This is a genomic window from Janthinobacterium sp. YR213, from assembly GCF_900099875.1.
GTDB lineage: Bacteria > Pseudomonadota > Gammaproteobacteria > Burkholderiales > Burkholderiaceae_D > Janthinobacterium > Janthinobacterium lividum.
Map to the genome: position 1 here is coordinate 170,722 of NZ_FNDA01000003.1, position 665,393 is coordinate 836,114.

Below are 665,393 nucleotides of genomic sequence, written 5' to 3' on the forward strand. Positions count from 1 at the left end.
ACGAAACTGCCCTGGTCCACGTCGCCGCCCGATACGATCTCGGCGATCATCTCGCCCAGCTTGAAATCGTGCGCCGAAATGAAGCCGCCGTCGCGCATGTTGACCAGCTGCGCCTTGATGGTGCCCCAGCCGTAACGGCCCGTCACCTGGATCAGCGACGGCAGTTGCGGACGGAAGCCCGCGTCGAACATGGCGCGCGCTTCGACCTTGGCCACGTGCAGCAGCTCGTAGGCGTTGAACACGATCACGTCGTCTTCCTTCAGGTAGCCCATTTTCTTCGCTTCCAGTGCCGATTTCGACACGTTGGCGGTGGCCGCATTGGTGAAGCCCGTTTTCAGGAATTGCAGGATGTCGTTGCCCTTGGCTTCCTTGTGGGCGCGCTGCGCCGCTTCCTTCAAGCCGCCGCCGGCTGGAATCAGCCCCACGCCCACTTCCACCAGGCCGATGTACGATTCGATCGAGGCCACGCGCTTCGACGCATGCAGCGCCAGTTCGCAACCGCCGCCCAGTGCCAGGCCGGCGACCGCGGCGATCACCGGCACGTTCGCGTATTTCAGCGACATGAAGGTGTTCTGCAGTTCGGCGATGATCGGATCGACGGCTTTCACGCCGCCTTGCATGAATGCCGGCAGGGCCGATTGCAGGTCGGCGCCGGCCGAGAAGGCGCCGCCTTCGGCTGCGTCGGCGTGCCAGATCACCAGGCCCTTGAAGTTCTTTTCCGCTTCGGCCAAGGCCAGTTTCAGGCCATTGATCACGCCTTCGCCGATCACATGCATCTTCGTCTTGAACGAGATGATCAGCACATCGTCGCCCGTATGCCAGACGCGCACGGATTCGTCTTCGAAGACGGTGGTGCCGGCGGTCTTGCCGTCGATGGCGCCGCTGCCCAGGACGGGCGCGCGGAATGGCTGGCGGTCATACACGGACAGGGTCGAACGCGGCACGAAGCTGTTCGACACGGCGGAGTACGAACCTTCCGGCGTGTGCACGCCGCCTTTTTCAGCGACCGGACCTTCGAAGACCCAGGCTGGCAGCGGTGCATTGCACAGCGCGTGGCCGGCGTCGATGTCTTCCTTGACCCAGTTGGCCACTTGCAGCCAGTTCGATGCCTGCCACGTTTCAAACGGACCGACGTTCCAGCCGAAGCCCCAGCGCATGGCGAAGTCGATGTCGCGCGCATTGTCGGCCACGGTGTCCAGATGGATGGCGATGTAGTGGAAAGCGTCGCGGAAGATCGCCCACAGGAACTGGCCTTGCGGATTCGTCGATTCGCGCAGCGCCTTCATCTTTTTGACCGGATCCTTTTCCTTCAGGATGCGGGCGATGATGTCGGCCGCCTTGGCGCCGCCGGCCACGTATTCACCGGTGGCGAAGTCCAGACGCTGGATCTCCTTGCCGACTTTCTTGTAGAAGCCCGCGCCGCTCTTCTGGCCCAGCGCGCCTTTTTCCACCAGTTGCGCCAGCACGGCCGGCGTCTTGTAGACGGCAGCGAACGGATCGTTCGGCAGGTAGTCCTGCATGGTCTTGATCACATGGCCCATGGTGTCCAGGCCGACCACGTCCGCCGTGCGGAAGGTACCCGACTTGGCGCGGCCCAGCTTGGCGCCGGTCAAGTCATCGACAACGTCCACGGACAGGCCGAATTTTTCGGCTTCGTGCACGATGGCCAGGATGCCGAACACGCCAACGCGGTTGGCGATGAAGTTCGGCGTATCCTTGGCGCGGACCACGCCCTTGCCCAGGGTGGTGGTCAGGAAGCCTTCCAGCTGATCGCTGATCTCGGGCTTGGTGAACTCGGTCGGGATGATCTCGACCAGGTGCATATAGCGCGGCGGGTTGAAGAAGTGCACGCCGCAGTAGCGCGATTTCAGGTCGGCGTCGAAGCCTTCGGCCAGCTTGGTGATCGACAGGCCCGAGGTATTCGAGGCGAAGATCGCGTTCGGGCCGATGTGCGGTGCGACCTTTTGATACAGGTCGTGTTTCCAGTCCATGCGCTCGGCGATGGCTTCGATGATCAGGTCGCAACCGGCCAGCAAGTCCAGGTTGTCTTCGTAGTTGGCCACCTGGATCAGCGCGGCGTCATCCTTGTTGCCCAGCGGCGCAGGCGACAGTTTTTTCAGGTTCTCGATGGCGCGCAGCACGATGCCATTCTTCGGGCCTTCCTTGGCAGGCAGGTCGAACAGCACGACCGGCACTTTCGCGTTGATGCAGTGGGCGGCGATCTGCGCGCCCATCACGCCGGCGCCGAGGACGGCTACTTTTTTAACGATGAAATTGGTCATATTTTCCTCAAGTCTTAGAACAGGTCTGCGTCGAGTGCCATCAGGTTGGCCGAACCGGAACGCGCCTGACGGATCAGGGTTGCCGTTTCAGGCTGCAAGCGGGCGAAGTAGAAACGTGCGGTAGCCAGTTTGGCGGTGTAGAACTTGTCGCCGCTGGATTCTTTTTCGAGGGCGATCTTGGCCATCTGCGCGAACAGGTAGCTGTAGATCATGTGGCCGACGACGCGCAGGTAAGGCACGCATGCCGCGCCCACTTCGTCCGGATTCTGGAAGGCCTTCATGCCGATTTCCATGGTCAGCTTGGTGACTTTGTCGCCCAAGTCGCCCAGTGGCGTGACGAATTCGCTCATCGCTTCATCGGTACCGTTGTCTTCGACGAAAGCCTTGATCTTTTCGCCGAACTTGCGCAGCTTGGCGCCGTTATCACCGAGGATCTTGCGGCCCAACAGGTCCAGCGACTGGATCGTGTTCGTGCCTTCATAGATCATGTTGATGCGCGCGTCGCGCACATACTGCTCCATGCCCCATTCCGAGATATAGCCGTGGCCGCCGAACACTTGCATCGCGTCCGAAGTGGCGATCCAGGCGTTATCGGTGATGAAGGCCTTGATGACGGGCGTCAGCAGCGCTACTTCGTCGGCCGCTTCCTTGCGCACGTCGGCGTCAGGGTGGTGCAGTTCGCGGTCGATCTGCAGCGCCACGTAGGAAGTGAAAGCGCGCGCGCCTTCGGCGTAGGCTTTGCCCGTCAACAGCATGCGGCGCACGTCAGGGTGCACGATGATGCGGTCGGCCGGCAGTTCCGGGTTCTTGATGCCGGACAACGAACGCATTTGCGTGCGGTCCTTGGCATAGATCAGCGCGTTCTGGTAAGCGATTTCCGTCAGGCCCAGCGACTGCATGCCCACGCCCAGGCGGGCCGCGTTCATGAAGACGAACATGGCGTTGAGACCCTTGTTCGGCTGGCCGATGATCCAGCCTTTTGCGCCGTCCAGGTTCATCTGGCAAGTCGAATTGCCGTGGATACCCATTTTTTCTTCGATGGCGCCGCAGGTGATCGGGTTGCGCTCACCGACCGTGCCGTCCGCGTTCGGCAGGAATTTCGGCACCAGGAACAGCGAGATGCCTTTCGAGCCTTCCGGCGCGTCCGGAACGCGGGCCAGCACCAGGTGCAGGATGTTTTCCGCCATGTCGTGCTCGCCGGCCGAGATGAAGATCTTGTTGCCGGTGATGGTCCAGGAACCGTCCGCCTCAGGCAGCGCTTTCGAGCGCAGCAGGCCCAGGTCGGTGCCGCAGTGCGGTTCGGTCAGGCACATGGTGCCCGTCCATTCGCCCGACACCAGCTTCGGCAGATACACTTCCTTCTGGTGGTCGGTGCCGTGTTCCTTCAGGCACTCGTAGGCGCCGTGCGACAGGCCGGGGTACATGGACCAGGCCTGGTTCGACGAGTTCAGCATTTCATAGAACGAGTTGTTCAGCACGACAGGCAAGCCCTGGCCGCCGTATTCCGGATCGCACGCCAGCGCCGCCCAGCCGCCTTCAACGTACTGCTTGTAGGCTTCCTTGAAACCTTTCGGCGTGGTCACGCTTTTCGTGACGGGGTCGTGGTGGCAGCCCTCGCGGTCGCCGGAGTGGTTCAGCGGGAACAATACTTCGGAGGTGAATTTGCCGCCCTCTTCCAGCACCTGGTTGATGATGTCGGCGTCGACGTCGGCGTACGACGGCATTTGCTTCAGTTCTTCTTCCACTTGCAGGAACTCATGCAGGACGAATTGCATATCCCGGATTGGCGCGACGTATTGACCCATAATTTTCTCCTGAAGGCGATTAGCTAAAGTGTTGTACTTGTAGTGCGTGTGCGTTATTGCGGATACTGCCTGACGGCTTATTTGCTTGTGACGGAATTCTGGTACGACGCCAGCAGGCGGATAAAGCCCGCTTGCGCCCGTTCGATGCTGCCCGGCACGCGCAGGAAACGCGCGTCGTGATGCAGGGCCAGGATCAGGCCATACATCTCGTACACCAGCTGCTGGGCGTCCGTGTCCGCTTTCAGGTCGCCCGTGGCGATCGATTGCTCGACACAGCGCAGCAGCGCACCCTGCCAGGCCCGCACCATGGCCACGAGGGCTTCGCGGATGGGGCCCGGACGGTCGTCATACTCGACGGCGCCGCTGATATAGATGCAGCCGGAAGCGATTTCCACGCTGACCCGCTTGACCCAGCGCGCAAACATCGATTGCAGGCGCTGGATGCCGCGTGGTTCTTTCATGCTGGGGAAAAAGACTTCTTGCTCGAAACGATAGTGATAGAGCTTCAGCACTTCCATCTGCAAGTCTTCGCGCGAGCCAAAGTGGGCAAACACGCCCGACTTGCTCATGTTCATTTTGTCCGCAAGCAGCCCGATGGTCAGGCCTTCCAGGCCGTCGCGGCTGGACAGGTCCAGCGCCACGTCGAGGATGGCTGCACGGGTCAGTTCGCCCTTGCGCATGAATTTGACTGAAGTATTCAAGAGTACCGTTCTAAAAGTGATGTTGCCGATTTGGCGGACTGAAGCGAGAGTAAAAAAAAGCACGCTCCGAAAAAATCCGAACGCTCGTACTATTATCCACTACCACGTAAAAGTCAAACGGGAACTTTAGAGCCGGCGTTCTATTGGTGCAGCGCAGCATTTTTAAGCCGCGTGTTTCTATTGATTTCAGGCAGGCAAAAGCGTCGCGCGCCCGTGCCTGCCCACAACAGACGAACCTCAGGAAAGGTCGCCTGCCTTGCTCAGTTGACGGCGGTCGCGCTTGGTCGGCCGCCCCTTGATGGTGGTGCCCGGCTCGCGGAACAGCTTGCGTTCCTCGGCCAGTTGCTCGCGGCGGGCAATGCTGGCCGGCGTTTCGCCATACAGCAAGCGTGCCACGGGGGCCGCGCCGCGCTTGTCGGACAGGCCCAGCACGGCCACTTCCCACGTCTCCGCGCCATTGTCGATGGCCAGCTCGTCGCCCACGCGCACGCTGCGCGCCGGTTTGACGCGCTCGCCGCCCACTTTGACCTTGCCCGTGTCGACGGCTTCGCTGGCCAGCGAGCGCGTCTTGAAGAAGCGTGCCGCCCACAGCCATTTGTCCAGCCTTACCGTTGTCATCTCGTTCATGCGTACTTGCCTACTGAAAAAATGCGCATCACCAGCCGGTACACGAGAAATGCGGCTTCATAGCCGATGCGCTGGAAACGCCCGATGTGCTTGAAATCATCCTGGTGAATGACGATGCCGTCGGCCACGCCCTGCTCGATGTGCTGGCGCAGGCTTTGCGCGAACGCCACGTCCTTGATCACCACGTTCGCTTCCTGGTTCAGGAACAGGCTCAGCGCGTCAATATTGCTGGAGCCCACCGTCGCCCAGTCATCGTCGACGACGGCCACCTTGGCGTGCAGCTGCGTCTTGCGGTATTCGACGATCTTGACGCCGGCGGCCAGCAGTTTCGGGTAAAACGAGTGCGCCACGGCATCTTGCATGCGGAATTCGCCCACGCCGATCAACAGGACCACGTCCACGCCCCGCAGGGCCGCCTGGGCCAGGGCGTGGCGCAGCTTGTGCCCGGGCGCGAAATACGGGTTGGCCAGCATCACGCTCTTGCGCGCCTGGCCCAGCGCCTGCAGGTAGGCGCGCTGGATGGTGCGGCGGTTGCGCAGGTTGTCGCGCACGACAAAACCGGCCACGACGGGGTTCTTCGCCAGCTCCTTGCTGACCACGCGCATCTTGCGGTACAGCTTGATACGCCGCACCAGGTTCATCTTGCCCAATCTTGCCCACTGCGCCTGCACCTCCTCGTGGATGGCGTCGACCAGCGGGCCCTTCACCTGGACGGCGAAATCCCAGCGCGGCGCTGCCAGGCTGATGTTGTGGTCGTAGTCGCAAAACATGTCGTCGTTGATATTGATGCCGCCCACCAGGGCGATCTCGCCATCGGCCACGCAAATCTTGCGGTGCGTGCGCGTGATGCCGCGCCGGAACCACGGATTGAAGATGCGGTGGTGCACGCCAGCCGCTTCCAGCTGCGCATGCATGGCCTTGACCCGGCGGTTGCCCGTGCCGAACCAGTCCGTGATCATGCACACCAGCACGCCGCGCGCCGCCGCGCGCTTCAGGGCGTCGAGCACCAGGGTGCCCGTGGCGTCGTCGGCAAAGATATACGTTTCAAAATAGACTTCCGAGCGCGCGCCGTCGATGGCGGCAATCAGCGCGGGGAAGTAATCGGTGCCGCAATACAGCAGCTTGATGTCATTGTGGGCGATGAAATTGACTGTGCGCATGCTGGCAGTCTACGCGAGTTTCAAAGCGGCAACGATCGGCGCGTGGTCCGACAGTTTGGCCCACAGGGTGCCATGCATCACTTGCGCGCCTTCCACGTGGAAACCGCGCACATAGATGCGGTCCAGGCGGAACCACGGCAAGGCGGCGGGAAAGGTGCGCGCCGGCACGGGGATCGGCGTCTTCGTCTGGCGCCGCGCCAGGGTGCGCACCAGGTCGCCCAGGGCTGAATTCGACGCGCGCTGGTCGAATACTTCCACCACGCCGAGCGCATTGCGCAGCTTGTCGCTGAGCGTGTTGCGCCAGTCGTTGAAATCGCCGGCAATGATGACGGGCTCGCCATTCGGCGCCGATTCCATGACGGCGTCGATCAGCGCCTGCGTCTGGCGGCCCCGTCCCGATTCGAACAGGCCCAGATGGACGACGTAGCAGTGCACGTCCGCCTGCGGCGTCTTGAGCACGCAATGCAGGATGCCGCGCTGTTCATAGGCGTGGTCGGACACGTCGTGGTTGGTTTGCGAGGCGATGGGAAACTTGCTCAGCAAGGCGTTGCCATGGTGGCCATGGTCGTACACGGCATTCATGCCGTAGGCGGAATGGTGCTCGGCGCCGGCAAAGAACTCATGCTGCGACGCTTCCGGCCAATGCTTGTGGCCGTTTTTCTCGGCGCCAAAGCGGGCCGCATTGCGGTCGTGCTTGCCTTGCACTTCCTGCAAAAAGACGACATCGGCATGGAACAGGGCAATCGCCTGCTTCAAGGCATGCACGCGGGGCAAGCCCCGCACGGAGGAGACGCCCTTGTGTATATTATAAGTTGCTACGCGGATTTTCATGCCTTGATTCTACTCCCTGACAGGCCCCGCGCGGCGCCGGCGTAGGTGCGCGTGCGCACCTACCACGCACAATCAGGCCAGCATGCGCCCCACGCCCGCCGTCACGCTGACGATCAGCGCGGTAATGCCGGCCGCCCAGACAATCTTCACCAGCAAGGGCGCGCCGCGCCAGGCCACGGTGCGCTTGCCCTTGGCAAACGCACCCGGATGCAGCAGCCAGCCGATCGCCATCAGCGGCATGCCGATCGGTGGCGTGCGGCCGGGCACGGTGGAGCCAAACAGCAGAAAGATAAAGCACAGGCAAAAAACGATGCCCAGGGTGCCCAGCAGTTTTTGCTGCGTCGTCAAATATAACCAGTTCAACATGGAATGCTTTCTAGGAAAATCAGGTGGGGCGCGCCAGGCCCGTCATGGCCGGCAATTGCAAAATCGCTTCCGCGTTGGACGACGAGAAACAGCGGTCGGCCGCAGCCAGGTAAGGCAGCCACGCGTACTGCAAGTGTTCGCGGGGACTCAAGGTGATGGCAATGTCGCGCGGCACTTGCACGCTGAACACGTGTTCCGTGTTGCGCGTCACGCCAGGCGCATAGCGGTGGCGCCAGATCGGATAGATCTCGTACACATTCGACAAGTTCCAGTCGCGCAGCACGATGTCGCGCCCATCGGCAACGATGCCGGTCTCCTCGCACAATTCGCGCGCGGCCGTCTGCAGCAGCGGCTCGTTGACGGCATCGACGGAACCCGTCACCGATTGCCAGAAACCGGGTTGGCCCGCGCGCTCGATCAGCAAGACATCAAGGTCAGCCGTATGGATGACGACCAGCACGGAAACGGGAATTTTATGGCTCATATCAAGAATGAAAAAGGCGCCTCGCAGCGCCTTTTTTGCCTCAGCAAGTAAAAATGGTAGCGGCCGCGTGAACGGCCGCCTTGGCCATTACGCTACTTTTGGCTCGGTGCTGCGCAAGCGGATGTGCAGTTCACGCAATTGCTTCTCGTCCACTTCCGACGGCGCATGGGTCAGCAAGTCTTGCGCGCGTTGGGTTTTCGGGAAGGCGATCACGTCGCGGATCGATTCGGAACCCGTCATCATGGTCACGATACGGTCCAGGCCGAATGCCAGGCCGCCATGCGGTGGCGCGCCGTATTGCAGGGCATCGAGCAGGAAGCCGAATTTCAGCTGTGCTTCTTCGGCATCGATCTTCAGTGCACGGAAGACCTTGCTTTGCACTTCTTCGCGGTGGATACGGATCGAACCGCCACCCAGTTCCCAGCCGTTCAAGACCATGTCGTAAGCCTTGGCGATGCAGGCGCCCGGATCGCTTTCCAGCATGTCTTCATGGCCGTCTTTCGGCGCCGTGAATGGATGGTGGGTCGCCGTCCAGCGGTCCGCTTCTTCGTCATGCTCGAACATCGGGAAGTCGACCACCCACAATGGCTTCCACACGTCTTCGAACAGGCCGGCTTTCTTGCCGAACTCGCTGTGGCCGATCTTCACGCGCAGCGCGCCGATGGCGTCGTTGACGACCTTGGCCTTGTCCGCGCCGAAGAAGATCAGGTCGCCGTCTTGCGCGCCCGTCTGCTCGAGGATCGTGGCCAGCACGTCGGCAGGCAGGAACTTGACGATCGGCGACTGCAAGCCTTCAGGACCCTTGGCTTTCTCGTTGACCTTGATGTAAGCGAGGCCCTTGGCGCCGTAGATGGCGACGAACTGGGTGTAGGCGTCGATTTCCGAACGGGGCATGCTGCCGCCTTGCGGTACGCGCAGGGCAACCACGCGGCCGCCCTTCATGTTGGCTGCGCCGTTGAAGACCTTGAATTCGACCGACTTCATGACTTCGGTCAAGTCCGTGAAGGCCAGCTTGACGCGCATGTCCGGCTTGTCGGAACCGTACAGGCCCATCGCTTCGGCGAAATCCATCACCGGGAACGGGTTCGGCAAGTCGATGTCCAGGGTGTTCTTGAAGACGACGCGGATCATGTCTTCGAACAGGTCGCGGATTTCCTGTTCCGTCAGGAACGAGGTTTCGCAATCAATCTGCGTGAATTCAGGCTGGCGGTCAGCGCGCAAGTCTTCGTCGCGGAAGCACTTGGTGATCTGGTAGTAACGGTCGAAGTTGGCGACCATCAACAGTTGCTTGAACAACTGTGGCGATTGCGGCAAGGCGAAGAAGCTGCCCGCGTTGACGCGCGACGGCACCAGGTAGTCGCGCGCGCCTTCTGGCGTCGACTTGGTCAGCATCGGCGTTTCGATGTCGATGAAGCCCAGCGCGTCGAGGTACTTGCGCACTTCCATCGTCACCTTGTAGCGCAGGCGCAGGTTGTTCTGCATTTGCGGGCGGCGCAGGTCCAGCACGCGGTGCGTCAGACGCGTCGTTTCCGACAGGTTGTCGTCGTCCAGCTGGAACGGCACGGGCACGGAAGGGTTCAGCACTTCCAGCTCCGAGCAGACCACTTCGATCTTGCCCGATTTCAGGTTGTTGTTGATGGTGCCTTCGATACGGTTGGTCACGACGCCCGTCACGCGCAGGCAGAATTCGTTGCGCACGGCTTCGGCGACCTTGAACATCTCCGCTTGTTCCGGGTTGCAGACGATTTGCACCAGGCCTTCACGGTCGCGCAAGTCGATGAAAATCAGGCTGCCGTGGTCGCGGCGGCGATGTACCCAGCCGCACAGGCTGACGGTTTGTCCCAGCATGGCTTCGGTAACGAGGCCGCAGTATTCAGTACGCATAGACATAAAATTCTCAGTTCAGGTTAGTGAGTGTTCAATCCGGCCACGCCCCGCATGGGACGCCTGCCTTTATTCTTTGGCTGCCGGGGCCGGTACAGCAACAACTTCCGCAGGCGCCACCACGCCCATCGAGACAATATATTTGAGCGCCGCATCGACGCTCATGTCGAGTTCGACGACATCGCTGCGCTTCATCATCAGGAAAAAGCCCGATGTCGGATTCGGCGTCGTCGGCACATACACGCTGACAAAGTCGCCCACCAGGTGGTTCGCCGCATCGCCGCCCGGCACGCCGGTCAGGAAAGCGATGGTCCAGGAGTTCTGGTGCGGATACGGCACCAGCACGGCCTTGCGGAAGGCATTGCCCGACGGGGAAAACAGGGTATCCGACACTTGCTTGACGCTCGAATACAGGGAATTGACGATGGGTATGCGTTGCAGCAATTTCTCCCACAGTTTCACCACGTAATTGCCGACCAGGTTATTCGTCAGCAAACCCGTGAAGAACACGATCAGTACCGTCAATACCGTGCCCAGGCCGGGAATGGTGCTCAGCGCGGGAATCTTGTGGCCGAACCATACGCTGGGCTGCGTACTGCCGGGCACCAGCAACAGCGACTGGTCCATCGTGCTGATCACCAGATTCAGGACCCAGGCGGTAATGGCCAGGGGAACCAAAATCAGCAATCCGGTAATAAAGTATTTACGCATCAGTTTCTCGGTAATGGATCGTATCGGCGCGGCGCGCTTTTCAGTCCGCTTTCGGCGCAGTGGCAGCCGGGGCAGGCGCAGGTGCAGCAGCAGCAGCAGCAGCAGCAGCAGCAGCAGCAGGCGCGCTCTCGGCAGCCGGGGCGGGCTTGGCGCCATCGGCCGGGCCCGTTGGAATGGCCGTGGTGGGCGCCGTGCCGCCGCGGAAATCGGTCGCGTACCAGCCAGTGCCCTTCAATTGGAAACCGGCGGCCGTCAATTGTTTCTTGAAACTGGGCTTGCCGCACGACAGGCACACCGTCAGTACTGGATCGGAGATCTTTTGCAAGACATCCTTGGCAAAACCACACTCGTCACAACGGTAAGCGTAAATCGGCATCTCTACTCCGAGAAAATCATCAAAAACCCTGAATTATAAAGCTTTTCCTTTGTCCCCAGCGGAAAATGCCCCGCCCGCCTCACTCCGCCCGGCGGCGCCAGCTCATCCAGCGCTCCTTGCCGGCGAAGACGGCAATGGAATCGTCCACGGCTTCGTCGGCCAGGCAGTCGAAATGCGGCGCCAGCAATTCCTGCAGTGTCTCACGCGACATGCCAAATGGCGGTCCCTTGGCATTGTCATCAAAGAAAAAGTAACCGGCCAGCATGGCGCCCGGCGCCAGCAGCTGCGCCCAGCGCGCCGCCACTTGCGGCCACATGGCGCGCGGCATGGCGCACAGGAAGGCCCGTTCATAGATCAGGTCCAGCGGCGCAACGGGTTCCCAGGCAAAGAAATCCGCTTCCACCACCTGCCCTGCCCGCGCACCGACGACAGCGCGCCCGGCGGCCACGGCGGCCGGCGAAAAGTCGATGGCCGTGGCATCCCAGCCGTGATCCAGCATGAAGACCAGTTCATAGGCCGAGCCGCAGCCAGGAATCAGGCAGCGCAGCGGCGCCGGGCTGCCTGCAACAAAGCTGCGCAGGCGCGACGGCACGCCGCCCTGGTCCCAGGGCGTGAATTGCTTCTCGAAACGCTCGTCCCAGAAGGCGGGCGAGAGCGGATCGCGGGTGGTGAAGTCAGCCATCACTTACGTCCTCAGGCCGTTAAAACGGCAGTTGATGCCAGCGCATGAACACTTGCAAGCCCAGCGCGCCGAGGGCGAAGGCGCCCACGAAGTACACGATAAAGCTCAGCAATCGATTCGTCTGGCGTTGCTCTGCCAGCAAGGTTTTCATCAGTTCCACCTCGTTTTCGCGCGGCTCGCCATGCACCGTCAAGGCCTGGTGCAGCAAGCGCGGCAGTTGCGGGAAGATGTGCGCATAACGGGGCGCCTCGGCGCGCAGGCGCTCCATGAAGCCTTGCGGCCCCACCTGGTTGCTCATCCATCTTTCCAGATACGGCTTGGCCGTTTGCCACAGGTCCAGTTCCGGGTCCAGCTGGCGGCCCAGGCCTTCGATATTGAGCAGGGTCTTTTGCAGCAGCACCAGTTGCGGCTGCACTTCCACGTTGAAGCGGCGCGAAGTCTGGAACAGCCGCAGCAGAACTTGCCCGAAAGAAATATCCTTCAGCGGACGGTCGAAGATCGGCTCGCAGCAGGCGCGCACGGCCGCTTCCAGCTCATCGACGCGCGTGTCTTTCGGCGCCCAGCCCGATTCGATATGCGCCTCGGCCACGCGCTTGTAATCGCGGCGGAAGAAGGCGAGGAAGTTTTGCGACAGATAATCCTTGTCGTAGTCGTTCAACGTTCCCACGATGCCGAAGTCGAGCGCGATATAGCGGCCGAACGATTCGGGCGCGATCGATACAAGAATATTCCCCGGGTGCATGTCCGCATGGAAAAAGCCGTCGCGGAACACTTGCGTAAAGAAAATTTCCACGCCATCGCTGGAGAGCTTGCGCAAATCCACGCCGGCCGCCACCAGGCGCTCGGTCTGGGACACGGGAATCCCATACATGCGCTCCATGACGATGACGCTGCTAGAGCAATAATCCCAGTGCATTTCCGGCACCAGCAGCAATTCCGAGTTGGCGAAGTTGCGGCGCAGCTGGCTGGCGTTGGCCGCCTCGCGCATCAGGTCCAGCTCGTCGTGCAGGTATTTGTCGAACTCGCCCACCACTTCCTTGGGTTTCAGGCGCTTGCTGTCGGCCCACAGGCGGCTGGTCCAGTCGGCGGCGATGTGCATCAGGGCCACGTCTTCGTCGATCAGCTTTTTCATGCCTGGACGCAAGACCTTCACGGCCACTTCGCGGCCATCTTTCAAGGTGGCGAAGTGCACCTGGGCAATCGAGGCGGATGCCACCGGTTCGCGCTCGAAGCTGGCAAACAGCTGATCCGGGTGCGCGCCGAGGGACTTGGTGATCTGCGCGATGGCCAGGTCGGAATCAAACGGCGGCACCCGGTCTTGCAGGCGCGCCAGTTCTTCGGCGATGTCGAGCGGCATCAGGTCGCGCCGGGTCGACAGCACCTGGCCGAATTTGACGAAAATCGGACCCAGCTCTTCCAGCGCCAGGCGCAGGCGCAAGCCCCGTGGCGACGACAGGTCGCGCCAGAAAATCAGGGTGTCGATCAATTTGGCGGTGCGGGGAACTTGCAGACCAGAAATCGCTATCTCATCCAGACCGTACTTGATGGAAACACGGATGATTTTAAACAGGCGCAGGAATTTCAATATCATGTAGACAAATCCGGTGAGGAGGACTGCGGCTGGACGGCGGCGGCCGCCTTTTCCAGCCGGGCAAGGCGCTTGGCCAGGCGTTCGACGTCATCGCGCACGCGCGTCACGCCAGCGGAATACTCTTGCAAGGTAGAAGGACGGATCAGCATGGGCTGTTCGTCGAGAAAATATTCGGCCACGTTTTCCGCCAGTTTTTGCTGGCCCGTGCGCACAAAGGCGGCCGCATCCCTGGCACCGGCAACCAGGCGCGTGGCCAGCATGGGTCCCACGACCTTTTCCAGGTCATGCTCCGCTTCCCAGCGCAAGCCCTTGCTCAATTGCGAAATCGCATTGGCAAACTCGGCATCGCCTTCGATCTTGACGTAGGAAAACGCCCGCTCGCGGTTTTGCAGAATCAGCGGCACATCGGACAATTTCACGCGGATGGTGACGTTGGCCGGCATATCGGCCGGCGCCGCTTCCAGCATGCCGGCGCTATCGACGCGCAGGCGCAAGGCCACGGCGCCCGTGTCGATACAGGCCAGCTTGCCAGCGTGCACGGCCAACTGCTGGCGCGCCCACGGTTCTTGCGTCAGCAAATGGTTAATTGTCGCGATGACGGGCGTCATCAGGGAGAGATCGGGAAGTGGTGCCATCTATATACAGCGCGCCAGGCGCGCCCCTAAAAAGAAAAAACCGCCCGTAAAACAACGTGGGCGGTTTCGATCTTACCAGTTCAGCAGGAAATATCTGTTAAGCATCATGCATTCCGCATGGACTTAAGCCATTATTCAGCAAGTTTTTACAATTAATTCAATTGCTGGATGCCTGCCAGGACCCAGCCGCTGTTGCCGCTGACGGGTTTCGACATATTCCATACTTCCGCGAACGGTTCCGCTGCCGCGCCAGGCGCCGAACGGATCAGGCCCGTAAACTTCACGCTGGCCAGGTAATCGTTGACGCTCGTCTCAATGCCCAGCAGTTCGGCATCGATGGTGACGACATCGGTAAAGTCCGGCTGCGCGCCCCGTTCCTGGATTTGCATGCGCAGTTCCGCATACACTTCCGGCGACGTGAATTCGCGGATATCGTTGACGTCGGCCTTGTCCCAGGCCGCTTGCAAGCGAATGAAATTGCTTTTCGCGTGGCGCAGGAAGGCATCCTTGTCGAAGTCGCCTGGCACGCCCCATGGCGCGGCCGGTGCCGGGACCGGCTTATCCAGGCCTACGCCGGACGAGACAGGCTGCAGCGGCGGCAGCGGTGGAATGCGCGAACCGATGTCAGGCACGTTGCCCGCTGGCGCAGGCTGGTTGCCGCCAAAACCCGCGAACGGCGCATTGCCGCCAGCATTGTTGTCGCGCTTGCCGCGCACCATGCGGTAGATGAAGAACGCCACGCCGGCCAGCAAGGCCACCATCAGCAGGGTGCTGATCATGCTGGCCAGGGCGCCGCCGAGGCCAAAATGCGACAGCAGCGCGCCCAGGCCCAGGCCCAGCAAGGCGCCGCCCAGCAAACCCTTCCAGCGGCTCGGCGCCTTGGCGGCAGGGGCCGGCGCGGGGGCCGGCGCAGGTTGCGCCTGGCGTGGCGCGGCGGCCGGTGCCGGCGTTGGCGCCGGTGCGGGCGCCTGGCGGCCCACGTTTTGCGACTGGCGGCCAAACGAACGGCCACCGCCCATGGGACGGGCCAGCGCCTCGCCCAGCATGGATACCGTGGTCGCGGCCAGCATCATGCCGACCATAAATTTCTTCAATTTCATTCCATCTCCTAAAATCACCGGCTTGGTGAGTTACAGCTTGAATTACATCTTGATGCCGGTATGCAAAGCGGCAATGCCTGCCGTCAAATTGTAGTACTGCACGCGCTCCAGGCCCGCCGTTTCCATCATGGTCTTCAACGTTTCCTGGTCCGGATGCATGCGGATCGATTCTGCCAGGTAGCGATAGCTTTCCGCGTCGCCGGCGATTTTCTGTCCAAACCACGGCAAGACCGAGAACGAATACAGGTCGTACGGCTTTTGCAGGGGCGCTGCCACCTTGGAAAACTCCAGCACCAGCAGCTTGCCACCCGGTTTCAGCACGCGGCGCATTTCCGCCAGCGCCACATCCTTGTGCGTCATGTTGCGCAGGCCAAAGGCCACGCTGACACGGTCAAAATAATTATCGGGGAATGGCAGTTTTTCCGCGTCACACAACAAGGTGGGGGTGAGCAAGCCGCGATTCAAGAGGCGGTCGCGGCCCACGCGCAACATCGATTCATTGATATCGGTCAACCAGACTTCGCCGGTAGGGCCCGCCTGCTTGGCAAACGCCTTCGACAGGTCGCCCGTGCCGCCGGCAATGTCGAGCACCTTGAAACCGGGGCGCACGCCCGCATTGGCAATGGTAAACGTCTTCCACAGACGGTGCAGCCCGCCCGACATCAAGTCGTTCATCACGTCGTATTTGGCAGCGACGGAATGGAACACCTTGGCGACTTCGCGCACTTTGTCGTCTTCTGCAACTGTTTTGTATCCGAAATGGGTCGTATTGGTCATGGTAGGCAGTCTGTTTGAACTTGGGAGCATTATACAAGCGGCAGGCGCATTTCCCCGTGACGCCGGAGAAGGTATTGCCTTTCCACTGCATTCGAAGCCAGCATTGCCGCCCGGGCATACGCCGCCAGCGCCCCTGGCCGGTCGCCCTGGCGGCGCAGCAAATCGGCCCGGGCCGCGTGCAGATAGTGCGAATTGGCAAGGCTGGGCACGGTTTCCAGCCGCGCCAGCCAGGCCAGGCCGTGTGCGGCACCGTGCGCCATGGCGCAGGCGATCACGGCATTGAGCAAAATCAAGGGTTCCGGCTTGTGCCGCAGCAAGGCGCCGTACAGGGCGCTGATCTGGCGCCAGTCCGTCTGGCTGGCCGTGGGAGCTTTGGCGTGCAAAGCGGCAATGGCTGCCTGCAGCTGGTAGGGCCCTGGCGCGCGCGCAAGCAAAGCCAGTTCCAGCAGCGCCAGTCCCTCGGCAATCAGGGCGTCATCCCACAGGCCCCGGTCTTGCTCTTCCAGGGTCAGCAAATGCCCCTCGGGCGACAGGCGGGCCGGACCGCGCGACGCCTGCAGCAGCATCAGGGCCAACAGCCCCTGCACTTCCGGCTGGCAGGGCTGCAGGCTGTCAAGCAGCCGCCCCAGGCGCAGCGCCTCGGCGCACAGGTCGGCGCGCAGCAGGGTGTCGCCGCCGCTGGCGCAATAACCCTCGCTGAACACCAGATAAATCACGTGCAGCACTTGCGCCAGCCGTTGCTGCAATTCTTGCTCAGGTGGCAACTCGAAAGGAATCCGCGCTTCGGCGATCTTGCGCCTGGCGCGCAATAAGCGCTGCGACAGGGCCGCTTCCGCCACGCCGAAGGCGCGCCCGATCTCGGCCGTGGACAAGCCACACAGGGTGCGCAGGGCCAGCGCCACCTGCGCCTCGGGCGCCAGCGCGGGATGGCAGCAGATGAACAGCAGGCGCAGGCGGTCGTCCCCGATGGCGTGCGCTTCTTCAATCACGGCCGCCGGCAGGCAGGACAGCACGGCTTCGGCCTCGCTGACGCTCTTGCCCGCCCGGCGCACGTGATCGAGGCCCGCATTGCGCGCCACGGCACTGAGCCAGGCGGCGGGATTATCGGGGATGCCCGCCCGCGGCCACAGTTCCAACGCCTTGCGGCACGCTTCCTGCAACACATCTTCCGCCAGACCCAGGTCGCCGAAGCGCCGCATCAGGCCGGCCAGCACCCTGCCCTTTTCCTGGCGAAAGACGTGCTCGACGGCCGACAGGGCGTCGCCGGCCATGTCTATGCCGTGACAGGCCGTACTTCGATGGTGCCCAGGGAGGCGGCCGGACAGCGCCCGGCCCAGGCCAGCGCCTCGTCCAGGTGCGCGCAATCCAGCAGATAATAGCCGCCCAGCTGCTCCTTGGTTTCCGCGAACGGCCCATCCGTGATGACAGGCTTGCCGTTTTGCACACGTACGCTGGTGGCGCTGCGCACGGGCGCCAGTTCCGCGCCCCCGCGCAGCACGCCAGCGGCCTCCAGGTCTTGCGTATAGCTGGCAAAGTCGGCCATCAGGCTGGCCATCTGGCCCTCCTCCATGGCTTCATAGCGCGCCTCGTCGGCGTAGATCAGGATCATGTATTCCATAGTCTCTTCTCCAAAAGAAAAATGCCCGCAAGCGCGGGCATTCATACGACGAATGGATATGCGGCAATCCGACAAGCTTAACGCATTATTTTTTTGACTTAGTGTTTGTGCCCGCAGCTGGGTCCATGGACGTGTCCGGAAGATTGCTTGACTGTCATGTCGGCCTTGGCGTCGCGGCCGCTGTCACCTGGATACCCGGCTGCCGTCAGGCGGTCCAGGTAATCCTGCCACAGGGTCGCTTGCTCCGCGCCCAGCTTGTACAGATAAGCCCAGGTGTACAGGCCGGAATTGTGGCCATCGCTGAAGGTGGGCTGCACGGCGTAGTTGCCGACCGGCTCCAGGCCCGTGATGCCGACCAGGCGTTTTCCTAATTGCAAGGTTTCCTGGCCCTTGCCATGGCCTTGCACTTCGGCCGACGGCGAGTACACGCGCAGGTATTCGAACGGCAGCGCAAATTCGCTGCCATCATCGAAAGCCACGTCGAGCACGCGCGACTGGTTATGCACGGTCAAGCCGGTGGGTTGGGGCGTTGCTACTTTTTCAGTCATGACAATACTTTATGCGGATAAACGTTGAATGATGGCGTCGCGCAAGGCTGGCAACAGGGCGCGGCGCGCGGCCAGCACCTCGGGCGCCGTCTCGCGCTGAATCACCGCCCAGCTGGGATTGGGGAAATGCGCATCGTCGCGGTAGCGGGGAATCACGTGCCAGTGCACGTGCGGCGTCATGTTGCCGAAACTGGCCACATTGACCTTTTCCGGCTGCATCACTTCACGCAAGGCCAGTTCGACTTGCCACACGACTTCCATCACATAGTTGCGCTCACCGGGCGTGAGATCCGTCATTTCCTTGACGTGCTTGTTCCAGATCACGCGGCAAAAGCCGGGATAGGCGGCGTCATCAACCGCCACGACGGACAGGCGCTCGCTGCGCCACAGCAAGGCTTCACAGCCCTGCTTGTTGGCAAAGCCGTCGAGCAATGTGCACAGATCGCAGGTCACACCAACACCCGTTCAATGCCGCCGTCATTGGCGCGTTTCACGTAATCCGGCATCCAGTTCTCTCCCAGCAAATGTTTGGCGATCTCGACGACGATGTAATCGGCCGTCGTGCCCGAATCGTCATTGTAGCGCGACAAGCCTTGCAGGCACGACGGGCAGCTGGTGAGGATCTTCACGTCACCCGTGAAACCGTCGCCGCGCAGCTTGTCGGCACCCTTGACCATTTCTTCTTCCTTGCGGAAACGCACTTGCGTGGAAATGTCGGGGCGCGTGACGGCCAGGGAACCCGATTCGCCGCAGCAACGGTCATTCTTCTCGATCTTCACGTTGTCTACCGTGCTGATCAGGGAATTGATGGTCTTGCCCGATTCCTGCAGCTTCATCGGATTGTGGCATGGCTCGTGGTACATATAACGGGTGCCGTTGACGCCTTCCAGCTTGACGTTTTTCTCCAGCAAATACTCATGGATATCCATGATGCGGCAGCCAGGGAAAATCTTTTCAAACTGGTAGGTGGCCAGCTGGTCGTAACAGGTGCCGCACGAGACGAGCACCGTCTTGATGTCCAGGTAATTGAGCGTGTTGGCCATGCGGTGGAACAGGACGCGGTTATCCGTCATCATCTTCTCGGCCTTGTCGAACTCGCCCGCGCCCCGCTGCGGATAACCGCAGCACAGGTAGCCCGGCGGCAAGACCGTCTGCACGCCCACTTCCCACAGCATCGCCTGCGTGGCCAGGCCCACTTGCGAGAACAAACGTTCCGAACCGCAACCAGGGAAGTAGAACACGGCTTCCGTATCGGCCGTCGTCGTCTTCGGATTACGGATGATCGGGATGACCTTGTCGTCTTCGATGTCGAGCAGCGCGCGCGCCGATTTCTTCGGCAGGTTGCCCGGCATCTTTTTGTTGATGAAATGGATCACCTGCGCCTTGACGGGCGGCTTGCCCGTCGATGGCGGCGGCGCCTTGGTTTGCTTCTTGGCAAACTTCTTCAGCAATTCATGGCCCAGGCGCTGCGCCTTGTAACCCCAGCCGATCATGACCTTGCGCGTGGCGTTGATGGTCACGGGATCGGTGGCGTTGAGGAACATCATCGTCGCCTTGGTACCCGGATTAAAGCTCTTCTTGTCCATCTTGCGCAGCAAGTTGCGCATGTTCATCGACACGTCGCCGAAGTCGATATTGACGGGGCAAGGCGTGACGCACTTATGGCAGACAGTGCAATGGTCGGCCACGTCTTCGAACTCTTCCCAATGCTTGATGGAAATACCGCGGCGCGTCTGCTCTTCGTACAGGAACGCTTCGATCAGGGACGAGGTCGCCAAAATCTTGTCGCGCGGCGAGTACAGCAAATTGGCGCGCGGCACGTGGGTCGAGCACACGGGCTTGCACTTGCCACAACGCAAGCAATCCTTGACGCTGTCGGCGATGGCGCCGATATCGCTTTGCTGCATGATCAAGGACTCATGCCCCATCAGGCCAAACGATGGCGTGTAGGCATTGCGCAAGTCGGCGCCCATGCCCGGCAGGTTCAACAATTTTCCCTTGTTGAAACGGCCTTCCGGATCGATGCGCTGCTTGTAGCTGCGGAACTCGCCGATCTCTTCTTCCGTCAAGAATTCCAGCTTGGTGATGCCGATACCGTGTTCGCCGGAAATGACGCCATTCAGCGAGCGGGCCAAAATCATGATGCGGCCCACGGCTTCATGGGCGTCCTGCAGCATTTCGTAATTGTCCGAGTTGACGGGCAAGTTCGTGTGCACGTTGCCGTCGCCCGCATGCATGTGCAGCGCGACAAAGACGCGCGAACGCAGGATGCGCGCGTGGATGGCGGTGGCCTCGTCGAGGATCAGCTTGAATGCGGCGCCGTTGAAGATCTGGCGCAACTGGGCGCGGATTTCCTGCTTCCAGGTGATGCGCACGGTGCGGTCCTGCACCACGTCGAACAGGGTGGCGTCAGGCTGCGTTTCCAGGCGCGCATCAAACACGGGCAGCAAGCGTTCCATGCCCAGTTCGGCCAATTCACCCTTCACGTCCGCCAGCGGACGGTCCAGCTGGGCCAGCAGATAGGTCCAGCGGCTCGTCACTTGCGCCAGCAACTGCTGTGCCTGCTCGGCGCGGTCGCCCAGCATTTCCGCATCGTCAACGCGGTCGTCCGATGCATCGTCGCTCTTGCCTACTGGCAAATTACCCTTGCCAAAAAATTCGCTCAGGGCGTCCGCTAGTTGCAGCTTGTTCTTGATCGACAGCTCGATATTGATGCGCTCGATGCCATCCGTGTATTCGCCCATGCGATTGAGCGGAATCACCACGTCTTCATTGATCTTGAACGCATTCGTGTGCTTGGCGATCGCCGCCGTGCGGGCCCGGTCGAGCCAGAATTTCTTGCGCGCTTCCGGGCTGACGGCAACAAAACCTTCGCCCACGCGGGTGTTGGCGATGCGCACCACTTCCGACGCCGCTTGCGCGACGGCGTTTTCATCGTCGCCGACGATGTCGCCAAACAGGGCCATCTTCGGCAGCACGCCCCGCTTCGACTTGGTGGCGTAGCCGACGGCGCGCAGGTAGCGCTCGTCCAAGTGTTCCAGGCCCGCCAGGCGGATGGTCGTATATTGCTCGCCCTTGGCCGGCAAGCCATCGAGGTAATCCTTGATTTCCACGATCGACGGGATCGCGTCGCGCGCCTGGCCAAAGAATTCCAGGCAGACGGTGCGGGCGAACTTCGGCATCTTGTGCAGAATCCAGCGCGCCGACGTGATCAGGCCGTCGCAGCCTTCTTTCTGGATGCCCGGCAAGCCGGCGAGGAATTTGTCCGTCACGTCCTTGCCCAGGCCCTCTTTACGGAACTTGCGGCCAGGAATTTCCAGGATTTCCGTCTTGAACGGTGCGTTCGGCTTCGTCGCGTCGCGCGTGCTCGGGTGACGCCATTCCAGCTGGAAACGTGCCAGCGCGATATCGTGGATCTTGCCCAGGTTATGGTCGAGACGCGTGACGTCGAGCCAGTCGCCGTTCGGGTCGACCATGCGCCACGAAGCCAGGTTGTCCAGCGCCGTGCCCCACAGCACGGCTTTCTTGCCGCCCGCATTCATGGCGACGTTGCCACCGATGCAAGAGGCGTGCGCCGAGGTCGGGTCGACGGCAAACACGAAACCGGCCTTCTCGGCCGCTTCCGACACTTTATTCGTGATCACGCCCGCACCCGAATTGATCGTCGCGTATTCGTGCGTCAGGCCCGGCAAGACCGTCATTTCCACGGCGCCCAGGGTGATGAGTTTTTCCGTGTTGATGACGGCCGACATCGGCGTCAATGGAATCGCGCCGCCCGTGTAGCCGGTGCCGCCGCCGCGCGGGATGATGGTCAGTCCCAGCTCGATACAGCCCTTCACCAGGCCGGCCATTTCCTCTTCCGTGTCGGGCGTCAGGACGACGAACGGGTATTCCACACGCCAGTCGGTGGCGTCCGTCACGTGCGACACGCGCGTCATGCCGTCGAAGCGCACATTGTGTTTTTCCGTGTAGCGGCCCAGCACCTTGACCGTGCGCTTGCGCAAGTCGTAGGTCTTGCGGAATTCATCGCCAAAGTCGGCCACGGCCTTGCTGGCCGCTTTCAGCAGCAACTCCACATTGGCGCTACGCGCCTTGGCAACTTCGGGCGATTCGCCACTGGCGGCCACGTCGCCGCCGGCCGCATCGATGGACAGGCGGCGCTTGTCGACTTCGGCCAGGCGGTGATGCAAGGCATCGATCAAGCCCTGGCGGCGCTTCGGGTTGTCGAGCAAGTCATCTTGCAGATACGGATTGCGGCGCACGACCCAGATATCGCCCAGCACCTCGTACAGCATGCGGGCCGAACGGCCCGTCTGACGGGCGCCGCGCAGCTCGTCGAGCAGGCGCCAGGAGTCCTCCCCCAACAGGCGTATGACGATCTCGCGATCGGAAAACGACGTGTAGTTATACGGGATTTCGCGCAGGCGGCTTGCTGCGGGACCATTCGGCGTTTCTGCCAGTAAAGCTTGGATATGTGCGGGAGCGTTCATGGAGTGTGGTGACGATGTGGACTGGACCCTAAAGGCCCATTTTATCTTATTGCGCCGCACCATGCCGGAACAGCCTTAGGCCGCCTAAGGTTTAAACACCCCATCCACCACCATAGCAAATACGGAAAAGCCCTCTTTTGCATGAATAAAAAATCAGTCTTGGTGATTTTTTGACGCAAAAATGCCAAGAATCGGACTCCGCTGCAAACTATCGAACTGCCCAAAAATGGGGCAAACTGGCGTTGCATTACGCCCGTTTGCCTGCCGTTTACGCCAGCATTTGTCCAATCCTGTGCCATACGCCATCGGGTACGTACAGCAGCAAGCCCGTCATGGTCAGGTAGCGCGCACACTTGCCGACGGCCATGTAGGCCACGCTGGGCCAGAACGGCAGCTTGAGCCAGCCGGCCAGCGTGCACAGGGGGTCGCCCACGAGCGGCAGCCAGGCCAGCAGCATGGTCTTGGCCCCATAGCGGGCCAGCCAGCGGAACCAGCGCGTGTCGCGCTCCTTGGCAAACGCCTGCTTGGCCCGGTAGCCCATCCAGTAGTCGACGATACCACCCAGAGTATTGCCCAGGGTGGCGACGCCGATGGCGGCCCAGAACAGCGCGGGATTGGCCTTGATGACGGCAAAGACGGCCGGTTCCGAGCCGAGCGGCAGCAGTGTGGCGGAAATAAAGCTGATCAGAAAGACCGATGTCAGCCCGACTTCCGGCGCTGCGATCAGTTGCAGCAGCCAGGCGATTGCGGATTCGATCATGGAACACTTCGCGATGCAGTAAGGCTCTCCATTATAATGAAGAGCAGCTTGCGCGCCGCACAATCCGCGCCGGCCGGCAAAGGCCTACCCGCCCGCAGTTCCATAGAGCATTATTGTCGCCAGGCTATCCGCCGCCGCGCCGCCGCTATCGCCCGACACGTTCCAGACCCTTTCTGGCCCAGAATCACTTGCTTGCAGACTATGAACATCGACTACCTCAAGAAAATCCTGACCGCCCGCGTCTATGACGTCGCTACCGAAACGCCACTGGAACTGGCCCCTGCCCTGTCGCAGCGCCTGAACAACCAGATTTACTTCAAGCGCGAAGACATGCAAAGCGTGTTCAGCTTCAAGATTCGTGGCGCCTACAACAAGATGTCCAAGCTGAGCGAAGCGGAACGCAAGCGCGGCGTGATTTGCGCCTCGGCCGGCAACCATGCCCAGGGCGTGGCCCTGTCGGCCGCGCGCATGGGTTGCCGCGCCGTCATCGTCATGCCGACCACCACGCCGCTGGTCAAGGTCGAGGCGGTCAAGGGCCGCGGCGGTGTGAACGTGGAAGTGGTGCTGCACGGCGAGTCGTACACGGATGCCTACAACCACGCGCTGACCCTGGAAAAGGAACAGAAGCTGACCTTCGTGCACCCGTTCGACGATCCGGACGTGATCGCCGGCCAGGGCACGATCGGCATGGAAATCCTGCGCCAGCACGCCGGCCCCATCCACGCCATCTTCGCACCCATCGGCGGCGGCGGCTTGATCGCCGGCATTGCCGCCTACGTGAAACAGATCCGTCCCGATATCAAGATCATCGGCGTGCAAAGCGTCGATTCGAACGCCATGGCCCGCTCGCTGAAAGCGGGCGAGCGCGTGACCCTGAACGACGTGGGCCTGTTTGCCGACGGCACGGCCGTGCGCCTGGCCGGCGAGGAAACTTTCCGCCTGGTGCAGGCGTATGTCGATGAAATCATCACCGTCGACACGGACGCCATCTGCGCCGCCATCAAGGATGTGTTTACGGATACGCGCAGCATCCTGGAACCGTCCGGCGCGCTGGCCATCGCCGGTGCCAAGGCCTATGTGGAACGGGCCAGCCTGACCAAGCATCCCGTCAACAATGAAACGCTGGTCACCATCGCCAGCGGCGCGAACATGAATTTCGACCGTTTGCGCTTCGTCGCGGAACGGGCCGAACTGGGCGAATTCCGCGAAGCCGTGTTTGCCGTCACCATGCGCGAACAGCGGGGCAGCTTCAAACGTTTCTGCTCGCTCATCGGCGCGCGCAACGTGACGGAATTTAATTACCGCATCAGCGATGAAAAAGCCGCGCACGTGTTCGTCGGCATCCAGATTGCCGACCGGCATGAATCGAGCGTGCTGGCAAAGACCTTCGAGGAACACGAATTCAAGACGCTGGACCTGACCCACGACGAGCTGGCCAAGTCGCACATCCGCCACCTGGTGGGCGGCAAGAGCCGGCTGGCGCAGGATGAGCTGCTGTACCGCTTCGAGTTCCCCGAGCGCCCGGGCGCGCTGATGCGCTTCCTCGACAGCATGGCGCCGAACTGGAATATTTCACTTTGCCATTACCGCAGCCAGGGCGGCGACGTGGGCCGCATCCTGATCGGCTTGCAAGTGCCGCCCGATGAAATGGGAGAGTTCGCCCGCTTCCTCGATACCCTGGGGTACCGTTACTGGGATGAAAGCAGCAATCCCGTCTATAAGCTGTTCTTGGGTTAAGCATCACCTCCCGGCGGCGGCTACTCGCCGTCGGGGGAATTAGGCTACCATGCGTGCTTGACCGAACTACGCCACAAGACCATGACCACCACCAACGACCTCGCCGAACAATCCCCGCTGGGCAAAAGCTCCGCCTACCGCACCGATTACGCGCCGGAATTGCTGTTTCCCATTCCGCGCCTGGGCAAGCGCGACGAGCTGGAATTGCACGGCACCTTGCCGTTTTTCGGCCTCGATATCTGGAATGCGTATGAACTGTCGTGGCTGAACCAGCGCGGCAAGCCGCAGGTGGCCATCGCCAAGGTCAGCGCGCCGGCCGATTCGCCGAACATCATCGAGTCGAAATCGTTCAAGCTGTATCTGAATTCCTTCAACCAGACCAAGCTGGACAGCCCGGATGCGCTGGTGGCCTTGCTCAAGCAGGATTTATCGAACGGCTTCGGCGCGCCCGTGCAAGTGGAACTGACTTTGCAGGAAGATTTCGGCAAGCTGAAAATGGGTGAATTCGATGGCGTGCTGCTGGACCGCCTGGACTTGGAAATCACGCAATACACGCCCTCGCCGCTGCTGCTGAAGGCAGCGCTGGACGAAGCGCCCGTGGAAGAAAAACTCGTCTCGCACTTGCTCAAATCGAATTGCCTGGTGACGGGCCAGCCCGACTGGGGCAGCGTGCAGATCGAGTATGCGGGACCGCAGATCGACCAGGAAAGCCTGTTGCGTTACCTGATCGGTTTCCGCGAGCACAATGAATTCCACGAACAATGCGTGGAGCGCATCTTTGTCGATATCTTGCGTCAGTGCAAGCCGCAAAAACTGTCCGTGTATGCGCGCTATACGCGCCGCGGCGGCCTCGATATCAATCCTTGGCGCAGCAACTTCAGCACGGGAGCGATGCCGGGCAATCTGCGCAACGCCCGTCAGTAACATTAGGCAACCTCATGAAACCATGCCAACAGGAATGTTGGCTGTGTTTTAAAACAACGTTGCAGTAGTGCCGCAGAGCATGTCAAAGACGCTGAAAAATCGGAAAATCGGCATTCGGCGGCGGAAAAACCGGCGCGCCGCGTGTTTTTAATCAAGAAATAGCCGATACACGCCGATGTTATTTTTTTGCTAAAATGATGGTGACATGGGCTGTAGCGCCCACTGCGCCCGCAGCGGGCGTATACTGTTGAGAATTGGCGTTACAGGCCGCGGAAACAGGCCTATAATTCGGCTCGCAAGCCCTCTGCGCATTGCACCATTTCATTGAGTGTCATGACTAATCTTAGCAAAATACTATCCCTCGAAAACGTCCTGCTGGACCTGGAAGTCTCCAGTAAAAAACGTGCCTTCGAGCAAGCCGGCCTGATCTTCGAAAACAATTACGGCATCGCCCGCTCTACCGTCTCGGACAATCTGTTTGCCCGCGAACGCCTGGGCTCGACTGGTCTGGGCCATGGCGTAGCCGTGCCGCATGGCAGGGTCAAGGGCAGCAAAACCTTGAAATCGCCGCTGGGCGCCTTCGTCCGCCTGGCCGAGCCGATTCCGTTCGAGTCGCCCGATGGCAAGCCTGTCAATCTGCTGTTTTTCCTGCTGATTCCCGATCATGTCACCCAGCAACATCTGGAAATCCTGTCGGAAATCGCTGAAATGTTTTCCGATGACGCCTTCCGCACGGCACTGGCCACGGATCCGGAACCGAAATCCGTACATTCGCGCATCGTCAATTGGCAACCTAGTCTGCAAGCGGCGGGTTAAACTTCAGGTATTCCTCCACTCCTGAAGAAGAAGACTGCCATGTTGCAAACGCCACTGACGATACAACGCCTGTACGACGACAATCGTGAAAGTCTGCAACTGGGCTGGTTCGCCGGCTTCCCCGGCGGCGAGCGCCTGATCTCGGGCGATGTCTCGTCGGCCGCCGATCAGGTGGGCCACTTGAACCTGATCCATCCGGGCCGCATCCAGGTCTTCGGCCACCAGGAAATCAATTACTACCAGCGCCTGAAGGTCAACACGCGCACCCACGTGATCGGCGAGCTGATCGCCGGCGGTCCGCCCGCGCTGATCATCGCGCAAGGGCTGGAAACGCCGCCCGACATCCTCGCCATCTGCGACGAGCAAAACATCCCCCTCTTCTCCACCCCGCTGCCGGCCGCGCAAGTGATCGACTTCCTGCGCGTCTACCTGTCCAAAAAGCTGGCGCAACGCATCATCATGCATGGCGTGTTCATGGACGTGCTGGGCGTGGGCGTGCTGATCACGGGCGATTCGGGCCTGGGCAAGAGCGAGCTGGGGCTGGAACTGATTTCACGCAGCCACGGCCTGGTGGCCGATGACGCCGTCGAATTCTCGCGCATCGCGCCCAACATGATCGAAGGCCGCTGCCCGCCTTTGCTGCAAAACCTGCTGGAAGTGCGGGGCCTCGGCTTGCTCGATATCAAGGCCATCTTTGGCGAAACGGCCGTGCGCCGCAAGATGCGCCTGAAACTGATCGTGCATCTGGTGCGCCGCAACGCGCTGGAAGAGGAAGTCGAGCGCCTGCCTTTCCTGTTCCCCACGGAAGACGTGCTGGGCTTGCCCGTGCGCAAGGTCGTCATCCCCGTCGCCGCCGGCCGCAACATCGCCGTACTGCTGGAAGCGGCCGTGCGCAACACGATTTTGCAACTGCGCGGCATCGATACCTTGCAGGAGTTCATGGAGCGGCAACGACTCGCCATGAGTGGCGATTAATGTTGCCAAGGAGTTCGCCCTTGCAAGGGCGAACCGTTACGCAGGCACGCAGCTGTACTGCGTGAATTCCCTGCTGCACCAACGACTCGCCATGAGTGGCGATTAGCAAGTAGGTCGGATTAGCGCGGCAACGCCGTGCGTAATCCGATGACATTGTTGGCCCATGCCGCGGTGTCGGCTTACGCGCGACGCGCTAAGCCGACCTACGGTCGTGACGAGAGCGCCCTGCCAATCCCGGCAATATCACATTCCAAATTGCAATAATTTGTAAAGATAATTGCATTGGGAGCGCGGCGCCGATCTTTATTGTATGATCGGCGTATGCATATCGTCCTTATCACCGGAATATCCGGCTCCGGTAAATCCGTTGCGCTCAATGTGCTGGAAGATACCGGCTACTATTGTGTCGACAACCTGCCGCCGGCCTTGCTGCCCAGCCTGGTGCAAACCCTGCTCGACGAAGGTACACCGCAACTGGCCGTCGCCGTCGATGCGCGCAGCGCCGAGTCGCTGACCAGCCTGCCGCACAATGTGGCCCTGCTGCGCGACCAGGGGCATGACGTCAAGGTCATGTTCCTGACGGCCACCACGCATTCGCTGGTGGCGCGCTTCTCGGAAACGCGGCGCAGCCATCCGCTGTCGCACGAATTGCGTCCGAACCAGAATCCGGCCAGCCGCCGCACGCTGATCGAGTGCATCTCGGAAGAACGCGAACGCCTGTCAGCCATCGAACAGCTGGGCCATGTGATCGACACGTCGGAACTGAGCGCCAACAAGCTGCGCGCCTGGATCAAGGATATCGTCGCCTCCGAACGCGCGCCGCTGACCCTGTTCTTCGAATCGTTCGCCTTCAAGCTGGGCGTGCCCCTGGACGCCGATTTCGTCTTCGACGTACGGGCCTTGCCGAATCCCTATTACGACCTGGCGCTGCGCCCGCTCGACGGCCGCGATGCGCCCGTGATCGCCTTCCTCGACGCGCAGCCGAGCGCGCTGGAACTGCTGGCCGACATCCGCAGCTTCATCGAGAAATGGCTGCCGTCATTCAAGTCCGACAACCGCAGCTACCTGACGGTGGCCCTGGGCTGCACGGGCGGCCAGCACCGCTCCGTGTACATGGCGGAGCGGCTGGCGCAGTATTTCGGCCCGAATGAACGCGTCGTCCTGCGCCACCGCGAACGCAGCTAATTAGTCGAGGTGGCGCAGGGGATGCGCCGCCGCTGGCCAGACGGGGGCAAAGAAGCGCGCCACCATGGCCGCATCGACGTCGTCCAGGCTGGCAGGGTTCCAGCGCGGTGCATTGTCCTTGTCGACCACCAGCGCGCGCACGCCCTCGAGCACTTCGCCATGTTCGAAATTGTGGCGCACCACCGTGCGCTCCATGCGCAGGCAATCGGCCACGCCCAGGTGGGCGCCCCGCTGCAGCAATTCCAGGGTCACCGACATCATCAATGGCGAACGCAGGCGCATGGCCGCCAGCGCCTTGGCCGCGAACGCGCTGTCATCCTGCGCCAGCGAGGCCATGATGGCGGCCACGGAAGGGGCGCCGAAGTGGCGGTCCAGCGCCGCGCGCGCCGTGGCCAGGGGAGATACCCCCGCCTCGGCCTGGAAAGGCGCCGCCAGCGCCTTGATGGCCACCGGCAAGGCTTCGCCCCGCGTCGATTCGAACAGATCCAGCAGCGCCCCCATCTGCGCCTCAGGCAGGTAGACATCGGCCAGCCCCGTGTACAGGGCATCGGCCGCGTTGATCGTCAAGCCCGTCAAGCCCAGGTACAGGCCCAGCTGGCCGGCCAGGCGGGATAGAAAATAACTGCCGCCCACGTCGGGAAACAAGCCGATATTGACTTCCGGCATGGCCATGCGCGTGCGGCCCGTCACGATGCGCAAACGGTTGCCCGGCCCGGCTTGCGCCACGCCCATGCCGCCGCCCATCACCACGCCATCCATCACGGCGATATACGGTTTCGGGTAGAAATGAATTAAATGATTTAACGCATATTCTTCCGTAAAGAAATCTTCCAGCATGGCGCTGCCGCCTTGCGGCGTGGCCAGGCCCGCATCGTAAAAGAAACGGATGTCGCCGCCGGCGCACAGGGCTTTTTCACTGCTGGAGCGGATCACCACGGCATCCACCTGCGGATCGTCGCGCCAGGCCAGCAAGGCCGCGCTCAGGGCGCGTACCATCTCCAGCGACAGGGAATTCAAGGCTTTCGGACGGTCGAGCACGATATGGCCCGTGCGGTTGCGGATGGAAGTCTGGACGAAGTCGCTCATGGCAGGCAGGAAAGAAGTGAAAGTGCAAACATTTTAGCCCCTGCGCGGCGAACATTGCGCTCAAAAGGTCCAGGCGCAAAAAAGGGCGCAAGATGTGCGCCCTTAGTTGATCACAACTGCTGGAAGCGGGTGGCCTTAGACGGCGACGACGGCTTCTTCCTCGGAGTTGTCTGGCAGATGCTTGATCGCCTCTTTACCGTGCCCTTGCACTTTGGTTTTGTATTTCATCACTTGCCTATCGAGCTTGTCGATCAGGGTATCGATCGCGGCGTACAGGTCGTGCGCCAAGCTTTCCACATAGACAGTCTTGCCGCTCAAACGCAGGTTGACTTCAGCCTTTTGACGTTTTTCTTTCTCTTTGAGGTTATCCACGGTCAGAATCACGGCGATATCGATGACTTGATCGAAATGACGTTTCACGCGCTCCAGCTTCGTTTGTACGTATTCACGGATGGCTGGTGTCACTTCGAGATGATGTCCGCTGATGGTGAGATTCATACACACTCCTAAAGATGATCGGGTTCGTGCGGTCCATCCTATCCGGCCCGCAGAGGAACCGAAAAAAACTTACAAACACTTACGCAGGCTCACTGGCGGAATTTTCAACGCTTCCCGGTATTTGGCAACAGTACGTCGCGCAATCACCATGCCTTGTTCCCCCAGCATGTCCGCAATCTTACTGTCGGATAAAGGATTTTTAGGGTCTTCTGCTCCTGTCAGTTGCACGATCAATGCCCGTATCGCCGTCGATGACGCTTCGCCCCCCGCTTCGGTGGCGACGTGGCTACCAAAGAAATATTTCAACTCGAACATGCCGTGCGGGGTCAGCATGTACTTTTGAGTTGTTACCCGCGAGATAGTACTCTCGTGTAAACCCAGTGTATCAGCTATTTCACGGAGCACAAGGGGACGCATGGCAACGGCCCCATGCGAGAAAAAGTTCTTTTGTCTTTCTACTATCGCCTGCGCCACGCGCAGGATCGTGTCGAAGCGCTGGCGCATATTCTTGATCAGCCACTTGGCTTCCTGCAACTGTGCGCCCATGGCGCCTTCGCCCTTGCCTTGCTTGAGCAAGTTGGCGTACATGGCATTGACGCGCAGGCGCGGCATGACATCGTTGTTCAAGGTCACTTGCCAGCCATTGCGCGCGCGCTTGACGACGACGTCGGGCACCACGTAATCGGACACGTCCGAGGCGAACACGGCGCCCGGATGCGGATTGCACTGGCGAATCACCGTCTGCGCTTCGCGCAAGTCTTCATCGTCGCAATCGAGGGCTTTTTTCAGCTTGTTGAAATCGCGCTGGGCAAACCAGGCCAGGTGCTTTTCCACGATGACGAGGGCCATGCGGCGCGTCACCATGGCGATGTGCGGCAAGCGCTTGATTTGCAGCGCCAGGCATTCGGACGCGTTGCGCGCGCCCACGCCGGGCGGATCGAAACTTTGCAAGAGAGACAAGGCCGTGCGCATCTCGTCGGCGTCGATTTCCAGCTCTTCCGGCAGGCGCGCCAGGATGTCGTCGAGCGACTCTTCCAGGTAGCCATTGTCGTCGAGCGCGTCGATGATCAGCTCGACCAGCGCGCGGTCGCGCAATTCGAGTACCGTCACGCGCATCTGCTCCATCAGGTGTTCGCGCAGGGTGCAGTGATGGGCTTCGAGTTGCGGGCGCGAATCCTCGTCGTCGGGCGCCTTGCCGCGGCTCGCCTCGCTCCAGTCGCTGTCGCCGCCATCCGCGGCGGCAGGACCCTCGCCGGCATCGCCATCAAAGGTTTCCGCTTCGGCCGGCGCCGCGGGCGCTTCCTGGCCCGGCGGCTGGGGCGGCGCTTCGGCCGGCGCGGCCGTGGAACTCAAGGCGCCATCGGACAGCAGGCGCAGCGAACGGTCGAGCGGATCGTCGAGGCGTTCGAGCAAGGGATTGTCCGTCAGCAATTGCTCTAGTTCCTGATGCAATTCCAGGGTAGACAATTGCAACAGGCGTATCGATTGCTGCAACTGCGGCGTCAGTGCCAGGTGCTGCGAAGTGCGCAGCTGCAATGATTGTTTCATTGGCTTACATGCGGAAGTGTTCGCCCAGATAGACCCGGCGTACCGACTCGTTCGCGATGATGTCGTCGGGGCGTCCCGACGCCAGTACCGAGCCCTGGTTGATGATGTAGGCACGGTCGCAGATACCCAGCGTCTCGCGCACATTATGATCGGTGATCAGCACGCCGATATTGCGCTCCTTCAAGAAACGCACGATGCGCTGGATCTCGATCACGGCGATCGGATCGACGCCGGCGAACGGTTCGTCGAGCAGCACGAAACGGGGATCGGTGGCCAGCGCGCGGGCGATTTCCACGCGGCGGCGCTCACCGCCCGACAGGGACAGGGCCTGATTCTCGCGCAGCTTTTCAATCTGCAAGTCGGCCAGCAATTTATCCAGGCGCACCTCGATCTCGGCCTTCGTCAGCGGACGGCCTTCGACGGTCTGGATTTCCAGCACGGCGCGGATATTGTCTTCCACCGTCAGCTTGCGGAAGACGGACGCTTCCTGCGGCAGGTAGGACAGGCCCATCTGCGCGCGGCGGTGGATCGGCAGGCTGGAGATGTCCACGCCGCTGATATCGATGCTGCCGCCATCGGACGGCACCAGGCCGACGATCATGTAGAACGAGGTGGTCTTGCCGGCGCCGTTCGGGCCCAGCAAACCCACCACTTCACCGCATTCGACTTGCAGCGAGACATCATGCACGACTTGCCGCTTGCCATAGGTTTTTTGCAGCCCGCGAACGATCAGGGTGCTGCCGCAACGAGTATTGTCCATTATTTCTTTCCTGGCGCAGGCGTGGCCGGCGCTTTCTCCGCCGCCGGTGCCTTGGTTTTCGGCTGGATCACCATGCGCACGCTGCCGCCATCCGGGGTGCTGGTGCCGCTGTTGGAATTTTCCATCGCAAACACTTCCTTGCGGCTGTCATACGAGATGAAGGCGCCATTGGCCACGTCGGTCACTTTCGTGCCTTCCAGGCGCGTCAGCTTGGCCCTGGAAAACAGTTTCACCACTTCCGTCTTGTTGTCGTATTCCACGCGCTCCGCTTCGCCTTCCACCCACAGGTCGCCCGCGCCATCGCGCTTCTGGCGGAAGGTGGCGAGCTTGCCGGGATCGGCCCAGAAGGTAATGAACTGGTAGCCTTGCGGATCTTCCGTGATCACGGCGCGCCCCGCCTTCATGGTCAGGGTCCCCTTGACCAGCACGACGTCGCCCGTCAGGGTGCGCACCTGCTTGATGTCATCGACGTGGCCACTGCGTGCCGTGATGACGGCTTCCTTCTCGGAATCGGCCTTCTCGGCATGCGCCACGCCCATGATGGCCAGGGAAAATACGGTCAACAGCAAGATGTTCTTCATAGTATGGTTTCCTTGTTTCATTCTGTCATTTTGCCGCCGCGGCCGGGCGCGGTTTCGGCGGGAGGACCATGCGCAGCGCATTCTGCACTTCCACCACGCCGGTGGCGTTATTGGCTTTCATGCCGATGCCATTGAGACGCGAGGTGCCTGTCAGGATATCGACAGGCACGTCCGTTTCCATTCTTTCCTCATCCGGGAACACCGTCAGCGCTTCCGTCTTGACTGTCAGGTTCTGCGCCTTCGGACTGGCCACGCGGTCGATCACGACATTGCGGTGCAGTTGCAGCCGGGTATTGTCCTGGTCGATATGCGCCAGTTCCGCATTCATGTTCATCGGTGGCATGCCTGGCGTGAGCTTGCGCACGAAGGGCCGGTCGATATCGGACGAATCGTCCAGCGGATAATGCGTGAGCTTGGCGCCCGACACGATATAGCTGGGTTTTCCCGTCAAGTCCATGCGCACCAGGCTGAAATTGGTAATGAAATAGTCGGGCTCATCCAGATGCTTGCTGGCCGTGATGTCTTGGCTATTCTTGTTCATCACCTCGAGCAGCCAAAAGCTGCCCAGCGCGACAACAACCGCGCCCAGCACGGTAAAGATCATGCGCCAGCGATGGGCGCCTCCTGGCTTACGCATAGGGCTTCACTCTTTCAAATGTCACTGGCGAGGCGGCGCGCCTCACTCCAGGAACGGCGCCATGACGCGCGCATAATTGTCCTGGGCACGCAGCAGGAATTCGCAGATCTCGCGCACCGCGCCGCGGCCGCCGCCGGCCTGCGTCACATGGTGGGCCAGGCCCTGCACTTCCGGGCGCCCGCCCGGCACGCTGACGGCAAAGCCGACGCGTTTCAGGATGGGCGCATCGATGACGTCGTCGCCGATATAGCCGCATTGCTCTTCCGTCAAGCCCGTCAGCGCCAGCAGTTCGCGAAACGGCGTCAGCTTGTCGTGGCCGCCCTGGTGTACATGGGTAATGCCCAGGTCTTGCGCTCGGCGCGCCGTGATGGCAGAGCGGCGCGCGCTGATGATGGCCGTCTGCACGCCCGATTCCTGCAGCAGCTTGATGCCCAGGCCATCATACACATTAAACGTTTTCATCATCTCGCCGTCCGGGCCGAAATGCAGGCTGCCGTCGGTGAGCACGCCATCGACGTCAAAGATCATCAGTTTGACCTTGGCCGCGCGTGCCAGGTTGTCCGCGACGCTATCCATCAGATCACCTTCGCTTGCGTCAGATCATGGATATGCAGCGCGCCCACCAGTTTGCCGTCGGCATCGACGACCAGCATCTGGTTGATGCGGAACTGCTCCATCACGGCCACGGCGTCCACGGCCAGGCGTTCGGGCGCGATACTGCGCGGCTGCGCATGCATGACGTCGCGGATCGCCACTTGCGTGAAATCCTGCACGCGCTCGAACATGCGGCGCAAGTCGCCATCCGTAAACACGCCCACGGGGCGGTTGTCCGCGTCGACGACGGCCGTCATGCCCATGCCTTTCTTCGTCATTTCTTCCAGCGCCTGCAGCAAGGAAGCCTGCACGGGCACTTTCGGCACGCGTTCGCCGCTGCGCATGACGTCATGCACGTGCGTGAGCAGGCGACGGCCCAGGGCGCCGCCCGGGTGCGAGCGGGCGAAATCTTCTTCCTTGAAGCCGCGCAAGTCGAGCAAGGCCACGGCGAGCGCGTCGCCCAGGGCCAGGGTGACGGTGGTGCTGGCCGTCGGCGCCAGGTTCAGCGGACAGGCTTCTTTCTCAACAGAAATATCCAGGTGCACGTCGGCCAATTGCGCCAGACTCGAATTCGGCTTGCCCGTCATGGAAATCAGCACGCCACCCATGCGCTTGACGACGGGCATGATGGCCATCAGTTCCGACGATTCGCCGGAGTACGATATGGCAATAAAAGCATCTTCCGAGGTAACCATGCCCAGGTCGCCATGGGCCGCTTCGGCCGGATGCACGAACAGGGCCGGCGTGCCGGTGGAAGCGAGGGTGGCGGCAATCTTGCGCGCGATATGGCCGGATTTGCCGATGCCGGAGACGACGACTCTTCCTTTGCATTGCAGCAACATCGCCACGGCGCGGCCCACGCTGTCGTCCGTGGCCAGGCGCGCGTGCAGCGCAACGATGGCGTCGGACTCGATCTGCAAGGTGGTGCGGGCCAGCGCGACGGCGCGCTCGGTCGTCGCTTGCATGTCAATTCGATCAAAAGCTTTCAGCATTGTTTTTTCATGGGTTACACTCATGCCCAAAGTATAAACGAATTAGGAAAGCAAAAAACTTGCCAGTCACAACAAACAACGATTTCCATTGACCGTACCGGGCAACCCATGTTTTCCTCGCTTGAACTGACCCTGATGTTACTCGGCAGCGCCGTGCTGGGCGTGGTCGCTTTCAGAATGTTGCATTTGCCGCCCATGCTGGGCTACCTGGCCGTCGGCATCGTCATCGGCCCCCACGCGCTGGGCCTGGCGGCGGAAAACGAGGCCAGCCACACCCTGGCCGAGTTCGGCGTCGTCTTCCTGATGTTTTCCATCGGGCTCGAGTTTTCCCTGCCCAAGTTCCTCGCCATGCGGCGCATCGTCTTCGGCCTTGGCATGGCGCAGGTGGTCACCACCATCATCGCCACCGTCTTCTTCGGCTGGTTCGTCGGACATTACCTGTCCGCCTACATCCACCTGAGCTGGCAAGCCGCCTTCGCCCTGGGCGGCGCGCTGGCCATGTCGTCGACGGCCATCGTCTCGAAAATGCTCACGGAGCGGCTGGAACTCGAAAGCGAACACGGCCGCAAGATCATCGGCATTCTGCTGTTCCAGGACCTGGCCGTCGTGCCCCTGCTGATCCTGATTCCCGCCCTCACGCGCGATTCGGATAACCTGGCCGAAACCCTGGCCTGGGCCGGCGGCAAGGCCCTGGTGGTGCTGATCTTGCTGCTTTTCATCGGCCAGAAGCTGGTGCGCGGCTGGCTGACCATCGTCGCCAAGCGCCGCTCGCAAGAGTTGTTCATGCTCAACCTGCTCCTGATTACCCTGGGCGCGGCCTGGATCACGGAACGGGCAGGACTGTCGCTGGCCCTGGGAGCGTTTGTTGCTGGCATGCTCATTTCCGAGACGGAATTCAAGCATCAGGTGGAAGAGGATATCAAGCCCTTCCGCGACGTGCTGCTGGGCCTGTTCTTCATCACCGTCGGCATGCTGCTCAATATCCGTGTGGTGTTTGAGAACTGGTGGCTCGTCTTGCTGCTGCTGTGCGGCCCCGTGCTGCTGAAATTCGCCCTGATCGCAGGGCTGGCCCGGCTGTTCGGTTCCAGCAACGGCGTGGCCCTGCGCACGGGGCTGGGACTGGCGCAGGCGGGCGAGTTCGGCTTCGTGCTGCTGAACCTGGCTGGCGGCATCAAGCTGATGGACCCGTTCGTCGTGCAGGTGGTGCTGGCGTCGATGGTGCTGTCGATGCTGGTGGCGCCCTTCCTCATCGCCAAGTCCGACGCCATCGTCATGAAACTGGCGGCCAACGACTGGATGATGCAATCGTTGGCGCTGACCAAGATCGCCACGCGCACCATGGCGTCGCAGAAACACGTGCTGATCGCCGGCTTCGGGCGCAGCGGACAAAGCCTGGCCACCCTGCTGGCGGAAGAAAAGATCGAATACCACGCGCTGGACCTGGACCCGGAACGGGTGCAGGAAGCGCAGCTGGCCGGCGCCCACGTGTCGTATGGCGACGCGGGCCGGCGCGAAAGCCTGGTGGCGGCCGGCATCTACCGGGCCAGCGCCGTGGTGATCACGTATGCGAATACGCCTTCGGCACTGAAGTTATTGCATTTGCTTAACGAAATGGCGCCAACTCTGCCCGTCATCGTGCGCAGCCACGACGATACCGACCTCGACCAACTGAAGAAGGCGGGCGCGGCCGAAGTGGTGCCGGAATTGATGGAAGGCAGCCTGATGCTCGCTTCGCATGCGCTGATCATGATGGGAGTGCCCCTGCGCCGCGTGGTGCACCGGGTGCAGGCGGCGCGCGAAGAACGCTATGCGTCCTTGCGCGGCTATTTCCACGGTTCCAGCGACGCGGGTGACGATGCCGAGCTGGAACGCCTGCATACGGTCACCGTCAACGAGGGCGCGCACTGCGTGGGACTGCCCTTGAGCACGATCGACGTGGCCGGCTGCGGCGCGTTTGTGACCACCATCCGCCGCGGCCGGGGCCGCCTTGATGTTACCCCCGAGACGCAGCTGGCCAGCGGCGACGTGGTGGTGCTGCGCGGCACGGCAGACGCCGTGGCCAAAGCAGAAACCTTGCTATTGAAATAATTAGCCGGGCTGCGCCTGCCAGCTGACGACCTTGTTGCGACCATCGGCCTTGGCCTGATACAGGGCCTGGTCGGCGTGCGCCACCAGCTGCTGCGCCACCGTTTCGATGGGGAGTAGCGCCGCGTCCGCTTCCAGGCTGGCCACGCCGATCGACACGCTGACCCACGCTTGCGCGCTGCCCGGCAAGTCAAACATGGTGCCGGCGATGCTGGCGCGAATGCGTTCGGCAACAAAGGTCGCGCTATCGAGGTCGGCGTCGATCAGCAGGACGACGAATTCCTCGCCGCCAAAACGGCCCAGCGCATCGGAGCGGCGCAATTCCGTGCGGATGCGCGTGGCCACCTCGCGCAGCACTTCATCGCCGCCCTGGTGGCCATGCGTGTCATTGACCAATTTGAAATGGTCGATGTCGATATACATGCATGAGATGCAATAATTCTGGCGCCGCGCACGGGCGATTTCTTCCAGCAGCCGGCGGTCGATATAGCGCCGGTTGTAGACGCCCGTCAAGGAATCGGTCAAGCCGATGTATTTGAGCATTTCATTGCTGATCACGTTTTCCAGGCATATGGCGATGATGGACGCCATGTGCTTGATGAAATCCGTGCCCAGCGCGGGCGTAAAACGCGTCACGTCGCTGCTGGCCAGGTTCAGGCTGCCAATCAGGCGCTTGTTGCGCAGCAAGGGCACCAGCGCCACGCTGCGCAGAGCGTCGATCTGCGGAAAACGCGGGCCATGCACGGCCGCGTCGAAGGCACCCAGCAGCGGCAGCGGCGGCAAGGCCGCCTCCCCCTCGGCCACGGACGCCGGCGGAGCAAAACCCAGCTCCGCCACGGCATGCACAAACAGCAACTGCGGGAAGGCGCTGAAATCGACGCCCAGCTTTTCCATCACCAGCACGATATCGTCATCCTCGTCGAGCAGGCTCAGGGTAACGCCGTCGAGGTCGGAAATCACGGGCAAAGTGCGGAAGATGGTGCCGATCAATTCGGGAAAGGTGGACGCGCTGACGATTTCCAGATCGAATGCCTGGTGCCGGCACATGATGTCGTGGTTGCGCTCGACCTGTTCCAGCAGGAAAGCCATGCGCGCGCGCAAAGCCTGGTTTTCGGCTTCGAGGCTGGCAATGCGCGGGTCCGGCTGTATTGCTTGATTCATAGAAACCTTAAACCCTTGTGTGCGGGCGCCATGCTTAAAATGCCAGTTCGAAACCGATGTCCTGCCCCACCACGATACGCTCATCGCCGCCTTCGGTGACGATGGCGTTCATGCCGAAGCAGATGGCGCCGTCGAGCTCGGGTTTGGCGCGATAGCCATGCATGACGTCGAGCGGGTCCGGGCCGGGCACGCCCGTGGCCTGGTCCACCGACGGGATCGGGCAGCGCGAACACGGCTTGACGGGTTTCAAGGTGGTCGCGCCGAATTGCAGGAAGTCCGCGTAGTCTTCCTCGAAGGCGCCGATGTCTCCAATGACGAGGTTGGGACGGAAACGGTTCATCGGCAGCGCTTCACGGCTGGCGGCGCGCAGCTTGTCATTGACATCGGCTAGCGAGGCGGCACCGGCGATCAGCACGGGATAGCCATCGGCAAACATGGTCGAGGCAGCCACGCCATCCGTCCATTTGGTGCTGGTGGCGCGCACCACGTCCGGGTGAAAGCGCGCCAGGCGGCACGGCACGCCGATGGCCTGACTGAACCAGGTGGCCGTGACTTCATCGCAATCGTAGGCGCGCACGGTATCGTCCCACACTTGCACGTCCAGCATCGGTGCCAGTTGTGGGTGCGGCAAGCCCAGCTCGATTTCCAGGCGCAGCATGCCCGGCGCGCGCAACTCCAGGGTCGTGGCCTTGATGGATGGCACGATCAGCGCCATGCGCGGATATTCGCGCTGGGTCAGGAAGCGGCCTTGCGCGTCCACCACCATCCATTCGCGGTCGAACACGTGCTCGCTCATCAGCCCGGAGCGCGTCAGGACGGCCTCGCGCAAATGGATGCCGGCGCACGATTTGATCGGATACAGGATGATGTCGGACAGGATAGCCATGGACAGGGGAGAAGGAACAGTATTGCTGCTTCTGCCAAGAAATTATTCAGAAGCGAAGTATGGCAGCAAAGCGGGCAAGCGTAAATCTACCAGGCCCAGCCGCAGTGGCTGGGCCTGCATGACAGCGATCAATAGGTATAGAAGATACGCTGGATTTCTTGCGTGCTATTCGTTTTGGTCAGGGCCAGCATCAGCAGGATGCGGGCTTTTTGCGGGTTCAGGGTGTCGGATACGACACTGTCGAGTTCATCGTCGTTGGCTTCGCCATTGCGCGCCACGATGCCCTGGCCGACGCGGCTCGAACGCACGATCAGCACGCCCTTCTGGCGCGCTTCCACCAGGGCCGGCTTCATTTGCGCGGCCACGCTGCCATCGCCCACGCCCGCGTGGATGATGCCCTTGGCGCCAGCAGCAATGAAGGCATCGATGCCGACACGGTTCATGTTCGCGTAGCCGTAGACGATATCCACTTGCGGCAGAGCATCGAGCTTGCTGATGTCAAATTCCGATTCCAAGGTGTGCTTGCGCGTCGACTGGCGGTAAAAGAAGGCCTTGCTGCCTTGGATGTAGCCGAGCATGCCCAGTTCCGGCGACTTGAAGGTGTCGGTGGTCGAGGTGTTGGTTTTGGTCACTTCGCGCGCCGCGTTGATCTGGTCGTTCAAGGCGACCAAGACGCCCTTGCCCACGGCTTCCTTGCTGCCCGCCAGCATCACGGCGTTGTACAGGTTGATGGGGCCGTCAGCCGAAATGGCCGTCGACGGACGCATGGCGCCCACGACCACCACCGGTTTGTGGCTTTTCACGGTCAGGTTCAGGAAGTACGCCGTTTCCTCGATCGTGTCCGTGCCGTGCGTGACGACGACGCCATCGACATCGTTTGAGGCCAGCAGCACGTTGATGCGCTTGGCCAGGGTCAGCCAGTGGCTGTTGCCCATGCTTTCACTGGCGATCTGGAACACTTGCTCGCCTTTCACATTCGCCACTTTCTTCAATTCCGGCACGGCCGCGATCAGGCGCTCGACGCCCACGGTGGCCGAGGTGTAGCCAACGGTGGTGGTGCTGTCGGCGCCGCTGCCGGCGATGGTGCCGCCCGTGGCCAGGATCACCACGTTCGGCAATTTGACGGCCGCCTGCTGCGCGCGCGCCGGGGAGGCGGCGATAAAGCCCATCAGCAAGGTAGCCAGCATCAGCTGTGCACAAGAATGGAATTTGCGTGAAAACATGGTGCTCCCGTGAAGTGTACTGTCAAAAATAACAAAGTCGTGTGCAAATTATATGTCATCCATGCCGGGGCAAATCCCGAATTCATGCGTATCGCGCAAACGTGCGCGCCTTCCCATGCGCTACAGTGGCGCCATGTCCACACTGCTCCCCTTCCGCTCTTGCCTCGTCCTGCCGCTGCTCTTGATGACGCTGGCAGCCTGCGCCACGCAGGTGGAACTGCGCATGGCGGCGCAGCAGGAGCAATTCGGACGCGAGGCGGCCAGCCAGGGCGACTGGGCGCAAGCCATGCGCAGCTACGCGGACGCCGTCGGGAATGTCGAACTGGGCCATGGCGATCTCGCTTGGCAGGCGCGGCTGCACCACCAGGCGGGACGCGCCGCCAGCGGAGCCTGCCGCTACGATGCGGCTGAATTTCATTTCCGCCAGGCCATCGCGCTGGCGAAACGCAGCAAACAATCGAGCGCCCTCAGCTACAAGGCGCTGATCGACCAGTATGAACGCCAGGGCAAGGCGACCGAAGCCTTGGCCGTGCGCAATGAACTGGGCTGGCATCAATCGCAGGCGCTGGGTGCCTTTGCCGACCTGGAATCGCTGCCGGTGGGCAAACCTTGCGGAGTCCCCCGATGAATATCGCACGCACCTTGCTGGCCGCCACCTCCCTCTGCACTGCCATGGCGCCGGCGCGCGCCGCCGAAGCACCGCTGCCCTTATGGGAAGCGGGCGTGTTTGGCGGCACGGCCGTCACGCCCGCCTATCCCGGCGCCAGCGAACGCTCGACGCGCAGCCTGGCCCTGCCCTATCTGATTTATCGGGGGAAAGTGTTGCGCGCCGACCGCTCCGGCGTGGGCGCGCGCCTGCTCAACACGGATCGCCTCGACTTCGATATCGGTTTTGCCCTGTCCTTGCCGGCCCGGTCCAGCGACGTGCCGGCCCGGCGCGGCATGCCGGACCTGGGCACCCTGGTGGAATTTGGCCCGCGCCTGAAAATCAAGCTGGCCGAGCCGACGCAGCACAGCCGCCTGGGGCTGGAATTGCCCTTGCGCGCCGTCATCGAAGCGCGCGGCGGCCTGCGCCGCCAGGGCGCCACGTTCGAGCCCCGCTTCGTCTACGCGCTGCAAGGCGGGCAGCAGGCATGGCATGTCGATGCCAGCCTGGGCGCCGTGCTGGGCAATGCCGCCATCAACGATTACTTGTATGGCGTGCGCCCCGCGTTTGCCACCGCTCAGCGCCCGGCGTATGCGGCAAAAGGCGGGCTGATGCTCACGCGGCTGGGCCTGGGCGGTTCGTACCGGCTGCACCCGGACTGGCGCGCCTTTGCCTTTGTACGCTACGATACTTACACAGGCGCCGCCAACCGCGCCAGCCCCCTGTTGCGCCAGAACAGCGGCACCTCGGCCGGCATCGGCCTGATGTGGACGTGGCAACGTTCAAGCAGCCTGGCACGAGGCCCGGACGAATAGGCTTAAAACTCCGTCGTGGCAGACAGCATGACGGTGCGCGGCGCGCCCAGGCCCAGGCTGGTCCATTGCGGCAACGCCCAGTACGCCCTGTTGCCGACGTTCGTCACGCTGGCGCGCACGGTCAGGGGCCGGCCAGCCGCCTGCGTCGCATAGCGGGCGCCCACATCAAACACGGTACGGCCCGGCACGGACATCGAATTGTCGGCATTAATGTATTGCTTCGATGCCGCCGTCGCATTTGCCGTCAGGGTCACGCCGGGGATGGCGGGCGTATCCCATTCGACACCGAGCTTGGCTTGCAGCTTGGGCACGCCCGTGGCCTGCTTGCCCTGATTGGCGCCGCCCACCGTCTTGCTCAAGACGGGATCGACATACGCCACGCCGCCCATCAGGCGCACGTCGCGCAAGGGCGAGCCGAAGAAGCCCCAGTCGATGCCGCGGTTGCGCTGTTCGCCGCCAAAGGAGAAGATATTGCTGACCGGGTCGACATAGCTGCTGGGGCGCTTGATTTCATACACGCTGACCGTATGCGCGAACTCGCCCAGGTCGACCTTGAGGCCAAGCTCCGCCTGCTTCGACTTGTACGGCGCAAAGACCTCGCCCGAGTTGGCCGCCGTCAATGGCGCCGTGGCGCCCTGGCTCAAGCCTTCGATGTAGTTGCCGTACAGGGAAATCGTCTTGCTGGCCTTGACCAGCAGGGCGACGGCCGGCGTGGTGGCGCTTTCGTCATAGCGCGAGGTGCGCGCGCCCGTCTTGATGTTGAAGTTATCGCTGAGCACTTCCTGGCGGCGCAAGCCCACCGTCAGCTGCACGGTGTCTTGCGCAAAAGAAAGCGTATCGACCAGCCCGATACTGGCCAGGCGCAGTTCTGCCTTGGAAATTTGCGGCGCCTCGAAGCGCGTCGCCGGCCCCCAGACGGGGTTGTAGATATTCGTGATCCAGTCTTTCGCCAGGGTATTCCTGCGGCCGTACTGCTTGTCCGTATGGTGATAATAGGTGGCGTTGACGGCCCATTGATGGCCGATACCGCCCGTGCGCAGCTTGCCGCGCAAGCCCGCTTCCGCCGATTGCTTTTCCACGTCAAAACCCAGGTCGGCAAGATTGGTGCGGTAGTCGCCAGCCGTGTTGAACACCTGGATCAGGTACGCGCCCGTCGACTGGTAGTCGGCCCGGCTGGCGCCCACGGCGGCATACGCCATCACTTGCGCATTCAAGTCAAGCTCGCCGCGCAGCATGGCGCCCTTGTCCCTGGTATCGTAGAACGCCCAGCTGGGATTTAATAAGGTTTGCGCTTTCGGCGGACGCGGCACGGGCAAGCCGGCGGCCAGGTTGACGCCCCGGTTCAAGCCATCGGCGCGGTCCTCGCTGTGATACAGGTCGGCGGACAGGCGCGCACCGTTGCCACGCCAATCCAGGCCCACGGAGACGAGCTCGGTCTTCTTTTTCTGATGGTCGATGGCGCCGTCGCCATCGCGGTAGACGCCGTTGACGCGGATGCCGAACTGTTGATGCTCGCCGAACCGCTGGCCCAGGTCCACATGGCCGCCCCATTGCGCGTCCGACATATACGACGCCGTCACCCGCGCCAGCGGCGTATCGCCCGCGCGCTTGGGCACGAGGTTGATGCTGCCGCCCACGGAACCGCCCGGCGGCATGCCATTGAGCAAGGCCGACGGTCCCTTCAGCACCTCGATGCGCTCGAACATTTCAGGCGAGGTGCGGTAGTAGGGCGAGATGCCGTACAGGCCGCCAAACGCGACGTCGCCGATATTCGAGCTGAAGCCCCGTATCGAATAATTCTCGCCGATGATGCCCGTCATGCCGCTGCTGAAGACGGTAGGGTCGGTGGCGGAAATCACATCGGTGATGTCGCGCGCCTGCCGGTCTTCGATGAATTTATCCGTATAGCTGATGGTGTTGAACGGGGTTTCCATGAAGTCCTTGTCTCCCAGGAATCCCACGCGGCCGCCGGATGCCACTTGGCCGCCTGCGTAGGCATCCGTCACCGCGTTGCCCTTGCCCCACACCGTCACGGCCGGCATGGTGGCGGCAGCCTCGGCGGCGGCGCTATGCGCCGCTTCGCGGCGTACCGTGTAGCTGCCATTACCCTCGCGCACGGCTTGCAAGCCGTGGCCGCGCAGCAATTCGTAAAAGCCTTCAGGCACGCTGTAGCTGCCGGACAGGCCGGTGCTGCTCTTGCCTTGCAGCAGGCTAGCCTCGACCGTCAATTCAACGCCCGCCTCGGCGGCAAAGGTATTGAGCGCCAGGCCCAGTGTACCGGCCGGTACGCTGAACGCTTGCCGGGCCTGGCCCGCCCCCGCTTGCGCGTAGGCTGGCGGGGTCGCCACACCCAACACCCCTACGGTCAAGCCCGTGATAAGCGCCAGTTGCACGGCGGTGGCGATGCGGCTCAGGTTCAAGGCGGGAAGGTGGCGCGTTGCCATGCGTTGGGTCATACAGTAAATCCTTTCAGATGGGATGATTGCTTGCTCTCACCCTATCTCCCGAACGAAAAGGTAAAACCCTCAATGCAAATACGAATCATTACTAAAACTATTGATTACTGATAGCCTTTCAGCACATCGTCGATCACCCGCTTCAGCGACGTCACGCTGGCCGCCGTGATGTACCAGGCGTCGGCATCGACAAAAACCACGCGGCCATTCTTCCAGGCATTGGTCTGGCGCAGCAGCGGATTGGCCATCTGCTCGGCCGTCATGACGGGACGGTGTTCCATCACGGCCGTGCGGTCCACCACATAGATGATGTCGGGATTGGCTTGCTGGATGAATTCGCTGGAAATCGGCTGGCCATGCAAGCCCGCCTCGACGGCTGTGCTGGCCGGTTTCACGCCCAGCGCATCGAAGACAAAACCGTAGCGCGACTGCACGCCGAACGCGCTGAAGGCGCCATTGTTGTGCAGCACGATGAGCGCCTTCTCGGGACGGTCCTGAATCACCTTGCGCGCGTCCGCCACCTTGGCGTCCAGCTCCTGCGCTTTCCGGCTGGCGATATCTTCCTTGCCGAAGATGCGCCCCAGTGTCAGCAAGTGTTGCTTGACCACGTCGATGTGCTTGCTCTCGCTGTTCTGGTAATCCACGTCGAAATGCAAGGTGGGCGCGATCTGGCTCAGTTCCTTGTAATGGTTGGCCTGGATCGACGTCATCAGTATCATATCTGGCTGGAGCGCATGGATGTGCTCGAGATTCGGCTGCACGATGGCGCCCAGGTCGCGGATACCCTGGTCTTCCTTGTAGCGGCTGAGGAAATGCGGCACGTAATCCTTCACCATGCCGGCCACGGGCACGCCCAGCTGGTCGAGAAAATCAACTTCGTTCATGTCGAGCACGGCCACCCTCTGCGGACGATGTGTGACCACCGTCGTGCCCAGCTTGTGCTCGATGGTGATGGGGGTAAATACCTGCTCTGACGCGGAAGCGGCGGGCGCTGGCGGCGCCGTGGCCGCCTTGTCGCTGCAGCCTTGCAGGGCGGCCATGGCGGCGAGCAGCACGGCCAGCGCGCAGCGGGATTTGTTCCAGATCATCTCAAGCTCCTGTGGGGGTAAAGTAATTGCAGACACAGCCGCGCTCGTTGCGCACGATGTGAAAATCGATGTCGTACAGCGCCCGCAAGCGCTGTTCCGTCACGACCTCGTGGGCGGGACCGGAAAAGCGCACGGCGCCACCCTGCATGGCGACGATGTGGTCGGAATAATTGGCGGCGAAATTGATGTCGTGGATCACCAGAATCACGGTGCGGCCCTGCTCGTCGCACAGGCGCCGCAGCGCGCGCATGATCTGCACGGCGTGCTTCATGTCGAGGTTGTTGAGCGGCTCGTCAAGCAGCAAAATGTCCGTCTGCTGGGCAATCGTCATGGCCAGGAAAGCCATCTGCCGCTGGCCGCCGCTCAACTCATCGACATACGCCAGGCGCAGATGCTCCAGCGACAGGAAGGCGATGGCGTCATCGATGGCTTGCCGGTCTTGCGGCGTCAATCTACCTCGGCTGTAAGGAAAGCGGCCGAAGGCGACCAGCTCTTCCACCGTCAGGCGCAAATGAAAATCGGGCGACTGGCGCAGGGTGGCCACCAGTCTCGCATAGTCCTGGATCTTGATGTGCGCAATGCTGTGCCCGTCTATCGTGATCTCGCCGCCATTTGCTTCCTGCAGGCGCGCGATGAGCATCAGCAAGGTCGTCTTGCCGGCGCCATTCGGGCCGATCAAGGACGTCACTTTACCCTTGGGAAACTGCGCGCTGACGTTGTCCAGCACGCGCTTTTCGCCGTAGCTTTTTTCGATATGGTTGACGTGGATCATGCGGTGCCCCGGGTTCGGACCATGAGCGCGAGGAAATACGCGCCGCACACCAGGTTGACGAGGATGCCAACGGTGGTCCGGTAGTTGAAAACGTGCTCGACCAGCAGCTGGGCGGCCAGGAAGATGGCGATGGCGATGGCGCAACCCAAGGGCAAGGTGACGCGATGGCGTGCCGTGCGGGCCAGGGCATAAGTCGTGTTCGCTACAAAGATGCCAATAAAGGCCGTGGGGCCCAGCAAGCTTGTCGACACGGCCACCAGCACGGCGATCAGCGCCAGCTGCAGCCGCACCATGCGCCGGTAATCGATACCGAGCGAGATGGCTTGCTCGCGCCCCAGCGCCAGCACGTCGAGCGCCGGCAGGGCTTTCAGCACGGCCACGCAGGCAGCGCCCGCCAGCACGGCCGAGTACAGCAACTGCACTGGCTGCGCCTTGTTGAACGAGGCCTGGCTGAAACCCTGCAAAATGGCAAATTCACCGGGACTGATGCGCAGCTGGATGAACTGGGTCAATGTGCCGATCACCATCGTCAGCACGAATCCCAGCAGCAACAGAAAATACACATTGTCCTTGCCATCACGAAACAACCAATAGTGGATGGCCCAGGAATACGCCAGCATCAGCGCGATGGACAGCACGAAGTTGCCGTTCTGCCCCAGCAGCACCACGCTGTGCATGCCCATCGCGAGGATCAGCAGCGATTGCAACAGCAAATACACAGCTTCATAGCCCATGACGGCCGGCGTCAGGATGCGGTTGCCGGCGATGGTCTGGAACACGATCGACGACACGGCCACGCAAACACCGCCGATGACGATGGCGGCCAGGCGCGATAATCGCTTCGGGATGATGTAATCGAAGTCGAGATTCGCACCGATGAAGAGGAAAGCGAGCCCCAATGCAAACACGGCCAGCCACAGCGTCCGTTGCGTCAATACGTCCCTCATCGCCGCCCCCGGATGATCAGGACGAGGAACAGCACCCCGCCCACGCCGCCCGCCGTCAGGCCGATCGGCACTTCAAATGGGTAGATCAGCAGGCGCCCGGCGATGTCGCAGGCCAGCAGCAGCGCCGCGCCGCCCAGTGCCACGATGGGCAGGGTGCGCGCCAGGTGGTCGCCGTAGCGCAAGGCCACCAGGTTGGGGATGGCCAGCCCGACAAACGGGATCGCCCCCACCGTGATCACCGTGGCCGCCACCGTGACGGCCACCAGCATCAGGCCCAGCGCCACCGTGCCCGCATAGTTCAAGCCCAGGCTGGTGGCCATGCCCTCGCCCATGCCCAGCACGGTAAAACGCTGCGCGTACAAGTACGTGAGGGCAACGATGGGCAGGATCAGATAAATGATTTCATAGTTGCCCTGCACGATGCGCGAAAAATCGCCAAGCAGCCAGCCCTGCATGCTTTGCAGGATGTTGTTGCGGTAGGCATAGAATTCGGCCAAGGCGCTGAGCACGCCGCCATACACGAGGCCGATCACGGGGACGAGTATCGTGTTCTTGAAGCGGATGCAGCGGATCAGCGCCACATAAATCAGGCTGGCGGCAAAACAGAAGGCCAGCGCGAACGCCATCTTGCCGGCCGTGCCCGCCGCGGGTGCCACGGTCAGCGCCACGAGGATGCCCAGCTTGGCCGCGTCGAGGCCGCCCGAGGTGGCCGGTTCGACGAATTTGTTGCGCACGATGTGCTGCAGGATGACGCCGCAGACAGACAGGCCCACACCCGTCAGCACCAGCGCGGCCAGGCGTGGCAGCCGGCTGGCTGTGAGGGTCAGCCAAGCATCGGCGGACAGCGCGTCGGACGAGGACAACAGCTGCGCCCACTCCATCTGCCTTGCACCGACCAGCAAGGACGCGCAGCACAGCAGGAAGAACAGGCACAGCAGACTCGCGCGTGTCAAATCGTCATCCCGTTCATTGCTGCGGCGCGGCGGAGGCGATGCGCCATCCCTTGGCCGCCTGACGCTGTGCCAGGAAGTGCGCATACAAGCCGTCCTGCGCGCGCAAGGCGCTTGGCGTGCCCTGCTCGCAAATCGTGCCGCCGTCCAGCACGACGATCTGGTCGGCCATGGCCACCGTCGACAGCTGGTGCGCGATGACGATCACCGTGCGCCTGCCGCGCAGCCGCGCCAGCGCTTCGGCGATGGCGGCCTGGTTTTCCGCGTCGAGCGCGGCCGTCGCTTCGTCGACCAGCAGAATCGGCGCATCCTTGACCAGCGCGCGCGCAATCGCGATACGCTGGCGTTCGCCGCCGGACAGGCGCGCGCCGCCCTCGCCCACCAGGGTAGCGAGCCCCTGCGGCAAGCGGGCGATGATTTCGGTCACTCCCGCCTGCCGCGCCGCTTCCAGCACCTCGGCATCGGTGGCATCCGGCTTGCCGATGCGGATGTTGTCGCCGATGCTGCCCTGGAACAGATAACTGTCCTGGAATATCTGGCTGATCTGGCCGGCCAATTGCTCGCTGGACATGTCGCGCACATCGACGCCGCCCACCCGCACCGTGCCTGCCCTGACGTCAAAGAAGCGCGCGATCAGGCGCACCAGCGTCGTCTTGCCGGAGCCGGAGGCGCCGATCAGCGCCGTCATGCTGCCCGGCGCGATGTGCAGGTTGATGTCCGTCAATACATCTGGCTGGTCCTGTGCATAGCGGAAAGCCACGCCGCGCAGCTCAACGGAGCCATCGCGCGGCGCTTGCAGCTTGTGTGCTTCCGGCAGAGGCTGCACGGCGAAGATATCGCGCGCAGCGTCCAGCGGACCGCGCGCTCCGCGCAGCACTTCGCCATAGCTGGCCACTTCCTGCAGCGGGTCGACAAAGCGCACCACCAGCAGCAAGGCCACGATGACGGCGATGGCATCGCCCGTGCCGGCGGCACCGCCCAGCAGCGCGTTCAGCCACAGCGCGGCGGCGGCCAGCAAGGCGGCAAAGATGGCTTGCACGGTCCAGGCGTTAAGCACGGACGACAGCGCCGACAGGTAAATGAGCCGCGTGCCCGCGTGGCGCTGCGCGTCGATGGCTTGCTGCAGGAAACGCGTGCCGCCGTCAGCCGCACCACCGCCGTTACCATGGAAGGCGCGCAACACCGATTGCGCTTGCGCAAACTCCACCAGGCGCTGGCTGGTCTGGGCAAAATGATGGTGGTAGGCATCGTCGGCGCGCTGGCCCAGGTATGCCGTGAGCCGCAAGGCGCCCGCCAGCAAGGGCAGCGCCAGCAACGCGATGACACCCAGCTGCCAGTGCAGCGCAAACAGCGCGGCAAGCATCACCACGGGCGTGACGGCGCCGCAGATGACAGGCGTGAGCACGTGGGCGGGCAGCTGGGCCACATTCATCATGCCTTGCGTGATGACGTGGCCCAGCTTCGCTGTATGCTCCGGCGTGAACCAGCCGACGGGCAGGCGCGCCACGTGGTCGCCCAGGCGCTGGCGCGCCCCTTGCAAGACCGTCACGCCCACGCGCACGCCCGCTTTTTCCACCTGGCGCCGCCAGGCCCAGCAAGCGACCAGCCCGGCCAGCAGCACGATTAGCCACAGGGCCGCGCCGCCCGTATCGCCGGCCAGCAAGCGGCCCAGGGCCAGCACCAGCGCCGTGATCGTCAGCCCGCTGAGCACGCCGTACGCAAGCGCCATGGCAACATAGCGGCGAAACACGGGCGCATCGTCGCCCAGCAGTTGAATGAATGTTTTCAGCATGGGAGCAGCGTTTCTTTCGAGGTGTCTTGATAGCCGCCCAGCGCCCACAGTTGCGCATAGCGGCCCTGGTGGGCAAGCAAGCCGGCATGGCTGCCCTGCTCGACGATGACACCGTTCTCGACAACGACGATATTATCGGCATGCATGACCGTGTCGAGCCGGTGCGCGATCACCAGCAAGGTGCGGCCTTGGGCAAAGCGCGACAGCGCGTCCTGGATCGCCACTTCGTTTTCCGCATCGGCCGCGGCCGTCGCCTCATCGAGCACCAGCACGGGCGGGTCGAGCAGCACGGCGCGCGCGATGCTCATGCGTTGCAACTCGCCGCCGGACAGTTGCGCATCCTCGCCGATGACGGAATCGTAGCCGCGTGGCAAGCCCAGGAGGCGCTCGTGAATGTTCGCCAGGCGCGCCGCCGCTTCAATTTCCTGCAAGCTGGCCGACGGCCGGCCCAGCCCGATGTTCTCGCGCACGCTGGCGTGGATCAGCCGCACTTCCTGCAGCACGAAACCGATGCGCCGGTACAGCTCTGGCGTGGCGATGTGCCGCAGGTCGACGCCACCGAGGGTGATGCGTCCTTCAGCGGGATCGAAAAAGCGCAGCAGCAACCGTGCCAGGGTCGACTTGCCGGAACCGGAGGCGCCGACGATAGCCGTCACCGTGCCGGGACGCAAAGTAAGCGTGATGTCCGACAGCACTTTGTTGTGTCCATCGTAGGCATAAGCGACGCCTTCCAGGCGAATCTCCGTGCCGTCAGGCAACTGCTGCTCATCCGGTGCCGGCTGCGCCAGTACGGGCGTGTCGAGCAAGGCTTGCACGCGCTGGGCTGCTCCCGTGGCGTTGTTGAGGTCATGCGTCAGGTAATGCAGCAGCAGCATGGGCGCGGAAATGCCGGGCGCCGCCAGGGCGAACGGCAGGATATCCACAGGCGCCATCGCCTCCAGCGCCACGAAGGCCGTGCCGGCAATCACCACCACGCCCAGCACGGCGACGGGCGCGATCAGGGCATTGGCATTCGCCATCGAGCCGACCAGCGGACGGGTAAACGCGGCGAACGCCGCGGCAAACGCATCGACGGCGCCACGGTAGCTGCCATGCGCGCGTCCCGTGGCGCCAAAGGCCTTGACCACGGGAATGCCGTTGACGAATTCCACCACGGCATTGTTGATGCGCCCCATGCCAGCGACGAATTGTTCCATGTTGCCGCCGCTGGCCTTCATGGCACGGCCAAAGAACAGGAAGAAGCCGGGAAAGGGCAGGATGGCGATGAGGGCCAGACGCCAGTCCATGGCGAACAGGTAAATAATGGAGATGGCGATGGCGCCCACGGCGCGCCCCGTCGTCGTGTAGAAGTGCGCCGTGAGGCTGTGCAGGGTATTGATGTCGTCCTGCATCGCCTGCTTGACCTCGCCCGAAGCGCGGCTGGTGAACCAGGCCAGCGGCACTTGCCCCAGGCGCTGCATGGCTTGCAGGCGCAGTTGATGGGTGAGGCGGTTGTCGGCCAGGTGCGCGGCCAGCTCGCCCAGCGAGATCAGGGCCATGCCGGCAAACAGGCAAGCGACGCTGGCGATGATGATCTGCCATACATCGCCCCGCGCCAGCGCGGGGTTCAGGGCGATTTGCGCGATCTGCGCGATGCCTGCCAGCGGTACCAGGGTGAGCATGGAACCAGCGCCGGCCAGCACGGCGGCGACGATCAGGCGTCCGCGGATGGGCTGGAGTATCCGGCTGATCGGGCCGGCCTGGCGGCTTGGGCTACTCATGGGAAAGGCGGGGAAAAACGTGCATAAGGTCAATGATTAAGGGTGGCTCTCACCCTATATCCCGAACGAGAATGCGAAACCCTCAATCGGGCCCGCGAAATTGTCAGGCAGAGGCTTAGGGTATGGCTTGCACCGTCACCCAGTAGCGCGTGCGCGCAACGATTTGCACGGGCAAGGCCAGCGCCAGGTTATGCAGCGCGCGGTCCGTGTCGCGCAGGGAAAACACGCCATTGACGCTCAAGCTGGCCACGGCAGAGTCGCAGCGCAGCAGGCCGGGGCGATAGCGGGCCAGTTCCGCAAGCAGGTCGTCCAGGCGCATGTTGTCGGCCACCAGCACGCCCTTGCTCCAGGCCATGGCGCTGGCGGACGCGGGTGCGCCAGACTGCACGATATCGGCCGAGAAGATGGCACTGTAGCCCGTGTCGATGCGCACGGCCTGGCCAGGTGCATGCGCGAGGCGCACTTCGACGGCGCCCTCGAAGACGGCCACGCGCGACGTGTGTTCGTCTTGCCGCAATGTAAAACGCGTGCCCAGCGCCCGCACCGTGCCGTGGCGTCCCTGCACGCGGAAAGGCCGCTGCGCCGGACCGGGATCGTGCGCCGTCGTGACGAGGATTTCGCCGCTGCGCAGGATCAGCAAGCGCTCGCTGGCGTCGAAGCGCACGTCGATGGCGGAAGCGGAAGCGAGCATCACGCGCGTGCCGTCAGGCAAGGTAATCTCGCGGATCTCGCCTGTGCCGGTGCCGTGGCCGGCCGTGGCCACTTGCCAGGCATCCGTGCCACGCAGCAGGTACGCCATGCCGCCCACGGGCAACAGCACGGCCAGCAGCTTCAGGGCACGGCGGCGGTTCAGGTAGGCGGCCGGCGCCGGTTCGCGCAGCGCGTGCCGGGCCGCATCGCGCGGCACGCTGTACAGCTTGCCTTCGAACGCTTGCAAACGCTGCCAGGCGAGGTCGTGGTGCGGATGCGCGGCACGCCAGCGGGCACAGGCAGCCCGGTCTTCCTCGCTGGCGTCATCGGACCACAGGCGCGCCATCCACTGGGCCGCCTGCTGGACGATGGCCGGTGCAATCACCACCTCCATCGCTCAGGCGTCCGGCGCATGCATGGCTTGATAGCAGGCCAGCAAGCCGGCGGCGATGTATTTTTCGACGGAGGACACCGAGACGTCCAGTTCGGCGGCGATGTCGCGGTAGCTCAGGCCATCGAGTTTGCACAGCAGCAATGCCTTGCGCGCCTTGGCGGGCAGCCGGTGCAGCACGGCATCGATTTCCGTCAGTGCCTCGATCACCAGGGCGCGCTCTTCCTCGGACGGCGCCAGCGCTTCGGGCACCAGGGCCAGCACTTCCAGGTAGGCCGCTTCGATCTGGCGGCGGCGGTACAGGTCGATGACCATGCCGTTGGCGATCTGCGTCAGGTGACGGCGCGACTCCCCGGCCGGCGGCACCCTGCCCGTCTTCATCAGGTGCAGGTACACATCGTGCGCCAGGTCGGCCGCATCGAAGGCATTGCCGAGTTTACGGCGCAGCAAGCCACGCAGCCAGTGATGGTGGTCGGTGTAAAGACTGCTGACTTGCTGCTGAAGCGCTAACTCGGCGGTGCTCACGATACCCTTCCTGTCGCCAACGGCCGGCAAGAACAGGCGCATCGGATTATAAATGAGAATTATTCTCATTGTACGCGGAGTAACAAGGAAAGCGCAACACGGCGACGGGCAGCAAACGCGGTCAGCCCTGCTGCCTGGCCGGCTTGAGCAGCCTGAAGGCGGCCCATAGCGAAGGCCGGTAGACGTGCAGTGCGGCCGCCAGCAGCACGCCCCACGCCAGCGGAGCAAGCAGCCCCAGGCGCTGGGCAAAAAGTGCATGCCCCATCGCCAGCAGCGACAGCACGATGGCGTTCAGGTACAGCGCGCGGCGCGGCAGCGGACGCCAGACGCGCATGCCCAGTTCCGTCTTGACGACAAAATACACGAGGAAACCCAGCAGCTGCGCCACGGCGGCGCCCGTGGCGCCACAGCGCGGCACCAGCACGGCGCCCGCCAGCAAGGTGCCCAGCAAGCCTGCCGCGAAAGCGGCGATGGATAAGGAGGGACGGCGGGCCAGGCTGATGCCGACACCGCTCACTTCCGCCAGGGCGTACAGCAGCGGCTGGCCCACGGTGGCCACTGCCAGGTAGGCGACGCCATGATAATTGGGAGGCAATATCCATCCGATCAGCCAGGCCAGGGCGCCCGCCAGGCAAAAGCCCACGACCACGATGGCCTGCGCATGGCGGCAAATGGCGGCAATATTCGACAGGTCGCCACCGGCGGCGGCCCATTTGTGCACTTGCGGCACCCAGACAATCGTGAAAATCGACTGCACCAGCCAGGCGCCGGCGGCCACGCGCATGGCCAGCGCATAAATACCGAGTTCCTCAAAGCCGGCAAAAAAACGCAGCAAGCCCATGCCGGCCAACAGCATGGACAGGTAGAAAATGCCGCTCACCAGCAGGGGCCCCGCCTCGGAAAGCAAACGCCGCAGCAGCACGCGGTCCATGGCGGCAGCCCAGGCTTGCGCCAGCGATGCGCGCGCATGCCACAGCAGCCAGAGCGTGACCAGCCAGGTGGCGGCCACGACCAGGGTTGCCAGGTGCACGAAATTACGCTGCGGATCCCACCACAGGACAGGCAGCAGCAACAGCAGCGTCATTTTTGGCAGCACCTGCGCCAGGCTGAATATCCAGGCGCGCTCCTGCATGCGAAAGAGTTGCGCGATCAGGCGATTGGCCAGGGCGCTCAGCATGCCTGCCGCGAACAAGACGGCCAGTGCGGGTTGCGCAACGTCAAATAACAGCTGCGCTACCGGCGCGGCAAACAGCAGTATCACGGCCAGCGCCACGGGAGCCAGCAGCACGGCCGGCAACAGGCACGCCTTCAGCAAGCCGCTACGCGCGGTGCTGTAATGGTATTCATGCAGGAAAGCCTTATCCAGCCCCAGCGACAGCAGCAAACCGGCTACCGTGCATGCGGTCATGAAGAAATCCAGCTTGCCGATGTCGGCAGGCGGAAACAGCCAGGCCACGGCAGGCACGGTGGCAAGGCTGCACAGCAGCGACAAGATGGGGCCGGCTGAAAAACCCGCGAGACGGGTCAGGCGCATCATTCAGCCGGGCAGGGCATTTCAGCCATGCCTGTCGTTGGAGAAACGATACGGCACCGTGTCCGAATCGGCCGGCACGCGCCAGTGGTCCGGCGCATCATAGCGATACGCATGGTCCACCGCATTGACGAGGATGGCTGGCGTGCTGCAGTAATTCTGCACGCCATGCCAGACGCGCGGCGGCACGACGAGCAGGCCGGGACGCTTGGTGCCCAGCTTGAATTCGTTGAGCATGCCAAAGGTGGGCGAATCTGCACGCGCGTCGTACAGCACCACGCGCATCTGGCCCGCCGCCACGAACAGGCGGTCCGTCGTGATGGCATGCGCATGCCAGGCGCTCAGCCCGCCCGGCTCCAGGGTCGAGGCGAATATCTGGCCTATCTGCGCCGCATCGGGCACCCATTCAGTACGGAAAATTTCAGTCAGGCTACCGTACGCCGTCAAGACAGGCTTGATTTCCTGAAAAATCACGCCATCGATCAAGGAAGGCATCGTCGGCTTCCATTCCTTGGTGATGCTTTCGCCATCCTGCTTCGCGCCAGCCAACAACCAGTTATCTTTCTCAGCCACCAGATTACCCCCAGAAATTTTATAAAAATGCTCTTATGTATTGCAACCGTATTATCTATCGCCGCGGCAGGTCCTTCAATCCCCGGCGGCGGCGCAATTCGCGTATAAACGTTCCTTTACGCCAATATTTAAGCCAATAACTGGGTTGTGGCGGCCACATGCCAACGCTATATAACATTCGCCGCGACAACGCTTTCATGGCAGTGACCACACATTGAAGCGGTGCAATGCGACGCTCATGGCCCACCTTGCCGTACAGCGTGGTGACAGCCTGCAGAATATTTAACGGATCTTGCATCTGCTCCCACCAGAACGCATGCTCGGCGTGTTGCCGGTCCAGGTAGGAATTGCTGCGGCTGCCAGACTGGATCAGAATGGCGCCGATGCGGGGATGGGCCAGCATCGGCCGATCCGCGCGGTACACGCGGTGCAACCACGCCTGCGACGGCCAGCAGCGCACTTCCCATGACGGCTGCCATGGCCCGATCTGCAGGGCCAGCTCACGCCGCATGACCCACAGAGTGGCCGGTACGTCCATCCACGGACGGTATGGTTGCACGCCGTCCGTCACCGCCCCCACCATGTGATATCCCTCCGGCAAGACTACCAGTCCCTGGCCAAAGACCAGGTCAGCCCCAGCGCGCTCGAGGACATCGATACTGCTTTGCAAATGATCGGGCAACCACAGGTCATCATGGTTCAGGAATGCCAGATAGGTGCCGCGCGCCAGGCTGACACCGAGATTGTTGGGTCCCGTCTGCTCGCCGTAATTGGTGTCCAGGTTCACAAAGCGGATGCGCGCGTCGCCGAACGCGGCGACCACCTCGGCAGTGTCGTCGGTGCAGCAATCGCCGACGATAATCAGTTCCCAATCCTGCACGGTGCTGGCGAGTGCCGATTGAATCGCATACCCGAGGATATTGCTCCGGTTATACGTGGCCATGACAATGGAAACGAGCGGGTGTTTCTCTGACTGCATGGCAAGCCTTTCACATCACAGACAAAAAAATGCCGCCCAAATACATTGAGCGGCATTTCGCAATGGACGATGCAGTATGTTGCTGGCGCTCGCCAGCAAGCATCTGTCCTTAGACGTTAAACAGGAAGTTCAGCACGTCGCCATCCTTGACCACGTATTCCTTGCCTTCGGCGCGCATCTTGCCCGCTTCCTTGGCGCCCGCTTCGCCCTTGTAGGCGATGAAGTCGTCATAGGCGATGGTTTGCGCGCGGATGAAGCCGCGTTCGAAGTCGGTGTGGATCACGCCGGCCGCTTGCGGTGCCGTGTCGCCCACATGGATGGTCCAGGCGCGCACTTCCTTCACGCCAGCCGTGAAGTAGGTTTGCAGGCCCAGCAGCTTGTACGCGCCGCGGATCAGACGGTCCAGGCCTGGCTCTTCCATGCCCATGTCGGCCAGGAAAGCGCCCTTGTCGGCATCGTCCAGGTCGGCGATTTCCGCTTCCAGCGCGGCGCAGATGGCGACGATGGGCGCGTTTTGCGATTGCGCGTAGGCCGTCAGCTGGTCCAGCAACGGGTTATTCGTGAAGCCCGTGTCGGACACGTTGGCCACGAACATGGCCGGCTTGGCCGTGATCAGGCATAGCGGCTTGATCAGTTCCATTTCGTCGGCGTCCAGGCCCATGGCGCGCACGGGCTTGGCATCGTTCAGGTAAGGCATCATGCGTTCCATGATGGCCAGCAGCTTGGCCGCGTCCTTGTCGCCCGAACGGGCTTTCTTGTTTTCGCGGTGGATGGCTTTTTCCACGGTGCCCATGTCGGCCAGCGCCAGTTCAGTCTGGATGACTTCGATATCGTCGAGCGGATTGATCTTGCCGGCCACGTGGATGACGTTGTCATCTTCGAAGCAGCGCACGACGTTGACGATGGCGTCCGTTTCGCGGATGTGCGACAGGAACTGGTTGCCCAGGCCCTCGCCCTTCGATGCACCGGCCACCAGGCCGGCGATGTCGACGAATTCCACGATGGCGTTGACCATGCGTTCCGGCTTGACGATGGCGGCCAGCGCATCCATGCGCGGATCCGGCACTTCGACGACGCCGACGTTCGGCTCGATGGTGCAGAACGGATAGTTTTCAGCCGGGATGCCGGCTTTCGTCAGTGCATTGAACAGGGTGGACTTGCCGACGTTCGGCAAGCCGACGATACCGCATTGGAGACTCATGGAAAACCTTTAAATAATCAATATTGCCGGCAAGCGGCTGGTGCAAAACGGCCGTTGCGGGCGTTTTCTGGATAATCTTGCTGTATTAATGCTTGTAAGGGTCAATTGTACCTCTATGCACCCTACTCTTCAAAAAAACCGCCCTCTGTGCCGCTAACTGTCGCCATCCCCGTCGTCCGGCTGCGACGCATCGAATTCCAGGATGTCGCCGGGCTGGCATTCGAGCATCTCGCAGATTTTCGACAGGGTATCGAAACGCACGCCGCGCACCTTGCCCGACTTTAAGAGGGACAAATTCTGTTCCGTGATGCCGATGAAGGCCGCCAGTTCCTTCGATTTCACTTTTTTCCTGGCCAGTACCAGGTCGAGGCGCACGACGATGCCCATCAGATAAACCCGCTGTTTTCATCGGCCAGGCGCTGGCCTTCATGCAGGATTTGCGCCAGCGCAAGGAAAACCGTGCACAGCAACAAGGTCCACAAGTCGCCGCCCGTGATGTCGATGACCAGGCGCAACTGGCTCGTCCCCTCGTCCAGCAAGCCAAACAGCATGCCGCGCACGGTCGGCTCCAGCAACGTCAACACCGTTCCCAGCAACAAGCCGCCTGCAAAACGGCGAAAGCGCTGCGCCACCTGCGGCGTAAAAAACACGCCCTGCTCGAACTGGCGCAAGACCACGGCCAGCTGGCGTACGGCGTCGCCCAGCACCAGCAAGGCTGGCAAGGCCAGCGCCAGGCCCAGACCCCGCTGCCACAAGGGCATGGCCGCCAGGCGCTCGAATGGCTGGCTCTGCAATTGCAGCAACAATTCATACATGCCCGCATCGCCCAGGCTGCCGTGCGCGGCCGGCGCGGGCGCCAGCCAGCCCAGCACCGTCAGCAGCAGGTACAGCACAAAGAACGCGGAGACGCCGTAGCGCACGCGCCGGCTCAGCGCCGCCGGTCCCTCTGGATTTTTTTTCATATTTAAAAGTATACGAAAGCGTCAAGTGTCGTTAGAATAAATTATCGTAAAACAATAATTAAATCATGTTTTGCGACTATTTTAACATGTTCGCTCACCCCTATCGACTGGAGACACCATGAAAACCCTGCTTGCCTCACTCGTTTGCAGCACCGCCTTTTTGCTCAGCGGCGCCGCCCGCGCCCATGACTTGCATGCCATGCTGCAGCAGGCGCTGGCCGACAAGAGCGTGCCGGCCATGGCCATTCTCGTCATCCGCGACGGCAAGATCGAGGCGCAAACGCAAGCGGGCGTGCGGGCCAATGACGGCCAGGACGCCGTGCGCGCCGATGACGTGTGGAATATCGGCTCCAACGGCAAGGCCATGACGGTGACCCTGATCGCGCGGCTGGTGGAACGGGGCGTGCTGTCGTGGGATGCGCCGTTGTCAGCCATGCTGCCCGCGCTGGCCGGCGGCATGCGCGCCGAGTACCGCGATGTCAACCTGAAGGATCTGCTGTCGCACCGCGCCGGCCTGCCGCCCAATCCCGATGAGGCATGGATCAATTCCACCTATACGGACACGCGGCCATTGCCCCTGCTGCGCCTGGAATACGCGCAGCGGGCGCTGGCCGATGCGCCGGTAGCCGCGCCGCGCGGCGAATCGCACTACTCGAACAGCGGCGCCATGATCGCCGCCGCCATCGCCGAGCGGGTCACGGGCAAGACATATGAGGAACTGATGCAGGCGGAGGTGTTCGGCCCGCTGGGCATGCGGGCCGCCTTCGGCCCCACCGTGCGGGGACAAAACCTGGGCCACAAGGAAAACAAGCCGATCGCGGGCTTGATGGCCAGCAATCCGCTGATGATGGCGCCCGATGGGGAAATTCACCTGAGCATGCAAGACTGGGCCAAATTTGCGCTCGATCAACTGCACGGCGAGCAAGGCAAGGGGAAACTGCTGAAACAGGAAACGTATGTGTTGCTGCACACGGCGCAGGGCGACACGAATGCGGCATTGGGCTGGGGCGTGATGCACTTTCCGCCCCAGGCCCCGCAGCGCGTGCTTACGCACCTGGGTTCGAACGGCTACTGGCACGCGCTGATCGCGCTGGCGCCCGGCAGCGGCGACGGCTTGCTGATCGCCGCCAACGCGGGCGAAGGCAGCAGCGCCCAGGCCAGCCAGCAGCAGATGGCGAAAACCATCATGGCCGGCTTCGGCAAGGCGGGGAAATGACTATGCCGTGTGCAACTTCATCGTGGCGGCCTCGAACTTGCCCTCGACGATCAGCGGCATCACCTGCAAGGATTTGTCGATCGCCTGCTCGATCAGCTCCTGGTCTTCGCGGCGCGGGCGGTGCAGCACGAAATCGGCCACCTGCTGCTGCAGGCTCAGGGTGCGCGGATGGCCGATGCCCAGGCGCAAGCGCCAGTAATCCTGCGTACCCAGCGCGGCCGTGATGTCCTTCAAGCCATTGTGGCCGCCGGCCGAGCCGCCCTTCTTCAGGCGCGCGATGCCAGGCATCAGATCGAGTTCGTCGTGCACGACGAGCACTTCGTCGGCGGCAATCTTGAAGAAGCGCGCCAGCGCGCCCACGGACTGGCCCGAGCGGTTCATGAAGGTCAGCGGTTCGAGCAGCCAGACTTCATTGCCGCCGATGGAAGTCTTGGCCAGCATGGCGTTATAGCGCGAATCGCGCTGCAAGCGCGTGCCGGGCAAGCTGTTGGCGAGGTTGTCCACCAGCCAGAAGCCGGCATTGTGGCGGGTTTGTTCGTATTCGGGTCCCGGGTTGCCGAGGCCGACGATCAGGCGTATGGGCATGGCTGTGTCTGCAGTGTAAAAACGTATTATCGGTGAAAACAGGCAGAAAAAAACCCGTCCGGAGCGAACCGGACGGGTTTTTCCTTGCGACTACCGCATTGCTGCGGCGGCAAAATTACTTCTTGTCAGCAACAACTTCAGCAGCAGCGGCTTCAGCAGCAACGTGGCCAGCCGGTACCGAAGCGGTAGCGATGGTCAGGTTGGCGCCGTGGGTGACAGCGGTCACGCCAGCTGGCAGGACCAGGTCGCCAACGTGCAGCGAGTGACCGACGTCGATGTTCGACAGGTCAACGTTGATGAATTCTGGCAGTTGGCCTGGCAGGCACGAAACTTCGATTTCGTTGGCTACGTGGCTGATGGTCGCGCCGTGCAGTTTGACTGCTGGGGAAACGTCAGCGTTGACGAAGTGCAGCGCCACTTTCACGTGGATAGCTTGCTTCGAGTCAACGCGCTGGAAGTCAGCGTGCAGAACCAGTTGTTTGTATGCGTGGACTTGGAAGTCGCGCAACAGAACTTGCTGGGAAACGCCGTCGATTTCCAGGTCCAGGATCGACGAGTGGAACACTTCTTTTTTCAACGCGTGGTACAGGGCGTTGTGATCCAGCGAGATCAGCACCGGGGCTTCAGCGCCACCGTAGACGATACCAGGGGTTTGGCCGGAAATGCGCAGGCGGCGGCTCGCTCCGGAACCTTGCAATTCGCGTTTAAATGCGATAACTTTCATGTGAAACTCCAAGAAGAACAAGGCTTGCGCCTTGTGTTATGAAGACTCCCGCGACCAGGAATCCTCGAAAATGGGGTGCAAAACACCCCGAAAATGAAAACACTGCGGCGCAACAGGCAAAAAGCCGGTCGCGCCGCAGGCATTACGTCTGTTGCTGCTCTTGTCGAATTAATCGATAAAGAGGGAAATAACCGAATCACCCTTGATGATGCGCTTGAACGTCTCGGCCAGCAGCGGCGCGCACGTCAATTGACGGATCTTGCCGCAGGCCAGGGCCGCTTCGGACAGGGGGATAGTATCGGTCACGACCAGCTCATCGAGTGGCGATGCCGAAATACGGTCGATCGCCGGGCCCGACAGCACCGCGTGCGTGCAATACGCCACGACTTTTTTCGCGCCGCGTTCTTTGAGCACTTCGGCAGCCTTGGTCAGGGTGCCTGCCGTGTCGACCATGTCATCCATGATCACGCAGTTGCGGCCTTCGACTTCACCGATGATGTTCATCACTTCGGACACGTTCGCTTTTGGACGACGCTTGTCGATGATGGCCAGGTCGCAGCCCAGGCGTTTTGCCAGGGCGCGCGCACGTACCACACCGCCGACGTCCGGCGACACCACCAGCAGGTCCTGGTAGTTTTTCTTTTGCAGGTCGCCCAGCAAAATTGGCGAAGCGTAAATATTGTCGACTGGAATATCGAAGAAACCTTGAATCTGGTCAGCGTGCAAGTCCATGATCAGGACGCGCTCGACACCGGCTTCTTCCAGCATGTTCGCCACCACCTTGGCCGAAATCGCCACACGCGCGGAGCGTGGACGACGGTCTTGGCGGGCGTAGCCGAAGTAAGGAATTGCGGCGGTGATGCGGCCAGCGGAAGCACGTTTCAAGGCATCAACCATCAGCATGATTTCCATCAGGCTGTCGTTGGTTGGAGCACAGGTGGATTGCAAAACAAAAACATCCTTGCCGCGCACGTTTTCGTTAATCTCGACCATTACTTCGCCGTCGGAGAATTTCGAAACGTTTGCTTTACCGAGAGGGATGCCGAGGTTTTTTGCGACCCCCTCTGCCAACGCTGGATTCGCGTTGCCGGTAAAAACCATCAGGTTTTCGTAAGCCATGGGAGTCCCAAGAGGTGATATAGAAGTCTTGAAAAGCACTAACCGGGCATAGGCCCGGTCAGTCATTGTTTAGAATATGCCGCGTGGCAACATATCTGCTTTTTCCCGTACTGGACGCCAACTTCGCATCGACAGACTACGGTGAAATTGTGGCAGGGGAAGAAGGATTCGAACCTTCGCATGCTGGAATCAAAATCCAGTGCCTTAACCAGCTTGGCGATTCCCCTACGTTACTGACTGCTTGCCGTCATGTTGGCCAGTATTATACCGACTATTTGACGCTAAGCAAAATCTTTTTTTGCTCTTTACAACATGGTGAGCATCGGGTGGCGGCTCAGCGCTTCTGCCTTCCAGGCGATCCAGACCGGTGGCACATTGCTGAGCACCGCATCCGCTTCTTCCTGACTGCCAAACGCACTGAATACACAAGCACCGGAACCAGTCATCCTGGCCTCACCGTAAGCACCCAGCCATTCTACCGCATCTGCTACCGGCTTGAAAAGACTGCATGCCACTTGCTGTAAATCATTCTTGCCAAACCCGCCCGCATCGTTGCCTTCTGCGAGGTGCCTGGAAAAGTCCGCTATTGTGACGGGTTCGGTATTTCTCGTCAAGCCTTCCGCGCAAAAAATTGCGGCGGTCGGCACTTGCACGCCCGGCTCGATCACCACGTACCAGCATTCGGGCGTGGCCACGGGCTGCAAGGCCTCGCCCACGCCTTCGGCAAAGGCGTTTTCGCCAAAGATGAAAAACGGGATATCGGCACCCAGCGGCAAGCCCAGCGCCATCAATTCCTCGCGGCTCAAGCCCGCTTGCCACAGGCGGTTCAATGCCATCAGGGCCGTGGCCGCATCGGATGAACCGCCGCCGAGTCCGCCGCCCATGGGCAGCACCTTGTCGATGGCGATATCGACGCCGCGCGGCAAGGCGCCCGTGCGGCGCAGCACTTCCGCCTGCAGCAGCTTGGCGGCGCGGATGATCAAATCCTGTTCTTCCGGCACGCCGGCCAGTGCCGTCACGCGGCGGATCAGCGTATCGTCGCGAAGCGCGAAGTGCAAGGTGTCGCCATGGTCGAGCAACTGGAACACCGTCTGCAGCAGATGGTAGCCATCGGCGCGGCGGCCGTTGACGTGCAAAAAGAGGTTCAGCTTGGCGGGAGCCGGGCAGTTATTCAGGGTAGTCAACGTCATTGTGCTTGAGCGGATGGGGCGGGATCGAGCACGATGCGCAGCGAGACGGCATCGGCCTGCGCGCTGGCATTGCGTTCGGCATCGATACGCCGCGGTTGGGGCAAGGCGCCCGGTGTATTGTCGGCCGCATTTTGCCCTACTTCTTGCCACGACACATAGCGCAAGCGCCAGCCATCTTTCGTGGTGACGCTGTCGTTGGCCGGCGAAGCGACGAAACGCTTGCCATCGGCGCCCACGGCATAGCCTTGCAGCCAGTCGCGCAAGCCCGACACGGGCAAGGACCAGCCCAGCATCTGCGCGCTCAGGGTATCGACATCGGGCGCGCTGCGCGGCGCCTTGCCGCTCTGCGTCAATACGGCTTGCTGCGGCGTGACGGCAATCGTCGCCAGCGTACTGCCGACAGGCGAATACAGGGTCACGTCCGTGCGCTGCGCCGTCTGTTGCCAGTTGAAATTGACGGTGGCCGATTCGGGCTTGTCATCCTTCTGGTACACGACGTTCAGGCGGCCCGTCAGTTCCACCTGTTCGCGGTAAGGCGCGACGGTATTACCGGACGGCGCGGCGCCGGACGAAAAGGGGGAAGTCAGGGTCGAGCAGGCCGAGAGGGACAGGCACAGGACGGTCAGAGGGATGAAGTTTTTTGGCATGGGGAATTTTCTGAGTTCACCCCAAGTGCAAAACCCGGGGTCAGACCCTCAGGGTCTGACCCCAGAATTTGCCCTTGGGTTAACAATCACAAACTGACATTCAAGCGCGCCAGCGTACTTTTCAGCGCATCGTTTTTCGGGTCCTTGCCTTGCGCCTCGCGCCACAGCTTTTGCGCTTCGGCCTTGTCGCCCTTCTGCCACAGCACTTCGCCCAGGTGGACGGCGATTTCCGGATCGCTGCGCACGGCATAGGCGCGGCGCAGCGCATTTTCCGCGGCGGCCAGGTTGCCCATGCGGAACTGCACCCAGCCCATGCTGTCCATGATGAACGGGTCGCCCGGCGCCATCTGCAAGGCTTTTTCGATCAGCGCATGGGCTTCCTCAAGGCGGATGCCCCGTTCGGCCAGCGAGTAGCCGAGGGCGTTATACGCATGCTGATTGTCGGGCGCCAGCGCCATCACGCGGCGCAGGCTCGCTTCCATCAGCTCGAGTTTATCCAGGCGCTCGGCCAGCAGCGCGTAGTCGTACAGCAGTTCCGGATTGTCGGGGAAGCGCAGCAAGGCGTTTTCCAGCACCGTGTAGGCGCTTTGCACATAGCCGGCATCGCGCAGGAATTGCGCGTCGACCAGCAGCACCTGCGCCTGGCTTGCCGGATCGTCCGTTTCGATTTCCGTCAGCGCCTTGCGCGCCGCATCGAGATTGCCGCCGCGGGCGATCAGCTGGGCGCGGCGCAAGCGCGCCTCGACATAGCCGGCGGAAGCGCTGTTGTCGACCTTGTCCAGCCAGGCGATGGCGCCGGCCGTGTCGCCGCGCGTCTCGGCGATCTGCGACAGTATCATCAGGGCCTTGAACGGATCGCGCGCGTCGCCAGGATTTTTATCCAGCACGGCCAGGAAGCGCTTGAAGTACTGCTCCGCGCCCTTGGTGTCTTCCAGCTGCAGCGCCACGATGCCCAGCGCATACAGCCCCCCCACGTTATCGGGCTGGCTTTTCAGCAGCAGCAGGAACTGGTCGCGCGCCGGCTCCAGCTGTTTTTGCTCGACCAGCAGGCGCGCATACGCGCCGCGCACTTCGACGGCATCGGGATTCTTTTGCAGGAAAGTGGCCAGCACCTTGCCTGCCGCCTCGGACTCGCCCGTCACCTGCGCCAGGGTCAGCGCGGCCAGCTCGGAGTTCGGCTTGATGGCCAGCGCCTTGTTCGCTTCGCCGATGGCGCGCTCGCGCTCGCCGAGCGACAGCGCACCCTGCGCCAGCACCAGGTGGGCTTCGAACATGTCCAGGTAGGGCTGCACCAGGCGCGTCACCATCGCGTAGGCATACAGCTTGTCATTCGTCCGCGACAGGATCTGCTGCATCTGGAACAGGGCCACGCCGCGCGCGCCCTGCGGCGCATTGGCCAGGCGCTCGGCAAAAATCGGTTCCGCTTCTTCGATCTTGTCCGTCAATACGACGAAGCCGAGGAAGAACTGGGTCGCCTCATCGGATTCGGGCGCCAGGTCGCGCCACAGGCGGATGGCCGCCAGCGCCTCGCTGCCCTGCTTGGCGGCCAGCGCCATTTCGGAAGCGCGGCGCGCCAGGCGCGGGTCGCGCGTCTGTTGCGCCGCCACCATCATCGTCACGTACGGCCCTTGCCACTGGCCGCTCTTGAATTCCATTTCAGCCTTGGTCAGCTTGTACAGCAAATCGCTGCTCAACTCGACCTTGGGCAGCTTCTCGCCCTTGGCGTCGTCGCCGGACTCGGTACCGGGCGCTTGCGGCGCAGCGGCCGCAGCGGGACTGGCCGCCCCATCGACAGGGGCAACAGGCGTCTGTGCCATGGCATGCGTGGCCATCAGGGCGGACAAGGTTACAATGGCGAAAGCGTTTTTCAAAGGCTGATCCTGGCTGAACGGCAAAGTTTGATTCTACGCCCAACGCGGCTATCGCGTACTTCACGTATGTAACGAAATATATACGTCGTGGTGGCGTAGCGCGCCCGGGCCCGCCATCCGCCGGCAACCCGCCTGTTTTTTTACCCGGTTTTCCACCATTCGAGCCCTATGCCAGAATTGCCAGAAGTCGAAGTCACACGGCGCGGTGTCGCGCCCCATCTCGAAGGCCGCGCCGTGCGCTCCGTCGTGCTGCGCCGCGACGGCCTGCGCTGGCCCTTCCCCCCTGCCCTGGGCGAACAACTGTCGGGGCAAACCATCGGCCTGACGGGGCGGCGCGGCAAGTACCTGCTGATCCACTTCCGCCAAGGCACCCTGATCATCCACCTGGGCATGTCGGGCCATTTGCGCGTGCTGCCGGTGGGGACGGAGGCACAAAAGCACGACCATTTCGACCTCATCGTGGAAGACGCGGAAGGCGGCAGCCAGGTGCTGCGCATGACGGACCCGCGCCGCTTTGGCGCCGTGTTGTGGCACGACGAGGCCGACGGCCCGCTGGATGGCCACGCGCTGCTGCGCGGCCTGGGCACGGAACCGCTGGAAGGCGGCTTCACGGGCCAGCTGCTGTTCGAGAAAACGCGCAACAAGGGCACCAATATCAAGCAGGTGCTGATGGCGGGCGACATCGTCGTCGGCGTGGGCAATATCTATTGTTCCGAAAGCCTGTTCCGCGCGGGGATCAACCCGAAGACGCCAGCCCGGCGCATCGGCCTGGCCCGCTATGAGAAACTGGCGCAATCGATCCGCGACGTGCTGGCAGAAGCCATCGTGCAAGGCGGCAGCACCCTGCGCGATTTCATCGGCGTGAACGGCCAGTCCGGCTACTTCCAGCAGACGTATTTCACGTACAACCGCGCGGGCAAACCATGCCGCGTGTGCGGCGCGCCGATCCGCCAGATCGTGCAGGGACAGCGTTCCACGTTTTACTGCGTGAATTGTCAAAAGTAGCCACACTCACAGAGGGAGCCAGATGGTCAGGGACCTGGAACAATACAGCGCATGGCGGCAGGACGTACAGGCCGCCTTGCAGGCATACCGGCAAGCCGCCAGCGCGGCGGGCCTGGTCGACGGCGCCTCCGCGCTGCGCCTGGCGCGCTGTGGCTCCCGCCTGGCCGATGACCGTTTATCGGTCGCCTTCGTGGCGGAATTCTCGCGCGGCAAATCCGAGCTGATCAACGCCATCTTCTTTGCCGGCTACGGCCAGCGCATCCTGCCCTCGGGCGCGGGCCGCACCACCATGTGCCCCACCGAGCTGCTGTACGACGCGGCCTGGCCGCCATCGATCCGGCTGCTGCCCATCGAGACGCGCGCGCAAAACCTGTCGACCAGCGACTACCGCGACCTGCCCGCCGCCTGGACCGTCCTGCCCCTGAATATCGAGGCGGGCGGCGACATGCAGGAAGCCATCCGCCAGGTCAGCCTGACGAAAAAAGTCGGCATCGAGGAGGCGGCACGCTACGGCCTGTACGACGCCGACGATGCGGACGCCCACGCCATGCTGGACGAGGACGGCCAGGTGGAAATCTCCATGTGGCGCCACGCCATCATCAACTTCCCCCATCCGCTGCTGAAACAGGGCCTGGTGATCCTCGACACGCCCGGCCTGAACGCCATCGGCACGGAACCGGAACTGACCCTGAACCTGATCCCGAATGCGCACGCGGTGCTGTTCATCCTGGCGGCCGACACGGGCGTCACGCGCAGCGACATCGAGGTATGGCGCAACCATATCGGCGCCGGCGCGGGGCGCCTGGTGGTGCTCAACAAGATCGACAGCATGTGGGATGAGTTGCGCGGCGATGCCGAGGTGGCGCAAGCCATCGAACGCCAGCAGGCCAGCGTAGCGCACCTGCTGATGCTGGATGCGGGCCAGGTGTTTCCCGTCTCGGCGCAAAAGGCCCTGGTGGGCAAGATCAACCAGGACGCGGCGCTGCTGGAAAAGAGCCGCTTGCAGGCGCTGGAGACGGCCCTGTTCGAGGAGCTGATCCCCGCGCGCAAGGACATCATCCGGCGCCAGCTGGCGTTCGACCTGGACGCCATCGAAGCGGCGCAGCAGGTGCAGGCGGCGGCACGCGCGCGCGGCATCGCCGAGCAGTTGCACGAGCTGCACAGCCTGCGCGGCAAGAACCAGAGCGTGATCGCGCACATGATGCGGCGCATCGATATCGAGAAGAAGGAATTCGACAGCAGCCTGTTCAAGCTGCAAGCGACGCGCGCCGTGTTTACCCGCCTGTCGACGGAGCTGTACACGAGCCTGGGCATGGATATCGTGCGCGACGATATCGACGGCGTGCGCGCGGCCATGCAGCGCAGCCGCTTTTTCACGGGCTTGCGCGAAGCCGTGCGCCAGTATTTCGAGCGCATCGGCCAGAACCTCGACCGATCGGAAGGCAAGACGGCCGAGATCACGGAAATGATGAACGTGATGTACCGCAAATTCGCCTCCGAACATGGCCTGGCGCTGGCCTTGCCGATGCCGTTTTCCCTGGCCCGCTACCGCCAGGAGATCGCCGACATCGAAGCCGTCTACCATAAGCAGTTCGGCACGGCCACCCTGCTGACCACCAGCCGGGTCGTGCTGATGGAAAAATTCTTCGACACCATCGCCTCGCGCGTGCGCCGCAGTTTCACCAACGCCAACGACGACGCCAGCGCCTGGCTGAAAGTCATCATGGCGCCGCTCGAAGCGCAGATCGTCGAGTACAAGGAACAGCTGAAACTGCGCTTTGCCTCGATCCAGCGCATCCACGACGCCACGGGCAGCCTGGAACAGAAAATCGCCGGCTTTGAAGCCAGCCTGGCGGCGCTCGAACGCGACAAGACGCAGCTGGCGCAATTGCTCGCTGCCTTGCGCGCCGCCAGCGCAAGCTGAGCGCAACACCAGCAACATCAAACAACAGAACACTGGAACCCTGCATGAAACGTCTGCTGCATCCGCTCTCGCCCGCCACTGGCGCGGCACCTTTAGAAGACTATATCGACCCTAGTTTTTCCGCCACCGTCATCGCCTGGCAAAAGCAGCATGGCCGCCATGCGCTGCCATGGCAAAACACGCGCGACGCCTATTTGATCTGGCTGTCCGAAATCATGCTGCAGCAAACGCAGGTCACCGCCGTACTTGGCTACTACGCGCGCTTTCTCGAACGCTTCCCTACCCTGCGCGATTTGGCGGCAGCCCCCGTGGAAGACGTGATGGCGCAGTGGAGCGGCCTCGGTTACTACACGCGGGCGCGCAACCTGCACAAGTGCGCGCAGCGCGTGGTGGCCGAATACGACGGCGTGTTCCCCACCGATCCGGCCCTGCTGGCCGACCTGCCCGGCATCGGCCGCTCGACGGCCGCCGCCATCTCCGCGTTTTCCAGCGGCACCCGCGCAGCCATCATGGACGGCAACGTCAAGCGCGTCTTTGCGCGCACGTTTGGCATCGACGCCTATCCCGGCGAAAAACGCGTCGAGGAAGCCATGTGGCGCCGCGCCGAAGCACTGCTGCCCGCAGCGGGAATAGATTCAGGCATCGAAGCCTACACGCAGGGCCTGATGGACTTTGGCGCCACCCTGTGCACGCGCAGCAGTCCCGATTGCGGCCGCTGTCCGCTGCAGCCGCGCTGCGTGGCCTACGCCACCGGCCGCACCAAGGATCTGCCCGTGCGCAAGCCGAAGAAAACCAGCCCGGAAAAACACGCCGTCATGCTGGTCATCATCGACGACGGCAAGGTGCTGCTGGAGCAGCGCCCGGGCTCGGGCATCTGGGGCGGCTTGCTATCCTTGCCCGAACTCGATGGCCACGTGCTGGCCGGCGAGGACTGTCCGCACGACATCGACCAGGATGCGCTGGCGCGCGCCGTGGCGCCATTCGGCCAGATCGAAACGCAGGAACGGCTGCTGCCCATCGTGCACGTATTTACCCACTACAAGCTGCACATCGTTCCCTGCCGCATCACCCTGGCGCGGCGCCTGGCGCTGGCCGGAGAGTCCACGCACGTCTGGTACGACGGCGCGAAAATCGCGGACGCGCCGCTGCCAGCGCCCATCAAGAAACTGCTGCTGGACCTGTTCGGCGATGCGCGTTCGGCGCAGCGCAGCATGTTCTAGTGCGACGTTTTTTACTCTTCGCACTGACGGCGCTGTGTTTGCACGGCGCCCACGCGGCTGACGACCTGCCCGAGGTAAGAATTGGCGTACTGGCCTACAAGGGTGGCGACGCCGTGCAGCAGGACTGGTCGTACGTGACGCGCCACCTGCAGGCCAGCATTCCCGGCATCCGTTTCATCCTGGCCGACTACGACCAGGCGGGCCTGACGCGCGCCGTGCAGTCGCAGGCCATCGCCTTTGCCATCACCAGCAGCGGCCATTACGTGGCGCTCGAACACAGCGACGGCGCCAGCCGCATCGCCACCCTGGAATCGCCGTGGACGGATTCTCCGCGCCAGGCCATCGGTTCGGCCATCGTCGTGCGCAGCGCCTCGCCGCTGCATGACCTGGCCGACCTGGCGGGCAAGAACGTGATGGCCGTGGCGCCCGATGCGTTTGGCGGTTACCAGATCGCCGCGCGCGAATTGCGCGAAGCGGGCATCGATCCCACGCATGATTTTGCCAGCCTGCGCTACAGCGGTTTCCCCTCGCAGCAGATCATCGACGCCGTGCGCTCAGGGCACATGGATGGGGGCATCGTGCGCACCTGTTTGCTGGAACAGATGGTGGCGCGCGGCGAAGTGCGCGCCGATGAACTGCGCGTGATCACCACGCGCCCGATACCCGGATTTCGCTGCGCCAGCTCGTCGCGGCTGTATCCGGACTGGCCCTTCGTGGCCCTGCGCCAGACGCCGCCCGCGCTGGCGAAAAAAGTGGCGCAGGCCCTGCTGGCCATGCCGCGCACAGATGAAGGCTACAGCTGGACGGTGCCCAGCGATTACCAGATCGTCGATGAGCTGTTCCGCGACTTGCGCATCGGCCCCTACGCTTACCTGGACAAGCTGACGTTCGAGACGGCGCTGCGCCGCTACTGGGGCTGGATGCTGCTGGTGCTGGCCTTGCTCATCGCCTGGGCAGTGCACACGGTACGCGTGGAATACCTGGTCAGCCGGCGCACGGAGCAATTGCGCGCCGCCCAGCACCAGCAGCGCGCGCTGGAAGAACAGGCGCGCCAGCGCCAGGCCACGCTCGACCACACGGCGCGCCTGGCGATCCTGGGCGAGATGGCCAGCGCCATCGCGCACGAATTGAACCAGCCGCTGGCGGCCATCGGCAATTTCGCGCGCGGCATGGCGCGCCGCATCACGGCGGGCCGGCTCGATGCGGCGCCTCTGCTCGACGGCGCGCAGGAAATCGCCACGCAAAGCGAACGCGCGGGCGCCATCATCCGCCACATCCGCGCGATGGCGCGAAAGCGTCCCGCGCATAGCACGGCCTTCGCCCTGGCCGACGCCGTCGAGCAAGCGGTATCGCTGTTCCGCGCGGCCCATCCGCAAGCGAGGATAGCCTGGCGCCACGAGACGGTCAGCGCCGCACCGCGCGTGCTGGCCGACCCGCAGCAGGTGCAGCAGGTGCTGCTCAATCTGCTCAAGAATGCGCTCGATGCGCAGGTAGAAAACGGCAATCCGCAGCACGCCATCGGCGTGCTGCTGCACCGCGAAAACGGCGCCTGCACGGTGGCCGTGCGCGACGCCGGCTGCGGCCTGCCGACGGCGCAGATGGCGCGCCTGTTCGAACCGTTTTTTACCACCAAGGCCGAAGGCCTGGGACTAGGCATGTCGCTCAGCAAAAGCATCATCGAATCGTTCGGCGGCAGCCTGTCGGCACATGCCAATGCCGATGCGCCGGGCTTGACGGTCTGGTTCCGCCTGCCCGAAGATACCGGCATGGACGCACACAAGGAAATACAAGAGGAAACACCATGAATGAAAGCGATGCGATCATCTTTGTCGTCGACGACGACGCCGCCATGCGCCGCTCGCTGGCCTATCTGTTCGATTCGGCCGGCTGGCAAGTGCAGACGTTTGAATCGGCGCGCGATTTCCTGCAGCGTTACGATGGCCATGTGCCCGGCTGTCTGCTGCTCGACGTGCGCATGCCCCTGATGAGCGGACTGGAACTGCAGCAGGAATTGAATAATAAGACCGGGCACGCCATATCGCTGCCCGTGATTTTCCTCAGCGGCCACGGCGACCTGGCCATGGCCGTGCAGACGATGAAGGCGGGCGCCTGCGATTTTCTGGAAAAGCCGTGCAAGGACCAGGTATTGCTGGACGCCGTCTCGCGCGCCGTGGCCCGCAGCGTGGAAGAAAGCCGCAGCGCCGCCAGCGCGAATACGGCGCAATCGGCGCTGGCCAGGCTCACCGCGCGCGAGCGCGAAGTGGCACTGCTGATGGCCGAAGGCAAAGCCTCGAAAGTCATCGCCCGCGAACTGGGCATCAGCGACAAGACGGTGCAGGTGCACCGCCATAACACGATGGAAAAACTGGGCCTGCATTCGGCAGCCGAGGTAGCCCGGCTGCTGATGGCAGGTGGCCAGATCTAGGCCCGCACGATGCGCGCCGGCAGTCCCTGCCGCACCGACGTGCCCGAGACAGGATCGACAAACACGTTCTTGTCGCCGCGGCTCGGGTCCGTCAGCCCCAGGTCGTTCAGGTTGATGCCCGCGCCGATGGCCGGCTCGTCGGGCTGGCGCAGCTTGCCGATGCGGTGCGCGCGCGCGCCGTGCTCCTTGTGGCCGAAACCGTGTTCGATGGCGATCACGCCCCGCTGCACGCCATGGCGCAGCATCACCGTCGCCCTGGCCCTGCCGCCCGGCGTTTCCAGATAAATCTCGTCGCCATTTTCCAGCTTCAGCCGCGCCGCGTCGTCGGGATGCACGGCGACGGGGTTGTCCGGATGGATGCCGCGCAAGCGCCGCGCGCCGATGCTGTAGGAGTTCTGCAGCGCCGATTTAAAACTGATCAACTCGAACGGCCACTCGCTGGCCGGATAGGTTTTGCGCACGGGCGTGCCGTCGGCAAACGCCGCCACTCTCCACGCGGGCGTGCCGGGGAAACGCTTGCCGCTCAAGCTGTTCTTGCTCACGCCCAGTCCCTCGTTGTACAGCATCATCGGTTTCAGATAGCGGTGCGTGGACCAGTCCTGCGGATACGGCGTCTCGTCGATCACGGGTGCAGGCGCTGCCGGCGCCTTGGGATTCGCCGGCGGCGGCAAACGCAGGCCGAACATCTCGCCATAGCTCTGGTAGCGCCCTCCCCGCGCCAGCATGAAGGCCACCTTGCGCCACTCTTCCGGCTTCAGGGTGCGCTCCAGTTCAGGGCGGATGCGCGCCACGCCGGACAAATCGATATCGTCGTCGCTGGCCTCCGGCACGGATGTTTTGCCTTGCCAGGCGATGTTGGCGCCGCCGCGCAGATACCAGTCTTCCGCGCGCAGCAAGGGGAAGCGCTGGCCATCCATGTCTTGCAAGGCTTCCGGGCCGAAGCCGGGCAAGGCCATCGTCTTTGCCAGCGCGATGAAGAACGATTCCATGCAGATGGTCTGGCCGTCCGGCGTCTTTTGCACGCGCGGTTCGACCACGGGCCAGCGCGCCGTGCTCATTTTGACAGGCATTCCGCCCCAGGCGCCGGCCCAGCCCCAGCTTTCATACAGCAAGGTGTCGGGCAGCAGGTAGTCGGCAAAGGCCGAGCTTTCATTGATGAAGGGGTCGATGGCGACGATCAGGGGGATCTTCTTCGGATCGGCCAGCTCCTTGCCGATCTGCGCGCGCAAGCCCGTGATGCCGTAGACAGGATTGCAGCTCCACAGGATCAGCGCCTTCAAGGTGTACGGGTAGCCGTTCATGGCGCTGGTGAGCCATTCTGTCGCCAGCGCGGGCGCGTTCGGATACCACGGCGCCTTGGCCGGATACGCCTTGCCCGCTTCTTTCTTCAGCTTGAATTCCGAGGTTTTTTCATATGGCACATTGCGTCCGATCGGCATGCCGGCCGCCTTGATCTCGCCGTCGAAACTCTCAAGGTTATAGCGCGGACCGGGTCCCGCATCCTTGAAGCTGCCGCCGTTGACGAGGGTGCCGCCCTTGCGGTTCAAATTGCCGATCAGGGTGTTGAGCATGACCAGCGCGTACGCGTTATAAAAGCCGGCGCCCGACATCATGCCGCCGTGCGCATTGACGGCGGCGCGCTTGCCATGGCTGGTCAGTTCCTGCGCCAGCCCTTCGATGATGTCGCGGGCAATGCCGCAGGCGGCCGCATAGTCATCCATGCTGTGGCGCTGCGCTTCCTCGTTGAGCATCGTCATGGCCGTCTTCAGGTGCAGCGGCGCGCCGGCCACGTCCAGCGGGCCGTCGAAGAACAGGCGCGCTTCGCCCTTGGCGGCATTGTGCGGCACGATGGCTTGCGTGGCGGCGTCGATCACGCAGAAGGCGTCACCATCCTTGTAGCGCTCTTCTTCCGCCAGTTCCACCGCACCGATATCGGACGCGCGCAGGTAGCGGCCATCGCGCGGATGGCCCTTCTCGTTGATGATCAAATGCGTGGCGTTGCACCAGGCGGCTTCGCCCGCCGCTTCCGCCACCTTCAGGTTCGGCTGCACGAGGAAGTTGCGGTCATAGCGTTCGTGCTCGATGATCCAGCGGATCATGGCCATGGCCAGCGCGCCATCCGTGCCCGGCTTGATCGGTACCCAGCGGCTGCGGTCGCCCGCGGCCAGGCTGTCCGCATTCGTCAGCACGGGGTCGACGACGACGTAGCTGAATTCGCGCTTGCCCGAGCGGGCTTTCGCGATCAGGGTGCCCTGGCGCTTGAACGGGTTGCCCGCATTGCCCGGCGCCGTGCCGACGAAAATGCAGAACTCCGTGTTTTCCAGGTCCACTTTCGCGTGCGGCATTTTCTTCATGTCGCCGAACATGGCGCCCGAGCCGCTGCGGTAGGCGCCACCACAATACGAACCGTGGTTGACCAGGTTCAAACTGCCGTACGACTGCTTGAAAAACCGCGTGCCGAACGCCAGGCGGCCATCGTCGGTGCTGCACATCAGGCCCACCTGGTTGACTTGCGGACCCAGCTCCGGCTGCGCCGGATCGATCGGCTTTTCCAGCTCGCGCAAGGCGCGCAGCCCCTGCACGTGGCCTTCGCCAAACAGGTCGCCGCCTTCCGTCACTTCCTTCACCAGCTGGTCGAAGGCGATCGGTTCCCACTGGCCGCCGCCGCGCGGTCCCACGCGCTTCATGGGCGCCAGCACGCGGAACGGCGACTCCATCTGTTCCAGCACGCCATTGCCGCGGCCGCAAGCCGTCGAGCGCCCTTTCAAGCCCTTTTCCTGGAAGCGCGACAGCGAGACAAAGCTGTCGCGTACCGAGGTTTGATATGGCAGCGCCGGGTCGGCCGACAGGGGGCTGTACGGATTGCCCGCCACGCGCAGCACCTTGCCGCTTTTCTTGTCGAGGCGCACGCGCACGCCGCAAAACGTGGTGCAGCCCATGCACATGGTGTAGCTCACCTGCTGGTCGGGATTGACCGTCAATTTCCCCGTCGCCGTGTCGACGGAAAACTCGGGTTGCAGGGAATTGCCATGCAGTTTCTGCACGGGTTTATCCTTGCCCAGCGCATGGTCGACCATGCGGCCGGCCGTGGTGGAAAAGCTGGCGGCAAACGCGGCCAGCCCGCCGCCGATGGCGCCGTAGCGCAGCAGCTTGCGGCGTTTTTCATTCTCGTCTTCAGGGACGTCGTTGTGTATGTGTTCGTTCATTGTTGACTCCTCAGTGCGTGGCCATGGCAGGACGGGTGCGTGCAGCGACGACGCGTCCGGCCCATGGCAAAAATTCCAGCATCAGCAACAGCAGCGCGATCCACAAACCGGCCGTGCCGATAATCCCCATCAAGCCATCGTTCCCCATCGGCAGGTGGTAGTCGTACAGGCCCGCGCCCGTTTTCGGGATCGTCTGGCCGCCGATGAAAATCGTCCAGCGCATCATCCAGGCGCTGTGCAGCGCGATCAGGCCGTTGACCAGGCCACTGCTGGCCGGGCGCCAGATGGCCAGGGCCATCGGCACGATGGACGACAGTACGGCCCAGACTGCGGTGAACTGCCATTGCGGCATGCCCGCCACCTGGGTGAATGCCATGCTGTGGCTGGCGCTCACGCCGGACAGGCTGACGAACAGCCAGCCGCCGCCCAGCGCCAGCACCAGCGCCAGCGACAGGGCCAGCGCGCGGTTCAAGGACACCTCCAGCGCCTGGTCGCGGCCCGGCAGGAAGCGGTTGAACAGCAGCGCCAGGCCCACCGCCCCGACAAAGGCCGTGGCGGCAAATTGCGCCGGCAGGAACGGCGTGAACCACAGGGGCCTGGCACGCACCACCATCACTTCCATGCCCGTGTACAGGCCCACGACAAAGGCGGCCAGCAAGGTGAAGGCGGCAGCGGTAATGATGGCCTTGCGCGATGCGGCGCCACCGCGCCCCAGCAGGCGATAGGCAAAGGCCAAACGGTCCTGGCCCTGTCCCCGCGCGGCGAAGTCCACGCGCAGCGCCAGCCACGCGTACAGCATCAAACAGCCCAGATACAGGGGAATGAAGAACGCGCCCCACGACATCCACGACTGCGGCTGGAAGTAAAGATAAAAGTGGTAGAAGCGGCCCGGCCCGTGCAAGTCGGCCAGCAGCGCCACGGGCGCCGTCATGCCGCAGACGAGCGACGCCAGCAGCGATATGCGCCCCAGGCGTTCGTACGCCTTGCGGCCGAAGACGAAGTACGGCAAGGTCAGCATGAAGCTGCCATAACTGAGGCCGATGAGGAAAAAATACTGCACCGCCCACGGCAGCCATGCCGCTTCGCGCGTGACGTTGACAATTTCGGTGATGTGGCTGTCCATGGTTTATTTCCCGTGTTTGCTCGGTTGCCAAAGAGTCGCTTCGCCCTCGACGTGGCCGGCGAAGCGCGTATCCAGTCCCAGGTAGAACACGTGGGGCTGGGTGCCCTGCTCGGGTTTCAGCACCTTCACCTTGTTCTCGGTGAGCAGCTGGTGCACCAGGCTCTCCGGATCATTGAGGTCGCCGAAGATGCGCGCGCCGCCCACGCAGGTTTCCACGCAGGCCGGCAGCAAGCCTTCGTCGACCCGGTGCGCGCAGAACGTGCATTTGTCGGCCTTGCCCGTCTCGTGGTTGATGAAGCGCGCGTCGTACGGGCAGGCCTGCACGCAGTAGGCGCAGCCCACGCAGCGGTCGCCGTCGACGACGACGACGCCGTCCTTGCGCTGGAAGGTGGCGCCCACGGGACAGACGGGAATGCAGGGGGGATTGGCGCAATGGTTGCACAGGCGGGGCAGCATGTAGGTGCCGCAGCGGTTATCTTCCTTGACTTCATAGGTCGAGACGACGGTGCGGAAGCTGTTTTCCGGCACGGCGTTTTCCATGATGCAGGAGACCGTGCAAGCCTGGCAGCCGATGCATTTCTGCACATCGACCACCATCGCCCAGCGCTGGCCGCCTTCGCCCTTCGTGGCCGCCTTGCTGGGCAGCGGCGCGATGGCCGCTCCGATGGTTACGGCTGGCAAGGCGCGCAAGAAACTGCGGCGCGATTCAATCATGGCACTCTCCTTGACTATGGGCGGCAAGCCCTTGTTGACTTGCTGCCATGATAGAAAAGAAGGCGCTGCGGGGGTATTGGGGTGATAGTGCGGGGACCTAGATGATCATGCTGATTGACAGGACCGAAAATGCGGAGTAGGTCGGATTAGCGGGGCCGCCGAGGCGCGCAAGCGCGTAATCCGACAACCTTGTTGGCAGGGATGGTGGTGGTGTCGGGTTACGCCGTTCCGGCTAACCCGACCTACAACTCATCCAGAGAATACAACCGGCGGTGCTCGCGGATCGCGTAGCGGTCCGTCATGCCGGCGATGTAGTCGGCGATCTTGCGCGCCTGCTGCGTGACGTCGCCATCCTTGAGTTGATAGTCGGGCGGCAGCAGGGCCGGCTCGGCCATGAAGCTGTCGTACAGTTCGCGCACGATGCGGCTCGCTTTGACGCGCATGCGGTTGACCTGGTAGTGGCGGTACAGGTTCGCCCTTAAAAAGCGTTTCAGCTCCGTCGCATCACGGCGCATGGCATCTGAAAAACGGATCAGCGGGGGACTGGCGCGCACTTCGCTGATGTCGCGGGGAGCGGCGTCACCAATCAGGGCATTCGACGTGACGATCAGATCGTCGGCCAGCGCCGTGATCAGACGGCGCAGGGTTTCATAGATGGCGCGCCGGCCCGACAGGCCGGGAAACGCCTGCTGCACCTCGCGCCACAGGCGGCCGAAGAATTCCACCTCTTCCAGCTGGTCGATGGTAATCAGGCCGGAACGCAGGCCATCGTCGATATCGTGGCTGTTGTAGGCGATTTCATCGGCCAGGTTGGTCAGCTGTGCTTCCAGGGTCGGTTGCGTGCGGTCGATGAAGCGCTGCGCCACGGGTCCCAGTTCGCGCGCATGCGCCAGCGAGCAGTGTTTCAATATGCCTTCGCGCGTCTCGAACATCAGGTTCAAGCCATCAAAAGCGCCGTAGTGCTCTTCCAGGGTGTCGACCACGCGCAGGCTTTGCAGGTTATGTTCGAAGCCGCCATGCTCCTGCATGCACTCATTGAGCACGTCCTGGCCCACATGGCCGAATGGCGTGTGGCCCAGGTCATGCGCGAGCGCGATGGCTTCCACCAGGTCTTCATTGAGGCGCAGGTTGCGCGCGATCGAGCGGCCGACCTGCGCCACTTCCAGGCTGTGCGTCAGGCGCGTGCGGAACAGGTCTCCCTCGTGATTGAGGAAAACTTGCGTCTTGTATTCGAGGCGGCGGAAGGCCGAGGAGTGGATGATGCGGTCGCGGTCGCGCTGGAACTGGCTGCGCGAGGCGTGCGGCGCCTCGGCAAAGCGACGTCCCTGCCCCTGTGCCGAGTGAGCTGCGTAGGGAGCAAGGAAGTCTTCTGGTAGCATGTTATTGCACTCCGGCGGCCAGGGTGGCCAGCACCAGTTCGTGCGGCGCGGACGTGATGTTCGGGCTGCCCAAGGGTTTGAGCAAGATGAACTTGATGGCGCCGCCCTCGTTCTTCTTGTCCACTTCCATCAGTTCCAGCCAGCGCTCGACACCGAGGTCCGGCGCCTTGATCGGCAGGCCGGCGGCGGCGACGAGCTTGCGCACGCGCTCCACGGCCGCCTGGTCGATATAGCCCATGCGGCAGGACAGGTCGGCCGCCATCACCATGCCGCAGCCGACGGCTTCGCCGTGCAGCCAGTGGCCGTAGCCCAGGCCCGCCTCGATGGCGTGGCCGAAGGTATGGCCGAAATTCAGGATGGCGCGCAAGCCGCCTTCGCGCTCATCCTGGCGCACCACGTCGGCCTTGATTTCGCACGAGCGGGCGATCGCATACGCCAGGGCGCCCTTGTCACGCGCCATCAGCTTGGCCATGTTCGCCTCGATCCAGTCGAAGAAGGCCGCATCAATGATGGCGCCGTGCTTGATCACTTCGGCCAGGCCGGCCGACAGCTCGCGCGCCGGCAGGGTTTCCAGGGTCGAGGTGTCGGCGATCACGGCGCGCGGCTGGTAGAAGGCGCCGATCATGTTCTTGCCCAGCGGGTGGTTGATGCCCGTCTTGCCGCCAACGGAGGAATCGACCTGCGCCAGCAGGGTGGTGGGCACCTGCACGAAGCCGATGCCGCGCATGTAGCTGGCGGCCGCATAGCCGGTCAGGTCGCCGATCACGCCGCCGCCCAGCGCCACGAGAGTGGTCTTGCGGTCGCATTTGTTGGCCAGCAGCGCGTCGAAGATCTGCATCAGGCTGGCCCAGTTTTTATATTCTTCGCCGTCCGGCAGGACGATGCTGATCACTTCGCGGCCATCGCTGGCCAGCGCCGCCTGCAGGCGGCCCAGGTACAGCGGCGCGACGGTGGTGTTGGTGACGATGGCCACCTTGTGGCCGCTGATATGGCGCAGCAGCGCGTCGGCGTCGGCCAGGAGGCCAGGACCGATGGCGATCGGATAACTGCGTTCGTCGAGGTCTACGCTCAACAACATTTTGGATTGCTCGTTCATCGAAGGCTCTGCATGAATGACGCAGTTGGGCGAGGCCTCGCATTCGAGGCTGGCCAGCTGCATCAGGATGGTCTGGACCATCGATTGTACGTTAGGACGGCCCGTGTCGATCACAATGTCGGCCACTTCCATGTAATGGGGCTCGCGCTGCGACGTCAATTCTTCCAGCTTGCCGCGCGGGTCCGCCGTCTGCAGCAGGGGTCGGTTCTTGTCGTGGCTGGTGCGCGCGAGGATGTTGCTGACGCTGGCGCGCAGGTAGACGACCGTGCCCCGCTCCTTCAGGTAGGCGCGGCTGTCGGCATTGAGGATGGCGCCGCCGCCCGTGGCCATGACGATGCCTTCCTGGGCGCTCAGGTCGCGGATGACCTCGGCCTCGCGCCGGCGAAAGCTGGCCTCGCCCTCGATTTCAAAGATCCACGGAATGGTCGCTCCCGTGCGTGCCTCGATTTCGTGGTCGGAATCGACAAAGCGCAAGCCCAGCTTGCGGGCCAGGATGCGCCCGATCGTGGTTTTGCCTGCGCCCATGAGGCCGACAAGAAAGATATTACTGTTGGAAATTTCGGACACTTTTATATCAATCAGAAAATAAACGCACACCACGAGCAGCCTGCCCCCTGCGCAGTACTGCCCGTTCCCCTAGCGTCAAGGACAAGAGAATGCCAGTTTAAACGGATAACTGGTGGTATTGCCCAGCGGCGTGGTCACCGTCAAATTAAACGTGCTGGTCAACGGGATCGTACAGCTGGTCGGCGTCAGGCTGTTAATTGTAACGGCATGCCAGCTTCCCTGGTTACCCTGAATGTTGCTTCCGGTCCTGTCATCGACACCGAAGGCGTTATGCGGGAAGACATTTTGCACGCTGGTGGGCGATATGGTGGCGCTACCGTTGACCATGTTGGTAATCGACACCGTGCTGCCGGAAGGCATGGGATTCTGGCGTGCATCGCTGAGCCGCACACTGAATTGACGCACATCCGCAGCCTTCACGGTGCCCAGATCATAGGCGCTGCCGTCGAGACTGACGCTATGTGCGCCATCGAGCAATGTGACATTCTCGGCGTGACTGCCGCTCAGGAAAATGGCCGTTCTGACAAACAGCGGCTTGCTGCCGTCGGTCGTGCTGGCACAGATCAACGCCAGGCCTGGCCATGGTTTGTCTGCCGTACCGCCATTGCTGACATCATTGCAGGGCGTGACGGGAGGATTGCTTGCCGTGCGCGGCTCCTGGCTGCGGAAGTCGACCGAGCAACCGCCATTGGAGGTGATGCACCCGCCCATGCTGGACGATCCAATGGCGCCCAGGCTGCTCTGGAATGCGACGGGCGTACCGTCAGGAACAGGATTGCCCGCCTGGTCGGCCAGCAACACCGTGACAGTGGTCGCCGGCGTGTTCAAGGTACTGTCATACGACCAGCCTTCCACATTCGACTTGCCCACGCTGATCGAGAATCCCGACTGCACGGGCTTGCCGGTCGTGACGAGGATGGAGTCGGAATACGTATTCATATACGGCGAGGATTTCAGCGCCGCCTTCACGCGGAACGTGGTCGGCGTAGTACCGGAATTGACCGTGGTAATGACCTCGCCATTGGCATCGGTGGTGTCCGTCAACTTATTGAGGGTGACGGCAGCCCCGTCGTCCAGCGAGAACGTCACATCCTGGCCGGCAAGCGGCTTGTTAAAGGTGTCGAACACGCGGAACGTGAGCGTCGCAGTTTCCGTGCGCAGCAGGCCGCCCTGTCCCTTGATCACGATGGACTTGCCTGCCGGGCTGACGGCTGACAGCTGTATCGATGCCGGCGCGGGGGAGCCAACAGGCAGGGACGAGTGCGTGGCGCTGTTACTGCCAACCACGCTGGCATTGATCTTGTCGGTGTTGCTGCAACCGAGATCGCGATACACGACCGTTGCCTTGCCGTTATTGGCAGCAACGTCCGTTGCCACACTGGCCTTTCCTGCCAAAATGCAGGGCGAGCTAAATCGGACCGTCGCGCCAGGCCCCAGGTATGGGGTTCCGCCCGTCATAATATCGCCGGAATAGATATCCACCGACATGGTCGTGGAGCCATACGCAGCGATACTATTCGGCAGGAATGTCAAGTTCAACGCAAACAATTCGGTGGCCCCGAGCACATAGTTGGCCTGGCTATTGGCGGTGGCGCCATTGACGCTGGTGGTGGCCTGCAATGTACTGGCACCACTGACCAGCAGGCTGACTGGCCGCAAGATGACGCTGGCCATGCCATTGTCGTCAGTCAGCGCCGTGCCCGTCGAGGACGACAGCGTGGCCAAAGCGTTGTCGGTAGAAAACAATACCAGCGCACCGCTGATCGGTTTCCCGCTCAGATCGGTGACTACGGCCTTGGCCGTCAGCGGAGTCGCGCTCGACAGCGCGTTACTGGCGCTGCCGCCGTTGAGCAGCGACAGCGTCATTTTTGCACCCGCAGCCTGCGCCGTCTTGATCGCATAGCTCGCGTCGCCGCTTACCGTGGCGGTACCCGCCGCGACAGTCGCCGTCAGCTTGCCCGCGCCGGTGACCGTCGCATTCAAGGCCGAAACGGTGATGCTGGCATAGCCCTTGGCATCGGTCAGCGCCGTGCCGTTGGTTGACGACAACGATACCAGCGTGGCATCGCTTGAAAACGTGACCACCGCATTGCCGATGGGCGCACCATTCTTGTCGCTGACAAGCGCCTTGGCCGTCAACGGTGTCGTGCTGCTCAATGCATTGCTGGGCAGGCCCGCCCCGTTATACAAGGTCACGCTGACCGCCGCGGCCACGCCACCCGTCGTGCCGCCACTGCTGCCGCCATCGATGGTCGGATCACCACCACCGCCGCCACACGCGGCCAGCAAGGTGCCCAGCGCCAGCAAGACCAGCCAATTCGATACCCGACTCCAATAAGTGTTGCCCCAAGATACATTCCGCATAGTCGCCATCAGTCCGCTTTCGTGTGCATTGTTACTTAAACGTAAAGATGTGACATTAACGTGTTGCTGGCTGATCTGCCACTATTTTCGGCGTAATAAACACCATCAGTTCCGTTTTTTCTTGACTGCGGCCCGTGCTGCGGAAAAAAACACCGAGCACGGGGATGTCGCCCAGCAGCGGCACCTTGCTGTCCGTGCCCCGTTCGGATTGCTGATAGATGCCGCCCAGCACCACCGTGCCGCCGTCTTCCACCATTACCTGCGTGCGCACGTGCTTGGTGTCGATGGCGAAGCCGGAACGGGTTTCCTGGCCCACGCTATCCTTGTTGACATCCACTTCCAGCACCACGTTGCCGTCCGGCGTGATCTGCGGCGTCACTTCCAGGCGCAGGTTCGCCTTGCGGAACGTGATCGACGTGGCGCCGCTGCTGGTGGCCACTTGGTACGGCAGTTCGATGCCTTGCTCGATCAGCGCCAGCACCTTGTCGGCCGTCACCACGCGGGGGCTGGAAATGATCTTGCCCCTGCCGTCCGCTTCCAGCGCGGACAGTTCCAGGTTCAGGAAGCGATTGGCGGCCGCCGAAAACAGGCTCAGGGCGAAGCTGGCCGGCTGCAAGCCATTGATGCTGGCGGCTGGCAAGTTGACGAATTGCGTGTTCGGCACGAAGGCCCCGCTACCTGCCACCGTTTGCCCCGTCGCCTCGCCCACGCCCTGGTAGCTGCCGCCAATGGCCGCGCGGCGCCCGCTGCCGCCCAGGGAAAAACCGGGCAGCTGGCCCGCCGCCAGGCGCTGGTCCGTAAAACCCAGGCGCGCCCCCAGGTTGCGGCTGAAACTGTCGTTCGCTTCGACGATGCGCGCCTCGATCATTACTTGCCGTGTCGCAATATCTGTCTTGGCGATCAGTTGACGGATCTGCTCCAGGCGCGCCGGCACGTCGGTGACGAACAGCTGATTCGTGCGCGGCTCGATCAGCACGCTGCCACGGCGCGACAGCAGCCGGCTGCGCCCTTCCCCCGCGTCCAGCCCGAACACGGTGCGGAACGCTTCGGCCTTCTGGTAATTGAGCTGGAAGATGGCCGACTGTAACGGCTCCAGTTCCGCGATCTGCGCGCGCTGTTCCAGTTCCAGTTTTTCGCGCGCCAGCATTTCCTCGCGCGGCGCGATCCACAGCACGCTGCCATTGCGCCGCATGTCCAGGCCCTTGGCCTGCAGCAGTACGTCGAGCGCCTGGTCCCACGGCAAGTCACGCAGGCGCAGGGTCACATTGCCCGCCACGCTGTCACTGGCGATGATGTTTTGGCCCGACGCATCGGCCAGGATATGCAGGGCCGCGCGCACGCCCACGTTCTGGAAGTCGACGGAAATCTTCTCGCCCGCATACAGGCGCGGGGCCGACACGTGCACCACGGCCTCCCGGGCAAACCCGCAGGCATGCAGACACAGCAGGGCGGCCAGGAGCATGCGGCGCGGCATCATGGCGCCGCCTCGGGCACGCTGGCCTTCGGCCCCGCCCCCGCCACCTGCAAGGCCAGGCTGCCGCGCCGCTCGCGCCAGGGACCATCCGCCTCGCGCAGCAATTCACGGTACTGCACAGTCTGTTCACTGATACCCGTCACCACGCCGTGGTCTTGCCCCAGGTACTGGCCCACCGCTACCCGGTACACGCGCTGGCCCGCCAGCAGCAGCGCGCTCAGACGCCCGTCCTGCTGCACGCTGCCAACCATGCTGATGGCCGTCAAGGACACGCTTTCCAGCGCTTCGCGCACACGGCGTGGGTCGGGCCCAGCCACGCCACCCCGGTGACCGGGCTCGGACGCTGGTGGCAATGCATTAAAAGGATCGGGCAAGGCGGCGGCCTCGTAGGGATGCGGCGCGACAGCGGCAAGCGGACGCCATGCCGGCGCCGCTGCCGGCGTGCCGGCCTTGGGTGCCAAAGCCGCTTGTACCAACCGCTCCCCCGCTGCCGGCAAGCGATACGCGTGCAGCACGGCATCGAGGGTCAGCAAGCGATCCTTGCCGAGGGTCAAGGCCAGCCCATGCACCGTGACGATGCGCGGCAGGCGCGCCAGGTCCGCCAGCAGCGCGCCCATGGCGTGGTAGCCGCCGCGCAACTGTATGGCGATCGGCAAGGCGACATAGGGCGCTTGCGGCTGGGCCGCACCGGGCTTGAACAGGGAAAATTGCAGCCCGCGCGACTGGCCTGCGGCATTAATCTGCGTCAACAGCAACGCCATCGCCTGCTGGTCGGGCAGTTGCTGTTCCAGCAGGGCCAGTTCGGCGCCGGCCTGGCGCTGCTGTGCGCGCCATTGCGGCAACTGCTTCGCCCTGGACTGCGCCGACAGATAGGCGGCGCGCAAGCGGGCCTGCTCGCCTTGCGCCGCCTGCACGGCAACACTCAGGCCATCCAGCCATGCAAGGTGCAGTACGGCCGCCACCAGCGTACCGGCCAGGGCCGCACAAGCGAGGCGCGCAGGTAGCGGCCACAGCGACGCCGTCTTCAAGCTCAGCATGATCAACCTCCAGGACTAGGTGCCAACGCCAGCCGTACCGTCCATTCCACGGCGCCATCGGCCGCGCCGCGCACTTCCAGTCGCACTTCCACCAATTCCGGCCGGGACCAGGGCGCCGCCTGTTCCAGCGCCAGCAGCAGTGCCGCGACCTTGTCCTGCGACGCAGCCTGCCCCTGCAGACGCACCATCGCCGCTTCCTGGCGCACGCTGTGCAAGGCCACGCCGGCCGGCATCGCCCGGGCCAGCGCGTCCAGCATGCGCACCCAGGCATTGCGTTGCTCTTGCAAACTGGCAATGGCCTGCTGGCGCAGCAGCAGCGCCGCCGTCTCGCCCTGCACCCGCTTGCTGGTGGCAAGGACGGCATCGACTTGCTGCATGGCACTGCGCCAGCCCTCCTGGCGGCGCAGCTGCGCGTCGAGCTCGTGCCGCTGCCAAGCGCCTGTCGCCAGGGCCAATAGCAATCCCAGCAGCGCCCCGCCCGCCAGTTGCCCCAGCAGCAGCTGAATGCGCCTGCGCCGTGCCGCAGGGCGATACGGCAACAGGTTGATGCGCTGGACTTGCCCCCGGACCGTCATCGGGCGTACCGGTGCAAGGCCAGGCCCCAGGCCAGCTGGTATGCCACGCCACCGTCGGGCAAGGCTTGCCAGCCACCCTGCGCGAGCGCCGCCTGCAAGGCCAGCGCCTCGCTATCCATGACGACGGCCAGCAGGCCTGCCGCCCTGGCCGCATCGAGACGGCGCTGCACGCTGGCGCGCCGCGCCGCCACCAGCAGCACGTCGACCTCCTTGCCTGCCGTGCCGGGCAGCGGCGGCGCGGGGCCGAGAATGAAAAAATCCAGGCTGGCGTCTTCCAGCGCAAACGGCATGTATTGCGCCGCTTCCAGTTCCACGAGGATTTCCAGCTGTTCTTCCGCCAATCCGGCGGGCAAGCGGATCGCATGCGTGATCAGGGCCGTCGCCGGCATGGCCAGCGCCACCCGCGTGCAGGCGCTGCCACTGTCGCGGTGTGCCTGGCGCAGGGCATCGGCCAGACCCAGCATATCCTCGACATTACCTTCTAGTATCACGCCGGGCGCCAGCGTGGCGGCGCCGCAATGTCGGCACGACAGCTTTCCCCGCCGGCGCCTCAACTCGACGACGCGCACGGCATCGTCCGCGATGTCGACGCCCAGCAAGCTGGTGCCAAGAAAATTGCTGATGGAAATGTTTTTCATAGAGAAACGTCCGCGTGGGAAGGGTTCCTGCCATCCGAAAGCCTAGTCCCGGCAGCGCTGGCTTGTAAACGGATTTCACGCCGGAGTGTGCTGCGCGCGGCGCCTATCTGGCCGGGCCGTGATCTGGCGCAGAATAATTGTTACCAAATCCTGGTTGCCAGCGGGCCAATACACGCTTATATAGAGTATCGGCAAGTTTCGACACTCCCCCCGGCAAGCGCCACAGCGCGCTGCCACCCCGGCAAGCTCGCTTATAATTGGCCGGCATAATTAACCGAAAGACATACGACGCATGACATCTTCAAAATCCGCTGGCCCCGCTGGCTCAAAGCCGCCCACCAAGGGCAGCAAACCCAAACGTTTCCTGCTGATGGCCCTGGCATCGCTGCTGGGCCTGGGCATCGTCGGCGTCTTGCTGGTGGTCTTTGGCCTGGCCATGGCCTATCCGAACCTGCCGGCGCTCGATACCTTGACCGATTACAAGCCAAAGATGCCGCTGCGCGTGTTCACGTCCGACAGCGTGCTGATCGGCGAATTCGGCGAGGAGCGCCGCAACATGGTGCACATCAAGGATATTCCCGATGTCATGAAGAAAGCCGTGCTGGCCATCGAAGATGACCGCTTCTATGAACATGGCGGCGTCGATTACCTGGGCATCACCCGCGCGGCCCTGCACAACCTGACGGGCGGCGCCAAGCAAGGCGCCTCGACCATCACGCAGCAGGTGGCGCGCAATTTCTTCCTGTCCAGCGAACAGACCCTGAAGCGCAAGGCGTATGAAGTCTTGCTGGCCTGGAAGATCGAGAAAAACCTCAGCAAGGACCAGATCCTCGAAGTGTATATGAACCAGATTTATCTGGGACAGCGCGCCTACGGTTTCGCTTCGGCCGCGCAAATCTATTTCGGCAAGAACATCCAGGACCTGACCGTGGCCGAAGCGGCCATGCTGGCCGGCTTGCCGAAGGCGCCGTCGGCCTACAATCCCGTCGTCAATCCGAAACGCGCGCGCATGCGCCAGCAATACATCCTGCAGCGCATGGCGCAGCTGGGCTACATCACGCCAGAGCAATACACGGAAGCCAAGAATGAAGAGCTGAAAGTGAAAACCGACAGCAGCGCCTTTGGCGTGCACGCGGAATATGTGTCGGAAATGGCGCGCCAGCTGGTCTACGAGCAATTCAAGGAAGACACCTACACGCGCGGCCTGAATGTCTACACCACCATCACCAAGGCAGACCAGGACGCCGCCTACATCGCCTTGCGCAAGGGCGTGATGGATTACGAGAAACGCCACGGCTACCGCGGCCCGGAAGCGTATATCGAGATTCCGAAAACCAAGGCCGAAGCGGATGACGCGATCGAGACGGAACTGGCCGACCACCCGGACAGCGACGACATCATCGCCGCCATGGTGCTGCAAGCGTCGCCCAAATCGCTGCAGGCAGTCACGTCGGCCGGCGAGGAAATCACGATCACGGGCCCCGGCCTGACCTTCGGCGCGGCCTGGCTGTCGGAAAAAGCAGCGCCGAACCGCCGCATCAAGCGCGGCGCCGTGATCCGCGTCATGCAAGAAGGTAACGCCTGGGTCTTGACGCAAATGCCGGAAGTACAATCGGCGTTCGTCTCGGCCAGCACCACGGACGGCGCCATTCGCGCCATGGTGGGCGGCTTCGATTACAACCGCAACAAGTTCAACCACGTCACGCAAGCGTGGCGCCAGCCAGGTTCCGCCTTCAAGCCCTTCATCTATTCCGCTTCGCTGGAGCGGGGCCTGTCGCCGGCCACCATCATCAACGATGCGCCGATCTCGTTCGACGCGGGCCAGACGGGCGGCCAGGCGTGGGAACCGAAGAACTACGACAGCAAATACGATGGTCCGATGACCATGCGCAAAGGTTTGATGAAATCGAAGAACATGATTTCCATCCGCATCCTGCACAAGATCGGCGCCAAGTATGGCCAGGAATACGCGACGCGCTTCGGCTTTGATGCGGACAAGAACCCGCCATACCTGACCCTGGCCCTGGGCGCCGGCAACGTGACGCCGCTGCAGATGGCGGGCGCGTATGCCGTGTTCGCCAATGGCGGCTACAAGATCAACCCGTACCTGATCGCCAAGGTGACCGATAGCGACGGCAATGTGTTGTCGCAAGCCAAGCCGGACCTGGCGGGCGAGGAAGCCAACCGGGTCATCGACGAGCGCAACGCCTTCATGATGAACAGCATGCTCAACGACGTCGTGCGCTTCGGCACGGCCAATAAAGCCATGGCCTTGAAGCGTCCCGACCTGGCCGGCAAGACGGGCACGACCAACGATTCGATCGACGCGTGGTTCGCCGGCTATCAGGCCAAGCTGGTGGGCATCGCCTGGATCGGCTACGACCAGCCGCGCAACCTGGGCAACCGGGAAACGGGCGGCGGCCTGGCCTTGCCGATCTGGATCAGCTACATGGCGAAAGCCCTGAAGAGCATCCCCGTCGAGGAACGCGCCGTGCCGGAAGGCCTGATCCATGTGGGCGACGAGTATTACTATGCGGAAAATCCGCCGGGCACGGGCGTAGGCAGCCTGGAAGGCGCGGCGCGCGGCACGCCGGAGGAAGAGAAGGCGAAAGAGGCTGTGAAGAACGAGCTATTTTAAACACGTAGGCCGGGTAGGTCGGATTAGCGCGCAAGCGCGTCATCCGACAACATCGTTGGCGCCGGTGGTGGTGTCGGGTTACGGCCTAACCCGACCTACCCGACACTGGACCACAAAAAAATGGGCAGCCCGCAAAGGCTGCCCATTTTTTATGCATCACTTCAAACACTTACTTCAATACAACTGCCGCGCCCGCCTGCTCGCTGGCCATGGCAGACAAAGCCGCAAACAGTTCCGAACTGTCGCGCGTATTGATCCACTCGTCACCCACGCGCTTGTAGTGGAAACCGCCGGAACGGGCGGCCACCCACATTTCGCGCATGGGGGCCTGGCTGTTGACGATGATTTTCGTGCCGTTATCGATGAACTCGATTTCCAGCACATTGCCGCTGCGGCTGCATTCGACGTCGAGCACGTCTTCATCGTTCAGCCGGTCCAGCGCCGCCTCGATCTGGGTCAGGGTGGCTTCGGCCAGGGCCAGGAATTCCGATTCGCTCATGCTACACTCCAAAGATCTTAATCAAACCGTGATTCTAATCGTGAAGTCATCCTCAGCGTTTTATATCGGCACCGCCATTGTGGTTTCTAGCGTCCTGGCCGGCTGCGGCCAGCCCGGCCCCCTGTACCTGCCCAAGCCGCCAGCGGCCAAGGGCGCGCCAGCCAAAGGCCCGGTCGAACCGGCCCCCGTGCCGCCGCCACCAGTGATCGTGCCAGCAACCTAAGCCGAGCGTACCGGGGTGGCAGCCTTGGCCGCCCTGGCGCTCTTCTCTCGCTTGCCCCAGGCGAAATACACGCGTATTAACAGCAGTAGCGCGACGATGCTGCCAAACAGGATCGGTTGCGCGAAATTATTCTTGCCCGCCTTCATCCACCAAAAGTGCAAGATACCCAGCGGCGCGATGACATAGATCAACCTGTGCAGCCACTGCCAGCGCTTGCCCCCCAGGCGTTTCACCATGCCGTTCGTGCTCGTCACGGCCAGCGGAATCAGCAGCACGAAAGCGATGAAACCCACCGTGATGAACGGACGCTTGAGCACATCCTTCCACATTTCCTGCACATCGAAAAAGTGATCAAACCATAAAAAAGTGGTGAAGTGCAGCGCCGCGTAGAAAAAGGCGAACAGGCCCAGCATGCGCCGCAGCTTGATCAGCCAATTCCATTGCGTGAGGCGCCGCAAGGGCGTGACAGCCAGGCTGATACACAGGAAATACAAGGTCCAGTCGCCCGTGCCGCGCGTGATGAATTCCAGCGGCTCCACCAGTTGCCCCGTGTACGTCAGCCAGACCATGCGCGCGAACGGCAGCAGCGCCAGCAAGAAGATCAGGCTTTTCAGCAGCGACAACTGCTTGCTCGTGGGGTTGAGGGCCATGGTATTTCCTTAAAAGAACTTCTTCAGATCCATGCCCGCGTACAAGGAAGCGACATCGTTGTAGCCATTGAACATCAGGGTCTTGCGCTTGCGGGTGAGAAAACCGTCTTCGCCGATGCGCCGCTCGGAAGCTTGCGACCAGCGCGGATGATCGACGTTCGGATTCACGTTCGAGTAAAAACCGTATTCGGACGGCGCCGACAGGTTCCAGGAGGTGCGCGGCTGTTCCTTGACGAAACGGATCTTGACGATGGATTTGGCGGATTTGAAACCATATTTCCACGGCAAGACCATGCGCACGGGCGCGCCATTCTGGTTGGGCAAGGTTTCGCCATACATGCCCAGGGTGAGCAGCGCCAGCGGATGATTCGCTTCATCGATGCGCAAGCCTTCCGTATAGGGCCACTGCAGCACGCGGCTGCCCACGCCTGGCATCTGCTTCTTGTCGGCCAGGGTGATGAATTCCACGTACTTCGCATTGCCCGTCGGTTCGACCTTCTTGATGATTTCCGAGAAGGAATAACCGACCCACGGGATGACCATCGACCAGCCTTCCACGCAGCGCAAGCGGTACACGCGCTCTTCCAGCGGCGCCAGCTTCAGCAGCGCGTCGAGGTCCAGGGTCATGGGCTTCTTGACTTCGCCCTCGATGCTGACGGTCCAGGGCCGCGTGCGCAGGGTGCCCGCGTTTTGCACCGGGTCGCTCTTGTCCGTGCCGAACTCGTAGAAATTGTTGTAGCTGGTGGCGTCTTTATAGGCCGTCTGCTTTTCCAGCGCCGAATAGGCGGGATTCAGTTTGGCAGCCAGCTTGGGATTGGTGCCTTGCGCGAACGCTTCGCGGCTGGCCATTTCCAGCAAGGCCGCGCTGGACACGGAGCCCAGGGCGATGTGCTTGATGAAGCTGCGGCGCGATTCAAACACGGCACGCGGCGTGATTTCGGAAGAATACGGCAACTCAATGCCGTTGGGACTGCGCTTGATCAACATGGCGGCTCCGGGAAAAGGTGATTGTTTGTACCTTACACCAGTTTTCCCGGACCGTTCATGACGCTTCTGTCATGCAAAAAACAATTAAAGCTTGCCGTAAGAATGTAGCCCAGAAAGGAACATATTCACGCCCAAAAACGCGAAGGTCGTCACCAGCAAGCCCACCAGCGCCCACCACGAGGCGACGCGGCCGCGCAAGCCCGTCATCAGGCGCATGTGCAGCCAGGCTGCATAGTTGAGCCAGACGATCAGCGCCCACGTTTCTTTCGGGTCCCACGACCAGTAGCCGCCCCATGCTTCGGCCGCCCACAAGGCGCCCAGGATGGTCGCTACCGTGAAGAAAGCGAAGCCGACGGAAATAGCCTTGTACATGACGTCATCGAGCACTTCCAGCGACGGCAGGCGGTCGACCAGGTAGCCGCTCGATTTGAGCAGGTAGGCCGCCGCCACCATGGCCGACAGGGCGAAGGTGCCATAGCCGATGAAGTTGGCCGGCACGTGGATCTTCATCCACCAGCTTTGCAGGGCCGGCACCAGCGGCTGGATTTCGGCCGCGTCGCGCGTGACCGTGTACCACATCAGGAACACGACGGCCGCGGAAATGACCAGCATGACGAAGGCGCCCAGCTGGCGCGTCGCGTAATGCTGCTCGTAGTACAGGTAGAACATGGCCGTGATCAAGGAAAACAGGATGAACACTTCATACAGGTTCGACACGGGAATGTGGCCCACGTCGGCACCGATCAGGTAAGACTCGTACCAGCGCACCAGCATGCCCGTCAGGCCCAGCACGACGCCGGCCCAGCACAGCAGGGAGCCGACGGACGAGCCGAATTCCGAGCGCGCCACCAGGCCGATCCAGTAGAACAGGGTCGACAGCACGAACAGGGTGCCCATCCACAAGATGGCGGATTGGCTCGACAAGATATATTTCAGGAAGAATTTCTGGTTCGCCATCTCCAGATGGCCAGCGTACAGCTCGATGGCGAACAGCGACAGCACGGCCGCCACGGGGATCAGCCAGCGCACGGGCTTCCAGTACCAGCCCAGCCACGCGAACGTGGGCGCCGCGGCCAGCAAGATGGCTTTTTCATAGATATCCATGAAGGCGCCAAAGCGCACCAGGCCGAACAGGGAGGCGGCCAGCAAGCCGGCGCCATACAGCCAATCGATCAGGCTCAGGCGCTTGAAAAATCCTGGTTCCTGCGTATATATTTGCTTGTTTGCCAATTCCATCATTTTCTCCATTCCCGGCGACGCGCAAGCGTCCCAGACACAGCGCAGCTTACGCCGATTGCGGCAGCTTTGCCTTCAAAGTCTCAAATTCTTTTTCAAAATCCAGCGTCTTGCGTTGCGTGCTCATGGCCATCAAGGCTTCGCTGCCGCCCTCGCCATCCTTGATCCACACCCACAGGCGGCGCTCGCGGATATAAAACATGGAAAACACGCCGATCACGAGGAACAGGCAGCCGAGGTAGACCACGCTCTTGCCCGGCGAACGCGTCACCTGCAGCACGGACGCCTTGATTTCCGTGAAGTCGTCGAGTTGCAGATACACGGGCGCGCCATAGAAGAAGCTGTCGGACAGCGCATTCGTGGCCAGTTGCAGGAAGCGGCCGTGCTTGTCATCGGCCTCGATGGCTTTCAAGCCATCCTGGGCGCGCGCCGCCTGCCACAAATCCCACAGGCTGCCATTCAGTATCTTCATGAAGATATCGGCCGCTTTTTCTTGCTCGGCGGCAGGAATTTTCTCCAAGAAACGCGAAATGGCGAGGAAGCCGCCCTCTTGCCCATTGCCGGCAAAGATGCCCAGGCTCTTCGCCGCCGATTCCTGCAACTGGCCGCGCAAGGCTTCCGCGCCCGGTTGCGGCATGGCGCGCGCCGCATAGCGCGTGGCGGCCTGCTGGCGCAGCGCGGGATCTTGCAGCGCGGCACGCAAGCGCATCCATTCGTTCACGCTGTAATTGTCATCGGCGGGAATGCGCAGATAGCTGAACGGATCGCTGGGGTTGACGCGCATGCCGGCCAGGAACACCGTCGTGCCATCCACGGTGACAGGCTGCATGTAGTTCTGGTACTCGCGCGCCTGGCCCGTCTTGTCGCGCAATTTGTATTGCACCGAGGGGCCGACGTTCTTGAGATCCTTGTTGTTCGCATTCTTCGCGGCCGAACCGAGGCGCTTGTCCAGGCCGACGGCAAACTTATCGTTGAAACTTTCCGTCTTGCTGACGGCGCGCACGTCCTGGCCGGCGCTGAGGTTTTCCACGTTGAACGGGCGGAAACCCGACCATTCCACCGTGTAGGAATTGCCGTCGCTACGCTCGAGCGGCGTGCTGCCGCCCACTTCGCCGCCGATATCGAAGCGTTTCGTCGTCTTGCCCGTCATGGGAAAGCCCGTCAACTTGAGCTTGCTGCCGCCATCTTCAAAGCTGGACTGGTACAGGGCCAGGCCCTTGTACAGCAGCGGCTGGTTGACTTTGATGGTTGCAGGGAAACTTTCCCCTGTTTCATGATCCGTCACCACGACATCGCTGGCAAACAGCTTGGGCATGCCCGTGCTGTAGAAATCGATGTGGAATTTTTTCAGCAGGATGGTGATGGGCAAATCCTGGATCAGCACGCCATCGGCCTGGGGAATGATGGCCGTGTTGCTCGACGCGCCTTCCGGGATCATGGTGTTGCCGCGGAAAGTGGGGTTCGACAGGCTCAGGCGGTGCTGGGCGGGAATGTCGGCGATCACGCCGCTGCCGGAAAACGGCGTCTTGCCGAAGAACCATTGCTGTACGCGGATCGGCATTTCCGAATCGAGCAAGCCTCCCACGCAGATGATGACGATGGCGCCGTGGGCAAAGATATAGCCCCATTTATTGGCCGCGCCCCGCTTGGCAGCGACCAGGGTGGCGTTGTCCTTCTCGACCACCTTGGCCGCGTAGCCGGCGTCTTTCAGGCGCATCACCATCTGCTGCGCCAGCACGGTGCGCGGCAGCGGCGCCTGCCATTCCGCCTTGTGATGGAAATTGCGCAGGGATTGTTCGCGCACATTGTCGCGCCAGCTGCGCATATCCTTGAGCATCTTCGGTGCATTGCGCACGATGCACAGCGAAGTCGAGGCGACGAGGAAACCCATGATAACCAGGAACCACCAAGCCGAATACACGGAGTACAGGCTCAGCTTGTCGAAGACGGCGAACCAGAACGGGCCGAACTGGTTCACATAATTAGGCATGGGCTCATTTTGCTTGAGCACGGTGCCGATGATGGACGCGACGGCGATCAGGGTCAGCAGGCTGATGGCAAAGCGCATCGACGAGACCAGCTCGACGAATTCAGCCAGGCTGCGGCGTTGGGTCTTTAACTCGATTCCGGTCGTGCCTGTGCTCATACGTTGATACTCATACGGGATATGCAATCTTCAAGAAAATTTAGGCATGGAGCAGATAGTTTCTCCGCGCAAGGCGGCAGCATACTCCTGTTTGGCCCCTGCCATAAAAAAGGGCAGCCTGTCGAGACGGCCGCCCTGGTTCATGCGCGCTGGTGCGCCTGGCAATCTCTTGCCACTATGAAAACTTACTTCAGGCCGGCGATGTAATCGGCAACGGCGGCGATCTCGTCATCCGACATGCGGGCGGCGATGGTGTGCATTTGCGCGCTGTTCTTGCGGGCATCAGCCTTGGTGCTGCGGAACATGGCCAGCTGGGCCACCGTGTAGTCCTGGTGCTGGCCGGCGATACGCGGATACTGGACGGGAATGCCATTGCCCGTCGCGCCATGACAGCTGGCGCAGGCGGCAACTTGCTTGGAAGCAATGCCACCACGGTAGATTTTCTTGCCCAGGTCGATCGTGTCCTTGTTTTTCGCGGCGCCCGGCTTGGACAGCTGCGCGCCCAGGTAGGCGGCGATATTCTTCTTGTCGGCGTCGCTGAGCATCTTCGCGTACGTCGTCATGACGGGCTGGTTGCGCTCCGGCGTGGTGAAGTCGACCAGTTGCTTGTAGATATAGCTTTCGTGCTGGCCGGCCAGCTTCGGATTGACCGTGATGGTCGAATTGCCGGCCGCGCCATGGCAGGAGACGCAGGCAGGCAGGCCGCGTGCCGCATCGCCATCGGCGTACAGGGTAGCGCCCTTGGCCGCGTCGACCTTGACGGCCGGTTTCGCTGCTTCGACCGCAGAGGCAGTTGCCGATACAGCCAGCAAAGCGAGCAGCATGGATTTGATAAACGGTGAAAACGCACGATTCATTCAGGCACCCTGAGACAGTGAGAAATTAGTGGTGGACATTGCCGCGCCCTGTGGATTTTTGCTTTATTTTCAGGGCCGCAAGCCGCATCGCTGCTACGCCGGCAACAATAAACAACCCCTTATTGTACAATAGCTTCTTGGCGTTATCGCTCCCTTATCGCTCCCTTTTGTTGCTTTACTACTCCCATGTCAAAACTCTGGCAAGCCCGCTTCTTTACGACCGTCAACCAATTGCGTGACCTGCCCGATACCACGGTGCCGGAAATCGCCTTTGCCGGCCGCTCCAATGCCGGTAAATCGACCGCCATCAACATCTTGTGTAATCAGAAAGGCTTGGCGTTCGCCTCCAAGACACCTGGCCGTACCCAGCATATCAACTACTTCTCCATCGGCGGCGCCCATGTGGCGCAGCACCGCAAGGATGCCACCATCGTTGAAGAGATCGAATGCCTGCTGGTCGACTTGCCGGGCTACGGCTACGCGGAAGTCTCGGGCTCGGCCAAATTGCACTGGCAGCGCCTGCTGGGCGACTATGTGCAGCGCCGCGAGCAATTGGCGGGCTTGATCCTGATCATGGATTCGCGCCGCCCGTTCACCGACCTGGACATCCAGATGCTGGAATGGTTCGCCCCGACGGGCAAACCGATCCACTGCATCCTGACGAAAGTCGATAAGCTGAACCGCAATGAGTCCGTGAATGCCTTGCGCCAGGCGAAAGCCAAGCTCGACAGCTACGTGGATGAAGACGGCGTCGGTTTCCCGTTCACCGTGCAACTGTTCTCGGCCTTGAAACGCGTCGGCATCGACGAAGCCAACGACAAGATCATGGAACTGGCCGGCATCAGCGAAGATGGCGCGGCCCAGATGGTCGAGCTGATCGACATGGAAGACGACGTCGAACCGGAAGCGGGAACCGACAAACCGGCTTGATCGAGATCAACGCTGCGTAAAAAAAGGCTGCCCGTTCACACGGTGCAGCCTTTTTTATTACCGTCAGTTTCCCGACCGCCTAGCGCCGTCCCGGCCCTGGCCGTTTCTCGGAAAAGAATTCCTGGCGCAGGAAGGCCATCAGCTCTGCCGTGTCTTCCACGCGGGCGCTGAGGTTGACGTTGCGCCCCAGGCGGCGCGATTCCCAGACGAAATCACCGGGCTTTTCGGCACGGATCAGCTGGATCATCTTCTTCAGGATGGCCGTTTCGATATCGGGCTCATTGCCCAGCTCGACTTTTTCCTGCTTCAGCCAGTTGCGCTTGAAGTTGCCATTCCAGCCCTTGAACTTGACTTCGGCACTGAACGAAGTCTGGTTGACGATGGAAAACACGCCGCCCGAATCCTCGCGGTCGCTGCCGGAATTGCGCCCCTGGGCGCCGGCGATATTCGCCTTGGCCACGCGCATGGCGCGGTCATTTTCGCTTTCCTCGGCCGGCGGCGCGGGGTTTTGCGCCTCGCGCTGCTTGCGGCGCTGCTCGATCATCGAACTCATGTCTTCAGCCGGCGGCGGCGGCAACGGCACCTTCGACACCAGCGGCGGCGTGAATGTTTCCAGTTTTGGCTTGTCGCGCGGCACGTCTTTTGTGACCACGCGCTTGCTCGGCGCCGGTGGCGGTTTGACCTTGGCCACCTTCGTGTCCTTCGGCTTCGGCGTGGGTTTCGGCTGCGGCTGCGGCTGCGGCTTGTCTTTCAGCGGCGCAATGTAGACCATCGCGCTTTCCTTCTTCGGCGGCGGGATCTTTTCGATCGTATCGCTGCGAAACAATGCATACGCCGCCAGCAGCACGTGCAGCAAGACGGACACGCCGAGCGCCACCTTGCGCATGGTGCTGGTCGTGGACCCGTAGGCCGGTGGTGGCTGGATCACTTGCCCGCAGGTGGGGCAAACATCGGAATCGGCAGCCATCAAATGGGTCGTGTCATGCAAAATGAATCGTGCTTTCTGTGTAGCGACAAAAGTAATCTGACAGGGCAGCCATAGTGCCAGAGTCCCTTGCATTTGGGAACACTTCCTCGGCATATCCAACCCGAAGCGTACAGGATAGCGACATTCCTTGCAGCGGTAACCAGAGTACCCGAGCCGTCGCTTGACGGTTGTTACCGTATGTATCACGGCCCATACAAAACCGGCGCCGCATTCACTGAGGAACGGGGCGCCGGTGCTGGCCGTGTGGCGGCTCAGGCCTTGTTGTCGAGCGCCACCAATTGCTCGTCCGTCAACGGTCCCGTGCCGCTGTACTTGTCCAGGAACAGATAGATCACGGGGGTGATGAACAGGGTGATCACTTGCGAAAAGAGCAATCCGCCGACCACGGCCAGGCCCAGCGGCTGGCGCAGCTCGGCGCCGGCGCCCAGGCCCAGGGCGATCGGCAAGGCGCCCATCAAGGCCGCCGCCGACGTCATCATGATGGGGCGGAAACGCAGGATGCACGCCTGGCGGATGGCCTCTGCCGGCGCCAGCCCGTCGTTGCGCTGCGCATGCAGGGCGAAGTCGATCATCATGATGGCGTTTTTCTTGACGATGCCGATCAGCATCAAAATGCCGATGATGGCGATCATGGTCAGATCCATGCCGAACAGGCGCAGGGTCAGCAGCGCTCCCACGGCTGCCGATGGCAAGCCGGCCAGGATGGTCAGCGGGTGGATATAGCTTTCATACAGCACGCCAAGCAAGACATAGATCACGGCCAGCGCGGCAATGATGAGGATGATCTGGCTGGACTGCGAGCTCTGGAACACGGCCGCGTCGCCGCCGTAGCGCGTGATGATGGAGGCCGGCAAGCTCATGTCCTTGGCCATCGCATCGATCTTGCCCGTGGCAATGCCCAGCGGCACGTCCGGCGCCAGGTTGAAGGCGATGGTGACGGCCTGCAACTGCCCCTGGTGATTCACGGAGGTAGGCCCAATCGTGCGTTCCACGTAGGCAATACTCGACAATTTCACCAGTTCGCCCGTCTTGCTACGCACGGACACGCGCGTGAGCGCATCGTCATACTGGCGGTCGGCCGTGGCCGCTTCCAGGATCACGTAATAGCTGGCTGCCGAGGAATAGATGGTCGACACTTGCCGCTCGCCAAAGGCGCTGTACAGGGCCGTGCGGATGTCGGACATTTGCACGCCCAGCAGATTGGCCTTGTCGCGGTCGATCCTGAGCGATGCCTGCAAGCCCTTGATCTGCGAATCGCTGGTGACGTCGCGGAAGGCGGGATCCGTGCGCATGCCGGCAATAAACTTTTCCGCCCAGTCATTCAAGGCGTCGGGACTGACGCTTTGCAAGGTGTACTGGTAGCGGCTCTTGCTCTGGCGCCCGCCCAGCTGCAAGTTTTGCACGGGCCGGAAATACACGGCCATGCCGGGCACGGTGCCCGCCGCGCGGCGCAGGTTTTCCAGCACCACCGGCATTTTCGGCCGCTCGCTGCGCGGTTTCAAGACCATGAACATGCGGCCCGTATTGCCGCCGCCGACGAACGAGGTCACGTCCTGCACGCTGGGGTCCGCCTTGAGCACGGCCGCCACGCGGGCTTGCAAATCCTGCAGTGCCGCCGAGGAAATATCTTCCGACGCTTCCGTATTCACCTGGATCTGGCCCAAGTCTTCCTCGGGGAAGAAACCTTTCGGTATCGTCGCGTACAGCAGCACCGTCAGCGCAAAGGTACACACGGCAACGAACAGCACCACGTTGCGGTGCGCCAGGGCCTTGTCGAGCAGATGCACGTAACCGTTGCGCAATTTTGTGAAACCCGCTTCGAAATGGCGGCCGATGAAGGTTTTTTCGCCATGGCTGGGGTCGCTGTCATTGTGCTCGCGCGAATCGGCCGGCAGGAAGCGGCTGGCCAGCATCGGCACCAGGGTCAGCGACACGACGGCCGACACCAGCACGGCCAGCGAGACGACAACGGCGAATTCATGGAACAGCAAGCCGATCACGCCCGGCATGAAGAAGATGGGGATGAACACGGCCACCAGCGAGACGGAGATCGAAATGATGGTAAAGCCCATCTCTTTCGCCCCTTCCAGCGCCGCGCGTATGGGTTTCTTGCCCATCTCGATATGCCGCACGATGTTTTCCAGCACCACGATGGCATCGTCGACGACGAGGCCCACGGCCAGGGTAATGCCCAGCAGGGAAACGTTATCGAGGCTGTAGCCGAGCCAGTACAGCAGGGCCAGCGCGCCGAGCAGGGAAATCGGCATGGTGACGGCAGGAATGAAGGTGGCCGCCGCGCGGTGCAGGAACAGGAAGATCACCAGCACCACCAGCACCACCGTCAGGGCCAAGGTCAGATTCACGTCGTGGATGGCTTCGCGGATCGACAGCGAACGGTCGTTGACCAGGCTGATCTGTATCGACTGCGGCAATTGTTCCTTGAAGCCCGGCAGCAAACGGCGCACGCCATCGACCACTTGCACGGTGTTGGCGTCCGGTTGGCGCTGCACCATCAGGCTGATCGAGCGCTCGCCATTGAAACTGCCGACGGCCTTGATCGATTGAAAGCTGTCTTCCACCTCGGCCACGTCTTTCAGGCGCACGGGCTGGCCGTTGCGGCTGGCGACGATCAGTTCGGCAAAATCGGCCGCTTTCATCATTTGCGGATTGCCCTGGATGGTCAGGGTCTGGCTCGGGCCGTCAAGAATGCCCAGCGGGGAATTCGTGTTCGAGGTGCGCAAGGCGGTGGCCAGCTCGTCCATCGTCAGGTTGCGCGCATTCATCAGGTCGGCACGGGCGCGCACACGCACGGCAAAGCGCTTCTGGCCATTGACGATGACCTGGGCCACGCCCGGCAAGGTCGACAGGCTGGGGGCGATCAGGTTTTCCGCGTAATCGTTGAGGTCCGACAAGTTCAGCGATGGCGACGTCATCTGGATGAACAGCACCGGCGCATCGGCCGGATTGACCTTGCGGTAGGACGGCAAGTCCGTCATTTCCGTCGGCAACTGGCGCTGCGCGCGCAGCAGGGCCGCCTGCACGTCGACAGCCGCCTCGTTGACATTGATGCTGGCGTCAAATTCCAGGGTCAGCGAAGTATTGCCCAGCGTACTCGTGGAGGTGATCAGGCTGAGGCCGGAAATCGTGGAAAATTGCTTTTCCAGCGGCAAGGCCACCGACGAGGCCATGGTTTCCGGGCTGGCGCCGGCCAGGTCCGCGCTGACGTTGATGACGGGCGTGTTGTAGCTCGGCAAGGCCGCCACGGGAATTTGCAGGTAGGCCAGCACGCCGGCCAGGATGATGGAGAGGGACAGCAGCACCACCATGACGGGGCGGCGGATGCTCAGTTCGGACAGGTTCATGCTGGCTTGCCCTGCGGTGCGGCGGCGCCATCGGCAGCCTTGTGTTTTTCCACCAGGCGCACCTTGCTACCTGGACGCAAGTTCTGCTTGCCATCGACGATGACCTTTTCATCGCCCGCCAGGCCAGTAACGACGGCGTTCGGTCCGAATGCATACACGCGCGTCACCTTGCGCATCTTGGCCGTGTTGTCCGCCTCCATCGAATACACGAAGGTGCCGGCGGTACTCGTGATGATGGCGTTTTGCGGGATCACCAGCGCATCCTTGAGGGTGCGCACGGTCAGCTGCGTATTCACGTACTGGCCGGGCCACAAATCAGTGCCGCCATTATTGAAACGGGCCTTGATCCTGATCACGCCCGTGGCGGGATCGACGGCATTATCGATAAAATTCAGTTTGCCATCGAGCTGCTTGCCGCCCGCATCGGACAGCAGCGCCGTGACAGGCACCTCGCCCGCCTTTTGCGCCGCCAGCAAGCCGGACAGGCTGCTTTCCGGCAAGGTGAACGACACGTCGATCGGGTCGAGCTGGGTGATGCTGGTGAGCGACGTGGTCGGCTGCACCAGGCTGCCGGCGTAGACATTGATGGCACCCACCCTGCCCGCCTGCGGGGCGCGCAGGACGGTGTAGCTGGAGTCGACCTGGGCCGCGCGCAAGGCAGCCTGGTCGGCAGCCAGCAAGGCGCGTGCCGCATCGAGCTGGCTTTGCAGGGTATCGACGGCGCCCTGGGCGATGAAATTCTTGCTCAGCAAATCCTGGTTGCGCTTGAGCTGGCGCTCGAAGTCCTGCACCGAGGCGCGGTCGCGCAAGACCTGCGCCTGCGCCTTGTCGACATTCGCATGCTCGCTGCGCGCGTCCAGCGTAAACATCAGCTCGCCCTGCTTGACGAACTGGCCTTCGCGGATATGCACCTTGGTGATCGTGCTGGTCGTCTGCGGGTGCAGGTCCACGCTGCTGATGGGCATCACGCTGCCATTGGCTTGCAGCACCATCGGCACATCCTGGCGCACCGGCGCGACCACGCTCACGGTCGTCGGCGCCTGTCCACCCTTGCCCCCTTTGCCATCCTGCCCACTGGTCGCCGCACCGGATTGATGATTGAAATACCAGATGCCGCCACCGATACACAGGGCCGCACCCACGAGGATTGCCAGACTAGTCTTTTTCATTGTTCTGTCACGCTGTTGCAGCGCAGGGCTGCAGGTTGAATGTAGTTGCCAGGGGGGCATAAAGCACAATATTGTCGCACGGAAATGCTCACTTTCCTGCGTAATACTCTGGCACGATTAGGGTGACTTCCAGTCCACCGTCGACGTGATTGAGCAGTGAAACCGTGGCGCCATGCTGCTCGGCGATATTGCGCGCGATGGTCAGGCCCAGGCCCGTGCCGCCCGATTCGCGCGAACGCGACGTCTCGATGCGGTAAAACGGTTCGAACACTTTAGCCAGTTGATCTGGCGCAATACCCGGCCCGCCGTCGCGGATGCAGATGCGCGCGGCACCGGCGATGCGCTCGACGGTCACCTGCGCGTACAGGCCATATTTGACGGCATTGTCGATCAGGTTCACCAGGCAGCGCCGCATGGCGATCGGGCGCGCCATCAAGGCCATGCCCGCCTGTCCACTGAGGGTGACTTTCTGGCCGGCATCGGCCGCGTCGGAGCAGACGCTATCGAGCAGGGAATCGAGATCGAGCGCCTGCATCGCTTCCGTGCTGTCCATCGAGCGGGCCAGGTCCAGCCCTTCCTTGACCATGCTTTGCATGGCCGACAGGTCGCCCACCAGGCGGTCATACAATTCCGTATCCGCCACTTTTTCCAGGCGCAAGCGCAAGCGCGTCAGCGGAGTCTGCAAGTCGTGCGTGATGGCCGCCAGCATCTGTGTCCGCTGGGAAATATGCTGGCGGATGCGCGCCTGCATGGCATTGAAGGCGGCGCTGGCCTGGCGGATCTCGCTGGCGCCCGACAGGGTCAGCGGCGGATGGTTGATGTCATTGCCCAGGTCTTTCGCCGCCTGCGCCAGCTGCTTGAGCGGGCGCATGGTCATGCGCGTCACCAGATAGGCGAGGATGGCGATGCTGATCAGGAAAGGCAGCAGGGTCATCCAGTCGTTATGTTCATTGAACGGTGGCTGCTGGCGCGGTGGCAAGACCATCAGGCGCAGCACGTGGCCATCCTGCATGCGCACGTCGAGGTTTTCGCAGGTGCCGCCCCATGGCTTGGCGGAAAACATACCCGGCGACTGGCGCGGCTTGACGCAGGCGGCCGGACGTTCGGCCAGCGCGCTGACCTTGAAGCCTTCGCCCAGCTTGGCTTGCAGGGCGGTGGAAAATTCCGTCGGCGCACCGGGCCTATGTTCCGTATCGGGACGCAGCTCCAGGCGCACGCTGCCCTTGTTGGCCACTTTCAGGTAGGCGGCGCGCGAGGCCAGCGGCACCACGTCGGCCGCCATCACCAGCTGCTCGGCCCGCTCGACGGCGTGGTAGTCGCGGTATTGCTCGATGGCGCGCTGGCGTTCGCCCACGGCCAGCCACTGCGTCAGCGCGGCCGAAGCGACGATGCCGATCAACAAGAACATGAAGACACGGCCCGTCATCGAGCCCAGGAAGGCCTTCACGCGTGCGGCTCCACATTGACCTGGCCAGCCAGCACGTAGCCGCCGTTGCGCACGGTCTTGATAATTTGCGGCAAGCGGGCATCTTCACCGAGCTTTTGCCGCAGACGGCTGATCTGGATATCGATCGAGCGGTCGAACGGGTCGGCGTCGCGGCCCTGCGTCAGGTTCAGCAGCTGGTCGCGGTTGAGCACGCGGTTCGGGTGTTCCAGGAAGACGCGCAGCAAGCGGAATTCCGCGCCCGACAGCATGATCACCAGGCCGCTGGGATTGAGCAGGTGGCGCGCCGTCAGATCCAGTGTCCAGCCGGAAAAGCGGATTTGCTGCGCCTTGTCCGACGGCACGTTCGACGGCATGGCATGGCTGCGGCGCAGCACGCTGCGTATGCGCGCCAGCAATTCGCGGGGCTCGAACGGTTTCGGCAAGTAATCGTCGGCGCCCATTTCCAGGCCCAGGATACGGTCCAGCGGCTCGTTGCGCGCCGTCAACATGATCACCGGCACGGTCGATTGGGCGCGCAGCTTGCGGCACAAGGTCAGGCCGTCATCGCCAGGCAGGTTCAAGTCGAGCACGATCAGGTCGGGCCGCGTTTCATCGAGGATTTTCCACATGGCCGTGCCATCCGCCGCACCCAGGGTGCGGTAGGCGTTCGTTTCCAGGTAGTCCGCCAGCAAGCTGCGGATATCGCGGTCGTCGTCGACGATGAGAATTGTAGAAGTGGGTTCCATGGTACGAATTATCCCCACTTCCCCCGCCCTTGCACAACGCATTTGTATCGTCTTGTATATAGAAGACCCGAAGAAACATATAGATACAAACTGTCTGGCAGCGGACACTTCGGGGAAACATGGCGCGTCCAACATGGATTCATGTGCAGCAACATGTACATCCCTCACTTTTACAAAGGAATCCAGATGAACGCCTCAATGACAACCTTGCGCAAGAACTTGATCATCGCCATGAGCGTACTCGGCATGGGTGCGGCATCGCTGACCGTCCACGCCCAGGAAGCGGCCGCCAGCGCGCCTGCCGCCAGTACCAAGATGCAACACGACGGCCACCGCGGCCAGCACCGCGGCGGCAATCCTGCCGAGCGCATGGCCAAGTACCAGGCCCGCCTGCATGACAAGCTGAAGCTGACGGCCGCGCAGGAACCGGCCTGGGCCACATTCACGGCCGCCAACGCGCCGAAAAAACCGATGGGTGACTGGAAGGCCAAGCGCGAAGCGATGGCCAAGCTGTCGGCGCCGGAACGCATGGAGCAATGGATCGCCATGTCGAAGGAACGCATCGCCAGCCAGGAAAGCCGTCTGGCCTCGCTGAAAACCTTCTACGCCGTGCTGACGCCGGAGCAAAAGAAAGTGTTTGATGACAGCGTGCCTGGCGGCAAGCACGGCGGCCATCGCGGTGGCCACCATGGCATGCATCAGCAGCCGAAAGCCGGGTAAGTCGGATTAGGTCCGCAGGCCCGCAATCCGACAACTTTGTTGGCGTGTATGGTGGTGTCGGGTTACGCCCTTAGGGGCTAACCCGACCTACTCGTCGAGCTTGCGCAAGGAGGCCAGGAAGGTGGCTGCATTCTGGAAGCCGATCACGCGCGACTGGGCAATTTCCTGCCCTTGCGGGTTGAACATGATGATGCCCGGCGGGCCGAACAGCTGGAAACGTTTCAGCATGGCCTTGTCGTCCGCATCATTGGCCGTCACGTCCACTTGCAGCAGCACGGCTTGCCCCATCTTCTCGCGCACGGCGGGATCGACGAAGGTCAGTTTTTCCATCTCGATGCACGACACGCACCAGTCCGCATAAAAGTCCAGCAGGGCCGGCTTGCCATTGAGCTGGGCCAGCGCCGCGTCCAGCTGCGCCACGGTCTTGACGCGCGTAAACGGCTGGGCATGCACCTGCCCGCCGCCCAGGTGGGCCAGCGGCGCCAGCGGGTCGCGGCCACCGCTGGCCACGCCCACCAGTTGCATCGCACCCAGCAAGGCAAACACGAGGCCGAAGGCCTTGGCTATCCAGGCGTTCTTTGCGCCGCTCTTGCCCACCAACAAATACATGCCATAGCCGACGAACAAGACCATCCAGCCCAGCATCTGCACGGCGCCCGGCAGCACGGGCGAGACGAGCCACCAGGCCACGCCCAGTTGCAGCACGCCAAAGAAGCGCTTGACGGCATCCATCCAGGCGCCGGCACGGGGCAGCAAAGTGCCAGCCGACACGCCCACCAGCAGCAAAGGCACGCTCATGCCCACCGCCATGGCAAACAGGGCGCTACCGCCGATGACGACGTCGCGCGTCTGGCTGATGTACAGCAAGGCGCCGGCCAGCGGCGCGGCCACGCAGGGCCCCACGATCAGGGCGGAAATGGCGCCCATGACGAACACGCCCGCCAGGCGGCCCGAAGATTGCTGGTTCGATACGGACGTCAGTTTGCCTTGCAGGAAAGCCGGCACTTGCAGTTCATACAAGCCGAACATCGACAGCGCCAGGCCCGCCATCAGCAGGGCAAAGAAACCCAGCACCCACGGGTTTTGCAGCTGGGCCGCCAGGCCTTCGCCCGCCAGACCGGCCGCCACGCCCAGCGCCGTGTAGACGATGGCCATGCCCAGCGCGTACGTCAGCGACAGCAGCAAGCCGCGCGAGCGGCTGACCTTGGCGCCATCACCGATGATGATCGACGACAAAATCGGCACCATCGGCAGCACGCACGGCGTAAATGCGAGGCCCAGGCCAAGCAGCATGAACAGGGGCACGATGACGAGCAGCTTGCCGCCCTTCAGGGCCGCTTCGATCTTGCCCATCTCGCTTTGCGCGGGCGCGGGGCTTGCCGCCACGGGCGCCGCCGCGACCGGCTCGGGCGTGCTGGTGATGTCGGCCTGCGGAATGCTCATCACGGACACGCCAGGCGATGCTTGCGCCTGCGGGCCGTTGACGGCCGCCGTGTCGACCGCCGGCGCGGCCGGCAAGGCGAACTTCGACGGCAAGCCGCCCGGCGCCATACTCTGGCCGCCGCCACCGCCCACCAGCTGGGCTGTCGCATCCTGCGGCGCATAGCACAGGCCCTTGTCGGAGCAGCCCTGTCCCGTCGCTTTCAAGGTAAACGCCCCGGCCGCTTCCACGGGAATCGTGATGGTGAGGGTCTTGCGGAAGGTTTCCACGTTCTTCTGGAAGGTATCGTCGAACTTGACCTTGCCAGCCGGATACACCGGCGTGCCCAGCTTGGCGCCCACGGCCTCGAACTTGAAGCGCTCGTGGTACATATAGTAGCCATCGGCAATCACATACGTGACGGCGATGGTGGCCGGATCCTGCATGCGGGCGGAAAACTTGAAGGCCAGCTCGGGGTCGAGGAATTCATCGTCGGCGCGGGCTTGACCCGTGCCAAAGACGGCCATGGCCAGCAGCAAACAGGTGGCAAACCAGATCAGCAGTTGATGCAGGGGAGCGGCGCGCGCGGTGGCGCTGGAGGGGAAACGGGACATGAACTACCTTTTCAACCATTCGACAGAGGACGCGCGGGGCGTGCAGTGGCTGCAGGGCCGGCGCGAAAGAAGAATAGTACACCGCAGCAAGGATAGCTGCAGCAGAAAACAAAAAAGCCAGGCTAGGCCTGGCTTTCATTGAAGCAATTACTTGGATTACTCGCCAGCAACTTCAACTGCTTCGGTCGTATCTGGACGATCCATCAGTTCAACGAACGCCATAGGAGCGTTATCGCCGACGCGGAAACCCATTTTCAGGATACGCACATAACCACCGTTACGGTTGGCGAAACGTGGGCCCAGTTCAGCGAACAGTTTGACGACCATTTCACGGTCGCGCAGGCGGTTGAAGGCCAGACGCTTGTTTGCCAGGGAGTCGGTTTTGCCCAGGGTCAGAATTGGCTCGACAACGCGGCGCAGTTCTTTTGCTTTTGGCAGGGTGGTTTTGATCGCTTCGTGACGCAGCAGCGATACTGTCATGTTGCGCAGCATTGCCAGACGGTGGGACGAGGTACGATTCAGTTTACGGAGGCCGTGACCGTGACGCATGATAAATCCTTTCGGTGAGTGTTTAAATTCCAGTTCTTCGATCAGCTGAGTGGGAAACCCCCTACAGCCGCGGACCGGTTTGGTACTACAAAATAAAAGCCTGGGACACCTGTCCCAGGCAGTTTGCTACAACTACGTATTACTTTTCCAGGCCAGCAGGCGGCCAGTTTTCCAGCTTCATGCCCAAGGTCAAGCCGCGCGATGCCAGCACTTCCTTGATTTCGTTCAGGGACTTGCGGCCCAGATTTGGCGTTTTCAGCAGTTCGTTTTCCGAACGTTGGATCAGGTCGCCGATGTAGTAGATGTTTTCCGCTTTCAGGCAGTTCGCCGAACGCACGGTCAACTCCAGGTCGTCGACTGGACGCAACAGGATAGGATCGACCAGCGGAGCGCGCGATGGCGCTTCGGCGGCGGCTTCCGTGCCTTCCAGGGCAGCGAACACATTCAACTGGTCCACCAGGACGCGGGCCGACTGGCGGATCGCTTCTTCCGGCGAGATCACGCCGTTGGTTTCGATGTTGATGATCAGCTTGTCCAGGTCGGTACGCTGTTCAACGCGGGCCGATTCAACGAAGTACGATACACGGCGCACTGGCGAGAACGACGCATCCAGAATGATGCGGCCGATGGTCTTGTTCGTGTCTTCCGACAGGCGACGCACGTTACCAGGAACGTAGCCGCGGCCTTTTTCAACCTTGATCTGCATGTCCAGCTTGCCACCAGCGGTCAGGTGGGCGATCACGTGGTCAGGGTTGATCAGTTCGACGTCATGCGGCAGGTCGATATCGGAGGCCAGGATCGCGCCTTCGCCTTCTTTTTTCAGGGTCAGGGTTACCGAATCGCGGTTGTGGACTTTGAAAACCACACCCTTCAAGTTCAGCAACAGATCGACGACGTCTTCTTGCACGCCATCGAGGGAGGAATATTCGTGGACGACGCCAGCGATCGTCACTTCGGTCGGCGCGTAGCCTACCATCGACGACAGCAGAACGCGGCGCAACGCGTTACCCAATGTGTGGCCATAGCCGCGCTCGAACGGTTCCATCACGACCTTGGCGTGACCTGCACCGAGAGCTTCAACATCGATAATACGTGGCTTCAACAAACTGTTTTGCATGAAATGTCCTTTTCAATACCCTCGGCTCATTACACCGATAAGGCTGATGGCATTAGTAAAACGCCCACCCGAAAGAAAACGAGTGGGCGGTGATGGTGCTAACTGCTATTAACGCGAGTACAGCTCGACGATCAGCGATTCGTTGACGTCGTTAGCGATTTCGTTACGCTCTGGCAGGGACTTGAAAGTACCTTCCATTTTCTTGGCATCAACCGAAACCCAGCTAGGCATACCAACTTGTTCAGCCAGCGACAGTGCTTCAACGATACGCACTTGCTTTTTCGATTTTTCACGAACAGCAACGATGTCGCCAACTTTGACTGCGTACGAAGCGATGTTCACAACGATACCGTTCACGGTGAACGCTTTGTGGCTGACCAATTGACGCGCTTCAGCGCGGGTCGAGCCAAAGCCCATGCGGTAGCAAACGTTGTCCAGACGCGTTTCCAGCAACTTCAACAGCGTTTCGCCGGTGTTGCCTTTACGACGGTCTGCTTCAGCGAAGTAGCGGCGGAATTGACGTTCCAGCACGCCGTACATGCGCTTGACTTTTTGCTTTTCGCGCAGTTGGTTACCGTAGTCCGAGGTGCGGGCGCCGGATTTGACACCGTGTTGGCCTGGCTTGACGTCCAGTTTGCACTTGCTGTCCAGCGAGCGACGTGCGCTCTTCAGGAACAGGTCTGTACCTTCACGGCGGGAAAGTTTTGCTTTAGGTCCGATATAACGTGCCACGATACTTCCTTTTTTTAAATGATAACGCCCCAGCCACATGCATGATCAAACACACCGATGCGGTTAGGCGCTAGTCTGATTTGGTTTCAATCAGACGGTGGCTGAAAACGAAAAACCCGTCAAACAGAATTTGACAGGCAAGAACAGCCGGGCAGTATAACCGTTTCCGGCTCCCTGCTCCAGCGTTTTCACACAACTGTACTGAGTTACAACAGACAGCAAAGCAGCTGGCGCCGAAGCGCCCTCTGCAACACTATCTTAGATACGACGACGTTTCGGTGGACGGCAACCGTTGTGCGGTACCGGCGTCACGTCCTGGATCTCGGTGATCTTGATGCCCAGGTTGTTCAGCGCGCGAACGGCGGATTCACGACCAGGACCTGGGCCCTTGATACGTACTTCCAGGTTCTTCACGCCACACTCAACAGCCACTTTACCAGCGGCTTCCGCGGCGACCTGCGCTGCGAACGGGGTCGATTTACGCGAACCCTTGAAGCCTGCACCGCCGGAGGTAGCCCACGACAAGGCATTGCCTTGACGATCGGTGATGGTAATGATGGTGTTATTGAACGAAGCGTGGACATGTGCGATGCCTTCAGCGACGTTCTTTTTAACTTTTTTACGCACGCGTGCTGATGCGGCGTTATTTTGCGACTTAGCCATAATTATTCCCTAGCGGATTATTTTTTCAGCGATTGAGCGGCTTTACGCGGTCCCTTGCGGGTACGTGCGTTCGTACGCGTACGCTGGCCACGGCAAGGCAGACCCTTACGATGACGCATGCCGCGGTAGCAACCCAGATCCATCAAACGCTTGATGTTCATGGACAGTTCACGACGCAGATCGCCTTCGACGATGAATTTACCTACTTCATCGCGCAGCTTTTCCAGTTCGCTGTCATCCAGATCTTTGATCTTTTTGTTGGTTGCTACACCGGTCGATGCACAGATTTTCTCTGCGCGTGGACGGCCCACACCGTAGATGGCCGTCAGGCCGATAACGGTATGCTGATGATTTGGGATATTAACCCCTGCAATACGTGCCATTTGTTATTCCTCGATTAACCTTGACGCTGCTTGTGACGTGGTTCCACGCAGATAACGCGGACTACGCCTTTGCGCTTGATGATCTTGCAGTTGCGGCAGATCCGCTTGACTGATGCGAGAACTTTCATTTTTGGGCTCTTTCTTTCGCTTCTTTGGTTTGATTCAGTGTGTTACTTGGTACGGAACACAATGCGGGCTCGGCTCAGGTCGTACGGCGTTAACTCCACCGTCACCTTGTCTCCAGGGAGAATGCGAATATAGTTCATCCGCATTTTACCTGAAATATGCCCGAGCACCACGTGTCCGTTCTCCAGCTTCACTCGAAATGTTGCATTTGGGAGATTCTCAAGAATCTCGCCCTGCATCTGTATGACGTCGTCTTTTGCCATTCGGTATGTTTACCGCGCTTAACGCGTCGGAATTCCGCCCTTGAAATTTGCTTTGCGCAGCAGCGAATCATATTGCTGCGACATCACGTAGTTCTGTACTTGCGCCATGAAATCCATGGTGACAACTACAATAATCAATAAAGAAGTACCGCCGAAATAGAATGGTACTTTCCACTGGGCTTGCATAAATTCCGGCAATAAACACACCAGGGTGATGTAGACTGCGCCGGCAAGTGTCAAGCGTGTCAGGATCTTGTCGATGTAACGGGCTGTCTGCTCGCCTGGACGGATCCCGGGAATGAACGCACCGCTTTTCTTCAAGTTATCCGCTGTTTCCTTGCTGTTAAATACCAGCGCTGTATAGAAGAAACAGAAAAACACGATCGCCACTGCGTACAACAGCGCATGGATAGGCTCACCAGGCCCCATCGATGCTGCCAAATCTTTCAAGAACCGCACCGCAGGGTTAGCGTTGTCGGCGCCCTTTGAAAACCAGTCCACGATAGTGGCCGGGAACAAGATGATCGAAGAAGCAAAGATCGGCGGGATCACGCCGGCCATGTTCAGCTTCAACGGCAAATGGCTGGTTTGACCGCCATAAATCTTGTTGCCTACCTGGCGCTTCGCGTAATTGACCAATATTTTGCGCTGACCACGTTCAACGAATACAACGAAGTACGTTACCAGTGCTACCAGGATCACGATGAAAATCGCGCTGAAGCTGCCGATCGAACCATTCGACACCTGAGTGAACAAGCCACCCAACGCCGACGGCAGACCTGCTGCAATCCCGGCAAAAATGATGATCGAGATGCCATTCCCCAAGCCACGCTCGGTAATTTGCTCACCCAACCACATCAAAAACATTGTTCCGGTCAACAAAGTGACGACCGTCACGAAGCGGAATGCAAGACCAGGTTCCAACACCAGACCAGCTTGCGACTCCAGTGCGACTGCAATGCCTAACGCTTGGAACAGTGCCAGGGCAACCGTGAAATACCGGGTGTACTGGGTGATCTTGCGACGACCTGCTTCGCCTTCTTTTTTCAACGCTTCCATCTGCGGTGACACGATCGACAGCAATTGCATGATGATCGAGGCCGAGATATAAGGCATGATACCCAGCGCAAACACTGTAAAACGAGACAAGGCACCGCCCGAGAACATGTTGAACATGCCCAGGACGCCGCCTTCGTGCTCCTTGAACAGCGAGGCTAATTGTGTCGGGTCAATCCCGGGAACCGGGACGTGAGCACCGATACGATAAACCACCAATGCGCCAAGCAAAAACCAGAGCCGTCCCCAAGGGAAACCGGCCGCTGCACTTTTAGCAAGTTGTGGATTAGTCGCCAATTTTCGCTCCGATCAAGCTGTTAGCGGTCAACTCAGGCTACCGAGCCGCCGGCTGCTTCGATGGCTGCTTTCGCGCCAGCGGACACTTTCAAGCCCTTCAAATTCACCGCTTTGGTGATTTCGCCGGACAAGATCACGCGCACGTCACGGGCCAACACGCCCAGAACGCCAGCTTGCTTCAAGACCAGAATGTCGACATCGCCAACAGCCAGGTTGTTCAGATCGGACAGGCGCACTTCAGCTTTGAAGGTTGCGTGCATCGATTTGAAACCGCGCTTAGGCAGACGGCGTTGCAGAGGCATCTGACCGCCTTCGAAACCGACTTTATGAAAGCCGCCCGAACGCGATTTCTGACCTTTGTGACCACGACCCGAGGTTTTACCCAGGCCGGAGCCGATACCGCGACCGACGCGACGCTTGTAGTGCTTAGCGCCTTCGGCTGGTGCAATAGTATTCAATTCCATGATTTGCTCCGTTCGTGTAAGCCCGAAGGCTTACCCGACAACTTTAACGAGATACGATACTTTATTGATCATGCCGCGTACGGATGGGGTGTCTTGCAATTCGGAAACCGAATTTACACGACGCAGACCCAGACCGCGCACGGTAGCGCGATGCGATTCGCGCGTACCGATCAAGCCCTTGACCAATTGCACTTTGACTGTGTTTGTCATTTTGTCCACCTTAAGCCAGAATGTCTTCGACCGACTTGCCGCGTTTGGCAGCGATATCGGAAGCAGTGCTCATTTTCGACAGGCCGTCCAGCGTAGCGCGTACCAGGTTGTATGGGTTGTTCGAACCGGTGGATTTCGCCACCACGTCCGTCACGCCCATCACTTCGAAGATAGCGCGCATTGCGCCACCAGCGATAACGCCAGTACCAGGCTTAGCTGGGTTCATCAGGACCTTGGAGGCGCCGTGACGACCAACAACCGTGTGATGCAAGGTACCGTTTTTGAGCGGTACTTTGATCAGGTTGCGACGGGCTTCTTCCATTGCCTTCTGCACGCCAACTGGCACTTCTTTCGATTTGCCCTTGCCCATGCCGACGCGGCCATCGCCATCACCAACTACGGTCAGCGCGGCGAAACCCATGATACGACCACCCTTGACCACTTTGGTCACGCGGTTGATCGCGATCATTTTTTCGCGCATGCCATCATCCGGCTTGTCGCTTTGCATTTTTGCTTGCATTTTTGCCATGATTGATCCTTAGAACTTCAGACCGGCTTCGCGTGCGGCTTCTGCCAACGCTTTCACACGGCCGTGGTAACGGAAACCGGAGCGGTCAAACGCAACTTCGGTAATCCCTGCTTTCAACGCTTTTTCAGCGACGCGCTTGCCGATCAAGGCTGCAGCAGCGGCATTGCCGCCTTTGCCGGATTGGCCTGCCAGTTCAGCGCGAACTTCCGCTTCAGCCGTCGAGGCCGAAACCAGGACTTTAGCGTCCGGGCTGATCAGGTTGGCGTAAATGTGCAGGTTGGTGCGATGCACCGACAAGCGATTTACTTTCAATTCCGCAATCTTGATGCGGGTTTGGCGTCCGCGGCGAAGCCGTGATTCTTTCTTATCCATCGTCAGCCCCTAATTACTTCTTCTTGGTTTCTTTAAGCTTAACCACTTCGTCCGCATAGCGAACGCCCTTGCCTTTATAAGGCTCAGGAGCGCGGTAAGCACGAACTTCAGCGGCTACCTGGCCAACCTGTTGACGGTCGATACCTTTAATCAGGATCTCGGTCGGGGTTGGTGTTGCGCAGGTAACGCCGGCTGGCATGTCATGCACTACAGGGTGCGAGAAACCCAGGGACAGATTCAACTTGTCGCCTTGAGCTTGCGCCTTGTAACCCACGCCTACCAGGTTCAGCTTTTTCTCGAAACCCTTGGTGACGCCAACAACCATGTTGTTGACCAGTGCGCGCAGCGTGCCGGACATGGCATTGGCTTCGCGGCTGTCGTTCGCCACGTCGAAACTCAGGGTTCCTGCATTGTTTTCCACTTTAACCTGGCCGGTGAGGGCCTGGGAAAGTACGCCCAGCGGGCCTTTTACGGTGATCGCTTGTGCGGAGATGGCGACTTCGGCGCCAGCTGGCACTACGATAGGCATTTTAGCTACTCGAGACATGTGTAACTCCTTAAGCCACGTAGCAAATAACTTCGCCGCCGACACCGGTAGCGCGTGCTTTGCGGTCAGTCATGACGCCTTGCGGAGTCGACACGATCGCCACACCCAAGCCATTCATCACAACAGGGATCTCGTCTTTACCCTTGTAGACGCGCAGACCCGGACGGGACACGCGCTCCAAGCGCTCAATAACGGGACGGCCAACATAATACTTCAAACCGATTTTCAGTTCCGCTTTGCCACCAGCTTCGGCAACAGCGAAATCTTCAATGTAACCCTCGTCCTTCAGGACGCTGGCAATCGCAATTTTGACTTTCGACGATGGCATGGCCACGGTCGTCTTTTGCACGCCTTGTGCATTGCGAATGCGGGTCAGCATATCGGCGATAGGATCGCTCATACTCATTGCATATTCTCCTATTACCAGCTTGCTTTTGTCATACCCGGAATTTCACCACGCATGGCGAATTCACGGAGCTTGATACGACCCAGACCGAATTTACGGAATGTGCCGCGCGGACGACCAGTGATGGCGCAACGGTTACGTTGACGCGTCGGGTTCGAGTTACGTGGCAGCGCCTGCAATTTCAGGCGAGCTTCGTAGCGCTCTTCTTCCGATTTCGATTGGTCATCGACGATGGCCTTGAGAGCTTCGCGCTTAGGGGCGAATTTCGCCACCAGGTCAGCACGCTTGATCTCACGATTAATCAGTGACAGTTTGGCCATGATCAGTTCCTGAAAGGGAATTTAAAGGCGGCGAGCAAAGCTTTGGCTTCGTCATCGGTCTTAGCGGTTGTCGTGATGCTGATATTCATACCGCGCAACGCGTCAATCTTGTCGTATTCGATTTCAGGGAAAATGATCTGTTCCTTGACACCGATGTTGTAGTTGCCACGACCATCAAATGCACGGCCGTTCACACCACGGAAATCGCGTACGCGCGGCAGAGCCACGGTAATGAAGCGATCCAGGAACTCGTACATGCGAGCGCCGCGCAGGGTGACCATCGTACCGATCGGGTAACCTTCACGGATTTTGAAGCCTGCGATCGCTTTGCGGGACTTGGTGGTCACTGGCTTCTGGCCGGCGATCTTGGTCAAGTCAGCAACTGCGTGCTCGAGAACTTTTTTATCCGCGATAGCCTCACCAACACCCATGTTCAGGGTGATCTTGGTCAGGCGTGGAACTTCCATTACCGACTTGTAACCAAACTTGCTGGTCAGGTCGGCAACGACTTTTTCTTTATAGAATTCTTGGAGACGTGCCATGATTTCTTAAGCCTTCACTACTTCGCCGGAGGATTTAAAGATGCGAACTTTCTTGCCGTCCACTTCTTTGAAACCCACGCGATCTGCCTTGCCAGTCGCTGCATTAAACAATGCAACGTTGGACACGTGAATTGGCATGGTCTTATCGACGATACCACCAGTTACGCCAGTCATCGGGTTTGGCTTAGTCGCTTTTTTAGCGATGTTAATGCCGTCAACCACGATATGTTCAGCATCGATACGCTGCTGTACCACACCACGTTTGCCCTTGTCTTTCCCGGTCAGAACGATGACTTCGTCGTTTTTACGAATCTTATCCATTACGACTCCTTACAGGACTTCCGGTGCCAGGGACACGATTTTCATGAACTTCTCAGTGCGCAGTTCGCGCGTGACAGGTCCAAAAATACGGGTACCGATCGGTTCCAGCTTGGCGTTCAACAGAACGGCGGCATTGCCGTCGAACTTCACCAGGGAACCGTCTTGGCGGCGAACACCTTTAGCGGTGCGCACAACCACGGCGTTATAAATTTCACCTTTTTTGACACGGCCACGTGGCGCAGCAACCTTAACGGTTACCTTGATCACATCGCCAATGCCAGCATAACGGCGCTTGGAGCCGCCCAATACCTTGATGCACATTACTTCTTTGGCACCGGTATTGTCAGCCACTTCGAGCCGGCTTTCAGTTTGAATCATAGTATTCTCTTTCCCAACTTAAGCCGAAGAATCCACACAATGTAGACCCACGGTCAGTCTTGGTCCCGCCAGAGCCGCCCTGCTGGGCTTCACTGTTTGGGTGCATGACCTTCATACATCAACTGACCGCGAATGCTACTGTCTGTGGCCAGACACTTTGCGGCGTTACATGAACGAAGCCCGCAAGTATTACATACAATTTGCGGGCCTGCAAGTACTAATTAAAACCCACCGCCGAAACGGTGGTTTTTATTTAAACGGTTGGTGCGGCTTGAACCACACGTGTCACCGTCCATGCCTTCGTTTTGGAGATCGGGCGACCTTCCTGGATCTCGACCGTATCACCGGCCTTGACTTGGTTGGTCTCGTCATGCGCGTGATACTTGTTCGAGCGCATGATGATCTTGCCATACAAAGGATGTTTTACGTGGCGCTCGATCAGAACGGTAACGGTCTTGTCCATCTTGTCCGAAACCACTTTACCGATCAGCGTGCGCTTGAGCGACTGTTTCACTGGTTCGTTCATTTGGCTTCCTTCAGATTCATTACCGTCTTCACACGCGCGATATCGCGGCGTACCTTCTTGAGCTGCGAAGTGTTGCTCAGCTGCTGCGTAGCGATTTGCATGCGCAGGCCGAACTGTGCCTTCAACAGGTCATTCAGCTCTTTTTGCAGAGCTGGCTGGTCCTTGCCGCGGAGTTCAGATGCTTTCATATACAACTCCAATTATTGGCCGACTTGGCGGATGACAAACGTCGTCGCCAGTGGCAGTTTAGCGGCGGCAAGACGGAATGCTTCCCGTGCCAGCGCTTCATCAACGCCATCCATTTCGTACAGTACTTTGCCTGGCTGAATTTCAGCGACGTAGTACTCAGGATTACCCTTACCGTTACCCATACGGACTTCAGCCGGTTTGTTCGAAATCGGTTTGTCCGGGAAAATACGGATCCAGATACGGCCACCGCGCTTGATGTGACGCGTCATTGCACGACGCGCCGCTTCAATTTGACGCGCAGTGATACGACCGCGCGCAACTGCCTTCAGACCGAATTCGCCAAACGACACGGCGGTGCCGCGGCTGTGCGAAATACCGGTATTACGGCCTTTCTGCTCTTTACGATACTTTCTGCGTGCTGGTTGCAGCATGATTATTCTCCTGCTTTCTCAGCTGGTGCTGCTGCGGCGGCCGGTTTAGCGGCGGTACGCACACGTGCACCTGGTGCTGTGGATGGTTTCGCACCGGCACCGGCTGGACGTGGACGGCCAGCTGGCTTGCCATCGTCACGGCGTGGGCCGCGGCTTTTCTTCTCGTCAGCTGGGGTATCGATGACTGGTGCATCGCCGTTAGGCGCGCGGTCACCTTTGTATACCCACACCTTGACACCGATGATGCCGTAGGTGGTCGACGCTTCGCTGGTACCGTAGTCGATATCGGCGCGCAGGGTATGCAGAGGCACGCGGCCTTCGCGGTACCACTCTTTACGCGCGATTTCGATACCGTTCAGACGGCCGGACGACATGATCTTGATACCGAGAGCACCCAGGCGCATTGCATTTTGCATTGCACGCTTCATGGCGCGGCGGAACATGATCCGTTTTTCCAGCTGCTGAGCGATCGAATCGGCGATCAGTTGCGAGTCGATTTCTGGCTTGCGAATTTCTTCGATGTTCACGTGAACAGGTACGCCCATGATCTTGGTCAGCGCCGACTTCAGTACTTCGATGTCTTCGCCTTTTTTACCAATGACCACGCCTGGACGCGAGCTGTAGATCGTGAAGCGCGCGTTCTTGGCTGGGCGCTCGATAACGATGCGGCCAACGGAAGCGTTCTTCAGTTTCTTTTTCAGGTAAGCACGTGCTTTCAAGTCTTCGTTCAGCATGGCAGCGAAATTACCGTTGCCTGCATACCAGCGCGAAGCCCAGTTACGGGTGACCGCCAGACGGAAACCGGTTGGATGAATTTTCTGACCCATCGTGGCTCCTTAGTTACCGACAGTCACGTAAACGTGACAGGATTGTTTCGAAATACGGTCGCCACGGCCTTTTGCACGCGCGGTGAAGCGCTTCAGGACCGGGCCCTTTTCGACGTAGATCGTTTTCACGAACAATTCGTCGATGTCCGCGCCATCATTGTGCTCGGCATTCGCAATAGCGGATTCCAGAACGCGTTTGATGATCGCAGCACCTTTTTTCGGGCTGAATTGCAAGATGTTGAGTGCAGCGTCAACTTTCTTGCCACGGATCAGGTCAGCAACCAGGCGGCCCTTTTGGTCCGACAGGCGCACACCTTTGAGGATAGCTTTAGTTTCCATTATTTCTTAGCCTTTTTGTCAGCTGCATGGCCCTTGAACGTACGGGTCAGTGCGAATTCGCCGAGCTTGTGACCAACCATGTTTTCGGAAACATAAACCGGCACGTGCAGCTTGCCGTTATGAACCGCGATCGTCAGGCCGATAAAGTCAGGCATGATTGTCGAACGACGCGACCAGGTTTTGATTGGCTTTTTGTCTTTGGCTGCTTGCGCGGCTTCAACTTTTTTCACCAGGTGGGCGTCACAGAACGGCCCTTTTTTCAATGAACGTGTCATGTGCTACCCCTTATTTCTTGCCGCGGCGCGAGACGATCATGGAAGTAGTACGCTTGTTGCTGCGTGTTTTCTTACCCTTAGTCTGTTGGCCCCAAGGCGAAACTGGATGACGACCAGCTGCTGTTTTACCTTCACCACCACCGTGCGGGTGATCGACCGGGTTCATGACCACACCGCGAACGGTAGGACGAACACCGCGCCAGCGCATCGCACCAGCTTTACCGATTTTACGCAGGCTGTGCTCGGCATTGCCGACTTCACCAACCGTTGCACGGCACTCGATGTGCACGCGACGTACTTCACCCGAGCGCAGACGCACTTGAGCATAGGTACCTTCACGTGCCATCAGCACAACGCCAGCGCCAGCGGTACGTGCCATTTGGGCACCTTTACCTGGCAGCATTTCGACGCAATGCATCACGGTACCGACTGGGATGTTACGGATTGGCAAGCAGTTACCCGATTTGATCGGTGCTTCCGAACCGTTCATCACGCTGTCGCCAACGGCCATGCCTTTGGTTGCGATGATGTAGTGACGTTCGCCGTCGGCGTAGCACAACAGAGCGATATTCGCGGTGCGGTTTGGATCGTATTCGATACGTTCCACTTTCGCTGGAATACCATCTTTGGTGCGCTTGAAGTCGATCAAGCGATAGTGTTGCTTATGACCACCACCGATATGACGGGTGGTGATGTGACCGTTGTTGTTACGACCAGCGGTCTTGGATTTCTTTTCAACCAGGGCAGCGAACGGACGACCTTTGTACAGGTCGGCATTCACCACCTTCACCATGCCGCGACGGCCTGGCGAGGTTGGTTTCATCTTAACGAGTGCCATTATGCAGCCTCCTCGGAGAAGTTGATTTCCTGGCCAGGCTTCAGGCACACGAAAGCACGCTTGGTATGGTTACGACGACCGTTGAACTTGCCGGTGCGTTTTTGCTTACCTTCGCGGTTTGCAGTTTGCACGGACAGAACTTCAACCTTGAACAGCAGTTCGACCGCTGCCTTGATTTCAGGCTTGGTTGCATCCGGCAGTACGCGGAATACAATTTGCTCGTTCTTTTCCGCGACCATGGTGGCCTTTTCGGAAATCACGGGCGCCAACAGCACCTTCATCAAGCGTTCTTCGCTATGTTTCAAAATCGCGCTCATGCCAGCATCTCCTCAATCTTGGCCAATGCAGCTTTGGTGACCAGGATCTTCTTGTAGAACACCAGGGACATCGGGTCTGCGTGACGTGGCTCAACGACGAGTACGTTAGGCAGGTTGCGCGATGCCAGTTCCAGGTTTTCGTTCAGAACGTCGGTGATGATCAGAACCGAATCAAAGCCCAGGCCGTTCAATTTTTGCGACAACAGCTTGGTTTTTGGCGCGTCGATCGTCAGATCGTCGATGACGATCAGGCGCTCTTCGCGAGCCAGCTGCGACAGGATCGAGCAGATACCTGCGCGATACATTTTTTTGTTCACTTTGTGGGTGAAGTTTTCGTCAGGCGAGTTCGGGAAAATCCGACCACCGCCGCGCCACAGTGGCGACGACGACATACCAGCACGAGCGCGGCCGGTACCTTTTTGGCGCCATGGCTTTTTCGTCGTGTGGTGAACTTCTTCACGGTCTTTTTGCTTGCGGTTACCACTACGTGCATTCGCTTGATAAGCGATGACGACTTGGTGGATCAGCGCTTCATTGTAGTCACGGCCGAAAATCGTATCGGCTGCAGCAACGTTCGAGGCGGCTTGACCTTGCGCATTCAGAAGCTTGAGTTCCATCGTTTAAGCTCCCTTCTTGGCTTTGGTTTTGATGGCTGGCGAGACAACTACCTGGCCATTTTTCGCACCTGGAATCGCACCTTTGACCAGCAACAGCTGACGGTCGGCATCGATACGGGCGATCACGAGGTTCTGGATCGTACGGTTAACGTCACCCAGATGACCGGTCATGCGCTTACCAGGGAAAACGCGACCTGGATCTTGTGCCATACCGATGGAACCTGGAACGTTGTGCGAACGCGAGTTACCGTGCGTTGCACGGCCAGAAGCGAAGTGGTAACGTTTGATAACGCCTGCATAGCCTTTACCGATGGTAACGCCTTGCACGTCGATCTTTTGACCGACTTCGAACAGGGAAGCAGCGACAACATCGCCAGCTTTCAGTTCAGCGGCCTTAGCAGCATCGACACGGAACTCTTTCAACAGAGTACCGGCTTCAACACCAGCTTTAGCGTGATGACCAGCAACAGCTTTGGTCACGCGGGAAGCGCGACGTTGACCGAATGCGACCTGAACAGCGGAGTAACCATCTGTTTCAGGGGTTTTGATTTGCGCAACACGGTTGTTCGATACGTCCAACACGGTGACCGGGATCGAATCCCCTTCATCCGTGAAAATGCGCATCATACCAACCTTGCGACCGAGAAGGCCTAGGCTCATTTTTTCTCCATTCCCACCTGCGATTGGGCGGGGCTTGTTTAACTACAAAGTAACGTAGGACTCAAAAAAGACGAATCCATACCGAAGCCGGCTAGTATATAGCACAAAAACCCTTGACGCAACAAGTTAACACGAGGTATGTCAAAGTGTTGCGCGACGCCCCTGCGGGAGTTGTCGGCGGGCCTGAAAAACGCTGCCACAAGGCAATTAGACGGGCGCAAAGCACGGCGGCATGCGCCCTGGCGGGTGACGCCAGAAACATACAGGGCGCGCCGCGGCGTGCGCCCCCTGCCCTTCCCCATCCCGGGCGCGATGCCCGGGAAGCTTACTGCTGGCAGTTGCTCAGGCAATGCCCGTACAAGTCCTCGCAGATGGGGCTGCCACTGAGGTGCGCCCGGCAATTGGCCACTTTTTGTCCGCACTCGCTGTAGCACTGCGTGACATCGCCGGCAGCAAACGCATACGAGGCGCTCAGGCCCAGCGCAAACAGGAAAGCCATCGTTTTCTTGATCATATTTCATCTCCGTTTTATCAGATGGAAGAACAACCAGGACGACACGCCATCCTCGCACCGCCCCGGGCAGACGCCGCGGCGCCCGCCATTACTTAAAAAGCAATGCCAATAGAATACCGTAAACAATACCAACCAACTACCAATTATCGGTGCCGCCCGTGTCCCACCAAAAAAAAACAGCCCGGACACATCACCGTCCGGGCTGGCTGCAAGCATCGCGGCGCATGGCGCCCGCATAGCCCCTACTCTTGCGGCACTCCTTTGCCAATCTGATACCAGTCCACCTTGCGCGTTGCCACCATGATGACGGCCAGCACGGCGAACAACAGAATGCTGCCCATCACCAGCGCGTTGTTTTCCGAGCTGAGCAAGCCATACAGGGCGCCATACAGCAAGGTCAGGGCCACGCCGAAGCCGATGCCGCGCCACATGTTGTGCAGCACGTGCACCAGATAGAAGCTGGTCAGGGCGATACAGGCGGCGCTGGCGGCCAGATAGGCGGCGAGGAAGGCGATGTGCTCGGCCAGCCCCACCAGCAGCAGGAAGAAGATCACCAGCGACAGGCCCACCAGCAAATACTGCACCGGGTGGATCGGCAGGCTCTTCAAAATTTCAAAGATGAAGAAGGCGGCAAAGGTCAGCGCCACGAACAGCAAGCCATATTTCGTGGCCCGGTCCGATTGCGAATACACGTTCACCGGCTCGATGAAACCGACACTGAAGCGGTCCACCTGGCCCAGCGGCGCACTGTCGGGCACCTTGAATTCTCCCTCGATGGAGCTCAGCTGCGTTTGCGCATTGGTGGCCAGCGACGAGATATTCCACGCCACATTGAAACCACTGGCATCGATCTGGCGATTCTTCGGCGACGGCAGGAAGCGCCCGCCAAATTGCGGATGGGGCCAGTTCGACTTGATCTGGATCTGGCTGTTCTTGGCCACCGGCACGAAGTGCTGGCGTTCGATGCCATCGAGGCCCAGGTCAAAGCTGAAGCGCACCTGCTGCGCCGCCGCCAGTAGCATGGCCCCCAGCGGCGCGTGCAGGCCGCTGCGGAAGGCAAACAGGTCGGTACCCTGCTCGAACTCGATCTTTTGTCCGCCCCAGTCGATTTTCGGGATATTGCGGATGCCGCGCACGTCCTCGATGGACAAGGCCACGAAAGGCGCACCGACGGTCACGCGCGAGTCCGGCGACTTGCGCGGCAGCTGGCTGCTGGCCGGCACCGTGAAGTCGCCCTTGAAGGCGTGCTGGCCGCTGTAGACCAGCACCTGGTGGATGCCGCGGTAGCGGCGGTCCGTCTCGATATTGCCGTTGATCTGCAGGTCGTTCGGATACACGAGCAAGCGGCGCTGCACCGTGCGGCGCAGCAACTCCGTGCGCACGGGTAACTTCACTTCCTTGTCATCGCCCTTGGCCACCTCCACGCGCTCTTCATACTGCTCCGTGTAGGGAATCACCAGAATGGGGCCGATGATGGTTTGTTCGCGCACCGAATCGGCGGCGATGCTGTTAACGGCTTCCTGGCGGAATTCCATCCGCTCCTTGATCGTTTCCTGAATCATCAGCAAAGGCAGGCCGATTAGCAGCATCAGGCCGAACACGATCAACGCTTTGACTAAGAGAGTTTTTTGCATGGCGCATCCTTGAAGTAAGGTGGCCAGTGTAAAAAAGCTGTATGCGCTGACGATGCAGTCCGTGTGAAGCCGGCAAATAAAAAGCGCTAGGCTATTGGCAGGCACAGGCGCGCGCAGGCGCCTCCTTCCGCATGATTGAGCACCTCGACCGTGCCGCCATGCAGGGAAGCCACTTCGCGCACAAAGGGCAGGCCCAGGCCCGTGCTCTTGCCGGCGCTCGGGCGCGGCAAGGAATAAAAGCGCTCGAAGACGCGCTCGATCGCATACGCGGGGATGCCCTCGCCCCGGTCGCGCACGGCAACTTCCACCAGGATGCCCTGGCGCCGCGCCGTCAGGTCGATGCAGCTGCCCGGTGGCGCAAAGCCGACCGCGTTGTCGAGCAAATTACCCAGCGCCTGGCGCAGCAGCAGGGCATCCCCGGCCACATTCGCTTCGTCGGCCTGCAGCTGCAGGCGCACGCCGCGCGCCTGCAGGGTGGCGGCCGCGTCCTGCGCCACTTGCGCCAGCAGGGGCGCCAGCGCGATGCGCTCGGGGCTATCCAGGCGCTGCTGCTTTTCCACGCGCACGAGGGCCAGCAGCTTGTCGATCAGTTGCCGCTGGCGCGCATTCTGTTCCAGGATACTGGCCAGGAACCGGCGGCGCTCGGCCGGCGGCATGTCTTCCTGCAGCAGCTCGGCCGAGGCCTGGATGGCGGCGATCGGGCTTTTCAATTCATGCGCCAGCGTGTGCATCAATTGCTCCACATATTCCTTGCCCTCCAGGCGCGTGCGCATCGCCTCCAGGGCACGCCCCAGGGTGCCGATCTCGTTCTTGCCCAGCGCCGGCAGCGCCACCTTGCGGCCCGCCTCCACGTCGCCGATGTAATGCATCAGCTTGCCCAGCGCATGGTGCAGCCACCAGGCGAATGCCAGGCCGATCAGCAGCGACAGCAGCAACAGCACGGCGCCACGCTGCAGTATCTTGCGCTGGCTGCGCTCGACAAATGCTTGCACGCTGGCATTCGGCTTGGCCACCGTCAGCACGCCAATCACCTCATTGCCGTCGCGAATCGGCGCGGCCACGTGCATCACCGTCGACATCTCGTCATCCGGCCGGCTGCGCGTGCTGCGCGCGCCATACTTGCCCTGCAAGGTGAGATACACGTCATTCCAGCGCGAATAGTCGCGTCCCACGTCGCGCCCGCTGGAATCGAACAGCACGATGCCGTGCCGGTCCGTGATGGTGATGCGGTAATCGAGCGTGCGCTTGCGCACGCCATTGATATTGACGTCCACGCCATGGCGCGCGTAATCTTGCATGCGTTCGGCCACGGGCGACTGCGCCAGCGTACCCGCCTTCAGGTCGGGCGCCACCAGGCTGGCCAGCAGTTGCGAGGTATCGACCAGCGTGTCTTCCAGGGTCGAGCGCACGCCGGGCTTGACTTGCTCCATGAAGACATTCAGCAGGAACCACGCGGCCAGGCCGACGATCAGGAAGTAGCCGAGCAGGATGCGCAGGCCGATCTTCATGCGCCAGCCAGGCTGTAGCCGAGGCCACGGTGGGTGTGGATGGGGTCGACCTGCGCATCGACGGCGCGCAGCTTGGCGCGCAAGGATTTGACATGCGCATCGACGGTACGCTCGAGCGTGTCGGGCGCACCGCTCCACACGCGCTGCATCAGTTGCGCGCGCGACAGCACGTGGCCCGGATGCTCGAGCAGGGTTTTCAACAGCAGGTATTCATAGCGGGTCAGGTCCAGCGGCTGGCCGTGAAATAGCACTTTCGCCTCCAGCGCGCGCAATTCAAAGCGTGCCGGCACGGTCACGGCAGCGGCTATCGTCATGCCAGTCTCGCGGGACACCTGAACGACGCCGGCGCGGCGCAGGATGACGCGGATGCGCGCCACCAGTTCGCGCGGCGAAAACGGTTTGGTGACGTAATCATCGGCGCCGATTTCCAGGCCGACGATGCGGTCGATCTCGTCGCTGCGGGCCGTCAGGAAGATCACCGGCACCTCGGAAAACTGGCGCAGCCGGCGGCATACTTCCAGCCCGCTCATGTCGGGCAAGCCCACGTCGAGCACCACCAGAACGGGCATCTGCGCGGCTTCGCCGGGCGTTGGACGCAGCGCGGCCAGGGCGTGCTCGCCCAACATCACATGGCGCGGCGTAAAGCCGTCCGTGCGCAAGGCATAGGCGATGCTGTCGGCAATCGCCTGTTCATCTTCCACGATCAGGACAGTCTTGGACATGGCGGCGGCACGCATTAATGGACAGACCCGGAGTATCCCTGAACCACGCAAGCGGCGTCAATCGCGCGCCTTGCCGCGCGCTGGCGAAAAGCCGCCCAGCTCCAAAAAACTTATAGTATATTTATCATGGCATGACTCCACCGATACACCGTGTTTGACACCCGTCCGAGGAGACTATGAAGACCCATACCATCAGCCTGCTATGCGCTGTCAGCCTGCTGGCCGCCTGTGCGGCGCCAGCGACGATCACCACCTCAAATGAACAGCAAGACGCCTGCAACGCGGCCGAACTCAAAGGCCAGTTTGGCGAAGCAGAGCTGGCTTGCGTAAAAGCGCTGCAGAGCGCCGAGCAAGCCGGGGCCAGCGCGGATATCCTCTCGCAGCGCCAGTACAACCTGGGCCGCGTCAAGCGCTTGCAGGGCAAGAATGCCGAAGCGGAGCAGCTGTACCGGCAAGCGCTGGCCACGGAAGAAACGGCGCAGCCACGCAGCGATGCGCGCGTCGGCCGTCGCATGGTGGAACTGGCGTCGGCGCTGGCCGCGCAAGGCAAATGGCAGGAAGGCACGGGCTATCTGGAACGCGTGCTGCCGCTGCTGCCGAAGCTGTCGCCCGCCTCGCGCACGTATTCGGCGGAAGTGCTGCGCCAGTACGCCAGACAGCTGCAAGGCGGCCCGCAGGCGGCGCTGGGCGCACGCTTTGAAGCCGTCGCGGCCAGCCTGCAATAAGCAACTCCCGGAGCCCGGCCTACGGCTGGGCGACGTGGATGCTGGCCTTGATGTGCTTGAGGTGGGCCACGATGGTGAACGTCATCACCACCAGCAGCGACCATGAACTCCATTTGCTGACATGCACCACCGACCAGGCGCCAAGCTGGTTCGGATAGCGCCACACGCCCCAGAAGGTGCTGATGTTTTCAGCCAGCCAGATAAAGAAGCCGACCAGCACGAAACCGAGCAGCAAGGGCATGCTGCGGTCGCGGTCGAGCGGGCGGAACACCACGGTGGTGCGCGCATACAAGCCCAGCGCGCAGGCAGCCAGGTACCAGCGGTAATCGCCGATGTAGTGATGCGTGAAGAAGTTGGCGTAGATCAGCAGCGCGATCAGCACCGCCATCCAGTATGGCGGATGGTGGCGGATCCGCATGTCGAGCAGGCGCCAGGTCTGGATGATGTAGCTGCCGACGGCCGCATACATGAAGCCGGAAAACAGGGGGACGCCGAACACCTTGCTGTAGGCAAAGTCGGGATAACTCCACGACTGGATCGTGCCCGACACCTTGAACACCTCCAGCGCAAAGCCGACCGCATGAAACAGGCAGATGGCTTTCAGTTCATCCCACGTTTCCAATCCGCTCCACAGCATCGCGCCCTGGATCGCCAGCGCCGCCAGCAGCAGCACGTCATAGCGCGGCAGGCCGAACAGGCCGGCGCGCGGCACCAGGAACACGGCAGCGAAAAACAGTCCCACGAACAGGCACGACCTCGCCTCCTTGATGCCGAAATACAAAAATTCGGTCAGGAAGCGCGGCCAGCCGCGCAAGCGGTTACGGGGTGTGGCGTTTAACAGGTGGGCATCGAGGGCATTAAGCATGCAGCAACTTTATCGGCCGCCCGCGGCACTGTAAAGCGATTTTGCACGCACGCGCCGGGTCCGCCCGTGTTGGGCATGCACCAATAGCAATGGGGCCGGGCGCACTCACGATCGTGAGCAGGCCCGGCCCCATCATCAGGCAGCGGGACACCCCGCCGGCCTGGAACAGCTGTCAACACCTGATGCTACGGTATTGTCAGCTGCCCTTGAAACTATTATTGCAGTTTGATTTCGACATCAACACCAGCTGGCAGGTCCAGCTTCATCAGCGCGTCAACGGTTTTGTCCGTTGGGTCAACGATGTCCATCAGGCGTTGGTGCGTACGGATCTCGAACTGATCGCGCGAAGTTTTGTTGACGTGCGGGGAACGCAGCACATCGAAACGCTGAATACGGGTAGGCAGTGGTACTGGGCCTTTGACGACAGCGCCGGTGCGCTTCGCGGTTTCAACGATTTCCAGAGCGGACTGGTCGATCAGTTTGTAATCGAAAGCCTTCAGGCGGATACGGATTTTTTGGTTTGGTGCCGACATGATATTTCCTTAAAAGAACGAACCGCGCGGTCTGCACGGCAATGAGGTCATACGGGAATTTCTGACGCAACAACCGTCAGGGTCGACATGATAGCACCAAAATGCTTGCCAACCCCGGCAGTTGAATAAAAAGAAGGGCGCCGGGCGACGACGCGTCTTCTTTTATGCAGGCTTAAGAATTAAGCCAGGATTTTTGCAACAACACCAGCGCCGACGGTACGGCCGCCTTCGCGGATAGCGAAGCGCAGACCTTCTTCCATCGCGATCGGGTTGATCAGCTTGACGGTGATCGACACGTTATCGCCTGGCATGACCATTTCTTTGTCTGCTGGCAACTCGATCGAACCGGTTACGTCCGTCGTACGGAAGTAGAACTGTGGACGATAGTTGTTGAAGAATGGCGTATGACGGCCGCCTTCGTCTTTCGACAGAACATATATCTCGCCGGTGAAGTGCGCATGCGGCTTGATCGAGCCTGGCTTTGCCAGAACTTGACCACGTTGCACGTCTTCACGCTTGGTGCCGCGCAGCAGCAGACCAACGTTGTCGCCAGCTTGACCTTGGTCCAGCAGTTTGCGGAACATTTCCACGCCGGTGCAAGTCGTTTTGACGGTATCGGTGATACCGACGATTTCGATCTCTTCGCCGACTTTAACAATGCCGCGCTCGATACGACCGGTCACAACGGTACCGCGACCCGAGATCGAGAACACGTCTTCCACTGGCATCAGGAAAGCACCATCAACAGCGCGCTCTGGCGTTGGGATGTATGCATCCAGCGCATCGGCCAGACGCAGCACTGCGTCAACGCCCATTTCGCCTTCTTTGCCTTCCAGCGCCATACGTGCCGAACCTTTGATGATTGGCAGGTCGTCGCCTGGGAATTCGTACTTCGACAACAGCTCACGCACTTCCATTTCAACCAGTTCCAGCAGCTCTGCGTCGTCGACCAGGTCGCACTTGTTCAGGAACACGATGATGTATGGAACGCCAACTTGGCGGGCCAGCAGGATGTGTTCGCGGGTCTGTGGCATTGGGCCGTCAGCTGCGGAGCACACCAGGATCGCGCCGTCCATCTGGGCAGCACCGGTAATCATGTTTTTGATGTAATCGGCGTGGCCTGGGCAGTCAACGTGCGCGTAGTGACGCGTTTCCGTTTCGTACTCGACGTGGGCGGTGTTAATCGTGATACCGCGCGCTTTTTCTTCTGGTGCTGCATCGATCTGGTCGTATGCTTTAGCTTCGCCGCCGAATTTCTTCGACAGAACCGTTGCGATTGCAGCGGTCAGCGTGGTTTTACCGTGGTCGACGTGGCCGATGGTGCCGACGTTGACGTGCGGCTTGGTCCGTTCGAATTTACCTTTTGCCATTTTATTCTTCCTTAGAACAATGATTTAAATGTAGGGACCGGCATTCTCGTGAAAGCCGGCCCGGAACTTCTATTACTTAGCTTTCGAGCTTACGATTGCTTCAGTCACATGCTTAGGTGCTTCAGCATAGTGCTTGAATTCCATCGTGTAAGTCGCACGACCTTGGGTCGACGAACGCAACGACGTGGCGTAACCGAACATTTCCGACAGAGGCACTTCGGCCTTGATGATCTTGCCGCCACCGCCAGCAATTTCATCCATACCTTGCACCATGCCGCGACGCGACGACAGATCGCCCATCACGGTACCGGCGTAGTCTTCCGGCGTTTCCACTTCCACGGCCATCATCGGCTCCAGGATGACTGGCGATGCTTTGCGGCAGCCATCTTTGAATGCCATCGAAGCGGCCATGCGGAATGCATTTTCGTTCGAGTCAACATCATGGTACGAACCGAAGAACAGCGTGACTTTAACGTCAACGACTGGGTAGCCAGCCATCACGCCCGAAGTCAGCGTGTCGCGCACACCTTTTTCAACTGCAGGGATGTATTCGCGAGGAACGGTACCGCCCTTGATCGCGTCAACGAATTCGAAGCCCTTGCCCGGTTCTTGCGGTTCGATCTTCAGAACCACGTGACCGTATTGACCACGACCACCCGATTGCTTGACGAATTTGCCTTCCGACTCTTCGCACACTTTACGGATCGTTTCGCGGTAAGCCACTTGTGGCTTGCCGACGGTCGCTTCAACGTTGAATTCACGCTTCATGCGGTCAACGATGATGTCCAGATGCAACTCGCCCATACCGGCGATGATGGTCTGGCCCGATTCTTCATCGGTACGCACGCGGAACGATGGATCTTCTGCTGCCAGACGGTTCAGCGCCAGGCCCATTTTTTCCTGGTCGGCCTTGGTTTTTGGCTCGACTGCCTGCGAAATCACTGGCTCAGGGAAGACCATGCGCTCCAGAACTACGCTGGCTTTTTCGTCGCAAAGCGTATCGCCAGTGGTGGTGTCTTTCAGACCCACAACGGCGGCGATGTCGCCAGCGCGCATTTCCTTGATTTCTTCGCGTTCGTTCGCTTGCATCTGCACGATACGGCCGATACGCTCTTTCTTCTGCTTCACGGAGTTCAACACCGAGTCGCCCGAATTCAGGGTACCCGAGTAGCAACGGATGAAGCACAACTGGCCCACGAACGGATCGGTTGCGATCTTGAACGCCAATGCCGAGAATTTCTCATTGTCGTCAGCTGCGCGCTCGACTGGCTGCTCGTCCTCGTCCAGACCTGGGACAGGTGGAATGTCGATTGGCGATGGCAGGTACTCGATGACCGCGTCCAACATGGCTTGCACGCCCTTGTTTTTAAAGGCGGTACCGCACAACATTGGAACGATTTCGCTGGCGATGGTACGCTGACGCAGGGCAGCCTTGATCTCTTCTTCCGAGAGGTCGCCTTCTTCCAGGTACTTGTTCATCAGGTCTTCCGACGCTTCAGCAGCGGCTTCAACCATGTTTTCGCGCCACTTGGCAGCATCAGCGGCCAGGTGTGCAGGAATGTCGCCGTATTCAAACTTCATGCCTTGCGAAGCGTCGTCCCAGATAACCGCTTTCATCTTGACCAGATCGATAACACCGGTGAAGACGTCTTCAGCGCCGATAGGCATCTGAATAGGTACTGGGTTGGCTTTCAGACGCGAACGCATCTGATCGTAGACCTTGAAGAAGTTGGCGCCGGTACGGTCCATCTTGTTCACGAAGGCCAGACGTGGCACTTTGTACTTGTTAGCCTGACGCCATACCGTTTCCGATTGTGGCTGCACGCCGCCGACTGCACAGTAAACCATGCAGGCGCCATCCAACACGCGCATCGAACGTTCCACTTCAATGGTGAAGTCAACGTGGCCTGGGGTGTCGATGATGTTGATGTGGTGAGCTGGGAAGTTGTTAGCCATGCCTTTCCAGAAGCACGTAACAGCAGCCGAGGTAATCGTGATACCGCGCTCTTGCTCCTGTGCCATCCAGTCGGTGGTGGCAGCGCCATCATGGACTTCGCCCAGCTTGTGGTTCACGCCTGTGTAGAACAGGACGCGCTCGGTCGTGGTCGTCTTACCTGCATCGATGTGAGCGGAGATACCGATATTACGATAGCGCTCAATGGGGGTCTTGCGGGCCATAATTAATCCTAAATGAATGGACAAAACCGAGCAGCATTTTTTTGCAAAAATGAGCCCGGCCTCGAACAACAGATGCTTGACAGCCGCCTTGCGGTAGCTGGCTTTATATTAGAAGCGGAAATGCGAGAACGCTTTGTTCGCTTCAGCCATACGATGGACTTCGTCGCGTTTTTTCATCGCGCCGCCGCGGCTTTCAGCCGCTTCCATCAGCTCACCGCCGAGGCGTTGTGGCATCGATTTTTCGCTGCGCTTGTTAGCAGCTTCACGCAACCAACGCATGGACAGAGCCATACGACGGACTGGGCGAACTTCAACCGGCACCTGGTAGTTTGCACCACCGACGCGACGGGATTTCACCTCAACCAACGGCTTGGCGTTGTTGATTGCGGTAGCAAAAACTTCGAGTGGATCTTTACCCGATTTTGCTGCGATGTGCTCAAAAGCACCGTAGATGATGTTTTCTGCAACCGATTTCTTACCGGACAGCATCAGCACGTTTACAAATTTAGCGACATCAGTGTTGCCGAATTTTGGATCTGGCAAAATTTCGCGCTTGGGTACTTCACGACGACGTGGCATATCAATTCCTTTCAATCTTCAGTTGAGCGCGCGTTCTTCGCACACTCGCGGACGACCATCATAGTCCTCCACTTACTCGACCAGATGCGGTCGACTACATTCACTTAGCTAGTTGCCACTGAGCGAAACTTGGGTTTGCTGCGTACAACTTATTACTTCTTGCCTGCTTTAGCGCGCTTGGTACCGTACTTCGAACGCGATTGCTTACGGTCTTTAACGCCTTGGGTATCCAGGGCACCGCGAACCATGTGGTAACGCACACCCGGCAAATCCTTAACGCGACCGCCGCGCAGCAGCACAACACTATGCTCTTGCAGGTTATGGCCTTCACCGCCAATGTACGAAATAACTTCGAAACCATTGGTCAGACGAACTTTAGCGACTTTACGCAGAGCCGAGTTTGGCTTCTTTGGAGTCGTGGTGTAAACACGTGTGCAGACGCCACGTTTTTGCGGGCTGTTTTCCAGCGCCGGCGATTTGCTCTTCACGGTCAAAGCGACGCGTGGATTGCGAATCAATTGATTGATGGTTGGCATCGTTATAAATCCAACAAAAAACTACGATTAATAACCCGGGCAAGATGCCCGGCGACTAAAACCTCGTCCCGCTTTCATCTACTGCGCACCGGAGGCGCCCGCAGCCACTCGATAAGGAGCGGCCATGAAATGCCAAGCAATACGTAAACGATGAGCAGAATAAAATCGAGAACTCGCTAGTTTAGACCTTGTGTTACAGGGGGTCAATCAGTTTACCGCTTTTTGCTATAAAAAAAGGCAAAAAAGAGGCGCTTTTGTGGCATTTTGACTAATCTTTGGCCGCAGCGCGCGGACGCCGGCGCTACGCGGCAATTGATGATTTGGCATTCTTTCTCTGCGGCCAAGCACCGGACGCGCACATTCTTGTATGACCGCAAGATAACAAAAGGATTGATAATAGCGGACATTTTTCGCTGCCCTCCCTTATGCGCTCCTTGCTTCGCCCCGCCAATCTGTTCCTGCTCCTGACGTATGCATTGCTGACGGCCGTGCCCTTCATTCCCGCGCTGCTGGGACGCGCCCCCGAGCATCCCTGGCAGATGCTCACCTTCGAGCTGCTGGCCTGGCTGGCCGTCTGGAGCGTGTTCAAGCGCCCCGCGTATTTCCACTGGCTGCTGGTGCCTGCCTTCCTGGCCCTGCCGACGGAAATCTACCTGTTCATCTTCTATGGCCAGGGCATTTCCACGCACCACCTGGGCATCATCTTTGAAACCAGCCCCAAGGAAGCGATGGAATTCCTTGGGCAAAAAGTGTGGCTGATGGGCGTCGTCATGCTGGGCGTGATCGCCTGGTGCCTGCTCGGCTGGTATGCGGCCACGCGCACGCGCGACCTCGACTGGCGCGGCAAGACGCGCCCGGCCGCCTTCGTGCTGCTGATCATGCTGGGCGGCTTCTGGTGGTATGGCTATGAATTCGGTTTCGAGGCCAATATCCTGCACAGCACCGCCGCACCGGCCAAGGCCAGCAGGCCGGCGGTCAGCGGCAAGGCGGGCGCCTCCGGCTTCGGCGACGCCAGCTCGGCCGACGATGAAACGGCCGAGGAAGACGAAGAAAGCAGCAAGCCGGAAAACGCCAGCATCGCCGGCGCCGACGAGACGGGCCTGGGCTGGCCCAGCCTGCCCCACTGGGCGCGCCTGCCCTACGCCTTCGACACTGTCAGCAACTCCTGGCCTTTCGGCCTGGCCGCGCGCGGCTTCGATTTCTACAAGGAGCGTCGCTACCTGGCCGAGCTGGGACAGAAAAGCAGCAGCTTCCGTTTCGGCGCGCACCAGCAGCAACCCGATCCCCATCCGGAAGTGGTGGTCATGGTAATCGGCGAATCGTCGCGCTACGACCGCTGGAGCCTGAACGGCTATGAACGCGACACCAATCCCCTGCTGAAGCAGGAAGCCAACCTGGTGCCGCTGGCCGACGTCATCACGGCCGTTTCCGCCACGCGCCTGTCCGTGCCCGTCATCATCTCGCGCAAGCCGGCCACGCAAAGCCTCAAGGACGGCTTCTCAGAGAAATCCTTCCTCACCGCCTACAAGGAAGCGGGCTTCAAGACCTACTGGCTGTCGAACCAGATTTCGTTCGGCCAGTTCGACACGCCCGTGTCCGTCTTTGCCAAGGAAGCGGACGTGGTGCAATTCCTGAACCTGGGCGGCTTTACCAACAATTCAAACTTCGACCAGATCCTGTTCGACCCGTTCAAGAACGCGCTGGCCGACCCGGCGCCGAAAAAACTCATCGTGCTGCACACCCTGGGCAGCCACTGGAACTACAGCCAGCGCTATCCGAAAGCGTTCGACAAGTGGCAACCGTCGCTGTTCGGCGTCGACAAGCCCGTCTACACGGACACAGCCATCAAGCCGCAGCTGAACAACAGCTACGACAGTTCCATCCTGTACACGGACTGGTTCCTGTCGAACGTGATCGGCATGCTGAAGGACGATGGCCAGCGCACCGCCCTGCGCAGCTCGCTCGTCTATGTGGCCGACCATGGCCAGACCCTGTACGACGGCACCTGCCGCCTGGCCTTCCACGGCCACAACACACAGTTCGAATTCCACGTGCCCGCCTTCGTCTGGTACTCGCCGCAATTCCAGCGGCACTATCCGGACAAGGTGACACAGCTGCAGCGCCATCAAAAGGCGCGCCTGTCGACGGAAAACATGTTCCATACGCTGCTCGACCTGGGCGACATCCGCTTCGCTGGCGAACAGCCCGAGTGGAGCATCGCCAGCCCCCGCTTCAAGCAGCACAAGCGCTACGTCGACAGCTACGGCTGGACCAACTACGACAACGCCATCATCCGCGGCGATTGCCGCGAAGTGATCGACAAGAGCACGCCGGAAAAGCAGGAAAAATAAGCGCGGCCATCAGGCCCGTTCGAGCACGCCGCCGCAATCGGCCGGCTGCGCCATGTGCGTGCTGAGCCAGTCGAAGACGCGCCCGGCCTTGTCTGCGATACCGGCGTCAAAGCCGCGCTGCGCCAGCAGGGCGATGCCATTCGTGGCCTGCAGCACGCCCGGCGCCAGCAGCAGCGCGCCGGCGTCATCGCGGCCCACGCACCACGGCGCCAGGCAGTCTTCCAGCAGCGGCCCCAATACCAGATTGTGCGACGAGACGATCACCAGGTGGCGCGCGGCCAGGGAATGCAGCACGGCAGCAGCCGCCGCCACGGATTCAAGGTGGTTCGTGCCGCGGAAGATTTCATCGATCAGCAACAGCGCCGGCGCGCCCTTCTCGGCCAGCGCCAGCAATTCGCGCGCGCGCCGCAATTCGGCGATATAGAGACTTTCGCCGCCGTCGAGCGAATCGTCATTCTGCATGCTCGCATACACGGCCAGGCGCGGCACATCAGCGCTGTCCGCATAACAGAAGCCAAAGGCCCGCGCACAGACCAAGTTCAAGCCTATGCAACGCAGCAAGGTACTCTTGCCGATGCCGTTCTGGCCGGAGATGAAGCCCCCCTTGCCCTGCACGCCGAACGACAACGGCGCAGCGTTCTCCAGCAAGGGATGCAGCATGCCCCGCAAGGCCAGCACGCGCGGTGCCGCAATGCCCGCCCAGCAAAACACGGGGGCCGCACGCAATTGCCGCGCCAGCGCCAGGTCCGCTTCCAGCTGGGCCACCTGGGTAAAGCTTTCGCGCAGGAAGGGCAACTGCTGCGCGACCAGTTGGCGCGTGCGGAAATAGCGCTTGACGTTTTTCAGCAGGAGCCAGTCGCCATATTCGACCAGCAGCGTATCGATGAAGGGCACGTAATGCAGCAGCGAGCGCTCGATGGCGCGCGTCAGCTTGGCCGCCTGCGCGCTGCCGGCAGCCAATGGCAAGGCTGCCGGCACACCGAGCCGCACCAGCGCGGCACGGGTTTTCAGCAGATGGCGCAAGGTATCGAGCGTGCGTTCCCATAGCTTGGCGCTTTCGTAAAAACGCACCTGCACGGTCATCAGCGCAACACAGGCGGCCAGCACGCCAAACAGCGCCGGCCAACCTGCCAGCCAGCTGGCGGCGATGGCCAGTAACAAGGCCAGCGGCACCAGCCATAGCCAGGTACTCCACCATGGCGCCGCTGCCAGCGCCGCACCGAACAGGGTCTCGCTCACTTCCGTATCGGCCTGGCGCAAGGGCAGGCAGGCGCGCTGCAGGCTCGCCGCTTGGACCGGGTCGTCCAGCAATCGCTGGACGCGCGCAATGGAGCCAGGATCGGCCTGGCCGCCGCTCAGGCGTCGGTGCAGCTCCTGCTGGCCAAAGATGCTGGTCTCGCGCGCCAGTTGCGACGCGTACTGGTCGAGCAACAGTTCGTTCCAGGTCTGACCATCGAGCGATGGCGCCTCGCCCGTCAGCCGCTGCAGCATCGCCACGTCGCTGCGCGCAAAAGGATAATCGAGCGCTGGCGCAAAGGCACGGGCAGGGAAAATTTGCTGGAAAAACGGATGCATGGCGCCTTGGGGAGGAGTCAAAAAAGAGTCGCCACAGCAGATGCAGGCGATTGCCAATTTATCAAGTGGAACCTGCGCGGACGGACACGCTGGACGGCGCGGACACGGCGGACAGCCGGACGCCAGAATTTTTCCCGATTCAAATCAATAACTTAACAACTGGCATGGATCGTGCATTAGAAACGCTATCCTTCACGAGACCTGACCATGATCCGCGATACCTCCTCCCAAGACGCCGTACTGTCCGCCCCGCCGGGCCAGCGCCACAAGAAACGCGCCCTGCTGCTGGCCGGCGCCGCCGTCGTCATCGGCGCCGCCATCGCTGCCGTTGCCGGCTGGCGCAACAGCGAACATTCCGTCAATGCCGACCGCCTGCGCATCGCCGACGTCACGCGCGGCACCCTGATCCGCGACGCCGCCGTGAACGGACGCGTGGTGGCCGCCATCAGCCCCACGCTGTATTCGACCACCGTGGCCACCGTCACGCTGAAAGCGAAGGCGGGCGACACCGTCAAAAAGGGCGACATCCTGGCCGTGCTGGAATCGCCCGACCTGTCGGACGCGCTGAAACGCGAGCAGTCGAGCGTGCAGCAGCTGGAAGCGGAAGTGGCGCGCCAGCAGATCCTGGCCAAGAAACAGAAACTGCTGGCCAGGCGCGAAGCAGATACGGCGGAAATCGAGCGCCTGTCCGCCCAGCGCACGCTGGAGCGCTATGAAAGCGTGGCGCAGGTGGGCATCATTGCCAAGATCGATTACCAGAAGGCCAAGGATGCCTTGAATTCCGCCGAGATCCGCAGCAAGCACGCTTCGCAGGCGGCGGGCCTGGAAGGCGAAGACGTGACCCTGGCGCTGAAGACCCGGGTCAACGAACTGGAACGCCAGCGCCTGAGCCGCGACAACGCGCAGCGCAGGGTCGACGAGCTGACCGTGCGTGCGCCCGTCAATGGCTTCATCGGCACGCTGTCGGTGGCCAACCGCAGCGTGGTGCAGGCCAACACGGCCCTGATGACCCTGGTCGACCTGTCGCAGCTGGAAGTGGAGCTCGAGGTGCCGGAAACGTATGTGGCCGACATCGGCCTGGGCATGAGCGCCGAGATCGAGACGGGCGCCATCAAGGCGACCGGCAAGCTGTCGGCGCTGTCGCCCGAAGTGGTCAAGAACCAAGTGCTGGCGCGCGTGCGCTTCAACGGCGAACAGCCGGCCGGCCTGCGCCAGAATCAGCGCGTCTCGGCACGCCTGCTGATCGACGAGCGGCCCAATGTGCTGATGCTGGCGCGCGGTTCCTTCGTCGAAGCCGAAGGCGGACGCTTTGCCTACGTGGTGCGCGATGGCGTGGCTGTCCGCACGCCCATCAAGCTGGGCGCCACCAGCATCTCTGCCGTCGAGATTCTCGGCGGCCTGAAACTGGGCGACAAGGTGGTGGTCGCCGGTACGGAAAATTTCGCGAACGCGGCCCGCGTCTCGCTCAACTAACAATACTCATCCAACCAGGAGCCCTCCATGCTGCGCATGCAAAACCTGAGCAAGATCTACCGCACCCACATGATCGAAACACACGCGCTGCGCGGCTTCGAGATCCACGTCCGCCAGGGCGAATTCGTCACCGTCACGGGACCGTCCGGCTCCGGCAAGACGAGCTTCCTGAACATCGCCGGCCTGCTCGAGGAATTCACCGATGGCGAATACATACTCGACGGTGTCAACGTCAGGGGCATGGACGACAATGCCCGCTCGCGCCTGCGCAATGAAAAACTGGGCTTCATCTTCCAGGGTTTCAACCTGATTCCCGACCTGTCGCTGTTCGACAATGTCGACGTGCCGCTGCGCTACCGGGGTTTCAATCGCGCCGAACGCAAGGAGCGCATCGAGGAGGCGCTGGCCAAGGTGGGCCTGGCGTCGCGCATGAAGCACTATCCGGCCGAATTGTCGGGCGGCCAGCAGCAGCGCGTGGCCATCGCGCGCGCGCTGGCCGGCTCGCCGAAACTGCTGCTGGCCGATGAACCGACGGGCAACCTGGACACGCAGATGGCGCGCGGCGTGATGGAGCTGCTGGAAGAAATCAATGCGCAAGGCACCACCATCCTGATGGTCACGCACGATCCGGAACTGGCGCTGCGCAGCCAGCGCAATGTGCACATCATCGACGGCCAGGTGTCGGACCTGGTACAGCATGGCGCCACGCTGTCGCTCAAGCCGCAGCACGCGACCGCCTAGGAGCCGCCATGTTCCACTACTATTTCAAGCTGGGCCTGCGCAACCTGCGCCGCAATCCCGCCCTGACGGCGCTGATGGTGCTGACCTTGGCCGTCGGCGTGGCCGCCAGCGTGGCCACCGTCACCATCCTGCATGCGATGTCGGGCGATCCGCTGCCGCACAAGAGCGACCGCCTGTTCGTGCCGATGATCGATGTCGTTCCCTTGAAAGGCTATACGCCGGGCACCAAACCCAGCTTTGGCCAATCACAGCTCGCCTATACCGATGCGAAGAACTTCATGGCCAGCAAGATGGGCATCCGCCGCAGTGTCATGTACGGCGTGGCCGGACCCGTGGAGCCGGCGCGCAGGGACCTCGGCGCCTTCCGGGCCCAGGGCCTGGCCCCCACGCGCGATTTCTTCGCCATGTTTGAAGTACCGTTCCTGTATGGCCAGCCATGGAGCGAGGCCGACGACGCCAGCGGCGCCGACGTCATCGTCCTGAGCCGCGCCCTGGCGGAAAAGCTGCTGGGCACAGTCAATCCCGTGGGCCAGCGCGTGACGGTGCTGGGACGCCCCTATCTGGTCAGCGGCGTGCTTGATCGCTGGGATCCCGTGCCGCGCGTGCACCGCATCATCGGCAGCAAGGGCGCCTTTGGCACGGAAGATGAATTCTTCATTCCGTTTGCCAGTGCCATCCGCCACGAAACGGGGCATGACGGCGGCATGGCCTGCAGCGGCGTCGAGCGCAGCCCCGGTTACCAGGGCATCCTGGCATCGGACTGCACCTGGCTGCAATTCTGGTTTGAAATGGCCAGCGCCGGCGAACGCAGCGACTTGCAGGCGTATCTCGACAGCTATGCGGCCGAACAGCGCAAGCTGGGCCGCATGCCACGCCATGCGCCCAACATGCTGTACGACGTCAGGCAGTGGCTCGATTTCCTGAACGTGGTCGACAACGACAACAAACTGGCTGCCTGGCTGGCCTTCGGCTTCCTGCTGCTCTGCCTGGTCAACACCATCGGCCTGCTGCTGGCCAAGTTCTCCGCGCGGGCGGCGGAAGTCGGCATCCGCCGCGCACTGGGCGCCACGCAGCGCGACATCTTCCGCCAGTTCCTGATCGAGACAGGCGTCATCGGCCTGGCCGGCGGCGTACTGGGCCTGTTGCTGGCCTATGCCGCCCTGGCCGTGGTGAGCGCGCAATCGAGGGAGCTGGGCACCGTGGCGCACCTGGATGTCCCGATGCTGCTGCTGACGTTTGCCGTTTCCGTACTGGCGGCCTTGCTCGCAGGGCTGTTGCCCACCTGGCGCGCCTGCCAGGTCACGCCGGCGATGCAGCTCAAATCCCAATGACACCCACCTTTTCACAATGAGGCCCCACATGGAAATCCGCCCCATCCTGTCGGCGCTGATGCGCAACAAGACCGGCGCCGTGCTCGTCGCCGTGCAAGTTGCCATCAGCCTGGCCATCCTGGCCAACGCCTTGTACATCGTCAACCTGCGCCAGGCCATCGCCGCCCGTCCCACCGGCGTAGCGGCCGAAAACGACATCTTCTATGTCAAAGTCCAGAGCATGGACAAAGGCAGCCCGCAGCGCCAGATAGCCGAACAGAAGCGCCAGGCCGCGATACTGCGCGCCCTGCCGGGCGTGGTCTCCGTGGCGCAAACCACGCAGGCCGTGCTGTCGCGTTCCGGCAGCAGCACCAACGTCGCGGCCAAACGCGGACAGGCCGAGGCCAGCGCCGGCACCTCGATGTACGTCACGCCCGATTCGCTGGTCAGGACATATGGCCTGAAGCTGGTGGAAGGGCGCGATTTCCATCCCGACGAGGTCCCGGAAATCAATGAAGACGTCGATGAAACCTTCCCCAAGGTGGTGATCGTGACGCGCGCCGCGGCGCAAAAAATCTGGCCAGGCGAAACCAGCTTTGTCGGCAAACCCCTGTTCAATGGCACCGGCGACAACGATGACGAGATGCGCGTGATCGGCGTGGTGGAACGGCTGCAGACGCAGGTCGGCCAGGTCAGCGCCCAAGGCGAGTATTCGATCATCCTGCCGGCGCGCCTGACGGGCGGGCGCGATTCGCTGCTATTTGCCGTGCGGGCAGAACCAGGCCAGCGCAACCGCCTGATGAAGGAGGCGGAACAAGCCATCCGCACGTCCAGCACCGAGCGCCTGCTGGTGCGCACGGATACCCTGGAGCAGCACCGCAAGACACGTTATCTGGCCGACCAGGGCTTGTCCTGGATGCTCATCGCCGTCAGCACCCTGCTGCTGCTGGTGACGGCCAGCGGCATCGTCGGCATCGCCAGCCTGTGGGTCTCGCAGCGGCGCAAGCAGATCGGCGTGCGGCGCGCGCTCGGTGCCCGCCGCATCGACATCCTGCGCTACTTCCTGACGGAGAATTTCATGATCACCAGCGTCGGCGTGGCGGCTGGCGTGGTGCTGGCGCTGGGCCTGAATCAGCTGCTGGTCAGCCAGCTGGAAATGGCGCGCCTGCCGCCCGGCTACCTGCTGGCCGGCGCGCTGGTATTCTGGCTGCTGGGCGTGGGCGCCGTGTATGGGCCAGCCTGGCGCGCTGCCAGTATTTCGCCGGCCACTGCCACGCGCAGTACCTGAGCCGGCACCTGAGTGATATGCTGCGCGCATGCCTACCGTACTGATTATTGACGACAATGCCGCCGTGGCCATCGCGCTGGACGTGCTGTTCTCCCTGCACGAGATCGACGCCGTGCGCGCCGCCTCGCCCGAGGAGGGCCTGCAGCTGCTCGAGCGCCACGCCATCGACCTGGTGGTGCAGGACATGAACTTCACGGCCGACACCACTTCGGGAGAGGAAGGCAGCGCGCTGTTCCACGCGATCCGCGCGCGCTACCCGGATCTGCCCGTGATCCTGCTGACAGCATGGACACAGCTCGACGCGGCCGTCGACCTGATCAAGTCCGGCGCGGCCGACTACCTGGCCAAGCCATGGGATGACCGGCGCCTGATCGCTTCCGTGCAGAACCTGCTGGAACTGGGACAGGCCAGCCGCGCGCTGCGCCAGCGCGTGGTGGCCGAGCAGCGCCAGCGCCACGCGCTGGAAAAAGACTTCGACTTGCGCGGCATGGTGTGGCAAGACCCGGCCACGGAAAGAGTCGTGCACCTGGCGTGCCAGGTGGCGCGGGCCGACGTTCCCGTGCTCATTTCGGGGCCGAACGGCAGCGGCAAGGAACGCATCGCCGCCATCGTGCAAGCCAATTCCCACGTCGCCAGCGGCCCCTTCATCGTGCTCAATTGCGGCGCCGTGCCGGTCGAGCTGATCGAGGCGGAACTGTTCGGTGCCGAGGCGGGCGCCTACACGGGCGTCACGCGCGCGCGCGACGGCAAGTTCGACGCGGCCGACGGCGGCACCTTGTTCCTCGACGAGATCGGCAACCTGCCGCTGGCCGGGCAAATGAAACTGCTGCGCGTACTGGAAACGGGACGCTTCGAGCGCCTCGGCTCGAACCGCGAGCGGCAAGTGAAAGTGCGCGTCATCAGCGCCAGCAACGCCGACCTGCCGGCGATGATCAAGGCCGGCACATTTCGCGAAGACCTGTTCTACCGCTTGAACGTGATCGAACTGCGCCTGCCGCCGCTGGCCCAGCGCCCGCTCGACATCCTGGTGCTGGCACAGCATTTCCTGGGCAGCGAAAAAACCCTGGACGCGCAAGCGCAGGCCACCCTGCTGGCGCACGGCTGGCCCGGCAACGTGCGCGAACTGAAAAACGTCATGCAGCGCGCCAGCCTGCTGACGGCCGGTCCCGTGATCCGCGCACAGGAAACGGGCTTGCCGCTGGCGGGTGTGCCATCGCTGCGCGCGCCGCAGGATGGCGCCGCGACGGAGCCGGACCGCGACAGCGTCACCGCGGCGCTCGCGCGCGCACACGGCGTGGTAGCGCAGGCGGCACAGGAACTGGGGCTGTCGCGCCAGGCGCTGTACCGGCGCATGGAACGCCTGGGCATCGCGCGCGGCTGATGGCCTACCGTCCCATGCGCCTTTCCCTGCTCACGCGCTGGACGGCGCTGATCGTCACCCTGCTGGTGCTGGGCATCGTCATCGCCCTGCTGCTCGCGCATTTTTTACCCGGCCAGCCGCTGCTGGTGCTGGCGGGTACCCTGCTGTGCGTGCTGCCGGTGGCCGTGATTACCATCCGCGCGCAGCTGCAAGCGATGCTGTCGCTGTTTCGCGCCTTGAGCGGCACCGTCGCCAGCTACCAGGACGGCGACTTCGGCTTCAGCCTGCGCTGGCCGCAGAACGATGAACTGGCCGACCTGGTGGCGGCCCACAATGCGCTGGGCGACGTACTGCGCAAGCAGCGCCTGGACCTGGTGCAGCGCGAACTGCTGCTCGACACCATGGTGCAAAACACGCCGGTGGCCATGCTGCTGGTGGCCGAGGGCAGCGCTATCGTCTACGCCAACCTGGCCGCGCGCCAGCTGCTGCACCACGGCCGCCGGCTCGAGGGGCATCACCTGGCCGACATCGTGCAACAGGCGGCGCCGGCCTTGGCCGAAGCGCTGGCGCGCCGCAACGACGGCTTGTTTACCAGCGGCGAAGGGGAGCAGGAAGAGGTATATCACCTGGCGCGGCGCAGCTTCAGCCTGAACGGGCGCAAGCACGAACTGCTGCTGTTGCGCCAGCTGACCCTGGAACTGCGGCGCCAGGAAGTGCAAACCTGGAAAAAAGTCATCCGCGTCATCAGCCATGAACTGAACAACTCGCTGGCGCCGCTGGCCTCGCTGGCCCATTCCGGCGCCGAGCTGGTGCGCCGCGGCCAGACGGAGCGCCTGCCGCAAATCCTCGCCACCATCGAGGAGCGCACGCGCCACCTGGAAACCTTCATCCTCGGCTATGCGCGCTTTGCCAAGCTGCCCGCGCCACGCCTGGCGCCGTGCGAGTGGCAGCCTTTTCTCGACAGCCTGGCCTCGCAGGCGGCCTTCGCGCTCGACTGCGTACCGCCCGCACAGGCAGCCGTGTTCGATGCGGCGCAAATGCAGCAGGCACTGTTGAACCTGCTCAAGAATGCGCTGGAATCCGGTTCGCGGCAAGAGCATATCGGCCTGCACGTCAGCCAGGCGCAAGGGCAGCTGCGCATCGAAGTGCGAGACCGCGGCCCGGGCATGAGCGGCGCCGTGCTGGAAAACGCGCTGGTACCGTTTTATTCCACCAAGCGCAGCGGCACGGGACTTGGCCTGGCGCTGGCACGCGAAATCGCCGAAGCCCATGGCGGGCGCATCACCCTGGCCAACCGCGAAGGTGGCGGCCTGGCGGTGACATTGATTCTGCCCTTGCTGGACAGAAATTAGTTACTGGCGTAACGATTTTTTCATCACACGCTGCGCAATTATTTTTCGGTACAATATTGACAATTATAGTTTTTAATATTGCAACTTCATGAGCGCCATGCCCGTGTGTTAGAAATAAGCTATTTAAGTTTGCATAATGATATAAAAATAGCTCATTGACAATGAAATGTCGTGGCGATAATTTATCTGAGCGGCACGGTTTTTTTTGAAACATTAATCGTTTTTTCGCGGGGATAAATATGAAACTGAAATCACTCATCGCAGCAGCGGTACTGGGCGCTGCAACCATCGGTAGCGCATATGCTGCGTCGTACACCATCAACCTGACCAACACCACGGGCAACCTGTGGACGGGGGGCTTCAACGCCACTCCCACGCCGCTAGGCGTCTTTACCGATACGTTCACGTTCACTCCCGACGCGACTTTCGGTTCGACCGCGCAAGCCTTCCTGGCCAACCTGTCGGTCACGGGCAGCGACCCGGCTTCCATCAACTTCACCAGCGCCAATCTGAACGGCATCTCCCTGACCGGTTTTGGCGGCCCCACCGTCTTCGGCTATGCCCAGGGCGAGGTGCTGGCGCCAACCACACTGCTGTTCAACGGTCCGATGGTCCTCACCGTCATGGGCAACAGCAACGGCGGCAGCTATGGCGGCACCTTCAACCTGAACCTGGCGCCCGTTCCTGAACCGGAAACGTATGGCATGCTGCTGGCCGGCCTGGGCATACTCGGCTTCCTGGCACGACGCCGCAAGCAATCTTGAGCGCACCACCCAAAAGACGCTGCGGCGTCTTTTTTTTCACCCGGCTGCTAAACTGGCGCCATGACGACCGACTTTACCTCCACCAGCCATACCGCTTTCAGCCACCCGGGCCACCCGCCTGCCACCACCACCGAACACCGCGGCATCCGCTACCTGCACCTGGGCACCAAGTGGGTACAGGGCGCCATGCGCCTGGACAAGCCAGATGCCATCGAGCTCGAATACGTGCAGATGATGATGATGTGGATGCTGTTCAAGACGCAGCCCAAACGCATCGTGCAGCTGGGGCTGGGCAGCGCCGCGCTGACCAAATTCAGCTACCGCCGCTTCCCCGACGCCACGGTCACGGCCATCGAACTCAATCCGAACGTGATCGCCATCTGCGGCGCCCAGTTCGCGCTGCCGCCGAACGACGCGCGCCTCGATGTGCGTGAAATGAATGCGCTCGACTTCGTGCTCGATCCTGCCAACCACGGCACGGTCGACGCGCTGCAAGTGGACCTGTACGACGAAGACGCGCGCGGTCCTGTGCTCGACACGCCAGAGTTCTACCAGGCTTGCCACGACTGCCTGGTCGACGACGGCATCATGTGCACGAATGTCTTCGGCGACTTCCCCAACTACGACAAGAATCTACAGGCGATGGAACTGGTGTTCGACGCCGTCGTCTGGGTGCCGGAAATGGAAGATGAAAACATCGTCGTGCTGGCCTTCAAAAAATCGCCATCGCTCGACTTCAGCGATTTATACGAACGCGCCGCCACCATCAAGAAGCAGTTCAACCTGCCCGCCAAGAACTGGGTCAATGGCTTGAAGCAGTGGATGCAGGACCAGCAGTAAGCCATGCGATCTCATTCCAGGACAGGCTGCCAGTTTCCTGCGGCGCGATAAAACCCCAGGCTCTTGCCGCCGTTGAAGCGCGCGGCTTTCATCAGGCCAGCGAGCTCGCTGGAGATCAACAGGTCGCCTGATTGCGCATCCCTGGCGATCTGCCTGGGCGCCAGTTCCTCGTCGCGCAAAAACGTCCGCGTGAAGTAGATGACGTTGCCCTTGTCATCTTTTTCCGCGATTGAACGTTCGAGGTCCACCGTCTGTACGTGTTGCGTCGCATTCACGATGTAAAACGGCTGCTCCACAGGTTCACCGCCCGCCATGATGCAGGCGGGAGCGAGCAATTCCACGTCCTGGCCGGCGGCGCCGGCAAGGAACCCGGCCAGGCGGGCCGAGACCAGCGGCACGTCCCCCAGCAGCCACAGACAGTCATGTTTCAGGAGCCTTTCCCGGGTGCAGACGAAATGCACGGGGGGCCTGTCCATACCGAACGGATACGGAGCCCCCTGCAGCAGCGCCAGATAGTCGAAGTTCGATCCAGCCGTCTCATAGGATCCACATTCCTTGTCGTAGGAGCCGGTCAGTTTGTCATGGTAATCAACCGGGGCTTTCCAGCTCAGTATCATGGGTAGTCCTCTTCCTCGTCCTGGCAAAGGCCTATTGTGACCGCTTCGCCTGCCCAGCCGCGCCAGCTTGCGCAAGCAGCGCGCCCAGGCGGCGTGCCAGGCCGTCCATGTTCTCGGCCGGCACCTGCGCATAACCGAGCAGGAAGCCGTTCCAGCCCATCCCTTCTCCCGTGCCGTGCGCGGACAGGGCCAGCGCCACGATGCCGTCCTGCGCGGCGCTCCGGCTCAGCGCCAGGTCATCCCATTCCGTTTCATGAAAACGCAGCGCCAGGTGCATGCCGGCCGTGCCGCCATGGATGGCCGCGCCGCCACACGCATGGCGCTGCAAGGCCTCGCTCAAGGCGTCGCGGCGCTGGCGGTACAGGCGGCGCATGCGGCGCACGTGGCGCGCAAACAGGCCGCTGCGCAGGAAGTCGGCCAGCGCCAGCTGTTCGGCTACCCGTCCGCGCGCGGCGCCCTGCGCCTGCATCTGCGCGAAGGCGCCGGCCAGCGCGGACGGCACGACGATAAAGGCGATGCGCAAGGCGGGAAACATGGTCTTGCTGAAGGTGCCCAGGTACACGACGGGCGCATCGGCCACCAGTCCCTGCATGGCGGCCAGGGGCGGGCCGCCATGGCGAAATTCGCTGTCGTAATCGTCTTCGACGATCAAGGCGCCGGCCACGCGCGCGCGTTCGAGCAGCGCCATGCGGCGCGCGGGACTGAGCACGCTGCCCGTCGGATACTGGTGCGACGGCGTGGTGTAGATCAGGCGCGGCGGCGTCTCGCGCCAGTCGTCATCCGTCGGCGCGATGCCATCCATGTCAACGGCGATGCCCGTCACCTGCAAGCCGGCGCCGCGGCCCGCGGCCAGCGCGCCGCCATAGCCGGGATGCTCGATCCACAAGGTATCGCCCTGGTCGGCAAAGGCGCGCAGGCAGACATCGAGGCTGCTCTGCGTGCCGTCCGTGATGAACACCTGGCCCGCATCGCAGACGACGCCGCGCGCGGCGCGCAAATGCTCGGCGATGGCCATGCGCAGCTGCGGCTCGCCGGCAGGGTCGCCGTAATTGAGCTGGCGCGGCGTCAGCGCCCGCCATGCGCGGTCCAGCATGCGCCGCCACTGCGCCAGCGGGAATTCATCGAGCGCCGGCACGCCAGGCGCGAACGCGCCCATGGCGTCGGCGGGAAACACCAGCGCCGCATTCACATCCTGTCCCGCCACGCCGCGCAAATGCCGGGCGCGGCGCGACAAGCCATCCTTGCTGCCGGCCGCCGGCACGGCTTCCGGCATGCCGGCGCTGCCGGCGACGACGGTGCCGCGCCGGTCCGGCAAGACAAACCCTTCGCTGGCCAATTGCTCGTAGGCGTACAGCACGGTATTGCGCGCCAGTCCCAGTTCGGCGGCCAGCACGCGCGTGGCGGCCAGCCGCGTACCGGGCGCCAACTGCCCGTTGCGGATCGCCGCGCGCAGGCATTCATGCAGCAGGCGCTGGCGCGGCCAGCCCCGCTCGCGGTGCGTGCGCTCGAATGCATCAAGCAGCAAAGCAAAATCCATGCGTTTCCTTGGTGGCTCTAAATTATTTGTCGGTTCTGGATCTTTTTTCAGGGCCAGATGCCGATTATAGTGCGGCCTGCTTCTTCAACCAACCGGACTTCCGCCATGACCGCTACCGCCCTGCCTCCCAGCCCCCGTACCCGCGTGCGCCGCGTCGCCGAACTGGCCAGCTACGAGCAAGCCGCCCTGCACGCCATCGTCGATGCCGCCTACCTGTGCCATATCGCCTTCCGCGACGACACGGGCAGCCATTGCATCCCGACCGCCTGCTGGCGCATCGGCGGCTACCTGTACATCCATGGCTCGAACGGCAGCCGCATGCTCAAGCAGCTCTTGCACGATACCGATGTGTGCGTGACGGTGAGCCATCTCGACGGCCTAGTGCTGGCGCGCTCCGCCTTCAATCACACGATGAACTACCGCTCGGCGATGGTGTACGGGCAGTTTGAAAAAGTAAGCGATATCGGCCAGCAGCATGCGGCCATGGATGCGCTGATGGAAAAACTGGCGCCGGGACGCCTGGCGCAGGTGCGCGGCGGCAGCGCCAAGGAATACGCGGCCACCACCGTGCTGCGCATCGCGCTCGACGAATGCGCCGTCAAGCAGCGCAGGGGCGGCCCGCTCGACGACGCGGGCGACATGGCGCATGCCGTCTGGACGGGCGAACTGCCGTTTACGCACGGACGGGGCACGGCCATCGCCGATGCACTCAACACCAGCGAAATGCCCGCATATGCCGCCGCATGGGGGACGGAATCCGCTTGACCGGCCAGCGTGCTTGCCCGATGATCGGCGTTGATGGCGATCGCCACCAATTGAGCAACCGATCCAATCACGCATGGAGCATATGATGATGAAGCGAGTAACCCTGGCCACGGCCTTGACGGTCATGCTGGCCTGTGGCGGCAGCGGTGCGGCACTGGCCGCCGATGCGGGCGACGCGGCCCTGAAGGCGGCCATCGCCGGCAGTGCGCGCACGCCGGCCAACGCGCTGCGCGACAGCGCCCGCCATCCGTATGAAACGCTGGCGTTCTTCGGCATCAAGCCGACCATGACGGTGGTGGAACTGGCGCCCGGCGGCGGCTGGTACACGGAGATCCTGGCGCCCTACCTGCGCGACAACGGCAAGCTGATCGCCGCCGGCAACGACCCGCAGTCAAGCAGCGAAGGCGCCCGCCGCGGCGCGGCGCGCTTCCAGCAAAAGCTCGACGCCAACCCGGCGGCTTTCGGCAAGGTGGAGATCGGCGCCTTCGCGCCCCCCACCACCTACCGCATCGCGCCCAAGGGCACGGCCGACATGGTGCTCACCTTCCGCAATATCCACAACTGGATACCCATCGGCGAAGCCGGCATGCAGACCTTGTTCAAGGAAGTGTATGACAGCCTGAAACCGGGCGGCGTGTTCGGCGTCGTCGAGCACCGCCTGCCGGCCAACAAGGCGCAGGATGCCACGGCCAGTAGCGGCTACATGCACGAAGCGTATGTGATCAAGCTGGCCGAAGGCGCAGGTTTCAAACTGGCGGCCAAGTCGGACATCAACGCCAATCCGAAGGACCATGCCGACCACCAGGGCGGTGTGTGGGCGCTGCCGCCGACCTATGCCAACAAGGATGTGGACCGGGCCAAATACACGGCCATCGGCGAGAGCGACCGCATGACCCTGAAATTCGTCAAACCCTGAGTCACTGACAAGACAATGGCGGCGGGCCGAAACGGCGCGCCGCCATCGTCTTGTGCGCGCAGCGCGCCTTACAGGTAAATGCCGTACACGCCACACAGGCGCTTGACCAGGGAGCAGGAGCTGGCATCGCCATCCGTCACGCACGCGGTATAGGCTTCCTCGCAGGTTTCACGGGTTGGCAGGGCATATGCGGAAGAACTGATGGCGCCGGCAAAACCGACGGCGGCGCAAAAGACAAATACAGCTTTTTTCACATTGATCATTTTTATCCCGTTCCCAAAGAGTTGAGTTGTTATATAAAACCACTGGAAGACAAAGACGCCAGCCGCCAGAAACTGCCTGTCGAGAGACGAATTTCATGGCGCACGGAAATAGTAACACCTTGAAAAGTTAATAAATACGCAAACAATAAAACAAAATAACGTTTCTTTTTCATCCCATTTCATGGAATAAAAACTGGCCCGCCGCCCTCCTGCCGTGCATTTGCATGGAAACAGGCGAAAAAAAACCGCAGCACAGGCTGCGGTTCTTGTATCGATACCTTATTTCTTTGCTTCCTTCGGCTTCACCGGCACCAGGCTCAGATCCTGGAAGTCGTAGCTGAAATCCGTCTCGGCCGACACCGGCGCCATCTTTACCCGGTCGATGCTGCCATCGGGATTGAGCGAGAACGTCACGTAGGCATCGGCGTTGAAATTGCGCTCCTTCCAGCGCACGATGAAGGTGTCGTGCTGCCAGTGTTCCAGCTCGCCCGTCAGGTCCGGCGTGCGCGTAAAGCTGAGGATGTGCTTCTTGCCTTCCGGACGGATAGTGACCTTGCCATACCAGGCATCCTCATACTCGCCGTCATACGCCGCCAGCGGCAGCGATGGCTGCGATCTGGCCGCGCGTGCGCTCGACGCCTTGCCCTGCTTTTTCACTTCCTCGGCATGCTGGTCCTGCTCCACCTTGGCCACCAGCGCCAGCCAGTCCGACGGCGCCGCCTGCAGGTAATGGTCGAGGATGCGCCATTGCAGCGCCGTCATGGAACCGCCATTTTCCGCATTGGTCAGAATGGCCACGCCCAGCTTTGCTTCCGGCACCATCACCACGCGCGAATAAAATCCTTGCAGCGCGCCGCCGTGCATGGCCACTTTCATGCCCTTGTAGTCGCGCAGCTGGAAGCCCAGTCCATACGCGCTGAAATTCGGTTTCGTTGCGGCCAGCGCCGGCTTCGGCTCGGAAATCTTGATCGGCGTTTGCGCCGTCCACATCTCGCGGCCCTGCTTTTCACTGAACAGGCGCGCGTCCTTGCCATCCTTGTCCTTCACGCCGGCGATCTTGCCGCCGTCGAGCAGCACCATCATCCACTTGGCGATATCTTCCGCATTCGTGTTGATGCCGACGGCACCCACGGCATTCGGCACGGGCATGGACTTGGCGGCGGCGATCTTGCCGTCGATCTTGCTGTGCGCACTGGCGACGTCGGACTTGCCCGCGTTTTCAAGCAGGCTGGTGGTGGTGCCCGTCATGCCCAGCGGCGCCAGGATGCGTTCATGCATGGCCTCGCCCCAGCTTTTCCCCGCCTTGTCGGCAATGATCTTGCCGGCCACGATATACAGCAGGTTATCGTAGGCATAGCTGTTGCGAAAACTCGTGGCCGGACGGATGTAGCGCAGCTTCTCGATGATTTCGTCGGTGCTGAACGTGGTGGTCGGCCACCACAGCAAGTCGCCCGCGCCCAGGCCCAGGCCACTGCGGTGCGTGAGCAGGTCGCGGATGGTCATGGCACCCGTCACGTAGGAATCGTGCATCTGGAAACCGGGCAAGTGCTTGGTGACAGGATCGTCCCAGGCCAGCTTGCCATCGTCGACCAGCATGGCCAGCGCGGCGGCCGTGAAGCCTTTCGAATTCGATGCCACTTCGAACAGGGTCTGCGCATCGACAGCGGCCGGTTCACCCAGCTTGCGTACGCCAAAGCCCCTGGCGGTGACGACCTTGCCATCCTTGACGATGGCGATCGCCATGCCGGGCACGTCGAACACTTTCAGGGCGGTGGCAACGTCGCGCTCAAGATCGAAGGCGGGCGCGGGCGCCGGCGCAGCGGCAACAACGGGTGCGGCGTCCAAAGCCAGCGCCGGCACGGTGATGCTGGAAAACGCCAGCACGATGGCGGCGGCAAGACGGTTCATGGTATGCATGGTCAGGATGTCCAAAGAAGGTTCAATGCGCTTGCGCGGCCATCAATTTATCGACGCTCTCCTGCGTCACCGGGTGGTAGCGTTCACGCGCCTTCGCATACACGTCCTTGGCCCAGGCATGGCCTTGCGGCGTCTTCATCAAGGCGCTGTACAGGGGCACGACGAACTTCTGGCGGCCCACGCTCATCAGGAATGCCTGCAAGGGTTGGCGCACATCGTAGCCGGCGTTCACGGAGGCCAGATAAAAGCGGTAAGCCACTTCATTGTTGCCGCTCTTGCCCACGCCGTAGGCCTGGTCCAGCTCACGCAATTGCGCTGCGCTGGCCTTGTTGTTGATATCGTTCAGGAAGTGCATCGATTCGATGGCGATCCACTTGTCCATGCCCAGGTCCTTGGTCGCCAGCTCGCCTTTCAGCCAGGCGTCGCGGTGCTGGTCGAGCAGTGCCAGGCGCGGCGAGACGACGCGCTGCGCGCTGGCCGGCACGCCGGTGCCATACAGCCATTCATCGAGTTCCGCTTCCGGCATCACGTCCGGATGCTGCGCCAGTAGGTTCTTGCGCAGGTAGGCGATGAACTGCTCCGTCGTCACGCTCTGGAATGCATGCTGGTCGAACCAGCCGCGCAGGAAGGGATCGAAGACGGCGCGGCCGGCACGGCGCTCCATGGTGGCCAGGAACCAGGCGCCTTTCGGGTAGATGATGCCATCGTCCGTGTAGGTTTCAGCGGGATTGGCGTCCGCATCGCGCGTGATCAATGCCGTTTTCGCTGCCGGCAATTCGCGGATCGAGGCGGCCAGTTCTTCCTGGTCGACCTGCACGCCCATCTGCGCCACTTCGCTGCCATACAGCTGCTCGACGATGCGCGTGGTGACGTAGGTGGTAAAACCTTCGTTGAGCCACATGTGCTTCCACGAGGCATTGGTGACCAGGTTACCCGACCACGAGTGGGCCAGTTCATGCGCGATCAGGTCGACCAGGCTGCGGTCGCCCGCGATCATGGTCGGCGTAAGGAAGGTCAGGCGCGGGTTTTCCATGCCGCCGTAGGGGAACGATGGCGGCAGCACGATCATGTCGTAGCGGCCCCAGCCATACGGACCGTATAGTGCTTCGGCTGCCTGGATCATCTTTTCCGTGTCGGCCAGCTCGTATTCGGCCGCCTTGATGCGCGGCGGCTCGGCATACACGGCGGAACGGGGACCGAGCTTGCGCACTTCCAGTTCGCCGATGGCGATGGCCAGCAGGTACGAGGGGATCGGCTGCGGCATCCTGAATTTCCAGCCGCCCTTGCCCGTCGCCTTTTCGTCATTCTCGGCGCTCATCACGACGCGCATGCCCGCTGGCGCCTCGATGCGCGCGCTGTACGTAAAGCGCACGGCCGGCGTATCCTGCGACGGCACCCACGAGCGGGCGTTGATGCTTTGCGACTGACTGAACATGAAAGGCAGCTTGCCCGACATGGTCTGCTGCGGCGTGAGCCACTGCAGCGCGATGGCGTTCGGCGCCGTGTGATAGTAGACGCGCACCTTGCCCGGCTGGCCCGTGGTGGTGATGCGCAGCGCCTGGCCTTTTTCCGGATCGGCCTTGTCCAGCTGGTACGGCGCCATCTGCCATGCGCCGCGCTTGTCCTGTACCTGTACTTTCGCGATCGACAAATCGCGCGTATCGAGCACCAGGGTACGCGCCGCCGGATCGATCCAGTTCAAGGACAGCTCCGCATAGCCGGACAGGGTCTTTTGCTTGAAGTCCGCTTTCAGGTCCAGCTGCAGGTCGCGCGTGCGCACCTGGTCGTAGCGCGCGTAGCTGAGGGGGTCGGCGTGCGCGGCCAGGGTTACCTGGCAAAGTAGCGCACAGCCCAGCGCGCGCAGGAAGGTCAAAGTTTGCATGGTCGTCTTTTGAATGATTTGCGAAAGCCCCGGTCCGTGTGCGCCGGGGCGTCGCGCAGAATAGCACTTCCGGCGCAGGCCGGCAGAAAAAAGCGCCGGACTGGCCGGCGCCGTTTCCCTATTTCGTCTCGGCCTTGGCTTCCGGCTTGGCCTCGGGTGCCTTCAGCGGCGCATTAAAATCCTTCATCAGGTTGTTCTTGTCGCGGTCCTGCTTGAACAGTTCGAGGCGCGATGGCGTGATTTTTCTCGGCCACGCATTGTTGCTGGTGTCGATATCTGCCGTCTCCCAGTACGGGTCTTGTACCAGGCTTACCATCGGCTCGTCCGTGACGATCACCTTGCTGATCTTGTGCGGCGCATAGCGCCACACTTCGGCAGGCACGCGTTCGATGATCTTCTTGCCGCTTTTCAGTTCAATCTCCAGTATCAGCGGCATCACCAGGCCACCGAGATTCGAAAAGTCGACCAGGTACAGATGCTTGCCCATGTTGCGCTGTTCCAGCAGCTGTCTCTCCCACGGCTCCAGCGCTTCCTGCTCTTCCGCATAGCTGTTGCGGTCCTTGTTGGTGACCGTAAATTCATCGTGCCGGTTATAGAAATCCTTCAGCGCGGGATCGACATCGACCTTCTTCGGCAGCGCCTTGTTGCGCTGGTCCGAGATCGAGATGGGCTGCGCGGCCTTCTGCGCCTTCTTCCACGCTTTCTCGACTTCCGGATTCTTCGTGCTCACGCCATATTCGCTGATGCCGTCGATGCTGATGTCGACCGCGTCCGTGGTATAGAACCAGCCGCGCCAGAACCAGTCCAGGTCCGTGCCGGAAGCGTCTTCCATGGTGCGGAAAAAGTCGGCGGGAGTCGGGCGCTTGAACTTCCAGCGCAAGGCGTACTGCCTGAAGGCGAAGTCGAATAGTTCGCGCCCCAGGATGGTCTCGCGCAGGATGTTGAGTGCCGTGGCCGGCTTGTCGTAGGCATTCGCCGTGAACTGCAGCAAGGACTCGGAATTGGTCATGATGGGCACCTGGTTCTGGCTGCGCATGTAGTCAACAATCTTGCGCGGCTCGCCATTCCAGGAGGGGAAATGCTCTTCCCACGCCTGCTCGGCCAGGTACTGCAGGAAGGAATTGAGGCCCTCGTCCATCCACGTCCACTGGCGCTCGTCCGAGTTGACGATCATGGGAAAATAATTGTGGCCCACTTCATGGATGATCACGCCGATCAGGTCATATTTGGCCGTCTTCGAATACGTGAGTTCTCCCGTCTTCTTGTCCTTCACGGGGCGTCCGCCATTGAACGCAATCATCGGGTACTCCATGCCGCCGACGGCGCCATTGACGGAGATCGCGTTCGGATACGGATAGTCGAAGCTGTACTTGTTGTACTGCTCGATCGCGTGCACGACGGCGCGCGTGCTGTACTGCTGCCACAGCGGATTGCCCTCGTTAGGATAGTAGGACATGGCCATCACGCGCTTGCCGCCGCTGTCCAGTCCCTGCGCATCCCAGATGAACTTGCGGCTCGAGGCCCACGCCACGTCGCGCACATTGGCCGCCTTGAAGTGCCAGGTTTTCATGCCCACCGCTTTACTCTTTTCCGCCACCAGCGCCTCGGCGGGCGTGATCACCAGCAGCGGCGTATTGCTGTTCTTCGCCCGCGCCAGGCGTTCGCGCTGCACCGCGCTCAGCACGCTAGCGGGGTTTTGCAGTTCGCCCGTGGCGGCCACCACATGGTCGCCCGGCACCGTCAGGTACAACTCGTAATCGCCAAACTCCAAGGTGAATTCGCCGGAGCCGAGGAACTGCTTGTGCTGCCAGCCGACGGCGTCGTAATACGCAGCCATACGGGGGAACCATTGCGCGATCTGGAAAATCGCGTTCTTGTCGTCTTCAAAGTACTCATAACCGGAGCGCTCGACCAGCACCTTCTGGTCATTGATCTGATACGACCAGTCGATGCTGAAAGTGACGCTCTGGCCAGGCGCCAGCGCCACCGGCAGATCGATGCGCAGCATGGTCTGGTTGACCGCATGCGGCAGCGGCTTGCCGTTGGCCGCTTTCACGGCGGTGAGCTTGAAGCCGCCGTCGAATTCGCGGCCCGCATGGATGGCGCGCAAGTCCTCGAATTTCAGCGCTTCATCCTCGCTGCCGCTCAACCAGGCCTGGCGCGATGGCGCGCTCAATACGCGGCGCTGGTCGGCATCCTGGCGCAAGCCATTCTGGTCCAGCTGCAGCCACAAGTACGCAAGGCTGTCGGGCGAGCGGTTGTGGTAGGTGATCTGTTCGCTGGCCGTGATGGCGCGACGTGCCTCATCGAGCGTGGCGCGGATCACGTAATCAGCGCGCTGCTGCCAGTAGGCGTGACCCGGCGCACCGGACGCCGTGCGGTAGGCATTCGGCGTAGGCAGCAATTCTTCCAGCTGGCGGAACTTGTCGTCGAAGGGCGCGGCGGCGCACAGGCCGGACAAGGGAGCAAACAAGGTCACACATAAGGCAAGCAAGCGGACAAGGACCGGCATGGCGCATTCCATCTGGGAGTCGTGGGCACACTGCATTCTAAGTCGAGTCTGTTTGCAAATCGATCATTGTTGTCGAAGTCCCACACACCAGGCCGCAGCATCCCCCGCCGGTACTGGCGCCGGCGCGGGCATTGGCGTATGATGCGCCTCGAACATTGGGGAGTAGTCGTCCCGCGGTCCTGCCGCGGGAACCTGTATCAACATGATTGGCCCGCAGGCCATGGTGCAGGTGGTTGCAGAACTTGACGAGACCATTGATCCAGGGCGGCCGCATGGGCCGGAGTCGCCCGTGGATCATTGGTTAATTCGTCCGGCCCGCGTACTCTTGCAATCTCATGGAAGCATTCCTCATCTCCACCGGCATCGTCGGTCTCGCTGAAATCGGCGACAAAACCCAACTCCTGGCCTTTTTGCTGGCCGCCAAATTCCGCAAGCCCCTGCCCATCGTGCTGGCGATCTTCGTCGCCACCATCGCCAATCACGCGTTTGCCGCCGCCGTCGGTACCTGGATCACCAGCATGCTGGGGCCCGATGTGCTGCGCTGGGTACTGGGCGTATCATTCCTCGCCATGGCCGCCTGGACCCTGATCCCCGACAAGCTCGATGAAGGCGAAACGAAGCTGGCCAGGTATGGCGTCTTCCTGACCACTCTGATCGCCTTCTTCATGGCGGAAATGGGAGACAAGACGCAGGTGGCGACCGTAGCGCTGGCGGCGCGCTATCACGACATTGTCTCTGTTGTGCTGGGCACCACCTTCGGCATGATGCTGGCCAACGTGCCGGCCGTCTACCTGGGCGACAGGATCGCCAACCGCGTCCCGCTGCGCCTCGTGCACGGCATCGCGGCGCTGGTCTTTGCCGTGCTGGGCGTGGCCACCCTGCTGGGCGCGGGCGCGGCACTAGGGTTCTGAGGCAGCCTGATATAATTTCTCATTTACAATATTCATGCTCATAATTACAATGTCGGCGACATGAGTACCGGCGCGCCCATCCCGAGCGGGCAGCGCGCCTTCTTGAGGAATGTATGCAGTTAAACAGAAAAGTGGCGGCGCTGTGCCTGGCCGCTTGCGCCAGCCAGCCTATCGCCGCCCTGGCGATACCCTTGAACTACCACCGCCAGACAGCAGCGCAGTCCGCGCCCGAAGTACGCACGCGCGACCTGCTGCTGTTCGGCGCCGGCTTGATCCTGCTGGCTGGCCGGCGCCGGCCAGAACACGACACCTGGACAATACTAGAGCAGCAGTAGCACCGCATACTCGCGGCCCTCGTCGCGCAAGGCAATGCTGTTGCCGCCCTGCGCGACGCCATCGAGCGACAATCCCGCAGGCCGCCCCTGCGCCTGCTCCACCGTAATGGCATAACTGCTGGCACCGAAGCGGTAATGCAGCTTGAAGCTGTCCCATTCGGCCGGCATGGTGGGCGCCATGCGCAGCACGTTCGCTTCACGCGTCAGGCCCAGCAGGGATTCGACGATCAGGCGGTACAGCCAGCCCGACGATCCCGTGTACCAGCTCCAGCCGCCGCGTCCCACGTGCGGCGCGACGGCATACACATCGGCCGTCACCACATACGGTTCCACCTTGTAGCGCGCCACCGCTTGTGCGTCCATGCCATGGCGCACGGGATTGATCATGCGCAGCAGTTCCCACGCCTTTTCGCCGTCACCCAGGCGCGCAAACGCCATCGCCGTCCAGATGGCCGCATGCGTGTACTGGCCGCCGTTCTCGCGCACGCCCGGCACATAGCCGCGGATATAGCCGGGATTGAGGTCGGCTTTGTCGAACGGCGGATCGAGCAGCTGGATCACGCCGGAATCACGGCGCACTAGGCGCGCATCGACCTGGCGCATGGCGCCGGCAACCCGCTCCTTGTTGGCAGCGCCCGACAGCACGCCCCAGCTTTGCGAAATCGAATCGATCTGGCACTCCTCGTTCGTGTGCGAACCCAATGGCGTGCCGTCGTCGAAATACGCGCGCCGGTACCACTCGCCATCCCACGCATGTTCCTCGACGCTGGCCGCCAGTTTCACGGCTTCGTCGCGGCAGAACTGGGCAAACGCAGCATCGCCGCGCAGCACGGCCACCTCGGCAAAGCGCTGCAGCACTTCGTACAGGAAGAAGGCCAGCCACACGCTCTCGCCCTTGCCATGTTCGCCCACCTTGTCCATGCCGTCGTTCCAGTCGCAGGAACCGATCAACGGCAAGCCGTGCACGCCCAGGCGCAAGCCATGGCGGATGGCGCGCACGCAGTGCTCGTACAGGTCGGCCGACTCGCCCGAACGCACGGGGAGGTCGTAATACGAATCCTCTTCCGGCTTGACGGCGCGGCCCTCGATGAAGGGCGCCACTTCCGACAGCACGTTGACGTCGCCCGTGGCGATCACATAGCGGCAGGCGGCCAGCGGCAGCCACAGGTAATCGTCGGAGCAATGCGTGCGCACGCCACGGTCCGATGGCGGATGCCACCAGTGCTGCACGTCGCCTTCGACAAACTGGTGCGCCGCACACAGCAGCAAGTGATTGCGCAGCAGCTGCGGCGCCGTGTGGATCATCGCCATCGCATCTTGCAGCTGGTCGCGGAAACCGTAGGCGCCGCCCGACTGGTAGTAGCCGCTGCGCGCCCACAGGCGGCAGGCGATGGTCTGGTACATCAGCCAGCCATTGGCGATCACGTCCAGCGATGGATCGGGCGTTTCGATGCGCACGGCGCCCAGATTGCCTTCCCAGTGCGCGCGCACCGCGTCGAGCGCACTGCGGGCCGCATCCTTGCCCGCATGGCGCTGCACCATGGTGCTGGCGTCCGCATTGCGGCGCCCACCCACACCGAGCAGGAAGACGATTTCACGTTCCTGCCCCGGCTGCAATTCAAACGGTACCTGGATGGCCGCGCACGGATCCAGCCCCGTGCCCGCCTTGCCGGACAGGCGCACGCGGCGCAAGGCGGCCGGCTGCGCCAGGCTGCCATTGCGGCCGATGAATTCATTGCGGTCGCAAGTGATGGAGCGGATGCTGGCATCCGTATTGAAGAAGCCGACCCGGCCCGAAAACTCCGTGTTGTAGTTATTGCGCGCAAACAGGGCGCCGCTGATCGTGTCGACCTCCGTGGCCACATGCATGCCGGACTTGGCGCGCAGGTCGGCCATCACCCATTCCACATAGCCCGTGACGGACAGGCGGCGCGGCACGCCGCTGTCGTTGCGCACATTGATGACCGAATATTTGACGGCCGCATCGAGCGCCACATAGGTGCACAGTTCCGTGGCGATGCCGCCCTCGCTGTGTTCAAACACGCTGTAGCCGAAGCCGTGGCGCGTGACGTAGTCGCCGCTGCCGCGCGCGGGCAGGGACGAGGGTGACCAGAACTGGCCCGTTTGCTCGTCGCGCACATAGAACGCTTCGCCGGACAGGTCGGACACGGGGTCGTTCTGCCATGGCGTGAGGCGGAATTCATGCGCATTCTCGCTCCACGTATACGCCTGGCCGGCTTCGGACACCACCGTGCCGAATTGCGCATTGGCCAGCACGTTCGACCACGGCGCCGGCGTCTGCTTGCCCTCTCCCGTGGTAATCACGTATTCGCGGCCATCGGGCGTGAAGCCGCCGAGGCCATTTTCCAGGATCAGCTCGCGCGCCTGCGCCCGGTGCGGCACGCCGCCATGTTCGCGGGCCGGGTCCTGCAGCAGCGGCGGCATGCGCAGCACGGGGCTCGGCGGACGCTTGACCTGCTCGGCCAAAGTGCCGCGCAGATCGCTGATGATGGCGCGTGCCACCGATTGCAGCAAGATGCGGTCCTCGTTGGCGATCTGCTCGGCCAGGCGCACGAAGATGCCGCCCGGGCGGTCGATCGCCTGCGCGTCGATGCCCGAGGCGATCAAGCCCATGATCTGGTCGTGCAGCAGCTGGCGGTAGCCCGACTGCTCTTCATACCAGATCACCAGGTCGACGATCAGGCCTTTCAGGCGCCAGTAGGCATGCGCCTGCACCATCTGGCGCGCCAGTTCGATATTGGCCGCGTCGCGTATCTGCAGCAGCACGATGGGCAAGTCGCCGGAAATGGCATACGCCCACAGGCCCGACTGGCCACGCTGGTTCTTGATCAGGATGCTGGCCTCGGCGCGCAGGGCCGCATTCGGATAGATCACGGCATTGGCCAGGCGCGCATACAGCTGCGCGTCCGCTTCGCTGGCATTCAACTGGCGCAGCACCACCTGGCTGTGCGTCCAGGCCAGTTCGAACACGCGGTCGGCCAGGTGGCGGTCCTGGTATTTGTCAATCAGGTGCAGTGCCGCGTCGCGCTGCTCCACCATGCCGGTGACGCTGTCGACGGTGACGGCCTGATCGGGTTCGAGCGTGATGACATAGCGGATGGCCACAATGGGATCGAGCACGGAGCCGTGGCCGCCACCGAGCGGGCCACTTTCCTGCAGCGCCTGCGGCAGTTGCACCGTATTGCCGCGGCCGATGAAGCGCGCGCGGTCCGTCTCGAACGATACTTCGTAGCGCTCGATATCGTGCACCGTCATCACATGCAGCAGCCACGGCATCTGCTCTTCCTTGGAGCGGGGCCGGCGCGTACATAAAATCGCTTTTTCATGCGCGAGGATTTCTGTCTGTACGAACAGCTTGCTGAACGCGGGATGGGCCGCATCGGCCGCCGCCGGCGCCATCACCACTTCGGCAAAACTGGTGATCTCGATGCGCCGCTGGCGGTTCGAATTATTGCTGATGCGCGTGCGGCGGATTTCGATGTCGTCCTCGGGCGAGACGACGATTTCCGTGTACAGGTCGAGGCCATGGTCGGCACGGCGGAACTCCGCCCGCCCCTCGGAAAAGATCACTTCATATTTCTTCGGTTCGGCCAAGGTGGGCTGGTACATGGTGGACCAGACGGCACCGTCGTCGAGGTCGCGCAGGTAGCAGAAATTGCCCCAGTTATCGCGCGTGCTGTCTTCGCGCCAGCGCGTCACGGACAGGTCTTTCCAGCGGCTGTAGCTGCCGCCCGCATTGCTCACCATGACGTGGTAGCGGCCATTCGACAGCAGCTGCGTTTCCGGCACGGCGCTGTTGGCTTGCGTGAGGATGCGCATCGGCATGGCTTGCTCGGGCGCGCCGCTGCGCAGCACCGCCAGTTCGGCTGTGTTCGAGTAGAACGCGCCGGCCTGCGGCGTGCGTTCCTGCAGCACCAGCAAGGCCGATTGCAGCAGCGGATCGGACTCGAAACGGCGCTGCATCGGACGGTCGTGCAGCAGGTAGCTGAGAGCCAGAAAGCCCATGCCCTGGTGGTGCACCATGAAGGAGCGGATGATGGCGCTGCCCTGCCCGCGCGGCAGGCGCGCCGTCGTGAAATCGATGGCTTCAAAGAAGCCGTAACGGCCCATGTAGCCGGCCGCCTGCATGCGCTGCAGGTTCTGGCAAGACGCTTCCGGCTGGACCATCAGGCCCATCATGCTGGCATATGGCGCCACCACCAGATCGTCAGCCAGGCCCCGTTTCAAACCCAGTCCCGGCACGCCGAAGGCGCGGTATTGATAGTTCAAACTGGCGTCGACCGTGTTGTAGCCGGATTCGGAGATCCCCCATGGCACGTCGCGCTGGCGGCCATAGTCGATCTGCGCCTCGATGACGGAGTGGTAGGTCTGGTCAAGCAGGGTATTCGGGTAGTTCGGCATCACCAGCAGCGGCATCAGGTACTCGAACATCGAGCCGCTCCACGACAGCAGCACGGGCTGGCCGGCCACCATGCACAGCTGGCGGCCCAGGGCGAACCAGTGCTCCTGCGGCAGCTGGCCTTGGGCGATGGCGATGAAGCTGGCCAGGCGCACTTCGGAAGCCAATAAATCGTAGTAGCTGGGGTCCAGGCGCCGCTCGCTGACGTTGTAGCCGATGGCCAGCAGTTTGGTCGATGGGTTGTACAGGAACGCGTACTCGATCTGCGCGAAGTCGCGCGCCTGGCCCGCCGCGTGGGCGATATCGCGCATGTGGCGGCCCGCCTGTTCGCGGCCCTGCGCCAGCAAGGCGGCCAGCTCCGAAGGCGTGCCTTCCGGCGTTTCCAGGCTGGCCAGTTCGCGCAGGGTCGGCACGCGCAGCCACGCAGGATCAACGCCCGCCTGCGCCGCCCATGGCGCCAGCTGCAGCAACTCGGCCAGCGCCGCGCGGCACTGGCGCGCCAGCGCACCGCTCCACATGGACAGCTCGCCATCCTCGCTTTGCAAGGTCAGCGACAGCAGTGCGTCGGCAGCGCCATTCGCGGCGGAGAGATAGGCATGCCATTCGGCCAGGCTGGCGGGCGCGGCCTGCGCCTGCAGCAGGCTCATGCTCTCACGCATGGCCTTGCTCTCGCCTTCGGCGGCGATGAATTCCTGCAGCACTTGCGCCGTCGTGCGGATGCCCTGCACCACCTGCGCGCCGATGATCGGGACGTCGTACAGTTCCACCAGTCCCGGCTGCAAGGTCAGCAGATGGCCGGCCAGGTTGCCGCTGTCGACCGTCGAGATGTACATCGGCTGCAGCGCCTTCAGGGTCTGCGTGTCGTACCAGTTATAGAAGTGGCCCTGGAAACGTTCCAGCTCACCCATGCTGTGCAGGGTGGCGCGGCTGCGCTCGATCAACTGGCCCAGGGTGAGGTAGCCGAAATCGTAGGCCGTCAAATTGGCCAGCAGCGCCAGGCCGATATTCGTCGGCGAGGTGCGGTGCGCCACCACCAGGTTCGGATGCTCCTGCATGTTATCGGGCGGCAGCCAGTGGTCGTCCGGCCCGACGAAGGTATCGAAATAGGCCCAGGTCTTGCGCGCCACGCCATGCAGGAAGCGTCCCTGTTCGGCCGACAGGCGCGCCACGGCACGCTCGATGGGGCGGCTGATCCACCAGGCGATGGCGGGTGCGGCCAGCCATAGCAGCAGCACCACGGCGGCGGCGGGCAAGGCCTCGGGGCGCCAGTAGAGCAAGGCGCCGAAGGCGGCCAGCGCCAGCGCGGGCGAGCACCACATGGCGCGCCAGCTGTCGGCCTGCGAACCCGACGATACATGCAGGTTCGAGGCGCGCCAGTCGAGCAAGTGCTTGTGCGACACGCCCAGGCGCCACAGGGTACGCACGATGGCGTCCAGGCTGATCCACGCTTCATACGGCAGGAAGACGAGGGTCAGCATGGCGTGCGAAAACTGCACGCCGCAGCGCCGCTCGAACGCGGCCAGGTGCTGGCGCCACAGGGTGTCGCGCGGTTTGCGCAGCAAATCGTACAGGGCCGAAAACACGGGCGGCAGGAAGATGATGGCCAGCACGGCCGCGCTCCAGAATGCCACCTGCGGCAGGAAGCCCCACGCCAGCAGCAGCGACAAGGTGGTGGCCGGCGCCACGACGCTGCGGCGCAGGTTGTCGAACAGCTTCCAGCGCGACAGCATCGACAAAGGATTGCGTTCGCGCTTGCCGGCGCGGCCCGGCACCCGGCCCAGCAGCCAGCCGATCAGCTGCCAGTCGCCGCGGATCCAGCGCTGGCGGCGGCTCACGTCGGCGTCATAGCGGGCCGGGTATTCCTCGTACAGCTGCGAGTCGCTCAGCAAGCCGGCGCGCAGGTAGCAGCCTTCCAGCAAATCGTGGCTGAGGATTTTATTGTCCGGCAGGCGCTGGCCCAGCACGCGCTCGAACATGTCGAGGTCATAGATGCCCTTGCCGATGAAGGAGCCTTCATAGAACACGTCCTGGTACAGGTCGGAGACGGTGCGCGTGTAGGGGTCGATGCCCGGCTCGCCGCCGCACAGCAGCTCGTAGCGCGAGGCGTTGGCACTGGGCAGCGCCACGGCCACGCGCGGCTGCAAGATGCCGTAGCCGGCCACCACGCGCGTGCCGGCCGCGTCCAGCACGGGACGGTTCAGCGGGTGCATCATGGTGGCGATGAATTCGCGCGCCGCGTCGCGCGGCAGCTGCGTATCCGTGTCGAGCGTGATCACGTATTTGATCGTGCGCAGGCCGCGCAACTCGCCTTCCACCAGCGAGAATTTGTCGCGCGCGCCGCCCCGCAAAAATGCGTGCAGGTCGGACAATTTACCGCGCTTGCGCTCCTGCCCCATCCACGCATTCTGCTGCGAATTCCACAGGCGCGGACGGTGCAGCAGCAGGAACGGCCCCACCTGGCCCAGCTGTTCCGGGTCGGCCGGGTCGCCGTTTTCCTTAGCCGCCACGCCCTCCACGCGGTATTTCTCGTTCAAGCCACGGATGGTCTCCTGCGCCTGGCGCAGCAAGGCTTCGTCGCCCGGCATCGTTTGCGCTTCCGCGTCGACGAAGTCGGTCAGCAGGCAAAAGCGCAGGTTCGGATCGCGGTTGGCGAGATAACGCACTTCCAGCGCCTCGCACAGGGCCGCCACGTTTTCCTGGCTGTAGATCAGGGTCGGCACGACGACCATGCCGCGCGCATCCGATGGAATGCCGGCCTGGTAATCCATGCGCGGCAGCGGATGCGGCGACGTCATCAGGGTCGCCAGCCAGTTCACCACGGCCACGGCCAGCTGGCTGCTGCCCAGCAGCGCCAGCGCACCCAGCGCCGCCAGGGGCCAGCCCTGCACGCCATGGCGCACGGCGCGCTCGAGCAGCAAGGCGCTCGTCGCCAGGGTCAGGAACGAGATCGCGCCCAGGTAGACGGCCAGCGGCGCGGCGCGCGCCGTATGCTGCAGCGCCTCGATGAAAGGCAGCCTGGCGCCGGCCTGCTTTTCCAGCACCAGCACGCCGCGCCCCACCAGGTAAAAGCCGATGTGGCCGCGGCGCGCGTCATTGCCGTTGCCGTGCGTGTGCGCCAGTTGCACCACCATCTCGGCCACCTCCACTTCGCTGCGCGCGCTGCGCTTGGCGATGCGTTCGATGGCATGGCGGTAGCTGTCGCGCGTGGCGAAATCCATCAAGCCATACGTGCCGGCCGGGTCCAGGCGCAGGGTCTGCTCGACCACGCTCATGGTTTCGACGAATTCCTGCCAATCCATGGTGCCGAGAAAACGCAGGCTGCCGATGCTGTTGGCGATCGACACCTGGTCGGCCGCCTGCTGCCCGATCTCGGACTGGATCTGCTGCTCGATGGTGAGGCCCGACTCGGCCAGCTTGTGCGTCAGCCACGATAGCGCCAGGGTCAGCGAGGAACTCTGTCCCTGCAGGCGGCGCGACAATTCGGCCACGAAGGCGCTGGTCATCGGCGGATTCGAACGTGCCATGTCTGCCACCAGCAGTATCAAGCCGCTGGGATTGCGTTCGGCGATCTCCGTCATCTGGTCGGCCCAGGTATTGGCCAGGTCGCGCTGCATGCGGTCATCGGCCACGCGTACGGCGACGCGGCGCAGGTTTTCGATCAGGGCCAGACGCAGCATGATGGGTACGGCCCACAGCTCGCCCAGGGTCAAGGTGGCCACGTCCTGGTAAGCCTCGACGAAGTGGCACAGGTTTTCCAGGTCGACGCGGCCATCGCCATGCGAGATGATTTCCAGCGCGATCTTGTACACGCGCGGACAGCCGGCATCCGCCCCAGAGGTCAGCCGTGGCAGCTCCTTGCTGTAGTTCTTCGGCAAATGCCGCCGCGTGGTGCGGATCTGCTCTTCGATCAGGTAAAAATTATCGAGCAGCCATTCCGAGGCGGGCGTGACCTGGCGCCCGCTTTTCACCGTGGCCGTCAGCTCGTTGACGGTAGCCGTGATCAGGGCCGCATTGTCGGCCAGGCGCGCCAGCAGGCGGTCGCGGCCATGATGCCGACCTACCGCATGGCCGGCGGCCACGTGCTTGCCGTGGGCGGCCATCTGGATGGCGCTGAATAATTCGGAACGCAGGGGCAAGGCGTCGTCGCGCGCGGCGTCGAAGGTGTCCGGTGCGAGGGAATGGTCGCGGAAGATTTCCCTGACTTTGGAAATCTGTTCCTTGATCTGCTGCGTGACAACTGCTGTGTACTCTTTCAACTTGGCCTCGCTAGGTGCGCGCAGGCAGCCAGCGGCCGCCGTCACGCTGGCCCAGTCTGAAGAACACGATCGGACACTGGCGAAGACGGAAAGCGAAGCGCCGGAGCGTTGCGACGAATCTCAGGGTATAGGGAGATTTTCTGAACTTCATCGTAGGGGCGCCCTGTGCGCAAGACCGTGCGCTAGCGTACATACCCGGCGCTTTAGGGGTGTGCCGGCAAAGAAATCAGCGAGTAAAACGGGAGAAAAATTCCTGGAGGAAATGAACGGAGGGAAATGAGTAGCAGCACCGTGCCAATGATGGCACGGTGCAATATTTCAACGGGGAAACCTCAACCCTGTCAAGCCGCGATGGCCAGCGGGTGGCGCGTCGCCTCCGCCATCGCCATGCCGCCGTTGAGTTGCCATGCCGCGCCGTGACCGAGGCGGCGCAGGCAGGCAGCGGCGCGCGCGCTGCGGTTGCCGCTGCGGCAGAAAAAGACCAGCGGGCGCTGCGGCTGCTGCAGCCACGCGGCTACCTGGCCCGCCAGGCGGCTCAGCGGCACACTGCGCACGGCGCAGCCCTCGAATACCGTGCCGGCGCAAGCCGCGTGTTCATACGCTTCGCGCACGTCGACAAGGATGGCGTCGGGATGCTGGCGCAGGAAGGCGGGCAAGGCGACCGCATCGAGCTGCAGTTCGGCGGCAGGCACGATACCTTCGTGCACGCTGCGTACGGTGCCGCAAATGCTGCCGTCGTCGCCTGACGCGCACAGCACGGTGTCTTGCGTCAGCAGCGCCGCATCCAGCAGGGGCGCCAGCGCCTCGGGCGCCAGGTTGCCGATGAAGGCGAAGCGCTGATCGAGCAGGTACACATGGTTTTCACCACACTCGACGCGGCGCAGGCGCTGCTGGCCCAGTGCCAGCTCACCGTCGATATCGATGCGGCCCACCTGCTCGATGGCGAGTTCCTGCAGCAATGCCAGGCGCGCCACGCCATGGTCGGCTGGCGGCGCCGTGTGCACGATGGCGCGCAAGGCCAGCTGCTGGCAGCGGATGAAGGCGGCCAGGCGCGGCACGAGCGCGGCGACCGGATCGATGACGACACAACTGGCGCTGGCAGCGTCGCTGATCAGCCAGGTGCACTGGCCATCCACGCTCAGCTGGATTATGCCGTCCTGCGCGTCGTCCTGCGGCGATGGCGCCAGCGCCGACGGCAGCAGACAGCTGCTGCGCAGGGCCTCGCCACAGCGCTCGATGCGCGCGCAGGCAGCGGCTATCGTCGCCGCGTCGATCAGGGGGCCGAACGACAGGCGGATGGCCGAGCTGGCGCGCCATTGCGGCACGTGCATCGCTTCGAGGACATAGCTGGGGAGCGCCTTGGCGGCGGAGCAGGCGCTGCCCGAACTGACGCGCACGCGCGCCGCGTCGAACAGGTCCAGCAGCTCTTTTGAGGACAGGCCCGGCACGGAAAAATTAAGCGTCGTCGACAAGGACAAGTCGAACGGCATATTGAAAACGATGCCGGGAAACGCCCGTTCCAGGCTGGCCACCAGCTGCTCGCGGAAAGCGGCCAGGTCGGCGTGGCTGCGGAAGGTCTTGCCATCGTCGAGCGCGGCCAGCACGGCGCCCAGCGCGGCGATGCCGGCCATGTTTTCCGTGCCCGAGCGCAGGCCCGCTTCCTGGCCGCCGCCCATCATCAGGGGCGTAAACGGCGCGCCGGCGCGCACGTACAGCATGCCGATGCCCTTGGGCGCATACAGCTTGTGGCCGGAAAACGGCGCGTAGTCGATGCGCGTGGCGGCCAGGTTCAGTTTCAGCTTGCCCAGCGCCTGCACGCAATCGACCATCCAGTAGGCGTCAGCGCCCCGTTCCTGCAGCAACTGGGCGATGGCGGACAAATCGCTGACGACGCCCGTTTCATTATTCGCCGCCATCGTGCACAGCATGGCGGCGTCGCCGATCAGCGCGCCCAGGGCCTGCAGATCGTGGCGCCCTTGCGCATCGACAGGCAGCTTGCGCACTTCCAGGTTCAGGCCCAATAAGCGGTTCCAGTGCGCCAGGCTTTCCGGCACGGCCTTGTGCTCGGTCGCGCCATACAGCAGCAGGCTGCCGATGCGCTTGCCCGCATCGCGCCGTTCGCGCAGCGCGCACAGGGCGGACAGCACGGCCGTCTGGATACCTTCGGTGGCGCCGCTATTGAACATCAACCGGCCGTCGCCCACTCCCAGCAAGCCGCTGGCGCGCCGGCGCACGCCATCCATCATGGCCTTGGCCTGCAATCCCGTGGCATGAGTGCTGCTGGGATTGCCATAGCCCTGCTCCATCGCTTGCCGGGCGGCGGCAACGGCGGCGGGCAGCACGCAGGTGGTGGCATTGCTGTCGAGGTAGATTTCTTTCATGATGGCAGTCTGAGTATTCTATAAAAGGGCGCAGCTAAAAAGGGGGGCAGAGCAAGCGGCTGAAACATATGGATAGTCTACCGGCCTGCACCCGTGAAGATATGCCAAAAGACACTGCAACTACGGTACTATGCAGCATGTTCATGCCATAAAAACCGAAATAACAAAATGAATTCACCAAACACCTCGCTCGACAAATTCGACTGCGCCATCCTCGCCGCGCTGCAGCAGGACGGCACCCTGTCGATCGCCGCCCTCAGCGAAAAGATCGGCCTGTCGAGCACGCCATGCTGGAAACGGGTCAAGCGCCTGGAGGAAGAGGGTTATATCGAGAGCCGCGTGGCCATCGTCAACCGGCAAAAAGTGGGGTTGCCCGTGACCGTCTTCGTCAGCGTGCGCACGGGCCAGCACGATGAGAAATGGCTGCGCCGCTTTGCCGCCGCCGTCATCGTCTTGCCGGAAGTACAGGAATTCCACCGCATGAGCGGCGACATCGACTACCTGCTGAAAGTCGTCACCACCGACATCAAGGGTTATGACACTTTCTATAAAAAGCTCATCAAGGCCGTGCAGCTGACGGGCGTGTCCTCCGCCTTTTCCATGGAACAGATCAAATGCAGCACGGAATTGCCGCTGGAATTGATCGCCCACGGCTTGCCTGCCTGAAGCGTTTTCCATCCACGCCGGGCGGACATGGAAAATCACGTTGCTGCAATGCAACATAAATGAGCGAAAAGCAGCAATGGTGCGGCGGGACGCGCAGCGCGGCCGGTATACTGTCCGCTTGTCTGCCCGCTTTTCTGCACCTTGTGCAGGCCACCATCCAAGGTCTTCCATGTCTCTGCTCCGCCGCCTCTCCATCCAGAAAAAACTCCTGTTCAGCATGGGCTTGTGCCTGCTGCTCTTCATGGCGATCTCGTCCTTCCTCAGCGTGCGCATGAGCAGCGACTACGTGCGCGAACGCGTCGTCAGCCAGGAATTGCCGGCGCAAGTGGGCGAGATCCGCAACGACGTGCTGCGCCAGATCAGCCAGCCGCTGTCCGTGGTGCAGACCATGGCCAACGATGTCTACCTGCAAGACTGGGAAGACGCTGGCTTGCCCGACAGCGGCATCGCCACCTTCCAGCGCTACGCCAGCGTGGTCAAGGAAAAGAACAAGGCGGCCTCGATCAACTGGGCTTCCGCCAGCACGGGCAAATACTTCACCACGGACGGCTTGCTGCGCACCCTGGACAAGAACCAGGCGGCCGACCAGTGGTTTTATGGCTTGCTGGCCGGCGACAAGGCCTATACGCTCGACATCGACAAGGCGGAAAACTCCAGCGACCTGATGTTGTACCTGAATGCGCGTGGCCAAACGGCGGGCGGCAAGCAGATCGCGGCCGGCCTGGGCCTGTCCATCAATGCGCTGGCCGACACCATCCGCAGCTACAAGATCGGCCAGACGGGGCATGTCTACCTGGCGCGCGCCAACGGCGTGCTGCTGGTGCACCGTGACACCGCCCTGGCCGATGGCAAGCATCAACTCAAGGATTTGCCGGGCTTTAGCGATACCCTGAGCCAGAGCCTGTTGACGGGCAACAAATACGCGTACGCCATCTATGACGCGCCTGCGGGACGCCAGTTCGTCGCCGCTTCCTTCGTGCCGGAATTGAATCTGTATGTGATGGCTGAAGTACCGGAAGCGGAAGTGCTGGGCAATGTCACGCGATCGGCCCTGATCGCCGCCCTGATCGCCGGCCTGGTCGGTGGCGGCATCGCCCTGCTCATCATTTATGTCATCAGCCGCGCCATCGCCGCCCCCGTCGCGCGGGCGGCCGACATGCTCAGCGAGATCGCCAGCGGGAATGGCGATCTGAGCCGCCGCATGCCCGTCGAATCGGAAGACGAGGTCGGTGCGCTGGCCGCCGCCTTCAACCGCTTCGTCGCATCGCTGAACGTGACGATACGCGAAGTTCGCGACAGTACCGGGGCCATTGCCAGCGCATCGAGCCAGATCGCGTCCGGCAACCTGGACCTGTCGGCGCGCACGGAAGCCCAGGCGTCGAGCCTGGAAGAAACAGCGGCAGCCATGGAAGAACTGACGTCGACGGTGAAACAGAACGCGGACAATGCGCGCCAGGCCAATCAGCTGGTGGTGTCGGCGTCGAGCCACGCCGTCAAGGGCGGTGAAGTGGTCGGGCAAGTCGTGCAGACGATGGGCGCGATTACGGAAAGTTCGCGCAAGATCGCCGACATTATCGGCGTGATCGACGGCATTGCCTTTCAAACCAATATCCTGGCGCTGAATGCGGCGGTCGAGGCGGCCCGCGCGGGTGAACAGGGCCGCGGCTTTGCCGTGGTGGCGACTGAGGTGCGCAACCTGGCGCAGAGGTCAAGCCAGGCGGCCAAGGAAATCAAGGACTTGATCGTCGACTCGGGCAGCAAGGTGGAAGCGGGAAGCAAGCTGGTCGACTCGGCCGGCGCCACCATGCAGGACATCGTCGTCTCCGTCCAGAGAGTCGCCGACCTGATGGGCGAAATCGCCTCGGCCAGCCAGGAGCAAAGCCAGGGCATCGCGCAGGTCAATGCCACGGTCACGCAGATGGATGACGCCACCCAGCAAAACGCGGCCCTGGTGGAAGAAGCGGCGGCAGCAGCCCAATCCCTGCAGGATCAGGCTGGGCGGCTGGCGCAGGTGGTCAGCGTCTTCAAGCTGGAAGAAAGCGGGCATGTGGCACCGCAGTCGCCGGCGCACAAGCCCATGCTGCCCACGCCGTCCCGCCCGACAGTGCCGGCCAGCGATGCGTGGGAAGAGTTTTAAGGAAATTACAGGGCAGGTGACTTCACGCTCGCCGCTTGCTTGAAGAAATCATAAATGCCGCTTTCGCTCATGCGGCGGGCATTTGCCAGTTCGCCGCCCTTGGTGGCGTACAGCACCTGGTTGTTGTCGCTCGATACGAGCACGGCAGCCGGGATGCCTTTCTTGAGCGGATTGCCATAGGCTTGCGCCACATCGAGGTTATGGTCGAAGTTACCCACGTCGACCTTGACGACCTTGAACTGCTGTTGCATCAACTCGGCGTTCTTGCCTTCCTTCAAGGCCCTGTCGAGCGCGCGGCAATCCTCGCACCAGTTCGCGCCAAAGATCAGCAAGACAGGTACGTGCGCCGTCTTGGCCTCGGCCAGCGCGCGCGCCACGTCGGCCTTGGCGTCGGCCGCCGCGTTGTACGGCAAATGCGGCGTGGCGACAGGGTTGCCCGGTGTGGGGGCGGCGGCAACGGCGGTGCCGGCAAGCAGCAGGCTGGCAAAGAAAAGGGAAACGAAACGGGAAACGCGCATGCGGGGCTCCTGAGAGAGATCGTGAAGCCAGCTGAACAGCTGCCAGCGGGCGTGATTGTCTAGAATATGCCTGCTTGTAGGAAATATCCACCATTTAATTGCACTGTGCTTATGCGGAAAACATATAAGCACCGCCAAGGAGAAGCCGCTTGAGCACGCCAGATACCCTGCCCCCGACTTTGTCCGGCGCCGCGCGCATGCTGCGCAGCGCCTATTCCGGCGGCATGCCAGACACGGCGTATTTCGCCGTGCTGGCCCTGCTGTATGACCACTTTTCCGACCGCAACCTGGCCGAGCTGATGGCCGCCGTCACGCACAAGGATGCTGAGACGGTCCTCAATGACATCTATGCCTGCGCCAGCAGCAAGCCGGAGCCGTCCAGCGTCGAGGCCGCCAAGAACTTGCTGGCGCAGCATGGCTTGCAGGCCGTCTGCGCCGAGGATTAATGCCGGCAGGCAGCGAAATGGAACGCATGGGATAATATGGGGCTCACACCGAGCAACGCGGCCCGAACGCGCCCTCCCCCATGACGACTTCTTTCCTGGCACGCTGGCTGCCGCAACCGAACAACGGCAGCCGCCGCGAACAATTACGCGCCTGCGCGGGCGCCATCTGCGGCTTGCTGCTGACGGGCCTGATCTGCCATTTCCTGCTGGCCCCCGACAGCGCCAGCGTCTACCTGATCGCACCCATGGGCGCCTCGGCCGTCCTGCTGTTCTGCCTGCCGGCCAGCCCGCTGGCGCAACCGTGGTCCGTGGTGGGCGGCAATGTCGTCTCCGGCCTGGTCGGCATGGCCTGCGTGAAATGGCTGGGCCCCAGCGTGGGCGTGGCGGCGCTGGCCGCCTGCCTGGCCATCGGCGCCATGTTTGCCCTGCGCTGTTTGCATCCGCCGGGCGGCGCCGTCGCCCTGACCACGGTGGTTGGCGGCGCCAGCGTGCATGCGGCCGGCTTTGAATTCGTCTTCATCACCGTGCTGTTCAATTCCGCCGTGCTGGTCGCTTGCGCCGTGCTGTACAACAACCTGACGGGGCGCCGCTACCCGCACATCCAGCAACTGGTCGCGCCGCATCCGCACGACACCAAGGATGAGGTGCCCAGCAACCGCCTGGGCTTTTCGCCGGACGACCTCGATGCGGTGCTGCGCCAGCACAGCGAAGTGCTGGACATCAGCCGCGACGACTTGCAAGCCATCTTCCTGCAAACGGAAATGCGCGCCTACCAGCGCCGCTTCGGCGTCGTCACCTGCGCCGACATCATGTCGAAAGACGTGCTCAGCGTGGAATTCGGCACGCCGCTCGATGTTGCCTGGCGCACCATGCGCGAGCATCAGGTGGGTGCCCTGCCCGTGCTGAACCGGGCGCGCCGCGTCATCGGCATCATCACGCAGACGGATTTCCTGCGCCACGGCGGCCTCGACGATTATCAGGGCATGCGCCAGCGCCTGCGCGGCCTGCTGCAGCGCAGCGGCTTGTCCCACAGCGACAAACCGGAAGTGGTGGGCCAGCTGATGACGCCGTCGCCGCACACGGCCCGCCTGGGCACGCCCATCATCGACCTCGTGCCCCTGATGGCCGATGCCGGCTACCATCACATTCCCATCCTCGACGATGAAGAGCGCCTGGCCGGCATCATCAGCCAGTCCGACCTGATGGCAGCCCTGTACGAAAGCCGCTTTGCCGAGGCGGTGGCATGACGCCATTCCAGGCACTGCTGGCTGGCCCCGGTGGCGGCTCCGCCGGCACGGTCGTCAGCGCGCACTTCTTCGGCAGCCAGCTGGCCATCGATGCACCCGGCTCCACTGTCGATGTGACGCAGCTGGTCGTCAGCGTGGGCGGTGTCGATGGACCGGAACTGTTCCTGAACTGGCTCGACGGACAAGGCCGGCAAGCCTCGCTCAAGCCGCTGACAGCGGACGATATCGCCACCGTCTTGCGCGAAGCGCCGGCCGCGCTGCAGCCGCAACTGCAGCGCCTGTGGGGCGAGCGCCAGCGCAACCGGCGGCAAGTATCGGGCTGGCTGGCCGGCTTGACGGGCGCGACCATCGTCGCCGCCGCCCTGCTGTGGTGGCAAGGCGGCCATGCCGTCGGCGCGCTGGCGGGATGGATCCCCTTGTCGACGGAAAAGCAGCTGGGCGAATTGGCCCTGGCACAAGTGCGCGCGCAGGGCGGCATCAACGAAAGCGGCGTGGCGCAGCAGACGGTGCAGGAGATCGGCCGCAAGCTGACGGCCGGTTCGCGCTACCAGTACCGCTGGCTGGTCAAGCAGGACGACACGGTCAACGCGTTTGCCATGCCGGGCGGCATCATCGTCGTGCATACGGGCTTGCTGCGCCAGGCAGCCGACCCGGGCGAACTGGCCGGCGTACTGGCGCATGAAGTGCAGCATGTGGAGCAACGCCATTCGCTGCGGCAAATGATCAGCAGCCTGGGCTGGGGCGCCTTGGTGGGCGTGACCATCGGCGACATCAGCGCCGTGGCCGCCATGCTGGCGCACCAGGCCGGCACCCTGTATTTCAGCCGCGACATGGAAGAAGAGGCGGACCGCCTGGGCTTGCTTGCCTTGCAGCGCGCACAGATCCGTCCCGACGGCATGCTGCGCTTTTTCCAGAAGCTCGACGACAAGGACAAGGCCAGCGTGCCGGGATGGATTTCCTCTCACCCGCAGACGGCGGCGCGCGCGCAGCAGATCCGCAGCCTGATCGCCGCCACGCCCTGCCCCGCCTGCGTCCCCTTGAACAGCCAGCACTGGCAGGCGATGAAAGCCGTGGTCGCGCCAGCGGACAAATAGCAACATTCCTCCCCAATAATTTGTCCAAACGCACTGGGCAATCGCGTATGCTTACGCCCCGGCTGTTCCATCGCGACCGGCCACCCCGACCTCGCTACGCCTCCGTTCATTCTCCTTCCTTACAAAGGACATCGCGCATGAAGCATCGTATTGCCGCCGGCACCCTCGGCACCCTGGCCATCTCCCTGTTGCTCGCCCATGCGCCCATGGCGCAAGCGGCCCAGCCCGCTACCAAAACCGTCGCCGTCAGCGCGCCGCAAGCCAAGCAGCGATTGCAGGTCGTGGCCGATCAGTACTACGATGCGCTGGCCCGTTTCGAGCCGATCAATGCCACCGAGAGCGGCGACAACCGTTTTGACGACCAGCTCGGTTCAGCCATCGTGCCCGCCGCGCGCGCGAAACAGTTCGCGCTGTACCGCCAGTACCAGAAGACCCTGCGCAGCATTGCCCGCGCACAGCTGTCGCACCAGGACCAGATCAACTACGATATCCTCGACTATGAACTGGCCACGGCACTGAGCTTCGAGCGCTTCCCCGAATACCTGCTGCCCTTGAACCAGATGGACAGCATGCCCGTCACCCTGGCCAACTATGCGGGCGGCGAGGCATCGCAGCCTTTGACCACGGTCAAGGAGTATGACGCTTACCTGAGCCGTATTGGCCAGTTGCCGGGCTGGATAGACCAAGCCATCGCCAACATGAAAGTCGGCATGCAAAAGGGCATCGTGCTGCCGAAGGCGCTGACGGAATCGGCCTTGCCGCAATTTAAAAAGCTCGTCAGCGCCACGCCGCAGGACAGCGTCTATTACACGCCGATCAAGAACTTGCCGGCCAGCTTTTCCGACGCGGACAAGGCGCGCCTGACGCAAACCTACACCGTCATCATCGGGGCCAAGCTGATGCCCGCGCTGCAGCGCCTGGCCACCTTCATGGAACGCGATTACCTGCCGGCCGGCCGCGCGAGCAGCGGCTGGAGCGCCCTGCCCGATGGCGCTGCCTGGTACCAGGCGCGCGTGGCCAGCAGCACCACCACGGATTTGAAGCCGGAGCAGATCCACGCCATCGGCTTGAAGGAAGTGGCGCGCATCCAGGAACAATATGCGATCGTGGGCCCGAAGATGGGCTACAACGGCCCGGCCGCCGGCTTGCCCGTGTGGGTGTCGGAACAGGCAAAATACCGCCCGTTCAAGACGGAACAGGAAGTGCTCGACGTCTACCGCAAGCTGAACGTGCTGCTCGACAGCAAATTGCCCGCCCTGTTCACCCTGGTGCCGAAGGCGCCGCTGGACTTGCGCCTGGAGCCTGAACTGAGCCGCGACACGGCCGCCGACCACTACACGGCACCGGCCGCCGACGGTTCGCGCCCCGGCGTGTTCTGGTCCGTCGTCACCGATCCGAAACTGTATGGCGACACGGGCATGACCACCTTGTTCCTGCACGAAGGCAAGCCTGGCCACCATTTCCACCTGGCGCTGGTACAAGAGATGGACTTGCCAAACTTCCGCCGTTTTGGCGGCAACAATGCCTTCACGGAAGGCTGGGCCCTGTATGCGGAAACCCTGGGCAAGGAAATGGGCCTGTTTGAGGATCCGGCCCAGTATTTCGGCCATTTGAACGACGAGATGCTGCGCGCCGTGCGTCTGGTGGTGGACACGGGCTTGCACACCAAGGGCTGGACGCGCGAACAGACGATCAAGTACATGCGCAACACCCTCGGCTATGACGCCGTGGCGAAAAGCGAGACGGAGCGCTACATGGCGTGGCCGGGCCAAGCCCTGGGCTACAAGATCGGTTCGCTGAAGATCGTCGAACTGCGCCAGCGCGCGCAGCAGGCGCTGGGTGACAAGTTCAGCCTGCCGAAGTTCCACGAAGTGGTGCTCGGCGACGGCACCCTGCCTTTGAAACTGCTGGAAGCCAAGGTCGACCGGTGGATCGCGCAGCAGAAGTAAGCGACCGCACCTGAAAGCAAAACGGCAGCACCTCGATGGGGTTGCCGTTTTTTTTCGCCTGAGCGTTTGATATTACACCAGCAGTGCGGCACTCATCGAGCGCACTTCCTCGGCCGATTCGGCCAGGATGCTTTGCAGGGTCTCGTTGTCGATAATGAAATCGATGACGGAATCGGATGGGGTGAGCATTTCCACGTACGTCACCTGCAAGGGCGACGGCACGGGCGACAGTTGCTTGGCCAACAACAAGGTATCGAGCAGGGAATCGGGCGGGATCGATAGCAAGCCATCGCGCAAGCCTTCGATGGCCTCGCTCACGGCCGCCGGGATCAGCAGCTTCTTCATGACTTCGCGGGAAATGATCTCTTCGGCGGACTCCATCCAGTGATCCGCATCGTCATCGAGCAGCCCGGGGAATTCATCGGCACGCGACAGCAGGTAAAAACCGCCCACCTCATGCACGATGCCGGCGAACAGCGCCGTGTCGGCATCGACGTGCGTCACGCGGCGGGCCAGCACGTGCGCCAGCGCCGCCACGTGGGCCGTGTGCTCCCACAGCTGCGTCGCCTTCTGGCGCAGGATGGGGTCGATGATCTTGCTGCCGAACTGGCGCACCACCATGGCCGCCACCAGCGCGTACAGATTGCGGTAGCCCATGCGCATGACGGCGGCGCGCACGCTGGTCACGGGCGCCGCATCGCCGCGGCTGTACACGGCCGAGTTGGCCAGCGCGACCGTACGCGCCGCCAGCAAGGGCTCGGCCAGTACCAGTTTGATGGCATGGTCGATATGGCAATCCGGTTCAGCCAGGGCCAATTGCAATTGCAGTGCGGAATTAACACTTGTGGGAAATGTTAGTTCACCGCGCACCGCCTGGGAAACAATTAAACCGAAAGCCTGTAGTTTATTCATCATACGATCAATCCGCCTCAGATATTTTCCTGGCCAACAATGTCATGCATTAAAAATTGAATGCCAGGCCCGGCCTTTAAAATACAGATGGCATGTCATTCGTCTGCATTGAGGAATCTGGCAAAGCCAGCGCTTGCAATAGCGATTCATCGCCGATGACAAACAACTTCGGCTGCTGTAATACCTGCAGCAGAAATGGCTGGCCTTCACGCAGGCGTCGGCGATAATCGGCCAGCGTATATAAGTTGGGATTGATTTTACGCCTTAAGGTTCGCTCGGCCGGGGCCAATCCCGTCAATAGATCGCCATAATTGGCTTCTTCGCCCACCAGCAGCAAATCGATGGCACTGCCAGGCATGTCCTGTCCCTTCGCCGTGGCGCCAGACACGAAGGCCAGGTGCAGCTGGGCACGCAAGGGCGCCAGAGTCATGCTGAGCACGCCGACGATGCCGAAGGTTTTCTGCACCAGTCCGCTCAACTCCGGATACACGAGACTTTCCTTGTTGGGCCAAAAGCGCCGCACATTACCGATCCGCTCCGACGTGATCAGCCCGGACTCATGCAGCCGGCGCAGTTCCCGCTGCGCCGATGCACTGCCCAATCCCGTCAAGCGCATGATCTCGTTCAAGTGAAAGCCTTCATTCACGCGGACAAAGAGCAGTCCCAACAATTTCTGCTGGGCGGGAGTAAACAGGGCTTGGGCAATCATGTGCCAAATCTTAGCATGAATAAACTGGAAACTGGCGCGGCAGGGCTAATCGCAGGCGGTGGCGCAACAGTGCGCCGCCACGCCGTCTCCGGCCGGCCGCGCCGGCAGAAAAGCGGGCGGCACCAGGCAAGCTTGTGAGCGCTCACTACTATGACGGCTTCCAACCGCAACTTTCCGCGCCTCGCCTCGCCACGCAGCGGCAACCGCGGCAACTCGATAAAACGCCGGGCAATGCCACCCGATAAACCGCCAGGATCAATGCCTGTATTTGCCATGTCCGTGCAACAGATTATTGAATGCTCCGTGCTTCAATAATGCCATTCAATAGCCCGCCTTAATAAAACAGGAAACCCGTTCCATTCAATTGATTAACACTTGCATGATTCAAATTGGCCAGCTTTTCATTGAATGCCCGATACCGGACAAATCGGCGCAGGAAGGAAATACGGGCATAAAAAAACGGCACCAGGAATTTCTCCCAGGTACCGTGATTATTAATTGCCGAGGTAGCCGATTCCCCTTTAGCAGCGTGGCAACTGACGCTCTTCACTTTCCCACGCTGCTAGCTCTTTGCGTATTCGGTGCAATTTACCGGTGCAAATTACGGCAGCGCGCATAAAAAAACGGCACCCGAAGGTGCCGTTCTTGTCAGCTAGCAGCGTAGATTACGCTTCGTCGCCGTGGTGTTGCTGGGTTTCGATGTCCTGCAGCGCTTCGGCAGCTTCGCCAGCCATCGAGGCTTTCTCGGCCAGCAGCAGTGCTTGACGCTCTTCCACTTCCCACGCTTCTTTCTCTTTGCGTGCTCGGTGGAAGGCCAGGCCCGTACCGCCAGGAATCAGGCGGCCGACGATGACGTTCTCTTTCAGGCCGCGCAGACCATCGCGCTTGCCCATGATCGCCGCTTCGGTCAGCACGCGGGTTGTTTCCTGGAACGATGCGGCCGAGATGAACGAATCGGTCGACAGCGATGCCTTGGTAATACCCAACAAGACGTTTTCGTAGGTCGCTGGAATCTTGTTCTCAACGGCCATGCGATCGTTCTCGTCCAGCAGTTCCGAACGCTCAACCTGCTCGCCAACGATGTAGTTGGTGTCGCCGGCATTGACGATCTGAACACGGCGCAGCATCTGACGCACGATCACTTCGATGTGCTTGTCATTGATCTTCACGCCTTGCAGACGGTACACGTCTTGCACTTCGTCAACGATGTAACGTGCCAGCGCTTCGATACCCAGCAGGCGCAGGATGTCTTGCGGATCGGCCGGGCCGTCCACGATCATCTCGCCCTTGTTCACGACTTGGCCGTCATGCACCAGCACTTGTTTGTCCTTGGTGATCAAGAACTCATGCTTGTTGCCGTCCATGTCCGTGATTTCCAGACGCTGCTTACCCTTGGTTTCTTTACCGAACGCAACCGTACCCGTGACTTCCGCCAGCATACCGGCATCTTTCGGCGAGCGCGCTTCGAACAGTTCCGCAACGCGTGGCAGACCACCGGTAATATCGCGCGTTTTTTGCGATTCGGTAGGAATACGTGCCAGCACTTCACCCACCGATACCTGTTGACCGTCCTTGACCATGATCAGCGCACCGACCTGGAAGCCGATCGCCACCGAGTGTTCGGTGCCGGCGATCTTGACTTCTTCGTTCGCGTCGTTGATCAGCTTGACTTGCGGACGCAACGTTTTCGTCAACGAACCGCGACGTTTCGCATCGATCGCCACCAGGGTGGACAGACCGGTCACTTCGTCGACTTGACGGGCTACGGTGACGCCTTCTTCGACGTTCTCGAAACGCACTTGACCGGCGTATTCGGTAATGATCGGACGGGTCAGCGGATCCCACGTTGCCAGGGCCGTACCGGCCTTGATGACCATGCCGTCCTTGACGATCAGGGTCGCACCGTACGGTACTTTATGACGCTCACGCTCACGGCCATGGTCGTCGGTAATCAGCACTTCGCCGGAACGGGAAATGACGATTTGCGCGCCCTTGCCGTTCGTCACGTAACGCATGGTTGCCGTGAAGCGGATGGTACCGTTCGACTTGGCTTCCACCGACGATGCCACTGCTGCACGCGATGCCGCACCACCAATGTGGAACGTACGCATGGTCAGCTGGGTACCAGGCTCACCAATCGACTGCGCTGCCACCACACCGACGGCTTCGCCGGCGTTGACCAGCATGCCACGGCCCAGATCGCGGCCATAGCACTTGGCGCACAGGCCGAAGCGCGTGTCGCAAGTCAGTGGCGTGCGGACCTTGACTTCATCGATGGACAGACGCTCGATCTCTTCGACCATGTCTTCGTCCATCAGCGTGCCGGCTTCGTACAGCGTTTCCTGGGTTTCAGGATTGACGACGTCATGCACCACCACGCGGCCGAGGATACGGTCACGCAACGGTTCGATGACTTCACCACCTTCGACCAGTGCCTTCATGACGGCGCCGTTCATGGTGCCGCAATCGTCCTCGATCACCACTAAGTCTTGCGTCACGTCAACCAGACGACGCGTCAGGTAACCGGAGTTAGCCGTTTTCAGCGCCGTATCGGCCAGACCTTTACGAGCGCCGTGGGTCGAAATGAAGTACTGCAAAACGTTCAGACCTTCGCGGAAGTTCGCGGTAATCGGCGTTTCGATAATCGAGCCATCCGGTTTGGCCATCAGACCACGCATACCGGCCAACTGGCGAATCTGGGCTGCGGAACCGCGCGCGCCGGAGTCGGCCATCATGTAAATGGCGTTGAACGATTCTTGCGTCGACTTGGTGCCGTCGCGGCGGATCACGTCTTCGACTTTGAGCTGGTCCATCATGGCCTTGCCGACTTCATCGGAGGTCTTGCCCCAGATATCGACTACCTTGTTGTAACGCTCGCCGGCGGTCACGAGACCCGAGGCGTATTGCTGTTCGATCTGCTTGACTTCCGACTCGGCCGTCGCGATCAGCGTGACTTTTTGAGGCGGTACCAGCATGTCGTCGACGCAGATCGAGATACCGGCGCGTGTCGCCAGGCGGAAACCCGATTGCATCAGTTTGTCTGCGAACACCACGGTGGCGCGCAGGCCGCACTTGCGGAACGAGGTGTTGATCAGCTTGGAAATTTCTTTCTTTTTCAGCGCGCGGTTCAGGACGGAGAACGGCAAGCCTTTTGGCAGAATTTCCGACAGGATCGCACGGCCGATCGTCGTTTCGTAGCGGGTAACCGTTTTCTCGAATTCGCCCGTTTCGGCGTTTTTCGGGTATTCGGTAATACGCACGGTGACGCGGGTCGTCAGTTCGACTTCCTTGTTGTCGTAGGCGCGGATCACTTCCGACACGTCAGGGAACATCATCCCTTCGTTCTTCGCATTGATCGCTTCGCGGGTCGCGTAGTACAGACCCAGCACGATATCCTGGGAAGGAACGATCGATGGTTCGCCGTTCGATGGGAACAGGATGTTGTTCGATGCCAGCATCAAGGTGCGTGCTTCCATCTGCGCTTCGATCGACAGAGGAACGTGGACCGCCATTTGGTCACCGTCAAAGTCGGCGTTGAATGCGGCGCAGACGAGCGGGTGCAGCTGGATGGCCTTGCCTTCAATCAGGACTGGCTCGAATGCCTGGATACCCAGACGGTGCAGCGTAGGTGCGCGGTTCAACATGATCGGATGTTCACGGATCACGTCTTCCAGGATGTCCCACACGACCGGCTCTTGAATCTCGACCAGCTTTTTCGCGGCCTTGATCGTGGTCGCCAGACCCATCAGTTCCAGTTTATTGAAAATGAATGGCTTGAACAGTTCCAGCGCCATCAGTTTCGGCAAGCCGCACTGATGCAGTTTCAATTGCGGGCCCACGACGATGACCGAACGACCGGAGTAATCGACGCGTTTGCCCAGCAAGTTTTGACGGAAACGGCCGCCCTTGCCCTTGATCATCTCTGCCAGCGATTTCAGCGGACGCTTGTTGGCGCCGGTCATCGCTTTGCCGCGACGGCCGTTGTCCAGCAGCGAATCGACCGCTTCTTGCAGCATGCGCTTTTCGTTGCGCGTGATGATCTCTGGAGCGCGCAGCTCCATCAGGCGTTTCAGACGGTTGTTACGGTTGATGACGCGGCGATACAGATCGTTCAGATCCGAGGTCGCGAAACGGCCGCCATCCAGCGGTACCAGCGGACGCAGTTCCGGCGGCAGCACTGGCAGCACTTCCATGATCATCCAGTCAGGCTTGATGCCCGAACGTTGGAACGCTTCCAGCACTTTCAGGCGCTTCGCGTATTTCTTGATCTTGGCTTCGGATTTCGATTCCTTCAGTTCCACGCGCAGGGTTTCGGCATCGCGGTGGATGTCGATCGAGCGCAGCAGTTCACGGATACCTTCGGCGCCCATGAAGGCGGTGAAGTCGTCGCCGTACTCTTCGTACTTGGCGGCGTAGTCGTCTTCCGACATGATCTGGCACTTCTTCAGCGGGGTCATGCCTGGATCGGTCACGACGTATGCTTCAAAGTACAGCACGCGTTCGATGTCCCGCAGGGTCATGTCCAGGACCATGCCCAGACGCGACGGCAGCGACTTCAGGAACCAGATGTGGGCGGTCGGCGAGGCCAGCTCGATGTGGCCCATGCGCTCGCGGCGCACCTTGGCCAGCGTGACTTCGACGCCGCACTTTTCGCAGATCACGCCGCGGTGTTTCAGGCGCTTGTACTTGCCGCACAGGCATTCGTAATCCTTGATCGGGCCAAAGATCTTGGCGCAGAACAGGCCGTCGCGCTCAGGCTTGAAGGTACGATAGTTGATGGTTTCCGGCTTCTTGACTTCGCCGTAGGACCACGAACGGATTTTCTCAGGCGAAGCGAGACCGATCTTGATTGCATCGAAGGTCTCGTTGGTCTGTACTTGCTTGAATAGATCGAGCAGTGCTTTCATGTATCACTCCAGAGGTGATTAAATTTCTATATTCCTGAGACTACATTGCCCGGCGTGGTTTCCCAGCCGGGCTTTGTGTTTCCCAAACCAAATGACGCTTATTGGGTCAATAAGCCTGTCGTTTAGTTGCGTTCGAGGTCGATATCGATACCCAGCGAACGGATTTCCTTGACCAGCACATTGAACGATTCCGGCATGCCGGCGTCGATCACGTGGTCGCCCTTGACGAGGTTCTCGTACACTTTGGTACGGCCATTCACGTCATCGGACTTGACGGTCAACATCTCTTGCAAGACATACGACGCGCCATACGCTTCCAGTGCCCAGACTTCCATCTCACCGAAACGCTGACCACCGAACTGGGCTTTACCGCCCAGTGGCTGTTGCGTCACCAGCGAGTAAGGACCGGTCGAACGCGCATGCATCTTGTCATCCACCAAGTGATGCAGTTTCAGCATGTGCATGACACCGACAGTGACCTTGCGCTCGAACGCTTCACCGGTGCGACCGTCATACATGGTCACCTGGTTTTTCGAAGCGGTCATGCCCAGGTTCTTGGCGATGTCGTCCGGATACGCCAGGTCCAGCATGCGGCGGATCTCTTCTTCATTGGCGCCGTCGAACACTGGCGTGGCGAATGGAACACCTTTTTTCAGGTTTTCCGCCAGCTTCATGATCTCTTCGTCGTCGAAGTCGTTCAGCTCTTCGGCACGGCCGTTGTCGTTGTAGATCGTCGTCAGGTACTTGCGCACTTGCTCGACCTTGGTTTGCGCCTTCAGCATTTCGCCGATGCGGATACCCAGACCCTTGGCAGCCCAGCCCAAGTGAGTCTCGAGAATCTGACCAACGTTCATCCGCGAAGGAACGCCCAGCGGGTTCAGCACAACGTCGGCTGGCGTGCCGTCAGCCATGTATGGCATGTCTTCCACAGGAACAATACGGGAAACCACACCCTTGTTACCGTGGCGACCTGCCATCTTGTCGCCCGACTGCAGGCGGCGTTTCACGGCCAGGTACACCTTGACCATTTTTTGCACGCCTGGTTGCAGCTCATCGCCTTGCGTCAGTTTCTTGCGCTTCTCTTCGAAGGCCAGATCGAACTGGTGACGCTTCTCGTTGATCGATTCCTTGATCGCTTCCAGCGCTACCGCTGCATCGTCGTCCGCAGGGCGGATGTCGAACCAGTGGTATTTGTCCAGATCGGCCAGGTAATCCTTGGTGATCTTGGCGCCTTTGGCCAGCTTTTTAGGGCCGCCGTTGACAACTTTGCCGATCAGCATTTTTTCCAGACGCTGGAAGGCATCGCCTTCAACGATACGCATCTGGTCATTCAAATCCAGACGGAAGCGTTTCAGTTCGTCATCGATAATTTGCTGGGCACGCTTGTCGCGCACGATGCCTTCACGGGTGAAGACTTGCACGTCGATCACGGTACCGATCATGCCCGAAGGCACGCGCAGCGACGTATCTTTCACGTCCGATGCTTTTTCGCCGAAAATCGCGCGCAGCAGCTTCTCTTCCGGGGTCAGCTGGGTTTCGCCTTTCGGCGTCACTTTACCAACCAGGGTATCGCCGGCTTGTACTTCAGCGCCGATGTAGACGATACCGGACTCATCCAGACGTGCCAGCTGATTTTCAGCCAGGTTCGAGATGTCGCGCGTAATTTCTTCCGCGCCCAGTTTCGTGTCACGGGCAACAACCGACAACTCTTCGATGTGAATCGAGGTGTAGCGGTCGTCCTTGACGACGTTTTCCGAGATCAGGATCGAATCTTCGAAGTTCAGACCATTCCATGGCATGAAGGCCACGGTCATGTTCTGGCCCAGAGCCAATTCACCCAGGTCGGTCGATGCGCCGTCGGCGATTACGTCGCGCTTGGCAACACGGTCGCCCACTTGCACGATAGGACGCTGGTTGATGTTGGTGTTCTGGTTCGAACGGGTGTACTTGATCAGGTTGTAGATGTCGACGCCCACTTCACCAGCGGTAGCTTCGTCATCGTTGACGCGAATCACGACACGGCCCGCATCGATGTAATCGACGATACCGCCACGCAGCGCTTGCACGGTGGTGCCCGAGTCGACCGCAACAGTGCGTTCGATACCGGTACCGACCAGCGCTTTTTCCGGACGCAAGCAAGGCACAGCCTGGCGTTGCATGTTGGCGCCCATCAATGCACGGTTTGCATCATCGTGTTCGAGGAACGGAATCAGCGAGGCAGCGACGGAAACGATCTGGCCTGGCGCCACGTCCATGTACTGGATGCGCTCCGGGGAGACCAGGATGGTTTCGCCGGCTTCACGGGCCGAGACCAGTTCATCGGACAGCATGCCTTCGTCGTTGATGGTCGCATTCGCCTGAGCGATGATGTAGCGGCCTTCTTCGATGGCGGACAGGTAGTCGATCTGATCGGTAATCTTGGAGCCTTCGACCTTGCGGTACGGGGTTTCCAGGAAGCCGTATTCATTCAGGCGGGCATACAGAGCCAGCGAGTTGATCAGACCAATGTTCGGACCTTCCGGTGTCTCGATCGGGCAGACGCGGCCGTAGTGGGTCGGATGCACGTCGCGCACTTCAAAGCCGGCGCGTTCGCGTGTCAGACCGCCGGGTCCCAGAGCCGATACGCGGCGCTTGTGGGTAATTTCCGACAGAGGATTGGTTTGGTCCATGAACTGCGACAGCTGGGACGAACCGAAGAACTCGCGAATCGCGGCCGAAATCGGCTTCGAGTTGATCAGGTCGTGCGGCATCAGGTTGTCCGCTTCGGCTTGGCCGAGGCGTTCCTTGACGGCGCGCTCAACACGCACCAGGCCGGCGCGGAATTGATTCTCGGCCAGTTCGCCCACGCAACGTACGCGACGGTTACCCAAGTGATCGATATCGTCGACTTCGCCGCGGCCATTGCGCAGTTCCACCAGGATCTTGATCACGGCCAGCACGTCTTCGTTCGACAGGGTCATGGCGCCGGTCAGTTCATCGCGGCCAATGCGGCGGTTGAACTTCATGCGGCCCACGGCCGACAGGTCGTAGCGGTCCGAGTTGTAGAACAGGCCATTGAACAGCGCTTCAACGGAATCTTCCGTTGGCGGTTCGCCTGGACGCATCATGCGGTAGATCGCCACTTTCGCAGCCATCTGATCGGCGGTGTCGTCGATACGCAGGGTTTGCGAGATGTAGGCGCCCTGATCCAGGTCGTTCGTGTACAAGGTCTGAATTTCGGAAATGTTGGCATCGCGCAGGCGGCCCAACAGATCTTCGGTCAGCTCATCGTTCGCGGAAGCGACGACTTCACCGGTATCGCCATCGACGATGTTCTTCGCCAATACGCGGCCCAGCAGGTAGTCTTCCGGTACGGAAATGTGCTTGATGCCGGCAGCTTCGATATCACGCACGTGTTTCGCGTTGATACGCTTGTCTTTCAGCACCAGGGTCTTGCCCGACTTGTCGACGATGTCGAAACGCGCCACTTCGCCGCGCAGACGCTCGGAGACGAATTCCATTTCCGCGCCTTCTGAGCGCAGGTTGAAATTGTCGAAGACGAAGAAGTTCGCCAGGATTTGCTCATGCGACATGCCGATGGCTTTGAGCAGGATCGTCACTGGCATCTTGCGGCGGCGGTCGACGCGGAAGAACAGGATGTCTTTCGGGTCGAACTCGAAGTCCAGCCACGAACCGCGGTAAGGAATGATACGCGCGGAGAACAGCAGTTTGCCGGACGAGTGGGTCTTGCCGCGGTCGTGCTCGAAGAACACGCCAGGCGAACGGTGCAACTGGGAAACGATAACCCGCTCCGTGCCGTTGATCACGAACGAACCGGTGGTCGTCATGAGCGGCAATTCGCCCATGTAGACTTCCTGTTCCTTCATCTCTTTGACGACGGGCTTGGTTGGCGATTCCTTGTCCAGGATCACCAGGCGCACTTTCGCGCGCAGCGGCGACGCGAACGTCAGGCCACGTTGTTGACATTCTTTGACGTCGAAGGCAGGATCGCCCAGAACGTACGACAAGAATTCGAGACGCGCAAAACCATTGTGCGACACGATAGGGAAAATCGAAGTGAAAGCCGACTGCAGGCCATCATTCTTGCGGCCGGACGGTGCTATGTCCTCTTGCAAGAAGCTATGATAAGACTCGAGCTGGGTCGCCAGCAGGAACGGAACGTGGTGAACGTTGGCGCGCTTCGCGAATGATTTGCGAATGCGTTTCTTCTCAGTAAATGAGTAGTGCATGGACACTCCGTGAGTGACAGAAAGGATAGAAAATTCAGGTTTTGCAAGTGTTCGTTTGCACCGCTGCGTGTGACACAGACGAAACCTCAAGGCTCTGCTTTCCGGCTTGAATCGAATAAAAACTGCTGCTACAACTACATGACAAATACGATGCAGACGACAAAGGAGCCAAAGTCGGATTTCCCCCCTTGCGAGGGGAAACCTCAGACTTTGACTCGGGCGCTAACTGCCGCCGGTACAGATATTACTTGATCGAAGCGGTTGCGCCGGCTTCTACCAGTTTCTTCTGTGCAGCTTCAGCGTCAGCTTTCGACACTGCTTCTTTCACAGTTTTTGGTGCGCCATCGACCAGGTCTTTAGCTTCTTTCAAGCCCAGGCCGGTGATTTCGCGAACTGCTTTAATAACGCCAACTTTGTTTGCGCCGAAGGTGTCAAGGATGACGTTGAATTCGGTTTGCTCTTCAGCTGCTGCTGCTGGGCCTGCTGCAGGACCGGCCGAAGCCATTGCTGCTGCGGACACGCCGAATTTTTCTTCGAATGCTTTAACCAGGTCGTTCAGGTCCATTACGGACATGGCGCTAACTGCTTCCAGGATATCGTCTTTGCTAATTGCCATTTTGAAACTCCTAAATTTATTACGTTAGTTACATCAGATTGGTACTGAGAGAAAAAAGCGCGCGCAATTAAGCGGCTGCTGGGGCTTCTTCTGCTGCTGCTTCTGCAGGAGCTTCGGCGCCTTCGCCTTTTTTCGCTGCCAGGGCAGCCAGACCACGTGCAAAGCCCGAAACCGGAGCCAGCATAACGCCCAACAACTGCGAAATGAGGACTTCACGGCTAGGAATGCTCGCCAACGCGGTGACAGCAGCTGTATCCAGCGGCTTGCCTGCGTAGTTACCTGCTTTGATGACCAGTTTGTCGTTGGTTTTAGCGAAGTCAGCGATGACTTTAGCTGCTGCAACGGCATCGGCCGAGATCGAGTAGATCAACGGGCCGGTCATGGCATCTGCCAGGCTGGCGAATGCGGTACCTTCAACGGAGCGACGAGCCAGAGTGTTTTTCAACACACGCAGGTACACGCCTTGGGCACGCGCTTTAGCACGCAGTTGCGTCAAGTGACCAACCTGGATGCCACGATATTCGGCCACGACGATCGTTTGCGCATTTGCTACTTGTGCGGAAACTTCGGCGACGACGGCCTTTTTGTCATTCAGATTGAGACTCACGGTCAACCTCCTTAAATGATGTTCGGCAATCACAACCGAGTGGTTGAGCGCCTTGCATCGGTTCGAACACGGCGTCCGAAGTCAAGAAGTACTAAACTGAGCGGATGGATTCACGCAGCATGAGGACTACAAAACTTGTTCGGGTACACCATCTGCGTTGGGCACCTGCCGTTGCCGGCAAGCCTATTAACCTTCTGCATGTGCGATCGCAGTCGGCCCAACGGTCTTTGATTGTCTGCCGGCCTGGTGCGAACACCGGGCCGACAGCCCAAAGATGCGCCCACAGCGCCCGAAGGCGCGTGGGACTTGATTCTGTTACTTAAGCTGCCAGGCTAGCCTGGTCAACACGGACGCCAGCGCCCATGGTCGACGACAGCGAAACTTTGCGCAGGTACACGCCTTTGCTCGATGCTGGCTTGGCTTTGTTCAGTGCGTCGATCAGTGCGACCAGATTCGACTTCAGATCTGCGTCAGCGAATGATTTACGGCCGATGGTAGCGTGGATGATACCGGATTTGTCGGTACGGTACTGAACTTGACCGGCTTTCGCGTTTTTCACGGCGGTAGCGACGTCAGGAGTAACAGTGCCAACTTTCGGGTTAGGCATCATGCCGCGTGGGCCCAGGATCTGACCCAGGGTACCAACGATACGCATGGTATCTGGCGAAGCGATAACGATGTCGAAAGGCATGTCGCCGGCTTTGATCTGCTCAGCCAGGTCTTCCATACCAACGATGTCGGCGCCAGCTGCTTTGGCAGCTTCCGCTTTTTCGCCCGACGCGAATACAGCCACGCGTACGGTTTTGCCGGTACCAGCTGGCAGCACGACGGAGCCGCGCACCACTTGGTCGGATTTCTTAGGATCAACACCCAGTTGTACCGATACGTCGATCGATTCATTGAACTTGGCCGTTGCGCACTCTTTGATCAGAGCGACAGCGTTGTCGAAAGCGTACACTTTGGTACGGTCGACTTTGGCTTTCAAAGCCTTGATACGTTTGGATAACTTAGCCATTATACAACACCTTCCACCGTGATACCAATCGAACGAGCGGAACCAGCGATGGTGCGTACAGCAGCATCCATGTCGGCAGCGGTCAGATCAGGGGTTTTCAATTTAGCGATTTCTTCAGCTTGTGCGCGGGTCAGCGTACCGACTTTGTCGGTATGTGGCTTCGGCGAACCTTTGGTGATCGCAGCAGCTTTTTTGATCAGGTAGGTTGCTGGAGGCGTCTTCATCACGAACGTGAAGGACTTGTCCGCAAACGCGGTGATCACGACTGGGATCGGCATGCCTGGTTCCATACCTTGGGTCTGCGCGTTGAACGCTTTGCAGAATTCCATGATGTTCAGACCACGTTGACCCAGAGCTGGACCGATTGGTGGGGATGGGTTTGCTTTACCAGCTGGCACTTGCAGCTTGATAAAACCAATGATTTTCTTTGCCATGATGGCTCCTATCTTGGATTGAGTAGTAGCGCCCCGCCGATCCTACCCTGGCGGGGCTCCTCTGACCGGATTTTGCTGAGACTGCCGCAACGCTCCTGGTGGCGCTTGCTAATGCTTAAACTTTTTCGACTTGGCCGAATTCGAGCTCTACCGGGGTAGCGCGGCCGAAAATGGTGACCGAGACGCGCACTTTGGATTTCTCGTAGTTGACTTCTTCGACATTGCCGTTGAAATCGGTGAACGGACCATCCTTGATGCGGACTTGCTCGCCCACTTCGTACAAGGTTTTTGGACGGGGCTTTTCAACACCTTCCTGCATCTGCTTCATGATGCCGTCGATTTCGCGCGCGGAGATCGGCGTCGGCTTGTTCGACTTGCCACCAATGAAACCGGTAACCTTGCTGGTGTTCTTGACCAAGTGCCAGCTCTCGTCCGTCATTTCCATTTCAACCAGCACATAGCCAGGATAGAAACGACGTTCGGTGACGGACTTCACACCATTCTTGACTTCAACGACTTCTTCGATCGGCACCAGGATCTGGCCGAACTGGTCTTGCATGCCCGCGCGCTCGATGCGCTCGGTCAGTGCGCGCATGACGCTTTTTTCCATGCCGGAATAAGCATGCACGACATACCAGCGCTTGCTGCTTACTGGCACGCTCAGCGCTGCACCAGTGTCCGCTACCGGAGCGTCGCCCGGAACGGACTCGTCCGCCGCTTCATCATGCACATTTTCGCTCATTATTTTTTCCAACCCAGAATTACGTCATACAACAAAAACTCGAGCAATTTATCCGTGCCCCACAGGAAAATCGCCATGACCAGCACAAAGGCAAACACGATCGCAGTAATCTGCGTGGCTTCTTTGCGGGTAGGCCAAACGACTTTCTTGGTTTCGCGCACAGCTTCTTTGGCGAAATTGAGAAATTCACGGCCGGTCGTCGAGACATACAAGAGCGCAACAGCAATAACCAAACCAGCCACAAGCGCGCTTGCACGCACCAGAGCTGGTTGGCCTGCCAGGTAATAAAACCCGACTACTCCTGCAATCGCAGCCACTATTGCCAGCGCGACTTTTATCTTGTCACTCGACGTGCTAACGGTTTGCACGGATTGATTTGACATTTTTCTACTTTCGGTGCCCTGCACCTTGACGGTGGCAGGGACGGAGGGCATCGAACCCCCAACCTTCGGTTTTGGAGACCGACGCTCTGCCAATTGAGCTACGTCCCTACGTAAAACTTTCGAGGAGTGCTATTCTACCACCCAGGACGCCCCGGGTGGAAGCATAACATTTCCTTATGCGAGGATTTTTGCAACCACGCCGGCGCCGACGGTACGGCCGCCTTCGCGGATAGCGAAGCGCAGACCTTCTTCCATCGCGATCGGGTTGATCAGCTTGACGGTGATCGACACGTTATCGCCTGGCATGACCATTTCTTTGTCTGCTGGCAACTCGATCGAACCGGTTACGTCCGTCGTACGGAAGTAGAACTGTGGACGATAGTTGTTGAAGAATGGCGTATGACGGCCGCCTTCGTCTTTCGACAGAACATAGATCTCGCCGGTGAAGTGTGCATGCGGCTTGATCGAGCCTGGCTTTGCCAGAACTTGACCACGTTGCACGTCTTCACGCTTGGTGCCGCGCAGCAGCAGACCAACGTTGTCGCCAGCTTGACCTTGGTCCAGCAGTTTGCGGAACATTTCCACGCCGGTGCAAGTCGTTTTGACGGTATCGGTGATACCAACGATTTCGATCTCTTCGCCGACTTTAACAATGCCGCGCTCGATACGACCGGTCACAACGGTACCGCGACCCGAGATCGAGAACACGTCTTCCACTGGCATCAGGAAAGCACCATCAACAGCGCGCTCTGGCGTTGGGATGTATGCATCCAGCGCATCGGCCAGACGCAGCACTGCGTCAACGCCCATTTCGCCTTCTTTGCCTTCCAGCGCCATACGTGCCGAACCTTTGATGATTGGCAGGTCGTCGCCTGGGAATTCGTACTTCGACAACAGCTCACGCACTTCCATTTCAACCAGTTCCAGCAGCTCTGCGTCGTCGACCAGGTCGCACTTGTTCAGGAACACGATGATGTATGGAACGCCAACTTGGCGGGCCAGCAGGATGTGTTCGCGGGTCTGTGGCATTGGGCCGTCAGCTGCGGAGCACACCAGGATCGCGCCGTCCATCTGGGCAGCACCGGTAATCATGTTTTTGATGTAATCGGCGTGGCCTGGGCAGTCAACGTGCGCGTAGTGACGCGTTTCCGTTTCGTACTCGACGTGGGCGGTGTTAATCGTGATACCGCGCGCTTTTTCTTCTGGTGCTGCATCGATCTGGTCGTATGCTTTAGCTTCGCCGCCGAATTTCTTCGACAGAACCGTTGCGATTGCAGCGGTCAGCGTGGTTTTACCGTGGTCGACGTGGCCGATGGTGCCGACGTTGACGTGCGGCTTGGTCCGTTCGAATTTACCTTTTGCCATTTTGAACTCCTAATGATTTGATTAGATTGCTCAGGCACACGCCCGACGGTCTGGTTTGAATTGCTTCTGTGCTGCCTGCTGCGAATTCTGGTGCCCTTGACGTGGATCGAACACGTGGCCTCTCCCTTACCAAGGGAGTGCTCTACCACTGAGCTACAAGGGCTGTAATTTGTTGCATGCGATGCATCAAGCATCTGAACGGAAACTGGAGCGGGTGAAGGGAATCGAACCCTCGTCGTAAGCTTGGAAGGCTTCTGCTCTACCATTGAGCTACACCCGCGAGGTATCGTTCACTTTATCTTCACTTGCTTTTTGCTACTACCCAGTTTTCCTTGCAAAAACTTGGTGGAGGGGGCTGGATTCGAACCAGCGTACTCATAGAGAACAGATTTACAGTCTGTCGCCTTTAACCACTCGGCCACCCCTCCGCGGGAACCGCAGAGTATGAAGCATCTACTCACAACTGTCAACCTTATTTACTGATGCCTGACTGCTGCATTTGCTTATAAAGAAGAAGTTGGCTGCTTCGGGGCGTGATTATAAGCTCCCGATTTGAGAATGTGCAAGGGTTGGCGCGAAAAAGTCGACTTTTTTCGCATTTTTTTTATGCCCCCTGCCCGCAAGCCGCATTTTCCCGTCACTCACCCCGCATTTTTTCCATTTACCGGGCATCAGGCGGATGCATCCAGGTGTTGCCAAGGGGCTTATATTTGCGCAATAACTGCTGATGCAGGCCCGACAGTACGGGCAATTTGGGGTTGCGCGGGTCCAGGCGGCGCACGCCGGCGATAAACGTCAGCGCCTGCTGGCCCATGCGCTCATCCCAGCCTTCGTGCTCCAGGCATTTCAGCACGGCCACGGCCGCATTGAACACCACTTGCGGATTATCGGGCAGGCGCGTGACGGCTTCGCCCATCAGATCGACGGCGCCGCGGAAATCGCCCTCTCCCGCCCTGGCCGCGCCGGCCGCCACCATGTCGGCCACTTCCTGACGGCTTTGCCGCGCCAATGCCTTGGCCAGCTCTTCGCGCCCCGCCTGTTCGAACACGGCCATGGCGCGCGTCATGGCCGCACTGTCGGGCGCGTTGCGCATGACTTCGCGCATCACCTCGGCGGCGCCATCCTCGCGCCCATGCGCCAGGCAATGGCGCGCCAGTTCCGTTTTCAGCATGTTCGAGCCGCCCACGCTGTGGCGGTTGGCGGCCAGGGCCGCGTCCAGCGATTGCTGCAGGCGCTCCTCGTTGCCCGTATGCGCATGCAACATGGCGCTGCACAGGGCGCTGCACAGTTCCGCATTCTTTTGCCCGCCCATCGACTTGTCGAGGTCGCGGATCACGGCGCCCGCCTGCAGCGGGTCGCCCTTGCGCACCAGGGTCTGCACCAGGCGCACATGGTCTTCCGGGTCGCGGAATTCCGAATACTTGGCCTTGCTGACCACCAATTTGAGGGATTTTTCCGCCATCTCGATATCGTCGGCCGCCAGGGCCGCCTCGCCCAGGCGGCGCAAGCGGCGCACGGCGTGCGGCGACAGGGCCACCGCTTCGCTCAGGGCCGCCTGCGCCAGTTCCGGCTTGCCTTGCGCCAGGTGCGTGCGCGCCAGCCAGTCATAGGCGTCGAGAAAACGCTTGTTGTTTTCCAGCAGCCCTTCCAGGGTGCCCTGCGCCGCTTCGTACTCGCCCAGCAGAAATTGCGTCTTGGCCTGCCCCAGGCGCGCCCAGCCGATGGACTTGCTCTCATACAGGGCCGCGTAGATCGGCTCGGCGTCGGCCGCCTCGCCCAGCAGCAGGTGCAATTCCGCGCGCAAGCGCAGGAAATCGGTGGCGTAGCGGGGATACAGGCTGGCGCCCTCGGTGCAGGCGGCAATCGCCGCGCGCTCATTGCCCACGTCGATCAGTTCATACACGGGCACGAAGGCATTGCGCTTGTCCAGCGCGCGGCCGATGCGCTCGAGCATGTTGTCAGCGGTGAAGGGCTTGAGGATGTAATCGGTAGGCAATAACTCGACGGCGCTGACCACCTTGGCGAAGCTGCCTTCGCCCGTGACCATGAAGAACATGGTCGATGCGTGCATCAATTTGTGGTGGCGCAGGTCTTCCAGCATCTGCTGGCCATCCTGCCCGCCATCGAGATCGTATTCGCACAGGATCAAGTCATACGATTTGCTGCCCAGCATGCGGATCGCCTGGCCGGAGCTGGCCGCGTCGTCGATCTTCGCCAGGCCGCACAGGTTGAGCATATTGTGCAGGCTGGCGCGCATGCCCGGATGCGGCTCGATGATCAGTGCGCTGAGGCCCTTGAGTTCTTTCATGTCGTGATGTCCGAAAACTCCGCGGCGCGCCACACTGGTGCGTGGCGCCAGCCAGCATGAGGCTGCCGAGTATATGACGGCGCCGCGCGCAAGGGAATGGCGGCGCGCCGAAAAATGCCAACGGAGCGGCTACTCAAGCGACGGCGCGCTCCGGATGCCACAGTTGCGGCTCATGGTCGATCAGTTCCAGCAGCGCCGTCACCACTTCCGGATCGAACTGGCTGCCGCTGCGCTGCTCGATGTACTCGCGCACCTGCGGATAAGGCCACGGTTCCTTGTAAGGCCGCTCGTGCAGCAGGGCATCGAAAACGTCGACCACGGCAACGATGCGCGCGGCCACGGGAATATCGCACCCCTTCAGGCCATGGGGGTAGCCGGCGCCATCGAAGTGTTCGTGGTGGCCGCCGGCGATCTGCGCGCCATAGGTCAGATAGCTGACGCCGTCGACCATGTTGGCGGCCCGCTCGAGGATGGTGCGCCCGACGCTGGCATGCAGCTGCATCTGCGCCCGCTCCTCGTCCGTATGCTTGCCCGGCTTGAGCAGCACGGCGTCCGGCGTGGCCACCTTGCCCACGTCGTGCAGGATGCTGGCCAGGCCGATCATGTCGAGCAGCTGCGGGGTCAGCTCGTCCGGGTACACGCCGCGCTGCTGCATGCGCCGGGCGATGGCGTCGGACAATAGCTGCACGCGCCGCACGTGGCCGCCCGTGTCGCTGTCGCGGAACTCGGCCAGGTCGGCCAGCGCCACCACGGTCGCTTCCTGCGCCTTGCGCAGCTGGCCGAACATGTACAGGTTGTCGAAGGCGGCGGCGATGCGCTGGCAAAACACTTCCAGCAAGTCGCGCTGGATCTGCGCCAGCGGCCACGGCGGCGTGACGGAGATGGCCAGCTCGCGGTTGCCTTCCGTATGGATGAACAGCACATTGGCCGGATGCTCGAACTGGCTGCGCTTTTCCGCGAACGCCTTGTCGATGGTGGGCGTCAGGGCATGGTCGGCCGGCATGGCTTCCGCCTCGGCCAGCACGGCATACGTGCCCGTGGCGGCCACCACTTCGGGCCGTCCGGCGCCTCCCTGCATCAGGCACAGCACGCCGTCGGCGCCCACGTCGAGGATGGCGCTGACCTGGTTGAGCACGCCGGAAGCGAATTCGCGCAGAGAATGGATCTGGTACAGATTGGTGGCGCCGGCGAGAATCTTGCCCAGGCCGATGCGGCTGCGCTCGAGCATCATCAGGCTCTCGTAGGCGCGCAAGGCCGAGATGACGGTGGTAAACAGCTTTTGCGTCGTCAGTTCCGTCTTGGCCTTGTAATCGTTGATGTCGTATTCGATGATGACGCGCTGCTCGGGCGCCTGGCCCGGCTGGCCCGTGCGCAGCACGACGCGCACGATGGAATTGCTCAGGTCGGCGCGGATGCGCTTGGCGAGGATCAGGCCGGCATCGTCCGTTTCCATCACCACGTCGAGCAGCACCAGCGCGATATCGGGCGTGTCGCGCAGGATGTCGTACGCTTCGCGGCCGCTGTAGGCGGAAAACAGTTCCAGTTCGCGGCCCTTGAAGCTGACATTGCGCAGCGCCAGCCGCGTGACCGCATGCACATCCACGTCATCGTCGACGATCAGGACACGCCACAGGCGCTGGTCGGGCGCGGCCAGCCCGGCAGGACTGGCCACCGGCTCATCTTCGTCGAGCAGCCAGTTATCATCTGCATCGGCTTTGAGGTCGGTCATGAATACTCCTAAGGGATAAGTTCGATGTGGACGCTGCGTTGACGCCTATCAAGCATAATCAGATTAGATGCTGCTTACAACAGGATTCTGCGTAGCGCCGTCTCCGGCGACCGGCGCCGGTGCGGGTAGCGCTGCACCGCTGCGCGTGGCGCCGCCGCAATTGTCCTGGCCTGGCCCGACAGCCTGGTAACGCACTTCGTACTTGCCCGCGCTGAGCTGCTCCACCGTCAGCTTGTCATTGGCCAGGATGTACAGGTAGCGCACATTCGAGCGCCGCTCCTGGTCATACAGCTTGACGAAGACGGGCGCCGCGTTGCTGCTGTTATCGATGGTCAAGCTCAGTTCCTCGCCCTTGTTACCGATCGGAAAGCCATCCACATAGCCCGATTGCGCCGGCCATGGCTCGCCATTCGGCGCCACCAGCGCCGCCGACTCGGCCTGGCTGGCGCCATCGCAGGCGGGACGGCTGGCTTTCAGGCTCAGCTGTGAGACGGCCAGCACGCGGATCTCCGGTGCCTTCGCTTGCGCGGGCTCGGCCGCATACGGCTTGCCCACGGCCCAGCTATCGATAGCCACCGCCTCGTTTTTTGCCGGCGGCGTGGCGACGCCATCCGCCGAAGACGTGTCCGGGTGCGCCCTGGCGCCATCGCGGGCCAGGCCGCTCCAGGCCGACGCCAGCGCGGCCGGCATCGGCTGCGAGGTATCGAGCATGAGCAAGGCGCCCAGCCAGCCCAGCAACAGGCAGACAAGCAGACTCAGCCACCAGCGCCAGTTGCGCCAGATGGGCGGCGCCTTGCCCTTCGGCGGCGGCACATCCTGCGCCCAAGCGTGCTCATGCGATTGGGCATGGCCTTTCGCGCGGCCATCGCGGCTCTTGCCTTCCTCGTGGTGGGTGCTTTCCAGCCATTCGATTTCCCACTCCTCGGCGGCGATCCACTCGTCGTGCTCCTTGCGGCGTTGTGGATCGGACAAGGTGCCATAGGCGCTGTTGAGGATCGCCATGATGCGGGCGGCCTTTTCGTCGCCAGGATTCTTGTCCGGGTGGTATTTCTGGCTGAGGGCTTTGTACGCGGCACGTATGACTTCCTGCGGCGCCAAGCGCGCCACTTTCAGGTTGTCATAGTGTGTATGTATCTTTCCCATCGTTCTATCTTGAAATCGGTGCGCGGCGACGGGTTCTTGCAGGATGGAACCGTGCTGTGTCGGTCATCATATACGATATGACAAGATAATAACCACCGGCGGACAGGAAATTGCAGGGCGGCACTGCCCTGCCTTGATATTGCAGGCGCTTACAAGCGGTGACTGCGGTCACTGGACAACAGGGCTTCCGGCAGCTCCACCTGGTGCCCTACCACCAGCACCTTGAACAATTCCCCCATCTCGGCGGGCGACACCAGCTTTTGCACGGCGCTGGCCTGTGGCAAATACGTTTTGACCTGTGCCGGATCGGTACGCAGCAGCAAGTCGCCGATGCCCGCGCCCAGCAGGAAGGACGCCTGGTTCATATAGGCAAGCACATCGAGACCCGCATCCTGCGCCGCCACCGCCATGGCCGTGAAATCCACGTGGGCCGTGATGTCCTGCAAGCCGGGCAGATAGAACGGTTCCGCGTGGGCGTGGTGGCGGTAATGGCACATCAGGGTGCCCGTGGCGCGCAAGTCCAGGTAATACTCGTGGGCGGGGAAGCCATAGTCGAACAGCACGGCCGCGCCGCCCTTGCCATTGGTCAGCATGCGCGCCAGCGAGCGCATGAAGCCGCAGGCCACGCCATGGATTTCGCTGACATAGCCGACGGGCAAGTCCTCGGCATCCGGCACCTGGGCGGCGATCTGCGCGGCCACGTCGGCGCCGGCCGGACGTTCGACAAACACGAACTGGCCATCGGCAATGCTGACGTCGAGTTCGCACCAGCCGGCGGGCGTCTTGCTGATCAGGTTGACGGGCATGGCGTCGAGCACTTCATTGCCAAACACGGCGCCTTCGAAACTGTCGGGGAAGCCGTCTAGCCACACTACTTGCGGGAAGCCGGCCAGGGCCAGCTCCTGGCGCGCGCGCAATTCGCCGGACAGTTCGACGATCGCATACTGTTCGATAGGGATGCCGGCATTCGCCGCTTCCGTCAGGATATCGCAGGCCAGCTTGCCCGTACCGGCGCCGAATTCGAGGATGCGCGGGGCCGTTTGCGCCATAATAGCGGCTGCCACATGGGCCAGGGTGGCGCCGAACAGGGGAGAGATTTCCGGCGCGGTTGTAAAATCGCCATCTTTGCCCAGCTTGGCGGCGCCGCCGCTGTAATAGCCGAGGTCAGGCGCATACAGCGCCAGCTCCATGAAGCGGACAAAGGGAATGGCGCCGTCATTGCGCGCGATTTCGGCGGCAATCTGGTGCTGCAAGGCATGGGACGCGGCCAGCGCGTCGCTATCGGGTACGGGTAGAGACATACCGTATTGTAGCGAATCGGCGGCGCGGGCCGCCAGTACCGGCCATGGCAAGCCCGCTCACTCCATATATACAGTAAAGACATGACACCAGCATCGACACTGCCACACAGCACTCCCCGCGTCGCCCTCGTCACGGGCGCGGCGCGCCGCATCGGCCGCGCCATCGCTCTCGGCCTGGCGCGCGACGGCTGGGATATCGCCGTCCACTACCGCGACTCGCGCGACGAGGCGCTCAGCCTGGTGGCGGAAATCACGGCGCTGGGGCGCCGCGCGCAAGCGTTCCCCTGCGACCTGGCGCAGGAAGACGCCGTGCGCCAGCTGTTGCCACAGGCACAGGCGGCGCTGGGCGCCGTGACTTGCGTGGTCAACAACGCATCGTTGTTTGAATACGACAATGCGGGCGATTTTTCTTTCCCCGCGCTCGACGCCCACATGCACGCCAACCTGGCCGCCCCCATCCTGCTGGCGCAAGCGCTGTACCAGGCCACCCCGGCAAGCGGGCAAGCCGTGGTCATCAACTTGCTGGATCAAAAACTGTACAATCTCAATCCTGATTTTTTGTCGTACACCCTGTCCAAGGCGGCGCTGCTGTCGGCGACCACCATGCTGGCCCAGGCGCTGGCGCCGAAAGTGCGCGTGGTGGGCATTGCCCCCGGCATCACCATGGTCTCCGGCGAACAGACGGAAGCGAACTTCGCCAAGGCGCATGAAAACACGCCGCTGGGACGCTCCAGCACGCCCGAGGATGTGGCCGACTGCGTCTGTTACGTGGCCGGCGCGCGCGCGCTGACGGGCACGACCCTGCTGGTCGATGGCGGCCAGCATTTGATCGGCTTGCCGCGCGACGTCATGTTTTTGACCAAATAATCAGCAGCCACACCAAACAACCAGCATTCCAGCATCCCCGAAAAGGTAAAACTATGTCGTCCGCCCTGTCCCACCCTCGCCTGGCCGATTGCCGCCGCCTGTTCCTGCGCAATTACGAAGTCCTCATCAACATCGGCGTCTACGACTTCGAGAAAAAGGGCGAGCAGCGCGTCCTCATCAACGTCGACCTGTACATTCCCCTGGCCCTGTCGACGCCGAAGGATGACCAGCTGGAAGAAGTGGTCGACTACGACTTCATGCGCGAAACCATCGCCAGGCGCATGGCGCAAGGCCACGTGCAGCTGCAGGAAAGCCTGGTCGACGACGTGCTCGCGGCCATGCTGGCCCACCCGCGCGTGCGCGCCGCGCGCGTCTCGAGCATGAAACCGGACGTGTATCCCGACTGCGAAGGCGTGGGCGTGGAAGTATTCAAGATCAAGGATGAAGCATGAACAACATGAATGACACTGCCGTACTGGAAACGATGACAGCCGCCGTGGAAGTGCCGGCCAATGTGGAAGCGCAAAAACTGGCGCGCAAGAAGGCGGAAAAGATCGCCCTGGAAAACAACAAGCTGCACAAGCGCTTGTGCCGCCTGGTGGGCCAGGCCATCGGCGATTTCAACATGATCGAAGACGGCGACAAGGTGATGGTGTGCTTGTCCGGCGGCAAGGATAGCTACGCCCTGCTGGACATTCTGATGACCTTGCGCGAACGCGCGCCTATCCATTTTGACATCGTCGCCGTCAACCTGGACCAGAAGCAGCCGAACTTCCCACCGGAAATCCTGCCCGCCTACCTGACGGAACTGGGCGTGGCCTTCCACATCGAAAACCAGGATACCTACAGCATCGTCAAGCGCCTGATCCCGGAAGGCAAGACCACCTGCTCGCTGTGCTCGCGCCTGCGCCGCGGCATCCTGTACCGCGTGGCCGACGAGCTGGGTGCCAACAAGATCGCCCTGGGCCACCACCGCGATGATATTTTGGAAACCTTCTTCCTGAATATGTTCTTCGGCGGCAAACTGAAAGGCATGCCGGCCAAGCTGCAATCGGACGACGGCAAGCACATCGTCATCCGCCCGATGGCCTATGTGAAGGAAGAAGACACGCAGCGCTATGCGGAAGTCAAGGGCTTCCCCATCATTCCATGCGACCTGTGCGGTTCGCAGGAAAACCTGCAGCGCAAGCAGATCAAGGGCTTGATGCGCGAATGGGACAAGAAATTCCCCGGCCGCGTGGAAAGCATCTTCTCGGCCCTGTCGAACGTGGCGCCATCGCACTTGATGGATCCGAAACTGTTCGGCTTCAAGGATTTGAAGGCGGACGGCGTGGCCAGCCCCATGGGCGACATCGCCTTCGACGAAGAGCCGTGCTCGACGCCGACCACGTTCGGCACCATCGCGCTGCAACAAGCCTGACCGTGCGCACGCCGCGCGACTACTGGATCGCGCAGTGCGCCGGCTGGGGCGCGCTGGCGGCGCTGGGCGTGTACGCCTCCTGGGGCGGCGGACCCAATGCCTATGTCCTGTGGTTCTCGGTCGCCAAGGTCTTCTGCGCGCTGACGGGCCTGGGCCTGTCGCACGGCTGGCGCAATCACCTGCGGCGCCATGGCTGGATCAAGGGAGCGCAAGACAGATTGCCGCTGGCGCGCATCGGCGCCGGCCTGCTGCTGCTCAGCGTGCTGCAAACAGGTGCCGTGCTGCTGGCCGAGCTGCTGTTCCGCAACGGCGCCCTGCTGCAGGACCGCGCCGAACTGCCGGCCACCCTGGCGATCCTGACGGTGCTCTGGTTTATCGTGTTCGCGCTGTGGACGCTGCTGTACACCCTGGCGCTGTCGCGCCGCCACGCCACGCAACTGGCGTTCGACAAGCTGCAGCTGGAAATCCATGTCAAGGACGCTGAACTGCGCGCCTTGCAGGCGCAGGTCAATCCCCACTTTTTCTTCAACAGCATGAACAGCATCCGCGCGCTGATGTTCCAGGACGTACAGGCAGCGGCGCGCGCCATGAACCAGCTGGCCGCCATGATGCGCCACAATCTGCAGACGGGATTGTCCGACACGGTGCGGCTCGATGCCGAGCTGGCCGCGCTGCAAGCCTATCTCGGCATGGAAAAACTGCGCTTTGAAGAACGGCTGCAACTGAGCCAGGATATCGCCCCCGGCCTCGACGCCGTGGCGCTGCCGCCGATGCTGCTGCAAACCTTGGTCGAAAACGCCATCAAGCATGGCGTCGAACGCAGCACCGGCCCGTGCGCCGTGCGCATCGAGGCGCGCCGGGCCGATGACAGCGTGCTGCTGCGCGTGGCGAACCAGGGCAAGCTGGCAGCCGACAGCGGCTCGACGCGCGTGGGCCTGGCCAATGCCGGCCAGCGTCTGCACCTGCTGTTTGGCGCGGGAGCCACTTGCCGCCTGGCCGAGCAGGACGGCTGGGTCATCGCCACCGTCACACTACCCTGGGAGCAGACATGCGCGTGATGATCATCGACGATGAGCGGCTGGCGCGCGACGAGTTGCGCCGCCTGCTGCGCGAGCATCCATGGGTCAGCGTGGTCGGCGAAGCGGCCAACGTACAGGAAGGCTTGCGGCAGATCGCGGTGCTGGCGCCGGACCTGATTTTCCTCGACGTGCAAATGCCCGATGGCAGCGGCTTCGACCTGCTGGGGGCGCTCGCGCAAGCGCCGGCCGTGATCTTCACCACGGCCTACGACCGCTATGCGCTGCGCGCCTTTGACGTCAGCGCCCTCGATTACCTGCTCAAACCCATCGATCCGCCACGGCTGGCGCAAGCGCTCGAGAAGCGCCGGCCCGCCCCCCGGGAAGGCGGGGCGATGGCCGCCGATGGCAAGGTATTCATCAAGGACGGCGAGCGCTGCTGGTTCGTGGCGCTGGACGACATCGCGCTGTTCGAATCGGAAGGCAATTACACGCGCGTGTATTTTGATAGCCACCGTCCGCTGCTGCTGCGCTCACTGGTGCAGCTCGAAGCGCGGCTGGACGCGGCGAAATTCATGCGCGTCAGCCGCAGCCGCATCGTCAACCTCGCCAGCGTGACGGACATCGCGCCCGCGCCCGCAGGCGGCATGACGCTCACCTTGCACGGCGGCCTGCGCGTGGGCATGTCGCGCCGGCGCGCCATCGTCTTCAGGCAGCTCAACCGCCTGTAAGCTGCACGCGCCGGCGGTTGTCCAGCCCATTGCGCTCGATCAGCAGCTGCTCCGGATCCAGCACCGCTTCGCCCGGTGGCGCATCGACCGTCACCGTCACCGATGCGGCGCCGCCGGGCAAGCGGTGCTTGCCGCGATACAGCAGGCGCTGTGGCGCGCCATCGGCAAACACCGCCAGGTCGACCGGCTCATCGTAGGCGCGCGGCGTATCGCGGCCCTTGCCGTCGGCTTCCAGCTTGGCCAGCTGCACTTGCAAGGTCACGTCCCAGCGGCCATCGGCACGGCGCAGCGCACTGGCGCCGGCCAGGCGGTTGTCGTACAGGACGATACGTTCGAACAGGTCGGTGACCAGCTGCTGCTGCGCCGCCGGCGTTTCGGCGCGGATAAAGGACAGCAGGTCGCGGCTGGTCGCATAGGGCGAGCTGCGATAGCGATGCTGCGCCAGGAAGGCTTTCAAGGCGCGGTTCAAAACCGCCTCGCCGATTTCGGCGCGCAGGCGGTAGAACGCCAGGCTGCCCTTGCGGTATTCGATATACGCCTGGCCCTCGCTGCGAAACAGGGGCAGCTCCCGGCCCTGTTCCCGGCCCCGGCCGGCGAGGTAGGCATCGAGGTCGAAGCGCAGGATGCGCCGCACCTTGTCGGCGCCGAAGCGCTGCTCCACCGCCATCAACGCCGAATACTCCGCCAGCGATTCCGTCAGCATGCCGCTGCCCTGCACGTTGGCGGCGATGAGCTGGTCGCCCCACCACTGGTGCGCCACTTCATGCGCCGTGACATAGAACACATGGTCGACGCCATCGGGGTCGCGCAGGTCGCTGATAAAACCCAGCGACTCCGAAAACGGGATCAGGCCCGGGAAGCTGCGCGCATACTGCTGGTACAGGGGGAACTCGACGATGCGCAAGTGCCGGTGCGGGTAGGGGCCGAAGTGCGCCGTGTTGTAAGCGAGCGCCTGCTGCGCGCCGGCGACCATGCTGCCGGTATTCCACGCGTGCTTCGCATCGTGGTGGATCTCGATCGCCACATCCTGCCACTGCGCGCGCCGCACCTGCCAGCGGCCGGACTGGAAGGCGAAGAACGGCAGCGCCGGCTGCGCCATGCGGTAGCTGAAATAACGGCGCCCGCCTTGCTGCCAGCTGCCCTCCAGAGTGCCCGGGGCGATCGCCACCTGGTCCGCGCTGGTGGAGATGGTGGCCTGGAAGTCGACCAGGTCGCCATCGATGCCCCACTGCTTCCAATAATTGCTGTAGCGCGCCTGCGGGTCGTCGAGCTTGGGCATGCCATGCGGCGCGCCCAGGCCACGCTGCCGGCGCTCGCCGCTGTCCGCGATCTCCTGCACCGCGTTGTAGCCCAGGTGCGGGAAATACTGCTCGATGGTGAAATAGCTGCCGTTGTGCTGCACGCCCTCGGACTGGCCGCTGGCCGTAAAGCCCTGCTGGCGCACGGTCACGAGAAACGCGAGATCGAGCGTCGCGCCCGGCGCCAGCGCCTGCGCCAGTTCGATGATGCGCACGCCATGGCGCGCATCGTCGACCAGCACGCGATGCGCGGGCAGTGCCTGCCAGGTGGTCTGCGCCGCCGTATCCATCTGCAGGTACAGCGTGCGCAGCGGCGTCGCGCCACGATTCTTCACGCGATAGCGGCCGCGTATCGCCGCGCTGCGCTGCGCCGGATACAGGTCGACATTGGCGGCAATCGCCGTGATGCCGGGCTGCGGCAGCGCCAGATACTGGCGATAGCGCCGTTCATGGTCGGCGCGCGCATCGAGCAGCTGTGCGCCGGACTGATAGTGGTTCAGCACGTGCATGTTGTAGGCGATCCAGCTGCCGCTGGCGGCAAAGCCGGCCAGGCTCAGGGCCAGGGCCCAGCCGCTGGCGCCGCGCAGGCGCCGCACGCCTTGCGACCAGCGCACGCGCCAGCGGGCCGCGCGCCCCGACGGGCGAAAAGCCTGCGCCACCAGCAGCAGCGTCACCGTGCCCAGCGTCCAGTACAGCGCGAACCACAGCCAGCCGGCCAGCAGGCCGCCATAGCCGTTCAAATCCGAGTACACCAGTTCCGGCAGCGAGGCAAAGCGGTACAGCGGATGCTCGAAGCCCAGCGCGGCCAGCAGCGGCTTGAACATCACCAGCAGCAGCGAAAGCGCATACGCGACGTATTTCTGGTTGACGAGTACCTGCAGCGCCAGCATGGCCAGCGCCATCAGCACGAACCAGGCGGCGTTCATCAGCGTGCCTTGCAGATACAGCAGCGGTTCCGGGCGCACGCCGCCCTGGAGCAGCTGTACCGCCAGCGCTGCCAGCACGCCGGCGCCCAGAAACACGGCCACCACGGCGGTCAAGGCACCGCACTTGGCCAGCAGCGGCAGCCAGCCCGGCACGGGCAAGGCGTCCGTCAGGTCGGCGATCTTCGCGTGCCGGTCGCGCCATACCAGTTCGCCGCTGTAGAACATCACGACGATGGCCAGCACAAAGTTCAGGCTGTCGGCCAGTTCGACCAGCATCAGGCGCGTCAGCGGATACGGCACGCTGTCAAAGCGCAAGCCGCCGACGCTGACATTGGCGATGAAGTTGGCCAGCGCCAGCAGCAGCATGACGAGGAAAGGCACGCTTTTCAGCACGCCCATCGTGTCAAAGCGCAGCACATGCCAAAATTGCCGCCATGCCGCCGCCATGCCAAACTGCGGCACGACCGGACGCAGCGCGGGGCCGGCCGCGACGATGGCAACGGGCGCCGCCTGCGCGCGGACGGCACGGCGGAACCAGCCGCGGCCTGCACCGGCGCGCTGCGGCTTGAACAGCCAGATGGTGGCCGCCAGCAGCGCCAGCGACAGTACGCCCCACAGCAGGCGGTTGGCCAGCAGCAGGCCGGTCAGCGGCGGCAGCGCCGTATTCATTTCGGCGCTGGTGAAGTAGCGCGTGGCCAGCGCCAGGGCGCGCACGCCAAACGGGTCCAGCAAGGCTGCCGTCATGGCCAGCGCCGGACGTCCGGCCAGCAGGCCGGAGGCCGCCCACAGCACGAAAAACGCCAGCACGCCCACGTACACGAGCAGCATCGAGCGCCCGGCCACGGCCAGCAGCATCAGCAGCGCGGCGACAAACAGCACATTGGGCACGATAAAGACGGCAAAGCTCCACAGATAGGGCAGCGGCGTGACGGGGTTGAGCCGCTCGGGGTCGGCGGCGGAAGTGAGCGAACCGAGCATCATCGCCAGCACCACCAGCACGAATACCAGCAGGCAGGCCGCCAGGCCGGCCAGGAAGCGCCCGCCCAGGTAATCGCGCTTGCGCATCGGCGTGGCGTACAGCAGATCGGCGATGCCGGCGTCGCTGTCGCGCAGCACGGCGCCGGCGATAAACACGGCCACCAGGAACATGGCAAGCATGCTCAGCACGCCAAGCTGGTTGGCGATCACGGCCGGCGCGTTCAGGTGCACATTGCCGATGCCGCCACCGAGGCGGAAGGTCGGGCTGCCGGCCGTCAGAAAGGCACCGGCCATCAGGGGCACCGTCATCAGCCACAGCAAGGGCTGGCGCAATTGGTAGCGCAAGTCGAAGCGAAAGAATTCCTGCCACATGCTGTTCTCCTCAGGCCGCCCGCAGTTGCAGGAAGTAGACGTCTTCCAGGTCCGGTTCGACACGGCGGAAGCCGTCATCGGGCTGGCTGTCCGCATACACGTTGATCTGCGTGCGGCCCGCCACCAGGCGGCTCGACAGCACCGTGCAGTGCTGCTGGTACTGCGCCAGTTCGGCATCGCTGACGCTGCGGCGCCAGACGCGGTCCTGCAGGGTGGCGATCGCCGCCTGCGGCGCGCCGTCGATCAGCACGCGCCCCTTGGCGATCATGGCCATGCGGGGGCACAGATTGGTCACGTCTTCGACGATGTGGGTCGACAGGATCACCACCACGCTGTCGCCGATGCGCGCCAGCAGGTTCAGGAAGCGCTGGCGTTCATCGGGGTCCAGGCCGGCGGTCGGTTCGTCGACGATCACCAGGCGCGGCGCGCCCAGCAGCGCCTGGGCGATGCCGAAGCGCTGGCGCATGCCGCCCGAATAGCTGGCGACGGCGCGCTTGCGCGCCTCCCACAGATTGGTCAGCTGCAGCAGCGCCTCGACCGCCTCGCGGCGCTCGCCCCGCTGATGCAGTCCCTTCAAGATGGCAAAGTGATTGAGCAGCTCGACCGCGCTGACCCTGGGATAGACGCCGAAATCCTGCGGCAGGTAGCCGAGCTGGCGCCGCAGCGCCGCCTTGTCGCTGGCGACATCGACGCCGTTGAAATGCATGCTGCCGCTGTCGGGATCCTGCAAGGTGGCGATGGTGCGCATCAGCGAGGACTTGCCGGCGCCATTCGGCCCGAGCAGGCCAAACAGACCGGCGGGAATCTCCAGGCTGACGTTATTGATGGCGTGAACGCCGTTGTCGTAAGTTTTATCGAGCGCTTTGAGCGATAGCATGGCGGGGCTCCAGGAAAGAAGCCCCCAGCCTATCGGCGCACCGCCGCTGCCGCCAGCGGCGCCACACGAACGGCGCAATGTGCCATGCGAACGGTCGAAAAGCGTGACGAACGGTGCGGCGACTGGCTATTAAAACTCTTCCCAGTCATCGCCGGCTGCCGCCTTGGCTGGCGCCAGCGTCCTTGGCGGCACGGCGGCGCTGCGCACGGCAACGCGCGGGCGCGGTGCTGCCGGCGCAGGACGCGCGGCTGCCGGCTGTGGCGCCGGACGGCGCAGCAAACCTGGCTGTTCGCGCAGCTTGAACACGCTGACCACTTGCGCCAGGCCGTTCGCCTGCTCTTGCAGCGAACCGGCGGCGGCCGCCGCCTCTTCCACCAGGGCCGCATTCTGCTGGGTCACCTGGTCCATCTGGGTAATCGCCTGGTTGACTTGCCCAATGCCGTGCGTCTGTTCCTGGCTGGCGCTGGAAATCTCGCCGATGATGTCGGTCACGCGCTTGACGCTGGACACCACTTCATCCATCGTCGCGCCGGCCTGGTCGACCAGCTTGGCACCCACGCCCACCTTGCTGACGGAATCGTCGATCAAGCCCTTGATTTCCTTGGCCGCCGCTGCCGAACGCTGCGCCAGGTTGCGCACTTCGCCGGCCACGACCGCAAAACCGCGCCCCTGCTCGCCGGCCCGCGCCGCCTCCACGGCCGCATTGAGCGCCAGGATATTCGTCTGGAAGGCGATGCCGTCGATCACGCTGATGATGTCGACGATCTTGCGCGACGACTCGTTGATCGACCCCATGGTCGCCACCACTTCGGCCACAACCGAGCCGCCGCGGCTGGCGATGCCGGCCGCCGCGATGGCCAGCTGGTTGGCCTGGCGCGCGTTATCCGCGTTCTGCCTGACGGTGCTGGTCAGCTCTTCCATCGACGAAGCGGTTTCTTCCAGCGAACCGGCCTGCTGTTCCGTGCGCGACGACAGGTCCAGGTTGCCGGCCGCGATTTCCGACGATGCCGTGGCGATACTGTCCGTGCCGCTGCGCACCTGGCTGACGATGCTGACCAGATTGTTGTTCATATTGCCCAGGGCCGTCAGCAACGCCCCCGTTTCATCCTTCGCCGTCGTGGCGACGGTCTGCGTCAGGTCGCCGGCGGCCACCGTTTCGGCCAGCGCCAGCGCCTGGCGCAGCGGACGCGTGATGCCCGTCGTCAGCAGCCACGAGCACAACACGCCGAATGCCACGGCGAACAGCGTCAGCAGGCTGATGACGGTGGTGTCATGCACGGCGGAAGCGTCGATCTGCTTGGCCGTCGCATCGATGCTTTCGCGCTGCAAGGTCACCAGTTCCTGCAGTAAATCCTGGTAAACCTTGGCGGCCGGGGTGAACGCGGTGTCGAGGATTTTCGCCGCGCCTTCCACGTCGCCATCGGCCTTGGCCTTGACGGCGCCGTCGCGCGAGGCGCTGTACACCTTGCGCTGCTCGAGGATCTTGGCAAACAGGGCTTTTTCCTTGTCCCCCGCGACAAGGGGCTCGATCTGCTTGAGCAATTCGGCCGCCTTCTTCACGGACGCGGCCGAGTCTTCCTTGAAATACGGTCCCAGCGCCGGGTCGCTGCTCTTGACGATGGCGGCCGTGCGGCGGATCGAGGCAAAGTTCAAGCCATACCAGTCGGTAATCAGGCGTTCCTTGGTCAGCGGTTCGGCCATCATGGCCCGCGTCGACGTCGCCACCTCATTGAGGCGCCACACGCCCACTGTAGCGATCAGAACGGTCATTGCCAGGATCAGGACAAAGCCGATGCTCAGGCGCTTGCCGATCTTGATATTTGCGATAAAGCCCATGGTGTCTTTTCTCTCAATAAATGCATCAAAGATATATTTAATTCCATATGGAATTTTTTGCATTGCAGATTATACATTGTTGAAATATATGTAGCTGATTTGTTGATTTTGAGAAATGTTTCTGTTAAGTTAAAAATCTCCTCCGCAACTACAGGCGCGCCGCGCTTGTCCGCCCGCCTGTTTCTCAAAGAAATCTATGAAACTTTCCGCATTGCCCCTGAAGAAAATCACCTTTGCCGCCGTCCTCGCCTGTGCCGGCAGCGCCCACGGCGCGGCCCTGCCACCCGCCATCGCGGCCCAGCTCGCAGCCAATTACCCGGCCGTGGAAAGCCTGTACCTGGACTTGCACCGCCACCCGGAACTGGCGTTCCAGGAAGTCGAGACGGCAAAAAAACTGGCCGAGAAGGTCAAGGCGCTCGGTTTTGACGTGACCACCGGCGTCGGCGGCACGGGCGTCGTCGCCATCCTGCGCAACGGCCCCGGTCCCGTCGTCATGCTGCGTACGGAAATCGATGCGCTGCCCGTGCTGGAAAAGACCGGTCTGCCGTTTGCCAGCAGCGTGGTGACGAAAAACGCGGCCGGCGAAAGCGTGCCGGTGATGCATGCCTGCGGCCACGATGTGCACATGTCGGCCTGGTATGGCAGCGCCAAGCTGATGGCCGACAACCGCCAGCACTGGAGCGGCACCCTGATGCTGGTGGGCCAGCCGGCCGAAGAGCCGCTGCTGGGCGCGGCCGCCATGCTGAAGGACGGCCTGTTCACGCGCTTCCCGAAACCGGACTACGCCCTGTCCTTCCACGATGAAGCGACGCTGCCATCGGGCACGGTGGGCTACCACGCCGGCTACTTCCGCGCCGCCGCCGACACCATCAGCATCACCGTGTATGGCCAGGGCGGCCACGGCGCCGCGCCGCACGACACGCGCGATCCCGTCGTGATGGCCGCGCGCATCGTGCTGGCACTGCAAACGCTGGTCTCGCGCGAAAACAATCCGATGGACCCCGTCGTCATCACGGTGGGCAGCATCCATGGCGGCACGCAGGCCAACATCGTGCCCGACCAGGTCACCATGCAACTGACGGTGCGCACTTTCAAGGATGCCGTGCGCAAGCGCGTGCTGGCCAGCATCGCGCGTGAAGTCAAGGGCGAAGCGTTTGCCGCCGGCGCGCCGAAAGAGCCGCTGGTGGAGATTCGTCCCGGCACGGACGCCGTCTACAACGACCCGGACCTGACCCTGCGCATGGTGTCTACCTTGCAAAAATCGCTGGGCGCGGCCAACGTGACGGAAATGCCGGCCAAGATGACGTCGGAAGACTTCGCCAACTACGGCCAGGCCGGCGTGAAAGCCGTGCTGCTGCATATCGGCGCGGTGGAGCCAGGCAAGCTGGCGGCGGCCAAGGCCAGCGGCAAACCGCTGGCCGGCCCGCACTCGCCGCAATGGGCACCCGAGTACCAGCCGACCATCAAGGCGGCGATCACGGCGGAAACGTCGATCCTGCTCGATTTGCTGGGCAAGAAGCAGTAATCAGGCAGTGCGCGGGGAAGCTGCTTTTCCCCGCTCCCCTCCCCCTCGTCCGAAATGCTTTCCTTCATCCCCCTGCTGCAGTAAGCTCGTTGTCTGCCGCCACGTTCGTGCCGGCCCCCCTTGCAACCAGACCATGAATGGATACTGTATGCCGACAACCGCGCTCAAACGCCCCGTACTGACCCTGCTGGCCCTCGGCTTTGCCATCTCCACCGCCTTCGCCGCGCCGGCGCCCACCGACCGGCAAGCCGACCGCTGGGATTTGACGGCGCTGTATCAAAACGATGCCGCGTTCGACGCCGACGCGAAAAAGCTGTCGGCCCAGCTGCAGCAACTGGGTGCCTGCAAAGGGCAGCTGAAAGCCTCGCCGGCCCGGCTGAAAAGCTGCCTGGACCTGTACGCCGATGCGCGCAAGCGCGTCAACACGCTCACCACCTATGCGGCGCAGTACTACGACCAGGATACGGGCGACAGCAAGGGCAACCAGCTGAACCAGCGCGCCGCCCTGCTGGGCAACGATTTCTCCCAGGCGACGACCTTTCTGCAGCCGGAAATCCTTGCCCTGGGCAGCCAGCGCATCGATGCCATGCTGGCGAAGGACAAGGGCTTGCAGCTGTACCGTTTTCAATTGAGCAACATGCTGCGCAGCGCACCGCATACGCTCGACGCGGCTGGCGAGCAGCTGGTGGCGCAGTTTGGCCTGGCAACAAACTCGGCCGCCAGCGTCTACCGCACCCTGGCCAATGCGGAAATCCCGTGGCCGACCGTCACACTGTCGGACGGTACACAAGTGCGCCTCGACCAGGCGGCCTACACGAAATACCGCGACGATGGCAAACGTGCCGACCGCAAGCTGGTGTTCGACGCCTTCTTCGGCAAGTGGAAGGAATATGAACGCACGTTCGGCGAAACCCTGTACGGCCAGCTGAAGACGGATTCCGCGTATGCGAAGGTGCGCCGCTATGCCGACTCGCAAAGCGCGGCGCTCGACGCCGACCATCTGCCGCCAGCCGTCTACCAGACCCTGATCGCGCAAACCAACGCCAATCTGCCCACCTTGCACCGCTACTTCAAGCTGCGCGCGCGCATGCTGGGCGTCAAGGACCTCGCGTATTACGACATCTATGCGCCGCTGCTGAAAAGCGACCGCACCTTCCCGCTGGCCGAAGGCAAGCAGATGATGCTCGACTCCGTCGCGCCGCTGGGGCCCGACTATGTGAAGGCACTCACCGCCGCCGTGGACGCGCGCTGGATGGATGTGTATCCGCGCCCGCGCAAGGTGGCGGGCGCCTATATGAATGGCGACGCGTACGACGTGCATCCGTTCGTGCTCCTCAACTACACGGACAATTACGAAGCCATCAGCACCCTGACGCACGAATGGGGCCACGCCATGCACTCGGTGCTGGCCAACAAGGCGCAGCCATCGATCTATGCACCGTACAGCATCTTTGTGGCGGAAATCGCCTCGACGACGAACGAGGCGCTGCTGCTCGACGCGCGCCTGAAGCAGGCCAAGGATGACGACGAGCGCCTGTTGTACCTGGGCGCGGCGCTGGAAAACCTGCGCGGCACCTTCTTCCGCCAGGCCATGTTTGCCGAATTCGAGGCGGCCATCCACGGCAAGGTAGACAAGGGAGAATCGCTGACGGGCGAAGAGATCACGGCCATCTATGCCGGCATCCTCAAGCGCTACCACGGCGAAGCGCAGGGCGTCATGACCATCGATCCCGCCTACGCGCTGGAATGGGCCTACGTGCCGCATTTTTATCACGGCTTCTACGTGTTCCAGTACGCCACCTCGATCGCGGCAGCGCAGGATTTCGCGCAGCGCATCCTCGACAAGGAACCGGGCGCGCTGGCCGCCTACCTGAAGATGCTCGGCGCGGGCGGCTCGGCCTATCCGTATGAACTGGTGAAGGCGGCCGGCGTCGACCTGGCGTCACCGAAACCGTACCAGGCGCTGGTGGCGCGCATGAACGGCATCATGGACCAGATCGAGGCGATTGAGAGCCGCCGGGGGAAGTAAGCTTTAGGAAACCCCAAGCGAAGGCTGGGGTCAGACCCCCTCTATTGCTAGCGCAAGCCTCTGTGTTAGCGGTGTTGAGGGTCTGACCCCGAAGTTTCAGCCGCCGCAAACGCCGCCGCATCGCTCTCGAACATGTCTTCCAGTTCCTCGCGCGCCTGGCGCGTGAGGGACATGACTTTTTGCTGGTCCTGGAAGTGCGGCGCCACTTCCAGCAGGGTTTTCAGGTTATGCCGGCCAAAGATGCCGGCCGCGCGCTGCGCCCGCTCCGGGCTGAAGCCCACCTGCTGCAAGGTCTGCTCGCCCAGCAGCAGCGCCGCCGCGAACGTCTCGCGCTCGATCAGGGTCACGCCCCGCTTCATCAATTCATAGTAATGCGTGACGTTGCGCGCGCGCGCCAGAATCGTCAGTTCGGGCAGGCGCAGGCGCACGGCGTCGACCAGGGCCAGGCTGTCATCCACATTGTCGATGGCGATCACCAGCGCCCTGGCCTTCTCGATGCCGGCCGCCACCAGCAGATCCACGCGCGTGGCGTCGCCATAGAACACCTTGAAGCCGAACTTGCGCAGCAGCTCGATCTGGTCCGGGTCGTGATCCAGCACCGTCACGCCGATTTTATTGGCCGCCAGCAGGCGGCCGATGATCTGGCCGAAGCGGCCGAAACCGGCGATGACGATGGGGTTGTCCTGCGCCTCGATATGGTCGTCGGGGCGGCGCTTCTTTTCGCTTTGCAGGCGCGGCGCGACGAATTTGTCGTGCGCCAGCAGCAGCAAGGGCGTGGCCACCATCGACAGGGTCACCACCACGACCAGCAGCGCGGCCGTCTCCGGCGCAAACACGTGCGCGGCCTCGGCGGCGGCAAACACGACGAAGGCGAATTCGCCGCCCTGCGACAGCAGCAGCGCAAAGAACAGCTGCTGGCCGCGGGGAATGTCGACAAACTTCGACAGCAGGTACAGCAAGGCGATCTTGACCACCAGCAGCCCCGCCACCAGGGCCAGGATCAGCAGGGGCTGGGCGCGCAGCACGCCGAAATCGACGGACATGCCGACGGCGATGAAAAACAGGCCCAGCAGCAGTCCCTTGAACGGCTCCAGGTCGGAAATGAGTTCATGGCGGTATTCGGAATCGGCCAGCAGCACGCCCGCCATAAAGGTACCCAGCGCCATCGACAAGCCCACCGATTCCATCAGCACGCAAATGGCGATCACCAGCAGCAGGGCGAAGGCCGTGAAGATTTCGCGCAAGTCCGTCCTGGCGATGAAGCGCAGGACGGGGTTCACCAGGAAGCGCCCGCCGATCACCAGGGCCGCCAGCACGGCGGCCAGCTTGGCCACGCGCAGCCAGCCCGGCTCACCGCTATGCGTGACCAGGCCGCCCAGCAGCGGCACCAGCGCGATCATGGGAATGGCGGCGATATCCTGGAACAGCAAAATGGAAAAGCCCGCGGAACCGGCCGGCGTCGTCATCAGCTTGCGTTCGCCCAGGGTAGCGAGCACGATGGCCGTCGACGACAGCGACAGCCCCAGCGCGCCCACCAGCGCGGTGCGCCAATCCACGCCAAAGGCCATGGCCACGGCGCACAAGCCCGCGCTGACGACACCCACCTGCGCCCCGCCCCAGCCGAAAATCGGGCGGCGCAGCAGCCACAATCGTTTGGGTTCCAGCTCCAGGCCGATCAGGAACAGCAGCAGCACCACGCCGAATTCGGAAAAGCTGAGGATCACCTCGACATTCTTGATCAGGCCCAGGCCCCAGGGACCGATAACGACGCCGGCCACCAGATAACCCAGCACGGCGCCCATGCCCAGGCGCTTGGCCAGCGGCACCATGATGATGGCGGCAACCAGGTAAAACAGTATGTTGATGAGAAAGCTGTGGTGTTCCATGCGGATTCCGGAAAAACGTGACTGGAATCGCAATCATGCCTGAAGTGGCGCGCCAGCGGGGTATCAGGGTTGCGGCGCATCGATACGTGCGCGTAGTTCGTCGACATTCACGCGCTGGAGGTAGCTTTCGATATTCTTCCACACGGCGTGGTAGCCGTAGCCGCCATTTTTCAGCTCGTCGATCGCTTTCTCGCGCGGCCAACCCTGGTACAGCATGCGGTACATGGCGGCCATCATGCCCGTGCGGTCGGCGCCGTGCAGGCAGTGCAGCAACACGGGACCGTGCTGTCCGGCGGCGCGGATGGCACGCATGGTGTCGATCACATGCCGGTCGCGGATGGCCCAGGTATTGATGGGAATACGGACGGCGCGGATGCCGCTGCCTTCCAGCACCTGCGTATCGGAGTGGAAGGAGCGCAGGCTGATCACCGTCTTCACGCCCAGCGCCTGCAGCTGGGCCACGTCGGCGCTGTCCAGCCTGGCGCTGCGGTACAGGACGGGCGTGACCTGGTGCAGGTTCGACACCTGCGGCAATGGCGTGGCCCAGTCCGGATGGCGTGGCGGCGATGGCTGCGCCCCGGCGGGCGCGGCGGCCAGCCCCAGGGCGAGCGTCAAAAGTACTGCATGTAACATCATGGCTTCCTTGTTATTGACGAATGGCGCCAGCGCGCAGCACCTGCGCCAGTACGTCCAAAGCGGCGCGCGGACGGCCCAGGGCCAGCGCTTTCGCGCGCATGGCGTGCAACTGTGCAGGATGATCGAGCAGCAGGCGCACCCTGTATTCCAGGGTGACGGCATCGAATGCCTTCAGGGCCACGCCCTGCTCCAGCAGATAGTCGGCATTGCGCTCTTCCTGCCCCGGAATCGGCGAGTTGACGATCATGGGCAAACCCAGGGCCAGGCATTCGGACGTGGTCAGCCCGCCCGGCTTGGTGATCACCAGGTCGGCGCACGCCATCAGGCGCTCGACTTCGCTGGTAAAGCCTTGCGCCAGCAGGCGACCCGGATACTGGCCGGCCAGTGCCTGCAGCGCCGCCAGCGCGGCGGCGTTTTTCCCCGCCAGCACGATCAGCTGGAAATCGCCCGGCAGCGCCAGCAGGCGCGCGGCGACCGTTTCAAGGCTGCCCAGTCCCGCCCCGCCGCCCATCAGCAATATCGTCGTGCGCTGCGGGTCGAGGCCAAACGCCTGCGCGCACGAGACGCGGTCGGGCACCTGCGCAAACGCGGGCATGATGGGGATGCCCGTCACGTGGATGCGTTCAGCGGGGATGCCTTCGTGGCGCATGCGGAACGCCACTTCGTCGGTGGCGGCAAAATATCCCTGCATCTGTTCATGCACCCACATGCGGTGCAAGTCGAAATCCGTGACTTGTACCCAGACGGGGCAAGCCAGCTGCTGCTGGCGCAGTGCGCGCGACAGCAGTTCGGCCGGCAGGAAATGCGTGCAGATGATGGCGTCAGGCTGGAAGGCGGCGATCTGCGCCATCAGCGCGCGCGTGTTGAGGCGCTCGATGCCACGGCGCAGGAGCTGCATGGTGCTGTCGCGCGGCGCATCGTGGGTGGCGTGATACAGATAGCCCCACAGCGCGGGGGCCTTGTTGACCAGCTTGATATAGAAATCCGTGTACAGCTTGCGAAATGCCGGCGTGACGAAGTCCATCACGTCGAGATGCAGGACCAGCGCCGCAGGGCCTGCGCCGCCATCGCGCGACGCATACGCCTCGATGGCTTGCGCCGCGCGCATGTGGCCGGCGCCGGCCGAGACGCTCAGGAGAAGAATTTTTTTTGTCATGAGCTAGCCAATCACGGGGATAGGCAGGGCCGACACTTTCCAGCTGCCTTTGAGCTTGCGCTCCATCAAAGCCGGCAAGGTGCTGGCGTCGGGCGCGCCTTTTTTGGTGAACTTCACCGGCACCAGCAGATAGATGGTGACCTTGTCATCGTCGGCAATGTCTTCTTCCTCGGGCGCCGGATTCCAGCGCTTGTCGATGGCCAGCAGCGCATCGACGCCGTCCGGCCAGGCCAGGTCCGCCAGGTGCGGATCGTCGCGCCGCAGCAGCTCGCCGGCGGCCAGGCTGGCCTGATCGAGCGTGCGTCGTCCCAGGCGCGCCAGCAGCGCCACCGGAAAGCGCCATGGGCTGTGTTCCGTGAAGCCGTGCACGGTCAGCGGCCAGCGGGCCGGCAGGCAGATGGCCAGTTCGGTCATCGGCGATTGCTGGAACAGGCCAACCGTAAACAGCAGCTTGAAATCGCTCTTGCCATCGATGCAGCTGATTCCCAGCGAAAAGCGCGCGTCGCCGCTGTCCGGGCTGAACACGGCGGGCAGCACCCAGCCGGCGCTGTTGTGCATGAAGGTGCGGATCGATTCCTGCGGCGAGGCGGCCGCCTGCTGCGGCACGTCGAGTATGCTGACGCCGCCGGCGGCAGCGAGCAATTGGGCGATCGCGGGAAAACCCCAGCCGGTGGCGATATCGACCGGCGCCTGGTTCCAGCGCGTATGCAGGCGGTTCGGATTGGCGCCCCGCTGCAGCAGCAACGCGACCACGTCCTGATGGCCGCCGATGCAGGCGCTGTCCAGCGGCGACAGGATATTGTCCGGCAGGCCATCGACGGCAGCGCCATGCTCGAGCAGCCAGCGGCAGGTATCGAGATGGCCATGGCTTGCCGCCGCGTCCAGCGGCGTATGGTTGCGGTAACCGGGCAAGGGCAGATCGATGTCCATGCCCAGCGACACGAGCAGCGCGCAGACGTCGCGGCTGCCGCCGGCCGCGGCCAGATGCAGCAGCGATTCGCCGTCATCCATGTTGTAGCGGCGCAAAGTCAACAGCAGCGGCGTGGCCTGGAGCAGGCCGCGCACCTGCTCCACCTGATTCTCGCCCACGGCGTCGCAAAGGCGAAAAAATGTCTCCCGGTGCTGGTTATACAGTGTGTTATTACCCATTCCTCGTCTCTGCTCGTGCTGGCGGCGCCATCATCGAGCGGAGAATAGCATTTTCTTTCGATTAATCTGCGCGATTTGACAACTCCGGTGTGCGCCGTGCGGCGACGCGCGTATTGAGCGTTACAAATCCATGAAACTGACAGGTGCCACGTCGACGCGCATGACCGGATACAGGTTCAGCCGCTCATCCCACGACGCGTGGCGGCGGGCGAAAAACTCCAGGCGCGCGCGCGGACTCTTTGCAAACTCGGGCTCGTCGGCCAGCTTCTGCCGGAACTGCGCCGCCAGCGCCGGGTCGGCCGCCAACTGCGCGCGCGCCACGTCCTCGGCCACATAGTCCTCCATGTATTCCTTGCGCTCGAACGCCGTGTTGAAGCTGCCCCAGGCCAGCAGCGAATCGGGCGCGCGCGGCTCGAGCAGCGCCACCACCAGGCGCGCCTTCGGCTGGTTGACGGGCACGTACAGCGCGCCGGCATCGACGAGGCGCTCCTCTTTCTGCCACTCGCCCTGTACCGCCGCCGTCTGGCGTCCCTCGAACGACTGCGCGCCAAACTTGACGGCGGTGGCGCGGAAGACTTCCACATTCTGCCCGGCGAAGATGCTGCGCATTTCCTTGTAGGCGATGCCGTGCTGGCGCAACTTGGCGCCCACCATGGCCGCCTGCGCGCGCGGCACCAGGTAACCGGCCTTCGGTGCGGCCAGCTGCAGGTCAGGCACGATCTCGTCGCGCAACGGCACGTTCCAGATCTGCGGTGTCTTTTCGTCATAGCGCGTCATCAGGGCGCCCGATACCTCGGACGGCGTGCGCGTGTAGGCATAGCCGCGAAACGCGATCATGCGGCTTTTCTCCGTGGTCTTGTAGCTGAGGGGCAGCGCACTGCCGGCCAGCTGCGTCGCGCGCAGGTCCGCTTCCATGGCGCTCTGCCGCCATGCGGCGCCGTGCTGCGCCATCTGCGACAGCAGGGAAATGATGGTATTGCGCGTGATGCGCACGCGGGTCGGGTAGTCCTTCCACGAGTGGGTTTCCACCAGCACGCCGAAACGGTTACGCAACAGGAAATAACCGTGCGAAAAGCGCGGGTTCGGCGTCGAATCGACAAAACCCGACTGCGGATTGTCTTCTTCGGCAAACGACATGTAGAACGGCTTCGGATCGGAACCCTGCTTTGCCAGGTCGGCCAGCACGCCGTCGCGCAGCGCCGATCCCGCCGCGCGCAAGGCCGCATCGCCCGCATGCACGGGTTCGACCTGGATCGAGATATCGGGTTCGAACTGCGCGCCGTCCGTCACGTGCAGGTCGACATACGCCAGCGGATCCCAGGCATTGACCAGCGCCAGCATGTGCTGCATCTCGGGAGAATCGGCTTTCATGTAGTCGCGGTTCAAATTGAAATTCTGCGCCGTGCTGCGCCAGCCCATTTCCTGCGGTCCCCGCTGGTTCGGGCGGTTCCACGCACCGAAGCGCTCATGGCCATCGACATTAAACACGGGCACGAACAGCACCACCTGCTTGTCCAGCGCGCCGGCGGCGGCCTTGCCTTCCAATACTTCGCGCAGGGCCAGGAAACCCGCATCCTTGCCGTCGATCTCCCCCGCATGGATACCGCCCTGCACCAGCAGCACCGGTATCTTGCGCAGCCTGGCCGCGTCCGGCGTCAGCGCGCCCGTGTTGGAAACGGCCAGCGCCAGCATGGGGCGGTTTTCCGGCGTGCGGCCAAATTCAAAGCAGCGCACCTGTTTCGGATACTGGTCTTCGAAGCGCCGGCACAAGGCTTCCACTTCCTCGTAGCGGCCCGTATTCCTGAAACCCGAGTACTCGGCCTCCGTCTTCAGGGAAAACAGCCGCATATCGCGTGCGGCGTGCGCGTTGACGGCAAGCAGGGAAAACATGGCGGCGGACAGCAGGACACGGCGTAGCATCGGACTAGCTCCATCAAGAGGGACAAGCGGGCAATTATAGAGTGGCGGTCAGGTAAAAACGCAACGGCAAATAAAAAAGCCGGAACAGCGTCAGCTGCTCCGGCCTTGCTCTGGCAAGCGTGAGTTACGAGCCAAAGTGGTAGTTGAACTCGACCCAGCCCTGGCGTCCCTGCGGGCTGAAACTGCCCACCGGGTAGTACGGCCAGCCTCCGCTCGTGTCGCGCTTGATCTTGTCGAAGACGTTGTTGACGATCAGCGACAAGGTGGCGCGGTCGTTGATACGGTACACGGTGCTGATATTGGCCAGCGCCGTCGGCGTCAGATAGGCCGTGCTGGCGGCGTTCGGGATCTTGCCGTAGCGGCTGACCAGCAGGGTGTTCGACCAGTCGCCCGCGCTCCAGTTCACGCTCAGGTTCAGCTTGTCGGGCCAATCCATGTTCGTCAGCGATTTCGTCTCGTCGATCTCTTCGTCGCCGACGAATTGCTGCGACTTCTTGCTCAGCACCTTGGCGTAGTTGGCCTTGAAGGCGAAACGGCCGTAGTCCGCCGTGCGCAGCAGGTACTTCAGGCTCACGTCGATGCCGCTGCTGCTCTGCTTTGCCGCATTGATCGGATTGACGGTGATGGTCTTGATCTCGCCGGCGCGGTTCAGGGCATTCGCCGCGAAGCGCTCGACGCGGCCCAGGGTATCGACGCAGGTCGGCGAATTGATATCCGTCTTGCCCAGGCGGCAATCGGCTTCGTCGCGCAAGATCTTGTCGGAACTCAGGTTCGTCACGAGGTCATCGATCTTGATGTTCCAGTAGTCGACGGAGACGTCGAAGTTCGAGCTGGGCGACCAGACGGCGCCGACGCCAAACGACTTGCCTTTTTCCGACTGCAGGTCCTTGCTGCCGTTCTGCACATAATCGGCGCCCGGCGACTTGTTGGCAAATTCGCAGCCTTCGATGGCCTGGCCGGCCGCGCCGCAGCGGTAGTAGTCGGTGGTGCTCGAGTAGTAACCGGTGCCGCGCGCCTTGTAGATGTAATTCATGTCCGGCGCGCGGAAGCTGGTGGCGTAGTTGGCGCGGAACAGCAGCTCAGGCGCGGGACGCAGTTCCAGGCCGCCGTTGTAGGTGAACTTGCCCTCATGGCGGCCGGCAAAGCTGTAACGGTCGTAACGGCCGGCCAGGGTACCGGTCAGCTTTTCATGCAGCGGCAGATTCAATTCCGCCCCCAGCGCATAGCGGGTACGCGTGCCGGCCGTGATATCGGATTTGGTGGCGACGTTGAAGTAGCCATCGTTCAGGCGCGCATCGGGCACATTGCTGAAGCCCTGCTTGCCCACCTCGGCGATGGTGGCGATCTTCGCCACGCCGGCGGGCAGCTGGAACAGGTCGCCATTCGTGGACAGGCTCAGGGTATTCGTCCAGGCCTTGTCGTCGCTGTCGGAATTGCCCGTGATGGTGTCGAATTCGGCCGCCGTCACGCGGCGCGACAGGCGGGCCGGATCCGGTGCGTAGATCGGCACGCCGGCAGCGTCGGTGCCCAGTTTCGGTCCCAGGAAGAAGCTGTCGATATTGGCCAGCGCGCGCGGCGTGTGGCTTTCGCTCTTGTACACCGAGGCATTGTAGTTCGCTTCATACTGCCAGGATGACGTGCCGGGAATGCGGCCCTTGGCGCCCAGCGAGATGGCCGTGGCCATGTCGTCCCACTTGCGGTTGTAGCGCTCCACGCCGCCCATTTCCTCGGGCGATATATAACGCGTCCACGCCTCGTAGCGATTCGTGTTCTGGTTGCGGAAATAGCTGCTGCCCGTCGACGACGACGTCCACGTCGGGCCGCGCGTGTTGTTCTCGGTCGAGTTCTTGCCAATCAGAAAATCGGCGAACAGGGTCGTTTCCGGCGACAGCTCATAGTTGGCGCTGCCGAACACGTTCTGGCTGCGGTTCTTGGTTTGCGTGGTCCAGTAAGTGGGGCCGACTTTCGGGCTGGCGCAATAGCTGCCGTTCTTCGCCTGGTACTTGACGACGCTGCCGCCGAACAGGTCGCCGAACTGGTTGCAGGTATCGCCCAGGTCCACGTAGCTGCCGGAGGTGCCCGCCTGTACCACGCGGCGCGAGGCGATATTCGTCGGCGTGCCCGAACGGGTGGCCATGAAGTCGCGCTGCAGGCTCGACAGCGGATCGCGCTGGCTCAACTCCAAGCTGAACAAGGTATGCAACTTGTCGAAATTGCCGCCGCCCGTCAGTTGCACGCGCTGGTTGCCGGCGCCGCCACGCGTGGTGCCGCCCGCCTTGACATTGATGTCGAAACCTTCCGTCTGCTTTTTCAGGATGACGTTGACCACGCCGGCGATCGCGTCGGAACCATAGATGGCCGAAGCGCCGCCGTTGAGTATCTCGATGCGGTCGACAATGCTCGACGGGATATTCGCCAGGTTGGTGAAGTTGACCGTGCCTTCGTAGGCGACGGGGAAGTCGGCCAGGCGGCGGCCGTTCAGCAGGATCAAGGTGTGGTTCGGGCCCAGGCCGCGCAAGCTGATGGTATTGGCCGACGGCGTGAACGTATTGCCGAAGTCTTCGCCTTGCGTAAAGCCGCTGTTCTGTACCTGGTTGGTCAGCGCATCGAAGACGTTCTTGTACCCTTGCTTGGTGATTTCATCCCCCGTCAGGATGGTGACGGAAGACGGGCCTTCCAGGCTGGCGCGGGGAATCCGCGAACCGGTGACCACGACGGCTGGCGGGGTGGCCGCCGGCTGCTGATCCGCTGCGGGCGCTTGCGTTTGCGCGTGCACCTGCCATGCGGAACCGCCCAGGATAGCCAGTACGGCTACGGTGAGCGGTGGTAACTTGAATTGTATAGGCATCTTTGCGCTTCTCAAGGTTAGGGAGAAGGCGAAAGATATCAAAATGCCAGTAATTACAGAACGAATGGATTCATCTTTCTATATATCAAAATTGTTATATAGAAATATTTATGAGCAGGAAAACGCCACGCGCCTTGCCTGGCACATGGCAGGAACATGCGCCTTAACGGCGAATGATGGCAATTTCCTTGTAGGCCGGGCGCAGCAGGCGCGTGGCCGTGTCGGCCGGACTCTCGATTGAACCCAACAGTCTGAGCGCGCCCGTGGCCGGCGTGCAGCTGCCACTGCTGCGGTAGCGCAGCGCCGCCGCCAGCATGCCTTCGGCCGCGTCGCCCAACTGGTGCTGGTAATCGTCCGCCACGTCGCAGGTCGGCGCCATGCCATCGGCAAAGTCGCCAAAGCCCTTGGCATTGACGCCCTGGAACTGCACGGCAAAATACGTGGTGCCGCAATTCGGCGCGGGAAAGAAACCGTAGGGCTTGCCGCACGTCGTGCCACCGATCAGGTTGACCTGCACGTCCACGCCGCGCAAGCCGTTGATGATCGCTTCGCTGGCCGAACAGGTATTGCCGGTTGTCAGCAAGGTCACGCGCTTGAGACCCAGGGAAGGCAACGGCGTTCCCTTGGCGAGGGGATTCGGGCCGCCGAAGCCCTGGCTTTGCGCATGGAATGGCACGGGCGCTTCCGGCCGGGTCTTGTCATTGAAGAGCACCTGCTCGAAGGTCTTGCCGGTAGTAACTTGCGGGCCAGCAATCATGTAAGCGAGTTCACTGGCGACATCCAGATAACCGCCGCCGTTGTAGCGCACATCGAGCACCAGGTCGCTGATGCCGGCCGCCTGGAAGCGGGTCATGGTCTCGATCAGCTGGCGTTCGGCCACATTGTTATGCGTATTGAAGGTCAGGTAGCCCACCTTGCCCGTGGGCGTGTCGATGATGCGCTCGTTCTGCACGGCGCTGGTGCTGACCTCCACCGCCTGCAGGCTCACGGAGATGGGCGCCCCGTTGCGGCTGAACGCCAGCGTATGCGTGCCTTGCGCTGCAGGGAAGAGGCCCGCGTTGAGAATATCTACGCTGGCCGTGTCGGGGGCATTGACGAAATCGACGCCATCGACGGTTTGCAGCACGTCACCGCGCCGCAAGCCCGCCAGTGCCGCCGGCGAGCCTGGCTCGACAATGGTGACCACTGCCTTGCGCGGCGGCGTGGTGCGCGTCAGCGCCAGCAGCATGCCATAGCCCAGTTCCACGCCATTGAGCGAGGCTTCCCATTCCGCCGTCGTATACGTGAAATGGAACTGGTCCTTCGGTTTGCCGGATGCCGTCGTGGCCGTCGTTTTCAGCACATCGAAGTACGCCTTGGCCGTGGTGAAGCTTTGCGGCAGGTAGGTGGTCGGCACTTCGCGGTACCACAGATACGTTTCATCGATCCAGCTGCGCACCCACGTCTGTTCATTGAGCAAGGTGCCCGGCTTGTCGATGCTGCTGCCGCTGCGCGGCGCCTCGCAGCGGTTCGCCACCGTGGATGAAGCGACCAGCGCCGTCGGCCCCGTCGGCCCGGTTGGAGTCAAGGGCGGGACGACGGGCGCGCCGTCGCTGCTGCCTCCGCCTCCGCCGCAGGCACTCAACACTAATACGAGGGAAACAGCGAGGGAACGACGGCGCAGGGAATGCATGACAAACTTTCCGAAAAGAAATTATCTAAAAATTATAATGCGTTTTCCCGGCAGGCGTTGTTTTCTTTGACACAAAAAAAATGGCGCCCGCAGGCGCCATTGCTACAACGTGGAGTTCACCCCATCACGCCACGGTGGCCGCCACGGGCGCAGCCACGACGGGCGGCAGCGGCGTCGGCGCATTGAAGGCGATCAGCAAACTGGCTTCCTTCTCTTTCGCCGCCTTCAAATGACGCTCCTTCACATGGCCATAGCCGCGGATGTCTTCCGGAATGCTGGCAATCGCCACTGCTTGCGCCAGCTTGGCCGTCGTCAGTTTCGGCAGCAAGCCGCCTACCGTCGCGCGGTACTCAAGAATCAGCGCGCGCTCCATCTTGCGCTCGGCCGTATGGCCGAACACGTCGAAGGCCGTGCCGCGCAAGCCCTTGAACTTGGCCAGCACGCCAAACGCCTTCATCATCCACGGGCCGAATTCCTTCTTCACCAGATGGCCCTGGGCGTCCGTCTTGGCCATGATCGGCGGCGCCAGGTGGAACTTGAGCTTGATGTCGCCTTCGAACATGGCGGCGATCTTCGCCTGGAAGGCGCCGTCCGTGTACAGCCGCGCCACTTCATACTCGTCCTTGTAGGCCATCAGCTTGTAGAAGTAGCGGGCCACGGCTTCGGTCAGGCGCAGCTGCGGGCCATTCAGGGCGCTTTCGGCGGCGCGCACCTGGCCGACGAAGTCCAGGTACTGCTGCGCATACGCGCGGTCCTGATAGGCCGTCAGCAGGGCCACCCGTTTTTCGATGATGTCGTCGAGCGTGTCGATGCGCTTGAATTCGACCACCTTGGCTGGCGTTGTCATGCGTACCAGGCTGGCCGCATCGTGGGCGCCGGCGCGGCCCCAGTTGAAGGCGGCCTTGTTGAACGCCACCGAGACGTTGTTCAAGTCGATGGCCTTCATGATGGACGCTTCGCTCAATGGCACTTTGCCCTTTTGCCAGGCGTAGCCCAGCATGAACATATTCGTCGCAATCGAGTCACCCATCAGCGCCGTGGCGATCTGGCCCGCGTCGATGAAGTCCACGTGGTCGTTGCCGCACGCTTTTTCGATTTCCATGCGCGCGGAAGCGCCGGGGAATTGCCAGTCAGGGTTCTTCACGAAGGCAGCCGTCGACGAACTGGTCGAGTTGATCATGGCCCAGCTACGTCCTTCACCCATGCGCGACAGGGCGTCGCGGCTGGCCGTGACGATCAGGTCGCAGCCGATGACAAGATCGGCCGCACCGGTGCCCACGCGCGTCGAGTGGATATCTTCCTGGCGGTCCGCCAGGCGCACGTGCGACATGACAGGGCCGCCTTTTTGCGCCAGGCCGCTCATGTCCAGCACGGAACAGCCCTTGCCTTCCACGTGGGCCGCCATGGCCAGGATCTGGCCGACGGTGACGACACCCGTGCCGCCGATGCCGGTGACCAGAATGCCGAACGGCTCGGCCGTCGATGGAATCTGCGGCGTCGGCAAGGCCGGTACTGCTGGCGCATCCTTGTCGGCGGCAGCCGCTTTTTTCGGCTTTTTCAGGCCGCCGCCTTCCACCGTCACGAAGCTCGGGCAGAAGCCCGTCGTGCACGAGAAATCCTTGTTGCAGGACGACTGGTTGATCTGGCGCTTGCGCCCCAGTTCCGTTTCCAGCGGTTCCACCGACAGGCAGTTCGACTGCACGGAACAGTCGCCGCAGCCTTCGCAGACGGCTTCGTTGATGACGGCGCGCTTGGCCGGGTCCGGATACTCATTGCGTTTGCGGCGGCGGCGTTTTTCCGAGGCGCAGGTCTGGTCGTAGATCATGGCCGACACGCCGGGCATATCGCGCAGTTCGCGCTGCACGTCCATCAGTTCCGAGCGGTGGCGCACGGTGACGCCTTCGGCCCAGGCGTAATCGTCCGGGTATTTTTCCGGTTCGTCCGTGACGACGATGATCGGGCCCACGCCTTCGGCGGCGATCTGGCGCGAAATGATGGCCGGAGACAATGGCCCGTCGAATTCCTGGCCGCCCGTCATGGCCACCGCATCGTTGAACAGGATTTTATAGGTGATGTTCACCTTGGCCGAGACGGCCGCGCGGATGGCCAGGATGCCCGAGTGGAAATACGTGCCGTCGCCGAGGTTGGTAAACACGTGCTTTTCATTCGTGAACGGCGCCTGCCCCACCCACGTGACGCCTTCGGCGCCCATATGGGTAAATGTCGACGTTTCACGGTCCATCCACAGCACCATGTAATGGCAGCCGATGCCGGCCAGCGCGCGCGAACCTTCCGGCACCTTGGTCGAGCTGTTGTGCGGGCAGCCGGAGCAGAAGAACGGCGTGCGGTCCTTCTGCGGATCGGGTTTCACGCTGATGGCTTTCAGCACATTCTCTTTGGCTTCCAGGTAGGCGATGCGCTCCTTCACGCGCTGCTCCACCGGATGACCTGCGTAATAGCGCGAAATGCGGCTGGCAATCGCGCGCGCGATCATGGCCGGGTTCAGCTCATACGTGGCCGGCAGCAGCCAGTCGCCGTGGCCCGTGCCCTTCTGGTTGCTCCACTCGCCCGTGTCGTCGAACTTGCCGACCACGCGCGGACGCTCGCCGTCTTTGAGGTTGTAGAGTTCTTCCTTCAGCGCGTATTCGAGGATCTGGCGCTTTTCTTCCACCACGAGGATCTCGTCGAGGCCCTTGGCGAATTCGTGCACGCCGTCCGCTTCCAGCGGCCACGTCATGCCGATCTTGTACAGGCGGATGCCGATATCGGACGCCGTCTGCTCGTCGATGCCCAGGTCGGCCAGCGCCTGGCGCGTATCGAGGTAGGATTTGCCGGCCGTGATGATGCCGATACGCGCCTTCGGGCTGTCCCAGATGATTTTATTGAGCTTGTTGGCACGCGCATACGCCAGCGCCGCATACCATTTGTAGCTGTTCATGCGTACTTCTTGCTCCAGCACCGTGTCGGGCCAGCGGATGTTCAGGCCACCGGCCGGCATCTCGAAGTCGGTCGGCAGGGTGATCTGCACGCGGTCCGGGTCGAAGTCGACGGCGGCGCCCGACTCGATGATGTCGGTCACGCATTTCATCGATACCCATAAGCCCGTGTAGCGGCTCATGGCCCAGGCGTGCAAGCCGTAGTCGATGTATTCCTGCACCGACGACGGATACAGCACGGGAATGCCGCAGGCGTTCAGGATATGGTCGGACTGGTGCGCCGTGGACGAGGACTTGGCCGCATGGTCGTCGCCGGCCAGCACCAGCACGCCGCCGTGCTTGGCGGAACCGGCGTTATTCGCGTGCTTGAACACGTCGCCGCAACGGTCGACGCCGGGGCCCTTGCCGTACCACATGCCGAACACGCCATCGTATTTCGCGTCTTCGAACAGATTCGTTTGCTGCGTGCCCCAGACGGCCGTGGCGGCCAGGTCTTCATTCAGGCCCGGGTGGAATTTGACGTGGTGCTCATCGAGGTATTTCTTGGCCTTGATCGCCGTCATGTCGACGGACGTCACAGGCGAACCGCGGTAACCGGTGATGTAGCCGGCCGTATTCAGGCCAGCCTTCAGGTCGCGCTCGCGCTGCAGCATGGGCAGGCGGATCAGCGCTTGCGTGCCCGTCATGAAGGCGCGGCCACGCTCCAAGGTGTATTTGTCGTTCAGGGAAATTTCAGACGCGTGCGCGCCCGGCTCAAGACTCGAGCCCTTGATTGGTGCATTCATTACTTGTCTCCATTATTCTCTGTGCTACGCGTGCAAAGTCGGTTGAACTCACACGTACCGGCCGCGCTTTGTGAGCATGCCGGTGCGGAAAAATGACTTGTTTGTCGTAGACTACCACAGGAATGCGCGCAGTTCTTTGCTGCGCTGCACTCCCGGGCTGGTACTCTTTTTACTACTATTTGTTACAAAGCAACATTACGCCGCGTTCGTATCTTTCAGCACGCCGCGCTTGATCTGGTCCAGCTCGATCGATTCGAACAGGGCGCGGAAATTGCCTTCGCCGAAGCCCTGGTCGCCCTTGCGCTGGATGATCTCGAAGAAGATCGGGCCGATCACCGTCTGCGTGAAGATTTGCAGCAGCAGTTCGCGTTCGTTTTCCGTGCTGTGGCCATCGATCAGGATGCGCAGGCGGCGCAGTTCTTCCAGCTGCTCGCCGTGGTTCGGCAGGCGGCGGTTGACCAGCTCATAGTAAGTTTCAATCGTGTCCTGGAAATCGATACCCGTATCGCGCATGCCTTGCACGGAGCCGTAGATATCATCGGTGCCCAGCGCGATATGCTGAATGCCTTCGCCATGGTACTGGTCCAGGTATTCGGCGATCTGCGACTTGTCGTCCGACGATTCGTTGATCGGGATGCGGATCTTGCCGCATGGCGAAGTCATGGCTTTCGACTTCAGGCCCGTATGCTTGCCTTCGATATCGAAGTAGCGCACTTCGCGGAAGTTGAACAGGTTTTCATAGAAACCGGCCCATTCCTTCATGCGGCCACGGTGCACATTGTGCGTCAGGTGGTCGATATAGGTCAGGCCATGGCCGACCGGGTTGGCAACGGCGCCGGGAATGGCGACAAAGTCGACGTCATAGATGCTGATATCGCCGATGCCGCCTGGTGCGGCCGCGTCCGGCTTATCGGCGCCCTTGCCGCGCCAGCGGTCGACGAAGTACAGCAGCGAATCGCCCACGCCCTTGATGGCGGGGATATTCAGCTCCATCGGACCTGTTTTGTTATCGAAACCCCAGGCGCCCAGTTCCAGCGCGCGGCGGTACACGAAGGCCGCGTCGTCGACGCGGATGGCGATGGCGCACACGGACGGGCCGTGATGGCGGGCAAAACGCTGCGCGAACGAATCTTGTTCGGCATTGATGATGAAATTGATGTCACCCTGACGGTACAGGGTCACATCCTTGTGGCGGTGGCGCGCGATGGCCGTGAAGCCCATGTTCTCGAACAGCTTGCCCAATGCTTTTGGGTCTGGTGCTGCATACTCGACGAACTCGAAACCATCGGTACCCATCGGGTTATCCCAAGGCTGAAATTGCATGATGTCTCCTCCAAGAAGTAGCGCACAGTATAGGCGCGGTCTGTGGGCATTAAATGCCAAAGATCTCCCGAACAATCATGATTTGCGCAATAATATTGCGTGAAACAAGAACCACCGGAGGAAGCATGAGCAAAATTACGCTGGATAAAACGGATCGCAAGATCCTCGCCGTCCTGCAGGCCGATGGCCGCCTGTCGAACCAGGACGTGGCCGAGCAGGTCAGCCTGTCGCCGTCGCCATGCTTGCGCCGCGTCAAACGGCTGGAAGAAGCGGGCGTGATCCGCCAGTACGTGGCCCTGCTGGACCCGGAAAAGATCGGCCTGGGGCTATTGGCCTACGTGAACGTGCGGCTGGAAAAGCACAGCGACGCCACCGCGCACAGCACGGCGCGCGTGCTGGCGCCCAACCTGGTGACGAACACGTCGCCGCGCGCCGACTTCGCCGTGGCCGTGGCGCAATGGCCAGAAGTGGTGGCCTGCTATGCGATGACGGGTGAGATGGATTACCTGCTGCGCGTGCACGTGGAAGACATGGAGCACTTTTCGCGCTTCATGATGGCGACGCTGCTGCGCCACCCGGCCGTGCTGGATGTGAAATCAAGCTTTGCCTTGCAGCGCATCAAGGATACGACGGCCCTGCCCTTATTGTGATGGCGGCCCGGGCTTCTTCTTACGCCCCGGCAAGCGATCCCACAGTTTGAACGCGGCGCGCGCGTTGGCCTTGAACGTGTAGTCGAACATGGCGAACTGTTCCTGCACGGCTTCCTGCAGCATGCTCGACGGGTTTGGCGGCAACAGTTTCAGGTATGCATCGGCTTCGCCATAGTCGCGCTGGATTTCCATGCCCGCCTTCTTGGCGATATGCATCATCGTCTTGTTGGACGACAAACAATGCATGTACAGGGTATCGACATCGTTGTTGCGACAGTGAATCGCCGCCCGCTCGAACAGCTTTGAACCGACCCCCATGCCGCGCATGGATTTCGACACGGACACGCCAAACTCGGCCACCTGCTCCTTGTCCGTGACGACACTTTTCGCCGGCGACTTGTCCTTCGGCGCGAACGCCAGATGCCCCACCCCCACCAGTTTGAACAGGCTGTTGTAGACGCCGTAGATCATGTCGCGCGAGAAATCCATCTTCTGCACGTACTGAGCCACCAATTCATCGGGCAAGGCGCTGCCGAAGCGCAGCAGCCGGTCGCTTTTCTCGAGCGACAGGAAATGCTTCATCATGCGGCGCCGGTCGCGCTCATGCAACTGCTTGACGAGCACGGTCGGACGCCCGCCGCCGCTACGGCTGAGCCAGCGGCGAAACGGGTTCTGGAACAATTTGGGCAGGGTCATGGCAGTTCCCGGCTGCTGATCACGTTCGTGACGGCCTCGACCCGCGCAGCATGGATGACGGCCGGAATGCGCTTCGGTTCCTGTGCGCACGCTTGCGCCAGCGCGCCCGCATCCACGCCGCGCACGGCCGCCAGCATGGCTTGCAGCCAGGCGGACTGTGGAAACACGGGATCCCGTGCATGCACATCGCAGGCGATGGCGTCCAGCATCTGCACGAAACGCTGCGGCTTGCGCAGTCCGTCACAGCGCTCGCACAAGCTCACCAGTTCCTCGGCACTCAACGCCAGCGCGCCAGCGACCGCCGCCTGCTCGCGCGCCGCCATCACCGCCAGCTCGCGGCAGTCGTTGGGCACGCGCAGGCGCTCGCTCAGCGCGTTGATCTGCGCCAACGGCACAGCCAGCATCAGTACGGCAAAGCGCACGGGCAAGTCATGACCTTGCGCAGCGGCATGGTCGACGACCTGCAGCAAGCGTTCGCTCAGCGCGATTTCCCCCATGATGCGCGCCAGGGCACCGCACTCGTGCAGCACCGTCAGCATGCGCGAAGGATGGCTTTCCATCAGCCCCTTGGCCACTTCCTGCCACACGCGCTCGGCCACGAGGGCGTCGACTTCGCCGTCGGCCACCATGCGGCGCATCAGCTCCATGGTGGCGGGCGCGACAGTAAAAGTATGAAAGCGGGCGGCAAAGCGGGCCAGGCGCAAGATGCGCACGGGGTCTTCGCCGAACGCGTCGGAAACGTGGCGGAAGATTTTATTGCGAATATCCGCGATACCGCCGAACGGATCGGTCAACGTCCCATCCTCGGCCCGGGCGATGGCGTTGATGGTCAGGTCGCGGCGCACCAAGTCGTCTTCCAGCGTGACGTCGGGCGCCGTGTGGAAGACGAAGCCCCGGTAGCCGGGCGCCGTCTTGCGTTCCGTGCGGGCCAGGGCGTATTCTTCCTGCGTCTTCGGGTGCAGAAAGACGGGGAAATCCTTGCCGACGGGGCGGAAGCCCTGGCGCAGCATGTCTTCCGGCGTGGCGCCCACGACGACGTGGTCGTGGTCTTTCACGGGCAAGCCCAGCAGTTGGTCGCGCACCGCGCCACCGACCGTGTATATCTTCATAACACTCTTTTCTTAATCAGGCAGTTCCGCGTCGTGCTTGGCAGCGACTTCCGTTTCCGCCAGCGCTTCCGTGATCCAGCGAGCCACGGCCGGGTGCGCCTGCACTCGCTCGCAATACGCATTCAGGGCCGGCGCCAGGCTCACGCCGTACGTGCGGAAACGCATGACGACGGGTGCGAAATACGCGTCGGCGATGGAAAAGTCGCCAAACAGGAACTGGTGGTGGCCAAAGCGGGACAGACACTCTTCCCAGATTTCGCTGATGCGGCCAATGTCGGCCTGGGCGGCGGCCGTGCGGCCCCGTCCCGGCAACTTCGCCTTGATATTCATCGACATATCCGTGCGCAAGCCGGCGAAACCGGAATGCATTTCCGCGCAGACACAACGCGCCATGGCGCGCGCGGCCACGTCTTGCGGCCACATGTGTTTATCGGGAAACTGCTCGGCCAGGTATTCGCAGATGGCCAGGCTGTCCCAGATCGTGATCTCGCCGGCCAGCAGCACGGGGACCCGGCCGCAGGCCGAATACTCGGCAATTTTGGTGGCCGTGTCGCTCTGGTCGAGCAGCACGCGCACTTCCTGGAACGGGATGCCGAAGGCCGTCATGGCCACCCACGGGCGCATCGACCACGATGAGTAATTCTTGTTGCCGATGATGAGGGTCAGGCCCGGTTCGCGCGCGGCGGCCAGGGTTTGCGTCAGGCTGGGATCAAGGATGGTCGTTTGCATGGTCGGCGTGCTTTAGTTGGATGATGGCAAATCGGCAGAAACAGCGCTGTTTTTCGGCCCCACGGTACCCAGGCGCGCTTTCAGCGACTGCGGGCTCTTCTCGAACAGGGCCGCATAATAGGTGGCGTTGGCCATCACGTTTTTCACGTAGCCGCGCGTTTCCGTGTACGGAATGATCTCGGCAAAGACGGCGCCTTCCAGCGGACGCGTCATGGTGGCGCGCCAGATGCGCAAGCGCCCCGGCCCCGCGTTGTAGGCGGCGCTGGCCAGCACTTGCGAACCGTCGAGACCGCCAAGCACCATGTTCAGGTAATTCGTGCCCAGCAAGACGTTGGTGCGCACGTCGCTCAAGGTTTCCGTAACGAAATCGGTAAGGCCGATCTTCTTGGCGACATAACGGGCCGTCGACGGCATCACCTGCATCAGGCCGGATGCGCCCACGTGCGACTGCGCATCCATGATGAAGCGCGATTCCTGGCGGATCAATCCATACACCCAGGCTTTATCCAGGCCCAGGGTTTGCGTGGCCGGATGCATGACGTCGTCATGCGGCGTCGGATAGCGCTGTGTATAGTCCACTTCCAGACGCGTGCGGTCCGAGGTGTTGACCATGCGGTCGAGCACATTGTTCTGGCGCGCAAATTCCGCGGCCGCCAGATGCTGGCGGTCCGTCATCGAACGCAATTCCCAGTTCCACTCGCGCGTGCCTTCGAAGCGCAAGCGCATATTGAAGAATTTCAAGGCACGCTGCAAGCCCGGATTGGCAGCCATGGCGGCGATTTCCGTGGGCGAGATCGGCTGGCCCGGCGGCGGCAAGATCAGGTGGTTGCCCAGTTCTTCATTGGCCAGCAAGCCATAGAAATTCGATTGCTCGGAAATCGTGCGGTACAGGGCGTCCGCCTGCGGGTTCGGGCGACCCGGCGTTTCCGCCTGCTGCGCGCGCGCCAGCCAGTAGACCCAGGTGGGGTCGGCGCGCAGGGACGCCGGCATGGCCTGGATGGAAGACTTCACCACGGGCCAATTGCCTTCACGCAAGGCGATACGCGCCTTCCACTGCATCTGCTCCTGGGTCAAGGGCGCGCCATTAGTTTTTTGCCAATATTCAAATGCTTCCGGCGCCAGCGAATACGACGCTTGCAAGGCCAGGCTGGCCCAGCCGATGGCCTGTTCCTGAGGCGTCAGCTGCGCGCTGGCCTTTTGCAAGGCCACCACGCCCAGTTTCAAGGTGCTTTTCGCCATGCGGCCGACGGCCACCAGGTACATCTCGTGGTCGGCGCGGCTGGCGCCCGGTCCCTTGGCCAGCACCAGCGCCGGCAAGTCGATGGCTTGCGCCATCTTTGCGTCGGACGCGCCCAGCAGCAGCGCGATGCGGCGCGCCGGGCCCGTGGCATTGGTCTGGCCCGCCAGGCGGATCTGCGCCCACAGGTCATTCGTGTCAAACTGGCCATTTTGCGCCAATGCCGCGATCAGGCTGCCGCACGCTTCGCCATAGCCAGGCGGCGAGACGAGCAGGTTGCGCGCTTCGGACGCCACGTTCTGGCCCTTGGCCGCGCGCGACATCAGCGCGTAGCACTTGAGCTGGGTGTCATCGTCGAGGGCGAATTGCGGGTATTGCTCATCAAACACGACCCAGTCGCGCTTGCGGCCCAGCTCCAGCAGCCAGTCATTGCGGAAACGGTCGGCGATGGCGCTGCCCTTGTAGCGGTTCAGGTAATCACGAAATTGCGCCTCGGTCAGCAGCTTGATGCGCGGTTTCAGCCGATAATAGTCAACATACGATGGAATCTGGTAATTCGTCAGGCGCCCCGCATAAAAGTCGGCTTTTTCGACGTCATCCTTGCGCGCGGCGTCGCGCAGCAGCAGGAAGGCATCGTCCTCGCTGCGCGTGTCGGGGGCGGCTGGAGCTACGGTGGCCGATACCTGGGCCAGGGCTGCCAGGGGAGACAAGGCCGATGCAACACACAGCATCGTGCCGGCAATCCATTTCAGTGGGGAAATCAATGTACGACTCTCAATCTTAACTTGATGGTGATATGAATAGCGACCCTAGAATAACATGCGATCCGGCTGCACGGCCACCCATTGCGCCACAGGACAAAGCCGGCTTGCGCAAGGCCCTGCTGGCGGCCCGGCGCGCCCTGCCCGATGCCACGCGAGTAACGTGGGATGCGGCCATCGCGCAGCGCCTGCTGCACTGGTGCGCACAGGAAAACGTCGAGGAACTGGGCGTGTACTGGCCCCTGCACGGCGAGCCGGACTTGCACGGCGCCTATGCGCAGCTGGCCGCGCGCGGCGTGCAATTAAGCTTGCCGGTGGTGCTGGAAAAACATGCACCGTTGGCATTCAGCGACTGGACGCCGGGCGAAGCCATGGTCAAGGATGGCATGGGCGTGGCCGTGCCGGCCCGATTACGCCTGCGCCCGGCACCCGCTACCCTGCTGGTGCCCTGCCTGGGGGTTAATGAGGAACGCTACCGGCTCGGTTATGGCGGTGGCTATTACGACCGCACCCTGGCGCAGGTCCCCCGTCCGCGCACCCTCGGTATCGCCTATGCCTGCCTGGCGGCAAGCTTTCCCAACGGCGAATACGACATCGCCCTCGATCACATCGTGACCGAGGGCGATCTGTTCTGATAACAGCAGAACGATTTACTTCACCAGCCGCTGCCACAGTGCGGTCGTAGGCGCCGCCTGGTTCATGCTATAGAAATGCAAGCCTGGCGCGCCGCCTTCCAACAAACGCTCGCACAAGCCCGTCACCACGTCCAGGCCGAAAGCCTTGATGGACGCGCTGTCGTCGCCGAAGCTGGCCAGTTTCAGACGCACCCAGCGTGGAATTTCCGCGCCACACATGTCCGAAAAGCGCATCAACTGCGTGTAATTCGTGATCGGCATGATGCCGGCCACGATAGGCACGTTGATGCCCATCTTCTGCGTCTGCTCGACAAACTGGAAATACGCGTCTGCATTGTAGAAGTACTGGGTGATGGCCGCATCGGCGCCGGCCTGCACCTTGCGCGCAAACGCGTTCAGATCGTCCTGCGGCGAACGGGCTTGCGGGTGCATCTCCGGATAGGCGGCCACTTCGATATGGAAATGGTCGCCCGTCTCGGCGCGGATGAATTCCACCAGCTCGTTGGCATAGCGGAACTCGCCCGAGGCGCCATAGCCGCTCGGCAAGTCACCGCGCAAGGCCACGATACGGTTCACGCCCGCCGCCTTGAAGTCGGCCAGCACGGCGCGGATCGATTCGCGCGAACCGCCGACGCAAGACAGATGGGGTGCGGCCTGTTCGCCGGCCGCCAGGATCTCGCGCACGGTGTCCAGCGTACCCTGCTGCGTGGTGCCGCCAGCGCCAAAGGTCACCGAGAAATACTTCGGATGCAATTCAGACAACTTGACACGCGTGGCGCGCAGCTTTTCCGCCCCTTCCGGGGTTTTCGGCGGGAAAAACTCAATACTGAAATTATGCTTTTCCATCGTCGTTACTCAAAAGTAAGGTCGACAAGGCCCAAGAAATGATGCTGTACAGGATGGCACCACCCACGGCAGACCAGAAACTGGCGACATGGAAGCCATCGATCACCTGCGCCACCAGCCAGAACAGGAAGCCGTTGATGATCAAAATGAACAGACCCAGCGACAAAAACGTCACGGGCAGGGTCAGCAGGATCAGCAAAGGACGGATCAGCGCATTGACCAGCCCCAGCACGGCAGCGGCCAGCAGCGCGGTCCAGCCGCTGCTCATCGTCACCGAGTGCATCAAATAAGGGACGGCAAACAGGGCTGCCGCATTGATAAACCAAATCAGTAGCAAGCGCATTTCTCTAGCCTGTCAAAAAAGAGGGCAAGCCGGCATAGCCGGCCTTTTCAAAGTACACCGATCAGTATTGTTGCCTCAGGAACCGTAGCGAGCGGATGCGCGGCGTGGCCGAGAAGCGCAACTGTGCTGTTGTAGCACAGTGAGCATCGCCGGCCGCGCCCCGCGCCGCGCAGTAGGTTCCCGAGGCAAGCAACCGATTAATAACGGTAGTGCTCGGGCTTGTATGGACCTTCCGTGCGCACGCCGATGTAGTCGGCTTGCTCTTGCGTCAGTTCCGTCAGCTGCGCATTCAACTTTTTGAGTTGCAAACGAGCGACTTTTTCGTCCAGGTGTTTTGGCAGGGTGTACACGCCGACCGGGTAGTTGGCCGTGTTCGCGTACAGCTCGATCTGAGCGATCGTCTGGTTGGCGAACGACGAGCTCATCACGTACGACGGGTGGCCCGTGCCGCAACCGAGGTTGACCAGGCGGCCTTCGGCCAGCAGGATGATGCGGCGGCCCGACGGGAAGATGATGTGGTCGACTTGCGGCTTGATGTTTTCCCACTCGTATTGCTTCAGCGAAGCAACGTCGATTTCATTGTCGAAGTGACCAATATTGCAGACGATGGCCTGGTCTTTCATGCGCGTCAGGTGATCGTGCGTGAGGATGTGATAGTTGCCGGTGCAAGTCACGAAGATGTCGCCGTGTTCGCACGCGTAATCCATGGTCACGACGCGGTAGCCTTCCATCGCCGCCTGCAGTGCGCAGATCGGATCGACTTCCGTTACCCATACCTGGGCCGACAGGGCGCGCATGGCTTGGGCCGAACCCTTGCCGACGTCACCATAACCGGCGATGACGGCCACTTTACCGGCGATCATCACATCGGTGGCGCGCTTGATGCCATCGACCAGCGATTCGCGGCAGCCATACAGGTTGTCGAATTTCGATTTCGTGACGGAATCGTTCACGTTGATCGCAGGGAAAGCCAGCTTGCCTTCCTTGTGCATCTGGTACAAACGGTGCACGCCGGTGGTGGTTTCTTCCGTCACGCCGAGGATTTCCGGCAGACGCTTCGAGTACCAGGTCGGATCGGCCAGCAAGTGTTTCTTGATCGAGTTGAACAGGCAGATTTCTTCTTCCGAACCGGGATTGGCCAGCACCGACAGGTCGGTTTCCGCGCGCACGCCCAGGTGCAGCAGCAGGGTGGCGTCGCCGCCATCGTCGAGGATCATGTTCGAGTAGACAGCCTTGCCATCCACGTTCGGCCATTCGAAGATGCGGTGCGTGTATTCCCAGTAGTCATCCAGCGACTCGCCCTTGACGGCGAACACAGGCGTGCCGGCGGCAGCGATGGCGGCGGCGGCATGATCTTGCGTAGAGTAAATGTTGCACGATGCCCAACGCACTTGCGCGCCCAGTGCTTCCAGGGTCTGGATCAGCACGGCGGTCTGGATGGTCATGTGGATGGAACCGGTGATGCGCGCGCCTTTCAGAGGCTGCGCTGCCGCGAATTCTTCGCGGATGGCCATCAGGCCAGGCATTTCCGTTTCAGCAATCTTGATTTCTTTGTCGCCCCATGCGGCCAAGGTAATATCGGCGATGGTGTAGTCGTGTTGCGATTTGAGTACGGCGTTCATCACGCCCTCCTTTCAGTTGTTGAAAAAGGTACGTGAGCGCAGTTGCAGGATATTCCGAGCCTGGCGAATTTCTTCGTCGCAACGCTCCTCGGACGGGGGATTTTATCATTGTCAAGGCCGCCGCGCCAGCCTGTTTGCACGGCATTGCCACGTAACAACACATAAAAAAAGCGCCCGCGGCCAGCAGGCCGGGGCGCTTTTCTTGCAAATCCGACTAGATTACTTCAGGCCGGCAGCGTCGCGCAGCAGGGCGACCTTGTCCGTGCGTTCCCACGTGAATTCCGGCTCTTCGCGGCCGAAATGGCCGTAGGCGGCGCTCTTCTGGTAGATCGGGCGCAGCAGGTCGAGCATTTGCACGATGCCTTTTGGACGCAGATCAAAGTGCGCCAGCACCAGCTTGGCGATTTCCGCATCGGGAATCACGCCCGTGCCTTCCGTGTAGACGGTGATGTTGATCGGCTTGGCCACGCCGATGGCGTAGCTGACCTGCACCTGGCATTGGCGCGCCAGGCCGGCCGCGACGATGTTTTTCGCCACGTAGCGGGCAGCATAGGCGGCCGAACGGTCGACTTTCGAAGGATCCTTGCCCGAGAACGCGCCGCCGCCGTGCGGGGCTGCGCCACCGTAGGTGTCGACGATGATCTTGCGGCCGGTCAAGCCGCAATCGCCTTGCGGACCGCCGATGACGAAACGGCCCGTCGGGTTGACGAGGAATTTGGTCTCCGCCAGCCATTCGCGCGGCAGGATCGGCTTGATGATCTCTTCGATGACGGCTTCTTCGATCTGCTTGTGCGAGATTTCCGGCGCATGCTGGGTCGACAGCACGACCGTGTGCACGCCGACCGGACGGCCATCGACGTAGCGCAGGGTCACTTGCGATTTCGCATCCGGACGCAGCCATGGCAAACGGCCATCCTTGCGCAGCTGCGACTGGCGCTCGACCAGGCGGTGCGCGTAGTGGATGGCGGCAGGCATCAGCTCGGCCGTTTCATCGCAGGCGTAGCCGAACATCAGGCCCTGATCGCCAGCGCCTTGATCCAGGTCAATCCCCGCACCTTCATCGACGCCTTGCGCGATGTCCGGCGATTGCTTGTCGTAGGCCACCAGCACGGCGCAACCCTTGTAGTCGATGCCGTATTCCGTGTTGTCGTAACCGATGCGTTTGATGGTTTCGCGCGCAACTTGAATATAATCCACATTGGCGTGGGTGGTAATCTCGCCAGCCAGCACCACCAGACCCGTGTTGCACAGGGTTTCGGCAGCCACGCGGGCGGCTGGATCCTGGGTCAGGATGGCGTCAAGGATGGCGTCGGAAATTTGATCGGCAACCTTGTCGGGATGGCCTTCCGAAACGGATTCGGAAGTGAAGAGATAGTCGTTTGACATTGCAAGCTCCTGTTTACTATGTGAATGTTCTGTCGCAGTAAAGAGGATTTTGCCTGCGACGCTTTAGCGAGATTTATATTCCGCATCGCAAGTTGTCTATTAACTCAGCGGTTACTGCATACGTGGTATTTTACGCTTCTTAAAAAATTTTGGCACGGCAACACGCCATTCCTGGAAACCGCTTATACATGTTAGTCCCAATTTTCCGCTTCCTGTCCATCTTTCCCCTGCCCGTCCTGCATGCCCTGGGCACTGCGCTTGGCTGGGTGATTTACGCCATTTCCCCGTCCTACCGCCGCCGCATGCGCGAGAACATGCAAGGTGCGGGGTTTTCGCAACACTTGCACGCGGCCGTGGCCGAAGCGGGCAAGAGCGTGCTGGAATTGCCCTTCATCTGGTGCGCGCCAGCCGAGCGCGTGGCGCGCCATGCGACGGTGGAAAACTGGGAACTGGTGGAAAAAGCGCTGCAGCACGGCCGCGGCATCGTCTTCCTGACGCCGCACCTGGGCTGCTTTGAAATTGTCGCCCAGCAAATCGCCCTGCGCACACCGCTCACCGTGATGTACCGTCCGCCCAAGCGCGCCGCCTTGAAACCGCTGATCGAAGGGGCCCGCGCGCGCGAAAACCTGATGCTGGCGCCGGCCAACATGTCGGGCGTGCGCATCTTCGCCAAATGCCTGAAGAAAGGCCAGCCCATCGGCCTGCTGCCCGACCAGGTGCCGCAGGAAGGCGAAGGCGTGTGGGCCGATTTCTTTGGCCGTCCCGCCTATACCATGACCCTGCCGGCCAAGCTGGCGCAGATGGGCGGCGCCGAAGTCATCATCACCTACGCCGAACGCCTGCCGGGCGGGCGCGGCTATGTCGTGCATTTCGTGCCCTTCACCGAGTCCCTCGACAGCACCTCGGCGGAACAGGCGCGCACCATCAATGCCGCCATGGAACAATTGATCGCGCGCAGCCCGGCGCAATACCTGTGGAGCTACAACCGCTATAAAGTGCCGCGCGGCGCACCGCCGCCCACGCCCGCGACGCCGAATGCCGCCGGGGAGCAGGCATGAGACTGCTGATCGCCTTCATGTGGCTGCTGCACTGGCTGCCCCTGCCCATCCTCGGCCGTTTCGGCGTGGCCGTCGGCAGCCTGCTGTTCATCGCCATGCCCACGCGGCGCAAGATTGCCCTGACGAATCTGCGCCTGTGCATGCCCGAATTGACGGAAGCCCAGCGCGTGGCGCTGGCGCGCCAGCATTTCCAGGCCTATTCGCGCAGCGTATGGGAACGCAGCATCCTGTGGTGGTCGTCGGAAGCGCGCCTGAACCGCCTGATCAAAAAGGTGCCCGCCTTCCCGGGCCAGCAGATCGCGGCCAAGCCGACCATCCTGCTGTGCCCGCACTTTGTCTGCCTCGATGTGGCCGGCGCCGCCACGGCCATGGAAATTTCCGCTTCGTCGATGTATGTGCAGCAAAAGAACGCCGCCTTCGACCAGGCCTTGCGCAACGGCCGTTCGCGCTTCAAGCCGCCCAAGCTGTTTACGCGCCAGGACGGCATCAAGACGATCCTGCGCGCGCTGCGCGACGGCTTGCCCTACTTCATGCTGCCGGACATGGATTTCGGCGAGAAGGATGCGGAATTCGTGCCCTTCTTCGGCGTGCCTGCTGCCACCCTGACGGCCACGGCGCGCCTGGCGCTTGCCGCCAAGGCGCAAGTCATTCCCGTCATCGCCACCTTCCTGCCCAATTACCAGGGCTGGCAAGTGACCTACTATCCAGCGTGGGATGACTATCCGGGCGACGACATTACGGCCGCCACGCGCCGCATGAACGCATTCATCGAAGAGCGCGTGCGCGAAGCGCCGGCCGAGTATTTCTGGACGCATAAACGCTTCAAGACGCGTCCGGAAGGCGAAGCGTCGTTCTATAACCAGCACAAGTGATACGGCAGACCATGAAACTCCAATTTACCAAAATGCATGGCGCCGGCAATGACTTCATCGTCATCGACGCCATCCATCAAGATATCGACTTCACGCCAGCCCAGTGGCAGCGCCTGGCCGACCGCCGTTTCGGCATCGGCGCCGACCAGATCCTCGTGGTGGAAAAACCACGCCTGCCCGGCTGCGATTTCCGCTACCGCATCTATAACAACGATGGCGGCGAAGTCGAGCAGTGCGGCAATGGCGCGCGCGCCTTCGTCAAGTTCGTCAGCGAAAAAGGGCTATCCAGCAAGGACAGCATCCGCGTGGAAACCATGGCCGGCGTCATCGCGCCGCGCCTGGAGCCCGATGGCAGCATCACGGTCGACATGGGCGCGCCCGTGCTCGACCCCGCGCTGGTGCCGTTCGATGCAAACGGGCTGGACGGTGTGGCGCAAGACAACGACACCTTGTGGCCGCTGGACCTGGCTCTGCCGAGCCAAACGTCTCCCGTGCTGGTGTCCGTCGTCTCGATGGGCAATCCGCATGCCGTGCAAGTGGTCGAGGATGTCGATGCGCAAGACCTGGACGTGACGGGCCCGCGCATCGAGCACCACCCGCGCTTTCCCCGCAGGGTCAACGCCGGCTACATGCAGATCGTCGACCGCCAGCACGTGAAACTGCGCGTGTTTGAACGGGGTGCGGGCGAAACCCTGGCGTGCGGCACGGGCGCCTGCGCCGCCGCCGTGGCCGGCATCCTGCGCGGCTTGCTCGACTCCCCCGTGCGCATCAGCGCGCGTGGCGGCGAACTGTCGATCGCCTGGCAAGGCCCCGGCCATCCCGTCCTGATGACGGGCCCGGCCGTGACCGTGTTCGAGGGCACGATCGAGCTGTAGACGGGTGAAAGTGAGCAGTCAAAGTCAGGCCGCCAGGAACTGCTGTTCCTGTGCGACATCGAGTTCGGTCAGGTAGCACTTCAGGCGGTACAGGCGCTGCCGGTAATTGCCTTCCGGCCCCGCCACACCGCAATCGACGCGCTCGAACAGGCGCACCACCTGATCGAGCAGCTGGCGTTCCTGCGCCGTACGGATCAGCACCAGGCGCCGCTTGCCTCGCCCATGTGTGGCACTGATATCGATCAACAGACAATGGCCCTGGTCGGCCGCATGGATATCGAGCAGCAGCGCCTCGGCACGCGACAGATGGAAGCAGCGCGCCAGTTCCAGCCGCGCCGCCAGCAAGGGGTGGCTCTGGCCCAATTGCCGCAAGTGCCCATCGGCCTGCATGGCGGTGCACTGGCCCCAGTCGCCGGCTTCGCCCTGCGGCGCGATCTTTGCCAGCGCCGCCTCCGCTTCGCGGCTGCCTTGCGCCTGCGCCTGCAGCAGCCAATACGCGGCCCGCACATCATTGTTGACGCCATCGCGGCGATTGCGCCAGGCATGCATGCCGCACTCGAGCTGGGCCGGGCCATGCCCCAGGTCGGCGGCACGCTCCAGGCAGGAATGGGCTTCGACCACATTGCGCTGGGAAAATTCCGGTTTCGTGTAGATGCGCGACAGCACGAACCAGGCTTCGGCCAGCCCCTGCTCGCCAGCCTGCGTCAGCCAGCGCACGGCACGCTTGAAATTGGCCGCGCCATTGCGCGTGGCCAGCCGCTGGCCATGCGCATCCATGCGCGCATAGCCGAGCCCCAGCTCCAGCTGCGCCGTGCGGTCGCCGCCATGCGCTGCCAGCTCGCAACACTGCCAGCCTTCGGCGTCGCCGCCAGGCGCCAATGCCTGGGCACAACGCGACAGCAACAGCACCTGCTGCGCGTCGAGGGCGATCGTGCGCGCACCGGCCGCCGCCTGGCGCTGCAGCAGCTCGCGCGCCAGCGGCAAGCCTTGCGACAGGAATCCGGCATGGTTGCCCTGGCGCCATGCCTGCTCCAGCCAGGCGTGCAGCGGCGCGTCGCCATCGATGGCTTTCTCGCCAGCCAGGCCGGTGTCCCGCCCGGCAGCGGCAAGCGAGCCATCTTGCATGGATAACAACCATTGTGCATCGGGCAAGCCGGCCCGCACGGCGGCATCCAGCGCCACGCGCGCCTTGGCGCGCAGGGATTCACAGTGACTGGCGGCATTGCCCAGCACCAGCTGCGCCAGCACCAGGCCCGCCTGCACCAGGCCTGCATCGAACGCCTGCGCGTAATAGGGAATCAGCGCCTTGGCTGCCGGTTGCGCCACTTCGAACGGCACGTGCGTGCCAATCAGCAAGCACGCTTCCTCGCTATCCTCCTGGGCCGCCCGCGCCAGCCAGTGCAAGGCCGTGGGCAGGCTTTGCGGCACGCCCTGTCCAAACAGATACACCCGCCCCAACGCCAGTTGGCAGGCAACATCGCCCGCACGTGCGCCCTTGATCAATCCTAATGTTTCGCGATTTGCCATCGATTCTCGATATTGAGTCAATGATTCTAATAATAGTGAGCCGTCTCCAGGCCCATCAACGCAGGCCTTCCCTTAGTGTACCGTCCTTGTGTCATAAATCCGCCAAAGCCGCCTCAAGAACTTGATTCAACGCAACAATGTCCTGGCGCGGACATGCCAATATGGCAAGGCGCCGCCAGCGTGGCGGTGGGAGAACGCTGTCCATCGGCGCAGCATCGGCAGAAACCGCGCGTTACAAAAATACAACAGGGGCATGCAGTTATGCCGCTTTTCACCAATCTTTTCACGCACATTTGACCAATCCCGCACGTCTTGCGCGCCGACGAATTAAGGTTCATTCATCGAAACGCGACAGTTAGCGCATTTCAATCTGCTCGGATCTCGGACGGAACTCACTTTTAATAGGGAATAAGACATGAAAAAATCACTCGTTGCCCTCGCACTCTTCGGCGCCTTTGCCGCAACCGCACAAGCGCAGTCGTCCGTCCAAATCTACGGCACGATCGATGCAGGCCTGGGCAAAGCGACTGGTTCGACCACCGCCGTCACCAAGCGCGACAACAACAAGCTGGGTTTCAAGGGCACGGAAGATCTGGGCAATGGCTTGAAAGCCATTTTCCAACTGGAAATTCGCTATGAATCCGACACTGGCACCGTAGAAAACACGTCGGGCGCCAATTCGCGTCCGCTGTTCCAGGGTCAAAGCCGCGTCGGCCTGCAAGGCGACTTCGGTACCGTGCGTCTGGGCCGTGGCCTGACCGCCTTCCAGGAAACGAGTACCGGTTTCGAACCATGGTCGGGCATGCCTACGCCAGCCGGTTTCCAGACCGACCTGACCGTTGCCGGCTACACCAGCGATCCGCTGAGCGCGCCAGGCAACTCGCGTAACCGCTTCTCGAATGCCGTGTTCTACAACTCGCCAGTCATCAGCGGCTTCCAGTTCAACGCCACCGTGGCCGCCAAAGAAGCGAACAACAACACCGCCGTTGCAGCCACCGTGCGCAACCTGACGACGAATGCCACCGGCAACTTCGCCCTGCCAGCCAATGCGGTGCCAGCATCGAACCCGTACTCGGTGTCGGCAACGTACAACAACGCCCAGTTCGCCGCCATGGCTGCCTACGAGCGTAACGGCCTGCAAGCCAAGCTGTGGTCGGTCGGCGCATCGTTCAATCCGATCGCGGAATTGAAACTGATGGCAACGTACCAACACCAGGATGACGGCAACTTCAAGATCGTCAACACCGACACCAAATCGTGGGTGCTGGGCGCCAACTATGACGTCGGCCCAGGCAAGATCCGCGCTGGCTACGGTCAAAAAACGCCGGATGGCGTCGCCAAGACCAAGCAAGCATCGCTGGGCTACGACTACAATCTGTCGAAGCGTACCTACCTGTACGCAGATATTTCGAATAAGAAATCGGCCAGCGTCGCCAACTACAACAACACCACCTCGGTCAACTACATCGGCCTGGGCGTACACCACAATTTCTAATGGCCCGCCTGTCACCCTTCGCGGGTGACAGCTGACCAGGAAATACAAAGCGGCATGGGCAACCATGCCGCTTTTTTCATGGGCGCGCGGAAAATGCACGGGCGCCATGCCCTTTGCGCCTATGCCGGCGCACTCTCGGTTAGAATGAAGTGTTCAACTTTCACTGACAGATATTCTCAATGACCGCCACACTCGATTCCAGCACCGTCGCCCAGTACCTGAGCGAGCACCCGAATTTCTTCGAAGAGCATACCGCTCTGCTCGGCGAGGTCAAACTGAGCAGCCCGCTGACGGGACGCACCATCTCGCTGCAGGAGCGGCAGATGGAAGTGATGCGCGACAAATACAAGGCGCTCGAACTGCGCATGTCCAAGCTGAGCCGCGTGGCCGAGGAAAATGGCGACATCGCCAGCAAGTTCCACGGCTGGAACCAGGCCATGCTACAAGTGCGCAACGATGCGGACATGCCGCGCGTGCTGGTCGACGCCTTGCAAAGCAATTTCGACGTGCCCTACGTCAGCCTGCGCCTGTGGCAAGTGCTGCCGGAACACGCCAACGGCTGGTTCACGGAAGATGTCACGGCCGATGTGCGCATGTTCGCCAACAGCCTGCAAACGCCGTACTGCGGCAGCAACCGCGATTTCGAAGCCGTGCACTGGCTGCAGGCCGACAAGATCGAATCGACCGTCATGATCGCCCTGCGCGCGCCAAACACCACGGGCACCTTCGGCTTGCTGGTGCTCGGCTCGCCCGACAGCGAACGTTTTACGTCCAGCATGGGCACGGACTTCCTCGTGCATATCGGCGCCACGGCCAGCGCCGCCCTGGCCGCGCTGCGCGCCGGCACGCCTGCCTGAGAATGCCATGAATGAGGCGCGCGGCAAGGCCGAGTGGCTCGACGCCTATCTGGCGCAGCTGGCCACGCAGCGCAAGCTGTCGCCGCATACGCTTGACGCCTACGGGCGCGACCTGCGCGCCTTGCTGGAACTGAGCGGCAACACGCCCTGGACGGCTCTTGCGCACAACGAAGTGCGCCGCTACACGGCCAAGCTGCACGCTGGCGGCCTCGACCCGCGTTCCATCGCCCGCAAGCTGTCGTCGTGGCGCGGCTTCTTCAACTGGCTCAGCGGCGAGACCCAGCTCGACGCCAATCCTGTCGACGGCATCCGCGCCCCGAAGCGGGCCAAGACCTTGCCCAAAGCCCTGTCGGTGGATGATGCCGTGCGCCTCGTGGCGCCCGCGCAACACCAGCAAGGCGCCGCCGAGCCGGAACAACTGTGCAACCGCGCCATGTTCGAACTGCTGTATTCGAGCGGCTTGCGCGTGTCCGAACTGACCAGCCTGGACACCCATTACTGCAAGGCCGACGGCGGCCAGCCCGCCTCGCTGGGCTGGCTCGACATGGCCAGCTTCGAAGTCATCGTCACGGGCAAGGGCAGCAAGATGCGCAAGGTGCCCGTCGGCAAGGCGGCCCTCGTGGCCTTGACGGCTTGGCTGGGCGTGCGCCCGCCAGCGGCCGATGGCAGCGCTGCCTTGTTTTTAAGCACGCGCGGCACGCGCATCTCGCCGCGCGTACTGCAGCTGCGCCTGAAGGCGCATGCGCTGGCGACGGACATTCCCGCCAACGTGCACCCGCATGTGCTGCGCCACTCGTTTGCCTCGCACGTGCTGCAATCGTCGGGCGACTTGCGCGCCGTGCAGGAAATGCTGGGCCATTCCAGCATCACCTCGACCCAGGTTTACACGGCCCTCGATTTCCAGCACCTGGCGCACGTGTATGACCAGGCGCACCCGCGCGCCAAGCTCAAGTAGGCAGCCGCTCCCGCTGGACAGCCTGATCCATATCAAGCGGATGGGCGCGCATTTGCAAGCTTTTGCAAAATTCCGGCATAATCGTCCGCATTCTTCCGCTTGCGCGGCGGCACCACCGATTACAAGGCATCTCTCATGGCACTGATTCCAACCACCATCCTCACCGGTTTCCTGGGCGCCGGCAAAACCACCTTGCTCAACCGCATACTGCAGGAAGACCATGGCATGCGCATCGCCGTGATCGAGAACGAGTTTGGCCAGGAAAACATCGATAACGAGATCCTGGTGCAGGACAGCAACGAACACATCATCGAGATGAACAACGGCTGCATCTGCTGCACCGTGCGAGGCGACCTGATCGTGGGCCTGACGGAACTGGCGCGCAAGCGCGACGCCGGCTTGCTGGCATTCGACCGCGTCGTCATCGAAACGACGGGCTTGGCCAATCCCGGTCCCGTGGCGCAAACCTTCTTTGTCGACGAAGAAGTGGGCAGCCACTACATGCTCGACGCCATCATCACGGTAGTCGATGCCCGCCATGCCATGAAGCAACTCGATGAATACGAGGAAGCCCAGCGGCAAGTGGGCTTTGCCGACAAGCTGCTGCTGTCGAAAACCGACCTCGTCAGTGAAGAGGACGTGGCCGCCCTGACGCGCCGCCTGAAGCGCATCAATCCGCGCGCGCCCATCGCCAAGGTCGATTTCGGCCGCGCGCCGCTGGCCGAAGTACTCGACATCCGCGGTTTCAACCTGAATGAAAAGCTGGAACTGGACCCGGATTTCCTGGCGACGGAAACGGCGCACGTGCATGATCACGACAAGGCACACGGACATGAGCACGAGCATGGTCATAAGCACGAGCACAGCGACGCCTGCGCCACCGATTGCGGCCATGCCGACCACCACCATGCGCAGCACAGCGACGATATCGCCGCCTTTGTTTTCAAGAGCACGCAACCGTTCGACAGCGCCAAGCTCGACGAGTTCCTCGGCGGCCTGGTGCAAGTGTATGGTCCGCGCATGCTGCGCTACAAGGGTGTGCTGCTGATGCAGGGCGCCGAGCGCAAGGTGGTCTTCCAGGGCGTGCACCAGCTGATGGGCAGCGACCTGGGCGCCAAATGGGGCGAAAACGAAGTGCGTGGCAGCAAAATGGTATTTATTGGCAAGAATCTACCAAAAGACATTTTTATTCGCGGACTCGAACAATGTTTGGTATAAACTAGCCGGGTTTTGCAAAGTATCCGTTGCAAAGCAGAAACAAAAGGGAAAGTTAAGCACGCTTTCCCGCTGTCCGACACCCATCTTGCTGGCATAAACCAACAAGTAGCCGTTTCTGATCGGCTAGTCAACAAATCGGGATGGCAATATAAAGCAAAGCGTGCCAAAATCAGCGACGAAAACGGCCCATGTCGTTCGCCTGTCATGAAATGCTGGCAAACTGCCACTGGCCGCATGCCAGGCATGCAACCGATCCACCCAACACGCCTGTTGACGCGCGCATAGCGCGACTGGCATAGAGCGGTAAAAAGTTATCAACATGGCACCTTAGCCGGCCGGTAGTCCTGGCTTTCGCCGGCAAGCCAAGGTCGCACGCAGTACAGCGGGACAGCAATGCCAAGCGGAACCTGTACAGTTGCTCGGTATCGCCGCATCAACTGATCAATTTGAAAACTCTGTCGTATCGAAGGTAAGCGAAGTTATGACCAAAACTAATAAATCGACCCCGGCCGCCAACCAAGACATCCCTCTCATCAGCGAAGACCAAATTCGCGCCATGAGTGAAGATGACTACATGAATCCGGCACAACTGGCATTCTTCAAGGCGCGCCTGCAGCAGCTCGAAAAAGACCTACTGAAAAACGCCGGCGAAACCACGGAACACTTGCGTGAAACCGTGCTCGTACCGGATCCTGCCGACCGTGCCACCATCGAGGAAGAGCATGCGCTGGAACTGCGCACGCGCGACCGCGAGCGCAAATTGCTGAAGAAAGTGCAGCAATCGATCGCCAGCATCGACGCCGGCGACTATGGCTGGTGCGAAGAAACGGGCGAGCCTATCGGCATCCCGCGTCTGATCGCCCGTCCAACCGCCACCCTGTCGCTGGAAGCCCAGCAACGGCGCGAACTGAAGCAAAAACTCTACGGCGACTGATCGCCCTCGCCTTGCGCGGTCGCCCCGGCGGCCCCGCGATGGCGAATAAAAAAGCACGCAAGCTTCGGTTGCGTGCTTTTTTTTCGTCCCGCGCCGACTACACTGAAGCAGGCACTACCGCTTGCAATTGCCTTTTCCATCCCCACTTTTGGGGCATGGGCGCGCAATCGCATGGCCTTGCACGCATCGGCACGAATCTTTTGAGGTCACTATGGAACAATTTCACGGCACCACCATCCTCTGCGTCCGGCGCGGCAAGCAGGTCGCCCTGGGCGGCGACGGCCAGGTAACGCTCGGCAACATCGTCATGAAGGGCACGGCCCGCAAAGTGCGTAAGTTGTATCAGGGCAAGGTCCTGGTTGGCTTTGCCGGCGGCACCGCCGACGCCTTCACCCTGCTCGACCGATTTGAAGGCAAGCTGGAAAAACACCAGGGCAACCTGCTGCGCGCCTCCGTCGAACTGGCCAAGGACTGGCGCACCGACCGCGTGCTGCGCCGCCTGGAAGCGATGCTGCTGGTGGCCGACAGCGAGTCGACCCTGGTCATCACGGGCAATGGCGACGTGCTGGAGCCGGAAGACGGCATCGGCGCCATCGGCTCGGGCGGCACCTACGCCCAGTCCGCCGCCAAGGCCCTGCAGGAAAACACGGACTTGTCGCCGGCCGACGTGGTCAAGAAGTCGCTGACCATCGCCGCCGAGCTGTGCATTTACACGAATATGTCCCACATCATCGAGACCCTGGACTGAATCCAGGCGCGTCCGAGCACAGAATAGAAAGCCAACCATGATCATGAACATGACCCCTTCGGAAATCGTTACCGAACTCGACAAGCACGTGGTGGGCCAGGCCAAGGCCAAGCGCGCCGTCGCCATCGCCCTGCGCAACCGCTGGCGCCGCCAGCAGGTGGCCGAGCCCCTGCGCCATGAAATCACGCCCAAGAACATCCTCATGATCGGCCCCACGGGCGTCGGCAAGACGGAAATCGCGCGCCGCCTGGCCAAGCTGGCCGAGGCGCCGTTCATCAAGATCGAAGCGACCAAATTCACGGAAGTCGGTTATGTGGGGCGCGACGTCGACACCATCATCCGCGACCTGATCGACATCGGCATCAAGCAGACGCGCGCGCTGGAAATGAAGAAAGTGCGCGCACGCGCCGAAGACGCGGCCGAGGACCGCGTGATCGACATCCTCGTGCCGCCGGCGCGCGACTTCGGCTTCACGCCGAATACGGCAGCGGCCGTGGACAGCGGCAGCGGCGACAGCACGCGCCAGACCTTCCGCAAGCGCTTGCGCCAGGGCGAGCTCGATGACAAGGAAATCGAGATCGAGCTGGCCGAGGCGGGTCCGCAGATGGAAATCATGGCGCCGCCGGGCATGGAAGAAATGACGGAGCAGATCAAGTCCATGTTTTCGGGCGTGGGCGGGCAGCGCAAGAAGGCGCGCAAGGTCAAGATCCGCGAAGCCTTGAAACTGCTGCTCGAGGAAGAAGCGGCCAAGCTGCTCAACGAGGATGAACTGAAACAGAAGGCGATCCAGAACGTCGAGCAGAACGGCATCGTCTTTTTGGACGAGATCGACAAGATCGCCTCGCGTTCGGAATCGGGCGGCGCCGACGTCTCGCGCGCCGGCGTGCAGCGCGACCTGCTGCCGCTGGTCGAGGGCACGACCGTCAACACCAAGTACGGCATGATCCGCACGGACCACATCCTGTTCATCGCTTCGGGCGCCTTCCACCTGTCGAAGCCGTCGGACCTGATCCCGGAACTGCAGGGACGCTTCCCCATCCGCGTGGAACTGGAATCGCTGTCGATCTCGGACTTCGAGCGCATTTTGACGAGCACCGACGCCTGCCTGACGATGCAGTACGAAGCCTTGCTGGCGACGGAAAACCTCACATTGCAATTCGCGCCGGAAGGCATCACGCGCCTGGCGGAAATCGCCTATGCGGTGAACGAGCGCACGGAAAACATCGGCGCGCGCCGGCTGCACACGGTGATGGAAAAACTGCTGGAAGAAGTGTCGTTTACGGCCAGCGAAAACAGCAGCAGCACGGAAAACCTGCTGGTGATCGATGCCGCGTATGTCAACGAACGCCTGGAAGCGCTGTCGGTCAACGAGGACCTGTCGCGCTACGTGCTGTAGGAAAGAAGGGGGAAACCGATGGCAAACAAGGCATTGGCGACGCGGCAGAAAATGCAGTTCCGCGTCGAACCCTCGCAAAAACCGCGCAACCCGGTCGCCACTGCCGCCCTGCAGCGCGCCGCCGGGGCACACGTGAAAACCGTGTCAGGCCAGCGCCAGCAGGAAAAACGCCTGCTGGCGAAATTGCTGCTGAAGGTTGACGTCAAGGACTGATCTGGAAATATCCATGGCAAGGCGCATGGACGAAGACAGTATGAGCAATACGGCGAGGCCGTGCAACGCCGCCATGGACATTTCAGGCCGCCCGCGGACACCCCGTTCTGGGGGCGTCCGCCATCAGGCCACTCTCTGCCGCAGCAGCATCCCCTTAGAAACGGTAGGACGCGCCCAGCGAAAACATGTCGACCTTGGTCGTTTGCTTGCTGTTGTACTTGACGGGCACGCGGTCCCAGTCGAGGTGCAGCGACCAATTCTTGTTCAGCGCATACGCCGCGCCGATGCCGTAGGTCAGGCCGATCTTGCTCTTCTTGTCCGAACCGCCGCCCAGATAATCGACCTTGCCCTGCGTGTATGCCGCGCCGGCGCGGCCACTCAATGTAAACGCGTCAAACTGGTAACCGAGCACGCCCTGCATGCCGAGGCCCGTGAACTTGCCGCGGCCAGCGCGCTTGCCCGCGTCCGTGTCGAAGCCGGACTTGACCTCGCCACCCATGTACCCCACCAGCTCAATCGAAGGCAGGGCCACGCCGCCCTGAAACGGCAGCGCGTCGAAACTGTAACCCAGGTAGGCCTTGCCATTGCGCTTGCTGCTTTTGTCGCAATCGCTTTGTCCGGCGATGCAATCGAGGCCGCTACTGGCGCGAAAGCCATAGCTGGCGCCCGCATAGAACGGACCCGGTGCCGGTTCAGCTGCGACGGCATGCAGGGGGGCGATGGTGGCCAGCGCCAGCAGCGCTGCGGGGAAACGGAAAGATGGGAACATGGATAACCTCTACAAGTGGATGGATTGCCTGGTTGTAGCGCGCTGCGCGAGCCACAAGCGGGAGTGTCATCGCTTTTGCCGAAAAGTACTATCACCTTGTGCAAAGTGCCATTAACGGCTACATTCGGTACCGTCATCCGCTACCAAACTTGCATAAAGGAACTATCGTGAGTTCACCCGAACTGGTTTTGCGCGTGCTGCGCACGCAACTGCGCGCCGCCGGCATCACCTATAAAGTGCTGGCCGAACGCATCGGCATGAGCGAATCGAGCGTCAAGCGCATGTTTGGCCAGCACGACATGTCGCTGTCGCGCCTGGCCCTGATCTGCAAGGCTTCGGGCATCGCCATGGAAGACGTGCTGCGCGGCGCGGCCGACATCACGCCGCATGCCGACACGCTCACGCTGGTGCAGGAAAAGTCGCTGGTGGCGCATCCGCGCTTGCTGCTGGTGGCGATCTGCTGCCTCGGCCACTGGAGCCTGGAGCAGGTGGTGGAAACGTATGCGCTGACGCAGGCCGAATGCATCGGCTGCCTGGCCGAGCTGGACCGGCTGGGCTTGATCGAACTCAAGCCGCTGAACCGCTACAGCCTGCGCGTCTCGAACGCCTTCCACTGGCTGGCCGACGGCCCGGTGCAGCAGTACTTCCGCGAACACGTGGTGGCCGATTATTTCAGCGGGCATTTTGACGGCGCCGGCGAAACCCTGATGTGCATCCCGGCGCGCCTGTCGCTGTCGAGCGCGCAGGAGCTGGTGCAAAAGATCCGCCAGCTGGCCGAGGAACTGGCGCGCCTGCACCAGAACGACCGGCGCCTTGCGCCTGCCGAGCGCGACGGTTTTACCCTGCTGCTGGGCTTTCGCTCATGGGAATTTGCCGCCTTCACGGCCCTGCGCCGCAGCACGGCGTCCGCCTCGTCCACCGCGCCAGGCGCCGTTTACCAGACCGGTCCCAGGAACAGATAGAAGGTGCTCTCGCCGCCCTTCGACGCGCCCGATGCCACGTACACGGGACCGAAGCGCGTATCGACGGAGATGAAGGCACTGCTGGCCTGCGTGAACTTGCTGGCTTTCCAGCGCTCGCTCTGATCGAAGCCGCCGCCCATTTCCAGTGAAAAACCGGCCCGCACGACGCCGCCCAGAGTGCTGGGCAGGGAACCGATGCGGCGCGCCATGACGAAGCGCGCGAAGGCGATACTGCGTCCTCTCACCGAGTCAAATTCCGTGCCGGACAAGCGCAGGAAACCACCGAGATTGAGCGGCGCTTCGTCACGCTGCGAGCGCGCCCATTCGCCATACACGTGACCGGCCCAGTTGCCGCGGCCAAAGGCCTTCAACCCCGTGATGGACGATTGGCCCAGAGCCGCCTCGCCCACCCCCGTGGTCGTATCGCGCGCCCAGATGGCCTCAAGCAGGACGCCGCGCGTGGGAAAGCCCGGCGAATCGAGCGTATCGGCGCGGAATCGCACGAACTGCGTGGTGCCCAGCGCGCGCGACTCCGGCTGCGTAGGGTCGGCCGGAATCGCCAGCTTGCCCTTGACTTCCGTACGGGCGACGCCGAACTGCAGATCGCCCCAGGTACCGAACTGGCGCCCCAGCACCAGTGCAGCTGTCTGGCCGTTATACGCCAGGCGCGCGCTGCGCCGGCCCTTGTCGAACAAATCCATCGCCGACGAAGTGTATTGCAACTGCGGCGCGATATACCACGGGTTGCCGGCGCCCAGCGGCTGCCAGAACTGCACGCCATAGCCGCGCGTATTACCGATCTGCGCCGTGCTGCGCAACTCGCCACCCCAGCTGTTCAGGTTCGAGCGCGCATGCAGCAGCTTCAGGGCGAAATTATTGCTGTCCCTGAAATCGCTGGCCAGTTCCAGGCCCACGCGCAGGCGGTTGCTGGCCCACGGCGCTTCGACCGCCTTGATGGTGACGGCGCGCTGGTCGCCCGCGTCGACCACGTCCGTCTCCACGCGCGCCACGTCGCCGCGGCCATACAGCTTGGCCGCCGCCGCCAGCACATCTTCCTGGCTGACCGCCTGCCCTTCCACCAGGCCCGATTGCGCCTGCAGGATGCGCGGATTGATATCGCCTTCGCTCTCCACGGCCAGGCGCGTGAGCGGCAGGGCCACGTCCAGCAGGGCCGGCGCGGCAAGGCGCAGCTGCTCGCGCGCCGCATACTGTTCCGGCGGCAGGGCCAGCGGCGCCAGGCGGGCGGCCAAGGCCTGCGCCGCCTGCTCGCCGGCGCGCATGGCGCGCGCATAGTTTTCAAAGTCGAGGAAGCTCACGCCCGTCAAATCGGGTGCCACCAGGATATCCTGCGGCCGCAGCTCCTTGAGCGAACGCTGCACGTTCTGCTCCGTGAGAATCTGCAGCATCTGCTGCGCCACGCCGATGGCGCTGCCCAGGTCTTTTTCCGGCGCCAGCGGCGTGCCCACGTTGACGGCGATGATGATGTCGGCGCCCATGGCGCGCGCCATGTCGACGGGCAGGTTGCGCACCAGGCCCCCATCGACCACCAGCCGGTTGTTCACGCGCACGGGCGCAAACACCCCCGGCACGGCCAGCGAGGCGCGCATCGACAGGAACAGGGGCGTGTCGACCAGCTCGACCAGCTCGCCATTGACCAGGTCCGACGCCACCGAACGGAAGGGCAGCGGCAGTTGGCTGGCGGGGCGGTCGCGCATGCCGGCCGGCAGCAGGCGGTTCAAGGCCATTTCCAGCGCCGCATTGCTGGCCGCCGCCGGCGGCGTGGAAATGCCGTTGCGGCTCACGCCAAATTCGATGCGCGACGGTAGCAACAAATCTTCCTCGCGGCGGCGGAATGCCAGTTCGTCGCGCGGCGGCCGGTCGGCCACCACGCGCGCCCAGTTGGTCTCGCGCGCCATCTTTTCCAGGTCCGCCACGGAAGCGCCGGCCGCATACGCGCCGCCCACCACGCCGCCCATGCTGGTGCCGACCACCATGTCGATCGGCACATGCAGCTCCTGCAGCACTTTCAATACGCCGATATGCGCAAGGCCGCGCGCGCCGCCGCCCGACAGCACCAGGGCGATGCGCGGGCGCGCCGCCACGGTCGCGGGCACGGCCAGGGTGGCAGCGGAGGTAGAGGTAGTGGCGGCGGGGACGTCGGCTGCGGCAGCCGCCGGCAAGGCGCATAGCGCCGCCACGCAGCCCGCCAGGACGGCACGGATCGAGAACATGAAGACTCCTGTAGCGATGGCGGCATGGCGCCATCGGCAAAATACGATAAGAACAGCGTTAATTCGGCGGCGGCACGCTGCTCACTTGCGGCGCCGGCATCATGGTCGCCGGCCGCTGCTGCTCCATCGGCAGCGGCGGCGGCACCAGGTTCGAGACCGGCGCAGGGGTCGCGGCCGGCGTTGGGGTGGCGGACACTTGCCCCGGCAAGGCCAGCGCCTTGTCATCGGCCACCAGGTCGATGCGCTTGCTCACGCCGCCATCGCGCAGCAGCACGTGGCGCGCATGCACTTCCAGCACCGTCACGCCTGGCACCACCTCGGCGCCTTCCGGCAGGGCCACGGAAGGCTTGCCATCGGTCGAGATGATGGCCACGCTGCCGCGGCCATTGCCGGCGGCGACCACGCCCTTGAGCTGGTAATTGCTGGCCGTGGCCACGCTGACCTGGCCGCCAAACAGCGAAGCGCCCGCCTCCACGCTGGCATCCTGCACCACCGGCACGGCAGGCGGGTTGATGGGACGTTGCGGCGCCTTGAACAGCTGCATGGCCCAATAGGCCAGCGATACGGACAGCGCCACGACGGCGAGCAAACTTGTAACTTGAGGCAAACGCTTCATGGCTTCCTTGGATTCTTATCTTACGAGCTGATTGATTTCGATAATCGGCATCAGCACGGCCAGCACGATCAGCAGCACCACCACGCCCATCGCCAGGATCAGTGCCGGCTCCAGCAGACCGGCAATCGTCAGGGTGCGGCGTTCCAGGTCCTGTTCCTGCGCGCTGGCGGCGCGTTCCAGCATGGCCGGCAGCTCGCCCGTGATTTCACCGGCGCGTATCATGTGGATCAGCATCGGCGGAAAATGCTTTTGCGCCGACAGCGCGCGCGCCAGACTCACGCCCTCGCGCACGGCGCCGCTGGCTTCCTGCACCAGTTCCTGCATCGCCACGTTGGTGAGCGTGTCGCGGCTGGTGTCGAGCGCGCGCAGGATCGGCACGCCGGAACCCGTGGTGATGGCCAGGGTGCTGGCAAAGCGCGCCGTGTTCAGGCTGCGCTCGAATTTGCCGTACAGGGGCGCCGTCAGCAGCCAGGTATGCCAGCGCCGTTTCAGGGCTGGCTGCTGCAGCGCGCGGCGCCAGGCAAACCAGGCGCCGGCCAGGATCACGGCCACGACGAGGCCATAGTTGCGCACGAAGTCCGACAGCGCCAGCATGATCACGGTGAGCATGGGCAGCTTTTGCTTGGTATTGGCGAACACGGAAACGATCTGCGGCACCACATAGGTGAGCAGGAAGATCACGATGGAAAACGCCACCACCGTGACGATGGCCGGATACGTAAAGGCCAGCTTGACCTTCTGCACCAGCGCGTTGCGCCGCTCGATGTAGTCGGCCAGGCGCGACAGCACGCGCGACAGGTGGCCGATCTGCTCGCCCGACGCGACCAGCGCCCGATAAATCTCCGCGAAATCGCGCGGATGGCGCGCCAGCACGTCGGAAAACGCGGCGCCGCCGATCACTTCCGAGCGGATCGAGGCGATCAGGTCGCGCAAATACGGCCGCTCGGCCTGTTCCAGCAGGGCGGAAAACGCCTGTTCCAGCGGCAGGCCCGCTTCCAGCAAACTGGCCAGCTGGCGCGTAAACAGCGCCAGCTCGGTGCTGGACAGGCGCTCGCCGAAGCCGCGCTGTTTGGTGACGCCGGCGGCATCGACCTGCGCGGCGATCGGTTCGACGGCCAGCGGCACCAGGCCTTGCACGCGCAGCTCGGCGCGCGCGGAACGGGGACTGTCGGCATTGAGCACACCCTTGCGGGTGGCGCCCTGGGCGTCGACGGCTTCATAGCGGAATGCGGGCATGGTGGCGGGCCTAGTCTTTGGTCACGCGCAGCAATTCAGCCTGCGTGGTGGTGCCGTCGCGCAGCCAGCGTTCGCCGTCGTCGCGCATGCTCGTCATGCCATCCTGCAGAGCCACCGTGCGCACTTCCGCTTCCGACGCGCGGTTGTGGATCTGCGCGCGGATCTGCTCCGTCGTGCGCAGCAGCTCATACACGCCCACGCGGCCCTGGTAGCCCGTCTGACCGCAATGCTCGCAGCCGACGGCCTGCCAGTATTGCCCGTCGAAGGTCTTGCAGGAGCCGCACAATTTGCGCACCAGACGCTGCGCCAGCACGCCGAGTAACGACGACGACAGCAGGAACGGTTCGATGCCCATGTCGAGCAAACGCGTGACGGCCGCCGAAGCGTCGTTCGTGTGCAGGGTCGCCAGCACCAGGTGGCCCGTCAAGGATGCCTGCACGGCGATCTGCGCCGTTTCCAGGTCGCGGATCTCGCCGATCATGATCACGTCCGGGTCCTGCCGCAGAATCGCCCGCAGCGCCTTGGCAAAGGTCATGTCGATGCGCGGATTGACTTGCGTCTGGCCTACGCCGGCCAGGTCGTACTCGATCGGGTCTTCTACCGTCAGGATGTTCGTCGTGGTGGCGTTGAGCATCGACAGCGCCGCGTACAAGGTCGTCGTCTTGCCCGAGCCGGTGGGGCCCGTGACCAGCACGATGCCGTGCGGCTGCGTGATCAGACCATCGAACTGCCCCAGCATGGGCGCGCTCATGCCCAGGTGCTGCAGGTCGAGGCGGCCCGCCTCCTTGTCCAGCAAACGCAGCACGGCCCGTTCGCCATGCCCGGTAGGCAGGGTCGAGACGCGCACGTCGACGGGTTTTCCGCCCACGCGCAGGGTGATGCGGCCATCCTGCGGCAAGCGCTTTTCCGCGATGTCGAGCTGCGCCATGATCTTGATGCGCGAGATCAGCGAACCGTGAATGGCCTTACGGGGGCGCACCACGTCGCGCAGGCTGCCGTCGATGCGGAAGCGCACGACGGAGGTCTGCTCGAACGGCTCGATGTGGATATCGGATGCGCCTTCGCGCAGCGCCTGCGTCAGCAGCGCATTGATCATGCGGATGACGGGCGCGTCGTCGGACGATTCGAGCAAATCCTCGATGGCCGGCACGTCCTGCAGCAGCTTGGTCAAATCCAGGTCGGCGTCGAATTCATCGGCCATCTGCGACGCATCGCCGCCGCCGCCCGCGTAGGCGCCGGCAATGGCCGCATCGAGTTCGGCGCGCGGCAGCACCGTCAGCTGGATCTGGCCGAAACGGCGTGATACTTCGGCAATCGCCGCCGGCGCCGTCGATGCGGCCACCAGCACGTCGACGGGTGCGCCGTCGACGGCACCGGGCCGGGCCAGCAAGCCGAAATCGCGCGCGTAGGCGTAGGGAAGCAGATTACTCATGGCTGTCCCATCACTTCTGCGGCTGCGGCATCTGTTGCGGCTGCTGCTGGTATTGCTGCAGCAGCGACTGCGGCGGCGTGGCCGCGTTGGCCGGCGCGCCTGGCGGCGGCGTCGGCGCTGGCGGCACGGGACGCGTCACCATGTTGCCGCCCACCGGCTGGCCATCCTGCAAGGCCGGCAGCACAGGCGTGCCCAGGTCTTTCAGCATCAAATTGCCCGACGCCGGCACGGCGGCCGTCTCGGCCGAACGCATGTAGTCGTAGCGGTCGGCCGCCAGGCTGCCGCTCTGCTCCTTGTTGCGCACGATGACAGGGCGCAGGAAGATCATCAGATTGGTTTTCTTGCGCTCGCGCGTCTGGTACTTGAACAGGTTGCCGATCAGGGGAATGTCGCCCAGGCCGCGCACTTTTTCCGCATTGTCGCCCGTGCTGTCCTCGATCAGGCCGCCGAGCACGATGATCTGGCCATCGTCGGCCAGCACATTGTTTTCGATCACGCGGTTGTTGATGGTGATGCCGCTGACGGCCGTCGACGTGGATTTGTCCACGCTCGACGTTTCGTGATAGATGCCCAGCTTGATGGTGCCGCCTTCGGAAATCTGCGGACGCACCTTCAGGGTCAGGCCCACTTCCTTGCGGTCGATGGTCTGGAACGGATTCGTGTTGGTGCCGGCCGTGCTCGTGTACTGGCCCGTCAGGATAGGCACGTTCTGGCCCACCTTGATGGTGGCCAGCTCGTTGTCCAGGGTGATCAGGTTCGGCGTCGACAGGATATTCGCGTTGCCGTCCGATTCCAGCGCATGCGCCACGGCGCCCAGGCCCAGCGCGCCGTTGATCTGCTTGAAGATGCCCAGGGTCAGGCCGCCCGTCGGCAGCACCTTGCCGCCGCCCAGCGCCAGCTTGGCGATATTGTTGTCGGTGCCGCCGGCGAACGACTGCAGCGCGCCCACGCGGTAGCTGCTGTTGCTGTCGCCGGAAAGCCCCAGCCACTGCACGCCGAATTCGGAGGCCTTGGCCGACGTCACTTCGACGATCAGCGCCTCGATGTAGACCTGGGCGCGGCGCACGTCGAGCTGGTCGATCACGGCGCGCAGGTTGCGGTAGACAGCCTCGTTGCAGGTCAGGATCAAGGTGTTGGTGGAAGCGTCGGCCTGGATGAAGCCGGCCGCGCCGCCCGACGACAGCTGCTGCGGCCCGTTGCTCAGCGAAGCGCCGCCCGAGGTGCCGCTTTGCGTATTGCCGCCCAGGCCAGTGCTGTTCATGCCGCTGCCCTGGTTATTCTGGTTATTCGTATTCAGGCTGTTGCTGGTCGGCTGCTGCGCCGAGGCGGCCGTGCCGTCCGACGTCACGACCGAGCGCAGGGTTTGCGCCAGCTTGGTGGCGTCCGCATTTTTGAGGTACACCACGTGCACATTGCCCAGCTGCGTGGTGGGCTGGTCCAGCTTCGAGATCAGCGACTTGGCCAGGTTGGCGCGCGCCGCCGACGGTGCGCGCAGCACCAGCGAATTGGTGCGCGGATCGGCCAGCACGGAGACCTTGCCCGCATCGGCCCCTGCAGCGCCGCCCGCATTCCCGCCTTCCATCAGTTTGTTCACCATCGAGGCCAGGTCGGACGCGATGGCATAGCGCACGGGGATCACGTCCAGATCCGTCGAGGCGGGCACGTCGAGCGCGGCGATGATCTTCGCCAGGCGCTTGAGGTTATCCGCATAATCGGTGATCACCAGCGAGTTATTGCCCGGGTTGGCGTTGATCGTGTTGTTCGGCGAAATCAAAGGGCGCAGCACGGCCAGCAGGTTGGCCGACGATTCGTAGTTCAGATAAAACACCTGGGTGGCGATCTGGTCGCCCTTCACCTGGCTGGCGCCGTTGCCCACCTGGGTCGGCACGGATTGCAGCTTGGCGTCCGCTTCCGGCACCACTTTCGCATAGCCGTCGCCGGAGACCACCGCATAGCCTTGCAGGCGCAAGGCCGATGCCAGCAGGGCGAAGGCCTGCGTCTTGCTGATGGATTTTTCCGACACCAGCGTGATCGTGCCCTTGACGCGCGGGTCGATGACGAAATTGATGTTGGTGTAATGGCCCACCGCCTTGATCACGGACTCGATGTCGGCGCCGACAAAATTGAGCGCCGCTTCGTCGCCGGGCGCGGCCCAGACGGGCGCCGGCATGCCGGCCACGGAACAGCACAGCAAGGCGGCGGCCGACAGGCGGCGCAGCGAGAAGGTGGATTTATTTGGGCTCACGGATGGTTTTTTCATTGTCTGAACTCTAAGGCGATGATGTTTTTTTCGCTATTGCTACGGCGCTGTCCCAGCAAATTCAACAAACTCGCCAAGGTCTCTTCATATCCTGCTGCGGCCTGGGCCTGGCCGGAAAACTGCATGCGCCCCTGTTGCAGGCTGCCGCTGCCGTCGAGCAGCAGCGGTCCCCTGATGGAGCGCAAGGTCAATGCCGCCTGCTGCCCCTGCCAATCAAAATCGAGCTCATAACTGCCCAGCGGACGCAAGGACGACAGGCGCGACGCCATGTCCGTCATTTGCAAGGTCGTGCGGCCGACGGCGGAAAACTGCTGTTTTTCCAGTGCCAGCTGCAAGGTGCTCCACGACAGGCGCATGCTGCCCGTCGGCGCCACGGTATTCAAAGGTGCCCCCAGGCCGCCCAGGCCATCGGCCGGCAGCAGCAGGGCCGCCGGGCTGACCTGCCAGTGCGACCATGAACCGCGCAGGTTCACCGCCTGCGACAGCGCCTGCGCATTCTGCAATTCCACATCCACCGATCCCCACAGCACGGATGGCGAAATGCGCCAGCTGAAGCGCCCCGGCAGCAGCGGCGTCACGGCGCCATTCGCGCTGGCCGCCCCGCCGATAAAGGCCGAGCCGCGCCACAGGGTACCTTGCGCATCGCCCAAGGTCAAACGTCCGCCCGTCTGCTTTTCCACGATACTGGCCACCCAGCCGGCCGGGAAAAACACCAGCAGGGTGACGCAGACGCTGACGATGATGGCCAGCAGCCAGGCAAGCAAGCGCATCATCGCGCCGCGCCCGGGCTCTGGTGCAGGGTCAGGCTGGCATCGACCAGTCCCGCCTTGCCCTGCGCCGTGATCTTCGCTTCCTGCACCGCCACGCGGCCTTCGCGGCGCAAGCCGTCCAGCCACAGCATGACGCTGGCAAATGGCACGCCATTCAGCTGCACGCGCGCGTACTCTCCCGTCAGCGACAGCGATTGCGGCGCCAGGCCGCGCGCTTTCAGCGAGGCGTCAATGCTGTCACGGCTCATGGGTGCCACCTGCACGGGCGCCTGGCGCGCCAGGTCGCCCGCTTCGCGCGCCAGCGCCTGCAGCTGGGCCGCGTTCTGGCGCAGTTCGGGCAAGCTCTTTTGCAAGGCGATGCGGCCCGTCCAGGCCGGCTCGAAGAAGACGGCGTAGACGAGGGCCAGCCCCGCCACCACGCCGCCGATGCTCAAGAGCTTGCGCTCCTGCTGCGTGCGCTCGGCCCAGAAGGCCTGCACGGCCTGCTGCTGCCCCGCCCACGCGGCGCGCGCCTTGTTGACTGCTGCACTCATGCTTTTGCTCCCGTGGCCGGCGTGATCTTCCACACGCCCGGCGCCGTTTCATTCAAGGCCAGCTTGCGCGCGGCCAGGCCGTCGCGCACCTGCGCCTGCGCGCTGGCGTCAACCATGTCCGGCTTCAGCCTGACGATCAGGCTGCGCTCGCGGTATTCCAGCGACGCCACCACACCGCGTCCGGCCAGGCCGCCCAGCGCTTCGCCCAGCGCCGCGCTCATGCTGGTGAAGTCATCCATGCTCGCTTGCCCGCCCTGCAGGCGGGCAGCAGCGATATTGCGCCGCATCTGCTCCGCTTCCAGGCCATACACGGGCGCTTCGTTCGGATACGCGGCCTTGAAGGTTTGCTGCATCGAGGTGCGCACGGTGGCGGCCTCGCGCTTCAGCCGCATCCATTCGATATTCATGCCGGCCAGGTTGACGATCACGGCCAGCAGCGCCAAGCGCAGCGGCCAGCGCCAGCGGCGCCATTCGGTGGCCGATCCCGTCGCCGTGTCCAGGGCGGCGGCCAGGTCCAGTCCCGCATTTTTGGCGCCGGCGATCCAGTGCGCCCAATGGTCAAGCTCCACCGTCACGCCATCCATGCCCGCAGCGAGCTGCTGATACTGCGCCAGCTCGGCCTGTGCCACATAGACCGTCAGGGGCACGTCGCCGGCAAACGCGCGCGTCGTCAGCAGCGCCTGCTGCGGCTGGGCTGGCAAGACCAGGCCCAGGCCCTCTTGCGGCGCCTGGCGCAAGGCCAGTTCCAGGCCATCGCCGCTTGCCTGCAGGGCGGCCGTCACGCTGCCCGGCTGCAAGGGCAGGCACAACTGCGACGGCAGCAGCGCCACCTTGCGCGCGCCCTGCGCCAGCAAGGCCTTCACCAGTACCTCGGCCCAGGCGCGCTGCGCCACGGCCACCGTGCGCATGCCGGCCGCGTCGGGCGCGCCAGCGGCCAGCAGGCAATCCTGGGTGTCGCCGAGGATGTGTTCTTCCACCAGGCCCGGCAAGGCCGCGCGCAAGCGGGCGCCGGCCAGCGGCGGCATTTTCAGGCGCAGCAGGGTCACGTCGGCCGCGGCCAGCAGCAGCACCACCTGCTTCGCGCCAGCAATCAGCTGGCCCAGGCTGCCCAGCGGCGCGCTGCCTTGCTGCAGCAGGGCGCCGCCGTCGCCGGCCAGCACGAAGGAGCAGGCAGGCGCGCTGTCGGTGGACGCCTTGGCCGGGTGACGGATATACAATATTGTCAAAGTGACTCGCTTTCAGCTGTTAATTTTCCCGCAACCAGACCAGGCTGGTGGTGCGCTGCGGATCCGTTTTTCGATTGATGAGCGCCACGGCATCCAGGGCGGCACGGTCCAGCCGCACGCGGATGACGGTGAGGAAATAGCGGCTCTTCACATCGAGTTCCACGCCTTCAATCAGTTCAGCATTAATATTATTCTGGAAATTTAACTTATCGACAAACTTTTTGCGCGGATTGCTCAAGGTCAGGGCGCTGGCCTCGGACAGCGACATCATCGTCACGGCCGCCAACACCTCGGCCGGCGCCGTATTCACGTTGACTCCCGTGATCTCCGGCAAGATGATGACGACATCGCGCAGCTGCTCGACCATCTGCGGCGTATAGCCGGGCACGGCCAGCAAATCCTCGATCTGCGTGAAGGCCACCGGCTCGCTGCCGCCGCCCGTGGCAGGCGTGGCAACGGGCGTCTTGCCATCGGCGCCGCTGTCGGCAGCGCGTGGTTTCGGCCGCGCGCGCAGCACGGCATCGGCCGTCGCTTGCGCCAGGCCGCTGTCGAGCTTCATGTTGGCCAACAGGCGCTGGTAGGCCAGCACCTGTTTCGGATTGATGCTGCCCGTGGCGTCGACCAGGTTGGTGATATTGAAGCGCGCCTGCGCATCGAGCGCGCGGCCCGAGACGGTGGCGTCGAATTTTTCCGTGTCGACCTTTTCACGGTCCACATAATCGTCGAGCCGCGCTTCCTCGATGGGCGTGGCCCACACGCCGTCGGCGGCCGTCAGCATGGGATTGTCCTGGCGCAGCCAGAAGCGGGCAAAGTCGACCATGCCACGCATGGCCCACTGCGTCTGCAGACGCAAACGCTGGTTTTCCATCGAACGCACCTGCACCTGCTGCTGCCAGAACAGGCTGGCGACGACGGTAATCGCCAGCGCCGTCAGCAGCAAGGCCGTGATGACGGCCACGCCGCGCTGGCGCGAAGGGCGCGTAAACGGCTTCATCCCGGCCCCAGTAAAAAGACTTTGGACAGGCCCGCGTCCTGGCCCGGCATCTGCAAGGTCACTTCCAGGCCCGGCACCTGCTTGGAGATGGTGGCGCCCGCCGTCAGCACATTCCAGGCGCCATTGCTCCAGCCGCGCATGACCATGCTGTCGACACCCTGCATCAGGGCCACGTCGGCGCTGGAGGTATCCGTATCGTCGCGCGCGGCCTGCCACAAGGTGTCGAGTACGGCCAGGTCGCGCGTGCCGTTCGACTCGCGCCGCGTCAGCACCCCGCCGCGCAGGCGGTAAGTGACCACTTGCAACTGTTGCGGTTCCTGTTCCGACGCGGCCAGGCGCACGAGGGTCAGGCGGTCATTTTCCGCCGACAGGTTGATGCGGCCATTGAGCAAACTCGTGCTCAAGCCGGCGCCGGCCAGGTGGTCGCAATCGCTCTGCATCTGGGCAAACGCCAGCTGCATGCCGCGCGCCTGCTCGAGCTGGCTGGTCAGCACTTCGCGCGAACGCATGATGCTGTCCAGACCGCGCCAGCCCAGCACGGCGACCATGGCCAGGATGCCGATCGCCACGAGCAGCTCGATCAGGGTGAAACCGCCAGCAGGAACAGTGCGGCGCGCCATCAGTCGTTAAAGGAAAGTAACACCAGGCGCACGATGCGCCGGGCCGGATATTGCGCGTCATACACGTTGACGCGCACTTGCCGGATGCGGGGATTCGGCGTGGCCACCACTTCTTCTTCACAGATCAGTTTCAGGTCGCCCTGCGGGCAGTCGACCGTGCGCTTGCCCGTCTGCGGGAACGTCTTCGCCAGGCGCAAGCGCACCAGGTGGTTTTCCGCCGACCAGGTGGCCATCATGGCGCTGCGCAAGCCATCGCTGTTCTGCGTCAGGCTGCCGACGGCGCGCAGCGAGGCGCCCAGGGCCGTGCCGACGATGACGAGGGCGACCAGCACTTCCAGCAAAGTGAAGCCGCGCTGGCGGCCATGACGTGGGAGCCGCATCATTGCTCGACCGTGAAGTGGCCGATGCCGTCGGCGCGGATGGCCACGCTGCGTTCGCCGCTGGCCAGGGTCAGCACGAAAGGCTTGTCGACCGGTTCGCGGCCGAAGATGATACGCAAAGGCTGGGCTACGCTGTTCGACGGCTGCACGCTGAGCAGCATGGGCGTGTTGGCAAACGCCCGCTCGCGCAGCAAATCGTCCTGCGTCACGGGTTGCCACAGCTTTTCATTGAGGACCAGGAAACGGTATTGATTTTCGTCAGCCTCGAACGCCACCTGCCGGCTGCGCACGATGGCTTCATCGCGCGCCAGTTGCAGCAGCAGCGCGATGCGCTCGGCTTCCTTCTGCAGCGCTTGCTGGCCATTCGGCATGGCGTTCAGCGACACCAGGCCCAGGGTGACGCCAATGATGACCATCACCACCAGCAGCTCGATCAGCGTGAAGCCGCTGGCGCGTGGCCGGGGCAGTGCACGGCCGGTGGTCATGGCAGGCATGCAATGGAAAACTTACAGTTCCCAGGAGCCGATATCGGCATCGTCGCCGCTACCGCCAGGCTGGCCGTCGGCGCCCAGCGAAATGATGTCAACTTCGCCTTTCACGCCCGGTGACAGGAACTGGTACGGGTTGCCCCATGGATCCTTCGGCATCTTTTCCAGGTAACCGCCCGCTTTCCAGCCATTCGCGGCCGGTCCCGTGGTCGGTTTTTCGATCAGCGCCTGCAAGCCCTGTTCGGTGGTCGGGTAGCGCTGGTTATCCAGGCGATACAGTTTCAAAGCTTGCATCACGGTGGCGATGTCGACCTTCGCCGCCGCCACTTTCGACTCGCCCGTGCGGGCGATCAGCTTGGGCACCACCAGCGACGCGAGGATACCCATGATCACCACCACGACCATGATTTCGATCAAAGTGAAGCCGCGCGCGCGGCGCTGGCGTATCGAACGGTTTGCTGCGTTTTGCATAAGAAAGAGAGAAGAAGGTGAGTAATGAGTGCAGAGTATAAAGCGGAAATATGACAAAGCCTGTCATATAGGGAAAAATTTCTGCGGGGGCTGTCAGGCCGGCAAGACCACTTCGCCGCAAACGGCGCAGCCGGGGTCGCGCGCGACGCGCATGCTGCTCCATTCCATGTGCAAACCGTCAAGCAGCAGCAGCCGTCCGGCCAAGGACTCTCCCACGCCCATGATCAGTTTCAGCGCTTCGGCCGCCTGCATGGCGCCCACCACGCCCACCAGCGGCGCGAACACGCCCATGGTCGAGCATGCCTCGTCCGTGAACTGCTGCTCCTGCGGAAACAGGCAGGAATAACATGGCTGCTTGCCCGTGCGCGGGTCGAACACGCTCACTTGTCCGTCGAAACGGATCACGGCGCCCGACACCAGCGGCACCCTGGCCGCCACGCAGGCGCGGTTGACGGCGTGGCGCGTGGCGAAGTTGTCGGTGCAGTCGAGCACCACCGTACTGGATAAGACCAGTTCGGCCAGTCGCGCACCGTCGAGGCGTTCCTGCAAGGCGATGATGTCGATCTCGGGATTGATGCCGGTCAAGGTTTCGCGCGCCGACAGCACTTTCGGCTGGCCCACGCGCGCCGTCGTGTGGGCGATCTGGCGCTGCAGATTGGTCAGGTCGACCGTGTCGTCATCGACGAGGGTCAGCTTGCCGACGCCGCTGGCCGCCAGGTACATGGCGGCTGGCGAACCGAGCCCGCCCGCGCCGATCACCAGCACATGCGCATCGAGCAAGGCTTGCTGGCCTTCGATGCCGATCTCGTCTAACAGGATGTGGCGCGAGTAGCGCAGCAGCTGATGGTCGTTCATGGCGGCGACTACGGTTTCCGTACAGGAGTCTTCTTGTCATCGGCCTTGATGTCGGAAGCAATTTCCGGCTTGGCGCCGATCTTCTCCGCCTTCGGGTCCACCTTGGCCAGCTGCACCGGCAAGCCCTGGAAATGGTTCAAGGCTTGCTGCAGCTGGAAATCATCCTTGGCGCCGTATTCCAGCGGTTTGCGCTTTTTCGCCGTGGCGATCAGGCGCTGCTCTTCTTCCAGCTGATCCTGCATGCCTTCCATCGTCGGCTTGGCCGCTTCCGGCTTGCCATCGTTGCTGCTCAAGTGTTTTTCCAGGTCCGCCTCGCGGATGCGCAGGCTGTTCCAGCCATCGCCCTCGGCCGTTTCATCGACCAGCAGGTCGGGCACGATGCCGCGCGCCTGGATGGCCCGGCCTTTCGGCGTGTAATAGCGGGCCGTCGTCAGCTTGACGGCCGTGTCGGCCGTGATCTGGCGCAAGGTTTGTACGGAACCCTTGCCGAACGTTTGCGTGCCGATGACGGTGGCGCGCTGGTAATCCTGCAAGGCGCCGGCGACGATTTCCGAGGCGGACGCGGAACCCGCATTGACCAGCACCACCAGCGGCACGGTTTTCAGCGCGGCCGGCAGCTTGGCCAGCGGGTCGGCCTTGGCGCCCGGCGGCGCATAGAATTCGCGGCGGCCATAGAACACCTGTTTCGACTCGGGCAACTGGCCCTTGGTGGACACGATCACGGAGTTGCCCGGAAGGAATGCTGTTGCCACGCCGATGGCGCCCGGCACGACGCCACCGGGATCGTTGCGCAAGTCCAGCACCAGGCCCTTGAGCTTGGGGTCTTGCGCATACAGCGCGTTGATCTTTTTGACCATGTCATCAACGGTCGGTTCCTGGAACTGGGCGATGCGCAGCCAGGCATAGCCGGGCGCGACCATCTTGGCCTTCACGCTTTGCACGCGGATTTCCTCGCGCACGATGGGAAACACCAGCGGCTTGCTCTCGCCCTTGCGCGACATGGTCAGCACCAGCTTGCTGCCGGGCTGGCCGCGCATCTTCTTGATGACTTCTTCCAGCTGCAAGCCTTTCAGCGGGATATTGTCGAGGCGGGTGATCAGGTCGCCCGCCAGGATGCCGGCCTTGGCGGCGGGGCTGTCCTCGATGGGCGAAACGACTTTCACGTAGCCGTCTTCCATGCTCACTTCGATGCCGATGCCGACAAACTTGCCCTGCACGCTTTCGCGCATTTCCTTGAAGGCATTTTTATCGAGGTAGACAGAATGCGGGTCCAGCGACGACACCATGCCGGAAATGGCTTCCGTCAAGAGTTTCTTGTCTTCCACCTTCTCGACATAATCGGTCTTGATCAGGCCGAAGACGTCGGACAGCTGGCGCAACTCGTCGAGGGGCAGCGGGGCATTCGTGATTTTCTGCGCCACGGCCGGGAACTGCAGCGACATGCCGATGCCGGCCAGAACGCCCAGACCGATCAGGCCGATACTTTTGACTTTGATACCCATGTATTCTTCGCAATCTACAAATTCGCTGCCGCAGCAATGGTGGGAACTTAAAACTTCACCCAGGTGGCTGGATCGAAGGCGCGGCCCTGATGACGCAATTCAAAGTATAGCCCTGATTCCTCGTTGCCGCCGCTGTTGCCCGCGCTGGCAATGGCGTCGCCGCCCTTGACGGCGTCGCCCACACGTTTCAGCAGCGATTGGTTATTGCCATAAATACTCATGTACTGGCCGCCATGATCAACGATGATCAAATTACCGAAACCGCGCAACCAGTCGGAAAACACGACACGGCCGCCGGCGATGGCGTGGATCTCGCTGCCTTCGCCCGTGCGGATGAACACGCCCTTCCAGCTGGGGCCGTCACCGCGCTTGCTGCCGAAACGGGCCGCGATCTTGCCCGCCACGGGGGCGCGCAGCTGCCCTTTCAAGCTGGCAAAGGCGCCGGCTGGCGCGGCCGGTCCCAGGCTTGGGCGTTCCGGCTCCGGTTCCGGCTTCGGTTCGGGTTTCGGCGTCACCTTGGCCACTTGCGGCGGTTCGTCGTCGTCGATCGGTTCCAGTTTCACGGGCGGCGGTGGCGGCGTTTGCGGCTTGATCTTGCCCGACTTGTTTTGTTGCTCTTTCGCAATGCGTTCGCGTTCAGCCTGCGCCTGGGCGGCCTTGGCGCGCGCGGCCAGCAAGCGTTCGCGTTTTTCCGCCGCGATCTTGGCGTCGGCGGCTGCCTTGGCGGCGGCCCGTTGCTCGGCCAGCAATTGTTGGCGTTTCTTTTCCGCTGCGGCAGCGGCGGCCTGCTCTTCGATCAGTTTTGCCAGCTTGTCGACCAGATTGCCCATGCGCTGTTCGTCGCGCTCGACATTGCCCACTTCCTTGCGCTGGGCCACCAGGCGCTGAGACAAGCTCGTCAGCAAGGCGGCGCGGCGCGCCTTCTCCTGCACCAGCAAGGCTTTCTGGTCGCGCTCTTCCTGCGCAATTTCTTCCAGTTCATCCTTGGCGTTCTGCACGTCCGCCTGGTTTTTCTCCACGGCCAGCAAGTTGGCGCGCAAGGCTTCCAGCAGGCGCGCCTGCGCCTGCGACACGTACGCCATCAATTGCAAGTCGCGGTTGATGCGGTTGGGGTTGTCACCCGACAAGAGCAGCTTGATGCGGTCTTCGTTGCCGGCGACATATTGTTCACGCAGCAACTTCGACAGCTGCGTCTTTTGTTTCTCGACGGTGGCCGTCAATTGCTGGTGCTCTTGCCCCAGCGCATTGAGTTTCACGCCCGTCTCGCTTTGCTCCTGCGCCAGGTCGCGCAAGGCACGGTTGGCGTTGGAAATGGCTTCTTCCGATTCGGCCAGGGTATCGGCCGCGTCATCCTTGGCGCTTTCCGTGCGGCTGATGTCGCGCTTGAGCGCCGTCAGTTTTTGTTGCAATCCAGCACGTTGTGCTTCCGCGGCCGCCTTCTGCTTGCTGCGTTCGGTGGGCTTGGCGCCCTGCGCGGCACCGCTGGAAAGCAGCAGCGCCAGGCACAGCATGGCACCGGCGCGCCACGCCGGCAGGGGTCGTTCAGCAGAGGGGGCGATGGCTGTGCCGCGGAAGAAAGACGACAAAATTACTTGGCCTTCCCTTGGTTCGCCACGGCCGCTTGCGCTGCCGCAATCGCTGCCGGGTCGCCCAGGTAGTAATGACGGATCGGTTTCAGGTCGGCGTCCAGTTCATACACGAGCGGCTGGCCGTTCGGGATGTTCAGGCCGACGATGTCGCTGTCGCTGATGCCATCGAGCATCTTGATCAGCGCGCGCAGGCTGTTGCCGTGGGCCGAAATGATGATTTTCTTGCCGGCGCGGATGGCGGGGGCGATTTCTTCATCCCAGGCCGGCATCACGCGCGCCACGGTGTCTTTCAGGCATTCGGTCAGCGGAATCGACGCTTTCGGCAGGCCCGCGTAGCGCGGATCGTTGAACGAGGCGCGGTCGTCGTCCTCCGCCAGCGGCGGCGGCGGCGTGTCGTAGCTGCGGCGCCATACCAATACTTGCTCGTCGCCATACTTGGCAGCCGTCTCGCCCTTGTCCAGGCCTTGCAGGGCGCCGTAGTGGCGCTCGTTCAAGCGCCAGTCGTTCTTGATCGGCAAATACATCATGTCCATCTCGTCGAGCGCCAGCCACAGGGTGCGGATGGCGCGCTTCAGGACGGAAGTGTAGGCCACGTCGAACGTAAAACCTTCCTGCTTGAGGATCTGGCCGGCGGCCTTGGCTTCGTTGACGCCCTTTTCCGTCAGATCGACGTCGGTCCAGCCGGTGAAGCGGTTATCGAGGTTCCAGGTGGACTCGCCGTGACGCATGAAAACGATTTTGTACATAGTTCTATCTTCTCAAGGGGTTCAAATCAAAAAAGCAAAACGTAAAAAGACCTCGTCCAGCTTCTATTTTATAATGCGCGGATTGACTTAAACCATTGGACCCTACGTGAAATTCATTATCGACCACATTTTTCTGTTTGCCATCGTCATTATTTCCGGCGGCGCCCTCCTCTGGCCACTGCTGTCGATGCGCGGCAAGCGCGCGACCGTGCTGGAAGTCACGCAACTGATCAACCGCGGCAAAACCATCATCGTCGACGTGCGCAGCGCGGAAGAATTCGCCACGGGCCACTTGCCTGAGGCAAAAAATATTCCGCTGCCGGAACTGGCAAAACGCATGGGCGAGCTGGAAAAATTCAAAACGCGCCCCATTGTAGTGGTTTGCCAGAAAGGTTCGCGTTCGGCAACCGCCGTCGGCCTGCTGGGCAAAGCCGGTTTCGCTGAGGCAACGAGCCTGGAAGGCGGCCTCGACGAATGGAAAAAGCAGGGTTTGCCATTGAAAACCTTGTCGCTGGCGAAATAAGCCAGCATTAACTGAAGGAATCATCATGACCGTACCTGTTATTGTTTACAGCACCGCCGTGTGCCCGTATTGCGTGCGCGCCGAGCGCCTGTTGGAAGCCAAGGGCGTCGCCGTGCAAAAGATCCGCGTCGACCTCGACCCGGAAGAGCGCATCAAGATGATGGAACGCACGGGCCGCCGCACGGTGCCGCAGATCTATGTGGGCGATACCCACGTGGGCGGATTCGACGATTTGTATGCGCTCGATCAAGCCGGCAAGCTGGACCCCTTGTTAAATGGCACGGCAGCCTGATATAAAGCGGGTTCGAGAAATTGCTTGGTTTTTTGTCGTATTGTTTTGATACAATTGCCCTCGCACCTGATCTGGCCGCGCCTACCCGGCGCGGTTTGAATACCGCAAGCACCATATTTGAACGGTGTGCCGTTCTTGTCCTTTACAACGAAAGCGTTCCATGTCTGACGAAAATCTGCAACCAGTCTTCCAAATCCAACGCGTCTACCTGAAAGACATGTCGCTGGAACAACCAAATTCCCCAGCTATTTTCCTGGAACAAGAAGCACCAGCGATCGAAGTAGCTCTGGACGTGGGCGCTGCGCCTCTGGCCGACGGCATCTTCGAAGCCACCGTGACCATCACCGTGACCGCCAAAGTCGGCGAAAAAGTCGCTTTCCTGGTTGAAGGCAAGCAAGCCGGTATCTTCGAAGCACGCAACATTCCTGCTGATCAACTCGATCCGCTGCTGGGAATCGGCTGCCCGAACATCATCTACCCTTACCTGCGCGCCAACATCGCCGACGTGATCACCCGTGCCGGCTTCCCGCCAGTGCACCTGGCCGAGATCAACTTCGAAGTGTTCTACCAACAACGTCTGCAAGCTATTGCTGACGCCGCTGCCGCAGCGCCAGCAGCTAGCGAAACGCACTAAGCTCTTGCAAGACCCCGCCGGCCGTCAAGGCTGGCCTGACACGGCGGCCTGGCCGCCGTGTTTCGTTAAGGTTCAAAAATATCATGTTGAAAAGTGCGCTCTTGAGCAAGTTCCGCTGGATGGCCGGCGCCGTACTGCTGCTGGCGACCGCCGCCAGCCATGCCGTCGATTTCAAAACGGTGGGCGCGGCTCCCGTGATCCTGTACGACGCGCCATCCTCCAAGGGCGGCAAGCTGTACGTGGCGCCACGCGGCATGCCGCTGGAAGTCGTGCTCAGCTACGGCGAATGGGTCAAGGTGCGCGACGCCAGCGGCGAAATGGCCTGGACGGAAGCCAAAGGCCTGTCGGCCAAGCGCAACCTCGTGGCGCGCGCCGCGAACCTCAAGGTTCGCGCCAGCCCCGATGACACCGCCTCCGCCATCATCCTCGTCGACAAGGGCGTGCTGCTGGAAATGAGCGAGCAACCGACCTCCGGCTGGGTCAAGGTGCGCCACAAGGATGGCCAGAGCGGCTACGTCAAGACCAGCGAAGTGTGGGGCATGTAAGCACCGCACCCGTTCCCCCTGCCCCATTGAGGTTGCATGCAAGTTTCTCCTGAAGTCACTCCCGATATCATTCCCACCGCCCGCAAGATCACCATCCTGGGCGCTGGCGCCTGGGGCACGGCCGTGGCGATGGCCCTGGCCGGCCGCCACGACGTGCTGCTGTGGGGTCGCAATGGCGAAGCCATGGCCGCCATGGCCGCCAGCGGTGAAAACAGCTATCTGCCCGGCTTCCCTTTGCCGCCGCAACTGCGCATCGGTGCCGATTTCGACGCCGCCGTCGCGCATGCCGACGGCGAACACGGCCTCTTGATCGCCGCCTGCCCCGTGGCGGGCTTGCGGCCCATGCTGCATCAATTGAAAGACAAGGCCATCGGCAACCTGGTGTGGCTCTGCAAAGGGTTTGAAGGCGGCACGGGCTTGCTGCCGCACCAGATCGTGCAGGAGGTGCTGGGCGACAATATTCCCGGCGGCGCCCTGTCCGGCCCTTCGTTCGCGCAGGAAGTGGCGCGCGGCTTACCGTGCGCGCTGACCATCGCCTCGCACAGCGCGGCCTTGCGCGGCGCCGTCGTCTCGGCCTTGCATGGCGGCACCATCCGCGTGTATGCGAGCGAAGACCTGGTGGGCGTGGAAGTGGGCGGCGCCGTCAAGAACGTGCTGGCCATTGCCACGGGCGTGGCAGACGGCCTGGGTCTGGGCTTGAATGCGCGCGCCGCGCTGATCACGCGCGGCCTGGCGGAAATCACGCGCCTGGGCACGGCCCTGGGCGGCCAGACGGAAACGTTCATGGGATTGACGGGCATGGGCGACTTGATTCTGACGTGCACGGGCGACCTGTCGCGCAACCGCCGCGTCGGCCTGGGTCTGGCGCAAGGCAAGGCGCTGGCCACCATCGTGGCCGAACTCGGTCATGTGGCAGAAGGCGTGCCCTGCGCCAAGGCCGTGCGCGAACTGGCGCGCCGCATGGGCGTCGACATGCCGATCACGAACGCGGTGGCCGGCGTGCTGTTCGACGGCGATCTGCCGCACGTGATGGTGCAGCAACTTCTGTCGCGCGATCCGCGCGCCGAGGCGGCTTGAGCGCCAGAAAAAACCTAACGTCCCGCCTTGTGCATGAGTATGGTCAGTAATAACAGGCTGTCTTCGCGCGCTTCCAGGGCGTGCGCCTGGCCGCCGAGCAGGTACAGCATCTGCCCCGGCCCCAGCAGCTGCACGCCGCCATGCGCCGTCACCGCCACCTGCCCCTGCAGGCACAGCAGGGTGATTTCACCGAGCACATGATGCTCGGGCATGGTCTTGCCCTTGGGCATGCACATGCGGATCAATTCCAGTTCGTCCGTCTTGGCCAGCGCAATGGCGGAAAACTGCGACAGGTCGTCGCCGTCCCTGCGCAGCACCTCGATCACCTGTCCTGAACTTGCGTGCTCCAGTGCCATCATGTGCTCCTTCCGCAATTACTCGGTGACTTCCTCCGGCTCTTTCGCGCCGCGCATCCACTCGACCAGCGGCCACGCATCCTTCAAGCCTTCCGCCAGGGTCGGCAGCAGTTTCTCGGGCGCGTTGACGGGCAGCGGCACTTCGGTCCAGACAAAAAAGCTTTTCAGCTTGATGAATTCGATATGTTCGGCATCCGCCTCGAAACCCTTGGGCGGGCGCTGCAATTTGCCCTCGTTCTGGATGGTGCCGAAGCGGGCCTTCAAGCGCTTATTCTTCAGCACTTTGGAGAAACCTGGCGCGTCGTTGACCATGTGTTCGCGCAGCGCCTTCAGGCGGCCCGGTGGCGGCATGTATTCGCCAGCGCCGAACAGCAGGTTGCCCTGGCCATCGATCTGCAGATAATACGTGGGGCCGCCCGCCTTGCTGGGACGGCGCATGTCGTTCGGCGCGATGGCGGCCGAAAAACGCGTTTTATACGGGCTCTTGTCGTGCGCGAAACGCACGTCGCGGTTGATGCGGAACATCGCCTTCTTCGGATTGCAGTACTTCACGGCCGGGTCAAACTTGCCCAGCTCACCGATCAGGCTGGTAACCAGGGCGAGGAATTCCTCGCGCAGGATATCGTAGCGGGGCTTGTTCATGACAAACCAGGGACGGTTGTTGTTGTCGCTCAGTTCACGTAAAAATTGGGTCAAATCACGCACATGCATGTGTCAAATTCCGATCAGCAACTATTTGGAAAGCTCTTTCGGGATGGGGCGCTTGCCCACCATCACGTCGAGCGCCGCTTCGCGATTCTTGCGCAGCACCGTCATTTTAGCTTTTCCGCCGGGCGGCAGTTGGGCGATCAGGTTCAGCATTTCCGTCGTATCGCCCACGGGCTTGCCATCCACCGTCAGCAGGATGTCGCCGGGCACGATGCCCGCCTTGTCGGCCGGCCCGTTGCGCACCACGCCGGCGATGATGGCGCCGCTGGTGCGCTGCAAGTTGAAGCTTTGCGCCAGCTCGGGGGTGATGTCCTGCGTTTCCACGCCGATCCAGCCGCGCACCACGTGGCCATCCTTGATGATGGCTTCCATCACCGTTTTCGCCGTCGAGACGGGAATGGCGAAGCCGATGCCGACGGAACCGCCGCTTTGCGAGTAGATCGCCGTATTGATGCCGATCAGATTGCCGCGCGTATCGACCAGGGCGCCGCCCGAATTGCCGAAGTTGATGGCCGCATCCGTCTGGATGAAGTTTTCAAAGCTGTTGATGTGCAGGTTGTTGCGGCCCAGGGCGGAGATGATGCCCATGGTCACCGTCTGGCCCACGCCGAAGGGGTTGCCGATGGCCAGCACCACGTCGCCCACGCGCGCCAGTTCCGACTGGCCCAGCACGATGACGGGCAGCTTGTCGAGGTCGATCTTGATCACGGCCAGGTCCGTTTCCGGGTCCAGGCCCACGACCTTGGCGGGCGCCTTGCGGCCATCGGTGAGTACCACTTCGATTTCGTCGGCGCCTTCGACCACGTGGTTATTCGTCAGCACATAGCCTTCATGGCTGACGATGACGCCCGAGCCGAGGCTGTTTTTCAAGTCCTCGCCATCCTCGCCGTCCGGGTCGCGGTCGCCGAAGAAACGTTTGAAGAAGGGATCACGCGCCAGCGGATGGGCGCCGCGCTTGGGTACTTGCAGGGTGAGGATATTGACGACGGCAGGCATGGCGCGCGCCGCCGCGTCGCGGTAGGAACCGGGCGCCAGGCTGCTGGACGCCGTTTCCACCACGGGCACCGGTTTCGCAGGAGAGCCCAGCTGCTGTACCCGGCTGGCCGGGCGCAGCGCGCCGTACACAAAGTACAGCGCCAACGCGATCGTCACGGTTTGCGCAAACAATAACCAGAATCGTCGCATACAGTTCTCTGCCCAGGTCAGCCGGCCCGTGCCGGAACGACTTATTTTGCCAGATCGTTGCTATTCTGTCCGTTCTTCTGCAGGGAGTCGCGGATTTCACGCAGCAGCACGATGTCTTCCGGCGTGGCCGGTGCCGGCGCCGGCGCGACCGGTTCGCTGCGGCGGGCCTTGTTCATCAGGCGCACCATCTGGAAGATGATGAAAGCCAAAATGACGAAATTGAGCAAAATGGTCAGGAAGTTACCGTAGGCCAGCACGGCGCCCGCCTTTTTCGCTTCCACCAGGGTCATCGTTGTCGCCTGGCCATTCAGGGGCAGGTAGTAATTGGCAAAATCGAGGCCGCCGAAAATGCGGCCGATGGGCGGCATGATCACGTCTTGCACCAGGGAATCGACAATCTTGCCGAAGGCGCCACCGATAATGACACCGACCGCCAGATCGACGACATTGCCTTTCATTGCAAATTCTTTAAATTCCTTCATCATTGCCATGAATTTCTCCTTCGGATAGATATAAAAACATGCCGATCATACTATTGATTCCTGGGGACACCAACTTGTGGTTGCCAGCAGGACCAATTCCGGCACAGCCGTGCGCATCTAGTTCGAAAGAACTAGCCACCTCCTGCAAAAGTATATAAATTATGGTACAAGCAACGTTTTTGTTTTATTCGTTGTTTGCTTCACTTATAATTTGCGGTTGCCAGAAGTGGCTTTTTCACTTCCGGATAATCAACAAGAAACTGGCACGGGCTGCGCCATTGGCCGAAGTTCCGCAGGGATGTTGCCACTTTACCGTACAAAGATGCGGGTTGCGGCAAACAGTGGGAAAGAGCTTCGGCGACGGGTTTTTCGCGGCTGCCACTCATAATAAAGATTCGCATTTTGACTGATTGGGGTTTGCATGAGTAACGAAAAGCAGGTCGATTCAGGCCGTCGCGGCTTGCTCGTCGCCACGTGCGCGGCGGGCAGTGTAGTTGGATTGGCAACCGCGGGAGCCTTGGTAAGCACCTTCCAGCCGTCGGAGCGCGCGAAAGCGGCTGGCGCGCCGGTCGAAGTAGACATCACCACCTTGCAACCCGGCGAAATGCGCACCGTCGAATGGCGCGGCAAGCCGGTCTGGATCCTCAAGCGCACGCCGGAAATGATCGCGTCGCTCAAGCAAACCGATGGCAAGGTCGCCGATGCCAATTCACAACGCAATCCCGCCGAATTCACGCCTGAATACTGCATGAATGAAGCGCGCTCGATCAAGCCTGAAATTCTCGTCGCCGTCGGCATCTGCACCCACCTGGGCTGCTCCCCTTCCTCGAAATTTACCCCTGGCCCGCAACCGTCGCTGCCCGATGACTGGGAAGGCGGCTTCCTGTGCCCTTGCCACGGCTCCACCTTCGACATGGCAGGCCGCGTGTTCAAGAACAAGCCGGCGCCGGACAACCTGCAAGTGCCGCGCCATATGTACCTGAGCGACACCAAATTGCTGATAGGTAAAGACGAGAAAGGCGAGGCTTGATCATGGCTGCTTTCAAAGAAACGAAGTTCCCGGCAGACGCTCCCGTCGCCGAAAAAGCGCTGGGCTGGGTCGATGACCGCTTTCCCCTGACCAAGCTGTGGAACGACCAATGGGGCAAGTACTACGCCCCGAAAAACTTCAATTTCTGGTACATCTTCGGCTCGCTGGCCATGCTGGTGCTGGTGCTGCAGATCGTCACCGGCATCTTCCTGACCATGCACTACAAACCGGATGCGGCCCTGGCCTTCAATTCCGTCGAGTACATCATGCGCGAAGTACCGTGGGGCTGGCTGGTGCGCTACATGCACTCGACGGGCGCCTCGGCCTTCTTCATCATCGTCTACCTGCACATGACGCGCGGCCTGCTGTACGGCTCCTACCGCAAGCCACGTGAACTGATCTGGCTGTTCGGTTTCGCCATCTTCCTGTGCCTGATGGCCGAAGCGTTCTTCGGTTACCTGCTGCCATGGGGCCAGATGTCGTACTGGGGCGCGCAAGTGATCGTCAACCTGTTTGGCGCCATCCCGCTGATCGGCCCCGACCTGTCGCTGTGGATCCGCGGCGACTACGTCGTGTCCGACGCGACCCTGAACCGCTTCTTCGCCTTCCACGTGATCGCCATCCCGCTGGTACTGCTGGGCTTGGTTGCAGCGCACTTGATCGCCCTGCATGAAGTCGGCTCGAGCAACCCGGACGGCATCGAAGTGAAGGAAAACCTGGGCGCCGACGGCCACCCGGTCGATTCGATTCCATCGCATCCGTACTACACCGTGCATGACCTGTTCGGCGTATCGATCTTCCTCGTCATTTTCAGCGCCGTCGTCTTCTTCGCGCCGGAAATGGGCGGTTACTTCCTGGAGTACAACAACTTCCTGCCGGGCGACTCGCTGAAAACCCCGCTGCACATCGCGCCAACCTGGTACTTCACGCCGTTCTACTCGGTGCTGCGAGCCACCACGGCCGACTTCATGTACGTGCTGATGGGTGTCGTGGCTGCCTACGTGGTGTTCATCTGGCTCAAGTCGCGCCTGTCGACGACCGTCAAATCCCTCATCGCCGGCATCGCCATCGTCGCCATCATCGGCATGCTGCCGCAGGTGCTCGATGCGAAATTCTGGGGCGTGGTGTTCTTCGGCGGTTCCGTCGTGATCCTGGCCTTCCTGCCATGGCTGGACCATTCGCCGGTGAAATCGATCCGCTACCGTCCGACCTGGCACAAATACATCTATGCCATCTTCGGCCTGTCGTTCCTGATCCTCGGCTACCTCGGGACCCAGGCGCCAACGGATGCGAAGACCATCGTGTCGCAAGTGTGCACCCTGATTTACTTCAGCTTCTTCCTGTTGATGCCATGGTGGAGTGCAATGGGCCAGTTCAAGACCGTGCCGTCGCGTGTGACGTTTCACCCGCACTAAGCCGCTCTCACGCCACGCTCAAAGGACATACATCATATGAAGATTGCAAAAAAACTGCTCGCCATCCTGGCCTTCGTGCCTGCCATGGCTCTCGCCAGCGAAGGCGGCTTTCCGCTGGACAAGGCGCCTGACCGCCAGACCAACATGGCAGCGCTGCAGCATGGCGCCAAATTGTTCGTCAATTATTGCTTGAATTGCCACGCCGCCGTGTCGATGCGCTACAACCGCCTGCGCGACCTGGGCTTGACGGAAATCCAGATCAAGGAGAATCTGTTGTTCTCAGGTGATAAAGTAGGCGACCTGATGACGACGGCCCTGGCACCGCAGGACGCCAAGGCCTTCTTTGGCGTCGTACCGCCGGATTTGTCGGTAATTTCGCGCGCGAAATCATCTTCCGCTGGCACAGGCGGCGACTACCTGTATACTTACCTGCGTACGTTCTATAAAGACGACACTCGTCCGACCGGCTGGAACAACATGGTCGTGCCGAATGTTGCCATGCCGCATGTATTATGGGAATTGCAAGGTGTCCAGACTGCCAAGTTCGTGGAAGAGAATGATCCGCACGAAGCTGGCAAGAAGATCCACAAATTTGCCGGCTTCGAGCAGGTCAAGCCAGGTACGTTGAACAAGATCGAGTATGACAATGCGGTAGCCGACCTGGTCGGCTACATGGAGTGGATGGCCGAACCGGCACAGCAAACACGCAAGCGCCTGGGCGTGTGGGTGCTGCTGTTCCTGTCGGTCTTTGCTCTGCTGGCATGGCGCCTTAACGCGTCGTTCTGGAAGGAAGTCAAATAAGTGAGGCGCCGGCCATAGGCCGGTTTATGCCTGTTTCTGCGTTGTCCGCATGAGTGGACAAGCGACCTGGGGTGAGCCGTTCGCGGCTTCACCCCCTTTGTTTCTAAGGAACTATAAAAAATGATGGTTCTCTATTCGGGTACAACCTGCCCATTTTCGCAACGCTGCCGCCTGGTCCTGTTTGAAAAAGGCATGGACTTCGAAGTGCGCGACGTCGACCTGTTCAACAAACCGGAAGACATTTCGACCATGAATCCGTACGGCCAGGTGCCTATCCTGGTCGAACGCGAACTGATCCTGTATGAATCGAACATCATCAACGAGTACATCGATGAGCGCTTCCCGCATCCGCAACTGATGCCGGCCGATCCGCTGATGCGTGCCCGCGCGCGCCTGATGCTATTCAATTTCGAAAAAGAACTGTTCGTGCACGTGCACGTGCTGGAAAGCGAACGCGCCAAGAGCAACGACAAGGCCCACGACAAGGCACGCGCGGAAATCCGCGACCGCCTGACGACCCTGGCGCCGCTGTTCCTGAAGAACAAGTACATGCTGGGCGACGAATTCTCGATGCTCGACGTGGCTGTCGCGCCGCTGCTGTGGCGCCTGGACCACTACGGCATCGAACTGTCGAAGACGGCTGCACCGCTGATGAAATACGCCGAACGCATCTTCTCGCGTCCTGCGTACATCGAAGCGCTGACGCCATCCGAAAAAGTGATGCGTCGTTAAGATATTCCCGGCAAGCAACGCTTGCCGGGAATATCTTGGGCCATGTGGTAAAGTTGCTTTTTGCGCTGTCCCAGTCTTTTGAACTACCGGTGCGCCCGCCTCATGCTGACGGGGGCGCTCCCGCCTCACCGTGCCTACCATGTCTGAAATCTCAACCAAACCTTATATGCTGCGCGCCATCTACGAGTGGTGCACCGACAGCGGCTACACGCCTTATCTCGCGGTCAAAGTCGATTCGCGCACCACGGTACCGATGGAATACGTGAAAAAGGGCGAAATCGTGCTCAACATCAGCTTCGGCGCCACCAGCGGCCTGAAGATGGACAATGACGCCATCCGCTTCCACGCCCGCTTTGGCGGCGTCTCGCGCGAAATCTACGTGCCGGTCGACAACGTGATGGCCATCTACGCCAACGAAAACGGCCAGGGCATGGCCTTCGAGCCCGTGCTGGGCAACGATGACCCGGACGCGCAACCGACGGACAGCCCGGCCTCCGCCGACGTCCCGCCACCCGTGCTCGCCCCCGCCGCCAGCGGTCCCACCTTGTCGTCCGTGCCGACCGGCTCCCCCGAACAACGCGACAACGCCACGCCCGGCGACGACGAGCCACCAAAAAAAGGCGGCCGCCCGACCCTGACACGCATTAAATAGCGTATAATTCGCAACGCGCAGTTTTTGCCGACTTAGCTCATTTGGTAGAGCAGTTGATTTGTAATCATCAGGTGGCCAGTTCGAAACCGGCAGTCGGCACCAAGAATATCAAGGGCTTACAGAGATGTAAGCCCTTTTCTTTTGGTCGAGTGTCAACCACCCAGCAAGGCAATGTCCTGCATCTGCTTACTCAGCCTTGAAGGCAAGCAATTCAACCCCATATCTATTTTTTAACATCCCAGGGGGAAAATTGTGGCGCAGTCCTTCAAAATTGGCGACATCGTTGCATTGAAATCGGGCGGTCCCGAGATGACTGTTCAGGGCGCAGGCGGCGCTACGAATTACTATCGCTGCCAGTGGTTCGCTGGAAAGAAACTGGAGTCTGGGCAGTTCCCAGCTGACTCCATCACATTGGTTACGCCGAAAGCAGAGTAATGAGTCCAGACACCGTTTCTCAATGGATGCTTGCACAAATTCATAAAGATGGGTGCCTGTACCAGGATGACGTCGTAGACCACCTTGTAAAGGGCAATGTCACCAGCTTGCTACGCGAGAATGTCGACGGAAACCTGGTGATTGGAACCGGACTGCTTGCTGCGTTTCGAAAACTCACCGAGCATATGGTTGTTTGGGTTAAACCAGACCGCTACTGGAGATTTCGAGTGAAGGAAGATGAGCCAGGCCGTGACGCAAGAGGATAATTAGACGGGTAGCTAACATGCTGCCCGTCTTCGTTTACATCTCGGCAGGTCAATTTTTTATGGAAAGCCGCGTCAACGGGTTTAGCAGTTTGGCCTCCTGAAGATGACCAGGGCTGAGATGTGCGTAGATCATGGTCGTCTGCAGACTGGAGTGACCAAGCACCTTTTGCAGCGTCAAGATGTTCCCGCCATTCATTATAAAGTGGCTTGCGAACGTATGCCGCAAGACATGCGTGAGCTGGCCAGGTAACAGCTCGATCCCAGATTCCTTGACAGCCATACGAAACGCTCCAACCGAGCTTTTGAATATCCGGCCGGAAGCATCCTTACATCCTGCGCTATGGAATTCCCGTATCTCGTCGGCGAGCGAATCATCGATTGGGACTGATCGGTTCTTGTCAGTCTTCGTTTGCGTGAAGTGAATCATGCCACTATGGAGCTGAGAAATACGCAGAGACTCGCCTTCGTTCCATCGAGCGGCAGATGCTAGGCAAAGTTTCGTAATCAGAAACGCATCTCGATCCGTGCGCGCCTCCAATGCGGCTAGCAGTGCACGAATCTCATCGTCGTTCAAATAAGACAGCTCGCGCTCCGCGATCTTAAACTGGCGAAGTCGCGCCAAGGGATTGTTCTCTGTCCAGAATCCCAGGCGGATCAGCTCGTTGAATACAGCGCGCAGGTATGCATGCTCCCGATTGATTGTATTGGCTGTTACCCCTTCCGCCAGCCGCGCTGAACGATACGCCGCGAAATGCTCGGATTTCAGGTGCTCGGCAATTGGATTACCAAGCGTCCCACAAACTCAAAGCAGCGTGCCATATGTGCGCGTATGGCGTAACTGGACGCCATGATGCGACTGCCATAGCTCGATAAGCTCCGACAATTTGGTAATGTTTTTCTTGGGCTTTATCCAACCGTCATTCTGTACAACCTGCGTCTTCGCCCAAGCCTCGAACTGTAAAGCTTCTGCCTTCGTTGGCAACGTCTTTCGGATACGCTTGTGGCCACGCCCACCAGGCTGAATATCAACAAGCCATCCGGCTTCTGATTTTTTGATGGTCATATTTTCACTACTCGCTATCGTCGAGATATGAAGGTGTTTTAAGTTTCACTAGCTCAGCGACAAGCTCGACATCCTCTACTCCGGCAAGCGCGTGTTGCTCAGCGTTGCGTCCGATCTCCAGCTCGAGTAGTTGGATTTTTTGTGCATGCGAAATCCCATACTCAACATCCTCGTCAGCACTCTCCTTACTTTCCATCACACGATGCTGCCAAGCCAGCATTATCGTGGCCCTCTCCCAATACCCTTCCGCAGCTTTTCGACGTGCCCGCCTTCTCTCAGGAAAGCTAGCCGCGCCATCGCTATCTACATGGCCATGCTTCGCATCAGTAATTCCAGTCGAAAGCCAGAAAGCGAATTTTGGCCAGCGCGTACACACGGCCGCAATCATGTCGCAGGTCGGCCGCTGTCGCCCATGCCAAAAACTCTTCCAGCTATTTGCAGAAATCAGTGTCAGTTTTTCCAGCTCAGCGAAACGACCTCTCTCATCAGTCGTCCGCTCAATTAGCCGCGTGTCTGGAGACGACTATGAGCCAATGAATATCACTTTTGGTGACGAGACGCCGACGGTATCAAGCACAAGCAAAGACAATGCTGGCAACCCGGTACAGAACGTCGTTTACCGTCCTTCGGGCGTAATCGTAGATGTCGTCGCTAAGGTGCTGGGCAGTGGCAAGGTCAAGATCGCCATTGACGGCCAGATCAGCAGCTTCAAGGCAACATCGACTGGTGTCAGCGATTCACCTACGCTTATAAAACGCCAGGTGAAAACCACGATTACGGCCTCCGATGGCGAGGTACTATTGCTCGGCGGCCTGAACGACAGCCAAGTCTTCGGACTCCTTCTCGAGGCTTCCATTCCTTCCTTCATCGTGGTCGGTCACATCTAATAACAGCACTCAAACAGAACTGGTTTTAGTGCTATCCGCAAGAACTAACAACTAAACGAGACGGCAACTGGTTTCGCGGGTTCAAGACACCTGGGTCTTCAATTAAATTGGCTTGAGAACGGCTGGGTTATACGGTTCGAGGACTAGGATATTTACTGATCAAGCACAATACGGAAAGCGCGTACACGAAGGATTTTGTTGGTATTACCAAGAAAATTTGTGTTGCATCGGAAAACCTTACAATCGCGTGTGTGAAAACACGAAGTCCGCAAGGACAGCGTATTAAAGTCCGCGATACCTGATATATTGACATCGAATTCGACACGAATGCATACGATCTGCGAATAGGAATTTTCTTGAAATGGCTAATATTTCATACGATGAGCGCGAACGTCGGAGGCGGGCTGCGGAGTTCGCACGTACTTCCTTGGGTCTTGAAGGCATGAACCCTAGTATGGTTTGCCTAGAGAAAACAAGGCGCTTCATTGATGGAGAGATCGATTTTAATGAGTTTTTGCAAGAATCGCATCAGCCTTCGATTCGCCCATACGGTAGCGAGATAACGAGTTGACGAAGCTCCATGGTTTGTACAGTGAATAGCTAAGCTCGTCGTTGGAAACGACGATGCCGTGCTCTTAACGTGTTTTCACACACGCTACTCTTAATCTCTCAAGCAACCAGAGCATCTCTAAAACTTGCTAGCTCGTAAAATAATGTTTCTCAAATGCTACATTTACTGTATGCTGTCCGAAGGTAGTAATTCGACAATCAATTTCAATACAATATCGAAAAATGGCGAAATTCAAGATCTACAATATCCAACTTCTTCCTACAGATGACGCGACCGAGGTTGGTGTCAAGGGGTACAAGAAGCTATTCGCTGAACTCCGAGATCTAAATTCGAAGCACTTGTCAGCCAAAACACATCTGGAATATCACTATCATGTAAGTGGTAACATTTATGTTGGTCCTTTCGATTTCAATTTCCCCGCTGGATATGTAACTGGCCATTTTGTCAGATATCGCAACACTGAAAAAGTTACCGACTTAGCAACTGGAAAAATGCTCTTCAAGGCGACTCGAGGTAAGGGAGGGGTTGTAACCAGAAGAGACGTACCATTCGTTTTCGATGCAAAACGTCACTTTCTCGCAATAGATAGTTCTTTGGACGTACGTTCGGAGAATTTCATTTCTGCACTTCTTCAGCTTCTTTCCCCTATTGCCGAAGAGCACTTTCCGAAATATGACTTAACAGTAAATTTAATTTCAAAACCCAATGGTCTCGAAAATGTTCTCAAGACTGCCGTTTCATTCAAAACAGTAGCGATTCATCTAAACGGTCCGAATGGAGATGATGCTCTCGATGTGCTTGGTGAAATGCGGGAAACAAAGATGCAGAAGCTGATACTTGACGTTTCGGCGGGAAGTGGACGCATGCTGCGCCTTCCTGACTTTGTTAAGCGCATACTTCGCTCGGTTCCCGGTCACGGTTGGTCAACCGTATCCTATTTCGTGCAAGAGGGTGAACCTGGAGAACAGCGCGAACGCTTACAGAATTATGACTCTCGCGAACAGCCTCAAACTTTCATAGTCCACCGTAGCAGCAATGATACGAACGAGAGTGATTTTTTCGCACGGGTTGCAAGTCGCCTAGAGGGCGTTGACATAGCGGCGAGCGATTTGGAGGAGGACGATGCCCCGTCCCCTGAAGCTTCTAAATAGTTAGCAATTAATGACGATGACAACATTAGAAAGGCTAAGGCGCGTTCCAATCCTTGGGACCATGGCTTGGCTTGCCAATTGCTATGCCTATGGTGGTGACCGTAGAGCGGGTAGCGAACTTGCACCTATCAAACTTTGGTTTAAAGCATATTTTTGGAATCTCATTGCAGCGGCGACTCTTACAATGATCACGTTGCCAGATTTCTCAATTTCAATATGGGAACATGTTTTCTCATGCAAACCGATAGTTGAAAAGTTAAGTGGATTTGGTGCATCTCCTGGTCCAATTATTATCGCAGTCTTTCCATGTTTGCTTGGGCTTGGTATCGGTATCTACGCTCTGCTTTTTGCGCTTGATACTTCGTTTATTCGACAGATGCATCGCAAGCTAGAGGAAGCTCGACGGGATGGGAGGCGTAAACACGGTTCAGTGCTGATTCTCAACTCTGACATTGCCTTTCCACTTTCATTTATGGTTGTAGTCGTTGCAGTTGGCATATTTTGCCAAGCCTATCCTAATGTCCTTTGGATACAGGTTGCATCTTGGATATCGTTCTGGTACGGCCTCGCGTTAGTACTTGAAATAATCGCATTACTTTTCTTGTTGATCGATAATAGTATTCTTGAGAAGGCCGATGAGAAACAAAACACTCCCAATGTTCCCTCTACAAACGATATACCGCCTCCGAGTAGTTAAGTTGTTCAGCTTTTCACGACACTTACGTGCTACTCGATGCAAGACATTGACTGACTAAGCACCTAAAACATGTCAACCAACCGTCAACAATACTGTTAGATCAGCAAGGCAACACTGTTAGGTAAAAATGGATAAGTAGTTGATTTTGTTGGGTAAAGTTAGCCATTGTTAACAGCACCAGGGAATTTGCAATCATCAGGTGGCCAGTTCGAAACCGGCAGTCGGCACCAGAATTCAGCAGTAAATCAAAGGGTTACCCGCTTCGGCTGGTAGCCCTTTTTTCTTTTCTCCCCCCTGCGAACCACTCCCGTGACGCGTTGCTGCACCGCGCAATGACTATCAGCACGTTTAGGCGCAAGATGAGCACGTGCTTGCGCAAAGCAGGCTCCCGATGTCTGGCTTGCCTACCTGGGGAAATATCATGTCCGCACACACTTACAAGCTAATCGAACTGGTCGGCACGTCGACCGAGAGCAGCGATCAGGCGATACGCGATGCCATTGCCAAGGCGGCGCTGACGGTCAAGCACATGGACTGGTATGAAGTGACCGAGTCGCGGGGACATATCGTCGACGGCAAGGTGGCGCACTTCCAGGTCACGCTCAAGGTCGGCTTCCGGCTCGAGTAAACGAATCGAGTAAGGCAGGCGGCGCATTCACCGCCGCGCGACCGCCCCCCGGCTTTCCAGCCACTCCCGGCCGCCGGCCTCCAGCGCGGTCTCGATGACATTGTCCGGCAAGCTGTAGACGGTCGCCCAGCTGGCCCGGCCATCCTGCGTGTTGGCGGGAAAGCTGTGCGTCTCGATCGGCCAGTGGTATTTGCGTTTGAGCGCCTTGACGATGGCGGCCAGCGAGACGCGGCCTTGCAGCGGCTCGGCGCCGGACTGGTCGCGGTTCGACAGCAGCACGGCCAGGACCTGGCCGCGGCCCGTGCGCGCGCCGGGGAAGGTGGGGGTTTTGTTTGCCATGGCCTATTTTACCGGGCAATGATCGGACGAGAGGCGATGTGCCGCACCTTTGATCCGGCGCAAGCGCCGCAGCGGCTTTGCGTCCACGATGGGTATTTCGCCAGGCGTGCCAGCGCCCCTCTGCCAGCCTGGGCCTATCATCATGGGGCACAGGAGCCTATCATGCACAGCCTGAACATCCACGCCATGCAATGGCAGCCCGTTGCCGATATTTCCGCCGTCGATCCGCTGCTGCCCGAGGATCTCGCCTGCTTTCGCGAACTGCGCGATGTGCTGCAACGCTATGGCGCGCTCGACCGCTTCGGCATTTCCCTGATCCACCGCCATTTCGACATCGCCGACGATGAGGAGCTGATGGAGTACACGGATGCGGAAGCACGCACCCTGACGGTAAAACCTGTCAAGAAAAGCGACATCGACTGGCAGCATACGACGATTACCAACTGGAAATTGACGGAGGGCGAGGAAGTGGCGCGCATCGGATGCGGCTGCGCACGCAATTCCGGTGGCCACCTCGGCTATCACCGGGGCACCTGAGGCTGGCTGGCACCGCCCGCCAAGCGGCGTCGGCCTTTCTTACACTTTGCTCCCGCCAGCTCAGCCCGCTTTGCGCAAGCAATTGATTTCACGTGATTTTTTTGTGTGGCACGCAAGCTGCTTATCCCTGTCTACGAGATGAATCCAGGCAAGTCATCCTGGATTCTTTGTCCCCCGGATTTTTCGAGACTGACCACGATAAGAGGCTGCGATGAACGTCGATCACACACGAAGCAAGACCCTGGGCTGGCTGGGCGCACTGGCGGCGGCAAGCCTGCTGGCCAGCGGCCAGGCACAGGCCGGCGCGTACGGCCTGGCCGTCAATGAGTTGAACAATTTCCGCATCACCACCAGCGCCGGCGCGCTGTCGCTGGCCGGCGCCAATCGCAATGCCAGCGACAGCGCGTTTTTCGAAGGCGGCGTGGCTGTCAATCCGCGTGCCGTCAATACGGGGCCGGCCGCCAACGCCGACGTGCTGCAAGTGTGCTCGGGCGGAGGCTGCAGCGGCTTGCCGCAAAACAATTACGCCCCCAGCCCCAGTTCCACCCTGGAGTTCGCCCGCGGCGATGCACATGCCTTCGGCAACATGCTCAATGGCGGCGCCACGGTGCGCGCCGTGGCGGAAGCCCAGCGCAACACGGTCGGTGCCGCCACGTCCACGGCCGGCGACACGCTCACCGGCTCCGTCAACCTGACCCTGTCGAGCGCCGGCTTCATCACCTTCAGCTTCATGGGACGGCGCGACCTGCGCACCAGCGTGACGACCATGGGCGACAAGTCGAACGTGTCGATCATGGATATCTTCAATATCTCCTGCAACAGCGCCAGCCCCGTCGGCTGCCTGTCGAACGCGAATGCCGATGGCGTGATCTTCCAGTTCGCGCCCGATGGCGATGCCAACAATGGCAGCGACGTCAACGGCAACCATACGGTCGGCAGCCTGGATCCGTTCAGCCTGAACATGACGGCAGGCACCAACGACCCGGCCACCGGGCGCGCCTTCACGAATGGCTTTGCGATGTTTTCCCTGACCTCGAATTTCGCCCTGCCGGCCGGCAGCTATACCTTGAACTTTTCCAAGTCCACGCGCACGGACATCGTCGTCATCGATCCCCTGGCCGTGCCGGAACCAGGCACCCTGTTCCTGCTGGGCATGGGATTGGCGGCCCTGGCTTTTACGCGGCGCCGCCAGCCACAATCATCAGCGGCATGAAATAAAACGGCGTCTCCTGGGCGCCGTTTTATTTTGCATCAACAGAGGCGTGTTAACCGAGCCGCGCCAGCGCCTGGCGCGCCAGCTGCAACTGCTGCAGATAATAGCGGTGCAGCATGGCCGGATCGCTCAGGTCGCGCCCGAGTACCAGGCGCAGCTCGCTGGCAGGACAATCGGCGGCCTGGGTCTGCACCTGGGTTTGTACCTGCATCCCCAACTGGCGGGCCAGCTGGCGCGCCGCCTGCTCCTGCGCGGGCCGGTATTCGACGCGCGTGCGCGCCACCTGGAAGCTGGTTTCATTGGCCAGGCGCACCACCTGCACGGGACTGCCGGCCAGGCTGCGCGCCAGTGCGGCGGCCAGGCCGGGCACGCCATTGCCATTCACAATTTCCAGGCGCGGACGGGGTACGGCAACGGCAACGGGCATGCTGCGCACGGCTGCCGGCACACGCTGCAAGCGGGCCATGCCTTCGCCTTGCGTGATCTCGATGCGCGCCATGGCGGGCACATCCGGCACCGGTGCGGCCACGGGTACACCTTGCGGCGGCGCCTCGCTGCGCAAGACGGCCATGTCGCGCCGCAAATCGTGCTCCTGCAAGCTGGCCGCCTGGCGCCGCATGACGGCCGCGCGCGCGTGTTGCCCCAGGCGTTCGAGCACTTGCGCCAGATGCTGCCAGGCCAGCGCATTGAGCGGGTCGAGCAGACACGCCTGCTCCAGCGCAGTCAACGCTTGCGCATCGCGTCCACTCAGATAATAAGCATGACCGAGATTGCTGAACAGATACGCCTGTTGCGGCTGCGGCGTGCCCGCCTCCTGCGTCAAGGCCAGCCAATGGACAATCGCAGCGTCGTGCTCGCCCCGCTGCGCGTGCAGCACGGCCAGGCCGTTGCGCGCATTCACATGGCGCGGCGCGGCGCGCAAGGCTTGCTCGTAGGCCGCTTGCGCGGCAGGCAGGTCGCCCGCATCAAAATACTGGCGTCCCGCGACATAGGCCGCATCGGCAGCTGCAGCGGGCGGCGCCGGCAGCAGCGGCGCGTGCGCCGTGTGGCTGGCGCACGCGCCCAGGCCCAGACAGGCACAGGCGGCGGCCAGGCGGGTAATCGTCAAGCGCATGGTAGCTCCTTTCAGCGGCTGGCCATGGCCGGCACGAGCACGCGATACACTTCGATCACGGCCGGCCCCATGAGCACCAGCATGAGGGTGGGAAAAACGCAAAAGATCAGCGGGAACAGCAGTTTCAGGGCAATCTTCGCTGCCGCCTCCTCGGCCAGCAGGCTGCGCTTGCCGCGCAGGTTTTCCGAATGCACGCGCAGCGAATCACCCATGCTGGTGCCGAAGCGTTCCGACTGGATCAGCATGGCGACCAAGGTATCGACGTCTTCCACGCCGCTGCGCAGGGCCAGGTTGCGCAGCGCCTTTTCCTTGGAAAAGCCGGCGCGCATTTCCATCAGCACCAGCTGCAACTCCTGTGCCAGCACCACACTCTTGATATGGATTTCGCCCGACACCTTCACCAGCGCGCGCTCCAGGCTCAGGCCCGCTTCCACGCAGACGGTCAGCAAGTCGAGCGCGTCGGGGATGTTTTCAAAGATGTCGCGCTGGCGCCGCTTGGCCGTGCTGGCCAGCACCAGGTTCGGCAGGTAATAGCCGATGGTGGCGCTGACGCACAGCAGCAGCAATAGCACGCTGCGCAGCTGCGCCGCCATGGCGCTGGCCGCATACAGGCCCAGCACGGTGGGAAACAGCAGAGCCAGCACGCTTTTCGCGGCGAAGTACAGGGCCGGCGCGCTGGCCTGGCGCCAGCCTGCGTTCATGAAGCGCGTGCGCAGCGGCGAGCGCTCCCAGCCCTCTTCCGGCAGCGACAGCTTGCTGAACGGCTGCGCCACGCGCGCCACGCGCTCCACCCAGCCGTTTTCCGCCACCGCCTCGCTGGCGGCCGGTGCCATGGAACCGAACAGGCGCTGGCGCAAGGCACCGGGAAAGAAGATCAGCCATGCCAGCAGGGCCAGCGCCACCACCACGGCGAAGACAATCAACAGGAACAGTAGTTGCGGGCCAGTCATGACATTTCCTCCACGTTAAATGCGGATGCGAATGACGTTGCGCATCCAGACCACGCCCAGCGCCACCATGCCGGCCGCGTACCACAGCAGTTTGATGCCGCTGGGATCGGTCCACAGCAGGCTGATGTATTGCGGATTGACGAGCGCCATGACGCCGATCATCACCACCGGCATCAAGCCCAGCACCCAGGCCGACATGCGCCCCTCGGCCGACAGCACGCGCACCTGTCCCAGCAGTTTCAAGCGGGCACGGATGATGCGCGCGATGCTGACCAGCACTTCGGCCAGGTTACCGCCCGATTCGCGCTGCACCAGCACGGCGATGACGAGGTAGCGCAAGTCCGTCAGCGGGATGCGCGCGGCCAGGTTTTGCAGCGCCTCGTTCATCGGCACGCCGTAATTGATCTCTTCGTGCGCCATCTTGAATTCGCCGCTGATCGGCTCATTGAGTTCATCGCCCACCATCTGCAGCACATTCGAAAACGAGTGTCCGGCGCGCAGCGCGCGGGCCAGGAAATCGGCCGCTTCCGGCAATTGCGCCTCGATCTTTTTCAGCCGCGCGGCGCGCGCGCGCAGCACGACCATGCACGGCCCGCCGCCTGCCACGCCCAGCAGCAGCAAGGCACCCGGCAGCGGCATGGGCCAGATGGCCAGCCACAGCAGCGCCAGCAGCAGCAAGCCGCCCGCGCCGCCCAGGAACTGCGCCACCGACCAGGACAAGCCCGATTGCAGCAGCAGATGGTCGAGCCGTGCCGCCTGCGGCAGGCGCCGCAGCAAACGCTCCAGGCCGGGCGAGCGCGCATAGCGGCGCTGCTTGAGGATCGAGACCCGCTCGCCGCCCGCCTCGCCGCGCGCCGCCATCAGCCGCAAGCGCCGGTTGATGCGCCGCGCCGCGCTGCCGTGCGTGCCCGACCACCACAGCCAGGCGCCTTCCACCATCAGGATGCAGGCGGCGAACAGCAGCACGGCAAAGCCGTAGAACACCAGGTCCATGATGCTTCCTTTATTCGTAGATGCGGTCGGGATCAAACACCGTATCGGGCACGGGCGCGCCAAACATGCGCAAGCGTTCCGTGAAACGGGGCCGCACGCCCGTGGCGCAAAAGTGGCCCAGCACCTTGCCTGCCGCATCGACGCCCGTCTGCTCGAAGCGGAAGATTTCATGCATGGCGATGATGTCGCCCTCCATGCCCGTCACTTCCTGCAGGCTGACCAGCTTGCGCGCGCCATCCGTCAGGCGCGACACCTGCATCACCACCGTCACGGCCGAACAGATCTGCTGGCGCGTGGCGCGCGGCGTCAGGTTCACGCTGGCCATGCCGACCATGTTTTCCAGCCGCGCCAGCGCGTCGCGCGCCGTGTTCGAGTGGATCGTCGCCAGCGACCCCTCATGGCCCGTGTTCATCGCCTGCAGCATGTCGAGCGCCTCGGCGCCGCGCACCTCGCCTAGGATGATGCGGTCGGGCCGCATGCGCAGCGCATTGCGCACCAGCGCGCGCTGGCTCACTTCTCCCTTGCCCTCGATATTCGGCGGGCGCGTTTCCAGGCGCACCACGTGCGGCTGGCGCAGCGCCAGTTCGGCCGCATCCTCGATGGTGACGATGCGCTCGCTGCCGGGTATGAAGCCGGATAGCACGTTGAGCAGGGTCGTCTTGCCGCTGCCCGTGCCGCCCGAAATCAGGATGTTGACCTTGGCCTGCCCCAGCGCCTGCAGCACCTGCACCATGGGCGGCGTCAGGCTTTTGTAGTCGAGCAGGTTGGCAATCGTCAGCGGCTGCACGGCAAAGCGCCGGATCGACAGGATCGGGCCATCGACGGCCAGCGGCGGAATGATGGCGTTGACCCTGGAACCGTCCGGCAGGCGCGCGTCGACCATCGGACTCGATTCGTCGACCCGCCGTCCCACGCGCGAGACGATCTTTTCGATGATCTTCATCAGGTGCGCATTGTCGTGGAAGGTCACGTCCGTCAGCTGCAGCCGCCCGCCCCGCTCCACATACACCTTGTCGCAGGTGTTGACGAGGATATCGGACACGCTGGCATCGGCCAGCAACGGTTCCAGCGGGCCGAAGCCCAGCATCTCGTGCTGGATGTCGAGCACCAGGCTATGCCGCTCGTGCTGGTTCAGGACGATGCGCTCTTCCTCGATCACGCGCTGCACCAGCAGCGCCAGCTCGTGCTTGAACTGCTCCGCCGTCAGGCGTTTCAGGCGTTCCAGGTCGATACGGTCGAGTATCGTCTGGTGCATGGTCTTTTTGAGTTCCTGGTAGGCGTGCAGCGCCAGCGCGCCTTGTGCGTTGGTGGCGGGGCGCACCGTTTCATTTGCCGCCAGGCGTTCGCGTAAAGTCATCTCGGCTCCCATGATGGCTCCCGGCGGGAGCCTTGACATCTATCGTTGTCCTAAGCCTCGCTGCGGCTGAACAAGCGGTCGAACAGGCCGCGGCTTTCCGTCACGCGGCGCGCCGTCACCAGTTCCACCAGCTCGGCCAGGCTGCGCGCCACGGCGCTGGTGCGCGACAGCTGCAGCAGCGGGATGCCCTGGTTGACGGAATCGGTGGCGGCGATGTAATCGTTGGGCACCGTGTGCACCACTTCCGCGCCCAGCGCCTGCTCCAGGTCGGCCAGGCGCAGGCGGCCGCCCTTTTCATAGCGGTTGACGATCAGGCGCAGGCGCTCGCCCGGATAGCCGAGCGAGCGGAAGATGTCGAGCAGGCGGCGCCCGTCGCGGATGTCCGGCAAGGCCAGCTGCAGCACCGGATAGATGGCGTCGGCGTTGTCGAGCGCGCGCAGCGACAGCGCATCGATCTGGCGTCCCACGTCGAGCACGATGTAGTCGTAGTGCTGGCGCGCCACGGCGAGGATGCGGTCCATGTGCTCGGGCTGCATGTCGACCTTGTGCGCGGGATCGTCGGCCGCCGCCAGCACGCCGAAGTTCGGCGTCACGTGCACCAGGCACGAGGCGAGAAAGGCGCCGTCCATGCGCGCGATCTGCGCGCAGATGTCGGACAAGGTCATGGCCGGCTTCTGGTCCGAGACATACAGGGTGGCGTCGCCGAACTGGCCGTGCAGATCGATCAGCAGCACCTTGCAGCCGGCCAGTGTCGCCATCGCATAGGAAAAATTCGTCGACAAAAAGGTGGCGCCGCTGCCGCCCTTGCACGAGATGAAGGCGAGCACTTTGCCATCGCGCATCTGCGTCACGCCGGCCTGGATATCGACCCTGTCCATCGCCTCGTGGAAGGCCTTGTGCACCAGCGGCAGTTGCAGCACTTCGCGCATGCCGGCGCGCATGGCGCGTATCAGGACATCCTGCTGCTGGCCGCGCGTGAGCAGCATCAGCACGGCCAGCGGATACTGGCGCGCCAGGCGCTCGAGCAGGTCGGCTTCGTCGGCATCGATGCCGCTGGCGTCGACGATCACCAGTTCCGGCGCTTCGGCCAGCATGCGCTCGACGGCGTCGCGCAGGCCGCTGCGCCGGTCCAGCAGCCGCAGCACGGGCATGCGGGCCGCGCCTTGCGCCGCGATTTCATCGTGCAAGCTGGCGTCGCGGGTAATCATCAAGGCTTTCATCGCCCCTCCTTCATTCAAGGCTACACATTCGGCTGCGCCGGCGGATCGGCGCTCATGGACAAAAACCGGGATTGTCCGGATAGCCCAGCGACTCGGCCACCGCCATGGTGGTCCCGCTGGGCAAACGTATGGCGCCTGAGCCGGAAGGAAACATCACCCCCAGCAGCGGCAGGATGGGCCGGTAGAGCACGCCCTCGCAGCGCGCGCCGAGACCCGGCTGGCACAGGCGCGCGCGCACGAAGCGGATGCAGCTGGCGCCATGCGGATCGTCCAGGCAATTGATGCGGTTGCGTTGCGGGCAGCCCGGCAGCACCGTCACCGGCACTGCCGCCAGCGCGGCGCCGCCGCTGCTCTCCGACAAATAATCGATGCGCACATGTGCGTCGCCGATGCCGCCGCCCAGCGGCAGCGTGCCCGGCGTGGCGCGCAGCACGGCGTGCGTGCGCACGGCCTGCAAGGCGCCGGCATTGCTGAAATCGGTGACGGCGGCAGCGCGCGCCGCGCGCCGGGTGATCTCATGCACCATGTTCCACACGTACACGGCGCGCGCCATTTCCAGCATGGCAAACAGAAACAAAAAGAACAGCAGCGCCAGCATGGCAAATTCGACGGCGAAGACGCCCTCTTGGCGCTGCCGGCGGGGGGGCAGGTTAATTAACATAGCGCAATGTCGCATTGGCGCGCAGGGGAATCGGCTCCAGCTGCGGCAGCCACTTGCGGGTCAGCTCAGGCAGGAAATCCACCGGCATGTCCACGGTGACCTTGATGCGCACCTGCAGCGGCGCCGTCGCATAGCTGCCGCAGCCATAGGAATCGTCGGCATACACGCAATCCACGTTGACCCTGGCGGCCTCCATGTCGGGCCAGCTTTCCGCCATCGCATCGACCACCATCTGCCGGGCCAGGGCGGCGCCCTGGTTCGCCGTGCCGATGCTGCCCATCTGCGGCAGCGGCATGGTCGCCATGTAGCGCGCCGCATCGTGCACGCTTTTTTGCAGGGCCGTATACACCAGCAGCGCGCGGCCGAACAGCAGCACGAAGGGCAGCAGTCCCATGAAAAAAAGCAGGATCAGCGCCAGCTCGATGGCGGCGACACCGCCCTGGCGGCGTGGCGCGCGGCAGGCCGGCTTCATTGCAGCAGCTCCGCCGGGCCGATCAGCGATCCCTCGGCTGCCAGGCCGGCAAATTCGGCGCTCAGCACGCCATTGCTGGCCGGCGCCGTCATGAAGAAGCGGCCGATGCCCAGCACCTGGGCCAGCACGTCGCTGCCGGCCGGCACGGGACAGGCGAGCAGCGCAATGTGCAGCAAACGCCGCTGCGCCAGGCCCGCGTTGCCGGTCGGCGCCGTCTGGTATGCCAGCGTCAGGTACGGCGACTTGTCGGTCGGATAGCTGGATTTGGCGGCCGGGGCGGCCGGCGTGGCCGGATACAGCTTGGGCCAGTCGGTGGTGGCAAACGGCGGATAACCGCCGGCCGGCTTCGGGTTGCTGTACCTGGCCGCCCTGGAAAATGACCACAGCGGCCCGTAGCTGCCGACCGCGGGCGGCGTCGCATTCGACTCCGGATCGGCCACGGACAGCAACGGATTGCCCGTGCTCAGCGCACTGGGCGCATCGGGCGCATTCGTCATCCACCAGTTCGCCGCCGTGTTCGGATAGGCGCGGATGTTCGTGTCGGACGGCGCCACCACCGGATGGCAACCGCTGCCCGGATACTGGTTGAAGCGCGCATTGAAGGCCGTCCATAGCGCGGCGGGAAAAGGCCGGTGCACATGCACCTGGGCGCTGCCGATGCGCGGATACAGCACCGTGCCGCTGCAGACAAACGGCAAGACGTTCGATTCGCTGACCTGCTGCGACGGTCCCACCACGCCCGGCCGGCCCAGCGGATTGAGCACGAAATGTTCGGCCGCCGGGCCGTGCGGATTGAGCTTCAGCAAGTTATACGCCACGCCGCGGCGAAAGCCATATTCCAGCAGCTCGACGGCCGGCAGCAGTGCCGCATTCGTGCGCGGGCTGGCGGCACTGGCCGACAGCGCGCAGACAGCCAGCGGCATCAGATTCAAGCTGCTGCGCCCCGCCACGGCGCGCGCGCCCGTGTCCAGGGTGCGCAGGGCCGGCGACCAGGCGCCGAGGAATGCCGTCGCCACCCGCCCCAGCGAGGGATCATTGGCCTGCGTATCGACGCGCACGAACAGCGCCGTGGCGGCGTCGGGCACGGCGCCCGCCGCATGCCATTCGCTGGCGGGCGCGTCGGGAGCACTGGCGAAGCGGATGCTGGCGTCCGACAAGGTCGCGCCCTCCATGCGGCGGCGCCATGCGCTGCGGTCGGCCGCACTGCTCTTGGCTTTCGTCACGGCGGCAAGCAGGCCCTCGGGCGTGCCCACCAGCTCCGCCGCCGCCGCCATCGCCGCGTTGTCGGCCAGGTTCTGCAGTTCCGTCTTGCGGCCGATGACCTGCCCCACGTCCAGCGCCAGGCCGATAAAGCCCAGCACCACGATGAGCAGGATGGAAAAGGCGATCAGCATCGCACCGCGCTGGCGCCGGCTTCTATTTGCCATTGCCGCCTCCCAGCATGAATTGCACCGGCTGCGGCGCCTGGGCATTCGGTTCGGCAAACGAGGCGCGGTAGCGCTGCATGACGGCGTGCGCGCTGGGGCCGTCAAGGCCGTCTGCCGGCGTGCGATTGCCCGCGCCGGCCGGATCGCGCACCTGCTGCGCCATGGACAGGCGCACGGCGTCGCCGAAGCGGCGGTCCAGCTGCGGCGTGCTGCCGTGCGCGCAGGCGGCCAGCTGCAAGGCCAGGGCCAGGGCGGCCAGGCGCCGCAGCGACGTCAAGAGCGAGTTCGGCATGGCGTATCTCCCCGTCTCATTTCAACTCGAAACCGTTGGCCGCGCGCGGTGGCGGCACGGACGGCGGCGCCGAGGGCAAAGGCCCTTCCATCTTGCCGCCCAACATCAAGTCCATGCGCGACGGCGGCGCCAGCTGCGCCGTCGGCAGCACGGCATCGGCCGGCAAGGGTTTGACCAGGTGCGCGGTAATGACGAACAATAATTCCGTGCGGTCGTGCTGGAAATCCGTGCTGCGAAACAGCGCGCCGAGGATCGGCACTTCGCTCAGCCAGGGCAAGCCCGTGATGTTGCTCACCTGGTTGTTCTTGATCAAGCCGCCGATGGCATAGCTCTGGCCGTCGTACAGCTGCACCGTGGTCGAGGCGCGCCGCGTGGTGATGACGGGCAGAATCGAGCGCCCGCTGACGCCGGCGGCGGAAATGCCCACCCCTTCGCGCGACAGTTCCGACACTTCCGGCGCCACCTTCAGATTGATGCGCCCGCCCGACAGCACGGTCGGCGTGAAGCGCAGGCCGACACCGTACTCGCGCTCTTCCAGCGTGATCTTGTTGTTGTCCTGGCCGACGGGAATGAAGATCTTGCCGCCGGCCAGAAAACTGCCCTCTTGCCCGCTGATCGCCATCACTGTCGGTTCGGCCAGGATGCGCACCAGGCCATCCTGTTTCTGCGCCTCGATGGTCAGCTGCTGGCCATTCGACTTGCGCACGTCGAGCAGGCCGTTGGCCGTGCCGCTCAAGAAATTCGACAGCAAGGTGGTGGCCCAGCTGCCGGAAGCAAAGCGCAGCGTGGCGCCCACTTCCAGCCGTTCCAGCAGCGACTTCGACACTTCCGCGATCTGCACGGCCAGCATCACTTGCTGCGGCGCACTGACGTCGAGCATATTGATGATGCGGCTGTTTGCGCTGCCCGCGCCGCCAGCGGGCGCCGTGGCGGCGGGCGGCATGGCGGCGCCATCGGCGGGCTTGGGCAGCGCCAGCGGCACCGTGGCACGGCGCACGTACGCATGCGCCAGCTCGACGGCGCGCAGCACGGCGCCCGCGTCCTGCACCGTGCCCGACAGCACCAGGGTGTCGGCCACGGCCGTGACGCGGATGGCTTTTTCTTCCGGCATCAGCGCCGCCAGAGTTGCCTGCAAGCCGGCCGGGTCCATGCTGACGCTGACGTTCACCACGCTGCACACGCCGCTGCGTCCCTGGATGATCATGTTCGTGCTGCCCACGTCGACGCCGACCACATACAAGGTGTCGGGCGCCACCAGCATGGCTTGCACCACGGCCGGATTGCCGACGCTGCGGGCCAGCACCGCCTCGGGCAGGCGCAGCATGCTCGACTTGCCCACCTGCAGTTGCAGGTTGCCGGGCGAGGCCGCTTCACCGCCGCAGCGCGGGCCAGGATCGGCCGCCGCGCCGGCAAGCGGCGACAGCAGGCAGCACAGTATCAGCAGGGCGCGGTTCATGAGCGTGTCCATGGTTGGCTAAAAACATTCGCGCGACTGGCGCGTTCCATCGATGACGCCGCTGCACTGGCGCGTTGGCTCCGGCGGCGCCTTGGCCACGCGTACCGGACGCGGCGCGGCGGCCGGCACGGGCGCGGCGGCAGGAGCGGGCTCGTCGGCTTCGTGCGGTCCGCCCAGCAGGGTCAGCTTGGTGGCGCCCGCCGTCACGCCCGGCTGCGGGTCGACCTGGTTGCGCAGCACCAGCGACAGGCTGCCCACGCTGCGCGCCAGGTCCAGGTTTTCCGCCTGTTCCGGCGTCACTTCCAGGGTCACCGCATTGACCACGCGCGGCTTGGTCTCGTCGCGCCCCACTTCCTGCGCCACGGCCAGCACGAGGATGCGTTCGAGCACGATCTTGGAAATGTTGCGGCTTTGCGGAAAGGCGCGGTCGCCAGAATCCTGCTGCGTGCTCACGATGATGTCGACATAGTTGCCCGGCAAGGCGAAGCCGGCCACGCCGATCACATCGTTGACGCGCACGGTAATGGCGCGCCGCCCTTCCGTGATGAGAGCCGACAGGCCGCCCAGGGTGCCGGCCGGCGCCAGCTTGGCTTCGCTCAGCGGCTCGCCGCGCAGCACGCTGGTTTTCAGCACCCGTCCCGCCAGTTTCGCCGGGTCTTGCAGCGCGCCTTGCGGCAAGCTTTCCGCCGGCCACTCTGCCAGGCGCAGCATCTCGGGCGCCAGGCGCTGGCCCAGGTTGACATCGCTGGCGGCGACGACGATCTTGCCCTTGCCGGCCGGCGTCTGGCGCAGCAGCCAGTGCGAGGCCAGCAGCACGGCCAGCAGACCCAGCACGACCGCCAGGCCCATCATCAGGAGGGCGCGCCGGTTTTTCATGCGATACGCTCGCACAGGCTGGCGGCCGGCATGTCGCAGCTGGCAAACAGGCTGCCCCAGGCCTGTTCCAGGGCGCCCACCGTCAGGCGCGCTTCGCAGCCGGCAAAGCCGGCGAAGTCGCCTATGCGCGCCAGCAATTCCTGCGGATAGCTGGCCAGCAGGGGCCGTCCCTGCGCGCCATGCAGGTGCAGCAGATGGTTCAGGGCCAGCTCGTCGATGGCAATGCCGGCCAGCCGGCATTGCTGGCGGAACAGCGCGCGATAGGTGCTCTCGGCCAGCGGCCCCACGTGCACCTTGTAGCCGATGCGGCGCAGCAAGGCGGCGTCAAACAGCTCGCCCGGCGGCACGTTCGTGGCCAGCACGAGGGCATTGTCGAACGGCACGCAGATCTGCACGCCGCCGGGCAAGCCCAGCTGGTCGCTGCCGTGCGCCAGCGGCTGCATCAGCCGCGTCAGCAATTCCGGCGCGCCCAGGCGCTGGCGACCCAGGTCGTCGATGATCAGCATGCCATTATTGGCGCGTACATGGGGCGGCGCCTGGTAGCAGCCGCCGCTGGCGTCTAGCCGCAGTTCCAGCATGCCGGCGTCGAGCTCGGCGCCCACGTGGATCACGGGACGCTGGCACAGCACCCAGCGGATGTCCGTGCTGCGCCGCTCCAGCGCCTGGCGCGCATGGCTGACATGCTGCGGTGCGGGCGGCAGGTGCTGGGCCGGATCGTACAACTGGATGATGTCGTGGCCGACGATGACGGCGTACGGCACGGCGACCAGCCCGTGCAGCAATTGTCCCAGCTGCAGCGCCAGGGTCGACTTGCCGCTGCCGGGCGGACCGTACAGCAGCAGCGAGCGCCCCGAATGCAGGGCCGCGCCGACCACGTCGAGCATGCCCGGCCCCGCGTGGGCGCCACCCAGCACGGCGGCCAGGTCATCGCTGCCGACGCGCTGTTCCTGCGCCAGCCACGACTGGCGCGCCACCATGGCGCGGTAGGCTTCCAGGGTCACGGGCGCGGCGCCGATATACGCGCAGCGCTCGAGGAAGGCGCTGGCGCGCTGCTTGCCGGCGCTCGTCAGCTGGTACTGCACGTCGATATCGGATTCGCCGCGCCAGGCCACTTCGGCCATCTGCTCGCTCACCATGAAGTCAAGCACTTCGCGCAAGACATTGATCGACAGGCGCAAGCGCGTCGTCAGTGCGGACAGATGCGTCTTGCCGCTCACAAACATCAGCTTGGCGATCAGTTCAACCACCAGGGGCCGCTCCAGTCCCGTTTCACGCAAGCTCTTCGGCTGCGGCGGCAAGGGCGGCATCAGGTTCGCATCGGCAGGGCGCGGCGCACTCTCGGTGCTCATGGAATAGTCGACCTCGGTCATGCTGCGTCTCCTAGCCGGTTAAGACTGCATTCAACAGAATTCATTCTAGCGAGCGGGGACCGGTGCCCATTGATCAAGAGCAATGAATACCAATCAGAAATAATGCCGCCCTTGCACCAGCAGGCAGCCCAGGGCAATGGCCAGTCCGTACGGCATGTTGCCCACGCTGGCGCCGCTGCCCAAAGCGTTTGGCGCCAGGGGAATGCCGGCCATGCGCGCGATCATCGGCCACAGCAGCTGGCGCAGATTGCCGAGGCAGGCGCGCCACTTGCCCTGCCAGGTGATCATCAGCACGGCCATCAGGCCGCCCAGGACAAACGTGGCGAAACAGATCTGCAGCACGGGCCAGGGACCGGCAAAGGCGCCCGCCATGGCGATCAGCTTGACGTCGCCGGCAGCCATGCCGCGCAGCACGTACAGCGGTAGAAACAGGAAAAAGCCCGTGGCCATGCCGCCCAGCCACAGCGGCAGCACGTTTTGCGGCCACAGCCACAGGTGCAGCACCAGGGCGGCAAGGATGCCGGACAACACCACACCATTCGGTATCTTGCGGCGGATCAGATCACTGACGGCGGCCCCCGTCACGAAGCACAACAACAGCAGGTCGAATACGGCATAGGCAGGCATGCGGCACCTCCTGAAAAAAACCCGCCGCTGGCCGGCCAGCGGCGGGCACCCGCTTAGGGCGTCAACACCAGGTTCGACGAAATGTCGGTGAGGACGGCCAGCAAGTTGGTCTTGATCAGCAAGAAACCGGCCGTGATGGCGGTAGCCATCAACGCCGCAATCAGGCCGTATTCGATTGCCGTAATGCCATCCTCATCCTTGACAAACTGCTGTACTGCCGACAGGAAGGTATGCATGACAAGCTCCCAAAAGTGAATCACAAGTCCCTGGCGCAATCGGGTGTGAAACATTGCCCATTCCTGCTAATATGTTTCCTGCCGTAAATTTCTGCGCCATTGCATTGACTATAAAGCGTCCACGTTTTGGCAAATTGACGCGCCACAAGTTTCCATATGGAAATTATCAAACCCTGTTGAAATGCCGGCTGGCGCAAACAAATGTTGCGATCCGGATTGAAAGCCTTCGTCAGGGCAAGTTTTTTGCAATGCGGTGCATGAATCTCATGTATTTACATGAAATATTGCATACGTTAATTGCCTATTAGGCAAAAAGACATTATCCTGCTTAGCTCTTCTTTGGAAAGGCCTCTCGCCCGGCGGTAAAGAGCGTCATGCCACCAAATAAATCTTGGCTTCTTGTAGACGGACGCGAACATGCTCTTGCTTGATGCAATGCTGGTATGACGACACTTGTGTGACTACTTTCCAGAGATCGACAATGGATTCCCTACTGAAACACATGGTGGACATGACCGGGCACCGCGACCACACGATGCTCGACATCTCCGTGATCTCGGCCGTCCAGGAACTCGCTGCCGCGTCGCAGACCCGTGTGCTGGCCCTGACCACCGTGCGTGGCCAGGTGTTCGTGCGGTCGCGGGCCATCATCGTGGCGGGCAGCGTGGCCCGCATGGAAGAGCATAACGACCCGACTCTGCCAGGCGAACCGCTGTCGGACTACCCGGCCCTGGCCGCCTGCATCAAGCGCCATGAGGCGAGCGCCGACACCCTGTGCGCCGACGGCCGCCACCTGCTGTGGCTGCCCATCTGGATCGGCGACCAGGTCACCACCTGCCTGGAAATCACCAACCCCACACCGTACACGGGCGCCACCATCCAGGTGATCGGCGGCATCGTCAGCGTGTACCGCAATTTCCAGAACCTGCTCGACTACAGCGAACGCGATTCGCTCACCGGCTTGTTGAACCGCAAGACCTTCGACGACCAGCTGGCGAAAATCCTGCAAAGCCGCGGCGAACCGGAGGCGGAGAAGCCGCTTCCCGTCGATGCAGAACGGCGCCACCATACGGACACGGAACGGCAATGGCTGGCCGTGATCGACGTCGATCATTTCAAACTGGTCAATGATAAATTTGGCCACCTGTATGGCGATGAAGTGCTGATCCTGATCGCCAACCAGCTGCAATCGTCGTTCCGCTCGCAAGACCGCATCTTCCGCTTCGGCGGCGAGGAATTCGTCGTGCTGCTGCGCTCGATCACCCTGGAAAATGCGCAGAAAATCATCGACCGCTTCCGCACCAATGTCGAAGCGCACGACTTCCCGCAAGTGGGACGAGTGACCGTCAGCGTGGGCTTCGTCAGCATCAACGCCTACGAGGCGCCCGTCATCATCCTCGGCCGCGCCGACCAGGCCCTGTATTACGCCAAGAGCCATGGCCGCAACCTGGCTTGCCACTACGACGAGCTGGTCGCCAAGGGCTTGCTCACCACCATTACCTCGAACGATACGGCGGAATTCTTCTAGGCATCCGCCAGCGATAAAAACCGCATGGGATCGACTTGCCACTTGGCCGCCGACTCATGGCCGACGATCTTGTCGGCGCCGCCGAAGCCGAAGCCGCGCGACAGGTCGACCGTTTCCGGCTTGATGTAGGTCTTGCTCTTCGTACTGAAAAATACGTTCACTTTCGGCGCCAGCAGATTGCTTTCGTGCGCCTCGATGACGACGGCCAGGCGGCCTGATTCCAGCATCACCATGGTGCCGACCGGATAGATGCCCACGCAGCGCATGAAATCCTGGGCGAACACGGGGTTGAAATGGAATTTGCTCCACTCATAGATCTTGCGCAGGGCTTCGGCGGCGGCGATGCCCTTGTGATAGCTGCGGTCGGACGTCAGCGCGTCATACACGTCGACGATGGCGGCCATCTGCGCCAGTTCGCTGATGGCGTCGCCTGTCAGCTGGTCCGGATAGCCGCTGCCATCGCGCCGTTCGTGGTGGTGCAAGGCGATGTCGAGTGGAATCGCGCCCACCTCGGGCGACTGGCGCAGGATCTCGTAGCCGTCGCGCGGATGGCGCTTGATCAGGGCAAATTCTTCCGGCGTGAGGGGGCCCGGCTTGTTGAGCACGCTGTCGGGCACCAGGGCCTTGCCCGTGTCGTGCAGCAAGCCACCGAGGCCAGCCTGGTGCGTGGTGGCCGCATCGATGCCGCGCGAGCGGCAAAACGCCACCAGCAGCGCGCACACGCTGACGGAATGCAAAAAGGTGTAGTCATCCTTGGTCTTGATGCGCAACAAGCCGACGAGGGCACCGGGATTGCGCAGGATCGATTCGGTAATATCCTGCACCGTGTGCTGCACGCGGTCCAGCTCGACAGCCTTGCCCAGGCGCACATCGGCCATCACCGTGCGCACCAGGCTGGCCGCCTGCCGCCGCACTTGCGTGGCGCGCGCCAGTTCCATGCCCAGCGACACGCGCGTGACCACTTGCGGCGCCGCGGCGATCTGCACCAGTTCGCGCTCGGTGGTGGCCTGTGCCTGCGCCACGGTAGGCGCGTCCTGCACGTCGAGGCCCTTGCCGCTGTCGATCACCACGTCGTGGATGCCGGCTTGCATGATCTTGCGGATTTCATCGTCGCTGCGCAACAGGAAACGGTTGCGCACGAATGGATGCGTCATCCAGTCGCAACTGAGGTCATGAATGTACATGCCCACTTTTAATTGAGACGAATCAACTTTCTTGAGCATGCTGTCATCCCACAAATACGCGGCTGGAGCACCGAAGGCGCTAGAATGAGTATAACAAAATTGTTATTCTGCTGGCCGCGTTCGGCGCTGCGGCGCAACACCGTGTTTTTTCCGCTCAACGCACCGCTTCTGGGACCCATGGAACTGCGCCAATTACGCTACTTTGTTGCCATCGTCGACCACGGCTCGCTGTCGCGCGCGGCCCTGATCCTGCACGTGGCCCAGCCGGCCCTGACACAGCAGCTGCGCCAGCTGGAAGAGGAACTGGGCGTGCAGCTGCTGCACCGCTCGGCCCAGGGCGTGCTCAGCACGGACGCGGGCAAGGTGTTCTACGAACATGCGCAAGCGATCCTGAAACAGGTGGCCGACGCCCGCTCGGCCGTCACGCAAAGCGCCACGCGGCCGTCCGGCAATGTCACCCTGGGCTTGCCGCACAGTATTTCCGGCGCCCTGGCCCTGCCCCTGCTGCTGGCCGCGCGCGAGCGCTATCCCGAAATCACCCTGCAATTGACGGAAGAAATCACGGGCAACCTCAATGAACAGCTCAAATCGGGCCGCATCAACCTGGCCGTGCTGTTCGACGATGGCCAGCTCACGCCGTTTGCCTGCAGCCCGCTGGTGGAAGAAGAGATGCGTTTCATCTGCCGCAGCGATTCGCCATTCGCCCCCGCCGGCCATGCCGTGTCGTTCCAGCAAGCCTTGAGCGCCACCCTGATCCTGCCGGGCCTGCAGCATGGCGTGCGCCCGCGCATCGACAGCCGCGCGCGCGAACTGGGTCTGGAAACGGCGAACGTGATCGAGATCAACTCGATCGCCATCCTGAAATCGGCCATCCTGGCCGGCATGGGCGCCACCATCCTGCCGGCCGCCCCGCTGCTCGCCGAGCTGGACAGCGGCGCCATGCGCAGCTATGCCATCCACAGCCCCGTGCTGTCGCGCACAGTGGCCCTGTGCGCCTCGAAAAACATTCCCCTCACCAATGCGGGCAACGCCGTGAAAAACCTCGTGCTGCAAGTGGCCGCCGAACTGTGCGGCAGCGGGCGCTGGGTGGGGGCGAATGTGCTCTCGCCCATGGCATAAGTATTTCTTATACCCCCATCGGCAAAGCGTATTTGCCCCCTTTCCTGACTCGTTCTACACTGACCACATTAACTATTTTAAATTTAAAATGGTTATGTGCCGCCCACACGCGGCCATCCCGTCTGCACAGTGCGCGCCTTACCGGGCGCGCCACTTGTACAGCCGTCATCTGAAACACCCTTTTGGAGACAGCCATGTCCGTGACCACGGAAAACGGCTCCGCAGCGTTCGCTAGAAACGCCGGTGCCGCGCCATCTACGCCCCCCGACACTTCCCGTTTGACCACCGTCAGCCTCGACGACAAATACACGGCCACTTCCGGCGCCATCTTCCTGTCCGGCATCCAGGCCCTCGTGCGCCTGCCCATGATGCAGCGCCTGCGCGACCAGGCCGCCGGACTGAACACGGCCGGCTTCATTTCCGGCTACCGGGGTTCGCCCCTGGGCGGCCTCGACGAGAACCTGTGGAAAGCCAAGAAACAGCTGGAAGCGCACCACGTGCAGTTCGTGCCCGGCGTCAACGAAGACCTGGCCGCCACGGCCGTCTGGGGTTCGCAGCAAGTCGACCTGATCGGCCCGGCCAAGTACGACGGCGTATTCGCCATGTGGTACGGCAAGGGCCCCGGCGTGGACCGCTGCGGCGACGTGTTCAAGCACATGAACCATGCGGGAACGGCCAAATTGGGCGGCGTGCTGCTGGTGGCCGGCGACGACCATGGCGCGTATTCTTCGACCCTGCCGCACCAGTCCGACCACCTGTTCTCCGCCTCGATGATCCCCGTCCTCTATCCGTGCAATGTGCAGGAATACCTGGACCTGGGCATCCACGGCTGGGCCATGTCGCGCTTTTCCGGCTGCACCGTGGCTTTCAAGGCGCTGGCCGACACGGTCGAATCGTCGGCTTCCATCGATGCCGATCCATTCCGCGTGGAAGTCAGGATTCCGCAGGACTTCGTCATGCCCGAAGGCGGCCTGAATGCCCGCCTGTCGAGCATCCCGCTGGGCCAGCAGGCGCGCAACCAGGAAGCGCTGATGCAGGACTACAAGATCTACGCGGCCCTGGCTTACGCGCGCGAAAACAAGCTCAACCACACCACCATCGACAGCCCGAACGCCAAGCTGGGCATCATTGCGTCCGGCAAGTCCTACCTGGACGTGCTGGAAGCGCTGGAAGAGCTGGGCATCGACGAGCAGATGGCGGCCGACGTCGGCATGCGGCTGTTCAAGGTAGCCATGCCGTGGCCGCTGGAGCCGGACAGCGTGCGCGAATTCGCGCAAGGCCTCGATGAAATTCTCGTCGTCGAAGAAAAACGGCAGATCGTCGAATACCAGCTCAAGGAACAGCTGTACAACTGGCGCGACGACGTGCGCCCGCGTGTCATCGGCAAGTTCGATGAAAAGGGCGAGTGGGTGGCGCCGCGCGGCGAATGGCTGCTGACCTCGAAGGCGGACTTTTCCGTCTCGCAAGTGGCACGGGTCATCGCCAGCCGCATCGCGCGCCTGATTTCCGACCCCGTCACGTGCGACCTGATCAAGGCGAGATTAAGTTTCCTCGACGCCAAGGATGCGGTATTGAAGAAAGCCGTGAATACGCCGTTCCGCCCCGCTTTCTACTGCTCCGGCTGCCCACATAACACGTCGACCAAGGTGCCGGACGGCAGCCTGGCGCTGGCCGGCATCGGCTGCCACGTGATGGCCACGTCGATCTACCCGGAAATGAACAAGCTGACCACGCACATGGGCGGCGAAGGCGCGCCGTGGATCGGGCAAGCCGCATTCTCCGAACTGCCGCACGTGTTCCAGAACCTGGGCGACGGCACATACTTCCACTCAGGCTATCTGGCCATCCGCGCCGCGCAGGCGGCCAAGGTCAACATCACCTACAAGATTCTGTACAACGACGCCGTCGCCATGACGGGCGGCCAGCCCGTGGACGGCTTGATCACCGTGCCCATGATGGCGCAGCAAGTGGCGGCCGAAGGCATCGCGCGCATCGCGCTGGTGACGGAAGACCTGTCGCGCTACAGCGACCGCAGCAACCTGCCCGCCCACGTGACCTTGCACGACCGCAAGGATATGGATGCCGTGCAGCGCGAATTGCGCGAAGTGCAAGGCGTATCCGTGCTGATCTACGACCAGACGTGCGCGGCCGAGAAACGCCGGCGCAGGAAAAAGGGCGAATACCCTGACCTGGCCAAACGCATGGTCATCAACGACGCCGTCTGCGAAGGCTGCGGCGACTGCGGCGTGCAATCGAACTGCGTGTCGATCCTGCCGAAGGAAACGGAATTTGGCCGCAAGCGCACCATCGACCAATCCTCGTGCAACAAGGATTATTCGTGCGCCAAGGGTTTTTGCCCCAGCTTCGTCACCGTCGAGGGCGGCAGCCTGAAAAAGACCAAGACGGGTGCCAGCAAAGCGGGCGAGACGGACAACTTCGGCCCGCTGCCGGAACCGGTCCTGCCCGCCTGCGACGCGCCGTACAACATCCTCATCAACGGCATCGGCGGCACGGGCGTCATCACCGTGGGCGCCCTGATGGGCATGGCGGCCCACCTGGAAGGCAAGGGCGCGTCCGTGCTGGACATGACGGGCATGTCGCAAAAGAACGGTTCCGTCACCTCGCACGTGAAAATCGCCAGGTCTCCCGCGCACATCCGCGCCCAGCGCATCGCCACGGGCGAAGCGGACCTGATTTTAGGCTGCGACATGCTGACGGCCGGCGCGCAGGATGCCGTGTCGAAAATGCGCCCGGGCCGCAGCCTGGCCGTCGTCAACCTGCATGAGCAGCCGCCAGGCACGTTTGCGCAAAATGCCGACTGGCAATATCCAACGGCGGAAGTGCGCCAGCTGATCGAGGAATCCGTCGGTGGCGCCGAGGCAGCCGACTTTATCGACGCAACGAAACTGGCCACCGCGCTGATGGGCGATTCGATCGCCGCCAACCTGTTCATGCTCGGCTACGCCTGGCAAAAGGGCCGCATTCCGTTGACGGAAGCGGCCTTGCTGCGCGCCATCGAACTGAATGGCGTGGGCATCGAATCGAACAAGAAAAGTTTCCTGTGGGGCCGCCGCGCCGCCGTCGACGTGCGCCGTGTCACGCAGATCGCCACGCCCACGCAAGCGATCATCGTGCAAATGCCGCAAAGCCTCGATAGCGTCATCAAGAAGCGCGTGGAGTTCCTCACGGCCTATCAAAACGCCGCGTATGCGGATGGTTATGTGACCCTGCTCAAGCAGGTGCGCGACCGCGAAAACACCCTGGGATTGGGCCAGAAGCTGTCGATGGCCGTGGCGAAGAACTATTTCAAATTGCTGGCCTACAAGGACGAGTATGAAGTGGCGCGTTTGTACACGGATGGCCGTTTCGTGGAGCAATTGCAACAGCAGTTCGAGGGGAATTTCTCCGTGAAATTCAACCTGGCGCCGCCGCTGTTCGCGAAAAAAGATGCGAAAGGCCACCTCGTGAAAGCGGAGTTCGGTTCCTGGATGTGGCGCGCCTTCAAGCTGCTGGCGAAAGCCAAGGGGCTGCGGGGTGGCACTTTCGACGTCTTCGGTTATACGGCCGAGCGCAAGATGGAACGCGCGCTGATCGTTGAATACCGCGAACTGCTGGCGGGACTGCTGGTCAGCCTGACGGCGGACAACCTGGCCACCTGCGTGGAACTGGCGTCGCTGCCCGAGAAAATCCGCGGCTTCGGCCACGTCAAGGAGGCGGCCGTTGCCACGTATCGCCAGGACAAGGCGAGATTGCTGGCCAAGCTGGCGGACGGCAGCAAGCACGCGGCATAAAACTTTAAGCCACAGCGATGAACTCGCGACGCGCTATACCGGCAGCAGTACACACTACCGGCATAGCGCGTTTTTATTCAATGCCTCACTATTTCTCTTCACACCAGAGCACCATATCTTTCATAAAAATCAGTCAGTTGCCATCAAATGGCAAAGTACTGAGTCACTCGGCAATCGCGCTGCATCAGTCGCGCCGCAATCCGGCACCAGATAAGATCTGGAAATGGATTGGAATCTGAGCCAGTCAGCAAGCGACTGATCGAACATTTGATTGTCTTTGCCACTGCCAATAATCCACGTAGCAGTACCATTTTAAAATATTAAAATACCTATATTTTCAATAAAAATTATTCTCTTTAAGTTATCGAAAATTATTTTTATATTTTTTCTCATAACTTGCTGCTTCAGAAAATTCGATTTTCATTGCCACGAAGATGAAATTCGTGCAAAACTTATTCGTGCATTCTGCACTTCACCAGGAACGAATACGTTCACCTATTTCTACCCACGCATAGGAAAAGCAATGGATTTAATCGATCACCTCAGAGCACTTGCCTCCAGAATTGCCGCAACCAAGGATATTATTCAAACGGAGGAGGCCACAAAAAATGCGATGATCATGCCCTTCATCCAGATTTTGGGCTACAACGTATTCGATCCCACGGAAGTGACACCTGAACTAATTGCCGATGTGGGTACAAAAAAGGGAGAAAAAGTCGATTACGCGATTCTGAGTGATGGAAAACCGATTATTCTCTTCGAATGCAAGAAAAGTGGCGGTGACCTGAGCATCAATCATGCTGGACAGCTATTCAGATATTTCCATGTCACAGCGGCACGCTTCGGTGTATTAACAAACGGCCTTACCTATAAATTTTTCACAGACCTCGAACAACCCAACAAGATGGATGAAAAACCATTCTTTGAGTTCAATATTCTGGATTTTAAAGAGCGGGATGTGGATGAGTTGAAGAAATTTGCAAAATCGCTATTCGACGTCGATACCATATTAACGACAGCAAACGATCTAAAATATACGCGCGCCATCCAGAATCGCCTGGCTGAATGGATGCATAATCCGTCTGAAGATTTTGTGAAAATACTGTCGTCAGATCTACTCGGAGGAAAGCGCTTTACTCCCGCCGTCAAAGACCAGTTTACCGTCATTACCAAACGGGCATTTGAGCAATTGTTGGGGGAGCGTATCAATGATCGGCTCAAGGGTGCGATGACGCCGGAGTCATCACCAATACAAGAATTGGCTCCCGTCATTCCTCCTGAAGGTGTGGTTGAAAATCCTATCATCACCACACCAGAGGAAATAGAAGGGTTGCACATCATTCGCGCGATACTGCGCGGCGTCGTCAGCTCACGCCGCATTGTCATGCGTGATTCACAGAGCTACTGCGCAATTTTGCTAGATGACAATAATCGCAAACCAGTTTGCCGCCTACGCTTCAACAATACCGAGAAACTTGCCGTGGGCCTGTTCAATCAAAAGAAGGAAGAAGAGAAGTTTCCGATCGCTAGTCTCGACGATCTGTACACGCATGCAGAGCAATTAAAGGCTACCGTCCTGATGCATTTACCTGCAGAAGATGCTGATAAAACAGCGTAAGAAATAGTATCAAATGCAGCTTAGAACCAAGTCCGGGACGAGTCCCGGACTTGGTAGCCCAAGCAATCTCAATCCAGACAACGCCCCACCGTCGCCCCCGGCAACAGCACCGGTTGCCAGATTTCCTGCAGCCGTTCCGGCGGCGTGCCGGCCAGCAGGGATTGCAGCATTTCCACCATCTTGGCGCCGGCGCGGCGCAGGTCGGGCTGGTCGATGGTGGTGACGTTGATGCCGATCAAGGTGTCTTCCACATTGCCCCAGACGATGACGGAAATTTCCTTGCCGATTTCGATGCCCGCATCCATCAGCGCGCGCACCACGCCCACGCCGGACAAGTGATTGTCGACGATGACGGCCGTGGGACGGGGCGAGCAGGCCAACAATTGCTGCATGGCCTGGTAACCGCTGCGGCGGTCAAAAGTATTGTCGAGCAGATAGGCGGGATCGACCGGCAAGCCCGCTTGCGCCATGCAGCGGATAAAGCTTTCCTTGCGTTCATACGCGAAGTGCAGATCCAGCGGCGCGCTCAGCAGGGCAATGCGCTGGTGGCCGTGTGCCGCCAGGAAAGACACGGCCAGGTCGATACCCGTATCGTTGTCGTAGTCAAAATACGCATACGGCGCATCGATGCGCGTGCGGCCGTTCGCCACAAAAGGAAAGCCGACCTTCGTCAGGTAGGCGATGCGCTCGTCGACCACCTTGGTGCGGCCCACCACCAGGCCATCGACCTGGCGTCCGCGCACCATGGTTTCATACGAGGGCTGTTCGTTCTGCGGCGATACGGGAGCGATGATCAAACTCATCTTCGATGCTTCCACGGCGTCCGACATGCCATTCACCACGGAAAGAAAGACGCTGTCGCCCAGGTCGCTGGGCAGCAGGGGATAGATCATGCCCAGCACATTCGTGCGGCCGACGGCCAGGCTACGCGCCAGCGGGTTGGGCCGGTAGCCGACTTTCTTGGCGGCGGCCAGGACGATTTCACGGGTGCGGGAATTGACTTCCGGATAGCCGTTCAACGCCCTGCTGACTGTCGTTTTCGACATGCCGAGGGCAATTGCGAGGCTCTTGAGATTCATGTTAACTACCTGTCTGTATGGCAAAAGAAACCAACTCTGACCGTCAATTATAGCCCAGAGCGCCAAACAGGCCGCGCATTAGCGTGCGCAGACATGGTACAAAAACAACAATACATTGACTATTTAAAAAGCAACGTTTTGAATGCGGCCACTTCCACCCTCTCCGCAGCGCCACATCGGCGATAGCAGTCAAGACAAGGTAAAAAGCGACAGCGGGTACTCACTTTGACAAGTGCTGCAGCAATTTCAGGGTGCCGGCTTGGGCATGCAAGGTGCGCACGTTAGCATTATCAAGAAAACATAATTTACTGGAACTGTGCGAGAATTTGTCCTACTCTTGATGCAGGTAAAGATTACCGCCTGGCATGTTCGAACAATGATGCCTGACGCAGCACATCCGCCCGGGCTTCCCCCATCCCTGCACGCCTGGACATACTTTCAAAGGTGAACAATGTGGTCACGCTAACGTCCGTCAACAACTTGCAAGCCTCGCTGGCCACGGCGCAACGCCGGGTCGAGCAAGGCCAGAACCAGGTACAGCGCGACAGTGAACAGCTGGCGCAAAGCCGCCAGTTGCTGGCACGGGAACAGGAATCGCTGAGCCAGACGCAACGCAACAGCCAGCAAGCCCAGGCAGATGCCCCCACCGCCATCAAGGCGCCGCAGCTGGACCAGGCGATCAAGCTGGCCGTGCCGCAGCAAGCGGTCCCCGCCGCGCCGAAAAGCACGCCCCAGCTGAACAGTTATGGCCAGACCCTGGGACGCCTGATCGACGTGACGGCGTAAATTACCGAATCATCTCCTCTTCCAGCATCGCCAGCCACCATTTTTCGCCCTTCTTCGGCTGCGCCAGGTCGACTGCCTCGCCCATCTGCGGCGTGGCCAGGTTCACGCCCTGCTTGGCCGCCAGCCCCGTGATGCGGTCAAACGGTTCATGCCAGGCATGCAGACCCAGGTCGAAGGTGCCGTTATGCACTGGCATCAGCCACTTGCCGCGCAAGTCCAGGTGGGCTTGCAAGGTCTGTTCAGGCTGCATGTGCACGTCCGGCCACAGCTTGTCGTAGGCGCCCGTCTCGATCATGGTCACGTCGAACGGGCCGTATTTGTCGCCGATTTGCTTGAAACCGTCGAAATAGCCGGAGTCGCCGCTGAAAAACACGCGCACGTCCGGTGCGTCGATGACCCACGATGCCCACAGGGTTTGATTGCCGTCAAACAAGCCGCGTCCCGAAAAATGCTGCGATGGCGTGGCGACAAGTTTCACGCCGGCAAACGTCGCACCCTGCCACCAGTCGAATTGCTGCACCTTGTCTTTCGGCACGCCCCATGCGACCAAGGTGTCACCCACGCCCAGCGGCGTAACGAAGTGTTCGGTCTTGGCGGCCAGTTGCAGCACGGCCGCATGGTCGAGGTGGTCGTAATGATCGTGCGACAGGATGACGGCCTTGATCGGCGGCAAATCGGCGATGCTGATGGGTGGCTGATGGAAACGTTTCGGTCCTGCCCACTGCACCGGCGAGGCGCGCTCGGAAAACACGGGATCGGTGAGGAAAAATTCATTGTTCAGTTTCAGCAACAGGGTCGAATGGCCGAGGCGAAACAGGCTGTTGTCGGGTGCGGCCAGCAGTTGCGCCCGGGTCAAGGCTTGCACGGGCACAGCCGCAGCCGGCACCGTGCTGTCGGGTTTGTCAAAGAAAAATGTCCACATCAGCTTGAGCGTCGCTGCCGTGCCCAGCTTGTGCATCTGCACGGGATTACGGAACTTGCCTTCGTGGCGTTGGGGCGATTCTATCGGTGCGGCAGGCGCGGCGCGCAAGGTGCAAGAACTCATGATGATCAGGACTCCCAGAAAGAAGAGACGACGTGCGACTCGGTGCAAGTGCATATGCGGCCCGGCAAAGAATTAACAAGGATTAAATTACACTACACAGTGTAGTTCCTATTTCTGGCAAAGTAAACCAAGAGGTGTAAAATATTGTTTTCAAAGGAGATTTCCCGCCATGGCCGCACCGCAACGCCTCACCGACCGCAAGCGCGTCGCCATCGTCGATGCCGCCATCGCCGAGTTCCGCGAGCACGGTTTTGATGCGACCAGCATGGACAAGATCGCCGCCACGGCTGCTGTATCCAAGCGCACCGTGTACAACCATTTCCCCAGCAAGGACGAGCTGTTCGCGGAAATCCTGCAGCGCATGTGGGAAAGCAGCATGGCCCAGCCTGCCGTGCCCTATGTTGCCGACCAGCCCTTGCGGCCCCAGGTGCTGGCCCTGGTCGAGCAAAAGATGGACTTGCTGTGCGATCCCGCTTTCATCGACCTGGCGCGCGTGATCTTTGGCGAAACCATCCACTCGCCCGAGCGGGCGCAAGCGATGGTGACGCGCCTGAATGAAAAGGAAACCGGCTTGAATATCTGGATCCGCGCGGCGCAGCAAGACGGGCGCATCAAGGCGGGCGAGACGCTGGAAGTGGCGCACCTGCTGATGTCGCCGTTAAAAACCTTTGCCTTCTGGCCGCAGATCACCCTCGGTGAGCCTCTGCTGAGCCCGGCACGCCGGCGCGAAGTGACGGCACTGGCCGTCGATATCTTCCTGTGCTACTACGGCGTGGCAAAACAGACGGCATAAACGGGCGGCAAGTGGGCAGAGATGCTCTGCCAATGCTCGCCCTCGTCGCCGGAATACCAGGCGCCCCCCGTCGTCGACGCCATCAATAAACTGCGCCCATCGTCGGCCAGCGCCAGCCCGTGGCGGTAGACCAGGTCATAGCAATGCTGCTGCGGCAATCCCGCGCGCAACACCTCGAAGGTTTTTCCGCCATCGCGCGTGCGCGTGACGGCCAGCGCGCCATCGATGGGAATGCGCAGCACATCCGCCTGCGCCGGCACGAACCAGGCCGTGTCGCCATCGCGCGGGTGCACGGCCACGGCAAAGCCGAAATGCGACAGCGGCGCCGTCGTCACTTCCTGCCAGTGCCAGCCGGCATCGTGCGAGCGCCAGATGCCGTTATGGTGCTGGCACCACAGCGCGTCCGGCGTGCCGGCGCTGCGCACGATGCGGTGCGGATCTTGCACGGCTTCGTTTTCATCGAGCTCGGGCGGCATGTAGTCGGCCCGCATGCCCGTCGCGCTCAAGGCCCAGCTGGCGCCGCCATCGACCGTTTGCCACACGCCGCCGCAGGACACGCCAACCAGCACCTTGTTGCTGTCGCGCGGGTCGACGCAGATGCTGTGGATGCCGGGCACGTCATAGCCGCCGCCAAACCACTGCGCCCGCTGCGGCACGTGCCACAGGGATTCCACCAGCTGCCAGCTGTCGCCGCGGTCGCTGGAACGAAACAGGCCGCCAGGCAAGGTGCCCGCCCACAGCACGCCGGGCTGGTCCGCGCCGCCGGCCGCCAGCGACCATATCTGCTGCAAGGTCCAGTCCACGGTATCGGTGCTGTCTTCCGGCTTGGCGGGATAGGCGGGCACGGCGACTTCCTGCCACGCGCTGGCGCCCCCGTCGCGCCGGTGCAGCTTGGCGCCGAAGTGCCCCAGGTTCAGGGCCGCATACAAGGTGCCGTCGCGGCCATCGTACAGCAGCATGGAAACGGGGTCGCCGGCAAACTGCACCAGCGCCAGCTGCCAGGCGCCGGCCGCATCGACATCGAACTGGAACAAGCCCTTGCGGGTGCCGAGATACGCGCGTTGAGCCATGCCTTGTCCCATGATTAACCTCCGGAAAGTGCCTGCAAGATATACACCTGGCTGTCGGGCAGCAAGGCGTCGTCGAGCACGCGCCGCTCGCGGCAGCGGGCGCCATCGATGAAGATCACCACATTCGGGCGCAGGGCGCCCTGCTCGTCGAGCACATAACCGCGCAGGCGCGGCTGCCGGGCAAACGCGGCATCGAGGGCGGCGCGCAGCCGTGGCGCGGCCACCTCCACCGTCGGAACGTCCAGGTAGCGTGCCAGTTGTTGCGTAAAATGCAAATGCGCCATGCTGCCCTTCGACGTCGTCGGCCTCGACTCATTCTAGTCCCCTTTGCGGCCAATACAATTAAAATAGAGGCAAGCACACAAGGAGGCCAGGCATGACGATTACCCCGGAAGAACTAGCGGTGCTGATGCAGGAAGTGGAAGTGGCCGATCCCATCGATTTTGCCGACCTGCCCTTCGACGAGCAGGAATTGCGCGGGCTGATCGCCAACCACCTGTGCGAGATGGCCGACGCGATGGAAAGTTTCAGCCCGGAAGACCGCAACCTGGCCCTGCTGGCCGTGGCGGCCAAGCTGGTGCTGGAAAACCTGGTATTGCACGTGCAGCTGCTGCGCCGCCATGGCTTGCCCGTCAGCGACAGCGTGGACGCCCTGCTGCAGCGCCTCAAGGGCGGCAAGCCGTCGTGAATTAATTGCCCGTGCGCACGGCGCGCGCCTGGATGGTGACATCGCTGTCCGCCACGGCCACGCAGGGCAGGATATAGCCGTCGAGCCGTTCATCGGGGCTGATGCCGGGCCAGTCCACCGTGTAGCGTATCTTTCCTTCGGGCATGTGGCATAAGCACGTGCGGCAGGTGCCGTTGCGGCAGGAACTGAGCAGGCGGATACCGGCCAGTTCGGCGGCAGCCAGGATGGTGGTGCCTGCCTCGGCCGGGAATTGCCAGCCTTGCGGAACGATGGTGATGGTAAAGGGAGGTGCGCTCATGCCTCCAGTTTAACAGTCCGCCAGCGCGGTCCAGTGACCGCCATCCGCATGGCTGCGCAGCACGGCTTCCGCAAAGGCCAGGCCGGCCACGCCATCGGTGACAGTCGGCAGCCAGCCGGCTTCCTTGGGCACGGGCAAGCCCGCCTGCAAGGCTCGAATGCGCAAGGCCGCATCCAGGTACAGCTGGGCGAACGCTTCCAGATAACCCTCCGGATGGCCGGCCGGCACCCGCGTGGCGTGGCGCGCGGCGGCGCTGTCGACCCGGCCCGGACGCAGCAGCTGGCGGTTGCCGCCCTGCGGCGTAAACCACAGTGCATTCGGTTGTTCCTGGTCAAAGTCCAGCTGTGCCTTGCTGCCGAACAGGCGCAGGCGCACCGTGTTTTCGCAACCGGTCGCCACCTGGCTGGCCCACAGGGTGCCTTTCGCCCCGTTGGCGTAGCGCAGCATGACCTGCACGTGGTCGTCCAGGCTGCGGTTCGGTACAAAGGTCGACAGTTCCGCCAGCACGGCATGCGGCGTCAGTCCGCTGACGAATTGCGCCAGGTGATACGCATGCAGCCCCACGTCGAGCAGGACACCGCCCGGCCCCGCCTTCTGCGGATCGTTATGCCAGTTGCCCTCGTTCATGCCGCCAGCAGCAATCGAATCGGCCAGCCAGTCCTGCGAATACTCCACTTGCACGAGGCGCAATTCGCCGATGTCGCCCGCCTCGGCCATGGCCTTCGCATGGCGCAGCAGCGGGTAGCCGCTATAGGTGTGCGTGAGCGCAAACAGCAGGTTTTTCCGCTCGGCCAGCGCCGCCAGCGCCTGGCCTTCCGCCAACGATATTCCCAGCGGCTTGTCGCAGATCACATGGATGCCCGCTTCCATGAACGCCGTGGCGACGGGCGCGTGCAAGTGATTCGGCGTGACGATGGCCACGGCCTCGATACCGTCCGCGCGCGCGGCCTCCATCTGCGCCATGGCGCGGTAATCGCTGTAGCAGCGTTCGGGCGCCAGGTGCAGCGCGGCGCCACTGTCGCGCGCACGATCCGGGTCGGACGACAAGGCGCCCGCCACCAGTTCGTACTGGTCGTCGATGCGCGCCGCGATGCGGTGCACGGCGCCGATGAACGCGCCCTGCCCGCCCCCTACCATGCCCAGTCGTAAGCGTCGCTGCATGTCGTATCCTTATTTCAAGCCAAGCAAGTGATGAATTTGATCCTGGTCAACCGCACTGCCCGCGAAATCGTCGAACGCGTGTTCGGCCACGTGGATGATGTGCTCGCAGATGAATCGCGCGCCCTCGGCCGCGCCATCTTCCGGGTGTTTCAGGCAGCATTCCCATTCCAGCACGGCCCAGCCCGGAAAGTCATACTGCGCCATCTTGGAAAAGATCGCCTTGAAGTCGATCTGCCCGTCGCCCAGCGAGCGGAAGCGCCCGGCCCGGTCTTGCCAGTCGCCATAGCCGCCATACACGCCCTGGCGCCCGTTCGGCCGGAATTCCGCGTCCTTGACATGGAAGGCCTTGATACGCGCATGATAAATATCGATGAAGGCCAGATAGTCGAGCTGCTGCAGCACGAAGTGGCTGGGGTCGTACAGAATCGATGCGCGCGGGTGATCGTTGACGGCGGCAAGGAAGCGCTCGAACGTCACGCCATCGTGCAAGTCCTCGCCCGGATGCAACTCATAACAGAGGTCCACGCCCGCTGCATCGAACGCGTCGAGGATGGGCAGCCAGCGTTTCGCCAGCTCCGCGAAAGCCGTCTCCACCAGGCCGGCGGGGCGCTGCGGCCATGGATACAGATACGGCCAGGCCAGCGCGCCGGAAAACGTCACGTGCGCCTTCAGGCCCAGGCGCTGCGAGGCGGTGGCCGCCCACAGCAATTGCTGCGTGGCCCAGGCTGTACGGGCCGCGCTGTCGCCGCGCACATGTTCGGGCGCAAAGCCGTCGAACAGGGCGTCGTAAGCGGGATGCACGGCGATCAGCTGGCCCTGCAAATGCGTCGACAGTTCCGTCACCTGCAAGCCGTGGCGCGCCAGCAAGGCTTGCACGTCGTCGCAATACTGCTGGCTGCTGGCCGCCTGTTCCAGGTCAAACAATCGCGGCGCCGTCGGCAGCTGCAAGCCCTTGTAACCGAGGCCGGCCGCCCATTGCGCCAGGTGCTCGAGCGAGTCGAACGGCGGCTCGTCGCCGAGAAACTGGGCCAGGAAAATGGCCGGGCCCTGGATGGTTTTCATATCAATGTCCTGTTAACCCCAACCGAAACCCGGGGTCGTACGCTGAGGGTACGACCCCAGTCCTTGTTTTAGGGTATCGTTAAAAAGGCGAGTTCGGAAAGTAGAACTGCTTGGCGTTCTCGCGCGTGATCAGCACCGACGGGATGATGGTGTTGGCCGGCAATTTATCACCTTTCAGGCGCGCTTCCGTCGTCAGCTTGATGGCGTCGTACATGAACTTGGGCGAGTACGATACGTCGGCCACGATCAGCGGGTCGGAGCCATCCATGATCTTTTTCACGGCGCCCTTCGCGCCCGCGCCGCCGAACACTTGCTTGATGTCCGTGCGCTTGGCTTGCGCGATGGCCTTTTGCACGCCGATGGCCATATCGTCATCGGCGGCCCAGACGGCGTCGATATGCTTGAAGCGGGTCAGGTAATCCTGCATGACCTTGAAGGCATCGTCGCGGTTCCAGTTGCCGTACTTGGCGTCCAGCACCTTGATCTCGGGATGGCCTTTCATGACGGCACTGAATGCATCGTAGCGCTCGTTGTCCAGGGTGGTCGGCATGCCGCGCAGCACGACGATATTGCCCTTGCCATTCAGGCTCTTCGCCAGGTATTCGGCCGGCAGCTTGCCGAAAGCCGTGTTGTCGCCGGCGATGTACGCATCCTGCGACTGCGTGTTCGTCAAGCCGCGGTCGACCACGGTCACGTACACGCCCTTGTTTTTGACTTGCGCCACGGGCTGCGTCAGCGAGGCCGATTCGATGGGGAAGATCACCAGGGTGTTGATCTTGTTCACCGTCAACATGTCCTGCAACTGGTTCGCCTGCTCGGGCGCCGTGGCGGCCGTCTTGACGATGATTTTCAGGCCAGGATGGGCTTTTTCCAGCTCCGCCTTGGCCTGGTTCGCCCACCACACGATACCCGACGTGAAACTGTGCGTGGCCGTGGGAATGGCCACGCCGACCACCAGCTTATTTCCCCCATTCCCGGCCGCTTGCGCGCTTGGCAGCGCCCACGCCTGCATCACCAGCACTGCCATCCCTGCTACCCGTATAAAGCTCTTCATGCTGCTCTCCTCCAAGGTTGTGGGCGCCCGTTGGCCGCCCTTTCAGAACGCCGCTCTTGTTTTATTTGCGGCCTCGCTGCAGGAAGGCGACGGCGATGATCACCACGCCTTGCACTGCGGCATTCAGGTAGACACTGATGATGCTGGTCAAATTCAGGATATTGCTGATCACGGACAAGAGGATGGCGCCGATCACGGTGCCGACGATGCGTCCCTCGCCTCCCTTCAGCGCCGTGCCGCCCACAACAACGGCGGCGATGGCTTCGAGTTCCCACAGCAAGCCCGTGGTCGGCGTGGCCGAGCCCAGGCGCGGCACGTACAGCACCGTGGCGATGCCCACGCAGACGCCCAGCAGCATATAGGTGGCGATCTTGACTCTATCAACATTGATGGCCGCATAGCGCGCCACTTGCTCGTTGGAACCGATCGCCTGCACGTGGCGGCCAAAGGTCGTGCGGTTGAGGATGATGGCGCCGGCCGCCGCCACGAACAGGAAAATCCAGATCGGTATCGGTGCGCCCAGCACGCTCGTGTAATACACGGGGCTGTACAGCTCGGACAGGGTGGCGTCCAGGGTCAGGGCGCCGCCATCGGCCAGGTACGTCAATACGGCGCGGAAGATACCGAGGGTGCCCAATGTCACGATGAACGGCTCGATATTGCCCTTGCTGATGAGCAAGCCATGCATCAGGCCAAAGCCCGCGCCAAGGATCAGCGCCATGGCGATGCCCAGCACCAGCATGGTGATCGGCGCCAGATCCCCCCCGGCCCCTTGCGCCAGCGCATTCATGAAATAGATCATGCAGCCGGCGATCAGGGCCGCCATCGAGCCAACGGACAGGTCGATGCCGCCCGAGATAATCACGAAAGTCATGCCGACGGCGATGATGCCGATGAAGGCCGTGCGCGTGAGCACGTTCATCAGGTTGTCCAAGGTGGCGAAATCGCCATTGAGCAAGGTGCCCGCGATGCACAGGGCCAGCAGGCCCAGCACAGGGCCAAAGCCCTTGATGCGCGCGCCGAATCGAGCAATAGGGGATACGGTGGTATCAGTGCGTGCCGGTTGCATGGGCAATCAACTCCTCTTCAGTCAGGTGGTCAGCAGACAGGGTGGCTTGCAAGGTGCCGGCGCGCATCACGGCGACTCTGTGGCACAGGCCAATCAATTCGATCAGTTCGGATGAAATCACGATCACGGCGCGCCCTTCGGCGGCCAGGCGGTGTATCAAAAAGTAAATGTCGCGCTTGGCGCCCACGTCCACGCCGCGGCTCGGTTCATCGAGCACGACGACACGCGGGTCGGAATGCAGGTATTTCGCCAGCGCCAGCTTTTGCTGGTTGCCGCCCGACAGCATGCGCGCGCGGCTGTCCAGGTCGCCCGTGCGGATATTGAAGTCAAGCACCGCCTTGGCCAGCGCCCCCTTTTCCGCTTTCAAGTTCAGCCACGGCCGCGCATAGCGCTCCATCGTCATCATGGTGAGGTTTTCGCGCAAGCCCAGGTTCACATGCAGACCTTTTCCCTTGCGGTCTTCGCTCAGGTAAGTCATGCCGTGCTGCATCGCTTGCTTGGGCGTGCGGATATCCACCGGCTGGCCATTGAGCTCGATCGTGCCCGCGCTGCGCGGGCGCAAGCCCAGCAAGGCCTCGAACGATTCCGTGCGCCCCGCGCCCACCAGGCCCGCAAAGCCCAGCACTTCGCCGGCGCGCACCTCGAACGACAGGTCTTTCGACCAGCCGGGCACGCAGAGGCCGTCGACCTTCAGGAGCACAGGAGCTTCTTTCGCCAGCGCCACCTTGGCCGGGAACATGTCGGACAATTCGCGCCCCACCATCAGGTTCGCCATCTGCTGGCGCGTCAGGCTGGCCGTCGGCTCGCGCGTGACGAAACGCCCGTCGCGCATGACGATGACTTCGTCCGTGTTGCGCTCGACTTCGTCGAGCTTGTGGGAAATATACAAAATAGTCACGCCGTCCGCTTTCAGCTGGGCCATGACGGCAAACAATCGTTGGGTTTCCGACGACGTCAAGGTGGCCGTCGGTTCGTCCATGATCAGGAAGCGGGCGCGGCGCGACAGGGCCTTGGCGATTTCCACCAGTTGCTTTTCAGCTACGATCAGGTCGCGGATTTTCGTGTCGGGCGATACATCCAGGCCCACCTGTTTCAGGTAGCGCGAGGCTTCTTCCTGCATAGCGGCCTCGTCGAGCAGCCAGCCGCGCGTCTTTTCGTGGCCGAGGAACATGTTTTGCGCCACCGTCAGGTGCTCGGCCAGGTTGAATTCCTGGTGGATCAGCACGATACCGGCGCTCTCCGCCGCGCGCGAGCTGCTAAAGCGCCGGGGCTGGCCATCGATCAGCAACTGCCCTTCGCTCACGGCCTCATAGCCGGCAAGGATTTTCATCAGGGTCGACTTGCCGGCGCCATTTTCGCCCAGCAAGCCATACACGCGTCCTGGCGACAGGTTGAAACTGACGCCATGCAAGACACGCACGGGGCCGAAATCCTTGCAGACCCCCTCGAAACCGACGGCAACGCTCACTATGCACTCCCTCGCAGAATTAATCGGTGTTGCAGCAGCACGCCCGGCACATTGGCCGCCGGGTCCGCCAAGCGCTGCAGCAATAATCGCGCCGCCGTCTCGCCCAGTTCGCGCATCGGCTGGGCGATGGTGCTCAAGCCCGGGTCGATCTGCGCGGCGATGGCGATATCGTCGAAGCCGATGACGGCCACGTCTTCGGGCACCCTTTTTTTCAGCTGGCGCAGCGCACTCAGCACGCCGATGGCCAGGGTGTCGGAGACGGCAAAGATGGCCGTGGGCGCATCCGGTCCCGCCATCATCCGCAAGGTGGCGGCCGTGCCCGCTTCGTAATCGAGGCTTTGCACCGTGTGCACCCACTGCGGCTGCACGGGCAGGCCGGCCGCCGCCAGGGCGTCCAGGTAGCCTTGCTGGCGTTGCCGCGCGTACAGATAGCGCTCGTCGGAGTTGATCAGGCCGATGCGCGTATGGCCGCGCGACAGCAGATGCGCGACGGCATCGGAGGCGGCCCGGTGGTTGTCGATGCCGACATAGGGTACGGCCACGGCGGGATCGAATTCGCAGCACGCCACCCACGGCAGGCTGACGGATTCATGCGACAGGGCATGCTGCACCGTGTCCGGGTCGAGGCAGATGGCGCCGTCGGCGCGGTGCATGCGCAGCAAGTCGAAGTACGAGCGCTCGCGGCCCGCGTCGGCGCCCGTGTCGCACAGCAAGACGAAATAGCCGTGTTCGCGCGCCACCGTATCGATGCCGCGCACGATCTGCGCATAGAAGGGGTTGCCCACGTCGGGCACCATGGTGAGCAGCATGCGGCTCTCTGCCGTGCGCAGGCTGCGCGCCAGATGATTCATGCGGTAGCCGAGCGCGGCCACGGACGCCAGCACCTTGTCGCGCGTGGGCGCCCGCACCCCGGCCTGCTCGTTCATCACGCGCGAGACGGTGGCCACCGACACGCCCGCATGCGCGGCGACGGCGCTGATGGAGACGGTTTCTGTCGGCAATGGAGAAGGAACGGCTGCTGGCATGGCGCTTTTCAATAAAATGTAATCGATTACATTTATAAGCCAGTCGCGCGCCCGATGCAAACAATATCGATGCTGCAATGCGCAAAAAAGAGGCAGAAAGGCGGCACAAAAGTGGCCCTGCGCGGGCCGCCGCAAGCGGCTATTTCTGTGGCGGCGAGGTATTCTGCTGCACGGCAAAACGCCGTGTCGCAGATCAGGGAGCACTTATTTCATCATCGCGCAAAACGTCTCGGGATTGCCGTCAAGAATGACGCCGCTGGGCCAGCGGTGGCTGCGCTGCTGCGCGCGCAGCAAGGACGCGGCCAGGGCCGAATCGCCATCGACGGCATAGACGAAGACGGGCATGTTCAGGCTGGCGGCGTCGCCCAGCAGATTCGGATTGGCGTCCAGGCTGCGCGCATCCACGTGCACGCCCGTGGGCATGCCGATCTGCTGCTGCACGCGCTGCAGCCACGGCTTGTCCAGCTTGGGCGGGCGGGCATTTTTCGCGATATAGCGGCTGACCCGGTTCGCGCCGGCCGCCTGGGCATTGCGCGCGTCAAACACGAGCAAGCCCAGATAACCCTGCGGGTCGGCGCGGCGCGCGCACGCCAGGTTATTCGGCACGCCTGACGTCAAGAACCAGTTGCCGTGCTTGATGTTCGTACGCAACTGCGCCACCAGGGTGGCGATCGGCGCGCACGACGAGACGACATCCTTGATTTCCGCATTCAGGGTTTTCGCAGGGAAAGCCGTGGCCAGGTCGGCGACGTCGCTGACGAACGGCGGCGTTTCCGGCGTGGCCACGCCACGGTTCTTCATGCTGGCGGCGCGCCAGTCGTCGGCCGTCATCTGCTTGACGGTGCGCGGCGATCCCGTGTCGACCACCCGGCCAGTCAACAGGTCGTGGTGCACCACCCAGCTGCCGTCGCCCAGCAGCTGCAAATCCGTCTCGACGCCGTCCCAGGTGCCGAAATACGTGTTGCGCAGCGCGCTCAGCGAGTTTTCCGGCGCATTGCCGGCGCCGCGGTGGGCGTGCACCTTCATGCCCAGGCAGTCGGCCTGTACCAACGTGCAGAACGTGCTGAGCAGCAATGCCAGCGCGGCCGCCTTATTTTTGTTGCGCGTGATAGCCATAATGAATTCCCTGCAAAACGTGGATGCGGATCGCTTCGTTGACGGGGTAGCTGTAGCCCTGCCCCACCGCCACGACGTGCGTGATATTGGCCAGCAAGCCCTTGCCGGCGATTTGCCAGCGCGTGCTGTCGGGCTCGGGCTGGCGCGCCCAGTCCAGCATTTGCCCGAACAGCTCGCTGCGCGTGACGTTGTTGTCGAGAATGGACAGCATGCCCCAGCTGCCCGCAAAGGCGGTCGCCAGCACGCCCGTGGCGATCCAGGCGGAACGACGGCTCAGCTGTCCATCCGCACCCGCCTGCTCGCCACGGCGCATGGCCAGCAGCAATAATACGACGGTGGCGACCAGGTACAGCAATTTGGAAAAGTGGCCGATGGCGCCCAGCAGCGAGAAGAACAGGGCCACGGGCGGCACGATGGCGGCGCGCGCCGCTTCCTTGCCTTCATGGAAGAACCTGCCACCCGCTTCAAAGTCGGTGCGGCTGGCGCGGTATTCCACCAGTTTTTCCGCCGTCTGGCGATCGAGGAACTGCTCGAACAGGCGCCCGAACTCGGCAGGACTGGCATACGCTGGCTGCACCGTGGCGCCTGCAGGCAGTTTCAACGCTTCGCGCAATTCCGCCTGCACGCCAGGGCGCGCGACAAAGGCGGCAAACGGCAAGCCCGGCGGGATGCGTTCGCCCCGCAAGGTGACGCCCTTGCTGGCCGCCTCGGCTGTGTAGCGGCGCTTGACGGCGGCGCGGAAGCCCCGCTCGTCGTCGGTACGCCAGTTGGCGGGCACGGGCACTTTCTTGCGCACATTATTGACGACGGCCGCCTGGCGCCGCATCGGCACGGAATGCGGCTGCCAGCCACGCCGCGACAGGCTGCTCACGTATTCCTGCCACGAGGATTGCTGCTTGGCACGCAAACCGGCATCGCTGTCGGGAATAATGCCCGCATACAGCTCCCACTTGCCGGCCAGCTCGCGCATGGCTTCCTGATATTTGTCATAGTAACCGGACGGGCCGCCCGCCACCTGGCGCACGTTGGCGCGCACCAGCTGCTCCTTGGCCGGCCCCATGCGCTCGTCAAGATGCCGCACCGACACGGCAAGGAAGGGGAACAGGGCCAGGAAGGACTTGCCTTCCGGCTTGGCGAACAGGGTCGGATCGTCGACCAGGCCTTGCAGTTGCAGGCTGCCGCCTACCAGCGAGCGCTGCAGCAAGGTGGTGTTGAAGGCCATGCGGCGAAATTCCGCGTCGCGCGTATTGACCAGCACATTCACCGTGGTCTTCAGCACGCCGAAGACGACGCCGGCCGTGACCAGGCAGCAAACGATGATTTTTACCCAGCCAGGGCCGCTGCCATTGTTCTTCAGCCGGCGGCGCCACATCAGCTGCAGCACCACCAGCGCGGCGGCGATGCCGGACAGGCTGCGGCCATAGAATTCCACCCCTTCCACGTCTTCCGGCTTGACGTTGCCGCCCACCACGTCGAGCAGGCGGGCATTGAAGCCCAGCTCGAAGCACAGGTAAATGATCGTCAGGACGATCAGAATCAGGGTCTGCCGGATTTGCAGACTGCGCAAACTCGCGGCCATCTTATTTCCTCAAATCGATGACGACAGGCTTGATCTCTTCAGCCTGGAAGATCATAGGCGCCGCCGGGGCAGCCGCTGCGGCACGCGGCGCGGGCAGGCTGATGGCGGCGGGCGCCGCCGCCCTGGCCGGGGTGTCCTGGCGGCGCGCCTTGGCGCTGGCGCGGCTGCCCGCTTTCGGTGCGGCGGCAGGTGCCGGGGCCGATGCCGGGGCAGGTGGCGCCGGGATCACGCGGCCGCTGTCGCTGCCGGGCATGGTGGCGATGGCGGGACCGGTGGCACGCAAGGCGTCATCGGCAAACGGCTGCGCGCGCGTATCGACGCCGGGCGGCACAGCCACGCTGGCGTTGAGCAGGCGGTTGTCCGTGTAGATCATGCGCGACAGGCGGTTGTAGTTGGGGAAATCGATATTCAGCGATTTGGCGTCCGCCGCCAGCTCCACGCGGGGGCGGTCCTTGCAATTGCCGACCGTCCACTGCAGCACGTCCGTGCCCTGGAAAGCCAGCACTTCATAGCGGTAGGCGCAGCCGCGCTCCTGGGTTTCCACGATCACGACGGTGCGCTCGCCCACGTTTTCCACGCGCGCCACGCGGGCCGTGATGGCCTTGTCCAGCGGCACGACGCGGAACGCCTGCGACAGCTTGATCGAATACTTGCCCTTCGGATCCTTGCGCAAGGTGCCTTCCGTGCCGTCGCGCAGGCGGAAGGTGGAAATCGGCGTGCCGAACAGTTCGGCCGTATCCAGGCCCACCAGCACGCCGCCACGGCCATTCGGCGTCATGGCGCAGCCCGTCAACAGGACGCCGGCAGCCAGGCCCATGGCCAGTTTGCGCCAGTGCGCGGATGCAAAGTTCTTATACATTGTCATGCTCGATAACTTTCTCTTATTTCGGGGTCAGGGATTGATCACGGCCAGCGGATTGCCCGGGCCTGGCGGCGGCAAGACTTTCTGGCGGTCGCGCGACAGCAGGGTGAAGGCGCCCAGGGTGTCCGGCCCGGCGACGATTTCCAGCTGCTCGCGCTGCAGCCAGGTGCGGATTTCCGCCTCCGTGGCCTCGGCGCGGAACAGCACGCGCATGCGCACGCCCTTCTCGACGCCGCTGCCGCCATTGCGGAACTCCGCATTTCCGACGACGGCGCCCTCTTTCGGCAGGAACAGCCAGGCCGATTGCACCACCATCACGCTGGCGGCCACGGCCGTGACGATCTTCAGCCAGCGGTTCGCATTGGCGGCCTGCACAGGCCTCGATATCGGTGCCGTCGCTTGGGACGCGGCCGCATCGGCCGAAGCGATCTGCAATTGCTGCAGCCCCTGGCGCAGCAATTGCCGGTACGCCACGCGGCCATCCTTGCCCAGCTCGCTAGACAGCGGCGTGCCCGTCAAGACGTAATCGTCGCCGGGCAAGGCCACGCGGGCGATCATGCCCGGTGCCGCAGCTACCCCCGCCCCGTTCGCCCGGCCATGCGTTTCCAGCCAGCGCGCCGCCTGCAGGCGTTCCTGGCTGAACACGCCCAGGCAGGCGCCCAGGTCCGTCACGGCCAGGGTCACCGGCATGTCGCACAGCACCAGGCCGGCGCGCGGATCGGCGGGCGCGTCGCGCTCCTCGACCACCAGGCCGCAGGCATCCGCATACGCCGTATCCGGCGTGACGAGCCAGCCGCGCCAGCGCTGCCGCGTGCTGTCCCAGGCGTCGAGCAGCACGGCGCCGAAGCCGGGACGGCGCGCCAGCAAGTGGATCTGTCCACCGGCGATGGGCCTTGCTGCCAGCGGTGCGGCGTCGCTGCGGCGCGCGAAGCGTTGCATCACGTGTTCCGGCACGGCGATGCCGCGCCAGTCGGGGGTAGCGCCCGCCACCTCATCGTCCAGCACGTCGATGGAAGACGGTGGCGACGGCAGGCGCGCGGCAACGATGGCCAGTGTGGGCGTCAATGCAGTCATGCCGGTGGCCTTTCATCAGTATTCGGGTGGGTGGACACGGGGTCCATGTGCAGGGATAACGCGGCCACACATAAAATATCCAAAACTATTTGCGCCGCCTGCATGTCGCGCGCGACCAAGGAGTCCCCCACGCGCAGCTTGAGCAGGCTCAAGACCCAGCTGCCCAGCAAGGTGGCGCGGTGGGCCGGCTCGACGATCTGGCGTCCCGCGCTGGCAGGATCGTCCTTCTGCCTGTGCACCAGGCCCAGCTTGCCGCCGTGGTAATGCGCGGAAGCGATCTGCTCGGCCAGTTCCTTGACGGGCATGCCGCCGCAACCGCAATGGCGCAGCAGCAAGATCAAGTCACGCGGCAAGGTGGTGATAAAACTGTCTGCCGCCTCGCGCACCTGCTGTGGCGTGAGCCGGTAATCGCGCAGCGCTTCCGCATAGGCGTCGGGTGCGCGCAGTTCACAGCCTTCTTGCGCATCGGCATCCTCCTCGATGCGCTGCTTGCGCAGCTGGTCGATGATGAAGCGCTTGAAGTACAAAAACAGCGCGCCGACGTGGTGAGGCGCCGCGTCACTATCGCTGTGGAGGACTTTTTCAATGAAAAACTGGTGGCGCAAGTCGGCCAGTGAATCGCCCAGCGACGCCGCCTCGCGCGGGCGGCATGGCGTCAGCGCGGCGATGACACGCTGGTAAAACTCGCCCAGTTCGCCTTGTGTCAGCTGCGGGCGGCGGGTCCAGAAAGCATGAATCCGTTCAAATTGTTCCGATTGCACAGCCGGTCCGATCGTGTGTTGGGGCGGCGCGCGCCACTGGCCGGGAGCGAGGCTGGCCGGTAAAGAGGAAATACGCTGGACAACAAGACAAACTTGTCAGTCAGGTAAAATGCATTTAGGCAATTTTCTCATACCGTACTGGAAATCGCTAACTTTTGTTACTCACACGACAATCCCCGAGACCCCGATGCATCGCCTGATTCCCCTGTTTTTGAGCCTCATCTTTTTACTCTGCGGCAATGTCGTGCAAGCGGCTGTGGGGACCGCCGCCAGCGGTTCCGGCAAGCGCATTGCCCTGGTGATCGGCAACGCGGCCTATCCGCAACCCTTGCTGAACCCCGTGAACGATGCACGCGCCATGGCCGAGCGCTTGCGCCGCCTGGGCTTTGAAGTGCTGTTGCGCACGGACATCAATGCGGCGCAGCTGCAAAAGGCCTCGGCCGAGTTTTCCACGCAGGCGCGCGGCGCCGATATCGCCCTCGTGTTTTACGCGGGCCACGGCGCGCAGGCGGGCGAAGCCAATTATGTGCTGCCGCTGGGCGCGAACATGAATGCGCTCAGTGCGGCCGCCATTGCCGCGCAGGGCGTGTCCGTTTCCAGCCTGGCGGGCGACTTGCAGCGCACGGGCGCGCGCGGCGCCGTGCTGATCCTTGACGCTTGCCGCCAGGAATATACGCGCGGCGGCGCCGTGGTGGCTCCCGGCGGAGGCAATGCGGCCAGCCATGGCTTTGCCGACACGCAAGCACCACGCGGCGTGGTGATCGCCTATTCAGCCGGGCCCGGCGCCCTGGCGCGCGATTTCTGGTCGCCTGATTCGCGCAACAGTCCCTATACGAGCGCCCTGCTCGACGCGCTCGACGCACCGGGCCTGTCCATGGGCGACGTGTTTTCGCAAGTGGCGGCACGGGTCGCGGCCATGACGCACGACGTGCAAAAGCCCCGCGTGTCGTTTGGCGAAACGTCGGCACGGCTGGTACTGAACATGGGCAGCGGCAAGGGCGTCAGCCCGCCGGCGCCGGGCGTACTGGCATCGGGCAACAACGGCATGCGGGCGCCTGCCCCGACGGTGGAGAAGCCTGCCGCACCCGGTGCCAAGGTGTGGCCAGGCAACGTGCTGCAAGACATCAACTATGAAATCCGCATGCAGATCGCGGCCCGTCCGTTTCCCCGCCAGCAACTGGAAAAGCGCGCGCGCGGCGGGGACCTGGTGGCGCTGACGGCCCTCGGCTATGGCATCGGCGGCGGCGATGCGGGTGTGAAACAGCCGAAGGCGGGCATGCAGTGGCTGGAAAAAGCCGCCGCGAAAGACTTTCCGATTGCCCAGACCTATCTGGCGGAATTGCTGATGGTCAAAGGTGACCCAGCCTCGCTGAAACGGGCCGGCGTGCTGCTGGACGCCGCCTCGCAGGCCGGCTACACGGCCGCGCACGCGTATAAATTCGACCTGGCGCGGCGCACGGGCGCGCCGCCGCAGGATGCCGCCCGGCATTTGCAGGACGCCTTCATGGGCTTGATGAAGGATTACCAGGGCGCCGCCAAGGACCTGATGCAGCCGCCGAAAAAATAATTCAAAATAATTTTGGATTTCCCTGAACTGCCCCCGTTATCCGTGGGTACATGCAATACAGCATGACAGTGACCAGGAAAATCCCATGCAACCATCCAGCCCAGCAGCAATCACCACCGGCCAACGGGGCCGCATCCTCGCCTACCAACCGAGCGGACAAGGTTCCGTCAGCGTGGCTGGCATTCAACACGCCTTCGACGTGGCCACGCACTGGCGTTCGGACGTGGCGCCCGCCATCAATGCCGTCGTCGACGTGCGTTTTAACGAGTCAGGCGGCCTCGACACGGTCAGCGCCGTGGCAACGCAGCAACTGGCGCAGGAAGAGATGGCCGGCGCGGCCAAGCTGGCGCGCGACAAGGGCCAGCAGCTGTGGAGCCAGGCCGTGTCCGCCCTGGGCATCAAGGTGCTGGCCAGCCTGGGCGTCTTGATCGCCGGCGCCTTTGTCTTCAACACCATCGGCATCCGCCTGTTCGCCTCCGTTTCGCGCACCTATTGGCAGCTGCTGGGCCTGTCCGCCGACAGCCTGGAAAGCTTTGCCCGCGATGGCGGCGGCGGTTTTACCTCGGCACAATTCTTCTTCCTGCTGGCCATTGCCGCCTGCTGCGCCACCATGGCCAGCAGCCACCCGAAAGCGGCGCTGGGCAAGTGCGCGCCGCTGCTGTTCGTCGTCATCCACAGCAGCTTGCTGTTCATCAAGATCAAGGGCGCCGTCAGCGACGCGGGCAACGCCATGGGCGGCATCATGGGCTCGCGCGCGGCACGCATGGCAGAGCAGATGGCCAGCGAAATGCTGGGGCAAGTGTGGCAAGGACTCTCGTTCGGCATCGGCTTTTACCTGGTGCTGGCCGCCAGCATTGTCCTGGCCGCTTACGGTTATGGCGAATACAAACGCAAAACCGTCGGCTAAGTCACCTCTTACACACCCATACTGAAGGAAATACCATGAACCGCACTTTCCCCGCCCTGCTCGCCATCGCCCTGCTCCTGTCCGCCTGCGGCAAGAACGACACCGCCACACCAGCCGCCTCCGCCCCCGTCGCCGCGAATGTCGCGGACCTGGCCGCCAAGGCGCAGGTAAAAGCGGCCGCCGCCAGCCTGCCGCAAGCGGACGCCGCCACGCCAACGTCCAGCTATGTCGACATCACCAGCGGCAACCAGTTGATGTACAGCTACATCGCCCTGTCCGGCGTGCCGCCCGACTATGCGGCCGTGGCGCAGCGCATCTCGCGCGAATATGCGGGCAGCAACGATGCCTTCCGCAAGCAGGAAGTGCTCGACGCCCTGAAACCGCAGATCGACGCCAAGGTCAGCGAAGCGAAAACCAGGCGCTACCTGCGCTACCAGATCAATGGCCAGGGCGCGCTGTCCCCGTACGCCATGGACAAGGCAGCCTTCCCCGCCAAGTTCGCCGAAGCGGGCACGTATTACTACATGTACGACAACGGCGACTACAAGCTGGCGTTCACGAATGGCGACGGTTATTCGCTGCTGAAGGTGGACCAGGAGGCAGCGCGCAAGATCGAGGCAGCGCGCAGCGGCTACAAGGACTTCGCCATCGTCGTGTACGCCTACGCCCAGGAAGCGGACATGGCCAGCCATCAGGTCAAGGCGCAGATCGTCAAGGTGGCGATCAAGCTGAACGGGGAAGAAATTCCCGTCAGCCAGGCGCAGTAGAACGGGCTCGGTTACACTGTTCGCCACATTGCATCGGGATAGCGACATGGGCGAACAGACACTGGCGGAACAACATCTGGCAAACGGGCAACGGCTGCAGCAGGCGGGCAAGCTGATCGAGGCGATCAACGCCTACCAGGCCGCCCATAAACTGAACCCGGCCCTGGCCGAAGCACAGCATTTCCAGGGCCTGGCGATGCTGGAGCTGGGTCAGGGCGCCATCGGCCTGGGCCTGTTAAAACTGTCGCTCAAGCAACAGCCCGACAATGCCCTGTTCCACTACAACCTCGGTAATGTGTTGCGCGGCACGGACAACGAGGCGGCGCTGGCCAGCTACGCCACGGCGGCGCGGCTGGCGCCGCACGAACACGATTTCGCCATCAGCCATGCCGAATTGCTGATGGGCAAACAGCAGCTGGCGGACACCATCGCCGAGCTGGAACGGGCCCATACCCTGCGTCCGCAGCGCTGGCAAACCCTGCAGGGACTGGCCGAGCTGTACTACCGCACGGGCCAGCAGGAACTGGCGCTGGCCCGCTACGCGCAAGGCCTGACGCTGCATCCGGCGCTGGCGCAAACGTGCTGCATCGGCTTTGCCAGCCCCAGCGCGGAAAACACGGAACGGGTGAGCACGCCCGACGTGCCGGCAAGCCTGCACGACTTCCTGCGCGAAACAGATTTGCACATCCTCGACGATTTCCTGCCCGATCCGGCCGCCTGGCGCGCCCAGGCGCTGGCGTTGCCATTCGAGCAGCAGCGCTATGCGGGACAAAACTATCCGGGCAGCCAGACGGCGGGCCAGCCCAGCCAGGCCATCATGGAGCGCATCGCCACGGCCCTGGGCCGCCCCATCCGTTTTATCTCGCCCGACAATGGCTCGTACCGCCTCAGCTATGTGGACGCGATGGCGCGCACGGATATCCACGTGGATAATGAGACGGGCAACAATTTCAATTTCTATGCGGGCGTGCTGTATCTGAACCCGCCCGAGCAGTGCCAGGGCGGCACCACGTTCTGGCGCCACCAGCCCAGCGGCTGGTACCGGCGATTACCTGAGGCGGACGTGAAAGCGGGCGGCTACGCCAGCTTCAAGGACTTCCAGAAACGCTGGCTGCCAAACAGTAAAGTACAGAAATTCAACGACTTGCAGGAACAGCGCGACAGTTGGCAAGCGCTGCTGGAAGTGCCCATGCGTCACAACCGCCTGATCGTCTACAAGGGCCATTACTTTCACTCGATCAGCAATGTGTTTGGCGACACGCCGGAGAATGGGCGATTGGTGCAGCTGTTTTTCTTTGAGGTGCCCGATTAAGCATGCTGCGCGGGTATTGTCGGATTACGCCCTGCGGGCTAATCCGACCTACCTGTCTTTTTTGAAGTGCCCGATTAATTGGCGGTAAAAATCCCCGAAGTTGGTGACGGCGCCGAAGAAAATGTTCAGGGCCAGGCGCCGTGCCGCAGGCAGTACGAATGTACGACAAGGCACGGCAACAACGCCATGGACGTTTTATTGGGTGATCGTCAATACATGTCCGCGGCGGTCGCCCGCACAGCTTTGAGCAGCATATCCGCCCCCGGCGACAGCAAATGATCCTGCTGGCGGATGATGCCGAACGCATCCATCTTGCACGGCAATTCGATGGGCAAAATGCTCAGCACGTTCAACGATTCATAGTAGTGCGCCACTTCCGTCGGCATCACGTGCAGCGAGTCCGTTTGCTGCAGCAAGGACGTAATCAGCAGCAAAGCCGTCGTGTCGACCACGTCGACAGGCGGCTCCTGTCCCGCGCGGCGGAACATCATGTCGAAGCGGTGGCGCAGGATGCTGCCTTGCGGCGGCAAGATCCACGGCTGGCCCGCCAAGTCTTTCAATTGCAGATTCTTGCGCGACAGCAGCGGATGGCCATTGCGCGCCACGGCGCTGGCCGGCTCTTCCGTCAATTCCTCGTAGATGAGGCCGGCGCTGCTTTCCTTTTCCAGGATGCGCCCGATCATGAAGTCCAGGGTGCCGTGCTGCAGCATGTCCATCAGGGTATTGCTGTGCTCCAGGTGCACGCCGATGCGCATCAGCGGCGCCTGCTGCTTGATGCGGGCGATCGCGCGCGGCAGCAAGGCCATGGCCGGCGTCATGATGACGCCCACCTCCACCTGGCCCGTCAAGCCCGATTTCAGGGCGACGATGTCGTCATGCGCCAGCGACAGGCTCGTCAAGGCCATGCGCGCGTGGCGTATCATCGTCTCGCCATAGATGGTCGGCTCCATGCCGCGCGGCAACCTGTCGAACAGCCGCACGTCCAGCATCTCTTCCAGGTCCTTGATTTGCTTGGACGCCGCCGGCTGCGTCATGTGCAATTCTTCCGCCGCGCGGTGGATGTTGCGCTGCTCGTCAAGGGCGATCAACAGCAGCAATTGCCGCGTCTTCAGGCGGGCTCGCAAGAACCAGTTGGGGTTGAGGGTATCCATGAATAAATCATATCATGATCGATATCGGTTCTAACTCAATATCGATGTTATAGATATCGGTGTGTCTCCTTTTTGTGCGTAGTCAACGAGCGTTCAGGATGCCTTGCAGGCGGCGCTGGGATTGGCGGCCGGACCGGCCGTCTGCTGGATGAATTCGATGGTGCCGTCGGGCTTGTATTTCAGCTCTTCCACTGCCACGGAGCGCCGGTATTCGCCGCCGCCGGGCAACTTGTCGTTGTGATAGAAGATGTAGGACTTGCCGTTGAATTCGATGATGGCCTGGTGAATGGTTTTCACGATGGCATTCTTGTCCATGATGGTGCTGCGGAAATGCCAGGGACCTGTCGGCGTCGGCCCGGTCGAGTACGCCGTTTCCTCGGGGAAGTTGCGCGAGTACGACAAGTAATACGTGCCCGCATGCTTGTGCATATAGGCCGCTTCCGTAAACGCATCCATGCCGAAGGTCAGGATCGGGCCGTCCAGCTCCGTCATGTTCGCTTTCAGCTTGGCGTACTTCAAGACCGTGTTGCCCCAGTAAATGTAGGCCTGGCCGTCCGTATCGATGAAGACGGCCGGATCGATGTCGTCCCAGGGAATGGCCGTCTGCTTCGTCATGTCGTTCGTGATCAGGGCGCTGCCGCGCGCGTCGACGAACGGCCCGGTCGGGCTGTCGGACACGGCCACGCCGATGGCCTTGCCGGCGATGGTCTTGTGGTCGACGGTCGAGTAAAAATAGTATTTGTTGCCGCGCTTGACGATGTCGCCGGCCCAGGCATCCTTGCCGGCCCACGCGAAGGTCGAGTAACGCACGGGCGAGCCGTGATCCGTCCAGTTCGCCATGTCGCACGAGGAATACACGCGCCACTCGTTCATGCGGTAATCCGTATCCGTGGCGCTCGCTTCATCGTGGCCGACGTACAGGTACACCCTGCCATTGTCGACCAGCGCGGCCGGGTCGCCCGTGTAGATATTTTTCACGATGGGGTTGGCCGCCTGCACGCCGAATGGGGCGCAGGCGAGCGCCGCCGCCATGCCGATGGCTGCGGCAAGTGTGTGTTGCTTGAACATCAGATTAACTCCCGTTGGTATTTTTCTGGCCCATGGCCATCAGTCTTTGCACGACGCAAAAGACAAACAGCAGGCCGCCGATGACGATCTTGGTCCACCACGAGCTGAGCGTGCCGTCGAAGGCGATCAGGGTCTGGATGGTGCCCAGCACGAGCACGCCCGACAGCGCACCCGCCACATAGCCGTAGCCGCCGCTGAGCAGGGTGCCGCCGATGACAACGGCGGCAATCGCGTCCAGTTCCGTGCCTTGCGCATGCAAGCCATAGCCGGACAGCATGTAGAACGAAAACAGCACGCCGCCGAGCGAGGCGCAAAAACCGCTGAAGGCATAGATCAGCACCTTGGTGCGGCCGACAGGCAGCCCCATCATCAAGGCCGATTGTTCATTGCCGCCGATCGCATACACGGCGCGGCCGAACGGCGTGGCGTGCGCCAGCCAGATGGCCAGCAGCAAAGTGACCACGGCGATCACCACGCCCGGCGAGACAAAACCACCAAGAAATTGCAACTGCGTCTGCGACATGGCGACGAACAGCGGATCATCGATGGTGATGGAGTTGATGCTGATCAAGTAGCACAGCCCGCGCGCCAGAAACATGCCGGCCAGGGTGACGATGAACGGCTGCAATTTGAAATAATGGATCAGCGCGCCCATGCTGGCGCCAAATACGGTGCCCAGCGCCAGCACGGTGGCGATCACCAGCAGCGGCGGCCAGTGCGCCACGTTGAGCAGCCAGGCGGCGATCATGGTCGACAGGGCCAGCACGGAACCGACGGACAGATCGATGCCGCCGGACACGATGACGAAGGTCATGCCAACGGCGATGACGAGCAAAAAGGCGTTATCGATCAATAAGTTAAAAATGACCTGCGTCGACAGCAGGCCCGGGTAGGCGGCGCCGCCCAGGCCCAGCATCACCATCAGCAGCAAGACGGTGACGAGCGAGGTGAAATACGGGGTGTGCAGCAAGCCCTTCATGCTTTTCTCCGATGCAGCAATTGCTTGAATTCCGACGATTGCGACAGGCAGACGAGGAAGACGACGACCGACTTGACGACCATGTTGACTTCCGGCGGCACGCCCAGCGAATAGATGGTGTAGGTCAGGGTCTGGATGATGAGCGCGCCGATCATGCTGCCGACTAAGCTGAACTTGCCGCCAGCCAGGGACGTACCGCCCAGGGTCACGGCCAGGATGGCGTCCAGTTCCAGCATCAGGCCCGCGTTGTTCGCGTCGGCGCTCTTGATGTTCGAGCTGATCATCAGGCCCGACAGCCCCGCGCAGGCCGCGCAAAACACGTAGACGAAGAAGATCAGGGTCGCCGTCTTGATGCCGGCCAGGCGCGCGGCGACGGGATTGATGCCGACGGCCTGGATGAACAGGCCCAGCGCCGTCTTGCGCATCAGCACTGCCGTGATGAGGAACACGGCAGTGACGAGAAACAGGGAAAACGGCAAACCGAACAGGTAACCGCTGCCGATGAAAAAGAAGGGCTGGTAGTAGACGGTGACGATCTGCCCATCCGTGAGCAATTGCGCCAGGCCGCGCCCCGCCACCATCAGGATCAGGGTGGCGACGATGGGCTGCAAGCCGAGGCCCGCCACCAGCACGCCATTCCAGGCGCCGCACAGCAAGGCCGCGCCCAGGGCTGCCGCCAGGGCCCAGCCCATGGGAATGTTGCTCACGTAGGTCGGCACGCCATTTTCCATCACCATGGTGCCGCCGATCAGCATGGCGGCCACGGTGCCGGACAGGGCCACGACGGCGCCCACGGAAATATCGATGCCCCGCGTGGCGATCACCAGGGTCATACCCAAGGCCGCCAGCATCAGCGGCGCGGCGCGGTTGACGATGTCGATCACGCTGCCGTACAGGTGACCGTCGCGAATTTCCAGATGAAAAAAGCCAGGGATGGCGAAGAAATCGACCAGCAGCAGCAAGAACAGCGCGGCCAGGGGCCGGCTCAGGGGGTGATGCAAGACACTCTGCAACATGGAAGCATTCGTAAGGGAAGCCGCACGCGCCAGCGGCGCGCACGATGGCGTGGATAAACTCATGTGGCGTCTCCGGCGATCACTTGCAGCACGGAACTGTCGTCCAGCTCGCCGCGCGCATAGTCGCCGCAGGCCTTGCGGTCGCGCATGACGACGATGCGGTCGCTGCAGCGCAGCACTTCCGGCAGTTCGGACGAGATGAACAGGATGGCCATGCCCTTGCGGCACAGTTTGGCCACATAGCTCATGATTTCCTGCTTGGCGCGCACGTCGATGCCGCGCGTCGGTTCATCGAGGATCAGCATGGCGGGCGACGTCACCAGCCAGCGCGCCAGCAAGGCTTTCTGCTGATTGCCGCCCGACAGGCTGCCGATGGGGGTTTCGATGCTGGCCGTCTTGATGCCGAGCGCTTTCACATATTCGTCGGCCAGCGCCTGCTGGCGTTTGAACGGGATGGCGCGCAGCAAGCCCGTGCGGGCCTGCAAGGCCAGGATGATGTTTTCGCGCACGGACAGCGACAAAATCGCGCCCTCGTGCTTGCGGTCTTCCGAGCAAAAGCCGATGTCCCGGGCAATCGCATCGCGCGGCACGCTGAAGTGGCGTGGCTGGCCCTGCATGGTGATCGTGCCGGAATCGGCCTTGTCGGCGCCAAACAGCAGGCGCGCCAGTTCCGTGCGGCCCGAACCGAGCAAGCCGGCCAGGCCCAGCAATTCACCCTGGCGGATGTGGAAATCCATGGGCAGCAAGGCGCCCTTGCGGCCCAGTCCCTGCGCTTCGAGCACGGTGGGACCAAAGCTGGCGGCGCCCGCGTCTTGCGCCAGATCAAGCTCTTGCGCCACGGTGTCGGCCGCCACGCCGATCATCTTGTTCACCAGCGCCAGGCGCGACAGCTCGCTGCACGCATACTCTCCCTCGCGCTCGCCATTGCGCATGACGGTGATGCGGTCGGAAATGGCGTAGGTCTGGTCCAGAAAGTGCGTGACGAACAGGATCGCCATGCCCTGCTCGCGCAGGCGGCGCAGCACGGAAAACAGCAGATTGACTTCCGCCTCGTCCAGGCTGGACGTGGGTTCATCGAGGATCAGCACGCGGGCCGAAATGTTCAGCGCGCGCGAAATGGCCACCATTTGCTGGATGGCCAGCGGAAAGCTGGACAGTTGCGCCGTGACATCGATATCGATCTGCAATTGCTGCAGCAAGGCACGCGCCTGTTGCTGCATGCCACGCCAGTCGATAGCGCCAAAGCGGCGCGGATAGCGGCCGATAAAGATATTTTCCGCCACCGACAGGTTCGGGCACAGATTGACTTCCTGGTACACGGTGCTGATGCCCAGTCCCTGGGCATCCGAGGTGGACGCGGGCGCAATGGGCTTGCCATCGAGCAGAATCTGGCCGCTGTCAGGCGTATAGACGCCCGTCAGCACCTTGATCAGGGTCGATTTCCCGGCACCATTCTGTCCCATCAAGGTGTGCACTTCACCCGGATACAGGCGCAGGGCTACGTCGCTGAGGGCTTTGACGCCGGGAAAGGACTTGCTGATGCCGCGCAACTCCAGCAAGGGAGCTGGCGCGGCATTGTGTTTCACTTGCGTCTTCATCATGCGGCAAGCTTAGTACTTACGGTTCGGGAATTCCTTGGCGGCCACCTCGGCAGGGAACACGCCTTCCACCGTCGTGATACGCGCTGGCACGGGCTTGCCGGCCACCACATCGCGGGCGATGGACATCAGTTGCGGACCCAGCAGCGGGCTGCACTCGACGGTGACATTCAGCTTGCCGGCGATCATGGCCTCGAACGCGCCTTTGACGCCATCGATCGAGATGATGATGATGTCCTTGCCCGGTTTCATGCCCGCTTCTTCGATGGCCTGGATGGCGCCGATGGCCATGTCGTCATTGTGCGCGTACAGCACGTTGATCTTCTTGCCTTCGGCCTTCAGGAACGCTTCCATCACTTCCTTGCCCTTGGCGCGCGTAAAGTCGCCCGTTTGCGAACGGATGATCTTCATCTTCGGATTCTTGCCCACCACTTCCAGGAAGCCCGCCTTGCGGTCGATGGCCGGGGCGGAGCCCACCGTGCCTTGCAGCTCGACGATGTTCAGGGTGGCGTCCGGGGTTTTCTTGGCATGCTCGAGCAGCCATTGGCCGGCGCGGCGGCCCTCTTCCACGAAGTCGGAACCGATGAAGGTCACGTACAGCGATTTGTCGGCCACGTTGACGGCGCGGTCCGTCAAGATGACGGGAATCTTGGCAGCTTTAGCTTCGCGCAAGACAGTATCCCAGCCCGATTCAACGACCGGCGAGAAGGCGATGACGTCGACCTTTTGCGCAATGAACGAGCGCAGCGCCTTGACCTGGTTTTCCTGCTTTTGCTGGGCATCGGCAAATTTCAGGGTGACGCCATCTTTCTTGGCGGCATCCTTGATGGAGACGGTATTGGCGGTGCGCCATTCGCTTTCGGCGCCCACCTGCGAAAAGCCCATGACGAGGGGCTTGGCGGCGAAAGCGGAAGAAGTAGCGGACAGTGCGAGCAGCATGGCGCTGGCGAGGAGTGTGCGGCGTGTCAATTTCATTCTTGTCTCCAGTTTTTTTTTGGAATACCATCACAGCCGGATGCCGGATGGGCGGTTTTTTATGAACCCATGGTAGGAGAAAGCAACATAGCCATCCAATCAATTCTTTTTCGCTTGCGATACCGATTTACGTATCGGTATCGCAAGCAGAGTCCCTCTTCCCTCAGCGCAGCAGGCGCAGTCCGTACAGGCCGCCCGCCACGGAATCCTTGCCAGCGACAAATTTCACGCGCAATTTACCCTTGGCGGCCGCTACCAAGGCCGCAGGCACGGCAATATCGACCGTATGCAGCTCTTGCGGCGCATCGGCCGCCACGGCGACCGTCTCGACCTTGATGCCGTTGATCAGGACGTCAAAGACGCGGCCCGCATCCAGAGTGGACAGGGTCAGGCGCAATCGCTTCGCTTCGGCTTGCGGGTCGCTCAGTTCATAGCTGAACCAGCCTGTCGCATGGCGCCAGTGCCTGCCCTTGTTGACGCCGTTTTCTCCCCCTTCCGCCTGGAAGCCGTGGTCCGACTCGGGCTGCTGCTGCCCGGGCGCCACCTGGTCGATGGTTTGCGCATCGAGCGCCAGGCGCTGCGCTTCGGCTTGCCCGGTGGTTTCCTGCAGCTGCGCCATGCTGGCCGGCGTGGACACGGGCCAGTACAGCATGTAGCGAGAGTCATGCAGGCGGAAGAACGGGATCAGTTTTATCTTCGCCGCATCCTTGCCCTGGATCAATCCAGGCGCCGTAAACGTCAGCGGCTGGCCCTTCACGGGGCGGATTCTCCGCATGAAATCCTTCTCATCGCTGACGAACAGGGGCGACGATTCCAACGGGCACACTTGCCCCTGGGCGATATGGCCCATGCGCGAGTCGTCGGCAAAGTAATTCAGGGCTTCATTGGCGAACGGCTGCGTCCTGGCGGCCAGCACGATGGGACCATGCAGCACGGCATAGTAATTCGACTGGTCCGGCATCTGTTCCAGGCGCGTGGTCATCGGCAGTACCACGTCGATGGTGTCGCCGGACTTCCAGGCGCGCGTGATGGTCACGTAGTCACCGGGCACGCCAGCGACGCGCAGGGACTTGCCGTTGAGTTTGACGCGCAGCTTGCCCTTGGCTACCCACTGCGGGTAGCGGATCTTCATGCTGAAGGTTTTATTGCCCTGCACGGTAATGCGCGTCGTGTCCTGGTCAGGAAACTGGGTCGATTGCACGATCCTGACGCCCTGCTCTTTCCAGTCCAGGGTGGACGCCATGAACAGGTTCACGTACAGGGCGTCGCCTTCATGCGCGTAGATGAACTCGCCATACTTGGCCTGGCTTTCGATGCCGGATCCCACGCAGCACCACATGCCCTTGTCCACTTGCGAATACACGCGGTAGTGGTTCGGGCGCATGGGCGTGAAATACACGAAGCCGCCCGTGCCCGGGCGCTGCGACGACAAGATATGGTTGTACAGGGCGCGCTCGTAGTAATCCGCGTAGCGCACCTGCTCATCGCGGCGGAACAGCTGCTCCGTGAGCTTGAGCATATTGTAGGTATTGCACGTTTCCGGCCCTTCGACCTCTTCCACCATAGCGGAAAAATCGTGCTCGTCGTGGAAATGTTCCTTGACGCTATTGCCGCCGATGGCCACCGTGCGCTTGTCGTGCACGGTTTGCCAAAAGAATGTCGCCGCCTGCTGCCAGTCGCGCCGTCCCGTCAATGCACCGATGCGCTCGAAGCCGATCACCTTCGGAATCTGCGTATTCGCATGCAGGCCCGTCAGCTTGTCCTGCTGCGCCGCCAGCGGCTGCAAGATCGCCTGGTGCGAAAAGCGCACGGCCAGGTCCATGTAGCGCTGCTCGCCCGTCATCGCGTAGACGTCGGCCAGTACTTCGTTCATGCCGCCATGTTCGGCGCGCAGCATGGCTTGCATCTGCGTATCGGTGAGCGAGGCCGACAGATTCACGGCCCAGTCCGACAAGGCGATCAGCATGGTTTTCGCTTCAAGGTTGCCCGCGTGCTGGTAGGCGTCGCGCAAGCCGGCGAACACCTTGTGCAGGTTGTACCACGGCACCCATTTACCATTGACGGAGAAGGTATCGGCCTGCAATTTTCCCTTGGCGATGGCTTGCCAGGCGGCATTGCCGTCGGGGATACCGCCCAGATAGCCGTTGCCATTGGCATCCTGGCATTTCTTCAATTCCACCAGCATGTAGTCGAGGCGTTCGCGCGCCTGCGCGTCGCCCGTCGATGCCACCATCAGCGCCAGCGCGGACAGGTAATGCCCGCCCATGTGGCCGTCCAGCCCTGTCGATTCCCAGTTGCCATAGCTGGACTGCGGCTGCGGCAAGCCCGCCTCGCGGCGAAACGGCGCCAGCAATTTGTCAGGATCGAACGCCAGCAGATAGTGCAAGTCCGTCGTCTGCGCATCGAGAAACGGTCCCGCTTTCAAGCGCACGGACGAGAGGGGAAACAGTTCGGCTGCCTGCGCCGCAGGCGCGAGCAGGCCGCCAGCGGCCAGCGCCAGCGTCAACAAGGTCTTTTGCATGGGCGCCCTCAGGGTTTGGCGGCCGGCAGTTGGCGGCTTTGATAGCGGTTCAAGTCGCGCGCATCGACCTGCGGCCAGCCATCCTTGTCCCACGTCATGGGCAGGATCTTGAGCTTCTGCAAGTAATTGTCCGCCGTCTCATACGCGTGCAGCACCAGGTAATCCTTGCCATCGAAGGTGTAGGCACTGTTGTGGCCCAGGCCCTTCCAGTCCTTGTCGCCTTGCAGCAGCACCGTGCCGCCACCCTGCGCCATGTCGCGGCCATCCTTGTCCAGGTACGGCCCCGTCACGCTGTTGGCGCGTCCCACGGCCAGGTGGTAGGTACTTTTTTCCTTCTGGCAGCACAGGCCCCAGGAAACGAAGAGGAAGTAATCCTTGCCACGCTGGAAGATAAACGGCGCTTCGATTTCCTCCGGTGCGGGCTTGAATTCGCCGGCCCTTGGCGGCAAGGGCACGCGTCGCGCCAGGGAGTGCCACTCTTGCGGTTCCGCAATACGGGTCCAGTCGGGCGTCAGTTTCACCAGCTTGATGCCGTTCCAGAACGAGCCGAACGACATCCATGGCGTGCCCTTGGCATCGGTGATGATGTTCGAGTCGATGGCGTTCCACTCGTCGCGCTCGGGCACGGATTGCAGCAGCATGCCCTGGTCCACCCAGCGGTAGTCGGGCGAACGGGGATTCAAGGTGGTGTTGACGGTCACGCCAATGCCGGACGTGTTCTTGCCGAAGCCGGACACGGAGTAATACAGGTAATATTTTCCGTCATGGAATTGTACGTCGGGCGCCCAGATATGGTCGTCAAAACCGGGAGCGGCTGTTTTTGCCCACGTGGGCTGGCCCGCGAAGACGCGCCCTTCGGGCTGCCAGTCGACCATGTTTTTCGAACTGTAAAAGGTGATGCCGGGACCCGTGCTGTACAGATAATACGTGTCGCCTTCTTTGGCCATCACGGGGTCGTGCACGCTGACCTGGGCCGCGTGCGCGGCAGCCATGATCGCCAGGGTGCCCAGGATGGCAGCCATGCCGCGGGTCAATGTATGCATCGTCTACTCCGATATGAATGGGCCGGCCCATCATGCGGGCCGGCCGGATGAATGACAAGGGGTGAAGACTATTCGACAGCCACCACCACGACGGCCTTGGCGGGCACCGAGACGGTCAGCTTGCCGCCTTGCGCCTTGGCAGTGAACGCCACGGGCTGCACGGCTTGCGGTTGCGCAAAGCTGTTGACGGCATCCATCTTGCCTGCGGTCAGCACGCGGCCCGCCACGCTGGCCACTTGCTTGCCGGCCAGCGCCACGCTCACATCGACAGCCTTGTGCGGGTTGGTATTCACCAAGGACAGGTACACCTTGCCATCCTTGGCGCGCGCGGCCGAGGCGCTGACTTCAGGAATGCTGACCTTGCCCAGGCTGTACTTGCCATTGCCATTGATGGCGACCGGTAACGATGTGGCATCCTGGAACGGCACGTACATTTCAAACGCGTGATACGTGGGCGTGAGGAAATATTTATCCTTGTCCGTGATGATCATCGCCTGCAGCACGTTGACCATTTGCGCGATATTCGTCATGCGCACGCGGTCTGCATGGGCGTGGAAAATATTGAAGTTCAGGGCGGCGACGAGCGCATCGCGCAAGCTGTTTTGCTGGAACAAGAAACCCGTGTTGGTGCCCGGCTCCACGTCGTACCAGGTGCCCCATTCATCGACGTACAAGCCCGTCTTTTTCGATGGGTCGTTCTTGTCGATGGCGGCGATATTGTTCTTGATCAAGCTATCGATGCGCAGGGTACGGCTCAGGGTGGAAATCCACTCATTTTCGCCAAAGCCCGTGGCGGCGCCCTTCTTTTCCCACACGCCGGTCGGTACCGTGTAGTAGTGGAAACTGATGGCGTCCATCATGTTCGGCTTGATTTCGCGGCTCAGGGTGCTGGACCAGCTGGTGTCGTCGTCATTGCCGCCGCTGGCGATGAATTTCGGGCGCGCGCTTTCCGGCGTCTTCATGAAGGTGTGATAGTGCTTGTACAGGTCGGCGTAGTACTGCGGGCGCATATTGCCGCCGCAACCCCAGGCTTCATTGCCGATGCCAAAGTAATCGACTTTATACGGCTGGGCGCGGCCATTCTTGCGGCGCAGCTCGGCCAGGGTGGACTTGCTGTCCGACGTCATGTATTCGAGCCATTCGGACATTTCCTGCGGCGTGCCGGAACCGAGGTTGCCATTGATGTAGGTCTGTGCGCCCAGCAGCTCGGCCAGGTCGAAGAATTCGTGCGTGCCGACGGCGTTCGACTCTTCCACGCCACCCCAATTGGTATTGACCTTGGTCGGACGCTGGGCGCGCGCGCCGATGCCATCCTTCCAGTGATATTCATCGGCAAAGCAGCCGCCCGGCCAGCGGACCAGGGGCACGTGCAACTGCTTCAGTGCGCCCAGCACGTCATTGCGCCAGCCCTTGGTGTTCGGAATGGGCGAGTCCGGCCCCACCCACATGCCTTCGTAGATACCGGTACCCAGGTGCTCGGCGAACTGGCCGTACACATTCTTGTTGATCACGGGACCGGGCTTGGCCACGTCGATGGTGACGCTGACGGGCGCGGCAAAGGCGCTGCCGGCGACCAGGCTGAGGGCCACGATGCTGGTATGGATGAATTTCATGCTGTCTCCTGTTTTTAAGTGAAAAGCAAGGGCCGGAATCAAGCCGGCAATGGATGTGGCGATGCCTCTCCTGCCGCAGGGTTGGGGCTGCAAGAGCGGTATTTCGAAAGAGGAAAGATTTGGCAGGCTGCAACTCTGCGGCCGACAAAACGCCCAGGGCTAGGCGCAGGGTCGCAGACAGTACGCTAGTACGGCGAGACCCTGCAACAACGCCCTGGACGTTTTGTCAGACCCAGCCGGCGTCGACGATGAATTCCTGGGACGAGCACATGGCGCCGTCATCCGAGGCCAGGAACAGCACCATGGCGGCGATGTCCTGCGGCATCAGCTTGCTTGGCAAGCATTGGCTTTTCTTGATTTCCACTTCGGCCGCGTCGTCGACCCACAGGTCGATCTGGCGCTGCGTCATGACCCAGCCCGGCGTGACCGTGTTGACGCGGATATTGTGCGCGCCATAATCGCGCGCCAGGCCCCGCGTGAGGCCCACGACGGCCGCCTTGGTGGTGGCATACACGGGGTAGCCGCCCGACTTCATGTGCCAGGAAATCGAGCTGACATTGATGATGGAACCGCCGCCCTGGCGCTTCATGCCTTCGAAGACGGCCTGGCACGTGAAGAACATGGGACGTTGATTGATCGCAATGCGCTCGTTCCAGTATTCCAGGGTGACGTCCTGCGCCTGGTGGCGCTGGTCGTTGGCGGCATTGTTGACGAGGATATCGAAGTCGCCCAGCTCGCCTGCCAGTTCGGCCATGACGGCTTGTAAAGAGGGGATATCCGTGATGTCGCAATGGCGGAACAAGGGCGCCGTCAGGCCCGCTTCAGCCAGGCGGCGGCACAGGGCCTCGCTCGCTTCCACGGCGATATCGACAAACGCCACCAGCGCGCCCTGGGCGGCAAACTCCGCCACCAGGGATTCGCCGATGCCGCTGCCGCCACCCGTGATGAACACGCGCTTGCCCTGCAAGCTGCCATATTTCGCCAATTGCTTCATCTTGTCTCCACCTGTTTATTTTTTATATACAACGTGCAACACAAGCCGGCGCGGCAAGACCCGTTGGCCCCGCCGCGCAGCAGGTTTTAGTCCTTGCCCAGCACGCCATCGTGACGGCGCCAGATCCCCAGCGGATTATCATCGCGCAGCGACTCCGGCAGCAAGTCCTGCAGCAGGTTCTGGTACGACACGGGACGCAGGAAGCGGTTGATGGCTGCCGTGCCCACGGACGTGCTGCGGCCATCGGACGTGGCCGGGAACGGGCCGCCGTGCACCATGGCCGTCGACACTTCCACGCCGGTGGGGAAACCGTTGGCCAGGATGCGGCCCACGCGGCGTTCCAGCACAGGCAGCAGGCGGCGCGCATCTTCCAGGTCGCCCGCATCCATCTGCAGGGTAGCCGTCAGCTGGCCTTCCAGGCTTTCCGTGATCGCCAGCAACTGTTGCATGTCGCGGCAAGCCACCAGCAGGGAGGCGGGACCGAAGACTTCGTCGCGCAAGTCATGCTTGGCCAAAAACGCTTCGCCCGAAGTGACGAACAGGGCGGCGGCGCCCTTGCCTTCGTCGCCCGTATTTTGCACCAGCGGCGTCACATCGGCGTGCTGCGCCAGGGCGGCGACGCCCTTGGCATAGCTGCTGGCAATACCAGCCGTCAACATGGTGGCGGCAGGCGCAGGCGCCAGCGCTTCGGCGGCAGCGGCGGCAAAGGCCGTAAAGTCGGCGCCTTCCAGGCCCAACACGAGGCCGGGATTGGTGCAGAACTGGCCCACACCCATGGTCAGCGAGGCGGCAAAACCGCTGGCGATCGCCGCGCCGCGGGCGGCCAAGGCTTGCGGCAGCACAAACACGGGGTTGATGCTGCTCATTTCCGCATACACGGGGATCGGTTGCGGACGTTCTGCCGCCACCTTCATCAGGGCGATGCCGCCCGAACGCGAACCCGTAAAGCCCACGGCCTGGATGGCCGGATGGGCCACCAACGCCTGGCCGATGCCATTGCCCGTTCCCGTCAGCAAGGCAAACACGCCGGCCGGCAGCTTGCACAGGGCAATCGCTTTCACGATGGCGCGCGCCACCAGCTCCGACGTGCCAGGGTGGGCCGAGTGGGCTTTCAGGACGACGGGGCAGCCGGCAGCCAAGGCCGAGGCCGTATCGCCACCGGCCACGGAGAAGGCCAGTGGGAAGTTACTGGCCGCAAACACGGCGACGGGGCCCAGGCCGATCATGCGCAAGCGCAAGTCAGGACGCGGCGGCACGCGGTCAGGCAGCGGGCTGTCGATGCGCGCATCCGTCCACGAGCCTTCACGCAGCAAGCCGGCGAACAGTTTCAGCTGACCGACCGTGCGGCCACGTTCGCCTTCCAGGCGCGCGCGCGGCAAGCCGCTTTCCGTCATGGCGCGCACGATCAGGTCGTCGCCCAGTTCGAGGATTTGCGCGGCAATGGTGTCGAGGAAATCGGCGCGTTCCGCATCCGTGGTGGCGCGGAACGGGTCGAACGCGGCTTGCGCCAGGCGGCAGGCTGTGTCGATTTGCGCTACGTCAACCATATGGAAAGCGGGCGCGATGTGCGCGCGCGCGGCCGGATCCCAGGCTTGGAAGGAGCCGCCATTGCCCTGGACGGCAACGCCGCCGATCAATGCATCACCGGTGATATTGAAACTCATAATGTGCTCACTTTCGCAAATTCGGTTGGGAAGACGTCGAGGCGGTTGCGCAAGGCAGGGCCAAAGGCCGGCGCTTCGATTTCAAAGGTTTCGCCCGGCGCCACGCTCACGCCATCGGCAAAGCTCAGGGTGGCCGTACCGAAGAAGTGCACATGCACGTCGCCAGGGCGCTTGAACAGCGGATACTTGAAGTGGTGGTGTTCCAGGTTGGCAATCGTGTGCGACATATTCTCTTCGCCGCTGACAAACGCCTTTTCCCAGCGCACATTGCCAGCCGCATCGAGCACGCGCGAGGCGCCGGCGATGTGCGCGGGCAATTCACCCACCAGCAGGGCCGGCCCGACGCTGCAGGCACGCAGTTTCGAGTGGGCCAGGTACAGATAGTTCTGGCGTTCCGTGATGTGGTCCGAGAATTCATTGCCGATGGCGTAGCCGACGCGGTAGGGCTGGCCATCGTCGCCGATCACGTACAGGCCGGCGATTTCCGGCTCTTCGCCGCCATCGAGGGCAAAGTCCGGCATGCGCAGCGGCTGGCCGCCGGCGCGCACGATGGAGCCGTCGCCTTTATAGAACCATTCCGGCTGGGCGCCGGCCGTGCCAGCGGCAGGCTTGCCGCCTTCCACGCCCAGGCGGAACATTTTCATGGAGTCGCTCAAAGACTCGGCGTCGCCGCCGATCTTCTTGTGCATGGCGTCGCGCGCGCCGGCGCTGCCCAGGTGGGTCAGGCCCGTGCCCGTCACGTAGCAGTGCGCTTCGTCCGCGTGGTCCAGCGGCGGCAGCACACGGCCGCCGGCGGCCACGTCCGCATAGGAATGCGTGGTGTTGCCGACAGTAGCATTGACCAGTTCCGCCAGGCTGACCTTCTTGCGGATGGCGTCTTGCGCCAGCGCATACGTCGTGTTGTAGCCTTCGATGACGCGGATCTGGTCATCTTGCAGCAGGCCGACCAGGCGGCCGCCGTGTTCATTCGTAAATTGCAGCAACAGCATGGGATTCTCCGCTTAGTGTGAGTGGCGCGGCACGGCGGAACCGCGATTGCCGACCAGGAAGTCGAAATCGCAGCCTTCATCGGCCTGCAACACGTGTTCGATGTACAGCTGCTGGTAGCCGCTCTTCGGCCCGGGCGCGCTGCCCAGTTCGCGGGCCGCCAGGCGCTCGGCGATTTCCGCGTCGCTGATGTCGATATTCAGGCTGCCGTTGTGGCAATCGAGGGCGATCATGTCGCCATCGCGCACGATACCCAGCGGGCCGCCCGCCATCGCTTCCGGCGCCACGTGCAAGACGACGGTGCCGTAGGCGGTACCGCTCATGCGCGCATCCGAGATGCGCACCATGTCGGTGATGCCTTGCGCCAGCAGTTTCGGCGGCAAGCCCATGTTGCCCACTTCAGCCATGCCCGGATAGCCTTTCGGACCGCAGTTCTTCATCACCAGCACGGAGTTCGCATCCACATCCAGATCCGGATCAACGATGCGGGCCTTGTAATGCTCGAAATCTTCGAACACGACAGCCTTGCCGCGGTGCTGCATCAGGTGCGGCGAAGCTGCCGACGGTTTCAGCACGGCGCCGCGCGGCGCCAGGTTGCCGCGCAGCACGCAGATGCCGCCATCGGCCAGCAGCGGGTTGTCCAGGGTGCGCACCACTTCATCGTTGTAGATCGGCGCTTCGACGCAGTTGTCCCACAGCGACTTGCCGTTGACGGTCAGCGCATTCTTGTGCGGCAGCAAGTCGCCCTCGCCCAGGCGGCGTATCACGGCCGGCAAGCCGCCCGCATAGTAAAACTCTTCCATCAGGAAACGGCCCGACGGCAGCAGGTCGACGATGGTCGGCGTGCCGCGGCCTACCTTGGTCCAGTCTTCCAGCTCCAGCGGCACGCCGATGCGGCCGGCAATCGCTTTCAAATGGATCACGGCATTGGTCGAGCCGCCGATGGCGGCGTTGACCTTGATGGCGTTTTCAAACGCTTCGCGCGTCAGCACTTTCGACAGGCGCAGGTCTTCGTGCACCATTTCGACGATGCGGATGCCCGACATATGCGCCAGCACGTAGCGGCGCGAATCGACGGCGGGGATGGCGGCATTGTGCGGCAGCGACGTGCCCAGCGCTTCGGCCATGCTGGCCATGGTCGAGGCCGTACCCATGGTGTTGCAGGTACCGGCCGAGCGCGACATGCCCGATTCAGCCGACATGAACTGGTGCAAGGTGATGGAACCGGCCTTCATCTGCTCGTGCAGCTGCCACACGGCCGTGCCGGAACCGATATCCTTGCCATTGAGCTTGCCGTTCAGCATGGGGCCGCCGCTGACGACGATGGTGGGGATGTCGACGCTGGCCGCGCCCATCAGCAGCGCTGGCGTGGTCTTGTCGCAGCCGACCAGCAGCACGACGGCGTCCATCGGATTGCCGCGGATCGATTCTTCCACATCCATCGAGGCCAGGTTGCGCGTCAGCATGGCCGTCGGGCGCAAATTCGATTCGCCATTCGAGAAGACGGGGAATTCCACGGGGAAACCGCCCGCTTCCAGGATGCCGCGCTTGACGTGTTCGGCCAACTGACGGAAATGGGCGTTGCAGGGAGTCAGTTCGGACCAGGTATTGCAGATGCCGATGATCGGCTTGCCGTGAAACTCGTGGTCAGGTATGCCCTGGTTTTTCATCCAGCTGCGGTACATGAAGCCGTTCTTGTCCTGCGAGCCGAACCACTCGGCAGAGCGCAGGGCAACCTTCTTTTTTGTCTCAGACATGCCATTCTCCTGGTTGTGCTATGCCGGATCTAATGTCGTCGGCCCGGGCAGCGATGTTGGAATACTAAAGAATCCTGCCATGCCTTTCCAATCAATTTTTAATGCGTTCCGATATCGAAAACGGTATCAGCATCCCCCAATGAAAACGCCCTGCGCGCACGTGGCGGCAGGGCGCAGGCTGTTTTGGCCGGTGTGCCTACTCGGCGGAAAAGCGATACACGGTTTGCGTCCGATACTCCTGACCCGGCCGCAAAATCGTACTGGGGAAGTGGGACTGGTTCGGCGAATCCGGGAAATGCTGGGTTTCCAGGCATAGCGCGCCGCGATAACTGTTGGCGCGCAGCTTGCCGGGCTGGCTGCCGTCGAGGAAATTGCCCGAATAAAACTGGACACCGGGCTCCTGCGTGTACACCTGCATCACCCTGCCCGACTGCGGATCGCGCACGGTGGCGGCCAGCTTCAGCCCTTGCTCCGCCTGTTGATTCAGCACAAAGTTATGGTCATAGCCACGGCCGATGCCCAACTGCTCATGCGGCAGGGCGATGCTGTCGCCGATGATGCTGCTCTGGCGCAAATCGAACGGCGTGCCGGCCACGTCCGCCAGCTCACCCGTGGGGATCGACCCCGCGTCCACGGGCAGGTAGCGGTCCGCGTTGATGGACAGCGCGTGGCCGAGGATATCGCCCTGCCCCGCCAGATTAAAATAGCTGTGGTTGGTCAAGTTGACGGGCGTGGCCTGGTCCGTGACGGCATGGTAGCGCAGGCTCAGCGCATTGTCGTTGTCCAGTTCGTACACGACGGTCACGTCCAGCTTGCCCGGATAGCCATCTTCGCCGTGCGGGCTGCTGCGCGTGAACGTGACGCCGGCGGCATCGTTCCGCGTGAACGGCTCGGCCTGCCACATGACCTGGTGAAAGCCCTGATTGCCACCATGCAAGTGGTTTGGCGCATTGTTGACGGCCAGCTGGTAATCCTTGCCGTCGAGGCTGAAACGTCCCTCGGCAATGCGGTTGCCGAAGCGGCCGATGACGGCGCCCAGGAAAGCGCCATTGGCCAGATAGGGTTCGAGGCGCTCGAAACCGAGCACCACGTCGGCCAATGTGCCGTCGCGGTCCGGCACGTGGATTTCGCTGATGATGGCGCCAAAGTCGAGCACCTTGACTTGCATGCCCTGGCGGTTTGTCAGGGTAAATACGCTGACGTGCTGGCCATCGGGCAGGATGCCGAACGGCGCTTGCGTCACTGAAACAGAATCAACTGGGGTCATGGCGTCGGGTCCGTAACGTTACAGGGTCGATGAGCGGCCAAACACGGGCATGCCTTGCGCATCCCAGCGCAGCGGTTTGACAAACGTGTGGCGATCCGGGTTCCACAGCGGGTCGCCGACGATTTCCGTGTAGGTGCGGGCATGGTACACCAGCAATACGCCGTCGCCGTCGTCGGCCGTCGTGAAGCTGTTATGACCAGGGCCGTAGATGCCGTGCTCATAGCAGGTGGCAAACACGGGCTCGGGCGACTTGCTCCACGAAAACGGATCGAGCAAGTCGGCGGACGCGTCGGCCCACAGCAGCCCCATCGCGTAGTTTTCATCGGTGGCGCTGGCCGAATAGCTGATGAAGATCTTGCCATTGCGCTTCAGCACGGACGGTCCCTCGTTGACCCAGAAGCCGCGGATTTCCCAGTCGAATTCCGGTTTGCTCAGCATCACGGGTGGGCCGGCCAGCTGCCACGGCGTGGCCATCGGCGCGATGTACAGGTTGGAATTGCCTTCGATGGCGACATCTTTCTGCGCCCACAGGTAATACAGCACGCCGTCGTGCTCGAACGTGGTGGCGTCCAGGCAAAAGGTGTCGATGCCCGTGTCGATCTGCCCCATGAATTCCCACTCGCCTTCGAGCGGATTGGCGTTGGTATTGCGGATCGCATACATGCGGTGCTGAAACAATTTATGTTTGATCTCGCGGCTCGGCGCGGCGGCGAAATACACATACCAGGCGCCCTGGTTGAAGTGCAGTTCCGGCGCCCATACCAGTTCGCTGTACGGCCCCGTTTCCGGCTTGTGCCACACGTCAACCGTTTGCGCGTCCGCCAGGCCGGCGATGCTGTCGGCGCGGCGCAGCTCGATGCGGTCGTACTGCGGCACGGAGGCCGTAAAGTAATAATAGCCGTCGCTGTGGCGGGTGATATGCGGGTCGGCGCGCTGTTCGATCAGCGGTTTCAAGACGTCTGCCATGTTGCTTGCTCCATTCAGTTATTCTTACGCGGCGACAAAACCGCGCTTGTGCATCTCTACCTTCACGCCGCTGTAGTACGCATCGCTGATGCGGTACTTGAACATCAGCAAGCCCATCAACAAGTGGAAAAAGCCGGGGATGATCGACAGCATCAGGGCGATGCCGTTCAGGGCGAATTGCGTTTGCTCATGGTTGGGCTGGTAGTCGAAATACGCGAGCAGCACGCCCACCAAGCCACCCGCCACCGCCATGCCCGCCTTCTGGCAGACGGAAATGCCGCCAAAGGCGAAGCCGGAGACGCGCTTGCCCGTCTTGACTTGACCGTAATCAATGGTTTCCGCGATGGCCGACCAGAACACGGGCGCATGCAAGTCCACCACGAAGGACAGCAGGAAATACAGGGCGAAGGCCAGCACGGTGTCGCTCGGCTTTACAAAGAAATAGATCGCCAGGCTGATCAGCGCGACGCCGATCTGCGTGTAGCGGAACAGTTTCACCTTGCAATAGAACTTGGTGATCCAGGTCGAGGCGATCATGGCCAGGATGGCGGCCACCACGCCCGTCGTGAGGAAGGCGGCCACCGTTTCCGTGCTGCCGCCCAGATAGTATTTCGCGTAATAAATGGCGACGGAACCGCGCACCACATAGCCGATGGTGCCCGTGACGCACACGCCGCACAGCACCAGCCACTGGTCGTTCTGCAGCAGCACCTTCAATTGCGCCAGCAGCGATTGCTTTTCCACCACGTGCACGACGCGCTCGGTGGTGGAGAAATAGCAGAACAGGAACAGGGCCACACCCATGACGGCCATCACGGCCATGGCCGCCTGGTAGCCGACGGCCGGGTTGCCGCCGCCCCAGCGCTGCGACAGGACCGGCACGACGATGGTCACCATGAAGGCGCCGATCTTGGCGAAGAACAGGCGGTAGCCGTTGGCCGACAGGCGGTCCTGCGGGTCGCTGGTCAAGCCGCTGATCAGGGAAATATACGGGATGCCCACGCCGGCCGTCATGATGGTCATCAGGATATACGTGGAATATGCCCAGATCAGCTTGGCGTCATACTGCCATTCGGGCGTGCTGAAGACAAAGAAGACGCTAACGCCATACGGCACGGCCAGCCACAGCAGGTACGGCCGGTAGCGTCCCGAGGCAAAGCTGTAGCGGTCGGTGATCTGGCCCATGACCAGGTCGGCGATGGCGCCGATGACTTTCACGGCCACGAACAGCAGGGCCAGGTCGGTGGTTTTCAAGCCATAGATATCGGTATAGAAAAAGGTGATGATCAGCATCATCGACGAAATGACGACATTGAGCGCCATGTCGCCGGCGCCGAAGCCGACCTTTTCAACGGTGGATAATTTTTGCGTCTCCATGCTTTCCGTCCATTCTTTTTATGATGAATCGTGCGTGACTGTCCAACTGACAGGGGCGTTGCCGGCCGAAACCATGGCAACGCCCTTGATTGTTTACTGTGCGATCAACTTACATTTTCCAGCGTAAAGAGAGGCCAACTGTCCGGTCATAGCGGCGCGTATCGCGCGCATACACGCCCGGTTCGTTCCAGTAATCCTTGAACTTGGTGTCCAGCAAGTTATTGCCATCGAGGGTCACCGTGAACTGGTCGTTGATCTTGTACGACAGCGAACCGTCGAGCTGGGCCGTCGGCGCCACTTTCAAGTCCAGGCCGGGGCCGCCCTGGTTGTAGCTGTCGATGAATTTCGAGCGCCAGTTGTAGGCCAGGCGGCCCGACCACGCATCTTTTTCGTACAGCAGCACCAGGTTGTAGGCGTAGCGCGACACGCCCGTGATGGCATGGCTGCCCGTCTCGTCGTCGGTGGTCCCGCTCATGTAGGTGCCGTTCGCCTGCAAGCCCAGGCCGCTCAACAGTCCCGGCAAGCCGTCATAGAACTGCTGGTAGCCAATTTCCAGGCCCTGCAGCTTGCCGGCGGCCGTGTTGTACGGGCGGTCCACGTCATAGGTCTTGCCACCGATGGTTTCGCTGGAAATGCGTTGCTGGATATAGCCGTCGAACTTGTGGTGGAACACGGTGGCCGTCACGGAACCGGCTGGCGCGAAATACCATTCCAGTGCCGCGTCAACATTGTCGCCCGTCACCGGTTTCAAGTTCGGATTGCCGCCCGCGCCCGTCGCTTTCACCGTTTCCGTCGAGTTGACCAGGGCCACGCCCGGGTTCAGCTGGGAAAAGCCCGGACGGCTGATGGTGCGGCCGGCAGCGAAGCGGCCGACCAGGTCGGCGCGCAGCTTGATTTTCAGGGCCACGCTCGGCAGCACGTCGGTGCTGGCCGTGTCGCTGATGACGGGCGTGTAGACGCCATCTTGCGAACTGTTGCCTTGCAGGCTTTGCTCGGTACGCACGACGCGCACGCCCAGGGTGCCATCGACAGGATAGGCGCCCAGCTTGAAGGCGATCTTCGCCTTGGTATAGATGGAATACGTCTTTTCCGTGTCCTTGAAGAACGAACCCGGGTCCATGGCGCGCGCCGCGCTGCTGCCCGTGACGGCTTCGCGGATGGTGCCCGTGTTATTGAGCAGGAAGCTGGCGCACGGCGTGTACCACTGCTTCAAACCATAGTCGGGGCCGCCGCTGGACATCGGTTCCGACAGACAATTAAGGCCCGGAATCGACGTCACGCTCTGGCGGCCAAACGGAAACGCTGCGCCGGACACGTCCGGTGCTTCCGCATTGCCCTCGAAACTCTTGATCGATTCGGCTTCGCGCTTCACGCCGCGCAGGCCGACGCTGATTTCCTTGAAGATGCCGCCGGCACTGGGCGTGTACGCCAGGTCGGCGCGCAAGTCGTTCGAGCTGCCCTGGTCACGGCCGTAGCGGTCGAAAAAGCCCTTCAGATAGTAATTCGACGGGTCTTGCAAATCGATGCCCGTGTAGTCGACGTGCAAGGTGCCATTCTGGTTGGTATTGATGCGGGCATTCGGCACGACGGTAATCGCATCGAGAATCGGGTTGCGCCAGGCATAGGTACTTTTGGTGCTGGCCACTTCCGACGTGAAACGCCATTCCGGGTTGATATCCCACAAGCCACCGACGGCAAATTGATGCGTCTTCGTCTGGTTCTTGTTCGCCTGCGTCGACATGATGGTGTTGACGTTGGTGGAAGTGAGCGTTTGCAGCTGGTCGGTGCCGGGAATTTTTGTAGCCGACACGGGCGTGCCCCACCATGGCAAGCCGACAAAGTAGTCGGACTCGGCATCGAGCAGGAAACGCGTGGCCATGCCTTCCGCGTACAGCTCGACGTCGGCGTTCGGACGCCATTGCAGCACGGCATTGGCGGTGCTGCGGCGGCGGTCGCCCTTGATCGGCAGCAAGCCCACCTGGTCCGGCCCCGTCAAACCGGGCAACAGGAAACTTTTATCCACGGGCGCCGTATTGAATGCGCGTTCTTCGTGGTAACGGTGCTGCTGCTGCGACAAGCCCAGCAGCGCGCCCACTTCGCCGATACCCGTCTTCCAGCGGTTAGCCACCATGCCGCTGATGTTCGGGTCCGTGGCTTTCGATTTGTCGCTGTAGACGGCGCGCGTGTTGACGCTGGCCGTGAACTCCTTGAAGTCAAACGGGCGGTTGGTGCGCACGTCAATGATGCCGGCCACGCCGCCTTCGACCTGGTCCGCGCCCTGCGATTTGTACACGTCCACGCGCTGCAGCATGGTGGCGGGAATGTCGGCCAGGTTGACGTAGCGCCCCGTGGTGGTAAACAGTTCGCGGCCATTGAGCAGGGTCGTGACATCGCGCAAGCCGCGAATCATGACGGCACTGGCTTCACCCGAATCGCGGCGGATCTGGATGCCGGAAATGCGCGCCAGGGTTTCGGCTACATTGTTATCAGGGAATTTGCCGATGTCGTCGGCCACGATGGAATCGATGACCTGGTCCGAACGCATCTTGATCTGCTGCGAATTTTGCGCCGAACGGCGCACGCCGCTGACGGTCACGACCGACACTTCCGCAGCAGGCTCGGCACTGGCATCGGCCACCACCGCCTCCTGCGCCCATACCGAAGCCGTGCTCAGCAAGCCAATACCGGCCAATGCCGCAACGGCTGCCTTCAAGATGAATGGACGAGGGGAAGTGGCCGCGAGCGGGCCGGTGGCGTTGCGCATCATGAATCTCCAGATATTGTATTGATATTTTTTGTGCTGCTTGCATGTCGTTCGCATGCTCGGCGTTTATCTTAGGGGCTGGGCGATAATCTCTCCAATCAATTTTTCCACTGTTTCGATATCAATTTTGATATCGGCGGTTAGCGGACTTTGGAGGTTGCAAACGGACAACGGCAGGGGCGTCAGGGGCGTTTTCGGAAGGTGGCGCACAAAAAAGTGGCAGTATCGACATGTGGCGGCACACGGTGCCAATGGCGAGCAGAAACAGTCGCGTGCCGAGGCAAGCGTCGTTCTCGCACGAAGGTGTGGAGGTATTGGATTCGCACGCTGCGCAGCGTCACATTCCCTGCCGGGTTGAAATCACAGTGGAGAACACGGCATGCAGCCGCATGGCAATGCTGGCTGGATAAAACGGGAGTCTTGATTTGTCTGGTGCGGCTGGCGGGGATCGAACCCACGACCCTTGGCTTCGGAGGCCAATACTCTATCCACTGAGCTACAGCCGCGTAGGGGGAATTTCTGAAGTGATGCGAAGGATACCGTTTTTCTTTACCTACGTCTACGGAAACTGTCGTATCGCTGGCAATTGCATGTCACTGCTCAATTTTTGTGCCTATAATTGTGGGTTTCATAAAGGTTTACATCCAGGCATGTAAAAATGCTACCTTACACGGCCATCAGTTTCAAATCTGGACTAAGGACATCATGAGCGACGCACATAACGAACAACAATCAGCGATCAAAACGCCTAAACAATTGCTTGCCGCCGTAGCTGGCTTCTTCCTCATCACCGTCATCGGCATCATCCTGCTGGTGCAGTTCGTCACGGCGCAAAAACTGACGGGCGCCGGTACGGACAGCCAGTCGCCGGAAGCCATTGCCGAGCGCTTGAGTCCGGTTGCCAATGCCGGCTTCACCTTCAAGGATGCCAGCGGTCCGAAAGTGCTGCAAAGCGGCGAAGCCGTCTACACGGCGACCTGCGTGGCTTGCCATGGCGCCGGCGTGGCCGGTGCGCCGAAGTTTGGCGATGCGGGCGGCTGGTCGGCACGCCTGGCCCAGGGCTACGATACGGTCCTGAAACACGCCATCGAAGGCTTGCGCGCGATGCCGGCCAAGGGCGGCAATCCCGACCTCGACGATGTGGAAGTGGCGCGCGCCGTTGTCTACATTGCCAATGCGTCGGGCGGCAAGTTCAAGGAACCGGAAGTGCCGGCACCAGCCGCTGCCGCTGACGGCGCTGCCGCACCAGCCGCGGAGCCTGCCAAGTAAGCAGCTCGCAGTAGCAAGGAACCGCCCGGATGGGCGGTTTTTTTTTACCCGCAGTTTGCGCCAGATCACACGGCGTAAAAAAGCCGCCCGGCTTGATGCGGGGCGGCTCGGTGCTAGCGCGTCAGAACTGCTGTTACCACATGATGACGCGGTCTTTCGGTGGCAGATACATCTTGTCGCCCGGTTTCACGTCGAAGGCCTGGTAGAAGCCGGGCTGGTTGCGCATGGTGCCGTTGGCGCGGAACTGGCCTGGCGAGTGCGGGTCCGTTTTCAGCAAGACCAGTTGCTGCGCTTCGCGCATCTTCATGCGCCAGACCTGGGCAAAGCCCGCATAAAAACGCTGCTCGCCCGTGAAGCCGTCGATGACGGGAGCTTGCTTGCCGTTCAGCGACAATTTGTACGCCTTATACGCAATTGCCACGCCGGAATTGTCGGCGATGTTTTCGCCCAGGGTCAGTTCGCCGTTGACGAAGTGGCCCTTGACGGGGCTGAAGCTGTTGTACTGCGCCACCAATTGCTTGGTTTTCTTGGCGAAGTTTTTATGGTCGGCCTTGGTCCACCAGTCGCGCAGGTTGCCGTCGCCGTCGTACTGGGCGCCCTGGTCGTCGAAGCCGTGGCTGATTTCATGGCCGATGACGCCGCCGATGGCGCCATAGTTGACGGCGTCGTCCGCGTTGGCGTCGAAGAACGGCGCTTGCAGGATGGCGGCCGGGAAGACGATTTCGTTCAGCTCAGGGTTGTAATAGGCGTTCACGGTCTGCGGCGTCATGCCCCACTCGTCGCGATCGATGGGCTGGCCCAGCTTGTTCAATTCGCGGTTGTAGTTGAGCAGGTGCGAACGCTGGATGTTGCCGATCAAATCGTCCGGCGCCACCGTCAGGCCCGAGTAATCGCGCCATTTGTTCGGATAGCCAATCTTGGTGGTGAACTTGGCCAGCTTGATCTGCGCCTGTTTCTTGGTGACAGGGCTCATCCAGTCGAGCTTGTCGATGCTTTGCTTGTAGGCCGTCATCAGGTTTTTCACCAGCGCTTCCATGCGCACCTTGCGTTCGGCCGGGAAATACTGCTCCACGTACAGCTGGCCCACGGCTTCGCCCAGCGCGCCTTCGACGGCGCCCACGCCGCGTTTCCAGCGCGGACGCATTTCCGTCACGCCCGTCAGGGTGGTGCCATAGAAGGCGAAGTTTTCATCGACATACGCTTTCGGCAGGTAGCCGGCGTTAGCGTGCAGCAAATGCCACTGGAAATATGCTTTCCACGTCTCCAGCGGCGTCTTGTTGGCGATCTCGGCAAAACCCTTCAGGTAGCTGGGCTGGCTGACGATCACGTAATTGACCTTGCCGGCAATGCCCGTGTCCTTCAGGTAGCGAGCCCAGTCGTAGCCTGGCGCCACGGCGGCCAGTTTCGCCAGTTCCACCTTGTTGTAGGTCTTGACGGGGTCGCGGTTCTGCACATTGCTCCATTGCGCCTTGGCCAGTTCCGTTTCCAGCGCCACAATGGCTTTCGCATTGGCGGCAGCGTTCGCGTCGCCGGCCAGGCTCAGCATTTTTTCCACGTGGGCCAAGTATTTGGCGCGCGTGTCGGCCTTGCCTGCTTCCAGGTAGTAGTCGCGGTCAGGCAAGCCCAGGCCGCTCTGCACGATGTCGGCCACGTATTTGGTGGAATCCTTGGCGTCCTGATGGATGCCGAAGTCGTAAGGCGAGGTCACGCCCAGCTTGCTGAAATGGGCGATTACGGCCGGCAATTCCGCCTTGTCCTGCAGCGCGGCGATCTTCGCCAGCTCCGCATTCAAGGGGGTCAGGCCCAGGCTTTCCAGCTTGGCTTCATCCATGAAGCTGTTATAGAAATCACCGATCTTCTGGGCATTCGAACCGGCCGCGCGGGCCTTGTCGGCGGCAGCGCCTTCGACGATGCCGCGCAGCTGCGTTTGCGTATCGTCGGCCAGCTTGGCAAAACTGCCCCAGCTCGACTTGTCGGCAGGAATCACGGTTTCCGCCAGCCATTTGCCATTCAGGTGCTGGAACAGATCGTCCTGCGCGCGCACGGCAGGATCGACGTATTCGACGGCGATGCCGGACGTCAGCGCCGCAGCCGCAACGGCCGTGGCGGGAGCGGCGGCGGTTTTCTTGGCCGCATCAGCGGCGCCAGCCATGCCGGACACGCCGGCCAGCAAACTCAGGGTCAATGCACTTAACAAATAACGATTCACGGTTGTCCTCAATATTGTATTGTGTGGAATATAAGGGTCAGAAGGCCCAAGGCTTCTGGCCCGGTTTTTGACTGTAGCATACCGGCCGAAACGACAGAAAGAACTTTGGCCAGAATGCAAAAAAGACCACGCAAGGTGGTCTCTTTTGTTGTTACAGGATTACGCTTTCATCGAGGCAGGGCTTACCAGATGATCACACGGTTTTCCGGCGCGACATACATCTTGTCGCCCGGTTTCACGCCAAACGCTTCGTAGAAGCCAGGCTGGTTGACCATGGTGCCGTTGGCGCGGTACTGGCCCGGCGAATGCGGGTCGGTCTTGATCTGCACGATCTGCTGCGCTTCGCGCATCTTGCTGCGCCATACCTGGCCAAAGCCCATGTAGAAGCGCTGGTCGCCCGTCAAGCCGTCCAGCACGGGCGCCGGCTTGCCGCCCAGCGAGATTTTATAGGCCTTGTAGGCGATCGCCACGCCCGAGTTGTCGGCGATGTTCTCGCCCAGGGTCAGGGCGCCGTTGACGTGGTAGCCCGGCAAGGGGCTGTAACCGTCATATTGCTTGGTCAGCGCGTCGGCCTTGGCGGCGAAATTCTTGCGGTCGGCCGGGGTCCACCAGTCGCGCAGGTTGCCGTCGCCATCGGACTGGCTGCCCTTGTCGTCGAAGCCGTGGCTGATTTCATGGCCGATGACGGCACCGATGGCGCCATAGTTGACGGCGTCGTCCGCGTTGGCGTCAAAGAACGGCGGCTGCAGGATGGACGCGGGGAAGACGATTTCATTCATCGTCGAGCTGTAATAGGCGTTCACCGTTTGCGGCGTCATGCCCCACTCTTCGCGGTCGATCGGCTTGCCCAGCTTGGCCACCTGGCGGGCGGAACCGAAGTTGGCGGCGCGCATCATGTTGCCCACCAGGTCGCCCTGGACGATTTGCAGCTTCGTGTAATCGCGCCATTTGTTCGGATACGCGATCTTCGGCGTGAACTTGGCCAGCTTGGCTTGCGCTTCCTTCTTGGTTTCCGGGCTCATCCAGTCCAGGGTGTCGATGCTGTCCTTGTAGGCGGCCAGCACGTTCTTCACCAGCTCCTGCATGTGCGCCTTGCGCTCCGCCGGGAAGTATTGCGCGACATACAGTTTGCCGACGGCTTCGCCCAGCACGCCTTCGACAGCGCCCACGCCACGCTTCCAGCGCGGCTGGTTTTCCGTCACGCCGCTGAGCACCGTGCCGTAGAAGGCAAAGCTTTCATCGACAAAATTTTTCGACAGGTAGCTGGCATAGCTGCGCAGCAACTGCCATTCGAAATACGCTTTCAGGGTATCCAGGTCGGCAGACGCGAGCACCTTGTTGTAGCCGGCCAGGTAGCTCGGCTGGTTGACGATGACGTAGTCGACCTTGTTGGCGATGCCCAGGGCGGCCAGGCCGGACTTCAGGTCGTAGCCCGGCGTCAGGTCGTTCAGCTTGTTGATGTCGGTCTTGTTGTAGCGTTTGACGGGGTCGCGGTTCTCGACCTTGGTCCATTGCACTTCGGCCAGGGCCGTTTCCAGCGCAACGACAGCCTTGGCGCGGACGGCGGCGTTCTTGTCGCCCGCCATGGCCAGCATTTTTTCCACATGCGCCTGGTATTTTTCCTTGACGCCAGCCTGCTTGGCTTCCAGGTAGTAGTCGCGGTCCGGCATGCCCAGGCCGCTTTGGCTCACATATGCCGCATATTTCGTCGAGGCGCGCGCATCCTGGCCCACGTAGACGGCGTACGGGGTCGACACGCCCGTCTGGCTCAGGTGAGCGATCAGGGCCGGCACGCCCTTCTTGTCGCGCAGCGAGCGGATGCGGTTCAGTTCGCCGGCCAGCGGCTTCGTGCCCAGCGACTCGAGCTTGGCTTCATCCATGTAGCTGGCGTACAGGTCGCTGATTTTCTGCGCTTCGGAACCGGCTTTCCTGTTCTTGTCCTTTTGCGTGGCTTCGATGATGCCGCGCAACTGTGGCGTGGTGTCATCGCGCAGCTTGGCGAACGAACCCCAGCTCGACTTGTCGGCAGGAATCTCGGCCGTGGCCAGCCACTTGCCGTTCAAATGGGTGAAGAAATCGTCCTGCACGCGCACGGCGGGGTCGATGTACTGCACATCGATACCGGAAACGACGCCGGCGGTGGCAGGTGCGGAAGGTGCGACGCCGGGCGCCACGGTCGGGGCGGCAGCGGCGGATACGGGTTCGGCGGCATGGGCAAACGCAGCCAACAGGGTCAGGGTCAGACTGCTCAAGAGATAGCGATTCACGGATTGTCCTTATGGGGCATGTCAAAAAGACCGGGCGGATGGCTTCGGGCGGATAGCCTGCCGCGCCAGGCGCTGCAGGAATGTAGCACGCGAGCATGCCTTTTGGCCATCCTTGCCCCTTGGTTGCCCCCCAGCGCCTGCCCCCTGCTTACCCTCAGTTGCCGGGCAGCGTCATGCCCGCGCCCCCGCTGCCCATGCTCACGCCCGCGCCTCCCATGCCGCCCATTCCCCCCTTGCCGCCCTTGCGCCCGCCGTGCTCGCCACCGGGCGCGCCGCGCGATTCGCTGCGGGGCGCGGCGGCGTCCATCACGCGCGCCATCTGGCCGGCGATGAACTGGGCCACCATCTGGCGCTGGTTCTCGTCGAGGGCATCGTTGACGCTCAGCCACCATTCGCGCAACTGCTTTTCTTCGGCCAGGCTCTGCGTGCTTTCCGTGTCCAGGCCGGCGAGCAGGTCGCGCAACTCCAGCCGCGGCGCCTGCAAACCCTGCGTCACGCCCGCTTGCAGGCGTTCGCGGCGCGCCTTGCGTTCGCGCAACAGCTGGCGCGATTTCCCTTCCACCTGCTGCCACAAGGTGGTTTGATTCGCATTGAGCTTCAATTCCGTCTTGAAATCGGGCGCCATCGGCAACAAGTCTTCCAGGCGCATCTCGGCAATCGGCACGGCCGAGGCGGTCAAGGCGGTGGTGCCCAGCAGCAAGGCCAGGCCGAGACGGCGCACGGCAGGGGAAAAGGTCAACGAGGTCATTGGGGCTCCGGATAAAAAAAAGCCTGCGTCCGCAGACGCAGGCAAAACCACTTCGGGTCGAGAATGCGAGTCCACTATAGGGCCGCCGCACACGCTTTTTTTCGACTCTTACAAATGCTTACTCCCCTCAAGAGTAACTATACATCGCATACAAAACCGCAACATATGGCAAGCTGACAGCCCCGTTTTCGCGCGTAGACTGGGCCCAGGCATGCTTTTTCCACGGCCGGCCCACGCCGGCAGAGATTCAGGTCTATACTTTCAGGAAAGCGCCGCTCCACGGGGACTGGCGCTTGTGCAAGACACGCTAGCTGCAAAGGTGCAATGATGGGCAAACTCAAAAATACCGGCTTGATCGGCCTGGGCGTGGTGGCCGGCGTCGCCGTGTCGCTGCAATTTTCCGCCATGGCGCAAAAAACCGTCGAGCCGCCCCTGCCGCTGGAAGAGCTGCGTCAGCTGGCCGACGTATTTGGCCTGATCAAGTCCGATTACGTCGAGCCGGTGGAAGACAAGAAACTGCTGGAAGACGCCATTTCCGGCATGGTCGCCTCGCTCGACCCCCATTCCGCCTACCTGGACAAGAAAGCCTACGCCGAGCTGCGCGAAGGCTCCGAAGGCAAGTTCGTCGGCCTGGGCATTGAAATCGGCCTCAGCGAAGACGGCTACATCAAGATCGTCTCGCCCATCGAAGATTCTCCCGCCTACCGCGCCGGCATCAAGGCTGGCGATCTGATCACCCGCCTCGATGGCCAGCCCGTGAAAGGCGTCAGCCTGGACGACAACGTCAAGCGCATGCGCGGCGAACCGGGCACCAAGGTGTCGCTGACGATTGCCCGCAAGGATGAACCGCAGCCGCTGGCCTTCACCATCACGCGCGAGGAAATCCATCAGAAGAGCGTGAAGGCGAAGATCGTCGAGCCTGGCTACGCCTGGCTGCGCGTGTCGCAATTCCAGGAACCGACCGTCGACGACATGGCCGCGCAGATCACGGCGTTATACCAGCAAGACCCGAACATCAAGGGCATGGTGCTGGACCTGCGCAACGATCCGGGCGGCGTGCTGCAGGGCGCCATCGGCGTCTCGGCCGCCTTCCTGCCGAAGGACGCGGCCATCGTCTCGACGAATGGCCAGTTGCCGGATTCGAAACAGGTGTTCTACGGCCGCGCCGAATACTATACCTTCCGTTCGGAAGGCGATGCCCTGGCGAAATTGCCGGCCGCCATCAAGAAAGTGCCGCTGGTGGTGCTCGTCAACACGGGGTCGGCCTCGGCCTCGGAAATCGTCGCCGGCGCCCTGCAGGATTACAAGCGTGCCACCATCATCGGCACGCAGACCTTCGGCAAGGGTTCCGTGCAAACCATCCGCCAGCTGACAGCCGACACGGCCGTCAAGCTGACGACGGCCCGCTACTACACGCCGAACGGCCGCTCGATCCAGGCCAAGGGCATCGTGCCCGACCTGCTGGTCGATGAAAATGCGGACGGCGACGGCCTCAACGGCTTGCGCATCCGCGAAGCGGACCTGACCAAGCACCTGAGCAACGACCGCGACCAAGAAAGCTCCAAGGCCGCGCCCGTCAACGACGAGATGGAAGAGCAATTGCGCATCATCGCCCTGGAAAAGACCCGCAAGCCGCTGGAATTTGGCAGCAAGGACGATTTTCAATTGCACCAGGCGCTGAACCACCTGAAGGGCTTGCCGGTGCAGCTGGCCAAGGCCGAACCGGTGGTGGTGCAGGCCGACGTCAAGAAAGAACAGAAGAAATAAGCAGCAGCTCCAGCATCACAGGGGGGGCGCAATGCCCCCTGGTCACCCGTCCACGCGACAAAAATCAATCTTCCGCCACACATCCCCCCGCCCCGCAACACGAAACTCTCTACAGTCGAGCCCGTTTGTGTAAAATTTGCTTCACTTATCGGCATCGCGCCGATTGCCAAATTTGAAAGCTTAACCATGAAACAAGTCGTCATCAGCGGTACCGGACTGTACACGCCGCCATTTTCGATCTCCAACGAAGAGCTGGTCACCTGCTTCAATGCCTACGCTGAAAAGTTCAATGCCGACAACGCCGACGCGATCGCCGCGGGCACAGTGACGGCGCTGGACCTGTCGAGCGTGGCCTTCATCGAAAAGGCGTCCGGCATCAAGTCGCGCTTCGTGATGGAAAAGGAAGGCATCCTCGATCCGGCGCGCATGGTCTCGCGCATTGCGGAACGGGGCGATGACGAACTGTCCTTGCAGGCGGAAATGGCGGTTGCCGCCGCGCGCGACGCCTTGGCGCGCGCGGGCCGCACGCCAGCCGATATCGACATGGTACTGGTGGCTTGCAGCAATATGCAGCGCGCCTACCCGGCCATGGCCGTGGAAGTGCAGGACGCGCTGGGCATCGATGGTTATGGTTTTGACATGAACGTGGCGTGCTCGTCCGCCACCTTCGGCATCCAGCAAGCCGTGGCCGCCGTGCAAAGCGGCCAGGCGCGCGCCGTGCTGGTCCTGAATCCCGAAATCACCAGCGGCCACCTGAACTGGCGCGACCGCGACAGCCATTTCATTTTCGGCGACGCCTGCACGGCCATCGTCGTGGAAGCCAAGGACACGGCCGTATCCAGGCACCAGTTCGAGATCATCGGCACGGAACTCAAAACGCGCTTCTCTAACGCCATCCGCAACAATTTCGGCTTCCTCAACCGTTTTGACGAGTCCGGCGTGGGCCAGGCCGATAAATTGTTCCGCCAGCAAGGCCGCAAGGTCTTCAAGGAAGTGTGCCCGATGGCCGCCGAGATGATCAAGGCGACCCTGGCCAAGGCCGGCGTGGAAGTGGCGCAAGTCTCCCGCTACTGGCTGCACCAGGCTAACCTGAACATGAACCTGCTGATCGCGCGCCTGATCCTGGGCCGCGATGCGGAAGCGAACGAAGCGCCCGTGATCCTCGACACCTACGCCAACACCTCGTCGGCCGGTTCCATCATCGCCTTCCATAAGTATCAGGATGATATGGCGGCAGGCGCCACGGGCGTCATCTGCTCGTTCGGCGCCGGTTATTCCATCGGCTGCGTGATCGTGCGCAAGGTGTAAAGACACGGGGTGGCATAGGGTGGAATCCTTGAATTAGGAGAAGATCCGGGTGGATGACATGCGTTCGTGGCCACCTGGACGAAGATAGTGCACAGGTTTTTTGCAATAAAGCCGCAGGAAATTTTCCGGCAGGGGCTTTGATGCGTTTATACTTGGTCGCTGAGCAACATCTTTTTCCATCCGCACGTCCCATAAGGAACCCCACACGCATGCCCCATGACATCAGCCTGATCACCACCATCGCCGCCGCCCTCGGGTTCGGCCTCATCTTCGGCTTCATCGCCGCGCGCCTGAAACTGCCGGCCCTGGTCGGCTATCTGGCCGCCGGCATCATCATCGGACCGGCCACGCCCGGTTTTGTGGCGGATGCGGAAATAGCCGGACAATTGGCGGAAATCGGGGTGATGCTGATGATGTTCGGTGTCGGCCTGCACTTTTCCATCGAAGATTTGTGGGACGTGCGCAAGATCGCGCTGCCTGGCGCCATCCTGCAGATCGGCGTCGCCACGGCGATGGGCATGGGCCTGGCCCACTGGTGGGGCTGGACCCTCGGTGGCGGACTGATCTTCGGCTTGGCCCTGTCCGTGGCCAGTACCGTGGTGCTGCTGCGCGCGCTGGAAGAACGGGGCATCCTCGACTCGCTCAATGGGCGCATCGCCGTCGGCTGGCTGGTGGTGGAAGACCTCGTCACCGTGCTGGTGCTGGTGCTGCTGCCGGCGTTTGCCGGCGTGTTGGGCGGCAAAGTGGCGCCGGATGCCGAGGCTGTCAGCCTGTGGCAAACCCTGGCCATTACCCTGGGGCAAGTGGCCGGCTTCATCGTCTTCATGCTGGTGGTCGGCCGCAAGCTGTTCCCGTGGATTTTGTGGCAGGTGGCGCGCACCGGTTCGCGCGAGCTGTTCACCCTGTGCGTGATCGCCGCCGCCGTCGGCATCGCCTACGCTTCGACCAAGCTGTTCGGCGTGTCCTTCGCGCTGGGCGCCTTCTTCGCCGGCATGGTGCTGCGCGAATCCGAACTCAGCCACCGCGCCGCGGAAGAGTCGCTGCCCCTGCGCGACGCGTTTGCCGTGCTGTTCTTCGTTTCCGTCGGCATGCTGTTCGAGCCGAACATCCTCATCGAGAAGCCCCTGCAAGTGCTGGCCGTGTGCGCCATCATTATCTTCGGCAAGTCGATTGCCGCCTTCTTGCTCGTGATGGCGCTGCGCTATCCGCCGAAAACGGCCATCATCGTCTCGGCCAGCCTGGCGCAGATCGGTGAATTCTCGTTCATCCTGGCCGCCCTGGGCCTGTCGCTGGGCCTGATGCCGCAGGAAGGCCAAAGCCTGATCCTGGCCGGCGCCATCCTGTCGATTGCCTTGAATCCGCTCGTGTTCAGCATGGCCAAGCCGTTGCTGCGCGTGATGAGCAACAGCGATTTCGCGCGCAAGTTCGAACGCACCACCGACCCGCTGGCCGAGCTGCCGATGACGGTGCCGCAGGAAAAACTGTCGGGCCAGATCGTCCTGGTCGGCTATGGCCGCGTGGGCCGGCGCATCGCCGCCGCACTGATGGAACGGGGCATCCACTTCGTCGTGGCCGAGGAAAACCGCGAAATCGTCGACCAGCTGCGCAAGCAGGGCATCCCGGCCGTGGCCGGCAATGCGGGCGAACCGGCCGTGCTGATCCAGGCGCACATCACGCACGCCACCATGCTCGTCATCGCCACGCCCGATACCTTCCACGTGCGCGCCATGATCGAGACGGCGCGCGCGCTGAACCCCTCCATCATGACGGTGGTGCGCACGCACAGCGAGGAAGAGGCGGAATTGCTGCGCGCGGAAAACGCGGGCAAGGTGTTTATTGGCGAACACGAGCTGGCGAATGGCATGGCCGAGCACGTGCTGCAGAGTTTTGATGCGGCGAAGAAGGGGCATGGCGGGCATTAAGCCAGCGCCCTTTCCGTCCAGCAAGCCTGCCCGCTACCCAGCCGGCAGGCTTTCTTTTTACAGACTGGCGGCCAGCTCCGCGCCTTCCCGTATCGCCCGCTTGGCGTCGAGTTCGGCCGCCAGCGCGGCGCCGCCGATTTTATGGAAACGGGGGCCGCCCGCCGCCAGCGGCTTGCCATCCTTGTCGACGGGCGGCATGAGTTCCGTCAAGCTGTCCTGGCCCGCGCAGATAACCACGTTGTCCACCGCCAGCAGGCGCTGCTCGCCGCCCACCGTGATGTGCAAGCCTTGCTCGTCGATCTTGTCGTAGCTCACGCCGGCCAGCATGGCCACGCCGTTTCTCGCCAGCGCCGCGCGGTGCACCCAGCCCGACGTCTTGCCCAGTCCCGCCCCCACTTTCGAGGTCTTGCGCTGCAACAGGAATATCTGCCGCACGGGATGCGGCGCCACGGGCGGCACCAGGCCGCCGCCGGTGGCCGCATCCAGGTCCACGCCCCACTCGCCCGCCCAGGTGGCCACAGGCTGCGGCAGCGGGTGCGCCGGGTCGTGCAGCAGGTATTCACCCACGTCGAAACCGATGCCGCCCGCGCCGATGATGGCCACGCGCGCGCCCACGGGTTTCTTGCTTTGCAGCACATCCAGATACGACAGCACCTTCGGATGGTCGATGCCGGGAATGGCCGGCAGGCGCACCTTGATGCCGGTGGCGACGATGACGTCGTCGTAGCCGCCCGCCAGCAATTGCTCGCGCGTCACGCGCTGGCCCAGGTGCAGCTTGACTTCCAGCAGCGCCAGCCGGCGCGCAAAATAACGGATGGTTTCCGTAAATTCTTCCTTGCCAGGTATCTGCATGGCCACCTTGAACTGGCCGCCCACGCTGTCGCTGCCGTCGAACAGGCTCACCTCGTGCCCGCATTCGGCCGCCACGCAGGCGGCGGACAGGCCGGCCGGCCCGGCGCCGACGACGGCCACCCGGCGCGGCACGGCCTTTTTCGCGTAGACGAGTTCCGTTTCATGGCAGGCGCGCGGGTTGACCAGGCAACTGGCGCGCTTGTTGGCAAACGTATGGTCCAGGCACGCCTGGTTGCAGCCGATGCAGGTGTTGATTTCGTCCGCGCGGCCGGCGGCGGCCTTGGCAACAAAAAACGGGTCGGCCAGGAAAGGGCGCGCCATCGACACCAGGTCGCAGTCGCCCCGTTCCAGGATGGCGTTGGCTTCGTGCGGCATGTTGATGCGGTTCGACGCCACCACGGGGATATTGACTTCGCGGCGCAGCCGGCCCGCCACGGAAGCGAAGGCGGCGCGCGGCACGGAGGTGACGATGGTGGGGACTCTTGCCTCATGCCAGCCGAAACCCGTATTCAGAATGGTCACGCCGGCGTGTTCCAGAGCCTTGGCCACCGTCACCACGTCGTCCCAGGTATTGCCGCCCTCGACCAGGTCGAGCAGCGAATGGCGGTACATGATGATGAAGTTGGGGCCGACGGCGGCGCGGATGCGGCGCACGATGTCCACGGGCAGGCGCATGCGGTTCTCGATCGTGCCGCCCCAGCGGTCCTGGCGCAGATTCGTGCGCGCGCACAGGAACTGGTTCAACAGGTAGCCCTCGCTGCCCATCACTTCGATGCCGTCATAGCCGGCCTTTTGCGCCAGGCGCGCGCAGCGCACGTAGTCGCAGATGGTGCGCTCGATGCCCCGTTCGCTCAGGGGACGGGGCCGGAATGGCGAGATCGGCGATTTCTTCGCCGACGCCGAGACGACGAACGGCTGATAACCATAGCGGCCCGCATGCAGGATCTGCATGACGATCTTGCCGCCCTCCTCGTGCACGGCGCGCGTCACCTTGCGGTGATTCGGCACGTCGCCGAGGAAATTGAGCGTGCCGCCGAACGGCAGCAGCCATCCCTGGCGGTTCGGCGAGATGCCGCCCGTGACGATCAGCCCCACGCCACCGCGTGCCCGTTCGCGGTAAAACGCGGCCAGCTTGCCATAATGGTAAAAGCGGTCTTCCAGGCCCGTGTGCATGGACCCCATGATGACGCGGTTGCGCAAAGAGGTAAAACCCAGGTCGAGCGGGGCCAGCAGGTGGGGATAGGCAGTCATGGTGATCGGTCCGGTAGAGGTGGTATGCAGGCCGTACGGTAGCAAGCATTGCCGCTCGCCGCAGCGTATTTCTCTAGACCGGGAGTTCTAAATCGCCCGGCGCACGGGCCGGCGATGCGTACAGCTTGTGCCGGGGGCAAGTTTCCCGTAGGCTAGGTGACATGACGCGACTCTTCCTTTGCCTGCTGATGCTGTGCGCCGTCCCCGCGACCGCGCTGGCACAGGCGACACGCCTGGACAGGCTGAAGGTCGACGTCAAGCGCATCGAGGTCGACGGGCAGCGCATGTATGAAGTCGATGCCAGCGGCAGCGTGCAGGCGCCGCCGGCCTCCGTCTGGAAGACCCTGACGACGTACGAGCGCATGCATGAATTCGTGCCCGACCTCAGCTCCTGCCGCGTGCTGTCGCGCAACGGCAATGAAGTCATCATCGAGCAGCAGGGCATGGCGCGCTTCCTGTTCATGAACCACCCCATCCACCTGGTGGTGCGGGCCACGGAAACGCCGTTCACGGCCATCGATATCGCCCTGATCTCGGGCGACATGCGGCATTACGAATCGCGCTGGAATCTGTACCCCATTCCCGAGACGGGCGGCACGCGCATCGTCTTTTCCAGCCGGCTGATGCCGGGCTTCTATGTGCCCGGCATGCTGGGCACGACCATGATACGCGGCGATATCGAGCGCATGATGGCGGCCGTACTCGCCCGCATCGACAGCCAGTACGCCGATAAATCCGGATAACGACACCGGAAAAAACCTACTGCGCGTCGCGATTTGCAGCCTCCGCTGCTCACTGTGCTAAAGCACAGCTCCGCTGCTCAGCTACAACTCCCATCCGCTCGCTACGGTTTCATCCGGTGTTAAAAAAATCAGGCCAAATAGGTATCGCGGTCGCGGATTTCCGCGAAGTTTTCCAGGCTGCCCAGTTTCACCGTGACAGGGTTCAGGCTCGCTTGCGGCTGCATCGAGCGCCAGGCGAACAGCCATTCCTGCTCGGGCGCCTCGGCGCGCGTCTTGGTAAAGGCGGCGCCCAGGGCGGCGCGCTGGCCGTATTCGACCAGGCCATCGATGCCTGCCCAGCTGGGCAGGGTGCGCTGCACGGCGCGGTGCAGGCGTTCGCCGAATTCTTCCGTATTGTGGATGATCAAACAGGCGTCGGCCGGGGCGAACAGATCGAACAATTGTTTGTCCCACACTTGCGAAAAGCTCAGGGTCAGACAATTGCCCGCTGGCGCCAGGCGGAACTGGCCCAGGCTCAGCGCCAGCTCGAGTTCGCTGCGCTGGCCGTAGCGGTGCAGGGTGGGGGGACGTTTGTAATCGTGCATGCTGGACTCGTTCTTCAATAGTAGGGTAAACCGGCGCGCCGCTTAACGGGGCGGGCGGATATGGCGCCGGATGCGCTGGGCCGTCGCGGCCAGATAAATTTCGCGCAGTAAGTAAATAAAACAGCCGATCAGGCAAATCACGGCCAGCACAAAGAAGGCCGCGATGTATTTGTCCAGGGTCAGGTTCAGAATATCGCCCAAAAACAGCATGGCGATGATGACGCAGACGAAGAAACCGCACGCCGTGCTCAGCGAAATCGAATAGTTGATCAGATGGGTACGCCGATACAGGGTATCTAGCTCATCCATATAGAAATCGTTGTAGCCGATGTCGAGCCGGTCTTCCAGCACCCGCGTGCGGTCGATGATGCGGCCCAGGCGGTTGGTCAGCACCACCAGCATGGTACCGATACCGGTCAACAGGAAAACCGGCGCAATCGCCAGCTGGATGATATGGCCGATGTCGCCGATCTGTATGTTCATGGATAAAAAGTCGTGGGTTCACACCGGCGCCCGACCGTGGCGCCAGCACAGGCCATAGTGTAGCAGGTGGCGCACGCCGGCTGGCCGCTTTGCCAACCGGCGTGGTTGAACGTCATGCGAAGCCGCGCCCCGGCACGAAGCGCTCGGTGGCGCGCACCAGCGCCGAAGCGATACCGTGCTCGAGCGCGCCATGGCCCGCGTCCGGGATCATTTCCAGCTGTGCGCCGGGCCAGGCTTGCTGCAGGCGGTAGGCCGACAGCGGCGGGCAGATGGCGTCGTAGCGCCCTTGCACGATAACGGCCGGCAAATGCGCGATGCGCCCGATGTTACGGATCAGCTGGTCTTCCTCGAAGAAACCGAGGTTGGCCATGTAATGCGATTCGAGCCGGCCCACGCCCAGGTCCAGCGCATCGTTCGGCGCATCTTCCGGTTGCGGCATCAGGTACACGCGGCGCCCTTCGAAGCGGCTCCAGGCGCGCGCGGCGGGCCAGTACACGGCCGGGTCGCTGCTGAGGATGCGTTTCACGTAGGCGGCCAGCAAGTCGCCCCGTTCCTCTGCCGGAATGGGCGCGGCGAATTCCTCGTACAGTTCCGGATAGAACCAGCGCACGCCGTCGATGAACCAGTCGATTTCCGCCTGCGTGCACAGGAAAATGCCACGCAGCACGAAACCGAGGCAAGCCTCCGGATGCGCCTGGCCATACGCCAGCGCCAGGGTCGAGCCCCAGGAGCCGCCAAACACCAGCCATTGACCGATGCCGAATTGGGCGCGCAAGCGTTCGATATCGGCGATCAGCAGCTGCGTCGTGTTGTTGCGCCATTCGCCCAGCGGCGTGGACTTGCCTGCGCCGCGCTGGTCGAACAGGATCACGCGGTAGCGCTGCGGATCGAAGAAGCGGCGGTGCTGCGGCGACAGGCCCGCGCCGGGCCCGCCATGCAGGAACAGCACGGGAATGCCGTCGGGGTTGCCGCACTCTTCCCAATAAATGGTGTGGATGTCATCGACCGCCAGCATGCCGTGCCGGTTCGGCGACAGGACGGGAAACAGGGGAGTCAGGGAATCGGGCATGGCGGTCCTCGGAGTGGCGGTCAGGGCGCCAGGCACGAGACCTGGCAACTGTTCCAATTATAGTGCGCCGCCGGCGCCTCAGGCCAGCAGCAAGGGCAGGCGGTTCGAGGACTTGATTTCCCGCATCGACAAGCTGGACTGGATTTCCGCCACGCCCGGCAGGCGGCGCAGCACGGTCGAGACGAATTCGCCATACGCTTCCAGGTCGCGCGCCACCACTTGCAGGAAATAATCGGCTTCGCCCGCCACATTGTGGCACGACAAGATTTCGGGAATCGTCGCGATGGCTTGCTCGAACTGCGACGGCTGCTCGCCGCCATGGTTGGCAAACACGACCCGTACGAACGCGACCAGGCCGATGCCCAGCTTCTTGCGGTTGAGCAAAGCCTGGTAGCCGGTAATAAAACCTTCCTCTTCCAGGCGGCGCAAGCGGCGCCAGACAGGGGTTTCGCTGAGCTTCAAGCGCTCGGCCAGGCGCGCATTCGACAGCCGTCCTTCATCCTGCAACAGCCTGAGTATCTGCAAATCGGTGGCGTCGAGGCTAACTTCTGAAATTTTCATCTATTTTTTGTTTTTATAGGAGTGGAATCTACCCGAATACTAGGGCATGCAGGGCAGGAAAAGCAAGCACATTTCATCACGTCAAGAACATAATGGGACCCGGCGAGCAGGCTGCACCGTGCGCATGCTCCCGCTTTTCTTTTCGACTGGCCCATGTCCGATTCTACCTTCCTGATGTACCTGCTGGCACTGGCTGGCGCCTTTTTATTACCGGGCCCCGACATGGCGCTGGTGCTGGCGACGGGCGCCGCGCGCGGCGTGGCCACGGCGCTGGTGACGGCCCTCGGTATCGCCGGCGCGCGCGCCGTGCACGTGGCGCTGTCGGGCGCGGGCCTGGCGGCATTGATGGTGACGCATCCGCAAGCCTTGCAATGGGTCAAATGGGCGGGCGCCGCCTACCTGCTGTACCTGGCGCTGCGTCTGCTGCAGTCGGCCCTGTCGACCCAAACGGCGCAGGAAGCGGCCGCGCCCGCCACGGCGCATGGCGCCCGCGCCAGCCTGGTGCGCGGCTTCCTGACGAATCTGCTCAATCCGAAGGCACTGCTGTTTTGCAGCATGTTCCTGCCGCAGTTCGTCGCCGGCAGCGAGCAGGTCGGCATGCAATACCTGCGCCTGGGCGCCGTCCTGGTGCTGGTCGGCCTGCTGTTCGACGCCCTGTACGCCGTGCTGGCCGCGCGCCTGGCGCGCCGCCTGCGCGGTAAACCTTCGCCTTACGGCAAGTTCGTGCTGCCCACCGTCTTCGTCTTGCTGGCCGGGCGGCTGGTGCTGGGCTGACTTTTCAGCGGAAGCGGCGCCCCGCCGCCAAAAAAGGCGGGGTAATCGTTCAGCAGGCTGCGCTCCAGCTCGTTGATCTTGCGAAATTGCCGCAGCGTGGGCGCCATGGCCCGGCCCGCATCCCAGCTGCGCCAGGCATTCGGCGCATCGAATTGCGCCAGCAACGCATCGCCCAGGTCCTGGTACACGGCCGCCATCTGCGGCTTGGCCTGCAGCACTTGCAGATACAGCGCGGTCGCTTCCGGCCATTGCCCCAGCTTGGCGCGCAAATTCCCCTCGAACAAGGCCAGCACGGGCTGCTCCAGCCCCGTTTGCGTCCTTGATTCCTGCACCGTCGTCAATGCTGCCTTGATGCCTTCCTGGTCCTTTGCCAGCAGTGCGCGCGTCAAGTCGTGGATGGGCTGGCACTCCTGCATAGCCCGCTGTTGCTGGGGCGTCAGTTTGTCCACCAGGGCACCGGAGGAAAAATGGTCTTCCAGCATGGTCAAAAATGCCTCGAAGGGCTTGCCTGCCGCAAACAGGCGCTCGGCCTCGGCGCGCAGCGCGGGATGTGCCTGCGGTCCCGGCGGCGGCAACCGCGCCGCCTGCGCCAGCACGCGCTCGAGCGGGGACGCATCGGCCGCCAGCGGGCGTGGCCGGTAGGCGGCCAGGGTATACGTGGCGGGCGCACCCGCCGTCATGGCGCTGACGCGGAAGTGGCGCGTCACGCTGCCACCCACCTCCTGGTAGTGCATGGTAAATTCGGCGGGAATGCGCTTGCCGTCGGCCAGCATCTTCAGCACCAGCGGATGGCCGCCCCAGGTGTAGCGCAGGTACTGGGCAAATGCCGTGGCATCGTCGCCGCTGACGGGGCTGCCGGTTATCCCCAGGCGCAGCAGGGGCTGCCCGTCGAGCGACCACAGCACGGCGCCGTCGAGCACTTGCGGCGCCAGCGCGTTGCGCCGCTTGTTGTCCAGCACCGACAAAGCCTGTTCCTCATACACGGGCAACGTTGCGTGCTGCTCAAGGCCGCCCGCCTTCAATATGCCGACGATCCCTTGCCGGTGGCGCAGTTCGAAGACGCGAAATCCCGCCACGTCGAACAGCGAATACGTGTCGTAGGTGGATGCCGCCATATCGATCAGGTGGCGGCGGCGCGCGGCAAAATCGAGCACGGACAAGCGCGTGCCATCGCGCACGCTCAGGTAATGGGGGCCCAGCACGACATCGCTTTCCTGCGTATCGCGCGCAGGCAGGCTGGTTTTCACGCCGGGCTTGTAGACGCGCTCGGTAGTCACCGTGACATGGAACGCGACGCTGGCCTGGGCCGCGCCGGCGCCCAGGAAAAGAATGGCGGCCACGCTGGCGCGGCGCAAGACAGGAAAGAGGGGCATGGAAATGGTGCAGTGGAGAAATGCTGATTCTAAGGCAAATCCGGCGATCACCTTGTTTTGCTGGCAAGCATAAAAAAAGACAGCCGCAGCTGTCTTTTTGTTTGACCTCAATACCGATTACGACATGTGCTGGCCGCCGTTGATCGAGATGTTGGCGCCCGTGACGAACGCGGCTTCATCGGAAGCCAGGTAAGCGACCAGGCCGGCCACTTCTTCCGGCTTGCCCAGGCGCGCCATTGGAATTTGCGGGATGATTTTGCTGTCGAGCACTTCCTGCGGAATCGCCATGACCATCTTGGTGCCGATGTAGCCTGGCGAGATGGTGTTGACGGTAACGTTCTTGCGCGCCACTTCCAGCGCCAGCGACTTGGTGAAACCATGCATGCCGGCTTTCGCGGCCGAATAGTTGGTTTGGCCGAAGGCGCCCTTCTGGCCATTCACGGACGAGATATTGATGATGCGGCCCCAGCCGCGTTCCACCATGCCGTCGCAGACGGGCTTGGTCATGTTGAAGACGGAATCGAGGTTGGTGCCCATCACGGCATCCCAGTTCGGCTTGTCCATCTTCTTGAACGTCATGTCGCGCGTGATGCCGGCGTTATTCACCAGCACGTCGACAGGACCGATTTCCGCTTCCACGGCCGCCACGCAGGCAGCCGCCGAATCGTAGTCGGCCACGTCGCACGGATATGCCTTGAAGTCGTAACCCATGTCTTTGGTCGACGCCAGCCATTCCGCGACCTTCGGATTGCCTGGGGAATATGTGGTCACCACGCGATAGCCGAGCGCGGCCAGCTTGAAACACACCGCTTCGCCCAGACCACCCATGCCACCAGTTACCAATGCAACTCTTGCCATTTTCATCCCCTCAGTGTCATTCTATTGCTAAAAAGTTAATTATTTAATGAAAGCAATCCAAAACCGCCGCGTGACGGCGGCGTACCGCACCGGACCAGGCCGCCACGCATTGCGCGTAACGGCCCAAGTTCGGTGTCAGCGATTAATCACGCTCAATTGCGAGGGCGACACCCATGCCGCCGCCGATGCACAATGCTGCCAGGCCTTTCTTGGCGTCGCGGCGGATCATTTCGTGGATCAGGGTGACCAGGATGCGCGCGCCCGAGGCGCCGATCGGGTGGCCGATGGCAATCGCGCCGCCGTTCACGTTGATCTTGCTGGTATCCCAGCCCATTTCCTTGTTGACGGCAATCGCTTGCGCGGCAAACGCTTCGTTGATTTCCATCAGGTCCAGTTCTTCATGCGTCCAGCCGGCTTTTTTCAGGCACAGGCGCGAGGCGGAGACGGGCCCCATGCCCATGACGGCCGGGTCCAGACCCGACGAAGCGTAGGCCTTGATGCGCGCCAGCGGCTTCAAGCCCAGTTCTTTCGCTTGCGAGGCCGACATCATGATGACGGCGGCGGCGCCATCGTTCAGGCCGGACGCGTTGCCGGCGGTAACCGTACCGTCCTTGGCGAATGCGGGGCGCAGGCCGGCCAGCGATTCCAGGGTCGAACCGGGCTTGATGTATTCGTCGCTGTCGAAGACCACGGTGCCTTTTTTATTGGCGATTTCCAGCGGCAGGATTTCATCCTTGAACTTGCCCGCCTTTTGCGCCGCTTCCGCTTTCAGTTGCGACTGCAGCGCGAATTCATCCTGCTCGGCGCGCGTCACTTCGTATTTCTTGGCGACGTTTTCCGCCGTGATGCCCATGTGGTACTGGTTGTACACGTCCCACAGGCCATCGACGATCATGGTGTCGATCATCTTGAAGTCGCCCATGCGGAAACCGTCGCGCGAGCCGTTCATCGCGTGCGGCGAGGCGCTCATGTTTTCCTGGCCGCCGGCGATGATGATGTTGGCATCGCCGCACTTGATCGCTTGCGCCGCCAGGTGCGTGGCCTTCAGGCCGCTGCCGCATACCTTGTTGATGGTGAATGCCGGGATCGAGCTGGGCAGGCCAGCCTTGATGACGGCCTGGCGCGCGGCGTTCTGGCCGACGGCAGCCGTCAGCACCTGGCCCAGGATCGCTTCGCCGATCAGGTTCGGGTCGATGCCGGTTTGTGCCAGCAAGCCCTTGATTACATGCGCGCCCAGTTCGGACGCAGGAATCTTGGCCAGACTGCCACCGAATTTGCCGACTGCGGTACGGCCGGCGGCCACGATTACGACATCATCCATTTATTTCTCCGATAAGCAGGCCACGAGGGCCAAGGTCAAGGTGTTAATACAATCCAATGAGTATCCGGGAAGACACAGCAAGCTGCGTTTCATTCTAGCGCGGCACGCGCCGCAGTTCCAGCGCCGCACCGCAGGCGGCGGCGATGACAGCCTGCTTGCGGTGGCGGCGGGCGGCCTGGCGCGGCGGATAGCCGCTGCCGGGCCGCAACACGCTTACGCCTGGCGAGCAGGACGCGTATTTTTATTTTTATCATACCCTTCATCGGCGCCGCCGAAAGTGGTTTTTAGAAAATTATTGAAGGGAATAATCAGGGGCACAGGCGTTTGCTTTACCACCTGCACCAGCTCGCCAAATTTTTGACGCGATGCAGCAAACTCACCCTTTGTCACAGTGTCGAATTTCTCTTGGGTTTCTTGGGCAACATCCTTTGCCTGGCGGCCATATGCACCGATGCGTTCGATGGCCAGTTGCGACTGCGTGCGCGACAGTTCCAGCAACGCTTGCGGATCCTTCACGGACAGCAGCTGATTGCCTGCCACCGTAGCGGCGGCCAGCGCCGCGCGGGCCGCATCGATCTGCAAGTCCAGCACGCTGGCGCCGCTGTCGACAGCGGCCTGGGCATACGCTTGCGCGCTGATCAATTGTGCTTCCACCAGGGCCTTGCCGGCCAGTGCCCATTGCTCGGAAAATGAAAACATAGTGTTCCTCTCCAATTTGATGGCGGTGCATGTTGCGCCGCACAGTACTCAACTGTAAGCGGTGGTTCATTGCTGAACCTTGATATTTATCAAGCTTTGCTGTTGGTTTGTTTCCAACTCAACGTTGATCAGGACAACAACTTGATACCGTCCAGCGAGGCTGCGCACTGCTCGCGTATCACGCTGACGAAATCACGCACATACGCCTTGTCCTGCAGATGATCAGGCACGGAGACATACAGGTCGCTCCACAAGCCGTGCTCGCCCACCGGGCGCGCCACCACATAATCGTAATCGACGTAATTCTTGATGGCCCAGTTCGGCAACGCGGCAATGCCGCGCCGGCTCGCCACCAGCTGCAGCACGGCGACCGTCAATTCCGCCGTGCGGCGTTCAAACGCGATGCCGGCGGGGCGCAGCACTTCGCGGATCAGGTCGATACGCTCTTCCGGCACGGGATAGGTAATTAATGTCTCGCCCGTAAAGTCGGCCGCCACCAGCCGGCGCTGCGCCTGCAGCCGGTGCTTCTGCGCCATCACCACCAGCATTTCAAAGCGGAACAGGGGAAACACGGTGAAATCGGGGCCATATGGCGAACCGATCACGAGGTCCGCCTCGCCCGAGCGCAGCAAGTCCGCCGGTTCGCTGTGAAAGCCGGAGACCAGGTCGATTTCCACTTCCGGCCAGCGCTGGCGAAACGCATCCATCACGGGCATGAGCCAATCGAAACAGGTATGGCATTCGAGCGCCACGCGCAACTGCCCCTTGTCGCCTTGCGACAGGCGCGCCACGTCGCGCTCGGCCAGTTCGATCTCGGGCAGCAGCTTGTCGGCCAGGGCCAAGAGACGGCTGCCCGTGGCCGTAAAGGCGATCGGCATGGACTTGCGCTCGAACAAGGGCGCCTGGTAGCGCTCTTCCAGCAAACGGATCTGGTGCGACAGGGCCGACTGGGTCAGGTTGAGCAGCTGCGCGGCGCGCACCAGGCTGCCGGACGAACGCAAGGCACTCAGGGTGCGCAGGTGGCGGATTTCTAGCATCGGCAAATGAAATGGCGTACGTGAATGATTTTCATGTTATTCGGCAAAATGTTTCGTTTTGATTATAGACCTAGTTGCCGCACACTCTAGCGCATTCACATTAAATCTCGATGACATCATGACCGTGCACACCCACATCCTTGGTTTTCCCCGTATCGGCGCCGCGCGCGAACTGAAATTGGCGCTGGAAAGCCACTGGCGCGGCGAGGTGTCCGAGGCGGCCCTGGAAGCGACGGGCCGGCAACTGCGGGCGCGCCACTGGGCCCTGCAACGCGACGCCGGTCTTGACTACGTTACCGTGGGCGACTTCGCCTTTTACGACCAGGTGGCCAACCATATCCAGCTGCTGGGCTGCGAACCGGCCCGTTTCAGCTTCGCGCCAGAGCAGTCGCCGCTGTCACGCTATTTCACCATGGCGCGCGGCGCAGACACGCACGCCGCCCATGCCGGCTGCGGCCACCATGCACACGCCGCCGGCACTGCCGCGCTGGAAATGACCAAGTGGTTCGACACCAATTACCATTACCTGGTGCCCGAATTGTCGCCGCAGACCCGGTTTTCTCTCGCTTGCGAGCGCCTGCTGGCGGAAGTGGCCGAGGCGCAAGCGCTGGGCCACCAGGTCAAGGCGGCCTTGATCGGCCCCCTCACCTTCCTCTGGCTGGGCAAGGAAAAGACGCCCGGCGAGTCAAGCTTCGACCGCCTGGCCCTGCTGGAACAATTGCTGCCCGTCTACGGCGCCCTGCTCGACCGCCTGAAACAGCAAGGCGTGGCATGGGTGCAGCTCGACGAGCCGATCCTGGGCCTGGACTTGCCTGGTGCCTGGCGCAGTGCCTTCGAAAGCGCCTACTGGCAGCTGAACCAGGTAGGTATAAATATCCTGCTGGCCACGTATTTCTCGCCGCTGGAAGAAAACCTCAGCCTGACGTGCCGCCTGCCCGTGGCCGGCCTGCATGTGGACGGCATCCGCGCGCCGCATGAATTGATCAGCGTGACGGACTGGCTGCCCGCGCATAAAGTCTTGTCGGTCGGTATCGTCGATGGCCGCAATATCTGGCGCACCGACCTCGACGCGGCCCTGGCCGTGCTGCAGCCGCTGGCGGCCAAACGCAACGGCCACCTGTGGCTGGCGCCGTCGTGCTCCCTGCTGCACGTGCCGTTCAGCCTGGCGGCCGAGACGGAGCTAGATGGTGACATCCAGAGCTGGCTGGCGTTTGCCACGGAAAAACTGTCCGAAATCGCCGTCCTCAAGGGCGCGCTCGCAGGCCGTCCCGATGAAGCCGCGCTGGCCGCGTCTCGCCTGGCTATCGCCCGCCGCCGTGCCAGTCCCCGCGTGCACCGCCCGCAAGTGGCGCAGCGCCTGCAAACGCTCACGCCCACCGTCGACCGCCGCGATTCCAGCTTCCCGCAGCGCCAGGCCATGCAGCGCGCGCGTTTGCAACTGCCCGACTTCCCGACGACGACCATCGGTTCCTTCCCGCAGACGACGGCCATCCGCGCCGCCCGCGCCAGTTTCAAGCGAGGCGAACTGGCTGTGAACGACTACGAACAGCAGATGCGCGCCGAGATCGCCCACGCCGTGAGCCGCCAGGAAGCGCTGGGCCTGGACGTGCTCGTGCATGGCGAAGCGGAACGCAACGACATGGTCGAATACTTCGGCGAGCAACTGGACGGCTTTATCTTCACGCGCCAGGGCTGGGTGCAATCGTACGGCTCGCGCTGTGTGAAGCCGCCCGTCATTTACGGCGACGTGCAGCGCCCCGCCGCCATGACCGTCGAATGGACGGTGCACGCGCAAAGCCTGACGCATAAACCGGTGAAGGGCATGCTGACGGGGCCGGTCACGATATTGCAATGGTCGTTCGTGCGCGACGACCAGCCGCGCGCCACGACGGCGCTGCAACTGGCCCTGGCCATCCGCGACGAGGTGCAAGACCTGGAAACGGCCGGCATCGGCATTATCCAGATCGACGAGCCGGCCATCCGCGAAGGCTTGCCGCTGCGCCGCGGCCGGTGGGACGCCTATCTGGACTGGGCCACGCGCGCCTTCCGCATCGCCGCGTCCGTCGTCAGCGACACGACGCAGATCCACACCCACATGTGCTATGCCGAATTCAACGACATCCTGCCGCAGATCGCCGCCATGGACGCCGACGTCATCACGATAGAGACGAGCCGCTCCGACATGGAACTGCTGAAGGGCTTTGGCCAGTTCCAGTATCCGAACGAAATCGGCCCCGGCGTGTACGACATCCACTCGCCGCGCCTCCCCTCGACTCTCGACATGGTGAAATTGCTGCAAAAAGCCAGCGCCGTGATTCCGCCAGCCAATTTATGGGTCAACCCGGACTGCGGCCTGAAAACGCGGGGCTGGGCGGAAACGGAGGCGGCTTTAAAAAATATGGTCGCGGCGGCGCAGCAGATGCGGGCGGCGGCATGACATAGGCCTACCCAGGCCGCATGCAGGGCTGCTTTCAGGACGGCGCACCGGTTTTCCGGGGCGCCGTCCGTTTTTTTTGACATGAAGTAGGTGTTGCCCTGCGGAATAGCACGCGCCAGGCCCCTGATGCTGATTTTTTTGCAGTAGAATGCAAGAAATTTACTGCTCCCATTGTTGCCGTACGGAACATCTGGCCTGCCGCAGTTTCACTTTGATAAATGTTTATGTCCAAAAGCCCGTCGCAGAAGCCTATCGAAATCAAGATTTCCACCGTCGTTGCTGTCTCCGCCATTCTGCATAGCGCCGATACGCAGGCACTCGATGCCGCCTTGCGCGACATGACGGGAGGCGTGGCCGACTTTTTCGAGGACGACCTGGCCGTGCTGGACGTGGCGGCCTTGCCGCCCGGCGGCGTGCCCATCGACTGGGCCGCCCTCGTGGCCCTGCTGAAAAAATACCGCTTGAATGCCGTGGCCGTGCGCAATGCGCCGGCCGACATGCATGACGCCATCCTGGCGCAAGGCTTGAGCCTCGACAGCGGCAAGACGCGCGACGATGCGCCGCCCAAGGATGGCCCCAAGGATACGCCCACGGCCGCCGCCCAGTCGGGCGCCGACGCACAGGTGATGGTGATCGACACGCCCGTGCGCGCCGGCCAGCGCATTTATGCGCGCGGCTGCGACCTGATCATCACCGCCGTCGTCAACAATGGCGCTGAAATCATCGCCGACGGCAGCATCCACGTGTATTCCTCGCTGTACGGCCGCGCGCTGGCCGGCGCCTCGGGCAATGCCCAGGCGCGCATCTTCGCGCTGGCCATGGAACCGGAACTGGTCTCGATCGCCGGCGTGTACCGCACGTTCGAGGATGGTTTCCCTGCGGAAATGGCGCGCGGACCCGCGCAAATTCGTTTGGCTGGCGACAGAATCGATATACACTCTGTCAATCCGGTCACTCCTGTGAACCGCTCTTAAGCTGCACAATTCAAGAGATATCTGAAAAGGATTATTTGTGGCAAGAATTATTGTTGTGACGTCCGGCAAGGGCGGTGTCGGCAAGACGACCTCTAGCGCCAGTTTTTCCACTGGCCTGGCCATGCGCGGCCACAAGACAGCCGTGCTCGACTTCGACGTGGGCCTGCGTAACCTCGACCTGATCATGGGTTGCGAACGCCGCGTCGTCTACGACCTGATCAATGTGATCAACAAAGAGGCCACGCTGAACCAGGCCTTGATCAAGGACAAGCACTGCGACAACCTGTTCATCCTGCCCGCCTCGCAAACGCGCGACAAGGATGCCTTGTCGGAAGAAGGCGTGGAACGCGTGTTGAACGACCTGATCAACATGGGTTTCGAGTTCATCATCTGCGATTCGCCGGCCGGCATCGAGCATGGCGCGCTGATGGCGCTGACGTTTGCCGACGAAGCCATCATCGTCACCAACCCGGAAGTGTCGTCGGTGCGCGATTCGGACCGCATCCTGGGCATCCTGCAAGCCAAGTCGCGCCGCGCGCAGACGGGCGGCGAGCCCGTCAAGGAACACTTGCTGATCACCCGCTACTCGCCGAAACGCGTGGAATCGGATGAAATGCTGTCCTACCAGGACGTGCAGGAAATCCTGCGCATCCCGCTGGTGGGGATCATTCCGGAATCGGAGCAAGTGCTGGCCGCCTCGAACCAGGGCAATCCGGCCATCCATTTCACGGGCACGGACGTGGCGCAAGCCTATGAAGACGTGGTCTCGCGTTTCCTCGGCGAAGATGTCGAGTTGCGCTTTACCAACTATGAAAAGCCTGGATTACTCCAGCGCATTTTTGGGGCGAAGTGATATGGCCTTGCTTTCTTTCCTGTTCCCCCCCAAGCCGAAGACGGCCACCGCGGCCAAGGAACGCCTGCAGATCATCATCGCCCGCGAACGCAGCGGACGCGATGGTCCGGACTTCCTGCCCGCCCTGCACAAGGAATTGATCGCCGTCATTTCCAAGTACACCAAGGTCAATGCCGACGACATCAAGATTTCGCTGGACCGCCAGGGCAACCTGGAGGTGCTCGACGTCAACGTCGTGCTGCCGGACGCATAAGCGTTAATCCGGCCTGACCGTGAGCAATTCCTGCGCCACCGCGGCGCAGGCGTTCACATGCTGGTTGCCGATCTGGCGGAATACGGCGTAGCCAATGGCTGCCGCCACCGCCTGTCCGGCAAACGGCACGAAGCGCGCCACCTGCTTGGTGGCAATCTTGACGCCACTGCGCTTGAGCAGGTGGAGGATCAGTTCGCGCGATACCAGCTTTCCCACCAACATGCCGCCCATGCCCACCGCCGCGCGGTAGGCCATCATCTTGAACTGCGGGTTGAGGCGCTCGATCTGCTCGGGCGTGAGGCCGAATTCGTGGTTGATATCATTGATCAGCATGGAAAACAGACCGACATCCGACATCAGGTCGATGCCGGGAATGGGAATGGCCGAAGCGCCCGCCGACATCATGGCACGCCGCTGCACCAGGCGCCGGCAACGCTCGCGCACTTGCTCGATTTCGGCACGACTGCCCGGTATCAGTGTCCAATCGGTAGTGCTCTTGTCTGACATGGCCGTTTCTCCGCGAGTAGGGGGTAGATGAACAAGTGTAACGTAAAGGCCTCAGCTGCCGATTTCACTGGACACAGTTGCAATCTCTGTTATATTTCACTTGAGCATTCCTTAACATTACGATAAGCAGAGCGGACCGTCTGTTTGTTGCTACACACTCCAGCCAATTATGCGAATTGCCGTACTCGATAGCGACCATAGCCAGGCAGAACTGATCTGCCAGGTGCTCACCGCCGCCGGCCACGCTTGCCACGAGTTTCAAAGTGCCAAGGACATGCTGGGGCAACTGCGCAAGGACAGTTGCGACATGCTCATCCTCGACTGGCATGTGAGCGATCTGGACGGTGCAGAAGTCTTGCGCCGAGCCCGGGAAAAACTGGCGCCCAAGGCACCCGTGTTGTTTATGACCAACAGTTCCGGCGAAGACGACGTGGTGGCGGGCATGACGGCAGGCGCCGACGACTACATGATCAAGCCCCTGCGGCGCAGCGAGCTGACCTTGCGCACCCAGGCGCTGCTGCGCGTGGCCTACCCGGCCCAGAATGGCGCGGAATACTTGCAATTCGGTCATTACACGTTTGAAACCCGCCCCGGCCGCCTGCTGCGCGATGGCGAAGTACTCGATGTGACACACAAGGAATTCGCCCTGGCACTGCTGTTTTTCCGCAACCTGGGCCGTCCCCTGTCGCGCGCCTACATCCACGAAGCCGTGTGGCAGCGCGACACGGCCTTGCCTTCGCGCACCATGGATACCCACGTCTCGCGCGTGCGCAACAAGCTGCAGCTGAAACCGGAACACGGCTACAGGCTGGTGCCCGTCTACAGCTACGGTTATCGCCTGGAAAAACTGGGCGGCTGAACGGCGGCAAACGGCTGACCTGCTCAAAGCGCGGGCACAAAGCGCTATAATGTCGGCATAAGTCATCCCAACAGCCCTGAAATGCAACTGCTCGCCGTCGGCCTCAACCATACCACCGCCCCAGTGTCGCTCCGCGAACAGCTGGCGTTTGCGCCTGAGCAATTGGGTTCGGCGGTGATGGCGGCGCGCACCTGGTTCCAGCGCATCGACTTGCGCGACAACGACGAAGCGGCCATCCTGTCGACCTGCAACCGCACCGAGCTGTATGCGGCCAGCCACGTGCCCAATCCGCTCGACGCGGGCGCGCATTTCCTGGCCGATTATCACAAGCTCAACTACAGCGAGCTGCGCCCCCACTTATATATGTTGCCGCAGCACGATGCCGTGCGCCACACCTTCCGCGTCGCCTCCGGGCTCGATTCGATGGTGCTGGGCGAAACGCAGATCCTGGGCCAGATCAAGGACGCCATCCGCACGGCCGACGAAGCGGGCGGCCTGGGCACGTATCTGCACCAGTTGTTCCAGCGCAGCTTTTCCGTCGCCAAGGAAGTGCGCAGCAGCACGGAAATCGGCGCGCACAGCGTGTCCATGGCGGCCGCCGCCGTGCGCCTGTCGCAGCGCATCTTCGACAAGATCGCCGAGCAGAACGTGCTGTTCATCGGCGCCGGCGAAATGATCGAATTGTGCGCCACGCACTTCGCGGCGCAAAACCCGAAAAGCATCACCATTGCCAACCGCACCATGGAACGGGGCGAGGAACTGGCGCACCGCTTCAACGGCAAGGCCATCCGCCTGGCCGACCTGCCGGAGCAGCTGCACCAGTTCGATATCGTCATCTCGTGCACGGCATCGTCCTTGCCGCTGCTGGGCCTGGGCCTGGTCGAGCGCGCCATCAAGGCACGCCGCCACAAACCCATGTTCATGGTCGACCTGGCCGTGCCGCGCGACATCGAAGCGGAAGTGGGCCGTTTGAACGACGTCTTCCTGTACACGGTCGACGACCTGGGCAAGGTCGTGCAGACGGGCCTGGAAAGCCGGCAAGCGGCCGTGGCGCAAGCCGAAGCCATCATCGAGACGCGCGTGCAATCGTTCATGAGCTGGGTCGATGACCGCGCCATGGTGCCCGTGATCCAGCATTTGCATGAAAACAGCGAAACGCTGCGCCTGATGGAAGTGGAACGGGCGCGCAAGATGCTGGCCAAGGGCGCCGACATCGACGCCGTCCTGGAAGCGCTGTCGAAAGGCTTGACGGCCAAGTTCCTGCACGGCCCGCAGCAGGCGCTGCACCACGCGCAAGGCGACGAGCGCAAGCAGCTGGTCACCCTGCTGCCAAAACTGTTCCGCCCCCGCCGTTAGCGCAGCCCCGCTGGCCGCCCGCGCGCGACCGCCCCCTGCCCGCCTGCCGGGCCTGCACCATCCCTACACTCTTTTACCGCGAATCGCTATGAAACCATCCATGCTGGCCAAACTCGATCAACTGGCGAACCGCCTGGTCGAACTCGACGAACTGCTGATGCACCCGGACGCCACGTCGAACATGGACAGCTACCGCAAGATGACGCGCGAGCACGCCGAACTGGGTCCGCTGGTCGCCCTGTACCATTCCTACCAGGAAGCGGGCAACGATATTACGACAGCGCAAGAGATGTTGTCCGATCCGGACATGAAGGAATTCGCCCAGGAAGAAATCGAGGCGGCCAAGACCACCATGGCGCGGTTGGAGCGCGAATTGCAGACCATGCTGCTGCCGAAGGACGTCAATGACGAGCGCAATATCTTCCTGGAAATTCGCGCCGGCACGGGCGGCGATGAATCGGCCCTGTTCGCCGGCGACCTGCTGCGCATGTACACGCGCTTTGCCGAACGCAACCGCTGGCAGGTGGAACTGGTGTCGGCATCCGACTCCGACTTGGGCGGCTACCGCGAAGTCATCGTGCGCGTAGTGGGTAACGGCGCGTATTCAAAGCTGAAATTCGAGTCGGGCGGCCACCGTGTGCAGCGCGTGCCGGCCACGGAAACGCAAGGCCGCATCCACACGTCCGCCTGCACGGTGGCCGTGATGCCGGAAGCCGATGAAGTGGAAGACGTCAACATCAACCCGGCCGACCTGCGCATCGACACCTACCGCGCCTCGGGCGCCGGTGGACAGCACATCAACAAAACGGACTCCGCCGTGCGCATCACCCACTTGCCGACCGGCATCGTGGTGGAATGCCAGGATGACCGCAGCCAGCACAAGAACAAGGCGCAGGCGATGAAAGTGCTGGCCGCGCGCATCAAGGACGTGCAGCTGCGCGAACAGCAATCGAAGGAAGCGGCCACCCGCAAGAGCCTGATCGGCTCGGGCGACCGCAGCGAGCGCATCCGCACCTATAATTTCCCGCAAGGCCGCCTGACGGACCACCGCATCAATTTGACCTTGTATAAGCTGGACTTCATCATGGATGGAGATTTGACGGACTTGACGAATGCGCTGGCGGCAGAGCACCAGGCGGAACTGCTGGCTGCCTTGGGCGATTAAACGCTGACACCGTTGTTGTCGGCTTACGCTACGCTAAGCCGACCTACCGAGTTTGTAGGTCGGCTTAGCGCGCAGCGCGTAAGCCGACAGCTTTAAGTAGCGGCTAAGCAATAAAAATCCAGCCTTGTGCGAAAATGACCAGCTCGATTCCATCCACCTCACCGTGTCGCCCATGAAAAATTCACGCACTGTCCTCCTGTTGATCGCCGCCCTGTGTTTCCTGATGCTGGGCGTGGCCATGTATTTGCAGCATGCCATGAACATGGCGCCGTGCCCACTGTGCGTGATCCAGCGCTACCTGTTCCTCGCCATCGGCATCGCCTGCCTGGCCGGCGCGGCCGCAAACCGTCCAAAGATCGGCGCCGGCATCGGCTTGCTGGCGGCCCTGGGCGGCCTGGGCGTGGGCGCCAAGCACCTGTACGTGCTGGCCAACCCCGGCTTCTCGTGCGGCATCGATCCGGTGGAAACGGCGCTGAACAAGATTTTCACGGCGCAAGTCATGCCCTTCATGTTTGAATCCTATGGCGCCTGCGAAAACGCCGGCGAGCCGTTTTTCGGCCTGTCGATTCCGCAATGGGCGTTCATCTGGTTCGCCATTTTTAGCGTCGGCCTGCTGTGGACCTTGCTGCGCCGTCAGAAATAATTGAAAGCACCATGCCAGAAACACTGATCCCCGCCGGCAGCACTGTCGGCGCCCTGCAAATCCGTCCACTGCTCGATCCGCTCGACAACCGCATCCTGCTGGGCCATGCGCTGGGCCTGTCGCGCGTGAGCCTGATCACACAATCGGAGCGTGTGCTCACTCCCGATGAAGCCCAACGCCTGTCCAGCTTGCTGGCACGCCGCCTGCAAGGCGAGCCGATCGCCTACATCGTGGGCCAGCGCGAATTCTTTGGCCTGCCGTTCGAAGTGAACGACGCCGTGCTGATCCCCCGCCCCGACACGGAAGTGCTGGTGGAACTGGCGCTCGAGCGCCTGCCGCCCGGCGGACGGGTGCTCGACATGGGCACGGGCAGCGGCGCCATTGCCGTCGCGCTGGCGCACACGCGGCCCGACGCCGTCGTCACGGCCCTGGATGTCAGCAGCACGGCGCTGGCCGTGGCGCGCCGCAACGCCAGCGCCAATGGCGTCAACATCACCTTCATGGCCAGCGACTGGTTCGAAGCGCTGGGCACGGAAAAGTTCGACCTGATCGTCTCGAATCCCCCCTACATCGCCAGCGGCGACCGCCACCTGGCCGAAGGCGATCTGCGCTTCGAGCCTGCCAGCGCGCTGACCGACCATGCGGATGGCCTGTCGGCCCTGCGCACCATCGTCTCCGGCGCCGCGCGCCACCTGGCGTCAGGCGCCTGGCTGCTGATGGAGCACGGCTATGACCAGGCAGCATCCGTGCGCGGCTTGCTGGCCGACGCCGGCTACAGCAAAGTGCAAAGCTGGCGCGACCTGGCCGGCATCGAACGAGTCAGCGGCGCCCGCCTGGGCTGACCGCCGCCACCTGCGCAAAGCTTGACCCGGCAGCGCGCCAGATCCCCCCGCAGTTTGTTAAAATATCAAGCGAATTCCTGACCGAAGCGCCGTCCCCGCTCCCCGGGGCGGACGCTGGCGACGCGGCGTTTTTTGGGCCGGCGCCGACGCATTTGCCAAAATTCGGTTAATCTCAGCACAAATTATTTATATGCTGCACAAGAAAGGAAGCTCAAATTGCCCAACCTGTTGACTCGCCGCCTGGCATTGCTGACTGAAGATGCCAACCGCGCGCTGCTGGGCGGCTTGCGCGGCATCGAGCGTGAAACCCTGCGCGTCGACCACGCCGGCCATCTGGCTTCCACGCCCCACCCCGTCGCCCTGGGTTCGGCGCTGACGCACCCAGAAATCACCACCGACTACGCCGAAGCGCTGCTCGAATTCATCACCCCGGCCGAAGCCGACATCGGCGTCACGCTCGACAAGCTCGACACCGTGCACCGCCACGCCTACAGCCGCCTGGGCGACGAATTGCTGTGGAGCCAGTCGATGCCGTGCCAGCTGCCGCCCGAAGCGGACATCGAAATCGCCAACTACGGCAGCTCGAACATGGGCATGCTCAAGCACGTCTACCGGCGCGGCCTGGCCTTGCGTTACGGCAAAGCCATGCAATGCATCGCCGGCATCCATTACAACTATTCGCTCGACGAGCAGCTGTGGCAAGTGCTGGCCAGCAATCCGGACACCAGCGCCAGCCCGACACACGCGGCGGCCACGCCGAAAGACGTGCAATCGGAAAGCTATCTGGCGACGATCCGCAATTTCCGCCGCTACAGCTGGCTGCTGATGTACCTGTTCGGCGCTTCGCCGGCCCTGTCCGCCGGTTTCCTGCGCGGCCGCGCGCACAAGCTCGACACCTTGTCCGACGACACCTTGTTCCTGCCGTATGCCACCAGCCTGCGCATGAGCGACCTCGGCTACCAGAACGATGCCCAGTCCGGCCTGCGTCCGCACGAAAACAGCCTGGACGATTACGTCAACGCGCTCACGCATGCCGTCAACGACCCGTATCCGCCGTACGAAGCGCTGGGAACAAAAAAAGAGGGCGAGTGGATCCAGTTGTCCACCAACGTGCTGCAGATCGAAAATGAATACTATTCGACCATCCGCCCGAAACGCGTGATCCGCACGGGCGAGCGCCCGATCCAGGCCCTGTGCCTGCGCGGCGTGCAATACATCGAAGTGCGCTGCATGGATGTCGACCCGTTCGAACCGGTCGGCATCAGCCTGGAAACGGGCCGCTTCCTCGACGCGTTTCTGCTGTTCTGCGCGCTCGACGACAGCGCTCCCATCTCGGCTGAGCAAAGCGCCTGCTACACGAACAATTTCGCCCGCACCGTCAAGGAAGGCCGCAAGCCGGGCTTGACCCTGCGCCGCGATGGCGAGGACATCACCCTGCAGGCGTGGGGCGAGGAATTGCTGGCGCGCATCGCCCCCGTGGCGGCCCTGCTGGACGCGCGCCTTGGCGGCACGCAGCACGCGGACAGCCTGGCGGCGCAAGCCATCAAGCTGGCCGACCCGGATGCGACGCCATCGGCAAAGGTCCTGGCCGAGCTGCGCGCCAACGGCGGCTCGTTTGCCGCCTTCGGCCTGCGCCAGAGCGAGCGCCACGCCGCCTATTTCCGCACGCATCCGGCAACACCGGAACAAAGCGCGTATTTCGACGAGATGGCCGCCAGCTCGCTGGCCGAGCAGCGCGCCATGGAGGCGGCGCCAGCCGGCAGCTTCGACGATTTCGTCGCCGCCTACCGCGCCAGCACCCTGTGTTCGCACACCTGATCCTGCCTGACTTCCTGCCTGGCGCCCCATGCTGACCTTCTACAATGAATTGCACAGCCAGCATCGGGGCCGCTTCGAAATGTTTCGCGGCACCATGGTGCCCTGCTTCGAGACGCCCGAGCGGGCCGACATGGTGGTGGCCGAACTGGGACGGCGCAACCTGGGCCGCATCGTCACGCCGCACGGCGTGCCGCTGACCTCGCTGGAGCGCATCCACACGCCCCGTTACCTGCATTTCCTGCGCCACGCCTGGCACGACTGGTTGGCGCTCGACCCCGACAATGCGGGCAGGGACGCGCTGCCGTCCGTGTGGCCCGTGCGCACCTTGCGCAGCGACATCGAACCGGACGACTTCACGGCCAAGCTGGGCCTGTACTCGATGGACAACGGCACGCCGCTGACGGCCGGCACGTGGACGGCGGCCAAGACGGGCGCCGACTGCGCCGTCAACGCGGCCCACGCGCTGCGCCTGGGAGAACGAGCCACGTTTGCCCTCACCCGCCCGCCGGGCCACCACGCGGGCAGCGATTTCTTTGGCGGCTACTGTTTTCTCAACAACGCGGCCCTGGCCGCGCAGCATCTGCTCGACGACGGCGCCCGCAAGGTCGCCATCCTCGATATCGATTACCACCACGGCAACGGCACGCAAAGCATCTTTTACCAGCGCGACGACGTGCTGTTCGCCTCCCTCCACGCCGACCCGCGCAGCGAATATCCGTTTTACCTGGGGCACGCCGATGAAACGGGCAGCGGCGCCGGGCTCGGCTACAACGTCAACCTGCCGCTGCCGTCCGGCAGCAGCACGGCCAGCTGGTTCGCCGCGCTGGAAACGGCCTGCCTGCGCATCAATATGTACGCGCCCGACGCGCTGGTGGTGTCGCTCGGTGTCGATACTTTCGCCGGCGACCCGCTGTCGCACTTCTCCCTGCAAAGCGGCGACTACCTGCGCGTGGGCGAGCGCCTCGCGCATCTGAACCTGCCCACCGCCTTCATCCTCGAAGGGGGCTACGCGGTGAAGGAAATCGGCATCAATGTCGTCAATGTGCTCGAAGGGTTTGAAACGGCTGATTAAGAGCGCCTGACAGAACCGTAGCGAGCGGCAGTGAGTTGCGGCTGAGAGGCGCAGCTGTGCGAATGCACAGTGAGCATCGGAGGCCGCAAATCGCGACGCGCAGTAGATTATGTCAGGAGCTCTAAGCCGGCCTACATATTCCGGAATAAAGCCATGAACGGCTGGCTCACGGCCAGGGTTTCCGGCCGCGTCTTCAGGCGCAAGGCGCCGCGTCCCACTTCGTCGCGCGTGACGGACGCCACCATCTTCATGTTGACGATGGTGGAGCGGTGGATCTGCTTGAAGATGGCCGGGTCGAGCACGTCGAGCAGTTCGCGGATCGGCTTGCGCAGCAGCGCCTCGCCTTCCGCCGTCATGACGGCCGTGTACTTGGTGTCGGACTGAAAATAGGCGATGTCTTCCACCATGATCAGCCGCGTATCCTTACCGCTGCTGGCCGTCAGCCAGACCAGCGGCGGTGACTTGGCGGCCGCCGGCAAGGCGCTGCTCAATTGCTGCAGCAGGCCGGCCAGCGCGCCGTCATCCACCTGGGTCTTGCCGGCCCGTGCCTGCACGCGCTGCACGGTCGCTTGCAGGCGCTCGCGGGCTATGGGTTTCAATAAATAGTCGACGGCGCCCTTGTCGAAGGCATCGATCGCGTACTGGTCGTAGGCGGTGACGAACACCACCTGCGTGGCGGGACTCGCTTCGAGCGCGCCGGCCGCCACTTCCAGCCCCGTCAATCCCGGCATGCGGATGTCGAGGAAGGCAATGTCCGGCTGATGCGTGGCGATGGCGTCGAGCGCCGCGCCGCCGTCGTCGCAGGCGGCGACGATGCGCAAGCTGGGCCACTCTTCGGCCAGCAGGGCCACGAGCGCATCGCGCAGCAGGGTTTCGTCTTCGGCGATGACGCACGTCATCTCGGGCTTATGCATAGGAGACTCCCTGCGCCGTGCTGTCGGGCACCGTGATGGTGGCCGTCACGCCATCGGGGAAATTGGCGAGGATGGAAAACGACGCGGCCGCGCCATAGGTCAGGCGCAGGCGTTCGCGCACATTGCGTAAACCAATACCCGTGCCGGCGCCATCGTCGCTGAAGCCCTTGCCGTCGTCGGCCACCGTGACGATCACCGTGCCATCGCCGCTGCGCGCCATGATCCAGATGGTGCCGCCGCCGCTTTTCGGCTCCAGGCCGTGCTTGATGGCGTTTTCCACCAGGGTTTGCAGCATCATCGGCGGCAACTCCGCCTGGCGCAGGTATTGCGGCACCTCGATCTGCAGGTTCAGGCGTCCACCCATGCGGATTTTCAGGATATCGAGGTAGGCGCGCGCCCGTTCCAGTTCCGTGCCCAGGGTCGACATGGCTTGCTCCGTGCGCGGCAAAGAGTGGCGCAGGTACAGGATCAGATTACCCAGCATCTCGTCGGCACGCACGGGATCGCTGCGCGTGAGCAGCTGCGCGCTGGCCAGGGTGTTGTACAGGAAGTGCGGTTCCACCTGCGCGTGCAGCAGGCTCAGTTTGGCCACCGTGAGTTCCTTTTCCGTGACCGTCTGGCGCGCCTCGGCCTGCTCGCCGCGGCGGCGCTGCGCCACCCGGCGCGTCATCGCCCGCGTCACCGCTTCCGCGTTTTCCAGGTTGCTGCCATGGTCGACGAGGAACCAGTCGGTCCAGGCATTGCGCGCCGGCTCGCAGATCAGGGTCACGCTGCCCGCCTCGCCATTCGGCGTCACGGTGGCGAGAATCTGGTTCGGCCGCGGTTCAATGAAGCTCAGCAAGCGCATGCGGGGCAAGCCCGTGTGCGTGTAGGGCGCGGCGCGGCGCACGCGGGCCTGCACCTGCAGGCTGTCGCGCGCGCTTTCGACCACTTCGCTGCCCGGCAGTTCGCGGATGGCCGCGTCGATCATGTCGAACGCTTCGCCCGCCTCGAACGGGATCTCGATCTGGCGCCGCTGGCGGCTCGACAGGGTGCCGGCATTGACGGTGCCGGCGATCAGGCGCACGCGCCGCACATGCGAAAACGCATTCGTGATGACGGCGCTGGCCAGCAATGCGCCGACGATGACAAAGAAGCCTTCCGTCTGCCCGAAGATATAGCGCAGGAAATTCTCGACCAGGATCGCCGTGGCGATGATGTAGGTGACCATCGTGGCCAGGGTGATGCGCAGGATAAAGAAGAGGCTAGTCATGATTTTTCCTTGGGGTGTGAAGTGGGACCAAGCATAACCATCGGCCCCACCGGCGGTGGCCATTATGCGATGGAAGGGCAATACTGGCGACAAAGGCAAGAAAATAAAGCATAAATCCGCGCCCTTCCCAAATAAAATAGCTTGCAATTAAATAGCGCGCGATATATATTGAGCACATGGACGCCGCAAATCGCTTCTTCAGACGGGCATCCTGGGGCAGTAGCCCACGAAACAAGTAGCACACTATTTAGTCGTTAACTATTTAACTCACCGAGGATAACCATCATGTCGATCAAACAAGTCCTGTACCGCGCTCAAGCTACCGCCACCGGAGGCCGCGAAGGCCGTGCCGTGTCGTCCGACAATGTGCTGGACGTCAAGCTGACCACGCCAAAAGAACTGGGCGGCAATGGCGCCGTCGGCACCAATCCGGAACAACTGTTCGCTGCCGGCTACTCGGCCTGCTTCATCGGCGCCATGAAATTCGTCGGCGGCCGCGACAAGATCGCCCTGCCAGCGGACCTGTCCATCGAAGGCAACGTCGGCATCGGCGCCATCGAAACGGGCTTCGGCATCGAAGTGGAACTGAAAATTTCGCTGCCAGGCATGGAACGCGCCGCCGCCGAAGCGCTGGTCGCCGCCGCCCACATCGTGTGCCCCTACTCGAACGCCACGCGCGGCAACATCGACGTCACCTTGACGATCGTCTAAGCGTAGCTGGACTGCGGCGCATCGCGCTCTGCCGTCAAAACCGCACTGCCTGCATGGCAATGCGGTTTTTTTTGCGTGCGCCTTTAGAATGACGCTCTTTCCCTGATTTTTCGGAGCACTCATGATCGCTTGGCAATGGAACACGTTCGACGAACTCGGCCCCCACGATTTGTACCAGGTGCTGGCCTTGCGCCAGCGCGTGTTCGTCATCGAACAGCAGTGCATTTACCCGGACCTCGATGGCCATGACCAGCAAGCCATGCATTTGCTGGGCTGGCAAACGGCCGATGGCCAGCGCCGGCTGGCCGCGTACCTGCGCGTGCTGGCGCCCGGCGCCAAGTATGTGGAAATGTCGCTGGGCCGCGTGCTGACGGCGCCCGAGGCGCGCACCACGGGCGCCGGCAAGCATCTGCTGGCGGAAGGCATCGCGCGCGCGGAACGCCAGCACCCTGGCCACGCCATCCGCATCGGCGCCCAGCAATATCTGGAGCGCTTCTACCAGTCCTTCGGCTTTGTCACCGTCAGCGCGCCCTACGATGAAGACGGCATACAGCACGTCGATATGCTGCGCGCGGTGCCGCCGGGACCGGCGGCATGACGACGGCCCTCATTTCCTGGAGCGGCGGCAAGGATTCCTGCCTGGCCCTGTGGCGCGCGCGCAACGCCGGCACGAGCGTGCCGCTGTTGATCACGGCCATGGATGAAGACGGCCGCAAGTCGCGCTCGCACGGCGTGCCGCCCGCGCTGCTCGAGGCGCAGGCAGCCAGCCTGGGCGCGCGCCTGCAGCGCTATCACGCCAGCTGGGCCAGCTACGAAGAGCAATTCATCGCCATGCTGCGCGCGGCGAAAGACGAAGGCATCGCCCACGCCATCTTCGGCGACATCGACTTGCAGCCGCACCGCGACTGGGAGGAAAAAGTCTGCGCCAGCGCCGGCCTGACGGCCCACCTGCCCCTGTGGGGCGAGGATCGCCGCGCGCTGGTCGATGAGTTCCTTGCCGCCGGCTTCAAGGCCATCGTCGTGTGCATCAATGGCCAGCACTTGCCGCGCGCATTTTGCGGGCGCGAGTTCGACGCCGCCTTCCTCGCCGACCTGCCGCCCGGCGTCGACGCCTGCGGCGAAAACGGCGAATTCCACACCTTCGTCTACGACGGCCCCGCCTTCAGTGCACCGGTGGCGCTGCGCCGCACGCAAGTGCTGCAATATGACGCGCCAGCCAATCTGGGCGGCGCCACCTACTACTTCCAGGAACTGGCGCCAGTTTGAATTGGCCGCAAAAGCAAAAAGGGCGACTCCATGGAGTCGCCCTTTGTCCGTGCACCTTGCGCGTGCTTACTTTTTCTCCACTTTTCGCAGCGTGATGTCGAACACCAGGCCGGCGTAAGGCGGGATCACCACCGCACCCGTCGCGTCACGGGTACCGCTCACGCCATAGCCCAGGTCATACGGAATGAGCAGGCGGCGCGTGCCGCCTTCCTGCATGCCGACCATGCCACGGTCCCAGCCCAGGATATGTTTGCCGATACCCAGGATAAACGTATAACCGGAGAGAGAAGGAGACGCGTCGAATTGCACGCCTTTGCCGTCCGGCTTGCTCGCGTCGTACAGCCAGCCCGTGTAGACCACCGTCAAGGTATCGCCCGCCGCGGCGGCCGTGCCGGTGCCTTTCACCAGGTCGGGAAAGGCGAATTCTTTCACTTGCGTGTTCGGGTCAAGCACGACCGGCTTCTCGGTGTTGGCAGCAGCGCCGCAAGCGGTCAGGGCCACGGCGCAAGCGAGGGTGGCGATCATTTGAAATACCGATTTCATGGTTTCCCTTTAAATATTGGTGTGTGGCTAAGCCCGTACGGTGCGGACCGGTACGGGCTGGAGTTTAACAGGACTCGCGTAGCCCATTTGTAAGCAGACGTAAGCAAGGCAGTAAGTGTGTCTCGATGCAACATTGACACAATATCTATATTTCCACCTGCGTGCCCAGTTCGATCACCCGGTTGCTCGGGATCTGATAGTAGTCGGCCGCCGTGCGCGCATTGCGCGACATGGTGACGAACAGGTGCTCGCGCCATGGCATCATGCCGGCGCCCGGCGTCGAAATGATGGTCTGGCGCGCGATGAAGAACGACGTTTCCATCATCTCGAAATCCAGTCCCTGCTCGGCGCACTGCGCCAGCGCGGCCGGAATGTCCGGTTCATCCTTGAAGCCGTAATGCACATTCACTTGGTAGCACTGGTGGCCCAGGTCCACCACGCGCACGCGCTCGGAAGGCGCCACCCACGGCTCTTCATGCATGAAGACGGTCAGGAAGATCACCCGTTCATGCAACACTTTGTTGTGCAGCAAGTTATGCAGCAGCGCATGCGGCACGCCATCCGTTTCGCCGCGCAGGAAGATGGCCGTGCCGGGCACGCGCAGCGGCGGCGCGATGAACAGCGACGAAAGGAAATCGTCGAGCGGAATCGCATGCTTTTCCAGGTTCTGGAACACCAGCTGGCGGCCCCGCTTCCAGGTCAGCATGACGATGAACAAAATCGAGCCCAGCAGCAGCGGGAACCAGCCGCCGTGGAACAGTTTCAGCGCCGTGGCCGACACCAGGTTGACGTCGATGATCAGGAAAAAGCCCGTGGCGGCCCAGCACAGGGCCAGGTTCATCTTCCAGCGGTAGCGGATGACGAAGAAGGTCAGGATGGTGGTCGACAGCATGGTGGCCGTCACGGCGATGCCGTAGGCGGCGGCCAGGTTTTCCGAGGAACCGAAACCGATGACGGCCAGCAGCACCACGGCCAGCTGCAGCCAGTTCACGGCGGGAATGTAGATCTGCCCGATTTCGCTTTCCGACGTGTGGCGCACGCGCATGCGCGGCAAGAAGCCCAGCGCGATCGCTTGCTTGGTCATCGAGAAGGTGCCGGAAATGGTCGCCTGCGAGGCGATCACGGTGGCCATGGTCGACAGGATCACCAGCGGATACACGCTCCACGCGCCCAGCTGCTGGTAAAACGGATTCGAGACGGCTTCCGGATGCGCCAGCAGCAAGCCGCCCTGTCCCAGGTAGTTCAGCGCCAGCGCGGGAAAGGCGATCAGGAACCAGGCCAGGCGGATAGGCTTCTTGCCGAAATGGCCCATGTCGGCGTACAGCGCCTCGGCACCCGTCAGCGCCAGCACCACGGCGCCCAGGGCAACGAAGGCGACAAAGCCGTTATTCATCAGGAAAGTGGCGGCGTGCAGGGGATTGAGTGCGGCCAGGATGGCCGGCGACTTGATGATGTTGACCACGCCCATGCCGGCCAGCGCGGCAAACCACAGCACCATGATGGGGGCAAAATAGCGGCCGATGCCGGCCGTGCCGTGCGACTGCACCGAGTACAGCGCCACCAGCACCACCATCGTCAGCGGCACCACATACGGACTGAAGGCGGGCGTGGCCACTTCCAGGCCTTCGATCGCCGACAGCACGGAAATGGCCGGCGTGATCACGCTGTCGCCATAGAACAGGGTGGCGCCGAAGACGCCGATCACCATCAGCGGGAAATGCCAGCGCGACAGGCGGCTGACGGACGACAGCACCAGCGCCATCAGGGCCATGATGCCGCCCTCGCCGCGGTTGTCGGCACGCAACACCAGGGTTACGTACTTGAGCGAGACGATCAGGGTCAGGCCCCAGAAAATCAGCGAGACGATGCCCAGCAGGTTCTCGTGCGAGAGCAGCAGGCCGTGGGCCGGGTCAAAGACGGTCTTCAGGGTGTACAGCGGACTGGTGCCGATATCGCCGTAAACGATGCCCACGGCCGCCAGCGTCATGCCGGCAAGGCCGCTTTTTTTATGTTCCGACGTCAAGGTTGCACCCGTTTTTGTTTTGTTGCATCGCACAATATGATAGGTATTAGCAAATAGCAAGAGTATTTTTGCATGGTTCCGCAGCTGCCCCAAAGTCGTGGTTTTGTGCCGCTCCGCCTTGCTGCGCGGGCTTGCGGCATTAATTTGTTGCCATTCTACGCCTCGCCAGCGGCGCCGGGCAGCCCCCGATGTTTTCAGCCATAATGACAGACTGTCTACTCTCCAGCGAAGCCCATCATGAATCCAGGCATGCTCTACGCCTCCCTCGCCTTCCTCTGCTGGGGCCTGTTCCCCCTGTACTTTCACGCCATCGGCGAGATCGCGCCACAGGAAATCCTGGCACACCGCATGGTCTGGTCGCTATTGTTCCTGGGCATCGTGCTGACCGTGCGCCGGCAGTGGAGCTGGCTGGGCAGCCTGAAAGCGCAGCCCAGGGTGGTGGCCAGCTTCGTGGCCAGTGCGTTCTTGCTGTCCGCCAACTGGTTCATCTATATCTGGGCCGTCAACAACGGCCACGTGGTCGACGCCAGCCTCGGCTACTTCATTACGCCCCTGATCAATGTCATGCTGGGCTTTTTGCTGCTGCACGAGCGCCTGCGCCGCCTGCAGTGGCTGGCCATCGGCCTGGCCGCCTGCGGCGTGGCCTGGCTCACCTGGCAGGCGGGGCAGGTGCCGTGGATCGCCCTGCTTCTGGCGGCCACCTTCGGCGGCTATGGCTTGCTGCGCAAGACGGCTGCGCTGGGCGCGCTGGAAGGCTTGTCGTTCGAGACATTGATTCTGTTCCCTCTGGCGCTGGCCTATATGCTGTGGCTGGGCTGGCATGGCCAGAGCGGCTTCGTCAATACAGATTCCACCGCCACGCGCGCGCTGCTGCTGGCGTCCGGCCCCATCACGGCCATTCCCCTGCTGCTGTTTGCCGCCGGCGCGCGCCGCCTGCCGCTGGCCGTGCTGGGGCTGCTGCAATACATCGCCCCCACGGGGCAGCTGCTGATCGGTGTATGGGTCTTCCACGAATCGTTCACGCCCGAGCGCATGCTGGGCTTCCTCGTCATCTGGACGGCGCTGGGCCTGTATGCGGCCGAGGGCCTGTGGACGGCCCGCAAGGCGCGCGCCGCCGCCTAGTCTTGCCCCTGGCGTCCGTTTCCGCAGCGCGCAGCGCTGGCCGGAAGCGGGCGTTTACCGTATCCTGTCCGTCTTTGTATATCACCCGAGATTTCTAATGGCAAATTACGTCTACACCATGAATCGCGTGGGCAAAATCGTCCCGCCCAAACGCCAGATTCTGAAAGATATTTCCCTCTCCTTCTTCCCAGGCGCGAAGATCGGCGTACTGGGCCTGAACGGCTCCGGCAAATCGACCCTGCTGAAAATCATGGCAGGCATCGACACCGACATCCAGGGCGAAGCCGTGCCGATGCCGGGCCTGAACATCGGCTACCTGCCGCAGGAACCGCAGCTGGACCCGGAAAAGACCGTGCGCCAGGAAGTCGAGTCGGGCCTGGGCGAAGTATTTGAGGCGCAAGCCAAGCTGGAAGCCGTGTACGCCGCGTATGCCGAGGAAGACGCCGATTTCGACGCCCTGGCCACGGAACAGGCACGCCTGGAAGCGATCATCTCGACTTCCGACGGCGGCAATTTGAATCTGCAGCTGGAAATGGCCGCCGACGCGCTGCGCCTGCCGCCATGGGACGCCAAGGTCGGCGTGCTGTCCGGCGGTGAAAAGCGCCGCGTGGCACTGTGCAAGCTGCTGCTGTCGAAACCCGACATGCTGCTGCTCGACGAACCGACCAACCATCTGGATGCGGAATCGGTCGACTGGCTGGAACAATTCCTGCTGCGCTTCCCCGGCACCGTGGTGGCCATCACCCATGACCGCTACTTCCTCGACAACGCGGCAGAGTGGATCCTGGAACTGGACCGCGGCAGCGGCATTCCATGGAAGGGTAACTACTCGACCTGGCTGGAGCAGAAGCAAGCCCGCCTGAAGCAGGAAGAATCGACGGAATCGGCGCGCCAGAAGGCGCTGCAGAAGGAATTGGAATGGTCGCGCCAGAACCCGAAAGCGCGTCAGGCCAAATCAAAAGCCCGCCTGGCCCGCTTCAACGAGTTGTCCGAGCACGAATACCAGAAACGCAATGAAACGCAGGAAATCTTCATTCCCGTGGCCGAACGCCTGGGCAATGACGTCATCGAGTTCAAGAACGTGTCGAAAGCGTTCGGCGACCGTTTGCTGATCGATAACCTGAGTTTTACCGTGCCGCCAGGCGCCATCGTCGGCATCATCGGCCCCAACGGCGCCGGTAAGTCGACCCTGTTCAAGATGATCACCGGCAAGGAACAGCCGGACAGCGGCGAAGTGGCCATCGGCCAGACGGCACGCGTGTCCATCGTCGACCAGAACCGCGATTCGCTGGCCGACAACAAGTCCGTCTTTGAAGATGTGTCCGGCGGCGCCGACATGCTGACTGTGGGCCGCTTTGAAATGCCGTCGCGCGCCTATCTGGGCCGCTTCAATTTCAAGGGTTCGGACCAGCAAAAAATGGTCGGCAACCTGTCCGGCGGTGAGCGTGGCCGTCTGCACCTGGCGAAAACCCTGCTGATGGGCGGCAACGTCCTGCTGCTCGATGAACCGTCGAATGATCTGGACGTGGAAACCTTGCGCGCGCTGGAAGACGCCTTGCTGGAATTTGCCGGCAGCGTCATGGTCATTTCCCATGATCGCTGGTTCCTCGACCGTATCGCCACGCATATCCTGGCATTCGAAGGCAACTCGCAGGTCACCTTCTTTGACGGCAACTATCAAGAGTATGAAGCCGACAAGAAGAAACGCCTGGGCGAAGAAGGCGCGAAACCAAAACGTATCCGCTACAAGCCTTTGACCACGTAATTTCGGTCCGGCCATGCAAAAAGGCAGTTACCTCGCGGTAACTGCCTTTTTTTTCAGCAAACTTCCAGTTTTTAAAACCGTAGCGAGCGGCAACGAATTGTGGCTGAGAAGCGGAGCTGTGCTACAGCACGGGGCCGCCGAGGCAGTGAGCATCGGAGGCCGCAAAGCGTGCCGCGCAGTAGGTTTTTAGAAGTTGTAGCGTGCGCCCAAAGCGAGGCCGGTGGCCTTGCGGCCCTGGTCGGCGCTCTTGCCGAAGTGTTCCACTTCCGCCGTCAGCGAGACTTTCTCGTTGATCGCGTACTGGGCGCCGAGGGAAGCGTACACGCCCGTCTTGTCGTTGCCGCTGATGCCAGTCGACAGGCCGGTGCCGCTCAAGCTGTTCTTGACCTTGGCGACGCCGAGCTTGCCGAATACACCGACCTTGTCGGTCACGGGCATGGTGGCCTTGCCGGCCAGATAGTAGCCGTGCGAATCGCTTTTCACGGAACCGTTGCCGGCGCCAGTGACATAGCTGTAATCCTTGCTGCCGAAATCGGCGTAGCCGCCCTCGACCGCCCAGGTTTTATCGAAATCGTAACCGGCGAAGATCTTGGCGCCGGCCTTGTAGCCGCTGTGATTATCGGCGCTGGTGGCGCCAGGAATATCGAAGTTATAACGGTTGCCCGTGACGCCGGCACCCACATAGGCGCCTTCGGCGTGTGCGGCGCTCATGCCGGTCAGTGCGGTAACGGAAGCGATCATTGCAAACAGGATTTTCTTCTTCATCATGTTCTCTCTCTCAATTAGTTGACTTGCCTGGATTCGCAGTTCAGCGAAGTGCGATGACTACACAATAACAGCCGAAAAAAGCTACGTCTTTCTCCATTCCGTAAGAACTGTGACAAGATGTAAGCCAACATTCCAAACTGACAATAACCGTAAAATGCGCACTGTTAAGCGAACTTAAGATAGACTTAAGAACATTAGCGATTTTCAGTCCAGAGGAGAAGTGCATGCACAAACGCCAGTTTCTCGCCGCCGCCATGGCTGCCAGCGCCCTGCCCGCCATAAGCAGGGCGGCACCCGCCGGCCTGCGCGGTCCGGCCCTGCTGACCATCACAGGCAGCATCGACAAGCCGAACCGGGGCCCGTTCGACGCCGTGCGCGACCAGATGATGCACAAGCAAAAGATCAGTTTTGAGCGGGCGCGCGCCTTCGACTTTGCGGCGCTGGCGAACTTGCCGGCACGCACCATCCACCCCACCCTGGAATACGATGGCAAGGCGCATGCCCTGCGCGGGCCGCTGCTGGTCGATGTATTGAAGGCGGCGGGCGCGCCTGAGGAAGATGCCGTGCGGCTGCTGCTGCGCGCCGTGGATGGCTATGCGGCGGCGCTGACCATGGCACAGGCGCGCGCACAGCGTTTTATTGTCGCCACCCACCTGGACGGGCAGGCGATGGCGCTTGGCGGCCTGGGACCGCTATGGGCGATCCACGATGCGGACCGCATCGCGGCCGTGGCGGCGCTGCCCCTGGCCGAACGCTACACCAGCTGCCCGTGGGCGCTGTATCACATCGGCGTGGAGGTAGGCTGAAGCAAATTAAGCGTAGGCTTCCGCCATCGACATAACCCGTGGGGCGATAGTGATGCCATGCTCCTCGAACAGGGCCGTGATGGCCGCCAGGTTGTGCGTGCACTCCTCGGTTTTCCAGCCCTTGAAGATATCCGTGCCATCTTTCTGGAAATGCAGGTCCAGCACCTTGCCCGCATCCTTGTGCAGGTAGGGCGAACTATAGGTGTTCTCGAAGCCGAGCGCCTTCAATTGCCCCAGCAAAGCCGATGGTGGATGGTCGGGATCGGTGGCGAGAAAAATGCCGAAGGTCTTGCCAGGCGGCTTGGCGGCGATGTCGACCTCGTAGATGCCGGGGGCCTTGCTGACAGACGTACTCTTTAAAAATAACATACAACACTCCCTGCGCGTAATGTCCCGCGCCTGAAACGGGCGGCAAGACAGGGGCGGTGCGCAATGATTCCCCTCGTCAAATCTTATTGCTAATTTGCATCTTTGTCGACAAATCGGCACTTTTATTTGGTAAGTCGTGGTTATCTTGTCGCGTTCAGCAAGGTAAATTGTCAATAAATCCAGTTATCATTGCGCCAATACCCGCCCTGCTGCATACTTTTGGCTTGCGTCACGATTGCCTTCCCGCCGGCCACTCCTCGTCTCCATGCGTCTTCTGTCGATCAAGTACCGCCTGCTCATCCTCCTGACCCTGATCCTGGGCGCGGGCTTCATGGCCACCAGCCTGGCCAGCTACCTGGCGTCGCGCCAGACCATCGAACATGGCATCGCCGACCAGACCTTGCCGCTGACGGGCGACAATATCTATTCCGAAATCCAGAAGGACATGCTGCGTCCCGTCTTCATTTCCTCGCTGATGGCGCACGACACCTTCGTGCGCGACTGGATACTCGCCGGCGAAAACAAGCCGGAACAGATCGTGCGCTATCTGGCCGAAGTCAAGAAGAAATACGGCGCCATCACCAGCTTTCTCGTCTCGGACAAGAGCAGCAAATATTATTACGCGGAAGGCACCCTGAAATCCGTCAGCCCGCAGGCGACACGCGACATCTGGTACTACCGCGTGCGCGCCATGGAAAACAGCGACTATGAAACGAATGTCGACGTGGACATGGCCAACCGCGACAGCATGACCATCTTCATCAACCACCGCGTACTCGACTACGACGGCCGGTTCATCGGCGCCACCGGCATCGGCCTGACTCTGGACACCATGAGCCACATCATCGACCGCTACCAGGCACGCTTTCACCGCAACATCTATTTTGTCGATGGCGCCGGCACCCTGGTGTTGGCGGGCAAGACCATGCGCAACGGGCACGGCAACATCCGCAGCCTGCCCGGCGTAAACGCCATTGCCGACCAGATCATCAACCACCAGAGCGAACCGACGCATCTGTCGTACCAGCTGGGCCGCGCGCAAATCCTCGTCAACTCGCGTTTCATTCCCGAACTGGGCTGGTACCTGGTGGTCGAGCAGAACGTCAGCGACGAAGTCCAGTCGCTGCAGCGCGTCTTCATCCTCAACCTGGCCATCAGCTTTGGCGTCACCCTGCTGGTACTGGTGCTGACCTTGCTGACGGTGAACCGCTACCAGCGCCGCATCGAGCGCATCGCCTCGACGGATGCGCTGACCGGGCTATTGAACCGCCAATCGCTGGAATTGCTGTTCCAGCGCGCCATGCTCCTGTCCAGGCGCAACGAACAACCGATGTCCGCCATCCTGTTCGACATCGATTTCTTCAAGCGTGTCAACGATACGCACGGCCACCTGTGGGGCGACAAGGTCATCCGTGGCGTGGCCGACGTGGCGCGTGCCACCGTGCGCGAAAGCGACGTCATCACGCGCTGGGGCGGCGAGGAATACCTGGTATTGCTGAATAACTGCAACCTGGCCAAAGCGGCGGAAGTGGCGGAAAACCTGCGCGCCGCCATCGAAGGCCACGATTTCGGCCTGCCCGAACCGCAGGTACCCGTGACGATCAGCCTGGGCGTGGCCGAGTACCGGCCAGAGGAAAGCGAATCGGCCTTCTTTTCGCGCGCCGACAGCGCGCTGTATCAGGCCAAGCAGCACGGCCGCAACGGCGTGCACGCCGCCTGAGTCATCCCCCGCGCTTGCGCCTGGCCAGATCCTGCGTGGGCGCCACCAGCGCCCGGTACAACTCGCCCGTGGCGGCATCCCAGCTTTGCACGGCCAGTTGCTGGCGTTGCACGGTGGCCGAATCGCCCCGCGCGATGGGGCCGGACAGCGCGGGCGCGGCGCCCAGGCGGAACACGTTCGCCACCGCTTCCGTCACCAGAGGCTGCGCCAGTTCGCGCGCCACCGGCTCGGGAATGCCGGCCGCCTGGTAGGCGCGCAAGGCGGCGTCGAGCACCGTCACCAGGTAATTGCTGGCGAAGACGGCGGCGGCGTGATACAGGGTCTTGGCGGCAGGGTCGATGGGCACGGGACGCGCGCCGATGGCGTTCAATGCCGGCGTGAGGAAGGCCAGCGCCAGCGGATCGCCTTCGACGCCGCAAAACGTGCCGTCAAAGGTGGCGGCCACCTGCTGCGGGTCGGCAAAGCTGCGGATCGGGTGGGCGCTGGCGACAAAAGCACCGGCCTGCGTGGCGGCCAGCAGCGCGTTCGACGCCAGCGCGCCGCTGCAGTGGAACACGATGGCGCCCGCCTGGCGTCCTTCGGCCACCAGCGCCGCGCAGGCCGGGACGATCTGGTCGTCCGCCACGGCCAGCATGGTGACGTCGGCGCGCCGCAAGGCCGCATAGCTGGCGACGGGAGTGCCGGCGCCCATGAAATCGACGGCCGATTGCGCCGACGCCATCGAGCGCGTCAGCACGTCCTGCACGGCGACACCCTCCACGCCGGCGAACAAACGGCCCAGCACACGGCCCACATGGCCGGCGCCGATGATATTCAGTGTGACGTTCATGTCTAGAAACTTGATCCCGGCTGGCGCAGGAATTCCAGCTCCTGCGGCGTGGAAGCGCGGCCCAGGATGGCGTTACGGTGCGGGAAACGGCCAAAGCGGGCGATCACTTCCTGGTGCCGCTCGGCGTAGTCGAACATGCCGTCAAAGCCGGGCTGCGCCTGCGACAGTAGCTGGAACAGCTCGACGGCGCGCGCCTGCATGGCCAGGTCTTCCGCGTGTTCGAACGGCAGGTAGGCGAAGGCGCGCAGCATCGGCGGCAGCTGCTGATCAAGGCCTTGCTCGGTCAAGGATAGAGCCAGCGCCAGCGCCCGGGCGTCGCCGGCAAAGGCGCGCGGCGTGCCGCGATACACATTGCGCGTGAATTGATCGAGCACGATGAGGCGCGCCAGCGCGCCGTGCGGCGCCGTGTCCCACTCGCGCAAGCCGCCCTCGATGGCGGCATCGATCAGCGCGCCGAAACGGTCGCGTATCTGCGCGTCGAAGCCGTCATCCTTGCGGAACCATTCCATGCGCGACTGGCCGTAATCCGGGTTATCCGGCGGCAGGAACCAGAAATCGAGTACCTCTTGGGCCTGTGCATCCATGTCCATCCTTTTCAATTGCGTGCATGCGACAGCTGGAAGCCGGCGATGCCTTCGAAAGCGGCCAGTTCGGCCGACATGGCGGACAGGCTGGCGCCCGTGTTCTTGCCATGCGCGATGGCGACGAAGCGCCATTCCTGCATGCCTTCATTGCTGCCGATGGTCAGCGAGCCGCTGGCGATGTCGTAGCCGCGCTTGGCCGCCATGCGCCGCAGCGCATCTTCGCGCGGAATAAACCCCTGGCGGAAGCGCATGGTGATGGCCACCGCGTGGCGCGACGGCAGCCAGTTCTCCAATTTTGACAGAAAAATCATCGCCATCGCGCACAGGAAGGCCAGTCCCATGGCCGACAGATAAAAGCCGATGCCGACCATGATGCCGATCACGGACGAAGCCCAGATCGAGGCGGCCGTCGTCAGGCCGCTGATATTGAAACCCTCGCGCATGATGACGCCGGCGCCGAGAAAACCCACGCCCGTGACGATGCCCTGGATGACGCGCGTGGGGTCGCTGCCGACGATGGCGCCATGGCCGCCGTACCAGAACTCGGGATAGCCGCCCAGCACCGTCAGCGCGGCCGAGGCCATGCAGACAAGGCTGTAGGTGCGCATGCCCGCCGCGCGCCCGTGATACGAGCGTTCATAGCCAACCAGCAAGCCCAGCAGCAGCGCGCCCAGCAGGTTCAGCAGGATCACGCCATTCGTCGCCAGCTCGGCCGGCGACCAGTAGGCGCGCAGGAAGTCGATGGTCGGCATTTAGGGCTTTTTGCTCAGCTGCTTTTCAAACGCCACGTCGAGCTTGCTGACGCGGCGCGCCTTTTGCGGCCCCAGGCCATTGACGAAGGCGACAAAGGCGTCCAGTTCCAGCGGCGGGCACAAAGGCGGCAAGCCCGGCCCTTCCGTGAGGAAGAACAGTTCATCGCCCGTGCGCGCCATCGTGTAGAGGCGGTGGCCGGTGCGTTCCTTGAGCCGCTCGATGGCGGACGTGGCGCGGGTCGAGCGCATCAGATGGCTCCCGTGCGCTGTTCCAGCCACGCCAGCGCAGGCGCATCGGCCGGCGCGGCCAGGTGCGGCGCGAGGCGCGCGCGCACGGTCGCGTGATAGTCGTTGAGCCAGGCCGCCTCGTCGTCGCGCAATAGCGAGCGTTCCACGCAGCGCGTGTCGATCGGGCACAGGGTCAGGGTTTCAAAACGCAAAAATTCGCCAAACTGCGTCGTCCCTGCCGGGACATTCAGCACCAGGTTCTCGATGCGGATGCCCCACTGGCCGGGACGGTAGATGCCCGGCTCGATGGACGTGATCATGCCAGGTTCCATGGCCGTCTGCGGCTCCGGCATGGCGGACTGGGAAATCGATTGCGGCCCTTCGTGGACGTTGAGGAAAAAGCCCACGCCGTGGCCCGTGCCATGACCGAAATCGATGCCCTCGGCCCACAGGGGGGCGCGCGCAATCGAGTCCAGCATGGGCGACTTCACGCCGCGCGGGAATTGCGCGCGCGACAGGGCGATCATGCTGCGCAAGACCAGGGTGAAATCGCGCTTGTGCTCGGCCATGATCGTGCCGACGGGGACCACGCGGGTGATATCCGTGGTGCCGCCCCAATACTGGCCGCCCGAGTCGATCAGCAGCAAGCCGTCGCCTTCGATAGTCGCGGCCGAATCCGCATGGGCGTGGTAATGCATGATGGCGCCATGCGCATTGAAGCCGGCGATGGTGCCGAAGCTGGGGCTGACGAAACCGGCGCGGCGGGCGCGGGCGGCCGTCAGGTGCTCGTCAACGCCGATTTCCGTCAACGATGCGCGCTGCGGGTCGGCCAGGGTGGCGTCCAGCCAGCTGAAAAACTCGCAGAGGGCGGCGCCATCCTGCTCCATGGCGGCGCGCACGTGCGCGGCCTCGCCGTCCGTCTTGCGCGACTTGGCCAGGGTGGTCGGGTTGATCGATTCGACCACCTGCACGCCATCGGCCACGGCCTGGCGCGTGCCGAACGTGATGCGGCGCGGGTCGAGCAGCAAAGTGGCACCGGCAGGCAAGGCGGCCAATGCGACGCCGGCACGGTCATACGCGGCCACGTCCACGCCCTCGCTCTCCAGGGTGGCGCGCAGGGCCGCCGGCACCTTGCCGTCGGCGACGAACAGCATGGCGCGCTCGGGTCCCACCAGCGCATGCGCGAGGAAGACGGGGTTGTAACTGACGTCGGCGCCGCGCAGGTTGAACAGATACGCGATGTCGTCGAGGGTGGAAATCACATGGTGGCTGGCGCCTTGGGCCGCCATGCTGGCGCGCAGGGCCGCCAGTTTTTGCGTGCGCGACAGCGAGGGATACGCGGCCGCATGCTCGAACACGGGCGCGGCGGGCATGGCCGGGCGATCCGGCCACACGGCTTGCAGCACATCGGTGTCCGTGCGCAGGATCACTTGCGCGCCCAGCGCCTGTTGCAGCAGGCGCGCATTGGCCAGGCCCAGCACGGCGCCATCGACGGCCACCGTCTGCCCCGGCTGCATGGCCTCGCCCAGCCAGTCGATATACAGCACGCTGGCACCGGACGGGATTTTCTTCAGGACGATGCCGCTGCCGGCCAGTTCGTCTTCCGCCTGTTCCCAATAGCGGCCATCGGTCCACACGCCGGCGAAATCCTGCGTCACGACCAGCGTGCCGACGGAGCCCGTAAAGCCCGACAACCACTCGCGGCCCTGCCAGCGGGCCGGCAGATACTCGGACAAGTGCGGGTCGGCCGAGGGCACGATCAGGGCGTCGATGTGCTGCGCGCGCATGGCGCCGCGCAGTTGCGACAAACGGGAGGCGGGAGTGGCTTGGTCAGGTGTCTGCATGGGGACGGAAAAAGCGGTGCTGGGAAGCGCCTATGATACCCCGATTAGCCCGGGTAAGGCACTGCGCGCCCGCAACGCCTTTTCCGCCGGTTTCAGGTTGCGTTCAAGTTTTTTCCGGATGCCCGCGTGGCGCACCTGGTCCAGCGCCGCGCGCAGGGCTTCCAGGCTTGCCTGGGTGGGGATGGTTTCCACGCCATGGCCCAGCGCCATGGCCAGCGACTGCGACGGCGCGCTTTTCGCCGTGCCGGGCGCCACGCATACCTGCGGCAGCAAGGTGGCGATGACGGGCGCGAACCATGCGTCATCGCGGTAGGAAGCCACCCGCGCGGCTCGCGCCAGCACGCCGGAATCGGCCGTGGCGAAGGCCGCATCGGCCACATACGGCAGCTGGCCCGCATGGATGGCGGCGACGTGCGCAGCCGCTTCTTCCAGGATGACGCGCGCAAAATCCGCATACGCGGCGTCGCCGGCCAGCTCTTGCGCGGGATCCGTATCGCCGATGTCATCGCGGCTCCAGTGCCCGCTGTGCGGCGAGCGGGCCAGCGCCAGCAGGGAGGCATCGCGCAATTGCGGCAGCAAGGCCAGTTCGCGCAGGGTAATCGGCATCGGCAGCACGGCGTGGCGCGCCTGCATGGCCGCATCGAGCCGCGCCAGGGCCTTGGCGCCAGCCAGGCGCGCCTGCAGGAACGACTGGTAGTGCTGCTCCGTCAGCTGCCGCACCTCGTCCATCGACACGTCATTCGCCATCATCGGCCTCATAGCGGCGCAAGCCTTCCAGGTCCAGCACGCGGATGCCGCCGTAATCGAGGCGCAATAAACCTTTCTTTTCCAGCACTTGCAAAGCCTGGTTGGCGCGCTGGCGCGAAGAGCCGGACAACAGCCCGATTTCTTCCTGCGACAGCTGCACCAGGGTTTCCACGCCCGGGTACAAGTGCGAATTGAACATCGAGGCCAGGCAGCGCGCCACGCGCGTGTTCAAGTCCAGCAGGCGTTCGTTTTCCACCATGCCGATGAACTGGCCCAGGCGCTCGTTGAGCTGCATCAGCAGGAAGCGCGTGAATGGCAGGCTCGTTTCCAGCAGCCAGTGGAAGGTGGCGCCGGGCAGGCGCGCCACGCGCGTGTCGCGCAGGGCCATGGTGTCGTATTTGCGGATTTCATTCTTCAGTAATGAACCTTCGCCGAACCAGCTGCCGGGCGGCACGCCGATAAAGGTCATGGCCTTGCCGGAAGCGGAAAAATTATTCATCTTGACCATGCCGCTGATGACGCCGATCCAGTTGTCCACGGGCTCGCCCTTGCGGCAGACAAAGCCGCCTTTCGGCACGAAGGTTTCAAACACATCCGCCTCGACCCTGGCCAGTTGAACGGGATCGAGCAGCTGTGCCCAGTGGGCCGCGCGCACGGCATCCTTGAGGCTGATATCAGGATTGGTCATTGTGCGATGCACCATCGAAAAGTGGGTAAATGTCCCCGAAAAGACAACTTGGCAAACTAACGCAAGCTACTATCATTGCACAAACGCCTTACACATAAAAAACACAGAGCGCCATCCAACGAGGTGGGGCCTGAGACAAGCAACAGGGAGACACTGGTGCAAACGAATACCACAGCAGCAATGCCGACTTTTCCGCGGCGCTTATTGCAACACGGGACAGTACGATCCGACAAGCCCGCATTTCGCGAAAAATACCTGGGCATCTGGCAAACCTGGACCTGGCTTGAAGTCAACGAGGAAGTACGCGCGCTGGCCTGCGGCCTGGCAGCCATCGGCTTCCAGCGCGGCATGAACCTGGCCATCATCGGCGATAATCGTCCCCGCCTGTACTGGGCCATGCTGGCGGCGCAAAGCCTGGGCGGCGTGCCCGTGCCACTGTACCAGGACGCGCCGGCCGCCGACATGGCCTACGTGCTGCAGGATGCGGACATCCGCTACGCCATCGTCGAAGACCAGGAGCAGGTCGACAAGCTGCTCGAGCTCAAAGCGTTGTACCCGCACGTCGCCCACATCGCCTATGACGATGAACGGGGCATGCGCCATTACCGCCAGCCGGAACTGATGTCCTTTGCCGCCCTGCAGGTGCTGGGCCGGGCCTATGACCGCGAACACCCGGGCTTTTTCGACGCCGCCGTGGCAGCGGGCCAAGGGAGCGACTCCGCCGTGATCCTGTACACCTCGGGCACCACGGGCAAGCCGAAGGGCGTATGCCAGAGCCACGCGGCGCTGCTGGCTGCCGGCGTTGGCGGCGTCGCCTTCGACAAGCTCACCGACGAGGAAGACATCCTGTCCTACCTGCCCATGGCGTGGGTGGGCGACTGCCTGTTCTCCCTGGCGCAGGCCATGGTGGCCGGCTTTACCGTCAACTGCCCCGAATCGGGCGACACGGTGATGATCGACATGCGCGAAATCGGCCCCACCTGCTACTTTGCGCCGCCGCGCGTGTTCGAAAACATGCTCACCAGCGTGATGATACGCATGGAAGACGCCAGCAACATCAAGCGCCACATGTTCAGCCATTTCATGGACGTGGCCAAGCGCTGCGGCGCGCAGATTTTGGATGGCAAGCCCGTATCGCTGGCGGACCGCCTCAGCTACAAGCTGGGCGAGCTGCTCGTCTACGGCCCCCTGAAAAACGTGCTGGGACTGTCGCGCGTGCGCGTGGCTTATACCGCCGGCGCCGCCATCGGCCCCGACCTGTTCCGCTTCTACCGCTCCATCGGCGTCAACCTCAAGCAGCTGTACGGCTCGACCGAAACCTGCGCCTATGTCTGTCTGCAACCGGATGGCAACATCAAGTTCGACAGCGTCGGCTTGCCGGCGCCGGGCGTGGAAGTCAAGCTGGCGGCGAATGGCGAAGTGCTGGTCAAGTCGCCGGCCACCATGAGCGGCTACTTCAGGCGTCCCGACGCCACCGCCGAAGTGATCGACAGCGACGGCTATTTCCATACGGGCGACGCGGGCGTGTTCGATAGCGAAGGCCATCTGAAAATCATCGACCGCGCGGCCGACGTGGGCAAGATGAATTGCGGCGCCATGTTCGCCCCCAACTACATCGAAAACAAGCTCAAGTTCTTCCCCTTCATCAAGGAAGTGGTGGCCTTCGGCCATGCGCGCGACCAGGTGTGCGCCTTCATCAACATCGACATCGAAGCGGTGGGCAACTGGTCAGAGCGGCGCGGCATCGCCTACTCCGGCTACACCGACCTGGCGGCGCGCGCCGAAACCTATGGCCTGATCCGCGACTGCATCGAGCAAGTCAACGCGGAACTGGCGGCCGACCCGCTGATGGACCGCACGCAGGTGCATCGCTTCCTCGTGCTGCACAAGGAACTCGATCCGGACGACGACGAGCTGACCCGCACGCGCAAGGTGCGCCGCAAATTCATCGCCGAAAAGTACGCGGTGCTCATTTCCGCCCTGTATGAGGGCAAGGCAACGCAATACATCGAGACCCAGGTGAAATTCGAGGATGGCCGCACCGGTTCGACCAGCGCCGACCTGCAGATCTGGGACAGCAAAACGTATCGGCCCCAGGGCCTGGCCGCATGATGGAGCACAGTACGATGCAAATGAACGAACCCGACGCCCATTTCGGCACGGCCCGCAAGGCGGGCCCCGTGATCCTCGACCTGAAGAACATCTCGCTGTCATTTGGCGGCGTGAAGGCGCTGACCGACATCTCGTTTGACGTCAAGCAGCATGAAATCCGCGCCATCATCGGCCCGAACGGCGCCGGCAAAAGCTCGATGCTCAACGTGATCAACGGCGTGTACCGCCCGCAGCAGGGAGAAATCATCTACCGGGGCGAACACCGGCGCGGCATGGATTGCTATGCGGCCGCCAAGTCCGGCATCGCGCGCACCTTCCAGAACATCGCCCTTTTTAAAGGCATGACGGTGCTCGACAACATCATGACGGGACGCAACCTGAAGATGAAATCGAATTTCCTCTTGCAAGCCCTGTACTGGGGCCCGGCGCGGCGCGAGGAAATCGAGCACCGCAAGAAGGCAGAGGAAATCATCGACTTCCTGGAAATCCAGGCCATCCGCAAGACGCCCGTGGGGCGCCTGCCCTACGGCCTGCAAAAGCGCGTGGAGCTGGGCCGCGCGCTGGTGGCCGAACCGGAAATTTTGCTGCTCGATGAACCGATGGCCGGCATGAACGTGGAAGAAAAGCAGGACATGTGCCGCTTCATCCTCGACGTCAACGACCAGCTGGGCACGACCATCGTGCTGATCGAGCACGACATGGGCGTGGTGATGGATATCTCCGACCGCGTGGTGGTGCTCGATTACGGCAAGAAGATCGGCGACGGCACGCCCGACGAGGTGCGCAGCAACCAGGATGTCATCAACGCCTATCTCGGCAGTGTAGCCGGGAATTCAGGCAGCACGCTGCCGGCCGGCGAAACGACCTGCCCGTAATCGGGCAGGGCTACGCGCAACCCATTGGAACCCTCATGAATATCAATTTTTTCTTTGAAGTGCTGATCGGCGGCCTGCTGTCTGGCGTCATGTATGCGCTGGTGGCGATCGGCTTTGTCCTGATCTACAAGGCGTCGGGCGTGTTCAACTTCGCGCAGGGAGCGATGGTGTTTTTCGCCGCCCTCACCTGCGTCGGCATCATGGACAAGTTCGGCCTGTCGCTGTGGCTGGCCATCCCGCTGACGATGCTCACCATGATCGTGCTGGGCATGGCGATTGAACGGGTGGTCTTGCGCCCGCTCGTCAACCAGCCGGAAATCACGCTGTTCATGGCCACCATCGGCCTGACCTTTTTCATCGAAGGCCTGGCGCAGCTGATGTGGGGCTCCCAGGTGCACAAGCTGGACCTGCCCATCGAAGACGTGCCGATGCAGTTTTTGATGGACCGCTTCGACATCAACATCTCGCAGTTCGACCTGATGGCGGCCGGCATCTGCGCGCTGCTGGTGATCTGCCTGGCCTTGCTGTTCTCGAAAACCAAGGTGGGCCGCGCCTTGCGCGCCGTCGCCGATGACCACCAGGCGGCACTGGCCGTAGGCATCCCGCTGCAGCGCATCTGGGCCGTCGTGTGGGGCGTGGCGGGCCTGGTGGCCATGGTGGCCGGCTTGCTGTGGGGCGCGCGCAACGGCGTGCAGTTCGCCCTCACCTTCATCGCCTTGAAAGCGCTGCCGGTGCTGATCCTCGGCGGCTTTACGTCGGTGCCGGGCGCCATCGTCGGTGGCCTGATCATCGGCGCGTCGGAAAAGCTGGCCGAAGTCTACCTCGGACCCATGGTGGGCGGCGGCATCGAAGGCTGGTTCCCGTATGTGCTGGCCCTGCTGTTCCTGCTGGTGCGGCCGGAAGGCCTGTTCGGCGAGAAGATCATCCGGCGAATATAACGCCACCGTAACAGCATCGTAGGTCGGGTTAGCGCATGGCGCGTAACCCGACAACAGCCAAAACAGCCAGCAAAGGACACGCCATGATTTACCGTGAAGCAGGACAATTCAAGACCAGCTACCAGGCTGACAACCAGATTTTCCCGATCCGGCAAGACCGCCTGGCGCTGACGGCCACGCTCCTCGTCGCCGTCTTCCTCCTGCCGTATTTCGCCTCGCCTTACATGCTGTCGGCGATCCTGATTCCCTTCCTGATCTTCGCCCTGGCAGCACTGGGGCTGAACATCCTCACCGGTTACGCGGGCCAGCTGTCGCTGGGCACGGCTGCCTTCATGGCCGTGGGCGCCTTTGCCTCGTATAACTTCATGGCCCGCCTGCCAGGCTTGCCGCTGCTGGTGTCGTTCATCCTCGGCGGCCTGTGCGCGGCCATGGTGGGCATCGCCTTCGGCCTGCCTTCCCTGCGCATCCGCGGCTTTTACCTGGCCGCCTCCACCCTGGCGACGCAGTTCTTTGTCGTCTGGTGCCTGACCAAGATCCCGTATCTCACCAACTACAGCTCCTCGGGCGTGATCACGGTGCAGAAGATGACCATCCTCGGCTACCAGTTCGACACGCCGCAAAGCAAATACCTGCTGGTGCTGGCGATTGTCGCCGGCATGGCGCTGCTGGCCAAGAACATGATCCGCTCGAACGTGGGCCGCTCGTGGATGGCCGTGCGCGACATGGACATGGCGGCCGAAGTGATCGGTTTCCGCCTGATGCGCACCAAGCTGCTGGCGTTTGCCGTCAGCTCGTTCTACTGCGGCGTGGCCGGCGCGCTGTATGCGTATGCCTACCTGGGCACGGTGGAGCCGGAAGCGTACAACCTGGACCTGTCCTTCCGCATCCTGTTCATGATCATCATCGGCGGCGTCGGCTCGATCCTCGGTTCCTTCCTCGGCGCGGCCTTCATCGTGCTGCTGCCCGTCTTCCTGAACACCATCGCGCATGGCCTGGCATTGCCGACCAGCGTGGCCTCGAACCTGGAACTGATGGTGTTCGGCGCGCTGATCATTTTCTTCCTGATCGTCGAGCCGCACGGCCTGGCCAGGCTGTGGCAGATCGCGAAGGAGAAACTGCGCCTGTGGCCTTTCCCGCACTAGGAATTTGTACCTTGCTGTCTGATGTCGATTGACTTGAAATCAAATAAAACAAGAGGAGACACACAATGAAACACATCAAATCGCTCATGCTGGCCGCCGCCATCGCCAGTGCCGCACTCACCATGGCCGGCAGCGCGCAAGCCCAGGACAAGGAACAGTACATCGCCCTGCCGTCCTACCGCGTGGGCCCGTACGCGGCCGGCGGCTCCGGTTTCTACGGCGGCATCATCGACTACTTCAACCTGGTCAACCAGGCCGGCGGCGTCAATGGCGTCAAGATCAGCTGGGAAGAATGCGAAACCGAATACAACCCGTCGCGCGGCGTCGAATGCTATGAACGCCTGAAAACCAAGCAGGGCGGCGCCACCCTGGTCGAAACCCTGTCCACCGGCGTCGCCTACGGCATCCTCGACCGCGTGGCGCAAGACAAGATTCCCATGACGATGATCGGCTACGGCCGCTCGGACGCCGCCAACGGCAAGGTCTTCCCGTATGTGTATCCGCTGATCTCCAGCTACTGGAGCCAGGCCGCCGCCATGATCAAGTACCTGGGCGACAAGGATGGCGGCATGGACAAGCTGAAAGGCAAGAAGATCGTCCACCTGTACCACGATTCGGCCTTCGGCAAGGAGCCGCTGCCCGTGCTCGAAGCGCTGTCGAAACAGTACGGCTTCGAGCTGGTCAAAATTCCCGTCGCGCCGCCAGGCAGCGAACAGCAATCGCAATGGCTGCAGATCCGCCAGGCCAAGCCCGACCACGTGATCCTGTGGGGCTGGGGCGTGATGAATTCCGTTGCCATCAAGACGGCGCAGCGCAACGGCTTTCCGCGCGACAAAATGCTGGGCGTCTGGTGGGCCGGCTCCGAGGAAGACACGATTCCATCGGGCGATGCGGCCAAGGGCTACACGGCGATGACGTTCAATACGCCGGGCAACTACCCCGTGCTCGACGACATCCGCAAGAAACTCTACGCGTCCGGCAAGGGCAACCTGTCCGACCAGTCGCGCATCGGCTCCGTCTACCACATGCGCGGCGTGACGGCCGGCATCCTGTGGGTGGAAGCGATCCGCGTGGCGCAGGAAAAATTCGGCAAGGGCAAACCGATCACGGGCGAGCAGATGCGCTGGGGCCTGGAAAACCTGAACGTCGACGATGCGCGCCAGAAGGCCGTCGGCGCGCTGGGCATGTTCCCGACCGTGAAAACCAGCTGCGACGACCATGAAGGCTCGGGCGCCGTGAAAGTGCAGCAGTGGGATGGCAAGAAATGGACCGCCATCACGCCGAAATGGATCGTCGGCGACAAGGCCCTGGTGCGCAAGCTGGTCGAGGAATCGTCGAACAAGTACGCCGAAGAGAAAAAGATCACGCCGGCGTGCATGAAGTAAATCGCTGCCGATGGTGGTGTCGGATTACGCGCGTTGCGCTAATCCGACCTACCTGGATATGACGTAGGTCGGATTAGTCCGCAGGCCGTAATCCGACAAGCCAACACCCTATGAAAACGAAGCAGCCATGACACCCACTGCCACGCAAACACCGGAAACGCCACCGCCCTACCTGTCGGTGAACAATATCGAAGTCATCTACGACCACGTGATCCTGGTCCTGAAGGGCGTGTCGCTGCAAGTCCCGCAAGGCAAGATCGTGGCGCTCCTGGGCGCCAACGGCGCCGGCAAGTCGACCACCCTGAAAACCATCTCGACCCTGTTGCGCGGCGAACGGGGCGACGTCACCAAGGGCGAAGTCCAGTTCAAGGGAGAGCGCGTGGATCAATTGACGCCGAATGAACTGGTCAAGCGGGGCCTGTCGCAAGTGATGGAAGGGCGCCACTGTTTCGGCCACCTGACCATCGAGGAAAACCTCCTGACTGGCGCCTACACGCGCAGCCTGTCGCGCGGCGAGCTGAAAGACGCGCTGGAAAAGGTGTATCACTACTTTCCTCGCCTGAAAACCCGGCGCGGCAGCCAGGCCGGTTACACCTCGGGCGGCGAACAGCAGATGTGCGCCATCGGCCGCGCGCTGATGGCCAAGCCATCGATGATTTTACTGGACGAGCCGTCGATGGGCATCGCGCCGCAGATCGTCGAAGAGATCTTCGGCATCGTCAAGGACCTGAACCACAAGGAAAACGTGTCTTTCCTGCTGGCCGAACAGAACACCAACGTGGCGCTGCGCTACGCCGACTTCGGCTACATCCTGGAAAACGGCCGCGTCGTGATGGAAGGACAAGCGCAGGAACTGGCAAGCAACGAAGACGTCAAAGAGTTTTACCTGGGCGTATCCAGCGCCGGGCGCAAGAGCTTCCGCGACATGAAGTTCTACCGCCGCCGCAAGCGCTGGCTGGCCTGACATCGGAGTTGCCGTCATGGACCTGGAACGGGCCAAGCAAGTATGCCGCGGCTTTCCCGGCGCGACAGAAGACATCAAGTGGAGCAACGTGCTGGCGTTTTCCGTCGGTGGCCGCCTGTTCGCGCTATGCGGCGCGGAAGCGCACAGCACGCGCGGCATGAGCTTCAAGGTCGATGCGGAACGCTTCCTGGAGTTGACGGACCGCCCCGGTTTTCGCCCGGCACCCTACCTGGCGCGGGCCAAATGGGTGCTGGTCGCCAGTCCCGACGCCCTCGACGACGACGAAATGGCCGCCCTGCTGCAGCGCTCATACAGCCTGATTGTTGCGGGGCTGACGAAAAAAATGCAACGTGACATTGGAGAATCAGCAACATGACCGATACGCTCGACAGTCTGGAAGCACGCGCCCCCGAAGCGCGTGAAAGCGAATTGATGGCCGGCCTGCCGCAGCTGATCGCGCGCGCGCAGAAGGCGCCGGGCTGGGCCCGCATCCTTGATGGCGTCACCGCGGCCGACATCACCAGCCGCGCCGCGCTGGCGCAGCTGCCCGTGACGCGCAAGTCCGACCTCAAGCAATTGCAGCACGACGCGCTGCCGTTCGGCGGCTTGAACACGACGCCAAAGAACGCCCTGTCGCGCGTATTCGTCTCGCCCGGCCCCATCTTCGATCCGGAAGGCCGCGGCCCTGACTGGTGGCGCTTCGCGCGGCCCATGTATGCGGCCGGCGTGCGCGCCGGCGGCTTGCTGCAGAACTGCTTTTCGTATCACTTCACGCCGGCCGCCTTCATGGTCGAAGGGGGCGCCGCGCGCATCGGCTGCACCGTCATCCCGGCCGGCATCGGCCAGACGGAAATGCAGGTGCAGGCGATGGCTGACCTGAAGCCGGACACGTATATCGGCACGCCGTCATTTCTGAAACTGATCATCGAGAAAGCGCGCGAAATGGGCGCCGACATCAGCAGCGTCACCAAGGCCGTGATGGGCGCGGAAGCCTTGCCCGAATCCTTGCGCAGCTGGTTTGCCGAAAATGGCGTGCCGCACGTGTTCCAGACCTATGCCTCGGCCGATATCGGCAGCATCGCCTATGAAACGGCCAGCAATGGCAAGCTCAATCCGGGCATGGTCGTTGACGAAAACGTGCTGCTGGAAATCGTCCATCCGGGCAGCGGCATTCCCGTCGCGCCCGGCGAAGTGGGCGAAGTCGTCGTCACCGTCTTCAATGCCGACTATCCGCTGATCCGCTTCGCCACGGGCGACCTGTCGGCCGTGCTGATGGACGCGCCGGACTCGCCGTGCGGCCGCACGAATACGCGCATCAAGGGCTGGATGGGACGTGCGGATCAAACCACCAAGGTGCGCGCCATGTTCGTGCATCCGTCGCAGGTGCACGAGATCGCGCGCCGCCACCCGCAGATCAAGAAGGCGCGGCTGGTGGTCTCGGGACGCATGGCCAACGACGAGATGGCTTTGCATTGCGAAGTCGACGATCCGACGGACGCCAGCGGCGTGGAAGCCATCATCGGCTCGATCCGCGAACTGACCAAGCTGCGCGGCGACGTAGTGCTGGTGGCCGTGGGCAGTCTGGCGCAGGATGGGAAAGTTATCGACGACATGCGCGATTACAAATAAGGCCGATTTGCGGGATAATACCGGCATTGACCATCAGCCCCATTCATCGCCATGCAAGAGTCCATGCAAGAATTTCATCACAACCGTGCCCGTGACCTGATCAAGAACGCGGAACTGCTGTTCGACCAAGACGCCGTGCAGGCGTCGATCACGCGCATGGCCGATGTGCTCAACACGCGCTTCAACGCCGACGATTCGAAAGAATTCCCGCTGGTGCTGGGCGTGATGGGCGGCGCCGTCGTGTTTACGGGCAGCCTGCTGCCGCAACTGAGCTTTCCGCTCGAATTCGACTACATCCATGTGAGCCGCTACGGCGACGACGACAAGGGTGGCGAAGTGGTGTGGAAAGTCATCCCCCGCTCGAACGTAGCGGGCCGTACCGTCATCGTGCTCGACGATATTCTCGACGAAGGCGAAACCCTGGCGCACGTCAAGCAGCGCTTGCTGGACATGGGCGCCTCGGAAGTGATCCTGGCCGTCTTCGCGGACAAGGCCATCGGCAAGAAGAAGCCGGTACAAGCCGACATCGTCGGCCTGGTGATCCCGAACCGCTTCGTCGTCGGCTTCGGCATGGATGCGTATGGCTACTGGCGCAACCTGCCGGGCCTGTGGGCCATCAAGCCCGAGGATTTGAAGCAGCAGTGATTCATGATGGTTGTCGGATTACGCTGCGCTAATCCGACCTACGCCACCAGGTTCGAGTAGGTCGGATTAGCGCGCAGCGCGTAATCCGACATCCTCACCAACGTTACAGCTTCAACCGCGCGCGCGCCGCATCGTATTCGGCCTTCAGGCGCGCCACCATCTCTTCCACGCTCGGCACGTCATCCATCAAGCCCACGCCCTGGCCCGCGCCCCAGATGTCGCGCCAGGCCTTGGCGCTGCCGGAACCGAAGTTCATCGCGCTCTTGTCCGCTTCGGGCAAGGCTTCCGGATCGAGTCCGGCCGCTTCGATCGATTTTTTCAGATAATTCCCGTGCACGCCCGTAAACAGGTTGGTGTAGACGATGTCGGCCGCGCTGGAATCGACGATGGCGTCGCGGTAGCCATCGCTGACGTTCGATTCCTTGGTCGCCAGCCAGCGCGAGCCGATGTAGGCAAAGTCCGCGCCCATCGCTTGCGCGGCCAGCACGGCATCGCCCGTGGCGATGGAGCCGGACAGCGCCAGCGGGCCGTCGAAGAACTTGCGCACTTCGCCCACCAGCGCGAACGGCGACAGGGTGCCCGCGTGGCCGCCGGCGCCGCTGGCGACCAGGATCAAGCCATCGACACCCGCCTCCAGGGCCTTTTTCGCGTGACGGATCGAGATCACGTCATGCAGCACGATGCCGCCATAGCTGTGGATGGCGTCGAGCATTTCCTTGGGCGGCGCGCGCAGCGAGGAAATGATGATGGGAATCTGATGTTTCACACACACTTCCACGTCATGCGCGAGGCGGTCGTTCGACTGGTGCACGATCTGGTTGACGGCGATCGGTCCCACTTTTTTATCGGGATTGGCGGCCTGGAAGGCGGCCAGCTCGGCCTGCAGCTCGGTGAGCCAGGTGTCGAGCAATTCGGCGGGACGCGCGTTCAGGGCCGGGAAGGAACCGACGATGCCGGCCTTGCACTGCGCCGCGACGAGGGCCGGGCCGCTGGCGATGAACATCGGCGACGCGATAACGGGTAAGGAAAGGTTTTGCAACGCAACAGGCAATGCCATGGCGGACTCGCTGGAAAGTTGATCGGACGTGAAAAACACACTGAACGTTGATTATAGTGCAGAAAAAGTACGGTCGTGCTGAATTTATCGTCTATCCGTTTCAGCCCTCGTTAAGCAAGTACTCACCCTCAATCCGTGCCGCTGTAGCCCTCACCAGCTGCGACACGGCCCACTCGGCCAGCGCGGCCGCCTCCTGGCGCAGGAAGCGCCGGTTGGCCTCTTCGAAGACGGGCATGCCCCGCAGCAGGGCCGGTATCTCGGCGAGGGCGATGCGCTGGCGTTCCAGCAGCAGGAATTTCAGCAGCACTTTCACCGCATTCTGCGCATTGCGCACGGGATCGGACGCCAGGTAATCGAGACGTGAATAGGCGCGCTGCAGGGCACCGGCGGCGTCCTGGAACGGCCGCCCGTGGCCGGGAATGACGACCTGCACATCGAGGCTGGCGATCAGGTCCAGCGTGGCGCGCGCTTCAGGGAAGCCGGAGCCGCCATCGAGTTCGGGGAAGATCACGCCAAAGCCGTTTTCCCACAGCGCGTCGGCGGAGATCAGGATGCCTTCGTCGGCGCAGTAAAAAATCAGCGAGTGCGGATCGTGGCCCGGCGCGCCCAGCGCCTGCCAGCGCATGTCGGCCAACGTCAACGTGTCGCCGGGCGAGACGGTGGCATCGAAGCCGAAGCGCGGACATTGCTGGCCCGTGGCCTGGAAACTCAGGGCGTCCACGTCCCACGCGCGCACCTTGTCCGCCTCCGACACGGGAATGGCCGTATGGCAGCCGTATTCCGCTTGCAGCAGCGCGTTGCCGCCGCAATGGTCGGAATGCAGATGGGTGTTGAACAGGCGGTCCAGGGGCCGGCCAGCCAGGCTATGGCGCAGCAGGGCCAGCGTTTGCGGCGCATGCGTGGCATAGCCGCTGTCGATCAGCGCCGTGTCGTCCCGGCCCTGGAACAGGATGTTATTCGACGACAGCCAGCCGCGTTCGAACACCTGCATGGCATCGGGGAACAGCGCTGGCGATCGCGGCATGGCTTCCTCAGTAGTCGGGCTCGAAATCGAGCTGGGATTCGCGTCCTGGCAATTCGGCCCACACAGCGCGCTTGAAGTCGTCGTCAGCCTTGCTCCAGGCGATGATCTCGTCGAGCGTGCGCAGGCAGCCTTCGCACAAGCCGCTGTTGCGGTTCATCTTGCACAGGCTGACGCAGGGCGACGGCACCGGCGACGGCAAGGAGAGCGGAACGGCGGGCGGAGGTGGGGGAGTGACCATCATGGAGCGGCATCGGTGTAGGTACAGGCTTGCATTATGCCGCGAAACCGTGCCGGCGAGTCGGTGGCATCGCCATGCAATGTTTCTGTGAATATATTTTCAAGCAAAAATATGATCAAAAAACCATCTTCCGGAAATTTATTTTGCAGCCCATTCTCACTCTGCGAGTACCCGTCCTACAACACGATCAGGCCAGATCCTGCTTGACTTGAGATATTTCACAACTATACTACCATCCATACAGATGGCAATTGGATGCCACGTGGAGTTTTTGGAGAGATATGGCCAAGCAAGACAGCAAGCCCAAAATTGGGGAATCCGAGAAAATCACGATCAACCTCGGCTTGATCGACCTGGGGCAGATCGATCTACTGGTCCAGGAGGGATTTTATTCCAACCGCACGGATCTGATCCGTACGGCCATACGCAACCAGCTGGGTATCCACGCCGAGGTGGTGAAACAAACCGTCGCCCGTAAAAGCCTGGTATTGGGCATGCAGCACTATTCGCGCGCCGACCTGGAAGCGATCCAGGCAGCCGGCCAGCGCCTGCAGATACAGGTGCTGGGACTGGCCAGCATCGCCAGCGACGTCTCCGTGGAACTGGCACTGGCCACCATCGAGTCGATTTTCGTATTAGGTGCCCTGCACGCCAGCACCGTCGTCAAGACGGCGCTCGCAGGGCGAATTCACTAGCGTATCGGTTCGCGGCGATGACCCGGCCGATGCGCGGCACCGTTAAGGATGGTCATGAAACTCCCTCTCAACATGTTGGCGCAGATGCGCGCAGCAACCCGTAATCTGATGGGCCGCGGTCCCGCCGCCGCCACCGAAGCGATCCAGCAGGCGCTGTCTGCCGCCGGCCTGGCACCGCAGGCGGCAGCCACGCAAGCGCCGCCGCCGCAGACCATGCGCGACATTAATCCGCCACCACCAGCGCAAGCCCGAGCCGAACAGCCGCAAGCTGCCGCCGCGCCAGAAACGCCTGATGCGCCGCCCACGCCCGCGCAAGCGGCGCAGGACTTCGCGCAGGATTTCATGGCGCGCCTGGGCGTGCCGGCCGGCCTGGGCCAGCACAGCTTCGACATGCCCAGCTTCGAGCTGCCGAATTTCCACCCGCCCGGCTTCAACGCGCCGGCCACCACGCCGGCGGAGGTGCCCGCTGGCGCGCAGTTCATCGACGACGTGTACCGCAACCATGCGGGCACGCGCTCCTACAAGCTGTATATCCCCAGCAGCTACCACGGCCAGGCCATGCCGCTGATCGTCATGCTGCACGGCTGTACGCAAAATCCCGACGATTTCGCCGCCGGCACGCAGATGAATGCGCTGGCAGAAGAAAAGGAATGCTTTGTCGTCTACCCGGCGCAGACGCAGGGCGCCAACAGTTCGCGCTGCTGGAACTGGTTCAATGCCATCGACCAGCAGCGCGACCAGGGCGAACCGTCGCTGATCGCCGGCATCGCCCGGCAAGTCATCGACGACTACCCGGTAAATGAACGCGAAGTGTTCGTCGCCGGCCTGTCGGCTGGCGGCGCCATGGCCGTCATCGTCGGTACCCTGTACCCGGACCTGTTTGCCGCCGTCGGCGTGCATTCGGGCCTGCCGTTCGCCTCGGCGCAGGACTTGCCGTCGGCACTGGCAGCCATGAAGGGCGGCGCCATGCCCAATGCCCAGCGCAAGGCGCCGGCGGGCGGCGTGCCCATCATCGTTTTCCACGGCGACCGCGACACCACCGTCAACCCGCGCAATGGCGATGAACTGATCGCCCAGGGCGTGCGCAGCCAGGCGGGCGGCAAGGCGGCCAAGGCCGCATCCATCGACGGCAGCGTGCCGAATGGCCACCGCTACACGCGCACCACGCACAGCCAGGCCGATGGCTCGCCGCTGGGCGAACATTGGGTCATCCACGGCGCCGGCCATGCCTGGTCCGGCGGCAGCAATAACGGCAGCTACACGGATGGCAAGGGACCGGACGCCAGCCGCGAGATGCTGCGCTTCTTCAAGACGGTGAGCTAATTCGTCAGCTGATGTTTTCGGTGTATGGCGCGATCTGCCGCTGCTTGTCGGCGATCTCGCACACGCCGTCGGCGTAGCGGTGGGAGATGGCGATGAACTGGTCCTGGATCTGCAGGAAGGCGTCGACGATCTCGGCGTCGAAGTGCGAACCGCGCCCCTCGACGATGATCTGCACGGCCTGCGCATGGTCCATGCCCTGCTTGTAGATGCGACGGCTGATCAGGGCGTCATACACGTCGGCCAGCGCCATCAGGCGCGCCGAAATCGGGATGGCTTCGCCAGCCAGGCCTTGCGGGTAGCCGCTGCCATCCCATTTCTCGTGATGGCTGTAGGCAATCTCTTTCGCGTACTTGAGGAAATCGACTTCGATGCCCAGCTCGTGTTCCGCCGCCAGGATGGCGTCGCGCCCGAGCGTGGTATGCGTCTTCATGATGGCCATTTCATGCGGTTCGAAACGCCCCGGCTTGAGCAGGATATGGTCGGGGATGCCCACCTTGCCGATATCGTGCAGCGGCGCCGTCTTGAACAGCAGTTCGATATTCTTGTCCGTCAAAAAATCGCGGAAACGCGGCAAGCCGCGCACCTTCTCGGCCAGCGCCTTCAGGTAATGCGAAGTGCGGCGGATATGGTTGCCCGTCTCGCTGTCGCGCGTCTCGGCCAGCGACGCCATGGCGTGAATGGTGACGTCCTGCAGCGCTGCCACTTCCTGCACCCGGCGCTCCACTTCCGTTTCCAGGTAATGATTCTGGTCGCGCAAGAAATCCTGCATCTGCTTCATCGCCAGCTGCGTCCTGATGCGCGCCAGCACGATGGGGGCTGAAATCGGCTTGGTGATGTAATCGACGGCGCCCAGGGCCAGGCCCAGCTGCTCGTCGGCCACCTCGCTCATGGCGGTGACGAAAATCACGGGGATGCCGGCCGTGGCGGGATCGGCCTTCAGCGCGCGGCACACATCGTAGCCGCTCATGCCCGGCATCATGATGTCGAGCAGGATCAGGTCGGGCTGGTCGCTGCCGGCGGCGATCTTCAGGGCGCGCTCGCCATTGACGGCGATCTTGGTGCGGTAATCGTCTTCCAGCACCGCGCGCAGCAGGTCGATATTGTCTGGCGTGTCGTCGACCACCAGGATGGTTGGCTTGCTTGCCGGCGCTTTCATGCCCTTCCTTCGCTCTGCATAGTTATCCTTGTCACAGTGTCAGCTCCAGCGCATCGGCCACCTCGCCCAGCTGCGCCAGCGCACCTTCGAAATCGTATTGTCCCAGCATGCGCTTCAACTGGCGCGCGTGTTCCGCCTGCCCGGCCGCGACCAGCACGGGGCCGATGCCGTCCAGGTGCTTGACGGCCTGCGCGTCGTCCTGCTGCAGCAGCTGCGACAGCTCGCGCAAGCCCGCTTCCAGGTACGCCCGGTCCACCGGCGCCACGTGCGCCACCGGCGCGCCGCCCGCCTCGGCCACATGGCCGCGCGACTGCATGGCCAGCACGATCTTCGGCACCAGCTCGTCGAGCGCCAGGGTGCAGGCGGCCAGCGCCTGCGGCAAGCCGTCGTGCGATCCCAGGCTGAGCAAGTGCTCGACCCGCGCGGCGCTGTCGGCCAGGCCGCCGGCGCCGATATTGCCGGCGAGGCCCTTCAGGGTATGCGCTTCGCGGATCGCCGTCTCGAGCTGGTTGTTCTCGATGGCGGCAACGATGCGCTGCATGGCATCGAACTGGGTTTCCACAAAACGGTCCAGCAATTTTCGCATCAAAGCGGTATTGCCGCCCACGCGGCGCATGGCTTCCGCCATTTTCAGGCCGGCGATCACGGGCAGCTCCGCTTCCGGCTGCGCCACCACCGCCGTCATTTCCTGCGGCGTGGCCGGCGCGATCCAGCGCGCCAGGGTGCCGAACAGCTGCGCCACGTCGATCGGCTTGGCGATGAAATCGTTCATGCCGGCGTCCAGGCATTTTTCCTTGTCGCCCACCATGGCATTGGCCGTCATGGCGATCACAGGCAAATTCGAATACCGGGGATCCTGGCGCAGCTTGCGCGTCGCCTGGTAGCCATCCATCACCGGCATCTGGCAATCCATCAGCACGCCGTCATAGGCGTTTTCCTCGATCTTCGCCAGCGCGATGGCGCCATTGCCCGCGATATCGACGCGGATGCCGGCGTCGTTGAGAATATGCTGCGCCACTTCCTGGTTCACTTCATTATCCTCCACCAGCAGCAGCCAGGCGCCGCGCAGGGCGCGCTCATCGTCGCGGTAGCTGCTCTGGCGCTGCGTCTTGCGGCTCTGTCCCGTCACGCCGCCAAACACGAACGCTATCTGGTCGAGCAGGGTCGAGGCGCTGATCGGCTTGTTCAATACGCCGTCGAGCGGCAAGTCGCGCTGGCGCGCCGCCTCCAGCAGCGCTTCGCGATGGAAGGCCGTGACCATGATGCAGGCCGGCGTCGCATCGATGCCGGCGGCATCGGCACGGATGCCGGCCAGGGTATCGAGGCCGTTCATGCCCGGCATTTTCCAGTCCATCAGCACCAGCCCGTACGGACGCCCCTCGGCGCGCGCCTGCGCCACGGCGCCGATGGCCAGCACGCCGCCAGACACGGCACGCGCCTCGAAGCCCAGCGCCGTCAGCATGCTGACGAAGATTTCACGCGCGCTGGGGTTGTCGTCGACCACCAGCACGCGCAAGCCCTCAAAGCGCTGCGGAGCAAGCAGGCTGTCGCGCGGCACGGCGGCCAGGCCGAAGCGGGCCGTAAAGAAAAAGGTGCTGCCCACGCCCGCTTCGCTGACCAGGTCGATCTCGCCCTCCATCATTTCCACCAGGCGCTTGCTGATGGTCAGTCCCAGGCCCGTGCCGCCATGGTGGCGCGTGGTGGAGGTGTCGGCCTGGGTAAAGGCCTGGAACAATTTGCTGCGCTGGGGCGGCGTCAGACCGATGCCCGTGTCGCGCACATCGACGCGCAAGACAGCCGCATGTTCTTCCAGCTGCTGCAGGCGGATGGTGACGACGATCTCGCCCTTGTCCGTAAATTTGATCGCATTGTTGGTCAGATTGATCAGCACCTGACCCAGGCGCAGCGGGTCGCCCTGCAATGCGTTCGGCACGTCGGGAGCGATGTCGAACAGCAGTTCCAGGCCCTTGTCCTGCGCCCGCATCACGGACAGGTCGGCGATCTGCGCCAGCACGTCCTCGAGGAAGAAATCGACTTTTTCAAAGGCCATCTTGCCCGCCTCGATCTTCGAAAAATCGAGGATGTCGTCGATGATGGCCAGCAGGTTCTTCGAAGCCGATTCCACCTTCTCCAGGTAGTTGCGCTGGGTCGACGTGAGCTCCGTCTGCAGCGCCAGGTGGGTCATGCCGATGATGCCGTTCATCGGCGTGCGAATTTCATGGGACATATTCGCCAGGAAGTCCGACTTCATCTTGGTCGCATCCTCGGCCACCTCGACGGCGTGGCGCAGGTCCTGTTCCACGGCCAGGCTGGTGCTCATGTCCTTGAGCGCCTGCAGCAGTTCGCCCGTCTCGTCGCGCGACGTCACTTCGATGACGGAACTGAGGTCGCCATTGGCCACGCGCGTGGCGATCGCCACCGCCTCGCCCAGCGGACGCGTGATCGAGCGCGCCGACCAGGCAAAGGCAAGCCCCGTCAGCAGGGCCGCCAGACCGATGCCGCCCATCAGCAGCAGCGAGGTATCGATGTCGTTGCGTATCCTGGCCGCGCTGTCGCGGATCTGCTGCTGCTGCAGATCGTCGAGCTGGCCCACGTACAGCAGCACTTTTTCCAGCACCGGCAAGGTCTGCGTCTGCATGGCCTGCTCGGCGCGCGCATCCTCGCCGCGCTCGACCAGTTCGAATATCGTCTGGAGCGACACGTAGTAGCCGGCACGGGCCAGGTGCATCTGTTCCAGCAGGCGCCGCTCCTCGGGCCGCGCATCGAGACCGTCGAGGATGCGCACCTGCTCATCGATGTCTTGCTTGATCGCTTCCAGGCGCGCCTGGTTCGCCTGGCGCAGCGCCAGCTCGTGCTGGTTCGGCAGGTTACCGATGCGCGTGGCCGCCTCGCGCGCCAGCCCATGGATCTTGCTGGTGGCCTTGGCGGCGACCCAGTCGCGCTGCAGGATATCGTCGGTCTCGGCGCGGATGGCATAGATGCGGCTACCCGCCAGGACGATAACAACCAGCATCAGCACGATCAACATGGCATAACCGGCATTGATGCGCACGCCGATACTGATATCCCTGAAGCGCATGACTTTCCTATAAGAAATTCTTGAAAATCGAAGTCTGAACGTATTCCCCTACAAAATGCAAGGTCTTTTGCAAAGGAAAAAGCGTGCCGCGGCTCTTATTTGGCCGGCGTTGCTGCCGGGGGCGTCAAGGTGGCGATGTGGGCTTGCAGGCAGGCGGGGCACCAGCAGCCGACGGCGAGGCTGCCGGGCACGGGAACGGCCGGCGGCAGGGCCACGCACCAGCAGGGTTCCTTGGCGTCCGGATCGAGCTGGCCACACTGGAAGGTGGCGCCGCAGAGAGTGCACTGGCTCATGGCTGTGTGTGAATTGGCAAGTGTGTGTCATGCTGCGCCGGCATGCGACGCAGATGTAACTGGCAGTAAAAGGGCTGGCTGGGGGACATATCGGGCCAGACTATAGGATCATCAGGGAAAATACAACAAGATCGCCCTATAATGCCTCCAGGATTTTCTTCTTCCCTGTAAAATCGCACAAATCTATTTTCCGGACTCGCCATGAATCAACTAGCTAACTTGAACCTGGACATGAATGACGACTTGACGGCGGTGTCGCCGCAAATCAAGGCGCAGATTCTGGCCGAGGCCCTGCCATACATCCGCAATTTCCATGGCAAGACCATCGTCATCAAGTACGGTGGCAATGCCATGACGGACGAACGCCTGAAGCACGGCTTCGCGCGCGACGTCATCCTGCTCAAGCTGGTCGGCATGAACCCGGTCGTGGTGCACGGCGGCGGACCGCAGATCGACAACGCGCTGAAGAAAATCGGCAAGCAAGGCACCTTCGTGCAAGGCATGCGCATCACCGATGAAGAAACCATGGAAGTGGTGGAGTGGGTGCTGGGCGGCGAAGTGCAGCAGGATATCGTCATGCTGATCAACCATTACGGCGGCCAGGCTGTGGGCCTGACGGGCAAGGATGGCGGCTTGATCCGCGCGCGCAAGATGCAGATGCCGGACCGCGAACATCCGGGCGAATTCCTCGACATCGGCTTTGTCGGCGAGATCGACGCGATCAACCCGGCCGTCGTCAAGGCGCTGCAGGACGACGCCTTCATTCCCATCATTTCGCCGATCGGTTTCGGCCAGGATGGCCAGGCCTACAACATCAACGCCGACGTGGTAGCGGGCAAGATCGCGGAAATCCTGAAAGCGGAAAAGCTGATCATGATGACCAACATCGCCGGCGTCCAGGACAAGCAGGGCAACCTGGTGACCGACCTGTCCGCGCGCGAAATCGACGAGATGTTCGCCGATGGCACGATCTCGGGCGGCATGCTGCCAAAGATCTCGTCCGCGCTCGACGCCGCCAAGTCCGGCGTCAACACGGTGCACATCATCGACGGCCGTATCGAACACTCATTATTGCTGGAAGTGTTGACCGAGCAGGCTTTTGGTACTATGATCCGTTCGCACTAAAAAAATCGCAACGCATCACAGCGAGTAGTTTGGCGGCGCAGATCACCTGGCGCCGCTTTTAATTTGCCCTTGTAGCTCAGTGGTAGAGCACTCCCTTGGTAAGGGAGAGGCCACGTGTTCGATCCACGTCAAGGGCACCAACTATATCTCCCCGCAGCTGAAAAAATGTCCATGGCGGCGTTGTCCTTCCTTGCCGTACATGCGTACTGTCTTCGTCAGTCCGCCTTGCCCTGAACACTTTTCCATCTGCTCTGCCGCGTGCTTTACGCGGCTAAGCTACGGCACCCTTGCGGCCTGCTTTCCAAACTTAATACACCCGCTCGACCTTCAAGCCCTTCTGACGCAATAAATCCGGGACGCTTTTCGTTCCCACCAGGTGCAGCACGCCGATGGCGGCCAGGCTGGACTTTTCGCGCGCCAGGAGTTTGGCGATGCCGTCGGCCAGGGCCGGGTTGCGGCCATCCAGCAACACCTTTTGCACGAACTGCGCGGCGAACGACGGGTCTGTCGCTGCCTTGGCGGCCAGCCTGTCGAAGGCGGCGGCATCGGCCGTGCGCCAGGCGTTGGCGATCTCGCGCGCTTCCTGGCTTTGCTCCTGGTCCTCGATCGACGCCACGCCGTCTTCCAGGAAGCGGCACTGGTCGGCCGGCGACATGGCGCCAAACAGCGCCATCTGGCCTTCCATCGACTCGAGTTCCAGCACGGGGATCTTGCGCGCCTTGGCCTGCTGCGACAGATAATTGTCGACGGCCAGGTCGGAGCGGTAGCCGAGCGTGGAAAATTCGCCGATGGCCAGCATGCTGGCCAGCATCCACGGCTTCATCGGCGCCACCGACTCGGCTGGAATGCCGTATTTTTGCAACAGCGGCGCCAGGCGCGGCGCCAGCGTCTGGCGGCAGTCGGCAGGCACTTTGCTGCCCGGCGCTTCCATGCCGTATTTCAGCACGGCGCCCAGGGCGGCACGCGAATCGGCGCCGGGATCGATCTCCAGCGCCAGCGCGCCAGCCTGGTGCAGCGCCTGCGTCACCGTCGGTTCCAGCGGATAAAAATCGGGCGCGCCGACGTGGATGGTGCCGAACAGATACAGGGTGTGGCTGGCATCCTGCACCTTGAACAGGGCGCCCCGGTTTTGCGCCACGGGCGGTGCTTCGGCAAAGGCCGCCGGCAACGGCAGCAAGAATAATCCGCAAAACATCACTATAATCTGGCGTCGCATGGTTTTCCTGATTGTTGAATTTTTCATCTTGCTTATCATCTTGCCTAAAGACTCCTGTGCCTGTGTCCCATCTTAACCGCTCGTCGCCGGTCTGGCTGTTTGACCTCGACAACACGCTGCACAATGCCTCGCATGCCATCTTCCCCACCATCACGGCCAATATGAACACGTATATTGCCCGCGTGCTGGGCGATGGCGTCACGCCGGCCGACGACGCCATCGTCAATGCGGCGCGCGCGGCCTACTGGCGCCGCTACGGCGCCACCTTGCTGGGCATGGTCAAGCACCATCAGGTACAGGCAGCCCATTTTTTGCACGAGACGCATAGCTTCGACGATTTGCGCGCCATGATACGCGCCGAGCGGGGACTGGGGGCTTTACTCAAACGCCTGCCTGGCCGTAAAATTTTACTCACCAACGCGCCGCTGCGCTATTCGAGCGACGTGATGCGCCACTTGGGCTTGCGCCGGCACTTTGCGCAGCATATCGCCATCGAGGCGATGCATGTGCACCGCCAGCTGCGGCCCAAGCCATCAACGCTGATGCTGCGCAAACTGATGCGCAAACACCAGATCCGCCCTGGCCGCTGCATCCTGGTGGAAGACACTCTGGCCAACCTGAAGGGCGCGAAAAAACTGGGTCTGCGCACGGCCTGGATCACGCAATACCTGAAAATGGCGGATCCGATCGGCGTGGCGAAGCTGCCCAAGGCGTTAAATCGCCCCGCTTACGTCGATGTCAAAGTAAAATCTGTCCGGCATTTGGCACGCCGCCTTCACCGTCTGCGTTGAAGGGGACTCCTGGGCTTCCGGTTGACACCGGAAGCCGCACCGCTAGCGGCGGTGACGGACCTCCCCCATCAAGGCAGCATTTTTTTTAACGACAAGAGAAAATATGGCAAGCACACCGCCGGGCCAACGCAGGCTACAAATTCTTCAGGCCCTCGCCGCAATGCTGGAGCAGCCGAAAGGCGAAAAGATCACCACGGCCGCACTGGCGGCCAGACTGACCGTGTCGGAAGCGGCCCTGTACCGCCATTTCGCCAGCAAGGCGCAAATGTTCGAAGGGCTGATCGAATTCATCGAGTCGAGCGTCTTCGGCCTGATCAACCAGATCGCGGAAAAGCACAGCGACGGCATGACGCAAACACGCGACATCATCGGCATGCTGCTCAATTTCGCCATCAGCAATCCGGGCATGACGCGCGTGCTGATCGGCGATGCGCTGGTCAATGAGGACGAGCGCCTGCAAGTGCGCATGAACCAGTTCTACGACCGCGTGGAACTGGCGCTCAAGCAGGCCTTGCGCGTGGCAGCCGCCGAAGGCCATGGCAAGGAAAGCGAAGTGGCGGCGCGCGCCACCCTGATCGTCAGCTTCGTCATCGGACGCTGGCACCGCTACGCCAAGAGCGGCTTCAAGATCAACCCATCCCAGGAAGCGGCGCTGCAAATCGCCATGCTGCTGGGGTAAATCACCGCCGCGGCTGTCCCCATGCACACCGACTGTTTCGCCCTGCTCGACGACGCCAGCACGCCCGGCGCCGGTTCGCGCCTGTACACGGGCCTGGCGGCAGTCTTGCAGTGCACCGAGGGGCAACAGTGGCCAACCCTGCTCGGGGGGCTGCAAGAGGCCTTGCAACGCGGCCAGTACGCCGTCAGCGTGTGCAGCTACGAACTGGGGGCCCACTTGCTGGGCATGCCACCGCGCGCGGCAGATCCCGGCGCGCCGCCGCTGGCGCAAGTGCTCGTCTTTGAACATTGCACGCAGCTGTCGCAGGATGAGGTGCTGCAGTGGCTGGCCGAACGTACGCCGGCGACGGCAACGCCGGCCGGCATCGCCGGCATCCGCGCGAATGTCGACCAGGCGCAATTTACGCAGGCGCTGCACCGCATCCACGACTACATCGTGGCCGGCGACACCTATCAAGTCAACTACACCTATCGTTTGCGCTTCGACGCCTTCGGTTCGCCCCTGGCCCTGTATGCGCGACTGCGCGCGCGCCAGCCCGTACCGTATGGCGCGCTGGTGATGCTGCCCGATGGCGGCGCCCTGCTGTCGCTGTCGCCGGAGCTGTTCGTGCGCCATGCCCAGGGCGAGCTGATGGCGCGCCCCATGAAAGGCACGGCACCGGCCGCCCCTGCGGACCAAATAGCAGAAAACGCGCGCCGCGCCGCCGCCCTGGCCAATGATCCGAAGAACCGCGCAGAAAACCTGATGATCGTCGACCTGCTGCGCAACGACATCGGCCGCATCGCCGCCACGGGTTCCGTCAAGGTGCCGGCCCTGTTCGAGGTGACGCGCTACAGCAGCGTGCTGCAAATGACCTCCACCGTGCAGGCGCGCTTGCGCGACAACGCCAGCCTGACCGACATCTTCCAGGCCTTGTATCCATGCGGCTCGATCACGGGCGCGCCGAAACGCCGCACCATGGAAATCATCGCCGAACTGGAAGCGGCGCCACGCGGAATCTATACGGGCGCCATCGGCTGGTTCGATCCGCCGGCCGCCGGCGCTGCCCACGCGGTGGGCGACTTCTGCATGTCCGTGCCGATCCGCACCCTGGCCCTGCAAGCGGCTGGCCATGGCGGCATCCGGCGCGGCGAGATGGGCGTGGGCGCCGGCATCGTGCTCGACAGCGACCCGCAGGAGGAATTTGCGGAGTGCCAGCTCAAGGCCCGCTTCCTGACGGGGCTGAGCAACGACTTTGAACTGTTCGAAACCCTGCACGCCAGCCGTGCCGGTGGCTGCCGCCAGCAAGAGCGCCACCTGGCGCGCCTGGCCGCCTCCTGCGCCTACTTCGGTTTTGCCTGGAGTGACAGTGCCGCGCGTGCCGCGCTGCAGGCCGCCTGCGCGGCACGCCCCGACGATGCCCCCTTCCGCCTGCGCCTGGCGCTGCGCCAGGATGGCCAGTTCACGACGCAAAGCGGCGCGCTCACCGCCTTGCCGGACACGGTCAACATCCTGTTGGCGCCCGACGCCACCGTGGCGGACGACCTGTTCCTGCGCCACAAGAGCAGCGTGCGCGCGCGCTATGACGCAGCCTGGCGCGCGGCCGAGGCGCAAGGCGCCTTCGACATGCTGTTCTTTAACGAACGGGGCGAACTGACGGAGGGCGGGCGCAGCAATGTCTTCGTCCGGCTGGACGGCCGCTGGCATACGCCGCCCCTGTCCTGCGGCCTGCTTCCCGGCGTGCAGCGCGCGGCCATGCTGGCCGATCCCGCCTGGAACGCGCAGGAAACCATCATCACGCGCCCCATGCTGGCACGGGCCGAAGCGATTGTCGTGTGCAATGCGCTGCGCGGGGCGTTGCCGGCACATATTATCGCTAGCGCCTGAAACCGTTCAGGGCAAGGCGCATTGCCGAAGGCAGTGCAACTGCACGACGAGGCATTGCAACGCCGCCATGGACTGTTTCAGCCGCTAGAGGTCCACCTGCATTTCATAACCGCCGTAGATCATCCGCTTGCCATCGAACGGCAGCTTGGCCGGGTCCATCATCTCGGCCAGGCGCGGATCTTTCATGACCTTGTCGTTGATTTCATCGCGCTTGGCGCGCGACGCATACACGATCCATGAAAACACCACCACTTCGCCATCCTGCAAGTCCACCGCCTGCGGGAACGAGGTCAGCTTGCCTGGCTTGACATCGTCGCCCACGCATTCGCGAAATTCCAGCGCGCCATACTCGCGCCAGACGGCGCCGCAACTGCGCGACATGGCCAGGTAGGCATCGAGCTTGGCTTTCGGTACGGGCACCACAAATCCATCGACATACGCCATGATGTTCTCCTTTGTTGTGACAAACGCGAACAACCAGCTTAGGACAATGATAGCAAGACGACAAGCGCAACATTAAAAAAAAGCAGGCGTTCAAGCCTGCTTGCGTCTCGGCAACTTACAGCGCCAGCGCTTTTTCCACCGCGCCGACGAGTTTCTTGTCATCCGGCGTCACCTTGCTGGGGAAGCTTTCCACCACTTTCCCGTGGCGGTCGATCAGGTATTTATGGAAATTCCAGGCCGGGGTCTTGCCCGTCTGCTTGATCAGGTCCACATACAGCGGATTCGGCGCGGGACCGGAGACGACGGACTTCGAAAACATGGGGAACTTCACGCCGTAGGTGTTGTAGCAGAAATCGGCGATTTCCTTGCTGTTGCCGGGTTCCTGCTTGCCGAAGTCGTTCGACGGGAAACCCAGCACCACCAGGCCCTTGCTGCCATACTTGGCGTACAGCGCCTCGAGCCCTTCATATTGATTAGTAAAACCACAATAACTGGCCGTATTCACCACCAGCACCACCTTGCCCGCATACTGGCACAGGTTTTGCGGCGCTTCATCCTGCAGGCGGTTGAAGGTTTGCTTGAGGATGGCGGGGCAGGCGGTCGGAGCAGCGGTAGCTGTAGCGGCTTCGGCAGCATGGGCCGGCATGGCCAGGCTGGCACTGGCGGCAAGGGTGGTGAGCGCAAACAGCTGGGCAAGGGTCTTGGACATGAAGGGCACCATGGTTGAACGGAAAAAAACCATTCTATGTCAAACGCCGCGCGCGCGTATGAGACGGACAACAACAGCGATTGCTTGAGCGACATCAACGACAGTGCAGTACTTGCCCAGCGCACAGTTTTTTTACCTATGCTCGGCCTTCCTGTCCCTTTTCTTGCCCTGTGGAGTCGCCATGCCCTTCCCGCACCTGACCGTACTACCCTCCGCCCTGCTGGCTGCCAGCCTGCTCATCCCGGCGCCAGGCGGCGCGCACGCCGCCACGACGGCCAAAGCCGTCAAGCCCGCCGCGACCAGGGACGCCCCCGCCCTGCCCGGCTACCAGGCCGACCTGAGCCAGACCACCGTCTCCGGCCTGTCCTCGGGCGGCTTCATGGCGGCGCAATTTGCCGTCGCCTACTCGGCCACGGTGGCCGGCGCAGGCATCATCGCGGGCGGCCCGTATTTCTGCTCGGGCCAGCCGGGCCGCTTCCCCTACATTCCCTACCTGACGAATGCCCTGACCACCTGCATGAATCCGGGCAGCGCGCAGGTGGCGCCACCCGTGGCCAGCGAATTGCTGCGCGCAGCGAACGATTTTGCGCGCGCCCGCCTCATCGACGACACGGCCAACCTGAAACGCCAGCGCGTATATCTGTTCAGCGGAACGAAAGACCAGACCGTGACGCGGCCGGTGGTGGAGCAGGTGGGAAAATTCTATGCGTTGGCGGGCACGCCGGCCGAGCAGATCCGCTTCGTCGACACGGTCGGGGCAGGCCACGCCATCATCACGGACAACAACCAGGACAAGGCTTGCGATGTAACGGCGTCGCCCTTCATCAATGACTGCGACTTCGTGCAGGCGCGCGACATCCTGCAGCACCTGTATCCGGACCTGCAGCCCTCGTCGACCACGCTGACGGGCAAGCTGATATCCTTCAACCAGCGCGCCTTCATCCAGAGCGCGTACTCGAGCATGAACAATACGGGCTACGCCTACATCCCGAAAGCCTGCGACAGCGAGAGCTGCCGCGTGCACGTGGTGTTCCACGGTTGTTTACAAACGACGCAGGCCATCGGCGACCGTTTCTATACCAGCACCGGCTACAACCAGGTGGCGGACGCCAACAAGATCATCGTGCTGTATCCGCAGGCCGAACCGAGCCCCGTCTACCCGTACAACCCGAAAGGCTGCTGGGATTTCTGGGGCTACACCAGCATCAATCCGATCGACCCGGATTTCTACCGCAAGAGCGGCACGCAGATGGAAGCGGTCAAGGGCATGCTGGACCGCCTCGCCGCGCGCCGCAGCTCGCGCTAGGCGACCTTAAATACCGCCCATGCAGATGTATTTAATGACTAAATAATCTTCGATACCGTAGGTCGACCCTTCACGGCCCAGGCCCGATTGCTTGACGCCGCCGAAGGGCGCGATCTCGTTCGAGATCAGGCCCGTGTTGACACCGACCATGCCCGTTTCCAGGCCTTCGGCCACGCGCCAGATGCGGCCGATGTCGCGCGAATAGAAGTAGGCGGCCAGGCCGAATTCCGTGTTGTTGGCCAGGGCGATCACTTCATCGTCCGTCTTGAAGCGGAACAGGGGCGCCAGCGGGCCGAAGGTTTCCTCGGTGGCCACGCGCATGTCGTTCGTCACATCGGCGATGATGGTCGGCTCGAAGAAGCCGTTACCCAGCGCATGGCGCTTGCCGCCGGCCAGCAGGCGGCCACCCTTGCCCAGCGCGTCGGCCACGTGCTCTTCCACCTTGGCGACGGCCTTGGCGTCGATCAGCGGGCCTTGCGTGACGCCTGCCTCGATGCCATTGCCGACCTTCAGCTTGGCCACGGCGGCGACCAATTTTTCGGCAAACGCGTCATACACGCTGTCCTGCACGTACAGGCGGTTGGCGCACACGCAGGTCTGGCCCGCATTGCGGTATTTCGAGGCGATGGCGCCTTCCACGGCGGCGTCCAGGTCGGCGTCGTCGAAGACGATGAATGGCGCATTGCCACCCAGTTCCAGCGACAGTTTCTTGATCGTTGGCGCACACTGTTCCGCCAGCAGGCGGCCCACCTGGGTCGAGCCAGTGAACGTCAGCTTGCGCACGATGGGGTTCGACGTCATTTCGCCGCCGATGTCTTTCGGCGCGCCCGTGACGATGCTGAACACGCCCGCAGGCACGCCTGCGCGCTCGGCCAGCACGGCCAGCGCCAGCGCGGAAAACGGCGTGGCTTCGGCCGGTTTCAGGACCATCGGGCAGCCGGCAGCCAGAGCCGGGCCGACTTTACGGGTGATCATGGCGGCGGGGAAGTTCCACGGCGTGATGGCGGCGCATACGCCGATCGGCTCCTTGGTGATGACCAGGCGGCGGTCTGGCCACGGCGATTGCAGGGTATCGCCCGCCACGCGCTTGCCTTCTTCCGCAAACCACTCGATGAACGAGGCGCCGAACTGCACTTCGCCTTTCGCTTCCGGCAGGGGCTTGCCCTGCTCGGTGGTCATGATCAGCGCCAGGTCGTCGGCGTTTTCCAGGATCAGGTCATGCCAGCGGCGCAGCACGGCCGCGCGCTCCTTGGCCGTCTTCTTGCGCCAGGCGGGCCAGGCGGCATTGGCCGCCTCGATGGCGCGGCGCGTCTCGGTTGCGCCCATCAGGGGCACCGTGCCGATATGCTCGCCCGTGGCGGGATTGCTCACATTAATCGTCTGGCCACCATCGGCATCCGCCCAGGCTCCATTCACGTAAGCCTGGTGACGCAACAAGGTAGGATCTTTCAACTGCAGCATATGGATCTCCGGTCTGGTTTGAATTATCGACGAGGGATACTATGCCACAGCGCGGCCGATTCCGCAGGCGATGCGCGGAACTACTCGACCTTGAAAGACGACAGTTTCGGGTCCGGCGCCGGGTATTCCAGCTTCATGCCCTGCAGGGTTTCCAGCAGCAGGGACGCCACCACCAGGTTGCGCTGCGTCTTGGAGTTCGATGGCACCACGTACCACGGCGCGTGGTCGGCATCCGTCTCGCGGATCGCCGTTTCATAGGCGCGCTGGTAGCCATCCCACTTCTTGCGCTGGGCGATATCGTTGGGGTCGAACTTCCACTGGCGGTCGGGATCGTCGAGCCGCTCCTGCAGCCGTCCACGCTGCTCGTCCTTCGAGATATGCAGGAAGATTTTCAGGATGACGGTACCTGTTTCGCTCAGCATGCGCTCGAAATCGCGGATCTGCGCGTAGCGGCGCTGGCATTCGGCCTTGTCAATCATGTCCTGCACGCGCGTGATCAGCACATCCTCGTAATGGCTGCGGTTGAAGATGGCGATCTCGCCCTTGACGGGCACGTGCTGGTGCACGCGCCACAGGTAATCGTGCGCCAGTTCGATATCGGTAGGCCCCTTGAACGCCACGGCGCGGATGCCCATCGGATTGATATTGCTGAAGATCGCCTTGACCGTGCCATCCTTGCCCGACGTATCCATGCCCTGCAAGACCAGCAGCACCTTCTTTTTGTGCTGCGCATACAGCATGCTCTGGCACTCGGCGATCTGCGCCGTCAGGGCCACGGTTTCCTCGCGGTCCAGGGCCTTGCACTGGGCTGCCGTCAGCTTCTTGTTCGCCGCCTTGGTGGCAGCGCCCAGCAGGCGCTTGCCGGCGAAATCCTCTTTCAGCTCAAAATCCTTGCCGGCACGAAATTGTGTGCGCGCCTTCATGCCGCCACCGCCATCTTGCGGTGCTCGATTTTTGTGCAGTGGTCCATCACCACCTCCAGCCCCGCCGCCCGTGCCAGCTGCGCCGCCTGTTCGTTGACGACATCGAGCTGCAGCCACAGGCAGCCGGCCTTGACGGCAATGGCTTCCTCGGCGATGGGCAGGATGTCCGCCGACTTGCGGAAGCAGTCGACGATGTCGATGCGCGCCGGCGCCACGGCTGCCGCAGCCTCCGTCAGGGTGGCATAGGCGCGCTGTCCCAGCACATCACGCCCGGCGAGGGCCGGATTGACGGGCAATACGCGGTAGCCCTGCTGCAGCAGGTAGTCGGCCACTTCATGGCTGGCGCGTTCGGGCTTGTCGGACATGCCGACGATGGCGATGATGCGGCTGTCTTGCAGGATGCGGGCGATGTTGGGCATATTCGGGTCGTAGTCAGGCGTGCGACATTGCCCGCCTAGCGTAGCAGAAAAAACCTACTGCGCGGCGCGATTTGCGGCCTCCGATGCTCACTGTGCATTCGCACAGCTCCGCTTCTCAGCCACAACTCACATCCGCTCGCTACGGTTTTCTCAGCAGGAGGTTACTCAGAACGCACGGCCGCCATCTTCGCCACGAAGGCTTGCGCGCGCGCCGTCACGGCCGCGTAATCTCCCGTGGCGCCCGGGCCACTCAGGCTGCTGCCGATACCCACGGCCACGGCGCCGCTGGCAAACCATGCATGCAGGTTTTCCACCGTCACGCCGCCCGTGGGCATCAGCGGCGCTTGCGGCAGGGGCGCGCGCAGGGCCTTGATGTAGGCGGGACCGAACATCTCGGCGGGGAAGACCTTGACGATGTCGGCGCCGGCCTGCAGGGCCGTGACGATCTCCGTCGGCGTCATCGCCCCCGGCATGGACAGCACCTGGTAACGCTGGCACAGCGTGATGGTCTCCACGTTCACGCCGGGCGAGATGATGAATTGGGCACCGGCCAGGATGGCGGCGCGTGCCGTCTCCGTATCGAGCACCGTGCCCGCGCCCAGCAGCACGTCATCACCATGGCGTTCACGCAGGGTGCGCAGCACGCCCAGGGTATCGGGCGTGGTGAACGCCACTTCCAGCGCCGTGATGCCGCCGGCGATACATGCCTCGGCAATCTGCACGGCCGCCTGCGCCGAAGAGGCGCGCACGATGCCGACCATGCCCCGTTCGATAATGCCCTCGAAAACCGTGTGCTTCTGCATTTGCTCTCTCCTGTCAGGCCGGCAGGGCGCCAAAGCGCACTTCCGGCAAACCGCGCACGCCCACCTGGCGCGCATGAAACAATCCCCCGGCCAGCGGTTCGCTCTCCAGCTGGGCCGGGGTCAAGCTCTCCTGCGCCGTCGTGACGAACAATTCGTCGTAGTGCGGACCGCCCAGGCTCACGCAGCTGGGCTGCGAAACGGGCAGGCTGATCTTGCGCTCGACGCTGCCGTCCGGCGCGAAGCGCAAGACCCTGCCGGCGCCCCACTGCGCGCTCCACAGGTAGTCATCCGCGTCGATGGTGGCGCCGTCGGCGGCGCCCGGCCCCGGATCGAGCACGGCGAACACGCACACCCGGCTGGCGTCGCCCCCCAGGTAATCATCCCAGCGATAGATCGCCTTTTTCATCGAATCGCAGAAGTACATGGCCGTGCCGTCGACGCTGAAGCAGATGCTGTTCGAGATGGCGATCTGCGGCAGCGGCAAGCGCTCCAGGGTCAAGTCCAGGTTGAGGCGATAGAAGCTGGCGATCGCATCGCGGCACGGGCGTTCATCGAGCGTGCCGAAGACAAAGCGTCCCTGGCGGTCGCAGCGGCCATCGTTCAGTCGCGTCATGGGCAAGTCCCCCTCCACCGTGTGCAAGCGCGTGACGGCCCCGCTGCGCGCGTCAAACCAGGCCAGTCCGGAAGCCAGTCCCAGCAACAACACATCGTCGCTATCCGTCAGCGCGAAGCACGCCAGGCGCTCGGGCATGGCCCAGCTCTGGCGCTCGCCCGTGTCCAGCACCAGCGCATGCAGCTGGCAGCCTTCGATATTCGTCCAGAAAACGCGGCCGCTGCGTTCGCACCAGCGCACGCCCTCGCCCAGGAAGTTCTGCGCATCGACCAGTAGTTGGGCCTGTGTCCCCATCATTTTTCCTTGTTTTTCAGTGTGATTCGCGCGGAACCGCGGAGCCGCGGCAGCCGACGAGAAAGTCCAGGTCCGCGCCTTCGTCGGCCTGCGTCACGTGCTTGATATACATCGACTGGTAGCCGCCCTTCATGGCCGGCGGCGGCGCGCTCCACTCGGCGCGCCGGCGCGCCAGTTCGGCCTCGTCGACGTCCAGGTGCAAGCGGCGCCCCGCCACATCCAGTTCAATCATGTCGCCATCTCGCACCAATGCCAGCGGCCCGCCCACGGCCGCTTCCGGCGCCACGTGCAGCACCACCGTGCCGTAGGCCGTGCCGCTCATGCGCGCGTCCGAGATGCGCACCATGTCGCGCACGCCCTGCTCCAGCAGTTTTTTCGGCAGTCCCATATTGCCCACTTCCGCCATGCCCGGATAGCCCTGCGGGCCGCAATTTTGCAGCACCATCACGCAGCTGGCGTCGATATCGAGCGCGGGATCGTCGACGCGCTTTTTATAATGCTCGATGCTGTTGAAGACGACGGCGCGGCCACGGTGCTGCATCAGTTCCGGCGAAGCGGCCGACGGCTTGATGACGGCGCCGCGCGGGGCCAGGTTGCCTTGCAGGACGGCGATGCCGCCTTCGTCCTTGAAGGGCTGCGCCAGCGGCGTGATCACCTCGGGATTGAAATTTTCCGCTTCGGCCACGTTGACGGCCATGCTGGCGCCCGTGACGGTGAGCGCCTCGCCATGCAATTTGCCCAGCAGATCGCGAATGATCACGGGCAGGCCGCCCGCATAGTAAAAATCTTCCATCAGGTACTGGCCCGACGGCATCAGGTTCAGCAGGCAGGGAATGTCGCGGCCCAGACGGTCCCAGTCACCCAGGCGCATGTCCACGCCGATGCGCCCGGCGATGGCCAGCAGGTGGATCACGGCATTGGTCGACCCGCCGATGGCGCCGTTGACCATGATGGCGTTTTCAAACGCTTCGCGCGTGAGGATCTGCGACAGTTTCAGGTCTTCATGCACCATATCGACGATGCGCCGGCCCGTCAGCTGCGCCTGCAGCTTGCGGCGCGCATCGACGGCGGGAATAGCCGCGTTGCCGGGCAAGGTCACGCCCAGCGCTTCGACCATGCTGGCCATGGTGGAAGCCGTGCCCATCGTCATGCAGTGACCGGCGGAGCGCGACATGCACGATTCGGCCTGCTTGAATTCGTTTGAGGTCATGCGCCCTGCCCGCACGTCTTCGGAAAACTTCCACACGTCCGTGCCCGAACCGATCGGTTTGCCGCGGTAATTCCCGTTCAACATGGGACCGCCCGACAGCACGATGGTCGGCAAATCCACGCTGGCCGCGCCCATCAGCAGGGCCGGAGTGGTCTTGTCGCAGCCCGTCAGCAGCACCACCCCGTCGATCGGGTTGGCGCGGATCGATTCTTCCACATCCATGCTGGCCAGGTTACGGAACAGCATGGCCGTCGGGCGCAGATTCGTCTCGCCCAGCGACATGACGGGAAATTCGACGGGAAAGCCGCCCGCTTCGAGCACGCCGCGCTTGACCATCTCGGCCAGGTCGCGGAAATGGCCATTGCAGGGCGTCAGCTCGGACCAGGTATTGCAGATGCCGATGACGGGGCGGCCATCGAAAGCGTCGCTGGGATAGCCCTGGTTCTTCATCCAGCTGCGGTGAATAAAACTGTCCTTGTCGTCGCCGCCAAACCACGCTTGCGAACGCAAGGGACGCTTGTTCTTGTTGCTGCTCATACTGTCTCCTGCGGGGAAATCAAGCCGCGCGCGGCGGCGATCAGCAGCGCACCGTGACCGGCCAGATAGTCTTGCTGCTGGTCGTCGACGATGATGCGCTTGCCATAAAAAAATCCGTGTTCTTCGATCAGCAGCCCGAGCGCCTGGCGCAGCATGGGTTTACCAGTAATGACGAGCGGCGTATCGGGCCGCATCTGGATGGCGGTGCTGTTGCGCAGCGCCAGCAGGTCGCCGCTGAGGACGGCGCCCATCAGGAAATTGGCCCGCTCATTGCATTCGACAGCGCTGAACTGGCCCAGGGTGCGCACGCTGAAGCAGGCGCGCGCCAGCCCCGTTTTTTGCGCCGCTGCCGCGCCAGCCAGCAGCATTTTCGGCACCAGGGTCTGGGCAAATCCGCCGTCGACCGATTGCTTGATCAGGGTGTGCTGCGTGATCGCCTGCAGCAGCTCGCCCGCGATGGTGGTGCTGCAGCCGAGGATGCGGCGCTGCTCGTCCACGCTGATCAGTTTGGTATGCGAGCCGGGCATGATCAGGGTCGCCGCGCCCCGCAACTGCAGGCGCTCGAGCAGCGCGACGACTTCCGTCTCTTCGCCGCGCATCATGTCCATCGCTTCAACGTTATGCAGGCCGACGGCGCCATGCTGGTTGCGCACGCCGGGAATCAGCCACAGGGGCTGCGCCAGCACGTCGGGCAATTCCACCGCCTGCATGCCTTGCGCCAGCTGGGCCAGGCCGGCAGGCGCCGGCAAATGCGGTACCTCCCGCACGCCCATGGGCGAAGTGATCATGCCAGACGCCAGCGCCAGATCCACCTCGGATGGCGCGATGCCGGCACTGGCCAGCACGCTGGCGATGGTGTCGCGCAGCGCCTGTTTCAGCGCGCCGTTATGGCCATCGATGGCGGTATTGCGCACGCCCGTTTCCAGCTGCGCCTGGGCGACGACGGCGCCCGCGCGCCACAGCAAGGTACGCGTATTGGTAGTGCCGGCATCGATGGTGAGTATGTTCATGGGCAGGTTCGCAGCGTCGGTCAGGACAAAAATAAATGAGGGAAAAACTACCCCATGGTAGAACTGCCCCGCATATCTGACCAATCACTTATTTGACATCATTGATACCGGTTCGGATATGTCAAACGCATCGATATCCTGCACGCCCAAACGGTAGGCAAGGTTGAAGCGCCTCGCCTCTCCCGGCTGCAGTTGCACGCCCTGCGCCAGCAGGGAAAAACAGCGCGCGTCGGAATACAGATGGCAGCTGTCCTGGGTGCTGGAAAAACGCAAGACCCGGCCCGACGCGGGGTCGGCAACCCGTGCCGCCTCGCGCAGCTGGCCGCTGCCCGTCCAGTAAAAGTCATGCCGGAATCCCGGCGATTGCGCCAGCGCAGGCCAGGCCAGGCGCGAAGCGAGCGGCGCCGCGTGACGGAAGTCGAATGCGCTGCCCGCCACATCGAGCGGAGCGTCGCCCACGCAGCCGCCGGGCCGGTAGCGGTCGGCGGCCAGGCGCAGTACATGGTCGCCCACGCCGGCACGGCCGCCCTGCAGATTGAACAGGGGCGCGGCAAGAGAGAAACGGGAAGCCGTATCGGCCGCGGCGGCGCAATCGAGGTGCAGACTGCCATCGTCGTCAAGCCGGTAGGCCAGGCGCACCGACAGACCATGTTGCGCCAGGTGCAGCCGCAAGTGGCCGTCGTTTGGCGGCGCGCACTGCCAGCCCGTGGACGCACGCGCCGCCGGGGGCACCGCGCCCAGCACATCGGCCAGACGGCCATAGCGGTCGGGCGCCCACCAGGCCCGCACGCTGGCATCGTGCGCGTCGATGGCCACGCACATGCCGCGCGCATTGCGCAGCAGATGCATCATGGCGCCGGCCCGGGTGCTGGCGGCGGCCGGCTGCGCTGCTGGAATTCGCGCGGCGTGCAACCGAGTTCGCGCTTGAAGACGGCATGCATGTACTGCACCGTGGTAAAGCCGCAACGCACGGCCACCTCGGCCACCTGCCCCGGCCCGCGCGCCAGCAGGGTCTTGGCCGCATCGAGCTTGAAATGCAGGATTTCATCGTGCACGCTGCGCCCAAGCTCGTGGCGGAAGTGCGCTTCGAGCGAGGAGCGCGACACGCCCACGTAATCGGCCACCTGCTCCGTCTTGATGCCCTGGCAGGCGTACTGGCGGATGAAGTGGCGCGCCTGCATCACCTGCGGATGCTGGAAGGGCTGGTGGCGCGTGGAAGCGAGCACGTTCAGGCCGGCCGGCGGCACGAGGATGCGCGTACCGGACAGGCGCGCGCCATTCAACATCTGGTGCAGCAAATGCGCCGCCGTGCGGCCCATTTCCTCCGTGCCCTGGATCACGGAACTCAATGGAATGCGCGTGAGCATGCGCGCCAGCGGGTCGTTGTCGATGCCGATCAGGGCCACTTGCTCCGGCACGGCGATCCCCGCATGCATGCACGCCTGCAGCAGCTGGCGCGCGCGCGCGTCGCTGACGGCGATGATGCCGACGGGTTTTTCCAGGCTGTTGAGCCAGGCGATCTGCTGCTCCACCGCTTCGTCCCACGAGGGCGCGCTGGTAGCGACGCCCCGGTACACGTCGGCGCGCATATGGTCGCGCTCCATCAAGGCGCAAAACGCCGTTTCGCGCTCCTGCGCCCAGCGGTTGACATCGGCCTCGGGCAAGCTGAAACAGGCAAAGCGGCTCAATCCCGCTTCCACCAGGTGTTCATAGGCCAGCTTGACGATCTTGAAATTGTCGGTCGCCACGTACGGGATGCCGGCCGGGTAATCCTTCGCGCGCGCATACGAGCCGCCGACGGCCACCACGGGCAGGCGGCTGTGCGCCAGCGCCGCGCAGACGGCGGGATCGTCGAAATCGGCGATGATGCCATCGCCCTGCCAGCGCTCGATGCCCGGCAGGCGGCAGCGAAAATCCTCTTCCAGGAACAGGTCCCAGGACACGCGCGTGGTGTTCAGGTAGGCGGCAATGCCCGCGATGATGTCGCGGTCATAGATCTTGTTGCCATTGAAAAGCAGCGCGATCCGGTGCGCGGTCGGCAGTTTCATGCAGGTGTCTCCTCCATGTGGCGGCCAAAGAAGTATCTCTGGCCGCACGACGTAGTCAGGCCTTTCGGGACCTCGAAAAACCGTAGCGAGCGGTCCAATATCGTCTTGAGTAGCGCAAGCGTACAAAGGTACGCTGAGCAACGCAGAGGCGATAGTGGGATGCGCAGTAGGTTTGTCGAGGGTCCACGCTATCTGCGTCCGGCACGCGTGCTGACATCGACCCACACGGCGAGGGTGAGGATACTGCCTTTTACGATCATCTGCCAGTAAGTGTCCACGTCCAGCATGGACATGCCGTTATCCAGGCTGGCCATGACCAGCGCGCCGATCAGGGCGCCGTACACGGTGCCCGAGCCGCCGCGCATCGAAGTGCCGCCGATGAAACAGGCGGCGATGGCGTCGAGTTCGCTGAAGGTGCCGGCCGAGGGCGAACCGGCCGCCAGGCGGCCCGTGTTGATCAGGCCAGCCAATGCGCACATCAGGCCCATGATGCCGAAGATCCACAGCTTGACGGCTTTCACATTGATGCCGGACAAACGCGTCGCTTCCATATTGCTGCCGACGGCGTAGATGCGGCGGCCAAACACGGTCTGGCTGGTGATGTAGCTGAACAGTCCCAGCAAGGCCAGCAGCAACAGCACGGGTAGCGGGATGCCTTCATAGCCGTTCAGGGTTTGCACGAAGGCATACAGCACGGCGCCGATGACGGCCAGGCGCAAGCCGTCGGCCCAGGGCGCCGTCTGCGGCAAGCCATGCTGTGCGCGGCTGGCGCGCGCGCGCCACGTCAGGAAGGCGGCCAGCAGGAACAGGCCGATGCCCAGCACGATGCCGGGCACAGCGGGCAGATAGCCCTGCCCCAGGTAGACCATCGGCTCGGAGACGGGCGCGATCGTGATGCCGCCCGTGATGCCCAGCAGGATGCCGCGATACGCCAGCATGCCGCCCAGTCCCACGATGAAGGAGGGGATGCCCCGGTAGGCCGTCAGGTAGCCATTGAGCAAACCGATCACCAGACCGCAGCCAAGTACGGCCGCCAGGTTCAGGGCCAGCGGCCAGTGCTGCGTCACGTCCAGCACGGCGGCGATGCCGCCGAGTAGCCCCAGCAGGGAGCCGATCGACAGGTCGATCTCGCCGGCGATAATCACCAGCACCATGCCGCAGGCGAGGATGCCGGTGACGGACATCTGGCGCAGCAGGTTCGACAGGTTGCGCGGCGTGAGGAAACTGCCCTCCGTCTTCCACGAAAAGAAGGCCCAGATCAGCGCCACGGCGATCAGCAGGGCCAGCATCTTGTATTGGGTGAACAGCTGTTTGATACTGTGCGGTTTCATGCTGCGGGTTCCTTGTTTGCGGTGTTGGCGGCGGGTGCCGGACGCTGGTCCAGCGCCGCCGCCAGCACGGTTTCCTGGCTCAGGCCATCGTTGATAAAGTCGCCGCGCAGGCGGCCTTCGCCCATCACCAGCACGCGGTCGGACACGCCCAGCACTTCGGCCAGTTCCGACGAGACCATGATGATGGCCACGCCCCGGTCGGCCAGCGCCAGCATCAATTTATAGATTTCATATTTGGCGCCCACGTCCACGCCGCGCGTAGGTTCGTCGAGGATCAGCACGCGCGGGCGCGTCAGCAGCATCTTGGCCAGCACGGCCTTTTGCTGGTTGCCGCCCGACAGGCTCGTAATCGGCAGCGAAGGGCTGGCCGCCTTCAGCTCCAGCTGGGCGATCTCGCCGCGCACGGCCGTCAATTCCGCCTCGCCATCGATGCGCGTGGCGCGCGCGAATTCTTCCAGCACGGCCAGGGTGATGTTCTGCCCCACGTCGAGGTCGGGCACGATGCCGTGGTGCTTGCGGTCTTCCGGCACCATCGCCAGGCCCATGGCGATGGCCTTTTGCGGCGAACGGGTATCAATCTTGCGGCCATCGAGCCACACTTCGGCCTGGCACGGCCCCTGGTATGCGCCGAACAGGGCCGAGACGAGCTCCGTGCGCCCCGCCCCCACCAAGCCGGCGATGCCGAGGATCTCGCCCTTGCGCAGGGTGAATGACACATCGTCGACCCGCTTGCGCTGCGGGTTGTCGGCATCGATGCAGGTCACGTGGCGCGCCTCGAACAGCACCTCGCCAATGGCCGGCGGCTGCGCGCGCTGCGGATACAGCTGGCTCATTTCGCGGCCCACCATCTGCGCGATGATGCGTTCGACGTTCATCTGCGCCATCGGCGTGGTGGCGATGTGCTTGCCGTCGCGGATGACGACGATGGTGTCGCAGATGGCCGCCACTTCATCGAGCTTGTGCGAAATATAGATGCAGGTGACGCCCTTGGCCTTCAGTGCGCGCAGGATATCGAGCAGCACGGCGATTTCCGACGCCGTCAGCGACGACGACGGCTCGTCGAGGATCAGCAAACGCGCATTCTTGTTGAGCGCCTTGGCGATTTCCACCAGTTGCTGGTGGCCGCCGCCGTAATTCATCACGGGCTGCGCCACGTTCAGTTCGGGAATTTTCAGTTCGCGCAGCAGCTCGTCGGCGCGTTTGTACATGGCCGCGTAATGCATGCGCCCGCCGGGCAGGGTGAGCTCGCGGCCCATGAAGATATTTTCGGCCACGGACAGCTGCGGCACCAGCATCAGTTCCTGGTGGATGATGATGATGCCCGCGTCTTCCGTGTCGCGGATCGATTGCGCGCGCAGGGGCTGGCCATCCCACAGGATGTCGCCCTCCCAGGTGCCGTGCGGGTACACGCCGGACAGCACCTTCATCAGGGTCGACTTGCCGGCGCCATTCTCGCCGCACAGGCCGATGCACTCGCCGGCCCGCACCTGCAGGTCGATGCCGTCAAGCGCACGGACACCGCCAAACTGTTTGACGATGCCTTTCATTTCAAGCAGATAGTCGGACATTCTTGCTCTCGTTGCTGATACGGGGAAAAATGTCGGATTACGCTACGCTAATCCGACCTACCGGTAAAAACGGGTAGGTCGGCTTAGCGCATGGCGCGTAACCCGACATGACACAGGCGATCAATTACCGAGTTGCGCCTTGGTATAGAACCCATCGTCGACGAGAATGTTCACATTCGCCTTGGTCAGCGGCGTTGGTTTCAGCAGCACCGTGCTGACCTTTTTCAGGCCGTTGTCATAGCTGGAGTTGTAGGCCGGCTTTTCATTGCGCGCCAGTTGCACGGCCAGTTTGGCCGCTTCCGAAGCGATGGTTTTCAGGGGTTTGTAGACGGTCATCGATTGCGTGCCGGCGATGACGCGTCTCACCGCCGCCAGATCGGCGTCCTGGCCCGAGACCGGCACCTTGCCGGCCAGCTTTTGCGCTGCCAGGGCCTGGATGGCGCCGCCGGCCGTGCCGTCGTTCGAGGCGACGATGGCGTCGATCTTGTTGCCGTTGGCCGTCAGCGCGTTTTCCACGATGGACAGCGCTTCGGTGGCGCTCCAGTCCTTCACCCACTGCTGGCCGACGATCTTGATGTCACCCTTGTCGATGAACGGTTTGAGCACCTTCATCTGGCCTTCGCGCAGCATCTTGGCGTTGTTGTCGGTCGGCGAGCCGCCCAGCAGGTAGTAATTGCCCTTCGGCTGCAGCTTGGTCACGCCCTCGGCCTGCATTTCGCCCACTTTCTCGTTGTCGAACGAGATATACGCGTCGATATCGGCATTCAGGATCAGGCGGTCATACGACAACACCTTGATGCCGGCCTTTTTCGCTTCCTTGACGGTGTTGTTGAGCACTGTCGCGTTGAACGGCACGATCACCAGCACGTCGACGCCGCGCGAGATCAGGTTTTCGATCTGCGAAATCTGGCGCTGCTCGCTGGCGTCGGCCGACTGCACGAAGACTTTGGCGCCCTGCTTTTCGGCGGCGGCGATAAAGAAATCGCGGTCGCGCGTCCAGCGTTCCACGCGCAAATCGTCGATGGAAAAGCCGATCTTCGGGTTTTTCGCATCGGCCAGAGCGGCGCTGCTGCTCAATGCCAGCATGGCGGTCATGATGGCTGCACTGATGATCTTGTTCATTGTGTGTCTCCTTGTGGATTTTATTAACAACGTTTTTTCACTACGGGGTACTGCTGAAAAATTTTATGTCTGTGGTGGTGTCGGGTTACGCGCGGAGCGCTAACCCGACCTACCCCAACCTGCCTGCTAATGGTTGTGGCGCGGCAGGGTCTGGCCCACGGCGCGGTATTTCAGCGCCAGCTCCATGCAGGCGCCCGTTTCCAGCTGGCCCACGCTGGCGCGGTAGATTTCCTGCCACGGCGTGGCGCTGTCGTTGACAGGCGGCGGCAGCACCGTGGCGCGACGCGCCAGTTCGTCAGCATCAACCAGCATGTCGCACTGGCCCCCGTTCAAATCCACGCGGATGATGTCGCCCGTGCGCAGCAAGGCCAGGCCGCCGCCCACGGCGCTCTCCGGCGAGGCGTTCAGGATCGAGGGGCTGTCCGAGGTACCCGACTGGCGCCCGTCGCCCAGGGTCGGCAGGTTCAGAATGCCGGCTTTCAGCAAGGCATCGGGCGGCTGCATGTTGACCACTTCGGCCGAACCGGGCCAGCCCACAGGGCCGGCGCCGCGCATGACCAGCATGCAGCTGTCGTCGATATTGAGCGCCGGGTCATTGATGCGCGCGTGGTAATCGGCAGAACCGTCAAAGACGATGGCGCGCGCTTCGAACACGCCTTCGCTGCCGGGACGCGACAGGTAGCGCTCGCGGAAAGCGGGCGAGATCACGCTGGTCTTCATGATGGCAAAATCGAACAAGTTGCCCTGCAAGGCCATGAAACCGGCCTTTTCCTTCAATGGCGCGGCAAACGGGCGGATCATCTCGCGGTCCGCGCTTTCACGGCCCGCCAGGTTTAGCGCCATGCTCTGGCCCGTGACCGTCAAGCGCTCGGTGTGCAGCAAGCCCGCCTGCTGCAGCTCCCACATCACGGCCGGCACGCCGCCGGCGCGGTGGAAGCGTTCGCCCAGGTATTTTCCGGCCGGCTGCATGTTCAACAACAGCGGCACGTCATAGCCGTGCGCCATCCAGTCGCTCGAGTGCAATGCCACGCCAGCATGGCGCGCCATGGCCATCAGGTGCGGCTGGGCGTTGGTGGAGCCGCCGATGGCCGCGTTGACGATGATGGCGTCCAAAAACGCCTCGCGCGTGAGGATGCTCGACGGACGCACGTCGTCATGCGCCATGCCGACGATGCGGCGCCCCGTTTCATAGGCGATCTGGCCCCGCTCGCGGTAGGGCGCGGGGATGGCCGAGCAGCCCGTCAGGGACATGCCCAGCGCCTCGGCCAGCGCATTCATGGTCGATGCCGTGCCCATGGTGTTGCAGTGGCCGGCCGACGGCGCCGAGGCGGCTGCGATCTGCAGGAATTTGTCGTTGTCGATCAAGCCGGCGGACAGCTGGCGGCGGCCTTTCCAGATGGCGGCGCCGGAACCCACCAATTCACCGTCCATCCAGCCGTCGAGCATGGGGCCGCCCGACAGCACGATGGCGGGAATGTCCACCGTGGCGGCGGCCATCAATTGCGCCGGCGTCGTCTTGTCGCAGCCCGTCGTCAGCACCACGGCGTCGATCGGGTAGCCATGCAGGATTTCCACCAGGCCCAGATATGCCAGGTTGCGGTCCAGCGCGGCGGTGGGACGGCGGCAGTTTTCAAAGATCGGATGCAGCGGGAATTCCATCGGAATGCCACCCGCGTCGCGGATGCCGTCGCGCACGCGCTGGGCCAGTTCCAGGTGGATGCGGTTGCAGGGACTGATGTCGCTGCCGCTTTGCGCAATACCGATAATGGGCCGGCCCGAACGCAGCTCCTCTGCCGTGATGCCGTAGTTCATGAAGCGCTCCAGGTACAGCGCCGTCATGTCGATATGCTCGGGATTGTCGAACCAGTCCTGCGAGCGGAAGCGCCGCGCCTGGGGTTGGGCGGGAATGCTCATGCGCCGTACCAGCCTGCGTCGACGTAGTATTCGCGTCCGGCGCACTTGGCCGCGTTGTCCGACGCGAGGAACAGCGCCAGCGCCGCCACGTCTTCCGGCTCCACGCGCAGTTGCAGGCATTGTCCCTGCAGGATCACGGCTTCCGCCTCCGGCGTATGCCACAGCCGCTCTTGGCGCGGCGTGCGCACGGCGCCGGGAATGATGCAATTGACGCGGATGCCGTCGACACCCAGGTCGCGCGCCAGGCCGCGCGTCAAGCCCTCGATGCCGGCTTTCGCCGTCATGTAGATCGACAGCCTCGCTTGCGCCAGGTGCCAGGAAATCGAACCCAGGTTGAGGATCACGCCGCCCCCCTTGGCGCGCATGGCCGGCGCCACTGCCTGGGCGCAGAAATACTGGTGGCGCAGGTTGACGGCGATGCGCTCATCCCAGTAGGCGGGTGTGACGTCCTGTAACTGGTGGCGGTCGTCATTGGCCGCGTTGTTGATGAGGATATCCGTGGCGCCCGCGCTGTGTTCAATCTCGGCGAAGGTGGCGGCCAGGGCGCCCAGGTCCGTCAGGTCGCAATAACGGAACACGGGCGGCTGCGGCAGGTCGGCCAGCTTTTCCTGCAGCGCCAGCGACGCCTCGCGGGCGATATCGAGAAAGGTAACGTGGGCGCCCTGGCGCGCGAACGCTTCGACGATGGCCACGCCGATGCCGGTGCCGCCGCCCGTGATGACGACGCGCTGACCTGCCAGGCTGGGATAGATTGCATGTTGCATGGTGTCTCTCGTTATAGGAATTGGGAAATCAGATCAGGCCGCGCTGCGCCAGGCTCCGGTACAGCGCGCGCACGCCGAACGTCCAGGGGGCAATCGCATCGCAGCGCTGCACTTCGTTGACCAGCGCGCCCAGCGAAGCGCTGGCAATCGTCACCCGGTCACCCAGGTGGTGCGTAAAGCCGCCGCCTTGCGCGCCGCGGTCCTTCACGGGCGAGAACATGGTCCCCAGGAACAGCATGAAACCGTCCGGGTACTGGTGGTACTGGCCCGCCGTCTGGCGCACCAGGTCCAGCGGGTCGCGGCTGATCTCGCGCATGAAGCTGGCGCCTTCGAGCACAAAGCCGTCGTCCGCGCCCTCGATCAGCAGCGACACTTCCGCCTGGCGTACGGTGTCGAGCGTGAAGTGTTCGTCGAACAGGCGGATGAAGGGGCCGATGGCGCAGGAACCGTTGTTGTCCTTGGCCTTGCCCAGCAAGAGGGCGCTGCGCCCTTCGATGTCGCGCAGGTTGACGTCGTTGCCCAAGGTCGCCCCCAGCACCTCGCCGCGGCTGTTGACGGCCAGGACGATCTCCGGCTCCGGGTTGTTCCAGGCGGACGATGGCAGCAAGCCCACCTGCGCGCCGCAGCCCACCGACGACATCGGCTGCGCCTTGGTAAACACTTCCGCATCGGGGCCGATGCCCACTTCCATGTATTGCGACCAGGCGCCGCGCTGCTGCAGCTGCTGTTTCAGGCGCTGCGCCGCGTCCGAGCCGGGCTTCAACGCCGACAAATCGCCGCCCAGGGTCATTTGCAGTGCAGCGCGCAAGCTCGCCGCGCGCGCCGCGGCGCCGCCCGCCTGTTCCTCGATCACCCGTTCGAGCAGGCTGACGGCGAAGGTCACGCCGCAGGCCTTGACGGCCTGCAGGTCGCACGGCGCCAGCAGCAGCTCGCCTGCCGGTGCGGCCAGCGCCTGCTCCAGCAGGGCCTGCACGGAGCCAAGCGCGATTCCGGGTGCATGGCGGGCGATATCGAGCGCATCGCTGCGCTCGAACAGCTCGGCCACCGTCGCCACCGTCTGCGTGATGTCGACCACCTCGCCGCCACGCACGGCGACGACGCAGGGGCCGTCACGCCAGATGCGGCCGATGAGGAGGGCCTGCGCCAGGTCGGCGGGCAACAGGGAGGCGGGAGAAATCGGCTGCATGGCATGCTTTCAAAAGGTCGTGACGGGATGGCTGGTCTTCAAGTTCGGACCGATTCTGCGCGCCGCCCTGTGTCGCCGCAATTACGAAAATCACCAAATTGAATGATGATTATTGGTATTGCAGTGCACAAAAAAAAGCCGCCGACCGGCCCCCGTTTCCGCCCTGCCAGCAGGCGGGAAGGCGCGCAATGGCGCATTGCATCAATTGGCTTATCGATACCGTTTTGGATATCGCCAATGCGAAAAAAGTGATTGGTGAGGGATGGATGGACAAACTAGTATCAGCCGTGGCCTGCAATCGGCCATCCGCACGGAGCCCGCCCACTGGACGACGGCCCTGGCACATTCAACTATCGAAGACGGTGGAGACCTGAAATGAAAACAACAATGAAAATGCTGACCGCGAGCCTGGCGCTAGCCATCTCCGGCATGGCGGTAATGCCCGTGGCAAGCGCGGCCGACAAGGGCGCGATCGGCATCTCGATGCCAACCAAATCGTCCATGCGCTGGATCGCCGATGGCGACAACATGGTCAAGGTGTTCAAGGAGCGCGGCTACAAGACGGACTTGCAGTTTGCCGACGACGATATCCCGAACCAGCTGGCGCAGGTGGAAAACATGATCACCAAGGGCGCCAAGGTGCTGGTGATCGCCGCCATCGACGGCACCACCCTGTCGAACGTGCTGCAAAAGGCGGCCGACAAGGGCATCAAGGTCATCTCGTATGACCGTTTGATCCGCGGCACGAAAAACATCGATTACTACGCCACCTTCGACAACTTCCAGGTCGGCGTGCTGCAAGCGGGCTATATCGAATCGGCGCTGAAACTCAAGGAAGGCAAGGGCCCGTTCAACATTGAACTGTTCGGCGGCTCGGCCGACGACAACAACGCGCACTTCTTCTACAACGGCGCGCTGTCGGTGCTGAAACCGTACATCGACAGCGGCAAGCTGGTAGTGCGCTCGAAGCAGATGGGCATGGAAAAGGTCGCCACCCTGCGCTGGGATGGCGCCGTGGCGCAGGCGCGCATGGACAACCTGCTCAGCGCCTACTACGGCAATGCGCGCGTCGACGCCGTGCTGTCGCCGTATGACGGCTTGAGCATCGGCATCCTGTCCTCGCTCAAGGGCGTCGGCTATGGCACGCCGAAACAGCCCTTCCCCGTCGTGACGGGCCAGGATGCGGAAATCCCGTCGGTGAAATCCATCATCCGCGGCGAACAGGCATCGACCGTGTTCAAGGACACGCGCGAACTGGCCAAGGTGACGGCGAACATGGTCGACGCGATGATGAGCGGCAAGACGCCGACCGTCAACGATACCAAGACCTATAACAACGGCGTAAAAGTCGTGCCGTCCTATCTGCTCAAACCCGTCACCGTCGACAAGGCGAACTGGAAGCAGGTGCTCGTCACCGGCAGCGGCTACTACACGGAAGCGCAAGTGAAATAAGCATCCACGGTACTGAAGGCCCGGCGCTGCCGGGCCTTTCGCTTCATGCACGATCAAGAACAAGACTGCCGCACGACCGATGCCGACCAGCGCGGCCGTGCCAGAGAGGTTATATGACGAACACTATCCTGGAAATGCGCGGGATACGCAAAACATTCCCGGGCGTCGTTGCGCTCGACAATGTCAACCTGCGGGTACGCAGCGGCGAGATCCACGCCATCGTCGGCGAAAACGGCGCCGGCAAATCCACACTGATGAAAGTGCTGAGCGGCGTCTACGGCCATGGCAGCTATACGGGCGACATCGATTACCTGGGCCAGACGCGGCACTTCCGCGGCATCAAGGACAGCGAAGAAATCGGCATCATCATCATCCACCAGGAACTGGCGCTGGTGCCCCAGTTGTCGATCGCCGAGAATATCTTCCTCGGCAACGAGCCGGCCCACATGGGCGTCATCGACTGGGAATACGCGCAAGCGAAGACGCGCGAACTGCTGCACAAAGTCGGCCTGAAAGAGTCCCCGGACACCCTGATCACCAACCTGGGCGTGGGCAAGCAGCAGCTGATCGAAATCGCCAAGGCGCTGTGCAAGGACGTCAAGCTGCTGATCCTTGACGAGCCGACGGCCAGCCTGAACGAAAGCGACAGCGCGGCCCTGCTCGACCTGCTGCTGGGCCTGAAAGCCCAGGGCATCGCCTCGATCCTGATCTCGCACAAGCTCAATGAAATTTCACGGGTCGCCGATGCCATCACGGTGCTGCGCGACGGGAACACGGTCGACAGTTTCGACTGCCGCATCGACGCCGTCAGCGAAGACCGCATCATCGAAAAAATGGTCGGGCGCGAAATGGCCGACCGCTATCCGCCGCGCACGCCCACCATCGGCGAGACCATTTTCGAAGTGCGCGACTGGCGCGTATTCCATCCCGAGCATGCCGACCGCCCCGTCATCAAGGGCATCAACATGCATGCCAAAAAGGGCGAGATCATCGGCATCGCCGGCTTGATGGGCTCCGGGCGCACGGAACTGGCGATGAGCATTTTCGGCCGCGCCTACGGCCAGCGCATCAGCGGCACGGTGCTCAAGAATGGCCAGGAAATCGACGTCAGCACCATCGGCAAGGCGATCGCCCACGGCCTCGCGTATGTCACGGAAGACCGCAAGGGCCTCGGCCTGATCCTCGAGGAAGACATCCAGAAGAACACCAGCCTGGCCAACCTGGACGCGATTTCAAAGCACATGGTGATCGACGAGCAGCGTGAATTCGGCGTGGCCGAGGAATTCCGCCGCAAGCTCAAGACCCGTTGCTCGAGCGTGGCACAGAAGGTGGTCAACCTGTCCGGCGGCAACCAGCAGAAAGTGGTGCTGGCGAAATGGCTGTTTTCGCGCCCCGACATCCTGATCCTCGATGAACCGAGCCGCGGCATCGACGTGGGCGCCAAGTACGAGATCTACAGCATCATCAGCGAGCTGGCCGCCGAAGGCAAATGCATCATCATGATTTCCTCGGAAATGCCGGAATTGCTGGGCATGTGCGACCGGATCTATGTCATGAACGAAGGCCGCTTCGCGGCAGAACTGAGCGCGGCAGAAGCATCGCAGGAACGCATCATGCGCGCGATCGTTACACACGGAGAAAACAATGGACAATAAATTGACAGCAGGCGCGCCAGCAACGCCAGCCGCGGCGCCGCAAGCAAAAAGCTATGCCGGCTTTTTGAAGAACAATATGCGCGACTACGGCATGCTGCTTTCCCTGATCGTCATCATGGGCTTTTTCCAGTACATGACCGACGGCACCCTGATGCAGCCGCTCAACCTGACGAACCTGGTGCTGCAAAACAGCTACATCGTCATCATGGCGCTGGGCATGCTGATGGTCATCGTGGCCGGCCATATCGATTTGTCCGTCGGCTCGGTGGTCGGCTTCGTCGGCGCGCTGGCGGCCGTCCTGATCGTCAACTTCAACATGAATTTTGTCGCCGCCAGCATCATCTGCCTGCTGGCCGGCGCCGTCATCGGCGGCGCGCAAGGCTATTTTGTCGCCTTCTTTAAAATCCCGTCCTTCATCGTCACCCTGGCCGGCATGCTGGTGTTCAAGGGCCTGACCCTGGCCCTGCTGGCGGGCCAGTCGGTCGGCCCCTTCCCGGAAGGCTTCCAGATGCTCAGTTCGGGCTTCCTGCCCGACCCGTTCGGCGGCGAAAACCTGCGCGGCCTGTCATTGCTGCTGGGCGTGATCGCCGCCGCGGCGCTGATTATCACTTCGCTGCGCAGCCGCGCCAAGCAACTGAAGCACGGCATGGAAAACGAACCGCGCACCTTCTTCCTGCTGAAAAACGCCATCTTCGCCGCCGTGATGGTGTATTTCAGCTACCTGCTGGCGTCGTACCGCGGCTTTCCCAACGTGCTGGCCGTGATGTCGCTGCTCATCGTCGCCTACACCTTCATTACCAACCGCACCGTGCTGGGCCGGCGCGTATATGCCGTGGGCGGCAACGAGAAGGCGGCGCGCCTGTCCGGCATCAAGACGGAGCGGGTCAGCTTCTACACCTTCGTCAACATGGGCATGCTGGCCGCGCTGGCCGGCCTGATCTTCGCGGCGCGCCTGAACACGGCCACGCCAAAGGCCGGCACGGGTTTCGAGCTGGACGTGATCGCCGCCTGCTTCATCGGCGGCGCCTCGGCTTCGGGCGGCGTGGGCAAGGTGATGGGGGCCGTGATCGGCGCCTTCATCATGGGCGTGATGAACAACGGCATGTCCATCATGGGCATCGGCATCGACTACCAGCAGGTGATCAAGGGCCTGGTGCTGCTGGCGGCCGTCTTCATCGACGTGATCAACAAGAACAAGTAGACCGGTTCGAGCCTTAGGGGGCTCTGGCCGGCGTTCGCGCCGGCCTTTTTATTTAGCCGCCAGGCGCGCCGCCCTGTCCCCCCACCACGCCGCTTCCTCGAACACGGAAAAGCCCGACAGATCGGCATGCGCGAACAGGATGGCGCCGTCGTGTTCGCGCAGCGCCTTCAAGCCCGCATTGCTGCGAAATCCCGGCAACGGTGCGGCCATGGCGTGGCCGCGCACGGTGATGTCGACCCGTTCGACGCAGCTGGCAAAATCGCGTCCATACGCCGTCTTCAAATCGACGCTGGCCAGCGCCAGCAATTCCTCCGGCGTGGCCACATCTAACCACTTGCGCGCTTCCTGCGGCGTGCGGTCGGACAGGGCCACGTAGGCGCTGAAGACGGTTTTCTCGGGCGGACGCACGCGGATATCCTGGTGCGTGGAGACGACATAGCCGAGGCCCGGTTCCTGGTACACCACGTTGTCCCAGCATAGCGGCGCATGCGGCAGTTCGTCGGGAAAGCGCTTGAGCAGGAAATTGGCCACCAGCCACGGCGCATACGCGGGCGTATCGCGCTGCGCGTCAAAGCCATACTCGGCGATGTTGTTCACCACGCGCGCCGCCACATACAAGGGCATGGCGCAGATGGCCTTGCGCGCCTTGACCAGGTAAGTGCGCGGCTGGCCATCGACCAGCTCCAGGCACAGCGCTTCCACGCCCTGCTCCGTCGTCCGCACGGAAACCACCGTGCCCGCATGACGCTTGACACCTGAGGCCTGCTCCATGGCCGTGGCGACCGGTTGCATGCCGCCCGGCCAGGTCAACCACGCGCCATTGCCGGCATTGGCCGCCTGTCCCCAGCGGCTGCAGTAGTAATGCAGGCCCGCCCAGGCCGAGACCTGATCGTAGCGCGTGCCGTAGTCGTCGCGGCAGCAGTAATTCAAATACCAGTGCAGGGTGGGCGAGGTATAGCCTTCGCGCTCCATCCACTGCTTCAAGGTGATGGTGTCGAGCGCCTGCCAGGCCGGGTCTTGCGACGACTCCACGGTAGGAAAAACGAAGACGCGCTTGCCATCGTTGCCATGCGCCTGGCGCAGGCGCCGCACGTCGGCAAAGAAGCGCTCGTGCTGCGCCAGTTCTTCGGCGGAAACGCCTTCGGTGGGAATGAAGCCATCCTGCCAGTGACCGTTGAACAGCAGGCGTTCCTCGGGCGCGTGCAGGATGTAGCGCTCGTCATAAGTCGGCTTTTCCGCCTGCGGATCGCGCTGGATGATCCCCAAATCGAACAGGATCTCGCGCACATGGGTCGATTCGGGCGAAGGCAGCGGCAGGTAATGGCCGCCGGTCGGATAGGCCAGGTCGCCGAACTGCCCGCCGGCCGCGTTGCCATACGGCTGCGGCCCATCGATCATGAGGAAATCCTTGTGCCCCAGTTTATTCAAGCGCCAGGCCGCCGTCAGGCCGGCGATGCCGGAGCCGAGGATGGCGACATCCGTGGTGACGGTTGCCGAAGGCGCCGGCAGCGCCGTGCGCTCGCGCAGCAGCTTGCGCAAGTAATGCCCCTCGCTGCGGCCCGGATACAGCACCTTGGGCGTGATTTCCTGCCAGCGCAGATACGCGGCGATGCTGCCGATGCCAGCGGCTGCCGCTGCCGTGCCGCCGGCGGCCCACAGCATGAAGGAGCGGCGCTGCATCAGCGGATCACCCGGTTCCAGTCCTGCTCGAATTCATGCACGAGCGACTGGGTATTCAAGCGATTCGGCGCCATGGGCAGCGGCTGCATGTCGGGCGGGAAGATGAACATCTCGCGCGTGGTGTCCGCATTCAGGTAGCGCATCGGCAGACGATAGCTGGTGGGCGGTTTGTAGTCGAGCTGGGGCGAGGCCAGGATAAAACCCCATTCGCCGAACGAGGGCACGTAGGCGTGATAGGGCCAGGTGCGCATGCCCACTTCGCGCAGGGTCGAATTGATGGTCCAGTAGGCGTGCGGCGCAAAGAATGGCGACGTCGATTGCACCACCATCAGGCCCTTGGCCGCCAGGTGCTTTTTCACCAGGTCGTAGAACGGCACCGAGTACAGTTTGCCAAGCGCGAAGCTGGACGGGTCGGGGAAATCGACGATGGCCGCGTCGAACATGTCGCCGTTGTTGCGCAGCCAGACGGCGGCATCGGCATTGACGACGGTAACCCGCTTGTCCGAGAACGAATTGTTATTCAGCTTTGCCAGTTCCGGGCGCGTGGTAAACGCGGCCGTCATGGCAGGGTCGAGGTCGACGACGGTGACGTGTTCGATCTGTGGATAACGCAGGATTTCGCGCAGGGCCAGGCCATCGCCGCCACCCAGCACCAGCACCCGTCGCGCCCACGGCAAGGCTTCCAGCACGGGGTGCACCAGCGCTTCGTGGTAGCGGTACTCGTCGCGCGAGGAAAACTGCAGGTTGCCATTGATGTACAGCCGCGTATCGTCCTTCCAGCGCGTGATCACCAGGCGCTGGTAGGGCGTGGTAGTGGAATACACGATCTGGTCGCCGAACAGGCCGTGTTCGCCCCAGGCCACCATGCGGTCCGACATGGCAAAGCCGGCGATCAGCAACAGCATCACGGCACAGGCGCGCAGCAAACGTCCTGTGAGATTTTTCAGCTCAGCGCGGAATACATAAATGCTCCACAGGCCCACGCCCACATTGAGCATGCCGAACAGGAAGCCCGTGCGCACCAGGCCCAGGTACGGCGACAGCACCAGCGGGAACAGCAGGGACACGGCCAGCGCGCCCAGGTAATCGAAGGTCAGCACGCGGCTGACCAGTTCAGAAAATTCCGTCTGACGCGTGTTCAGGGCGCGCATCACCAGCGGCACTTCCATGCCGACCAGTGCGCCGATCAGGAACACCATCACATACAATAAGGTGCGAAATGGCGCGGCCATCCACGAAAAGGTCATGAACAGGATGGCCGCCGACAGGCCACCGATCAAGCCCACGGCCAGTTCGATGTCGACGAAGCGCGAGAGCACGTCATCGTCCTTTACATACTTGGAAAAGTGAGCGCCCACACCCATCGCGAACAGGTAACAGCCAATGATGGTGGAAAACTGCAGGATGGAGTCGCCGAGCAGGTAGCTGGACATGGCGCCGGCAATCAGCTCATACGCGAGGCCGCAGGAAGCGACCACGAAGACGGACAAAATCAGAATCTTTTTGTTCATTGGACTTTTTTTGTTCTAATATGCGTTGACGTTATCAAATACTCATTGTGAGGAATGCCGTGCCCGCCATCCTAAACTATCTGATCCATCTTTTACTGGCCGCCGGGCTGCTGATTGTATTTTTTATCATCTACACGCGCGTCACGCCGTATAACGAAGTGCTGCTGATCCGCCAGGGCAACCAGGCGGCGGCCCTGTCGCTGGGTGGCGCCATGCTGGGCTTTTCCGCCACCATCGCCTCGTCCCTGATGCACACGGCCGACTACCAGCAGTTCTTCGCCTGGGCCTTTGGCGCCATGGTGGTGCAATTGCTCGCCTATGTGGTCACCACGCGCCTGCTGCGCATGTCGAAAGACCAGATCGAATCGAACAACAGCGCCTTCGGCGGCCTGCTGGCCGCCATTTCCCTGTCGATCGGCGCCATCAACGCCGCCTGCATTTCCTGACGTTTTACCTCATTCAAGGACACCATCATGAGCCTCGGCAGCTTTATCAAGAAGCAGTTTATCGACGTACTGCAGTGGAACGAAGAAACGGAAGGCGTACTGGCCTGGCGTTTTCCCATGCAGGATTTCGAGATCCAGAACGGCGCCATCCTGAATGTGCGCGAATCGCAGGTGGCCGTCTTCGTCAATGAAGGCAAGATCGCCGATGTCTTCGGTCCCGGCACGCACAAGCTGACGACGCAGACCTTGCCGTTGCTGACCAACCTGAAAAACTGGGACAAGCTGTTCGATTCGCCCTTCAAGTCGGACGTGTATTACTTCAGCACGCGCGTGCAGACTGGCCGCAAATGGGGCACGCCGCAGCCGATCACCATCCGCGACAAGGATTTCGACATGATCCGCGTGCGCGCCTTCGGCATGTACTCGTACCGCATCGCCGACGCCCGCACCTTCTTCACCGAGATCAGCGGCACGCGCGAAGTCTATACGCGCGACGAAGTGGAAGATCAATTGCGCGGCATTCTGATGTCGAGCATGGCCAGCTCACTGGGCGGCGCGAATGTCCCCTTCCTCGACATGGCGGCCAACCAGGCGCTGATGGCGCAAGAGGTCAAGGATGGCCTGGCGCAGGCATTCGCCCGCTATGGCGTGGGTCTCGATGAATTCAATGTGGCCAGCATCAGCCTGCCCGAGGAATTGCAGGCGGCGCTGGACGAGCGCATCTCGGCCGGCATGAAGGGCGGCCTTGGCGCCGACAAGATGAGCGGCTACACGAAATTCCAGGTCGCCAATGCGATCCCGCTGGCGGCGCAAAACGAAGGCGGCATGGCCGGCATCGGCGCGGGACTGGGCGCCGGGCTGTCGATCGGCCAGGTGATGGCGCAAAGCATGGGCGGAGCGCTGCAGCAGCCGGCGCCTGCCCCGGCCGCACCGCCTGCGGCGCCACCAGCCCCCGCGGAAGAACCGATCGAGGCGCGCCTGGAAAAACTCAAAGGCTTGCTCGACAAGGGACTCATCTCGCCGGCCGACTACGACGGCGCCAAGGCTGAACTGCTGAAAAAACTGATCGGCTAAGCGCGACTGCATGCAAACTGTTTCCTGTCCCAGCTGCGGCGCGGAAGTCCACTTCCGCTCGCACGCTTCCGTGCTCGCCGTGTGCGAGTACTGCCACAGCACCATCCTCAAGGACGCCGATTCCGTCAAGGACGTGGGCAAGATGTCGGCCGTCCTGGAAGACTATTCGCCGATCCAGATCGGCACGGCCGGCGTGCACGATGGCGTGCACTTCACCGTCGTCGGCCGCATCCAGCAGCGCTACAGCGCCGGCACGTGGAACGAGTGGTATCTGCTGTTCGACGACGCCAGCACGGCGTGGCTGGGCGACTCGTCCGGCCTGTACACGCTGACGCGCGTACGCAGCACGCAAGACGCGCTGCCCGCCTTTGCCGAGCTGGCGCCGGGCAGGCGCTACACGATCTGCGGCGAACCGTACACGGCGGCAGAGATCCGCAGCGCCGAATGCATCGCCGGCCAGGGAGAATTGCCGTTCAAGGTGGGCGCCGGCTGGCGCATCCAGGTGGCGGACTTCCGCAACTACGCCAGCTTTGTCACGCTCGACTACACGGATGGCCCGCAACCGGTCGTCTACCAGGGCGTCGCCGTCACCCTGGAGGGCTTGCAGTGCCAGCTGCTGCGCGACGACGACGCCATCGCCAGGAGCGCCGGCAAGTACCGCGGCAAGCTCGATGCGCTCGACTGCCCGTCCTGCGGCAGCGGCATCGGCTATGTCCCCGGCGCGGCGGCGCAGCTCGTGTGTCCCGCCTGCCATGCGCAGCTCGACGCCAGCGGCCCGGAAGCGCAGGTGCTGGCCATCGGCAAGCAGGTGCACGACAACGCCGACATCACGCTGGAGCTGGGCGCCAGCGCGAAGATCAGCAATGTGGACTTCACGGTGATCGGCATGATGCGCCGCGCCGACGACGAAGGCAGCGAGTGGAATGAATACCTGCTGTACAACGCGCGCGCCGGCTTCTTCTGGCTGGTGGAGACGGACGATGGCTGGTCGCGCTCGAACGTGCTGCCGAACTGGCCCAACTGGGCGTCGCTGGACGCCGATACCTGCACGCTCGATGGCGCCACCTACCGCAAACTGTATGACTACGGCTCGCAGGTCGTGTATGCGGCGGGCGCCTTCAACTGGAAAGTGGCCGTCGGCGACAGCACGCGCGTGTATGAATTCGAGCAGGGGCAGACCAAGCTGGCGGCGGAGCTCACCGGCGAGGAAATGACCTGGTCGCGCTCCGTGCCCGTCGCCTATGACCAGATGGCCGCCTGGTTCGGCAGCGCCTTCCATGGCGGCGACAAAGTGCAGAATATCCAGTTGAGCCATCGCGGCATCGCCAAGGTCTTCATCATCATCGTGCTGGTCTTGAATGCGATTCCCATGTTTGTCTCGTTCTCCAGCACCTTGATGTGGAGTTTGCTGGGCTGCCTGGCGCTGTTCCTGCCTGCCGCTTTTCTCGACAAGAATGCAAAGAATCCCCCATGAGTAAATACGTGATCTATGCCCTGATGGTGACCTTCAGTGTCACGGCCGCCAACTGGGTGCGCATGTTCAAGGTGGCCGGCAGCAGCAGCGGCAGCAGCTGGAGTTCGCGCACGGGCAGCGGCGGCGGCAGCTATGGCGGCGGCTCCAGCGGCGGCAGCCACAAATAAGCATGGCAGCCACACCGCATCTGCCCCTGGGCACCCACTTGCTGGCCGATTTGTCGGGCATCGCGCCGGCACGCCTGCGCGACGGCGCCGCGCTCGAACGCCTGCTGCGCGACGCTGCCATCACGGCTGGCGCGCAGGTGCTGCACAGCCATTTCCACAGCTTTGGCGCCGGCCAAGGCGTCACCGGCGTGGTGCTGCTGGCTGAATCGCACATCTCCATCCACACCTGGCCGGAATGCAGCTTTGCCGCCGTCGATATCTTCATGTGCGGCGCGGCCCGGCCGCAACTGGCGCTCGATGCCATCAAGGATGCCTTGCAGGCGGCGCACTGCCAGCTGCAATCCGTGCGGCGCGCGCCGCCTGGGCAAGCCTAGCGTCGCTGGTGGATCGCGTGGGGATCGCTTACACTGTCGGCTCATTCCCCCAACCGTGACTCCCATGCGCCGTTCTGCCCTCCTTGCCCTGCCCCTGCTGCTGCTGGTTTCCGCCTGCGATGACTACACGGCGCCCAGCCTGTACCAGGCCACCACGCCCGAGTGCAAGACGTGGACGGAGGGCTCGCGCTTCGAGCTGCCGCGCGGTATCAGCGTGTATGCCACGCCGCCCGTCACGCTGAAGGAAGGCGGCACGGAGCTGGCACTGATTTTTACTTTACCCGTCGGCACGCAAGCCAGTTTCACGCGCCTGTCCTTCCTGCTGGAAGAGCCGAAACAGCAGCCGTTCGCCGAGGCGAAAGTGCTGACCATCTACCAGCGCGGCATGAACCAGAAGGCGGAAATCGTCGACGTCATCGAAAAGCTGCCCATCATGTTTGCCGCCGTCGGCAACAGCAAGGAAACCCAGTGGCGGCTGCGCCTGCAACTGCCGCGCCAGCTGCCGCAGCGTTTCGACCTGTCCATGCCCGACATGCTCGTCGCCGGCAAGCGCTACCCGGTGCGCACGTTTACCTACCGCTATTTCCCCGAGCGCAGCGCTTACGGTATGTGCAGCTAATTCAACAATCGCGCCAACAATGTGTCGGATTACGCCCTGCGGACTAATCCGACCTACGGCATGTGCAGCTGAGCCACACCTTCCATTGACGGCGGCGCGCGCCGCTGGCACACTGGCGTTTTCCATCACACCTCAGGAGTAGACAACATGCGCCATTCGGATACTGCCGTGCTGTCGGCTGCCTGATCACTGTTTTCCCCGCTAACACCCTTAGCACGCCCTTCCCCATACGCGTGATCGCGTAGCCGACCTCCCCCTTCTTTCGTGCCAGTCATGGCGACTGGCGGTGCCTGCACGCGCAGGCTTCACGTCCGCACGCGGACGACAGAATCTGGAATCACGCTACCATGATCACATTCGATTTTGCGCAACTACGCCTTATCGGGCTGCAGCAGGCCATCGCCAGCGCAGCCACCCAACTCGACATCTCCTCCCCCGCCGCGCAGCTGCTACGCGTGAGCGCCGTGCACCGCGACAGCATCGGCGTGCACGACGGCATCCTGGAACACGGGGCGCAGGTCCTGCCGCGCCTGCTGCACGAGCTGCAGGCGCAAGACACCATCCTTGCCGTTGGCGACTGGGTCGCCGCCGAACACGATGGTTACGGCATGCTGTGGATAACGGCGCACTTATCCCCGGTCACGCAGATCGGCCGGCGCGGCAATGACGGCCGGCGGCAAGTGCTCGCCAGCAATGTCGATACGGCCCTGCTGGTGATGGGACTGGACGAAGACTTCAACCCGCGCCGGCTGGAACGCTATCTGGCCATCGTGCTGGCGGCCCAGGTCAGCCCCGTGGTGGTGCTGAGCAAGGCCGACGTGGCCGATGACGTGCCGGGCAAACTGGCGCAGCTCAAACTGCGCCTGCCGTCCCACGTGCCGCTGTTTGCCATCGATACGCGCCATGCGTATGACGTGGCCATCCTGGAACCCTGGCTGGACGCCGGCCAGACCCTGGTACTGCTCGGTTCATCGGGCGCGGGCAAGTCCAGCCTGACCAACACCCTGGCTGCGGCGCAGCAGGCAACCAACGGCGTGCGCCATGGCGACGGCCGTGGCCGGCACACGACGACGGCGCGCTCGCTGCACCTGTGCGCCAGCGGCGCCTGCATCATCGACACGCCGGGCTTGCGCAGCTGGCGCGCGGACGCCGATGCGGAAACGCTGGCTGCCACGTTCGACGATATCGCGGCGCTGGCAGCGACATGCCAGTTCCGCGATTGCCAGCATGCCAGCGAGCCCGGTTGCGCCGTGCGCGGCGCCGTCGATGGGGACCGCCTGCGTAATTATCACAAGCTGCTGCGCGACGCGTGCCGCAGCGAGGAAACGCCGCTCGAACGCATTGCCGCGCGCGCCAAGTGGAAGACGATATTGAAGGCGGGGCTGGAAAGGGGAAAGGACAAGCGCCGCTAATTTTTGCTGAAAAAAAAGGCAGCCCGCAGGCTGCCTTTCTTGTGCGGCGCAGATGGATTACATCTTGCGCAGCTTCTGGATCGCTGCCAGCTGCGCAATCGCGCTGGCCAGCTCGGCTTGCGCTTGCGCGTAGTCGATGCCCGAATCCTTGTTGTGGATATTTTCTTCCGCCAACTTCTTCGCTTCCAGCGCTTTCGCTTCGTCGAGGTCGTGACCGCGGATCGCGGTATCGGCCAGGACGGTCACGGTATCCGGTTGCACTTCCAGCAGGCCGCCGGCAACGAAGACGAACTCTTCTTCAGCCTGGCCGACTACCTTGATGCGGACCGCGCCCGGACGGATGCGGGTAATCAAAGGCGTGTGGCGTGGGTAGATACCCAGCTCGCCCTGTTCACCCGGCAACGCGACGAATTCTGCTTCGCCTGAAAAAATCAGTTCTTCAGCGGAAACCACGTCAACGTGAATTGTGTGTGCCATGTGTGTCCTATCGGGTTGAAGAACCCCGCCGTGTAAGGGGCGGGGTTAGGCCCAGACTTAACTTAGTTAAGTTTCTTGGCTTTTTCGATTGCTTCTTCGATCGTGCCGACCATGTAGAACGCTTGTTCCGGCAGGTGATCGAGTTCGCCCGAAGCGATCATTTTGAAGCCCTTGATCGTGTCTTTGAGCGAAACGTATTTACCAGGCGCGCCGGTAAAGACTTCAGCGACGTGGAAAGGCTGCGACAGGAAACGCTGCATCTTACGTGCGCGGGCGACCAGCAGTTTGTCTTCCGGTGCCAGCTCGTCCATACCCAGAATCGCGATAATGTCGCGCAATTCCTTGTAGCGTTGCAGGGTCGTTTGCACGGCACGCGCGGTGTCATAGTGCTCTTGACCAACGATCAACGGATCCAGCTGACGCGAGGTCGAATCCAGTGGGTCCACGGCTGGGTAGATACCCAGGGAAGCGATGTCACGCGACAGCGCAACGGTCGAATCCAAGTGAGCAAACGTGGTAGCAGGCGACGGATCGGTGTAATCATCGGCTGGAACGTAGACGGCCTGGATCGAGGTGATCGAACCGGTCTTGGTCGACGTGATACGCTCTTGCAGACGGCCCATTTCTTCAGCCAGGGTCGGTTGGTAACCCACAGCCGACGGCATACGGCCCAGCAGTGCCGATACTTCGGTACCAGCCAGCGTGAAGCGGTAGATGTTGTCGACGAAGAACAGAACGTCCTTGCCTTCATCACGGAACGATTCAGCGATCGTCAGGCCGGTCAGCGCGACGCGCAGACGGTTACCTGGCGGTTCATTCATCTGACCGTAGACCATCGCGACTTTGGAGTTCTCCGGGTTTTCCAGATCGACCACTTTCGCGTCAGCCATCTCGTGGTAGAAGTCGTTACCTTCACGGGTACGCTCACCCACGCCGGCGAACACGGACACGCCGCTGTGCGCCTTGGCGATGTTGTTAATCAGTTCCATCATGTTGACGGTCTTGCCTACGCCAGCGCCGCCGAACAGACCAACTTTACCGCCTTTTGCAAACGGGCACACCAGGTCGATCACCTTGATGCCGGTTTCCAGCAGTTCTTGCGATGGCGACAGTTCGTCGTATGCAGGAGCGGTGCGGTGGATCGACGCGATCTGCTCGTGCGACACAGGGCCGCATTCGTCGATCGGGTTGCCCAGCACGTCCATGATGCGACCCAGGGTTGCTTTACCGACTGGCACCATGATAGGTTTGCCGGTGTTCTGAATCATCATGCCGCGACGCAGGCCATCGGACGAGCCGAGTGCAATGGTACGGACAATGCCGTCGCCCAACTGCTGTTGTACTTCCAGGGTCAGTTCCGAGCCTGCCATCTTCAAGGCATCAAATACCTTAGGCATCGCGTTGCGGGGAAACTCAACGTCCACCACAGCGCCGATACACTGAACGATTTTGCCATCAGCCATGTTCGTTCCTTCAATATAGTTAAATTCGTTTAAACCGCAGCCGCACCGGCGACGATTTCGGAGAGTTCTTTGGTAATCGCAGCTTGACGGGTCTTGTTGTAGATCAGCTTCAATTCGCCGATCACACTACCCGCGTTGTCGCTTGCAGCTTTCATCGCGACCATCCGTGCCGATTGCTCGGACGCCAGATTCTCCGCGACTGCCTGGTACACCAGCGCTTCTACATAGCGCTCCAGCAATTCGTCGATCACGCTTTGCGCGTCCGGCTCGTAGATGTAATCCCACGAGTGGGCACCCTTGTCGGCGACCATCTTGTCGGCCGTCAGGGGCAGCAATTGCTCCACGACTGGTTCCTGTTTCATCGTGTTGATGAATTTGGTGTAGCACAGGTACACTGCATCGATCTTGCCTGCCTGGAACTCTTCGAGCATGACCTTGACAGGTCCGATCAGTTTGTCCAGGTGGGGCGTATCACCGGTTTGAATGGCGTGCGCAATGATCTTGACGCCGATGCGATTCAAAAAACCCAAACCCTTGTTACCGATGGCAACTGCTTCAACCCGGTTGCCAGCTGCTTCCAGCTCGCGCGACTTCGACGTCACCTGGCGCAGGATGTTGGTGTTCATGCCGCCGCACAGACCCTTGTCGGTCGTGACAACGATGAAACCCACTGCCTTCGCTTGCGTACCCTGGGCAGCTGCCAGGAACGGGTGCGTGTATTCCGGATTGGCGGTCGCCAGATTGGCGGCGATATTCCGAATCTTGTCACTGTAGGGACGAGCGGCCCGCATCCGGTCTTGCGCCTTGCGCATTTTGGACGCGGCGACCATTTCCATCGCCTTGGTGATCTTCTTCGTATTCTCTACGCTCTTGATCTTGCCTCGTATCTCTTTGCTTGATGCCATGAGTCCTTACTCCTTCTGCGCGTAGGGCGGCGCCTCACTCGAAGTGGGCGCCGCCTGGCCGCTTAATATGCGCCGGATTTCTTGAAATCAGCAATGGCCGCCGACAGAGTTGCTTCGCTGTCTTTGTCGAGTTGCTTGGTTTCTTCGATCTTGGCCAGCAGAGCAGCTTGCTTGGTCTTCATGTAAGCGTGAACACCAGCTTCGAACGACAGCACTTGCTTGACTGGCACGTCGTCCATGAAGCCTTTGTTCACCGAGAACAGCGATACGGCCATCAGCGAGATCGACAGTGGCGAGTATTGGGCTTGCTTGAGCAATTCCGTTACGCGCGCGCCGCGGTCCAGCTGCTTGCGGGTCGATTCATCCAGGTCCGAAGCGAACTGCGCAAACGCAGCCAGTTCACGGTACTGCGCCAAGTCGGTACGGATACCGCCGGACAGGTTTTTGATGACCTTGGTCTGGGCGGCGCCACCGACGCGCGATACGGAAATACCGGCGTTAATGGCAGGACGGATACCGGCGTTGAACAGCGAGGTTTCCAGGAAGATCTGACCGTCGGTAATCGAAATCACGTTGGTTGGAACGAATGCGGACACGTCGCCAGCTTGCGTTTCAATGATCGGCAACGCCGTCAGGGAACCGGTCTTGCCTTTGACGGCGCCGTCGGTGAACTTCTCGACGTAGTCGGCGTTCACGCGTGCTGCGCGTTCCAGCAGGCGGCTGTGCAGGTAGAACACGTCGCCTGGGTACGCTTCGCGACCTGGTGGACGGCGCAGCAGCAGCGAGATTTGACGGTATGCAACAGCTTGTTTGGACAGATCATCGTAGACGATCAGTGCATCTTCACCGCGGTCGCGGAAGTATTCGCCCATGGCGCAACCGGAGTACGGCGAGATGTATTGCATGGCGGCCGATTCCGAAGCGGAAGCGGCGACAACGATGGTGTATTCCATCGCGCCGTGCTGTTCCAGCGAGCGCACGATGTTCTTGATCGACGAGGCTTTTTGGCCAATCGCGACGTAGATACATTTCATGCCCTGGCCTTTTTGATTGATGATCGCATCAATCGCCACAGCCGACTTGCCGGTTTGACGGTCGCCGATGATCAGTTCGCGCTGGCCGCGGCCAACTGGAACCATCGCATCGATCGACTTCAGGCCGGTTTGCATTGGTTGCGAAACGGACTCGCGGGCGATCACGCCCGGAGCGATTTTTTCAATCGCGGCCGTCAGTTTCGTTTCGATGGCGCCTTTGCCGTCGATTGGCTGACCCAGCGCGTTGACAACGCGGCCGAGCAGCTCAGGACCGACTGGCACTTCCAGAATGCGGCCGGTGCATTTCACCGTGTCGCCTTCGGAGATGTGCTCGTAGGCACCCAGAATCACGGAACCGACGGAGTCGCGTTCCAGATTCATTGCCAGGCCAAACGTATTGCCTGGGAATTCCAGCATCTCGCCTTGCATCACGTCCGACAAACCGTGGATGCGGCAGATACCGTCGGCGACGGAAATAACCGTGCCTTGATTACGCACTTCAGCGCCGCCGTCAAGACCTTGGATCCGGCTCTTGATCAACTCGCTGATTTCAGATGGGTTGAGTTGCATACTAACTCCTAAAAGTGTTTCTCTCAGCTTGCGCGAGGGGTAAGGGTCTGTCTTAGCTGGCCTGCCGAAGCGCGTGTCTTACGACACCAGTGCAGCGTGCAGTTGCTGCAGCTTGGCGCGCACCGAGGTATCGAGCACTTGGTCGCCAACGACCACGCGCACGCCGCCGAGCAGCGATGGATCCACTGTGACGGCAGGGTTGAGCTTACGACTGAATTTCTTTTCCAGCGTTGCGACCAGCTCGGCCGTTTGGCCTTCGCTCAGATCGAAAGCGCTCGTGATCTCGGCGTCAGCCGCACCTTCCAGACCGTTTTTCAACGTATGGAATTGCGCGCCGATTTCCGGCAGCAGGCTGATGCGGCCATTTTCGATCAACATCGTGACGAAGTTTTTCACTTCCTCATTGAGCGGCGATTTCAACAACGACAGGATGGTGGCGGCGACGTCGCTTTCCGAAACTTTCGGATTGCGCGCGTACGCCTGTACCTCGGGGTGGCTACCGATCTGTGCCAGTTCGGACACCAGCTCGGACCACGCCGCGAGGTTGCTTGACTCCTTACCAGCTTGGGCTACGCGGAACAAAGCTTCCGCGTAGGGACGGGCGACGGTTGCGAGTTCTGCCATGATTACAGCTCGACAGCAAGACGCTGCAACATTTCGGCGTGAGCCGTAGCGTTAACTTCACGCTTCAAGATCTGCTCGGCACCCTTGACAGCCAGGTCAGCCACCTGAGCGCGCAATTGTTCGCGTGCTTTCGACAGTTGCTGTTCGGCGTCCGACTGGGCTTGCGCAATGATACGCGCAGCTTCAGCTTGTGCATTTTGCTTGATCTCTTCAGCAACCAGCTGCGCGCGCTTTTCAGCGTCCGCAACGCGTTGCGACGCTTCTTCACGTGCACTGTTCAATGCCTCTTGCGCACGCTTTTCAGCGACAGCCATCGAAGCTTGACCTTGATCGGCCGCAGCCAATCCATCCGCGATTCGTTTGGCACGCTCATCCAGCGCATTGTTCAGCGCTGGAAATACGAACTTCATCGAGAACCAGACCAACACCGCGAAGGTGATCATCTGGCCGATGAGCGACATATTGATGTCCATACCTTTGCTCCTAACTAAAAGTTTCTCCTAGGGTTGGAGCGAATTACTGAGCAACAGCCGTCAGAGCGGACAGGAACGGGTTAGCGAACGTGTACAGCAGAGCAACACCAACGCCGATCATCGAGATAGCATCCAGCAGACCAGCGATAACGAACAGTTTGGTTTGCAGTTGTGGCATCAGTTCTGGTTGACGTGCCGAAGCTTCCAGGAATTTGCCACCCAAGATAGCGAAGCCCAGAGCGGTGCCGATTGCGGCCAGGCCGATGATGATTGCTGCTGCCAGAACGGTCATGCTTTGTACTTGTGCGATCAGAGCTTGCATAAAATTCTCCTAAATTTAAAAACGAAAGATACTAAAAAAACAAAATATAAAGTTAATGATTAATGTTTCTCAACCGCAAGGCTCAGATACACAACCGTCAACGCCATAAACACAAAAGCTTGCAAAGTTACAATCAAGATATGGAAAATTGCCCATGGACCACCCAACGCCCACTGTGCCCACCAAGGCAACAACGCGATCAAGATGAAAATCAGTTCGCCGGCATACATATTGCCGAACAGTCGCAGCGACAGGGAGATCAGTTTTGCAACCAGCTCTACCATTTGCAGCAGGAAATTGACAGGTGCCAGGGCGATCGTGCCGATCAGGCCGCTCGCATGGAACGGTGCCGTGAACAGTTCCTTGATCCAGCCACCCAGGCCCTTGGCCTTGATCGAGAAGGCGATCACGCACAGCACGACCGACAGCGACATGGCGAAGGTGTGGTTGACGTCGGCGGTCGGCACGGCGCGCAGTTTATGCACGCCAAACCAGCTCAGAATCTTCGGCAACAGGTCAACCGGCAGGAAGTCCATCGCGTTGAGCAACCAGACCCACACAAAAATAGTGATGGCCAGCGGCGCGATGACCTTGCTTTTCGCGTGGAAGGCCCCATTAATAGTGTCATTGACGATTTCCATGACCATTTCGACGAAGTTTTGCAACTTGCCAGGGACACCAGCCGTCGCGCGGCGCGACGCCATATAGAAAACAGCCAGGAAAACAAAGCCCAGAATGGCCGAAATCCAGAACGTATCCAGATTGATCATGCCGTCGGCACTTCTCAGGTGGGCCAGATGGTGACTGATGTATTCTGTGGCGTTGGCCGGGGCAGCATGGCCCGCTTCAATAGCGTGTTCTGTGGTCATAATGAATTTAGATTTGTCGTTTCAGAGCACAACAGGCCCCAAAACCAATGATTAAACAGCGAGCAATGAAAACCAGTATGCTAAGGTTGCCACCGCGAAACCCAAGATCAGCCATAACCAGGCGGCCGACTGAAACAACACCAGTGCCAATATAAACAGCACCGCTGTGATAAATATTTTCACCACTTCTGCGCGCAAATGCGCCCGGAATGCCTTGTTGGCGTCGCTAGAACCGCGAACCACCAGCAGGGCATACACCAGGCTACCGATGACTGCGATAGCGCCGCCGTATGCGGCGGACCAGCCTCTGACATTGCCACCGAAAAACAGGGTGACCGTGGCAAAGCTGATAGCGATTGCTAGCTGCAATGCAACTACTTTGTAGACTGGTTTGGCAATACTTTGTTGTGAATCACTCAATTGCCAGGTTCCCAGAAAAATCTACACACGCAAAGACACGGGATTATAGTTGGCTTTGATCTATAGAGTCAAACGTTGCTGCACCGCAGCAGGGCAATTGCTGCGTGAAACTGACGCTTTACCGACTATTCGCCGCCATTTGCACCACTATATGGCAAAGTCGCTTGTCTGGCCGCTTCCAGCCGTGTTATCAAGGAATCACGTGGTGCATCTGGAAAGCATGGCCGGATTGTCCACACCCGCATGATCCCTGTCTTTGCAGCTTGCTATTTAACCACGCAAGCGGGTCAACAAACCATCGAGCACGTCAAGATCGGCAAAATCAATCACCAATTGGCCACGGCCCTTGTTGCCCATCTTGAATACTACGGGCGTGGCCAGCGCATCGGACAGCTCTTCTTCCAGGCGCGCGATGTCGCCGGACTTTTCCTTCTGCCGCGGCTCGACCGGGTTGGCCGCTTCCTCGACCGAGCGCGTCACGAGCTTTTCCGTTTCGCGCACCGACAGGCGCTTGGCCACGACCTGGTTGGCCAGGGTGATCTGGCTGGCCGCATCGACGGCCAGCAGCGCGCGCGCATGGCCCATGTCGATATCGCCGGCCATCAGCATGGTCTGCACGGGAGCGGCCAGGTTCATCAAACGCAACAGGTTCGACACGGCGCTGCGCGAGCGTCCCAGCGCAGTGGCCGCTTGCTCATGCGTAAAACTGAAGTCGGCGATCAGGCGGTGGATGCCCTGCGCTTCTTCCAGGGGATTCAAGTCTTCGCGCTGGATGTTCTCGATCAGCGCCATGGCCGCGGCGGCCAGGTCGTCCACATCGCGCACCAGCACCGGCACTTCCGTCAGGCCGGCCAGTTGCGAGGCGCGGAAACGGCGTTCGCCAGCGATGATTTCATATTTGATCAAGCCGCTCAAGGTGTCTTGCCCGATCGGGCGCACCAGGATAGGCTGCATCAGCCCTTGCGCCTTGATCGAGGCGGCCAGTTCATTCAAGGCCCCCTCGTCCATGCGCGTGCGCGGCTGGTATTTGCCGGCTTGCATTTGCGACACGGGCAAGTTCGACGGTTGATGCGTGTCCGGACTGGCAAAGTCGCCCCCCCCGCCGCCCAACAGAGCGTCGAGTCCGCGACCCAGTCCTTTTAATTTTTTCGTAGCCATGCTGTCCTAATCGTGTTTTCAGAGTAAGCGCTTACATCGAATCGTGCAGACGCTCGCCCCTTGTTTACATATGTTTGATGCGTTCGACCATCTCGGCGCCGAAGGCGATATATGCCTGGGCACCTTTCGAGCTGGGGTCGAAGGTCACGCCGGGCAGGCCGTACGATGGCGCTTCGGCCAGGCGGACATTGCGCGGGATGATGGTATTGAAAACCTTGTCGCCGAAGTGCTGTTCCAGTTGCGCCGACACTTGTTGCGATAATGTCATGCGTGGATCGAACATCACGCGCAAGAGCCCAATGATCTTCAAGTCCGGGTTCAGGTTGGCATGCACCTTCTTGATGGTGTTGACCAGGTCGGACAAGCCTTCCAGCGCGTAGTACTCGCACTGCATCGGGATGATCACGCCATGCGCGGCGCACAGGCCGTTCAGGGTCAGCATCGATAATGCCGGTGGGCAATCTACTAATATGAAGTCGTATTCGCCGTCCACTTCGGCCAGCGCATCCTTCAGGCGGCGTTCGCGGTTGTCCAGTTCGACCATCTCCACTTCGGCTCCGGCCAGTTCGCGGTTCGACGGCAAGACATCGAAGCGCCCCGCTTCCGAACGCTGGCGTGCCGTCTTGACATCGGACTCGCCCAGCATGACTTCATACGTCGATGCCTTCAGGCCGGCCTTGTTAATGCCGGCGCCCATGGTCGCATTGCCCTGCGGGTCGAGGTCGACCAGCAGCACGCGCTGGTTCAACTTGGCCAGACCGGCGGAGAGGTTGACGCTTGTTGTGGTTTTACCAACACCACCCTTTTGATTTGCTACACAAAAAATTTTGGCCATGTATCTTCTAGTTGTAAAGAGATGCAAACTTCATCGTGCGCCCCGGCATCTAAGTAGGTCGCAATAAATTATTGTGATTTCTGACCTCCATAACCGGCGCCCTGCGGCGTTGCCCGCTGCTAGCAGTGCCCGCACTGCGTCGCAACGGGCGCCTTGCAGCGCATCCGGCTCTGTTCGTCATAACTTCACAATAATTTCCCACGACCCACTTAGCCGAAACGATTTATACTGTTTATTTCATTTATACGATATAAATCGTTTATACGATTTATATTATTTATACCGTATAAACCATTTATATGATTTATATCGTTTAATTTTCTGGCGTTTAAATTCTTGCTATAAAGACCAGATGACGCTCTGCATTTAGCCCTGGCACCGCGATTGCGCGTAGCTCGGTTACTTGCCATTCCGCTGGCAGTCGCTCGCGCTCGTCTGGCGGTGCCACCCCTTTCAAGGCGATGAATTGCCCGCCCTCGGCCAACACATGGTTCGACCAGTTGACGAAGTCGGACAGGTCGGCAAAGGCGCGCGAGGTGATCACGTCGAATTTCTGCTGCACTTCCAGCTGTTCCACCCGTTTCGTGTACACGGTCACGTTGGCGAGGCCCAGTTCCGCTTTCACTTGCGTCAAAAATGCCGTCTTCTTATGCACCGTGTCGATCATCGACACCTTTACATCGGGGCGCGCGATGGCCAGGACCATGCCCGGCAAGCCGCCGCCGGCGCCGACGTCGAGCACATTCTTTGCATCCGCGAACGCCGGCACGGCGGCCAGCGAATCGAGTACGTGCAGGGTCAGCATCTGCATGGGATCGCGCACCGACGTCAGGTTGTACACGCTGTTCCATTTGGCCAGCAAGGCCAGGTAATCGAGCAGTTTTTCCGTCTGATCCGCGCTCAGGTCGAGCCCCAGCGCGGCGATGCCTTCATTCAAAATCTGGGCCAGTGCGGCCCGGTCAAACTGCTTCATTCAACAACCTCGTCCTTTAAAGTGGTGGTCTGCGCGGCACCAAAACCGCGCTTTTTCAGGTGCACCAGCAGCAGTGAAATCGCCGCCGGCGTCACACCGGAAATGCGCGATGCCTGGCCCAGGGTTTCAGGGCGCTGCTTGTCGAGTTTTTGCCGCACTTCGACGGACAGCGCGCCGATATCCAGATAATTGAAACCTTCCGGCAAGGCCAGATTTTCATAGTGTTCGTGGCGCTCGATTTCCTTGCTCTGGCGCTCGATATAGCCCGCATATTTGAGCTGGATTTCCACCTGCTCGCGCACGGCGGGGTCTTCCACGCCGGGGCCCGCCAGGGCCTGGCCTTCCATGCCCGTCATGCTCATCAGGGTGTCGTAGGCCACGTTCGGGCGGCGCAGCAAGTCCGCCAGCGAATACTCGCGTTCGATAGCCTGGCCAACGATGCGTTCCGATTCGGCGGCCGCCAGGATGCGCGGGTTGACCCACGTGGAACGCAGACGCTCGAGCTCCAGCGCCACCGCTTCGCGCTTCGTTTCAAACGCTTGCCATTGGGCGTCGCCCACGCAACCCAGGGCGCGGCCGATTTCCGTCAGGCGCATGTCGGCATTGTCTTCACGCAGGCTCAAACGGTACTCGGCGCGGCTGGTAAACATGCGGTACGGTTCCTGCACGCCCTGGGTGATCAGATCGTCGACCAGCACGCCCAGATAGGCCTCGGAGCGGCCCGGTACCCAGGCTTCCTTGTCCTGCGTCAGCAAGGCCGCATTCAGGCCCGCCAGCATGCCTTGCGCGGCCGCTTCCTCGTAGCCCGTGGTGCCGTTGATCTGGCCGGCGAAGAACAGGCCGGCGACGGCCTTCGTTTCCAGCGAGGCCTTCAAGCCGCGCGGGTCGAAGTAATCGTATTCGATGGCGTAGCCGGGGCGCAGGATGTGGGCGTTTTCCATGCCCTTCATCGATTGCACCAGGGCGATCTGCACGTCGAACGGCAGGCTGGTCGAAATGCCGTTCGGATAGAACTCATGCGTCGTCAAGCCTTCCGGCTCGAGGAAGATCTGGTGCGATTCCTTGCCCGAGAAACGGTGGATCTTGTCTTCGATCGAGGGGCAATAACGGGGGCCCACGCCCTCGATCACGCCCGTGTACATGGGGCTGCGGTCGAGGCCGGCGCGGATGATGTCGTGCGTCTGGCTATTCGTGTGCGTGACCCAGCACGGTACCTGGCGCGGATGCATGGACGTGTTGCCCATCACGGAAAACACGGGCACGGGATCGAGATCGCCCGGCTGTTCTTGCATCACGGAAAAGTCGATCGTGCGGCCATCGATGCGCGGCGGCGTACCCGTTTTCAGGCGGCCCTGCGGCAGTTTCAGCTCTTTCAGGCGGGCCGACAGCGAGATGGCGGGCGGGTCGCCGGCACGGCCGGCCGAGTAGTTATTCAAGCCCACGTGGATCTTGCCGTCGAGGAAAGTGCCAGCCGTCAGCACCACGGCGCGCGCGAGAAACTTCAAGCCGATCTGCGTCACGGCGCCGACGACGCGGTCGCCTTCGACGATCAGATCATCGACGGCTTGCTGGAACAGCCACAGGTTAGTCTGGTTTTCCAGGCGCGTGCGGATGGCCGCCTTGTACAAAATACGGTCGGCCTGGGCGCGCGTGGCGCGGACTGCCGGGCCTTTCGAGGAGTTCAGGATGCGGAACTGGATGCCGGACTCGTCGGTGGCAATCGCCATCGCGCCGCCCATGGCATCGACTTCCTTGACCAGGTGGCCCTTGCCGATGCCACCGATGGAAGGGTTGCACGACATCTGGCCCAGTGTCTCAATATTATGCGTGAGCAATAGCGTCTTCTGCCCCATGCGGGCGGAAGCGAGGGCCGCCTCGGTACCGGCGTGACCACCACCGACAACGATGACGTCGAATTCTGTAGGAAATAACATGATAAATAGGTAACAGTGCAAGTAAAAATGCGGGATGAGAGCTCCGATTATAGAGTCTTTTTGCAAGCGCAACCTTGCGCAGGTCATTTTTTGCTTAATTTTTACTCAGCAGGGGCAAGTCAACGACGATTTCTGTTTCACGTGGAACACGCAGCGTGGGCAAGCAGGGGGCTGCGGTAGCGTGAAATGTTTGCTACAATTGCCGCATCGTCCGCCATCGTGACCACGCCAGTGGCCTGCGGGACGATCATCCAGGAGGACGGCCTCCCCCATCATGGGAACACACCGGGACGGCCCGCTCTGTATAAGGAGCCGCCATGGCCTGGATACTTTTACTTATTGCCGGCATGTTTGAAGTCGTGTGGGCATACTCGATGAAACTCTCCGAGGGTTTCACCAAACTCACTCCTTCCGTGATTACCGTGGTCATGATGATCGCCAGCTTCGGCTTGCTGTCGCTGGCCATGCGCACCCTTCCCCTAGGCACGGCCTATACGATCTGGACCGGCATCGGCGCCGTCGGCGCCTTCATCGTCGGCATCGTTTTTCTGGGCGAGCAGCTCAACACCATGCGCGTGTGCGCCGCCGTCCTCATCGTGTGCGGCATCGTGCTGATGAAACTGTCGTCCAGCCATTGAGAGGAATCCCATGCTCCTCGAAAACTACTTTCCCGTCCTCCTGTTCATTCTGATCGGCATCCTGGTCGGCATCGTGCCCATGCTGCTGGGGCGCACGCTGGGCCCGCACAAACCGGATCCGCAAAAACTGTCGCCGTACGAATGCGGCTTCGAAGCGTTCGGCGACGCGCGCATGAAGTTCGACATCCGCTTCTACCTGGTTGCCATTCTCTTCATCCTGTTCGATATCGAGGTGATCTTCCTGATGCCGTGGGCGGCCAACGTGAATGAACTCGGCTTGCCCGGTTTCTGGGCCGTCATGGGTTTCTTGAGCATACTGGCCATCGGCCTGGCCTATGAATGGAAACGCGGCGCGCTGGAGTGGGAGTAGTCCCCGCTTTTTGTTCCACGTGAAACAGGCGCGGGGCGGGAAAGCGGAGTAAGCTGGGCTTCTGCCATCATTGTCAGGAGACTGCATGTCCGCCTTCCAGTTCCGCACTGTGCCGCACCTGATAGTTGAACCGGGCGCCGCCGCCCAGCTGGGTGCGCATATCGCCCATCACTTCCCCACCGTGCGCCGCGCCCTGCTCGTCACCGATGCAGGCTTTTTGCGCACGGGTCTGGCCGATGCTTCCTTGCACAACCTGCAGGCGGCCGGCATCGAGGTCCACGTCTTTTCCGAAGTGCAAGCCGATCCGCCCGAAGCCATCGTATTGGCCGGTGTGGCCCAGGCCCGGATGTTTCACGTGGAACTGATTATCGGCCTCGGTGGCGGCAGCTCGCTGGACGTGGCCAAGCTCATCGCCGTGCTGGCACCGGGCCACCAGGAACTGGCCCAACTGTACGGCATCGGCAATGTCCACGGCCAGCGCCTGCCCCTGGTGCAATTGCCGACCACGGCCGGCACGGGCTCGGAAGTCACGCACATCGCCATCGTCACCACGGGCACCACCAGCAAGATGGGCGTGGTCGCGCCGCAACTGTATGCGGACCTTGCCATCCTCGACGCCAGCCTGACCCTGGGCTTGCCGCCCGCCGTGACGGCCGCCACCGGCATCGATGCCATGGTGCATGCGATCGAAGCGTACACCAGCCGCCTGTTAAAAAACCCATTGTCCGACATGCTGGCCACGCAAGCCTTGTCACTGCTCTCCAGCAACCTGGTCACCGCCTGCCGCGATGGCAGCAACTTGCCGGCGCGCCAGGCCATGCTGCTGGGCGCCATGCTGGCCGGCCAGGCATTTGCCAATGCACCCGTGGCAGCAGTACACGCGCTCGCCTATCCCATCGGAGGACTGTTCCACGTGCCGCATGGCTTGTCGAATGCGCTGGTGCTGCCGCACGTGCTGCGTTTCAATCTATCCCACGCGGCGCCCCTGTATGCGCAACTGGCAGCCGTCCTGCAACCTGGCATCACGGGCAGCGAGGAAGCGCGGGCCATGGCCCTGATCGACGCCCTGCAGGAGATTGCCCTGGCGACGGGCATCGCGCGCACCCTGCGCGAAGTGGGCATCGCGGCCAGCGACCTGGACCGGCTGACCGATGAAGCCATGCTGCAGACGCGCTTGCTGGGCAACAATCCCCGGCCGGTCACGCACAGCGATGCGCGCGCCATCTATGCTGCCGCACTGTGAGACAGCAGACGGAATCAGCCAACCCGTTCGCCTACACTAGCACCATGACACCTCCCGACATCCCGATTCATCCTGACGCCACCAGCTTTCCACACGGTGTCTGTGCAGGCTGCCACGACAGCGCGCCGCTGCCGTTTGCCTTCGAGTATGCCTATCAGCCCATCGTCGACCTGGGCACGCGCAGTATCTATGCGCACGAGGCGCTGGTGCGCGGGCCCAACGGCGAAAGCGCGGCCAGCGTGCTGGCGCAAGTCAACGACGCCAACCGCTACCGCTTCGACCAGGCTTGCCGCGTCAAGGCCGTGGCCGGCGCAGCCAAGCTGGATATGCAGGGCTTTCTGTCGATCAACTTCTTGCCCAACGCCGTCTACCGTCCCGAAGTGTGCATCCGCAGCACCCTGGAAGCGGCCACCTTGCACCGCTTCCCCACCGATAAAATCATCTTTGAAGTGACGGAAGGCGAACGGGTGCAGGACCGTCCCCATCTGGTCGAGATCTTCCGCGCCTACCGGCGCTTCGGTTTCCAGACAGCCATCGATGATTTCGGCGCCGGCTATGCGGGCTTGAACCTGCTGGCCGAATACCAGCCCGACATCATCAAGATCGACATGGACCTGGTGCGCGGGATCGATATGCACGCGCCACGCCAGGCGATCGTGCGGGCCATCGCCAGCCTGTGCCGCGAGCTCGGTATCCGCGTCCTGGCCGAAGGCATCGAGACACGCGCCGAGCGCGATTTCCTGGCCAGCTGCGGCATTTCCCTGATGCAGGGCTACTGGTTTTGCAAGCCTGTCTTCCAGGGACTGGGCCACATCCCCGATACGGCCTGGGAATAAAAACGGCCACGTGAAACGTGGCCGCAAGTTCCACAAGCGATACCGCCTAGTTGGGAATGTCGACGACCGTCCCCGTCACGCTGATGACATTGCCGGGCGCCGGCGCCGTGGCGATCGCTGGCACGTTGACATTCGTGATCAGGGTTGACGCATCGGCACGCGTCACCGTGCGCACCACCTGCGATGGCGGCAAGGCTTGCTTGGCATTCAAGTGCACATACATGGCATCGAGCGCCCGGTTCAGGTACACGTGCAAGGGGACGATCAGGGTCGGCAAGGCGCTGCTGAAGGAATCGAAGTGGTTGGCGTTCGTCACCTCGATATAGCGCAGGCGGCTATTGCTCCCTTCCCCGGCGGCGTTCAGGCCAAGATAGGCGCGCGAAGCGTGATTGACAGGAATCAGGGTATCGCTGCGACCATGCACGATGATGGCCGGCTTGCCATTCAATTTGCCGCTGGCCGCGACCTCCGCCATGCCAGCACGCACGCGCACGCTTTGCCCGGCCAGCGTGCCTTGCAAATTGGCGCCGCTGACGGTATCGCGCCCCGTCGCCAGGCTGCGCAGGCACAGGAAGCCGTCGAGCGACTGGTCCGCCAGGCCGCTGGAAGACGACACGCCGGCCGTGTATACCCTGGCGCCGCCCACGCTGTTCTCGTACACGACGTTGCCGAGGATGCCGTTTTGCGCGGCAAAGCTGGCCGCCTTTTGCGCCGACGTGAATGCGACCGGATTACCGTTGAGATCCGTCTGCGCAAACGTGAAACCGCACACCTTGTCCGTGACGGAGAATTTGCCGTAGGCATACGCATACGTGACGGCCACAAGGATATTCGTGCCCGCGTGTGCCGCCTGCAGCGGATCGGAATCCAGCAGCCAGCCATACGCGCGCAAGCGCTGCTTCGCGTCCGCCTGCTGCGCGGCCAGGTCGGCGCCGTTCAATAAACCCTTGCTGACCAGCGCCGTGCAGCGTCCCGCATTGCCGGCCACGGAAGCGATGCACGGCTGATACAGGGCCGCATAGGTGGCGTAGTCGAACAGCGCACGGCCGGGATTGGCGACTACCGCCCCGCCCTGGCGTACGCTGTAGGCGCTTGACGCCGCCGGCTGGATCTGCGGCTCGCTGGCCGCCACGCCGCTGATCAAGCCCTTGGTATCCTGTTCCGCCGCCAGCAAGGCCGAACCGGCGCCGTTGGAAATACTCGAGGCAATCGTGATGGTGTTCTTCGGCGTCAACCGCACGATGCGTGCACTGCCGTCGCGGGCCAGCACGCCGTAGCGCTCGTTCAAGACGTAATACGCCATCTCGACCGACTGCAAGGTCACCTTGCCCCAATCCTTCTCGGGATTTTGCTGCGAGTGCGCATGCTTGAAGGCGATGCGGTTCGGGTTCGCACCGGCCCAGACCAGGCGGTCGGCGTCGCTCAAGTCGGGCGCGAAGAGCGCATTCTTGCCGGCGGCCACCCTGCCCGCGCGCACGCCGTTTTGCAGGTTGACGCTGTCGTCCTCGAACACGTACAGGCCCGTGCCGGAGCCCTTGTCGGCATACGCCACGGCGCAGCCTTTTTTCAAGCCCCATTCACCCGAGCTGCCGATGGCGCCGTAGATGCCGCGCGAGCCGCTGGACGTGCCCGTGACGATGCAGGCATGGTCGGGATCGAAGCTGGCCGGCACCTGCACCATCAAGGTGACATTCTTCTTGCCCGAGCCATCGTCGGCATAGGCGATGTATTCACTGCCCGCGACCAGGCCCTCGCCCGTGCCCACGTTTCCGGATGCATCCACGTTCGGTCCGTACAGGGTGCCGTAGCCGCTGTTGGCGGCAATGTCGAGTACGGCGCGGTAATTGGCGTAGATGGCATTGCGGCGCAGTTCGAGCGGCGTCGGTTGTTCCACGTTCGCATACGCGGGCGCGGCGCCAGCCAGCCCCGTCTTGCCGAGGCCGGCCGTCAGCAGATCGTTCGTCTTGCCGTCGTAGTCGGCCCGCGTGATGGTGCCCAGGTAAGCGGGCATCTGGTTCAGCTCTTCCGGTGCATGGTTGCTGCCGCAGGCTGCCAACGCCAGCAAGGTGCACAGGCTGCTCCCCGCGCGCGTGATCGTCGTTTGCATGGTGGTTCTCTCCGTTGAAGTAACAGTGGACGCACAATGAAAAACGCCGGACGATCCGTCCGGCGTTGCTTGAAAATCAGACCGCGGCCTTGGCAGCCCTGCCGCCGAAGCGCGCGATGGCTTCGCCGACAATACCGCGCCGGAACATCAGCACACAGATAACGAAGATCACGCCGGTGACCATGCCCACCGATTCGCCCAGGGTGCCGAACCACTCGATGCCCGTGTGCGTGGCCAGATAGGTACCAACATCGCCCAGCTTGTTTTCCAGCGCGATGATCAAGACGGCGCCGAGGATGGGACCGGACAAGGTGCCCATGCCGCCTACCAAAGTCATCAGCACGACCAGGCCCGACATGCCCCAGTACACGTCGGTCAGGGTTTCAAAGCCCAGCACCAGGGTCTTGGTGGCGCCCGCCAGCGCGGCCAGTGAAGCGGACAGCACGATGGCCATCAGCTTGTACTTGTTGACGTCGTAGCCCAGCGAGATGGCGCGCGGTTCGTTTTCCTTGATCGCCTTGAGAACCTGACCGAACGGCGAGTGGATGGTGCGCACGATCAGGGCGAAGCCGGCGACAAAAATGGCCAGCACGACGTAGTACAAGACGGTGTCATTGCCCAGGTCTATCGTGCCCAGCAAGGTTCCACGTGGAACACCCTGCAAACCATCCTCGCCCCCCGTAAAGGGCAGACGCAAGGCCAGGAAGTACACCATCTGCGCCAGCGCCAGGGTGATCATCGTAAAGTAGATGCCCTGGCGGCGGATCGCCAGGCCGCCGATCACCAGGCCCAGCAAGGCGCCCGTGGCGACACCGGCCAGCAAGCCCAGTTCCGTTGGCCAGCCCCAGGTGCGCAGCGCGTAGCCGGTGACATAGCCGGCGCCGCCGAAGAAGGCCGCATGGCCGAACGACAGCAAGCCGGTGTAGCCGATCAGCAAGTTGAAAGCGCAGGCAAACAGGGCAAAGCACAGCAACTTCATCAGGAAGACGGGATAGCCGTAAAACGGGGCCGCCAACGCCAGCAGCAAGGCAATGGCGTAGCCTACATTCTTATTCATCGTGGTAGCTCCAATACATGACTGATGAGGATTACTTTTCTTTGCCGAACAGGCCGGCGGGACGCAGCAGCAGCACGATGACCATCACGACGAACACCACGGTGGCAGAGCCTTCCGGGTAGAACACGCGAGTCAGGCCCTCGATCACGCCCAGGCCCAGGCCCGTCAGGATGGAGCCCATGATGGACCCCATGCCGCCAATCACCACCACGGCAAACACGACGATGATCAGGTTCGAGCCCATCAGCGGCGAGACCTGGATGATCGGCGCCGCCAGCACGCCGGCGAAACCGGCCAGCGCCACGCCGAAGCCGAACGTCAGGGTTACCATCAGCGGCACGTTGATGCCGAACGCTTCCACCAGTTTCGGATTTTCCGTGCCGGCCCGCAGGTAGGCACCGAGCTTGGTTTTTTCGATGACAAACCAGGTAGCCAGGCACACGGTGAGCGAGGCGATCACCACCCAGGCGCGGTAGTTCGGCAAGATCATGAAACCCAGGTCCGTCGCGCCGGCCAGCGCTTCAGGCACGGCATACGGCTGGCCCGAAACGCCATAGAAGGAGCGGAACACGCCTTCCATGATCAGGGTGATGCCAAAGGTCAGCAGCAAGCCATACAGGTGGTCGAGTTTATACAGCCAGCGCAGCATGGTCTTTTCGATCAGGATGCCGACCAGGCCGACCAGGATCGGGGCGATGACCAGCATGGCCCAGTAACTGATGTCGAAATAACTGAGGCCCATCCAGGCCAGGAAGGCGCCCATCATGTACATGGCGCCGTGCGAGAAATTAATCACATTAAGCAAGCCGAAGATAACGGCCAGACCGAGGGACAACATGGCATAGAACGAGCCGTTGACGAGACCCAGCAGCAGCTGGCTCATCATCGCTTGTATTGGAACGCCGAAAATTTCCATGGCATCACAGTATAAAAAGCACCGCCGGACGACGGTGTGGTATCAAGGGAAACACGCCGCCGCAAACGGGTGCGGCGGCGCAAGGCGTACCCTGCGGGCGAAGCGTGCAGGACAGAGCGCCCGCGCAGCGGCGGGTACTCTGTGGAGGTTGCTACAGCGTTACTTCCACAACGAACACTTCGACTCGGCCTTGGTCACATACGCTTGCGCACCGGGCACGGTGGCGACCACCTTGTAGTAATCCCATGGATACTTCGACTCGGATGGCTTCTTGACTTCCATCAAATACATATCGTGCACCATGCGGCCATCGGGACGCACTTCGCCATTCTGGGTAAACATGTCGTTGATCTTGGTCTTTTTCAGGTAAGCCATGACTTTCTCGGTGTCATCCGTCCCCAGCGCCTTGACGGCTTTCAGGTAGTTCGCCGCGGCCGAATAGTCGGCCGCCTGCAACATCGACGGCTCTTTCTTCATCTTGGCGAAATAGCGTTTCGACCAGGCGCGCGTGTCCGCATTCAAGTCCCAGTACCAGCCATCCGTCAGGTACATGCCTTGCGTCAGGTTCAGGCCCAGCGAATGGATGTCATTGATGAAGATCAGCAAGCCGGCCAGTTTCATCGATTTCGTCAGACCGAACTCATTGGCCGCCTTGATGCTGTTGATGGCGTCGCCGCCCGCATTGGCCAGACCGAGGATTTGCGGCTTGGACGATTGCGCCTGCAGCAGGAAGGAAGAGAAATCCGAAGCGCCCAGCGGATGCTTGACGCTGCCCAGCACCTTGCCGCCGGCCGCCTTGACGACCTCGGCCGTGTCTTTTTCCAGCGAATGGCCAAACGCATAGTCGGCCGTCATGAAGTACCAGTTCTTGCCGCCCTGCTTGACGATGGTGCCGCCCGTACCGCGCGCCAGCGCCACCGTGTCGTAGGCGTAATGCACGGTGTAAGGCGTGCACTCTTCATTCGTCAGGCGCGAAGAACCGGCGCCGATGGCAATGAAGATTTTTTTCTTTTCCGCCGCCACCTTGGCCATGGCCAGGCTGGCGCCGGAATTGGTGCCGCCGATCAGCATGTCGACGCCCTGCTGGTCGAACCATTCGCGCGCCTTCGAGGCGGCGATGTCGGCCTTGTTTTGATGGTCGGCAGAAATGAATTCCACTTTTTTGCCGGCCAGCACGACGCCGGCATCGGCGATCGCCATCTTGATGGCTTCCGCGCCGCCGAGGCCGTCGACGTCGGAGTACACGCCCGACATGTCGGAAATAAAACCGATCTTGATCGTGTCGCCCGATACCTGGGCGTGCGCGGCGGCGGAAAAGCCCAGGGCGCAAAGAGTGGCGGTGGCAATGGCGATAGCGTTACGTTTCATAGTGTCTCCGTTGGGATTATTGTTTGCTATTCAGTCGATTGCTGGACGATAACGCGTACCAGATGTACGCGTACTACATGGGGACTACACGCCAAGCAGCTCGGTCAATACCGGCATCTTGGCCTCCAGTTCGGATGCAGCAAAAGTCTCGACGATCTGACCGTGCTCCATCACATAAAACCGGTCCGCCAGTGGCGCGGCAAACCGGAAATTCTGCTCCACCATGACAATGGTGTAGCCCTTCGCTTTCAGGGTGGTGATCATGCGCGCCAGCCCTTGCACGATGACGGGCGCCAGGCCTTCGGAAATTTCATCGAGCAGCAGCAGGCGCGCGCCCGTGCGCAGGATGCGCGCCACGGCCAGCATCTGCTGTTCCCCGCCCGACAGGCGCGTGCCCTGGCTGTGGCGGCGTTCCTGCAAGTTCGGGAACATGGCGTAGATTTCTTCCACCGACATGCCCTTCTCGCCGCTGGCCAGGGTCGGCGGCAGCAGCAGGTTTTCTTCCGTCGACAGCGAGGAAAAAATGCCGCGCTCTTCAGGACAATACCCGATGCCCAGGTGGGCGATTTTGTGCGTGGCCAAACCTATCGCTTCGACACCGTTGACCTTGATCGAGCCCGTGCGCGCCCCCGTCAGCCCCATGATGGCGCGCAAGGTGGTGGTGCGGCCGGCGCCGTTGCGGCCCAGCAAAGTCACCACTTCACCCTGCTCCACTTTCAGGTTCACGTCATGCAGGATGTGCGATTCGCCATACCAGGTGTGCAGCTGTGCAATTTCCAGCGCGGGTGCGCCGCGATTCGCTTGTGTCGCCATCAATGCGCCCCTTCCAGTTCCGCGTGGGTGGTGCCCATGTACGCTTCCATCACTTGCGGATTGCGCGACACTTCCGCGTAACTGCCTTCGGCCAGCATGGCGCCGCGCTGCAGGACGGAAATCTTGTCGCAGATGCCCGAGACCACGCTCATATTGTGTTCCACCATCAGAATCGTGCGGCCAGCCGACACCTTTTTGATCAGTTCCGTCACGCGATGCACGTCTTCATGACCCATGCCTTGCGTCGGTTCGTCGAGCAGCATCATTTCCGGCTCCATCGCCAGGGTGGTGGCAATTTCCAGCGCCCGCTTGCGCCCGTACGGCATGTCGACCGTGATGGTGTCGGCAAATTCCGTCAGGTCGACCTCGGCCAGCAAGGCCATGGCGCGATCGTTGAGCTGATTCAGGGAACGTTCGCTTTGCCAGAAGTGGAACGACGTGCCCAGCTGGCGCTGCAAGCCGATGCGCACATTTTGCAACACCGACAAATGCGGGAAGACGGCGGAAATCTGGAAAGAACGGATCACGCCCATGCGGGCGATCTGGGCCGGTTTGGCGGCAGTGATATCTTTCCCATTGAACAGGATCTGTCCTGAAGTGGGGACCAGGAATTTGGTGAGCAAGTTAAAACACGTGGTCTTGCCGGCGCCGTTCGGACCGATCAAGGCGTGGATATGGCCCCGCTCTACCTTCAGGTTCACCTCGCTCACAGCGGTGAAACCCTTGAATTCCTTGGTCAAATTTCTTGTTTCCAAGATTACGTTTGACATCGTGTCTCCTAGTTGTACTTTTTGTACTACTTAGTCATTTTTATAATACACAACTTAAATTTAACGCACAATACAGTATAACTACGGGGATTTTGCGCCAGCCCGAATGGCGCAAACTCGCGCCTTTACCCAGCTATTTCCTGCTATTTCCAGGCCGCGTGTATCATTTGCGCCGCTTTTTCCGCGATCATCACGGTGGGCGAGTTCGTGTTACCAGAAGTAATGTAGGGCATGATCGATGCATCGACAACGCGCAAGCCAGCCACGCCGATCACGCGCAACTGGCTGTCGACCACGCTGGATGCATCGCTGGCCAGGCCCATGCGGCAAGTACCCACCGGGTGGAAGATGGTGGTACCGATCTGGCTGGCCGCCTGCGCCAGCTCTTCCTGGCTCTGGAATTGCACGCCGGGCTTGTATTCCTGCGGCGCAAACTTACTTAACGCCGGCGCGGCCACGATGGCCCGCGTCAGCCGCAAGGCGTCGGCCGCCACTGTGCGGTCCTGCTCGGTACTCAGGTAATTGGGCACGATCTTCGGCGCCGCATAGCTGTCGGCCGAGGCGATCTGCACATGGCCGCGCGAAGTGGGCCGCAAATTGCAGACGCTGGCCGTAAACGCGGGAAACGCATGCAAGGGCTCGCCGAATTTGTCCAGGGAGAGCGGCTGCACGTGGTATTGCAGGTTCGGCGTGGCTTGCTGCGGATCGGACTTGGCGAATGCGCCCAGCTGCGATGGCGCCATCGACATGGGCCCGCTCTGGAACAGTGCATACTGCAAACCGATCTGCATCTTGCCCAGCATATTGCCCGCCATGATGTTCAGGGTTTTCACGCCCTGGACTTTGAATACCATGCGCAGCTGCAAATGGTCCTGCAAATTGCCGCCCACGCCAGGCGAGTCCAGCACGGGCGCAATGCCATGCTGCTGCAGCAAGCTGGCCGGGCCGATGCCGGATAATTGCAGCAATTGCGGCGAACCGATGGCGCCCGCCGTCAGCAAGGTTTCCCGCCGGGCTGTCGCCTGCCACTGCGTGCCGCCGCCCGTAAATACAATGCCCGTGCAGCGCGGCCCCGACTCCGTCGTTTCCAGCAGCAATCGTTCCACGTGGCAGCCCGTCATGATGGTCAGGTTCGGGCGGCGCGATGCCGGTTTCAGGAACGCTTTCGAGGTATTCCAGCGGATGCCGCGGCGCTGGTTGACGTCGAAATATGCGCTGCCGCTGTTGTCGCCGCCATTGAAATCGCTGGTTTTCGGGATGCCGACCTGCTGCGCCGCATCGCGGAACGCATTCAGGATATCCCATGACAGCCGCTGTTTTTCCACGCGCCACTCGCCGCCGACGCCGTGGTTTTCCGAGGCGCCGCCGTAATAATCCTCGCTTTGTTTAAAGAGCGGCAAGACCTTGTCCCAGCGCCAGGAAGCGTCGTCCGTCAGGTCGGCCCAGTGGTCGTAATCGCCGGCCTGGCCGCGCATATAAATCATGCCGTTGATGGAAGAGCTGCCGCCCAGCACCTTGCCGCGCGGATAGATCAGGCTGCGCCCGCCCAATCCCGCGTCCGCCTGCGTGGAATACAGCCAGTCCGTGCGGGGATTGCCGATGCAATGCAGATAGCCGACGGGGATGTGGATCCACACGTAATCGTCCTTGCCACCCGCTTCCACCAGTAAAACATTGGCATCCTTGTCGCGCGTGAGCCGGTTGGCCAGCACGCAACCTGCCGTGCCGCCGCCCACGATGATGTAGTCGTATTCGCCTGCCGATTCCAATGAAGCTCCTTTCGGTATGCCATCAAGCTGTCGCGCGGCGTGTCTCCCCACCGCGTTCCGCTACCAGAGTCTGTCTTTCTTCATGCATGCATGGCTGTTGAGCCATATCGAGATTACCACCAGTGCCGGGCAAGGGCGACATTAATCGTGGCCAGCGATATGAGCGAGCGTCACGGCAAGCTCAAAAACAGGGTCGCCAAGCTGTGGATAACCGTATGGATATCCACAGGTACGATATGTGCGTAAACGAAAATTTTTTTGGACGCCTTTTTTTTATCCCAAAACCATCCCCGGCAGATACACCCCTTACTCAGCGCTTATCCGCACGCCAAGCGATTGTTTACAAGGATAAATCGGGACTTATCCACAGAAGATGTGCCCGTTAACTACTATTACTATTCTTGTATACGAACTTGTTAAGGTAAACCCGACAACGCGCGCTTTGCCTGCCCTTCGTCTTTGAAAGGGTTCGCAAGCCTGTCTTCAAAAAAAAAGCCGACGAGCGGCTTTGCTGACAAAAAAAATTCGAGCCAACAACTGCGCGACGAAAACCGGTGTTGCCAACATCACGCGCACAGCACTGCCAAACCGTTTTGCAAAATGGAAACGTCAACAGGCTTGAGCGGGCACAGTGCCAGCAAGCGGTTCGATATGAAAAAGAGGGGGAATTTGAGACGATTGTGGATAAGTCACTTGATATCCACAGGATGACTTGTGAGTAAACACGAAGTTATGCGCAGGCCCGCATTTTATACAATTTTGCTCCTCGCGTGATACAGCGATTATGCACGCTTTATTTTGCGCGTAAACGATTGATCCTGTTGAAAAAAAGCGACTTATCCACAGAAAAAAACGCGTTTACTATTACTACTATTTTTATATATATATCTATTGTAAACCGACAAAAAAAGCGGAAGTCCGGGGATATTTCCAAAAAGCATGCAAAAACCGCCAAAAAAAAAGCCAACGGCGACATCGCGACCCACTGCCAAACCGTCTTCCAGGAATCACCTGGATGCCGGCGTCCGTGAAAGAACAACGTTTGTGGTTGCTCAACCTGGATTGCCAGGCAAGGATCAAGGCAGACGAAGCACGTCAACCATGCCACTACAGCAAGAAAAACCATGATTTTTGCTTGCTGCTGTGGATAAGTGCCTGCATATCCACAGGATGAGATGTGGGAAAAGTCGATCTTTGTCCACAAGCCGATTTTTATCCCAAACAAGTCCTTGCTGGATACAATGCTTGTGCGCCTACTTTTTTGTGCGCCAAGTCGATGATTCTTATACGGTATACCGACTTATCCACAAAAAAATGGCCGTTTACTATCACTACTATTTTTATGTATACATCTTTATTTAAAACACAGAGACAAACGCGAACGGTGGAAAAGTCGCCGAAACGGCTGTTTTCACCGTGTAAACCGTTTTGCAATCCCAAAAACCTGTAAAAACAGCATGAATTCACACAAAAAAATGCGTTTAGGCATCATCAGTGCCTTGCACGAAGAACAGCAGGGGCTCGTAGAAGCCATGCAAGGCCCCCAGAGGCGTTCACACGGCATGCGCGACTACACCCTGGGAACCCTGTGGAATATCGACGCTGTGTGCGTCCTGTCGCGTCTGGGAAAGGTTGCCGCTGCCATGACAGCTTCTATCCTTGTGGAAAAGTACGGAGTTACCCACATCGTCTTCACCGGCGTGGCCGGCAGTGGGGATAAACGCGTGAAAGTGGGCGATATCGTGGTGGCCGAAGCGCTGCTGCAGCACGATATGGACGCCCGCCCCCTGTTTCCCCGCTTCGAAGTGCCGCTGACAGGCTTGCAGCGCTTTGCCACGGACCTTGAACTGAGCACGCAACTGGCTGGTGCAGCCGAAGATTTCTTGCGTGACGATGTCTCCAGCGTGCTCAAGGCAGCGCATATCGTGGAATTTGGCTTGCAGCACGCACAGGTCCACCGCGGCCTGATCGCCAGCGGTGACCAGTTCATCAGCAGCGCCGCGCATGTGAACCAGCTGAAAGAAGATATCCCCGACCTGCTGGCCGTCGAAATGGAAGGCGCCGCCGTGGCGCAAGTGTGTTTTGAACTGGGCGTGCCGTTTACCGTCATGCGCACCATATCCGACAACGCCAACGAAGAGGCGGCAGTCGACTTCATGCGTTTTGTGCAGACCGTCGCCTCGCCGTATGCGTTGACGGTGATCCAGCAATTGTGCCAGCGCCTGGCTGGCTGATTTTTCAGCTAGCGTGCATAAAAAAAGGGCAGAACCACTGGTTCTGCCCTTCTTATTTCAATAAAGGAGCCTGAAAAATGTTCAGGGCTAGGCGCCTTGCCGCAGGCAGTACGAATGTACGGCCAGGCAAGGCAACAACGCCATGGACTTTTTCTCGGGTTCCTTTAGACGCTGAGCATCATCAGGCTGGCGTTACCACCTGCCGCCGTCGTATTCACGCACAGCGCCCGCTCAGCGACCAAGCGCCACAGGGGGATGGCACCCTCCTGCGTGGTGGCGATGGTGGCCACCAGGGCCCCTTCCCTTGCCGCCAGCAGCGGTTTGAGCTGGCCATCGAGGCTAGGCTCGATCATGGCGATCTGGAAATCATGCTTGACCGACTCCAGGCTGCTGACGACCTGGATGCGGTCCTTCAGCGCGGCCGGCAAGTCGCCGGGAATCAGATTCGGCGCTTGCGCCAGCACGAGGGCCTGGTTACCGGTTGCCAGGACGGCGGCCAGCTGGTTCATCAAGGTGCCGGACGTGGCGGCCGCACACAAGATCGTGCCCCGCGCGGCAAAGCTCAGGGTATTGCGCTCGCCGGTCGGGCCTGGCAAGACGGTGCTGCTGCCCAGCAAGGTGGTGCGCGCATAGTCCTGTGCCAGTTGCCCGACCTTGTCGTGGCCATGCATCTTCGCCCAGACGGTCAGCGCATCCAGGGCCGGTGGCGCCTGGCGCTGGTGCTGCGCGCCGGCAGGCGCATTGCGCTGCAGGCGTTTCAGGTACAGGGGGCCACCGGCTTTCGGTCCCGTGCCCGATTTGCCTTCGCCACCGAACGGTTGCACGCCGACGACGGCGCCGACGATATTGCGGTTCACATAAATATTGCCCACATGCGCGCGCTTGGTGATGAAATCGATGGTTTCATCGATGCGCGTATGGATGCCCAGGGTCAAACCGTAACCGCTGTCGTTGATCGATTGCACCAGTTGCGGCAAGTCGGCCCGCTTGTAGCGGATCACATGCAGCACGGGGCCGAAGACTTCCTGCGTCAATTGCGCCAACGACTTGATTTCCAGCACGGTCGGGGCGACAAACGTGCCTTTGACGGTCGGCAAATCGAGCGAATAATGGTCGATGGCCATGGTTTTCATCTTGTTGATGTGCGCCAGCAGATTACCTTGCGCTTCCGCATCGATGACGGGACCGATATCGGTCGCCAGGCGGTCAGGATTGCCAACGCGCAATTCCTGCATGGCGCCCTTGAGCATATGGATGGTCTTGTCGGCGATTTCCGTTTGCAGGAACAGCACGCGCAAGGCCGAGCAGCGCTGGCCGGCGCTGTCGAAAGCGGACGACATCACGTCCTGCACCACTTGCTCCGGCAAGGCGGACGAATCGACGATCAGGGCGTTCTGGCCACCCGTTTCGGCGATCAGGGGGATGTCGATGCCTTCGGCCACGGCGCGGGCGGCCAGGTTGCGGTTGATCAATTGCGCCACTTCCGTCGAACCCGTGAAAATCACGCCTTTCACACGCGCGTCATTGCACAGGCCGGCACCAACGACTTCGCCGCTGCCAGGCAAGAATTGCAGCGCGCCCCGCGGCACGCCCGCCGCATGCAGCAATTGCACGGCGCGGTGGGCGATCAGCGGCGTCTGCTCGGCCGGCTTGGCCAGCACCACGTTGCCTGCGGCCAGGGCGGCGGCCAGCTGGCCCGTAAAGATGGCCAGCGGGAAGTTCCACGGACTGATGCAGGTGACGGGACCGAGCGCCAGGGTGTTCGGCGCGTGTTCCACCTGCGCCGCGTAGTAGCGCAGGAAGTCGACGGCTTCGCGGATTTCCGCGATCGCATTCGGCAGGGACTTGCCCGCTTCGCGCACGGCCAGGGCCATCAGCTCGATGTGGTGCTCTTCGAACAGGTCGGCCGCGCGCTGCAAAGCTTGCGCGCGGATCGATGGCTCTGTCGTTTGCCAATCCATGGCGTACGCGCTGGCGCTGGCCAGGGCCGTTTCCACGTCGGCCGGACCGGCTTCCATGACTTTGCCCACGACATCGTCATGCTGGGCCGGGTTGTGCAGCATGTGCGTGGGGCCATTCAGGCTGACGGCGCCATCGATCAGCGGCGCAGCCTGCCATGACTGTTGCTGCGCCAGGCCGGTGGCCAGGGTACGCAAGGTGTCTTCATTCGACAGGTCCAGGCCGGCCGAGTTCTTGCGCTCACTGCCAAACATGTCCAGCGGCAGCGGAATCGACGGGTGCGGCAAGCCGCCCTGCAGGCGCGCCTGTTCCAGCGGATCGCGGATCAGGCTATCGATGGCCACGTTTTCGTCGACGATCTGGTTGACGAAGGACGAGTTGGCGCCGTTTTCCAGCAGGCGGCGCACCAGGTAGGCCAGCAGGGTTTCATGCGAACCGACGGGCGCGTAGATGCGGCACGGCTTGTCCAGATTGTCGGGGCCGACGACCTGGTCGTACAGGGTCTCGCCCATGCCGTGCAGGCACTGGAATTCGTAGTCGGTGATGCCGTCGCGTTTCGCCCAGGTATAAATGGTCGACAGGGTTTGCGCGTTGTGGGTGGCAAATTGTGGATAGATCAGGCTGCTGGCCTCCAGCAGTTTTTGCGCACACACGAGGTAAGAGACGTCCGTGTAGACCTTGCGCGTGTAGACGGGATAGCCTTCCTGGCCATCGACTTGCGCGCGTTTGATTTCCGCATCCCAATACGCACCCTTCACCAGGCGCACCATGAACTTGCGGCCGCTGCGGTGCGCCAGGTCGATCAGGTAATCGATGGCGAACGGGCAGCGCTTCTGATACGCCTGCACCACATAGCCGATGCCGTCGAAGCCGGCCAAATCGGTATCAAAGGCAAGTGCTTCCATCAGGTCGAGCGACAGTTCCAGGCGGTCCGTTTCTTCCGCATCGATGTTGAAGCCGATGTTGTACTGTTTTGCCAGCAACAGCAACGCTTTGACTTTCGGCAGCAATTCTTCCATGACACGGGCACGCTGGGCGCGGCTGTAGCGCGCGTGCAGGGCCGACAGTTTCACGGAAATGCCGGGGCCGTTCTTGATGCCGCGCCCGTTCGACGCCTTGCCGATGGCGTGGATCGCCGTTTCGTACGAGGCGTAGTAGCTGGCCGCGTCTTGTTGCGTCAGGGCCGCCTCGCCCAGCATGTCGTACGAGTAGCGGTAGCCGCGCGTTTCATTCTCGCGGCTGTTCTTCAATGCTTCCTCGATGGTCTGGCCCGTCACGAACTGGTTGCCCAGCATGCGCATGGCCAGGTCGACGCCCTTGCGGATCAGCGGTTCGCCACCCTTGGCGATGAGTTTGCTCATGGCTGAACCGAGGCCCGATTCGCTGCTGGTGCTGACCAGTTTGCCCGTAATCAGCAAGCCCCAGGTGGCGGCATTGACGAACAGCGATGGCGATTCGCCCAGGTGTTTCTTCCAGTCGCCCTTGCTGATTTTGTCGGCGATCAGGCGATCGGCCGTTTGACTGTCGGGTATACGCAACAGCGCTTCAGCCAGACACATCAATGCAACACCTTCTTCCGACGACAGCGAGAACTCGTGCATCAGTGCATCGACGCCCGATGCGCGTGTGCGTTTTTGGCGCACGTTCGAGACCAGGCGGTGCGCCAGCGCTTGTCCTTCGGCTGTCGTTTCGGTGCTGCTGGGGCGCACTTGTTGCAACAGCCACTGCACGGCGGAAACCTCATCGCGCCTATAGGCGGAGGTAATGGCGGCGCGTTGTGGTGTCGCTTCCGGCAGGATTTCTGCCTGGAACGCAGCAAAAGGAATCGGGGTAAAAGCCGAGGGGCCTGCAGGGTGCATAAGTGCTCTTTACAAGGAAAAAGGGACGAAAACTGACGTAATTCTTGCTCTTTTTTGGTGCAAAAAAATACAGAAAGTCGGACGTTAAGATGATTCGATTGTAAAGGGGATTCTTATGGATTAATTCTGGTAATACAGGGGACTAGCAATAGATAGTTTTTGATGCGACAATTTAACCAAATAATATTAATTTGGGGGTGATAGGAATGCTGGACAAGATCAGTAAGAAAATCTTGATGGAATTGCAGAGCGATGGACGCATCAGCAATGTGGAGCTGGCCGCGCGCGTGAACCTGTCGCCGGCGGCCTGCCTGGAGCGCGTGCGCAAGTTGCACGAATCCGGTTACATCATGGGCTATACGGCCCAGTTGAACCCGCAGCTGCTCGACGTGTCGCTGCTGGTATTCATCGAAGTCGTGCTTGATCGCACGACACCGGAAGTGTTCGACGCCTTCAAGCATAGCGTACAAATCATTCCAGAGGTACTGGAATGTCATATGGTGGCCGGCGGTTTCGATTACCTGGTCAAGGCGCGCGTCAAGGATATGGCTGCCTACCGCGAATTCCTGGGCAAGACGCTGTTGCAGAAAGGTGTGCGGGAAACCCACACTTATGCCGTCATGGAAGAGGTCAAAAACACCACCAAATTGCCAATTAAGTGACCTTGGTGTAGCCGCCCTACTTTTCTGATTGAGCTATCGGAACAAATGTTGTAGGGTAGAACTACAATTCTGCTACCCGGTAGCCGCCTGAAACGCCGCGCAGACGTTACGTTCAGGGTGCAAGGTGGGCAATCGTGCCCACCCGCATACGGTTACAGCACGTCCCCTCAACGGGACGTGACGGGTTCGCGCAGCGGGGGACAAATGAAGCAGTTGCAGCATCAGCTGGTGCGTTTCTTTGTATTCACGATCCTGGCCATGGCCGTGGCCTGTTGCCTGGCCTATCTGCTGCTGCTCTCGGGCGGCGACCATCCGTATCTGATCGCCTGCGTGGCCGCCGCCATCGGCGCCGCGCTGCTGGCGTTTGCCGGCCGTGCGCGCGGCGAGCCAGGCTTGCATCAGTTCGCCGACACGGTGGGCAACGCCATCGATGCCATCATGATCGGCGCGGCGGAAACCTCGTATTTTGTCGATTCCGTCAAACAGAAGGTGGAACTCGATGTGCGCACGGCCAGCGACATCGCCGACAGTTCCGTACAAAATGCCGCCATGACGGAAAAGATCGCCGCCAATGCGGAGCGGGCCGCCAAGGTGGCCGCCGGCGTGCGCGTGGAAAGCGTGGCGGCGCGCGCCGAAGTGGACCAGGGCTTGCAGCGCATCAATAAGGCACGCGAAGAAGCGCAAGGCGCCTCCAGTACCATGCTGAGCTTGCAGGAAAAATCCAAACGCATCACAGGTTTCACGGAAGCCATTTCCGATATTTCCGCGCGCACCAACTTGCTGGCGCTGAACGCCGCCATCGAGGCGGCGCGTGCTGGCGAACATGGACGCGGTTTTGCCGTGGTGGCCGGGGAAGTGCGGCAACTGGCGCAGCGCACCAAGGAAGCCTCCGATGAAATCAGCGTGATGGTGCGCGAAATCAATGAACAGTCGGAAAAAGCTGCGCGTGGCATGAGTTCGCTGGCGGCTGGCGTCACGGAAGCGGCGCGCAATGTGGAAAGCGTGCATGCATCGCTCAGCCATATCGAGGAATCGTCGGGCGTGTCGGAAGACGAGATCGGGCAAATCGCCCGCGCCTCGCGCGAACACGTCGACACGACGCAAGTGATCGCCGATGCCATCCTGCAAATCCGCGACAGCATGCTGTCGACGAACGCCGAATTGCCGCGCGCCACGCAGTCGGCCATGGCCCTGGCCGAGCGGGCCGAAGTGATCGCCGGCGCCCTCGGCGAATCGAGCGTGGCCACGCCGCACGACGAGATCCGCGAGGCGGCCCAGCGCGCCGCGCGCGACGTGGGCAAACTCTTCGAGCAAGCCATCGCGTCGGGGCGCATCACGCGCGAAGCCCTGTTCGACCGCCACTACCGTCCCATCCCGAATACCAATCCGCCCAAGCACAATACGAAGTTCGACGCGTTTACGGACAAAGTGCTGCCGGATGTGCAGGAAGGCGTGCTGGCCGCCCTGCCGCACCTGGCCTACGCGGGTGCCGTCGATAACAATGGATATTTCCCGACGCACAACAAGAAGTTTTCCCAGCCGCTGACGGGCGACTACGCCACGGATATCGTGAATAACCGTACCAAACGCATCTTCAGCGACCGCACGGGCAAGCGCTGCGGCAGCAACACCCGGGCGTTCCTGTTGCAGACCTATAAACGCGACACGGGCGAAGTCATGCACGATTTATCCGTGCCCATCCACGTCGATGGCAAGCACTGGGGCGGTTTCAGAATCGGTTACCGCTCCAGCAGTCACGCATAAAAAAAACGCCTGATGTTTCATCAGGCGTTTTTTTGTGCCGGTAGAACACTTATTCAATATGCGGCTTCGGCGCCACGCCGCCGCCGGCTGCCGTGGCCGTGCGCAAGGTGGGCGTGTTCATGCTTTCCAGGTGGTTGCGCAGCCATTTGTGGGCGGGGCTGCGGGCGTCGCGCTCGTGCCACAGCATGTCGAGGTGGACGGCTGGCAGGGTCAATGGCAAATCCTTGTACAGCAGGGATTCCGTCATGCCTGTCGAGGCGATAAGGTGGCGCGGCAAGACCGTGATCAGGTCGGAATTGGCGACGACCCGCCCAGCGGTAAAGAACTGGTTGACCGTCAACAGGATGCGCCGTTCGCGGTGGATCTGCGACAGCGCCTCGTCGATCAAGCCATGCGCGCGGCCGGAAAAGCTCACCAATAAATGGTTCGCCGCGCAGTAGTTATCCAGGGTCAATTCCTTGTCGGCCAGCGGATGGCCGCGCCGCATCACGCACACATACTTGCCGGAATACAGGCGTTCATGGCGGATGGGCGAACCCGTTTCGCTCGACAGTTGCGCCGCCACGCCGGGAAAGAAGCCCACGGCCAGGTCGATGTCGCCGCGCAGCAGCATCGGGCGCGGTTCGCGCGTGGTCAGCGGCATCATGCGCACGTTGACGCCGGGCGCTTCCCGTTCGATCGAGCGCATCAGCGAAGGCAGCCAGAACGCGGCCGTCGCGTCGGCCATGGCCATGCGGAAGGTGGCGTGGGTTTTCGACACGTCGAAGGTTTCCGGCGTGACGGCCGCTTCCAGGCTGGCCAGGGCCGAGCGCACGGATGGCCACAGCGCTTCGGCGCGGGGCGTGGGTTTCACGCCGTACGCCGTGCGGATCAGCAATTCGTCACCGAGGCTCTCGCGCAGGCGTTTGATGGCGTTCGATACCGCCGGCTGCGTCATCGCCAGGTGGCCGGCTGCGCGCGTCAGGTTTTGTTCCGTCATGACGGCGTCGAAAACACGCAGCAAGTTCAGATCCAGCGTCAGAAAACTCATGGAAAGCCCAAGATAAAAGTTGAATTGATTACTTAAGAGTGTAAACCGCGCCGGGCACGAATATTTTCACTCGTAAAAAAATATTACAGTTTTCCATTCATGATTCATATAATTGGTATCAAGAAATGGAATTAGATTTATATGTTGCACTGCACTATAGTACTGGCAAATTCTATAATGCACTGGAACACTATGTCTACCTTCGCCTCCGCCCTGTACGCAGTATCCGCACCCGTGCTGGAGATTTCCCTGCTGAATGCCCTGCAACTCGTGCTGGTGATCGTGGCCGTGGGCGCCTTCGCCCTGCTGTTCAAGCCTTTGCTGGTGGGGATCGCCCGCGCCATGGTGCTGCTGGTGCGTCCCAAGCTGAGCCGCGAAGAGCGCCTGGCGCGCCAGCAGATGCGCGAAGCGCAAGCCTTGAAGCGCACCCTGGGCAAGATGGATGGCGTGTCGCCAAGCAATGCCGCCGAGCTGCGTGCCTTGTCGACGCGCGCCTGAGCGATCAACTGTTGCAGATGACAAGCCGGCGCGAGCCGGCTTTTTTACGCCCGCGTTTTCGTTCAGGCCGCTTCAGGCCATGTCGCCCAGCAAATGCGCGCGCAACAAGGTGTCGGCCGGATGGGCGCCGATCCAGATTTTCAGCAGCGCATTATAGAAGGCCAGGTCCGGCACCATTTCGCCCACCTGCTTGCCGTTCAGCTTGCACAACGTGCCCTCTTCCGGCAGCCAGTCCACGGTGAGAATGTCGCCCTTTTTCAGGCCGGGCACCATTTCGAACATGGCGCCGAACTGCATCGTCTGGCTCAGCAGGCGCGTGCGGTCGGCCTGGTCGGAGCTGCGCTTCAAGCCCTGCATGAAGGCTTGCCCCAGCTCGTCCGAGGTGATGTCGCGCAGCATGACGATTTCCAGGCGGCGCGGTCCGGGCAGCGCCAGGATGTCGGCCAGCTGGGTTTTCTTTTCCGGCAGGTACAGCGCAATCGTGTAGACCTTGAAGATGACCTTGTAGCGCACGCCGGCGCCGTTGAGTTTCAACTCGCGGCTGGCCAGCTGCACCGTGTCGTCCAGCTTGACGCCGCCGATCTCGACGGCCAGCGCTGCTTGTGCCAGGGCGGCGCACAGGCCGATGGCAGCGAGGGAGCGGCCCAAACGCGATGTGCATATTTGCATCTTCTACCTCCGTGGAAACCATGGGCTGTGGATAAGTCAGCACACAGTGTAGAACAGTTGGCAGAAGCTGGCGCCACGCAGAAGTGGCCCAGAAGTGGCGCGGGAGAAATGCTCAGGTTTTTGCGGCGGGAAGTTCCGCCTGCAGGCGTTCGTACTTGGCCATCAATTGCTCCGGGCTTTCGCGCCAGGCGGGATTGAAGGGGATGCAGCTGACGGGGCACACTTGCTGGCATTGCGGCTCGTCAAAGTGGCCCACGCATTCGGTGCACTTGTTGGGATCGATTTCGTAGATTTCCGCGCCCATGTAGATCGCGTCATTCGGGCACTCGGGCTCGCAAATGTCGCAATTGATGCATTCGTCGGTGATCAGTAATGCCATGATTTCACTCTTACTTATTGCGATGATGCAGCGTTGGCGGCAATCTTGTTTTGCAGCCAGCGGTTCACCGAGGGGAAGACAAACTTGGAGACGTCGCCGCCCAGCGCCGCGATTTCGCGCACGATGGTGCCCGAAATGAATTGGTACTGGTCGGATGGCGTCAGGAACATGGTTTCGACATCGGGCAGCAGGTAGCGGTTCATGCCCGCCATCTGGAATTCGTATTCGAAGTCGGAGACGGCGCGCAAGCCGCGCACGATGACCCGCGCTTCATGCTTGCGCACGAAATCCTTGAGCAGGCCGGAAAAGCTTTCCACTTGCACATTTGGGTAATGGCCCAGCACTTCGTTGGCGATTTCCAGGCGTTCGTCGAGCGAGAAAAACGGCTGCTTGTTCTTGCTGTCGGCCACACCGACGATCAGCTTGTCAAACAGACCCGATGCGCGGCGCACCAAATCTTCATGACCGCGCGTGAGCGGATCGAATGTTCCTGGATAAACGGCTACAACCATTGCGGCTCCCTGACGATGCACCAATATAGACGCGCATTATGCCTGAAATTGGTGACTACCTTGGTGCTGCGCCTCGGGCCAGGGGGCCTTTTTGCCTCATTTATAGGCAGATTCAGGCAGTTGCCGGCACTTTGTTGTAAGTTAGCAAATGATAATAAACGGTGCCCGCCTTGTCGGCGCGGATGACTTCCCACGGCGCCATCCACTCCGGTTTTTCCAGTGCGCTGGCTGCATCGAAGACCAGCGGCAAGCCCGATTCCGCGTACACCATGCCGCCTTCCTTGAGCAGGTTGGCGCACAGTGGCAGCACTTTCGCCAGGAAATCCTGCTGGTACGGTGGATCGAGGAAGATCAGGTCGAAACGCTGGCCACGCGATGCCAGGCCTTGCGCCGTCAGCAGGGCGTCGCCGCGCAGCAGTTGCACGTTGTCGGCGCGCAATTTCACCTTGTTCTCTTCCAGCTGGCGGATCACGGGCGTATGCGTATCGACCATGGTGACGGCGGCGGCGCCGCGGCTGGCCGCTTCAAAACCCAATGCGCCGCTGCCGGCGAACAGGTCCAGCACCTGGGCATGGGCCCAGTCGCCGTCGCGCAAGTGGTTGATCCAGTTGAACACGGTTTCGCGTACGCGGTCTGGCGTCGGGCGCAAGCCCAGTGCCTGCAAAACAGGCAGCACGGAACGCTTCCACTGGCCGCCGATGATGCGTACCTGGTTCGGTGGCGGCGCGTGGTGGACGGGGACTTTGGCGGGTTTCTTTATTTTCTTTTGCATGGGGATTTCTTCAATTCGGTGGCGGCCACTATAGCATATGGCCCCCTCCCCGCTGCTGGCGCTGCCGCTCTATTTGGGTTGCGTGGCCAGGGAATTGAAATCGTCGATCCAGCCCTGCATGCGCTTGACGGCGTGGGCCTTTTGCGCCGGCGTGGCGATCTTGATCACCGTCAAAACCATCTGCGCCGTGCTGCTTTCGTAGGCATCGAAGAAGGCCTTGCGCTCCGAATGTTCCAGGCGCTCGAAACTGTCCTTGATCAGGGTCGTGATCAGGGCTGCGCTGGCTTCCTTGCTGAGTTTTTCCTGGTGAACTTTCTTGACCAAGTTCAACACATTCTGCTGGCGCCGCATGCGTTCGTCGAGCCAGATCTCATTGTTCAGCGGACGCGCGTCGGACGCCTTGCGGATGATGGCTTCCTGTTCGCTGCTGAAGCTGCCGAACCACAGTTCGAATTGCTCCATGGCTTTTTTGTAGCGCAGTTTCTGGCGCTTTTCCTGGTCGCCGCTCAGGTATTTCTTGCGGTAATCATCATTGTTCGACTTGAACTTCTTTTCCATCTGCGCGATCTGCTCGGGCTTGAGCGAGCGCGCCAGGTCGGCCAGTTCGGGCGCAGCTTTCAGCAGCAGCGCCTGGGTGCGCTGCTTGATCTCGCTGTAGTCCGCCATCAGGTCTGCCTGCGTGGTATTGCCTTGCAGCTGCTTCTGGCCCGTGCGCAGGATTTCCACGTAATCCTTCAATTGCGTCTTGCGGTGCCAGTCGAACAGCTTGTCGATATCGTCGCGCACCCAGCCCTTCTGGTCGCGGTCCAGGTCGACATACGCGTTCAGCCACCAGTACAGTACGGTATCGCCATTGTTGTAGGCCAGACGCAAGCCGCTGCAGCCGGCCATGACGACCAGCAGGATGGCCAGCATTGCATACATAAAGTGGCTGGAAGGCGTGGAAAACGGGGCCTGCGTGTTAAACTTTTTCATATTCTTAACTTATAAAAGACGGTCTATGAACGTTGTCATTCTCGCTGCCGGTATGGGCAAACGCATGCAGTCGGCACTGCCCAAGGTATTGCACCCGTTGGCGGGCAAGCCGCTGTTGTCGCACGTCATCGACACGGCGCGTGGCCTGGCGCCGTCCCGATTATGCGTGATTTACGGGCATGGGGGCGCAGCGGTGCTAAAGTTGCTCGACGGCTACAAGGTGAACCATGGCGTGCAGATCGATGCCGCCGAGCAGGCGCAGCAACTGGGCACCGGTCATGCCGTGCAACAAGCGCTGCCTTTGCTCGATGACAGCGTGCCGACCCTGATCCTGTACGGCGACGTACCGCTGACCAGCGCCGTTTCCCTGCAGCAGCTGGTGCAGGCGGCCGGCCAGGACAAGCTGGCCATTCTGACCGTGGAACAGGACGATCCCTTTGGCTTGGGCCGCATCGTGCGCGAGCACGGCGCCATCGTGCGCATCGTCGAGGAAAAGGATGCCACGCCAGAAGAGCGCGCCATCAAGGAAATCAACAGCGGCATCATGGTCGCGCCCACCGTGCAACTGAAACAATGGCTGTCGGCCCTGTCGAATGACAATGCCCAAGGGGAATACTATCTGACCGATATCGTTGCCCAGGCTGTCGCCGATGGCGTGGCCGTCACGTCGGCCCACCCGGCCGCCGTGTGGGAAGTGGCGGGCGTCAACAGCAAGGTGCAGCTGGCCCAGCTCGAACGCATCCACCAGAACAATATCGCGCAAGCGCTGCTGGAACGGGGCGTGACCCTGCTCGATCCGGCCCGCATCGACGTGCGCGGCGAACTGATTTGCGGCCGCGATGTCACCATCGATGTCGGCTGCGTGTTCGAAGGCAGAGTCGAACTGGGCGATGGCGTGCGCGTGGGCGCCAACAACGTCTTCATCAATGCCACGGTGGCCGCTGGCGCGCACATCAAGCCCTTCTGCCATATCGAGGACGCCGTCGTCGGCGCCGCTTCCATCATCGGCCCGTACGCGCGCCTGCGCCCGGGCACGGTCCTGGGGGAAGACGTGCACATCGGTAACTTCGTCGAAGTGAAAAACAGCCAGATCGCCGCGCACAGCAAGGCCAACCACCTGGCCTACATCGGCGACGCCACCATCGGCTCCAAGGTCAACATCGGCGCCGGCACGATCACCTGCAACTACGATGGCGTAAACAAGTTCCGCACGGTGATTGAAGACGACGCCTTCATTGGCAGCGACAGCCAGCTGATCGCCCCCGTCACCGTCGGCAAGGGCGCCACCCTGGGCGCCGGCACGACCTTGTCGAAAGATGCGCCGGCCGGTAAGCTGACCGTTTCGCGCGCGCGGCAAGTGACCATCGACGGCTGGACGCGTCCCGTGAAAATCAAGAAGTAAGCGGCGCAGTCAGCCCTTGCACTCAGGCAGGCCGCCCGGCCTGCCTTTTTTATGTGTGGATAACTCTGTGGGCAAGCCACTGCACAAGTGGGGCATAAGCCTGTGTGCAAGCCTGCGCATAAGCTGTTGGAAAATTTGTCAATGCCGCCTGTCATGCACCTGCCCATCCATTTTCTTCCGACCCCAAGCTGCGGCGATGGCCGTAATGGCGTTTACCCGCGTATTGTGGATAAGTCTGTGCGTAAGCCTGCGGATAAGCGTTGGATAGTATGGGTACAAGTGGGGATAACTGCGTTTTTGCCGTGAGCATCCCTGGCTTTGCTGTGGGTAAGCTTGTGGAAAAGCGCTGCATAGCTAGTGGAAAGCTGGTGGATAAGTCTTGTGCTTGATCAAATGACAGCCGAAAACAGGCTTCCGGCTGTCATTGCCGCATCAGAAGCGGCGATTCAGTTCGACCCACAGGCGGGCCGAACTGCGCGCCGCCAGCAGGACTGGCGTGCCGCCGATGGGCTTGGCGACGTACGCGCGGGCATTCCACTGCTGCCCGCCCGCCCAGTTCACGCCCAGCCCGGCGCCGTGCAGGCGCGCGCTGTTCGGGCCAGCCGACCAGCGCTGCTGGTTCACCGTCACGCGCGCGCTGTCGAGGAAGGCCACGGCTTGCCATTGTCCCGCTTCGCTGGCGCTGAGTTCATGCCGCCATTCCGCGCTGCCAAAATAGCCGAGGTCGCCAGCTGCCGCGCCCACGTCATACGCGCGCACCGTGTACGGCCCGCCCACGCTCATCTTTTCGGACGAGTCGAGGTTGCCGTCCGCCCACTGCCCGGCGACGGTCAGATACACGGCATTGCGCTGGTCCAGGTTTTGCAGGCGCGACAGGTTGACGTTCCATTTCGCGTAATTGCCATGGCTGCGTGCGCTGAACGCGTCGTTCAGGCGCGCCAGCGGGTCGGTGATGTCGAGCTTGCCGGCTGTCGCGGCCACGCTCCAGCTGGTGATGGCGCCGGCCAGGGCAGCATCGCGCACGTCGCCGTCGAGGGTCGCGCTCAAGTTGTCCAGGCGGCGGTCGCTGCGCATGGCGCTGGCGTCGATGCGGTCGCGCAAGTGCACCTGATCATATTGCAGCTGGATGGACATGTTCGCATCGCGGCTGCGCAGCAGCGGATGGCGCAGCCAGCCACTGGCGACCTGGGCCGTGCCATGCGCCTCCAGCGGGCGCATGGCGCCTTGCAGGCGGTAGCGCAAGGCGGACATGGCGACCCCGGCGCGCGTGCCGGCGCCGTTCAGCAGCAGGTCATAGCCGAGACGCGCATACGACATGCCCTTGCCCGAGCTGAGCACGCTGGCGCTGGCCACGTCGCCCTGGTGCAGCGGGTTGTACAGGTACACGGTGGCGCCAAGGCGGGCGCGGCCCGTGTAACGGTTGCCATTGTTGTCGAGGAAAGCATTGCCGGCCATGCGCGGACCGGACCAGGCATCGACCAGCAGGTCGGAGCTGCCGACCTCGGCGCCGGGCTTGAGCGTGGCGGTGATGGCCACGTTCGGTATGTCGGACAGCAACAGCAAGCTGCGGTCGAGTTCCGCCTGGCTGATGGTCTGGCCCGCTTGCAGCGGCGCCAGCGTGGCATTCAGCAAGGCGTCGCTGACGTCGCTCTGGTTGGCGATGCCCACCTGGCCATAGCGCGCTTCGAGTAGCTCGATGCGCACGATGCCCTGGCGGATGGTCTGGGCAGGCACGATGGCGCGCGCCAGCGGATAGCCATGGGCGCGGTAGTAGCTGGTGATGCGGGCCGCCAGTTCGCTTAGTTGCTCCAGGGACAGGGTCGTGCCGTGGGCGCTGGCGACGAGCGCCTGCAAGGTGGCCGTGTCGAACGCGCTATTGCCGCTGATGTCGATCTGCGTGACGAGAAATGGCACGCTGGCGGGCAGCGGCGCGCCCTCTTTCTGTTCGATGCGCAGCGCCGGCGCGCCGGGGGGCGCGTTGGCGGGCGTGGCCGGTTGCAACTGGCGCAGGATGGCGCCCGCGTCAGGCACGACCGGGGTGGTCTGGGCGGCGGCGCATGGCGCGAAGGCCAGCAGCAGCAGGGACAGCAACGGTTGTTGCAGCAGGTGTCGCGGCGGAGTCGATGAATGAGTCATGGTGTTATTGATTTACGTTGAGCATGTTGGCGGGCAGCTTGACGCCGCCCAGGACGACTTGCAGGGCCGGGCCGCGGCTGCCGATCTGCATGGTGGTGTTTGGCGAGGCATTGCTGGCGGCAGCCGTGCCGGCCGGGCCATCCGTCTGCGTGACGGTGATGGTGGGCGCGGCCGCCAGCGTGCCGGGACGCGTATCGGCAAAGCTGCCCAGCACTTGCGCCTGCAGTTGCACCACGGCTGCCTGGGCCGGCGGCGGCAGGCTGGCCGACGTCAGGGTCAGGGCGCCGGCATTGCCCTCGGCTTGTATGAAGGCATAGTCGTTGGAAGCCAGGCCGCTGCCGCTGATGGCGTAATTGCCAGCCGGACTGCTGGCCGTGGCCGGGCTGGTCCAGGCCAGGGTGCCGCTGGTGGCATCGGCCAGGGTATCGCCGCCCAGCAAGCCGCTGACCTTGCCGCTCAAGCCATCGGGCGTGCGGCCACCCGTCAGGCTGGTGGCCGTGGCCGTATACAGCAAGCTGGCCTTGGCGATATCGGCCGTGATGTTGCCGGGCTGGACGATGGTGTAGTTAGCCGCGTCCGTGCCTTGCAAGATGTAACCATCGATGATGACGGTCTTGGCGCTGCCGGCATGCTTGTCGGCAAAGAATGCCGTGCCGCCCGTCACGCGCAATTCGTCGCTGCCCAGTGCCGTTACTTTGGCCGTGCCCGTCAGGGTGGCGCCGGTGGTGGCGTCGTAGACTTTATTCGCCGCAGCCACGCCAGTGATGACCACGCTGGCCTTGCCGATGTCGGCCGTGACCTTGCCCGGTTGCACGAGCTCATAGTTGCCCGCGTCCGCGCCTTGCAAGGCAAAGCCGTCGAGGGTGACGGTTTTGCCTGTTCCGGCGTGCTTGTCGGCAAAGCGGGCATTGCCGCCCGTCACACCAAGCTGGTCATCGCCCAGCGCCGTTACTTTGGCCGCGCCCGCCAGGGTGGCGCCGGTGGTGGCGTCATAGACTTTATTCGCCGCTCCCACGCCAGTGATGACCACGCTGACTTTGCCGATGTCGGCCGTGACGTTGTTCGGTTGCACCAGCACATAGTTGCCCGCATCCGCGCCTTGCAAGGCAAAGTCGCTCAGGGTGACGGTCTTGCCCATGCCAGCATTCTTGTCGGCAAAAGATGCGCTGCCGCCGGCGACGCGCAGTTCGTCGTCGCCCAGCGCCAGCACGGTGGCCTTGCCCGTCAGGGTGGCGCCGGTGGTGGCGTCATACACTTTGTTTGCCGCACCCACGCCAGTGATCACCACGCTGACCTTGCCGATGTCGGCCGTGACCTTGCCCGGCTGCACCAGCACATAGTTGCCCGCGTCCGCACCCTGCAAGATAAAGCCGTCGAGGGTAACAGTCTTGGCGCTGCCGGCGTTCTTGTCGGCAAAAGATGCGCTGCCGCCGGCGACGCGCAGTTCATCGTCGCCCAGCGCCAGCACGCTAGCCTTGCCTGTCAGTGTGGCGGCCGTGGTGGCGTCATACACTTTGTTTGCCGCGCCCACGCCGCTCACGGTGACAGTAGCCTTGCCGATGTCGGCCGTGACCCTGCCCGGTTGCACCAGCACATAGTTGCCCGCATCCGCACCCTGCAGGCTGTAGCCATCAACGATGACTGTCTTGCCCTGGCCTGCGTTCTTGTCGGCAAAGCGGGCCACGCCGCCGGCCACGCTCAACTGGTCGCCGCCCAGCGCTTGTACGCTGGCCTTGCCCGTCAAGGTGGCGCCGGTGGTGGCGTCATAGACTTTATTCGCCGCGCCCACGCCAGTGATCACCACGCTGGCCTTGCCGATGTCGGCAGTGACGTTGTTCGGCTGCACCAGCACATAGTTGGCCGCATCCGCGCCCTGCAAGGTAAAGCCGCTCAGGGTGACAGTCTTGCCCATGCCGGCGTTCTTGTCGGCAAAACGGGCGGTGCCTCCGGCTACGCTGAGCTGGTCATCGCCCAGTGCCTGCACGCCGGCCTTGCCCGTCAGGGTGGCGCCCGTGCCAGCGTCATAGACTTTATTGGCCGCTCCCACGCCCTGCACATTCAGCGTGGCGCGGTTGATGGTGGCGCTGTGCTTGCCGCCCTCCAAGGTGTAGTTGCTGGCCTGGCCCGTGCTGCCGTCCGCCAGCGCCAGCGTGCCGTTTGCCATGGCCTTTTTTCCACCCGCGTTTTTGTTGTCGAGGATACCGTTACCCGACAGCAGCAGGTTCTCGCCTTGCACCAGGCCGTTCAGTGTCAGCAGACCGGCCGCCATGCTGGCGCTGCCGTCATAGGTGCGCGTGCCGTTCAGACTGATGACGGCCCGGTTGATCGTCAGGGCGCCCGCCTGCAGATCGATGTCATACCCTTGTTGGCCGGAATACAGGTAGGTGCCGACGGCGTTGTAGAGACCGGCATCGCGGATGGCGCCGTACAGGCTATTGTTTGAGGAAAAGATTTGCCCGGAACCGGCAGCGCCGGCGACCGAATAACGGGCATTGGACAGGCCGCCCGCATAACTTTTCCCATCGTAAGTCTTGCTGACAGCATCCGAGGTGACAGTCAGGGCGGTCAGGAAGCTGCGCAGCAGCGGCGCTGTCTGGCCTTCATAGATGCGCCAGATGGCATGGCTGCCGGCGGTGGACGCCATGTCCCAGCCGTCGAAGCTGGCTTGCGAACGCATCTGCGCAGCGCTCAGGCCGCGCACATTGCTCAGCGTGCCTTCGTTCTCGGCGATGCCGGCTGCCAAGGACTCGCCGCGCCAGAAACTGTCGCGTACCACGCCCGCGTTGTAGCCGACCAAGGCGCCCGTGCTGGCATTGCCGTGTACGTCGCCCGTCGCGTAGCTGTTGCTGACGCTATCGGTCGAGCGGGAATTGTAACCGAGCAAGCCGCCCACATCGCGGTCACCGCTCACCGCGCCGCTGGCGTAACTGTCGGCGATCGTACCGCTCTTGTTGTAGCCGACCAGGCCGCCCGCATTGTCTTCGGTGGCCGTGACATTGCCGTTGGCATAGCTGCCGCGCACGGTGGCGACAGCACCATCATAGCCGCGATTATCCCCTACCAGGCCGCCGATATTGCGCAAGCCGCTGGCATTGCCGCTGGCATAGCTGTCGACGATGCTGCCGCTATTCTGCCCGGCCAAGCCCCCCACTTTGCCACTGCTGCCGCTGACGGTGCCGCTGGCATGGCTGGCGCTGATGGTGCCGTCGAAATTCTCGCCCACCAGGCCACCGACACTGCTTTCCCCGTTGACGGTCGTCGTTGCGTAGCTATTGCTGACCAGACCTGCATTCGAACCGACCAGGCTGCCGACGGCGAAGGCGCCGTTGACGCTGCCACCGAGCAGGCCGATATTGCTGATGAGCGAAGTCCTGTCTGTATAGCCGATCAGGCCCGCATAGTCGTCGCTGGGGCGGTTGATATACAGGCCGCTGATGGTATGGCCCTGGCCATCCAGGCTTCCTGTGAACGCGTTGTGGCGCGTGCCGACGGGAACGAAGCCGGCGCCGCCCCAGACATCCTTGCCGTTCGCCGTGCCGCTGGCGTCGATGTTGCTACCCAGCACATACGCGGCGCCTGGCGCCATGGCCATCAATTGCAGTTGGTGGGCATTCTGGATGGTGGTCGAGTACTCGGATGCCAGCATCGGATATGTGGCGCCGGCCGCGCCACCGGCATTGTTCAGACCGCCGTCCACGTTGACCAGCACCCAGTTGTTGCCCGTTGCGCCAGGCGTGGTGGTGAAGTTAAAGCCCGTGAAACTGCCGGCCGTGCGCATTTGCGCATCCGTCAGGCCGGTGCCGCCATCCGAGCTGGCCTGGCCAGTGCCGCTGATGGACCAGAAACTGTTGCTGACCTTGTTGGAATAGGCATTACTGCCAATCAGGCCGCCGACGCCGCTGCCGCCATCGGTGAGGACCAGGCGGCCCGTGGCGAAGCTGGTGCCGACACTGCCCCAGTTGATGCCAATCAGGCCGCCAATATAAGTCTGGCCCGCCACGCTTCCCGTGGCATAGCTGTTGCTGATGCTGCCGCTATTGTTGCCGACCAAGCCACCTGTCTGAGCCTGGCTCCTGACGGTGCCGGTGGCGTGGCTATTGTCGATGCTGCCATTGTTGCGCGCCACCAGACCGCCGCTGACGGAGTAGCTATCGACGTCGAGCGCAGCATAGCTGTTGCGGATGGTGCCCGCGTTTGTGCCGACCAGGCCGCCGGCTACATACGTGGCCCAGATACTGCCGCCATTCAAGCCCACATTCTGAATCAGGGCATTCTTGTTGGTGATGGAAAACAGGCCGCTGCCCTGGTTGCGCGAGGCTCGCATGCTGAGTTGATTGATCGAGTGGCCGAGCCCATCGAACACGCCGCTAAAACCCGTGTCGCCGCCGAGTGGCGCGAAGCCAACGCTCCAGCCGGCCTGCCAGCCGGCTGCGGCGGAGGCGTCGATATTTGCACCCAGCACATAATTCCCATCCAGCTTGCCATTAATGCCTTGCAAGTCGGTGCCAGTGACGCTGCCGGCTGCTCCCAGGGCGGTAATCACCGTGTAGCCGGTGCGCACGCCATCGGCGCCCAGTTTGGTGCTGAAGTTTTGCCCGGCGGGCAAACTCACCTGCGCGCCGCTACCCAGCTGATACACGGCCGTGTTGCCGGCGGCAGCAGCGCCCTGGCCGTATTCCAGCGCCAGGCTGGCCGTGCCGGAACCGTTCAGGTTGGCATTGATATTGATGTTGCGCTGGGCATTCAGGGTCAGCTGGTTGGCCGACCAGCTGACCTGGTCGTTGACATGCACGTCGCCCGCCGTGCCACGGCTGCCTTGCGTGCTCTGGATGATCACATTGCCGTTGCGCAAATTGTTCGTCAGGGCGGCGCCGCTGATGTCGCCGCCGCTGGCGGCGATGGTGAAGTCGACGGGGTCGATCAGCCAGGTGCCGGCGCGGCCCGACGGTGCGGCCGTGCTGATGCGGGCGTCGTTGCCGATCTTTACATGGGCGGCGCTCGTCTCGATGAAGCCGCCATTGCCGCCAGCCGCGGCGCTGGCGTCCAGGGTGCCGGCCACGTGGGTAGTGCCGGCGCTCATGCCGCCGAGCAGGATGATGCTGCCGTCATGTTGTTCCACGCTGCGCGCTTCGATGACGCCCGTGTTGTTGACGACGCTGGCCAGCAGCGAATCGCGGGCACCTGCGCTCATCAGCACCTGGCCGCCATCGGCGCGGATCAGGCCGCCGTTCTCGGCCAGGTTGTTCAGGGTGCTTTGGTCGATCTGCAACTGCAGCAGGCGCGCACCGTCAAAGCTCAGGGTGGCGGCGCTGCCGGCGCCCAGGGCGACCGTGCCGAGGCGGGCCGCAATGCTGCCGTGGTTGCTCACTTGCCGGCCCAGCAGGGCGACATAGCCGCCGTCGGCCGCGCGCAGCGTGCCTTCATTGACGACCCGGCCAGTGCCATTGCCGCTAAACGCATGCTTAGCGCCGCCCAGGCTGGCGTTGTCGACGTCGAGCGTCGAGGCCACCAGGCCGCCCACATTGACTTGCGCGCCGCGGCCGAACAGCACGCCGTTCGGATTGATCAGGTACACCTGGCCATTCGCGTTGACCCTGCCGAGAATTTGCGTGCCATTGCTGTCGAAGATGCGGTTGACGGCCAGCGCGCCGGCCGAGGGCTGGACGAAGTTGACGGTTTCATTCGCGCCCACATTGAAACTGTTCCAGTTCAGTGCTGCCTGCTGGCTCGATTGCCTGATCGTGGTGCTGTTGCCCTGCTGGCTGATACTGGCCGTGCCTGCCACGACTTGCCCGCCCGTGGGCGTGGCCTGCGCCGGCCCTCCCAGCGCCAGCGCCGTCATGGCGGCCGCTGCCGCGGCCAGTTTGCGGCGGCTGCCCTTGCCGCGTCCGCGCGAGGTTTCCGCGACGGCGACCCAGGCGTTCAAGACGTGGCTCCAGACGAGGCGGTAGATGTGATTCAACGATCCGTGACGGTGCATGCGATGTCCTTGTTGAGATGAATGGGGAAACGCCCGCGCATCAGCGGGCATGGCCGGGCTGGCGCGAACGGGAAAGGGGGAAAGAACGGGTCAGGAACGCGGCGCGAACAAGGCGTGGCCGGTGCGGTGGCTGGCGAGTTGGTTGCGATACATGTTTTCCCTGTGCTGTGCGTGGACGGCGTCCGTTAGCGGCTGTATTTGTTGCGTTTTTAAATACGATCGTTATAAAAAGCTACAAAAATTTCTGAGCGGAAAGATATCAGAACGGGGAAATTTAAAATTGAGCAAACCTGAGCGATTCCCGACTGATTTTGTCGGGAATGCGGGAGAGAGTCAGACGGGCAGGCGCAGGACGAAACTGATGGTGCCGTCGTTGCCGGCGCTGGCCAGCGTGACCTGGCCGCCGTGCAATGCGGCGATGCGTTGCACCAGATACAGGCCCAGCCCGGCGCCGGGCTTGTGCTGGGCGATGCGGCCACGGAAATATTTCTGGAACAGGCGCGGGATTTCATCGGCAGGCAGCGGCTCGCCGTCATTGCTGACGGCAATCTGCACGTGGCCGTCCTCGAGCGTGCCGGCCTGTACGCGGATCGCCAGGGCTTGCGGCGCGTGCCGGTCGGCATTGCTGAGCAGGTTGCGCAGGGCCACGCGCAGCAGGCTGGCATCGACTACGGCACTGGCGGGCAGCGCTTGCACGCTGGCCTCGATGCGGCCCGGCGGCCACTCGGCCAGCACGGCCGTCAGCAGGGCGGGCAAGTCGCACGGCAGGGGCCGGAAGGTTGCCGCGCTCGTTTCCATGCGGTCGGCGCTCAGGTATTCGTCCACCAGCGCCGTCATGCGGCCGCTGGCTTCGCGCAAGTTCTGGCAGCGTTGCAAGGTTTTTTCCCGTGGCGCGTCCGCGTTGCGGGCAATTTGCTGGGCCGTGGTATTGATGATGGCCAGTGGCGTGTGGAATTCATGCGACACCATGGCAACGAAATCCTGCTGCTCTTCGCGGGTGCGGGTTTCCACTTCCAGCGCGGCGCGCAATTCGCCCTCGAGCACGGCGCGCCGGCCGATTTCCTGCCGCAGCGCCACGGTGCGCAGCGCCACCTGCTCTTCCAGGCGTTCATTCAGGGCGCGCACGGCGCTGACCGCCTCGGCTTGCGCCCGGTCCTTGGCGCGGCGCAATTCGGCGTAGCGGCGGTTGAGGCGCAGGCTCATCAGCATCATGTGCACGAAGGCGCCCAGGGTGGCCGCATGGTTGGTCCAGAAGTTCGGTGGCACGATGGCCATATTGCGCAGGAAACTGATCACTACCCCCGCGTAAAAGATGCCGAAGATAAACAGGAAGGCATGCGCCGGTCGATGCCCGCGCAGCGCCAGCCAGCTGGCCAGGGCGATGAACAGCACGATCAATGGCAAGGCCGTCATTTGCACGACGAGTACGCCAGCGGCATAGTCGCCATGCAGCACCAGCAGCGCACCGCACAGCGCGGCAGCGGCCGTCAAGCCCACCACGACGCGGCTGAAGCGGGGAGACAGGGCCGGTAATTCCAGTTGCAAGGTGGAAAAACGCGCGCCGACGGCGATGGACATCGCCATCGACACGCCCAGCATGGGATCGGACAGCCAGTTCGGCATGTTGAAAATTTGCTGGGGAATGGCGATCGTCAGCGCTTCCGTCGTGGCATTCGTCAGCACGTACAGCAGATACCAGCCGCTGTGGGCTTCGCGCGTCATGCGCCAGAAAAAGATATGGAACAGGATCAAGAGCAAATAAGTGCCGAACTGCAAGCCGTAATACAGGTATTCGCGGCGCGAAACGTCGTCGAACGTTGTGCCGGGCAGCAAGGTCAGCTCCGTCGACATGGCCTTTTTGCTGTGCAGGCGCACCAGCCAGCGCTGCGGCGTATCGGCTTGCAGGCGCAGCGGAAACACCACCTGGCGCGCATCGATGGGCCAGTTGCCGCGCGCCACGTCGGCGCCCGCCTCCTGCAAGATCCAGTGGCCCGCCGCATCCCAGCGGTATAGCCGCACATCGTCGAGCACTGCGTTGCTGAAACGCAGGACCCATTCATCGGGGGCGGCGGCCGCGCGTGCCACGTCCAGGCGCAGCCAGATGGCGTCCTGCGTGTAGCCGGCGCTGACGGCGCCGGGCAAGGTGCGCCAGCCGGGCGCCGCCAGTGCCGCATCGGGGCCCAGCCTGCCCGTGGCATCGCGCAGCATCTGCAGGTGGCCGCTGGCGGACACGGGCTGCCCGCTGGCCGGCAGCAGCAGCGGCGCAGGCACGGGCGCTGCTGCTGCAGTGTGGGGGAACAGGGTGGCGAACAACAGGCAAATGGCGAGCAGGATTTTCATGGCGAGGCAGCTTACCACGGCCATCGGGGCAATCAGAAAGACAACTTCCCGGCCCCACGGCGATCGGTTATCCTTGCGCCATGTTGAACCTCATCCTGCTTGAAGACGAAGCCGTGCTGCGCCACGAGCTGACCGAGTTTCTCGGCGATTGCGGTTACCGCGTCAGCGCCGTGGCCGACCTGGCCGCCTTCCATGCCTGCTACACGCCGGCCCTGCACCGCATTGCCATCATCGACCTCGGCTTGCCCGATGGCGAAGGCATGCTGCTGGTGCGCGCCTTGCGCGAGCAGGGGCAGCCCATCGGCATCGTCGTGTTTACGGCGCGCGGGGCGACGCAGGACAAGGTCAACGGACTGGGCGGTGGTGCCGATTACTACCTGCCCAAGAGCGCCGACCTGGACGAACTGGCCGCCACCCTGGGTGCGTTGGCACGGCGCCTCGGCGCGCCCCTGCCCGCCGCCGTGCCGCCGCCCGCCACGGTGTGGGTGCTGGAACTGGGACCGCGCCGCCTCTTGCCGCCCGGCTGTGGCGCCATTGCGCTGTCGCAACAGGACGTTACCGTGCTGCACGTGCTGATGGCCGAGCCGGAACGCATCGTCAGCCGCCAGCAGATCGTGCAATCGCTGGGCGAGGATTTTCTCAGCTACGACCAGCGCCGCCTGGATACGCAGATCAGCCGCTTGCGCCGCAAGGCGGAACAGGCGGCGGGCCTGGCCTTGCCCATCAATACCGCCCGCAATGCCGGCTACCGCTTCTATGCGGACGCCGAAGTGCGCCCCTGAGTTTCCCGCCTGTCGCCGCGAAAGAGCTGTGGATAAGCCTGTCGATAAGTAGGCTCGCAACTTGTTGGCAAGCTGTGTGCAGCCGGTGCACACAGCTTGCCTTGCCATATCTTTACGCGCTTTTCATGCTGCTGTGGCACCGCGCGGGCCAGGTGACGGTGGCGCCTGCCTCACTCCCCCTGCCAGCCGGCCATGGCCAGCCCTCATCACCCCTGTGTATAAACCTGTGGGCAAGTGCGGCATAAACGGTGGAAAAGCACCGTATAAATCTGTGGGCAAACGGTGGGCAAGCAGTGGACAAATACAATCGATGAATCACACGGCGATGCGCGTCTCGAATTTGCTGCGGAAGGTGGAAAAATAACTTTTCACGTTGCGCACATTCGCGTGCGCGGCGAACAGGCGGTGCGCCAGCGCGTGATAGGCGGGCATGTCGGCCACCTGCACCATCAGCACGAAATCGGGCCCGGGCGAGACGCGGTAGCATTGCAGCACAGCCGGTTCCTGCGCTACCAATTGTTCGAATTCCGCCATGCGTTCCGCCGCCTGCACGTCGAGCGTGATTTCCACGATGGCCGTCAGGCGCGCGCCCACCAGCTGCGGCGCGACGATGGCCACTTGCCGCTCGATGACGCCGCTTTCCCGCAAATGCTTGACCCGCCGCAAACAGGTGGGCGCCGAAACGTGCACCGCCTGGGCCAGCTCGCTGTTGGTTTGCGATGCATCAATTTGCAGGGCGTTCAGGATGCGACGATCGATCTCGTCGAGGGTAATGTTGCTATCGTTCATGATTGTGATGAATTGGAAAATAAATCGATTCTAAATGAAATAATATTTCATCACAAAATGAGTGTGAAATATTCAGTCAAAAATACACGGATTTAGAAAGCATATTTCATTCACTCTGCATTAGCATGCGTGCATTGATTAAATTTTAGACAGAGGTTTCCATGTGCGGCATCGTCGGCGCGGTAGCGCAACGTAATATCACTCCCATCCTGGTCGAAGGCTTGAAGCGCCTGGAATACCGCGGCTACGATTCCTGCGGCATCGCCCTGCATGCGGATGGCCGTCTGCAGCGTTCGCGCTCCACCTCGCGCGTGGCCGAGCTGGAAAAGCAGATCGCCGAAGAAGGCTTGAGCGGTTTTACGGGCATCGCCCACACGCGCTGGGCCACGCATGGCGCCCCTGTCTCGTTCAATGCCCACCCGCACTTTTCCCCAACGGAAGAGAACGCCCGCGTGGCGCTGGTGCATAACGGCATCATCGAAAACCACGACGAACTGCGCGCCGAACTGACGGCCCTCGGTTACGTCTTCCAGAGCCAGACGGACACGGAAGTGATCGCCCATCTGGTCGAGCACATGTACAACGGCGATTTATTTGAAACCGTGCAGCAGGCCGTGAAACGCCTCGACGGCGCGTATGCGATTGCCGTCTTCTGCCGCGACGAACCGCACCGCGTGGTCGCCGCGCGCCAGGGCTCGCCCCTGATCGTCGGCCTGGGCAATGGTGAAAACTTTGTCGCGTCGGACGCCATGGCGCTGGCCGGCACGACCGACCAGATCATCTACCTGGAAGAAGGCGACGTGGTCGACCTGCAACTGTCGCGCTGCTGGATCGTCGACGTCGATGGCAAGCCCGTCGAGCGCGAAGTGAAAACCGTGCATGCGCACACGGGCGCGGCAGAGCTGGGCCCGTACCGCCATTACATGCAGAAGGAAATTTTTGAACAGCCGCGCGCCATCGGCGACACGCTCGAAGGCGTGACGGGCATCATGCCGGAACTGTTCGGCGATGACGCCTATAAAATCTTCAAGCAGATCGACCGCGTGCTGATCCTCGCCTGCGGCACCAGTTCGTATGCGGGCATGACGGCCAAATACTGGATCGAGTCGATCGCCAAAGTGCCCGTCAGCGTGGAAGTGGCCAGCGAATACCGCTACCGCGACAGCGTGCCGCACCCGAACACGCTGGTGGTGACGATTTCGCAAAGCGGCGAAACGGCCGACACCCTGGCCGCCCTGAAACATGCGCGCAGCCTGGGCATGCAGCACACCTTGACTATCTGCAACGTGGCCACCAGCGCCATGGTGCGCGAATGCGCCCTGGCCTACATCACGCGCGCCGGCGTGGAAGTGGGCGTTGCCTCGACCAAGGCTTTCACCACGCAGCTGGCCGGCCTGTTCCTGCTGACCCTGTGCCTGGCGCAAGTCAATGGCCACCTGAGCGAAGAACAGGAAGCGGCGCACCTGAAAGCCATGCGCCACCTGCCCGTCGCCATCGCTTCCGTGCTGGCGCTGGAACCGCAGATCATCGCCTGGTCCGAAGAGTTCGCCCGCAAGGAAAACGCCCTCTTCCTGGGCCGCGGCATGCATTACCCGATCGCCCTGGAAGGCGCGCTGAAGCTGAAGGAAATCTCGTATATCCACGCCGAAGCGTATCCGGCCGGCGAACTGAAGCATGGCCCGCTGGCCCTGGTGACGAATGAAATGCCCGTCGTCACCATCGCGCCGAACGACGCCCTGATCGAAAAGCTGAAATCGAACATGCAGGAAGTGCGCGCCCGCGGCGGCCAGCTGTACGTCTTCGCCGACGTCGATTCGCGCATCAGCTCCGGCGAAGGCCTGCACGTCATCCGCCTGCCCGAGCACTACGGCGATTTGTCGCCGATCCTGCACGTGGTCGCGCTGCAATTGCTCGCGTATCACACGGCACTGGCGCGTGGCACGGATGTGGACAAGCCACGCAATCTGGCCAAGTCGGTGACGGTGGAGTAAGCAGGCCGGATGTTGCCCTTCTCTGAATCGAGACAATAAAGTCCGTCGGAGAACAATAAAGTCCGTCGGGGTTTTACGGTAGCGAGTATTCCAGGATCAAGGTTTGTATTTCAGTAATGTGGAATTCAAGCCCAGACTGAGAAAGTGTTTGATCGCTCATTCCATCTGTATGTGTGAATATTCGCATCGAACCCGCCACCATGTAGCGTCATAGACCCGCCAGCGATACGCATGAGAAACTACCACTTGCTGGCCCGTTTTAGTAGTGTGTGCTGAAGGCCGCTGCGCGACGTGTGTGTTGACTGGGGGCTTACGCCCGAGACTGTGTGAAAACGCATAAAAATTCTAGTCCTTCAAAAGAAGGCCTCTCAGAATACTCGCCATGCCATTTTTTTGGTCCTGGGAATGGTGATCCTATCCACGAGTATTTCGAGATTTGGAGTTTTCACACAGCCTTGCCCCTTTGCTGCCGTTCGCGTGTTTTCGCTCTTGGAACGCTTCGCAGCGATTGCAGCCATTCGACGCTCGCCGCCGCGCTCAGGCTCACCGGCACGTTCTGGCCCTTGATGCCGTAGTCAACGCACCTTGTAATGGACCAATCACAAGCGACGCTGGCGATGCGGCATCTGGCGGAAAAGCCCAGTGTTACCTGCGTTACTTGACCACGACATAGAACGGATCCGACTTCCCGTACTGGCGGTTGTCACTTTTCCCAATCAAAAAGGCTTCCACTAAGTGCACGCCACGATAGGCCAAGTCTTCTTCGCGCGAGAAGCCCAAGTCACTTGGATAGAAATCGCCGCGCAGCGTGTTTGCCTCGTAAGCCGCCTGATCAGTGTTCGTCACGCGCCACAACACCTTGAACGACGAATCGAACGGAACGCCAACAGCGTTGGACGCCATAAAGCGGATCGAATGGCCCTTCGATAGCGGTTGCAGCGAAGTCACCCCGCCCAGACGCGTACCCTTTTGCTCGGTCAAGAGCTCGGCGGACACGTTGACGCGATACGACTGCGACGCGCTACGCCACTTGGGGCGCCGGATATAGGGTAGCCGGGTGATGCGATCTGGCAGTGCCGCGCGGCCGCTCTCGATGACACGCTGGACCAGGTCCTTGAACTGGCCCGCCACCACCAGCGCGTCGCTCTTCGACACGCTCTCGCTGAGCCGTGCAGATTCCTTGGCCTCGCCGGCGGCGAAGCTGTCACCGAAGATGCGCTGCCACTTGCCGATGGACTCGTCGCGGTCCTCCTCTGCGAAGGCCTCATCGATCCAGGTGCGGTACAGATTGATCTTGTTGCGGAAGTTGCCGTACTGCGTCTGATCCCAGACGCGGCTCTGGATATCGGACGACAGCACTGGGTTTCGAATGATAGGAAGAGTAGGGCGCGCCCGCAGGTAGTCGTCCAGCCGGCCCATCACGGTCTTCAAGCAGGTCGGCGTGTCCGCGAAGGCCACCGAGTCCTTGTCCGAGTCGTAGATGTGCATGCCTACGAGCGTCGTGAACAGGAAGGACGGACAGGTGAAGTTCGTCTTAATGTCGCGCAGATACTTCAGCAGCCGCGTGACCTTCTTGAGGTCGTTGCCGCCCACCACGCCGTTCCTGTCAACCACCCAGTCCGTGTAGTCGAGCGCTGCCGTCGTCTCGAACTCGTTAGTGATCCGGTTACAGACCTCGTACGTGTTCGACCACCACCGGCCCTTGACGCACGGTGCGATATCGATGCGGCGCTCGCCCACATACTCGATGGTCACGCAGTGCGAATACCTGTGCACCTTGTCCTTGTAGGTGCTGTGGGCGTCAAAGAAGGCGCCGAGCTCGTTGATGTAGTCTTTGGCGTCCCAACCCTCGACCGGCTCTACAATCACCAGCAGGTCGGCGTCGAACTCGCCGCCGGCAAGGGGCTTGATGATGGTGCCGTGGGCCCATGAACCGTGGGAGTCAAAGTCGAGGATCTTTGGCCCCCAGTTCGAGGCCTTGATCGCTATCTGAACCGCTTCGATGCTAGTGCCCAGCTGGCTCACCCGCGTGTCGTTGAGGTTGACCTCACCTCTGAGAAATGTGTTGAACTGATCAACCAGCTTCATGTTTTGCCTCCCTCTTCCAATACTTTCTCTACCTTGCGCACGAGATCTTCGGCCGCGTAGTGAGCCTCATCCTCATTCGCCGACCTGAATATGAAATAGACCCAATCGAAGACCAGCGGGCTGCGCTCACGGTGCTGGTAAATGGCGTCCTGCAAAGATCGCGATTCGTCCGTGAGGGCCATCTCATCGCCCCCCTCAAGGGCCTTGGTCCAGATCTTGTCCCACTCGCCGTTGAGGTTGGTCAGAGAAATCGCGGCGTTGGCCTGCTGCATGCGCTCTCGTAGTGCCCACGTCAACATGGGCAGGAACGGCACCACCAAGGTCATGATGAGATCGGGAAACGGCAGCCCCTTGTACAAGCCAGCGTACAGCAACGTCACGCCGAACAGGAGGGTGAGCGCCAGCAGCCAGCCGCCGTACCGGCGCCTGAGTCGCGCGTCGTAGCTGATGTTGGTGCGCTGGCCGATCAGTCGGGCTAGGTGCAGGGGCAGACGGCCGATGCACACCTCGTACCAAGCCTGGAAGTGCGCCTCGCGCTTCTTTGAGAGCGGCTTGGCCGACAGCTTGCGTACATCTTCATACTCCACTGGCGCACCCGTCACGAAGCGGTTCCTGGGCAGGCAGAAGACGTCAGTGTCGAACTGCTCCTGCAGCTTGGCGCCCCGCTTGAGCCTTTCCTTCTGGATCCGGTCGAACAGTGCCGTCTCCATCACCAGCAAGATCAAGCTGGCTAACGCCAGGTAGGGCCGGATCTCCGGGACTTGGGGCCCAATCCAGACTCCAATGACCGGCAAGAGGATCGACACTAGGACCAGGAGGCCCTGGGTGACCTTGGCGGCGCGGTAGTTGCGGTGGCGGGCCCGCAGCAGGCCCCGATTTTCATCCGACGCCTGTCGCGTCGGGATATCGTTTCGAAGGCTGTTCATTGATCCTTTTGAGCGTGTTTTTTGTTATGCAACCAACGACAGTCGTGCTCCAACTCTGAACGGCTGCAATTGGCCGAACTCGGCCGCTGGCCATAGAGGATAGCATCTTGCTCATCTGAAAAATACGCGAAATCTCACAAGTACGAGTGGTGGCGATCAGTGAGAACAGGGAGCTGCGACTTATGATAGTCGCTGGCGGTAGTGGTGAAAATACCGATCTGGAAAAACTTAGGCAACTAGCCAAGTGGCGGCTTTGGCATGCTAAATGGCGGAGGTGTGGATGCGAATACTCAGTATGTGCCGGAAAAATGTACCCTCTGGAAGTTAGGAGGGCACATTTTCGGCTAGCCAGCGATACCCTGAGTTTTCTTACGACTGCCGCTACTCAGTCTCATAAGTTGCCGCCACTCGTTCTCGTTGGTCGTCGCCAGCGTTCAAACGGGATTGCGGCCATCACGCTAAAGGGCAGCGAAGGACTGCTCACACCCCAAAGCGGTCGGTCGCTACTACGAACAGATTATCCGAACTCCGACGTCCGAATTTTCGTCGGAACTCGTTCCTCACGAACGACAATTGCCGTAGGCTGGGTAATAGTGATCTTTTGCAAGGCCGGCAGCCAAGTGTAAAAAAATTACTTACTTATTTCAGTCATGACCTCTAGTTCAGTAGCTTCCAACAAACTCTCGACCACTTGGATTCAAGCTGTAGGCATCCTGGGCCAGCGATCCAATATTGCTCCATGGAGCTGATATAGGTCAATCGCAAATGTCGATTGGATCAGGCTCATCTCACCCACTTGAGTTGCCACTTCCAGTGGCAGCACGGCTGCGTGCATATCTGCGAGTAAGCCACTACCCTCAAGATGTGCGATCAGATCACCTACCGTGAACACATCATGTGCCCATAGTCGTAGGCGCAGCCCGTCATGCGTCTCGACGTAGCCGTGGCTTAGCAGACCGCATATTTCATGCACTTGCCTGACTGGATGTAGCCCTTCAAACTGGTAGCCATTAAATACACGATTGCCGAGCGCAATGCAGGTATACACCGTTAGTGATGGTGGTATTTTCCACCCGAGCCGAGTGAACAGGCATTGCTGGTTGGCTGGATCGATTAGCCAGTCTTTGCGCAATGTGAGCTGGTTCGAAGCTCCGGCCATTGCATTATATGAGGTGCGAAGTTCATATATATTGCAAGGATGATAGGTGTTCTTGCACTCGAAAATGAACACATGTTCATCCTTCCATGCCAGCAGATCGACTTCTAGCTTATTCCTGCCGATTGTTAAATTAATCTCTTCAGCCACCCGAAATCCTGCTTTGCGTAATGCAAGAGCAAGTTCTGACTGCATACGATCAATTCTATCTGGGCCCACTGGCACCATACGGTTATGCAGCTTACAAAGTAAGTTACGGGCCAGGTTGACGTTCGACATGATCCCCAACGGCACCATGTAGCAGTCCCGCACTTTAATAATGGGCGTGTAATAAATATCGAGATTAGGTGCCGCTAAATTGGCGGTCAACATCGTGAGGACTGCACTTGCTTTGGAGTTGCCAACCGTGAGTGCCAATATGTTGATCAGGCTGGCGTGCGAAAAAGTGGGCAGACAAGATGTCATGTAAAGGCCTGTCTGCTCAAAGTAGGGAACATGGCGCGCAACAGCATTGCGCAGGCCGAGGTGCATAAACTTAAAAAAGCGCTGCACTTTGATGAGGTCGAATACCGTAACACTGCCATCGACAATGGCGTACGAAACCTCCTTGGGATCAATGTACTCTTCCCATGCAAGTGACTCGAAGATCAATATGTCCTCCAAAAAAGCTCTGTCATCGCTGAACATTTCGACTAATTCGGGGTACATCGGTAGCTCTGATCTAAATCTGGGTATTGGCAACTGTTTTAGCTGCACAAGCGTATTTCCATGCACCGAAAAAAACTGCTCGGCGAAGGCTGACACTGACAAAATCTTGTTCTCAGCATGGGAATTTGTCAGGCGATAGTGGTCAAAGTACTGTCGCATCTCTTTCTGGAAATAGCCGATCCTAATCGACCGCTCCAACGTGGGATCAATTGATTCGATACGAATACTATTTCCCTGGCGAACAGCATGGAATGGAAAACTCTCGATCTGGACTTCTACTTCGAGGTATCGGCAGATTTTAAGTGCGTCATCTAATAGCGAACGGTATTGCATGCTGTAACCCGCATCATGAGACGGTAGTCCTAACACAGCCATCGTCCCTAGTTTGCGCCTCTGATAGACCGTAAGGAGATAAGAAAATGCCTCTGCCAGCTCTTCGTGGGTAATCTCCCGTTCATCGTTTCCGCCCAATGAGAGCCGATCTGGATAGCACATTCCAGCATCGACCTCGCACAATAAGTTGTTGATCACAAGCTCACCACCCAATTCCAGCTGCGTCACAATTTGTTGGAAAAGCGTGCGCAGCGATGAAGCAAGGTCAAACATTGTCGCCGTAGATCTCAGGTAGCGGACATCGATCACGCTGAGACCATAGGGGATGGCATTTTCGATCCAATCGGCGACAACATGCCTGACGGTACGCGCATCGAAGTCAAAAGTGGAGGCGCGCAGTATGCCCTCGCGCTTCAGTCGTGCTATCGCCTTGTGAGGCTCCAGCAAGACTAGGAAGCTACGTGCGGCCGAAAGCGCTCGACCGGTGCGGCCGCGCCCAATGGCTGCTCTCAGAGCATCGATTGCAGCTTGCTGTGCATCAGTGGACCTAGGGATCGCGGTCGCTCTTAGGGCCGCCACCATAGCGACGGGGTCCCGCGCGCTGCTTAATTGGCCTAAAATTAGCTCAAACGTCATCACATTTCCTAAATTTTTTATCACGCCAGCCAGATTAATTACTCCTGTTGAGACCGAATGTAAGTAGCAATATCAGAGCTGTGGAATATAGGTTTGCAACCCCAATGCGATTAGTTTTTTGCGGTCAGCCGCGCTCACCGCTTTCACTGCCCAAATTAGAATGTGCCGCGGTCGTGAGGAGGCGACATATGCAAATCGCGCCGCTTCTGACTGGGGATTATCCACCCACTCCTTCCAATGCGACGCTTCTCCTTGTTTCGTGCTGGATACCAACATCGTCACGTCATGGGTTTCGCCTTTCACCTCATGGATCGTTGCCAGACGACGGTCGTTTTTCTGAGCTGGGCCGTTTAAGGCGTTGGCGAGCACCTTTGTCTCTCCGAGACCCGCTGGTGCCGGGTGTTTCTTTGTGAGCAAGGTAGCGAGGATGCGTTGACCAGTCGCGTCATTACAATCAATTGCTGCAAGGCTAGGCAAAGTCTCCCGCATCTTTTTACACCAAAATTTCCACGTGACATCCTGATTGCCGAGACCACCATTCACTAATTCACATAGACAGTCCGATAAAAACTGGTGCCAGACTTCGGCAGATTCGATATCCGTCGGACGGAAAAACAAGTCCTCTCCCAACGTGTCGCAATTCATGCAATTGTTGGCCAAATAGCGCGCGAACGTCGACAGAGCTGTATGGAGCGCACGTGGCGAGTCGTCTAAAAATACTGCGATTGAGGTGGCCAGCAGTTGCACAGGGCCTTGCTCGGAGTCTGTTGCGCGCAGCTTTGCCAAGGTAGAGTGGCCCCGCGCCACAATTACTGGGCTATTGTGCCCGACCGTTAAAGCATCGAAATGTTCCAGTACTTCGGACGGGCACTGGGTGTATTCGATCAAGTAGCATGTCACCGGTGCATAGTCAGGCTTTCCCAGAGTATTGCCGGCATTTACGAGTTTCCCATGCAGATCCACAATCGACTGTCCACTACGATGATTTTCCTCCATCGGCATTTCAAGGCAGCCTATTCGTGCGATGAAATCTTTTACGGTACCTGGAAAACAGTTTCTGAAGCCATAGATTGCTTGCTCGAGATCGCCCACCAGATGAAACTTCATACCTAAGTCAGCTAAGCATGTAAAGATTGCAATTTGATCGGCCGACAAATCTTGGCACTCGTCAATTATTATTGATGGAAAGCGATCGACAAGCAGCGCGACCCGCGCCCTAAATTTTGGTTCGGCCAATATTTGGATCGCAAATCGCTCCACATCTCTATAGGTAGCAAACCCGGCCGCGTTGAAACGCTGTTTGACTTCGTGTAAATGCGCGATCTGCCATGGCTCCAGAGCTAGATTGTTCAGCTTACGCCGCACTGGATCGGAGGGGTGCCAAAACCAGAAACGCCCTTGGATTGGATCCCAGTCGAAACAGTTGGCAGCAATGTGCAGGTGCTCGATCGCATATTTTGTGCGATAAAAACTGAGGGCTTCCGGTCCGATTACCCGTAGCGCGTAGTCGTCATCCCGCCCAGCATAGCCAGTCAATATGTGTGCTACCGGCGTCACGATGTGCTTGAGGATAAAGCTATCGACCGTCCCGATGAAGTGGGGGTAGGCATTGGTATTACCGCGTCGTACCTTGGCGATACGATCACTGAGCTCCCCAGTGGCGCTGCGCGAAAATGAGAGTATGGCCATCCCTGCTGGGAAGTGTGGCCACCTTCGTATTTCCAGCGCGACCTTGGCCGCGATGACCTCGGTCTTGCCGGCGCCAGGACAGGCGCGCAAAAAGACATTACGTTCCAGCGATGATTCGATGTAGTTCCGCTGGTCGGGAGAAAATGTGATCATCTTAATGCGTCTTGCAGGCCCAATGCACCGCGTCTTGGATATATTGCGGCACAGCTGGCGTAGTCTTACCCATTGCAAGTTCATCCGCCAGCAACTGAGCGAACAAGCCCTTGCCTATATCGCCACTGTCAATCAGCTCTAGCAGCTCAAAAGCAGCGTTTGCTTTATCTCCGGGCGCAGTAGCTGTCCAGTCCACCTTATCGTCCGAAAGCGTCGCGAGCTTTATTTTGTTCGCACCATCAGTGGGCCAGACCGTGTACAGGACCTTCGCCAAAATTGGGATGTTGTTACCTTCCATTGCGAGGTCGTATTCAAAGGTCTTGTAAAGGCCGACCATCAAGCGTGCGTCGGCTGACTTTGCGATATCTGCCACCAATTTCAGGGCATGGTTTTTCCCTGGATGGAGATTGCCTGCACAAGGTTTAATGTCGCGCACCACATCGACGCCACCAACTTTCACGGTTTCTGTTTTGGCAGGATCCAGATCGGTCAGCCCCGCGCAACGGATTGGGATGTTTGCTGCTTTGGGATGCAAAGGATTGAGATTGCAGTAAAACTGCATGAAATGCTTAAAGTAAATTCCGTTAAGATTGATAACGCTAATGCCTAGATCTTCCAGCGTTTGCTTACCCGGATTCTGATCTTTTAGGATCACCTTCGCCAATTCCGGGACAACGATTGCCTCCGCAATTCCTTCTACAAAAATCAATCCGCGCGCAAACAAGAGGTTCGACTTCGTGACGTCCAGCCAGCGGTTGATAAATTTACGGCTATCGTCTGCCAGTCCGCAGGCCGAAAGTTGAGTGGCGACAGGATAGGGGGCGCAGGCGATGTGTACGATGGCATCAACCGGCACTGCGGACGCTAGAACGGTTGAATGGGTTGTGACAATAACTTGCACGCTTTGCTTTCCCGCCACTTCGGATAGGTAACGTAATAAGCGGGTTTGCAGTTGTGGATGCAGGTGCGCCTCAGGTTCCTCGATCAACAACAGGTGAAAGTAGCCGGTATCCTGATCTCGTACTGCAGATGCTAACGTCAGTTCTGCAAGAATGGACGCAATGTAGATGAGGTTGTTAAACCCCAGACTGTTCTCGCTCAGACTGCGGAACTGACTGGCATCTACTTCTGACAAGTTAGGGAAATACAGAAGTCGTAACCCTTCGACGATGCGCGAGAAATCACTTTCCGAGAATTGAATGCGGGTACCTTGGGCGAAATACTCGCCGATAGAGTTCTTCAGTGCCTCGCCAATCAAATTATTGGCTCGCTTAATGTCAGAGTCTTCTCCGTCAGCTAGGTCGTTGTTAAAGGTCTCGACTTGGGATACCAAGGGGTGTTTGGTGCCAGCCTCTTCATGGGCAAGCAAGTCTTTCTTGCAAATCGCTTTCAGCAATTTGGCCAACCGAGAGCGGGTTCCGTTGGAGAGCTTGTCTTCCGCATCACGCAAAGGGGGAAGGTATATGCACCTGATCAGGTCTAAGGTGTCGGCTTCGACACTGGATTTGACTTTGCCAGCCCATAGGATTCGTTTGTGCCGGCCACGGAATTCACGGTTTTCAACGTGAAGATTGAGCTGATAGGCGTCGGCCACATTCTGCCAGGCGAGGAAAGCAAGCTGTTCGGGCTTATCCAAATCGGAAAAAATAGCCGAAATGTTGAACTGAGCCGCCCGCGTACTGGCTGCTTCAAACCCGAGGTAGAAATCTTGGCCGGCCACTGAGTACCATCCCGCTTCAGAATCACTAAACAGCTGCCGCAGCGCGCTGATGATGGCTGTCTTTCCGGTGCCATTTTCACCAACCAATACGTTCAGGCCTGGATTAAAACTGACTGTAAACGGCTTTTGAAACGAACGAAATCCATCCACAGTGAGTTCGCTGATATGCATGAAATTCCCTTGGGTACGCTGACCAGTTGGTTTCCTCTAATGTACAGACCTTATCACACAGGCACGTTTAATTTCTACAGATAAGGTTGCAATTTAGGCCGCACATTTGGAATTTATATGAAAGCGCCTGTGTGCGATTGTTCCTCGAATTTTTGTTGTCCGCCGCCGCGCGCCTCATATTATTGATGGTACTCTGCTAAAGCAATTTCTCAGCTTGTGATTGACGCCGCGCGGTTATTGCAGTCTCAAGCGCACGTCGTGTTTTCGGCAGCCGATCAAGCACGTCTAGCTTAGCTTTCAATTCTGGAATACGCTGGTAGATTTGCCAAAGACGAACCGGGTGTTGACCAGTGGATTCAAGTAGTTGCAACGTTACCTCCTGCACCTGCAGTGATAGTGTGGTGTCACGCTCATCCCACCGGAGAGCTGAGCGGTTTGCGCTGCGTGCAGTGTTTGGTGCTGGTTGATTGTTCTTAAGCCATTCTCGGTCGTGGCGATAGAGCCACATATAGACAGCAGGCGTCTGCGCACGTAGTAGCTTTATGCCGAAGCATGGAAACTCCAACTTTGTCGCTCCCCATGCTTCTCTCATCGCCTGTTTCTGTGAAGTGGCGCGTGCATTTATCCAGGCATCGTGCAGCCCGACGATGGTGTTTTTCGTTCTTGTTATCGTAGTGACGGAGAGATGATGTTTTGTCGCGATCTCCAGTATGGCTGTTCCACTTTTGATATCCTTCACCACCGTGTCGAGCAGGATGCTGTGCAATAGCTTTGGGCGCCGCTTGCTCGAAATACCCTTCTGAGCCAACGCTGCCATCGCCGTGGATACATCCATGCCGAGTTCGCGAGCCGCGCCGGAAACGGAGCCCCCTTTCTGGATTAACCCGATCAGTGCAAGTGTGGATGGCACCTGTGCAGATTCTTGTTTTGGCGCTGACTTCACTCCAGCTTGCTCGACCGTGGTGGTGCTGAATGCAGCGTTATAGGCGCTGAAAAATTGATCCCAGCCCCCGAATAGCCAACTGATGAGAAATAGGTGCCGCAGTGGATGAGTGCCGGTTCGCGGTAGGCGAAGGATACGGCCTAGCTGAGTGGGTAAATCAGCCGCATCGGATTTTTGTAGAGCGATTTCGGGAATAACGCTCAGTGGCGCGATGTGGCGCCCAAACTGATGGCAGACTTCGCTTAATCGGAGGGCGCCACTTTTCGTAGTCAGCCCACGGCGCTTCAGGGCTTCATTGTAGGTGGACTGCAATGTAGTGGCCGAAAAGTGAAAATATGCCGGTAGCCTGGCTAAACCGAGCGAGCATGAAGAGATAAGCGACAGGTGCTCATGTATTTGATCGTGGTTGCTGGAGGCCTCCCGGTGCTGCCATGCCGGTTCCAAGATATTGTGGTTCGGAAGATAGAATTGGAAGCGCCCCACCCCGTTTGCCTTAACGGTCGCCTCGTGGAGTACAGTGCTATGGTCAGGACATAGCCATACACCTGGAAATTGATGGCTGAGGTGCCAGTAGGATACTGAGTGCCTGGCCAGATCCTCTCGCATACATTCGGTGCAGGCCTTAAGTGGATGATGTGCGCGAAATCTGCTGGTGAGTATCCCCAACCTGAATTTCAACGACGAGATATCGCCAGCCTCGAATGCTGCCATCATCTCCGCGGCATGCACGGGCTGGCGCATAGGAAGATAGAATGGCAGGACGGTCCGCTGGCGAATGATTTGGGAAGCCGTACCCAAGGTGGAATTGGTGCGACTGGCAAAAGCGTCTAAGCCGCTGGGGAAATCGTGCTGGTATCCAAGTCGTGGTTTCCCGAACAACTGATTTAAAGTAGCCTTTGACGTGGCGTTACAGCTTAGGCGGTGATAGCGGCAAGCTAAGCTGTAGAACGTCTCATCTGGAAGCCATTTTGGCAGATCAAAGGCGGCGAATAAAGGCATCGAGCGCATCATGTTCTCCATCCAGAATGCCCCTAGGCGCGTAGCTTTTGTTGACCCGCGTCTTTAATGTGCCAAGCTTACTTTACCCGACGGAGCGGTTCTGGCGCGTGTGCCGTTGCAGTTGGCGGTGGCCGATGAGTTTGAACCTTTGCTCGGTCAATGTACCAAGCGCCGACGGCGAGCAATACCAAAGCGCAAATCCCCAAGAGCACACGTGTTGACAGATCGACGGGGACTGGCAGACCAGCCGCCACGACGACAAAGACTGCCAGGATCATCAAGGCGAGACCGAATGTCTTACCGGATTCCCGTCGGGCATCTCTTTGACGGGTATCACTTTGCACGCGTTCCATCACCTCATTTAAGGTGTCCTGGGCTTGTTTCGCAACTTCATCAATATTTGTCTTGTCCATAACGGTTATTGTTCACGCTGCGCTGCGTAGGTAATTGTCGATTTCTTTGGAATCAAAGCTCTCATGCTGAGAAAATTTTTCGTACAAGAGCTTTTGAAGCAAAAAGTGGTTTTGAGTCGATACCACCATGTTGTGTTCGGAGGCCCAGTTGTTGATGCCGACGTTAATGGCTTGTAGAAGTCGCCAATTGAGGTTGCTGTGCATTCGCCGGCCAGTCACTATGAATAGAATATCCACGCCAGCCTGATCCGCGCGCTCAAGCAGTTTCATGTCCAGGAAGCTCTTGCCGATTTCGCAGTTCGCGACAGTTCCCCGGCTCGTCCCCAGCGCTTGCGCCAACTCTTCCTGAGTCAAGCCCTTCCGGTTGCGCTCGTCTTTAAGACGGCTGCCGTAGTCACTAGAATTCATAAATTTGTACAAATATTTGACATCATGTGCAATCTTGACACATTTGCTTAAAATCGGCATCATGTTTTTATGAATACCCATTCTTCAGATGTCAGAACTTTGGAACAGGCCCGCCATTGGTTTGAGGCTCGTGGCGTTAGCGTTTCCGATTGGGCCAAGGAGAATGGTTTTCCCAGGGATGTGGTCTATGCAATATTGGCTGGCCGTACACGCGGCCGGCGAGGCCGCGCGCACCAAGTGGCTGTTGCGCTCGGTATCAAACCAGCACCACCCGCCGCTGTTGAGCTTGGCGCTGTAGAGGCTAAAGTTGAAACAGATTCTGAAAATTCTTCCAGGGAGAATGTCATGCCGCCATAAAATTTATGGGGGAGAAAACACAATCGTCCAGAGCCTTGGGGAAGGCATCTGGACGATTTTGGATTGTGCATGGAAAACGGCTCGTTTTCTTACCATCACTTTCCAACGAAATGCTCTCTTTGTCAAGAGGCACGGGTCACTGCTGCCCGGTTTTTGTGTGTGGCCTCTCCAATCCTGCCTAAACGATAGTCGCGCCAGCTCAAGTCTGGCGTGGTTTTTCACATTCCAGAAAAGAGAGGATCAAATGGGGTATCTCACCCGGCCGAGCGCCGCCAGGCTTAAACAAATTCACAACCGGCAAGATAATCCAGGTTGGGGCAAAGATTATGTTCCCGCGATTAAAGCGACAAGGGAGGAGGCGCCGTCGGGCAGCCGGCCGGCTCTGACGTACTCAGGGAAATTACAGCGAGATGTACACACCTTGTCGAAGGTGGAAACGGAGACCCTGCTAATAGGCCTGTATTGCCCGAAAGTGTTCGACCTACATGAAGAGCGAATGTTGGCATATCTGCCTTGTACGCATCCATTAGCAGTGCACCCTCGTACCAGGCATCTTTCGTGGCCGAATTCTCGTGGAACACTTGCTGCTGCCGAAGAGTTATCTGCTTTGAGGTGCCATCCGACGATCAAGGTGGCGGATCCTGAGTTCGACGGAGAGCTGATGGAAATTCCATTTCCCTTGATCGGAGATTTTCTATGGTTTCTCGAGGACAAAGACGGATGCTATTGCGTCAACTGGACGATAAAAGGAAGTCGGGAAGATTTTGCGATCAAATCCCATTTTAGCTCTCCAGTAATCCCGACAACGAAAGCCGCCAGCGCCGCGTGGAAGGCATCAATGCGTCATGGTGTCGAGGAGATCTACTATTCGGATTTTGGAATCAGAACACAAAGGATCACCCGGGATGACTACTCTCGCGACCTAGCTAACAACCTAAGTCAGATTTTTGGGTGGATATACAGGCCGGTTACCTTGCCGATGGCTGCCCAGAAGAAAATTCTTAATTGGCTGCGTCTTGCGCTTTCATCGGGGATCCCACCTTTTCAAATGTGGTCTGAGCTGGCGAGTACGGAGCAGCTGTATCTAGACGATGTTAAGTACGTAATGTATCGCTCGATCTGGGAGCGACAACTGAAGGTTGACCTGTTTCAACCTATTCATATCGACTGGCCCTTGCTGCCGGAGAAAAGGGATGTACTGGATGTGTACGCCGAATGGTTTCGGAGGTAAGTTATGGGCATTCAAGTCGGCACTCAGCTCATAGCACCCAACGGCTATCAGATGTTGGAAAAAGATGTCACTTATTACTTCCTCCGCAGCAATGCGACCTTAGAGCGTGTAGGCCTTGTGCAGTACATTGTGTCTCCGCCGCGCAGAGTGCGAAATGGAAAAATTGTAGCGGACGCTGAGGCTCAATATAGCACTCGGCTGGTTGTCCTTCCTAGATGTCAGTTTGAGCAAGGTCTTCAAACTGGGGAAATTGTATCTTGTGCACGTCAGTCGACATTGCCACCCTGGCTGGCCAGATATGAAGGCATAGACCTCGGCTGGTCGGATGAGAACCGACGGCACGCGCATGTACGGCATGATGATCGGATTGACTCCAGGCTGAAGCATATCCAGTCATTGTTGAATATGCAGACGGAAATCCTCAGTTCTGATAACCCTGAAAAGGCCATCAACAAATACGCGCGCGAGTGCACTCCTGTGCAAAACGAGCGCCGCTTGCGTCTTTGGTTTCTGACATACATTCTCTTTGGGCAGAATCGCTTCGCCTTACATTACGGAATTGCGGCGATAGGCCGCTGGGAGCGACGCAGCGCGGGGGCCATCAAACGCGGTGCGCCATCAACGTATAAAGGCAAGAACCACGGCTATAACGTCGACGAAGTCATGTACAAGAAGATTATCGAAGGGTTTGATCGATTTGCCCGCAGAGGGGTCAAGAGAGGTCTCATTTATGAGAAAGCCTTACAGTATGTTTTCGGATGCCGAATAGTTACTGGTCAACACCGGCGTAAGAGTTATTCTCAGCCGGATGGCACGCCTTACCCATCAGAGAGACAATTTTTTTATTGTGTCGGCAAAGAGTATGGGACCAGCACCGTTGCTGAAATCAAGATTGGCAGAGGTCGTGCCCGCATGGAGCTGGCACCGTCAAAAGGCTCCTTCACGCAAGCGGTAAGCAACCTGATGGAGTGCGTTGAAGCCGATGGCTATTTCTTTGAAGAGCTTCCAAGGGGACTTATCGAAGGAAGTCCTCTTCCTCCTCTATGTGAGGTACGCCTGCGAGATGTCGCGAGCGGCGCAATCGTTGGGCTTGGATTTAGTCTCGGCGCAGAACGGGCTGCGGCATATCGTATGGCTATGTTTTGCGCCGCGATTTGTAAGGTCAAGTACTGCGCGCTGCATGGAGTGACTATCGCACCAGAAGAATGGCCTACTATCGGCCTTCCTTCAAAGTACATCACTGATCGTGGAGTCGGCGCTACCGCCACAGCTTTCGCGCGCGATATCGTTTTTAAGCCAGCAATCAGGGAACTTACACCGTCGTACTCTGGCCAGTCTAAAGCAGTGATTGAGTCTTCTCATCCGAAGACGACAAGCAATTTGGATGCCCCCTCTTACATACAGTCCCAACTCACGCCGGCGCTTATGATCCGTCGAGAAATTTTAGCTACAGTTCGCGACAACGATTGCATACTGGCGCAATCGCGCCTGACACCAGATCTTGTGGATAAAGTACGTACTCCTACGCCGATAGGGTTATGGGAAGCGATGGACAGGTTAGGAAGAAATGATGCTCAGCGAATATCCTTTGAAGATGCAGTGAGGAATTTTTTATCAAAAATTCCAGTAAAAATGAAAGCCGATGGAGTTTTTTTGAAGGGACGCAGATACGACTCAGAGCATTTGCGTGCTACGAAGATACTGGAAAAGGTTGCTCGATCTCAAGGATTGGATATGGACGCTTACTACCTTGAGGGGGCGGCCCGATACATATGGATTCAAGTCGACGGCAAGTTAGTTGAACTACAGCTTCAACTGGCTCTACGCGTTCAAGAAAGCGCAAAAAACGTTTCTCTACAAGAACTACAGCAATGGGAGGCGCACGAACGCCAACAGCGTTCAGTGCATAGAGAGCATGTGCACGCCTCAAATACAGCAATGCGGATGCGCTACGAGGATGAGACAGGGAAGAAATCGGACGGCGCCATTACAAAAAATGGTCGGGCACGTCGCGGAACTGCTCAGGCTAAGCGTGAAGCTACCGAAGCCAGAGCTGAGCATGAAGGAAAGGATGCCCGATGAGTGCGAAGGAAAATCTTTGGGCAAAGAGGTTTGAAGACGTTTTGGCAATTGATGAAATTAAACGGCGCGCAGACCGCCCTGCACGTCCACTTCTTTGCTTGGAAAAGGATACTATTGAACACGCCTGTTTTCGCATTGAAAGTGAGCTTCGCGAGGTTTTTGTCACCACGTCACGGGCTGCAGAAATTCTTCAGAAATTCATTGAGCACGCGTATAGCCATTCGCTGTCGCGCTACTCGGATGTGCCGAAGTTTTTGGGCCAATGTTATGACGGCCTGGCTGATATAGAACCATACTTTCCACATATACTTACAGGCCCAGCAGGGACTGGCAAGACGCAACTAGGGCAGGCACTGATCCGGATTCTGCCGCTAGCGTCAACCATCCAACCTGACACTTACCATCCAGCGATTCCATTGATCGCAGTCAGGCATGTAGCCATAAAAACGACAAAGAGCTTACCTGGAGTATTGCAAACGCTAGTTCGATCAGCGCATACATCAGGGGTAAGTGGATCTCGTTCGGCTGCATCGATCGATGCGTGTGCACGCTGGCAATATATCTGCGGCACTTCATTGTTGATTGCTGACGAGCTCCAGTTCATTTCGCAAAGCAGTAATGCATCTACCCGCATCGCGCAGGTGTTGCTTGGGTTGTCCTACCTTCTTGTGCCCACGGTCTTCATTGGAAATTACAGTCTGATACATAGGCTACGCAAGCGACCGCAAGAAGAACGTCAGAGGCTTCTGGGAATGCCGCTTATTCTGCTACTGCCAGATTTACCGTCGAGCGCAGATTGGGCCTCCGTCGTGAAGGAGTATCAATGTGCTGTGCCAGGCGTCTATCAATTTGACTTTGTAGAAAAGAGGCATGAACTATGGTCTTTGTGCGCTGGGCTGAAGCGAGAACTTATAAAGTTGCTGATTGTCACTTATCGACGATGTCGTCGGAGCGGCAAGACAGTTGTTTGCTGGGCGGATATTGAATCCTCATACCGATCGCCTGATTTTTTCGATCAACGGACAGACGTCGAAGAACTCATTGCGCAGTCAATTGATGGGGCAAAAGGCCGGGAGGATTTGCGCTGCCCCATACCAACAAATCTCTCCTTGGAAAATGAATACTTGCAGGCATTAAAAGACATCAGGTCTCAAAATTTGACCGAAGCGGTGATGAGAGATGCTATGACGAAAGCTGAACGCATGGCTGTCAATCGGGAGCAGGTTGCTCCACCAAGTATGCACCATCCAAAGCGCCAGTCCATATCCAAAGGACGAGGAAAAAAATTATCCGTGAAAGATTTGCAGGAAAACGCTGCACGGCATCGATGCCAGCCCCCAAAATAGAGCCCGTGCAAATTGAGTGCTTCGATGTTGCAGTGTCCTGCAACGTTCAGCTCAACTTGCCCCGTCCGCCCACCAGCTAGAGTTTCTTGCGCAATACTGCTAAAGACTGTCGCAGATGAGCGGATAAACAATATTAATGCGTCGGGCCACCGGCACTTATCGAACATGAGGAGAAGTAAGTGACCTTAGCTGCATCCGAGAGCGAGCACTTCGTGTGCTTTGAATGTTGCGTCTCGCCACTCCTGCAGGAGTTGGTGAAACGTGAAGGAATAGATGCAAAGTGTAGCCTTTGTAACGCCTCCGAGGTTAAATGCACAGGTACAGGAAGCGATGATTTTTTATTAGCCATAAAGGCATCTATTCGCTATCACTTCTCAGAATGGCAATATCACTCAAAACTTGGCGATGGCACTTTAGAGGGGCTATTTTTCATCGAGCCCAATCTAATACTCAAAATCAATCCATCTCAGTCCGCTGTGGACCGAGAAGACGTCATTCTTTCATTCCTCGAAGATGTAAATCATCGTCAAATGCAAGTAGAGGTCTTCACTGCCTATGGACGTGATATTTATAACTACTCCCCTCACACTGCCATATCTGAGGGTGAAAGCGCCATTCTCAGAAATGCAAGGCAAGCCCTAACCGAAAAGAATTACTTTTTAGTTGAGGACGAATATGAAAACATACTCTCACCGGTCATACGTTCCATTTCAACGACTGTAAAAGCCGGAACACGTTGGTATAGGGCAAGAATGGGAGCAACTGAAGCGGCAGCAAATTTTACCGAGATGGGCCGTCCGCCTACGTATTTTTACGAGGGCCATAAAGACAAATCGATTGGCGCCCCACCTGTGGGCGCATCTGCCGCTGGTCGCGTGAACCGACCCGGCGTTTCTTATCTCTATCTAGCGTCTACTCTCGACACGGCTGCGGCTGAAATTCGTCCACATCCAGGTGAGCTCGTTTCTTTGGGGTGCTTCGACGTCACGAAAGACTTGAACATAGTCGACTTAACGACGAATCACCTCACAAAATTGTGGCGAACCGATGAAGAGTTGGAAATGCTTGAACTTGTCGTTGCGATGGAGAAGATATTTTCTACAGCCGCCCCGCCCAGCAATCGAAGTACTTACACGGTCACACAGTTCTTAGGTGAGCTGGTCAGGAGGCTTGGCTTTGATGGCGTCAAGTTCCGAAGCACAGTTGAGACGGGAGAGAATCTCGTTCTCTTTGACCCTGCTCATGCAAGTTGGGTGAACGAGTCGAGTAAAGTCGTTAGGGTTAGAAGTGTTAAGTACGTCATCGACCCCGTTCAGTTGTTCGATGAGGCCAAAGAGTACGACATTGACCACAAGCGTAATGCTAAACGTGGTTACTAAAAAGCAGAAGCCCCATAATTAAGTGACCGCTTCGGGTCGGGAACTGCCTGTGATCTGATACGTTCTGTTAGGTCACATCTGAGCCAGTGCATGTTAAGCTAAAAAATTCATACGATGACCATTACTGATACCCAAGTTCTATCCTATTACTACAAGGGGGCAGCGCCACTGCCTAGCTCTCCAATATTGATTTCATCCGTTACCGCAGCGGAGTTTCTACTTATTCAATCGGCAATCCCGAGTCGGGCTAACTATTATCCAATTCTCCCAGCTCGCCTGAGGCATCGTACAGGGAGTGTCCTCCTCGGAGAATCGGCCGCCCCACGAATATTGTTTGACTCTAAGAGGCATGCAGCCCATGGAAAGCATCGTACAGACCAACTAGTTCTTAACTTCAATGGAAGAATGCCATCGTTTATCGAGTTTGGAAGTGTCGCGATCAGTCAGATCATTAACGACGGCTATGAAGATATTTATGCTGCAAGCATCTCGCACCTCGATAAAACTCATCAAAAGAAGCTTCGAGATAAGTTGCAGTTTCTTATCCGCACCAACGTTCAATGTCTAGCGGTTACGCCGACGATAGCTGATGTTGGCATGAACATTCTCGGCCATTTCCTTGATAAGTATGAGGCCAAACAAAATCCCAGGAACACGATTAACGATATCCTTATACTGTCCACAGCAGTTGAACATTCCCTGCCACTATTGACAGAGGATGGCCTACTCAAACGCTTTACCGCAGAACTTCTTGGAGCCTCGTATTTCGAACACGCCCCTGATAGACTGCTTATTGACTTCACGCCCCCGGAAGTTTCGGATCGTCGAAAACCATTTGAATCGAAGGGGTACATCAACCGAGGGTGGCAGGTCATGGAGCGACGTGGTGTTCGCTAACATAAAGGCCAACCTTTCGGTTTGCGGCTGCCACCGAGTAGCGCCATTGTCGGCATCTGCTTCCGGGCGAATCCAGCCTGTCGCGGGGCTCGCTGGAATTTCGTACTGACGACCTGCTATGCTGAGCTGAACGGCTGGGTTCGGCCAAAAGCTGACATTCACAATGTGCCGCCGATAATTTTACCGTCCAGCAGAGAGAATCTAATGCAAGAGGCACAAATCGAAGCGATACTCCAAGATTTGCGGGGACTAGAGAACTGTTTTCAAATTCCGCTGGATGGAGCTGCACCTCACTTGAACGGTGAGGGAAAGGCAAAGTTTAAACGTCTCGTCTTAGAGGCTAAAGGTATCGTTGACTCCGCTATAGGTATTAATGACTTCGGGGTACCTTTGCTTAAGATGCAGAACCTACCGAGCTACGGCTTCTTTAGCCCGCCGTCTTTGGACCAATTGCATGAAGCTATTGGTTTAGTGCAGGGCGGGCTTAACCAAATTCGCCGTGTGGCAGTGCGTCCCACAAAGAACATAGGCAGCGGGCAGCCCCCTTCCTACGTTGACGCCCAGCGAATTCTACAACTGCAGAGCATTCGAACCGGTGATTGGGACCTGAAACGACTTGTCCGGCTCCTTCAGGAAATCAATATCGCGCATGTTAACGAGATGCACATGGCGACGGCAATGTTGGTACGTGCGGTTACTGACCATGTTGCTCCCATCTTAAAGTCCAAGAATTTTTCTGAAGTTGCCAACAATTACACTGCGCCTCGCTCTTTTAGCGACCAGATGAAGCAGCTGGACATTTCTATGCGTAAGGTTGCGGACACTCATCTGCATCAGCAAATCAGAAAGTCAGAGGTTTTGCCACTTGCGCCGCAAGTCGATTTTAAAGCGGCGTTAGATGTCTTACTTTCGGAACTTGTAAGGGTACTTCAATAATGGCATCCAAGCGCTAGTCGCAAACTTTGATCGTGTTAGCCAAGGAAAGACATTCGATGCCCGCTTTGGGGCGGCAACGGCCGAGCCGGCATATGCCAGTTTACGGTCGAGTACGACCGACAGGAACCGGCCAATACCGGACGTTCATAGTGTATAGTTTACAGCAGACATTCGCGGCATAGAATCTATCCTTTAATTTGCAAGCTTGCCATTGGACCTATAAAGTAGTTGAACGAAAGGTTGTATAGCTAACTCGGCAATTCTCGGCCGCAAAGCTTCTCAGCTAATCGCCATGCCGAGTTATACGAACCCCGTTCCAAGTTATACAAAAAAAATTTCGACCTACGTTAGTAATAAGGCCATTTAGTATATGAGTTTATTTAATAGTTTCTTTTCGCAAGAGTGGGTGAAAATAACTACAGTATTTTTATATGTCGCCTTGATTATTGTGATACCTTTTATATACATAAAACTATCAAAAAATCTTGATGAACAGTCTCGTGAGAAATTTGTTGATAACTGTTGGGAGTTTTATGGTGTCTTGTTCTTCCTTTCAATTGCACCAGTTGGCTATTTGATTCTATATTTCTTAAACTCAGACACCTCATTTATAGATAAAGATCCACTGCCTTGGGTTTGCTTCCTTGGGGGGGCAGGAGCGCTTTTTGACTATATCAGAACACGCAGGCAGTTAAAGCTAGCTATAAAAAAGAATCGCACTGCCAATAGAGTAAGTATAGTTAATAACATTTCACGAATGAGTCGTGTAACAGTTGTTTTAAGCGCTATCCCGCTAACATATGGTGCAATAATGGTTGGCCTGACCAACTCATCATACTTGGCCAAGTTACCCGCGATTATGTGGTTTTTTTCATTTCTGATTAGCGGACTAGCAATTATTTGCGCTGTGTGGGCGAAGGCGATTTTAAGCGTATCGCAAGCTTACGCATCAAATCCTGACCTCGCGGCCAACCCTTATAACAAGGGCATAAATTAGGACGGCCGCAAGCTCTGGTCTATTACTCTTGCTTTAAACCAACATCCGTTTTCCTTTCTCTCTACCATCCGTTGTGAGCCGGGTACGGTCCTCCGGCGCCGGCAGCAGCCGGCCAGAAGCGGACAGTCGGCAATTGACCAATTAAGCTTTACTCAGAAAGTCAGCATGTCTCACCGTGATCCTTTTGATGTTATTTCATCCACCGTTGATCTGGATGATCCGGTAGAGCACGGTGATGCTCAACGCTTTATGGTTAACGCCCTGGCTCGGGTGATCGAATGTCTACCCGTTACCGCGCAGTCTTCTGTTTTGGCTGCTAAACGATATCTTGAGGGCGCGGCAACGGATAGCGAGGCCTTAGCTGTCCGGGTGAGGCTTTGGGAGACCATCCGAGGACGGGATATGTCGGATGACCCTGAGGTGTTGCGTATCAGAACCACGATTTGTGCGCTGCACGGCATGGACGCTGAAGCACCTTACGACAAGTTGGAATACTTTCTGTTTTTTTGGGAGCGCAGCGGCTTAAGCATGGTCGAGCTAGCTGGAGCTATGTTCGACACATACGGCGTTGTTTATCACGACGCTTAATCGGCTGCGGTGGCATATGTCGAATGCGTCAGATCTATGTCTGCTTCGGGGCGGAAGCAGTCCTTCGCTGGCCTAGGGACATGGACGCAGCCCCGTCTGAACGCTGGCGGTGACCAACGAGAACGAGTGGCGGCGTTCTATGCGATTAGGTGGCGGCGGTCAGTGAGAACAGGTGACGGTGACTTACGAGAATAAGTGGCGGCAGTCGTAAAAATATTCACCGATGGAACAGTTCTTGCGGTTGGCCCAATGAGTATCGCGAATGGCCGCTTGTTCTGGGATGTGCACCAAACTGGCTACGAAGACTTCTATTGTTACGATAGTGTGGACTTGGCTGTACTAGGTATGATGGAGTTTGATCCTTCTATGCAGCGAGAATCGGTGGATGGCATCGACACGCGACCAGTGGGAGAAGTCGGCCGGCCGGTGATGCGCCTCAGGAATACATCAATAAGTGATGAGCGTAGTAGGTATTTCCATCCAAAAAATTGACGATAGCACTATTTAAGCCGGTAAAATGTCCGATGCCTTCGTTGGCGCATTTTTTTTGCGCCATTTTTTCAACTAATCAAATTTACTGATAATGAGCTTAAAATCAATCCAGGCTATTCAGGCCTGCATGTCGTTCCTCGGGCTTCGCCTAGATCAACCCTATCATGAAGCTATTTACTGTACTTTTTCGAAGCTAGGCGGCAGTGCGGGACTAATGCAGGTGGTTTTTAATAACGATGTTCATGCCCACCAAGGTCCGTACCTAACATTTGACGATACCATCCGGGGATTTGGCATTCAATATCAAGAATTCAAGCCGGCGTATCAGCAATTCGCCTTTAAAAAAGATGGCGAGCAAGGCGTACTGACGTGCAAAGGTAACGGCTATCAGTTTTCGATGCGTTTCAGCCTAGCCGAAGAATGATTGGAGAACTGACGTAGGTTCGTGGTAAGAGTGTATCGGGACCAATTACGGCAGGTAATCGGATTCATTGCGATATTCAAAAAAAGGGGACACCACTGAAGTGGTTGTCCCTTTTTTTTCTCATTAACTAATCACGTGCGGGTGGCTACAGCGCATCTGGCGTCGCTCGCGAGTCGCAGCCTTTGGGCTTGCATTCATTTAAAGCCATCTGACAAATCATACTTTAAAATTGCAAAGGAACATTATGGCGTCCAAAAAATTGACTGTTTGGGACTATCGGCTGCTGATGCTGAAATCGAACATCCGTATATTGTGGCTAAATATTCGCCACGGCTGGACGACAAAAAACCAGCGCTACGAGGTCTTCCAAGATGGCCAAGCTGCGGCAGCGTCGGCGGGACAGCGCCCGGAAAACCTGCATTAGCATCCTGTATTGAGAAGAGAATTTGATGACGGTGCCGTTTCGGCGCGGGGATATTTCGCAGAGGAAGAGCGCCAAGCATATATGCAGGAAATGGAAATCACCTGAATATTCTCATCACTGCCGCCACCTGTTCTCACTGACTGCCGCCACTCAATCGCATAAAGCGCCGCCAGCCTATGAGGGACGCGAGGCAATCCTCATAGTGAGTGAAGGGTTGGGAAGCACGCTGCATGGCGTGGAAATACGAGACCATGAAAAGATCTCAGACAAAACGACGGAGTCCAACACGTGCACTTGTGGAACGAACATCGGTCAGCACCGCATGCCGTTGACTTGGCTGCCGCCGCGCTGTCGGGCGACACGGAAAGTGAAAACTGTACCGGGCAAGTGAAAAAGTAGGGTCATCAATATCGAAAACTTATGTATATTTCTGCTATGGAAAATACAAGACTCTTCTGCGCGCTCATAACCAAATGACAATAGAACAAAAAATCCAGAATATATTTGGCTGGGAACCGATTGTTCCCCATGATGAGGCCGAACTTCGCCATATACATCACTTGATCGACAAAGTTCCGTTTTATCTAGAAAAACTGGACGAACTGATTGATAAGGTCAATGAGTTCTCCAAGGTCGCACAGCCGCTCACTTTCAATGCTCACATGGTCATCGACAGAATGATCTTGCATGCCTTCTTTTCAGACTTGGAGAATAGAAATTTTAGTGAAGTAGACGACGAGGCCATAGGTAGTTTTGCTTCTCGCGTAAGAGCTAATCTCAAATTGGAAGGAATGATCAATGCGCGCAATTTAGGATGCGAGGTGTGCGGGGAAAACCGATCAACCGACAAGTGTCACATTGTTCCTAACAAGCTGGGTGGTTCAGCTGAACCAAACAATATTCTAGTTCTATGTCCGACACATCACCGTTTGTTCGACCGGTTCATGTTGTCACGGGCTGAGTATGCGGCTATCGACTGGGAGCGGAAATCAATTCCGTCACAGCACTACGCACACAACGTTACATTGATGGCACATACGAAATATTGGGAGAAAATCGAAGCTGGCAGTTTTTGTCGGGTTCCTCAGTTTGATCGTGAGGCCATACCTTTCGTAAGGTACGTGATCGTAGAAATTCTGGGTCTATTCAAGAGCAAATCAACATTGAAGCGCGACAGTCTTTACACGGCACTGGACCCAAATCTGCATGGAATAGCGAGGAAGATTGTTGCCCACTTGGTTAAAAATAAAGTACTGCTACAGAAGGACATAAAAGGAAAATCGGGATATTTGTCGCTAATGCAGTACGACGTGAGTAGTTTGGATGAAATAGCATTTCGCACTTGGCAGGCCATCTGCTAGGCAATTAAACCTTACCGATTTTGCCCCTTGTCTTTCCGGTCCGGTGCAGGGGCGGGGGCCTCCTCGATGGCCAAGAGGATCATCTGCACCAAATCCATAGGAAGAATATGAGCGGCTGCAATGGGGCGGAAGCCGTCTCTCAGCATCGCGGCGCTACAAGCATCAACTCTTATGGTGAGTGCCAAAGCAGATTGGCGCCGAATTATGAGAATGGGTGGAGGTGATCCGAGAATGCTCACACGATCGTAAGCATACCGTTGCTCAGGCCGTACAGAATGCAAAACACCACTGTCGCCCACGACTGTACGCGACTGGGAAGCACATCCGATATCTGCGAACGAACTTTTGGCCGGAAAGCGCTACCGCAAACGGTTGGACTGTTTTCTTTCGCGGCGCTGCCGGCGGCTGTCCTCGCGCGATCCTGACTGCCTAAAGATTAGACTTCGCTTTTATTGGAGGCATAGGCACTAGATAGTCAAAGCCTGCTGCTGGATCATCGAAAAAGACTGCTAGGAAGAATGCAATCGCCGCGCTGTTCGGCGGTTTCGGTGTACTTTCCAAAATAACCGAATCGATCGCCCCAAACATTTGCTGATCTCTTTTTTTATGGATGCTCGGGAAGATATCGGCAAGCCAGTCTATTTGAAACGTAGAAATGAGCAGGTCGCTCAAAAAAGAAGTCTTGTTCATCCTGGCTATCGTTTCATCCTGCTGGCCAAGAATGCCAAGACGCTGTCGTAACGCCTGTTTAACGGCGTCGTGGGTGAGCCGCACTTCGCATCTGGCCATGAGTTCGACTGCTTTGTGAAACCGTACGAGCGCATCCGGAAGGTCACTATAGCGATTACCTAAGTGTGTCGAGGCCGAAACTGAGAAGTTCAACTGGCGGTGTGGCATGTGAAAGAAGTCATCTTCTATAGGGCTGATCCAAAGTACTGAATCGTGCTTAACACACCAGTTCATCCCTGGAAACTGGTGTGCTCGGTGCCAGTAGCTGACGCTGTGCTTTACCAAATCGTCCTCGACACAGTGTTCGCATAGATGTGGCGGCCGAGAGCCAGGAACAACCAAAGCCCATCTATTTTGCGTTCTCCGGTCCCATGTGTCTCTGCTCCAGTCAGTGAACGCGAGATATGAAAGGAAGGAGTGCGCGTGGGCGTATTGTTGTGATGAAATACCGCATTGCTGAGCGACAGATGCAATTTTACTCAGCTTGTCTTTTGCTGCTAGGCATTGGTTGCTCAATCGCTGAAGTGCCGCGATTGTCTCGGCGATAGAACTTAGACCGTTGAGGCGTCCGAGTCTAGCAATATGGCCTCGACAATATTCGTCAGGATATGGTCGCGTGATAAGCATGATCTTAGGTAGGGTTGATGTCTCTCATCACGCCTTGTCAATCACGGCTTGAAAGTTTTGCGCACATTTCAGTGACCCAGTTGTGCACCCAAACCCGATCATCTTCGTTGAGTCCATCGAGTAAGGCCGCAATATCATTGGCTTGATCGATGGATCTGGCGGAGCCGGCGCGAACTAGGGCATCCAGAGGGACATCAAACACTTCAGATAGATCCATTAATCGCAGCAGTGGCGGCATCGTGGCGCCGCGCTCGAATCGGGAGATCGTTTCTTGTTCTACACCCAATTTCGCCGCCACTTGCTCTTGGGTCAGCTTGCGTGCTATGCGCTGCTTGGCTAATGCTTGCCCTATTCGTTTGGCAAATTTCTCTTCCTGCCGAGCAGTGACCATCTTCCACACCTCATGACTAATAACCACATGAATAGTGGTGTCGCCATAGAATTCTGGTAACATCGCAATATGTGGCATAACCACAAATTACGTATATTTTAGAAATAATTGGGGATAGTTAATGCGTATTTCGAACGTTGCTTTCAGGCGCTTTACTGTTGCCTTGGTGTTCGCGTTATCTGGATGTGCAACGACACAGATACCGAAGGAGCAATTGCAGAATTTTGCATTGGTCGTACCGCAGGACCTTTATGGAAATGGTGCAGCTGTCACCGAGGTCTATAACGGCTCGCAAAGAACAACACTTCAGATGTCGGTTGAAGGGGGTAATGTGTTACCCGGCGTATCGACGCGCCCAGGCGTTAACGTACTGCCTGGAAGACATAGAGTTCAGGTGACGACATGTCGTAACGGTGGCGGCTCCAACTGCACGCCCTACACCTATGAGTTTGAAGCTTACGCAGGGAAAATCTATGTTCTTAGAGGACCAGATCAGCGCATCAATGTGCTGGATCGATTTAACAAGACGTTACAAGGGTATTTAAATCCTGTTGTTGGTAACATATACATTACTGACCAGGAATTGATCTTTAAGCGTAATCGAGAGCTGGCAGCCGGCGTCAATGCTGCTCTGGCGGCTGCCGAACAACGCAAACTCGACCAGGCGTTCATCCGTAAAATTGGTGCTCGTGTCTGCAAGGAGTACGGTAGCAACGTAATCTACTCAGGTTACGTTGAGGGCATTACGGACGATAAAGTAAAAATCCACATTGCCGATGCCTATTTCAAGGACAGTTCGGGCTTACGTCCCAAAGGCTTTTCGCCATCGACTATTTGGGAATCACCGTTGCAGTGGGACTTGTGCAAATGACGCGCACAAACGTGCATGAAGCGTCGTCAAACCGCCAACGTTCGCTTGACTAAGTAATCACACCCAAACCACCACACTTTACGCTCGCCGGCACTGGTTAGCCCTCCATGGTACTGACTCCCTTCGCTGGAGGCGGCGCGGAATATTTGACGACACTCAGATGCTCTACGAATTGATCCTCGTTCGCAAAATCTTTGTAGGGCGCCTGCGTCAACAGGATCATGATGGCGTCGCTGGCTAACGCCATGAGCAAGCGGATATCACCGTCCTCGAAGTTGACCGCGCCGCGATGGGTGACGTCAGACCGGAGGCCATATAGTCGCTTCATTTCCTTTTCAATCATGAGTTTAACTTGGATATGGCCGCCTACCACATGGGCCATCGTTTCCGCGATCTGGCTCGAGATCGAAGGCCCGATCGGCTCACGCCTCAGATTGAACAGGATCTCTGTCGCGATCGCCGCTTTCAACATTGCGTTGGCGCGCGACATTTCGAGCCTGGCCTGGCCTATCCATTCGATCGCGAGCAGAATCCTCCTCTGCATTTTTGTCGGTGACACTGACGATAGGATGGCCCAAATCTTTCCGTTTTCGTCCAAATTGCTGATGTCCTCGGCATCCAAGCGAATTGTCCCGCCCTTCGACGCTCTTTTAATCACGTGGAACGCCGCGGCTTCCGTGGCCATGTAGCTCTTGACCCGCGCTGGGCCACCGGGCCGCGACGCGCTGACGCGGTGGCTTTGATTTTGCTGCCCGCAAATGAAGGCGATTATGTGGTCGAACCGAAGGAACTGCTCCTCGGCCAGCTCCATGGCAAAGTTGGAGTCTCGGGCGGATGCGACGACTCGGATGAGGTGGTCGCCGGTATCGATAAATAGTCCCTCTTTGACGTGGCTGTCCGCAGACAGCTCCTTCTGGTGGAGGTCGCGCCGGTAAATCCTGAATGGCCCTAGGTCCAGCGGAGTTGGCGTCTCGATAGCCACGCCAGAAATTTCCCGGAAAATGTTGAAATCAACGCGCGGAATCCCAAGCATGGTCTTGAAAAATGCCGATACGTCCTCGTTGGATGGCCCTCGGCCTTCAATCTTGAGCGCTTTCACCTCGCGTAACACCGCGCTTTTAAAGCCCTCCCATCCGAACGATTCGTGGAGATCTTTCTCCGCGTTATGAAGAAGAGTTACCGCATCTTGAAGATCTACTAGGTCGTCGGTCTCGAAGAATATGCCGACAACGTCTGCCTGCAGCTTGTCCTCGGCGGCCACTGCATCGGACGGCAGCTTGGCTAGGTCAAATATTTTGGCGAACGCCTCGAAGCGCGTCATTTTTTTCACAGGGGGAGTCTCCATCTGCGCGTCCGCGCTCAAGAGCGAGAGTGTCGCACGACCCAGCGGCCTTGTCACTTTCACACTCCGACGGACTTTCGCCGTATTTGATCTAGCTCGGCTGGATTATCGCTGTCTCCGACGGACTTTACATCGTATTACGGTCGAAAAAAAAACCTAAGAAATCAAACTCTTAGAAATTCGCTTCCCGACGGACTTTATTGTCTCGACTCATCTCTGGCGGCGTGGCGCCGCCAGAGAGACGGAGCTTACACCGGATGCTCAAGGGCCTGGGCCGGTGCGAGCACGGTACTGCTCTATCCACTTGACGGATTGTGCGATGCCGCCGAAGGGAAAGAAATGCAGGCTGACCTCGCCATGTGCTTCGGTCAGGCCATTGGCCAGGCGATCGACAAACAGATCCGGTCCTGCCGTGCCGAACAGCTTGCCGATGGACACGCCGTACTTGGACCACATCGATGCGCAGGCGCTGACGCCGCACATGGCGGCATAACGGGCCAGCACCGCGATGCTCGCGGGGCCCGGGACGCCCACGCGCACGGGATGGTCAATGCCACGCTCGCGCAGCGCTTTCAGCCACGTCAACACGATGTCGGCATCAAACGCAAACTGCGTGACGATCAAGGGCGCCATGCCGCGCTTGCCGATGCTGTCGCACTTGCGTTCGAGCACCTCCCACTGTTCGGCCGTGCTCATCACCGGATGGCCTTCCGGGTGGCCACCCACGCCGATTACCTGCATGCCCGCGCGCTCGAAAATGCCTGTGTCGATCAGCGCGGCACTGTCGGAAAACGGTCCCATCGCGGTGGATGGATCGCCGGCGATCACGAAGCAGCGCTCGACGCCGGCTTCGGCGACCGCGCGCTGGATGAACGACTCAAACTCGACAAGCGAGGCAATCCGGCGCGCAGACAGGTGCAGCATGGGTTCAAAGCCGAGGCTGCGCACGGTCCGCGCCGCGGCCAGCCGCGCGTCGTTATCCTCGCGTGGCAGGTAGGGAATGGCAATGGTGGACGCGGGCATTATGCGGGGCGCCGCCGCGTTCAATGCCGACATGTCCTTCGCACTGACTTCCAGGGAATAGGCGTGCGTGATGTTGCCAGCGGCCCTGAGCTGAGCGGGATGCATCAAGAGATGACCCATGGCGTCGCCGCGGTCACTGCGCACTGGCGCTGGCAGGCTGGCGCGCCAGTGCGATGAAGGCCCGCACGTAGTCGATGGCCGTGTCCGTCTCGCGTGCCCCCAGGAAAATCTGCTTGGCGATGCCGTGCACACCCAGCCGCACAGGCACCACGTCCATCTTGGCCGCGTATTCCTCCACCAGCCAGCGCGGCAGGGCGGCCACGCCGCGACCGCTGGCCACCATCTGCAGCATGATGTCGGTGGTTTCGATGGCTTTGTGGCGCTTGGGCGTGACACCGGCCGGCAGCAGGAACTGGTTATAGATGTCCAGGCGTTCGATGTCCACGGGGTAGCTGATGAGCACTTCCTGGGTCAGTTGCTGGGGCTGCACATAGGCCGCTGACGCCAGGGCATGGCCCTTGGCCACGACGAGCACCTGCTCGTAGTCGAACACGGGTTCGAATGTCAGCCCCGGCTTGTACAGCGGGTCGGGCGTGACGAGCAAGTCGATCTCGTAGCCGAAGAGCGCGCCGATCCCGCCGAACTGGAACTTCTGCTTGACGTCCACATCCACGTCGGGCCATGCGGCCAGATACGGCGACACCACCTTCAGCAGCCACTGGTAGCACGGGTGGCATTCCATGCCGATGCGCAGCGCACCGCGCTCGCCCTGCGCGAACTGGCCCAGGCGCTCTTCGGCCAGGTCTAGTTGCGGCAGCACCCGGTTCGCCACCGCCAGCAAATACTGGCCGGCCTGCGTCAGGCGCAGGTTGCGCCCTTCGCGCAGCCAGACGTCGGTGCCCAGTTGCTGCTCCAGCTTCTTCATGCTGTGGCTCAGGGCCGACTGGGTCAGGTGCAGCACGCCTGCGGCGGCCGTCAGCGACCCTTGTTTCTCGACCTGCTGGACGATGCTGAGGTGGATGCGTTCAAGCATTGAGATGAGCCATGTTCATGGATGTATGAAATAAGACCATTATACTTCATCGATTCCCGCCGCTATCATCGATTCCCTTGTTGCCTGCACTTTTACGGCCCTGGCGCATCCATCCACATGAAAGCAAACATGACACGTCCACTTCGTTTAGTCGCGGTTTCCGGCGGGCTGCAACGCCCTTCCAAGGCAGCAGCCCTGGCCGAGCACCTGATGGACCTGATCGCCGATGAAGTGCTGTGCGAACAACGCCTGGTCGAACTGGGCCAGCTCGCACCGCAGCTTGCCGGCGCGGTCTGGCGCTCCCACCTGCCCGATACGGTGGAGCGGGAACTTGCAGCGGTCGAGCAAGCCGACATCCTGGTGGTGGCAACACCGGTCTACCGCGGCGCGTACACGGGACTGTTCAAGCACTTCTTCGATTTTATTGACCAGGATGCCTTGATCGACAAGCCGGTCCTGCTGGCGGCCACCGGCGGCAGCGAGCGCCATGCTTTGATGATCGACCACCAGTTGCGGCCGCTGTTCAGCTTTTTCCAGGCACGCACATTACCGCTGGGTGTGTATGCGACCGACATGGATTTCCTCGACTACCGCCTGCAGGACGAAGCCCTGATCCAGCGGGCCACGCTGGCGGTGCAACGGGCATTGCCCTTGCTCGAATTGACGCGCCATGCGAGATCTGCCACTGCTGAAGAGCTGGTCGCAGCCTGATACGCATCACGACGCTCAGCCATCAACACATACATTATTCGCAAAAATCAGGACACCAGATCACCATGAGCAAAGATTTTATATTCAGTATCAAGAGCATTGTTTTCGATGAAAACTATCACCCATCGGACAATACGCGCCTGACGACCAATTTTGCCAATCTGGCCCGGGGAAACAGTCGCCAGGAAAACCTGCGCAATACCCTGAGGATGATAGACAACCGTTTCAACAACCTGGCGCATTGGGATAACCCGAACGGCGACCGCTATTCGGTGGAGCTTGAAATCATCTCGGTGGAGCTGAATATTGATGTCGAAGGCAGTAATATCCCGTTGATCGAGATCTTGAAACCGACCGTTATCGACAAAAAAACCGGTGAACGCATCGATGGGATCGCGGGGAATAATTTCTCTTCCTACGTGCGCGATTACGACTTCAGCGTGCTGCTGCCTGAGCATAACAACAATCAATCCACCTTCACGGCTCCCGACGATTTCGGCGATTTTCATGGCAAGCTGTTCCGGCACTTTGTCAAATCACGTACGTACAAAGAGCGCTTCAGCAAGCCGCCTGTCATCTGCATCAGCGCCTCGAGCAGCAAGGTCTATCACCGGACGGGGAATCAGCATCCCGTATTGGGCGTCGAGTATCAACAAAATGAATTTTCCTCGACGGATCAATATTTTGAAAAAATGGGCATGCAGGTTCGCTACTTCATGCCGCCAGATAGCGCCGCCCCCTTGGCGTTTTATTTCATCGGCGACCTGCTGGGCGACTACACCAATCTTGAGCTGATCGCCACCATCAGCACGATGGAGACGTTCCAGAAGATTTACCGCCCCGAGATTTACAACGCCAATTCGGCGGCAGGCAAGTCGTATCAGCCGAGCCTGAAGAACCAGGACTATTCATTGACGCAGATTGTCTATGACCGGGAAGAGCGCAGCCAGCTGGCAGTCAAGCAGGGCAAATATACGGAAGAGCATTTCATCAAGCCATACAAGCATATTCTTGAACAGTGGACTGCCAGTTACGCTCTCTGACCAACCAACACACGAAATCACCACCATGAAAAAATTATTGCCTACCTCGACCGCCGGCAGCTTGCCGAAACCATCCTGGCTTGCCCAACCTGAAAAACTCTGGTCGCCTTGGAAATTGCAGGACGAGGAATTAATCGAGGGCAAACAGGATGCCTTGCGTTTGTCACTGCAGGAACAGCAGCAGGCAGGGATCGATATCGTCAGCGATGGCGAGCAGACCCGTCAGCATTTTGTCACCACGTTCATCGAGCATCTGAGCGGCGTCGATTTTGACAAACGCGAGACCGTCAGAATCCGCGACCGCTATGATGCGAGTGTGCCGACAGTCGTTGGCGCGGTAAGCCGCCCGAAACCGGTGTTTGTCGACGACGCCAAGTTTTTACGCCAGCAAACCACGCAGCCGATCAAATGGGCCCTGCCAGGTCCGATGACGATGATCGATACGCTGTATGACAGCCACTACAAGAGCCGCGAAAAGCTGGCCTGGGAATTTGCCAAGATCCTCAATCAGGAAGCCCGGGAATTGGAGGCGGCCGGCGTCGACATCATCCAGTTTGACGAACCCGCGTTCAATGTCTTTTTTGATGAGGTGAATGATTGGGGGATTGCCACCCTGGAGCGGGCGATCGAAGGGCTCAAATGCGAAACGGCCGTGCATATTTGCTATGGTTACGGCATCAAGGCCAATACGGACTGGAAAAATACGCTGGGGTCCGAATGGCGTCAATACGAGGAATCTTTCCCCAAGCTGCAGAAATCGAATATCGACATCATCTCGCTGGAATGCCACAACTCGCGTGTTCCCATCGACCTGATTGAACTCATACGCGGTAAAAAAGTGATGGTCGGCGCCATCGACGTGGCAAGCAACACCATTGAAACGCCGGAGGAAGTGGCCAACACCCTGCGCAAGGCGCTGCGCTTTGTCGATGCCGACAAGCTCTACCCGAGCACCAACTGCGGCATGGCGCCCTTGTCTCGTCACGTAGCCAGAGGCAAACTCAATGCGCTCAGTGCTGGCGCAGACATCATCCGCAGAGAACTCTCGGCCTAGCCGCGCCGTGTCAAATTTGATTGTTGATTGACATGGATCAGATCGCGTAACAGGAAGCAGCCCATGCTGCACGCGTAACAGGAAGCAGCCCATGCTGCATGACGCCACAGGCGCCGAGAGGCACCTGTGGCGTTGCTGCCTTAGAACTCTTCCCAGTCGGATGACGCCGTGGCGGCAGGCGCAGCTTTCCTGGCCGTCGGCACGCGCAGGGCGACGGCTTGCTGGCGCGGTACGGTTGTCGCGGCGATTGCCGGCTTGCTTGCCGGTGCGCCGGCTTCCAGCTTGAAGGCGCTCACCACCTGCGCCAACGTAGCCGCCTGCTCCTGCATGGCAGCGGCGGCGGCCGCCGATTCTTCCACCAGGGCCGCGTTTTGCTGGGTGACGTTGTCCATCTCGCTGATGGCCTGGTTGATTTGCTCGATGCCGGCCGTCTGTTCCGCGCTGGCCGAGGTGATTTCTTCCATGATGTCGGTAACGCGGCGCACGCTGTCGACCAGGTCGCTCATGGTGTTGCCGGCCTGATGCACGAGCTCGCTGCCCGCCGCCACGGTCTGGGTCGAGTCGTCGATCAGGGTCTTGATTTCCTTGGCCGCGGCAGCGGAGCGGTGCGCCAGGCTGCGCACTTCCGTGGCCACGACGGCAAAGCCGCGGCCCTGCTCGCCCGCGCGCGCCGCTTCCACGGCCGCGTTCAAGGCCAGAATGTTGGTCTGGAAGGCGATGCCATCGATGACGCCGATGATGTCGGCAATCTTGTTCGACGAAGCGTCGATTTGCCGCATGGTCGCCACCACTTGCGCGATGACGGCGCCGCCGCGCTGCGCCACGCCGGAGGCCGTATCGGCCAGCACATGCGCCTGGCGCGCATTGTCGGCATTCTGCTTGACGGTCGAGGTCAGTTCTTCCATGGAAGAGGCTGTCTCTTCCAGCGAACTGGCTTGCTGCTCCGTGCGCGCAGACAGGTCCAGGCTGCCTGCCGCTACTTCGGACGAGGCCGATGCGATCGTTTCCGTGCCGGCGCGCACCGTGCCCACCGTTTGCGCCAGGTTGTCGTTCATGCGCTTGAGTGCCTGCAACAGTTGTCCCATTTCATCGCGCGAATGCACGGTGATCTGGCTGCGCAAATCGCCTGCGGCCACCGTGTTGGCCACCTGCAGCGCCGTGGTGACGGGGCCGGTGATCGAGCGCGTGATGCCATACGCCAACGCCGCCGCGATGGCCAGTGCCGCCAGCGACATGCCGATCAGCAAGCTGCGCGTATTGGCATAAGTGGTATTGGCGTTGTCGCCCGCCGTGTTGGCCAGGGTATTTTGCAAGCTGATCTGTTCAGCAATCAACTGTTTATAGACGAGCAATACGGGACGCAGCTGGCCGTACAGGTAGGCGCTGCTGTCGTCCGGCGTGCCGCTACGGATCAGTTCAAGCAAGGCTTCCTGCCCCTGCGCGTAGCGGGTGTTGGCCTCGTTCATCTTGGCCAGCAACGCGCGCTCTCGGTCGGAATCGAGCATGTTCGCGAGCTTGCCGAGATTACCGGCCGCCGCCTGGCGCGTAGCCAGGATGGCGTCCGTTTGTTTGCGCTGGTCGGCCGGATCGGCGCTGAGCATCATGTTGCGCAGCGCAATGGCGATATCGTTGATGTTGGCCGACACGCTGTTGGCGAGCTCGATCTTGGGCATGCTGTCATGCACGATATGGCCGGTGCCCTCGTTGATCTTGCCCAGCATGGCAATGCCCAGGCAAGAGATGATAATCAGCATGGCGCCGATGGTGCCAAAGCCTGTGGCGAGGCGTGTGCCGATGGTCAGGTGGGATAAAAACTTCATGGCTGTCTCAATACGGAGGGAATGGTGAAAAGGTCGGCGGCGTGCAGATGGCTGCCGCGCCGCCAAGCGGACGACGATCCTAGACCTTTTTGAATGATATTTCCATAGGGCAATATGCCTAGTTTCTCCCCGGGGCACACGCCAGTTCCGCCTGTCCTGCGGCTTGCCCGCGTTTTCAGCTATATTGGCAGGCACCTGCCGGGCAGCACGCCATGACTGGCGCTGCTGCCAATCCGGCCGTTTTTCTCATTTCCAGCCATAGGTCCGCATGACTTCTTTCCGTCTCCGTTTCTTCCCCTTCCTGTTGGCCTTGCTGCTGGCGTGCTCGCTCGCCCCGCCGCCCGCCTGGTCGCAGCCCGTCGATGACGCCGCCACGGCCGACCAGCGTCTCGATGGCTTGCGCAAGCAGATCACCGGTATCCAGAAGGCGCTCGATGGCGAGGCTGAACTCGATGATGCGACCCTGTCGCAGATGCGGGCTGATGCGCTGGCGGCCAGCGCCGAGGCGGACAAGGTGGCCGATGCGCTCGCGCCGACGCTCTCCAGCGTGCAGGCGCGGCTGGCCGAGCTGGGCAAGCCGGCGGCGGGTACGAAAGATGCGCCCGACGTGGCCGCGCAGCGCAGCCAGCTGGACCGCACCAGCAGCGCGCTCGATGCGCAAGTCAAACTGGCGCGCCTGCTGGCCGTGGAAGCGACGCAGGCCTCGGAACAGGTGTCGACGGTGCGCCGCGCCCAGTTGCAGGCGCGCCTGGGTGAGCGCACGGCTTCGATACTCGCCGGTTCGTTCTGGAAACAGCTGCATGCGGAATTGCCGCAGAACCTGCAGCGCTTGCGCGCGCTGGAGCTGGAATTGGCGAATGCGGCAGGCGCCACGCCGTGGTCGGCCTGGGGCGGCTTGCTGGCCGCCATCGTGGCCGTGATCGGCGCCAGCGTCTGGGCTTCGCGCTACTTGCTGGTGGTGACGTCCACGCGCGTGCCGCACGGCCGCTTGCGCCGTTCCCTGCATGCGCTGGCCGTGCTGGTGCTGGCGCTGGCCACGCCGGGCCTGGTGGCGGAATTGCTGGCCATGGGGCTGCGCTGGGAGGGCGGCCTGTCCGAAAAAACCTCGACTTTCCTCAGCAGCTTGATCGGCATCATCTGCTTTGCCGGTTTTACGGCGGGACTCGGCCACGCGCTGCTGTCGCCGCGCCGCGTGTCGTGGCGTCTGTTGCCCCTGCCCGATGCGCTGGCGCACCGCATGCGCAACTTCCCGTCGATGTTTTCCTTCATCGTCGTGCTCGTGTGGGCGACGGAACGGGTCACCATCGTCATCAATGCGGGCCTGTCGACGGCTGTGGCCGTCAACTGCATCGTCGCCCTGGTGATGAGCACGACCATCGCCTATGGCTTGATGCGCGCGGAGCGCTGCTGGCGCCAGTTGCGCGAGGCCGATCCGGCCACCCTGGTCACGCCCCTGTGGCTGCGCTGCGTCACGGTGCTGTTGTGGCTGGCGCTGGCGTCGAGCGTCATCAGCTTGTTGATCGGCTATGTGGCGTTCGGCAGCTTTGTCGCCAAGCAAATCGCCTGGGTCATCGTGGTGGTGTGCAGCACCTATCTGCTGACGGTGCTGGTGGACGATATCTGCATGCTGCTGGCCTCCACGCCACCGCCGCCGGACGCGGCCCATCCCGTGCTGGCCACGCCCAAGGCGCGCGACCAGGCGGCCGTGCTGCTGTCGGGTATCGGCCGCGCCATCGTCGTGCTGCTGGCCCTGATGCTGCTGCTGGCGCCGTTCGGTGAAGGTCCGGGCGAGCTGTTCCAGCGGGTCGGCAAGCTGCAGGATGGCCTGGCCATCGGCGAGGTGGCGATCCGCCCTGCCGCGCTGATCCAGGCCCTGCTGGTGCTGCTCGTTGGTTTTGTTGCGCTGGGCCTGTTCAAGCGCTGGCTGCAAAACAGTTATTTGCCGACCACTAATCTCGATACGGGCATGCAAGTGTCGTTCATCACCTTGTTCGGCTACATCGGCGGCGTGCTGGCCGTGGCGCTGGCCCTGTCGGCGGCCGGCATCGGCCTGGAACGCATCGCGTGGGTGGCGTCAGCCTTGTCGGTGGGTATCGGTTTTGGCTTGCAGGCGGTGGTGCAGAACTTCGTTTCCGGCTTGATTTTATTGGCCGAACGTCCTGTGAAAGTGGGCGACTGGGTGTCGCTGGGTGGCGTGGAGGGCGACATTCGCCGCATCAATGTGCGCGCCACGGAAATTCAACTGGGCGACCGTTCCACGGTGATCGTGCCGAACTCGGAATTCATTACCAAGACGGTGCGCAACGTGACTCTGGCCAATCCGCTGGGCCTGGTGCAGGTCAAGCTGCCGCTGCCGCTGGGCACGGATGCGCAGGCGGCGCGCGCGCTGATCCTGTCCGTCTTTGTCGACAATCCCGACGTGCTCGACACGCCGGCGCCCAGCGTGCAGCTCGATGGCATCGACAATGGCCTGTTGCTGTTCAACGCCACCGGCTTTGCTTCGTCGCCGCGCCTGACGTCGGGCATCCGCAGCGCGCTGCTGTTCGAACTGCTCAAGCGCCTGGACGAGGCGCATATCGCGATCGCCAAGCCCAGCACGATGGTGCTGAGCACGGTGCCGGCCCAGCCGGAGGCACCGGCCATGTCGGCGGTGGCAGCCGCACCGGCACCGGCTCCCGTGCCGCCGCTGACCTCCTAGCGGATCGTCGACCACAGCAGCGCCGCCAGGTACAGGCCGATGCCGAACGCCGTGTGGGCCATCAGGCTGCGCAGGCGGGCGGCCGTCGGATGCGGCGTCTTGCTGGCGGCCAGGCCGGCGCCCATGCCCGGCTGCAAGATGCAAAATGGCGCGGCCACGCTCAGCACACCCGCCAGCAGGGCCGGCGCGAACGTCGGCCCTTGCACCCATTCCTCTCCCACCAGCGCCAGCAGCACGGCCGCAAACAGCACGCCGATCACATAATGAAACGTCCAGCCCAGGATGGCTTCATCGCGCACGGGCGCGGCCTGGGCGATGTTGGTGTGGGTGAAGGTGCCGCGCGGCAGATGGCCCAGCCAGCGCCCCACCATCGCAAAGTTCAGCGAAGGAATGCACCAGTAGCGTTTTAACGCCACCGCCCACACATCCATCACCGCCGTCGCGCCCACGCCGATGGCCAGCGCATCGAGCCAGAGTATTTGCATTGCCGCTCCTAACATTCAATTAATTGCTTGAATGTTATAAGGGTGCTAGCATCGTGTCAATGAAAAATGCCGATATCGAATTTCTCACCGGTTCCGCCGGGTTTGCCCATATTTTAGGCAGTGCGCCGCGATTGCGCCTGCTCGAGCAGATCGCACATGGCGAATATGCGGTGGAGCAGCTGGTGGAGTTGACGGGCTTGTCCGTGGCGAATACGTCCCAGCATTTGCAGCAGTTGCGGCGCGCCGGTTTCGTGCAGGCGCGGCGCGACGGCAAGCGCGTGCTGTACCGGCTCGGCAGCGGTCCCATCGTGCAACTGCTGGCCGCGCTGGACGTGTATGCGCAGCATCAGCGCAGCGAGTTACAGGCGTTGGGTCGGGGCGACCACGTGGAAGCGATCACGGGCAATGAGTTGCTGGAACGCATGCACGAAGCGAGCATCACCGTGCTCGACGTGCGGCCCGCGCAGGAATTCGCTGCCGGCCACTTGCCCGGTGCGATCAATATTCCTTTTGATGACTTGCAGCGCCGCCTCGGCGAATTGCCCGCGAACGCAGAGATCGCCGCGTATTGCCGCGGCCCGTACTGCGTGCTGTCCGTGCAGGCTGTGGCGGCCCTGCGCCAGCACGGCTTGCATGCGCGCCGTCTCGGCAGCGGCTACGATGACTGGCAGGCGGCTGGCTTGCCGGTGAGCCGGGCGGCGTGATGGCGATCCCCGACAGCAAGCAGGAACTGGTCGAGGCGATTACCACCACGTATGCAAAATTGATGCAGGAGCTGGCGCGCGTGCCGCCCGCGCTGGCGCGGGAGCCCGTGCTGGAAGGACAAGTGGCGGGCACGCGCATGAGCGTGTGCGACCTGCTCGCCTATCTGGTGGGTTGGAACGAGCTGGTCTTGCATTGGCATGCGCAGCTGCGTGACGGCAAACGCATCGAGGATATCGCCTTTCCCGCCGAAGGTTTCACGTGGAACGCTCTGGGAAAATTGGCGCAGCGCTTCTATGCGGACTATGCTGAACTGGGCATGGATGACTTGCAGCAGCGCCTGGAACAGGCGAAGAACCAGCTGCTGGCGCTGATCGAGGCGCACGACGACGCGCAATTGTATGGCCAGCCCTGGTACACGCATTACACGATGGGACGCATGATCCAGTTCAACACGGCCTCGCCGTATGCGAATGCGCGCACGCGCTTGCGGGCCTGGTTGAAGACCTTGTAGCAAGCCGACCGGCAGGCTTGCACGATTGCATCAGTACGCTCAGGAAAATTTCAGGCAGGATAGTGGTTTCAAGCGCAACCGACTGAAGGAGCACCATGCTGACCATCGCCCTCGCCCAGATGAATCCCACCGTGGGCGATTTCGACGCCAATGTCGGCGCCATCATCGCGCGTATGGGCCGCGCCAGCAGCGATGGCGCCGACCTGCTCGTGTGCCCGGAACTGTCGCTGTGTGCGTATTATCCGGGCGACCTGTTCGAGGATGCCGCCTTCCTGCGCGACATGCAGCAGGCGCTCGATACGCTGCTGCAGGCGTCCACGCGCTGGCCGGCGCTGGTCACCGTCATCGGCACGGCGCGGCCCAATCCCGGCATCGGCAAGCCCCTGTACAACGCCTTGTTGGCGCTACGCGACGGGCGCATCGTGGCCGAATACTACAAGCAGCTGCTGCCCACCTACGGCATCTTCGACGAGGGGCGGCATTTCGAGCCGGGCCCGCCCGGCGCCTGCACCCTCGATATCGCCGGCCGCAAGGTCGGCTTCATGATTTGCGAGGATGGCTGGAACGACGATGGCCGCGCCTACGCCGTCAACCCGTTCGAGGCCTTGCACGCGGCGGGGCCCGACCTCGTCGTCAGCATCAACGCCAGCCCGTCCGACATCGGCAAGCGCGCGCAGCGCCACGCCGTGTTTGGCGCCGCCTGCGCGCGCGTCAAGCTGCCCCTGCTGTTCGTCAACCAGGTGGGCGGCCAGGACCAGCTCGTGTTCGACGGTGCCTCGTTCGCCATGTCGCCGAGCGACGGCGTGAAATTCGAGGCGGCCCGCTTCGTCGAGGATTTTCCCTTGCTGCGCTTTGCCGATGGCCGTTTTACGCGACCCGATGGATCGGTGTTTCCCGTGCCGGACCCGGACGGCATCCCCGCCGTGGAATTTGCGCGGCGCCAGATCGTGCTCGGTTTGCGCGACTATGCGCGCCGCTGCCGCTTCACGAAAGTCGTCGTCGGCTGCTCGGGCGGCATCGATTCTGCGCTGACCCTGGCCCTGGCCGTCGAGGCGCTGGGCGGCGACAACGTCGTGGGCATCACCATGCCGTCCGTGTTTTCCAGCGCCGGCTCCGTCACCGATTCCGTCGCCCTGTGCGCCAACCTCGGTATCGTCCTGCACACGCACCCGATACGCGACATCGTGGCGCAATACGAAGCCGGCTATGCCCAAGCCTTCGACCGCAAGCTGCAGGGGCTGCCGCTGGAAAACCTGCAGGCGCGCGTGCGCGGCACGATATTGATGGAATACTCGAACGCCTTCGGCGCCCTGCTGCTCACCACCGGCAACAAGAGCGAAATCTCGGTGGGCTACTGCACCCTGTATGGCGACACGAACGGCGGACTGGGACTGATCGGCGACCTGTATAAAACGGAGGTGTTCGCCCTGTCGCGCCACCTCAACGCCAGCGCCGGGCGCGAACTGATCCCCGTCGCCGTGCTGGAGAAACCCCCGTCGGCGGAACTGGCGCCGGGCCAGCGCGACACCGATAGCTTGCCGCCGTATCCCGTGCTCGATGAAATCTTGAAATGGCATATCGAGGGATGCCGCCTGCCGGCGGCTGAAAGTGCGCAGGCGCTGACCCTGGTCGACCAGCTGCGCGAGACGGACGAGGGCCGCGCGCTGGTGACGCGCATCCTCGGCATGGTCGCCCGCAACGAGTACAAACGGCGCCAGGCGGCTCCCATCATCCGCGTGCGTTCGCGCGCCTTTGGCAGCGGGCGCCAATTGCCGATCGCCGCCCACTACCCCACCGGAGACGACGCATGAGCTCATCCTATCCTGCCGACGCGGCCATCCTGATCGGCCGCTTCCAGCCTTTTCACCATGGCCATGCGGGCTTGTTGCAAAAGGCGCTGGCCACCGCCGCCAGCGTCGTGGTGGTGCTCGGTTCCGCCTTCCATGCGCGCAGCCCGAAGAATCCGTTTACGTGGCAGGAGCGGGCCGCCATGATCGCCGCCACCCTGCCCGAGGCGCAGCGCGCGCGCGTGCATTATGTGGCTGTGCGCGATTATTACGATGATGGCTTGTGGGCCGATGCCGTGCGGCGCGCCGTGGCGGGCGCCGTGCCCGCGGTGCAGCGCGTCACCCTGGTGGCCTGTTTCAAGGACGCCACCAGTTATTACCTGCACCACTTCCCGCACTGGCAGTTGCTCAACCTGGAGATCGATCCCGGTGCGCCCATCGGCGCGACGGCCATCCGCAACGTGCTGTTCGAAGCGGAAGACGTGGATGTGTCGCTGAGCGCCGTGGCGCAGCTGCTGCCGGCCGCCATAGGCCAGTATGTGAAGGCGTGGACCTTGTTGCCATGGTACGCGCCGTTGGTGCAGGAATACCGCGCCATCGAAGCGTATAAAGCGCGCTGGCGCGCGGCGCCGTATCCGCCCATCTTCACGACTGTCGACGCGCTGGTGCAGACGGGTGGCCACGTGCTGCTCGTGCGCCGCGGCGGCTATCCGGGCAAGGGCCTGTGGGCATTGCCCGGTGGCTTCCTGGAGCCGCGCGAACGCCTGCTGCAGGGCGCCCTGCGCGAACTGGCGGAAGAAACCCAGCTGGGCGTGCTGGCGCCCACCCTCGTCGAGGCGCTGGTCGGCGTGGCCGTGTTCGACCATCCGGACCGCAGCCAGCGCGGGCGCACCATCACGCATGCGCATTATTTTGACTTGAAGACGCGCCAGCTGCCGGCCGTGAAGGCGGCCGACGATGCGGCGCTGGCGCAGTGGGTGCCGGTGAGCGCCCTGCCGGCCATGGAAGAGCAGTTCTTCGAAGACCATTTTCACATCCTGAACCACTTCCTCAAGCTCACGCACGAGGGGCGCTGAGGGGGCTATCCCCCTCAGCGCGCATCAGGACGTGATGCGTTCCCAGCCATGTTTGACAGCCGCCTTGAAGTTGTCCCACGCTGATTGCGGATACGTGTGCTCCCACGTGGAACGCAGGTCCGCTTCCACGTCGTCCCACGGGCGGCCCCGGTAGCTGTCGCTGCTGGCCATCGAATGGCCATAGCGGTAGGCGGGATCGTAGTCCTCGAAGCGCGCGCCGGTGGCGACATAGGTGGCGCTCCAGTGGCTGCGGTAGTACTGCTCGTCGTCGTAGCTGGTGCCTGGCAGGTTGTCGGCGCTGGGGTAGCGGCGCGCGTTGGCGCCCGCGCCCGATGACGGCGGCGCCATGCCGCCCGCAAATTGCTGCGATGCCGCCGCTTCGTTCAGGTTGCCCTGCTGCGATGGCGCGCTGGATTGCATGCTGGCGCCCTGGCGCATTGCGCTGTCGTCGAGCGGCGCGCCTTGCCAGCCGCCGGCGCGCCAGTGGTCGGCGTGCGCATCGATGTCGAGCGGCGCGTAGCGCTCGACGAGGTCGGTGGCGCGCTGGATATCGGCGTCGCTTGCGCCTTCCAGTGTCAGCACGACATGTCCGCGCCGCACTGCTTCCGCATAGATGTGGCGGTCGGCGTGGCTGCCGAACAGATCCGTAAAGAAATGCTTGATATTGTCGAGCAGGCTGTCGCTGTCGTCGCGGCGGATGTTTTCCGTGGCGGAAAAGTCGTCACTGCCCGCATCGTGCAGGCGGATGCTGGCGCCGGGAAAGCCCGCCGTGATCAGGTCGTGCCGGGCGCGCTCGGCCATGTCGCGGACGGCGAAAACTGCTGCCAATGTATGTGCCATGATGGTCTCCAATCGGTGAACAACGTCCTTCCAGTGTAGGCCGTGAAAACCGAAAGGGGCGCTCGTTTGCCCCTTGGAAACCGTTGTCTTCGTCAAATATTGACGAAGTGAAATCTCAGTCCGGCGTGCCCACAAACGTGCGCAAAAAGTCGATAAAGGCGCGCACCTTTTCCGCGATATGCTGCGTGTTCGGATACACGGCATACACGCCCTGCTCCGGAAAGGCGACGTCGGGCAGCAGGCGGCGCAGGCGTCCCGCGCGCACTTCTCCTTCCACCTGCCATTGCGGCAGCAGGGCCACGCCGCAGCCGCCCAGGGCAAAGCCCAGCAGGGCCGAGGCGGAGTCGGAATGGATGGCGGCGTCGTCCTGCACGGCAAAGGCGGCGGGGCCATCGGGCGTGTGCACGTCCCAGCGCAGGGGCGTGCTGAGGCGGCTGTGCGCCAGCCAGCGCGCGCGCTGCAAGTCGGGCAAGGTGGCAATATCCCTGCCGGGCAGGCTGGCCAGGTAGGCGGGCGAGGCGACGGGCCAGATCGCATACGGCTCGATCAGCGCGGCGCGGTAGCTCGAATCGTTGAGTGAACCCATGCGGATGGCCAGGTCGTAGCCGCCCGAGATCAGGTCTTCATGCGACGACGACGAGGAATGCTGGATCTGCAATTGCGGGTGGGCGGCGGCAAAGGCGATCAGCGCGGGGATCACTGTGCGGCTGCCGTATTCGACGGTGGTGGTCAGGCGCAGGGTGCCGCGCAAGCCCTGGTGGCCCTGGCGCGCCGTTTCGATGGCGCCCTGCGCTTCGCTCAGCACGCGCTGGCAATCTTCGTAAAAGCGCCGTCCCACGTCGGTCAGCGCCAGGCTGCGCGTGCTGCGCGTCAGCAGCGACACGCCCAGCTCCGCTTCCAGCTGTTTCAAGTTAAAACTGACGACGGCCTTGCTCTGGCCCAGCACGGCGGCGGCGGCCGTCAGCGAACCGGCATCGACGATGGCGATGAAAATACCCAGGCGGTCAAGACTGATCATAAATAAGAATGAGTAAACATGCGGCTTCCAGCGGTTTGTCAAAATTTCTTTGACAGTGTAATCGGGGCTGGCCCGTTACGCAAATGGCGCTAGGCGCTTAAGCTGGCCGTTTGCCATTCGGAGCACCATGGACTATCGCAAAAAAGTGGCGGCCATCTATCTGCTGGGGTTTTTCGTCGACCTGATCAACATGTTCATCACCAGCGTCGCCTATCCCGACATCGGCCATGCCCTGCACGCCTCGGTGGCGCAGCTGGCCTGGATCAGCACGGCCTACATCCTCGGCCTGACCATCGTCATCCCGGCCAGCGCCTGGCTGGCTGCCTATTATGGCAGCAAAACCGTGTTCATGGCATCGTTGCTAACTTTTTTATGCGCCAGCATCGGCGCCGGCCTGGCGCCCTCGATCGAGGCGCTGATCGCCTGGCGCTGCGTGCAGGGCCTGGGTGGCGGCTTGCTGATCCCGCTGGGGCAAAGCATGACCTACCAGCTGTATCGGCCTGCCGAGCGTCCCGGCCTGTCCTCCGTCATCATGCTGGTGGGCTTGCTGGCGCCGGCCCTGTCGCCCGCCTTGGGTGGCGTCATCGTCGACAGCCTGTCGTGGCGCTGGATTTTTTACCTGAACGTGCCGTTTGCCGCACTGGCGCTGCTGCTGGCCGCCTGCTGGCTGCGTCCCGACCCGCCGCGCGCGGCCGTTCCGCGTCTCGACGTAGGCGGCCTGCTGGCGGGCAGCACGGCCATTTTGCTGCTGTTGCTGGGCTTGACGATGCTGGGCACGCCGGGCGAGCTGCTGGCCGGCGCCGGCGTGCTGGCGCTGGGCGCCGCCTGCGCATGGGTCTACGTGCGCGGCGCGCTGTGCAAATCGACGCCGCTGCTCAACCTGCGCCTGGCCGCCGAACCGCTGCTGCGCATTGCCATGCTGATGTATTTGCTGGTGCCGGGCGTGTTCATGGGCGTGAGCCTGCTGGCCATGCTGTATCTGCAGGGCGTGCTGGGCATGTCGGCGTCGACGGCGGGCGCACTGATGCTGCCGTGGGCGCTGGCCTCGTTTGCGGCCATCTCGCTCACCGGAAAAAGCTACCGCCGTGTGGGGCCGCAACCCCTGTTCATCTTTGGTGCGCTGCTGCAGGCGGCGGGCATGCTGATGCTGCTGCGGGTGGATGCGGCCGATCAGCTGTTCTGGCTGGCCGGCGCGTATGCCGTGATGGGCTTTGGCGGCGGTTTGTGCAGCAGCACGGCGCAAAGCACGGCGTTCTTGCGCACGCCCGACGCGCAGCTGAGCCAGGCCAGCGCCGTGTGGAATATCAACCGCCAGCTGGGCTTTTGCCTGGGCGTGGCGCTGCTCAGCGTACTTCTGAATGGCTTGCTGGCGGCGCAGGGCATCGCCACCCTGGACGACCCTGCCCTGCATGCGCGCGCGGCGCGGGTCTTTCACTGGTGCTTTGCGCTGGCCGCCGCCTCGTGCGTGCTGCCTCTGGCACTGTGCATGCGCATCGATAACCGTGCCGTTCTCGACCTTTTACATCACCATGGAGCAAGCAAAAAATGAAGACAACGAATCCCTGTTTTGACAATGTGTTATCCACGCATGTGCTGATCCGCGAATGGCTTTCCGGCGAGGCGACGGCGCCGGAACATTGCGCTGATTTGCTGGCGCGTTTTTCACCCGATTTCACGATGGTGTCGCCCGGTGGCAAGCAGCTCGATCATGCCGGCTTGACGGCGTTTTTTCAGGGCGCCGGCGGCAGCCGTCCGGGCCTGCTCATGCGTATTTCCGACCTGGCATTGATCCAGGACAGCGCCGCCGGCGCCACCGTGTCTTACCGCGAGTATCAATCGCTGCCCGGTGGAGAAAATACCGAGCGGCTGTCGACCGTCGTGTATGAGAAGACGCCGGCTGGTAGCCTGCTGTGGCGCCATTTGCACGAGACGTGGGTGGCGCGGGCGGATTGATCTTGCCACGTGGTGGCACGCGCGCTGCCTGAAGGACGATGCGCGTATCATGCGGTTCTTGCACTCGGAGAAAACAAAGATGCGCATAGATACGACATCGGACTCGCCAAGCTGGACCAAGGTCTTTGATATTGGTCATGAACTGCGGCAGCTTGGTCCTTTGATGGAAGAAAAATATCCTGATCTCGACTGGGAATTGTTTGTCTGCCTGCGCTGCGTGCCAAAAGACTTGCAGCGAAAAACATTCTGCCGCTATTACGCCAGCGACAACATGTTCGGCCTCGATATCGCCATGGACGAGGAAGACTTCGTGCCGGTGAAAAAAGACACGCCTGGGCAACGCAAATTGATCGGCACCGCTTTCTTCACTTTTTTTGCCGCCAGCATCCGGAAATACGAGAAAAAACTCCCGGGACTCCAGCCCGTTTCAGCCCAACTGATCGCCGATGTGCGGCAGTGGTGCATCGATAATCAGTGGACGGATTCCGCCGTCTGATCCGCCATGCACACACGGGCACTCAAGTGAGGTCGTGCAAGTCCTTGCGCTGGGCCGGGCCCACCGTAAATTGCGAAAACGCGACCTCGAGGCCGGCGCGTTCCGGCGTGCAGCACATGGGCCCGACAAGGTAGCTGCTGGCCTCGGGAAATGGCGCCAGGCGCAGCAGCGGCCACAGCTTGCCATCGGTCGAATACTGCACCCGGATCACGCCCTTTTCCACCGTCACGCGCAGCCAGAAACCGTCCGGCATGGCGGGAGCGATGCTGACGGCCCAATCCGATGTGTCCACCGTCAGCACGGTGCTCAACAGTAACTGGCCGTCGGAAAACTCGACGCCGCATTTGATCCAGTTTTCCGCATCGATGCGCACCATCATTCCCGCCTGGTCGTACAGCGCTGCGTACTGCGCCGCCACATGCAGCTGCGCCGTGAAATCGCCCTCGATTTGCGTGCCGAAAAAATGGCCGCTGTCGCGGATAAACCCATACGCGGTCTTGCGCCAGAAATCCGTGTTGGCATCCGTCGTCACGCGCAATTGCGCGCCGTCGGCGGACCAGTTTTCCGGTGGATTGAGCCAGCTGCCTTGCGTGAACATTGCGTGCCTTTCCGAGCTAAAAAGATCACATAGTTTGCCCCCATCCCAGCGCCTTGTACAGGGCAATCGCATCGATATAGGACGCCGTTTCCGCCAGCAGCGCTTCGCGCCGGATATCGTACAAGGCGCGCTGGTTTTCCAGCACGGCCTGGTAGCTGCCGGAACCACCCTGATAGCGCGTGCTGGCGATGCCGAGGGCCGCGTTGCCGTGGCGCGCCGATTCCAGCAGGGAAGCCAATCGCGTCTGGTTTTGCGCCAGCTGCGTGACGGCATTTTCCACGTCTTCCTGCGCCAATAACATCGTTTGTTCATAGCGCGCCAGCGCGCTCTGCGCTTCGGCCTGCGTGCCGCGCAAGCGCGCCTTGACGCTGCCGAGGCGGAAGGCCGGATAGCTGATGGAGGGCGCCACCTCGAAGGCGCGCGCGCCGCCGTCGAACACGCCGCTGCCGCGCAGCGCAAAGAAGCCCAAAAAGCCGCCCAGGCTCAGGCGCGGATACAGGTCGGCCGTGGCGGCACCCACGTCTTCGCTGGAAGCGGCCAGCAGGCGCTCGGCGCGCACCACGTCGGGACGCTGCTTGATCAGGCGGTTCACATCGCCGAGCGGCAGCTGGCCCGCCAGCGGCGCTTCCTGGCGCGGCATGGTCGCCAGCGAAATGGCGCCCGGCGCCTGGCCGCTCAGCACATCGAGCCGGTACTGCGCCTGGCGCAAGCCCGCCTGCAAGGGCGGCAGCATCGCCTCGCTGCGGGCCAGGTTGGCCAGCGCGTTGTGGCGCTCTTCCGGCAAGCCGCTGCCGGCACGGATGCGCGCATCGATCAGGGCGACGGTGTCGCGCCAGCTGTGCACCTGCGCCTGCGTCAGCGCCAGGTTTTGCTGGTAGCCCAGCGCCTCGTAGTAATTGCGCGCCACCTCGGCGGCGATCGTCAGCTGCACTTGCCGCAAGTCCGCCTGCACCGCCTCGGCGCGCGCCTGCGCCGAGCGGCTGATATGGGCCAGGCGGCCGAACAGGTCGATCTCCCATTGCGCGTCGAACCCTACGCGCGTGCTGGCGCTGGCGGCGCGGCTATCGGGTGTGTCCTGTCGCACCTGGCGTTGCCAGCCCGCCTGGCTGGTGACGGCAGGCAGCTCATCGAGCCGGCGCTCGTCGAAGACGGCGCGCGCGGCCAGCAGGTTCGCTTGCGCCTGGACGATATCGAGGTTGTGTTCGAGCGCGCTGGCGATCAGCTGCGACAGGCGCGCATCGTCGAAAAACGTCCACCAGGCGGCCTCGCTGACGGCGCTCGCACCGGGGGCGAATTGCGCCTGCTGCGGGCTGGCCAAAGTGATGGCGGGCGTACCCGGCGTGACATAGGCGGGGCTGACGGCGCAGCCGGCCAGCAGGGGGAAAAGGGAGGCAAGATAGCGGTAATTTTTCATGGGGATTCCTTCAGCGCCTGGGACAGGTCGCGCGCGCGCGGTGTGGCATGGTCGGCCGTGTGGCGGCGGGCCAAAAAGGTGTACACGGTGGGCAGCACGAACAGGGTGAAGAAGGTGCCGATCAACATGCCCGAGACGATCACCACGCCCAGCCCGAAGCGGCTGTTGGCGCCGGCGCCGGAAGCGAACAGCAGCGGCACCAGGCCCACCACCATGGCGGCCGTCGTCATCAAAATGGGGCGCAAGCGGATCTGCGCCGCCTTGCGGATGGCCGTGATGCGGTCGAGCTGTTCATGTACCTGCAATTCGTTGGCAAACTCCACCATCAGGATGCCGTGCTTGCTGATCAAGCCGATCAGGGTCACGAGGCCGATTTGCGTGTAGATGTTGACGGTGGCGTAGCCGAGCGCCAGCGGAATCAGGGCGCCGCAGATCGACAGCGGCACGGTGATCAGGATGATCAGCGGGTCCGTCAGGCTTTCGTATTGGGCCGCCAGCACCAGGTAGATGACGACGACGGCCGCGAGGAAGGCCAGCAGCAGGGCATTGCCTTCCGTGGCGAACTGGCGCGCATCGGACTGCCAGTCGTAGCTGAAGCCCGGCGGCAGGGTCTTGGCGACACCATCGAGGAAGGCCACGGCGTCGCCCAGGGTCACGCCCGGCGCCGGCACGCCCTGGAAGGTGGCCGCATTTTGCTGGTTGAACTGGGTCAGCATGTTCGGCTCGATCTGTTCCGTCACGGACACCACGGCGGACAGGGGCAGCAGGCTGCCGTCGTCGGCGCGTACGTACTGCTGCGTCAGGGCTTGCGCCGTCAATCTCTGTTCGCGCGGGCTTTGCGCGATGACGTCGTAGGCGCGGCCATCCATGCCGAAGCGGTTCAAATAATTCTCGCCCACCAGCACGGCCAGCGATTCGCCGATGTCCTGCATGCGGATGCCCAGGCTGTTTGCCTTGGAGCGGTCCACGCGTACTTTCACGACGGGGTTGTTGTAATCGAGGTCGCTGTCGACGACGGCAAACAGGCCGCTGTCGCGTGCGCGCTGCTTGACGTCTTCCATGGTGCGGAACAGGGTGGCGTAATCCTGCGCGCTGCGCAAGACCATCTGCACGGGCAAGCCGCCGCTTGATCCCGGCAAGGGCGCCAGCTGGAAGGCGAAGATGCTGGTGCCTTCCACGTCGCCCACGGCGTGCTGCAATTCCGCCTGGATGACGGCCGCATTGCGCGAACGCTCGGCCCACGGCGTCAGGTTGATGCCGCCGATGCTAGACGCAGGCCCCTCGCCGCCGTTGATGATCCAGCGCGAGTCCGTTTCGGGGATATTCTTGTAGATGTCATCGAGCTTGTAGGAAAAGCGTTCCACGTAATCGAGGTTGGCATGCTGCGGCGCCTTGATCGCCGTCAGCACGCTGGCCTGGTCTTCCGCCGGCGCCAGTTCGCGCTGCGGCAGCAGGTACAAAAACGGCAGACTGACCATCACCAGCGCGGCGAAACCGGCGCTCAGCCAGCGGTGGTGCAGGGAGCGGTCCAGCAGGCGCGCATAGCGCGAGGTCAAGCCTTCGAAGAAATGCTCGGCGGCGCGCGCCATGCGCCCTTCCGTCTGTTTCGGCTGCAGCAGCAGGGAGCTCATTACGGGAGACAAGGTCAGCGCCACCACGCCCGACACCACCACGGCGCCGGCCAGGGTCAGCGCAAATTCCTTGAACAGCGCGCCAGTCAGTCCCCCCATCATGCCGATCGGCGCATACACGGCAGCCAGGGTGATCGTCATGGCGATGACGGGGCCGGCCACTTCGCGCGCGCCCACCAGGGCGGCCGCCACGGGCGTCTTGCCTTCCTCGATATGCCGGTGCACGTTTTCCACCACGACGATGGCGTCATCGACCACCAGGCCCACGGCCAGCACCATCGCCAGCAAGGTGAGCAGATTGATGCTGAAACCGAAGGCCAGCATCAGCGCCGCCGCGCCCAGCATCGACAGCGGGATGGTCACGACGGGAATCAGCACGGAGCGCAGGGAACCCATGCACAGGTAGATGACGATGACGACGATGAGCAGCGCTTCGAGCAGCGTATGCGCCACCTCGTCGATGGACGACTGGATGAAGCGCGCCGTCTCGAATGCCAGCTCGACCTTCACGCCGGGTGGCAGGGTTTTCTGGATTTCAGGCAGCAGCTTCTTGATGCCGTCGACGATCACCAGCGGGTTGCCGCCTGGCGTGGGCGACAGGCCCAGATACACGGCCGGCACGCCGTCCATGATGCCGCTCGTCTCCGTGGCGGCCGCGCCCAGTTCCACCGTGCCCACATCCTTCAGGCGCACCAGGGCAGCACTGTCATCGCCGCCCTTGCGGATGACCATGTCGCGGAACTCCGCCACGCTGGTCAGGTCCGTGTTGACGCTGATGTTCGAGACGACGAATTGTCCTTTCACCTTGCCGGGCGCCGCCTGGTAGTTATTGCGCCGCACGGCGTCGGCCACGTCGGCCGCCGTCAAGCCGCGCGCGGCCAGCTTGGCCGGATCGATCCACAATCGCATGGCCAGCTGCTGGCCGCCATACACGTCGACCTTGGCCACGCCGTCGATGGTGGCGAACATCGGTTGTACCACGCGCGCCAGGTAGTCCGTCAGCGCGGGCGCGGACACGCTCTCGCTGGCAAAGCCGACATAGGCGACGGCCGAGGAATCGCCGGCCGAGCGCTCGATGACGGGGTCAAACGCGCCTTCGGGCAGCTTGTAGCGCACCTGGTTGACCTTGGCCATGACTTCCGTCAGCGCCTGCGTGGAATCGCGGTTCAGCTCCATGCGCACGGTGACCGTGCTGCTGCCCTGCACCGACGACGAGGTCAGGTAATCGATGCCTTCCACCGACGATACGGCTTGCGCAATCGGCTGCGTGACAAAACCCTGCATCAGTTCCGCCGAGGCGCCCGGATACGTGGTTTTCACCGTGATGGTGGACGATTCGAGCATCGGATATTGGCGGATCGGCAGCTGCAGGATGGCGATCACGCCCAGCATCAGGATCAATGTGCTGATCACCAGCGCCAGCACGGGGCGGCGTACGAATAAATCGGTAAATTTCATGGTGATGGCCTTCCCTTACGAGCCGGCCTTGGGCGCGGCGCGCTTGGCCTCGTCCAGGGTATTGGCCACGGCTTGCACTGCCATGCCGTCGGCCAGTTTCAGCTGACCCGAGGCGACCACCCGCTGGCCTTCGCGCAAGCCATCAAGAATGGCGACCCGGCCCCCGGCCCGTTCGCCCAGTTTCACGCCCACGCGCTTGACGGTGAGCGGCTGTTTTCCTTCCTGCTGCGCGACGAACACGGTGTCGCCATACGCGCTGTAGGTCACCGCCGTTTCCGGCACCGTCAGTTGCTGGCCTGCCTCGCGCGCCACGCGCACATTCGCGTACATGCCCGCTTTCAGCGCGCCGCGGGGATTGCTCAATGCCGCCTGTACCTGCACCATGCGCGAGCGGGCGATCAGCGGGTCGATGGCGTTGATCTTCGCCGTGAAGATGTCATCGGGATAGGCGTCCACCAGCACTTGCACGGCCTGGCCTGGCGCCAGCTTTGCGCTGCTCTGTTCATCGAGGGCGAAGTTCACCATCAGCGACTTCGTGTCGATCAGGCTGGCCACCGTGTCGGCCGCGTTCAGGTACTGGCCCGCGTGCACCTTGCGGATGCCCAGCTGCCCGGCGAACGGCGCGCGGATGGTCTTTTGCGCGATCAGCGCTTCCGTCTGGCGCACGTCGCCCAGGGCTGCGTCGCGCGCGGCCAGGGCCGTGTCGAGCTGCTCCTGCGTGGCCGCCTTTTCCTTCACCATCTGCACCGTGCGGGCATGGCTGCTTTCCGCGTTTTTCAGCTGCGCGCGCTGGCGCAGCAGGGCCGCCTGTTCCGGTGCGTCATTCAGCTGCACCAGGATGGCGCCGGCGGGCACGGTCTGGCCCGACTCGAAGCGGATCTGCGTGATGCGCCCGCCCGCCTCAGCCGCCACCTGCACCTGGCGCGCCGCTTCCAGTTCGCCCACGCCGGCGAAGTAGCGTTCCTGCGTGCCCAGCATGACGGGTACCAGCGCCACCTTGGTGGCAGGATAGGCGGCGGCGTCGGCCGCATGCGAGTCGGCACGCGGATACAGCGCGGCACCGGCGACGGCCAGGGTGATGGCCAGCGCGGAGGCGCCGACGATTTTCGTATTCATGATGAAGTCCTTTACTGCAGTCAAAGGGAGAAGAGGCGCAGCGGAGGCTGATCAGGTCCGCTGCGCGTTGAAAAGTACAAACAGGGCGATAGTCCACAGCAGCAGCACCAGATGCGTCGTCTGCAAGCCTTCCTGTGCGATCCAGTAGCCGAACCACAGGCCGCCCAGGTGCATCAGCAGCAAAAATGCGGCCATGGCGCACAAGGCCAGATTTAGCCAGGGCAAGGCAGCGGCCAGGCCGTCGCCGGCAAACAGCGCCACGCCCGTCCAGGCGGCGATGGCGGCCAGCAGTTGCAGCGTCAGCACCACGCCCAGCGACAGCCGATGCAAGCTCAAGGATGTGAGCGCGCGGCGCAGCAGCGGTGTCTGGATGGTCGGGTCCTGGCGCAGCGGGTCCATGCGCATGGTGTTGCCGATGGCCCAGACGGAGCCGTGGAAGGCGTGCAAGTTGTTGATGGCGGCCAGGGTGAGCCAGATGGCCAGGCCGGTAGCGAGGATGGCGTGAAACAGCCAGATGGAGTGCTGCAGCTGCATGGGATTCCAGTCCAAAGAGTGTCTTGCTGGCACGCGGACGTGGAAACTCCTCGACAGCGGGGAGCTACCGGCCTATTATGCAAGCAATTAGTTGGTTAACTGGCCCCATGATAGTTGAGTGAAATGAATTACACAAGTAAACGTTTGGATAATAGCGAAGCGCCGCAAACGACGGAGCGCATCCTGTATTTCATCAAGACCAAGGGACCCGTCTCCACGGCAACCCTGGCCAAGACGCTGGACATGACGGGCGAGGCGGCGCGCCAGCAAGTGCAAAAGCTGGTGGCGGCGGGCCTCATCGAGGGGCGCCAGGAAGCGCAGGCGGGCGCCGGCCGGCCGCGCCAGAACTGGGTCTTGACGGAGGCGGGCAATGCGCGCTTTCCCGACACGCATGCGCAGCTGACGATCAAGCTGATCGGCTCGGTGCGCCAGCTGTTCGGCGAAGCGGGGCTGGATAAACTCATCACCCAGCGCGAGGAGGAAAGCCGCAGCGCGTATGCGTTGGCGTGCTCGGCGCCGGATTTGCCCACGCGCTTGCAGCAGCTGGCGGCCGTGCGCGATGAAGAGGGCTATATGGCGCGCGTGGAAGCGGACGGCGACGACTGGCTGTTGATCGAAGACCACTGCCCCATCTGCGCCGCCGCGCGCACCTGCCAGGGCTTTTGCCGCTCCGAATTGCAGCTGTTCCAGGAAGTGGTGGGGCCAGGCGCCAGCATTGTGCGCGAGCAGCATGTGCTGGCCAATGCCATGCGCTGCGTCTACCGCATTTCTGTCTTGCCCTAAGCCTTGGGAAACAGGGGCCAGGTGCACAGCGCCACCAGCCCCGCCAGCCACCACACGACGGGCCAGCTGCTGGCCGCCAGCAGGTGCGGGATGGCGATCGGCGTAAGGAACAGCCCCACGTAGACCGCCGTGTTTGCCATGCCCAGGGCCGTGCCCGCGTTGGCGCCGCCCGCTTCCGTGGCCAGCTCCGTGTAGGCCACGCCATGCCAGGCGGATACGGCGATGCCGGCAGCCACCACGGCGGCCATCAACAGCCAGCCCGGCGCGTCCAGCCAGGCGATGCATCCAAGCACAATGAACGAGGCCAGCGCCACCAGGGCCGAGCCGCGCAGCCAGGCGGGCCGGTTCGCGTGGCGGTCCGTGTGGCGTCCGCTCCAGATGCGCATCACCATGGCGCCCGCCTGCAGGGCCACCATCACGGCCGTGATGGCCGCCAGGCCCAGGTGGCCATGGTCGTGCAGGAACACGGTGGCGAAGCTGAGCACGGCAAATTGCGGCACGCACAGCAAGCCGATAGCGGCCACCATGCGCCAGACTTTACGATTCCGCAAGGGCGGCGCAGGCTTGACCTCCATCAGGCCCGTGGACGCGTTGTGCGGCCCCGTGGCAGCCTCGGCAGAGAAATCGGGCTCATGCATCCAGCGCCACGTAAAAAACGCCGACAGGGCGCATACGAGGGCCAGGGCGCCAAACACGGGCATGAAGCCATAGCGCGATGCCAGGCTGGGCAGGACGAGGGCGCCGAGGCCGCCGCCCAGGGGCACGGCCGTCTGGCGGATGCTCATGGCGAAACCCCGTTCGCCGGCGCCGAACCAGCGCATCACGGCGCGCCCGCTGGCGCCATTCACGCTGCCGCCCAGCACGCCGACCAGCGCCAGCCCGGCCGCCAGCGCCCATAGCGGCGGCACAGACCCGTCAGCGGGCGTGATCCATAGCAGCAAGGTCAATAGGGCCAGCATGGTGCCCAGCAAGCCCGTCAGCAGCACGGGGCGGTCGCCCCAGCGGTCGGTGGCCATACCCCATGGCAATTCGGTCAGGGCCACGCCCAAGCCCATGGCGCCCAGCGCCACGCCCAGTTCCGTATTGCTCAGGTGATAGCCGCTGCGCAGCCAGATGGCCGTGGTGGGCATGCCGTTGGCGGCGGCGGAAAAGCTGGCATTGGCGGCCACGCCGACGGCCAGCACCTTCCAGCGGTGGGCATTGCCCAGCGCGGGCGCGGTGGCGGGGACAGGAACAGGAACAGGAACGGTTGGGCAGCTGGTGGTCATGGCAGGGACGGGAAAGTGGTTGACCCTGACAGTGTTGCGCAGTACGATCGTTCTGAATATCAGATAATTTACCAGTCACCATCCCATAAAACAGGACAATCTCCGTCACGCCATGAGCTTGCTGAATTTCGACATCGCCTTCTTGCGCAGCTATGTGGCTGGCATCGAGCTGGGCAGCTTTGCCCGCGCGGCGGACAAGGTGGGCCGTTCCACCTCGGCCGTCAGCGCGCAGCTGAAAAAACTCGAGGAGCAGGCGGGCATGCCCCTGTTCCGCAAGGATGGCCGGGGACTGGCGCTGACGCCGGCCGGCGAAGTCTTGCTCGGCTATGCGCGCCGTTTGCTGGAACTGAACGACGAGGCGGCCGTCGCCTTGCGCGGCGCGGAACTGGAAGGCTGGATCCGGCTGGGTCTGCAAGAGGATTTTGGCGAAGCCTTGCTGCCCGACGTGCTGGGGCGCTTTGCCCGCGCGCATCCGAAGGTGCGCATCGAGGCGCACGTGGCGCGCAACACGGCCTTGATGCAAGGCCTGGCCATGGGCCAGCTGGACCTGGCCCTGCTGTGGGGCGGCGCGTGCATCACTGACGTGGCCGAGTATCCGTCGCAGCAGCGCCAGCATATTGCCGAACCGGCCATGCGCTGGATCGCCTCGTCCAGCCTGGCCTGGCGGCCCGAGTCGGGCGAACCGTTGCCGCTCATTGCGTTCGACCGCGACTGCCTGTTCCAGCGCTGCGCTACGCAGGCGCTGGACCATGCCGGCATCGCCTGGCGCACGGCGTTTACCAGCCCCAGCCTGGCCGGTCTGTGGGCGGCGGCAGCAGCCGGGTTGGGCGTGACGGTGCGCACGGGCCTGGGCTTGCCCTCAACCGTGCGCGCGCTCGATCACGTGGCGGCGGGCTTGCCCGCCCTGCCCCCGTTGTCGCTGGAGCTGCTGCGCGCCTCCAGCGTGCCGAGGCCGCCCGTCGAGCGGCTGGCCAGCCTGATCATCGAGTCGCTGCAACAAGATGCGGCTTAAAATTCCTGCACCGTCGGGCGCAGCACGATTTCATTGATGCTCACGTCGTCCGGCTGCCCGATCGCATATGCGACGGCGCGTGCCACGGCGTCGGCGGGGATGGCTTGCTTGTAAAACTCCTTCAAGCCGGCCGCGCTTTCCGCATGACTGCTGCCACCCGTCAGCTCCGTGGCGATGGCGCCCGGCAAGATGGTCGTGGTGCGGATGGTGCCGCCGCTGGCCGCCAGCTCATGGCGCAAGCCCTCCGAAATGGCGCTGACGGCAAACTTGGTGCCGCTGTAGACGGTCCCGCCAGGGCTGAAAACTTTTTGTCCCGCCACCGACGAGATATTGATGAAGTGGCCGCTGTTTTGTGCCTGGAAATGCGGCAGGACGGCAGCGATGCCATTCAACACGCCCTTGATGTTGATATCGATCATGTTGTTCCACTCGTCGACTTGCAAGGCGCTCATCGGCGCGATGGCCATCAACCCCGCATTGTTGATCAGAACATCGACCTTGCCGAACACGGCGAGGGCCGTGTCGATCAGATTCTTGACCTCGGCAGGCACCGTGACGTCGGTATCGGCAATGGCGGCCTGGCCGCCGGCCGCCGTGATTTCCTCGGCGAGGATGGTGAGCAGATCCATGCGCCGCGCACCGAGCACGACGCAGGCGCCCAGTGTGGCCAGATGGCGTGCCGTGGCTTCGCCCAGGCCGCTGCTGGCGCCGGTGATGACGACGACTTTCCCTGCGATATTTAGACTCATGATGGATTCCCTGTGGAGGCAGCAGAGTGCTGCGGATGACATCGATCAATGCTGGCACAGCTTAGCGCATTTGCGCCTTTTGTTGCTATAAAAAAGATAATTATTAAATGATAATTGTTAGGCGCGCGCAATCAGCACCTGCACGGGCGCCATGGGGAAATCGCTGGCGCTGTATTGCTCCACTTCCCGCCAGCCCGTGTCGCGCAGCAATTGCGCCAATTCTCCCTGACGCGTCACCGGGCGGCCTAGCATGCGCATCGGCAAGTAATACGGCAGCACGCGCGCCGCGTCGCCGGCTGCCGGGGCGATTTCCGCCTGCACGCAGATGAAGACACCTCCGGGTTTCAAGGCTGCATGGATCTTGCGCAAGGCCGCCGCCATGTCGGGCACGAAATGCAGCACGGACGAGCACCAGATGAGATCGTAGCCACTGCCGATATCGTCGCTGTCCAGGTCGCCACCCAGCGTCTCCAGCCGGTCCGATAGTTGCGCATGGGCGATGTTGGCGGCCGCCACGGCCACCGTTTCCGGCCAGTCGAAAACGCAGCCGTGCAAGCCCGCATGGGCTTGCGCCAGTGCAATGGCAACCCAGCCCGGGCCGCCACCCACGTCAAGCAGGCGCAAGGGCGTGTTGCCGTTCGCAAACGGGGCGATGCGCTGCATCACGGACAGGGCCGCGCGCATGGTGACGGCGCGTTGTTCCTGGCCAATTTGCTGCTGCGCGGCAGCGGCCCAGTTGACCCCATTCGCCGTGCTGTACGGTGCGGCCTTGCCGCCCTCGCGCACCAGCGTACTGAGCTGCGTGGCGAAATGGCGCAGCGCATGCAGCCGGTACAGCCAGGCGTCGCCGCAAAAGGCCACGGAGTCGCGGCAGAAATACTGCAAGGTGGCGGCCGTGCAGCGGTAGCGCTGTGCCTCGTCGTCGGCCGCATCGCGTTCCAGCACCTGCATGCTCCAGAGCAACTCCAGCAGCAGCGCCGTGTGCGGCGCGTGCAGCGACAGGGCTTCGGCCAGCTGCGCCGGCGTGTGCGGCGTGGCCAGCACCTCGAAAAAGCCCAGTTCCAGGGCGGCGGCCAGCCCGTCCGCCTGCACGGGGGCGACGGCCAGGTCCCAGTAGGGTTGCAAGGCGTGTTGTGAGGTGAACGGCATGGTGCTTCCTTTCGGCGTAGTGGGCACGAGGTGTGCATAACGCTATTTTATGCAACAATGAGAATAATTATCATTTGCATTTGTATGCGACCCGGTGCATTTCGTATGCGCGACGGCGCGCGGGAAAACAGGAGGAGCGATGATGGAACAGGACAGGGAAGCGGCAGGCTGGACGCGGCGCCAGCTCGATCCCGGCATGGGCGAGTGCCGCGCCGACCAGCGCCAGGTCGATCAGGGCTTGCTGCTCGTGCATTCCGATTACCGTCCGCGGCTGGCGCTCGTCGAGCAATCGAAGCATGACGATGCGGGCGGCATGGTGATCACCATCGGCCTGCAAGGCGTGTCCGGCTACACGACGCGCGATGGCGAACAATTGCGTTTCCGGGGGGGCCATACGACGGTGACGGCGTTTCGCCACGTCAGCGGCGAGCGCCGTTTCGAGGCGAATCAACGGGCGGCGCAATTGCGCGTGCTGGTCGCTGAAGACGCGCTGGCGCGCTACTGGCCGGAGGGCCTGGCATCCCTGCTGCCCAACGGAGGCGCGCGCCAGCTGGCGCATGCGGCCACCACGGCTGCCTCCGCCCTGCAGGCGCGGGCGCTGTTGCGCGCGACGGACCCGCTGGCCGTGCATATCGGCGTGCTCAGCGTCCTGGCGGAACAGTTGCGGACACTGCGGCCGGCGTCCGCTCCCGCGCCGCGCTGGCCCGAGGCCGAGATGATCAAGCTGGAGCGTGCCCATGCGTTGATGCAGGAGCAGATGGCGCAAGACCTCACGCTCGATTACCTGTGCGCGCAAGTGGGGCTGAGCCTGTTCAAGCTCAAGCAGGGATGGCGCTACCGCTACAACGACAGTCCGCAGCGCACCCTGCTGGCGCTGCGCATGCAGCGGGCAAAGTTACTGCTGGAAAATGGTTGCCAGGTGGCGCAAGCGGGCTGGCAAACGGGCTATCGTCATCCGTCCAATTTCAGCGCCGCGTTCAGCCGCTATTTCGGCTACGCGCCGAAGACCGTGGGACGCGCTGGCACGTAAAAAGCCGGTGTAGAATCGGCGGGCAGCATACTCATACGACTCACAAGGAGACATGATGGCCCGCAAAATCTTTGTCAATCTGCCCGTCCAGTCGCTGGAACGTTCCGTGACGTTCTTCACGGCGCTGGGCTTCAGTTTCAATGCCCACTTCACCGATGAAACGGCGACGTGCATGATCGTTGCCGACGACATCTTGGTGATGCTGTTGACGCACGACAAATTCCTGCAATTTACGCCCAAGCAGCTGTGCGATACCAAGGTGGCGACGGAAGTGCTCGTGTGCCTGTCGGCCGAGAGCCGCGGCGAAGTCGATGAACTGGTGGCGAAGGCTGTCAAGGCGGGCGGCAGCATCTACAAGGAGCCGATGGATTTCGGCTTCATGTATGGCCACAGTTTCCAGGACCTGGATGGACATCAGTGGGAGTTGATGTACATGGAACCAGGCGCCGTACCTGGCTGATAGGTGGTGGTGTCTGGTGGTGTCGGATTACGCGGCGTGCCGCCGCTAAGCCGACCTACGCGACAGATCGGGTAGGTCGGATTAGCGCGGCAACGCCGCGCGTAATCCGACGTCTCCGGCCAGCTCAGGAAGCCAGCGCCAGCAGATCGACCACGTCCAGTCCGGCCAGGTCTTGCGTCGTGTTGCCCGCAAACGCGGCGCGGCTCGGCTGGCCGTTCTTCAGCCAGGTGCGCGTGACAGCCTTGATCTGCGCCAGGGTGCAATTGAGCACGCCGGTGCGGAATTGCTGGCGCACGGCTTCCGTCGTGCCGCGCTGCTGCATGTTCCACGCCGTCAGCGCTTCCGCGTATGGCGAGTGCGGCTTGTCGAGGCCCTTGATGACGCAGATGATGGCTTCTTCCACTTGTTCCTGCGAGAAATCGCCGTCGAGGATTTGATCCAGGGTCGTGCCGAAGTCGGCGAACGTGCCGGCCAGGCGCGGATCGCGGTAGGAACTCAACGTGAACGTGCCGGCGCCGGCCGCATAGCTGGCGCTGCCGCCATACGCGCCGCCTTTTTCGCGCAGCGCCGTATGCAGCACCTGGTTGGTCATCAGTTCGGCGGCCACGGCCAGGGCGGACGCGTCCGGATTGTGCACGCCAGGCACGGCCCAGGAAACGAAGCAATGGTTGATCTGGCTCGTCGCATGCAGGGCCGTGTTGGCCAGCGGCAAGGCAGTTGGCGTTGCCGTGTCGCTTGGCGTCGTGGCATCGGTGCTGGCTGCCGGCAATTCCAGCAAGCGGGCCAGGGTGATGCCATCTTGCTCCAGGCCTGCGCACAGCACGGTCGGCTGCTGGGCGATGATGTGCGCGTGCAGTGTGTCGAGTTCGCGGGCGATTTCCTGCAAGCCTGCCGACGTCTTGCTCAATTGCTGCAAGCGGCGGTAGAACGGCAGCGCTGCCGGGCCGCCGACGATGTCGTCGAAGCGGCGCGTGGGCGACAGCGGCGCCGCCGCAGCGAGCATGGCGTAGCGGTTGCCCGATTCGGCCAGGCTGGAGAGTTTGTCCTGCACCAGGCTTTCGATCAGGAAGGCCAGGCGTTCTTCTTCATCGAAGCGGGGCTTGGCGATCCAGGCCGACAGCACGGCGGCGATCGCCGCGTGTTCTTCACGCAAGCCGCTGGCCGAGAACGACAATTCCACGCGCATCGCTTGTTGCGGGCGGGGAATGGCTTCCAGGCCGATGTGGAACGAGGGCACCATGCTCTGGCGCCACGCGCTGGCATCGTCGAACGACATGTCGCCCACACCCAGTTCCGGCGCCAGGTCCGTGTACAGGCGCAGCCAGGGCCATGACGCTTCCGGCAGGTTCGACACGTCGTACAGCACGTTGGCATAGCTGATGCCGTTCGAGGCGATACTGAACGCCACGGCGCCATCGACGGCCGGGGGAATCGGCAGGGCCGGGCGCGGCAAGGCGCTGACGTCGCCCGGGCGGATGCGCGGCAAGACTTCGGAATTCGACGGCAATTGCTGATGCGCTTCCAGCGCGGCGGACTCGGCCACGATGTGCTCGCGTTCGGCATCCGTCAGCGTCGCTTGCAGGGCCGCCAGCTTGGCGTCTTCCTGCGCGGCGCGGTCCGTGAAGTAGGCGCTGTCGGGCACCACGTGGGTCGTCAAACGGGTCGGATTGGCGATCAGCTCGCGCACCAGTTGCTTGAAGAATTCCGGGTCTTCGATCTGCTGTTCCAGCGTTTCCAGGATGGCCGCGTTGTCGAACGCATCCATCACGTCGCCGCCATACATGGCCAGCGGCAAGGCGTGCAGCAAGCGGCCCAGGCCGTAAGGCATGCGGCCGCTGCTGATTTCGCGCTGGCTGTACTTGATGTCGCGCAAGGCCGCGTGCAGCACGGCGGCGGGAATACCCTCTTCCGCCGTCTCTTCCAGGGCCGTCCAGATGCGCTGGTGCGCATCGGCGATCTGTTCTTGCGTCAAGCCTTCCATGCCGATGTGGAACACCATCTGGCGGATGCCCGCGTCGCGGCCATTCATATCCGATGGGCGGCCATAGCCGGCCGATTCCATGGCGCGCATGATGGGCGCCGACGATTCGCCCAGCAAGCCGTGCGACAGCAAATGCGCGTGGTAGTAGGCGATGGGGTCGCTCGACTCGCCCATCAGCCAGGCGAATTGCAGGCCGAACTCATCGTCGCGCGCTTCCTGCGACGGAATCTTGACGATGTTTTCCTGCGGCGCGGTCCACGCGGGCGCCAGCTGCGGCAGGCGGCGCGGGCTAAAACCGCTGAGCTTGGATAACACGCGTTCGGCCACCTGCTCTTGCACGGCCGACGCTTCGATATTGCCGGCGGTCATGATCACGGCTTGCGAAGGGTGATAGTGGCTGGCGTGGAATTCTTTCAGCATGTCATGCGTCAGTTCCGGGATCACCAGTGGATCGCCGCCCGACTCCACTTCATACGTCGTGCCCTTGAGCAAGGCGCTGGCGATGCCGCTGTCGAGCGCGCGCATGGGGCTGTTGAAAGCGCCCTTCATTTCATTGAAGACGATGCCCTGGTACACGAGCTTGTCGCCTTCGAACGCATGGCGCCAGCCTTCCTGACGGAAATTCAGGTAATCGAGGTTCGGGAAGAAGGCCGCGTCCAGGTAGACGTCGAGCAAATTGAAGAAATCCTTGCGGTCGGTGCTGGCGAACGGGTACACGGTGCGGTCCGGATAGGTCATCGCGTTCATGAAGGTGGCCGTCGAGCGGCGCAGCATCGAGAAGAAGGGGTCGCGCACCGGGTAGCGCGACGAGCCGCACAAGGCCAGGTGCTCGAGGATGTGGGCGCGCCCGTCGCTCACTTCCGGCACAGTGGGAAAGGCCACCAGGAACACCATCTCAGCCTGCTCGGTATGCATGTGGATATGGCGCATGCCCGTTGCTGGCTCGACATATTGTTCGATGGTTGCCTGCAAGACTGGAATGAAGTTGCTGCTGACTTTTTCAAATGTGCTCATGCGGTATGGGATCTCTGCGGTAGGTGATTCGGAGTGTCGGTGGGGCTGCATCACATATGGGGGCAAACTGGCGCAATGCCAGGGCGGGTCCCAGTTTGATGCCTGTATGAAGCTTTTCCCTATTGTACTAGGAGTATTCGTGCGCCGCCGCCGGGGCCTTGCTGGCGACTGGAAAAGCGACAGTGTTGTAAAATTGATCATTCCAGAGTGGGTGGCGTCTCCGAATGAAAGCTTAGCGTACCATGCGCCTTTTACTGTCCAGACTGACCCGAAGGCGCCTACCTTGTCCCGACTTTCCTTTCGCCAACTGTTATTTGCCGCCTTCATTTTGACGACGGGCATTTTGACGGCCACCTCCGTGCAAGCCTTGCTGACCCTGGAACACCTGGCGCGGCTGGGGCGCGAGACGGCGGCGCAGGCGATTGCCTTGACGGAACAGTCGCAGCGCCTGTCCGAGCGCACGCTGGCCATGGAACGCAGCGCGCGCCAATTCCTCGTGCTCGACGACCCCGTGTTCCGCGAGCGCTACGCGGCGGCCCGCGACGAAGCGACGGCGGCGCTGCAAGTGCTGAACCGGGCCACGCCCGAGTTCGCTCCCCAGCTGGCCGACGAATGGACGGTGCAGGCGCAATCGGCGTGGGAAGTCTTGCAAGCGGGTAAGCGCCGCAAGCGCGATGGCCACGCCGTCGTGTACCGCGCGTTTGCCCGCATGACGCAGATCAATGACAGCCTGGCGCGCGAAAGCAAGACGGAAATCGGCAGCCGCAACGACGCCCTGCTGGCCGAGCTGGAACGCCAGCGCCGCCTGCTGGGCGTGCTGGTGGGCGGCGCCGTGCTGCTGGCGGCCGTGCTGGCCACCTGCTTTGGATTCTTGCTGTCGCGCCCGCTGCGTCGCATCGAGACGGCCATCGAGCGCCTGGGCGACAAGCGCTACGACCAGCCCATCGTCGTCGGCGGACCGGCCGATACGCGCCGCCTGGGCCAGCAGCTCGACTGGCTGCGCCAGCGCCTGGCCGATCTCGATGCCGACAAGGAACGTTTTCTGCGCCACATTTCGCATGAGCTGAAAACCCCGCTAGCAGCCCTGCGCGAAGGCGTGGCCTTGCTGGAAGACGAGGTGGCCGGCAAGCTCAGCGACAGCCAGCGCGAAATCGCCGGCATCCTGCAGCAAAACACGGCCTCGCTGCAAACCCAGATCGAAGACTTGCTGCGCTACAATACCGCCGCTTTTGACGCCCAGCACCTGGCGCACAGCAAGGTCGATCTGCTGGTCTTGCTGCAAGATGTGGTGGCCGGGCAGCGCCTGCAATGGCTGGCGCGCCGTTTGACGGTCGAGGTGCAGGGCGAGTCCCTGATCGTGCAGGCCGACCGCGACAAGCTGGCGACGGCCTTGGCGAACCTGCTGTCGAATGCCGTGCGCTTCAGCCCGGAAGGCGGCACCGTACGGTTTACCCTGTCTTGCGAAGGCGGCCGCGTGCGCATCGACTGCATCGACGAGGGAGCCGGCGTGGCGCCCGAGGATGCCGCGCGGATTTTTGAACCGTTTTACCAGGGAGTGCGCCAGGCGGCCGGCGCGCGCAACGGCAATGGCATCGGCCTGTCCATCGTGCGCGAATATATCGCCGCCCACGATGGCAGCGTCACTCTTTTACCGCGCCCCGCCGGCGCGCATTTTCGGATAGAACTGCCCTTATGATGACGAGAATTTCCCTGGCCGGCATGGCCGCCAGCGCGCTGCTGTTGGGCGCTTGCGCCGCCAAGCCCCCCATCCAGACGCCCGTGCTGGTGCAAACGCCGCCGCGCGTGGTGGTGGTGGCCGATCCCCAGCTGACCGAATTGCTGGCGTATCAAGGCGCCTTGCGCCTGATGACGCCGTCGGAACTGGTGAAAGCGCAGCTGGACCTGGCCAAGGCCGATCACGCGCCGCACAACACGCTACGCCGCGCCATGCTGCAAGCGGCCTTGCGCGGTCCCGGCGACCTGGCCCGCGCGCAAGCCTTGCTGGAACCGCTGGCCACGGCCACGGGCAAGGACGCGCAATTGCTGGCACCGTTGGCGCAATTGCTCGGCAGCCAGTATGCGGAGCTGCGCCGCCAGGAAGAGAGCATCGACAAGCTCAACACGCAGTTGCGCGACGCCCAGCGCCGCATCGACCAGCTCAATGAAAAACTGGAAGCACTGAAAAACATCGAGCGCAGCCTGTCCGTGCGCCCTGCCGCGGGAGCGCCGAAATGAGCGAGCACGCCCACATTCTATTGGTCGACGACGATCCCGACCTGCTGCGCCTGCTGACCATCCGCCTGAAGGCGGGCAACTATCGGGTGACGGCCGTGGGCAGCGCGGAAGCGGCACTGGCGCGCCTGGCCGTGGAATTGCCGGCCCTGGTCATTACCGACGTGCAATTACCGGGCCGCGACGGCCTGGCCTTGTTCGATGAAATCCGCCGCCAGCATTCGGCCCTGCCCGTGATTCTCTTGACGGCGCACGGTACCATCCCCGACGCCGTCGACGCGACGGCGCGCGGCGCGTTTGCGTATCTGACAAAGCCGTTCGACGGCAAGCTGCTGATGGAAAAAGTGGCGTATGCCATCAACTTGTCCACCGTCATGCCGGCCGCAGCGTCCGGTGACGAGAGCTGGCGTGCCGAGCTGATCAGCCGCAGTTCGCAGATGGCCGAACTGCTGACCGAAGCCAAGCTGGTGGCGGGATCGGACGCCAGCATCCTGATCCGCGGACCCTCCGGCACGGGCAAGGAATTGCTGGCGCGCGCGCTGCACAACGCCAGCCGCCGCGCCAAGGCGCCGTTCATTGCCGTCAACTGCGGCGCCATTCCCGAGCAGCTGCTGGAATCGGAACTGTTTGGCCACGTGAAAGGCTCGTTTACGGGTGCCGTCGGCAATCGTGAAGGCTTGTTCCAGGCGGCTGATGGCGGCACCCTGTTTTTAGATGAGATCGGCGACATGCCCTTGCCGCTGCAGGTGAAACTGCTGCGCGTGCTGCAGGAACGGGCCGTGCGCCCCGTGGGCGCCGACCAGACGCGTCCGGTTGACGTGCGGCTCCTGTCCGCCACGCACCGCGACCTGGACGTGGCCATGCAGGAGGGGCAATTCCGCGAAGACTTGTATTACCGCCTGAACGTGGTGACCTTGACCCTGCCGCCGCTGGCCGAGCGCCGCGAAGACATCTCCCTGCTGGCGAACCATTTCCTGCAGAAGCTGGCGGCCAAGTACCAGAAACCCCTGAATGGCTTCGCTCCCGATGCCTTGACTGCCCTGGTGGCCGCGCCATGGCCCGGCAATGTGCGCCAGTTGGTCAATGTCGTCGAGCAAGTGTGCGCGCTGGCCACGGCGCCGCTGGTGCCCTTGTCCCTGGTGCAGCGCGCGCTGCGCGTGCCGTCCTTGGAGGCGCTCAGCTACAACGAAGCCAAGCAGCGCTTCGAGCGCGACTATCTGATCCAATTGCTGCGCCTGACGGATGGCAATGTGGCCGACGCAGCCCGCCTGGCCGACCGCAACCGCACGGAGTTCTATCGTTTATTACAGAAATACGAGCTGACACCGGCCCTGTTCAGGCTTGACGGCGACCCTGTCGCTGAATAGCGACAAAAATAAAGCGTTGAAAATCAGGGGCTTGGCGTAAAACATTGACGGTCTTGCCACAATCTGTCGCTGTCAGGCGACAAAAAGCCCCGTTTTTCCGGCCAGATCCGTCTGAAATGCGCTGGAAAAATCGAGTTCGAGTATAAGTCGTTGATTTTCAAGGAAATTTAAAAGCTGGCACGGTGCTTGCTGTATGGGTAGATGTGACGCTTCAAAGTGTTGCTTTATCCAAGTAAGAAGCTTTTAACTTCATTGAGAGGAACTACCATGCAAACATCGAAACTGTTCAATACCCTGGTTGCCGCTATCGTACTGTCGGGCGCCTCGATCACCGCTTCGCATGCAGCTGACTCCGCCCCAAAAGCACAAGCTCCTGCTGACACCGTAGTGGCCGCCAACGCTGCCGCTGCCGTCCCTGATGAAACCATCACTTCCTCGGCCAAGGCCGCCCTGAGCGCCGATGCGCAAGCCGCTGCCCTGCCAGTCAAGGTAGCAACCCAGCAAGGTGTGGTCGTGCTGTCTGGCGACGTGCCGAGCGCCGAAGCGGGTGACCGCGTCGTGCAGATCGTCGCTTCCGTGAGCGGCGTGAAAGAAATCAAGAACGAGCTGAAAGTCAAAGCCGCCGGCTAATCCCCGCGCGGTAACGCCTCGCGCTGTACTTTACTCCGGGTTGCCCTGTCTGCGGACAGGGCATTTTTTTGCCTGTTTCAGTTGGTCTTGACTGTTTCAACCGCTGCTTGCGGAGGCGGTACTGTCACAGGAGCTGTGGCGATGTCCCGCATCTGGATTGTTGTCGTATTGGGATAATCAAATCCTGCCCCTGTGTTACGGTCGACAATGTAGCCAATACCGCCGCCCAGTAAAATATTGCCCCATACGGCACCATTCGATTTTGATACCAGAGTCGAAGTTCCAGACAGATTGCCCTTCTTGCAGTCGACGATCATGTCGCCAGTGCTCTTATGCACCATAACGCTGCCAGGGCTGACAACGAACCAGTTGCCTGCATCGTTGCTGAGATTGCAGCCAATACCGGACACTTCCTTGCTCTCATGAATGGTCTGGATAGATACAGGCTGAAATTTTTCGCCCGCGACGGATGCGCAGCCAGTCAACGCCAGTGATGCTAAGACAACAGATAACTTATACATATTGATCCTAGATGTAGTTGTAATTTTTAGAACAAACTAGTGTAAATTGGCATTGTTTATTTATCCATGAAAATATTTTAATTATGAAAATATTGTTTCTTTTTAGATGAATCACTGGAAGCGCGAATAATGCGGATAGCAAATCCTCTGTCATTCTCACTGTATGATTTTTAGCGATGAGGAATCGAGTTCAACGGTAGAATAGCCAGTACTGGCGCCGCTCCCGGCGCTGTTTGTCATCCCCGGCACAGCATGCTGTTGCAAGGCTGCGCCGTTACCAGGCTACCGCATGTCTTCTTTTTCCCCCGCTGCCCTGTTGCGCAATCTGAAACCCGATAATTTCACCATCGCCCTGCTCGTCACCGTGGGGCTGGCCACTTTCCTGCCCTGCACGGGCCAGACGGCCGTGGTCTTCGGCAACATCACCACGGTTGCCATCGGCGCCCTGTTCTTCCTGCATGGCGCCAAGCTGTCGCGCGAAGCCGTGGTGGCCGGCGCCATGCACTGGCGCCTGCATTTGCTGGTGCTGGCCAGCACCTTTGTCCTGTTTCCGCTGCTGGGCCTGGCCTTGCGTCCGCTGGCGCTGACGTTCCTGACGCCCGACCTGTACATGGGCATTTTGTTCCTGTGCGCGCTGCCCTCCACCGTGCAATCCTCGATCGCCATGACGGCCATGGCGCGCGGCAACGTGCCGGCCGCCATCTGCAGCGCCTCGGCCTCGAACTTCATCGGCATCTTCCTCGCCCCCATCCTGGTGGGCTTGCTGGTGGCCAAGGGCGCGGAAAGCAAGTCGTCGGTGGACGCCGTGCTGTCCATCGTCATGCAGCTGCTGCTGCCATTCCTGGCCGGCCAGTTCCTGCGCCGCTGGATCGGCCGCTGGGTCGACCGCCATAAAGCCACCCTGAAATATGTCGACCAGGGTTCGATCTTGCTGGTGGTCTACACGGCCTTCAGCGAAGCCGTCAGCGAAGGCCTGTGGCATACGATTTCGGTGGAAACCCTGGTCGCCCTGGGCTTGATCAGCCTGCTGCTGCTGGCGCTGGTGCTGGGTATTTCCACCTTCATCAGCCGCCGCCTGGGTTTCAACAAGGAAGACGAAATCGCCATCGTCTTTTGCGCCTCGAAGAAAAGCCTGGCCAGCGGCGTGCCGATGGCCAAGGTGCTGTTTTCCACCCGTTCGCTGGGCATGGTGATCTTGCCGCTGATGCTGTTCCACCAGATTCAGCTGATGATCTGCGCCGTGATCGCGCAACGCTATGCGCGGCGCGATGAGGGGCAGGAAGTGCCGGCTTCAACGCTGTGATGGCTATCCTGCCCTAGCAGCAGCGCCTGCCGCAGCCCCTCGACTATCGCGGCGTACGCCTGCCGCCGGCTTGCCGCATCGGGCGCGCGCAGCACATACGAGGGGTGATATACGGCGACCACCCAGCGCCCATCGTGCCGGATGGGCGTGCCGATCAGCGGCGTCATGCTTGCCGCGCCGTCCTGCAGGATGGACTTCAATGCCGTGCTGCCCAGTGCCACGATCACTTGCGGTTTCACGCTGGCCAATTCCTGTTCCAGCCAGCCATGGCAGGCGAGGATTTCGCGCTGCGCGGGCGTCTTGTGCAGGCGGCGCTTGCCGCGCGGTTCCCACTTGAAATGCTTGACGGCGTTGGTCAGGTAAATACTGTCGCGCGCCATGCCCGCTTCCCGCAGCGCCTGGTCCAGCAGTGCGCCGGCCGGGCCCACGAAGGGCAGGCCTGCCAGGTCTTCCTGGTCGCCCGGCTGTTCGCCCACCAGCATGATGCGCGCCTGAGAAGGCCCCGTGCCGGGCACGGCTTGCGTGGCGTGCTGCCACAGCGCGCAGCGGCGGCATTGGTCCAGGGTGGTGGGCAGGTCGCGCGCGGGCTGGGCGCGCTCGGCGGAGACCGGGATCATGGTCGCGCCGCTGCGCTGGCCCACGCTGGCCGTCTGGCCCGTGCGCCGTTCGCCGTTGGCGGCGCCGCTGAGCATGGCGGGCACGATGGCGCCTTCGGGCAAGTTCTTCCAGAAGCGCGAGGGGATATGGCTGCGCAGCAGGCCGGCATTGACGCGCGCGGGATTGAAGATGCTGCGGTAGTAGGTCAGCCACAGGGCTTCGCCCGCATCGTCGATATCGGCCGCTCCGCTCAGCAGGGCCGGTCCCGCATGCAAGGTCGTGCCATCCCACAACATGCTGGCGGCGGGCGTGGCGATCATCCAGCTGGCAGATCCCATGCGGCGGGCGAAGTGGCGCGCCACCTGCGGCAGCACGTCGTGCGTGGGCTCGAACCAGGCGACGAAGCGGGGCGCACCCTCGGCTTCGCTGCGTTCGCGGAAACGCACATACGCATGCATGTCGTGCTCTTCGCGGCGTACGGCGTTGGCCATGGCGTGCAGGCGCGCGCCGTCCGCGTCAGCGGGAGAAAGTACATCGTGCTGGCCCAGTTGCCAGCGCCAGAGCACCTGGTACAGGAATGCCCAGCGGTCATGCACGTTGAAACAGGCGGCGCTTTCCAGCAATTCCACCAGGGAACGGGGCAGGCGCAGCAACGGCGCGCTGGTATCCGTCGCATCTGGCGTCGAGGAAAACAGGTCGCCATCACCGGGCTGTGACTGCCAGGCAACGTCGGCAGGCGGCACGCCGCGCGCGATCAGTTCGCGCGCGGCCGCGCGCCACTCGTCGAACGATTGCGCCAGCCGCACCACCGTACTCATGCGGCCTGCAGCTCCGGCCACAAATTCATCTGCTGCGGCGCTTCCGCCAAGGCGCGGCGCAGGTGTTCCGAGGCAGTGGTGTCGCGCGCGGGAAAGTAGTCGGCCGTGATGATGAAGGGGGCGATTTTCTTCATGCTGCAGCGCAGGCGCGACAGGTCGGCGTAGCGCACTTGCCGCAACTGGCGCAGGTCGACGATGCGCTGCGCGTTGCGCAGGCCGATGCCGGGCACGCGGGCGATCATGTGTTGCGCCGCACGGTTCAAGTCCAGCGGAAAATGTTCGCGGTGCGCCAGCGCCCACGCCAGTTTCGGATCGATATCGAGCGCCAGGTTGCCGCCAGTGGCGGGCAGCAGTTCGCTGGCCTGGAAACCATAGCTGCGTAGCAAGAAATCGGCCTGGTACAGCCGGTGTTCGCGCAGCATGGGCGGCGGCGCCAGCGGCACGCTTTTCGGGCTGTCGGGGATGGGGCTGAAGGCCGAGTAATACACGCGCTTGAGTTTGTAGCTGCCATACAGGGTCTCAGCCGTGGAGAGGATTTGCTGGTCGTCGCTGGCGTCGGCGCCGACGATCATCTGCGTGCTTTGCCCGGCCGGTGCGAAACGCGGCGCGCGCGGTTCTTCCGCTTTCTCATCGAGCTTGCGGCGGATGGAACCCATGGCCAGCTTGATCGTATGCACGCTTTTTTCCGGCGCCAGCTTTTGCACGCTATCCTGCGTCGGCAGTTCGATGTTGACGCTGAGCCGGTCCGCATAGCAGCCCGCCTGTGCGATCAGGGCGGGATCGGCGTCGGGGATGGTTTTCAGATGGATATAGCCGCGGAACTGGTGCACCTCGCGCAACTCGCGCGCCACCTGCACCAGCTGCTCCATCGTGTAGTCGGCCGACTGGATGATGCCGGAACTGAGGAACAGGCCGTCGATGTAGTTGCGCAGGTAAAAGTCGCTCGTGAGTTTCACCACCTCGGCCACCGTAAACCGCGCGCGCGGCACGTTCGACGTGCGGCGGTTGACGCAGTACTGGCAATCGTACAGGCAGTAATTGGTCAGCAGGATCTTGAGCAGCGAGACGCAGCGCCCGTCCGGCGTATAGCTGTGGCAAATGCCCATGCCCGAGGTGGCGCCAAAGCCGTCCTTGCCGATGGAATCGCGCCTGGGCGCGCCGCTGCTGGCGCAGGACGCGTCGTACTTGGCCGCGTCGGCCAGGATTTCCAGCTTGTCCGTCAATTCCATGGTGCACCTCGATATACTGTGTTTATATACAGTATATCAGGGATTCCACCTTGCGCAGGATTGATCCATGCGATGGCAGAACGCTATATATAAGTGTATATTACGGTCCTTGTCACCGTTCACTTACAAGGATACGATCATGCGCCTCACCTCCCTCGCCCGCCTGCTTGGCACCGCTCTTCTCGCTACTGCCGCCAGCTCCGCCTTTGCCGGCGAAGTGGTGGTGTCGGCCGCGGCCAGCCTGACGAATGCGTTCAAGGATGCGGCGCAAAGCTACGAGGCGCAGTATCCGGGCAGCAAGGTCTCACTCAACTTCGCCGCCTCGGGCGTGCTGCTGCAGCAGATCGTCAAGGGCGCGCCCGTCGACGTGTTTGCCTCGGCCGACCAGGAAACCATGGATGCGGCGCAAAAGCAGGGCCTCGTCTTGCCGGCCGACCGCATGGACTTCGTCGGCAACAGCCTGGTGCTGATCGTGCCGCACGACAGCAAGCTGGGCATCAAGAGCTTGAGCGATTTGACGCACAAGGGCGTGACCCGTGTGGCCATCGCCAATCCGGCCAGCGTGCCCGTCGGCCGCTATTCGGAAGGTGCGCTGAAAAAGGCGAATCTGTGGGAAGCCGTGCAGCCGAAAGCCATCGGCACGCAGAACGTGCGCCAGTCGCTCGACTATGTGGCGCGCGGCGAAGTCGATGCGGGCTTTGTCTACGCCACCGACGCGGCCATCATGAAGGATAAAGTGAACGTGGTGCTGGACGTGCCGCTCGAGGCGCCCGTGCTGTACCCGATCGCCACCATCAAGGGCAGCAGCAATGGCGCCGAAGCGAAGCGTTTCGTCAGCTTCCTGCAGACGGCGCCGGCGCAAGCCATTCTCGCCAAGTACGGTTTCAAGAAGCCATAATTCAGGTACGCGCCCGCATGGATATCGCCTGGACCGCGCTGGCCCTGTCGCTCAAGGTAGCGGCGTGGGCCACGGCGCTCAATTTGTTGCTCGGCATCGGCACGGGCTATCTGCTGGCGCGCACGCGTTTCCCCGGGCGCGAGCTGCTCGACGCCCTCCTGACCCTGCCGATGGTGATGCCGCCCACCGTGCTCGGCTATTACCTGCTGGTGCTGCTGGGCCGGCGCGGCACGCTGGGCATCTGGCTGCAGGACAACTTCGGCATCAACCTGATCTTTACGTGGCAGGGCGCCGTGATCGCCTCCACCGTGGTCGCCTTTCCCCTCGTCTTCAAGCCCGCGCGCGCCGCCTTCGAAGCGGTCGATGGCCAGCTGGAGCAGGCGGCCCGCGTGCTGGGCATCTCGGAAATGGCGATTTTCTTTCGCGTGACCTTGCCGCTGGCGTGGCGCGGCATCCTGGCCGGCGTGCTGCTGGGCTTTGTGCGCGCCCTGGGCGAATTCGGCGCCACCTTGATGGTGGCCGGCAGCATCCCCGGCAAGACGCAAACCCTGTCGGTGGCCGTGTATGAAGCCGTGCAGGCGGGTCAGGATGACGTGGCCAATACGCTGGTCCTGATTATCTCCTTTGTCTGCATCGTGGTGCTGTTGTCGGCTGGCCGCCTGGCGCCCGGGCGCATCGCGCACAAATGACGGCTATGATGATGCCTATGCAACTCGACCTCGACATTCGCGCCACCTTGCGCTCCGGCAAACGCCGCTTCGACATGCAAGTGCAATGCACGTCCGATAGCCAGCGCATCGCCATGTATGGCCCGTCCGGCGCAGGCAAGAGCATGACCCTGAAAGCCATTGCCGGACTCTTCACGCCTGACGCGGGCCATATCCGCCTGAACGGGCGCACCCTGTTCGATGCCGCCGCCGGCATCAACCTGCCGCCGCAGCAGCGCAATGTCGCCTACCTGTTCCAGGATTACGCGCTGTTCCCGCACCTGACGGTGCGCCAGAACGTGGGATTTGGCCTGGCGCGGGGCTGGTTCAATCCGCGCGCGCGCGAAAAATTGCAGAAGGTCGAGCATTGGCTTGACGCCTTCCATTTGCAGGAACTGGCGCACCAGTTTCCCGACGAGTTGTCCGGAGGCCAGCGCCAACGGGTGGCGCTGGCGAGGGCGCTTGTGGCCGAGCCCAGCGCGCTGCTGCTCGACGAGCCGTTTGCCGCCCTCGATCCGGCCCTGCGTGTCAAAATGCGTTTGGAACTGAGCCAGTGGCAGCAGCGCCTGGACGTGCCCATGATCCTGATCACACACGATCCGGAAGATGCGCGCATCCTGGGCGAGCATGTGCTGTACTTGCGCGACGGACAGATCGATAACAGGGAAGAACACATGGCATTGGGTGAACGCATTGGATAAATCAGCGGCAGCGGAAATCGGCTTGCAAGGCTCGGTATGGATGACGGTGGGCGGAGAAAACCTGGGCGGCGCCGGCCGGGTGGAATTGCTGGGCGCTATCGCCGAATGCGGCTCCATCACGCAGGCGGCCAAGCTTGTGAAGATGAGCTACAAGGCGGCCTGGGACGCCATAGACGCGATGAACAACCTGGCCGGCGAGCCGCTGGTCGAGCGCCTGACGGGCGGCAAGGGCGGCGGCGGCACGCGGCTGACGCAGCGGGGGCGCCAGCTGGTCGACAATTTCCGCATCATCGAGCGTGAGCATGCCCGCTACCTGCGCCAGCTGGGCAGCCAGGCGGAAGGCATCGCCGACGATCTTTTACTCATACGGAGAATGGCCATGAAAACCACGGCACGCAATCAATTCCTGGGCAAGGTGGCCGAACTGAAACAGGGCGCCGTCAACGACGAAGTCACCCTGGAATTGCCCGGCGGCCAGCAGATCGTCGCCATCGTCACGCAAGGCAGCAGCGCAAGCCTGGGCCTGGTGCCGGGCGCGGAAGCGTTTGCGCTGATCAAGGCCTCGTCCATCATCCTTGTGGCGGACAGCGAAGGCGCGCGCTTTTCCGCGCGCAACCAGCTGGCCGGCACCGTCACGCGGGTGCAGACGGGCGCCGTCAACACGGAAGTGGTGCTGGACTTGCCGCGCGGCGGCACGATTGCGGCCATCATCACCAACCAGAGCAGCACCGACCTGGGCATCGCCATCGGCAGCAGCGTGACGGCGATTTTCAAGGCATCCAGCGTGATTCTGGGCGTGCCCGCCTAAACCCAAAGCAAGGACTGGGGGCGTACCCTGAGGGTACGACCCCGGCCTTTATCTCTTGGGTTCAAACGAGCTTAATCCTTCAACCGCGACAACCAATCCGTCGCCGCCGCCAGCGCCTGCTCCAGTTCCTGCGCCGTGTGCGCCAGCAGCGCCGGCACCTCGTCCAGGCGGCCCGCGTCGATGGCTTCCTCTGTGGCGAACGCGGCGCGGATCAGGCGTTTCGTGCCCAGGGTGCCCACGGAGCCGCGCACGCCGTGCAGGATGCGCGCCACGTCGCTGTGGCGGCCTGCCTGCAATGCTGTTTCGGCGTCGCGCACGGGCGTCATGCCCTTGTTCAACGCGTCTTCCACCATGCGCCGCAGCACGCCGCGCCCCTTCGCGTCGCGTCCCATCACGCGCATCAGCGGCGCCATGGAAAACACTTCTTCATCGGCGACGCGTACCGGCTCGGCCGCCTGTACTTGCGGACGCTTGGGCAGGTGGCGCAGGATGACCTCCATCATCTCTTCCACCACCACGGGCTTGGCGATGAAGTCGCTGATGCCGGCCGTCATGCAGCGCTCGCGCTCGGACGCCAGCACGCCGGCCGTCATGGCGATCACGGGCAGGTTCAGGCGCAGTTCCGTGCGGATGATGTGGGTGGCGCTGAAACCGTCCATGACGGGCATCTGCATGTCCATCAGCACGATGTCGTAGCGCAGCGCTTCCGTGCGCAGCCGTTCCACGGCTTGCAAGCCGTCGCCCACCACGTCCAGGGTGGCGCCCATGTGTTCGAGGATGCCGCGCGCCACGGCCTGGTTCAAATGATTGTCTTCCACCAGCAGGAAATGCACGCCGGCCAGTTCCGTGCCCAGCGGCTGGTGCAGGATGCGCTGCTCGCCGCCGTCATTCTTGGCGATCAGCGCCTGGTGCAGGGCATCGAACAGGCTGGAGCCCGTGATCGGCTTCATCAGCACGACATCGGCCTCGGCCGCACTGGAGATTTCCTCCAGGTGGTTGCGGGCGAAGGCGTTGACCATCACCACGATGGGCTGGCGCTGGCCGCTGGCCGCCTGGCGGATGGCCTTGGCCGTGGCCAGTCCGTCCATCACGGGCATGTGCCAGTCGGCCAGCACCACATCATACGGCTGCTGCTGCGCCAGGCGTTCGCGGTACAGTTCGATTGCGGCAAAGCCGGAGTCCACTTCGTCGGCCAGCCAGCCCCACGCCTCGATCAGCTTGACGATCAGTTCGCGCGTCGTGCGGTTGTCGTCGGCCACCAGCAGGCGCAGCTGGCCCAGGGCCGGCGTGCGCCGCGTTTCGGCCGGCTGCGCCAGCATCTCGAAGGGCACGCTGAACCAGAAGCGGCTGCCCTTGCCTTCGCTGCTGGCGACGGCGATGTCGCCGCCCATCATGTGGATCAGCTGCTTGCTGATGGCCAGGCCCAGGCCCGTGCCGCCGAAGCGCCGCGTGATGCTCTGGTCGCCCTGTGAAAACGCGGCAAACAGCTGCTGTTGCTGCAGTTCCGTCATGCCGATGCCCGTGTCGCGCACTTCGAAGCGCAGCCAGGCGCGCCCGTTTTCGCTCTCGGCCAGGCTGACGGCCACCACCACTTCGCCGCTCTCGGTAAACTTGATGGCGTTGCCGGCCAGGTTGACGAGAATTTGCTGCAGGCGCTGGGCGTCGCCCACGAGGCGCCGCGGCACGTCGGGCTCGACGGCGATGGCCAGTTCCAGTTCCTTTTCGCCCGCATTCATCGTCATCGTCGTGGCCAGGGTATTCATGACTTCGTCGAGGTCGAATTCGACGGGTGACAATTCCATGCGGCGCGCCTCGATCTTCGAATAGTCGAGTACATCGTTGAGGATGCCCAGCAGCGACTGGCCCGCCACTCTGACCATGGTCAGGTACTTGCGCTGTTCCGTGTCGAGCCTGGTATTGCCCAGCAAATACACCATGCCCAGCACGGCATTGAGGGGCGTGCGGATTTCATGGCTCATGTTGGCCACGAAATCGCTCTTGGCACGGTTGGCCGCCTCGGCCCGGTCGCGTTCCTGCTCCAGCTCCGCCGCGCGCGCTTCGAGTTCCTGCTGCAGGCGGTCGCGTTCGCTCATCAGGCCGTTGAACGCTTCCGTCAGTTCGCCGATCTCGTCGCGCTGCTGTACCGGCACGGGGGTGAAACGGCTGCCGCTGGTGCGCAGGGCCAGCAGGGTGTCGCGCAGGCGCACCAGCGGCGACAGCAGGCGCACGGTGACCAAGCCCAGAACAAAGGCGGCCAGCAGCGAAGCGAGGATGCTCCACAGCACCAGCCGGTACAGTACGCCATCGAACGGTTCGAAGGCATCCTCGACGGGCAGCGAGGCGGCCAGCAGCCAGTTCACGGATTTCAGGCGCTTGAAGCTGTTGACGGCCGTGATGCCGCGGCTGTTGGTGCTGACCATGCTGCCTTCGCCATCCTCCTTCAGCAGTTGGGTGGTCGTCAGGTTGGCGTTCGGCTTGCGTGGCTGCAGCAAACGGCTGGTATCGGGGTGCAGCACATAGCGCGGCACGGCGCCGCGCGTGAGGATGAAGTAATAGCCGCTCTTGCCGATCTTTTCCGAGCGCAGGCGGCCCAGCAGATTGTCCTTGTACAGGCGCAGCACGCCGATCACCACGCCGGCCACCTGGCCATCGGCGGCCAGCACGGGCGCCACCATCTGCACGATGGGCATGCCGCTCGACTTGCCCAGCATCGGCTCGGTAATCATGGGCTGGCGCGTGCGCAGGACGGTCTGGAAATACTCGCGCTCGGCGACGTTGATGCCGGCGCGCCCCGCCACTTCCGGCATGTCGGCCACGATGGCGCCATGCGCATCGAGCACCAGCACGTCGTCGAACAGCACCAGCATCGAGCGGCGCGCATAGTATTCGCGCAGTTTGGCGGGCTGGGCGATCAGTTCCGGCGGCTGCTGCCTGGCCGTCAGGGTGACAATCTGCAGCAGCATGCCCAGCTTGTCGTCGAGCTCGGCAGCGGTGCGGCTGATCAGGGATGACTGCTGGCTCAGCAGTACTCGGGTGAAGTCGTCGCGCATGTGCTGCACCTGGATCATGGTGACCAGCGCGATCATGGCGATCGAGGTCAGGCTGGTGGCCAGCGCGACTTTTGCTTTAATGCCGAGAGGCTTCATGATTTCCTTTTCAGTGCCGGGCGGCACAGGCGGCAGATAATGCTGTCAGGAATTTTCCTATCAATACCCCAGCTTGGCAAGCGCCGCCGCGCAAATTGCCCGCCCCGTATGGGCTTTTGACGATGTTGCCATATAATTAAAGGCTGGACGTCGTTTATTCGCCGAATTTACGGTGAAATTGGCATACGGCAACCCTGTATGCAGCTGTATGCAGTAAACTTGTTGTTGCATTTTCTAAAAGGTACCGACATGACTGAAGCGCTACTCACTCCCACCTTGCCCACCGTGAACGTGGAGGCGTTGCGTGCACGATGCTCGACCTGCAGCATGCATCAATTGTGCCTGCCGATGGGCCTTGATGTGGGCGACATGGATAGGCTGGACCAGATCATCGGCCGCCGCCGCAAGATCGTGCGCGGGGCCTCGCTGTTCCGCATCGGCGACTCGTTCCAGAACCTGTACGCGATCCGCCTGGGGCACTTCAAGACCTACCAGATCAATCCGGGTGGCGAAGAGCAGGTGACGGGTTTCCAGATGGCCGGTGAACTGCTGGGCATGGACGCCATCAGCGCCGACCGCCACCACTGTAATGCCGTGGCGCTGGAAGACAGCGAAGTGTGTGAAATTCCGTTTTCCAGCCTGGAACAATTGCTGGGCAATATGCCGACCCTGCTGCGTCATTTCCACCGCATGATGAGCCAGGAAATCACGCGCGAGCAAAGCGTCATGCTATTGCTGGGCAATATGCAGGCGACCCAGCGTTTTGCCGCCTTCATCGTCAACCTGGCGTCGCGCTATGAAGCACGTGGCTATTCGGGCAGCAATTTCCAGCTGCGCATGTCGCGCGAGGAAATCGGCAACTATCTGGGCCTGACCATCGAAAGCGTCAGCCGCTTATTGTCGAAATTCAAGAAGGAAGGCTGGCTGCGCGTCTCGAACCGCGAGATCGAAATCCTGCAGCCGGCCAAGTTGAAAGCGATTACGGCCGGCACGGACACCTGCAAGTAACAGCACCGTCAAAACCTGCTGCGCGTCGCGCTTTGCGGCCTGCGATGCTCGCTGGCTCGGCGCCCCCGTGCATAGCACAGCTGCGCTTCTCAACCACAAATCACTGCCGCTCGCGACGGTTTTCCCGGCGCTGTACGTTAAAGCTCTTCATCCGCGTGCAGCGCGATGCTGCGTTGCAGGGGCCAGGTCCAGATGCCGGACAGGCGCCACTCGCGTTTGTCGTTTTCCACCAGCACTTGCCAGCGGCTGCGCTCGAGCATCGGCAGTGCTACGGAAAAATTGCCGGCCGCATCGGGCTGCACCAGCAGCTTGATATCCTTTTCCGGCAGGGTCGCATGCGCCAGGTGCAGCTGCAGCGGCGCCTGATAGGCCTTGCCGAAGCTGTGCACGGAACCACTGAGGCGCGCTGCAGCCACGTCATATGACAGGCGCGTATCCATGGCCAGGTCGCTGGCGATCGTGTCGCGCTTCAAATCCTGGTTGATTGCCTTGCCCTGCTTGTAATAATCGCCCACCACCAGCGCATCGGGCTGCGTAAACGCGATATAGCCCATGAAGCTGCCGACGACCACGGACAGGCCGGGACCGATCATCAGCAGCCATGGCCAGCGATGCTTGTACCACGGTGCAACGGGGGCTTGCAGTTTCAGACTGTCGGACATGCTGTTTCTCCTGTTTAATCAGCCAGTCCCCGCATGGGGACCGGCCTTCCTGCAACTTCGTGGCGGCGGCGAGGGCACCCGGTCCCCGTCCGCCTTTCCTTGTTAACGTGGCACGATGAATACCGCGCTTTCGCGCACATGCAGCGATGGATCGTCCAGCGATTGCAATTCGATCGCAATCTTGTTCGAGCCCTTCTCGCCGACGCCGTGCGGCACGCGCAGGCGGATCGGCCAGCCCAGCGTTTCCGTCGGCTGCAAGGTCACTTCTTCGCGCGTCAGCAAGGTCAGGCCCGGCAAGCCGGAAGCGCTGATTTTAAAATGCTGGCTTTGCTCGGACGTATTCATGATCTGCAGGCGGTAGACGTTTTCGATCATGCCGTCTTCCACTTCGCGTCCCATCGAACCGCGGTCGCGGATCACGTCCATTTTCAGGGGCGTGCGCAGGGCCAGCGAGGTACACACGGCGATGATGATCAGGGCCAGGATGGAAGTGTAGATCAAGACGCGCGGGCGCATGGCGCGCTGGCGTATCTGCTTCGAATTGAAGTTGTTTTCCATCGCATGGTCGGTGCTGTAGCGTATCAGGCCACGCGGCCGCTCGACCTTGTCCATCACGCTGTTGCAGGCATCGACGCAGGCGGCGCAGCCGATGCATTCATACTGCAGGCCGTTGCGGATATCGATGCCGGTCGGACACACCTGCACGCACAGGGTACAGTCGATGCAATCGCCCAGCTTGTCGTTGTTGCCGGCCTTCTTGCTCATGGCGCCACGCGGTTCGCCGCGCTTGGCATCGTAGGTGATGATCAGCGTGTCCTGGTCGAACATGGCGCTCTGGAAGCGCGCGTAGGGGCACATGTATTTGCACACCTGCTCGCGCAGCCAGCCCGCGTTGCCGTAGGTTGCCAGGCTGTAGAACAAGACCCAGAACCATTCCCAGGGACCGAAATTGAGGGTGGTCACCGACTGCGCCAGTTCCTTGATCGGCGTGAAGTAGCCGACAAAGGTAAAGCCCGTCCACAGGGCGATGGCGCCCCATACCAGGTGCTTGGCGGTCTTCTTGAAGGCCTTGCGCACGGAGGGGCCCTGCTTGTCGAGGGCCATGCGCGCGCTGCGCGTGCCCTCGATGCGGCGTTCGACCCACAGGAAAATTTCCGTGTATACCGTTTGCGGGCAGGAGAACCCGCACCACACCCGCCCGGCAATGGCCGTGACGAGGAATAACAAATACGCACAGATGATCAGCAGGGCCGCCAGATAGATGAAATCCTGGGGCCACAGCACGACGCCGAAAATGTAGAACTTGCGCGTGGTCAAATCGAACAGCAGGGCTTGCCTGCCATTCCAGGTCAACCACGGCAAGCCGTAGAACGCCAGCTGGGTAAGCCATACGCATACCCATCGCCAGGTAGCGTAGCGTCCTTTGGCCTCGCGAGGGTAGATTTGCTCGCGGGCCGCATACATCTTGATGACTTGAGGTTCCATTTTTACTTTGCGGGTGCCTGCGGATTCGACAGGCTCCAGACATACGCCGACAGCACGTGTACCTTGGATTCGCCGAGGAAATCGCTGAAGGCCGGCATGGTGTTGCTGCGTCCCTTGCGTACGGTTTCCATGATGGTATCGGCGCTGCCGCCGTACAGCCAGGTCTTGTCCGTCAGGTTCGGCGCGCCGAGCATCTGGTTACCCTTGGCATCGGCGCCATGACAGGCCATGCAGGCGCCAAACTTGGCCTTGCCCAGCACGGACTTGACGGGATCCGAGGTCGAGCCGGACAGGCTCAGCACATAATGGGCCACATTCTCGACATCCTTTTCGGAGCCCAGGGCGGCGCCCATCGGTGGCATCTGCCCATTGCGGCCGTGCATGATGGTGGTCTTGATGATGTCGGGTTCGCCGCCATACAGCCAGTCCTTGTCGGTCAGGTTGGGGAAGCCCTTGTTGCCGCGTGCATCCGAACCGTGGCATTGCGCGCAGTAGGTCAGGAACAGGCGCTGGCCGATGGCTTGCGCCTGCGGATCGGCGGCCACCGTCTTCAAGTCCTGGCTCAGGTACTTGTTGAACAGGGGACCGTAGTCGGCTTCCGCCTTCTTCAGTTCTTCCTCGTACTGGCCCGTCGATTTCCAGCCCAGGCTGCCGGCATAGTTGCCCAGGCCCGGATACAGGAACAGGTACGCCAGGGAGAAGACGATGGTGATGTAGAACAACCACATCCACCAGCGCGGCATCGGCGTATTGAGTTCCTTCAAGTCCTCGTCCCAGACGTGGCCCGTGGTGCCGTCAGCAGGGGCGCCCTCGACCACTTTGATTTTCGACTGCGAGTACAGCAGCACGCCGCAGCCGATGATGCCCAGCAGGGACAGCACGACGATGTAAATATTCCAGAAGCCATTGGTAAAGTCAGCCATGGTTATGCTCCTTTGCCAGGGTCATTTCGGCTTCGGCCGGATAGTCGAGCGCGTCGTCGGCGAACGGCAGGCGTGCCGCCGCGTCGAAGTCGCTGTTGCTGCGGCTGAACGTCCACCACAGGATGCCCACGAACGTCGTAAAGGAAACCACCGTCATGACGCTGCTGGCGCTGTCAAACAGGTTTTCGATTGCCATGCTAATTCCTTGTTTTGATTAATGTACCGAGGCCTTGCAGATAGGCGACCAGGGCGTCTTCTTCCGTCTTGTCCTGCAGCTGCGCGGGGCCGGCGGCGATCTCTTCATCGCTGTACGGCTGGCCCAGGCGTTTCAGGGCGCGCATCTTCGGCATGATCTCGTCAGGCACCAGCTTGGTCTTCGCCAGCCAGGGGTAGGACGGCATGTTCGACTCGGGCACCACGTCGCGCGGGTTGTTCAAGTGCGTGCGGTGCCATTCGTCGCTGTAGCGCGCGCCCACGCGGGCCAGGTCGGGGCCCGTGCGCTTGGAACCCCACTGGAACGGACGGTCGTAGACGAATTCGCCGGCGACCGAATAGTGGCCATAGCGTTCCGTTTCCGCGCGCAGCGGACGCACCATCTGCGAGTGGCAGTTGTAGCAGCCTTCGCGCACGTAGATGTCGCGGCCCGCCAGGCGCAGCGGCGAGTACGGTTTCAGGCCGGCGACCGGCTCCGTCGTGCTCTTCTGGAAGAACAGGGGAACGATCTCGACGGCGCCGCCGATGCTGATCACCACCGTGACCAGGGCGATCAGCAGCCAGGGGTTTCTTTCAATCCATGCATGTGAAAATTTCATTTGCTTTCGCTCCTATCAGGCGTGCGCCGCGTTCAGTTCCGGAATGCGGGCGACGGGGAGTTTGCTGCCGCGCAGCGTCATCCAGGTGTTGTAGCCCATGATGCACATACCCGACAGGTACAGCAGGCCACCGGCCACGCGCACCACGTAGTACGGATACGTCGCTTTCACGCTCTCGACAAAGGTGTAGGTCAGGGTGCCGTCCGGATTGACCGCGCGCCACATCAGGCCCTGCATCACGCCGGCGATCCACATTGCGGCGATGTACAGCACGATGCCGATGGTGGCCACCCAGAAGTGCACGTCGACCAGGCGCGTGCTGTGCATCTGCGTGCGGCCCGCCAGGCGCGGCAGCAGGTAGTAGATCGAACCCATGGTGATGAAGCCCACCCAGCCCAGGGCGCCCGCATGCACGTGGGCAACGGTCCAGTCGGTGTAGTGCGACAGCGAGTTGATGGTCTTGATCGACATCATCGGACCTTCGAAGGTGGCGATGCCGTAGAACGACAGCGAGACGATCATGAATTTCAGGATCGGATCGGTGCGCAGCTTGTGCCAGGCGCCCGACAGGGTCATGATGCCGTTGATCATGCCGCCCCAGCTTGGTGCCAGGAGGACCAGGGAGAAGACCATGCCGATCGATTGCGTCCAGTCAGGCAATGCCGTGTAGTGCAGGTGATGCGGGCCGGCCCACATGTAGGTGAAGATCAGCGCCCAGAAGTGGACGATCGACAAACGGTACGAGTACACGGGGCGCTCGGCCTGTTTCGGGATGAAGTAGTACACCATGCCCAGGTAGCCGGCGGTCAGGATGAAGCCCACCGCGTTATGGCCGTACCACCACTGGATCATCGCGTCCTGCACGCCCGCATACGCGGAATACGACTTGGTGAACGAGGCTGGCATGACGGCGCCATTGACCACGTGCAAGATCGTCACGGCCAGGATATAGGCGCCGAAGAACCAGTTGGCCACGTAGATGTGCTTGACCTTGCGCTTGATCAGGGTGCCGAAGAACACGATGGCGTAGGCGATCCAGACGACGGCGATGAGGATGGCGATAGGCCATTCCAGTTCCGCGTATTCCTTGCCGCGTGTCATGCCCAAGGGCAGGGTGACGACGGCGCACAGGATCACCGCTTGCCAGCCCCAGAACGTGAAGGCGGCCAGTTTGTCGGAAAACAGGCGCACCTGGCAGGTGCGCTGGACAACGTAGTACGAAGTAGCGAACAGGCCGCAGATGCCGAAGGCGAAAATCACCGCATTCGTGTGCAGCGGACGCAAGCGTCCGTATGTCAGCCATGGTATGTCGAGGTTCAGGGCAGGCCAGGCCAGCTGAGCGGCGATGATAACGCCAACCAGCATGCCGATGATGCCCCATACCACAGTAGCGACCGCGAATTGCTTCACGATCTTGTAGTTATAGTTCAGCGATTGATCCACAAAGACTCTCCCTGGAATTACTATTTATGATGGTGGCCAGAGAGTAAGTGTTTGACCGCGAAAAAACTTTGATGTGGATCAAAATTCCCCGGATGAAATAAGCGTAGCGAACTGGCATCGAAATAAAGTGATATTTCGGTCAAAAAAGCCATGCAAGATCCCGGCAATCCGGGCGGGTGAAATCAGGGATGCGGTTCGCCGGGCGCCGGCTTGGCCGTCGTATCGTCGTCCTGCAGCACGCGCAGGCCCGGTCCGACGAGGTCGTCGAACTGGCCGCCGTCCGAGGCCGTGAAATACACCCACAGGGCGATGAAGACGACCACGACGCTCAAGGGGATCAGGAGGTAGAGTGCTTCCATGTTCAGGCTTTCCGCAGGCGCAGGGCGTTGGCGATGACGACGGCCGAGCTGGCAGCCATGCCGACGCCGGATAGCCAGGGGTTCAGGAAACCCAGCGCGGCGGCCGGGATGGCTGTCAGATTGTACAGGGTAGCCCAGCCCAGGTTTTCGCGGATGATGCGCATGCTGCGCGCGGCCGTTTTCGCCGTGTCGAGCACGGACACCAACTGGCTCGACAGCAGCACGGTATCCGCATGCGCCTGCGCCAGAGCGGCGCCGGAACCCATGGCGAAGGACACGTCGGCACCGCTCAGCACGGCGGCGTCGTTGATGCCGTCGCCCACCATCGCCACCACGGCGCCCGTCGCCTGCAACTGCTGCACGAAATCAAGCTTTTCATCGGGCAGGCATTCGCCGCACGCCGTGTTGATGCCCAGTTCTGTCGCCACGCTTTGCGTCAGCGCTTCCTGGTCGCCACTGAGCAGCACGACCTGCTTGCCGCGCCGCTGGAAATACGCGACCACGTCGCGCGCCTCGGGGCGCAACGCGTCGCTGAGTAGAAAGCGCGTCAGCCAGCGCCCCTGCGTGCCCAGGTACAGCGGCGTCATGCCCTGCATGCCGACGGCCGTGTCGCCCAGCGGCGGCCCGGCGAGGGCGGCGACAAAGGCCGCATTGCCCAGGCGGTAGCGCACGCCATTGATCACGCCTTCGAGTCCCTGGCCCTGCACTTCCTGCAGGTGCTCTACATGTGCGCGCGGCTGCTGTATTGGCAACCCGTCTGCCGCCGCCAGGATGGCCTGCGCCAGCGGATGGGCGCTGCCCGCTTCCAGCGCGGCGGCCACCTGCAGGCAAGTGTCTTCGCTCATGCTGCCGAGTCCCTCGATTTGCCGCAGCACGGGCCGGCCCAGGGTCAAGGTTCCCGTCTTGTCGAAGACGATGTGGGTGGCGCGGTGCAGGGTTTCCAGCACATGCGGCTGGACGATCAGCACGCCGCGTCGCAGCAGGCTGTCGGTGGCCGCCGCCAGCGCCGTCGGCGTGGCGAGAGACAGCGCGCAGGGGCACGAGACGACCAGCACGGCGATGGCCACGGGCCACGCCTGCGACGGGTCGTGCCAGCTCCAGAAGGCGAACACGGCGACGGCAAACAGCAGCAAGCCCAGCACGAACCAGGCGGCGACCTTGTCGGCCCACTGCGCGATCTGCGGCTTGCCGCTGCCGGCCCGCTCGATCAGTTTCAACAGGTCGGACAGGGTGCTTTCGCGCGCCGGTTTCAGCACGCGCAAGATGAGCGCCGCGCTGGCGTTGATCGCCCCGCCCGGCACCCGCTCGCCGGTCTTCCTGCGCTGCGCCGCACTCTCGCCCGTCAGCAGGGATAAATCGAGCGCGCTCGTGCCTTCGACGATGATGCTGTCGGCGGCAATCGCCTCGCCCGGTTTTACCAGGATGACGTCACCGATGGCCAGGCTGCCGGCCGGCACCAGCGTGGTGGCGCGGTTGTCCGGGAAGCCCGCCATCAGCGACGCGGAGGCGGGCAAGGCGTGCTGCAGGCGCTCGAGGGCCGAGGCGGCCTTGCGGCGCGCCTGCAGCTCGAAATAGCGGCTGCACAGCAAGAGGAAGATGAACATCGTGGCCGAGTCGTAATACACCTCGCCGCGGCCCGTAAAGGTCGCCACCACGCTGCCGAAGAAGGCCGCCAGGATGCCCAGCGCCACGGGCACGTCCATGCCCAGGGTGCGCGCGCGCAGGCTGGCCCAGGCGCCCTGGAAAAACGGCATGGCCGAATAGCAGATGGCCGGCAGGGTCAGGAGCAGGCTGGCCCAGCGCATCAGGCTGGCCATATTGTCGTCCAGCGTGCCATCCTCGGCCAGATAGGCGGGCGCCACGTACATCATCACCTGCATCATCGACAGGCCGGCGACGAACAGCTGGCGGCCCAGGGTCTTGCTGGCTTTTTGCAGGCGTTCGCCATGGCGCACGGCGTCGTACGGATAGGCCGTATAGCCGACTTGGCGCACGGCTTGCAGGATGTCGCCCGGCTCGCATTCGGCGCGGCTCCAGCGCACGTACAGGCGCTCCGTGGCGACGTTCAGGCTGGCTGCCTGCACGCCGGGCAGGCGCGTCAGCTGGCGCTCGATCAGCCAGACGCAGGCGGCGCAACGGATGCCTTCGACGGACAGCGTCGCTTCGCAGCTGCTGGCATCGCGCGCGAATTGCGCATCGTCATTGCTGTACAGGCGCAACTCGGGCGGCATCAGGGTGGCATCAAACGCGTTGACGGCGTATTCATCGCGGTCGCGGTAGTACGCGCTCTGGCCGATGTCGACGATGGTTTGCGCCACCGCTTCGCAGCCGGGGCAGCACATGGCGCGCGGCACGGCGTCGATGGTGACGTTCCAGCTGGAACCGCTCGGGACGGGCAAGCCGCAATGGAAGCAGGCGGAGGGTTGTAAAACAGCATTCATAGGTTTGGTTTCATGCGTCTGTTCATGGATGACCCGTGACGCACAGGGCGTCGAGCCAGCCCAGCGACACGCCATTCGCGGCGCGCAGCAGGCCCAGCAAGCCAAAGCCCAGCACCAGCAAGCCGCTGGCGATGCGTACGGGACGGCGCTGCATCTGCGTGCGCAAGCGCGTGCCCAGCAAGCCCATGCCCAGCAGGGTGGGCAGGGTGCCCAGGCCGAAGGCGGCCATGGCGGCCGCGCCGTTCAGGGCAGAACCTTGCATCATGGCCGTCAGCAGTGCGCTGTAGACCATGCCGCACGGCACCCAGCCCCACAGGCCGCCCACGGCCAGCGCCTTGAACGGCGTATCCATCGGCATCAGCGGTTTCAGCAGCGGGCGCACGCGGCGCCAGACGATATTGCCGGCCGCTTCCAGGTGGGCCAGGCCGCGCCAGGCATCCATCAGGTACAGGCCCAAAGCCACCAGCATCAGGTTGGCCAGCCAGTAGCCGGCCACCTGCAATGATGCCAGGTGCAGCATGCCGGCGCCCGCCAGGCTGCCGGCCATGGCGCCGGCCAGCATGTAGCTGCCGATGCGCCCGCCGTTGTACGCCAGCACGCGCAGCACGTTCGCTTGCACGCTGGTCTGCAATGCGGGGCGCGCCACGGCGATGGAAATGACGGGGCGCACGGGCGCCGCCGGTGCGCCCCCGCCCAGCGACAAGGCGCCGACGATGCCGCCGCACATGCCGATGCAGTGCACGCTGCCGGCCAGGCCGACCAGGAACATGGGCACGAGGCTGAGGGCATTCATCGCGTTGCGCTACACCGTTTTCGAGTAGCGCAGCGGCTGCACGGCGTCGGGCGCCGTGTTGGCGCGCGCCAGGGTCAGGTAGCGGTCGAAGACCATGCAGATATTGCGGATCAGCAAGCGCCCTTTCGGCGTCACCGTCAGCCAGTCTTCCTCGATGACGAGCAAGCCGTCGCGCGCCAGTTCGCGCAGCTTGTCCAGTTCGGCGGCGAAATAGCTGCGGAATTTGACGGGGTGCGCTTGCTCGATGCTGGCGATCGACAATTCGAAATTGCACATCAGCATCTGGATGATGATACGGCGCAACAAATCGTCCGTATCGAGCTTGATGCCGCGCGCGATCGGCAGCACGCCTTCGTCGAGCTTTTCATAGTACGCGTCGAGCGTCTTTTCATTCTGGCTGTAGACGGCGCCGACGGAACTGATGGCCGACACGCCGCAGGCGATCAGGTCCGCTTCCGCGCGCGTGGAATAGCCCTGGAAGTTGCGGTGCAAACGGCCCTGGCGCTGCGCCACGGCCAGATCGTCCGTCGGCTTGGCGAAATGGTCCATGCCGATGTAGACATAGCCGGCGGCCGTCAGGCGCGCGATGCACAGGCCCAGCATGGCCAGCTTGGTGGCGCTGTCGGGCATGTCGGCGTCGAGGATGCGGCGCTGCGGCTTGAACAGGTGCGGCATGTGCGCGTAGTGGTACAGGGCGATGCGGTCGGGGCTGGCGGAAATGACCTTGCGCAAGGTTTCCGTCATGGTGTCCAGGCTTTGCTTGGGCAAGCCGTAGATCAGGTCGATGCTGATCGAGCGGAAACCGGCATCGCGCGCCGCCTGCATGATGGCCACCGTCTCCGCTTCCGGCTGGATGCGGTTGACGGCCTTTTGCACGTCGGCGTCGAAATCCTGCACGCCCAGGCTGATGCGGTTGAAACCTTGCGCGCGCAGGGAAAACACGCGCTCGCGCGACACGGTGCGCGGATCGATCTCGATCGAATATTCGCCGTCTTCATCGGACGCGAACTCGAAATGCTGGCGCAAATGGGCCATCAGTTCGTCCATCTGCTTTTCGCTCAGGTAAGTGGGTGTGCCGCCGCCGAAATGCAGCTGCTCGATCTGGTTCATGCCGGCAAACAGCTTGCCCTGCATGGCGATTTCCTGTTTCAGATAGCTGAGGTAGGTGGCGGCCTTGCTGCGGTCTTTCGTGATGATCTTGTTGCAGGCGCAGTAGTAGCACAGGGTGTCGCAGAACGGCACATGCACGTACAGCGACAGCGGACGGCGGCCGCCGCGCATGCGCAAGGCGGCCAGCGCTTCGAGGAAGTTGCCGTAGCCAAATTCCGCATTGAAACGGTCGGCGGTCGGATAGGACGTGTAGCGCGGGCCGGACTGGCTCATCTTGCCGATGATGACCGGGTCGAATTCGACGACGGCGTCCAGGTCGGCGGAAGCACTGCTGAGTAGTGTAGGCATGGTGTGTATGAAGTCTTGAAAGGTTTAGGCGGCCAGGCGTTTCATGGCGGGTTTGCCGGCGTTCGCGGCGCCCGCAGCACCCGATTTGCCGCCAGGCATGGCGACGCGGCGCGGTGGCGGCATCTTGCCGAAATTGAACAGGCTCACGGCTTGCGACAGGCTGGCTGCTTCTTCCGCCAGGCGCGTGGCGGCCGCGGCGGCTTCTTCCACCAGGGCCGCGTTCTGCTGCGTCACCTGGTCCATGTGGGCGATGGCCTGGTTGACCTGGTCGACGCCGATGCTCTGTTCGCGCGAAGCGATGGAAATTTCCTGCATGATGGCCGTCACCTGCTTGACGGAGCTGACCACCTGTTCCATGGTGGCGCCGGCGCGGTTCACCTGCAGCATGCCGGCGCCCACCTTGCCGACGGAAATTTCAATGAGTTGCTTGATATCCTTGGCTGCCACGGACGAGCGCTGCGCCAGGTTGCGCACTTCGCCCGCCACGACGGCGAAGCCCCTGCCCTGCTCGCCGGCGCGCGCCGCTTCCACGGCCGCGTTCAAGGCCAGGATGTTGGTCTGGAAGGCGATGCCTTCGATCAGGCCGATGATGTCGACGATCTTCTTCGACGAGGTGTTGATCTCGTCCATGGTGGTGATCACTTCGGAAACGATCTCGCCGCCCTGCACGGCCACTTTTGAGGCGGCCACGGCCAGTTCATTCGCCTGCACCGAGTTGTCCGCATTCTGTTTCACGGTCGACGAGAATTCCTCGATGCTCGAGGCCGTCTCTTCCAGGCTGGCGGCCTGCGATTCCGTGCGGCCCGAGAGGTCCATATTGCCGACGGCGATTTGCTTGGTGGCCACGGCCATGGTTTCCACGTTGATGCGCACGTCGCGGATGGTGGCGATCAGGTTGCTGTTCATCTGTTGCAGCGCGCGCAGCAGTTGCCCCACTTCATCCGTGCTTTCCGTTTCAAAACTGCCGGACAGGTCGCCGGCGGCAATGGCCCGCGCGCCGTTCAGGGCCTTGCCCAGCGGCTTGAGCACGGACATGCGCAAGGTGTACCAGAGGAAGACGTTGATCAGGAAGCCGAACAGGGTGGCGCCGAAGATGGCGTAATTGGTGATCTGGCCGCCGCTGGCGAACAGGCTGATGACGCACACCAGCAGCTGCAGGCAGTTGACGATGGAGGTGGCGGCCCAGATGCGCAGGTTGAGCGACATGTGCGTCAGGTTGTGCAGCAGGTGCGCCAGGCCCGGGCGCACGATCTGTCCGTTCTTGATGACGATGTTGCCGCCTTCCTTGTTGCGGATGGCCGCATAGGCTTCTTCGGCCGCCTTGACCTGGTCCTTGTCCGCTTTCACGCGCACGGACATGTAGCCGATGGTCTTGCCCGCTTCGCGGATGGGCGTGACGTTGGCGCGCACCCAGTAAAAGTCGCCGTTCTTGCAGCGGTTCTTGACCAGGCCCGTCCACGGCGTGCCAGCCTGGATCGAGGCCCACAGGTCGGCAAACGCTTCGGCCGGCATGTCCGGGTGGCGCACGATGTTCTGGGGCGAACCGAGCAGCTCTGCCTCGCTGAAGCCGCTGACCTGGCTGAAGTAGGGGTTCACATACACGATATTGCCGTTCATATCCGTTTTCGACACGATGGCCTGATCGTCCAGGACGAGGACTTCACGGTTAGTCACTGGCAAATTTTGTCGCATGGTCGCGGCTTCCTGATCAGTTAAATAGGCAATTGGTGAGTAAGACTTGCACGATTGCAAGAATGGAGATCAGTGTAAGGAGTCGCCTGCGCAAATTTATTGATGTAGATCAAAATCCTCAAGATTGGTCGTGCTTGCACGCATTTAGCGATAGCAATGCGGCATTGTTTTAAAGGCACTGGTTGTCGGCAGCGGCTAATCGATACCCGCCGTCAGGGGGCGCAGGCTGCCCACGGCGTAGCCTTGCGCGTAGTCGATGCCCAGTTCGCGGATGACGGCCAGGGTGGCGTCGTCTTCCACGTATTCGGCCACCGTTTTCAAGCCCATCACGTGGCCCACCTCATTGATGGCCTTGACCATGGCGCGGTTGATGGCATTGGTGGCGATGTCGCGCACGAAGACGCCGTCGATCTTCAAATAGTCGACGGGCAGGGCCTTCAGGTAGCCGAACGAGGAAAAGCCGCTGCCGAAGTCGTCAAGCGAAAAGCGGCAGCCCAGGGCCTTGAGCTGGCGCATGAACACCTGCGCCTTGGGCAGGTTGGCGATGACGGCCGTTTCCGTGATTTCAAAGCAGATTTGCTCGGGGGCAATCGCGAATTCTACGAACTGCTCGGTGATGTAGTCGTGCAAGCCGGCATCGGCCAGCGACATGCCCGACAGGTTGACGGAATACAGGGCCGGTGCGCGGCGCCGGCTTTCCGCCAGCGCGGCCAAAGGCGGCAGGCTGTCGCGCACGCTCTGGATATGGTGGCAGACGGCACGGATGACCCAGCGGTCGATGGACAGCATCATGTCGTAGCGTTCGGCGGCCGGAATGAAGGCGCCCGGCAAGATCAGGTCGCCCTGGCTGTTGTGGATGCGGATCAGCACTTCGTCGTGGTATTCCGGGCTGTCGTGCAGGTGCACGATGGGCATGGCGTACAGGCGGAAATAATCGTGCGCGAACGCTTCGTTCAGGCGCGAGATCCACAGCATTTCGCCATGCCGCTGCGCCAGCATGACGTCCGACTCCTGGTAGACATGGATGCGGTTGCGGCCCTGCTCCTTGGCCAGGTAGCAGGCCTGGTCGGCGGCGCTCAGCAGCTCGCTCATGGACTTGCTGTCCTCGTTGATTTCCACGATGCCGATGCTCACGCCCAGCTCGAAGCTGCGGTTATCCCAGGCGAAACGGAAATCGCGGATGGATTGGCGCAGCTGTTCGCCGATCTGGCGCGCATGCTCGAGCGGACAGTGCGGCAGCAGCACGCCCAGTTCATCGCCGCCGAGGCGCGCCAGGATGTCGCTGTCGCGCATGCGCGCCTGCAGCATCTTGGCCAGCAGCTGCAGCAGCACGTCGCCGGCGCCATGGCCGCTGGTGTCGTTGATGACCTTGAACTGATCCAGGTCCAGGTACAGCAGCGCATGCATGTGGCCATCCTGCTTGGCCGTGTGCAGGGCGCCGGCCACCAGGTGTTCGAATTCGCGCCGGTTGATCAGCCCCGTCAGGGCGTCGTGCGTGGCTTGCCACGACAGTTGCTGACTCAGCTTGCGCTCGTGGCTGACGTCGCGGAAGACGACGACGGCGCCGAGGATATCGCCGTCGCGCGACCAGATGGGCGCGGCCGATTCTTCGATGGCGATGCGCCGCCCTTCGCGCGTGATCAGTTGCGAGCGGGGGGAAATGCCGATGGCCTGGCGCTGTTGCAGGCAGCGCATGGCCACGTGCTCGCGTGCTTCGCCCGTGCGTTCATCGGCCAGCGGCATGGTCTGGCCGATGTCCCGGCCCTGCGCCAGCTCGTTGCTCCAGCCCGTCAATTGCTCGGCCACCCGGTTCAGGTAGCGCGTCTTGCCGTGCGGATCGGTGGTGATGACGCCATCGCCGATGGAACTGAGCGTCACTTCGGCCAGTTCCTTGCGCTCGGCGATCATGAGCTCGCGCGCCATGTGTTCGGTGATATCCCAGATGATGCCCAGGGTGCGTTCGGGCTGCCCGCCGGCATCCATGAAGATGTGCGCCTTGGCCGCCAGCCAGTGTTCGCTGCCGTCGGGCCAGACGACGCGGTATTGCAGGGCGTAGCCGCCGCGCCGGCGCACGCCGTCCTGCAGCACTTTGATCACCTTGTCGCGGTCGCCAGTGTGCACGCAGTCGAGAAAGCTGCGAAATGGCTGCGTCAGCGCGCGCTCTTCCAGGCCCAGCAAGGTGGCGCCCTTGGCCGACCAGCTGACCGTGCCGTCGATGACCTGGCCATCGACGATGCGCGAATCCCAGATCGCCATGTGCGCCGCCTCTAGTGCCATCTGTAAACGTTTCTGCTGGTCGCCCATCATCCTCTCCCGACATGGATACAGGAATAGACGCGCTGCCGCTATTTAAGTTCCCGGTGCCTCGGCGGGCGAGGCGGCCGAGGCACGCGCCACGTCGCGCACATTCTTTTGCACCGCGACGGCGGCAAACAGGCTGAGCAGGAATGCCATGGCATAGAAACCCTTCTCGCTGTTCTGCAGGGTGGCGTTCCACAAGCCGACCGTGAGCAGCAGCAAGGCCAGCAGCACGGAAATCCAGCACAGGCCGAAATAGATGCCCGTCACGGCGATGCCTTCGGCGCGGTCGCGCACGGATTTTTGCAGCGAGATGGCGGCGAACAGGCCATACATGAGGATGGTGAAGTAATAGCCCTTTTCGTTGAGCGCCATGCTGGCGTTCCACAGGCCGGACAGGTAGGTGATGGCGCCGATCAGCAATGCCGCCCAGGAGGCGCCGATAAAGGCGCTGCTGGGACGTTGGATGGGGGAAGTCTGCATAGGGTCTCCATGGGCAGGCAAGCGCCGCCGGCATGGCCGGGGCGGCAGGCACGGATGCGCCTGCCGTCCCATCAGACCAGAAAGTTTATTTGCTTGGCTTGACCATGCGCAATAAAGCCGACACGGCCGTAACGCCGGCCAGCACCAGGCCACCGGCGATGAGGCCGGCCACCGCGTTGATCAGGCTGGGCGTGACGGCGGCCAGCACGGGACCGATGCCGGCCACGCCGCCGACGGCTGCTTCCGCATGGTGCAGCATGCCGCTGGCCCACGGCCAGCCGTGCGTCAGGATGCCGCCGCCGACCATGAACATGGCCAGGGTGCCCACGACGGAGAGAAATTTCATCAGTTTCGGCGCCGCCGACACGAGCATGCGGCCAAAGCCGCGCACGCCGTCCATCAGCGCGCCCGCGCCCTTGCGCGCCGCCAGGTAAAAGCCCGCGTCATCGAGCTTGACGATGCCCGCCACCAGGCCGTACACACCCACTGTCATGATGAGGGCGATGCCGACGACGACGGCCACCTGCTCGGCGAAGGTGGCCGCGGCCACCGTGCCCAGGGCGATGACGATGATTTCCGCCGACAAAATGAAATCGGTGCGGATGGCGCCCTTGATCTTGTCCTTTTCCAGCGCGACGAGGTCGACCTGCGGGTCGCGCAGCGCCTGCGCCAGCTCGGCCTTGTGGCTGTCGTCCGGGTGCAGATACTTGTGCGCGATCTTTTCGAAGCCTTCGAAGCACAGGTAGGCGCCGCCCACCATCAGCAGCGGCGTGATGGCCCACGGCGCAAACGCGCTGATGGCCAGCGCGGCGGGCACGAGGATGGCCTTGTTCTTCAGCGAGCCGACGGCGACGGCCCACACGACGGGCAGTTCGCGCTCGGCGCGCACGCCGGCCACCTGCTGCGCGTTCAGGGCCAGGTCGTCACCGAGCACGCCGGCCGTCTTCTTGGCGGCCACCTTGGTCATCAGGGAAACGTCGTCGAGGATGCTGGCGATGTCGTCGAGCAGGGCCAGCAGGCTGGAGCCGGCCATCTCAGCGCGCTCCCACGGTGGTGGCAGGGCATGGCGGAGCGAGGAAAGTGTTGTTTTTCATGATGTTATTCTTGGTTGTACGGCAAGGAGGTGTGTGAGTGCGATCTTACCTCAGGGCGGGCCGGCAAGGCCGCACTGAGCGGGTTAAAATTGTTCATCGTCACCATTTTTTGGAAACCGCATGCATTTCGCCACCTGGATCACCTTTGTCATCGCCGCCTCCATCATCGCCGTCTCGCCCGGCTCGGGCGCCGTGCTGTCGATGTCGCACGGCCTGTCGTACGGGGTGAAAAAGGCCAGCGCCACCATTCTCGGCCTGCAGCTGGGGCTGCTGGTGGTGCTGGGCATCGCCGGCGCCGGCGTCGGTTCCTTGCTGCTGGCCTCCGAAGTGGCCTTCAATATCGTCAAGACGGTGGGCGCCTTGTACCTGATCTACCTGGGTCTGTCGCAGTGGCGCGCCAAGGTGGCGGTGACGGGCGACCTGCATGCCGACGCCGTGGTGCCCTCCATGGGCCGGCGCGTGCTGACGGGTTTTTTGACCAATGTGACGAATCCGAAAGGCATCATTTTCATGGTGGCGGTATTGCCGCAATTCATCAGCCCTGCTGCGCCCCTGCTGCCGCAACTGCTGATCCTGGCCGTCACCATGTGCACGATTGATCAGGTCGTCATGCACAGCTACGCCTTCCTGGCTTCGTCGATGCAACGCTTTTTCCGCGACGCGCGCGCCGTAAAAAAGCAGAACCGCTTCTTTGGCGGCTTGCTGATGGCTGTCGGCACGGCATTGTTCTTCGTCAAGCGCGGTGGCCAGGCGGCATCCTGAGCCAGATCAAGTTGCAAACATTTGTAAGCCCGCTTGCGATGCCCGCCCGATAGGACTGTAATCGGGGTGTTGTCTACCTTTCATCTCTGTCCGTCCTGCCTGGAGCGCGCCATGCGTCCGATCCTGTCTTCCCCCTTCTTGAACACCGTGTGCGCCGTGCTGCTGTCGTCGGCGTGCTCCCTGGCCTTGGCGCAGGACCCGCCCGCCCGCGTGGGGCGCATTTCCACCGTCGAAGGGCAGGTGCTGGTGCGCGCCGGCGATGGCGAGGCGCAAAACGCCCTGCTGAACTGGCCCGTCACCACGGATAACTGTTTGACCACCCAGCGCGGCGCGCTGGCGGAGTTGCGCGTGGGCGCGGCCGCCGTGCGCCTCGATGGCGATTCCGAGCTGGAAGTGAGCGAGCTCGATGACGACAGTTTCAAATTGCATCTCAGCTATGGCACGGTCAGCGTGCGCGTGCGCAATCCCGACGCGCTGCGCGGCTTCGAGCTGACCACCGGCCAGGCCCGCGTGATCCTGACCCAGCCCGGCTGGGTGCGCATCGAGGCGGGGCGCCAGCCCGGCACCAGCGTCGTCAGCGTGCTCGACGGGGCGGCCGACGTGGATGGGGCGACGGGCAGCGTGACCTTGCGCGCCGGCAAGCGCGCCGAGCTGACGGACGAGGAATTGCGCACGGGCGCCTTGCAGAGGATCGCCTTCGACAACTGGCCCGAAGCCTTGCCCGCCGCCGCGCCGGCCTTGCGCTATGTCACGGACGATACCACCGGCTATGAAGAGCTGGACCGCTACGGCGCCTGGCAGGACGACGCGGAATACGGCCCCTTGTGGCTGCCGAGCACGGTGCCGGCCGGCTGGGCGCCGTACAGCGACGGGCGCTGGACGTGGATCGCGCCGTGGGGCTGGACCTGGGTGGACAATGCGCCGTGGGGCTATGCGCCCTCGCACTACGGCCGCTGGGTGCTGCTGGGCCACCGCTGGGGCTGGGCACCGGGGCGCGAGCGCGGCCGCGTGCCCTGGGCGCCGGCCCTGGTGGGCTGGGTCGGCGGCAGGCCTGATCGCGGTTCGCAGCATGGCCAGCGCCCTGGCGTCGGCTGGTTTCCCCTGTCGCCGCATGAGCGCTACGTGCCCGGCTACCGCGCCAGCGCCGAGTATGAACGCCGCATCAACCGCGTCGCCGAAGGGCGCCGCCCTGTGGCGGGCGAACGCGAACGCCGTGCAGGCATGACGATGCTGCCGGGCGAGCGTTTTGGCGGCGCGCGCACGGTCGACGTGCCGCGCCGTAACCGCACCACCATGCCGCCGCCCGTCATGCAAAGCTTGCCGTTGGGCACGGCGCCTGCGCCGGCGGGCAACTGGCAGCGTCCTTCCGATGCGCCGCGCGGCGACAGGGAGTTCCGGCGCGACTGGGGCAACCGCCCTGGCCGCTTGCAGACGGACGATGGCCAGACGCATATGGCGCCCCGTCCCATGCAGCCGAACCGCCCGCCCGTGCCGGCACAGCCGCAACAGCCGCCGGTGCCGCCCCAGCCCGTGATGCCGGCGATGCCGGCCCTGCCACCCGTGCAAGACCCGGTGGCGCACCCCGGCTGGCGTGGCGAGCAGCGGCCCCGTGCCGAGCGGCCACTGCCGCGCCCCGTCATGGAACGCCAATTTGATGCGCCGCGCCCGGACCGCGCGGAACGTGGCCCCCGCCGCGAAGTGCTGCAAACGGCGCCGCCGCCAGCCATGCCTGCGCCTGCCGCGCGTGCGCCACAGGAGGCGCGCAGTGCCGAGCGCCCGATGCCGCCGCGTGAGCGCAACCATGAGCGCGGCGGTCCCGGCCGCAATGGCCGGATGCAGGAAGTGGAGCGCTGACGGCCGTGCCGTCTGTCGCGCCGTATCGACGTTCAAGCCGCAAAATGCGCAGTTCGTCACATACCGGAGGTAAAGCCGCCGTGGTTTGTCTACAGTACGACCACTGCTTATCCTCCAAGTGACAGCACCGATTTTCCGGCTATTTTGTCCAAACGAAATAGTTTTTCGCCAGCTTACCCAGCTGGCTTTTTTTTTGCCGTGCCGTGTGTGTCATCGCAACGGGCGCAGCCGCCCTCAAAGTTGGCTACAATACGTTTTTATGCAGCCGCCGCGCGCTATGCGCTGCGCCGTCTGTTCTGACCGGCACTGATTGGATTTCCCATGCAAACCACCCCACCCACCGAAGTGACGATTCCTCCCAGCGAATCGCTGATCGAGTACCCGAGCGACTTTCCCATCAAGATCATGGGCCCGACGCATGTCGACTTCGCGCCGACCATGCTGGAACTGGTCATCAGCCACGATCCGACCTTCCACGCCGGCCGTATGGAAGAGCGCCCATCGGGCAAGGGCAATTACACGGGCCTGACCGTCACCGTGCGCGCCGTCAGCCGCGAGCAGCTCGACGCCCTGTACATGGCGCTGTCGGGCCACCCGATGGTCAAGATCGTCATGTAAGACATGCTGTTGCCCTGGCGGGCTGGCGTTTCGTCAGCCGCCACACGAGGGCAAAGGCCGCGCTGGCCGCCGCCGTTACCCACAGCAGCGGCTTTTCGCTGCCGTCCGTGATGGCGGCGATGACGGCGCCGCAGGCGGCCGTGATGAGCATCTGCACGAAGAAGAACAGGCCCGAGGCGCTGCCCGCCTGATCGCCATACGGCTGCAGCACGGCCAGCTGGCAGGCCGGGATGGCCATGCCCACCGACACCATCACCAGCAGCATCGGCGCCACCAGCGACGCCACGTGCTGCGGCGCCAGACTACCCGCCAGCAACAGGCTGGCCGCGCCCGCCACATTGATCAGCACCGCCACGCCCAGCATATGGTCGGCGCCCAGGCGCGGTCCCAGTGCGCGGAACAGGCTCGATCCCGCCACATAGCCGCTGACCGTCAGCGCGAACACCAGCGCATACGCGCGCGGCGACAGGTGCATGCCCCTTTGCAACAGCACGGACGATTCCGCGATGAACGGGAAATACGTGCAATACACAAAGCCGATGGCCAGCGCATAGCGCAGGAAATACGCGTCGCCCAGCAGGCGCCGGTACAGGGCCAGGGTATTTCCCTGGGGGACGACGCTGGCCGGCCTGGTTTCCGGCACATACGCGGCGATCAGTCCCAGCGACAGCGCTCCCAGCAGGCACAGCACGCCAAACACGGCGCGCCAGCCGAACGCCGCATCGAGCAGGCTGCCGGCCAGCGGCGCCAGGATCGGCGACAAGCCCATCACCATCGATATTCTCCCCAGCATGCGCGCCTGCGTGGCGGGATCAAAACGGTCGCGCACCATCACCCGGCCGATGATGGTGCCGCTGCAGCCGCCGAACGCTTGCAGCACGCGCGCGGCGATCAGCACGTGGACGTCGGTGGTCACGGTGCAGACGATGCTGGCGAGCACATAAATGCCCGTGCCGGCCAGCAGCACGGGGCGGCGCCCGTAACGGTCGGCCAGCGGCCCGCAAGCGAGCATCGAGACGGCCGAGCCGGCCATGAACAGGCTCAGGGTCAGTTGCAACTGTGCATCGCTGGCGTGCAGGGCATCGGCCATGGCCGGCAGCGAAGGCAGATAGATGTCGATGCTGATGCGCGACAGGCAGACCAGCAGCAGCACGATGCCGCCCCAGGCCCATAAAGCGATTTGTTTCTGCATTGTTTTACACGATCCATGCAAGCGTGCGCCCCGCTGGCGCACCGGAGCGGTGAGAGTAGAATGTTTGTGGTGTAATGCGAAGTGCCAGTCATCAGAAAACTCATTGGACCACTTGGACGATTATCATGCCGCGAGGAAAATCACCACACGCCCTGGACTTGCCTCGTCCCACCAGCTGGCTCGACAAGGCGGGCGTCAACAAGCAGGATGGCGCGTATGAAGCGCTGCGTTCGGCCATCCTGACGAAGATGCTGCCGGCGGGCAGCCGTTTGCCGTCCAGCCGTACCCTGGCGGAACGGTGGGAGTTGTCGCGCGGCACCATTGAAACCGTGTTCGACCGCCTGCATGCTGAGGCGTACGTGACGCGCGTGCCCGGTTCCGGCACGCGCGTGTGCGCCGTCGTGCCGGAACGCTTCTTGATGGCAGGATTTGCGGATGTCACCCCAGCCGGGACATTTTCCGCGCCGATACCTGTGTCCGATACGGGTGTGCGCGACGGCTTGCCCTTCGTGGCGCGGCGCGCCGACGCCAGCCTGTTTCCCATGGCCGCCTGGTCCAAGTGCGCCACGCGGGCCCTGGCCGCCGCCACGCCGGAACAGCTGTGCAGCGCCGATCCGGCCGGCCTGCCCCAGCTGCGCCAGCAGATCGCCGATTTTCTTGCCAAGTACCGCGGCATCCGCTGCGACCCGCAAGACATCGTTGTCACCACCGGCATCCGCCACGCGATCGACTTGCTGGCGCGCAGCATCGTGCGCGATGGCGACAAGGTTTGCCTGGAAGAGCCCGGCTACCCCGCCGCGCGCGCCCTGTTCGTCCTCGCTGGTGCCGTGCCGGTGGACATTGCCGTCGACGCCGAAGGCATCGATTGCGCCGCCCTGGCCGCGCATGCGGACGCCAGCCTCGCGTATGTGACGCCGGCGCACCAGTCGCCGCTGGGCGTGACCATGTCCGTCACGCGCCGCCTGGCCTTGCTGGAATGGGCGAACGACAGCGGCGCCTGGGTGGTGGAAGACGATTACGACAGCGAATTCAATTACCAGAGCGCGCCGCTGGCAGCCCTGAAGGCGCTGGATCAGTACCAGCGCGTGATTTACTGTGGCAGTTTCAACAAGACCCTGTTTGCCGGCCTGCGCGTGGGCTTCATGGTGCTGCCGCCCGCCTTGCGCCCGCAGTTGCTGCGCACCCTGCAGTTGACGGGCAGGTCCGTGGGCGTGACGGAGCAGCTGGCGCTGTCCGCCTGGATGGAAGACGGCGCTTTCGTGCGCCATTTGCGCCAGGCGCGGCTGGCCTACAAGGAACGGCGCGACCTGCTGCTGGCCTGCCTCGAGCAGACGGCTCCCGGCCGCTACGCCATTTCCGGCCAGCAGGCGGGCTTTCATTGCGTGCTGTGGCTGCCGCCAGGCAGCGACGAGCGGGCATTTTGCGCGCGCGCGGCGCAAGAGGGACTGGCGCTGCAGCCGCTCGGCGATTTTTGCCATAGCGCCAAGCTGGCGCCGGCCGTGCTGCTCGGCTACACGGCCCTGAATGCGGCCCAGATACGCCATGCTGCACAAAAATTGGGCAGATTGCTGCTGTTGCCAGAGTCCGTCCCGGAATGAAACGGCTGCCTGGCTTATAATCACGGCTTCGCCGCAGCGTCCGCAGGGCGCCGGCAGCTGATTACAGAATCCGTCATGACCACCACCCGAACCGAACCGGCGCTGATCCGCGAGCTGGGCCGCGTCGATTACGAGCCCACCTTTGCCGCCATGCGCGCCTTCACCGACGCGCGCACGACGGAGACGCGCGACGAATTGTGGATCGTCGAGCATCCGCCCGTGTTCACCCTGGGCCTGGCTGCCGACCGCGGCCATTTGCTGGCGGGAGCTGACGCGATCCCCGTGGTGCAGACGGACCGTGGCGGCGAAGTCACGTTCCACGGTCCCGGCCAGGTGGTGATTTACCTGCTGATGGACTTGCGCCGCAACAAGCCGGGCGGCAAGCTGTATGCGCGCCAGTTCGTGCATAAAATCGAGCAAGCCATCATCAACGTGCTGGCGGCGTATAATCTCGCTGGCGAGCGCATCGATGGCGCGCCTGGCATCTATCTTGCCGGCGGACCAGACAAGGGTGCGAAGATCGCCGCGCTGGGGTTGAAAGTGCGCGGCAACGGCTGCACCTACCATGGCGTATCGCTCAACGTGGCGATGGACCTGGCGCCGTTTTCCTGGATTAACCCGTGCGGCTATTCCGGCCTGAAGACGGTGGACATGCGCAGCATGGGCGTCGTGGTGCCGCTGGCCGAGGTGCAGCGGGCCCTGGCCCATGAATTGACCGTATTACTCGATGTAAGCGAAGCAAACAGCGCCGCAGGCGCGCCTCAGGCAGCGGATGCCTGAGCAAACAAACCAAACTTTGCCCCTCAAGGGCTTGCAGCCATGACTTCTGAGACCATTTCCAGCACCGCCCCCGCCGCTACTGCCGCTCCCGCGTACAACCCGAGCGAAAAGCAAAAAGGCGCCAGCAAGACTTCGCGCATCCCGATCAAGATCATTCCGATCGAGCAAGTCGAGCGCCTGAAAAAGCCGGACTGGATCCGCGTCAAGGCCGCCTCGGCATCGACGCGCTTCTATGAAATCAAGGACATCCTGCGCGAAAACAAACTCGTGACGGTGTGCGAGGAAGCCAGCTGCCCGAACATCGGCGAATGTTTCGGCAAGGGCACGGCCACCTTCATGATCATGGGCGACAAGTGCACGCGCCGCTGCCCGTTCTGCGACGTCGGCCATGGCCGCCCGGACCCGCTGGACAAGGAAGAGCCGGCCAACCTGTCGAAAACCATCGCCAAGCTGCGTCTGAACTACGTCGTCATCACCTCCGTCGACCGCGATGACTTGCGCGACGGCGGCGCCGGCCATTTCGTCGAGTGCATCCAGCAAACGCGCGCCCTGTCGCCGAACACCCGCATCGAAGTGCTGGTGCCCGACTTCCGTGGCCGCCTGGAAAAAGCCCTGAACCTGTTCAAGGATGGCTTGCCTGACGTCATGAATCACAACCTGGAAACGGCGCCGCGCCTGTACAAGGAAGCCCGTCCCGGCTCCGACTACATGCACTCGCTGAAGCTGCTGAAAGATTTCAAGGCCATGTACCCGGACGTGAAAACCAAGTCCGGCATCATGGTGGGCCTGGGTGAGACGGACGAGGAAATCCTGCAAGTCATGCGCGACATGCGCGAGCACGACATCGACATGCTGACCATCGGCCAGTACCTGGCGCCATCGAACAGCCACTTGCCCGTGCGCCGCTACGTGCATCCGGACGTCTTTAAAATGTTCGAGGAAGAAGCGTACAAGATGGGCTTCACCCACGCTGCCGTGGGCGCCATGGTGCGCAGCTCGTACCACGCGGATGAACAGGCGCACAGCGCCGGCGTGGAATCGGCGCTGAATTTCTAAGCACCTTGTGCTGTATCAAAGCCGCCCGCTCGCGCTGGCGGCTTTTTTTTTGCCTGTTCGAATCGTATGTGCCTCATCCGGCCGGGCGTCCTATACTGGCATGCTGAAAAAGCATGATTGACGGATAAGTGATGAGGTGAGGCATGGACGTACGCATCGACGCATCGTGGAAGGCGCGGCTGGAGGGCGAGTTTGCCCAGCCTTACTGGGAACGCCTGGCCGCCTTCGTGAAGGAAGAGTATGCGGCAGGGCCGTGTTGTCCGCCGGGGAAAACCATCTTCCGGGCGTTCGACCTGACGCCGTTCGAGCAAGTCAAGGTGGTGATCCTGGGACAAGACCCGTATCACACGCCCGGCGCGGCCATGGGCCTGTGTTTTTCCATTCCCGAAGGCAAGCCGCCGCAGCCGAGCCTGCAGAATATCTTCAAGGAATTACATAGCGACGCAGGCGTGGTGCGCACGCGTACGGATTTGTCCGATTGGGCCGAGCAAGGGGTATTTTTGCTCAACAGTGTGCTGACGGTGCGCGCGGGCACGGCCGGTTCGCACGCGGCCAAGGGGTGGGAGAAATTGACGGACAGCGCGATCCGCCACCTGTCCGCCGAGCGCGAGCACCTGGTTTTCATCCTGTGGGGCGGCTACGCGCAAGCGAAGCGCAGCCTGATCGACCCCGGCAAGCACCTGGTGCTGGCGGCGCCCCATCCGTCTCCCTTGTCGGCAAGCAAAGGTTTCTTTGGCAGCAAGCCATTCAGCCTGGCGAATGCTTACCTGCAAGCGCATGGCCAGGCGGCCATCGCCTGGGGATAATTCCTGGAACCGTACGGCAACCGACAGCGGCAGGCGTTGCTCCCTGCCGCTGTCTTCGCGCGTAACTCTTAGAAGCTTGTCGACAAGCCGGCATAGATGCTGCGGCGGGCACCGTACTGCGGCGCTCCCACGCCCACGCCGGAACCGTCGCGCAGCAGATACGACTTGTCGAACAGGTTGATCAAGGCCAGACGTCCCTCGACCTTGCCGACCGGCGTATTTTTCCACGTGTGCGTAAGCGCCGTGTTGACGGTGAAATAGCCGGGCAGATGGCCGGAATTCGGTGCGCCGCCGTCCGGGGTCATGCGCAGGCCGCTGCCGTAAAGGAAGTCAGCGCTCACTTGCGAATCGCCAAAGTGATAATGGCCACCGCCCGATAGCGTGTATTTCTGGTCATGATCGAGGTAGACATAGTTCTTGCTGATGTAGTTCAACTCATCGGCGCCAAACAGGGCCTGGCCCGAATTGATGTTGCGGCCCTGCGCCTTTTGCGTGCTGGCGTTGAGGAACAGGCCCCAGTTTTTCTCGCTGTAAATGGCCGACAATTCCAGGCCCTTGGCGTAGCCATCCGCATAGTTGAATGGCGTCAGGATCAGCGCCTGGCCGAACTGGCCTTCGTCCAGCAGATTGTTGATCTTTTTATAGTACACATCGGCCGTCACGGTCAGTTTCGCATTCACCTGGTGGCTGATGCCGACGTCGTAGTAGTGCGTGCGCTCGGCCTTGACGTTGTCCGACTGGCCGATTTCCGGCGCATTCGTCGTGTTCGCATACAGGTCGATGCTGCCTTGCGCCGCCAGTTCCTGCGGCGGCGGCGTGAAGTAGCGCGAATAGCCGGCGTGCAGGGCCGTGCCCGGCGCCAGTTGATACGCCAGGTTGACGCGCGGGCTCCATTGCTGCTCGCTGGTGTAGGCCGAGACCTTGTCGAAGCGGGCGCCATAGTTCAGGGTCAGGGGTTTACTGATATGCCATTCATCCTGCAGGTAGAAACTGGCCAGGGTGCCCGTCTTGCCGCTGTTGTCCAGTACCGTGATGGGTGTGGTGGACGTTTGCGCGCCGTCCAGCGCGGGGAAGACAGCCACCGTGTTGTCGCTGGTCGTCTTCTGGCGCGTGTAGGCCAGGCCCGCGCGCACGGTGTGGTCCTGGTGCAATTTGTAGCTGATGTCGAACTGGGCGCCCGAGGCGCTGTTCGCGCGGCGCGAGTCCGATGCCACGCCGTTGTAGATCAGGTCGCCGATGGCGTCCGGTGTGAAGTGCAGTTCCGAATACTGGTGGAAGGCGGAAACCTGGTAATTGAGGTCGCCCAGGCTCTTTTGCAGCGACAGCACGAGGAAGCGGTTCACTTCGCGCTGGTTTTCATTCAGCTGCGACGACGGGATACTGGACGTGCCCGCCTGCGCATCGCTGTGGCCAGCCAGCGAGAAGCCCGGCGCCTGATCCGGATTGTTCGGGATCTGGAAGCGGCCGTTGTAGGTGCCGAACATGGCGCCCAGGCGCGTATTGTCGTCGAGGAAATACGACAGGCTGCCGAACGATTTGTTCTGGCGCGTCTTGTCGTGCAGGGCGCTGCGCGTGTCTTGCGGGTTTTCCACGCCCAGGGAATTGCCCAGGTAGCTGCCGGACAGGTAGTAATTGAACTTGCCCACGCTGCCAAAAAATTCGGCACTCGGTTCCACATGGTCGTGGCTGCCGACCATGATGCCGATGCGCCCGCCAGGGCTCAAGCCGCCCTCCTTCGTTTCGATGTCGACAATGCCGGCCGTGCGCAGGCCGAACTGGGCCGGCAAGGCGCCCGTCATGAAATCCGTCTTGTCGATCAAACGCGTATCGATCGACTGGCCGAAGCCGCTGATGCTTTCTGGCAACTGCACGCCATTGATGCGGTATTGCACGTTGGCATGGTCGTCGCGCACGTGCAGGGCGCCGGAACCCTTAGAATCCTGCGATACGCCCGGCAGGCGCAGCAGCACTTCATTGAATGGCGTGTTGTCGCCCTGGCCCAGCATGTCGACCATGTGACTGTCGATGCTGTAGATGGTGGTGCCGACTTTCGGCGACAGCTCGATGCGGGCGCTTTTCAAATGGGCGGAGGTGACTTCCACCTTTTGCATGTCTTGCGGTGCGGTATCGGCACTGGCTTCGGCAGGCTCGGCGGCGTGGGCGGAAAAGCTGAACAGGCTGGCAAGGGCGAGCGACAGCGCGCTCAAGCGTGGTGTGTGTTGCATGGTGAACCTCGAAAATAGTCTACGCCAGGCAGCCCGGCGCGCATGAGGACGCGGCGGTGCAGCCTGAAAAAGGATAAAAACAGCGTGGGAACTACAACGAGGCGGCAGGCGGGCCGCGCACGGGCGGCAGGATGAGGGCGGCGATGGGTGCCAGGGTGGCGGGCGCCAGGGCCAGCAGGCGGTACGGCAGTAATTGGGCGGGCGGCTCGACGATGGCCGGCGGCACGGCGATGTCGGCCACCTTGTCGATGACGGTGGCGCACAGCGCGCACTCTTCCGCGTCGAGGGTCGTCTTGTGCAGGTGCGAGGCGGCCGTCGACAGCAGGAACACGAGGGCCAGCGCGCTGAACAGCGCCACGCATAGCCGCCACGGCGTGCGCGCGAGGGCGGCGGCACCGTGATGGGCAGGCTCGCCGTAAGGCGTGCGGGTGGGCTGGCGGGAAGACATGGGCGCATAGTAGCAAGAAAATCGCCCCGCTGTCAGCGCTTGTTGCAATTCATTTGCGCTGCGTGGGCAGGACAGAATGCCAGCTGATAATGATTTTCACTCCGGGCCTTTCATGCTATCGTTTCGCAGCCCAAATTTCCCAAAGTTTCCATGTCGCAACGTTCGATCAAGTGGTTGTTTGCCAAGCTGCACCTGTATGCGGGCCTGTGGTTTGGCGCCCTGTTCGTCCTGTTGGGCTTGACGGGGTCCGCCATCGCCTGGATGCCGGAACTCGATGCCTGGCTCAATCCCACACTGTTGCAGGCGAGTACGCCGGCGCCTGGCCAGGTGTTCCAGGTCACGCCGCGCACGCTGCAAGCCGTGGTGGACGGGCTCACGGCCGACCCTGCCTACGGCAAGCCGAGCCAGCTCAATCCACCGGCCGATGCGCGCGACGTGTACGTGGCCTCATACCGCCAGGCGGGCACGCCATCGCCGTTCAGCCAGGCCATCGTGCGCCAGGTGATGGTCGATCCCTACACCTTGCAAGTCAAAGGCGAGCGCGACTGGGGGCGTTTCGGCCTCACGCGCCCGCTGCTGATGTCGGGCATGTTTCATCTGCACCGCTATCTGCTGTCGGGCGACGCGGGCAAGACCATTACGGGCATCTCGGGCGTGATGCTGCTGCTGATGGCCTTGAGCGGCATCTATCTGTGGTGGCCGCGCCTGCAGTGGCTGGCGCTCAAGCGCGCCTTGACGGTGTCGCATGGCGGCTCCTGGCCGCGCTTCAACTATACGTTCCACAAGGCAGCCGGTTTCTTTGCCGCGCCCGTGCTGGCCATGCTCGCCATTTCCGGCATCTATTTCAATTTGCCGCAATTGATCGTGCCGCTGGTGGCGCTCGTGTCGACGGTGCCGGACACGGCCAAACTGAAGAATGTGCAGCAGGACGGCGCCGTGCTCGATGCGGGCCAGGCCATGGCCGCCGCGCAGAAGCTGTATCCACAGGCGCGGGTGTCGCGCATCGTGCTGCCGGCGAAAAAGGACCAGCCGTATGACGTGCGCGTGCGCCAGCCCGGTGAAATCGCCCACGGCGACGGCGCCACGCGCATCACCCTGGATGCGCGCAGCGGCTTGCCCCTGCGCATACGCGACCCCTTGCGGGCGCCGGCCGGCGACGTTTTCCTGGGCTGGCAATTCCCCCTGCATTCGGGCCAGGCGTTTGGCGCGGCCGGGCGCGCCTTCATTACCGTCTTCGGCCTGATGCCGCTGCTGTTCATGCTGACGGGGACGCTGGTGTGGTGGAAACGGCGGCGCGGCCGGAAATAAGCGGCCGCCAAACCGATGCGGGGAAAGTTGCTATCATCATAGTATTTTCCGGCGGATCCCGGATTCACCCGCACAAGGACCAGCATGAGCAATCCCGAGATTACCGTAGCAATGTTGAATGAACGCGGCACCGGCCGCCTGCCCGGCCACCTGGGCATCGTCATCACGGAAGTGGGCGACGGCCAGCTGACGGCGGAATTGCCCGTGCTGCCGCATTTGCTGGCGCCAAATGGCTATCTGCACGCGGGCAGCGTGGTGACCCTGGCCGACACGGCTTCTGGCTATGGCTGCATCGTCAACCTGCCCGAGGGCGCGAGCAATTTCACGACCATCGAACTGAAATCGAACCACCTGGGCACGGCCCGCGAAGGCACGCTCACCTGCACCGCCAAGGTTGAGCACAAGGGCCGCAACACGCAGGTGTGGGATGCCGTGGTGAAAAGCAAGGAAACGGGCAAGACGATTGCCCTGTTCCGCTGCACGCAGATGATTCTGTATCCTAAATAAGACTAAATTTTCACCCAGTTACCCTTGTACAAGATTGGTCCCGTCGGTCCGTTCGGATCGGGCGAACCGCCTTTCGGCTCCAGGGTGACGGCCAGCAGGGCCACGTCGTTGCCAATGGCGCGCTGGGACAATGCCAGTTTCACGCTGCCCTTGTCGGCCAATAAACCCAAGGAGCGCGGGTTGCCGCTCTTCGGCACGGCCCACAGTTCCAGGTCACGGTCAGCAGGCACGGGCGCGTTGCCCACCATGCGCACCTCGAGCGCGCCGTGGCGGCTGTCGGCCGTCAGCAGCAGGGCCGTTTGCGCTTTCTCGTCCGTCAGGCTGGCGACATAGCTGATCTGCGGCGCGTCCATCACGCGCGTGGCCACGACGATGACCAGCAGCGCGGCGATGGCGCTCGACGCCATGCCCAGCGAACGCCAGAACGACAGCGAATCGCGCCACAACGACCAGCCGCCCTGCGGCGCCAGGTGCAGGCGCTGCTCGATCTGCTGCCACACGCGTTTGGGCGGCGCCACGGGCGTGGCAAATTCCGCCATCGGTTCCAGGCGCTGGCGCCATTCGGCCGTGATATTGCGCAAGTCGGCGTCATTGTGCAGCCAGCCTTCGAAACGCCGCCGCGCGCCCCCTTTCAGGGTGCCCAGCACGTATTCGGACGCCAGTTTCTGGCGCAGCACGTCATTGCCTCGGATATTCATGATGCCTCCCGTTTCGCCAGGCACGTGCGCAGCCGTTCCAGGCTGCGGCGTATCCAGGTCTTCACGGTGCCGATCGGCAGCGACATCTGCTGCGCCACTTCGCTGTGCGACAGGTCGTGATAGAAGGCCAGGGCGACCACCTGCCGGTGCAGCCCTTCCAGGGCGGACATGCAAAACGCCAGCGCCTTGGCGTCACCGCTCAGCTGCAGCGACTCGATCGGCGTGGCCTGGGGATCCCGGAGTGCATTCATGACTTCGCTATCAAACTGTTCGGCATCGATTTCCACGGTATCGTCGCTGCGCCGCAGCACATCGAACGCCTTGTTGCGCACGATGGTGGCCATCCAGGTCATCGGCGCCGCCAGATGGCTCTGGTAAGTGGCGGCATTGTTCCAGATGGCGACGAACCCCTCTTGCAAGGCTTCTTCAGCGAGCTCTTGCTTATGCAATATACGCAGCGCGAAGCCAAACAGTTTCGATGAGGTGGAGTGATAGAGCTGGCGGAACGCGGTGGCGTCCTTGTTGCCGGCGGCAAGCAGCCAGGTTTTCAGTTGCTGCGGGTCGAGCGATTGGGCGGCTGGGGACACGGCTGGCCTTCACAAGGTGAGTGGAAATCACACTTGGGAAGGTTATAACAGTTTGGCAACACTTGGCAACAGGGTTTTGTGCGGTGTAGAGCGGGTATTTTTGCGTTGGATCAACCGGCGATGGCGGTTTCCAGCAGCTTGTGCAGTTCCGCGAATTCCGGCTTGCCCACATAGCGCTTGAGGATCTTGCCCTGCTTGTCGAGCACGAAGGTGGTGGGCGTCAGGGCCACGTCGCCGTAGGCCTTGGCCGCCTCGCCCGTCACGTCGAGCGCCACCTTGAACGGCAACTGGCGCGTTTCGGCGAAGTTCAGCACGTAGTTGGCCGGATCGTATTTCATGGCCACGGCCACGAATTCCAGTCCCTGCCCCTTGTACTTGTTGTAGGTATCGACCATGTCCGGCATTTCCGCCACGCAGGTGGTGCACGAGGTAGCCCAGAAATTGACCATCACCACCTTGCCGCGCAGGCTGGCCGAGGTGATTTTCTCGCCATGGATGCCGTGGAACGTCACGTCCGGCGCGCTTTGCTTGTCATTCAGCGACAGGTAGGCTACCGCCGCCACGCCCGCCACGAAGACGGCGATCAGGGCTGGTTTGATCCAGGACTTGCTTGCGGATGGCGAAGTTGACATGGTTTTCAATAGAGTAGCGCTACGATGCGTCCATTATAGACGCATCATCAGTCTGGCGCCGTAGGCCGGATGGGGGATGCCGCTTATTGCTGGACCGTGTCGCTGGCGCTGCTCGTCGTGCGTGCTGGCGCCGGATCGGGTTGCAATTGCTTCAGTTCCGCTTCCGAAATGTAGTCGAACAGCTTGACCACTTTCTGCACGCCGCCCACGCCGCGCGCCACGTCGGCCGCGACCGTGCCTTCGCGCTGGGTGACTCTGCCCATCAGGAAGACGGTGGCGTTCTCGGTGACGACCTTGAACGAGGCAGCCGAAATGGTTTTCATGTCGACCAGGCTGGCCTTGACCTTGGTGGTGATCAGCGCGTCGTTCGAGCGCGAGGTGTAGCTGGCCGGACCGGCGATGATCAGTTCATTGGCCACCGATTCCACGCCCTCGATATTGCGCACTTCGCGCTCGACGGCATTTTTCATCGCTTCATCGCGCACTTCGCCCGTCAGCAGGACGCGGCGGTTGAAGCTGGTGACATTCACGTGGCCCACGTCGCCGACGATGGAGGGGATGCGCGACTCGCCTTTGAGGGCGATCGACTTGTCTTCGGTCTGCGCGCCCAGGGTGCGGCGGTCCGCTGCGGCAACGCCGCCCATCACCGCGCCGCCGACCATCAGTTCGATGCAGCCGGTGAGCGAGGTGAGCATGGCGCCGCACAGCAGTGCGGTGGCCAGCGGGCGTTGTACGCGTTTCCAGCCTGGGCCAGTACCGAATTTAGTCATTCACGTCTCCTCCGAATAGGGCGACATCGATGCCGTCGCAGATGCAATGTATGGTGGTCAGATGGACTTCCTGGATGCGCGCCGTGCGCTCGGCCGGCACGCAGATATGCACGTCGGCGTCCGTCAGCATCTTGCCGATGGCGCCGCCGTCCTTGCCCGTCAGCGCCACGACGCGCATTTCGCGCTCGAGCGCCGCTTCCACGGCGGCCATCACGTTGGCCGAATTGCCCGACGTGGAGATGGCCAGCAGGATGTCGCCGGCCTGGCCGAAGGCCTGCACCTGCTTCGAGAAAATCTCGCGGTAGCTGTAGTCGTTCGCCACGGCCGTCAGGATCGACGTATCCGTCGTCAGCGCCAGGGCCGGCAGCGGAAAGCGCTCGCGTTCGAAGCGTCCGACCAGCTCGGCTGCGAAATGCTGGCAGTCGGCGGCGGAACCGCCGTTGCCGCAGGCGAGGATCTTGTTGCCGTTGGACAATGCATAAAACATCAGGTCGATCGCCTGCGCAATGGGTTGCGCCAGTACGGTAGCGGCCTGGATCTTGAGTTCGGCACTTTCGTGGAAGTGCGAGAGGATGCGTTGATTATTCATAGTCTGCCGATTATAGTGCAGGCGCGCGGCATGGCGGACAAGCACTGTTAAAAATGCTTACATATCGAGGATGTTCTTCAGCCAGCTGATGCGCCCGCCATCGATGGCCAGCGCGTCGAAGCGGCACGGCGGCAGCGCCTTTTGCCCCAGCAGCCAGGTTTGCGCGGCCACCACCATGCGCCGCTGCTTGGCCGGCGTAATGCTGGCCAGGGCGCCGCCGAAGGTGGGACTGCTGCGTAGCCGCACTTCCACGAAGACGACCGATGCGCCATCGCGCATGATCAGGTCCAGTTCGCCGCCCTTGCACAGATAGTTACGTTGTAGCAGCACCAAGCCTTGCAGCAGCAGATACGCGAGCGCATCGTCTTCTCCTTGCCGTCCCCGTGCCTGTTTATTCTGGAACGGCAGGGGTGGCATGGCGTGTCCTTATTGGGCCGGCGGCACGGCGACAGGCGCGGCCGGCGGCCAGGTACCCAGCACGCCCTGCTGGTAGGTGGCGGCCTGTTCCGTGCGTTCGAACACGCTTTGATCACCCTCGAAGCGCACGGCCAGGCGGCCCGTCACGCCATCAAGGGTAAATGGCGCGTTCGGGCGCAGCGCCACTTCGCGCGCCACGCGGAAGGCATCGATGCCCAGCGCGTACAGGCGCTCCATGTCGGCCGTCAGGCGGGTGTCGGCCGGTTGCGGCGGCTGTGGATAGACCATCACTTGTGGATGGTCGCGCTGGACTTGCCACGGCAAGTCCAGCAGGCGCGCGCCGTCGAGCTCGGGGCCGCTGGCGCCGCGCCCGGCGCCGGGATTCAAGGACGAGGTGCCATACAGGGGCAAGTCGCCGCCGATGGCCACGCGCAGCTGGCGCGCCTGGTCGGCGTCGAGCGCGGCAAACAGCAGTCCCGGCGGCGTGGCTGCCAGGCGCGCGCGCAGTTGCACCAGTTCGGCATCGCTCAGGTAGCCATTCGTGGCCGTCAAGTCCATCGTCTCGATCTTGCCGCCCTGGCGCAGCCATTCCTGCTTGAAGGCGGCGCTGATGCGGCGCTGCGAGGGCGATCCGGCCGACAGGACCAGCGCGCTGGCACCAGGCTGTTCGCTGGCGGCCCAGGCGGCGACCTGGCGCGCTTCCGCCTCGATCGACAGGCCCATCACCAGCAGCTTGGCCGGCAGGCGCGCCTCGCCGCGGTTGTCCGGGTGGTTCAGGGCGATCGTCGGTTTGCGCACCAGGTCGCTGTTCGCCACGGCCGTGACGGCCGAGCGCGACAAAGGCCCCACGACGATGTCCTGTTCCTCCTGTGCTTGCGCAAACTTGTTCAGGACGTCGCTGCTGCCGTCGCCCGTGTCGATCACCGTTACTTCAAAGCCGCTGCGGTCGCGCTCGTATGCGGCCATGAAACCGGCGCGTAGCAGTTCGGCGGCCGGACCCAGCGAAGCCGAGCGCAGCGGCAGCAGCAGACCGATGTGGTGGGCCTTGCCATCGGACGGTGCCGGTGCCGTGGCGGCCGGCATGTCTTGTGGCGTGCCGGTCGCCGGCTTGGTATTGATGGGCGCCAGCGGGGCGCCATTGCCGTCGTACGCGGTGATATCGGGCACGGCCACGGCAAACGTCACCGGTTCGGGTGCGGGCGGCTTGGGCGGCACGGGCGGTGGCAGCGGCTTCGGTGGCGGCAGCGCCCTTGTGTTAGATTCAATAGGCGCGCACAATTGCCCGGGCGCGTCGCAAGGCGTGCTGCAAGCGCTCAGCATGCCGGTCGCGGCACAAACAAGCAGTAACTTCACACTATTAGCAAGCATTTAACCTCCAAAATGACCGTACAAGAAATCAGTTCCATCGCCAGCCTGCCCATCATGACAGAGGCGGCGCACCAGGTCTATCCTATCGCAACATTGTATATAGTGGCCACGCCGATCGGCAATGTGACCGATATCAGTCTGCGCGCGCTGCATCTGCTGAGCCTTGCCGACGCCGTCGCCTGTGAAGATACGCGCAACACGGCGCACCTGCTGACGCGCTTTGGCCTGAACAAGCCGTTAATTGCGGCGCATCAACATAACGAGCGCGAAGTGGCGCAGACCCTGATTGCCCGCCTGCACGCCGGCGAGCGCATCGCCCTCGTTTCCGACGCGGGCACGCCGGCCGTTTCCGACCCCGGCGCGCGCATCGTCGACGCCGTGCGCGCGGCCGGCCTGCGCGTGCTGCCCCTGCCCGGCCCTTCGGCGGCGATTACCGCCATTTCCGCCAGCGGCTTGTTGAATGACCAGTTTTACTTTGTCGGCTTCCTGCCGGCCAAGGCCAAGCAGCGCGAAAACATGCTGCACAGCCTGCGTGGCGTGACGGCAACGATGGTGTTTTACGAGGCGCCGCACCGCATCCTCGATTGCGCCACGGCCCTGGTGGAAGCGTTCGAGCCGACGCGCCAGGTGGTGTTCGCGCGCGAACTGACGAAACTGTTCGAGGAAATCCACCGCTGCCCCCTGTCCGAGGCGGAGGCGTGGATACGCGCCGATGCGCACCGCGAAAAGGGAGAGTTCGTCGTCCTGCTGGAAGGCGCCACGGAAGCGCAGGACGCGGAAGACGTGGAAGCGGAACGCATCCTGAACATTTTATTGGCCGAATGCAGCGTCAAGCAGGCGGCCAATCTGACGGCGCAGATCACGGGCCGCAAGAAAAACGCCCTGTATGAACGGGCGTTGCAGTTGAAGGGGCAGGAATAAGCGGATGACGGCCCACCCAAAACGGGTTTATTGTTAAATTGTTACCATTTGCAGCCGCTATCCTTCTTGTCCAGCAACATCAGCACGGGCGCCAGCAAGCCTGCGCCTGAATAGGCGGTGCGGCAATCGCCGCGCTTGCCTTGCGCGATGTCGCGCGCCAGCTGGGTTTCCGTTTGCAGCGGCTTGTCGGGGATTTGTCCCACGGCCGTGCCCACCTTGGATGGATCGCGCTCGCCGGCCATCTTGCGCGCCGTTCTTCTGGCCGCTTCCATATCGAATTTCGGCGTTTCCGGGGTTTCTTGCCTGAAGGTATCGGTACTGGCCGCCGGCGTGGCCGGTGATGCCGGCACGACAGTGATGGCTTGCGGGCTGGCCGCCGGCGCCGTGGCCGCCGCCGGCGTTTCCCGGGCAGTGGCGAGTTTCGGCTTGCTGATGGGCTTGGGTTCGCGTTTCGGCTTGACGACTTCGGCAGGCGGCGGAGGCGCCTTGGCGGCCAGCGGACGTATCCACACGGCGATTGATTCCACGCGCGGTGCCGTGTCCTGCTGGACAGGCGGCTGCACATGGCGCCACAGATAGAGCAAGGCGCCATGCAGCAGCAAGGACACAGCTATGCCCAGCACGATGCCGCGGCGGTTCGGCATGGGCCGGCCGCCGTCGCTTCTTTCTATCCTGAACTCCATTGCCGTCGTCGCCTTCATGTCTGATCGGGAAAACTTGCCAAGCCAGTGTCGCATACTTCAATCGTTTTGAAAAATACATGGGTTCCAGTGCCGCCCGTAAATAATTTACATAGAGTTTCACCTGACCCTTGACCGAAGTCGATACGGCCTGTATTATCTTGGTCTTCGGAGTGTGGCGCAGCCCGGTAGCGCACCTGGTTTGGGACCAGGGGGTCCAAGGTTCGAATCCTTGTACTCCGACCAAATTTGTAGAAAAAAACCCAAGAGTTTCGGCTCTTGGGTTTTTTTTCGTCTGTACGGTTCAGGCAGGACGGAATAAGTTGGCGTAGCTCGGCTTAGCGCCAAGCGCGTAACCCGACAACAGTGTTGGCCATGACCTCGGTGACGTCGGATTACGCGTGGCGTTGCCACGCTAATCCGACCTACGCAGCGAGGCGTTTCGCCGCGATGGCATTGCCCGCGCGGCTGGAACCCTTGCGCCCCAGCTGCTGCGAGATGAACTGCCCCGCATCGACCACCAGGTCCAGGTCGATGCCGGTGGCAATCCCCAGTCCCTGCATCATGTACAGCACGTCTTCGGTGGCCACATTGCCGGTGGCGCCCTTGGCGTAGGGGCAGCCGCCCAGGCCGGACACGGACGAGTGATAGATCGCGATACCCGTTTCCAGGCTGGCGTAGATATTCGCCAGCGCCTGTCCATAGGTGTCGTGGAAGTGGCCGGACAGGCCGTCCACGTGGAAGGCGGCAATCGCGCGCTGCATCACCGCCTGCGTTTTGCGCGGCGTGGCCACGCCGATGGTGTCGGCGATGTCGATTTCGTCGCAGCCGAGGTCGCGCATGCGCCCCACCACGTCGGCCACGGCGTCGAGCGGCACGTCGCCCTGGTAGGGGCAGCCGAAGGCGCAGCTGATGCTGCCGCGCAGGCGCAGGCCGTGTTCCTTGGCCGCCTTCGCCACGCCTTCGAAGCGGGCGATCGATTCGGCGATCGAGCAGTTGATGTTCTTTTGCGAGAACGCCTCGGAGGCGGAGCCGAAGATCACCACTTCATCGGCCTTCGCCGCCAGCGCCGCCTCGAAACCCTGCATGTTCGGCGTCAGCGCGGAATAGATTGTGCCGGCGCGGCGCGCGATCTTTTCCATCACTTCCGCGCTGGTGGCCATCTGCGGCACCCATTTCGGCGAGACGAACGATGCCGCCTCGATATTGGCGAAGCCGGCCAGGGTCAGGCGGTCGACCAGTTCGATCTTGACGGCGGCGCTGATGGTGTCCTTCTCGTTTTGCAGGCCGTCGCGCGGACCTACTTCGACGATCTTGACCTGTTTCGGCAAACTAGCTTGAGCATGCATTTCAATATCCTTGCAAACGGTTGACGATGCCGGCGACAGAGTCTCCGGCTTGCAGGCGGCGCATCTTGGCGGCGATCTGCGCCACGCTTTCGCGGCGCAGGGTGGCCGCTGAAATATGCGGCGTGATGGTGATGCGTGGTTCTTGCCAGAACGGGTGCTGCTGCGGCAGCGGTTCGTTGCGGAACACGTCCAGCGTCGCTCCGGCGATGTGCCCGGAGCGGATCAGGGTCAGCAAATCCGGTTCGGCGATATGCGCGCCGCGCGCCACGTTGATGACATAGGCGCCCGGCAGCAGCATCGACAGGCGCGCGCGGTCGAGCAGATTGTGCGTGTCCGGCGTGAGCGGCAGCATGCACACCAGCACGCGCGTGCCGCGCAGGAATGCTTCGAGTCCCTCTTCGCCCGCATAGCACTGCACGCCATCGACGTGCTTGCGGCTGCGGCTCCATCCGCGCAAGGGGAATTCGAACTGCGCCAGCGCTTGCAGCACGCGCGTGCCCAGCACGCCCATGCCCAGCACGCCGACGGGAAAATCCGCCTTGTCGAACGCGGGCAGCGGTTGCCAGATACCGGCGCGGCCCTGCGCCTCGTAATCGTCGAAACGGCGGAAGTGGCGCAGCACGGCGTGGCTCACATATTCGGCCATCTGCACGCCCATGCCCGCGTCATCCAGGCGCACCAGCGGCACGTGGGCGGGCAGCGCCTCGCCAAATTTCAACAGCGCGTCGACGCCGGCACCCGTGTTGAAGATGGCTTTCACGTGGGCCAGCTCAGGCAGCATGGCGGCGGGCGGCTGCCACACGACGGCGTAGTCGCACGGCGCCACTGTTTCGCCTTCGCGCCAGAAGATAATGTCGGCCTCGGGCAGCAAGTCGCGGAAGTCGCTGATCCACGCCGCTTCCTTGCCGTCCGAACGTTGTAAAAGGATGCGCATGGCGTTCTTTTACGCGGCAGCCTTGAAGGCCAGCAGCGGCGCGCCATCGGCCACCTGGTCGCCAACGGCATACAGCACGTCTTCCACCAGGCCGTCGTGCGGCGCGGCGATCGTGTGTTCCATCTTCATCGCTTCCATGATGACCAAAGGCTCGCCCTTCTTGACGTCCTGTCCTTTGTTGACCAGCACGGCGACGACCTTGCCCGGCATCGGCGCCGTCAGGCGCCCGCCTTCCGCTTCCACTTCGCCCGCATGCGCCATCGGATCGCTGTAGTGCAGTGTGTAGTGCAAGCCGCCGCTGAATACGTGGAACTGTTCCCCGTCGCGCAGCACGGTGCCATGCACGGCACGCTCGCCGAGCTTGATGTGCAGTTCCAGGCCTTTGCGCGCCGTTAGGGTGAGGGGCTGGCCGTTGAACAGCCAGCCATCCGTCTTGTAGGCGATGCGCGCGGCATAGGCCTTGCTGTCGCCAGTGAGCGCGAATTCATCGGCAAACGCCAGGCTGCGTCCCAGGGTGCTGTTCAAGCGCCAGCCCAGGGCATTGCCCCACGGGTCGGCGCGGTTGGCCGACTGTGCTTCGGCGGCCGCTTTTTCTTCCAGCAGCAGGGCGACGGACGCCAGCGCCAGGGCCGTGTCGGGCGCCGCCTGCAGGGCGGGGAACAGCGACGCTTGATTGCGTTCGATGAGGCCCGTATCGAGGTCGGCGCTGGCAAACGCCTGGCCTTCGACCAGGCGTTTCAGGAAGGCGATATTGCTGGCCAGGCCGACGATCTGGTAGTCGGCCAGCGCCTGCGCCATGCGCGCCAGCGCTTCGCGGCGGTCCGCGCCCCAGACGATCAGCTTGGCGATCATCGGGTCGTAGAACGGCGAAATCGCGTCGCCCTCGCGCACGCCGGAATCGATGCGCACGGACGCTGGAACGACCGTGCCACCCAGTTCGAACGTGACGGCGGAAGGCGACTGCATGTGGCGCAGGGTGCCGATCGATGGCAAAAAGCCCTTTTCCGGATTTTCCGCATAGATGCGCGCCTCGATGGCGTGGCCGTGGATCGTCAGTTCGCTCTGTTTTTTCGGCAGCGGCTCGCCAAAGGCGACGCGCAACTGCCATTCCACCAGGTCCGTGCCGGTGATCATTTCCGTCACCGGATGCTCGACCTGCAGGCGCGTATTCATCTCCATGAAGTAGAACGAACCATCCTGGTTGGCGATGAATTCCACCGTGCCCGCACCCACATAGCCGACGGCCTTGGCGGCGGCGACGGCCGCCTCGCCCATGGCCGCGCGGCGGTCAGCCGGCATGCCCGGCGCCGGCGCTTCTTCCAGCACCTTTTGATGGCGGCGCTGTACCGAGCAATCGCGCTCGAACAGGTAGATGCAGTTGCCGAGCGTGTCGGCAAACACCTGGATTTCGATATGCCGCGGGCGCGACAGGTATTTTTCGGCCAGCACCTTGTCGTCGCCGAAAGAGCTGATCGCTTCGCGCTTGCACGAGGCCAGCGCGGCCTTGAAGTCGGCGCTGTTGTCGATGACGCGCATGCCCTTGCCGCCGCCGCCGGCCGAAGCCTTCAGCAGCACGGGGTAGCCGATCTTGTCGGCTTGGCCGTGCAAAAAGTCCGCATCCTGTTCCTCGCCATGGTAGCCGGGCACCAGCGGTACATTGGCTTTTTCCATCAGCGACTTGGCGGCCGACTTCGAGCCCATGGCGCGCATGGCGGACGCCGGCGGGCCGATGAAGACCAGGCCCGCTGCGTGGCAGGCGTCGGCGAAGTCGGCGTTCTCGGACAGGAAGCCGTAGCCGGGGTGAATCGCCTGCGCCCCGGTCGCCAGCGCCACGGCGATGATCTTGTCGCCGCACAGATAGCTTTCCTTGGCCGGCGCGGGGCCGATCAGCACGGCTTCGTCGCACACGGCGACGTGCTTGGCGTTGGCGTCCGCTTCCGAATAGACGGCGACGGTCTGGATGCCCATGCGGCGCGCGGTAGCGGCGACACGGCAGGCGATTTCGCCGCGGTTGGCGATCAGGATTTTAGTGAACATGGTCTCTCTCTATTCTCTCAAAGGTGCAGCGGTCTCTTGATGGACCTGGTCTGTTGGCTTGTCGGCTTACGCGCTGCGCGCTAAGCCGACCTACGGATGGTGAGGCGGTATTCGTAGGTCGGGTTAGCCGGCACGGCGTAACCCGACAGGGCTGGATCAGCAGCCGCACTTCTCTTTCTGTACCGAGTCGAGCATGGCGCCGCGCGTCTGCAGGCCCAGTTTGCCCAGCAAGGTGCGGTCGTCTTCCGCTTCCGGGTTGTCGGTGGTGAGCAGCTTGTCGCCGTAGAAGATGGAGTTGGCGCCAGCCAGGAAGCACATGGCTTGCACGGCTTCGCCCATCTGGCGGCGGCCGGCCGACAAACGCACGCGCGCTTTCGGCATGGTGATGCGGGCAACGGCGATCGTGCGCACGAATTCAAACGGGTCGAGCGCTTCCAGGCCAAACAATGGCGTGCCTTCCACTTGCACCAGATGGTTCACGGGCACCGATTCCGGATATGGATTCAGATTGGCCAGCTGGGCGATCAGGCCCGCGCGTTGCAGACGTGTTTCGCCCATGCCGACGATGCCGCCGCAGCATACTTTCAAGCCCGCTTCGCGCACGCGGCCCAGGGTGTCCAGGCGGTCCTGGTATTCGCGCGTCGAGATGACGTTGTCGTAGAATTCCGGCGCCGTGTCGAGGTTGTGGTTATAGAAGTCGAGGCCCGCGTTTTTCAGGCGGTCCGCCTGTCCCTCTTCCAGCATGCCCAGAGTCGCACAGGTTTCCAGGCCCAGCGCTTTCACTTTGCTGACCATCTCTTCGACTTTGTCCATGTCGCGGTCCTTCGGGCCGCGCCATGCGGCGCCCATGCAGAAGCGCGTGGCGCCGTTGGCTTTTGCCTGGCGTGCCGCGTCGAGCACGGTGTCGATGTCGAGGATTTTTTTCGCTTCCACGCCCGTGTCGTAGCGGGCCGCCTGCGGGCAATAGCCGCAGTCTTCCTCGCAGCCGCCCGTCTTGATCGACAACAGGGTCGCCAGTTCCACGTCGCCATCGGGGAAGTTGATGCGGTGCGTTTGCTGGGCCTTGAACATCAGGTCATTGAAAGGCAGGTCGAACAGGGCCAGCACATCATCGATGGGCCAGGTGGCCGCTTCGGGCAGGGTGATGCGCGCCGCAGGGCGGTGCAGTTCGACGGTTTTTGCTGCTTCTTGGACTAAAGACATGGTGATTCCTTCGCTTCTATTTTTGAGTACGTTCAGTTGTTTGGCTTAATTGTTTGGTCTAGTTCTGCGACTGCTGCGCCGGCCAATTAGGCAAGCCGCTGAAATCGAGATACGCCGCCGCCGCTTCCGCGCTCGGTTGCGCCAGGCGCGGCACCTTGCCCAGCAGCGGCGCCGGGATGCGTTCGATCAGCGCATCGATATTTTCGTCGAGGAAGCGCATTTCCACTTCCAGCGTGTTGGCGACCCAGCCGATGACCGTCAAGCCGCGCGCCTCGACGGCTTCGAGCGTCAGCAAGGCCTGGTTGATGCAGCCCAGGCGCATGCCGACCACGAGGATCACGGGTAGATCGAGCTGCTGCGCCAGGTCGGCCGAATCAAAGCCAGGAGACAGCGGCACGCGGAATCCGCCCACGCCTTCGACCACGACCGCGTCCGAGGCGGCGGCGATTTCCAGGTAGGCGGCCAGAATCGGCACCGATTCGATGCTGACGCCTTCGAGCGCGGCGGCGATGTGCGGCGCGGCCGGCTCCTTCAGCATGTAGGGCGTCGTCAGGCTGCGTAGCATGGTGACGTTGCCGGCGGCGATCAGGCTGTCGGCGTCTTCATTATGCAGTTCGCCGTCGCGCATCTCGGCGCCGGCGGCGACAGGCTTCATGCCGCAGGCGCGCACACCGCGCGCCACCAGCGCGTGCAGCAGGGCCGACGACGTCAGGGTCTTGCCGATTTCCGTGTCGGTGCCGGTGACGAAACAGGCAAAGCGCGATGGCAGGCCGGTGGCGGCCGGAGCCGGCTGCACGGCCGGCGCCAGGTCCGCCAGCACTTCCGCCACGATAGGATCATCAAGGCTCATGGCGATTCCTTTCCAGGGTGTTGACTGCGTTGATCAATTGCGCCACTTCCTGCGCCGTGTGGCCGGCCGACAGGGTCACGCGCAGGCGCGCCGTCCCCGCTGGCACGGTGGGCGGGCGGATGGCACCGACCCACAGGCCCTGCTGGTACAGGGTGGCGGCGATGTCCAGCATGTCCGCATTCTCGCCAATGATGACGGGCTGGATGGCGGTCACGGATGGCAAGGCTTGCCAGCGCTGCAGCTGCAAGCCGTCGTTCCATTGCGCCACCAGCGCCGCCAGGTGCATACGGCGTTGTTTTCCTTCTTCACCGGCGATGATGTCGAGGCTGGCCAGCAGCGCATGCGCCAGCGCCGGCGCTGCCGCCGTGGTGAAGATGTACGGGCGGGCCTTCTGGATCAGGGTCTCGATCACGGCCTCGTGCGCGGCAACAAAGGCGCCGCCCACGCCGGCCGATTTGCCCAGGGTGCCCACATACACGAGGTAGGGCGAATGCAGGTCGAAGTGTTCGAGCGCCCCGCGGCCATGGGCTCCCAGCGCGCCGAAGCCGTGCGCGTCGTCGACCACCAGCCAGGCGCCATGTTGTTCGCACAGGGCCAGCAGCGCGGGCAGCGGCGCCAGGTCGCCATCCATGCTGAAGACGCTGTCGGTGACGACGATCTTGGTTTTCGCCGTGCTGGCTGCCAGCAGGGCCGCCAGGGCATCGAGGTCGGCGTGCGGATACACGCGTGTCTTGACGCGGGCCAGGCGCGTGCCATCAATCAGCGAGGCGTGGTTCAGCGCTTCCGAGAACATCTCCGCGTCCGGGTCGCCCGCCGACAGGGCCGTCAGCACGGCCAGATTCGCCATGTAGCCGGTGCAGAAATACAGGGCGCGCGCCTGTTCCAGGTTGGCGCCGACAAATGCCGCCAGCCGTTCTTCCAGCTGCGCGTGGGCGCGGCCATGGCCGCTGATCAAATGCGAAGCGCCGCTGCCGGCGCCATACAGGTCGGCGCCCTCTTTCAGCGCGGCGACGATGCGCGGATGCGACGCCAGGCCCAGGTAGTCATTGCTGCAAAAGGCCAGCATGGCGCGCCCGTCCACCGTCAGGCGCGGCGCGCACGGCGTGTCGACGGTGCGGCGGCGGCGGATCAGGCTGCGCTCTTCCAGTCCTTGCAACTGCTGTTGTAATCGCGCGATCAGTTCCATCTCAGGCCCCGATCACATGATTGAAGACGGCCAGCGTCTGCTGGCCCAGGCCCGCGATCTCGGCGTCGTCGAGGATGTACGGCGGCATCAGGTAGACGGTGGAGCCGATGGGGCGCATCAGCAGTTCGTGTTCCAGCGCCGTGCTGAAGAAGCGGCGCGAAAAGTCGGGCGCCGCGTCCACCGCATCGAAGGCCCAGATCATGCCCTGCTGGCGGAAGTGTTTGACTTTTTCATGCTGCGCCAGCGGCGCCAGCGCTTGCGTGATCTTGTCGGCGCGCACGCGGTTGGTGGCCAGCACGTCGTCTTCCTCGAAGATGGAAAGCGTCGCCAGCGCCGCGCGGCAGGCCAGCGGATTGCCCGTGTACGAGTGCGAATGCAGGAAGCCGCGGCGCACATCGGTGCTGTAGAAGGCCTGGTAGATGTCTTCGCGCGTCATCACCAGGGACAGGGGCAGATAGCCGCCGCTGATGCCTTTCGACAGGCAGACGAAGTCGGGCCAGATGCCGGCCTGTTCGCACGCAAAGAAAGTGCCCGTGCGTCCGCAGCCGACGGCGATTTCATCGAGGATCAAATGGACTTGATAACGGTCGCACAGGGTGCGCACCAGCGACAGGTACAGCGGGTCGTGCATGGCCATGCCGGTGGCGCACTGCACCAGCGGCTCGATGATGATGGCGGCGATCTTGTCCGCTTTTTGCTGGAAAAGCTGTTCGACTTCGGCGGCGGCGCGGCGCGCCACGTCCTGGGCGGACTCGCCCTCGGCCGCCTGGCGGAAGTCGGGCGACATCACCGTCTGCGTGGCGCGCAGCAGGGGGCCGTAGGCATCCTTGAACAGGGCGACATCGGTGACGGCCAGCGCGCCGATGGTTTCGCCGTGGTAGCTGCCTTTCAGACAGACGAATTCCTGCTTTTCACTCTTGCCGCTATTGCGCCAGGCGTGAAAACTCATTTTCAGGGCGATTTCCACGGCGGACGCCCCATCGGACGCGTAAAAGCTGTGACCGAGCACGCCACCCGTCAAGGCGGAGAGTTTTTCCGATAGTTCGATCACCGGTTCATGCGTGAAACCGGCCAGCATCGCATGTTCCAGGCGGTCCAGCTGGTCCTTGAGTTCCGCATTGATGCGCGGATTCGCGTGGCCGAACAGGTTCACCCACCAGGAGCTGATGGCGTCCAGGTAGCGTCGGCCTTCGTGGTCATACAGCCAGGCGCCGCGGCCATGGCTGACGGGGATGAGCGGTACAGTCTCGTGGTGCTGCATTTGCGTGCACGGATGCCACACGCTGCGCAGACTGCGTTCGACCCAGCCCGATTGTTTTTCTGCTTTCAAAACTGCTCCAATGATATTGCTAGCCCATGAGCCAACTCGGCTTGCGCTTGTCGAGGAACGATTGCACGCCTTCGCGTCCCTGCTCCGAAGCGCGGATCTGCGCGATGCGCTCGGCGGTGTCCAACAGCAGCGCATCGTCAACCGGCTGGCCAACGATCTCGCGCACCAGCGTTTTTGCTTGCGCCACCGCGTGCGGGCTGTTGCCCGTCAGCGCTTTGAGCACCTCGGCCGTTTTCGCGTCCAGCGCGTCGCCAGCGACTACCTCGTGGGCAAAGCCGATGCGCAGCGCCTCTTGCGCGGAGAATCGCTCCGCGGTCAGGAAATAGCGGCGTGCCGCGTTTTCGCCCATGGCCTTGATGACATACGGTGAAATAGTGGCCGGGATCAGTCCCAGCCGCACTTCGCTCAGGCAGAAATGCACGTCTTCCGCAACCAGAATGATATCGCATGCGGCGACGAGGCCCATGCCGCCCGCATAGCAGTCGCCCTGGATCTTCGCCACCACGGGCTTGGGACACAGGTAAATCGTGCGCAGCATCTGCGCCAGCTGCAGCGCGTCGGCCTGGTTTTCGGCATGCGTGTAGCCTGCCATCTTCTTCATCCAGTTCAGGTCCGCACCGGCGCAAAAGGCCGCGCCATTCGCCGCCAGCACGATGGCGCGCACCATGTCGCTGCGCCCCAGGCCCTCGAAGGCGCGCGCCAGTTCGGCGATCGTCGTCTCGTTGAAGGCATTGCGCACGTCGGGGCGGTTCAGGGTCACGGTGGCGACATTGCCCTCGATGACCAGCTTTAAGGTTTCAAATTCCATTCTCTTCTCCCTGAATGCCGCTTACATGCGGAATACGCCGAACTTCGTGTCCGGGATTTCCGCGTTCAAGGCGGCCGACAGGCCCAGGCCCAGCACCATGCGGGTATCGGCCGGGTCGATCACGCCATCGTCCCACAGGCGCGCGGTGGCGTAGTACGGGTGGCCCTGGTGTTCGTATTGCTCCTTGATCGGCTGCTTGAAAGCCGCTTCCTCGTCCGCGCTCCACTCGCCGCCCTTGCCTTCGATGCCGTCGCGCTTGACGGTCGCCAGCACGGAGGCGGCCTGGTCGCCGCCCATGACGGAAATGCGCGCATTCGGCCACATCCACATGAAACGGGGGGAAAAGGCGCGGCCGCACATGCCGTAGTTGCCGGCGCCGAAGCTGCCGCCGATGATCACCGTGAATTTCGGCACGGCAGCCGTGGCGACGGCCGTGACCATCTTGGCGCCATTGCGGGCGATGCCCTCGTTTTCGTATTTGCGGCCCACCATGAAGCCCGTGATATTTTGCAGGAAGACGAGCGGGATCTTGCGCTGGCAGCACAATTCGATGAAATGCGTGCCTTTCAGGGCCGATTCGGAGAACAAGATGCCGTTATTGGCGATGATGCCGACTTTCACCCCATAGATATGCGCGAAGCCGCAGATCAGGGTGGTGCCGTAGCGGGCCTTGAATTCGTCGAAATCGCTGCCGTCGACGATGCGCGCGATCACTTCGCGTACATCGAAGGGCTTGCGCGTATCGACGGGGATCACGCCATACAGCTCCTGCGTCGGGTATTTCGGCTCGACGGACTCGCGCATCGCCATCTGCTGCGGCTTGGTGCGGTTCAGGTTCGAGACGATGGTGCGCGCCAGCGACAGCGCGTGCAGATCGTTCTGCGCCAGGTGGTCGACCACGCCGGACAAACGCGTGTGCACGTCGCCGCCGCCCAGGTCTTCGGCCGTCACCACTTCGCCGGTGGCCGCTTTCACCAGCGGCGGGCCGCCGAGGAAAATCGTGCCCTGCTCCTTGACGATGATCGACTCATCGCTCATGGCCGGCACGTACGCGCCGCCGGCCGTGCAAGAGCCCATCACGACGGCGATCTGCGGGATGCCCTTGGCCGACAGGTTCGCCTGGTTGTAGAAGATGCGGCCGAAATGGTCGCGGTCGGGAAAGACGTCGTCCTGGTTCGGCAGGTTGGCGCCGCCCGAGTCGACCAGGTAGATGCACGGCAGGTTGTTCTGGTCGGCGATTTCCTGGGCGCGCAAGTGCTTTTTCACCGTCATCGGATAATACGTGCCGCCCTTGACGGTGGCGTCGTTACAGACGATGACGCATTCCTGGCCCGAGACCCTGCCGATGCCGGTGATGATGCCGGCGGAAGGCGCCGCATCGACGCCCTTGGCGTCCTGGTACATGGCGTAGGCCGCCATCTGGGAAAACTCGAGGAAGGGCGTGCCGGGATCGAGCAGCATCTGCACGCGGTCGCGCGGCAGCAGCTTTCCGCGCGCCAGGTGCTTGGCGGCAGCCGCTTCGCCGCCGCCGGCCGCGATTTTCTCGACCTTGTCGCGCAAATCGTCGACGATGGCTTGCATGGCCGCGGCATTGGCCTTGAAATCTTCACTGCGCGGATTGAGTTTGCTTTCGATGTGCGGCATTGCGGTTCCTTTTTATTATCGCCCGGTCTCTCGGGTCGCGCTATTCGGGAAAACTGCCGTCGAGATAAAACCAGCGCAGGGCGCCGCCCTCACCCGCTTCGCGCACGAAGCGGCTCACTTCATGCAGGCGGTGCGCGCGGCCGTTGACCTTGTAGCGGGCCACGAATTCCACGCTGTCGCGGTGTATCTCTTCGGCTTGATCTGCTGATACTGCTTTACGTTGACGTAAACGTAAAGCAGATTTTACCTCAAGTCCCAGCCAGTGGACTTTTTCTTCTTCGGCAAATAAAGCGTCGGTGGGACGGGTGCTGGCGTGCCAGGTGGCAAGCAGATACGGCTCGTCGCGCAAGGTAAACGCCGTGTAGCGCGATCGCATCAGGGCTTCGGCCGTGGGCGGCAAGGCGTCGCCCGCGATATACGGGCCGCAGCAGCCGGCGTAGGAGGCGCCGCCACAGGGGCAGGCGGCAGATGTCGAGAGTGTGGGCATGCGCTGGCAATCAGGAACAGAAAAGAGGGAACTGAAAAGTTCCGCAATTATCCGCCATATCGGCAGCGGCGCGTGCGCCGCGCCTTGCCTGGCTACTTTTGGGGACTGAGGAAGTCCAGCGCGAACGGCGGCGCCTTGCCAGCCATGAGGTTGGCCAGGATGCGCGCCGTGCCGGCCGCAAAGGTAAAGCCCAAGGGGCCGTGGCCCACGTTAAGCCACAGGTTCGCATATTTGCTGGCGCCCACCAGCGGCGCGCTGTTCGGCGTGGCGGGGCGCAGGCCGGCCCAGGCCGTGGCCTGGTCGTAATCGGCGCCGTGCGGCATGGCTTCGCGCGCCAGCCGCGTCAGGCCCGCGATGCGGCCCCAGTCGATGCTGTTGTCGGCGCCCACCATGTCGACCATGGCGGCCACGCGCAAGTCGCCACCGATGCGCGCATACAGTACCTTGCGCTCGAAATCCGTGATGCTGATCTCGGGCGCCCGGTGCTGCGCGCGGATGGGCGCCGTCAGGCTGTAGCCCTTCAGCGGGTACAGGGGCAGGTAGATGCCCGCCGTGGCGGCCAGGTCGCGGCTCTGGATGCCGGCCGCCAGCACATAGTGATCCGCTTGCAGCAAGCCCAGGCTCGTATCGACGCCCGTGATCCTGCCCTTGTGCGTGACGAGGCGGCGCGCCTCGCCTTTTAATAAGAGCGAACAATTCGGGTGCTGCAGCAGGCGCGCTTCCAGCGCCAGGCAAAAGGCGTGGCAATCGGCCACCGCCTCGCCTTGCGTAAAAATGCCGCCCGCCAGGGCGCCTTGCAAGGCGGTCAGCGCCGGTTCGCGCTGCACGGCTTCCGCCGGAGACAAGACGATGCGCGCCTCTTCCGACTCGGGCCGGGCCACGGCCCGCTGAAAGATGGCGGGCGAGCGGTAGACGATGAGCTTGCCCGCATCGCGCCAGGCATACGCTTCGGGCGGCACGGTCAACTCCAGCTGCGCCATGCCGGCGCGGCTCCATTCTCCCAGTTGCAGCAGCTTGGCCGTCGTGCGGGCATTGCTGGCGCTGTTGCAATTACGCAAGAAACTGGCCATCCAGCGCCATTGGCGCCAGTCCGCTTCGGGACGGAAGCGCAGCGGACCGTCTTTCTGCAGCAGCCATTGCAGGGCTTTGAAGGGCACGCCCGCATCGGCCAGCGGGGCTACATAGCGATAGCTGAGTTGGCCGCCATTGCGGTAGCTGGCGGCGATCGCCACCTGTTCATTGCGTTCCAGTAAGGTGACCTTGTAGCCGGCCTCGGCCAGCCACCAGGCCGATGTCAGACCGACGATGCCGCCGCCGATGATGATGACTTGTTGCTGCATGTTGCCTCGCTGCGTTGCGCTCCCATGGTGCGGAAGCATTCGGGAAGAGCTTAGAGGCTGGCCGTCAGGGCAGCCAATGAAACATCATGGTGCAGCCATAACTTTCAGGAATGCACCATTTCAATGCAAGGGCTGATTGTTGTCAATCGCACCACGGTATAGGGCGGTGAGTATCAATTCCTCGCTGCGCCCCATGGCGGAATACGTGCCAGGATAATGTTCGGGATCGCTGCCCGTGCCGCCCACCAGCATCACCATGCCGTTCCTGTTCTTGAAATCGAGCACGAAGGCGGAGACCAGGCCATACGCGTCGCCCAGGTGGCCCACGGCCGTGAAGTCGGCACCCTCGACCAGGCGGTTGCCCTGCCCTGCCACCGCATCGAATTGCTGGTTGCCCAGGCCCCAGGCGTGGTACAGGCCCCGTTCGCTGTCGCCATTGCGTCCGTCCGGCGCCAGCTGCCATTGGCGGCCAAACATCAGCGCGATGCTGGCCGGCTGCAATAGCTGCTGATCCTGGTAGCGGCCCCCGTCGAGCAGCATCTGCATGACCTTGCCCAGTCCCGCAGCAGAGATGCGCAAGCCGCCCGTGGGGCTGAAGACGGTGGCGTTGCTGCCGATCACATACCGTTCGAGGCCGGCTGGCGCGGCCGGTGGGCGTTGGTAAAAATCATCGGCTTGCGCGATCCAGGGGCCGTGTGGCTGCCAGATCTCCGTGTCGAGCGTGCGCTTGCGGTACAGGGTAGCCGTGTTTGCCACGTCCTCCGCCGGGAAGGCGGCCGGATTGTAGCCGCCGCGCACATCGAGGGGATCGAGCAGCAGACGCCGCATCAGCAAGTCGAAGCGCTCGCCCGTGACTTTTTCCATCACGGTGCCGATCACGCCCCAGTTCAGGTTGGCATACGTGAAATGGCGGCCCGGCGCCGCAGCCGCATCCCACATCGTATTGGTGCCGGCCGTAAACACGTCGCGCAAGCTGCGTTCGGGGCCCCAGGCATAGCCGCCCGCGTCGCGCAGCGAGGAAGTGTGGCTGAGCAGGCTGCGCAAGGTCAACGGTTGCTGGGGGAAATGCGGGTTGCGCAGGGAAAAACCCAGATAGATGCCCACGTCCTGGTCCAGGCTCAGCTTGCCCTGCTCGACCAGCCGCATCAGGCCCAGGGTAGTCATCATCTTCGAGACGGAGGCGATGCGGAACAGGGTGGCTGGCGTCACGGGCAAGTTCTCTGTCGGCGTGGCGCCGATATGCCGGTAGCCAAATTGTTGTTGATACGACACCTTTCCGTGGCGGATGGCCAGCACGGACAGGCTGGCCAGCGGGTGGGCCGCATCATCGACGATGGCGGCCAACGTGGCATCGAGCGCGCGCTGCTGGTCCTTGCCGCTACCGGGCGGGGCGGCCAGCGCCGTCCACGTCGTACCCAGCAGCAGCAAGCCCAGTAAACCCGTCATTTTATTGTGCATGTTCCCTGTTTCGCGGTGTGGTGGAGGCGCCACCAGCATAGGGCGCGATGGTTTACTGCGCTAATGAAAATTGCTTATTTATCCATAATACAAAGCTATACGTACGGTAAAACATTGTTTTTTTAAGTGTATAACCGTTATTTATGGTCATTTTCCATTTATTCATGGGTGGACGGGCTACGCGCAGGCGCCATCGCTATTACACTAGGAGGACAAGGAGAACTGTATGAGCCAGACCAGCGTAGAACTCAAGGTCGATTTAAATGACAATTCGCCTTTATATATGCAGATCGCCCGCAAGCTGAGCGATGACGTACGCAACGGCCGCTACCAGGTAGACCAGGCCCTGCCATCCGAACGTACCCTGTCCGAACTGCTCGACGTATCGCGCGTAACTGCCCGCAAGGCCATCGACCAGCTCGTCGAGCAAGGCCTCGTCGTGCGCCGCCGCGGTTCGGGCAACTATATTGCCCCGCGCATCGAGCAGCCACTATCGAACCTGTCGAGCTTTTCCGAGCAGCTGCAGCAGCGCGGCTACCGCCCCGGCTCGCGCTGGCTCAAGCGCGAAGTCGTCATCGCCAGCAGCGATGAACAGCTGAGCCTGGGCCTGGCGCAGAACACGAAAGTGGCGCGCCTGGAGCGCCTGCGCCTGGCCGATGACGTCGTGATGGCATATGAAGTGAGCGTCTTGCCGTTCAGCGTGGTGCCGGAGCCTGAGGCGATGGGTGATTCGCTGTATGAATACTTGAGCAGCATCAAGAAGGCCCCCGTGCGCGCCTTGCAGCACATCCGCGCCATGAATGCGACGGACGTGCTGGCCAAGCAATTGGGCATCCCCGATGGCCAGGCCGTGCTGTTCATCACGCGCATCGCTTACCTGGAGTCGGGCGAAGCGGTGGAACTCACGCATTCGTATTGCCGCAGCGATCATTACGACTTTGTGGCCGAAATGCGCCGCGCCCCGTAAGCTTACTGCTCGATCAGGCGGATCATGGATTCCGCCACGCCGACGGACGCTTCCCAGCTCATGCCGGTCACCAGCCGGCCATCGACCTCGACGTGGCTCTTGCCGTTGGCGCCGTGCCTGAATATGCCGCCATGGCGCTTGATGCTCGCTTCTGCCGAAAAAGGATAGGCCTTGTATACCGGCGATTCCTTGTTGAGGAACGCGTCGGGGAACGAGGTGAGCACCTTGCCCTGGATCAGGAAAGTACCGTCACGCAGCTTCAGGTTCTTGATGCCCTCGGTGCCATGGCAGATGGCCGCGATTACCCCACCCTGTTGTTCGTAGATACGCAAGGCGATGTCCTGCAGCGCCTTGTTGTCCGGGATACCGACGATGGCCGCGCCGCCGCCGACGAAAGCCATGCCCGCATAGTCGTCTGCCCTGACCTCGGAAACGGGCTTGGTATGGGCCAGTGCCCACATGAAGTCACTGTCGTACAGGTGCTTCTTGAGCAGCTCGTCCGACGTGACGATCATTTCCAGAGGAATGGCGCCCCCCTCGGGACTGACGAAGTCGACGGTATACCCTGCTTTGCGAAAGACATCATAGGTATACGCGATCTCCGGAAAATTATTGCCAGCGTTGATTTTTGTGCCGGGATACTGATGCACATTCGACACCACCAGCAGCACCTTGCGTGCGTGGCGCGGGGCTGCTGGCTCGCGATGGGCCGACTTGCTGACGATTTTCCAGTTGCCGGCGATCTTTTTCAACAGAAAGACATCCACATAGCGCACCCCTTGCTCAGGAATGTGGATCTCGGCCTTGGCCGTGGCCACCTTGCCGCTCACATCCACCTTGATCAGCCGCCCGTGGCGCCCATTGAATTGCCCTGCTTTCTCCTGGGAAAAGAGTTTGGCGTATTCCGGACCGCTCAACTCCCATTCCGCATCGTTTTTGCCGTCCAGGTAAAGGCGGGAATTTGCATGGAAGGCCTGGTTGATCTCGCTTTGTACGTTAAAGCTGGTGCCATGCATATACAAGCGCACGGTTTCCCGGATGGCATTTTCGTCCTGGTCTGCGGCGGTGCCGACGGCGGTGATGCTCAGGAAGCAACAGGCGAGTATCGTTCGCAATAAAAACTGAATCATGGATGTACCCTGCATATAGAACTGCGTTTATCGGAGCAACGACTATTTCAGATCGCTGGTGCTCGATAATTTATCGAAGTGCAGGGGAATGGATGTCGCCAAACACGATTTCAGACTCCGGAATGGCGATTCCGGAGTGCTTTCATGCGGAAATGGCCCTGGCCGCCTGGCCAGATTGGGCCCGGAAGCTGGCGGGCGTCTGTCCAGCCACTTTCTTGAAGGTCGAGTAGAAGGTAGAACTGGAATTGAACCCGCAGCGCTCGGCGACGGTATCCATGTTCCATTGTGGCTCGTTGCTCAATACCTGTTTCGCTTCGGCGATACGGTATTCGTTGACGTAGGTCGTGAAGCTCTTGCCCAGCTTGTCATTCAATACCTGCGACACCTGCGCCTGCGTGCATCCCGCCCGCTTGGCGAGTTGGGCCAGGGTCAGATTCGGATTCAGATAGGATTTCTGTCCGCTCATCTGTTGTTCCAGCGCGGCAAGCACGGCCAGCGTATCTTCGTGCGCCAGGCGGTTATTCTGGTACTTCTGCTTGGGCTCGGATGGTGTCAAGCTTTCCTTTCTCAGCAGAAAGACCATCACCGCCACATGCAGCGAGAAGGTGAATGACAAGGCGCCAACGATATAGGACGTGAACGGCGTGCTCGCGTACGCCGCCAGCATGACGCAGCTGCCTGCAAAGACGCTCAGCAGGAGCACGCTGCTGGTCGCCATCCGCTGTCCCTCGTTCCACCATGCGCGGCGGCTTTGCCACAGCAGTCTGGCGGTTGCCAGCAGGTAGCATAGCCAGAACACATGAATGGCATGGCTCGACTGGTTCCACACAGCACGATACGCGGAATATGGAAAGGCTATGCCAATGCCGATCAGCAGGAAGGACAAGCCCAGGTGCCAACGCCATTGTTGTCCAGCAGGCAATTGCGCGAGCCCGGCCAAGAAAGAGCGCACATAGAGATAGGTCAAGGGACCGATCAGCAGGCAGGCCGACAGGCCCAGCTGGCGGAACTCGATTGCGATCGCCGGGTTGAAGTAGAGGAAGGCAGATTTGGCGGTGCGCACCCCGACGGCAAGCAGCAATGCCCCCAGCATGCAGTCGGCCAGGCAGCGGGGCCGGCGGCTGAAAAAATAGACGGCCAGGAAAATGCCGTTGATGGCGCCAAGGGCGCTAAACAGGAACAGCAATTGGCGAGCGATCATGGGGCGTGTCGTGGATGTTGGCGTCGAACCCAAGTATAGACACAAACGGGAGCGTATCGAAGTACAAGTAGGACATCATCACGTTCCTGCGCCAGCCATAAACTCCCGTTATGCCCGCCAGCCATCCTTTCATGGTTGATTTTGTTCGTTGGTATTAAACTGGTTTCACGGTCAACCATGTTCTGAAATCATGTTGAAAACTGAAACTCCGAGCCGGCGGCATCCGGATCTGGACCTGTATCCGGTGGAGCAACTGGTGGCGGCGCTGGTCGATGACCAGTTCTGGGCCGTCGAGGCCGTGCGGCTGGCGTCGCCCGACATCGCTGCGGCCATCACGGCCGCCCTGCCCCGCATCGCTGCCGGCGGCCGCCTGCTGTACGTGGGCGCGGGCACGTCGGGCCGCCTGGGCGTACTCGACAGTGTCGAACTCAATCCCACGTTTTCGTGGCCGCCCGAGCGGGCCGTCGCCATCCTGGCCGGCGGCGCGGGCGCCATGTTCACGGCTGTCGAAGGGGCGGAAGATAATTTGCAGCAAGGCGAGGCGGACTTGCTGTCCCTGCAGCCGCAAGACAATGACGTGGTGATCCTGCTGGCCGCCTCCGGCGCCACGCCGTATGTGCTGGGCGCCCTGCTGGCCGCGCGCAAGGCGGGTGCCTTGACGATAGGCATCGCCAACAATGTGGATGCGCCCGTGGCGCACGAGGCGCAATGCGGCATTGTGCTCGACACGGGCACGGAAGTCATTTCCGGCAGCACCCGCCTGAAAGCGGGCACGGCGCAAAAAATCACCCTGAACACGATTTCCAGCGCGCTGATGGTCGGTTTGCATAAAACTTACGGAAACTTGATGGTAGACTTGAAGCCGACCAACGCCAAGCTGATCTGGCGGGCGGTGCGTCTCACCATGCACGCCACCGGCGCCAGCGAAGTGCAGGCCAGGACCGTGCTGGAGCAATGCCAATTTCACGTCAAGGTGGCGATAGTTGCCTTGATCAAAAAAATCAACACAAACCAGGCACAGGCATTGTTGGCCGGCGCGGACGGCAGTGTGCGGGCGGCACTGGCGGCGTGATCCGATGGCGCGGCATTCTTCTGTCTGGGAGACAACGAAGGATGTATGGAGCTAGTGAAACAAACCGCCCCGGCGCGCGCAAATAAGCCGTCAAATAAGCCGTGGCTGTGGATCCCTTCCCTGTATTTTGGCCAGGGCATCCCCTATGTAGTGGTCATGACACTGTCCGTGATCATGTACAAGAACTACGGTTTTTCCAATACGGATATCGCGCTGTATACGAGCTGGCTGTACTTGCCGTGGGTCATCAAGCCCCTGTGGTCGCCCTTTATCGACATGTACCGCACCAAGCGCTTCTGGATCGTCGGCTTGCAACTGGTGATCGGCGCCGCGCTGGCGCTGGTGGCCCTGACGACGTCGCTGCCGCACTTTTTCCAGATCAGCCTGGCGATCTTCTGGCTGATGGCCTTCAGTTCCGCCACGCATGATATTGCCGCCGACGGTTTTTATATGCTGGGCCTGGAAGAACACCAGCAGGCGGCCTTTGTCGGCGTGCGCAGCACGTTTTACCGCCTGGCGATGATCGCCGGCCAGGGCGGCCTCGTGTATCTGGCCGGCTATCTGACGCATGCGACGGGCAATGTGCAGCTGGCCTGGTCCGTCGTGTTTGCGATTTTGGCGGGCCTGTTCATCGCCCTCTTCCTGTACCACTATTTTGTCCTGCCGAAACCGCAGGATGACCGTCCCAGCATCCAGGGCGCCGGTGTTTCTCCGTTGCAGGAGTTCGTCGCCACCTTTGCTTCCTTTTTCAAGAAGAAGGATATTCTCGTCATCCTGGGCTTCTTGCTGCTGTTCCGCCTCGGCGAAGCGCAACTGCTCAAATTGGCCGCGCCCTTCCTGCTCGACCCCGTTGCCAAGGGCGGCCTGGGCCTCAGCACGGAACAGGTGGGCCTCGTCTACGGCACCATCGGCGTGATCGCCCTGACCTTGGGCGGCTTGCTGGGAGGATTCATCATTTCCCGCTTCGGCTTGAAACGTTGCCTGTGGATTATGGTGCTGTCCGTCCACTTGCCCGACCTGGTGTTTGTCTATCTGGCCACCGCTTTGCCCAGCAGCATCTATGTGATCGCCAGCGGCATCGCCCTGGAGCAATTTGGCTATGGCTTCGGTTTCGCTTCGTATATGTTGTACATGATCATGGTGTCCGATGGCGCCCACAAAACGGCCCATTACGCCATCTGCACGGGCTTCATGGCCCTGGGCATGATGCTGCCGGGTATGGCCAGCGGCTGGATCCAGCAAATGCTCGGTTACCAGCATTTCTTCATCTGGGTTTGCATCGCCACCATTCCCGCTTTCATCATGGCCGCGCTGGTCAAGATCGATCCCGAATTCGGCAAGAAGGCCGAAGCCTGATTCTTTTGAACCGTGCGCCCGCATGGATGGCGGGCGCACAGTAAAATGCCCGCACCCATAGACCTGCGCTTCACCACTGCAAGGAATTGTTTTGTTGTCTACTTTCAAAAAACGCCTGGGCGCCAGCGCCGGCGTACTGGCCGCGCTGGCCGCCGCCACATTGCTCAGCAGTTGTACCAGCACCAGGCTGCCCTCCGCAGTGACGCCAGGCGAAGCGGGTTTGCCGGCCGTGCCGCCCGTGCAGCACATCACGGGCGAAGTGCCGCCGCCGGCACCGCGCGAGTTCCGCGCCGCCTGGGTCTCGACGGTCGCCAATATCGACTGGCCCAGCCGCAGCAACTTGCCGGTCGCCAAGCAGCAAGCGGAGGCCATCGCCATTCTCGACCGCGCCAAGTCCTTGAATCTGAACGCGATTGTGCTGCAAGTGCGGCCCAGCGCCGACACGATTTACCCATCGCAGCTGGAGCCTTGGTCCGAATACCTGACCGGCAAGCAAGGCCAGCCGCCGTTGCCCATGTATGACCCGCTGGCCTTCTGGGTGGCGCAGGCGCATGCGCGCGGCCTGGAATTGCACGCCTGGTTCAACCCCTACCGTGCCCGTCACGCGACGGCCAAGTCGCCGCTGGCACGCGACAGTTTCGCTTCCACCAACCCGGCGTCCGTCAAGCAATACGGCCGCTACCTGTGGATGGACCCGGGCGACGCCGCCGCCTCCAAGCACACGACGGACGTGGTGCTGGACGTGGTGCGCCGCTACGATATCGACGGCGTGCACATCGACGATTACTTTTATCCGTATCCGATCGATGCGCCTGGCGCCGGTGCGGGCGCCGAGACGGCCGCGCTGGATGCGGGCAATGGCGGCGCCAAGCGCGAACTGCCGTTCCCCGATGAGCCTTCCTGGCAGCAATATTTGCTGGCCGGTGGCCAGCTGGACCGCGCTTCCTGGCGCCGCCAGAATGTCAACCAGCTGATCGAAGCCTTATATACAGGCATCCACCGCGAAAAGAGCTGGGTGCGCTTCGGCATCAGCCCGTTCGGCATCGGCCGTCCTGACCGCCGCCCTGCCGGCATCGTCGGCTTTAGCCAGTACGATAAATTGTATGCGGATGCGGAACTGTGGCTGGCCAAGGGCTGGCTCGATTACCTGTCGCCGCAGTTGTATTGGCCCGTGGCGCAGGCGCCGCAAGCGTTTGGCGTGCTGCTCGACTACTGGCTGGCACAAAACCCGTATGGCCGCCACGTGTGGCCAGGCCTGTACACGAGCCGCATCGACAATTCCGCCAAGTCCTTCACGCCGCAAGAGATCATCAAGCAGATCGAAGTGACGCGCACGCGCCCCGGCGCGAATGGACAAGTGCATTTCAGCATGGTGCCGCTGATGCAGAACCGCAAGGGTGTCAGCGACCAGCTCAAGGCGAGCGTGTATCAAAGCCCTGCCCTGATTCCCGCCACGCCGTGGCTGGGCAAGGAGGCGCCCGGTACGCCCGTGCTGGCCTTGCGCCGCGATTCCACCAGCCTGAACATCAAATTGACGGCGGGCGGCGGCAAAGCCGTGGCGCAGTACGCGGTCTGGGCCCGCTACGGTGAAGACTGGCGCTTTACCGTGTTCACGGGCGTGCAAGGCGAGCTGACCCTGGTCGACGATGCCATTGGTAAAGTCAATGCGGTAGTGGTCAGCGCCGTGGACCGCCTCGGCAATGAAAGCCCCCGCGTTACCGTGCGCGCACCGTTTACGGCCCCCGCCAAGTAGTTGTTGACCGTTCACCGCTAGTCCATAACCTGCAGGCATGAAACATGCGCAAGCTTTCATGCCTGCAAGCTCAGCTTGGCTTTACACTCATGCCATGATTTCCTTCCCTGTAACCAATACTGACACTGCCGTGCTGGGGCTGGGCATCGACGCGGGCGGCACGCAGACGCGTTGGGCCCTGGCCAACGGGGACGGCGTCATCGTGGCCGATGGGGCTGTGGAAGGCTTGTCTGCCTTGCAAATGAGCAGCGAAGCGGGCCGGGCGGCCGTGCACGCCGCATTTTCCAGGTTGTGCCAGGCCGTGCTGGCCGTTGGCCAACCGCGCGCCGTGGTGGCGGGCTTGACGGGGTTTGGCGGCGACGATGTGGCGCTGGCGCACATGCTGGCGACCCTGCTGGCGCTGGACGCCGGCGACGTGCGCTTGGGCAACGATATTGATATCGCTTATCGCGACAGTTTTGAACCCGGCGAAGGTTATCTGGTCTACGCTGGCACGGGCTCGATTGCCGCCTGGATCGATGCGGATGGCGTATTTCATCGCGCAGGCGGGCGCGGCGTGCTGCTTGATGATGGCGGTGGCGGTTACTGGATCGCGCGCGAAGCCTTGCGCTACATCTGGCGCCGCGAAGACGAGGCGCCTGGCAGCTGGCAAGATTCGCCCATGGCCGAGGCCGTGTTTGCGCAACTGGGCGGCAGCGACTGGTCGCTGTCGCGCGCCTTCATGTATGGCCAGGACCGGGGCGCCATCGGCCGGCTGGCGCTGGCCGTGGCCGCCAGTGCGGAAAGCGACCCGCTGGCGCTGGACATCTTGCAGCGCGCGGGACAGGAACTGGCGCGTCTGGCGCTGGCCTTGACGACGCGCTACGGTCCCCGTCCTGTGGTGCTGGCGGGCCGCGCAGCGCAATTGCACCCGTCCATCGCGGTTGCCATGCGCGCCGCTTTGCCGGTATCGTTGATGATGGAGCAAAAAGTTGCCCGTTCGCATGAGGCTGCGGCCAAGGTGGCAGCCCGGGCAGCCAGCCAGCGTACTGGCAAGAACTGAACATTTTACCAACCCGAACACGGATCTTTCATGAAAAAAATCGCCCTCGCCCTGCTGGTGGCCCTGCTCTCCGCCTGTACCACGCCCGCGCCGCACCTCGACCACAGCTTGAACGCGCGCAGCCAGAGCCCGCGTGTGAAATTCATCGTCATCCATTACACGGTCAGCGACCTGCCCCGCTCGATCAAGATCCTGACGGAACAAGTGGTCAGCAGCCATTATTTGCTGACCGACACGGACAAGCCGAAGTTTTACGTGCTGGTCGACGAATCGCGCCAGGCCAATCATGCGGGTGTGAGTAACTGGAAGACTTATACACAGCTGAATGTCAGCTCGATCGGTATCGAGATCGTCAACCCGGGCTACAAGGACACGCCGGAAGGCCGCCTCTGGTATCCGTTTCCCCAGGCACAGATCGATGAGCTGATTCCGCTGTTGAAAGATATCCAGGCCCGCTACAACATCGCACCGGAAAATATCCTTGGCCATAACGAGATCGCCCCACAGCGCAAGCAGGATCCGGGCCCCCTGTTCCCTTGGCGCCAGCTGGCCGATGCGGGCCTGATCGTCTGGCCGGACGCGAACCGTGTTGCCGCGCAGCGCCTCATTTTTGAGCAGCAAGTGCCGGACGCCGTCTGGTTCCAGAAAAAGCTGGCCCAGCACGGCTATGCGACGCCGAACACAGGCGTCTTCGATGAAGCGACGCGCAATGTGCTGATCGCTTTCCAGATGAAATACCGCAACACCTTGTTCGATGGCACGCCCGATGGCGAAACGGCGGCTCTGCTGGAAGTGCTGACGACGCCGGCCCCAGCTGTTGTTGCAAAGTAGCATGGCCGTTCCAGCCCATGACTTTTTCTTATATGCTGAACATTGACGGCCCTGGCGGCCACGGCAAGGTAAAGGAATAGCTCATGCGGTTGCGTCATATCGAAGTGTTTCACGCCATCATGCAAGTTGGCACCATCAGCGGTGCGGCCCAGGTGCTGCATATCTCGCAGCCGGCCGTGACCAAGGTCTTGCAGCATTGCGAATTGCAACTGGGCATGCCGCTGTTCGAGCGCGTACGGGGTAAGTTGTATCCGAAGCCCGAGGCACACCGCTTGTTTGTCGAGACGGAAAAGCTCAACCGCGATTTATTGGGCATCCGCCGCCTGGCAGCCAGCCTGAAGGGCCATGCGGTGGAAACCATCCGCCTGGTCTCCACGCCGACGATCGCCATCAGCGTCTTGCCGTTTGCCATGACGGAGTGGCGGCGCGACTTCCCCCACACGCGTTGTCAGCTGGCTACCCACCACACGGGCGAGATCGTCAATACCTTGCGCCTCGGTGAAGCGGACTTGGCCGTGTCCCTGCAAGACCCGCGTCATCCGGGCATCGTGGCTGAACCCATCGCGCAGGGCGTCATGACGGTGATTGCGCCGGCCGGCACCTGGCATGCGGCCGATTGCGGCACGCCGTTGACGGCGCATGGCCTGAACGGCGAGCTGATCGGCCATGCGGACAACGATCCGCTGGGCGAACTGGTGGTCGCCGCCTGCGAGGCGCAGGATATCCACCCCGTCTTTTCTACCGTGGTGCAGACCTATCAAATCGCCCGTTCCCTGGTGGAAGCGGGCGCCGGCATGGCCGTGGTCGATCCTTTTACGGCCGCGTCCGGCTCGCCTGAGCGCCTGCAGCGCCGTCCTTGGGCGCCCACCATCCCCATCCAACTGTATTTATTGACGGCGAGCCACTCGCCGCTGTCGCATGGCGCGCGGCGCCTGGCCGACAGCATCGGCGTGGCGGCACGCAACTGCCTGGAAAGAGGAGTCTGATGTCTGTTGCAAGTTTGCAATTAGAAGCGGTCGGCAGCGATCCGCAATTTCGCCACCTGAGCAGCATCGCCGGCATCGCCGTCGACTTGCGCTATGCCACGCCCGACAATTTCGTCGGCCGCGACTTATACAGTCCCATCGATTGCGCCTGGCTGCACCGCGATGCGGCGGCCGCCCTGGAAAAAGCCGTGGCCTGGCTGGCCGTGAAGCGCCCCGATCATCATTTATTGGTGCTAGATGCCTTGCGTCCGCAACGGGTGCAGCAGCAATTGTGGGATGCGTTGCAAGGAACGGAGTTGCTGGGCTATATCGCCGAACCGTCGCGCGGCTCGATCCACTCGTTCGGCATGGCGCTCGACATCACCATCGTCGGCCCGGATGGGCAGGAACTGGACATGGGGACTGGCTTTGACGATTTAAGTGAGCGCTCGCACCCGGCGCTGGAGCTGGTTTTGCTGGAGAAAGGGGAAATTACGGAGGAGCAGGTGGCGCACCGCCGCCTGTTGCGCGACGCCATGTTCCAGGCAGGCTTCTTCGGCATCAACAGCGAATGGTGGCATTTCGATTGCGGCGACCGGGTGCTGGTGCGCCAGACCTACACCCGGGTACTCTGATTAGAAGACCTGTAAACCCTTCAGCATCACGATCAGGATCAGCACGGGCGAGACAAAGCGCAGCAGGAACAGCAGCACATGCGCCAGGGTTTTATTTTGCAACTGGCCATGGTTGCCGATCGCATCAATGAAATGGTCCTTGCCCCAGGTCCAGCCTGTAAACAAGGCGATCGCGATGCCACCCACGGGCAGGAAGATATTCGACGAGACGAAGTCGAACAGATCAAACATATTCAAGTTAAACAGCTTGAAGTCCGCCAGCGTGCTGTTACTCAGGGCGCATACGGAACCGAGCACGGCCAGCAGCAGCATGGTCACGATGGTGGCCCTGGTGCGCGTCCAGCCGAAACGTTCATGGAAAATCACGACGGGCACTTCCATCAGCGACAGCATCGCCCCCGTGGCGGCCACGGCAGCCAGGATGAAGAACACCACCATCAGAGCTTGTCCCATGGGTATTTGCGAGAACACGGCGGGGATCGTGATGAACACCAGTGACGGTCCCGCGCTGGGGGCGAAGCCAAAGGTGAACACGGCAGGGAAGATGGCGATGCCGGCCAGCATGGATACGCCGAGGTCGGCCGCCATTACGCGCAAGGTAGTGACGGGGATATTCTGGTCATCGCGGAAATAACTGCCGTACGTCATCATCGTGCCCATGCCGACGGACAATTTGAAGAAGGCCAGGCCCATGGCCGTCAGCACGACGGAGGCCGTCAGCTTGGAAAAATCAGGACGGAACAGGAACGCCAGGCCTTCGCCCGCCTTGTCGAGCGACAGGCTGACCGCGCACAGCAGGAGCAACAGCAGGAACAGCAGCGGCATCAGTTTCTTGGCGATCGCCTCGATGCCCTTGGTCACGCCCAACATCAATATGCCGCCGATAAACAGCAACACGCCCCATTGCCACAACAGCGATTGCAGGGGATTGCTGATCAGCGAAGCGAAGGCCGCTTCTGTCACCAGCTTGTCGCTGCTGAGGATGGAACCATCGATGGCCTTGGCGATATACGCAAACACCCAGCCCACTACCTCCGAATAGAACGCCACGATCAGGAAGGCGGCGATCATGCCGATGACGCCGACCAGCCACCAGGGCTTGCCCTTGGGCGCCAGCTGTTCCATGGTGGAGATCGGGTTGACCTTGGCGCGGCGTCCCAGGGTGATTTCCGCGATCATTACGGGCAGTCCCACTAATAAGGTAGCGAGCAGATAGATGAGCAGGAAGCCGGCGCCGCCATTGGCGCCCGTCAGGTAGGGGAACTTCCAGATATTGCCGAGACCGACTGCGGAACCGAGGGTGGCGGCGAGCACGCCGAAGCCAGTGGTAAAGCCAGCCCGTTTCAGGGTCAGGCCTGATCCTTGAGCTTGTTGTTTCATGGTGAATCTTCTATGGATGGGCGCGAATGTGCGCTGAGGGGGCGAAATTGTAGCAGTTGGCCGCAAATACCCCGGAAAAGTCTTGCTACTCCCGGGGCGCTTTGCTATAGTTCGCCTCCCCAATGAGACGCACTAGTTTGCGGCACAAAAGGGACAGCCTTCAGGGGCTGGGTAGTAGAAAAGAAGGTGTTGACGATTGTGCTGAAATGCTTCATACTCTTCCTTCTTCGCAGCTGACAAACACAACGCTTTGTCGATAGCGCGAAAGCAGTACCGAATGCAGTTCTTTAACAATTAACAGTCGATAAGTGTGGGCATTTGATGTAAGTGCAGCAGTGATCTTCGGATCGCTGTAAAACTTAAAATATCAAATGTTCACAAGAAATAATGAAATAGGCGCTACGAAAGTAGTGGCCTGTCAGTTTTTTGAGTGAGCAAATCTTTTGCAATGCAAAAGATTTGGATGGTAGTTATACTGTCCGACCTGTCAGAAATGACATTAAACAGAGATTAAACTGAAGAGTTTGATCCTGGCTCAGATTGAACGCTGGCGGCATGCCTTACACATGCAAGTCGAACGGCAGCACGGAGCTTGCT

At 62.0% G+C, this 665,393-nt stretch carries 590 protein-coding genes, 9 tRNA genes, 1 rRNA gene, 1 pseudogene and 2 riboswitches (1 of these 603 running past the window's edge); of the genes and pseudogenes, 207 read left to right on the forward strand and 394 right to left on the reverse strand.

Translation table 11 applies throughout. The annotated features are described in order from the left end of the window. From BLT98_RS14715 to BLT98_RS14820, 22 genes are all read right to left on the reverse strand, one after another. Nucleotides 1-2,282: the 5' portion of a 3-hydroxyacyl-CoA dehydrogenase/enoyl-CoA hydratase family protein gene (locus tag BLT98_RS14715; protein ID WP_092609031.1), read on the reverse strand. It extends 118 nt beyond the left edge of the window; the window shows 2,282 of its 2,400 coding nt (coding positions 1-2,282); its start codon is at nucleotides 2,280-2,282; its stop codon lies off the left edge, out of view. Nucleotides 2,283-2,296: 14 nt separating this feature from the next. Further along, complete coding sequence (locus tag BLT98_RS14720) at nucleotides 2,297-4,087, reverse strand: acyl-CoA dehydrogenase C-terminal domain-containing protein (RefSeq protein WP_034753387.1); 1,791 nt, start codon at nucleotides 4,085-4,087, stop codon at nucleotides 2,297-2,299. A gap of 77 nt (nucleotides 4,088-4,164) precedes the next feature. Then, complete coding sequence (locus tag BLT98_RS14725) at nucleotides 4,165-4,767, reverse strand: TetR/AcrR family transcriptional regulator (RefSeq protein ID WP_034753385.1); 603 nt, start codon at nucleotides 4,765-4,767, stop codon at nucleotides 4,165-4,167. Nucleotides 4,768-5,025: 258 nt separating this feature from the next. Continuing rightward, the gene (locus BLT98_RS14730) at nucleotides 5,026-5,415 is read right to left on the reverse strand and encodes an RNA-binding S4 domain-containing protein (protein ID WP_034778428.1); all 390 of its coding nucleotides are present in this window, start codon (nucleotides 5,413-5,415) and stop codon (nucleotides 5,026-5,028) included. Further along, nucleotides 5,412-6,575: a cardiolipin synthase ClsB gene (gene clsB / locus BLT98_RS14735; RefSeq protein WP_034778426.1), complete on the reverse strand. Its 1,164-nt coding sequence runs from the start codon at nucleotides 6,573-6,575 to the stop codon at nucleotides 5,412-5,414. The genes BLT98_RS14730 and clsB overlap by 4 nt, the downstream gene beginning before the upstream one ends. 9 nt (nucleotides 6,576-6,584) lie before the next feature. Then, on the reverse strand, nucleotides 6,585-7,406 hold the full coding sequence (locus BLT98_RS14740) for an endonuclease/exonuclease/phosphatase family protein (RefSeq protein ID WP_034778424.1): 822 nt from the start codon (nucleotides 7,404-7,406) through the stop codon (nucleotides 6,585-6,587). Nucleotides 7,407-7,478: 72 nt separating this feature from the next. Continuing rightward, on the reverse strand, nucleotides 7,479-7,772 hold the full coding sequence (locus BLT98_RS14745) for a hypothetical protein (RefSeq protein WP_092609034.1): 294 nt from the start codon (nucleotides 7,770-7,772) through the stop codon (nucleotides 7,479-7,481). 19 nt (nucleotides 7,773-7,791) lie between these two features. Then, on the reverse strand, nucleotides 7,792-8,256 hold the full coding sequence (gene nudB / locus BLT98_RS14750; protein WP_092609037.1) for a dihydroneopterin triphosphate diphosphatase: 465 nt from the start codon (nucleotides 8,254-8,256) through the stop codon (nucleotides 7,792-7,794). Between the two features lie 87 nt (nucleotides 8,257-8,343). After that, the gene (gene aspS, locus BLT98_RS14755; protein WP_071653294.1) at nucleotides 8,344-10,146 is read right to left on the reverse strand and encodes an aspartate--tRNA ligase; all 1,803 of its coding nucleotides are present in this window, start codon (nucleotides 10,144-10,146) and stop codon (nucleotides 8,344-8,346) included. 63 nt (nucleotides 10,147-10,209) lie between these two features. Next, on the reverse strand, nucleotides 10,210-10,851 hold the full coding sequence (locus BLT98_RS14760) for a DUF502 domain-containing protein (protein WP_034778417.1): 642 nt from the start codon (nucleotides 10,849-10,851) through the stop codon (nucleotides 10,210-10,212). A 40-nt stretch (nucleotides 10,852-10,891) separates the two neighbouring features. Next, nucleotides 10,892-11,227, reverse strand: coding sequence for an FmdB family zinc ribbon protein (locus BLT98_RS14765; protein ID WP_092609041.1), 336 nt, complete (start codon nucleotides 11,225-11,227; stop codon nucleotides 10,892-10,894). Between the two features lie 79 nt (nucleotides 11,228-11,306). Beyond that, nucleotides 11,307-11,909 (reverse strand): methyltransferase, encoded by a 603-nt coding sequence (locus BLT98_RS14770; protein WP_092609044.1) that lies wholly within the window; start codon nucleotides 11,907-11,909, stop codon nucleotides 11,307-11,309. A gap of 19 nt (nucleotides 11,910-11,928) precedes the next feature. Then, complete coding sequence (ubiB, locus tag BLT98_RS14775) at nucleotides 11,929-13,500, reverse strand: ubiquinone biosynthesis regulatory protein kinase UbiB (protein ID WP_034778413.1); 1,572 nt, start codon at nucleotides 13,498-13,500, stop codon at nucleotides 11,929-11,931. Further along, complete coding sequence (locus tag BLT98_RS14780) at nucleotides 13,497-14,135, reverse strand: ubiquinone biosynthesis accessory factor UbiJ (protein WP_092609047.1); 639 nt, start codon at nucleotides 14,133-14,135, stop codon at nucleotides 13,497-13,499. The genes ubiB and BLT98_RS14780 overlap by 4 nt, the downstream gene beginning before the upstream one ends. A gap of 152 nt (nucleotides 14,136-14,287) precedes the next feature. After that, nucleotides 14,288-15,235, reverse strand: a complete 948-nt coding sequence (locus tag BLT98_RS14785) for a Tim44 domain-containing protein (protein ID WP_070278976.1) — start codon at nucleotides 15,233-15,235, stop codon at nucleotides 14,288-14,290. Between the two features lie 42 nt (nucleotides 15,236-15,277). After that, nucleotides 15,278-16,012 (reverse strand): bifunctional demethylmenaquinone methyltransferase/2-methoxy-6-polyprenyl-1,4-benzoquinol methylase UbiE, encoded by a 735-nt coding sequence (gene ubiE, locus BLT98_RS14790; protein ID WP_034753359.1) that lies wholly within the window; start codon nucleotides 16,010-16,012, stop codon nucleotides 15,278-15,280. Between the two features lie 29 nt (nucleotides 16,013-16,041). After that, on the reverse strand, nucleotides 16,042-17,283 hold the full coding sequence (locus BLT98_RS14795; RefSeq protein ID WP_092609050.1) for an RNA polymerase sigma factor: 1,242 nt from the start codon (nucleotides 17,281-17,283) through the stop codon (nucleotides 16,042-16,044). 2 nt (nucleotides 17,284-17,285) lie between these two features. Further along, a complete protein-coding gene (locus BLT98_RS14800) occupies nucleotides 17,286-17,630 on the reverse strand; it encodes a YciI family protein (protein WP_034778403.1) in 345 nt (114 codons plus the stop codon). A gap of 98 nt (nucleotides 17,631-17,728) precedes the next feature. Then, entirely contained in the window at nucleotides 17,729-18,178 is a 450-nt protein-coding gene (locus BLT98_RS14805) for a gamma-butyrobetaine hydroxylase family protein (protein ID WP_034778401.1), read from the reverse strand. A gap of 9 nt (nucleotides 18,179-18,187) precedes the next feature. Beyond that, a complete protein-coding gene (locus BLT98_RS14810) occupies nucleotides 18,188-18,631 on the reverse strand; it encodes an HIT family protein (protein WP_244517502.1) in 444 nt (147 codons plus the stop codon). After that, nucleotides 18,628-22,668: a DUF3683 domain-containing protein gene (locus BLT98_RS14815; RefSeq protein WP_092609053.1), complete on the reverse strand. Its 4,041-nt coding sequence runs from the start codon at nucleotides 22,666-22,668 to the stop codon at nucleotides 18,628-18,630. Before BLT98_RS14815 ends, BLT98_RS14810 begins: the two co-directional genes overlap by 4 nt. 268 nt (nucleotides 22,669-22,936) lie before the next feature. Next, the gene (locus BLT98_RS14820; RefSeq protein WP_034778395.1) at nucleotides 22,937-23,428 is read right to left on the reverse strand and encodes a YqaA family protein; all 492 of its coding nucleotides are present in this window, start codon (nucleotides 23,426-23,428) and stop codon (nucleotides 22,937-22,939) included. 201 nt (nucleotides 23,429-23,629) lie between these two features. On the opposite strand from BLT98_RS14820, the gene ilvA reads away from it, so the two are divergent. From ilvA to rapZ, 5 genes are all read left to right on the forward strand, one after another. Next, a complete protein-coding gene (gene ilvA / locus BLT98_RS14825) occupies nucleotides 23,630-25,165 on the forward strand; it encodes a threonine ammonia-lyase, biosynthetic (protein ID WP_034753344.1) in 1,536 nt (511 codons plus the stop codon). Nucleotides 25,166-25,246: 81 nt separating this feature from the next. Beyond that, nucleotides 25,247-26,089: an NADPH-dependent 7-cyano-7-deazaguanine reductase QueF gene (gene queF, locus BLT98_RS14830; RefSeq protein ID WP_092609056.1), complete on the forward strand. Its 843-nt coding sequence runs from the start codon at nucleotides 25,247-25,249 to the stop codon at nucleotides 26,087-26,089. Nucleotides 26,090-26,422: 333 nt separating this feature from the next. Then, nucleotides 26,423-26,905, forward strand: a complete 483-nt coding sequence (locus tag BLT98_RS14835; RefSeq protein ID WP_034753339.1) for a PTS sugar transporter subunit IIA — start codon at nucleotides 26,423-26,425, stop codon at nucleotides 26,903-26,905. A gap of 39 nt (nucleotides 26,906-26,944) precedes the next feature. Next, nucleotides 26,945-27,880 carry an HPr(Ser) kinase/phosphatase gene (gene hprK / locus BLT98_RS14840; RefSeq protein ID WP_034753337.1) on the forward strand — a complete coding sequence of 312 codons (936 nt, stop codon included), beginning with the start codon at nucleotides 26,945-26,947 and terminating at the stop codon, nucleotides 27,878-27,880. Nucleotides 27,881-28,201: 321 nt separating this feature from the next. Next, nucleotides 28,202-29,065: an RNase adapter RapZ gene (gene rapZ / locus BLT98_RS14845; RefSeq protein WP_092609059.1), complete on the forward strand. Its 864-nt coding sequence runs from the start codon at nucleotides 28,202-28,204 to the stop codon at nucleotides 29,063-29,065. Here rapZ and BLT98_RS14850 read toward each other — a convergent pair whose 3' ends face one another. From BLT98_RS14850 to BLT98_RS14885, 8 genes are all read right to left on the reverse strand, one after another. Then, nucleotides 29,066-30,151, reverse strand: a complete 1,086-nt coding sequence (locus BLT98_RS14850) for an enoyl-CoA hydratase/isomerase family protein (protein WP_092609062.1) — start codon at nucleotides 30,149-30,151, stop codon at nucleotides 29,066-29,068. A 135-nt stretch (nucleotides 30,152-30,286) separates the two neighbouring features. After that, entirely contained in the window at nucleotides 30,287-30,649 is a 363-nt protein-coding gene (gene raiA / locus BLT98_RS14855; protein ID WP_034778388.1) for a ribosome hibernation-promoting factor, HPF/YfiA family, read from the reverse strand. Nucleotides 30,650-30,718: 69 nt separating this feature from the next. Beyond that, nucleotides 30,719-32,197 carry an RNA polymerase factor sigma-54 gene (locus BLT98_RS14860; protein WP_092609065.1) on the reverse strand — a complete coding sequence of 493 codons (1,479 nt, stop codon included), beginning with the start codon at nucleotides 32,195-32,197 and terminating at the stop codon, nucleotides 30,719-30,721. A gap of 4 nt (nucleotides 32,198-32,201) precedes the next feature. Further along, nucleotides 32,202-32,957 carry an LPS export ABC transporter ATP-binding protein gene (lptB, locus tag BLT98_RS14865; protein WP_034778383.1) on the reverse strand — a complete coding sequence of 252 codons (756 nt, stop codon included), beginning with the start codon at nucleotides 32,955-32,957 and terminating at the stop codon, nucleotides 32,202-32,204. Continuing rightward, nucleotides 32,957-33,538 carry a lipopolysaccharide transport periplasmic protein LptA gene (gene lptA / locus BLT98_RS14870; protein WP_034778381.1) on the reverse strand — a complete coding sequence of 194 codons (582 nt, stop codon included), beginning with the start codon at nucleotides 33,536-33,538 and terminating at the stop codon, nucleotides 32,957-32,959. The genes lptB and lptA overlap by 1 nt, the downstream gene beginning before the upstream one ends. Nucleotides 33,539-33,563: 25 nt before the next feature. Next, complete coding sequence (gene lptC / locus BLT98_RS14875) at nucleotides 33,564-34,175, reverse strand: LPS export ABC transporter periplasmic protein LptC (protein ID WP_244517503.1); 612 nt, start codon at nucleotides 34,173-34,175, stop codon at nucleotides 33,564-33,566. 42 nt (nucleotides 34,176-34,217) lie between these two features. Next, nucleotides 34,218-34,751, reverse strand: coding sequence for a KdsC family phosphatase (locus BLT98_RS14880; protein WP_034778379.1), 534 nt, complete (start codon nucleotides 34,749-34,751; stop codon nucleotides 34,218-34,220). Next, nucleotides 34,751-35,761: a KpsF/GutQ family sugar-phosphate isomerase gene (locus BLT98_RS14885; protein WP_092609071.1), complete on the reverse strand. Its 1,011-nt coding sequence runs from the start codon at nucleotides 35,759-35,761 to the stop codon at nucleotides 34,751-34,753. Before BLT98_RS14885 ends, BLT98_RS14880 begins: the two co-directional genes overlap by 1 nt. Before the next feature lie 108 nt (nucleotides 35,762-35,869). On the opposite strand from BLT98_RS14885, the gene BLT98_RS14890 reads away from it, so the two are divergent. Beyond that, the gene (locus tag BLT98_RS14890) at nucleotides 35,870-37,849 is read left to right on the forward strand and encodes a monovalent cation:proton antiporter family protein (protein WP_092609073.1); all 1,980 of its coding nucleotides are present in this window, start codon (nucleotides 35,870-35,872) and stop codon (nucleotides 37,847-37,849) included. Here the strand turns inward: BLT98_RS14890 and BLT98_RS14895 are convergent, their stop codons facing one another. The 3 genes from BLT98_RS14895 to BLT98_RS14905 form a co-directional block, all read right to left on the reverse strand. After that, nucleotides 37,850-39,007, reverse strand: a complete 1,158-nt coding sequence (locus BLT98_RS14895) for a GGDEF domain-containing protein (RefSeq protein ID WP_092609076.1) — start codon at nucleotides 39,005-39,007, stop codon at nucleotides 37,850-37,852. Between the two features lie 34 nt (nucleotides 39,008-39,041). Next, entirely contained in the window at nucleotides 39,042-39,893 is an 852-nt protein-coding gene (locus BLT98_RS14900; protein ID WP_092609079.1) for an MOSC domain-containing protein, read from the reverse strand. A 128-nt stretch (nucleotides 39,894-40,021) separates the two neighbouring features. Then, on the reverse strand, nucleotides 40,022-41,062 hold the full coding sequence (locus tag BLT98_RS14905; RefSeq protein WP_225317257.1) for a type II asparaginase: 1,041 nt from the start codon (nucleotides 41,060-41,062) through the stop codon (nucleotides 40,022-40,024). A 187-nt stretch (nucleotides 41,063-41,249) separates the two neighbouring features. On the opposite strand from BLT98_RS14905, the gene BLT98_RS14910 reads away from it, so the two are divergent. Together BLT98_RS14910 and BLT98_RS14915 are read left to right on the forward strand one after the other, a co-directional pair. Then, on the forward strand, nucleotides 41,250-41,744 hold the full coding sequence (locus BLT98_RS14910) for a hypothetical protein (protein ID WP_139179270.1): 495 nt from the start codon (nucleotides 41,250-41,252) through the stop codon (nucleotides 41,742-41,744). Beyond that, complete coding sequence (locus BLT98_RS14915) at nucleotides 41,741-42,577, forward strand: MipA/OmpV family protein (protein WP_092609085.1); 837 nt, start codon at nucleotides 41,741-41,743, stop codon at nucleotides 42,575-42,577. Before BLT98_RS14910 ends, BLT98_RS14915 begins: the two co-directional genes overlap by 4 nt. A gap of 2 nt (nucleotides 42,578-42,579) precedes the next feature. Here the strand turns inward: BLT98_RS14915 and BLT98_RS14920 are convergent, their stop codons facing one another. The 15 genes from BLT98_RS14920 to BLT98_RS14990 all read right to left on the reverse strand — a co-directional run bounded on the left by BLT98_RS14920 (nucleotide 42,580) and on the right by BLT98_RS14990 (nucleotide 59,194). Further along, the gene (locus BLT98_RS14920) at nucleotides 42,580-45,033 is read right to left on the reverse strand and encodes a TonB-dependent receptor (RefSeq protein WP_092609088.1); all 2,454 of its coding nucleotides are present in this window, start codon (nucleotides 45,031-45,033) and stop codon (nucleotides 42,580-42,582) included. Between the two features lie 104 nt (nucleotides 45,034-45,137). Then, nucleotides 45,138-46,121: a siderophore ABC transporter substrate-binding protein gene (locus BLT98_RS14925; protein WP_092609091.1), complete on the reverse strand. Its 984-nt coding sequence runs from the start codon at nucleotides 46,119-46,121 to the stop codon at nucleotides 45,138-45,140. Between the two features lies 1 nt (nucleotide 46,122). Continuing rightward, entirely contained in the window at nucleotides 46,123-46,893 is a 771-nt protein-coding gene (locus BLT98_RS14930; protein ID WP_092609094.1) for an iron ABC transporter ATP-binding protein, read from the reverse strand. Beyond that, nucleotides 46,890-47,840, reverse strand: a complete 951-nt coding sequence (locus BLT98_RS14935; RefSeq protein ID WP_092609097.1) for an iron chelate uptake ABC transporter family permease subunit — start codon at nucleotides 47,838-47,840, stop codon at nucleotides 46,890-46,892. The genes BLT98_RS14930 and BLT98_RS14935 overlap by 4 nt, the downstream gene beginning before the upstream one ends. Next, a complete protein-coding gene (locus tag BLT98_RS14940; protein WP_244517504.1) occupies nucleotides 47,837-48,793 on the reverse strand; it encodes an ABC transporter permease in 957 nt (318 codons plus the stop codon). The genes BLT98_RS14935 and BLT98_RS14940 overlap by 4 nt, the downstream gene beginning before the upstream one ends. A gap of 13 nt (nucleotides 48,794-48,806) precedes the next feature. Next, a complete protein-coding gene (locus tag BLT98_RS14945; protein ID WP_092609103.1) occupies nucleotides 48,807-50,582 on the reverse strand; it encodes an ABC transporter ATP-binding protein in 1,776 nt (591 codons plus the stop codon). Continuing rightward, on the reverse strand, nucleotides 50,576-52,342 hold the full coding sequence (locus BLT98_RS14950; RefSeq protein WP_092609106.1) for an ABC transporter ATP-binding protein: 1,767 nt from the start codon (nucleotides 52,340-52,342) through the stop codon (nucleotides 50,576-50,578). Before BLT98_RS14950 ends, BLT98_RS14945 begins: the two co-directional genes overlap by 7 nt. Before the next feature lie 115 nt (nucleotides 52,343-52,457). Then, a complete protein-coding gene (locus BLT98_RS14955) occupies nucleotides 52,458-53,417 on the reverse strand; it encodes a FecR domain-containing protein (RefSeq protein ID WP_280141221.1) in 960 nt (319 codons plus the stop codon). 12 nt (nucleotides 53,418-53,429) lie between these two features. Next, nucleotides 53,430-53,948, reverse strand: coding sequence for a sigma-70 family RNA polymerase sigma factor (locus BLT98_RS14960; protein WP_092609933.1), 519 nt, complete (start codon nucleotides 53,946-53,948; stop codon nucleotides 53,430-53,432). A 121-nt stretch (nucleotides 53,949-54,069) separates the two neighbouring features. Further along, on the reverse strand, nucleotides 54,070-55,485 hold the full coding sequence (locus BLT98_RS14965; RefSeq protein WP_092609113.1) for a lipopolysaccharide biosynthesis protein: 1,416 nt from the start codon (nucleotides 55,483-55,485) through the stop codon (nucleotides 54,070-54,072). Between the two features lie 18 nt (nucleotides 55,486-55,503). Continuing rightward, a complete protein-coding gene (locus BLT98_RS14970; RefSeq protein ID WP_211614973.1) occupies nucleotides 55,504-56,052 on the reverse strand; it encodes a dTDP-4-dehydrorhamnose 3,5-epimerase family protein in 549 nt (182 codons plus the stop codon). A 55-nt stretch (nucleotides 56,053-56,107) separates the two neighbouring features. Then, on the reverse strand, nucleotides 56,108-57,031 hold the full coding sequence (locus BLT98_RS14975) for a glycosyltransferase family 2 protein (protein ID WP_092609116.1): 924 nt from the start codon (nucleotides 57,029-57,031) through the stop codon (nucleotides 56,108-56,110). A 109-nt stretch (nucleotides 57,032-57,140) separates the two neighbouring features. Further along, the gene (gene ychF / locus BLT98_RS14980) at nucleotides 57,141-58,232 is read right to left on the reverse strand and encodes a redox-regulated ATPase YchF (protein ID WP_034778348.1); all 1,092 of its coding nucleotides are present in this window, start codon (nucleotides 58,230-58,232) and stop codon (nucleotides 57,141-57,143) included. Between the two features lie 153 nt (nucleotides 58,233-58,385). Continuing rightward, nucleotides 58,386-58,619, reverse strand: a complete 234-nt coding sequence (locus BLT98_RS14985; RefSeq protein WP_034778346.1) for a helix-turn-helix domain-containing protein — start codon at nucleotides 58,617-58,619, stop codon at nucleotides 58,386-58,388. Further along, on the reverse strand, nucleotides 58,619-59,194 hold the full coding sequence (locus tag BLT98_RS14990) for a DUF2975 domain-containing protein (protein ID WP_070278949.1): 576 nt from the start codon (nucleotides 59,192-59,194) through the stop codon (nucleotides 58,619-58,621). The genes BLT98_RS14985 and BLT98_RS14990 overlap by 1 nt, the downstream gene beginning before the upstream one ends. Before the next feature lie 118 nt (nucleotides 59,195-59,312). Between BLT98_RS14990 and BLT98_RS14995 the strand changes: the two genes are divergently transcribed. After that, nucleotides 59,313-60,410, forward strand: a complete 1,098-nt coding sequence (locus tag BLT98_RS14995) for a serine hydrolase domain-containing protein (RefSeq protein WP_092609119.1) — start codon at nucleotides 59,313-59,315, stop codon at nucleotides 60,408-60,410. Here BLT98_RS14995 and pth read toward each other — a convergent pair whose 3' ends face one another. The 7 genes from pth to BLT98_RS15030 all read right to left on the reverse strand — a co-directional run bounded on the left by pth (nucleotide 60,411) and on the right by BLT98_RS15030 (nucleotide 66,546). After that, on the reverse strand, nucleotides 60,411-60,995 hold the full coding sequence (gene pth / locus BLT98_RS15000) for an aminoacyl-tRNA hydrolase (RefSeq protein ID WP_034778342.1): 585 nt from the start codon (nucleotides 60,993-60,995) through the stop codon (nucleotides 60,411-60,413). A gap of 115 nt (nucleotides 60,996-61,110) precedes the next feature. Next, nucleotides 61,111-61,719, reverse strand: a complete 609-nt coding sequence (locus tag BLT98_RS15005; RefSeq protein ID WP_034778340.1) for a 50S ribosomal protein L25/general stress protein Ctc — start codon at nucleotides 61,717-61,719, stop codon at nucleotides 61,111-61,113. 168 nt (nucleotides 61,720-61,887) lie between these two features. Continuing rightward, on the reverse strand, nucleotides 61,888-62,838 hold the full coding sequence (locus BLT98_RS15010) for a ribose-phosphate pyrophosphokinase (protein WP_034753270.1): 951 nt from the start codon (nucleotides 62,836-62,838) through the stop codon (nucleotides 61,888-61,890). 150 nt (nucleotides 62,839-62,988) lie between these two features. Next, a tRNA-Gln gene (locus BLT98_RS15015) sits at nucleotides 62,989-63,065 on the reverse strand. A gap of 78 nt (nucleotides 63,066-63,143) precedes the next feature. Beyond that, complete coding sequence (gene ispE, locus BLT98_RS15020; protein ID WP_092609122.1) at nucleotides 63,144-64,028, reverse strand: 4-(cytidine 5'-diphospho)-2-C-methyl-D-erythritol kinase; 885 nt, start codon at nucleotides 64,026-64,028, stop codon at nucleotides 63,144-63,146. Beyond that, complete coding sequence (locus BLT98_RS15025) at nucleotides 64,025-64,675, reverse strand: outer membrane lipoprotein LolB (RefSeq protein WP_092609125.1); 651 nt, start codon at nucleotides 64,673-64,675, stop codon at nucleotides 64,025-64,027. The genes ispE and BLT98_RS15025 overlap by 4 nt, the downstream gene beginning before the upstream one ends. 86 nt (nucleotides 64,676-64,761) lie before the next feature. Further along, nucleotides 64,762-66,546 (reverse strand): tetratricopeptide repeat protein, encoded by a 1,785-nt coding sequence (locus tag BLT98_RS15030; RefSeq protein ID WP_092609940.1) that lies wholly within the window; start codon nucleotides 66,544-66,546, stop codon nucleotides 64,762-64,764. Nucleotides 66,547-66,714: 168 nt separating this feature from the next. Between BLT98_RS15030 and mutM the strand changes: the two genes are divergently transcribed. The 5 genes from mutM to BLT98_RS15055 are packed head-to-tail and all read left to right on the forward strand — an operon-like array spanning nucleotide 66,715 to nucleotide 73,120. Next, on the forward strand, nucleotides 66,715-67,551 hold the full coding sequence (gene mutM / locus BLT98_RS15035) for a bifunctional DNA-formamidopyrimidine glycosylase/DNA-(apurinic or apyrimidinic site) lyase (RefSeq protein ID WP_092609128.1): 837 nt from the start codon (nucleotides 66,715-66,717) through the stop codon (nucleotides 67,549-67,551). A 22-nt stretch (nucleotides 67,552-67,573) separates the two neighbouring features. Continuing rightward, a complete protein-coding gene (locus tag BLT98_RS15040) occupies nucleotides 67,574-69,475 on the forward strand; it encodes a dynamin family protein (RefSeq protein WP_092609131.1) in 1,902 nt (633 codons plus the stop codon). 44 nt (nucleotides 69,476-69,519) lie between these two features. After that, on the forward strand, nucleotides 69,520-70,695 hold the full coding sequence (gene mutY / locus BLT98_RS15045) for an A/G-specific adenine glycosylase (protein WP_092609134.1): 1,176 nt from the start codon (nucleotides 69,520-69,522) through the stop codon (nucleotides 70,693-70,695). Nucleotides 70,696-70,733: 38 nt separating this feature from the next. Beyond that, entirely contained in the window at nucleotides 70,734-72,500 is a 1,767-nt protein-coding gene (locus tag BLT98_RS15050) for a sensor histidine kinase (RefSeq protein WP_170846392.1), read from the forward strand. Continuing rightward, complete coding sequence (locus BLT98_RS15055) at nucleotides 72,497-73,120, forward strand: response regulator transcription factor (protein ID WP_034778325.1); 624 nt, start codon at nucleotides 72,497-72,499, stop codon at nucleotides 73,118-73,120. The genes BLT98_RS15050 and BLT98_RS15055 overlap by 4 nt, the downstream gene beginning before the upstream one ends. On the opposite strand, the gene BLT98_RS15060 is transcribed toward BLT98_RS15055, so the two are convergent. The 10 genes and pseudogenes from BLT98_RS15060 to pilM form a co-directional block, all read right to left on the reverse strand. After that, nucleotides 73,117-76,326 (reverse strand): molybdopterin dinucleotide binding domain-containing protein, encoded by a 3,210-nt coding sequence (locus BLT98_RS15060; protein WP_092609140.1) that lies wholly within the window; start codon nucleotides 76,324-76,326, stop codon nucleotides 73,117-73,119. The genes BLT98_RS15055 and BLT98_RS15060 overlap by 4 nt on opposite strands. Nucleotides 76,327-76,336: 10 nt before the next feature. Next, nucleotides 76,337-77,449, reverse strand: a complete 1,113-nt coding sequence (gene nrfD, locus BLT98_RS15065; RefSeq protein WP_092609145.1) for an NrfD/PsrC family molybdoenzyme membrane anchor subunit — start codon at nucleotides 77,447-77,449, stop codon at nucleotides 76,337-76,339. Nucleotides 77,450-77,452: 3 nt separating this feature from the next. After that, entirely contained in the window at nucleotides 77,453-78,163 is a 711-nt protein-coding gene (gene dsrO / locus BLT98_RS15070) for a sulfate reduction electron transfer complex DsrMKJOP subunit DsrO (protein ID WP_092609148.1), read from the reverse strand. 242 nt (nucleotides 78,164-78,405) lie between these two features. Continuing rightward, a complete protein-coding gene (locus tag BLT98_RS15075; RefSeq protein WP_092609151.1) occupies nucleotides 78,406-79,542 on the reverse strand; it encodes a deoxyguanosinetriphosphate triphosphohydrolase in 1,137 nt (378 codons plus the stop codon). A gap of 1 nt (nucleotide 79,543) precedes the next feature. Next, nucleotides 79,544-81,205: a bifunctional shikimate kinase/3-dehydroquinate synthase AroKB gene (gene aroKB, locus BLT98_RS15080; protein WP_225317161.1), complete on the reverse strand. Its 1,662-nt coding sequence runs from the start codon at nucleotides 81,203-81,205 to the stop codon at nucleotides 79,544-79,546. A gap of 75 nt (nucleotides 81,206-81,280) precedes the next feature. Next, the gene (locus tag BLT98_RS15085; protein ID WP_170846393.1) at nucleotides 81,281-83,512 is read right to left on the reverse strand and encodes an Ig-like domain-containing protein; all 2,232 of its coding nucleotides are present in this window, start codon (nucleotides 83,510-83,512) and stop codon (nucleotides 81,281-81,283) included. A 112-nt stretch (nucleotides 83,513-83,624) separates the two neighbouring features. Next, nucleotides 83,625-84,956, reverse strand: a pseudogene (locus BLT98_RS15090) (type IV pilus secretin PilQ family protein); the annotation flags it as partial. An 86-nt stretch (nucleotides 84,957-85,042) separates the two neighbouring features. Further along, nucleotides 85,043-86,080 carry a pilus assembly protein PilP gene (locus BLT98_RS15095; protein WP_092609157.1) on the reverse strand — a complete coding sequence of 346 codons (1,038 nt, stop codon included), beginning with the start codon at nucleotides 86,078-86,080 and terminating at the stop codon, nucleotides 85,043-85,045. Nucleotides 86,081-86,082: 2 nt separating this feature from the next. Next, the gene (locus BLT98_RS29680) at nucleotides 86,083-86,655 is read right to left on the reverse strand and encodes a PilN domain-containing protein (RefSeq protein WP_092609160.1); all 573 of its coding nucleotides are present in this window, start codon (nucleotides 86,653-86,655) and stop codon (nucleotides 86,083-86,085) included. Beyond that, nucleotides 86,652-87,293 (reverse strand): pilus assembly protein PilM, encoded by a 642-nt coding sequence (gene pilM / locus BLT98_RS15105; protein ID WP_092609163.1) that lies wholly within the window; start codon nucleotides 87,291-87,293, stop codon nucleotides 86,652-86,654. Before pilM ends, BLT98_RS29680 begins: the two co-directional genes overlap by 4 nt. A 292-nt stretch (nucleotides 87,294-87,585) precedes the next feature. On the opposite strand from pilM, the gene BLT98_RS15110 reads away from it, so the two are divergent. Continuing rightward, nucleotides 87,586-89,931 (forward strand): penicillin-binding protein 1A, encoded by a 2,346-nt coding sequence (locus tag BLT98_RS15110; protein WP_046681678.1) that lies wholly within the window; start codon nucleotides 87,586-87,588, stop codon nucleotides 89,929-89,931. Nucleotides 89,932-90,100: 169 nt separating this feature from the next. Here BLT98_RS15110 and cyaY read toward each other — a convergent pair whose 3' ends face one another. Beyond that, nucleotides 90,101-90,430 carry an iron donor protein CyaY gene (cyaY, locus tag BLT98_RS15115; protein WP_034778305.1) on the reverse strand — a complete coding sequence of 110 codons (330 nt, stop codon included), beginning with the start codon at nucleotides 90,428-90,430 and terminating at the stop codon, nucleotides 90,101-90,103. A gap of 40 nt (nucleotides 90,431-90,470) precedes the next feature. On the opposite strand from cyaY, the gene BLT98_RS15120 reads away from it, so the two are divergent. Beyond that, nucleotides 90,471-90,653 (forward strand): LPS translocon maturation chaperone LptM, encoded by a 183-nt coding sequence (locus BLT98_RS15120; RefSeq protein ID WP_034778304.1) that lies wholly within the window; start codon nucleotides 90,471-90,473, stop codon nucleotides 90,651-90,653. Here BLT98_RS15120 and BLT98_RS15125 read toward each other — a convergent pair. The 5 genes from BLT98_RS15125 to BLT98_RS15145 all read right to left on the reverse strand — a co-directional run bounded on the left by BLT98_RS15125 (nucleotide 90,650) and on the right by BLT98_RS15145 (nucleotide 96,529). Beyond that, the gene (locus BLT98_RS15125; protein WP_092609167.1) at nucleotides 90,650-91,303 is read right to left on the reverse strand and encodes a protein-methionine-sulfoxide reductase heme-binding subunit MsrQ; all 654 of its coding nucleotides are present in this window, start codon (nucleotides 91,301-91,303) and stop codon (nucleotides 90,650-90,652) included. The two genes, BLT98_RS15120 and BLT98_RS15125, sit on opposite strands and share 4 nt — an antisense overlap. A 9-nt stretch (nucleotides 91,304-91,312) precedes the next feature. After that, nucleotides 91,313-92,290: a protein-methionine-sulfoxide reductase catalytic subunit MsrP gene (gene msrP / locus BLT98_RS15130; protein WP_092609170.1), complete on the reverse strand. Its 978-nt coding sequence runs from the start codon at nucleotides 92,288-92,290 to the stop codon at nucleotides 91,313-91,315. 84 nt (nucleotides 92,291-92,374) lie between these two features. Continuing rightward, nucleotides 92,375-93,526, reverse strand: coding sequence for a c-type cytochrome biogenesis protein CcsB (ccsB, locus tag BLT98_RS15135; RefSeq protein WP_034778299.1), 1,152 nt, complete (start codon nucleotides 93,524-93,526; stop codon nucleotides 92,375-92,377). 49 nt (nucleotides 93,527-93,575) lie between these two features. Continuing rightward, nucleotides 93,576-95,672, reverse strand: a complete 2,097-nt coding sequence (locus tag BLT98_RS15140) for a cytochrome c biogenesis protein ResB (protein ID WP_092609173.1) — start codon at nucleotides 95,670-95,672, stop codon at nucleotides 93,576-93,578. A gap of 185 nt (nucleotides 95,673-95,857) precedes the next feature. Beyond that, nucleotides 95,858-96,529: a c-type cytochrome gene (locus tag BLT98_RS15145; RefSeq protein WP_034778295.1), complete on the reverse strand. Its 672-nt coding sequence runs from the start codon at nucleotides 96,527-96,529 to the stop codon at nucleotides 95,858-95,860. Nucleotides 96,530-96,715: 186 nt separating this feature from the next. On the opposite strand from BLT98_RS15145, the gene yihA reads away from it, so the two are divergent. After that, nucleotides 96,716-97,459, forward strand: coding sequence for a ribosome biogenesis GTP-binding protein YihA/YsxC (gene yihA, locus BLT98_RS15150; protein WP_034778293.1), 744 nt, complete (start codon nucleotides 96,716-96,718; stop codon nucleotides 97,457-97,459). Nucleotides 97,460-97,538: 79 nt separating this feature from the next. Here yihA and BLT98_RS15155 read toward each other — a convergent pair whose 3' ends face one another. From BLT98_RS15155 to BLT98_RS15175, 5 genes are all read right to left on the reverse strand, one after another. Further along, on the reverse strand, nucleotides 97,539-98,426 hold the full coding sequence (locus BLT98_RS15155) for a hypothetical protein (RefSeq protein ID WP_240317554.1): 888 nt from the start codon (nucleotides 98,424-98,426) through the stop codon (nucleotides 97,539-97,541). Between the two features lie 272 nt (nucleotides 98,427-98,698). Continuing rightward, entirely contained in the window at nucleotides 98,699-101,809 is a 3,111-nt protein-coding gene (locus tag BLT98_RS15160; protein WP_034778288.1) for an efflux RND transporter permease subunit, read from the reverse strand. After that, nucleotides 101,806-102,978, reverse strand: a complete 1,173-nt coding sequence (locus BLT98_RS15165) for an efflux RND transporter periplasmic adaptor subunit (protein WP_070278915.1) — start codon at nucleotides 102,976-102,978, stop codon at nucleotides 101,806-101,808. The genes BLT98_RS15160 and BLT98_RS15165 overlap by 4 nt, the downstream gene beginning before the upstream one ends. 88 nt (nucleotides 102,979-103,066) lie before the next feature. Further along, nucleotides 103,067-104,425, reverse strand: a complete 1,359-nt coding sequence (locus tag BLT98_RS15170) for an ATP-binding protein (RefSeq protein WP_034778284.1) — start codon at nucleotides 104,423-104,425, stop codon at nucleotides 103,067-103,069. Then, the gene (locus BLT98_RS15175; protein WP_034753223.1) at nucleotides 104,422-105,150 is read right to left on the reverse strand and encodes a response regulator; all 729 of its coding nucleotides are present in this window, start codon (nucleotides 105,148-105,150) and stop codon (nucleotides 104,422-104,424) included. The genes BLT98_RS15170 and BLT98_RS15175 overlap by 4 nt, the downstream gene beginning before the upstream one ends. Nucleotides 105,151-105,336: 186 nt before the next feature. Here BLT98_RS15175 and BLT98_RS15180 point away from each other — a divergent pair, with 186 nt between their 5' ends. Beyond that, entirely contained in the window at nucleotides 105,337-105,870 is a 534-nt protein-coding gene (locus BLT98_RS15180; protein WP_170846394.1) for a Spy/CpxP family protein refolding chaperone, read from the forward strand. A gap of 87 nt (nucleotides 105,871-105,957) precedes the next feature. Here BLT98_RS15180 and dsbD read toward each other — a convergent pair whose 3' ends face one another. The 33 genes from dsbD to creB all read right to left on the reverse strand — a co-directional run bounded on the left by dsbD (nucleotide 105,958) and on the right by creB (nucleotide 126,576). After that, nucleotides 105,958-107,904, reverse strand: a complete 1,947-nt coding sequence (gene dsbD, locus BLT98_RS15185) for a protein-disulfide reductase DsbD (protein WP_092609179.1) — start codon at nucleotides 107,902-107,904, stop codon at nucleotides 105,958-105,960. A 156-nt stretch (nucleotides 107,905-108,060) separates the two neighbouring features. Further along, on the reverse strand, nucleotides 108,061-108,453 hold the full coding sequence (gene rplQ / locus BLT98_RS15190) for a 50S ribosomal protein L17 (RefSeq protein ID WP_034753219.1): 393 nt from the start codon (nucleotides 108,451-108,453) through the stop codon (nucleotides 108,061-108,063). A gap of 139 nt (nucleotides 108,454-108,592) precedes the next feature. Next, entirely contained in the window at nucleotides 108,593-109,570 is a 978-nt protein-coding gene (gene rpoA, locus BLT98_RS15195) for a DNA-directed RNA polymerase subunit alpha (protein ID WP_008444343.1), read from the reverse strand. 108 nt (nucleotides 109,571-109,678) lie between these two features. Continuing rightward, the gene (gene rpsD, locus BLT98_RS15200; protein ID WP_010394478.1) at nucleotides 109,679-110,302 is read right to left on the reverse strand and encodes a 30S ribosomal protein S4; all 624 of its coding nucleotides are present in this window, start codon (nucleotides 110,300-110,302) and stop codon (nucleotides 109,679-109,681) included. Nucleotides 110,303-110,560: 258 nt separating this feature from the next. Next, nucleotides 110,561-110,965, reverse strand: a complete 405-nt coding sequence (gene rpsK / locus BLT98_RS15205; RefSeq protein ID WP_010394475.1) for a 30S ribosomal protein S11 — start codon at nucleotides 110,963-110,965, stop codon at nucleotides 110,561-110,563. Nucleotides 110,966-110,982: 17 nt separating this feature from the next. Then, nucleotides 110,983-111,348: a 30S ribosomal protein S13 gene (rpsM, locus tag BLT98_RS15210; protein ID WP_046681666.1), complete on the reverse strand. Its 366-nt coding sequence runs from the start codon at nucleotides 111,346-111,348 to the stop codon at nucleotides 110,983-110,985. Between the two features lie 14 nt (nucleotides 111,349-111,362). Next, on the reverse strand, nucleotides 111,363-111,476 hold the full coding sequence (gene rpmJ / locus BLT98_RS15215) for a 50S ribosomal protein L36 (protein WP_010394471.1): 114 nt from the start codon (nucleotides 111,474-111,476) through the stop codon (nucleotides 111,363-111,365). Nucleotides 111,477-111,518: 42 nt separating this feature from the next. Next, nucleotides 111,519-111,737, reverse strand: a complete 219-nt coding sequence (gene infA / locus BLT98_RS15220) for a translation initiation factor IF-1 (RefSeq protein ID WP_005663428.1) — start codon at nucleotides 111,735-111,737, stop codon at nucleotides 111,519-111,521. Between the two features lie 18 nt (nucleotides 111,738-111,755). Then, a complete protein-coding gene (gene secY, locus BLT98_RS15225; protein ID WP_010394438.1) occupies nucleotides 111,756-113,090 on the reverse strand; it encodes a preprotein translocase subunit SecY in 1,335 nt (444 codons plus the stop codon). A gap of 32 nt (nucleotides 113,091-113,122) precedes the next feature. Beyond that, a complete protein-coding gene (rplO, locus tag BLT98_RS15230) occupies nucleotides 113,123-113,554 on the reverse strand; it encodes a 50S ribosomal protein L15 (protein WP_034753211.1) in 432 nt (143 codons plus the stop codon). Between the two features lie 30 nt (nucleotides 113,555-113,584). Next, entirely contained in the window at nucleotides 113,585-113,764 is a 180-nt protein-coding gene (gene rpmD / locus BLT98_RS15235) for a 50S ribosomal protein L30 (protein ID WP_010394435.1), read from the reverse strand. A 10-nt stretch (nucleotides 113,765-113,774) separates the two neighbouring features. Further along, on the reverse strand, nucleotides 113,775-114,293 hold the full coding sequence (gene rpsE, locus BLT98_RS15240) for a 30S ribosomal protein S5 (RefSeq protein ID WP_010394433.1): 519 nt from the start codon (nucleotides 114,291-114,293) through the stop codon (nucleotides 113,775-113,777). 9 nt (nucleotides 114,294-114,302) lie between these two features. Beyond that, on the reverse strand, nucleotides 114,303-114,665 hold the full coding sequence (rplR, locus tag BLT98_RS15245; protein ID WP_010394431.1) for a 50S ribosomal protein L18: 363 nt from the start codon (nucleotides 114,663-114,665) through the stop codon (nucleotides 114,303-114,305). Between the two features lie 13 nt (nucleotides 114,666-114,678). Continuing rightward, a complete protein-coding gene (rplF, locus tag BLT98_RS15250) occupies nucleotides 114,679-115,212 on the reverse strand; it encodes a 50S ribosomal protein L6 (protein WP_034778281.1) in 534 nt (177 codons plus the stop codon). 10 nt (nucleotides 115,213-115,222) lie between these two features. Next, nucleotides 115,223-115,618, reverse strand: coding sequence for a 30S ribosomal protein S8 (rpsH, locus tag BLT98_RS15255; RefSeq protein ID WP_034753208.1), 396 nt, complete (start codon nucleotides 115,616-115,618; stop codon nucleotides 115,223-115,225). A 14-nt stretch (nucleotides 115,619-115,632) separates the two neighbouring features. After that, complete coding sequence (gene rpsN, locus BLT98_RS15260; protein WP_010394423.1) at nucleotides 115,633-115,938, reverse strand: 30S ribosomal protein S14; 306 nt, start codon at nucleotides 115,936-115,938, stop codon at nucleotides 115,633-115,635. A 2-nt stretch (nucleotides 115,939-115,940) separates the two neighbouring features. Next, nucleotides 115,941-116,480, reverse strand: coding sequence for a 50S ribosomal protein L5 (rplE, locus tag BLT98_RS15265; RefSeq protein WP_010394421.1), 540 nt, complete (start codon nucleotides 116,478-116,480; stop codon nucleotides 115,941-115,943). A 6-nt stretch (nucleotides 116,481-116,486) separates the two neighbouring features. Continuing rightward, entirely contained in the window at nucleotides 116,487-116,801 is a 315-nt protein-coding gene (rplX, locus tag BLT98_RS15270) for a 50S ribosomal protein L24 (RefSeq protein WP_034753204.1), read from the reverse strand. 9 nt (nucleotides 116,802-116,810) lie between these two features. Then, nucleotides 116,811-117,179: a 50S ribosomal protein L14 gene (gene rplN / locus BLT98_RS15275; RefSeq protein ID WP_008444317.1), complete on the reverse strand. Its 369-nt coding sequence runs from the start codon at nucleotides 117,177-117,179 to the stop codon at nucleotides 116,811-116,813. Between the two features lie 253 nt (nucleotides 117,180-117,432). Further along, nucleotides 117,433-117,705 (reverse strand): 30S ribosomal protein S17, encoded by a 273-nt coding sequence (gene rpsQ / locus BLT98_RS15280; RefSeq protein ID WP_010394415.1) that lies wholly within the window; start codon nucleotides 117,703-117,705, stop codon nucleotides 117,433-117,435. Continuing rightward, entirely contained in the window at nucleotides 117,702-117,893 is a 192-nt protein-coding gene (gene rpmC, locus BLT98_RS15285) for a 50S ribosomal protein L29 (protein ID WP_010394412.1), read from the reverse strand. The genes rpsQ and rpmC overlap by 4 nt, the downstream gene beginning before the upstream one ends. Nucleotides 117,894-117,905: 12 nt before the next feature. Continuing rightward, nucleotides 117,906-118,325, reverse strand: coding sequence for a 50S ribosomal protein L16 (rplP, locus tag BLT98_RS15290; protein WP_034753201.1), 420 nt, complete (start codon nucleotides 118,323-118,325; stop codon nucleotides 117,906-117,908). Between the two features lie 2 nt (nucleotides 118,326-118,327). Continuing rightward, nucleotides 118,328-119,152, reverse strand: a complete 825-nt coding sequence (gene rpsC / locus BLT98_RS15295; protein WP_034753199.1) for a 30S ribosomal protein S3 — start codon at nucleotides 119,150-119,152, stop codon at nucleotides 118,328-118,330. 9 nt (nucleotides 119,153-119,161) lie between these two features. After that, entirely contained in the window at nucleotides 119,162-119,494 is a 333-nt protein-coding gene (gene rplV / locus BLT98_RS15300; RefSeq protein ID WP_170840583.1) for a 50S ribosomal protein L22, read from the reverse strand. Next, nucleotides 119,491-119,766 (reverse strand): 30S ribosomal protein S19, encoded by a 276-nt coding sequence (gene rpsS, locus BLT98_RS15305; RefSeq protein ID WP_008444295.1) that lies wholly within the window; start codon nucleotides 119,764-119,766, stop codon nucleotides 119,491-119,493. The genes rplV and rpsS overlap by 4 nt, the downstream gene beginning before the upstream one ends. Nucleotides 119,767-119,776: 10 nt before the next feature. Beyond that, complete coding sequence (gene rplB / locus BLT98_RS15310) at nucleotides 119,777-120,604, reverse strand: 50S ribosomal protein L2 (protein ID WP_034753198.1); 828 nt, start codon at nucleotides 120,602-120,604, stop codon at nucleotides 119,777-119,779. Continuing rightward, the gene (gene rplW, locus BLT98_RS15315) at nucleotides 120,604-120,921 is read right to left on the reverse strand and encodes a 50S ribosomal protein L23 (RefSeq protein WP_010394398.1); all 318 of its coding nucleotides are present in this window, start codon (nucleotides 120,919-120,921) and stop codon (nucleotides 120,604-120,606) included. The genes rplB and rplW overlap by 1 nt, the downstream gene beginning before the upstream one ends. After that, the gene (rplD, locus tag BLT98_RS15320; RefSeq protein ID WP_034753197.1) at nucleotides 120,918-121,538 is read right to left on the reverse strand and encodes a 50S ribosomal protein L4; all 621 of its coding nucleotides are present in this window, start codon (nucleotides 121,536-121,538) and stop codon (nucleotides 120,918-120,920) included. Before rplD ends, rplW begins: the two co-directional genes overlap by 4 nt. A gap of 3 nt (nucleotides 121,539-121,541) precedes the next feature. Then, nucleotides 121,542-122,198 (reverse strand): 50S ribosomal protein L3, encoded by a 657-nt coding sequence (gene rplC / locus BLT98_RS15325; RefSeq protein WP_010394393.1) that lies wholly within the window; start codon nucleotides 122,196-122,198, stop codon nucleotides 121,542-121,544. 325 nt (nucleotides 122,199-122,523) lie between these two features. Then, a complete protein-coding gene (locus BLT98_RS15330; RefSeq protein WP_092609181.1) occupies nucleotides 122,524-122,712 on the reverse strand; it encodes a hypothetical protein in 189 nt (62 codons plus the stop codon). Nucleotides 122,713-122,954: 242 nt separating this feature from the next. Beyond that, on the reverse strand, nucleotides 122,955-124,346 hold the full coding sequence (gene creD / locus BLT98_RS15335) for a cell envelope integrity protein CreD (RefSeq protein WP_092609184.1): 1,392 nt from the start codon (nucleotides 124,344-124,346) through the stop codon (nucleotides 122,955-122,957). 86 nt (nucleotides 124,347-124,432) lie between these two features. Beyond that, nucleotides 124,433-125,854 (reverse strand): two-component system sensor histidine kinase CreC, encoded by a 1,422-nt coding sequence (gene creC, locus BLT98_RS15340; protein WP_092609187.1) that lies wholly within the window; start codon nucleotides 125,852-125,854, stop codon nucleotides 124,433-124,435. Next, nucleotides 125,851-126,576: a two-component system response regulator CreB gene (gene creB, locus BLT98_RS15345; protein ID WP_092609943.1), complete on the reverse strand. Its 726-nt coding sequence runs from the start codon at nucleotides 126,574-126,576 to the stop codon at nucleotides 125,851-125,853. Before creB ends, creC begins: the two co-directional genes overlap by 4 nt. Before the next feature lie 176 nt (nucleotides 126,577-126,752). Here creB and BLT98_RS15350 point away from each other — a divergent pair, with 176 nt between their 5' ends. Beyond that, the gene (locus BLT98_RS15350) at nucleotides 126,753-127,301 is read left to right on the forward strand and encodes a tetratricopeptide repeat protein (RefSeq protein WP_070259510.1); all 549 of its coding nucleotides are present in this window, start codon (nucleotides 126,753-126,755) and stop codon (nucleotides 127,299-127,301) included. A 19-nt stretch (nucleotides 127,302-127,320) separates the two neighbouring features. Here BLT98_RS15350 and BLT98_RS15355 read toward each other — a convergent pair whose 3' ends face one another. The 6 genes from BLT98_RS15355 to rpsL form a co-directional block, all read right to left on the reverse strand. Then, nucleotides 127,321-128,166 carry a DUF817 domain-containing protein gene (locus BLT98_RS15355; RefSeq protein ID WP_070278905.1) on the reverse strand — a complete coding sequence of 282 codons (846 nt, stop codon included), beginning with the start codon at nucleotides 128,164-128,166 and terminating at the stop codon, nucleotides 127,321-127,323. A gap of 215 nt (nucleotides 128,167-128,381) precedes the next feature. Then, nucleotides 128,382-128,699: a 30S ribosomal protein S10 gene (gene rpsJ / locus BLT98_RS15360; RefSeq protein ID WP_010394389.1), complete on the reverse strand. Its 318-nt coding sequence runs from the start codon at nucleotides 128,697-128,699 to the stop codon at nucleotides 128,382-128,384. Between the two features lie 179 nt (nucleotides 128,700-128,878). Then, entirely contained in the window at nucleotides 128,879-130,069 is a 1,191-nt protein-coding gene (gene tuf, locus BLT98_RS15365) for an elongation factor Tu (protein WP_034753125.1), read from the reverse strand. A gap of 72 nt (nucleotides 130,070-130,141) precedes the next feature. Continuing rightward, nucleotides 130,142-132,247 carry an elongation factor G gene (fusA, locus tag BLT98_RS15370; RefSeq protein ID WP_034753184.1) on the reverse strand — a complete coding sequence of 702 codons (2,106 nt, stop codon included), beginning with the start codon at nucleotides 132,245-132,247 and terminating at the stop codon, nucleotides 130,142-130,144. Between the two features lie 108 nt (nucleotides 132,248-132,355). Next, a complete protein-coding gene (gene rpsG, locus BLT98_RS15375) occupies nucleotides 132,356-132,826 on the reverse strand; it encodes a 30S ribosomal protein S7 (RefSeq protein WP_010394377.1) in 471 nt (156 codons plus the stop codon). Between the two features lie 152 nt (nucleotides 132,827-132,978). Continuing rightward, nucleotides 132,979-133,362, reverse strand: coding sequence for a 30S ribosomal protein S12 (gene rpsL / locus BLT98_RS15380; protein WP_010394376.1), 384 nt, complete (start codon nucleotides 133,360-133,362; stop codon nucleotides 132,979-132,981). 425 nt (nucleotides 133,363-133,787) lie between these two features. On the opposite strand from rpsL, the gene BLT98_RS15385 reads away from it, so the two are divergent. Then, nucleotides 133,788-135,713, forward strand: coding sequence for a phosphoethanolamine transferase (locus tag BLT98_RS15385; RefSeq protein ID WP_139179272.1), 1,926 nt, complete (start codon nucleotides 133,788-133,790; stop codon nucleotides 135,711-135,713). A 9-nt stretch (nucleotides 135,714-135,722) separates the two neighbouring features. Here BLT98_RS15385 and BLT98_RS15390 read toward each other — a convergent pair whose 3' ends face one another. Next, a complete protein-coding gene (locus BLT98_RS15390; protein ID WP_092609190.1) occupies nucleotides 135,723-137,288 on the reverse strand; it encodes a MutS-related protein in 1,566 nt (521 codons plus the stop codon). 207 nt (nucleotides 137,289-137,495) lie between these two features. On the opposite strand from BLT98_RS15390, the gene BLT98_RS15395 reads away from it, so the two are divergent. The 8 genes from BLT98_RS15395 (at nucleotide 137,496) to BLT98_RS15430 (ending at nucleotide 146,416) form a co-directional block, all read left to right on the forward strand. Further along, nucleotides 137,496-138,761, forward strand: a complete 1,266-nt coding sequence (locus tag BLT98_RS15395; RefSeq protein WP_092609193.1) for an efflux RND transporter periplasmic adaptor subunit — start codon at nucleotides 137,496-137,498, stop codon at nucleotides 138,759-138,761. A 27-nt stretch (nucleotides 138,762-138,788) separates the two neighbouring features. Then, entirely contained in the window at nucleotides 138,789-139,502 is a 714-nt protein-coding gene (locus tag BLT98_RS15400) for an ABC transporter ATP-binding protein (RefSeq protein WP_070259929.1), read from the forward strand. Nucleotides 139,503-139,510: 8 nt separating this feature from the next. After that, entirely contained in the window at nucleotides 139,511-140,833 is a 1,323-nt protein-coding gene (locus BLT98_RS15405; protein WP_070278898.1) for an ABC transporter permease, read from the forward strand. A 28-nt stretch (nucleotides 140,834-140,861) separates the two neighbouring features. Then, nucleotides 140,862-142,100 (forward strand): ABC transporter permease, encoded by a 1,239-nt coding sequence (locus BLT98_RS15410; protein WP_070259933.1) that lies wholly within the window; start codon nucleotides 140,862-140,864, stop codon nucleotides 142,098-142,100. A 28-nt stretch (nucleotides 142,101-142,128) separates the two neighbouring features. Then, nucleotides 142,129-143,481 (forward strand): sigma-54-dependent transcriptional regulator, encoded by a 1,353-nt coding sequence (locus BLT98_RS15415; protein ID WP_092609195.1) that lies wholly within the window; start codon nucleotides 142,129-142,131, stop codon nucleotides 143,479-143,481. Nucleotides 143,482-143,495: 14 nt separating this feature from the next. Then, the gene (locus tag BLT98_RS15420) at nucleotides 143,496-144,812 is read left to right on the forward strand and encodes a sensor histidine kinase (protein WP_052140200.1); all 1,317 of its coding nucleotides are present in this window, start codon (nucleotides 143,496-143,498) and stop codon (nucleotides 144,810-144,812) included. A gap of 239 nt (nucleotides 144,813-145,051) precedes the next feature. Then, a complete protein-coding gene (locus BLT98_RS15425) occupies nucleotides 145,052-145,576 on the forward strand; it encodes an FxDxF family PEP-CTERM protein (RefSeq protein WP_070259937.1) in 525 nt (174 codons plus the stop codon). Between the two features lie 60 nt (nucleotides 145,577-145,636). Continuing rightward, nucleotides 145,637-146,416, forward strand: a complete 780-nt coding sequence (locus BLT98_RS15430) for a spermine/spermidine synthase domain-containing protein (protein ID WP_092609198.1) — start codon at nucleotides 145,637-145,639, stop codon at nucleotides 146,414-146,416. An 11-nt stretch (nucleotides 146,417-146,427) separates the two neighbouring features. Here BLT98_RS15430 and BLT98_RS15435 read toward each other — a convergent pair whose 3' ends face one another. Together BLT98_RS15435 and BLT98_RS15440 are read right to left on the reverse strand one after the other, a co-directional pair. Further along, on the reverse strand, nucleotides 146,428-147,033 hold the full coding sequence (locus tag BLT98_RS15435) for a hypothetical protein (protein WP_070259940.1): 606 nt from the start codon (nucleotides 147,031-147,033) through the stop codon (nucleotides 146,428-146,430). A 31-nt stretch (nucleotides 147,034-147,064) separates the two neighbouring features. Next, nucleotides 147,065-148,570, reverse strand: a complete 1,506-nt coding sequence (locus BLT98_RS15440; protein WP_092609202.1) for a MocR-like pyridoxine biosynthesis transcription factor PdxR — start codon at nucleotides 148,568-148,570, stop codon at nucleotides 147,065-147,067. Nucleotides 148,571-148,675: 105 nt separating this feature from the next. Between BLT98_RS15440 and BLT98_RS15445 the strand changes: the two genes are divergently transcribed. Both BLT98_RS15445 and BLT98_RS15450 read left to right on the forward strand, forming a co-directional pair. Further along, on the forward strand, nucleotides 148,676-149,335 hold the full coding sequence (locus BLT98_RS15445) for a pyridoxamine 5'-phosphate oxidase family protein (protein WP_092609205.1): 660 nt from the start codon (nucleotides 148,676-148,678) through the stop codon (nucleotides 149,333-149,335). An 85-nt stretch (nucleotides 149,336-149,420) separates the two neighbouring features. Then, nucleotides 149,421-150,251, forward strand: coding sequence for a class I SAM-dependent methyltransferase (locus BLT98_RS15450; protein WP_092609949.1), 831 nt, complete (start codon nucleotides 149,421-149,423; stop codon nucleotides 150,249-150,251). A 68-nt stretch (nucleotides 150,252-150,319) separates the two neighbouring features. On the opposite strand, the gene BLT98_RS15455 is transcribed toward BLT98_RS15450, so the two are convergent. From BLT98_RS15455 to BLT98_RS15470, 4 genes are all read right to left on the reverse strand, one after another. Further along, nucleotides 150,320-150,505, reverse strand: a complete 186-nt coding sequence (locus BLT98_RS15455; protein ID WP_139179274.1) for a hypothetical protein — start codon at nucleotides 150,503-150,505, stop codon at nucleotides 150,320-150,322. Between the two features lie 288 nt (nucleotides 150,506-150,793). Continuing rightward, nucleotides 150,794-152,431 (reverse strand): serine hydrolase, encoded by a 1,638-nt coding sequence (locus tag BLT98_RS15460; RefSeq protein ID WP_092609953.1) that lies wholly within the window; start codon nucleotides 152,429-152,431, stop codon nucleotides 150,794-150,796. Nucleotides 152,432-152,453: 22 nt separating this feature from the next. Next, nucleotides 152,454-154,313 (reverse strand): M1 family metallopeptidase, encoded by a 1,860-nt coding sequence (locus BLT98_RS15465; RefSeq protein WP_034783265.1) that lies wholly within the window; start codon nucleotides 154,311-154,313, stop codon nucleotides 152,454-152,456. Nucleotides 154,314-154,431: 118 nt separating this feature from the next. Then, on the reverse strand, nucleotides 154,432-156,825 hold the full coding sequence (locus tag BLT98_RS15470; RefSeq protein ID WP_092609956.1) for a M1 family aminopeptidase: 2,394 nt from the start codon (nucleotides 156,823-156,825) through the stop codon (nucleotides 154,432-154,434). A gap of 145 nt (nucleotides 156,826-156,970) precedes the next feature. Continuing rightward, nucleotides 156,971-157,149, forward strand: a riboswitch (yybP-ykoY riboswitch). An 11-nt stretch (nucleotides 157,150-157,160) separates the two neighbouring features. Here BLT98_RS15470 and BLT98_RS15475 point away from each other — a divergent pair. Then, on the forward strand, nucleotides 157,161-157,736 hold the full coding sequence (locus tag BLT98_RS15475) for a TMEM165/GDT1 family protein (protein ID WP_070278880.1): 576 nt from the start codon (nucleotides 157,161-157,163) through the stop codon (nucleotides 157,734-157,736). Between the two features lie 113 nt (nucleotides 157,737-157,849). Continuing rightward, nucleotides 157,850-158,071, forward strand: coding sequence for a hypothetical protein (locus BLT98_RS15480; RefSeq protein ID WP_070278878.1), 222 nt, complete (start codon nucleotides 157,850-157,852; stop codon nucleotides 158,069-158,071). On the opposite strand, the gene BLT98_RS15485 is transcribed toward BLT98_RS15480, so the two are convergent. Further along, nucleotides 158,057-166,591, reverse strand: coding sequence for a GH36-type glycosyl hydrolase domain-containing protein (locus BLT98_RS15485; RefSeq protein ID WP_244517538.1), 8,535 nt, complete (start codon nucleotides 166,589-166,591; stop codon nucleotides 158,057-158,059). The two genes, BLT98_RS15480 and BLT98_RS15485, sit on opposite strands and share 15 nt — an antisense overlap. Nucleotides 166,592-167,088: 497 nt before the next feature. Continuing rightward, nucleotides 167,089-169,128, reverse strand: coding sequence for an aminotransferase class V-fold PLP-dependent enzyme (locus tag BLT98_RS15490; RefSeq protein WP_092609208.1), 2,040 nt, complete (start codon nucleotides 169,126-169,128; stop codon nucleotides 167,089-167,091). Nucleotides 169,129-169,296: 168 nt separating this feature from the next. Between BLT98_RS15490 and BLT98_RS15495 the strand changes: the two genes are divergently transcribed. Together BLT98_RS15495 and BLT98_RS15500 are read left to right on the forward strand one after the other, a co-directional pair. Continuing rightward, nucleotides 169,297-169,794, forward strand: a complete 498-nt coding sequence (locus BLT98_RS15495; protein WP_034783259.1) for an Lrp/AsnC family transcriptional regulator — start codon at nucleotides 169,297-169,299, stop codon at nucleotides 169,792-169,794. 169 nt (nucleotides 169,795-169,963) lie between these two features. Then, entirely contained in the window at nucleotides 169,964-171,931 is a 1,968-nt protein-coding gene (locus tag BLT98_RS15500) for a methyl-accepting chemotaxis protein (protein WP_092609211.1), read from the forward strand. Nucleotides 171,932-171,936: 5 nt separating this feature from the next. Here BLT98_RS15500 and BLT98_RS15505 read toward each other — a convergent pair whose 3' ends face one another. Beyond that, a complete protein-coding gene (locus tag BLT98_RS15505) occupies nucleotides 171,937-172,449 on the reverse strand; it encodes a thioredoxin family protein (protein WP_211614978.1) in 513 nt (170 codons plus the stop codon). A 149-nt stretch (nucleotides 172,450-172,598) separates the two neighbouring features. On the opposite strand from BLT98_RS15505, the gene BLT98_RS15510 reads away from it, so the two are divergent. The 4 genes from BLT98_RS15510 (at nucleotide 172,599) to BLT98_RS15525 (ending at nucleotide 177,185) form a co-directional block, all read left to right on the forward strand. Beyond that, entirely contained in the window at nucleotides 172,599-172,895 is a 297-nt protein-coding gene (locus BLT98_RS15510) for a DUF3349 domain-containing protein (RefSeq protein WP_092609214.1), read from the forward strand. Between the two features lie 80 nt (nucleotides 172,896-172,975). Further along, complete coding sequence (locus BLT98_RS15515; protein ID WP_034783256.1) at nucleotides 172,976-174,142, forward strand: HPP family protein; 1,167 nt, start codon at nucleotides 172,976-172,978, stop codon at nucleotides 174,140-174,142. Continuing rightward, a complete protein-coding gene (locus BLT98_RS15520; protein ID WP_092609217.1) occupies nucleotides 174,139-175,236 on the forward strand; it encodes a M48 family metallopeptidase in 1,098 nt (365 codons plus the stop codon). Before BLT98_RS15515 ends, BLT98_RS15520 begins: the two co-directional genes overlap by 4 nt. 137 nt (nucleotides 175,237-175,373) lie before the next feature. Next, entirely contained in the window at nucleotides 175,374-177,185 is a 1,812-nt protein-coding gene (locus BLT98_RS15525) for a DUF885 domain-containing protein (RefSeq protein ID WP_092609220.1), read from the forward strand. Between the two features lie 72 nt (nucleotides 177,186-177,257). On the opposite strand, the gene BLT98_RS15530 is transcribed toward BLT98_RS15525, so the two are convergent. The 19 genes from BLT98_RS15530 to BLT98_RS15620 form a co-directional block, all read right to left on the reverse strand. Beyond that, nucleotides 177,258-178,097, reverse strand: a complete 840-nt coding sequence (locus tag BLT98_RS15530; RefSeq protein ID WP_070259968.1) for an HDOD domain-containing protein — start codon at nucleotides 178,095-178,097, stop codon at nucleotides 177,258-177,260. Between the two features lie 76 nt (nucleotides 178,098-178,173). Beyond that, nucleotides 178,174-178,806: a transcriptional regulator gene (locus tag BLT98_RS15535; RefSeq protein WP_034783251.1), complete on the reverse strand. Its 633-nt coding sequence runs from the start codon at nucleotides 178,804-178,806 to the stop codon at nucleotides 178,174-178,176. Nucleotides 178,807-179,471: 665 nt separating this feature from the next. After that, nucleotides 179,472-183,713 (reverse strand): DNA-directed RNA polymerase subunit beta', encoded by a 4,242-nt coding sequence (gene rpoC, locus BLT98_RS15540; protein WP_034753138.1) that lies wholly within the window; start codon nucleotides 183,711-183,713, stop codon nucleotides 179,472-179,474. A 122-nt stretch (nucleotides 183,714-183,835) separates the two neighbouring features. Then, on the reverse strand, nucleotides 183,836-187,942 hold the full coding sequence (gene rpoB / locus BLT98_RS15545; protein WP_034783248.1) for a DNA-directed RNA polymerase subunit beta: 4,107 nt from the start codon (nucleotides 187,940-187,942) through the stop codon (nucleotides 183,836-183,838). Nucleotides 187,943-188,186: 244 nt separating this feature from the next. Further along, nucleotides 188,187-188,558, reverse strand: coding sequence for a 50S ribosomal protein L7/L12 (gene rplL, locus BLT98_RS15550; RefSeq protein WP_034753136.1), 372 nt, complete (start codon nucleotides 188,556-188,558; stop codon nucleotides 188,187-188,189). A 67-nt stretch (nucleotides 188,559-188,625) separates the two neighbouring features. After that, on the reverse strand, nucleotides 188,626-189,165 hold the full coding sequence (gene rplJ / locus BLT98_RS15555) for a 50S ribosomal protein L10 (RefSeq protein WP_034753621.1): 540 nt from the start codon (nucleotides 189,163-189,165) through the stop codon (nucleotides 188,626-188,628). A 319-nt stretch (nucleotides 189,166-189,484) separates the two neighbouring features. Next, nucleotides 189,485-190,180 (reverse strand): 50S ribosomal protein L1, encoded by a 696-nt coding sequence (rplA, locus tag BLT98_RS15560; RefSeq protein ID WP_034753134.1) that lies wholly within the window; start codon nucleotides 190,178-190,180, stop codon nucleotides 189,485-189,487. Further along, nucleotides 190,180-190,614, reverse strand: coding sequence for a 50S ribosomal protein L11 (rplK, locus tag BLT98_RS15565; protein WP_034783246.1), 435 nt, complete (start codon nucleotides 190,612-190,614; stop codon nucleotides 190,180-190,182). Before rplK ends, rplA begins: the two co-directional genes overlap by 1 nt. A gap of 115 nt (nucleotides 190,615-190,729) precedes the next feature. Further along, on the reverse strand, nucleotides 190,730-191,356 hold the full coding sequence (nusG, locus tag BLT98_RS15570; protein WP_034753130.1) for a transcription termination/antitermination protein NusG: 627 nt from the start codon (nucleotides 191,354-191,356) through the stop codon (nucleotides 190,730-190,732). Beyond that, entirely contained in the window at nucleotides 191,356-191,739 is a 384-nt protein-coding gene (secE, locus tag BLT98_RS15575) for a preprotein translocase subunit SecE (RefSeq protein WP_010394308.1), read from the reverse strand. The genes nusG and secE overlap by 1 nt, the downstream gene beginning before the upstream one ends. Before the next feature lie 32 nt (nucleotides 191,740-191,771). After that, nucleotides 191,772-191,847: transfer RNA gene (locus tag BLT98_RS15580), tRNA-Trp, on the reverse strand. A gap of 66 nt (nucleotides 191,848-191,913) precedes the next feature. Further along, nucleotides 191,914-193,104, reverse strand: a complete 1,191-nt coding sequence (tuf, locus tag BLT98_RS15585; RefSeq protein WP_034753125.1) for an elongation factor Tu — start codon at nucleotides 193,102-193,104, stop codon at nucleotides 191,914-191,916. A gap of 88 nt (nucleotides 193,105-193,192) precedes the next feature. Beyond that, nucleotides 193,193-193,267, reverse strand: a tRNA-Thr gene (locus BLT98_RS15590). Between the two features lie 43 nt (nucleotides 193,268-193,310). After that, a tRNA-Gly gene (locus BLT98_RS15595) sits at nucleotides 193,311-193,384 on the reverse strand. 63 nt (nucleotides 193,385-193,447) lie between these two features. Next, nucleotides 193,448-193,532, reverse strand: a tRNA-Tyr gene (locus BLT98_RS15600). Nucleotides 193,533-193,765: 233 nt separating this feature from the next. Further along, nucleotides 193,766-195,412 (reverse strand): tetratricopeptide repeat-containing response regulator, encoded by a 1,647-nt coding sequence (locus BLT98_RS15605; protein WP_092609223.1) that lies wholly within the window; start codon nucleotides 195,410-195,412, stop codon nucleotides 193,766-193,768. A 133-nt stretch (nucleotides 195,413-195,545) separates the two neighbouring features. Next, a complete protein-coding gene (locus BLT98_RS15610; protein WP_092609226.1) occupies nucleotides 195,546-197,141 on the reverse strand; it encodes a DUF3369 domain-containing protein in 1,596 nt (531 codons plus the stop codon). A 63-nt stretch (nucleotides 197,142-197,204) separates the two neighbouring features. Then, complete coding sequence (locus BLT98_RS15615) at nucleotides 197,205-198,284, reverse strand: J domain-containing protein (protein WP_092609229.1); 1,080 nt, start codon at nucleotides 198,282-198,284, stop codon at nucleotides 197,205-197,207. A gap of 149 nt (nucleotides 198,285-198,433) precedes the next feature. Beyond that, nucleotides 198,434-199,585 carry a class I SAM-dependent methyltransferase gene (locus BLT98_RS15620; protein WP_092609962.1) on the reverse strand — a complete coding sequence of 384 codons (1,152 nt, stop codon included), beginning with the start codon at nucleotides 199,583-199,585 and terminating at the stop codon, nucleotides 198,434-198,436. An 81-nt stretch (nucleotides 199,586-199,666) separates the two neighbouring features. Between BLT98_RS15620 and BLT98_RS15625 the strand changes: the two genes are divergently transcribed. The 5 genes from BLT98_RS15625 to BLT98_RS15645 are packed head-to-tail and all read left to right on the forward strand — an operon-like array spanning nucleotide 199,667 to nucleotide 203,619. Further along, nucleotides 199,667-200,452, forward strand: a complete 786-nt coding sequence (locus BLT98_RS15625; protein WP_092609232.1) for an SDR family oxidoreductase — start codon at nucleotides 199,667-199,669, stop codon at nucleotides 200,450-200,452. Between the two features lie 53 nt (nucleotides 200,453-200,505). Further along, nucleotides 200,506-200,904, forward strand: a complete 399-nt coding sequence (locus tag BLT98_RS15630) for a dihydroneopterin aldolase (RefSeq protein WP_034783508.1) — start codon at nucleotides 200,506-200,508, stop codon at nucleotides 200,902-200,904. 32 nt (nucleotides 200,905-200,936) lie between these two features. Then, nucleotides 200,937-201,872: a tRNA 2-thiocytidine(32) synthetase TtcA gene (gene ttcA / locus BLT98_RS15635; protein ID WP_070258652.1), complete on the forward strand. Its 936-nt coding sequence runs from the start codon at nucleotides 200,937-200,939 to the stop codon at nucleotides 201,870-201,872. Beyond that, nucleotides 201,824-202,930 carry a sensor histidine kinase gene (locus BLT98_RS15640; RefSeq protein ID WP_230522791.1) on the forward strand — a complete coding sequence of 369 codons (1,107 nt, stop codon included), beginning with the start codon at nucleotides 201,824-201,826 and terminating at the stop codon, nucleotides 202,928-202,930. The genes ttcA and BLT98_RS15640 overlap by 49 nt, the downstream gene beginning before the upstream one ends. Next, the gene (locus tag BLT98_RS15645; protein WP_092609235.1) at nucleotides 202,921-203,619 is read left to right on the forward strand and encodes a LytR/AlgR family response regulator transcription factor; all 699 of its coding nucleotides are present in this window, start codon (nucleotides 202,921-202,923) and stop codon (nucleotides 203,617-203,619) included. Before BLT98_RS15640 ends, BLT98_RS15645 begins: the two co-directional genes overlap by 10 nt. Here the strand turns inward: BLT98_RS15645 and BLT98_RS15650 are convergent. From BLT98_RS15650 to BLT98_RS15660, 3 genes are all read right to left on the reverse strand, one after another. Continuing rightward, complete coding sequence (locus tag BLT98_RS15650; protein ID WP_092609238.1) at nucleotides 203,606-207,193, reverse strand: ABC transporter permease/M1 family aminopeptidase; 3,588 nt, start codon at nucleotides 207,191-207,193, stop codon at nucleotides 203,606-203,608. The two genes, BLT98_RS15645 and BLT98_RS15650, sit on opposite strands and share 14 nt — an antisense overlap. Nucleotides 207,194-207,203: 10 nt before the next feature. Next, nucleotides 207,204-208,070, reverse strand: a complete 867-nt coding sequence (locus tag BLT98_RS15655) for an ABC transporter ATP-binding protein (protein ID WP_092609242.1) — start codon at nucleotides 208,068-208,070, stop codon at nucleotides 207,204-207,206. Between the two features lie 129 nt (nucleotides 208,071-208,199). After that, nucleotides 208,200-209,906, reverse strand: coding sequence for a methyl-accepting chemotaxis protein (locus BLT98_RS15660; protein ID WP_092609245.1), 1,707 nt, complete (start codon nucleotides 209,904-209,906; stop codon nucleotides 208,200-208,202). A 196-nt stretch (nucleotides 209,907-210,102) separates the two neighbouring features. Between BLT98_RS15660 and BLT98_RS15665 the strand changes: the two genes are divergently transcribed. Continuing rightward, a complete protein-coding gene (locus tag BLT98_RS15665) occupies nucleotides 210,103-211,431 on the forward strand; it encodes an amidohydrolase (protein ID WP_070258600.1) in 1,329 nt (442 codons plus the stop codon). 148 nt (nucleotides 211,432-211,579) lie between these two features. Next, nucleotides 211,580-213,460, forward strand: a complete 1,881-nt coding sequence (pepF, locus tag BLT98_RS15670; RefSeq protein WP_092609248.1) for an oligoendopeptidase F — start codon at nucleotides 211,580-211,582, stop codon at nucleotides 213,458-213,460. A gap of 65 nt (nucleotides 213,461-213,525) precedes the next feature. Here the strand turns inward: pepF and kefC are convergent, their stop codons facing one another. The 9 genes from kefC to hppD form a co-directional block, all read right to left on the reverse strand. Next, nucleotides 213,526-215,346, reverse strand: a complete 1,821-nt coding sequence (gene kefC, locus BLT98_RS15675) for a glutathione-regulated potassium-efflux system protein KefC (RefSeq protein ID WP_092609251.1) — start codon at nucleotides 215,344-215,346, stop codon at nucleotides 213,526-213,528. A 63-nt stretch (nucleotides 215,347-215,409) separates the two neighbouring features. Beyond that, a complete protein-coding gene (locus BLT98_RS15680) occupies nucleotides 215,410-215,982 on the reverse strand; it encodes a dual specificity protein phosphatase family protein (protein WP_244517505.1) in 573 nt (190 codons plus the stop codon). A gap of 10 nt (nucleotides 215,983-215,992) precedes the next feature. Beyond that, on the reverse strand, nucleotides 215,993-217,138 hold the full coding sequence (locus tag BLT98_RS15685) for an MGDG synthase family glycosyltransferase (protein WP_170846395.1): 1,146 nt from the start codon (nucleotides 217,136-217,138) through the stop codon (nucleotides 215,993-215,995). Between the two features lie 3 nt (nucleotides 217,139-217,141). After that, on the reverse strand, nucleotides 217,142-218,287 hold the full coding sequence (locus BLT98_RS15690; protein WP_092609257.1) for an ankyrin repeat domain-containing protein: 1,146 nt from the start codon (nucleotides 218,285-218,287) through the stop codon (nucleotides 217,142-217,144). 120 nt (nucleotides 218,288-218,407) lie between these two features. Further along, nucleotides 218,408-220,207: a M14 family metallopeptidase gene (locus tag BLT98_RS15695; RefSeq protein WP_170846396.1), complete on the reverse strand. Its 1,800-nt coding sequence runs from the start codon at nucleotides 220,205-220,207 to the stop codon at nucleotides 218,408-218,410. A 124-nt stretch (nucleotides 220,208-220,331) separates the two neighbouring features. Continuing rightward, on the reverse strand, nucleotides 220,332-223,055 hold the full coding sequence (locus BLT98_RS15700; protein WP_092609260.1) for a TonB-dependent receptor plug domain-containing protein: 2,724 nt from the start codon (nucleotides 223,053-223,055) through the stop codon (nucleotides 220,332-220,334). A 163-nt stretch (nucleotides 223,056-223,218) separates the two neighbouring features. Beyond that, the gene (locus tag BLT98_RS15705; protein WP_092609263.1) at nucleotides 223,219-224,727 is read right to left on the reverse strand and encodes a S41 family peptidase; all 1,509 of its coding nucleotides are present in this window, start codon (nucleotides 224,725-224,727) and stop codon (nucleotides 223,219-223,221) included. Between the two features lie 124 nt (nucleotides 224,728-224,851). Then, nucleotides 224,852-228,448: an indolepyruvate ferredoxin oxidoreductase family protein gene (locus BLT98_RS15710; RefSeq protein WP_092609266.1), complete on the reverse strand. Its 3,597-nt coding sequence runs from the start codon at nucleotides 228,446-228,448 to the stop codon at nucleotides 224,852-224,854. Nucleotides 228,449-228,643: 195 nt separating this feature from the next. Continuing rightward, complete coding sequence (gene hppD, locus BLT98_RS15715; protein ID WP_034783523.1) at nucleotides 228,644-229,771, reverse strand: 4-hydroxyphenylpyruvate dioxygenase; 1,128 nt, start codon at nucleotides 229,769-229,771, stop codon at nucleotides 228,644-228,646. A gap of 125 nt (nucleotides 229,772-229,896) precedes the next feature. Here hppD and BLT98_RS15720 point away from each other — a divergent pair, with 125 nt between their 5' ends. Then, complete coding sequence (locus BLT98_RS15720; protein ID WP_034753092.1) at nucleotides 229,897-230,421, forward strand: Lrp/AsnC family transcriptional regulator; 525 nt, start codon at nucleotides 229,897-229,899, stop codon at nucleotides 230,419-230,421. Here BLT98_RS15720 and BLT98_RS15725 read toward each other — a convergent pair. From BLT98_RS15725 to BLT98_RS15740, 4 genes are read right to left on the reverse strand one after another with little or no spacing between them, the layout of a single operon-like run. After that, a complete protein-coding gene (locus tag BLT98_RS15725; protein WP_034783526.1) occupies nucleotides 230,413-231,117 on the reverse strand; it encodes a GNAT family N-acetyltransferase in 705 nt (234 codons plus the stop codon). The genes BLT98_RS15720 and BLT98_RS15725 overlap by 9 nt on opposite strands. Continuing rightward, nucleotides 231,114-232,226, reverse strand: coding sequence for a tRNA nucleotidyltransferase/poly(A) polymerase-related protein (locus tag BLT98_RS15730; protein ID WP_092609269.1), 1,113 nt, complete (start codon nucleotides 232,224-232,226; stop codon nucleotides 231,114-231,116). The genes BLT98_RS15725 and BLT98_RS15730 overlap by 4 nt, the downstream gene beginning before the upstream one ends. A gap of 12 nt (nucleotides 232,227-232,238) precedes the next feature. Further along, entirely contained in the window at nucleotides 232,239-232,955 is a 717-nt protein-coding gene (locus BLT98_RS15735) for a glutathione S-transferase family protein (RefSeq protein ID WP_034783529.1), read from the reverse strand. A 12-nt stretch (nucleotides 232,956-232,967) separates the two neighbouring features. After that, nucleotides 232,968-234,923 carry a lytic transglycosylase domain-containing protein gene (locus BLT98_RS15740; RefSeq protein ID WP_244517506.1) on the reverse strand — a complete coding sequence of 652 codons (1,956 nt, stop codon included), beginning with the start codon at nucleotides 234,921-234,923 and terminating at the stop codon, nucleotides 232,968-232,970. Between the two features lie 65 nt (nucleotides 234,924-234,988). On the opposite strand from BLT98_RS15740, the gene BLT98_RS15745 reads away from it, so the two are divergent. After that, complete coding sequence (locus BLT98_RS15745; RefSeq protein WP_170846397.1) at nucleotides 234,989-235,588, forward strand: 5-formyltetrahydrofolate cyclo-ligase; 600 nt, start codon at nucleotides 234,989-234,991, stop codon at nucleotides 235,586-235,588. Nucleotides 235,589-235,603: 15 nt separating this feature from the next. On the opposite strand, the gene metF is transcribed toward BLT98_RS15745, so the two are convergent. The 4 genes from metF to metK all read right to left on the reverse strand — a co-directional run bounded on the left by metF (nucleotide 235,604) and on the right by metK (nucleotide 239,785). Next, complete coding sequence (gene metF, locus BLT98_RS15750) at nucleotides 235,604-236,434, reverse strand: methylenetetrahydrofolate reductase [NAD(P)H] (protein WP_092609278.1); 831 nt, start codon at nucleotides 236,432-236,434, stop codon at nucleotides 235,604-235,606. Then, nucleotides 236,421-236,777: a phage holin family protein gene (locus BLT98_RS15755; RefSeq protein ID WP_034783534.1), complete on the reverse strand. Its 357-nt coding sequence runs from the start codon at nucleotides 236,775-236,777 to the stop codon at nucleotides 236,421-236,423. Before BLT98_RS15755 ends, metF begins: the two co-directional genes overlap by 14 nt. A gap of 197 nt (nucleotides 236,778-236,974) precedes the next feature. After that, nucleotides 236,975-238,399, reverse strand: a complete 1,425-nt coding sequence (gene ahcY / locus BLT98_RS15760; protein WP_070258574.1) for an adenosylhomocysteinase — start codon at nucleotides 238,397-238,399, stop codon at nucleotides 236,975-236,977. A 27-nt stretch (nucleotides 238,400-238,426) separates the two neighbouring features. Further along, a riboswitch (S-adenosyl-L-homocysteine riboswitch) is annotated at nucleotides 238,427-238,495 on the reverse strand. A gap of 123 nt (nucleotides 238,496-238,618) precedes the next feature. Continuing rightward, the gene (metK, locus tag BLT98_RS15765) at nucleotides 238,619-239,785 is read right to left on the reverse strand and encodes a methionine adenosyltransferase (protein ID WP_070280038.1); all 1,167 of its coding nucleotides are present in this window, start codon (nucleotides 239,783-239,785) and stop codon (nucleotides 238,619-238,621) included. A 188-nt stretch (nucleotides 239,786-239,973) separates the two neighbouring features. Here metK and BLT98_RS15770 point away from each other — a divergent pair, with 188 nt between their 5' ends. Genes BLT98_RS15770 through dapF form a run of 3 tightly spaced genes read left to right on the forward strand, consistent with a single transcriptional unit; the run spans nucleotide 239,974 to nucleotide 242,590 of the window. After that, complete coding sequence (locus BLT98_RS15770) at nucleotides 239,974-240,843, forward strand: lysophospholipid acyltransferase family protein (RefSeq protein ID WP_034783538.1); 870 nt, start codon at nucleotides 239,974-239,976, stop codon at nucleotides 240,841-240,843. Continuing rightward, a complete protein-coding gene (locus tag BLT98_RS15775) occupies nucleotides 240,840-241,715 on the forward strand; it encodes an LpxL/LpxP family acyltransferase (RefSeq protein ID WP_034783539.1) in 876 nt (291 codons plus the stop codon). Before BLT98_RS15770 ends, BLT98_RS15775 begins: the two co-directional genes overlap by 4 nt. Nucleotides 241,716-241,726: 11 nt before the next feature. Beyond that, a complete protein-coding gene (dapF, locus tag BLT98_RS15780; RefSeq protein WP_092609279.1) occupies nucleotides 241,727-242,590 on the forward strand; it encodes a diaminopimelate epimerase in 864 nt (287 codons plus the stop codon). Nucleotides 242,591-242,614: 24 nt separating this feature from the next. Here dapF and BLT98_RS15785 read toward each other — a convergent pair whose 3' ends face one another. Then, nucleotides 242,615-244,117, reverse strand: a complete 1,503-nt coding sequence (locus tag BLT98_RS15785) for a tetratricopeptide repeat protein (protein ID WP_092609282.1) — start codon at nucleotides 244,115-244,117, stop codon at nucleotides 242,615-242,617. Nucleotides 244,118-244,532: 415 nt separating this feature from the next. Between BLT98_RS15785 and BLT98_RS15790 the strand changes: the two genes are divergently transcribed. From BLT98_RS15790 to BLT98_RS15825, 8 genes are all read left to right on the forward strand, one after another. Next, complete coding sequence (locus tag BLT98_RS15790) at nucleotides 244,533-245,612, forward strand: porin (RefSeq protein WP_092609285.1); 1,080 nt, start codon at nucleotides 244,533-244,535, stop codon at nucleotides 245,610-245,612. A 179-nt stretch (nucleotides 245,613-245,791) separates the two neighbouring features. Beyond that, complete coding sequence (locus BLT98_RS15795; protein ID WP_034783545.1) at nucleotides 245,792-246,469, forward strand: DUF484 family protein; 678 nt, start codon at nucleotides 245,792-245,794, stop codon at nucleotides 246,467-246,469. Between the two features lie 7 nt (nucleotides 246,470-246,476). Next, nucleotides 246,477-247,424, forward strand: a complete 948-nt coding sequence (locus tag BLT98_RS15800; protein ID WP_092609288.1) for a tyrosine recombinase XerC — start codon at nucleotides 246,477-246,479, stop codon at nucleotides 247,422-247,424. 135 nt (nucleotides 247,425-247,559) lie between these two features. Next, the gene (locus BLT98_RS15805; protein WP_092609970.1) at nucleotides 247,560-248,642 is read left to right on the forward strand and encodes a CobW family GTP-binding protein; all 1,083 of its coding nucleotides are present in this window, start codon (nucleotides 247,560-247,562) and stop codon (nucleotides 248,640-248,642) included. A gap of 481 nt (nucleotides 248,643-249,123) precedes the next feature. Continuing rightward, nucleotides 249,124-249,576: an RNA polymerase-binding protein DksA gene (gene dksA, locus BLT98_RS15810; RefSeq protein ID WP_034753066.1), complete on the forward strand. Its 453-nt coding sequence runs from the start codon at nucleotides 249,124-249,126 to the stop codon at nucleotides 249,574-249,576. A gap of 211 nt (nucleotides 249,577-249,787) precedes the next feature. Beyond that, complete coding sequence (gene hslV, locus BLT98_RS15815) at nucleotides 249,788-250,324, forward strand: ATP-dependent protease subunit HslV (protein ID WP_034753065.1); 537 nt, start codon at nucleotides 249,788-249,790, stop codon at nucleotides 250,322-250,324. A 43-nt stretch (nucleotides 250,325-250,367) separates the two neighbouring features. Continuing rightward, nucleotides 250,368-251,720, forward strand: coding sequence for an ATP-dependent protease ATPase subunit HslU (gene hslU, locus BLT98_RS15820; protein WP_070280073.1), 1,353 nt, complete (start codon nucleotides 250,368-250,370; stop codon nucleotides 251,718-251,720). Nucleotides 251,721-251,738: 18 nt separating this feature from the next. Continuing rightward, nucleotides 251,739-251,933 carry a hypothetical protein gene (locus BLT98_RS15825; protein ID WP_077398720.1) on the forward strand — a complete coding sequence of 65 codons (195 nt, stop codon included), beginning with the start codon at nucleotides 251,739-251,741 and terminating at the stop codon, nucleotides 251,931-251,933. A gap of 154 nt (nucleotides 251,934-252,087) precedes the next feature. Here BLT98_RS15825 and BLT98_RS15830 read toward each other — a convergent pair whose 3' ends face one another. After that, complete coding sequence (locus BLT98_RS15830) at nucleotides 252,088-252,702, reverse strand: outer membrane protein (protein WP_034783555.1); 615 nt, start codon at nucleotides 252,700-252,702, stop codon at nucleotides 252,088-252,090. 167 nt (nucleotides 252,703-252,869) lie between these two features. Between BLT98_RS15830 and BLT98_RS15835 the strand changes: the two genes are divergently transcribed. Continuing rightward, entirely contained in the window at nucleotides 252,870-253,664 is a 795-nt protein-coding gene (locus tag BLT98_RS15835) for a helix-turn-helix domain-containing protein (protein WP_225317153.1), read from the forward strand. On the opposite strand, the gene BLT98_RS15840 is transcribed toward BLT98_RS15835, so the two are convergent. The 17 genes from BLT98_RS15840 to gpmA all read right to left on the reverse strand — a co-directional run bounded on the left by BLT98_RS15840 (nucleotide 253,637) and on the right by gpmA (nucleotide 271,613). Then, the gene (locus BLT98_RS15840) at nucleotides 253,637-255,895 is read right to left on the reverse strand and encodes a patatin-like phospholipase family protein (RefSeq protein WP_092609291.1); all 2,259 of its coding nucleotides are present in this window, start codon (nucleotides 255,893-255,895) and stop codon (nucleotides 253,637-253,639) included. The genes BLT98_RS15835 and BLT98_RS15840 overlap by 28 nt on opposite strands. Before the next feature lie 58 nt (nucleotides 255,896-255,953). Beyond that, the gene (locus BLT98_RS15845) at nucleotides 255,954-256,511 is read right to left on the reverse strand and encodes a type II secretion system protein N (protein ID WP_092609294.1); all 558 of its coding nucleotides are present in this window, start codon (nucleotides 256,509-256,511) and stop codon (nucleotides 255,954-255,956) included. Nucleotides 256,512-256,526: 15 nt separating this feature from the next. Beyond that, a complete protein-coding gene (gene gspF / locus BLT98_RS15850) occupies nucleotides 256,527-257,747 on the reverse strand; it encodes a type II secretion system inner membrane protein GspF (protein ID WP_092609297.1) in 1,221 nt (406 codons plus the stop codon). Between the two features lie 10 nt (nucleotides 257,748-257,757). Then, on the reverse strand, nucleotides 257,758-259,179 hold the full coding sequence (gspE, locus tag BLT98_RS15855; RefSeq protein ID WP_034783561.1) for a type II secretion system ATPase GspE: 1,422 nt from the start codon (nucleotides 259,177-259,179) through the stop codon (nucleotides 257,758-257,760). Between the two features lie 10 nt (nucleotides 259,180-259,189). After that, on the reverse strand, nucleotides 259,190-261,439 hold the full coding sequence (gene gspD / locus BLT98_RS15860; protein ID WP_070280030.1) for a type II secretion system secretin GspD: 2,250 nt from the start codon (nucleotides 261,437-261,439) through the stop codon (nucleotides 259,190-259,192). Then, nucleotides 261,436-262,212, reverse strand: a complete 777-nt coding sequence (gene gspN / locus BLT98_RS15865) for a type II secretion system protein N (protein WP_034783563.1) — start codon at nucleotides 262,210-262,212, stop codon at nucleotides 261,436-261,438. The genes gspD and gspN overlap by 4 nt, the downstream gene beginning before the upstream one ends. Further along, nucleotides 262,209-262,742, reverse strand: coding sequence for a type II secretion system protein GspM (gene gspM, locus BLT98_RS15870; protein WP_034783565.1), 534 nt, complete (start codon nucleotides 262,740-262,742; stop codon nucleotides 262,209-262,211). Before gspM ends, gspN begins: the two co-directional genes overlap by 4 nt. Continuing rightward, nucleotides 262,739-263,968, reverse strand: coding sequence for a type II secretion system protein GspL (gene gspL / locus BLT98_RS15875; protein ID WP_244517507.1), 1,230 nt, complete (start codon nucleotides 263,966-263,968; stop codon nucleotides 262,739-262,741). The genes gspM and gspL overlap by 4 nt, the downstream gene beginning before the upstream one ends. Nucleotides 263,969-263,987: 19 nt before the next feature. After that, nucleotides 263,988-264,962, reverse strand: coding sequence for a type II secretion system minor pseudopilin GspK (gspK, locus tag BLT98_RS15880; RefSeq protein ID WP_092609303.1), 975 nt, complete (start codon nucleotides 264,960-264,962; stop codon nucleotides 263,988-263,990). Further along, nucleotides 264,959-265,582 carry a PulJ/GspJ family protein gene (locus BLT98_RS15885; protein ID WP_034783569.1) on the reverse strand — a complete coding sequence of 208 codons (624 nt, stop codon included), beginning with the start codon at nucleotides 265,580-265,582 and terminating at the stop codon, nucleotides 264,959-264,961. The genes gspK and BLT98_RS15885 overlap by 4 nt, the downstream gene beginning before the upstream one ends. Next, the gene (gspI, locus tag BLT98_RS15890) at nucleotides 265,582-265,965 is read right to left on the reverse strand and encodes a type II secretion system minor pseudopilin GspI (RefSeq protein ID WP_034783570.1); all 384 of its coding nucleotides are present in this window, start codon (nucleotides 265,963-265,965) and stop codon (nucleotides 265,582-265,584) included. The genes BLT98_RS15885 and gspI overlap by 1 nt, the downstream gene beginning before the upstream one ends. Further along, nucleotides 265,962-266,456 carry a GspH/FimT family pseudopilin gene (locus tag BLT98_RS15895; RefSeq protein ID WP_046681998.1) on the reverse strand — a complete coding sequence of 165 codons (495 nt, stop codon included), beginning with the start codon at nucleotides 266,454-266,456 and terminating at the stop codon, nucleotides 265,962-265,964. The genes gspI and BLT98_RS15895 overlap by 4 nt, the downstream gene beginning before the upstream one ends. Nucleotides 266,457-266,468: 12 nt before the next feature. Beyond that, on the reverse strand, nucleotides 266,469-266,921 hold the full coding sequence (gspG, locus tag BLT98_RS15900; RefSeq protein ID WP_034783572.1) for a type II secretion system major pseudopilin GspG: 453 nt from the start codon (nucleotides 266,919-266,921) through the stop codon (nucleotides 266,469-266,471). 93 nt (nucleotides 266,922-267,014) lie between these two features. Continuing rightward, on the reverse strand, nucleotides 267,015-267,776 hold the full coding sequence (locus tag BLT98_RS15905) for a HesA/MoeB/ThiF family protein (RefSeq protein WP_092609305.1): 762 nt from the start codon (nucleotides 267,774-267,776) through the stop codon (nucleotides 267,015-267,017). Between the two features lie 8 nt (nucleotides 267,777-267,784). After that, the gene (locus BLT98_RS15910) at nucleotides 267,785-269,278 is read right to left on the reverse strand and encodes a S41 family peptidase (protein WP_034783575.1); all 1,494 of its coding nucleotides are present in this window, start codon (nucleotides 269,276-269,278) and stop codon (nucleotides 267,785-267,787) included. 47 nt (nucleotides 269,279-269,325) lie between these two features. Continuing rightward, nucleotides 269,326-270,789, reverse strand: coding sequence for a murein hydrolase activator EnvC family protein (locus tag BLT98_RS15915; protein ID WP_034783576.1), 1,464 nt, complete (start codon nucleotides 270,787-270,789; stop codon nucleotides 269,326-269,328). A 77-nt stretch (nucleotides 270,790-270,866) separates the two neighbouring features. Beyond that, nucleotides 270,867-271,613: a 2,3-diphosphoglycerate-dependent phosphoglycerate mutase gene (gene gpmA / locus BLT98_RS15920; protein ID WP_034753030.1), complete on the reverse strand. Its 747-nt coding sequence runs from the start codon at nucleotides 271,611-271,613 to the stop codon at nucleotides 270,867-270,869. 106 nt (nucleotides 271,614-271,719) lie between these two features. Here gpmA and BLT98_RS15925 point away from each other — a divergent pair, with 106 nt between their 5' ends. The 5 genes from BLT98_RS15925 (at nucleotide 271,720) to BLT98_RS15945 (ending at nucleotide 274,684) form a co-directional block, all read left to right on the forward strand. Further along, complete coding sequence (locus tag BLT98_RS15925; RefSeq protein ID WP_092609308.1) at nucleotides 271,720-272,136, forward strand: rhodanese-like domain-containing protein; 417 nt, start codon at nucleotides 271,720-271,722, stop codon at nucleotides 272,134-272,136. Between the two features lie 25 nt (nucleotides 272,137-272,161). Then, nucleotides 272,162-272,428 carry a glutaredoxin 3 gene (grxC, locus tag BLT98_RS15930; RefSeq protein WP_070220900.1) on the forward strand — a complete coding sequence of 89 codons (267 nt, stop codon included), beginning with the start codon at nucleotides 272,162-272,164 and terminating at the stop codon, nucleotides 272,426-272,428. A gap of 160 nt (nucleotides 272,429-272,588) precedes the next feature. Beyond that, nucleotides 272,589-273,062 carry a protein-export chaperone SecB gene (secB, locus tag BLT98_RS15935; protein WP_034783580.1) on the forward strand — a complete coding sequence of 158 codons (474 nt, stop codon included), beginning with the start codon at nucleotides 272,589-272,591 and terminating at the stop codon, nucleotides 273,060-273,062. An 83-nt stretch (nucleotides 273,063-273,145) separates the two neighbouring features. After that, complete coding sequence (locus tag BLT98_RS15940; RefSeq protein WP_034783582.1) at nucleotides 273,146-273,607, forward strand: SH3 domain-containing protein; 462 nt, start codon at nucleotides 273,146-273,148, stop codon at nucleotides 273,605-273,607. A gap of 36 nt (nucleotides 273,608-273,643) precedes the next feature. Then, a complete protein-coding gene (locus BLT98_RS15945) occupies nucleotides 273,644-274,684 on the forward strand; it encodes an NAD(P)H-dependent glycerol-3-phosphate dehydrogenase (protein WP_070258537.1) in 1,041 nt (346 codons plus the stop codon). Nucleotides 274,685-274,698: 14 nt separating this feature from the next. Here BLT98_RS15945 and BLT98_RS15950 read toward each other — a convergent pair whose 3' ends face one another. Genes BLT98_RS15950 through mscL form a run of 4 tightly spaced genes read right to left on the reverse strand, consistent with a single transcriptional unit; the run spans nucleotide 274,699 to nucleotide 277,424 of the window. After that, nucleotides 274,699-275,043, reverse strand: a complete 345-nt coding sequence (locus BLT98_RS15950) for a cupin domain-containing protein (protein WP_225317152.1) — start codon at nucleotides 275,041-275,043, stop codon at nucleotides 274,699-274,701. A gap of 15 nt (nucleotides 275,044-275,058) precedes the next feature. Next, nucleotides 275,059-275,751 carry a DUF2461 domain-containing protein gene (locus tag BLT98_RS15955; RefSeq protein WP_092609311.1) on the reverse strand — a complete coding sequence of 231 codons (693 nt, stop codon included), beginning with the start codon at nucleotides 275,749-275,751 and terminating at the stop codon, nucleotides 275,059-275,061. Nucleotides 275,752-275,772: 21 nt separating this feature from the next. Continuing rightward, the gene (locus BLT98_RS15960) at nucleotides 275,773-276,933 is read right to left on the reverse strand and encodes a Do family serine endopeptidase (protein ID WP_070258533.1); all 1,161 of its coding nucleotides are present in this window, start codon (nucleotides 276,931-276,933) and stop codon (nucleotides 275,773-275,775) included. A 41-nt stretch (nucleotides 276,934-276,974) separates the two neighbouring features. Then, nucleotides 276,975-277,424, reverse strand: a complete 450-nt coding sequence (gene mscL / locus BLT98_RS15965) for a large conductance mechanosensitive channel protein MscL (RefSeq protein WP_092609314.1) — start codon at nucleotides 277,422-277,424, stop codon at nucleotides 276,975-276,977. Between the two features lie 412 nt (nucleotides 277,425-277,836). Here mscL and petA point away from each other — a divergent pair, with 412 nt between their 5' ends. The 7 genes from petA (at nucleotide 277,837) to BLT98_RS16005 (ending at nucleotide 282,746) form a co-directional block, all read left to right on the forward strand. Beyond that, entirely contained in the window at nucleotides 277,837-278,445 is a 609-nt protein-coding gene (petA, locus tag BLT98_RS15970) for a ubiquinol-cytochrome c reductase iron-sulfur subunit (RefSeq protein WP_034783594.1), read from the forward strand. Nucleotides 278,446-278,447: 2 nt separating this feature from the next. Continuing rightward, a complete protein-coding gene (locus BLT98_RS15975) occupies nucleotides 278,448-279,860 on the forward strand; it encodes a cytochrome b (RefSeq protein WP_092609317.1) in 1,413 nt (470 codons plus the stop codon). A 36-nt stretch (nucleotides 279,861-279,896) separates the two neighbouring features. Further along, complete coding sequence (locus BLT98_RS15980) at nucleotides 279,897-280,661, forward strand: cytochrome c1 (RefSeq protein WP_034783597.1); 765 nt, start codon at nucleotides 279,897-279,899, stop codon at nucleotides 280,659-280,661. Between the two features lie 120 nt (nucleotides 280,662-280,781). Further along, nucleotides 280,782-281,393 carry a glutathione S-transferase N-terminal domain-containing protein gene (locus tag BLT98_RS15985; RefSeq protein ID WP_010394154.1) on the forward strand — a complete coding sequence of 204 codons (612 nt, stop codon included), beginning with the start codon at nucleotides 280,782-280,784 and terminating at the stop codon, nucleotides 281,391-281,393. 139 nt (nucleotides 281,394-281,532) lie between these two features. Further along, on the forward strand, nucleotides 281,533-282,045 hold the full coding sequence (locus tag BLT98_RS15990; RefSeq protein WP_070258525.1) for a ClpXP protease specificity-enhancing factor: 513 nt from the start codon (nucleotides 281,533-281,535) through the stop codon (nucleotides 282,043-282,045). Nucleotides 282,046-282,071: 26 nt separating this feature from the next. Continuing rightward, nucleotides 282,072-282,147, forward strand: a tRNA-Thr gene (locus BLT98_RS15995). A 332-nt stretch (nucleotides 282,148-282,479) separates the two neighbouring features. Next, nucleotides 282,480-282,746 carry a DUF6953 family protein gene (locus BLT98_RS16005; RefSeq protein ID WP_092609323.1) on the forward strand — a complete coding sequence of 89 codons (267 nt, stop codon included), beginning with the start codon at nucleotides 282,480-282,482 and terminating at the stop codon, nucleotides 282,744-282,746. Between the two features lie 49 nt (nucleotides 282,747-282,795). Here the strand turns inward: BLT98_RS16005 and BLT98_RS29545 are convergent, their stop codons facing one another. From BLT98_RS29545 to BLT98_RS16015, 3 genes are all read right to left on the reverse strand, one after another. Next, on the reverse strand, nucleotides 282,796-283,368 hold the full coding sequence (locus BLT98_RS29545) for a tyrosine-type recombinase/integrase (RefSeq protein WP_244517508.1): 573 nt from the start codon (nucleotides 283,366-283,368) through the stop codon (nucleotides 282,796-282,798). A gap of 180 nt (nucleotides 283,369-283,548) precedes the next feature. Beyond that, nucleotides 283,549-283,809 (reverse strand): site-specific integrase, encoded by a 261-nt coding sequence (locus BLT98_RS29550; protein WP_244517509.1) that lies wholly within the window; start codon nucleotides 283,807-283,809, stop codon nucleotides 283,549-283,551. 7 nt (nucleotides 283,810-283,816) lie between these two features. Then, entirely contained in the window at nucleotides 283,817-284,197 is a 381-nt protein-coding gene (locus tag BLT98_RS16015; protein WP_092609326.1) for a hypothetical protein, read from the reverse strand. On the opposite strand from BLT98_RS16015, the gene BLT98_RS16020 reads away from it, so the two are divergent. The 4 genes from BLT98_RS16020 (at nucleotide 284,196) to BLT98_RS16035 (ending at nucleotide 287,743) form a co-directional block, all read left to right on the forward strand. Continuing rightward, entirely contained in the window at nucleotides 284,196-284,696 is a 501-nt protein-coding gene (locus tag BLT98_RS16020; protein ID WP_092609329.1) for a hypothetical protein, read from the forward strand. The two genes, BLT98_RS16015 and BLT98_RS16020, sit on opposite strands and share 2 nt — an antisense overlap. A gap of 792 nt (nucleotides 284,697-285,488) precedes the next feature. After that, nucleotides 285,489-286,418: a DUF4747 family protein gene (locus BLT98_RS16030; RefSeq protein WP_092609335.1), complete on the forward strand. Its 930-nt coding sequence runs from the start codon at nucleotides 285,489-285,491 to the stop codon at nucleotides 286,416-286,418. 16 nt (nucleotides 286,419-286,434) lie between these two features. Continuing rightward, the gene (locus BLT98_RS28815; RefSeq protein ID WP_139179276.1) at nucleotides 286,435-287,115 is read left to right on the forward strand and encodes a hypothetical protein; all 681 of its coding nucleotides are present in this window, start codon (nucleotides 286,435-286,437) and stop codon (nucleotides 287,113-287,115) included. A gap of 421 nt (nucleotides 287,116-287,536) precedes the next feature. Continuing rightward, the gene (locus tag BLT98_RS16035) at nucleotides 287,537-287,743 is read left to right on the forward strand and encodes a dodecin (RefSeq protein ID WP_034753599.1); all 207 of its coding nucleotides are present in this window, start codon (nucleotides 287,537-287,539) and stop codon (nucleotides 287,741-287,743) included. A 27-nt stretch (nucleotides 287,744-287,770) separates the two neighbouring features. On the opposite strand, the gene BLT98_RS16040 is transcribed toward BLT98_RS16035, so the two are convergent. Then, nucleotides 287,771-288,082, reverse strand: a complete 312-nt coding sequence (locus BLT98_RS16040) for a hypothetical protein (RefSeq protein ID WP_092609338.1) — start codon at nucleotides 288,080-288,082, stop codon at nucleotides 287,771-287,773. Nucleotides 288,083-288,244: 162 nt separating this feature from the next. Here BLT98_RS16040 and BLT98_RS16045 point away from each other — a divergent pair, with 162 nt between their 5' ends. Next, nucleotides 288,245-288,619 carry a hypothetical protein gene (locus BLT98_RS16045; protein WP_092609341.1) on the forward strand — a complete coding sequence of 125 codons (375 nt, stop codon included), beginning with the start codon at nucleotides 288,245-288,247 and terminating at the stop codon, nucleotides 288,617-288,619. A 211-nt stretch (nucleotides 288,620-288,830) separates the two neighbouring features. Beyond that, on the forward strand, nucleotides 288,831-289,832 hold the full coding sequence (locus BLT98_RS16050; RefSeq protein ID WP_070258518.1) for an EDSAP-1 family PEP-CTERM protein: 1,002 nt from the start codon (nucleotides 288,831-288,833) through the stop codon (nucleotides 289,830-289,832). 52 nt (nucleotides 289,833-289,884) lie between these two features. On the opposite strand, the gene BLT98_RS16055 is transcribed toward BLT98_RS16050, so the two are convergent. The 14 genes from BLT98_RS16055 to BLT98_RS16120 form a co-directional block, all read right to left on the reverse strand. Continuing rightward, entirely contained in the window at nucleotides 289,885-290,946 is a 1,062-nt protein-coding gene (locus tag BLT98_RS16055) for a LytR C-terminal domain-containing protein (RefSeq protein ID WP_092609344.1), read from the reverse strand. Nucleotides 290,947-290,957: 11 nt separating this feature from the next. Further along, nucleotides 290,958-291,896 carry a type II secretion system F family protein gene (locus BLT98_RS16060; protein WP_092609347.1) on the reverse strand — a complete coding sequence of 313 codons (939 nt, stop codon included), beginning with the start codon at nucleotides 291,894-291,896 and terminating at the stop codon, nucleotides 290,958-290,960. 15 nt (nucleotides 291,897-291,911) lie between these two features. Next, the gene (locus BLT98_RS16065) at nucleotides 291,912-292,889 is read right to left on the reverse strand and encodes a type II secretion system F family protein (protein WP_092609351.1); all 978 of its coding nucleotides are present in this window, start codon (nucleotides 292,887-292,889) and stop codon (nucleotides 291,912-291,914) included. 10 nt (nucleotides 292,890-292,899) lie between these two features. Then, nucleotides 292,900-294,246: a TadA family conjugal transfer-associated ATPase gene (locus BLT98_RS16070; protein ID WP_170846399.1), complete on the reverse strand. Its 1,347-nt coding sequence runs from the start codon at nucleotides 294,244-294,246 to the stop codon at nucleotides 292,900-292,902. Between the two features lie 50 nt (nucleotides 294,247-294,296). After that, complete coding sequence (locus tag BLT98_RS16075) at nucleotides 294,297-295,466, reverse strand: CpaE/TadZ family protein (RefSeq protein WP_034783630.1); 1,170 nt, start codon at nucleotides 295,464-295,466, stop codon at nucleotides 294,297-294,299. A gap of 52 nt (nucleotides 295,467-295,518) precedes the next feature. Then, a complete protein-coding gene (locus BLT98_RS16080) occupies nucleotides 295,519-296,127 on the reverse strand; it encodes a TadE/TadG family type IV pilus assembly protein (protein WP_092609354.1) in 609 nt (202 codons plus the stop codon). Then, nucleotides 296,117-296,599, reverse strand: a complete 483-nt coding sequence (locus tag BLT98_RS29220) for a TadE/TadG family type IV pilus assembly protein (RefSeq protein ID WP_034783634.1) — start codon at nucleotides 296,597-296,599, stop codon at nucleotides 296,117-296,119. Before BLT98_RS29220 ends, BLT98_RS16080 begins: the two co-directional genes overlap by 11 nt. Beyond that, complete coding sequence (locus tag BLT98_RS16090; RefSeq protein ID WP_170846400.1) at nucleotides 296,596-298,026, reverse strand: pilus assembly protein TadG-related protein; 1,431 nt, start codon at nucleotides 298,024-298,026, stop codon at nucleotides 296,596-296,598. Before BLT98_RS16090 ends, BLT98_RS29220 begins: the two co-directional genes overlap by 4 nt. After that, entirely contained in the window at nucleotides 298,016-298,318 is a 303-nt protein-coding gene (locus BLT98_RS16095) for a hypothetical protein (RefSeq protein WP_092609360.1), read from the reverse strand. Before BLT98_RS16095 ends, BLT98_RS16090 begins: the two co-directional genes overlap by 11 nt. A 16-nt stretch (nucleotides 298,319-298,334) precedes the next feature. Then, nucleotides 298,335-299,774, reverse strand: coding sequence for a type II and III secretion system protein family protein (locus tag BLT98_RS16100; protein WP_092609973.1), 1,440 nt, complete (start codon nucleotides 299,772-299,774; stop codon nucleotides 298,335-298,337). An 18-nt stretch (nucleotides 299,775-299,792) separates the two neighbouring features. Then, complete coding sequence (gene cpaB, locus BLT98_RS16105; protein ID WP_092609363.1) at nucleotides 299,793-300,650, reverse strand: Flp pilus assembly protein CpaB; 858 nt, start codon at nucleotides 300,648-300,650, stop codon at nucleotides 299,793-299,795. After that, nucleotides 300,647-302,020 (reverse strand): ATP-binding protein, encoded by a 1,374-nt coding sequence (locus BLT98_RS16110; RefSeq protein WP_092609366.1) that lies wholly within the window; start codon nucleotides 302,018-302,020, stop codon nucleotides 300,647-300,649. Before BLT98_RS16110 ends, cpaB begins: the two co-directional genes overlap by 4 nt. Nucleotides 302,021-302,113: 93 nt before the next feature. Beyond that, nucleotides 302,114-302,647: an A24 family peptidase gene (locus BLT98_RS16115; RefSeq protein WP_070280010.1), complete on the reverse strand. Its 534-nt coding sequence runs from the start codon at nucleotides 302,645-302,647 to the stop codon at nucleotides 302,114-302,116. Nucleotides 302,648-302,700: 53 nt separating this feature from the next. Next, the gene (locus tag BLT98_RS16120) at nucleotides 302,701-302,883 is read right to left on the reverse strand and encodes a Flp family type IVb pilin (RefSeq protein ID WP_034752975.1); all 183 of its coding nucleotides are present in this window, start codon (nucleotides 302,881-302,883) and stop codon (nucleotides 302,701-302,703) included. A gap of 481 nt (nucleotides 302,884-303,364) precedes the next feature. Here BLT98_RS16120 and BLT98_RS16125 point away from each other — a divergent pair, with 481 nt between their 5' ends. After that, complete coding sequence (locus BLT98_RS16125; RefSeq protein WP_034783647.1) at nucleotides 303,365-304,411, forward strand: GGDEF domain-containing protein; 1,047 nt, start codon at nucleotides 303,365-303,367, stop codon at nucleotides 304,409-304,411. Here the strand turns inward: BLT98_RS16125 and BLT98_RS16130 are convergent. Further along, nucleotides 304,408-305,634, reverse strand: a complete 1,227-nt coding sequence (locus BLT98_RS16130) for an HD-GYP domain-containing protein (protein ID WP_092609369.1) — start codon at nucleotides 305,632-305,634, stop codon at nucleotides 304,408-304,410. The two genes, BLT98_RS16125 and BLT98_RS16130, sit on opposite strands and share 4 nt — an antisense overlap. A 138-nt stretch (nucleotides 305,635-305,772) precedes the next feature. On the opposite strand from BLT98_RS16130, the gene BLT98_RS16135 reads away from it, so the two are divergent. The 3 genes from BLT98_RS16135 (at nucleotide 305,773) to BLT98_RS16145 (ending at nucleotide 312,123) form a co-directional block, all read left to right on the forward strand. Then, nucleotides 305,773-306,714: a LysR substrate-binding domain-containing protein gene (locus BLT98_RS16135; protein WP_070258630.1), complete on the forward strand. Its 942-nt coding sequence runs from the start codon at nucleotides 305,773-305,775 to the stop codon at nucleotides 306,712-306,714. Between the two features lie 194 nt (nucleotides 306,715-306,908). Then, complete coding sequence (locus tag BLT98_RS16140; protein ID WP_092609372.1) at nucleotides 306,909-310,505, forward strand: indolepyruvate ferredoxin oxidoreductase family protein; 3,597 nt, start codon at nucleotides 306,909-306,911, stop codon at nucleotides 310,503-310,505. 523 nt (nucleotides 310,506-311,028) lie between these two features. Further along, entirely contained in the window at nucleotides 311,029-312,123 is a 1,095-nt protein-coding gene (locus tag BLT98_RS16145; RefSeq protein ID WP_092609375.1) for a type I restriction endonuclease, read from the forward strand. Nucleotides 312,124-312,191: 68 nt separating this feature from the next. Here BLT98_RS16145 and BLT98_RS16150 read toward each other — a convergent pair whose 3' ends face one another. Continuing rightward, nucleotides 312,192-313,202, reverse strand: coding sequence for a substrate-binding domain-containing protein (locus tag BLT98_RS16150; protein ID WP_092609378.1), 1,011 nt, complete (start codon nucleotides 313,200-313,202; stop codon nucleotides 312,192-312,194). Between the two features lie 453 nt (nucleotides 313,203-313,655). On the opposite strand from BLT98_RS16150, the gene BLT98_RS16155 reads away from it, so the two are divergent. Continuing rightward, nucleotides 313,656-313,988 carry a hypothetical protein gene (locus BLT98_RS16155; RefSeq protein ID WP_139179280.1) on the forward strand — a complete coding sequence of 111 codons (333 nt, stop codon included), beginning with the start codon at nucleotides 313,656-313,658 and terminating at the stop codon, nucleotides 313,986-313,988. Nucleotide 313,989: 1 nt separating this feature from the next. On the opposite strand, the gene BLT98_RS16160 is transcribed toward BLT98_RS16155, so the two are convergent. Then, nucleotides 313,990-315,033 carry an MBL fold metallo-hydrolase gene (locus BLT98_RS16160; RefSeq protein WP_092609384.1) on the reverse strand — a complete coding sequence of 348 codons (1,044 nt, stop codon included), beginning with the start codon at nucleotides 315,031-315,033 and terminating at the stop codon, nucleotides 313,990-313,992. 169 nt (nucleotides 315,034-315,202) lie between these two features. On the opposite strand from BLT98_RS16160, the gene BLT98_RS16165 reads away from it, so the two are divergent. Further along, the gene (locus BLT98_RS16165; protein WP_092609387.1) at nucleotides 315,203-315,826 is read left to right on the forward strand and encodes a TetR/AcrR family transcriptional regulator; all 624 of its coding nucleotides are present in this window, start codon (nucleotides 315,203-315,205) and stop codon (nucleotides 315,824-315,826) included. Here the strand turns inward: BLT98_RS16165 and BLT98_RS16170 are convergent. Together BLT98_RS16170 and BLT98_RS16175 are read right to left on the reverse strand one after the other, a co-directional pair. After that, the gene (locus BLT98_RS16170) at nucleotides 315,799-316,896 is read right to left on the reverse strand and encodes a WD40/YVTN/BNR-like repeat-containing protein (protein ID WP_092609976.1); all 1,098 of its coding nucleotides are present in this window, start codon (nucleotides 316,894-316,896) and stop codon (nucleotides 315,799-315,801) included. The two genes, BLT98_RS16165 and BLT98_RS16170, sit on opposite strands and share 28 nt — an antisense overlap. 14 nt (nucleotides 316,897-316,910) lie before the next feature. Continuing rightward, a complete protein-coding gene (locus BLT98_RS16175) occupies nucleotides 316,911-317,180 on the reverse strand; it encodes a MoaD/ThiS family protein (RefSeq protein WP_034783656.1) in 270 nt (89 codons plus the stop codon). A gap of 92 nt (nucleotides 317,181-317,272) precedes the next feature. Between BLT98_RS16175 and BLT98_RS16180 the strand changes: the two genes are divergently transcribed. Further along, nucleotides 317,273-317,584 (forward strand): hypothetical protein, encoded by a 312-nt coding sequence (locus BLT98_RS16180; RefSeq protein WP_070258491.1) that lies wholly within the window; start codon nucleotides 317,273-317,275, stop codon nucleotides 317,582-317,584. Between the two features lies 1 nt (nucleotide 317,585). Here BLT98_RS16180 and BLT98_RS16185 read toward each other — a convergent pair whose 3' ends face one another. The 12 genes from BLT98_RS16185 to BLT98_RS16240 all read right to left on the reverse strand — a co-directional run bounded on the left by BLT98_RS16185 (nucleotide 317,586) and on the right by BLT98_RS16240 (nucleotide 330,113). Continuing rightward, nucleotides 317,586-317,882 (reverse strand): 2Fe-2S iron-sulfur cluster-binding protein, encoded by a 297-nt coding sequence (locus BLT98_RS16185; RefSeq protein WP_092609390.1) that lies wholly within the window; start codon nucleotides 317,880-317,882, stop codon nucleotides 317,586-317,588. Nucleotides 317,883-317,891: 9 nt separating this feature from the next. Next, nucleotides 317,892-319,043 carry a Gfo/Idh/MocA family protein gene (locus BLT98_RS16190; protein WP_244517511.1) on the reverse strand — a complete coding sequence of 384 codons (1,152 nt, stop codon included), beginning with the start codon at nucleotides 319,041-319,043 and terminating at the stop codon, nucleotides 317,892-317,894. 9 nt (nucleotides 319,044-319,052) lie between these two features. Continuing rightward, nucleotides 319,053-320,105 carry a sugar phosphate isomerase/epimerase family protein gene (locus BLT98_RS16195; protein ID WP_092609396.1) on the reverse strand — a complete coding sequence of 351 codons (1,053 nt, stop codon included), beginning with the start codon at nucleotides 320,103-320,105 and terminating at the stop codon, nucleotides 319,053-319,055. Between the two features lie 79 nt (nucleotides 320,106-320,184). Next, nucleotides 320,185-321,117: a substrate-binding domain-containing protein gene (locus BLT98_RS16200; RefSeq protein WP_225317255.1), complete on the reverse strand. Its 933-nt coding sequence runs from the start codon at nucleotides 321,115-321,117 to the stop codon at nucleotides 320,185-320,187. A gap of 103 nt (nucleotides 321,118-321,220) precedes the next feature. After that, nucleotides 321,221-322,228 (reverse strand): ABC transporter permease, encoded by a 1,008-nt coding sequence (locus BLT98_RS16205; protein WP_092609402.1) that lies wholly within the window; start codon nucleotides 322,226-322,228, stop codon nucleotides 321,221-321,223. Continuing rightward, nucleotides 322,209-323,696 carry a sugar ABC transporter ATP-binding protein gene (locus BLT98_RS16210; RefSeq protein WP_092609404.1) on the reverse strand — a complete coding sequence of 496 codons (1,488 nt, stop codon included), beginning with the start codon at nucleotides 323,694-323,696 and terminating at the stop codon, nucleotides 322,209-322,211. Before BLT98_RS16210 ends, BLT98_RS16205 begins: the two co-directional genes overlap by 20 nt. After that, nucleotides 323,696-324,721 (reverse strand): LacI family DNA-binding transcriptional regulator, encoded by a 1,026-nt coding sequence (locus BLT98_RS16215; protein WP_092609407.1) that lies wholly within the window; start codon nucleotides 324,719-324,721, stop codon nucleotides 323,696-323,698. Before BLT98_RS16215 ends, BLT98_RS16210 begins: the two co-directional genes overlap by 1 nt. Before the next feature lie 204 nt (nucleotides 324,722-324,925). Further along, entirely contained in the window at nucleotides 324,926-325,837 is a 912-nt protein-coding gene (locus tag BLT98_RS16220; protein ID WP_092609411.1) for a glycerophosphodiester phosphodiesterase, read from the reverse strand. Further along, nucleotides 325,812-327,416, reverse strand: a complete 1,605-nt coding sequence (locus tag BLT98_RS16225) for a hypothetical protein (protein ID WP_244517512.1) — start codon at nucleotides 327,414-327,416, stop codon at nucleotides 325,812-325,814. The genes BLT98_RS16220 and BLT98_RS16225 overlap by 26 nt, the downstream gene beginning before the upstream one ends. A gap of 1 nt (nucleotide 327,417) precedes the next feature. Continuing rightward, nucleotides 327,418-328,275, reverse strand: a complete 858-nt coding sequence (locus BLT98_RS16230) for a hypothetical protein (RefSeq protein WP_052140229.1) — start codon at nucleotides 328,273-328,275, stop codon at nucleotides 327,418-327,420. A 33-nt stretch (nucleotides 328,276-328,308) separates the two neighbouring features. Continuing rightward, complete coding sequence (locus BLT98_RS16235) at nucleotides 328,309-329,352, reverse strand: hypothetical protein (RefSeq protein WP_092609414.1); 1,044 nt, start codon at nucleotides 329,350-329,352, stop codon at nucleotides 328,309-328,311. Beyond that, entirely contained in the window at nucleotides 329,349-330,113 is a 765-nt protein-coding gene (locus BLT98_RS16240; protein WP_092609417.1) for a hypothetical protein, read from the reverse strand. The genes BLT98_RS16235 and BLT98_RS16240 overlap by 4 nt, the downstream gene beginning before the upstream one ends. A gap of 187 nt (nucleotides 330,114-330,300) precedes the next feature. Between BLT98_RS16240 and BLT98_RS16245 the strand changes: the two genes are divergently transcribed. The 4 genes from BLT98_RS16245 to BLT98_RS16260 all read left to right on the forward strand — a co-directional run bounded on the left by BLT98_RS16245 (nucleotide 330,301) and on the right by BLT98_RS16260 (nucleotide 334,666). Beyond that, nucleotides 330,301-331,680: a caspase family protein gene (locus tag BLT98_RS16245; RefSeq protein ID WP_170846402.1), complete on the forward strand. Its 1,380-nt coding sequence runs from the start codon at nucleotides 330,301-330,303 to the stop codon at nucleotides 331,678-331,680. An 85-nt stretch (nucleotides 331,681-331,765) separates the two neighbouring features. Further along, on the forward strand, nucleotides 331,766-332,587 hold the full coding sequence (locus BLT98_RS16250) for a hypothetical protein (RefSeq protein WP_092609423.1): 822 nt from the start codon (nucleotides 331,766-331,768) through the stop codon (nucleotides 332,585-332,587). A gap of 35 nt (nucleotides 332,588-332,622) precedes the next feature. Next, entirely contained in the window at nucleotides 332,623-333,354 is a 732-nt protein-coding gene (locus BLT98_RS16255; protein ID WP_092609426.1) for a hypothetical protein, read from the forward strand. 46 nt (nucleotides 333,355-333,400) lie between these two features. After that, nucleotides 333,401-334,666, forward strand: a complete 1,266-nt coding sequence (locus BLT98_RS16260) for a DUF6445 family protein (RefSeq protein ID WP_092609429.1) — start codon at nucleotides 333,401-333,403, stop codon at nucleotides 334,664-334,666. Between the two features lie 209 nt (nucleotides 334,667-334,875). Here the strand turns inward: BLT98_RS16260 and BLT98_RS16265 are convergent, their stop codons facing one another. From BLT98_RS16265 to BLT98_RS16350, 18 genes are all read right to left on the reverse strand, one after another. Then, nucleotides 334,876-335,817: a LysR family transcriptional regulator gene (locus BLT98_RS16265; protein ID WP_034752932.1), complete on the reverse strand. Its 942-nt coding sequence runs from the start codon at nucleotides 335,815-335,817 to the stop codon at nucleotides 334,876-334,878. A gap of 93 nt (nucleotides 335,818-335,910) precedes the next feature. Beyond that, nucleotides 335,911-336,885: a glycoside hydrolase family 43 protein gene (locus tag BLT98_RS16270; RefSeq protein WP_092609432.1), complete on the reverse strand. Its 975-nt coding sequence runs from the start codon at nucleotides 336,883-336,885 to the stop codon at nucleotides 335,911-335,913. Nucleotides 336,886-336,889: 4 nt separating this feature from the next. Beyond that, nucleotides 336,890-337,864 carry a galactofuranose ABC transporter, permease protein YjfF gene (gene yjfF, locus BLT98_RS16275; protein ID WP_092609435.1) on the reverse strand — a complete coding sequence of 325 codons (975 nt, stop codon included), beginning with the start codon at nucleotides 337,862-337,864 and terminating at the stop codon, nucleotides 336,890-336,892. Continuing rightward, nucleotides 337,861-338,880: an ABC transporter permease gene (locus BLT98_RS16280; RefSeq protein ID WP_244517539.1), complete on the reverse strand. Its 1,020-nt coding sequence runs from the start codon at nucleotides 338,878-338,880 to the stop codon at nucleotides 337,861-337,863. Before BLT98_RS16280 ends, yjfF begins: the two co-directional genes overlap by 4 nt. 59 nt (nucleotides 338,881-338,939) lie before the next feature. Next, nucleotides 338,940-340,481 (reverse strand): sugar ABC transporter ATP-binding protein, encoded by a 1,542-nt coding sequence (locus BLT98_RS16285; protein ID WP_244517513.1) that lies wholly within the window; start codon nucleotides 340,479-340,481, stop codon nucleotides 338,940-338,942. Nucleotides 340,482-340,490: 9 nt separating this feature from the next. Next, entirely contained in the window at nucleotides 340,491-341,453 is a 963-nt protein-coding gene (locus tag BLT98_RS16290) for an ABC transporter substrate-binding protein (RefSeq protein WP_034783686.1), read from the reverse strand. A gap of 163 nt (nucleotides 341,454-341,616) precedes the next feature. Then, the gene (locus BLT98_RS16295) at nucleotides 341,617-343,974 is read right to left on the reverse strand and encodes a glycoside hydrolase family 127 protein (RefSeq protein ID WP_092609441.1); all 2,358 of its coding nucleotides are present in this window, start codon (nucleotides 343,972-343,974) and stop codon (nucleotides 341,617-341,619) included. 8 nt (nucleotides 343,975-343,982) lie between these two features. Then, nucleotides 343,983-345,017: an arabinan endo-1,5-alpha-L-arabinosidase gene (locus BLT98_RS16300; RefSeq protein ID WP_244517514.1), complete on the reverse strand. Its 1,035-nt coding sequence runs from the start codon at nucleotides 345,015-345,017 to the stop codon at nucleotides 343,983-343,985. Between the two features lie 68 nt (nucleotides 345,018-345,085). Further along, nucleotides 345,086-346,630 (reverse strand): alpha-N-arabinofuranosidase, encoded by a 1,545-nt coding sequence (locus BLT98_RS16305; RefSeq protein WP_092609444.1) that lies wholly within the window; start codon nucleotides 346,628-346,630, stop codon nucleotides 345,086-345,088. Between the two features lie 226 nt (nucleotides 346,631-346,856). Then, nucleotides 346,857-347,624: an SDR family NAD(P)-dependent oxidoreductase gene (locus BLT98_RS16310; protein ID WP_034783689.1), complete on the reverse strand. Its 768-nt coding sequence runs from the start codon at nucleotides 347,622-347,624 to the stop codon at nucleotides 346,857-346,859. A gap of 86 nt (nucleotides 347,625-347,710) precedes the next feature. Then, nucleotides 347,711-349,288 (reverse strand): aldehyde dehydrogenase (NADP(+)), encoded by a 1,578-nt coding sequence (locus tag BLT98_RS16315; RefSeq protein ID WP_092609447.1) that lies wholly within the window; start codon nucleotides 349,286-349,288, stop codon nucleotides 347,711-347,713. Beyond that, nucleotides 349,285-350,277 carry an AraD1 family protein gene (gene araD1, locus BLT98_RS16320; protein ID WP_092609450.1) on the reverse strand — a complete coding sequence of 331 codons (993 nt, stop codon included), beginning with the start codon at nucleotides 350,275-350,277 and terminating at the stop codon, nucleotides 349,285-349,287. The genes BLT98_RS16315 and araD1 overlap by 4 nt, the downstream gene beginning before the upstream one ends. A 12-nt stretch (nucleotides 350,278-350,289) precedes the next feature. After that, nucleotides 350,290-352,032 (reverse strand): IlvD/Edd family dehydratase, encoded by a 1,743-nt coding sequence (locus tag BLT98_RS16325; protein WP_034752921.1) that lies wholly within the window; start codon nucleotides 352,030-352,032, stop codon nucleotides 350,290-350,292. 196 nt (nucleotides 352,033-352,228) lie between these two features. Further along, nucleotides 352,229-353,299: an aldose epimerase family protein gene (locus BLT98_RS16330; protein ID WP_092609453.1), complete on the reverse strand. Its 1,071-nt coding sequence runs from the start codon at nucleotides 353,297-353,299 to the stop codon at nucleotides 352,229-352,231. Nucleotides 353,300-353,317: 18 nt separating this feature from the next. Continuing rightward, nucleotides 353,318-354,265 (reverse strand): glycoside hydrolase family 43 protein, encoded by a 948-nt coding sequence (locus BLT98_RS16335; RefSeq protein WP_092609456.1) that lies wholly within the window; start codon nucleotides 354,263-354,265, stop codon nucleotides 353,318-353,320. A gap of 24 nt (nucleotides 354,266-354,289) precedes the next feature. Then, complete coding sequence (locus tag BLT98_RS16340; RefSeq protein ID WP_092609459.1) at nucleotides 354,290-355,642, reverse strand: MFS transporter; 1,353 nt, start codon at nucleotides 355,640-355,642, stop codon at nucleotides 354,290-354,292. A 109-nt stretch (nucleotides 355,643-355,751) separates the two neighbouring features. Continuing rightward, nucleotides 355,752-358,409 (reverse strand): TonB-dependent receptor, encoded by a 2,658-nt coding sequence (locus BLT98_RS16345; RefSeq protein WP_092609462.1) that lies wholly within the window; start codon nucleotides 358,407-358,409, stop codon nucleotides 355,752-355,754. A gap of 427 nt (nucleotides 358,410-358,836) precedes the next feature. After that, a tRNA-Arg gene (locus BLT98_RS16350) sits at nucleotides 358,837-358,912 on the reverse strand. Between the two features lie 199 nt (nucleotides 358,913-359,111). Here BLT98_RS16350 and BLT98_RS16355 point away from each other — a divergent pair. Next, a complete protein-coding gene (locus BLT98_RS16355; RefSeq protein WP_070279983.1) occupies nucleotides 359,112-359,675 on the forward strand; it encodes a c-type cytochrome in 564 nt (187 codons plus the stop codon). Between the two features lie 133 nt (nucleotides 359,676-359,808). Here BLT98_RS16355 and BLT98_RS16360 read toward each other — a convergent pair whose 3' ends face one another. The 3 genes from BLT98_RS16360 to BLT98_RS16370 form a co-directional block, all read right to left on the reverse strand. Next, nucleotides 359,809-361,884, reverse strand: coding sequence for a M13 family metallopeptidase (locus BLT98_RS16360; protein ID WP_092609465.1), 2,076 nt, complete (start codon nucleotides 361,882-361,884; stop codon nucleotides 359,809-359,811). Between the two features lie 182 nt (nucleotides 361,885-362,066). Next, nucleotides 362,067-364,151 (reverse strand): M13 family metallopeptidase, encoded by a 2,085-nt coding sequence (locus BLT98_RS16365; RefSeq protein WP_092609468.1) that lies wholly within the window; start codon nucleotides 364,149-364,151, stop codon nucleotides 362,067-362,069. A gap of 154 nt (nucleotides 364,152-364,305) precedes the next feature. Continuing rightward, nucleotides 364,306-364,899: a hypothetical protein gene (locus tag BLT98_RS16370; RefSeq protein WP_034783707.1), complete on the reverse strand. Its 594-nt coding sequence runs from the start codon at nucleotides 364,897-364,899 to the stop codon at nucleotides 364,306-364,308. A 324-nt stretch (nucleotides 364,900-365,223) separates the two neighbouring features. Here BLT98_RS16370 and BLT98_RS16375 point away from each other — a divergent pair, with 324 nt between their 5' ends. The 3 genes from BLT98_RS16375 (at nucleotide 365,224) to ybaL (ending at nucleotide 369,896) form a co-directional block, all read left to right on the forward strand. Further along, nucleotides 365,224-366,666 carry a S41 family peptidase gene (locus BLT98_RS16375; protein ID WP_092609471.1) on the forward strand — a complete coding sequence of 481 codons (1,443 nt, stop codon included), beginning with the start codon at nucleotides 365,224-365,226 and terminating at the stop codon, nucleotides 366,664-366,666. 186 nt (nucleotides 366,667-366,852) lie between these two features. Further along, the gene (locus BLT98_RS16380; RefSeq protein WP_092609474.1) at nucleotides 366,853-367,974 is read left to right on the forward strand and encodes a beta-ketoacyl-ACP synthase III; all 1,122 of its coding nucleotides are present in this window, start codon (nucleotides 366,853-366,855) and stop codon (nucleotides 367,972-367,974) included. Between the two features lie 209 nt (nucleotides 367,975-368,183). Next, complete coding sequence (gene ybaL / locus BLT98_RS16385; RefSeq protein WP_034783712.1) at nucleotides 368,184-369,896, forward strand: cation:proton antiporter domain-containing protein; 1,713 nt, start codon at nucleotides 368,184-368,186, stop codon at nucleotides 369,894-369,896. Between the two features lie 57 nt (nucleotides 369,897-369,953). Here the strand turns inward: ybaL and BLT98_RS16390 are convergent, their stop codons facing one another. Next, nucleotides 369,954-371,999: an NADPH-dependent 2,4-dienoyl-CoA reductase gene (locus BLT98_RS16390; RefSeq protein ID WP_092609477.1), complete on the reverse strand. Its 2,046-nt coding sequence runs from the start codon at nucleotides 371,997-371,999 to the stop codon at nucleotides 369,954-369,956. Between the two features lie 161 nt (nucleotides 372,000-372,160). Here BLT98_RS16390 and BLT98_RS16395 point away from each other — a divergent pair, with 161 nt between their 5' ends. After that, nucleotides 372,161-372,742: an SRPBCC family protein gene (locus BLT98_RS16395; RefSeq protein ID WP_244517515.1), complete on the forward strand. Its 582-nt coding sequence runs from the start codon at nucleotides 372,161-372,163 to the stop codon at nucleotides 372,740-372,742. 128 nt (nucleotides 372,743-372,870) lie between these two features. Here BLT98_RS16395 and BLT98_RS16400 read toward each other — a convergent pair whose 3' ends face one another. From BLT98_RS16400 to BLT98_RS16415, 4 genes are all read right to left on the reverse strand, one after another. Further along, nucleotides 372,871-373,326, reverse strand: a complete 456-nt coding sequence (locus BLT98_RS16400) for a hypothetical protein (protein WP_034752899.1) — start codon at nucleotides 373,324-373,326, stop codon at nucleotides 372,871-372,873. A gap of 42 nt (nucleotides 373,327-373,368) precedes the next feature. Further along, entirely contained in the window at nucleotides 373,369-373,809 is a 441-nt protein-coding gene (locus BLT98_RS16405; RefSeq protein WP_034783716.1) for a DUF2721 domain-containing protein, read from the reverse strand. A gap of 112 nt (nucleotides 373,810-373,921) precedes the next feature. Then, on the reverse strand, nucleotides 373,922-374,878 hold the full coding sequence (pip, locus tag BLT98_RS16410; RefSeq protein WP_034783717.1) for a prolyl aminopeptidase: 957 nt from the start codon (nucleotides 374,876-374,878) through the stop codon (nucleotides 373,922-373,924). Nucleotides 374,879-374,956: 78 nt separating this feature from the next. Next, the gene (locus BLT98_RS16415; RefSeq protein WP_034752896.1) at nucleotides 374,957-375,439 is read right to left on the reverse strand and encodes an Lrp/AsnC family transcriptional regulator; all 483 of its coding nucleotides are present in this window, start codon (nucleotides 375,437-375,439) and stop codon (nucleotides 374,957-374,959) included. Between the two features lie 153 nt (nucleotides 375,440-375,592). Between BLT98_RS16415 and BLT98_RS16420 the strand changes: the two genes are divergently transcribed. Continuing rightward, entirely contained in the window at nucleotides 375,593-376,213 is a 621-nt protein-coding gene (locus tag BLT98_RS16420) for a LysE family translocator (RefSeq protein ID WP_225317146.1), read from the forward strand. Here BLT98_RS16420 and BLT98_RS16425 read toward each other — a convergent pair. From BLT98_RS16425 to BLT98_RS16445, 5 genes are all read right to left on the reverse strand, one after another. Then, nucleotides 376,150-377,586 (reverse strand): tetratricopeptide repeat protein, encoded by a 1,437-nt coding sequence (locus BLT98_RS16425; protein ID WP_092609483.1) that lies wholly within the window; start codon nucleotides 377,584-377,586, stop codon nucleotides 376,150-376,152. The two genes, BLT98_RS16420 and BLT98_RS16425, sit on opposite strands and share 64 nt — an antisense overlap. 117 nt (nucleotides 377,587-377,703) lie before the next feature. Beyond that, nucleotides 377,704-378,444, reverse strand: coding sequence for an acetoacetyl-CoA reductase (gene phbB / locus BLT98_RS16430; RefSeq protein WP_034783722.1), 741 nt, complete (start codon nucleotides 378,442-378,444; stop codon nucleotides 377,704-377,706). A 142-nt stretch (nucleotides 378,445-378,586) separates the two neighbouring features. After that, nucleotides 378,587-379,765, reverse strand: a complete 1,179-nt coding sequence (locus tag BLT98_RS16435) for an acetyl-CoA C-acetyltransferase (protein ID WP_034783723.1) — start codon at nucleotides 379,763-379,765, stop codon at nucleotides 378,587-378,589. Nucleotides 379,766-379,978: 213 nt separating this feature from the next. After that, nucleotides 379,979-380,464, reverse strand: coding sequence for a TIGR01841 family phasin (gene phaP, locus BLT98_RS16440; protein ID WP_034783725.1), 486 nt, complete (start codon nucleotides 380,462-380,464; stop codon nucleotides 379,979-379,981). A 128-nt stretch (nucleotides 380,465-380,592) separates the two neighbouring features. Next, complete coding sequence (locus tag BLT98_RS16445; RefSeq protein WP_034783726.1) at nucleotides 380,593-381,501, reverse strand: LysR family transcriptional regulator; 909 nt, start codon at nucleotides 381,499-381,501, stop codon at nucleotides 380,593-380,595. Nucleotides 381,502-381,619: 118 nt separating this feature from the next. Here BLT98_RS16445 and metE point away from each other — a divergent pair, with 118 nt between their 5' ends. From metE to minE, 4 genes are all read left to right on the forward strand, one after another. Beyond that, a complete protein-coding gene (gene metE / locus BLT98_RS16450; protein ID WP_092609487.1) occupies nucleotides 381,620-383,938 on the forward strand; it encodes a 5-methyltetrahydropteroyltriglutamate--homocysteine S-methyltransferase in 2,319 nt (772 codons plus the stop codon). 224 nt (nucleotides 383,939-384,162) lie between these two features. Then, nucleotides 384,163-384,912, forward strand: a complete 750-nt coding sequence (gene minC, locus BLT98_RS16455; RefSeq protein ID WP_034783729.1) for a septum site-determining protein MinC — start codon at nucleotides 384,163-384,165, stop codon at nucleotides 384,910-384,912. 37 nt (nucleotides 384,913-384,949) lie between these two features. After that, the gene (gene minD, locus BLT98_RS16460; protein ID WP_034783730.1) at nucleotides 384,950-385,765 is read left to right on the forward strand and encodes a septum site-determining protein MinD; all 816 of its coding nucleotides are present in this window, start codon (nucleotides 384,950-384,952) and stop codon (nucleotides 385,763-385,765) included. A gap of 1 nt (nucleotide 385,766) precedes the next feature. Then, nucleotides 385,767-386,018 (forward strand): cell division topological specificity factor MinE, encoded by a 252-nt coding sequence (minE, locus tag BLT98_RS16465; RefSeq protein WP_034752886.1) that lies wholly within the window; start codon nucleotides 385,767-385,769, stop codon nucleotides 386,016-386,018. A 3-nt stretch (nucleotides 386,019-386,021) separates the two neighbouring features. Here minE and BLT98_RS16470 read toward each other — a convergent pair whose 3' ends face one another. Next, entirely contained in the window at nucleotides 386,022-386,525 is a 504-nt protein-coding gene (locus BLT98_RS16470) for a hypothetical protein (protein ID WP_034783732.1), read from the reverse strand. A 169-nt stretch (nucleotides 386,526-386,694) separates the two neighbouring features. On the opposite strand from BLT98_RS16470, the gene BLT98_RS16475 reads away from it, so the two are divergent. From BLT98_RS16475 to BLT98_RS16505, 7 genes are all read left to right on the forward strand, one after another. Further along, nucleotides 386,695-387,384 (forward strand): response regulator transcription factor, encoded by a 690-nt coding sequence (locus tag BLT98_RS16475; protein ID WP_034783734.1) that lies wholly within the window; start codon nucleotides 386,695-386,697, stop codon nucleotides 387,382-387,384. Between the two features lie 81 nt (nucleotides 387,385-387,465). Further along, nucleotides 387,466-388,740 carry a glutamyl-tRNA reductase gene (hemA, locus tag BLT98_RS16480; protein ID WP_092609490.1) on the forward strand — a complete coding sequence of 425 codons (1,275 nt, stop codon included), beginning with the start codon at nucleotides 387,466-387,468 and terminating at the stop codon, nucleotides 388,738-388,740. An 88-nt stretch (nucleotides 388,741-388,828) separates the two neighbouring features. Further along, a complete protein-coding gene (gene prfA, locus BLT98_RS16485; protein ID WP_034783736.1) occupies nucleotides 388,829-389,905 on the forward strand; it encodes a peptide chain release factor 1 in 1,077 nt (358 codons plus the stop codon). A gap of 172 nt (nucleotides 389,906-390,077) precedes the next feature. Continuing rightward, entirely contained in the window at nucleotides 390,078-390,548 is a 471-nt protein-coding gene (locus tag BLT98_RS16490) for a disulfide bond formation protein B (RefSeq protein WP_092609990.1), read from the forward strand. Nucleotides 390,549-390,559: 11 nt separating this feature from the next. Further along, complete coding sequence (gene prmC, locus BLT98_RS16495) at nucleotides 390,560-391,390, forward strand: peptide chain release factor N(5)-glutamine methyltransferase (RefSeq protein WP_092609493.1); 831 nt, start codon at nucleotides 390,560-390,562, stop codon at nucleotides 391,388-391,390. Between the two features lie 216 nt (nucleotides 391,391-391,606). Continuing rightward, nucleotides 391,607-393,208, forward strand: coding sequence for a glutamate--cysteine ligase (gshA, locus tag BLT98_RS16500; RefSeq protein WP_092609496.1), 1,602 nt, complete (start codon nucleotides 391,607-391,609; stop codon nucleotides 393,206-393,208). 28 nt (nucleotides 393,209-393,236) lie between these two features. After that, the gene (locus BLT98_RS16505; RefSeq protein ID WP_092609499.1) at nucleotides 393,237-394,280 is read left to right on the forward strand and encodes a histone deacetylase family protein; all 1,044 of its coding nucleotides are present in this window, start codon (nucleotides 393,237-393,239) and stop codon (nucleotides 394,278-394,280) included. 131 nt (nucleotides 394,281-394,411) lie between these two features. On the opposite strand, the gene BLT98_RS16510 is transcribed toward BLT98_RS16505, so the two are convergent. Both BLT98_RS16510 and BLT98_RS16515 read right to left on the reverse strand, forming a co-directional pair. Then, complete coding sequence (locus BLT98_RS16510; RefSeq protein WP_092609502.1) at nucleotides 394,412-395,194, reverse strand: LytR/AlgR family response regulator transcription factor; 783 nt, start codon at nucleotides 395,192-395,194, stop codon at nucleotides 394,412-394,414. Then, entirely contained in the window at nucleotides 395,187-396,446 is a 1,260-nt protein-coding gene (locus tag BLT98_RS16515; RefSeq protein ID WP_092609504.1) for a histidine kinase, read from the reverse strand. The genes BLT98_RS16510 and BLT98_RS16515 overlap by 8 nt, the downstream gene beginning before the upstream one ends. Nucleotides 396,447-396,731: 285 nt before the next feature. On the opposite strand from BLT98_RS16515, the gene BLT98_RS16520 reads away from it, so the two are divergent. The 3 genes from BLT98_RS16520 (at nucleotide 396,732) to BLT98_RS16530 (ending at nucleotide 398,423) form a co-directional block, all read left to right on the forward strand. Beyond that, nucleotides 396,732-397,157: an organic hydroperoxide resistance protein gene (locus BLT98_RS16520; protein WP_034783746.1), complete on the forward strand. Its 426-nt coding sequence runs from the start codon at nucleotides 396,732-396,734 to the stop codon at nucleotides 397,155-397,157. Nucleotides 397,158-397,278: 121 nt separating this feature from the next. Next, nucleotides 397,279-397,755: a GNAT family N-acetyltransferase gene (locus BLT98_RS16525; protein ID WP_070258394.1), complete on the forward strand. Its 477-nt coding sequence runs from the start codon at nucleotides 397,279-397,281 to the stop codon at nucleotides 397,753-397,755. Beyond that, nucleotides 397,752-398,423 (forward strand): Dph6-related ATP pyrophosphatase, encoded by a 672-nt coding sequence (locus tag BLT98_RS16530; protein WP_070279966.1) that lies wholly within the window; start codon nucleotides 397,752-397,754, stop codon nucleotides 398,421-398,423. Before BLT98_RS16525 ends, BLT98_RS16530 begins: the two co-directional genes overlap by 4 nt. Nucleotides 398,424-398,489: 66 nt before the next feature. Here BLT98_RS16530 and BLT98_RS16535 read toward each other — a convergent pair whose 3' ends face one another. Both BLT98_RS16535 and BLT98_RS16540 read right to left on the reverse strand, forming a co-directional pair. Then, nucleotides 398,490-398,966 carry an FKBP-type peptidyl-prolyl cis-trans isomerase gene (locus tag BLT98_RS16535; RefSeq protein WP_070258391.1) on the reverse strand — a complete coding sequence of 159 codons (477 nt, stop codon included), beginning with the start codon at nucleotides 398,964-398,966 and terminating at the stop codon, nucleotides 398,490-398,492. A gap of 145 nt (nucleotides 398,967-399,111) precedes the next feature. Continuing rightward, on the reverse strand, nucleotides 399,112-400,989 hold the full coding sequence (locus tag BLT98_RS16540) for a potassium transporter Kup (protein ID WP_070258389.1): 1,878 nt from the start codon (nucleotides 400,987-400,989) through the stop codon (nucleotides 399,112-399,114). Nucleotides 400,990-401,226: 237 nt separating this feature from the next. Here BLT98_RS16540 and rarD point away from each other — a divergent pair, with 237 nt between their 5' ends. Both rarD and ettA read left to right on the forward strand, forming a co-directional pair. Next, complete coding sequence (gene rarD / locus BLT98_RS16545; protein ID WP_070258387.1) at nucleotides 401,227-402,111, forward strand: EamA family transporter RarD; 885 nt, start codon at nucleotides 401,227-401,229, stop codon at nucleotides 402,109-402,111. A 97-nt stretch (nucleotides 402,112-402,208) separates the two neighbouring features. Beyond that, on the forward strand, nucleotides 402,209-403,876 hold the full coding sequence (gene ettA, locus BLT98_RS16550) for an energy-dependent translational throttle protein EttA (RefSeq protein ID WP_034783756.1): 1,668 nt from the start codon (nucleotides 402,209-402,211) through the stop codon (nucleotides 403,874-403,876). A 186-nt stretch (nucleotides 403,877-404,062) separates the two neighbouring features. Here ettA and BLT98_RS16555 read toward each other — a convergent pair whose 3' ends face one another. Beyond that, the gene (locus BLT98_RS16555; protein WP_034783757.1) at nucleotides 404,063-404,644 is read right to left on the reverse strand and encodes a porin family protein; all 582 of its coding nucleotides are present in this window, start codon (nucleotides 404,642-404,644) and stop codon (nucleotides 404,063-404,065) included. A gap of 224 nt (nucleotides 404,645-404,868) precedes the next feature. On the opposite strand from BLT98_RS16555, the gene BLT98_RS16560 reads away from it, so the two are divergent. Continuing rightward, nucleotides 404,869-405,450, forward strand: coding sequence for a putative pterin-binding protein (locus tag BLT98_RS16560; protein WP_092609506.1), 582 nt, complete (start codon nucleotides 404,869-404,871; stop codon nucleotides 405,448-405,450). A gap of 6 nt (nucleotides 405,451-405,456) precedes the next feature. Here BLT98_RS16560 and BLT98_RS16565 read toward each other — a convergent pair whose 3' ends face one another. Continuing rightward, complete coding sequence (locus BLT98_RS16565) at nucleotides 405,457-405,819, reverse strand: hypothetical protein (protein ID WP_070258385.1); 363 nt, start codon at nucleotides 405,817-405,819, stop codon at nucleotides 405,457-405,459. Between the two features lie 265 nt (nucleotides 405,820-406,084). Between BLT98_RS16565 and BLT98_RS16570 the strand changes: the two genes are divergently transcribed. Further along, nucleotides 406,085-407,539, forward strand: a complete 1,455-nt coding sequence (locus BLT98_RS16570) for a sensor domain-containing diguanylate cyclase (RefSeq protein WP_092609508.1) — start codon at nucleotides 406,085-406,087, stop codon at nucleotides 407,537-407,539. A gap of 1 nt (nucleotide 407,540) precedes the next feature. On the opposite strand, the gene BLT98_RS16575 is transcribed toward BLT98_RS16570, so the two are convergent. Genes BLT98_RS16575 through BLT98_RS16605 form a run of 7 tightly spaced genes read right to left on the reverse strand, consistent with a single transcriptional unit; the run spans nucleotide 407,541 to nucleotide 413,211 of the window. Then, entirely contained in the window at nucleotides 407,541-408,368 is an 828-nt protein-coding gene (locus BLT98_RS16575; RefSeq protein ID WP_092609510.1) for a Rossmann-like and DUF2520 domain-containing protein, read from the reverse strand. Between the two features lie 2 nt (nucleotides 408,369-408,370). Next, a complete protein-coding gene (locus tag BLT98_RS16580) occupies nucleotides 408,371-408,958 on the reverse strand; it encodes a DUF924 family protein (protein WP_092609512.1) in 588 nt (195 codons plus the stop codon). Between the two features lie 5 nt (nucleotides 408,959-408,963). Next, complete coding sequence (locus BLT98_RS16585) at nucleotides 408,964-409,704, reverse strand: MgtC/SapB family protein (RefSeq protein ID WP_034783768.1); 741 nt, start codon at nucleotides 409,702-409,704, stop codon at nucleotides 408,964-408,966. After that, nucleotides 409,705-409,953, reverse strand: a complete 249-nt coding sequence (locus BLT98_RS16590; protein ID WP_034783769.1) for a hypothetical protein — start codon at nucleotides 409,951-409,953, stop codon at nucleotides 409,705-409,707. It abuts the gene before it with no gap. Beyond that, the gene (locus tag BLT98_RS16595; RefSeq protein WP_092609514.1) at nucleotides 409,953-411,776 is read right to left on the reverse strand and encodes an aminopeptidase P family protein; all 1,824 of its coding nucleotides are present in this window, start codon (nucleotides 411,774-411,776) and stop codon (nucleotides 409,953-409,955) included. The genes BLT98_RS16590 and BLT98_RS16595 overlap by 1 nt, the downstream gene beginning before the upstream one ends. 30 nt (nucleotides 411,777-411,806) lie before the next feature. Then, nucleotides 411,807-412,526: a hypothetical protein gene (locus BLT98_RS16600; protein ID WP_092609516.1), complete on the reverse strand. Its 720-nt coding sequence runs from the start codon at nucleotides 412,524-412,526 to the stop codon at nucleotides 411,807-411,809. Further along, a complete protein-coding gene (locus BLT98_RS16605) occupies nucleotides 412,513-413,211 on the reverse strand; it encodes a Crp/Fnr family transcriptional regulator (protein ID WP_034783773.1) in 699 nt (232 codons plus the stop codon). Before BLT98_RS16605 ends, BLT98_RS16600 begins: the two co-directional genes overlap by 14 nt. A gap of 180 nt (nucleotides 413,212-413,391) precedes the next feature. Between BLT98_RS16605 and BLT98_RS16610 the strand changes: the two genes are divergently transcribed. The 9 genes from BLT98_RS16610 (at nucleotide 413,392) to BLT98_RS16650 (ending at nucleotide 422,901) form a co-directional block, all read left to right on the forward strand. Next, the gene (locus BLT98_RS16610; RefSeq protein WP_092609518.1) at nucleotides 413,392-415,323 is read left to right on the forward strand and encodes an AMP-binding protein; all 1,932 of its coding nucleotides are present in this window, start codon (nucleotides 413,392-413,394) and stop codon (nucleotides 415,321-415,323) included. A 14-nt stretch (nucleotides 415,324-415,337) separates the two neighbouring features. Continuing rightward, the gene (locus BLT98_RS16615; RefSeq protein WP_225317145.1) at nucleotides 415,338-416,198 is read left to right on the forward strand and encodes an ABC transporter ATP-binding protein; all 861 of its coding nucleotides are present in this window, start codon (nucleotides 415,338-415,340) and stop codon (nucleotides 416,196-416,198) included. Nucleotides 416,199-416,239: 41 nt separating this feature from the next. After that, nucleotides 416,240-417,136, forward strand: coding sequence for a branched-chain amino acid ABC transporter permease (locus BLT98_RS16620; protein ID WP_198521486.1), 897 nt, complete (start codon nucleotides 416,240-416,242; stop codon nucleotides 417,134-417,136). A gap of 83 nt (nucleotides 417,137-417,219) precedes the next feature. Continuing rightward, nucleotides 417,220-418,278 carry a branched-chain amino acid ABC transporter permease gene (locus BLT98_RS16625; RefSeq protein WP_034752817.1) on the forward strand — a complete coding sequence of 353 codons (1,059 nt, stop codon included), beginning with the start codon at nucleotides 417,220-417,222 and terminating at the stop codon, nucleotides 418,276-418,278. A gap of 65 nt (nucleotides 418,279-418,343) precedes the next feature. Next, nucleotides 418,344-419,663, forward strand: a complete 1,320-nt coding sequence (locus BLT98_RS16630) for an ABC transporter substrate-binding protein (protein ID WP_034783778.1) — start codon at nucleotides 418,344-418,346, stop codon at nucleotides 419,661-419,663. A 127-nt stretch (nucleotides 419,664-419,790) separates the two neighbouring features. After that, nucleotides 419,791-420,627: an ABC transporter ATP-binding protein gene (locus BLT98_RS16635; RefSeq protein ID WP_052140232.1), complete on the forward strand. Its 837-nt coding sequence runs from the start codon at nucleotides 419,791-419,793 to the stop codon at nucleotides 420,625-420,627. Between the two features lie 16 nt (nucleotides 420,628-420,643). Continuing rightward, on the forward strand, nucleotides 420,644-421,003 hold the full coding sequence (locus BLT98_RS16640) for an MmcQ/YjbR family DNA-binding protein (RefSeq protein WP_034783779.1): 360 nt from the start codon (nucleotides 420,644-420,646) through the stop codon (nucleotides 421,001-421,003). Further along, on the forward strand, nucleotides 421,000-422,256 hold the full coding sequence (locus BLT98_RS16645; protein ID WP_034783780.1) for a phenylacetate--CoA ligase family protein: 1,257 nt from the start codon (nucleotides 421,000-421,002) through the stop codon (nucleotides 422,254-422,256). Before BLT98_RS16640 ends, BLT98_RS16645 begins: the two co-directional genes overlap by 4 nt. Nucleotides 422,257-422,319: 63 nt before the next feature. Then, nucleotides 422,320-422,901, forward strand: coding sequence for a hypoxanthine-guanine phosphoribosyltransferase (locus BLT98_RS16650; RefSeq protein WP_034783782.1), 582 nt, complete (start codon nucleotides 422,320-422,322; stop codon nucleotides 422,899-422,901). Between the two features lie 103 nt (nucleotides 422,902-423,004). Here the strand turns inward: BLT98_RS16650 and BLT98_RS16655 are convergent, their stop codons facing one another. The 3 genes from BLT98_RS16655 to BLT98_RS16665 all read right to left on the reverse strand — a co-directional run bounded on the left by BLT98_RS16655 (nucleotide 423,005) and on the right by BLT98_RS16665 (nucleotide 425,223). Further along, nucleotides 423,005-423,958 (reverse strand): NAD(P)H-dependent flavin oxidoreductase, encoded by a 954-nt coding sequence (locus BLT98_RS16655; RefSeq protein ID WP_034752807.1) that lies wholly within the window; start codon nucleotides 423,956-423,958, stop codon nucleotides 423,005-423,007. A 100-nt stretch (nucleotides 423,959-424,058) separates the two neighbouring features. Then, nucleotides 424,059-424,982: an MBL fold metallo-hydrolase gene (locus BLT98_RS16660; protein WP_034783783.1), complete on the reverse strand. Its 924-nt coding sequence runs from the start codon at nucleotides 424,980-424,982 to the stop codon at nucleotides 424,059-424,061. Nucleotides 424,983-424,989: 7 nt separating this feature from the next. Further along, nucleotides 424,990-425,223 carry a DUF1289 domain-containing protein gene (locus BLT98_RS16665; protein ID WP_244517516.1) on the reverse strand — a complete coding sequence of 78 codons (234 nt, stop codon included), beginning with the start codon at nucleotides 425,221-425,223 and terminating at the stop codon, nucleotides 424,990-424,992. Between the two features lie 278 nt (nucleotides 425,224-425,501). Between BLT98_RS16665 and BLT98_RS16670 the strand changes: the two genes are divergently transcribed. Both BLT98_RS16670 and BLT98_RS16675 read left to right on the forward strand, forming a co-directional pair. Then, nucleotides 425,502-425,915 carry a CopG family transcriptional regulator gene (locus tag BLT98_RS16670; protein WP_092609522.1) on the forward strand — a complete coding sequence of 138 codons (414 nt, stop codon included), beginning with the start codon at nucleotides 425,502-425,504 and terminating at the stop codon, nucleotides 425,913-425,915. A gap of 54 nt (nucleotides 425,916-425,969) precedes the next feature. Beyond that, complete coding sequence (locus BLT98_RS16675) at nucleotides 425,970-427,238, forward strand: extracellular catalytic domain type 1 short-chain-length polyhydroxyalkanoate depolymerase (RefSeq protein ID WP_244517517.1); 1,269 nt, start codon at nucleotides 425,970-425,972, stop codon at nucleotides 427,236-427,238. A gap of 4 nt (nucleotides 427,239-427,242) precedes the next feature. Here BLT98_RS16675 and BLT98_RS16680 read toward each other — a convergent pair whose 3' ends face one another. From BLT98_RS16680 to BLT98_RS16690, 3 genes are all read right to left on the reverse strand, one after another. Beyond that, the gene (locus BLT98_RS16680; RefSeq protein WP_034783788.1) at nucleotides 427,243-428,394 is read right to left on the reverse strand and encodes a response regulator; all 1,152 of its coding nucleotides are present in this window, start codon (nucleotides 428,392-428,394) and stop codon (nucleotides 427,243-427,245) included. A gap of 31 nt (nucleotides 428,395-428,425) precedes the next feature. Beyond that, nucleotides 428,426-431,473, reverse strand: a complete 3,048-nt coding sequence (locus BLT98_RS16685) for a response regulator (RefSeq protein ID WP_092609527.1) — start codon at nucleotides 431,471-431,473, stop codon at nucleotides 428,426-428,428. A 95-nt stretch (nucleotides 431,474-431,568) separates the two neighbouring features. Continuing rightward, complete coding sequence (locus BLT98_RS16690) at nucleotides 431,569-431,766, reverse strand: cysteine-rich CWC family protein (protein WP_092609530.1); 198 nt, start codon at nucleotides 431,764-431,766, stop codon at nucleotides 431,569-431,571. Nucleotides 431,767-431,997: 231 nt separating this feature from the next. Between BLT98_RS16690 and argB the strand changes: the two genes are divergently transcribed. Both argB and BLT98_RS16700 read left to right on the forward strand, forming a co-directional pair. Next, nucleotides 431,998-432,891 carry an acetylglutamate kinase gene (gene argB, locus BLT98_RS16695; RefSeq protein ID WP_010393729.1) on the forward strand — a complete coding sequence of 298 codons (894 nt, stop codon included), beginning with the start codon at nucleotides 431,998-432,000 and terminating at the stop codon, nucleotides 432,889-432,891. A gap of 65 nt (nucleotides 432,892-432,956) precedes the next feature. Continuing rightward, nucleotides 432,957-433,031: transfer RNA gene (locus BLT98_RS16700), tRNA-Thr, on the forward strand. Between the two features lie 167 nt (nucleotides 433,032-433,198). Here the strand turns inward: BLT98_RS16700 and BLT98_RS16705 are convergent. Continuing rightward, complete coding sequence (locus BLT98_RS16705; protein ID WP_244517518.1) at nucleotides 433,199-434,068, reverse strand: TraB/GumN family protein; 870 nt, start codon at nucleotides 434,066-434,068, stop codon at nucleotides 433,199-433,201. A 95-nt stretch (nucleotides 434,069-434,163) separates the two neighbouring features. On the opposite strand from BLT98_RS16705, the gene BLT98_RS16710 reads away from it, so the two are divergent. The 3 genes from BLT98_RS16710 to pabB all read left to right on the forward strand — a co-directional run bounded on the left by BLT98_RS16710 (nucleotide 434,164) and on the right by pabB (nucleotide 437,443). Beyond that, nucleotides 434,164-434,898: a pyrimidine 5'-nucleotidase gene (locus BLT98_RS16710; RefSeq protein ID WP_092609535.1), complete on the forward strand. Its 735-nt coding sequence runs from the start codon at nucleotides 434,164-434,166 to the stop codon at nucleotides 434,896-434,898. A 103-nt stretch (nucleotides 434,899-435,001) separates the two neighbouring features. Next, nucleotides 435,002-435,577: a nucleoid occlusion factor SlmA gene (gene slmA, locus BLT98_RS16715; protein WP_034752791.1), complete on the forward strand. Its 576-nt coding sequence runs from the start codon at nucleotides 435,002-435,004 to the stop codon at nucleotides 435,575-435,577. A 21-nt stretch (nucleotides 435,578-435,598) separates the two neighbouring features. Continuing rightward, the gene (pabB, locus tag BLT98_RS16720) at nucleotides 435,599-437,443 is read left to right on the forward strand and encodes an aminodeoxychorismate synthase component I (protein ID WP_092609538.1); all 1,845 of its coding nucleotides are present in this window, start codon (nucleotides 435,599-435,601) and stop codon (nucleotides 437,441-437,443) included. A gap of 84 nt (nucleotides 437,444-437,527) precedes the next feature. On the opposite strand, the gene BLT98_RS16725 is transcribed toward pabB, so the two are convergent. Further along, the gene (locus tag BLT98_RS16725) at nucleotides 437,528-437,887 is read right to left on the reverse strand and encodes a DUF1428 domain-containing protein (RefSeq protein ID WP_070258351.1); all 360 of its coding nucleotides are present in this window, start codon (nucleotides 437,885-437,887) and stop codon (nucleotides 437,528-437,530) included. A 115-nt stretch (nucleotides 437,888-438,002) separates the two neighbouring features. After that, nucleotides 438,003-438,596, reverse strand: coding sequence for a glutathione peroxidase (locus BLT98_RS16730; RefSeq protein ID WP_092609996.1), 594 nt, complete (start codon nucleotides 438,594-438,596; stop codon nucleotides 438,003-438,005). Nucleotides 438,597-438,777: 181 nt separating this feature from the next. Here BLT98_RS16730 and BLT98_RS16735 point away from each other — a divergent pair, with 181 nt between their 5' ends. After that, nucleotides 438,778-439,902, forward strand: coding sequence for an extracellular catalytic domain type 2 short-chain-length polyhydroxyalkanoate depolymerase (locus BLT98_RS16735; RefSeq protein WP_092609541.1), 1,125 nt, complete (start codon nucleotides 438,778-438,780; stop codon nucleotides 439,900-439,902). Nucleotides 439,903-439,908: 6 nt separating this feature from the next. Here BLT98_RS16735 and gabD read toward each other — a convergent pair whose 3' ends face one another. The 15 genes from gabD to BLT98_RS16810 form a co-directional block, all read right to left on the reverse strand. Then, nucleotides 439,909-441,363: an NADP-dependent succinate-semialdehyde dehydrogenase gene (gene gabD, locus BLT98_RS16740; RefSeq protein ID WP_092609544.1), complete on the reverse strand. Its 1,455-nt coding sequence runs from the start codon at nucleotides 441,361-441,363 to the stop codon at nucleotides 439,909-439,911. Nucleotides 441,364-441,443: 80 nt separating this feature from the next. Further along, complete coding sequence (locus tag BLT98_RS16745) at nucleotides 441,444-442,286, reverse strand: PPK2 family polyphosphate kinase (protein ID WP_092609547.1); 843 nt, start codon at nucleotides 442,284-442,286, stop codon at nucleotides 441,444-441,446. Further along, entirely contained in the window at nucleotides 442,283-442,705 is a 423-nt protein-coding gene (locus tag BLT98_RS16750) for a CoA-binding protein (protein WP_092609550.1), read from the reverse strand. The genes BLT98_RS16745 and BLT98_RS16750 overlap by 4 nt, the downstream gene beginning before the upstream one ends. Nucleotides 442,706-442,866: 161 nt before the next feature. After that, nucleotides 442,867-443,508 (reverse strand): bifunctional 2-keto-4-hydroxyglutarate aldolase/2-keto-3-deoxy-6-phosphogluconate aldolase, encoded by a 642-nt coding sequence (locus tag BLT98_RS16755; RefSeq protein WP_092609553.1) that lies wholly within the window; start codon nucleotides 443,506-443,508, stop codon nucleotides 442,867-442,869. A 13-nt stretch (nucleotides 443,509-443,521) separates the two neighbouring features. Continuing rightward, nucleotides 443,522-444,415 carry an SMP-30/gluconolactonase/LRE family protein gene (locus tag BLT98_RS16760; protein WP_092609556.1) on the reverse strand — a complete coding sequence of 298 codons (894 nt, stop codon included), beginning with the start codon at nucleotides 444,413-444,415 and terminating at the stop codon, nucleotides 443,522-443,524. Nucleotides 444,416-444,431: 16 nt separating this feature from the next. Further along, the gene (gene araD / locus BLT98_RS16765) at nucleotides 444,432-446,162 is read right to left on the reverse strand and encodes an L-arabinonate dehydratase (RefSeq protein WP_092609559.1); all 1,731 of its coding nucleotides are present in this window, start codon (nucleotides 446,160-446,162) and stop codon (nucleotides 444,432-444,434) included. After that, entirely contained in the window at nucleotides 446,159-447,172 is a 1,014-nt protein-coding gene (locus tag BLT98_RS16770) for a 2-dehydro-3-deoxygalactonokinase (protein ID WP_092609562.1), read from the reverse strand. The genes araD and BLT98_RS16770 overlap by 4 nt, the downstream gene beginning before the upstream one ends. 84 nt (nucleotides 447,173-447,256) lie before the next feature. Then, on the reverse strand, nucleotides 447,257-448,024 hold the full coding sequence (locus tag BLT98_RS16775) for an aldose epimerase family protein (RefSeq protein WP_139179284.1): 768 nt from the start codon (nucleotides 448,022-448,024) through the stop codon (nucleotides 447,257-447,259). Then, complete coding sequence (locus tag BLT98_RS16780) at nucleotides 448,021-449,220, reverse strand: XylR family transcriptional regulator (RefSeq protein ID WP_092609568.1); 1,200 nt, start codon at nucleotides 449,218-449,220, stop codon at nucleotides 448,021-448,023. The genes BLT98_RS16775 and BLT98_RS16780 overlap by 4 nt, the downstream gene beginning before the upstream one ends. Nucleotides 449,221-449,408: 188 nt before the next feature. After that, nucleotides 449,409-450,551 (reverse strand): sugar ABC transporter permease, encoded by a 1,143-nt coding sequence (locus BLT98_RS16785; RefSeq protein WP_034783811.1) that lies wholly within the window; start codon nucleotides 450,549-450,551, stop codon nucleotides 449,409-449,411. Beyond that, on the reverse strand, nucleotides 450,548-452,119 hold the full coding sequence (gene xylG / locus BLT98_RS16790) for a D-xylose ABC transporter ATP-binding protein (protein WP_092609571.1): 1,572 nt from the start codon (nucleotides 452,117-452,119) through the stop codon (nucleotides 450,548-450,550). The genes BLT98_RS16785 and xylG overlap by 4 nt, the downstream gene beginning before the upstream one ends. A 120-nt stretch (nucleotides 452,120-452,239) precedes the next feature. Then, complete coding sequence (xylF, locus tag BLT98_RS16795; RefSeq protein ID WP_211614981.1) at nucleotides 452,240-453,241, reverse strand: D-xylose ABC transporter substrate-binding protein; 1,002 nt, start codon at nucleotides 453,239-453,241, stop codon at nucleotides 452,240-452,242. A 126-nt stretch (nucleotides 453,242-453,367) separates the two neighbouring features. Continuing rightward, entirely contained in the window at nucleotides 453,368-455,155 is a 1,788-nt protein-coding gene (locus BLT98_RS16800; protein ID WP_092609575.1) for an IlvD/Edd family dehydratase, read from the reverse strand. Further along, the gene (locus BLT98_RS16805) at nucleotides 455,152-455,919 is read right to left on the reverse strand and encodes a D-xylose 1-dehydrogenase (RefSeq protein WP_034783816.1); all 768 of its coding nucleotides are present in this window, start codon (nucleotides 455,917-455,919) and stop codon (nucleotides 455,152-455,154) included. The genes BLT98_RS16800 and BLT98_RS16805 overlap by 4 nt, the downstream gene beginning before the upstream one ends. A gap of 28 nt (nucleotides 455,920-455,947) precedes the next feature. Continuing rightward, complete coding sequence (locus tag BLT98_RS16810) at nucleotides 455,948-457,105, reverse strand: fumarylacetoacetate hydrolase family protein (RefSeq protein WP_092609578.1); 1,158 nt, start codon at nucleotides 457,103-457,105, stop codon at nucleotides 455,948-455,950. Between the two features lie 375 nt (nucleotides 457,106-457,480). Here BLT98_RS16810 and chvE point away from each other — a divergent pair, with 375 nt between their 5' ends. From chvE to mmsB, 3 genes are all read left to right on the forward strand, one after another. After that, nucleotides 457,481-458,557: a multiple monosaccharide ABC transporter substrate-binding protein gene (chvE, locus tag BLT98_RS16815; RefSeq protein ID WP_034783821.1), complete on the forward strand. Its 1,077-nt coding sequence runs from the start codon at nucleotides 457,481-457,483 to the stop codon at nucleotides 458,555-458,557. 113 nt (nucleotides 458,558-458,670) lie between these two features. After that, on the forward strand, nucleotides 458,671-460,212 hold the full coding sequence (gene mmsA / locus BLT98_RS16820; protein WP_070258325.1) for a multiple monosaccharide ABC transporter ATP-binding protein: 1,542 nt from the start codon (nucleotides 458,671-458,673) through the stop codon (nucleotides 460,210-460,212). Then, the gene (gene mmsB, locus BLT98_RS16825; protein ID WP_092609581.1) at nucleotides 460,202-461,413 is read left to right on the forward strand and encodes a multiple monosaccharide ABC transporter permease; all 1,212 of its coding nucleotides are present in this window, start codon (nucleotides 460,202-460,204) and stop codon (nucleotides 461,411-461,413) included. Before mmsA ends, mmsB begins: the two co-directional genes overlap by 11 nt. A gap of 48 nt (nucleotides 461,414-461,461) precedes the next feature. Here mmsB and BLT98_RS16830 read toward each other — a convergent pair whose 3' ends face one another. After that, nucleotides 461,462-463,093, reverse strand: a complete 1,632-nt coding sequence (locus BLT98_RS16830) for an NAD(P)-binding protein (RefSeq protein WP_092609584.1) — start codon at nucleotides 463,091-463,093, stop codon at nucleotides 461,462-461,464. After that, complete coding sequence (locus tag BLT98_RS16835) at nucleotides 463,093-464,604, reverse strand: polyamine aminopropyltransferase (RefSeq protein WP_034783827.1); 1,512 nt, start codon at nucleotides 464,602-464,604, stop codon at nucleotides 463,093-463,095. The genes BLT98_RS16830 and BLT98_RS16835 overlap by 1 nt, the downstream gene beginning before the upstream one ends. A gap of 59 nt (nucleotides 464,605-464,663) precedes the next feature. On the opposite strand from BLT98_RS16835, the gene BLT98_RS16840 reads away from it, so the two are divergent. The 7 genes from BLT98_RS16840 (at nucleotide 464,664) to rsgA (ending at nucleotide 470,170) form a co-directional block, all read left to right on the forward strand. Next, nucleotides 464,664-465,050, forward strand: coding sequence for a DUF350 domain-containing protein (locus tag BLT98_RS16840; RefSeq protein ID WP_034783828.1), 387 nt, complete (start codon nucleotides 464,664-464,666; stop codon nucleotides 465,048-465,050). A gap of 27 nt (nucleotides 465,051-465,077) precedes the next feature. Then, nucleotides 465,078-466,124: an SPFH domain-containing protein gene (locus tag BLT98_RS16845; RefSeq protein WP_092609587.1), complete on the forward strand. Its 1,047-nt coding sequence runs from the start codon at nucleotides 465,078-465,080 to the stop codon at nucleotides 466,122-466,124. Nucleotides 466,125-466,134: 10 nt separating this feature from the next. Beyond that, nucleotides 466,135-467,598: a DUF4178 domain-containing protein gene (locus BLT98_RS16850; protein ID WP_092609590.1), complete on the forward strand. Its 1,464-nt coding sequence runs from the start codon at nucleotides 466,135-466,137 to the stop codon at nucleotides 467,596-467,598. After that, a complete protein-coding gene (locus BLT98_RS29225; RefSeq protein WP_157814714.1) occupies nucleotides 467,595-467,765 on the forward strand; it encodes a hypothetical protein in 171 nt (56 codons plus the stop codon). Before BLT98_RS16850 ends, BLT98_RS29225 begins: the two co-directional genes overlap by 4 nt. 2 nt (nucleotides 467,766-467,767) lie before the next feature. After that, nucleotides 467,768-468,139: an adenosylmethionine decarboxylase gene (gene speD / locus BLT98_RS16855; RefSeq protein ID WP_092609593.1), complete on the forward strand. Its 372-nt coding sequence runs from the start codon at nucleotides 467,768-467,770 to the stop codon at nucleotides 468,137-468,139. Between the two features lie 64 nt (nucleotides 468,140-468,203). Next, on the forward strand, nucleotides 468,204-468,758 hold the full coding sequence (locus BLT98_RS16860) for a hypothetical protein (protein ID WP_070257823.1): 555 nt from the start codon (nucleotides 468,204-468,206) through the stop codon (nucleotides 468,756-468,758). 347 nt (nucleotides 468,759-469,105) lie between these two features. Further along, a complete protein-coding gene (gene rsgA, locus BLT98_RS16865) occupies nucleotides 469,106-470,170 on the forward strand; it encodes a ribosome small subunit-dependent GTPase A (RefSeq protein WP_092609596.1) in 1,065 nt (354 codons plus the stop codon). A 57-nt stretch (nucleotides 470,171-470,227) separates the two neighbouring features. Here the strand turns inward: rsgA and BLT98_RS16870 are convergent, their stop codons facing one another. The 13 genes from BLT98_RS16870 to mnmG form a co-directional block, all read right to left on the reverse strand. Continuing rightward, entirely contained in the window at nucleotides 470,228-470,647 is a 420-nt protein-coding gene (locus BLT98_RS16870) for a F0F1 ATP synthase subunit epsilon (protein ID WP_034752707.1), read from the reverse strand. A 62-nt stretch (nucleotides 470,648-470,709) separates the two neighbouring features. Continuing rightward, on the reverse strand, nucleotides 470,710-472,110 hold the full coding sequence (gene atpD, locus BLT98_RS16875) for a F0F1 ATP synthase subunit beta (protein ID WP_034752705.1): 1,401 nt from the start codon (nucleotides 472,108-472,110) through the stop codon (nucleotides 470,710-470,712). A 29-nt stretch (nucleotides 472,111-472,139) separates the two neighbouring features. Continuing rightward, a complete protein-coding gene (atpG, locus tag BLT98_RS16880) occupies nucleotides 472,140-473,015 on the reverse strand; it encodes a F0F1 ATP synthase subunit gamma (protein WP_034783836.1) in 876 nt (291 codons plus the stop codon). A 62-nt stretch (nucleotides 473,016-473,077) separates the two neighbouring features. Continuing rightward, nucleotides 473,078-474,619: a F0F1 ATP synthase subunit alpha gene (atpA, locus tag BLT98_RS16885; protein ID WP_034752701.1), complete on the reverse strand. Its 1,542-nt coding sequence runs from the start codon at nucleotides 474,617-474,619 to the stop codon at nucleotides 473,078-473,080. 78 nt (nucleotides 474,620-474,697) lie between these two features. Next, a complete protein-coding gene (locus BLT98_RS16890; RefSeq protein ID WP_034783838.1) occupies nucleotides 474,698-475,243 on the reverse strand; it encodes a F0F1 ATP synthase subunit delta in 546 nt (181 codons plus the stop codon). A 2-nt stretch (nucleotides 475,244-475,245) separates the two neighbouring features. Further along, nucleotides 475,246-475,716 (reverse strand): F0F1 ATP synthase subunit B, encoded by a 471-nt coding sequence (locus BLT98_RS16895; protein ID WP_034752697.1) that lies wholly within the window; start codon nucleotides 475,714-475,716, stop codon nucleotides 475,246-475,248. A gap of 43 nt (nucleotides 475,717-475,759) precedes the next feature. Beyond that, nucleotides 475,760-476,038, reverse strand: a complete 279-nt coding sequence (gene atpE, locus BLT98_RS16900) for a F0F1 ATP synthase subunit C (protein WP_034752695.1) — start codon at nucleotides 476,036-476,038, stop codon at nucleotides 475,760-475,762. Nucleotides 476,039-476,097: 59 nt separating this feature from the next. Further along, nucleotides 476,098-476,907, reverse strand: a complete 810-nt coding sequence (gene atpB / locus BLT98_RS16905) for a F0F1 ATP synthase subunit A (protein WP_046681851.1) — start codon at nucleotides 476,905-476,907, stop codon at nucleotides 476,098-476,100. 51 nt (nucleotides 476,908-476,958) lie between these two features. Continuing rightward, nucleotides 476,959-477,327 carry an ATP synthase subunit I gene (locus BLT98_RS16910; RefSeq protein ID WP_035823464.1) on the reverse strand — a complete coding sequence of 123 codons (369 nt, stop codon included), beginning with the start codon at nucleotides 477,325-477,327 and terminating at the stop codon, nucleotides 476,959-476,961. Nucleotides 477,328-477,597: 270 nt separating this feature from the next. Then, a complete protein-coding gene (locus tag BLT98_RS16915; RefSeq protein WP_034783839.1) occupies nucleotides 477,598-478,485 on the reverse strand; it encodes a ParB/RepB/Spo0J family partition protein in 888 nt (295 codons plus the stop codon). Between the two features lie 64 nt (nucleotides 478,486-478,549). Then, complete coding sequence (locus BLT98_RS16920; RefSeq protein ID WP_034752687.1) at nucleotides 478,550-479,320, reverse strand: ParA family protein; 771 nt, start codon at nucleotides 479,318-479,320, stop codon at nucleotides 478,550-478,552. Nucleotides 479,321-479,648: 328 nt separating this feature from the next. Beyond that, complete coding sequence (gene rsmG, locus BLT98_RS16925; RefSeq protein ID WP_070257826.1) at nucleotides 479,649-480,293, reverse strand: 16S rRNA (guanine(527)-N(7))-methyltransferase RsmG; 645 nt, start codon at nucleotides 480,291-480,293, stop codon at nucleotides 479,649-479,651. Then, nucleotides 480,290-482,227, reverse strand: a complete 1,938-nt coding sequence (mnmG, locus tag BLT98_RS16930) for a tRNA uridine-5-carboxymethylaminomethyl(34) synthesis enzyme MnmG (RefSeq protein WP_092609599.1) — start codon at nucleotides 482,225-482,227, stop codon at nucleotides 480,290-480,292. Before mnmG ends, rsmG begins: the two co-directional genes overlap by 4 nt. A 317-nt stretch (nucleotides 482,228-482,544) precedes the next feature. On the opposite strand from mnmG, the gene sugE reads away from it, so the two are divergent. The 4 genes from sugE to BLT98_RS16950 all read left to right on the forward strand — a co-directional run bounded on the left by sugE (nucleotide 482,545) and on the right by BLT98_RS16950 (nucleotide 485,314). Then, complete coding sequence (gene sugE / locus BLT98_RS16935; protein ID WP_092609602.1) at nucleotides 482,545-482,865, forward strand: quaternary ammonium compound efflux SMR transporter SugE; 321 nt, start codon at nucleotides 482,545-482,547, stop codon at nucleotides 482,863-482,865. A 10-nt stretch (nucleotides 482,866-482,875) separates the two neighbouring features. Further along, nucleotides 482,876-483,235, forward strand: a complete 360-nt coding sequence (locus BLT98_RS16940; protein WP_034783844.1) for an NADH-quinone oxidoreductase subunit A — start codon at nucleotides 482,876-482,878, stop codon at nucleotides 483,233-483,235. A gap of 85 nt (nucleotides 483,236-483,320) precedes the next feature. Next, on the forward strand, nucleotides 483,321-484,478 hold the full coding sequence (locus BLT98_RS16945) for an iron-containing alcohol dehydrogenase (protein ID WP_092609605.1): 1,158 nt from the start codon (nucleotides 483,321-483,323) through the stop codon (nucleotides 484,476-484,478). A gap of 44 nt (nucleotides 484,479-484,522) precedes the next feature. Further along, the gene (locus tag BLT98_RS16950; protein WP_092609608.1) at nucleotides 484,523-485,314 is read left to right on the forward strand and encodes an EAL domain-containing protein; all 792 of its coding nucleotides are present in this window, start codon (nucleotides 484,523-484,525) and stop codon (nucleotides 485,312-485,314) included. Nucleotides 485,315-485,360: 46 nt separating this feature from the next. Here BLT98_RS16950 and BLT98_RS16955 read toward each other — a convergent pair whose 3' ends face one another. From BLT98_RS16955 to BLT98_RS16985, 7 genes are all read right to left on the reverse strand, one after another. Next, a complete protein-coding gene (locus BLT98_RS16955) occupies nucleotides 485,361-487,421 on the reverse strand; it encodes a 3-hydroxybutyrate oligomer hydrolase family protein (protein WP_092609611.1) in 2,061 nt (686 codons plus the stop codon). Nucleotides 487,422-487,497: 76 nt separating this feature from the next. Beyond that, nucleotides 487,498-488,478: a branched-chain amino acid ABC transporter permease gene (locus BLT98_RS16960; RefSeq protein ID WP_034752665.1), complete on the reverse strand. Its 981-nt coding sequence runs from the start codon at nucleotides 488,476-488,478 to the stop codon at nucleotides 487,498-487,500. Between the two features lie 31 nt (nucleotides 488,479-488,509). Beyond that, nucleotides 488,510-489,394, reverse strand: a complete 885-nt coding sequence (locus tag BLT98_RS16965) for a branched-chain amino acid ABC transporter permease (RefSeq protein WP_034783850.1) — start codon at nucleotides 489,392-489,394, stop codon at nucleotides 488,510-488,512. A 159-nt stretch (nucleotides 489,395-489,553) separates the two neighbouring features. After that, the gene (locus BLT98_RS16970) at nucleotides 489,554-490,762 is read right to left on the reverse strand and encodes an ABC transporter substrate-binding protein (protein WP_092609614.1); all 1,209 of its coding nucleotides are present in this window, start codon (nucleotides 490,760-490,762) and stop codon (nucleotides 489,554-489,556) included. Nucleotides 490,763-490,846: 84 nt separating this feature from the next. Then, nucleotides 490,847-491,575 (reverse strand): ABC transporter ATP-binding protein, encoded by a 729-nt coding sequence (locus BLT98_RS16975; protein ID WP_034783852.1) that lies wholly within the window; start codon nucleotides 491,573-491,575, stop codon nucleotides 490,847-490,849. Then, nucleotides 491,575-492,345, reverse strand: coding sequence for an ABC transporter ATP-binding protein (locus tag BLT98_RS16980; protein WP_034783853.1), 771 nt, complete (start codon nucleotides 492,343-492,345; stop codon nucleotides 491,575-491,577). Before BLT98_RS16980 ends, BLT98_RS16975 begins: the two co-directional genes overlap by 1 nt. Nucleotides 492,346-492,488: 143 nt before the next feature. Then, nucleotides 492,489-494,114: a GMC family oxidoreductase gene (locus BLT98_RS16985; protein ID WP_034783855.1), complete on the reverse strand. Its 1,626-nt coding sequence runs from the start codon at nucleotides 494,112-494,114 to the stop codon at nucleotides 492,489-492,491. A 1,475-nt stretch (nucleotides 494,115-495,589) separates the two neighbouring features. Here BLT98_RS16985 and BLT98_RS16990 point away from each other — a divergent pair. Continuing rightward, on the forward strand, nucleotides 495,590-496,348 hold the full coding sequence (locus tag BLT98_RS16990; protein ID WP_170846417.1) for a 5'-methylthioadenosine/adenosylhomocysteine nucleosidase: 759 nt from the start codon (nucleotides 495,590-495,592) through the stop codon (nucleotides 496,346-496,348). A gap of 164 nt (nucleotides 496,349-496,512) precedes the next feature. On the opposite strand, the gene putA is transcribed toward BLT98_RS16990, so the two are convergent. Beyond that, nucleotides 496,513-500,166, reverse strand: coding sequence for a trifunctional transcriptional regulator/proline dehydrogenase/L-glutamate gamma-semialdehyde dehydrogenase (gene putA / locus BLT98_RS16995; RefSeq protein ID WP_092609620.1), 3,654 nt, complete (start codon nucleotides 500,164-500,166; stop codon nucleotides 496,513-496,515). Between the two features lie 206 nt (nucleotides 500,167-500,372). Between putA and BLT98_RS17000 the strand changes: the two genes are divergently transcribed. Then, nucleotides 500,373-500,828 (forward strand): Lrp/AsnC ligand binding domain-containing protein, encoded by a 456-nt coding sequence (locus BLT98_RS17000; protein WP_010393827.1) that lies wholly within the window; start codon nucleotides 500,373-500,375, stop codon nucleotides 500,826-500,828. Nucleotides 500,829-501,032: 204 nt separating this feature from the next. Continuing rightward, nucleotides 501,033-502,592: a methyl-accepting chemotaxis protein gene (locus BLT98_RS17005; protein ID WP_092609623.1), complete on the forward strand. Its 1,560-nt coding sequence runs from the start codon at nucleotides 501,033-501,035 to the stop codon at nucleotides 502,590-502,592. A 49-nt stretch (nucleotides 502,593-502,641) separates the two neighbouring features. Here BLT98_RS17005 and BLT98_RS17010 read toward each other — a convergent pair whose 3' ends face one another. Next, complete coding sequence (locus BLT98_RS17010) at nucleotides 502,642-503,622, reverse strand: LysR family transcriptional regulator (protein WP_034752642.1); 981 nt, start codon at nucleotides 503,620-503,622, stop codon at nucleotides 502,642-502,644. A gap of 192 nt (nucleotides 503,623-503,814) precedes the next feature. On the opposite strand from BLT98_RS17010, the gene BLT98_RS17015 reads away from it, so the two are divergent. Next, nucleotides 503,815-504,120: a hypothetical protein gene (locus BLT98_RS17015; RefSeq protein WP_034783860.1), complete on the forward strand. Its 306-nt coding sequence runs from the start codon at nucleotides 503,815-503,817 to the stop codon at nucleotides 504,118-504,120. Nucleotides 504,121-504,192: 72 nt separating this feature from the next. On the opposite strand, the gene BLT98_RS17020 is transcribed toward BLT98_RS17015, so the two are convergent. From BLT98_RS17020 to BLT98_RS17040, 5 genes are all read right to left on the reverse strand, one after another. Next, nucleotides 504,193-504,789: a chalcone isomerase family protein gene (locus BLT98_RS17020; protein ID WP_092609626.1), complete on the reverse strand. Its 597-nt coding sequence runs from the start codon at nucleotides 504,787-504,789 to the stop codon at nucleotides 504,193-504,195. Between the two features lie 112 nt (nucleotides 504,790-504,901). Beyond that, entirely contained in the window at nucleotides 504,902-505,168 is a 267-nt protein-coding gene (locus BLT98_RS17025) for a YfhL family 4Fe-4S dicluster ferredoxin (protein WP_034752637.1), read from the reverse strand. Between the two features lie 14 nt (nucleotides 505,169-505,182). After that, nucleotides 505,183-505,680, reverse strand: a complete 498-nt coding sequence (coaD, locus tag BLT98_RS17030) for a pantetheine-phosphate adenylyltransferase (RefSeq protein ID WP_034752633.1) — start codon at nucleotides 505,678-505,680, stop codon at nucleotides 505,183-505,185. A 112-nt stretch (nucleotides 505,681-505,792) separates the two neighbouring features. Next, nucleotides 505,793-506,452 carry a 16S rRNA (guanine(966)-N(2))-methyltransferase RsmD gene (gene rsmD, locus BLT98_RS17035; protein ID WP_092609629.1) on the reverse strand — a complete coding sequence of 220 codons (660 nt, stop codon included), beginning with the start codon at nucleotides 506,450-506,452 and terminating at the stop codon, nucleotides 505,793-505,795. 69 nt (nucleotides 506,453-506,521) lie between these two features. After that, nucleotides 506,522-507,427 carry a DUF6279 family lipoprotein gene (locus BLT98_RS17040; protein WP_244517519.1) on the reverse strand — a complete coding sequence of 302 codons (906 nt, stop codon included), beginning with the start codon at nucleotides 507,425-507,427 and terminating at the stop codon, nucleotides 506,522-506,524. 25 nt (nucleotides 507,428-507,452) lie between these two features. On the opposite strand from BLT98_RS17040, the gene glmU reads away from it, so the two are divergent. Beyond that, nucleotides 507,453-508,829, forward strand: a complete 1,377-nt coding sequence (glmU, locus tag BLT98_RS17045; protein ID WP_092609632.1) for a bifunctional UDP-N-acetylglucosamine diphosphorylase/glucosamine-1-phosphate N-acetyltransferase GlmU — start codon at nucleotides 507,453-507,455, stop codon at nucleotides 508,827-508,829. 432 nt (nucleotides 508,830-509,261) lie between these two features. Here glmU and BLT98_RS17050 read toward each other — a convergent pair whose 3' ends face one another. The 3 genes from BLT98_RS17050 to BLT98_RS17060 form a co-directional block, all read right to left on the reverse strand. Then, on the reverse strand, nucleotides 509,262-510,965 hold the full coding sequence (locus BLT98_RS17050) for a ShlB/FhaC/HecB family hemolysin secretion/activation protein (RefSeq protein ID WP_092609635.1): 1,704 nt from the start codon (nucleotides 510,963-510,965) through the stop codon (nucleotides 509,262-509,264). 4 nt (nucleotides 510,966-510,969) lie between these two features. Further along, nucleotides 510,970-516,945 carry a YDG domain-containing protein gene (locus BLT98_RS17055; RefSeq protein ID WP_170846403.1) on the reverse strand — a complete coding sequence of 1,992 codons (5,976 nt, stop codon included), beginning with the start codon at nucleotides 516,943-516,945 and terminating at the stop codon, nucleotides 510,970-510,972. Between the two features lie 333 nt (nucleotides 516,946-517,278). Further along, a complete protein-coding gene (locus tag BLT98_RS17060; RefSeq protein ID WP_170846404.1) occupies nucleotides 517,279-519,285 on the reverse strand; it encodes a sensor histidine kinase in 2,007 nt (668 codons plus the stop codon). An 80-nt stretch (nucleotides 519,286-519,365) separates the two neighbouring features. On the opposite strand from BLT98_RS17060, the gene BLT98_RS17065 reads away from it, so the two are divergent. Further along, a complete protein-coding gene (locus tag BLT98_RS17065; protein ID WP_092609643.1) occupies nucleotides 519,366-520,067 on the forward strand; it encodes a response regulator transcription factor in 702 nt (233 codons plus the stop codon). Nucleotides 520,068-520,382: 315 nt separating this feature from the next. On the opposite strand, the gene BLT98_RS17070 is transcribed toward BLT98_RS17065, so the two are convergent. Beyond that, on the reverse strand, nucleotides 520,383-520,856 hold the full coding sequence (locus BLT98_RS17070; RefSeq protein WP_092609646.1) for an Lrp/AsnC family transcriptional regulator: 474 nt from the start codon (nucleotides 520,854-520,856) through the stop codon (nucleotides 520,383-520,385). 161 nt (nucleotides 520,857-521,017) lie between these two features. On the opposite strand from BLT98_RS17070, the gene glmS reads away from it, so the two are divergent. Then, on the forward strand, nucleotides 521,018-522,847 hold the full coding sequence (gene glmS, locus BLT98_RS17075) for a glutamine--fructose-6-phosphate transaminase (isomerizing) (RefSeq protein WP_034782627.1): 1,830 nt from the start codon (nucleotides 521,018-521,020) through the stop codon (nucleotides 522,845-522,847). A 654-nt stretch (nucleotides 522,848-523,501) separates the two neighbouring features. On the opposite strand, the gene BLT98_RS17080 is transcribed toward glmS, so the two are convergent. The 8 genes from BLT98_RS17080 to BLT98_RS17110 form a co-directional block, all read right to left on the reverse strand. After that, the gene (locus tag BLT98_RS17080) at nucleotides 523,502-524,935 is read right to left on the reverse strand and encodes an SMODS domain-containing nucleotidyltransferase (protein WP_092609649.1); all 1,434 of its coding nucleotides are present in this window, start codon (nucleotides 524,933-524,935) and stop codon (nucleotides 523,502-523,504) included. Continuing rightward, the gene (locus BLT98_RS17085) at nucleotides 524,932-525,861 is read right to left on the reverse strand and encodes an S-4TM family putative pore-forming effector (protein ID WP_092609652.1); all 930 of its coding nucleotides are present in this window, start codon (nucleotides 525,859-525,861) and stop codon (nucleotides 524,932-524,934) included. Before BLT98_RS17085 ends, BLT98_RS17080 begins: the two co-directional genes overlap by 4 nt. A gap of 697 nt (nucleotides 525,862-526,558) precedes the next feature. After that, a complete protein-coding gene (locus BLT98_RS17090; RefSeq protein WP_092609655.1) occupies nucleotides 526,559-528,694 on the reverse strand; it encodes a hypothetical protein in 2,136 nt (711 codons plus the stop codon). A 72-nt stretch (nucleotides 528,695-528,766) separates the two neighbouring features. Beyond that, the gene (locus BLT98_RS17095) at nucleotides 528,767-530,536 is read right to left on the reverse strand and encodes a UvrD-helicase domain-containing protein (protein WP_170846405.1); all 1,770 of its coding nucleotides are present in this window, start codon (nucleotides 530,534-530,536) and stop codon (nucleotides 528,767-528,769) included. A 1-nt stretch (nucleotide 530,537) separates the two neighbouring features. Then, nucleotides 530,538-532,427, reverse strand: coding sequence for an ATP-dependent nuclease (locus tag BLT98_RS17100; protein ID WP_092609661.1), 1,890 nt, complete (start codon nucleotides 532,425-532,427; stop codon nucleotides 530,538-530,540). Between the two features lie 196 nt (nucleotides 532,428-532,623). Further along, complete coding sequence (locus BLT98_RS17105; RefSeq protein ID WP_170846406.1) at nucleotides 532,624-534,381, reverse strand: TnsD family Tn7-like transposition protein; 1,758 nt, start codon at nucleotides 534,379-534,381, stop codon at nucleotides 532,624-532,626. Between the two features lie 65 nt (nucleotides 534,382-534,446). Further along, a complete protein-coding gene (locus BLT98_RS28825; protein ID WP_139179286.1) occupies nucleotides 534,447-534,782 on the reverse strand; it encodes a hypothetical protein in 336 nt (111 codons plus the stop codon). A gap of 12 nt (nucleotides 534,783-534,794) precedes the next feature. Beyond that, nucleotides 534,795-535,271 carry a helix-turn-helix domain-containing protein gene (locus BLT98_RS17110; protein WP_092609667.1) on the reverse strand — a complete coding sequence of 159 codons (477 nt, stop codon included), beginning with the start codon at nucleotides 535,269-535,271 and terminating at the stop codon, nucleotides 534,795-534,797. A gap of 226 nt (nucleotides 535,272-535,497) precedes the next feature. Here BLT98_RS17110 and BLT98_RS28830 point away from each other — a divergent pair, with 226 nt between their 5' ends. From BLT98_RS28830 to BLT98_RS17165, 11 genes are all read left to right on the forward strand, one after another. Beyond that, a complete protein-coding gene (locus tag BLT98_RS28830) occupies nucleotides 535,498-536,778 on the forward strand; it encodes a PDDEXK family nuclease (protein ID WP_139179288.1) in 1,281 nt (426 codons plus the stop codon). Between the two features lie 3 nt (nucleotides 536,779-536,781). After that, nucleotides 536,782-538,860: a hypothetical protein gene (locus BLT98_RS28835; protein WP_139179290.1), complete on the forward strand. Its 2,079-nt coding sequence runs from the start codon at nucleotides 536,782-536,784 to the stop codon at nucleotides 538,858-538,860. After that, nucleotides 538,857-540,206, forward strand: a complete 1,350-nt coding sequence (locus BLT98_RS28840; protein ID WP_139179292.1) for a hypothetical protein — start codon at nucleotides 538,857-538,859, stop codon at nucleotides 540,204-540,206. The genes BLT98_RS28835 and BLT98_RS28840 overlap by 4 nt, the downstream gene beginning before the upstream one ends. A gap of 254 nt (nucleotides 540,207-540,460) precedes the next feature. After that, entirely contained in the window at nucleotides 540,461-541,585 is a 1,125-nt protein-coding gene (locus BLT98_RS17135) for an RES family NAD+ phosphorylase (protein ID WP_170846407.1), read from the forward strand. Nucleotides 541,586-541,990: 405 nt separating this feature from the next. Next, nucleotides 541,991-542,482 carry a PIN domain-containing protein gene (locus BLT98_RS17140; RefSeq protein WP_092609684.1) on the forward strand — a complete coding sequence of 164 codons (492 nt, stop codon included), beginning with the start codon at nucleotides 541,991-541,993 and terminating at the stop codon, nucleotides 542,480-542,482. A 204-nt stretch (nucleotides 542,483-542,686) separates the two neighbouring features. Next, a complete protein-coding gene (locus tag BLT98_RS17145; protein ID WP_092609686.1) occupies nucleotides 542,687-543,418 on the forward strand; it encodes a hypothetical protein in 732 nt (243 codons plus the stop codon). 370 nt (nucleotides 543,419-543,788) lie between these two features. Then, complete coding sequence (locus BLT98_RS28845; RefSeq protein ID WP_139179296.1) at nucleotides 543,789-544,415, forward strand: hypothetical protein; 627 nt, start codon at nucleotides 543,789-543,791, stop codon at nucleotides 544,413-544,415. 165 nt (nucleotides 544,416-544,580) lie between these two features. Next, entirely contained in the window at nucleotides 544,581-545,003 is a 423-nt protein-coding gene (locus BLT98_RS17150) for a hypothetical protein (protein ID WP_070259160.1), read from the forward strand. 583 nt (nucleotides 545,004-545,586) lie between these two features. Next, on the forward strand, nucleotides 545,587-545,919 hold the full coding sequence (locus tag BLT98_RS17155; protein ID WP_092609690.1) for a hypothetical protein: 333 nt from the start codon (nucleotides 545,587-545,589) through the stop codon (nucleotides 545,917-545,919). Nucleotides 545,920-546,163: 244 nt separating this feature from the next. Continuing rightward, a complete protein-coding gene (locus BLT98_RS17160) occupies nucleotides 546,164-546,343 on the forward strand; it encodes a hypothetical protein (protein WP_092609692.1) in 180 nt (59 codons plus the stop codon). 473 nt (nucleotides 546,344-546,816) lie between these two features. After that, nucleotides 546,817-547,704 (forward strand): HNH endonuclease signature motif containing protein, encoded by an 888-nt coding sequence (locus BLT98_RS17165; RefSeq protein ID WP_092609694.1) that lies wholly within the window; start codon nucleotides 546,817-546,819, stop codon nucleotides 547,702-547,704. 429 nt (nucleotides 547,705-548,133) lie between these two features. Here the strand turns inward: BLT98_RS17165 and BLT98_RS29555 are convergent, their stop codons facing one another. Further along, entirely contained in the window at nucleotides 548,134-548,493 is a 360-nt protein-coding gene (locus BLT98_RS29555) for a hypothetical protein (RefSeq protein WP_244517520.1), read from the reverse strand. Nucleotides 548,494-549,097: 604 nt separating this feature from the next. Then, nucleotides 549,098-549,514 carry a helix-turn-helix domain-containing protein gene (locus BLT98_RS17175; protein ID WP_244517521.1) on the reverse strand — a complete coding sequence of 139 codons (417 nt, stop codon included), beginning with the start codon at nucleotides 549,512-549,514 and terminating at the stop codon, nucleotides 549,098-549,100. 58 nt (nucleotides 549,515-549,572) lie between these two features. Between BLT98_RS17175 and BLT98_RS28855 the strand changes: the two genes are divergently transcribed. Further along, nucleotides 549,573-550,322 carry a hypothetical protein gene (locus BLT98_RS28855; RefSeq protein WP_139179300.1) on the forward strand — a complete coding sequence of 250 codons (750 nt, stop codon included), beginning with the start codon at nucleotides 549,573-549,575 and terminating at the stop codon, nucleotides 550,320-550,322. Nucleotides 550,323-550,419: 97 nt separating this feature from the next. On the opposite strand, the gene BLT98_RS17180 is transcribed toward BLT98_RS28855, so the two are convergent. The 3 genes from BLT98_RS17180 to BLT98_RS17190 all read right to left on the reverse strand — a co-directional run bounded on the left by BLT98_RS17180 (nucleotide 550,420) and on the right by BLT98_RS17190 (nucleotide 553,720). After that, nucleotides 550,420-551,652, reverse strand: a complete 1,233-nt coding sequence (locus BLT98_RS17180) for a HEPN domain-containing protein (protein WP_139179302.1) — start codon at nucleotides 551,650-551,652, stop codon at nucleotides 550,420-550,422. A gap of 273 nt (nucleotides 551,653-551,925) precedes the next feature. Next, on the reverse strand, nucleotides 551,926-552,807 hold the full coding sequence (locus tag BLT98_RS17185) for a methylenetetrahydrofolate reductase (protein WP_092610008.1): 882 nt from the start codon (nucleotides 552,805-552,807) through the stop codon (nucleotides 551,926-551,928). Nucleotides 552,808-552,820: 13 nt separating this feature from the next. Continuing rightward, nucleotides 552,821-553,720 (reverse strand): LysR family transcriptional regulator, encoded by a 900-nt coding sequence (locus BLT98_RS17190; RefSeq protein ID WP_034782628.1) that lies wholly within the window; start codon nucleotides 553,718-553,720, stop codon nucleotides 552,821-552,823. Nucleotides 553,721-553,849: 129 nt separating this feature from the next. Between BLT98_RS17190 and msuE the strand changes: the two genes are divergently transcribed. The 3 genes from msuE to BLT98_RS17205 all read left to right on the forward strand — a co-directional run bounded on the left by msuE (nucleotide 553,850) and on the right by BLT98_RS17205 (nucleotide 556,528). Next, nucleotides 553,850-554,431, forward strand: coding sequence for an FMN reductase (msuE, locus tag BLT98_RS17195; RefSeq protein WP_092609700.1), 582 nt, complete (start codon nucleotides 553,850-553,852; stop codon nucleotides 554,429-554,431). A gap of 65 nt (nucleotides 554,432-554,496) precedes the next feature. Further along, nucleotides 554,497-555,474, forward strand: coding sequence for a DUF1852 domain-containing protein (locus tag BLT98_RS17200; protein ID WP_092609702.1), 978 nt, complete (start codon nucleotides 554,497-554,499; stop codon nucleotides 555,472-555,474). A gap of 25 nt (nucleotides 555,475-555,499) precedes the next feature. Further along, a complete protein-coding gene (locus tag BLT98_RS17205) occupies nucleotides 555,500-556,528 on the forward strand; it encodes a methionine synthase (protein ID WP_070257843.1) in 1,029 nt (342 codons plus the stop codon). Nucleotides 556,529-556,668: 140 nt separating this feature from the next. Here the strand turns inward: BLT98_RS17205 and BLT98_RS29685 are convergent, their stop codons facing one another. Beyond that, nucleotides 556,669-558,348 (reverse strand): methyl-accepting chemotaxis protein, encoded by a 1,680-nt coding sequence (locus BLT98_RS29685; RefSeq protein ID WP_092609706.1) that lies wholly within the window; start codon nucleotides 558,346-558,348, stop codon nucleotides 556,669-556,671. Between the two features lie 268 nt (nucleotides 558,349-558,616). On the opposite strand from BLT98_RS29685, the gene BLT98_RS17215 reads away from it, so the two are divergent. Continuing rightward, nucleotides 558,617-561,046 (forward strand): DUF3772 domain-containing protein, encoded by a 2,430-nt coding sequence (locus tag BLT98_RS17215; protein WP_092609709.1) that lies wholly within the window; start codon nucleotides 558,617-558,619, stop codon nucleotides 561,044-561,046. Here BLT98_RS17215 and BLT98_RS17220 read toward each other — a convergent pair. Then, entirely contained in the window at nucleotides 561,043-561,531 is a 489-nt protein-coding gene (locus BLT98_RS17220; protein WP_211614989.1) for a DUF2938 domain-containing protein, read from the reverse strand. The genes BLT98_RS17215 and BLT98_RS17220 overlap by 4 nt on opposite strands. A 59-nt stretch (nucleotides 561,532-561,590) precedes the next feature. On the opposite strand from BLT98_RS17220, the gene BLT98_RS17225 reads away from it, so the two are divergent. The 4 genes from BLT98_RS17225 (at nucleotide 561,591) to BLT98_RS17240 (ending at nucleotide 565,610) form a co-directional block, all read left to right on the forward strand. Next, nucleotides 561,591-562,235 (forward strand): ArsR/SmtB family transcription factor, encoded by a 645-nt coding sequence (locus BLT98_RS17225; RefSeq protein ID WP_092609715.1) that lies wholly within the window; start codon nucleotides 561,591-561,593, stop codon nucleotides 562,233-562,235. Continuing rightward, on the forward strand, nucleotides 562,235-562,747 hold the full coding sequence (locus tag BLT98_RS17230; RefSeq protein ID WP_092609718.1) for a ClbS/DfsB family four-helix bundle protein: 513 nt from the start codon (nucleotides 562,235-562,237) through the stop codon (nucleotides 562,745-562,747). The genes BLT98_RS17225 and BLT98_RS17230 overlap by 1 nt, the downstream gene beginning before the upstream one ends. A 95-nt stretch (nucleotides 562,748-562,842) precedes the next feature. Beyond that, a complete protein-coding gene (locus BLT98_RS17235) occupies nucleotides 562,843-564,558 on the forward strand; it encodes an NAD+ synthase (RefSeq protein WP_092609721.1) in 1,716 nt (571 codons plus the stop codon). Next, nucleotides 564,555-565,610 carry a bifunctional nicotinamide-nucleotide adenylyltransferase/Nudix hydroxylase gene (locus BLT98_RS17240; protein ID WP_092609724.1) on the forward strand — a complete coding sequence of 352 codons (1,056 nt, stop codon included), beginning with the start codon at nucleotides 564,555-564,557 and terminating at the stop codon, nucleotides 565,608-565,610. The genes BLT98_RS17235 and BLT98_RS17240 overlap by 4 nt, the downstream gene beginning before the upstream one ends. Before the next feature lie 24 nt (nucleotides 565,611-565,634). Here the strand turns inward: BLT98_RS17240 and BLT98_RS17245 are convergent, their stop codons facing one another. Further along, on the reverse strand, nucleotides 565,635-566,450 hold the full coding sequence (locus tag BLT98_RS17245; RefSeq protein WP_092609727.1) for a hypothetical protein: 816 nt from the start codon (nucleotides 566,448-566,450) through the stop codon (nucleotides 565,635-565,637). A 115-nt stretch (nucleotides 566,451-566,565) separates the two neighbouring features. Continuing rightward, the gene (locus BLT98_RS17250) at nucleotides 566,566-567,468 is read right to left on the reverse strand and encodes a LysR family transcriptional regulator (RefSeq protein ID WP_070282988.1); all 903 of its coding nucleotides are present in this window, start codon (nucleotides 567,466-567,468) and stop codon (nucleotides 566,566-566,568) included. A gap of 127 nt (nucleotides 567,469-567,595) precedes the next feature. Between BLT98_RS17250 and BLT98_RS17255 the strand changes: the two genes are divergently transcribed. The 3 genes from BLT98_RS17255 to BLT98_RS17265 all read left to right on the forward strand — a co-directional run bounded on the left by BLT98_RS17255 (nucleotide 567,596) and on the right by BLT98_RS17265 (nucleotide 569,917). After that, entirely contained in the window at nucleotides 567,596-569,017 is a 1,422-nt protein-coding gene (locus BLT98_RS17255) for an MFS transporter (RefSeq protein WP_092609731.1), read from the forward strand. After that, nucleotides 569,014-569,421, forward strand: a complete 408-nt coding sequence (locus BLT98_RS17260; RefSeq protein WP_092609734.1) for a hypothetical protein — start codon at nucleotides 569,014-569,016, stop codon at nucleotides 569,419-569,421. The genes BLT98_RS17255 and BLT98_RS17260 overlap by 4 nt, the downstream gene beginning before the upstream one ends. 79 nt (nucleotides 569,422-569,500) lie before the next feature. Beyond that, nucleotides 569,501-569,917 carry a hypothetical protein gene (locus BLT98_RS17265; protein WP_070257854.1) on the forward strand — a complete coding sequence of 139 codons (417 nt, stop codon included), beginning with the start codon at nucleotides 569,501-569,503 and terminating at the stop codon, nucleotides 569,915-569,917. 22 nt (nucleotides 569,918-569,939) lie between these two features. Here BLT98_RS17265 and BLT98_RS17270 read toward each other — a convergent pair whose 3' ends face one another. The 5 genes from BLT98_RS17270 to BLT98_RS17290 are packed head-to-tail and all read right to left on the reverse strand — an operon-like array spanning nucleotide 569,940 to nucleotide 576,668. Next, nucleotides 569,940-570,515, reverse strand: coding sequence for a DUF1349 domain-containing protein (locus tag BLT98_RS17270; protein ID WP_092609737.1), 576 nt, complete (start codon nucleotides 570,513-570,515; stop codon nucleotides 569,940-569,942). A gap of 25 nt (nucleotides 570,516-570,540) precedes the next feature. Next, nucleotides 570,541-571,929, reverse strand: coding sequence for an efflux transporter outer membrane subunit (locus tag BLT98_RS17275; RefSeq protein WP_092609740.1), 1,389 nt, complete (start codon nucleotides 571,927-571,929; stop codon nucleotides 570,541-570,543). Next, nucleotides 571,926-575,018, reverse strand: coding sequence for a MexW/MexI family multidrug efflux RND transporter permease subunit (locus tag BLT98_RS17280; protein ID WP_070257858.1), 3,093 nt, complete (start codon nucleotides 575,016-575,018; stop codon nucleotides 571,926-571,928). Before BLT98_RS17280 ends, BLT98_RS17275 begins: the two co-directional genes overlap by 4 nt. 15 nt (nucleotides 575,019-575,033) lie before the next feature. Beyond that, nucleotides 575,034-576,134, reverse strand: a complete 1,101-nt coding sequence (locus tag BLT98_RS17285) for an efflux RND transporter periplasmic adaptor subunit (protein ID WP_070282974.1) — start codon at nucleotides 576,132-576,134, stop codon at nucleotides 575,034-575,036. Nucleotides 576,135-576,185: 51 nt separating this feature from the next. Further along, the gene (locus BLT98_RS17290) at nucleotides 576,186-576,668 is read right to left on the reverse strand and encodes a DUF2165 family protein (protein WP_070257862.1); all 483 of its coding nucleotides are present in this window, start codon (nucleotides 576,666-576,668) and stop codon (nucleotides 576,186-576,188) included. 123 nt (nucleotides 576,669-576,791) lie between these two features. Between BLT98_RS17290 and BLT98_RS17295 the strand changes: the two genes are divergently transcribed. Further along, complete coding sequence (locus tag BLT98_RS17295; protein WP_034782669.1) at nucleotides 576,792-577,451, forward strand: helix-turn-helix transcriptional regulator; 660 nt, start codon at nucleotides 576,792-576,794, stop codon at nucleotides 577,449-577,451. Here the strand turns inward: BLT98_RS17295 and BLT98_RS17300 are convergent. Further along, the gene (locus BLT98_RS17300) at nucleotides 577,448-578,719 is read right to left on the reverse strand and encodes an MFS transporter (RefSeq protein WP_092609743.1); all 1,272 of its coding nucleotides are present in this window, start codon (nucleotides 578,717-578,719) and stop codon (nucleotides 577,448-577,450) included. The genes BLT98_RS17295 and BLT98_RS17300 overlap by 4 nt on opposite strands. Nucleotides 578,720-578,831: 112 nt before the next feature. Here BLT98_RS17300 and BLT98_RS17305 point away from each other — a divergent pair, with 112 nt between their 5' ends. Then, a complete protein-coding gene (locus BLT98_RS17305; protein WP_092609746.1) occupies nucleotides 578,832-579,731 on the forward strand; it encodes a LysR substrate-binding domain-containing protein in 900 nt (299 codons plus the stop codon). Here BLT98_RS17305 and BLT98_RS17310 read toward each other — a convergent pair. Both BLT98_RS17310 and BLT98_RS17315 read right to left on the reverse strand, forming a co-directional pair. Beyond that, nucleotides 579,728-580,480, reverse strand: a complete 753-nt coding sequence (locus BLT98_RS17310; protein WP_070257866.1) for an SDR family oxidoreductase — start codon at nucleotides 580,478-580,480, stop codon at nucleotides 579,728-579,730. The two genes, BLT98_RS17305 and BLT98_RS17310, sit on opposite strands and share 4 nt — an antisense overlap. Before the next feature lie 117 nt (nucleotides 580,481-580,597). Then, nucleotides 580,598-581,629, reverse strand: a complete 1,032-nt coding sequence (locus BLT98_RS17315; protein WP_092609749.1) for a methyltransferase domain-containing protein — start codon at nucleotides 581,627-581,629, stop codon at nucleotides 580,598-580,600. A 139-nt stretch (nucleotides 581,630-581,768) separates the two neighbouring features. Here BLT98_RS17315 and BLT98_RS17320 point away from each other — a divergent pair, with 139 nt between their 5' ends. Then, nucleotides 581,769-582,659 (forward strand): helix-turn-helix transcriptional regulator, encoded by an 891-nt coding sequence (locus BLT98_RS17320; RefSeq protein WP_092609753.1) that lies wholly within the window; start codon nucleotides 581,769-581,771, stop codon nucleotides 582,657-582,659. Between the two features lie 55 nt (nucleotides 582,660-582,714). Next, complete coding sequence (locus tag BLT98_RS17325) at nucleotides 582,715-583,119, forward strand: VOC family protein (RefSeq protein WP_092610011.1); 405 nt, start codon at nucleotides 582,715-582,717, stop codon at nucleotides 583,117-583,119. A 124-nt stretch (nucleotides 583,120-583,243) separates the two neighbouring features. Here BLT98_RS17325 and BLT98_RS17330 read toward each other — a convergent pair whose 3' ends face one another. Continuing rightward, nucleotides 583,244-586,114, reverse strand: coding sequence for an insulinase family protein (locus BLT98_RS17330; protein WP_092609756.1), 2,871 nt, complete (start codon nucleotides 586,112-586,114; stop codon nucleotides 583,244-583,246). Between the two features lie 283 nt (nucleotides 586,115-586,397). Between BLT98_RS17330 and BLT98_RS17335 the strand changes: the two genes are divergently transcribed. From BLT98_RS17335 to BLT98_RS17350, 4 genes are all read left to right on the forward strand, one after another. Then, entirely contained in the window at nucleotides 586,398-587,810 is a 1,413-nt protein-coding gene (locus BLT98_RS17335; RefSeq protein WP_070257870.1) for a HAMP domain-containing sensor histidine kinase, read from the forward strand. Next, nucleotides 587,807-588,349 carry a hypothetical protein gene (locus tag BLT98_RS17340; RefSeq protein WP_070282968.1) on the forward strand — a complete coding sequence of 181 codons (543 nt, stop codon included), beginning with the start codon at nucleotides 587,807-587,809 and terminating at the stop codon, nucleotides 588,347-588,349. The genes BLT98_RS17335 and BLT98_RS17340 overlap by 4 nt, the downstream gene beginning before the upstream one ends. Then, the gene (locus tag BLT98_RS17345; protein ID WP_092609759.1) at nucleotides 588,346-589,713 is read left to right on the forward strand and encodes a sigma 54-interacting transcriptional regulator; all 1,368 of its coding nucleotides are present in this window, start codon (nucleotides 588,346-588,348) and stop codon (nucleotides 589,711-589,713) included. Before BLT98_RS17340 ends, BLT98_RS17345 begins: the two co-directional genes overlap by 4 nt. A 267-nt stretch (nucleotides 589,714-589,980) precedes the next feature. Next, nucleotides 589,981-590,343 (forward strand): BON domain-containing protein, encoded by a 363-nt coding sequence (locus BLT98_RS17350; RefSeq protein WP_034752546.1) that lies wholly within the window; start codon nucleotides 589,981-589,983, stop codon nucleotides 590,341-590,343. Between the two features lie 77 nt (nucleotides 590,344-590,420). Here the strand turns inward: BLT98_RS17350 and BLT98_RS28860 are convergent, their stop codons facing one another. Then, nucleotides 590,421-590,864 carry a hypothetical protein gene (locus BLT98_RS28860; protein ID WP_071653706.1) on the reverse strand — a complete coding sequence of 148 codons (444 nt, stop codon included), beginning with the start codon at nucleotides 590,862-590,864 and terminating at the stop codon, nucleotides 590,421-590,423. 289 nt (nucleotides 590,865-591,153) lie between these two features. Between BLT98_RS28860 and BLT98_RS17355 the strand changes: the two genes are divergently transcribed. Next, complete coding sequence (locus BLT98_RS17355; protein WP_070257873.1) at nucleotides 591,154-592,167, forward strand: bile acid:sodium symporter family protein; 1,014 nt, start codon at nucleotides 591,154-591,156, stop codon at nucleotides 592,165-592,167. On the opposite strand, the gene BLT98_RS17360 is transcribed toward BLT98_RS17355, so the two are convergent. Continuing rightward, entirely contained in the window at nucleotides 592,119-593,582 is a 1,464-nt protein-coding gene (locus BLT98_RS17360) for a UdgX family uracil-DNA binding protein (protein WP_092609763.1), read from the reverse strand. The genes BLT98_RS17355 and BLT98_RS17360 overlap by 49 nt on opposite strands. Beyond that, a complete protein-coding gene (locus tag BLT98_RS17365; RefSeq protein WP_092609766.1) occupies nucleotides 593,579-594,811 on the reverse strand; it encodes a putative DNA modification/repair radical SAM protein in 1,233 nt (410 codons plus the stop codon). The genes BLT98_RS17360 and BLT98_RS17365 overlap by 4 nt, the downstream gene beginning before the upstream one ends. Nucleotides 594,812-594,950: 139 nt before the next feature. Here BLT98_RS17365 and modA point away from each other — a divergent pair, with 139 nt between their 5' ends. Genes modA through BLT98_RS17385 form a run of 4 tightly spaced genes read left to right on the forward strand, consistent with a single transcriptional unit; the run spans nucleotide 594,951 to nucleotide 597,925 of the window. Next, the gene (gene modA, locus BLT98_RS17370; protein ID WP_092609769.1) at nucleotides 594,951-595,709 is read left to right on the forward strand and encodes a molybdate ABC transporter substrate-binding protein; all 759 of its coding nucleotides are present in this window, start codon (nucleotides 594,951-594,953) and stop codon (nucleotides 595,707-595,709) included. Between the two features lie 17 nt (nucleotides 595,710-595,726). After that, nucleotides 595,727-596,398, forward strand: coding sequence for a molybdate ABC transporter permease subunit (gene modB / locus BLT98_RS17375; RefSeq protein WP_092609772.1), 672 nt, complete (start codon nucleotides 595,727-595,729; stop codon nucleotides 596,396-596,398). Then, complete coding sequence (locus tag BLT98_RS17380; protein WP_244517522.1) at nucleotides 596,395-597,117, forward strand: sulfate/molybdate ABC transporter ATP-binding protein; 723 nt, start codon at nucleotides 596,395-596,397, stop codon at nucleotides 597,115-597,117. Before modB ends, BLT98_RS17380 begins: the two co-directional genes overlap by 4 nt. Before the next feature lie 40 nt (nucleotides 597,118-597,157). Then, nucleotides 597,158-597,925: a TOBE domain-containing protein gene (locus BLT98_RS17385; RefSeq protein ID WP_052140146.1), complete on the forward strand. Its 768-nt coding sequence runs from the start codon at nucleotides 597,158-597,160 to the stop codon at nucleotides 597,923-597,925. 71 nt (nucleotides 597,926-597,996) lie between these two features. On the opposite strand, the gene BLT98_RS17390 is transcribed toward BLT98_RS17385, so the two are convergent. Further along, nucleotides 597,997-601,071: a response regulator gene (locus BLT98_RS17390; protein ID WP_092610014.1), complete on the reverse strand. Its 3,075-nt coding sequence runs from the start codon at nucleotides 601,069-601,071 to the stop codon at nucleotides 597,997-597,999. A gap of 249 nt (nucleotides 601,072-601,320) precedes the next feature. Between BLT98_RS17390 and fnr the strand changes: the two genes are divergently transcribed. Beyond that, nucleotides 601,321-602,079 carry a fumarate/nitrate reduction transcriptional regulator Fnr gene (gene fnr, locus BLT98_RS17395; protein ID WP_092609777.1) on the forward strand — a complete coding sequence of 253 codons (759 nt, stop codon included), beginning with the start codon at nucleotides 601,321-601,323 and terminating at the stop codon, nucleotides 602,077-602,079. 137 nt (nucleotides 602,080-602,216) lie between these two features. Here the strand turns inward: fnr and BLT98_RS17400 are convergent, their stop codons facing one another. The 14 genes from BLT98_RS17400 to BLT98_RS17465 all read right to left on the reverse strand — a co-directional run bounded on the left by BLT98_RS17400 (nucleotide 602,217) and on the right by BLT98_RS17465 (nucleotide 617,961). Continuing rightward, nucleotides 602,217-602,741 carry a FixH family protein gene (locus tag BLT98_RS17400; RefSeq protein ID WP_092609780.1) on the reverse strand — a complete coding sequence of 175 codons (525 nt, stop codon included), beginning with the start codon at nucleotides 602,739-602,741 and terminating at the stop codon, nucleotides 602,217-602,219. 102 nt (nucleotides 602,742-602,843) lie between these two features. Further along, on the reverse strand, nucleotides 602,844-604,226 hold the full coding sequence (gene ccoG, locus BLT98_RS17405) for a cytochrome c oxidase accessory protein CcoG (protein ID WP_034782714.1): 1,383 nt from the start codon (nucleotides 604,224-604,226) through the stop codon (nucleotides 602,844-602,846). Nucleotides 604,227-604,228: 2 nt separating this feature from the next. Then, a complete protein-coding gene (gene ccoP / locus BLT98_RS17410) occupies nucleotides 604,229-605,149 on the reverse strand; it encodes a cytochrome-c oxidase, cbb3-type subunit III (RefSeq protein ID WP_092609783.1) in 921 nt (306 codons plus the stop codon). Beyond that, nucleotides 605,142-605,345 carry a cbb3-type cytochrome oxidase subunit 3 gene (locus tag BLT98_RS17415; RefSeq protein ID WP_034782719.1) on the reverse strand — a complete coding sequence of 68 codons (204 nt, stop codon included), beginning with the start codon at nucleotides 605,343-605,345 and terminating at the stop codon, nucleotides 605,142-605,144. The genes ccoP and BLT98_RS17415 overlap by 8 nt, the downstream gene beginning before the upstream one ends. A 1-nt stretch (nucleotide 605,346) precedes the next feature. Beyond that, on the reverse strand, nucleotides 605,347-605,961 hold the full coding sequence (gene ccoO, locus BLT98_RS17420; protein ID WP_034782720.1) for a cytochrome-c oxidase, cbb3-type subunit II: 615 nt from the start codon (nucleotides 605,959-605,961) through the stop codon (nucleotides 605,347-605,349). Nucleotides 605,962-605,976: 15 nt separating this feature from the next. After that, nucleotides 605,977-607,404: a cytochrome-c oxidase, cbb3-type subunit I gene (ccoN, locus tag BLT98_RS17425; protein WP_034782722.1), complete on the reverse strand. Its 1,428-nt coding sequence runs from the start codon at nucleotides 607,402-607,404 to the stop codon at nucleotides 605,977-605,979. Nucleotides 607,405-607,586: 182 nt separating this feature from the next. Next, entirely contained in the window at nucleotides 607,587-607,763 is a 177-nt protein-coding gene (gene ccoS, locus BLT98_RS17430; protein ID WP_034782725.1) for a cbb3-type cytochrome oxidase assembly protein CcoS, read from the reverse strand. Between the two features lie 2 nt (nucleotides 607,764-607,765). Beyond that, nucleotides 607,766-610,204: a heavy metal translocating P-type ATPase gene (locus BLT98_RS17435; RefSeq protein WP_092609786.1), complete on the reverse strand. Its 2,439-nt coding sequence runs from the start codon at nucleotides 610,202-610,204 to the stop codon at nucleotides 607,766-607,768. A 22-nt stretch (nucleotides 610,205-610,226) separates the two neighbouring features. Next, complete coding sequence (locus BLT98_RS17440; RefSeq protein ID WP_092609789.1) at nucleotides 610,227-610,997, reverse strand: sulfite exporter TauE/SafE family protein; 771 nt, start codon at nucleotides 610,995-610,997, stop codon at nucleotides 610,227-610,229. A 9-nt stretch (nucleotides 610,998-611,006) separates the two neighbouring features. Further along, on the reverse strand, nucleotides 611,007-612,455 hold the full coding sequence (gene hemN / locus BLT98_RS17445) for an oxygen-independent coproporphyrinogen III oxidase (protein WP_070257883.1): 1,449 nt from the start codon (nucleotides 612,453-612,455) through the stop codon (nucleotides 611,007-611,009). A 24-nt stretch (nucleotides 612,456-612,479) separates the two neighbouring features. Next, complete coding sequence (locus BLT98_RS17450; RefSeq protein WP_092609792.1) at nucleotides 612,480-614,147, reverse strand: methyl-accepting chemotaxis protein; 1,668 nt, start codon at nucleotides 614,145-614,147, stop codon at nucleotides 612,480-612,482. Nucleotides 614,148-614,342: 195 nt separating this feature from the next. Further along, nucleotides 614,343-616,403 (reverse strand): EAL domain-containing protein, encoded by a 2,061-nt coding sequence (locus tag BLT98_RS17455; protein WP_244517524.1) that lies wholly within the window; start codon nucleotides 616,401-616,403, stop codon nucleotides 614,343-614,345. 93 nt (nucleotides 616,404-616,496) lie between these two features. Next, nucleotides 616,497-616,928, reverse strand: coding sequence for an inner membrane protein YiaA (gene yiaA, locus BLT98_RS17460; RefSeq protein ID WP_034782737.1), 432 nt, complete (start codon nucleotides 616,926-616,928; stop codon nucleotides 616,497-616,499). A gap of 85 nt (nucleotides 616,929-617,013) precedes the next feature. After that, a complete protein-coding gene (locus BLT98_RS17465; protein WP_034752497.1) occupies nucleotides 617,014-617,961 on the reverse strand; it encodes a DUF808 domain-containing protein in 948 nt (315 codons plus the stop codon). A gap of 181 nt (nucleotides 617,962-618,142) precedes the next feature. Here BLT98_RS17465 and BLT98_RS17470 point away from each other — a divergent pair, with 181 nt between their 5' ends. The 3 genes from BLT98_RS17470 (at nucleotide 618,143) to BLT98_RS17480 (ending at nucleotide 621,256) form a co-directional block, all read left to right on the forward strand. Further along, nucleotides 618,143-618,784 (forward strand): LysE family transporter, encoded by a 642-nt coding sequence (locus BLT98_RS17470; RefSeq protein WP_070257886.1) that lies wholly within the window; start codon nucleotides 618,143-618,145, stop codon nucleotides 618,782-618,784. Nucleotides 618,785-618,895: 111 nt separating this feature from the next. After that, on the forward strand, nucleotides 618,896-620,638 hold the full coding sequence (locus BLT98_RS17475) for a DUF6600 domain-containing protein (protein WP_092609794.1): 1,743 nt from the start codon (nucleotides 618,896-618,898) through the stop codon (nucleotides 620,636-620,638). Nucleotides 620,639-620,959: 321 nt separating this feature from the next. Then, entirely contained in the window at nucleotides 620,960-621,256 is a 297-nt protein-coding gene (locus BLT98_RS17480) for a DUF493 family protein (protein ID WP_034782741.1), read from the forward strand. Here the strand turns inward: BLT98_RS17480 and BLT98_RS17485 are convergent. After that, entirely contained in the window at nucleotides 621,249-622,448 is a 1,200-nt protein-coding gene (locus tag BLT98_RS17485; protein WP_092609797.1) for a multidrug effflux MFS transporter, read from the reverse strand. The two genes, BLT98_RS17480 and BLT98_RS17485, sit on opposite strands and share 8 nt — an antisense overlap. Before the next feature lie 125 nt (nucleotides 622,449-622,573). Here BLT98_RS17485 and BLT98_RS17490 point away from each other — a divergent pair, with 125 nt between their 5' ends. The 4 genes from BLT98_RS17490 to BLT98_RS17505 all read left to right on the forward strand — a co-directional run bounded on the left by BLT98_RS17490 (nucleotide 622,574) and on the right by BLT98_RS17505 (nucleotide 626,688). Next, on the forward strand, nucleotides 622,574-624,046 hold the full coding sequence (locus BLT98_RS17490; RefSeq protein ID WP_092609800.1) for a MocR-like pyridoxine biosynthesis transcription factor PdxR: 1,473 nt from the start codon (nucleotides 622,574-622,576) through the stop codon (nucleotides 624,044-624,046). Nucleotides 624,047-624,121: 75 nt separating this feature from the next. Continuing rightward, the gene (gene lipB / locus BLT98_RS17495; protein ID WP_092609803.1) at nucleotides 624,122-624,826 is read left to right on the forward strand and encodes a lipoyl(octanoyl) transferase LipB; all 705 of its coding nucleotides are present in this window, start codon (nucleotides 624,122-624,124) and stop codon (nucleotides 624,824-624,826) included. Nucleotides 624,827-624,865: 39 nt separating this feature from the next. Further along, the gene (lipA, locus tag BLT98_RS17500) at nucleotides 624,866-625,882 is read left to right on the forward strand and encodes a lipoyl synthase (protein ID WP_034782748.1); all 1,017 of its coding nucleotides are present in this window, start codon (nucleotides 624,866-624,868) and stop codon (nucleotides 625,880-625,882) included. 143 nt (nucleotides 625,883-626,025) lie between these two features. Beyond that, on the forward strand, nucleotides 626,026-626,688 hold the full coding sequence (locus tag BLT98_RS17505) for a uracil-DNA glycosylase (protein WP_092609806.1): 663 nt from the start codon (nucleotides 626,026-626,028) through the stop codon (nucleotides 626,686-626,688). 68 nt (nucleotides 626,689-626,756) lie between these two features. Here the strand turns inward: BLT98_RS17505 and BLT98_RS17510 are convergent, their stop codons facing one another. Together BLT98_RS17510 and BLT98_RS17515 are read right to left on the reverse strand one after the other, a co-directional pair. Continuing rightward, the gene (locus BLT98_RS17510; RefSeq protein WP_092609810.1) at nucleotides 626,757-628,913 is read right to left on the reverse strand and encodes a TonB-dependent receptor; all 2,157 of its coding nucleotides are present in this window, start codon (nucleotides 628,911-628,913) and stop codon (nucleotides 626,757-626,759) included. A gap of 91 nt (nucleotides 628,914-629,004) precedes the next feature. Further along, on the reverse strand, nucleotides 629,005-629,361 hold the full coding sequence (locus BLT98_RS17515; protein WP_070257894.1) for a hypothetical protein: 357 nt from the start codon (nucleotides 629,359-629,361) through the stop codon (nucleotides 629,005-629,007). 150 nt (nucleotides 629,362-629,511) lie between these two features. Here BLT98_RS17515 and BLT98_RS17520 point away from each other — a divergent pair, with 150 nt between their 5' ends. Both BLT98_RS17520 and BLT98_RS17525 read left to right on the forward strand, forming a co-directional pair. Then, entirely contained in the window at nucleotides 629,512-630,669 is a 1,158-nt protein-coding gene (locus BLT98_RS17520) for a PepSY-associated TM helix domain-containing protein (protein ID WP_092609813.1), read from the forward strand. A gap of 84 nt (nucleotides 630,670-630,753) precedes the next feature. Continuing rightward, a complete protein-coding gene (locus BLT98_RS17525; RefSeq protein ID WP_034782761.1) occupies nucleotides 630,754-631,176 on the forward strand; it encodes a PaaI family thioesterase in 423 nt (140 codons plus the stop codon). Nucleotides 631,177-631,178: 2 nt separating this feature from the next. Here the strand turns inward: BLT98_RS17525 and BLT98_RS17530 are convergent, their stop codons facing one another. The 7 genes from BLT98_RS17530 to BLT98_RS17560 all read right to left on the reverse strand — a co-directional run bounded on the left by BLT98_RS17530 (nucleotide 631,179) and on the right by BLT98_RS17560 (nucleotide 636,084). Continuing rightward, nucleotides 631,179-631,874: an anti-sigma factor gene (locus BLT98_RS17530; protein WP_092609816.1), complete on the reverse strand. Its 696-nt coding sequence runs from the start codon at nucleotides 631,872-631,874 to the stop codon at nucleotides 631,179-631,181. Continuing rightward, on the reverse strand, nucleotides 631,871-632,461 hold the full coding sequence (locus BLT98_RS17535) for a sigma-70 family RNA polymerase sigma factor (protein ID WP_034782766.1): 591 nt from the start codon (nucleotides 632,459-632,461) through the stop codon (nucleotides 631,871-631,873). Before BLT98_RS17535 ends, BLT98_RS17530 begins: the two co-directional genes overlap by 4 nt. A gap of 110 nt (nucleotides 632,462-632,571) precedes the next feature. Continuing rightward, complete coding sequence (locus tag BLT98_RS17540; protein WP_092609819.1) at nucleotides 632,572-633,093, reverse strand: peroxiredoxin family protein; 522 nt, start codon at nucleotides 633,091-633,093, stop codon at nucleotides 632,572-632,574. 83 nt (nucleotides 633,094-633,176) lie between these two features. Then, nucleotides 633,177-633,863, reverse strand: a complete 687-nt coding sequence (locus tag BLT98_RS17545) for a BON domain-containing protein (protein WP_070257900.1) — start codon at nucleotides 633,861-633,863, stop codon at nucleotides 633,177-633,179. Continuing rightward, entirely contained in the window at nucleotides 633,856-634,452 is a 597-nt protein-coding gene (locus BLT98_RS17550; protein ID WP_034752465.1) for a phosphoheptose isomerase, read from the reverse strand. Before BLT98_RS17550 ends, BLT98_RS17545 begins: the two co-directional genes overlap by 8 nt. A 57-nt stretch (nucleotides 634,453-634,509) precedes the next feature. Continuing rightward, nucleotides 634,510-634,869 carry a YraN family protein gene (locus BLT98_RS17555; protein ID WP_092609823.1) on the reverse strand — a complete coding sequence of 120 codons (360 nt, stop codon included), beginning with the start codon at nucleotides 634,867-634,869 and terminating at the stop codon, nucleotides 634,510-634,512. A gap of 9 nt (nucleotides 634,870-634,878) precedes the next feature. After that, nucleotides 634,879-636,084: a penicillin-binding protein activator gene (locus tag BLT98_RS17560; protein WP_081345741.1), complete on the reverse strand. Its 1,206-nt coding sequence runs from the start codon at nucleotides 636,082-636,084 to the stop codon at nucleotides 634,879-634,881. A gap of 165 nt (nucleotides 636,085-636,249) precedes the next feature. Between BLT98_RS17560 and rsmI the strand changes: the two genes are divergently transcribed. Next, the gene (gene rsmI / locus BLT98_RS17565) at nucleotides 636,250-637,158 is read left to right on the forward strand and encodes a 16S rRNA (cytidine(1402)-2'-O)-methyltransferase (RefSeq protein WP_034782777.1); all 909 of its coding nucleotides are present in this window, start codon (nucleotides 636,250-636,252) and stop codon (nucleotides 637,156-637,158) included. Between the two features lie 41 nt (nucleotides 637,159-637,199). Here the strand turns inward: rsmI and BLT98_RS17570 are convergent, their stop codons facing one another. Beyond that, the gene (locus BLT98_RS17570) at nucleotides 637,200-637,802 is read right to left on the reverse strand and encodes a hypothetical protein (protein WP_092609826.1); all 603 of its coding nucleotides are present in this window, start codon (nucleotides 637,800-637,802) and stop codon (nucleotides 637,200-637,202) included. Between the two features lie 205 nt (nucleotides 637,803-638,007). On the opposite strand from BLT98_RS17570, the gene BLT98_RS17575 reads away from it, so the two are divergent. After that, a tRNA-Pro gene (locus BLT98_RS17575) sits at nucleotides 638,008-638,084 on the forward strand. A 179-nt stretch (nucleotides 638,085-638,263) separates the two neighbouring features. Here the strand turns inward: BLT98_RS17575 and BLT98_RS17580 are convergent. The 12 genes from BLT98_RS17580 to BLT98_RS17635 all read right to left on the reverse strand — a co-directional run bounded on the left by BLT98_RS17580 (nucleotide 638,264) and on the right by BLT98_RS17635 (nucleotide 652,464). Next, a complete protein-coding gene (locus BLT98_RS17580) occupies nucleotides 638,264-639,187 on the reverse strand; it encodes a hydroxymethylglutaryl-CoA lyase (RefSeq protein ID WP_092609829.1) in 924 nt (307 codons plus the stop codon). Nucleotide 639,188: 1 nt separating this feature from the next. Beyond that, the gene (locus tag BLT98_RS17585; protein WP_092609832.1) at nucleotides 639,189-640,121 is read right to left on the reverse strand and encodes a 2-hydroxyacid dehydrogenase; all 933 of its coding nucleotides are present in this window, start codon (nucleotides 640,119-640,121) and stop codon (nucleotides 639,189-639,191) included. Between the two features lie 9 nt (nucleotides 640,122-640,130). Continuing rightward, on the reverse strand, nucleotides 640,131-642,158 hold the full coding sequence (locus BLT98_RS29720; protein ID WP_092609835.1) for an acetyl/propionyl/methylcrotonyl-CoA carboxylase subunit alpha: 2,028 nt from the start codon (nucleotides 642,156-642,158) through the stop codon (nucleotides 640,131-640,133). 156 nt (nucleotides 642,159-642,314) lie between these two features. Next, nucleotides 642,315-643,361, reverse strand: a complete 1,047-nt coding sequence (bioB, locus tag BLT98_RS17595) for a biotin synthase BioB (RefSeq protein WP_034782789.1) — start codon at nucleotides 643,359-643,361, stop codon at nucleotides 642,315-642,317. A gap of 58 nt (nucleotides 643,362-643,419) precedes the next feature. Further along, nucleotides 643,420-644,211: a dethiobiotin synthase gene (gene bioD, locus BLT98_RS17600; RefSeq protein WP_092609838.1), complete on the reverse strand. Its 792-nt coding sequence runs from the start codon at nucleotides 644,209-644,211 to the stop codon at nucleotides 643,420-643,422. Further along, on the reverse strand, nucleotides 644,201-645,397 hold the full coding sequence (gene bioF, locus BLT98_RS17605; RefSeq protein WP_092609841.1) for an 8-amino-7-oxononanoate synthase: 1,197 nt from the start codon (nucleotides 645,395-645,397) through the stop codon (nucleotides 644,201-644,203). The genes bioD and bioF overlap by 11 nt, the downstream gene beginning before the upstream one ends. A 1-nt stretch (nucleotide 645,398) precedes the next feature. Then, entirely contained in the window at nucleotides 645,399-646,727 is a 1,329-nt protein-coding gene (bioA, locus tag BLT98_RS17610; protein ID WP_211614993.1) for an adenosylmethionine--8-amino-7-oxononanoate transaminase, read from the reverse strand. A gap of 19 nt (nucleotides 646,728-646,746) precedes the next feature. Next, nucleotides 646,747-647,535, reverse strand: a complete 789-nt coding sequence (locus BLT98_RS17615) for an enoyl-CoA hydratase/isomerase family protein (protein WP_034782795.1) — start codon at nucleotides 647,533-647,535, stop codon at nucleotides 646,747-646,749. Nucleotides 647,536-647,556: 21 nt separating this feature from the next. Continuing rightward, nucleotides 647,557-649,179 carry a carboxyl transferase domain-containing protein gene (locus tag BLT98_RS17620; protein WP_070257910.1) on the reverse strand — a complete coding sequence of 541 codons (1,623 nt, stop codon included), beginning with the start codon at nucleotides 649,177-649,179 and terminating at the stop codon, nucleotides 647,557-647,559. Between the two features lie 40 nt (nucleotides 649,180-649,219). Next, complete coding sequence (locus tag BLT98_RS17625) at nucleotides 649,220-649,666, reverse strand: YchJ family protein (RefSeq protein ID WP_092609847.1); 447 nt, start codon at nucleotides 649,664-649,666, stop codon at nucleotides 649,220-649,222. A gap of 92 nt (nucleotides 649,667-649,758) precedes the next feature. After that, nucleotides 649,759-651,045, reverse strand: a complete 1,287-nt coding sequence (locus tag BLT98_RS17630; protein ID WP_139179304.1) for a D-amino acid dehydrogenase — start codon at nucleotides 651,043-651,045, stop codon at nucleotides 649,759-649,761. 81 nt (nucleotides 651,046-651,126) lie between these two features. Next, a complete protein-coding gene (locus tag BLT98_RS17635) occupies nucleotides 651,127-652,464 on the reverse strand; it encodes a serine hydrolase domain-containing protein (protein WP_244517526.1) in 1,338 nt (445 codons plus the stop codon). A gap of 226 nt (nucleotides 652,465-652,690) precedes the next feature. Here BLT98_RS17635 and BLT98_RS17640 point away from each other — a divergent pair, with 226 nt between their 5' ends. Then, nucleotides 652,691-653,431 carry a GntR family transcriptional regulator gene (locus BLT98_RS17640; RefSeq protein WP_034782800.1) on the forward strand — a complete coding sequence of 247 codons (741 nt, stop codon included), beginning with the start codon at nucleotides 652,691-652,693 and terminating at the stop codon, nucleotides 653,429-653,431. Between the two features lie 2 nt (nucleotides 653,432-653,433). Here the strand turns inward: BLT98_RS17640 and BLT98_RS17645 are convergent, their stop codons facing one another. Both BLT98_RS17645 and BLT98_RS17650 read right to left on the reverse strand, forming a co-directional pair. Continuing rightward, a complete protein-coding gene (locus tag BLT98_RS17645) occupies nucleotides 653,434-654,561 on the reverse strand; it encodes a nuclear transport factor 2 family protein (RefSeq protein ID WP_170846408.1) in 1,128 nt (375 codons plus the stop codon). Nucleotides 654,562-654,703: 142 nt separating this feature from the next. Then, complete coding sequence (locus tag BLT98_RS17650) at nucleotides 654,704-655,762, reverse strand: helix-turn-helix transcriptional regulator (protein WP_092609860.1); 1,059 nt, start codon at nucleotides 655,760-655,762, stop codon at nucleotides 654,704-654,706. A 190-nt stretch (nucleotides 655,763-655,952) separates the two neighbouring features. Here BLT98_RS17650 and BLT98_RS17655 point away from each other — a divergent pair, with 190 nt between their 5' ends. From BLT98_RS17655 to BLT98_RS17685, 7 genes are all read left to right on the forward strand, one after another. After that, nucleotides 655,953-656,834, forward strand: coding sequence for an N-acetylmuramic acid 6-phosphate etherase (locus BLT98_RS17655; RefSeq protein ID WP_070278408.1), 882 nt, complete (start codon nucleotides 655,953-655,955; stop codon nucleotides 656,832-656,834). 45 nt (nucleotides 656,835-656,879) lie between these two features. Then, the gene (locus BLT98_RS17660) at nucleotides 656,880-658,190 is read left to right on the forward strand and encodes an MFS transporter (protein ID WP_092609863.1); all 1,311 of its coding nucleotides are present in this window, start codon (nucleotides 656,880-656,882) and stop codon (nucleotides 658,188-658,190) included. Nucleotides 658,191-658,281: 91 nt separating this feature from the next. Then, the gene (locus BLT98_RS17665; protein ID WP_092609866.1) at nucleotides 658,282-659,943 is read left to right on the forward strand and encodes a glycoside hydrolase family 10-like protein; all 1,662 of its coding nucleotides are present in this window, start codon (nucleotides 658,282-658,284) and stop codon (nucleotides 659,941-659,943) included. 94 nt (nucleotides 659,944-660,037) lie between these two features. Next, nucleotides 660,038-660,985 carry an N-acetylglucosamine kinase gene (locus BLT98_RS17670; protein WP_244517528.1) on the forward strand — a complete coding sequence of 316 codons (948 nt, stop codon included), beginning with the start codon at nucleotides 660,038-660,040 and terminating at the stop codon, nucleotides 660,983-660,985. 30 nt (nucleotides 660,986-661,015) lie between these two features. Beyond that, entirely contained in the window at nucleotides 661,016-661,816 is an 801-nt protein-coding gene (locus BLT98_RS17675) for an N-acetylmuramoyl-L-alanine amidase (protein WP_034752412.1), read from the forward strand. An 83-nt stretch (nucleotides 661,817-661,899) separates the two neighbouring features. Next, the gene (locus tag BLT98_RS17680) at nucleotides 661,900-662,802 is read left to right on the forward strand and encodes a LysR family transcriptional regulator (RefSeq protein WP_034782805.1); all 903 of its coding nucleotides are present in this window, start codon (nucleotides 661,900-661,902) and stop codon (nucleotides 662,800-662,802) included. After that, nucleotides 662,802-663,416, forward strand: a complete 615-nt coding sequence (locus BLT98_RS17685) for a M15 family metallopeptidase (RefSeq protein ID WP_092609872.1) — start codon at nucleotides 662,802-662,804, stop codon at nucleotides 663,414-663,416. The genes BLT98_RS17680 and BLT98_RS17685 overlap by 1 nt, the downstream gene beginning before the upstream one ends. Here the strand turns inward: BLT98_RS17685 and BLT98_RS17690 are convergent, their stop codons facing one another. Continuing rightward, nucleotides 663,417-664,796, reverse strand: a complete 1,380-nt coding sequence (locus BLT98_RS17690; RefSeq protein WP_092609875.1) for a sodium-dependent transporter — start codon at nucleotides 664,794-664,796, stop codon at nucleotides 663,417-663,419. 512 nt (nucleotides 664,797-665,308) lie between these two features. Here BLT98_RS17690 and BLT98_RS17695 point away from each other — a divergent pair. Further along, nucleotides 665,309-665,393, forward strand: a 16S ribosomal RNA gene (locus BLT98_RS17695); the annotation flags it as partial.

Coding starts and splice junctions, on each gene's coding strand:
- BLT98_RS16280 (WP_244517539.1), bottom strand. CDS start 338,880: ATGTTGCAGAGTGTCTTGCATCACCCCCTGAGCCGGCCCCTGGCCGCG.
- BLT98_RS15385 (WP_139179272.1), top strand. CDS start 133,788: ATGCGCTCCTTGCTTCGCCCCGCCAATCTGTTCCTGCTCCTGACGTAT.
- dsbD (WP_092609179.1), bottom strand. CDS start 107,904: ATGTCCCGTTTCCCCTCCAGCGCCACCGCGCGCGCCGCTCCCCTGCAT.
- BLT98_RS16180 (WP_070258491.1), top strand. CDS start 317,273: ATGACGATTACCCCGGAAGAACTAGCGGTGCTGATGCAGGAAGTGGAA.
- BLT98_RS17390 (WP_092610014.1), bottom strand. CDS start 601,071: ATGAAGCCTCTCGGCATTAAAGCAAAAGTCGCGCTGGCCACCAGCCTG.
- ettA (WP_034783756.1), top strand. CDS start 402,209: ATGGCAAATTACGTCTACACCATGAATCGCGTGGGCAAAATCGTCCCG.
- BLT98_RS16395 (WP_244517515.1), top strand. CDS start 372,161: ATGACGCGACTCTTCCTTTGCCTGCTGATGCTGTGCGCCGTCCCCGCG.
- BLT98_RS15040 (WP_092609131.1), top strand. CDS start 67,574: ATGGTCAGGGACCTGGAACAATACAGCGCATGGCGGCAGGACGTACAG.
- BLT98_RS17310 (WP_070257866.1), bottom strand. CDS start 580,480: ATGAGTCTAAATATCGCAGGGAAAGTCGTCGTCATCACCGGCGCCAGC.
- nusG (WP_034753130.1), bottom strand. CDS start 191,356: ATGAGCGAAAATGTGCATGATGAAGCGGCGGACGAGTCCGTTCCGGGC.
- BLT98_RS14990 (WP_070278949.1), bottom strand. CDS start 59,194: ATGAAAAAAAATCCAGAGGGACCGGCGGCGCTGAGCCGGCGCGTGCGC.
- BLT98_RS16060 (WP_092609347.1), bottom strand. CDS start 291,896: ATGACTGGCCCGCAACTACTGTTCCTGTTGATTGTCTTCGCCGTGGTG.
- BLT98_RS14760 (WP_034778417.1), bottom strand. CDS start 10,851: ATGCGTAAATACTTTATTACCGGATTGCTGATTTTGGTTCCCCTGGCC.
- BLT98_RS15055 (WP_034778325.1), top strand. CDS start 72,497: ATGAATGAAAGCGATGCGATCATCTTTGTCGTCGACGACGACGCCGCC.
- BLT98_RS15790 (WP_092609285.1), top strand. CDS start 244,533: ATGAAAAAATCACTCGTTGCCCTCGCACTCTTCGGCGCCTTTGCCGCA.
- BLT98_RS16960 (WP_034752665.1), bottom strand. CDS start 488,478: ATGAATAAGAATGTAGGCTACGCCATTGCCTTGCTGCTGGCGTTGGCG.
- dksA (WP_034753066.1), top strand. CDS start 249,124: ATGACCAAAACTAATAAATCGACCCCGGCCGCCAACCAAGACATCCCT.
- BLT98_RS17100 (WP_092609661.1), bottom strand. CDS start 532,427: ATGCATATCAGCGAACTCACTGTGGATGGATTTCGTTCGTTTCAAAAG.
- BLT98_RS17315 (WP_092609749.1), bottom strand. CDS start 581,629: ATGCCGTTCACCTCACAACACGCCTTGCAACCCTACTGGGACCTGGCC.
- rpsN (WP_010394423.1), bottom strand. CDS start 115,938: ATGGCCAAACTGTCACTGATTAATCGTGAGATCAAGCGTGCTGACCTG.
- BLT98_RS16380 (WP_092609474.1), top strand. CDS start 366,853: ATGAAACAAGTCGTCATCAGCGGTACCGGACTGTACACGCCGCCATTT.
- rpsL (WP_010394376.1), bottom strand. CDS start 133,362: ATGCCAACCATCAATCAATTGATTCGCAATCCACGCGTCGCTTTGACC.
- gspE (WP_034783561.1), bottom strand. CDS start 259,179: ATGAGTAATCTGCTTCCCTACGCCTACGCGCGCGATTTCGGCTTGCTG.
- BLT98_RS17520 (WP_092609813.1), top strand. CDS start 629,512: ATGTCGCAACGTTCGATCAAGTGGTTGTTTGCCAAGCTGCACCTGTAT.
- BLT98_RS15110 (WP_046681678.1), top strand. CDS start 87,586: ATGACATCTTCAAAATCCGCTGGCCCCGCTGGCTCAAAGCCGCCCACC.
- BLT98_RS16515 (WP_092609504.1), bottom strand. CDS start 396,446: ATGACTAGCCTCTTCTTTATCCTGCGCATCACCCTGGCCACGATGGTC.
- metE (WP_092609487.1), top strand. CDS start 381,620: ATGACCGTGCACACCCACATCCTTGGTTTTCCCCGTATCGGCGCCGCG.
- BLT98_RS14745 (WP_092609034.1), bottom strand. CDS start 7,772: ATGTTGAACTGGTTATATTTGACGACGCAGCAAAAACTGCTGGGCACC.
- BLT98_RS15745 (WP_170846397.1), top strand. CDS start 234,989: ATGAATAGCGACCCTAGAATAACATGCGATCCGGCTGCACGGCCACCC.
- BLT98_RS15680 (WP_244517505.1), bottom strand. CDS start 215,982: ATGATGTTACATGCAGTACTTTTGACGCTCGCCCTGGGGCTGGCCGCC.
- BLT98_RS15905 (WP_092609305.1), bottom strand. CDS start 267,776: ATGAACGACCATCAGCTGCTGCGCTACTCGCGCCACATCCTGTTAGAC.
- BLT98_RS17470 (WP_070257886.1), top strand. CDS start 618,143: ATGCATTTCGCCACCTGGATCACCTTTGTCATCGCCGCCTCCATCATC.
- BLT98_RS16355 (WP_070279983.1), top strand. CDS start 359,112: ATGAGCGACGCACATAACGAACAACAATCAGCGATCAAAACGCCTAAA.
- BLT98_RS17365 (WP_092609766.1), bottom strand. CDS start 594,811: ATGGAATTGACGGACAAGCTGGAAATCCTGGCCGACGCGGCCAAGTAC.
- ychF (WP_034778348.1), bottom strand. CDS start 58,232: ATGAGTCTCCAATGCGGTATCGTCGGCTTGCCGAACGTCGGCAAGTCC.
- BLT98_RS17570 (WP_092609826.1), bottom strand. CDS start 637,802: ATGCCGAACCGCCGCGGCATCGTGCTGGGCATAGCTGTGTCCTTGCTG.
- BLT98_RS17435 (WP_092609786.1), bottom strand. CDS start 610,204: ATGAATGCTGTTTTACAACCCTCCGCCTGCTTCCATTGCGGCTTGCCC.
- BLT98_RS28855 (WP_139179300.1), top strand. CDS start 549,573: ATGCGTATTTCGAACGTTGCTTTCAGGCGCTTTACTGTTGCCTTGGTG.
- BLT98_RS17165 (WP_092609694.1), top strand. CDS start 546,817: ATGACAATAGAACAAAAAATCCAGAATATATTTGGCTGGGAACCGATT.
- fusA (WP_034753184.1), bottom strand. CDS start 132,247: ATGGCCCGCAAGACCCCCATTGAGCGCTATCGTAATATCGGTATCTCC.
- cpaB (WP_092609363.1), bottom strand. CDS start 300,650: ATGAAAAACCGGCGCGCCCTCCTGATGATGGGCCTGGCGGTCGTGCTG.
- rplF (WP_034778281.1), bottom strand. CDS start 115,212: ATGTCTCGAGTAGCTAAAATGCCTATCGTAGTGCCAGCTGGCGCCGAA.
- BLT98_RS14880 (WP_034778379.1), bottom strand. CDS start 34,751: ATGGATAGCGTCGCGGACAACCTGGCACGCGCGGCCAAGGTCAAACTG.
- BLT98_RS16140 (WP_092609372.1), top strand. CDS start 306,909: ATGTCCGTGACCACGGAAAACGGCTCCGCAGCGTTCGCTAGAAACGCC.
- BLT98_RS17050 (WP_092609635.1), bottom strand. CDS start 510,965: ATGACTCATTCATCGACTCCGCCGCGACACCTGCTGCAACAACCGTTG.
- BLT98_RS16170 (WP_092609976.1), bottom strand. CDS start 316,896: ATGGCTCAACGCGCGTATCTCGGCACCCGCAAGGGCTTGTTCCAGTTC.
- rplW (WP_010394398.1), bottom strand. CDS start 120,921: ATGAGCGCGATTTTGAAACATAGCGAAGAACGCTTGATGAAGGTGCTG.
- yiaA (WP_034782737.1), bottom strand. CDS start 616,928: ATGCAGACTTCCCCCATCCAACGTCCCAGCAGCGCCTTTATCGGCGCC.
- BLT98_RS16845 (WP_092609587.1), top strand. CDS start 465,078: ATGAGCCTCGGCAGCTTTATCAAGAAGCAGTTTATCGACGTACTGCAG.
- BLT98_RS15795 (WP_034783545.1), top strand. CDS start 245,792: ATGACCGCCACACTCGATTCCAGCACCGTCGCCCAGTACCTGAGCGAG.
- BLT98_RS17025 (WP_034752637.1), bottom strand. CDS start 505,168: ATGGCATTACTGATCACCGACGAATGCATCAATTGCGACATTTGCGAG.
- BLT98_RS16195 (WP_092609396.1), bottom strand. CDS start 320,105: ATGAAAACCATCCAGGGCCCGGCCATTTTCCTGGCCCAGTTTCTCGGC.
- BLT98_RS16165 (WP_092609387.1), top strand. CDS start 315,203: ATGGCCGCACCGCAACGCCTCACCGACCGCAAGCGCGTCGCCATCGTC.
- BLT98_RS16615 (WP_225317145.1), top strand. CDS start 415,338: ATGCAAATGAACGAACCCGACGCCCATTTCGGCACGGCCCGCAAGGCG.
- BLT98_RS16590 (WP_034783769.1), bottom strand. CDS start 409,953: ATGCGCTCGACCCGCGCCACGTCCGCCATCGAGCGGCTCAAGGAACGC.
- BLT98_RS15700 (WP_092609260.1), bottom strand. CDS start 223,055: ATGCCTATACAATTCAAGTTACCACCGCTCACCGTAGCCGTACTGGCT.
- BLT98_RS15775 (WP_034783539.1), top strand. CDS start 240,840: ATGAGACTGCTGATCGCCTTCATGTGGCTGCTGCACTGGCTGCCCCTG.
- BLT98_RS17300 (WP_092609743.1), bottom strand. CDS start 578,719: ATGACCACCAGCTGCCCAACCGTTCCTGTTCCTGTTCCTGTCCCCGCC.
- BLT98_RS16530 (WP_070279966.1), top strand. CDS start 397,752: ATGACGACGGCCCTCATTTCCTGGAGCGGCGGCAAGGATTCCTGCCTG.
- pip (WP_034783717.1), bottom strand. CDS start 374,878: ATGCCCGATTCCCTGACTCCCCTGTTTCCCGTCCTGTCGCCGAACCGG.
- BLT98_RS15945 (WP_070258537.1), top strand. CDS start 273,644: ATGCAAGTTTCTCCTGAAGTCACTCCCGATATCATTCCCACCGCCCGC.
- BLT98_RS16610 (WP_092609518.1), top strand. CDS start 413,392: ATGCCGACTTTTCCGCGGCGCTTATTGCAACACGGGACAGTACGATCC.
- rsgA (WP_092609596.1), top strand. CDS start 469,106: ATGATCACATTCGATTTTGCGCAACTACGCCTTATCGGGCTGCAGCAG.
- BLT98_RS15725 (WP_034783526.1), bottom strand. CDS start 231,117: ATGACCCTGCCCAAATTGTTCCAGAACCCGTTTCGCCGCTGGCTCAGC.
- BLT98_RS17145 (WP_092609686.1), top strand. CDS start 542,687: ATGCAAGAGGCACAAATCGAAGCGATACTCCAAGATTTGCGGGGACTA.
- argB (WP_010393729.1), top strand. CDS start 431,998: ATGAATGACGACTTGACGGCGGTGTCGCCGCAAATCAAGGCGCAGATT.
- hppD (WP_034783523.1), bottom strand. CDS start 229,771: ATGCAATTTCAGCCTTGGGATAACCCGATGGGTACCGATGGTTTCGAG.
- BLT98_RS17185 (WP_092610008.1), bottom strand. CDS start 552,807: ATGGGTCATCTCTTGATGCATCCCGCTCAGCTCAGGGCCGCTGGCAAC.
- rplA (WP_034753134.1), bottom strand. CDS start 190,180: ATGGCTAAGTTATCCAAACGTATCAAGGCTTTGAAAGCCAAAGTCGAC.
- BLT98_RS16370 (WP_034783707.1), bottom strand. CDS start 364,899: ATGACCTCGTTGACCTTTTCCCCTGCCGTGCGCCGTCTCGGCCTGGCC.
- BLT98_RS16130 (WP_092609369.1), bottom strand. CDS start 305,634: ATGCTCAAGAAAGTTGATTCGTCTCAATTAAAAGTGGGCATGTACATT.
- BLT98_RS15840 (WP_092609291.1), bottom strand. CDS start 255,895: ATGTTCTCGATCCGTGCCGTCCTGGCGGGCTGCGTGGCGGCGCTATGC.
- lptA (WP_034778381.1), bottom strand. CDS start 33,538: ATGAAGAACATCTTGCTGTTGACCGTATTTTCCCTGGCCATCATGGGC.
- mmsA (WP_070258325.1), top strand. CDS start 458,671: ATGACGAACACTATCCTGGAAATGCGCGGGATACGCAAAACATTCCCG.
- BLT98_RS17265 (WP_070257854.1), top strand. CDS start 569,501: ATGCGCATAGATACGACATCGGACTCGCCAAGCTGGACCAAGGTCTTT.
- BLT98_RS16005 (WP_092609323.1), top strand. CDS start 282,480: ATGAGTCCAGACACCGTTTCTCAATGGATGCTTGCACAAATTCATAAA.
- rplC (WP_010394393.1), bottom strand. CDS start 122,198: ATGAGCCTAGGCCTTCTCGGTCGCAAGGTTGGTATGATGCGCATTTTC.
- BLT98_RS16770 (WP_092609562.1), bottom strand. CDS start 447,172: ATGAACATACTCACCATCGATGCCGGCACTACCAATACGCGTACCTTG.
- BLT98_RS17235 (WP_092609721.1), top strand. CDS start 562,843: ATGCTGACCATCGCCCTCGCCCAGATGAATCCCACCGTGGGCGATTTC.
- BLT98_RS14770 (WP_092609044.1), bottom strand. CDS start 11,909: ATGGCTGACTTCACCACCCGCGATCCGCTCTCGCCCGCCTTCTGGGAC.
- BLT98_RS14885 (WP_092609071.1), bottom strand. CDS start 35,761: ATGCTGAAAGCTTTTGATCGAATTGACATGCAAGCGACGACCGAGCGC.
- glmU (WP_092609632.1), top strand. CDS start 507,453: ATGAACGTTGTCATTCTCGCTGCCGGTATGGGCAAACGCATGCAGTCG.
- BLT98_RS17295 (WP_034782669.1), top strand. CDS start 576,792: ATGAATTACACAAGTAAACGTTTGGATAATAGCGAAGCGCCGCAAACG.
- BLT98_RS17640 (WP_034782800.1), top strand. CDS start 652,691: ATGAGCCAGACCAGCGTAGAACTCAAGGTCGATTTAAATGACAATTCG.
- BLT98_RS17305 (WP_092609746.1), top strand. CDS start 578,832: ATGAGCTTGCTGAATTTCGACATCGCCTTCTTGCGCAGCTATGTGGCT.
- BLT98_RS17615 (WP_034782795.1), bottom strand. CDS start 647,535: ATGGAATTTGAAACCTTAAAGCTGGTCATCGAGGGCAATGTCGCCACC.
- BLT98_RS16305 (WP_092609444.1), bottom strand. CDS start 346,630: ATGAAATTCATCCATACCAGCATCGTGGCCCTCAGCCTGGTCGCCGGC.
- BLT98_RS17320 (WP_092609753.1), top strand. CDS start 581,769: ATGATGGAACAGGACAGGGAAGCGGCAGGCTGGACGCGGCGCCAGCTC.
- BLT98_RS17275 (WP_092609740.1), bottom strand. CDS start 571,929: ATGAAAAATTACCGCTATCTTGCCTCCCTTTTCCCCCTGCTGGCCGGC.
- BLT98_RS17510 (WP_092609810.1), bottom strand. CDS start 628,913: ATGCAACACACACCACGCTTGAGCGCGCTGTCGCTCGCCCTTGCCAGC.
- BLT98_RS15405 (WP_070278898.1), top strand. CDS start 139,511: ATGTTCCACTACTATTTCAAGCTGGGCCTGCGCAACCTGCGCCGCAAT.
- gspD (WP_070280030.1), bottom strand. CDS start 261,439: ATGAAAAAACCATCCGTGAGCCCAAATAAATCCACCTTCTCGCTGCGC.
- BLT98_RS14740 (WP_034778424.1), bottom strand. CDS start 7,406: ATGAAAATCCGCGTAGCAACTTATAATATACACAAGGGCGTCTCCTCC.
- BLT98_RS16250 (WP_092609423.1), top strand. CDS start 331,766: ATGCAACCATCCAGCCCAGCAGCAATCACCACCGGCCAACGGGGCCGC.
- BLT98_RS14900 (WP_092609079.1), bottom strand. CDS start 39,893: ATGGCTATCCTGTCCGACATCATCCTGTATCCGATCAAATCGTGCGCC.
- minC (WP_034783729.1), top strand. CDS start 384,163: ATGTCCAAAAGCCCGTCGCAGAAGCCTATCGAAATCAAGATTTCCACC.
- BLT98_RS17450 (WP_092609792.1), bottom strand. CDS start 614,147: ATGCGACAAAATTTGCCAGTGACTAACCGTGAAGTCCTCGTCCTGGAC.
- hslV (WP_034753065.1), top strand. CDS start 249,788: ATGGAACAATTTCACGGCACCACCATCCTCTGCGTCCGGCGCGGCAAG.
- rpmC (WP_010394412.1), bottom strand. CDS start 117,893: ATGAAAGCATCTGAACTCCGCGGCAAGGACCAGCCAGCTCTGCAAAAA.
- minE (WP_034752886.1), top strand. CDS start 385,767: ATGGCCTTGCTTTCTTTCCTGTTCCCCCCCAAGCCGAAGACGGCCACC.
- BLT98_RS15940 (WP_034783582.1), top strand. CDS start 273,146: ATGTTGAAAAGTGCGCTCTTGAGCAAGTTCCGCTGGATGGCCGGCGCC.
- BLT98_RS14815 (WP_092609053.1), bottom strand. CDS start 22,668: ATGAACGCTCCCGCACATATCCAAGCTTTACTGGCAGAAACGCCGAAT.
- rsmG (WP_070257826.1), bottom strand. CDS start 480,293: ATGAAGCAGTTTGACCGGGCCGCACTGGCCCAGATTTTGAATGAAGGC.
- BLT98_RS17255 (WP_092609731.1), top strand. CDS start 567,596: ATGGACTATCGCAAAAAAGTGGCGGCCATCTATCTGCTGGGGTTTTTC.
- BLT98_RS17630 (WP_139179304.1), bottom strand. CDS start 651,045: ATGCTTCCGCACCATGGGAGCGCAACGCAGCGAGGCAACATGCAGCAA.
- BLT98_RS16135 (WP_070258630.1), top strand. CDS start 305,773: ATGGAACTGCGCCAATTACGCTACTTTGTTGCCATCGTCGACCACGGC.
- petA (WP_034783594.1), top strand. CDS start 277,837: ATGAGTAACGAAAAGCAGGTCGATTCAGGCCGTCGCGGCTTGCTCGTC.
- BLT98_RS16070 (WP_170846399.1), bottom strand. CDS start 294,246: ATGACTTTACGCGAACGCCTGGCGGCAAATGAAACGGTGCGCCCCGCC.
- BLT98_RS17655 (WP_070278408.1), top strand. CDS start 655,953: ATGTTGAAAACTGAAACTCCGAGCCGGCGGCATCCGGATCTGGACCTG.
- BLT98_RS17505 (WP_092609806.1), top strand. CDS start 626,026: ATGGACGTACGCATCGACGCATCGTGGAAGGCGCGGCTGGAGGGCGAG.
- BLT98_RS16670 (WP_092609522.1), top strand. CDS start 425,502: ATGGCCAAGCAAGACAGCAAGCCCAAAATTGGGGAATCCGAGAAAATC.
- BLT98_RS16640 (WP_034783779.1), top strand. CDS start 420,644: ATGGACCTGGAACGGGCCAAGCAAGTATGCCGCGGCTTTCCCGGCGCG.
- creC (WP_092609187.1), bottom strand. CDS start 125,854: ATGAAGATCGGCCTGCGCATCCTGCTCGGCTACTTCCTGATCGTCGGC.
- BLT98_RS14805 (WP_034778401.1), bottom strand. CDS start 18,178: ATGACTGAAAAAGTAGCAACGCCCCAACCCACCGGCTTGACCGTGCAT.
- BLT98_RS14785 (WP_070278976.1), bottom strand. CDS start 15,235: ATGAAATTGAAGAAATTTATGGTCGGCATGATGCTGGCCGCGACCACG.
- BLT98_RS16425 (WP_092609483.1), bottom strand. CDS start 377,586: ATGCCCCTCTTTCCTGTCTTGCGCCGCGCCAGCGTGGCCGCCATTCTT.
- BLT98_RS15075 (WP_092609151.1), bottom strand. CDS start 79,542: ATGCTACCAGAAGACTTCCTTGCTCCCTACGCAGCTCACTCGGCACAG.
- BLT98_RS16940 (WP_034783844.1), top strand. CDS start 482,876: ATGCTCCTCGAAAACTACTTTCCCGTCCTCCTGTTCATTCTGATCGGC.
- BLT98_RS16870 (WP_034752707.1), bottom strand. CDS start 470,647: ATGGCACACACAATTCACGTTGACGTGGTTTCCGCTGAAGAACTGATT.
- BLT98_RS15735 (WP_034783529.1), bottom strand. CDS start 232,955: ATGCAAACGACCATCCTTGATCCCAGCCTGACGCAAACCCTGGCCGCC.
- ubiB (WP_034778413.1), bottom strand. CDS start 13,500: ATGATATTGAAATTCCTGCGCCTGTTTAAAATCATCCGTGTTTCCATC.
- rpsK (WP_010394475.1), bottom strand. CDS start 110,965: ATGGCTAAGTCGCAAAATAACGCCGCATCAGCACGCGTGCGTAAAAAA.
- BLT98_RS17525 (WP_034782761.1), top strand. CDS start 630,754: ATGAGCAATCCCGAGATTACCGTAGCAATGTTGAATGAACGCGGCACC.
- BLT98_RS16205 (WP_092609402.1), bottom strand. CDS start 322,228: ATGCAACCGGCACGCACTGATACCACCGTATCCCCTATTGCTCGATTC.
- BLT98_RS15955 (WP_092609311.1), bottom strand. CDS start 275,751: ATGCATGTGCGTGATTTGACCCAATTTTTACGTGAACTGAGCGACAAC.
- atpD (WP_034752705.1), bottom strand. CDS start 472,110: ATGGCTGATGGCAAAATCGTTCAGTGTATCGGCGCTGTGGTGGACGTT.
- dsrO (WP_092609148.1), bottom strand. CDS start 78,163: ATGATTGAATCGCGCCGCAGTTTCTTGCGCGCCTTGCCAGCCGTAACC.
- BLT98_RS15525 (WP_092609220.1), top strand. CDS start 175,374: ATGAAGCATCGTATTGCCGCCGGCACCCTCGGCACCCTGGCCATCTCC.
- BLT98_RS15645 (WP_092609235.1), top strand. CDS start 202,921: ATGCGCGTGATGATCATCGACGATGAGCGGCTGGCGCGCGACGAGTTG.
- BLT98_RS16970 (WP_092609614.1), bottom strand. CDS start 490,762: ATGAAACGTAACGCTATCGCCATTGCCACCGCCACTCTTTGCGCCCTG.
- pth (WP_034778342.1), bottom strand. CDS start 60,995: ATGCCCATACGCCTGATCGTCGGCCTCGGCAACCCGGGACCCGAATAC.
- BLT98_RS17360 (WP_092609763.1), bottom strand. CDS start 593,582: ATGAGTACGGTGGTGCGGCTGGCGCAATCGTTCGACGAGTGGCGCGCG.
- ccoO (WP_034782720.1), bottom strand. CDS start 605,961: ATGAAATTTTCACATGCATGGATTGAAAGAAACCCCTGGCTGCTGATC.
- BLT98_RS14895 (WP_092609076.1), bottom strand. CDS start 39,007: ATGAATCAAGCAATACAGCCGGACCCGCGCATTGCCAGCCTCGAAGCC.
- BLT98_RS17480 (WP_034782741.1), top strand. CDS start 620,960: ATGCAAACCACCCCACCCACCGAAGTGACGATTCCTCCCAGCGAATCG.
- BLT98_RS14950 (WP_092609106.1), bottom strand. CDS start 52,342: ATGAGTAGCCCAAGCCGCCAGGCCGGCCCGATCAGCCGGATACTCCAG.
- BLT98_RS16755 (WP_092609553.1), bottom strand. CDS start 443,508: ATGCAGAAGCACACGGTTTTCGAGGGCATTATCGAACGGGGCATGGTC.
- BLT98_RS17400 (WP_092609780.1), bottom strand. CDS start 602,741: ATGTCCGACAGTCTGAAACTGCAAGCCCCCGTTGCACCGTGGTACAAG.
- BLT98_RS16100 (WP_092609973.1), bottom strand. CDS start 299,774: ATGAACCGCGCCCTGCTGATACTGTGCTGCCTGCTGTCGCCGCTTGCC.
- BLT98_RS16190 (WP_244517511.1), bottom strand. CDS start 319,043: ATGCAGCGACGCTTACGACTGGGCATGGTAGGGGGCGGGCAGGGCGCG.
- BLT98_RS15350 (WP_070259510.1), top strand. CDS start 126,753: ATGAAGACCCATACCATCAGCCTGCTATGCGCTGTCAGCCTGCTGGCC.
- BLT98_RS16375 (WP_092609471.1), top strand. CDS start 365,224: ATGATGGGCAAACTCAAAAATACCGGCTTGATCGGCCTGGGCGTGGTG.
- BLT98_RS17190 (WP_034782628.1), bottom strand. CDS start 553,720: ATGCTTGAACGCATCCACCTCAGCATCGTCCAGCAGGTCGAGAAACAA.
- rplO (WP_034753211.1), bottom strand. CDS start 113,554: ATGGAATTGAATACTATTGCACCAGCCGAAGGCGCTAAGCACTACAAG.
- BLT98_RS16055 (WP_092609344.1), bottom strand. CDS start 290,946: ATGCGCTTGACGATTACCCGCCTGGCCGCCGCCTGTGCCTGTCTGGGC.
- BLT98_RS16400 (WP_034752899.1), bottom strand. CDS start 373,326: ATGCACGATTACAAACGTCCCCCCACCCTGCACCGCTACGGCCAGCGC.
- BLT98_RS16345 (WP_092609462.1), bottom strand. CDS start 358,409: ATGATGCGCAACGCCACCGGCCCGCTCGCGGCCACTTCCCCTCGTCCA.
- BLT98_RS16950 (WP_092609608.1), top strand. CDS start 484,523: ATGACACCTCCCGACATCCCGATTCATCCTGACGCCACCAGCTTTCCA.
- BLT98_RS16850 (WP_092609590.1), top strand. CDS start 466,135: ATGCAAACTGTTTCCTGTCCCAGCTGCGGCGCGGAAGTCCACTTCCGC.
- BLT98_RS16090 (WP_170846400.1), bottom strand. CDS start 298,026: ATGGCAAATAGAAGCCGGCGCCAGCGCGGTGCGATGCTGATCGCCTTT.
- hslU (WP_070280073.1), top strand. CDS start 250,368: ATGAACATGACCCCTTCGGAAATCGTTACCGAACTCGACAAGCACGTG.
- BLT98_RS17080 (WP_092609649.1), bottom strand. CDS start 524,935: ATGAAGCTGGTTGATCAGTTCAACACATTTCTCAGAGGTGAGGTCAAC.
- rpsH (WP_034753208.1), bottom strand. CDS start 115,618: ATGAGTATGAGCGATCCTATCGCCGATATGCTGACCCGCATTCGCAAT.
- BLT98_RS16325 (WP_034752921.1), bottom strand. CDS start 352,032: ATGTCTGAGACAAAAAAGAAGGTTGCCCTGCGCTCTGCCGAGTGGTTC.
- BLT98_RS17005 (WP_092609623.1), top strand. CDS start 501,033: ATGAAGCAGTTGCAGCATCAGCTGGTGCGTTTCTTTGTATTCACGATC.
- ttcA (WP_070258652.1), top strand. CDS start 200,937: ATGACAGCCGCCGTGGAAGTGCCGGCCAATGTGGAAGCGCAAAAACTG.
- BLT98_RS15980 (WP_034783597.1), top strand. CDS start 279,897: ATGAAGATTGCAAAAAAACTGCTCGCCATCCTGGCCTTCGTGCCTGCC.
- rplQ (WP_034753219.1), bottom strand. CDS start 108,453: ATGCGTCACGGTCACGGCCTCCGTAAACTGAATCGTACCTCGTCCCAC.
- BLT98_RS29685 (WP_092609706.1), bottom strand. CDS start 558,348: ATGAAGTTTTTATCCCACCTGACCATCGGCACACGCCTCGCCACAGGC.
- BLT98_RS16490 (WP_092609990.1), top strand. CDS start 390,078: ATGAAAAATTCACGCACTGTCCTCCTGTTGATCGCCGCCCTGTGTTTC.
- rpsM (WP_046681666.1), bottom strand. CDS start 111,348: ATGGCACGTATTGCAGGGGTTAATATCCCAAATCATCAGCATACCGTT.
- BLT98_RS17150 (WP_070259160.1), top strand. CDS start 544,581: ATGTCTCACCGTGATCCTTTTGATGTTATTTCATCCACCGTTGATCTG.
- BLT98_RS16220 (WP_092609411.1), bottom strand. CDS start 325,837: ATGGCTATCACGCGCAACAAAAATAAGGCGGCCGCGCTGGCATTGCTG.
- BLT98_RS16110 (WP_092609366.1), bottom strand. CDS start 302,020: ATGACCGAGGTCGACTATTCCATGAGCACCGAGAGTGCGCCGCGCCCT.
- BLT98_RS16785 (WP_034783811.1), bottom strand. CDS start 450,551: ATGAAACCGCACAGTATCAAACAGCTGTTCACCCAATACAAGATGCTG.
- BLT98_RS28840 (WP_139179292.1), top strand. CDS start 538,857: ATGAGTGCGAAGGAAAATCTTTGGGCAAAGAGGTTTGAAGACGTTTTG.
- bioF (WP_092609841.1), bottom strand. CDS start 645,397: ATGGAACTGATCGCGCGATTACAACAGCAGTTGCAAGGACTGGAAGAG.
- BLT98_RS17065 (WP_092609643.1), top strand. CDS start 519,366: ATGTTGAACCTCATCCTGCTTGAAGACGAAGCCGTGCTGCGCCACGAG.
- BLT98_RS16125 (WP_034783647.1), top strand. CDS start 303,365: ATGGATTCCCTACTGAAACACATGGTGGACATGACCGGGCACCGCGAC.
- msrP (WP_092609170.1), bottom strand. CDS start 92,290: ATGTTGATCAAGCGCAGTCCCAACGGCATTGAGTTGCCGTATTCTTCC.
- BLT98_RS16955 (WP_092609611.1), bottom strand. CDS start 487,421: ATGCAAACGACGATCACGCGCGCGGGGAGCAGCCTGTGCACCTTGCTG.
- BLT98_RS16560 (WP_092609506.1), top strand. CDS start 404,869: ATGCACAAACGCCAGTTTCTCGCCGCCGCCATGGCTGCCAGCGCCCTG.
- BLT98_RS15910 (WP_034783575.1), bottom strand. CDS start 269,278: ATGGGTATCAAAGTCAAAAGTATCGGCCTGATCGGTCTGGGCGTTCTG.
- BLT98_RS16810 (WP_092609578.1), bottom strand. CDS start 457,105: ATGCAGCCGATTTCTCCCGCCTCCCTGTTGCCCGCCGACCTGGCGCAG.
- BLT98_RS17485 (WP_092609797.1), bottom strand. CDS start 622,448: ATGCAGAAACAAATCGCTTTATGGGCCTGGGGCGGCATCGTGCTGCTG.
- grxC (WP_070220900.1), top strand. CDS start 272,162: ATGACCGTACCTGTTATTGTTTACAGCACCGCCGTGTGCCCGTATTGC.
- BLT98_RS16045 (WP_092609341.1), top strand. CDS start 288,245: ATGCACAGCCTGAACATCCACGCCATGCAATGGCAGCCCGTTGCCGAT.
- BLT98_RS17355 (WP_070257873.1), top strand. CDS start 591,154: ATGTCTTCTTTTTCCCCCGCTGCCCTGTTGCGCAATCTGAAACCCGAT.
- BLT98_RS15610 (WP_092609226.1), bottom strand. CDS start 197,141: ATGACCGACCTCAAAGCCGATGCAGATGATAACTGGCTGCTCGACGAA.
- BLT98_RS14820 (WP_034778395.1), bottom strand. CDS start 23,428: ATGATCGAATCCGCAATCGCCTGGCTGCTGCAACTGATCGCAGCGCCG.
- BLT98_RS15690 (WP_092609257.1), bottom strand. CDS start 218,287: ATGGGTAATAACACACTGTATAACCAGCACCGGGAGACATTTTTTCGC.
- BLT98_RS16660 (WP_034783783.1), bottom strand. CDS start 424,982: ATGCCGCGATCGCCAGCGCTGTTCCCCGATGCCATGCAGGTGTTCGAA.
- BLT98_RS15530 (WP_070259968.1), bottom strand. CDS start 178,097: ATGAATAAACTACAGGCTTTCGGTTTAATTGTTTCCCAGGCGGTGCGC.
- BLT98_RS17010 (WP_034752642.1), bottom strand. CDS start 503,622: ATGAGTTTTCTGACGCTGGATCTGAACTTGCTGCGTGTTTTCGACGCC.
- gspN (WP_034783563.1), bottom strand. CDS start 262,212: ATGATGCGCTTGCTTGCCTGGCTGCTGGCCATCATCGTCAGCGTCTGC.
- rplK (WP_034783246.1), bottom strand. CDS start 190,614: ATGGCAAAGAAAATCATTGGTTTTATCAAGCTGCAAGTGCCAGCTGGT.
- BLT98_RS16505 (WP_092609499.1), top strand. CDS start 393,237: ATGCTGACCTTCTACAATGAATTGCACAGCCAGCATCGGGGCCGCTTC.
- BLT98_RS14965 (WP_092609113.1), bottom strand. CDS start 55,485: ATGATGCGCCTGACCCGTCTCGCGGGTTTTTCAGCCGGCCCCATCTTG.
- mutY (WP_092609134.1), top strand. CDS start 69,520: ATGAAACGTCTGCTGCATCCGCTCTCGCCCGCCACTGGCGCGGCACCT.
- BLT98_RS15430 (WP_092609198.1), top strand. CDS start 145,637: ATGACGACCGACTTTACCTCCACCAGCCATACCGCTTTCAGCCACCCG.
- BLT98_RS16340 (WP_092609459.1), bottom strand. CDS start 355,642: ATGGAGACGCAAAAATTATCCACCGTTGAAAAGGTCGGCTTCGGCGCC.
- BLT98_RS17245 (WP_092609727.1), bottom strand. CDS start 566,450: ATGGCACATACATTGGCAGCAGTTTTCGCCGTCCGCGACATGGCCGAG.
- rpsC (WP_034753199.1), bottom strand. CDS start 119,152: ATGGGTCAGAAAATTCATCCAACCGGTTTCCGTCTGGCGGTCACCCGT.
- tuf (WP_034753125.1), bottom strand. CDS start 130,069: ATGGCAAAAGGTAAATTCGAACGGACCAAGCCGCACGTCAACGTCGGC.
- BLT98_RS17000 (WP_010393827.1), top strand. CDS start 500,373: ATGCTGGACAAGATCAGTAAGAAAATCTTGATGGAATTGCAGAGCGAT.
- BLT98_RS16160 (WP_092609384.1), bottom strand. CDS start 315,033: ATGAGTTCTTGCACCTTGCGCGCCGCGCCTGCCGCACCGATAGAATCG.
- lipA (WP_034782748.1), top strand. CDS start 624,866: ATGACTTCTGAGACCATTTCCAGCACCGCCCCCGCCGCTACTGCCGCT.
- BLT98_RS14725 (WP_034753385.1), bottom strand. CDS start 4,767: ATGCGCAAGGGCGAACTGACCCGTGCAGCCATCCTCGACGTGGCGCTG.
- BLT98_RS17250 (WP_070282988.1), bottom strand. CDS start 567,468: ATGATCAGTCTTGACCGCCTGGGTATTTTCATCGCCATCGTCGATGCC.
- rplP (WP_034753201.1), bottom strand. CDS start 118,325: ATGCTGCAACCAGCACGCAGAAAGTATCGTAAAGAGCAGAAAGGCCGT.
- BLT98_RS15165 (WP_070278915.1), bottom strand. CDS start 102,978: ATGAAAAAGACTAGTCTGGCAATCCTCGTGGGTGCGGCCCTGTGTATC.
- BLT98_RS17270 (WP_092609737.1), bottom strand. CDS start 570,515: ATGTTCACGCAAGGCAGCTGGCTCAATCCACCGGAAAACTGGTCCGCC.
- BLT98_RS14910 (WP_139179270.1), top strand. CDS start 41,250: ATGTCCACACTGCTCCCCTTCCGCTCTTGCCTCGTCCTGCCGCTGCTC.
- BLT98_RS16945 (WP_092609605.1), top strand. CDS start 483,321: ATGTCCGCCTTCCAGTTCCGCACTGTGCCGCACCTGATAGTTGAACCG.
- BLT98_RS15390 (WP_092609190.1), bottom strand. CDS start 137,288: ATGCATCCGTTTTTCCAGCAAATTTTCCCTGCCCGTGCCTTTGCGCCA.
- BLT98_RS14720 (WP_034753387.1), bottom strand. CDS start 4,087: ATGGGTCAATACGTCGCGCCAATCCGGGATATGCAATTCGTCCTGCAT.
- bioB (WP_034782789.1), bottom strand. CDS start 643,361: ATGTCTTTAGTCCAAGAAGCAGCAAAAACCGTCGAACTGCACCGCCCT.
- rplL (WP_034753136.1), bottom strand. CDS start 188,558: ATGGCAATTAGCAAAGACGATATCCTGGAAGCAGTTAGCGCCATGTCC.
- BLT98_RS16585 (WP_034783768.1), bottom strand. CDS start 409,704: ATGCCGACCATCGACTTCCTGCGCGCCTACTGGTCGCCGGCCGAGCTG.
- rpsJ (WP_010394389.1), bottom strand. CDS start 128,699: ATGTCGGCACCAAACCAAAAAATCCGTATCCGCCTGAAGGCTTTCGAT.
- BLT98_RS16625 (WP_034752817.1), top strand. CDS start 417,220: ATGATTTACCGTGAAGCAGGACAATTCAAGACCAGCTACCAGGCTGAC.
- BLT98_RS15415 (WP_092609195.1), top strand. CDS start 142,129: ATGCCTACCGTACTGATTATTGACGACAATGCCGCCGTGGCCATCGCG.
- BLT98_RS16510 (WP_092609502.1), bottom strand. CDS start 395,194: ATGCATAAGCCCGAGATGACGTGCGTCATCGCCGAAGACGAAACCCTG.
- BLT98_RS17540 (WP_092609819.1), bottom strand. CDS start 633,093: ATGTCAACTTCGCCATCCGCAAGCAAGTCCTGGATCAAACCAGCCCTG.
- BLT98_RS17055 (WP_170846403.1), bottom strand. CDS start 516,945: ATGCACCGTCACGGATCGTTGAATCACATCTACCGCCTCGTCTGGAGC.
- phaP (WP_034783725.1), bottom strand. CDS start 380,464: ATGTTTTCATTTTCCGAGCAATGGGCACTGGCCGGCAAGGCCCTGGTG.
- dapF (WP_092609279.1), top strand. CDS start 241,727: ATGAAACTCCAATTTACCAAAATGCATGGCGCCGGCAATGACTTCATC.
- BLT98_RS16605 (WP_034783773.1), bottom strand. CDS start 413,211: ATGACCAATCCTGATATCAGCCTCAAGGATGCCGTGCGCGCGGCCCAC.
- BLT98_RS17155 (WP_092609690.1), top strand. CDS start 545,587: ATGAGCTTAAAATCAATCCAGGCTATTCAGGCCTGCATGTCGTTCCTC.
- BLT98_RS16175 (WP_034783656.1), bottom strand. CDS start 317,180: ATGGCGCATTTGCATTTTACGCAACAACTGGCACGCTACCTGGACGTT.
- BLT98_RS16690 (WP_092609530.1), bottom strand. CDS start 431,766: ATGAGCCAGTGCACTCTCTGCGGCGCCACCTTCCAGTGTGGCCAGCTC.
- BLT98_RS16920 (WP_034752687.1), bottom strand. CDS start 479,320: ATGGCCAAAATTTTTTGTGTAGCAAATCAAAAGGGTGGTGTTGGTAAA.
- ubiE (WP_034753359.1), bottom strand. CDS start 16,012: ATGACCAATACGACCCATTTCGGATACAAAACAGTTGCAGAAGACGAC.
- BLT98_RS16405 (WP_034783716.1), bottom strand. CDS start 373,809: ATGAACATACAGATCGGCGACATCGGCCATATCATCCAGCTGGCGATT.
- BLT98_RS16420 (WP_225317146.1), top strand. CDS start 375,593: ATGTCCGATTCTACCTTCCTGATGTACCTGCTGGCACTGGCTGGCGCC.
- BLT98_RS17455 (WP_244517524.1), bottom strand. CDS start 616,403: ATGGCGATCTGGGATTCGCGCATCGTCGATGGCCAGGTCATCGACGGC.
- BLT98_RS16120 (WP_034752975.1), bottom strand. CDS start 302,883: ATGCATACCTTCCTGTCGGCAGTACAGCAGTTTGTCAAGGATGAGGAT.
- atpA (WP_034752701.1), bottom strand. CDS start 474,619: ATGCAACTCAACCCATCTGAAATCAGCGAGTTGATCAAGAGCCGGATC.
- rpsQ (WP_010394415.1), bottom strand. CDS start 117,705: ATGAACGAACCAGTGAAACAGTCGCTCAAGCGCACGCTGATCGGTAAA.
- BLT98_RS15400 (WP_070259929.1), top strand. CDS start 138,789: ATGCTGCGCATGCAAAACCTGAGCAAGATCTACCGCACCCACATGATC.
- BLT98_RS15515 (WP_034783256.1), top strand. CDS start 172,976: ATGACGACTTCTTTCCTGGCACGCTGGCTGCCGCAACCGAACAACGGC.
- ccsB (WP_034778299.1), bottom strand. CDS start 93,526: ATGGAATTGGCAAACAAGCAAATATATACGCAGGAACCAGGATTTTTC.
- rplE (WP_010394421.1), bottom strand. CDS start 116,480: ATGGCACGTCTCCAAGAATTCTATAAAGAAAAAGTCGTTGCCGACCTG.
- BLT98_RS15740 (WP_244517506.1), bottom strand. CDS start 234,923: ATGCTGTGTGTTGCATCGGCCTTGTCTCCCCTGGCAGCCCTGGCCCAG.
- modB (WP_092609772.1), top strand. CDS start 595,727: ATGGATATCGCCTGGACCGCGCTGGCCCTGTCGCTCAAGGTAGCGGCG.
- BLT98_RS17385 (WP_052140146.1), top strand. CDS start 597,158: ATGACGGTGGGCGGAGAAAACCTGGGCGGCGCCGGCCGGGTGGAATTG.
- mutM (WP_092609128.1), top strand. CDS start 66,715: ATGCCAGAATTGCCAGAAGTCGAAGTCACACGGCGCGGTGTCGCGCCC.
- BLT98_RS17645 (WP_170846408.1), bottom strand. CDS start 654,561: ATGATTCAGTTTTTATTGCGAACGATACTCGCCTGTTGCTTCCTGAGC.
- BLT98_RS15095 (WP_092609157.1), bottom strand. CDS start 86,080: ATGCTGAGCTTGAAGACGGCGTCGCTGTGGCCGCTACCTGCGCGCCTC.
- msuE (WP_092609700.1), top strand. CDS start 553,850: ATGACACGTCCACTTCGTTTAGTCGCGGTTTCCGGCGGGCTGCAACGC.
- rplD (WP_034753197.1), bottom strand. CDS start 121,538: ATGGAACTCAAGCTTCTGAATGCGCAAGGTCAAGCCGCCTCGAACGTT.
- BLT98_RS15535 (WP_034783251.1), bottom strand. CDS start 178,806: ATGATTGCCCAAGCCCTGTTTACTCCCGCCCAGCAGAAATTGTTGGGA.
- BLT98_RS16685 (WP_092609527.1), bottom strand. CDS start 431,473: ATGCGCTTCAGGGATATCAGTATCGGCGTGCGCATCAATGCCGGTTAT.
- BLT98_RS15140 (WP_092609173.1), bottom strand. CDS start 95,672: ATGAGCACAGGCACGACCGGAATCGAGTTAAAGACCCAACGCCGCAGC.
- ispE (WP_092609122.1), bottom strand. CDS start 64,028: ATGACGTTGACTACCCTGAATAACTGCCCGGCTCCCGCCAAGCTGAAC.
- ahcY (WP_070258574.1), bottom strand. CDS start 238,399: ATGAACGCCGTACTCAAATCGCAACACGACTACACCATCGCCGATATT.
- yihA (WP_034778293.1), top strand. CDS start 96,716: ATGTCAAAACTCTGGCAAGCCCGCTTCTTTACGACCGTCAACCAATTG.
- hemN (WP_070257883.1), bottom strand. CDS start 612,455: ATGCCTACACTACTCAGCAGTGCTTCCGCCGACCTGGACGCCGTCGTC.
- BLT98_RS17650 (WP_092609860.1), bottom strand. CDS start 655,762: ATGATCGCTCGCCAATTGCTGTTCCTGTTTAGCGCCCTTGGCGCCATC.
- BLT98_RS17670 (WP_244517528.1), top strand. CDS start 660,038: ATGATTTCCTTCCCTGTAACCAATACTGACACTGCCGTGCTGGGGCTG.
- BLT98_RS16200 (WP_225317255.1), bottom strand. CDS start 321,117: ATGCAGGCGTGGGCGCTGCCAAGCGCGCAAGCGGCCGGGAATGGGGGA.
- xylF (WP_211614981.1), bottom strand. CDS start 453,241: ATGAACAAGATCATCAGTGCAGCCATCATGACCGCCATGCTGGCATTG.
- BLT98_RS16525 (WP_070258394.1), top strand. CDS start 397,279: ATGATCGCTTGGCAATGGAACACGTTCGACGAACTCGGCCCCCACGAT.
- BLT98_RS15685 (WP_170846395.1), bottom strand. CDS start 217,138: ATGACAAAAAAAATTCTTCTCCTGAGCGTCTCGGCCGGCGCCGGCCAC.
- BLT98_RS16665 (WP_244517516.1), bottom strand. CDS start 425,223: ATGATGGTCACTCCCCCACCTCCGCCCGCCGTTCCGCTCTCCTTGCCG.
- BLT98_RS14835 (WP_034753339.1), top strand. CDS start 26,423: ATGACTAATCTTAGCAAAATACTATCCCTCGAAAACGTCCTGCTGGAC.
- rpsE (WP_010394433.1), bottom strand. CDS start 114,293: ATGGCAAAAATGCAAGCAAAAATGCAAAGCGACAAGCCGGATGATGGC.
- rpmD (WP_010394435.1), bottom strand. CDS start 113,764: ATGACAAACACAGTCAAAGTGCAATTGGTCAAGGGCTTGATCGGTACG.
- BLT98_RS16255 (WP_092609426.1), top strand. CDS start 332,623: ATGAACCGCACTTTCCCCGCCCTGCTCGCCATCGCCCTGCTCCTGTCC.
- BLT98_RS16145 (WP_092609375.1), top strand. CDS start 311,029: ATGGATTTAATCGATCACCTCAGAGCACTTGCCTCCAGAATTGCCGCA.
- BLT98_RS15990 (WP_070258525.1), top strand. CDS start 281,533: ATGTCTGAAATCTCAACCAAACCTTATATGCTGCGCGCCATCTACGAG.
- BLT98_RS16290 (WP_034783686.1), bottom strand. CDS start 341,453: ATGAAATTGACACGCCGCACACTCCTCGCCAGCGCCATGCTGCTCGCA.
- hemA (WP_092609490.1), top strand. CDS start 387,466: ATGCAACTGCTCGCCGTCGGCCTCAACCATACCACCGCCCCAGTGTCG.
- BLT98_RS15460 (WP_092609953.1), bottom strand. CDS start 152,431: ATGCATACCATGAACCGTCTTGCCGCCGCCATCGTGCTGGCGTTTTCC.
- rplR (WP_010394431.1), bottom strand. CDS start 114,665: ATGGATAAGAAAGAATCACGGCTTCGCCGCGGACGCCAAACCCGCATC.
- BLT98_RS17230 (WP_092609718.1), top strand. CDS start 562,235: ATGGCGATCCCCGACAGCAAGCAGGAACTGGTCGAGGCGATTACCACC.
- ilvA (WP_034753344.1), top strand. CDS start 23,630: ATGAACATCGACTACCTCAAGAAAATCCTGACCGCCCGCGTCTATGAC.
- BLT98_RS17585 (WP_092609832.1), bottom strand. CDS start 640,121: ATGCGCATCCTTTTACAACGTTCGGACGGCAAGGAAGCGGCGTGGATC.
- BLT98_RS16075 (WP_034783630.1), bottom strand. CDS start 295,466: ATGAAAGCCTTGATGATTACCCGCGACGCCAGCTTGCACGATGAAATC.
- BLT98_RS17160 (WP_092609692.1), top strand. CDS start 546,164: ATGGCGTCCAAAAAATTGACTGTTTGGGACTATCGGCTGCTGATGCTG.
- BLT98_RS16835 (WP_034783827.1), bottom strand. CDS start 464,604: ATGAACAAAAAGATTCTGATTTTGTCCGTCTTCGTGGTCGCTTCCTGC.
- BLT98_RS16185 (WP_092609390.1), bottom strand. CDS start 317,882: ATGAGCGCACCTCCCTTTACCATCACCATCGTTCCGCAAGGCTGGCAA.
- BLT98_RS14975 (WP_092609116.1), bottom strand. CDS start 57,031: ATGCAGTCAGAGAAACACCCGCTCGTTTCCATTGTCATGGCCACGTAT.
- ccoS (WP_034782725.1), bottom strand. CDS start 607,763: ATGGAAGCACTCTACCTCCTGATCCCCTTGAGCGTCGTGGTCGTCTTC.
- phbB (WP_034783722.1), bottom strand. CDS start 378,444: ATGGCAAGAGTTGCATTGGTAACTGGTGGCATGGGTGGTCTGGGCGAA.
- BLT98_RS16895 (WP_034752697.1), bottom strand. CDS start 475,716: ATGGACATCAATATGTCGCTCATCGGCCAGATGATCACCTTCGCGGTG.
- BLT98_RS16080 (WP_092609354.1), bottom strand. CDS start 296,127: ATGTTAATTAACCTGCCCCCCCGCCGGCAGCGCCAAGAGGGCGTCTTC.
- BLT98_RS15630 (WP_034783508.1), top strand. CDS start 200,506: ATGTCGTCCGCCCTGTCCCACCCTCGCCTGGCCGATTGCCGCCGCCTG.
- BLT98_RS16575 (WP_092609510.1), bottom strand. CDS start 408,368: ATGAACGTCACACTGAATATCATCGGCGCCGGCCATGTGGGCCGTGTG.
- BLT98_RS16095 (WP_092609360.1), bottom strand. CDS start 298,318: ATGCCGAACTCGCTCTTGACGTCGCTGCGGCGCCTGGCCGCCCTGGCC.
- gspM (WP_034783565.1), bottom strand. CDS start 262,742: ATGAGTGCAGCAGTCAACAAGGCGCGCGCCGCGTGGGCGGGGCAGCAG.
- BLT98_RS29550 (WP_244517509.1), bottom strand. CDS start 283,809: ATGACCATCAAAAAATCAGAAGCCGGATGGCTTGTTGATATTCAGCCT.
- BLT98_RS15025 (WP_092609125.1), bottom strand. CDS start 64,675: ATGCCAAAAAACTTCATCCCTCTGACCGTCCTGTGCCTGTCCCTCTCG.
- BLT98_RS15175 (WP_034753223.1), bottom strand. CDS start 105,150: ATGGAACCCACTTCTACAATTCTCATCGTCGACGACGACCGCGATATC.
- BLT98_RS16225 (WP_244517512.1), bottom strand. CDS start 327,416: ATGGCCGCGAGTTTGCGCAGTCTGCAAATCCGGCAGACCCTGATTCTG.
- BLT98_RS15755 (WP_034783534.1), bottom strand. CDS start 236,777: ATGCGCTTGCTACTGATTTGGTTTATCAATGCGGCAGCCCTGTTTGCC.
- aspS (WP_071653294.1), bottom strand. CDS start 10,146: ATGTCTATGCGTACTGAATACTGCGGCCTCGTTACCGAAGCCATGCTG.
- araD (WP_092609559.1), bottom strand. CDS start 446,162: ATGAGCAGCAACAAGAACAAGCGTCCCTTGCGTTCGCAAGCGTGGTTT.
- BLT98_RS14860 (WP_092609065.1), bottom strand. CDS start 32,197: ATGAAACAATCATTGCAGCTGCGCACTTCGCAGCACCTGGCACTGACG.
- BLT98_RS15465 (WP_034783265.1), bottom strand. CDS start 154,313: ATGCAAACTTTGACCTTCCTGCGCGCGCTGGGCTGTGCGCTACTTTGC.
- BLT98_RS15915 (WP_034783576.1), bottom strand. CDS start 270,789: ATGCTGTGCCTGGCGCTGCTGCTTTCCAGCGGTGCCGCGCAGGGCGCC.
- BLT98_RS15005 (WP_034778340.1), bottom strand. CDS start 61,719: ATGAAAGTTATCGCATTTAAACGCGAATTGCAAGGTTCCGGAGCGAGC.
- BLT98_RS15410 (WP_070259933.1), top strand. CDS start 140,862: ATGGAAATCCGCCCCATCCTGTCGGCGCTGATGCGCAACAAGACCGGC.
- BLT98_RS16600 (WP_092609516.1), bottom strand. CDS start 412,526: ATGATGGCGAATGACGTGTCGATGGACGAGGTGCGGCAGCTGACGGAG.
- ccoG (WP_034782714.1), bottom strand. CDS start 604,226: ATGGAACCTCAAGTCATCAAGATGTATGCGGCCCGCGAGCAAATCTAC.
- BLT98_RS16680 (WP_034783788.1), bottom strand. CDS start 428,394: ATGAAAGCGCCGGCAAGCAAGCCAACCATCCTGGTGGTCGACGACACG.
- kefC (WP_092609251.1), bottom strand. CDS start 215,346: ATGGAACACCACAGCTTTCTCATCAACATACTGTTTTACCTGGTTGCC.
- creB (WP_092609943.1), bottom strand. CDS start 126,576: ATGTCCAAGACTGTCCTGATCGTGGAAGATGAACAGGCGATTGCCGAC.
- BLT98_RS29680 (WP_092609160.1), bottom strand. CDS start 86,655: ATGACGGTCCGGGGGCAAGTCCAGCGCATCAACCTGTTGCCGTATCGC.
- atpG (WP_034783836.1), bottom strand. CDS start 473,015: ATGGCATCAAGCAAAGAGATACGAGGCAAGATCAAGAGCGTAGAGAAT.
- BLT98_RS16050 (WP_070258518.1), top strand. CDS start 288,831: ATGAACGTCGATCACACACGAAGCAAGACCCTGGGCTGGCTGGGCGCA.
- BLT98_RS15470 (WP_092609956.1), bottom strand. CDS start 156,825: ATGCCGGTCCTTGTCCGCTTGCTTGCCTTATGTGTGACCTTGTTTGCT.
- BLT98_RS16655 (WP_034752807.1), bottom strand. CDS start 423,958: ATGGCATTGCCTGTTGCGTTGCAAAACCTTTCCTTACCCGTTATCGCG.
- BLT98_RS15495 (WP_034783259.1), top strand. CDS start 169,297: ATGAATTCACCAAACACCTCGCTCGACAAATTCGACTGCGCCATCCTC.
- BLT98_RS17515 (WP_070257894.1), bottom strand. CDS start 629,361: ATGTCTTCCCGCCAGCCCACCCGCACGCCTTACGGCGAGCCTGCCCAT.
- BLT98_RS16030 (WP_092609335.1), top strand. CDS start 285,489: ATGGCGAAATTCAAGATCTACAATATCCAACTTCTTCCTACAGATGAC.
- rpsG (WP_010394377.1), bottom strand. CDS start 132,826: ATGCCACGTCGTCGTGAAGTACCCAAGCGCGAAATTTTGCCAGATCCA.
- BLT98_RS15520 (WP_092609217.1), top strand. CDS start 174,139: ATGACGCCATTCCAGGCACTGCTGGCTGGCCCCGGTGGCGGCTCCGCC.
- mscL (WP_092609314.1), bottom strand. CDS start 277,424: ATGGCAATGATGAAGGAATTTAAAGAATTTGCAATGAAAGGCAATGTC.
- rplB (WP_034753198.1), bottom strand. CDS start 120,604: ATGGCACTCGTTAAGATGAAACCAACCTCGCCAGGCCGTCGCGGCATG.
- BLT98_RS16645 (WP_034783780.1), top strand. CDS start 421,000: ATGACCGATACGCTCGACAGTCTGGAAGCACGCGCCCCCGAAGCGCGT.
- BLT98_RS17530 (WP_092609816.1), bottom strand. CDS start 631,874: ATGAATATCCGAGGCAATGACGTGCTGCGCCAGAAACTGGCGTCCGAA.
- BLT98_RS14800 (WP_034778403.1), bottom strand. CDS start 17,630: ATGGAATACATGATCCTGATCTACGCCGACGAGGCGCGCTATGAAGCC.
- BLT98_RS15500 (WP_092609211.1), top strand. CDS start 169,964: ATGTCTCTGCTCCGCCGCCTCTCCATCCAGAAAAAACTCCTGTTCAGC.
- gspK (WP_092609303.1), bottom strand. CDS start 264,962: ATGAAGCCGTTTACGCGCCCTTCGCGCCAGCGCGGCGTGGCCGTCATC.
- BLT98_RS16780 (WP_092609568.1), bottom strand. CDS start 449,220: ATGAAACTGCCGACCGCGCACCGGATCGCGCTGCTTTTCAATGGCAAC.
- BLT98_RS16295 (WP_092609441.1), bottom strand. CDS start 343,974: ATGCAAAAGACCTTGTTGACGCTGGCGCTGGCCGCTGGCGGCCTGCTC.
- cyaY (WP_034778305.1), bottom strand. CDS start 90,430: ATGAGCGAATCGGAATTCCTGGCCCTGGCCGAAGCCACCCTGACCCAG.
- BLT98_RS16415 (WP_034752896.1), bottom strand. CDS start 375,439: ATGAAAATTTCAGAAGTTAGCCTCGACGCCACCGATTTGCAGATACTC.
- BLT98_RS16890 (WP_034783838.1), bottom strand. CDS start 475,243: ATGGCAGAACTCGCAACCGTCGCCCGTCCCTACGCGGAAGCTTTGTTC.
- slmA (WP_034752791.1), top strand. CDS start 435,002: ATGGCAAGCACACCGCCGGGCCAACGCAGGCTACAAATTCTTCAGGCC.
- BLT98_RS17220 (WP_211614989.1), bottom strand. CDS start 561,531: ATGCAAATACTCTGGCTCGATGCGCTGGCCATCGGCGTGGGCGCGACG.
- BLT98_RS17475 (WP_092609794.1), top strand. CDS start 618,896: ATGCGTCCGATCCTGTCTTCCCCCTTCTTGAACACCGTGTGCGCCGTG.
- BLT98_RS16630 (WP_034783778.1), top strand. CDS start 418,344: ATGAAACACATCAAATCGCTCATGCTGGCCGCCGCCATCGCCAGTGCC.
- BLT98_RS15960 (WP_070258533.1), bottom strand. CDS start 276,933: ATGCGACGATTCTGGTTATTGTTTGCGCAAACCGTGACGATCGCGTTG.
- mnmG (WP_092609599.1), bottom strand. CDS start 482,227: ATGTTATTTCCTACAGAATTCGACGTCATCGTTGTCGGTGGTGGTCAC.
- BLT98_RS14985 (WP_034778346.1), bottom strand. CDS start 58,619: ATGGGCATCGTCGTGCGCCTCGACCTGGTACTGGCCAGGAAAAAAGTG.
- BLT98_RS15665 (WP_070258600.1), top strand. CDS start 210,103: ATGAAACTTTCCGCATTGCCCCTGAAGAAAATCACCTTTGCCGCCGTC.
- prmC (WP_092609493.1), top strand. CDS start 390,560: ATGCCAGAAACACTGATCCCCGCCGGCAGCACTGTCGGCGCCCTGCAA.
- rpmJ (WP_010394471.1), bottom strand. CDS start 111,476: ATGAAAGTTCTCGCATCAGTCAAGCGGATCTGCCGCAACTGCAAGATC.
- BLT98_RS16310 (WP_034783689.1), bottom strand. CDS start 347,624: ATGAAGCAATTGGCGAAATATGGCAGCTTGCAGGGCAAGCGCGTGTTC.
- BLT98_RS15695 (WP_170846396.1), bottom strand. CDS start 220,207: ATGCTACGCCGTGTCCTGCTGTCCGCCGCCATGTTTTCCCTGCTTGCC.
- BLT98_RS17415 (WP_034782719.1), bottom strand. CDS start 605,345: ATGGCAATCGAAAACCTGTTTGACAGCGCCAGCAGCGTCATGACGGTG.
- BLT98_RS16230 (WP_052140229.1), bottom strand. CDS start 328,275: ATGTATAAGAACTTTGCATCCGCGCACTGGCGCAAACTGGCCATGGGC.
- BLT98_RS15485 (WP_244517538.1), bottom strand. CDS start 166,591: ATGGCCGCCCACGGCAAGCACGTGGCCGCCGGCCATGCGGTAGGTCGG.
- BLT98_RS17690 (WP_092609875.1), bottom strand. CDS start 664,796: ATGAAACAACAAGCTCAAGGATCAGGCCTGACCCTGAAACGGGCTGGC.
- BLT98_RS17175 (WP_244517521.1), bottom strand. CDS start 549,514: ATGTTACCAGAATTCTATGGCGACACCACTATTCATGTGGTTATTAGT.
- BLT98_RS17555 (WP_092609823.1), bottom strand. CDS start 634,869: ATGCCACCCCTGCCGTTCCAGAATAAACAGGCACGGGGACGGCAAGGA.
- BLT98_RS16035 (WP_034753599.1), top strand. CDS start 287,537: ATGTCCGCACACACTTACAAGCTAATCGAACTGGTCGGCACGTCGACC.
- fnr (WP_092609777.1), top strand. CDS start 601,321: ATGACTGAAGCGCTACTCACTCCCACCTTGCCCACCGTGAACGTGGAG.
- BLT98_RS15490 (WP_092609208.1), bottom strand. CDS start 169,128: ATGAAAGAAATCTACCTCGACAGCAATGCCACCACCTGCGTGCTGCCC.
- BLT98_RS16040 (WP_092609338.1), bottom strand. CDS start 288,082: ATGGCAAACAAAACCCCCACCTTCCCCGGCGCGCGCACGGGCCGCGGC.
- chvE (WP_034783821.1), top strand. CDS start 457,481: ATGAAAACAACAATGAAAATGCTGACCGCGAGCCTGGCGCTAGCCATC.
- lptC (WP_244517503.1), bottom strand. CDS start 34,175: ATGCGTAAGCCAGGAGGCGCCCATCGCTGGCGCATGATCTTTACCGTG.
- BLT98_RS16595 (WP_092609514.1), bottom strand. CDS start 411,776: ATGCAGACACCTGACCAAGCCACTCCCGCCTCCCGTTTGTCGCAACTG.
- BLT98_RS16730 (WP_092609996.1), bottom strand. CDS start 438,596: ATGTCCAAGACCCTTGCCCAGCTGTTTGCGCTCACCACCCTTGCCGCC.
- BLT98_RS14730 (WP_034778428.1), bottom strand. CDS start 5,415: ATGAACGAGATGACAACGGTAAGGCTGGACAAATGGCTGTGGGCGGCA.
- BLT98_RS16775 (WP_139179284.1), bottom strand. CDS start 448,024: ATGATGCATCTGCTGCGCAATGCGCGCGGCATGTGCGTGGCCATCGAC.
- BLT98_RS16265 (WP_034752932.1), bottom strand. CDS start 335,817: ATGGATACCCTCAACCCCAACTGGTTCTTGCGAGCCCGCCTGAAGACG.
- rpoC (WP_034753138.1), bottom strand. CDS start 183,713: ATGAAAGCACTGCTCGATCTATTCAAGCAAGTACAGACCAACGAGACC.
- BLT98_RS15355 (WP_070278905.1), bottom strand. CDS start 128,166: ATGCTTAATGCCCTCGATGCCCACCTGTTAAACGCCACACCCCGTAAC.
- BLT98_RS17545 (WP_070257900.1), bottom strand. CDS start 633,863: ATGACTAAATTCGGTACTGGCCCAGGCTGGAAACGCGTACAACGCCCG.
- BLT98_RS15480 (WP_070278878.1), top strand. CDS start 157,850: ATGCAGTTAAACAGAAAAGTGGCGGCGCTGTGCCTGGCCGCTTGCGCC.
- BLT98_RS15475 (WP_070278880.1), top strand. CDS start 157,161: ATGGAAGCATTCCTCATCTCCACCGGCATCGTCGGTCTCGCTGAAATC.
- lipB (WP_092609803.1), top strand. CDS start 624,122: ATGACCACCACCCGAACCGAACCGGCGCTGATCCGCGAGCTGGGCCGC.
- secE (WP_010394308.1), bottom strand. CDS start 191,739: ATGTCAAATCAATCCGTGCAAACCGTTAGCACGTCGAGTGACAAGATA.
- BLT98_RS17580 (WP_092609829.1), bottom strand. CDS start 639,187: ATGCATGCTCAAGCTAGTTTGCCGAAACAGGTCAAGATCGTCGAAGTA.
- pabB (WP_092609538.1), top strand. CDS start 435,599: ATGCACACCGACTGTTTCGCCCTGCTCGACGACGCCAGCACGCCCGGC.
- BLT98_RS15445 (WP_092609205.1), top strand. CDS start 148,676: ATGACCGCTACCGCCCTGCCTCCCAGCCCCCGTACCCGCGTGCGCCGC.
- BLT98_RS17205 (WP_070257843.1), top strand. CDS start 555,500: ATGAAAAAATTATTGCCTACCTCGACCGCCGGCAGCTTGCCGAAACCA.
- BLT98_RS17140 (WP_092609684.1), top strand. CDS start 541,991: ATGCCATCGTTTATCGAGTTTGGAAGTGTCGCGATCAGTCAGATCATT.
- BLT98_RS16915 (WP_034783839.1), bottom strand. CDS start 478,485: ATGGCTACGAAAAAATTAAAAGGACTGGGTCGCGGACTCGACGCTCTG.
- BLT98_RS14795 (WP_092609050.1), bottom strand. CDS start 17,283: ATGGCCGGCGACGCCCTGTCGGCCGTCGAGCACGTCTTTCGCCAGGAA.
- BLT98_RS15950 (WP_225317152.1), bottom strand. CDS start 275,043: ATGATGGCACTGGAGCACGCAAGTTCAGGACAGGTGATCGAGGTGCTG.
- BLT98_RS17090 (WP_092609655.1), bottom strand. CDS start 528,694: ATGACGTTTGAGCTAATTTTAGGCCAATTAAGCAGCGCGCGGGACCCC.
- BLT98_RS17200 (WP_092609702.1), top strand. CDS start 554,497: ATGAGCAAAGATTTTATATTCAGTATCAAGAGCATTGTTTTCGATGAA.
- BLT98_RS16065 (WP_092609351.1), bottom strand. CDS start 292,889: ATGGACCTGGTGTTCTACGGCTTTGCCGTGCTGCTGTTCGCCGCCTGC.
- BLT98_RS17040 (WP_244517519.1), bottom strand. CDS start 507,427: ATGAAAAAGTTTAACACGCAGGCCCCGTTTTCCACGCCTTCCAGCCAC.
- BLT98_RS15450 (WP_092609949.1), top strand. CDS start 149,421: ATGATGAAGCGAGTAACCCTGGCCACGGCCTTGACGGTCATGCTGGCC.
- BLT98_RS17490 (WP_092609800.1), top strand. CDS start 622,574: ATGCCGCGAGGAAAATCACCACACGCCCTGGACTTGCCTCGTCCCACC.
- gspI (WP_034783570.1), bottom strand. CDS start 265,965: ATGATGCGGCTCCCACGTCATGGCCGCCAGCGCGGCTTCACTTTGCTG.
- BLT98_RS15440 (WP_092609202.1), bottom strand. CDS start 148,570: ATGGATTTTGCTTTGCTGCTTGATGCATTCGAGCGCACGCACCGCGAG.
- rpsS (WP_008444295.1), bottom strand. CDS start 119,766: ATGACACGTTCATTGAAAAAAGGGCCGTTCTGTGACGCCCACCTGGTG.
- BLT98_RS16475 (WP_034783734.1), top strand. CDS start 386,695: ATGCGAATTGCCGTACTCGATAGCGACCATAGCCAGGCAGAACTGATC.
- bioD (WP_092609838.1), bottom strand. CDS start 644,211: ATGAGCCTTGATGATCCTATCGTGGCGGAAGTGCTGGCGGACCTGGCG.
- BLT98_RS15720 (WP_034753092.1), top strand. CDS start 229,897: ATGAGCAAAATTACGCTGGATAAAACGGATCGCAAGATCCTCGCCGTC.
- BLT98_RS16580 (WP_092609512.1), bottom strand. CDS start 408,958: ATGGACATGGATGCACAGGCCCAAGAGGTACTCGATTTCTGGTTCCTG.
- BLT98_RS16335 (WP_092609456.1), bottom strand. CDS start 354,265: ATGGCAGACGTCTTGAAACCGCTGATCGAACAGCGCGCCGACCCGCAT.
- BLT98_RS15620 (WP_092609962.1), bottom strand. CDS start 199,585: ATGTCTCTACCCGTACCCGATAGCGACGCGCTGGCCGCGTCCCATGCC.
- BLT98_RS17105 (WP_170846406.1), bottom strand. CDS start 534,381: ATGATGCGCTCGATGCCTTTATTCGCCGCCTTTGATCTGCCAAAATGG.
- BLT98_RS17110 (WP_092609667.1), bottom strand. CDS start 535,271: ATGGGTATTCATAAAAACATGATGCCGATTTTAAGCAAATGTGTCAAG.
- BLT98_RS16535 (WP_070258391.1), bottom strand. CDS start 398,966: ATGAAATCGGTATTTCAAATGATCGCCACCCTCGCTTGCGCCGTGGCC.
- BLT98_RS16215 (WP_092609407.1), bottom strand. CDS start 324,721: ATGCCAGCAGCCGTTCCTTCTCCATTGCCGACAGAAACCGTCTCCATC.
- BLT98_RS17465 (WP_034752497.1), bottom strand. CDS start 617,961: ATGGCCGGCTCCAGCCTGCTGGCCCTGCTCGACGACATCGCCAGCATC.
- BLT98_RS28845 (WP_139179296.1), top strand. CDS start 543,789: ATGAGTTTATTTAATAGTTTCTTTTCGCAAGAGTGGGTGAAAATAACT.
- BLT98_RS17440 (WP_092609789.1), bottom strand. CDS start 610,997: ATGAATGCCCTCAGCCTCGTGCCCATGTTCCTGGTCGGCCTGGCCGGC.
- BLT98_RS17330 (WP_092609756.1), bottom strand. CDS start 586,114: ATGAGCACATTTGAAAAAGTCAGCAGCAACTTCATTCCAGTCTTGCAG.
- BLT98_RS15805 (WP_092609970.1), top strand. CDS start 247,560: ATGGCACTGATTCCAACCACCATCCTCACCGGTTTCCTGGGCGCCGGC.
- BLT98_RS14780 (WP_092609047.1), bottom strand. CDS start 14,135: ATGGCACCACTTCCCGATCTCTCCCTGATGACGCCCGTCATCGCGACA.
- BLT98_RS15605 (WP_092609223.1), bottom strand. CDS start 195,412: ATGAAAGAACTCAAGGGCCTCAGCGCACTGATCATCGAGCCGCATCCG.
- BLT98_RS17020 (WP_092609626.1), bottom strand. CDS start 504,789: ATGCAAATATGCACATCGCGTTTGGGCCGCTCCCTCGCTGCCATCGGC.
- rapZ (WP_092609059.1), top strand. CDS start 28,202: ATGCATATCGTCCTTATCACCGGAATATCCGGCTCCGGTAAATCCGTT.
- BLT98_RS15155 (WP_240317554.1), bottom strand. CDS start 98,426: ATGGCTGCCGATTCCGATGTTTGCCCCACCTGCGGGCAAGTGATCCAG.
- BLT98_RS16390 (WP_092609477.1), bottom strand. CDS start 371,999: ATGACTGCCTATCCCCACCTGCTGGCCCCGCTCGACCTGGGTTTTACC.
- BLT98_RS14765 (WP_092609041.1), bottom strand. CDS start 11,227: ATGCCGATTTACGCTTACCGTTGTGACGAGTGTGGTTTTGCCAAGGAT.
- BLT98_RS16015 (WP_092609326.1), bottom strand. CDS start 284,197: ATGATTGCGGCCGTGTGTACGCGCTGGCCAAAATTCGCTTTCTGGCTT.
- gpmA (WP_034753030.1), bottom strand. CDS start 271,613: ATGTACAAAATCGTTTTCATGCGTCACGGCGAGTCCACCTGGAACCTC.
- BLT98_RS14920 (WP_092609088.1), bottom strand. CDS start 45,033: ATGACCCAACGCATGGCAACGCGCCACCTTCCCGCCTTGAACCTGAGC.
- BLT98_RS16300 (WP_244517514.1), bottom strand. CDS start 345,017: ATGCATACATTGACCCGCGGCATGGCTGCCATCCTGGGCACCCTGGCG.
- BLT98_RS16520 (WP_034783746.1), top strand. CDS start 396,732: ATGTCGATCAAACAAGTCCTGTACCGCGCTCAAGCTACCGCCACCGGA.
- gspG (WP_034783572.1), bottom strand. CDS start 266,921: ATGCAAAACGCAGCAAACCGTTCGATACGCCAGCGCCGCGCGCGCGGC.
- BLT98_RS17550 (WP_034752465.1), bottom strand. CDS start 634,452: ATGAATAATCAACGCATCCTCTCGCACTTCCACGAAAGTGCCGAACTC.
- putA (WP_092609620.1), bottom strand. CDS start 500,166: ATGCACCCTGCAGGCCCCTCGGCTTTTACCCCGATTCCTTTTGCTGCG.
- BLT98_RS16470 (WP_034783732.1), bottom strand. CDS start 386,525: ATGTCAGACAAGAGCACTACCGATTGGACACTGATACCGGGCAGTCGT.
- BLT98_RS17635 (WP_244517526.1), bottom strand. CDS start 652,464: ATGCACAATAAAATGACGGGTTTACTGGGCTTGCTGCTGCTGGGTACG.
- BLT98_RS15800 (WP_092609288.1), top strand. CDS start 246,477: ATGAATGAGGCGCGCGGCAAGGCCGAGTGGCTCGACGCCTATCTGGCG.
- BLT98_RS17685 (WP_092609872.1), top strand. CDS start 662,802: ATGTCTGTTGCAAGTTTGCAATTAGAAGCGGTCGGCAGCGATCCGCAA.
- BLT98_RS14915 (WP_092609085.1), top strand. CDS start 41,741: ATGAATATCGCACGCACCTTGCTGGCCGCCACCTCCCTCTGCACTGCC.
- prfA (WP_034783736.1), top strand. CDS start 388,829: ATGAAACCATCCATGCTGGCCAAACTCGATCAACTGGCGAACCGCCTG.
- BLT98_RS15010 (WP_034753270.1), bottom strand. CDS start 62,838: ATGGCTTACGAAAACCTGATGGTTTTTACCGGCAACGCGAATCCAGCG.
- BLT98_RS29225 (WP_157814714.1), top strand. CDS start 467,595: ATGAGTAAATACGTGATCTATGCCCTGATGGTGACCTTCAGTGTCACG.
- hprK (WP_034753337.1), top strand. CDS start 26,945: ATGTTGCAAACGCCACTGACGATACAACGCCTGTACGACGACAATCGT.
- BLT98_RS17085 (WP_092609652.1), bottom strand. CDS start 525,861: ATGAACAGCCTTCGAAACGATATCCCGACGCGACAGGCGTCGGATGAA.
- pilM (WP_092609163.1), bottom strand. CDS start 87,293: ATGAAAAACATTTCCATCAGCAATTTTCTTGGCACCAGCTTGCTGGGC.
- BLT98_RS14890 (WP_092609073.1), top strand. CDS start 35,870: ATGTTTTCCTCGCTTGAACTGACCCTGATGTTACTCGGCAGCGCCGTG.
- BLT98_RS16975 (WP_034783852.1), bottom strand. CDS start 491,575: ATGGCGACACAAGCGAATCGCGGCGCACCCGCGCTGGAAATTGCACAG.
- BLT98_RS16115 (WP_070280010.1), bottom strand. CDS start 302,647: ATGCCTGCCTATGCCGTATTCGACCTGCTGTTGTTGTGCTTCGTGACG.
- BLT98_RS15330 (WP_092609181.1), bottom strand. CDS start 122,712: ATGATCAAGAAAACGATGGCTTTCCTGTTTGCGCTGGGCCTGAGCGCC.
- BLT98_RS16270 (WP_092609432.1), bottom strand. CDS start 336,885: ATGTTCAAGCAACACACACTTGCCGCAGCCATCGGCATGGCGGCGGCG.
- BLT98_RS14925 (WP_092609091.1), bottom strand. CDS start 46,121: ATGATCTGGAACAAATCCCGCTGCGCGCTGGCCGTGCTGCTCGCCGCC.
- rsmI (WP_034782777.1), top strand. CDS start 636,250: ATGACCGTACAAGAAATCAGTTCCATCGCCAGCCTGCCCATCATGACA.
- gabD (WP_092609544.1), bottom strand. CDS start 441,363: ATGCTGCAGTTGAAAGATCCTACCTTGTTGCGTCACCAGGCTTACGTG.
- glmS (WP_034782627.1), top strand. CDS start 521,018: ATGTGCGGCATCGTCGGCGCGGTAGCGCAACGTAATATCACTCCCATC.
- gspF (WP_092609297.1), bottom strand. CDS start 257,747: ATGCCCGCATTCCGCTATGAAGCCGTCGACGCCCAGGGCGCCACCCGC.
- BLT98_RS16675 (WP_244517517.1), top strand. CDS start 425,970: ATGAAACTCCCTCTCAACATGTTGGCGCAGATGCGCGCAGCAACCCGT.
- BLT98_RS14850 (WP_092609062.1), bottom strand. CDS start 30,151: ATGAGCGACTTCGTCCAGACTTCCATCCGCAACCGCACGGGCCATATC.
- infA (WP_005663428.1), bottom strand. CDS start 111,737: ATGGCAAAAGACGACGTCATACAGATGCAGGGCGAGATTCTTGAGAAT.
- BLT98_RS17620 (WP_070257910.1), bottom strand. CDS start 649,179: ATGCCGCACATCGAAAGCAAACTCAATCCGCGCAGTGAAGATTTCAAG.
- BLT98_RS15145 (WP_034778295.1), bottom strand. CDS start 96,529: ATGAATCGTGCGTTTTCACCGTTTATCAAATCCATGCTGCTCGCTTTG.
- ccoP (WP_092609783.1), bottom strand. CDS start 605,149: ATGGCTGACTTTACCAATGGCTTCTGGAATATTTACATCGTCGTGCTG.
- BLT98_RS17340 (WP_070282968.1), top strand. CDS start 587,807: ATGATGACGAGAATTTCCCTGGCCGGCATGGCCGCCAGCGCGCTGCTG.
- BLT98_RS17280 (WP_070257858.1), bottom strand. CDS start 575,018: ATGAAATTTACCGATTTATTCGTACGCCGCCCCGTGCTGGCGCTGGTG.
- BLT98_RS17285 (WP_070282974.1), bottom strand. CDS start 576,134: ATGAATACGAAAATCGTCGGCGCCTCCGCGCTGGCCATCACCCTGGCC.
- BLT98_RS16555 (WP_034783757.1), bottom strand. CDS start 404,644: ATGATGAAGAAGAAAATCCTGTTTGCAATGATCGCTTCCGTTACCGCA.
- BLT98_RS15650 (WP_092609238.1), bottom strand. CDS start 207,193: ATGTGGCAGGAATTCTTTCGCTTCGACTTGCGCTACCAATTGCGCCAG.
- raiA (WP_034778388.1), bottom strand. CDS start 30,649: ATGAATCTCACCATCAGCGGACATCATCTCGAAGTGACACCAGCCATC.
- rpoB (WP_034783248.1), bottom strand. CDS start 187,942: ATGCACTACTCATTTACTGAGAAGAAACGCATTCGCAAATCATTCGCG.
- BLT98_RS16570 (WP_092609508.1), top strand. CDS start 406,085: ATGCGTCTTCTGTCGATCAAGTACCGCCTGCTCATCCTCCTGACCCTG.
- BLT98_RS17625 (WP_092609847.1), bottom strand. CDS start 649,666: ATGCCCACACTCTCGACATCTGCCGCCTGCCCCTGTGGCGGCGCCTCC.
- BLT98_RS16980 (WP_034783853.1), bottom strand. CDS start 492,345: ATGTCAAACGTAATCTTGGAAACAAGAAATTTGACCAAGGAATTCAAG.
- BLT98_RS16565 (WP_070258385.1), bottom strand. CDS start 405,819: ATGTTATTTTTAAAGAGTACGTCTGTCAGCAAGGCCCCCGGCATCTAC.
- pepF (WP_092609248.1), top strand. CDS start 211,580: ATGCCGACAACCGCGCTCAAACGCCCCGTACTGACCCTGCTGGCCCTC.
- BLT98_RS14995 (WP_092609119.1), top strand. CDS start 59,313: ATGAAAACCCTGCTTGCCTCACTCGTTTGCAGCACCGCCTTTTTGCTC.
- BLT98_RS17060 (WP_170846404.1), bottom strand. CDS start 519,285: ATGAAAATCCTGCTCGCCATTTGCCTGTTGTTCGCCACCCTGTTCCCC.
- BLT98_RS16435 (WP_034783723.1), bottom strand. CDS start 379,765: ATGGATGATGTCGTAATCGTGGCCGCCGGCCGTACCGCAGTCGGCAAA.
- BLT98_RS15785 (WP_092609282.1), bottom strand. CDS start 244,117: ATGGCAAATCGCGAAACATTAGGATTGATCAAGGGCGCACGTGCGGGC.
- BLT98_RS14930 (WP_092609094.1), bottom strand. CDS start 46,893: ATGATCCACGTCAACCATATCGAAAAAAGCTACGGCGAAAAGCGCGTG.
- BLT98_RS15985 (WP_010394154.1), top strand. CDS start 280,782: ATGATGGTTCTCTATTCGGGTACAACCTGCCCATTTTCGCAACGCTGC.
- BLT98_RS28860 (WP_071653706.1), bottom strand. CDS start 590,864: ATGTATAAGTTATCTGTTGTCTTAGCATCACTGGCGTTGACTGGCTGC.
- atpE (WP_034752695.1), bottom strand. CDS start 476,038: ATGCAAGCTCTGATCGCACAAGTACAAAGCATGACCGTTCTGGCAGCA.
- creD (WP_092609184.1), bottom strand. CDS start 124,346: ATGCAAAAAACTCTCTTAGTCAAAGCGTTGATCGTGTTCGGCCTGATG.
- BLT98_RS17095 (WP_170846405.1), bottom strand. CDS start 530,536: ATGATCACATTTTCTCCCGACCAGCGGAACTACATCGAATCATCGCTG.
- BLT98_RS28815 (WP_139179276.1), top strand. CDS start 286,435: ATGACAACATTAGAAAGGCTAAGGCGCGTTCCAATCCTTGGGACCATG.
- sugE (WP_092609602.1), top strand. CDS start 482,545: ATGGCCTGGATACTTTTACTTATTGCCGGCATGTTTGAAGTCGTGTGG.
- BLT98_RS16260 (WP_092609429.1), top strand. CDS start 333,401: ATGGGCGAACAGACACTGGCGGAACAACATCTGGCAAACGGGCAACGG.
- BLT98_RS16445 (WP_034783726.1), bottom strand. CDS start 381,501: ATGCTAGAAATCCGCCACCTGCGCACCCTGAGTGCCTTGCGTTCGTCC.
- BLT98_RS15435 (WP_070259940.1), bottom strand. CDS start 147,033: ATGATACTGAGCTGGAAAGCCCCGGTTGATTACCATGACAAACTGACC.
- modA (WP_092609769.1), top strand. CDS start 594,951: ATGCGCCTCACCTCCCTCGCCCGCCTGCTTGGCACCGCTCTTCTCGCT.
- BLT98_RS16235 (WP_092609414.1), bottom strand. CDS start 329,352: ATGACTGCATTGACGCCCACACTGGCCATCGTTGCCGCGCGCCTGCCG.
- tuf (WP_034753125.1), bottom strand. CDS start 193,104: ATGGCAAAAGGTAAATTCGAACGGACCAAGCCGCACGTCAACGTCGGC.
- rplN (WP_008444317.1), bottom strand. CDS start 117,179: ATGATTCAAACTGAAAGCCGGCTCGAAGTGGCTGACAATACCGGTGCC.
- BLT98_RS15710 (WP_092609266.1), bottom strand. CDS start 228,448: ATGAATGCACCAATCAAGGGCTCGAGTCTTGAGCCGGGCGCGCACGCG.
- BLT98_RS16750 (WP_092609550.1), bottom strand. CDS start 442,705: ATGCCCAACATCGCCCGCATCCTGCAAGACAGCCGCATCATCGCCATC.
- BLT98_RS29555 (WP_244517520.1), bottom strand. CDS start 548,493: ATGGCCAGATGCGAAGTGCGGCTCACCCACGACGCCGTTAAACAGGCG.
- BLT98_RS15770 (WP_034783538.1), top strand. CDS start 239,974: ATGTTAGTCCCAATTTTCCGCTTCCTGTCCATCTTTCCCCTGCCCGTC.
- BLT98_RS15845 (WP_092609294.1), bottom strand. CDS start 256,511: ATGAAGCGTTTGCCTCAAGTTACAAGTTTGCTCGCCGTCGTGGCGCTG.
- BLT98_RS17675 (WP_034752412.1), top strand. CDS start 661,016: ATGAAAAAAATCGCCCTCGCCCTGCTGGTGGCCCTGCTCTCCGCCTGT.
- lptB (WP_034778383.1), bottom strand. CDS start 32,957: ATGGACAATACTCGTTGCGGCAGCACCCTGATCGTTCGCGGGCTGCAA.
- mmsB (WP_092609581.1), top strand. CDS start 460,202: ATGGACAATAAATTGACAGCAGGCGCGCCAGCAACGCCAGCCGCGGCG.
- BLT98_RS16020 (WP_092609329.1), top strand. CDS start 284,196: ATGTCGCAGGTCGGCCGCTGTCGCCCATGCCAAAAACTCTTCCAGCTA.
- BLT98_RS16760 (WP_092609556.1), bottom strand. CDS start 444,415: ATGGGGACACAGGCCCAACTACTGGTCGATGCGCAGAACTTCCTGGGC.
- metF (WP_092609278.1), bottom strand. CDS start 236,434: ATGGAAAAGCATAATTTCAGTATTGAGTTTTTCCCGCCGAAAACCCCG.
- BLT98_RS17015 (WP_034783860.1), top strand. CDS start 503,815: ATGTCTACCTTCGCCTCCGCCCTGTACGCAGTATCCGCACCCGTGCTG.
- atpB (WP_046681851.1), bottom strand. CDS start 476,907: ATGACCACAGAACACGCTATTGAAGCGGGCCATGCTGCCCCGGCCAAC.
- metK (WP_070280038.1), bottom strand. CDS start 239,785: ATGTCAAACGACTATCTCTTCACTTCCGAATCCGTTTCGGAAGGCCAT.
- BLT98_RS16965 (WP_034783850.1), bottom strand. CDS start 489,394: ATGGAAATTTTCGGCGTTCCAATACAAGCGATGATGAGCCAGCTGCTG.
- BLT98_RS15395 (WP_092609193.1), top strand. CDS start 137,496: ATGATCCGCGATACCTCCTCCCAAGACGCCGTACTGTCCGCCCCGCCG.
- BLT98_RS17290 (WP_070257862.1), bottom strand. CDS start 576,668: ATGCAGCTGCAGCACTCCATCTGGCTGTTTCACGCCATCCTCGCTACC.
- BLT98_RS15705 (WP_092609263.1), bottom strand. CDS start 224,727: ATGCATTCCCTGCGCCGTCGTTCCCTCGCTGTTTCCCTCGTATTAGTG.
- BLT98_RS16725 (WP_070258351.1), bottom strand. CDS start 437,887: ATGGCGTATGTCGATGGATTTGTGGTGCCCGTACCGAAAGCCAAGCTC.
- BLT98_RS15420 (WP_052140200.1), top strand. CDS start 143,496: ATGCGCCTTTCCCTGCTCACGCGCTGGACGGCGCTGATCGTCACCCTG.
- BLT98_RS15615 (WP_092609229.1), bottom strand. CDS start 198,284: ATGGGAAAGATACATACACACTATGACAACCTGAAAGTGGCGCGCTTG.
- BLT98_RS15060 (WP_092609140.1), bottom strand. CDS start 76,326: ATGAACGAACACATACACAACGACGTCCCTGAAGACGAGAATGAAAAA.
- BLT98_RS15830 (WP_034783555.1), bottom strand. CDS start 252,702: ATGTTCCCATCTTTCCGTTTCCCCGCAGCGCTGCTGGCGCTGGCCACC.
- BLT98_RS16245 (WP_170846402.1), top strand. CDS start 330,301: ATGCATCGCCTGATTCCCCTGTTTTTGAGCCTCATCTTTTTACTCTGC.
- BLT98_RS16735 (WP_092609541.1), top strand. CDS start 438,778: ATGCCCTTCCCGCACCTGACCGTACTACCCTCCGCCCTGCTGGCTGCC.
- BLT98_RS16860 (WP_070257823.1), top strand. CDS start 468,204: ATGCGCCGTTCTGCCCTCCTTGCCCTGCCCCTGCTGCTGCTGGTTTCC.
- BLT98_RS16650 (WP_034783782.1), top strand. CDS start 422,320: ATGCAAGAATTTCATCACAACCGTGCCCGTGACCTGATCAAGAACGCG.
- BLT98_RS28835 (WP_139179290.1), top strand. CDS start 536,782: ATGGGCATTCAAGTCGGCACTCAGCTCATAGCACCCAACGGCTATCAG.
- BLT98_RS17660 (WP_092609863.1), top strand. CDS start 656,880: ATGGAGCTAGTGAAACAAACCGCCCCGGCGCGCGCAAATAAGCCGTCA.
- ybaL (WP_034783712.1), top strand. CDS start 368,184: ATGCCCCATGACATCAGCCTGATCACCACCATCGCCGCCGCCCTCGGG.
- speD (WP_092609593.1), top strand. CDS start 467,768: ATGGCAGCCACACCGCATCTGCCCCTGGGCACCCACTTGCTGGCCGAT.
- nudB (WP_092609037.1), bottom strand. CDS start 8,256: ATGAGCCATAAAATTCCCGTTTCCGTGCTGGTCGTCATCCATACGGCT.
- BLT98_RS17325 (WP_092610011.1), top strand. CDS start 582,715: ATGGCCCGCAAAATCTTTGTCAATCTGCCCGTCCAGTCGCTGGAACGT.
- coaD (WP_034752633.1), bottom strand. CDS start 505,680: ATGGTTGTAGCCGTTTATCCAGGAACATTCGATCCGCTCACGCGCGGT.
- BLT98_RS15825 (WP_077398720.1), top strand. CDS start 251,739: ATGGCAAACAAGGCATTGGCGACGCGGCAGAAAATGCAGTTCCGCGTC.
- BLT98_RS29220 (WP_034783634.1), bottom strand. CDS start 296,599: ATGAAGCCGGCCTGCCGCGCGCCACGCCGCCAGGGCGGTGTCGCCGCC.
- BLT98_RS17240 (WP_092609724.1), top strand. CDS start 564,555: ATGAGCTCATCCTATCCTGCCGACGCGGCCATCCTGATCGGCCGCTTC.
- BLT98_RS15425 (WP_070259937.1), top strand. CDS start 145,052: ATGAAACTGAAATCACTCATCGCAGCAGCGGTACTGGGCGCTGCAACC.
- BLT98_RS29720 (WP_092609835.1), bottom strand. CDS start 642,158: ATGTTCACTAAAATCCTGATCGCCAACCGCGGCGAAATCGCCTGCCGT.
- clsB (WP_034778426.1), bottom strand. CDS start 6,575: ATGCGCACAGTCAATTTCATCGCCCACAATGACATCAAGCTGCTGTAT.
- BLT98_RS16805 (WP_034783816.1), bottom strand. CDS start 455,919: ATGCAACATGCAATCTATCCCAGCCTGGCAGGTCAGCGCGTCGTCATC.
- BLT98_RS15180 (WP_170846394.1), top strand. CDS start 105,337: ATGAACGCCTCAATGACAACCTTGCGCAAGAACTTGATCATCGCCATG.
- BLT98_RS17225 (WP_092609715.1), top strand. CDS start 561,591: ATGAAAAATGCCGATATCGAATTTCTCACCGGTTCCGCCGGGTTTGCC.
- BLT98_RS15625 (WP_092609232.1), top strand. CDS start 199,667: ATGACACCAGCATCGACACTGCCACACAGCACTCCCCGCGTCGCCCTC.
- BLT98_RS17680 (WP_034782805.1), top strand. CDS start 661,900: ATGCGGTTGCGTCATATCGAAGTGTTTCACGCCATCATGCAAGTTGGC.
- BLT98_RS15730 (WP_092609269.1), bottom strand. CDS start 232,226: ATGAAGATATACACGGTCGGTGGCGCGGTGCGCGACCAACTGCTGGGC.
- BLT98_RS14935 (WP_092609097.1), bottom strand. CDS start 47,840: ATGAGGGACGTATTGACGCAACGGACGCTGTGGCTGGCCGTGTTTGCA.
- rarD (WP_070258387.1), top strand. CDS start 401,227: ATGAATCCAGGCATGCTCTACGCCTCCCTCGCCTTCCTCTGCTGGGGC.
- BLT98_RS16285 (WP_244517513.1), bottom strand. CDS start 340,481: ATGATGAAGACGCAAGTGAAACACAATGCCGCGCCAGCTCCCTTGCTG.
- BLT98_RS14945 (WP_092609103.1), bottom strand. CDS start 50,582: ATGCTGAAAACATTCATTCAACTGCTGGGCGACGATGCGCCCGTGTTT.
- BLT98_RS16800 (WP_092609575.1), bottom strand. CDS start 455,155: ATGAGCATTCCCGCCCAACCCCAGGCGCGGCGCTTCCGCTCGCAGGAC.
- rpoA (WP_008444343.1), bottom strand. CDS start 109,570: ATGCAAAACAGTTTGTTGAAGCCACGTATTATCGATGTTGAAGCTCTC.
- BLT98_RS17070 (WP_092609646.1), bottom strand. CDS start 520,856: ATGAACGATAGCAACATTACCCTCGACGAGATCGATCGTCGCATCCTG.
- BLT98_RS15975 (WP_092609317.1), top strand. CDS start 278,448: ATGGCTGCTTTCAAAGAAACGAAGTTCCCGGCAGACGCTCCCGTCGCC.
- BLT98_RS14905 (WP_225317257.1), bottom strand. CDS start 41,062: ATGGGCTTTATCGCCGCCTCCCCGGCGCGCGCGCAGCAGGCGGCCGTC.
- nrfD (WP_092609145.1), bottom strand. CDS start 77,449: ATGGACAGCCACATCACCGAAATTGTCAACGTCACGCGCGAAGCGGCA.
- yjfF (WP_092609435.1), bottom strand. CDS start 337,864: ATGAAGGGCTTGCTGCACACCCCGTATTTCACCTCGCTCGTCACCGTC.
- BLT98_RS15660 (WP_092609245.1), bottom strand. CDS start 209,906: ATGGGCTTTATCGCAAATATCAAGATCGGCAAGCGCCTGAGCATCGGC.
- BLT98_RS15125 (WP_092609167.1), bottom strand. CDS start 91,303: ATGGCCCTCAACCCCACGAGCAAGCAGTTGTCGCTGCTGAAAAGCCTG.
- BLT98_RS16635 (WP_052140232.1), top strand. CDS start 419,791: ATGACACCCACTGCCACGCAAACACCGGAAACGCCACCGCCCTACCTG.
- BLT98_RS15655 (WP_092609242.1), bottom strand. CDS start 208,070: ATGCTATCGCTCAAAGCGCTCGATAAAACTTACGACAACGGCGTTCAC.
- BLT98_RS16990 (WP_170846417.1), top strand. CDS start 495,590: ATGCGTTTAGGCATCATCAGTGCCTTGCACGAAGAACAGCAGGGGCTC.
- rsmD (WP_092609629.1), bottom strand. CDS start 506,452: ATGCAAAAGAAAATAAAGAAACCCGCCAAAGTCCCCGTCCACCACGCG.
- BLT98_RS15885 (WP_034783569.1), bottom strand. CDS start 265,582: ATGGCGCGCCGCACTGTTCCTGCTGGCGGTTTCACCCTGATCGAGCTG.
- BLT98_RS28825 (WP_139179286.1), bottom strand. CDS start 534,782: ATGGACAAGACAAATATTGATGAAGTTGCGAAACAAGCCCAGGACACC.
- BLT98_RS16150 (WP_092609378.1), bottom strand. CDS start 313,202: ATGAATCTCAAGAGCCTCGCAATTGCCCTCGGCATGTCGAAAACGACA.
- xylG (WP_092609571.1), bottom strand. CDS start 452,119: ATGTCCGACTATCTGCTTGAAATGAAAGGCATCGTCAAACAGTTTGGC.
- BLT98_RS17215 (WP_092609709.1), top strand. CDS start 558,617: ATGACTTCTTTCCGTCTCCGTTTCTTCCCCTTCCTGTTGGCCTTGCTG.
- secB (WP_034783580.1), top strand. CDS start 272,589: ATGTCTGACGAAAATCTGCAACCAGTCTTCCAAATCCAACGCGTCTAC.
- BLT98_RS17380 (WP_244517522.1), top strand. CDS start 596,395: ATGACGGCTATGATGATGCCTATGCAACTCGACCTCGACATTCGCGCC.
- BLT98_RS17350 (WP_034752546.1), top strand. CDS start 589,981: ATGCAAACATCGAAACTGTTCAATACCCTGGTTGCCGCTATCGTACTG.
- BLT98_RS16330 (WP_092609453.1), bottom strand. CDS start 353,299: ATGACCCCAGTTGATTCTGTTTCAGTGACGCAAGCGCCGTTCGGCATC.
- BLT98_RS17260 (WP_092609734.1), top strand. CDS start 569,014: ATGAAGACAACGAATCCCTGTTTTGACAATGTGTTATCCACGCATGTG.
- BLT98_RS16315 (WP_092609447.1), bottom strand. CDS start 349,288: ATGAGTTTCAATATCACCGGTGATGCATTGATCGGCGGCGTTGCCGTC.
- BLT98_RS15160 (WP_034778288.1), bottom strand. CDS start 101,809: ATGAACCTGTCCGAACTGAGCATCCGCCGCCCCGTCATGGTGGTGCTG.
- BLT98_RS16745 (WP_092609547.1), bottom strand. CDS start 442,286: ATGAAGGCGCGCACACAATTTCGTGCCGGCAAGGATTTTGAGCTGAAA.
- araD1 (WP_092609450.1), bottom strand. CDS start 350,277: ATGCTGTTGCTGCAATTTACGAATGAACACGGCGGCCGCCTGGTCGGC.
- queF (WP_092609056.1), top strand. CDS start 25,247: ATGACCACCACCAACGACCTCGCCGAACAATCCCCGCTGGGCAAAAGC.
- BLT98_RS17345 (WP_092609759.1), top strand. CDS start 588,346: ATGAGCGAGCACGCCCACATTCTATTGGTCGACGACGATCCCGACCTG.
- BLT98_RS16830 (WP_092609584.1), bottom strand. CDS start 463,093: ATGCAGCGCCGCTCCTTCATGCTGTGGGCCGCCGGCGGCACGGCAGCG.
- rplX (WP_034753204.1), bottom strand. CDS start 116,801: ATGGATAAGATTCGTAAAAACGACGAAGTCATCGTTCTGACCGGGAAA.
- BLT98_RS15505 (WP_211614978.1), bottom strand. CDS start 172,449: ATGCGCGTTTCCCGTTTCGTTTCCCTTTTCTTTGCCAGCCTGCTGCTT.
- BLT98_RS15895 (WP_046681998.1), bottom strand. CDS start 266,456: ATGCCTGCCATGACCACCGGCCGTGCACTGCCCCGGCCACGCGCCAGC.